The following is a 907,368-nucleotide window of genomic DNA, read 5'->3' as shown; positions in this document are numbered from 1 at the left end:
GGGGGTGGCAAGCGGGTCTGTGCCCGCTGCTTTCTGACGATCCATCATAACCATACTCGATGACTGCTCGCAACTGGTCTACACCACTAGAGTAATAGAAACGGTTCGATGGTGCTTGAAACTATGCCTCAGGGTCCTGTCTGGATGAAATCTGACAGGAAATCAGAGAAAGCGGCAACAATGCAGCGCAGGCCGCCGCTTAATCTCCGTCAGAAGCCGCTCCAGAAAGCGTAACAAACTCAACCGGAAACCTGTTACGTAATCCCCCTTGGATTTCAACACGTAACACCGGGGCGGGAAAGGCGAATTACGCCTTAGCCCGGCGGCCCGGAGTCAACGGCGCCGGACCGGGGCGGATGGGAGGACGTGCGCACACGGGCACGGCACGGCGAGCGCGCGGTCGACACCGCACAGCACGAGCTCGGCGGGCGGACACGAGCGCGGCCAGGCCGCCGGCTGCACGACACGGCGACGAAGCGATCAACCACGACCGGAAGCACGGCACGGCACGGCACGGCACGGCACCAGGCCCGGACGACCACGCGGACCCAGCCCGCAAGCCGGCGCCCGCCGGGCCGGCACCACACAGGCCGCAGGCCGAAAGCAGGCCCGTGCCGGGGCCACCGCCCGCGACGGAAAGCAGCCCCACCAAGGCGGCCCACGCCGGAAAGCAACCCCACAGGGGCAGCCCACGGCCAGCCGGCGGAACGGCCCCGGGGACGCGGCCGCGGACGCCCGGAGAGCACGACCCTCCGCCCCGCGGCCGGAACAGGCCGCCGGCGGACAGCCAGACCACGGACGCAGCCCTCGAACAACCAGCCCACGGACGGCCGCCCAGCGAGCCCTCAACGCCGGTACCGGGACGCGGCACGCGGCCGGAGCGCCGGGGCGCAGCAGGCACGACGAGCGGGCGCGGGGCCCGGGCGGCGGGCGGCGGTACGCACGGCGAGGACGGCGCCCGGGGGCCGGGCGGCGGAGCGCGGGTGCCGGAGCCGGGACAGCTCGGCCGGGCGGACTGGGGCCGGACGGACACGGAGCGCGGCGCTCATGCCGCCGGCACGGCGCCAGAGGCGCGGCGCCACCGGCCGCGGACAGCAAGCGGGCGGCGCGGCGGATGGGCGGCGGACACAGCAGGCCAGCTCCTCACCGACGTTCACCAATGTTCGCCGAACAACGGCGAACAACGGCGAACAACCCCGAACAACCCACCGCCCCCGGCCACAGCAGACGGCGAGACGCAGGCCGGCCGAGGCCGGAAAGCAGGCGCCACCGGACCGGCCACCTAAGCCAGGTCCGCCTGGGCCGGGTCCGCCTGGGCCGGGGTGTACACAGCTCGGCGCCGGACGCAGCAGGGGCGCGACTCGGCGACCGGGGGGCGGGAACGGCCCGGCTCGGGCGACGCGCGCGGCCGGGCCCGGGGGAAGCGGGACGACAGGGTACGGCGCGGGCCCCAGGAGGAACCCGAGCTCCCAACCAGACACCACGCAGGCGCGGCGCGCGGAGGCGGCGCGGCTCGGCACGGCGCCGGGGTGGGGCCGGAGGGCGCCGCCGGGGCGGGCGCGGGCGGCGCCGGAGGGCGGGTACGGACAGCCGGGTACACCGCGGAGGCGGGCCCAGCCGCGGACCGGGGCGGGGCGGTGGACGGCAGCCAGGCCCGGGACCAGAGCGGCGGGCGGCGGCGCGAGCCCGGGACGGGGCGGGGAGCGGCAGGCAGCGGGGCAAGGGACGGGCGGGCGGGGCCGGCCGGAACACGCGGCGGGGCGGGGCGGACGTCCCGGTCGGCCTGGCGGACCACGGCGCGCACCGTGGCGGTGTCGAGGGCCTGGAGGCCGCTGTGGGCGAGCGTGGCGAGTCGGCGGGTGATCAGCTCCGCGACGTCCTCCGCGCGGCTGGAGACGGCAATCAGGGCGCGCTGGGACAGGCCGTAGTCGAGCGCGGCCGCGGCGGCCGGGTCGCTGTCTCGCGTGCGAGACAGCTCGGTGCCGGCGGCGACCGCGCCGTGGATCGCGGCGAGGGAACGGGCGACGTCCAGGAGCCGGTACGCCTGGGCGCGGCTGATGCCGAACTCCGCGGCGCAGTACGACTCCCAGCTGCTGTGCCCGAGGGGCACCCAGACGCGGGCGGCGTGCGCGTCGCGGACCCGGGCGGCGAGGGCCGCCACGGAGCGCCGGACGTCGTCCATCGCCTCGCGCAGCCCCGCCGTCATCTCCCGGGCCTGGGCGGTCGTCAGCGGCGGCCGCGCCGGTTCGGCGCCGTGCTCCTGGTCCTCGTCGTGCTCGCCCACGACTCCATCGTCCTCCGGGCTGGCGGGCACCACCAGGGCGCGCGGAAGCACCAGCGCGCGCTCCGCCTGGCAGCCTCATAACCCACCCGTTCACCTGGGAAAACGCCCTGTGAGCCTCATAGACCTCACAGCGTGACAGCTCGCGGGGAGCGGTTCTGTCACGCTGATCCGCGACGGCGGGCGCGGGCCTGCCGCACGATGCGAGAGGGGCCCGGTGGCGGGGGTCGAGCGGGAGCCGGCGGAGGTGCGGATACCCAAGACGGCGCTGGACGCCTTCGCCGCGGCGCTGAGCGTGCGCACGGTAGCGACGCGGACCTGGCCCGACGGCATCGATTGGATGTATCCGCTGGGCACGTGGGACGAGCCGCACCTCGAGGTCGCGCTCATGCCCGGCGGCGAGGAAGTGTGGCTGCGGATGTCCACCGACCGCTCCAGCGCCGTCGTGTGGACCATCGAGCAGTGGTGGGACTTCGCCGGGCGGCTGCCCGGCGCCATGCCACCGCAGGACTGAGTCGCGGGGTACTCAGCTGTTCTTGATGACTCTGCTGATGTCGAACGGGACGTCCTCGGCCAGCTGGAACAGCGGCTCCAGGGCGCCGTGGTAGACGGGGTCGGTGTGGGGCGGGCAGTGCTCGGTCAGCAGACAGCCGGCCGCTTCGTCCTTGGTGCGGGGGTGGGCCGCATCCTCGTCCTCGGCGATCTCCAGGACGAGGTCGATCGCGTGGTCCACCCGGTCACGCGCCTGGGCCCACTGCTCCGCTGTGCGGGTGCGGTGATCGACGAGGTCGTGCTCCAGCACCGGCACCAGGTCGGCCACCGGCACCGACAGCGCCTCGTGCAGCCGGCCTAGCGTCGGCTCCTGGCACAGCTTCTCCACCGTCGCGGCCGACAACGGCGGCTTCGTCTCGGCGACGCGCTGCAGAACGGCGACGCCCAGGACGACCGCCGCGGCCGTATACCTCCAGGCGGTCAGCGCCACGCGCCGCTCGTGCGCGGCCGCGCTGCGCGCGATCTCGTGGATGGCCTCCCCGTAGAACGGGAACGTCGTGGCCGCCTCGTGCACGTCTGCCACGTCCCCGCGGCTCTCCAGCCGGTCCCAGACGGCGCCGGCCGACTCGAACTCGTACCGAGAGGTCAGGACTGCCGCGTTCAGCGACCGCAGCGCCCCCAGCTCGGTCGACGTCAGCGGGCCGTTCTCTTCCAGCCGTGCGAACCGCATCGCCACTCCCCACCCCGGGTCCGGATCAGTCCCTGGCACGCTACCCGGCTCGGCGGCAACGAAAGGCTGCTGCGCATGGATACGCGTTGCCGTCCGGGTGGCAACGGGTGGATACGGCCACCCGGCCCGCGCGTTCCCGGCACACTCGGGCCCACCAGCGTGCGTGGACAAGGAGCAGTGCGATGCCCGTGAAGATCACCCCCAACGACGAGTACGACGACGCGACCGACACCCTGCGGGTCGGGCGGCACGACCTGGAGCGGCTGCTGCTGGAGTTCCGTGAGCTGATGCGGAAGCAGGAGCCGGGCACCTGGCGTCACATGGAGGACTACGACCTGTCCTTCGAGCGCCTGGCCGACGCCGTCGACGCCGCGACCGAGGCCCGGCTGGGTGCCCGCCGGCGGGGTCCCCGCTGGGAGGGGCCCGACCTCCGGATGCGCTGCACAACCACCGAGGCCGTGTACGAGTGGCCGGAGGGCGCTCCCTACGAGGGCGGCACGACGGTCACGTGGAACGTGCCGGGCCACGACTCGCACGCCACCGACCCCGAAGAGGACGGGGCCCTGTCGTTGTGCGGCTTCAGGTGGGCGGAGGGAGAGGGCCGGCGCGTGAGCGGCTTGCCGGACTGCCGCGAGTGCCGGCGCGAGGTCCAGCTCGGTGCCGAGCGGTCCCGGGGCCGCTGGTGACTACCGGGCGGCTACGGGTTGCCGCCCGGGTGGATACGGCGGTGACTACGCCGTGGAAACGGCCCGGTGCGGCCTGGACGGGGCCGAGGACGACAGAGCCTCAGGGGGTCCAGGCGGCCAGAGCGGTGGCGATGTCGCGGACGTCCAGCCCGTTCGCGGCCTGCTCGATCAAGTCCCCGGCCTGCTGGGTGCTCACCTTCACCGCGCGGCCGCTGGCGCTCAGGAAGGCCGCGGCAACGACGGCCGAGTACAGCTCATTGGAGTGCTCCAGGGCGGGCAGCCGGACGAGGGACTGCAGGAGGGCGGCGGCGCGGTGGTGCGGCTCGGGGTAGACGGTCGTGCCCATGACGACCGCGCAGTGGCGGGCCCGGGCGGCCTCCAGAGCTCCGAAGTCGACGACGTCGGGATCGCCCGGAATCTTCTCCTGGGCGACCTGCAGGAGCCAGATGAGGTCGACGGTCAGGTTCACGCAGCCTGGTCTCCAGCGGCGGGGCGGGGGCCGAAGCGCTCGGCGAAGCCGAGGGCGTGCTCGGCGACGAACTCCTCAGCGCCGGCAAGGAACCGGGAGCGGGTGATGTCGTCGGTGAGCATCCGCGCAGCGTACTCCTCCGCCGGGACAGCCTTGTCGGCCGCGAGCGCCTGGAGCTGCTCGTAGACCTCGTCGGTGACGGTGACGCGCAGCTCGCGGCGGCCGGGGTGCGAAGCGGATGTGCTCATGACGGTCTCCTGGCGGGTGGAGAACAAGAGGCCCGGGGGCCTGTGGCGGTCACCCGAGGTGGCGGCCCCCGGGCGTGTAAATCCTGTGTCTCCTACCGTACGGGCACCCACCCCCGGGGCTCACGTCCTTCCCCGGAACCGGTGCGGGCCGACCGCAGTCCGACCGGGTCTTCGCGAGGCGGGGAGGTCGGCACGACCGGCGCTTTGCGGTCCACCCGATCGTGGGACATCGGCGGCGGAACACCGCCAGGTCCAGGTTCGGCCGTGGTTCGTCCCGCTGCACCTCACAGCCTTCCAACCGTGCGGTGTGCCGTCTCACCTGGGGAAACAGGGTGTGAGTCTTACATCTGGAGGGCGGTCAGTACGGCTCTACGATCCGCGCCATGACTATCGAGATCGATACCGTTCAGGTGGACCCGGAGCAGTTGCCGGCCGACAGCTTCACCGAGTCCGACATCGCCAGGATCCAGCTGGTGAACCTGATCGAATCTGCCGCGTCACGCCTGGGTGTGTACGCACAGATGGTGGGTGAGGACCTGGCTCGGGCGGGTGACTACGTGCGAGCGCTGCCTCGCGGTGTGGATGCTTCGGTGATTACGCAGGCGGTGATCACCGAGAGGGTTCGCGGGACGAGCTGGGAGACCATCGGCGAGGCTCTTCGCATGAGCGCGACGGACGCCGAGGAGAAATGGGGCGCTGCCGAAGCGACGTGGTCTCGGGCGAGCCGTGCGACCACCGTCTACCGCAAGAACCCGGGGGGATACGCCGCATCGGCTGACCGGTACATCACCACGGACAAGCCGTATGTCGGCACTTCCACGCGTCGTCCGCTGTCCGCCTCCCTGGACGCGGCCGCGCACCTCACTGGCCGTGATGTCGCCGCAGCCGACCGCGCCTTCGCCGGCACCCCTGCCTGCACGCACTGCGCTCCCTGACACCTGGGAGACTGAAGAGCGCCTCGCCCCGGCAGCTGCAATGCCGGGGCGAGGCGCTCTTCGCGTACGGGGCGTGTGCCGTCAGGAACGGGGCGGGAGGCCGCCGGCGATCCGGCAGGGGTTGCGGGTCAGGTGGTAGACGGGCACGTCCAGGCGGTCCTGGCCCGGCTCGGGTACGGGCCCGAACCAGGTGTCCCCGGGCCCGTCGGCAGAGGTGATGCGCTCGCCGCAGTGGCCGCAGCGGGGCGCGGCCGGCAGTGCCCAGGACGCCTCGAGGGAGTCCTGCTCCGACCCGGGCCGGGTCACTGCCCGGCCTCGTCGGTGGTGCGGGCGTAGGGGTCGGGGAGCGGGGTGGCCCTCGCCCAGGTGCCGTCGGGGCGCTGGTAGGCCATGGACGCGGTGGCGTGGCAGACGGTGGTGTCGGTGTCGCCGTCGAGCAGGACGCGCAGGTACTGGCCGGCGGTGTCGGTGATCGTGCCCTCGCGGTCCTCGTGGCGGACCCGGACGCCGAGCGCGGCCGTGACGCCCAGGCGTTCGGGCAGGCGGTAGTAGGTGTTGATGTGGTCGAGCTGACCGGCCTGGCGGCGCCGGGCGAACGCGGCCTCGTCCAGGTCCTCGTCGTGGTCGAGGTAGTCGGTCACGGGGTTCTCCCAGGGGTGCGGGGCTCCGCCGGGACGGAGCCGGACGGCGGGGTGGGGCTACGGAGCGGTGCGGGGCGGCTGGACAGTGAAGCCGGTGCCGAACAGCGGCCGGCTGGTGCGGTAGCCGAAGGCGTGCAGCACGGTGGCGAGGGCGGTGTTCATCGTGGTGCTGACGGTCTCGTAGCGGGTGACGACGTCCTCTTCGAGGCGGTCGGCTTCCACCATGTCGAGGGCGGCGGCGTCCAGGCGGTGGTGGGTGAGCCAGTCGACCGTGACCTGGTGGTCGTCGTCGAGGTGGACCACGACGCCGCCCTGGTGCTCGTCGGTCAGCGGCCCAGGCGGCGCTACGTGGAACCCGGCGCTGATCAGGTCGAACCGCACCTGGTCGAGCAGGAGCTCGGCTTGCTGCCCGTCGTCATCGCGGGGCATGGGGCCTTCCGGAAGAGTGGCGGAGAGGGGGAGGGATCCGTCCCCGGCAGTTGCAGTGCCGGGGACCGGAGCGGGGTCTAGCCGATGAGAGTGCGGGCGACGGCATGGGCGTGCTCGCGCAGCGGGGCGTCGAGGCTGTCCCAGGTGGCGGCGACGTGGTTGAGCAGGCCGGCCATCGCGCGGTCGGAATCGGTCGCCTGGGGGTGCAGGAGTCGCTCGGCGGCAGTGGTGAGGTCGGCGGCCGGGGAGACCGGCCTGCGCTCGGGGCGCGGATCGCCGGGCAGCTTGAGCGTCAGCTTCAGCGTGTACTCGGTGCCGGTGCGGGTGTAGACGGTGACGGTGTCGAGGTTGAGCGGACCGAAGGACCGCTCCTCCAGTACCGAGCGGGTGAAGTGGGGGTGGCTGCCGATCGCGGCGGCGACGGCGTCCCAGGTGTAGGCCACGGACGGAGCGTCCGAGATCGGCTCGGAGGAGACCAGGGCCAGTTCGTGCTCAAGACCGTCGGCGTCCTTGAACCAGACCGCGGTGTCGCCGGGTTCGACCGGGGTGACGGAGCGGATGTGCGGGCTGCTGCGCAGCGCGGCAGCGATGTGGACGACGTCGTGGCGGGCGGTTTCGGACGGTGCGGCGGCTGGGGCCGGCTGCTTCAGCAGGGCGGTGTCCTCGTCGGTGGCGATGCCGATGACACCGAGGTAGCGCTGGCCGTCGCGGGTGTGGATGGTGATGTCGCCGTCGCTGGGGTAGTCCGGGGTGGCGGCGACGAAGTCGGGGTGATTGAGGACCGCGGCCGCCAGGGCCTCGTGCAGGACGGGCATGCCGAGCATGTCGTCGTCGGAGGGGGCCGGGTCCTTCAGCGTGAGGAGCCAGGCCCGGCCGTCACCGGTGTCGGAGGTGGCGAAGACGACGTCGTAGTCGCCGGGGTTGGCGTACGCGGCGGTGAAGTGGGGGCTGCGGCGCAGCGCGTCGGCGATGCGGACGCTGTCGTAGTCCGCGTGGATCAGGTGGCTCTTGTCGCAGTCGATACCGAAGACGTCGACGGCGTCAGAGCTGGTGTCGGTCACGGTGTTCCTCGCTTCTTTAATGGCACCGCTCGGGCTTTCCCTGCTCAACGGATTTCGGGCTGGAAGGTTCCGGTTTTCTAGTACTCGACGTCGAGGTAGTCGATATTCGTGAGGTACACGTCGGACAGTCCCACAGCGCGGGCGCCGTTGTCCTGGAAATAGGTTTCCTTGAATCCCTCGGCGACAATTTCGCGCAGGAGCTGGTCGGTGGTGCCCATTTCCTGGGCCTCGAACAGGCGGCGGGTTTGGTAAGTGGAGGGCTTGACGGTGAGCCGGCGGAAGCGGCCGTCGTCGGTGGTGCCGGCAGCGGCCTTGTAGCCGAAGCGGGCCCGGGTCTCTGGGGTTGACCTGGCCTCTCGTCACTACTACCAGCGCCAGTTCGTCACCACCCGACAGTAAGAACTAGCAGGTCACCCGGCTACACCACTGACATCCAGGTGCCGATTCTCTGCTGACAGCCGCATGCAGAAAATCAGGACAGCAGGTGCCGCAACGATCCACACAAGGAGAACTGTTTAATTGGATTTATTCAGGTAGAGTTTACGCCATTGGCGTGGAAGCGCAGTCCAACCAACCATTCGAGGGCGGCGCCGAAGACGCCTAGGCCGTGTGTCGAAAGTGGATCTTGGGCTGTGAATGATCACGGTTCATGGGTCGGAGAGATCTCACGGACGAGCAGTGGGCGGTGCTGGAGCCGTTGTTGCCGAAGGGCACGAAGGCGGGCCGGCCGCCCGTCTGGCCTCGGCGGCGGTTGATCGACGGCATACGGTTTCGGGTCCGGACCGGTGTTCCGTGGCGGGACGTGCCCGTCGAGTACGGGCCGTGGGGCCGGGTCTACGACTTGTTCCGCCGGTGGCAGCGGAACGGCATCTGGCACCGGATCCTGACCCGGCTGCAGTCCCTGGCCGATGCGAAGGGGGCGATCACGTGGGACCTGAGCGTCGACTCCACGGTCTGTCGTGCTCATCAGCATGCGGCCGGGGCCCGCAAGCAGGGTGACCTGCAGAAGGAACCGCCGGGCGGTGTGTTCACCGAGCCCGATGACCACGGACTTGGTCGCTCACGCGGCGGGTTCACCACCAAGGTGCACCTGGCCGTTGAGCAGGACCAGAAACCCATGGCGATCGTGATCACGGCCGGGCAGCGCGGCGACTCGCCGCAGTTCGAACCGGTGCTGAAGAAGGTCCGCGTGCCCCGTATCGGGCCGGGCCGGCCACGCGTCCGCCCCGATCGGGTGCGTGCGGACAAGGCGTATGCCTCCCGCAGAAACCGCGCCTACCTACGCCGCCGCGGGATCCGCTGCACCATCCCGGACAAGGCCGACCAGGCACGCAACCGCCGAAAGCTCGGCGCCCGCGGCGGCCGGCCGCCGCGCTTCGACCCGGTCGACTACCGCGAACGCCATGCGGTCGAGTGCGGGATCAACCGTCTTAAAAGGAACCGGGCGGTCGCCACCCGATTCGACAAGCTCGCCGTCCGCTTCGAAGCCACCGTCCTTGTCGCCGCGATCGGAGAATGGCTGTGACGGACGGAGTTGGCGATGCCGCCTGCTCGCGTTGGCCATACCCCTCGCCGACGATCACAGCCAGCCGGCCCAGCCGAAAGCCAAGAGGTAAGCGCGCTTGGCTGCGGCCCACCCGCGGCGACCGCCACCGACAACCGCGATAAGGGCGACGGCGAACCAGAACGCAACCGCTCCGCCAACGATCAGAGCCCATACGGTGCCGCCAATGGCAGCGAACAAGACCACGATGAAGACCGTTATGACGAGCCCTGCATGGGCACCGCCGATGCTCACACGGAACATCTCGCGCATGACGCGGCGGTCCTCTGCGAGAACCTTCTCGTAAGCGTTCAGCTCTCGCCCTGGACCGTCCTGCTTCCCCATACCCCGCTCCACGAGCCCCCCTCAACACCCTGCCCAAGCCGAATCCGGCAACCCCATGGACGCTCCAGCCCGCCACAACGTTGCCTCTCAGCGACTTTCGACACACGGCCTAGCCCCACAGGAGGAAGCCACCATGCCCATTAACGCTGCAGTCCGACGCGCCCAGGACGCTATCGCCCGCTACCGCGAGGCGCGCGATCGCTGCTGTCCTTCGTCGCCCGCCGGTAGTGGGCGACGAAGGACAGCGCGGCGGGCGCGGCCGAGGGGAGGGAACATCGAGATTGCATAATTGGATTTATTGTAGTAGTGTGGCGTTGTTGGCATGGAGAGGTTGAGTACCTCTGACATCGAGGGTGGGAGAAAGCATGGACCTCAGTCCCGCACAGGAGGCCGTCCTCAAGAAGGTCAGGGCCCGAGTCTCGCACCGGTTGACTTTTAGCAAGACCACCGAGCCTCGCGGGTTCCTCGCCAGCGAGCTCCTGGGCCCGGCCATCCCCGACGCCTTCCAGGACGGCGCAGTGCAGGCCGGCGAATGGCAACAGACCCCCGAGTTCTGCATGAACGGCCAAGTGCTTGAGGAGCCGACCGAGCAGCACTGGCTTGCCCACTTCCTCTCCATGGCGATCAACGAGGCCGTCCACGAGGCTCTGGAACACTTCCAGGTCGACGGGAAGCCCTACCTGAACCCCCACGGCAAGAACGAGGCGCTGATCTACATCCACGTCAACGAGCTGGCGGCCCAGCTAGCCGAACTCGCCGAGGAGGAGGAATCCGCATGACCAAGACCCGATTCGCCCGGCCCGGCGAAGCCGCCGCAGCGACCGCCCTCCCCCTCTGACACAGCCCGACTTCAACGCGAAAGGCGGCACCCCATGCCAGTTCTGGACTACAGGCCCTTCAGCCACCGCCGCGACGAGATGGACCACCTCGTCGGGCCCCGGCCCCGTGGGGAGCGCCGCCGCAACAGCCGCCGCGCCCACCGACGGAAGATCAAGCGCCTCGAAACCCGCACCTGGCGCCTCGAGGCGCTCCACCAGACCACAGAAACCAACTAGGCCCACAGCCGACAAGCAACAGAACGCGCCCGGGCCCCGGACGGCGCCGCGCCGCGCGGCCGGACAGCCACACGACCGGGCGAAGGGCTGCGGCGGGGCGCTACCGGTCCGAACGCGCGGCCGGACCGCAGAACCACGGACAGAGGGCCCGATGACATGCCGCCCGGAGGGCCCGGTGTCAGGGTCGGCAGCGGGCGCTGCCGTAGAGCAGCGGCCAGGAACCGGGCCGGTAGGCGCTCCTGGGCCGGGGGCTCTGAGTATGACCCTCGGACGGTTCTGTTCAGCGAACAACCCCGAACATCCCAGGGCGGCACTGGCATGCGGCAGCCTGGCCGCCGGGCGGGGCGGCGCAGGCGGCGGCAGGCATGAGCGGCCCGCGCGCCAGGGGGCGCCGGGGACGGAGGCATGCACGGGCGCACCCCAGACGGATGAAACTTTCATAATTGGATTTATTGCGTTAGGGTTTGCGGCATCGCGGTGTCCGACAGCCCCAGCAGAGACCCGACAGGAGTACCCCCGGTGGCACGCATGCTCGCCAAGTCCGTACGCCGCCACGCCGGTCACCCTTGCCGCTACGCCGGCCGTCGCGGCTGCACCTGCTACTACTTCTCCGTCCCTCCACGCGGCTGGCACCAGGCCATCGAACGGCGTCAGGCGCGAGCGGCCGAGAAGCAAGCCTGGCGCCACGCCCTTGAGAAGGAAGACTGAACGTGCCCCAGCTCGTCGCCAGCCCGACGCACATCCTCGCCCTGGTCAAGGGAGCCGCTGAAGGCGACCCGATCAAGCACATCACCCCGATGGGCTTGGGGGTCCACCTCGACGACGCCGTCGCCTGTGGCCTGCTCGCGACGAGGAGCAGCCCCTACGACCTGCATGTGACCGACACAGGACTTGCCTTGTACGAGGCGCACTTGAAGGATCTCCCAGACGGCCGAGCCAACCACTGGGGCAGCGCCGTCCCGACTGTCGCCGTCGACCAGGTGATGCGACTGCACCTGGAAGCCACCGGCCGTCTCGCTGTAGTCGAGGTCACCCTGACCGCGCCGGGCAGCGGTGTCGTGACCGTCTCCCAGGGCACCCGCTCTCCCAAGCAGCCTCAGGGCACTCTGGGGCGCACCCGCAACGCTGCAGGCCGCGCCACCGGCTGGTACGTGGACGACGCGTGCGGCCACGACGGCCGCAAGCCGATCCGCGTCACCGGGCGCACCAAGGACGATGCCCTCCGAAAGTATCTGCGCGCGCTCGGCCTCTGGCGCGACGCGATCACCTATGCCCACTTCCACTACACGTCGCAGCGAGGCAACTGATCAATCGGCGGAGACGGGGCGGGGTGGTCAGGGGCATGGCGTGGAGCTCGCCAAGCCCCGCTACGCCAGCCGTCGTAGCTGCACCTGGGCCACTGCTTCATGCCCGGAGCCCAGGCTGACCCTGAGCACCAGACCATCGAACGGCGACGGGTACGAGTTCGCCGTCATCCTGAGAGAGGACCACTTGATGTGTAGTACGACGTCCCCAGTGGCGGAGGGACCGAGCGGCGGAGCGGAGCCGGACTCGGTGGGCGCGCTGCCCGAGTATGCCCAGGATCCTGCGGTGGCCGCAGCGCTGAAGGTGCTACGGGCGGGCGGTGTAACGCTGGCGACGGTGCCGGGCCGGAAGATGCTCTACCGGGAGTGGCACAGCGCGCAGGGACCACAGGGCGCGTTCGTGTGGCCGGGAGCGGCGGCCCGGATGCTGGAAGTGGTTTGGTTCATCGACGGAGCGCAGGACGAGGGCGGCATGAGGACGCGGGACACCCGGATCGTGCGGACCGCCCGGAACCAGGCCCTCGACGGCGTCGCCGCCGTGTTCCAGGCTGCCGGCTGGCACGTGTGGCGGGTGGAATGCCGCCGGACGGCCACGCGGCGCGCCCTTCGGATGGACGTGACGCCACCGGCCGAGGACGAGCCTCAGTACGTCATCTCCGATGAGGAAGCCGAAGCCCTGGTGGCCGAGTTCGGCATCAGGGAAGGCGACCTGGACGAAGCCGTGTACGACGCGGCCAACGAGGACGGGGCCACGGAGTACAACGACGGCGCGCACCCGGAAATGAGCGATAAGGACGCGTACGAGGAAGTCCATATGGCGGCCGACGCGCGAGCGAGCACCGTGAACAACCAGGGGTCCACGGCGCAGGTGCGGTTCCTCGCCGAATCCTGCGGCACCGTAGAGGGCCTCCGGTCGCTCCTCGGGGACCTGACGTCGTCGCCGGCAGCCGCAGGGTCCACGCCCGCCTCCTGAGCCCCGGCGCACGGGCGGCCGTGGCGATGGGCCTGGCCAGCGGACCATCGGACGGAGGCTGCGGCGGCGGGAGCGCAGCCAGGCCCGGTGGACGCGCCTCTCATAGACCGCTGCGCAGCAGCGAGTACAAGGAGTTGGGCGCCTCCAGGACGCCCCAGTAACGCGGCCCTTGCGGCCTCAGGGCCGAGGGCAGGGCTATGCCCAGGTACGCACTGCCTCCGAGCTCCGACCATGTCGGGTCGATCACCTGGCCGTCCCCGTCCGCGCACCAGGCATGGAGCGTCGGTAGGGGGCTGTCGCCCCCGAGCGCGAGGCCCTCGATGTAGGCCAGGCCCGGGTGCTCCAGCTCGGTCTCCGCCGCGTTGACGAAACACTGCCGCTCTGGGAGCACCCGCACCCCGGTCGGGAGGGCGGCAGGGGTGAACCAGCGGCCGTACGCAGCGATGAGCTCGTATACCGACTGGTACTTCCACTCTGCGGTGCCGTCGTGAGCCAGCCGGGTCTCCGCAGCGAGGGTCGTCTCCAGCCAGTCCGAGAGCGCTTGTTCCGCAGGGGAGATCGGGCGGGCGGGGTCAACGAGACCGCCGAACTCGGCGGCCGTCGTCATGTCAGCCGGGGCGCTCTTGTTGTCTACCCCATTCGACATGGTTCCCCTTTCCTGCCGGGAATTTCCCAGCTTCTCTGGTCCAGTTCCTATCAGCACGCGAAACCTACGTCCAAGGTGACGTGGGCCTCGGGCGTGAGCGCGAGGTGAGGCGACGGCAGCGGGCACAGTCAGCGACGCCGCCCACCCTCTTTGACCACCAACCGCACGAGGCCCGCCAGACACGTCAGGACAGCGGCGCCCACTGCAAGGGGTTCGGCCAGCCTTGGATAGGCGAATGTCAAGCAGACGACCCCTGCTGTGGTGAGCAGGCCCACCGCCGTGGCCAGCAGGAGCACAAGGGTTCGCAGCTCACGGTGTTCCGCGTTCCTGGTCATGGGTGAATCCGTCTCCTTCGTCTCGGGTCGCGGCCCAGCCTGATTCGGGTGGGCCGGCTCTTCGCCAATTGCAGCGGACCGGTAGCACGGTGGCCGGGCGAAGGTGGGGGGTCTCCAAGAACCGCCGACTACTGTGGATCGGCGCCGGTAGGGTCGCAGGGTGAACACCACGAAGGTGCCCAGCCGGGCGGACCAGCAGCTCATCGATCATGCCCGCAAGCACGGCTTCACGGTGACGGGCAAGCAGTTGTCCGGATGGAGGCGCCACGGGCTGCTCCCGGCGAACGCGCATGGTGGAGGGCTCGGTCGCGGTCGGGGGAGCACTTCGCAGCCGGTGGCCGCCAGCTTCGCTCTGGTGCTCGGTCTCGCCCGGCTGGCCGGGAGGGGGAGGCGGCCGGCGGACGTGGCGCTGGCCCTGTTCGGAGAGGGCCTGCCGGTGCCGGAGCCGACCGTCCGGGCCGCCTTCCGGACCGCCGTGGGATCCATCCGCCTTCCGGGCACCGTTCCGGGGCAGGACGTCGATGAGAAGCTGGACGCCGTCGACTCCTATATCGGCCGCGGCGGCCAGGCTGCGATCATGGTGCCCGCGCGCGCACGCCGGGTTGACGAGCAGATCGCCGCGTTCTTCGAGTCAGCCGGTGTCCCCTGGCCGCCTGAGGAACTTGTCCCGCTCGACGAGCACTTGAACGAAGAGCGCTTGACGCCGCAGGGCGCCACGTTGTTCGCCGCCGACGCCTTGCTCACGGGCAGTGCGCCCCTGCCGCTGGTGGGCGCGCTGCTGCGTGGGATGGCACCCGGCCTGGGCACGAATCCGATCGCGTCCCTGGTGGAGACCACGGTGCGCGACGTTCCGCACTCTCCCGTCCTGGGCCCCGACGGCAGCCTGACGATGCCAGCCGGCGACGTTCGCAGCGTCCTCCGCACGCTGGCGGAGACGACCTCGCCGGAGGACCTCGCCGCCGCCTGGCACGTCGCCCAGGGTGTGCGCTCCTGGGCGCTGGACCTGTGTGCGCGGACGGAGGCAGAGCTTGCCGCCCGGGCGCCCGGCGACGCCACCACGGAGTGGTGGATCAGCAGGCAGCTGCCGGCCGGGCTCTACCTCCTGGAGGAGCTGCGCACCCGGCATGAGAAGGCCACCACGACCGCTCTGTCGGCTCTGCTCCTGCTGTTGCAGCGCGAAACGTTCGCCGAGCTCGACCGGGTGCAGGAGGGCTTGCAATGGGACCTCGCACAGACTCCGGGCTTCCTTCCCCCGCCTGTCCGGGCCTTCCTCTCCCTGCCCTCGGCCGCTCCGGCTTCCTCGTAGGTTTCCTCACTCCCGGGCTCGGCTTTCGGTCAACTCCGCACGGTGTGGACCTGCTCGGGAGAAGATGGGGTCATGAGCCTGATCAACCGTCACGCATTCGCCCGCGCCCGTCTCATCGAGGATCTGGCGGGCGCCGCAGCGAAGTGGGGCTACGAGGTGCCCGAGGACCCGGGCGTCACCGAGCTCGCCGACGGATTGGCCCAGGCTCTCGACCGGCTCCAGGCCGATCCAGACGGGCACGTTGAGGCAGCATCCCACCTGGGGACGGCTGTCGAACATTTGAAAGCGGTGGCCCGCCTGGGCGGGCTGCTGCCCCTCGTCGTCGGCCATCATCTCCGTCGTGCTCTGCAGCACGAGCAGAGCGCGTGTTTGAAGGTAGGGCAGTCCGCTCGCCCCACGACCTGACAGACACGATCTCCGGCAGAGGGCCGGTCCTCGGGCGGATGGTCTGATCGGCATACGCGACAGGTGGTTGCGACGGTCAGCTGGTTACCGGCACGTGCAGAGGGTGCTGGGGCACGGCGGTGGGTTGGCTGGGCATCGGAGCATGTTCGGCGAAGAAGACTCGAAGGCGCGTCGGTGGATGGGTGCGCAGGCCGCGGGCCGTCGCCCAGATGCGGGGCCAAAGGGAGCGGGCGCGGTCGCGCTCGAGGTCCTCGCGCCACATCTCGGCCACTGCGGACCGGCCGCAGACGCGGACAGCCGCGAGGTCGCAGGCGAGTTCGCCCCACCAGTGGAACAGGACGGTCAGCATCCAAGCGGCCGCAGCGGTCAGGGAGAAGGCGGGGAAGGGCAGGAGGCCGGCCGCCAGGCTGACCGACATAACCGCGGTGGACTCGGCGACGATGCCCTTGCCGGTGTCGCGGCGCTGGAGGTGGGCGAACTCGTGCTCCAGGACCGCGGGGAGGTGGGCGGTGTGGCGGGGGTGGAGCCAGCGCATGCCGAGCCAGATGTGTCCGCGGCGGCCGTGGCCGGTGGAGCGGGCGTCGGCCCAGCTATCGGGCTCGCTGGAGACGGCCAGCGTGACTTTCTCCAGTCCGCGCTGTGCGGTCGTTCGGCGTACGTGCTCGGTGGTCTGCCGCATCCTGGCGGCCAGGTGGCGGTACGTTTCGCTGTCAGACTGGCGAGGCTCTTGCCCTGCGTGAACCTGCCAGGTGAGGGCCTGGGCCACCGGTCCCATGTGGATCGCCGATCTCTGTCGGGCGCGCCCCTGCGCGGCCCACAGAACGCCGGTGGCCACCGCGAGGGCGACGGCGGCCCCGGCCGACGGTCCGCGTAGCTGCGTCATGATGGTCTGGCTGATGATCGCTGTCGCGGCGACGGCCTGCCCAGCGTGGCGTTGCAGGATGTCCCCCAGATTCATGGTGATCACCGTAGTCGGCGTGTGCCGGTCGTGGTTACCGCGTTGGCCTCGGCAGCGGCAGCAGGGGCCGTCGCGCCTGGTCCGAGGTGGACGTGGCAACCGGACGACGCGTACGTAACCGCCGGCGCAGCTCCAGCGGGGTCATCCGCCCCAGGGAACGCGCGCGAGAACGAGTCCGCGGACGTCAGCGGCGCCGGTTGCCCGAAGCCTGCGTGCGACGTGCTGAAGCTGCGACCCGCTGGTGAATACGTCGTCGACCAGAAGGATGGTGGCTCCTTTGATGTCGCGAGTGTCTCCGGTCCAGGTCAGGGCGGCGGCATGTGCGGTCGCGGCCGCGCGTTTCTCGTCCAGGGTCCGGGTCGCGGAGCGGGCGGTCTCGGAATGCTTCACCAGCCGGTGGCTGCCCGGCGGGCTGAGCGGGTGGGTCCGTGTGACGTCCTCCGTAAAGGCCGCGTCCATGATCGCCTCGATGTGCTGGATGGGCTGACGCCCACTGTGGGTGGGATTGCCGACGACATAGTCGACGCCCCGCATGGCCTCGGGGTGGCTCTCCATCCAGCCGACGAGGAGGCGGCCGAAGATCATCGCCCAGCCCGTCTTGCCCTCGTACTTCAGTTTGTGGATCTTGTCGCGCAGGGCTCCGGAGTACATGGCCACCGCGTCGACGCGGGAGAACCCCCGCTCGGCCTCCGGCAGCGAGCACACCGCGTTGCTGCACGGCCTGCCGGGTGCGAGGCCCTGGGAGCAGACCGGGCAGTGGGGTTCGGCGACGGGCTGGAGGGTGCGGCCGGCGCAGTCGGAGCACAGGCGGGCGGTGCCGGTGATGCGGTAGGCGCACACCGGGCAGTCGGGGAAGCCTGCCGGATCCGGGAGACCGGCCGTCACAGGCCGGCCAGGGCGAGCTGCTGGCGCTGCTGTCCGGCGGCCTGGATGTCCGCGGCCTGGCCGAGGCGGTCGGTGATGTCGCTGGAGTCGGTGACCAGGATGGCTCGGCCCTCGTCCAGCATCTTCTTGGCCCAGGGCTGGGTGTCGGCGAGGGACCGGATCAGGAAGACGAGCTTGCCGTGCTCGGCGGCCAGGCGGGCCTGCATCTTGGCGCCCGACGTACTCGAGGCCTCGATGACGACGCTGCCCAGCGTGGTGCCGGAGGTGACGACGTTGCGGCGCGGGAAGGTGTGCCGAGCTGGTGGCTGGGTGGGCCAGAACTGGCTCAGCAGCGCTCCGCCGGAGGCGAGGATCGCCTTCGCGAGCGGACGGTTCTCGGCTGGGTAGATCGGGGCGGCGATGCCGGTGCCCATGACGGCGAACGTGCGGGCTCCGGCGGTGAGCGTGGCCTGGTGGGCGGCGGCGTCGACGCCCTTGGCGAGACCGCTGGCGATCACGACGTCGTGGTCGACGAGCTCGCGGGCCATCCGGGCCGCCCGGCGCAGCCCGGCCTCGGAGGCCTGGCGGGTGCCGACGATCGCGATGGAGCGGGCGTCGCGCTGATCGAGTTCGCCGCGGTAGAAGAGGAACGGCGGCAGGTTGCCGATCACGCGCAGGTTCGCCGGGTAGTCCTTGTCGAGGACCGTGACCAGGCGTGCACCGATCTTGTCGGCGGCGGCGAGCTCGTCGTCGACTCGGGCGCGGGCGTCGTCGAGGCCGGCGGTCAGGGCCTGCTGCAGCAGGGGGCGGTTCTTGGTCGCGGCACGGGAGTCCTCGTGCAGCTGTCCGTCCATGAGCGCGGCCAAGCCCTCGGGGCTGTGGGCGCCGCGGGCCAGCAGGCTCCAGTCGAGGGTGGCGTCGCCGGTGCGCAACGCGCACAGCGTCAGCAGATCGTGCTGCTCAGCGGTGATGTTGAGGTCCATCAGGGGTGTCCTTCTACTCGTGGCCCCGGGATGTTCGAAGGATGAAGCGAGGTACTCGGGCCACTTCCATCATGGCGCACGCGGTCCGCGTACGGGAGGCAAGGGCACGGTCGACTCGATCCGCGGTGCCGGTCGCCCGGGCCGCGCCGACTCCGAAGGCCGGACAACGGGCAAAGATCATTCGGCGCTTTGCACGGCGGCGATGAAGTGGGACATCGTGGCCTTCAGCGCGTCATCGGGGCCCTGGCCTGCGGCGCCAGTGACGGACGTCGTCACGAAGTTCGTGGCGGCCAGGTGGGAGCTGGCTTGGAAGGGGTCGATCGTCGTACCGGGGCGCAGCTGGTAGGCGGTGTGGCGGGAGGCGCGGTACTTGCCGATGGTCAGGGCGATGACCTGCTCTGCCTTGGCGCTGGTCAGAAGGGTGCGGGCCCATTCGATGGACTTGCCTTCGGTGGTGAAGTCGTCGAAGACGATCACGGTCTTGCCTTTGAGCTTGCCTTTGTACTGGGGGTTGATCCGGACGGTGCGGGCCTGGGCGCCGATCGAGATGTCCGCCGTGCTTGCCGGGCCCCAGTTCTTCTTCGCCCGCTCCCAGCTGGTGTCCGGGGCCTGGGCGACGCGCTCGAGGAGGTCCTCGCGGTAGTAGGAGCCGACCATCACCTTCGCATTGGTGAGGAAGCCGGCGAGCTGCTGGCTGACCTTGCCCGGGGAGCTGCTGGGGTAGACGCAGAAGAGGCTGCGGTGGGGCAGGGTGCCGTCGAGGTAGGCGGAGGAAAGCAGGCGCAGCATCAGGATGTCGCGGGCGTCCTGGGTGCCGACGGTGATGGTACGGCCGCGGGTGAAGACGTCCTGGAGCTCGAAGGTCCGGCCGGGGGCCTGAGGGAAGCGCACGTTGGGAGGCAGCAGCGAGCGGATCTTGAATGAGCGGGCGTCATCGTCGTGGCTGAAGGCCCAGCGAGGCTCGTCCAGGAAGAAGTGCTCCAGGAGCTCACCGACATCGGCCGGCTGGTCCACCGACATGGTGATCATGCCCTTCGCGTTCCGCACATGGTTGGCCCAGCGGGCGAAGATGTGGACGACTCCGGCGTTGATGCCGGTACGCCAGTCCCATTCCGAGGTCCCCACGATGACGAGCTGATTCGGGCGCAGCTTGAGGCGGTCGGCGACCGTCGTCAACCAGGCCCCGCTGCCACGGGCCGGCTGGCCGGGGATGTCGTCGCGGCACAGGTGGAGGGCGGGCGTGGGCAGACCGGCGGCCCTCATGGCGGCTTCGGCGTCGAGGGAGTCGGTCGTGAGCAGCACGAAGGAGATGCCGCGTTCGCCGAGCCACCGCAGGAAGTCGGCGATCCCGTCGTGTGCACGCCCAGGCGAGCGCAGCACCGCCTTGTAGTCGATCGCGACCGCGCGCACCGTGTTCGTCTCGTCCATCGCCGCCCCCACTGCTGTGCCATGGTCATCAGCTGACCCTCTTGCCATGATCTCAGCCGGCATGACCGCGCGCCCTCAGTCTCCGAATCCCTGCTCCCATCCCAGCCGCCCGTGCGGCTCCGTCATCGGCGGATTCACTGCCACATGCGTCACACCCGCCTCGACTTCGTCAAGAAGTCCACTCCTCTGCCCCGGGCGGCTTGTAGGGCGAGAGGGCCACACCGGCCCCCGGAACGGAGGCATGGACGATGGAAGAGCGCAATGCCCGGGCGGTACCCGTCGAGAAGATCGTGGTGGGGCTGGCCCAGCGGCCTGGGACGGAGCCGCCCTGCGCGGACGGAGCCGACGTGCAGCGCCTCGGGGAGATGGTGTGCGCCGCGGTGGTCGACGGGGCCGGCCATCGTCCGGAGGTGGTCCGGTACGCGGCGATCACTCCGGCGGTTATCACCCACATCGGGGCCGCGGTGGGCGGCCTGGCCGGCCTGATGGCGGCCGGGCAGATGGCCGCAGCCTACGACCGGCCCCCGCACGCGTCCGCGGTCTTCGCCGGCGCGCAGCCGGGACAGCCGACGAGCGTCCACTGGATCGGGGACTGCAGGGCCTACGGGTGGGATGGGCGCGTGCTCAGGCAGTGGTCGACCGATCAGACGATGGGGAACTGGCTCCGGTGGAACGGGGGCGCCGCCGTGGAACTCGACGCCGTCAAGCACGACAACTGGTCGAGGCTCGGGCTGGCCCAGGCCGGGGCGGCGACGTGCCGACAGGTGCAGATTCCCTCGGAGGTCGCGCTGGTGCTGCTGATGTCCGACGGGGTCTCCGACCAGGTGCCCCCGGAAGTGCAGGCCCGGCTGTGCCTCGAGCACGCGACCGCCCCCCAGTTGCTCGCCGACTCCTTGGTCGCAGCGGCGGCGGAAGACGAGAGCGGGTACCGCGACGACGCCACCGTGATCGCCCTGCTCCGGGCAGAGGGGTGAGCACCCGCCCTGACCTGGACGGGGACGGCTTGTAACGTTGACGGCATGTCTGTAGATATTCGTACCGTCCTGCGTAAACAGGAGGAGGAGCTGCGGCGCTTTCGCCGTGGCCTTTTCTCCACGGACCCGGCCGACAGCGGCCTGGCCTCCGTAGTGCCCACAACCGTGCTGAAGCAGATGCAGGCGGAGGGAAAGATGGTGCCGCACAGTTTCGGACCGGTGCGTTCAGTGACCGACCGGCATGCCGTCCTGACCATCGTCGGGGACATCACGGACCAGGCCGTACTCCTGGAGCGGCCGGGCCGGGAAGGGAGCGTGCTGACGCTGTCGGTCGCAGCGAAGCACAAGCAGCTCGGCACACGCCAGGCCGTTGACCCGGCGGAGGCGCGGGCCTGGGTGGAAGCGATCGTGGGCCCGAGCTGGCTGCCGCACGTGTACTCTGCCGGCAACCTGAGCACCGTGGGCGGGACCTCAGCTCCGCGGCAGCTGACAACGGCGTACTACTACCTGTTCCTCGGCGCGGACGGTGTCCCGCACGCCGAGCCGGAGCACGAGCTAGGTGTGGCGCTGTCCCTGCTCACCGACCTTGGCTGATGCGCCACTAAACGGCCGCATGTCTAGGGGATCACCACAGACCTCGATTGTTGCTTAATTGGATTTACTGCTGTAATATTGAGGGCGAGTTGCGGCGAGACGAGCCACCGAGGGCCCATCGTCGGCCCGCTCCGCAGCTCTCACCACTTGCCCCCGGCGGCCGCTCTCCCGAGCCGCAGGCCGCCCCTCAGGAGCCCTCGTGACCAATACGACGCCCATCCCCCCGATCCCCGCCCCACATCCCACCGTCACCGGGCTCGCCCGCCACGCCGAGCGCATGCGTGCACGGCTCGCCGATTTCTGGGGCAAGCCCGTCCGCGGCGTGCCGCGCGGCATGGACCTTTTCCAGGCCATGCACATCACCATGACCGGCGAGGAACCGACCAGCGACGCCCTCAGTGCCTATCGGGCCCAGTGCGCAAACTTCGCTGCCGCCTACCGCACCAGCGACGTATGGGTCGCCCCTCACAGCATGGGCAAACGCATCGCCGCGCACCCCTTCGTGAACAACGACAGCGTCGTCGCCGGGAACTTCGAAGACGTGGCCCCCGTCCGCGACGGGCTCGTCCACTTCCCCACCCCGATCAGCCTCGACGACCTCCACCCGCCCTACGGCATGGCCTGGCACATGGAAGGCACTGGCGACGAACTCGTCCTCGACGTCGAGACCATCACCGCCACCCGCCTGATTCCCACCCGCCTCCCGCCCCGGCTCGCCGCCTCCATCGAGCTGCCGCGTGGCCCGTACTGTCCCAACGGCGTGATCGCCCTCCACCAGGGGAGGCTCGGCGGCTACAGCAACTACCGCCTTTTCGGAGCGCCGGACCCGGCCAGCAGTCTCGCGATCCTCCTCGCCTTCTGGGATCTCCGCCGTCCCACCGAAGCGCCGGACATCACCACCCCGGACGAGGACGTGGTCAGCGTCCCCCAGAACGACAGCACCGGCGCCAAGCCAACCGGCCGCAGCCGGAAGAACAAGCGCGGCAAACGTACTGTCCGCAAGCGCCACATCCGCATCATCTGCGAACCCGTCCATGCGCAGGCCTCCAGCGACCCCAGCGCCCCAGCCCGAGCGACCACCGACGACTCCGGCCCCAAGTGGAAGGACAACACGCTCCGCTGGGAGGTCAGCGCGAGGTACCAGAACCGCTGCCCCAACCCCCACCAGCACCGCGCCATCATCGAGGCCGGCGGCGAGTGCAAGCCCATCCGGGTCCCCGTCCAGGCGCACGTCAACGGCCCCAGGGGCCGCGACGTCGACCCCCGCCGAGCGGTGCGAATCGTCCCCCACCGCTCCGGCACCCGCTCGTAACAGCCTGCCCCGGTCCGGCACCGACGCGCGGGCCGGGGCCGTCATCGGACAACACCCTCACACTCCGACGCAATCTCACGACCCTCCCCGAGCACACCCACCTCGTGTGGCCGGGGTACGTGAAGTCCCTCACCAGCACTCGCTTCCGCGACTACGCCGCCCACATCTGCGAACTGCTCCTGGCAATCGCCTTGTTCGAGCACCGCTGGTCGCGGATGTGCTCGCCGATGTCCGCGACCTTCCCGCTACCGAAATCCCGTGACTCCAGGAAGAGCTTCCCCATGGCCCCCGACGAACTGACCGTGACCGGCCCGTGCTGGTCCTGTGCCGCCCTCACGACCATGTGCGCCCGGTGCGCCACCGTGGTGGAGATCGATCCCGCAACCGGGCAGCCGACTCTTGGCCGCACACCGACCTCGGTGCCGCGGCTCGTCTGCTCAGCCTGCGTGACCGCCGCCAACAACCGCGCCCGCGAGCACGGGGGGCCGACCGTCGCGACCGAGCCCGAGCGCCACGCCGGCCACCGACAACACCTCTACATCTGACGGACCGGCGCCGCGGAACCCGGAAGACGGGGCCTGAAGGGCGCCGTCTGCCGCCGAGCACGCTCACCCGGTCGAGGCCTGGCGCCGGCACAGCCGATCGTGGAGCCGCCCGAGGGAGCGGCGCGGCGTCGAGCCGCGACGCGGGAGGCGTCGCGCCGCCTCCCGGTCAGCGGGGTCAGAGCGACCGGGGCGTATTCATCAGGAGCGCCGGGGGCTGGAGCGTCATGCCGGCTCGGGGACCCGGTGCCGCAGGAAGACGCAGGACTGCAGGCTTGCCAGGGCCGGGTGCGCCAGGACGTTCTCCAGCTCTCCGCTCCGGCCGGTCAGTACCCACGCGAACTTCCCAGGCACCAGGTGTGCCCACATGCCGTACAGCATCTCCAATGCAACGGTGCGCAGTTCGTGGGCGCCGAGCACCACGACCAGGCGTGGCGTGCGCGTGAGTTCGGCAACGATCAGGTTCTCGGCATCCGCCAGGCGACGTGGCCGCGGGCCATGAGCACTGTCCAGGTGCAGCGCGGTGTACAGGGCCTCCACCGCCGCGGCGCGATCCCGCGGAGCCTTGGCATCGATCCACGCGACTTCCGGCGCCTCTTCGGACAGCTGTACCACCGCCCGGGTGACGGCCCCGGTGTACTGGAGTGCTTCCGGCCCTTCCACACACATGATCGCCCTCATGGTGACGATCTCCTTCAGGTCTTCGTGCAGCTCCGTGTCGAGCACCGCGGGCCTCCCCTGCCGGACGTCGTTTCACGGACGAGCCTGCACGTCGGAACAGGCCGGCGAGGGGTGAACGGTCAATGACCACCCGCACGAGGTGGCCAGCCCTTAGACTGTCCCGCGGGCAGCGCCGAACCGGGATGCTCGCACGCCCGACGCTCTCCGACCATGTCGAGGAGCGCCAAAGCGCTGATCACTGGATCAGGTGTCTTCGAGTCCATCGCTCGTCAGCCAGGCGATCCACGCGCCGTCGGGGGCTCGGCCCAGGTGAAGGTCCGGCAGGTGGCCGGCGGTGCGGGCACAGATACGGCCGTAGGCACCATGCCGATCAGGGCAGAGTTGGGCCAGGTCGCCGTCAGACAGTGCTGTCAGGTTGTCCGGAAGCTCTTGGCCCATGGCGGTCGCGCGAGCCTGTGCGCCGCGGCGCCTCTCGGCGGTGTCCACGCGCTCGGCGATCAGGCGGGCCCAGCGCAGATCGGTGTCCTCTTGGTCTCCGGCGGGGGTGTAGAGGCACTGAGGCTGCCCGTACTCCTCGAACTCGTCGACGAGCGTCATCCCGATCGACTCCAGCAAGCGGCGCGACCCTGCGTTCGCTGCCTGGGTGACCGCGACCATGGGGCCGCCCTTGGGTGCGGCCTCCGTCCACCAGCTGACGGCCGCGGCCACCGCTTCCCGCCCCAGCCCTTTACCCCAGGCAGAGGGGAGCAGCTGGTAGGAGATCTCGGCGGCGCCTTCACACCGGTGGTCGGGGCCAATGGTCACCAAGCCGACCGGCTGGTCGTCGGCTGCCCGGACGACGGTCCAGGCGCCTGCTGTCGTCGGGTACGTGGTCTGCCGCGCGGCGACGCGCTCCTCCGAGGCCGGGCCGCCGAGGTGGGCGCGGACTGTGGCATCGGTCAGCAACTGGCGTACGAGGGGAGAGTCATCTGTGGTGACCGGCCGCAAGTGGAGACGGTCGGTGCGCAGCTCGGCTGGCCACACGAGCCTCAGGGCGTCGTCGACGGAAGTCATGTCGTCAGCCTGCCAGGTGGCGGCCCGTCACTGGGCCTGCGGCGGAACACGTCCCACTGGCCGAGGGACCATGAGCAGGAGCATCGATATTGCCTAATTGGATTTACTTCGGTAGTCTCTAGGCATTCGGGCAGCGGGCTCCTCTCGCGCCCACTCGCGACGCTTGATCGAGGAGCGCGCCTTCGGCGCCACCGCCGACACCGAGAAGTGCAAAACGGAGTAATTCAGTGAACGGTTCCTGGCGCAGTGCGCCCATGCCGCAGCACGTCGCCCAGCTGCCCCGCAACACTGCGGGACGTCCAGTCCCCGGCAACGTCTCCTGGTACGAGGCGGATGACGACGGTTCGATCCTCGTAACGTCGAACGACGAGCTGGGGGGTCACATCACCTGCTCATGCACGCCGGGGCGCGGAACTCCCGCTTTCGGTGAGCAATGCCCGGTTCGGCAGCGCGAGTTCATGGTCCAGCGACTGTGCGGTCTGTGCACGAAGGGTATCGCCACCATGGAACAGCTGGCGTTCGTCGGCGAGACGGACGCCGGGTACTACCTGGAGCCGCCGCTCCATCAGGACTGTGCGGCGTATGCGCTGCAGGTGTGCCCGCGGCTTCACGCCGCCGGCGACCGCATCGAAGTCGCCCTTGCCCAGACGTACACGCTGATGGAGGACCGGATCGTAGGCATGACGGCCGGGGGCGAGCTGCGGCGCGCGAGGTTCGCCTTCGGCGATCCGGTGGCTCGACACCTGGCGGTCCTCGAATTCTACCTCGCCGTCCCGGTTGCACCCACCCGGCAGACCGGGCCGGAATGGGTGGCGAACCGAACCCAGGATGCTGCATAATTGGATTTATTCAAGTAGCGTGTGAGCATCTTCGAGAGCTGATCGCTCTCCTTCACACACCGGCCTCCTCACAGGCCGTTTCCCGGACGCCCACGTGGGCCCGGCACCGATGATTCACCCGGCGGTCTCCCGCCTTCTGGACGGAACCCATGCAGCACGACGCTTCTCCTGAACCCACACCCCCTGTACGTATCGGACGCGCCCGCTTCCGCGATCTGGACACGGTCTGTGATCTGCTGTCGCTGGTCAGCCCTGGCGAGCCGGTCCCGCGCACGGTCCCGGTGGCCCTCTCCTTGCCGCCGGGGCGGCTCACGCACGGAGACTGCCTGTGCCTGACGGCCCGACGCGGCGACCGCATCGTCGGCGTGCTGATGGCCAGCCCGCCTCACTGGACCGAGACCCACCCCCTACGCATCGAACTGGTGCGCAGCGTCCTGTACATCGGGGGTGTTGCGGTCGCGCCCGACGTCCGGGGACAGGGCATCGCCAGCGAACTGCTGCGCGCGGCCGAGCATCACAGCCGCCTCGCGGGGCTTCGCCTGCTCGTGCTGGAGCATCCGCCCGGGCTCGCCGGCTTCTACACCCGGCACGGCTACACGGCGGGGCAGGAGCGGCTGCTCGTCGCACTGCCCAACGGCATGCAGGTACGCAAGATGCCCGGGCACCAGAGTGCTGTGAAGCCCCTCGTCCCCGGGGTCGGGCTCACTGAAGTGCCGGGGGCTCCGGCAAGGGTCGTCACCGGTCTGCTTCCCGGGTGTGCGGTGCCGCCGTCCGCCCGCTACCGCCACGGCCGCCTTGTCCTTTGATCCGCCCGGCCCCGGCCGCTCACCACGCCGCCTCCCGCCTCCCGCCTCCCGCAGTCAGGCCCGTCGACTCCCGGAAGGACGCTTCCTTGATCACAACGCCCTCCCAGCACGCCGCGCTGATCGCCAGTGCACTCGCGGACGTCATCCGCAGCGGTGCCGGGCAGCACCCCGACCGCGGGGCTCTGGAGCGCATCGCAGATCTGCTCGACACGGTGGTCATCGCCTTCGTCGACGCTGAGCCGGACGCGGACGCCGTCGCGGCTCCAGCGGACGCAGTCCTCGCGCTCCAGGACGCGGAGGTCCTTGCCTCCCGGTCTCCGGCGGCCGGCCTGCCCCTGGGATTTACCGCGGCCGTCCTTGCGCCCGTCACGGGCCAAGCTCCCGAGTTGCCTGTCCCTGTCGGCGTGGCCTCCCCACAGCTCGCTGAACAGGATGCCCGGCTGCGGGCGCGGCTGGCGCTCGTTGAGGAGTGGCTGCTCGACACGCAGCACCCCGACATGGTGTCCGCGTACGCCTCCATGTCCCTCACCCTGCGCACCAAGCTGGCGCACATCGCCGCGGCCGTCGCCGTCGGCAGCCGGGCCTGACACCTCGGCTCTGCACCCTCCCTCTACGGCCCGCCGCCCGGCGGGCCGTCCCGCGGCGGCACGTTGATGCGCCGCCACATCACCACATCTCATATGAATCGGGATTCTTCATGACCACCCTTGCCTCAGAACCGGTGCTGTCCAGCCGCGACGACTACCTGGCAGCGGTCCGCCAGGCGGTCGAGGCCGCCAAGGCGTACTTCGGCGACGGGGACAGCCCGCTCGACGACGTGACCTACGACCGGCTCATCCGAGCCATCGCGGCCTGGGAAAAGGGCCACCCGCAGGACGTTGCCGCGGACTCTCCGACCGGCAAGGTCGGGGCGGGCGCGGCACCGACGGGCGATGTCCCCCACACGAAGATGATGCTGTCGCTGGACAACGTCTTCAGCCGCGAGCAGCTGCTCGACTGGGGAGCCTCGGCGGACCGGAGGCTGGGCCGCCCTCTCGCCGGTGGCTGGGCAGTGGAGGCCAAGCTCGACGGCAACGCCATCGCCGCCCGCTACGTCCGCGGCCGCCTGACCCAGGTTCTCACCCGGGGAAGCGGCAGCCACGGTGAGGACATCAGCCACGTGGGCGGCACGATCGTCGGACTGCCCGTCCGGCTGACGGAGCCGCTGACGTTCGAAGTGCGCGGCGAGGCCCTGTTTACCCGTGACCAGTTCCAGCGCGCGAACGAGGTGCGTGCCGCACACGGTGCGAAGCCGTTCGCCAACCCGCGCGCTGGGGCCTCCGGCACGCTGCGGGCCAGGGACCGCGACTACACGCTGCCGATGACGTTCTTCGCGTTCGGCGCGGTCGACCTTCCGGGAGAGACGTTCGTACCCGGGGGAGCCACGCACCTGGAGGTCCTGAAGGCGGTCGGCGATGCGGGGGTCCAGACGATCAGCGACACGCCGACCGGCAGCGTCGTGGTGGACACGCTGGCCGAGGCTGCACGGCGCGTCGAGGAGATCAGGGAACAGCGCGGCTCGCTGCCGTTCGACATCGACGGTGTCGTCGTCAAGGCCGTCAGTGCGGCTGAGCAGGCCGCACTGGGGGCCGGGAGCCGGTTCCCGTACTGGGCGGTCGCCCACAAGCTGCCGGCCGTGGAGCGCATGACCGTGCTCACCGCTGTCAGCTGGGAGACGGGCCGGACCGGCATGATCGCGCCGACCGCCGAGCTGGAGCCCGTCGAGGTGGAAGGAAGCATGGTGTCGCGTGCCACGCTGCACAACCCCGGCGACATCCGACGCAGGGATCTCCACCTGGGCGACACGGTGACCGTGCACAAGGCCGGCGATGTGATTCCCAGGGTCGAGGCCGCGGTGGTGGCCCGCAGGCCCAAGGACGCCGTGCCGGTGCCGCTGCCGGAGCGGTGCCCGAACTGCGGCGGAGAGATCGACAAGAGCCAGGAGCGGTGGCGCTGCGTCAAGGGCACCGCGTGCCGTCTGCCCGCCCTGATCGAGTACGCCGCCGGGCGCGACCAGCTCGACATCGACGGCCTGGGCGCCCGGTACGTCAAGGCCCTCGTTGACGCCGGAGCCGTCCGGGATGTCGCCGACCTCTTCACCCTCAGCACCGAACAGCTCACCGAGGCCTCCGGCAGCGCCAGGCGCGGAGCCAAGCTGGCCGAACAGATCCAGCAGGCCAAGTCACTGCCGCTCAACCGCATCCTCTGCGCTCTCGGCATCGTCGGCACCGGGCGCAGCATGTCCCGCCGGATCGCTGCCCACTTCGGAACCATGGAGGCCATCCGCCGCGCGGACGCGGCGGCCCTGCGCGAGGTGGACGGCATCGGCGCGGAGAAGGCGCCCGTCATCGTCCAGCAGCTCGCCGACCAGGGGCCGGTCATCGACAAGCTCGTGGCCGCGGGCGTCACCCTGACGGAGCCCGAGGCCGCCAGCACGGGTCAGGGGCCGCTGACCGGCAAGGTCGTGGTCGTCACCGGAAGGATGACCGGCTTCCTCGAAGGCCTCGGGCGCAGCGACATGACCGCGCTGATCCAGAAGGCCGGCGGCCAGGCGGGCAGCAGCGTCACCGCCAACACGGACTACCTCGTCGCTGCTCCGGCGGCCGGTGGCAAGCTGAGCACGAAGGCTGTCAGGGCCCAGCAGCTGGGTGTGGAGGTTCTCTCGCCGGACGCCTTCGCCGCACTGGTCATGGACTACCTCGGCTGATCCGGTGGACGCGGTGGCGGGGCGGGAGGCCGGGCTTCTCTCCCCGCCACCGCGCTCTTCCGGGGCTCACTCCACCCCTATAGATTGCTTAATTGGGTTTATTGCAGTAATCTTAGGGGAGTTGGGCGAGCGGTGGCGCCACGAGCGCCTCTTCGAGCACGCCGACTTCATGAGCAGAAACGAGAAGTACCTTGAACAAGCAGCAGCTGATCAAGGAGATCGCGGCCAACGGCAGCATCTCCACCGCCCGGGCCGCTGAGGCCCTGGAACTGGTGCTGGACACGCTGGTCCGGCGCGTCCTGGACGGCGACGCCGTCTCCGTGACCGGGTTCGGCAAGCTCCAGGCGGTCCACACCCCCGCGCGCCGCGCACGCAATCCGCAGACCGGTGAGCGAGTCCTGGTCCCCGCAGGCAGGCGGATCGTGTTCCGCCCGGGCGCCGCGTTCACCGCGATGGCGCGCGGCGAGCGCCCCGTCCCCGAGGCCGGACGCAGCGCCGCGCGCAAGAGTCCCAAGAGCGCGTAACGCCCAGTCCGTGTCGTGATCCCGCCGGGCCGGGTCTTCCGGCCCGGCGGGACCACGAACGGCGCTCCTCCTCCTCTGAGGACAACGTCAGCCGCACGCCTGTGCAGAAAGCACCGCTTCCATGACCGCCTCCGTCCACGACGCCACCACGCACGCACTCGTCTCGATCCCGGCCGCGCACCGCGGGCGCGCCACCGTCACGGCCGTCCCGGAGGAAGGCGTGCTGATCACATTCGCGCCGCGCTACCTGACCTCCGAGGAGCGCGCCGCCGTCGACCAGCATGAGCTGGGCAGCAAGGCCCGGCGCCGTGCCGAGCACAAGCTCATCACCACACTCGCCAGAGAGGCCCGCGCGGTGCGCGGCGCGTGCGAGGGGGCCTTGCGGGCCGCCGGGTACGACGTCGCCCATGAGGGGCCCGCGGACGACGTGCTGGGGCTGCTGGAGGGTTTCGTGCTGCGCTCCATGCGTGCCGTGCCGGTCGCGTACGGGCAGGCGTTCTCGTCCGCCGGACGGGCGTGGCAGTCGGGGGTCGAACACGGCTGGGACCACGCCGCCTTCGTCAGGGCGTACGGCACGGAGCACGACCGCCGCCACCCTGCCGTGCCGAGCTACCACCGTGACCAGCACGAGGCGTACGAACACGGCTGGCGTGAGGGCCGGAAGCGGTTCAACCGCGGCTGCTACACCGACAACACCCCGCGGTCCTAGGCGATGGGCCAGGCACTACGCGCCGGCCGCAGGGCCACGCACGCACCATCAGCCCGGCCAGGGGATCGGCCCCGGCCAGGCGGGCCGTCTCGCTCCGGCGCGCGTCCGAGCCGCAAGCCGGCACAGCCTGTCCGGCACGAGGTTCACGGATTCGTCCCGGCTGCGGCCGGTGAGATGCCAGATGGCGCCCGCTCCTTCGTCCGCGCCGAGGAGGACCCGGCGCTCGCCGCGTGCCGGGCCACGGCAGAGGCTTTGTCCGCGTACGCCGCTGAGCGCCCCGGGCGCGAGGCGGCGCAGTGGGCCTTCGTGGCGCAGGAGCGGGTCGCCGAGTGCACGTACCTGATTGACGAGGGGGCCAGACAGGACGAGCTCCAGGGCCTGGCCGACGCTGCCCGCGGCGAGCTCGCCGCGCTGACGCTCGGCTTGCTCGACGAGGCCGGTCCCATGACGGCCGAGCGGCTGGCGGCGCTGGACGCGGATACCCTCGCGCTCCTCACCTGGTACGCGGCGCCGTGGCCGGTTCGCTGGCTGTGGCCTCCTGACACCGATGCGCACGGGGTGGCGCTCCGGCCGCGGATCGTGAACCTGTTCCACGGCCCGGGCGGCTGGAGCGAGGGGATCCGCCGTGTGCTGGGGGCGGACGTCGACATGATCGGCGTCGACCTGGACCCCGGCGCAGCCGCTACCGCGAATGCCGCCGGACACCTGTGCATCGTCGCCGACATCGCTGCCCTGGACCCTGAACACCCAGCGCTTCAGTGGGTCGTCGGTGTCATCCTCTCCCCGCCGTGCCAGGCATTCAGTCCCGCAGGGCGCCGCCGGGGGCACGAGGTCGCGGCGATCGAGCTGGTCTGCTCGGTGATCCGGTCCGTGGGAGGCGCGGCCGGCTACTTGCAGACCGTGCACGCCGACGGGTCCGATGCCGGGTGCGCCCCGCGCTCGGGTGAGACGTGGCCCGAGGTACGAGCCCGGCTCGCCGGCCTCGAGGACGAGCGGGCCGGGCTGATGGCCGAGGCGGCCATCTGGCCGCTGGCCATGCTGTGCAGCAACGGATCGGTCGAGTGGGTCGCCGTCGAGCAGTCCAGCGCCCTACCGGCCGAGATCGAGGAAGCGATCTTCTTCGAGTTCGAGCAGGCCGGATGGCGTACCACGGAGGCCATGACCTTGGACTCCGTGGAGCACGGGTCGCCCTCGCACCGCAAGCGGCGCTTCCTGACCGCCTACCGCAACCAGACGCCTGTCATCAGCGTTCATCCCGAAACGCCCTTCCCTGTAACGACATTCGCCCAGTGCGTCGGCTGGGGGCCGGGACGCCGGGTCAACACCCGGGGGCAGCGCGGGATCGACCCGCGCACCGGCCGCCCCAAGGGCGGCGGCGGCTTCTCCGCGGACCGGCCCTCGAACTGCGTGACGGCTACGGCCTACGGCTGGAAGGACGAGGACAGCGGACAGCGTATCCACCAGAACGACATCGGCCGTCTGGTCGGCTTCCGCAGCGACTACCCGTGGACCCATATCGGGCGCGGCGAAGGCATCAGGACCCGAGCCCAGCAGGCCGCCGATGTGGTGTGCCCGATGACCGCAGCGGCCGTGATCGGCCGCGTTCTGAACCTACACTGGGAGGAGCAGACCCGCACATACGTCACCAAGCTGTACGACACCGCCGGACCCGCGTAAACCCCCGGTTCCACGGGCTCGCGCGGCCCTATAGACAGCACCAACTTGCCCAAAACCTCTATGTTCAGCCGCAGTTGCTTTTCCTCTTCAGGATCGTCGGCTGGTGCGCTTCTGCCGATGCCCGGCCAACTGCGCCCGCTGTTCGGCATCATGCGAAGTACCTCGTTGGTGCGCCTGCCTTGCACCGGCGCCCGACGACACTGTGTGGCCCAGGAAGGAACTCCTCTTTTGTCCCGCGTTCAGTTCACCGCCGGCTCGCCCGTCGGTGCCCTTACCGACCCGGTCATGATCGACAGCAAGGAGACCATCGACCGCGACGACGCCATCGCGGTCCACCCGACGAGCGACGGATGGCGGCTGACGGTCTATGTCGCCGACGTCGCCTCCGGGGTCGCCCTGGGCAGCGACGCCGACCGCGAGGCCCTCCAGCGGCGCGAGTCGGCCTACGGCGGCTGGCGCGGCCGGGCCAAGATGCTTCCACGGCCCGTGGAAGACCGCCTGACACTGGCACCCGGGCGCGCGTGCCCGGCGTTGGCGGTGCACATGAAGATCGGCCAGGACGGATCCGTGAATCACGTCGAGGTCGAGCGGGCCACGGTGCGCGGCGCCCTGGCCATGGACCACTCCGAGGTCGCCGCCGCGGTCCGCGACTCCGGCCACCCGCTGCACGACGGTCTGCGCCAGGCCGCCGCGGTGAGCGAAGTTCTCCTCGCGCGCCGGCGGGAGCACGGGGCACTCGCCCTGTACGACCTGCTGTCCGGCTGGGCCACCGACGAGGACGGCACCGTGGTGCGGCTGGCATCCTTCGAACGGAACATCGCCTATGTGATCGTTCAGGAGTGCATGATCGCCGCAAACACGGCGCTGGCCGGGTGGGCTGCCGAACGCGACCTTCCGGTGCTCTTCCGCAACCACTCCGCCTCCAAGGTCGCCCCGCCCCGGGACACCCTGCTCCACGACCTTGACCTCGCCTTCACCGCCCGCTCCGACGCCCGGCTGGCGGCGCTGCAGCAACGCACCCTCATGACCCTCAGAGCCGCCGAGTACGCGCCGTTCATGAGCGGACACTGGGGTCTGAACCTTCCCGGCTACCTCCACGGCACCTCGCCGCTGCGACGCTATGCCGACCTGGTGGTGCAACGGATCATCCTCAGCCACCTCGACAAGACCGCCAGCCCCTACTCCGCCGACGAGCTCCACGCCGTCGCACAGGCCCTGAACGACGGCGCGCGCCAGGACCGAGAGGCCGAGAGCGAGTCGAGGAAGTCCGTCACGCACTCCCGCACACGGCGCGCCGCGGCCGCTGGCTCAGCCGACTACTCCAGGCTCGACACCGCGGCCTTCCACGCCATCCTCAAGCGAGGCTGCAAGGAGCAGATCGCCGGGCCCTCGCTCGTCGACGAGGCTGCCCGACGCGCCGCCGACCAGAAGCTCACCTCCCTGGAGCAGCAGCTCGTCTTGCTCGTCGCGAGCGGGGCCGGATGGGAGCCGGCCCGCGTCGCGTGCCTGCAAGCCATCGCTGCGTCACCGGAGACGGCCGTGTCCGTCCTCTCGGTACACGCCCAGGTCAACGGGTGCGAGCTGCCCGAGTTCACCGTCGAGGCCCGGGGCCAGGGGCACGACGCCGTCTTCCGTGCCCAGGCCTCCTGGTCCTCCGGCGACGACCAGGCCACCGGTGCCGAGCGCTCGGGCTCCACGAAGAAGGGAGCCCGCCACCAGGCCGCTCTGAGCCTGCTCGCCCGCCTGGCCGACCTGCCCGACCCCTCGCGTGATCTTGCATCCTGGGGCCGCACCGGGGCCGCACCCGCCTCGAAGGCGCTCCCGCCCGCTGAGGACCGTTCCCCGGTGTCGGTACTCAACGAGCTCGGACAAACCCAGGTCATCACCGGCCTGACGTACGGAATGTCCAGCGACGGCCCCGGCCACCAGATGGTCTTCTCGTGCACGGCACGCGCCGATATGGGCGGCCAGAGCCTGTCCGCCACCGCTTCTGCAACGAAGAAGGCAACTGCCAAGGCGCACGCGGCAGAAGGCCTGCTCACACAGATCCGTGCCGCACGGACGGATTCGCACATGTAACACCGCCGAGGGCGCCGCGGAGGCCACGAGCCACCGCGGCGCAGTGCCCGCTGCACCGGCTCAGGCCGCCGGTGCCGCTCCCTGGGCCGGCACGACCTCCCTGATCGCGCCATGGCCGGGGTGTCCGGGCGATCCCTCAACTGGCTTCGGGCAACCGCGCTCCAGGGCCCGCAACGCGCACGATGTGGGCTCGGTGTTCCTGACGTGCGGTGTCCAGTAGCCGCCGCCATGAGGTGACTGTCGGGCGACGGCGCAGCAGGGCGCGCCGCTCGCGCTCGGTCATGCCGCCCCACACGCCGTGCTCGACGCGGGTGTCGAGGGCGTGGGCGAGGCATTCCGTGCGCACCGGGCATCCGAAGCAGATCGCCTTCGACCTGTTCTGTCCCGCCCCATCGGCGAACAGTTCCTCGGGGTCGGCGGCCCGGCAGGCCGCATGATCACTCCAGTGTCCGTCCGTTCTCACCCCGGTGCCGTCCTCTCCCCGTTCTGGCATGTGCCAGCAACCTTACGCAGCGCCAGGTCAGAAGCGGTACGGCCAATCCGTGAGAGCCGACACGAACGGCGCGGGATCCGCAGCACCGTGCCGCCTGGTCCTGATACTGGTCGTCCGCTCATTCCATGTCGAGGACGTGCCGTAGCACCCGGTCGCCGTCCGCGCCGACCGTCCGGCCCTCGGCGCCGTCGAGCACATCCGCGCCTGCGCCCGGGTGCCGTCCATCGGGACGGACTCCTCGCGGGCGACGCCCGGCGGGCGTCCGGGACGCCACCAGCAGCGCCCCGGCCCAGGCCCCATCTGCACCGCGCCGGACGGGTCGACCGACTCAGGGACCGCACCGACGGCGGTCCAGCGTTGCTGCGCCGATCAGGTCGAGGACCTCTGCGGTGGGGCGCTTCGAATCGCGTCCGCCACCGTGCCGGGGTCGCCTTCCTTGGCGCCCCCGGCACGGTGCGGGTCAGGCGTCCTCTCCGAAGATGTCGTCGACCCAGGACTCGACCTCGTGCACCTCCAGTGGGAGGGTCGCCACGATGCTCAGGAACTCGTCGCCGCAGCCGGGTCGCCACCGCGGGTCGAGGTCCCTCAGCGCGGCGAGATCTGCTGTCCGAAGGGCCTGGGCCCCGGCGCGGTGGCGTTCGGCCACGTCGTGTCGCCCCGGCATCTCGTCGGCTGCGGCCAGGTAGCACTCGACGAAGGGGTCGAAGGCCGCGCGGTGTGCCGCCAGATGCCGGCGGTAGGCGGCACTGCCCACGGCGGCCTGGTTGGCTTCTTCGCCGACGAGGGTGCAGGGCTGGCCGTACCAAGTACTGATGTACCCGGTGAAGCTGTTGGGGAAGTCCCCGTCGTCTTCGAGGCTGCGGTGTCCGTCGGGAAGGCCGGCGGTGGAGTGGACGCGGTAGCTGAAGTAGGTCAGTGCCTGGACGAGCGCGCGGAAGTCGAGCACGTCGTGCGCGTGGGCGGCGAGGATCAGGTCCGCAATCGTCGGAGCGCTCTCGGTGGCGACGGCATCCGGCTTCGAGAGGCGCCACGTGTCGTGTTCGCGCCGGAGTTCAGCCGCACCGACGTCTTCGATGGCTTCGTGCACAGCGATCATGTGCGATGCGGCTTCCTGCGCCGCCCTCTGGAGTGTGCGGCGGGGGGCTGGGTGTTCTTGAGCATCGGCAAGGGGCGGGCTGGTCGCGGCGGCCAGCGCCCAGTTCAGCAGTTCGATCAGCGTGTCCACGCCCCACCACAGGGGGACCTGGTACTTCTCCAGGCCCCGGAGGTCGTCCAGTTCCTTCTGAGACAACTGGGCGCGCAGCGCGAGAGCCCCGAGTTCGAGGAGGTCGATTCCGGGAGCGTCGAGCAGCCGCTCCGTTCCGGGTGGCACCAGGCGGTCCTCGTGGGTGGAGTATTCACCGCGGGCCGTTGAGCGACGGCAGGTGCCGACCCAGCCCCCGGCGTCCCAGATCGAGGTATGGGCCGGATCGTCGAGGACCGCCTGTGCGATCTTCAGCGCGTGCGTGGCCGCGCGCCGGGTGACCGCGGTGGCCTCCAAGTCCATGAGATGGCACAGGGACTGTGCCGGGTCGGTGGCGGTCGGCTGGGGCTTGAAGGCGTTCACGGCGTCGAGTACGGCTGCTCCCGCGTCCGCCCTGCGCGGTGCGGGGCGGGCCGGCCACAGCTGCAAGGGCATGGAGAGGGCCTGCCACAGGGGGATGACGCTCAGGCTGTGCCGTCCTGCCGAGGCGTCGAGAAGGTGGGTCTTGCCGGCGTGCTCGGTGAGCATCAGGTGCACGCTGGAGTGCCGGTGGGCCACGTCCCAGAGAAGGCCGATGCGCCGCAGCGTGGCAGAGAGCAGCGTCGCCAACTCGTTCTCGGGGGTGGCGTGATCGTTGCTGGCGGGCGGGGCCGGGCGCTGCGCTGCGCTGTCGGCCGCGTCGTGCCAGGCCGAGGGCGTGGCGGGGGCGAGGTTGATGCGTGCGCCGTCGATGGCGAGCGTGACCCCGGCGGTCGCCGTGCCGGTGTTCTGGGCGGCTGCTTCCGCGCGGATGTCGATTCCTGCAGCTGTGAGGGCACGGGCCCAGCGTTCGAGTTCTCGGTCGGCGATGTGGATGGTGAGCTCGTCCGAGCGGGGCGTGATGCTGGTGATCCCGTACGGGCCGTCGGTCAGTTCGGGCCGGTGCATGCCGTACTCGCGGATGAGCGCGGTCAGGATGCGGGCCTCGGCGCGAGTCTGGGGCGTGGTGGGTTCGGGGATGAGCGGGCCGGTGTCGGAGATTTCCTGTCGGGCCGTGTCGTAGGGCTCGCGGGTGGCCCACTGCCGCCATGCCGCAAGGGTGGAGGGTCCCGGCGGCCAGTCCGGGAAGTCGAACGGGTCGTCGCGTCGGGGCGGAGCCGTGAAGTCGTCGGGCACCGAGTCTCCTTCGTCCGGGGAGGGAGCGGATGTCGCCCATAGAGGTGTGAAGGGCGGTGCCCGTGTGACATGTGGCGGGCCGATTTCTTGCGCGGCGCCCGGCCACACTCGAACTGTATTGCTTAATTGGATTGCATCATGTAATGTGTAGTTAGCAATCGGGGCGCGGCACCACGTCAGCGCTCCTCGCCGATCCCGCCCTTGCCGATGCGGGACGCGGCACACCGGCCCGCACCCCCGCGGGATCGATGACCGCCACCCCAGAGACCTCAAGGTGCGGGGTGGCGGGCCCCTTTTGACTCTGGACTGGAGCAGCCTTGGCCGTACTCAACTACCGGACCGGACCCTGGTTTCACGACGAGACCCGGCCCTTCCCGCGACGTCGCGGTGCGAACCGGCGCAACCAGCGCCGCAACGCCCGCCGTATGGCCAAGCGTGCCGACGAGCGCCTCGCCGCTGCCGAGATCCGCGAGGACCGCACGGAGATCGAGGAGTGAGTTCCGCCTACCTCATCGACGGACGGGGGCCGGTCGTCGGCGAGGCGGCGCCGGGCGGCAAACTGCACCGCGCCGTCGTCTACCGCAGTGGCCCCGCTCCCTGGGCCGGATGCGGGCGCGCCCAACGGCTGGAGACCACGTCGCTGACTCTGGCCGATGACGCAGACCCCAGCCGGTTCTGCCGGCACGCCGGGTGCATGGGTCCGCGCGCCGGCTCGTCGAGGCCGCGCCCTCCGCAGCACCGCCATACCTCCATGAACTGAACGGATCAGACAGTGCGCACTCACGACGGCCCACGAAGTCCGCAGCGGCCCTTCCTTGCCTCCGAGTTCGACGACACCTGTGAAGGATGCGGTGCCCCGCCCAGTGCGTACTGCCGCCCGAACTGCGACAGCGGCTACACCGCTGAGGACGCACGTGCCCACGCCGCACTCCTGAGCCGACGCCCGCCCGACCTCGCCTGATCTTGCAACGCCCCGCCCCGCCCCGCCCGTCACCGACGGGTCACCGCACGAACGGAACAGCATCCCCATGCCCGCGAACCCGCCGAAGCGCCTTCTCAACGATGTCCGAGCCGCCCTCGGTCTCCTCGATGAGAACGGCCCCCTCGACGCGTACCGCGACGCCTCACCCGTCGCGCTGAGCGCGCTGCAGGGCCGCGCCGTACGCGCGGTGCGCCGTCTGCGCGATGCCCTCTCCGAAGACACCGGGGGCTACGTCGACCCCATCGACTGGCGCCAGGCCCAGAAGGATCAGCAGGACGACGCACAAGGGCTTTCCCTCCTGATCGCCGACACGCTGCGCGCCCAGATCCCCGGCGCCGCCTATCTGGTGTTTCACGTCGACGACAGCTACGACGCCGAGACCGGCCGTGACCTGGAACTGCACAGCGTCCGCGCCGCCGACGGCACGGTCCTTCACACCTTCCACGATCTGCTTCCCGTCCCCGACGCAGGCCGTCACCGCGAGATCGCCCGCGCCTGGCGGGATGCACGACTCCCGCGGACCGGGCAGGACCTGGCCGGCCTCATGCAGCCGATGCGCGCCGCAGGCCTCGTGCTCGACGACTACCCCGAGCAGCTCCATCTGTACGGGCACCCCGTCCTCGGAAACGATCCCGAGCACGTGCTGTGCATGCTCTTGTCGGACTCCGCGCATCCGGAGCAGTGGGACCTCAAGGACGTTTTCGGCCCCCGGCTGCTGCGTCCGTACGGCACCCCCCTGCCCACCTGAACCAGGCCGCCGCATGCGGCGGCAACCGCTCACCGACCAACGGCCTTGCGCCCTCCATGCAGCCACGCCCCTGTGTCGCGGCATGAAGCCCCTGCCCGAACCGCCTTCCGGTGCCGCGATCCCGGCGCCCCGTACTCACACCAGAGCCACATGACCCACCAGAGCATCACTGTCCGGGCGAAAGCTGTCGTTGTCGCCGTACACGACGTCTCGCTCGCCGTACGAGTGCCCGGCGACCGTGCGCCGAGCCGCGCCGAGGCCCAGCGCCTCCTTGAGGAGCTTGGGCCGGGCGTTCTCGACGCCGCGTGCACGCCCGACACCATCGATCATCACCGACGGGCGGAAGTGCTCGACGTCCTGGACGTCCAGGTCCTCGCCGCCGGAGCGGAGGCCACCCGTGTCCTCTAAGGCCCATGGCCCCTTCGGGCGGGTAGTCCGCGTCGGTGATGAGACCGACGAGGCGTACCGCGCCCTTCTGCCGAACCCTCGTCTGCGGAGCGGACTGGCCGACTTCCTGTGCTTCCTTGTCCCTCTCGCCATCCAGGAACAGAGCCGTATGTCGGCGGAACGGATCGATGCGCTACGCGAAGAGCTCATCGACATGATCGCGGAGCACGGGGACGATCTGCAGTTCGGTGGAACCCATCAGAAGTCAGCCCGAGTCGCGCTGGCCAAGGCCCTTGCCGTCCTGGCCACCGCGGAGGGTGGCGTCATGATTCTGGGCGTCCACGCCTGTACGGCGGAGCACGAAGGCTGCCCAGGTTCCACCCGTCCGGCCGCCGACATGGGCGCGACCCAGGCCCGGTGATGCGGCACGGGGCCGCAGGGCGGGCCCGCGCCACGGCACGAGGCGGGCGCCTTTCGCGCCCACCTCTCTCGCGAATATCTGGAGAACCCACATGGCACGAGACCCTGGCAGTTCGCCGACCGCGGGGCGATCCCCCGGCAGGCCCGGAGCGACGCCGCAGGGCGTAGCTGTGCGCCCCACCCGCAGTCACACGGTTGCGCGGGCACTGGCAGCTCTGGACGTCGACCGGCTGTCCGCGTACGAGGTGAAGGGGCTGCCTACCTCCGCCCAGCCGGCCGGCTTCACACTCCGGGACACCGCGCACCCGTCCGGCGCCGTCGTTTCGGTGCTCGGCGCGTACGGTCCGGACTGGAGCGCGCTGCTGGCCAGGCTCGGGGCCCACCTGGAACAGCCCTCGGTCGGCTACACGGTGGAGGACCTCGAAGGGCTCGACGAGCACGAGGTGATGGTCCGACGGGCGAACGCGGACGAGCTGCAGGCCCGCCGAGCCCTCGAACCGCCACCGCCCGCAAAGGCACCGACCCCCTCCCGCGCAGAAGTCCTTGAGGCAGCGGGCCAGGAGAGCCTCTTCTGAGCCGGCCGCCCGCCCCGTCCCTACCACCGCATTCCGCACCCGTGATGAATCCGGACCCATGACCGTCTACTTCACCTTCATCCCCTCACGCGAAAAGCGCCCGGTGCGCCTCGATCCCTTGGAATTCGCCCCGAACCAGGCCGTCCCCGAATGGGCCCTCAAGCAGCGTGTGCGCAGGCAGCACGGCCCGACGTACTACGACGGCGTGAACCGCGCTGTCGCTCTGGCGGACCGGCCTACCGCGGACTTCCCCGACACCGATCACAGTGCCTGCCTGCTCGTGTGGAAACGCACGGCAGCGCAGCCCGTTCCCCAGCAGGACGAGGCACCGGATGAGGTGTGGGCGCTCACCCCCCGCGGCCGCGTGGTCAGAAGCCCCTGGGCCGGCACGCCCGGCCACACCCCACCGCCCGCCAGGAAGAAATCGGAAGGTCGCCATCATCATGGGAAACTCCTCGCGCCCCGGAAGCATCGTGATCCGTGAAATCGGCCACGCACCGTTCACCGTGCTCGGGGAGCAGTACGCCGTCCTGGAACTGGTCTGGAACGGCGATGTCGGCGGGTCGTTCGACCTGGTGCGCGTCAGTGACAGCACTGTGCTCACCGAGGACGAGTCCTTCGACAGCTACCCCACGGACGAACAGATCGCCGACACCCTCGCGGAGCACGACATCGACGCCGAGGTGGCGAGCTGCAGGTTCTGCCGGCAGAACGTCTTGCTGGCCACCGCGCACCGGCACGGCGGCGGCTGGGTCGGCGATGCCTGCTGCTGGGACGAACGGCTGTGTTCCACGCAGTAGGGCCAGCGCCCCGAGAACCCCGCCCGTGTCGTCGCTTCGGCCCTGGGCGCTCCCGCTCGCGGCGGTCAGGCCCGGTCTGACCGCCGCTCCGACACCACCATCACCCTCAAGGAGACCCCTCGTGACTGCCACTCGGTCCGGAGTCCGCATCGACGCCGACTCCACGACGATGAACACTGCCGTACCCGGCCCCTGGGCCCTGAAGAGGGCGGTGCTGCACGGCGAACTGGGCGGTGAACCGCACTTCGTGCGGTATGCGGCAGCCGACGGCACGGCCCTGCGAGTGATCTGCCGGGCGGCCACGGATTCCGGCACGGCGTTGCCGGCCAACGAGCTGGCCACCGCCTTCGTTCGCCGCGCGACCGGGCAGGTCCTGGCCCGGCCGCTGCGCGGGCCCGTCGTCGTGCTCGGCGCGGGCCGCGTCGGCGGGCTGTGGCGCTCCGGCGACCTCACCGACTTTCACCGCGCGCTGCTGTACTCCCTCGCCCGTGAGCGAGGCTGCCCGGGTGACTGGGAGGTCACGCTGTGACCGCCGGTCTGCCGAGGTATCCGCGTACGCCTCATCTGCCGGGGTCTCCGGGGGCGACGGACGACGACGTCTGGTGCGACTGGTCGCGTTTCGTTCCCGAGCCGGGGCGCGAGCTCGTCGCCACGCTCAAGATGGACGGGGCGAACACGACGTTGCACGCGGGCGGGATGTACGGGCGTTCCTCCACCGGGCGCAGCCGGCCGTGGCAGAGCCGGATGCGGGCCTTCGCCGCAGCGGTGTGTCCGCTGATCCCTCAGGGAGTGCGGGTGTGCGGTGAGGACCTGACGGTTGCGCATTCGATCGTCTACGAGCGGGAGCTCCCGCCGTTCATGGTGTTCTCGGTGTGGGACGGCGACGTCTGCCTGCCGTGGGACGAGACGGTGGCCTGGGCGGACATGCTCGGTCTGCCCACCGTCCCGCTGCTCGCCCGCGGACCGCGGCCGGACGAGCCGCACCGCCTACGCGAAGCCTTCGACCAGCGCACGGACGTCGAGCGGGACGAGGGGTTCGTGGTGCGCGACGCGCAGGGCTTCGCGCGAGGGGAGTTCGCCGGGCGGGTGGCCAAGTGGGTCCGCAGCGGTCATGTGCGGACCGGTGCGCGATGGCCGACCAATCACTGATTGCATAATTGGATTTACCGCAGTAGAATTGAGGTGTCGGTTGCGGCATCGGTCGCACCGTCTCTCCCGGTGCCACACCGCGCCCGCTTCGCTGCCACTTCTCAGGACACCGCATTGTCTTCTCGACGCTCCCGTTCCCCGTTCCGCCTCCGCGACGCGGGCCAGCGCGATGTGGAGGTCTTCATGGACCTGATCCGTCACGCCGATCCCGACGACCCCTCGCCGTTCCACGCGGTCCGGCGCACCCTGAGCCTCCCGCCGGAACCGCCCCTGTCCCACCAGCTCGACCTCTGTCTCATCGCCGAGGACCGGCGCGGCAAGGCCGTCGGCGCACTGGTGGCCGGCCCGCCGCAGTGGCTCATGGCGCATCCCGGGCTGCAGAACTCCTCGCTGATGCTGGACCTGGTGCACCGGATCATCATGATCCACGGGGTGGCTGTCGCACCGCGCTATCGCGGACGCGGACTCGGCCGGGCGCTGATCCGCCAGGCCGAGCAGCGCTACCGAGCACTCGGCTGGGGCCTGTCCATGCTCATCCACGCCCCGTCGCTGGCCACCTACTACGAGCGGCTGGGCTACGTGTCGCACCCGGCGCTCATGATGAATCTCCCCAGCCCGCACCCCCTCATCGGGCAGGACTTCCTCGACATGCTCACCGCGCTCAAGCCTCTGTCCCCCGACGTCCGCCTGGCCGACGTCGCGTTCGCGCCCGCGCCCGTCGTCTCCGGTGTCCTGCCCGGCAGCCAGGTGCCCGAGCACGCCTGGTTCGACGGCGCCGGGCTGTGCTACTGACCTCGCCGTTCCTACCGCCTCCGAGAGCCACCCCATGCCCAACTACGAAGCGGCCGTGCGCGTCCTGACCCAGGACGCGCTCGGCAACCAGCGCTGGAACGGCCTGACTCGCGAATGCGAATCCATGCCCACCAGCGCGTACCACGAGATGCGCAACGGCGCGGCAGCGATCGTGCAGCGCCTGGCCGGAGCCGTGAACTGGCCCCGGCTGCTGTTCGAGGCGGCCTCCCGTCACCTACGGCTTCACCCCGACCTCGAAGCCGAGGACGACCCGCACTACCCCGCCCCAGTGGACGGCGTGTGCGGCGAATGCCTTCGCGAGGCATTCCTCGCCGACGACACCGGGGCCCAGAACTGGGACGCCCGCCCCATCGCGCCCCGCGAACACCTCGACACGGACTGGCCCGCGATCGTGGCGGCCGTCTTCCGTCACCGCGCGGCAGCGCACTGGCACCCGTTCAAGGACCAGTAGCCGCCCTCACGCCCCCTCCCTCCCACCGCCTCACCTCTTCAGGAGCTTCTCGTGCCCGTCGCCCGCTACGCCCTTCAGTACGCCGCCCAACTCGCTTCCCTCCTGGGGCCGCAGTGGCGCGCGGCGAGCGCTGACTCGTCGACGTTCGCCGTACTCGAAGGCCCCGGCGTCGAATTCGACATCCGGACCACCGCACCCGTACGGGCGCACACTCCGGTCACGGTGTCGACCCGCCCGCGGGGAGATCTGGTCTGGAGCAGGCGCTCGGACTACCGCGGAGAGGCATCAGGGGTCATCGGGGCCCCGGGGCCGGTCGCCGATGAGATCCGCTCTCACATCCTGCCCGCCTGGCAGGAGCTGGTCACCGAGCTGGAGGCCCGCACGGCCCGGACGCGGGCGGCGATCCGGCACTTCGCTCCCCTCGCCGCCGAGATCACCGGGGCCACCGTCTCCTACGGCTCGCGCCCCGGTGTGGCCGACATCCGCTGGGAGGGAGGCCGCGCCGTGCTGTGGGCGAGCGACGAAGGACTCATCTCCTCCCCGTCCATCGAGATCACCAGCGCGCGTGATGCGGCCACCGTGGTCGCCGTGCTGCACAGCGCGACAGGGCACCGCACGGCGACGGCCGGACCCGGGTTCGCTGTACCCGACCACATGATGGTGCGACTGTACGAGTCACTGGACTTTTACGCCGATGCGGGCAAGGTGACCGAAGAGGAGTACCGCGACATGCGTACCGCCCTGGACGCGGTGGCGCAGATGGGGAGTGAGTGATCACGATCGCGGTCGCCTGACTGCTCGGCGGCGGTCGGAGCGCAACGTCGTCACCGTGGGGCCGCACATCGAGCACCGGAATCTCTGGATGCGCTCGGCGCCCGCGTCTGCGCCGCCTCCATAACGACGGCTGATCTCCCCCGGCCGGGGCGCTGTATTCGCGCCCCGGCCCCACGTCGACTCTCCTCCGGCATGACGGACAACGGCAGTCTGTTCGGGCCGGCTTCTACACGAAGGCTTCTTTATGCGTCCTCCTGTGCTCCTGGGCCTCTCCCCCACCCGTACCGCGCCGTTCGCCGGCCAGACCATGGGGCAGTGGCTCACCGGCATCCTCGAAGAGATCCGCGATCTGTACCGGGCGGATCAGGTGCCCTGGGTGGTGGGCTACAGCGGCGGCAAGGACTCGACGCTGTGCCTGATGCTCGTGTGGATGGCGCTGGCCGGCCTGCCTCCGGCCGAGCGCACCAAGGTGGTGCACGTCATCAGCACCGACACCGGCGTCGAGAACCCAGTGGTCGCGGCCTGGGTGAACGCCTCGCTCGACTCGATGCGGCGGGCAGCCGCAGAGCAGGGCCTGCCGATCGAGGCGCACCGGCTGACGCCGGCGGTCGAGGACTCGTTCTGGGTGTGCCTCATCGGCCGCGGCTACGCCGCGCCGAGGCCCAAGTTCCGGTGGTGCACAGAACGATTGAAGATTAAACCTTCGAATGCGTTCATCCGCGCTGTGGTGGCCGCGTTCGGCGAGGTCATCTTGGTGCTGGGCACCCGCAAGGCCGAGTCGCGGGCGCGGGCTCGGACCATGGCGCGCCACGAGAAGCGCAGGGTGCGCGACCGTCTCAGCCCCAACGGTTCGCTGCCCAACTCCCTGGTGTACTCGCCGATCGAGGACCTCAGCAACGACGAGGTGTGGGAGCTGCTCATGCAGCATCCCAATCCGTGGGGGCACAGCAACAAGGACTTGCTCACCATGTACCAGGGGGCGTCTCCGGACGCCGAGTGCCCGCTGGTCGTCGATTCCACGACCCCCTCGTGCGGCGACAGCCGGTTCGGCTGCTGGACCTGCACGCTGGTCTCCGAGGACAGGTCCATGCAGGCCATGATCAGCAATGACGCGGAGAAGGAGTGGATGCTGCCGCTGCTGGAGCTGCGCAACGCCCTGGACGTCGACGATGACCGGGATCTGAGGGACTTCCGGCGGATGAGTGGGCGGCTTCATCCGTTCAAGGGCCGTCTGGTGCACGGCGCCTATCTGCAGCAGGCCCGCGAAGAGTGGCTGCGCCGGCTTCTGGAGGCGCAGACGTGGATCCGGGCGAACGGGCCGCGGTACGTCCGGGACCTGACCTTGATCACCTTGGAGGAGTTGCGGGTCATCCGGCACGAGTGGGTGTACGTCAAGCACGAGATCGAGGACTCGCTTCCCGGCATCTACCGGTCCGCGACCGGTGAGCCGTACCCCGACCCGCCGGTGGACAGCGCCCTGGCTGTGAACGGCGCCGAGATGGTCGGCATCCTGCGCGAGGTGTGCGGGGACGACGAGCAGCAGTTCCTGATGATCCGCGAACTTCTGGGCGTAGAGCGGCGCTACCGGACGATGACGCGCCGTGCGGGTTTGTTCGACGCTCTGGAGAAGGTCGTCGGCAAGTACGCGTTCGAGGACGAGGAGGACGCTCTCGACTTCGCGCTCAGGCGTGAGCGGCATACGGCCGAGGTGCGGGACCGGCCCCGGTCCGACATCCTCGCGGCCGGCAAGTCGCAGGCGTCTCCGCCACCGGAGGAGCGTTCCCCTTCGGAGGCGGAGACGTTGGCCGCGGACCTGCGTGCCGCCGGACTGGTGCCGGCCGACACATCGTCGGATGAGCCGTAGGCCGGAACCTCATGGCGTTCGCCGTACGGCTCCGGCGCCGGGAAGGCGGCCCGGAGCCGCTCAGGCCCCCTTGGCGGCTTCCTTGAGCTTGGATCCGGCGGAGACCTTCGCGCTGTAGCCGGCCGGGATCTGGATCGGCTCGCCCGTCTGCGGGTTCCGGGCGGTGCGCGCCGAGCGGTGGGTGCGCTCGAAGGTCAGGAAGCCGGGGATGGTGACCTTCTCGTCGCCCTTGGCGACGACCTCGCCGACCGTCTCGGCGAAAGCGGTCAGGACGGCATCGACGTCCTTGCGGGCCACCGAGGCTCGGTCGGACAGTGCGGCGATCAGCTCGCTGCGGTTCATGCTGCAACTCCATGTCTCGTGACATCGCACCGCGGCGTAGCGGTACGAAGGGTCGGTCAATCCTTGCATCCACCAGCGAGCGCCCCTGTCGCCTACGGGGCGGGGCGCCGCGGCGGCGTCTGCGCCGTCCGCTGGCTCAGCCGAGCAGCGTCTGCTCGTGCGCCGGCGGACCGGCCGTCGGGGTGTACATCATCTGGTTGGCCATCTGGCGCAACCCGTCGGCTTCGGAGTGTGGGCTGGTGTTTTCGTCAGTGGCGCTCTTGAACTGCTGGAGACCGCCGGGAAGTGCCCGGTAGCCGCGCTTGACTGCCCACCTCGAGCCCGGCAGGTCGCCGGCTTCGAGGTAGCGGTGGGCCAGTTCCCGCGCCGCGCTCACGATGGCCTCGGTCATCTCCCGGACGTAGGGGGCGGCCCACCCGTACCAGCCTGGGCGTATGGCATCGGCGAAGGGCGGGCCCTCGACGACTTGCAGGGCGGCGCGCAGGCAACGTGTGCCGGTCGGTGAGTCGTCGCTCTCGCCCAGGGCAGCCAGTGCGCGGAACTGGCTCCAGTCGCTGGTGACTGATGGGCCCAGGACGTACCCGCTCTCTTGGGTCCACTTGGGGAAGTGGGCGACTCCGAGCCAGGCCCGCAGCCGGCTCATGGCGGTGTTGCGGCTGTCCGCCCTCGTCACCTGCTCTGGCCACAGGGCTGCGTCCATGGCGTGTCGGTCGGTGCCGGGGTTCAGGTGGAGCCAGGTCGCGTACTCGGTCAGCCGCGAGAGGCGCTGGGTCTCGACGCGCCCGTGCGCACCGTGCACCTGTGGGCTCCCCAGCAACACCAGGTAGATGCCGGCCGACGGCTGGGGGAAGGTCGCCGTGGCCCAGTCGATCGCCTGTTCCCGCTCGGCAGGGACGGGGGGTTCTGCTGGCTCCGGGCGGTCCTGTTCTGGCAGCGGCAGTGTGTGGAGCAGGCCTTCCAACACTCCGGACGTGATCGCCCACCCCTCGGCGAACACGTCCTCCCGTGCGTCGCTGTCGGCGGCGCTCGGCATGATCCACGGCGCCCCGGGGCGAAGGATCTGCCATGCGGGGTCCTCGGGCCGGCAGAGGGACTGGATGACAACCAGGGCGGCCGCTCGCCAGCGGGCGAGGGCGGAGATCGGACTGTTGGCGTCGAGTGTCTGGGCCTCCTCAAGAAGGCGATGTGCGATCTGCCTCAGGCGGTACGCGGAACCCGGGCGAAGGAGCTCGGGGTTCCGGTGGACCGGCAAGGGGGTGGCGGTGGGAGAGGGGAGCGTGGAGAGAGTGGTCATGGTGTTCCAGATCAGATCCCTTGCTGGAATGTGGTGTTCACTGCTGCCGGACGCCATGGCTGATGACTGCTTGGTTCAGCGGGCCGGTGGTGTGCACGTGGTGCTCCGCGTAGCTGCGGCGGGCACACCGGGACGAGAGTCTCGGCCGCCTGGCGGCGAGGGACGTCTCGGGGAGGCCGGCCGGTGAAGCCGAGCAGGTTGTGGGTGATGAAGCAGCGGGCATGTCGCCTCCGTGGCCTCGGGGAGCCCGGGTCGGGTATCTACGTGCTTATAGAGGCGTGAAATGGGGTGCCCGTGTGACATGGACGTCCGGGTTTTTCTGTGCCACCGCATGACTCAGGCCCCGGCGGACGCGCCGGGGCCTGAGCGAGAAGTAGCGGGGACAGGATTTGAACCTGCGACCTCTGGGTTATGAGCCCAGCGAGCTACCGAGCTGCTCCACCCCGCGTCGGTGCCCTCGACTATACGGGATGGGCGAGAACCTCACTCCGATATTGCTTAATTGGTTTTATTGCTGTAAACTTGAGATCGCTCCGGGCGGATGACGCACCACGCCGGCCACGGCCCTACACCGCCCGAGGAAACCGCTGATCCAGGAGAACCTCTTGTCCTTCCACTCACCTACCGAGCTGCGGCTCGTTCTCCGTCAGGACGTCACCGTGCCCGCCGTCGGGACGTTCGACCGGTTCACTGGGCACGCCCGCTACCAGGTCACTGGCGACGACATCCGTGGCACATTCATCGTCGTGCCCGAGACGGCCCCCGGAGGCGACACCTGTCTCGTCCGGGTCATCTACGGCGACCACCCCGAGACGCCGCAGCGCGAGCGGGTGGACGAACCTCGCATCCGCCGGACCCGCGTGCGCGGCGAGTGCGGGCCGCTCGCGGTCGACGCGCTGCCGGATGCGTCCCGCCTGGACGCGCGTGGCGAGTGGGTCAGGTCGGACGGGACACTGCGATCCGTGCCGCGCAGCACGGGGCGGTCGCTGGCCGAAGTTGTCCGCGCCGTGGTCGCGCACTGGGCCACCCGACCCAACAGGATCGGGCTCGTCCGGGCCGCCGCGCGCCATGCCCAACAGCAGCCCGACACCCCCAGCCAGGCGGCGCGGGAGGCCGTGGAGCGGGAACTGGACAGCATTCGCGCCCAGATCAGGCGCCATTGGTCCTTCCTCCAGGAGTTGGAGGCGGTCGCTCAGGCCGACACTCCGGCACTCCCGGTTCTGCCGCCGCTCCTCCACGTCGACTACCTGGACCCCAGCAGCGGCACCACCGGCATCCTCACTGCCCGCCCCCGGCTCAACCCTGACGACGGGACGATCACGTACAGCGTGACGGGGGGCGCCCGGGTGCGCGGGGACTTCACGGTCGGCCCGGTGCGCCTCAGCCGCGATGCCCTCCCTGGCGGCGTGAGCGTCCAGCTCGGTGCCGGTCTGCTCCCCGACGGAGCGGGCCGGGAGGGCGAGCCGGTGGTCAACGGAATCCGGCTGCGCGGCTCGTGGAACTGCACCGATGCCGGGTCATTCACGCTGGCACTGCCCGAGTCGATTCCGGGTGTCCGGCGGGCCGACCACCCCGACCGTCCGGTGCCCGCCCACACGGCCGCGTGGATCGGCAGTGTGGTCCGGGCTCTCGCAGTCGCGTACCGCGACCGCAGCGACGTGGACGTGCTGCGCCTGGTCGCCGGAAAGAACCGGGTGGACCAGCTGCGCCAGGCTCCCGCTCAGGCCGTCGTCGAACTGCGCCAGCATGAGGCGGCCGCAGAGGCGCGTCTCGCCGCCGCCCGGGAGGCCGAAGCCGCCTTCGCCTCCCTGCCCGCCTGACGCCGGGCGGGGCTGCCGCGCCCCCGGGCACGGGACAACACAGCCCCGCCATCTTGCTTAATTGGATTTACTGCGGTACTATCGTCTTGCTGCTTGCGTGAGACACCTCATGCCCCTCACATGCCGAAGGTCAGCGCCAGCGCCCGGCCGGCAGGCGGCCCGCACCGAGCATCAGGAACATCTCGCGAGCGCACCCATGACCATCTCGTGGTCACCGCCGATGACCTCTGGGCAGCAGCCTCAGAGATCGAGCAGCACGGCCGGTCGACGGGGCAGACCAGGGCGGCAGTACCGTCCGCCTGGAGCTCCCCCGCACGACGGCCTCCGACTCGTAACAAGGAAGAACCATGGACACACCCGATGCGGCGGAAGTCATGTCACTCGCCGCCGAGGTCGCCGCACTGCTCCCCCGACGCCACAACGCCGACTGGACCGTCAGCCCGGTCTCGGCCGCTGCCCGTCCGGCCGCCCGCCTGAGCGACGGCCCCCGCCACTTCCTCCTGGCGACCGACAACGGCCACACCACACTGACCACGGGGACACCTCACACGGCCGACGTGTCGCTCACCGTCGCGGGCACCGCCCCCGCCGTGGTGGCGAGCGCGGCACTGCGTTCCCTTCTCCCCCGCATCGACGGTGGCGTCGATTCACCCACGGCGAAGCAGCCGCACCGTCTCGCGTACCTCGCCGAAGTCGATACTCGACTCCGTGAACTCGGCACGCCGACAGAGCAGTTCGACCGCGCCGACAACACCACAGGGCTGGCCTGGCGGTTCGATGACGCGTCCGTGAGTTTCACCCTCCACGGCGCGTGCGTCACGGGGGCGGTGAGCTTCGCAGGAGGACTCGAATCCCTGGAACGGTTCCTTGCCCCGTTCCTCCCGCCACATCCCGGGCCGGGCCGTGTCCGCGCCACTGTGCAGCGCGGCTGCGGCGGCGTCGCCCGGCGCATCGTCGCCGCCTACCCGCATGCCGTCGAAGCCGATGCAGACGGTCTCGCCCGGTTCGCGGACGCGGACGGCGGGCCGCTCCAGGGCTGGGTGATGCCCCGTGACGTGAACGGGCCGGTCGGACCGAGGACACCGGTCACGGCCGGAGTCATCGGCGCCGGCGTCGACCTCGTACTTTCCGCTCTGCCCACGATCACCTGAGCCACGCCCTCGCGCGCCAGCGGGGCCGGTCCGTCACCGCCCGGCCCCTCGTCCACCAAGCAGCACCGCAACACCCTCGAGGAACCCCGAAGTGACCACCGCAGTCGTCACGAGCACGCTCGCCCATCCCGACGTCGTGGCAGCAATCGACGCCGGGACGAAAATGGCCGCCGAGGAGTCCGGCCGTTCCCTCTCCTCCGAACGCTTCACCTGGGCCACAGCAGCCGCCCTGACCTACCTCGACAACACCGAGGCGCCGTGGGCAGACGTATGCGCCCGACACCTGGAGATCACGGCCGCGCAGGCCGCCGCCTGCCGGGGCGACGAGGTCGAGGACACGTCGGACCTGTACGAAGGCATGCGCTACAGCCGGGAGCAGGTCTCGGCCGCCGTGAACGCCGGAGTCGACGCCGCCGCCGAAACGATCCGCGAGTGCGCGGACGACATCGACAACCTGACGGTGAACGCGATCCTGACGCTTCTGGACCACCCCGACGCCTCGTTCGCCGAGGTCGTGGCCGAGTGCTACGACGGCGAAGGCGTCGATGACGTCAGTGGCTGGCTCGCCGATGTCCCGGCCGACAGCGAAGCCGACTTCGATGCCGTCCGAGCGGCACGGATCGACGCCTATCTCCGATCCGTCGACCTCTGACCGCTCCGCACATCCCTGGCGCCGGGCGGCAGCGCAGTCGCCCGGCCCACCGAAGGAAGGAATCTGTCGTGTCCGTAGTCCTGATCGGCCGGTGGGACGCCGAAACCCTGGAGATCGAGGAATCCCACACGGTCGGCGACGGAGACCAGGAAGCGATCGACGCCCTGCTCAGCGGGCGCACCGGCGACTGGTGGTCATGCGAGTACCTGGTCGACCGTCACCGTGACGCCGTTCAGCTCGCCTACGAGGGCCTTGCCCCCGGGCAGGCTCTCGTCGACGAGGCCGAGGGCTTCGATCCCTCGCCTTGAGTCCGGCCTGCCGGCGCTATGGGCGCCGCGCGGCGGCCCCGCCTTCTCCCGGTTCACGCTGTCCACGGTGACCGTGCAGCGCTGCCCGTCAGGACGCCTCGATGGCGCGCGGCAGGGCACCCGCAGCGCCGCGTTGTAGGTGACCGTCTCCATCACCCTGAAGGCGATGAGGACCGCGAGCCCGGTGACCGCGAGCGGCCAGAGCAGTTCGATGCCGCTGTGCAGCGCCTCGAGCATGTTCCCCGCCGTCTCGTGCAGGGCGTCGGAGAGGCTGGCCGCCGGCAGGTCGTCCGGAGGCTTCTGCGTCTGGTCCGCGCCGGTGGCCCGCCACAGCAGGGTGACACCCGCCGCGACGACACTCCCACGTACGGCCTCGGGCGCCGCAGCCCGCCACGGGCTTCTCCGGCAGCCGCTGTAGCGGTGCGGATGCTTCTCCGCCTCGCGCAGCAGCTTGCGGGCTGACTCGGGCAGTTGCGGGTCGGCGACCGGTTCAGCCGCTTTGCCCGGTGACACTGCCTTCGTCACGGCCCTGATCCTTCTCTCGTACGCCTCCGCCGGCGCATGCGTCCGTGCTCCCCGCCGGATGAGGCGCGCTCGTCTGAACGTCCGCCCGCTGTCCCCTGTGCCTGCTTTCGCGGCGGCAGGCCGGGGCGCACCCGGCCTGCGCACGATGCCCTTCGGCAGAGACCGGGTGCGCCTGGACGTCCGGCGGGCCCCGCCCTTCATGCGTGGGTGATCATTCCGGTGACGAACCACACCGCCCAGATCAGGGGCAGGACCGCGACGTACGCCATCGGCCGCTGGTGGACGGGCTTTCCCTCCTGGATGCGGGAGGCGTCGTGGGCCGGCGGACCGGGCGTCGGCAGGGCGGCGAGCTTGCGGCTGGCCAGGAGGTTCCAGACCAGGGTGAACGAGCTGAAGAACACCAGCGAGAACGGAGACCACCAGCCCTACCACAGGGTCTTGGTCGTCAGCTCGCGGACCAGCGCCGTGCCGCACGACCGACAGAAGGGCCCCTCGATCTTGTGGAAGCGCATCATCAGCAGCAGTCCCTGGTGCGCGCGCACCGTGACGGCGGCGGCCGGCTGGGCGCCGCAGATGCGGCAGGCCAGCACACCGCTGTGCCAGCCGGGGTGGGGGGATGACGCGGAAGCCTGCGCTGCGTCGGGGGCGGGCATCGTCCACGGCGGGGGCGTGTACGCGGAGGCGTGGGGGTTCGGCTGTGCGGCCGGGGTGCTCATAGGACGGTCTCCTGGAATGGGGCCGGTTCTGAAGGGACAGAGCCGGTCCACCTGTGTCGGGTGGCCGATGGGCGGAAGGGGTTGCTGAGCCAGTCGCTGCCCGTCGGTCTCGCCGTGGCGGTGACAGCGGTCCCGGGAGCTGTGACGGGCTCGGTGAACGGAGCGGAGCTGGGACGGGGGGCTTGCAGCACGAGCCGGGGCGGTGCCGCGGCGGCGTGTGAGAAGCGCGGCTTCAAGACCTCGGGCGGTGTACGCGGGGCCTGGCGAGCAGGCCGTGCCTCGTGGGCGCGGCTGCGGCCGGTGAGGTTGCGGTACCGCGGCTGGACTGCGGGGCGCGTCGGGGAGAGCGTCGTCATGTGCGGTCCCTGGTCAGTCGTTGCAGCAGGCCCGCGAGGGTGGCGTGGTCGTAGGGGGTGATGCGGATCAACGCGTGGGCGGCCGCGAAGCCGGCCCCGCCGGGGCTGGTGTCGCGGTCAGAGTGGAGCCAGGCGGCGACGGCGTGGATCAGGCAGCGGCGGCTCTGCTCTTGAGGCCCGCCAAGCCGGTGGGTCGCGACCGCGGCCTCGGTGTAGAGAGAGGCCGCGACGGCGCGGTCGTTGGCCATCGCCGCAAAGTACGCCTGTAGTTCGGTGCCCATCGCCACGTACGGGTGATCGCGGCCGTGCTGGGTGATGAGGTGCTGGGTGGCGCGGCGGGCGGCCTGCTGCGCGGCGCGCCACTGTCCGGCGCGCTGGGCTGCCCGGGCGGTGGCCAGCAGACCGGTTTCCTCGGGGATGCCCTGGTTCCAGAGCGGGTCGACGGCCTTGGCGCCGGTGGGCGGGTTCTGGTCGGCATGGATCGTGCCGTCCTCGGTGATCTGCTGGCGCTCGACGTGCCCGTTGGGGTGCCCGATGGACAGCCGGATCGGTCGGTTGTGCTGTGCGGCGGCGGCGCACAACGGACCGCGCACGCGTTCGATGAGGGCCTCGAGCTGGTCGGGCGGACCGTCGTGGAGGAGCCCTTGGGCATGGATGCCGCCGCGGGGCAGGACGATGAGCGTCTCGTGGATGTCGGTGGTGGGTGGCGGGCCCAGGTGCATGGTGGCTTCCTCGGTTTCCTCGGTCGCGGTAGCGGGCTGACGGGGGCTTGGGCCGTCAGCGGGAGTCGACCAGGGCGTAGCGGTAGTCGAGGATCTCCGGCTTGCCCTGACGGGGCAGGTGGACGACGGCTTCTCCTTGGAAGCTGTCCACCACCAGGGAACGCGGCGTCTTGTTGTAGACCGCCTCCTTCTCGCTGGGGGAGATCTGCAGGCCGGCGTTCGTGACGAGGGACTCCTCCTTGTGAGCGAGAGCGGTGATCACCAGGACCCCGGAGGAGGTGGTCAGGGTGTACGTCTTGTTGTGGGTCGGCGCGATCGGGAAGAAGTTCACCGTGGCCTTGGCCCCGAGGTGGTCGCGGCGTTCTTTGTATGTCTTGAGGATGGCCTTGGCGCTGGCGTTGGCGTTGGCGTGGGAGAGTTTGCTGCCGTCCTTGGTGCCGCCGGTGGTGAAGAGGTCTTCGATGGCGTCGGTGACGCCGCTGGGTGCGAGGTTGCCGACCGGGGTGCCCTCGTCGGCGGGGACGGCCAGGTCATCCTTGATCTGCGGATCCGGAAGCGGTTGCTGCGGGAACAGGGAGACGACCTTCTTCCAGGTGCCGCCGGTGTCGGCGGACTTCTCGAAGATCATGAAGGTGTGATTCGTGCCGTTGGTGGAGGCCGCGGCCGCGAACCAGTTGTCGGCGGGCGGGATGTAGAAGGTGCGCCTGGTGAAGAAGAAGGGGGTGGCGGCGTCCTTCTTCTCCTGCGCGCTCAGGGTGTCGAACTGCTCGTAGTCGGCCTTGCTGCGGGCGTAGAGCTGGCCGGCCTCCACCGTGGCGAGGAGGCCCGCGTCGCGGGCCTTGTTCGCCTTGTTGTTGATCTCCTGGTAGCGGTCGAGGATCCGGTCGGCCTCAGCGCGGGTCACTGCGCCCCGGGGCGCCGCCGTGGTGGCTGATGTGCCGGTCGGACCGTCGTGGGCGCTGGTGTCGCTGGGGCTGCAGGCGCTCAGTGCCGCCGCTGTTGCGGCGAGCAGCAGGGTGATGCGCTGGGATCGTCGGTGCGTCGGCAGGATGTGGGCCATGGCCGGGGTTCCTTCCACGGGTGGTGCGGGTCTCAGCACCTCGGCATTGGGTATCGTCATGACGTCTCCCTTGGGTCAGCAGGCCGAGCCGTCACCGGGTCCGCACGGCTCCGAGCTCCGTGCCAGCTGCAGCTGAAGGCAAAGCCCGGAAACCGGCTTGTCTCCGGCACGGCGGGCGCTGCTGAGTAGAGCTGGCCGCGGGTGAGGGAGCCTGCCCGCCTGCCCTTCTTCCGTGCCAGAGACGTTCAAGTTGGTCAGCCGCAGTGCTTTCCGGAGTAGCTGCTCCACGCCTCCGAGGGGTCCCAGGTGGCGTTGTAGGAGAAGCCGCCCTCGAAGTCGATGCACGCGTTGGGGGCGGAGACGTAGACAGGTCCCGCGTACTTGGTGAAGTTGGCCTGGTATCCGTCGAGTGCGGCCCAGCCGGACCCGCTCTTGCCGATCTTGACCTTGATCCCGCGAGGCAGGTAGACCCCATCGACCGGCCTGGCGATGGCGCAGTTCTTGCCGGTGGAGCGGGAGTAGTAGATGTCGATGTAGCCCTTGGTCTTGCCGGCGTCGTACGTCCAGTACATGGCTTTGATCGGCCACGACTTCAGGAACGTGTAGCTGGATCCACAGGCGTTGATCCGCGGGGTAGCGGCGGCCTGCGTGGTGGTTCCGACGACGAGCGCGCCGGCCAGCATGGCCAGTGAGGTTGCCGTGAGGGCCGCCTTGCGGAGAGTTACTGACATTTGACTGATCTCCTTGATCGAGCCATGAAAGCGGGCGGTGCGCCGCTGTAGGGGGCCGGCGGCACGCCCACTGGCGTTCCGGGGCGGGCTGTTCAGACGGACGTCGGTCTAGGCAGCACGGGGCAGGCGGCGCACGCCGAGGGCCAGGTCTCGGGCGAGGGTGAGGGCGGCGTGGACGCCGTCGGGTCCCGGGGTGGCCTGGATGTGGCGGAGCAGGGCCGACCCGACGACGACGCCATCGGCGTACTCAGCGGCCTGGTGTGCCTAGTCGGCATTGGAGATGCCGATGCCGACGCTGATCGGGAGCCGCGTGTATGCGCACAGCCGGTCGACGAAGGCGGGAAGGTCTGGGGCGAGGGGGCCGGTGTGGCCGGTGACTCCGGAGGTGGCCGGGGCGTAGATCATGCCGCTTGCTGCGGCGCAGATCCGGGCGAGGTGTTCGTCGCTGGCGGTGGGCGGGGCAAGGGGAACTGCGTGCAGACCGTGGCGGCGGGCGGCGGCGAGCCAGGTGCCGGCTTCTTCGAGAGGGAGGTCCGGGATGAGCGCGCCGGCTGCGCCGGCTTCGGCTAGGTCGGCGGCGAACCGGTCGACCTGGTCGGCGACGGGCTGCCAGTACGTCATCACGAGCACGGCTGCCCTGGAGGCTGTCCGGATGGCGCGTACGGCGGTGAAGAGGTCCTTCATACGGAATCCGGCGTCCAGGGCCTGGCGGGTTGCCTGCTGGATGGTCGGCCCGTCGAGGACCGGATCGCTGAACGGCAGGCCCACTTCGACGACGTCGGCGTGCTGTGCCAAGGCTTGGAGGTTGACGAGGCTCTGCTCGACGGTGGGGAAGCCGACGGGGTAGTACGCCGCCAATGCGGCTCGCCGCGCGGCGCGAGCGGTGCGGAAGGCCCGGTCGAACGCGGCGGGGCCTGGCGTGAGGGTCATGGTGGTGTCCGTTGCTGTGGCGACGTACGGCGGGTGGTGCGTGGCGTGAAGCGGCTGGGGCCGCGTGGCCGGGCGGGGGGTCTGCCCGGCCACGCGATCAGCGCCTTGCGGCGGGTGCGTCGCTTGAGACGCGGTGGTTGTTCGCGCGGAGAGCGCTGGCGGTTACGCGAAGCCCCAGAAGTAGGCGCCGTACATCCAGCCGGTCCGGCCGGCGTTGGGGCCGCTGGTGACCTTGACCTGGTACCACTGGTACCGGGACTTGCCGTCCCACCAGAGGCACTTGGAGGTGACGCGGGTGCCCTTGCCGAGGACCCCGAGGGCCGTCGAGCTGGTGGAGTGGTTCGACCGGAGCTTCACGGCGGCAGTCGTCTTGCCGTTCTGCGTCCAGGAGTTGCACGAGGCCGCCGCCGCTTCCGGGGCGGTGGCCGCAGCTCCGCCCAGTGCGGCGATGGTTATCGCCGCTGCCGCGACGGCGCTGCGGATCTTGTTCTTCATCATCTGATGAGCTGCCTTCGTCTTGGGTTACGGATGGGTGGTGGGTGGTACGGGCGTTGGCCGGAGGACCTCGGGGTGGCGGGGGATGGGTCATGGCGCCGGTGTCCTCGGTGCGGCGGCCGGGGTGAGGTGTGGACGCAAGGTGGCGGCGAGCAGCAGGGCGGTGGCCGCGGCGGCGGCTGGGACGAGCCAGGAACCGTCGGCCGCTCCGGCGAGGGCGGCTCCGGCTGCGGTTCCGATGCCGAAGGCACTGATCAGCCAGCCGAAGGACGACCAGGACACGGTCGTGGCTGCCGCTGCGGTGGCGGCTGCAGTCAGGGTGTTCGCCACCGGCTACCCGCCGAGCGGTGGACGGCCGGTTGGGCCCAGGGGCCGTGGATGGCGCTGGCCGGCAGGGCCGCCATGCGCAGGTCGTCGCCGAGCGTGGCGTGGAACTGGGCGAGGTCGTCGGCGGACACCGGGGGGTGCGGGGCTCGGGCGGCGGCGGCGTAGAGGGCGGCCTGTGCCTGCTCGTCGAGGCCCAGTCCAGCGCCGCACCAGCGCACGGCGAGTATGCCGTCGCCGGTGCGCTCGGGGGGCATCTGTTCCTCGGCCGCGTCGGACCACAGCGGCATGGGGTCGAGGACCACCAGGGGGAAGGGTAGGCCCAGGCCCTGGGAGGCGGACTGTACCGGCGTGCCGGGGGCGGTCGGTGCGGGGAGAAAGGATGGCGGTGTCATGCGGGGCTCCCGTACAGGCCGAGGTTTTCGGCGGCGCGGATCACTTGGTGGTCTTGGTTGATGGCGCGGCTGTCGTCAGCCACGAGGAGGAGCCATCCGGCGATCCGGCCCGCGTGTACGGGTGTGGTGGCGGTGAGCTCGGTGGTGGCGGCCACGGTCGGCAGGGTGGCGATGGTGCGCAGCAGTGCTTCGTCCAGAAGGCCGTCGTGCCGGGGCAGCAGGGCGACCTTGGTGACATGGGTGCGCGGGGGCTGAAGGGTTTTGTGGCGTCGGCCGGTGGCCAGCAGCAGGACAGTGTCGCGGATGGGGTCGTAGTCGATGGCTCGGCGCAGTACGTCGGAGGCGAAGTCGTCATAGGGGTCGGTGCGCAGGGACAGCAGGGCCGGTCCGCGGTCGGGGATGAAGGTGACCGTGGCGTGGGCGGAGCCGTAGCGCACGCCGAGGGCGGTGAGGGCCTTCATCGTGTACAGGGCGAGGGCGCGTGCCAGCAGCCCGTGGCGGCTCAGCAGATCGGATCGGCAGACCAGTTGGTCGGCGGTGCGGATCTCGGACCAGATAGCGGTGATGGTGTGGTCGGGAGTGCCGTCGGGCCCGGGGCCGGTCAGGGTGTGGATGCGGTACTGCGTGCCAGCGAGGCCTTCACGGAGCACGAGGGGCTGGTCGGCGGTGGTCTGGAGGCGGGCCCAGGCGCGGCGGATGTCGTCGGCGGTACGGCAGAGGTAGGCGGGGTGCGGGTGTGAGGGGTCGGGGTGCTGGACGACGAGGTCGCTGATCTGGGTGAAGGCGGCCCAGGTGAGGGCGTCGGACAGGCGTGAGGTGCGGATGCTGCGTGGGGCGGTGATGCCGGCGTCGAGCAGTGCGGCGCTAGTGAAGGCGATGTCGCGTCGGATGTCTGCGGTATCGGGAGTGTTGCCGGGCAGGTGGAGGCGGTCGGCGAGGCGGTCGGCGAGTTCGGTGCCGGCGGCTGATCCGGCGGTGACGGCCTGGACGCCGAGCTGCTGCAGTTGTGCCGCGGTGCGGCGCAGGCTGCCGCGGTGCGTGATGTGTCGGAGGTAGCCGTCGCCCGGCGAAGTGGCAGCGGGCATGGTGACGGCGACGGAGGCCCAGCCGTGCCGGGCCAGCACGGGCAGGTACCGGTCACCGGGGCCGGCCGGGGCGATGATGGCGGCCGTGCCGCTTCTGAGTGCGGGCGGGGCCGCCGCGGGAAGAGGGGCGGCGAGAGCCATGATGCGGGGCTCCTGAGATGGGTCGGGGCGGACGGGTCAGGCGACGCAGGCGGTGTCGGCCTGGATGTGGGCGCCACTTCGGTCTTCGGCCCTCTGAAGTCGGCGAAGGCAGGTGTCGGGATCGGGGCCGGTGACAACGGCGAGGGCGATCCGGTCGCGCACCGTGGCGCGGGGCGGGGCAGTGACGTAGCTGCCGGGTGCGGCGGTCCACTCGAAGCGGTCGAGCCAGGAGGCGAAGATTCCGGTGCGCACGGCCGTGACGTGGCCGGTGACGGTCGGGTAGAGGAAGCGGACGGCGGCGCTTTGGCTCTGGCTGGGGAGCAGTTCGAGGTCGGCGCCGACGGCGAGGTCGGCGGCGATCTGCGGCAGGTTGAGGCCGGTGGCCAGATGGACCAGGTGCGGGATGAGATCGCCGCCGAGGCGGGCGTTGATCTCGACGATGCGCGGCCCCTGCCGGGTCAGACGCATTTCGACGTGCAGCACGCCGTTGGAGATACCGACGGTGGTGAGGGCGTCCAGGGCGACTTCCCGGATCCGGGGGTCGGCCAGAAGCGGATCAGTGGCGTCGACGAGGTGGCCGGTCTCGAGGAAGGCGGGCTCGTCGCCGAGGTACTTCCGGGTGATCGCCGCGATGTGCACGTTGCCGTGGTCCAGGGCGATGCACTCGACGCTGATCTCGGGACCGTCCAGGTACTCCTCAATGAGCACGCCGGAGGTTTCGGCGTGCTCCACGCCGAACAGACTGGCTGACCTGGCGAGGTGGAAGGCATCGCGGACCTGATCGGGGGTATCGGCGCGGTGGACGCCAGCGCTGCCTCCCATGGAGCGCGGCTTGAGCACGACCGGCCCGCCGAGTAGCACCGCGTACTCGACGGCGGTCTCAGCATCGGCCACGACGTAGGAGCGGGCGGAAGGAACGTGGGCGGCCGCAAGCAGGGAGCGGGTGAGGTACTTGTCCCGGCATGCCTCCGCAGCGGCCGACGTGTTGCCGGGAAGTGCGAAGTACTGGGCGAGGCGCGCCGCGAGCACGACGTGCTTCTCCATATAGGTGAGCACTCCGGCAATGCCGCGGTCGACATCGAGGTCTGCTACGGCTTCGGTGACGGCTTCTCTGTTGGACAGGTCGGCGGTGATGGAGAGGTCGACGTGCTCCTCGGCCCAGGCAGGCGGATCGTCGTCGATCAGCGCGACGGGGTGGTGGGAGGCGATGTGCTTGAGGTCGTAGCCGTGGAAAGTGCGGGTGCCGGCGCCCAGTACGACGAGCAGTGGTGATCGTGAGGAGTGTGGTGTGACGGGCACGGGGTTGTCCTGACGTGTTGGGTGGAGACGGGGGCAGGTGGCCGGACGCGGTGGCCGGCAGGCGACGGGGTGGTCAGGCCTTGTTCCAGGCGCGGAGCACACGCTGGTTGAGGCCGGTGTGCAGCGCGCCGAGGCGGCTGATGAGGTGGGGGTTGGGCCGTGTGAGGTAGACCGCGGAGGTCAGGGCGACCGGGAGCATCCCGAGGCGGGCCTTGTAGGCGTAGTTGCCGCGGCCGGCGTCGAGGACGCTCGCTCCGGTGGCGATGGCGTACTGGACGCTCTCGTACATCAGCCAGCCGTAGGTGTGCAGGTCGCTCTCGCGGGTCTGGTCGATGGCGGGGGTCCACAGGTAGAGCGCCGAGCCATAGCGGAAGCAGAAGAGACCGCCCGCGAGGGTGCCGTCGGCGTGCTCGGCGAGCAGCCCCACGGCGCCGGGGACCCAGGTGAGGGGGGTAAGCATGTCGGTGCCGTACAGGGCCAGCCCGTGGCGTTCGCTCGTGGCGCGGGCCTGGCTTGTGAACTGCGCCAGATGCGGCAGGAGTTCGGTGCCACGGGCGACCTTGAGGGTGAGGCCCGCGTCGGTGCCCTGGCGGTGCTGTCGGCGGAATTCTCGGCCGGCATCGCTCGAGGGGAAGTTCGCGATGAACTCCTCGACCGAGGAACCGACGCGGGCGCGGTGGGCCCAGGACAGGACGACCTCGGCGTCGGGGGTTCGGGCCTCGCGCCACAGGCTGCGCTCGGCGGGCGGGAGGTTCGCGATGACCAGGGCCTCGGTCCCCAGTTCCTGGGCGAGGCGGCGGCTTCGGTCGACGGTTTCGGCGAGCACAGGCACGGATGCGCCGGGCAGTCCCCCGTATTGGCCGTAGATCGAGGGTCCGTACAGGACGTCGGCCTCGAAGGTGGGGCGGGTGACGCCAGCGTCACCCTCCATGGCGCGCCACAGCGGGCTGTCGTTGACCTGGTAGAAGGACATGCGGTGCTGGCGCGTGCCGTCCTGGAGGAAGAGGTGGTGGCGGCCGCGGACGAGTTCGGTGCGCACCGTCTGCCAGGCGGCGGCCCATTCTCGGCTGTGGAAGGGGGTGGCGGCGCGGTACACGGCGGGAAGGGCAGCTACCGAGGAGTGCCAGGAGCTCTTCACGGTGCGGGCGTTGGGGCGCAGGGCGGTCAGGCTCATGAGGGTTCTCCGGGCAGATCAGGACGCGGCGGGCGCGGGGATGCGGGGTGTGCCGAGGGCCGGCCGGCGGGTGAGGCCGATGAGCGGCAGGCCGATCGCGGCTCCGAGCGCTCCGGCGGCGAGGGTGGTCAGGGCAGCGAGGCTGTCGCCGCCCGAGGTGAGGGAGGCCGCTGAGAGGACGGGGGCGGTGATCACGGCGACGGCGAGCGTCGAGCCCCAGATCCCGGCGTACAGGCCACGGGCCTCGGGCGGTGAAATCTTGGTGACGATGTCGTTGGCGGCGATGAAGAAGACGATCTCGCCAGGGATAGCGGCCGCCACGGCGATGCTGTAGCCCACGGTGGTGTCAGCAAGCCCTGCGCCGCCCATGCCGACGCCCAGTAGGAGGGAGCTGACGGCGAGCAGGCCGCTACTCGGCTGGGGTCCGTTGCAGCGGCGGCGCAGCCACGGGTTGAGCAGTGGGGTGAACACGACGACAGCAGCGGCATTGGCGACCTGTGTCCATCCGTAGGCGTCGGCGGCGAGCCCGTCGTCCTCCATCAGCATCGGCAGCGCGGTGAACATGCTGGCGGCGCAGGTCAGAGCAGCCACGCTGGCCAGCCACAACAACCACAGGCGTGCGTCACGGACGGCCAGCTGCAGCCGGGGCCGATCGACGGAGGTCCTCGGGAAAGAAGCGGCTGGGCTGTCGTCGTCGAGGTAGTGGCGGGCGAGCAGTGCGCAGGCCGCGCATGCGGCTGCGTTGAACCAGAACAGTGCCGGGAAACCGAGCTGCTCGGCCAGGAGGCCACCGGCTGCGCCTGTGATCGCCGCGCCGATGTTCACCGCCCCGTGGCGCCAACCGTTGACCGCGGTGCGCTGCCCGTCGTCGGTGATGAGGTCCGCGATGGCGACGGAGACAACCGGCCTCGGCGAGTCATACACGATGCCCGCGATCAGGGCTCCGGTGCACACTGCGGCGAACGCGTGCGCCTGGGCCATCACAGGCAGGCAGACGGCGGCGGTGAGCATGGCCGCCACCAGGGTGCGGCGCCGGCCGAGCCGGTCGGCGGCCCAGCCGGTAAGCAGCTGTCCGACGAGCCAGCCGATGCCGAAGACCGCAAGGGCCTGGCCGACGGCCTGGGTGCTGTAACCGAGGTCCTTGAGGTGGTAGCTGAGGAAGGGGTAGGCGAAGCCGAAGCCGCGCGCGACCAAGGTGATGACGAGCAGCGCCCAGATCGCCCGTGGCCAGTGCCGCGGTCCAGATGGTTCGGGTTGCTTGGTGGTCGTGATGGGCAAGGTGGTGGCTGACACAGACGCTCCGGGGAAGGCAGGGGCGAGACGTTCCTGATGGGGCGGCCGGCGTCAGCTGGTTCGGGCGCCGGACGGGAGGGTGGAGTGGGTGGGGGCGTCGCCGTGGGCGGACGACGCCCCCACCAGCAGCCGGGCCCCTGCCGGTGCCGAAAGGGCACGGGGTGTCGCCCCAGGGGGATAGAGCGAGGGCCGAGCTGCGCCTGATGCCGGACCGGCGGGAGCAGTCGCGCTCGGCCGGGCCGTTCTGTGCGGCTACATGGGCGGGGAGCCGATGAAGGGGTCGGGAACTTGCAGTTCCTGCCGTCGTCCGGTCAGCCCCGGCCGGATGACCTCGGGGTGACTGAGGCGACGGTCCAGCTTGGGGAGGCCTCGAAGCGGGTCATTCACCCGGTCCGTTGGGGTACAGGACGAGCAGACGGCAGCCGGTCTTGGACTGCGGCCAGTGCACGCTGCCCTCCTGCGCGGTGATCAGGGTTCCCGCCCGGTGGACGCGCTCGCCGTCGCCGAACTCGCCTTCGAGAACGAAAAGGATCTCCTGCTTCTTGTGGGTCTCCTCGCCGAAGGTGGCGCCGGGGGCGAACTCGATGATCATCGCCGACAGTTCGTCGGCGGCGCCCTCCTGCAGCATCGCGACCGTGATGCCTTCGGTCACCTGCTGCAGTGGCGCCTGGTCGGCACGAGCGACTTCGAATCCTGCGAGCATGGGCGCAGGCTCCTTCCGTTTCTGAGCGGAACTTCACGTGTGGAGAGTTCTGGGGCCGGAGTCCTGGGGCACGGGATTCCCTTCGTGCAGCCGCGTTGAGCTGGCGATCGGCATCTTTGGCCAGTGGTTTCGTAGGCGGCCGGAATGCTCTTCCGATTGCATGCGTCCCTCTAGCCACGCGGTGGATTTCGTCTACAGGACAGGAAGCGGAATCACGGACCGCGTAAAGCGCCGGAAACTGGTTGGCAAGTCGGCCAGCTGGTAGAGGCCAGTGCTACGTACGCATCCGCGGGTCTTCTTGGTCGGTCCGGCCTGTAGGTTGGCCGGCTACACCGTCGGGGAGGCGCTGAAGTACGTGTTGCGTTAGCCCTGGCCGTCGTTGTTCCAGTCCAGCTGAATCAAGCCGTCAGCCAGGTACAGGCCCGAGCCGGCCCTGTACGAGATCGTCCCGGTCGTGTAGCTGCCGTTGCCGGCGAGGTTGCCGTGCTCGAGCTTGTACTCGAGGCCGGAGTAGTTCGCCCACCTGACGACCGGGTCGGGACCGGAGACAGACTTCTTGATCTGCAGGTGGAAGCGGGCCGCATCGAAGATGCCGGTCTCGTTGACGTTCATGACCGGGCCTTCGAAGGCGACCTTGGCGTAGGCGTAGATGTAGCCGCCGGAGCGCTTGGCACACAGCGTCACATCAAAGTTGATGTCGTCGGACCACGGTCCGGAATAGGCCGGGTTGTCGACGGAGGCGCTGCTGGTCCTGCAGCGGTAGTCCGCGGCGGTTGCCGTGGTGGCGGTAGCCAGCGTGGTGCCAACGACGGCGCTGGCGGCGAGCAAGGTGACGGCGATGCGCTTGAGAGTAGGCATGCGATGTTTCCTTAGGATCGGTATAGGGCGGCGGCCCGTCTCAGCTGGTAGCGCTTGGAGTGCTCGTCGCGGCGTGGGCGGCGGGAGCAGGGGTGACGGCGAGCCTTCCGCTCACGACGAGGGCGAGGGCGGCGGAGGCGGTCAGACGTGCCGGCGCGGCGGGACTCCAGGAGCCGACGGCCACATCGGGCATGCGCGGGGCCACGGCGACTGGGTTGAAGCTGCCGGGGCGGATAGTGAGCGCACGGCAAAAGAGGCGGCGTACGGGCGCCAAGCGGCGGGGTACGTGCGGCGCGGCAGGAGCAGCTGCTGGGAGGCCGCCTGGCTCCTGCCGCGCGCGCCACTTCGCTCGGGGGAAGTGGATCCTTCTTCCCCGGGCGGGGACCGGCCGGGGATCTGGTAATCCGTGGCCGGCTCGGACGCGCCGTCGGGCGTGATCGGGTGCTAGCCGCTCAGCCCGGCTGCGCCGAGGTCCTGCGTACGAGTCAGCTCCGCCCGGGAGCATCGGCGGTGAGCCGACGCGGTGGTGCGTGGTGTCGGCTGGTCCGTCGTGTACTCGGAGGTCATAGGGTTCGCCCCGTCTGGCTCAGGGGGGCCGTGTCTCAGCAAGATCCAGTGGTCAAGCTGTTTTCGCGTGGCGCACTGGTCTATCCTGAGCACCGTCGGCGTGCTCCAACACGCAGACGGAAGGCCCCAGTGGGTTCCTTAGATCTGCTGGTGGTGACTCTGCTGAGAGTCGTTCTTGCACAGGCCCTGGCAGGGGCCTGCTTTGCGCTGGCGAGAGCGGGTGCCAGGACGGTGGCTCCAACCACCTCCCGGTGCCCGCCTCCTGGTGCATGCGGTGGTTTTCGCCACCGTGCACCGGGCCAGCTCGCCGCTGACCTGACCGACTTCCCCTCGCGGGCGGGTTCGGCTTGAGCCTCACTCGTCCTGTGGTTGGCCGGGCTTGCATCGGCAACGCTAGACATATGCGTGAAGCGGTGCCATTTCGCCGGTGCACAAACTGACCAGTGACACCTGTCGACATTGCACCAGTCGGCCTCACATCGACACGGAAGTGCACCTTCATCGTGATGCTCGTTTCGGGGGTGCACACTTCCCGAGGGGCGCGGCTGGCTCAGCTACCACTCAGCAAACGTCGGGCATCGACCTCAACACCGCAGTTCACCAAGGGCAGTTGGTTGAATGGGAGACAGCTTTTGCTGAGCCTGCACGGCGGGGCGAGCTTACCCCCAGTTGACGAGCTCTTTTCCTCGTGTCCTCTTTGGTCCGGCGAGGTCTAAGCGATAGCCCAGATGTGATCTGCCTCACGGGCGTGCCGATGCTGACCACTGTTTAAGGCGTTTGCACTTCCATTGATTTGGTTTGCCGCTGGGATGAGTAAGCGAGCTGAACGGCGTCACGGTGACGATCAACCAACCACCTTGCCCGGAGCTCCGGCTCAGATCATGGGCAGACTCTTACTGATCGTTTCAGAATGAGTTCGGCGCGAGGCCTTGGCGATCAGGTCTGGTGGCGGCAGAGTGGTGCGAGTGTCGGATGATCTTGTTTCTGATGACCTGTGGGACCGCATCGCTCCCCTGCTGCCACCCCAACCTCCGCGGCACCACCGGTATCCCAGACGCCTGCCCGCAGACGACCGGGCCGCCCTGCGAGGCATCGTGTATGTGCTGCGCAAGAACGTGAGCTGAAGGGACGTGCCGGCCGAGCGGACCGGCTGCAGCGGGGTGACGGCCTGGCGGCGGCTGCGGGACTGGACCGAGGCCGGCGTCTGGCCCCGCTTGCACGAAGTCCTCCTGGCCGAACTGCGCAAGGCCGGCCTGCTGGATATGGACGACTACGCGATCGACGGCCCGCACATCAGGGCGTTGAAAGGGGGGCTCACACCGGACCTTCGCCGGTCGACCGCGCCCGGCCGGGCAGCAAGCACCACCTGATCGTCGACCGACACGGCACACCTCTCGCCATCACCCTGACCGGAGGAAACCGGCACGACGTCACCCAACTGACACCGCTGCTGGACGCGATACCCCGCATCCGCGGCCTGATCGGTAGGCCGCGGCACCGGCCGGGCCGACTGTTCGCCGACCACGGCAAGTACCGCCGCATCCTCCGGGCCCGCGGCATCACACCGAAGATCGCCCGTCGAGGTGTCCCGCACGGCTCCGGTCTGGGCAAGGCGCGCTGGATCGTGGAGCGGACCTTCACCTGGCTCCACCAGTTCAAACGCCTCCGCAACCGCTACGAGATACGCGCCGACCTCCACCTCGGCCTGCTCCAACTCGCCTGCAGCATCATCTGCTTGCAACGACTCCGAACCTCATTCTGAAACGATCAGTTACGCCCGGTACAGGCGGATCACCCATGGGCCGGGCGGTCGATCTCCGCCGGGTGGAGATCGCTGGAGGCGCTGGAGGCGTCCCCGGAGACCATCGAAGCCAGCGCAGGTATCTTCCGGGACGCCCACGGCCGACTGCGCACCCTGTGCGGGTGCGTCCAGACAGGACCGTCTAGGACGCGTCACCCGATTCGAGACAGGGAGGCAGTCGGCGGTCGGCTGAGGGAAGAAGAGCGGGTCCCGCGCTGAACGCCGAAGGTCGCGGCGATCAGCAGGCGACCACGGACAACCCCCGTTGACCTGAGCACAGGTCAGGCTGACCCGTGACGACATGCAGTGAGAACTGCAGATCGCGTACACCCGCGAGGGTGGACAGATCACGCTGCATATGGTTCTCGACCGCCCGAAGGTGGGAACGCACCGTAACCTCGGAGAGACCGAGCGCGCGAGCTGCCGGCTCGACGTGCGTGTCGAAGTTGAGCCAGGCGAGCGCCGTGGACAGGAGGTCACGTCGGTCTGCCTGTATCGGTCTGACCAGGGTCTGCGCCCAAGCATGCACATGGGGGGTGGTCAGCAGCCGCGCTAAAGAGGGCGGTTCCAAGCCGGTCAGCCGTGGCGCAGTGGAGTCCTCTCGCTGCGTGACCAGTTCCATGGCCAGCGCAACGGCTATCCGGTCACTGATGGACGTGAAGTCCATGCGCAGGAGTTCAGCAGCTCGTGAGACGCGGCGCATTACCGTGTTGCGGTGCAGGCACAGCCGACGGGCCGCCACCGTGTATGGGTAGGCGAGGGCAACCGGGAGCGTCTCGCGCATGGGCTCCCACTGCGACTCGTCACGCATCAGCGGGTGTAGCAGCCGGCGGGCCCAGTGCTGCGCCTCCGCCTGGGGCAGGAGACTGACAAGGTCGGCGCCGTGCACGGAGAGGGCGACGGGGTCCGGTTGCAAGGCGGCGAACGTCTGGGCGGTGGTGGCCTCGCGAAGTGCGTCTGCGAGAAGGCGCATGGAATAGACCCCACTGCCACCCAGCGAGGAGGACGGTCCAAGTGCGCCTACCAGGCGGGTCAGTTCGGCAGACACTTCTGCCCTGGAGTCTTCATCAAGGCGAATCGGATGCACGATCAGTATCCGCCGGTCGTTTCTCGGGTCGGGAACGACGAGAGCCTGCTGACCGACGGATGCGCTGAAGCGGCGCGCAGCCAGGTCTCGGGATGTCGGCCGCGTCTCCACAACGAAGATGCGAGCGGTTTCGGTTTCCAAGAGTCCTGGCGCCAGATTCGCCATGACGCGCCGGGCCTTGTCGACCTCGCCGTCCATAAGAAGCTCGAACGCCGCGCTGCGCGCCGCGTGAGAGGCGTCCGAGGCTGCACGGTACTCGCGGTGCGCCTGGTCTACGAGACCCAGCAGTTTCGCCGCATGCCGCAGCAGGCGCAGGTCCGCCTCATCGAAAGGGGTCCTGCGGGCCACCGCAAGGACGGTGTCCGCAGCCGAGGCGGGAGCCAGGGAAATCAGCTGGGTGTGGGGGCCGGAGAGCGTCTCGGGGAGAACTCCGTCGACGGACTGGCGGATGATGGCCTGTGCCAGCTGCTCAGCAGCTGTGGCCGGTGAGGCAGCGAGGACGCGCTCCGGCTCACTGACCAGAACCTGACAGTCGAGGACCCTGGCGAGCCAGTCCGCGATGCGTTGCATGGCCCTGGGATCGGCCAACTGAGCTGGCAACTCCTGTACGAGTGAGCTCAGTTGGGCAGCACGGCGCTCAGCAAACATCAGGCGGGACTGCTGAATTTCCTCATGAACACCCTCCCAGCACTCGGTGGGCGCGGACGTGACCAGGAGGGCGATGCCCAGGCTGGCGGCCTGATCCACGATTGCCGGAGGGAACATCTGGCGTGTACCGGGAGCGGCGCTGACAGCCAGACCTGCGCTGCCGTGCTGGCTCATCCGCTGGAGGAGCTGCTCAAGCACTGCTGTTATGCGTCCGCGGAGGCGGAAGGGCGACGCGCCAGTGATCAGGACGAGCGAGCCATCAACCAGAGTTGGTGGGACTCCGTTCTCCAGCAGCCCCTCCGGCGTCAGCGTTACCACTCCGGATATCTCCGCAGAGTGGGACCGCGGAGAACCGTTTACCACGAATGTCAGTTCGAGTTTAGGCTTATCTGTGGGCAGTGAGCCCAGGGTCGGCATGTGTGCTCCTCGAGAGATGGGACGAGGTCGTGAAGTGCCCTCGGCGCCAACGAGTCGGCTCGGACACGTGGTGATCACGGCCTCATGGGTCCACTCCCGTCGATCCGCCCCGCCAGCTCCGGAGGCGCACTGCGGCGCGCTCGTCTTCCAGCACGGGAAAGCCGGGGGCGCAGCCCAGGCCCGTACTCACGTCGGCGCCTCGCCTGAGGTATCGCGGTTCGCGCGAGGAGCTCTCGCCGACGGGTCCCTTCGCACCGAGTTGCAGGCACCTGGCGGTGGGCCGGGCGACGTCGAAGACGATCCAGCCACCCCGCCATGAGAGCCACCGCGTCGGATCGGTGGCGCTCTTGCAGAGCGCGTGGCATCGCCAATGCCCCGTTTCCGATTATCCCGCCAGCATGGTCACTGCCGCTGGACGCCAGCTCCATCCCCAACACTTCCCCCCCCGCCAGCGAAGGGCCCATCACCACAGATGTAACTCTCAGTAGTCAATCCGCTGCTTAGGGTTCCCTTTTCCCTATCGCGATCCTGCCTTGCGCTCTCGATCATGTCAACTAAAGTACACAGCAACGAATTCCCAACTGAGTGAGAGATCGATACGTGGTGGTGTGCAGTTTTGAGCAGGTTGGCTACCAGCTCGCGTCCGGTCACCCCTGCCAGTGCTGAGGCGCAGCCACCGCCCCTTGGCGGAGAGACTCAGTGCCCTCATGGCCAGCCGGCGGGACGCCAACGGCCGTACTTTGTCGTCTCGTACGCTGTCTGCTGCCGTGGACGCACTGCCAGGCGATCACCCGTCCGTGTCTCACGCTGCTATCGCCAAACTGGCCAAGGGTTCCCAGGACAACCCGACCGTGGGCACCATCTTGGCGCTGTGCGAAGCTCTGGGCGGCGTACCACCCGCACACCTCCTGCCGCATGAGAGCTACGGCGATCTCAGGGCGCTGGAGGCGTTCGAGGACCCTAAGGCACGCCGCGTTCTGGCACTCCTGAACGACCTTCCTCCCGATGAGATACAAAACGTCATCGCGGACCTGGAGCAGCGTCGGGAGGACCTCGGTCTGGAGCCGGTTCCGGACAACGAGGCCTCGGCGCGGGGCAAGCCTCAGCGCCGCCGGAGTATGGACGATGCCGCACAGTATGCGGCAGATTCACTGGAGGGGCTGTAAGTGGTTGACGGCATAGTCTTCGGGACGTGCACCGCGGCCGGGTTGGTAGTGACGGGCCTCTGCACACGTAGAGCTGTGGGCAATCCGCGTGTCTCCACGTGGGCGATCGCCCTCGCTTTCGGGGTGTGCACGCTGGGTGTCCTGTGCGCTGTCCCCTCTGTGGCCAATGCGCTGCAGAACATTACGGGCCTCGACAACGCCGGCAAGTTGGTGGCCCACATCTGTGCGGTCCTATGGTGCGCTTTCCTTCAGATCGCGATGGTGGATCTGGCCTACCGGCCCGAGTACCTGAAGGCCGCGATGTTCCAGCGCGGCTTCGCAGCCTCAGCAGAGCTGGCGGTTCTGGTGCCACTCTTCCTGGCGACGAACCGGCCCGACGTGGAGTTCACGACCGAGTACGTCGACGACCCAAAGGTCGCCGCCTACTTGCTGATCTACCTCTTCTACGTCCTGGTCACCTGTGGTGAGCTCGCGTTCATGTGCGGCAGGACGGCTCGGCGCAACTGGGGCATCAGACCGTGGAGCAGCGTTGGCTTCGCCCTGTCCTGCGTGTCGGCGGCCCTTGGACTGGCATACGCGTTCTCCAAGGGCTCATACATCATCTTCTACACTCTCGACAATCCATGGCCGCTGAAGGCCGAGGAGGTCGTGAGCCCCACGCTGAGCGGATTGGCCGTGTTGTTCCTCTTCTCCGGACTGACGATCCCCATGATCGGCGCCTTGCGTGAGCGCCTTCGCCAGAAGAAGGCCCTGGCCGGTGAGTAGCTGCCCGGCCCAAGCGGGTCCGGGCAGCGGGACCCTCGGGAAGCGTCTCGTTAGAACGAGGGTCTGGTGGCCCGGTAGCGCACCGGCAAATCGAGGAGTCCACGGGCGCGCAGCGACGGACGCCACCGCGTCTTCTCCTCGGTGAGCTCGAGTTCCTCGAACCGCTCCAAGAGCGCTGCAAGGGCGATCTCGGTCTCGGCTCGTGCCAGGGGCGCGCCCAGGCAGTAGTGGATGCCGTGTCCGAGCGCCAGGTGCCCGGCAGCATCGCGGCCGAGGTCCAGACGGTTAGGGTCCGGGAAACGGTCCGGGTCGCGGTTGGCAGCGGACAGGGACAGCAGGACCGTTTCGCCCGCAGGAATCTGGACGCCGCCGATCGTCACGTCCTGGGTGGGAAAGCGTCGGATAGCGAGTAGGGCCGGGCCCTCGTAGCGGGCGAACTCCTCCACGGAAGCGTGTATCCGGGACGCGTCCTGCCGCAGTAGGGCCGCCTGATCGGGATGCTGCAGCAGGGCCAGGATCGAGTTGCCGATCAGCTGGACAGTGTTCTCGTAACCGGCGAAGAGGATTAGGAAGGCCAGGGACATCAACTCGTCCTCGGTGAGCCGGTCGCCCCCGATGTCCCGCACGGCGATCAAGTCGGACAGGAGGTCGTCGGCCGGCTCGCGTCGCTTGTGAGCCGTGAGCTCCTGAAAGAAGCCCAGCATGGCCACCATGGCCTCCTTGGCGGCCTGAGGACGGCCCGGATCCGGGGAGATCAACGCGGTTGTCCAAGCGCGAAAGTCCCGTCTGTAGCTGTCCGGGACACCGACAAGATCGCAGATCACGATAATTGGCAGGGGGGCCGCGTAGGACGTGATCAGGTTGGTGGTGCCCTCCTCTCCCAGAGCGTCCAAAAGCCGGTCGGCGGTGGCGCGAATCGGTGCGCGCAGCTGCTCGACCCGCCGCTGAGTGAAGGCCCGTCCGACAAGGCGACGCAGACGAGTGTGGTCGGGCGGATCCATGTTCAGGAGGTTGGCGTCCAGGGCTGGCGGCAGGGACAGCCCTCGGTAGTTGCCCTCACGCGCATGCGCCTTGTCCAGCGACAGGCGCGGATCGGCAAGGGCGGCGCGAACATCGTCGAACCGGGTAACGAGCCAAGCAGGTTGCCCATCCGTTCCCGTGATGCGACACACCGGGGAAGTGGTCCGCAACCGGTCGTATATATCGTATGGGCGGGTCATCAAATCGTCCGCGAAATCCATGTGCCCACCCTAGGACGCAATCGACCAGGAGCCAGGCCTGGAGGACAAGGCCAAGGTGACCCGCCACACCTGGTCCACGATGCGCGAAGACGGGAACCTGGGCGGCGTAGGCGTCCTGTCCGTGCTCTCCCGCACCCACGATGCCCCTCCTGCCGACGGCGCCCGCGGCCTGCTCCTCGGTGTCGGCCCGGGCTTCGCCGCCACCGCCACCTGGCGGACCTGAGCCAGCACCGGCCCGCTCCGAGCCCCACCGCTCGCGACGGGCTCCCCTCCCCCGACCTGCTGCCCCCTCGCAGGGTCCAACCTCTTCAGTCCCCGCACCACTGCGGGCCGCCGAGCCTGCGCGCGGTATGGGCGCAGAGTGGTCGGCGCTTTCGGGAGCGGCCGGGCTGTGGGGGCAGCTGTCGCTGTTCACCGGAAAGCCCGGGTGGGCGGCGGCGGTCCTGGCCGCGGTGGTGGGCATGTCTCTATGGGTGCTGTGCGGGCTGCATGACGAGGAAGGGGCCGCCTCGGGCGGAACTGTACTGATGGCTCTGACGGCAGACGGCGTGCTGAGCCCGTACCTGGCGTTCTGGTCGCGGGAACCATGGTAGGTCGCGCTGACCATCCTAGTAGTCGCGGGCTCGGTGCTACTCAGGGGCTCGCTGGTCGGAAGGCTGATCTCAGGTTGATCACCGGACAGCGGGCCCACGTGGAAGCCGGCGCCAGGCGGGTATAACCAACGCGGACGGCACGGGCGGCGGACGACAGAACCAGGGTCCGAAGCGGGCGCGGCCCGCACGGGGGACAGCGGACCGGAGAGAACACCCCACCCAGAGGCAAAGGGGGCGCGCGGGGCGGCAGACCGAACGACCATCCTGGCCAGCCCGAACACCCCAGCGCACGGTCGCCCCGCACGCCAATAGGCCGCTGTCCTCCCCCGAGGGGCCGGGCACGCACCCAGACCACCCGCCGCTCCCACGCAACGCCGGCTTCGTCCCACTGCCATACGCCCCTCCGGTACCTCCGGCCGCCGGAGTCGTTGACCCGGTATGAGCGTCCAGCGTCTCCTCGACACCGCCTTCGCCCGTCCGGCCTTGCCCGGTGCCCGTGCCGGCCGGTTCGACGTGGCCGACATGGGCACGGGCCCGTGGAAGCAGTTCCTGCTCGGCTCCCACAGGGGATCAGGCAGGACGGGCTCCTGGGACGAGCAGCTGGGCATCCTGTGGCGGCGGGTCGTCGCGGAGTGCGGCGTCGCGCAGCAGCTCGCGGCCGAGTACGACATCGGCTGGGAACAGCTCCCGCACGAGACGCAGGCGGTCCTGGCGGTGGCCGGGCCGGGCGACGTCGTCATCGACGTCGCCGCGGAGGTGCTGGCGACCCGGCACGCGGACTGGAAGCGTGAACGGCGCTACGCCCGCATCCACCGCCGCCTGCCCGCCGACCTGACCGGGCTGGTGCCCGCGGACGTCGGTGCGGTGCGATCCGGCCTGCTGGACGAGAACGACTTCCGCGCCAGCGACTACCAGGACCCGCGCGAGAGGTTCCCTCGGTGGGTTCGCACCCTGACCGGCACGGCGGCCTATCTCGCCGCCGCACACCTGGTGCCCGCCGACCTCGCCCTGGACGTGGCCACCACCGCCCCGCTCGACGAGCAGACCCGCGCCGCCCTGCGGCTGCCGGCCCCCTGGTCGCTCGTCGTCCACGAACCCGTCACCCTCCACGCCCTCGAGGCCGATGACGACGAGCTCGCCGCGCTCATCGACGCCGGCCTGTGCGCAGGGCCGCAACCGGCCGTCCTCGGCGCTCTGCTCGCGGCCCGGCCTGACGGACGGATCGACACCACGTCCGGGTTCCTGCTCCTGTCCTCTCTCAACGACGACGGCGCACGGAGCTGGGCGCTGCAGTCGGCCGCGTACGGCGACCACGCCGCCGGCCGCGCCCTGTACGGGTACGCCGCGCAGCTCGCCTTCGGCCGGTGGACGCCCCCGCCCGTACTGCCCGACCCCGGACTGCGGCCGATGTCGCGCAGCGCCCTGGGGAGGATCGCCGCGAGCGAAGCAGGCCGCGCGGGTGCCTTCCACGCCGTGCGGGTCCTGGACTTCACCCCGCCGCCCGAGGAGCCGTCCGAGCCGCGCTCGGCGCCGGCCACAAGCCGTGGCCCGCTCATGTACGGCACGTTCCGCCGGGCGTTCTGGAGCCCGGGGAAGCGGATCGGGATCCGCGACAGCACCGGCAAGCTCGTCGGTCCAGTCTACAAGGACGGTGCGGTCGAGGGCGTCACGTTCACCCGGGAGCGCCGGTTCTTCCGCCGAACCCGGATCCGCCCCGACCTTCCCCTGGCTCCCTCCACCGCGGTCTACCGCATCCCGGACCCGAAAGCCGAACGCCGGTGACCCGCGCGGGGCCCGCCCCGGCTGAGGAAGACAGGCCAGAAGCCACGTACCGCAGCACCGGAAATTGCGTATATTGTTCGCTATTTTCCAGGCCGCCACAGGCCACCGCCGCGCTCTTGACCGGCCACCAGCGGATCCTCGCCGGGCCGCCGCGGCCCCGTGCCGCACCTGTGCGCGGCGGCCGAGTGGGCCGAGGACCGGCGCATGGCGGACGCCGCGGCCCGGCGCTGGCAGATCGAGCCGGACCTGGGATGGGACGACCATCAGCGGGTCGCCGAGGAGAAGCCGACTTCCGGCGCCGGGCCGCCGACGCCGAGACCCTCCTACGCGAGGCCCTTGGCGAGCTCATACGCCGAGCGGTACTTCCATCCCTTGGTGCCGTCGCGTCGCCGTTGGCTCTCCTGAGCGATGAAGCGTTCCAGCTGGGCCAAGAGCGTCCGCTCGGCGGGGGACTCGCGGTGATCGCGGCGGCCAGGAGCGCGAAGCGCGGATGCGTCGGCCGGAATGCTCGCACCGTCTGGGGTATTCAGCATGCCCTCCCCTTTCGCTGTCGCGGCCCTTACTGCGTACGCCGAGGGCCAGGTACATAGTTCCTCACCGGCGGTGTTCGGTGGTCTTCGCGGGTGTCCGCCGGAGGGCGGAGATGGTGGGGCGGCCGCAGTCAGGCCCCAGCGATCCAGATCGGGCTCCCGATGCAGACCACATCGGCGGCTGTGGTGCCGAAGAGGACAGGGCCGGCGTGGTGGGCATAGAGCTCTGTCCCGACCTGTGTGGCGGCGCCGTCAGCGGGCTGGCTGGGTGCCCGTGCGGGCCTGGATCGCGGACTGGCAGTCCGGGCACCAGCGCTCGCCCGGAACGTCGAGGTCGAGCGGAACGACGATGGTGGTGCTCTCGGCGCTGTGGATGAGCTTGGACGTGGCCAGCGTGGTCAGATCTCCTCGGTCGTGGTGTGCAGGGCGCCTGGCGGAAGACCGTGGCGCAGGATCTCGGTGTTGTGGCTGGTGTAGGGGAGGCGGCTGAAGGGCCCGGCGGTGATCAGCGCTGTGCCTGCCCGCTCCGGCATCGCGTTGCGGAAGGCGTTTGTGTAGGGGACTCCGAGGTATCCGCCTGCCCAGCCGTCAGGCACAGCGGGATCGGCGATGGTGCCGTCCGCGGTCAGGCACCAGGCGTGGTCGAAGACGTGCGGCATGCCGGGTGGAACCTCAGGCAGAAGGACGAGGCCCTCGACGTAGGTCCAGCCCTCGCGGTCGGCCCACTCGTGCGCGGCCGCGAAGCACTCGCCGAGCCGCTTAGGATGTTGGGCGTGTGGCCAGGGGGACGGTGTCCAGAACACGCCATGGGTGAGTACGAGGTCGGCAGGGCTCTGGTGGACCCACGTGTCGTCGCCCAAGGACAGGGTGGCCAGCAGCTCCGCATCCCTCGCCAGCCACGCTTTCGCGTGCTCGGCGGTCATCGCGTGTGCTGTCCTGTCCGGGGTGTTACTTGGGTGGGCGTTCATCATGACGCGCCCCTCCCGGTCTGGCCGTGGTCGCGCGGTGTCGTGTGCATCGGAGCGTTTCCTCCGTGGTCGGGTCGAGCGTAGTAGTGGTGGCTGCCGGCGGTGGTGGTGTGGGGATCTCCGGGCCGTCAGGTCTGTGGTGCCGTCTGGTGGCCAGTGGTGTTCTGGGGTGTGAGGCGCAGCAGGTCTCGAACGGCGTTGGTGAGCTCGTCGATTCGGCGTCCCAGGGTCGCGCACTCGCAGGGGTCTGCGGTGGCTGTGTCTTCGGCGGTCGGCGGCGCTGCGACGAAGGAGCCTCGGCCCTGCCGGGTGTACACCAGGCCTTCGTCTTGAAGGACTTTCAGGGCGGACCGGGCGGTCGCGATGCAGATGCCGTAGTGCCCGGCCATCTCGCGGAGAGGGGGAAGCCGGTGGCCGGGCGGGAGGTGACCGGAGTCGATCTGCCGGCGGAGGTCGGCGGCTGCCTCCAGGAAGGGCGGCAGGGAGGGGTGCCTGCCGTGGTGCGCTCTCGTGGGCGGCGGCGTGCTGGTCTGGAGCTGCGTCACGTGGTCTCCCCCTCGCGCTCGTCAGCGATGCGCCGGGGGGTGCGGCCGATCTCGCCCTGGACCTGCGCGATCTCCTGGTCCCCGTAGGCGGTGCGCACGCCGGAGAAGGTGTAGCCGGAGGCTTCACCGAGCTCGTTGAGGGAGTAGCGGCGCGGGGGGTGGAACTCCCGGGCGTAGGCCAGGAGGTTGCGGATGCGCCGGTCTGCCTCCTCCTTCTCGGTCTTGGCCTTCTGGAGGGCCACGATGAGCGGGTCGGTGTCGGTGCCGAAGGCGGTGGCTTCGAGGTCGTCCGCGTACTCCTTGCGCTTGCGGTCCACGTCCTCGCGCATGTCGGCGAGGATGTCGTCCGGGTCGGGGGTGCCCGGAGCGGGCATCGGGTGGATCAGGGCGGCGAGTTCAGCAATCGGATGCATATTGCGATAGTCGCAACAAATTGCGACTATCGCAATAGCTGGAGATGGGTTCTCTGCGTCGCGGCATCCGGCGGTCGACACCCCTGAGGGCGCCGACCAGCCCGGCGTGCGGCGTAGGGCGGGCTACTGCCGCCTGCGCAGGTACTCCTTGCCCTGCCGCTTGAGCTTGCGGCGCACGGTCTCGCCCATCGCCTCCTCCTGTCCGGTCTTCAGCGCGGCCTGCTTCCAGGTCAAGCCGGTCTGCGCGTAGCAGCGGGCGACCGCCAGCTCGTCGGGGGTGAGCTTGGCCAGCACGGTGTCAACCTCCTCCTTGAGCCCCGGGTCCGTGTCGGCGGCGCCTGCGATGAGGTCGGCGTCGTCCAGCCGGACCACCCGCCGCCGGCGGACGGTGCGCTCCCACAGCTCGGTGTCCGCCGTGGTCGCGGAGTGGACGGCGGCGCGCAACCGGGTCTCGAGCTCCTCGTTGGTGCGCACCTGCTCGTCCCAGCCCTCTTCCAGCAGTCCCTGGGCGACGCGCCGGCGCGGGCGGTCGAGGTCGAGGTAGCGGGTCAGGTTCTCGACGAGGACGTCGTCCGGGCCGTGGTGGAGCGAGGCGTGGCGGGCCTGGAGGGCGGCGGCGAACAGCGAGCGCGGCGCGTAGCCGCGCCACCCCCACACATGGGGGCCGCGGGGCGGCATCTTCAGGTGGTCGTGGAGCCGGAAGAGAGCGGCCCGGCCGTCCATGTCGGCGGGCTTGAGCTCCAGGACCAGAGTGGTCAGCGCGCTGCTGGAGGCGCGGGCGCGCTGGGCGGGTCCGTCGCGGCCGATCACCAGGATGATGGGGCCGATCATGCCCGCCTCGATGCGGCCGAGGGACCTCACGTCCACGGGCTGGGGGCGCCGGTGCTGCAGGAGATGGTCAGGCAGGTGGTCCACGGCACGGGCGGTGCGCCAGCTCCACGCGGCCCAGGACTTCGCGCGCCAGGCGGGCACCGGCCCGGTGGGGGTGCGGCAGTGGTCGTGCAGCCGGCGCCCGAAGGGGTCGCGGCCGCATCCGGTGCCGTCCGTGCTCCCGCGCGGGCACAGGGGGTACGTGCGGGGCGGGCGGCGGCGGGTGAAGATGCTCTCGATGACGTCGGTGAGGGCGCGCAGCATGTCTCCTCCCCCGTCGGCGGGAAGCGTGAGGTCGCCGAGGACCGGGCCGATGCCGTAGGGGAAGAGCTGCTGGGCGCGCAGTCGGGCCCGGCGGACGAGAGCGGCCGCCAGCTCGACCGTGGCGGTGTGCTCCTCGTACCCGACCAGGGTGCAGGCGAGGGCCAGGCGCCGGGTGTCGGGGGCCGCGGTGGCCTCCAGCCAGCGCCGGGCGCTCGGGCCGCGCTGCCGGTCGCGGGGGCGGCAGGAGGAGCAGGAGCGGCCAAGGGCAGCCGTGAGCAGGGGCGCCCAGTCGCACTCCTGAGACGACGCGGGCGCGGCGACGGGGTGAGCGGGGCTCTTCACGGGCGCTCCAGCAGGTGGTCGGCGAGCAGGGTCGCCGCCACGGCGCCGCCGAAGGCCTCCGCGGGCGACGCGCCCGCGGCCCACAGGCCGCAGCCCGCGATCCCTCCCACCACCATCGCCACCACCGAGTAGATGTTCATCAGCCGAGTCCGTTCGCCGGGCGGGATCGGGCCCGATGCCCTCTCCTCACCCTTGCGGGACGGCCGGACCCCACACCGACACAGATTCTTCCGCGAGTTCATCCGGCCGGGCAGCGCGTTGCGCGGAGCAGTTCCGCGATTCCTCCCTGCCCGCCCTGCGGGGCTGCCTACGCTCGGGACGTGGTCGTCTACGAACCTGGACCCCGAGGCGAGTGTGGAGGAGCGCGGGGAGAGGGCGGAGCCGGGCATCAGCGCGGCGACGATGCTCGTGGCCCTGGTCAACCTGTGCGGGCACCGGATCGAGGTACACGGTGGAGACCCCGGTCCGGGGCCGGCCGCCCGGTGTTCCTGCCGATAGTCTCGGGGCGGCAGAAGTTGAACAGCGGCTTCTCGTGCGGCAGCGGGCCGAGAGAAGGAGTTCCGTGGAGGGTCTGGAGGATCTAAGGGGTCTCCTCGCGGAGGTGGCGGGCCGGTACGCCCGGGAGGACGGGGACAGCGGACCCGCCCTGATGGCGCTCGGCGGCATCGGGGGTCAGGAGGGCGAGCGGGTTGTGGACCTGGATGCTCCGCTGCTGGGCCATGCCACGCGCGAGATCCGCGACCTGCTCAAGCGTGGCGACTCCTTCGGAGTGCGCGTCCAGGACGCCCAGCGTGCCGTGCACCTGGACCGGGAGCGTTGCCTGGCGCTGCTGGCCGCCCTCGTCGGCGCCGGGTACCTGACCCGCGCCCGAGGACCTCGACCAGCCCCAGCACTGCTACGACTGCCGCACCGAGGACTGCGAGTACCACGACTACCGGACCTGGACGCTGACCCCTGCGGGGCGGAGCCTGGCCCACGCCTCTGGCCGCAGGCCGTCCACCCGCAAGAACGCCGATGCGCTGGCCGCCAAGGTCGTCAAGGCTGCCCGGGCGGTCAACGCTGATCCCGATGCGACGCTGTGGTGGGTCAAGGAGATCCGCGCGGTGGGCGCCTACGCCGATCCCGCCCGGGAGTCGCTGCTGCACGTCGATCTCGCCGTGGAACTCCGTCCGCGCCTGGACGATCCGCTCGAGCAGCGCAAGGCCGAACAGCGCCTTCACGATGCCGCCCGCGACCGCGGGGAGCGGCAGCGGGTGCTGGACATGGGCGGGTACGGCCACTGGCGTACCCGGCTCGCGCTCGCGGGGCGCAGTAAGGTCGTCCGCCTGTTCAGGTCCGCCCAGGGAGTTGAGGGGAGGGTGCTGTTCGAGGAGGAACGGGAGCTGACCGTCTCCACGACGGCGACCGTGCCTTATCAGCGGCCGGTGGAAGTGCCGCTGACGAGCTGCTCGTGGTGCGGGCGGCAGGGTGAGGCGGCGCGCGTTGCCCAGCGCGGCGCCCCGCTGGCCTCCTCCCCCGTCGGGCTGTGTGAGCAGTGCCTGTCGCTGGGCTGGGCCGATGATCTCCAGTCCCAGGGTTCGGCCGATGTGTGGCCGTGGGGTGCGGTGCGCAGGCTGCGCACGTCGCTGGCCGAGGAGCCGATGCACTCGTCCGGGTGCGCGCTGTGCGGCCGCGAGGACGCGGTGGAGCAGCCGTGGTGGCCGGGCGATCACCGCGACGGGTCCGGCCGGGGCGAGCCGGTCGTGCTCCGGTTGTGCGACGTGTGCCCGGGACTGCTGGAACTGGCCGACGCCCCCGGCCGGGACGGCATGTGGTGTACCCGGCACGAGCACGCGTGCATGGTCGGAATGCGCGCCCTGCTGTGGCGCCGGGCCGGCGTCGAGGAGGTGCCCCCGAGCGCGCGGAAGGCTCGTAAGCGGCCGCGGCTGACCGCGCTGCATCGGGACGTGCTGGCCCGGGTGGAGGATCACGGGGCGCTGTCGGCCGTGGACCTGGCCTGCGCGCCGATCAGCCAGAACCACCAGGACTCCCGCTGGTGGATGGTGCGGCTGGCGCACCTGTTCGACCACTGCCTCATCGCCGAAGTGCGCGATGGCGGCAAGGAGGCCCGGGGGCTCGTGCGGGCCACCAGCAACCTCGAGCGCGACCTGGCTGCCCAGTTGGATGCGCTGCACCAGTCGGGACCGGTCTGGGACGGGGAGCGGGTGCTTGAGCCCGCGCCGCCCCCGGGCTGGACCGAACTGCGCGACAAGGCCGGCCAGGAGGCCATCCGGCTAGACCGGAAGGCGCTGCGGCGGCGCGCGGATCACCCCGTGCCGCAGGTCGACCGAGGCCGTTGGGGGTAGTCACCGGCGCCGTCCTGCTGCGGGTGACGATCGGGCGAAGTGGCCGGCTGCCGCTTCGTCGCCTCCCATGCCGGTTGCTTCCTTGTCCGGCCGCAAGAGCCCGCAAGCGTTCAGGACCCGCGAACGAGTTTTTCCGCAACCTTCCGCGACTTCCTCGTGTCCCTAGGCTCTGGGCATGGTCTTCGATGCCCCCCGTGACTGGGCCAGGAGTCGGGCCCGGCCGGCGGCCGCGACCGTCCGCGCGGTGCTCTGTGTGAGAGGGAAGCGGACGACCAGCGGTGTCCGCACGTCCTGCGGAACGTCCACGAGGTAGCGGCCGATATACGGGCCGACGTAGTGGAGGTCGACCTCCAGTAGCGACAGCAGCAGGCCGTCGGCGTGCTCGTCGATCTGGTGGGCCACACCGATGTCGGCGAGTACGCCGGCCAGGCCCTCGCGGGCCGCAGACGATCTGTCTTGCGGACTCACGGCGCCGTGGTGGTGTCGGAGCAGGACGGCTCGACGAACTTCTTGGCGAGCTCCGCCTTCCAGTGGGTGGCGAGCGCGTCCACTGTCTTCCCGGACGGGACCGGGCGAGTGAAGCGGGCGATCCACGTGCCGGCCTCCGGCCCGAGGACGGACACCTCGTAGCGGCTGCCGGGCTGCAGCTTCGCCGCCGACGCCTTCGGCAGGCCGATTTCCGCCTCGGCGGGCAGCGTGCCCTTGTAGACGGCGAGGGTGCGGACCTGGAAGGTCTGCACACCGTCGTCGCCCTTGGTGATGTACCGGCCTTTGGAGACGACGTCGACCAAGGCGAGGTTCTGGGCGCGGGCGGCTTCGGCGGCGTCCGTCTGCGTCGGCGTGCACAGCGCCTCGAGGTGCACCGGGTCGTCCTGCTGCATCCAGGCGTAGCCGCCGGCGCCCAGCGCGGCCGCGACGGCGAGGCCGGCGGCGCCGAGGGTGAGCTTGTTCATGGTCATCAGCCCCACAGTTTCTTGTAGTTGGCCTTGTCGACCTCAGGGATCCAGGTGATCTCGTAGCCCGGCGACGGTGCGTTCTTCCACATCAGGGAGACGATCGAGTCGGACTTGTGGCACAGGCCCAGCGCGTGGCCGAGCTCGTGCAGGGCGACGTACCGCAGAAGCTCCTTCGTGGCGCCTCGCAGCTTCTGCCGGTTGAAGATGATGTAGTCGGTGGCGCCGATCGATCCGTGGCGTTCGTACCGGCCGAGCGGGTCGGAGGCCCGGGTGCCGAGGTCGGCGTCCTTGAACTCCAGGTCGTTGGAGGTGATCGCCGAGTCTGCGACGATCCTGATCTTCGAGCCGTTGTACTGCCAGGCCGAGATCGCGTGCTTGCGGGCGTCGTCGTAGCCCGTCTTGTCCGTCCAGCGGATCTCACCGTCGTCGACGGCCGAGAAGCTTCTCGTCTCGGTCACGCCGCCGACGCAGGGGGCGGGCCGGACGGCGGCGAACGCTGGCGGAGGAGCGGCGACGGTGAGAAAGGCCGCTACGGCGAACGCCAGTGGTAACGATCGGTGAGACACGCAACGGAGCGTAGCGGTCACGGCTCCGGGTCGGTGGGCGTGTTGACGGCGATCACCCTTGCGGGGGTGTCCCCCGGCCGGAGCTCGGGGTGACGCGCCTTCGCCACGAACAGATCTGCAGCGCTTTGGGCAACGCTCACCCCGAGGAACTGGCACGGGTGTGCTGCTCGCGACCGTCCCGGCGTGCGGCGACGTCAGGGCCCTTCACACCTGGCGCCAGAGGTCTACGAACACTCCCGTCTCCGTTGCCGTTTCCCTCACAGCAGGTCGGAGACGGCTTTCAGTGCGGCGGGCCAGGGGTAGGCGGACCGGTCGCCCTGGCCGGGCTCGTTCGGCACGAACCCGCCCTCGCCGTAGACCACGGTCACGCCGGCGCCGCGGAGGGTCTCGATCGACCGCTCCCACTGGGGGTGGGCGGTGTAGGCGCTGTTCACGCACGGCATCACCGCGATCGGGATGCCCTTGCCGATGCCTTCGGCGACCACGCCGACGAGCCATTTATGCGTGATGCCGAGCGCCCAGGCGTTGACGGTGTTGAAGGTGGCGGGGGCGACGAGGATGGCGTCCGGCTTCGGCCACACGTCCGGGTCGCCGGGGAGACGGTAGTCCCAGCGCACAGGCCTGCCGGTGAGCGCGGCCAGGCCGTCCAGGGACTCGTGGAGCCAGCCGGCCGCCGTCGGGGTGAGCCCCAGGCAGACGTCCCAGCCGTCCGCCTGCGCCTCCTCGATGACCCGGGCGATGTCGAAGACCGGAGGCGCCGCGCTGCTGAACAGATACAAGGTCCGCGTCATGGGGCCCATCCGATCACACGGACTTGCCCTCGGGTCACGGCAGTCTGGGGCGAATCCATCTCGCACCAAGCCGGGCGCGAGTAGCGTTTTCTGATGAGGAACCAGAACGGAGCACCAGCATGCCGACACGGGACGACGGTCACACCGGCAAGCGGATCGCGGAGCAGCGCAAGCTCGCGCGGCTGACGCAGCGCGAGCTCGCTGGCCGGATCCCGTATTCGTACAGCTGGCTGACCCAGGTCGAGTGCGGGGCGAGACCGGCGTCCGTCGACTTCACCGCCGCCGTCGCCCGGGCGCTGCGGATCGACGTCACCGTGCTGACCGGGCAGCCCTACGTGACCCAGCTCCAGGAGGACCGGCTCGCGGAGCTGATCCGGCCGGTCCGAGAGGCCCTGGACCTGTACGACCTCGGCGACGACCCGGAGGTCACCACCCGTCCCGCCGCCGAGCTGACCGCCGCCGCGGAAGACCTGTGCGTGCAGGTCCGGGCCACACACCTGCACGCCGCCGCGGCCGCACTGCCGGACGTCATCACCGAGCTGACCGCGCTGTGCTGGCGGGCGCCGGCGACGGAGCTGTGGCGGGCGCTCGCCTCGGCCTACCGGACCGCGCACGACATCACGGTCAAGCTCGGCTTCTTCGACCTCGCGAGCGTCGCCCTGGACCGGCTCGGGTGGGCGGCAGAGCGGGCATCGGACAGCTGTCTCGCCGGCATGCGGCAGTACTTCCGCGCCCTGGTGTACTTCCGCGAGGGCGAGTACACGATCGGTCTGCGCCTGATCCGCTCGGGCCACTCCTTCCTCGACGCGGCAGACGCCTCCCGGGAAGCCCTCGCCGTGGCGGGCCAGCTCCACCTCGGCGGCTCCGTCCTCGCCGCGCGGGCCGAGGACGCGAGCGCGGCCGCCGCCCACATCGCGAGCGCGCGCGAGTACGCGGGGCGGGTCGGGGACGCCAGCCGGGTGCACTGGCTGAACTTCGGGCCCGTCAACGTCGACCTGCACGAGATGAGCGTCGCCATGGAGATGCGGCACTACGACGAGGCACTGCGCCAGGCGAAGGCGATCACCCTCCCGGCCGGTATCGCCACCTCCCGCCGGGCGCACTACTTCATCGACCGCGCGCGCGTGGAGATGGAGCTCGGGCATACCGAGGCGTCTTTGAAGTCCGTGTGGGCGGCCCGCCGGGCGGCTCCGGAGCAGACCCGCTACCACCCCGGCGCCAGGGAGACGGTGCGCGGCCTTGTTCATCTGTCCCGGCGGACGCCGCAGACCCTGGGCAGCATGGCGGCGTGGGTGGGCATGTAGGAAGGGTCGGGGACTCTTTCTCAGGTGAAAGAGTTCGCCGCCTGTGTGTTTGCCACGATGGACCCGGCATTGTTCAACAACGAGGTCGGGGACTGTATGGCGAGTCACGACGGTGTGCATCTCCACCCCGTCTTCCGTCCCGGTCAGGCTGCCTTGGATGACAGCTCGACTGGAAAGGGTCTGGGCGACCCGGTGACCGCGGCTCTCATGACGCAGCCTCTGGCACTGGCTCCGGGAGTGCTCGTGCACTCGGGGCGGAGCCGGGAGGCGGCTGCCGAGACCTGGCTCCTGCTGGCTGCTCCCGACCGGCGTACGGCCCTGGTCGAGTGGGAGCGGGAAGGGCTCACGCTCCTGCGCTGCGGCGGCCTTTTCTCCGCCGTCCGCATCCCGGCCGCCATCGTCCACGCCGCGGCCGGCACCGAGGAGCCCCGCGAACTGACGGCCGCCCTCCGTCAGGCCCTGGACGGCCCCGTTTTCTACGACAGCAGCGGTCGGCACTTCTACGCCCTCACCCCGCACAGCACCGCCCGGCTCTGGAAGGTGCCGGAGAGCGAGTGCTTGGGGTCGGACTTCTTCCTCGGGGTTCCGGCGACGAGCGTGACGGCGCCCGACCCGCGCTGTCGGGCGTGGTGGGTCGTGCCGATGGACGGCCCGGCCGCACTCTGCTTCCCGGCCGCCGTCGCGGGCTTCGTGCAACACGGCCGGCGCCTGATCGCCACAGCACAGGCGGAGCAGGCCGCAGATGCTTGAGACTCCCCTGCGCCGCCGGCCGGAGTTCTACCTCTGCGCCGGCCCCACCCAGTCCCGCGTGCTGCCGTGCGAGCTGGAGTCGGCCGCCGTCGCACGCCGCCTGGTCGCAGCCGTCCTGGACCGCTGGGAGCTGCCGGAGCTCACCGAGCGCGCCGAGCTGATCGTCTCCGAGCTGGTCACCAACGCCGTGCTGCACGCCCGTACAGGCGGAGCCTCGGTCCGGGTCGTCGTCACCCGCGTCCACGGCGACCGCGTCCAGGTCGCCGTGACCGATCTTGACCAGCGCCCGCCAACCCTGGTGGAGGCTGGGCCGGACGAGGAGAGGGGGCGTGGTCTGGCTCTCGTCGCTGCGGTGTCCGAGAGCTGGGGCTGCGAGCGGCGGGCTTGGGGGAAGCGGGTGTGGGCCGAGCTGGCCCGCTCGTAAAGCCGCCCGCTCGTAGAGTCGCCCGGCCTGTTACTGCCCCGGCCCTGACTCGACCGTGACAAGGCGGCGGAGGGCGGGGCCTGGTGCTGCTCGGGGGGGGCGACCGGCTTGGTCTGCGGGAGGCTGTCCGGGTCCCGGGGCCGTCGTGGTTCCTCCCTGGCAGAAGGAGACCGTCCGGGCAGCCCGGGCAGTGCCGGGTGACTGTGCGCTGTGCACTTCCGACGGCGGACTGTACGCCGAGACGCATGGGGTACGAGCGGGCGGCGGAACCCCCTTGGCGTCGGATGGCGGTTATCGGTCTCCTCGGCTGGTTGGAGTGCCGTGCGCCCGGCCTCCTGTTCTCGGCAAGGTCGTGGCGGTCAGGCGCAGCCTGTGAATGCCCCGGTCCCAGGTTTCTGGCTGCTGTGATTGACTCCCCTTCACTGGGATTGGGGGAACGTGTGAGCGACGAGGCGGCGCCGGACGAGACGTGGGAAGAGGTCGCGTGCAGTTGGCGGCTGGACGAACTGCTCGCGGGCCGGATGTCGCCCACCACGAAAGACGACGTGCAGACGCTCATGGTGATCGGGGCGTTGCGCAGTCGGCGGCCGCTGAATGCCGATGCGCGGCACAGTGCCTTCGAGGCCATGATGGCGGCGGCTGAAGGCCGCGCGGTAGCCGGGGCGGACCAGGCAGGACGCGATCCTGCACGGATCGAGCAGACGCGCCAGGCCATGCTGCGCGCTTACGAAGCAGCCCAGGAGCCGCGTGAGGAGCGGCCAGGCGGAAACGGGTAGATCCTCGCGGGGGTCTTGGTATCCGCACGCGCTGGGCGGTCAGCGAGGACCGTCTGGCGCCGGGCAGGTGCTATGGAGCGATGGCGAAGGGTACCTGGGCGGCGATGAGTCGGCCGGTGGGCAAGGTTTTGCGCGTATCGGGCTGTTCGCCTCGTATGGCTGTGTCATCCTGATCGGCTGGCCTGCGCAGGACGGGCCGAGGGAAGGGTGCGTGATGACCACGGCGAAGAAGACGTTCGATCCCTGGCCCGCCGCCACGGTTACCGCTGTCGCGGACGTCCTCGCTGACACGGTGGAAGGCCTGTCCGGTCGCGAGATCGGCCTTCTGCTCGAACGGATAGGCATCGCGGACGCCGATGGGTCGAACAAGCGCGAGCGTCTGGCACGGGCGCTGCTCGTACGACAGGATCGCGACCGGGCCTCAAACTGCGTGGTCAGGTTCATCACCGAGGCGATGGCCCCCGTGCGCTATGCGCGGCAGCCCGGGGTGTTCTCCCGGCGCCGCGACGATCTCAACGAAGTTCTCGTCCATGTCGGACTACGCGTCAACGACGCGGGCAGACTGGCCCGCGGCACGGCCGCCAGCACCCTCGACGAAGCGGCGCAGCACGCCAACTCCCTGCGCGCGGAACTCCGCCGGCGCGGAACGCACCCGCGGGTCCTGGCGTACTGCACCCAGGAGATCCTGGCCAAGAACGCCTTCCACGCCAGCCTGGAAGCGGCCAAGTCCGTCTTCGACCGCCTGCGGCAGCTCACCGGCGAGCAGCTCGACGGGTCCCGGCTCGTCGACGCCGTCCTGATGCCCGGCGCCTCCGGAGTGCCGCAGGTCGCCATCAACACCGGCGTCACCACGACGGAGAGGGACGAGCAGAAGGGTTTCGCCTCGCTGATCAAGGGGCTGGGCAGCATGTACCGCAACCCAGCAGCGCATGATCCCCGGCTCAGCCGCCCGGTCGCCGACGAGGAGCTGCTGGAGTTGCTGACCACCTTGTCGATGGTCCACCGCCGCCTCGACACTGCTCGTACCCAGCCCTGACCGTCCAGGCCGCTTCACGGCGCGGGCCCTCGTGGTCGGCACGGCGTACGGGCTGCGGCCGAGGCGCTGAACAGGTCCGGGCCACTGAAGGCGGATCAGAACCTGCGCACTGTGGCGGGTGCGTCGTACGGTCGCCATGGCTCCCACAGGACGGGCGTCCACAGCCGGTCCCGCGTCCCTTCGCACGTACGCGGGACCGGCCCTCGACCGGCGGCACGCCGCTGCTTCCCCGCTTCAGGGAGACCCGCCCGCACAACACGACTGGTGCGGGCCGGTCCTCCACCCGGTCGGGTCCCGGCAGGAAGGGGAAATCCGCGGGCCCGGCCCGCTCGACACCCGCCTACCTGCACTCGGCCGCGATTGCCTGGAGGGTGGCGGCCTCCGCGGGGTCCACTCTCAAGCTTCAGCGCAGCTTCGTCGCGGTCCACTCGGTGGCGTACCGGCAGCGGGCACTGGGCGCCGGCAGGATCCACTGCGCCGGATCCTTGCCTGCTTTGGCCCGGTTCGAGCGGGCGGTGACCGCGTTCCTTGGGCAGGGCGTGCCCGCGGCCGCGAGAGCGGTGATGACCGGGCAAGCGGTCCGGAGGTCGTGGCCGGTCATGCCGGCGGTGGTGAGGAGCCGTGCGCGGTGATGGTGGGTCCATCGGCCCGGACTCGCTGCCGATGATGGCGGTGAGCACGGGCTGGGGTCCGGCGGGGAAGCGGGGCGAGCGCGCCGCCGTCGGTCGAGACGAGCCGCCAAGGATTCACCCCCCACCGGGGCATTGCTCCGTGCCGCCGTCGCCCGTGCCCTCGCCGGGGGGATGGCGAGGGTACGGGCGAAGGCGGCACGGGGAGCGACGGTCAATCGGCTCACAACACCTCTCCGCGAGAGTAGCCAGGACCCGCCACGCGTGCCGGACGGTCGGGACCTCTGCGCGGATCAGAACTCGAAGGCGAGCCCGTCCGGTAGCCACCCGGAGCGTGCTGCGCCCCCGTACCGAGGTGTGGGGGCGCAGGGGAGAGCGCACCAGTCAGGTCAGGCGGCCTGGCCTCCTGCTGTGTTCACCGCTGGTTGTGAAGCTGGGTGCGGTCGTGGGCGAGTTGCTCGAGGAGGTCGGTGTCGCTGGAGGGCAGGGGGCGGCCCAGGAGCCGTGAGATGTCGCGGTGGAGGTTGATGGAGGCGCTGTCGTCGTCGGTGACGAGGAGGGTGGACAGGAGGGGGGTTTCAGGGGTGGTGTCGGCCTCCACCAGGGCGAGGAGCTCGACCTTGTCGCCGTGGTTGAGCTGGCCGAGCTGGCGGATACCGGTCTTGTCGCGGAGTTCGGGCCAGGTGGTGACGCGGTGCTCGCGGGCGGCCTTCTTCAAGGCTCCGCGGACGGCCGGGGCGAGCGGTGCGACCTTGCCGGCATGCGCTTGCCGGTCCTGCTGGTGTCGCTGTTCTGCGGCCTGGGCCACGCGCTGGGCAACGAGGGCCTTCCTGGCGGCCAGCTGTCGTTCCCAGGCTTCCTGTCTGTCAATCATCTCCTGGAGCCACGCGTCACGTCGCTCTTGCTCTGCCCGGCGTTTTTCCTCCCGGGCACGTTCCTGTGCGGCACGCCGGGCGGCTTCCTTCACGGCACGTGCTTGTTCGATGCGGGCGGTGTGGGCGGCGACGACGTCCTTCTCCTCCTGCGGAGCCTCGGGGTCGTCCTCCAGCAGCCTGACGGCCTCGTAGTACAGGGCCTCCGTCGGGTTCTCACGTAGCTGCTGCACCGCCTTCTGCCGGCGCTGCGCGTTCGCCTCCAGCCGCCGCAGGCATTTGGGAAGGGCGACCCGCAGCCGGTTGGCGTCGTCCGGATGGAGGTCCGTCTCCAGAAGACGCGGGATCGCCTCGATGGCGTCCTTGATCTTCCTGGGGCTGTCGTGGTCGATGTCGAGGTGGCGCAGCAGTTCGTGGGCGGGGTCGGTGCGCCGGGGGTCGCGAGAGGTGCCCCGGGTGATGGTGACGATCTCCCGGTCTGTCGGCGCGTCCGCCGGCCGCGGTGCGGGAGCCGGTGCGCGGACGGGGGCGGGCCTGGTCCTGGAGACGAGGCTGGCGGGGGTCAGGACGATGTCGTCCAGGGCGTCCCAGTGTTCCGTTCCCCGGCCGTGGAGTTCGGTGCCGAACTGCATGACGCGGCCGCCGCCGGGGCGGTCGACGAAGCGCACCCGGTGGAGGTAGCCGCGCTGGATGAGGGCGTGAGTGTCTCGGACGCCGGGGCCCAGGATGGTCTCCCACGTGGCCGGGTCCCAGGTGACGGGCTGGTTCCGGTCGAGGTGGACGAGGATCGTCCGCCCATCGGGAAGATGCACCATGACGGCGGATCCCAGGGGCTCCGGGAAGGTGAACTCGGCCTCGATGCCCTGGGTCCGCAGCCACGACTTGACATGGGCCTTGGCGAAGAGGTGGTTGGCGTCGTCCTTGCCGCGGTCCTTTCGGCCGCAGGGACCGCCCGTGCCGCCGCTGCCGTAATGGGCGAAGTGGCAGATTTTGTCGGTACACAGGCGGGTCGTCAGCTGCCGGCCGCAGCCGCCTTCGAACTGGGTCCCGCACCAGATGGTGACGCCGGCGTGCTCACGGCGGAAGGCTTCCAGCTCCTCGGGGGTTTCGGGGCACAAGGCCGGCTCGTCAGAGTCGGGGTTGCCGAAGACCGCGGTCTGGATGAGGCGTCGGTCCATCCTGCTCCAGTTGCTCCAGAAGGGTGACTTCTCCTCATTGTGCTCCCAGGCACCGACAACGCAGGGTTTTCCGTAAGCTGCGCGGCGCCGTACAGGCCTAGAGGCGGGAGCTTCGCGCTTCCGGACGCCCCCTGGTGCCGGTCTTCGCTCCGGCGCGCTGGCTTCGGCGTGCGCCGCCCGCTCACATGTCTGCGCCGTCCGTACCTAGCCCTGGCCGTCCGCAGTGGTCTTTGCCGCCGTCGGAGTCGCTCGGCTGCCCGGGGGTTGTCGTCTGCGCTCGCGTACTGCCGAACTCCGTGCAGGTACCGGCCTCAGCAGGTGCGGGGGGAGGGGCGCTCCTCCGGCGGCGGCCTACGATCTGTCTATGACCGTGATCACCGAGGCCGAGGCTTTCCCTCTCACTGTGCGTGTGGGGCCGGAGCTGATGCTGATGCAGCCAGTGGGCCGGAACGCTGTCGAAGGGCTGGACGAGGCATACACAGAGGCCTGCCTGGACTTCGCCTCAGGCGTCCAGTCCACCGGCACCACCATCGATGCCCGGTGGAAGGTCGCGCCTGATCACAGCCATGTTCTGCTCCTGCTTCACGGCAGGGCTCCCAAGCCCTTCGAGTTGGCGGTCCGGTTCACGCTCAAGACCGACCGGGAGCGGCGCTTCTTCGTGGACGTGGCGGGGCACGCGGATACCGGGCGGGTCAGCCTGTGGATCTACCCAGGCAAGGAGGATGCCGCGCGTGCGGCGGTCGCGCTGCAAAAGCAAGACCTGTCGCTCTTCGCCGGCCTGGGTATCGGCGTCGAGAGCGACCTGCACTGCCGCACCCTGCATCGGCTCGGCCGGGAGCCCCGCCCGGCCGCCTGACCTTCCCTGCAGTTCCACGTACCGCGATGTCGGCGCCGCGCCGTTGCCTGGTGAGCAGATGTTCCCGCGCACGATCTGACCGCGAAGTCGCGACTGCGTTCCGCCCGTTTAAGGGGGCGGCCGGTGGGCGGTGGCCGGTGCCCGAAAACCTTACCTGCTGGCAGACTGCTCTTTCAGACCGCCTGTCGGCGATTCCGATTCCCACATCCAGGGGTTGAGACCATGAGCAGCAGCCCGGCAGACCTTCACGCGTGGTGCTTCGATCACGGGCGTGCCCATGTCTTCGCGGCGAGCACGACGCCCTGGTGTAGTGCGGCGTGGGTGGGGTTCGTTGCAGCCTCTGCCGATCAGGCCCTGGAGGCCAAGCAGGCCGCCTACGGCGACGCCCAGTTCTTCGACCAGCTTTCCGGAGATCACCAGCTAGAGGTCATCGAGATCTGCGCGGCCCGCGCCGAGAAGCCGTCGGAGCCGGAGGTGTGACGTTGACGGCCTCGGCCTGGCGGTCACGGACTGCTGGAGCGCGCCCGGACGATCGCCATGCCAACACGGCCGGCTGATGGATATCAGCGGTCTGTGGTGCGGCCTGTCGGCGGTCGCCCGGGCGGCCGGTCAGGGGTGATGGGTGATCGGAAGCGGAGCCCGTCCGTGCCCCTTTCGCACGTGCCACGGACGGGCCGCCTGCTCCACCTCCCCTGTCACCGTGGGAGGCACGGTTCCCGGGGCCGCCCGGGAAGTCACCGCCGTGGTGAAGCCCGCCCCGTCCAGCCGTGGGCGTGTCGGCAAGGCATGCGTCGCCGACGGGCCGGGAGAGGTCCAGTAACCGGCTCTGCCGTCAGCGGCGGGGTCACCAGTCGACGTGGTCGGTAATCCAGCGGTTCAAGGCGTCGGTGTCGTGTGCCGGCGGCAGGTCCGGTGCGCAGGCCAGCGGTGTGAGGGACAACTGGAGGTGGGTGAGGTAGCCGTAGGGGCCGTTGTCGGCGTGGGGTCCGAGGACAAGGGCATGGGAGGGGGTGCGCCAGATCCGGTGGGTCATGGCGGGACCGGTCACGACGGCAGCGTCCGACACGATCGTGCGTTCCGGGGTGGACCCCAGGCATACGGTCACGGCCTGAGCGGCGCGCGTCAGGACGCCCTCGCAGTCCTCCACCGTGGCCGGTCGTTTCCCGGTCCAGCCCGGCTGCTTCTGCCAGTCGTCCAAGATGGGGAACAGCCACGGACCATTGGCCATCTCGTCGTCGTCCTTGTCGACGGGGTAGACCTCGCCGAAGACCAGAAAGTGGCGTGTGCCAGGGAACCCGAAGGGCACGTGATGCTCGCTGAACAGTACGTGGCCGTGATCAGTGAGCAGGGATTCACAGACGAGGTCGTCCGCCCAGCTCCATCCCCGCCGCTCCACCACTTCCTCGACGGCTTCCTCAGGGACCTGTGGTTCGGATGGGTAGCCGATGAAGTCAGCGACCGCTAAGACTGTCAGCGGTTTGTGGGCCAAGGCATGGACGTGAGCAGACACCCCCACAGCCTAGACACCTGCTCGGCAGGCTTCCTGCGGCCTGGGGAGTTCGTTGCCGTGGTCGGCCACCCCACGCTTCCGACATCTGTGACCGGCAGCCCGTAACCGTGCGGCGAGAACGCCGTCAGAGGACAACACAGGCTCGGCCCTGCCCGGAGGAACACTCGAACGGAGTGGAGAAGCCGGGAGAACACCGGCTCGGATGCGCCGCAGGACGAGTAGCAGCCCGCGAGGCGCCACCCTCAGGGGCGGGGCACAGCGGCCCGCAGTATCAACGCCAGCGGACCCCGGCGCTCCTGCCGGGAACAGCCAACACCCGTAACAAGCCGTGGGGGTTGCCAGCACCGCAACACCTCGCGGGCGGGCGGCGTGGGACCGGCAGCCGGGGCATCGGCGGCTCCCCTCGCAGGTCACGGTCACCCAGGGGACACCACGGTGCGGGCCACGAAGTCGCCCAGGCCCGGCAGTCCGGGGCGCAGCCTGGCGACGTGTGCGGTCAGCGCGCGGACCGCGGGCCGGCGGGCCTCCAGCGGGGCGGCGGCCTTGACCAGGCGGAGCTGGGTGAAGGCGCCGGCCGCGTCGCCGGCGTCGAGCAGGGTGCGGGCGGTGTCGGTGGCGGCGCGGGCGCGGCGTTCGGCGGTGGGCAGACGGTCGGGGCGTAGCTGGCGGGCGTGGGCGAGGGCGGTGTCGATGTCGCCGAGGTGGCGGTGGATCCCGATCCCGTAGAGGGCGCACTGGCCGGCGGTCAGCTCCCGGGGGCGGCCGGGGGTGTGCGGGTGGCGGGCGAGGCGGAGGGTGTCCTCCTCGGCCTGGGCGGCGAAGTCGCGGGCGGGGGCGGGCCGGTGGGCCTGGGCGGCGGTGTAGGCGGCGGTGAGCGCCGCCAGGCCCGCCTCCTCCAGGTCGGCGGCCGTGGCCCGGGCGCCGGACAGCAGGTGGGCGCGCGCCTCGGCGAGCAGGAGCAGGGCCTCGTCCGTGCGGCCGGTGCGGCGCAGCGGGGTCGCGGCCGCCCGGGCCGCGGCGGCGAGCACCACCGGATCGCCGGAGCGGCGGGCCGCGGCGCCGGCCTGCTCCGCGAAGGCGCCGGCGGGGCCGGTGCGGCCCTGCTTGACGGCGAGCTGGGAGGCGAGCACCCACACCCCGGCCGCGCGGGCGGCGCCCGCCGGGCCCTGCTCGGTGCTGCGCGCGGCGGCCTGGAGCAGCGGCAGCACCTCGCCGAGCCGCGTGTAGGCGCCGGCGGCGAACAGCCGGCGGGCCGCGGCGACGTCACCGGCGGACAGTCCCGGCTCCGCGGCCGCCCACGCCGGAACCGGCCCGGTGGCCACACCGGCTCCGAGGGCAACTCCCGCCACCAGTACGCTCCGTCGCTTCACGCCCGCCCCTTTCCTCACGCCCCGAGCCCACGCGGCCGACCGCGCGGGCTCGTCACGACGCTACGGCCGGCCGGGCCGGCCCGACAGGGCGCGCGCGCCGGGCCGCGCGCCCCCGCCATGGTCCACTCCGAGACGCCGGACCTGCCGGGGCTGGGCGGCGTGTCCGTACCGGGGCCGTAACCGGGCGGCCGGCCCCTCGTTGAAGGGGCGGAGTCCTGCCCGCCCGCCGCTGGAGTTGCCCGTGCCGGTCCTCACGGCCCCGCCCCCGACCGCGCGGCCCGCTCTCGCGCCCACCGGGGGCCGCGGCCCGGTCGAACAGGCCGTCGTGGCCGGCGCGCTCGCCGCGGCCGGGCCCGAGACGCTGGTGCGCACCGACGTGCCCCAGCCCGACGGCTCGGTGCGCCTGTACGCGGCCTGGACCGACCGGGGCGGGCCCCTGGCCGACCGCATCGACCGCTTGGCGCTCGCGCGCGGGCTGGACGCCTGGTCCTGGGTCGAGATCCTCACCCACCACCAGCACACCACCCACCGCGGCCGGATCGAGGTACGCACCCACCCGCTGCGGCAGATCCTCGCCGACGTCGAACGCGGGCACCGCGGCAACGAGGAGTACCGGGCCGGCTTCGTCCGGCTGCTGGCCCACGACGCCGAGCGGTCCGGCCGGCCGCCGCTGCCCGCGCCCGGCCTGCCCGCCTGGCCCGGCGTCGGCCCCCAGCTGTGGCACCGCTACACGGGAGGCGACATGGTCCTCGAGCGGCACTGGCTCGGCCGCTGAGACCAGGCGCGCCGCAGGGGCATCGTCAGCCCGGATCCCGACCGCGCCGCCCCGACCGAGCCCGGTTGGAGGCGGCGCCTGCGTGTGGAAGAAGGGGCTTCACGAGCGGTGCGGACCTGGCATCCTGGTGCCGAGCCGGGCAGCCCCGGCCCTTTCTGCCCCGCGTACGCGGGAATGGCTCCCGCTAGGAGCACTGCTCTTCTGCTTCCCGCTTGAGCGGGGACGGCGTCACCAGGCGAACGCACCGGCCACCGTGTGCGGCCTGGACGCGTACCCACCCCGTCGTAGCCAGGAAGGCCGCCATGCCCGAAGAGACCGTCCCGCCCAGCTCGCCCAGTCCTCTCGACCAGACCCTGGCCGCGCTCGCCGCGGCATACCCCGGCCTGCGGCAGTCCGAGCCGTACAAGATCGCCGCCCAGCTCGCCGATGTGAGGCTCACCTCGCAGCGCACCGCCCGCTTCACGTGGGCCGGCTACGAGGTCCACGTGCGCGTCGGCGAGGAGGATCACCTCGACCGCGACAACCCCGACAGCACCGCCCTGTACCGGGAGGTCCGCGCCTTCGCGACCCTTCTCGTCCCCGGGACGGTCGCGGTGGACGGGATCGGGCATGTCGAGTGGGAGATGGCCAACTCCCGGGCGGAGATGGCGTTCCCGGCCGCGTTCGCTGTGGCGGCCGCGGACCGGAGTGACCCGCGGTTCGCCGCCGCCGTCCTGTCGACCGTGGGCAAGGCCCTCGGCTATGCCCGCCTGGCGACCGAGCACGCGGTCGTCCAGGCGGAGCAGGCCGCGGACGAGGTCCGGTGGGAGAGCGAGCGCCCGGAGGGGATCAACCCGCGCAAGTGGCTCCGGGACAAGCGGGCGGAGCGGGACGCAGCGGCGTCGTAGGCCCCGGGGCGCCGCCGCCCCCTGTCCGCTCCTCGCCCTCCGGGAAACGGCCGGCGTGCCCAGCCAGCTGGGCGCGGGGCCGAGTCCGGCCCGGCGTCCTGCGGGTGGGGCAGGTGGGCATCCGGTGGTGCCGCGCCCAGCTGCTCGGCATGCACCGATCCGTTCCTTCCCCCGTCTTGAGAGCCGGCCGTGCTCACCGCGGCAGCCGGCGACGTGGGGCACAGCCTCTGCCGATGGTTCAGCCGACGCCCGTTTCCTCCGGCGCTGCAGGCGAGTTCTGCTGGTGTTCAGGGCCTTCATGCGTGGTGCGTGACACTGGGTGTGACGCCCGCCGTCCGGGACAGCAGGGGGACACCACACGAGCACCGGCGCGGGCGCGGAGACGCTGCTGCCCGGTTGTTCCGTCTCACCGAAGTTTGAGCAGTCTCCACGAAGTTTGGCGACCACTATGAGGTCTCTCGATCGCGACTTGCAGTGGGGTGGACGCCAGTACGGTGACAGCCGTCCACTGGCTCAGGTGTCGGTGGGTTCGTCCTCTGCCGTTGCTGGCTGCATCTCCGCGGCGAGCGCTGGGAATCTAGGCCAGGTGATGTGCTCGATCAGCCATGCCGGGAGAGACCAGATGCCATGGCGTTCGTGCAGTTCATCGCCGTACACGGCTATGGGGTAGGCGTCGGGTCCCTGGAAGCCGTCCCTGCTGCCGCCCCACCAGGTGTCCGCGTTGTACTCGCACTCCACGCCGATCGTGCCGACAAGATCCTCCTCGTCGTTGCCGTGCCAGAGGTTGATCTCCGCGGTCCAGTCCTCGCCGTCACGAGTCACGTCGATGACGACGTGAGCGCTCGTTCCCGGTATGCCGAACCGCTGCCGGTCCCCGAGAACTCCGTCTTCCAGCACGATGCCGGGGACGGTGTTCAGGGCGTCGATGAGATCAGTCTCCGCTTCGTCGCTCTCGTCGAAAGCACGCTCAAGGAGTATGGCGGTGGCGTCGGTGTCGGCCGACATTGAGACGATGACCCCGTCAGCGAACTGGAACGTAAGGTTGGCGCGCACCAGTACGTTGCTGATCGGAACGACCGCAACTTCAGGGTCGCCGCCGTGCAGCAGCCTCTGGATGGTTGCCTCGCCGGTCGCCAGGAAGAACACCATCGCGTCGGCGGTCTCCCGATTCACGGTGCCGGGGTCGGTGGGTTCGCGCCTCCGGTCGGGTAGCGCCTGCTTTGCGCTCTCGCCCGCTTCTACGTGGACGACCCCGATGCCGGCCAGGGCGACGAGGCCGGTCACGGAGGCACCGTAGCTGCTGGGGCTGAGGCCGGTGTCTTCCTCCTCCAACTTGCGGGTGAAGGCCGCTTCCAGTCCCACGATGCGGCCGATGTCGAGCGCATCTTCGTCCTGCTGATCGGCGGGAAGACGAGCGGTCAGGTAGCGGATGATCGCAGAGCGCGCGTGCCCGTCGTCCACGCTGAGATCGAAGAGCGTCGGGCGCAGTTCCTCCAACTTCCGCAGATTGGGTACGGGCTTCTTCCATGCCTCAAACGCTGCGCGGACGTCACCGTCGCTGGTGACGATGAGGACCTCGTCTGGGTCAGCGAGTTCGAGGATGTCGCGAAGCCAGGCGCTGTCGCTCGCGCCCGTCTTGATGGCCTCGGCGGGGTCTTTCGCTCCTTTTCGCTTCGCTGGGGGGCGGAGGAGAACCTGGTCCTTCAACCCCTCGATCGCGCTGCGGCCGGTGAGCTTGATGATCTTCACGTTAGGGATCTTGGCGAGGTTTTCCAGCACCGCTGTGATCACGTCGTCGCGAGTGGCGTATCCGGCCGGCGCCGGTATATCGAGGCCCGCACTCTGCAGACGCTTTCGTTCGTTGCGGGCCGCGCCCTTCAGAACCTGCCAGTCGCTCGCCAGGTGTTCCGCCCATTCCCAGGCGACGGGTTCAGGCACCCAAGTCTCGACTCCCATACCAGCGAGGCGCTGAGCCCAGCGGCCGAGTTGGTCGAGGTCGGGCCGCGCGTGGCCGTAGGCGTTCGCGTCGAGCACTACGGCCTTGAGCTTCTCAAGGTCTTGTGGGGTGAGGCGGACCTGCGCTTGGTCCGCCGGTCGCGGTCGGGGGGTGCGTGCCATGCCGGGATTCTTCCAGGACGACGTGGCTGTGCTGTCCAATTAGTCAAGATCACCTGACATTATCTCTCCTGCAGCCTCCGCGACCCCGACGCCGATCTCGCCCCAAACGGAAACCCCAGCGCCATCGAAGACGACACTGTCTGAACCAGTGGTCGAACTTCGATGAGACGAATCACCGGTGTAATCATCCGGTCGCTGGCGTCTGGGCGAGGTCCACCTCACCGGCTTCGACCAGGGCCCGGCGCAGTTGTTCCGCCTCGGCGGGGCGCTCGGCTTCGGGCAGCGCTGCGGCGGCCTGGAGCAGGGCCCGAGCGTGCTGGCGGACGTCGGCGTCGTACTCCGGGGCGCCGGGGCGGGCAAGCAGGTGCGTGGCCAGGAGCAGGGCATCGGGCTCACGGGGGTGGGCAGCGGCGCGTTCGGCGATCCGGTCGGCGTCCTTCTGGGCCGGGGTGTGGGCGGCGCTGCGCCGGGCCAGGGGCAGCCATACCTCGTCCGGCAGCGCCGCGGCGAAGTCGCCGGCGCCCGCGAGCGCGCCGGGCGGCAGGCCGGCCTCCAGGGCGGCGGTCCACCACACCTGTTCGGTGTCCGCCGCGGTCCGGTCGGCCGGGCTCATCGAGGTGAAGAGGGCGAGGTACCCGAGGAAGCCGGAGGCGGCCTCGGCGCCGCCCGGGCCGGCGGCCAGCTCACGCCAGGCGGCCGTGGGGTCGCCGAGCAGGTCGGCCTGGCCGGTCAGCAGCGCGTGCACCACGCGGAACGCCGCGCCGCCGGACGGTTCCTCGCGCAGGACGGCCAGGAGCTGGCCGCAGTCCAGGGCGGTGAGCAGCAGCGGATCGTGGCGGCCTTCGTGCAGCCACGCGGCGGCCGGCGAAGGGCGGCCGGGGGCGAGCGCGTACACCTCGGGGTGGGCGGCGGTGAAGGCGGTGGCGCGCCGGTGCAGGAGGGGAAGGTGTGCGCCGAGCACGCCGGCGACCGCCTGGTCGCCGCCGCGGGCGGTCAGGACGGCGGCGACCAGGTCCAGGACGTCGCCGGGCATCTGGCCGTCCCGGGAGGCATGGGAGGCGGCGTAGTCGAGGAGGCAGTCCAGCGCGCGCACCGCCGGGTGGGACTCCAGCAGTCCCGCGGGCAGCTCCTGTTCCTCCCCGGCCGTGCGGCCGGCCGGTCGGTCGGCGGGGGTTTCCGGATCGCCGGCCACCACCGGGGCGGCAGGGCGGGTGAGGGGTTCGGCGAGGGTGAGGAGCCGGTCCAGGACCGTCGGGAGGTGACCGCCGAGGTCGCCGCCGGTGCGCCACACGAAGGTCAGCAGGCCGGACCACGCCCGGCCGGCGTACTCGCCCGCGTCGGGGATGTGCGGGTCGGCGGGGGCGGGCAGGGTGCGGCTGAGCGTGAGCGCGGCGAGCACGGCTTGGGCCGGGCCGGCGGGGAAGGCCCCGGGACGGCGCGCAGCGGCCGCGGCGGCGGCGAGGTAGAACGCGCCGAGCTCCGCCCCGTCGTTCAGGGCGGTGAGTACGGCGGGGACGTCGGCGGTCCAGGCGGCCGGGTCGGCCGCCACCAGGCGCTGCAGCACGATCGCGTAGCCGGCGGCGCCCGCGTCCGGGGCGCCGGCCAGGGCGGCCGCGGCCGCGAGCGGGCCGGCCGCGGCGGCCAGGTCCCGCAGGTCCTCCAGTTCGAGGGCGGTGTGATGACGCGACCGGGGGCGGGCGGCACACCGGGGGTCGGGCGGCCCGCCCGGCCGGGCCCGTGGCAGCGCGGCCGGCAGCGGACCGAAGTCGGCCAGCAGGGGCGCGGGCAGGACCGGGGACCAGGCCCCGGCCCGCTCGGCGCCGGCGGGCAGGACCTGCTCCCCCTCGGCGGCCGCGGGCGCGGAGAGCGCCTGACGGGCCCGCCGGTGAAGGTCGGCGGCGCGCTCGGGCGGGCAGGTGGTGAGCACGAGGTCGACCAGGCGGGCGCCTTCCGGCGTCGGGGAGCCGGCCAGCAGCCGCACCGTGGCCTCGACCGCCAGGTCCCACCACTGCCCCGCCCCCTCGTCCCCGGCGTCGGGGGGCGGCGGGTGCGCGGCCAGGTGGGCGGCGAGCACCCGGTCGTGCACTGCTGCGTCCGCAGCCGCGATCCTCGTCCACGCCCGCAGGCGGTCGGCGAGCGGCAGGCCGGCCGCGGCGTCCGCCGCGGCGAGGTCGAGGACCGCGCGGGCCAGCAGCGGGCCCATGTCCAGGACCGGGCCCAGGAAGAGCGTGGCGTCAAGGACGCGGACCTCGTCCAGGTCGACGAACTCCGACCAGGGGAGCCGGCCCGGCGTCTCGAGGTCGCGGCGCAGCAGGCCCGCCAGCGCGCCGCGGACCGGGCGGGCCCACCGGAACGACTCACCGCCGGCGTCGGCGTGGACGGTCACCACCAGCTCCCGCAGCAGGCCCGTGATGTCGTGTTCGGGCAGGCGGGTCGCCCACTCCCGCGTCAGGACCTCGGTCAGCTCGGGTAGCGGCCGGCGCTCGGCGTGCGCGCGCCGGCGCTCGTCCCGGTAGGCCCGGTGGCCGGCGTGGGTGAGGTCGACGGCGTCCTTCAGCAGCTCCTCGGCGACCAGGACCCAGTCCCTGTCCCGGACGGGCAGCGGGAGGGTGCCCGCCCAGCAGGCCATGAGCCGGCGCGGCACGTCCGCGTCCTCGGCCGGCTGTCCGGGCCGGGCCGGGGCCAGGACGTGCGGGAGCAGCCGGCGCACCCCGGCCGGGGGGAGGGCGCCGGCGTCGGCCAGGCGCAGCAGCGCGCCCAGCACGTGCGGGCCGGCCGGGGCGAGCTCGGCGGCGTGCCCCGCCAGCCACCGGCCCGCGGTCTCGGGGGCGGCGGCGGCCAGGTGCTCCAGGAACGGGGCCGCCGGCCAGACGCCGGCGCTCTCGTCGGCGAGCAGCAGGTGCGGCGCGTGCTCCTCAAGGGCCCCCAGCCACGCCGCGGCCGGGGCGGAGCCGAAGAAGTACGCCTCGGCGCGCGGGTCCGCCCAGCGGGCGAGCTCGGCCGCCTCGTCCGCGCCCGGCTGCGTCAGGGCGGCCAGCTCCAGGACCCGGGCGGCGCGGCCGTGCAGCGGCACCAGCAACTCCCGCGCCAGCAGCAGGACCTCCCGGTAGACACCGGCCGCGGCGGCCAGGTCGGCCTCGCCGCCGTGCAGCGTGCCCGACGTCCTGGCGTACACCTCGCCCCACCCGGCAAGGGCCTGCTCGTGGTAGCTGCCCAGCGCCACGCCCATCAGCCGCTCGGCGATCCCCGCCGCCCGCGCCCGGTGGAAGCCGCCCGGGCGCGTCAGCTGCCCGCGCAGCACCTCGGCGGCCACCCGCAGGCGGCCCATGCCGGCGGATGTGTCCGCGGCCCGCTCGGCCGCCGGTGAACCCTCGGGCGGGCCGCCGGCGGCGGGCTCACCGACCGGGGGCACGGCGGCGGCCGGCGGGTCGGGGAGGGTGTCGACCGCGGCCAGCAGGTCCTTCGCCGCGGACTTCAGGCCCACCGCGTCCGGAGCGCCCGGCAGGCTCAGCAGGGCGTCCGCCGCACCGCGCAGGCACGACTCCGCGACCTCCGCCGGCCGCTCCAGGTAGGTGCCGGCCAGGACCCGGCGCGCGTCCCGGAGCAGACCCAGCGCCCGCACGCCGCCGGCGCCCTGCGCGGTCAGGGCCGCGGCCAGGACCTCGTCGACCACCGGCAGCTGTACGGAGGGCAGTTCGCCGCCGGCCGGCGGCATCATGGTGCTCACCGGTGCACCGTAGAGCCCGCCGGGCAGAGCGCGGGCGCGAACCGGCCGGCCCGCGGCCGTTCCCTGCCGCCCTGCCGTCAGCGTGCGGCGTGGCGGCGGGTGTCCCCGCCGCGGGTGCGCAGGGTGGTGCCGGCCTCGGTGAGCAGGCGGTGGACGAACCCGTAACTGCGCCCGCAGCCGTGCGCGAGGGTGCGGATGGAGGCCCCCGCGGTGTACGCCTTCTTCAGCTCGGCCCCGAGCTTGAGCCGGGCCGGCCCGGTGACGTGGACGCGGCGCCCCAGCATGGCGACTCCCTTCTCTCCCTCTCCTCGGCGCCTGGGAGGGACGGCTACTGATGGCGGGCGGCGTCGACGTCGCCGGCGTTGACCAGCGCCCTCCTCAACCCCTGCCACGCGGCCGGGCGTTCGGCCGCGGGCAGGGCGGCCGCCGCGTCCAGCAGGGCGCGGGCGTGCCCGCGTACAGCCGGGTCCGTCCATGTCCCGGGCGCGTGGGTGACCAGCAACTCGGCGAGCAGCAAGGCGTCGTGGCTGCCGGGGTGGGCGGCGGCGCGTTCGGCGACGAGGTCGGCGTGTTGCAGGGCCGGGGAGTGCTCGGCACTGGAACGCGTCAGCTCCAGCCACACCGGCTCGTCGACGGCCGTCTCGGCGAACGCGCCCACCCCGGCCAGCGCGCCGGGGGGCAGTCCGGCGGCCAGCGCGGCACGCCACAGGTCCACAGCAGCCCCCACCCGCGCCTGCTCGGCCGACGGGAGCGGGCGCGCGGCGCCGGTCCGCGGCGTGGAGAGGGCGATCGCCTCCAGCAGGCACGAGACCGCAGCCGCCGCGGCCGCCGCGCCCTGGTCACCGTCGGCGCCGGCCAACTGCGCCCACCAGGCAGTGGGTTCGCCCAGGAGGGCCGGATCGGTCAGCAGCGCGGCCGCGGTGTGGCCGGCGGCTTCGCGCGCCAGTCCGGCATCGCCGCGCAGCGCGCCGATCAGGTCGGCCCGGTCCAGGGCGGCGAGCAGCGGCGCACTGGGCGGTCCCCAGCGCAGCCACGACGCGGCCGGCGAGGGCCCGGGCGACGGGATCCGGTACAGGGCGGTGCGGTGGACGGCGGTGAAGTCGGGGGCGTAGCGGTGCAGGGCGGGCAGCCGTACGCCGATCGCGGTGGCCACCGCGTCCTGGGCGGCGGCCGCGGGCAGCGCGCCGGCCACCGCCTGGAGGACCTCGGCCGGCATCTGTCCGCGGGCGCGGGCCTGGTGGACGGCGTACTCGAGCAGGCAGCCCAGCGCCCGCACCCGCGGATCCGACCCCAGCAGCGCCGGCCCCCCGGGGCTCCCGGCCGCCGGGTCCGGGTCCGGGCCGGCGGTGTCGCCGGCGGGGGCCGGGTCGTCCCCGGCCTGTCCGGTGCGGGCGGTGCGGGCGGTGCGGGCGGTGCTGTCGGGTGCGGGCCGGGCCAGGGCGGCCGCCAGAGCGTGCAGCCGGGCCAGGGCCTCCTGTTCCTGGCCGGCGTCCAGGGCGGTGTCCGTGCGCCAGGCGGTGGTGAGCAGGTCGAACAGGGCCTGGTCGGCGAAGAGCCGCCCGGCGGCCCGGCCCGCGGCCGCCGGGCGGTCGGCGGCCGCCGGGCGGTCGGCGGCCGCCGGGCGGTCGGCGGTGGCCGGGCGGTCGAGGGTGCGGACGAGGCCGAGGGCCGCAGTGACGGCGCCGGCGAGTGCTCCGCCGGGGAAGGCGCCGGGGCGGTCGGCGTGGCCGGCGGCCGCGGCGAGGTAGAACGCGCCGAGCTCCGGCAGCTTGAGGGCTTTCAGGATGGCGGGCACGTCGGCGGTCCAGGCGGCCGGGGCGGCGGCGACGAGGTGGTGCAGGACCATCGCGTAGCCGCCGTCGCCGGCGTCCGGTGCCGCGGCCAGCTCTGCGGCGGCCGCCGCCGGCCCGCGGGCTTGGGCCGGCTCGGCCAGGTCCTCGGCGGTCAGGGCGGTGGTCGCCGTGACCGGCACCGGCGCGGGGACGGTGCGCGGGTCCGCGGGGCCGACGGGCTTCAGGCGGCGCACCCGCTCCAGCAGCGGCTCCCAGCCGGCCAGCACGCGCGCGGGCAGGAGCGGCGACCAGTCCCACACCCGCAGCCACGAGGCGAGCGGCTCCTTGGTGCCGTCCACCCGGTCGGCGCCGGCGGGAAGGACCTGCTCCAGCTCGGCGGCCGCAGGGGGCGCGCCGAGCGCGGTGCGCACCCGTGTCTCCAGCTCCCCGGCGCGCTCGGGCGGGCAGGCGCCGAAGACCAGAGCGGCCAGGCGGGCCGGCTCCGGTGCGGCCCCGGCGGCCACCAGGCGCGGTGTGAGCGCGATCGCCTGCTCCCACCACTCGTTCACGTCCCCGGCACCGCCTTCAGCGCCGGCGGGCGCCGGGGAGGAGCCGGCCGCGGGTGCGGGCGGCCGGGCGGCGAGGTGCGCGGCCATCAGGCGGTCGTACAGCCGGGCGTCGACGGCGGCCAGCCGGCGCACGGCGCGCGTGCGCACGCCCAGGGCGACGCCGGCGTCCGCGTCGGCCGCGGCCAGGTCGAGCAGGGTGCGCGCCAGCCGAGGTCCGCCGTACGCGGCCGGATCGCCGGCGTGCACCAGGGCGAGGTCGCCGCCGAAGACCAGCGGCCGGGACGCGGCCGGCAGCAGGGCGACGTCGCGGGCGAGCAGGCCGGCCAGTACCGCCCGGATCATCGCGACGTCCCCGTGCGCGGGGTTGCCGCGGCCGGCCGGGTAGGCGGTCACCGCGAGCTCGCGCAGCAGCGCCGCCACCTCGGAGCCGGGCAGCCGGGCCGCGGTCTCCTCGGTGATCTGCTCCCGCAGCACCTCCTCGTGGGCCAGCGCGGCCGCCATCGCCGCTTCGGCGGCGGCCGGATCCCCGGCTGCCGCCTGCTCCTTGGCGGCGGTCTCGGCGGCGGCCACCCGCTCGGCGACGGCCCGCAGCGACAGATGCCCGGCGTGCTCGTCCTCGACCGCGCCGGCCAGCAGCCCCTCCACCGCGATGACCCAGTCCCGGGTCCGCCCCGTCCGTGGCACCGTGCGGGCCCAGCGGGCCGCCAGGCGCAGCGTCTCCCCCGCCGCCGCTCCCCCGCCGGCGCGCAACCCCGCGGTGTCGGCCAGGACGGCGCGCACCGAGGCGGCGCCGACGACGTCGCCGTGGCGCAGCGCGAGGCCCAGCAGCGCGTCCAGGGCCGGGCGGCCGGCCGTAGCCACCTGCTGTGCCCGGGTGAGCGCCGGGTCCTGGTCGTCCGGCGCGGCCAGCCACGCCCGGACGGTGTCCGGGTCGGCGGCGGCGACGTGCTCGAGGAACGGCGCGGCCGGCCACCGCCCGCCGGCCGACCGGTCCGGCAGAAGCAGGTGCGGGGCGTGCTCGGCCAGGACGCCCCACCACACCGGCGCCGGGCCGGAGCGGAAGAAGTACGCCTCGGCGCGCGGGTCCGCCCAGCGGGCGAGCTCGGCCGCCTCGCCGGCGCCCGGCTGCGTCAGGGCGCAGAGCTCAAGGACCCGGGCGGCGCGCTCGGGCAGCGGGACCAGCAGTTCCCGGGCCGCGTGCAGGAGTTCGGTGTAGAGCAGGACGGCGTCGTCGGGACCGGCCGCGCGGCCGTGCAGGATGCCCGACGCCAGCCCGTAGACGACTCCCCACACGTCCAGTGCCGTCTCCTGGGCCGCGCCCAGCGTCACGCCCGTCCGCCGCTCGATGACGCCGCGGGCCCGGCCCCGGTGGTAGCCGCCCGGGCGCTTCAGCTCGTCGCGCAGCACCGTTGCCGCTCCCGCGACCCGGTCCCACGCCGCGCCCGCCGCCGCCGAGTCCGGCGGAGCACCCACGTCACCGGTGGCGCTGGTGGCCGGCGGCCGGAGGGCGTCCACCGCGTCCAGCAGGTCCTGCGCCGCGGCCTGCAGGCCCACGCTCTGCGGGGCGCCGGGCAGTTTCAGCAGCGTGTCCGCCGCGGACCGCACACATGCCGCGGCGACCTCCGCCGGCCGCACCAGCCCCGTCCCGGTCAGGGCCCGGTGCGCGTCCTGCAGCAGCCCCAACGCCCTCGCGCCCGGCTCTCCCTGGGCCTTCAGGGCCGCGGCCAGCACGTCGTCGGCCTGCGGCAGCTCGGTCAGGGCTGGTCGGCCGCCGGTCGGCGGCATCTCGGTGTCCACCGGTGCACCGTAGAGCGAACGAGCCGGCACCCGGGGGCGAACCGGGTGACTACTCCCAGGACGCGCGCGGTGAGCACCTGCGAGGCCGGCCGCTACCGTGACCGGGTGAACACCTCCGACGGCCGGTACGATCCCGCGCGGGACGCCGCCGCGCTGACACACGAAGCGGCCGTCGCCCGCGTCCAGGACGCCAACCTCGCCCGGCTGCGCCGGGAGGACGAGGACGCCGACCGGCTCTTCCCGCCCGGGCCGGCCTTCACCGACGCCCTCGTCGACGACGACGCCATGCGCCGGATCGGTGTCGCGACGGAGGCCTACGGGACGGCCAAGCACGCCGCGGGCCGCATGGACCTGTTCCACCGCCTGTTCGACGGCACCGGCGACGACCTCCCCTGGGCTGGGTAGACCCGACCGCGCCGCGCGGGGCGGCCACGACGTCGACCGGCCGGCAGAGCGCCCCGACGGGCCCGGGGCCCGGCGACGGGGAGACGGGGCGACGCACGGAGCCTCTCCGGAACGGTGGTGCCCGGGAGTCCCGCTGGGCACCGCCCGTGCACTGAATTACGGGTGCACTGAATTCAGTACACCCGCTAGGCTGGTCCCATGGAAATCAGGAGTGAACTGCGCACCGAGCTCGACAACTTCACCTCCAGCAGGAACGCGCTCATCGACATCCTCACCAGGGAGTTCCGCAGCGGCACGTCCGCAAGGATGCTCTCCAACTCCTTCGCGCCGGCCTTCAGCCGGGACCAGGTCGTCCAGTACCTGAGCGCGGTCGCCCTGCATGATTCCGCCCGCAGCGCCCTGAAGGGGGCGGGCCTCAACGCGGCCGCCGACACCCGCGTCACCGGAATCGACGCCCCCCGCGAGGCGACCCTGAACATCGCCGTGGACCCCGCCGAAACCCCCGACTACGCCGACCTGCCGGGGCGGATCCGCGCCGCGCTCCGCGACTCCCACCTCACCCTGGCGCTCACCCGCGGCTTCCCCACGGACGAGGACACCCAGATCACCGACGACTTCATCGACGATGTGCTGCTCGACGGCGAACCCGTACGCATCGTCAAGGCCACGCCCGCCACCTGACCGGTCGCACCGCGCGCGGACTTCAGGGGCGGCGGCCGAGGGTGGGCAGCCCGGCCGAGGCGGCCCGTACGCTCCGCCCGCGACGAACGGCACGGCCGTCCTTGAGGATCCGGCGGGCCCGGGTGCGCCACAGCCGGGCCTCCTCTTCCCGGCCAGCTTCGCGGTGCGGATGGGGACTGACGCTGCCATACCCCGGCCGACTCAGCCTGTGACCCGGACGGCGAACGCCCTGCGCTGCCTTCTCTCTGACATGGGCGCGCCGCAAGCGGTCTTGTCTAGCGGACATGCTAGGCACACGGGGCCTATAGACGATATGCAGGGCGTCACACCGACGAGAGTCACTGTCGTCTTGCGCGGCAAAAGGAGCTCAAAATGTGGATTATCAGTGAACGTGTACGGGCTACAGACCCCCGCGAGGATGAGCGCGTCGTGCACCAGGCCGTCGGCCCGATCGAGAACGACTACCAGCGCCTGTCGTGCAGCAACGGCCCCGAGGACGGCATCCACGTCCCAGGACAGAAGCGCCAGGTGCGCGGAGAGCACACCCTGGAAGAAGGACAGCGGTGGTGCACCGGGTGCTTCCCCGAGAAAGCGCGCGGGATCTGATCTCCACCAGTCCAGGAAGCGGTCTCTGCTAGATCGTTCATCGCGCGTGGCCGCAACCTGTCCCGCGTACGCGGTCGGTTTGCCCGTGCACCACCCTTCGTAGGTTCGCTCGAGGCAGGCTGCACAGTCTCCTCGATGCGCGGTGGCCGCATGTTGAAGCGGTGGGGTGGCTGGCGCCGGGGGGCTATTCGTTCAGGTGACGCTTGTGGCACCACGGCGCGGGCCGGTGGCGCCTGACCGTAGGGTGCGTGCATGCCCGACCTGACCGAACAGCAGATGAGCGAGTTGAAGGCGGCTGCCGCAGCCGCGGCCGTGGTCCCGGCCCATCAGGCGGTGGCTGCGGTGATGTGCCGGATGGCCTCCGTGGACCCCGTGACCGGGCGGAAGGAGAGCACCGCGTCGCTGCTGAATCTCGTGCGGGGCGATGAGACGGAGATGCGGGCCGCGTTTGAGGTGGCCGGCCGGATGCTGGCTGGTGATACCCGGCCTGATGGTCAAGTCGTGCCAGTAGGAAGTGCCGCTGGCGATCCGATGATGACGCTGGCGTGCGACGTCATCCGGATGGGCATGCGCGGGGAGCCTGAGCGCGCATGGGCTCAACTCGGGCAGCAGCATCCCGCCCGGCGGGCGGCTATCTTCTCCATTCTGATCTCTTTCATCAACTACCACTTCGCCGGGCTCGACCCGCTCGCCCTGGCGACTGCGGAGTAGGTCTTGCCGTGCGCGGCCGACTCAGCCTGGAGATCCGCCAGGCGGGCGCGGGGCGTCGGCGGACAGACTGCCACCCGAAGCAACCAGCACACGCGCTCACATGTTCACATACTTTCACGCACGCACCCCTTCATGCGGGCGCACACATCCTTTTGCCTGCACCTTTGCGCTTTCGCGCCGAGCCGCACGGGCGTCATCGCTTCGCTTCCATCGGGTCATGCCGCACACTCGATCCATCTCCTGATTCACAAGTTCACATACTTTCACGCACGCACCCCTGCACGCCAATGTGCAGACTTTTACTCTTCCATGCCTTCTAACCTCTTCCGTATCACGCTTTGTCACTTGCAGTGCCCACTATTTACTTTCACGTACACTCTCTCCCTCCTGACCTTCCTTACTTCTAAACTTGCGACAGTCTCCACCTTCACTCTTGCTTCTTCATGTACTTCACTTCACTATTACACTTCTACTCATTTGCACGCTCACTCCCCTCGCCTCTCGTGCACATTCGGACTTCAACGCAACGTCTCTTACCCAATTCACCACCTCCTTCAGTCCTTGCTACTTCTCTCTCCTGCGCTATTACTTACGTCACTCTTCACTTGCAGGCCCACTTGCTTGCCTTACGTCTCGCTCGCTTGCTTGCGCTTACATAATCAGTCAGACTTCTCTTCAAACTCGCTTGCGCCCACCATGTCCAACCTGCAACACCCCGCGCGCGCTCTACCCCTTAGCCACTTGCTTCTATCGGCGCGCACAGTCGACCACCCACCTCTTGATGCAACCGACCTCTCGCATTGAACTACTCTCACCAAGACCTCGATGCTTATAGACGAGCGCTCTCGCCTCGAACCATGCTCTCTTGCGTTAGCACTCCGGCCCATACCTAGAGCCGTACTCTCGCAAGGTCTCACTGCTTTGCGACCTTCCGCGCAAATGCGCCACAACATGCACGCGTCACCAGGCATGCGACCTGGCAGCGGCAACCGCCCGCTTACGTAGGCCTCGTAGCACAAAGGCACACCCTCACCACAGGCGTGTCACCGTTCAGCGCGAGCTCCCACCCGCCGCCACCACCGAACAACCCGCCACTCCCCAGCCCGAGCCCACAAGCAGCCGGCCTCACCACAGGCGTGTCACCGTTCAGCGCGAGCTCCCACCCGCCGCCACCACCGAACAACCCGCCACTCCCCAGCCCGAGCCCACAAGCAGCCGGCCTCACCACAGGCGTGTCACCGTTCAGCGCGAGCTCCCACCCGCCGCCACCACCGAACAACCCGCCACTCCCCAGCCCGAGCCCACAAGCAGCCGGCCTCACCCGTCCGTGCGAGCTCTCAGCAACCATCGCTTTCCGCCGCAACGACTCGGAATCGCGAAAAGCGACCAAAATCGCAAATCCGACATTAAGGCACGCAGTTCACGCGGGTGCGAGTCTGACAGGCTCGGCCAATCCCAAGGAACCGGCAACCGACACGCTGAAAGTCCCAGCTTCCATGCGGAGCGCACCCCTACTGCTGTTAACCTTTTGGCCGTCACCGTGAATCTGTCAGTCCCAACCCCCATCGACGTCGGCAGGAAGCGAACAGCTAGGGCGAGGCATCTAGGGGGATGGGAGAAAGGCACCCATGAAGGTCATCGTCCTCGCCAGCCAAAAGGGTGGAGTGGGTAAAACCACGACGTCCGCCAACATCGGTTCAAGTCTTGCCAGCGGGGGAGCCCGCGTTGGCATGGTCGACCTTGAGCTCCAGGGTCAGCTAGGTGTTTCCTTGGGCGCGTTCGCGCGTAAGCCTCAGGACATCGGGAGCGCCCTGCTCGACTACATCGATGCGGTCGATGCAGACGATCTTGCAAGCATGACGCCCCTGGGAAGCCGCATGGCGGACAGGAGCGTCCTACTCAAGGACTTCGAGAACCCCGGCACGCTCAGCGTCATCGGCTCGGTGATGAACGTAACTGACCGCGCTCGCACCGAAATTGCCAAGCGAGGTTGGGAGGCGGTGTCAAGCCTTCGCCATCTCCTTCTCACGCTGCAGGACGACTTCGACTTCATCATCGTCGACACCCCGCCCTCCGCCGACGCCCTAGCCTCCGTGGCCCTTGCTGCCGGCGACTACGTGATCGCCGTCTGCAACCCGCGGCTCGCAACGGCGGACGGGGCGCGCGTGGTTCGAAACAACGTGGCCAAGGTCCCAGAGCGCACGGGAGGCGCCTGCCGCCCCGTCTTCCTCGGAACTGTGATCAACGAGGCCCAGCCTCCGTCGAAGCGCACTGACGAAGCAGACGCCGTTGACACCTTCCTCAACAAGCACGACCTCGCACCCTTCACGAAGGAAATCAGGACGAGCCCGCAGATCTCCGCTTCATACGGCATCAGTCGGCCCATCGTCATTGATGAGCCCAGCTACGCCGCAAGCGGCTGGTTTGAAGACCTCACCGTCGAGATCATCGACCGGATTCGAGGCCTGTCATGACATCTTCGTCGGAGGAGTCAACGGCAAAGCCCTCCCGGAGGAAGGGGCGCGGTAAGGCGCGCGCCTTCGACTTCAGCGCCATCGAGCACGTCGGCAACGACGCCACTGAGGGGGGATTCCTGGGAGACGACGCTGCCGAGTCCGAGCGACGAGAGGGTGCGGCTACAGCCATCGTGCCGCCCAGCCTCTCGCTCGACAACTACTCTCCTGAGTCGAACGATGGGGACGACGCCGGCACTCCCGGGCTGCCGGTGTTGGCATCGGGCGCCCCTGAGGCCCGGCATCTCGTTCCCTCACCGTTCCTGTCTCGTGAGAACGAAGCCATCCTCCAGACCGAGACCCAGGTCGAGACTGAGGCCGAGACCCAGGTCGAGGCCGAGACCGAGGCCGAGACCCAGGACCAGGTCGAGGTCGAGGCCGAGACCGAGGCCGAGACCCAGGCCGAGACCCAGGCCGAGACCCAGGCCGAGACCCAGGCCGAGACCCAGGCCGAGACCCAGGCCGAGACCCAGGCCGAGACCCAGGCCGAGACCCAGGCCGAGACCCAGGCCGAGACCCAGGCCGAGACCCAGGCCGAGACCCAGGCCGAGACCCAGGCCGAGACCCAGGCCGAGACCCAGGCCGAGACCCAGGCCGAGACCCAGGCCGAGACCCAGGCCGAGACCCAGGCCGAGACCCAGGCCGAGGCCGAGACCCAGGCCGAGACCCAGGCCGAGACCCAGGCCGAGGCCGAGACCCAGGCCGAGGCCGAGACCCAGGACCAGGTCGAGGTCGAGGCCGAGACCCAGGTCGAGACCCAGGTCGAGGCCGAGACCCAGGCCGAGGCCGAGACCCAGGCCCTCAAGGCAAGCCCTGCCAGCGAATCTGCGGAGGTGGCCTCAGCACCTGACCGACTGCAGGCTGCAGTGATGCCGCCATCTGGGAGCCGCCGCCGAAACGATGGTTCCAGATCTTCGGCAGAGTCGGCGCTGAGGGCACGCACTCGCAAGAAGGCTGCCGACACGAAGCCTCCGATGCAGGCCGCCGTATTGGCTTCGTTCATAAAGCACAGGACAGCCCGTGACTGGCCCACCTGGTCTGGCCGCATCGAGGGAGAGACCAAGACGCGGCTCCTCAACAAGGCTGATGATGATGCGCTGTCTTCCGAGCGCAATCTCATGCCTGGGCACTACCTCGACGCCGCACTGAAGTTGGTGAAGGACAAGAGTCCCGAGGAGCTTGCGGCCATGGCCAACGAGTGGCTCATCGACAGGTGGTCCGGCGAGCACCCGCCTGGTGTAAGCATCCAGGCCGGTGTATCGCCCGAGATGTATAAGTTCCTCAAGGGGCTCAAGCGTCATCTGCGCGGTCAGCGCGGCGCCGGAAGCGGAGGTCTCATCCTCGACGTCGTCTCGGCAGCGGTGGATCGCTTCCTTGATGATGCCGACAGGGAGGGGCCCTTCCTCCCCACTCGGTAAACGTTACTCAGCAGGGGTGGCCCGACCCAGAAGGTCGGGCCACCCCTGCTGCCATCTGCTCACTTATTCACATACTTCCACGCACGCACTAAGTCATCCGACCTTGCATGCGTCGATACACATCGCCTGGCGCTCTTCCGGACTTCTTCGCCGCCTATCGACCGTCTCCCCAGCATCACTCGCTATGGCACTGTCACTCTCACCCCAGGTCCAACGCGCCTCTGACACTCCCAAGCATTCACATCGCGACCGCACCATCTATGCAGGTTTGAGCTGATTTTGCGCGCGAGTGCCGGGGTAACTGATCTGAAGATCCGACACACGGTGGTTCTGTCATTACCACTCCATGCCTGATCGGCGAGTAGGATGCTCTTGATTGAAAGCGAGGACTGTTCATGAGCACGGCGCCCAGCGGTTGGTCACTCCGCGCCCTGGCCCAGGAAGCACATGTCCTGCCCAAGGTGGCCCGAGATGCCGCAGAGGAAGGAGTGATCGATGCTCAGCACACCGTGGAAACGGACATTGTTCTTGTGCGCCTCTACGGGGCCTTGAAACGCCTCGTCTGGCCTGAGGAGCGCCGGCCGGCGAACAAGGACCAGGGCCTGCGGGTATGGGAAGCCATAACGATCGAGACCGCTCGAGCAGCGCTTCCAGACGATATGCACGACGACACTGGCCTCTTCGTTCACCAGACGGGGTGCGAACTCGTCTCCGGCCCAGGACCCAAGGCCTTGGCGTTCTTCAAGCTGGCCGAACAACCGTTCTACTACGCGCCATTGGGTCGGTGGTTCAACGAGCTACCGAGTCAGCGTCTTCTCGCAAGCGAGACCTCAGAGAAGGCTGACGCGTGACATCGCCGTCACATCTCAGGTAACTCGGTCGAGATCGACCCGAATCATGCACAGAACTGGCCCGGGACTCCTCAATCCCGGGCCAGTCACGTCGAGGAGGTGAGCTTCGCTCCCCATCCCTAGCTGAATACCCGTCGCGCATCCGGCCTCCCAACCTCCGCAGGCGGTGCCGGTCGGCGATGAGGGTTTCCCTCGTACCTCCTCGACTGGAGCAGATCATAGCTACCCGCACGAGGGGCGGCTCAGTCATGCCTAAAGCAGGCCGAAGCCCCTCCGAAACGTCTCAGTACCCAGCATCGCAGCCTTCGCATTCCGGCGCTTGGTCTGGGAAGCTCCAGCTGGCCGCTCGACCGGAATCCGCCCTACGGCTTGGGCGCGGGATGCAGGTCCGGCTGTTGACGGCCGTCCGCGCTCTGCTTACCGATCCCAAGCTCATCGGTCGTAAGGATGTTGTGCGTCTCGGCATCCTGGTGCTGATGGCGAAGGCCAGCCACGGCAGATGCCGTGTTGAGATCACGGCACGTGAGTTGGGCCGGTGGCTCGGTGTGTCGAAGTCGACGGTCGATCATGAAGTGCTCAGCGTTCTCCGCGAGGTTGATGCTGTCGCCTCGCGTGTACTGCGGGGCAGCGACGGTCTGCCAACCGGTGTCGAGTACCGGGTGGAGCCTCTGTGGGAGGTCCGGGGGGACGTTGGTGCGCCGTTGGCGTTGTCGAAGGTGGAGTTGGCGACGCTTCTGCGGTTTGTGGAGGGCCTATTCGCACCGGGTTGGGGTGAGAGGTGTGCCACGCCTCCAGGTCTACTGGTTGAGCATCGGGGGAGGGGGGCGGCTTCAGATCGCCTGGCTCTGGTCCTGTTGGCTCTGCATGCGCGGCCAGATGGTCGGGTGCCGTTGGTGGGCGGTCCGCTGGCGAAGTCGGTGGCTCGTTACGGTCGCGCGGCCGTGACACTGGCGCGGATGCTCGGATGCAGCGTGCCCGTGGCCGCGGCGGTGTTGGAGCGGCTTCGAGCTTCTGGAGTCGTGACAGGTGCTGCAAGCGAGCTCCGGCTGCCGGCCGTGGCGGCCGCGCACAGCTCCGCGGCCGCAGTTCAGGATGCTGCTGACCTCGCGAGTTCCGCCTCACCGGGTCTGGTGACTGCTGATGATGCGGCGGGTTATGCGCAGTGTGCCTGCCACGAGGGTGTCGGTGACGAGCTTGTGGTGGAGGGAGATGGCTGGCGGCAGATGTCCTGGGATGATCTGGAGACGGCCGAGGAATCTTCCGGAACTGCACCCAGAGATCTCGACGACGTTGAGATCGATCTTTTCGCAGGTCAGAGCGTCTTTGAGACGTTCGAGGCAAGTCGTGTTGCTGCAGACTCTCACACCGATCACGCGGTTGTGGCTGATGTATGTGGTGAAGGTGCTGGTGGTCTTGGGTTTTCCGGCGAAGCCGCGTCGGGGTACTGCCGTCAGCCGGTACGCACGTGCGAGGACGGGAACTCCCCGGCATCGGAGCCCGATCTTCAGGGTGACGTGTCGGTCGTCGGCGGTGAGGATGGCCCGCTGCGCGGGGAGAACCCGGATCTGCTGCTGGCGGAGAGGGAGTCGGAGGCGTCGGCTGCGGTGTGGACTCTCCAGGCATGGAGGGCTGTGTCGGGTGGGCCGCCGCCTGTGTGGGCTCAGGTGCCCAAGGGGCTGGAGCGCGTGCTGGAGCCGGTGGCCATGGTGTGGGGGCGGCTGGACCGGCTGACGACTCGGCGGTACGTAACGAAGGTGGTGCGGGCCCAGCTCTACGAGATCTCGGGAGCGTGCGGGCCGGAGGTGGATGCCGAGCGGATCCTGCGGGAGAGGTTCAAGCGCCGGCTGGCCGAGCAGGGCACGGTGCCCATCAACGACCCGGTGGGCTGGCTGGTCGGCCGTGCTCTGCCACGCCGGTCGGTGTGCCCCGATCGCCGGTGCGACGACGGGCGGCGGATGGATACCCGGGCCGACTGCACCGCGTGCCAGATGCTGGTCCTGGACGGACGAGCGCTGCGGGCCCGCGCCTTCACCAAGGCCACCACGGCCTTGACCGGTGGGCGGGTCGACCGGTCTGCGTTCGAGGCGGAGCTGAACGCGTGCTGGCACCAGGAGGCCGCTTTTGCGGCAGTCCGCCATGAGCAGGCTCTCCAGGAGAGGAAGGCTCGTGAGCGGGTTTGGGTCGAGCAGCGTGATCGGTACGTGGTTCAGGAGGCTGCGCGGCAGGCGCTCGCGTGCGAGGTGTGCGGGAAGCCGGAGTCGGCCGGGATGTGCGGCCGGTGCCGTGATGAGCGGCGCGTCGAGGAGCTGGTGACCGAGGCCGTCGACGTGGCCGTAGCCACTTGGGGGATGAGCGGTGAGGCTCGCCAGCTCGAGGTCGTTCGCAGGACCGAGGGTGAGATGCGTGGCGCGGTCGACCAGGCGGTAGGGGATCTGCTGGCTGCGGGCGGCAGCGTCTTCCCCGAATCGGTGGCGCTCGCGGCCCGGCTGGCCGCGGAACTCCAGCTGGCCGCCCTGCGGCGGCGGGCGGTGAACAAGTTCGCCTACCAGGCGCCGGTCCAGGCCGAGTACGAGAAGGTCTTCGCCACCGAGATGCGGCGCAGCCATCTCCACGGCAGCCTCGACGAGGCCCGCGAGGTTGCGGAGGAGACGGCCCAGAGGGTGCGGTTCAACACGGCGCAGACGCTCCTGGACGCCCGGTTGCGCATGCTGCGGTCCGCCCGGTTGGCGGAGGTGGATGCGGAGCCAGACTGGCATGCGCAGGCGGCCGCTCAGGTTCGTGCCCTGATCCGCCCGGCGCCACGGGAGCGCGCTGTGTCCGTACGGCGGCCGTCCTCCGCGGCCACGCCGGTGATCGGCGGAGAGCTGGCGGGGGTGGGGGCATGAACCGTCCCGGACGCGTCCTCGCGCAGCGGCCCGTACGGCGGCCGTCGTTGACCGAATGGGTGGAAGCGTTGCCCGGCCTCTCGGGGAGGGCGCGCCGACTGCTGCTGGAAGGCGACACCGAGGGCCGCTACGCGGGCAGGACGGCCGCCGATTCCGGGTACCGGTTGACGATGGCCCTGGCGGTCGCGGTGTCCCAGCCCGGCCGGGAGTGGACCTTCGCGCAGTGGTGGGAGGCGCTGGTGCTGCGCCCGACCGCAGGCGGCACCTGGGCGCGGTCACTGCGTTCACGCAAGGGCGAGCGGTACGCCGAGGGCAAACTCGCCGGAATGCTCGACAAGGCGCGCGTGTTCGTCGGCACCTCGGGGGCGATCGTGTGCCGGGCCGATGCCATGGTGGCGATCGCCCGCCTTCGAGCCGCCGTTGAGGCCGTTGTGTGGCCGGGGCTCCGCGGTGGCACGGATCAGAAGAACCTCACCGCGCGGCTGCAGCTCGCTGAAGAGGCCGGCGGACTCGAGCACGAGGTGTCGGTGCGGCAGCTGGCCGAGCTGATGGGCTGCGCCCGCTCGACCGTGGAAGCCAGCAACGCCCGCCTCCGCGCCGCCGGGTGGCTGTCCCTGGTCACGGCCGGCGCCGGTGAGCGCAGCTCGACCTGGTCCCTGCAGATCCCAGGAGAAGCCGAAGAGTCCTGTGCGCGCCCGGGACACCGTTCAGCTCCGGGGGAGAGGGGGGCAGAGGGTGTCCCGGAGGCGCACACGGATCGGGAGGTCAGCACCCGCGCGCTGGGCACGGTGATGGGCTCGGACGCCTGTCACCACTACGCCCACGGCACGTCCGGCGCCCGGATCCTCGCCGCCCTCGACCCGCTTGACGGCCTCGACATCGTGCACCTGGCCGCGGTGACCGGCCTGCACCGCACCACAGTCCGCCGCCGCGTGGACAAGCTTGTCGAGGACGGTCTGGCCGAGGAAGCCGACGGCCTGGTCTACCTGCCCCGCCACCTTGCCGGCGACGGAGGCCTTCGCCCTGACCCCGACCAGCTTCGGCAAGTCGCTCGCGACCGCGGCACCGCGGGCCTGGGGGAGCGGCGCCGCAAACGCCACGGCGATCAGCGGCGCTACTACCGGGAATGGCTCACCGCGCGCGCACAGCGCGCCGTCGAGCGTCACCGGACCGGACGGGCGCGGCTGCGGCTGGTGCCCGAGGGCGTGGTCGACGAGAACACCGGAGAGCTCCGCGACCCGGCCTGGCATGGGTGGATCGTCGACGACCCGTACCGCCCGACCTGGCCCACCCCATCATGGTCCGGCAACGGATCGCCCGAGGCGGTGTACGGATGACCACTGCTTCCAGGACCTGCACATGGCCGGCCGGCTCCCGCTCAGCCTTCGCCCATGGGTACCGGCTCTCCGGCGAGCGACAGCCGGCGATGTGGCGCGGTGCAGCAGTCCGAACGGCCGGCGGTATGGCGGGTTGGGGCGAGGCCGCGAGACGTCTGCGCCCAGCCGGTGAAACGGCAGCGCCAAACGTCGACGCCGTACCGATGGTCGGGAGATCCAGATGCCAGGTCAGCCGCCGAGGCCCCAGTCGCGGACGGCTTGAGCGAGTTCCGCCTTGGTCATTCCGGTGGCCTTCTGGAGCTCTTGGAAGCGCTGCTGCAGCGGGATGTGGGGGATGTGGCGTGAGACTGGTGAAGTGCCGTTCAGTTCGGCCTCAGCGGGGATGCCCGCCGCCGACGTCGTCGTGGTGTCGGTCTGGGTGAGGGCGTGAAGAAGAGAGTGGGCGCGCTGGGCAGACTCGGCAGCGAGTCCGGCAAGGGTCTGACCGTCGAGCCCACCGACATCAGGGAGCACCGGTGTGGCCGGCTGCTCGGGAGGAGGCCACACCGGAGGAAGGGGTGGACGGGCAGTGCGCTCCCACTCGTCGAAGACGGTCTGAGCAGAGGTGACCGGCGGGAGCGGCAGGCTCTTCAGCCCGTGACTGCGCAGGCTGGGATGATCGGCGTTCTGGAGGCCGGCGAAGAAGTCGACCGGGGCACGGCCGCGGAGAAGCAGCAGGACGAGAGGCATCGCGTCGAGGCAGCGGGCGGCCTGGAGAAGGGCCGTGGCGGCGTGCTTGCACAGGGCCCTGCGGCTGGAGCAACTGCACGAGGCACGGCACTCGTCGAGGGTCGGCAGGAGGCGGATGCCGTTGCGGACGCCCGTGCGGGTGAGCTCCTGGAGGACGTGCTCGGCGGGCAGGCGCGCGAGCTGGTCGGCGAGGTGGCGGGTGATCACGGTGAGGTCGCGCCACTGCCCGTGGTCCAGGACCGGGATGTGGATCGTCGGGCAGGGCTGAGGGGTATACGAGCGCGCGGACGGCGCGGGGTGGGTGTTCTCGTTGATCCAGCACCGGATGGCGCCGGGTTCGATCACGAGGTGGGTCACCGCGGCGGTGCGGGCGTACGCGCGGGCCCAGCCGAACGGGCTCTTCGTGGAGCCCTTGGCGCGGGGCGAGAGCGCCTCCAGCCAGAGACGGCCGCCGACGCCCTCGCACAGCTGCTCGTCCGGGAGCGGGGCGAACGGGGTGAACCGCATGCGGTAGGGGTTGTGGTCGGTGAGGGTCACCTGCTGCTCCTGAGGGCGATCAGGTCGAAGAGCTGCTCGTCGTTCAGCTCGGTCAGGCCGCTGCTCACGTCGGACAGGACGGAGTCGGCGAGGTCCTTCTTCGCGGCCAGGAGCTCGGCGATCCGTTCCTCGACGGTTCCTTCGTTGATCAGGCTGTGAACCTGGACGGGATGGCGAGTACCGATGCGGTAGGCGCGGTCGGCGGCCTGGTCCATGACAGCGGGATTCCACCACTGGTCCAGGAAGATCACGTGCTGGGCCCGGGTGAGGGTCAGGCCGGTGCCGGCGGCTCGCAGTGACAGCAGGAACACCTTGAAGTCGCCGTTCTGGAAGGAGTCGACGAGGGCGGGTCGGCTGGCGACCGGCGTGCCGCCGTGGAGAGTGCGGTGGTCCACGTGCTGCTGGGTGAGGCGGGCGGAAACCAAGCGGACCATCTCGACATACTGGGTGAAGACCAGCACCGACTGTTGCTCGGCGAGCATGACGCCGAGCAGGTCGTCGAAGAGGTCGAGTTTTCCCGAGCGGCCGGCGAGCCGCCTGGTGTCGGCCTCCTTGAGGTACTGGGCCGGGTGGTTGCAGACCTGCCGTAGCGAGGTGAGGAGCTTGAGGACCAGGCCGCGGCGGGCCATGCCCTCGGCGGCCTCGATCTTCGTCATGGTCTCGCGTACGACGGCCTCGTACAGCATGGTCTGCTCGCGGGTCAGGCGCGCGTACTGGGCGGTCTCGGTCTTGGGGGGAAGCTCCGGCGCGATCCCGGGATCGCTCTTGCGGCGCCGGAGCACGAACGGTCGGATCAGTGTCGCCAGCTGAGCGGTGGCAGCCGGGTCGCGGTGTGTCTCGATCGGCTTGGCGAAACGAGCCCGGAACGCCTTCAGCGGGCCAAGCAGCCCGGGGGTCGCCCAGTCGAGCACCGACCACAGTTCGGAGAGGTCGTTCTCGACCGGCGTGCCGGTGAGCGCGACGCGGCCGCGGGAAGGGATGTTCCGCAGGGCGCGAGCGGTGGAGGAGGTGGCGTTCTTGACGTGCTGGGCTTCGTCCAGGACCACCAGCGACCAGTCCACGCCGGCGAGCTGTTCGGTACTGAGCCGAGCGGTGCCGTAGGTAGTCAGGACGAAGCCGTCCTCATCGAGGCCGGCCAGGGTGCGGCCCGGGCCGTGGAAGCGGCGTACGCCCGTCGAGGGAGCGAAACGACCGATCTCGCGTTCCCAGTTCCCCAGGAGGCTAGCCGGGCAGACCACCAGCGTCGGCCCGCGAGTCGCTCCGGACTCCTGCCGGGTCAGGTGCAGCGCGATCAGGGTGATCGTCTTGCCCAGGCCCATGTCGTCAGCGAGGCAGCAGCCCAGTCCGTTCGAGGTGAGCTGCTGCATCCAGGACAGGGCGTGCCGTTGGTAGGGGCGCAGCGTGCCGGCCAAAGCCATGGGGGGTGCCGTCTCGATGACCGGGCTGGTGAGCACGGTGCGCAGGGTGGCGAGCCACCCGGCCGGCTCCACCTCGATCACCTCGCCCTCCACTTCGGCCTGGCCGATCAGCGCCGCCGCGACGGCATCGAAGCCGGCGAGGTCGGCCATCTTCCGGCGGCGGACCCTGCGCAGGACGGCCGCGTCGACCCGTACCCACTGATCGCGCAGCCGCACAAAGGGGCGTTTCGCCTCCGCCAGCCGGTCCATCTCGCCATCGGTGAGGTCCCCGTCCTCCCCGAGCGCCGCCTGCCAGCGGAAATCCAGCAGCGCCTCCGGGCTCAGCCGGCCGGACGGCGCGGCGCCCGGTTTCTTCGGCCCCAGGACCGCCCGCACCGTCAGGGAGCGCACCAGATCCCGGGGCCAGTGCACCGCGCAGCCCGCTGCGACCAGGTCGTCCACCGCATCACCGAAGAGGTCGTCGACTTCCTCGGCGCGCACCTCTAGCACATCCGGCACGGGCGAGTCCAACAGGCGCTCCAGCGGCGGCCACGCGCGCGCGGCACCGCGGAGGGCCACCATCGTGCCCTCCTGCCGGGCCGCGTCCGACGATCCCGGCGGCGCCGGACGGCGCCACAAAGCGCCGGCGTCCACCAGGTCCCGCGGCGGGTCGACGTCCTGCACCTGGACGACGGCCCGTACGCCGGAGTCCCCCGCGTCCTCGATCTCCAGCCGCAGGGAGATCTGCACACTGACCGGCGCAGTGGTCGGCCCTCCTCCCGCTCTCAGCACCAGGTGCGGAACGTGCTGCGGAGCGCGGGCCGCATACGGACCTGAGCCGTCCGGGGGACGCGCGAAGGAGTCGGCGACCGCGTCGAGGAAGGCGCCGAGCAGGGACGAGCGCTTCGGAACGGACGGCGGATAGCTGTTCGCACCGAACGGCAGAGCACGGGCCTGCGGAGGCATCGCCTCGGCGAGGACTCCGAAGTGCTCCTCCTCATCGGGCAGATGAGCGGCGCTGTGCCAGGCATCGAAGCCCGATGCCGTCACCTTCGGGCTCAGCCGGCCGCGCGCCAGTAGTTGGAGGGCGAACAGCGAGGCTGCCCCCCAGAACTGGCAGCTCTCCTCGCCTTCCGCGTCGAGACGGCTGCGCGCGAGGACCGGCAATGCGATGTCCAGAGGCATCCACCAGTACGGCGCCCGGGCAGAGCGGACCCCATCACGGCGCGCCCGCACCACCGTCGTCTCTCGCTCTCCGAGCACGGCGCCCTCAGGAACGGCCACCTTCTCAGGCGACCCCATCGATGCCACGGGCCTGAAGAACACCATCCGGCCCGAACGCGGAGGATCAGCGGGTTCGAACACCGCCGCGTAATCGATCAGGCGGTAGGAACCCACAGCAGACGAACTCCCCTCAACCACCACACCCTTGCGCACAAGGGCATACGACAGGTCGGAGTTTGCCGTGCCGGCTGGCCTCACCGCGTGAAATGCCGCGAAGCGGACCCGATCGAGTGACAAGAACGCCGCGTGACCCACTCTCCGCGCTTCGCCGCGGTGATGCGGAGCCGCGCCCAGGTGCTCAGCGGAGCTCACACCGGCAGTGGATCAGCGCAGGTGCACGGTCACTGTTGCGCGACGCCAGGCCCGGCCGGGCGCAGGAGCTGGAACTCCGCACCGGTCCAGCAATCCCGAGTTCGGATAAGAAGCGCGCACGGCCCCTCCGGCGCTGGCAGGCTGTACCCCGCACCTGTGCACGGAGAGGCGAACGATGCCCGAGAATGACCGCCGTCAAGAACACCTCAGCGTCTTGGACGCGGCCTTGGAGCCCTACTCCAGCGTCTCGGCGCTCGCCCTGCTGAGGGCGGCGCTCGACTCCCCGGGATGCGCTCGCTTCCACGACCACCTCTTGCTCGCCTGGACCCGCGCTCTGGCCGGTCCCGACCGAGACGGGCGGTCCGCGGCCGCTGACGATCTACGGGCCGTCCTGCACGCTGCCCTACAAGCCGCCCCGGACCGCGGCATCACGACCGACCGCACGCCCAACAACCCAACCCAGAGCGTGCACTTCACGATCGGCGAACGCGGACGGTTCCTTGTCCACCCGGGCGAACTCGACCACCCGCTTCTCGTCCTGCGCAGCCTCCACGATGTCGCCGATGCCGTCGACGACCACCTCGTCCACACGTGTGGGTTCGGCATCGGTGACATCCTCGAACTCGCGCTGCGCCACACCGACCACACCGTCGAGAGCCTCGCCCCGGCCTGGCCACAGGCCTTTGAGGCCGAACCAGTACCGGTGCAGATCACGTGCGAGGTGACCGATGCGGAGATCACGGCCGCGGCTGGCCTCGGCACCGCCCACCTCGCCGCGACCGCGACCGGGTCCGGTGGGCCGGACCGGACAACAGCCGCGCTCGCCTACCTCACCCGCGATCTGAACGACCTGCCCCTCACCTACAACCCCGGCCAACCTCTGCTCGGCCCCACCCTCCTGATCAGCAGCAGCCATCGCACCGTGCCGGTGCCGGCCTCCACCGCCCTGGAAGCAGCCACCGCCGCGGCCGGCGACCTGCTCCAGCGCCACCCGGCACCACCCGAGGCCCAGCACCGGCTTCGCCACCGCACGATCGCCCGCGTCGCGCGCCTTCTCGGCCTGGACCACATGCCCTACGACCCGGGGGAGGTGTGCCGGATCACCTCACCGTCGCACCGTCTGGAGATCGCGATCACCGCGACCCTCGCCGACGACCTCGCCGCCCTGATCGAGAAGGCACGCGCCGAGCTGTCCACCAGCCCCGCCGGCGCAGGCCGGCTCGTCATCTACGCAGGCCCCCGGTTCCTGGGCCGGGAAGTGATCACAGACACCCTCTACCTCCACGTAGAGGAACTCACCGAGATCTTCACCGCCGCCGGCGGCGACCTGACGATGCTTGCGCTGTGGGTACTGGAACTCACCCAGCACCCGGGCACCGACGCCGTCGCCTACTACGACGTCCTCGACGCCTGGACAACCTGGTACACCCAGGCCACCCTCCTGCCGCCCGGGCCGTATGAAGAAGGCGTCGCCGTCGTCGAACCGTACGGACGGGACGTCTCCTGGGACCGGGCCGCCATGTGGGCTCCCGTTGACGGCATTCTGGCTGCGGCCGGCCTGCTGCCCGCCATCGACTGGACCGAGTGCCGCCTCACCGAGGCATCGGCGGGCACCGGCCTGTGGGCCGACCTTGCCCAGAGCGTCGACGGACAGCTGACCCTGGCCTGCGTCAGCAGCCATCCGCCGTTCATCGTCCTGACCACCGTCAACCCCGACGGGCGGGCGGTGCTGGACGCTGCCGCCTTCGCCGGTCTCGCCGACGGCATCCGGGGCACCCTCGCCGCGCACCCTAGCCTCGCCCAGCACTTCACCCTGCCCGGCCGCCGACCGGTCCTGCTGCATCTGACCGAGACCGTCGAGCCTCACCAGGCACCCAACCAGACGAAGACCGAACCGCCAGGCGACGTCCTTCCGCTGCTCATCGCCACGGACAAGGACACCGCGCGCATCGGCATCGTCCTCGATCCGCCGCTCCTGGACCGCTTCACCGACGACGGCCACCACATCCTCGGCCTCGCCCTGCACCACGCCATGGGCCGTCTCCACTCCACCGACGACGCCGAGCATCCGCCTGGCGCTGCCGAGTTCAGCGCCGCATGGGACGCCGCCGTCCCGGTTCTCACCTGGTACGGCACCGACCCCTACGCGCCGCCGCCCGCACCACCCCACTCCCTCCCGAACCTCACCCCCTACGTCAGAGCCCGCGCCATCCGTGTAGCCGCCGACGCCGTGCGCGCAGCCGGTGTCCCGGCCGGCACGTTCACCGGACCCGAGGCCCTGCGCCGCGAAGGCCCCGCCGAACAACTCCTCCACGCCCTGGAGAAAGAGCTCGCCGAGCAGCTCCGCTCCCACCACCCCGACCTCGTACACGCCCTGGTCCGCCACCTCAACGCCGCTCTCGCCACGCGGGCACACGGCCGCCGCGAAGCCGTCACCGGTATCGCCCGCACCCGAGACGAGCCCTGGCAGGAGGAGGCCCGACGCCGAGAGGCCGACGGCGCCGTCAGCACCACCGCCCTGCAACTGATGCTCCAGCAGGCACTGATCACCCCGCCCGCCGGCGACAAGACCGCCGACCTCATCACCATCGCCGACCTCGTCGCCCTGGCCGAACTTCTCCTGCGCACCGCCCTGGTCGCCCTCCCCGCCAGTAAGCGGCTTCACCCAGTAACCCTCACCATCCACCCCACCGGCGTGTTCACCCTCGATGACACCCTCGAGACCGCCGATGCCGGCCCCGAGGGCCACCTCGGCTTCGACACCGCGGCCTACCGCCACGCCCAGGAACAGCACTGGCTCACCCGAGCCGGCACGGCCGAGCCGCAACGCCTCACCCCCGAGGACCTGTTCACCGCCCGCAGCGGCTCCCGCACGCCCATCGCCTTCACCCAGCTGCACCCGCCGGCCAGCAGCACCCTCGCCCGCGCCGACGCCGCACTCACCGCCCAGTGGGGCTGCGGCCTCGACGCACTCGCCGCCGTCCTCGCCACCGCCTCCGACTGGCCCACCCGCCCCGACGGCACCGCCCTCACCAGCCGAGACGAGCTCGCCCGCGAGACGGCCGCATGGTCCCAGCTACCCGAAGCCCAGACCCGAGCCGCCGTCGAGCAGCTCGTCCTCCACCCGGGCAACGCCGCAGGAGGCCACACCCACGCCTACACCGAGGTCGAGCGCCGCATCCGGCCCCTCACACACCCGCTCATCGCCCACAACGACGACGGCATCCTCATCGCGCCCTGGCTCGTCCACACCTCCCAGCAGCTCTACGCCACCTATCTCGCCGACGGACGCCTGCCCCGCCCCGACACCCCGCCCGAGGCGAAGGACCTCCTCGACCGCCACCGCCAGCAGTACAACAACCAGCTCGAGACCGACCTCGCCCAGGCCGCCGTCCACGCCGGCCTGCCGTACCGCTCCCGCCTCGAGCGCGGCCCGGCGGCCGCCGCCGGCATCCCGGGCCTGTCCGGCGAGATCGACCTCCTCGTTGCCGACCCTGGCCGGAAGCGGCTGTGGGTGATCGAGGCAAAAAACCCCCACGGCGCCATCGGCATCCACAACGTCGCCCAGAACCTGGGACGGTTCACCAGCTATCGCACCAAGCTCCTGGCCAAGGCCGCCATCATCGACGAGCACGCCACGGCAGCCGCGCTCGCCTGCGGGGCCGAGGCAGCACAGGGCTGGAGAGTCATCCCCCTGTTCGTCACCCGGAGTATTGACCCGGCCGCCTTCACCACGACCCCGGGCGTCGCTTTCACCACGATCGACCACCTCGCCACCCTCCTGACCGGCCACACCGAGCCGGAGCACGGATGGAACCACTAGGGCGCCCGGGTCTCGAAGAAGCATCTTGCGGTGGGAGCAGCCCGCCGATCCCTCGCCGCCCTCACCCCGGAGTAGCCCCCGTGCCGCCGACACCGTCACCCGACAACTGGGCCGCCACCCTCTTCGACGACGGGTTCGAGACGCGCTTCACCGAGCTCGGCAAGTACGACACCACCGGGCAGGACCTCGCCGCCCTCAGGGCGCAGTCCTCGTCACGCCGCAGTTGTGGCCGGCGTCGTGGATCAGGTCGCGGCCGAGTACGGTCGGGGCCCCGACGTGGTCGGTGTATACGGTTCCCGGAAGCCGGGTGATGGCCCAGCTGACGAGGGTGTCGCCGAGCGCCTTGCGTCGGAGCAGGCAGGTGACGACCGTGTGGTCCGCCAGCAGATCGCCGAACTCGTGCCGAGCTGCCGTGGCGACGGCGGCCGTGGTGAGGGCGAGTTCGTCGGCCGAGGCGACGGTGGTGTCGGGGCCCAGGACGTAGTACGCGGTGTCGGAGATCGGGGACCGCGGCATGCGGCCCGGGTCGGGCGAGACGACGATGCGGGGGCCGACGACGGTCGGCGTGGTCAGGGCGGTCCCGTTGGAGTCGGGGCGGGTCTGATACCAGCCCAAGGTGAGGGTGTCGCCGGCCCGGGCGGCGCCTTCGAGGGCGTGATGGGCCAAGCAGTAGGCGTCGGCCGGCCGTTCCGTCTCGCCGACGGTGGTGCGGAAGAGATCGTGGATGCGCCGGGTGCGGTCCTGGTGCAGGTCACGGATGGGAGAGAACGCGAAGTCGAGGGGTGTGGACACGAGGGTTCCTTCCCGGGGCTTGGGCCTGGGGCCGACGCCGTCGGGGTCGGCCCCAGGATGACTACCGGCGGGGCGCCGCCGGCGTCAGATGGGTGTTTCAGGCGTCGGTGCCCTCGGGGGCGGAGGCTGGCTCGGCGGCCGTCCAGCCGTCGGCGGAGACGCTGGAGGTGTGGGCGGTGGCGCGGACGGTGCCCTCGCCGGCGCGGAGGGTGTCCACGGTGGCGAGGAAGGACTCGGGGGACGTCAGGTTCTCGGTCATGGTGAGCCGGAGAGCAACGGCCGGGACGCGATGTCCTCCGCGTCAACGGAGGTGACGGACGCCGCGTCCGAACGGGGTTGGAGCCTCACCAGGAGGCGGGACAACCGTAGCGCGGCAGTGCGCGCCGTCGGAGAGGATGCGTCGATTCGGGACGCGGGTGCATCATCGCCGCCAGGGGGTGGTCAGGCGCCGCGCTGCCTGGGCGCCTGCGTCTCCGTGGTGATCTCGGGCGCCGCGAGGCGGGGGCGGCGGCGCGGCACTTTGTGCCGTGACCTTCGCCGCGCATGCTCCGCTCGGCCAGCACCGCCGCGCCGACCGTGCGGAATCCAGCCCCTTCTGGTCCGAACTTTGGTTTCACGCAGATTCACACAAGCGATCCTGCGTTCACGGCGTTCACGCTCTTGACCTCTGTGCTCGTCCGCACGCCCGCGGTGTGCTTGGCGAGGAACACAGTCGGCAGCAGCGGAGGGAGCGCGGTGACGACATCGGTCAGGACGGCGGCGACCATGGGGCAGGGGTGGGCGGACATGCCCGCTCCTGCCCCGAACCGCCTGACCCGAGAGCCGGAGAAGGCACAGCACTATGCCTTCGACCCGCTGGTGCGGGAGGGCTGGGCGACGCTGGTGGGCGTACTCGGCGCGGGCGAAGCGGAGCGGTTCGCCTCCGAGACTGCACTGCTGTGGGTGCGGCCGGATGCCATGGCGGCCGGCACCGCGGCGGACGTGCTCGCGAGGGTGGAAGCCGACGGCTTCACACCGGTGGGCGCGAGCGCCGTACGGCTGGAGCGGGCCGGAGTCAGGCTGTTGTGGTGGTGGCAGCTCCGTCGCGCGACCGCGGAGCGGCTGCTGCTGCTGGACACCGTGGTGGGGCTGGGGCCGGGGTTGCTGGTGCTGTACCGCCACCCGGGCGGTGACGCCGCGCGACGGCTGACGCGCTTGAAGGGCGGGAACGACCCGGCCGGCCGGGAGGCGGACTCGCTGCGATCGGTGGCGGGGAGTCCCAACCGGTTGCTGACCATGGTGCACACCAGCGACGACCCGCTGGATGTGGTCCGGGAGCTTGCGGCGTTCCTGCCCTGGCGGGAGCGGGCCGCGTTGGTGGCATCCGCGCACGCGTCCAGCCCGAGCGCACCGCAGTCGGTCGTGCAGGCCCCGCTCGCGGCAGTCATGGCGGCCTACCCGGATCCCGCGAAGGGACGGGCCGCCGCGGACAGCCTTCCGGGTCGAGTGCCGGCGCAGCGGGGGGCGGCGTTCGCGGAGCTCGTACGGGATATCACCGCGGCGGGCGTCGGCCGGCGGTGGGAGGCGGTGGAGCGGTGGTCGCGGCAGGTCCCGCTGCTGACGGGCGGGGCCGTGCGGTGAGCGGAGTGATGAGGTCAGCGAGGGGCGGCCAGCGCGGTGGCGAGCTTGGTCCACCGGGCGAGCAGGTCTGCGGCGGCTCCGCTGTCGATCGCGACGCGGGCCCGGTCCAGGCCATCGGCGAAGGCGTCCTCGAGGCCGGCCGTGGCGTTGTGGGCGGCGAGGGCTCCGGCAGTGTTGGCGAGGACGGCGTCGCGGGCGGCCCCTGGGGCGCCGGAGAGCACGGTGTGGACGGCGTTGGCGTTGTAGCCGGCGTCCCCGCCGCGCAGCGCGTCCGCACCGGGGCGGGCGAGGCCGAAGCGGGCGGTGTCGAACGTGGTCCGGTGCACACCGCTGTCGTCGGCGTGCCATACGTCGGTGACGGCGGCCGTGGTGATCTCGTCCAGGCCGTCCTGGCCGCGGACGACCAGTGCCCGGGTTCCGCGGGCGGCGAGCACGGTGGCCAGGTGGGGGGCGAGCTGGAGGTTGGAGCAGCCGACCAGAGCGGTGCCGGGGCGGGCCGGGTTGGTCAGCGGGGCAATGTAGTTGATCGCGGTGGGCACGCCGAGGGTGCGGCGCACGGGGGAGGCGTGGCGCAGGCCCCGGTGGAAGGCGGGGGCGAAGGTGAAGCCGATGCCGAGGTCGTGGACGCACTGGGCGACCTGCTCGGGGCTGAGGTTGAGGGGCACGCCGAGCTGTTCCAGGACGTCGGCGGAGCCGCTCTTGCTGGAGACGGAGCGGCCGCCGTTCTTCACCACCGGGGCTCCGGCGGCGGCGGTGACGATCGCTGCCATGGTGGAGATGTTGACGGTGTGCGCGCCGTCGCCGCCGGTGCCGACGATGTCAAGGACCCCGGAGCCGTCGACGGGCAGCGGGACGACGCGCTCCATGAGGGCGTCGAGCAGGCCGCCGAGCTCGGCGGGGCTCTCGCCCTTGGCGCGCAGCGCGACGAGGAAGCCGGCCAGGGCGACCGGCTCGTGGTCGTCGTCCATGACCGCGCGCATTGCCCACCTGGTGTCGTCCGCCGTGAGGTCCTCGCCGCGCAGCAGGGTGGCGAGAAGGTGCGGCCAGGTACGGGTGGGTGCGGTCACGGGGTTCCCCTCGAAGCGGCCCGGCGCCGGGTGCCGGCGCGGGTGTTTGCTCCGAGCCTACAGACTGACGAAGCGTCATACGGCCAGGTTCGCGGGGCCGGTGGCGCCGGGGCTGTGCACGTGGAGCGTTCGTGCGCCCGGGAGTTGGCGCTGCGGGCCGTCGCCGTGGCCGGCGGGGGAGTGAAGGGCGACGGCGGGCTGGTGATGGTGATCGGCGGCTCGCGCGAGTACCCCGGCCCGCCGTACGTGGCGGCGCTGGCGGCCCGGCGGGCCGGGGCCCACGGGGTGCGCGTCGCGGCCCCGCCCGCCCCGGCGGCGCAGCAGGTGGCCTTGGAGGCACATCTGATCGCGGGACTGGGGTCCGAGCTGGATGCCGCCGCGGTGGCGGCGGCGGCCCGGGTCTCGCGGCGGATGGCGCGGCGCCTGATCGAGACGGGGGCCCGGGGCCGGGTGGTGTGGCTGGTCGGTCCGGGGCTGGGCGGCAGTCCGGTGGCCGGGAGGGTGCTGGATGCCCTGCAGGAGGTCCGGGACCACGACCGGGGTGCTGCGCTGGTGGTCGACGGCTCGCTGGGCGGCGGCCCCCGCGCCCGGGAGCGGCTTCGGCACTTGGGCGCGGACCTGGTCCTGCTCAACCGGGCCGAGGCACACGCCCTGCTCGCCGGATCCGGCCCGGTCGGCCGAGCAGGGCGCGGTGGGGCGGTCGACCCGGCGGCACTGGCGCAGTCGGCCCGGGAGACCGGCGCGGTGATGGTGGCCAAGGGCGATCCGGATCTGATCACCGACGGCACCCAGACCCTGCTGGTGCCCGCCGGGTACCCGGGGCTCGCCCGGCACGGCTCGGGTGACGTGCTTGCCGGCGCCGCCGCCGCACTGCTCGCCCAGACGCTGGCACCCGCCGAAGCGGCGGCGCTGGCCTGCCACCTGGTCGGCACCGCCGGACAGGTGCTGGACCGCGAGGTGGGGCCGGGCTGGCTGACACGCGAACTCCTGGACGCGGTCGCCACCGCCCTGCGCGACCTGCTCGCCGCCCCCGCCCGTCACTGACCCGGGCCACCCCTCCCTGCTTCTTCGCCGCCGTCGGCGGCACCTTCACCTTGTTCTCGACCTGATCCGAGTGGAGATTCGTGATGACCCTTGTCCAAGAGCGCCCTGCCCTCGCGGCCGTGGAGCAGCTGTGCCGGGCTGCCGCGGATCACCGGGAGTTCGGGGAGCGGACCGGGACCTTGCACCCGCAGGTGTGGGAGGCGCTGACCAGTTCGGTGTTGCCCCGGGCCGCGCTGCCGTCCCACTGCGGGGGCCAGCAGTGGGATGTGCCGCAGATCCTTCTGGCGGTGCGCGAGGTCGCCCTCGCGGACCCGGCCGCCGGGTGGGTGACGGCGATCCACGCTCCGGCCGGGGCGTTCCTGTCACGCCTGGACGTGCAGACGGCCCGCGACCTGGCCGGCCCCGCCCTGGTGGTTGCCGGCTCCTCGGTGCCGATCGGCCGGGCCGCGCGGGAGGGCGACGGGGTGCGGCTGCGGGGGCGCTGGCCGCTGGTCACCGGGGCACCGGCGATGACCTTGGCCGCCCTCGCGGCCCCGGCCGACAGCTCCGGCATGACGGGTACCCGCTGGTGGCTCGTCCCGCGTGACCAGCTGACGGTCGAGGAGGACTGGGACGCGCTCGGGCTGCGCGGCAGCGCCTCCTACACGGTCGCCTGCGACACCCTGCTGCCGCCCGCGCACAGCATCAGCCTGACCGACCCGCCGCTCGCGGACGGGGCGCTGTACCGCTACCCCCTGTACGGGCTGCTCGCCGGATGTATCGCCGAGGTCGCCCGCGCGACCGGCGAGCGGGCCCGGGCCGCGTTCACCCGGCTCGTCTCGACCACCACCAGCCGCTACGGCACCGGTCCGATGGCCGGACAGCCCGCGGTCCAGGCCGCTTTCGACCAGGCCGACGGCCGCCTGCGCGCCGCGGCCGCCCTGCTGGACGCCGCGACCGACGCCGCGTGGAGCAGCGCGCTGACCGGCCACGTCAGCCCGGGACAGCGGGCGCTGCTGCGCACCGCGTGCTGTCAGATGGCCGAGGCCGCCGAGGCCGCGTGCCGGACGCTGTTCGACGCCGCCGGGGCGGCCGCGATCCACCGCGCCGCGGGCCTGGAGGGCTGCTGGCGCGACGCCCTGACCATCTCCCGCCACGCGCTCGTCGCCGCCCGCGGCCGCCAGCTCGCCGCAGCCCACCACCTGACCGCGACCACCGCCCTGGACCTGTGATGGCCGACCGTCTCCTTACGCGCTTCCTCACCCACCCCGGCAACCGGCCGGCCGTCGTCGACCTGAACGGCACCGTCTGGACGTTCGACGAGGTCCTCGGCCGGGCACTGACCCTCACTCAGCAGTTGCGCGCCACCACCGACGTGACCGGGCGCGTCGTGCTGCTGCGCACCGGGCCGGGCCCGCTGTTCTCCGTCGCGGACCTGGCCGTCCTTCTGGCCGGCGGGGTCCCCGCCGTTCTGCCGGACCTGCCGCACGACCAACTCGCCGCGCTGTGGCCGGTGGTGCAGCCCGCCGTCGTCCTGGACACCGTCGGCGACGGCGCGCCCGCCGCCGTCGCCGGCCACGCCCGGACGCCGGTGCTCACCGTGGACGAGCGGAGCACCCGGCCGGGCGGCACCCCCGCGCAGTGGCGCACGGCAGCCCACCGCCTGGCCGGACGCCGACTGGAACAGACCGCCACCATCGTCTTCACCTCCGGCACCACCGGCGTGCCGCGCGCCGTCGCCCTCACCGAGGCGGCCCTGGTGCACGGCACCGACACCTGGACCGCCCAGTGGACCGGCCGGCCCGTGCGCACCCTGTCCTACCTGCCCGTCTCCCACATCGCCCAGCGGATCATGGGCCACACCCTGATGTGCCTGTACGGGACCACCGTCATCGCCTCCACTCCGGCCCGTCTCGAACAGGACCTGTGCCAGCACCAGGCGGACACCCTGCTCGGCGTCCCCCAGGTCTGGGCCCGCCTGGCCGCCGCCTGCCAGCAGCCGGGCGACAGCGGACAGCGGCTGCGGCAGGCCCTGGCCCAGGTGCGCACCGCCGTCAACGGTGCCGCCGCCCTCGACCGCACGGTCGCCGACACCCTTCACCAGCACACGGGACTGCGGATCTGCGGCGCCTATGGCGCCACTGAGACCACCGTCCCCGCCTTCCACCAGGACGACGCCACCACCCCCGGGCTGGGCCGGCCGGTCGGCGTGGACCACCGGATCGACGACGACGGCCAACTCCTGCTGCGCGGCCCCCATGTGGCCGCCGGATACGTCGAGCAGTGGCCGCGGCTGAGCGCGGTCACCGACGCGGACGGCTGGCTGCACACCGGCGACCTTGTGAGAACCGTCGAGGACGCGTCCGGCGGGCTGTGCCTGACCGGCCGGATCGGATCGGCGTTCAAGACCGGCGCGGGCGAGATGCTCCACCCCGAACCGATCGAGGCGCACCTGCTCACCCACCCCGCCGTCGACGCCGCGTGCCTGCTCGGCCCCGGTCTGCCCCGCGCCGTCGCCCTCGTCTCCGCGCCCACCACCGCCGACTGGCTGCCCGACCGGGTCGCTGCGCTGGAGGGCGAGCTGTTCCACGGCATCGAGACGGCCCGGCGCGAAGGCGAACTGCCCTACTGCGACCTGGAGGCCGTCCACGTCCTGCCCGACCGGTGGCCCGACCTCCTCTTGGTCACCTCCACCGGTAAACCCCGCCGCGACCTGATCACCGTCCACTACAGCCACCTTCTGCCGACCCTGGAGACCACCCGTGCCACCCATGCCCTCATCTGACCGACCCCGCCGCGTCCTGCTCGTCGACATGGGCGGCGTCTTCTTCAGCTACTCCTTCCTGAAGGCCCTCGACGCATGGGCCGACGCCGCCGGGCAGGACCCCGAGCAGCTGCGGGAGCGCTGGCTGATCGACGCCCCCTTCGACGCCTTCGAACGCGGCGAGATCGAACCCGCCGACTACCTGGAGCACCTGCGCCGCCTCCTGGCCGTGGACCTGAACGACGAGCAGCTTGAGGCGGGCTGGAACTCGATCTACGGCACCACCGACCCCGCCCTGCTCACCCTGCTGGCCGCCCCGGCGGTCCGCCGCCGCTTCGACGCGGTCGTCGGGGTCTCCAACACCAACGTGCTGCACGCCGCGTTCTGGCGAGACCTGTTTCGCGAGGAACTGCCGGTGCTGGACACGGTGCACTGCTCGCACGAGATCGGGGCCACCAAGCCCGGCGCGGCGTTCTTCGACCACGTCGCCGCCGCCCACCACACCACCCGCGAGCACCTCGTCCTCATCGACGACATCGCCCTCGTCACCGACGCCGCGACCGAGCTCGGCATCCGCGCCCACACCTACCAGGACCCCGCCGCCCTGGCCTCCTACCTCGACACCCTCGACCCCGCCAAGGACCCCTCGTGAACCTGCTGATCACCGGCGCGGCCGGCTTCATCGGCTCCGCCCTCACCACCACCCTGCGCGCCGCCGGGCACGCCGTCACCGCCCTGGACGACCTGTCCGTGAACTCGCCCCGGCCCCGCCCCGAGAACCTGGTGGAGCGCGACGTCCGCACCCTCACCCCCGCCGACCTGGACGACTTCCACACCGTCGTACACCTGGCCGCCCACAAGTCCGTCCCCGCCTCGTTCGATCCGGGCGGCTTCGAGCACAACACTGCCGTCGACCGGCACATCATCCACACCTTCACGGCCTCCGGCGCCGGCCGCCTGCTCCTCGCCTCCTCCTGCGAGGTCTACGGCGAGCAGAACGGGCCGCTGGCCGAGACCAGCCCGCACCGGCCCCGCTCCCCGTACGCGGCCGGGAAGGCCACCACCGAGTACCTGGCCGACATCTACCGGCCCCGCCTCGGCCCCGGCCGGCAGATCGGCACGGTCCGGTTCTTCAACACCTACGGCCCGTGGGAGGACCCGGACGCGGTCGTCCCCGCCTTCATCGACGCCGCCCTCGCCGACCGACCCCTGATGATCGAGGGCACCGGCACCCAGGCCCGCGACCTGACCCACATCGACGACACCACCGCCATGCTCGGCCGCATCTTGCAGACCGACCGGCTGCTGCCCGTCGTCAACGTCGGCTCCGGCTACGCCATCACCGTCCTCGAGCTGGCCCAGGCGGTTATCCGCGCCACCGGCCGCGGCACCCTCGCCCACACCCGCCCCCGGCCCAACGAGATCCGCTCCTTCACCGCCGACACGTCCCTGTTCACCGCTACCTACGGGCCGCCGCCCACCCGGCCGCTCGAAGGGGCCCTCGCCCACACCGCCCGCACCCGCGCTGCCGTCTGGACCCCGGCCGGGGCACCCCAGTGACCCCCGCCCCCACGGGCGCCGCCACCCCGCTGACGGGGGTGGCGGCGCTGGGCACCTTCGAGTTCGGCACCCGCGCGCTGCCCGCCGACCTCGCCCACCATCTCCTCGACACCTACCAGGAGCTCGGCGGCCGGCTCCTCGACACCGCTCCCACCTACGGCCCCCACGACGGCGCGTTCCTGGCCGAGCCGCTGATCGGCGCCTGGCTGCAAGCCGCCGGCGCCCCCGGGATGCGGGTGATCACCAAGGCCGGACTCGACCCCGCCCGCCCCGACCAGGGAGACCTGCGCCCCGAGGCGATCCTCGCCTCCGCCCGCCGCAGCGCCGACCGTCTCGGCCGGCCCATCATCCTGGTGCTGCATCGCGACGACACCGCCGTGCCGGTCGACGAAGTCGCGGACGCCGCCGACCGGGCCGTCCGCGAAGGCCTCGCCGAACGGGTCGGCGCCTCCAACTGGACGACCGCCCGCCTGGAGGCCTGGGCGACGTACGCCGCGGCGATCCGGCTCACCCCTCCGACGCTCACCGCGCCGCTGTGGAGCCTGGCCGCGCGCGCCGATCCGCCCGCCGAACCCTGGCTCGTCGAAGCCGACCCCGCACACTTGGACATGGCCGCCCGGCACGGCATGACCATCACTCCGTACCGCACGCTCGCCGCCGGCTACCTGGCCGCCCGCCACAGCGGCCGGCACAGCGCCCACCACAGCGCCGCCTACGACACGGCGGCCGGCCGCGAGCGCCGCGCCCGGCTCCACCAGACGGCGGCCGCCCTGCGGATGACTCCGCACGGGCTGGCCCTGGCCTGGCTGCGCGCCCACCGCCCGGCGCCGGTGATCCCCGTCATCGGCCCGCGCACCCATCAGCAACTGTCCGAGAGCATGGCCGACGCCGCGCAGGCCGACCGCGTCACCCCCGCACTGGCCGCCTACCTTCAGGCCGGCCCGTGACCGGCGCCGTCCAGCAGCCGCGCGAACCGCTGCGGCATCAGGCCCTGGCTGTTCGATTCGTACGGGAACAGCCACGTCGCCCTGCGGCAGTGATCGCGCAGATCATGCCCGAGCTCATCCAACACCCCGCGCACCGTCAGCGGCTCACCGAACCCGAACACCACCATCTCGCCGCCGTCCGGCCGAAGTTCGACGCTCACCTCCCCGGCGCCGACCGTAAGGAGGACCGACCAGCGTCCGCCCCGGCCCGTCACCTCCCATCCGGCCCGGCCCTCACCGCCCGGCACCGAGCGCACCGCCAGGCCCTTGAACGCCAGGCGCTCGATCCAGCCCTCCACCAGGGCGGACACCATCTCGCGCCGTTGCGTCGCGTCCAGGGCCCGCGGCTGAAGGTGGCGCTTGACCGTCGCGGGCACGCCGGCCGCGAGCACCCTGGCGGGCAGCGGCCGGGTCACCGTGGCGCTCGCGGCGACCACGGTGCCCGCCCCCACCCGTACTCCGGGCAGCAGCACCGACCGGAAGCCCAGCCACACCCCGTCCTCGACCCCGACGCCGGCGAACGCCGCCGCGTGCCCGTCGCGGACCGGGTGCCCGGCGTGGTAGCCGTGGGTGAAGACCGCCACCTGGGCGCTGATGCCCACCTCGTCACCGATCACGACCGGCTCCGTGCAGTTCAAGGTCACGTCCGGGGCGATCTGGCACCGGGCCCCGATCCGAACCAGCGAGCGCTCCTCCATCGTCGCCCCCGCGCCGATCCGCAACCGGTGCCCCACGTAGGTGCCCTCGGCGATCGTCAGCTCCCGGCACACCACCTCGGCGCCCGCGTCGACGACCGTCCCGGCTCCCAGCCGGGCCAGGTCCGCGACCAGCCACCGGCCACCCTCGCCGACCCGGACCCCGGGGCCGAACTCCAGACGCGCCGAACGCAGGTCGCAGCCCGGCCCGATCACCGCCCCGGCACCCAGGACCAGGTCGTCGGCCACGATCACCGTGCCCTCACCGATCCGCACCCCCTCGCCGATCTCCATCCGGCCCACCCGCAGCTCGACACCGGGAAAGCACGCCTCCCGCATAACAGTTCCCACCCCTTCTCCAGCGGGCCGCGACGCGACCCGAACCGATCCGCCGACAGGAGCCCCATGAACACCGCCACCGCCCGCACCGTGCTGGCCGTCGCCGCCCACGCCGACGACGAGACCCTGGGCGCCGGCGGCACGCTCGCCGAGCACGCCGCCGCCGGGGACCGGGTACGGATCCTGGTGCTCAGCGCCAGCTCCACCAGCCGCCCCGGACACGACCCCGACCAGGCCTTCGCCCACCGCAGCGCCTGCGTCCACCGGGCCGCCACCCTCTACAACGCCCAGGCCGAGATCGCCGTCTTCGACGACAACGCCTTCGACACCGTGCCCAGGCTGAAGATCACCCAGGCCGTCGAAAACGCCGTCCGGACCTGGCAGCCCGACATCGTCTACACCCACAGCAGCGCCGACCTGTCCCTGGACCACCGCATCACCGCCGAGGCCGTCGCCGCGGCCACCCGGCCCCAGCCCGGCTGCCCGGTCACCACGGTCCTTGCCTGGGAAGTCCGCTCCGCCACCGAATGGGCGCCCCAACGCCCCTTCCACCCGACCTGGTTCCAGCCCATCACCCCCCACGCGCTGGCCGTCAAGGAGAAGGCCCTGGAGGTGTACGCCACGGAGATGCGGCCCTGGCCGCACACCCGCTCCCCGGAAGCGGTACTGGCCGCAGCCCGGCTGCGCGGTGCCCAGATCGGCCACGACGCCGCGGAAGCGTTCGAAGTGCTGAGGCACACCGTCCTCACGCCGGCCGGAACCACGCCCGCTCCCGCTCCTCCAGGCCGAGCCTGAGCAACTCGCCGGTCCGCGCCCGCATCGGCGGCAACGCGTCCACCTCGAACCAGCCGACCTCCAGCGACTCGTCATCCGCGACCCGGGCCACCTGGCCCGGCCTGTCCGGACGGCACGCGAAGACCAGCTCCAAGTACTGCGCCCGGTGCCCGTTGGCGTGCACCACCGGCGGGGAGACCGTCACCCCGGCGAGGCGTTCGACCACCACCCGGATCCCGGTCTCCTCCGCCACCTCGCGCACCACCCCGGCCGCCGGCTCCTCGCCCGGGTCGAGGATGCCGCTCAGGATCGACCAGTCCCCGGTGTCGGAGCGACGGTGCAACAGCACCCGCCCCTCGTCGAGAACGACCGCGTTCACCCCCGGCAGCCAGAGCCGGTGGTCAGGGCCGACCAAGGAGCGGAGTTCGGCAACGTACTCAGGAATCATGAAGGCCACCGCGCGATGTGAAGGAGCAGGAGGAACGGCATCGTCCCAGCCCACCATCCCCACCCTGTAGACGCTCGGGCCGTGAAGGACGTGAAGCGTTCACCGGAAGTGTGAAATCCCGTGAAACCTCCCACGCTCACAGCTTGTGACCTACCGTCATGGCGTGGTGACTGATCTCGTCCCCTCGTCCGTGCTCGCCGACGCCCTGGACCGCGCCAAGTGGTCGGCCCGCGGGCTGGTGAAAGCCATCAACCCGCGGCTGAACGCCATGGGCCAGCCTCCGGTAGACCTGACCGCGGGCTACAAGTGGCTGCGCGGGCACCGGCCCCGTTCCGCCGCCGTGCGCGACGTCGTGGCGGTCGTCCTGACAGAGGCGACAGGCCTGCGCTACACCTCCGCGCAGCTGTGGGGCCTTGACCAACCCGCCACCGAGGCCGCCGAGACCGAAGACTTGCTCGGCCCCCTTCCACTCGAACACGTGCTGCGCACCGCGTCCGAGTGGACCAGCGGCGCCGTCGAGCCCGCACTCGTCCACTCAGCCGCCGCCGAGCACCTCACCGCGGCCGTGTGGGACGCCACCCGCCAAGCCCCCGCCCCTCCCGCTCCCGGCCGGGGAGACGGCAACCACGTCGCCCCCGAGTTCGTCGACATGCTCTTCGAGCAGCTCGCCGCACTGCGACGCCTCGACGACCGCACCGGCGGGGGGCCCCTGAGTCAGCGCCAAGCCCGCATCGCCCTGCACGAGGCCCTGACCCTCATCCACACCGGCCGCTACAACGCAGCCACCGGCAACCGGCTCCTCCGGTACGCCGCCAGCGCCGCACAGCTCGCTGGCTGGATGAGCTTCGACGCGGGCCTGGACCCTGCTGGCCACCGTTACCAGCTCCTGGCCATCCGGATCGCGCGCGCCGCCGGCGACACCACCACGGTCTCCAACGCCCTCGGCATGCTCGCCTACCAGCACGCCGCTGGCAGCAACCCGAGCCTGGCCCTGCGCTTCGCTCACGCCGCGGTAGAACACTCCGCCAAGGCCGTCCCACTGGTCCAGGCCCGGGCGTGGGGGCGTCTCGCTACCGCCCAGGCTGCCGCCGGGGACCTGGACGCCTTCCGCCGGGCCACTGACCGATGCCGGCAATTGATCGGCCAACGCCACAGCGACGACCCGCCCTCCCTCTACTACTTCACCCCCCAGCAGATTGACGCCGAGTCGGGCCAGGCACTCGTCGATCTCGCCAGCCACGCTCGGGGGCGACGCTCTCTCCTGCTCAAGGAGGCCGCCCAGCTCTTGAACCCGATCGCCGCCCAGGGAACGGCCACCGGCTATCGTCGATCCGGTCTCCTCCACGGAATCCACCTCGTCCGCGCCAGCATCGGGGCCCGGGACACCGAAGCCACCGCCCACTGGATCACCGCCCTGACCACCACCCTCCCGCAGGTCCAGTCCATCCGATGTCGCACCCTCCTCACCGGAGTCCGTGCAGCCGCCGGTCGGCAACTGCGCGCCGCCGGGCACGGGGATGCGCTGGACGCTCTCCACACGGCACTATCGACACCATGACGCTGCTCCAGGCCGGCTTTCAGTGGACGCTCGCCGCCGTCCCGTACGGCACCGCCGACGCCCGCGCCCTCACCCGAGCCCTCCACCAGGAGCAGCTGGCCACCTACGGCACCGCCGACGACCCCGAGGCCACAGACAGCGCGGAATTCGACGCCCCCAACGGCCAGTTCCTCCTCGCCCGCCTCGAAGACGGACCAGCCCTCGCCTGCGGAGGCTGGCGCACCCTCGGCCCCTCGACAGCCGAGATCAAGCGGATGTACGTGGCCCCGGCCGCCCGCGGGAAAGGGGTCGGCCGCCGGATCCTCGCCGCGCTCGAGCAAGATCTACTCGGTCGCGGCCACACCGAGGTTCTGCTGGAGACCGGTGTCCACAACATCGCAGCCCTCGCCCTGTACACCGCATGCGGCTACACGCCGGTGCGTTCGTACGTCCCCGGTCGCAACCCCGACATCAACCGGGCTCTGAAGAAGATCGTCCTGCAACCCGCGGTGCGCCACTCGCACACCGACCTGCTCACATAGCTCGGACTGCCAGAATGGCTGCGTGAAGTGGAACGTCGAGGTGGACATCCCCGGCATCGGCCCGCGCATGCTGACCGTTGATCAACCCCGTGCGTCCGACGCCCTGGAACACACCAGGTCGCGCATCAACGACATGTTCCTGCAGCTGCCCTCCGGCATCGCCAGCTACACCGTCGCGGTGTTCGAGCCGGGGCACCGGTCGGGAGACGCGTCCGTCTGCGCTGAGCGCATCACCTTGGTGACGGCGACAGATCCCGTGCCTCCTGGCTGACGAACACCACGGTGCTACCAGCGCCGCCACACCGGCCAGAAGCCAAAGAGGTCCCGCCGACGGGGGATGCGGCGGAACCTCACCCCTGACCCTACGCCTCCCGCCCCCTGAGGACTTCCGATTACGCGCGTTGGCTGGCCCATAGGCGCCCCTGTGGGGTGAGAGCGGTCACCATGAGAGCGTCAGCTTGCTCCCTTCTCGGGAACCGTTCGCAGCACGAATCTCTGGATCTCCGCCATGCCGGGCGCGTAGCCGTCTGAGGTGTCCACCAGTAGCTTCGGGGCGTCCAGGCTGATGGGGACGAACTGATCGGGGTCGTACACGCCGGCCGCCATGTCGGCGAGCAGGGCCTTGTCGCCGTGAGCGACTCGGTGGCTCTCGGTACGGGCTCGGTCGGTGATGCGTTGGGCGATGGTCGGCGCTGGGGTGGTGCACCGGATGATCCGGGGATCGGCGAGCCCCGTGAGCGGCTCCAGTCCTGGGCGCCAGAGGCGGTCCTGGAAGGCAGCTTCGGCGACGACTGTGGTGCCGGCCCGCAGGAGGACGGTGATCGCCGCGAAGAACGCCTCCAGGGCCGGAATGTTGAGCGGGTCGTTCTCGTCGGCGTCGTGACCGGGATGGTTCATGACCATCCCTTGCTTGATCTCGTCACGCAGGATGGCGGGGCAGCCCAGGGACCGTGCAAGTTCCCGGGCGAGAGTGGTCTTCCCGGTCGCTGGCGGGCCGCTGACCACGGCCAGGGTCGGGGGTCGGATGGGCACGGGTGGACTCCGAGGAGGGTGGCGGCGGGGCGCAGAGCATCGGTCCAAGGTTGCCGTGTGCGGAGCCGGAGGGCCATGAGGCCAGGCTGACGGATTGCTAGCGCTGGATGACTTCGCCGGTTCGCAGCCGGACGGTGGTGCGCCACGGCCGGGTGCGCAGGTGCTCGTCAAGGAAGCGGTCGACGAGCTGGGTTTGGTGAGGGTGCCGGGGCCGTGGCGGACATAGGCGCGTAGCGCGCGGGCGAGTACGGGGGACACGGGCGGCTCCTTCGGGTGGCGGTGGCTGGTTCCACGAGATCCGGGTGGGTCGGCGGTGGCAGACTGCCGCGGAACGCGGGAGACAGTGGAGGGAGTGGGCGGTGGCCGAGGGCGGGACTCCGGTGGTGTTCCTGCTGGTGGGTCTCACCGGCTCGGGCAAGACGACGTACGCCCAGCGGGTGCTGGAGCCCCGGGGCGCGGTGCGGCTGTCGGTGGACGAGGTGGTCTTCGAACGGCACGGCCGATACGGCGTGGACTACCGGGAGGACACCTACTTCGAGAAGGAGGCCCCGGTCGTCGACGAGATGCACCGACGGTTGGCGGAGCTGGTCGCGGAGGGCCGGGATGTGGTGTGGGACCACGGACTGTGGCCGCGCAAGGACCGCGAGGCGTTGAAGGAGCTGGTGGAGTCGGCCGGCGGGCGGTGGAGGCTGCTGTACTTCCCGGTCGGGAGTGAAGAGTTGCTGCGGCGACTCGCGGAGCGCAACGAGCGCGGGGACGCGAACTCGTTGCTGGTGACGCCGGAAGCCCTGGGCGACTTCTTCGCCCGGTTCGAGGTCCCTCAAGGGGAGGGCGAGGAGATCGTGGAGCCGGGCTGGTTCTGAAGCGCGGGCGGGCGCCAGGCGGTGGGGATCGTGGCCGCCTCGGTGGCCCAGCCGCCAGGGAGGTGGTCGTGGGTTACGCGGCGGAAGGCCAGCCGAGGGTTGGACACGTCGATCCGGCCGGAGTGTTCCAGCAGGCGATGCCTCGCTGCGGACGGCCGGGGACGGCGCCCACCTCACCCTCGGCGACCGGATCTCCATCCACCTCGGCTCCCAACCACGTTCACCGTGGCGCCGCAGTTATCGTTTTCCTCGCCAGCCCTAGCGCATCGTTCATCACCGCATAGTCGTTGAGCATCGACGGTGGCTGGATGCCCCACTGAACCATCACGACCATCAGGGAGAAGCCCATGACGGAGCGCGTCCGCGCCATCCTGCTCACCGCCACGGGCACCATGCTCGTCATCAACCGCATCCATCCCGGCAAGCAGTGCGATCACGTCGTGGTAGCAGCCACTGACAGTCCTGTCTGACCTGGGGCGAAGCGTCAGGGGCCTGCGTCCGCGGCACCAACCGAGGCATTCGAGGGAGCAGGTGACGTGGCCGTCCCGTGCACGGGCGGTCAACCGGCCGTGTTGTGCTCGGTTGCCGGTACCGGGGGCAGCCAGTGCACGGCGTTGTCACGGAAGGACGCGTGGATCGGCACGAGGTCTGGGCCGCTGGTGTCGTCGAGGGCGGTGACGTTGATGCCGATCTCCGGGATGTCGCTGTCGATCGCCGCCAAGCGGGCGCCGCAGGTCGGGCAGAAGCCGCGCTTCGCCTCGCCTTCGAAGGTCTCATACCAGGTCGGCTCGCCGCCCTCCCCGGTCCAGGTGACCGTCTCGAAGCCCACCCACCACATCACGGGTGTGCCACCGAGCTTTTGACAGTGGGGACAGGCACAGGTGTGGGCAAAGACTGCCGGACCCCGAGCGGTGAAGCGGATGCGACTGCACAGGCAGCCGCCGGTGCGCTCCCCAGCTGTTTCGACTCGCTGGGCGTTGGCGGTGGGGGTGGCGTTCATAAGGTGATCTCCCGGGCGTTATAGGCGAGTTGGTTCCATCAGTGTGTCATCGCCTCCATGATGGTCAGGACGTTGTTGGCGCCTCTGGTGTGGCCCGGTGACGTGACCGGCGGCTGCACCAAGAGCGACCGGGCGGCCGAGCTGCTGGGGTGGACGCCGAAGCTGTCCCTGGAGGACGGGATCCGCTCCGCCCTGGACTGGATCCCGGTGCGCGACGAACTGCTGAAGGACTGATCCGCCCTTCCCGCCCTCGCTCCTCCCGGGCCCGAGCACCTGGGAGGAAGCCGGCTTCGAACGCGAGCAGGTGTCGGAGGGCGCGAGCGAGCTCGGCAGGGGTCAGGACCCGGAGGCAGGGCGGCGGGGGGAGGGGACCGCGCTCAGGAGTTCCCACAGAGGAGTGGAGCCAGCGGCCCACCGGGCGAGGAGGTGACGGTCGACGAGGTGGAGTCGCTGGGAGCGGGCGAAGGCGACAGCTTTGTCCGTGAAGCGGCCGTTGGTGACCAGTACGACGACGTCCCCGTGGTGGACGGGCCGGCCGGTGCCGTTGAGGACGTGCAGGTCCGGGGTTCCGACCGCGGAGCCGGCCAGTCCGGCCTTGCGGTGCTTACATTGGATCACCCACAGGCGGCCGAAGGGGTCCGTGGCCTTCACATCAGCGCCGTTGTCGCCGGCACCGCCGACTCGGACCGCCTCGGGGCAGCCGTCACGGCGCATCAGGTCCCGTACGGCTTCTTCGAACTGCCGGTGGTGCAACGCGTCGATCTGTGGCATCGCGTAGCGCAGGCCCTGCTCACGCACCCGGTTCCAGCGGGCGGCCTCCCGGCGCCGGTGCACCCACATCCCGCCGGCCGCCGCCGCGACGAGCAGCAGCACGATCGGCACCCCGGGGTGTGCAGCCAGCCACCGCAACGCGCCGATCAGCAGGCTCCACACCACGGCGAGCACCAGGAGCAGCAGACCGACCTGCTCCCTTCCGGAAGCTCGCCTTCGGCGGGATGAAGCCGGGCGTCGCCTCGGTGTGGGCCGTCGTCGGGAGGCGGGAGACGTACGGCGTGGGCGTCGGGCGGGGGAGCGGCGAGTGCCCTGCCGGGGTCGTGGGCTCATGTGCCGGCCTGCGAGATGCCGCTCACCAGCTGCTTGATCACGTTGAAGATGCCTTGGCCCAGCGGGGTCGGCGCGATCACGATGCCCAGGGCCAGGACGAAGAGGGCGGTGTTGCGTTCCTCGACGCGACTTCGGGCCTGGGTCCTGCGGCGTAGCCGCATCACCACGATGATCGCGAGCAGCACCCCCACGTTGATCGTCATCATGCGAAAACCGCTCCCGCCCCGCCCTCGTCTCCTGCACTGTTCCTGGCCGCCCTGAAGGGGACGGGGAACAGTGCAGCCGATCAGGCGACCGGATCGCAGCGGGTCAGTGAACGTTGGCGGAACGTCGCCGGATGCTGTCCGGTTACCGCCCGGACACCCGTTCCCACAGGTGAACGAAGTAGAGCGCCCCGACCGGCCGTTCCGGCTCGGCGACCGCACTCGCGCCGTGCCCACTTTGCCTGAACACGCCGCTGCCCCGGCCGGGAACCTTCCTCCGGCCGGGGCAGCGGCATGCTCGCCCGGTTACGGCCGTCCGATGGACATGTAGGTGAAGCCCCATTCCCGCATCCGGGCCGGCTCCAGCAGGTTCCGTCCGTCGAAGACCACCGGCCGCCGCATCAGCTCCGCCACCGCGGCCCAGTCGACTCCCGCCAGCTGCGGCCACTCGGTGACCACCACCGCCGCGTCCGCGCCCTCCAGCGCCTCCTCCACGCTCGCGTACCGGACTGCGGACGCCCACGGCTCCACGTCCCCGGGGCGGGCCAGCGGATCCCAGCACCGCACCCGCGCGCCCTCAGCGAGAAGCCGGGAGGCCAGGACTGTCGACGGCGCCTCGCGCATGTCGTCCGTGCCCGGCTTGAACGCCATCCCCAGCAGCACGACCTCCCGCCCGGCCAGGTCGCCCAGGGCGTCCTTCAGTCCCTGCAGGGGCCGGCGCCGCTGGATGTTGTTCACATCGATCACCGCTGACAGCAGCATCGGGTGGAAGCCCGAGTTCGACGCGATCTGCCGCAGCGCCTCGACGTCCTTCGGGAAGCACGACCCGCCCCACCCGATCCCCGCGTTCAAGAAGTACGGGCCGAGCCGGTGGTCCATCCCCACCGCCGCCAGCACCTTCGTCACGTCCGCGCCCGTCCGGTCGCACAGGTTCGCCATCTCGTTGGCGTAGCTGATCCTCGTGGCGAGCAGTGCGTTCGACGCGAGCTTCACCGTCTCCGCGGACCGCACGTCCATCGTCACCACCGGCGCGTCGATCCCCGCGTGCAGCCCCGCGACCAGAGCGGCCGCGGTCTCGTCGCCGTCCGTACCGATCACGATCCGGTCCGGGCCCATGAAGTCGCGCACCGCCCGGCCCTCCGCGGTGAACTCCGGGTTCGACACGTACCCGGCCCCCGCAAGGCCCACCTCGTCCAGCAGCGCACGCGCCCGTGCTCCGGTGCCGATCGGGACGGTCGACTTCATCACCACCGCCCGCAGGCCCTCCGCCCCGGCCAGGGACCGGACGACCGACCACACCCGTGACAGATCCGCGTCACCCGACGCCGACGGCGGGGTGTCGACACACACGTACGCCACTTCCGCCTGTGCCAGGGCCTCACCGAGGTCGAGCGTGAACCGCAGCCGCTCCTTGTTCCGGGCGATCATGTCGCCCAGGCCCGGCTCGTAGATCGGCACCTCACCGGCCTGAAGGGCCTCGACTTTCGCAGGGTCGATGTCGCGTACGACAACGTCGTGCCCCAGCTCCGCCAGACACGCACCTGTCACCAGCCCGATGTAGCCGGCGCCGAAGACAGTGACTCGATTCGGCCGGAACGTCATGGTCATTCGTCCAATCTCGACAGCCGAACCGGCATGTCGGCAGGGGAAGTTCCTTCGGAATCCCGCGCAAGGAAGCATTCGCCCTATCCCTTGCCGGGTACTGCCCGGACGGCGTGCGAGGCCGGCCGGCTGCTGACGGGATGCGGTCGTAGGCTGCTGGTGGAACCGACCGGCCACCGCCTGGAGAAGACCCGTGACCGACACAGCCCCGCTCGTCCGGCACACAGCACCGGCTCCCGCCCGGTCCCGGAGCATCGTGCGCGTGGCGCTGTTCGATGAGACGGATCGCGTCCTTCTCCTGCGACACGCTGCAGGACGCACCCCGGGGCTGGGGGACCTGCTGTCCGGCACGAGCTCCGGCCGGGAACAGCCTGAGGAAGCGGCCCGGTGAGTCGTGACGGAAAGGACCGGTCTCGCCTGCGCCGACGTCACATGGGCCGGCCACACCTTCGTCCGCCTCGCCACGAAACGACCGCAGTACACCAGCGACGGAATCAAAGCCCTGGAAGAAGCCCGAGCCGCCTGGCCACGAGGGGCACGCCGCGGCTCCGTCGAAGTCCTCACTGCTAGCGCCCGGATCCACCTCGCCAGCGGCGACTTCGACCAGGTAGCCCGTCACGCTGCCGACGCTGTCCGCATCGCGACCGACACCGACTCCTCCCGCAACCTCACCGCCGCATTCGCAGTCCAGAGCGCCATCACCACCCGCCCGCAAGGCCTCTGAGCCGACGACCGTCAGGATCCTCAGGCCAGGCGCCGCCGCAACTCGGCCGCGATCCTCGCGGTCTCGGCCGGTGCCACATCGGCGACCCCATGCTCCGCCATGAGCGCGTGGAACTGCTGCTGCTCGTAGGGGACCCCGGGCGGCAGGGCAGCGACGTGCCAGTGCACATGCGGATTCCCCTGCCGGGACCCCAGCGACAGCAGATACACCCGCTCCGGCGCCAGCACCTCCTCGACCGCGAGCGCCACTCGGCGCACAGCCTGCATCATCTGGACGTAGCCGTCCTCGGAGAACCCGCTGACGACATCCTCCACGTGCGCCTTGGGCGCGACCAGGACCTTGCCCGGGAGAGTGGGCCACCGGTCCAGGAACGCCACATGGTCGGCGTCCTCGTAGACCAGCTCGTGCTCGTAACCAGGCTCCCCCTTCAAGAACGCGCAGACGAAGCAGGGCCCGAGACGAGCCCTGGCCTCGTACGCCTCCAGATCGAACAGCTTGCGCTCCACGGACGACATGACACTCCTCCACCAGAACGGGAATCCCCGCGGCGCAACGGCCGACCGCAAGAACTGCTTCCTGTAGTGGACACAGTGTGCCCGCCCCTGCCGGAAGACACGCGCGTCAAGAACCCCCGCTTCGGGCTCCACAAGCACGGAGCGACCGAAAGCCCCACACCTGGGACTTCGACAACCAGACCGGCCCGGAGTTCGCTCAGACCGACTGCGGCGAGTACATCCTCGAAGGAGTCGCTCTCACCACTAAGGTCATCGCCGACCTGAACCGCCTGCCCGAGGAGATCTCCACCGTCTTGTGCCGGGCCCTCGAAGGAGAAAGCCTGGTCGCCATGTAGACGGGGACCGGTGCTCGGCTAGGCAGAGGCCCCACGAGCGGAGGAGGACGCGATGCAGGATGCTGAGACGGCCCCCCGGGTCTGCAAGTTGGTACGGGACAGGATTCCGGAGATCATTCGGGAGAGCGGTGCAGAGCCCGTCACCTACATCGCGGGGCCGGAAGAGTATCGGGAGCGGCTGCGGGAGAAGCTTGGCGAGGAGTACCGGGAGGTACTGGAGGCTAATGACGCGGATGTGCCCGACGAGGTCGCCGACCTCGTGGAGGCCGCATTCGCGTACGCCGCCGTCCTGGGGGTCAGCGCCGAGCGGGTGGAGGAGATCCGCGCCGCCAAGGCGGCTGAGCGCGGCGGTTTCGCCGGACGGATCATTTGGACGGGAAACCGTTGACCTCCTGCCTTCTCCCCAGGGCAGGTCCATGAACCCGCGTCTATATCCGGAAGCGTGGTTCGGGGCGCCCGCTTTGGCCTGACGAGGGGGTGCGGGCGCGCCCCCGACGGCCAACTGCGGCTGTACGGGGGCGCGATCCGGAGTACCGTCCTGGGTGTCTAGGTCAGAACGGAGCACGTCATTATGCACCTTTCCAGTGATGAGCACATCGGCACACGAGTGCAGATCGCCCGAAACGCGGCCGGGTTGACTCAGGTCGAGCTCGCCGGGTTCATCGGCCGTACGGAGTCGTGGGTCGCCAACGTGGAGAGGGGCCGGCAGCCCCTCGACCGGTACAGCGTCATCACCGCCATCGCGGACCGCTGCGACGTGGACGTGGTGTGGCTGCTCGGACAGCCCTACCGGTTCAAGCGCAACGGCGGCCACCTTGCCCACGCCCACATTCCCGCCCTGCGCACCGGCCTGCGCCGCTCCAGCCTCATCCTCTCCGGGCATCCCGGTCTCGCCCCACAAGGCATCCCGGCCGAACTGGAGGACCTGGCCGGCCGCGCCCGGAAGGCCAACCACGAGCGTCAGGCGGCGAACCTTCCTGCGGTCGCCACCCTCCTGCCGTCCCTGATCGAGGACCTCAACACAGCTGTCCTCGTCCTGGAAGAGCGGTCCCGCGAGGAGGCGCTGCGGCTTCTCGCGGACGCCGCGCGTACGGCCCGGATGTGCCTCAATCAGCTGGGCTACCCGGACCTGGCGTGGTCGGCGGCCGAGGTCGCCGCCGGCGCCGCGACGCAGCTCGGCGACCCCGTGGTCCAGGCCGCGGTCGCCTGGGACCGGTGCGGTGCTCTGCTGCACCAGGCGTCCCTCGGCGAGACGATCGCCGTCGCGGAGGCCGCCCTGCGGGACCTCGACCCCCTCGCCTCCGGTCGGAACGCCGACGAGGCCGCACTCTCGCTACGCGGGGCTCTGCACCTTCGCTGCTCCGTCGCCCACGCACGGGCAGGCCAGGGCGACGACGCGTGGGCGCGGATCACCGCGGCCCTGGAGGACGCCGACCGGCTCGGCCCGGCCTGGTACGACCTCGACCGGCACACGGTCTTCGGCCGGGGCACGGTCGCTGTGCATGCCGCCGAAGTCGGCGTCGAGGTCGACCAGCCCGACACGGGCCTCAGTCTGGTGCCCCAGGTGGACGTCAGGGAGGTGCCGAGCAAGGAGCGCCGTACCCACTACGCGATCGACGAGGCCCGCTCGATGCACCGCATGGGCAAGAGTTCGTCCGCCGTGACGAAGCTCAAGGAAGCCGCCAAGGCCGCGCCGTACTACGTCAACGCCGATCCCATGGCCCGGGCCCTCGTCTCCGACCTCGCACGCATCGGAGTTCCCTCCCAGGCGTCGGCCCTCTCCAGCCTCATCCGTGACATGGAACTGGCCAGCTAACCTGCCGCCGAATACGAACAGTTGACGCCCCCTAGATTTTCTAGGGGGCGCGCTCGCGCTCGGGGTTCATCCTCGTAGGGTCACTGCGAGTAGGTAGGTGATCACTATGGGAGCGGCAGCGGTAGAGCTGATCGACCCTCGACGGCCGGACGACGCGGTCCGCATCTACAGCGGCACCTTCGGATGGCCGCTGTCCGTAGGCCACCGGCACAGGCCCCGGCAGGGCTGCACCTGCCAGCAGGCCCGCGAATGCCCGGTCCCCGGCGCTCACCCCGTTCCCAACGCCCCGGTCTTCCACGCCGGCGAGGACGTCGCCCGGGTGCTCGGGCAGTCGCCCGGGGCCGGCCTCATCGCCTGGACGGTCACCTTCGACGCCCTCGTGGTCCCGCGCACCATCGGCATGGCCGCGATGATCACCCTCGACCGGATCGCTCCTGTCCCCTGCCTCCTCTCCGAGGAGAAGGCAGTGCTCCTGGTGCTTCCGGCCACCGGCCGGTACGCCGTCGCCACGGGGCCGTGCGAGGTCCGCTCCGGACAGGACCAGTGGATCGCCTTGCCGCCCTCGCACGGCGTCCGCTGGGACACGACCCCGTGGATCGAGCAGACCTCCGAGCCCGTCGGGCTCCTGCACGGCATGGACGTCGGACGGCACCTGCGTGCCGCGATGAGGCTCGATGCGGGGAGAGCCCGGTGACCCACGCCCCGGAACCACGCGAAGCAACCCCTGGTGTGCTGGTGCATACACGCCAGGAGCGGGAGGCGGCCGCCCGGACGTGGCTGCTCATCTCCGCACGAGATGCCGCGACAGCCCGATCCGACTGGAAGAACTACGGAGTCGCCCTCCTGCGCTGCGGGGCCCTGTTCTCCGCCGTCCGTATCCCGGCCATCCTCGTCCACGCGGCAGCCGGCACGGCAGACAGGCCTGCCGTCGCGGACTTCCTTGCCACCGCCCTCGACGGCGGCCCGGTCTTCTACGACGGCGGCGGCCAGCAGTACTACGCCCTCACCCCAGGCAGCGCGGCCCGGACCTGGAACGTGCCGGACACCGAGTGCCTTGGCTCTGACCACTTCCTCGGCATCCCGGCGACCGACATCACCGCCCCCGACCCACGGTGCGCCGCCTACTGGTGCGTCCCGATGGACGGCCCGGGAACACTGTGCATGCCGGCCGCGGTCGCACACCTGGCCCGCCACGGCCGACACCTCGTCGCCCAGCAGCAGAGCGAGGAGGCCACAGCGCGTGCTTGACACCCTGGAGACCAGAAAACGGCCCCGGTTCCTCATCCCTGCTGACGAATCCCGCTGCTCCCGGACCCTGCCCAGTGCCCCGCAGTCCGCAGCGGTCGCCCGGAGCCTGGTGCGAACCGCACTCGAGACCTGGCAAATGTCGGACACGGATGCTATCGACACGGCCCTTCTCATCGTCTCCGAACTGGTCGCCAACGCGGTCGAGCACGCCAACACTGATGGCTCGTCCCTCCGGATCATCGTCACCCGGGCCGAACCCGGCCGGATCAAGGTCGGTGTGACCGACTTCGACCGCACACCGCCGATCCCCGCCACGGCCGACGCGAACCAGGAACACGGCCGGGGTCTCGCCCTCGTAAACGAAGTCGCGGAGGAATGGGGTGTCACGCTCTACCGGTGGGGCAAACAGGTCTGGGCAAGCATCGCGGCATAAGACGCGAACGCAGAGACACCCACCCCGTCACGGCTGTCCCTCCGTCGGCACACCCGCGTGTCCGAATCCCCGCCGAGGTCACCGAGCTCGTGGACCGGACGCGTCGCTCGCTGAAACCGCTCCTCGACCTGCGCCCGGCCTGGATCGCACACCTCACCTCCCGCGTGGAGGGCCGCCGGCTCTCCGCGGAGGAGCAGCAGAGCGCGCTGGGCATGGATCTCGACTTCGGAGGCCTTTCTCTCGAGGACTGGCAGCACGAGGAGAGCGCGATCAGCGCGGCCCTCGCCGCCCTCGCCGCCGCGCCACTCCTCGAACGGGTGCACGAAACTCTCGTCCCGTACTCGGGCGTCACCTGGACCGTTTCGGCGAATCACTGACTGCCTGCCCGTCCTGGGCTCGATGACGGAGAGGCCGATCCCTCCCTCGGATCCCGTTGCCGCCCACGGCACTCGGGTCCGCGCCCACGGCAGGCGGACGGAAAGCTGCTCACGCCCGGCCTCTCGAAGTGGCCGGTCCAGGGACGAGGATGATTCGCCGACACATCGCCCGGAAACCGCTGTACAGCGGGATCGCTTCCCGAGAGGGACGGTCGGCGGCCCGCAGTTGCTCGCTGGACCGGGAATCCTTCTCCCGCCCCGAGTTATCGTCGGCGCTCATGACAACCGCCCCCCACCCGGGCCGCCCCGTCGGGCCCGACTCATCGGCGCAGCCCGTCGCCCTGCTGGCCCTGGATGACACCCTCACCGACCGTGCCGCCGCCTTCGCCGCCTGGGCCAAAGAGTTCGCAGCCGCCCACTCCCTACCCGAGCAGTGGCTCCACGACGCTGACGCCGAGCACTCCGGGCGGCGACGTGACTTCTTCGCTCTCGCCAAGACCACCTACGCCCTGCCCGGCACCGTCGAGGAGCACTACACGGCCTTCCGCCGCCGCACCCCCCAACTCGTCCCGCACCGGCCCGCCGTCAACGCCGCCATCCAGGCCCTGGCCGCCCACGGCTGGCAGCTCGCGGTTGTCACCAACGGCGACCACGACGCCCAGCACGCCAAGCTCGCCGCCGCTGGTCTCGCCGACCTGCTGCCCACGGTCGTCGTCTCCTCCGACCACGGTGTCCGCAAGCCCGACCCCGCCCTCTTCCACGCCGCCCTCGCCCGGCTGGGCGCCACCACGAAGGAAGCGTGGGTCATCGGCGACTCTCTCGAAGCGGACATCGCCGGAGGCAACCGCGCCGGATTGCGCACCCTGTGGCTCTCCCACGGCCGCCCCCACCCCGGAGGCCCACTGCCTCAGCACACGGCCGACGACATCGTGGAGGCATGCGCCTGGCTCCTCGCCCAGGAGAGATAGAGCACCACCACAGGCCCGGGCCCACACCGTCCCAGGGTTCAGCGCTTCGGCTCATCCCGACCACCGTCGAGGGGGACCGATGAAACGCAGGGCATCGCACCGACGAACCTCACTATCGTCTGACGTGGCAGGAGCAGCCCGGTCAGCGCGGCGCCGTCGGCCGCCTCGTCCAAGATCTCTTGGACGGCGAACCCACCTACAACCAGGCCGGACGTTTCGGGCCGAGCGGATCTACGACTCGGATACGGCACAGGGAGCCGGCCGGAGCCCAGACTTGGGCAGCCTGGCATATTCGCTATGGCTCGATCCTTGTGGCTACTGTGTTGCCGCGAAGCCCGTATGGTCTCGTTTAAGGACCTGACCCGCGAGCGGCGCAGATTGTCGCCCACGGATGAGCACGGAGCCGATGACCATGCGAGCACCTCGGTGACATCGAGGACCGACCGCGAGGGCGACGTCCTGGTTGGGAACCGCCTTGCCCAGTGGCGGGAACGCCGCGGAACCACCGTGGGCGACCTCGCGTTGTGCACCGGGCTCACCGAGCAACTGATCGTCGACATCGAGACCGGACACGACTGGGTGGACCGGCATCGTGTCTTGTGCTCGCTGGCCGGCGGTCTGCACCTCGATCCTGTCGATCTGACCGGCCAGCCGTACGTGCCGCATGGCGAGCAGCATGCGGCAGTCCGGGCCGCCGCCTGGCATCTGCGTCGCCATGTCCTTCAACCCGGCCTCTACACTCCGGCCGACCAGCAGAAGGAGCAGAGCCGTCTGTTGGCCGGGGCTGAGAAGGCCCGGGGCGCCCAACGTACCGGCGACGAACACGCCCTCGCCCTTCTCCTGCCCCAAGTGCTCGATGCCGCCGACCGCTCGGTCAGGTCAGGGGGCGGTGACCGGCAGGCGGTTGTGACGGCGCGGAACTTCACCTACGCCGCGGCAGCCGGACTGCTGCGCCGCCTGGGCTACCGTGATCTGGCCTGGAGCCTGCTCCAACGAGCCCGTCCCACGACCGCTGACCGGCAGGTCGTCGAGGCTGAGGAGGTACGGCTGCTGACGAGCATGGGCATGCCCTCCGCCGCCGTCAACCGTGCCGAGCAGTACTTTGCCGGAGCCCGGTCCGTCGCTCTGCTGTGCGCGGCCGCGCTCGCCCACGCGAGTGCCGGTCAGCGTCTGCACGCGGAACGGCTGCTGGACGAGGCGGACAGCCGTGTCTCTGGGGACGAGGAGGCAGCGGAGGTGACGGTGGCCAGGGCGAGCAGCGCGATGCAGTTCGGCACCTGGGATCAGGTTCTGGAGCAGAAGGAAGCGGCTGCCGTCATGCCGCAGGCCCGGCGAGCCGATCTGCTGCTGCTCGCCGCAGGGGCGTGGGCCAGGCGCGGCCGGATCGGCCGGGCCGTTGACAGTCTCACGGCGGCCGAGAGGGCGGCCCCGCTCTACATCAGGCTGGATCCACTGGCCCGTGAACTCCTGCACGCTCTGCGGGCTCGTGTCCGAGATGCGGCCAGCGCGAGGGAGCTTGAGCGCATGGCGGGCAGGTTCGGGGTGAAGTGACCCGCGTGCTTTCGGGGGAATACCCGCCGAGGTCGGGCAGCACCGGTCTAGCCTGTTGACCTTCTGTATGCGGGGGCGGGGTGTTGATGGACGAGCAGCAGTCACACCGGGCGGAGACGATCGGAGCGGGCCTGCGGGCCCTGCGGCGCCAGCGCGGGGTGAGCCTGCAGAATCTGGCGGAGCAGACCGGGATCTCGAAGAGCTACCTGAGCATGGTCGAGAACGGCAAGCGGCTGCTGACGAGCACGGTGTTCATCGACTCCATCGCCGAGGCTTTACGGATCTCTCCCGCCGAGCTGACCGGCCAGCCGGTCGCGCCGACGGACCCGAGCACCGGCGGGGCGCACGCCATGATTCCCGCTCTCAGGCTCTCCCTCATGGGACTGTCCGTCCCCGCCCCATCCCAGGGCGGCCGGCTTCCGGAGGATCCCCTCCAGCTCCTGACAGCCCGGGTCGCACGGGCCAACGCCCTGTACCACGCCTCCGACTACGGCACGCTCGCCGCCGAACTCCCCGGTCTCCTGTCGGACTTGCGCGCGGCGGCCGACGCCCGGCAGGGCTATGTGCGCCGCCGACTGTTGCAACTGCTTGCCGGCGCCTACCATCCCGCGTGCGTGCTGCTGCTGAAGTACCTCGGCTACCCCGACCTGGCCTACGTCGCGGTCACACGCGCGGCCGAGGTGATCGCCGAACTCGAGGACCCGCACTACACGGCCCTGTCCGACTTCTTCACCGCCCACGTACTGCTGGCGGTCGGCAGCCCCGAGCAGGCCATCGCCCACGCGGGAACCGCGATCTCCGCGCTGGAACGGCGCCTTGGAGGCGGCCGCGCCCCCCAGGCCCTGCTGGGCGAACTGCACCTGATCTCGGCCACCGCCGCCACCCGCGACAAGGCTCGCGCGGGCGAGACACGCCGCCTGGACGCCGAGACCCACCTCGCCGAGGCCCGGCGCCTGGCCCAGTACACCGGCGAGAGCCGGGACTGGCACCTCAACTTCGGTCTCACCAACGTCAGCATCCACCACGTGAGCCTCAACACCGCCCTGGGCCGGCACGGCGCTGCCGTGGACGCGGGCAGCGCTCTGGACCCTGAGGCGATCACCGCCCCCGGCCGCCGCATGGCCTACCACGCCGACCTCGGCAGATCCCTCGCACATCTGCGCGGCAGGGAGAGTGACGCGACCCGCGAGCTGCTGCTGGCCGAGTCGATCGCGCCGCAGCGGCTGCGGGTGGACCCGCTCGTGCGGGACTGCATCATCTACCTCCTCGGCCGGCCGACACCCCCGCACACCCGCCGTGACCTGCGCGGCCTTGCTCACCGGGTCGGCCTCCTGTCGTGAACCACGCCGCCGCAGCGCGCCGCGGACAGACGAGGGTTCACCACGGTGAACCCCATGAGTAAATGCGCCGCTACTTTCGGTGTCCGCCCTGAAAGGCGGCCGGACAAGCGCGAGGCGGTCTTCCCGCCGTCGGCATCTCCCGGTCTCCTTGAGGGGTTTCGTGACGGCCGCGCCGCGCCTCCGGTCCGCGCGCACGCCCGACTTGCCGACCGGGGAACGAGGGGACTCTTCATGCCCGAGCACGCGTCCGATACGCCGATACAGGTGCGCGATCTGCGCCGGCGGATCGGTGACCTGTCCCTGCGACTGCGTACCGCCGGCACCCAGATCAAGCCGGCCGAGCCGCGGTTCACCGACTACGACAAGATCCGGCTGCCCGGGGGCGAGCTGGTGGGCCGCAAGAAGGTCATCGTCATGTCGGGCGGGTGCAGCGTGCCGACGTGCACGATGTGCCCGTTCACCAACTTCAACAACTACGGCCTCGACGACGGCTCCTCGAGCGAGAGCCTGCTGGACCAGGTGCGGCGCACCCTGACGCGGACGCAGGACGAGCCCGCGTACGAGGTCCTCTCCCTCTACAACGACGGGTCGTTCTTCGCCCCGAAGGAGATCCCCCGCGACGTCCAGGTGGAGATCGCCCGTCTGGTAGCGGCGGCCGGGGTCAAGCACCTCGTGGTCGAGTCGCTGCCGCAGTTCGTCACCGAGCCGGTGCTGGCCCCCTTCGTCAAGGCGCTCGGCGGGGTGCGGCTGGAGATCGGGATCGGCCTGCAGTCCGCCGACGAGCTGGTGCGCGAGACGCTGGTGAACACCCGCATCTCCCAGAAGTCCTTCGAGCGGGCCCTGTCGGTGATGGCCGGCCTCGGGGTCGACCCGAAGATTTACCTGCTGATCAAACCGCCGTTCCTGAGCGAGGGCGAGGCGGTCACCGACGTCGTCAAGTCGGTGGACTACCTGACCGGGCTCGGCGTGCGCGGGATGACGCTGTGCCCCACGCGGGTCTCACGCCACACGGTGGCCTGGGAGCTGTGGCAGGCCGGCCAGTACACGCCGCCGAACCTGTGGACGGTGGTGGAGGCGGTACGCCGGGTCCACGAGCGGCTCGCGGTGCGGGTGGCGTGCGTGAACCTGCGCGGCACCGACTTCGAGTCGGTCTTCCCCGACGCCTGCCCGGCCTGCGCCGACAAGGTCGTCGACGCGCTGATGCGGTTCGGGGAGAGCGGCGACGCCGGCGACCTGCCCGCGGACTGCTCCTGCCGGCCGCCGCTGAAGGTGACCGCCCTCGACCACGCCGCCATCACGGCCCGCGCAGCGCAGCAGCTCAACGCCCTGGAGCGCGCCGGTGTCTGACCAGCACACCGCGCCGACCCCCGCGGCCGTACTCCCGCGGCATCCGGCGGACGGCTTCACCGCCGACCCGCTCGGCGTGCTGGACGAGGGGCATCGCCGCCACGGGCCCGTCTTCCGCATGCCCGTTGACGGCGAGGAGACCGTGCTGGTCGGCACCTGGGCCGGGCTGGGCGAGCTGTTCGCGGCCGAGCGCAGCCGCCTGGAGGTGCTCAACACCCCACTGGTGCACGACCTGTTCGGCCACGCCCTGTTCAACCTCGCCGCGGACGGCCACGGCGAGGCCCGCCGCCGGCTGCGCCCCGCGCTGTCCGGCCGGGCGCTGCCCGGCTACGTGCCGTCCCTGCTGGACGTGATCGGCCCGGCCACCGACCGGTGGGCGCTGCACGGCACCGCGGATCTGCACGGGCAGGTGCGCGAGCTCACCGGGGCGATGAGCGCCCGCGTCCTGCTCGGCATCATCCCCGGGGAGGCGGACGCGGCGCGGTTCGCCGCCGCCTTCGAGGAGTTCGTTGCGGCGACCGGCGCACCGCCGGGCCCGGCCCGGTACGCGGACCGCCGGTACTGGGCCGGCCGGTCGGCCCGCCGGGACCTGCATGACCTGTTCGCCCGCCGGGCCGCCGGGGGTGCGCCGGGCGGGACGGCGCTTGCCGGGCTGGTGGCGGTGTTCGCGGACGCCCCGGCCGAGGCGGGGCCGTTGGAGGACCATCTGCTGGCGCTGCTGATCGCCGCGCGGGAGACGACGGCGAGCCTGCTCACCTGGTGCCTGGTGGAGCTGGCCGGCCATCGCGAGCACGCCGAGCTCGCGGCGGCCGAGGCCCGCACGGTGGCCGCCGATCCGGACCGGCTGGTGGCGCGCGACGGGCTGCCGGTGCTCCGGTCGGTGCTCGCCGAATGCCTGCGTCTGCACGCGCCGAACCTGCTGTCGATGCGGGAGGCGGTCTGCCCTCTCACGTTGGCCGGTCACCGGATCGAGGCGGGCACACGGGTGGCCTACTCCCCGTCGGCCGGGCACTTCGATCCCGAGGCATTCCCGCGGCCCCGGCGGTTCTGGCCGGGCCGGTTCCTGGCCGGGCAGGCCAGCGCCTCGCGGCTGTGGGCGTTCGGCGGGGGCGCGCACGCGTGCCTGGGCCGGCCGCTCGCCGAGCTGATGGCTCTGGGCGTCATGGCCTGCGCTCTGCAGCGGGGGCTCCCGAGCCTGCCCGCCGGCCCCCCGGACCGGATCAGCTTCCGGCCCGCCAAGGCCCCCATCGATCCGCTGCCGTTCGCCCTGGAGTCCGTTTCATGACCCGCACCCCTCCCGTCGACGCCCTCGCCGCGCTCAGCCAGGCGGCCGCCCACCATGCGGCCGGCCGGCACCGGCTGCACCTGGTGCCCAGTGAGAACCGGCTGTCGCTGGCCGCCCGCCTCCCGCACCTGATGGACGCCGCCGTCCGCTACGCCTTCCCCGGCCCCGAGGACGGCAGCGAGAACTGGGCGTGGCCGGGCCGCCAGGACCTCGTCGACATCGAGCACGCCGCGGCCGCACGGCTCGGCGCGCAGCTGGGCGCCGACTTCGTGAACCTCAAGCCCGTGTCCGGGGTGTCCGCGCTGACCGCGGCGCTCTCGGCGCTGGCGAAACCGTGGACGGTCGCCTACAACCTGGCCGAGCGCGACGGCGGCCACGGCTCGACCCGCTTCATCGGCACCCGCCTGGGCCTGCAGATGAAGGACCTCCCCGTCGACCCGGCCACCTGCACCCTCGACTTCGACGCCCTCGCCCGCCGCCTCGGTACCGGGCCGCGCCCGGAGCTGGTGTACCTGGACGCCTTCATGTGCCTGTTCCCCGTGGACCTTCAGGGTCTGCGGGAGGTCGTCGGCCCCGAGACGGTGATCCACTACGACGCCTCGCACACCCTGGGCCTGATCGCCGGCGGCGCCTGGCAGAACCCGCTCGCCGAGGGCGCCGACACCCTGGGCGGCTCCACCCACAAGACCTACCCTGGCCCGCACAAGGGCCTGCTGGCCACCAACGACGCCGGCCTCGCGGCCCGGCTGGACGAGCACGCCTCACACTTCGTCTCCCACCACCACCCGGCCGACGTGGTCGCCCTGGCCGTGGCCGCCGCCGAGATGGACGCCCGCGGCCGGGCGTACGCGCACGCCACCGTCGCGAACGCCCGCCGGCTGGGCGCGGCGCTGGCCGGGCGCGGGTTCACGGTGTGCGGGGAGAAGTCCGGGTTCACCGACTGCCACCAGCTGTGGATCGACATCGCCCCGCTCATGGACGCCGAGGAAGCCTCCCGCCGCCTCTTCGAGGCCGGGATCGTCGTCAACGCGATCCCGCTGCCGCACATCACCGCACCGGCCGGGCTGCGCCTGGGCGTGCAGGAGCTCACCTGGGCCGGGATGCGCGAGGACGGCATCGACGAGCTGGCCGAGGTGTTCACCGCGGTGCTGCGCGACGGCCAGGACCCGGCCGCCACCGAGGCTCGCACCCGCGCCCTGGCCGAAGCGCTGGCGCCGGAGACGGGGCCGGGGGAGCGGGTGCTGCGCGTCGCGCTCGCCGCGGCCGGGATCGGCGGCGCCGCGTGATCCCCGCCCAGATCCCCGGCAAGGGCACCTTCCTCGGCCCCCTCCACACCACCGACTCGTTCGAGATCCGGCCGGACTGCCGGCACTTCGCCGGCGGGATGCCGTGCCGGTACTGGCGGCCGTGCCACGGCTGCCCGCACCACGACCCGGTCGATCACCGGGTGCTGATCGTGATGCTCGGCCTGCTCGGCGACATGCTCATCGCCTCCCCGCTGCCCAAGCGGATCCGCGACGAGCACCCGCACGCGCACGTCACCTGGCTCGTCGACGAGGCGAACGCTCCGATCCTGCGGATGAACCCGTACGTGGACGAGGTCCTCGTCCACGACTGGGAGGCCGCCGCCCAGCTGCCCTCGCGCCGCTTCAACGCCGTGTACTCCTTCGAGCGGACCCCGTCGGCGGCGGCCCTGGTCGACCGGATCGACGCCGGGCACAAGGCCGGGCTCGCCTACGGCGGACCCCACCACGGCCTGTACGCGATGGGCCAGGCCGCGCAGCAGTTCTTCCGGCAGAACACCTGGAACGACTACCGAACTCTCACCAACGAACAGACCTGGACGGAGCTGTACTTCGCCGTCGCCGGATACACCTACGCCGGCGAGCCGTACGTCCTGAAGGTGCCGGAGGAGGCGCGGCGGAGGGCGGCCGGGCTGCTCGGGCAGCGCACCGGGCCGCGAGTGTGCCTGAACCTGGGAGGGTCGCTGCCCACGAAGCTGTGGCCCCAGCGTCACTGGGCCGACCTCGCCGACGCGCTCCTGGACCACGGGGCGCAGCTGGCGATCCTGGGCGGCCCGACCGACCGGGCGGCCTGCGAGGCGCTGGTGCGGCACCTGCGGATGCGCGGCGCCGACGAGACGCGGGTGGCGTACGCGCCGCTCACCCTGGAGGAAGCCTCCGCGCTGCCGGGCCTCGTCGACGTCGTCGTGACCGGTGACTCCTTCGGCTTCCACCTCGCGCTCGCCCACGACCGGCCGACCGTGCTGCTGCTCGGACCGTCCAACGGCGCCGAGGTCATCCCCAAGCACGTCACGAACATCACCGCGCTGCGCTCGACGCTGCCGTGCTCGCCGTGCGCCCACCAGGTCGCCTGCGGCGGCGTCGGCGGCTGCATGGACACCATCGACCCTTCGGCCGTCCTCAAGGCGACCCTCGACCACCTGAACTGACCACCCCCGCACCGTCCGGCCGCGACGCCCCGGCGACGGACCGGAACGTGAAGAGAAGGATGTGATCCTGTTGGCCATCGTGCTGGGGCTGGGCGGCCCGTACTACCACGATGCCTCCGCCTGCCTGGTCATCGACGGGAAGGTGGTCGCCTTCGCCGAGGAGGAGCGCTTCTCCCGCCGCAAGCACCACAAGGACTCCCGCTCCTGCGCGGTGGCCGCGGCCTACTGCCTGTCCGAGGCCGGCATCACCCTGGACCAGGTTGACGAGATCGCCATCGCCTTCAACCCGACCTGGCCCACCCCGAGCGAGATCTGCACGGACGCCGAGCTGATCGCCGAACTCCTCGACCCCGCCCTGTTCGGCCACCACCGGCCCCGGCAGGTCACCGTAGTCGAGCACCACCTCGCGCACGCCGCCTCCGCCTTCCACCCCAGCGGCTTCGACGAGGCCGCCGTCCTGGTGGTCGACGGCTCCGGCGACGGCGTCTCGGCCACCCTCGCCCACGGCACCACCAACGGGCTCAAGGTCCTGCGCCAGTTCCCCTTCTCCCAGTCGCTGGGCTGGTTCTACGAGACCGTCGCCGAACACCTCGGCCTCGGCGACTGGACCAGCTCCGGCAAGCTCATGGGCCTGGCCGGCTACGGCAACCCCGACCGCTACACCCTCGACTTCCTCACCCCCCGCGCCGGCGGCTACCACCTGGACCTGTCCCGCTACGGCATCCGCCCCGACGAAAGCGTCGACGACCAGTACACCGACCTGCGCTACTACCGCCGCCTCAAGACCGCCTACGCGACCGCGTACACCGACCTCGGCATCCCGCCCCACCGCCGCGCCCGCACCTACACCGGCGGCCGGATCATCCCGGAGACCGGCTACCGGACCGAGCACGCCGACCTCGCCGCCTCGGCGCAGCGCCTGCTGGAGCAGTGCCTGACCGAGCTGGCCCGCGAAGCACTCGCCGCCACCGGCACCACCCGGCTGTGCATCGCGGGCGGCGTCGGACTGAACTGCTCCGCCAACGGCCGCCTCGCCCAACTGCGCGGCGTCAAGGAGCTGTTCGTGCAGCCGGCCGCCGGAGACGCCGGATGCGCCATCGGCGCGGCGCTCGAGGTCGCGCTGCGCCGCGGCGACCTCACCCTCCCCGGTCCGGCGATGACCAGCGCCGCCCTCGGGCCCGCCTTCACCCCGGGCACCATCCGCGCCCTCCTGGACGACTACGGCCTGCCCTACCGAGACCACGGCGACGACCTGCCGACCGTCGCCGCCGGGCAAATCGCGCTCGGGCGTACCATCGGCTGGTTCCAGGGCCGCATGGAAGCCGGTCCCCGCGCGCTCGGCCGCCGCAGTATCCTCGCCGACCCCCGCCACACGAACACCCGCGACCACATCAACGACCACGTCAAGCACCGTGAACCGTGGCGCCCGCTCGCCCCGGTACTCCTGGACGAGGCCGCACCCGACCTGATCGGCACGAGCACCCCGCACCTGTTCATGATCGTCGCCCGGCAGGCCACCGCCACCGCCCGCACAGCCATCCCGGCCGCCGTGCACACCGACGGCACGCTGCGCCCGCAGACCGTCGCCCGCGACGACACCGACCCCTACGCCGCGCTGCTCGCCTCGTTCGCCGTCCAGACCGGCCGCCCGCCCGCGCTGCTGAACACCTCCTTCAACCACGAGGCCGAGCCGATCGTGTGCACCCCGCGCGATGCCATCGCGACGTTCGCCGCCGGCCCGCTCGACGCCCTCGCCATCGGCCCGTTCCTCGTCCGCAAGGAAGGCCGCAACTGACTGTCCGACATCACCCGCTCACTGCCGGTACGTTGAGTCCGGCCCCGGCCACCCCCGCCAAACGAAGGACCGAGATCCTGCGATGACCAGTACGACTGAGCCCCGCCCGTCCGCGGCCGAGCGGCTGCGTGCCGAGCACGGCCCGGCACTCACCCTCGGCGACGACTGCGACCTGCCCGACGACCTCCAGGTCGAGATCGACCCCGGCGCCCACCTGACCCTTGGCAACCGGGTCTCGATCCGCCGCGGCTCCACCATCCAGGTCCACCGCGGCGCCACCGTCGCCATCGGCGACGACGTCGCCATAGGAGAGCACACCTTCATCTCCGCCATGGCCGGCATCCGCATCGGCACCGGCGCGGCGCTGTCGAACATGGTCGACCTGCACGACCACAACCACCGTGCCCGCACCGCCGAACACGTGCCCACCGGACAGCTGGTGCCCTGGGCCTCCGGGTTCGAGGCCGCCCCGATCATCATCGAACCCGGCGCGATCCTCTCCAACAAGGTCACCGTCACCGCCGGCGTCCGCATCGGGGCGAACGCGCTGGTCGGCGCGAACGCGATGGTGTCCCACAGCATCGCCCCCGACACCGTCGCCACCGGCGTCCCGGCCACCTCCCGCCGCACCTTCGACGGTGCACCCGCGCCGCGCGAAGAGCCCCGCACCCTGACCGTCGGCTTCTTCGGCACCTCGATCATGGAGCACCTGGAGGCCGTCAACGCGCAGATGACCACCCAGGCGAACCTGCCCGAGATCGGCTCCAAGGTCACCGTCGAAGGCTGGGTCCAGCGCGGCTGGGTCCACCGCCTGGCTCGTCTCTCCCTGCGCGCCGCCTGGCCGCACATCGCCTTCGACATCCACAACCACGGAGAGGGCGGCGCCACCAGCCGCGACATCGCCAAGATCGTCGAAGCCGACCGGGCCACCACCGGCACCGACTACGATCTCGTGTTCCTCGGCTGCGGCATCAACGACGTCTGGCGCCACTTCCAGGGCAGGACCGCCGAGGCGGTCGACCTCGACGAGTACACCCGGCACCTGAACGCCATGCTCGGCCAGCTCAGCGGCTACACCCGCCGGATCGTCGTCGTCTCCGAGACGCCGTTCGGCCCCGTAGAGGACCCTGACACCGTCACCGCGATGAACCAGGAGCTCGCCCGCTACAACGCGGCCGCCCGGGCTGCGGCCGCCGAGCACGGCGCGCAGTTCCTGGACGTGTGGGGCCCGTTCACCGCCGCCGCGCGGTACCTGACCGGCGAGCCGGCCGCCCTGTGGAGTGACGGGGTCCACCTGACCGAGCTCGGCGACACCGTCCTGCTCCAGCAGGCCGAGCGACTCCTCGCCGAGCACCGCATCGTCGAGAAGCTCCTGGACTACCCGCTCCTGGAGCGCGACGCCGCGCTGACCGCGTACGGGCCCATGTTCGACCGGTACCGGCCGACCGGATCCTGAAAGCCCCGGGGCGTCCGGCGCTGGTCGGCCACCGCCGGACGCCCCGGTCCAGCACCGTTGCCCACTTCGTTCGTGATCTTCGAGGGAGCTGACCCGTGACCCTGCCGGGCCGCGCGCACATACAGGCGCTCACCGCCGCGTTACCCCTGCTCGACACCGACCGTCTGACGGCCTTGGGCCGTCTGCTGGCCGAGAAGCTCCCCGCGGGTGGGAGGCTGCTGGTCGCGGGCAACGGCGGCTCGGCGGCCGAAGCCCAGCACCTGACCTCCGAACTCGTCGGCCGCTACCAGGCGGAGCGGGCACCGCTGTCCGCGATCGCGCTGCACGCCGACACCTCCTCTCTCACCGCCATCACCAACGACTACGGCCCCGAGCAGGTCTTCGCCCGGCAGGTCCGCGCACACGGCCGCCCCGGCGACGTCCTGCTCCTGCTGTCCACGTCCGGCACCAGCCCCAACGTGCTCGCCGCCGCACAGACCGGCCGGGAACTCGGCCTCACCGTCTGGGCACTGACCGGCCCGGCCCCCAACCCGCTCGCCGACGCGAGCGACCAGGCCGTGTGCGTGGACGCGCCCGCGGTCGCCACCGTCCAGGAATGCCACCTGGTCGCCGTGCACCTGCTGTGCGCAGCCGTCGACACCTGCATCACCGCGGCGGCCCCCGCCACCGGCACAAAGGAGGCCGGCGTACAGCGGCTCGTGATCGTCGGCGACGTCCTCCTGGACCGCGACATCACCGGCACCGCCGACCGGCTCTCCCCGGAAGCCCCCGCCCCCGTTCTGGCCGGCGCCCGGAGCACCGACCGGCCCGGCGGTGCCGGGCTCGCCGCCGTCCTCGCCGCCCGCACCCCCGGCTGGCAGGTCACCCTCGTCTGCGGCATCGGACAGGACCGGCCCGGGGCGCACCTGCGCGCCCTCCTGGACGAAGCCGGCGTCGAGGTCATCGACCTGGCCACCAGCGGCACCACCCCGGTCAAGACCCGGATCCGTGCCGCCGACCGCACCCTGCTCCGCTTCGACACGGACGCCGACCCGCTCCCGCTCGGGCCGCTGCCCGATCCGGCCCGCGCCCGGCTCACCGAGGCCGCGGCCGTCCTGGTCTGCGACTACGGGCGCGGCATCACCTCCCACGACGACCTGCGCCAGGCCCTCACCGCGGCGGCCGGCGGCCGGCCGCTGGTCTGGGACCCGCACCCCAAGGGCACCGCCCCCACCCCGGGCACGGCCCTGGCCGTCCCGAACACCGACGAAGCACTCCACTTCACCGGACACGGCGGGCCGCGCGACCTCGCGGGCGACACCGCCCGCGCCGTCCAGCTGCTAGCCGCGTGGCCCGTCAAGCAGGTGGCCGTCACCCGCGGCCGCGACGGCGCGGTCCTGGTCGCCGACGCCGACGGCCACCCCCTGGCCGTCCCGGCCCGGCCCGCCGCCGGAGACACGTGCGGCGCCGGCGACCAGCTCGCGGTCACCGCGGCCATGACGCTCGCCGCCGGACGCCTGCCCTCCCACGCCATCGCCGCAGCCGTCGACGCCGCCACCGACTACGTCCAAGCCGGCGGTCCCGCCTCCCTGACCACCCCACCCACCCACTACCCGTCCGACACCACGGGGCCGCTGGAGCTCGCCGCCCGTGTCCGGGCACGGGGTGGAAGGGTCGTCGGCGCGGGCGGCTGCTTCGACCTCCTGCACGCTGGACACCTCTCCCTGCTGGACCAAGCCCGCCGCCTGGGCGACGTGCTGATCGTGTGCATCAACTCCGACACCTCCGTACACCGTCTCAAGGGCGCGGACCGGCCGGTCGTCGGCGAGCGCGAGCGCGCCGCGCTGCTGACCGCTCTGGACTGCGTCGACGGCGTCCTCGTCTTCGCCGAGGACACTCCCGAGAAGGTGCTGGCCGAACTGCGCCCCGACATCTGGGTCAAGGGCGGCGACTACGCGGGCCGGCGGATCGCCGAGGCCGACCTCGTGGAGAGCTGGGGCGGCGAAGTCGTCACCGTGCCCTTCCTGGAAGGCCACTCCACGACCACCCGGATCCAGCACCTCGCCCAGAAAGCAGGCACCCGATGAGCCCCGCAAACGTCCTGGTCACTGGGGCTGCCGGGTTCATCGGCCGCCACACCGTGACCGCCTTCCACCACGCCGGCCACCACGTCACCGCCGTCGACCTGCGCCCCACCCCCGCCCACCTCGCCGCCGCAGCCCACTGGCGCCGCGGCGACTTCGCCGACCCAGCCCTCCTCGCCGAGATCGCATCCGGCCGCTTCACCACGGTCGTCCACCAGGCCGGCAACAGCTCCACCCGCGCCCCGGCTGGCCCCGAGCTGGAAGAGACCAACACCCTCGGCCCGCTCCGCCTCGCCGACGCCTGCCGCACCGGCCGGGCCCGCCTGATCTACGCCTCCTCCCACTCCGTCTACGGCACCCTGCACCACCGCACGCCCATCGCCGAGGACGCCGACACCGACCCCTCCCGCTGCTCCGGCCCCCTCAATCCCTACGCGGCCTCCAAGCTCACGCTCGACCAGCACATGCGTGCCCGCCACACGGTCGGCCTCGACTGGATCGGACTGCGCTACACCAACGTCTTCGGCCCCGACGAAACCGACAAGGGCCCCATGGCCTCGATCCTGTCCCAGCTCCTGCAGCAGGCCGCGAGCACCGGACACATCCGCCTCTTCGACGACTCCCTCACCGCCGCCCGCGACTACATCCACATCGAGACCCTCACCACCACCCTTGTCCACCTCGCCACCGCCCAGCCCCCGGCGCCCGCCGCGGTCTACAACCTCGGCGCGGGCTGCGCCGTCACCTTCGCCGACCTCACCCAGTGGTGCGCCCGGCTGCACCGGCAGGCCACCAGCAGGCCGCTGCACGTCGAACTCGTCCCGAACCCTGTGCCCGGCGCCTACCAGTACTTCACCTGCGCGGACATGACCGCGCTCGACAAGGCCCTGCCCGACAGGCCGACCGAGTCAGCTGATTCCATCGAAGCGCACGTCGCCGACCTGTTCACGGCGTTCCACGGCCGTGCGATCCGGTGAGACATGCCCGGTCCGCCGCCGCTGGAGCCCGGCGACGCAAGGCCGTGTTCCTCGATCGCGACGGCACTCTGACCGAACCCCGCCACTACCCTTCCCGCCCAGGCGACCTCGTCCTCCAACCGGGCATCGGTGCGCCGCTGCGTGCCCTCCAGCACGCGGGATGGGCCCTCGTCGTTGTCACCAACCAGAGCGGGGTGGCCCGTGGGTTCTTCACCGAAAGTTCCCTGGACGCGATGCACGAGCGGCTTGCCGAACTCCTCGCCGCCCAGAAAGTTCGCCTTGACGGCATCTACGCCTGTCCCCACCACCCCGAAGGCACGGTGCCCGAGTACCGCAGGACCTGCGAGTGCCGGAAACCTGCTCCCGGCATGCTCTACCAGGCGGCCCACAACCTCGGGCTGGACTGCAGCCGGTCGTGGACGGTTGGTGACTCGCCTTGCGACATCGCCGCCGGCCAAGCGGCCGGAACGCGCACCGCGCTCGTCGGAACCTGCCCGTCTGAACCCCCCGACGCTCACTGCCCGACGACGGCCGAAGCGCTCTACACCGTTCTACGCTCATCCGGCTGAGGCGTACGCGCGTCCATCGACGATCCTCGGCTGCGCCTCGGCCCCTGCGAGACCAGCGGACACGAGGGGCAAGGTCTCACGGAGGGGGACGGGCACGAAAGGACGGCCGGACGTCGATCAACTACCGGTGACCCGCTGGACGCGGTCATCAAGACGCACGGTGACGAGCACTAATCGCGGGTCACCGACCCGGAGGCCGTGCCACTGATCCTCGGCGCGCTCGACTGCACGCCGATCACGGTCGTCGACAAGACCCGCGAGGAGTGGGTCACGGCAGACGGCCGATCGCCGCCGCCATCGACGAAGCGGCGGCCGGGGCAGGTCCGTGTCACATGACGGCGCGGCCGGTCAGGAGGAGGTGCGCGGAGGAATCGGCGAACTCGCAGAGCTCGTCCGCCAGCCTGGCCGTCTCGATGGCGCCGGTCAGCAACGGTGAACCGTGCAGTGCTTCCCCAGCGACGCGTTCGGCCGCGCGGAGGTACGCCCACCCGGGCCCTTCGATCCCAGCAACGGTGATCCCGCTCAAGCTGGCGTCCGCGGCCTCGGCGGCAAGCTCGGCGGCCGTGTGGAAGTGCGCGGTGGTGAAGCCCCGGCTGCCGTCGTAGGAGCCGGTGCGCAGCACGGTGGCGACCTCGCCGTGAAGGAGTTCGGGGGTGAGCTCGGCATGGACGGTGTAGTCCTGGAGCAGGCTGTAGCGGCTGATTCCGGCGGCGGCGACCAGACCGCCGGGCTTCACGACCCTGGCTGCCTCGGCGAGGGCACGTACACGGTCGGCGCGGGTCGCAAGGTGGTACAGCGGGCCGAGCAACAGGACAGCATCGAACGAGCCGCCGGGGGCGTTCAGATGCCGGGCGTCGCCGAGTTCGGTGCTGCAGCTGGGGGCGTGAGCGGCGGCCTGTTCGAGGTGGCGGGGGACCGGGTCGAGGATGTGGACGCTGTAGCCGTCCTCGATGAGCCACTGGGCATGGATGCCAGGCCCTCCACCGACATCAAGCACCCGGCCGGGGGCCGCCGGGAGGTGACGGCGCAGAAGCTCCCGGGTGCGGAGCAGTTCAAGACGTCCGCTCGCAGTGGCATGGAGCCGGTCGGCTTCGTCGTACTCAGCGGCGTAGTAGGCGACGATCTCGGGCGACGTCTGCAGACGATTCGATGTCGACATGACCGGAGACTAGGGGTGCTGGGGCGGGTGGGCATCCGGGTTTCCGCGCTCGTCGCCTCCCGCAGTACCGGCGTGTCCCCGGCGCGCGAGCGGTAGCGTTCCCCCGTCATGCCCTACGACACGTACAGGAAGGCACCGGGACGATGCCACAGGAGCGGTCCGGACAGAGCTGGGAACCCGCGCACTTAGCCGAGGTCGTCGACCTGTTCTCGCAGACCTCGTGCCCCTGGTGGATCGCCGGCGGATACGCCGTGGAGCTCGCCGTAGGACGCCCGTTCCGGGAACACGAGGACATCGACGTCCTGCTGCTGCGCCGGGACCAGTACGCCGTGCACGATCTCCTCGCCGGGTGGGAGCTGTGGGCTGCGGACCCACCAGGCACTCTGCGGCCGTGGCTCCGCGGGGAACTGCTGCCGTTCGGTGTCCACGACGTGTGGTGCCGCCCTGGGCCCGACGCACCATGGCAGATCCAGGTGATGCTCGACGAAGCCGACGGCGAGACCTGGGTGTCCCGCCGCGACGCCCGGGTCCGCCGACCGCTGGACCGCCTCGGAACGACGGCCGCGGACGGCACGCCGTACCTGACGCCGGAGGTTCAGCTGTTCTACAAGGCGAAGGCGCCCCGGCCGAAGGACGAACAGGACTTCACCGAGGTACGGCCCCACCTCGACCGCGAGGCGTCGGCGTGGCTGGCCGAAGCGCTCTCTGTCGCATACGGCCCGCACCCATGGGCCGAGACCCTGCAGAACGGGAAGGGAGACTGATGCCGCAGAAGACCGCCTCGTCCGGCCGCTCGTACGCTGCGCACTACGCGGACGTGCACCTGATCGTCCGCCAGGGCGACGAGATACTCATGGGCCGCCGCGTGGAGTCGCAGCGCGTATTCCCTGGCCTGTTCCAGGTGCCGGCCGGGCTCATGGAGGAGGACGAGCCCGCCGCCCTGGCGGCTGCCCGCGAGTTCGCTGAGGAAACCGGCGCCACCGTCGACCCGGCCGACGTCCGGTTCGTGCACTTGATGCACCACGTATCAACGCACGCCGGCGACCCGCGCATCGCGTTCTTCTTCGAGGCAGACCGGTGGCACGGCACGATCGGCAACCCGGAGCCGGACAAATGCGAGGGATGGGCCTGGCACAAGACGGCGGCGCTGCCCGAGCCGATGCCGCCGTACCTCGCGGTCGCGATGCAGCACATCGCCGACGGCATCCCCTACAGCCAGTACGCGTGGCCCTCGGCGTAGTGCTGAGGGGCTCCTTTTCGCGTGTCGCCTGCCGCGGAGGGGGCAGTGGAGTCTGCCACTGGATGTTAGTGGTTCTGCCATGAGGCGTATCAGTAGGTTCTGGCGTCGTCGGCGTCGGTGAGGCGGAGGCTGTACCGGACGTCGTCGGCGCGGACCAGGAGGCCGGCGCCGATCAGCCCGGCGACGGTGGCCGCAGTCGTCTCCTGGGGGTCGGTCGATACGCTTTCCCCCTCATCCAGACCTCCGGGGGGAGTCGACATGGCCAACACCTGCGTGTTCTGCGGGGAGAAGGCGGGCAGCCGTGAGCACGTGCTGCCGCAGTGGCTGCGGCGCCAGGCTCCAGAGAAGTTCGCGAAGGCGGGCGGCACCCGCACCATCCGCACCAAACAAGGCGAGTATCGGCAGATCGCCGAGCTGTTCGCCACCGCCACCGTCAAATGCGTCTGCTCCACCTGCAACAACGTCTGGATGTCTGACATTGAGCAGAGGGTTCAGCCGTTCCTGTACCACGTGATGCTCGGACGACCCGTGACTCTTGGCGCCGATGAGCAGACCGCCCTCGCCACGTGGGCCATGAAGACGTCGATGATGATGGTGCAGTCGAGCGTGCTCGATGACCTGACGATGATCCCGCGCGCCGACTACCTCCAGCTGCACCGTCACGGCCAGCCGTCCATGCGCCGCACCACAGCCCGAGCCCTGTACGTCGAACCACCCGGCGACGAGCATCAGCACGAGTGGGGGACCTTCCACGGCCGCAGGATCGGCGGGAAGACCAACGGCTACTCGGTCATCCTGCGCACCGGCGCTCTTGCCGTGCAGTTCACCTCACTGCGTCTGGAGCCGGGCTACGAGATCGCCCGATACGGAGAGAACGGGCAGCAGCTGAGGCTGTGGCCGACCACCGAGGCGTTCTCCTGGCCGCCGCCCACACCCACGCCCAACGACGAGTTGGCCTCTATGCACCCGGCCCGGGTGTGGGCGAAGAAGCGGAAGGCCTGACGACGCCAACGTGAGGGCGGTGAGCGCGACAGCCCCGCCCTCACCGCACCTCACCTCGGTGCCGCTGCCTCCTTCGCCACCAGGACCCGTTCACGATGGGGGATCTTCGCCTCCGCGCTCGCCCCGTTGCTGTACTGGACCACGCACCGCTGCCCCGGCTGCCCCGGCTGCGCCGGGCACTGCGTGCACGAGAGATCGATCCACGCCGTCGCCAGGTCCGCGCCCGGAGCCACACGGCCACACACCGGTGGAGGTGTCAGGGGCCGCGCCCTCGGGCGTCGGCGGCCACGACCAGGGTCTCCAGGGCGCCGACACGGTCGTCGAGCTTCCACGAGCCGGCCGCCGCGATGACTCGTACGAAGGCGTAGCCCAGGAGCCGGTCGTGGTCGCGGATGGTGAGGATCTTCGCGTGGGACTCGTCCAGCCAGGCGCGGCACTCCGCCCGCCGGATCTGCCAGGACTCGTCCGCCGAACGCACCCCGCCGAGGTGGCCGAGGTGCGGCGCGGACGCCACGTGGTGGGCCAGAACGGCGACATGTCGTACGTGGCGATCCCCAGCTTCCGCACGATCGAGAAGCTGCTCAGCCCCGTCTCCTCCCCGGCCTCCCGCAAGGCGGCAGCCTCCGGCGACTCACCTGATCGGATGCTGCCCGCCGGAACCTGGACCCCGACCTTCTCGAAGCTGTAGTCGACGTGCCGGAAGACCAGAAGCCGGCCTTCACGTACCACGTAAACGATCACCTTCTCCTTGGTGGCCTTCTCTGTCATCACATCAACCTTCAAGCAGCCGTGGTTGGTTGGCAGTTCGCTCTGGCAGGATCGGCTGGGTCGAGCGTCCCGAGCAGCAGGAGACAGGAGGCCCCGGTGAGCCTTGACGAGCTGGGCCAGAGGGCCATGAGCATCCACGCACTCTACGACCGGATGAACCTGCACGAGCGCGGTCGGGTCTGGACCAGGGAGGAGTTCATGCTCGGCTTCGTCGGCGACGTAGGCGACCTCGCGAAGCTCGTGATGGCCCAGGAAGGAGCCCGGAAGGCGCGCGGAGGCCCGGACGCCCTGGACCACGAGCTCGCCGACTGCCTCTGGTCCGTACTCGTCATCGCCAAGCTCTACGGAGTCGACCTGGAAGCCGCCTTCCATCGCACCATGACGGAACTGGAACACGTGATCGCCTCCAAGATCCCGTGCGAGCGCGACTAGTTGGGCCGCCGGACCGGATTCCTCGGGGCGACCCCACGAGCCATGAAGTGCTGCGAAGATGGGTAGGGGTGATCGGCCAAGCGGAGGAGGTCCCGGTGAGCGAACCGATGGAGGCGAAGGGCCCGAAGGTCCCGCCGAGCTACCCGCCCCGCTCGACCCCTCCGCCGAAGAAGCCGGTGGAGGCGCCCCGGCCGGAACCCAAGACGAAGCCCGTCACGACGTCGCTTCCGCTGCCCGGCCCTGCCCAGGCCCGCCTGGAAACCCGGCGGCCGAGCATGACCGTCCGAAACCGCCGCGTCTCCAGCTGGCCTTATGAGGCGAATCGCTGGGCCGCGAAGAAGGCCACCGCGGCCGTCACGGAGACCGTACGGAAGTGGGAGTACGCCCACCCGGCCGACGCCGTGCTGGAGGAGACCGTCAGCCTCCTCGTCGGCGCCGCCGTCCTGGACGGCGGCAAGCGCATCAGCGTCCACCTCGCCGACGAGGACGACCTGCTCCTCATCGCGGTCCTCAGCCACACCGACGCCCAGCCCGACGCCGAAGTCCTCGCCCAGCTCCACGCCGTCACCGGCACCGTGAGCTGTGGCACCGACGCATCCGAGGACGGCCGACGGGTCTGGGCCCTCCTGTCCACCGAACCCCCGCACCGCCGGACCGCCGTCGCCTGAGGCGCCCGCGCCCACGCGCGCCGGCGAGGTGCGGCGCAGCACCTCGCTGATCGAAGCATGACCACCCTAGAATCGCAGGTCAGGAAGTGCCCGCCCCACATCAGTGGGGGGCCGGAAAGGCTGGCCCGAGCCCGTGCGTGATCCCGTCCCACGCTGACAAGCTGGTGTCGGTGCCAGGTGACACGATCTGTTCATGCCGCCGAAGATCGACGCGTTGTATGCCGCCGCCGTAATGCTCGATCGGTTCCTCGTCCCGCAGGTCGAGTACCCCGGCTCTTCAAAGCCATGGAAGTGCCTGCACCTGCTGTGCGGAAGGATCGTGGAACCCACATACAACTCGGTCGCGAACGAAGGGAGCGGCGGCTGCAAGCCGTGCTCGTACCGGTGGCGGCGCCTTCCGAAGAAGCGGGCCCCGCGCCCGTATCAGCGCGGTTTCAAGGGTGATCAGCAGAAGGTCCGGGCGTGGGTGATCCGCGAAAAGCGATTCCTGCCCATGGAGGAATGTCCGGGCGTCAGCCACAAGTGGCGCGGCTGGTGCATGGACTGCTGGCAGGAGACGACGACCCGCGTCGACTCGATGAGGAGGCCCGGAGCCGGGGTCTGCTTCGGCTGCGGGAAGAAGCGCGGCGGGCAGAAGCGGCGCACCCCGAAGGCAGTCGTCATGGCGAAGCTGCGCGAGCACGGCGTCACCCCCGACCCCGACCACCAGTTCACCCGGACGACCGACCCGTGGCCGAGCATCTGCGCGGCGGCCGGCCACCCATGGAATGCCCGTCCGGCGGACGTCTTCTCTGGGCACGGTTGCCCGGGGTGCGCGGGGATGGCGGCGATCACCGCCGAGGACGCCGTGGCGGCTGTGATACTGCTGGGTGTCGAGCCGGTCGATCCGTACCCGGGGAGAATCCACGCGCGGTGGAGGGTCCGCTGCACCACGTGCGATCACGTGTGGTCTCCTACCTACTCGAATCTCGTGCACGTCGGCAGTGGATGCCCGGCCTGCGCCTCGCATGGGTTCGCGCCCGACCGGCCCGCGTACGTCTACGTCGTTGTCCATCCGCGCCACCAGTCCGTGAAGGTGGGTCTGCGCGGCGCGCACACGAATCGGCTCGCCGACCATTTCCGGCAGGACTGGGAGTTTCACGCTGAGCTGTACTTCGAAGTGGGCGCCGACGCACGTACGGTGGAGCGCCTGACCCACGAACACATCCGCGCCGTGCTCCGGCTGCCTATCCACCTGACCAAGGAACAGATGCCGCAGCGCGGGTACGAGGAGACCGTCAGCCGAGCCGAGTTGGACGAGGTGGCAGCGTGGACGCTGGTGCAGCGGTTCGCCGCCCCGTACGCCACAGCCACGCCGCCCACCCTCGTGCTGCCGCAGCCGGCCTCGTCAAATCGTGGGCAGGTTCTAGTGAAGCCGGGCGATCAGCTGGCGCTCGACTTCTAGTTTGCGGGCGGTGTCGTCCATGCGATCTACACGACGCCGTACAGGCCGTTGAAACAGGCGGGACGGCGAGTGTACCCAGGACGACCCCGTCTCCCACTTCGCTCTACGTGTCCTCGACGTCACCCTAGCTTGATCTTTAACCTGTGCGGCGAGGTCGTGGGGTCGTCGACTTCGTCTTCCTGGACGCGGTGGTGCCCGTTTTGCGTGGTGTGTGGACGTCGTGGCGTGGGGTGGGCCGGGTGTTCTTTCGACCCGGTGGTCGTCCGGGGCCGGGGCGGGTGGGTTTCGGTGCTCTGGCGGGGCAGGCGGCTGTCGGGCGGATGTGCCGAAAGTCGCGGCGGACACGTGCCGGGGTCAGCCTGTCCGCAGGAACGGGCCTCTCCCACGGACGGCGCCGGTCTGCTGCCAGTGGCCGGGCCAGTCGCAGTTGGGTATAGGCCGCGAGGACCAGCCAGGTCCAGCGGTCCGCCCCCTCGGAGGTGCGGATCTTCGGGCAGGTCCAGCCCAGGGTCTGTTTGAACAGGCGGAAGGTGTGCTCGATGTCGAAGCGCCGCAGGTATGCCTGCCAGAGCCGGTCGGTGTCCGCTGCGTCTGCGTCGGTGCCGGACCACCACAGCCAGACCGGCTTCGGGGTCGCGCCGCTGGGCAGGTGGTCGATGTCCAGGCGGATCACGGTCCCCTCGACGATCGGGAGGGTGCCGTCGGCCGCGGCCCAGGACGAGCGGTGGGTGAGCTTGGGGTGGAGCCGGTCCCACGAGCGTGCTCGGGCGGTGCCGTAGAGGCGTGTGTCGGTGACCGTGTGAGTGTCCGGGGTGCCCCAGGTGTTGGGCTGTCCGAAGACGAACTCGCCGCCGTGCCGGGGCGGCCGGCCCCTGGTGTGCGGCTCCCGCGGCGGGACGGCCCGACGTAGGACTCGGTCTGAACGCATCCGGGCCAGGACCTGCACCGGCAGGTCCCGCAGGAGGTGGGCCAGGCGGGGTGCGTCGTATCCGGCGTCCGCGATGACCAGGATGTCCAGGTCACCGGTCCGCCACTGGCCTGCGGTGATCAGCCGTTCGACCAGGTCGCGCAGTTGCCGGGCGGTGACGGTGGCGGTGTCGTCCCCGGGCGCCAGGCGCAGAGCATCCAGCGGGGCGGTCCACGAGCTGCGGCCCGGCTCCAGCGCGCAGACGATCGAGTAGGGCCAGCCCGGCACGGGGATGTGCTGGTCCTTGCCCCGGCCGTAGGTATGACACAGGATCCGATCCGGTGAGGTGTGGGCGTTCGGCCGCAGCCAGCAGGTGACATCGACGGCCAGGACCAGCCGCCCGTTGACTGCTCGTGGCAGCGGCACGGAGGCCAGGGCCTGGCGCATCCGGTCCGCGTCGACCCGGCCCTGGGCGAGAGCTGCGTAGAGCCCTCCGTGCCCACGGCGGTGTTCGCCCACCAGTGACAGCTCGGCCAGCGACCTCACCGGTCCGTCACCGCACAGAACCGCGTCGGCAAGCTCGAACAGTGCGTCCGAACGGGCGGTCAGGCAGGAGTAGAACTCGCCCCGGAAGCGTGACAGTTCGGCCAGCGACTCTCGCCGGGCATCGTGATGCTGCAGACTCATCCTCACGGCCTTCGTGCTGGACGTGTGTGTTCCTTGGTCGGAGCACATGTTCAGACGAAGGCCGCTTCCGTGTACGGCGGATACCGAACCGGGTGATCAAGTACGACGCACCGTTCGAGGAACGGCTTCTACCGGCGCTGCAGGGATCCGGGCCCGCAACGAGTAGACCAGTCGCCGGCCGGTGACAGCCGCTCTTCACTGGCCCGCACGACGACAAGCCTGTCGTCTTCGAAAGCGATTCGATCACCGGCAGCCAGGAAGAGCGGGCTCTCCAGCTCGAAGGCATACCCGTCGTCGGTTTCGAGGTCCTTGACCAGCGTCAACCGCGAGGTCGGCGTGGCTCCGTCAGCTACCAGGCGCATGCTGAGATGGTCCCACGCGGCTTGAGGTCACCTCGACCCTATTCAGCGGCTGACCAACGGCCCAGATGTTAAAGATCAAGCTAGGCCGTGTATCGGAAGTGCAGTGAAACGGCTGTGCCGTCCTTGGTGCTCCCCGTAGCCTTGTGGGAGAACAGGAGGTACGGGATGTATCGCATGTATGGGACAGCGAAGGGGTCTCCTGGCGACGAAGACTGGGAGCTGATCCTGGAGACACCTGATGTCGTTGAGGCGACGAGGTCGGTCCACGAGTCCGAAGGGACTTTCTGGCGACGACTCACCGAGGACGACCAGATCGTCCTCGACCGGGTGTGAGCAATCGCGTCTGGGCAAGTTCCCAGCATGCCAGCCATGATCACAGCCATTCGTTGATCGCTGCGATTAGCACGGTCGCCTCGTACCGGACTGCGAGCTTGTCGTATCGCGTGGCGACAGCGCGATGTCTCTTGAGTCGATTGATCCCGCACTCAACCGCGTGGCGCTTGCGGTAGTCGGCCGGGTCGAAATGTGGTGGCCGGCCGCCGCGAGAGCCTAGTTTTCGGCGGTTGCGCGCCTGATCGGTCTTGTCCGGGATGGTGCAGCGGATGCCGCGGCGGCGCAGGTAGGCGCGGTTCCTGCGGGAGGCGTATGCCCTGTCAGCGAGCACGCGGTGGGGACGGACACGTGGTCGCCCTGGTCCGATGCGGGGCACTCGGACCTTCTCCAGCACGGGTTCGAACTGCGGCGAGTCCCCGCGCTGTCCGGCCGTGACCACGATGGACATGGGCTTCTAACCTTGTTCGACGGCCAGGTGCAACTTGGTGGTGAACCCGCCACGTGAACGTCCCAGCCCATGATCATGCGGCTCCGTGAACATGCCGCCAGGTGGCTCTTGTTGCAGCTCGCCCTGCTTGCGGGCCCCGGCCGCGTGCTGATGGGCGCGGCACACCGTGGAGTCGACGCTCAGGTCCCAGACGATCGCACCTTTCGCATCGGCCAGGGACTGGAGCCGGGTGAGGATCCGGTGCCAGGTCCCGTTCCGCTGCCATCGGCGGAACAGATCGTAGACCCGGTTCCATGGTCCGTACTCGATGGGGATGTCCCGCCACGGGACACCGGTACGGACCCGAAACCGAATGCCGTCGATCAACTGTCGCCGAGGCCAGACGGGCGGTCGTCCCGCCTTCATGCCCTTCGGCAACAACGATTCGAGCGCTGTCCACTGCTCGTCCGTGAGATCTCCCCGCGCCATGAGCCGTGATCATTCCCAGCCCAAGATCCACTTTCGATACACGGCCTAACCACCCGCCTGGACGACACCGTCCGCTATACGAGCCGGTGACCGCACCGGACGATGACCGCCCCTCTAGTCGACTCGGCTTCAGTTAGTGCGGGAATTGCGGAGGTGCTCGCCTATATGCCCGACATAGATTCGCCCGTTTCCTGACGTGTTGTCGTAGAGGTGGAGGCGTGGGGCCGGGGGTTTGCCGGATCCGATGCGGATGTGCTCCGCCATGAGGACGCGGCCGGAGGGATGAACCTCACGGGGAACGGGCAGCATGCGCTCCTCGCGCAGCTTCGGGGTGTTGAGCACCAGCTGCGACTCGGTCGCGGAGTACCGGCTGCGCGGCAGCGGGACGGGCGCGTCCTTCCACGACAGGTACGCGGTCAGGTGCGGCAGCAGTTCGGGGCCGTGCTCGGTTTTCGCGCGGGCGTACGCGTCCAGGGCGCGAAGGGCCTCCCAGGTGCGCTGGCGCCAGGTCGCCTCCGCTGTGTGGCCGCGCAGCGGCCGGACGGTCGCCAGCACGTCGCCGAGCACGATGCGGTCGAGCTCGGACGCGGCTCGCTCGACAAGCTCCTCCCAGGTGGCCGGGTGGGAGCCCTGCGGCGGCGGACCTTCGGACGGCTGGCCGGCGGCCGCGAGCTGCGAGCGCAGCCAGGCGATCTCGCGGGCCTGCTCGTCGAGCAGATCCTCGGCCGTCTCCGCCTCGCTCTCGGCGGCGTCCCGGCGGGCTTCCGCATCGCGGAGCGCCTGCCCGAGATCGCTGGTGGCGACGGTGGTGAGCAGCTGCTCGTGGGCGGCGTGGGCTTCCGCGAGGGCCGCGCGTGCCTCTTCCACCGCTTCCAGTGCCTCGGTCTCCCGGGTTCGGTGGATCTGCACCTCCTGCTGGGCCGCGTGCAGCAGCGCGGACGTCTCGGCGAGTTCCCCGCGCAGTCTCTCCTGGGCCTGAAGGGCGGCGGCGAGCTGCGCCTCGGCGGCGTCCAGGCCCTCCTCAAGGTCTTCGACGGCTTCCTGGTCGGTGGTCAGGGTGAACTGCTCGCGCAGCAGCGAGACGTGCCGATGCAGATCTGGCCCGGCATGCCGCGGGAGGGGGGCGTGGCGGATGACGGCGTCGATCAGCGCTTGCGGGCGCCCCAGACTGAAGCGCGCCTCGGCGATCACCAGGTCTGCCGGGCGGATCTGCGCCGGGCGGGGCCGCTGGGGGACGATGAGAGCGCCGGCGGGCGGGAGCCGGAGCCCGAGGGGCTTCAGCTCACGGTTGACCGCAGTCAGCGCCCACGGCGCGACGCGGTGCTCGACGAGCCGTCCCACGAAGCTGGCGGGCAGGTAGCGCACCAGAGGCATGAGCGGACGATCGCGGTCCTGCAGTTCATCGTCGATGGTGAGCACGTGGATGTCTGCCTGCGCGTCCAGGGCGGCCCGGACCGCCTCGCGCGTCGACGCCGCGGAGTCCACCGGGTTCGCGGTGCGGTAGCGGAACAGCGCGCGGGCTCCGGCGAGGTCCCAGGACAAGTCGCTCGGCTTCGGCCAGAACATCGTCGCCGGTGAGGGCCACGACCAGTCCCAGGGCTTGGACGCCTCGGCGATGATCTCCCACGTGCTGAGCGGACCGTCGTCGAACCCGGTGAGCATCATGCGGGCGCGGACGATCACGTCCTTCTCTGGGCGCCACCGGGCCTCGAACATGCGGCTCGGCCGCTTCACGTCGTGGTAGTCGTGGCGGACGAAGCTCTCGACCGTCCCGGCGGACACCAGCTCGTCCAACCGTTGCTCGATCAGCTGCGGCGACTGCTTCACCACACTCCTGCCCCCTGAGTACCAGACGGTGTCGGGCAGCGGGGACGGGACTTTCTTCTGGGAGGCCATGTTCGCTCGGGGGACGGGGGCGGGGGACCGGCCCAGTATCGCCCAGCCCACCGACATCGGGCCCGGGGCGTTCGCTGTGCAGCATCGCGGCCATTACCCCGCTGCTGCGATTCCAGGCTCGTTCGTCTCCCGGCCCAGAACCAACCCCGAGACAACCAGGGCGTCCGCTATCTGATCGGGCAGCTGCAGACGGGCCGGCCCTGCTACCAGCGCACCAAGGCATAGAGCTCCGCGGCTCCCGGTGAACAGCCTCCTCGCGGCCCGATGTGGTACGTGCAGCCGGTGTCGGAGTCACCCCCCTTCTGTACCAGGACCTTGCCCTGCTCGTTCGTGATCAAGATAGAGGTGCCGGCCCGCAAGGCTGCCGACGCGCGCAGTGCCCCGTATGCCCCGTCGGTCAGCTTCTCCGCGGGCTGCTGGCCGTCGGTGCTTGTCGTCATCATGTCTCCGGTCGGTGAGAGGCGTGTCGAGGTGAGGGAGGACCGGGTTCAGGCCGTGAGCTGGTCTGTGGCGGTCGGTGCGGGACCGAACCCGATCCGGGTGAACTGCTCGAGGCAGATGATCTGCCGTCGCTCTGCTTCGGACAGGCGGGCGAGGATGCCGGGCAGGGGCCGCTCGCGGGCGACCTCACCGCGGTGAGCGAGAACCGCGGCCCATTTGATGTCGGCCCATGGCGTGACGTCGACGCGCGCGGTCGCCAGCGTGTCGTCGACCGCGAGAACGCTCTTGCCCACCCGCTCCAGCAGCGGACCTAGCAGCCCCACGCCCGACTTGGAGTGGGTGGCTGCGTACAGGGCGGACACCTCCCATGGTGGCCCCGCCTCGGGGTACAGGCAGCCGTGAGCAGCGGCTTCGACGGCGAGCAGGGTCACCTGGTGCGTTCGGACGTGGTCAGGGTGGCCCGTCAGCTGGCCGACAGCGTCATGCGTCACCACGACGGCCGGTTTGAAGGAACGCAGGTGCGTGACGAGACGGCCGACGACCTCGTCGAGGGGCGCGTCGACGAGCCGGGGCTGACCGGGCGCCGCCTCGGGATTTCGGGCGTCACCGTAGCCGAGCAGCCGCGGGGCACCGGCGCCCAGGACGGCAAGGGCTGCCGCAAGCTCCGGGGCGCGGCGGCTGCCTGGTGCCCAGGTGGCGGTGACGACGGCGGTGCGAGCGCCGGCGGCGTGGTGCTGCGCGAGCACCCCGCCGGCGAGGAGACTTTCGTCGTCCGGGTGCGCGAACACCCCTAACAGGGAAGGCAGCGACGACTGATTCATGGTGAGACGGGCTCCTTGAAGTAGCTGGGTGGGGGGCAGGTCAGACGATGGGGGGCCGGCCTGCGGCGGTGAGCCGGTAGACGGTGCGCCAGCTCATCGGGCGGCGCGGCTGCGTACGCCGGGTCGTCCAGCCTTCACGCATGCCGCGCAGCGTCTCGCCCAGCCCGCCGCCGCGTACGGCCCGGAGCAGCGTGATCGTGGTCCATACGCTCAGGTAGAGGGGGATGAGCGCGGCGGGGAGGTTGCGGTAGGCGATCCAGATCCGGTTCCGGGCGGCGAGCCGGTGGTACAGCGCGTGGCGGGCCGGCGTGGAGAGCGGGTGGTGCATGCGGATGCCGGCTGCGTACCAGCCGCTCCAGCCCGCCGCGTACAGCCGCCAGGCCAGGTCGGCCCCCTCGTGGTACAGAAACAGGGAGCTCTCCCAGCCGCCCACCGCGTCGAAGGCGTCGCGCCGGACCATGACGATACCCTCAGTCATCGAGGTGACCCGCCCCGGCCGCCCCGGGTCCGAGGCGCGCAGCCGGGGCACCCAGCGGCGCGGCGTGGTGGAGTCGTCCGGTCCTGTCAGCCGAGGCTGCACCCAGGCGGCCTCCGGATGCTGCTCGGCCTCGGCGACCAGCCGGGCCAGGACGTCGGGGCAGGGAAAGGACGCGTCGTTGTCGAGGAAGAACAGCCAGTCGGCAGGGTCGCCCGCCTGGCGGAGTGCGTCGGCGCCGGCGTTGCGGCCGCCGGGAATGCCGACGTTCTCGGGCAGGCACACCGTGAGAGCGCCGGACGGCACGACTTCGGGTCGGCAGCCGTTGCCGACCACGACCACCCGGATGTCGACGTCGCTCTGCGCGAGGAGCGTCGCCTGCGCGGCGGCCTCTTGAACTGGGCGGTCGTTCATCGTCAGAACGACGACATCGATACGCGGGTGGGGCACGGGTTCCTCCAAACCAGGCGAGAGGCCACTGGTCAGTGCGGGGGGGGGTGCCCCTATCTCTTTGGTCAAGGTCGTGGGTCAGGATGGCGGCATGACGGATCGGGATCGGTTGGGGCGGACGGCAGTGCACTATGCGGCTGTCGACGGGGACGTTGAAGGCCTGAGGGTGCTGTTGGCCGGGGGCGCCGCCCATGAGGCAGCCGATGCCGCCGGCTGGACGCCGCTGCATTTTGCGGCTCAGGCCCAGGCGCCATCGGTCATCGAGGTTCTCCTGGCCGCGGGTGCGTCGGTCGATGCCGTGGATGGCCACGGCAATACGCCGTTGTGGCGGGCGGTGTTCTGTTCGCAGGGCGAGGGGGCGGCGATCCGGCTGTTGCTGGAAGCTGGTGCCGACCCCGACCGGGTTAACGCTCATGGTGTGAGTCCGCGGGCACTGGCGGGACGGATCGCCAACTATGACGTGGCTGCCCACCTTCCGGGCGGAGACGGGACCTCCTCCTAGGCTCCGCCGACTGCCGTGACCGGACGGGGCTCGTAGAAGGTGCCGTCGCGGAGCATCGCGAAGAGGACGTCTGCCCGCCGTCGGGCGAGGCAGAGCAGGGCCTGCGTGTGGTGCTTCCCTTGGGCGATCTTCTTGTCGTAGTAGGCCCGCGATGCCGGGTCGGCCAGGGCCGCGAATGCGGAGAGGAAGAAGGCCCTCTTGAGCTGCTTGTTCCCTCTTCGGGAGGGCTGTTCGCCGCGGATCGAGGACCCGGAACTGCGGGTCGCGGGTGCGAGACCGGCGTAGGCGGCAAGGTGGCCGGCGGTCGCGAAGGTGCTGCCGTCGCCGACCTCGATCAAGATCCGGGCTCCGGTCCTGACGCCGATGCCGGGCATGGACGTCAGGACCTTCGAAAGAGGGTGGGCCTCCAGCAGTTCTTCGATCCGTGCGGCCAGCAGTTTCCGCTGGTCAAGGACGGCGGCCAGGGACCCGGCCAGGCTCGGGACGATCAGCGCTGCCGCCTCGGTCCCCGGAACGGTAACGGTCTGCTCGTCCAGAGCGGCGAAGATGTCCTCGACCAGCCGCTCGGCCATCCTGGGCGCCTTCGGCCGCAGCAGCGTCACCAGCCGGCGCCGTCCGGCCTTGCGTATCTGGGCCGGTGAACCGAACCGCTCCAGCAGGGTGAGGACAGCCGGGTGCTGCAATCGCGGTCCCAGGACCCGTTCCAGCGATGGATGGATCTGCGTGAGCAGGCCGTGGAGACGGTTCGCGACCCTCGTGGCCTCGCCGGCCAGGTCGTCGTCGAACCCGACGATCATCTCCAGCTCGGCGATCGTCTCGTCCTCGCTGTCGATCGCCCGCAGCGTGTGCGGCATCGCGCGGGCCGCGTCCGCGATGATGAACGCGTCCTTCGCATCGGTCTTGGCCTCGCCCGGGTAGAGGTCGGCGATCCGCCGCATCGTCAGCCCGGGCAGGTAGGCGACGGGGCAGCCCATGTCCCGCGCGACCGCCAGCGGCAGAGCCCCGATCGAGGCCGGCTGGTCGACCACGACCAGCACCGTTCCGTGCTTGGCCTTCAGCTTGGCGAACAGCTCGCGGAGCTTGGGCTCGGTGTTGGGCAGGCGCTTGTCGAAGGCCTTCTTGCCGGCCGGGGTGACGGCGGTGGCGTGGTGTTCGCCCTTGCCGACGTCCAGGCCGAGGAAGACGTCGATGTCGCCGGTGTCGATCACGTGCAGGCCCCTCCATCACGCTTTCGTCCGGCCTTGCCACGGCACCGAGCTGCCACATCCACGTTACGGAGAGCTCTTCCAGCTCGGGTGAAGCCGGTGCTCAAGCCCCTCATCAGCGGTCCGTCGATGCCTCCGGGCCCGGTGACACCACCCCCCGGATCATCAACCGCAACAAGGGGGGGAAGTCATGCCGGACCCGAAGGCCGGTAGCCCCATTGCGGAGCCACGAAGAAGGTAACGGGGGGGGGGGCAGGGAGCGCAACTTCGTGAGCACTGGCTCCTGCGAAAACGCCGAAATCCGCGCGTGATAAGCACCATTTGTGTAGATAGATCGCGAGCAAAAGCCCCCGCCGGGCTGTCATGGCGCTCACCATGTGTAGCGGTTGTCGGCCTCGGCAGCAGAGTGGTGTCCTCGACGGTGGCGGTCGGACCCGCGGCGGAGCCCAGTTCAGGGTTGTCGGTCTTGCGGGCGTCGTCGAGAGGTCACTGCGGCGGTCGGGCGAACCAGTCCATGAAGTCGGTGAGGCCAGGAGGCGTCCAATTCCGCCACTCCTCGATGAGAGTGACCAGGTCAGGGCTGCTGCTCGTAATTTCGGCGGTGCGATCGGTAGCGGCTTTGGCATCGTCTTGGTCGAGGACACCGGCCTGCCTCGCTACTCGGAGCGTGGCGCGCAAGTCTTCTGCGCAGGTTTCGACGCGTTCGGCCAAGAGATTGATCAGGTAGACGTGTTCGGTGAAGGCGAGCTCCCGCAGTTCTTCATCTGCCTTGCTCTGAGGGCTGAATCCGAGGGCGAGGACAAGGTCCGCTTCGGCCTGGATCCTGGTTCCCATGTTGAGGAGCCGCTGGAGCTCGTCTCCGAGGCTGTGGATGCGCTTGGTGGCGAGGTTGGTACTGCGGGCGGCTTTCTGGTTGGCCTTCTCACGGTCCGGGGCGCTGATCCATTCGAGGTGGCGGCTTCGAATGACGTGGACGGCGTGGTTGATCAGCGGCAGGGGATCGATGTCTTTGAAATTGAACCATTCGCCTCGATAGCGGCCAGTGTCGAGTTGCAGACCGATGCGGCGGGACTGAAACCAGGAATGGAGCGCGTATTCCAGGTCTTCGGCGCCGGGGTAGGTGGCAATGATGGCGATGGGGTGAGGGCTCGCGGTTTGGAAGGTCTTGGTCCGCTTGTCAATGTCCTCGGCTTTTCCGATCTTCACTCGTTCCTTTTCGATGGGGCCTTCGCGGTCGAGGTCCATGATGCCGATAACGTAGACAAAGGACTCGTCGGTGCTGTTCACAGCGCTCCTATGCGGGAAAGGTGGGTCTTCTGAACGGCTATACCAGCGAGCGTATTTACTCACCGCAGCCAGTGCCCACGGAATGGCGAAAGTGCCCAATCGCTGTCCATCTCGCATGGTCAGTGTCCATTAGAATGCGGAACCTACAGGGGAACGGGGACTCCGGTGAGCTCCTCGGCCCGGCGGGCGACGAACGGGGCGAGGAGGGGATGAACCCCTCGGGAGCATGCCTGGAGGAGCTGACCGAGGGCGACGAGCTCTCCAGCCCGGCCGACGGGAGTGTCGAGAACGTGCGCGAACTCCCGGCGCACGCGCGCGGCGACGGCAGGAACGGGAAGGGAGTAGGCGTGCAGGAGGCCCGGATCGTAGCCGACCGGCATCCGGCCCCACCCCTCCCAGTCAAGGATGGTCAAGGTGGGGGAAGTGACGTTCGCCCAGTGCAGGTCCGCGTGCCCAGTGGTGAAGTCACTGACGCGGATGGGGTCGATGCCCAGGAAGGTGCGGAAGTTCCGGTCGACCCATGACTGCCGTACCGCTTCACGGCCGGTCGGGACCGCGGCGAGCGCGCGGGTTGCCGCGCGCAGCTCCTGCCACCAGGCATCCGGCAGGGCGGGGTCGTGCTCGAGGACCGGACTGCCCGCGGTCACAGCGGGGGTGGTGATGAGTTCGGTGAGCTCGGCCCGGTACGAGTGCGGCCCGTCCGTCCAGTCCAGGAGGTTGCGGAGCCGGGGACGCGGGATCGCACGGGGCAGGACGGTGTCCGCGAGGGCGGTGCCTTCCCACAGCCGCCCTCCGGCCTTCTCGGCCGGGACGGAGACGACTCGCAGCCAGCTCGCTCCGGCACGGCGCCCGAGAGTGCGGCCCTGCCAGCCCCACACCTCCGGGCCGGCCGGTACGACGTGCAGGCCGCGAGCCGCGGCCGCCAAGGCGTGCCGCATCCGCGTGACGTCCTTCGTCGCCGCCGGCGCCGTGAACACCGCTGCGCTCATGCTCGGTTCCTCAATTTCGTGTCGTGTCGCTCAACGGACGAAGGCCAGGGCGTGTTACGGCCGACGACGGTCAGCCGAGGCCGCGCCCGCAGATCGGCGCGGGCTTCTCGCAGGACCTGGTTCAGAACAGGCACGCCTGCTCTTCCCCAGGGGCGGAGGGCGGCCGCCGGGGCTGCAGGCCGGCCGCCATGTCCAGCTCCAGCAGGGTGCGCCATCGCCTCTCCCGCTCTCCGTCCCGCAGCAGCCGCACCAGAACCTGGGCGGTGGCCTCGACGTCCGGCATCGCCCGGTGCCGGCCGGCGGGCTGGGGGATCCCGTAGAAGGCGAGCAGGTGGTCCAACCCGTAGGAGCCGAGAGAGGGCATCACGGTCTTGGCCAGCCGCAGCGTGTCCAGCAGGGGTGTGGCGGCGAGCACGGGACAGTGCGCTGCCTGCCGGGAGATGATCCCGGCCTCCGTGGACGCGTGGTGGGCGACCAGGCGGTACGGCGGCGCGGTCAGGTACGCGTCGAGCCGGGCCATCACCTCGGCGGCCGGGGCCGCCCCGGAGAGCATCGTCCGCGTGATGCCCTTGAGACGGACGTCCCGGGCGGTCACCGGCACGTCGGCGGGCGGCCGCATCAGCTCCTCGAACCGTCCGACCTCCTGCAGCCGTCCCCCTGCGGGGCGCAGCGCCAGCGCGGCCACCTCGATCGGTTCGGCGGGCCGCCCCGCCGGGGTGAGCCCTTCGAAGTCGATCACTACGAATGTGGCCACGGCGAAGCGGGGGTCCCTCAGCAGCTCGTCCACGGGGTTACCTCACGCCCGGGTGCTGCCGGTCCGCGGCCGTCGTCCCGGTGCCAGCAGGACGCGCACCGCGCCAGAGGAGGAACGCGAGCTGGTCGGCATCGAACCGCTCTGCCTGTTCCCACAGCGCGGACAGGGCACTGATCTCGTCCTCGTCCAGCGCGATACCCCGCCGCTCGGGCGGGGTGTGCTCGGCCACCGGCGTGATGACGACGACCGCGCCGCCCGGGCGCAGCCGCTCACCAAGACGGCGCAGGACCGATGTGCGCTCCGTGAGGAAGGGGACCACAAGGCGGAGTACGACCAGGTCGTAACCGCCCGGATGAAGGCCCGCCGGGTCGTCCCGCTCGATGTCCATGCAGATCCAGCGCACCTCGCCGGTGTCCGGGTGCTCTTTCCGGGCGCGGGTGATGGCGCTGTCGGCGTAGTCGACGGCGTCCACGCGGTAGCCGAGCGTCGTCAGGAACACCGATAGAACGCCGGTCCCGCAGCCCACCTCCAGTGCCCGCCCGCCTTCTGCGGGAGCCGGGACATGTTCGCTCAGGAGCCGGCGCTCCTTGTCCCCCAGCGGCCGGAAGCCCTTGCCGTCGCTGTAGTGCTCCACCCACTCGGCACGCTCAACGTACTCCAACAGATCTCTCCTCGTAGGACGGTGGGGACAGGAGCGGCGGCAGCCCGACAGCGGCCGCTCGGGCCGCACAGGCAGGGGCGGGTGCGGCGGGGCGCTCATGAAGCGGTCTGCGGACGGGCCGGGGGAATCCTCGTCATCCGCATCAGCGCGCGGTCGCGCCGGAAGCCGAGCTGTTCGTACAGGGGTGCAGCCATCTCGCTCGTGTGCAGCTCGTAAAGCGTGACGCCCTCGCCCTCCAGGCACTTCAACAGAGCGGTGAGAGCGGCCCGGGCGAAGCCCTGGTGCCGGTGGGCGGGCTCGGTGGCGACGGCGTGGATACGGGCGGCCAGGCCGCGGGGGTAATTCGGGGCGGGCAGGACGGGGTGGATGAAGGCGAGCGCGCACGCGGCGAGTCCGCCGGCCGGGGCGTCGATCACGCAGGCGCGGGCGTCGCCGCCCGGCTGGAGGCGGGCGGCGATCTGATCGCGGCAGGTGGCCAGCCAGGCGGTGTCGAGAGGCTCGGAGAGGATGAGGTCGGAGCGCAGGCGGGCGATCTCGGCCGCGTCGTGCGGCGTCGCCGCCCTCGCGGTCGCTGCTGCGGCGGTCGGCGGACCGGGCACGGGATGCGTCATGAGGCTCCTCCGGGACGGGCGTACGGCCAGGTGGTGCCCGCTCGCAGGCGGGCGAGGATGCGGCGGCCGCGTTCGACGAGCTCTGGATCCCCGGATCGCGTTCCGAAGGAGATGCCGGAGACCGAGTCCAGGGCCGCGGCCGCGGCCAGGTGTGCTTCCTCCGCGCCGGTCAGCGGGCGGCCGTAGCCGGCGAAGAACGCGGCGGCGAGGTCGTCCCGGCCGTCGAAGTGGTCGACGATGCGGGCGAAGTCCCTGACCCGGGGCTGGGGTTCGCTGCGTTCGAAGTCGATGACGCGCACCGTGCCGTCGGCGCCGAGGAGGAGGTTGCGCAGCTGCAGATCGCCGTGGGTCACCACCGGGTCGAGCGGCCCGAAGCCCCGGGCCACGGCGACGGCCTCGCGGACATGTTCCTCGTCGCCCGGCTCCAGCAGGGGCCGTGCCGCCTCCAGATGGCGTTCCATCCGGTCGTACGGACCCACAGGCACGATCCCGTCCGCCGCGCCGTCCAGGGGGAGGGGGCAGGCGTGGATGCGGGCCGTGAGCGCGCCGATCGACTCGAACACCGTGCGTTCCTCGGCACCGGTCAGCACCGCCCCGTGCAGGGAGCGGCCCTCGACCGCTGTCACGACGACCGCCCGCAGCTCCGGGTCGGCGGCCACGAGACGCGGCCCGGCGCCGCCCAGACGAGGTACCCAGCCGCGCAGGGCGGCCACTTCACGGCGGTGGAACTTCTCGCTCGGGTGGGCCTTCACGAACCACGTGCCGCCCGCCGACCCGCGCACCTGCCACGCGTTGCTGTTATCTCTCGCCCAGGCCGCGTCAGTCCAGGTGGCGATCCGGCCGACCGCCCGCTCGACGAAGTCCCGCACCGTCCGCGGCGGCTCGCAAGCGGCGGGCCCCGGCCCTCGTACGTGGCGCAGCCGGTCGCGCGCCGGGTCGTATGCGATCGGATCGTCCGGCTCCTGGAAGTGCAGGGCCAGCGCAATGCCGGCCCGGTAAGCGTCCAGCCCGGCGCGACAGTAGGCCACCATCGGCTCCGGCAGCGCGTCGAACGCGAACCAGCCCATCCCGTCGCACACGGCCTTCTCCCTGATCTCCGGCGTGCCGGTCCAGCGCCGCACCTCGAACAGGACCCCCACCCGAGCGCTGCCGCCCGGCGCGCGGTGGTGGACGGTGACCGCGGCACGCACCTCGGCGGGATCCACGACGAGGCCGGTCTCCTCCGACGTCTCCCGGGCAACGGCGGTGACGACGTCCTCGAAGGGCCCGTCGACGTGCCCGGACGGCAGGTGCCACATGCCCGACGCGTAGACACCGCCCGCGCGGCGCGACAGCAGCACCTCCGGGCCGCTCTCCCCGTCCCGGACCGCGAGCAGGTGCACGTCGATCGGCACCATGTGCCGCCCGCCGCTCACCGGGACCCGCCCGGACGCCGCGCGAGCAGGACCGTGAACACCGCGTCCTCGACGAGCCCGGCCCCGGCGGCACGCTGCTCCAGCAGCCGGCGGGCCTCGGTCTCGAACTCGGCGTGCCGTTCGGCGAACTGCTCCGCGCCGGCGAAGCTGGTGCTCCGCAGGTAGCCGAGGACACGGTCGGGCGTCCAGGTGCGCCGGTCCGGGAAGCGGTATGTGGTGACCTCGCTGAATGCTGACTCGGCGAGGACATCCTCGTGGGAGCGGGCCGGCTCCTTGTAAAGGGAGGTGCCCGCGCGGCGTTCGGTACCCAGGTAGGACCGGATCAGGGCGCGCAGGTCCACGGTCCACGGCGCTTCGTGGGTCCACAGGCTGCCGTCGCCCATGATCGCGACTGCGGCCGCGGGAGTGGTGACCTTGTCGGCCATCGCCAGCACCGCGGGCAGGTCCATCCAGTGGGCGGCCCGCGCGCAGGTGACCAGGTCGGCCCGGTAGCCGTCGTAGGGCGGGATGAAGTCCTGAGCGGCCACCTGGTGGAAGCCGGCGATGCGGCCCTTGAGGAGCGGAACAAGGACCCGGGTGGCTTCGTCGAGCATGCCGCGGCTGGTGTCGACCAGGTCCACACGGCCGAGGCGGGGGACGGCCGGCAGCAGGGCGGCCGGTACCTGCCCGGTGCCCGTGCCGAGATCGAGCAGCACCGGTCGCTTGATGTCCCTCACCGTCTCGGCGAGGAGGCGCACGGCTTCGGCGGGAAGCCCGGGCCGGTGCACGGCGTAGTGCGGCGCGGCGACACGGAACGGGTCCTCGGGCCGCTCGGCCGTTCCCGCCACCGGTTCTTGCAGCAGCGTGCGCAGCGAGGCCGCGTCGGCCTGGAGCCGCTGCTCATCCTGACCACCCTCGTCGAGGAACTCCCACGGCAGGGGTCCCCCGGGCGCCGGGTCGCCTTCCTCGTAGCGGGGGAAGACGTGCGTGTGCAGGTGGGGCACGACGTTGCCGAGGGTGGAGTAGTTGAGCTTCAGCGGCTCGTAGAACGCCGTCAGGGCCCTGCCGAGCGCCAGGGTGTCGCGCCAGTAGGCGGCGGCGTCGGCTTCGGACAGGTCGGTGGGCTCGGTCACGTGCGGGGGGCCGCGGTGGATCAGCACGCAATAGCCCCGCACCCGGCCCTGGCGCCACAGGTAGGCGTTGGCGACCTCACCGCGACGCAGCAGGATGCCCCAGCCGATGTCGTCGCAGGTGTAGTCGTTGTGGCACATGGGACATCCGTCTCCGGCGATGTGCGCCAGGAAGCCTTCCGGCCAGCCGCCCGCCGGGGTCGCATCGGGGGCAGCAGAGGAAGACTCTTCGTGGTCATGAGGCATGAACAACTCCATCCAGAGCGAGGAACCTTGGGCTCAAGCCGGCGACGGATCCCGGGCGCGGCAGGAAGTCCCGGCTGGTGCGACGGACCTGGACGGCGAAGCCGCCGAGGCACGATGGAGAGGGGCCAGCGCCCCGCACCGTCCGCTCTCCTCCTGGCGACGAGCTCGACCGGCTCAGCCGGTACGTCCGTGCGGGCGGCCGACGCCCGCGTCATATGAGTCCCCTTTCAAGCGCGTAGGCGACGGCATGGATGCGGTTTCGCAGATGCAGACGGGTGATGACTGCAGTGATCGCATGCTTGATCGTGCGTTCGGAGTAGCCCAGTTTGTCGGCGATCTCCGGTGTTTCGAGCCCCTGAGCGGATAGTCGCAGGACTTCTACCTCGCGTTCAGACAGACCGCCGGCGTGCAGCCCGCGAGGGCCGAGAACCTCGCTCTGGAGGCGGGCGACCGTGCACATGAGTTGGCTGACGAGGTCCTCAGGCAGATCCCCGCCTCCTCGGGCGACTCTGCGGACAGCGTCGGTGAGCTTGTGCACGGTCGCATCCGAGCGGCGAACGATGCCGGTGACGCCGCATTCTGCCGCCTCGACGAGCGCTCGCTCGTCGATGTCGTTCGGCACGAGAAGGCATCGGGCATGCTGGGAGCGTTTGATGAACCGCATCTGGCGGCGGGCGGGCTCATCGACCTTGTCCACGACGAGGACCACGACATCGGGCTTCTCGCTCTCCACGTCGCTGTCGGAGACCGGGGGGTGGAGCAGCCTGAGCCCCGGCTGAGTGCGCAGCTGACTGGTCACGCCAGCAAGGGAGATCGGGTCGTTGGCCTGTATGGCGACGGTGACGAGGTCGGTGGTCATCGGGATTCCTGCCGGGGGACGCTGGGCAGAGGCGGCAACGCCCAGCCGAGGGCCTTCGTGTGTGCCGCGGAGACGACGCGCTGTTCTGCGCTGCCGTCACCGAGGTCCACGTGGTACGCGTCCGGGCGTCCGGCCTGTTCCCAGCGAGCGTGGAGGGCTTCGAGCTCGGCCCAGATGTCGCGCGGTCCGTGAACACGGACGGTGTCGTCACCGGGACCGGCGACGGCCCAGGAGTCGCTCTCGGGAGCCACGAGGGTCATGGTGTCGGCCTGGAAGTCCCGCACCACCCCGCCGACCAGGTAGGCGGCGGCCAGCCAGAAGCCGTACGCGTCGTCCGCGGGTGGGGCGAGCCATGTGGCCCGCGGGGTGCCGGGGTCCGCCTTGATACGGGCTCTATGGTCGATCGCGTTGAGCCACCGGTAGCCGAGCAGGGGCCGATACCCGCGCGGCCCGCCCCGCAGGGTCGCCTCAAGGCGGCCCGTGGGGGTGCGGATGACCTCGAGGCGTCCGGGCCAGCTCGGTGTTCGGGTCGTGAGGGTGGTGAGCAGTCGCCCTCCGGGCGCGAGCTGTTCCAGCCAGGCGCGCGGGACGCGGGGGACACCGATGCCGGAGTGGATCCGGTCGTACTGTCCGCCCTGCGGGTGCCCGTCGAGGGCGTCGCCCTCCAGGACGGTCGCGGCCAGGCCGAGCCGGTCGAGGTTGCGCTGGGTGAAAGCCGTCATGTGCGCGTCGCGCTCGACGCCGACGGCGCGGTGGCGGCCGGTGACGGCGGCGGCGAGGGTGAGCGAGACCCCCGGCCCGGGCCCGAGCTCCAGGTACCGCAGCCCGGGTTCCAGCCGGAGATTCTGGAGGATCTCGACGGTGACGAGGAGGTTCGTGGACATGGAGGTCATGTGCCCGCCGGTCACCGGCCCGCGCGGGAGGGTGTCCAGCGGCTCGCCGTCGCGCTGCAGGAGGACCGAGTCGTCGCCGTGGATCAGGCCGAGCCACTCCTCGCGGTCGTCCGGGTGGGCGCCGTCGAGCAGGCGCCACTCGATCGGGTCGGCGCCCGGACCGCTGACCCGTACGTACGCGTGAGGCATCAGCACCTCGCGAGGCATGTGCAGCAGGGCGTCACGCAACCGGGGATCGGTCAGGACCCCGGCCTCGGTGAGGCGGTCGACCATGGCGGTGCGCAGGGTGTTCATCGTCTCGGCCTGGAGGTCAAGGGACACGGGGACCGTCCTTCGAGGGGGAGGGGGCGGGCATGGCGGTCATGCGGCGGATGGGGGAAGCCCACAGCAGTCCGGCGGGGACGAGGTGGAGCAGCGTTCCGACGAGCAGCGCGGTGTGCACGGAGAAGGCGGCGGCGAGGCCGCCGGCGGTCAGGGCGGCGGCCGTCCGCAGGCCGGTGACCAGCCAGACGGACGTCTGCTGCGCGCGGGACTGCAGCTCGGGCGGGCACAGCTGCTGGCGGATCGACCGCTGGGTCGTGCCGGCCGCGACCGCGGCCGCGGTCCGTACCGCGCCGGCCAGCGCGATCACCCCCAGCCACACGGGCCCGGGGCGGGCGATGAGAAGGGGCGCTGCGCATATGGCGTAGGCGAGAAGCCCGGCGAGGATCACGCGCGCTGGACCGTACCGGTCCACGAGGCGGGTGGCCAGGGCCGCACCCACCAGGCCGCCGACGGCGGTGACGCCCATGACCAGGCCGAGCCCCGTGCTGTCGGCGCCGAGCCTTTTCAGCAGCGTGTACGCGAAGTAGGTGACCACGATGCCGTCGGCGTACGCATGGCAGACGAGCGAGAGCACCATGGGGCGCTGGATCGGATCGCGCATCACGTAGCTGAGGCCCTCCCGGATCCCGGCGAGCATCCGCACCGGCCGGCCGGCCCTCTCCCGCCGCACCGCGCTGGGTCTGATCCGCCAGGCGCACCAGGCGCTCACCAGGTACGACAGGGAGTCCAGCCACAGGGCGCGGACCGCACCGACGAGGCCCACGACGAAGGTGCCGCCGTAGGCGCCGGCCGTGTCCGCCAGGGAGAACGCGCTGGCGATCCGGGCGTTCGCCTGGTGCATCTGGGCGCGGTCGACGAGCTCGGGCAGGATGGCGATCGAGGCGGCCTGATGGAGCACGGTCAGCGTCCCCAGCAGCAGCGCGACCGTGTAGAGCACGGGCACGGACAGGACACCGGCGGCCCAGCAGACCGGCACCGCGGCCACCACCGCGGCCGCGGCGAGATCGGTACCGACCATGACCGGCCTCTTCGGGTAGCGGTCGCCCACCACTCCGGCAGGCAGCGCGAAGAAGAAAGCCGGTGCCGTCGCCGCGGCGGCCAGCAGCGACACCTGACCAGGAGACGCGCCCAGCACCTGGACCGCGACCACCGGGAGCGCAACGCCGTGCACCGATGTGCCCGCGAGGGCCACCGCTTCGCCAGTCCAGTAGGAGCGGAATGACCGGTTATATCGTAAAGGGGTAGCGGTCTCGGAAGGCGCGGCTGCGCTGCGGGTGGTGCTGGTGGCCGTCACGGGCGTCCCCGCTCCGGCCGGCTGGCCAGGGCATGCACGAGGTGACCCATCTCCCGGTACGGGCTGCGCCAGGACGCCTCCCACTCCACCTCCAGCGCCGCCTCGTACGCGGCCGGTTCCGGGGCCCAGGTGTCGTCGAGGTGGTCGTGGAAGATCCGCACTCCCTGCCACGGCAGCGGGACCAGGCCGTGCCCGGCCGCGAGACGGTCCAGGGCCTCGGGGGCGTCGCCACGGGTCTCCCGGCCGAGGTTGCCGGTGCTCCGGTCCGTCTCGGAGACGATGAGCCGGTGCGCGCTCGGGTAGTCGCCGGCCAGGGCCTCGCGCACGCCGATGGCCCGCCGGTTCTTGGCCAGGACGCTGAGCAGGCCGCCCGGCGCGACGAGCCCCGCCAGACGCGCGACCGCCAGGCCGGGATCGTCCAGGTACATCAGCACCCCGTGGCAGCACACCGCGTCGAACCGCTCCCTGTCGAACGGAAGACGCTCGAGACCGGCGTCGACCAGCTCGATGTGGCCGGCCAGGTCGGGGCGGGCCGAGAGACGATCGGCCGCGGCGGCCAGCATGGCGGCGGACGGATCGACACCGGTCACCTGATGCCCGGCCGCGGCGAGACGGAGCGTCATCTCGCCGTTCCCGCAGCCGACATCGAGAACCCGCGCAGGACGCCCGGGAAGCTCCGCGAGCAGCCGGCGCTCGACCAGGTCGTGACGCAGCCGGCCCCGCGCGCTGCCGGAGTGGGCGCTGTACGCCGCGCCGACCGCGTCGAACCCGCTCATCGCGTCCAGCCGAGCTCGGTGAACGGACGCCCCGCCCGGATGCCCTCGATCGCGGCACGGGTGTACGGGACCAGCTGCTCGGGCAAGTCCTTGGCGCTCCACCACTCCCAGCGCAGACACTTGTCCCGCTCCCGCCGCTTCGGTGCGCCCTCCCAGTGCCGGGCCCGGAAGAAGAGCTGGATCCGGGGCGGATCCGAGGGGTGCTCGCGCATGTGCACGGTGTGGACCAGGTCGACGTCGGCCGGGTCGAACACCAGTCCTGCCTCTTCGCGCGCCTCTCGTACGAGGCACGCGGTCGCGGCCTCCGCCTCGCAGTGACCGGCGAGCACATGCCAGAACCCTCCCGCGTACGCCGAGTCCGGGTGCCGCAGCCCCAGCAGAACCTTTCCGTCGCGTTCCAGGTAGAGGTGGACGCCGACCACGTGCGGCACGGTCCCGGTCGGCGCCTTCGCCGACGTCGTCTCCACCGGCGGCGCCGGACCGGCGGCCGGCGCGGGCTGCTCGGCGGCGTGCCGCTCCAACAGCTCCCGGGTGGCGGGCAGCATCGTCATGTGCGGGAACTGATCGGGGCGCACCCAGGCGAGCATCACCCCCTCGGTCAGCTGCAGCTGGGCCGGGTCGCCGTCCCAGCAGCCGGAGAAGATCTCGATGGGTACACGAGTCTGGTCGGTGCCGATGACGGACTCGACCGCGTACGGCTCCAGACCGCCGACGGTGAGGCCGGCCTCCTCGGACAGCTCGCGGACGATCGTCTCGCGCAGGCTCTGGTCCTGCGGCTCCCGGCCGCCGCCGAGCAGCTCCCAGCACCCCGGGGCCCAGATGCCGGGCTTGTCGGCATCCCGGAGATGCAGCAGGTACCTCCCACGGCCGTCGTGGAGGATCGCGGAGGCGTTCAGCGGCACGATCGCACCATCCAGAGCCGAGGCGGTGAGCTTGCCGCGCAAGGTCGGGGAGGAGACTTCCTCGACCGGCAGCCAGACCGCTCCCGCGACTTCCTCGGCCTGCAGCGCGAGCTCGGGCGCGTCGTCCGCGAGGTAGAAGACGAAGCGGAAGTCGTAGTGCTGGTGGGCCTCTTCACCCTTCGCCGGGCTGGGGCCGATCTCGTGGACGTCGACGTCGATGGGCCTGCCCTGGAACTCGGGGGTCAGGACCAGGCAGGAGGGGGGGAGCCCCGCCTCTTCCACGGCCTCCCGCAGGGCCGCGGCCAGCAAGGTGTCATCGTCGGCCTCGACGTGCCCGCCCGGGCAGAGCAGCTGGTCCCCAGAAGCCTTGTGGCGGATGTGAAGGACGCGCCGGTCCCGGTCGATCACCACCGCGCTGCACGTGACGTGCCCGGGAAGAACAGCGCGGCCCGTCGGATCGCCCCCGGCCTCCAACGCGTCCAACAGGGGCCTCAAAGCCGTGCGTTCGCCGGGATTCCGGTCCAGGTAGCCGGTGAGCAGAGCGCGGATGTGAGGAAGGGAAGGCGGCATGTCAGGACCTCGCGAAACGAAGAAGCGGACGGCAGACAGACGGACCGAGGGCGACGGGCGTCGCCGGGCGACAGCGCGGCGCGCGGGGTTCAGGTGAGGTGGTCACACAGGACCTCCTCGGCCTCGTCGAGGCGGTCGCACAGGACGGCTGCGGCCTCGTAACGGTCGCGGGCGTACCGCTCCAGCGAGGCGTCGGCCGGCCCCGGGCCGTCGAGGACCTCATCGAGCGGGTACACCGACATCAGCAGGGCGGCGGCGGTCACCCGCACCACGCCCACCAGCTCCTGCACCGGCACGACCGGGTGGAGAGCGTGGTAGGCGGCGGCCAGCCGGCCCAGTCCTTCGGGCCAGTCGGGCTGGGCCAGGACGGTACGCGGATCGAGCGCGAGGCGGCCCAGCTCCCAGACCGCGCCCCTGCGGACCGGCGGGTGGAAGTCGATCACCGCCGCCACGCCCTCCCCGCGCAGCAGGACGTTCGGGCCGGACAGATCGCCGTGGACCAGCTGCGACACCATCGCGCGCGGAACGGCGGCCAGCAGGCGTTCGGCCTCCGGCACGCGTGCCAGTTTCTCGCGGACTGTCTCGGCCGCCCACCGTCCGAACGCGGTGGCCGGTGGTGTGGCCGCGTACCGGGAGACGAGGTTCTCCAGCCGGGCGGTGGCCCGGGCGAGGTCGACCGCCTTGTCTGCCGGGCCCGGCCGGGGCGGCCCGAAATCGTGCCGGGCGAAGGCGCGGTGCAGCCGCCCGACGGCCTCCCCGACCGCCTCCCAGCGCCTCCCGGTCAGCCGCCCGTTCGCCGTCACCGCATCCGGGACGTACCGGGTGACCGTCATGACCAGTTCCCGGTACGAGGCGGTGAGCCGGCCTTCGTGTGTAGGGCGGGCGGGGGCCACCGGCACTCGGCACAGGCGGGCGTACTCGCTGAGCCGGGCGGCGGCGTCGACTGACTCCAGCACGGAACCGGCCGGGTAGGTCTTCACGAACCACTGCGTGCCGTCGGCCTCGGCAGCGAGGTAGTTACGGGTCGCGGTCCCCGACGGTCCCTGCTCGACCGAGACGGGAACGATGCCGAAGTCACTGGCGAGCAGCAGCGTGACCCGCGCGATTTCCGTCTCGAAAGCCGACAAGGGAGTCATGACACCACCTGCCCCTCACCGGCCGCGCCCGCCGGTTCGTCCGGCATCCCGTCCGTCGCGCCGGCCTGGGCCGGCAGCTGCGAAGCGGGCAGGAACTGCCGGGCCTGCAGGAGGTACGCGTCACGGAACGCGCCCGTCCCGACAGTGGGGTCCATGAGCTCCTCGAACGTTCCGTGCTCCGCGACACGGCCTTCGTCGAGGACGTAGATGAGGTCGGCGTGACGCGCGCTGGCGAGCCGGTGCGTGATCAAGACGACCGTCTGCCCTTCATCGGCGAGCCGGTGGATCTGGTCGAAGACCCGCTGCTCGGCCGCGGCGTCGAGGGCGCTGGTGGGTTCGTCGACGATCAGGACCTCTCCCCGGCGCAGCCGGGCGCGGGCGAGCCCCAGCTTCTGCCACTGCCCACCGGAGATCTCTTGCCCGCGCTGGTAGCCACGGGCGAGCAGCGCGTCGAGGCCCTGCGCGAGCCGGGCGACGACCTTGTCGGCGCCGGAGTACGCGGCGGCATCCCAGATCTCCGCGTCGTCCCACGGGGCGGCCGAGCTACGGCCGATGCCGATGTTGAGGCGGAAGGTAAAGGGCCACCGGTAGAAGTCCTGGGCCACCATCGCGACTCGGTCGAAGATCTGTTCCCGGTCGGCCTCGGTGGTGCTGACCCCGCCCCACAGGACCCGCCCCCCGGTGGGCTGCCGCACACCGCTGAGGAGGCTGACCAGGGTGGACTTGCCGGCCCCGTTCGTCCCCACCAGGGCGACGGTCTTGCCCCGGGGGATGACGAGATCGACATTCTCCAGGGACGGCGTGTCCTTGCCGGGATAGGTGTAGGTGACGTTCTCGAAGCGGATCTCGTCGACCACCTCTGGGAGGTTCCGGCCGCCGTCCGGGACGGCGCGCCGGGCGGCCTCGTCGCACAGGCGCTCCAGGTCCGCGATGTACAGGGCCTCGGCCTGGAGTTCGGTGACGCGCAGGACGAGGCTGGTGATGCTGGCCGAACTGGACCGGATCGCCAGGACCGCCGTGCCGGCGATGGCGAGGTCCATCCGCCCGGCCCACAGCAGCGCCCCGAGCACGCCGTAGGTGGTGACGGTCGCCAGCCCCCTGGCGGAGTCGGCGAGCAGGCTCACCTTCACTCCGGTCCGGGCCAGCCTCGTCTGCTCCTCCTCGCTGGTCTCGGCCATCAGCCGGAAGTGCGTGAGCAGCAGGGGAGCCACCCCGTGGACGCGGACCTCGGCCGCGGCCTTCTGGTCGATCAGCAGCTGGCTGAGCAGCTTGGCCGCCCGCGCGTGCTGCGCGAAACGGTGGAAGCTCACGTAACGGTGCCGGGCCATGCTGATCGAGCCCCACGCACTTGGCAGCGCCATCAGGACCAGGAGCGGAAGCAGAATCGGGTGGAGCACGGTCAGAACGCCGGCGGCCGCGATCAATGAGATCAGGGAGGTGACTACGGCGGTGCAGTAGCCGACCATCCTCCGCGCGGCGTCCGCGCCCCACTGCGCGGTGTCCATCAGCTTGTGGAAGCCGTCGTCTTCGATCGCCTCCAGCTCCACCCGCGCCACCAGCCCGAGGTAGCGCTCGGTCGCCGCCCGCTGCACCTTCGGCTCCAGGACGCGGGTGGCGGCAAGCGAGGCCGACCGGCAGGCCGCGCCGACCGACGACAGGACGGCCACGGCGATGATTGCCGGCAGCGCGGCATTCAGTCGTCCGGGGATGTCTCCCGGAGCGAGGAGCCGCACCAGCAGGGCGTTGACCATGATCAGGGAGACGGCCTGGGTGATGCCCTGCACGATTTCGCTGAACGCGACCGTGGCGAACGCCCGGCGGTCGACCTCGCGGGCGAGCCGGATGGCGAGGCGGACCTGCCGGGGGAGCGACCGGGCCATCTCCCACATCCCGAGCACCGCCCAGGCGTCGGCGTGGACGGCGAAGCCCTGGTCGTAGGTGAGCTTCCCCCCGAACAGCAGCCGCTCCGACTCCGACGCCTCCTTCTCGGCGGCCGGCTGTGCACCTGTCGTGTCGGTCATGCCCCCCACCTCGTATCCGGACCAGACGCGTGACGGCAAGGGCCAGCCACAGCGGGGCGAGCTCCGCACCGAAGCTGATGGACCCGCCGGAGGGAAGTAGGAAGGGGGTACATCACGGCCTCCAGAAGGGCGAGTTGGGATGTCGGATGGCTCAACGACTCAAGGCAGTGGAGCGAGGACACAGGATTCGGACGGCGTTCGAACCCCGGAACTGGGCGAAAATCAGTTCGTGCTGTGTGCACCGATCCACACAGGACATGGGAGCGGTGGATGGCGAAGGTGGCCGAAACGCCGTGGTTGACGGGCATTGCGGACCGGTCCTTCCAGCCGCCGGTGACCCCGACTACGGCCGACGCGCGGCCAGCCGTCACTGTCGACGGTGTCAACCGCGCGGTGTTCGGGACGGTGGGGCTCTTGGCCGCGTTGAACTGGGCGGTCTGCTGGGCGCGGGTGCAAGCCTGGTGCAGGCCGCGGAGGCCGCCAGCCAGGGCGGATGAGGGCCATGAAGTCAGACAAGAGCGTCGCGCAGGGCCTCCTCCAAGGCAGGTAGCTGGTCCAGCAGCATCAGATCGGCCTCGTGCCGCGCCCTGCCGTAGGACTCCAGCGCGGCGTCGACGATATGTGGACGCTTCACTGGTGCCGAGAACGGAAACGTTGAGCAGAGCACGGCTGCACAGCCCACACGGAGCGAGGACACGAGGTCGTTCGCGGACGCCTTGGGGTTGGCGTCCCGGTAGGCCAGGGTGAGATCGGTGTATCCGGCAAGCCAGCCCTCCACACCGTTGGCCAGCACGCTGCTGGGGTCACAGCCCAGACGTGCGATTTCCCAGGCGAGGTACCCGGCTGTGGGCGGTCGGAAGTCCACGAACGCGGCGGCATCGTCGTCCTTGAACAAGACGTTGGGTCCTGACAGGTCGCCGTGCAGGATCTGGACAGTCAGCGGTGGAAGCGAAGCAAGGATGCGCTCGACGCGCCCCAGGAGAGCTTGCCGCTCACACGTCGCCTGCAGCGACCATGACTCGAACTCCCCGAGCCCGGGCTTGCTCTGGAAAGCGCGGATCAGACCCTTGTAGCTGTCTCGTGCGGTGGCCACGTCACATACCGCAGCACCAGGTTCCAGGGCAGGTACGGCGCTGGGGTGAGCGGCGAGCCGACGGTGGAGATGGCCCATCGCTGTGCCGACGGCTGCCCACCGTGCGCCCATCAGGCCGCCTTCGCCAGTTGTGGTATGCGGCACGTACGACCACAGGGACATCGGCAGGCGGCCGTGGGTCGCGATGAGCTCGTGCTCGCGCGTGCGGGTTGCCCGCGCGGTCGCGACACCTCCGTCGGCGCAGTACTCGGACAGTTCGACCGACGCCCGCTCCAGATCCAGGTGCTCTCGCGTGCGGTAGACCTTGGCGAAGTGCCACCGGCCCGCCTGGTCCACGACGACGTAGTTGTCCGTCGCGGTGCCCTCCGGGATGCGCGTTACCTCTGCCGGGTGCAGTCCGTACGCGAGCACCAGCGTGTCGGCGATCGCCCTGATCTGGTTCCCCGCCGCGGTATGGCCGGGCGGGGTAGGTGCGGTGGCGGGATGGGCGACGGGCTGCTGAGATGGGGTGGACATGGTCTCCTCGTCGAGGCGCACAGCGATAGCGGTCAGATGATGGGCGGGCGGCGGGCGGTCGGGGCGATCAGCATGCGGGCGTGGACCGTCGTCGCCAGACGCTCACCGAGCTGCGGCGGGCCGCGCCGGGTGCACAGGGGCCGCACGCCGTATAGCGCTCTGTCAACGCGGTCATCTGCCCGTGCCTCCCTCGTTCGGGGTGTGGCAGTGCCCGAGCCCGATCGGGCACTGCCACAGTTGCCGGCGGGGGCCAGCCCACCAAGTCGACATCGCGGCCCCCGCCTCGTGACTCGGCCGATCGAGGAGGCGAACGCGGTATCCGGCGCCGGTCTTCCATGGCGAGAAGGACCGGCTCGGCATCGGGCAGGCGGGGCGTAGGGGCGGCGCCGGCGGGCGCCGCGGCAACAGGCAGGGGGCTTTCGCCGCATAGAGTGAGCGCGCGTGGGTGTCCACGCCGTCCACCCGAAGATGATCTTGGGCGTCTTCGTTCTCGTCCCCGCAGGCCCCCTCGGGCCGCACCACCAGGAGGAACCAGTGTCGTCGCCGCAAGTGATCAGCCCCGCAGAGAAGCTCGCCGAGGCGAAAAAGCTGCTGAGCTTCCCTCGAATTGTGGCGATTTGCGGCTCCACTCGTTTCATGGCCGAGATGGTTGAGGCCGATGTGCGGGAGACCAAGGCCGGACGGATCGTCGTCAAGCCTGGTTGCGACCTGAAGTCGCCGCACGAGCTCTGGTCCGATCCTGTCGAGGCTGAGGCGCTGAAGATTCGGCTCGACGAGCTGCACCGGTCGAAGATCCTGCTGGCTGATGAGGTACTCGTGGTCGGCGACTACATCGGTGACAGCACCAGGGCCGAGATCGCCTACGCCCGTTCGCTCGGCCGGCCTGTGCGGTTCACCCACCCCGAAGTCGACCCCGACGCCTGAGAGCCCACCCGGACACTCTCCGCGGGGACGCTGTTGGACTAGGCCGTCCAGCGGGTGGCGTGGTGGGGAGAACGCGCTCATGCGGCGGAGGAGCGCATCGCGGCCGTGATGGCGGCAGCGAGATGTCGCCGGTGGCTCGTCAGGTAGAAGTGGTCGCCCTCGTACAGCTCGAGTCTGCGGAAGTGCGTGGTGAACGCTTCCCAGGAGAGCAGACTGTCCTCGCCGGTCAGCTTGTCGCGGCGGCCCCCGAATACCGAGAGCGGAACGGGCAGCGGCTCGGGGGCACGGGGAGGAGCCCAGGTGTCCAGGAGCTTGAAGTCACCACGGAACACCGGGGCGAACTTGTGCCAGATGGCGTCGTCGTCGAGGAGCTGCGGCTGGCAGCCGCCCACGTTTCGCAGCCAGCCGCGCAGGTCGTCGTCGGACATCAGGTGAGGGCGGTCGTCGGCGCCGGCCTCGCCTCGCGGGGCGCCGTAGGCGGACACCCCCAGCCAGTCCGGGAGCGGGTCCCCTCCGTGGTGAAGGCGGCGGGTGAGCTGGTAGGCGATGAGTGCGCCCATGCTGTGGCCGAAGAACCCGAAGGGCCGGTCGAGCAGGGGTGCGATCGCGGTGTGGAAGTAGTCGACCAGCCGGTCGCAGTTGTCGATCAGCGGCAAGGACTGCAGCCGGCCGCGGCCCGGGGCCTCCACGAGGCAGAGCTCCCAGTCCTGGGGGAAGAGTTCCGCCCAGCCTCGGTAGAGCAGGTGAGAGCCGCCGGCGTGGTGGAACAGGAACAGGCGCGCCGCTGGGTCGCGCAGCGGTCTCGGGCGGATGACCGGCTGGGTCGACGTCTCGCTGACGAGCTTCGAGACGACGACGGCGTGCAGTTCGGCGAGGGTCCTGGCACCGCTGACGACCACGGTGTTCTCCGGGACGCCGAACGTGTTCTCGACGCGGGTGGAGATTTCGAGCATCAGCAGCGAGTCGATGTCGAGCTCGTCGGTGAAGTGCGCCTCGTCGGTGACCTCCTCGGGCTCGATCTCCAGTGCTCTGGCTATCAGAGCGCGGAGCTCCTCGATGTTCACGGGCGCAGTGGTCATGGTGTTCCCCTGGCTCCTACGTGGATGGACGAGTGGTTGGTCAAGGGGTTAGCAGCAGAGCGGCTGCCGCGTCGTGGCGAGGGCCTCCGGCCGTGGCGAGCACGTTTCCGGGGGCGTCGCTCTCCAGGAAGGCAGCTCCGGCAGCGCACTGCAGGACGCCCAGTGCCCCGGACAGCGGTCCTAGCTGGGCCTCCAGGCCGATCCGGCGAGTGCCTGCGAGCAGATGGCCCGCCCCGGCACCCGCCTCGTCCCCGAGCCACAGTCCGATGGATTTCTCCTCCGTCACACCGGCGCCGGTCAGCGCTGCGGCGAGGTCTCTGGCCCGTGCGTACCCGGCGATCGTGGCGCGAGGCCGCGCGCCACGGGAAGCGACTGCGTCCGCCGGTTCGAGGACGACGGCGACCGCCGCGTCGGTGGACGGCTCCCCGAGCAGCTTCGCCGTCACGTCGTTGGCCGGTTCGACGCCGACGACGACGGCTGCTTCGGCGCGCCCGGCCACGATGAGGTTGCGGGCCCAGGCGAGGGCGTCCAGACCGCTGGTGGTGCCGTTGCAGAGGGTGAGGTTGGGGCCGCGCAGCCCGTAGCCGATGGCCACCCAGCCGGCGATGACGTTGCTTGAGGTCTGGGGCAGGCCCAGCGGGCTGAGGCCCCTGACGCCTTCCCTGGCGATGGTGTCGGCGGCTTCGCAGACGCTGTCCACGTTGCCCAGGTTGGTGCTGACCACGACGGCGGTCGTATCAGCCGCGCCCGTGAACGTCGCGTCGGCGTCGGTCAGGCCCGCGTCGTGGAGGGCGAACTCGGCGGCCCGCAGGGCGAGCCGGGACGCGCGGTCCTTGTGGCGCATCTCGCGTCCGCGTAGTCCGGTGGCCGGGTCGAAGCCGCCCTCGACGGGCAGCGGTCCGAGGAGATGGCCGTACGTCGCGACACCAGGGAGCGCCAGGCCGATGCCCGTGACGACGACCTTCCGGGTGCTCGGGTTGCTCATCCGTTCGGTACTCGTCCCGCTCATCGGGCTGCCTCCACGATCGCGACGGCGTTGATCCCTCCGAAGCCGAAGGCGTCGATCTGTGCGATGGTCAGGTCGCCGACCGCGGGGGCGCCCTGCACCAGGCCCAGTCCCGTGGCCTCGGGGATCGGATCGATCAGTCCCAGGACCGGGGGGACCTTCCTCTCCTTCATGGCGAGCACCGCCATCACGAGGCTGAGGAGTCCCGAACCGCCCAGGGTGTGGCCGGTCATCGCCTTGATGGCGGTCATCAGCGGCCCGGGTCCGGCGCCGTCGAAGACGCGGCGCAGGACGCTCGACTCCGTCGCGTCGTTGCGGGGGGTGCCGCTGCCGTGCAGCATCACCAGGTCGATGTCCTGCGCCTGTACCCCTGCTCTGCGGTAGGCGTCCTGGATCGCACGGGTGATGCCGTCGGGGTCGGGCGCGGTGGGGTGGTGGGCGTCGCAGTTCATGCCCACACCGCGCACCCGGGCGTGCACGGGGCCGTTCCCCGTGCCGGTGCGCTGGACGACGACGGCTGCCGCGCCCTCGCCCATCAGCATGCCCTTGTGCGTGGTGTCGAAGGGGCGGAGCGCGTCAGGGATGTCGTTCTGCACTCGGTCGAGCGTGCCGAAGCCGCTCTCGGTGGCGGCGTCGGTGCCGGCGACGACGACCGTGTTGGCCATGCCGAGTTCGATCATGTCGGTGGCCATGCCGAGCGCGTACAGGGTGGCCGAGCAGGCGTTGGCGAAGGTGTAGGTGGTGGACGCACCGAAGGCCGCCTTCAGGGCGGTGCCGAAGTGCAGGTCTTCGAGGGCGACGTCCGCGTTCTCGCGCCACCACAGTTCGAGGCTGCGCTGCTCGCGCATGGTGGTCCCGACCAGCACGGGTATCTGGGACAGGTCCTCGTCCAGGCCCGCGTCGGCGACTGCCTCACGGACGACGGTGGTGAGCCAGCGGGTGGCGCGGCGCGGGATGTCGCCGCCGCCCTCGGGCCGGTCGTCGATCTCGTAGGCGTAGACCGCCCTGTACTTGTCGGGGTCGAACACTCGCAGAGGCGTGCGGCTCTCCTGGCCCGCGCACAAGGCGGTGAAGATCTCTTCGGGGCTGGCGCCGATGTTGGCGACGGCGGCCATGCCGGTAATGTCCCAGGTCACGGTTGTCCAGCCGCCCTTCGCAGCTGGAAGGCGGCCAGCTTGCCGGTCGACGTGGTCGGGAGCTCGTGGCGAAACTCCAGACGGGCTGGCCGCTTGTAGGCGGCAAGACCGCCGCGGATCGCGGCCATCACCGCGCGCCGCACCACGGCCTCGTCGCATCCCGGCCGGGCCACCAGGTACGCCACGGCCTGCTCCAGGCCGTCCGCATCGCGACCGCCGACCACCGCGCAGTCCTGGACCCCGTCAGCGTCGCGGATGACGTTCTCGATCTCTCCCGGCGCGACCTTGTAGCCGCCCAGGTTGAGCAGGTCATCGACGCGGCAGAGATGGACGAATGCCCCGTCCGGGTCGCGGCGCACCATGTCGCCGGTGTAGGCGCCGCCGTCGGCGAAGGTGACTGCGGCGGCCTCCGGGCGGCCGATGTAGCCGAGGGCGACGGTCGGGCCGGCGATGTGGAGTCGGCCTTCCTCCCCGTCGGCGACGGGCGTGCCGTCCGCGGCGCGGACGGTCGCGGATATCCCGGGCACCGGCACCCCGAAGGTTCCCGGACGGTTGATTCCCGGCGGGGTGCCGACGACCGTGTAGAGCACCTCGGTGGCGCCGAGACCGTTGAACAGCCCGGCCTGGAAGGCGGTGCGGATCCGTTCGCTGAGGGAAGCCGGCAGATTCTCGCCCGCCGACACGCACAGCCGCACGGAGTCGACCGCCGCCGTCTCGGATGTGTTCAGCAGCGCGGCGTACAGCCGAGGGACGGAGAACAGGACGGTGGGGCGGTGGTGTTGCAGAGCGGCGGTGAGCGAGTGGACGTCGACCGGGCCGCGGAGGAGTGCAACGCGGGCGCCGGCCGCCAGAGGGCACAGGACGGAGTTGCCGAATCCGTAGCCGAAGGACATCCGGGCGCTGGAGAGCACGGTGTCCTCGGGAGTCAGCGCCAGTACGGTGCCGATGCCGTCGGCCATGGCCGTGATCGCTCCTGCCGAGTGCCGGACTCCCTTGGGCATGCCGGTGCTTCCGGAGGTGTACTGCACGAGCGCCTCACGCCCTGCACTCCACGCGGCCGGGGGCCCGGCGTCCTGCGGGCGGCGTGCGGGGCCGGGCTCGGCCGTGGCCAGAGCGGCGAGGACGTCCGCGCCGGTGAACCGGATGGTCGTCTCGAACAGCCCCTCCAGAGCGCGCTGTCGCGCGGGGGCCGCGTCGAGGTGCACCATCCCGGCGGCACAGTCCGCGGCGATGTAGCGGACTTCGTCGTCCTTGAGCATCGGACTGATCACCACGGGGACGCAGCCGTGCCACCACAGGCCGAGGACGGCGACGACGGTCGCCACGGAGTCGTCGGCGACCAGCAGGCCGCGGGCGCCCTCAGGCATACCTGCTGCCCTGAGGGCGCCCGCGTACCCGCGTGCCGCCTCCAGGAGGGCGGCGTAGGTGATCGCCCCCGCCTGGGGGTCGAGGTAGCTGACCCTTTCGCCCCGGCCGGCGGAGACATGCCCCGCCACCAGGTGACCGAGCAGGTCGACCCCGCGAAGGCGTGTCGCCCGCTCGCCGAGCACGGACACCGCGGCGTCCAGGCTGGTGAGGGCCGCCGCTTCCTCCGCGGACAGGGGACCGAACTCGCGCTCGATCGCGACCGTGATCGCGACCTTCTCCAGGGAGCTCATACCGAGCTGCTCGTACCACAGGGCACCGGACTCGATGCCCTCCTTCTCGACTTCGAGAACAGACGCCACGATCTCTCGCAGCCTGTCGAGGACTTCTGCATCACGCACCGGCTGGGGTCCTTTCCGTATCTTCGTTGTCGAGAAGTGAGACCTGGCTAGGCCGTGAGCGAGCCGGAGACCTGCTTTCGCCTCTGATCCAAGCGCCGGAACGCCGCTTGTTTCCGGTCAGAGATCTGGATAGGGCGCCGCAGCGCTCGGCGGAACGCTCAGAATTGCAGGCCGACCTCACAGGGGAACAGGACGGAAACGTCCTGGGGCTTCTCCGTGAAGATGACCCTTTTGGAAAGCGCGGACATGAAGCCGAGCTCGAACATGGTTCCCTGCCCGACATGGCCGCCGGGGTTGCATACGACCACGGCGTCGGCCTGCCTGAACGCGTCCAGGTGCATGTACTTGTGCCGCCATGTGTCGCGTTCGTTCTTCAGGAAATCCTGGTAGTCGAAGAGGATGAAGTCGGTGCCCACGGTCTCCGGCTTGACCCTCGTGGAAGGGGGACTCAGCACTGCGGCACCGTTTCCGCGCAGCCGGACGATGACGTCCTCGATATACTCCAGAGAATTCTGGAAGCTGCCGCAGACAACAGCATTCCGGAATTCCCGGCGGGTCAGGCCCTCCATCATGTGGTTCGACCCGCACGTGGATCTGCTCGTTTCCAGGTAGAACTGTTCCAGCTCAGGCCCGACTATGTTGAAGTAGAGGCCGGTGTCGACGTAGAGGCTGTTGACCAGCGCGGCCGCTTCCGCCTGCGGGAGCTGCTGGAAGACCCCGGTGGCGTGCAGGCGCGTGGTCCTGTTGTCAACGACCTCGTTGAACTCCGTGAGCCCGGTGCAGAACCCGCCGAGCTTTTCTGCCAGCTTCTCATGCGTGCGACTGCCTTCGAACGCGAGCCGCTCCCTTTCGAGCAGTTTCAGCTCGCCGCCCTGGAAACGGTAGACGCTCGCGTCTTCCGAGCTGAAGTGAACCAGGATCCTACCTGCTGCCGTCAATTTACTGCGCTCCTTCTTCTCGTTCCAGAACGATCGGATCTAGGGTCTTCGCCTCTTCAGACCGAGAGGTCGGCGAGTCTTCCGGAGGACGCGGCGACTAATCGCCTTTCCTGCGGAAGGCGCTGAGGTACTTTTCGGCGAATTCTTCCTTCCTGCCCCCGTTGTATTGGGTGATGAAACGAGGGTGCTCCAGAGGCACGATCTCCCGGAAGAAGCACTGCCCCTCATTCACCTTCGACAGGTACGCGAAGTTCTCGCCACTGCCGATGCAGTAGCAAACCGAGGTGTCGATTCCGAATGCCAGCTGGCGCTCCAGGGTGTCAACAAGGAAAGAGCTGAGGAGTTCCAGCAGCTTCTTGGTCTCGTAATAGTTGCAGTTGACCTCTTTCCCCTTGGAGTTCGCTCTCACCAGGCCAAGGGGACACACGAAACTCATGACGAAGTCGGCATAGAACTTGCTACGACCCCCGTAGCGGCTGATGACGTCGTGCAGAAAGTCGGCGGAAGGTCGGCTCACCGCGTAGCCGTGGACATCGACTCCCGTTTCGTCTTCGAGGAGCCTGGCGTCTTCGAACGGGACCCCGGTCACGGCCGTGCCGCGGCGCGCCGGCGAGCTCCCCAGTACGAGACGGCGCGGCTTATCGTCGTCGTAGTACTTGTGGTAGAACCTCGTCGTCACTTCCCGGACACGGTCCTTCTGGGGGCCGTTGAACGGGTTGACGACCGTGTACCCGGGAGGAAGTTCGAGGGTCGTTTTCGCGAGTTCCTCGTTGAACTGCAGGATCCGATGGGCAACAGTCGTTCGCCCGCTCATTTCAAAATTCCTTCCTTCGTGCTGGTCGCTCCGAACACTTCGGTCGCCCCGACCGTCCGCCGACGAAACGCCGCAGACCCGCGTCCTGCTGGAGAGGCGGTGGAAACGTCAGGCGACAACAGCCGACAGGTAGATCTCGGTGCTTGTCGGGAACATCCGAACATCTTTGAACCCGGCACAGTCGAGCTCCGCACCAATCTGATTGGCTGTGTCCATTCCACGGTAGAGGTCGACGAAGTCGGTGCCGGGGATGATCAGCCCTGGAACGACGCAGCGTCGCTGAGCATACAGAAATCCGTTGGCCACGGAGACGATAATGACCGAACCGGGCTTCAGCACTCTATGCGCCTCTGCCGCTGCTGCGGACGTACTGAAGAACGACGAGTTGTACGTTCTCAAGGAGACGTACAGATCGAAACCGTTCTCAGGCAGAGCGGACAGGTCTTCGGCACTGGAGACGACCGTTCTCGACGAGGGAATGCGGCGGCGTATGTTGGCGAGTCCCCGTGCCGCGATGTCGACAAAGGTGGTCCGCGGGCAATCCGAGAACAAGGCTGCCGCCTCGTAGCCGGCCCCGACGCCGACGTTGAGGATGCTGACGGAAGACAGCGGCCTTGTGGACGACCTCTCGTAAACCGACTTGAAATCGTCGGTCCACCCCGCGTTAGCCGCGCGAGCGTCGTACGCGTAGTCATAGGTGCCGTACTTCGCGTCAAACGCTTCGGAGAGGGCGTCGCCTACGACGCGATCAGCCTTCTCGTACTCGACCTCATACCTCTGGCAGATCAGCGAAGCGAGCGCGACCCTCCCCCTGTTTGCGTTGACATCCTCCCTGGAAAGCGCGAACCCCCTTGCCTTCAACCCTGAGGAGACACTTTCACTGATGCGATGTGTGGAGTAGTGGGGGTTGCACTCGATATTTTGCTCGCTCACTGCGTAGAAGTCCTGGTTCTGCTCCAGGATCTCGCGCTGCAGATCTTCGGGGAAGCGGTGTACGTGACCTCGAGCGGTGACGGGATCCTCATCGAGGTATCTCGTCAGCGCGGGGTCTGGCAGGCCGATGTAGACCCTGTCGATGCGCACTTCCTTCAAAAGCTCGGCGAGCTCAAACGATCCAGCCGCGGACAGGGTGTTGATCGTCAGGTAAATGCTGTGGGCGCTAAACGCTCCGAGTTCTTGCACCTTGCCTCGCAGAGTGCGATACCAGGATGCGCCGGGCACTTCCCCCTCGAAGGCGGAGGAGATCAGCTCGTCGCTTTCTGATACAAGCGCAACACCGACCCGGAGACCCGATTCTGGCGCCCTTTGTGCGACGCGAATGGCGTGGCTCATCCAGTAGGTGCTGTCCGGGCTCATGCGGGCCTCTTTCCCTTGGTGGCACTACGTCTTCTGTTGGTCTGCAGAACCAAACGGGTGATCACCTTTACGGGCGTTCTTTGTGGTGATACGGAACGTGAACTTTGGATGGGGTCGCCGAGGCAACGGTCGGAGGACGACGAGCACGCAGTTTCGGAGGTTCGCAGCCGCTGCCTAGCGCCAACGACCGAAAGACTGCGGAGCAGGTCACGGGCCAGGCCGGTCATGAGATGGGAAGCTGGCGGTACGCGGTCGGCGTCGCGCGGGTTGAGGTTCGTGTAGATGTGGAGCGACTGCTCGAATGCAGCGCGGGGAGCGGACCGCCATGCACTCGGTGACGGCCTGCCGGCCTTCACGTTCGGCGACTTCGAAGTCGCCGAACAGGGCGTGTTCGGTGCCCAAGGTTCGGATCTGTTCGAGCATCGCCTCGTACTCCCTGTCCATGTCGTCGTTCTGGGAGCCGGCAGGATGCCGTGGATCTCCCAGCAACGGACTGCGGCAACCAGCCGGGCGAGTCGGGTTTGTGTGGCCGGAGGAGTCGGCCCCATGAGGTCGAAGGCGCGGACTAGCCAGAGAGGGCGCCGCGATCGTAAGAGATCCGGTTGGCGCTAGTAGCCCTGGTCGCTGCCTCCGAGGCTGCCGTGGAAGAGGTCACGGCTGGGCAGAGAGTTGTTCCGCCGCTACAGCCCTATGGCACTTTCCCTGAGGAGGCATGCCAGGCGAGCTCGGCGTGCAGAGTCGAATACGCGCGCTCAGCGAGGGCGTAGTCGTCGTCACTCACCACGGCACTGAGGTCCTCGAAGTTTCTGTTCACTTGTTCTGGGCTGGAGACCCCGGCCAGCACGATGGAGTCAGGGCAGCGCCTGAGGCTGTAGTGCAGGGCCATCCGCGCGAGGGCTTGCGGATCCTGCCCGAAGCGGCTGCGGAGAGCCTCCAAGCCGCGGTCGACGATCTGAAGGATCGTCGGGGTGTACCGGGTGCGGACGTCGCCGGAGGAGAAGGCTGCGTCGGGACCGTACTTCCCGGTGAGCAATCCATGCAGGAGCGGTTCGTGGATCATGGTTGCGGCACCATGCCGGCGTGCGAAGCGGAAGATGCTTTCTCCCCTTCCGGCGCCGACCGTGGCAGCGTCAACGGTCTGCGGATCAAGGGGGTGGGCTGCGGTGCTGAGAACCTGCAGGTTGAGCTGCTCCAAGAGGAAGTCGTAGCGCGGCTGGCTTCCCTGGCATTCGGCGCTCGGGTCAGAAGCGGCCGGACTCGCCGGCAGGGTGCCCGGCATGCGCATCCCGATCGCCGTGACGTCGCCGGAATCGCGCAAGGCCTGCAAGGTGTCCCGCGCCTCTTCGAGGTAGCGGTCGCGCGGCCCGAAGTCGGCGTGGGCGAGGACCAGCACATCGAGCTGCTTCACGCCCAGGTTCTCCTGGGTCTGCTCCACCTGGCGGAAGAGGTTGAGGGAACTGTAGGCATGCTGACCGGTCCCCTTGTACGTGCCGATAGTGCACGTGATGCGCACGCTTGAGCGCGGCACTTGGGCGAGCATCCTGCCGAGCAGCCTCTGGGAGTGGCCCAGTCCGTAGACGTCCGAGGTGTCGTACACGGTCGCACCCAGGGCGTGCGCGCGAAGGAGGGCATCGACCGCGCTGCTGTCGGCCACATGGGCCCATCCGATCGGACGGCCCTCGTTGGTCGTCGGTCCACCGATGGGCCGGCAGCCAACCCCCAGGGGATGTTCGTCCCGCCCGGCCATCAGGCGCCGGGGGGAGAGGTATGAAGCGGTCACGAAGGCTCGCTCTCTTCGCGGGGATCAGGGCGCCGCTTCGGCCCGCTGCGGCGGGCGCGGGCGCGGCGGCGCGAAAGAAGTTGGTGGGCGGCGGTGCTGCCAGCCTGCCGCCACTCACCGTGGCATTCGCCCGGTACCCGCGTCCAGGAGACCCGTGTGTCACTCCGGTGGTCACTTTTCCAGCAGACAGCCCTCAACGACCTCAAGATTTGTAAGGGTTATGCCGTTTTCGCCGCCCCGGGTTGACGGGGCGGGACAGGAAAGTGACCACCGAGGTGACACACCCGCACCCTGGCGGAACCCTCCAGGAGCGCGGCAGGGTGTTGATCAGTTCCAAACCGGCCTGCTGAAGCCGGACTTGGAGCTGACGACGACTGCACCACCCCTCACGTCCCCTCAGGCGAGGGCCCCGGAGCACTCGACCACTCGCCTGTCACCATCCGCCGCTTCCCCGGATGCCGAACATCCCCCAGGGTGACCCTGACATCACCCCACGGTGTCCGGGGAGGCGGCCTCGATACCCGAGGACCTGACCGTGACTGCGATACACGAAGTGGCCATCGCGGCCTTGAGCGCCACAACCGTTGGCAGCCTCGCCACCGTGGCGCTCGTGGCACGATCGCGCCGGACTCTCTCGCGCAGTCTCGCCCAGGCCCGGGCAGGCGCTGCGGTCGAGCAGCAGCGGAGGGACGAGGCGCTGCAGCACCTCGTGAGCGGGCGGCTGCCCAGCCTGGCTCTGCATCTGCGCAGTGACCACTACCCCGTTCCCGGCTTGGGGGACACCAGCTTGTCCGGCACCGAGTTCGCGGCCCTCCTCGACTCGGTCCAGGAGCTGTTCGCGAAGGTAGTCCTCGAAGAGCGGCACCGTGTGGATGCGGCGGCCCGTGCTGCTCTGCGCGGCGCCTTCATGGAGGTCCAGGCGAAGTCGTACCAGCTGCAGACCGATCTCGACGCTCTGCAGCAGACGTGCGAGGACGAGGAGACCCTCAAGAACTACTTCCGCCTCGACCACCTCAACGAGCAGCTGGTGCGCCTGGTCCAGAAGGGAGCGATCGTCGCCGGCTCCTGGCCTGGTCTCGTTCGTGCGGACACCCATCTTCCCGACCTCGTCACCGGGGCGAAATCCCGCCTGCACGGCTTCGAGCGCATCAGCGTCCACTCCAAGCTGCGCACCGAAACCGTCGGTGTTGTCGGACGCGCTGCGGAGCCGATCGCGGTGGCCTGCACGGAGCTGCTGGCGAACGCTCTGGAGTCCTCACGCGCGGACCTCATGGTGGAGGTCACCCTCCTGCAGCCCGACAACGGCGCGGTCTGCATCCAGATCGACGATGCCGGCAAGGGCATGACCGCCGAGGAGGCCAGCCGCGCGGCACAACTGCTCGCCGGCAGGCAGCAGGCTCTGCTGACCGAACTGGGTGATCCTCCCGCCCTCGGCTTCGCGGCCATCGGCAAGTTGGTCGCCGACCACGGCTTCCAGGTCACCGTCGATCAGGCATCCCCCTACTCGGGCGTCCGCGCGATCATCACCATCCCTCCGGCCCTGGTCACTTCGATCGACCCTCACACGGACCCCCTCTCCGCCATGTCCCCTGTGCCGGCCCCCGCCCCTCGCACACCGCGCAGAGCGATCACCTCCGCCGGTCCCGGGGCCGTCGGCCCGGACAGCGATGCCTTGCCCCAGCGCCACCGCCGCGGCCGCAGGGCGGCCGGCTTGGAGGAGCGAACCGCCGCGGGAGGTCATCCGCCTGAGCCGACGCAAGCCCGCTCGACCTGGGACGACTTCGAACAGGGGATAGCCGCCGGACGAGCCGGAACCCCTTCTGACATCCGAAACGAGGACCGAACATGAGCAGCTCCACCCTCGCCGCGCAGATCACCGACCCCTCCTGGGTCCTGGACCCGATCACCACGATCAGCGGGGTGCGCATCGCACTGATCATCTCCTCCGACGGGATCGTCGTGGGGGTGTCCGAAGGCACCACCAGCGGCTCGGCCCACCGGGCCACGAGGGACCTGGACGAGCGCGCCACGAGGGACATGGCCGAGCGGGTCTCCGCGGCGATCTCGTCCCTCCACGGCGCGGGCCGCGCCGCGGCGGTGGAGGCCCTCGGCGCTCACGAGAAGACGCCCATCTCGACCATCACCGTGCAGCTGGACGTCGACCCCACGGCGCAGGACGGTATGAGCGCCGGCACCCTCATGGTCATGCCCGTCGGCGGAGGGAGCAACGCCTACCTCGCCGCCGCTTTCGGCCCGGCGACGCCGATGGGCATCATCGCGCAGACCATGGCCACGCAGGCGAAGAAGCTCGGTGAGAAGGTCATGACCGTGTCGTCGCGGAACGACGGCCCCGCCTCATGAGCCGAGGCCAGGGGCGCAGGCTCGTCCCGAGCTACCTGGCGCCCGGAGGCAGCAGCGCACCCACCCGCAACTCCCTTCAGGCGCTCACCGTGCTCATCGCCACGGGCCTGTCGGCCTCGCCCCACCACACCCCGGCGCAGCAGCGGCTGCTGGACCTGACCGCCAAGGGGCCGCTGACAGTCGCGGAGTCCGCCGGCTACCTGCGACTGCCGATGGGGGTCGGCAAGATGATCGCCTCCCAGCTCGTCGACGACGGCTACCTGATGGCACGAGCGCCCCTCACAGGGCTTCCCGACGGCATTCGGACACCCGGGGCCGAGCAGCCCACTAAGTCTCTCCTGGAAAGGGTCCGCGATGGTCTCCTCGCCCTCTAGCAGCCCGCCGTCACCGGTGTATCTGCCCGACGGGGACTTCGACCTGGTGAAGATCCTCATCGTCGGGCCGTTCGGGATCGGAAAGACCACGGCCATCGAGACGGTGTCCGAGATCCGCAGCCTGCACACGGAAGAGCCCATGACGCAGGCCGCAGCGTCGGTCGACGACCTGGTCGTCGACGGCAAGACCACCACCACGGTCGCCCTCGACTTCGGACGCATCACGCTTTCCGGCGCCCGCATCGTCCTGTACCTGTTCGGGACGCCCGGGCAGGAGCGATTCCGGGTCATCTGGGACGAGATCACACAGGGAGCCCTCGGTGCCCTGGTCCTCGTCGACACCCGCAGACTCGACGCCTCCTTCGAGGTGATGGGCCTCATCGAGGAGGCCGGCCTGGACTACGTCGTCGCGCTGAACCGGTTCCCCGACACCCCCGAGCACGAGCTCGCCCTCGTACGCAGCAAGCTCGACCTGGAAGACCACACCCCCCTGGTCACCTGCGACGCGCGAGACCGCACATCGGTACTGGACGCGCTCAGAACACTGGCCGACCACCTCGTATCCCGCGCCGGAGCCGAACTGCCATGACAACCGCCCCCCAGCAGTCCGCCGTGCCGCTCTACACCGCCGAGCACGCCGCCGACCCCCAGCGCAGCTTCGCCCGCCTGCGAGAGCAGGGCCCTGTGGGACTCGCCGAGATCGACGCCGGCGTCCTCGTCTGGGTGATCACCGACTACCGGGCCGCCCTGGACCTCTTCCACGACCGGACCGGCCTGTGGACCAAGGACACCCGCGGGTGGATGGAGCACGTCCCCGCCGACAGTCCAGTCATGCCGATGCTCCAGTGGCGCCCCAGCCTCTTCTTCGCGGACGGACAGGAACACGCCCACCTGCGCCGGGTCATCACCGACAGCTTCGCACTCCTCGACCCCCGTCACGTGCGGGACACGACGCTGCGGCACGCCGACACGCTCCTGGCCGAGTTCTCCCACGCCGGCCGCGCCGACCTCGTCAACCAGTACGCCCGGCGACTCCCCCTGATGGTGCTCAACTCCCTCTTCGGGATGCCCGACGCCGATGCCGCCCAACTCATCGGCGCGGTCGAGGCGATGACGAGCACGGGCCTCGTCCGCAAGGCCCAGGGCGAACAGTCCCTCGGCGCCTACCTCGGCACGCTGTACCAGACGAAGGCCGCCCAGCGAGGTCACGACCTCACCTCGTGGTTCATCGACCACCCCAACGGTCTGTCCCCCGATGAGGTCATCAACCAGATCCTGATCACCCAGGGCGCCGCCTGGGAGACACTGGCCGGTCTCATCGCCAACACCGCCGCCCGCATACTCTCCGACGAGCGCTACCGCGGCACCCTGACGACCGGCAGCCTGCCCATCCGGCACGCCATCGACGACGTCCTGTGGAACGACCCGCCCCTGGCCATGTACAGCCTCCACCGGCCGCGCCAGCCCGTGCGCTTCCACGGGCGTGACATCGACCAGGGCCAGCCGGTCTTCGTCGCCTACGCCGCGATCAACACCTGCCCGTACACCGGGCAGAGCCGTGAGGGGTTCCGCTCTGACCGCAAGGCGCACCTGGCGTTCGCCGCCGGCCCGCACGAGTGCCCCGCGCAGTCCATCGCCCTCGTCGTCGCGATCGCGGCGATCGAGCGGCTCACCGCCACCCTGCCGGACATCGAACTCGCCGTACCGGCCGAGCATCTGACGCACCGACCCGACCCCATCTACCGCGTCCTCACGGCTCTTCCCTGCCGTTTCACCCCGCTCGTGCCGGCACCGAGCGCCCCGTCTCGTCCGGCGAGCACCGAACCGCGACGGCCCGCGGCCGGGCGGCTGCAGGCCTCCGCCCGTGCGCGCTGAACTCGCCCTCCCTCCGGCACCACGCAGCAAGCAGTGAAGCCGCGCCACGGGTAAGTCCGGCCCGGCCACGTCGCCCCGCACCTCACAGCCGCCCACCTCGGTCCGCTCTGAAGAAGAAGGAGGCTCCCATGACGGTCCTCGACCAGACGGGGAAACGCCGGCCGGCACCATCCACCACCGCCCTGCCGGATCCGTCCGCCCTGCGGGACGAAGTCGACGCGATCCTCGCCGACTTCCTCGCCCAGAGGGCCCAGGCCGCGCCTGGGCCGGAGATGACTCCGCTGTTCACGACGCTGAGCAGTCTCCTGGACGGCGGCAAGCGCCTGCGGGCGCTCCTGTGCGTCGAAGGCTGGTACGCCGGCGGCGGGGGATCCGGCGACCGGGACCGGGTTCTGCGTGTGGCCGCGTCCCTGGAGCTCTTCCATGCCTTCGCCCTGATCCACGACGATGTGATGGACGGCAGCGACCTGCGCCGCGGCCGCCCCACGGCGCACCGCGCGCTCGCCACGGCGTACATCGCCGACGGGCGCCCGCCGCACCGGGCCACGGCTCACGGCCTGGCCGCCGGCCTTCTGCTTGGCGATCTCGTCCTGACGCTGTCGGACGACCTCATCCGCACCGGCCCCGGCGCGGAGGCGATGTGGCGGATCCAGCCCCTGCTGGAGACCATGCGCAGCCAGCTCGTGTACGGCCAGTATCTCGACCTGGTGGCGACCGGCCGCCCCTGCGACGACGTCGAGGCCGCGCTGCGGATCGTGCGCTACAAGACCGCCTCCTACACCGTGGAATGGCCGCTGCGCATCGGCGCGGCGCTCGCCGGCGCCGGACCCGATGTGCACAGCGCCTGCAGCGAGTTCGCCATCCCGCTGGGGGAGGCCTTCCAACTGCGCGACGACCTCCTCGGCGTCTTCGGCGATCCGTCCAAGACCGGCAAGCCGGTCGGTGACGACATACGGGAGGGCAAGGCCACCGTGCTGATGGCGCTCGCCCTGCAATCGGCCTCCGCCGCCGACAAACGGCTGCTGCGCACGGCGGTCGGCAACCCGGACCTGTCGGACGAGGACTTCGGGCGCGTCCGTGACGTCATCGAGCACTCCGGCGCTCGCCGGCAGGTCGAGACGATGATCACGGCCCGGCGCCATGCGGCCCTGACCGTACTCGACCGGGCCCCGTTTCCCTTCCCCGCTGCCGAGGCCCTGAGGGAGATCGCCGGCATAGCCACGGTGCGGCAGTCGTGACCGGCACCCGGGCCAGCACCGCTGTCATACCGCAGGCGCTTCGGCGGTTCGACTCCCAGGCCGTCCGCCTGATGGCGGACATCGACGCCGACCCGTGGGGCAGCGTCCGCGCGTCGGTGTACGAGACGGCGCGCGTCATCTCCCTGGCACCGAAGCTCGACGGGCACGGTACCCGGCTCGGATGGTTGCTGGACCAGCAGCTGCGGGATGGCACCTGGGGCGAAGGGCCAGCGCGGTACCGGCTGCTTCCGACGCTCAGCGCTGTCGAAGCCCTGCTCGCCACCATCGTCCGGGACGAGACCCCCGCCGTCTCGACCCGAGGCCGGCTCGCGTCGGCTGCGGCCGACGGCGTCGCCGCGCTGCGCGCCCTGCCGGCCGATGGGCCGTGGCCGGACACCGCAGCCATCGAAGTCCTCGTCCCCAGCCTCGTCGCCCGCATCAACGACCTCCTGGACCGGCCCGTGTTCGGCACGCTGCCCCGCCTCGGGCCGGTGTCGCGCGGGGCGCGCCTGAGCGTGCCGCCCGGATTCCGGCCCGATCGGCACGAGGAGATCGCGCAGCGGTGCCGCGCCGGTGTCCCAGGCAAGCTCCACCACACCTTCGAGGGCGTCGCTCGGCATCTGCCCGGCGGCGTGGTGCCCGTGCCGGACGGCCTGCTCGGTAGCTCGCCCGCGGCCACGGCCGCATGGCTCGCCTCTCAGCCGGACCGTGCGCAGGGAGAGCAGGCGAGGGCGGCCCTGTCGGCTGCGGCCCGCCGTTATGGCGGGCTCCTGCCGGAGGCGGCACCGGTCCGTGTCTTCGAGCGGCTGTGGGTTGCCGCCGCCCTCGCCCGCCCCGGCCTGCCGCCCGCGTGCCGCGCCGCGGCCGAGGGCTGGGCACACGACATCTACGACCCGGCCGGGGTCCGCGGTGCCCCGGGTCTCCTGCCCGACGCCGACGACACCTCGATGGCCGTGCTGGTGGCCGCCGTCACCGGCACAGCCTGTGACCCGGCCCCGCTCGCCGCGTTCTGGGCCGACACCCACTACCGGTGCTACATCGGCGAGGACACCGGATCCGTCACGGCGAACGCCCACGCCCTCCAGGCCCTGACAGCCCACCTCCGTCTGCGGCCGGCCGCGCGCCCGGTCCACTACCCGCGCATGGACCTCGTGCGCGACTGGCTGGTGAAGCAGCAGACCGACGGCGCCTGGACGGACAAGTGGCACGCCTCCCCGTACTACGCCACCGAGCGGTGTGTTCGAGCCCTCCTCGGCCACCCCGGACCCGGCACCCGCCGAGCCATCCAGACGGCCGTCGACCGGGTCCTGGCCAGCCAGCACGACGACGGAACCTGGGGCGTCTGGGGCGGCACGGCGGAGGAGACCGCGTACGCGGTGCAGATCCTCCTCGCCGATCCCGCCGCCGCCACCCGGCCCGGGTGGCGCACAGCGCTCCAGCGCGCCGAGAACGCCCTCGACGACCGTGGCAGCCGACACCGGCCCCCGGCGCTGTGGCACGACAAGACGCTCTACGCCCCCACCGCGATGATCCAGGCCGAGATCCTTGCCGCCCGCGAACTGCTGACCCGGCACGGCCCCGGACGGCACACGGAAGGAGTGGCCTCGTGACGGCCGACCACCGGCTCGCGCCGATCGCTCCGGGCAGGCGCCCGCTCATCGGACACGCGCTGCCGCTCCTGCGCGACCGGCTGGGCTTCCTCCAGCAACTGCGCGCCCACGGCCCCACCGTGCGGATCATGCTCGGTCCGAAGTCCGTGAACGTGGTGAACTCGCCCGAGTTGATCCACCAGATGCTCACCGCCCAGTCCGGTCACTTCACCAAGGGGCTGCTCTTCGAGAAGCTGAGGCTCTTCGGCAAGGACGCCCTTCCCGTCGCCGAAGGCCCCGGGCATCTCGCGCGCCGCCGGCTGATGCAGCCCGCCTTCCACCGCGAGCGGGTCACCGGCTACGTCCGGACCATGCGCGACACCACCGCCTTCGCCATCGGAGCCTGGAGCGACGGCGGCGAACTCGACCTGAAGACCGAGATGCAGATGATGGCCCAGAACATCGTCATGCGCGCCGCGTTCTCCGCCGCCCCCGAACCTCAGGCCGCCCGCGCGATTCTCACGAGCGTGGACACCCTCTTCAAGGCGGCCCTCCGGCGTGCCCTCGTGCCGCTGCCACTGCTCGACCGGCTGCCCACCCGCCACAACCGCAGGCTCGCCCGCGCCAGCAGCATCCTGCACCAGGCGGTGGCCGGCATCATCACCGACCACCGCACACGCCCCGACGACTACGACGACGTCGTCTCGATGCTCCTGGACGCCCGGGACGAGACCGGCGCCCCGCTCCCGGACGACGAGATCCTGTCCGAAGTCACCGGCCTGCTCGCCGCCGGATCTGAGACGACGGCCGTCGTCATGGCCTGGCTCTTCCACGAGATCGGCCGCCACCCCGACCTCGAGGCACGACTCCACACCGAAGTCGACACCGTCCTGGCCGGACAGGAACTCACCGCCGACCACCTGCCCCGGCTGACGTTCACCCGCGCCCTCGTCCAGGAAACCCTCCGCCTGTACAGCCCCGGCTGGCTGGTGACCCGGCAGGCCACCGCCGCGGTCCGGCTCGGCGACTTCACCCTGCCCGCCGGCACTGACGTCGTCTGGAGCCCCTACACCCTGCACCGCGACCCCGGCCTCTACCTGGACCCGTTGCGGTTCGACCCCGACCGCTGGCTGCCGGACCGGCCCCAGCCGCCGAAGAACGCCTTCATCCCGTTCGGCGCCGGCAAGCGCCGGTGCCTAGGCGACGCGTTCGCCTGGACCGAGATGACGGTCATCACGGCCCTCATCGCCTCGCGCTGGCGGCTGCGACTGGCCCCCGGGATCCGGCCCGTGCCGGTAGGCGCGATCACGGTCCACCCGTCCGTCCTGCGGATGAGAGCTGAAGCCCGGGAGGCGGCGTGAACAGCGGCCCCGGCATCGCGCCCGTCCCCCTCACCCTGCCCGATCTCGGTGCCGCCTTCCCCGGCCCGTTCCCGACCAGCCCTCACGCTGTCACCGCGGACAGGCACCTCCGGCGCTGGGCCGCCGAACGAAACCTCCCCGTGCCGGCCGACGAGCTCCGCACCCTGTGCGGCATCACCAGCCAGGGCATCGTCCGCGCGCTGCCCACCGCCGATCTCGACAGTCTGCTGCTCGCCGCCGAGCTCTTCCTGTGGCTCGTGGCCTTCGACGACACCCATGGCGAGACGACCGCCGCGGCCGACCCCGCCGCCCTGGTCGGCCACATCGACGAGCTGACCGGCGTCCTGGCCGACAACACCCCAACGTCACCGCCAGGACCGTTTACGACAGCGCTGCGCGACCTCCTCGACCGCATCCGGGACAGGGCCACGCCCAGCCAGTACCTCACCCTCACCGGACACCTGCGTGGAAATCTCCGCGGGCTCATCTGGGAGGCCCACCACCTGAACGACCCCAGCCGCGTCCCGCTGCACACCTACCGCACGATGCGGCCCCTCACCGTCTTCGCCCGCACCCTCACCGCCATCACACCGATCGCCCTCTCCTACGAACTGCCCGACCGGCATGGCGCTGCGCACCTGGTGGACCGGTCGGAGTCCGCGGTCGCATGTCTGGCCGGGTGGGTCAACGACCTCGCCTCCTACTCGCGGGAGGCGAGCCGGAGCCCCGTGCCGCCGCTGAGCCTGCCGACACTGCTGATGCGCGAGCACCGCCTGCAGCTTCCCGAGGCGCTCAGGGCCGCCGCCCGGTTGTGTGACGAGCAGGCCGTGGCCGCCCGCACTCTCATTGACGAGCTGTCCGCCAATGGTCCCTCGCCGCTCACGTGCCACGCCCAGGCCCTGGAACACATCGTCCATGCGTTCATCTGGCATATCGACCACGACCGGTACACCACCCCGTGACCTGAGCCGACGTACTCACCTCACCACCGAAAGCACCTCCCATGCCTGTGAAGATCCGCACCGCACAAGCGCTCACCCAGCTCACCCCCGCCGAGAAACGGGCCGCCGAACAACTGGTCGCCGGCGCGTCGAACGCCGAGGGCGCCCAGGCCCTGGGCATCAGCACCACGACGTTCACCGGCAACATCGTCGCCATCGGCAAGAAGTTCGGTATCACCAGTCGGCGCGGGCGGGCGGCCCGCGCCCACGCCGTACTGGCCAGCGGACAGGTACCTCCGCCACCGGCCCCCGAGCGCATCCCCGACGTCACCGAGCGGGACCTACGGCTGCTGCGCGCGCTCGCCGAACACCCGGAGACCCACGACATCGCCCGGGCGGCCGGGCTCGCCCCGGCTGACGTCCGCCCGATGATCGCCGACCTCGTCGACAAGGCCGGGGCCGCCAACGAAACGCACCTGATCGGCCTCGGTCACGCCTGGGGGCTCCTCAAAACTGGCCCCAGCCAGTTGGCAGGCTCCGCGCGGTTCCACGCCGCGGACCTGCCCCTGCAGGCGGGCCGGTCGCCTTGGGGCGCAACGCCTACGACGGCGGGATCGTCTCCGGCGATGGTGCGAAGGTGAGCGTCGGGACGCTGTGCGGCCCGCACGCGGGCCGCAGCATCGACGGCGCGATGACCTCCTGCAACGCCATCTCCTGGATGAACTGGACCTCCGCCCACAGCAGATGGGACACGCTGCCGGCGGCCTTGAGGTCCTTACGTCCGACCGCGACGTGAAGATGAGGGGCCAGGGAGTCCGTGTCCGGGCTCCAGGCGAGGGTCCCGGCGCCCACGGCCTCCACCGTCTCCAGGACCGTCTCGTCCCACACGGGAGCCTCCGGGTCCTGCAGCGGACCGACCGCCCCCACCAGGTGCACCCGCCGGAATCCGCCGAGGAACATCGGGATGATCGCCTGCCGGATCCCCTGCTCCGCGCAGAAGCCGGTGAGCTCCTTGACGAAGTCGTCGCCGTCGTCGAAGGCCAGCGCGAAGGAGCGCCCCAGGGTCAGTTCGGTGGCTCGCATCAGCCTCGCCCCTCCGCGGTCGTTCCGGCGGGAGCGAACGTCGCGCGGATTGTGTCGTTGTCGGCGCCGCCGCGCAGTAGCACCGTCAGGAGGTGGCGGGCCTTGTACGGGTCGAGGTGTCCTGCGCCGATGAGACCGCGGGAGAGCAGGTCCTTCTCCGATCCGTCGAACCCGTACGCGCGCGTGAGGGTGGTACCGGCTCCGGTGCGGGAGGCGAGGACGACTGGGATCCGCCGGGCCGCCTTCGCGAGGACGGGGACCCAGGTCTCGGGGACGTGGCCGACTCCGAAGCCGGCGATGACCATGCCGTCGACCTGGTTCAGCATCGTCTTCAGGAGAGCGCCGTCGTCGCCGAGGGCGGCGGGGTACAGGGCGACGCGAGCTGGCCTGTCGAGGGTCGCGGCGAGGGGGCGGGGCGTGTGCGCGGGGACGGCGAGCAGGCGGAGGGCGCCTTCCGCGACGATGCCGAGGGCCCCGGTGTCGGGGGCGGTGAACGCGCTGGTGCTGGTGCTGTGCGTTTTGCGGACACGCGAGGGGTCGAAGACCTGGTCGTTGAAGACCACGAGGACGCCCAGGCCGCGGGCGTGGGCGCTGGCCGCGACGGTGACGGCCGCGAGCAGGTTGGCCGGCCCGTCGGCGCCGGCCAGGTGCGGGGCGCGCATGGCTCCGGTGACGACGAGCGGGGCCTGCTCCGCGTACAGCAGGCTCAGCAGGTAGGCGGTCTCCTCCAGGGTGTCGGTTCCCTGGGTCACGACGATGCCGTCGACGGCGCCTTCGCCGGCCATCGCCCGGAGCTGGTTCGCGAGGCGGTCGATGTCGTCCAGCGTCAGCGAGGCGCCGGGCTTACTCGCGAAGGACAGCGTCTGGATGTCGACGTCCGTGGCGTCAAGCTGGGGTACTGCGGCGAGCAGGTCCTCCGCGCTCAGGGTGGGGCGAGCCGCTCCATCACGGTCGGAGGGCATCATGGCGATGGTGCCACCGAGGCCGACCACGACAACGGTGGGACGGGTGCGGTCGTTCGTCAACGCTGATTCCTCAGATCACCTTGAGAGCAGAGCGGGTTGAGCCTATCGACCTCCACTGCGGCTGCCTACATGGCGCCGAGGAAGCGCAGAGTCTGGTCGAGCGCCGTGAGCGTGAGATGGCGGCTGCGGGGCCGCAGCATGCCGGTGATCCCGCTCTCGCCGAGCGCGCGGCACCGGGCGACCAGCCATGTCCAGTCCAGCTCGAGGTACTCGGCCAGCGCCTGCAGCCGGGCGGCAGGAGTGGGCGCGTCGACGATGCTGTGGGCCTGGGCGTGCGCGATCGCCTCCCGGTAGGGGGCGACATCCTGTGCGGCGCTCGTGGTGGCAACTCGCCACACGGAGGAGTCCTCGCGTACCCAGTTGGCCAGGATGGCCCGGTTCTGGGCCAGGACGAACCCTTCGGTCTGGGTGTAGGCCGGGTCGTTGGTGATCCACACCGTGATCCGGTGCATCTCCATCATGGCGACGGTGAGGAGCAGCAGGATCCGCTCGTGGGGCTCGGTGCTGTGCACGGCCTGTTCTGGGACGCAGAAGGCGCGTCCCAGAGGGCTGGCCGCGCCGGCGAAGCGGCTGGCCACGGCCTGGAGGTACTCGTGCTTGTGACGGAACAGGAGCCAGGGAGCGCACTCTTCGCCGGTGGCTTCCCGGGTCCAGAACACGGGGATGGCAGGCAGTTCGTCGAGACGCCGGGTGATGTACTGCGCGCACAGGGTGGAGCCGAGCCACGCGGCGCCAACGGGGGAGAGTTCCGGCATGTCCGACCTCGGCGGTGCCGAGTCGCCGGTCTTGACGTAGTAGCCGAGCTCCTCTGCCCGGTCGGACAGCGGCAGATCGTCGGCGAGCATGCCGTCGTCCAGGACGTACAGCGCCCGCGTGAGCGAGAAGGTCAGGTCGTCCAGCTGGTAGGCGGCAGGGATGCGAGGAACCTGACCGGTGGTGAGCTGACGGCGGGCGTGCGCGGCGTCCAGTAGATACAGGCCTGTCTCGCCCGCGGTGCAGAGGGAGGCGAGGACCACGCCACGGCGCGACGATCGGACGTAGGACTGCAGGTGCGGCAGGTCGGCTTCCTTGAGCTCGACCTGATCGCCGTCGGGCGCGGCCTCGTACAGCTGCAAGCCGATGGCCGTCCCGTCGAAGTGCCGGCCGCCGGAGAGCTCCCAGGTCCCGATGACGCCGGTGTTCGGCTCGCCCGGCACGTACCGGGAGGTGTTCCAGGTGTAGTCCAGGGCCCGCGTGGCGGCGGTAAGGGTGCTCGGGCCCAGCGGGCTGGGCCGCACGATCTCCCGGCGGGGTACGGGCCGGGCCAGCTCGGCAGCGCTCTTGCCGAAGTACCACTCCAGGATCACCGCCGTGTCGCCCTTGGTGACGTGGGCGCCGGAGAGCCACCGCTGGTAGCTGGAACGCGATACCCGGACATGGGCGAGCTTCGGGAGTCCTAAGCCCTGTGCTGCCTCGCTCGCCATGCGTCCCCACAGAACCTGAAACCGGGCCCATGTCGTGCAGTTCAGCCCGGGGGTGGTCTCCAGGAGATGCTGCAGCAGGGTACGGGGCTGCGGCTGCGTCATTCCGGACTCCTTGACGGCCACGGAGTTGTTGAGGTGGGTCATGATGCCTCCGTGCCTGACATCGCGATCGGGCGGTTCTGGGCAGCGGTGAGCTGTGTCCAGGCCAGGGCGACGAGGTGCGCGTTGTTCCTGGCTCCGGCCGCCTGTCGAAGCCGCGCGAGGTGGTCCTCCTCGGCGTCGCGCAGGTGCATCGGCACGCTGGCCGGGTGGGAGAGCTCTGCGACGGCTCGGATGAGGGCCAGGTCGTCGGAGGTGAAGTCGGACGTGGCCATGGCGGTCTGAGGCGGTGGGAGATGCCCGCTGGCCAGGAGGGCGGCAGCTCGGCCGGCCGGGGTGGTTCCGCCGGCCCGGTAGCCGATGCCCTTCAGGTGATCGCGCACGGTCGTCACGGACACCTGCAGTTCGGCGGCGATCTCCTGATTGGTGTTCCCGGCGAGCAGGAGTCGGCCGGTGCGCAGCTGCGTCGGTGTGAGCGGCCGGGGATTCAAAGGCAGCGCTGCTGTGTCCGGCACCGGGGCCAGAGGACTCGCCGGTGAGACGGGGCGGTTCACCGGGCGGAGCGCGGGGAGGGAGGGGGCGGTCTCGGCAGCGATCAGGGCCTCGCGTAGCCGGGTCGCGGAGGTGGTGTGGATTCCGGGTGTGACGACCCAGTGGACGTCCTTGCCTCCCGTGACCTCACGCGGCGGTATGCCGATGACGGTGCCCCGGCGCAGGACCCGGACCCCGGCCGCCCACAGGCCGGGCTCGGCTTCCCCGAGCGGCAGGAGGTACCACCAAACGCGGGTGACGTCGTTGGCCAGGACCGGCCCCGTACCGTTGCTGAGGCGCCGGAGTACGGGCGCGGCGATGTCGGCCGGCATGCGGACGGCGTCGAAGTACGTCCCACAGGGGACCGGAACGGTACGGGACTGAGGAAGCCACGACCACTCCGGGTCGCCCTCGTCCGCCCACGGCCAGACGTCGTCGGCCGAGTCCGTCGGAACACGAACGGTACCGGGAGCGAACTGTGTCGGTGACGCCATGCTCATGGGAACTTGCCCTTCTCAATGGGTTGTCGATCAAATACTGGGGCCGCGTGGGAAGGTGCCGCTTCCGCTCCGCAGAACGATCACCAGGCTGCTGGTACGAAACGGCTGCCATTCCGGTGGCCGGGGGCCCTCACAGGCTCTCGGTGCCCAGGACGGGGTGCCCGAACGGGCGTGTTGTCGCGCCGTACCTGAGCTGGGCTCTGGCGTGTGCCCCGTGGCGGGGAGGGTCTTCACGGACCAGGCGATCCGGACGGTTGGAGGACTATCCCCACCCGACGGTTGAACCGGAACACGTCCCGCACATGCCAGCCGTCACTGCCGAGGGAACCGATCTCCTCCTCGCTCATTCCGCACTCGAATGGAGAGAGATTCCCGGCGTGCGGATCGGTGACGTTGGTGAGGATGTAGAGCTGGCCTCGTGGAGTCAGCCACCGCCGCGCGTTCGGCAACAGCCGGGACCGGTCGAAGAACGAGAAGGAGAGCCGACAGGAGACGATGTCGATGCTGCCCGGGAGCAGCAGGCCCGGGGTCGCGTTGCTGTCGATGTCCCACAGTTCGTAGCGGGCGTGGCTCACTGCCGCGCGGGCCTGCTCCAGGGCGACCTGGGAGAAGTCCAAGCCGATCGTGTCCAGGCCCCAGGCGGCGAGCTGTCGCGTCCACTTCCCGGTGCCGCAGCCGAGATCGACCGCTCTCATATCGCGGACCAGGGACAACCTGCTGTGGGCGGACCGGCTCTCACCGTCGCCGATGAGCCGGGGTGTCGCCTTCCCGGAGGCATAGAGGCCGTTCCAGTCCTTGGCCGTCAAGGACGGTGCGGCCGTCCTGGTCATGCTGATCTCCTGAGTCTGCTGGGGGAGTGCGGTGTACCTCGTGGCACGCACGGAGGAGTCTCCGCGCGTTCTGAGCGAAGCAGAGGACGTCAAGTCGGACCGGCCGGATACAGCGGCTGCGCGGACGGCACCAAGAAGGATGTCCGCGCAGGGAACTGCCCGAGGGCTTCCGCCCTTCCACCATCGGTTGCGTGGCCGGTGCCGCCAGGTGCCGCCGTGGCGTTGGTCGCCGCGAGGGGCGACTGCACTTCGGCAGCGAGGTGGTCCGAGGCCGCGGGGGTCGATCCAGCGGGTGTGGCGGCGGCGTCAGCGGTGATCACGACGACCAGTACCAGGCCGCCGATGACGGTGCCGACCCATAAGAGGGACAGGACCGGCTCGAGGTCCGGGGCGAGGCGGCGCCTGCGGGACCGGGGCTGGCGCTCGTACACCCACGCCACGATGCCGACGGGCAGATGGAGCGTGGCGAGGTAGACGCCGGTGTGGAGTATCTGTCGCAGCCGCCGCACCAGGACCTTCACCGGCGGCCGGACGAGGACGGCCGGTCCGGCCCCTGCCTGGCACGGCACGACGAGCGTTGCCGACGATCGGCGGGTGGGGACAACGTCGTACGGCGCGTATGCCGGGGGGCTCAGGGTCTTCACCGGACTGCCACCCCCGCCGAATCCGGCTCCGCCGCGGTGGGTGTGACCGCCAGCGCCAAAAGGGCGGCGATGTGCGAAAAGGCCTGTGGGAAGTTCCCGAGCTGCTGCTCGGCGTGCGGGTCCCACTCCTCCGAGAGCAGTCCGACGTCGTTGCTGGCATGGAGGAGGGCGTCGGTGAGGATCTCCGCCTCGACGAGGCGGCCGATGCTGCGGAGCGCGACGATCTGCCAGCCCATCCCGATCAGGAAGGTGCCCTCGTGGCCGGTCAGGCCGTCGACGCCCGGTCCGTCGTCGCTGGTGCGGTAGCGCAGCAGGTAGCCGCCCTTGATGGACAGATCCCGCTGAACCGCTTCGATGGTGCCGATGACCCGCTTGTCGTCGGCGGGCAGGAACCCGGAGTTCAGGGCGTGCAGGAGGGCGGCGTCCAGCTCGGTGGAGCCGTAGTACTGGGTGAAGGTGTTGCGCTGCGGGTGGTAGCCCTTCTCGCAGACGTCCCGGTGGATCTCGTCGCGCAGCGCGCGCCAGTGCTCCAACGGCCCGTCCATGTGGCCGGCCTCGGTGAACCGGACGGCCCGGTCGAGGGCCGCCCAGGCCATGATCTTGGAGTGGACGAAGTGACGGCGCGGTCCGCGGATCTCCCAGATCCCCTCGTCCGGCTCCCGCCACAGCGTCTCCACGCACTGGACGAGCCCGGTGATGAGCGGTGCCACCGCCGGCGCCAGGTCCGGATAGCGCTGCTGCGCCTTGTACAGGGCGCAGACGACTTCGCCGAACACGTCGAGTTGGAGCTGCCCCGCCGCGCCGTTGCCGATCCGTACAGGACGGGAACCGGCGTGGCCGGGCAGCCAGTCGAGTTCCTCCTCGGCCAGGTCCCGCTCGCCACCGACTCCGTACATGATCTGCAGGTTGTCGAAGTCGTCGCCGATGACGGTGGTGAGCCAGCCGATCCAGTCCTGCACCTCCTGCCGGTAGCCGAACTCGGCAAGGACTTCGGCGGCGAACGCGGAGTCGCGCAGCCAGCAGTACACGTAGGACCAGTTGCGGGTGCCGCCGATCTCCTCGGGCAGCGAGACGCTGGGGGCGGCCACCATGGCGCCGGTCGGCTCGTAGGTGAGCGCCTTGAGCACGATCAGCGAACGGATGACCTCGTCGCGGCGGGCGCCGGTGTGGGTGCAGCGCGAGGCCCAGGTGGTCCAGAAGTCCGCGGACTGCCGCAGCAGGGCGGCGGGCGCGGGCAGCGCCGGCGGGGTCTGGTCCGGCTGCCACGACAGAGTGAAGGCCACCTGCTCGCCCTCGGACACGGCGAACTCGGAGTGCAGGTCATCGCCGCGCGCGCCGAGGTGGACGTCCGCGTCGAGCCACAGCCTGCCCTCGTCCAGGCTGGCGCTCACCCGGCGCCCGCCGAAGACGAGTTGCGGCGTCGTGCGTCCGTAGCCCGTCCGCGCCCGCAGAACGGAGCGCATGGCGACGCGGCCGCTGACGCCCTGGACGATGCGGACCAGCTGCGCCGCGTCGCCGGTGGTGGGCATGAAGTCGATCACCTTGACGGTGCCGGCCTCGGTGGTCCAGACGGACTCGAGGATGAGGGTGTCTTCGAGGTAGCGCCGCCGGTCCGCCGCGGGCGCCGCGCCGTCCGGGCCGACGGGGCCGATGCGCCACAGTCCGTGGTCCTCGGTCCCCAGGATGCTGGTGAAGTGCGTCTTGGAGTCGAAGCGCGGCAGGCCCATCCACGCGACGCTGCCGTCCCGGTCGACCAGCGCGCCGGTGCGCATGTTGCCGAGGTAGGCGTGGTCCTCGATCCGGCCCGCACGCCGTTTCGGCAGGGGCATCTCGGCGGGCTTGCGGGGGGCGGGGATGAGGCTCACGCGGCCACCGCCCCGTTCGGCATGGCGCGGTGCGGGGCGACGACCTGCCCGTCGGGGAGGAGCTCACCGGTGTCCTCGAAGAGCAGGACGCCGTTGCACAGCAGGCTCCAGCCCTGCTCGGGGTGGTGCGCCCGCAGGAGCGCGGCCTCGCGGTCGGCGGCTTCGGCGCCGGGGCAGCGCGGCTCGTGGATACACATGACAGTTCCTTGGGTTACGGGGCGGTGATGATGGCGGCGTAGGCGTGGGAGTAGTCACCTGGGGGCAAGCGGTGGCTCTTCTCCGCCGAGGGGCCCATGCCGGGCGGAAGTTTCTGGTCCCGGCGCCACAACCCGGTCGGCAGGGCACCGGGCGAGAGGACGGTCCACGAACCGAGCAGCGACTGGATCTGCTGCAGCGTCCTCGGCCGGTAGAGGATGCCGGCGTCCGCGTAGTGCCCGACGAGCGCCGCCATCATCCCGGGCGCCACGTCCGTGGTCGCGTGGGTCACCGAGATGGCGCTGCCGACCGGGAGCTGCCCGCGCAGCGCGTGCATCATCTCGGCCGCGTCAGCATCGTCCATCCACGGCAACAGGTCGTGCGCGAGGACGGCGACGGGCTGGTCGAAGTCGAGGACCCGGCAGGCGTCCGAGGCGAGCAGCGCGGTCACGTCACGGGCGTCGGCGTGCAGGTGCCGGGTGCCGGGCTCTTCGGCCAGGCTGACGTTGGCGTGACCCGCTACGCGGGGGTCGTTGTCCACATAGACGACCCGGGGCTTGTCATGGAACGCCCGCGCGACGTCGTAGGTGTGGGCCGGCCAAGGGAGTCTGCTCTCCCGGGGCTGCCGCGTGGATGGCAGGCCGTACGAGGACAGGCCGCACCCCAGCTCGATGAACTGCCCGATCCGCAGCTCCTGTGCGAGCACGGCCACGGCCCGGGGCCGGAACTCGCCGCTGATCTGCACCGTTGCCCGCAGTGGCGGGGCGACGGCCAGGAGCCGCTGGGTGAACTCCCGGTCGACCTCGTAGTTGTCGGTCCCGCCCATGAGGTAGTCGGTGACCCGGGCGACGGCGGGGCGTTGGGTCCAGTCGTCGCTGCCGTACGGGCCAGCGGGCCCTCCGTGCAGCGGACGGCACAACCTCAGGTGCGGGGAACCGGCCTCGTGGTCCGGGTCATGCGGGGGCATCGGGCATCTCCTGTACGTACGGGGAGCGAGAGAGGAAGTCGTTGATCGCCGTCTCGCTGTAGCCGTAGAACCGGCCGCGCGCCCTGTCGCCCTCTTGCGGGGGTTCGGCGCCCCAGATGACGTTGTGGCACATCGCGAGATGGCGGGACCAGCGGATCCGTGTCCGGGGAAAGCCATGCCGGTGCCGGATGCGGAGCCAGACCTGCAGGGTGGTACTCCAGGTCGCCGCCGGGTAGTAGCCGCCTCGACGCCGGCCGCCAACCGGAACGAGAAGCAAAGGGGAGCCCCAGGTCTGGACCGCGACTCCCTCATCCGCCAGGGCGGGATCATCCAGGATCGAACGGAACTGCTGGTAGTCGCTGGCCCGGGCTGCGGGAAGAAGGCGTACAAGCACGCTGCTCACCCCTCTTCCTGATTGCAGGGGACAGCGTTGAGGCAGAGGTCCGGGTCGGAAAGATCGACCGGGGTCATGCCACGAAGGTGCCGCACCAGATGACGGGCGAGCATGAAACGCGGATCAACGGTGTTCTCGGGCTGCTCCTCCTGGTCGGACGGGTCCAGCTCGCACACCGCTCCTTTGAAGACGTGGATGCCACCGGCAGGCGACGGACGGTAGACGGTGCCCTCGACGGCGACGAGCTCCGCCTCGCGGACGAAGAAGGCGCCATACCCGAAACGGCGCATCCGCTTGCAGTCGCGAGCGGCGTGCGGCGCGTGAAAGGCGCACACCGGGGGCTCGGTCGTTCTTATCTCCGGCCACCGCGGGTGGACCGGATCCTGGGCCGTGCCGATGGCCTTGGGCACGAGCCACAGCACGCCGGCCGCGGTTCTGGTCGCCGGGCCCATCCCGACCTGGCACAGCAGCTGGCGTGGACTCTGCATCGCGAGGCGCTGCTTGACCGGGTTGACGTCCGCGTAGAGGTAACGGCCGGTCTCCGGGCCGATGACCTGCGGCCACAGGAACCCTTCAGGGTCGCGGTCTGCCGGCCCGGCACCGTCGTAGGTGAGGCCGTCCCGGCTCACACGGAGCCTTGGGGCGTGGATCCGCTGGTTGGACCGCATCACGATCGCGGGCTCCGGCCGCGGTGGGGACACCGGGCAGTGGGAGGCTTGGGCGCTCAGCATCGCGGTCATGGCGTGCGGCCTCCAGCCGAGGTAAGGAAGGCCCAGGCGCGGGGGGCCGTGCCTGCGCCCCTGTGCCCGGAGCGCCGGATCTCAGGACCGTCGCTGTCAGCGTGAGGCGGGGTACGGACACGCCGTGTGAAGGCCTCTTCATCGAGGAGGAGAAGCCGGGCCATGGGCACGTCAGGCGGCGTGACGGCGAGCAGGTGGGTGAGCAGCCGGGCGAGGATCACGAGGTGGCCCTCCGCTGCATGGTGTCGGCCGCGCGTACGAGCCGGTCGTAGGTCTCCTCGCGACTGCACGCGGCCGCCACGGCCTCCCGCAGCCCGGCGCTCATGGTCTGGGCGGCGCCGGAGCCGGTCTCGTAGAAGGGGAAGAGACCGACGCTCGTCACCAGACGGTGCCCGTGGAGCGTCACCTCCGCGTACGGGCCGACCGTGTGGACGAAAAGGAGCGGGCTCATCGGCAGGATGCGGACGACCGGGCCCCGGACGCCGGATTCCTCCCGGCTCACGAGGTCGGCCAGATGCCGAAGCTGGCCGGCCACTACTTCGGGCTGGCTGCCGCCACTGGTCAGCTCGGTCTCGTCTAGCAGCACGGTGCGCTGCTGGCCTGCGGCCCACGGAACCCGGTGCACCCATGGCGGCAGTCCGAGTACGGGCTCATCGGGGGTGGCACAGACATCGGGGGCCAGCACGATCTGCTGGTACGTCGGGGTGCGCAGGCCGGCCGGGACCGCCATGCAGAACTGGGTCACCTCGCTCGCTGTCCGCATTACCGCGATGTAGCGGGCCGTCGCCTCGTGGTCGGCCACATCCGCCCAGCAGTCGTGCGGGGCTCGCCGGGCGAGGCCCTCCTCGTCGCGCTGGTCGCGGCTGTAGCTCTGCGGAGGCATGTGCAGCATCAGGAAGTCGGCGTGCTTCCCCACCACCCTGTAGCGCGTCAGCAGCGTCTTCAGCGCTTCCTTCCGAATGGGGGACTCGGCACGCTCCCACCGACTGACGGCGGAGGACGACACCCCTACCGCGTGGGCCGCGTCCTCGAGCGTGGTGCCTCTCGCTTCACGCAGGCACCGCAGGTAGAGGCCCGTCACGATCCGGGCGGGCGCTTGCGGCGCCTCAGTGGGTGACGCGGGAACGGCGTGAAGCATGGAACTGGGTCCTTGTGGCGTCGTTCGGATGAGTCAGGACAGGTCGCGTGACGGGGAGGGACTGTGGTGATCGGGGCGCTCGTGCGGTTGCGGCGAGGGCTTCTGGTCCGGCCGAGGCGGCCAAGGCCGGCCGGTTCGCGCTCCGAAGTGGATGAGGAGGCCCATGACCGTCACGATGAGAAGGGTGATGATCAGACCGGGGGTGGTCACCACGGTGTCGGCCCGGATCCGGCATAGCTGATGGTGATCATGGCCAGGACGAAGACCGCGATGCGGACCTGAAGACGGCTCGGTCGCCACGTCCTTGATCGCTTTGCCGACGGCGGTCTAGGCATGGCGCACCTGCCATTGGTAGGCGGTCAACGGCCGGTTCTGGGGCTGTGCATGAAGGCCGAAGAACTGGCGTCGGGCATCGGGGGGCAGGTCCTGGGGGACCGGCTCGCCCCATACGACGTCTGTCCCTACCGCTGCGACGCCGTGGAAGCCCGGGCGTCCGTGAAGCTCGCGCGCGGCGAGTTCCGCGTAGCCGGCGAAGCCCATGTCCATGCGACCGCCGCGGCGTCCCATGCCGGCCGGGACCGCGAGGAGGGGGAGCCGGTACAGGGCCACCGCTACCGCGTTGCGCAGAAGCTCAACGTGGACGAGCCGCGCGGCCCAGTACTCGAAGTCGCACGCCTCCTCGGGGGCGAGGAGCCGGACTCCCAGATCCTGCCCAGCGGGAGAAGCCAGGCGCGTAAGGATCACGACGTCACCGCCTTTGGGCCGGTTTTGACCAGAGGCAGAGGCCGCCGCGGGGCGACGACCTTCCCGGACGGGAGGAGACATCCGGTGTCGTCGAAGACGAGGACATCGTTGCACAGCTCACTGCATCCGATCTCGGAGTGGCGAACACGTACCTGCGCGGCCTGGAAGTCATGGTTCTCAGCGGAGGGGCATTCGGGTCGGTGACCGCACATCGCGCCGGCGTTGGTCAGCTCGGTGATGACCAGGTTCACCGCTTCGGCCAACTGTCGTAGATGAACGCGAGCCTGGACGTGCCCCGTCGCCACGTCGATGTCCGCAAGCTGCCGGGCTGCCTTGAACGCCTTCTCGATGGCCGGGCTTGGCGGCTCGGGCATGGCATGACCGAGTTCCATGAGGTGGCCGCGCAGCCGGAGGACGACGTCGTCGATGTCGCGGTCGCCGTCGAGAACGGGCGCGTTCTCGTCAAGCACCAGGGCCAAGGTTTCCCTGACAGGAGCTGCAACAGAGCGGGAGCTGCCAGCCACCTCAGCGGACATCCGGCGAATGGTGACTCGTGACAGACGGAGATTCACGACGCGGCCTCCTCGTCTGCAGCGTCCAGTTCCATCCACACCGTCTTGCCTTGGCCCTTGGCCGGGCCCGGGCTGGACCCCCCAGCGCGTGGCCACCTCGTTGACGAGAACCAGTCCTCGGCCTCCCTCACAGTCGTCGCTCGCAGAAGGACGGAGCGGTAGGTCGGGGGAAGGGTCCTGCACTTCGACCCGGACACGTCCACGTTGGCAGGACGCCTTCAGCGTGAACTCCCTTACCGCCCGTCCGCGGCAACCATGGGTCATTGCGTTCGCCATCAGCTCCTGGGCGCCGAGTGAGAGGTCGTCCGCGACCGACGACAGTCCGGAACTGCACATCAACCGGTGCAGCTGTCGGCGGGCCTGGGGCACAGCGGCCGGGTCCGCCGAGACCACGGCCACCGTCTCGAAGGGGCGCCACTCGCGCAACGTCAGCGAGACGCAGCCCGACACCTCGGCCATAACCCCTTCGGCGATGTCAGGCCCCTGCACACCACGGGCGACCAGGGTGGCAGTGGCCGGCAAGTGGAGGTCGACCACGGAGTCGTGCACGTTCATCAGCTCCCCTTCTCAGCCCCAGAGGGGCCAATTCCGGTCACCGTCCGAGCTCGTAGGCATGACGTGGCCGATTCCGTTGCAAGGCAAGAGCGGTGGAGGAATATCGTCTTTACGAGACAACCGCGTGCGAGGGTCGACGGGAATCCCGGCCGGCGCGCCGATGTGGTGCACGTGGTGCAAGATCGTTTCGGGGACAGGGGCGCACACATATGGGGCGCACACGCAACACTCGACTGGAAGCCATCGTCCAGGAATGGGGCCTGTCGCAGAGGCAACTGGCCGCTCGTTTCCGGGCTGTCGCCGCAGAAAACGGCGCGACCGAGCTCCTGCGCTACGACCATTCCCGCATCGCCCGCTGGATCGGTGGCGCCAGACCGGAAGGCCGTGCAGCGCATATCTTGGCCGAGACGCTCTCCCGTGGCCTCGGCCGCACCATCACGCTGACCGACATCGGGCTGGCAACGGATGATGCCGCCGACCCGCAGACGCCGGTGTGGAGCGTCGACACCCTCGCGACGCTGGCGACCCTCGGGAGTACGGACATGGACATTGCACGGCGCCAGGTGCTGGCACAGTCGGCCTACTCGGTCGCCGGCCTCGCCCTGCCCACCGAAAGCTGGTGGCAGGAAGCCGCCGAACGCGCCCGCACTCGCAAGCCCTTGTCGCAGCACACGGTAACGGCCGAGGACGTCGCCAGCGTGAGAGAGATGACGGCCTTCCTGTCCCGACGGGACCAGCAGCGCGGCGGCCGGGGTGTGGGGCGCGCCGCCCTGGTCGCCTACCTGCGCACCGACGTCGCCGAACTCCTGGGAGGACGCTTCCCGTCCGATGGCCTGCGCCGGGACATGACGTCGGCCGCTGCCGAGCTCGCCTACCTCGCGGGCTGGACGAGCTTCGATGCCGGGGAACATCCGATCGCGCTGCGGTGGCTGACTCTCGCGATCCAGCTGGCCGAGGAGGCCGGCGATGCGCCGCTCGCCGGTCACGTGCTGCGGGCCATGGCCCACCAGGCCGTGGACCTGCATCAGCCTCAGGAAGCCGTACGCCTGGCCGAGGGATCTCTTTCCAGCCGCCGTTACACCGAAGCCTGTTGGAGGGAGAAGGCCCTCCTCGGCGTCGTCCACGCCCGCGGCCTGGCTGCCGCCGGCTCCAAGAAGCAGGCCGCACAAGCGCTCAACCGTGCGGAGTCCGATCTCTCGCGCGCCTCCCAGGATGGCGACGAGCCCGCCCGGGTGTGGTTCTTCGGCGAGGCGAGCCTCGCACATGAGACCGCCGCCGCGCTGCGGGACATGGGCGACCTGAAGGGAGCCGAGCAGCAGTTCAAGCGAAGCGTCCGTACCCGCCAAACGCCGTTCAAGCGGACCCACTCCGTCACCCTCGGATACCTCGGGGAGGTACAGGTCCAGCAGGGGCAACTCGAAGCGGCCTGCAGCACGTGGCATCAGGCACTCGACACGATGACCGGGGTCCAGTCCGGGCGAGCCCGAGAGACCGTTGTGCAGATGCGCCGCGCGCTTGGCCCCGTCCTCCGTCGAGGCGGAGGTCCGGCCGCCGACCTCGACGCACGAGCGCGTGCCGTCCTCGCAGACAGGTGACCCGTACGGTAATGAATCCCGGAGCGGAACGCGCCTGCGTCGGCGCCGGAGGAGAAGGCCCAGGAGAGGGGCAGCGTGTTCAACCAGTACATCCAGGTGCCGGTGATCGCTACGGTCGTAGGGGGCCAGACCGGTCGCCTTGACGACTACAAGGGCGGAGTCGAGTCGATCATCCGCCTCGTGCCGAGCATCCCCGAAAGTGCCCTTCAGGGCATCGAGGAGTTCAGCCACCTGGAGGTGGTCTGGCACTTCAGCCTCGGATCGGACAGCGACATCGAGCTCGAACCACGGAGTCCCCGCGGAAACCCGGACTGGCCGGCCACCGGTGGCCTCGTCCACCGCAACCATAGGCGGCCGGCTCGGATCGGAATCTCCTACCCGCGGCTGCTGGGAGTGGAGGGACGGGACCTGCGCGTCACGGATCTGGACGCGGACGCCGGCACCCCCGTCGTCGACCTGGCGCCGGTCTTCCAGGAGATGCTTCCCCGCGGAACGGTGCACCAGCCGCCATGGCCCGCCGACATGCTTCAGAACTACTGGAAGAACGCTAGCGAGCGCCCCTGAGCCATTCTGTTCCCCAGGAAGTCGCCCCGATACAGCCGTACGCGGCGTCTGTGCTGGTGTCGTCGCCATCACGACCTCCTGGAGGACGGCAGAGCGGACCTGACCACTGCCACGGCACGGCGCAGTGGCGTTGGCTCTGCGGGGGCGTGGAGGGTGAGAGCCTCGGCGAGGCATCGGGCGAGCGGCGCAGGGCTTGTCAGCAGCGGCGCTCCGCCGATCGCCTGCCCTTCGTCGGGCGGGACGAGCCACTGTGCGACTCCGGTCGCCAATCGGGGGGCGGGGGCGGGCACGAGGATGGCGTGGCCTTGGCCGAGGCAAGCCGGCCTGGGGTGCCCACTCGGCCACTGGGAGGCGGCCACCAGACTGCTCCAGCTCTCAACTGTGCCGCTCGGCACCAACACGGCGGCGGAGCGGAGGCTGGTGAACCTCACAGCGGGCCCAAGGGGCTGCTCGTACTGATCAAGGAGCCGGTAGGCAGCTTCGATCAGCTGCCGATCTGCCATGACGACGTCGAAGGTCACACCGCACTTAAGACGGCGTGGAAGGTGAGGGTTCTCCTGCCACCAGCTGGCCGCCGTATCCGGGCACGGGGTAGCCGTGGAGAACCACACGGACAGAGCCGTGCTCTCGGCGACCTCGCCGACCTCCATGAGCTCTCCCACGTATCGCGATGAAACACACGGTGTCTATAACGTCACCTAGTGCAGCGAACGACTGGAGCGGTGAACAGGTCTTTTCCCCGGAACTCTGGCCGCCTCCTACACGCCCTTTGGCCGCCCTTTCGCCTGCCTTTTCCCTCTGACCTGGGGATAGAGGTGACGAACCCTCACGCGAGGTTGCCGAAGTCGCTACCGTGTGGCCATCCAGACGGTGAGGAGGTGGCCATGCGTGAACTCAAGCGGTTACGCACCCGTGCAAACCGCACGCAAGAGGACGTCGTACGGGAACTCTCAGCCCTTGCCCGACGCCTTCGGGCAGAAGGGCGCTTGAGCAAGACGCCTACGTTCACGATCCGCCAGTACTCCAAGTGGGAGAACTCCGACCCTCCTCCCTGGCCGCATCCTGACAGCCGGGCGGTATTGACCGCCTACTGGAACTGCCCCGTCGAGGAACTGGGATTCCGCCCGCCAACGGATGAGGAGGCGGGTCCTGCGGTTCTCACGCCGGTGCCTTTGGTGAGCCAGGCATCACCCGGTCCTCTCCTGCTCGCCGCCGGCTCCAGTCCTCTCACGGATGAGGCGCCACCCCCATGGCTGGCCGAGACGACTACCGGTACCAACCGCAGCGGCGAGTGGCGAATCTCGCCGGAGGAGGTCGAGCTGCTGTCCGGCGCAGCCGACGACAACTACGCGATTGACCAGCAGTTCGGCGCGAATCGACTGTGGCGACCGACCAGGGCTCATCTGCTCTGGACACACCACATGATCGACCGGGGTATCTACGACGAGGCTCTGGGCCAGCGGCTGCACGCGCTCGCGGGGAAGCTGACGACCTCGCTCGGATGGTTCTGCTACGACGCAGGACTGCAGACCCAGGCCCGCCAGTACTTCTCCGAGGCACTCAATGCGGCCAACTACACCAGCGACGACGTGCTGGCCAGTCGCACCCTGAGCAACATGGCCCGCCAGGCCGTCGACCTGAACAAGGGACGGGAAGCCGTGCGGTTCGCCAAGCTCGGACAGCGGCATGCTGAACTCTGGAACGCGCCGAGCCGCGTTATCGCACTGCTGGCCATCCGAGAGGCTCAGGGCCACGCGCGCATCAGGGACGTCTTCAACGCCGAGGCTGCCATCAGGCGCGCCTGGCAGGAGTGGGAGCGCGGAGACCACGAGCTGGACCCGGACTGGGCGCACTTCCTCAACCTGGCCGAGCTGACGTGTCTGGAGGGCATGTGCCGGCTCGACCTCGGACAGGTGGCTCGAGCTCAAGAGCTTCTCGCACGGTCTGAGACGCTTCAGGACGTCGCCCACTCCAGGAACCGCGGGATGTGCCTTGGCCGGCTCGCGGTCGCGGCTGTGCAGAACGGCGACATCGACCACGGCCTGGCCGCCGCGACGCAGGCACTCCAGCTCGTCGAAAGCGGGATGTCGTCCACCCGGACGACTGCGCAGTTGACGATCGTTCATGACGGCTTGATTCCCCATCGACGCGCCCGCGGCGTGGGGGACCTACTCGAACAGATCCGAACTCACGTCGCGTGAGCAAGCAGAGGAGAGTGCAGACGGTGGACCCGGAGTTCCAGCGGCACGACGCGCAGTCAGCGAAGGCGATGCTCACCGAGCTGGTCGACGTCTACGCCACGGTGTACGACACACCGCCCTACATCGGCGACCCCTTCTTCTCCGTCGACTCCTTCCGGAGCCGACTCGAGGCCGCATTCGACACCGAAGGCTTCGAGACGGTGACAGCCCGCCTGGACGGGCGGATCGCCGGATACGTCCACGGCGCCACCCTGCCCCACGACAAGCCCTGGTGGACGTCCCTCGGCAACCGGCGTCCGGCACCGCTGCAAGAACTCGCCCACTCCGGCGACATCTTCTGGCTGCGGGAACTGATGGTGCTACCCGCTCAGCAGAATCGCGGTCTCGGCCGCCAAATCCACGACACGGTCATCTCCGGCCGACAGGAGAGCGTCACAGCCCTGACCTGCATCGCGGACAACCAGCCTGCCCACGATGCCTATCTCCGGTGGGGGTACACGGTCCTGGGCCAGATTAAGCACGCCCAAGAGTCACCCGTCTACGACGCGATGTACCTGACCTCCCACTGAGACCGGAAAACACATGACACAAGCCATAACCACCTCCGCTGCGGAAGCCACTCAGCACCGGAACCGACTCTCGCAGAGCCCCGACGTGCTGTTCTGCTACGGAACGCTCCAGTTCGATGCCGTGCTTCGGGGTCTGCTGGGCCGAGTTCCGCAGAAGTCCTCGGCGTCCGCGCCCGGCTACCGTGCTGCCGCGCTCGAAGGCCGCGTCTACCCAGGCCTCGTCGCTGGAACGTCCGCCGACCTTGCCTCCGGGTTGGTACTGACCGACCTGAGTAGCGAGGAGTGGCGCATCCTTGACGCGTTCGAGGACGCTCGGTACGAGCTGCGGCAGTTGCCGCTGGCCAACGGTGGGCGGGGTTGGGCGTACGTCTGGCCCGGAGGCGATGTGCGGGTGGACGACTGGGACGCCGCCGAGTTCGAAGCGCAACACCTGGCTGCCTACGCGGCCCGCTGTGCGCGTCTTGCCCCTGGGCTGGCCGCGGGGCGGCCGAAGGGCGAGTAGGGCGTCGTCTCACCTCGGCGCTCTGCCCCTTCACGCCACTGAAGCGGTCCTGCCGCTGAGCGTTCACAGATGGCCCGTCTCTGGAGCGGAGACGGGCCTTTCTGGTTCTCATCTCCCGATCGCGGCCTCCATCGAAACAGATACCGCAGCCGTGCCGCTCAATGACCGTGATAGAAATCGAGCTGCTCCCACCGAATTCGATAGCGCATTTCTGGCGGGGGGTGTCATCGGATTCTCCGGGGGTCCTGGCACCGGAATGCCTGAGACAACACGAGCACCAAGCTCGGGAATGCGTTCTGCCTTACGTTCTAAGGCGTACGAGGGGAGGCCTCTTGGTGGCGACACCTTTCGAATGAGCTGGAAATTCTGCTGCTGGTAATAGGCAGCGAGTGCTGGGGAGCTGCAGTCCCGGCGTACGCGGCTGACGCCCTCGTGTGCAGCGCGGTCGACGGCCCATTCGGCGATGAGCGTGCCGAGCTTGCGGTGGCGTTCGGCAGGGTCGGTGACGGTACCGTTGAGGTAGTAGGCAGTGTCGGCGGCTTCGGCCGCGGTCCAGGTCCAGGGCGCGGACGTCCCCAGGATCGTGGTGCAGCCCAGGATCCGGTTGTCATGTTCGGTGAGGACCCACATCTCGCTTTGGCGCCGTGTGCAGTTGCTGGTCGCGACGCGGCGGGTGAGGGTTCGTCGGCCAGAATTCGCTCGCCGGCGGCTTGCGCGAGGCCTTTTCCATCGCGGTGCCGATGAGGCTGGCGAAGGCGGCGAAGAATCGATTCGTCTCGTTTCGGGATTCGATTTTCGTGTCGCGCAGAAGCTTTGGCCAGGCTTGGTTCATTCCGGGAAAACGTATTCCGGAACATCGGGGCCAGGCGGAAGCCGCTCAGGAAATTGATATACAGGAAGACAAATTACAGGAAGCGGTGTTTCCGGAAATTCCGGGTGAGGTCAGGACGTGACGGAGACCGCCAAGGCCCCGATGGCCATGTAGGGGCCGAAGGAGACGTGCGAGCGGCGGGCGCGGCCAGCCGCCATCCGCGCCACCTCCGAGACGGCACCGACGATGAAGCCCGCAGCCGCTCCCCGAAACAGGACCGTCCAGCTGTTCCAGCCCAGGAGCGCCCCGATGGCCGGGGCGAGCTTGACGTCTCCGAGTCCCATGGCACCGGCGCACGCCATGAGGAGGAACACGGCGGTGAGTACGGCGGCGGCGGCCGCTGCGCGGCCCAGGCTCCCCGGCTCGCCCGCCAGCGCGGCCGCGGTGAGCAGGGCGAGTGCCCCGCCGCAGGCAGGAAGGGTGAGGACGTCGGGGAGCCGTTGTACGGCGAGGTCGATCAGCGCCAGCGCGACCCCGCACGCGGCCACACAGTACTGAGCGGCGGCGTCGGGACGATGGTCACCTTGGCTCCGCGGATGGGGAGGTCTCCGTCGACGGTGAGCCAGGTACGGATGCGATTGAGTCCGTCCCACAGCCGCCGGCGTCCGCCCTGGTGCACGGTCGGTGAGTCCCGGCACCCGGGGCAGGGTCGTGAGTTGGGTGGCGCCGGCCGTCGCCAGGGGGCTACGACACGCAGACCGACACGCCGAGCGCACCAATGATCATGTAAGGGCCGAAGGCGATGCGACCGCGGGTGCGCCCCTGAAGCAGGTTCACTACGGCGCCGAGGGCGAACATCGTGAAGGTGCCCAGGAACACGGTGGTCCAGTTGTGCCAGCCGAGCAGGGCCCCGAGTGTGGGGGCGAGTTTCACGTCGCCGAGTCCGATGCCGCCGAAGGTCATGAGGGCGAACGCTGAGCTGAGCGCGGCTGCAGCGGCAAGGGAGCGGGCGAAGCTGCCGTGTTCTCCGGCCGCTGCTGCGGCTGCCAGCAGGGTGATTGTCCCGGCGAAGGCGGGAACGGTGAGGACGTTGGGGAGCCGGTGCACCTTTGCGTCGATCAGGATGAGCGCGGTGCCGCAGGCGGCGATCCAGTAGTGCGCAGCGGCCAGCCAGCCCGTCAGGCCGGTGGTGGCGACGAGGGCGAAGGCGAGCGCGGTCATGGCCTCGGGGAGACCGCGGGCCGGATACCAAGGCGTGCGGCATGACGCACAGCGGTCTCGGGGCGGTGCGAGGAGCCGGATGGCCGTTGGGGCTGGTGCGCCACACGAGGGGCAGGCGTGCCGGAGCGGTGCGCCGGCGGGAACGGTCCTGGTGAACAGCAGCGGACGGGCGACGGTGCCGGCCAGGGCGCCGGCGATAAGAGCGACGGTCGTGGTCAGCGCGGTCATCACGGCGGCTCCCGGTGTCGTTCTGCCCCGGCATATGCCGGGATCTCGGAGCCTATGCGAGCCGCCCCTACGGTTCGACGGGGTATCGGGGACCAGGTCGAAGGCAACGACCAGGTCACGGCGCGAGCAAGGGCCCTGATCGCGGTGGATGAGCTGGGGCGGCGCTCCTACCGTTCAGATTCAGAAGCGCGATCACCGAGAACCGCGGAGGGGCGGAGTGTCACACGGCGGCGGCTGATCGCACCTCTATAGGCGACAGCGCCGAGCGCACGGGCACGACGAAGGGGGCATGGGTCCATGACGATCACCGCCGATCTCGGGAATGCGGGGGCGGTCGGGGGCGGCCGTCGCCGAGTCGTGTGGACACGTGGCCGCCGCATCACCTTCGGGATCATCGGGTTCGGGTCCCTGCTGATCGCCCTGACCGGCTTCGTCGGCTCCTACACGGCCGTACGCGACCTTGCCGAGGAGAAGGGTTTCGGCTGGTTTGCCACTATTTTTCCGCTTGGGGTCGATATTGGCATCATCACGATGCTCGCCCTCGATCTCGCCCTGACCTGGGTCGACTTGCGGTATCCGCTCCTGCGGCACATCGCCTGGCTGCTGACCGTGGCAACGGTTGCATTCAACGCGTTCTCGTCTTACCCGGACATACTCGCTTCCTTTATGCATGCGGTGATCCCGCTGCTGTTCATCGCGATCACGGAGGCGGTCCGGCATGCGGTCGCCGTCGCGACGGCGCGCGAGGAAGGGCGAGAGGACTATGCGCTCTCGCTGGGCCGGTGGCTTCTCGCCCCCTGGTCGACCTGGCTGATCTGGCGCAGCAGGAAGCTGTGGCCGAGCACGATCTCCTCGTACGAGGTGGCCCTGGCGCTGTACCAGGAGAAGCTCGACTACCGCCGGGAGTTGCAGGACGCCTACGGCTGGCGCTGGCGGAGGAAGGCCACACGCGACGAGCTGCGGCCGTTGCGCCGCAGCCGTCTGGGATACGCCGTCCGTCCGGCAGCAGAACTGCGCCGTCCGGAGCCGGAGGACCTGGCCGCGCAGTCCGCGCCTACTGTGCCCACCACGCCGGGGGTCGTGCTGAAGAAGGTGCCGGCCGGCCATCCGCCTGCCCTGGCGGCATCCTCCTCGGCGTCGCCACAGCCGGAGGATGCCGCCGAGCACGAGCGCGCGCAGTGCCCGCCGACGGACCGCGCACGAGCCGGCACCGAGCCTGCGGAGGAGCCGCTGCTCGAGCACCCGCGCGAGGACCTCTTCGCCGACGGCACACCGGCAGAGCAGGAAGCCGAAGCAGCCGAAGCCGAAGACCCTCTTGAGCGGCGAGAGCCCGACACGGGGCAGGCCGGCCACACGGCCGGGGGCCAGGCCAACGTGGACGAGACCGAAGACGAGGAAGACCCCGCAGAAGACGAGGAAGACTCCGACGAGGGGGATGATCCCGCCGCCCCGCCGCCGACGATCGAACTGGGACCTGCTCCGGCGAACGAGAGCAAGAAGCAGCGGGCCGAGCGGATATACCTGGCGCACCAGAAGGCGGGCGTCGAGCTCACCCGCAAGGACCTGACCCGGTGGGCCGGATACCAGAAGGAGGGGTCGGGACGGAGCGCCTACAACGACCTGGAGCGCAAGCACGGGCCGATCGTGGCCGACGAGGCGGCGTGGGAGACCGGTGGCGCCGAGCTGGCCACGGTGCCGTCGTAGAGAGCGGCCGCGCGCAGCAGGCGGCACCTACTGGCGATCATGCCAGCCGCAGCAGGTCATCCCCCGGGACGGCGCCGAGAACCGGCCCACGGCGCTGACTGCCCCGCCCGTGGAGGGGCACGCTCTTCGCCGGTGCGGGAAGCCTTAGTCCGTCGGCCGGTTCACGTCTCGGGTGCCGCGCTCATGGGGCCGCACGACGGCTGGGTCTCGACCCATCCGCCGGCTGTGTGCTCGACCAGGTACCGGCGGGAGAACGGCGCCTCGCGCAGCGCGTTGAGCACCTCCTCCTGCGCGATGATCGCACTAGGCTGACGTGCACCCAGTACAGTCAGCATCACGTTCTCCGCGCGAGCGGAGGTGGGCCGCAGGAGTACGACTACGCGTGCCAGCCCAAGAAGTTCTCTCCGCGCAGGCGGAGGTGGGTCGCCTGCCGCTACCGGCAACGCCCAGCACCAGCAACGTTCTCCGCGCGGTCGTAGGATGAGGCGATGACGCGCTCGTCAGCGAACTCGTCCTCCTGTACAGCGACGCCGTACAGCACCAGGTCCGTCATCCCGTCCCTCCTGGGCAAATCCCACCACGGTACTCCGGCACGCTTGTGCGCGGTCCGGTCCACTGCTGCGCCGGGCAGCACCAACTACCTCTGGGCCGTCCTTGGTTCAGCCATCGGCGCGCATCGGCACGATGAAGCGGCGCATCGCGACCATGAGCAGGCTGGCAGATGCGAGGCCGACCAGCAGCCCGGCCGCACGCACCGCCAGGTCCGCCCCACCGGCAAGGTCCAGGGTGTTCGGGACCGAGACGGCGCCGGTCCATCCGGCACCCACAGCACCATGCAGCCCAGGAACAGCAGGGTGACCCGCATGCCGAGCGATACCCGGGACGCGGGCCCGAGGCAGCGCCGCGCGTGAGCGACATACGCCGCCCACGCCTGCTGCGGTGTACCTGGACGGTGGGGAGGCAGACGGCCGCACGAGCACAGCGCCCGGTGCTGGGCCTCGCCGGCAGCCGCGGAGGCGTCCTCGTCGATGACGAACTGCGGCTCATGCCGCCCGTCGTCGACGACGAACCGGGCATAGTCCAGCACGATGTGACGTCCCTTCGGTGAGGAGGACCCCCGGGCCCCGCCCACCCGCCTTCAGCGGGGGCAGGCTCGGCGGAGTCAGGGCAGTTGGCAGCCGTACCGTTCCAAGACCTCGCGGGTGCGGTGGTCACGCGGCCGGAGCGGGTGTGTCCCGCCCTCCTCGGCCGGGCCGAGGCGCAGCGTCGTACCCCCGCTGATCGGGCGGATCACCAGGGTCCTGCCCGCGACCTCGGACTGGATCGCGTCGTGGCGGTAGGGACTGGCGGCCAGGCAACCGTCGCTGAACTCACGCTCGTAACGCTCGAACGGGCCCGCGAAGAAGTAGCCCGCGACCGGCCCTTGCAGCTGCATCACCAGGTAGGCCGCCACCCCCGCGGCAGCACCCGTCAACGCGATCGTCCGGCCGGGCAGCCGCACCAGGCGCGGCCCGGCCCGGTGGACCCTGTAGGCGCCGATCCCTGCCAGAACGAAAGCGCTGAGCAGTATCGGCTTGAGGTGATCGGTGAGCACCCGGGCCTTCAAGGCGACCGACAACGGGATCGCGGCGAGCACGAGCACCAGCCAGCCGAGTACCACGAGGGTGACCCCCTGGACGGCGGTCAGCTTCTGCGGCCACGGCGTCAGCCGGGGCACCGCCTGCTGCTCCCGGCCGATCCAGCGGGCCGCGCCCTTGAGACGGGCAGACCGTTCCAGGGCCGCGGGCCCGTGATGGTGCTGCAGCAGCTGCAGCACTGTGGCACCGAACGCCTCCACCCGCTCGTGCACGGCACGCTCGTTGTCCTCCAGGGTGCGCAGGGTGCCCTCGCGGCCCGGCTGGATGCGCCAGCCGTCACCGCGGGCGAAGTTCTGGTTGACCCAGTGGCCCGGATCGGGAAACCCCGGCAGCGTTCGTGCCGTGCGGCCGTCGGAGAACCCGAGGGACGAGCGGGACGAGCGGTCGGGGATGTAACGCTCGTACAACCGGCGGCTGGTGCGGTGGGCGTGGTGACTTGCCTGCAGATCCCTGATCGCTTCGATGACGTCCACGAGGATCTCGTCGTGGCCGGCGGCCTCGGCCTGGGAGAGCAGCGATGCTCGGGGGATTGCCCGCCACACACCGCCGCTGCGATCGTGCGCGTGTTGCCTCCACATGTGTCGCCACGGACGCGGCCACACGACCGCAACCGGTCTGCGCAGCGGCGGCCGGTCCCGGGACAGATGGGCGCGCAGCAGGGCGGTGGCACAGCGGAGGTAATCCGCCTCGCACACCTGCCACACGGCCTTCGCCGTGGCCAGCCGATCCCGGTGCTCGCCGGGGTCCGTGAGGTCGTCGGCGAGGGCGTCCATGAACTCCTCGGCACGGCGGCGTGCCTCGCGTACGGCTTCACCCTGGGCGCGCAGTGATGCGATCGCCGTCCCCCACCGGGCGTGTGTCATCTCCGCCTGCCCTCCCTGGCTGCCTGGGCCGACAGTACCCAACGGCATCCGCCCGGGTCAGGTCTGGTCGCACTGCGGACCGGACCCGAACGGCCGGGCGCTCCCGGGTGGCCGTCAGCCCGCCAGAACGGGCCGCCGTCCCCGTGCTCACCGGCGCCGGGCGAGCCGGACCAGCCGTTGCCACAGTCGGGGCGCGGGCACGGGTGCCGACGGAGCCGACACGGGCGGCGGAGGACCGATTGGCCGCGGAGGCGGCACGATGCCCGCTGACGTCCCGGTCCCCGCGGGCGGCATCGCGCCGGCCGGGTGCTCCGCCGCCCCCGTCGCCGGCAGGGAGGCGGGCTCCGGCTCCGGCTCGGGCTCTGGGGGCGTGCGCAGTTCGGCGGCCTCCCCATCCGCGACCGCGACGGGCGAGGGCGCGGGCGACTGCTGTGGCTCGACTTCTGCTTCCGGTTCTGCGGGCGGCGTGGCGCGCGCGGCGTAGACCGCACGCGCGTGCTCGTTGCGCCAGCTGATCCGGCGCTCCTGGGCGGCGTAGAGGTCGTCCATCACCTGGTAGGCGTCGACGGGCCGGAACGCGCCCCGGGTACGGGTGAGCGAGACGAACGCGACCGGCACCAGGCCCCAGGTGTCGGCGTCGAAGGCCGGGCGCGGTTTGCTGATCCGCCAGTCGTCGCGGGGGTCCGACCGCCACTCCCAGTTCGTCCAGTCCTGGCCTGGCTGTACCGGGTGCTGGAATCGGCGGATGCCGTAGGGGACGAGGACTGCCTTCCCGTCGAGCCAGTACACGTGGCCGCCGGCCTCGTTGATGGCCTTCTGCCGCTCGTTGGGCGCCACCTGCTCGTGCAGTGCCTTCTGCCCCCGCAGCCACACGGGGTGCGGGGCAAGCTGCTGGAACTGGGCGAGGTCGCGTTTGAGGAACCACACATGCGCGGCCCCCGCGTGCTCATCCCGCACCGCGTGGATCCTGCGCCGGATCGCCTCCGGGCCTGGCAGTGCCGACGGCGCCTCGATCACCACCGTCGTGGTCCCGCACTGGGCCAGGACGGCAGGCGGCAGACCGGATGGGTGCTCAGGGTCCTCTCCTGGGGAGGCGGTGACGCAGTGCGTGACACCGGGAAGCGCGTGGATCTGCTCCCGCAGCTGGATGACAACTTCGTCGGCGGCATCCAGGAGCGCCTCCTGCTCCGGTCTGCTGCAGCCGTCGTTGCTGCGGTGTGCGAAGTGCGGCTGGACCTTCGCGCTCGGGCGCGCCCCCTTGAGGATCAGCCGCTCGCCGCAGGCGCGGCACCGATAGCGTCCGCCGGCCATGCCGGGCGGCAGGCCCTCGACGCCGTCGTCGACCCATACGGTGGTTCTTCTCTCGGTATCCCAGGCGCTCCTACCCATGCGGCTGATCATGTACGGCGTGGGCCGGCGCGCGCCAGAGTGCTCTCCGCCCGGCGGGCGCCACCACATCCCCGGCGCCGCAGGGCGGGAGATGAACTGCCGTGGCGTCCCGCCCGGCGGGCTCGTGCCAGTCGCAGCGCCGCCGATGGCCTCCAGGCTCGGCGCCGCCCGCGTCGTCCGTAGCAGGGCGGTCGGACCGGCCGGACTAGGCCGGGTCGCTGGCGCGTTGCGCTGAAAAGGGGATGTGGATCAGGCGAGCGCCGAGGTCGCGGCGCGGGCGCATGAGCATGTCTGCTGTCCTCGGCCCGGGGCAGGCCGGCTCGGAGACTGCGGTGGCGTGCTCGAGGTTCTTGACCAGCTCCCACATCTCGTCTTGCACGACGAGCGTGTTGGCAACGGCAGGCGACTGTTCCACGAGGACTCCTTCCGGAGGGACGGCAGGGGCCCGGGCGGGGCGGCTGGCGACGCGAAAGCCGGCGCCCTGGGAAAAGCTCTGTCAGGGTAGTTCGTCAGTGGCACCAGGTCCGGTGCTGCCGGGAGCGTGCTCGACCCGGCCTCGGCCCCGGCACGGAAGCGCGGGCTTTGCTGTTCACCGTTCCGTTCTGTCGGCCACCCCGCGAGAAGGCGGCGGCAAGGCTGGCGCGGTCGGCACGCAACGGCCCCGGCCGTCATGCACGGGGGAACGTGACGGCCGGGGCTCGTTCGCTCCAGCTTAATGATCACAGGGCGTACGGGAGGGCATTTCAGTCGGATTGGCGTATTTTCTCTGGCGGTTGATCGGTTCGGCCGGTTCAGGCCCGTGCTGCCCTCCTGCCGTCCGGAGCCTGCCCGCTCCGCGCTGTTCAGCAGCGTCGCGGGCCGGATCCCCCGGCACCCAGGGTGAACGCCGGCCGTGTGTGTGCGCCATGGATCCCGAACGCCTTGGGCTCGGCGGTCGGCGTCCTGCTCTCGATGGCCGGAACGCGCCGGGTCAGGGCTGACCGTACGGCTACGCGTTCTGGATGCCGGCGGCTGCGGGGTGCTGGAGGTAGGCGGACAGCGACCGTTCCAGGTCCAGGACCACATCCGTTGCGTCTCCGGTCACCGGCGGGTCCTGCACATAGCCGTGGGGCGGGCGCCAGTTCCGGCCGGGCTCTTCCAGACCCGGCAGCGGCTCACCCACGGGTGCTCCTCCCCACAGGTGGGCGACCTCGGCGGCGACGTCCTCCGGCAGTGCCATGACAGGGCAGGCCAGATCGCTCAGGCAACTGCCGAGAGATTCGTCCGGTGCTGCTTCGCGAAAGGTGAACCAGCCGCTCGTGTCCATCCACCCCACCACCCAGCGCAGCGGCTGGTCTTCGCCCGGCTCGCGGTCCTCGTTGTCCTCGCCGAGGGTGATGTAGATGCGGCGGTCCTCATCGACGTGCACGTCCCAGTCGGCGATCCGGCCGCCGCGGCCCCGGATGGCGGCGACGACGGCCAGGGCGTAGGCGTCGGCGGTCTGGTGGAAGGGCACCGTGCCCCACAGCTCCGTGGCCTGGTCCTCGAGCATGCCCCGCTCGCTGCGGATGAGCTGCAGCTGACCGCCGTCGGGAAACAGGTCCTGCAAGTCCTGGCCGGCCGCGACGTCCCAGCCCGTCCAGGACAGGCTGTTGCGCAGGCTGTCCATGTTGTACACGCTGCGGGTGTGGCCGTCGAGTGACATCTCCAGGGCGCCCCGCTCGCCCGGGGTCAGCCGGACGGTCGCGGGGCGCGGTGTGCGGTGCTGGCGCAGAGCCGATGTGTACTTCGCGCCCTGGTGGGCGGCACGGCGGGCCTTCTTGGCGGCGGTGGACTGTTTCTTCGGCATGACGTACTCCTCGGCGCGACGACCCCACGCTGCCGTCGGCGGTCAGTACTCACACCAGGCAGGGACCAGCGCGGGCCCCGGGAGACCTTGACCGGCAAAGTCACCGTGCGGCGTGGGGCGCCAGTGACGACGGCGGACGGCAGTACGCGGCTAGCCGTTGGATCATCAACGGTAGCGGGGAGCACTGACACCGACCCCGAGTGGGCGATCAGCCTGCGGGAACATCGGTCAGCCGCCGGTGCGTCGGCATGTACGGATGAGGCCCGCAGTGGCTTCGCGCGTGTCGCCGTCGCCTTCTTCAACCACCGGGTCGTCCGGGCAGGGATCGGCCCGCCCATACCCGGGGGCAGGCCTGCCAGGTATACGCGCACAAGGCGTCAAGCCGCCCCGCCAGCGTTCCCGCAGGCCCATCCCGCCACCGAGCGGCTCGTGCGCAGCCGGCGGCCCGGGGGAGCCTGTCGGCCGGGCGGCCCCGGTCAGAGGCTGCGCAGCACGGCGACGACTTTGCCGAGGATGGCGGCGTCGTCGGCCGGCAGCGGCGCGTAGGCCGGGTTGTGCGGCATCAGCCAGACGTGGCCGCCCTCGCGGCGTAGGCGTTTGACTGTGGCCTCACCGTCCAGGAGCGCGGCGACGATGTCGCCGTGGTCGGCGGAGTCCTGGCGGCGGACCGTGACGATGTCGCCGTCGCAGATCGCGGCGTCGATCATGCTGTCTCCCCGCACTTTCAGTGCAAACAGCTGGCCCTCGCCGACGAGGCGGCGGGGCAGGGGCAGTATGTCCTCGACGGACTCTTCGGCGAGGATCGGTGCGCCAGCGGCGATCTGGCCGACCAAGGGGACGTCGGCCGTCTCGGGGGTGGTGCCGGTGGGCGCCTGGTCGAAGCCCGTGTCACGGTGGGACCGGACGCGGTAGGCGCGGGGGCGGTGGGGGTCGCGGTAGAGGATGCCCTTGCGCTCCAGAGCCATGAGCTGGTGCGCGACGGATGAGGTGCTCTTGAGGTGGACCGCCGCGCCGATCTCGCGCATCGACGGAGGGTACCCCTGGCGGGCGACGGTGCGCTCGATGAAGGTGACGATGTCCGCCTGTCGGGTCGTGAGTCCGTTGGGGCCGGTGACGATTCCGGGCGGGCGTCCGGCCCGGCCTGCTGGTTCGGTGACGTGCATGGTGCTTCCCCCCTGGCGGGATCTTGCTTGACGTGGACCGTAACCCCGAAGCCGCATCAAAGGGAACACCAATTCGATGAATCGCCCCCGGTACTGGTCAGAGGGCGGCTCGGTAGGCGGCAGCGCGCAGATCGTCCTCGTGCGCGGAGGGCTCGGGCAGGCGGTGGCTCGTGCTCCAGCGGCCGGTCCCGGCGAAGGACAGCGTCAGCGTCAGCGCCTGGGGTGATGGCCCGCGGTGACGCAGCATCCGTCCGAGCTGCACGACCAGGAGCAGGGCGGAGCACACGTTGGGGCCGTCCAGCGCGTGCCGGGCCAAGGAGCAGCCGACGCTCGCGGAGTCGGGCGGGGGCGCGGGACGAACGGACGGCGGTCGGCGCCGCGCGCCCGGTCGCGGGCCAGGCGGCCGGCGTGTCCGCCGAGCAGCCGCTGGACCCGGCCAGCAGGAGAATGTGCTGCGCTCCTACGCCCGCCTCGCCGACCGCGCCGTGCCCGCCGTGTCCAACGCATGGGGCCGGGGCTGGGCCCGTGAGATCGTGATCCTGGTCCCCGGGTCGCTCGACGGCATGGACCAGCTCCTCGGCGCCCCCGCCTCCGGCTACCGGGCATCGCCGCCGGTCACCACGGGCGAGGCGGGCGGCTCGGGCGCGGCCCCCGCCGACCGCGTGATCATCAACCCCCGAGGCGTACAGGGTGCTCGGCTCGGTCGGCAAGCAGGTCGTCCTGGGCGGGGACGGCAGCGAGCAGACCTGCGGTGTGGCTGCCGTAGTCGTGGAGCACGCCCGCCTGCCGGGGGCCGCCGTGCAGGGCTTCCATCGGCGGCCCGCCGAGCCACTCCGCCGCGCGGTCGGGGGGCCGCGACCAGCGCCCCTCCGGGCTCGGGGACCTGAGCGGATGCGGTCGCGGCCACGCTGATCGTAGAGCCGATGCCGATGCGGAGGCCGGCGCCACAGCGGGTCAGCGTTCGCACGGCGCAGTATCTGGCCCAGGCGGTCCACGTTCGTGCCGACGCCGTGGTAGCGCGGGGCGCCCTTCAGCTCGGCGAGGGCTGTGGTGGGCGGCGGTACCTGCACGACCGGGGGCAGCTCGGCCAGCTGCTCGAGGGCGAGGCGGTACAGCTCCTCCGGGAGACGGTCCGGGCAGCGCACATGCATCACGGTGGGGGCCCGCCCCGTGAGCGCCTGGTCGATCGTCGCGTCGTCGTCTCCTCTTTCCCCAAGGGAATCGAGCGAATGGCCGAATGGCCTGCCCCGCCCGCCCCGCTCCGGCTGACGGACCCATGGCCCTGCGGGCCGGCGGGCGGCTACGCGATCGCGGTCCCCACCACCGAGTTCGCTGCCAGGAGCGCGTTGAGCAGGGCCACGGTCTCGGGCGAGCTGTCGAGCCCGGTTTCGGTCGAGATCCTGTTGAGCTGATGAGCGGTGCGTTCGAGGCCGGCCCGGTCGCCGGTCTCGCTGTAGATCTGGAACAGGTCGCGGTAGAGCAGTTCGGCCTGGATGTCGCAGGTGAGTCCGATGGAGGCGGCGCTGGCCGCGGCGCGGTAGTCGCGGGCGGACATCCGGCGCACCGCCAGCTCGTGGGCGACGTCGACGCTGGCGGAGATCATCTCCTGGATGTTGTGCTCGGCCCAGGCGTAGCGGCTCTGGTCGATGCCGGAGAACGGCCGGCCCCGTACGAGGGCCAGGGCGTGCGCGAGCGCGGTGTCGGCGTCCTCACCGCGGTGGTGCATGCCCTTGGCGTACAGGTCCTGGAACTGGTGCCAGTCGGCGGTGACGTCGGCGTTGAAGCTGTAGACCCCGTCGGTCACCGGCAGCAGGTAGGTGCTGTCGGGGGCGTCGGCGGGCAGGCGCGGGTCGCGTCCGAGCCAGGTCCGCAGCTTGCTGATGGAGGTGTTGCGGGTCTTGGCGTTCACCCGCTGGCCGGGCCAGATGGCCTCGTCGAGTTCGTGCCGGTTGCGTCCGGGGTGCAGCACGAGCCACGCCGCGATCTCGGTGAGGCCGTTGCGGCGATAGGACTCGACACGACCCAGCGCACCGACCACGTCGACGGTTCCCAGGACCCGGATCTGTGGTGCGGCCGGCGGGTCGGGCGGGGTGTTCAGCGCCGCGAGGATGTGAGAGGTGACGGCGGTGACCCGGGCCAGGGTCGGCTTGGAAGCCTGCACGGCTGCAGCTTCGGGCAACGGGTTCTGCCGCGGCGCCTCGTCGGCCGGCGGGTCTTCGGGGTGGGCGGGGCCGGCCGCGCCATCGCTGGTCTCGTCGAGCTGGTCCGGCATGTCGGTGTCAAAGGCGGTGGTCTGCTCGTCGAGGACTTCTGCGATCACCTCGTCGAAGTCGAGGGGGGCTTCGCCGTCCGGGGCAGAGGGCCTCACCTGCTCGTCCAGGTCTTCCGACGTAGGAGCGGCCGCGCTGCTGACGGCGGGGTTCAGGGCGCTGTCCTCGTCCGCCTGCCAGAGGTCCTCGGAGCCCTCTTCTTCCCCGAGGTCTTCGAGGGAGGGGGGTTCCCACTCGGGCTCGAAGCCGTCGTACCCCGACTCCTCTTCCGGGTGCGTGGTCGCGTCCGGTGCGAGGGCGCTGTCGCCGGGGGCCTCGGGCGATAGGCCGCTGTCGGTGGCCGTGTCCGCCTCGCCGGGTTCGGCCGGAGCGAGGGCGCTGAAGTCGGGCAGCGCCGTGGCGAAGTCGCCTGCGGTGGTGGAAGAGACGTGGACCGGCACCGCGCGGGACGGATGGCCGGAGGCCTGCACCACGCCATCGGCTGTCTCGGCCGCGGGGGTGTCGTCGGCCTCGGTCCATGCCGGGGCAGGGACGTCGTCGGTGCGGTTGGCCGTCCCCAGCAGATCCAGGAGAGGGCCGTAGGCGTGGGGTTCCAGGCGCTGCAGGGTGACGGTCAGGTCGAGGCCTGGCAGCTGGACCTCGGCGCCGGGGGCGGCGGGGACCAGCCAGGCGCCGGGCAGCTGGAGGGCTTCCTCGGCGGAGGTGATCACGGCCAGGGCGGTGCGAGGGCGTGAGGAGAGCAGGTCGGACAGCGTCTCGGCGTGCTGCCCGCTGGGGGCGGTCGGGCACATGAGGACCCGGGGGATCCAGGTGTCGCCGCCGTCGGCGGACAGACGGGCGGCCAGCAGGCTGTCCGCGCCGGCCGCGTCCAGGGCGCCTCGCTGGAGGGCGTCGTGCGCGCGCAGTTCGTCCAGCGCGGCGGCGAGCTGAGCGTGGTGCTGGATGCGGGCGGGGAAGACGGCCTCAAGTTCGGCCCCGAGCCCGGACAGCAGCAGGGCCGTGTCGTCGGTGAGTGCGGAGGAGGCGAGTTCGACCGCCATCCCGAGCATGACCGAGGTCACGTCTTCGGTGCTGCCGTGGAGTTGGAGCAGGCCGATGGTTTCGAGGTTGACCAGGACGGGGTCGCCGGCGGGGGTTTCGCCGATGCTGACCAGGGCCGGGTAGGGGGCGGTGATGTCGCGGCCCTCGTCGGGGCCGAGCAGGGAGGTGCCGCGGGCAGGGCACCACCACACGGCGGGGTCGGACTCGCTCTCGGTGAAGGGAGCGATCGCCGGGGCGGGCGCGGACAGGTGCAGTTCGAGGCCGCGCGCATCGAGGCGGGCGGCCTCGATCTCGGGCAGGGGCCGCCCGCTGCGGGCGCAGTTGGCGGCCAGGGTGCGCAGGGCCTGGTGGAGGAGGTCGAGGCCGTCGGCGGAGGAGTTGGCGCGCATCTCCTGCTCGAGTTCGGCGCTGGGGGTGTTCGCCTCGGGCATGGGGATACGCCGCTTGTGGCGCCGGCGGCGCTGCTGGTGGGCGCGGCGTGCGCCGAGCACGGCCAGGACGGTGGCGGCGAACAGGCTGGTGACGGCGGCTGCCGTGACGCCGACGCTCGGCCCGGCGTCCTCGCCCGCGGGCTCGGCGTCCGGGGTGTCGTCGTCGGCGGGAGCCGGCGAGGCCTGCTCGGGCGCGGTCTGCTCGGGGGCGGGGGTGGAGGGCATGGTGTCCCGGTTGGTGTCGGAGCCGGCCGCGTCGCGGTCGGGGGCGGCGGGCTGCTCGGGCGGGGCCGTGTCGGACGGGTCCTTCGCGCTGTTGTCCTGCTCGGCGGGGGAGTCGTGGTCGCCGGCTTCGTGTTCCTCGGCGGGCTTGTCCGGGGCGGGGGAGCCGGTGTGGGGCAGGGCCAGCTGCCATCCGGGGTGGATGTTGTCCGGGTCGGTGAAGGTGCGGCCGTCGGCCTGCTTCTTGCCCTGGTTGAGGCGGGCGATGTCCATGTAGTCCGCGGCGTTGCCGAGTTCGTCCTCGGCGATCTGGGAGAGGGTCTCGCCGGAACGTACGGTGTGCTCGCGGTGCCCGGCGTCCTCGGTGTGCTGCGCGTCCTGGGGCTGCGTGTGCTTCCAGTCCTTGGGCATGAGCAGCTTCCAGCCCGGCTGCAGGACACCGCGGGCGGAGAAGGTCGTGCCGTCAACCATGGTGCGCCCGTCGTTGGCCTGTGCGATCTCCGTCCAGCGGTTGGCGTCGCCGAGTTCCTGCAGCGCGATCTTCGTGAGGCTGTCGCGGGGCTGGACGGTGTAGCTGGACGCGGACGCGGACGCGGCGGACTGCGGGGCGCCGGCGGGCGCGCTCTGCGGCGCCGCGGCGGTCACCGAGGGAGCGTGTGCGGGGGCTGTGTGGGACGGGGCGGCCATGGCGGCCTGGGCCGGCAGCAGGAGCAGGACGCCGCCGACCAGGGTGGCGGCCAGCCGCTGAACGCCCAGCGACGGCATGGACAGGCTCGGCCGGCCGCGCAGCTGCGCGGGGATCTCCAGCAGGGTGCACACGGCGAAGACGGCCCAGCCGGCCCACCCGCCGGCCATCACCACGGCGAAGAACGGCGCACCGAGGTTGCGGGACGTCATCAGGGCGGTGATCTCGTCCAGGGAGACCCCGTGCGGGAGCAGCACGCCGGTGAGGAACCACAGCAGGGCGGGCAGCCCGGCCAGCAGGGCGAGCAGGGCCAGGAGGCTGGCCAGGCCGCGCGCGAGGTTCGCGGCGAGGCTGCCGGAGCGGCGGGGTGTCATGGCAGGCCTCACTCCTCAGGGGCGCCGACGCCGTGGAGCAGCTCGGCCGAGGCGTGGCCTTCGACGTCCAGCGAGGGCTGGCCGAGGATCTGCAGGAAGACGGTGGGGCGTTGGGTGGTGACGTCGACGGTGATGGTGGTGCCGTTGCCGGCGACGGTGACGGTGCCGTCCACGCCGGCGGCGGACAGGTAGCGGCGGGCCTCGGCTGCGGCCTTGCCCGGGTCGAGGACGACGGCGTCGCCGGGAACGGCCTGGCTCTCGTCGATGGCCTGCGCGCCGGCCCGGGCGGCTTCGGCGGCGAGCGCGTCGGCGTGCTCGATGTCGCGGAGTTTGCCGCCCAGGTCATAGGTGATCCCGAGCATGATCAGCAGGGGGATCACCATGAGGATCCACCACAGCGACAGGGAGCCGTCATCGGCGCGCAGCTGGGCGCGGAGCGGGTGAAGGCGCATCGGGAGTCTCATCGCTGGCGGTACCTGTCGATCACGGAGGTGAAGGACGACTCGACGGTCTTGGAGCCGAACCCGCTGCCGAGGTCGGCGAGTTGGACGGTGCACCGTACGCGTGCGGTGACCGCTCCGTACGCGCCGAGCGGGGCGGAGAAGCCGGAGGTGTCCACGGTCACGGACGTGCTCGAGCAGTGGAGCTTGCGTTCGGCGAACGCCGCCCGGGCCGCTGCCACGGCGCGTGGGTGGGCCTGGCCGGCGGTGCGGGCGAGGGAGGCCTCGCGGGCGGCGTCGGCGGCCGCGGCGTCGACCGCGTTGTCCGCGGTGATGATGCGCCCGGCGGTCATGGCCAGGGCGAAGAACACAAGCACGGCCGGGACCCAGAGAACGAACTCGAGCGCGATACGGCCCGAGTCGTCGGCCAGGTCCCGGCGCCACGGCGCCATCACGGGTTGGACCACCTCTCCACCGGGCCCGCCGCGTGCTCGGTCACGGTGATGTTCAGACCGAGCACGGACTGGGCCTTGCCGGTCACGGTGAATTCGATGCGGTCGGCGCTGCTGTGCGCGCTCACGCTGGGGGCGAGGAGGGTGTCTCCGACGCGGTCGAAGACCGCATCGGCCCGCCTGACGCCCTCGCCGGTGGTGCTGCCGTAGCCGCGGGCGCCAGCCACCGCCTCGCGGGCGGCGGTGGTCGCTGCGGTCTTGGCGTAGTAGATGTTGCAGGCGTCCACCACCAGGAACAGCAGCATCAGGACCGCGGGAAAGCAGATGAGCATCTCCAGCGATGCGTCACCGTCGTCCTGACGCAGCCGTCTCGCCTGGCGGCGGAGCCAGCTGGGGCACCGGATCACAGGTCACAGACCCGTCATGCCGTCGAGCTTGCCCTGGCCGAGGATCTTGAACGCGGCGATGGCGGCGCCGGCGAAGACGACCACGGCGACGATCCACATGATCATCGAGACGTCGTTGTTGCCGCGGTCGTTTTCCTCGCGCAGCTCGTCCAGGTGCCGGCCGAGTCGCTCGGTGAGGTGGAGCACGGCGGCGTGGGCGTGGACTGCTATCCGCAGGTTCAGGTTTCCGGTCATGATGCTGCCTTCCTTGCGTGGATCAGATGGCGAAGATGCGGGCGAAGGCCGGGAATCCGAAGAACACCAGCAGCACCATGGACAGCAAGCTGACGGGCACTACGAGACTTTCGGATGCGGCGTTGGCGCGGGCCTGGTCGTCGGCGGCCTGCTCGGCAGCCAGGCTCTCGGCGCGGCTGCGCAGGGTGGCGTAGATGGCGGCGCCGTCGGTGCCGGCGCTGGAGACGATGTCGGCGATGTCGTCGGCGGCCGGCAGGTCGAGCTCGTCGGCGATCTGACGCATCGCCTCCCAGGCGGGCGCACGGTCGAGGCGTGCGCGCAGCAAGGCGGCCTGGATGCGCTGGAAGACCCAGCCGCTGCCGACCTCCGCGGGCCGCTCCAGGGTGTCCTGCGCGCCGGCGCTGGAGATCCGTTCCATCGCGGCGAGTTCGGCGTACGCCATGATCGCCTGGGTGGCCTCGGCGCGGGCGCGCGCGGCGCGCCGGGCGAGCTGCCGGTCGGGCAGGAACCACATCGCCGCGCCGGTCAGCAGCCCGACCAGGCCGGACAGGGCGATGGGGAACTGGATGCCGGCCATCGCGACGATCAGGGTGAACAGGGACGGCAGCAGCAGGCCCACGGTGAGGTGGAGCAGCTTCGCGCCGAACAGTTCACCGACTGATTCGCCCACCAGGTTCAGGTTCTTGACCGGGATGGTGATGCCGGGCCAGTGGCGTACGCGCTCGGCCACCGCCTCGCCCGTGCGGGTGAGGAAGGGCGCCTCGTCCTGGTCGCTCTTGCGGGAGCGGGGGGCCGGGGTGCCGTGCAGGCGTTCCAGGGCGGGGCCGAGAGCGGGCCCGGACGGGAAGAGCTCGCGCACGAGCAGGAACAGGCCGGCGCCCATACCAGCACCGATGAGCAATGACAGGGCGAGCGGGGTCACTTGGCTCCCTCCGGCTGCACGGCCGGCGCGGCCGCGGGTGTGGCGGGGACGGCGCTGCCCATGAAGCCCGGCAGGGTGACCGTGGCTCCGAGCCGGTTCATCCACCAGAACAGGGCGATGACGGCGGCGACCAGCAGCAGCATGACGATCATCCCCAGGGGGGTTCCGTAGGGGGCGACCTGCTCCTTGTTGAAGGAGGAGGCGATGACGACCACGACGGTGATGGCGCAGATCCAGCGGACCGTGGTGCGGTGCTTGGCCCGGTGGGCCTCGGTGTCACGGCGGCGGCGGACGATGTCCTTGGTCCGGGCCGCCATGTCGGACAGGACATCGGCCAGGCCCGGGCCGCGGTCGCGGATGCGCAGCAGCAGGGCCGCGGCGACCAGGTCGGCCCGCGGGTCGCCCAGGGCCCGGGCGAACGCGGTCAGGGCCTCGCGCGGCTCCATGCGCGAGTGCAGCCGCACGGCAAGGTCGGCGACCTCCCGCTCGATCGCCTTGGGCGCGGTGCGTACCGAGGTGGCGATCGCGTCCTCGATGCCGGTACCGGTCATGACCAGGTCGGACAGGCGCTGGGTCCACTGGGCGAGCGCTTCGAGGCGCTCGATCTGCTCGGTCGCGGTCCGGTTGGGGTTCAGCAGCCACGGCAGGAAGAACACCGCCAGAGCCGTGAGCAGCGCCGAGGGCAGCCAGCCGGTGACCGTCCAGGTGAGCATGGCTCCGCCGGCGGCGCCGGCGAGCTGCAGGCGCAGGACGCGGCGGGCCCGGGGCGGACGGGCGGTGCGGACCTTCACCGGGCGGGCGGCAGCCGGGGCGCGAGTGCCGCGCACCCCGGCGACGACCAGCAGCAGGCCGGCCACCGCACCGGCGGCGGCGAATCCGGCAATCAGCATCCCCATCTCAGGCCACCTTGCCGTTCGGGCGGGCCGTCCAGGCCCCGATGTTCTGGTACGTGGACAGCCACTCCGGGTGGAATCCCGCCTGGAGCAGGTCGTCGAGGCAGGCGGGCTGGATGCCGGTGGGCACCGCGCGCCCGTCGGGGCCGGGGCTGTAGATCCGGTTGAAGGACGGCGCGCCGGTCAGTTCGCTGAACTCGCCGGTGACTTCCAGCACCTGGTGGACGAACCGTTCCTTCGTGCCGCCGTGCTCGGTGCGGTCGTCCATGTGGATGTGCACGACGAAGTCCAGTGCCATGGCGGCGGTGAGGTAGGCGAGTTCCTGCGTCATGCCGCCGCCGTGCTGGATGCACAGCTGGGCGATCCGGGCGAAGACCGCGTCGGCCCGCTTGACGTGGATGGTGCACATCGAGCCGCCCTCGCCGGCACTCATGGCCTGCAGCATCGGCACGATCTCCCTCGAGCGGACCTCGCCGACGATCATGCGGCGCAGCATCATGCGCAGCGACGGCGCGATCAGGTCGGCCAGCTCGATCTCGCCGGCGTCCCGCCCGTCGACCCGTTCCCCGTTGCCCTCGCGGGCCTCCATCGGCACGACCTGCTGAAGGTGGCCGATCTCGTGCAGGAACAGCTCGTACTCGGTCTCCAGGGTGCCGACCCGCTCCTGGGGGTCGATCTCGCGGGCGAGCGCGATGAGCATGGTCGTCTTGCCGACGCCCTGCGTCCCGCTGATCATGATGTTCTTGCGGGCGGCCATCGCGGCCTTGAGGAAGTGCATCAGGCTCGCGTCGATGGTGCCGAGTTCCACCAGCTTCTCCAGGCTGGCGTCGCGCACCCGCTGCTTGCGGATGACGACGTAGGGCCGCGGCGTGACCTCAGTCAGCGCCTGCAGACGCGAAGTGTCCGACAGGCGCAGGGCCAGCGTGGGCGAGGCCTTGGACAGGCTGCGCTCACCGGCTCCGTGGCGCCGTGCAAGCATCTGCAGCAGCTCGACGAGCTCCTCGTCGGACTCGGCGATCGGAGCGACCTTGCGGTTGGGCTGGTCCGCGTAGTCCACCCACACGTCATCGCAGCCGTTGATCAGGATGTTCTCCACCGCGTCGTCGTCCAGATAGGGCTGGAGCCGACCGTGGGCGAACTGCAGGTCGAAGACGGCCTGGGCCAGGCTCGTCTCGTCCGCGGACGTCGGCGAGATCTGCCGAGCCGCGGAGAAGTCGGCGGCCCAGCGCGCCACGAGGTCCTGGATGATCTCCCAGCCGCGCTGCTCGGCCTCCTCGGCCGACATCTCCGTGCCGGCCGACTCCTTGTACGTCTGGTACTCCGGCGCGATCCGCGCGCTGAGCTCGTCCCGCAGGGACCGCACCGTGGCCCAGTCCCACAGCGCCGCGCGGCCGGCGGCCCTGGGCGCGCCGGGCAGCACCGCCGGGGTGTGCTCGGCCGGCGCGGCCGTTCCGCCGTCCGCTGCGACGGGAACGTCGGCCGGCGTGCCGGAAGGCGAGAGGGACGCAAACTGGCCCGGCCCGGGGGAGGTGGCCCCCGGGAACAGCGGCCTACCGCGCTGAGTCATGAGCGGCTCCCTTCGTCAGACGGCGCAGGACGGTGGACGGGCGCAGCTCGGCCGGGGCGTGCAGCCGCAGGTGCTCCTGCACGGCCAGGGCCTGGAGCATGCGGGCCATCTCCGCGCCCTTACGCATCAGCGGCGCGCCGGCGAAACCGCGGCCGCCGTCGCCGCCGTGGGTCAGGACACGGGCGGCCTTCTCGTCGAACGGCAGCTCCGCGAAGATCGGCAACTGGAGCTGCTCGGCGACATCGCGTGCCCGGTAGGGGCCTTCGCCGATCACGACGAGGCCGATGCGGCTGCTGTCGCGTCCGTGCAACTGCAGCGCCGCGCGCAGGGCCTCGACCCTGGGCTTGGCCGCGTGGACGGCGCGCAGCGTGGTGCGGACCACGATGGCGGTCAGGTCGGCGCTGCGGGCCAGGGCGCTGGCGGCGCCCGCGGCGCCGGAGCGGCCGAGGTCGACGAGGATGTCGTATCCGCTCTCGCGCTGCTCTAGGTCGCGGAACAGCTGGGCAAGGCGGGGCCAGGTCTGGTGCAGGCCCGCGGCCTGGGCCGGGCTGGCCAGTCCGGGCAGCAGCAGCCGGTTGGCGTCCGTCTCCGGCTCGGACAGGTTCAGCAGCTGCTGCCAGAACACCTCCTCCAGGTGGCCGCGGCGGTCGGCGATCTGCAGGTGGTGCAGGCCGTGGTCGCCGAAGACGCGCGACTCGAGGTAGCCGGCCGCCACCGACCCGCCGTCCGGGTCGCATTCGGCCAGCACAACCCGCCGGCCGCCCTGCAGCGGCCAGGTCAGCAGGGCGGTGAGGGCGGTTGTGGTGGCGCCGGGCCCGCCGCTGGCGCCGCAGAACGCGATGACGGCCATCTCAGCCCTCCGCCGGGACGATCGACAAGGTGACCTCTCCGGCCGCGGCCCAGATGGCCAGCCGGGTGCCGTCGAGCTGGGTGACGGCGAGGTCGACCACGCGGGCGCCGGAGTTGTCCGGGCGGCCCACCTCGATCACCGTGGCCTGCATCGACTGCCCGGTCGCCTTGTCGTCATCGTCTGCTCCGGCCGCCGAGTCCTTCGGCGTGTGGATCACCTTGACCTTCTGGCCCGGGCTCAGCCGGGTCGCCAGAAGCCGCGAGGGGGTGAGCGAGACACCCACCAGCTGCTCCCCGGCCTTGACGAGGGGCTCGTCCGTCACCGACGCGCGGGTCAGCAGGCTGCCGCGGGCCAGGCCCACCGTGGTGCGCTTGCCGATCAGCTTGGTCAGGTCGCGGGCCGGAACAGGGGTGAGCGCCGGATCGGTGGCGATCTGTGCTTCGACGAGGTCTTCGGCCTTCAGCTCGGCGCCCATGGGCACGTCCCGGGCGACGGCGACGACCGGCTCGCGGTGGCTGGTCTCCGTGTACAGCCAGCCGCCTGCGGCACCGGATATGCAGATCACGGCCACGCCGAGCGCTATCCAGCTGGAGCGGCGCCGGCGCACGACGTGCTGGCGCACCAGGGACTGGGGAGCCGGCGCCGGGGGCGCAGTGTCGGGTGCTGACGGCTTGGCGGTGGTGCTCATGGGCGGCTTCCTTCGCGGTGCGGGAGCATCAGGGCTTGGCGACGGCCTGGGCCTCGCCGATGGTGATCTGAGCGGGCTCGGCCTCCCGCGTGGTGGTGATGTCGCCTTCCTGGCCGCCGCCGGCCCAGTGGACGACCCAGGTCGTGGTCGCCTTGACGGTGAAGGCGTTGTCCGGCTGGGAGGCGGATGTCTTGGTGTAGCGGTAGCCGCAGTCAGGGCTGGTCCGTCCGCCGAACCGCTTCTCGTACGGTGTGCCTGCGGTGGTGCACACCTCGGAGCCGCCGTCCCCCATCACGTATTCGATCTTCTTCACGGTGGCGGTCGCGGTGACGGTGATGCCGGGCGCGGAGGCGCTGTCGGTGACGGGCCCCCAGGTGCGCGGGGTCTTGTTGTTCCAGATCCACACGGGCATGCCGACCAGGCCGGTCTTGCCGGCCCCCGGTGCGGTGCGGATGTCGGCGCCCAGCAGGCGCATCTTCTTGATCGCTTCCTGGGCGAGTTCCTCGGGGGTGGGACCGCCGCCGAACCCGGGCGGCGGGTTCAGGGACCAGGTGCTGCCGCCCATGAGTTCCCGCCCCGCGCCGGGGCAGGTCACGTTGTAGACCTTGCCCTTGGCCCGCTCGGCGCCGCTGTCGGGCGCCGCGGTGCCCCATTCCCAGTCGGCAGCGTCCTTGGCCGGCTGCGGTTCGAGGAGCTCCCAGTAGCACTGGCCGACCGGGTTGAACCAGCCCATGTCCTCGTCGTGGCAGGGCACCTCACCGATGTTGTCCCACTCGATGTAGCACTTGGCGGACCCGCCGCCGCCCCCGCTCGGCTTGCCGCCCGGTCTGGGCTTGTCCGGCTTGCCCTGGCCGCCGCCCCCGCCCGCGTTGATGTCGCAGTCGGGGACGAGCTCGGGGCACGTGACGCCGCCGCTGGGCTTGCCGCCGCCCTCGGCGGAGGCCGGAGCGGCGAGAAGGCCCAGGTGGAGGGGAACGGCCGCGGCGGCGGCCGCGAGGAGCACCCCGCGGCCGCGCAGGCTCAGCATGTCGACCCCTTGTCGATCGTGGAGTCGGTGATCATCCACCTGCCGCTGCTGTACTGGGCCTTGGACGTCTGCACCTTGCGCCGGCTGGTGCTGTCGAGCTCGGACTTCTCGCCCGTCTTGCGGTTCTCGGGCACGAAGTTCGTGCTGTCGACGCAGTCGACGATCACCGCGCTCTTCGACGCGCCACCGAGGCTGAGCGTGACCTTCGGGTCGTCCTCCAGCTTCGGCTTGCCCTTCACCACCAGGTCGTTGTTCTGGTAGTAGAAGGCCGCGGCGCGCACCTTCGCCAAGGCCTTGTCGGCGGCGTACTTCTCCAGCTGCGAGCCCTTGAACGACCCGCTGCCGTAGATCTTCACCTGCTCCGCCCACATACCGCGGTAGGCCGCAAGAACCTGCTCCCTGGCCTGCTGTTCCGGATCGGCGGAAGGAGACGCGCTGGTGGCGGGTGCGGCAGACGTCTTCTTGGCGACCGGGGTGTCGGAATCGGTGCCACAGCCGGCCAGGAGCACGGCGGCACCCAGACCCAACGCGGCCGCCGTACGGATCTTCTCGGCCTTCGAGACGCCTACCTTGGACAGTGCCATTGACATATCCCCCTCATTCGTGGTCGTGGAAGTGCACCGTTCGGCTCTCCGGACAGGCCCGGGTCAGCCGGCGGGGCGCGTGCGAGCTAAGGAGCGTACGCGGCCAACCTGCGCCCCGGCATGGTCATTTCTCTCGCCGCACGTGTCCCGCGGAGCTTGGGCCGCGACGGCGCCGCCAGGGCGCGGCGCCGGGTCTGGAGAGACGAGCGGGCCACCACGTCGAGGGGTCTGCCGAGAATCTCGGCCAGCTCGCGCAGGAGCGCCGGCCCTGGTGGGAGGAGGCCCCGTTCGATCCTTGACCAGCGGGCCTGCGGCAGGCCGAGCGACCGCGCAAGATCGCGCTGCCGGATGCCGGCCTCCACCCTCAACCGGGCCAGGTCCTCGGTCTCGACCGGCACCAGCAGCGACCGAACCTCCACGCCGAGCGCCCGGGCCAGCGCAACGAGCGTGCTCAACTGCGGCACTCGTGCCCCGACTTCGTACAGGCTGACATGGGCAGCACTCAGACACGGCTCGTACCGCGACGCGGACCGGGCCAACTCCTCCCGTGACAGATTCACGCCTGTGCGTTCGCTCAGCAGCGCGGCCGGAGCGAAGTCGGTCACCCCGCGACCGGCCACCGTCACGTCCTTCCTGGGCCCGGGCGGCCGCAGGGGCCTGGGCGCCCTGCCCCGACGCGGACAGCTCAGACGCTTTTATGCCCATGTGACACCCCCTCGGCACGCAACAGCACAGCCTTCAACCACCACCGCCCCTCGTGAATCTGAGCGGTGATCACCCCGAATCTGACACCGGACCCCTAACCCGTCAAGATCGTTATGACCCGGTATTTCCGACTTGCTCCACCGAGTATTTGCGGAACGGCAACATGCCGGGAGCAGCCCTGCCGTCACTTCGGTGCCGCCGCCGCGCGGGAACCCCGCCGGCGCGCGGCAGACCGCCGCAGCGCAGCGCCTGCTGCGGCAGACCGCCGGTGCGCCGCCTCGACGACCGCGAACGAGGCGACGAAGGCGTGAACGCATGCGACCAGTCCCGCGCAGAGCGCCCCCACCGCGGCCGGCAGCACCAGCAGGCGCCCCCACGGGGCGGGCAAGTAGATCGTCGTCATCAAGGTGCCGACGAGGCTGACGGCAAGGAGGGTGAAGAGCATGGCCCGGCCAACCGCCCGCCCCGTGGTCATCTCGGCGCGTTCTACACCGCCCCCGGCCGCGCGCCACAGCAGGCGGCGCAGCCGGGCGAACCGGCGCCGCCGCCGAGGAGCTGCCGGGGTGTGCTCGGACGTGCGCATGGAGAACTCCTTCGGGAAGCCGCGGCCAGGAACGAACATCCATAGAGGTGTGCCGCAGGACGTCCGTGTGACATACGGGCGAGGAGATTCTGCGGGCCGGCTCGACGCTCGGCACCTGTTGGGCTGTGGCAGTAACCCTGGACCGAAGGCGGACCGAACGCAGTTTCTGACAGCGAAGATGGACCGCCGCGGGTCAGGAACACAGTGCACGTCGGCAGCCACGGGGAAATACGGTGGAATGCCCCGAGAGGGCCGATGCAGGGGCGAGGTATGACGATGCGTGAGCAGTGCGCCATGCTCTAAGGTTCTGCCCGATGCGTGGGCCCTCAGCTGACGCGTCACCGGGCACCGCTGGAAGACCGCCAAGTTATTCCTGCGGTGCCCTTTTGAGCGCGTCAAGAGGCTGATGTGTCTCGTCGGCAGTACGGCCGGCTCCGGATTCGACACCCTCGGTGAGATGGCTGGCCCGGATGCGTCCGTTGTTCGTATACGAGCCACCACCTCAGTCGCTTCCATCGCGCTGACCTGCGGCGGCCCATCTTCGGGGACGCGGTCAGCCGTCAGTCGGTGGCGTGGGAAGTCGTGTTGCCCCGGGCTGCGGCCTGGCACGCAGCGGTGCCGACCCGTCTTCGAGTCAGGCCCTACCGCCGGGCCGGGCTACTGCGGGTCGTCGGAGGCGAGTCGGCGCAGCAGTTCGTCCTTCTCCTGCGGCGTCAGCTTGGGGGCGCGGGAGGGAAGGGTGTCCACGTCCACGAACACCGGCTCGTACCCGGGCTCCGGCAACAGCGCGGCCGCCTGCCTCAGCCAGTCCAGAGAGGAGGCGGGCGGGTCCACGTCGACTACCGGGTCCCGCCCCACCCCCTGCTGCTCGGCGAGTAGGCCAGTCAGCTCGGAGAACTCGGTGACAGTCTTGCCCACGCCACCTCGCTCCAGCAGCCCCTCCAGGACCTGCGGCATGAGGTACGGGTTCAGTCGTTGGTCCCGCTGCGCCCGCATGGCCGCGACGGTGCGCTCCTTGTCCCGCAGGCCCCGGAGCCTCTCCATCGCCCGGTGCGCCTCCATCAGGTCGGCGGGCGGCACGTTGAGCAGATCGCCCACCTGGTGCTCCGGCCGGGCGCCGGCGGCCTTCTCGCCCGGCACGGCCGCCCGGGCGGGCTGGGCGTGGTCCTCGGCGAGCATCCGCACGGCCTGGTCGCGGCCCGCCTGGTCGAGCTTGGCGGGCAGCCGGCCGGCGGCGGCCGCGGCCCTGACCCGTTGCAGGGCCTTCTGGTACCCGCAGCCGGTCGAGCGGTTCAGCGCGCGGGCGATCCGCTCCTGGTTGGTGGTGTTGCCGGAGGACATCCTTCTCCTTCGTCGCGCCCTGACACCTGCTGTTCGTCCCACCACGAGCATGGCCAGGGTGCACGGTTCAGAAGAGGGCACCGGTCGTCGCTCGCCCCCGCGCGGCAGCACAGTTCACCGGTGTCCCGGGGGTGGGCCCGGGTCGGCGCGCACAAGCGAGGTGCGCTTTGCGAAGCCTACCAGTGGGCGCATACCACACGCACCTGTTGATGCGGCACAGCACATCGAGGTCACGGCGCCTACGCGGCCCCGAGGGGCGGAGGGTTCACGGACGGAGTCTCGGCCTCTGCCGACGTGGCGGCGCTCGCCGACGGCTGACTTCGAACGGCGGGTCGGCCCCTCGGGCATCGGTACTGTGGCCGGACCGTTGGTAAAGCGTGAGGACAGAAGGGGGCGAACGTGCTGGACGCGGCGTCTCACGCGCTGACCGGGCGGCTCTACCGGTCATGCCGGGCAGGCAGTGCAGCGGTCGTACGGATCACCGGCGAGGACGCGGACGAGGTGACGGCAGTCGACGCGTTCACCGGCGGACGGGTGCGCACACTGTCCCGGTCCAGCCTTCACGCCGAGGACTACCGGCTGTCCCGCCGCTCGGGATACGTCTCGCTGCGCGAGCGGGACTTCGTCGCCGAGCTCCTCGAGGCCACGCTCGACAAGCACGCCGACAGCGAGGAGCACGGGGCTCTGCACAGCGTCTGGGCCCACGAGGACTGGCGCAGCGGAGGGTTCGCCCGGCTCACCTGGGACTACGAGCACATCGGCCGTCCCTGCGAGGAGGCGCTGCGCCGCGCGGGCTACGGGGCGGAGCCCTTCCCCCGAGCGGTCAGCGGGGCCGGGTTCGCCCTGCGCTTCCGCCGTGCCACGGAGCAGCCGCTGTGCCCGGAGCTTGAGATCCCCCGGGGCAAGGACGGTACATGGGAGCCGTGGTCGTGCGATGTGGAGCGCGATCACGACTCACCGCACCACAACGTCGCGATGCGGTACTCCTGGGTGGATGACGACGCACCCGAGCTCTGCGGAGCCTGGGTCAGCGCAACGCCCGGCCTCCGGCTCGGCTCCTGCTCGCTGCCTGCCGGTCACCCGCGCAAGGAAGACCATCGCGACCTTCTGCTGGAGTATCTGCTGGGCGGCCCGGGGCGCGGCAGATCTGGGCGATGCTGAGGTCGACCAGGAGCGCGGGACCCCGTCTCGGCTGCCGGCTCCGGCGTCCTATCCGTCCCTGCGGCTGCAAGTGACCACAAGCGGTCGACTCCCGTTCAAACCCAAGGCGAAGGCGAAGCCGTGTGCGCGCATTCCGGTGGGTTGCGGTCGGTGTCGTTCCGGAGCGCACGGGGGTGGGGACACTCGAATCGGCACACGTGTGTCCTGTCCGACGGGAGCAAGCCAGCGGTGAACGTTGTCGACCATCGTCACGAACGAGATATCGCCGCCGAGCTGGTGGGGCCGGCGCCCTACGACGCGGCCTGGCTGAACGGTCAGGGCCGCGCCCTGAACGTGGACAGCGTCGCGATTGCCCGGATGTACGGGGCGGCCCGGGACGACTGCGGCGTCTGCCGCGAGGACCTGCTGGAGGAACAGGGCCGAGCCCCGGCCCAGGTGGCCGCGCTGGCCCTGTGGGCGTGCACGCGCGTGATGGACACCTTCAACGATCTGCCCATGGAGATGCTCGAGCGCGGTGAACTGGGCTTTCGGCGGCTGGCGCGGGCCTACTCGGACAGCACCTTCCGGCATGGCTTCGACGTGCGCGAGCTGACTGACCTGCACGATGTCTGCCTGAACCTCGCCCCGGACGTCCTCCAGGCCGCCGCGGAGCAGGCGTTGAACGTGCTGCTCGCAGACGCGGCAGACCCGGACCTGTTCGGCTCCTTGACCGGTGCCTACACACCCGGCGACGACGATCCCCAGGACTACACCGTCACGAGGCAGATCATCGGCTCGGAAGCCGTCATCACCATCGCTCCGCTTGCTGGCTGAGACCACGCGCGCCGTGACCGCCGGGCAGCGCGAATTCCGGCGTCGAGTCAGAAGCGACCGGGCTCGATGATCTTCTCGTCTTCGTCCTGAGGGGGTTCGAACCGGAGCGGGTATTCGTCCTGCGTCCGACGCCCACCGCGGGGCAGGCGCCTGAGATCCCGTCCGTCGGTCTCAGGCCACCAGTCGGCGCAGCCCGCTCATCACGTCGGCGTCGGCGCCGTCGAGGAGGACGGCGAGCTGTGGGAACAGCAGCAGAGCGACAACTTCGGTGGGGGCGTGGAACCACGCGTCGTCCGGGGGCAGGTGGGTGAGCCGGGGGGCCTGCAGTGTCAGCCGCCCGTGCCGGTCGGCGTACATGGCGGGAGCGGGGGGAAAGTCGACGGAGCCACCGCGGCCGAGGGCCTGCACGAGGCGTCCGCCGCGGCCGCAGCGCACCGCGGTGGTCTTGCCGGCGGCCAGCTGCTGCTGCAAGGCCTCGTCGGCGCGACCGTGGGCGGGAGCGGGGGACAGCTGGATCTGCTCGAAGATGGCGGCGTTCACCGATTTGGTGATCTCTGGTGCGCTGTCGAGCACGGTGACGGGCTTGACAGCGATGCGGGCCTCCGCCTTCGTCAGGACGACGTCCTGCTGCAGGGCTTGCCGGAGCACGTCGACGATGTCCGTGCGGACCGCGGCCTCGGAGGGCTTTGTGCCCGACGCCTGCGCCCACGTGGCGGAGCCGACGGTGACGGTGACCTGTGCGGATGCCTGGATGCGTTTGTTCGGTCCAGCCGTCTTCCCGTCGTGGCCGGTTCTCTGGACGGCTTGGTGTTGGCCGGGAGCCGTGGCCGGGACGGATCCGATCACTTGAGAGCCCCCTCGAACGTGAGGCGGTCCCCGCCGCGCTGTTCCGCGTCGACGGTCACGGGGCCCGGGACCGAGCGGGAGGGAACGGAGACGTCGACGGTGCTCGTGGCGGTGCGATGAGGTGCGATGGGCGCGTCGTGGTAACCGAGGCCGGCCGACGCAGTGTCCGCGGTGGTGAGCTCGGCGCCGACCAGGACCCGCACGGTGATGCCCATGCCGGGGCGGGGGTCGTCACTGTCGTTGCGCACCGACAGCTCGAGGGAGGCCGCGCGGCGTCCGTTGTCGTCCGCGGCGAGTTGCAGCGGGGAGATACGGACGCCGTCTGGGGACCACTGACCGAGCGAGAGCCGCCCGCCTGCAGCCGCGGTGGCCGCGGGCGGAGGCGAAGCGGCAGTGGTGGCGCCCGGAACCTTGCCTTCGAAGAACACCGCGTCGGCCTGGGCCAGGCCGGCCTGCGTCACCTCGAGGGTGACGGTGGCCCGCTGCCCTGCACTGCGCGGTGGAACGGCTATACCGAAGTCGGCGGTGAACGTGGCTCCGGGCTTGACCTTGGCGCCGGCGTCCGGCTCGGGGAACCCGGCAACGCCCTGGCCGGTGATCGGCTTGGTCTCAAGGCCGAGCTCACCGACGCGGACGGTCACCGAGGTCTCGGGCAGGAGAGCGATATCCGTTCCGGTGTTGGTGAGCGCCACCTTTACACGGGCCGCGGACCAGCCGGAGGGCACCGAGTCCTTCGCGGGCGGTGTCATCTCCTGCAGCGAGCGGACCGTTGCTGTCCACGAGCCGCTCTCCAGCGGCTGGGCGGCACCGAAGGAAGCTATCCCAGCCGGCAGTTCGGCCGAGCCGGCCGTGGCCGGCTGCCGGGACCCGGAAGGAGCAGAGGGCTCCGGGGCGTCGTTCTGGCCGCATCCGGTCAGGACGAGGGCCAAGAGCACCGAGGCGGCGCCGAGCAGCGGGGCGGTCTTCATGGGTAAAACTCCGTTGATGTGGGCGAGGCTGAGGCTGCGATAGGGATCATGCCAAAGCACCTGATCCGCTCGACAGGCTGTCCGCCCTGCATCAGGTCCCACGCGCCGATCTTGGCCGGATAAGGCCTACACGGCACAGGGCGGTACGGGAGGACGTCCAGGCGGGGTGCCGGGGGGCTTTCCGGAGATGGTGCTGCTCCTGGGGTGCAGATGGTCCGGTTGGGTGGAACGGCCATGGGGAGGCTGCGCCGGTGCGCAGCCTCCCCATGGCGGAGGGGGCAGGGAGTCGTAGCCGTCAGGGAGTGGCGGGGATCGCGATGAGGTAGAACTCGTTTCCGTCCTCATCCGAGACGAGGACCGGGTGCCCCTGGTCGACCGCGGTGAAGACGCGGTCCTTGATGTCGTCGGCGCGGTCCGCCACGGTCAGCGGGGCCTTGAGGCCGGACCGCACCGCCTCGTAGGTGGCGGGCTGCGGCCTGTAGCGGTACCGCTCGCCCTTCACCACACGGAAGCACGCCTCGATCTCCTCGGTGCTGATGGTGTCGTCGTAGCCCTGGAGCCGGGCGACCTGGCACGTGTTGACCGCGAGGAGCTGACGGTTGTGCTTGTTGCACAGGGTTCCCGGAGTGCCCTGGGGGTGAAAGTGGACGGCGGTGTCGATCGACGTGGGCAAGAGTAATCCTCCGCGATGGACGGGTAGTTGAGGCTCTGTCGAGCTCATGACACACAGACTACTCTAGTAAATCCAATTAAGCAATCTCTGGGAGGGTCTTCCCGCGGGAACAGCCCGAGGTGGGGTCCTCGGCGCAGTTGACGACGCAGGTGCACTCGCCGTCGGTCGGCCCCGGTTCCGGCTCGGGGGAACCGGCGTCCGTGGAGTCTGCCGGCGCCATGTCCTTGAGTGAGGCGAGGATCGTCTTGACCTGGCGTCGTGGCGTGTCGGTGGCGATGGCGATGTCGCCCATCGTCGCCCGCCGCAGGGACAGCGCCTTCACCGCCTCCACGAGTGCAGCGGTGCGGGCCGCGTCCGCCGCGCGCAGCTCCTCCAGCTCCGGCGAGACCGCGACGAGCCTCACCGGGGTGGTGATCCCGATGAGGGCGAGCCCCTGCTCGACGCTCGCGCAGGCCCGCTTCAACGTGCTGCCATGCCCGTACACGCCGTACTCGGCAGCGTGGACCGCCCAGCCCCGCCCACGCCTGACGGCCCGGCACTCGATGATCTCCTCGCTCATACTGAGCTCCTCAGGTCCTCGATGATCTGCTGCACCAGGGCTTCCGGAATCGGGGTCGGCAGCACGATCCGCTGCGACCCGACCCGGTAGGTCGAGTGACTCCCGTGCTCCTCGACCAAGGTGACCGTGAGCCCGAGACGGCCGGCCTCGGCACGGATCCGCGTCAGCGGGCCGCCCTCCGCACCGCCGCGGAGGCCGGCGGTGACTTCCTGGGCCTGCTTCCACTCATCCAGACTGACGACGGCGTCGTGCACGGGCCGCGGCGACCACACCCACTCGCTGATCGGGTTCCACCGGGAGTAGCCCGCTCGCCCCGTACGGGATGCCTTGCGGTTGTACACCTGGTACCCGGCCAGTTTCGGGTTCGCGATCAGCCCCTCGACGAGGTTGTGCGTCCACTTGCCCGGGTACCGGTCCGGCTCGGCGGACAGGACCGCGATGATGTCCGCTGCCTTGAGGTGCTCCTCGCGCCGCAGCCGGTGCAGCTCCGCAGCGGCGGTGAAGCGTCGACTGTCCGGGTGCGGGATCAGCTTCCTCTTCGGCCGCGCCTCGCCGAACCGGTTCCGGGCTGAGGCCGGGGCGTTCTCGTCGATGGCCGTCGTGTAGGGGTACGGCGGGTAGCCGTGGTTCCAGCCGTTGATGGCGTGCTGGATCTGGCCGCCCATGGACATCTCCAGCAGGACGGTGCGGTACACCTCCGCTTCGACCTGGCTGTAGCGGCGGGAGCGCAGCTGGCCGGACTTGGTGCCGCCCGTCGGCTCGTTGGCGTAGATCACCTCCACGCCGGTCTTCTGGAGCTCGTGTTCCACGGTGAGGCTGGTCAGCATGGCGCGTGCGATCCGGTCGGCGCGTTCGGCCAGGACGTGGGTGATCCCCATCATCTCGGCCCGGTCGAGGAGGTCCTGGAGGCCGCCGTCCCGGGGGGTTGGAACCTGCAGCGCGTCGTACATCTCCTTGGGGCCGAGGCCGCGGGCCTCCGGCGGGAGCATCCCGGACTCGACGTCCCAGAAGTACGCGCCGAACTCCTCGCCCTCCTCCAGGCGCTGGGCGGCCAGGGCGACCTGCCGGGGGATGGACGAAGAGGGGTTCTGGTTGTCCTTGGTGGAGACGCGGCCACAGAAGACGGTGCGGCGGGGGCGGGCGTCCACCTGGGCAAAGTTCGCCAGGCTGCTGAGGTCGATGGGTGGACCGAAGGGCGTGTACATCGGTGGCTTCCTTCCTGCCCGGCCGTCGCCCTGGCCGGGCGACGGGGCGAGGGGTGGGGGTCAGTCGGCGTTGCCGCGGGTGTTGGTGCGGCCCATCTCGTATGCGGTCTGCCGCACGAACTGGACGGGCCAGGGCAGGCACAGCGGTCGGTGGCGGCGGTCGTCCTCGGGCCGGTGGACGAGGTAGCGGGTCGCCGGCCGCCAGACGTGCGATTCCGGGAGGTCCTCCAGACCGTGGCCGTCCCGGGTCCGGGTGGTCTCGATGGCGAACACGTCGCCCTGGCGCCGGACCCTCAGCCCTTTGGCGAGGGCCCTGTGAACGGGGGCGGGCGTCAGCCAGTCCAGTGCGTCGGTGACCGTGGTGATGCTGCCGGGCACCCGGACGGCCCACGGGCCGGATCCGGCGTCGTCCCGGCCCCACAGGTAGCTCAGCCGGGCCATCCGGGCGGGGGCCTTGCCGTACGAACGCCACCCCTCGGCGTGCACGAGCACCAGGCCGTCGCGCTTGTCGGTGGGCTCCAGGTACGCGGTCTTGTACTTGCCCTCGATCCAGGTCTCGCCCCCACGGCGGTGGATCTCGTCGCAGATCCGCTGCATCAGCCGGTGGTGCGCTCGCACTTCGACGGGGAGCAGGGCGGGCAGCGGCGCGTTCCGCTTGGCCCGCTCACGACGGAGCAGCATGATCGAGGTCTTCGACCGGTAGCCGGGCAGCCCGTGCTCGGCCAGGTGCATGGACAGGTTCACCGGGGAGGGAACGACGTGCGCCGGTGGGCGTGCCTTGGACATGGGGCTCCTTCCGGGAGCCCGGCTCAGGGGCGAGCCGGGCGGCGAGCGGGTCAGAGGGCGGTGCGGCGCCGGTCGGACGGCCGACAGGTGCGGCGGATGAGGCCGCAGCCGGTGACTTACCGGGCCGGCATCACGGCGTCGGCCTCGTAGATGGACGGCTGGGTGAAGAGCTCGTGGGCCATGTGCTCGGCGAGATCGCGGCGCAGCGGGCCCCGGGGATCAGGTCCCCGGACGGCGGCCCACTTCGCGCGGCCGGCGCTCAGGCGCCACGGCATCGCGTCAGCCGCTTTCGGAGCTAGCGCGCGAGTCGGCCGAGTGCGTGGCGGAGTGCGCCCCAGCGGGGGCGTGCCGCGTACTCGGTTGAGGCGTTGCGCGCGTCGAGGTAGGGATCGCCGGTGGACTGGGCGGGGTAGGGGTTGAGCCGGCGCCGGGAACAGAAGGAGTCCCAGGCGTCGATGAACGCCTGCTCATAGGCGTCGTAGTCCTCATCGGGGCGACGAGGGCGGAAGCGGAACGAGGACATGGCGCTCTCCGGGAGGGGCATGCGGGGCGTGGGTGGGGCCGCTTCGGGGGCTAGCGGGCCTTCGGGGTCTCGGCGGCCTCTGGCCCGTGGACGATGCGGATGGCGTCGCTAATAGGTCCTAACAAAGGCGTTGGACGTGGCGGTGGGTGATGAGGCAGGTCGCGAGGCCGAGGAAGGCTTCGTGGATGTCGTCGCGTCGTTCCCAGCGGACGCGGAGACGCCGGAAGCCGTGCAGCCAGGCGATCGTCCGCTCGACGACCCAGCGGTGGACGCCGAGGCCGGATCCGTGCGGGACGCCACGGCGGGCGATCACCGGTTTGATGCCCTGCGCCCAGACGAGACGGCGGTACTTGTCGTGGTCGTAGCCCCGGTCGGCCAGCAGCGTGTCCGGACGTCGCCTGGGTCGGCCGACCAGGCCGGCGACGGACGGGATCTTCGCGAGCAGAGGCATCAGCTGGGTGACGTCGTTGCGGTTTCCGCCGGTCAGCGACACGGCGAGTGGGATTCCCCGTCCGTCGACGAGGACGTGGTGCTTGCTGCCCGGCCGTGCACGGTCGACCGGGCTGGGTCCGCTTTTGGGCCGCGTCGAGCGGCCCGGACGTGGCTGGAGTCGATCACCGCCCTCGACCAGTCGAGCTGCTTGGCCGAGCGCAGCTTCTTGAGCAGGACCAGGTGCAGCTGGTCCCACACGCCGGCCTCGTTCCAGGTCGCTAGACGCCGCCAGCACGTCATGCCGGACCCGAAGCCGAGCTCCTGGGGCAGGTACTCCCACTGGATCCCGGTGTGCAGCACGAACAGGATCCCGCACAGGGCCTGCCGGTCGGGCACCCGCGGCCGTCCCGCCACCAGCTTCGGCGCCGGGACCGGTAGCAACGGCTCGACCAGCGACCACAGTTCGTCTGACACGATCCACGGCCGGGAGTTCCTCTTCGCCACGAACGGACCAACGAGCAACCAAGCCGACAGTCACATGATCAACAGCTTCTGTTAGGACCTCTAAGCGCCTGGTGCTGTTCCTCGCTCAGCATGCCGAAGAAGGCGATGAGAGCGGCAGTGGGGTTGCCGCTCTGCGACCACGCGTCGTTCATCAGCGAGGCGGCGTAGGCGGCGCGCGTGGAGACTGCCTCGTAGCGGTAGGCCCGGCCTTCCGGCTGGCGGCGCACCAAGCCCTTCTGGTGGAGGTTGCCGAGAACGGTCATCACCGTGGTGTAGGCGATCAGTCGTTCCTGCTGAAGGTCTTCCAGGACTTCTCGAACGGTCACCGGGCGGTTCCACTTCCACACCCGCGTCATGACCGCGTCTTCGAGTTCTCCCAACGGGCGACGCGGCTTCACCACTCAAGTTCCTTGGTGTGGTCGGACGAAGGGAGTTCGTTCAGCCACGGGCCGGAGGCCGAGTCCGTGACTGCATGAGGGATGTGCATGGCACCTCCAGGGGAGGCCGGGCCACGGGCGTGAGGGCCGCGGCAGGAGGAGATGTGCGTTGCGTCTTGCGTAGCGCTGACGGGACTCGAACCCGTGACCCAGGACTTATAAGATCCGCGCTCTTCCAACTGAGCTACAGCGCCGGGGGGGGCGGCCCGTACCCGGCGGGGGGGGGGTACCGGATACGGGCCGTGAGGGCGGTGGCCTCTCGCCGACCGCCTAGATAAACTTTACAGCATGAATTCCAATTAAGCAATCTCCGGTTGGGTTGGATGCATGGACCCCGGTGCGAGCCCGGACGCTGCCTCGCGGGACGCGGTGTGCGGGCTCGCCGGGCCGCACGGGTGCTTGGGGTAGGGGCGCGGGGTGAAGCCGATGACCGTCCGCGTCCGTTCTGCACGCGTACGGCCAATCCGCAGCAGGTAGCGATGGTTTCCTGGGTGCGCCTGGCGTCGGGCCCCGATCTGGGCGAGGGCCTGTTCCAGCCACTGCTTGAGCGCCTCACCGGATCCCGGGGGAGGTGGTGGCGCCCCCATCTCCTCAAGGCGCCGAGCGACGCCGGCGGCCCCCGATTCCTGGCGCAACAGCTTGGACCGCGCCCGCGCGAAAGCGCGCGGATTCGCGGATTCCCGGACTGGTGGAGCGAAGAACCCGCTCGTCAGATCACCGTGGAGAGGGATCTGGGAGCGGGTTCGCAGCGGCAGTGGTCCTCCGTCAGCTCGGCGATGAACGTGGCTCCCTGTGCGCCCCGGCGGGGTCTGAGCAGGTGGCGATGAGCGCGGCGAGGAGTGATGTGGTGGCCAGCAACCCGAAGAGGTGGGGATAGCCGCCGAGGAGGGGCGCGAGTGAGGCGCCGGCGAAGGGTGCGAGTGCGGCGGCGGTGGTAGCCGGGGCCGCGAGGAGGCCGGAGAGACGGCCGTAGTGGGTGTGGCCCCAGCGGTCGGTTACGGCGGTGGCCTGGAGCAGGGTGAGGTTGCCGCGGACCATGCCGGCTGCGACCGATACGGCGATCAGCAGGACGTATGGGCCTGGCGTCACGGCGAAGGCGATGGTGGTGATGCCGCCCAGGGTGATGAGGACCGTGGTTCGCCTGGTCGCGGTCGTTCGTCGGGCGAGGGCGGCGTACAGGGTGCGGCCCAGGGTTTGTCCGGCGCCGCCGATGCCGAGGACCCAGGCGGCCTGGGCGGTTGAGTAGCCGCGTTCGAGCAGCAGCGGGACGAGGGAGACGACGACGGCGTACATCGCGAACGCCGACAGAGTGAATGCTGCGGCGAGGAGCCAGAAGGAGCGGCTTCTGGCGACGGGCGTGGTGCCGTCGGCATGTTTGGGTGCGGCAGGTGGGGCGGGTGGCCAGGGTGCGCGCAGGGCCAGGGCGTGCGTGGGGATGGTCAGGACGGCGAGCAGTCCGGCGAGGGCCAGGTAGGTGTGCCGCCAGGAGAGGTGCTCGGCGAGCAGGGCGGTCAGGGGTGCGAAGACGGTAGATGCGAGTCCGCCGGCGAGGGTGACGATGGTGAGCGCGCGGACATGGTCGGGGGCCCACCAGCGGGTGAGGGCGGCGAAGGCCGGCTGGTAGAAGGTGGTCGCCATCGCGAGTCCTGCCAGGGCCCAACTGGCAAAGAAGAAGGGCAGGTTGGGGGCGGCGGCCACGAGTAGCAGGCTGGCGGTGCCGAGGGCGGCACCGGTGGTCATGACGGCGCGCGGGCCGTGCCGGTCCAGGATCCTGCCGACGCGGATTCCGGCGAGGGCGGAGACGACGAGGGCGAGGGAGAAGGCCGCGGTGGTTGCGCCCGCCGGCCAGTCGGTCGCATGCGTGATCTCGGGATTCAGGACGGGGAACGCGTAGTAGACGATGCCCCAGCTAACGATCTGCGTCAGGCAGAGTGCGGGCAGGGCGGCGCGGGGCCGCGACCGGTCCCCCGATCCGGTCGCGGCCCCGCGGGCTGAGGTGTTGAGGTCAGTCACGAGCCGCAGCAGCCGCTCGCCGGAGCCTCCTCGGCCGCCGTGGCGCCGTCGGTCAAGGCGGCGGGGGCGCCGAGCTGGACGAGCTGGGGCGTCGGGGCGCAGCAGCCGCCGCTCTGGTCGGATTCGGGGGCGTCGAAGAGGCCGGCGCCGCCGCAGACTCCGGTCTCGGGGAGGGTGAGTTCGACGCGATCGGCTGCTTCGATGTCGCCGGCGATGGCGGCGGCGACGGAGCGGACCTGCTCGTAGCCGGTCATGGCGAGGAAGGTCGGGGCGCGGCCGTAGGACTTCATCCCGACCAGGTAGACGCCCGTCTCCGGGTGGGAGAGCTCACGGTGGCCGTGCGGGTAGACGGTGCCGCAGGAGTGCTGGTTGGGGTCGATCAGCGGGGCGAGGGCGACGGGGGCCTGGAGGCGCTCGTCGAGGCCGAGGCGGATTTCGTCGAGGAAGGACAGGTCGGGGCGGAAGCCGGTCAGCACGATCACTTCGTCGACCGGGTCAAGGCGGCGGCCGTCCTCGCCGATGAGGACCAGGCGGCCGTCGTCTGCCCGCTCGATCGCCTCGGTGCGGAAGCCGGTGACTGCGTTCGCGTGGCCCTCGTCGACGGCGGCCTTGGCTGCCAGACCCAGGGCGCCGCGGGCGGGGAGCTGGTCGGCTTCTCCGCCGCCGAAGGTGGAGCCGGAGATGCCGCGGCGCAGGATCCACACGCCCTTCGTGCCGGTCCCGCCGTTGGCCTTGGCGAGGTCGGCGAGGTAGGCGAGGGCGGTGAACGCGGAGGCGCCGGAGCCGATTACGGCGGTGCGCTTGCCCGCGTACCGGGCGCGGACGGCCGGGTCCTTCAGGTCCGGGACGCGGTAGGTGATCCGGTCCGCGGCGGCCTTCTCGCCGAGCGCGGGCAGTCCGCTGCCGCCTGCCGGGGACGGTGTGATCCAGGTGCCGGAGGCGTCGATGACGGCGCGGGCGAAGAGGCGCTCCTCACGGCCGTCGGCGTGGGCGACGTGTACGACGAACGGCTGGGCCTCGCGGTCGGCGTCCACGATCCGGTCCCGGCCGGTGCGTGAGACACCGGTGACGGTGGCGCCGGTGCGGACACGGTCGCCGAGGACGTCGGCGAGCGGCTGCAGGTAGAGCTCGGCCCAGTCGCCGCCGGAGGGGTAGGTGGCCGGGTCGGGGCGGGTCCAGCCGGTGGGGGCCAGGAGCTTTTCGGCGGCGGGGTCGACGACCTCGCCCCAGGTGGAAAACAGGCGCACGTGCGACCACTCGCGTACCGCGGCGCCGGCGGTGGGCCCGGCTTCGAGGACCATGGGTTCGATGCCTTGGTCGATGAGGTGGGCGGCGGCGGCCAGGCCGGCGGGTCCGGCCCCGATCACGACGACGGGCAGCTCGGTGGTGGCGGGCGCGTTCACGGCGACTCCTTGCGTGTTTCGACATCCGTCGATGGCTTGCGCGGCCCAGCGTGACACCTGTATTGATAAACGTCAACATAGACGTTCATTGAATCAAGGGGGGTGCGCTGGTGGAGCACATCGACGTTGCCGTGATCGACGTCGCGGTGATCGGCGGCGGCCAGTCCGGCCTCGCCACCGTCCACGCGCTGCTGCGGCGCGGGCTGCGGCCGGTGGTGCTGGAGGCGTCCGATCGTGCGGCCGGGTCGTGGCCGCGCTACTACGACAGCCTCACGCTGTTCTCGCCCGCCCGGTACAGCTCCCTGCCTGGGATGCCGTTTCCCGGAGCCGACCGTGACCGCTACCCGCATCGCGACGAGGTCGTCGCCTACCTCACCGCCTACGCCGACCGCCTGGACGCCGAGATCCGCACCAACTGCCGCGTCACCGCGGTCCGCCGCGCCGGCGAGGCTTTCGAGGTGGAGCTGGAGGGCGGCGGCCGGCTGTCCGGGCGGGCCGTCGTGGCGGCCTCCGGGACGTTCGGCCGACCGCACCGGCCCGCGCTGCCGGGCCTGGAAGGGTACGCCGGGCAGGTGCTGCACGCCGCCGACTACCGCAGCCCGGCCCCGTTCACCGGCCGCCGGGTGGTCGTGGTCGGGGCCGGGAACTCCGCGGTGCAGATCGCCGCCGAGCTCGCCGCCGCGGCACGGGTCACGCTCGCCACCCGCGCCCTGGTGAAGTTCGCGGCCCAGCGCATCCTCGGCCGCGACCTGCACTTCTGGACGGCCCGCACCGGCCTGGATGCCGCACCTCTCGGCCGGCTCCTTGCGCGCCCGCCGGCGTAGCCGGTCCTCGACGACGGCCGCTACCGGGCCGCCCTGGCCGCCGGCCGACCCGACCGGCGGCCGCTGTTCACCGGCGCGGCCGGGTCCAAGCTCGTCTGGCCGGACGGGGAGCGGGAGAAGGCCGACGCGATCGTGCTCGCCACCGGCTACCGCCCCGACCTGCCCTACCTCGCCACTCTCCACGGCGCTCTCGACGCCGACGGGAACCCCCGGCACCGTGACGGCCTCGCCACCGGTGTACCGGGGCTGGCGTACGTCGGGCTGGAATGGCAGCGCAGCCTGTCGTCGAACTCGCTGCGCGGCGTCGGCCGGGACGCGGACCGCGTCGCCCGGAACCTGGCCGCCCACCTCGCGCGCCGGTGGCGGACCTCCCCGTACTGATTCGACATGTGTCAACATAGACGCATGTCGAATGCGAAGGTGCTGCCGCTGCTCGAGGCCGACGGTCAGGGTGTGGTGCCGTGCTGCCCGCCGCTGACCGAGCGCCCGATGACCGCCGCCGAGGCCGAGACGGCCGCGCGGATGTTCAAGGCGCTCGGTGACCCGGTGCGGCTGCGGCTGTTCTCCGCCGTGGCCTCGCACGACGGCGGGGAGGCGTGCGTGTGCGACATCTCCGACGTCGGCGTCTCCCAGCCGACCGTCTCCCACCACCTGAAGAAGCTGAAGGAGGCCGGGCTGCTCACCTCCGAGCGGCGCGGCACCTGGGTCTATTACCGGGTCGAGCCGTCGGTGCTCGCAGCGATGGGCAAGCTGCTGACGCTACCCGCCGCAGCCTGACGGCCCGCAGACGCGCACGGGCGGGACACCGTCGCGGCGTCCCGCGCGACGGCAGCTTCGTCGAGCGCCGCAGCCCAGCGGTCGATGCTGATGCTGGGAGGTCTGGACGAAGCCTCGGCGGACCTGCGGTGCCTTCGCCCGAAGAGATGGCCGCACCGTAGCGGGCGAGGCGGCTGCCAGCGAAGATGCCCGTCATGCCACTGATCAGAGCCCTGTCCCGCTGCGCGCGACGCTTTCGGCACCCTTGGTGTTCGGCGCGGGAGGAGCCATCGGAGTGCTGGGCGGAATGATCGGGCTGGGCGGGGCGGAGTTCCGCCTGCCCCTGCTCATCAGCCTGTTCGGATTCGCGGCGCTCTCGGCCGTCATCCTGAACAAGGCGATGAGCCTGGTTGTGGTCCTGGTCGCGCTGCCGGCCCGCCTGGCCGCGGTCCCGGCAGCCGAGGTAGCCGCACGGTGGCCGATCACGGTCAACCTGCTGGCTGGCAGCCTGCTCGGTGCATGGGCCGGAGCGAGCTGGGCGGTGCGCATGCGCAGCTCCACCCTCTACAAGGTGCTGGCGGTGCTGATGGTGCTGATGACGGCCGCCTTGGTGGTCACCCACACCACCGCCTTGGACGCGCTCGCCCTGCCGCTGTGGGCCCAGGTGCCCGCCGGCGTCGTCGCCGGGTTCGGCATCGGCGTGGTCGCCGCGATCATGGGTGTGGCCGGAGGCGAGCTGCTGATCCCGACGATCGTGCTGCTGTTCGGCCAGGACATCAAGACCGCCGGAAGCCTCTCCCTGCTGGTCTCCCTGCCGACCATGCTGGTCGCGTTCGCCCGCTACAGCCGCGACGGCAGTTTCGCCGTCCTCGGCACCAACCTCCGCTTCACCGCCACCATGGCCGCGGGCTCCATCGCCGGCGCCGTGCTGGGCGGCCTGCTCCTCGGAGTCTTCCCCGACCTGGTCCTCATCCCCCTCCTGGCCGTGATCTTGCTCGCCTCCGCGTTCAAGCTCGCCCGCCACGACTGAACGGCGGCGGGCGAAGGGCAGCGCACCCTCCTCCTGCGGGGCGGGGCGAGGTCCAGCGCTTGACCTTCGAGTCGGGTCGAAGGTTTACCGTCGGTGGCGTGACGACCTACCGCATCTCGCAGCTGGCCGAGCGCTCCGGCGTCCCGGCCACGACGCTGCGCTTCTACGAGGACGCCGGGCTGCTGCCCGCCGACCGGACACCGTCCGGGTACCGGATGTACGGCGAGGACGCGGTGGAGCGCCTGGCCTTCATCTCCTCGGCCAAGCTCCTGGGCCTGGCCCTGGAGGAGATCCGCGAACTCCTTGACGTCCGCGAGGAGGGGGTGTGCGCGTCGGTGCGGGCGCGGATGCTGCCGCTGGTCGCCGACCGGATCGCCGAGACCGACGGCCGCATCGCCGAACTGCGCGCGTTCTGCGCCCACCTGGCCGGTGTCCACGCCGAGCTCTCGGGCCCGGCCCCGGCCGGGGCGTGCGGTCCCGAGTGCGGCTGCACCACGACCGGCACGCCGGCCGCGGCCGGACCGGTGCCGATCGAGCTGTCCCCGACCCGCCGCACCCCGGCCGCTGAGGCGTGGCGGGAGGTCCCGGTCGCCTGCACGCTGGGCGGAGCCGAGCTGGACGAGCGCACCGAGCAGTGGCGGGTCCTGGCCGGCAAGGCCGAGCGCCGCGAAGAGATCCCCGACGGCCTGAAGTTGTCCTTCCCGGCCGGCGCCGAGCTCGCCGGCGAGCTCGCGGCGCTCGCCGCGGCGGAACAGGGCTGCTGCGCGTTCTTCGACTTCACCCTGCACCTGACCCCGACCGCGCTCCAGCTGGAAGTGCGGGCCCCCGAGGCCGCCGCCGGGATGCTGGCCGACCTCTTCGGAGCCGCCGCATGACCACCACGTCCTCTCCCCGTCGGTCCCGCCCTTGGGGCACGCTCGGCGCCGGCGCGGCCGCGGTCGCCGCCTGCGCGGTGTGCTGCGCGGGCCCGGTCCTGGCCGTCCTCGGCTCCGTCGGCGTCGCCTCCGCGATCGGCGCGCTGTGGATGCCCGCCCTGACAGTGCTCGCCGTGGCCGCCGGGCTCGGCTTCCTCCTCGTACGGCATCGGCGCCGCACGACGTCCTGCCGAACGGTCCCGGCCCGGGCCGACCTCGGCATGCCCACCCTCGGCCCGCCGCCGGAGGACGGCAAGGCCGCCCGCTGAGCAGGACTGCCGGCCAGGCCCCGCACGGGGTCTGTGAGGATGAACCGTCCGGCCCGCCATGGGGCGGCCGGCACCGTATGCCGCCTCGACGCCCCCGCGGGGAGGGCGATCGTCTTCACCGGCGCGACCCGCAACTCCCTCGTCGTCCTCCCCCTGGCCCTGGCCCTGCCCGACTCCCTCGCCGTCGTCTCCCTCGTCGTGGTCACCCAGACCCTCGTCGAGGTCCTCGGCATGGTCGCCTACGTACGTCTCGTCCCTCGCCTGGTGCCCGAGGAAGAGCAGACCGAAGCCGCCTCCCGCTGACCGCCCGCTCCTCACCGGGCAGCTTCACAGTCCGGTCGGAGTGCGCGGTGGTGACGTAGCACATGGCGGCGCCGTTGCTCAGGCCGAACAGGCGCATGAGGTGGAGAGGGCGTGCTGTCGGGCCTCGAAGAGGATCCGGTGCGGGCAGACCAGCTGCATCGTCAACCCGGCGCGAGTGAAGGTGCGATGGATGGCTCTGTTCACGAGTTGTGGTTCTGGCTCGACGGAAGCTGAGCCAGAACCCGAGAATCGACAGCACCTTGGTCAGGTCCGCGGTGAGGACCAACGGCCAGTGCCGGCGCCAGCCACGGCCCCAAGCCCTCCGAGCTCGCGACCAGACTGCTCGGGTGGCGGCACTGGCCTGGGCCCATGGCGGCGCTCCTACCGGGCCGGTGCGCTCATGAGCGGGCCGAAGATGTCCGCGCCGAGGCGTTCGGCCTCGGCCTGGTCCAGGACGGCGCCGCTGAGGTCGGCCTGCTGGCAGCTCCACTGCTCAGCGGTGGCGCGGGTGGTGAAGAAGCGCAGGTAGCCGCAGCACACGGCGGCGGCCGGGCCGGTGCCGGGGCGGGCGCCGTAGTAGACCACCGCGGTCGCCGGCTGCCAGGTGGTCTTCCCGTTGGTGAACTCCACACGGACGGGCTCGCCAGTGACCGGGTCGGTGGAGGTGATGAGGGCGTCGGTGTCGAGCATGACGGGGATTCCGAGCGCGTCGATCGCGCACATCGACCACACCGTCGGCCCGTCTGCGATCTGCACGGCGTGCTCGGTGGGGACGGCGGAGAACGGGTAGGCGGCCTGGATATGCCCGGCGTCGTCCAGCGTCAGGAAGTCCTCGGAGGCAAGCTCGGCGAGGACCTCGGCAGCCGGCACGCCGAAGGGCACGGCCGCCGACTCCATCTCGGCCGCCGCGGGTGGGGCGCCGGTGGTGGCGAAGGACCGCAGGACCGCCTGCTGCACCGCTCGCAGACCACCCTCGGGCGGGGCGAGACGGCCCTGCCCGGCCCGTCCGGCCGCCCGGTCCGCACCGCCAGTGGCGGGAGTGCCGAGCACCCGCCGCAGCTCCTCGACGGAGGGTGCTCCGCCGATCCGGCCGTCGGCACCGGCGTAGAGCCGGCAGGAGATGGTGGCCGCAGTGCCCGGCTCGGCGAACGGGTCACGGCCGTCGACCAGCAGCGTCGGCGAGCCGTGCATGCCCCGGCGTTCGGCCTCCGCCTGGTCGGCGACCACGCGCTCGGCGAGCTCCACATCGGTGCGGCCCGCCAGGGCGAGCTCCAGCCGCTCCTTGAGCACCGGGCCGTTCGGGCAGTCCGGAACGATCAGCATCTCCACGCGCATCAGCGCCACCTCCAGGTCACACGCCGCACGCTAGACCTTCCACTGCACTGGAAGGTCAAGGGCTAGCGTGGAGGTATGCGCATCGGAGCCCTCGCCACCGCCACCGGCACCACCACCAAGACCCTGCGCTTCTACGAGCAGGCCGGGCTGCTGACGGACCCGCCCCGCACCCCGGGCGGCTACCGCGACTACCCGGCCCACACCACGGCCCGGGTCGACTTCATCCGCTCCGCCCAGGCCGCCGGTCTCAGCCTCGCCGAAATCCGCGACGTCCTCGCGATCCGCGACGGCGGCCAGCCGCCCTGCACACACGTCACCACCCTGCTCGGCCGACACCTCGCCGATGTCGAGCGTCGCATCGCCGAACTGGAGACAACCCGCGCCATGCTCCGCGAGCTGACCCGCACCGCCTCCACGATCGCCCCCGAGACCTGCACCGAAGGCGACATCTGCCGCATCCTCGCTGCCGACTGAGCTGAACGCTGCCCGCCGACGCTGTCCGATTCTCGTCCTGCGGGAGGCCGGGCCTGCCGGTGGGGGCACAGGCGGGCCGCCCACTGCGGTCAGTGACTGCGCGGTTCGTGCTCGGGCAGCCGAGCGCGCAGCGTGGCGGCGAAGTCCTCCGCGCGGGAGAGCTGAGTGCGGAGCTTGTCCACCTGCTCGGCCGCGGCCTGCTCGTACGCGCGTACGCGCTCCAGGAGTGCTTCGCGCTCGGTGGCGTCGAGGCCGGGGCCGTCGTCGAGGCGGTCGGTGGCGTCGAGCAGGTCACGCATCTGGTCCAGAGTGAAGCCGAGGGGCTTCATGCGGCGGATGACCATGAGCCGGGCAACGTCCATCTCGGTGTAGAGGCGGAAGCCGCCCTGGGAGCGGGCAGAGGGGGTGACCAGGCCGGTCTCCTCGTAGTGCCGGATGGTGCGCAGGGACAGCTCGGTGCGCGCGGCTACCTCGCCGATCTGCATGTGCTTGCCGTCCACGTCCGCGCTCCTGGCCCTTCGCCTTCGGTCATGGCAGCCACCCCTGCCGGAACCCGCCGAACCCTACTCTAACGTTAGGGTAGAGTTGTTGGGTGTGAGGGCAGCGTTCCGCGGCCCCGCCGTTGCCTTGTCGGGGCCGACGACGCCCCCGGTGAAGATCCTAATCTTGCGGGAGAGAAGCGTGCGCGAGCCCATGACGCCCGGCGCCGCCGTCTGCCCGCCGTGATGCTTCGCCTCCGGATGTGAACTCCGGCGCCCTCGCGTCTGCCGGTTTGCGTCCGGACCTGCTCTCCTCCGGTTCCGCGCTGACGGGGCCGTCCGCGGGGTGCCGACCCGGCCCCTCCGCCTCCTCCCGCACGCCCCGGCCTGCCCCGTGAGGCGTGCCCGAGCACGACAGGTACCTGTTTCCTTGCCCTCTTCCGCTGTCACCGCATCCCCGGCCGCGCGCCTGCGCGGCCTGAAGCCCGACTGGCTGAACAACCCCAAGGTCTGGCGCACCGAGGTCCTCGCGGGCCTGGTCGTCGCCCTGGCCCTGATCCCCGAGGCGATCTCCTTCTCGATCATCGCCGGGGTCGACCCGGCGGTCGGTCTGTTCGCCTCCTTCACCATGGCCGTGGTCATCTCGATCGTCGGCGGACGCCGCGCGATGATCTCCGCCGCGACCGGCGCGATCGCTCTGGTCATCGCCCCGCTCAACCGGGAGCACGGCCTGGGCTACCTGATCGCCGCCGTCATCCTCGCCGGCGTCTTCCAGGTCATCCTGGGCGCGCTCGGGGTGGCGAAGCTGATGCGGTTCATCCCCCGCAGCGTGATGGTCGGCTTCGTCAACGCCCTCGCCATCCTGATCTTCATGGCCCAGGTCCCCGAGATGACCGACGTGCCGTGGGCGGTGTATCCGCTGATCATCGGCGGGCTGGCGCTGATGGTGTTCTTCCCGAAGGTCACCACCGTGATCCCGGCGCCTCTGGTCTCCATCGTCATCCTGACCGTGATCACCGTCGGCGCCGCCATCGCGGTGCCGACCGTAGGCGACAAGGGCGCGCTGCCGTCCTCCCTGCCCGTGCCGGGTCTGCCCGACGTGCCGTTCACGCTCGACACGCTGACGACGATCGCTCCGTACGCGTTCGCGATGGCGCTGGTCGGCCTGATGGAATCGCTGATGACCGCCAAGCTCGTCGACGACATCACCGACACCCACTCCAACAAGACCCGCGAGTCCATCGGCCAGGGCGTCGCCAACATCGTCACCGGCTTCTTCGGCGGCATGGGCGGCTGCGCCATGATCGGCCAGACCATGATCAACGTGAAGGTCTCCGGCGCCCGCACCCGCGTCTCGACGTTCCTGGCCGGCGCGTTCCTGATGGTGCTGTGCATCGCCTTCGGGCCGGTCGTCTCCGACATCCCCATGGCCGCCCTCGTCGCCGTCATGATCATGGTGTCGTTCGCAACCTTCGACTTCCACTCCATCGCCCCCAAGACGCTTCGGCGCATGCCCGCCGGTGAGATCGCCGTCATGGTGATCACCGTCGCCTGCGTCGTGGCCACCCACAACCTCGCCGTCGGCGTCGTCGTCGGCTCCATCACCGCGATGGTGATCTTCGCCAAGCGTGTCGCGCACCTCGCCGAGGTCACAGCCGTGGTCGACCCGGACGGCAGCACGGTGGTCTACCGGGTCACTGGCGAGCTGTTCTTCGCCTCCTCCAACGACCTCGTCGGCCAGTTCGACTACACCGGCGACCCGAAGAAGGTCGTGATCGACCTCTCCGCGGCGCACGTCTGGGACGCCTCCTCCGTCGCGGCTCTGGACGCGATCGAGACAAAGTACGCCCAGCGCGGCAAGAGCGTCGAGATCACCGGACTGAACGACCCCAGCGCCCAGCTGCACGGCAAGCTCAGCGGCGAGCTGGCGGCCAGCCACTGACGCGACCGAGACAACCGTGCCGGGTCGGTGTCCACCCTGGGGTGTGGGCACCGACCCGGCGGTCGTTTCGCGCAGCGGCTAGCTGTGCAGAAGGTGTGCGATCTCCCCGGCAGCGTCCCGGGCGGTGCGGCCGACGCCGATCAGGGTGGCCGACGCCGGGCCGGTCCAGTCGCCGTATCCGAGCAGGTGCAGCCGCGGCTCGCCGAGGGCGCGTGTGCCGTCGGTGGGGACGTGGCCGCGCGGACCGCGCAGGTTCAGCGGTGCCAGGTGGGACAGGGCTGGGCGGAAGCCGGTGCACCAGATGACCGCGTCGGCGCCGGTGTGGCTGTTGTCGGCCCACCAGGCGCCGTCGGCGGTGAGCCGGGCGAACATCGGCTTCGCGGTCAGGAGGCCGGCGTCACGGGCGGCCCGAACCGGGGGTACGGCGACGATGTCGCCGAGCGAGGCGACCCCGCCGGTGTCGCTGCGGCCTGCGTCGAGGGCGCGGCGGCGGGCGGTGGCGACATCGAACAGGGCGCGGCCGTCGATGTCGTCGGGGAGGAACCGCGGCGGGCGCTGGGTCACCCAGGTCACCTCGACGTGTTCGTCCAGGGCGAGGTCGGCGGCGATCTGGGCGCCGGAGTTGCCGCCGCTGACCACGACGACACGCTGGTCGGCGAAGTCGGCCGGACTGCGGTAGTCCACGGTGTGCAGCTGGCGGCCGGTGAACACCTCGCGGCCGGGGACGGCGGGGATGAAGGGCCGCGTCCAGGTGCCGGTGGCGCTGATGACCGCGCGGGCCCGCCAGGTGCCGGTGTCCGCCTCGACCAGGAGCCTCTCGCCGCCTGGGCGTACGGCGTTCACGCGGGTGCCGTGCGCCACGGGCAGGTCGTAGCGCTTCTCGTAGTCGGTGAGGTAGTCCACCACATGCCCGGCGTCCGGGTAGGTCTCGCCCGTCTGGACGGGCATGAGCCGGCCGGGCAGCGAGGAGTGCTCGGCCGGGGAGAACAGGTGCAGGGATTCCCACATGTGCTGCCAGGACCCGCCCGGCGCCGTCTCCGCGTCCAGGATCACGTGGTCGAGGCCGCGCCGGCGCAGGTGGTAGCCGGCGGCGAGCCCTGCCTGGCCGCCGCCGACCACCACCACATCCGTGTGCTGCGTCACGGAGCCGTCGTCACCGCGCCCGGGGCGAACTTCCTGCGCCAGGCGAGCGCGACGTAGACCAGGCCGATCAGGACCGGGACTTCGATGAGCGGTCCGACGACGCCGGACAGGGCCTGGCCGGAGGTGACGCCGAAGGTGGCGATGGCGACCGCGATGGCCAGCTCGAAGTTGTTGCCCGCCGCGGTGAAGGCCAGGGTCGCGGTGCGGTCGTAGGCCAGGCCCAGGCCCTTGCCCAGGAGGAAGGTGCCGAAGAACATCACGGCGAAGTACACCAGCAGCGGCATCGCGATCCGGGCCACGTCCAGCGGCTGCGAGGTGATCGTCTTGCCTTGCAGGGCGAAGAGGATGACGATCGTGAACAGCAGCCCGTACAGGGCCCACGGGCCGATCTTCGGCAGGAACTTCGCCTCGTAGCCAGCGCGGCCGAGCTTCTTCTCGCCCAGGCGGCGGGTGAGGAACCCGGCGGCGAGCGGGATGCCGAGGAAGATGACGACGTTGAGGGCGATCTTCCACATGGAGATGTCGAGGTGCTCGCCGTCGCCGAGGCCCAGCCAGCCGGGCAGCAGGTCGAGATAGAACCAGCCCAGCAGGCCGAACGCCAAGACCTGGAAGACGGAGTTCAGCGCGACGAGGACGGCGGCGGCCTCACGGTCGCCGCAGGCGAGGTCGTTCCAGATGATGACCATGGCGATGCAGCGGGCGAGGCCGACGATGATCAGGCCGGTGCGGTACTCGGGCAGGTCCGGCAGGAAGATCCACGCCAGGGCGAACATCACCGCCGGTCCCAGAACCCAGTTGATGACAAGGGAGGAGATCATCAGCTTGCGGTCGCTGGTGACGGCGTCGAGCTTGTCGTAGCGGACCTTGGCCAGGACCGGGTACATCATGATCAGCAGGCCGAGCGCGATCGGCAGGGAGATGCCGCCGATCTCCACCTTGGCCAGCGCGTCGTTCAGTCCGGGGATGAGACGGCCGAGGCCGAGGCCGACGGCCATGGCGATGAGGATCCACACGGCGAGGTAGCGGTCGAGCGTGGAGAGCTTGGCGACGACGGATGCTTCCCGGGTCGTCGCGGGCGCTTCGGTGCGGGTCACGGGCAGGCCCTCTTGTTGTCGGCGGCGGTACGGGCCTGTTCGGCCAGGTCGGCGAACTGCCCGGCGAGCTGGGCGATGACATCCGGGCGGAGCTTGTAGTAGGTGAAGCGTCCGCACGGCTCGGTCTCGACGACCCCGGCCTCACGCAGGACTCTCAGGTGGTTGGAGAGGTTGGTCTGCCGGGCGCCGGTCTCCTCCACCAGGTGCGTGGTGCACAGCGTCTCGCGGGCGAGCAGGGTCACGATCTGGAGCCTGAGCGGGTCGGCCAGCACCCGGATCAGATCAGTGTCGACTGACGTCATCATGGACTGATACTGTCACATCACCCGGCGCTGATACCAGCCGGGGCTGACCCGTAGGCCCGTCGAAGGGGTCTTTCCATGTCCGCCGCTTTCACCCCCGCCCTGCCCGATGAGCGCCTGGCCGCCGGCGCCGCACGGCTCGCCACCCGGCACGCCGGCCGCTTCTCGGCCGAGACCGTCCAGGGCCTGCTCACCGACTCCTACCGGCGCCTGGCCGAGACCGCCTCGGTGACCACGCACCTGGTCGTGCTGGCCGAGCGCTTCACCGCCGAACGCCTCGACGCGCTCGCCCATGTCCAGGGCGCGCCGGGATCGGGGCTGGCGCGGGTGCTGTTCGTGTGCAGCCACAACGCCGGCCGCTCCCAGCTCGCCGCAGCCCTCCTTCAGCACCGGGCGGGAGGCCGGGTCACCGTCTCCTCCGCGGGCACCCACGCCGGGCCCGGGATCGAGCCGCACATCGTGCAGGTCCTCACCGAGGCCGGCGCCGATGCGGCAGGCGCGTTCCCCAAGCCGCTGACCGACGAGGTCGTGCGCGCGGCGGACATCGTGATCACCATGGGTTGCGGCGACGCCTGCCCCGTCGTGCCCGGCCGCCGCTACCTGGACTGGCCCGTGGCCGATCCCGACGGCGCCCCGATCGCGGTCGTCCGCGCCATCCGCGACGACATCGACCGCCGCATCACCGACCTGCTCGCCGGCCTGCCGAGCACCTGACCCCCCTCTGCATCACCTGCCACTCACCTTGTGAAGGAAGAACGCATGTCCTCCGCCCCGCTCGCCTCCGTGCTGTTCGTCTGCGTCCACAACGCCGGCCGCTCGCAGATGGCCGCCGGATTCCTCCAGCACCTCGCGGGCGACCGCATCGAGGTCCGCTCCGCCGGCTCCATCCCCGGCGACCAGGTCAACCCCGCAGCCGTCGAGGCGATGGCCGAGGTCGGCATCGACATCTCCGCCGCCACGCCGAAGATCCTCACCACCGAGGCCGTCCAGGCGTCCGACTACGTCATCACCATGGGCTGCGGCGACGCCTGCCCGATCTTCCCCGGCAAGAAGTACCTCGACTGGGCCCTCGAAGACCCCGCCGGCAAGGGCGTGGAGTCCGTCCGCCCCATCCGCGACGAGATCAAGACCCGCATCGAGGACCTCATCGCCGAGATCGACGCGAAGCAGGAGGCGTGAGCCCCGTGACCCAGCCCGACCAGGTGCGCGAGGTCGTCATCATCGGCTCCGGCCCCGCCGGATACACAGCCGCCCTCTACACCGCCCGCGCCCAGCTCAAGCCCCTGCTCTTCGGCAGCTCCATCTTCGTCGGCGGCTCTCTGACCACCACGACCGAGGTCGAGAACTTCCCCGGCTTCCCCGAGGGCGTCGACGGGCCGGTCCTGATGGAGAACATGCGGGCCCAGGCCCAGAAGTTCGGCGCCGAGATGATCGACGACGACATCGTCGAGGTGGACCTCACCGGCGACATCAAGCTCCTCACCGACTCCGCGGGCACCGTCCACCGCGCGAAGACGGTGATCATCGCCACGGGCTCCGGCTACCGCAAGCTCGGCCTGCCGAAGGAGGACGAGCTGTCCGGCCGCGGGGTGTCCTGGTGCGCGACCTGCGACGGGTTCTTCTTCCGCGATCGCGACATCGTCGTGGTCGGCGGCGGCGACACCGCGATGGAGGAGGCCACCTTCCTCACCCGCTTCGCCCGCTCGGTCACCGTCGTCCACCGCCGCTCCACCCTGCGCGCCTCCAGGGTCATGCAGGACCGGGCGTTCGCCGACGACAAGATCTCCTTCGCGTTCGACAGCGAGATCGCCGAGATCAAGGAGACGAACGGCATGCTCGGCGGCGTCGTCCTGCGCGATGCCTTCACCGGCGCCACCCGCGCACTGGACGTGACGGGCCTGTTCATCGCCATCGGCCACGACCCGCGCACAGAGCTGTTCACCGGCCAGCTCGAGCTGGACGGCGAGGGCTACATCCAGGTGGCCTCCCCGACGACGCGTACGAGCCTGCCCGGGGTGTTCGCCGCCGGCGACGTCGTCGACCACACCTACCGCCAGGCCATCACCGCCGCCGGCACCGGCGCGGCCGCGGCCCTGGACGCCGAGCGCTACCTCGCCGCTCGCGGCACAGCCGAAACTGAGCCGGCAACCGCTGCCGTCCCGGCCTGAGCGGTACTCGCAGGCGGGGCCGTCCGGAAGCTCTGGGCGGCCCCTCGAGCTCGGCAACCGGTGACGGCATGCTCTCCTTAATCGCTAGAGGGGCGGAGCGGGATGACGTTGTCGGGGACAGGCTGGTCGTGGTGGCCGGGTCGCCGAAGGATGAGGACGGCTGCTGCGAGGGCCATCTGCTCCGCTCGATGCCGGGAGGCAGCCTCGGCAGCCTGGGAGTCCTTGAGGGCTTCCTTCAGGCGGACGACCTCTTTGCGAAGCCGCGTTTCGATTTCCGGCGTCTGGTTCGTCTCTGTACGCACCCGCGCGTAGAACTCCTCCTTGAGGTCGGCGTGGCGCTTTTGCAGCGCCATGCGGTGGACACCGGCCTCTGCGGCGAGCGCGACCGCCGTGAGGCTGCCGTTGGAGCAGGTGGGCTGGCCGGCCAGGAGACGGTCCATGGCCGCGCGGATGCGGGAGCGTTCGTCCTCGTGCTGCTGGTTCATGCGATGGCCTCCTCGGCGGGCTGGCCGGCGGCGTCGTGCGCGTCGGCGAGTGCACGGAAGCGGCCGGCTGTTCGGCGAAACCGGTCACCCAAGGGCTGTGGCACGAGGGCTGCCTTCGCATCGAGCCGATCAGCGCGCTCTCGAGCGGCCTGCGCGTGGCTGTCGGTGCGGATCGCGTTGCCGCACCCGAGCTGGCAGGCGAACTGGTTGGGTGCCGTCGCCCCGGGGTCCGGGTCGCACAGGGCGGTGTCGCGCTTGAAGGCGCAGATGAGGAACGCGTCCGGATTGTCGAAGAGGACGAGGCCGTCGCGCGCGAGGAACTTGGCGGCGGCCTTCGGGGTGGTCAGGGCGCCTTCGAAGCCGGGGATTGAAGCGGCTCCGATGAGAGCCCGCCGAGCAGCGGGACCGGAGATCTTCTCGCCGGCCGCTGCGGCGTCGCGCAGCCGTGCTGCGGTCTGCGCTGCGGCGAGTGCGGTCTCGACGTCGAGCTCCCCGTGGAACCCCCGGCGCTCGCGGCTGCCATAGCCGGTGGAGGTGCGGGCGTCCAGGGCGGTGCGCATGTGTCCGTACTGGATGGCGAGGGCGACCAGGCCGCCGGGGCGGCGGGCAATGTGCCAGGCCAAGGTTCTACGCAGACGGCTCAGTCCCAGGTTGCCGTGCGGGTCCTCCGGCACCGTCTGGGCGGGCACGCCCTGGGCGGTGGCCTCCTGGTTGATCCATGACACGAGATTCTCGACGCGACGGCCGAGGCTGGCGCGCTTCAGCGCGCCGTGGTGCTTGCGCTGGCCGACGATGTCGTGGTGGGTGGAGCTGAACAACAGCTCGCCCTTGGGGACGAGGCGTTCCAGGACACGGATGGCGTTCACGACAGGGGTGATCGCGACCCAGGGGACGGCACGCTCCTCACCAGCGGAGATGTGGTGGCCGTCGGAGTCGCGGACGTTCTTGTAGTGGTGGGCTCGGATCAGATGCCGCGGAATGGAGCCGTCCTCGTTGGGTTCCGGATCGGGGCAGCAGCCGGACCGCAGCGATTGGGCCTCCTGGGGGCGCATCCCGGTCAAGTACAGGATCACGATGGCGGCGGCCGTGGCCAGGTGCCGTACCAGGATCGGCGTCTCCTCGTAGTCCATGAACTCGCGCCAGGGCCGCCCCTCGATCCGGCCCGTCACCGGCACCTGCATCGGGCTGGGGCCGGGCCGCCGGGCGACGAGAGCACGCAGCCCTTGTCGAAAGGCGAAGTCGTGGACCTGGTTCCAGCTGGCTCCCGTGACCGCGGCGACGTAGTGGTGGGCCAGGGTGATGCCGTGCTTTCGGCTCACGGTGGCGGGTAGGAGGGCCCCGGAATCGAGGAGTGGCTGCAGATAGTTCTTGACGGCTGCCAGGCCCCCTCGGGTGCTCGGGGTGGCCTTCACGCGGGCGTTCATGCGGCGGCGCTCGTTCCAGGCGGCCAGGATGTCGTCGGAGAAGTCCTCGACCAGGCGGATCGACCAGGTCAGCAAGGGGCCGATCACGGTCGGGTCCAGCGGCTCGGTCTTGTTCTCCCCGCCTGCCTTCCCGGTGGCGGCCGGCAGGTAGTCGTCGATGCCCTCACTCTCCCAGGGCGGCTGCGTAATGCCGCAGGGGCTGAGGGACAGCTGGTCGAAGGCCCACAGGTCCGAGAGCCAGCGCAGAATCGTCTGGGCATGATCGCGCGAGCAGCCGCTGGTGCACTTGGCGGCGTACGCCTTCCAGTGCTCCACGGTGCAGTCGCTGAGCCGGGACACCTCTTGCCGGTCGAGCCAGCGCGCGAACTTCAACCACTGCAGGATGTTGTCGCGCATGTTGGTCACGCCGTCGCGTCCCCGGTTCTGAAAGCCCCGTTCCTGTACGTAGGTGGGGCGCAGCTCGCCGTTGATCAGGATCCAGATGAGGAGCCTGAGCTCGCTGCGCAGGGAGGCGGGGCACCTCCTCAAATTGATCTTGTGGATGCTGTCCCCGGGATTGTCGATCAGCGGTCCCATCGACCAGACGTCATCGCTGTAGCGGGAGTTGGGGTGGGCGTTGCCGGCGCTGATCCACCAGTCCAGGACCACCGGGCTCTCCGGCCCCGGCAGAGGAAGGATGTAGGGATCGGCCTCGAGGGTCAGAGCTGTTGTCACGGGGCGAGGTCTCCCTTGAGCAGGTGGTCGACGATCATTTGGTCGCGGTCGGTGATCCGGGCCAGAGCGACGTCCCAGGTGCTCTCGTTGACCTTCGTCCGCAGGTCATCGAGCCGTTGGAGGTGCTCGTCCCACCGCTTTCGCCAGAGCTTCTCCGGCCAGCTGGAGCGGAGCGATATCAGCTGCCGGCGCAGGAGCGCGAGGCGCGGGTGGTGGCCGGTGTGGACCCGGGAGTTCTCGCAGGACAGGCAGAGCAGGAAGTCGGCGCCGCAGCCCCCGCTCGGGTCCGGCCAGGGGCTGGTCTCCTCGTCCGCGCAGTCCGCGGTCGCGGTCTCCTGGTGGGTCGCATCGGCCGCGTCCGTGAGCCGCCCCCTGAAGGTGTAATCGCGGGCCTGTTCGAGGGCTTCCTCGGCGCCGGCAGCGATCACGTCGACCGCGGCCTCCTGGACGTTCTCGTCGGGCAGGACGTAGACGCTCTCGTGGGTTCCGCGTTTGTGCTGCAGTGGCTGGCCCGTGGTGGTGATGGTGGTCCTGCGGGCGCGCTGGAAGGGCGAGCCGATCTTGTGACTTCTCGCCCATACTCGCGCGTCGGCCTTGGACACCCCGAAGCACAGCGGGCCGACGTTCCGGGGCCGGTCCAGGTTGGAGTCCACGTCGGTGCGGCGCCGGTTGCGCGCGACCATCAGAAGGTCGTGGCCGGGTGACAGGGCAGCGGCCAGGGCTCGCCCGTGCTGCGTGGCTTCCATGGCCTGGGTGATGAGCCGGCCGGGCGAGTCCGCGCCGGAGTCGGTGTAGTTCTCCGTGTCGAACCAGCGGCCCTCGCCCGAGCGGCGCTTCTCCACCAGGACCTCGTAGGTGACCGTGGCCCTCTCTCCTGCGGACGGGGTGGTGACGGGCACGTGTAGACGGTCATAGACCGACAGATTCCAGCCGTAGCGGTCCGTCATCATCACGGCCAAGGCCGTCAGCTCCGCCCGGCTCAGGAACAGCCGGCCGGTCGTCTTCCCGCCGTTCTTCCCGCGCAGCAGTCCTTCGGCTCGGGTGTAGACCTTCCCCTCTTTGTCCGGGTACCCGGGCAGTTCGCCCGTGGCGGCGACGCACTCGAGGACCGCCCCGACCCTCCAGTCACGGCTGTCCGGGTCCAGTACGCCCGACCGGTAGCGGGCAAGCAGCGCGGTGTTCTCCCGGATCCGCAGCAGCGCGGCCCGGAACTGCCGTTCGGCGGCCAGCAGCACCTGGTCGCGCTCCGATGGCCGGTAGGACTGCTTGGAGGGCTTGCCCTTCTTCGGAACCGGGCGGGCCAGCTCCTCGGCGGCCAGACCCTGCGCCAGCTGCGGCTCGCGTTTCAGCAGCGTACGGATCTTGGCCAGGGCCTCGCGCCCGCCAGGAGTGTCCATGTGGTTGTTGCGCCAGAGCCGGAGCGTTGCCGAGGTGAGGTCGCCGAGATCGTCGGCCGGGTGGCCCTGCGCCTTGAGGAACCGGGCGAAGACCTCGATGGACCGCCAGTACGACTCACCGCTCGCGTGGCTGTTCCACCCCATGGACTGCGCGGCGAACGCTCGCGCAAGGGAGGAGCGCATCGGCTGGGGCACGGCGATCTCGGCGAAGTCGAAGACGCGCTTGAAGCCTTCCTTGTTCAGCACGGTGACCCGCAGCCCGTCGGCGGCTATCCGCTCGGCTGCCTGGAAGTCCGGCGGCGGCAGGACCGCCCGGCGGCCCCGCCCGCTCAAGATGCCGCCGCGACGGGCCGGGCCTCGACCAGCCGCTCGATGTCCTGGATCCCGGAGGTCTCCCGGGCCAGCCGGGCGAACAGACCGTTCAGGTTCTTCGTCTCGTCCATCTCACCGTGCTCGTCCTCGTGTCGAAGGCGAGGATCGACTCCAGCTGCAGATGCATGACCGGGCGAAGGTAGTGCTCCTTCGTCGTCTCAACGTCCTTGTGCCCCAGCAAGGTCTTGACCAGCCACCACGGGTCGCCGTAGAGCTGGGCGAAGTCGCGCCGGTCCGCGGCGGTCAGCCCGTACTTCTTATCCATCAACTCGTTGAGCAGGATCAACATGTAGAGCGCCATCGAGTGCCGCAAGGAGTGGGGTGTCGCGTACGGGACCTTCCCGCGGATCTCCGCGACCCGGAGCAGCCGGGGCGCCTCTCGTTCTTCCGGGGTCAGCAGAGCCTGTTCGCAGCGTTGGTTGGCCTGCCGGAACACGGTGTTCCAGCGGTCCGGCAGCATGGGCATGCCCTGCTCGGTCAGCCACAGCCACGCCGGCTCCGGGCCCTGCGGTCCCTCGACGAACAGCCACTGCCGCTCGCGCCAGTCGAGCAGGCTCAGGTCATGTCGCCCTGGAACGCCGTCGCGGTCGACCCAGTGGACCATCGGGGTACGGCCCGTCGTGACCTTCGTGATCAGCCGCATCAGCGGCAACCTCTCGTACCGCCCCTGGGCTTGCGCCCGTGCGACCGCCCAGGCCCTCTCCGACTCCGCGTAGGCGCTGACCTGGCGCAGTGAGTCGACCGAAGCGTAGAAGGTCCGGTCTCGCTTCGACCGTGACAGCGCTCGGGCCATCTGCCCGTGGCAGTAGCGGCCCGAGCGCAGTGGGCGGGACGGCACCTCGAACGTCAAGATGGCGCCGGACTCCTGCCGCCGCAGCCCCGAGCTGAGTGTGAACCCGACGAACGAGGTGTTCCGCAGCTCGGTCCGCCCGTCCCAGCCCGGCACCGGTGTCCCGTCGGGACCGAGGCCGCGAAGACCTACGTCCTGCCAGAGGCCCCACGTTCGCGGTGTCAGCCACGACACCCGCGAGCTGCGGGCGTCCGCGGCGCGGTCCGCCCGGCGCTGGCTGTCCACCGGCAGCGGCGTGACCTTCGCCCACCGGTAGAGCCGTGTGAAAGCCGACGCTTCCCGATCCCACTTCGTCCCGCTGATTCGGCTCGGGTTGAGTGACGAGTCGCACCGAAACTCCCTGTACGCGCGCAAGTCGCTCTCGGTCGCCTGTCGCCACGGGATCCCGCGTCGCCACAACCAAGTCAGCAACAGTCGGATATCCAGCGCGTAATTCCGCCGAGTTTCCCGCTCCAGCGAATGGAATTCTGCGGAGAGCGCGAATTCCAGCAGCTCGGGATCGACGACGAAATCAGGCCGTACAAAAACCGGATCGCCCGGCTGAAGCCCCACCGCGGCCACTGCTGCCGGCAAGTCGTGGACCCCCAGCACTCCCTCCTCCGGCAGCGGCCCCCACCGCTCCGGATCCGGCACGAACACCAGCCACCACTCGTCCATCTGCCACCCCTGTGAGTCCCTTGAACTCACTCAATCATCAGGGAAGCACAGGTGCGGGTCGATCGGGTCACCGACAACCCGGTAGGCATGCGAAGGCATAGACAATGTCTGGTCCGGACGGTCTCGGATCGGGTGGAGTCCGAGACGAGACCTGGGACGGCCGGCAAGGAGGGCTGGCCGGTCGAGGAGGCGGCTGTCATCAGTTGCTCGATTCGTTGCAGGGGAGCGTTGCTACCAGGAGGTGCTGTCAGCGAGTTCGGTGACGGGCTGGCGACCCGCCTGGGGAATGCCGAGGAGGACGCGGGCCTGATGGACCGCCTGGAGCTGCTCGGCCGCGGGTGGCCCCCAGTCGAAGAACTGCAGGGCCTGCTCCGGGGTGGCCAGGATCCGGACGTAGGTGCGACCGGTGGCCGGATCGACAGAGGCCGGGCCGAGGCTCGTGAGGGCGGCGGCGTAGCGGACGCGCGCACAGGGTTCGTCGGCGTCGGACAGGTACCCGAGATACCGGGTGTCGGCGAGCTCGGCGGCGGCCTCCTCACGGGCTTCACGGATCAACGTGGTCTCGGGGTCTGCGTGGTCCGCGGGTTCCGGTGTGCCGCCGGGCAGGCAGGCCGCGCCGCTGTCGGGGTCGAGCAAGACGAGGACTCGCCCGTCCGGGGCGAAGGTCCACGCCCAGGACTGGCGAACCGCGAGGTCCTTGGGAACGGGGACGGAGTGGAAAGGGAAGTGGTGACGGGCTCGGGCGGTGCGCAGGACGCCGACCCGGTCAAGCACGGTGGGGGCGATCGGGAGCCCGTCCTCAAGGAACGCCGGACCGGCACCGCTGATGCGAGCGCGGAGCGCGGACAGGGCGCGGCGGGCGTCGCCCGGAGACATCAGAGCGGGCAGGTCGGCGGGTTCGACGAACTCGACGGCCTCAATCTCGCCTGGTGCGGGCCGGATCGCCGCGATCTGCTCCTCGTCCCAGACGCCGCCGTCGAAGACGTGCAAGAGCTCGCCGGGGAACTTCATGGCGGGGGGCGTTGTGCGGCCGGCGGGGGAGACCCAGTCGAGAGCCAGCCCGCGGGTGACGGTCGCCGTGACGCCGAGTTCCTCCTCCAGCTCTCGGGCGGCGCCCTGGGCGGGGGATTCGCCCTTGTCGACGGCGCCGCCGGGCAGCAGGTGGGTGGGGCGGTAGGTCACGCGCTGGAGCAGGACCTGCCCTCGCTGGTTGGTGATCAGGACGGAGGATCCGGCCCACAGGGCGGCCGAGGCGCGCAACGCTCCGTACGCAGCCTCGTTCATCGCCACACTGGGACGTTCGTCGGGCGCAGAAGTCGTCGTCATCTCTCTCCGATCAGTGAGTACTTGCTCGTGGGCGGCTGACACGCGGGCGGGGTGTCAGACACTCAACTGGGCTGGGTTGCCCTTCGTGGGGCCGGGGGTGAGGCGGGTGAAGTGCTCGGTCTGGATGATCTGGTTGCGGTCGGCTTCGGGAAGGCGGGCGAGGATGCCGGGCAGGGGCCGCTCGCCTGCGACCTCGCCGCGGTGCGCGAGGATCGCTCGCCACTTCACGTCGGCCCAGGAGGTGACGTCGACGCTGGTGGTCACGTATGAGTCCGGTACCGCGAGGACGGCCTTGCCCGCCCCTTCAAGCAGCGGGCCGAGAAGGCCGACACCGGACTCGGGGTGCGTGGCGGCGTACAGCGCGGCCGGCTGCCAGGGCAGGCCCGCTTCGGGATGCAGGTGGGCGAGGCCGGCCGCTTCGACGGCGAGCAGGGTGATCTGGTGCGTGCGTACGTGGTCGGGGTGGCCGGTCAACTGGCCGACCGCGTCGTGGCCGATGACCACGTCGGGCTTGAAGTCGCGGAGGTGGGCGACGAGGTGGCCGACTGCCTCGTCGAGGGAGGCGTCGACGAGCCGAGGCCGGCCGGGGGCCGCCTCGGGGTTGCGGGCGTCGTTGTAGCCGAGCAGGCGTGGGGTGCCGGCGCCCAGGACGGCCAGTGCGTCGGCGAGTTCGGGAGCCCGGCGGCTGTCCGGCGCCCAGGTGGCGGTGACGACCGCCGTGCGGGCCCCGGCCGCGGCATGCTGGGCGAGGACGCCCCCGGCGAGGAGGGATTCATCGTCCGGGTGTGCGAAGACGGCAAGCAAGCTGGGCAGCACGGGGACCTCCGGGGGCGGTCACGGTACGGGGACTGGGGAGCCGGTGAGGTGCTCGGCGTGGCGGGCGAGGTGGGGAGCGAGCTCCGGGTGGCCGCCGCGACCGGCGACCTGGAGGAGCTGGGCGAGCGCGACGAGTTCGCCGGTCCGCCCGGCGGGAGTGCCCAGGACGTGGGCGAACTCGGCGCGGATCCGGGCGGCCGTGGCCGGCCGGGTGAGGCTGTACGCGTGGAGGAGCCCGACGTCGAACCCGACGGGCACCTGGCCCCATCCCTCCCAGTCGAGGATGACCAGCGGTGGGCCGGTGAGGTTGGCCCAGTGCAGGTCGCCGTGGCCGGTGGTCCAGGAGATGGCTGCGGGTGTGGGGATGCCGAGGAAGCGGGTGAAGTTGCGGTCGATCCACTGCCGGCGTACGGCTTGGCGGTCGGTTGGCACCGTCGCGGTGGTGGCGAGGGCGGTGCGTAGATCACCCCACCATGAGTTCGGCAGGTTGGCCTCGGAGGTGAAGACGGGGCCGCCGGTCTGGAGGGCCGGTTGAGCGATGTACTCGGAGAGCTCGGCGCGGTAGGCGTGGCCCCTACGGGTCCATTCGCTGACCTGATGGAGGCGGGGCCGTGGCACTGTGCGGGGAAGGGACGCGTCGGCGGAGGCGTTTCCCTCCCATAGCCGGCTCCCGCGTTTGTCCTCGGGCGCGCAGACCACGCGGAGCCACCAGCGGCCAGCCCGGCGGCTGAGAGTGCGGCCCTGCCAGCCCCATGCCTCCGGCCCGCCCGCCCTCACCGCGAACGCCCGGGCCGCGGCTCGGTGTGCCGTACGCATCCGTACTCGGTCGGCCTTCTCGCTGGGCGGCGTGAACACCGCCCGGTCGGTGGGTGGTGCGCTGCGGTTCATGGACGGGCTCCCAGGAGGTGCGCGGCTCCCGCGTCGAGCAGCTGCTGAGCGGCCAGTTGGCCGACGGCGTCGGGGTAGTCGGCGTGACCGGTGGTGGTCGTGCGGATCGGGGTGCCTCCTTCCGGGTCGAGGACTACCGCGTGGACAGTGACGAAGTCGGCTGCCGGGTTGAGGGTGGCGTAGGCGGAGGCGGCGGTCAGGCAGTTGCCGTGGAGGGCGGCGAGGGTGGCGCGTTCAGCGTTGAGGAGGATCCGGGTAGCGGAGTGGGTGAGTGGGGCGAGGACGTTGCCGGTGGCGTGGTCGTCGGTGCGGTGCTCGATGACGACGATCCCGGCGCCGGAGGCGGGTAGCCACACGGTGGGGTCAAAGATCTCGGCGGCGCGGTCGGCGAGGTTGAGGCGGCGCAGACCGGCGAGGGCGGCGATCATCACGTCGGCGCCCAGTACGCCGGAATCCAGGTCGCGGAGGCGGCTGTCGGCGTTCCCCCGGATCGGCACCGCGATCAGCTTGGGGTGGAGGGCTTTGAGGAGGGCGGCGCGGCGGGGAGCGCTGGTACCGACCCGGGTGCGGGGCGGTAGTGAGGCGAGCGTGGCGGGTGGGTGCCCGGCGGGCAGTACCAGGGCGTCGCGGACGTCTTCCCGGGGCAGGACCGCGCCGGTTGAGATTCCCGGCTTGCGGTCGTGGGGGCCTGGCAGGTCCTTCGCGCAGGCGATGGTGGCCGCGACGCTGCCGTTGAGGAGGTGTTCGTCGGCGCGACGGGTGAAGGCGCCCTTGCCGCCGATCTGGGCGAGTGGGCCGCGGTGCTGGTCCCCTTCGGAGGTGATGGTGACGATGTCGAGGGGGACGTGCGGGTACCGGGTGCGGAAGGCATGGGCGAACCGGTCGGTCTGCTCCATGGCCATCGGGCTCGGACGGGTGCCGAGCCGGAGGGAGCGGGTGGAGGGGCTGGCGGTCATGACGGGTGCTGGTCTCCGTGAGCTTGTAGTGCGTGCGCGTTGCCGTGTGGCGGTGAGCTGCGGTCGGGAAGCGCTGTCGATCAGGTGGTGTTGCGCGGCCTGGTCACCTGTCTTCCAGCACCGGTGCAGGTGCGGGGGCCCGGTGGTGCCGAGCCGGACCTGGCAGGTGCCCGTCTCGGCCCGGCCACTGGAACACCAGGCGGCAGTGCTCCTTGTCCAAGACGTGCCCGGCGGGCAGCAGAGCGTCGGGGGTGCCAGCCGGGTGGACGGTCAGGACGGGATCGGCGTGCTTGTCGTTTTCGTCGGCGCGTACGTGGCGGTCCCACGCCCGCACCGTGGCCGCCAACTGCTCAGCGAGCTGCGGGCCCTGCTCACCGAAGGCGTGGACGAACCACTCCCACTCCTTGTCCTCGGGGAGCTCGCCGTGCCGGGTCTGGACGTGGATCAGGTAGGCGAGTGAGGCGTCGCCGACGACGGCCGGTGCGTCCTGGTCCTTCGCGATATCGGTGACGCCCGTGTCCTGGTGGGCGGCCAGCCGGCAGAAGCCAGGCAGGGTGGTGGCTGCGTACAGCTGCAGGGAGCCGAAGTAGGCGCCCGCCCCCATGGTCACGCCGGTGGCGATCTCGTGCCGCGGTCCGCGTAGCGCCTCCCCCAGGCCCGCCGGCTCGGCGGCGTCGCCGTGCTCGAAGCGGAGCGTCAGCTCACCGTCGAGGAGGCCGGTGACGGGAATGGTGCGGGCTTGCTGTCCTTGGTCCCGCACGAAGCCGCAGTACGTGAAGCGCCGGGCCTCCAGCACCTGCCCGCGCCGCTCGAAGGCGATCGCCCGGGTGTAGCCGCCGATCTCCAGCGGCAGGACCAGGCGTCCGCCCTCGGCCAGCTGCTCCCGCCAGGCCGGGGAGATGTCCCAGCAGTTATAGGTGATCACGCTCGCGTCGAAGCCGCCGCGCGGCACGAGGTGTGCGGGGGCGCCGAGGGCCGCGTCGGCCTCGACGGCGGTGACGCGTCCGCTGCCGGCCTCCGTGGTGAACCGGCGGGTGCGGCGTACGACCCACGGGTCGATGTCGACGGTCACCACGCGGCCCTCGGGGCCGGCGATGTGGGCGATGAGTTCGGCGTTGTAGCCGCCGGATCCCGCCTCGAACACGATCGCGCCCGGTGTCAGGCACAGATTTTCGATCATGTCGGCCTGGAGCCAGGCCGCGGACACCGCGCTGATCGCTGTCCCGGTCTCGTCGTGCCGGGTGATGACGGCCCGGTCGCCACCGTCGTACGCGGCCGCCAGGTTCGCTTCCGGGGCGAAGCGGTGGCGGGGCACGGTCCGCAGCGCGCTGCGGACCGGCTCGGAGGGGGCCCAGCCGCCGTCGATGACCGTCTTGGCCATCGCGTGGCGCAGCCGGCCGGCTTCGGCCGGCTCACCTGGTACGGCCGGCTGGTCGACGGCGATGGGATAGGAGGCTACCGGCGGTAGGTCGGGAATGACCGCGGGCCAGACGGCGTCCAGCGCCTGCGCGGCAGGGGTGAAGATGTCGCCGACGCAGGCGAGGGCGTGCAGATCATGCCACTCCCACCGGTCGAACAGCCTCGGCTCACCGTTGGCCAGGACTCCCGTCCAGGCGGCGATGCGGACGACCGCCGTGAGTCGGGGGATTCCGTGGCTGTCGTCGACGAGCATCATCACCACGTACGCGTCACCCGGCTCGGCGACCAGACCTGTCTCCTCGGCGAGTTCGCGCACCGCCGCGGCGGCGAAGTCCTCCGGGCCGGTGGTCTTGCCGCCGGGCAGCTCGAGCATTCCGCGCCGGGACTGGCCGAGCAGCACCCGGCCGGCATCGTCGGTGACGACGGCGAGAGCGCCGGTCAGGGCATGGCCCGTGGTCGGCCTCTTCTCGACGGCCCGGGCGTCGGCGTGGCAGGGACCGCGCAGGACCAGGAAGGCCAGGCCGTCCGCGTCCAGCCGCTCCACCGCCTTCCAGCCAGCGGAGAGCAGGGCGATCTCGTCATCGTCCAGGGCGATTCCGCGCCGCTCCTCAGGCGTGGTCTCCACCACCGGTGTGATGACGACGAGAGCGCCGCCGTCCCGCAGCCGCTCGCCCAGCCCATGCAGGACGCGACCGCGGTCCTTCAGGAACGGGTACATCAACCGCATGACGACCAGGTCGTACCCCTCCTCGTCCAGCGGGGCCGGGTCGTCGCGCTCGACGTCCAGATGCAGCCAGTGCACGCCCTCGACGTCGGCGTGCTCCTCGCGGGCCCGGGCGATCGCGCTGCCGGCGAAGTCGACGGCGTCCACGGTGTAACCGAGGGAGGTGAGGAAGACGCTCATTTCCCCAGTCCCGCACCCCACGTCGAGCGCCCGGCCATCGCCGCCGGGGGCGGGGGCGTACTCGGCGAGCAGCTCCCGCTCGCGCTCACCGACCTGCCGGAAGTTCTTGCCGTCGCTGTAGTGCTTGTCCCACTGATCGCGGGCCGTGTACGTCAACGTGCTGCTCCTCAAATGCGTAGGTGCGGTGGTGGTCAAGGGCGTTGCGCGGCACGGAGCCGGGCCAATGCGCGGCGGCCGCGCTCCACCAGCTCGGGATCGCCGTGAGCGGCGCCGTAGGAGATGCCGGAGACGGCGTCCAGCACGGACAGGATCGTGAACTGGGCTTCTTCCGCCGGGGTGAAGGAACGGCCGTAGCCGTCCATCACGGCCTGAAGGAGGTCGGGACGGCCGTGCCACGCATCGGACAGCCGTACGAAGTCGCGTACCGCCAGACCTTCCTCCGAACGCTCGAAATCGATTACATACAAGGCGCCGGCGTCCTCGTCCCAGCGCAGATTGCGTAGCTGGAAGTCGCCGTGCGTGGGCACCACATCCGAATCGGGCAGGTCGGCGGCCTTCTCGGCCATGGCGCGGACGAACACCTCATCCCTGGGCGCGAGATGGAGCCGAGCTCCGTCCAGGTGCCGCTCCAGATTCCCCAGGGGCAGCGTGCCGGAGGCCGGCCGGGACGGGGCGCTTGTGTGGATGGCCGCCGCGAGCTGCCCAATGCGGTGGAAGATCCGACGCTGCTGCTCAGGCGGGTACGTGGCGCCGTGCAGGGAACGGCCCCCCACGGCAGTGAGGACCACCGCCCGAAGGCCCGCGTCGGCGGCCACCAGGCGGGGTGCGGCCGCGCCGAGGGCGGGGACCCAGCCACGGAGGGCCGTCACTTCGCGCTGGTAGAAGCGCTGGTTCTGGTGGATCTTGACGTACCACTCGCCACCCTCGGCAGCGCGCGCCCGCCAGACGCGGCTTTCCTCACGCGCCCAGGAGACGTCTGTCCAGTCAGCGATGCGGCCCACCGCCTGCTCAGCGAAGTCGCGCACGGCATCCTCCGGGACGGCGTCGTGGCTGCCGTGGTCTGGGACCAAGACGAGCCGGTCGACTGCCGGGTCGTAGGCGATCGGATCGCCGGGCTCCTGGAAGTGCACGCCCATGCGTGCGTCGGCCCGATAGGCGTCCAGCCCCGCCCGGCAGTACGCGACCATTGGCTCCGGCAGCTCGTCGAACGAGAACCAGCCCATGGCATCGCACACCTTGTGTTCCGTGACCTGCGGGGTGCCATGCCAGCGTCGCACCTCGAAGAACATTCCGACGCGTGCTCTGCCGCCGGGTGAGCGGTGGTGAACGGTGACGGCCGCGCGGACATCGGTCGGGTCGACCACGACGCCGGTCTCCTCGCGGGTCTCGCGCACCAGTGCCGTGACCATGTCCTCCCACGGGCCGTCCAGATGTCCGGACGGAAGGTGCCAGCAACCGGCGGCGTAGACGTCGCCCGCCCGTCGAGAGAGCAGCACCTCGTGCCCCGCTGTGCCGTCGCGCACCGCAATCAGGTGGACGTCGAGCGGCTCGGTGTGCCGCTGGCTGCCGGTCATGCGTCACCGCCAGGCCGGCGGGCGAGCAGCACGGTGAAGACCGCATACTCCTTCAGGACACCGCCGCGGGCATGCGCGTGGAGCAGCTGGAGTGCCTCGGCCTCGAAGTCCTGCTGGCGGTCGGCGAACAGGGCGGCGCGGGCGAAGCTCGTGGTGCGCAGGTAGCCGAGGACGTCCTCGGGCGCCCAGGAGCGGGCGATGGGGAAGCTGTGTTCGGCCACGTTGCTGAACGCGGAGTCGGCGAGGTCGTCCTCGTAGGAACGGGGTGGCCCGGTGTACGTACCGTGGGTGCCGGCGCGCCGGTCCGGGCCCAGGAAGGTCTGGATCAGCTCCCGCAGGGCGGCCGTCCAGTCCGCTTGGTGGGTCCAGAGGCTGCCGTCTCCCATGATCGCCACAACGGCATGCGGCGCGGCCACCCGGTCCGCCATCCGCAATACGGATGGGCGGTCCATCCAATGGAAGGACCTGCAGCAGGTGATCAGACTGGGTGCCTGGTTGGGCCGGGCGGGAACGAAGGTGTGGGCCTCACCAGTGAAAGCGGCCACTGTGCACGCGCCGCGGACCGGCTCGAGCGCGGCGAGGGCCTGGTGGAGCATCTGCAGGTTCACGTCGACCAGGTCGATGTGCACCAGCCGGTGCAGAACGGGCCGCAGCGCGAGGGGCACCTGGCCGGTGCCGGTCCCCAGGTCGAGCAGGACAGGGTCGGGCACACCATGCTGAGTGGCGGCCAGGAGGCGGACCGCCGCGTCCGGCAGGCCGGGACGGTAGCGGGCGTAGCCAGCGGCCGCCGTGCCGAACAAGCTGTTCTCCGAGGAGGAAGCACTGGGGACTTGAGGGTGGGTCATCGTGTCTCTCCGTTGTCACAGCGTGGGGTGGGCAGGAGCCAGGACAGGGCGCCGCTGTCGGTGGTCACCCGCTGCGTGCCGTCGGCGCCGATCTGAAGCCGGTACGTCTGTGGTGATCCGGCAGCTCGCCAGCGGCTGGCGATGTCCTGGATCTCCGCCCAGATGTCGCGAGGCCCCGCCACGGTGACGTCCCAGCGGCGGTAGCCGGCCGGACGCACCCGCATCCACGAACCGCACTCAGGCGCCCCGATCGTCAGATCCTCGGCGCCGAAGTGCCGGACCAGCCCGGGGAAGTGGTGATCCAGGGCCAGCCACAGGCCCCGCGCGGTGTCCGGCGGGGGCTCCAGTCGGGTTCGTTGGGTCCAGTCGCCGCGCGAGGTGGCGATACGGTCGCGGAACTTGCGTGAGAGGAACAGCCGGTCGAAGCCCCACCCTCCGCGGTGCCCGAACTCCACCGCGACCAGCGTGCCCTCCACCGCCCCGGCTAACGTCCTGGTGACCACAGCCAGGTCCGGCCAGGACGGCGACGAAGTTCCCAGAGTCATCAGCGCCCGCCCGCCCGGCGCGAGCTGGCTCACCAGGGCAGGCGGGACCCGGGGCACGGCGAAGGACACGAAGATCCGGTCGTATGGCGCGGTCTCGGACCATCCTGCGGTGCCGTCCCCGGTCCCCACGGCGGGCCGGTAGCCGAGCTCCAGCAGCCGGGCCCTTGCGGCCTCGCTGACGTGGAGGTCGACGTCGACGGTGACAATCCTGTCGTGGCCGCACACGAAGCACGCCACCGCGGCAGTGACCGCCGCTCCTGTGCCGACGTCCAGTACCCGTTGCCCCGGCCGCAGGTCCAGCCTTTGGAGCAGGTCGGCGGTCATGCCCATGGTGCTGGACATCGCGGTCATGGCGCCCCCGGAGCGCGGCCCGGGGATCCGGCCGAGGACCGGCTCGCCGTCGTGCTGGATTGCCACGCTGTCCCCGCTGTAGAGCAGACGCAGCAGCTCGTCCCTGTCGTCCGGCCGCGCCCAGTCCAACGCATCCCAGCGCGGCGGCGTCTCGTCGGGCGCCGAGCGCCGCACGTACGCCTGCGGCATCAACATCTCGCGCGGCAGCGCCAGCAGGGCCTCACGTACGGGACCGGGCCCCACGTCACCACATTCCTCCAGCCGGGCCACCATCGCTGCCCGGGCGGTCGTTGCCTGGGAGTCGTCGACGGCGGACTCCGGATCCGTGCGGGGTGCTACAGACGCGGTGTGGTGCGACGGCACGGTGATCTCCAGGGGATCTGGCGGTTCGGGAGGAGCGGAGGACACGACCGCTGCCGCCGCGTTCGCTTCCTCGCTCACGCCACATCACCGCCCCGTGAGCTGTTTTGCCAGGCGTCGTCAGTACATGCGGGCTCCGGCACGGCTGGGCTGGATGGCGGGGGCGCGAGCGGGGACTGCGCACGGGCGTCGGCTGGGCCGGCCGGTGGGTCCGGCATCTGTCGCAGCGCGCGTAGCGGGGACCAGGCGAGGACGATGAGGGGGACGAGCAGCAGGGATGTCCCGACGGTGAGTGCGGGCCGCACACCGATCCAGGTTCCGAGTCCTCCGGCCAGCAGCGCGGCCACGGGGCGGGCGCCGGACGTCAGCCAGGTGCTCACGGCCTGCATCCGCGCCTGCATCTCGGTCATGGTGATGATCTGACGAATCGATCGCTGGGTGGTGCCCGCGGCACCGGCGCAGGCCAGCTGCAGGAACAGCGCGGCACCGATTGCGATCTGCCAGCCGAGGCCGGGGGAGGCGAGCAGCAACGGCAGCTGGGTCAGAGGGGTGATGGCGAGCGCGGCCAGCATCATCGGTCCCGGGCCGTGCCGCCGGGCCAGCGCGGGGGCGGCGAGCGCCCCGGCTGCCGCGCCCAGCGCACCGAGCCCCAGGACTAGGCCGAAGGCGGTCGCGCTCATCGCGAGGGACCTCAACAGGTACAGCGCCCACAGGGTGTTCAGGAGCCCGAGGGCGAAGGAGGTTGTGGCGTTGACCAAAGTCAGGGTCCGCAGCCGTTCGTCACCGTGCACGTACCGCAGACCTTCGCCGATCTCGTCGCGCAGTCGGCCACTCTGCGGGCGGTCGCGTTCGGGTTCGCGGGCCTGGATGCGGGCGGTGCATCCGGCGCTGACCAGGTAGGAGGCGACGTCGCCGAGCAGAGCCCGGGCGGGGCCGAGCACTGCGGTCAGCAGGGCGCCGAGGTGGCTTCCGCCGGTCGCGGCGACCGCGAACAGCGCGCCCACCCGGCTGTTGCTCCGCTGGATCAGGGACCGATCGACGAGGCTGGGCAGGAGGCTGATGGCCGCAGCGTCGTGCAGCACTCCCGCCGCTGCCTGGACCACGGCGACGATCATGAGTTGTGACAGCGTCAGCCTGCCGAGCGCGGCCGACACCGGGATGGTGGCGAGCACCGCGGCGCTGACCAGGTCATTGCTGATCATCTGCCGGCGCTTGGAGTATCGGTCAGCGAGCGCGCCGGCGTGCAGGGCGAGCAGAGCGGGCGGGAGCTGCCCGAGGAACGCCAGCCACGCGACCTGAGCGGTCGTGGCGTCCAGGTGGAGCACGGCCAGCACCGGCAGCGCCATCTGGGTGATCGAGCTGCCGGCCACGCTCGCGGTCTGGCCGGTCAGGTACCGGCGGAAGTCGCGGTGCCGCCACAGCGAAGCTCCGGAGGGAGCGGGTGGGGCGGGGGGCTCAGCGCAGGACGTCACGAAGCACCTCCTCGGCTTCTTCCAGGCGCTCCCACAGCACGCCCGCGGCCTCGTGCCGGGCGCGCCCGTACGCCTCAAGCGCCGGCGTGACCGCGTCCGGGTCGTTCAGCGGCTCGGACAGGGGATAGACCGAGCAGGCCAGGTACCCGGCGGCGACGCGAGGCACGGCGAGGAGATCTTGGGCCAGAAGGTGCGGGTTCGCCGCCCGGTAGGCGCCGACCGCACGGGCCAGGCCCGGGACCCATCCGTCCGGGTGGGCCAGCACGGTGCGCGGGTCAAGCACAATTCGGCCGAGCTCCCAGGCGGCACTGCGATGCCCCGGGGGCCGGAAGTCGATCACCGCTGCGACCCTCTCACCGCGCAGCAGCAGATTCGGTGAGGCCAGGTCCCCGTGCACGACCTGCGCCGTCAGCGTGACCGGCAGCTTCTCCAGTCGGGCCGCCACATCGGGAAGAGCGGCAAGCCGCTGTTTCGCGGTCTGAGCGCACCAGGCGTCGAACCCTCCCGGAGCCGGCGGTGCGGCGGACCAGCGGGCGAGCAGCTCCTCCAGCCGCCGTCCGGCCCGCGCGACGTCGCAGACCTTGCGGGCCGCAACAGGGCGCGGTGGCCCGGCAGGGTGGCGGGCCAGGGCCCGGTGCAGACGGCCCACGGCCTCGCCCACCGCATCCCACCGGCCACCGGACAACCCGCCCTCGGCCGTCTCCGCGTCCGCGACGTACTCCGCCACGGACACCGACAGCGCGCCGGCCGACGCGATCACCTCGTCGGACACCGACCGCCGCACGGCCGGCACCGGAACCCCGGCCGCCCTGGCCGCCTCACCCAGGGCCAGCGCCTGCTGCTCCTCGGCCAGGTCGGTCCCACGGGGGTACGCCTTCACGAACCACCGCACGCCTTCGCGGTCCTCGGCCAGGTAGTTACGGGTCGCCGTTCCCGCCGGGCCCTCGACGACCGCGGCCGGCGTGATCCGATACAGCAGCGCCAGGACCCCGGCCACGGCCGTGACATCGGACTCGGCACTCATCCCGGCACCCCCAGCGGCCCCGGCCCGCGGACAGACAGGGCGCGCCCCGCTCCCGGTAGGCGTGCTCACGCCGTTCACCAGCCCAACTGGGAGTAGACGCGGCCTTCGGCGATGCCTGCCAGGGCCGTCCGGGTGTAGGAGACGAGCCGGTCCGGGAGCTCGTGGGGTGGCCACCACTTCCAGGCCAGGCACTTGTCGGTCTCCAGGACCTTCGGCTCTCCTTTCCAGCGGCGGGCGCGGAACACGAGCTGCATCAACGGCGGTCCGCCCGGGGCGTCGACGACGTGCACGATGTGTGCGAGATCCACGTCCGCGGGGTCGATGACCAGACCGGCTTCCTCCCGCGCCTCTCGCACCAGGCACGCGACCGCGGACTCCTGTTCGCACTTGCCTGCCAGGTAGTGCCAGGTGTTCCCGGCGAAAGCCGAGTTGGGGTGGCGCAGGCCCAGGAGCACCCGTCCGTCGTCGTCCTCCAGGTGGAGGTGGACGCCGATGCCGTTGAGCACGGGCCGGCTGCCTCCCTCGTGCAACGGAGTGGTGGCGCCGGGCGCACCGCCCGGAGGGTTCTCGGCCGCGTGCCGGCGGATGAGGTCGCGCGTCGCGGGGCTCAGGCGGAGCCGGTCCAGTACGTCGGGGGTGACCCAGCGCAGCAGCACGCCCTCGTGCAGCCGGAGCCGGTCTGGGTCGCCGCGCCAGATGCCGGTGAACACCTGGATCGGGACGCTGAGGCCGTCGACGCTGGTGGCCGTCTCCACGGCGTACGGCTTTACGTCCTCCAGGAGGAGGTCGGGGACCTCCTCGGACAGCTCCCGCAGCAGCGTGCTCTCAAGGTCCTGGTCGACGTGCGTGCGGCCGCCGCCGAGCAGGGCGAACGCTCCCGGCTGCCAGATGACGCCGGGCTTGTGGTCGCGCAGATGGAGCAGGTACCGGCCCCGCCCGTCATGGATCAGGGCGGACGCGTTCACCGGCTCCGGCTGCCCGTCCAACTCCGTCTGGATGAGCTTTGCGCGCAGCGTTGGCGAGGCGACGTCCGGCACGGCGATCCACTGGACGCCGGACACCTCCTCGTCCTGCAGGGTGATCGCCGGCGGCTCGTCGCCGGCGAGGTGGAACACGTAGCGGAAGTCGTAGTGCCGGTGAGCTGGTTCGTCCTTCGAGGGATTGGCGTCGATGTCGTGGACGTCGATGTCGACCGGGGAGCCGAGCGTCTGCCGGGTCAGGCACAGGGCCCCGGGCGCGATCCCGGCCTCCTCCGCCACCTCACGCAGCGCCGTGGCGAGCAGCGTGCGGTCCTCGGGCTCGATGTGGCCGCCGGGGGCAAGCATCAGGCCGGTGACCCGGTGCCGGATGTGCAACACCCGGCAGTGGCGGTCGATGATGACGGCGCTGCACGTGATGTGGCCGGGCAGCGTCGTGCGGGCGGTCACGTCGACGGGCAGGTCCAGGGCGGCGAGCAGCCCGGCCAAGGCATCACGCTCATCAGGGTGGCGGCCGAGGTACGCCTCGATGGTCTTGCAGATCGAGGAGGAGCTGGGGGGCATGAGCGTCGTCTCGCCTTCGACGTAGGGGCGGGGTGCTGCGGGGCCGGGCTGGTGGAGGTCGCGTAGGTGGTCAGCTCGCCGTCTCGTGGTCGGGCGCCTGGGCGCTGCGGGGGCCTGGAAGCATGTCGGCGGCGGGCGCGAGTCCGTACTGAGCGGCCTGGGCGGAGAACATCCCCTGGTACAGGCCGCCCTCGCGGGCCATCAGGTCCTCGTGGGTGCCGTCCTCGACGACGCGCCCCTGATCGAGGACGTAGATGTGGTCGGCGTTCATGGTCGCGGCGAGCCGGTGGGTGACGAGGACGACCGCGTGCCCTTCCGCGGCCAGGGACCACAGCCCCTGGAACGCGGCGATTTCCGCATGGGGATCGAGCGCCGACGTCGGTTCGTCGACCAGCAGGAACGGCGCCTGCCGGTACCTTGTTCGAGCGGTCCCCAGTTTCTGCCACTGTCCGCCCGAGAGCTGGACACCCCGCTCGTAGCCCTTGAACACGATCGAGTCCCAGCCGTGCGGCAGGCCCTCGATCAGGTCGAGCACGCCCGCCTCGTTGGCGGCCTGGCGAACGCGGTCCATGTCCCGTGGACGGTCGCCGATCCCGATGGCCACGTTCGCGGCTGCCGTCATCTCCCAGCGCGGGAAGTCCTGCGCCAGCAGACCCACGGCGCCGAAGACCTGGGAGCGGTCCGCCTCACGAAGCTCGACCCGCTCGCCCGACTCACCCACCCACCACACGTCCCCTTCGGAGGGCAGCAGCACTCCGGCCAGCACCTTCGTGAGCGTGGTCTTCCCCGAGCCGTTCGCACCCACCAAGGCCGTCACCTTCCCCCGGGGAACCCGCACGCTCACACCCTTCAGCGAAGGACCATCGGCCCCCGGGTAGGTGAACGACACGTCCTCCGCCAGCACCTCCCGAGTAGGTGTGGGCAGCGGCGCACCGGCGGACGGGATGGCGTTCTCGCCTGCCACCTTGATGGCGTCCTCGGTGTCGGTGAGGAACAGCAGCTCCTCGTACAAGCGGTTGACCTGCTGTACCAGTGACGTGAGCCGTGCCGTCGAGGTGCGGATGGCGATCACCGCCGTGCCGCCGACGGCGAGCGGCAGACCACCGGTCGCCAGGAGCCACCACAGCACCCCGTAGCAGGCCAACGACGCGAGCCCCGCGAAGCCGCCAGCGATCAGGTCTGTGGAAGCCTGTGCCCGGGCCAGGCGCCGCTGCTCCGCCTCCGTCTGCCTCGACATCTCCTCGTAGCTGGACAGCAGCTTGGTGCCAGCGGCGTGTACACGGATCTCCCCGGCGGCGTGCGGGCGGGTCAGGTAGGCGAGCAGGGAGGCGATCGCCCTGCGGTGGTCGACCCAGTTCAGGCGGGAGAGGTACTCGCGGCGCGCGGAGCGGACCGCTCCCCATCCCTTGGGGAGGGCGATGGCCAGCAGCATTGGCAGCAGCGCCCAGTGCAGCGCCGCGAGTACGACCGCGGCCGCCGCCATGCCGATCACGACGCTGCCCACGCCGACCGAAAGCCGCAGCATGCTGCGGGCCGAATCCGTGCCGAACTTCCCTGCCTCCAGGACCCGCTGGACCTCCGGTCGCTCGGTCGCCTCGACCTCGACGTGGGTGACGGCCGTGTAGTACCGGGCGGAGACCGCCCGCTCTACCTGCGGCTCCAGCCGGCCTGACATGGCTGTCGACCACGCCGACAGCACCGCGGTCGCCACCGCTGTGACTGCGAGCACGGCCAGCGACGGCAGGGCGTCGCGGAGCTTGTCCGCGGTCGGACCGTCGGCGAACAGCTGGGTGAGGACGCTGTTGACCGCCACCAGCCCCCAGCCCGTCGTCAAGCCCTGCCCGAGCTGGGCTGCCACGACCCCAGCGAGCGCCCGCCGGTCCGTCTGCCAGCCGGTGCGCAGCACCATGCCCACCATGCGGGGCAGCGCCGCTGCCATGTGCCCGAAGCCCAGTCGGGTCAGCGGCCCTTCGTGCCGGACGTAGGACTGGTCGTAGCGCAGCCGGCCGCCGTACAGCTCGCGCTCGGCGTCCGAAATGTTGGTCGCGGCCGTCGCGGCTGCCTTCGACGGGTCCTTGGTCTCGTCGGCGCCTGGTTCGACTTGCGTCAATGTGTTCCCTCTCGGAGGCGTGGTGGTGGCGTCGGCGTGTCCAACGACGCCGCCGCGATTTCGAACACGTGTCTTTCGGTCGGGTTGCGCACCCCGGGGTTCAGCGGTTCTTCGAAGGTGCGCAGTGCACCGACCCTTGCCGCGCAAGAGCGCGTCGGCGGGGGCGGGTTGGCCGAAACGCCGATGCTCGGTCGTTGCGGCTGTAGGCGGTCAGCAGGAGCGCTGCGAACGCCTCACTTTGGTTGCCCGAAGCGGCTGGCAGGCGACCCGGACGTCTCCTGTGTCCTGGTGTTCAGAGCGGAAGCCGCCGCCAACACGTCGGCACCAGGAGTTGGTGATCTTGTCTGGTGCAGGTGACAGGTGCCAGCAGCGGGGAGGGTTCATATGAGCGACGGCAGCTTCCCGCTCTGCCAGTGGTCGAGCCAGAAGGCGATGGCGGATGCCTCCTGGTCTTCGATGGAGCGGTCGTGCAGCAGGGCTCCGTGGGGGGGTGGTGATGTGTCCCCGGCCGAGAGTGGGACGCTCCCGGCCGGGGCCTGGTCATGGGGCGGCAGCCGTCAGTCGCTTCGCGTCCCGCTTGGTGTTGCCGAGCAGTTCCCCTTCTTGACGTCGATCACGGGGGGCGAAGGCGGCTGACCGTCGGCGTCAGGCAGAAGTCCTCTCCGACCTGCCGATGGGCTGGGCCATGTCGTTCTTCGGATGCTGCGGGTTGAGGAACCACTTGCGGGCGGAGACGAGCCACCAGGTGCCGGCGAAGGCGAGCACCACGCCGACCGCGACAGGGGAGTAGTTGAAGGTGTCGACGGTCACCGGGGCGGACTGCGGCAGCATGAACAGGACAGTGATCACGGCGACCCACGCGACGGCGAGCACGCCGACGGGCTTGGACCAGCGGCCCAGGTGCCAGGGGCCGCGCTGGAAGAGCTCTCCCTGGCGGAGGCGGAGGAAGGTGGGGATGACGTAGGCGATGTACAGGCCGATCGTCGCGATCGACGTCACGGCCGCGTAGGCGGTGCTGTTGAAGAGGTAGGGCAGGCCGAGGACGAATGCGCCGCCGGCGGCCAGCCAGACCGCGTTGGTCGGCGTACGTGTCCCGGGGTTGAGCTTGTGCCACACCGTGGAGAAGGGCAGCGCGCCGTCGCGGGAGAAGGCGTAGATCATGCGGGAGTTGGCGGTGACGGAGGCCATGCCGCAGAACAGCTGGGCGCCGATGACGACGAGCAGCATCAGCTTGCCCGTGCTCGCGCCGAGCGCGTCGAGGAAGATCTGCGCGGGAGGCACTCCTGTTCCGGACCCGAGGGCGCCGGTGTACGACTGGATGGCGAAGGTCAGGCCGAAGAGCAGGACGAAGCCGGCGGCCCACGAGACGAGGATGGACCGGACGATGCCCTTCGGCCCTTCGACGGAGGCGTTCTTCGTCTCCTCCGTCATGTGGGCGGACGCGTCGTAGCCGGTGAACGTGTACTGGGCCATCAGCAGGCCGATGAGAGCGACGTAGACGGCGGAGCCCCAGCCCGTGTTGTTGACGAACTCGGTGAACACGAACCCGGGGGACTGGTGCCTGCCGGGCACGGCGAGCAGCGCGCCGACGATCACCACCACGCCGATCAGGTGCCACCAGACGGACACGGTGTTGAAGAAGCCCACGATCCGCACGCGGAAGGTGTTCACGAGGGCGTGGAGCAGCAGGATGAGGCCGAAGAGGACGATCGTGTGGCCGGGCGTGGCGGCGTAGCCGAATTCGAGGTTCAGGTACGCGTTGAGGAACGAGGCGGCGCCGAAGTCGATGCCCGCGGTGACGGCGACCTGCCCGAGGGTGTTGAACCAGCCGGTGAACCAGGCCCACGCGGGAGCGGACCTGCGCGGGGCGAGTTTGTGGGCCCAGAAGTAGAGGCCGGCGGACGTCGGGTAGGAGGAGCAGACCTCCGCCATGGACAGCCCGACGAAGAGGGTCATCAGGCCGACGAACGCCCATCCCCACATGATCAGGGCCGGCCCGCCGGCGTTCATGCCGAACCCGTACATGGTCAGGCAGCCGGACAGGATGCTGATGATCGTGAACGAGACGGCGAAGTTCTGCTTCCCGGACATGGAGCGGTCCAGGGTCTGGGTGATGCCGAGCTCGGCGAGGCGCTCCTCCTCGGAGGGAGTCACGCTGGGTATGTCCAAAGGCATAGGGGTGCCCTCTCAGGGTCAGTGATTTAGGGGATTCGGCGCCGCCCGCGGACACGAGCGGCGCGCTGATCAGCGCCGATGCGGGTACGGTGCGGACGCTTTCACCGCCCAGCCGCGATGCCGCGAGAACAGCGTCCGGGCGTCGCCGCAGTAGCTCCACGGCACATCTGTGGCGTACGGGCCGATGGCGTCGAAGACCTCGGCGGCTTCCCGATGCCGGTTCGCGAACGACAGGGCGTGGGCAAGGTAGTTGGCGTCCTCGTGGAAGCCGGCGTGCAGGCGGGTCGGGGCCCGGTAGGCCCACCAGTTGTCCCACGCCTGCCAGGTGGAAGGGTTGTCGGTCCACGGATGCACGGTCAGCCCGTATCGATGCCCGTCCTTCTTCATCCGTTGCCGGTGGGACTCGGCTAGGGCGACCAACGGGAGGACGTGCAGCGGCAGGCCCTGGGGCGCTTGCGCGCACCGCTCCTGGGCCCAGTGGAACATCTCGCCGCCCGTGCCGTGCCAGGCGGGGAACATGTAGGTAAGCAGCTCGTGGTGCGCCTCGCGGCTCCACCGGTCTCGTTGCTCCACCTGCTCCCACACCTGCCGTACGGTGGCCCGCCAGGCCGGATCACGGTCAGGAGAGTGGAAGCGGAGCAGCGCGAGCATGACGATGTACGGCGACGGGTCCGGCGGCAGGGCGTCGGCCGCGGCGTCGCACGCCTCCCACGCCCGTTCCATCGCCTCGCTGCGGCCACGGGCCCGGCCGTCCGCCATCGATCGCAGGGCCTGAACATGGGCGAGCAGGGCAAGAGCGTGCGGCGAGCGGGGTTCGGCCTGCGCCCAGGTGTCCGCGAAGGTCAGTCGCACTCCGGCGCGGGCGAGGACCTGGAGCCGGAAGACCCGCCGGTCCCAGTCCGCGCCCGTCGCGGCCAGAAGCTCCCGGGCGCCTTCCCAGCGACCCATCGCCGCGTCCTCGACCACCTTGCGCAGCGGGCCGTCGTCGAACGCCGGATTCCGGTCAAAGGCGGGGCGGGGGCTCACCGCTGCCTCACTCGGCCAGCCTCGGACGAGTAGGACAGCGCAACCGCATACGAGGCAGGGATGCCGACTGTCACCTTCGTACCTCCGGAAAGGGAGTCCACCCGCTGGGGCGGTAATGGGGTTGGGGACGAACGACTCGCGGGACGGCGTGAGCAGCCTTCTCGACATGAGCGCGGCTCTGGCCGGGCGGGGGTCTAACGGCCGCGCAGGAACCGGCCTTGGCCGAGATGCTTGCCTGTTCGCCGTGCGTGGGGTGGTTCGGCGGCTGAGGGCTCGTCCTGCCACAGGAGCCAGCCGCCGCGTTGCCGAGGAGGATGGACTGCCGGACCAGCTATTGGAGCGTGTTGATGCACGGCTTGCAGGCGCACATCGGTGCTTGGGGGTGGCGATGGTTGCCGGGCCGCTCCAGAGAACGCGCGTCCCCCTCCGCCCGCAGTAGAGCCAGCCGAAGCCGCCCGACGTGTTGGCATCGTCCGTGGCTGCCGGGGCCGGACGACCGCCGCGGGCGAGGTCGGCGATGTCGGGGGATCACCGATGTCGTAAGGCGAGTTCCGTAAGCACGTCAGGCTGCCTACTTGGTCGCGACGACGTAGACACTCGCCCACTGCCGCTTCGGGTTGGCCACGCTCGGGTCGAAGCTCCAGGGCTCGACAGCGGCGAAGCCGACCTCGGTGAAGAGTTGGCTGAGCTTTTCAAAGTCGTAGGCCCAGTAGTGCGGGTTGTACGTGGGGTCGTCGTCCTGGTCGCGGAAGACGTAGTTGATCAGGTCGAGGTAGGTGTTGATGTCCTTGCGGCAGTCCCGCTTGGCGTACCAGCGGGCGATCATCTCCTCGGCCTGCTCCGGGCCGGCCGGGTACTGGCTGAGCACGAAGGCCGCGTCCGGGACCCCGGTGATGAGACGGCCGCCGGGCGTGAGCACGCGGAACGCCTCGCGGGCGTAGGTCTTGGCGGAGCGGGGGTAGTCGATGTGCTCCAGGAAGTGCTCCGAGAAGATCTCCTGGGTGCTCTCGTCGGCGAGAGGCAGGCCCTCGCGGACGTCCCACAGAAGGTCGGCCGGCGGGACGATGTCGATGTTGAAGAAGCCGTCGATGCGGTGACCGCCGCCGCCGATCTGAACCTTGGCGGGGCTGGCCTGGAGGACGCCGTCGGGCAGGCCAGCGAGGCTGGCTCGGTGGTGGCGGTGCAGCTCGGCCTCCTTGGCGGCCGCCCTGAGCGTGCGCGCGAGGCCGTGCGTGGTCGCCGGGGAGGCGAGGGCGAGGGCGAGCTGGTCGAGGAGAGATGCTATCTGGGCGTCGTGCGTGGCCATCGTGTCTCACTTCCTGGGTCGCCAGTGATGGGTGGTTCAGGTCGTGCGGGTGGCGAGCTGCTCGATCCTCCACAGCCCCAGACCGTTGCCCGGGTGGTGTCGCCCGTTGTCGGTGAAGTCGGTGTCGAAGTGCTCGATGGGCGACGGGAGGTGGAAAGGGGCCGCCTGGAGGTTGAGCGGGCGCCAGTGGCCGTCCGTGGTGTCGCGGTTCTCCGTCAGATCCGTGTACGTGGTGGCAAGGAGGTAGGTGGAGCCGCTGGCGGCGATGCGGGCGAGGAACGCCAGGACCTCGTGATGGGTGAGGTGGACCATGCAGTCGCGGGTGAGGACGAGATCCGCGGCCGGGATCTCGTCGCGGCTGAGGTCGGCCTGCTGGAAGGACATCCGCTCGCTGCCGTACCGCTTCTGGTTCAGCTCGACGAGGTCAGGGACGACGTCCAGGCCGACGTACGCGTCCAGCCGGTCGAAGCCGTCGACGTGGCGGATCCAGTTGACGTCTCCGCAGCCGGCGTCCGTGATCGTACGGATCGGGTACCGCGCCAGGACGGATGCGAGGGCGCCGCGGACCGCTTCGGTCTGTCGCAGCTCGGATCCGGGCCCGGAGACCGACTCCGGCGATCCCCAGTGGTTGGTGCGGAAGACTTCGGTAAAGATCTCCTCGGCGGTCTGGGTGGGGGCAGGCCAGGCGCGGGTGGGGCTTGCGTGTTCGTGGGTCGACATGCCTCTCCACTTCGGCGGGTTGAGGGGGGCAGGGGATGGTGCTCTGCGGTGCAGGTCGGCACGGATCAGCGGCTGTTGTTGCGCATGAGCGTGTACTTGATGTCCACCAGGCGCGGGGTGATGGTCAGGGCGAGTTCCTCGACGGGGTGGAGTCGTCCGTGGTCGTCTTGCTCCGCCCGCCAGACGCGGTAGTCGAGATCCGGGTACGCGGGGTTGATGCCGATCTCGCCCTTGGGGATCGTGCCGTTGAAGGGCGCGATGATGTCCATGTGGTTCCAGTAGTTCCACGCCTGGAGCGCCTTGTGCTGGTCGTAGTAGAAGTAGAAGTCCGGGTACCGGCCGAAGGTCCGGAGCTCGCGGTGGATGAGGTGGCCGAGGAGCGGTCCGAGCTGGGTGGAGAGGCCGTCGAACTCCCAGCGGGTGCGGTGCCAGGCTTCGGGGATCTGGCCGGGGGTGAAGAGGCGGGCCGCGACGAGGTGGCTGATCCGCTCGGTCAGGTAGGCGCGGGCGTGGCGCGCGTCGAGGCTCGGGTCGATGCGGGCCAGGAGCGTGTCCAGGCCGGTGGGAGAGGGCCGGAACTTCGCGAGGTCGAACCTGCCGGCCATATCCGGGAAGGACGCGAACAACATGTCCTTGTAGAGCCAGTTGTTGAACTCGCCGTGCTCGGCCCGATCGCGCGTGTCGTTCGTGGTGGAGTGCAGCATCAGGTACTCAGCGAGTGCCTCGAAGTACACGTAGCCGAGTATCGGTAAGCGGGGGATCGTCTCGTCCAGCAGCCGGAGGAAGTTTTCCGGCAGGACCGTGGCGCCCTGGTGAGCGATGGCAGCCGCCAGGGCGAGCAAGGGCGCGGAGTTCTTGATCCGGCTGACGATCGTCTCGCGCAGTTGATGGCGCTCGGCCTTGGAGAGCAGGTACTCCAGGCGGCTGTAGATCTGCAGATGGATCGAGCCGAGACGGAGGTAGTCCACGCCGGCCAGACCCCTGTACACCTGCGGCGGGAGGGAGACCTCGAAGATCAGCGGGGTCGGCTCCCGCTTCGGAGCGCCGGCCTTCGCCACGAAGGCCGGGGCCTCCTTGGTCAGGATGTACTCGCCGAGGTTATGCATGCGGAATCCGTGCTCGGAGGAGGTGAGGGGCGCGCAGTAGACGCTGCCGACCAGGCAGCCGCCGGAGGGGTACAGCGTGCCGTGCTCGCTGATCTGCTCCAGAGCGTGCGTGACGTGGAGCAGGTGGAGCTTGTTGCCCGTCGCCAGAGCCCGGAACATCGCGTTGTCCCGCAGGAGTCGGCCGTTGGGCGTGTCGGCCAAGCGCTGGTCCCAGGACGCGGTCTGCGAGGCGAGCGGGTCCTGACTGTCGGTGGGGCTGGGGATGAGGGTGGTGTCGAAGAAGGAGTGGGCGTCGGCCCACTGCTCATAGGCGTCGAGAAAGTCCATCAGCCGATCAGCTCCATGCTCGCCAAGCTGGTGAGAACGGCTTCCGCGCTGTCGGTCCCGGCCAGCCACGCGGACTCGGATCGGACGACGAGCTCGAAGGCGGTGGGCTGGAGGATGGTGAACGCCCTGGAGCGGACGCGGGCGGGGTCGGGCCACCAGGTGAGCTTGGGCAGGCGGTATCGGTCCAGGGCGTCGGCGGCCTTGAGGAGGTCGGTGATCGTCCTAGTACGGGCGTGGTCGGCGTGGTCGTCCGGCGAGAAGTGCTCGTACGGCAGGTCGTGGAGCCGGACGGCCGTGCCGGCGGCGGTGAGGCGGCTCGGCGTCGCGGTGAGGCCGAAGTGGTCCCAGACCGTGCCGGCGTTGTCCGTGAGCCAGATGGCGGCGCGGGCGCCGTGGCCGGCGTCGTCCTTGTCGTGGAGCCGGCGGCAGTCATGGACCGCGGCGGCCAGGACGAGGGTGGCGGTGTCGTCCTCGCCCAGGTCGGTGGCCTCGGCGAGGAGGGCGGCCATGGCGGCTGTGCGGACGGCGTGCCGGATGCCGTGGAGGGAGTCGTGGCACCTGGCCTCGGCCAGCCAGTCGGCGGGCAGGGCCGCGCAGGTCACGAGCTGTCGCGAGCTCGGTCTCAGGGTGGGAGGAGGCGGGCCGTCGGGGAGGTCCGGCCGGTTGGCGGCGATCCAGCGGACGGTGGCGGGATCGGTGTACTGGTGGTGCGGGAGCTGCTTGCGCGCGGCCAGCTCGACCAGACTGTCGGCCGGCAGGGTCGTGCTCATCGGGCCCACCTCCTCATGGTGGTCTGCGACAGCGGATGCCTAGCTGGCGGTGGCGGCGGTCGCCGCCTCCTTCTCCCTGCGCTCCTGCTCGGCGGCCTCGAAGGCGGCCGTGAAGTCGGCGAGCTCCTGTTCGGTCATCAGATGGATGCCGAGCTCGTCGGCGACACTGCGGATGCGGGCGGTGGCCTCCTCCTGGGCGGTGGCGCCGGCACCCTCGTCGAGGAGGACCTCGAACTCGGCGTGGTGCCCCCACGCCTCGCTCCACTTCACGGCGATCTCGACCCCGCGGAAGCGGAAGTTGTGCCGCTGGTTGAACGCCTGGTGCATGGTGTCCTCGAAGCCGAGGGCGTTGAAGATCCGCACGGCGGCGGGTACGTCGTCCCGGGCGATGGTGAACTCCGTCTCGGGGAAGGCGGCGCCCTGGCCGATCTTGCTGGCCTTGAGCGTGATCTTCGCGGAACCGGCGGCCGTGTTGTCGGTGACCTTCAGCAGCTGGTCGGGCAGCACGTAGAAGTAGATGTTCTTGTCGTCGCAGCCGAGGTCCTCGGCCTCCGCCGTGAGGCGGGCGAGGAGCTTCTTGTACGTCTCCTTGTCGAACCGGGCGCGCATCTCGATCTCGATGGCCACAGGGGCTCCCTTCTGGAATCAGGCATGGGGGATCCGCCCGAGCCGCCCCGCGCATGGGGCTGGCTCGGTTGGATGTGATGTGTGGTTGGTCAGCGGCCGACGGGGTGCGGCCCGTCACCGGGTGCCGCACCGCCGCCGGGACGTACGTCAGTCGAAGTCGCCGAAGCGGTCGCGCAGGACGCCCTCGTGCAGGTAGTTCGGCAGGAGGACGCCGCCGACGGCCACCCTCTTGGTGGCGACGTCGCCCTCGGTGTCGCTGGGGAAGCCGGCGAGCAGGGTCAGGCACTGCCTCGCCCACTCGCGGGACTTGTCCCAGTCGCCGGTGTCGCGGTTCCGGATGGCGAGGGCGAAGGCAGTCTCCGCCGCGGCCCAGCGGTCGGTGGCCAACTCCTGCTGGAAGATGCTCTCCAGCTCGGCTGCGGAGGCGACGCGGGTCGGGATGGTCATGGGTCTTCTCTCCTACGTTGGTGCTGGGTGGTGTTCAACGCGTCGACTGCCGAGAGGTGACCTCGGTTCGTCCGGGGTCAGTACGTGAAGATCTCCGCGAGGGTGCGGTAGTCGTGCAGCTCGTCCTTGTCGAACCAGAGCGCCACCTCCTGGTCGGCCTCCTCCTTGTTGCCCGAGGCGTGCACGAGGTTCGCCACAGCCTTCCCGGAGGCGGCGCTGGCACCACGGCTGTAGTGCGAGAAGTCGCCCCGGATGGTGCCGGCGGGAGCCTCGTTCGGGTACGTGCTGCCGACGATCTTCCGTACGGTCGCGACCGCGTCGAAGCCCTCCAGGACGAGCGCGATGACGGGGCCCTGCTGCATGAAGGTCGCGGTGAGGTTGTAGACCTCCGGGCCGAGCCGCTCCTCCAGGTCGAAGTAGTGGCGCCGCGTGAACTCGGCGTCCATCTGCTTCATCTTGACGCCGACGATCTTCAACGCCGCGTCCTCGAACCGGGCGATGATCTTCCCGCCGAAGCCGCGGACCAGAGTGTCGGGCTTGAGAAGGACGAGCGTGCGCTCCACGGTGTTCTCCTGATCCTGGGCCATCGATTCCCTTTCAGCTTTCAGGCAGGCCGGATGGCGGGCGCTCCGCGCCTCGCCCGCCCGAGATTACCGGTGCTGTAACCCCGTTTCGCGCAAGGCAGTTGAGCGATAGAAGGCTTATCGGCCAAGTGGCCGAGACCATCGCCCAATGGGGGCGTCCCGTCAATGGCGGGCCCGGCTGCTGTCTCTCGTCCCAGGTCACGTCGCAGGGGCATGGGCGGTATCGGCGAAGAGGAGGGTGGGCTCGACCAGTACATTGCGCTTGGTCGCGGTCAGGTAGATCTGCTCGATGCTTTCGGGCTGGGCGTCGCCGAAGTCGAACCCGATCAAGGCTGAAGCCTGCCGGACGGACGGCTCGTCGGGGCCGGCGACCGCGACGAGCACGGGGAGGTCGGGCCATGCCTCGATCGAGAACGCGGCTTCGCCCCGCTGCCACTCCTCGCGGAAGTGCTCCTGATAGCGGGTCTCGCGCAGACCCAGCTTGCGAAGGATCTCCACCGCGGCCACGCGGTCGGACACCGAAGTCTCGAGGGCAGCGCTGCCTTGGAGCCCCGAGGAGGTACAGGACGGGCCCAGCGCGAGGCTGACGTGAGTGCCCTGACCGCATAGGCGCAGGCAGAGGCTGGGGTCCAGCACCTCCCCGTCGAAGATCCAGCACGTACGCAGCGCCCAGGGGAACCTCTGGACGGCCTCCACCCGGCTGAGCCTGGTGCGGATCTCGGCGGCGTCGATATCCAGAAACCGGACTTCGTACTCGCGCTTCATGGCCCCCTTCTCCCATCGTGAGGCGAGCGACCACCCGTTCGAGCGATCACAGGATTGCGATCCGTGCTGAGACAGATGATGGGAGAGGAGAAGGGGACACCGTCACCGCGTCTGCGGACGCCAGGCAGGACGTCCTGGGACGTTTCACCGTCGCGTGGCGCGCTCCAGCAAATCCAGCACCCGAGAGGTCTCGGACAGGTCCCTCAGGACCACCGAGGCCCCCGCCGCTCGCAGCTCGGCTTCGCTGTGGATGCCGGACGCGACCGCGATGACCTGCGAGCCGGTCGTGAGCGCGGCTTCGACGTCCCGAGGCGTGTCACCTACGAGCACCACCGGAACGTCCTCGCTAACCCCTCGGAGCCGGCGCGCCCGCTCGTGAGCTACTTCCACGAGGTCCGGTCGCAGATCCGCGTCGGCGCCGTACGCGCCCACGGACAAGTCGAGGAGCGTGTCGAGCCCGAAGGCGGAAAGCTTCACGACGGCGTTGGCCGCGATGTTCCCCGTCAGAACGGACGAGATCCAGCCAGGTCGGTCAGCCGCTGCAGCGAGTGCCTCCTGCACCCCAGGCAGGGCGCTCCCGCGACGGCGCAGATCCTCCTCGCGCCCTTCCCCGGCCTTGGTGAGAGCCGCTTCCACGACGGCCCAGTTCGGCACGGGGACACCGTGCCGGACAAGCAGCTCCCGCATGATCAGGCGATCTGTACGGCCCTCCGTCCGTGCTGGCCCGTCCGGATCCTTCCCCGCGAGGAGGGAGAACGCGGTCGCGTAGATCTCCTTGCTCACCCCGGCGTTCTCGATGAGTGTGTGGTCGATGTCCCACAGAACAATGAGCTGCATGGCGCCAGCGTAGGGAGACGGTGGAGAGCGGCCCGGTAAGGACGTCCCAATACGTCCTTGCCCTGCCTCCCCAGCTCAGGCTTGCATGACCAGCGTGAACGAGCGACTGCATTCCGTACTCGCCCAGCGGGGCGTCTCGATCGAGTCGCTCGCCGAGATCTGCGAAGTGGACCCCAAGACGGTAGGTCGCTGGCTCGGCGGGCGCGTCCCTCACCGGCGCCACCGATTCACCGCGGCCCAATACCTGCGCGTCGAGGAGTCCTTCCTCTGGCCCCCGCAGCAGTCCCGGGCGACGCGGGCCGCGCCGGCTTCCGACGGTGAACTCGTCGGCACCTACCTGAACCGGGCGAGCGTGCCTCGGGAGATGTGGATCTCACTGCTTCGGGGAGCACAGAAGGAGATCAGCGTCCTCGTGTTCTCGGGCACCTTCTTCGCCCAGTCCAACCCCGACGTGGCCCGGATGCTCGCCGAGCGCGCGCAAGCCGGCGTCCGTGTACGACTGTGCTTCGGCGACCCCAACGGCGGGGCGGTCGCAGTACGGGGCCGGGAGGAAGGGATCGGCGACACGCTCGCGGCGAAGATCCGCGCCTCCCTGACCTACTACCGTCCCCTTCTGGGCAAGCCGGGGTGCGAGGTCCGACTGCACGACACCACCCTGTACACCTCGCTCTTCCTCTACGACGAGAACCTGCTGGTCAACCCACACGTATGGGGACGCCCGGCCAGCGCCAACCCGCTGCTCCACCTCAGACAGGGCACCGAAGGCGGCTGGTTCGACAACTACGCTCAGAGTTTCGATGCCGTCTGGGCCGGCGCACGGCCGTGGACACCCGACCAGGAGGGGACCGCCGCACATGGGCAGGACTGAGTACTACAACGACCCGAACGCTCCCAAGGCCAACACCCTCATCCCCGCCAGCAACCTGCTGGTCGTCGATGACAGTGGCGCCATCCTGCTCCAGCGCCGCCGTGACACCGGGCAGTGGGCACTGCCCGGCGGCGCCCAGGACATTGGCGAGACCGCCGCCGAGTGTGCGGTACGCGAGTGCCTGGAGGAGACGGGGATCGTCGCCGAGATCATCGGCTTCCTCGGCGTCTATACCAACCCGAACCACATCGTGGCGTACACCGACGGTGAGATCCGCCAGCAGTACGAGAACACCTACATCGGCCGCCCCGTCGGCGGCGAGCCGACAGTCAACGACGAGGCCGACGGTGTCCGCTTCGTCCAGCCGGCCGACCTCGACCGGTACGACATCCACGCCAGCATGCGCCAGCAGATCGGCGACTACCTCGCCGGTACCTACCCCTACCTCGGCTGAGCCGCCAGCGCGGCCTCCACTCGCCCCGCGGCGCCGAAGATCTTCGGCGCCGCGCGGCGGATGAACCGCCCGACCACGCTGTCATCCCCGTAGCGGCCAAGGATCTCCGCGACCCGCTCCTCGGCGGTGGTCCGTCCGCCGTCGGGGGTCGTCGTCATGTCGCAGTACACGAGCGCGTCCACCAGCAGCGGCTCCTCCAGCAAGGGGAACTCGGTCGCGAGCTCCTGCCGGAGCCCTCGCTCCTCAGCCTCCATGAGCGCGAACGAGTGGTTGGCAACCAGCCGCGTCAGCCTCGCGTCGGCCCCGTGCTCGCCCCGAAGGAACCGCGCTCCGTCTAGTGGGTGGAACCCCGTTATGGCCAGCCGCGGCGCGTACCCGACGTCGTGCAGCGTGGCGGCAGCAACGAGGAGGCCGGCGTCCTGGCCGAGAACCTGACTTACTTCGACTGCGCGCTTGGCCACTCCCTGTGTGTGCGCCCACCTCCGCGGAAGCGTGCTGCTGAGCTCGGCCTCCGCGACCTGCGTCGCCCATTCCTCGGTCAGATCACCCATGCGAGCTCTCTGCCCGGCGCTTGGCCCGCACAAGCCTGGCCAAGGCTGTACTTCGTCTCGGCTCCGGCTGGCAACGGCGCAGCGGGAGATCAGTGATGCATGGAAACGGCGCTCCTGCCGTAGCCCCCCACCGGCGGCTTCCTGCGCCCTCACGCAAGCGGCAGCGCGGGGCCATCACTGACATGCGATGGCCGAATCTGTATCTGACCAGCGGGAACCCGGTGATCACGCTCGAAGGTAAAGATCTTCAGGAACCCCACTCCCCCTCTTGTTGTCAGTCCTGCCCTCTAAGATTCATCCAGCGGGGGCAGCCCGACGTTTCTGCGGACGGCGGCAGGGTCGCGGTACGCGCAAATATGTGCAAACGGACACAGGCGGGGAGTCGCATGCTGGAAGATCGGTGGACGACGGTCACCGAGTCCGAGCACGAGCACGAGCGCCGCGGCCTGGAAGCGATCCGCAGGCGTATGCCGGACGAGGAGCCGTGGCGCGCCTGGTCGAACTTCACGTTCACCGCGAACAGTGGCCATGTCCGCGAAGTCGATCTTCTGGTGACCGCACCGGCCGGGGTCTTCCTCCTCGAGCTGAAGGACTGGCACGGTTCGGTACACGGCGGCGGCAACGACTGGGTGCAGACCACGCCTGGAGGGACCCAGCGGCGGCACGGCAACCCCCTGCACCTGGCGAATCGGAAGGCCAAGGAACTGGCCGGCCTGATCAACGACGTCTCTGGTCGGCCCGGGGACCGGCCGAAGATCTGGGTGGGCGAGGCGGTCTGCTTCACCGATGACAAGCTCCGCTTGAACCTGCCGGCTGCCGATCTGAACGGCGTGTTCACGGTCAAGCAGCTCGTGGAAATGCTGGCCGAACCGCCGGGTGACGCCCGGCGCCGGATAACGGCAGAGACGTCCCGCCGCGTCGGCGCGGCCCTGAAGAAGCTCGGCATCGCACCGATCCGCCGCCAGCATGAGGTGGGCTCCTATCTCCTGGACGCGAAGGCGTTCGACTCCGGGCCCACCTGGGCCGACTACCTGGGGCGTCACTCCCAGCTGCATGATCTGGCGCGAGTGCGCGTCTTCCTCAGCGAGCGCGGTGCTTCGGACGCCGAGCGGCGTTCGGTGGAGCAGGCCGCTGCCCGCGAGGCGCTGGTGCTCAGCCGGTTCCGGCACCCGGGTGCGGTACAGCTGAAGAGTTACCTGCCGTCAGGGCATCCGGCTGGGCCGACGATCCTGTTCGACTACCACCCGGAGACTCTGCGGCTGGACGACTTTCTGGTGCAGCACGGGAAGCAGCTGGACCTGCGGGGTCGCCTTGCGCTCGTACGGCAGCTCGCGGAGACGGTGCGCTCCGCGCACTCACGCCGTTTCCATCACCGCACGCTGTCGGCGCACGCGGTGCACATCATTCCGCGGGATCGCGGCCCGCGCGGGCGGGAGCTCAGCGAGGAGCAGCGCTGGCTGAGCCCTTGGCCGCAGATCGCGGACTGGCAGATCGCTACAGGCCAGAGCGCCAGCCGTGGCCGGCCACTGACCCTGGCTCCTACAAATGTGTCCGGGTTCCACGTCTCGGAGCAGGCTGATCCCTATCTGGCGCCGGAGCTGAGGATTCCCAAGGCCGATCCGGTGCGCCTCGATGTGTACGGGCTCGGCGTCCTCACGTATCTGCTGGTCGCCGGGCAGGCACCAGGCGCAAGCCAGAGCGACGTCATGGCCCGCCTGGAAGCCGGTGAGAGCCTGCGCCCGAGTGCCTTGGTCGACGGACTCAACCCGGACATCGACGACCTGGTGGAGGCATCCACCGCGTACGAACCGGGTCGGCGCCTGTCAACGGTCGACGACTTCCTGGAGATGCTGGAGTACGTCGAGCAGGCATTCACCGAAAAGGACTCCGTCGGCTCGGCCACAGCCGCAGGCACGGGCGGGGACGGCGGGTCGGGATCGGAAGCGGACGAGGATCGGGGCGAGCCGGAGAAGGACCCGCTGGAGGCTGTGGCCGGGGATGTACTGGCCGGGCGCTGGGAGGTTGTTCGCCGGCTCGGCACCGGCTCGACCTCTCGGGCGTTCCTGGCGAGGGATCTCGCTGGTGAGCCGCGGCGTAGCGGCACCCTGCCGGTGGCTGTGCTGAAGGTCGCGCTGAGCGAAGCCAAGCACGCGGTCCTCGACCGGGAGGCCCAGATCTTGGGTCGCATCCACCGTGATTCCAGCATCATCGCGCTCTACGAGCGGGAGCCGATCACTCTCGCCGGACGTCGCGTGCTCGCTCTCGAATACGTCGGCGACAGCCGAGAGCTGAAGGACCAGGACCGTGGTGACGGGAAGGGACCGAGGCGGCGTGAGGACACCGTCGCCCGACAGCTGCGGGACAACGGCCGCCTGGGCATGGACCAGCTGGAGGCGTACGGGAAGTACCTCTTCGGCGCGGTGGAGCACTTGGAGGCGGAAGGAATCTGGCATCGGGACCTGAAGCCGGACAACATCGCAATCCGGATCCGTCCCAACGGCACTCGACAGCTGGTGCTGATCGACTTCTCGCTCGCTGGCTACCCGGCGAAGGAGATCGATGCGGGCACCGAGGGCTACCTCGACCCGTTCTTGGGCATCATCACGCGCGGCTCGTACGACGGTCATGCCGAGCGGTACGCGCTCGCGGCGACATTGCACGAGATGGCGTCGAACGAACTGCCCCGATGGGGCGACGGTGCCGTCACAGCCCGGCAGACCGATCCGAAGGAGTGGCCGTACCCGCAGCTCGCCGCCGACGCCTTCGAGCCGGCTGTTCGCGACGGCCTGGTCGCCTTCTTCCGCAAGGCTCTGGCGCGGGACGTGAAGGACCGGTTTTCGGACCTGAAGCCTATGGAGCGTGCTTGGCAGGCAATCTTCCTGGATGCGCAGCGGACAACGGCTCCGAGCTCCGGGCACGGTACGGCGGAAAGCGTAGGTACCACGCAAGAAGCCCGGCCACAGATCGGACGCGAGGACGACGATGCCTCCGCCGAGCAGGTCCGTGACCAGCAGGCGGCGAGGGCTGACCGCACGACGCCTCTGTCCGTGGCAGGTCTGACGCTCTCCGCGCAGTCCCAGCTGTTCGCCATGGGACTGAACACCGTCGGGGACGTACTGGAGTACTCGGTGAGGAAGTTCCTCACCGCGCCCGGCATGGGCTCGCGCACCCGGGAGGAGATCCAGCGCCGGCAGAAGGAGTGGAACCTCCGACTCGGCAAAGCGGCCCCCGCACCACTCAGCGCGGAAGCCCGCAAGGCAGCCGGCCAGGAAATCACCGAGCTGGAACAGGCGGTCGCCGAATCAGTCGCCGCCGGCGGTGGAAATGTCACTGACCCGCAGCTGCTGGGCGCGCTGAGCCTGGACGCGCTGGCCGCTCGCCTGGTCCCGAAGCCATCCAGCGGCAGTGCCCGCTCCAACGCCAAGGAGCGCGAAGCGGTCCGGCTGCTGCTGCGGCTGCCCAACGAGGCCGGCAAGCTGCCCGAGGGCCTGGCATGGGTTCGGCAGCGGGACGTCGCTGGCGCGGTGGGCCTGACCGCGGGCCGTATCCCGCAGATCGTGAAGAAGGCGCGCGAGCGCTGGTACGAGGACATCGCCCTTGGGCTGCTGCGCGAGGAGGTGGTGGAGCTCCTGGCTGAGCGCGGACGGGTGGCCCCGGTGATCGAGCTCGCCGACGCGCTGATCGCCCGGCGCGGCACCCAGCACGTGGAGCGGCGCGACCGGCGCGCGCTCGCCCTGTCGCTGCTGCGTGCGGTGGTCGAGCGAGAGAGCTACAACAACGAGGCCCCGCCGCTCTTCCGCTACTTTCATGCCCGGATGCCTAAGGGTGCCGATCCGGTGCTGGGCCTGCTCGCCCTCGATGTCCGAGAGGGCGTGGACGGCCCGGACACGCCGACGCTGCCCGCTCTGCAGGAATACGCGCTCAACCTGGGCGCGCGGGCCGACCGGCTCGCGGACCTGGAATCTCTGCCGACGGCCAGCACCGTTCTTACCGAGCTGGACGCGGTGCGACGGCCGCCGGGAAACCTGGGCTGGGACGAGCGGCGCACCGCCGAGATCGCGGTGGCAGCATCCACCCGAGCCGCTCTCACCCCCCGACTGGAGATCTACCCGCGCGACCTGGACCTGGTGCGAGCGCTGAGGATCACCCAGGCCGGTGTGGTCGCCGTGCAGCCGAGCGTCGAGGAGGAGCGACTGCCTGGCCTCACGGTTGACGCCCTGCACAAGCGAGTCACGACCCGCTTCCCTGACCTGGGCACAGACTCGTTGGTGCCACGCGAGTTGCCCACCGGCAGCGCACTGGTCCGCTACCTGAAGCAGGCGGGCTTCGAGCTGAAGCTGGCGACGCGCTACGACAAGGTGCTCCGTCTCATCCCGGACCGTCCGGCCGGGGACGCCACAGCCGGCCTGACCTCGGCGAGCTGGAGAGCCTCGGCGGCCCGTAGATCCGCCCCCACCCAGTACGACGCGGACGCGGCCGTCGCAGCCGCGGTCAAGGCCGAACAGCGACTCAGGCACTCGGCGCGACAGGACGGCTTCCGGGTCCTGACGGTGCCCCACCGGGGTGCTGAGAACGCGGTGCGCCACCTGGCAGACGAGCCGTACGGTGTGCGGCCGGTGTCATTGACCGGGCTTTTCGTGAACGAACTGCGCAGTGTGATCGGCGAGGCGGCCAGACCGACCTGGGAGACCGTCCTCAAGGCCGACGCTGCCGAACCCGGAAGCCGGGCTCACCAGCAGCTGCGCATCCGTACAGACAAGGCGTGGGGGCGCATCGAGCCGCAGCTGCGAGAGCGACTGCGGCAGGGGCGGGGACCGCTGCTCCTTACCGACACTGCGGTGCTCGCCCGGTACGACGCGCTGGACCTGCTCGTAAGGCTCGCGGAGGAAGCGCGGCAAGGTGGCAGCCCGCTGTGGCTGCTCGTCGCCCAGTCCGACCCGGCGAAGGCACCGCGGCTGGCCGGGCAGAGCGTGCCGTACCAGGCAGGGTTCGACGAGTGGATCGTCGTGCCCGATGCCTGGGTCGCGCGCAAACACCTCGCACCGGACGCCTGACCCTCTTCTCTACCTGAACCGGCCTTCTTCCGCCCTCTCCGATTCTCCACAGGAGCCGTTCCGTGATCGACCGCAAGAGCCTCCTCGCCGACCTGCAGAAGCAGGTCAAGGCGGCAGAGACCGACCTTGAGCAGCAGGTCAAAGCTGTCCCTGAGGTTGGGGCGCGGCTGCGCGGTGAGTATGAGCAGGCCCGGAAGCTGGGCCGTACGGCGGCGACGTGGAACGCCTGGCTCGGGGAGCGGATCACTCAGGTTGCGGTGGCCTGGGTCCTCGGCACCGTCTTCGTCCGCTTCAGCGAGGACAACCGGCTGATCGCTGAGCCGTACATCGCCGCCCCGGATGTGGCGGGGCGCGAGACCGCTCAGGCGCGGTACGAGGAGTACCTGGAGAAGGACGCCGACCCGACGTACCGAGGCTGGCTGGAGACGGCGTTCGCAGAGCTGGGCGCCGGGCAGGCCGGCCGACTGCTCTTCGACCGCGACCACAACCCGCTCTATCAGATCCCGCTTTCGCACGACGGGGCGGGTGCACTCATCGCGTTCTGGCGGGAGCAGCAGGCCGGGGCAGATGGCGGGAACGAGGGGGAGAGCGGCCCGGTCCTCGTGCACGACTTCAGCGACCCGCTGAGCGAGGACGGCACCGAGGGCTGGGACACCCGGTTCCTAGGTGACTTGTACCAGTTCCTGAGTGAGGCGGCCCGCAAGACGTACGCGCTGCTGCAGACACCGGAGTTCGTGGAGGAGTTCATCCTCGACCGCACGATGACCCCGGCAGTACGGGAATTCGGCTTCGAAGAACTGAAGATGATTGACCCGACCTGCGGATCCGGCCACTTCGTCCTCGGCGTATTTCGACGGCTGGTGCGGATGTGGGCCGATCAGCGGCCTGAGATCGGATCGTACGAGCGTGTTCGTGCCGCTCTCGATTCGGTGCACGGCGTTGACCTAAATCCGTTTGCGGTCGCCGTGGCCCGTTTCCGACTCCTGGTGGCAGCGATGGCCGCGAGCGGCATGCGGACCTTCGAAGATGCAAGGCGCTATGAGTGGCCCATCCAGCTCGCGGTGGGCGACTCCCTCATCAAGGACCGCCAGCTCGAATTGCAGTTGGGGCTTGGAGGTGTGGGAGAGGAAACTGCAATCGGTGACCCGCTCGCCGACTTCTCGTACGCGACTGAGGACGTCCACGAATACCCTAGGATCCTGGAAGAGGGACGGTACCACCTGGTAGTGGGAAATCCGCCGTACATCACGGTCAAGGACAAGAAGCTCAACGAGCTGTACCGGCGGCTCTACGATGCCTGCGCGGGAACATACGCACTGTCTGTGCCGTTCGCTCAAAGATTTTTCGAGCTGGCTAAGCGGGGCGGTGCCGACGGCAACGGCTACGGCATGGTCGGCCAGATCACGGCAAACTCCTTTATGAAGCGCGAATTCGGAACCAGGCTCATCGAGGAGTACTTTGCGCACAGGGTGGAACTCACTGAGGTCGTTGACACCTCGGGAGCTTACATTCCAGGGCACGGGACGCCGACCGTAATCCTCGTGGGGCGGCCGAGGGACGGTTCGAAGAGACAGACCACAATTCGAACGGTGCGGAGCGTACAAGGGGAACCTGCGGCCCCAGATGATGCGGCAGAAGGACTGGTCTGGCGGGCGATCGTAGAACAGATCGACCGGCCCGGGAGCGTAAGCCAGTGGATCTCCGTGGACAACCTGGAACGTAGACGCTACTTCGGCAAGCAGCCGTGGATTCTGGCCGATGGTGGACTGGAGTTGGTCGAAGCCCTGTCAGCGGCAACCGGAAAGTCGCTGGCGAATGTCATTGACCCTGGTATTGGTCGCGCCGTCCGCGTAGGCGCAGATAGTGCCTATGTTAGACCGAGTCGTCGGACATACCAGACCAGGGCCGACAGGTCGGGTCTCTTTCCCTTTCTGACTGGTGATGTCGTTCGGGATTGGCATGCTGCGGCAGAGGAATCCATTTGGTTTCCGTACGCGGAGGGATTGGAAGCGGAACAGCTCCAAGAGGAACTCTGGCCTTACCGGACCCTCCTCAGGGAGCGGCGCACCTTCCAGGGAGATATGGCTGCCGCCGGCCTCAACTGGTGGGATTACATGCAATTTACGGCATCGGCATACGCCACGCCTCTGTCGGTCATGTTTGCATTCGTCTCCACTCATAACCACTTTGTTCTTAATCGAGGTGGGAGTGTCTTCAATCGCCACGCGCCCGTAATTAAGCTGCGAGATGGGGCGACGGAGCAGGACCACGTGCGACTGCTTGGGCTGCTCAACAGTTCTACGGCCGGGTTCTGGCTCAAGATGGTCAGCCATGACAAGGGTAGTCAGGGCGTCAATGAGGGATACAAGTCGCAGGCGTGGGAGCGCTTTTACGAATTCACTGGAAGTAAGGTCGGAGAATTCCCGCTTCCTGCTGAGTATCCCGTAGTACTCGCTGCGGAGCTCGATTCGCTTGCCCAGAAACTCGCCGCTACGACTCCCGCCTCTCTCGCCGCAGAGGCCACCCCGTTTGCTCCCGTCCTCCGTGCTGCTCAAGCCCGCTACGACTCGATTCGCGCTCGGATGATCGCCCTCCAGGAGGAGCTGGACTGGCAGGTCTACTTCCACTACGGCCTGCACTCCGAGGATCTCAGCCTGCCTGACATCACGGCTGTGCCCGGGCTTGCCCTTGGCGAGCGGGCTTTCGAGATCGTTCTGGCGCGTCGGGTTTCCGCTGGTGAGGCCAGCGGCGAGTGGTTCAAGCGGCACGGGTCCACGCCGATCCGGGAGATCCCCTCGCACTGGCCAGCTGAGTACCGGGCACTCGTGCAGAGGCGAATCCAGGCCATTGAGTCGAACCGTGCCATCGGCATGTTGGAGCGTCCGGAGTACAAGCGGCGCTGGTCTACCGATGGTTGGGACGCGATGCGGCAGAAAGCGTTGAAGTCCTGGCTGCTCAATCGGGTCGAGGACCGCGCGCACTGGTTCGACGCCAACGGCAACCCCACGGTCTCCACACTCGCCCGCCTTGCCGAGAGTCTGTCCGCCGACGAGGATTTCACGTCCGTGGCCGAGCTGTACGCGCCTCGACAGGACCTTGCGAGGACCGTACGGGAGCTGTTGTCGGAGGAGCACGTGCCGTTCGTGTCCGCGCTGCGGTACAAGCCGGCCGGGCTCAAGAAGCGTGCCGACTGGGTACAGGTATGGGAGCTGCAGCGGGAGGAGGACGCCGCGCCTGATGAGCCCGCCAAGCGGAAGGTCCGTGAGCGGACGCCTGTGCCGCAGAAGTACTCCTCGGCGGACTTCCTCAAGCCGAGCTACTGGCGTGCGCGAGGCAAGCTCGACGTGCCCAAGGAGCGGTTCGTGTCGTACGGCACGGTTAACGCGCAGTCGCCGGAGCTTTATGGGTGGGCCGGCTGGGACCACTTGGAGCAGGCCCTCGCGCTCGCCTCCCATATCCAGCAGGCCGGGCTCGGCGAGGACGACCTCGTGCCGTACCTGGCCGGGCTGCTTGAGCTGCAGCCGTGGCTGGAGCAGTGGCATGGCGAGTACGACCCGGAGTTCGGGGCGTCGCCGGCCGGCGAGATCCTGGCATTCCGGCAGCAGAAGCAGGGCGAGCTCGGGCTGACCGACGACGCTCTGCGGGCCTGGCGCCCGGCCGCGACCACCCGCGGAGGCGCGAAGAAGGCAGCCGCGCCCAAGAGGCGAGCGGGCGCGAAGGCCGCCGTCCAGATGTCCGTCACGGACAACGTCACCGATGCCGTCGCCGGCGCAGAGTCCGACTGATCAGGGCGAGGAGCTTAAACACCATGGCGTTCATGAGTAGGAACAACTCTCGCCCCGAGGACCGGCCGTTTCTGCGGGAGCTGATCGACATCCCGGAGTCGGTGTCCACCTCCGACTTCGTGCTGAAGCTGAACGAGGCGGTCACCGCCGAGGGGGCTGAGGCGGCCCTGAAGGATTACGTCGTCACCGACCGGCTGCTGGGTAACTTCGACGAGGCCCTGGACCTGATCAAGTCGGCGCTCGACAGCCACTCGTCGAAGGCGGCATATCTGCACGGTTCGTTCGGTTCCGGTAAGTCGCACTTCATGGCGGTGCTTTACGCGCTGCTCTCGCGCAACCAGGCCGCTCGGAACCGTAGCGAGCTCGATCCGGTGCGGGCCCGGCACTCTTGGCTCGATGCGGATGACCGTAAGTTCCTGCTGGTGCCGTACCACATGCTGGGCGCCAAGTCTTTGGAGCAGCGGGTGCTCGGCAAGTACGTGGAGCACGTACGCAAGCTGCATGAGGATTGCCCGCTGCCGCAGGTCTACCGGACCGACGGGATCTTCGAGGACTTCGCCGAGCAGCGCCGCCGTAACGGCGACGACTGGGTGATCGCGCAGCTCGCCGATGCCGGTGGTCAGGAGGACGAGTGGGGTGATTCTTTCACCTGGACCAGCAGCCTTCTCGACGAGGCCATGGACGCGGTGGAGGAACACGAGAACACCAAGAGCCTCGATCTGGACAATCCCTCCACGCCGAGGGAACTGCGTGCCCGCCTCGTCCAGGACCTCACAAGAACGCTGTTCCCCGCCTTCGCGCGCAATGCTTCCGAGGACGCCAGCGGCTTCATCTCCCTCGACAGGGGGCTCAGCGTCATCGCGGCGCACGCCAAGGCGCTGGGCTACGACGGGCTCATCCTGTTCATGGACGAGCTGATCCTGTGGCTGGCCACTCTCATCCACGACCAGAAGGTGCTGGGCAGGGAATCCAGCAAGGTGACGAACTTCGTGGAGGGCGGTGACGAGCGGCGTGCCATTCCCGTGGTGTCGTTCATCGCCCGTCAGCGTGATCTGCGTGAGCTGGTCGGTGAGGAGATGTCGGGTGCCGCCGAGGCGGCAGTGCAGGACACCTTGAAGCTCAACGGCGGGCGTTACGACGAGATCGTCCTCGAGGACCGCAACCTTCCTCAGATCGCGCAGGCTCGTCTGCTCAAGCCCGTGCCGGGGGCCGAGGCGAAGGTGGACGCGGCGTTCGCAGAGGCCAAGAAGCTCGGCCCGGATGTGTGGGACACCCTGCTGGGGCACGACAAGTCCACCACCGGCGCGGACGAGGATGCTTTTAGGCGGACGTACCCGTTCCCGCCGGCGTTCATGGACACCCTGGTGCACATCTCTGCCGCGCTGCAGCGCTCCCGCACCGGCCTGAAGCTGATGAGTCAGCTGCTCGTCGACCACCGTGACGACTGGCGGCTCGGACAGCTCGTGCCGCTCGGCGATCTGTATCCGGCGATCGCGGGCGGCGGCGACAAGGCGTTCAGCGGGGAGACCAACGTCCACTTCGAGGCTGCCGACAAGCTGTACCGGGACAAGCTGCGCCCGTACCTGCTGAAGACCAACCAGGTCACCGAGGACCAGGTCGAGGCGTACCGACGCTCTCCCGAGAGCCTGGGCGACCCCCAGCTCGCGGCCCGTTGCCGCGACTTCACCGGTGACAGCCGGCTCCTGCAGACCCTCTTGCTGTCGGCGCTCGCGCCCAGCGTGCCGGCGCTCGCCGACCTCACGTTGGCGCGGCTGCACGCCCTCAACCACGGTTCCATCACCACGCGCATCGCGGGCACCGAGGTCGGCCGGCTCGAGCAGAAGGTGAAGGAGTGGGCGGCGACCTTCCCCGAGATCAAGGTCGCCGGTACCGGGCCGGGCGCGGTGGTCCGACTGGAGCTCACCGGCGTCGACCTGGACGCCGTCCTTGCCAATGCACAGGTCCACAACAACCTGGGCAACCGGCGCGCCAAGATGCGCAGCCTGCTCAAGGACGCGCTCGGGGTTGGCGACGGGCCCGGAGGCTTCGACGCATACGACGTGCTTGACCTTGTGTGGAAGGGCACCGAACGACAGATCGAGGTGGTCTTCGGCCACGTCGCCGACGTCGACTCGCTGTCCGAGGCGACCTTGCGGCCCAGCCAGGACGACGCCTGGCGGCTCGTCGTCGATTTCCCGTACGACGAGGGCGAGTTCGGTCCGATGGACGACCTGCAACGGCTGCGTGCCCTGCGGGAGAAGCCGGGCGGCGACTCACGCACCCTGGCCTGGCTGCCCACACACCTGACTGACGCCTCCCGCAGTGACTTCGAGCGTCTCGTCGTCATCGACAAGGCCCTCGCCGACGAGGCCCGCTTCGACTCCGAATTCGCACGCAGCCTCAACGCTGACGACAAGGCGCGCGCCAAGAGCATGCTGCAGTCGCAGCGCAACATCCTCACCGAGCGCGTCACCCAGGCGCTGCGGCAGGCGTACGGGCTCGCACAAAAGCAGGAAGGGGTCGTCGACCTCGGCTTCGACACCCACCTGGTCGCCCAGCAGGATGTGCCCGAGCTTCGGCTTCCGCTCGGTGCACCGCTGGACGCCGCCGCTCGCGACCTGGCCGGCAAGCTGCTTGCCCACCAGTACCCCGCCCATCCCGACCTGGACCCTGAAGGCGCCAGCAAGCCTGTGAAGCCTGCCGAGATCAGGACCGTCTTTGAGTACGTGCGCAAGGCAGCCGAGGACCGCGACGGACAGGTCGAGGTCGATGGCAAGGACCGCAAGACCATGGCGCGGATCGCGGGCGGCCTCGGCCTCGGCACCATGCGGGAGGCGTACTACCGGCAGTCCACCACCTGGCCTGACCACTTCACCAGCCAGGCCCGCCGGGACGGAACCGCCGAGCCGACTCTGGTCAAGCTCTCCGACTGGAGCGACCTTCCCGAGCCGCGCGGACTGCCCGAGCCGCTTCGCCGGCTGCTCGCCGCCGCCTACGCGGAGATGACCGACCGGGTGTGGGTACGCGGCGGTGTCCCCGTCGAACCGGCACCCGCACCGCATGAGCTGAAGCGGGACTACGCCCTGCGCGAGCAGGCGCTGCCCAGTGAGGAAGATTGGACCGAGGCGCGCAAGCGGTACGAGACCGTGCTCGGGGACCGGGCGCCGCAACTGCGTCGCGGGCGGATCGTCAACCAGTTCGCCGGACAGATCAAGCAGGCCGCCGCCGCGCTCGCCCAGGACGCAGGACGGCTCGTCGGGGAACTGGAGAAGCACCGTTCCTTCCTGCGCCTCGACGACGACTCGCCCCGTCTCGTCCTCGCCCGGCGGGCGCAGGAGCTGGTGAAGTCGGTGACAGAGGCCGGCATAGACGCCAAGACCGTCGTTGACCGGATCGCACGCTTCGACCTCGGTGACTTCACCGCACACCGCTACGCCATGTCCCTCAAGGGCGCGGGGAAGGTCGCTGCCGCGCTGCAGAACACCAGCTGGGACCAGCTGGGCCTGGCCGACACCCTCGGGGTGGACGGCGCGGCCGTCCTGGAGCGGGTGCGAGATGCTGCCGCCGGCGATCCGGGAGACTACCCCGACCTGCCGGGCGTGTTGCAGGCCAGTGGACGGGAGGTGCTGTCCCTGCTGAGGTCCCGACAGACCACGGCCGAGCAGCCCCAGAGCCCTGTCACCTCGTCGCCGAGCTCGGACGACGTGGACCTGATCGGCGGCTCCGCCCACCCGCAGGTGCTGCCGGAGCCGGTGGCGCAGCCGGGGCCCCGCACGCCGTCTCGGCCCGTTGTCCGCTCCGGCGGCGGGCGGACCACCGCCTCGCGGGCTGCCGCCGAGCTGCAGGCGGAGATCGCGGCGCTCGCGGCCGAGAACCCCAACGCCACCGTCGAGGTCGTCTGGAAGGTTGTCGACTGATGTCCGACACCGTCACCACAGCGCCCGAGTCTGCCGGTCTCGCCCGGCTGCCAGCGGGGACCGTCCGCCAGTATCTCGCCGCCCGCAGCCGGCTTGGCGACGGCACGGTCCGCGTCCTGCTGCTGCGGGCCGATCCGGCCTGGGACGGGCCCGCAGTGCAACAGACAGCGGGCGGACTGCGGGCGCGCGTGGCCGTCGGGCCCTCGGTATTGGCCGTACACGAGCAGATCCTGGGCCATCTCGACGCGGCAACTGCCCCCGACCCCAAGGTCCTGGTCGTCCTCACCGACTGCGAGGACACCGACCTCGACCCCGGGCTGCTCGCCCGCGTCTACGGTGGCGGGATCCGGTCCGTCGACAACTGGGAAGTCGTGCAAGAGGCGTTCGACGCGCGCGGTCTCGACGGGCGACTGCGCAGCGAGACGTGGGCGGCCGAAGCGCTCCTGGACGCGGCGGCTACCCGCGGCTGGCCATCGTTGGGTAAGGGAGTGCTCTCCCGAGACGAGGCGCTCACCCGGCTGGCCAGGCGCCGTCTCAGGATCGGCCGTCACGACACGGATGCGCTGGGCGGGCCGGCCGCACACGACGACGGAGACCGCATCGACCCCGTCGCACTGTTCCGATGGACCCTCACCCCTGGCGGCCCCGCCCTCCTGCGCGACCTGCGCGGACCGGAACGGGCCGGCTTGGCCCGCTTCCTCGCCGAACCCGAACAGGGCGGCTCGACCGGAAAGATCATCACTGCCCTGGTGAACGCCGAACACGGGGCAGACGCAGCCGCCTACGCGGTCGTCTGCGCCGCCTTGTGGGGGCATGCGGAGGCCGACCACGACTTGTACCGGGCACGAGGGCGCGCCGAGCGGTGGCTCGGTGAACAGCCTCCTGCCCAGGGCGACGACCTCGACAGACTCCTGGCCTCCTTCGGATCGAGTGGCGAGGCGTTCGTCCGCGGGCTTGTCGACCGAGGCGAGCACCGGCTTGCCGACCCGGTCCTGACTCGGGCCGCACAGCTCGTGGCACAGTTCGGGGCACAGGCTGCCGCGACTTCCAGCCCGCTTCTCTCGGCCGGACTCGATGCCCGCTTCACTGCGGCTGGTCGTGCCCTTGCCGACGGCGGCACCGACACGATCACCGCTGCCGTCATCGCGCTGGCCGACCATGCTCTTGCCGCCGACGGCGCCACCCGCGCGCGAATCGAGCGGGTGAGGATGGCGACGCGCTTGCGGCAGTGGCTCGCCGGCTCGCCTGAGGCCGATATCGCCTCGGTCGCTGACGGCACCGCCCGTCAGATCTGCGAACTCGGCTGGGTAGACCGGGCCTTGGAACACCTCGAAGCGGGCGGCGACCCGGACGACGTACTCGCCGACGCGTACAGCCGGATCGGCGCGCAGGTGCGGGACAAGCGCCGCGAGCTGGACCGTGCATTCTCCGAGCGGCTCGCGGTGTGGACCGCGGGTGGCACCGCCCCCGGCGCCATGCTCACCGTGGAGAGCTTGCTGGACCGTGTTGTCGCACCCGTCGTGGCCAGCCCCGGCCGGCGGGTCCTGCTCCTGCTCGTGGATGGGATGAGCGCGGCGATAGCTGCGGAGCTTGGCGAAGAACTCCGGGGACAGTGGGCGGAGTTCGACCCGTTGCCCACCGTGGCCGGACCGCCCGTCCGGCGCGCCGTGGCTGCCGCGCTGCCCACCCTCACGACCGTATCCCGGACCTCGTTGTTCGCGGGCACCCTGATGAAGGGCGACCAGAGCGACGAGAAGCGGCTCTTCCCCCAGCACTCCTGCTGGAACGGGGCACCGGCGGTCGTCTTCCACAAGGACGACCTGCGCGGCCCCGACACCGGCTCGCCGTTCTCCACCGCCCTCACCGAAGCCCTCGCCGATGAGCGCACCCATGTCGCGGTCGTACTCAACACGGTCGATGACCGCCTCGGCAAGGAGCAGAAACTCGGCGACGGTGCGTGGCGGGCCAGGGAGATCGGCGGTCTGGAACCGTTGCTGCGGGCTGCCCGTGCGCATGGCATGACCGTGTTGCTCACCTCCGACCACGGCCATGTAGTCGAGCGGCGCGGCACCAAGCTCGACGCGGCCAGCGGCACGATTGGCTCGGCCCGCCACCGCACTCCTGGTGGACCCGTCGCCCCGGCCGAGATCGAGCTGTCCGGACCTCGGGTGGTCTGGCCGGATCCCGGATCGCGGATCGTCGCGTTGCGGGACCACGACACCCGGTACACCGCGCTCAAGGCGGGCTACCACGGCGGGGCAACTCTCGCAGAGTTCACCATCCCGCTCCTCGCCCTGCTTCCCTTCGGCGCCGAGCCGCCGATCGGATGGCGGGAGCTGGGCGACCCGACCCCCTCCTGGTGGACCGAGGACGGCGAGGGTCGTGGCGTCGTCGAGGCCGGCGCCAAGAACGAAGCGGACGCAGGTGCCGTGCCCGACGCCGCCGTGGCGAGCCCGCGCCGGAAGCAGACCAAGAAGGCCGCCCCGCCCCCGCCCGAGGGCGCCATCAGCCTGTTCAGCGAGGACGAGGTGGTACCCCCCGTACCGCAGGAACCCGGGGAATCGGCAGCCGAGTCCGAGCCCTCGCCCACCTCCAACCAGTCCGAAGACCCTGCTGTTGCCCTGGTCGAGCGGCTCATGGCGACTGAGCTGTACCAGGCACAGCTGGACCTGCTCGCCCGTAAGCCACGCGACAAGACCGTCCTCCCGAAGGCACTGGTCGCGCTTGTCGAGGCCGGCACCCTGCCGATGACCGCTCTTGCCGAGCGAGCGGGCCAGCCCGCCACCCGTGCACCCGGCTTCGCAGCGACCCTCGCCCAGCTCCTCAATTACGACGGGGCCCAGATCCTGGAGATCCTCCCTGACAACCGCACCCTTCGCCTGCACCGCGCCCAGCTGATCGAGCAGTTCGGGCTGTGAACCGGCGCAGTGTGCCTGCATCGGGCGGGCCGGTCTCCCGGCCCGCTCAGTCCGCGTGCTGGATGTCAGGCTTTGGCGTCGGAATCCGGCCAGGTGGGCGGCCGGATGGGAGACTGTTCGGGTGAACGCGTTTGGATCCTCAGCTTCAGCGGCCGCCCCGGTCGGCGTCGTGCGACGGCGCGCCGTCGTGGATGCGCTGCGGCGCGGCGCCGTCCCCGAAAGCGGCCTCGACCTGCTCGCGACCGGCCTGGGCCGCTTCGAAGGGGCAATCGACGAGGAGCTGGACGCCGTCGCCGGCGGAGGTTCGGTGTTCAAGGCCGTGCGTGGCGAGTACGGATCCGGCAAGACCTTCTTCACCCGCTGGCTCGGCGAGCGCGCCAAACGACGCACCTTCGCCGTAGCCGAAGTACAGGTGTCGGAGACCGAGACCCCCCTACACAAGCTGGAGACCGTCTACCGGCGGCTCACCGAACGCCTGACCACCGTGAGCTTCCCGCCGAGCGCACTACGGCCGGTCGTCGACGCGTGGTTCTACGCGCTGGAGGAGGACGCACTCGCCGACGGCGCGAGCGAGACCGAGCTGCCGCAGGCCGTGGACCGGCTTCTCACTGCCCGGCTTGCCGAGGTCTCCCGGCATGCCCCCGCTTTCGCCACCGCCCTCCGTGGATACAAGCAGTCCCTGGACGCCGGAGACGAGGCCACCGCGGCCGCGGTCATGGCATGGCTCGGTGGCCAGCCACACGTCGCCGCAGCCGCCCGGCGCAGCGCAGGCGTCCGCGGCGACCTGGACCACTTCGGTGCCTTCGGCTTCTTGCAGGGCCTGCTCACCGTGCTCCGGGACGCCGGGCACGCCGGACTCGTTCTCGTGCTGGACGAGGTGGAGACCCTGCAGCGGGTTCGTTCCGACGCACGCGACAAGGCACTCAACGCGCTGCGGCAGCTCATCGACGAGGTTCACTCCGGCCGCTTCCCTGGCCTCTACCTCGTCATCACCGGAACGCCCGCCTTCTACGACGGACAACAGGGCGTACAGCGACTCGCACCACTCGCCCAGCGCCTTGCCACCGACTTCACCACCGACCCCCGCTTCGACAACCCACGGGCCGTCCAGATCCGGCTGCCCGGATTCACCGAGCAGTCACTGACCGGCCTGGGCGCCACCATCCGCGACCTGTACGCGGACGGCTCCCAGTCCCCGGACCGGATCAAGCAGCTCGCCGACGACGCGTACCTCACCGACCTGGCACGGGCCGTGGGAGGTGCTCTCGGCGGAAGGGTCGGAGTAGCACCCCGGCTGTACCTGAAGAAACTGGTCGGGGACGTGTTGGACCGGATCGACCAGTTCCCCGACTTCGACCCGCGCACGCACTACAAGCTCACGGTCTCCAGCGGCGACCTCACCGCCACCGAACGGAACTTCGCCGCGCCCACGCCAGCCGCCTCCGCGGACGATCTCGACCTCGAGCTCTGAAGAGCCATTCCTCGAAGCCCCGACCTCTGACGACCAGCGCAGGAGCCATAGACGTGCAGGATCAGCCGCGCGGCACCGACCCGGTGGAACGCCTTGACCCGGTAGTCCTGCACCACATCGTCAACACACTCGGGTGGCCGGATCTGCGCCCCCTGCAGAAGGAGGCTGTACACCCGCTGATGGACGGCGAGGACGCGATCCTGCTCGCGCCGACCGCCGGAGGGAAGACGGAGGCAGCCACCTTCCCGATGCTGTCCGCAATGCGGGAGAAGCACTGGACCGGCACTTCCGTCCTCTACCTTGCACCGCTCAAGGCACTCCTGAACAACCTGGTGCACCGGGTCGACAGCTACGCACAGTGGCTGGGCCGCCGAGCCGCGCTCTGGCATGGCGACACCCCGGAGTCCGTGCGCCGCCGCATCCGCACAGAGTCCCCCGACTTCCTGCTGACGACGCCCGAGTCCCTCGAAGCGATGCTCATCAGCGTCAAGACCGACCACACGCATATGCTGGGCCGCGTACGCGCCGTCGTCGTCGACGAGGTGCACGCCTTCGCGGGGGACGACCGCGGCTGGCACCTGCTCGCCGTACTCGAACGCCTGGAGCGACTGACCGGCCAACGGATCCAACGCATCGGCCTCTCCGCCACCGTCGGCAACCCCGACACCCTGCTCACCTGGCTCCAGGGCGCCAGCCCCGCCGACCGCCCAGGCCGAGTCGTCGCCCCCGGAGTGACCCTGCCCGCCAGCGGGACCGCATCGGCCGGCGCCGAAAATCTCCCGCGCCCCGCTGGAGAGGTGGAACTCGACTACGTCGGATCTCTCGCCAACGCTGCCAAAGTGATCTCCGCCCTACACAAGGGCGAAAAACGGCTTGTCTTCTGTGACTCGCGCAAGCAGGTGGAAGAGCTCGGCGCGGCACTACGGGCGCGCGACGTCACCGTGTTCCTCTCCCATGCCTCCCTCTCCGCTGACGAACGTGCTCGCTCCGAGCAGGCATTCGCCGAAGCGCGCGACTGTGTCATCGTCTCCACCTCAACCCTCGAACTTGGCATCGACGTCGGCGACCTTGACCGCGTCATCCAGATTGACTCACCCAGCACGGTGGCCTCTTTCCTGCAACGCATCGGCCGTACCGGACGCCGTGCCGGCACCTCCCGTAACTGCCTGTTCCTCGCCACCCGGCCCGACGCCCTCCTCCAAGCCGCTGGCCTGCTCACTCTGTGGTCCCGAGGCTGGGTAGAACCTGTCACCCCGCCCCCCTCGCCGCGCCATCTCGTCGCACAACAACTCCTCGCTGTCACCCTGCAGGAACACCGCCTCGGCGACCGCCTATGGCCCGAACAGTGGAACGGTTTGGCTCCCTTCGACCGCTCCGCCGGCCCTCTCTTGTCCCACCTCGTCGAAGGCGGGTTCCTCGACAGCGACGGCGGCATGCTGTTCATCGGCACCGAAGCCGAGAGACACTTCGGCCGACGCCACTTCATGGAGCTGACCGCTTCGTTCACGGCACCGCCTGAGTTCACCGTGCTTGCCGGACGCAAGGAGATCGGGACCACTGACCCCACTGTCCTCACCGAGGAACGCCCAGGCCCGCGACGCCTGCTTTTGGCCGGCCGCAGCTGGCAGGTCACCTTTATTGACTGGGCCCGACGCCGCGCCTTCGTCGAACCGGTCGAAGATGGCGGCATCGCCAAATGGCAGGGAAGCGAAGCCCGCGGCCTCTCCTACGCCCTCACCCGCGCCATGCGCGACGTCCTCCTTGGCACCGACCCTGACGTCCGCCTCACGCGCCGCGCCACCGCCACCCTCGCCGAACTCCGCATGGACCGCGCACCCCACGAAGTGCACCCTGCAGGCACCCTCCTCGTCCGAGACGCAGATGCCACCCGCTGGTGGACCTGGGCCGGCTACCGCGCCAACGCCACTCTCACAGCTTCCCTCGGAAACCTTGCTGACCCCGTTCAGCGCCCCACAGACACCCACGTCCGCCTGCGCCAGGACCTCAGTTCGAAGGACTGGAAGGTCGCCCGCTCCGAATTGGCCGAGTCCCTCACCCTGCCCACTGTTGATCCGCGTGCCGTCCGCGGCCTCAAGTTCTCCGCTGCACTCCCACCCCGACTCGCCTCCGCCACGCTCGCTGAACGTCTAGCCGACTTCGATGGCGCGCTCGGCACCGCCCGTGAGCCTGTGCGAATGGAATGGGGCAGCTGAACACCGCGGCGTTTGCACCGCTGCGGTTAGCTCCTGACCGAAGGAGTAGTCCGCACGCCACCCCCTCTGCAATCGAACAGTCTGCGACAGCTCTGCGAGGTCTTGCGCTTGCTGCCAGGGCCGTTGAGGCTGGCGAAGGTCAAGGTCTCCGCTATCCCTCACGCCTCACGGATCAGGGAGTCGACGACGGAGACGATGGCCTCCGTGTTCGCGGCGATGAACTCGGCCAGCTCGGGCGGCATCAGGTTCAGCTCGCGCATGGCCTCGGCGGTGAACGGTACCCGGACCACCTCGTACGTGCCCCGCTCTGGCTTGGCGAACTCCGTCCCCGTACGTGCGGCCAGGTCCATCGACGCCAGGCGCGCGGCGAAGATGTGCTGGACGGCAATGCCGTCCTCCAGCTGGTCGGTGATCAGGTGGACGAGCTCGGCGCGCTCCAGCTTGCCGCCCAGCTCCTCGAACACCTCCCGATGCAGGGCCGCCTCGATGGTTGCGTCGTCCTGTTCCACCCCGCCGCCGACCGACACCCAGTACGGCTCTCTGTCCGGCTTGATGCGCTTGATCAGGACCAGCTCGTCGCCGTCAAGGAGGATGGCGCGGGCGTTGCGCTTGACGATGTTGGGCATGCCTTTGGCTCCTTCTGAACGTGGCATAGGAGAGAGCGGGCGGAGGCTCGTCTGGTGGCGGTGAGCATCTCCCAGAGCGGGGGACCCAGCACGGTGCAGGCCGAAGGTGGGGTGCGTGCACCGAGTACTGCACCCAGTGTCACACCACTGCCGAACGCTGCCGACTAGGCTGGACCTTTCGGCATGCCGTTCACGGAGGACCCTCCATGGCGAGCGAGACCAAGCGGGAGTGGACCATGACGGAGAGGAGCTCTCGCAACTTGGGCGAGAAGGCCGTTCCCGGCCCAGCCCCGGCCGCCGCGGCCAGCGCGCCGGTCATCCTGAGCAACGAGCCCGGCTCATTCGCTTGGGGTGTGCTGGCCAAGCGTCACCCTGCCCCATCCAGCAGGTACGAGATGCATTCCCGTACGGTCGCCGACAGCATGAAGCGCTCGACGCACTGCTGGACGAGATCACCAACGGTGTCGTCCAACCACTCGCCCCCGCGGATCACGACCACGAGCGCTGGACTGCCTGGGGACAGGAGCACTTCGGGCGCTCGTGGTACGACGTCCCGTTCCTGTGGGCGGAGAGCTACTTCTACCGCAGGCTCCTCGGCGCGGTCGGGTACTTCGGTACCGGTCCGTGGCAGAGAGCCGATCCGTTCGCGCCATTCAAGCAGGCCGAACTACGAGGCGACGCGGTAGAGGAGGAGCTGCAGGCCCTCGACGCGCTCGCCAGTGTTCCGGCCGAGGAGCGGGCTACGGCGCTCCTCCACGCCTCCCTCTGGGGCAACCGTGCGGACCTCGGCTTCCGGGTCTCGGCGGGGGAGCCGGCAGTGGCTGACGCCGCGGTCCCGGTCCTGGTCAGCGACGACAGCGCCACGCTGTGGCAGCTCCTGCCCGCCGGCACCTCGGCCACCGTGGCCGTCGTAGCCGACAACGCGGGACGTGAGCTGATTCCCGACCTCGTCCTCATCGACCACCTCCTCGCACACGGGCACGCCGAGCGGGTCGTGCTTCACGTCAAGCCATACCCGTACTACGTCTCCGACGCGATGACCGCGGACGTGGTCGACAGCCTCCGCCGTCTCATCGAGGCATCCGGCGAAGCGGGCCGGATCGGCGGCCGACTCTGGAAGGCCATGGCGGCGGGAAGCCTGGAGGTCCGCACCCACCCGTTCTTCTGCGCTCCGCTGCCGTACGAGGAGATGCCCGAGGACCTGCGGAAGGAGTGCGCGGGTGCCACGCTCACGATTCTGAAGGGTGATCTCAACTACCGTCGCCTGGTGGGAGACAGGCTGTGGCACCCGACTGTGCCGTTCGCCGAGCGCACGGCCTACTTCCCCAGGGCCGTCGCAGCGTTCCGGACCCTGAAGTCCGACGTCATTGTCGGCTTGGAGCAGGGAACGCTGGACAGCCTCCAACGGTCTGTGGCTGCCTGGCGTACGAGCGGCACTCACGCGCTGATCCAAGTGCGACCGTAGACCTGTGCGGGAGAGGTCTTCGCGTCCGTACCCGGTCCCGCATCCCCGTGAAGGTTGCCCGCTTCATGCTTATGCGGAACGATCTCCGTCCGTGCATATGCAAAAAAGGGGGGCGCAATGCCGTGGGAAGATGGGAAGACCCGGTACGTAGGTGAGGGCACGGTCACGCTCGCCGATGGACGCGAGGTACCGGTCGTCGCGGCCCTGATACTCAGCCTCGATCCCGAGAAGGTGCCGGACTTCACGTACGACCGTCACACCACCTGGGTCGGAAGCCTCCACACAGACACCCTCGACGACCTACGGGGCGCCGCGCCAGGCCGGCTGGCTCTCCCCGACGGCCGGACGGGAACGTTCATGTCTACCAGTGGATCACCCGACCTTGTCGGCGTCTCCGGCCTGGGCCCGGCCCCATTCGGTCCGGTCCACGGCACCGAGACAGAATGGGAGGAACCCGAGCTCGCCTTCGACGATGCATCTCCCCCCGATGGACTCGGGCTGGATGCCGAGCAGCAGGCCGCCGAGCAGCAGGAACGCGCGCAGCGGCGGGGCATGACGGCCGGCGACCTCCAGGCCCGCTATCGCGTCCGATGGATCCCGGACTGACCGACGAGTCGAACGGGTCGGCTGCTCGTTGTCGGTGCTCCCGCTTCAGCGAGGCAACTCAGGTAGTTAGCGCCCAGCGGCACTCCGTCGAGACCACAGGCCGATGGGACGGGGGCTGTGGCACCAGGTGGCGAGCTCCGCGGGGGTGTGGAGTACGAGGTCGGGGCCGGCGGTGGTCAGGTCGGCGATGTCGGCGTATCCGTAGCTGACGGCGATGGCCCGTAGGCCGGCGGCACGGGCGTGGCGTACGTCGCTGCCGGTGTCTCCGACGTATGCGGTTGCGCCCTGCTGCCGCTGCAAGAGCTGGAGTTTGAGCGTCTTGTTGCCGTCCTCGTCCCGCGTGAGCAGTATCCGTGGCATTGCTTCCGTGTCGAGATCTCGTCGCAGCAGGCGATCGACCGTGGTGCGGTGACTGCCGGTGACGATGCCGTACCCGGGACCGCTCGCGAGTTCGCCGAGGATGCCGACAAGGTCGGGGATGACGCCGCGCTCTTCCTTGCCGGCCGTGAGGTCGGTCAGCCGTGCGTGCCGCTGCCAGAACCGCTCGGCCGTCTCGTACGGGATCCAGCGGGTCAGCGACTGGCTGAGCACGCCCCGGTAGATCAGCGGCAACTCCCCCGGGCCTGCCAGGTCTGGCAGCTCCCACAACTCCATCTCCCCTCGGACGGTCTGGTAGGCGCTCCAGGCCCGTTCGCGGGAGTCGTGCAGGACGCCGTCGAAGTCGAAGATCAGCACGTTTCCTCCAGCTGAACGAGGGGCACGCCGCACCAGGCGAGGAGGTGGGGGTGGGGGAGCCGGGCAGCGAGGTCACCGAGCTCGGCGGTCGCGTGCTGCCAGGTCGAGGCGGGGCCGAGCGGCGCCAGCAGCAGGGCGCTGCCGGCCTGTACCGGCTCGAACCGGCCCTCGGCCCAACGGGTGACCGCTTCCTCGACGTTCCGGGTATCGATCCGCGGAGCCTTGGGTGCCGGACGGCCTCGGAAGGGCAGCATGGGCTGGAGTAGAGCCGCGGGCTGGCGACGCCACCGGCGAAGCACCGGCGTCCGTGAGCTCACCGGAATGTGCAGCGCTTCCTGCAGGACGAGCGCGGCGTCGATCATGGCCCGCTGGAGACGGTGCGCCTCTCGCGCCGTGGCTGCAGCTCGCTCCGGGTTGTAGGTGCGGGGCAGTTGTTCGCCCCGGGCGACGCCGTAGCAGAGCATGGCCGTGGCGAGTGCCGGCAGGCAGGATTCATCGTCGGAAAGGCGCTGGTCGACGGCGGCGGCCACCGTCTTCAGGTCGGTGCCGAACGCGACGATGATGGCGGCCAGGTCGACGAGTGGGGTGAGCAGTTCGTTGTCGCGGCGGTAGGCGTGGGTGAGGTGGCCGGTCTTGCGCAGGCCGCCTTCGGCGTCGATCAGCCACTTCTCTGCCTCGCACCGGCCGTCCGGCACCGAGGACCCCATCGACATCACCCAGCGGTGCAGCCGGGGCAGAACCATCCCTGGGTTGCCGTTGGTGAGCGCGGTGGCGACCGTCTTCAAGGCCGCTGGGATGGGAGCGGGAGCGCGCAGGCTCATCGCAACGGGGAGCTGGACGGAGCGGTCGAGGGCATAGCCGACTGCGTCGTCGAGCCAGCAGTCCCCACGCGGGGTCAGTTGGGCGGACATGCTCAGGTCTTCGCTGATCACCATGGCCGGTGCGACGCCCACGGTGGCCGGCGTCAGAGCGCTCGACAACGCGGTGGCCGTCGCGCGGGCAGTGTCACCGAAGATGCCGGGCGGAATCCAGGACGCCACCACCGGTTGCCGGCCGTGCCGGGTCGAGAGGGTGAAGGCGGCCCGGGCGGGCGAGCGGCGCCGCAAGCCCGGCCATGCGGCCAGCGCTGAGTTCTCCCTCCCCGGCCGGAAGCCCACCACGCTCACCGGCGCTTCGGCGCGGCCGATCCACGTGGCCTCCTTGGACAGGTACGTGTCGAGGGCGCCCGAGGCGAGGCGGCGGGTGGAGGCCCAGCGGGATCGCGGCAGGACGGTGACCGAGATGCCGGCGTCCCGCAGCGGTTGGACGTCGTCGTCACGGAAGGCCGGCACCAGGACGTCGGTGTTGCCGGGTTCGGCCAGGCGTTGGGCGAGGGACACCAGGGTGCGGCCGGTCAGCGGCGGGTCGTCCACCAGCAGGATCCTGCGCCGGCCCGGCGTGATTCGCTCGCCCGGTCGTACGGAGGCGAGGTGGACGTCGAGCCCTTCGCGGGCGAGGCGGGCGGCGACGAGAGGAGCGAGATAGGCCCCGCCCGTTCGCACGCCCACCACCGCGACCGGCCATCCGTCCGACCTGGCTGACAGCCACCGCTCGGAGAGCTGGACGATGTCGGGCCACTCCACGCCCTGGACTGCCAGGGACGCCGGGAGGCGCACGATCGACTCGTCGCTGGTCAGCTCACGTGGCACGAGATCTGCGTCTGGGGCCGCCACCTGCATCTCGCCGCGGATGAGCCGCCCGGCGGCGCGCAGGGTGGAGGCCCGCAGCCACTCGGCCGTCGGCAGGCGACGGTCTTCGGACCGGACCCAGAGTGCGGCGAGCGTCTCGTAGCAGCGCAGGGCGCTGACCGCCTGGCCCGCACTCGCGACGAGGTCGCGAGCGAGGGCGCCGACGGTCAGCGGCCTGACAGGGACCGTGGTCATGCGGTGGCCTCGCGGCGGGCGACGGCGTGCACGAGACGGCCGAGCTCCCGGTAGGGGCTGCGGATGGAGGCGGCCCACTCCGTGGCCAGCGCCTTCCGGAAAACGTCCTCCTCCGGTCGCCAGTCATTGCCGAGGTGGTCGTGGAAGATCCGCACGCCCTGCCAAGGCAGCGGGACCAGGCCGTTGTCGCTGGCGAGCTGGTTCAGGCGGTAGGGGGCATCGCCACGCGTGACGATGCCAAGGTTGCCCATGCTCGCTGCCTGGGTGGTCTCGATCTGGGCCAGGGCCGTGTCGTACTGGCCGCGCAGGGCTTCGCGCACTCCGACAGCGAGGGTGTTCTTGGTCAGAACGCTGAGGATGCCGCCGGGGGCGACGAGCCGGGCGAGATTGGCGATGGGCTCGGCGGAGTCGGGCAGGTACATCACGACGCCGTGGCAGCACACCGCGTCGAAGACCTCGCCGTCGAAGGGCAGGTCGTAGATGTTGGCCTCGACGAGCCTCACGCGCTCGGCCAGGCCGGCCGCGGCCAGCTTCTCCTCGGCGCGCTTGAGCATGTCGGAGGAAACCTCGGCCCCGGTGACGTGATGCCCTGCCGCGGCCAGGCGCAGCACCATCTCGCCGTCGCCGCAGCCGACGTCCAGGACGCGGGCGGGCTTGTCGCCGAGCTCCTCAAGGACGCGGCGCGCCACGATCTCGTGCCGCAGCCGGCCGCGCCCGCCCTTGGAGTAGGCGGCGTAGTCGGTGCCGACGGTACCGAAGTCGCTGGATTCGGTGTTCATGCGGAGAACTCCTTCTTGATCTGGGGCCAGTGCTCGACGAAAAAACGGAATGAGGGGTAACGGTCGCCCGCTAGCGCGGCGCCGACCTCACCCGAGGGGGCGAACGCGCCGGCGCGTAGGGCCTGCCGGATGCGGACGAGGCTCGGTATCCGCTGGGCCAGCTGCGGCACGCGCGCGCGGGTTTCGGCGTACGGGAGCCACGCGGCGAGCTGGGCGGGGCTCATCTCCTCCCACACCACAACGTCGAGCAGCCCCTCGCCCAGGCGCAGGGCGACCAGATGCGGTACCGCAGTCTTTCCCGGCCCGGCACCCCGGTGTCCCAGAGGCGTGGCCCGCCCGGGATACCCGGTGCGCAGGTCGGTCAAGTGCTGGGCGAACACGGTGCCCAGGTGACACGACAGGCAGGGGCAGACCGAGTCGGTGCCGGTCAGATCGTTGAGGGTAAAGATCCGCTCACCCATGCCCGCTCCCCGTCGCCGTGGTGATGGCGGGGCCGTAGAGCTGGTAATAGGCGTCGACGATCCCGGACTCGGCCAGGATCTCGTTGGTGGCGGCGAGGTTGTGTCCGGGCTGCAGCCGCTCGCCTCCCTGGGCCACCGCGACCGCGCCGACGGCGAGCCCGGCCATCACCAGGTCCACGTACCTGTTGGACAGGCTCTCGGCGAAGTGGAAGTTGATGGGCATGCCGTGGCCCACGACGACGATCTCCGACCCGTCGGGGAACAGGTAGCTGGTGCCGAGCACGCCCCGGTCCGTCACCGCCGTGCTGCCCTCGCGCAGCTCGTCCAGCGCGAACTCGTAGTTCCGGCTCGTGGTGCTGACCAGGAACGAACGAGGGGGCAGGAGCCTGGCCTGCTCCAGACCGAAGCTGCGGCTGCCGACGCAGCCAATGACCAGCCGCGGTTGGTGGGAGTCCACCAGCTCGGTCAGCGACCGGCCGGTGAGGAAGCCTTCCTCGTGTGCGGCGACCAGGCGGGTGATGTCGGCGTCGAACACCGCCACCCGCATCCGCCGGCTGTCCAGGACACGGGCCACCTCGCGGCCGATCCGGCCGAAGCCGAGCACGAGTGCGGCCTGGCCCTCGAACTTCTCGTCCGGCAGCAGCCGCAGGGTGTTTCGGACCGCGGCGTCGGCGATGCCGTAGGACTCGATCATGCCCTTCATGTCGCTCTCGGCCACGCTGAACAGCGGGAGCGGGAGGCCGAACCCGGCCAGCTTCCGGATACCGGAGGTGGTCTGCTCCACAAGACCGATGAAGTGCCCGGCACTCTCGGGAAGTTCCCTCAGCACCATCGGCAGGACGTATCCGCCGTCGTCCATGACGATGCTGCGCTTGCCCGCCGCGGTCACTCGCGACACATGGTCCTCCAGCCCCGCACGCAGGTCCCGGTAGCGCCACACCGTGATCCCGAGACGCTGCACGAGATGGGCGTCGACACGGCGGGAGTTGGCGTACTGGTACTCCTTGTCGATCACCGTCATGTGCGCCGGATCGACGCCGAGCTCGACCAGGCTGTTGACCAGGACGAGGAAGTCACGCATGTGGTGGATGGTCAGTACCAGCCCGACGTCGGCGAGCGGCTTGTCCGGCCAGCGCTCTGGCAGCGTGCTCGTCAAGGGCAGCTCCGAGGTGACGGCGGTCATCTCCGAGTCGGTGAAAGGTAGATGTGTGACGGCTTGGAAGAAGGACGTCCGATCGCGGAGGTTGCCCTTTTCGAAGGTCGCCACGATCCGGTGGGTCCGGTCCGCGACCGCGGCGGGATCGGCTGGCGCGGCCAGCGCCAGACGCCCCCGCCCGCCGTTGGCGAGCGTGCACACCCACGATCCCTGCTCGTCGTCGAAACACACCTCGCGTACGAAGGGAGCGGCACGCAGGCGCTCGACGAGCATTTCGGTCAGCTGCTGGGCCTCGGTCTTGCGGCCGACGAAGTCGACCGAGTGGACCACGGGCGACTCCAGACAAAGGGACATGGATTTCCTCTCAATTCAGATGCGGCCGATGGTGATGGCGTCGGTCTAGCGGTCGCCGGGCGGTGTGAAGATCAGGCAGCGGCCCGCGACGGTCATGCCGCAGGCGACGAACGGCGTCGGATCGTCACGGGTCACCGCGCGCACGGCCTCCAGGCCCTGGCGGGCAGCCAGCGTGTGCGCGGCCCGGATCAGTGGCCGGCGTGCGGCGGGTGTCGCCCACAGCTCCGCCAGGAGCAGTTCGCTGCTGGCCCCGTTGTGCTGGGCGAGGGCCAGCAGCAGCGATCCGGTCGGCGGGTCGAGCAACAGGTGGTCGGGCTGGAACCGCGCGTCGTCCCGCCATCGCGGGAGCGTCGCCTCAGCGAACCCGGCCGGATACCCACCGAACTGGCGCGCCGCCGCCGCAACGTACCCATCCAGGTCGGCGAACCCGACGCTGTTGTCGGCGGTCGCCATACCCCGCGGGACTGGGACGCCGCGCAGGACGGTCACTTCGTGCAGCACACGCCACTCCGCTCCGGCGAAGAACTCGGCGGCGCCCGGCCGGTCCACCGGCACATCCGTGGTCATCAGCGGCCACACGACGAGGCCGGTGACCTCTCGCAGCAGCTGCGAACCCAGCCCGGACCGGCGTACGCGCGGATCGACGACCGGCCCCCACAGACGGGCGCGAGCCTCGTGGGGTTCGGGGTGCCGGACCGCACACCACCCGACCAGCTCTTCGCCGGCCCTGGCGAGCACGAGTACTGGTGGTGCGCCGGTCAGCGCGTTCGTCAGTCTCGACCGCACCAGCGAGGCACTGACCGGGCGGTCGTCGCTGAACCCCCCGATGCCCCGCTGGCTGACGACGGCGATCTGCTCACACAGCACGTCCGACAGGGCGCCACGATGTACGGTGACGTCGATGGAATCGGTGCTCATGCCGCCTCCCCGGGGCCTGCGAGGCCAACCGAGCGGGAGGTGAGGTCGGATGCTGCCGTGGCGTTGGCCGTCTTCGACGGCTGCTCTTCGGCAGAAGCCATGTCCGGGATCGTCACCGCTGCTCCAAAGTCGCGGGAGTCGTTGGACTCGTCAGTGACCATGCAGCCGACCAGCGCCAGACCGATTAGGTTCGCCCCGATCAGGACGAGGCCGGAGGTTCGGCCCTGCGAAGCCCGGTGTCGCCCCCGGGTCTGGCTCAGCCCACCCGCCGGTAACGAAGAAGAAGCACTCACCGCCCGATCACCCCCGCAGCGATCCGGCGCCCCTGAGAGGCGCGGGCGGTTGCGACGGCCCGGATCGCCTGAATGACAGCGATGTGGGAGAACCCCTGCGGGAAGTTGCCCAGCTGGCGCTGGTGCTGGACGTCCCACTCCTCGGCGAGCAGGCCGAGGTCGCTGCGGATCCGGAGCAGGCTCTCCAGGAGGATCTCGGCTTCGTCGACGCGGCCGATGGTGCAGAGCGCCACGATCAACCACCCGGAGCCGATGAGGAAGGTGCCCTCGTCGCCGGCGAGGCCGTCGACGCCCGGCACCTGGCCCCCGGTGCGGTAGCGCAGCAGGAACCCGCCCGTCGTGGACAGCTCCTGCTGGATCGCCTCGACCGTGCCGATGACCCGCTTGTCGTCCGGAGGCAGGAACCCGGTCGTCACGATCTGCAACAGGGAGACGTCCAGCTCCGTCGAGCCGTACGACTGCGTAAAGGTGTTGCGTTCCTCGTCGTATCCGCGCTCGCACACCTGCTGGTGGATCGCGTCGCGCAGCTCACGCCACCTCTGCAGTGGCCCGTCGGTACGGCCATCTTCGATGAGCCTGACCGCACGGTCGACCGCGCACCAGGCCATCACCTTGGAGTGCACGAAGTGCCGGCGCGGACCACGGACCTCCCAGATTCCCTCGTCCGGCTGCTCCCAGAGGATCTCCAGGCACGCGACGAGGTTCGTGATGATCGGGGCTACGACAGGAGCCAGCTCCGGACCGTGCTCCTGGGCCGCGTACAGGGCGCCGACGATCTCGCCGTACACATCGAGCTGCAGCTGCTTCGCGGCTCCGTTCCCGATGCGGACCGGGGCGGAGTTCTCGAAGCCAGGCAGCCAGCCGAGCTCGGCCTCGGTCAGCTCTCGGCTGCCATCGACCCGGTAAATGGCCTGCAGGTTCTCGGGCCGGCCGCCGATGGCTGTTCGCAGCCAGCCGATCCAGGCCCGGGCCTCCTCCCCGTAGCCGCAGCTGAGAAGGGCTTCGACCGTCATGGCGGAGTCACGAGGCCAGCAATAGCGGTAGTCCCAGTTGCGCTCGCCGCCGATTTCCTCCGGCAGCGAGGTGGTCGGAGCAGCCACGAATCCGCCAGTCGGTCCGTGCTGGAGCGCCTTCAACGTGATGAGAGAGCGCTCGACCGCCTCCCAGCGAGGGCCGGAGTATGTGGACTTGGCCGTCCAGCCCGCCCAGTAGTCCTCGGTCTGCTTCAGCAGTCCTTCCGGTGCAGGAAGCGGTGGCGGCTCGTCGCCTCCCGGCTGCCACGCGAGCGCGAAGGCCAGTTGCTCATCCTTTGCGACGCTGAACTCGGAGATCAGGTCGCCGCCGGACGCGCGGCTGGGGGCGTCGGTGTCGAGCCAAAGGCGGCCGTCGCCCAGGCCGACGTTCGCCCGGCGGCCGGCGATTTCGAGCCGCGGAACAGCCTGGCCGTAACCGGGACGGGCCCGAAGGACGGACCGCATCGGGACCCGGCCGCTGACGCCCTTGACGATCCGGACCAGCTGCGTCACGTCGTCCATTTCGGTGAACGGCATGAAGTCGAGAAGCTGGATGGTGCCGGAGGAAGTGATCCAGGTGGATTCCAGGATCAGCGTGCCGTCGAGATAGCGCCGCCCGTCGGCGGGGGGCGCGGTGCCGTGCGGCCCGGCGGGCCCGATGCGCCACATGCCGTGGTTCTCGCTGCCCAGCAGCGCGGTGAACGCGGCTGCGGAGTCGAAGCGCGGCAGACACATCCAGTCGATGCTGCCGTCGCGGTCGACCAGCGCGCCGGTGCGCCCGTTGCCGACGAGGCCGTGGTCCTCGATCCGGCCCGCCCGCCGCGGAGGGTGGGGGATCTCCGCGGGGGGACGCGGGGAAGGGAGCTTCACGCTGCCACCGCCGTCGGCAGGGCGCGGTGAGGGGCGACGATCTGACCGTCGGGGAGCAGTTCGCCAGTGTCGTCGAAGAGTAGGACGCCGTTGCACAGAAGGCTCCACCCCTGCTCGGGGTGATGAGCCGAGAGACGGGCCGCCTCACGGTCTACGGAGTCTGCGCTCGGGCACGGGGGTTGGTGCTGACACATGGTGGGAGTCCTTGTGGGTACGGCAGGAGACGGGGGCGGTGGACGAGCAAGCCAGCGGCTTCCGGTGGTCAGTCCCCAGGGGCGGGTGCCCGAGCGAGGTTGCGGAGCGCTCGGAGGCGGGGAGGGGCCAGGGGGCCAGACGGACGTTCGCTCTACTCCGTGCGTCGTGCGGCTAGCAGTGGCAGGAATGAGCCGTCGGAGGCTCGCTGGCGTAGGGATGCGGGGCGTGCGGAAATCGCTCAGTTCCAGGGGAGCCGGCGAGTGCGTGCAGAATCTCCGTGATGCACTCGGCCATGGGCTGTTGGGTGTCCACGACGATCTTCGGAGCCAGAACCGAACCCGCGCTCCCGGCATCTCCCGGGGGCCCTTCAGCGTCCTGGTGGGCCTTTTGAGCGGGATCCTCCGACACAGGGGCTGTGCGGACGCATTCGATGACGTGAAGGCGGTGGCCTATACCGCCGGCGAGATGTCGGAGCGCTCGCACATCGCGGGCCCGTGTGAGGGGATGAGCATCGAGGACTACTGGGGAAGTGGGGCGCTGGTGGAGATTCCACACCGCGGCCTGCAACAGCCACTCGTAGAGGCGGGCCGCTTGCTCGTGCGAGGTGGTGCGGGACGTAGGGAACATCACGGTTCGCAGTTGGGCGAGGTCGAGCAGGACCCCGCCGATGACGATCGCGAGATGTCTGGCCAACTCCGACTTGCCCGTACGCGGCCGACCGCCGACGGCGACGATCACCGCGCCTCCACAGCCGTGCATCCGCTCGAGGCGACCTCGCGCTTACGAGCGGGTACTTCCGCCTCGCCCGGCCAGCGGAAGAAGGCCCACACTCTCTTGCCGACAACCTCTCCGTCACGTGTCGCGGGAGCCGCCGTCCAGTGGTCGGCAATCGCGGAGACGAGCCGGAGACCGCGTCCACCGTCCGCGGTGTCGGGCCGGAACACCGGCGCGGGAACATTCGGCGAGTTGTCAGTCACCAGGATGCCGAGTGCCGCGCCGGGTTTGACGGAGAGCGACAGCCCGAGCGTCTCGGTCTCGCCCGCTGGCCGAGTTCGACCATGAAGCACGGAGTTCGTCACCAGCTCGCTGGCCACGAGAAGGACGCGGTCCGTCAGCTCGTCTTTGCGGCTGAATCCCCAGCCCAAGAGCTCTTCCTGGAGGAACTGCCGCGACTGGGGCACGGCCTGTCCCGAGTTCGCGAGATGGATCGTAGCCAGTTCCGTCTCGACATCGTGCGCCAGGACAGCGAGGAACTGTCCGGTCTTCCGAGTCGACGTCATTGAGCGCACCCCCAATCCTGGATGGCGGGTGCCGCCGGCCGATGTCCGGAGCGCGGCGGCACCCGCAGGCTCACGAGCCAAGACCGTCAGGTGTCGTGGCCGGCGAGCCGCTTGTGGTCTCGGGAAGCCCGAGGAGGGCAAGAGTTGCCCCCGTGCACCAGGAGCGGCAACGGTGACGGTTCACGTAAACGTGACCGGCTTGCGTGACGCTTCACGTATTTCCAGGGCCGTACATGACGGAGCCGCGTTTTCTTGAAACAGAGCGGACAGCATGTCAGTACGCTGGTCGGCGAGTTCGAAGGGAATCAACTCCATGCGACGTGGCCCTGGACCCCATCGTCCGTCCTGCGCAAAGCGGTTACGCGAGAGCGGTGCCGAACGCGGACAGTCAACCGACGAGATCGCCCGCACGATTCAGACGCACTGCTCCGTCTCCCCCTTGCGCGCACAGCGTCTGGCCATGGGCCTCACCCTGACCGAGGCAGCGGACCAGATCCGCGAGCTCGTCTCTGACCTGGACAGGGCCCCCCGGGTCACCGTGGAACAGCTGCGGCTCTGGGAAACGGGAGGGCATCAACCGCTTCGTTCCACCGTGCTCGTGCTCGCCGCCTTCTATGGCTGCTCGCCCGGGGGGCTGGGCCTGGAAGACACCGAGGCCGTCGCTGGCATCGTCCTCCGGGCAGAGTCCCGGCATGGGCACCGCGCCGAGATCACCCCCATGTCCGCCATCGGCGAGCGGATCCCGACGGCTGCCGAGCACCTCTCGCACAGGGTCGACGCCGCGCGGCGTGCGGTGGACCGTACCCTGGCCTCCGCGACGGTCAACTCCAACCAGCTGGACCACATCGACGAGATGGTCCTTTGGGCCAGCCAGGAGTACATCTCCACCCCGCCGGCCCTGATGCTCACCCGCCTTCTGGACCTCCTTGCCGAGGTCGAGGAGCTGGCCGCATGCCGACAGCCAGCCGCCGTCCAAGTTCGGCTCTCGGAGCTGACTGCGATGCTCTCCACGCTGACTGCCGACGCACTCATGAAACTTGGAGACCTCACGCGGTCGCGATCTTGGTACGCCACAGCGCGTACCGCTGCGGACGACAGCGGAAACTCGGAGCTTCGAGCTCGCGTCAGGGCTCAGGCCGCGATGCTGCCCTTCTACTACGGTCCGATCACCCAGGCGGTGAATCTGTGCCGGGAGGCCAGGGTGATCAGCAGCAGAGCACGAACCAGCGCCACGCACGCCTTCTCGGCAGCAGCAGAGGCGCGGGCCCTGGCCAAGCTTGGCGCCGAGGCCGAGGCCGAGGCCGCACTACGCTACGCGACGAAGGTGTTTGAACAGTTCGGCGGAGACTCGGCGGACGATGCCTTCGCCTTTCCGGAGCGCCGCTACCTGCTCTACAAGAGCGGGACGCTGACCGCTCTCGGGCACACGCGCGAGGCCCGCCAAGTCCAGGATCAGGCGCTCGTCCTCTACCAGGACAAGACAGGGATCGATCCTGCCCTCCTCCGGCTTGAAGCAGCCATCTGCTACGCGCGGGACCGAAGCCCTGACGAGGCGTGCCAGCTGGCCGGCGCCACCTTCCTGCGGATGGACCCCGCCCACCGCACACCGATCGTGGAGGAAAGAGCCCGCGAGGTTGTACAGGTCCTTCCGTCGGTTATACGGACAGGCCGGGCGGCGCGCGAGCTTCTTGAGATCATCGAGCTTCCGCCAGGCCGGATGTGACAGGACGGGCCCGTGTCGGTAAGCCTGTGCGACATGACAATCACGCCGGCCCCGGGTGGGTTCGACGAGTTCGAGATGTACCAGGTACTAGAGCGGGCCTGCGCGAAGGCCGGCCTCGACAGCCGTGATGCGCGTCTGCTGCGCGGTCACACCAACGCGGTTCTCCTCCTGGAGAAGGAGCAGGTGGTGGCCAAGATCGCTCGGAAGGGAACGGACGTCGAGAGCGTTGCGCGCACAGTTACCTTCGTACGCTGGCTCATCGAAGCAGGCTTTCCTACCGCCCCGCTGCACCCCTGCGATCAGCCGCTGATCGTCGATGGGCACTCTGTCACCTTCTGGACCTACCTGCCACAACCCGAGCACCCGGTGGCGGCCGGGCAGCTGGCCGGTCCCCTCAAGGCGCTCCACTCGCTGCCTCCGCCCCCGATCGCCCTTGCTGAGCACGACAACATCCGTGCGATCCGCCGCTCACTGACCGCGATCACATGTCTCCCTGCCGCAGCCATCCGATACATGGAGGAGGAGGCAGACCGACTCGAGGGGGCATTGTGGGGAGTCGACTTCGCGCTTCCCCCCGGACTGATACAGGGCGACCCACAGCACCGAAACGCATTGCACACCACCGACGGATCTGCGGTGCTGTGCGACTGGGACACGGTCGCCCATGGTCAGCCGGAATGGGACCTCGTCACGGTCGAAGTCCACTGTCGGCGGTTCGGCTACGGCCAAGCTCACTACCAAGCCTTCGCGAGCACCTACGGGTGGGACGTAACGAAATACGCCGGCTACTCGGTTTTGCGTGATATTCGGGAGCTGCGCATGATCACCACTAACGCACGAAAAGTTCGACATGCTCCTGAGTCTTTGAGTGAGATCCGGCGGCGATTCGACGGGCTCAGGAGGAGGGACACGCAGCTCCCCTGGAACATCCTCTAGCGTTCGGCCTAGAGCCCTGCTGCCCCGGCAACGACCTCTGGCTGATCGACGGCCGTCTCATGCTGTTCCACTGGTTCACCGGTGTTGGCGAGTGGGCGGGACACGAGTTCAACGAGGACTCGGCCACGGTCAAGATGGTGATCGCCGCGTTCGAGGCCGTCTGGGAACGGGCCATCCCGCACGAGGAGTTTACGACCTAGCCTTACCGTCCCACCCTCACCGGACTCAAGCACGGCGCCTCCAAGCCGCCTTACCGCCTCGGCAAGCTCACGGTGTCCACAGAGGAGAGACCCGCTGCGGCGTCGAAGGGTCGGCCAGCAGCGATGCGACACCGTGGGGAACACCGAGCTTCCCCAGAGCCCAGTCGAGCGCATTAGCTTCGGCGTCGCACATTCGGGCGATCAGACTGGTCTGTTCAGGCAGAAGGATTCGTCGGGGGATCATGATCGTTTCCCGGACCCGGTCGAGGGGCAGTCCTCGCCGGAAGCCCTGTGCGGCGGGGCGGAGCGCGTCCTCGTTCGGCGGAAGCGGCAGGCGTCGGCGGGCCGCGTTCGAGACGACGATCCCGGCGACGTGAACGTACTCCGCCAGGAGCGGCCCCAACAGGTCCGCGAGCGCATCGGTCTTGGCGGCGAGCGACATCTCGGCGAAGGGAGTCGGGAAGTGGAAGAGACCGCTGTGGTCCTCCACCCAGATCCAGGCGGTGCCTGCCCCCGCCGTTTTGGCGCACTTGCCGTGCACCTTGCTTAGGAGCCGCCTGCCCTGGTCGCTCTCCACGGTGTCCCCGGTCAGGGTGGTGCCCTGGGGAGCCGTGCCAGGGTGGACGGTCAGCCGCCTCCCGGCGCTGCTGAGGACATCGACCGCGGCCTCCAAGGCCGCGCACTGTTGGGCGGCCTCCTCGGTCCGCTTCTTCCAGGTCTCGAAGTCGCCGCCGCTGAGGAGTTCGGGGAGGTCACCTTCCCAGTAGATGTCACGGCCCCTGTCCAGGGCGAAGAGATGAGCCCGGACGTTCTCGCGGAACCTCTCGTAGTCCTGGAACTTCTGATCTTCGGCGAAGGTGACGACCTCGATGAAGACGGGGCCGATACGAACATCGCCGGGGCCGCCACTGGCTTTTGCCGGCTCCAGCTCGACCCTGAGTCCGTGGGCCGCCCCCATGAGCGCGAGCCGGGCCTGTGTCTGGGAATGCAGGAACCGGGACAGGGTGACGTCGCAGCGTGCATCCCGCTTGACCGAGGCAATGCCCGGCACCGCGGCTTCCTCCAGATAGGCGTATGCGGCCCACCACCGCACTGCTTCCACCCATGCTCCCGGGGCGGCTCCGTCCATGAACTGGAGCACCGGGGCGTGTCGGCCCAGACCGACGAAGGTGTCGCTGGCCCGACCCGGGGCGGGGGAGGGGACCACGGCCTTGGGCAGCCAGCGGCTGTTGAAGAACGCGGTGAGTCCGGCCACGGCGCGTGCGGTCACCTGATGACCTGCGGGGGAGAGGTAGCCGGCACCCTCCGGGCAACCGAACCACGCCTCCCAGTCGATCGCCCGGCGGCCCTGGTCGATCGCCCGCCATATCTCTTCGTCACGAGGGTGCATGCCCGTGATCATGACGCATCCGCAGACGAGGATGCGGGGATTTTCCCGAACATTCGGCGCTTCCTCCCGGCTGGCCCCGGACCAGTGCCTCATCCGGTCCGCATCACAGCAATAGCGGACAGCGACTGCGGATCGCGACCGGCGCCCCCCCGCATGCTCATTTGGAGGGACTTCCTATCGCGCCCAAAGTGGCCGACTTCCCGGCGGGGTGGTAGCGGGCATTCGCTTACGGCAGACGAGGATTGACGGCAAGAGACTGGAACCTAGGCCGGGAGCATGTCAACGTACAACATCCCGAAAATGCCAAGGCGGACGAGGAGGTGATCGACAGGAATGGAGGGAGAGATTGCAATCTCAGACTTGTGGGATTGGCGGCCTGGAGTGGTTTCTGCGTAGGAGGTCCGTGCGTCTGGTATCGCGACCGCGCAGTTCTCGTGCATATTGCAGCGCACCCGGGCCGCGAGGAGGTACGTGGCCCGGGCCGTGAATGTTCCCGAGCGCCGCGTAGCGTGAAATCTGGATCGCCTAGTAGCTGACGGTTCGCTGGTGCTCGTTGCAGACGGTGCCTCACCGGCCCTGAGCTCGTACCGGTTGGCTTACTGACGGAAACCCATCCGAGGTACTGCGACCTCATCGGCGGGGCGCGCGCAACATAGCCGACGATCGCCGGTTAGCCAAACCGGCGATCGTCAGGACCATTCAGGTGTTCGCATCCGGCTGTGCTTGGCGGTGGAGCCGTAGTGGACGTGGGCTGCCCGTGCCCGTTCTCTTTCGTCTCTCACAGGAAGCGCTCCATGCCTACTCGATCGCTGCTCGCTCCCTCAGCTGTGCCTGACCCCGCCAGCGCGGGCCGCGCCTGCTTTCTCAACGTAAAGGATGCCGCCGCGTACCTCGGCATATCACCGCACACCCTCTATGTCTGGCGGCATCGACGGCAGGGCCCGCCGAGCTTTCGCATGGGTCCTCGTGGTCGCGTCATGTATCGGCGGACGGCCCTCGACGCCTGGATTCATGACCAGGAACGAGCGGACTCTCGCTCCAACCCTGCTTTGAACCCACTCAGCGCGGCTCCGCAGCGACGTGGGAACCCCGGTGCTTGACGCATCGAATGTTGTCGGACGCGTTCGTACCCTCTTGAAAGGAGACTTGTTTGGCCGGCTATATCGAGGATCGGTGGCTCAAGAAGAAGAAGGATCCGGTCACCGGGAGAAGGGAGAAGACCGCTCGCTACGGTAAAGGCAAGCGGTACAAGGTCGCTGGCATACCTGGGGTGCGAGACCGATCCTTTGAGGTGCTGGAGGATGCCAAGGCGTGGCTTCGCCGCGCGGCCACGGACGAGGAGCGAGGCGAGTTCGTAGACCCGCGCGACGGGTCCATCACGCTGGCCGAGTACATCGCGACGCACTGGGCACCAGGGCGAGGCGGTGCTCCGAAAACCCAGGACAGTCAGGAGCGTAGGTGGCGTCTCCATATCGTCCCGCACCTGGGCCAGCTTCCGCTCAGGAGCATCGCCGCAACGGATCTGCGCGCGTTCATAACCAAGCTGGAGTCGACAGTCTCGTCAGTCGACTACCAGCGCGGCATCCTGTCCGAGCTTTCCTCCATCCTGGAAGCGGCCGTCGACGACAAGCGCCTCGCGCGCAACCCCATGCACGCGAAATCCGTGCGGTGGCCCAAGTCGTCACGGGAGCCGCGCGACGCGTGGCCGATGGACACGGCACTGCGAGTCCGCGATGCCATCAGCGAGCGCAACAGGATCGCCGTCGTAGTCGGCCTGGGGTGCGGACTCCGCCAGGGGGAGGTCTTCGGGCTCAGTCCCGAGGACATCGACTATGGACGCGGGCTGCTGCACGTTCGGCGCCAAGTACAGGCGATTCACGGAAGGCTGTACTTCGCCCTGCCGAAGGGGAAGAAGATCCGCACGGTAGATCTGCCCCCATCGGTAGCCGAGGAACTCAAGCGTCACATCGAAGCGTTCCCGCCGGCAGAAGTGGAGCTGCCGTGGGGGAAGCCGGAAGGAGAGCGGAAGAAGTTCTCCCTGCTGCTCACCACGCGCTTCGGCAACGCTGTCGCGGTGAACACATGGAACACCTACACCTGGAAGCCCGCCTTGGCCAAGGCGGGCGTCATCCCGCCGCGCGCCGAGGGGTCGAAAGCCTGGCAGTGGGCGGCGGCCCCGAAGCACGGCTTCCATGTGCTTCGGCACACCTACGCCTCGATCATGTTGGAAGCCGGAGAGTCCGTTGTGACCCTGGCTCGGTGGCTTGGACACTCCTCGCCTGCGATCACTCTCGGTTACTATGCTCACTTCATGCCGGAGGCCGGCAGCAAGGGGCGCGGCACCATCGACGGTCTGCTTGGGGAGCGCGGGAGATCAGCTTGCTAGCCGAAACTCCCCAGATTCTCCCCAGCGCTGTCGACCCGTGTTCCCGGCCTCTACGCTCCGGAGAAGTCTTCCGTGGATTGCAAGGTTGAAGAGATGGGTGGCCTGGGAAAGTGTTGCAAGAGGTCGTAGCGACCCGCTATGTCACGCCCCTGCGGGAGGGTGGATCGCTCCCGGGGATCGTCGAGGCCGACGATCTCGGCACGTACGTCATGAAGTTCACCGGCGCTGGACAGGGGCGCAAGACCCTCGTCGCCGAGGTGATCTGCGGGCAGCTGGCCCGGCGGCTGGGGCTGCGGGTGCCCGAGCTGGTCACCATCCAGCTCGATCCGGTCATCGGGCTCTCCGAGCCCGACCAGGAGGTGCAGGAGCTGCTCAAGGCGAGCGGCGGCCTCAACCTGGGCATGGACTTCCTGCCCGGCTCCCTCGGCTTCGACCCGCTCGCGTACGAGGTCGACCCCGCCGAGGCCGGCAAGGTCGTCTGGTTCGACGCGGTGATCAACAACGTCGACCGGTCCTGGCGCAACCCGAACATGCTCGTCTGGCACGGCGACCTCTGGCTCATCGACCACGGCGCCACCATGATCTGGCACCACAACTGGCCGGGCGCCGCCGCCTCCGCCGCCAAGCCGTACGACGCCTCCGACCACGCCCTCGCCCGCTTCGCGCCGGACGTCGCCGCGGCCGCCGCCGAGCTCGCGCCGCTCGTGACCCGCGAGCTGCTCGACGAGGTCGCCGCCGACGTGCCCGACGAGTGGCTGGTGGACGAGCCGGGCTTCGACTCCGCCGACGCCGTGCGCGCCGCGTACGTCGGGGCGCTGCTGCCGCGCGCCGCCACCATCCACGAGCGGATCACCCTCGGCCCGCGCACGGACCGCGCCCCGCAGCAGCCGCCCGGCTGGCTCGCCGAGCGCCTCGCCCCCCGGCCCACCCAGAAGGACAGCACGACGTGACCGACCGCGATGTCTTCGAGTACGCGCTGCTGCGCGTGGTGCCGCGCGTCGAGCGCGGCGAGTGCTTCAACGCGGGCGTGGTCGTCTACTGCCGCGCCCGGTCCTTCGTCGCCGCCCGCACCCACCTCGACGAGGTCAAGCTGGCGGCGCTCGACCCGGCCGCCGACGTCACCGGCGTCCGTGCGGCCCTGCGGGCCGTCGAGGGCGTCTGCCTGGGCGGGGACGCGGCGGGACAGGCCGCCCACGACGACGCGGGCCGGCGCTTCCGCTGGCTGATCGCACCGCGCTCCACGGTGGTCCAGCCCGGCCCGGTCCACACCGGCCTCACCGGTGACCCCGAGGCCGAGGTGGAACGCCTGCTCGACCTCCTCGTGCGCTGACCCGCGGCCCCCGCGCGCCGCGCGACGGCGCGGTGACGGCGGAGTGACGGGGTGCACCCGGTGGGCCGTTGACACCGGGTGCCAGGGCTTCTAGCGTCTCGTTCTGCGGTCGATACTAAGCGGTCGCTCATGTCCCGGGGGAGAGCCCGGGACCCCCTGAGGGCGAGGAGAAGCAAGCATGTCCACCACCGAGCAGCGCGTAGCCGTCGTCACCGGTGCCGCACGGGGCATCGGCGCCGCCACCGCGATCCGTCTGGCGGCCGAGGGCCGCGCCGTCGCCGTCCTCGACCTCGACGAGGCGGCCTGCAAGGACACCGTCGAGAAGATCACCGCCGCCGGCGGCCGCGCCCTCGCGGTCGGCTGCGACGTCTCCGACGGCGCCCAGGTGGAGGCCGCGATCGCCCGGGTCGCCGCCGAGCTCGGCGCCCCGACGATCCTCGTCAACAACGCCGGCGTCCTCCGCGACAACCTGCTCTTCAAGATGTCGGAGGCCGACTGGGACCTCGTCATGAACGTGCACCTCAAGGGCGCGTTCCTGATGGCGAAGGCCTGTCAGAAGCACATGGTGGACGCAGGCTTCGGCCGGATCGTCTCGCTCTCCTCCTCCTCGGCGCTCGGCAACCGCGGCCAGGCCAACTACGCGGCCGTCAAGGCGGGCCTCCAGGGCTTCACCAAGACCCTGGCCAAGGAGCTCGGCAAGTTCGGCGTCACCGCCAACGCCGTCGCCCCCGGCTTCATCGTCACCGAGATGACCGCGCAGACGGCCGAGCGCGTCGGCATGGGCTTCGAGGACTTCCAGGCCGCCGCCGCCTCCATGATCCCGGTCCAGCGCGTCGGCCGCCCCGAGGACGTCGCCAACGCCATCGCCTTCTTCACGGGCGACGACGCCGGCTTCGTCTCCGGCCAGGTCATGTACGTGGCCGGCGGCCCGCTCAACTGACCCGGCAGAACAGGAGGAGGAGCGCGATGACCGCACAGCAGCCGCCGGAACTCTCCGGCAAGGTCGCCCTCGTCACCGGCGCCAGCCGGGGCATCGGCTACGGCATCGCCGAGGCGCTCGTCGCCCGCGGCGACCGGGTCGTCATCACCGGGCGGGGCGAGGACGCCCTCAAGGAGGCCGTGGAGCGCCTCGGCGCCGACCGGGCGGTCGGCGTCGCGGGCAAGGCCCACGACACGGCCCACCAGGCTGCCGCCGTCGAGGCCGCGATGGACGCCTTCGGGCGCGTCGACCACCTCGTGAACAACGCCGGCACGAACCCGGTCTTCGGTCCCCTCGCGGACCTGGACCTGGAGGTGGCCCGCAAGGTCTTCGAGACCAATGTCGTCTCGGCGCTCGGTTTCGCGCAGCGGACCTGGCACGCCTGGCAGAAGGGGAACGGCGGCACGATCGTGAACATCGCCTCCGTCGCCGGAATCTCCGCCTCCCCCTTCATCGGGGCGTACGGCGTGAGCAAGGCCGCCATGATCAATCTCACCCAGCAATTGGCGCACGAATTCGCGCCGGTCGTCCGGGTCAACGCCATTGCGCCCGCCGTCGTGAAGACGAAATTCGCCCAGGCGCTCTACGAGGGCCGGGAGGCCGAGGCGGCCGCCGCCTACCCGATGGGCCGGCTCGGCGTGCCGGAGGACATCGGGGGCGCCGCGGCCTTCCTGACCTCGGAGCAGTCCGGCTGGATCACAGGTCAGACGCTCGTCGTCGACGGCGGCATTTTCCTGAACGCCGGAGTCGGGTGACCGATTACCGGACACTTTCCGGATGGTCGTGTCCGGATTGGACCCGGTTGCATCTCGATTGACTCAAGTGCCCCGCCGGGCTCGCCCATTGACCTGGCGGGGTACTGCGGTATCGTCGGCCGACCCCAGGCTGAACGAGGAGCGTGCACGTGTTCAACCGGACGAGTCTGCAGGCCGCTGCAGCCCTTGCGTCCATATCCCTGGTATCCGGATGCGGTGTTTTCTCGGATACCGAATCCGCCGGGGAGCAGAGGATAACCATCGGGACGACGAGTTCTCCTTCCACGCTCGATCCAGCGGCTTCCTGGGACAATTCCTGGGAACTTTTCAGAAACGTCTACCAGACGCTCCTGAGCTTCCCCACCGGCACCACCACGCCGAAGACCGACGCGGCCGACTGCAAATTCACGGACACGTCCAGCCGGGTCTTCGAGTGCACGCTCCTGGAGGGACTCAAGTTCTCCAACGGCCACGCGCTCGACGCCAAGGCCGTGCAGCACTCGATCCAGCGCATCCGCACGATCGACGCCGAGGGCGGCCCCAACGGCATGCTCGGCTCGCTCGACTCCATCGAGACGGTCGGCGACCGCACGGTGGTCTTCAAGCTCAACAAGCCGGACGCCACCTTCCCCTTCGTCCTCGCCACCCCCGCGATGTCGCTGGTCGACCCGGCCGAGTACCCGGCCGACCAGCTCCGCAAGCAGGACGGCAAGGTCATCGGCTCCGGCCCGTACGTCCTCGACGGCTACGAGGTCCGCAAGCAGGCCGAGCTGTCCCCGAACCCGAACTACAAGGGCTTCGCCGCCCGCAAGAACGGCGGCGTGACCATCAAGTACTTCGACGGCTCGGAGGCGATGGTCAAGGCGCTGCGCGCCGAGGAGATCGACGCCACCTACCGCGGCCTCACCGCCGAGGAGGTGACCTCGCTCCAGGAGGGCAAGGAGGAGAACAAGGGCCTCCAGATCGTCGAGTCCACCGGCGCCGACATCCGCTACCTGGTCTTCAACACCCAGGACGAGTCCGTCGCGGACCCGGCCGTCCGCAAGGCCATCGCCCAGCTCATCGACCGCGACGAACTGGTCAGCAAGGTCTACCGGGGCACCGCCGAGCCCCTGTACTCGATGGTGCCCAAGGGCATCGCCGCCCACACCACCAAGTTCTTCGACACCTACGGCCACCCCGACAAGGAGAAGGCCGGGAAGATCCTGCGCAAGGCCGGGATCACCGAGAAGGTCGAACTGAACTTCTGGTACACCACCGACCGGTACGGCTCCTCGACCGCCGCCGAGTTCACCGAGCTGAAGCGCCAGCTGGAGGCGTCCGGCCTCTTCAAGGTGACCATCCAGGGCAAGCCGTGGACCGAGTACCAGGCCGCCTACCAGAAGGGCGAGTACGCGGTCTTCGGCCGGGGCTGGTTCCCCGACTTCCCGGACCCGGACAACTTCGTCGCGCCCTTCCTGGGCCAGAAGAACGTGCTCGGCACCCCCTACCTGAGCCCGCGCATCACCAAGGAGCTGCTGCCCAAGTCCCGCCGCGAGAGCGACCGCGGGGCCGTCACGGACGAGTTCGTCGAGGCCCAGTCGATCATGGTCGACGACGTCCGGCTGCTGCCCCTGTGGCAGGGCAAGCTGTACATCGCGGCCCGCGAGGACATCGGCGGCGGCGAGCGCGCGCTCGACCCGCAGACCGTCATGCAGCTGTGGGAGCTGCACCGCCGGGCCAGCTGGTAGCAGGCCGGTACGGGAGGGCCGCCGGGGCCCGTTGTCAGTGGGCCCCGGTAGGTTCCGTACCCGGAACTGACGAACCACCGGAGGTTGTGGACCGTGACCGACATCAACATGCTGCCCGAGTCCTGGCGGGGCGTCCTCGGCGAGGAGCTCGACAAGCCGTACTTCGCCGAGCTCACCGAGTTCGTCGAGCAGGAGCGGGCCGCCGGGCCGGTCTACCCGCCGAAGGACGAGGTCTTCGCGGCCCTGTCCGCCACCCCGTACGACAAGGTGAAGGTCCTGATCCTCGGTCAGGACCCCTACCACGGCGAGGGCCAGGGCCACGGCCTCTGCTTCTCCGTCCGCCCCGGCGTGAAGACCCCGCCCTCGCTGCGGAACATCTACAAGGAGATGCAGGCCGAGCTGGGCCACCCGATCCCGGACAACGGCTACCTGATGCCGTGGGCCGAGCAGGGCGTCCTGCTGCTCAACGCGGTCCTCACCGTCCGCGCCGGCGAGGCGAACTCGCACAAGAACAAGGGCTGGGAGAAGTTCACCGACGCCGTCATCAAGGCCGTCGCCTCCCGCCCCGACCCCGCCGTCTTCGTCCTGTGGGGCAACTACGCGCAGAAGAAGCTGCCCCTCATCGACGAGGAGCGGCACGTCGTGGTGAAGGGCGCCCACCCCTCGCCGCTGTCGGCGAAGAAGTTCTTCGGCTCCCGGCCCTTCACCCAGATCGACGAGGCCGTCGCCGCCCAGGGGCACGAGCCGATCGACTGGCGCATCCCCGACCTCGGCTGAGCCTCGGCGGGATCGGGCCCGCGGCCGGTTAGCGTCGGACCTCCACGCAGTGCGAGCGCCGGGAGGCCGCGGTGACCGAGCAGCAGCGGACGTCGGACGAGGGGGTCCTGACCAGGATCGGGCAGGCGAGGATGCTGCTCCACGGCGGTGACCGGGAAGAGGCGCGCAACCGCCTCGGCACCCTGTGGCAGCAGCTCGGCCCCGACGGGGACCCCCTGCACCGCTGCACCCTCGCCCACTACCTGGCGGACGCCCAGGACGACCCGGATACCGAACTGGCCTGGGACCTGCGCGCCCTGAGCGCCGCCGAGGGGCTGGAGGACGGGCGGCTGGCCGCCCACGACTCGGCCGCCGCCCTGCGGGCCCTCTACCCCTCGCTCCACCTCAACCTCGCCGCCGACTACGCCAAACTCCGGCGGCCGGACGCCGCGCGGGCCCACCTGGACCGGGCCCGCGCCGCCTCCGACACCCTCGACGACGACCGCTACGGGCAGGGCGTCCGCGCCGCGATCGACCGCCTCGACCGGCGGCTGCGCGAGGGCTGACCGCCGGGCGGGGGCGAGCGCCGCGGCGCCTGAATCTCGCGTGGGCCTGAATCTCGCGTGGGGACCGGGCCTCGCATGGGGCCTGAGCCTCGCGTGGGACGACGGAGGGATCAGCGTCCCGGATACGCGTCCCGGCACAACCCCGCCTGCACGCTCGCAGGGTCCCAGCCGCCGTACCGCTCGCCCAGGGCGCACACGTCCGCCCCGGCGACCGGGGGGACCTCCCACGACGGCTCCTCCTCGCGGACCTCGGGCACGGGCGCCGAGGACGGCGGTACCGGAGTCGCCGCGGGCCGCGGGCGGGCCGTGGGCCGTTCGGCGGCGGGGGAGGGTTCCGGGGCGGGGGTGCGCGGCGGGGCGGCGTGGCCGGTGGCGCGGCGGGTCCCGCCGCGGGGCGCCGGTGGCGCGGCGGACGCGGGGGAGGGGAGCGCCGCCTCCAGGGCTTCCCTGGCCGGGCCCCTCAGGACGGTCTGCGGTTGCACGTCCTGGGTGGGGCGTACGGGTTCGGCGGCGGGCGCGGGGGACGGCGCGGGCGTCGGGGGCGGCCCGTCGACGGCCACGCACCCGGTCAGGGCGGCGGTCGCGGCCGCTGTGAGCAGGAGCTGCGCGGGGGTTCGGATTCCTTGCACCGCGCCACTCTGCTGGTGCGGTGGCGATCTTCGAACCCCTACCGGCGGGGAATGCCCCGCACGGGTGAGCACCCGGCCGCCTCCCTTGACCGGCACCCCGGCCGGAGGAGGGCGTCAGTCGCCGGTGGCGCCGTCGACGCGCTCGCGGATGAGGTCCGCGTGGCCGTTGTGCCGTGCGTACTCCTCGATCATGTGGAGGTAGATCCAGCGCAGGTTGAACAGCTCGCCGCTGCGGTGGGCGCCCGCCCCGAGATCGTCGAGGGAGTACTTCGCGGCCAGCTCGCGGGCGTGCGCGATCTCCTCCTGCCAGGCGGCGTACGCCTCCTCGTAGGTGTCGCCCTCGGTGGTGTGGATGTCCCGGTCGTAGTCCTCGTCGGTGGCGTACAGCCAGGCGGTCTCCTCGCCGCCGAGGACCTTCCGGAACCAGCCGCGCTCCACCTCGGCCATGTGCCGCACCAGACCGAGGAGGTTGAGGTCCGAGGGCGGCACGGAGGCGGTGCGGAGCTGCTCGTCGGTGAGGCCGGCGCACTTCACCGCGAGGGTCGCGCGATGGTATTCGAGCCACTGCTCCAAGGCCTGGCGCTCCCCGGTGTCGGAAGCGGGCCAGACGCGCTCGGGTGCTGCCGTGTGATCGTTCGTCATGTGAGGCATCGTCGCGGACGCCCGTGGCGGCACGCCAGCCGTTTAGGGCCTGTCCGGCGATTCCCGCCGGGTCCGGCGCCCGTCGCCGGACAAGTCCTGACGCGGGGGCCCCGTGAGCATCCCGCGCAGCAGCTCGTCGAAGCCGGTCCGCAGCTCGGCGCGGCTCGGCACGGCCGCGTGGAAGGAACCGGCGGCGCAGGAGAACATCAGCCCCTCGCACCAGGCGATGACCGAGAGGGCGTGCCGCCCCGGGGCGGGCGAACCGGCGCCGCGCATCATCGCGGTCACCGGGTCGTGGAAGGCGGAGCCCGCCCGGTCGAAGAAGCCGCGCAGCTCGGGGCGGCGGGTCGCTTCCAGGGCCAGCTCGTAGCGGGAGACGAGCAGGGACCGGTGGTCGGTCAGATACCGGTGCAGCGCGAGCGCGAGGGCGTCGGCGAGGTCACCGGGGGACGCGCCGGGCGGCGGCAGCTCGTGCGGGGCGAGGACCCGCGCCTCGCGCTCGGCCTGGCGCCGGACGGCCGTCTCCAGGAGCGCCTGGCGGGTGCGCGCGTGGTTGGAGGTCGAGCCCTGCGGCAGCCCGGCCCGCTCGTCCACCGCGCGATGGGTCAGCCCGCGCATCCCGCGCTCCACCAGCAGGTCGAGCGCCGCGTCGCCGATCCGCTCGGCACGGGTCGGGGCGGGTTCCGGGGACTGGGCGGGGGTGCGCGCGGTCATGGGGACAACCTACCTACCGCACTGAACTACACCTGTAGTACGGTCGGGGCGTGCGGTCGACTACAGCTGTAGTGACGGTGGTCGCCGCCGCCCACGACCCGACCGACCCGGGGAGCAGTCATGCCGCAGCCGACCGCAGCCGCGCCACAGCACCGTGCCGTCGTCCTGGGGGCGGGCATCGGCGGCCTCACCGCCGCCGTCGCCCTCCACCGCCGGGGCTGGACCGTCACCGTCCTCGAACGCGCCGCCGACCTCGCCCCCGTCGGCGCCGGCATCGGCCTCGCCCCCAACGCCCTGCGCGCCCTCGACGTCCTCGGCCTCGGCGACCGCGTCCGCGCCCTCGCCGCCTGGCAGGGCGACGGCGGGATGCGGACCCCGGACGGACGCTGGCTCGCCCGCACCGACGCCCGCGCCGCCGCCGCCCGCTTCGGCGACCCCCTCGTCCTCCTCCACCGCGCCACCCTCGTCGAGATCCTCGCCTCCGCCCTCCCCGCCGGCACGGTCCGCACCGCCGCGCCCGCCGCCCTCGCCCACCCCGGCGACCCGCGGACCCCCGCCCGGATCACCACCCCGGACGGCACCCTGGAGGCCGAACTCGCCGTCGCCGCCGACGGCATCCGCTCCGCCGCCCGCACCGTCCTCTTCCCCGGCCACCCCGGCCCCCGCTACTCCGGCTGCACCACCTGGCGGCTCGTCGTCCCCGCCCCCGCCCGCCCCTTCGCCCCGCACGAGACCTGGGGCGCCGGACGCCTCTGGGGCACCCAGCCCCTCAAGGACGGCCGGATCTACGCCTACGCCATGGCCGCCGCGCCCGCCGGCGCCCACGCCCCCGACGACGAACGGGCCGAACTCCTCCGCCTCTTCGGCGACTGGCACCACCCCGTCCCCGAGATCCTCGCCGCCGCCGACCCCGCCCGGGTGCTCCGGCACGACGTCCACCACCTCGTCGACCCGCTGCCCGCCCACCACCGGGGCCGCACCGCCCTCCTCGGCGACGCGGCGCACGCGATGATGCCCTCCCTCGGACAGGGCGGGAACCAGGCCGTCGAGGACGCCGTCGTCCTCGCCCACCACGCCCGCGTCCCCGCCGCCTTCGACCCGGACCGTGACCTCGCCGCGTACACCGCCGACCGGCTGCCCCGCACCACCGCCCTCGTCCGCAAGGCCGCCCGCACCGGCGCCCTCACCCTCGTGACGGCCCGCCCCGCCGTCGCCCTGCGCGACGCGCTCGTGCGGACCGTCTCGCGCCTCGGCCCCGGCTTCGTCCTCCGCGGCTTCGACGGCATCGCCGACTGGCGCCCCCCGGCCGCCCCGGACCCGGACCCCGCCCGCGTAAGCTGACCAGCGGAAACGGCCCCCGTGCCCGGGACCGTCGGACCACCGCAGAGGGAGAGACCCCGTGAAGATCGGCTGCATCGGACTCGGCGACATCGCCCAGAAGGCGTACCTGCCCGTCCTCGCCACCCTCCCCGGGGTCGAACTCCACCTCCAGACCCGCACCCCCGCCACCCTCGACCGGGTCGCCGACACCCTCCACCTGCCGGCGACGCGCCGCCACCGCGACCTCGACTCGCTGCTCTCCGCCGGACTCGACGCCGCCTTCGTGCACGCCTCCACCGCCGCCCACGCCGAGATCGCCACCCGCCTCCTCGACGCCGGCGTGCCCACCTACGTCGACAAGCCGCTCGCCTACGCGTACGCCGACTCCGAGCGGATCGTCGAACTCGCCGAGAAGAACGACGTCTCGCTCGCCGTCGGCTTCAACCGGCGCCTCGCCCCCGGCTACGCCCAGTGCCTCGACCACCCGCGCGAGCTGATCCTGCTCCAGAAGAACCGCGTCGGACTCCCCGAGGACCCCCGCACCTTCGTCCTCGACGACTTCATCCACGTCGTCGACACCCTCCGCTTCCTCCTCCCCGGCGAGGCCGACCACATCGACGTCCGGGCCCGCGTCCGCGACGGCCTCATGCACCACGTGGTGCTCCAGCTCTCCGGCGACGGCTTCACCGCCATCGGCATGATGAACCGGATGAACGGCTCCACCGAGGAGGTCCTGGAAGTCTCGGGGCAGGACACCAAGCGCCAGGTCCTCAACCTCGCCGAGATCGTCGACCACAAGGGCCAGCCCACCGTCCGCCGCCGCGGCGACTGGGTCCCGGTCGCCCGCCAGCGCGGCATCGAACAGGCCGTGCTCTCCTTCCTCGACGCCGTCCGCGAGGGCCGGACCCTCAGCGCCCGCGACGCCCTGCTCACCCACGAACTGTGCGAGCGCGTCGTCCGCGACGCCCTGGAGCAGACCGCCTGAGCAGCCCGGCGCCCCCGGCCGCGCACACCGCCCCGATCACGGCGAACGCCCCGTACACCGGCCAGTCGCCCCACCTGGCGTAGACCGTCACCGCCCCCGACAGGGGCAGTTCCCGTACGACGGCGACGCTCGCGTCCGTGCCGACGGGCGGCCCCACCCGCCTCCCGTCCGGGCCGTACGCGACGCTGATCCCGGTCAGCGTCGCGTGCACCACCGGGCGTCCCGTCTCCGCCGCCCGCAGCGCACCCAGCGAGGCGTGTTGTGCGGGTGCCCAACTGTGCTGGAAGGTGCTGGTCGCCGACTGGACGACGAGCAGACCGGCCCCGTCCCGGACCAGACGCCGGCTCATGTCGGGGAACGCGGACTCGAAACAGACGAGCGGGCCGACCGCCAACCCCCGCGGGTCCTCGGGCAGCCGCATCACCACCGGTTCCGTACCCCGGCGCCGGTCCTCCTCCGCCGCCTCGCCCACGGACGTCGCCCAGCCGAGCAGCCCCCGCGCCGGCACGTACTCGCCGAAGGGCACCAGCCGCATCTTGTCGTACCGGTCGCCGGTCGGCCCGTCCGGCGCGAAGAGCAGCGCGCTCTTGTAGATGCCGGGCCGGTCCACCCGGCGCGCGTCCACGTTCACGAGCAGCGGCGCGTCCACCGCCCGCGCCAGCGCGGTCAGCCGGGCGGCGAGCGCCGGATCACCGGCCGGGTCCCGGCCCACCCCGCTCTCGCCCCACACCACCAGGTCGAGCCGCTGCCCGGCGAGCCCGCGCGTCAGCTCCGCGGCCCGGTCGAGCCGCCGCTCCGCCCCCTCCGCCCCTCCGAAGACCCCCGGCTGCACCATCGCCACCCGCACCGTGCCCGCCGGACGCGGCGCACCGACCCCCCACGCGGCCGTCCCCGCCACCAGCGCGCAGCCCGCGAGACCCGCCACCCCCACCGACCGCGGCGCGGCGACCAGCAGTACCACGGCCGTGTTCACCGCCACCACCAGCAGACCCACCAGCCACACCCCGCCCAGCGACGCGAGGCGCAGCGCCACCGGCACCTCCCCCTGGCTCGCGCCCAGCAGTCCCCACGGACCCCCCAGCCCCTCCCACGACCGCACCAGCTCGACCAGCAGCCACCCGGACGGCACGGCGAACAGCGCCGCGACGGCCCGCAGCGGCCCCGGCGTCCCGCCCAGCAGCGCCCGTACCAGCACCCCCCACGGCAGCCAGAGCACCCCCAGCAGCACCGCCATCACCAGCAGGAACACATGCACGCTCGGCAGCAGCCAGTGGTGCACGGCCAGCAGGAAGCCGGCGCCCCCGCACCACCCGTCCAGCGCGGCCCGCCCCGCCCCCGGCGCCGCACGGACCAGCAGCAGCCACGGCACGAGGCACACGTACGCCCACCACCACAGCCCGGGGGAGGGGAAGGCGAACGCGGGCAGCGCGCCGAGACAGACGGCGAGCAGCGACCGCGGCACCCCGGACCACCGGCGCCGGCCCGCGCGCGCACCCGGGACGGAGTCCGGCCCCGCGCCTCCGAAGGGGTTCCGCATGGCCTGCCTCCCGCCGGTCGCCTCCAGTCTGCGCCCCGCCCGCGGCTACGGGTCCGCACCTGGTCACGCGTGTCGGTCCGTGCCCGCCCCCGGGTGTCGGTCCGCGTCCGGTCGCGTGGACCGGTCCGTGTCCGTGTTCGTGTACGTGGGCCGGTTTGTGTCCGTTCACATGGGCCGGCGCCAGCGCTCCTCGACGACGACCGAGCGCAGGCGCCAGCCGTCGGCGGTGCGGCACGCGGCGAAGGCGTACCGGCCGCCGCAGACGAAGTCGTCGCCGGAGGTCATCCGCATCGGATTGACGTAGTCCGCGCGGACGTCGGCCGCGCCGTCCGGCTCGGCGTAGCCGCCGGGAAGGTGAAAGGTCACCCGCCGGTTGACGATCAGGTGCTGGCGCACCGGGAAGAGGGTCATCGTCGCCGCCAGCCAGTCGGCCACCTCGGCCGCCGGCCCCTCGACACCGCCGGAACCGGAGTAGTCGGCGCGCCCGTCGGCGGTGAAGAGGGCGCGGTAGGCGGTCCAGTCGGCGTCGTCCACGGCCGCCGCGTAGCCGGTGATCAGGTCGTCGATGGCGAGCCGGTCCATCACGTTCGCGAGGTCCACGCGCTGCGTCATCGCCTCAGTGTCGGGCAGCGGACGCGCGCCGCCAAGAGGCGTGCGTTCCTCCATCCCGTACGGGGACCGCACCGGCCTCCGTGCGGGATCGCCCTCGCCGTCGCGCGGATTCCGCACCCGCCTCCGCACGGAGATCGCACCGGCTTCTGTGCGAGGGCCCAAGGGGACTCAAGGAGGGTGCGACGAGAGGACAAGAGGAGGGCGCAGCAGGAGGGCGCAAGAGGGGCGGCGGCGAAGGTCATACTGGCCGGATGCGTATTGATGTCGACCCGTCCCTGACCGATCCGACCTCCGTCTACCGGCTGCTGACGGCGACCGTCGTCCCCCGGCCAATCGCCTGGGTCTCCACGGTCTCCGCCGACGGCACGGACAACCTCGCCCCGCACTCCTTCTTCACCATCGCCTCGGTCGACCCGCCGGTGGTGCAGTTCACCTCCGTCGGCCGCAAGGACTCGCTGCGCAACGTGGAGGAGACCGGGCAGTTCGTGGTGAACCTCGCGCCCGAGGGCCTCTTCGAGCAGATCAACGCGACGGCGACGGACTTCCCGCGCGGGACGAGCGAGTTCGACGCGTGCGGCGTGGTGCGCGAGCCGGGCCTCCGCGTGAAGGTGCCGCGGGTGGCGGCGTCCCCGGTGGCGCTGGAGTGCGAGCTGCACAGCACCGTCAGGATCGGGGACTCGACGGTGGTCTTCGGGCGGGTCGTGCACCTGGCCGTCGACGAGGCGTACATGACGGACGGCCACCCCGAGATCACGCTGATGCGGCCGCTGACCCGGCTCGGCAAGGACGAGTGGGGGACCCTGGGCGGCATCCGGGAGATCTCCCGCGTCCCGTACCAGGGCCAGGGCTGAGGACGGCCCGGCCCGACCCCCGGTCGAGTCCGGACTGGAACGGACCGGACAGGACCGAACTGAACCGAACGAGATCGGGCTGGATCGGATCGGATCGGTTCCGGGAACGCGTCGGGGGCGGGTCCGTCGTACGGACCCGCCCCCGGTCGGTCGCGGCGTGGCGCGGCGGTCAGCCGGCGGACTCGCCCGCGTGCGGGCTGAGGACGTCCGTGCCGACCAGGACGAACAGCAGGATGCCGAGCGCGACGCGGTAGTACACGAACGGCATGAAGGACTTCGTCGAGATGAACTTCATGAACCAGGCGATCACCGCGTAGCCCACGCCGAAGGCGACGATCGTCGCGAAGATCGTCGGCCCCCAGGAGACGTGCCCCTCGCCCGCGTCCTTCAGCTCGAACACGCCGGAGGCGAGGACCGCGGGGATGGCGAGCAGGAACGAGTAGCGGGCGGCGGACTCGCGGGTGTAGCCCATGAGCAGGCCGCCGGAGATCGTGGCGCCGGAGCGGGACACGCCCGGGATGAGGGCCATCGCCTGGCAGAAGCCGTAGATCAGGCCGTCGCGCACGCTGAGGTCCTTGAGCGTCTTGCGCTCGCGGACCACCCGGTGGCGGCCGCCGATCTCGTCGCGGGCGGCGAGCCGGTCGGCGACGCCGAGCACCACGCCCATCACGATGAGGGTGGTGGCGATGAGCCGCAGATCGCGGAACGGACCCTCGATCTGGTCCTTGAGCGTGATGCCGAGGACGCCGATCGGGATGGAGCCGACGATCACCAGCCAGCCCATCTGGGCGTCGTGGTCGGAGCGCATCGCCTTGTCCGTCAGCGAACGGAACCACGCCAGGACGATCCTGCCGATGTCCTTGCGGAAGTAGATCAGGACGGCGGTCTCCGTACCGATCTGCGTGATCGCCGTGAAGGCGGCTCCAGGGTCCTCCCAGCCCGCGAAGGCCGCGGTCAGCCGGAGGTGCGCGCTGGAGGAGATGGGAAGGAACTCCGTCAGCCCCTGGACGAGTCCGAGGATGAACGATTCGAACCAACTCATGGGGCTTGGGCCGTCCCGTTTTATGTAGGTGTGCGGTCAGAAGGTCGTGCGCAGCGTACCGTTCCGAAGTGACGGCCCCATGATCAGGTCGCGTCGGCGTCCGGAAGGTGTCGGGACGGTGTCGTGGGGGTGGCGGACGAGCGTCGGGTGGGGGCCGGTGCCCGTGTCGCGGACGGGCCGATGGGCGGGGACACGGGCGGGGATACGGGCGGAGACACGCGTACGGGTTCGGACCGGAGGGCGCCGTGCCCAGGAGGTACGGCTCACGCCGCGGCCACCGGCCGCCTCTCCAGCGCCGTGCCGGTGACGGCCGTCTCCGTGCCCGCGTCCGCCGCGGGGGACGGGCGGCGCAGGGCGTGCCGCTTCCGCCAGGCCACCACGGCCGCCCCGAGCCCCGACAGCACGATGAACCCCGCGGAGATCAGGAAGGCCGGAGAGCCCGGCCGGTCCGCCTGGGCCCCGGCCACCACGTACGCCGCCGTGTTCGGGACCGTCCCGATCGCCGTCGCCAGGAGGAACGGCACGTACCGCATCCGGGAGACCGCGGCGCAGTAGTTGGCGGCGGCGAACGGCACGCCCGGAAAGAGCCGGATCGCCAGCATCGAACGGAAGCCGTGCCGGCTCAGCTGGCCGTCCGCCGCCCGCAGCCAGCGCCCCTTGAGCAGCGGCCGCAGCGCGTCCTGCCCGAGGAAGCGGCCCAGTGTGAAGGAGATCCCCGCGCCCAGTACGGTCCCCGCGACCGCCGCCGTGAGTCCGGCGGCGGAGCCGAAGAGCGCGCCCGCCGCCAGGTTGAGCACCGGACGCGGCACGAACGCCGCCGTGCACACGCCGTACGCCAGCCCGAAGAGCAGCACCGCGCCCGCGCCGCCCGTCTGCGGCCAGCCCGAGGCCAGCAGCCGCTGCGGCTCGTAGAGCACCACCAGGGTGGCGGCGGTCAGCAGGACGAGCGCGAGCAGCGAGAGCCGCGACCAGGGCGAGAGCAGGGCCCGGGAGCAGCGGACGGCGAACGGGTCCGTCGGCCGGGGCACGGGAGCGAGCATCCCGGGAGAGTAACGGACACCTCCGTATGATCGCCGTAATGTGCGCCATGTCCGCTCCCGAATCCGGCCCCGGTCCTGCGGCCGAGCCCGCGCCCGTCGCTGAGCCCGCGCCCGTCGTTGAGTCCGAGATCGCTGCTGAGTCCGGGCTCGCCTCCGCTTCGGTGTCTGTGTCCGGTGTGGATCCTGCGTCCGCTTCAGAATTCGTGTCCGTTTCAGGTTCCGTGTCCGTTTCGGGGTCCGCGGCCGCTTCGGGGTCCGTGTCCGGCGAGGTCCCGGACAGCGTGCTCGCCGACGCCGTCATGGAGCGGCTGACCGCGCTCTACCCCGCCGCCGGGAACCCCTTCCGGGCGCAGGAGATGGTCGCGTACATGAAGGGCGTGGCGCCCTTCCTCGGCATCCGGACGCCGGAGCGCCGCGCCCTCTCCCGTACCGTCCTCGCCGGCACGCCCCGCCCCGGCGAGGACGACTGCGCGGCCGTCGCCCTGCGCTGCTTCGCCCTTCCCGAGCGCGAGTACCACTACTTCGCCGTCGACTACCTGCGCCGTCACGTGAAGCGCTGCTCGTCCGGGTTCCTGCCGGTCGCCCGCCGGCTCGTGACCACCGTCTCCTGGTGGGACACCGTCGATCATCTCGCCGCCCACGTCGTCGGCGGGCTCGTCGCCGCAGATCCGGCGCTCGCGTCCGAGATGGACGTCTGGATCGACGACGCGGATCCCTGGATCGCCCGCACCGCCCTCCTCCACCAGCTGCGCTTCAAGGGGGACACGGACGCGGACCGGCTCTTCTCGTACTGCCTGCGGCGCGCCGCCGACACCGACTTCTTCCTCCGCAAGGCGATCGGCTGGAGCCTGCGCGAGTACGCGAAGACCGCCCCCGGGGAAGTGCGGGCCTTCGTCGCCGGCAACCGGTCCCTCTTCTCCCCGCTCTCCGTCCGCGAGGCCCTCAGACACCTGTGAAACACCCCCGCCGGAACCGCCGTTCACCGGCTGCGCGAGACTCGGTCCATGAGCGACAAGGAGACGCCCATGGGTGACACGGCGGGCACGGCGAACACGGCGGGAGGCGGCAGGACCGCCCTGGTCCTCGGGGCGGGCGGGCTGGTCGGCGCCGCCTGGGAGACCGGGATCCTCCACGGCCTCGCCGAGGCGGGGACGGACCTCTCCGACGCCGACCTGGTCGTCGGCAGTTCCGCGGGCGCCGTCGTCGGCGCCCTCCTCACCTCCGGCACCCTCACCCCCGCCGAACTGTACGAGCGGCAGCTCGACGGCACCGACGCCGAACCGGCCGTCCGCTTCGGCGCCGGCACCCTCCTCCGCTACACCCTCGCCGTGCTCACCTCCCGCACCCCGGAGGCGTACGGCCGCAAGCTCGGCCGGCTCGCCCTGCGCGCTCGCACCGTCGACGAGGCCGCCCGCCGGGCCACCGTGGCGAAGCGGCTCGGCGACCTCACCGACTGGCCCGCCGCGGGCCGGCTCCGGATCACCGCCGTCGACGCGGAGAGCGGCGCGCTCGGAGTCTTCGACGGCGGCGGGGGCGCCGGCGGAGGCACCAGTGGTGCCGGGGACGCGGGGAGCTCCGGGGGCGCCGCGGGCCTGGACGGTGTCGGGCTCGTCGACGCGGTCACGGCCAGCTGCGCCATCCCGGGGGCCTGGCCGCCCGCGAGCCTCGTGGGACGGCGCTGGATCGACGGCGGCATCCACTCCACGGCCAACGCCCACCTCGCCGCCGGCTGGGAGCGGGTGGTCGTCGTCGCGCCCACCGCGATGGGCAACAAGGCCGTGCACGCCCCGGCCCGCCAGGCCGCCGACCTCGTCGCCGCGGGAAGCCGCGTCGTGGTGATCACCCCCGACGCGGACGCCAAGGCCGTGATCGGCGCCAGGGTGCTCGACCCCGCCCAGCGGGGCGCCGCGGCCCGCGCGGGCCGCGCCCAGGCCGCCGCGCACGCGAAGGCGGTCGCCGCCGTCTGGACGGGGTGACGAGAGCGGACGGGGCGACGGGAACAGACGGGGTCGGTGGGCGGGGGAGAGAGGAAGAGGCCCGGACACGGGCGGCGCGAACGACTTCTGTGCGGTTGCACAATGAAGGGGTGAACGAGCAGATCCCCGTCCTGCGCGAGGTCGACCACGGCACCGCGCGCCTCATGCCCGACGTGGACCGGGAGCGTGCCTGGCTCCTCACGGTCGACGGCGCCCCGCAGTCGTACGTCGACCTCGACGCCCCCGACCACCTGGAGTTCGAGTACGCCCGCCGGCTCGGGCACGTCGTCGACGGCGCCGCCCTCGAGGGCGTGCCGCTGGACGTGCTGCACCTCGGCGGCGGGGCGCTCTCGCTGCCCCGGTACGTCGCCGTCACCCGGCCCGGCTCGCGCCAGGACGTCGTCGAGGCCGACGGCGGACTCGTCGCGCTGGTCGCCGAGCACCTGCCGCTGCCGGAGGGCTCGGGTGTCACCGTGCACACGGCGGACGCGCGCGCGTGGCTCGAAGCGGCGCCGACGGCCTCGGCCGACCTGATCGTCGGCGACGTCTTCGGCGGCTCGCGGGTCCCGGCGCACCTGACCTCCCTCGCGTACGCCCGCGAGGTGCGGCGCGTCCTGCGCCCCGGCGGGACCTACGCCGCCAACCTGGCGGACGGGGCGCCCTTCGCCTTCCTCCGCGGCCAGCTCGCCACCTTCGCCGCCGTCTTCCCCGAGCTGGCGCTGGTCGCCGAACCGGCGGTGCTGCGCGGCCGCCGGTTCGGGAACACGGTCCTGGTCGCCTCCGCCGAGCCCCTCGACCTCCCCGCCCTCACCCGGCGCGCCGCCGGGGACGCCTTCCCCGCGCGCGTCGAGCACGGCGGGGCGCTGACCGCCCTCACCGGCGACGCGGCTCCGGTCGACGACGCGGATGCGGTGGGCTCGCCCGTCCCGCCCGAGGGCGCCTTCGGCATCGGGTGACGCCCGCCGGACGACTCCGGGCCCGCGGCGCCCGTACCCGCACTCCGTACGGGCACCGGCCCTGCGGCGCCCGTACCGGCACTGCGGTACGGACTCCGGCCTCGCGGTACCCGTACCGGTGCCGGCACCGCGGGCGGAGGCCGGCCTACGCGTCGACGACGGCCCCCGCGCCGGTTCCAGCCGTGGTTCCGGTCCCGGCCCCGGCACCGCCCCCGTCAACTCCGGTCCCCGCGTCACCCTTCGCCGTCGTCACGCCGTGGGGGCGGCGCGTCATGTTCCGTACGTCCGGGACGAGCAGGACGAGGGCGGTGACCAGGGTCATCAGGGCCGCCGCGCCCCACAGCGAGGCCGTCCGGCCGAAGGCCGTCTCGGCCGGGCCCGCGAGGGCGGTCGACAGCGGCAGCAGCGCGGTCGAGCCGAACCAGTCGTAGGCGGAGACCCGGGACAGCTTCTCCTCGGGGATCTCCTGGTGCATCGTCGTCATCCAGGAGACGCCGAAGATCTCCATCGCCACACCGCTGACGAACATCACCACGGTGAGCCCGACGGCGTGCAGCGGCACGGCGAGCGCCACCGAGGGCAGCGCGATCGGGAACACGCCGAGCGTGCCGACGAGGAGCATCCGGCGCGGCTTCCACCGGGTCATCAGGACGGCGCCGGCCACCGTGCCCACGCCGTACCCGGCGAGCGCGATGCCCCAGGGGCGCGCGCCGCCCAGCTCGTCCCGGGCGACCAGCGGCCCGTACACCGCCTCCACCGCGCCGATGAGCGCGACCACGACCGAGAACTGGGCGACGATCGACCACAGCCACGGGCGGCCGACGAACTCCTGCCAGCCCTCGCGCAGATCGGCGAAGAGGCCGCCGCCGGGCTTGCGGTCCGGGATGCCGCTGACGTCGAGGAAGGCCCGCAGGCCGCCCGCGACGGCGAACGCGACTGCGTCGACGGCGAGGACCCAGCCGGGCCCGACGAAGGCGACGAGCGCGCCGCCGAGGGCGGCGCCGCCGATGCCCGCGCCGTGCATCGCCATCCGGTAGAAGGCGAAGGCGCGGCTCGCCTGCTCACCCGTGACGCTGGACATGAGCATGCCCTCGGCCGCCGGGTTGAAGAACGCCTGGCCGGTGCCGCAGAGCGCGGTGAGCACCATCATCTGCCAGATCTCGGCCGTGCCGGAGAGCACCAGGGCGGCGAAGACCGCCTGTGAGACGAAGTTGAGGGCGTTGGCCGCGACCATCACCCGGTGCCGGGGTATCCGGTCCGCGACCGCGCCGCCGATGAGCAGGAAGAGGACCAGGGGCAGGAAGCGGGCCATCGCGACGAGGCCCACGTCGCCCGCGTCGCCACCGGCCTCGAAGACGGCCCAGGTGGTGGCGATGAGGGCACCGTGGGCACCGAGGCTGGTCACGATGGTGGCTGAGGTGAGCAGCATGTAGTTGCGCCCGGCCCATTCGGGGCGGCGGCCGCTGCGGGAGGAGGCGGAGCGATTCGTCACCCCGGGACTATCCCCGCCCCCTCCCCTTCCTGCCAAACCGATTAGAGGAGGGGAGGAGGAAGGAGAGAAGCGGGGGAGAGGAGAAGCGGGGGAAGGCGGGAAGCGGGGAAGAGGTCAGGACTCGGAAGTCAGGACTCAGAAGTCATGACTTGGGCGTCAGGACTTGGGCGTGAGCCGGACCGTGGAGAGGATCTTCTTGATCGTGGCGTCCGGCAGCTCGTCCTTCACCCCGTCGACCGCGTAGAGCACGAAGGACGCGTAGTCGTTCTCGCCGTTGAGGAAGGTGAAGGCGACCGACTTGCCGTCGGTGTCGCACTTGTTGCGCTTCTTCACGTTCGGGGCGGTGGCCGTGGCCATGCTGCCCTTGAGCCCGGACGCCGTGGTGTACGGGACGGCCTTGGTGACCTTGATGGTGCTGCGCGGCATGTGCTGGGCGAACGCGCCCCACACCCACACGCCCGCCAGGCCCTCCGCCTCCGGCCCGGCCTCCTTCGCGCCCCGGTTGCCCTTGGAGCCCGCGCCGGCGAGGCCCGTGGTCTCCTGGCGGCCGTCCTTGTTGGAGTCGACGGAGCACCACTTGCTCTTGAGGTCGGCGGGGCCCGACATCACGACGAGCGGCATGCCGTCGTCCCGCTTGGCGTCCTCGAACCCCACCTGCATGGTGGGCTTCTGGACCTCCCACTCCGGCGGCACGTCGAAGAGGGTGCCGTGCGCGGGGTTGTGGACGACCTTCCAGCCCGGGATCGTCGGCTGGAAGGCCGTCGTGCCGTCGCGCGGGTTGTCGATCTCGGTGGTGGGCGGCGCGGAGGGCTCGGCGGACCCCGTCGTGGACGCGTCGGTGCCCGGGGCCGTGGAGCTCGCACCCGTGGTCGGCTTGTCGGCGACCTGCTTCTCGTCGTCCTTGTCCAGGAGGAGGATGCCGGTCACGCTCGCGGCGATGACCACGGCGGTGGCGGCCACGATCGCGATGAGCTGCGTCCGCTTCTTGTCTCCGCCCCCGCCGGGACCCTGCGGCGGCGCGGGCACCTGGTACTGCGGCACGGTCGGCTGCTGGTACGGGTTCGGCTGGGCGTACCCCTGCTGCGGATGGCCCTGCGGGTACCCCTGCTGCGGATATCCCGGCTGGGCCTGTCCCGGCTGCTGGGGCCATCCGCCCTGCTGGGGCGGGCCCGGCGGCACGGCCGGATGCTGCCCCGGCACGGTCGGCTGCTGGTACGGGTTCGGCTGCTGGTACCCCGGCTGCTGGTACGGGTTCTGGTTCTGGTCCTGCGGGTTCTGCTCGCCCCCGGGCGGCTGCTGTCCTGGCCACATGGCCCGTAACGATAGAGGGGCGGGCACGGGCGGGCCATGGCCGGGGCCGGGCGCCGGGGCCGTGCGGGGCTCGGGGGAGGGTATGGCCAAGCTATCTACTCGCGGGTAACATCACGGCGCATGAGCGCAGACCAGAAGTCCGTCGGCGAGATGCTCGCCGCCACGGTCCCCATGGCCGGAACCCTCAACCTGGAGTTCCTGGAGACCACCGCCGAGCGCGCCGTCGTGCGCCTGCCCGACCAGCCCGCCTACCACAACCACGTGGGCGGCCCGCACGCCGGCGCCATGTTCACCCTCGCCGAGTCCGCCAGCGGCGCCATCGTGCTCGCGGCCTTCGGCGACCAGCTCGGCCGCGCCGTGCCGCTCGCCGTCAACGCCGAGATCGCGTACAAGAAGCTCGCCATGGGCGTCGTCACCGCCACCGCGACCCTCGGCCGCCCCGTCGCCGACGTCGTCGCCGAGCTCGACGCCGGAGAGCGCCCCGAGTTCCCGGTCCGCATCGACATCACCCGCGAGGACGGCGCCGTCACCGGCGAGATGACCGTCCTGTGGACCCTGCGGCCCAACAACTCCGGCAAGTGACCCCCGGGCCGCCAGGAGCCGGCCCGTCCGACGGCCGCGGACCCCGCACGGGTCCGCGGCCGTCCCGCTGCCCGGGAGCGGCCGGTGACGGGCGGCGGGCGAGGGGCCGCGAGGCGTTCGGTGCGGGGACCGGCGGGGTTCGGCGGGCGTTCGGGCCGCCGGGGTAGGCTTCCCCGGCGCGCCCGACGCGGGGCGCGCCACCGCAGCGGCCCGGGACCTGGGCCGCGCCGGTCCGACGGGAGGAACCCGCGTTGCACGTCCAGGAATGGCTGGAGACGATCCCGGCCGTCGCCATCTACGCGCTGGTGGGGGTGGTGATCGGACTGGAGAGCCTCGGCATCCCGCTCCCCGGCGAGATCGTCCTCGTCAGCTCGGCCCTGCTCGCCTCGCAGCACGGCGACATCAACCCGTACGTGCTCGGCACCTGCGCCACCGTCGGCGCGATCGTCGGCGACTCGATCGGGTACGCCATCGGCCGCAGGGGCGGCCGCCCGCTGCTCGCCTGGCTCGGCGGCAAGTTCCCCGGGCACTTCAGCGAGGCGAACATCGCGCTCGCCGAACGCTCCTTCCAGAAGTGGGGCATGTGGGCGGTCTTCTTCGGCCGCTTCATCGCCCTCCTGCGGATCTTCGCGGGGCCGCTCGCGGGCGTCCTGAAGATGCCGTACTGGAAGTTCCTCATCGCCAACGTCCTCGGTGGCATCCTCTGGGCGGGCGGGACCACCGCCGTCATCTACTCGGTCGGCATCGTCGCCGAGGCGTGGCTGAAGCGGTTCTCCTGGCTGGGCCTGGTGCTCGCCGTCCTCGTCGGCGTCGCCTCGATGCTCATCATCAAGAACCGCGCCAAGAAGGCTGCCGCCGCCTCCGCGGAGCAGCGCCCCGAGGCGCCCCTGGAAGCGGCCACCGCGGACTGAGCGCTTCCGTTCCCCGTCACGCGCGCGTGCCCGTACGGAACGAAACGAGAGGGCGGCCCCCGGAAGAGATCCCGGGAGCCGCCCTCGTCGCGTACGGGGGTCTTGCGCGGCCGGCGTGCGGCTGTGGTGTACGGGGCCCTGCGGTGGCAGGCGTACGGCTTTCGCGTACGGGGTCCTGCCGTCAGTCGGCGTACGCCTCCGCGTGCCCCTTGGCCAGGTGGAGGTACATCTCGGCGTTCAGCCGGATGCCCGCGCGCTCCTCCTCCGTCAGTGGCCGGCGCACCTTCGCGGGGACGCCCGCGACCAGCGAGCCGGGCGGGACCTCCATGCCCTGCGGCACCAGCGCCTGCGCCGCGACGAGCGAGCCCGCCCCGATCCGGGCGCCGTTCAGCACGGTCGCGCCCATGCCGACGAGCACGTCGTCCTCGATGACGCAGCCGTGCACCGTCGCGTTGTGGCCGACCGTCACCCGGTCGCCGATCGAGACGGGGAAGCCCGGGTCGACGTGGACGGTGCAGTTGTCCTGGATGTTGGAGTCCTCGCCGACGGTGATGGGACCGCAGTCGGCGCGCAGCACCGCGTGGTACCAGACGCTGGTGCGCGCCCCGAGCGTCACCTCGCCGAGCACGACCGAGGTCGGGGCCGTGAACGCGGTCGGGTCGACGCTCGGCTCCTTGCCGCCGACGGCCTTGATCAACGCCTCTGCCATGGGGTCACTCCTGAGGGTCCGTACGGCCCGTGCGGCCGTGGGGGTGTCGCGCCTTCCGGTTGTCTGCCCGCACCCTATGCCGAGCCCATGACGGACATCACAAGGGACCGCACTGATCAGGTCCGACACCGCCGACTACGGTGTCGGTGTGCCCAAAAACGGAAACACGTTCTCATCCTTCGCCGCCTGGCGGCGCCGGGCCGTCGCCCACGCCCTCCAGGGCGGCTGGCGCTGGGCGCAGCAGGCGGGCGCGGTGACCGCGGAGCACCCCGGACGCCTCCGGTTCCGTCGCCTCGGCGCGGGCACCCGGCTTGCTTTCCCGCAGGGCACGGTCTTCGGCGAGCGGTGGATCGAGATCGGCGAGTGCTGCATCATCGCCGAGCAGGTCACCCTGACCGCCGGCATGCTCCCCGGCCTCGACCTCGGCACCGAGACGGTGCTCACCCTGGGCAACGGCGTCGTGCTCGGCCGCGGCAGCCACGTCATCGCAGACACGACGATCACCATCGGCTCGGACACGTACTGCGGGCCGTACGTCTACATCACCTCGACCAACCACAGTTACGACGACCCGCACGAGCCCATCGGCCGCCAGTGGCCCCGCTCCGAGCCGGTCTCGATCGGCCCCGGCTGCTGGCTGGGCACGGGGGCGGTGATCCTGCCGGGCGCGCGGATCGGCCGCAACGTCGTGGTGGCGGCCGGCGCGGTGGTACGCGGCGAGGTGCCCGACCACTCGGTGGTGGCGGGCGCTCCCGCCAGGGTCGTACGCCGCTGGGACCCGGAACAGGGGTGGCAGCCGCCCCTGCGCACCCCGGCCCCCAAACCGATCCCCGAGAACGTCACGCCCGAGCAACTGGCGGCCCTGGCGGTCTGGGAACTCGAACAGGCGGCGGCGGAGTCGGAGGAGGTCGCGGAGAAGACGGCGCAGGCGGCGCAAGCCGTGGAGGCGGGGAAGGCGGCGGAAGCGGTAGAGGCGGTGAAGGTGGCGGAAGCAGTGGAGTCCGCCGAGGCGGCCGTCGGGACGTCAACCTCCTGAGCGCCGTCACCCTTCACCGGATCGCGGCCGCTTCGGCCGCTGCCGCGTGTGGTCGTGCGCGGCGGCGCGCCGGTCGTCGCCCGTAACCGCCGACCTCAAGTCCCTGCCCCCGGCCGTTTGTCTTCCGTCAGCCGCCCGCGATCAGCGCCGTGCCGACGAGCGCGAGCCCCGCCCCGGCCGCCTGGATCGTGCGCAGCCGTTCCCTGAGGACCCCGAAGGCGGCGAGCGCGGTCACGACCGGGTAGAGGCTGGCGAGCACCGCGGCCAAGAGCATCGGGCCACGCTGCGCGGCCAGCGCGTACGTGCCGTTCGCCGCGACGTCGGCGAGGCCCACGAAGGCGAGGGCGGGCAGCGCGTCGCGGATCACCCGGAACCCCTCCTCCGGCAGCGCGCGCCCGCCGCGCCGGACGGAGAGGAGCAGCGCGCCGCCGCCGACGGCGACGTTGGTGACGCGCTGCACGAACAGTGCGAGGAACAGCCCGGTGACGGTCGTCGACGCCTCCGCGATGAGGGCCATGACCGCGCCGAACCCGAAGGCGGCGAACAGGGTGAGGAAGATCGCCTGTCGCTGGACGGGCGCGCCGCGCAGCTCCGGCCCGCCCGCGAGGACGATGCCGACGACCGCCGCGACGATGCCGCCGGCCTGGAGCAGGTTGGGACGGTCGCCGAGCACCAGGCCGACGGTGACGGGGACGACCACGCCGAGCGATCCGAGCGGAGAGACCACGCCCATCGGGCCGAGCGCGAGCGCCTTGTAGAAGGCGAGCATGGCGGCCGGACCGACGACGCCGGCCGCGACGGCGTACCAGAGCTGCGGCCCGGCCTCGGTCCAGGCGGCGGTGGTGAGGACGACCGCGCCGAGGACGAGCACCGCGAGGACCTGCGAGACGACCACGACGGTCAGGGCCGGGATGCGCCGGGTGAGCAGGCCGCCCCCGAAATCGGCGAAACCCCACAAGAGGGCGGTGGCCAGGGCGAACACGGCGGTCATGGATCCTCGCAGGCAGGTGCGGGTGGAGCGGGGCAGTACAGTGCAGTGCACGATCGGGTGCATCTCACCGTAGTGCAGTCTGTTGAACTATGTCATCCAGGATATTGGACGGAATGTGTCGGACCTCGACCAGTTGACCCAGTCGCTCGCCCGCAACCTCAAACGCTGGCGCAACGAGCGGGGCTTCACCCTGGACGCGCTCGCCGCCCGTTCCGGGGTCAGCCGCGGCATGATCATCCAGATCGAGCAGGCCCGGACCAACCCGAGCGTCGGGACCACCGTCAAGCTGGCCGACGCCCTCGGCGTCTCCATCACCACGCTCCTCGACTACGAACAGGGCCCCCACGTCCGGCTCGTCCCGCCGGAGCAGGCCGTCCGCATGTGGTCCACCCCCGCCGGCAGCCACACCACCCTCCTCGTCGGCACCGAGGCCCGCGGCCCCCTCGAACTCTGGTCCTGGTCCCTCGTGCCGGGCGAGGGCAGCGCCTCCGACCCGCACCCGCAGGGCACCACGGAACTCCTCCACGTCGTCGCCGGCGTCCTCACCCTGACCGTCGACGGCGTCGAGCACACCGTCCCCGCCGGGACCTCCGCCGTCTTCGAGGCGTCCGCCCCGCACGAGTACCGCAACGACGGGGAGGAGACGGTGGAGATGACGATGGCCGTCTCGATCCCGCCCGCCCGCTGAAACCCCCGCACGACCGGTAAGCGGCCCTCGCCGCTCCTGCCGCTCCTGCCGCTCCTGCCGCTCCTGCCGCTCCTGCCGCTCCTGCCGCTCCTGCCGCTCCTGCCGGTCCCGCCCGGTCCTGCCGTCCGCCCGGGCGGCGGGCCCGTACGGTGAGACGGCCGACCGCGCGGGGGACGGGAGTCGTTAGCGTGGCGCGCATGCGCGCACCCATCGGAGACTTCGACGACGTCCGCCCCGCCCCCGACTGCCTCGACCTCCTGACCCCGCCCGTAGCCGAGGCCGTCCGCGCCTGGACCGGTCCGGTGCCGGCGGACCAGATCCTGTACGTGGACACCGACCCGGCCATCGCCGACACCGCCGTCTTCGTCGAGCACCACGGCCCCGGCCTCCTCGACGCGTCCGCCAACTGCGTCGTCGTCGCCGGCCGGCGCGGTGAGGCGACGACCCTCGCGGCGTGCCTGGTCAAGTCCGCGAACCGCGTCGACGTCAACGGCGTCGTACGCAAGCACCTCGGGGCCCGCAAGGCGAGCTTCGCCCCGATGGACACCGCGACCGGCGACACCGGCATGGAGTACGGCGGCATCACCCCCGTCGGTCTCCCCGCCGACTGGGCCCTCCTCGTCGACGCCGCCGTCGTCGACACCCCTTGGGTCCTGATCGGCAGCGGCCGTCGCCGAGGCAAGATCATCATGCCGGGCAAGGCATTCGCCCAGCTTCCGAACGCCGTCGTCCTGGAGGGCCTGGGCCTGCCGACGACGTGACAGCCGGCCGGGAACACTTCCCGGCCTGCGCACATCCCACTCCGACCGGCGGCCCGGCCCCGTTCGCGCTGCTCCGGCCGCCGCCCGCCCGGCTCGCACGCCGGGCCCGCCCGTTGGGCGTCAGCCCAGTCGCGGGATCTCGATCGCGGGGCAGCGGTCCATCACCATGTCCAGGCCCGCGTCCGTCGTCCGGGCGTACGCGGCCTCGTCGACGACGCCGAGCTGGAACCAGACCGCCTTGGCTCCGACCTCCCGTGCCTGGTCGGCCACCTCACCGGCCAGGTCACTGTTGACGAAGACGTCCACGACGTCGACGGGGAAGGGGACGTCGGCGAGCGAGGCGTACCCCGGCTCGCCGTGGACGGTCTCCGCCTTCGGGTGGACCGGCACGATCCGCTTGCCGAAGCGCTGGAGAACGGCGGCCACCCCGTACGCGGCGCGTTCCTGGTTGGAGGAGAGGCCCACGATCGCCCAGGTGTCGCCCGTGCTCGTCAGGATCCGCCGGACGGTCTCCTCCTCGGAACGCTCCGTCGCCTCGCTGGTCGTGATGTCGACGCTCATCCCTGATGCCTTCCTTCGTGCCTTCGTCCCGTACGGGGTCTTCCTCCGGTACGAACCCCGCGCACCCCGCGATCCTTCCCGTACAGCACCCCGGCACCAGCCCCCCCAGGACTCGGCGGCCTGATCAGACGTCCCAGGAGCGCCGTTCGTCCTCCCGCGGGGCCAGGACCAGGGACGGCCGCCCCGGGCCGAAGGTCATCACCGGCCGCTCCGCGTCCCACGCCCGCCACCCGGGATCACCCTCCGCCGCGAACGCCACCCACGCCGCGTGCATCGCCGCCGCCAACTCGCGCGGCGCGTCCGGCCCCGTCATCGCCTTCGCCTCCGGCGTGTCCAGGGTGTCGAAGACGAAACCGAGCTCCAGCGCGTGGCAGGCGCCCAACCCCCGCACCGGCGAGGGCCAGCCGAACTCGTACAGGTACGTGCGGCCCGCCGCCCCCGACCGCAGCCGCGCGTCGGCGAGCCGGTTGAGCGGAACCCGCAACAACTTGTCGGTCGCGAGCGCCCCCAGCACCTCGCCGGGCCGGGCCTGCGGCCGGTTCGCCCGATAGACGCGCGCCGTACGGGACGGCACCCCTGTCTTCCACAGCGCCAGCTGCAGCATCAGCGGCGACAGCCGCTCCACGAGCCCGCTCGGCACGAACCAGAGCCGGTACTCCTCCGCCGTCGTCCCCAGCAGCAGGTCGACCTCCGCCCCGTCGGGACCACGCCCCGAGCCCTGCCCCGAACCCCGTCCCTTGGGCAACCGCCCAGAAACGCGTCGACTGGAACCTCTCTCGGCACTCTCAGCGACACCCTCGCCGGCACTCCTGCCGACGCCATCACCGAAGCCCCTCCCGGGGCCACCGCCCAGCAACGCCTCCGCCGGATCGCACGGCAGCACGTCGCCGTCCACCACGATCTGGAACGAGTGCCCGCCCAGCAGCGGCGACCCCTTCGTCGTCACCTCCGTCTGAGCCGTGAGCAGGCGGTCCCGGTCCACCGCCGCGAACGCCTCCGCCGTGGCGGGGACCCCCAACCGCTTCGCCACGGCCTCCGTCGTCCGCCGGGCCCGCTCCAGCGGCAGCGCCATCGGCGCCCCGCTCTGCACCACCGCCCGCCGGAACAGCCCGCGCGCGAGCGGCGAGGCGAGCAGCGCGGCGATCGAGATCGCGCCGGCCGACTCGCCGAACACCGTCACCCGATCCGGATCGCCACCGAACGCCGCGATGTTCTCCCGCACCCACGTGAGCGCGGCGATCTGGTCCCGCAGCCCGAGATTGGCGGGCGCGTCGGGAAAGACCCCGAACCCCTCGATCCCGAGGCGGTAGTTGACGGAGACGAGGACGACGCCGTCGCGCGCGAACGCGGTCCCGTCATACACGGGCACGGCGTTCGAACCGTGGATCAGCGACCCGCCATGGATCCACACCATCACCGGCCGCCCTCCACCGGCCCTGAGGACTGGGCCGCTGCCCAAGCAGGCACCTGGTCCGGCACCCGGTCCGGTGCCCAGTCCGGCATCCGGTCCGACATCCGGTCCGGATGCCGGACCGCTGGGACCCCATGGAGCCCAGACGTTGACATGGAGACAGTCGTCACCCTCGACCGTGGGGTCCGGCAACAGGGCGTCCAACGGCGGCGCGTACGGTCGCTTCGGCGCGGTCGGTCCGAACTCCGCAGCCTCCCGCACCCCTTCCCAGGGCTCCACCGGCTCCGGCCCCCGGAACCTCAGCGGCCCGAACGGCGCCCGCGCGTACGGCACACCGAGGAAGCCGGCCACGCCGCGGGCCACCAACACCCCGCTCACCCTCCCGCAGGCGAGAGCGACCTGAGGAACCCCTACCCCGTACACGGCACCCCGATCTCGATCCCGGCCCCGATGCCGCTCCTGTCCCTGTGCCGTCATGGCGCTGCGTCCTTCCACGTCGAGAGAGAGGAGGGGGTGCCCTCCGACCGGGTCCATGAACCGGGATCCAGGGGCCGGGGTCCAGGGGCCGAGACCCGTGGACCCGAGGCCCATGAATCCGGGGCAGGCCTGGGGTCAGACCCCGGGCGTCAGCAGGGCGCGCTTGAGGACCTTGCCGGTCGGGCCGAGGGGCAGCGCGTCGACGAAGCGGACGACGCGCGGGTACTTGTGGCGGCCGAGCCGTTCCCGCGCCCAGTCGACGAGTTCGTCCTCCGTGACGGGGGAGGCTCCCTCGCGGCGTACCACCACCGCGCACACCTCCTCGCCCTTCGCCTCGTCGGGAACGCCGATCACGGCGACCTCCGACACGGACGGGTGACGGACCAGGACCTCCTCGACCTCGCGCGGGTAGATGTTGAAACCGCCGCGGATCACCAGGTCCTTCTTCCGGTCCACGATCCGCAGGAAACCGTCCTCGTCCCGCGCGCCGAGGTCGCCCGTGCGGAACCAGCCGTCGACGACCGCCGCGGCCGTCGCCTCCGGATCGTCGAGGTAGCCGGCGAAGACGTTGTGCCCCCGCACCACCACCTCGCCGACCTCCCCGTCCGGCAGCAGCCGGACCTCGCCGTCGAGCGCCGCGTCGGCGATCCCGACCTCCACACCCCACACCGGATGCCCCACCGTGCCGGGACGCCTCCCGAGGTGCGGCTGGTTGAACGTCGCCACCGGCGAGGTCTCCGTCAGGCCGTACCCCTCCAGGACCGGAGTCCGGAAGGTCTCCTCGAAGCGCTCCAGGACGGCGACCGGCAGCGCCGCCCCGCCGGAGACCGCCGCCCGCAACGCCTCCGGCCGCCGGTCCGATCCCGCCGCGGCCTCCACCAGTGCGTGGTACATGGTCGGCACGCCCATGAACACCGTCACGCCCTCGTCGGCGAGCACCTCCAACGCCGCCGGGCCGCTGAACCTGGGCATCAGCACAAGCGTGGCGCCCTGACGCAGCGTCCCGTTCATCGCGCACGTCTGACCGTAGCTGTGGAACAGCGGCAGACAGCCCAGGACGACGTCGCCCGCGCCGAGACCGAGCAGGTCCTGCGAAGTCACGGCTGCGTTCATGACGATGTTGAGATGCGTCAGCCGCGCCCCCTTGGGACGGCCCGTGGTGCCGCTGGTGTAGAGGATCACTGCCGTGTCCGACGGCTCGGCCGGCTCCGCCGCGGGCAACCCTTCCGGCGCCGACGGTGCACCCTGGAACGCCCGCACCCCGGCCGCGCGCGCCGCCTCGTCGGCGACCGCCCACAGGGGGCCGCCGCTCACGATCGCGACCGCGCCGCTGTGCTCCAGCACAAAACGGACCTCGTCGGCGACGAGCAGCGCGTGCACCGGCACGACGGTGGCACCGGCGGCGAGCGCCCCGTAGTAGACGCGCAGGAACTCGACGGTGTTCGGCAGCAGCACCGCCACCCGGTCACCCGGCTTCACCCCTGCCTCGCGCAGCCCGGCGGCGCAGCGCAGCGCCGCGTCCCACAGCTCGCGATAGGTGAACCGGCTCGCGCCCTCGACGACGGCGATCCGGTCGGGGAAGTGGCGGGCGGACTCGCCCAGCACGCCGGCGACGCTCAGTGACATGACACGCTCCAGAAACGCGGGGTTGACGGCGGTGTCAACATTCCGTGACACGGCACAGAATCGATCGTGGGAGCACCGCGAGGCCATGTGCAGACGCCCACCATGTACGGTTCCGAGCTGGGCATCGGCCCCTCCGCCGCCACCGGAGCGTGGCATCCGCCAAAGCGCGGCGCTACGGTGCGACCCATGACGCCCAGCCCGCCCGGCGCCCCCGACCCCTCGCCCGTTCCTCCGCCCGGCCTTCCGCGCGATCCGGCACCCGACCTGTCACGGCCCCCGTCGCCCGGCCCGTCGTCCTCGGCGCCGAGACGCCGGGAACCGAGGAGCGTCGCCGGCCCGTCCCGCGAGACCACCTCGCGCGGGGCGCACACCCGGCTGGGATCGGCGGGCGGCTCCGGCGCCCTGCGCCGCTCGCTCGCGACCGCACTGCTCGTCGATCTCGACGGGCTCACCGACCGGGCCGTGGACGACATCCACGCCCACTCCGGCACGTACGCCTCCGGGAATCCCGTCACCCGCGACGACCTGTGGACGATCTGCCGCGACAACCTGCTGCGGGCCCTGGAGGACTTCGGCGGGCTCGCCCCGACCGGCGGCGACTTCGAGGGCGCGGCCCGCGAGACCGGCCGCCGCCGCGCCGAGCAGGGCGTTCCCCTGGACACCGTCCTCCAGGCGTACCGGCGCGGCGGCCGGGTCCTGTGGCAGGGCATGGCCGAGCACCTGCGCACCACCCGGACCGGCCGCGAGGCGGACAGCCGCGACCTGGAACTCGACGTCGCCGGCGCCGTCTGGGAGACCATCGACCGCTACTCGGTCGCGATGGCTGACGCGTACCGCCTCGCCCAGCTGGAACTCCAGAACCGGCAGGACACCCGCCGGACCGCGCTCTTCGAGGCGCTCCTCGACGGCCGGGCCGAAGACCCCGCGGTCGCGGCCGCAGCCGCGACCGCCCTGGGAGTACCGGCCCAGGACCGGTACGTCGTCGTGGTGACCACCCAGGACCCGGCCGCGCCGCCGCACTCCGCGCCCGCTCTGGAGGCCCAGGGGTTGTGGTCGTTCTGGCGCCCGCGCTCGGGACGGTACGCCGGCCTCGTCCGCCTCCCGCACTGCGACCTGCCCGCCGGCCGGATGCCTCCGCCCGGCGAAGGCCCCGACCCGGCGCTGCTCCGCCTCCTCGACGCCCTGCGCGAACGCACCGGCGCCACCGCCGGAATCTCGCCCGAGTTCGAACGCCTCTCCCAGGCCGGTCGCGCCCTCCGCCTGGCCGAGCAGACCCTCCGCACCCTCCCGGCGGGCAGCGGCGAGGCCGCCCTCTTCGACGAACGGCTCAACGAGATCCTGCTCAGCGGACGCCCCGACATCGCCGAGCGGATCGTCACTGTCCACCTCGGCCCGGTCCTCGTCACCGGCGGCGAGCGCGCCGCGCTCCTCACCACCCTCCGCGTCTGGCTCGACCACGGCTGCTCCGCCTCCCGCGCGGCGGAACTCCTCTACTGCCACCGCAACACCGTGCTCAATCGCATCGGTCGCGTCGCCGAGCTGACCGGCCGCTCCAGTGAATCGGGCGAGGCCCGCCTGGGTTGGGCACTTGCCCTGCGAGCCCTCCCGTACGCCGGTCTTCCCGACCCGCCGGGAACCTCTCCGGTCGCGGGCGGTCTGCCCGGCCCCGGTGACGCGGAACGCGACCCGTACGGCACGTAGGCTGGCGGGATGCAGGAGCAGTACCGCACGATGGCCCACGAGGGCGTCCACGAGACCGAGATCAACCGTTCGCGCTTCCTCTGTGCACTCGCACCGGTAGCCGACGAACGCGAGGCCCAGGAGTTCGTGGCCCGGATCCGCCGGGAGCACCCGACGGCCACCCACAACTGCTACGCCTACGTGATCGGCGCCGACGCGTCCGTGCAGAAGGCGAGCGACGACGGCGAACCCGGCGGCACCGCCGGCGTCCCCATGCTCCAGATGCTGCTGCGCCGCGAGATGCGGTACGTCGCCGCCGTCGTCACCCGCTACTACGGCGGCGTGAAGCTCGGTGCGGGCGGCCTCATCCGCGCCTACGGCGGCGTCGTCGGCGAAGCCCTCGACGCGCTCGGCACCATCACGCGGCAGCGCTACCGGCTCGCCACCGTGGTCGTCGACCACCAGCGGGCCGGAAAGCTGGAGAACGACCTCCGGTCCACCGGCCGCGCCGTCCGGGAGGTGCGGTACGCCGACGCCGTCACCATCGAGATCGGCCTCCCCGACACCGACGTGCCCGCCTTCCGGGCCTGGCTCGCCGACGCGACGGCCGGCACGGCCACCCTGGAACTCGGCGGCGAGGCGTACGGCGACGCCTGACCTGCACTCGTCCCTCCGCCCGTCCCGCCCCTCCCGTACCCGCCCGTGCCGGCCCCTCCGCCCACCCGCCTCTTCGCAGGTGTGGCCCCGGCCGCCCCTTCCGCCGGGTTAGCGTGGGGGCGGACGGGAGTGGATCCGGCACAGGGCCAGATCCAAGATCCAAGATCCAATACCCAGGATCCCGAATCCGAGATTTTGGATCCAGGATCCAGAACAACCAGGGGCGAGGAGCAGCACGCGCATGCGGGGTGGGACGACGACGTGAGGTTTCTGCACACCTCGGACTGGCACCTCGGCCGGTCCTTCCATCGCGTCGGCCTCCTCGACGCCCAGGCCGCCTTCCTCGACCACCTCGTCGCCACCGCCCGCGACCGCGAGGTGGACGCCGTCCTCGTCGCCGGCGACGTGTACGACCGCGCGGTGCCCTCGCTGCCCGCCGTCGAACTCTTCGACCGCGCGCTGCACCGCCTCGCCGAAGCGGGCGTGCCCACCGTCATGATCTCCGGCAACCACGACTCCGCCCGCCGCCTCGGCGTCGGCGCCGGACTCCTCGGCCGCGCCGGCATCCACCTCCGTACCGATCCCGCGGGCATCGGAACCCCCGTCGTCCTCACCGACGCGCACGGCGAGGTCGCCCTCTACGGCCTGCCGTACCTGGAGCCGGCGCTCGTCCGCGAGCAGCTCGGGGCCGAGAGGTCCGGCCACGAGGCGGTGCTCGGCGCCGCCATGGACCGTGTCCGCGCGGACCTCGCCACCCGCCCCGCCGGAACCCGTTCCGTCGTCCTCGCGCACGCCTTCGTCGCGGGCGGGGCACCCAGCGACAGCGAGCGCGACATCACCGTCGGCGGCGTCTCCGCCGTCCCCGCCGGCGTGTTCGACGGCGTCGACTACGTGGCCCTCGGCCACCTCCACGGCTCCCAGACCCTCACTCCGCGCGTGCGCTACTCCGGCTCGCCGCTCGCCTACTCCTTCTCCGAGGCCGACCACCGCAAGACCACGTGGCTGATCGACCTCGGCGCCGGCGGCGAGGTCACCGCCGCCGAGCGCGTCGACTGCCCCGTGCCCCGCCCGCTCGCCCGCCTCCGGGGCCACCTCGACGACCTGCTCGCCGACCCGGCGCACGACCGGCACCGGGACGCGTGGATCGAGGCCACCCTCACCGACCCCGTACGGCCCCACGACCCGATGACCCGGCTCCTCGAACGCTTCCCGCACACCCTCAACCTCGTCTTCGAGCCCGAGCGCGCCGACACCGGATCCCTCGCCTCCTACGCCCAGCGGCTCAAGGGCCGCAGCGACCGGCAGATCGCGGAGGACTTCGTGACCCACGTCCGCGCCGGCGGCGGACTCGACCCGGCCGAACGGACCGTGCTGTACGGCGCCTTCGACGACGTCCGCGTCGACGCCGCCACCACCGAGCGCGAGGGGAACCGATGAGGCTGCACCGGCTGGAGATCACCGCCTTCGGACCCTTTGCCACCACCCAGACCATCGACTTCGACGCCCTGTCCGCCGCGGGCCTCTTCCTCCTCCACGGTCCCACCGGTGCCGGCAAGACCTCCGTCCTCGACGCCGTCTGCTTCGCCCTGTACGGGAGCGTGCCCGGCGCCCGCCAGGCCCCCGGGACCACCCTCCGCAGCGACCACGCGCCCGCCGGCACCCCCACCGAGGTCCTGCTCGACCTGACCGCGGGCGGCCGCCGCCTGGAGATCGTCCGCAAGCCCGCCCAACTGCGGCCCAAGAAGCGCGGCGGGGGTTTCACCACCGAGAAGGCGCAGAGCACGCTGCGCGAGTACGACCCCGCCACGCGCGCGTGGACCGGCCTCAGCAAGTCGCACCAGGAGATCGGCGAGGAGATCACCCAGCTCCTCGGCATGAGCCGCGACCAGTTCTGCCAGGTCGTCCTCCTCCCGCAGGGCGACTTCGCCCGCTTCCTGCGCGCCGACGCCGAGGCCCGCGGCAAGCTCCTCGGCCGGCTCTTCGACACGCGCCGCTTCGCCGCCGTCGAGGAACGCCTCGCCGAACTCCGCCGCACCGCCGCCCACCAGGTCGAGGAGGGCGACGCCCGGCTCCTCGCCCTCGCCCACCGCATGGCCCAGGCCGCCGGCGGACTGCCCGCCGCCCGCACCCCCGTCGACGGCCGGCCCGGCGAACCCGGCCTCGCCGACGCGGTCCTCGGCTGGGGCGCCGTCGCCCGCACCGAGGCCCGCGAAGCCGCCGACATCGCCGCCGTACGCCTCGCCGCCGCCGAACAAGCGGAGGCGGAGGCCCGCGCCGCCGCCGCGACCATCCGGGACCTCGCCGCCCGCCAGGCCCGGCACGCCGACGCACTGCGCCGCCGCGAAGCGCTCACCGCCCGGATCCCCGACCGGGACCGTGACCAGGAGGCCCTCGACCGCGCCCTCAAGGCCGACCGGGTCGCCCCCGCCCTCTCCCTGCGCCGCCAGGCCGAACGCGAACACGCTGCGGCGCTCGCCGCCCGCGCCTCCGCCCGCGCGCTCCTTCCCCCCGACCTCGCCGAAGCCCCGGCCGAACAGCTCTTCGCCCTGGAGAACCGGCTCCGCGAGGAGCTCGGTGCCCTCGGCTCCGCACGCCGCGCCGAGAGCCGCGCCGTGGCGATCGCCCAAGAACGGGCCCGCCTCGACCAGGAGGTCCATGCGGACGAGGAGGCCCTCCAGGAGGCCGCCGCCTGGCTCGCCGACTGGGAACCCCGGCGCGCCGCGCTCCAGGAGCGCGTCGACACCGCACAGGACGCCGCCGCCCGCGCCGAACAGCTCGCCGGCCGGCTCGAACCCCTCCGCCTCCGCCTCGACGCCGCCCGCCGCCGCGACGCCCTCGCCCACGGTCTGGCCCGGGCCGAGGAGACGTACGCGACCGCCCGCGAGCGCCGCAACACCGCCCACGAGACCTGGCTCGAGCTCAAGGCCCGCCGCCTGCGCGGCATCGCCGCCGAACTCGCCACCACCCTCACCGACGGCGACCCCTGCCAGGTCTGCGGTTCCACCACCCACCCCGCCCCCACCCCCACCACCGCCGACCACGTCGACAAGGCGGCCGAGGACGCCGCCTACGCCCGCTACACGCAGGCCGACGAGACCAGCCGCGCCGCCGAACGCGACCTCGCCGGCACCCGCGAGGCCCTCGCGGCGGCCCGCGAGGAGGTCCAATCCCTGGCCGCTCCTCTTGGGCAGACGCACAGTCAGCCGACCGTCGCCGAACTCACCGCCGAGACCGGGGAACTGACCCGTCTGCACGCCGAGGCGCACGAAACCGCCGCCCGCACCCACGCGGCCCGCGAGGCGCTGGCCCGCGCCGAGCGCGAGCACGAGGAACGGGTCGCCGCCCAGCGAGAGGCGGAGCGACGCGTCGCCGCCCGTACCTCGCACCGCGAGGCCCTGGAGCGGCAGCAGGCCGAACTCGCCGAGGAAGTGGCCCGGGGCCGCGGCGCGTTCGCCACCGTGGCCGAACACGCCGACCTCCTGGAACGGCGCATCACCCTCCTGGCCGACGCCGCCGGAGCCGTACGCGAGGAGGGGGCCGCCGTCGACCGCCTCAAGAAGGCAGATGCCCAACTCGCCGACGCTGCCTACCAGGCCGGGTTCGCCACCCCCGACGAGGCCGCCGGGGCCCTTCTCGACGCGCACGGACAACAGGCCCGGCGGCACCGCCTCGACCTCTGGCAGGCCGAGGCCGCGGCCGTCGCCGACCGGCTCGCCGAACCCGGCATCGAGGAGGCCGCCGCGCTCCCGCCCGCCGACCCGACCGCCGCCGAGACCGCCCACACGGCCGCGGAGCGGGCGCTGCGGGCCGCCGGCGCCGGGCTCGCCGCCGCCCGCGAGCGCGTCACCGGCCTCGCCGCCCTCGCCCGGCAGGCCGAGAACGAGGTACGGCGCCTGGGCCCGCTGCGTACCGCGCACGACCGGGTGGCACGGCTCGCCGGCCTCGCCGCCGGCACCTCCGCGGAGAACGAGCGCCGGATGCGCCTGGAGTCGTACGTCCTCGCCGCCCGGCTCGAACAGGTCGCCGCGGCCGCCTCCGCCCGCCTCCAGCGGATGTCCTCGGGCCGCTACACCCTCGTCCACTCCGACGCGCGCGCGGGCGCCCGGCGCAGCGGTCTCGGACTGCACGTCGTCGACGCCTGGACCGGCAACGAACGCGACACCGCCACCCTTTCGGGCGGCGAGACCTTCTTCGCCTCGCTCGCCCTCGCCCTCGGACTCGCCGACGTCGTCACCGACGAGGCCGGCGGCGTGCGCCTCGACACCCTCTTCATCGACGAGGGCTTCGGCAGTCTCGACGACCAGACCCTCGACGAGGTCCTCGACGTCCTGGACTCGCTGCGCGAACGGGACCGGAGCGTGGGCATCGTCAGTCACGTCGCCGACCTGCGCCGCCGCATCCCGGCCCAGCTGGAGGTCACCAAGTCCCGCCACGGCTCGGCCGTCCGCCTCCGCGCGGGCGGCGACGGGCTCAGCGGCTGACGGAACGCCGGGGGAGCGGCGAGGAGTAGACGACGCTCGTCGTCACCGAACCGAGCGTGCCGATCTTCCCGGAGACCTCCTCCAGGTGCCGCATGGAACGGGCGGCGACCTTGATCACGAAACAGTCGTCGCCGGTGACGTGGTGTGCTTCCAGCACCTCGGGCGTGACGGCGACCAGGTCGTGGAACGGCTTGTAGTTGCCGGTGGGGTAGCGGAGCCGTACGAAGGCCAGGATGGGCAGCCCCAGCCGCTCGTGGTCCACCACGGCGGCGTACCCCGTGATCACCCCGGCCTCCTCCAGGCGGCGCACCCGCTCGGTCACGGCCGACGGTGACATGGAGACGGTACGGGCGAGCTCGGCGTAGCTGGCCCGGCCCTGGGCCTGGAGGGCGTCGAGGATCCGCCAGTCGGTGGCGTCCGGGGCGTAGTCGTTCATGAGCAGAGCCAACAGGGGTTTCCCCGGCGGATCAAGCCGTCCGCCGGGGAAACCCCTCGTCGTGCGAGGTCAGAGCCGGGAGATCTCGTCCACGAGATCGTCCAGGCCGAGCGGTCCCTGGCTCAGGGCGGCCATGTGCCAGCGCTTCGCGTCGAAGGCGTCACCGTATGCCTCGCGGGCCCGCTCGCGGCCGAGCAGCCACGCGCGCTCGCCCAGCTTGTAGCCGATGGCCTGCCCCGGCATCGACAGATAACGCGTCAGCTCGCTCTCCACGAACGCCGGCGGCCGACTGCTGTGCCGCTGGAAGAACTCCTGGGCCAGGTCCGGCGTCCACCGCTCGCCCGGGTGGAACGGCGAGTCCGCCGGGATCTCCAGTCCCAGATGCATGCCGATGTCCACGATCACCCGGCAGGCCCGCATCATCTGCGCGTCCAGGTAACCGAGCCGGCGCTCCGCGTCGGGCAGGAAGCCGAGCTCGTCCATCAGCCGCTCCGCGTACAGCGCCCAGCCCTCGGCATTGGCGCTGACCATGCCGATGGTGGCCTGGTAGCGGGAGAGGCTGTCGGCGACGTGCACCCACTGCGCGATCTGGAGGTGGTGCCCGGGCACGCCCTCGTGGTACCAGGTCGACACCAGGTCGTAGACGGGGAACCGGGTCTGCCCGTCGACCGGCAGCCAGGTGCGGCCGGGACGCGAGAAGTCCTCGGAGGGACCCGTGTAGTACGGGGCGGCGGCCCCGCCCGCGGGCGCGATGTGCGACTCCACCTTCCGCACTCGCTCGGCGAGTTCGAAGTGGGTGCCGTCCAGCGCGTCGATCGCCTCGTCCATCAGCTGCTGCAGCCAGGCACGGACCTCGTCGACGCCCTCGATGTGGGTGCCGTGCTCGTCGAGGTGGGCGAGCGCCGCCCACGGGTCGGAGCCGGGGAGGATCCGGTCGGCCTCGGTGCGCATCTCGCCGAGGAGCCGGTGGTACTCGGACCAGCCGTAGGCGTACGCCTGGTCGAGGTCGAGGTCGGTGCCGTTGAAGTAGCGGCTCCAGCGCTGGTAGCGCGCCCGGCCCACGGTGTCGGGGGCGTCGGCGACGGCGGGGACGTACACGTCGCGCATCCAGTCCCGCAGCACGGCGAGCGCATCGCTCGCCCCGGCGGCGGCCTCGGCGAGTTCGTCGCGCAGCTCCTCGGGCAGCGTGTCGGGACGGGAGCCGGCGTACTGCTCGAACCAGCCCTTCCCGTCCCCGCCCCCCGCCCAGTCGGTGAGCTGTCCGACGAAGGTGGCGGTGGCGCGCGGCCCACCGAAGAGCTTGCGCTCCAGGCCGAGCGCGAGCGAGGCCCGGTACCCCTCCAGCGCGGCCGGAACGGCCCGCAGCCGCTGCGCGATCGCCGCCCAGTCGTCCTCGGTGTCGGTGGGCATCACGGTGAAGACGATCCGGATGCTGTGCACCGGCGAACGCATGTTGCTCACCGCACACAGTCCCTCGTCGGCGTCGTGCACGGCCAGCTCGGCCGTGAGCCGCTCCCGGAGCAGGCGGGCGCAGCGCCGCTCGGCGTCGCTGTCCGCGCCCGGGGTCCGCTCGGCCTCGTCGAGCAGGGCGAGGGTCCGGCGGGCGAGCCCGGCCACGGCCTCCTGGCCCTCGGGGGAGAAGTCGGGAAGGCGGCCGGCGCTCTCCCGAACTCCCAGGTGGGTGCCGGTGATCGGGTCGAGGGCGATGAGGTCGTCGACGTAGGCGTCGGCGACCTGACGGGGCAGGTTGCTGCGGGAACTCTCTGGCATGTGTCTCATCCTGATGCCTCCGTCGGCCTCCCGTCACCTTCGACCGGACTCACACGGCTGACAAGGACGGTCCCGCGCCGGGCGGCATCAGAGGACCGCACTCCCACTGCTGGAAGATCAGCCTGGTTTCCACCCGCGCCACCTCGCGCTGCGAGGTGAACTCGTCGAGTACGAGTCGTTGCAGGTCTGCCGGGTCGGCGACGGTTACGTGCACGAGGTAGTCGTCGGGGCCGGTGAGATGGAACAGCGCCCGGGACTCGGGCAGGGCCCGGATCCGCTCCACAAACGGACCGATCAGTTCACGTCGATGGGGCCGGACCTGTACGAGCAGCAACGCCTCCAGGCCACGACCGAGTTTGGCTGGATCCAGCCGTAGCTGGTGCCCGAGGATCACGCCTGTGCGGCGGAGTCGGGTCACCCGGTCCAGACAGGTGGAGGGGGCTACGCCGACTTCGGCGGCGAGCTCGCGATAGGTGGTCCGGGCGTCGTTCTGCAGGAGGCGGAGAATCTGCAGATCGACCGTGTCCAGTACGACAGATTCGGCCATTGGGCGAACGTAGCACGGAGTTTCGGCGTTACTTTCCGGTATCCGTTCACAGTGCGGCCATGGACGCCATGGATCACGCCCCTTCGGCCACCCCGAAGGCGCTCGCCACCGAAGCCGTGCACGCCGGCCGGGAAGACCTCGCCGCGCTCGGACTGCACGCCCCGCCGCTCGACCTGTCCACCACCTACCCCTCGTACGACGCCCGGGCGGAGGCCGCCCGCATCGACGAGTTCGCCGCCACCGGCGCCCGGCTCGACGGCCCGCCCGTCTACGCCCGGCTCGACAACCCGACCGTGGCCCGCTTCGAGGAAGCGCTGGCCCGGCTGGAGGGTGCCGAGGCCGCCGTGGCCTTCGCGAGCGGCATGGCCGCCCTGACCGCGGTCCTGCTGGCCCGCGCGAGCCAGGGTCTGCGGCACGTCGTCGCGGTCCGGCCGCTCTACGGGTGCAGCGACCACCTCATGGACGCCGGCCTGCTCGGCACCGAGGTGACCTGGACCGACCCGGCGGGCGTCGCCGACGCGATCCGCCCGGACACGGGCCTCGTCGTGGTCGAGTCCCCGGCCAACCCCACCCTGGCCGAGGTCGACATTTGTGCCGTCGCCCACTCCTGCGGCTCGGTCCCGCTCCTCGTTGACAACACCTTCGCCACCCCGGTCCTCCAGCGCCCGGTCGGCCTCGGCGCCCGGATCGTCCTGCACAGCGCCACCAAGTACCTGGGCGGACACGGCGACGTCATGGGCGGCGTCGTCGCGTGCGACGAGGAGTTCGCCCGCGAACTCCGCCGCGTCCGCTTCGCCACCGGCGGCGTGCTCCACCCGCTCGCCGGCTACATGCTGCTCCGGGGCCTGTCCACCCTCCCGGTCCGTGTCCGGGCGGCCTCGGCGACGGCCGCGGAGCTGGTACGCCGCCTGACCACCGACCCGCGGATCGCCCGTGTGCACTACCCCGCGATCGGCGGGGCGATGGTCTCCTTCGAGGTGTACGGAGACCCGCACGAGGTGATCGCCGGGGTCCGGCTGATCACCCCGGCGGTGAGCCTCGGCAGCGTGGACACCCTGATCCAGCACCCGGCCTCGATCAGCCATCGCATCGTGCACGAGGGCGACCGCAAGGCCGCGGGCGTCAGCGACCGGCTGCTGCGGATGTCGGTGGGCCTGGAGGACGTCGAGGACCTGTGGCGGGATCTCACCCAGGCACTCAGCGCTCGCTCTGTCGAGCCTGCTGCGGCTGCTCGCTCCGTCGCGGGGCCGAGGCCAGTCGGGCGGTGATCACCAGCGTCCCCTCCTCGATCTGGTAGTCGAGGGGGAGGTTGAGCGCCCGCATCGCCGCGACCATGCCCGTGTTGGACGCCTGGGTCACGGCGTAGACGCTCTCGCATCCGGCCTCCTCGGCCATGGCAACGAGCCGGCCGAGGAGCTCGGAGCCGATGCCGCGCCGCTGCCAGTCGTCCTCGACCAGGAGCGCCACCTCGGTCTCGTCCCCGTCCCACAGCAGGTGGCCGAGGGCCACGAGCCGTCCGGACGCGGTCTGCACGGCGAGAGTGCGACCGAAGCGGGGGCTCAGCAGGTGGTCCAGGTAGCGGTCCGCGTCACCGACCGGCCCGTGATAGCGCAGGCCCAGGGTGCGCGTCGAGCAGCGGCCGTGCATTGAGAGGGCGGCCGCGCGGTCGCGCTGGTCGGCGCGGCGTACGGTGATCTCGTTCCCCTCAGGGAGAGTGAGCACGTCCTGGCTGCGCGGGACGCGCGGGCCGAGCCGGGCGTCGAGTTCGACGAGCGCGCGGGCACGGGCGAACTCGGTCGGGGTGAAGGGGGGGTACGGCCGCTCGATCAGCAGAGTGCCCCCGCTGGGGTCGCGCAGCTTCATCACGGTCTCTTCAAGCACACCTTCGACGGGTGCCTGCTCTCCGGTGGGACGGCCGGTCAGGGAGACCGCCGGCACCGAGTGCAGGGTGCACCGGCCGAGGAGCTGGCGCAGCGCGAGCGGCAGCTCGGCGGCGTCGAGCGCGGTGCGGGCGGCGAGTCCCAGGACTCGCGTGGGGGTGTCCACGAGATCGTGGGCGTCGGCCCGCTCGGTCCAAGTGTCACGTCCGCCAGCGGCCTCGATCTCCCGGGCCAGGTTGTCAGCGGAGAGGGAATCCGGGGCGCGGAGCAGGAACTCGTCGACCGTTCCGTCCGTCAGCGGATGCGTCTGGAGCGTCAGGATGTCGACGCCGAGCCGGGCCAGCACCGTGCACAGTGCGGCCAGGCTGCCGGGAGCGTCGTCGACGGTGGTCCTCATGCGCCACAGCAGGGTCTCGGCGGTCCGGCCGTCCGATCCGGAAGCCGCCGCGAGCCCGGCTGCTGCTGTGGTTGTGCTGGGCGGAGCATGACTGTGCCTTCGGGCCCACCAGGTGTGGAAGCCCGCGGTGGCGATCAGCGCGATGGCCGAGAACACCAGGAGGTAGGGGCCGTCAGGGCCCTTGACGATGGTCTTGGCGATCGTGTCCGCCACCACCACTGCGGTGAACAGAGCCGCGAGCTCGATCAGGTCGTGCCGCCAGTGGTGAGGACGGCGGGTGCTCTTCGAGGACGTCACATCGGTCATGGCTTCACTGTGACCCAGAGGTGTTGCGTGATCACGAACGCTTTGTGACTGGCGGGTTAAGTGGCGATCTGGAAGATTTATGACGGATTCAGGACGTTTCTGTCGTGCTCTGATCGGCCCCCTGACGGAGTGCGCTCCACAGTCGCTTCGCCTGCGTGACCAGCTGCGACGTTCCCCGCGCCGTGGCATGCCGTTCGAGTCCCGCCAGCTCTCCGGTGGCCCCGCACCGTTCCGCACAGTCCGCCGCGATGGCCAGCAACTCACCCAGACCACGCATGGGAGTCTCGGCTTCGAGCAGGGGCGGAAGCGCCGCTGACAGGATCGTCCACACGGTTCCGTAGGCACCCGTTGCGGCCGCGGTCCGAGCCGCGTCCGCGAGACGGTTCGGCTTCATCGACCGCTCGGCGAGCAGCCAGGCCACGTCCCTTCCCACCTGCGCGGCATCGAGATCACCCCGTGCGGCCAGGACGAGCAGCGCGTCCACGGCGCGCAGCCGGTCGTCCGCGTCCCGGCAGCCGAGCCCGAAGGCGAGCACCAGGGCCACCGCCCTGCCCACCTGCCCTTCGCCCTCGGCGAGAAGGGTCAGAGGACCGGTCACGTCCCGCGTGGAGTCGCCGTCCACCGCACTCGCCATGGAGGACAGGAGGCAGGCGGCCAGCAACTCGCGGTCCGCAGGAAGCAGCGTGGCCCCATGCTCGGGGACCTGCTCCCAGTGGTAGCAGCGGCGGGCGTTCGGCAGCAGGCTGCCGCCGAGCCAGTGCAACGCCTTCGGGAACTCCTTCCGCAGCGTCGCCCGCTTCGTCATCTCGACCAGGATCCGGTCGACCAGCCACCAGCGTCCCGACTCCTTCTCCCCGCGCGGATGGAACCGTACGGTCGCCTCCAGGGGGCTTTCCGACCGTAGCCACGCGGCCAGCCGGGCTCCGCCGGCGCTCCCCAGCGACTCCGCCTCCTCAGCCGCCCGCGCGGCGGACGGATCCTGCCGGCGGACGCGCAACAGGGCATGGCCCAGGTCCACCGGCGCGGGTTCGAGCCCCGCGTCCGCGTACTCCCGGAGCCGCCGCACCAGCTCCAGCGGGTCGATGCCACCGGTGTGCCGGCTGGGCGTGGACAGGAGCAGCGGCAGCGTCCCCCCGCCGATCAGATGCGCGATCTCCCAGATCCGGATGTCCTGCGTGGCCCCCATCGCCCCGTGCACACACGACGTCATCGGAACGGGCTGGTTCATTCCTTTCTTGATCCGCTTCTGTTCCACCTTTCCCACAAGAGAGGCGAGGACCGCCTCCGTGCCCCGCGGACCGTGCCGGAAGTGGTCGTGGTCGAGGTGGAAGGAGGAGGCGTTGTCCTGCCAGTACGCGTCGGCGAACGTCTCCCGCACCCGCGACGCCACGCCTTCCCGGTCCTGGTGCGCATGCCGCACCAGGCCGTCGAGGGCCAGCTCGAACTCCATCGTCCCGCCCGAACGCCGCTGCACCAGCAGGTCCTCCATGAGCTCCTCGACCGTTCCCACCGGGCCCGGAAGGAACTGCGGCTCCGGCACAGGCGGCAGGATCTCCTCGTACGGCAGGTGCTCGCCCTCCCCGAGATCACCGCCGAAGACCACCTCGGCGGTGGCGCGGTGGGCGGGACCGAGGAGTGAAGCCGCCTCGGCCAGCTCGCGACGTACCCGCCCGTCGACGGCTTTCAGATGACGGGCCACTACCTGCAGCGCCCGTTCCTGCACCTCGGTGTCGTCGTGACCGAACGCCTCGGCCACCACCGGCAACACTTCGGCTGCCAGGGCCGGATTCTTGGCCAGCACCTTGTTCACCAGTGTCAACTGGGCGCGCAGCAGCTTCTTCTCGGTGCGGAACAGTACACCGGCCGTCATCTCCGAGAACGCACCACCCGGCAACGCCCCCTCGAGAGCCAGCCCCGTCAGGACCTTCTGCGCGTATCCCGCGACCGTGGACGTCCCGTCGGCGGTCATGCCGATCCAGTCGGCGATCCGGTCCCGCCGTTCCTCCGCGTTCGGCGGCACCAACTGCAACATCCCCAGCGGGAAACGCAGATCACGCGGACGCCCGCCCCGCAGCAGCCGCGACACGCACAGGTCGACGACCTCGGCGCGGTCGATCACTCCTTCCTCGGCGAGCGCCGCGAGCGCGGCCGACCAGCGCTTCGCCGAACCGTCCTTCCCCGGCTCGGCCAGCAGATCAGGAACCTCCCGCATGGAAAGGGCGTGGGCGACCAGCACCGGAGTCTGCGGGTCCGCCCTCAGCCGCTCCAGCAACTCGCCCTCCGCGATCCTCCGCGTCCAGCCGACGACGTATCCGTCCGTCGCCGGCACCGGCGCCCCCGACCCCTCCAACAGCCCCCGGATCAGGTCGTAACTGCCCTCCGCCACGGTCGGCTTGGCCGCGAGCCGGTGTGCCACGTCCGCACGCCAGTCCGCCTCGCGGTCCACGAGCACCCGCAGAGCCAGGAAACCGTCCTCGGTGCGCCAGCTGAGCAGATCCCGCCCACCCAGCCAGGCTGCCGCCGCTGCGGAACCGGTGTGACAACCGGCTCCCGCCACGTAGAGCGCCCGCCGCACCCGGGTGGCCTCGACCCATCGGCTCCAGTCCCAGGAACGCACTTCGGAGCGCAACTCCTTGAGTCGGTTCACTGCCTCCTTGCGTGCGTCCGCGTCCAGTGGCTCCAGAAGCGCCGGGACCTCGGCCGCACGACCCGCGCGCACCGCCTCCATCAGTGCCGTGACGCCCATGCCGTCGCCGGCCCTTGCCTCCGCTGCCATTTCCGCCCCCATCGATTCCGTCCTTCCGTCCACGACCGCTCCCCCGAGCGGCTCGATCCCCGTCGTCATGACGCTGCTCTCACCACCACGCCCCGGCGGGCCATCCGTACCGCCAGCGCGTGCTTGCACGGCCCACGCCGCCCGCGGTAGTCCGTCCACCATGTACAGGTGCAGCTCAGCACCCCGTCCGCCTCCCGCACCCGATAGTGCTGCTCGCCGGAGACCACCGTCGCCAGCTCCCCGTCGAGCGTCACCGCCTCCTCCGAGACCAACCGCCGTGCGGACACCAGTCGTGGGTTGTGCCGCTCCGCCCGGTCCGCGTCGTAAGGGAGTTCCCGGTGGAAGTACGTGGCGTCCGCGACGTCGTACCCCACCCGGCCCGCCGTGCCGAGCCGGGTGAGAGCGGCACGCACCCGGTCGGCGGCGAGCCCGGACTGTTCGGCGAGATCGGCCGGATCTATTCGCGGTTCCCACGCGAGGAGCACGGCGATCAGTTCCGCGTCCGCCGCGGCTTCGTCCGTGGCCAGGGCTTCCAGCACACCGCCTTCCCCGGAGAAACCACGGGCCGGATCGGGCGAGAGCGTGAGCGTCAGCCGCATGCCCGGGAGGGTCACCTCCCAGGCACTGGGCGTGGCCAGGCCATCGGGAACCGGACCGTACACCCGTAGCCCGGTGGCGAACCGGAGCACGCGTTCCAGCGCGATCAGCCGGTCCGGTCCGGGCAGACATACGGCCCCCGCTCCCGGACGGGTCGTCGGGCGCAGCGTCCGGCCGGCCTGGACCACCCACAGCGGAGCGCGGCCACGCCCCTGCGAGCGGGGAAGCCCACGCAGGAACCGCACCGCCTCCGCACCGGTCAGCTCGGCCCGCAGATCGAACCGCGCCGAGGCGACCTGCGCCTCCGCGAAGCCCCGCAGCCAGCGGTCCGGCAGCGGAACCCTCTTCTCCACCACCGACCCGCCGAGCGTCGTCACCGCCATCTCGTCGGGCCCCACCCGCAGATGCATCGGATCATCGCCGGTCATCCGCGAAAGCGCTTCACGCAGCGGATCGTTCACATCCACGTTCGTGGTGCCGTGACCGGTCTCCGTACCACCCAGGCCTTCGTCGAGCACGTCGAGCCGCGCGTACACCCCTCCACAGCCGGAGAAGGACTCGAACCGCAGCCGGTCGCCGTTCCCCGTCACGACAGGATCCAGCGAGCCCGGTCTCGCCCGCTGGTGATAGCGGGCCACGGCCACGTCGGCCACCGCCAGCAGACCGCGCGCGGCAATCTGGGGAGAGGCCAGGAAGCCCGCGAAGAAGCGAGGGTGGGCCTCGGCCCCACGAGGGGTCAGACCTCCGGCCGTCTCCAGACCGAGGAGCCGGCCGGAAGCCGTGGACTCAAGGGAAGAAGGGCGTGCGTAGGCGAGCGCCTGTACGGATCGCGTCATGGAAACGACCGTAGGGCCCGACACTGACATCCGCTCGTATCCACAGGTCGGCCTGTGGATAACCTCCTTCCGTCAGAAGATCGGTTACTGTCCCACCAAGCCCGGCCGCAACACCTTCGTGAACAGCACCGAACCGTCGTCCGCCCGCAGACGGACCGCCAGGTCGCCGCTCTCCCCGTCGATGTCCACCTCGCCGAAGTACTGCGGACTCTCCATGGGCGACACGTTCGCCCGCTCCGGCGCCCGCACGAAGACACGCTCCGGGCCGAACGTCGCATCCAGCCTGTTGGCCGGGAACCCGCCTGCGGCCAGTGGCCCCGAGACGAACTCCCAGAAGGGGGCGAAATCCTGGAAGGCGGCCCGCTCCGGCGCGTAGTGCTGCGCCGAGGTGTAGTGGACGTCGGCGGTCAGCCACACCGTGCCGGTGATACGACGGTGCTTGATGAACCTCAGCAGTTCGGCGATCTGCAGCTCGCGCCCGAGCGGCGCCCCGGGATCGCCCTGCGCGACGGCCTCGAAGTCGGCCGCGCCGTCCGGGACGACCAGCCCGAGCGGCATATCGGCGGCGAGCACCTTCCACACCGCTCGCGACCGGGACAACTCCCGCTTCAGCCAGGCGAGCTGCTCCGCGCCGAGGATCCCGGTGGTGTCGTCCGCCTGTCGGCCCGGAGAGTTGGCGTTGCGATACGAGCGCATGTCCAGGACGAAGACGTCGAGCAGCGGCCCGTACCGCACCACCCGGTGCATCCGACCGTCGGCACCTTCCCCGGCCCGCAGCGTGGAAACCGGGAAGTACTCGGCGAACGCCTGTGACGCGCGGGCCGCCAGCACGTCCACGTTCTTCTCCGTGTAGCGCGCGTCGTCGAGGATCTGCCCCGGATACCAGTTGTTGCGCACCTCATGGTCGTCCCACTGGGCCACCGTCGGCACCTGCGCGTTGAACGCGCGGACGTTCCGGTCGAGCAGGTTGTAACGGAAGGTACCCCGGTACTCGTCGAGCGTCTCGGCGACCTTCGCCTTCTCCGGCGTCACCACGTTGCGCCACACCCGGCCGTCGGGGAGCGTCACCGTCGGCTGCAGCGGCCCGTCCGCGTAGACGGTGTCACCGCTGCACAGGAAGAAGTCGGGGTCGAGCCGGCGCATGGCCTCGAAGGCGCGGAAGCCGCCGATGTCCGGATTGATGCCCCAGCCCTGCCCGGCGATGTCGCCCGACCAGAGGAACCGCACGCCGTCGCGGCGCCGCTCCGGAGCCGTACGAAAGGTCCCGAGGACCGGCTCGCCCGCGCGGCGCGGGTCGTCGGGGTCGGCGAGGAGAACCCGGTAGTGGATCTGCTCACCGGCCGGCAGACCGCGGAGGGCCGTCGTGCCCGTGAAGTCGGTGCCCGCGCCCAGCAGCGGGCCGAAATGGCGGTGGACCCGCCGGAAGGACTCCGTCGCCGAAGTCTCGACGATCATGCGCGCGGGCCGGTCCGACCGGACCCACACCAAACCCGAGCGTGCGGTGACGTCACCGGTCTGTACCCCCCACCGTGCCTCGGGCCGCCCGGACAGGGCGAAGGCCGGGACCGAGAGACCGCCGGCGCCCAGGGCGACCCCTGCGGAGACGGCGAGCGAGCCGCGCAGCACGTTGCGGCGCGCGGGCGCGGAAGCGGCACCCGAGGACGGCCCGACAGGCAAGGGGCCGTGCGGATACGTGGACATGCGGAGCCTCCGGGAAAGGAAAGGGGCCGTGACCGACGCGACATGACGCGATGCCATCGACAAGGCGTCAAGGGCGTCGTCTGGTACGAGAGTTCGCACCAGCCACCTGCCTAACGGCCAGGAGCGGCGCCCACACGAACCCCACGTGAACAGATCGCTCCGGTCGGTCCGCCTTGCGCCGAGGTCTTCCGCCACCCGTCTTTCCGGACTGGCGCGAGCGGTTCGCGCCTGACACCCCGGCGTACCGAAGTGGTCCCCGTCGACGCCATGGAAGTGGACCTTCACCCGGGTCGCGCGCCTTTCTAGCGTCGAGGACATGAACCCGAACGCCTTCCGCGGGGTCCTGCTCGTGACCCTCGCCTATGCCCTCGTCGGCGCCTCCTTCACGGCCAACGGCCTGCTCGGCGACTACCCGTACGCGGGCGGGCAGGCCCTCCGTTACGGTGCGGCCTTCCTCCTGCTGCTCCCTCTTCTCGGCCGCGGTGGCCTGGCTCCGCTCCGTCTCCTCGGCATCGGTCAGTGGGTACGGATCGCGGTCCTGGCCGCCGTCGGCATGGTCGGTTTCAATCTCGCCATTCTCGCCGCCGAACGCACTGCGGAACCCGCCGTACCAGGAGTGGTCGTCGGCTGCGCCCCGGTCGTGGTCGCCGTCCTCGTGCCGATGCTCGAAGGCCGGAGGCCCGCGCCGACCGTGCTGTACGGGGCCCTGCTCGTCGCGGCCGGCGCCTTCACCGTGCAGGGCTGGGGGCGCACCGACACGGCGGGGCTCGGCTGGTCGGCGGCGGCGCTCGCCGGGGAGGTCGGGTTCACCGTGCTCGCCGTGCCCGTACTGCGTCCGCTCGGTCCCCGGCTGCTCACGGCGGCGGTCTGCGGGGTCGGCGCGGTGGAGTCCACGCTGCTCGGCCTCGTCGTGGACGGTTCCGGGTTCGTGCGGATGCCGACCGCTGTGGAGACGAGTGCATTGCTGTGGCAGGCGGTGCTCGCGACCGTCGTCGGGTTCGTCCTTTTTTACATGGCGGTCCAGCGCATCGGGATGGAACGCGCCACGCTCTATACCGGCGCCATCCCGATCGCGGCCGCGTTGAGTGCGGCCGCGATCGGGGAGGCCACCCTCGGGCTGCCGCAGGCGGTCGGCGGCCTTCTCGTGGGAGCCGGTGCCGCGCTCGGTACCGGCCTGCTGACCTCGCGGAAGGCGCCGGCCGGGTCAGCCGGAGAGGGCGCTGCCGTCGAGGAGGACACGCGCGACGAGCGCGGGATCGTCGTTCATCGGGACGTGACCGCAGTCGGGCAGCCGTACGAGCCGCGCGCCGGGAACGGTCCGCTTGGCGCGGAGGCCTTGGCGGCGCAGCAGCAGCCGGTCCCGGGTGCCCCAGGCGATGGTGACCGGCAGCGACGGGAGGTCGTCGCGGAAGAGCACGTCGCGGCCCGAGGCGAGGGTCTGGTGGAAGCCGGTGGCCTCGCGCAGCGCGAGCGTCTCGGCGACGACCGCCTCGGGTGAACGGCGAGCGGGCCGGGCGTAGATCGTGCTGGTGAGCGCGGTGCGTCCGGCCGCCGTCCGGGACAGCCGGTCGATGAGGGGGGCGGGTAGGGCCAGGGCGGCGCCGCGCATGGCCCGCAGGGTTCCGAAGGCGTATCGGCGCTCGCTCTCGGACCAGAAGCCGGCGGGGGAGAGGGCGGTGACCGAGCGGACGGCCTTCTCCCGGCCGAGCTGGAGGGCGAGCAGTCCGCCGAGGGAGTTGCCCGCCACGTGCGGCCGCTCGACGCCGACGGCGGAGCAGAAGGCGGCGAGGACGGAGGTGACGGTCGACAGGTCGTAGGCGCAGTCCTGCGGGAGCGCGTCGGAGGCGCCGAAACCCGGCAGGTCGACGGCGATGACGTCGCGTTCGCAGGCCAGGACGTCGAGGACCGGTTCCCAGGCCTGGCAGTGGTGCCCGATGCCGTGGAGCAGGAGCAGAGGCTCGCCCGTTCCACGGCGTTCGTACGTCAGGGACGTGGTGCGGTGGCCGTGCGGGGTCTCGAACTCGAACATGATCCGTGTCGACATGGAGGCTCCCTCGTACATCTTCTTAGACGTGCTGTCAGCAAGAATTACTGCTCGGTAGTCACGAGTTCAAGAGTCAGGAGGAAACTGGCGTCCGGGAGGAAGGAGCCGCCCCCCGGGGGATGTGTCCTCCTCGTCCCGGGTTCCCCGAAGCAGCCCTGAGCCCCGCCCGCCGGTCCGGCAGGCGGGGCTCAGGGCTTCGTGCGTCTCACGAGGGTGCGAACGTCCTGTGAACGATCAAGGTCAGAGGGTCACATTTCCGGACGTTCGGCGGAGGATTGGTCTTGACCAAGGGGGTGGCTCGCCTTATGGTCGCAGAGTTAGTGCAGGAACCTTTAATAAACAAGGGCGCGGAAACGCCGCGGGACACGGCGAAATGCGGAGGACAGGGTGGGGACCACGCAGCTGGAATCGGTACAGGAACCGAAGTACCAGCACCTCAAGACGGTGATCGGCGAAGCTCTCGACTCCGACTTCGCGGTCGGTGAGATCCTGCCCAACGAGCGCGAGCTCGCGGCACGCTTCGGCGTCGCCCGCGCCACGCTCCGCCAGGCGCTGGAACAGCTGGAGCTGGAAGGACGCCTCCAGCGCCGACGCGGTGTCGGCACCACGGTCGCGCCCCCGCGCGTCGGCGTCGACGTCTCCACCACGCAGCAGGCGTGGCCCGGTGTCGGCGACGACGCCTGGCAGGCCCAGGACTCCGTGCTCGGTACGGCGCCCGCCGCCGTAGCCCGTCTGCTGGAGGTTCCGGCCGACGAGGACGTGCACCTGGTGCGCCGACTGCGCATCGGTCAGGACCAGGCCGTCGCCGCGGAGCTGCTGTACGTGCCCGCAGCCTCGGTCGCGGGACTCGTCGGCGTCGAGGCCCCTGCCGGGCCCGCCCGCGCCCGCGAGGTGCTGCGCGAGCTCCAGCACCTCGCCCTCGACGGCCAGGATCGTTCGGTGGAGCTGGGTTCCGCCCGTGCCGACGACGCCAAGGAGTTGGACCGTCTGCCCGGTTCGCCGGTACTGGTCGTGACGACCCGTTACCTCTCCGGCGGCCGTACCGCTGCCGTCTCCGTCGCCACGTACCGTGCCGACACCTGCCGCCTCACCTTCGGCGACTCCGTCGACCTGGCGATGGCCTCCTGACGCACCGACGCACTGACGCACACCAAGGCTCACCGTGTACGACGCACGGTGAGCGAACCGCAGGGTGGTGATCGGATCCAGTCGACGCGGCCGAATCGAACGACTCGACTCGGCCTGATCGGATCCGGTTCGATCCGAGACCCGGCCCTCCACGGCCGGGTCTTCGGCTTTTTCGGCGAGGGGCCGGAACGGTGCTCCTGTCCGGTCTACCGTCGGGCCGTCACGCTGCCCTCGACCACGAAGAGTTGTTCCTCCACGTGGTCGAGCGCGAGCCGCAGCGCACCCGTCCCCACGGCGGCCTCGCCGAGCAGGGAGAGCACGACCCGCGGCGGGCGGAGGCAGAAGCGTGCCAGTTCCTCGCGGAGCGGCTGCAGCACTCCGTCCAGGCCGGCCGCCCAGCCGCCGATCACGACCAGTTCCGGATCGAGGGCGAGGACGAGCGCGCCGACGTCGTGCACCAGTCGCTGGGTGAACCGCTCCACAGCGGCCTCGGCCCGCGCGTCACCCTTCCTCGCCAGCGCGAAGACCTCCGCCACCGCCTGCTCGTCCAGCGGGTGCAGCGGCTCGTCGGTCGTCGACAGCAGGTGCTCCGGAGTCACGCCGCGGCCCAGCAGGTGCAGCGCGCCGATCTCGCCCGCCGCGCCGCCGTAACCGCGGTGCAGCCGGCCGCCGATCATCGAACCGGCCCCGGGACTCAGCCCGGCGAGGACGAAGACGATGTCGTCGGAGTCGGTCGCCGCGCCCTTCCAGTGCTCGGCGACGGCCGCCGCGTTGGCGTCGTTCTCCACGATCACCGGGCAGCGGAAGGAGCGGCGCAGCCGCTCGCCGAGCGCGAGGCCCGTCCAGCCGGGGAGCGCGGTGCCGAGCCGCACCGTCCCGTCGGCCTCCACGATGCCGGGGGTGCCGACGCCGACGGCCCGCAGGTTCGACCGGGGCACGCCCGCCCGGCGCAGGACGTCCGCGACGACCGTGCGCACCTTCTCCAGGCGCTCGTCCTCGGGCGCGGTCTCCGACACCTCGCGGGCGCCGGCGCCGATGATCCGGCCGTCCAGACCGGAGAGGAGGGCCGCGACGCGGTGCGGGCCGATCTCGATGCCGAGCAGATGACCGGCCTCGGCGCGGAACCGGAACCTCCGGGCGGGGCGGCCCTGGCGCCGGGCCCCGCCCTCCTCGGGCGCGGCCTCGACGACGAGCCCGCCTTCGATGAGCCCTTCGACGACGCCCTCGACGGTCGGCCGGGAGAGACCCGTGATCCGGGTCAGGTCCGTGAGCGTGCGCGCGTCGGAACCGCGCAGAGCATGGAGTACCACCGCGGAATTGATCCGCCGCAGCAGAGACGGATCCCCGCCGGTCAGCCGCCCCACCGTGTGTCCTCCCAGCTCGTGCCCGTCTCAGGCGGATCGTACTCAATGGTTCCGGAAGCGGCGAGGGCCGCCCCCGGGCCGTGTCCGGGCCGTGTCCGCGCCGAGACCCGAGCCCCGCCGCCGTACCCGCACGGAAGGCGGGGCGGACTGACGTGCCGTCGGCTGCCGGAGTCGCGCGGTTCCCCGGCCTCACGAGCCGTGCGCGTCCTCCGGCGGGTCGGTGGCGGGCGGCAGTCCGGCGGCCACCCGGAGGCGCGCGTACTCCTCGGCCATGGTCTCCGCCGTCCAGTGGGCGTTGAGCCCGCTCGGATTGGGCAGCGCCCAGATCCGGGTCTCGCCGATCGTCCGTTCCTGCGGACCGATCGCCGCCTTCGGTTCGCCGAAGGCGGTGCGGTACGCGGTGACGCCGACGACCGCGAGCCAGCGGGGCTTCAGCCGCAGGACCTTCGCGGTGAGGAGACGGCCGCCCTCGACGTACTCCTCGCGGCTCAGTTCGTCGGCGCGCGCGGTCGGCCGGGCGACGACGTTGGTGATGCCGAGCCCGTACGAGAGCAGTTCGTCCTGCTCGTCGGGGCGCAGCAGGCGAGGGGTGAAACCGGACCGGTGGAGCACCGGCCAGAAGCGGTTGCCGGGACGGGCGAAGTGGTGGCCGGTCGCGGCGGTCATCAGCCCCGGGTTGATGCCGCAGAAGAGAACGGCGAGGCCGCCCTCGGCCACGTCGGTGACGACGCGGTCGCGGGCGGCCTCCAGCTCCTCGCGGGTGAACCGGGGGGTCCGGGTCAGAGGATGGCTCCGGGGGTGTACGCGGCGGCCTCCGGGTGCTGCTTGACGAGCTCCTCGATGCGGGACACCACGGTGGCGACCTGGTCGGCGGCGGCGCCGGTGAAGGAGAGCTTGTCCGCCATCAGGCCGTCGAGCTCCGCGCGGTCCAGCGGGATGCGGTCGTCGGCGGCGAGCTTGTCGAGCAGCTCGTTGCGCTCGGCGCCCTGCTCACGCATGGCGAGGGCGGAGGCCACCGCGTTCTCCTTGATCGCCTCGTGGGCGAGCTCGCGGCCCACGCCGGCGCGGACCGAGGCCATGAGGACCTTGGTGGTGGCGAGGAAGGGGAGGTAGCGGTCGAGCTCGCGGGCGACGACGGCCGGGAAGGCGCCGAACTCGTCCAGCACGGTCAGGAAGGTCTCCAGCAGGCCGTCCAGCGCGAAGAAGGCGTCCGGCAGGGCCACGCGGCGGACCACGGAGCAGGACACGTCGCCCTCGTTCCACTGGTCGCCGGCCAGCTCGCCGGTCATCGAGGCGTAACCGCGCAGGATGACCATGAGGCCGTTGACGCGCTCGCAGGAGCGGGTGTTCATCTTGTGCGGCATCGCGGAGGAGCCGACCTGACCGGGCTTGAAGCCCTCGGTGACCAGCTCGTGGCCGGCCATCAGGCGGATCGTCTTGGCGATGGACGACGGCGCGGCGGCCAGCTGCACCAGGGTGGTGACCACGTCGTAGTCGAGCGAGCGCGGGTAGACCTGGCCGACCGAGGTGAAGGCGTGCGCGAAGCCGAGGTGACCGGCGATGCGCTGCTCCAGGTCGGCGAGCTTGCCGGCGTCGCCGCCGAGCAGGTCGAGCATGTCCTGGGCGGTGCCGACCGGGCCCTTGATGCCGCGCAGCGGGTAGCGGCCGAGCAGCTCCTCCAGGCGGGCGTACGCCACGAGCAGCTCGTCCGCGGTGGTCGCGAAGCGCTTGCCGAGGGTGGTGGCCTGCGCGGCGACGTTGTGCGAACGCCCAGCCATGACCAGCTCGCCGTACTCCGCGGACAGCTTGCCCAGACGGGCGAGGACGGCGACCGTACGGTCCCGCACCAGCTCCAGGGAGAGGCGGATCTGGAGCTGCTCGACGTTCTCCGTGAGGTCACGGGAGGTCATGCCCTTGTGCACGTGCTCATGGCCGGCGAGGGCGTTGAACTCCTCGATGCGGGCCTTCACGTCGTGCCGGGTGACCTTCTCGCGCTCGGCGATGGAGCCGAGGTCGACCTGGTCGAGGACGCGCTCGTAGTCGGCGATCGCCGCGTCCGGAACCTCGATCCCGAGGTCCTTCTGGGCACGCAGCACGGCGAGCCACAGCTGGCGCTCCAGCTTCACCTTCTGCTCGGGGGACCAGAGGACGGCGAGCTCCGCGGAGGCGTAGCGGCCGGCCAGGACGTTGGGGATACGGGGCTTCACAGTCGCAGCAGTCACGTGTCCAGAGTTTACTGGTGATTTCTGCAGGCCAGCGCCGTGGTCCCGGCTGGAGCTTGCTACGAGACGCAGCTCACGCGGTCCGGGCGCGCGCTCGCCGCCGTACCCCCGTCCGTGTCCGGTGCAGGAGCCCCGTGTCCCGGGGCCCTGGCCGGGTCAGGCCTCGGAGCGCGCCTCGTACGGCAGCAGCTCGGGGCGCTTCGGCGGGCGGCCGTCGCCGGACGAGCGGCCGGTGAGCCGGCGGCCGATCCACGGCCCGAGGTGCTCCTTCGCGAACCGGGCGTCCGCCGCGCGCCGCGTCACCCACCCCACCCGCGCGGCGTCCGGCAGCGGCGCCTGCCAGTCCTGCTCGGGCGCGAGGCCCAGGGTCTGCCACACCGCCTCGGCGACCCGCCGGTGCCCGTCGGCGGTGAGGTGCAGCCGGTCCACGTCCCACAGCCGGGGGTCGGCCAGGACGGGCGCGCCGTACAGGTCGACGACGAGGGCGCCGTGCCGGCCGGCCAGCTCGTCGATGTGGGCGAAGAGCTCCTCCATCCGGGGACGGAAACGATCCAGCACCGGACCGTTCCGGCCGGGGCTGCGCATCAGGACGAGCTGTCCGCAGGAAGGTGTGAGGCGTTCCACGGCCTCCGTCAGGAGACCCTTCACGCGGCCCATGTCCACCTTGGGGCGGAGGGTGTCGTTGAGGCCCCCGACGAGGGTCACCACATCGGCCTTCATCTCTGCGGCCAGGGCGACTTGCTCCTCGACGATCTGGCCGATGAGCTTCCCGCGGACGGCGAGGTTCGCGTAGCGGAAGCCCGGCGCGCGGGCCGCGAGCCGGCTCGCGAGGACGTCCGCCCACCCCCCGTAGGAACCGTCGGGCCTCAGGTCCGACATACCCTCGGTGAAGCTGTCCCCGACGGCGACGAGACTGTTGTACGTGGCATTGATCTCCATGGCGAAGCCGATCATACCGCGCGGTATGCGCGGGTGCCGTGGAGAACCCGGGAGGGGAAACCCCGATGAGCGACGCGCTCCTGAACGCCCTGGCCGAGGCGCTGGCCAGGCTGGTGACGGCGGTCGAGACCAGCGACGAGGAGGTGCTCGACCCCGACACGGCGGTGAAGTGGCTGGAGCACACCGGACACGTCCTTGCCGGACTCGACGCCGCCGACCGCCGTGCCCTCGACGCACTCTTCCGCGAGGCCGCCCTGCGGGAGCCGCCCGGCCCCTGGCGCGAGGAGCTGCTGAAGGTCTCCGCGGGCTTCGGGCTCGACGAGGACACCCACCTCACCACCGTCGACGCCGTCGCCGACCACGCGCGGCGGTACGCCGCCACCGTCCGCGGCAACGATCCGGCGACGCCCGTCCCGACCTGCCCCGGCTGGAACCTCGGCGACCTGACCCGACACCTCGGCACCGTCCACGGCTGGGCCGAGCACCTCGTGACCGCCCGCCCCGCCACCCGCGTCCGCGCCGGCGACCTCCCCCTCGACCCGCCGGCCGACCCCGCCGCGTACCCCGACTGGTTCGCCGCCCGCGCCGAGGGCTTCGCCGGGGCGGCCCGCGCCGCCGACCCCGAGGCGCCGGTCTGGTCGCCCGGCGCCGACCCGCACGTACGCCACTACCCGCGCCACGTCCTCGCCGAGACGCTGGTCCACCTCGCCGACGCCGAGATCGCGCTCACCGGAACGGCCCGGCCGCTCGACCCGGACACGGCCGCCGACGCACTGGACCACTTCCTCACCACGGCCCCCTACGTCCCCTGGATCGCCGAACCGCTCGCCCACCTCGACCGCGACGGCGCGGTCCTGCGGCTCTCCGCGCGCGACAGCGGCGCGGTCTGGACGCTCGTGCTCGGCGGGGGCGGCTTCGCCTGGAGCCGGGGGAGCGGCGACACTGAGCCGACGGCGGACGTGACGGCCGACGCGGGAGAGCTGCTGCTCCTGCTGCACCGCCGCTACGGAGCCGACGACCCGCGCTTCACCCTCACCGGCGACCGCGACCTCCTCGACGACTGGCTCGCGGCCGGCAGGCTCTGACGACACCGCCCGCGGCCGGGCGAGTGCCTGCCGCGTCAACCGCGCGTGCGGCATCACCCTTCACCGAAACGCGGACGTGCGGAGAGGTGGACGTGCGAAGGCGCGAACGCGCGGGGCGGGGGTGGGGATCCTGGGGGAGAGGCGCGGGAAGGGCCCCGGGACGCGAGGTCCCGGGGCCCTTCCGTGGGGTGTGCGGCGTTACGGTGCCGCCGGGCGCCCCACCAGTTCGCGGAGCACGTCCTCCATCGTCACCAGACCGGCGAGCTTGCCGTCCTCGTCGAGGACGGCGGCCAGGTGGGTCCGGCTGCGGCGCATCGCCGTCAGCACGTCGTCCAGCGGGGTCGCCGCCCGTACGCGGGCGATCGGCCGCAGCGCCGAGACCGGGAACGGCAGGTCGCGCGGCGTGATGTCCAGGGCGTCCTTCACGTGGAGGTAGCCCAGGATCCGGCGGTCCGAGTCGACGACCGGGAAGCGGGAGAAGCCCGACTGGGCGGACAGTGCCTCCAGCTCCTCCGGGGTGGTGCCGACCTGCGCGTACATCACCTTCTCCACCGGCATGACCACGTCCCGCACGGGGCGGCGGCCCAGCTCCAGGGCGTCGTGCAGCCGCTCGGTCGCCCGGTCGTCGAGCAGGCCGGCGTCGCTCGCGTCGGTGACCATCCGGGCCAGTTCGTCGTCCGAGAACGTCGCCGACACCTCGTCCTTCGCCTCCACCCGCAACAGCTTGAGCAGGGCGTTCGCGAAGGCGTTGATGGTGAAGATCACCGGGCGCAGGGCGCGGGCCAGGGTGACCAGCGGCGGGCCGAGGACCAGCGCGGTCTTCGCCGGTTCGGCGAGCGCGATGTTCTTCGGCACCATCTCGCCCAGCAGCATGTGCAGGTAGGTGGCCACGGTCAGCGCGATCACGAAGGAGATCGGGTGGACCAGGCCGTGCGGCACGCCGACCGCGTCGAAGACGGGCTCCAGCAGGTGCGCGATGGCCGGCTCGGCCACGATGCCGAGCACCAGGGTGCACAGCGTGATGCCGAGCTGGGCCGCCGCGAGCAGGGCGGAGACGTGCTCCAGACCCCAGATGACGCTGCGGGCCCGTCGGTCGCCGGCCTCGGCGAGCGGTTCGATCTGGCTGCGCCGGACCGAGATCAGGGCGAACTCGGCGCCGACGAAGAAGGCGTTCACGACCAGCGTGAGCAGACCGATCAGCAGCTGGATCGCGATCATCGGCGGGCCTCCCCGGTCTCGTCCTCTTCCTGGGGGAGCGGCGCGTGCAGCAGGGCGCGCGCGGCGCGGCGCCCGGAGGCGTCGACGACGTCGAGGCGCCAGCCGCCCAGTTCCACGCTGTCGCCGACGGCCGGGATGCGGCCCAGCTCGGTCGCGAGGACACCGGCGAGCGTCTCGTACGGTCCGTCCGGCACCTTCAGACCGATGCGTTCCAACTGGTCGGTACGAGCGGCTCCGTCGGCCGACCACAGCACGCGGCCGTCCTCGTCCTCGCCGGCCCGCGCCAGGTCGGGGGTCTCGTGCGGGTCGTGCTCGTCGCGCACCTCGCCGACGACCTCCTCGACGATGTCCTCCAGGGTCGCGACCCCGGCCGTGCCGCCGTACTCGTCGATGACGACGGCCATCGTCTGCTTGCCGGACAGCCGGTCGAGCAGCTTGTCCACGGTCAGCGTCTCCGGGACGAGCAGCGGCTCGCGCACGAGGTCGCCGACGCGGCGCAGACGGCGCTCGTCCGCCGGTATCGCCAGGACGTCCTTGATGTGGGCGATGCCCACGACCGTGTCGAGGTTGCCCCGGTAGACGGGGAAGCGGGACAGGCCGGTGGCGCGCGTCGCGTTCGCGACGTCCTCGGCGGTGGCCTGCACCTCCAGGGCGGTCACCTGGACGCGCGGGGTCATCACGTTCTCGGCGGTCAGTTCCGCGAGGTTCAGTGTGCGGACGAACAATTCGGCCGTGTCCGCCTCCAGCGCGCCCTCCTTCGCCGAGTGGCGTGCGAGCGCCACCAGCTCCTGGGGCGAGCGCGCGGACGCCAGCTCCTCGGTCGGCTCCATACCGAGCCGGTGCAGGATCCGGTTGGCGGTGTTGTTGAGGTGGCTGATCAGCGGCTTGAACGCGGCCGTGAACATCCGCTGCGGCGTCGCCACGACCTTGGCGACGGCGAGCGGTGAGGAGATCGCCCAGTTCTTGGGGACCAGCTCGCCGACCACCATGAGGACCACGGTGGACAGGGCGGTGCCGATGACCAGGGCGACCGAGGAGGCGACCGTGGGGGAGAGGCCGAGCGCCTCGACCGGCCCCTGGATCAGCTTGGAGATGGAGGGCTCGGAGAGCATGCCGACGACCAGGTTGGTCACGGTGATGCCCAGCTGGGCGCCGGAGAGCTGGAACGTGAGCGACTTGACGGCCTTGAGGGCGCCGGGCGCGCCGCGCTCGCCGCGCTCCGCCGCGGCTTCGAGCTCACCCCGTTCCACGGTGGTCAGGGAGAACTCCGCCGCCACGAACGCGCCGCACGCGAGCGAGAGCAGCAGCGCCACCAGGAGCAGAAGCACTTCGGTCATCGGTTCACCTCCGTCCCATGATCAGTCAGCTGGGGACGGAACGCGCGATGTCGGTCGCCGGAATCGGAACCGGGGCAATGCCGGATGGCGGCATCAGTGCTACTGGGGGGCTCGCCCATGGGCGGACGTTCACACCTTTCGGTCGGTCGGGCCGTCACGGTCGTCGGACGGAGATCCCATGGTAAAGGATCGGCAAAACGGCTGTTGGGTCACCCTGCGAAGGGTTTCACCCAGCGGCGCCAGCGCTCCTCCCGCTCGTACCCCGCCGCGGCCCAGGCATGGTGCGCCCGCTCGTTCGCTTCCAGGACCATCGCGTCCGCGCGGCGCCCGCCGAGTGCGGCGAATCGTTCCTCCGCCGCGTTCAGCAGGACCTTCGAGATGCCGCGCCTGCGGTGCGACGGGAGCACCGCGAGCCGGTAGAGCGAGGCGCGCCAGCCGTCCCAGCCGGCGATCACCGAGCCGACGATCACGTCGTCCTCCACTGCGAGGATCAGCGCACCGGGGTCGCGGGCGAGAAGGCGCCGCACCCCGTCGACGTCGTCGGAGATGGAGGTGCCTTCGGCGGCCTGCTCCCAGAAGGCGAGGACGGACTCGGCCTCGGACGGTTCGGCGGTACGCAGCTGTATGTCGATCACGGCCCGATCCCACCACGCGGGTACGGACGTCGCCAGCACATTCCGCACCCTGGACGCGCGTCAACCGGAGACCCCGCCGTCACCCGTCGCCGAGTACGGGACGGTCCGCCGGCACACGGCCGCCATGGGGCGGCCGTCAGCCCGTGACGAAGCAGAACTCGTTGCCCTCCGGGTCCCGCATCACCTGGAAGGAGCCCTGAGCGTCGGTGACGAGGCCCCCGACGCGGACCGCCCCGAGCGGCGCCGCGGCGTCGGCCGCCACCGCCGGGTCGGGCACCTCCAGGTCCAGGTGCAGCCGGTTCTTCACGGTCTTGCCCTCGGGCACCCGCTGGAAGGCGAGCCGTACGAAGCCCGGCGGGTCCACGTACGACCAGTCGGCACTCCGGTCGACGGGGTCCCCGCCGAGGAGCTCCGCCCAGAAGCGGACCAGCACGGCCGGGTCGCCGCAGTCGAGGACCAGTTCCTGTACACGTGCGCGCATCCCCTCACTCTAGGGAGTGATGAGACTCCAGGAGCGAAAGGGATGCGCCGGGGTGACGTACGGGGGAGGGCGGGGCGGCGGCTCAGGCCCCGTTCGCCCGGGCGAAGGCGTCCGCGTCCCACGTGCCGCCGAGCGCCGGGGCGAGCCAGTCGCCCGCCGCCGCGCGGAAGGCCGCGGGATCCAGCGCGCCGGAGCCCTCCGGCACCGCCCCGAGGAGCGGGGCGCCCGCGGCCTCCGGCAGGTCCGCCAGGTTGCACCGGGTCGCGAGGTCCGGGGCCGCCGGCCAGCTGCCGACGACCACGCCGAGTTGCTCGATCCCACGGGCGCGCAGCGCCTCCGCCGTCAGCGCAGTCGAATTGAGCGTCCCGAGACCGGCCGGCGCCACCACGAGGACGGGAGCGCCGAGCAGTCGGGCCGTGTCGGCGAGCGTGCCGCCCTCCTCGTCGAAGCGGACGAGGAGCCCGCCCGCGCCCTCGACGAGCACCAGGTCGTGCTCCCCGGCGAGCGCGCGGGCCTCCCGCGCGACCCGCTCCGGCCCGACCGGTGCCATCGAGGCGCGCCGGGCCGCCGTGCCCGGGGCGAGCGGCTCCGGGTAGCGGGCCAGCTCGGCGGAGGTCTTGGCGCCCGAGAGGCGTACCGCCTCGTCCGCGTCGCCCGTCTCCTCGGGCGCGAGGCCGGTCTGCGCGGGCTTGAGGACCGCGACCGAACGGCCGGCGGCGACCGCGGCGGCGGCGACGGCCGCCGTGACGACCGTCTTGCCGATCTCCGTCCCCGTCCCGCTGACGACGATGATGCTCATGCTTCTTCTTCCTTCCGGGGTCCGCCGGGGGAGGGCGGAGTGGCGTCAGCCCGCGGTCGCCGCGGCGCGCACCGCCGCGCAGATCCGGGCGAGGTCGGCGTCCTCGGTCACGTACGGCGGCATCGTGTAGACGAGGTCGCGGAACGGGCGCAGCCAGACGCCCTCCCGGACCGCAGCCCGCGTCGCCGCCGCCATGTCGACCTCGTGGTCGAGCTGGACGACGCCGATCGCGCCGAGCACCCGCACGTCGCGGACGCCCGGGATGTCCTCGGCGCCCGCGAGGCCGTCGCACAATCCGGCCTCGATCCGCTTGACCTCCTGGGCCCAGTCCTGCGAGAGGAGCAGGTCGATGGAGGCGCAGGCGATCGCGGCGGCGAGGGGGTTGCCCATGAACGTCGGACCGTGCGCGAGCACCGGAACCTCTCCCTGGGAGATGCCGTCGGCCACTGTGCGGGTGCACAAGGTCGCCGCCATCGAGAGGTACCCGCCCGTCAGCGCCTTGCCCAGGCACATCACGTCGGGGGAGACCCCGGCCTGGTCCGCCGCGAACAGCGTGCCCGTCCGGCCGAAGCCGGTCGCGATCTCGTCGAAGACGAGCAGCACGTCGTGCGCGTCGCACGCCTCGCGCAGCACCCGCAGATAGGCGGGGTCGTGGAAACGCATCCCGCCCGCGCCCTGCACCACCGGTTCGACGATCACCGCGGCCAGTTCGTCCGCGTGCCGCGCGATCGCGGCCCGGAGCTCCTCCGCGTACGACTCCTCGTACGCGGCCGGCGGCTCCTCCACGAACACCTGCCGCTGGAGCACGCCCGACCACAGCTGGTGCATCCCGCCCTCGGGGTCGCACACCGACATCGGCTGCCAGGTGTCGCCGTGGTAGCCGCCGCGCCAGGTCAGCAGTCGCTGCTTGCCGGGGCGGCCGAGCGAACGCCAGTACTGCAGGCACATCTTGGCCGCGACCTCGACCGCGACGGAGCCGGAGTCGCTGAGGAAGACGTGCCGGAGCGGCTCCGGTGTGATCTCGACGAGCCGGGCCGCGAGACGTACCGCCGGCTCGTGGGTGAGCCCGCCGAACATGACATGGCTCATCCGGTCGAGCTGGCCGCGCGCGGCCTCGTTGAGCACGGGGTGGTTGTAGCCGTGCACAGCCGACCACCACGAGGACATGCCGTCGATCAGCTCGGACCGTCCCTCGGCCGGCTCGGCGAGGTGCAGTCGCACACCGGACGCGGACGCCACCACCAGCGGCTCCGCACGGCCCGGCATCGGGCCGTACGGATGCCACACGTGCGCCCGGTCCAGGGCGAGGAGTTCGTCGTTGCGCATCGTCGGCCGTTACGCGTTCGGGGCGAGGTCCGTGCCGGCGCCGCGGCGGCGCACCGCCACCAGGTCGGTCCGGGCCTCCGACGCGGCGGACGCCGTGGCCGGGGACTCGGCGGGGGTCTCCGCATGGCCGCCGCACGGGCCGCAGCCGCCGCCCGCCGCGTCCGCGTGCGAGCCGCAGCCGGCCGCCGCCCCGGAACCGCAGCCGCCCGCCGCGGCGTGCGAACCGCAGCCGCCGGCCGCCGCCGCGAGCGCGTCGGCGCGGTGGGCGGGGAGCGTGGTCGTGCCCGCGCCCTCCACCTCGAAGCCGGCGTCCGCGATCATGTCGAGGTCGGCCTGGCCGGCCTGGCCCTCGCTGGTGAGGTAGTCGCCGAGGAAGATCGAGTTGGCGATGTTCAGCGCCAGCGGCTGCATCGACCGCAGGTGGACCTCACGGCCGCCGGCGATCCGCACCTCCACGTCGGGGCAGACGAACCGGACCATGGCGAGGATCCGCAGGCAGCGCTGCGGGGTGAGGTTCCACTCCTTCGCCAGCGGCGTGCCCTCGAAGGGGATCAGGAAGTTGACCGGAACCGAGTCCGAGTCCAGCTCGCGCAGCGCGAACACCACGTCGACCAGGTCCTCGTCGGTCTCGCCCATGCCCGCGATCAGGCCCGAGCAGGCCGAGAGGCCCGCCGCGTGCGCCTTCTGCACGGTGTCCACCCGGTCGGCGTACGTGTGGGTCTTGGTGATCTCCCCGTACGTCGCCTCGGAGGTGTTGAGGTTGTGGTTGTACGCGTCGGCGCCGGCCGTCTTCAGGCGCTCGGCCTGGCCGTCGGAGAGCAGACCGAGGCAGGCGCACACCTCGACGCCCTCGTTCTGCTCCTTGATGGCCTCGATGGTCCTGCCGACGCGCTCCACGTCACGGTCCGTCGGACCGCGGCCGCTCGCCACCAGGCAGACCCGCTTGGCGCCGCCCGCGATGCCCGCCGCCGCGGCCTGGGACGCCTCGTCCGGCTTCAGCCACGTGTACTTGAGGATGTCGGCCTTGGAACCGAGCCGCTGCGAACAGTACGAGCAGTCCTCCGGGCACAGCCCGGACTTCAGGTTGACGAGGTAGTTCAGCTTCACCCGCCGCCCGAACCACTGTCGGCGCACCTTGCCGGCGGCCGCCACCACATCGAGCAGGTCGTCGTCGGAGGTCGCCAGTACGGCGAGCGCTTCTTCACGGGTCGGCGACTCGCGCCGCAGCCCCTTCTCCACCAGCGTGTTCAGCAGGTCCATAAGGGCTGATCCTTGCCTACGGCACGCCCCTCGGCCAAGGAGGATCTGAACAAACGGTCATGATCGAGGTGTGTGTATGGCCACATCCCGACCTCGACCTCCTGCCGTTAGGGTCTGTGCGCTGCCTACAAAAGGTGCCGACAAAAGGAGCGCCGCATGCCCCAGGCCCGGCCGACCCCGCCCCCGCGCCGTTCCGCCTTCGACTGGACCGGGGCCGAGGCCCGCCGCAGGGCCGGGGCCGGGCTAGTCCGGACGCTGCGGCCACGGCCGGCCGAGTCGGACCTGCTGGACCTGGCGAGCAACGACTACCTCGGTCTGACGCGGCACCCCGACGTCATCGGGGCGGCGGCCGACGCCGCCCGCCGCTGGGGGGCCGGGGCGACCGGTTCGCGTCTCGTCACCGGTACGACCCTGCTGCACGCCCGGCTGGAGGAGGAACTCGCCGCGTTCTGCGGCTTCGAGGCAGCCCTCGTCTTCTCCTCCGGCTACACCGCCAACCTGGCCGCGCTCACCGCGCTCGGTGGCCCCGGCGTCCTGATCGTCTCCGACGCCGCCAACCACGCCTCGATCGTGGACGGCTGCCGGCTCGCCCGTGCGGAGGCAGCCGTGGTCCCGCACGCCGACCCCGAGGCCGTACGCAAGACGCTGGAGGCGCATCCGGGGCGGCGGGCGCTCGCGGTCAGCGACTCCGTCTTCTCCGTCGACGGCGACCGGGCCCCGCTGGAGGAACTCGCCGCGGCCTGCCGCGACCACGACGCCGGGCTGGTCGTCGACGACGCCCACGGTTTCGGTGTGCTCGGCGCGGGCGGCCGGGGAGCCCTCCACGGCGCGCGGCTGGCCGGCGACGAGGACGTGGTGGCCACCCTCACCCTCTCCAAGTCCCTGGGCAGCCAGGGCGGGGCGGTCCTCGGCCCGGTCCGGGTGATCGAGCACCTGGTCAACGCGGCGCGCACCTTCATCTTCGACACCGGTCTGGCCCCGGCCGCCACGGGCGCGGCGCTCGCGAGCCTGCGGCTGATCGCGGCGGACCCGGGCCTCGCCGAGCGGGCGCGCACGGTCGCTGTCACTTTGCACAAGATGCTCACCGAGGCCGGGTTCACCTCCGCCCGGCCGGACGCAGCCGTGGTGTCGGTCCGTGCGCCGGGACCGGAAGAGGCCCTGGCATGGGCCGCCGACTGTCGCGAACAGGGCCTGTCCGTGGGCTGCTTCCGACCCCCGTCCGTGCCGGACGGCATCTCGCGACTGCGGCTGACTGCCCGCGCGGACCTCACGGACGCCGAGATCGAACGGGCGGTCGCGACGATCGTCCGGACCGCGCCCGCCGGGGCGCGCTGAGCACGGGCGGGCTGAGTACGGATGCGCTGAGCACGGATGCGCTGAGGACGGGGGTCGTGCGCGCGGGGCGGTGTGCACGGGGTGCGGGACTGTGAGCGCGGTGCGATGTCGCGCGGTGCTGCGCCCTCCACGTACGGCTCCGTGCGCGGCCCAAGGCTGTTCCGGAGGGCGAGAGTTCACCGCTTCGGGCGACAGAACGGGGCATATCTCGGGAGAACGGCCCACTCGGGTCCGCGATCGGTGGCAGTGTGACGCGCAGCGCGATCCGGGGCGACGGCCCCGGCGGAAAGGGACGGCGTCGCCATGGCAGATCTCCAGGAAGCATCCGTCACGCTGCCGAGCGATCCCGCCGAGGTCGCCACGGCACGGAGGTTCGTGGCGGAGACGCTCGGCCGCTGGGGCCTGGACGACGACGGCGACGCGGCGGACTCCATCCGGCTGATGGTCTCGGAGCTGACGACCAACGCGGTGCAGCACACTTTTGGGCAGTCGCCCACCTTCACCGTCGAGCTTCGGCTCGACCGGGAGGAGATCCTGCGGATCGGCGTCACCGACAGCCACCCGCGCTTTCCGCGCCGGCTCCCGGCCGCCGTCCAGCAGGACAACGGCCGCGGCATGGTGATCATCCGGGTTCTCGCGGCGGAGGCCGGTGGCAGGCTCTCGGTGTCGCCCACCGCGGAGGGCGGCAAGACGGTGTGGATCACCCTGCCGTGGACCGCGGCCGCCGTTCCCGCCTGCTGAGGCGGCTGCGCATGCAGGGCCCCGTACCAGTCCCGTCTCCGGTGCCGGGTTCCGGACGTGACGTCAGGTCGCGTCGCGCGTGATGACTTCGAAGCCGAGGTCGCCCAGCAGCTTGGCGGCGTGGTTCCTGCCGCCGGAGAACTCGCCGCTCTCCAGGGGGTCGAGACCGGGGAGGTGGCCGTGGGCGGCCCCCACGATGGCCTTGGAGTCGTACTCCTTGCCGTCGATCACGAGGACGTAGGTGCGCGCGGGGCCGAAGCCGTACTTCTCCAGGAACGCGTCCCGGCCTCGGTGGTCGTACTCCTCGACCGCCAGCAGGACTGCGGACCGGGTGATGTCGTTCAGAGCCATGCCGCGAAATCTAGACGAGTCCGCTGACAACGGCCAGGCATCATCGCCCCGCACTCGGCCCCCCACCGCCCACCGTCGCCCGCCGTAGGCGTTCGGTGTTCGGCGGCCAATGGTCAGGCGGGAACCTCCTTGTTTTCGGACGGTCTTGGCCGGTTGCCGAGTCCCCGGGCGGGCATTCCGCCGTGCTTCCGCGGGCCCGCCGAGGGGGCACTACGATGCGGGTGGTCGTGAGCCCTGTGAACTGATCCGGAGAAGCTCGATGGTCCTTCCGCTGGTTCCGTTGGTGTTGATCGGCGTCGGGGCCGTCAGTGGTGCGAGTGGTGCGGCCCTCGGGATCAAGGGGGGGTACGAGATCAAGCGGGCCAACACCCGCATCCAGAAGGTCGGAGCGCGCTACGACGAGGAGCGTGGCGAGCTGGAGGCGCACGAGGCGCTCACCAACGAGAGGCTGAAGGCGCTCGGCGGTTGCCAGGAGCACGCCGTTCGCGTGGTCGTCGAGCGGATGGCCGACTTTCTGCGACGGCACGAGAAGCAGGTGGCGGAGAGCGAGAAGCTCCTGGTGGACGGGCTCGACTCGACGACCGGGCGGGTCGAGCTCGACCGGAGCCTCGGCCAGGACGCCATCGCCTGGATGCGCGGGATCGTCGGAGCGGCGGTGACGGGAGCGGGGATCAACGCCGGGGTCACCACCGCGGTCACCTCGTTCGCCGTCGCGAGTACCGGCACCGCCATCTCGGCCCTCTCCGGAGCGGCCATGACGAACGCGACCCTGGCCGCGCTCGGGGGTGGCAGCGTCGCGGCGGGCGGTGGTGGAATGGCGGTCGGTGCCGCTGCCCTCAACTTCGTCACGGTAGGGCCCGCGATCCTGGTGAGCGGCCTCATGGTGGCCGGGCAGGGCGAGAAGGCCAAGACCAGAGCACGGGAGAACGAGGCCGAGGTCAACGTCGCCATCGCCGAGATGCGGGCGACGAAGGCGAAGTTCGACGGGATCATCGCGCGGGCCGGGGAGCTGGAGACGCTGCTCGACAGGCTTGTCGCGCGGGCGGTCCTGGCCCTCGACCTGCTCGAGTCCGAGCCGTTCGACCCGGCGGCCCACGCGGCTCCCTTCCGGCGGGCCCTGACGCTGGCCGTCGCCGTGCGCGACGTGGCGTCGACGCAGATCGTCGACGCGGCCGGGGAACCGAACCAGCAGACGGCCGGTTTCACGATGAGGTATCGCACCCTGCTCAAGGAGGACGGAGATGGCTGACACGGTGCACGTGGGGAAGGTGCTGCGGTCGGGATCCGCGTCGATTCCCGCCGTCGACGCGTTCGCCGCGCTCAACGAGATCGTGGCGGCTGCTCGGGAGTACGGCAGGATCCGGCAGGAGGAGCAGACGAAGCGCGCGGTCGTCGCGGCGGCGGAGCGCGTCCAGGTCGATCGTGTCCACGCGGCCGAGGAGACTCTGAGGCTCTACTTCGAGCGGGTCTTCACGGAGCGCGCGCGAACCGGTGAGGAGATGTTCGTCCGCCTCGACCGGGCCATGGACTCGGGGGATCCCCAGATGGTCCACGCCGTCGTCCGGGGCATCGTCGACCTCGCTCAGGCCTCGCCGCTCGCCGGTCTCGACGACTTCGGCGCGTTCTGGGCAGAACTGGGGACGGACGACAGTCCGGTCGAGCTCTGACACCTGGGGGCGGGCATCTCGCCGCCACCGGGGCCGTGAGGTTTCGGACGACCGCGATCTTTCGCGCGGCCGTGGGGTTCGGGGAGGAGCACCGTCCGGATGGATCCCGGGGTTCCGTACCGGAAGGCCGTGAGGCGATGCCGGTTCTCCGGTGGTCGTGCCCGGCGCCTGCGGGAGGGGTGCGGCGGCGCCACCGCACCCGGGGACACGCCCGCAGGCGCCGTGGGTCAGCGCACGCGGCCGTAGTAGACCTTCGAGGACCAGATCTTGTCGAGCTTCACCCAAGAGCCGGTCTTGGGCGAATGCCAGATCTTGCCGCTACCGGCGTAGATCCCCACGTGGTAGACCCTGCCGCCGGAGTGGAAGAAGACCAGGTCACCCTTCTGCCGGCTGGAGGCGGAGATGTGCCGGGTCTTGTTGTACTGCTGCTGCGCGGTGCGGGGCAGCGACTTGCCCGCCTTCTTGTACGCGTAGAGCGTGAGCCCGGAGCAGTCGAAGCGGGTGGGTCCCGCGGCGCCGTACCGGTAGGGCGCGCCCTTCTTGGACGCGGCGACGCCCAGTGCCTTCGTCGCGTGGGAGGTGGCTGCCTGAGCCTCGGGTGCCGCTCCGGGGGCGAGGAGCGTGCCGCCGACGGCGGCGAGGGTGAGAGCCGAGACGGCCCCCGCCCGGGACAGCAGGGACGGGACATGCATCTGCGCAGTCATGCGCAACCCTTCGTCAGCCGCCTGTGAAGGATGACCTGTCGGGTTCGGGCAGGCGAAGATGCCCGGCCGCGGCTGCGGCTTCACCCCGAGGGACGGCCGCGCTGGGGATTCAGCGCGGTCGACCCGTACTGCTCGGGTCCTCCACTCCTGCCGATCCAATCCTGTCGACCAGACGTCCGGGACGGCGGCAGGACTCGGCGTCCGCCCGGACCGCCCCGCCTGGGTGGCGGGGGCTTGTCGTCGTCAGGGATCTTGACCCACGGTGCGGGTGAAAACCGAGCGGAAACGGCGTTATGTGAGGCTCCTCACGACTGATCCATACGGGTGGACAAGAGGGTTTCGTGATCGTCGTAGGTTTGGCCGACGAGCCCCTTACCAGCGTCGGAATGTCCTATTCCGCCAAATGCGTACACCTGTTGCGCAAGTCGCCCACTCCATCTGTCGACTACGGAACTACGCCGAACGGGGGACCATTTCTGCGTTCCGTGTCGGCCGTCCGGAGCTCGACACGACACGTCGGAATGTCAACTGGCCCGTGTTCCGGGCACGGTGACCCGGGTCGTCCGTCGCTCGCCGTCCAACACCCGCAGCGCGCAGGCCAATGTGTCGGCGTGGACCTCGCTCTCGCCCCGCATATGCATGAGCGTCAGGGCTTCGCGAAGCGCCTCCACGCGTCCGACCAGCGCTTGTGCGGCGCGCAGGGCGCCATAGGTATGCGAGGACCTGGATGGATTGATTTTCCCCAGGAGGTCGACGACTTCGAGGTACGCGTCGATGAACTGCCCCTCGGCCCGGGTCAGGGCGGGCAGCGGCGGAAGCTCGGGGACCATCGCGGCCTCACCGGACCGACGCGTCAGAGCCGGAGCCGGAGCCGGAGCCGGAGCCGAAGTCGGAGTCGGAGTCGAGGTCGCGGCCGGAGCCGAAGTCGGAATCCGAGCGGGAATCTGAGCCGGAACCGGAATCCGGGCCGGCGCCGAGGGCGGGGTCCGGATCGGAGTCGTATACGGGGACGGAAGCGGTGCGGCGGTCGTCGATCACGTGGTCGATCAGGCCGTACGCGAGCGCGGCCGGCGCGTCGAGCACGGTCAGGTGCTCGGTGTCGGCGGCGATCCGCTCCTCCTCCAGGCCGGTGTAGGCGGAAAGCAGCGCGTTCATCACCCCGCGCAGTCGCAGCAGTTCGCGCGCGTGGATCTCCAGGTCGGAGGGCTGTCCGGAGAGAGTTTCGTCCAGGGTCGGCTGACGCAGGGTCACGCGGGCGCCCGGCAGCATCATGCGCTTGCCGGGGGTGCCGGCGGCGAGCAGGAGTGCGGCCGTCGAACCCGCCTGGCCGAGGCAGGTCGTCTCCACGTCGCTCGCCAGGGAGCGCATCGTGTCGTGGATCGCGGTCGTCGCGGTGATCGAGCCGCCGGGGGAGTTGAGGTAGAGCGAGATGTCCCGCCCCGGGGCCGCGTGGTCGAGGTGGAGGAGCTGGGCGATCACGTCGGTCGCGGCGATCTCGTCGACCGGCGTGCCCAGGAAGACGATTCGGTTCTCCAGGAGCTTCGCGTACGGGTCGAGGGTCCGGGTTCCGTACGAGATCCGCTCCGAGAACTCCGGCAGTACGTGGCGTGCGTCCATGAAGAGCGCCTCCTTCTGTAAAAAATGTACAGGACGTACAGACCGTAAGATGAGGAGCATGACCTACGAGATCCCGGTGACGCAAGCGCGGGCGGAGCTCGCCGACCTCATCAACCGCGTGGTGTACGGCAGCGAGCGGGTGGTCGTGACCCGCCACGGGAAGCCGCTCGTCGCCCTGGTCTCGGCCGCCGACCTGGAGCGACTGGAGAAGCTGGAGGCGGCGGAGCCGGACGGGACCGGAGAGCCGGTCATCACCTCCCTGTCCGGCCTGTCCGGTCCGGGCGTGCTCAATTCCCCCAAGGGCGAACAGGGCCGCTTCGGCATCGCCGCCCGTCACCGCGAGCCCGGCGCGGGCTGACCCCCGGGCCCGCCCCCCGCATCCCACCCCGCCCCGACTTCCAGCCCTACGACGACCGGCCCGCCGCATCCCGGCGCGCGATCGTCTTCGCGCGCCGGAGCGTGGAGCAGGACGTGGAGTGAGGCGTAGAGCGGGGGCGTGACCCGAGACCGGGGCGACCCACCCCCGCCCAGCCCCACCCCGGTCCGATGATCATCGAATCGCAAAGCTCGAGTTAACGAGCCGGAAAAACTTCCGCCCTAACGTGCAATGTCCGGCCCTCCAGCGCATCTCTCCAGTTCAACAAGGTGTTGACGGTCGGTAGGGTCCGCAGCTGTCCGGGTCAGGCCCGGCCGACGACTGTGAGGTGGAAGAGTGCAATTGAGCCCGCACGAGCAGGAACGCCTGCTCATCCACGTGGCCGCCGACGTGGCGGAGAAGCGTCGCGCTCGCGGGGTGAGGCTCAACCATCCCGAGGCCGTCGCCCTCATCACGGCGCACATCCTGGAGGGCGCGCGGGACGGGCGGACCGTCGCCGAGCTGATGGCCTCCGGGCGCAAGGTCCTCTCCCGCGACGACGTCATGGACGGCATCCCCGAGATGATCCACGACGTCCAGGTCGAGGCGACCTTCCCGGACGGCACCAAGCTGGTCACCGTCCACGACCCGATCGTCTGACGGGGGACCGCGCCGATGATCCCCGGAGAGATCCTGTACGGGGACGGGCCCGTGCCCCTCAACGAGGGCCGCCCCGTCACCCGCCTCACCGTCCTCAACGCCGCCGACCGGCCCGTCCAGGTCGGCTCCCACTACCACTTCGCCGAGGTCAACCCCGGTCTCGACTTCGACCGGTCGGCCGCGCGCGGCAAGCGCCTGCACATCGCCGCCGGCACCGCCGTGCGCTTCGAGCCCGGCATCCCCGTCGAGGTCGAGCTCGTCCCGATCGCCGGCCGCCGGGTCGTCCCCGGCCTGCGCGGCGAGACCGCGGGCCCCCTCGACACCCCCACGACCCCGGCCGCTCCCCCCGGTCCCGCCCCCACCCCCGCGCCCACACCCGTCCCTTCCTCCACCCCCACCCCCACGCCCTCCCCCTCCTCCACCCCCGCCCCCGGCGCGCCGAACGGAGACCCTCGTGCCTGACCTCCACCGCGCCGTGTACGCCGACCTGTTCGGCCCCACCACCGGCGACCGGATCCGGCTCGCCGACACCGACCTGCTCGTGGAGATCGAGGAGGACCGCTCCGGCGGTCCCGGCCGGGCCGGCGAGGAGGCCGTCTTCGGCGGCGGCAAGGTCATCCGCGAGTCCATGGGCCAGGCCCGCACCACCCGTGCCGAGGGCGCCCCCGACACCGTGATCACCGGTGCGGTGGTCATCGACCACTGGGGGGTCGTCAAGGCCGACATCGGCATCCGCGACGGCCGGATCACCGCCCTCGGCAAGGCGGGCAACCCCGACACCATGGACGGGGTCCACCCCGACCTCGTCATCGGCCCCGAGACGGAGGTCGTCGTCGGCAACGGGCGGATCGTCACCGCCGGCGGCGTCGACACCCACGTCCACTTCATCTCGCCGACCGTCGTCGAACAGGCCCTCGCCACCGGCATCACCACCCTCGTCGGCGGCGGCACCGGCCCTGCCGAGGGCACCAAGGCCACCACCGTCACCCCGGGCCCCTGGCACATGGCGCGGATGTTCGAGGCCCTCGACACCTTCCCGGTCAACATCGGTCTCCTCGGCAAGGGCAACACCATGTCCCGCGAGGCCATGCACTCCCAGCTGCGCGGCGGCGCCCTCGGCTTCAAGATCCACGAGGACTGGGGTGCCACCCCCGCCGTCATCGACGCCTGCCTCGGCGTCTGCGAGGAGACCGGCGCCCAGCTCGCCATCCACACGGACACCCTCAACGAGGCCGGTTTCGTCGGCGACACCCTCGCCGCCGTCGCGGGCCGCACCATCCACGCGTACCACACCGAGGGCGCGGGCGGCGGGCACGCGCCCGACATCATCACCGTGGTCTCCGAGCCGTACGTGCTGCCCAGCTCGACCAACCCGACCCGGCCGCACACCGTCAACACCATCGAGGAACACCTCGACATGCTGATGGTCTGCCACCACCTCAACCCGGCCGTCCCCGAGGACCTCGCCTTCGCCGAGTCCCGGATCCGGCCCTCCACCATCGCCGCCGAGGACGTCCTCCACGACCTCGGCGCCATCTCGATCATCTCCTCCGACTCCCAGGCCATGGGGCGGATCGGCGAGGTGATCCTGCGGACCTGGCAGACCGCCCACGTCATGAAGAAGCGGCGCGGTGCGCTGCCCGGGGACGGCCGTGCCGACAACCACCGGGTGCGGCGCTACGTCGCCAAGTACACGATCAACCCGGCCGTCGCCCAGGGCATGGGCCACCTCGTCGGCTCCGTCGAGCCCGGCAAGCTCGCCGACCTCGTCCTGTGGGAGCCGGCCTTCTTCGGCGTGAAGCCGCTCGTCGTCCTCAAGGGCGGGCAGATCGCGTACGCCCAGATGGGCGACGCCAACGCCTCCATCCCCACCCCGCAACCCGTGCTGCCCCGGCCGATGTTCGGTTCCCTCGGCAGGGCGGCCGCCGCGGGGTCGGTCAACTTCACCGCCGAGGCGGCCGTCGAGGACGACCTGCCGCAGAGGCTCGGTTTGGCCAAGGAGTTCGTCCCGATCCGTTCCACTCGCCGCGTCACCAAGGCGGACATGCGGGAGAACGACGCCCTGCCCCGCGTCGAGGTCGACGCCGACACCTTCACCGTCACCATCGATGGCGAAGCGGTCGAACCCGCCCCCGCCACGGAACTTCCCATGGCCCAGCGTTACTTCCTCTTCTGATGGCGCGCTTGACGACGCGCTCGGCCCTCCTGGTGCTCGCCGACGGGCGTTTCCCCGCCGGTGGGCACGCGCACTCCGGCGGCGCGGAGGCCGCCGTCAAGGCCGGTCGGATCCGCGACGCCGCCGACCTCGAAGCGTTCTGCCTTGGGCGTCTGCACACCGTCGGCCTCACCGCGGCGGGCCTCGCCGCCGCGGCGGCCCTCGGCCTCGACCCGTACGAGCTCGACGCCGCCGCCGACGCCCGCACCCCCTCGCCCGCCCTGCGCACCGCCGCGCGCCGGCTCGGCCGCCAGCTGATGCGGGCCGCCCGCGCCGCCTGGCCGGACCCGGAACTCGACGCGCTCGCCGCCGCCTTCCCGGGCGGCGCGCACCAGCCCGTCGTCCTCGGCGCCGCGGCGCGGGCGGCGGGACTGGGGCCCGAGGACGCCGCGCACTGCGCCGCGTACGAGACGGTCGGCGGTCCCGCCACCGCCGTCGTGCGTCTCCTCGGCCTCGACCCGTACCGGGCCACCGCCGTCCTGGCCCGGCTCGCGCCCGTGATGGACGAGGTCGCCGCGCGGGCCGCGACCGCCGCGCACGGCGGGGTCGACGCGCTGCCCGCCGCCTCCGCGCCGCTGCTCGACATCACCGCCGAGCAGCACGCGGCCTGGCCCGTCCGCCTCTTCGCCTCGTAACGCACCAAGGAGAGCCCCATGCACCTCGACCACGGTCACTCCCACCACGGCGCCGTCTCCGCCGACGCCCACCGGCCCGACGGCACCCGACGCGCCCTGCGCATCGGGCTCGGCGGCCCGGTGGGCTCGGGCAAGACCGCCACCGTCGCCGCGCTCTGCCGTCAACTCCGCGACACGCTCTCACTCGCCGTCGTCACCAACGACATCTACACGCGCGAGGACGCCGAGTTCCTGCTCCGCGAGGCCGTGCTGCCGCCGGAGCGGATCCGGGCGGTCGAGACCGGCGCCTGCCCGCACACCGCCATCCGCGACGACATCTCCGCCAACCTCGAAGCGGTCGAGGAGCTGGAGGACGCCGTCGGCCCGCTCGACCTGATCCTCGTCGAGTCCGGCGGCGACAACCTCACCGCCACCTTCTCCAAGGGCCTCGTCGACGCCCAGGTCTTCGTCATCGACGTGGCCGGCGGCGACGACATCCCGCGCAAGGGCGGCCCCGGCGTCACCACCGCCGACCTCCTCGTCGTCAACAAGACCGACCTCGCCCCGCACGTCGGCTCCGACCTCGGCCGGATGGCCCGCGACGCGGCCGAGCAGCGCGGCGAGCTGCCCGTGGCGTTCACCTCGCTGCGCTCCGCGGAGGGCGTCGGCCCGGTCGCCGAGTGGGTGCGGGAGCGGCTCGCCGCCTGGACCGCCGCCCCGGCGCCCACCGCATGAGCCTGCGCGCCACCGCCCGGATCGCGGCCGGGGCCGACGGCTCCCTGCCGGTCCTGGAGAGCGACGGGCCGCTCGCCCTGCGCCGTACCCGCGCCGCCGTCCCCGGCTGGGCGCGGGTGACGGTCGTCGGGGCGATGAGCGCGCCGCTCGGCGGGGACCGGCTCGCGATCGAGACCGAGGTACGGGAGCGGGCCCGGCTGCGGGTCGACTCCGCGGCCGCCACCCTCGCCCTGCCCGGCCGCACCGCGGACCCGGCGGACTACGAGCTCCGCCTCCGGGTCGGTCCGGACGGCGTGCTGCGCTGGCTGCCCGAGCAGCTCGTCAGCGCCCACGGCTCCGACCTGCGGGTGCGCACCACCGTCGAACTCGCCGCCACCGCGCGGCTCGTCCTGCGCGAGGAGCAGGTCCTCGGCCGGCACGGCGAACCGCCCGGCACCCTCGTCTCGCGCCTCACCGTCCGCCGCGCGGGCCGTCCGCTGCTCGACCAGGAACTCGCGTACGGCCCCGGGGCCCCCGGCGGCTGGGACGGCGGCGCGGTCCTCGCCGGTCACCGGGCCACCGGCCAGCTCCTCGTCGTCGATCCGGCGTACGGGGCCGGACCGCCGGCGGCGCGCCCGCTCGGCGAGCACGCGGTGCTCACCCCGCTCGCGGGACCCGCCGTCCTCGTCACCGCCGTCGCCCCCGACGCGCTCGCCCTGCGCCGGGTCCTCGACGCGGCGCTGGACGAACTCGCCCCGGAGCCAGCCGGATCCGGGTGTACCGCTCAGCGGATTCCGCACTCCGGTTATGGGTTCGGCAAAGAAACACGCGTTCGGAATGACGAGATGGCCCCTCTGGCGAAAGGATCGCCCGAACATGTGAACACCTAGCAGGGGGAGGACCTGTGAGACGACGCACGGCAGTGCTCGGCTCGGCCGGCACGCTCGTCGCCGGAACCCTCGTCGCGGGCGCGCTCGCGGCTCCGGCGGCCACGGCCGACAGCGGCGCGCGCCACGGCCGCGACACCGCGGCGGCCGGGGTCGCCATCGCCGCGGCCCAGGCCGCCGCGGCCGGCATCGACTGGCAGGACTGTCCGGCCGACTGGGGCCTGGAGAAGCCGATCCAGTGCGGCTGGGTCACCGTGCCGGTCGACTACACCAAGCCGTACGGCAAGAAGATCAAGATCGCGGTCGACCGGATCGCCGCCACCGGCACCCCGGCCGAGCGCCAGGGCGCCCTGCTCTACAACCCGGGCGGCCCCGGCGGCTCCGGCCTGCGCTTCCCGCGCCGCGTCACCACGAAGAACAAGATCTGGGCGAACGCCGCCAAGGCGTACGACTTCGTCGGCTTCGACCCGCGCGGCGTCGGCCACTCGGCGCCCATCTCCTGCGTCGACCCGACCGAGTTCGTCAAGGGCCCCAAGCTCGACCCGGTCCCCGACAGCGAGGCCGACAAGCGGGCGCAGCGCAAGCTCGCCGCCGAGTACGCCGCGGGCTGCGCCGAGAAGAGCGGCGACATGCTCCCGCACATGACGACGCCCAACACCGCGCGCGACCTCGACGTCGTCCGCGCCGCGCTCGGCGAGAAGAAGCTCAACTTCGTCGGCGTCTCCTACGGCACCTACCTCGGCGCCGTCTACGGCACCCTCTTCCCGACGCACGTCCGCCGCATGGTCCTGGACAGCGTCGTCAACCCGTCGACCCGCTCCATCTGGTACGAGGCCAACCTCGGCCAGGACATCGCCTTCGAGGGCCGGCTCACCGACTGGATGACCTGGGTCGCCCAGAACGACGCCACCTACCACCTCGGCGACACCCTCGCCGAGGTCCGGCAGCAGTGGGAGACCCTGCGCGCCGCCGCGAAGAAGGCGCCGCTCGGCGGCAAGGTCGGCCCGGCCGAGCTCATCGGCTTCTTCCAGAACGCCCCCTACTACGACTCCATGTGGGCCCCGGTGGCCGAGGCGTGGAGCGCGTACGCCGCCGGCGACCCGCAGCCGCTGATCGACAACGCCGCCGCGGACCTCACCGACACCGCCGGCAACATCTCCTCGGAGAACGGCAACGCCGTCTACACGGCCGTCGAGTGCGCGGACGCCCCGTGGCCGACCAGCTGGAAGAAGTGGGACCGGGACAACTCCCGCCTCCACGAGCAGTACCCGTTCATGACCTGGGCGAACGCCTGGATGAACCTGCCCTGCGCCACCTGGAAGGCCCCGAGCCAGAAGCCGGTGCAGGTGAAGACCGGCAAGGGCCTCCCGCCGGTGCTCATCACCCAGGCCGAGCGCGACGCCGCCACCCCGTACGAGGGCGCTGTGGAACTGCACAAGCGCTTCAAGGGCTCGCGCCTGATCACGGAGAAGGACGCCGGCTCGCACGGCATCACCAACCTGGTCAACCCGTGCCTCAACACCAAGGTCGAGGACTACCTCCTGACCGGCCGGGTCGACGCCGCGGACCAGACGTGCGCCCCGCACGCCACCCCGCAGCCGTAGCCACGCGGTGACGGAGGAGGGGCGGACGCACAACGACCGCCCCTCCTCCTCGTGCGGCGCCCCCGCGCGTCACTCCGCGGGCCCCGCCGCCTTCGCGACGGCCGCGTACTCGTCCACGTACTCCTGCCCCGACAGCCGCATGATCGCGTACATGATCTCGTCCGTGACCGCCCGGACCACCGCCCGCTCGTCCGCCGAGCCGGCGAAGCGCGAGAAGTCCAGCGGCTCCCCGAAGCGGATCGTCACCCGGCGGATCCGCGGCACCACCCGCCCCGGCGGCTGGATCTCGAAGGTGCCGACCATCGCGCACGGCACCACCTTCACCCCGGCCGTCAGCGCCATCACCGCCACCCCGACCTTCCCCTTGTACAGGCGGCCGTCGTGCGAGCGGGTGCCCTCCGGGTAGATCCCGAGCAACTCGCCCCGGCCGAGGACGCCGAGCCCCTCCCGGATCGCGGCCCGTCCCGCCTCCTTGCCCGAGCGGTCCACCGGGATCTGCCCGGCCGCCCGGAAGAACGCCGCCGTCAGCCTCCCCTTCAGGCCCGGCCCGGTGAAGTACTCCTGCTTCGCCAGGAAGGTGATGCGCCGGTCGAGCACCACCGGCATGAGGAAGTGGTCGGAGAAGGAGAGGTGATTGCCCGCGATGATCGCCGCACCCTCCTCCGGGACGTGCCCGATCCCCTCCACCCTCGGCCGGAACAGCAGTTTCAGCAGCGGTCCGAGCAGTACGTGCTTCAGCAGCCGGTAGAACACCGAGGCCCCCGTTCGTCGTCCGTCACGCCCGTTGTAACCCCCCGGGCGCGCGTGGTCCACTGGTAGGAGTGGTCCGACTCACCGGGAGGCCGACATGCCAGGTGCGCGCGGACCCCGGCGCCCCGGGCGCGCGCTCACCGCCCTGCTGTGCGCGGTGGCCGCGGCGGGACTGTACGGATGCACAGATCCCTCCGCGCACGACCCCGCGCCGACGCGCCCGCCCGCCACCGCCCCGGCCGGGACCTCGCCCCTCACGGGACTGCCCGCCCGCACCGGCCCCGTCCTCGCCGTCAAGATAGACAACGTGGCCCCGGCCCGCCCCCAGACCGGTCTCGGCGCCGCCGACCTCGTCTACGTCGAACAGGTCGAGGGGGGCGTCACCCGCCTGCTCGCCGTCTACTCCTCCCGCCTCCCCGAGACCGTCGGCCCCGTCCGCAGCGCCCGCGAGTCCGACCTCTCCCTGCTGCGCCCCTTCGGCCACCCGGCTCTCGCCTACTCCGGCGCCCAGACGAGGCTGAACCCGCTCCTCGAAGCCGCGCCCCTCGACCTGGTCAGCGAGTCCACCGCGCCCCGGGCCTTCCGCCGCTCACCGGACCGGCCCGCCCCGCACAACCTCTACCTGGACCCCGGGCGGGCCCTCGCCGCCGCCCCGGACGCCTCCGACGTCCGCCCGATCGGCCTGCGCTTCGGCGCCGCGCCCGCCGGCGGCACCGCGACCGCCACCGAGACCGTCCGCTTCCCGGCCACCCGCTACGCCTTCACCTGGTCCGCCGCCGACCGCGGCTGGCACGTCGCCATCGACGGCCGCGCCGTCACCGGTACGGACTCCGGCCCGCTCGCCCCCGCCACCGTCGTCGTCCAGCGGGTGACCGTCCGCCCCTCCGCCTTCCACGACGTCAACGGCGCCGTCTCCCCGTACACCGAGACCACCGGCTCCGGCACGGCGACGGTGCTGCGCGACGGCCGGGCGTACGAGGCCCGCTGGTCGCGTCCCGACCCGGCCGGCGGCACCACCTTCACCGCCCCCGACGGCAGCCCGCTCGCCTTCGCCCCCGGCCAGGTCTGGTTCGTGCTCGCACCGCGCTGACCGGGCCGTCGGCCGGCCCGGTCGAGACCCCGGGGCTCAGCGCGCCGCCGGACCCGCCCCGCCCGCGCGCGGTCCGCGCGGGACCGTGACCGCGTCGGCGCTGTCCGCCGCCGCCATCCCGAGCGTCGCCACCCCGAGCACGATCCAGCCGAACCACAGCCAGCCACTGCTGCCGAGCGCCACCGTGTATGCGGTGATCAGCACCAGCGCGACGCAGGTGACGATCGTCATCGCCTTCGTGGAACCGGACATCCGCCCGCCCTCCTCCGTGGCCCGTGCCGAGACCCCGGCCGGAGCCCGGGGGGCCGCCCTCCCATCGTGACCCCCCACCGGGGGCGCGCGCTACTCCCCGGACGCTCCCGGCGCGCGCCGGACAGCACGAAGCCCCCGGGACCCGAGGGTCCCGGGGGCCGGAGCCGCCGGTTCAGCGCCCGCGCGCCTGGAGCGAGGCCAGGTAGGCGTTGTACTCCGCCAGTTCCTTGTCGCCGTCCCGGTCGGCCTGCCGGTCCTTGCGGACCGCCTGCCGCTGCTCGGAGTGGTACCACTGGTAGACCAGCGCGATCAGCACCAGCACCGAGGGGATCTCGCTGAACGCCCAGGCGATGCCGCCCGCCGCGTTCTGGTCGGCGAGCGCGTCGATGCCGAGCGAGGCCGGCGGGTTCTCGTACGCCTTCACCATCGGCTGGGTCGCCATCATCATGGCGATGCCGAAGAAGGCGTGGAACGGCATGCCGGCGAAGAGCTCCAGCATCCGCATCACGTAACCGGGCCGGTGCGGGCCCGGGTCCACGCCCATGATCGGCCAGAAGAAGACCAAGCCCACGGCGAGGAAGTGCACCATCATCGCGATGTGACCCGTCTTCGACCCCATCAGGGTGTCGAAGAGCGGGGTGAAGTAGAGGCCGTAGAGGCTGGCGATGAACATGCCGATGGTGAAGACCGGGTGCGTGATGATCCGCATGTACCGGCTGTGCAGCAGCTTCAGGAGCAGTTCGCGCGGCCCGAGCGAGCCCCGTCCGGCCACCGGCAGGGCGCGCAGCGCGAGCGTCACCGGGGCGCCGAGCAGCAGCAGGATCGGCGAGACCATGGAGATGACCATGTGCTGCACCATGTGCACGCTGAACATGACCATGCCGTAGTCGTTCAGCCTGGTGCACATCACCAGGGCGATCGTCAGCACGCCGGCGGTGAAGAGGACGGTCCGGGACACCGGCCAGGCGTCGCCGCGCCTCCGCAGCCGGGCGACCCCCCACGCGTACAGGCCGAGCGCCGCGAGGCACCCGAAGAGGAAGAAGAGGTCGGGAGAGAACTCCAGGCCCCGTCCCAGCGTGAACGGCGGCAGGTCCGTGGTCATGCCGTGCCCGCTGTGATCCATCGCTTACTCCTGGAGCCCATTGCGCGCCGAGCCCGTTTCGCGCTTGTTGTCCGCACCAGACTAGAACCGCCCCCGGCCGCGCTCGCGACCGGGGGCGGGTGTCGTGCGACGGGCCGTCCGGGGCGCGTCCGACGGGATGCTCAGAGCACGGACTGGGCCTCGGCGTAGCGCTCCTCGGGGACCGTCTTCAGCGTCTCCACGGCCTCGGCCAGCGGCACCATCACGATGTCGGTGCCGCGCAGCGAGGTCAGCATGCCGAACTCGCCCCGGTGCGCGGCCTCGACCGCGTGCCAGCCGAAGCGGGTGGCGAGGACGCGGTCGTACGCGGTGGGGGTGCCGCCGCGCTGGACGTGGCCGAGGATGACCGGGCGGGCCTCCTTGCCGAGCCGCCGCTCCAGCTCCACGGAGAGCTGGTTGGCGACGCCGGTGAAGCGCTCGTGGCCGTAGATGTCGGTGCCGGCGGTCTTGAAGTCCATGGAGGAGCCCTCGCGCGGCTTGGCGCCCTCGGCGACGACGACGATCGCGAAGCGCTTGCCGTCCTCGAAGCGGGCGCCGACGCGCGCGGTCAGCTCGTCGATGTCGAAGGGGCGCTCCGGGACGACGACGGCGTGGGCGCCGGCGGCCATGCCCGAGTGCAGGGCTATCCAGCCGGTGTGGCGGCCCATGACCTCGACGACGAGGACCCGCTGGTGCGACTCGGCGGTGGTCTTGAGCCGGTCGAGGGCCTCGGTGGCCACGGTGACGGCGGTGTCGAAGCCGAAGGTGACGTCGGTCGACGCGATGTCGTTGTCGATGGTCTTCGGGACGCCGACGATGGGGAGACCGGCCTCGGAGAGGAGGTGGGCGGCCTTGAGGGTGCCCTCGCCGCCGATCGGGATGATCGCGTCGAGGCCGAGGTCGGCGACGTGGCCCTTGGCCCGCTCGACGCCGCCGACGAGGTGCGCCGGCTGGACGCGGGAGGAGCCGAGGATGGTGCCGCCACGGGCGAGGATGCCGCCCACCGCGTCGAGGTCGAGCTTCCGGTAGTCGCACTCCAGGAGGCCCTTCCACCCGTCGTGGAAGCCGATGACCTCGTCCCCGTGGTCGACGACGGCCCGGTGCACGACGGAACGGATGACGGCGTTCAGACCGGGGCAGTCTCCGCCGGAGGTGAGCACACCAATGCGCATAGCCCAAAAACCTTTGCAACGTGGGCCGACTCCCGGACCACGTCGTCCGGCTGGATCCCCGCCACCCTATCGTTGCCGGGTGGCGGGGCCGAACCGGATGTCCGCAGATTGGACACCGTATTTACTTACGAATCCAATGTGCGCTAGGCCGCTCAGAAGTGCGGCCCCGCGGGCGTCCTGACGTCGGGTCAGGCGGGCTGCGACGCGGCCGCGATGCGCTCGGCGCGCAGCGCCTCGTACCACCGGTCGTCGGTCGGCGGCAGCGCGTTCACGTCGAGGGCCAGCTTCAGGAGCAGGTCCGCGATCTGCGGGTTGCGGGCCATCACGGGACCGTGCATGTAGGTGCCGAAGACGGTGTCGTTGTACGCGCCCTCGGTGCCGTCGCCGGTGCCGTTGCCGTTGCCGAAGACGGTCCGCGCGAAGGGGCGGGCCGTCGGGCCGAGGTGGGTGACGCCCTGGTGGTTCTCGAAGCCGGTCAGCTGGGGGAGGCCCAGGTGCGGGTCGATGTCGGCGAGCACGTCGCCGACGCACCGGGCGCCCTCGCCGCGGACCGTGGTCACGTCGAGCAGGCCGAGGCCCGGCTCGCGCGCCCCGAGGTCGTTGACGAACTCGTGGCCCAGGATCTGGTAGCCGGCGCAGACCGAGAAGATGATCGCGCCGTTCGAGGCGGCCCGGGAGAGGCCGCCGTCGCGGCGCAGCCGCTCGGCCGCGAGCCGCTGGGGCCGGTCCTCGCCGCCGCCGATCAGGTAGATGTCGCCGGAGGTGGGGACGGGCTGGTCGCTGCGGACGTCGACGCGCTCGACGTTGAGCCGGCGCTGGCGGGCGCGGCGCTCGACGACGAGCACGTTGCCCTGGTCGCCGTAGGTGCTGAGCAGGTCCGGGTAGACCCAGACCACGCGCAGGCTGCTCTCACTCATGCTGCAAGTCCTTCTGCGAGTCGGGACGGGGTCAGTTGCCCACGCGGCGGCGGACGTCCTGGAAGGCGGTGTAGTTGGCGATCAGCTCGATCTGCCCGGGCGGGGCCATCGCGACGGCCTCGTCGAGGGTGTCGCAGACGCGGAAGTCCACGCCCGCGACCTCCAGGCGGACCGCCAGGTCGAGCCTGCGGTCGCCGATCACCATGATCGGGTGGCCGGCGAGCCGGCCGTAGTCGACGTCCCACAGCCAGGAGGTGTCGGTGCCGTCGGCGCCGCGCGCGTTGACCGACAGGATGACCGGGGTCGGCGGCGGGTCGATGAGGGAGAACGTTTCGAGCCAGCCCGCCGGGTTCTTCGCGAGCAGCAGCCGCAGCTGCCGGTTCTGGAAGGAGACCACGTCGTAGCGGCCGGCCACGGCCTGCACCTGGTACATGCGCTCCAGGGCGACCTGCGGCGGGACGCCGAAGACGGCGGCGACGGCGGCCGAGGTGGCGGCGTTCGCCTTGTTGGCGCGGCCGGGCAGCTGGAGCCGGATCGGCCAGGCCGAGCCGTGCGGGTCGAGCACGTGGTCGCCGCTGAGCGCCCAGCTCGGGGCGGGCCGGCGGAAGCCGCACTCGCCGCAGAACCAGTCGTCGCCCGGACGCTGGAGGACGCCGCCGCAGGAGGGGCACGACCAGGCGTCGTCCTTCCACTCCTGGCCGACCGCGACCCACACCACGTTCGGCGAGGAGGAGGCGGCCCACACGATCAGCGGGTCGTCGGCGTTGGCGATGACGACGGCCTTCGAGCCGTTCAGCCCCTCGCGCCACTTCTCGGCGAGCATGCGGGTCTCCGCGGCGCGGTCCAGCTGGTCGCGGGAGAGGTTCAGCAGCGCGATGGCCTTGGGGGTGGTGTCGCGGGCGACGCCGGCGAGGTACTTCTCGTCGACCTCGATCACGCCGTACCGGGCGTCACCGCCGCCGGCGAGGGCGGAGGTGATGCCGGCGGGCATGTTGGCGCCCAGGGCGTTGGAGACCACCGGGCCGGCGGCCCGCAGTGCCTCGGCGATCAGCCGGGTCGTGGTGGTCTTGCCGTTGGTGGCGGACACGAGGACGACGTCCAGGTGCTGCGCGAGCCGGCCCAGCAGGTCCGGGTCGAGCTTGAGCGCCACCCGGCCGCCGATCACCGATCCACTGCCGCGGCCGGCTGCCCGCGACACCGCGGCGGCCGCCTTGCCAGCGGTCACGGCCAGCTTGGCGCGCGGCGACAGCGGCTCTGGATTACCGGGGTGTCCTGACATCGTCCTTGATCCTCCTTGCGTCGGTCCGGGCTCAGCCTATCGAGAACCGGCCAGGAGCCCGAACCACGGCACCGTGCCGACCGTATGAAATGAGGAGGTCACGGCGGACCGTACCCTTACGGCCATGCGAAACCGTCCCCTTCCCGGCACCTCCGGCACCGTCCGGGCGATGACCCTGCTCGGCGACCCCGTGCTGCACGCGCCCTGCGCCCCCGTCACCGAGTTCGGCCCCGAACTCGACCGGCTGGTCGAGGACATGTTCGCCACGATGTACGCCGCGCACGGCGTGGGCCTCGCCGCCAACCAGGTGGGCGTGGGGCTGCGGGTCTTCGTCTACGACTGCCCGGACGACGAGGACGTGCGCCACCTGGGACACGTGGTGAACCCGCGCCTGGTCGAGGCGGACGGCGACGCGTACGGCGGCCCCGAGGGCTGCCTGTCCCTGCCGGGCCTGGAGGCGCCGGTGGCCCGTTTCGACCGGGCGGTGGTGGAGGGGGTCCGCACCGACGGCACCCCGGTCCGCGTCGAGGGCACCGGCTTCTTCGCCCGCTGCCTCCAGCACGAGACCGACCACCTGGAGGGCCGGGTCTACGCCGAGCACGTCACGGGGTGGCGCAGATCACGTCTCCTGCGCGCCATCCGCAAGCAGCCCTGGGGCGAAGGCGTGACCGCCCTCACATAAAAAGACGAAGCGGAAGCCGTACGACTCCGATCCGCCCCCTTCCGTCATCGCCCCGCCCCGCCCCACCGGCCCCGCCCCGCTCCGGGGTCGCTCCCACCCGGGACCCCGGCCGGTCCGCCGGGGGTTCGTCCGGAAGGCGCGGAATCCGTCAGAAGCCCGGTCCGCCGGGGCGGTCCTCGGCCTCGGCGAGGCGGCCCCAGAGGAGGTCCGCGAGGGAGCGGACGAGTTCGGCGCGGGAGCAGGGGCGCTCGCCCAGCCACCAGTCGCCGGCGGCGTGCATCATGCCGACGATGCCGTGGCCCCAGATCCGGGCCTGTGCCTCGGCGGCCGGGCCGAGGTCGACGCGCTCGGCGATGACCTGGCCCAGCTCCTCGCCCATGCGGCGGAGCAGCGGGGCGGAGTGGCGGCCGACGTCGAAGCCCTGCTCGGACTGGTGGGACTCCTCGGCGGGGTGCATGAGGAAGCGGTAGACCTGCGGCATCGCCTCGATGGACGCGAGGTAGGTGTCGAGGGTGGACTCGACCCGGCGGCGCCGGTCGGCGGGGGCGTCGAGCGCGGCCCGCAGCGAGGCGAGGAGGGCGTCGGTGTGGCGGGTGGCGAGGGCGCGGTAGAGGCCGCCCTTGTCGCCGAAGTGGCGGTAGAGGATCGGCTTGGTGATGCCGGCCTCGGCCGCGATCGCGTTCATGGATGCCTTGGGACCGTCGCGCAGCACCACCCGGTCCGCCGCCTCCAGCAGTTCGCGCCGCCGCTGCTCGGCGGGCTTCTGCTGGTCGGTGGTCCGGTGTGCGATGTCCATAAGCGTGTCTCCCCGCCCGTGCGATGACCTGAGGCTCTCGCAACGTAACACCCGAGTGGTGCCCCGCGCCGAACCGTCCGATCCGCTTCGTCCGCGCAGACCCGCAGGTTGACAGCCGTACCCACCGGTAACAGACTGGTGTTACCGCAAGTAACGTACTGCTGGGAGGGAACATGGCCGAGTTCACGTTCGAGCTCAACGACGACCAGAGGGAGGTCCGTGACTGGCTCCACGGCTTCGCCGCGGACGTCATGCGGCCTGCCGCCGCCGAGTGGGACGAGCGTGAGGAGACCCCCTGGCCCATCATCCAGGAGGCGGCCAAGCTCGGAATCTACTCCCTCGACTTCTACGCCCAGCAGTTCTTCGACCCGACCGGCCTCGGCGTCCCGATGACCATGGAGGAGCTCTTCTGGGGCGACGCCGGCATCGCGCTCTCCATCGTCGGCACCGGCCTCGCCGCCGTGGGCGTCCTCGCCAACGGCACCGAGGAGCAGATCGGCACCTGGGTGCCCCAGATGTACGGCGACGCGAACGACGTCAAGGTCGCCGCCTTCTGCTCCTCCGAGCCCGATGCCGGCTCCGACGTCGCCTCCATGCGCACCCGGGCCGTCTACGACGAGGCCAAGGACGAGTGGGTGCTCAACGGCACCAAGACCTGGGCGACCAACGGCGGCATCGCCAACGTCCACGTGGTGGTCGCGGTCGTCGACCCCGAGCTCGGTTCCAAGGGGCACGCCTCCTTCATCGTGCCGCCGCACACCCCCGGCCTCTCCCAGGGCCAGAAGTTCCAGAAGCACGGCATCCGCGCCTCGCACACCGCCGAGGTCGTCCTGGAGGACGTGCGGATCCCCGGCTCCTGCCTGCTCGGCGGCAAGGAAAAGCTGGACGAGCGCCTGGCCCGCGCCCGCGAGAAGGCGAAGGCGGGCGGCGGCGAGCGCGTGAAGAACGCCGCCATGGCCACCTTCGAGGCGTCCCGCCCGGCGGTCGGCGCCATGGCCGTGGGCACCGCCCGCGCCGCGTACGAGGTCGCCCTCGACTACGCGAAGACCCGCGTGCAGTTCGGCCGCCCCATCATCGAGAACCAGGGCGTCGCCTTCCAGCTCGCCGACATGGCCACCCGGATCGACGCGGCCCGCCTGATGGTCTGGCGCGCCTCCTGGATGGCCACCGCGGGCAAGCCCTTCACGAAGGCCGAGGGCTCCATGTCGAAGCTGTACGCGAGCGAGGTCGCCAAGACCGTCACGGCCCAGGCGATCCAGATCCTCGGCGGCAACGGCTACACCCGCGAGTACCCGGTGGAGCGGATGCACCGCGACGCCGCCATCTACACCATCTTCGAGGGCACCAGCGAGATCCAGCGCATGGTCATCAGCCGCGCCCTCGCCAAGTAGCCGGGCCGCCCGGCCGGGCCCTCAGCCGAACCAGACGACCAGGCGGACGTTCTCGTCACCGTGGACGGCCGCCAGATCCCGCATGGCCGCCCGGACCGGGCCCCACGCCGGGCCGTCCGGCGGGGCGAACATCCGGGGCGTGTACACCACCGGGCGGTAGACCGCCCCCGCCCGGCGGACCTCGCCCCCGGGCGGCCACTCGAAGGGCCACAGGTCCTCGCCGAACAGTTCCTCCGCCGCGTCCAGGACGGCGGGCGGCGTCCCGGTCACGTGGTCCAGGACGAGCCCGCCGTCCGGTCCCGGCAGCCACACCCCGACGTGGTTGCCGTCGGCGCGGTCGTTCAGCGGCGCGTCCCGGTCGACGGCCGCCACCTCGGCCCGGGTGGCGTACGAATGGCTGTGGTCGACCTCGTCGTCGAGCACGTCCTCGCGGGCACCCTCCGGCACGCCCCGCCCGTCGAACAGCGGCCGATCCACCTGGAGCCCCCCGGGACACCCGAACAGGCACTCCCGCGCGCGCCGGTCGCGCGCCGTCCGGCGCCCGTCGGGCCCGCGCACCTCGATCACACCGCCGACGTCGGTTCCCGTGTGCGGGATCGTAGACACCGGAACCGGCCGGCGGACCGGAACCAGAAGGGCGCCGGCGGAAGCTACCCTCCGGTCACCTCCTGCGGGAGAATCGCCCCGGCGCCACGACCAAGGGGGAAGACGCATGACCACCGAAACCCGTACCGGCACCGAGGCACCCGTCCTCGCCGGACTGCCCGTCCTCGGCTCGCTGCTCGACCTCAAGGGCGACTCGCTCGGCACCTTCCTGCGCGCCCGGCGCGAGGCCGGCGACGTCGTCCGCCTCACCGCGGGCCCGCCCGGGCTCCGTTCCCACATCTACGCCGTCTTCTCCGCCGAGGGCGCCCAGCAGGTCCTCGCCGGCGAGTCCGCCAACTTCCGCAAGGACAACACCTTCTACCAGGAGGTCCGCGAGTCCTTCGGCAACGGCCTGCTGACCAGCCAGGACGAGGACTACCTGCGCCAGCGCCGGCTCGTCCAGCCCCTCTTCACCAAGCGCCGCGTCGACGGCTACGCCGGGGCCGTCGCCACCGAGGTCGCCACCCTCCTCGACGAGTGGGAGAAGGCCGGCGCCACCACCGTGGACGTCCTCCACGAGACCACCCGGCTCGCCCTGCGGGCCGTCGCCCGCATCCTCTTCGGCACCGACGTCGACTCCGCCGTCGAGGTCGTCGAGCGCTGTTTCCCCGGCGTCGGCGCGTACGTGCTCAGCCGCGGCTACGCCCCGCTCAAGCTGCCCCGCGCCTGGCCCACCCCCGGCAACCGCCGTGCCGCCGCCCTCCACCGGGAGCTGTACGAGGAGTGCGACCGGATCATCGCCGAGCGGAAGGCCGCGGGCCGGGCCGGCGAGGAGGGCGACGACCTGCTGACCCTCCTCATCCGGGCCGAGAGCGCCGAGGACGGCGCCTTCGACGCCACCGAACTGCGCGAGCAGGTCCTCGTCTTCCTGCTCGCGGGCCACGAGACGACGGCCACCTCGCTGGGCTTCGCCCTCCACCTCCTCGCCCTCCACCCCGAGGTCCAGCGGCGCGCCCACGAGGAGGTGGACCGGGTCCTCGCCGGCCGCACGCCGGGCGCCGCCGACCTCGACGCCCTGCCCTACGTCACCCGGGTCCTCAAGGAGACGATGCGGCTCTTCCCCGCCGCGCCCCTCACCGGCCGCCGGGCCGTCGCCGCCACCGAGATCGACGGCTTCACGATCCCGGCCGGCTCCGACGTCGTCGTCGCCCCCTGGGTCACCCACCGGCACCCCGCCTACTGGGAGGACCCCGAGCGCTTCGACCCCGACCGCTTCACCCCCGAGGCGGAGGCCGCCCGGCCCCGCTACGCCTGGTTCCCCTTCGGCGGCGGACCCCGGGCCTGCATCGGACAGCACTTCTCCATGCTGGAGTCGGTGATCGCGCTGGCGATGATCCTCCAGCGCCACGGCTTCGAGGCCGTGGACACCGAGGTGCCGCTCACCTCGGCGATCACCCTCCAGGCGGGCGGCCCGGTCCGCTGCCGGCTGATCGCCCGGGAGGGTTAAGGAGCGGGCTTGCGGCCGTGGAGGTGGAGCGAGCGGAGCGCCGCCTCCAGGGCGAAGCGGCGGTCGGGGTCGAGGAGCCGGTCGCCGAAGTGGTTGTCGAGGTTCCGCAGCCGGTAGCGGACCGTCTGTGCGTGCACGCCCAGGAGTTCGCCGACCTGCTCGGCGGGGGCCCGGGTGGAGACGTGCACGCGCAGGGTCTCGATCAGCCGCTCGCGCCGGGTGCCGGACAGGCCGTCGAGCGGGGCCAGTTCGCGCCGGGCGAGCTGGTCCACGAGGGCCGGGTCGGACAGCAGCCACAGGGTGGTGAGGTGGTCCTCGCAGCGCACGACGGGGGCGTCCGCGACGACGCCCTCGTCGATCAGCTGGAGGACCCGCCGGGACCAGCGCAGCGAGTGCGTGGCCTGCGCGGTCGGCACGGTCAGCCCGAGGACGGCGGGCGTGCCGGACAGTGCGGCGTCGAGCATCGCGCGCCGCGCGCCGGTCAGCGGGCCGGGGACGAGCAGGTGCGGGTGCGGGAGGCCGGGGTCGGCGAGGACGTCGCGGTCGAGCCGGGCCTGGAGGACGCCGGTGGCGGGCGGCCGGAGCACGACGACGGTGCACTCGGCGGGGAGCTCCCAGGACGCCTCCTGGCAGAGCTCGGCGATGGTCGCGCGGGGCAGCGGCGGGCCGGCGACGATCAGGTGGAGCAGTTTCCTGCGCAGCGCGGTGAGGTCGGAGACCGCGCGGGCCTGGACGCTGGAGTACCCCTCGCGGGAGAGCGACTCCAGCTCGTCCACGTACGCGAAGAGGGCGTCGGCGAAGGCGAGGATGAGGGTGGGGGAGAGGTTGTAGGTGCGTCCGATGCTCTTGGCCCGGCGCAGGGCGATCCGCGCTCCGAGGCGGTAGGCGCCCAGTAACGTGTCGAGGTCCCGGCCCTCGTACGCCTCCACCCGGCCGAACTGGCGCAGCAGTTCGTCGCGGAGGGCGGACTTGGTGCCGGGGTGGTCGACCCGGTCCACGAAGGCGGCCAGGGCCTGTTCGACGCCCTGGCGGATGGCGTCGGAGTGGGGTCCGTTGAAGAGGTGGGCGTAGACCGGGTAGGCCCGCTCGATCTCGACGCCGATCTCCTTGATGAGGCCCGGGATCTCCGGCCTCATCAGTGCGGCGAACTCTCTGGGCAGCGGGTCGAGCGGTTCACCGATCTCCGGTGACTGTGCGATGGAGGGCATGGACCGATCCCTTGCTCTGCTACGCGACCGGTGGGGGAGCGGCACGGCGGCGCCCGGCCTGGTGTGGTGGGCGCCGCCGTGACCGTCAGGTACGTACCGATGTGGACTGCTGAAAGCTAGGGCAACTGTTGTGTGCTGTACACAACTTGAGCAAGAGTCATGTCTTCAGGGAGGGGCTGCGTGGCCGAGTCGGCCGGTAATCGTCCCTGGGTGGCCGTTAGTTGACGGCGGAGTGCCAGTTCTGCGAGAAGACCTTGCCGGCGTCGGGGGCCAGGACGCCGGGGGCGAACAGGCCGGTCAGGTGGGTCCGGGTGTCGTTGAGGACGAGCTTGTTCTTCCCGGCGGCGGCGGGCAGGCCCGTCTTGAGATTGACCGCCGCGTCGATGATGCCGAACCAGCCCAGGCCGCAGCCGCTCGCGCCGGGGACGGCGAAGGTGTCGTCGTACTGCGTGGAGCCGAGGAGGTCGAGGCGGCTCATGTCGCCCTCCTCGTTCGCGGTGCCGTTCCCGTCGAAGCGCGTGACGCCGAACTCGGGCCCGTTGAGGTTCCGCGGGCGCAGCAGGATCGGGTCGGCCTTGGTCCCGATGTAGCAGTTGTCGCCGAGGAAGGGGTTCTGGAGGCGGATGCGGACCGGGATGGTGACGATCGGCTGGTCGGTGAGGACGCCCGCGATCTGGTCGAAGGACGAGGGGGTGCCGACCGACTCCATGGTGGCGGTGATCTTGTTGAGCCTGGCGTCCGACAGCTGTCGGCAGATGTCGGTGATGAAGGGGATGTCGCTCGGGCACATCAGGCCCATCAGGCCGCCGGGGACGGTGGCGGAGTCGGCGATGAGCGCGCCGCCCGCCGGCGCGACGACGCTGTTGGTGCCGTCGGCGTTCTGCACGACGCCGATCTGGAGGTTGGTCTTCCCGGTCGGCACGGTCGTGTTGCCGAGCTTGATGGAGCCGCTGAAGGAGTACGAGACGACGCACTGCGGCGAGGTGTCGAGGCCGTCCGAGGAGACCATCGGGGCGGCGTCGACGGGACAGCGGGTCGACGGCTCCCAGCCGCCGTTCAGCACCGGGGTGGCCGCGGTCGCGGTGCCCATGGAGGCGAAGGCGCCGAGCGCGGTGAGGGCGGAGACGGTGGCCAGTTTCGTGCGGGCGGAGACGAGGGGCATGGCGATGCCTTCCTGGGAGACGGGGAAGCGGGGGTGCGGTGGGCGTGGTGCGGCAGGGTGCGGTGCGCGGCGTGGTGCGGCGGTGCCGGGGCGCGGTGCGGTGGTGGTGCGGGAGCGGGTCAGCGCTCGGCCTCGGGGACCACGTACGGCTGTCCGTCGTCGGTGCACTTCGGGTTCAGGGGGTCCGGCGGGGTGAGCACGCCGCAGGTCTGGCCCTGGATCTGCTTGACGTGGTTGCCGGGGCCGGAGATGGCCGCGGTGAAGAGCCGGTCGAGGCTCTCGCCGTTCGCGCCGCAGCCCTTGAAGGCGGGGATGGTCACCTCGCCGGTGAGCGGACCGCCGCCGGTGAGGATGTAGCCCTCGGCCTCCTGGCCGAACTTCATCATCCCCAGCCCCAGCAGCACCATGTGGTCGCCCGGGTACGTGGCGGGGTCGGGCTCGCGCGAGGTGAGCGGCGTCGTCGTGCGGCAGGAGCGGCCCACGTCCAGCTTGACGCCGTTGACGTCGGCTTCGAGGACGTGCAGGACGAGCGGGGCCCGGACCGTGTTCGTCAGATAGCTGTCGAACGCGGGGAAGACGGTGCGGACGAACGTGTGGACGGAGATGGGCCCGGCCTGCTCCAGGACCATGGTCGCCCGGACCGGCTGGAAGCCGAAGGCCAGGAAGGTGGAGGTGAAGGGCGGGGTCCGCGTGCGGCCCTTGTCGTAGAGCTTGGCCGGGGACAGGTTGGAGAACTGGAACTCGTCCGGCGGCGGGCTCGGGTTCATGATCATGTCGCCCTGCTCGATCAGCATGCAGAACGGCGGGAGGAACGCGGCGCCGTTCAGCTTCCGCACGTTCGAGTAGCCGGTGACGTACGCCGACAGCGACGCGGGGGTCGGCTTCCTGGTGATGCAGTCCGGGGCGTCCGGCCGGGGCGGCGGGGTGGCGGGCGTCTCGCCGTCCGCCGGGTCCCCCTCCTCCAGCGGTCCGACCCGGGGGCCCTCCGGCGTCCCGCCGGCCGTGCCGTCCGGGGTGCCCGGCCGCGCCGGGACCGTCCGGTCCGGCCGGCCCGTGGAGAACGACGGCAGGGGGAGGCCGGTGACCGGGGCGGACGGCGAGGGGGCGGCGGAGGACGAGGGCGAGGACGGGGACGCGGGGGGCGTGGCGGGCGCCGTGGGGGTGGCCTCGGCGCCGACCGGGACCCTGGCGAGCACCGTACGGCCCTCCGCGTCCTGGCCGGGGACGCAGGCGACGGAGAGGGACGCCGGGTCGGTGGCCGCGCCGTCGGCCGTGCTCAGGGCGAGGTCCACGGTGAACCCGCCGGCGGTGAGGGTCAGTTCCCCGGCGGTGTCCGTCGTCAGGGACGGCACGTCGCCGGTGGTGGTGAGCACGAGGGGGCCCTCGGCGGGGACGGCGACGGGCTGGCCCGTGCCGCTCCAGGTGGCCTCCGCCCGCTGCTCGCCCTGTGCCACGCCGACCGCCAGGCGGGTCTCGGGCCGTACGGTGGCGGCCTTGAGCGCGGTGAGGTCGGCCAGGGCCGCCGCGGGGAGCTCCACCGTCGTCGTGACGTCGGTGGGCACGATCTCCTCGCCCACGTCCGCCCGTTCGGGGAAGGCCGCGGAGATCCGCACCGTCACGGGCTGCCCGCCCGAGGGCAGGGTGCAGACGTAGGGCAGCGCGGCGTCGACCTTCAGCGTCCCGAGGGCGACGGCCGCGGCGGGGAGCAGGGGGGCGAGCGCCACGAACGCGGCGATCGTCGCCCCGCGCACGCGCGTGCGCGGGGTTCGAGGGGTGGGCCGTTGGCCTCTCATCTGGTGCTCCGCTCGGGTCGTTCGCGAACGCGGGGGCGGGTGGGGGCGAGGGGGTCTCGCCGGTCGTGCCGCCACCGGGGTGCGGGTGCGGGGTGCCGGGTACGAACAGGCCCGCGTCCGTCCGGCCGGGGTCACCGGCCGGACGGACGCGGGTTCCCGGTCCCTTACGGGTTGGAGCCGACGATCTTCGGGATGGTGGTGGTGCCGGTCACCTTGACCAGGTAGTTGCCCTTGAAGGTCGGCTTGGCGCCGACCGGGACGGCCGTGCCGCAGCCGGAGGCCGAGACGACGGTGAGCTCGCCCGCGGTGCTGTTGACGGCGAGCGTGCCCGACGAGTTGGTGTAGGTGCCGGACGCCTTGCCCGTCACGCGGAAGGTGCAGGCGCCGACGGACACGGTGGCGTCGACGTTGTCGATGTAGCCCTTCGAGACGCCGGTCGCGGCGGTGTAGTCGAACACCTTCACGGCCCACGGCAGGGTCGGGACGGCGCTCACGGGGCCCAGCACGCTGGTGCAGGGGGCGCCGGAGGCGCCGAAGGCCATGCTGGTGATGGAGCCGACGGTCGCCGGGTTGCCGGTGGCGCTCTGCATCGTGCCGCCGGCGGTGGACTTCGTACACGTCATGGCGAGGCCGTTGACGGTCAGCACGATGTTTCCGCTGTTGACGGCGGAGAAGTTGGCCGGGGACGGGGTGACCGTCCAGACCGTCGAGGCCACCGCGGAGGCGGGGCTCACGGCGAGGGCGAAGGCGGCGGAGGCGCCTCCCGCGACGACGGCCAGGTTTCTGAGGGTCTTCTGCATGGCTCTGGGGTTCTCCTTGGGGATCGTCCGGCAGAGGGTGCTTCGTGGGGGTGCCGCGGCGGAGTGGGGAAAGGGCCGGCGTACCGGCCGTCCTCCCGCCGCGAACCAGACGTTACTTGCGGGAAACTTAGCCGAACAATGGCGCGAACCATGATTCTTTGAAGAGGTCCGATTGCCTGTCAAGAGGGTGAGCGGCAGCGGGAACAGGCTTGGTTCCGAAGTGCGCAATGTCGACAATTATGATCGATCATGCGAGGTCGGGAAGGGGGTGAACCGGCCAACCGGCCGCATTTCTAGGGTCAGTGACAAAAGCTGGTCGCGCATTGTCTCCCGGCTGATAAAAGGCCCCGGTGGACGCCCTGTTCCCGGAAAACTCGGGATCCGGTATTGCCCCGCGAGGTTACTCAGCCGTAGCGTTCCCGGAGCCGGCGCTCAGTCGCAGGTCGGCGCACCACTCTGTCGCGGCGGAGACAAAAACATCCCCCGACTTTGTCTTCGTGGTGACAAACGCGGGAGCGGATCGATGAATGTGAGCCACACCTATTGTCCGGGTGATCCAGAACGGCCTACCGTGCGCCCGCGGTGCACGCGTCACGCACGTCTGCTGGAGGTGGGATGGGAATCGAAGTAGCCGTCGAGGGACTGACCATGTCCTTCGGCAAGCAGAACATCTGGCAGGACGTGTCGCTGACCTTGCCGGCCGGAGAGGTGAGCGTCATGCTCGGCCCTTCCGGCACCGGAAAGACCGTCTTCCTGAAATCGCTCATCGGACTGCTCAAACCGCAGCGCGGCCGGGTCCTCATCAACGGCGTCGACATGGTCGGCGGACGCGAGAAGGACATCTACGAGACCCGGAAGCTCTTCGGCCTCATGTTCCAGGACGGCGCCCTCTTCGGCTCCATGTCGCTCTTCGACAACATCGCCTTCCCGCTGCGCGAGCACACCCGCAAGCGGGAGTCCGAGATCCGCCGCATCGTCATGGAGCGCATCGAACTCGTCGGCCTGCTCGGCGCGGAGGGGAAGCTGCCGGGCGAGATCAGCGGCGGCATGCGCAAGCGCGCCGGCCTGGCCCGCGCCCTCGTCCTCGACCCGCAGATCGTCCTGTGCGACGAGCCCGACTCCGGCCTGGACCCGGTCCGCACCGCGTACCTCTCCCAGCTGCTGATCGACCTCAACGCGCGCATCGACGCGACGATGCTCATCGTCACCCACAACCTCGACATCGCCGCCACCGTCCCCGACAACATGGGGATGTTCTTCCGGCGCGAACTCGTCACCTTCGGCCCCCGCGAGGTGCTCCTCACCAGCGAGGAACCGGTCGTCACCCAGTTCCTCGCCGGCCGCCGCGAAGGCCCCATCGGCATGTCCGAGGAGAAGGACGCCGCCACCCTCGCCGCCGAGGCCGACGGCGCCGCCGCGAGCCCGCCGCCCGGGCCCCGCGCCATCGCCCCGCAGCTGGAGCCCTCGCCGGGACTGCCGCCCCGCGCGGCCGTCGGCCGCCGCCGCGAGCGCGTCCTCGGCATGCTGGACACCCTGCCGCCCGCCGCCCGCGCCGCGATCGAGGACACCTACGCGCGCCACGCCGCCGCACCGACCGTCTCCCTGCCGGCCGCCGGGAGCGGCTCGTGATCGGCGGCGCGCTGCGGCAGACCGGCCGCCTCTTCGCGCTCGCCGCCGAGGTGAGCCGGGCCGTCTTCCGCAGGCCCTTCCAGCTCCGGGAGTTCGTCGAGCAGTTCTGGTTCGTCGCGAGCGTCACCATCCTGCCTGCCGCGCTCGTCTCCATCCCGTTCGGCGCGGTGATCGCCCTCCAGGTCGGCTCGCTCACCCAGCAGCTGGGCGCCCAGTCCTTCACCGGCGGCGCCTCCGTCCTCGCCGTCATCCAGCAGGCCAGCCCGCTCATCGTCGCCCTGCTGATCTCCGGCGCCGCGGGCTCCGCGATCTGCGCCGACCTCGGCTCCCGCAAGATCCGCGAGGAGCTCGACGCGATGGAGGTCATGGGCGTCTCGCCGGTCCAGCGCCTGGTCGTCCCGCGGGTCCTCGCCACCATGGCCGTCGCCGTCCTCCTCAACGGCATGGTCTCCGTCGTCGGCACCCTCGGCGGCTACTTCTTCAACATCGTCCTCCAGGGCGGCACCCCCGGCGCCTACCTCGCCAGCTTCTCCGCCCTCGCCCAGCTGCCCGACCTCTACATCAGCGAACTGAAGGCCCTGATCTTCGGCTTCATCGCGGGCATCGTCGCCGCCTACCGCGGACTCAACCCGCGCGGCGGCCCCAAGGGCGTCGGCGACGCCGTCAACCAGGCCGTCGTCATCACCTTCATGCTGCTGTTCTTCGTGAACATGGTGCTGACGGGCATCTACCTCCAGATCGTCCCGCCGAAGGGAGGCTGAGGCCGATGGCCTCCCCGTTCGTCTGGCTCGACCGGTCCGGCGACCAGCTGCTGTTCTACGTCAGGGCCCTGCTCTGGGTCCCCCGCACCCTGCGCCGCTACCTCAAGGAGGTGCAGCGGCTGCTCGCCGAGGTCGCCTTCGGCTCCGGCGGCCTCGGCGTCATCGGCGGCACCATCGGCGTCATGATCGGGATGACGCTCTTCACCGGGACCGTCGTCGGCCTCCAGGGCTACGCGGCCCTCGAACAGATCGGCACCGCCGCCTTCACCGGCTTCGTCTCCGCCTACTTCAACACCCGCGAGATCGCCCCGCTCGTCGCCGGCCTCGCCCTCTCCGCGACCGTCGGCGCCGGCTTCACCGCCCAGCTCGGCGCCATGCGGATCAACGAGGAGGTCGACGCCCTCGAAGGCATGGGCATCCGCTCCATGCCCTACCTGGTCACCACCCGCATCATCGCGGGCGTCGTCGCCATCGTCCCGCTCTACGCGGTCGGCCTGCTCTCCTCCTACCTGGCCTCCCGCTACGTGACGGTCCTCTTCAACGGCCAGTCCCAGGGCACGTACGACCACTACTTCAACCTGTTCCTGTCCCCGACCGACGTCCTCCTGTCGATGCTCAAGGTGCTGATCTTCAGCGTGATGGTGATCGTCGCCCACTGCTACTACGGCTTCCGCGCCTCCGGCGGCCCCGCCGGCGTCGGCGTCGCCGTCGGCCGCTCCGTGCGCAACGCCATCGTGCTGATCAGCGTCACCGACTTCTTCCTGTCGCTGGCCCTCTGGGGCGCGACCACGACCGTGAAGGTGGCGGGGTGACATGAACGCTCCACGAGGCCAGACCCTGCGCCGCCGCGGCGCCGGCGTCGTCTTCCTGCTGGTCCCCGCCCTGCTCGCGTGGCTGGCGGTCGCCGTATACGACAAGCGGTTCACCGACTCCGACCCGGTCACCGTCGAGACTGGCAGCGTCGGCAACGAGATGCACCTCGGCGCCGAGGTGAAGCTCCGCGGCGTCGTCGTCGGCGAGGTCCGCGCCATCGACGCCACCGCCACCGGCGCCCGGCTCACCCTCGCCATGCGGCCCGGCGCCCTCGACCACGTCCCCGCCGACGTCCGCGCGCAGATGCTGCCCACCACCCTCTTCGGCGAGCGGTTCGTCGCCCTCGTCCCGCCGGCCGCCCCCTCGGCGCAGCGCCTCGGCCCCGGCGCCGTCATCCCCGAGGACCGCTCCGGCAACGCCGTCGAACTCCAGCAGGTCCTCGACAACGTCCTGCCCCTGCTCACCGCCGTCCAGCCGCAGAAGCTGTCCGCGACCCTGTCCGCCGTCTCCCAGGCCCTCGAAGGCCGCGGCGACAAGCTCGGCGACACCCTCGCCCGGCTCGACGGCCACCTGAAGCGGTTCAACCCCCAACTGCCCGTCCTCAACCGGGACCTCAAGGAACTCGTGAAGGTCAGCCACCTCTACGCCGACGCCGCCCCGGACATCCTCACGGCGCTCACCGACTTCACCACCACCAGCGGCACCCTCGCCGAACAGGAGGCGGCGCTCTCCGGCACCTTCGGCGCCACCACCCGCACCGCCCGGGACCTCACCTCCTTCCTGCGGAAGAACAAGGACACCCTCATCCGGCTCAGCGCCTCCGGCCGGCCCACCCTGGAACTCCTCGCCGAGTACTCCCCGTCCTTCCCCTGCACCCTGCGCACCCTGGCCCAGTTCGTCCCCGCCATGGACAAGGCGCTCGGCAAGGGCACCGACCGGCCCGGACTCCACGTGAACGTCACCAGCGTGCCCTCGCGCGGCGCCTACCTGCCCGGCCGCGACACCCCCCGGTACGGCTCCGGCGGCGGCCCCCGCTGCTACGCGGTGCCGTACCCCGGCGTCCCCGTCCGGCCCGCCGTCCGCGCGGTCGCCGCCGCCGACCAGGACCTCGGCCCCGCCAACTCCCCGCAGGAGAACGACCTCGTCACCGAACTCCTCGCCCCCGCCGCCGGGCAGCGGGCCGGCGACCTGCCGGACTGGAGCAGCATGCTCGCCGGCCCCGCCTTCCGCGGAGCGGAGGTGACCCTCCGATGACGAAGCGCCCCGGCCTCACCGGCACCGTCCTCAAGTCCCTCGTCTTCGTCCTGGTCACGGCGGTGGCCACCGCCGTCCTCGGCATCAGCATCGCCAACACCGGCGTCGGCGCCGACACCCGCTCCTACAAGGCCCTGTTCACCGACGTCACCGGCCTCGTCGCCGGCGACTCCGTGCGCATCGCGGGCGTGAAGGTCGGCGAGGTCACCGACGTGCGCGTCGTCGACCGGCGCACCGCCCAGGTCACCTTCGCCGTCCGCGAGGACCGCACCCTGCCCCGCTCCGCCACCGCCGCCGTGAAGTACCTCAACATGGTCGGCCAGCGGTACGTGTCCCTGGGGCGCGGCACCGGCGACCTGGCGGGCGACCTGACGGAGGGGGAGACCATCCCGCTCGACCGCACCACCCCCGCCCTCGACCTGACCCTGCTCTTCAACGGCTTCAAGCCGCTCTTCGAGGGCCTGTCGCCCGCCGACGTCAACGACCTCGCCGGCTCGCTCGTCCAGGTCCTCCAGGGCGAGAGCGGCACCGTCGACAGCCTCCTGCGGCACATCGGCTCCCTCACGAAGACCGTCGCCGCCAAGGACAAGGTCATCGGGGACGTCGTCACCAACCTCAACACCGTCCTCACCACCCTCAACGACCGCGAGACCGGCTTCGAGGACCTCGTCGTCACCCTCCAGAAACTCGTCACCGGCTTCAACACCGACCGCAAACCCCTCGGCGAGGCCGTCGCGGCCATGGGCGACCTCACCACCACGACCGCCGGCCTCCTCCACGACGGCCGCGCCCCCCTCAAGAAGGACATCGGCGAGCTCGGCCGGCTCTCGGGCACCCTCGGCGACCACACCCCCGAGATCGAGCGCTTCCTCGCCCGCACCCCCGACAAGCTGACGGCCCTCGCCCGCCTCTCCTCCTACGGGTCGTGGCTCAACCTCTACCTCTGCGAGGCGCGCGTGACCGACGTGGGGACCTCCGACGGTTCGAAGCCCCCGACCGGCATCGCCGTGACCGAACCGAGGTGCCGCGGATGAGCCCCTTCCCCCGGATCAGGCCGGTCAAGGAACGCAACCCGATCGCCGTCGCCGTCGTCGGCCTCGTCCTCCTCGGACTGCTGGCCGCCCTCGCGTACAACGTGGACCGGCTCCCCGTCGTCGGCGGCGACACCACCTACAGCGCCGACTTCACGGAGGCCGCCGGGCTCGACGCCGGCGACGAGGTCCGCATCGCGGGCGTCAAGGTCGGCGAGGTCACCGAGGTCTCCCTCGACGGCCCCCGGGTGAAGGTCGCCTTCCGGGCCGGCGACGCCTGGATCGGCGACCGGTCCACCGCCTCCATCGCCATCAAGACCCTCCTCGGCGAGAAGTACCTGGCCGTCGACCCGCTGGGCTCCGCACGACAGGACCCCGGCACCCGCATCCCGCAGTCCAGGACCACCTCCCCGTACGACGTGACGCAGGCGTTCCAGGACCTCGGCGGCACCATCGACGACATCGACACCGCGAAGCTCGCCGAGAGCTTCCGGACGATCTCCGACACCTTCAAGAACTCGCCGCCGCACGTCCGCAGCGCCGCCGACGGCCTGTCCCGCCTGTCCCTGTCGGTCTCCAAGCGCGACGGCGAACTCGCCCGGCTCCTCACGAACAGCGCGAAGTTCACCAAGACCCTCAAGGACCGCAAGTCCAGCTTCGAGATCCTCCTGGAGGACGGCGGCTCCCTCCTCGGGGAGCTTCGGAAGCGCCGCGACGCCGTCCGCGCCCTCCTCAAGGGCAGCAGGGCGCTGAGCACCGAACTCGCCGGCCTCGTCGCCGACAACGAACGGCAGCTCGGGCCCACCCTGAAGGCCCTCGGCCGGGTCACCGAGGTCCTGGAGAAGAACAACGGCCAGCTCGACAAGACGCTCGCGCTCGTCGGCCCCTACTACCGGCTCGTCGGCAACACCCTCGGCAGCGGCCGCTGGTTCGACAGCTACCTGTGCGGCGTCGTGCCCCGGAACTACCTGCCCGAGAACTCCCAGCCCAAGACCGGATGCCGGCCTCCGCAGCAGCAGACCACCGCGAAGGGGAACGGTGCCCCATGACCAGGACCAGAAGACCCCTCGTCGCCGGCCTCGCCCTCGCGGTGCTCGCCGCCTGCGGACTCGTCGCCGTACGGGTCCTCGACGAGGACGGCATCCGCGTCACCGCCTACTTCGACCGGGCGATCGGCATCTACGCCGGATCCGACCTGCGCGTCCTCGGCGTCCGCGTCGGGGAGGTCGAGTCCGTCGAACCGCAGGGCACCCGGGTCCGCGTCGCCCTCCGCCTCGACGAGGGCGTCCGGGTCCCCGCCGACGCGCGGGCCCTCGTCGTCGCCCCCAGCATCGTCGCCGACCGCTACGTCCAGCTCACCCCGGCGTACGACACCGGCCCCGCCCTCGCCGACGGCGCCGAACTGCCCGCCTCCCGCAACCGCACCCCCGTCGAGATCGACCAGCTCTACGCCTCGATCACCGACCTGAGCGAGGCCCTCGGCCCCGACGGCGCCAACTCCGCCGGAGCCCTCTCCGACCTCCTCGACACCGGGGCGCGGAACCTCAAGGGCAACGGCGCCGCCATCGGCACCTCCATCGACCGCTTCGGCAAGGCCGCCAAGACCCTCGACGGCAGCAGCGACGCCCTCTTCACCACCCTCGGACAGCTCCAGACCTTCACCACCATGCTCAAGGAGAAGGACGGCGACGTCCGCACCGCGCAGGAACGCCTCGACGAGGTCGTCGGCTACTTCGCCGAGAACAAGGACGACCTCGCCGGCGCCCTCGAGGAACTCGGCAGGGCCCTCGCCCAGGTGAAGACCTTCATCAAGGACAACCGCGGCGAACTGAAGAAGAACGTCGACCGGCTCGTGCCCCTCACCCAGACCCTCGTCGACCAGAGGGCCTCCCTCACCGAGGCCCTCGACGTCGCCCCGCTCGCCGCCGACAACCTCACCCGCGCCTACGACGAGGACACCCGCACCCTCCACGGCCGCGCCAACCTCAACGAGATCAGCATGGGCGGTCCGCTGCTCCCGCTGCCCGTCACCGGGGACGCCGCGAGCGGCGGAGCCACACCGAGCACCGGACCCTCGACGGCCGGCGGAGAGGAGGAGCGGTGAGACGCCCCCGCCTGCCCTCGGGCAGGAGCATCGGCGCCGGAGCCGCCGGCGCGGCCGTGATCGGCCTCGGCGTGGCCGTCGTCCTCGGCGCGCTCCCCCCGGTCCCGGTCCGCTTCGACGGCATCGAGGACCTCCCGCTGCCCGGCGGCGCCGACCTCGGCTCCCACCCCTACACGGTCACCGCCGAGATCGCCGACGTGCTCAGCCTCGTGCCGCAGTCCGCGGTCAAGGTGGACGACGTCGCCGTCGGCCGGGTCACCGCCATCGACCTGGAACCCGGCACCTGGACCGCCCGCGTCACCCTGGAGATCAACGGCGACGTCCGGCTGCCCGCCGACACCGGCGCCCGCGTCGAACAGTCCAGCCTGCTCGGCGAGAAGTACGTCCAGCTGGTCGCCCCGGCGCCCGCCGGCCCGGCCGTCCGGCAGGCCGCCGCCCGCCGGGACGCCGGCGACCCGCTCGCCGACGGCGACGTCATCCCGCAGGCCCGCACCAGCCGCGACACCGAGGTCGAGGAGGTGTTCGGCGCCCTGTCCCTGCTCCTCAACGGCGGCGGCGTCAACCAGCTCAAGACCATCACCCGGGAACTCAACGCGGCGCTCGGCGGACGCGAACCCGAGGTCCGCTCGATGCTGAAGCGGGTCGACACCCTCGTCACCGACCTGGACGCCCACCGCGGCGACATCACCCGCGCCCTCGACGGCCTCAACCGCCTCTCCGCCACCCTCGCGGGCCGCAAGAAGGACGTGGACACCATCCTCACCGACCTCTCGCCCGGCCTGAAGACGCTGGAGGACCAGCGGGGTTCGCTGATCACCATGCTGCGCGCCCTCGACACCCTGTCCGGCGTCGCCGTCTCCACCGTCGACGCGAGCAAGAAGGACATGGTCGCCGACCTCAAGGCCCTCGCGCCGACCCTGACCGCCCTCGCCGACGCGGGCGCCGACCTGCCCGCCTCGCTCCAGGTCCTGCTGACGTACCCCTTCACCGACGAGGTGATGAAGGGCATCAAGGGCGACTACCTCAACACCTACCTGTCCATGGCGGCCCTCCCCGGCACCGACGTGACCCCGCCGATCGTCCCCCGGCCCGCCTCCACCCCCACCCCCGCCCCCGCGCCGACCCCGGCACCGACGGACCCGGAGGCCCCCGCGAGGCAGCGGGCCGGCGCCGCCCGGGGCACGGAGACGACCCTCCCCCTGCCCCCGGTCCGGACGGCGACCCCGCCCGGACCGGCCACCACCCCGCCGAAGGACGGAGGCGAGCACCGGTGATCACCCGCACCGTACGGCTGAAGAACCTCGCGTTCCTCGTCATCGCCGTCACCGTCCTCGGCTTCGTCGGCGTCCGCTACGCCGACCTCGGCCGCCACGTCGGCATCGCCGACCACTACACCGTCCGCGTCCACCTCGCCCGCACGGGCGGCCTGTTCCCCCACTCCGACGTCACCTACCGGGGCGTCTCCGTGGGCCGCGTCGGCGCCATCGACCTCACCGCCGACGGCGTCGTCGCCGAACTGCGCATCAAGAAGTCGGCCCCGCGGATCCCCGCCGACGCGCGGGCCGTGGTGGCCGGGCTCTCCGCCGTCGGCGAGCAGTACATCGACCTGCGGCCCCAGAGCGACGGAGCGCCGTTCCTCGCGGACGGCGCCCGCGTCGAGCAGTCCGACACCGAGGTCCCCGCCCCGGTCACGGACGTCCTCAGCAGCATGGACGAGCTGACCCGCTCGGTGCCCCTGGACTCCCTGCGCACGGTCGTCGACGAACTCGGCAAGGCCTTCGAGGGACACGGCGACGACCTCCAGGTCCTCCTCGACAGCGGCAGCGCCTTCGTCGAGGCCGCCGACACCTCCCTGCCGGCCACCACCCGCCTCATCCGGGACGGCGAGGTCGTCCTGCGCACCCAGGCCGAGGAGAGCCGCGCCATCCGGGGCTTCGCCACCGGCGCCCGCGAGCTCGCCGCCGCCCTCAAGGGCTCCGACGCCGACCTCCGCCGCCTCCTCGCCGTCACGCCCGACGCGGCGGGCCAGGTCAGCGGCCTCCTCGACGACCTCGACCCGAGCCTCGGCGTCGTCCTCGCCAACCTCCTCACCACCTCCGACATCGCCCTCACCCGGCAGCGGGGCATCGAGGAACTGCTCGTGAAGTACCCGGCGGCCGTCTCGGCCGGCGCCAGCGCCGTCGACGACGGACACCTCAACGCCGGCCTGGCCGTCACCTTCTTCAAACCGCTGCCCTGCACCTCCGGCTACGGCGGTACGCGCTACCGCAACGGCCTCGACCTCGGCACCGCGCCCGCCCTCAACACCGGGGCCGCCTGCACCGCCCCCGCCGGATCCGGCACCAACGTCCGCGGCTCCGCCCACGCCCCCCGGGGCGACGCGGCGCGCACCCCGGCCCGCCCCGGCACCCTGCTCCCGCGCGGCGAGCGCGAGGCGTTCGACCCGGCGGGGCTCCCCGGCCCCCTCGCGCTGCCCGGCGAGGACGACGGCCCGACGGACATGGCGGGGCTCCTCGGCCTGAAGAGCGGGGGCACCCGATGAGGCGGGGCCGGCTCCTCGCCGCCGGGGCCCTCGCCGTCGCCCTGGGGTTCTGCGGCACCGGCGCCTGGACCTACGCGCAGGCCCGCACCGACCAGGAACTCGCCTTCGGCCGCGCACGGGACACCGCGCTCGCCGAGGGCCGGCGCCACCTCGCCGTCCTGAACACCCTCGACGCCTCCACCCGCGAGCGCGCCGAGGCGGGCGTCCGGTCCTGGCGCGACGCCGCCACCGGCCCGCTCCGCACCGAACTGGCCCGCACCGAACCGGCGGTGGGCGCCTCGGCCCGCGGCACGGTCACCGAGGCCGCGCTCACCTCGCTCGACGAGCGGGCCGGTACGGCGAAGCTCATCGCGACCGTACGCGTCGACGTCACCCCCCGGGGAGGCGTCGCCGCGACCAGCGACCGCAAGCGCCTGGAGGCCGTCCTGGCCCGCACCGGCGAGAACACCTGGAAGGTGGCGGCGCTCAGCGCGGTGCCCGTCGCGGGAGCCGAGGAGAACGAATGACCCGACTGCTGAAGACCGGAACCGAAGCCGAAGCCGAAGCCGACATCGACGCCGACGCCGAACTCGAACCCGACGGGAGGACCGGGGCGGAGCCGGAGACCGGGACCGGGACCGAGACCGGGGCCGAGGAGGCCGACGGCGCCCGCCGTCCCTCCGCCGCCCGCCGCAAGGCCGTCGTCGCCGTCCTCGTCACCGCGTTGCTCCTCGCCGGCGGCGGGTTCTTCTACGGCGCCCACCAGCTCCGCTCGACCCCCTCGGCGCGCAACCACGCCCTCACCGACACCGCCGCCACCACCCGCGTCGGCGGTGACGTCGGCGAGGGCCTGGCCCGGATCTTCTCGTACACGCCCACCGGCCCCGACGCCGCCGAACGCGCCGCCGGGACGGTCCTGGGCGGCCGCGCCGCCCGCCAGTACGCGGACCTGTTCGCCCAGGTCCGGGCGAGTCTGGTCGAGCAGCACATCACCCTCTCCACCCAGGCCGTCCGCACCGGCGTGATCGAGCTCGACAAGGACCGTGCGGTCCTGCTCGTCTTCCTCGACCAGGTCTCGCGGCGCGGCAAGGGCGCCGCCGCCTCCGCGGCGGCCCAGCTCACCGTCACCGCGCAGTTCCAGGGCGACCGGTGGCTGATCGTCGACATCAAGGCCCGCTGAGCATGCGCGGGAGACGGGAGCACCCCATGGCACGCGCGGTCCGCACTCCGGCCGGTCTCCGGCCGGTCCTGGCGGTGGCCCTCGTGTTCACCCTCGTCGCGGCCGGCTTCGCGGTCTGGACGGGCCGGGACTGGTACGCGGCGGCCCACGACGACTCCGCCGGGTACGCCGAGCAGCGCGACCGGGCGCTCGCGGCGGGGGAGCAGGCCGTGCAGAACCTCAACACGCTCGACCACCGGCGGGTGGAGCAGGGGCTCGACCTGTGGGAGTCCTCCACCACCGGCGAGCTGCACGACCAGCTGGTGGAGGGCCGCGAGGAGTTCGCGACCCAGGTGAAGGGCGCGAAGACGGTGACCACGGCCCGGGTGCTGTCCGGCGCGGTCACGGAGCTGGACGACCGGGCGGGGCGGGCCCGGCTGCTCGTCGCGCTGCGGATCACCGTCACGACGCCCGACAGCAGGAGCACCGACAAGGACAGCCGCATGCTGGGCGAGCTCACCCGCACCGACGGGCAGTGGAAGCTCAGCGGTCTGGGGCAGGCCCCCGTGGGCGGCACGGCGGCCGGCTGACCGGAGCCGTACCGCGAGAGCCGCCCGCACCCGAAAGGACACCGCACCATGTCGACGACCACCCGCCACCACCTCAACCGCCAGCGCCGCCGCCAGGCCCGGGGCCGGACCCCCGCTACGCCCGGGGAGGCCGGGCCCGCGCCCCGGCAGGAACGGCGACCGGCGGCGAAGCCCGTACGAGAAGACCGGGAGGACCGGGAAGAGCGGGAGGAACGGGAGGAACGGGCGGCGGGGGAGGCCCCGGCGGCGCGCGGGGCGCGGCGGCCCCGGGTCCCCCTCCTCGCCGTCCTGTGCGCGCTGACGCTGCTGCTCGGAGGGTTCGCCGGGTGGGCGGCCCACCGGGCGGGGGAGCTGCGCGACGATCCCGCGCGGGCCAACACGGCCCTCACCGACCTGGCCCGCACCAGCGAGGTCAAGGCGCGGACGGCGACGGCGGTCGCCGCGCTCTTCTCCTACGACCACACCGACCCGGGCGCCTTCGAGCGGGCCGGGAAGACCCTCCTCACGGGCAAGGCCGTCGAGCAGCACCGCGCGCTGTTCGCGGGGGTGCTCGCGGGGGCGGCCGCGCAGAAGCCGGTGATCACGACGACGGTCACCGACAGCGCGGTCGAGCGGATCGACGGCGACCGCGCCCGGGTCCTGGTCTACGCCGACCAGACCAGCGTGAGCACCGCGGGCCCGGCCGCCGCCGGCAAGAAGCCCGCGAAGGGCAAGGCCCCGGCGCGGGACCAGGGCGTCTACGCGGGCGCGATGTTCGCCGTGGACGTGGTGCGCCGGGGCGACGTCTGGCTCGTCGAGGGCATCGACACCTTCGGCCGCTGACCGTCAGCCGGTCCGGGTGGCGACGAGGACGGTCGCGTACCGCTCCTCGCAGGTGAGGACCTCCGGCGCGAGGCCGTGGGCGGCGACGGCCCCGGCCGCCGCCGGGATCTGCCGCTCGCTCGTCTCGAAGAGCAGCCGGCCGCCCGGGGCGAGCCACTCCGGCGCCTCGGCGGCCACCCGGCGCAGCACGCCCAGGCCGTCCGGGCCGCCGTCGAGCGCGACCAGCGGTTCGTGTTCGCGGGCCTCGGGCGGCAGCAGGCCGACCTCGTCGGTGGGGACGTACGGCACGTTGGCGATCAGCACCTCGACCCGGCCGCGCAGCTCGCCGGGGAGGGGCGCGAACAGGTCGCCGCCGTGGACGAGGCCGCCGCGCGGCTCGATGTTGCGGCGCGCGCACGCCACGGCCGCCGGCTCGATGTCGGCGGCGTGCACCCGGGCGCCGGGCACGGCGGCGAGGAGCACCGCCCCCGCCGCGCCGGAGCCGCAGCACAGGTCGACGCAGAGCGCCCCGGCCGGGGCCAGGGCCACGGCCCGCTCGACGAGGAACTCGGTGCGCCGCCGGGGCACGAACACGCCGGGGTCCACGGCGATCCGCAGCCCGCCGAACTCGGCCCAGCCGACGACGTGTTCCAGGGGGAGACCGGAGGCGCGCCGGTCGACCAGGACGTCGAGCCCGGCTGGGTCGTCGGCGGCGGAGAAGAGGAGTTCCGCCTCGTCCTCGGCGAACACGCAGCCGGCGGCGCGGAGCCGGGAGACGGTGGTGTCACGGAGGGGGGCGGAGGGGTTCAGCGGCATGGGAGAGACCTTTCGGGAAGCCGTGGGGAGCTCCCCGGTCCACTACGACCGGGCCGCCGGAGCGGCCGCCGAGCGGGAGCGTCCTGCCTGTACGGTGCGGATCGGACCCACCTCCTTCGGTCGCCGTGTGCGAAACGCGATGATCATACCCCGGGCCGGTCCGGGGGCTCCCGCACCGGCCCGGGGCGCTCCGGCTCAGACGAGGAGCGCCTCGATCGCGGCGACGACCTCGGCGGCCTCCGGCTCGGTGCGCGGACGGAAGCGGGTGACGGTGCCGTCGGCGGAGATCAGGAACTTCTCGAAGTTCCACTGCACGTCACCGGCCTCGCCCTCGGCGTCCGCGACCCGCGTCAGCTCCGCGTACAGCGGGTGGCGGCCGTCGCCGTTGACCTCGGTCTTCTCCAGGAGCGGGAAGGTGACCCCGTACGTGGTCGAGCAGAAGCTCCGGATCTCCTCCGCCGACCCCGGCTCCTGCCCGAGGAACTGGTTGCAGGGCACGCCGACGACGGTGAGGCCGCGCTCGCCGTACGTCTTCTGGAGCCGCTCCAGGCCCTCGTACTGCGGGGTGAGGCCGCACTTGGAGGCGACGTTCACGACCAGCACGGCCTTGTCCCGGTAGTCGGCCAGGGAGACCGGGTCGCCGGCCAGGTTCTTCAGCGGGATGTCGTACAGACTCATGGGGGAGCTCCTCGTCGAGACTAGGGTGAGATGACAACATGAGTGACGAACCACTGGCAATCGCCATCGATTCCGCCCCCGGCGCGTCGCGGCGGCTCGTCCGCTGCCGACTGTGCGGACGCCCCCTGACCGGCGCGGACTCCCGCCGCACCGGCCTCGGCCCCACCTGTGACGCCAAGCTCCACCCGCCGGCCCCCGACATCCGCACCCGCCGCCACGAGGTCGAGCAGGACGCCCTGCCGGGCCTGGAGCCGTCAGCCGGCTGAGGCGGTCAGCTCCTCGTACGCCGCCCACCGCTCCTCCTCGCCGAGCGCCAGCAGCGCCACCTTCCGGGCGAGCAGCGGATCGGGGTGACCGGCGAGCCGGGCCGGGGCGTGCGCGAGGAGCCACTGCTGGAGTTCGGCCAGGTGCGACCGCTCCGCCGGCCAGCCGATGACGTGATCCCCGAGCAGGTCGTCGATCCAGCCGGCCGTGAAGTCCGCCAGGTGCCGGTCCTCGGCGCCGCCCCGGGGTGCGGCGGCCCACGCGTCGAGCAGCGGGGCGACCTCCTGGCGGAAGTCCACGGACAGCCGCCACACCGCGTCCACGCCGGGCGACGGCGCCGGATCGGCGAGCGTCTCCCGCCACCACACGTCGAGGAAGCCCCCGATCGCGTCCGCCTGCCCGGCCGGCCACTCCCGCCAGGCGACCCGGCCGAGCGCGGAGGGCAGGACGCCCATCCCGTCGATCCGTCCGGCCGCGACGCGGGCGAACACCTCCGGCAGCAGACGCCGGACCACCGCCGGATGGTCGGGGAAGTGGCCGGGCACCTCGTGGAGGAACGAGCCCAGCAGGTCGTCCCCCAGCGGCGCGTCCGGCACCGCGAGCAGCGCCAGGTGCTCCTCCCCGTAGCAGTGCCCGCACCCGTCGGCGGGGGCGGTCGTGCCGCCGAAGGCGGCGTCGACGCGGTGCAGGGCGGCGGTCAGCGCGGGAGAGGCCACGGCGTGGTCCTGACGGGACTCCGTCCGGGGCGGCGCCCGGCGAAGATCGCGACGATACCAGCCGGCAAAAGCGTTGGTCAGGGATTTCACGGCCCGTCAGGGTGGGCCGTGATGAGAGCGAAACCCGAGCCAGCCGAGCGACCGGAGTCCTGACCATGTCCACCCTGCGCGTCACCGCCGAAGTCCTCACCGTCCATCCCCACCCGAACGCCGACGCCCTCGAACTGGCGCAGGTCGGCCTCTACCGGGCCGTCGTCGCCAAGGGCGCCTACCGGACCGGTGACACCGCCGTCTACATCCCGGAGCAGGCCGTGCTGCCCGCCGCGCTCGTCGCCGAGCTGGGGCTGACCGGGCGGCTCGCGGGGAAGGCGTCGGACCGGGTGAAGGCGGTGCGGCTGCGCGGGGAGCTGTCGCAGGGGATCGTCTGCCGGCCGGGCGCGCTCGCCGGGACCGACCTCGACCGGGCCGCCGCCGAGGGCACCGACTTCGCGGAGGCGCTCGGCATCACCAAGTGGGTGCCGCCGGTCCCGCCCACCATGAGCGGGGACGTGGAGGCGGCGCCCGAGCTGCTGCCCTGGGTCGACATCGAGAACCTGCACCGCTACCCGGACGTCTTCGAGCCCGGCGAGCCGGTCGTCCTCACCGAGAAGGTCCACGGCACGGCCTGCCTGCTCACCCACGTCGCCGACGGCGGCCGGACGCACGTGTCCTCCAAGGGCTTCGGCGCCAAGGGCCTCGCCCTCAAGGAGGACCCGCGCAACCTGTACTGGCGGGCCGTCCACGCCCACGGGCTGCCCGCCGTCGCCGCGCGGCTCGCCGCTCGCCTCGGCGCGACCCGGGTCGGCCTCTTCGGCGAGGTGTACGGCTCCGGCGTCCAGGACCTGGCGTACGGCGCGGACGCCCGCCGCGAGGCGATCGGCTACGCGCTGTTCGACGTCTCCGCCGAGATCGGCGGAGAGGTCCGCTGGCTCGATCCGGCGGCCGTCCTCGACCCGGACGAGGTCCCCCTCGTACCGCGCCTGTACGAGGGTCCCTACGACCTCGGCACCGTCCTCGCCCACGCGAGCGGCGCCGAGACCGTCTCCGGGCGCTCCGCCCACCTCCGGGAGGGCGTCGTCGTCCGCCCGGCCGTGGAGCGGTACAGCCCGGTCACCGGCGGCCGGGCCGTCGCCAAGGCGGTCAGCCCGGCCTACCTCACCCGCAAGGGCGGCACCGAGTACGAGTGACCCGGGCGGCCGTCACAACTTCCTGAACAGGCCCTCCTGGACCACCGAGACGAGCATCCGGCCCTCCCGGTCGTAGATCCGGCCCCGGGCCAGTCCCCGGCCGCCGGCCGCGACCGGGGACTCCTGCTCGTACAGGAACCACTCGTCGGCCCGGAACGGTCGGTGGAACCACATCGCGTGGTCCAGCGAGGCCATGTCGAAGGAGCGCGGGCCCCACAGCGGTTCGACGGGGATCCGCACCGCGTCCAGGAGGGTCATGTCGGAGGCGTAGGTCACCGCGCAGGTGTGCACCAGCGGGTCGTCGCCCAGCGGCCCGACCGCCCGCATCCACACCGCGCTGCGCGGGTCGGCGTCCTTCACCTCCTCCTTCGTCCACCGCAGCCGGTCGACGTAGCGGATGTCGAAGGGCATCCGCCGCGCCATCCGCTCCATCGGCTCCGGAAGCCCGCCGAGGTGGTCGCGGACCTCGTCCGCCAGCTTCGGCAGGCTCTCCGGGTCCACCAGGTGCCTCGGCGGCAGCTGGTGCGCGAAGGCGCCCTCCTCCGGCAGGTGGAAGGAGGCCGTCAGATTGAAGATCGTCCGCCCCTCCTGGACCGCCGTGACCCGGCGGGTCGTGAACGTCCGGCCGTCCCGGACCCGCTCCACCTGGTAGACGATCGGCACGCCCGGCCGGCCGGGCCGCAGGAAGTAGGCGTGCAGCGAGTGCACCGGCCGGTCCGCGTCCACGGTCCGCCCGGCCGCCACCAGGGCCTGCCCGGCGACCTGCCCGCCGAAGACCCGCTGGAGCGACTCCTGCGGGCTGCGGCCCCGGAAGATGTTCACCTCGATCCGCTCCAGGTCGAGCAGGTCGACGAGCCTCTCGGCGGGATTCGTCACGACTGAACTCTCCTCTACAGCTGTCCGACCGACGTCACGCGGACGACCGCCCGCCCCTCCTCGTCGGAGGCGGCGAGATCCACCTCCGCGCCGATGCCCCAGTCATGGTCGCCGTTGGGGTCGGCGAAGGTCTGCCGGACGCGCCACAGGCCGTGCGCCGCGTCCTCCTCGATCGCGAGGAGCTTCGGGCCGCGCGCGTCCGGCCCGGTGCCCAGGTCGTCGTACTCGTCCCAGTACGCGTCCATCGCCTCGCCCCACGCGTCCGCGTCCCAGCCGGACTCGGCGTCCATCTCGCCCAGCTCCCCGACCTTGTCGAGCGCCGCGAGCTCCACCCGGCGGAACATCGCGTTGCGCACCAGGACCCGGAAGGCGCGGGCGTTCGCCGTGACCGGCTTGACCTGGTCGGCCTTCTCCTGCGCCTCCTCCGCCGTCTGGACCTCCGGATTGGCCAGCTGCTCCCACTCGTCCAGCAGCGAGGAGTCCACCTGGCGCACCATCTCGCCCAGCCAGGCGATCAGGTCCTCCAGGTCGTCCGTCTTCAGGTCGTCCGGGATGGTGTGGTCGAGCGCCTTGTACGCGCTCGCCAGGTACCGCAGCACGATGCCCTCGGTGCGCGCCAGCTCGTAGTGGGAGGTGAACTCCGTGAAGGTCATGGCCCGTTCGTACATGTCACGGATGACCGACTTCGGGGACACCGGGTGGTCGCCGACCCACGGGTGCGACTTCCGGTACACGTTGTACGCGTGCCAGAGCAGCTCCTCCAGCGGCTTCGGGTACGAGACGTCCTGGAGCCGCTCCATCCGCTCCTCGTACTCCACGCCGTCCGCCTTCATCTGCCCGACGGCCTCCCCGCGCGCCTTGTTCTGCATGGCGGCGAGGATCTGGCGCGGGTCGTCCAGCGTCGACTCGACGACGGAGACCATGTCCAGGGCGTACGAGGGGGATTCCGGGTCGAGCAGGTCGAAGGCGGCCAGCGCGAACGTCGACAGCGGCTGGTTCAGCGCGAAGTCCTGCTGGAGGTCGACGGTCAGCCGGATCGTGCGGCCCTCCGCGTCCGGGGTGTCCAGCTGCTCCACCACGCCGCCGTCGAGCAGCGAGCGGTAGATCGCGATGGCCCGCCGGATGTGCCGCAGCTGCGCCTTGCGCGGCTCGTGGTTGTCCTCCAGGAGCTTGCGCATCGCCTCGAAGGCGTTCCCGGGACGGGCGATCACCGACAGCAGCATGATGTTGGTGACCTTGAAGCGGGAGGTCAGCGGCTCCGGCTCGGCGGTCTGGAGCCGCTCGAAGGTGGTGTCGCTCCAGGCGACGAAGCCCTCGGGGGCCTTCTTGCGGACCACCTTGCGGCGCTTCTTCGGGTCGTCGCCCGCCTTCGCGAGCGCCTTCTCGTTCTCGATGACGTGCTCGGGCGCCTGCGCCACCACGAAGCCGGCGGTGTCGAAGCCGGCCCGGCCCGCCCGGCCCGCGATCTGGTGGAACTCGCGGGCCCGCAGCGTCCGCACCCGGTTGCCGTCGTACTTCGTCAGCGCCGTGAACAGCACCGTGCGGATGGGCACGTTCACACCCACGCCGAGGGTGTCGGTGCCGCAGATCACCTTCAGCAGGCCCGCCTGGGCCAGCTTCTCCACGAGGCGCCGGTACTTCGGCAGCATGCCCGCGTGGTGCACGCCGATGCCGTGCCGCACGTAACGGGAGAGGTTCTGGCCGAACTTGGTGGTGAAGCGGAAGTTGCCGATCAGCTCGGCGATCCGGTCCTTCTCCTCGCGCGTGCACATGTTGATGCTCATCAGCGACTGCGCCCGCTCGACGGCCTGCGCCTGCGTGAAGTGCACGATGTAGACCGGCGCCTGCTTGGTCTCCAGGAGCTCGGTCAGGGTGTCGGTGATGGGCGTCAGCCGGTACTCGTAGGAGAGCGGCACCGGCCGGGTCGCCGAACGGACCACCGAGGTGGGCCGACCGGTGCGCCGGGTGAGGTCCTTCTCGAACATCGACACGTCGCCGAGCGTCGCCGACATCAGGACGAACTGCGCCTGGGGGAGTTCGAGCAGCGGGATCTGCCAGGCCCACCCCCGGTCCGCCTCGGCGTAGAAGTGGAACTCGTCCATGACGACCTGGCCGATGTCGGCGTCCTTGCCGTCGCGCAGCGCGATCGAGGCCAGCACCTCGGCCGTACAGCAGATGACGGGCGCGTCCGCGTTCACGGAGGCGTCGCCGGTCAGCATGCCGACGTTCTCGGTGCCGAAGAGCTTGCACAGGTCGAAGAACTTCTCCGACACCAGCGCCTTGATCGGCGCCGTGTAGAAGGTGACCTGGTCGTTGGCGAGCGCGGTGAAGTGCGCCCCGGCCGCCACCAGCGACTTCCCGGACCCCGTGGGGGTCGACAGGATGACGTTCGCCCCCGAGACCACCTCGATCAGCGCCTCCTCCTGCGCCGGGTAGAGCGTGATGCCGCGCTCCTCGGCCCAGGCGGAGAAGGCCTCGAAGAGGGCGTCGGGGTCGGCGGTCGGCGGCAGCTGATCGATAAGGGTCACGCTCCCATCTTGCCTGCATTCCGCCCGGATGAGGGAACCGGCCGTCGAACGGGATGATCACGCCCGATAGGCTGCTCCGTCGACCGGCCGTCAACACGGCGCCGGCAGGGGAGAAACGGGGCGACACCGACCATGATGGGACCGGCGCACTCGCTGTCCGGCGCGGCGGCCTGGCTCGGCGTGGGAGCGGCCGCCGCCGCCTCCGACCACCCGATGCCCTGGCCGGTGCTCCTCGTGGGGGCCCTGCTGTGCGCGGGCGCCGCCCTCGCCCCCGACCTGGACCACAGGTCGGCGACCATCTCGCGCGCCTTCGGCCCCGTCTCCCGGGGCCTGTGCGAGATCGTCGACAAGCTCTCGTACGCCGTCTACAAGGCGACCCGCAGCCCCCAGGACCCGCGCCGCTCCGGCGGCCACCGCACCCTCACCCACACCTGGCTGTGGGCCGTCCTCATCGGCGGCGGCTGCTCGGTCGCCGCCGTCACCGGCGGCCGCTGGGCCGTCCTCGCGATCCTCTTCGTCCACCTCGTCCTCGCCGTCGAGGGCCTGCTGTGGCGGGCCGCCCGGATGTCCAGCGACGTCCTGGTGTGGCTGCTGGGCGCGACCAGCGCCTGGATCCTCGCGGGCGTCCTCGACCAGCCGGGCAACGGCTCCGACTGGCTCTTCACCGGCCCCGGCCAGGAGTACCTGTGGCTGGGCCTGCCGATCGTCCTCGGCGCCCTCGTCCACGACGTCGGCGACGCGCTCACCGTCTCCGGCTGCCCGATCCTGTGGCCGATCCCCATCGGCCGCAAGCGCTGGTACCCGATCGGCCCGCCCAGGGGGATGCGCTTCCGGGCCGGCAGCTGGGTCGAGCTGAAGGTCCTCATGCCGGCCTTCATGGTCCTCGGCGGGGTGGGCGGCGCCTCGGCGCTCGGCTTCCTCTGACACGGGCCGGCGCGCGGGTATAACGCGGCGTTATGGCCGAACGGGATTACCCCCGGCCCCCGCGCGTGACGACCCTGGTTCCACCCACTCCCCCCACGGGCGGCGCTTCCGCGCGCCGTCGGAGACGAGGAACCTTGCGCACGCACCGCGTATGGGCGTCGGCCGCCACCGCCGCGCTCTCCCTGCTCGCCCTCTTCGCACCCACCGCCACCGCTTCGGAGCAGGCGCCCGCCCGCACCGCCGCCGTCCAGCCCATCATCGGCGGAGGCTACGCCCAGAGCGGCCCCTGGGCTGCCCGGCTCTTCTCCAACGGCAGGGAGACCTGTACGGCCACGATCATCGCCCCCACCTGGATCCTGACGGCCAAGCACTGCGTCACCGGGGGCGGCCTCTCCTTCCGGATCGGCAGCCTGGACCAGCACAGCGGCGGCACCGTCGCCAACGGCGTCCAGACCTACACCCACAGCTCCGACCTCGCGCTGGTCCGCCTGGACCGCTCCGTTAGCGCGACCTACGCCCGCCTCGGCCAGCCCGGCCCCGTGACCGTCGGACAGAACGTCCAGGTCTACGGCTGGGGCGCCACCTCCCAGTGCGGCTCCGAGGCCACCTGCCAGTCCCGCTACCTGAAGGTCGCCAACGTGACGGTCACCAGCGGCTGCCGCGACGCGTACGGCGGCTCGGCGATCTGCGCCCGCCGCGGCGACGGCATCACCGCGGGCGGGGACTCCGGCGGCCCGATGATGGCGAACGGCGTCCAGGTCGGCGTCGCCTCCACCAGCGACCGCCAGACGACCACCGCGTACACCAACGTGACGGCCTACCGGTCCTGGATCCAGTCGATCGCGGGCGTCTGACCTCCGCCCGGGGGGCGTGACCCGCGCGCCGACGCGCGGGTCACGCCGCTCGGCTCCCGGCCCGGCTCAGCCGTGCCAGGACCGCCACAGCGCCGCGTACGCGCCGCCCGCCGCGACCAGGTCGTCGTGACGGCCCAGCTCGCTGATCCGGCCGTCCTCGACGACCGCGATCAGGTCGGCGTCGTGGGCGGTGTGCAGCCGGTGGGCGATCGCCACGACCGTCCGCCCGTCCAGGACCCGCCCGAGCGAGCGCTCCAGATGACGGGCCGCGCGCGGGTCGAGCAGCGAGGTCGCCTCGTCGAGGACCAGCGTGTGCGGATCGGCCAGGACCAGCCGGGCCAGCGCGACCTGCTGCGCCTGCGCCGGGGTCAGCGTCCGGCCGCCCGAGCCGACCTCGGTGTCCAGGCCCGCGTCGAGGCCCCGCGCCCAGCCCTCCGCGTCCACCGCCGCCAGCGCCGTCCACAGCTCCGGGTCCCCGGCCCCGGGCCGGGCCAGCAGCAGGTTGTCCCGGAGCGTGCCGACGAAGACGTGGTGCTCCTGGTTGACGAGCGCCACGTGCTCGCGGACCCGCTCGGCCGGCATCCGGGCCAGCTCGGCCCCGCCCAGCGTGACCGCCCCGGAGCGCGGACCGTAGATGCCCGCGAGGAGCCGGCCCAGCGTCGACTTGCCGGCCCCGGACGGGCCGACCAGCGCGAGCCGGGTGCCCGGCGCCACCGCCAGGGACACCCCGTGCAGCACGTCCACGCCCTCCCGGTAGCCGAAGCGCACGTCGTCCGCCGCGACCGACCGGCCCGCGGGCCGCACCGACGCGTCGCCCGGCTCCGGCTCGATGTCCCGCACCCCCACCAGCCGGGCCAGCGACACCTGCGCCACCTGGAGCTCGTCGTACCAGCGCAGCACGATCCCGATCGGGTCCACCAGCATCTGCGCGAGCAGCGCGCCGGTGGTCAGCTGCCCGACGTCCATCCAGCCGCGGAGGACGCAGAAGCCGCCGATGGCGAGGACCCCGCACAGCACCGCCGTGTGGGTCAGGTTGACGATCGGGAAGAGCACGGCCCGCAGGAAGAGGGTGTACCGCTCCCACCGCGTCCACTCCTGGATCCGCCGGTCCGAGAGCGCCACCCGGCGCGCGCCGAGGCGGTGCGCCTCGACGGTGCGGCCCGCGTCGACGGTCTCGGCGAGCGCGGCCGCGACCGCCGCGTACCCGGCGGCCTCGGAGCGGTACGCGGCGGGCGCCCGCCTGAAGTACCAGCGGCAGCCCGCGATCAGCAGCGGCGCGGCGATCACCACGGCGAGCGCGAGCGGCGGGGCCGTGAGGGCGAGTCCGCCGACCAGCAGCCCCGCCCACACCACGCCGATGACGAGCTGCGGCACGGCCTCCCGCATGGCGTTGGCCAGCCGGTCGACGTCGGTGGTGATGCGGGACAGCAGGTCGCCGGTGCCGGCCCGCTCCAGGACGCCCGGCGGCAGGCCGACGGCGCGGACCAGGAAGTCCTCCCGGAGGTCGGCGAGCATCTCCTCGCCGAGCATCGCCCCGCGCAGCCGGACGAGGCGCACGAAGAAGGTCTGCACCGCGAGCGCGACCGCGAACAGCGCGACCGCCTCGCCGAGCCGGAGCTCCCGGGCCCCGGCGGCCAGCCGGTCCACCACCTGCCCGAGGACGTACGGCCCCACCATGGACGCGGTGACCGCGACCGCGTTCACGCCGACGAGCAGCGCGAAGGCCCCGCGGTGCCGGCGCAGCAGCTCGCGGACGTAGGCCCGGACGGTCGCGCCGGCGGCGACGGGCAGGGTGGTGGCGGTCGTGGGGGCCGCCGGGTCGTACGCGGGCGGCGCCAGGCCGATCATGCGGTCTCCCCTTCCAGGGCTTCGGTTCCGGCCGTCACGGCGGCCGGTTCGTCGTCGGTCTCCCGGGTGACGACCGCCCGGTAGCGGGGTTCGCCGGCCAGCAGCTCCCGGTGGGTGCCGTGGGCGACGGCCCGGCCCTCGTGGACCAGGACCACCCGGTCCGCCAGGTCCAGGAGCAGCGGCGACGAGGCCAGCACCACGGTGGTGGCGCCCGCGCGGAGCTTGCGGACGCCGGCCGCCACCCGGGACTCGGTGTGCGAGTCGACCGCAGAGGTCGGCTCGTCGAGGACGAGCACCTCCGGGTCGGTCACCAGGGACCGGGCGAGGGCGAGGCGCTGGCGCTGGCCGCCGGAGAGCGAGCGGCCCCGCTCGGTGATCCGGGTCCGCATCGGGTCGCCGTCGCCGTCCACGGACGCCTGGGCGAGCGCGTCGAGGACGTCGCCGCACTGGGCGGCGGAGAGCGCGTCCTCCGGGCGGACCGCACCGGACGCGGGCACGTCGAGCAGTTCGCGGAGGGTGCCGGACAGCAGCACCGGCTCCTTGTCCTGGACGAGGACGGCGGTCCTGGCCGCGTCCAGCGACAGCTCGTCGAGGGGCACCCCGCCGAGGCGCACGGACACGTGGTCGTCGCCGGGCTCGGCCGGGTGCCCGCCGAGCCGGTCCGCGAGCCGGCCGGCCGCGTCCGGGTCGCCGCACACCACGGCGGTGAGCAGCCCGGCGGGGGCGATGAGGCCGGTCAGCGGGTCGTACAGGTCGCCGGACGCCTTCCGGTCGCCGGCGTCCGCGGCCGGTCCGGTGACCCGGGCCAGGGCCAGGACCCGGGCCGCGCGCCTCGCGGACGGCCGGGAGAAGGCGTACGCCATGGCGATCTCTTCCACGTTCCGCAGGGGGTGATGGGTGAGGGCGACCGCGCCGTAGACGGTGACCAGCGCGCCGACCGTGATCCGCCCGTCGAGCACCAGACCCGCCCCGTACGCCACCACGGCGATGAGCAGCAGGCCGGGCAGCAGCACCTGGACGGCGGCGATCAGCGCCCACATGCGGGCGCTGCGCACGGCGGCCCTGCGGACCTCCTGGGAGGCGGCCCGGTAGCGGCCGAGGAACAGCTCCTCGCCGCCGATGCCGCGCAGCACGCGCAGTCCGGCGACCGTGTCGGAGGCGAGTTCGGTGGCCTTGCCGGCCTTCTCGCGCTGCGTGTCGGCCCGGCGGGTCGCCCGGGGCAGCAGCGGCAGCGCGGCGAGGGCGAGGGCGGGGACGCCGACGGCGACGACGACGCCGAGGGCCGGTTCGTACACGACGAGGCCGACGCAGACGGCCAGGAGGGTGAGGACGGCGGCGGCGAAGCGGGAGAACGCCTCCACGAACCAGCCGATCTTCTCGACGTCGCCGGTGGACACGGCGACGACCTCGCCGGCCGCGACCCGCCGGGTCAGCAGCGAGCCGAGCTCGGCGGTCCGCCGGGCCAGGAGCTGCTGGACCCGCGCGGCGGCGGTGATCCAGTTGGTGACGGCGGTGCGGTGCAGCATCGTGTCGCCGACGGCGATGCCGCAGCCGAGCGCCGCGACCACCCCGCAGCCGAGCGCGAGTCCGCCGCCGTCGCGGTCCACGACGGCCTGCACGGCGAGGCCGACGCCGACGGGGAGTCCCGCGATGGACAACTGGAGCAGCAGTCCCCACAGCAGTGACCGCACCTGCCCGCCGAGCTGCATCCGTCCGAGCCAGACCAGGAACCGGGTGCCCGAGCGGACGTCGGGCACCCCCGGGTCTGCGTAGGGGAGTTGACTGATCTGCATGACGTCCCCAGGGGTGCTCGGGGGCGGACGGGGGTGGGGCCGGGCACGCGGGCGTGCGTCGGCGGAGGTCCCTCGTGGGACCCCGGGGCGGGGGCCCCGGTGCCCGGGACCCCCGCCAGGTTCGCCCTCCGTCCGGGCCGGAGGCAACGGATTTTCCGGCCGTCGCCCCGGCCGCCCCGCCGTCAGGGGCGGGTCGCCCGCTCCAGCGCGAGCAGCGCCGACCGGTAACCACGGCCGGTGGCGCGGTCCATGCCGATCTCGCACATCCGGTTGGCGGAGAGGTGCGCGTCGAAGGGACGGGCGGTGACCTCGGCGGCCTCGCGGGCCGTCGCCGAGGCCGTCAGCTCCGGGTGGAGCATGCCCCGGTCGCCGGCGAAGGCGCAGCAGCCGGCGTCGGCCGGCACGACGACCTCCTCGGCGCAGAACTCCGCGACGGCGGTGAGGTGGCCGGTGTCGCCGAGGTGCCGCATGGAGCAGGTGGGGTGCACCACCGCCGAGCCCTCCTTCCGGCGGGCCTCCAGGCGGGGGAGGAGCGTGTCGGCCGCCCACACCAGGGAGTCCAGCACGGTCAGTTCGGCGTGGAGGGCGCGGTTGTCCTCGGTGAGGTACGGCACGACCTCCTGCGCGATGCCGAGGGTGCACGAGGAGGCGTCCACGACCAGCGGGAGCCGGCCGCCGGCGGTCCAGCCCCAGGCGGCCTCGACGATCCGGTTGGCCATCAGCTCGTTGCCCTCCGCGTACCCCTTGGAGTGCCAGATGGTGGCGCAGCAGGTGCCGGCCACGTCGTCGGGGATCCACACGGGCCGCCCGGCCCGCGCGGAGACGGCGACGACGGCCTGCGGGAGGGAGGGGCCCGGCGTCCCGTCGGGATTGCCGAAGATGCGGTTGACGCACGCCGGGTAGTAGACGGCGACGGCCGCCGGGCGGTGGGTGCGGGGCAGCCGCCGGGGTGCCGCGCCGGGGATCTCGGGCAGCCACTCCGGGACGAGGTCGGGCCGGACGGCCTTGCGGGCGAGGCCGGTGGCCCGCTCCAGGAAGCCGTCGCCCAGCTTGTCGGCGACGCCCACGGCGAGCCGCGCCGACGCCTCCACGGTCCGGAAGTGCCGTGCGGCGAGGGCGGCGGTCCGCTCCTCGCGCGGGGAGTGCCGCCGGTGCCGGAAGTCCTTCATCAGCGCGCCGGTGTCGATGCCGACGGGGCAGGCCAGCTTGCAGGTGGAGTCGCCCGCGCAGGTGTCGACGGCGTCGTAGCCGTACGCCTCCAGGAGCCGCAGCTCGACGGGGGAGCCGTCGGCCTGCCGCAGCATCTCCCGGCGCAGCACGATCCGCTGGCGCGGGGTGGTCGTCAGGTCGTGGCTGGGGCAGGTCGGTTCGCAGAAGCCGCACTCGATGCACGGGTCGGCGATCCGCTCCACGGACGGGATGGTCTTCAGTCCCCGCAGGTGGGCCTGGGGATCGCGGTCGAGGACGATCCGGGGGGCGAGGATCCCGTCGGGGTCGACGAGCTCCTTGGTCCGCCACATCAGCTCGGTCGCCTTCGGCCCCCACTCCAGCTCCAGGAAGGGGGCGATGTTGCGGCCGGTGGCGTGCTCGGCCTTCAGGGAGCCGTCGAAGCGTTCGACGGTGAGCTTGCAGAAGTCGTCCATGAAGGCGGCGTAGCGCCCCACGTCGGAGGGGTCGGCGGCGTCGAAGGCGAGCAGGAAGTGCAGGTTGCCGTGGGCGGCGTGGCCGGCGACGGCCGCGTCGAAGCCGTGCCGGGCCTGGAGGTCGAGGAGTTCGGCGCAGGCCTCGGCGAGCCGGGACGGGGGGACCGCGAAGTCCTCCGTGATCAGGGTCGTGCCGGAGGGGCGGGAGCCGCCGACGGCCGTCACGAACGCCTTGCGGGCCTTCCAGTAGCCGGCGACGGTGCCCGCGTCGCGGGTGAAGGCGTTGGCGACGGAGGGCACCGGGGCGACCAGGTCGAGCCCGGCGAGGACCGCGCCCGCCGCCGCCTCGTACCCGGCCAGGGCCGCCTCGTCGGGGGCCCGGAACTCGACGAGCAGCGCCGTGGTGTCCCGGGGCAGCTCCGCCCAGTCGGCGGGGACGCCGGGGACGCTCACCGAGGCCCGCAGCGTGTTGCCGTCCATGAGCTCGACGGCGAGCGCCCCGGCCTCGTTGAAGCGGGGCACGGCCGCGGCGGCGGCGGGCAGGCCGGGGAAGAAGAGCAGGGCGGTGGAGACCAGCCGGTCGAGGGGGAGGGTGTCGAGGACGACCTCGGAGATGAAGCCGAGGGTGCCCTGGGAGCCGACCATCAGGCCGCGCAGGATCTCCACCGGGGTGGCGCCGTCGAGGAAGGCGTCGAGGCGGTAGCCGTTGGTGTTCTTGATCTCGTACTTGGCCCGGATGCGGGCCGTGAGTCCGGCGTCGGCCTCGATCTCGGCCTTGAGCGCGAGGAGCCCCGCGCACAGCCGGGGCTCGGCCCGCGCGAGCTCGGCGTCGGCCTCCGGGTCGGCGGTGTCGACGACGGTCCCGCTCGGCAGGACGAAGGTGAGCGAGGAGAGGGTCCGGTAGGAGTTCCGGGTGGTGCCGGCGGTCATGCCGGAGGCGTTGTTGGCGACGACCCCGCCGAGGGTGCAGGCGACCGCGCTGGCCGGGTCGGGGCCGAGGACGCGGCCGTACGGGGCGAGGGCGGCGTTGGCGCGGACGACGGTGGTGCCGGGGCGGACGCGGGCCCGCGCGCCGTCGTCCAGGACCTCCACGCCCACCCAGTGGCGGCGGACGTCCACGAGGATGTCCTCGCCCTGCGCCTGGCCGTTGAGGCTGGTCCCGGCGGCCCGGAAGACCACCTCGCGGCCCTTGCCGTGGGCGTAGGACAGCACGGCGGAGACGTCGTCGACGTCCTCGGCGACCACGACCACCTGCGGCAGGAAGCGGTAGGGGCTGGCGTCGGAGGCGTACCGCACCAGGTCGGAGATGCCGGAGAGCACCTTCTCCGGTCCGATCAGCGCCGCAAGCTCCTCCCGCAGTCGCCGGGGGGTGCCCCGCGCCTGGAGGTCCGGGACCCGGTCCGGGGCCGGGGTCCGCTTCCGGCCCGGACGGAGGGACCGCGGGTTCGGTTCCAGCAGCGGCATGGCACGGCTCCCCTCGGCGCGGGCGCCGGCGGCGTCAGCAGCCGCTCTCCGGGGCGGGCCCGGCCAGGGCGGTCAGCAGGCCCCCGAGCACCTCGCGCTGTTCGACGGTCAATGGAGCCAGGATGTCCTCTGCGGCCGCCCGGCGCGCGCTGCGCAGCTCCCGCAGCGTGGCGCGGCCCTCGTCGGTGAGCTCGATCCGGATGACCCGGCGGTTGGCCGGATCGGGCACCCGGCGCACCCGCCCGGCGGCCTCCAGGCCGTCGACGAGGCTGGTCACCGCGCGCGGGACGACCTCCAGGCGGGCGGCGAGGTCGGCCATCCGGGGCGGGGCGTCGCCGTAGTGCGCGACCACGCGCAGCAGCCGGGACTGGGCCGGGGTGATGCCGACCGGCTCCAGGTGGCGCTTCTGGATGCGGTGGAGCCGGCGGGTGAGCCGGAGCAGCTGTTCGGCGAGGAGCCCGTCGGGGTCGGGGGTGCTCACGGCGGGGGAGTTCATGCGGGAACATTATCAGGACCATGCTCATTGTGAACATAGGTAAGAATGAGTTACAGTCCGATTCCGTACGCTCCGGGCCGGCTCTGTGGATCGGGCCGGGCGTCGCGAGCCCGGCCCGATCCACAGAGCCGGCCCGTCCCACCCCGCCCCGCACCTCGCGAAGGAGCCCATGCGTCCCCACGACGAGTCCACCTGGACGCCCCCGCCGCGCGATCCCGCGCAGCCGAAGGAGCCCGCCCAGCTGCGGCGCATCCTCGGCCTCTTCCGTCCCTACCGCGGCCGCCTCGCGCTGGTCGGCCTCCTGGTCGCCGCCGCCTCGCTGGTCTCGGTCGCCTCCCCGTTCCTCCTCCGGGAGATCCTCGACACCGCGATCCCCGAGGGGCGCACCGGGCTGCTCGCCCTGCTCGCCCTCGGCATGATCGCCACCGCCGTGCTGACCGGCGTCTTCGGCGTGCTCCAGACCCTGATCTCCACCACGGTCGGCCAGCGCGTCATGCACGACCTGCGCACCGCCGTCTACGGCCGGCTCCAGCAGATGTCGCTGGCCTTCTTCACCCGGACGAGGACCGGCGAGGTCCAGTCCCGCATCGCCAACGACATCGGCGGCATGCAGGCGACCGTCACCTCCACGGCCACCTCCCTGGTCTCCAACCTCACCGCCGCCGTCGCGACGGTGGTCGCCATGCTCGCCCTCGACTGGCGGCTCACCCTCTTCTCGCTCCTCCTGCTCCCCGTCTTCGTCTGGATCAGCCGGCGGGTCGGCGGCGAGCGGAAGCGGATCACCACCCAGCGCCAGAAGCAGATGGCCGCCATGGCGGCGACCGTCACCGAGTCCCTCTCCGTCAGCGGCATCCTGCTCGGCCGCACCATGGGCCGCGCCGACTCGCTGACCGCCTCCTTCTCCCGGGAGTCCGAGCGCCTCGTCGACCTGGAGGTGCGCTCCTCCATGGCCGGACGCTGGCGGATGTCCGTCATCGGCATCGTCATGGCCGCCATGCCCGCCCTGCTGTACTGGGCGGCCGGCGTCGCGATGCAGGCCGGCGGCGGCGCGATCTCGCTCGGCACCCTGGTCGCCTTCGTCTCGCTCCAGCAGGGCCTCTTCCGGCCGACCGTGAGCCTGCTCTCCACCGGCGTCCAGATGCAGACCTCGCTCGCGCTCTTCCAGCGGATCTTCGAGTACCTCGACCTCCCGGTGGACGTCACCGAGCCCGCGGAGCCCGTCCGCCTCGGCCCGGTCCGCGGCGAGATCGGCTTCGAGCGGGTCACCTTCCGCTACGACCCCGAGGGCGGGGGCCGGCCCACCCTCGACGGGATCGACCTCACCGTGCCCGCGGGCGGCAGCCTCGCCGTCGTCGGCCCCACCGGCTCCGGCAAGTCCACGCTCAGCCACCTGGTGCCCCGGCTGTACGACGTGACCGGCGGCCGGGTCACCCTGGACGGCGTCGACGTCCGCGACCTGGGCTTCGACACCCTCGCCGCCGCGATCGGCGTCGTCTCCCAGGAGACGTACCTCTTCCACGCCTCCGTCGCGGACAACCTGCGCTTCGCCAAGCCCGACGCCACCCCGGCGGAGATCGAGGCCGCGGCCAGGGCCGCCCAGATCCACGACCACATCGCGTCCCTGCCCGACGGGTACGACACCCTGGTCGGCGAGCGCGGCCACCGCTTCTCCGGCGGCGAGAAGCAGCGCCTCGCCATCGCCCGCACCATCCTGCGCGACCCGCCGGTGCTCATCCTCGACGAGGCCACCAGCGCCCTCGACACCCGCACCGAGCACGCCGTGCAGCGGGCGATCGACGCCCTGTCCGCCGGCCGCACCACGATCACCATCGCCCACCGCCTCTCCACCGTCCGCGACGCCGACCGGATCGTCGTCCTGGACGCGGGCCGGATCGCGGAGAGCGGCACGCACGAGGAGCTGATGGCGCAGGACGGCCGGTACGCCGCCCTGGTCCGCCGCGACGAACAGGCGAACGTGGGAGCGGTTGTTCCCACGAACGTGTGATCGTTCCGGGATTCGTTGCCCAACTCCCGTACGGCGTCGGATGATTACGGTGCGCAAGCGACGGGCTGCAGACCGCGATCGCGCTGTCCCACGAAACACCTGTACGAGGAGAAGCACCACCATGAACGTCATCACCGATCTGCTCGCCGGCGTCTTCCACTTCCTGGGCTGGCTCATCTGACGCGAGCGGTTCCACGGCGCCGCCGGTTCCCCGTCCCAGGGGACCGGCGGCGCCGCCGTGTGCGGGGAGGGAGGGGGAAGGGGCATGGTGGCCATATCGACCGATTTGTGCGGTATCGAGAAGGGTGCTGGATCGTTGGGCAGCGCATGAAGCACCTCAGACGACGTCGCTGGATCTGGTCCCCCATCACCTCCTGGCAGGCCAGGAGACTCACCCGGGTGACCGGGGTGGACTTCGACGATGCCTGGGTCGAGATCCGGCTGACCACCCATCCGGACGAGCGACATTTCGCCCTCGCCCACGACGTCCTCACCCAGGTCCTCCTCAGCCGGAGCGGGGTCTACCTGGAGGAGGGGCTGCGGTACGGCGCGGAGGGCGGAGCGCGGTACGCGCCCGAGCCGGCGCCCCGGACGCCGGAAGGGGGATGGCGGCCCCGGGACGGATCGCTCAGACCGTGACCGGCGACGGCGCCCCGCGCGCCGGGTCCGCGACCGCGGCGGATCCGGCGCCGAGGAGGCGGCGGATCCCGGCCGCCGCGGCGCGGCCGGCCCGGTTGGCGCCGATCGTGGAGGCCGAGGGGCCGTAACCCACCAGGTGGACGCGCTCGTCGAGGGCGGCGCGGGTCCCCTCCATCAGGATGCCGCCGCCCGGGGCCCGCAGCCGCAGCGGCGCCAGGTGGTCGATCGCCGCCCGGAAGCCGGTCGCCCACAGGATCACGTCCGCGTCGACCGTGCGGCCGTCCGCCCAGACGACGCCGGTCGGCGTGATCCGTTCGAACATCGGCTGCCGGTCCAGGACGCCGTTCGCGAGCCCCGCGCGGATCGCGTCGTTGAGCGGGAGCCCCGTCACCGAGACCACGCTGCGCGGCGGCAGCCCCCGGCGCACCCGCTCCTCGACCAGCGCGACGGCGGCACGGCCCTCCGCCTCGCCGAAGGTGCCCTCCCGGAAGACCGGTTCGCTGCGGGTCACCCAGGTGGTCGCGGCGGCGTGCCCGGCGATCTCCAGCAGGTGCTGGGTGGCCGACGCGCCGCCGCCCACCACGATCACCCGCAGCCCCGCGAAGACCTCGGGCCCCGGGTACTGCGCCGTGTGCAGCTGACGCCCCCGGAAGGTCTCCTGGCCGGGGTAGCGGGGCCAGAACGGCCGGTCCCAGGTGCCGGTGGCGTTGACCAGCGCCCGGGGCGCGTACACCCCCTCCGAGGTCTCCACCCGCAGCCGGCCGCCCTCGCCCTCGCGGACGGCGGACACGTCGACGGGCCGGTGCACCCGGAGGCCGAAGCGCCGCTCGTACGCGGCGAAGTAGTCGCCGATCACCTCGGAGGAGGGGCGCGCGGGATCGGCGCCGGTCAGCTCCATGCCCGGCAGGGAGTGCATCCCGTGCACCTTGCCGTAGGTCAGCGAGGGCCACCGGAACTGCCAGGCCCCGCCCGGCCGGGGCGCGTGGTCGAGGACGACGAGGTCCCGGTCCGGCTCCAGACCGGCGCGCCGCAGGTGGAAGGCGGCGGAGAGCCCCGCCTGCCCGGCGCCGACGACCAGGGCGTCCACCGGCCGGACCGCCGGTCCCGCCGCCGGGTCCTCTTCGCGTCCTTCGGTCTCTCCGCCTTCTTCGGCCCCGTCGACCTCTTCGACCACAGAATCGTTCACGTTTCTACCAACCGGGGCGGCCTCCGGGATCTTCCCGGGAGCCGGGGGGCGGGGCCGCCCCCGGGGAAGGGCTTCCGGAGGCCGCCCCCCCGGGGGGCTAGCGTCCGCCCCCGACGACCGCCGCGCCCGCACCCGCGCCCGCGAGCGGCGGGGACGCCTGCGGGGCCGGCAGCAGGCCGCGTTCCGCGAGCAGCGGCGTCACGCCCTCGCCGAACCAGTACGCCTCCTCCAGGTGCGGGTAGCCGGAGAGCACGAAGTGCTCCACCCCCAGGTCGTGGTACTCCTCGATGCGGTCGGCGACGTCCGCGTGGCTGCCGACCAGCGCCGTGCCCGCCCCGCCCCGCACCAGCCCCACGCCCGCCCACAGGTTGGGCGCGATCTCCAGCCGGTCGCGGTCCAGGGTGCCGCCCCCGTGCAGGGCGAGCATCCGCTGCTGGCCCACGGACTCGCTGCGGCCCAGCGCCGCCTGCGCCGCCGCGACCGTCTCGGGGTCGAGGTCGTCGAGCAGCCGCTGCGCCGTCGCCCACGCCTCGCGGGCGGTGTCGCGGGAGAGGGTGTGCAGCCGGATGCCGAAGCGGACCGTCCGGCCGCGCTCCTCCGCGAGCCGCCGGATCCAGTCGATCTTCTCCTTCACCTGCCACGGCGGTTCGCCCCAGGTGAGGTAGACGTCCGCGTGCTCGGCGGCGACCGGCCCGGCCGCCGCCGACGAGCCGCCGAAGAAGATCTCCGGCAGCGGGTCCGGCGGCAGGGCGGTGAGTCCGCCCTCCACCTGGTAGTGCTCGCCCCGGAAGTCGTACGGCCGCCCGCTCCACACGCCCCGCACCACCGACAGGAACTCCGCGGTGCGCGCGTACCGCCGGTCGTGGTCCAGGTGGTCGCCGAACCGCCGCTGCTCGGCGGAGTCGCCGCCGGTCACCACGTTGAGCAGCAGCCGGCCGCGGGTGATCCGCTGGTAGGTGGCGGCCATCTGGGCGGCGAGCACGGGGGAGAGCACCCCCGGCCGGAAGGCGACCAGGAACTTGAGCCGTTCGGTGTGCTGCGCGAGCGCGACCGTCGTCAGCCAGGCGTCCTCGCACCACGTGCCGGTCGGCGTCAGCACGGCCTCGAAGCCGAGCCGCTCGGCCGCCTTGGCGATCTGCGCCAGGTACGCGACGTCGGGGGCGCGGACCCCGGCGGCCGCCCCGGAGCGGTTCCGGGTGATGCCGCCGTCGGTGTAGGCGTGCCGGTCGACGAGGGTGCGTCCGTCGCCGCCGGTGGGCAGGAACCAGTGCAGGTGGACCGTCATGGTCAGTCGTCCTTTCCGTAGGAGCGCGCCGGAGTGGTCGACGGCGGCAGGTCCTGGTCGAAGCGGTCGTCGACGAAGTCGGCGAACCGGAAGGGGTGCGGGATCAGGCCGAGGCCGGCGAAGGTGTCGGCGATCTTCTGCTCGGAGGCGATCGCGGCCGCGTCGAGGGCGACCGGGATGCGGGTGCCGCTGCTGCGCCTCACCGCGGCGAGCGCCACCTCGTACGGCAGCCCCGTCTCCTTCGCCCAGACCTTCGCCCACTCCTCCGGGTGGTCGAACACCCAGTCCTGGGCGCGCCGCAGCCGCCCGACGAAGTCGCCGACCGCCTTCTCCTTCGCCGGGTCCGCGAGCGCGGCCGGCGCGGCGACCTGGAAGCCGAGCCCGTTGACGACCCCGCGCCCGTCGGTGAGGATCCGCCCGGAGCCGGCGTGCAGCACCTGGGAGGTGTACGGGTCCCACACCGCCCACGCGTCGACCTTGCCGCTCGTGAAGGCGGCGAGCGCGTCGGCCGGCTGCAACAGCGTGACCTGGACGTCCTTCAGCGTCAGCCCGGCCTTCTCCAGGGAGCCGATCAGCTGGAAGTGCGCCGAACTGCCCTGCGCCACCGCGATCTTCCTCCCCTTGAGGTCGCGGGGGGAGCGGAGCGGCGAGTCCTTCGGGACGAGGATCGCCTCACCGGCCGAGTCGCCGTGGGTGGCGGCGATCACGGTGATCCGCGAACCCGCCCCGGCGGCGAAGACCGGCGGGGTGTTGCCGACGCCGCCGACGTCGACGGCCCCGGCGTTGACGGCTTCGAGGAGGGGTGGTCCGGAGGTGAAGGTGGACCACTTGATCCGGTAGGGCAGGTCGTCGAGTTCCCCGGCGGCGCGCAGCACCGCCTCGGAACCTCCCTTCTGGTCACCGACGTTCAGGACGAGTTCGCCCTTGCCGTCGGTGTTCCCGCCGGACCCGGCCCCGGCGGCGGGGGTGCAGGCGGTGGCGGCGAGCAGGGCGAGGGGCACGAGGAGTGCGGCGAGGGGCAGGCGGACGGACTTCACGGCGGTGCTCCTAGGGGTGGGAGGTGAGGACGGGAGGGATGGGGGAGGACTTCGGGGCGCCCGCGACCGCGATCGCTTCCGGGCCCCCGGCGCCGGACCCGCCCTCCCCCGTGCCGGACCCCCCTTCCCCCACGCCGAGTTCGGCGAGGAGACGGGTGCGGAGGGCGGCGAGCCCCGGGTCGGCGGGGGAGCGGGGCCGGTCGAGCGCGACCGGGGTGTCGTACGCGATGACGCCGTCGCGCATGACCAGGGCCCGGTCCGCCAGGAGCAGCGCCTCGTCCACGTCGTGGGTGACCAGGAGGACGGTGCAGCCGCGCCGCCGCCAGAGCTCGGCGACCAGCCGCTGGGCCTTGATCCGGGTCAGGGCGTCGAGCGCGCCGAACGGCTCGTCGAGCAGCAGCAGGTCCGGGTCGCGTACCAACGCCCTCGCGAGGGAAGCCCGTTGGGCCTCGCCGCCGGAGAGGGTCTTGGGCCAGACGTGCGCGCGGTGACCGAGCCCGACCTCCTCCAGGGCCCGGTCGGCGACGGCCCGGTCGGGGCGGCCCGGCAGCCCGAGGAGCACGTTGCGCCACACCCGCTTCCACGGCATCAGCCGGGGCGCCTGGAAGGCGACCGCCCGGCGGCGCGGGACGAGCACGGTGCCGGAGATCTCGCGGTCGAGCCCGGCGAGCACCCGCAGCAGGGTCGACTTGCCGCAGCCGCTGTGTCCGAGGAGTGCGGTGAACTGCCCCGGCTCCAGGGTGAGATCGAGTCCGTCGACCACCGGCCGGCCGTCGAAGGAGCGGGTCAGACCCCGGACGGTCACTGTCCGGTGAAGGTCGGTCGCCATTGCAGCAGCAGCCTTTCGAGAGTGCGGACGACGGCGTCGGCGAGCAGGCCGAGGAAGGCGTAGACGACGAGGCAGACCACGATCACGTCGGTGCGGAAGAACTCGCGGGCCTGGTTCATCAGGAAGCCGATCCCGGCGTCGGCGTTGATGGACTCGCCGAAGACCAGGGCGAGCCAGGCGGTGGCGAGCGCGTACCGCAGTCCGGTCATGGCGCCCGGGAGCGCGCCGGGCAGCACCACGTGCCGGACGAGCCCCCACCGCCCGAGCCCCAGCGACTGTCCGGCCTCGACGAGTTGGGCGTCGACGCCGCGGATCCCGGCGTACACGTTCAGATAGAGGTGGAAGGCGGTGCCGAGCGCGATCAGCGCCACCTTCGGCGCCTCGCCGATCCCCAGCCAGATGATCAGCAGCGGGATCAGCCCGACCCAGGGGACGGTCCGCAGCATCTGGACGGTGGCGTCGACCAGGTCCTCCCCGAGCCGGGAGAGCCCGGACACCAGCGCCAGCGCCGTGCCGACGCTCCCGCCGATCAGCAGCCCCGCGGCGACCCGGCGGAGCGAGACCCCCATGGCGGTCGGCAGGGTCCCGTCCGCGACCAGCCCGGCGGCGGACCGCGCGATCGTCCCGGGCGAGGCCAGCACCTCCGGCGCGAGCACCCCCGTCGCGCTCGTCACCTGCCACACCAGCAGGAGCAGCAGGGGCCCGGCGGTCCGCCGCAGCCAGCGGGGGACGGCGGTGCGGCGGCCGGGGCGCCGCAGCGGAACGAGCGATTCGACGTCCGGCACGGGGGAAATGTCCGGTGGGGCGGACGGGGGTGGCGCGTGGCCGACGGCCATGGCGGGACTCCGGGGGAGGAAGGAGACGGAAAAGGGGTACGCGTCGGCGCCGGCCGGACGGCGCGGACGTGCGCGCGTACGGTCGATGCGGAGGCGTCAGGACGCCGGGACGGCGGAGCGCCGGGGCGTCAGGGCGTGGAGAGGGGCACCGGGCCGGAGAGGGGCCGGGGCGGGAAAGGCGTCAGCAGCCGCGGGAACAGGTGGCGGAGGCCACCCGCAGCAGGTCGATGTGACCGCGCGTGGTGAGCAGGGCTGTACGCAACATGGCGCGAACGTAGCGACCCGCCGCCGACACGGTCAACGGCGTCTCGGAGCGTGGACGCGCGATCCCGAGCCCCGGACGGCAGGATGACTCCATGTCATCCTCCTTCACCACCCGCGTCATCGACCTCACCACCGGCACCCGCGAGACGGTCACCGACCTGACCCGCGCCTGCGAGGACTTCCTCACCGAGATCGCCCCCGGCCGCGACGGCCTCCTCAACCTCTTCGTCCCCCACGCCACCGCCGGCCTGGCCGTCCTGGAGACCGGCGCGGGCAGCGACGACGACCTCCTGACCACCCTCCACCACCTGCTCCCCGCCGACGACCGCTGGCAGCACCGCCACGGCACCCCCGGCCACGGCCGCGACCACGTCCTCCCCGCCTTCCTCCCGCCCCACGCCACCCTCCCCGTCGTCGCGGGCCGCCTCGCCCTGGGCACCTGGCAGTCGGTCTGCCTGGTCGACACCAACAAGGACAACCCGGACCGCCAGGTGCGGCTGTCGTTCCTGGGGTGACGGGGGCCGCCGCCCCGGCTCCGGCGGGGGCCGGTCCGGTGGTGTTCTCCGTTCCGCGTGAGCCGTGCGGGGATCCGGCGCGCGTTCCGCTTGAATGCGGTCGTGGGACCGAGTGGGCGTGCGAGGCGGTGCGAGGCACGGGTGACGGGTCCCCGTCGATGTTGTGTGCGCCTCATCGGCGGACGCTGTTCAAGGGGAGCTTCCGGCCGCCAAGCTGAGCGGCGTGCTCCGCATGGTGGCGGGCGCACTCCCGATCGAGCCGGGCACACGTCGTCGACGGCCAACGCAGCGAACGGAGAACACGCGTGATTGTCGGAGTCCTCAAGGAAGCGCGGGCGGGTGAGAGTCGCGTATCGGCCACACCCGCCACGATCGAACAGATCCGCAAGCTGGGGTACGAGGTCGTGGTCGACTCCGGCGCGGGCGCCGCGGCCGGTTTCCCCGACCCCGCCTACGAGGAGGTCGGTGCGACCGTCGGGGACGCGGCGGCGGCGGACGTGGTGCTCGGGGTGAACGCTCCCGCGCCGGAGCAGCTGGACCGGGTGCGGCCGGAGGCGACGGTGATCGCGCTGTTCGCGCCCGCCTTCGACCCGGCGATGGTGGAGGAGCTGGGACGGCGCCCCTTCACGGCGCTGTCGATGGACGCGGTGCCGCGGATCAGCCGGGCGCAGTCGATGGACGTGCTGTCGTCGATGGCGAACATCGCGGGGTACCGGGCGGTGGTGGAGGCGGCGCACGAGTTCGGCCGGTTCTTCACGGGCCAGGTGACGGCGGCGGGCAAGGTCCCGCCGGCGAAGGTGCTGATCGCGGGCGCCGGCGTGGCGGGCCTGGCGGCGATCGGCACGGCCGGTTCGCTGGGCGCGGTGGTCCGCGCCACCGACCCGCGCCCCGAGGTCGCCGACCAGGTGCGGTCGCTGGGCGGCGAGTACCTGTCGATCGAGTCCCCCGAGGTGGAGGTCTCGAAGACGGGTTACGCCAAGGAGATGGGCGACGACTACAAGGCCCGCGAGGCGGAGCTGTACGCGGCGCAGTGCCGCGACGTCGACATCGTGGTCACGACCGCGCTGATCCCGGGGCGTCCCGCGCCCCGGCTGATCACGGCGGAGATGGTCGCCTCCATGAAGCCGGGCTCGGTCATCGTGGACATGGCGGCCGCCAACGGCGGCAACGTCGAGGGCACGGTGAAGGGCGAGCGGACCGTCACCGCCAACGGCGTGACGATCATCGGGTACACCGACCTGGCGGGTCGGCTGCCCGCGCAGGCGTCGCAGCTGTACGGCACGAACCTGGTGAACCTGCTGAAGCTGATGACGCCGGGGAAGGACGGCCTGCTGGTCCTGGACTGGGACGACCCGGTCCAGCGCTCCATCACCGTCGTCCGCGCGGGCGAGTCGGCCTGGCCGCCCCCGCCGGTCCAGGTCTCCGCCGCCCCGGCCCCCGCGGCCGCGGCGCCCGCGGCGGAGCCCGCGCCGAAGAAGGCGCCGATGACGGCACGGGCGAGGTTCACCTCCGTCGCCCTGGGCGCGCTGGCGCTGTTCCTCGCCGCCGCGTTCGCCCCGGCCGCGCTGCTGCCCCACGTGACCGTCTTCGTCCTCGCGATCGTGATCGGCTACTACGTCATCGGGCACGTCCACCACGCCCTGCACACGCCGCTGATGTCGGTGACCAACGCGATCTCCGGGATCATCGTCGTCGGCGCGCTCCTCCAGATCGGCCACGCGAGCACGGCGGTCACGGTGCTGTCGTCCGTGGCGATCCTGCTGGCCTCCATCAACGTCTTCGGCGGCTTCGCGGTGACGCGTCGCATGCTCGCCATGTTCAACCGGAGCTGACATGACTGCGACCATCGCCGCACAGGCGGCCTACCTCGTCGCCGCGCTGCTGTTCATCCTCGCGCTGGCCGGACTCTCCAAGCACGAGACCGCCCGCCTCGGCAACGCCTTCGGCATGCTCGGCATGGGCGTCGCCCTCGTCGCCACCGTCGTCCTCGCGGTCGACGGCGACGTCAGCTCCGCCGGCCTCGGCCTGATGGCCGTCGCGATGCTGGTCGGCGCGCTGATCGGCCTCCAGCGGGCCCGGGGCGTCGAGATGACGGGCATGCCCGAACTCATCGCGCTGCTGCACTCGTTCGTCGGTCTGGCCGCCGTCCTGGTCAGCTGGAACGGCTTCCTGAACGTCGAGCACGACCCGGCCGGCCACGAGGCCCGCGCCCTGGACGCGCTCGGCACCCTCGGGATCCACCACGCCGAGGTGTTCATCGGCCTGTTCATCGGCGCCGTCACCTTCACCGGCTCCGTCGTGGCGTACCTCAAGCTCTCCGCGAGGATCGACTCCAAGCCGCTGATGCTCCCGGGCAAGAACGCCCTGAACCTCGGCGCCCTGGGCCTCTTCGTCGCCCTGACGGTGTGGTTCGTGATCACGCCGGAGCTGTGGCTGCTGATCACCGTGACGGTCCTCGCCCTCGCGCTCGGCTGGCACCTGGTGGCCTCGATCGGCGGCGGCGACATGCCGGTCGTCGTCTCCATGCTGAACAGCTACTCCGGCTGGGCGGCCGCCGCCTCCGGCTTCCTCCTCGGCAACGACCTGCTGATCATCACCGGAGCCCTCGTCGGCTCCTCCGGCGCCTACCTGTCGTACATCATGTGCAAGGCGATGAACCGCTCCTTCTTCTCGGTCATCGCCGGCGGCTTCGGCATCGAGGCCCCGGCCGGCGCGGACGTCGACTACGGCGAGCACACGGAGATCACCGCCGAGAGCGCGGCCGAACTCCTCGGTTCCGCCCGGTCCGTGGTCATCACCCCCGGCTACGGCATGGCCGTCGCCCAGGCGCAGTACCCGGTCGCCGAGCTCACCTCCAAGCTGCGGGCGAAGGGCGTCGACGTCCGCTTCGGCATCCACCCGGTGGCGGGCCGGCTGCCCGGCCACATGAACGTCCTGCTGGCCGAGGCCAAGGTCCCGTACGACATCGTCCTCGAAATGGACGAGATCAACGACGACTTCGCCGACACCGACGTCGTCCTCGTCATCGGCGCCAACGACACCGTCAACCCGGCGGGCGCCGAGGACCCCAGCAGCCCCCTCGCCGGCATGCCCGTCCTCACGGTCTGGGAGGCGGGCAAGGTGATCGTCTTCAAGCGCTCGATGGCCTCCGGATACGCGGGTGTCCAGAACCCGCTGTTCTTCCGCGAGAACACCTCGATGCTCTTCGGCGACGCCAAGGCGCGGGTCGAGGACATCGTCGGCGCCCTCTGAAGCCTCGCCGAGAGGTCGGGGGCCGGGCCCGGGACGGGGGACGGGGCCGGGGCCCGGGCCCGGGGAGGTCAGGGCGGCAGGAGGGGGCCCAGCGGCCCGAGGTCGATGTTGAGGTCCTCCAGGGCCAGGCCGTAGTGCTCGCAGAGCTCGGTCATCCGGTCGTGGAGGAGCATCAGGGTCAGCCCGAGCCGCTCCTCCTGCTCCTCGGTGAGGTCGCCCCGGTCCGCGCGGTGCAGGGCCTGGCGCTCCATCAACTGCCGCAGCAGTTCGACGACGGTGAGCACCAGGGCCACGAGGTCCCGCTCCACGGTGTCCGGGTCCGCCCGGAGCCGCCGCGCGGGCACCCGCGCCCGGCCGCCGTCGCCCGCCGGCGGGTCCGCTTCTTCCGGCCGCTCGGTGAGTTCCGGTCGCGGAGGCAGCAGGGCGCGGGCGCGCCGCGCCGCGTCGGCGACCTCGCCCAGCCGGTCGGCGGGGCTGCCGGCGGGGACGTCAGCCGGGCGGCCGGTCATCGTACGGCTCCTCCCCGCGGCGCACGGCCTCCGCCAGCGGCGGGCCGAAGGACCAGCGGGCGTCCTCCCGGACGGCGACGACGACGGCGCGCAGGGAGATCCGCACCAGGTCGACGTCGGCGATCGACAGGACCAGGTCGCCGGTCAGGACGGCGCCGCCGCTCAGCAGCCGGTCCAGGAGGTCGATGAGGGCGACCTGCCGCCGGGGGAGCGCCTCCTCGCCGCGGCCCGTCACGGGCGGGCCGTCCCTCCGGGCGCCTCCGGTCCCGTGAGGACCGCGAAGGAGTAGGGCGCCCACGGCCCGGTGATCTCGACCCGCACCCCCGGCAGGCCGCGGGTCGCCCGCCGGACGCGGTCGCGGAACTCCTCGGACCGGCCGCCGGGCACGAGGTAGGAGTCGTTGGCGACGTTCTCCCCGCTCCCGGTGGCCAGTTCGCCCTGCTGCGGCCGGTGCCGCGCCAGCTCCACGGCGATTCCGTCCGCCGCCTCCTCGATCCTGCGCGCCGCCTCGGCCGCCGCGGACCGGACGGCCTCCCGGTCCTCGCGCTCCCGGCGCCGCATGCGCAGGTACGAGCGGCCGGGACCGGCATCGGCGTCGGGGCCGGTCCCGGAGGGGCCGGAGGCGTCCGGGTCGGCGAGGTCGCGGGGGAGTCCGGCGTAGACCTTCACCCCCCACTCCACGTGCCCGGCGAACCGGTCAAGGAGACGGGCGAACGTCCCCGCGCCCCCGCGCAGCACCTCGCGGACCCGTTCGTCGTCCACGTACACCGTGGCCAGCCGGAGGGGGAGGACGGTCGTCCGCGCGGCGAGGAACTCCACCACCCCGTGGTGCGCCCGCGCCACCTCCTCCAGCCACTCCAGGTCCTCCAGGTGGTGCCGGAGGGCCGCCTCGGAGAACTCCCTCCCCGGTACGGAACCGACCGCGGCCGCCACCCCTCCCGCGCCGACCAGCCGGACCGGCCCCGACGCCACGCCCTCGACCTCCCGCAGGGCGTCCCCGTCCAGTCCGGCGGCCGGGCGCACGACGGCGTAGGCGTAGCTGAACTCCGTGTCCCGCGCGCGTCCCGTGCGCTCCGCGCGTTCCGGGTCCTCCGGGAGTTCCGTGTGCTCTGCGTGCTCCGTGGTCATGTGGCCTCACCTCCGCCTGCCCTCGTCCTTGTCCTCGTCCTCGCCCTTGTCCTCGTCCCGGGTCCGGCGCCGGGGGGCGGTGGCCTCCCGGCGCCGGCGGCGCGGGGCCGGGTCCTCGGTCAGCGCGGCGCGGGAGCCGGGCTTCGCCCGGAGCTCCTGGATCTCGGCCCGCAGGCGCCGGTTCTCCCGCTCCAGGTCCCGCGGGGGCTCGGCCCGCGAGGACAGGGCCGGATCGTGCTCCCACCAGTCGATCCCTATCTCCCGGGCCTTGTCGACCGAGGCGACGAGGAGCCGGAGCCTGATGGTCAGCAGCTCGATGTCGAGCAGGTTGATCCTGATGTCCCCGACGATGACGATGCCCTTGTCGAGCACCCTTTCCAGGATGTCGGCGAGGTTCGCGCCCTGCGTCTGCCCGTAGGGGGAGAGGGGGTGCGCGCCCGAGGGGCCGATGGGGTCCGATGCGGTCACGGCGTGTTCGACCTCGCTCCCTGTGTGTCGGCGTCGGTCTCGGTGTCGGTATCGGTGCCGACGTCAGCGTCCACGGCTCCGGCGGGTGCGGGGCTCGTCGTCCGCCTCCGTGTCGTCGGCTTCCTCGTCGTCGGCTTCCTCGTCCTCCTCGTACGCGTCCTCCGGTTCCTCCCGGTCCCGGTCCTCCTCCTGTTCCTGGTCCTCCTCCTCGTCCTCGTACGCGCCCTCGTCCTCGTCCTCGTACTCCTCACCCTCGTACTCCTCGTCCTCCCCGTCCTCCTCGGGCCCGGCGACGACCTCGCCGTCACGGATCTCGCCGCGCCAGCCACCGGAAGCCTCGCCCCGCATCATGACGAAGGTGCGGAACGCCTTGAGGTCGAGCCGGGCGCGGCGGCCCTGGGCCCGGACGAGGGCGCCCGTCTTCTCGACGAGCCCCTTCGGGTGGTACTCCATGACCAGCAGGACCTTGGTCAGGTTCTCGCCCAGGGGGTGGAAGGTGACCACTCCGCGGGTGGTGCCCTTGGCGCCCTCGGAGGACCAGGCGATGCGCTCGTCGGGGATCTGCTCGGTGATGGTCCCCGTCCACGCCCGGCTCGACCGGGCGACCTTCACCCGCCAGTGGGTGGTCGTGTCGTCCTCCTGGTCGACGGAGACCACCCCCTTGGCGAAGCGGCCGAACTCCTGGAACTGGGTCCACTGGTCGTACGCCTCCTCGACCGGGACCCCGACGTCGACGTCCTCGACGATCGTCAGGCTCTTGCCGCCCGCGTTCGACGCCGACGAGCGGGGTTCGCCCGACGAGCCGTCCGACCCGTCCGGCTCGTTCGACCCATCCGAACCGTCCGACCCGCCGCCGGGCACGACCTTGTCCAGGACCGCCCGCTTGGCGCCGTGCAGCACGGTGCCGGGGCCGACGCGGCCCTCGGCCACCCGCTCCGCCACGTCGCCGACGCGGTGTCCCACGCCGGTGAGCACCTTCTCCAGGCGTGCCTGGAGGTACGACTCGAACTCCTCCGCCAGGCGGTGGGCGCCCGGGTTCCGGTCCAGCACCTTCTGCGCCTTGGAGCCGCCGGAGGAACCGCCCGAGCGGCCCTTCGTCCTCCGTGGCGCGCCCTTCGTCTCAGCCATCGTCCTGCCTCCCGGTCTTCTTCGCCGCGCCCGCCGGAGCGCCGCGGCCGGAGGAGGACCGGCTCCGCCGGGACGGGGAACCGCCGTTCCCGCCCCCGGCCCCGTTCCGCTCGTCCTTCCCGTCCTTCTCCTCGTGCTCGTCCTTCTCCTCGGCCTCGTCCTGCTTCTCCCCGCGCAGTTCCTCGGTCCGGTCGTGCAGGGTGTCCGCCAGGCGGCCGGCCCGGGCGTTGAGCACCGTCGTGGCCGCGGCTTTCCCCGCCGTCATGAGCTCTCCGCGGACCTGCTCGTTCACGCTGTTCAGGAACGGCGAGTGCGCGAGGGTCTTCCCCAGCTGCCCGGGCTTCACCCGGGACCCGGCCAGGGCCATCGCCAGGCCGAGCGCCAGCTTGGCCTTCTTCGTGCGCCCCAGGACGTATCCACCGACCAGGGCGGTGCCGATCTTGGCGCTGTCCATGATGTTCCTCCGCTTCTCCTCTCCCGTTCCGCTACGCGCCGGGCGGCGGTCCGGCGCCGCCGAGCCGGTACGCCCGGATCTCCTCCAGGCGCCGCAGCAGCGGTGCTTCGCGCCGCTCGAACTCGGCGTCGTCGACGCGGCCCGCCTCCCGGTCCCGTTCGAGGGCGACGAGCGCCTCCTGGACGGGCCCGGGGTCGTAGTACTCCTGCTCGGCGGCCCGGACGACCTTGTCGAGCACCCACAGGGTGCCCCGGAGCGGGGCCGCGGGCAGGGCCAGGATCTCCGTCACCAGTCCCACCGTCTCCCACCCGCCTTTCTTCTCGTCGTGTCGTCGACGGTCGTGGCGTGGACGCCGGACGGACCGGCCGCGCCGGACGCATCCGACGCGCCGGACGCGTCAGACGAAGCTGTACGGGGGCAGGGGCCCCCGGACGCGGATCTCGACCCCGTCGGACAGGTCCCCGGCCGCCTCCTCGGCGGCCCGGACGAAGTCCTCGGCCCGCTCCCGGTCCACCAGGAACGAGGCGCTCAGGAAGTACTCCTGCGACGGTTCCGAGAGGCGTTCCGCACGCGCGTGGGGCCGCAGGGCGGCGAGGACGGCCTCGGCGAGCCCGACCTGGCGCGCCTGCACCTCACCGAGGAGCAGCCTGCCGAGTTCCAGCCGGTCGTCGTAGGTCCCGCCGCCGTCGCGGGTGACCTCGTTGAGCCGGCGCACCTCCTCCACCTCGTCCACGACCTCCCGCAGGGCGGTCTCCTCCTCCTGGATCCCCTTCACGCTGAACTCCGCCCGGCCGGCGAGCTCGTCGAGGCGCGCGGCGAACTGCTCGGCGCTCTCGGCGAGGACGGCGCGGACGGCGTCCTCGTCCTGGGCGACGAAGCCGAAGCCCAGCGGCAGCGTGGTGCCGTCGTCCCACAGCCGTTCCTGCACGGTCCGGTGGGCCTCCAGGTCGGGGCGCGTGAGGCCGATCTCCTCCGGCGCCTCGCTGACGACGGCGCGGAGCTCGCCCTCACGGACCGGCCGCAGGGGCGTCCGGCCGTCGCCCACGCCGGTCAGGCCGTCGAGGCGGAGCGGGTGCGACGCTCCCGTGATCGCGTACACATAGAGAGCCATCACTCCTCATCCTCCTCCTCGGAGGACCGCCGTGCGGAGGACCGCCGCGTGCCGCGGCCGCGCCGGGACCGTCCTTCCCGCTCCTCGGACTCTTCTTCTTCCTTCTTCCTCGCCGCCCGCTCTTCCTCCCGTTCGTCGTCCCGGCCGGTGAGGGAGTCCGTGAAGGCTTCCACCGCCCCGGTCAGGGCGCCCTTGGTCTTGCCCTTCGCCCCGCCCTCGGTCGTCTTCTCCATGACGTCGGTGAGCTGGGCCGGGGCCTTCTTGCCGCTCTCCAGGTCGAGGCGGTTGCACGCCTCCGCGAAGCGGAGGTAGGTGTCGACGCTCGCCACGACCACGCGGACGTCGACCTTCGCGATCTCGATGCCCACGAGGGACACCCGGATGAACGCGTCGATGACGAGACCGCGGTCCAGGATCAGGCCCAGGACGTCGTAGAGGGTGCCGGTGGTGCCGCTCTGTCCGGGCGTCGCGCCGCCCTGCTGTACTACGGATACGTTTCCCTCCTTGGGTTCCGAGGGAGCGGCATGCTCAGCCGCCGTCCTTGTCGTCGATCTGAGCCCGCGTGTAGCGCTTGCCGCGCTCGTAGCCCAGCAAGTGCCCGTCATGGCCGAGCGCAACCTCGTAACTCGCCAGGACACTGGTGGTCTCCGGAACCCGCTCGACCTCGACGAACTCGATCCGGGCCGTCCAGCCGGTCTCCGTGGGCGTCAGCGCCGACACGGTCTCGGGCGCCCGGCCCAGGAGCTCGGTGAGCTGCTCCACCGCGCCGCGGAGCGCCTCGGCGGCGGACACCCGGCCCGGTTCCCCGCGACCGTCCCTCTCGCCCCGTCCCCCCTCCTCGTCCTTTCCCTCCCGCTCGTCCCGTTCCTCCGGGTCATCGAGTTCGTCCTGCTCGTCGAGCTCGTCCCGGTCGTCGAGTTCGTCTCGCTCGTTCCGCTCGTTCCGGGCGTGCTTCCGGTGTCCGTCGGTGGTGTTCATGACGGCCTTCAGGGCTTGAGGAGTGTCTTGATCATGCCGTCCTCCTTGGCCTGGAACATCGCATAGGCCCGGGGGGCCTCCTCCAGCGGCATCGTGTGGGTGGCGAAGCCCTCCACGCCGAGGGGGTCGGAGTCGTCCAGGAGCGGCAGGAGGTCGTCCACCCAGGACCGGACGTTGGCCTGTCCCATGTGGATCCGGAGCTGCTTGTCGAAGATCGTGAGCAGGGGCAGGGGGTTGACCGCCCCGCCGTAGACGCCCGACACGGAGACGGTGCCGCCCCGGCGGACGATGTCGACCGCCGCGTGGAGGGCGGCGAGCCGGTCGACGCCCGCGTGCTCCATCAGCGGCCGCGCCACGGCGTCGGGGAGGGCGGCCGTCACGCGCTGCGCGATCGCCGCGAGCCGCGGCCCGTGGGCCTCCATGCCCACGGCGTCGATCACCGAGTCCGTGCCGCGGCCGTCGGTCAGCCGCCGGACCGCCCCGGCCAGGTCCTTCCCGTGCTCCGCCGGGTCGAGGACGTGGACACCGCGCTCCCGGGCGCGGGCGCGCCGGGCCGCGACCGGGTCGACCCCCACCACCAGGCCCGCGCCGCGGTGCAGCGCGACGCGCGCGGCCATCTGGCCGACCGGGCCGAGACCGAGGACGGTCACGGAGCCGCCCGGCGGCACCTCGGCGTACTCCACGGCCTGCCAGGCGGTCGGCAGGACGTCCGAGAGGTAGACGTAACGCTCGTCGGGCGGCCCCTCGGGGACCTTCACCGGCAGAGTGTTCCCGAACGGGACCCGCAGGTACTCGGCCTGGCCGCCGGGCACCTGCCCGTACAGCTTGGTGTAGCCGAAGAGCGCCGCGCCCATGCCGTACGCGCGGACCTGGGTGGTCTCGCACTGGGACTGGAGCCCCCGGTCGCACATGAAGCAGTGCCCGCAGGAGATGTTGAAGGGGACGACGACCCGGTCGCCGGGGCGGACCGCGGTCACCTCGGGGCCGGACTCCTCCACGATGCCCATGGCCTCGTGCCCCAGGACGTCCCCGGGATCGAGGAAGGGGCCGAGCACCGTGTAGAGGTGGAGGTCGGAACCGCAGACACCGGTGGAGGTCACCCTCACCACGATGTCCGTAGGTTCCTCCACCCGGGGGTCGGGTACGGACAGCACGCGGACGTTCCGCGTGTCCTGCCAGGTCAGGGCGCGCATGGCTCTGCCTCCCGTGCAAGGTGCGGGAATGGGATCAAGGGGCGGCTGCCCCGCCCTCCTCCGCGTACTCGCGTCCGCCCGCCCCCGGATTGGGAGCCCGGCGGCGGGGCAGTCGCCGTCGAGACGAGGAGGCGCGCCATGACACCCGACGAGGAGCGGACCGCACGCACCGGTACCGGCGGACCCGCCCGGCGCACGTTCGTCGTGCGGGTGGCCGGTGACATGGACCTGGAGCACGCGGCCGGGCTGAGGTCCCTGCTCCTCGACGGCGTCGCCCGGGCCCCGCGCGGTGCCGACGTCGTCGTGGACCTCCAGAACTCGTCGTTCTGCGACTCCACGGGCCTCACCCTGCTGCTGGCCGCCAGGCAGGCGCTGCGGGAGACGGGCAGCCGCCTCACCCTCGCCGCCCCCAGCCACCAGATGGTGCGGCTCCTGGAGCTCACCGACTGCGTCGGCCTCTTCCGGCTCGGCCCCGCCACGCGCCCGTCCCCGCAAGCCGCCGGAGAACCCCGCACCGCTCCGGCCCGGTGAGGATCCGGCCCGCCGGGAATCCGGGCCGCCGGAAATCCGACCCGATGAGAATCCGGCCCGCTGGGAATGCGGGTCGATGAGACAGAGCACCGACCCGATGAGAAAGAGCAACGATCCGATCCGACGGAGGCGTCATGACCGAGTTCGGCTACTTCCTGTCCTGTGAGGAGTTCGGGCCCGCGGACCTCGTGGAACAGGCCCGCATGGCCGAGGACGCGGGCTTCGGCTCGCTGTGGATCTCCGACCACTACCACCCGTGGAACGGCGAGCAGGGGCAGAGCCCCTTCGTGTGGTCCGTGATCGGCGCCCTCTCCCAGAGCTGCGGACTGCCCGTCGAGACCGCCGTGACCTGCCCGACCGTGCGCATCCACCCGGCCGTGATCGCCCAGGCCGCGGCCACCTCCCAGGTCATGCTGGACGGTCGCTTCCGGCTCGGCCTCGGCAGCGGGGAGGCGCTCAACGAGCACATCCTGGGCGACGCCTGGCCGCCCGCCGACGTCCGCCTGGACATGCTGGAGGAGGCGGTGGAGGTCATCCGGCGGCTGTTCACCGGCGAGGAGGTCACCCACCGCGGACCCCACTACACCGTGGAGAACGCCCGCCTCTACACCCTGCCGGACTCCCCGCCGCCCATCGACATCTCGGCCTTCGGGCCGAAGGCCGCCGACCTCGCCTCCCGGATCGGGGACGGCTTCGTCTCCACGGCCCCGGACGCCGGCCTCGTCGACCGCTTCCGTTCCCGCGACGCCGGCCGGCCCGCGTACGCCGCGACCAAGGTGTGCTGGGCGGAGTCCCGCGAGGAGGCCGTGCGCACCGCCCACCGGCTGTGGCCGACCGAGCACCTGCCCGGCGAACTCGACCAGATCCTGCCGACCCCGGCCCACTTCGAGCAGGCGTCCACCCTGGTCACGGAGGAGACCGTCGCCGACGCCGTGGCCTGCGGCCCCGACCCGGAGGAGCACGCCCGGCAGCTGCGCGCGTACGTGGACGCCGGTTTCGACGCCGTCCACGTCGGCCAGATCGGGCCCGACCAGCGCGGCTTCTTCGACTTCTACCGCAAGGAGGTCCTGCCCCTCCTGCGCGGAAACGGCTCCGCGTGAACGGCTGCGCGTGAACGGTTCCGCCCGAGCGGCTCCACGCGCGTGGGCCGCCTCCCCGCCGCACCGGGACGCGCGCCCGCGTGATCCCCGCCCCCGGCTCCGGGCGCCGGCGCGGGACGTGCCATCGTTCGACGGCGGGCGGTCCGCGGGGGAGCCGCGGACCCGGAGCCGTGCGCGCCCGCGGCGAAGGAGCTGAGGACATGACCGCAGGACGCCTGTTCAGGGCGCAGGACCGGACGGCGACCAGCTGGCGGAACGGCGGCGGGGTGACCCGGGAGGTCGCCGCGGGCCCGGCCGGCGCGGGCCTGGACGACTTCGCCTGGCGGGTGAGCCTCGCCGACGTCGCGGCCGGCGGCCCCTTCTCGTCCTTCCCCGGCGTGGACCGGGTCATCACGGTCGTGGAGGGCCCGGGGATGGAGCTGACCGTCGACGGGACCCCGCACACCGTCGCCGAGCCCTATGCGCCCTTCCCCTTCTCCGGCGACGCCGTCACCGAGTGCCGGCTGCTGGGCGGTCCCCTCGTCGACTTCAACGTGATGACGCGCCGCGCCACCACGACGGCGCGGGTCCGGACGGAGCGGGAGGCGTTCTCCGTCGCCCCCGAGGAGGGGACCGAGGCCCTCGTGATCGTCCTGGCGGGCACGGCGACCGCCACGACGACCGACGCGTCGCCCGCCACGACGACCGACGCGAAGGGTGACGCCACCGCCACCGCCACCGCCCCCACCGACGCGTCGCCCGCCGGGACGGCCGACACCCTCGCGCCCACCGACGCGAACGGTGACGCCTTCGTGCCCACCACCGCGAACGGCACGGCCGGGACCGCCCTCGGCCGTTACGACGCCCTCCTGCTCTCCGGCGGGGAGACGGGCGCCTTCCGCGTCGACGGCGTGGCCGCCGTCGTCACCCTCACGCCCGCCGGGACCTGACCGCGCCCGCCCGTCACCGGGACCCGACCGCCCGCCATCGGCACCCGGACGCCCCGGCCCCGCGGGTGAGGCGCGTCTCATCGGCCCGTGCGCGCCTTGCTATGCAACCCGTTGCATAGCAAGATCGGAGGCATGGCGCTCGAACACGCGATCCTCGTGTCCCTGCTGGAGAAGCCGGGCTCCGGCTACGAGCTGGCCCGGCGCTTCGAGCGGTCCATCGGCTACTTCTGGACCGCCACCCACCAGCAGATCTACCGCGTGCTCAAGCGGATGGAGAACGACGGCTGGGTCCGTGCCCGGGAGGTGCCCCAGCAGGGCCGCCCGGACAAGCGGGAGTACTCCGTCGCCGACCTCGGGCACGCGGCGCTCAGCTCCTGGCTGCACGAGCCGATCGAACCCGAGAGCGTCCGGCACGACCTCGCCGTGAAGATCCGGGGCGCCGCCTTCGACGACCCCGCCGGCCTCGTCCGCGAGGTCGAGCGGCACCGGCGGGCCCACACCGACCGCCTCGCCCACTACCTGGCGGGCGAGGAGCGGGACTTCCCGCCCGTGCCGGACGACGGCACGCCGCCGGACGCCGAGCGCGAGCTCCAGCACGTCGTGCTGCGCGGCGGCATCGCGTACGAACGCATGATGATCGCCTGGCTCGACGACGTCCTCGCCACCCTCCGCGGGTTCTGAGGCCCCGGCCCCGCGAGCGCCCCCCACCCACCCGACCTCCGACGCCCCAAGGTGGTTCCCCATGGCCGACGCCCTGCTGTTCAACCCCCGCACCTATGACCCCGCGCACTTCGACCCCGAGACCCGCAGGCTGCTGCGCGCCACCGTCGACTGGTTCGAGGAGCGCGGCAAGCGCCGGATCATCGAGGACTACCGCACCCGCGCCTGGCTCGGCGACTTCCTCGAATTCGCCGCGAAGGAAGGGCTCTTCGCCACCTTCCTCACCCCCGCGACCGAGGCCGGCGAAGGGTCGGGCGACAAGCGCTGGGACACCGCCCGCATCGCCGCCCTCAACGAGATCCTCGGCTTCTACGGCCTCGACTACTGGTACGCCTGGCAGGTCACCATCCTCGGCCTCGGCCCGGTCTGGCAGAGCGACAACGCCGCCGCCCGCGCCCGCGCCGCCGAACTCCTCGGCCAGGGCGAGGTGTTCGCCTTCGGCCTCTCCGAGAAGGCGCACGGCGCCGACATCTACTCCACCGACATGCTGCTCACCCCGGACGGCGAGGGCGGCTTCCGCGCCACCGGCTCCAAGTACTACATCGGCAACGGCAACAAGGCCGGCCTCGTCTCCGTCTTCGGCCGCCGCACCGACGTCGAGGGCCCCGACGGCTACGTCTTCTTCGCCGCCGACAGCCGCCACCCGGCCTACCACCTGGTCAAGAACGTCGTCGACTCCTCCAAGTACGTCAGCGAGTTCCGCCTGGAGGACTACCCGGTCACCGCCGACGACGTCCTGCACACCGGCCGCGCCGCCTTCGACGCCGCCCTCAACACCGTCAACGTCGGCAAGTTCAACCTCTGCACCGCCTCCATCGGCATCTGCGAGCACGCGATGTACGAGGCCGTCACCCACGCGCAGAACCGCATCCTCTACGGCCGCCCCGTCACCGCCTTCCCGCACGTGCGCCGCGAACTCACCGACGCCTACGTCCGGCTGGCCGGCATGAAGCTCTTCAGCGACCGCGCCGTCGACTACTTCCGCACCGCCGGGCCCGACGACCGCCGCTACCTCCTCTTCAACCCCATGACGAAGATGAAGGTGACCACCGAGGGCGAGAAGGTCATCGACCTCATGTGGGACGTCATCGCCGCCAAGGGCTTCGAGAAGGACAACTACTTCGCCCAGGCCGCCGTCGAGATCCGCGGCCTGCCCAAGCTGGAGGGCACGGTCCACGTCAACCTGGCCCTGATCCTCAAGTTCATGGGCAACCACTTGCTCGCCCCCGCCGCCTACGAGCCCGTCCCCACCCGCCTCGACGCCGCCGACGACGCCTTCCTCTTCCGCCAGGGCCCCGCCCGCGGCCTCGGCTCCGTCCGCTTCCACGACTGGCGGCCCGCCTTCGACGCGTACGACCGGCTCCCCAACGTCGCCCGTTTCCGCGAACAGGCCGACGCCCTCTGCGACTTCGTCCGCACCGCCGCCCCCGACGAGGCCCAGAGCCGCGACCTCGACCTGCTCCTCGCCGTCGGCCAGCTCTTCGCGCTCGTCGTCCACGCCCAGCTCGTCCTGGAGCAGGCCGCCCTCACCGGCCTCGACGACGACGTCCTCGACGAGCTCTTCGCCGTCCTCGTCCGGGACTTCTCCGGCCACGCCGTCGAACTCCACGGCAAGGACTCGGCCACCGAGGCGCAGCAGGCCTGGGCGCTCGGCGCGGTCCGCCGCCCCGTCGTCGACGAGGCCCGCACCGCCCGCGTCTGGGCCCGCGTCGAGGCCCTCTCCGGCGCGTACGAGATGAAGCCCTGACCCCGCCGGTCCGGGCGGTCCGCCCGCCCGGACCCCGGCTGTCACCGGGGACCCCTACGATGATCGCTCATGAGCACGAATGACGACGACGGCAGACCCCTCGTCGACGGACGGTTCCGGCTGGTCTCCCGGCTCGGCAGCGGCGGCATGGGCACCGTGTGGCGGGCCCGCGACATCGCCCTCGACCGGGACGTCGCCCTCAAGGAGGTCCGCCCGCCGGACCCCGCCGTCGAGGAGGCGAACCCCGGCCTCACCGCCCAGCTGCGGGAGCGGGCCGTCCGCGAGGCCCGTGCCCTCGCCCGGCTGACCCACCCGCACGTCGTGACGGTCCACCACATCGTGGAGCCGGCCGACGGATCGGCGCCGTGGATCGTCATGGAGCTGGTCGAGGGAAGCTCCGTCGCCGACCGGCTCGCCGCGGGCCCCCTCTCCGTCCCCGAGGCGATCGTCCTCGGCCGGCAGGTCCTCGGCGCGCTGCGCGCCGCCCACGCCTCCGGCATCCAGCACCGCGACGTCAAGCCCGCCAACGTCCTGCTGCGCGCCGAAGGCGGCGCCGTCCTCACCGACTTCGGCATCGCCGTCTTCGACGAGGCCACCTCCCGGCTCACCGCCTCCGGCGACCTCATCGGCTCGGCCGAGTTCATCGCCCCCGAGCGGGTGCGCGGCGAGGAGGGCAACCCGGCCTCCGACCTGTGGTCCCTCGGCATGCTCCTGTACGTGGCGACCGAGGGCCACCACCCGCTGCGCCGCGCCACCAGCCTCGCCACCGTCGTCGCCGTCCTGGACGACCCGATCCCGCCACCGGTCCGCTCCGGCGCCCTCGGACCCGTCCTCCTCCGGCTCCTCGTCCGCGACCCGGCCCTGCGCCCGGACGGCGCGGAGCTCGACCGGCTCCTCGCCGCGGCCGAGGCGGCGGCCGCCGTCCCCGCCGACGCCGTCCCCGCAGGTTTCGGCCCGCCGACCCCGCCCCCGTACGGCTCCGTCCCGCCGCCGTACCCCCACCCCCACCCCGCCCACCAGGTGCCCGGGCCGCCGACCGTCGCGGCGGGCCGGACCCCCGACCGTCGCCGCCGGATCGCCACGGTGGCCGGCGCCCTCGTCGTCTCCGCCGGACTCCTCGCGCTCGCCCTCCAGCAGCTCCTGCCCCTCGGCGGCGACGGCGGGACCCCGGACGCGAAGGGCACCACCACCGCCCCCCGGACCCCCGGAGGCGGCACCGGCGGCACCACGGGGGACACCACCGGAGCCCCGTCCTCCGCCGCGCCGTCCAAAGCGGCCGCGCCCGACTCCCTCCTCACCCCCGCCGGGATCCGCACCGCCGTCGCCGCCTTCGCGGAGGCCACCGGCACCCCCACCGTGAAGGCGATCTACGTCTACGACGACTACGCCATCGCCGAGATCCCCACGAAGGAGGGCGCCAGGACCTACGACCGCTACCAGTACCGGGACGGCGAGGTCAGCCGCCAGGGCATCGGCGGCACCATCAGCTCCTCCCAGCCCGACCAGCAGCCGTTCGACCCCACCCGCATGCCCTGGGACGACCTGCCCGCCCTGGCGAAGCGCGCCGACCGCGAGCTCAAGGTCGAGGAACCCTTCAACCGGTACATGATCGTCAACCGCTGGTCCTTCAACGAGAACCGCCCCACCCTCCTCGTCTACCGCACCAACGACTACTCGGCCACCGGCTACCTCGCCGTCGACCAGAGCGGGAAGGTGGTCCACAAACTGGTCGCCGACTGACCCCCGCCACCGGCCCGGACCGGGGGACAATGGCCCGCGTGAACCATGACGACCCGTACCTGTGGCTGGAAGACGTCGACAGCGAGGCCGCCCTCGCCTGGGTGGCCGAGCGGAACGCGGAGACGGAGGCCGCGCTCGCCTCGGACCCCGGCTTCGACGCGTTCGCCGAGCGCCTGCGCGAGGTGCTCGACGCCGTCGACCGCATCCCCTACACCACCCGCCGCGGCCCGTACCTCTACAACTTCTGGCAGGACGCCGAGCACGTACGGGGCGTGTGGCGCCGCACCACCCTGGAGCAGTACCGCAAGGACGCGCCCGAGTGGGAGACCCTGCTCGACGTGGACGCGCTCGCCGCGGCCGAGGACGAGAAGTGGGCGTGGGCCGGGGCCCGGGTGCTGCGGCCCGGCCACGACCGCGCCCTGGTCAGCCTCTCCCGCGACGGCGGCGACGCCGTCGTCGTCCGCGAGTTCGACCTCGCCGCCCGCGCCTTCGTCGCGGACGGCTTCACCGTGCCCGAGGCCAAGACCAGCATCGGCTGGATCGACGCCGACACCGTCTTCGTCGGCACCGACCACGGCCCCGGCTCGCTCACCGACTCCGGCTACCCGCGCACGGTCCGCCGCTGGCGGCGCGGCACCCCGCTCGCCGAGGCCGTCACCGTCTTCGAGGGCGAGGCCGGCGATGTCTCCGCCTGGGCCTGGCACGACTCCACCCCCGGCCACGAGCGCGACTTCGTCGGCCGCTCCCTCGACTTCTTCCGCAGCGAGACCCACCTCCTCACCGCCGACGACACCCTCGTCCGCATCGACGTCCCGGAGGACGCCGAGGTCTACGCCCACCGCCGGCACCTGGTCGTCACCCTCAAGTCGGAGTGGCTCGGCCACCGGGCCGGCTCCCTCCTCGCCTTCGACCTCGACGCCTTCCTCGCCGGGGACCGCACCGCCGAGCCGCTCTTCACCCCCGACGAGCGGACCGCGCTCGCCGGCCACTCCTGGACCCGGCACCACCTGATCCTGGAGGTCATGCGGGACGTCAGCACCCGCATCGAGGTGCTCACCCCCGGCGAGGACGGCGGCTGGTCGCGCGCCCCGCTCGCCGACGTCCCCCCGCTGTCGGCGGTCGGCGTCACCGACACCGACCCGGACGTCTCCGACGAGTACTTCCTCGACGTCTCCGGCTTCCTCCAGCCGTCCACGCTCACCCGCGGCACCATCGGCGGCGACAGCGAGATCCTCCGCCAGGCCCCGGCCCGCTTCGACACCACCGGCCTCACCGTCGAGCAGGCGTTCGCGGTCTCCGACGACGGCACCCGCGTCCCGTACTTCGTCATCGGCCCCGACCGCTCCGCCGGCCCCGGCCCCACCCTCCTCTACGGCTACGGCGGCTTCGAGGTCTCCCTCACCCCGGCGTACGCGGCCCTCACCGGCCGGGGCTGGCTGGAGACCGGCGGCACGTACGTCCTCGCCAACATCCGCGGCGGCGGCGAATACGGCCCCGGCTGGCACCAGGCCGCGCTCGGCGCCCACCGGCACCGGGCCTTCGAGGACTTCGCGGCCGTCGCCCGGGACCTCGTCGCCCGCGGCATCACCACCCCGCCGCAGCTGGGCGCCGCGGGCGGCAGCAACGGCGGCCTCCTCATGGGCGCCATGCTCACCCGCTACCCCGAGCTGTTCGGCGCGATCGTCTGCCAGGTGCCGCTGCTCGACATGGTCCGCTTCCACAAGCTGCTCGCCGGCGCCTCCTGGATCGCCGAGTACGGCGACCCCGACGACGAGGCCGACCTGCCGCACCTGCTCGACCTCTCCCCGTACCACCGGCTCGACCCCGCGGCGGCCTACCCGCCGGTGCTGCTCACCACCTCCACCCGCGACGACCGGGTGCACCCCGGGCACGCCCGCAAGGCGGCGGCGCGGCTGCGGGAGCAGGGCCACCGGGTGCTCTTCCACGAGAACACCGGCGGCGGGCACGCGGGCGCCACCGACAACGCGCAGGCCGCCCGCAACAAGGCGCTCATGTACAGCTTCCTGCGCGAGCACCTGGGCTCCTGACCCGACGGGGCCGGAGCCGGCCGCTCGGAGCCGATCGTTCGGGGGTGATGGCCCAGGGGCGATCGGTCAGGGGCGGCCGCTCAGGGGCGGCCGCTCAGGTCCTGCCGTTCAGAGCCAGCCGTGCCGCTGGGCCTGGAGCGCCAGCTGGAAGCGGTTGGACGCGCCCGTCCGGGCCATCAGCACCTGGACGCGGCGGAAGAGGGTGCGGCGGCTGACGCCGATCTCCCGGGCGATCACCTCGTCGGCCGCACCCCCGGCGAGCAGCCACAGCAGCCGCCGGTCGGCCGGCGCCAGCCCGCCCGGGAGGGCGGTGCGGCCGTGGAGGGGCAGCGCGTCCCGCCAGGACTGCTCGAAGAGCGCCACCAGCGCCGACAGCAGTCCGCACGGCTGCACCACCAGCATCGTGGTGAACACGTCGGCCTCCCGGATCGACAGGGAGACCAGCGCGTACGCGTCGTCGATGATCACCAGCTTCACCGGCACCGACGGCAGCACCCGGGCCTGCTCGCCCGCCGCGACCACCGGCTCGATCGACCGCTCCAGGTGGCCCGGCTGCTCCAGCGAGGCCCGCGAGTAGACGACCCGCTGGGTGACGCCCCGGGCGAGGGTCGCGAGCGCGTCGTCGGTGGCGCCGGGGACCTTGAAGTACGGCGGCGAGTCCAGCTGCCGGATCTGCTGCCGGGCGCTCGCCCACGCCTGCCGCATCCGCGGCCCGATCGCCTCCCCGGTCACCACCTCCACCAGGTCGTCGCCGTACGCGGCCAGCCGCTGCCGCCGGAACGCCTCGAAGGCGCCGCCCACCGTGATCCGCGACTCGTCCAGCTCCGCCGCCCGGTGCCGGCCCAGGATCTCCAGGCCCGCCGCGGGCGGCACCGGCGCCACCGTCGCGCCCCCGTCGGCCGCCGGGCTCGCGAGCCCGGCGTCGACCAGCTCGCCGTACGCCGCCACCAGCGCAGGCCCGTCGAGCCCGACCGCCGCGCCGATCTCGGCCAGCGGCGCCGGGGCCCGCTCCAGGAGGGCGCGGTAGACCCGCGCCGCCGTCGCGCCGAGGCCCAGGAGCCGCAGGGCCTCACCCAGTTTCGCGTTCGCCATGCTCCCATTCTGGGCGCCGCCGGACGCCCCGGTGTCCGATCCGTGCCACTGGCACTCCCGTGCCCCCACGCGCCCCGGGAGCGGGCTACGGTCCGTGGGCCGCCGACGACCGGCGGTTCTCCCGCAGGGACTCTCGACGAAGGAGCACGACGTGGCGAAGGGTCGCAAGAACGGTCTGTACGGCGGCGTTTCCGAGGAACTCTCCGCGCTGATGCGGACCGGCTGGGCCGACACCGAACGGCACGACCTGGAGCAGGCCGAGCAGGCGCCGTACGCCGCCGCCCGGCGCGCCGCGCTCTCCGCGCGCTTCCCCGGCGAGCGCCTGGTGGTCCCGTCCGGCAACCTCAAGGTGCGGTCGAACGACGACACGTACCCCTTCCGTCCGCACTCCGCCTACGTCCACATGACCGGCGACCAGGCCCGCGACTGCGCCCTCGTCCTGGAACCGCGCGAGGACGGCGGCCACGACGCGTACGGCTACGTCCTGCCCCGCGACGGCCGCGACGACGACACCTTCTGGATCGGCTACACCGCCGAGCTGTGGATGGGCCGCCGGCTCTCCCTCGCCGAGGCCGAGCGGGTCCTCGGACTGGCCTGTCGCGACGTCCGCGAACTCCCCGGCCGGCTGGCCGCCGGCGCGGACGTGCCCACCCGGATCGTCCGCGGCGTCGACCCCGCCCTGGAGGCGGCCGTCACCACCGACGAGGAGCGGGACACCGAGCTGGAGGACGCCCTCAGCGAGCTGCGCCTCGTCAAGGACGCGTGGGAGATCGGCGAGCTCCGCAAGGCCGTCGACTCCACCGTCCGCGGCTTCACCGACGCCATCGGCGACCTCTCCACCGCCGTCGCCACCTCCGAGCGGTGGATCGAGGGCACCTTCTTCCGCCGCGCCCGCCTGGAGGGCAACTCGGTCGGCTACGGCTCCATCTGCGCCGCCGGCGAGCACGCCACGATCATGCACTGGACCTCCAACGACGGCCCGGTCCGCCCCGGCGAGCTGCTGCTCTTCGACGCCGGCGTGGAGACCCACTCCCTCTACACCGCCGACGTCACCCGCACCCTCCCCATCAGCGGCACCTTCACCCCCGTCCAGCGGCAGGTGTACGACGCCGTGTACGAGGCGCAGCAGGCCGGCTTCGACGCGGTGAAGCCCGGCGCCCCCTACCGCGCCTTCCACGAGGCGGCCCAGCGGCACCTGGCGGCGAAGCTGGTCGAGTGGGGCTTCATCGAGGGACCGGTGGACCGCGCGTACGAGCTGGGCCTCCAGCGGCGCTTCACCATGGCGGGAACCGGCCACATGCTGGGTCTCGACGTGCACGACTGCGCCTCCGCGCGGAACGAGGAGTACGTCGACGGGGTCCTGGTGCCGGGCATGGTCCTCACCGTCGAGCCCGGCCTCTACTTCCAGCCCGACGACCTGACGGTGCCCGCGGAGTGGCGCGGCATCGGCGTCCGGATCGAGGACGACCTGCTGGTCACGGAGACGGGCCACGAGAACCTGTCGGCCGGCCTGCCCCGCACCTCCGCCGAGGTGGAGGAATGGATGGCCCGCGTCGCGGGCTGACCTCCCCGGGACGCACGGGCCCGGATGTGCGGCCGGGCCCGCGCGCTCCGCCCCGGGGCGCTCCGCCCCCGGGCGCGGGGCGGCGGAGCCGCGCGTTCCGTCGTCCGGTTCCCGCCGCCGAGGACACCGGGTCGGACCGGCTGCATCATGTGATCATGATGCAGTCCTTCCTGCCCGTGCTCGAACGTGTCTTCGAGGAGATCGGGGGCCTCGCCGACCGCGGCCGCCCCGCCGACTACATCCCGGCGCTCGCCGCCGGGGACCCCGGCCTCTTCGGCATGGCCGTGGCGGAGCTGGACGGCAGCGTGTACGGGGTGGGGGAGTGGCAGCGGCCCTTCTCCACCCAGTCCGTCACCAAGGTCTTCACCCTGGCGCTCGCCCTCGCCAAGGAGGGCGACGCGCTCTGGGACCACGTGGGCCGCGAGCCCTCCGGCAACCCCTTCAACTCGCTCGTGCAGCTGGAGTACGAGCAGGGCATCCCCCGCAACCCGTTCATCAACGCGGGCGCGCTCGTCGTCACCGACCGGCTGCACCGGATGACCGGCGACGCCTCCGGCAGCCTGCGGGACCTCCTGCGCGCCGAGAGCGGCAACGACGACCTCGACTTCGACCGGGACGTCGCCGCCTCCGAGGGCGAGCACGGCGACCGCAACGCGGCCCTCGCCCACTTCATGGCCTCGTACGGCAACATCGCCACCCCCGTCCCCACCCTGCTGCGCGAGTACTTCCGGCAGTGCTCGATCGAGGCGTCCTGCGCGGACCTCGCCGTCGCCACCGGCTTCCTCGCCCGGCACGGCATCCGCGCCGACGGCAGCCGGCTCCTCACCCGCAGCCAGGCCAAGCAGATCAACGCCGTCATGCTCACCTGCGGCACCTACGACGCCGCCGGGGACTTCGCCTACCGGGTGGGACTCCCCGGGAAGAGCGGCGTCGGCGGCGCGATCATCGCCGTCGTGCCCGGCCGCTGCACCCTGTGCGTGTGGAGCCCCGGTCTCGACGCGCGGGGCAACTCGGTCGCCGGGGTCGCCGCCCTCGACCGCTTCACCACCATCACCGGCCTCTCCGTCTTCTGACCCGGTACGGCGGTCCGTTCCGGCACCGCGATCCGGCCCGGTACGGAAGGGGCGCGGCCCGGTGCGGCAGGGGTCGCGGCCCGGATGCGGAGCCGGGCCGTACGGGGTACACCTCCGGTGGGGCGCCGTGAGCGCCCGGAGCGAAGGAGGTCGCCGTGGACAACCGCACCACCGGATTCGTGAAGTCCTTCAACCGCCGCGCCGGCTACGGGTTCGTGCTGCCCGTCGGATCGGAGGAACCCGTCTTCTTCCGGGCCGAGGACGTCGAGGGCGGCGTCCGCGCCCTCTCCGAGGGGCAACAGCTCTCCTTCGTCCTGGTCCTCGGCGAGGGCCGGTTCGAGGCGCGGGAGCTGCGCACCTGACACCGGGCGGCCTCCCCCGGACGGAGCAGCGCGACGAGGCGCGGGGGCGGGAAGCGGGGGAAACGGCGAGGGCGGGGAACCACCGGTTCCTCGCCCTCTTCAACGTATAGCGCACGGGGGGCCTTGCGGCAAGGCCCCCCGAAGGGCGCAGAATCGGCGGCCTCACCGCACGACCGATGGGGGAAACACCATGTCCGACACCGCTTTCGACGCCGATGCCGCTCCGGAGCCCGGCGCCCCGTCCCCCGCACCTCGTCCCGACGCCGACCTCGATGCCGGTCCCGATGCCGGTCTCGACGCCGACGTCCTCGTGATCGGCGGCGGACCGACCGGGCTGATGCTCGCCTCCGAACTGCGCCTGGGCGGCGCGCGCCCGCTCCTCCTGGAGAAGGAGGCCGGGCCGAGCGGCTACAGCCGCGCCCTCGGACTGCACGTCCGCAGCATCGAGGTGATGGACCAGCGCGGCCTCCTCGACCGCTTCCTCGCCCGCGGGCAGCAGTACCGGGTCGGCGGCTTCTTCGCCGGCCTCGGCCCCGCCTGGCCCGAGGGGCTGGACACCGCCCACTCCTACGTCCTCGGCATCCCGCAGACCGTCACCGAGGAACTCCTCGCCGAGCACGCCCGGGAGACCGGCGTCGAGATCCGGCACGGCCACGAGCTGACCGGCCTGGCCCAGGACGCGGAGGGCGTGACGGCGGAGTTCGCCGACGGCACCCGGCTGCGCGCCCGCTGGCTGGTCGGCTGCGACGGCGGCCGCAGCACCGTCCGCGCCCTGGCCGGGATCGGCTTCCCCGGCCTGCCCGCCCGGCACGAGACGCTGATCGCGGAGGTGCGGATCGGGATCCCGTGGGAGGAGGTGGTCGCGGTGATGACCGAGGTCCGCAGGACACAGCTGCGGTTCGGCGCGATGCCGCTCGGGGACGGCTTCTTCCGGGTGGTCGTGCCCGCCGCCGGACTCTCCGGCGACCGGTCCGCGCCGACCCTCGCCGAGCTGAGGGAGCGTCTGCTCGCGGTCGGCGGCAACGACTTCGGAGTCCACGAGGCCCGCCGGCTGGCCCGCTTCGGCGACGGCACCCGGCAGGCCGAGCGGTACCGCGCGGGCCGGGTGCTGCTCGCCGGCGACGCCGCCCACGTCCACCCGCCGACCGGCGGCCAGGGGCTCAACCTCGGGGTGCAGGACGCCTTCAACCTCGGCTGGAAGCTGGCCGCCGAGGTGCGCGGGCAGGCCCCGGAGGGGCTGCTCGACACGTACCACTCCGAGCGCCACCCGGTCGCCGCCGCCGTGCTCGACAACACCCGCGCGCAGATGGAGCTGATGTCCGAGGAGCCCGGGGCACGGGCCGTGCGCCGGCTGGTCGCCGAACTGATGGACTTCGAGGAGGTCAACCGGCACCTCATCGGGAAGATCACCGCGGTCGACGTCCGCTACGCCTGCGGCGGGGAGGGGGAACACCCCCTGGTCGGCCGGCGGCTGAGGGACGTCCCGCTGAAGGAGGGACGACTGTACGAGGCGGCGCGCACCGGCCGCGGCCTCCTGCTCGACCGCACCGGCACGCTCGCGGCGGAGGGCTGGGAGGACCGGGTGGACCGCGTCGTCGGGGCGGACGGAGCGGCGGACGCCGGGACGGAGGACGGGGCGGACGCCGGCGCGGGGGACCCGCTGGCCGGGGTGCCGGCGGCGCTGCTGCGCCCGGACGGGCACGTCGTCTGGGTCGGCGACGACCCGGCGGAGCTGCGCGCCCGCCTGGAGCGGTGGTTCGGGGCCCCGGCCGCGTCCTGAGCCCGTACGCCGGTCCGCCCCCGTTCTCAGGGGAGGGGCGGACCTCCCGGGAGGGTATGAACCTCTCGGGAAAGGACGAACATCTCAGGAGATGACGAACATCTCGGGAGGGGGCGAACATCTCGGGAGAGGGCGGACCTCCCCGGAAGGGGGGGGCGGACCGGCGTACGCCTGTCCGACAAACCCACGGGCGCCCCTTCACTGGATCAGGTGACTGAGGGGGAGGCGAAACGTCCCTTCCGCATCTCCTCCGGCCACGCTCGACCTGACACTTGGACCCATCCCTGTGGAGCGTCCGATGCAGCTGATCCCCCGCCACGACCCGCACCTCACCGTCCGCACGGCCGGCGGACTGACCGTCGCCGTCCTCCGCGGCGAACTGGACCTCGTCCTGGTCCGCCACCTGCGGCCCGAACTCGACGCCCTCGTCCGCGAGGCCGCCGCCCTCGCCGTCGACATCCGCCCGCTCGGCTTCTGCGACGCCACCGGCCTCGGCCTGCTCGCCCACTGCGCCCGCAGCGCCCGCGGGCGCGGGGCGCACTGGCAGCTCGTCTGCGACCAGCCGTGGATCCTCCGCCTGGTCCGGCTCACCGGCCTCGACGAGCTGCTCCGCCCCCGGCCCCTCCTGGCGCCGCCGCCCGCACCGCCCCTGCCGGCCGGTCCCCGCGCCCGCGCGGAGCACCCCGTCTGAGGCCCCCGATACGGCCGCCGCCCCTCGCGGAGGAGGGAACGGCGGCTCCGCGCGGCCGGCCCACCGCCCCCTCCTCCGCCCCGGTCGAGGCCGGACCCTCGACCGCCGCATCGCACCGCACCGCCGTGCGGGGCCGGGCCCGCCAGTGCCTGGACGCCTGCCCCCCGCTCCCCGCCCTCGCTCCCCGCCCTCGCCTTCGTGGTGCCGCACGCCGCCACGTGCGCCGTCGGTTCCACCGTTCCGCCGGTGCTGCTGGGGGGAAACTCCGTGGAGCGGCCGGGGCGGGCACGTGATGATGACCGGATGACCGCGCAGACGCTCCCGCCCGTGGACACCCTCATCGTCGTCGACGTCCAGTCCGCCTTCGTCACCGGCGACGGCGCCGTGCCCGACGCCGCCCGGCTCGTCGACCGCACGGCCGGACTGCTCGCCCGCGCCCGCGCCGCCGGCGCGCTCGTCGTCCACCTCCAGAACGACGGGCCGCCCGGCGCCGAGGACGAACCCCACACCCCCGGCTGGGAGTTGCACCACCCCGTCGTCCCCGGGCCCGCCGAGGCCGTCGTCCGCAAGCCGTACGACGACGGCTTCCGGGAGACCGGCCTCGGCGACCTGCTCGCCGGACACGGCACCCGGGCCGTCGCCGTCTGCGGGGTGATGTCGGAGATGTGCGTCCAGGCCACCGCCCGGACGGCCCTGGAGCGCGGCTACCGGGTCGTCGTGCCCTTCGACGCCCACGCCACCCAGGACTGCCCGGCCGTCCCCGGCGTCGCGGACGCCGTCCCGGCGGCCGTGGTCTCCCGGGTGGCCGCCTACGCCCTCGGCTCCGACGCCGAGGTCACCGCCCCGGCCGCCGCCGTCTCCTTCACCGCCCCGGGGGCCTCCGGGGACGGTGTGCGAGGATCGGCCGCGTGACCGCCCCCCTCCAGCACCGCCCGGCCGGCGAAGCCGACCTCGCCACCCTCGTACGCCTCCGCGACGACGCGGCCCGCTGGATGCTGGCCCGGGGCGTCACCGGCCAGTGGCGGCCCGGGGAACTGGGCGAGGACCACTTCCGGCGGATCATGGAGCACGGCGAGGTCTGGCTCGCGGAGGGCGGCGGACGGGTCGTCGGCGCCTGGGAACTGTGGTGGGACGACGAGGCGGCCTGGGGGCCGCAACCGCCCGTCGCCGGCTACGTCCACCGGCTCATGGTGGACCGCGCCGCCGCCCCCGGCACGGGCCGACTGCTGCTGGCCGCCGCCGAGGCCCGGGTGGCCGGGACCGGCCGGACCCGGGTACGCCTGGACTGCCTCGCCTCCAACCCGAAGCTCACCGACTACTACCTGCGGGCCGGCTACCGGCTCGTCGGCCGCAAGGACGGCAAGCCCCAGCCGGGCGGTCCCGCGAAGTCCTTCGCCCTCCTGGAGAAGGAACTGCCCGCCCCCGCAGCCTCCTGGGACCTGTCCGGTCGAACGAGTCCGTAGCCGGACGGCCGGGGCCGCCGCTGTAGCGGTGCCGAGGCGGACGCGGCCGCGCTTGTCGTGGCGAGTGGCGACGGCCCGGTGCCGCTTCAGACGCTTGACCGACGGCCGCAGCCGTTCCCGCTCGGCATCACCCCGCTCACCCCGACGGAATCGGGAGCCTCACCTGGGCCACGGTCTCATCCCGTGGGAGGCGTGAAGGCAGACCAGTGGGCGATTCGCACTCACCATGAGGTCCAGCGCCTCGCCGGGCGTACTGCGGAGGTCCCAGATCAGGCCGTCCGCGTACGCGACCACAGCTCCGTCCTGGCGCATGAACACGTGCGAGTAGCTGAGCCACCAGCCGAGGGGGAACCACGAGCCGCCCAGGACGGAGCCGATCTCCAGGGACTCGTCCCGGTGCCTGCTTCCGGCGCCGACCGGGTCGACGAAGAACGGCTCCCCGTTGATGAAGTTGGGGCCGTCCTCACGGGCCGGACCGACCTTCAGACCCCGGAACTCCTCGAGGAAGGAGGTCGCCACCGCACTCGGGACGTACCCCTGTGTCTCCAGGGACCGGATCTCGGGGGTCACATCGAGCCGCCGCTCGGGCGTCCAGCCGGCCAGCCGCAGGGCGGTGACCGTCTCCGGACACAACCCGGAGGTGAAGCCCGCCGACTCCCCGCGCATCAGCAGATCACCTCCAAGGCGTCCAGTACGCGACGGCACCCCTTGCGCGGACCGGCCGGGGAACCGCGGTCGCCCTTCTCGGTGTCGCTGACGTGCGCCGTGGTCATGTTCCCCCCCCGGGCGCCCGCCCGTGCCCTCGCGCGCGAACGCCTTGCTCAGGCACTGCATCTCCGCGCGACCACCGTTCTTCGGGCGGCCCTGCTCGGCGAAGGGCTTCGCCATCTCGCCCGGAGGCGTGACGGGTTCCTTGTCGTCCGGCCGACAGACGTGACCGGTCTGCGAAGTGTATTCGGCCGCGTAGTCGCTCCCCCCTCTCACCACGGTCGGCCCGCTCCTCGAGCGACGCCTCTCCGCAGTCGTGGACGAGGACCGGCCGGCACCGGCACATCACCCCGGCCATGCCGGCCCCGGCCTTCCCGACCGCTCTCGCGCCGGACGTACACCGCCCCGCACCGGAGTACTAGCTCCCCTCCTCGCTCTCCTCCCCGGCGTCCGGCTGGATGCCGGCGAGGAGGTTGAAGGCGCCGGTCAGCAGGTTGAGGCTGACCACCCCGACCACCTCGGCGACGACCCGGTCGCTCCAGCCGTGCGCCCGCACCTCGGCGACGTCCGCGTCACCGAGCGCGGAGGGCTCGGCGAGCACCTTGAGCGCGAGGGCGATGAGGGCGGCCTCGCGAGGATCGGTGGAAGTGCCCTGGCGGGCCAGGGCGATGTCGGACCCGCTCAGCCCGGCCGCCCGGCCGGCCGCCTCGTGCGCCTCGCGGCAGGTGCCGCAGCCGATCCACTCCTGCACCGCGAGCGACAGCTTCTCGCTCAGCGCGCGCGGGATCTTCACCCGCTTCATCGCGCGCGACAGGCTCAGGTAACCCTCGATCATCGCCGGCGAGTTGGCCATCGTGGACACCATCTCGCCCGCCGAGCCGTGCCGTTCGACGATGTCCCCGAGCAGTTCGCGGGCCCGCCCCTGGGCCTGGTCGGGGGTGAGTGCCGGCAGGCGGCGGGTGCTGGTCGTGGTCATGCGCTCCTCCTCTTTATACCCGTGGGGGGTATAACGGGGGAGGGGTGGAGATCGTTCCCGGCTCCGGGATCCGCCTCCGGAATCCGGAGCCGGCACTCGGATCCGGGATCCGGGATTCGCTCTCCCCTGCGGCGGCCGTCACGCGGCGTGCGCGTCACGGGGTCTCAGGACCAGGCGGGACGGGCCGTGGAAGGCCCGGTCCGGGCCCTTCGGGGAATCCCCGGGAACCTGCGCGCAGCGCCCACCGGACCGTCCGCCACCCCGCCGGAATCGGCCCCCGGGTCACTGGTCCCGGCCCCGCCCGGAGCCCCCGGTGCGGCGGCTTCACGCCGCCGGCGCGGGGGTGGAGGCTGGCGAGTCCTTGCCACCGCCCCGAACCCTGGGCCAACGCCTTTCCCAGTGACCGCCGGGGCGCACGGCTCGTTGACCGGACATGATCACGCACCTCCCCGCCGCCCTCCTGTCCGCCCTCCTCCTCGCCGCTCCCACCGCGGGCCCCGCCCCCACCACGGGCGGCGCCCCCGCCACCACCCTCCGCCTGACCGTCACCGGCCCCGCTCCCGCCACCACCGCCCCGACCCCCGAAGGCGCCGCCCCGGCCGCGCCCGCCTCGCGGACCGTCATCCTCCGCTGCGACCCGGCGGGCGGCGGCCACCCCCGCGCCGAGGCGGCCTGCGCCGACCTGCACGCCTCCCAGGGGCGCGTCGACCGCGACTCCGACATCGCCTGCGTCCTCCTCTACGACCCCGTCGAGGTCCGCGCCGAAGGCGTCTGGCGCGGCCGTCCGGTCTCCTTCGCCCGCGAGTACGGCAACAGCTGCGAACTGGGAGCCCGCACGGGCGCCGTCTTCTCCTTCTGAGCCTTCCGCGTCGGGAAAACGGCCCCCGGCCCCTATGTCCACTCCCCCCGCCCCACCGCCTCCCCGCCCCACCGGTGCGCAGCCGATCGGCCGCGCACCGCAAGCCCCCCGACGGCACCTCGGCTAGGGTGATTCGACAGGGATTGCCCTCCGGGGCCAGGCCGATGCGTAGGTCGATGCGTGGACGCTCATCAGTCGTCACCGAGCAGGGTTCCGCAGCCGCCGCGGGCGGCCGTCGGGGACGCGGGCGTGCTCCGGGAACTGCTCCCGATCGCCCTGTGGCGCGAGGATGCCGAGGGCCGCATCGTCGAGTGGTCGCTCGCCGCGCAGGACCTCCTGGGCCACCGCCCCGAGCACGTCCTCGGCGTCCCCGCCTCCCCGCTCCTCGTGCCCGACGCCAACCGCGAGCTCGCCGAACGGCTCACCCGCCGGGTCCAGGCGGGCGAGACGATGGTGGGCACCCTCCCGGTCCGCCACCGCGACGGACACACGGTCCCCATGGAGATGTGGATCGTGCCCGCCGCCGACCCCACGGGGCGGCCCGGCGCCATGCTCATCGCCGTCGAGACCTCCGAGGTCCTGCGGATGCGGGAGAACCTCGCGGCGATGGAGAGCCTCTTCACCCAGTCGCCCATAGGGCTCGCCCTCCTCGGCCCCGACCTGCGCTTCCTGCGGGTCAACGACGCCCTGGCGCGGATGAACGGCGTCACCGCCGCCGAGCACGTCGGCCGGCGCCTCACCGAGGTCGTGCCCGGGGTCAACGCCGTCGCCCTGGAGCACCTGATGCGGCAGGTCCTCGCCACCCGCGAGCCCGTCGTCGACGCCCGCCGGGTCGGCCGCACCCCCGCCGACCCCGACCGCGACCACATCTGGTCCTGCTCCTACGCCCCCCTGATCGACCGGGGGGCCCGCCCCGGCACCGGCGCCTTCCCCGGGACCGCCCCCTCCGACGGCCCCCTCGACGGCTCCGCCGACCCCGCCGCCGGGCGGTCCGGGGGCCGTCCCCTCGGGATCATCGCCTCCCTCGTCGACATCACCGAGAGCCAGGAGGCGCACATCGAGGTCGAGCGGGCCCGGCACCGCTTCGCGCTCCTCGCCGAGGCGGGCGCGCGCATCGGCACCACCCTCGACCTGCGGCAGACCGCGGAGGAGGTGGTCCGCTTCCTCGTGCCGCAGCTCTGCGACTCCGCCGACGTGCAGATGCTGGAGGCCGTCCTCGAACCCGACGACCCGGCCGCCTCCTCCCGGGGCGTGCTGCGCCGCATCGCCGCCGTCTTCCCCGAGCCGGTGCCGCCCAGCCCGCTGCTGGGCCCCGGCCAGACCTTCCAGCTGCCCGCCGGCTCCGCGTACGAGCGGCTGGTCCTCGACGGCCGGCCCACCTTCCTCGGCGACGCCGACATCCCGGTCCTCTTCCCGGGCAAGGCCGCCGAGTCGCTGCGCGACTACCTGTCGACCCGCTTCGGCTCCGCCCGCACCGTGCCGCTCGTCGCCCGCGGCCAGGTCCTCGGCGCCGTCACCGTCACCCGGCTCAGGACCCGCGAGCCCTTCGACGACCAGGACGCGGTGCTCATCGACGAGGTCGTCGCCCGGGCCGCGCTCAACATCGACAACGCCCGGCTCTACACCACCCAGCGCGCCGCCGCCCTTGCCCTCCAGCGCAGCCTCACCAACAGCGAGCTGCCCGCCGTCACCGGCCTCGAACTCACCGGCCGCTACCTCCCGGCCAGCGCGCACGACGTCGGCGGCGACTGGTTCGACGTGATCGCCCTGCCCGGCGGCCGGACCGGGCTCGTCATCGGCGACGTGATGGGCCACGGCATCCACGCGGCGGCCGTCATGGGCCAGCTCCGCACCGCCGTGCGGACCCTGGCCCGCCACGACATCCCGCCCGCCGAGATGCTGCGCTCCCTCGACGCGGTCGTCGCCGACCTCGGCGAGGACACGATGGCGACCTGTCTGTACGCCGTGCACTCCCCGGCCACCGAGAGCTGGACGATCGCCCGCGCCGGCCATCTGCCGCCCGCCGTCGTCACGCCCGGCGGGGAGGTCTCCTTCCTCCGGAGCCCGCCCGGCACCCCGCTCGGCACGGGTGCGCACGCCTTCGGCACGGAGGAGCTCCTCCTGCCGCCCGGCGGTCTGCTCGTGCTCTACACGGACGGGCTGATCGAGGCCCGGGACCGCGACCTCGACGAGGGGATGCGCCAGCTGGGCCTCGCCCTCGGCCGGGCCGACGGCCCCCTGGAGGAGGTGTGCGACGGCGTCCTGGCCCGGCTCCTCGTGGGCCCCGCCCAGGACGACGTGGCCCTCGTCCTCGCCCGCACCACCGCCTGAGGGCCGGCGGCCTCGCCCGACCGCCGTCCCCCCCGGGGCGGTCCGGCCGTCAGACGGCGAGGATCCGGTACAGGTCCCGCAGGAGCGCGATCTCGGCGCCGTGGTGCAGGAGTTCCTGGTTGACCCACCACACGACCTCCAGGAACGGTTCCTCGGCGTCGCCCCCGTGCGGATAGGTGCAGTGCCCCACCCGGTCCAGGGCCTCGTCGTCGGCGGAGAGCAGCGCCGCGCGCCACGCCCCGGCGGCCCGGTCGAAGGCGGCGATCGCGCCGGCCGCGTCACCGGCCGCGCGGTAGTCGTCGCGGGTCAGGGAACGGGTGCCGTTCGTGTGGTCGGCGCGGAGCTCCAGCAGCTCGCTCAGATGGGTCAGCCGCCAGGCGAGGGTGGTGAACGGCGGCGGCACGGGGTGCGGGTACGAGGCGGTCTCCCGGCCCCACTCGCCGGCACCGGTCAGGAACTCGCCCGCCGGGCCCGGCCCGTCCGCCCACCGCCGCACCGACCAGCAGCCGGGCGCGGGCTCCCACAGGTACTCGGCGTCGGTCATCGGCCCCACCGGCACGTCCGTGCCGTTGCCGCTGTTCACCACCGGCCCGGACAGACGGTCCGTCAGCCGCTGCCGGGCGAAGTCGAATTCGGCGAGGAGGGGGAGGAGACGGGAGGGTATCGCCACGGTACGGCTCCGATGCGCGGGGGACAGGCCGCCCGTACCCTGCCACGCCGCCCCCGGCCCCCGCACCCGGATTTACGGTCCCGGGCGGCGCCCGCCCGGCGACCGCCGCCGTCCCGGCCCCGCTACTGCCGCCGCCCCGGGCCCCCGCTCCGCCCCATCGACTCCACCAACGGCAGCATCCGGTGCGCGACCCGCTCGCGCAGCGCGATCTCGGTGCGGGTCCTGACCACCCCCGGCAGCCGGATCAGCCGCTGGATGACGTCCTCCAGGTGGCCCGCGTCCCGGGCCACCACCCGGGTCAGCAGGTCGCCCCCGCCGGTGATGGAGAAGGCCTCGACGATCTCCGGGACGGAGGCGAGCGCGTCGCCCACCTCGTCGAGGTGGCCCTGGGTGACCTCCACGTGCACGAAGGCCAGCACCGGATGCCCGAGCGCGGCGGGAGAGAGGACCGGTCCGGTGGCCGTGATGACCCCGTCGCGTTCGAGCCGGTCGATGCGTGCCTGTACGGTGCCCCGGGCGACGCCCAGGATCCGCGCGTACTCCCGCACGCTGGTGCGCGGCTGTTCGATCAGGAGCCGCAGGATGCGGGTGTCGAGTTCGTCCACCGCCATGGCGTGCCGGCCTCCCCGTGCCCGCCGGGGCGGAGCCGTCCCGGCGCGTCGTGTCGCCCGGCGGGACGATCCGCCGGAACGGTCCCGACTGTCCGGAACGGAGCCGACTGTACCGAGCGGGGGACCGGCCGCCGCCGAGGGGCACGCCCCTCCGCGCACCCCGGGACGCTCCCCCTCCGCGCACCCCGGGGTGTTCCCCTCCGCGTACTCCCGGGGCCCCTCCTCCTCGTCCCCCCCCGCGTACCGCCTCCGGACCGCTCCGGGGTCGTCCGATCGGTCGACCCCCCGGTCCGCCGGGCGGAGCCGCACGGGCAGCCGCCGGGCCGACCGTACGGGCCCCTCCCCGCACCCAGGATGGATGTCGGAGCGGGACGGCGAGAACGGCCTCCCGGCCTCCCGGATCCCGGTGACCGCCGGCCGATCCCGCCCCCCCGTCCCGTCCCGTCCCGTTCTTCGCGAGGAGTGTCCGACCATGAAGCAGATCTCGAAGCGTGCCCGTGTCCTGACCGGCGGCGCGGCCCTGGTCGCCCTGGGCGCCGGCGCCTTCGGCGCGGTCTCGGCGAACGCCGCGACCCCGGCCGCCGCCCCGGCCGCGGTGGTCAAGGCCGACGCGAAGAACAAGAACACCACCACCAGCACCCACCTGACGATCGACGCCGCCACCAAGGCCGCCCGGGCCGCCCTGGACGCCGCCGAGAAGGAGAACCAGCGCGTCTCCGTCGCCGTCGTCGACCGCAACGGCAACACCCTCGTCACCCTGCGCGGCGACGGCGCCGGCCCGCAGTCCTACGAGTCCGCCGAGAAGAAGGCGTACACGGCCGTCTCCTGGAACGCGCCGACCACCGAGCTGGTCAAGCGCCTGGAGCAGGCCCCGAACCTGAAGGACATCCCCGGCACCCTCTTCCTCGGCGGCGGCGCCCCCGTCACCGCGAAGAACGCCCCCATCGCCGGCATCGGCGTCGCGGGCGCCCCCTCCGGCGACCTCGACCAGAAGTTCGCCCAGGCCGGCGTGGACGCCCTCGCCGAGTAGGCGCCCAGGGCCCGCCCGCCCGACGGCGTCCGGTCACGCCCGACCGGACGCCGTCGGCCCGCGCCCCGGGGCCGTGCGCTCCGTCCGCCGCACGGCCCCGGTCCGGCGCGCCCGCGCGCCCCCCCGTACAGCCTCCCCGCCCCCGTACGACCTCCCGCGCCCGCCGACGATCCGGAGGAGACCGCCGTGACCGCTGTGACCGCCGCACCCCACCACCGGCTCCTCGCCGCCGCCCGCCGGGGCGACGCCGCGGGCGTCCGCGCCGCACTCGCCGACGGCGCCCGGACCGAGACCCGCGACGAGGAGCTGCGCTCCCCGCTGCTGCTCGCCGTGCTCGGCGACCACGTCGAGGCCGCCCGCGCGCTCGTCGCCGCCGGCGCCGGCGCCAACGCGCGGGACGCCCGGCACGACAGCCCCTGGCTGGCCACCGGCGCCACCGGCAGCGTCGCCATGCTGCGGGTGCTGCTGGCCGCCGACCCCGCCCCCGACTTCCGGCTGACCGACCGCTTCGGCGGCACCAGCCTCATCCCCGCCGCCGAACGCGGCCACGCGCCGTACGTCCGGGCCGTCCTGCGGGACACCCCGGTCGACGTCGACCACGTCAACGACCTCGGCTGGACCGCGCTCCTGGAGGCGGTCATCCTCGGCGACGGCGGCCCCGCCCACCAGAAGGTCGTCGCGCTGCTGCTCGCCGCGGGCGCCGACCCCGGTCTCGCCGACGCGTACGGCACCACCGCCCTGGAGCACGCCGAGCGGCGCGGCCACACCGTGCTCGCCGCCCTCCTGCGCAAGGCCCCGGTGGCCCCGGCCGGTCCCGTCCGACCTGGTCCGTCGGCCCACCACCGGGCCAGTTCGACGCGCGAGGACCAGGCCAATGGCACAGTCCCCCGAGGGCGATTTGAGCCATGAGCCCGGTCGGTGTTTCTCTTGGTCCATCAGACAACTTCGGCGCCGCAGCGCCGGGACGGCGACGAGGCCGCCCGGACCGCGGCGCCTTCGTCATGTCGTGCGCGCCCCACCACCCCCGGGGCAGGGCGCACGGCGGGCGACCGGCAAGACGAGGGGGCGGCCGACCGCCGTGAAGAGGATTTTCGTGGCTCCGGACCCGGGGCTCCTCCGGCTCAGGACCGGTCTGCGCGCCGTGCTCGGCATCGCGCTCGCGGTGACCGTCGCGGAGCTGGCCGGTTTCTCGCTCACCGCGTCGATCACGGGAGGACTGGCGGCGCTGCTCGCCCTCTTCACCGTCACCGACGCCACCGTCCGCCGCCAGGCCGTCACCACCCTGCTGCTGCCGCTGGCCGGCTTCCCGGTCCTCGCCCTGGCCACCCTGCTGCACGACCACGCCCCGCTGCGGGACGCGGCCTTCCTGCTCGTGGTCCTCGGCGGCGTCTACGCCCGGCGCTGGGGCCCGCGCGGCCACGCCCTCGGCATCTTCGCCTTCATGAACTTCTTCAGCACCCAGTTCCTGCACGCCGTGCCGGGCCAGCTCCCCGAGCTGTACGCGGCCGTGGGCATCGCCCTCGCGGCGGCCGGGACGGTGCGCTTCGCGCTCTGGCCGATCGAGCGGCGCACCCCGCCGCCCGCCGCTCCCGCCCCGCTGCCGGGCACCGGTCTCGCCCGGATCACCACCCGGCAGGCGATCCAGGCCACCGCCGCCTGCGCCGTCGCCCTCGGCATCGGCCAGGTGCTCTCCGAGGACCGCTGGTACTGGGCCGTCGGCACCACCTGGTGGATCTTCGTGAACACCGTCTCCCGGGGCGAGACGCTGGTCCGCGGCTTCCGCCGCTTCCTCGGCACGCTCCTCGGCATCGCCGTCGGCATGGTCGTCGCGCTACCGCTGCACGGCGCCCCGCTGCCCACCGCCCTCCTGGTGGCCGTCTGCGTCTTCGGGATCTTCTACACCGCGCCGCTCTCCTACAGCTGGATGATGCTCTCGGTCACCGTGATGGCCGGCCTGCTGTACGGGCTCCTCGGCGTCCTCGACCCGGCGCTCCTCGTGCTGCGCCTGGAGGAGACCGTCGTCGGCGCGGTCTGCGCGGCCCTCGCCGTCCTGCTGATCCTCCCGGTCACCACCCACGCCATCAACGACGCCTGGATCCAGCGCGCCCTGCGGGCCGTGCACGCCGCCACCGCCGCCTCCGAGCGGCGCCTCGCCGGCGAGGAGGCCGCCGACCCTAGCCCGCACGTCGCCGAGCTCGACCTGCTGCTCGGCCGGGTGCGGCTCTCCGTCGCCCCGCTGGTCCATCCGCTGAGCCCCTTCCGGGAGCGCAAGGAGCGGGCCCGCCGGGTCCTCGCCCTGCTCGACGAGTGCGCGGCGGAGGTGCGCGGCCTCGCGGCGGTCGCGGCCGACCCGGACGCCAGCCACGACGCCCGGCTCGCCGCCGCCTGCTGGCGGGTCGAGGCGGCCGTCGAGGGCCTCACCTCGCCCCGCACGCCGAAGCCCGCGCCCGCGGTCGCCGTCGAGCCCGAGACCACGGCCCACCCGGCGCCCGCCCCGGCCGCGCTCGGGCACGTCAGCGGTCTGGAGCGGCTGCTCGCCGCCCTCGACGAGCCCCTCAAGGCCCCGCCCGGCTCGCTCCTCGTCCGGTCCTGACGGAGGCCCGCCCCCGGCGGACCGGGCGTGGGCCGACGGGTGATCGAACTTGGTCTAGACCGCCTGCTAACGTCGCCCCGAGACGGCCGGTCACCGCGACCGGCCCGGGGCAGGGAGGCGCCGTGGGCGGGACCGACGAGACACGTGGGCAGGGAGCGACGGAGCGGGTGCGGGCCTACCTCGGCTCCTTCACCTCGGCCGGCGGCCGAGGGGTGCTCGCCGCCGACGTCGACCCGGAGACCGGCGCGCTCACCGTCACCGGAGCCACCGACGCCGTCGCCGACCCGTCCTACCTGACCCTCGCCGACGGAGTCCTGTACGCGGTCTCCGAGACCGCGCCGGGCGCCGTCGCCGCCTTCGCCCCCGGCGGGCCCGCGCCGCGCCCGCTCGGCGCCCCCGCGCCCGTCGACGGCTCGGGCCCCACCCACCTGTCCCTCGCCGGGGGCCACCTCCTCACCGCCAACTACACCTCCGGCAGCGTCAGCGTCCTGCCGCTGGCCGGGGACGGCACCCCCCGCCCCGCCGCCGCCGTCCTCCACCACGAGGGCGGCGGTCCGGTCGCCGACCGGCAGGAGGCGCCCCACGCCCACCAGGTCCTGCCGGACCCGAGCGGACGCTGGGCGGTCAGCGTGGACCTCGGCACCGACTCCGTGCGGGTCTGCGCCCTCGACCCCGCCACCGGCGCCCTCCGGGTCCACCGGGAGACCGCCCTGAGGCCCGGCTACGGCCCGCGCCACCTCGCCTTCCACCCGGCCGGCGGCCACGCCTACGTGGTCGGCGAGCTGGAGCCCGCCGTCACCGTCTGCCGCTGGGACGCCGAGGAGGGCGAGCTGACGCCGCTGGCCGAGATCCCGCTCGTCGCCACGGGCTCCGCCGGACCGGCGTACCCCTCCGCGATCGTCGTGGCGCCCGACGGACGGTTCCTGTGGGTGGCCGTGCGCGGCACCGACACGATCGCCGTCCTCGTCCTCTCCCCGGCGGGCGACGAGGCGATCCGCTCCGCCGCCGTCCCCTGCGGCGGCGCCTGGCCCCGTGACCTGGCCCTCGACCCGTCCGGGCGGCGGCTGTACGCGGCGAACGAGCGGTCCGGCGACGTCACCTGGTTCGACGTCGACCCGCAGAACGGCACCCCGGTCCGCTCCGGCTCCGTGGAAGCCCCGGCGGTCACCTGCGTCGTCTTCGGCTGACAGCAGCACAAGCCGCACAGCCCCACCGTCGGCCGTCAGCCACCGGTGGGTCCCGGCCGCCGGGAGGCGCGCGCGGGCCGCGCGGAGACGCGGGAAGGGCCCGTGCCGGACGGATCGTCCGGCACGGGCCCTTCCTCGTGGTGCGGGGGCGTCAGAGCGCGGGGGCCGCGCCCTGCTGCGCGAGGCCCAGTGAGGCCGCGTACTGCGACGCCACCAGCTTGCCGAGCGCCGGGTAGGCGCCCAGGGCCTCGGCCGCCGGGCAGCCGGCCTCCTTCGACGCCTCGTCGAGCAGGCCCTCGGCCAGCTCCGGGCCGATCAGGTACGGGGCGAGCGCCAGCTGCACCGAGCCCGCCTCGCGCAGCTGCTCGGCCACGGAGGCGATGGAGCCCTCCTGGTCGAGCGCGGCGGCCATCACCGGCACGGCGAGCCGGGCCGCGAGCAGCATGCCCGTGATGCCGGCGGCCTGCACGGCCTCCTCGCCGCCGACCGTGGCCAGGACGATGCCGTCCGCGGCGGTGGCGACGGTGAACAGCCGGGCGCGGTCGGCGCGGGCCAGGCCCGCCTCCGACAGGCGCACGTGCAGCGCCTCGGCGAGCAGCGGGTGCGGGCCGAGCACGTCGGCCAGCTCGGCGGTGTTGCCGCCGTCCATGACGGCCTGGCGGATCTGGCGCATGACGGCGCTGTCCGGGCCCGCGAGCAGCGGGACGACGACCGCGGCCGGGCCCTCCGGGGCCCCGACCTCGCGGCCGGCCGCGACGGCGATCCGGTACCGCTCCTCGCGCAGCTCCGCGGCGGCGGTCAGCACGCCGGCGAGCGTCGGGTACTCCGCGCCGTCACCGTCCACGAAGCCGATCGCGGCCTCCAGGCCGGGCAGCTCGGACCGGGCGATGCTCACCAGCTCCTCGGCCAGCGCGCGTATGGCGGCCGAAGGCGTGCCGGGGACGGCGAGCACCAGGGCGGGAGCGCCCTCGGGCGCCGCCGCCGGGTCGGGGCGACGGTGCCGCCCGGACGGGCGGGGGCGCGGCATTCGTACAGGCAGGCCGTTGGCGGGCCCAGTGGGGGAGCTCATGGCGCCGCATGCTACTGGCTTTGCGGACGGCGGCGTTCGGTGAGGTACGACCCCGTGCCTTCTGTCCACGTATGTCCGGTCCGACATGTACCGAATATCGGACTGGCCCCTTGCCGGACCCCTCCGCACCCCCCGGGACCAGCGACGATGCCCCTGGGGCCGGTCCGCGGGGTCAGGCGATCCGCAGCAGGTCGGGGTCCTCGGGAAAGCGGGTGCCGCCGCCCGCGAGCGAGAAGGCGAGGGACACCGCGCCGTCCAGCGGGTCGCCCGCCGGAGTGACCCCGCGGACCCCGGGCAGCCGGTCCGCGAGCGCGGCCCGCAGCGGTGCGAGCAGCGGCTCGCCCAGCCGGAACAGGCCCCCGGTCAGCGCCACCACGGCCTCCGGGACCGGCGGGCAGGCCGCCTCCGCGGCGTCGGCGATGTGCTCGGCGGCCCGCTCCAGGACCGCGGCGGCGACCGGGTCGTCCGCCGCGCAGGCCGCGACCTCCGGGGCGAAGGCGGCGAGCACGGCGGGCCGGTCGGTGCGCGGGTAGAGCGCGGCCGGCAGCCCCGCCGCCGGGCCGTGGAGCTTCTCCGCCCGTGCCAGCAGCGCCGCCGAACCGCCGCGCCGTCCGTCGTACGCCCGCATCGCCGCCTCCAGGCCCGCCCGGCCGATCCAGGCGCCGCTGCCGCAGTCGCCCAGGAGGTGGCCCCAGCCGTCGGCCCGGCGCCAGGAGGACAGGTCGGTGCCGAGCGCGACCAGCCCGGTGCCGCCCGCCACGACCGCGCCGGGCCGGGGGCCGAGCGCCCCGGCGTAGGCGGTGACGGCGTCGGCGGCGAGCACGGTCCCGCGCACCCCCCAGGCCGCGGCGAAGGCGCCCGGGAGGACGGCCCGCAGCTCCCCGCCGAGGGTGGCCATGCCCGCGGCGCCCACCGCGGCGGCGAGCACCGGGCGCTCCTCCCCGGCCCGCGCCCGCAGCGCCGCCACGGCCGGCAGCACCGACTCCAGGAAGTGCTCGGCGCAGATCCCGTCCGGTCCGGTCCGTACGGGGCCGGGCGCGGCCGTCCGGCCGAGCACCGCCCGGTCGGCCGCCCTCGCGAGGGCGACCCGCAGTCCCGAACCGCCCGAGTCGATGCCGACGACCACCGCGTCCGCCGGGCCGCCGGTGCGCTCGCTCACGGACTCCACGCTGCAACCGTCCTCTGGAGTGGGGGTCTGGGGGCCGCAGTCTAGGACCGGAGGGCGTTGTCGGTGTAGGCCGCTAGAGTGACGGACCGTGACTGCGAGACCGTTGAGCGAACTGGTGGGGCCCGGCTGGGCCGAGGCGCTGGAGCCCGTCGCGGGCCGGGTGGCCGCGATGGGCGACTTCCTGCGGCAGGAGATCGCCGCGGGCCGGACCTATCTGCCGGCGGGGCCGAACGTGCTGCGCGCCTTCCAGCAGCCGTTCGACGACGTGCGGGTGCTGATCGTGGGTCAGGACCCCTATCCCACGCCGGGGATGGCGATCGGTCTGAGCTTCGCGGTGGCCCCGGAGGTGCGGGAGCTGCCGGGCAGCCTCCTCAACATCTTCTGGGAGATGCACCAGGACCTGGGCCACCCCCGTCCGTCCAGCGGCGACCTCACCCCGTGGACCCGGCAGGGCGTCCTGCTCCTCAACAGGACGCTGACGACCGCGCCGAGGAACGCGGGCGCCCACCGCAACAAGGGCTGGGAGGAGGTCACCGAGCAGGCCATCCGGGCGCTCGCCGCCCGTGGCAAGCCGCTGGTGTCGATCCTCTGGGGCCGTGACGCCCGCAACGCCCGGCCGCTCCTCGGCGGTCTGCCGGCCGTCGAGTCCGCGCACCCGTCCCCGCGCTCCGCCGACCGCGGCTTCTTCGGCTCGCGCCCCTTCAGCCGGGCCAACGAGATGCTGGTCGCCCAGGGCGCCGAGCCGGTGGACTGGCTGCTGCCCTGAACGGGAAGGGGGCGCCGGCCCGGCCGGCGCCCCCGCGTGGACACCCCGCTTCCGGCGGGGTGTTCAGATCGCCCAGGCGTACTGCGGCGGGGCGGACGCGGTGGCGTCCAGCTCGCGCGCGGCCCGGCGCGGCCAGGAGGCGTCGCGGAGCAGTTCGCGGCCGAGGAGCACCGCGTCGGCCTCGCCGTTGGCGAGGATCTTCTCCGCCTGCGCGGGCTCGGTGATGAGGCCGACGGCGGCGACCGGCAGTCCGGTCTCCGCCCTGACCCGCGCGGCGAACGGCACCTGGTAGCCGGGGGCGGTGGGGATCCGGGCGGGGCCGCCGTTGCCGCCGCTGGAGACGTCGAGCAGGTCGACGCCGTGCTCGCGCAGCAGGGCGGCGAGGCGGACGGTCTCGTCCGGGGTCCAGCCCGCCTCCTCCAGCCAGTCGGTGGCGGAGACGCGGAAGAAGACCGGCAGGTCCTCGGGCCAGACGGCGCGGACCGCGTCCACGACCTCCAGGGCGAGCCGGGTCCGGTTCTCGAAGGACCCGCCGTAGCCGTCGGTGCGGCGGTTGCTGTGCGGCGAGAGGAACTCGCCGATGAGGTAGCCGTGGGCGCCGTGCACCTCGACCACCTGGAAGCCGGCGGCCAGGGCGCGGCAGGCCGCGTCGGCGAAGAGGCCGACGACCTCCCGGATGTCGTCCTCGGTCAGCTCGGTCGGGACCGGGTAGCCCTCGTCGAAGGGGACGGGGCTGGGGGCGACGGGCTGCCAGCTCTCCTCCGCCGGGGCGGGCCCGCGGCCGAGCCAGGGGCGCTGGGTGGACGCCTTGCGGCCGGCATGGGCGAGCTGGATGCCGGCGACGGTGCCCTGGGCCCGGAGGAAGGAGGCGATCCGGCGCAGGCCCTCGGTCTGGGTGTCGTTCCACAGGCCCAGGTCGGCGGGGCTGATGCGGCCCTCGGGGGCGACGGCGGTGGCCTCGACCAGGATCAGTCCGGCGCCGCCGGTGGCGCGCGACCCGTAGTGGGCGAGGTGCCAGTCCGTGGCGACTCCGGCGTTCGGCCCGAAGACCTCCGCCGAGTACTGGCACATCGGCGCCATCCAGACGCGGTTCGGGACGGTCAGCGAGCGGAGGGTGTAGGGCTCGAAGAGGGCGGCGCTCATCGCGGACTCCGTTTCGGGACGGCGGGATGCCGGGCGCGGGACGCCGGGCACGGAGGACGCCGGGTCCTGGGCGGGCCCGGCGGGACACTCGTACGGTACCCATCGTAGTACGGTGAATGTCAAACTACGAGGGTCCTCGTACAATGAACGCGTCCGCCCCGGACCGCCGCCGCCCCGGACCGAAGTGGAGAGCCGCCATGACACCCCCCGCCAGCCCCCGCCTCCTGGAGCACCCCGCCCGCGAGGAGATCCTCCTGGAGTCGGTGCTGCACGCGCTCTCGGACGCCGTCCGCCTGCGGATCGTGCGCGAACTGGCCGCCGCGGAGACCGCGTTGAGCTGCTCCCACTTCGTCCTCCCGGTCACCAAGTCGACCACCACCCACCACTTCCGGGTGCTGCGCGAGGCCGGGGTCATCCGGCAGGACTACCAGGGCACCGCCAAGCTGAACGGGCTCCGCAGGGAGGACCTCGACGCCCTCTTCCCCGGCCTCCTCGACACCGTCCTCGCGGCGGCCGAGGCGCAGTCCGCCCGCGCGGAGGACGCCCCGGCCGGCCCGCTCACAGCGACCGCATCCGATTGATCTCGGCGGTCTGCTGGGCGATCACGTCGTTGGCCATCTCCTCCACCAGGACGTTGTTGCCCGCGCCCAGCACCTCCGCCGCCATCGTCACGGCGCCCTCGTGGTGCGTGACCATCAGCTCCAGGAACAGCTCGTCGAAGGCCCGCCCCTTCGCCGCGCGCAGCCGGGCGAGCTGCTCCTCGGTCGCCATGCCCGGCATCGCGTGATGGTCGTGGGCGCCCTGGTCGCGCGGCCCGCCGTTCGTCCTCAGCCAGCCCTCCATGGCGCCGATCTCCGGCTGCTGGGCCGCCGCGATCCGCTCCGCCACCTTCCTGACCTGCGGTGACCCCGCCCGCTCGGGCGCCAGCGCGGTCATCGTCAGGGCCTGGCGGTGATGGACGACCATCATCTGCACGTACCGGAAGTCCGCGCCGTTCGGCCGCTCGTCGGGGAGCAGTCGCGCCGCCTCCTCCGGCGACACCCGCCGGGCCGGCTCGCCCGGTCTGCCCGGCACCACCACCGAGTCCGCCCCGGTCGCGGCGGGCCGGGGCGCCGCCTCCCCGGAGCCCGATTCACAGGCGCCCAGGGCGAGCGCGGCCAGCACGGAGAGGGACGCGGCGGCGACGGCGCGCCGATGGCGTATCAGCAACGGGACCTCCAGGGGGATTTGCGGGTACAGGGGCCGTTCCTAGCAGTTCTTGCCGGGGATCCGCGCGAGATCCTTCATTACATCTGTGTTGCCATCTGTTGGGATGTGCACGCCAAGGAACATACTGCCGGGGTCCAGCACCGTTCAGCGTTGAACGGAAAACACGGAGGACGGAGTGACTTCGTTGCATACCCCGCACAGTCCGCGCTCCCGGAAGAGACGCCTCGGCGCGGCCACCGCCGCGGCCGGCCTGCTGGCCGCGCTGCTCGCCACCGGCACGGCCGCCGCCACCCCCGACCCCGGGGACGCCCCGGCCGGGGCCCCCGTCTCCGCGGCGCAGGCCGCCGAGGCGCGCGCCGCGATCGAGAGCGGCGAGATACCCGGCGTCGACGAGATCGTGAAGACCGACAACATCCAGCACCTGGCGAACGTCCCCAAGGACGCGCTCAAGGGCCTCAACACGGACCTCGCCTTCCAGGGCAGGTACGCCTTCGCCGGCAACTACGACGGCTTCCGGATCTTCGACATCAGCGACCCGAAGACCCCGAAGACGGTCGCCCAGGTGCTCTGCCCGGGCTCCCAGAACGACATCTCCGTCTCCGGGGACCTGCTCTTCCTCTCCACCGACTCCTCCCGCAGCGACGACTCGTGCGCCAGCACGACGCAGCCCGCCTCGGTCAAGGAGTCCTGGGAGGGCATGAAGATCTTCGACATCAGCGACATCGCGAACCCGAAGTACGTCGCCTCCGTCGAGACCGCCTGCGGCTCCCACACCCACACGCTCCTGCCGCAGCGCAAGGACGTGTACGTGTACGTCTCCTCCTACTCGCCCAACGACGCCTTCCCGGACTGCCAGCGCCCGCACGACGGCATCTCGGTCATCAAGGTCCCCCGCAAGGCGCCCGAGCAGGCCCGCGTCGTCAACTTCCCCGTCCTCTTCCCCGGTGAGGGCCCGGACGGCGGCGGCAACCCCGGCGCCCCCACCAACCCGGGCGTCTCCAAGACCACCGGCTGCCACGACATCACCGTGCTGCCCGGCAAGGACCTCGCCGCCGGCGCCTGCATGGGCGACGGCATCCTCTTCGACGTCTCCGACCCCGAGCACCCCCGGGTGATCGACCAGGTCCAGGACAACGTCAACTTCGCCTTCTGGCACTCCGCGACCTTCAACCAGAAGGCGAACAAGGTCGTCTTCACCGACGAGCTCGGCGGCGGTGGCGGCGCCACCTGCAACGCGGCCGTCGGCCCGAACCGCGGCGCCAACGGCATCTACGACATCACCGGCAAGGGCAAGAACCGCAAGCTCGTCTTCCGCAGCTACTACAAGATCCCGCGCCACCAGGCCGACACCGAGAACTGCGTCGCCCACAACGGCTCGCTGATCCCCGTCAAGGGCAAGGACCTCATGGTCCAGTCCTGGTACCAGGGCGGCGTCTCGATCTGGGACTTCACCGACTCCGCGCACCCGAAGGAGATCGGCTACTTCGACCGCGGCCCGCTGTCCGCCACCACCCTCTCCACCGCGGGCACCTGGTCCGCGTACTACTACAACGGCCACATCTACTCGAACGAGATCGCCCGGGGCCTCGACGTCCTGAAGATCTCCGACCGCCGCACCGACCCCGCGAAGCGGATCCGCATGGACGAGCTCAACGTCCAGACCCAGCCGGACTACTTCGAGGACTTCGGCGACCGCGACTGATCCCGGGCGCGTCAGAGCGCGCCGTCGGGCGGACCCCCGTCCGGCGGCGCGCCGCTCTCCCACGCCAGCCCGTACCGGTGGAACAGCTCCGCCCGCAGCCGCGCCGCCGGCATCGGCGCGCCCGGCAGCAGCACCGCCACCACCGCGCCCATCAGCAGTGCCCGCAGCAGCGGATAGTCCCGCTCCACGTCCTCGGAGCCGTACCGCTCCACCGTGTCCCGCAGCAGGAAGGCGAGCTGCTGCTGCTCCTCGCAGCGCACGAAGCCCTCGTCCTGGAGGATCACCGCCATGTGGGTCCGCATCACCATCGGCCGGTCCACCGCGAGCCCCAGGACCGCGTCGATCGCGCGGGCCAGCCGCTCCGCGCCGTCCTCCGTGCGCGGCTCCCGCTCCAGCGCCGCGGCGAGCGTGCGGTGCATCAGCCGGTGCACCGCCGACTGGAGCAGCGGCCGCTTGCCGGGGAAGTAGTACGAGACGAGGCCCCGGGCCACCCCGGCCCGCCGGGCGATGTCGGCGAGGGTCGCCGCCTCGAACCCGCCCTGCCCCACGACCTCGACGGCCGCCTCCAGGATCCGCTCCCGGGAGCGTCGCCGAAGCTCTTCGTTGACCGATGGGCTACGTGGCGTCATGCTGGGGCTCCCGCGTTGACTGGCTCTCGGCCAATATACTCAGCGCGGTCCGCCGTCCGCCCCCGTGGTGCGACGGCGCGGAGACCGCCGATCCTGGGCGACACGGGGGATCGTCCAGGATCGGCGGCCTTCCGTCAGGGGCCCTCGCGCCGGGACTCCCCACGGGCCCGCGCCCGCCGGGGGAGGGGGCGGCGGTCGAGGCTCCCGCGGTACGTCACCACCGCGACGGCCACGCAGCACCAGCCCAGCAGCCAGCCGGCCAGCACGTCGGACGGCCAGTGCACCCCCAGGTACATCCGGGTCCAGCCGACCCCGAGCACCGAGACCGCCGCCACCCCGGCCGCCGTGCCCCAGCCCCGCCACGGCTCCCGCCCGACGAGCGCGAGCACCCACAGCAGCAGCCCGCACACCACCGCCGCCGTCATCGCGTGGCCCGAGGGGAAGGCGGAGTAGGAGGCCGAGTCCACCGGATCCGGCCAGACCGGCCGCTCCCGGCCGACCAGGGCCTTGACGCCCTGCTGCACCCCGGCCGCCACCGCACAGGTCCCCGCCACCCACAGCGCCAGCCGCCGCCGCCCGTACCGCAGCAGCGCGAGGGCGACGGCGAGGGCCAGCGCCCGCAGCGTCCACGGGTCCCACACCCAGTCGCTCAGCACCCGGTTGAGCCGGGTGAACCCCGGATGGGCGACGGCGCTGCGGTGCAGCGCCTCGTCGACCGCGCGGTCGAAGGAGAGCAGCGGGGACCAGCCGGTCACCACGAGCACGAGCAGCAGCAGGGCGAGGCCCCCGGAGACCACGGCGGAATTGCGCATTCCACGATCCTGCCGGACCACCCGCCGCGCACCCTCGTGCGCAACACCGGGACGGACCCGCGTCGTCGTCCCGCCCGGACGCCCGGGCCGCGTCCTCCGGATCGGGCCGGATCCGGAAGACACGGCCTAACCGAGGGCGGCCAGACCGGGGGAGAAGGCGACCAGCACCGGCAGGACCGGGACCAGGGCCGCCGTCGCCGTCAGCCGCAGGCGGCGGCCCGCGGTCAGCCGGGGCGCGGCGGTGAGCAGCCGGTCGACCCGGTGGGGCAGCCCGGCCCGCAGACCGCCCGGCACGCGGCCGAACACCCCCCGCTCCTCGTTGAGTTCCACCAGGGCGAGCGCCACCGTGAGCCGTCCGAAGCGGCGCGAGGCCACGTCGTCGGCGGCCAGCTCCACCAGCCGGTGCATCTCCTCGCGGAAGGCGGTGAAGACCGGGACGCCGGGGAAACCGGCGGCCAGCGCGCCCGAGCAGTGCAGCAGCCAGTCGTGGCGGGCCCGGGCGTGGCCCTGCTCGTGGGCGAGGACCGCGTCCAGCCGGCGGCCCTCCAGGCGGCGGAGGGCGGCGGTGGTGAGGACGAGCCGGGGCACGGCACCGGGCAGCCGCCAGGCCTCCGGACGCTCGCCCTCCAGGACGACGAGCCGTCCGCCGTCCGGCTCCTCGCCGGGCAGCCGCGGGGCGCGGATCCGCAGTTCGTCGCGGCGCTGCCGGCGGCGGGCCCTGGCCAGGCCGATCTCCCGGCCCAGCATCGCGCCGGACCACAGCCCGCCCGCAGCGAGGACCACGGCGAGCACCGCCGACCAGGGGCCGCCGCCGGTGGAGAGCTCGTACGCGTCGACCACCGCGCGCGGCGCGGGCGCGAAGACCTGGCCGCGCACCGCCTGCCAGGCACCGGCCGCGCTGAAGGTCATCGAGAGCGCGAAGCTGACCAGGACCGCGGCCACCACGCACTGCCACACCCACAGTGCCACGACCGGTTCTCGCTCCGCCCAGTCGCCCCGGGCGAGCAGCCGGGGCGCGGTGAGAGCGGTCACGAGGCCGAGCAGGAGCAGCACGAGGGAGACCCACATGCCGCCAGACTATGAGCGGGGTGCTCCCCGGGGGTATGGCCTCACACGCCAAGTGACGTACGCCACGGTTTCGGCGCCGTGAACCCGAACGTCCTTGCGGGAGGCGGGACTCGGGCCCCGCCGGGGTCCGGGGCGCTTGCTCAGAGCGCGAGGAGCATCGCCAGCATGGCGAGCCCCGTCGACAGCCGGCAGACCAGGGCCAGTTCCGGCCGGGCCGCCCAGGCGGGCGCGCCGGCGGCCGGCCCGGCCGCCGTGACCACGCGCGCGCGGGGGGCGGCCGGGACGAGCCGGGCGCCGGAGCGGAGCACGTACACCGTGTAGTAGAGGAGCAGTCCGCCGGTGAGCAGCGGCACGCCGCCCGCCGCCGAGGGGCCCGCGCCCGCGCCGTGCGCCGCGTGCACCCCCTGCGCGCCCAGCGCCGGGGCCATCGCGAGCGCCATGTAGACCATGGCGAGGGAGTCGACCGCGTGGCGCAGCCGGTGCCCGTGGCGCCGCGCCGCGCACAGGTCCCGCGCGGCCACCGCACCGAACAGCACCGCGTACCCCGCCCAGCTCCAGGGCGGTGGGGTGAGGACCGCCGCGGGCAGGGCCATCGCGGCCATCCCGAAGCCCATCACGGCCTCCGCGCGCGCGGCCCGCCGCTCCTCGCCCGCGCAGACCCGCGTCCGCAGCAGGCAGTACGCCCCGCCGGCCGCGCAGAGCGCGACGAGCAGCCACCCGGACAGGGCCGGTCCGTGCACGGCACACCTCCCCCTCGACTCGTTCCCCGGGCAGGACCTGCCCGCCCCCGGCCGCGCGCACGCGGGCGCACGGTTGCGCACGGGCGTACGAAGGGGGGTGCGGCGGCGCGCGTTAGGCTCGGGGTGATCGCGCACGCCGGTCACCGCGCCCGAGGGGAGCCCCCGCACGATGGACACCGCCACGCCCGTTCCCGACACCGCCGCGCCGCAGGAGCCCGGCACCGTCACGTACCGGCGGGCGGTGCTGGACGACGTGCCCGTCGTGGTGCCGCTCGTCGAGTCCGCCTACCGGGGCGACGCCTCCCGGGCCGGGTGGACCACCGAGGCGCACCTCCTGGAGGGGCAGCGGACCGACCCGGAGGGCGTGGCCGCCGTGATCACCGCCCCGGGCAGCGTGCTGCTGCTGGTGGAGCGGGACGGCGCGACGGTCGCCTGCTGCCAGCTGGAGCACCGCGGCGAGGCCGCCTACTTCGGCATGTTCGCGGTCCGGCCCGAGCTCCAGGGCGCCGGCCTGGGCAAGCGGATCATCGCGGAGGCCGAGCGGCGGGTCCGCGAGCTCTGGGACGTCCGCGAGATGCACATGACGGTGATCAGCGCCCGCGAGGACCTGATCGCCTGGTACGAGCGGCGCGGCTATCGCCGGACGGGCGAGACCCAGCCCTTCCCGTACGGCGACGAGCGCTTCGGCGTGCCCCTGAGGGACGACCTCCGCTTCGAGGTCCTGGTGAAGCCCCTGGTCTGATCCTTACGGCGGAAGCACGTCTTCACCCCCCGGCCCGCAGGAAAAAATGCGGTCGGGAGGGTGTCGCACGGGAGAATTTCTCTTGCTCCTCTTGCGGGGATCACCCCTGCGTGGATACGGTTTCTTGACGCAAGGTTCTCCTGTGGAGGAAGAGGCATGACGGAAATTCTTGTGCAGGACGTGACCGGTGGGGGGATAGCCACCGACGCCCGCGTGATCGACCACCCCGCCTGGCCCGAGCTCAAGAAGGCCGTGGAGGAGATCCGCGTCTGGCAGCGCGCCGACGGATCCGTCGACTTCGACGCCGAGGACGCCCCCGCCCGCTCCCTCGTCGAGCTGACCGTGGACCGCATGGTGGCCGCCGTCGAGCAGCTCTCCCCGCTCGTGCCGCACGACGCCGAGTACCACCGCGCCCTCGTCGCCGACCTGCGCGCCTGGTCCGAGGGCGGCTTCGCCGTCCCCGACTTCCTCGACTCGCTGATGGTCTTCCACCCGGCCGCCGGCCGCGCGGACGGGCTCCAGCACCTCGTGCTCTTCCCCATGTACACGCAGAACGGCAACCCGGACCGCAACTTCGAGGCCGTCGTCCTCCGCATGGTCTGGCCCGAGTGGCTCTCCGAGCTGGAGGGCACCCGCTACGACAACCCGGGCTTCTGCGGCATCACCTTCGAGGACTTCACCGCCGGGTACGACACCAACTCGGCCGTCCTCTTCCCGGAGACCGTCGCCGTCCGCGAGGTCCCCGAGCGCTTCACCTGGGGCGGCATCTTCTGCGACCGCGAGGCCGCCCGCTTTCGCAAGGTCACCGAGGCCGCCGTCGACACCCTCGGCCTGGAGCTGCCCGCGGACATCGCCGCCATGCTCGGCGACCAGACCCGCTGCGAGCAGGCGTTCGTCCTCTGGGACCTGGTCCACGACCGCGCCCACAGCCGCGGCGACCTGCCCTTCGACCCCTTCATGATCAAGCAGCGCCAGCCGTTCTGGATGTACGGCCTGGAGGAGCTCCGCTGCGACCTCACCGCCTTCAAGGAGGCCGTGAAGCTGGAGGCCGAGGGCAACGAGCACGGCCGCGACGTGCAGTACGCGGTCCTCTTCGACCGGATGTTCCGCTTCCCGCTCACCGGCGACCGCAACCGCAACTACGACGGCCTGGGCGGCCAGCTCCTCTTCGCGTACCTCCACAAGAACGACGTGGTGCGCTGGACGGACAACGTCCTCACCATCGACTGGGAGCGCGCCCCCGAGGTCACCAACCGCCTCTGCGCCGACATCGAGAAGCTCTACCGCGACGGCATCGACCGCCCGAAGCTGGTCCACTGGTTCAAGGCGTACGAGTTCGTCTCCGGCTACCTCGCCCCGCACCCGGGCTCCAAGTGGGCCAAGGGCCCCGACGCCCTGGACCTCACCCTCCCGCCGCGCAAGCTCGTCGACGACGTGCTTCCCGACGAGTTTCCGCTCAGCATGTTCTTCGAGGCGCTTTCCAAGAAGATGAAGGGCGTGATCGCCGACACCAAGGGGATCACCGCCGCGGACATGCCCGAGCGGGCCGCCGCGTGACCGACGCTACGGAACACACGGAGGAGGCGTCCATGAACGCCAGCGGAAACGGTGGACCCCTCGACGGGGCGGTCGTCGCGGTGGCCGGCGCGGCGGGCCCCGCCGGCCGGGCGGCCCTGCTCCGCCTCGCCGGCGCCGGCGCGACGGTGGTCGCCGCCGACGCCGACCCGGCCCGTCTCGCCGAGGCGGTCGAGGCCGCCCGCGAGGTCCACGGCGCCAAGGTCGTCGGCGACACCGTCGACCTCCTCGACCTCGACGCCACGCGCTCGTGGGCCGACAAGACGGAGAAGGAGTTCGGGCGCGTCGACGGCCTCGTCCACCTCGTGGGCGGCTGGCGCGGCAGCTCCTCCTTCACCGAGACGGACCTCAAGGACTGGGACTTCCTGGAGAAGCTCCTGATCCGCACCGTCCAGCACACCTCGCTCGCCTTCCACGACGCCCTGCTCCGCAGCGGCGGCCGCGGCCGCTACGCGCTGATCAGCCAGGTCGGCGCCCACAAGCCGCAGGCCAACAACGCCGCGTACAACGCGGGCAAGGCAGCCGCCGAGGCGTGGACCCTGGCGATGGCGGACTCCTTCCGCAAGCTGGGGGGCGAGGACGGCCCGCAGGCCGCGGCCGCCGTCCTGGTGATCAAGGCGCTGGTGCACGACGCGATGCGCGCCGAACGCCCCAACGCGAAGTTCGCGGGCTTCACCGACGTCGAGGACCTGGCCGCCGAGATCGCCGGCCTGTGGGACAGGCCCGCCCAGGAAGTGAACGGACAGCGCCTGTGGCTGACCCCCGCACCGTGACCGCGGCCCTCGGGCACCGGACCGACGCCCGTCGTCACCACGACCCGTCGGTCCGGGGCTTCGCCAGCGACAACTACGCCGGCGTCCACCCCGAGGTCCTCGCCGCCATCGCCCTCGCCAACGAGGGCCACCAGGTGGCCTACGGCGAGGACGAGTACACCGACCACCTCCAGCGGATCATGCACGGCCACTTCGGCCCGCTGGCCGAGGCCTTCCCGGTCTTCAACGGCACCGGGTCGAACGTGACCGCCCTCCAGGCGCTCACCGACCGCTGGGGCGCCGTGATCTGCGCCGAGACCGCCCACATCAACGTGGACGAGGGCGGCGCGCCGGAGCGCATGGGCGGCCTCAAGCTGCTCACCGTGCCCACCCCGGACGGCAAGCTCACCCCCGAGCTGATCGACCGGCAGGCGTGGGGCTGGGAGGACGAGCACCGGGCGATGCCCCAGGTCGTCTCGATCACCCAGAACACCGAGCTGGGCACGGTCTACACCGTGGACGAGGTCCGCGCGATCGTCGAGCACGCCCACTCCAAGGGCATGAAGGTGCACCTCGACGGCGCCCGGATAGCCAACGCGGCCGCCTCCCTCGACGTGCCGATGCGCGCCTTCACCAACGCGGTGGGCGTCGACGTCGTCTCGTACGGCGGCACGAAGAACGGCATGCTCTTCGGCGAGGCCGTGGTCGTCCTCAACCCGGACGCGGTCAGCCACATGAAGCACCTGCGCAAGCTGTCCATGCAGCTCGCGTCGAAGATGCGCTTCCTGTCGGTGCAGCTGGAGGCACTGCTCGCCAAGGACCTGTGGCTGCGCAACGCCCGGCACGCCAACACGATGGCCCGCCGCCTCGCGGACGGCGTGCGCTCCCTGGACGGGGTGGAGATCCTCTACCCGGTGCAGGCCAACGCGGTCTTCGCGCGCCTCCCGCACGAGGTCAGCCGCCGGCTCCAGAAGCGCTTCCGCTTCTACTTCTGGGACGAGGCCGCCGGCGACGTGCGCTGGATGTGCTCCTTCGACACCACGGAGGACGACGTCGACGCCTTCCTCCAGGCCCTGAAGGAAGAACTGGCCCGCAGGGCATAGCTGAATAGATATGCGGCCGAGTGGAAAAAGATTGACTCCACTCGGCCGCATTCCTATGCTCGCGACCCATGGAGCTGATCCAGCAGAACCCCGACATCGCCGCGTACCTCGCGGCCGGCGAGGCCGTCGACCACGACCATCCGCTGGTCCGGGCCACGGCCGACCGCATCGCCGCCGCACACCCCGATGCATACGCATACGCCGAAGCGGCCTATGTCTTCGTCCGGGACGCCATCCCGCACTCCCAGGACTCCGGCGACCTCCGCGTCACCTGGCGCGCCTCCGACGTGCTGGAGCAGGGCACGGGCATCTGCTACGCCAAGTCCGTCGCGTACGCCGCCCTCCTGCGGGCCCGGGGCGTCCCGGCCGCCCTCTGCTACCAGCGGCTCGCGGACGACGACGGGTCGAACCCGGTGGTCCACGGCCTCGTCGCGGTGCGGCTCCCGGGCGGGGATCGCTGGGCCCGGCAGGACGTGCGGGGAAACGTGCCGCCGGGCGTGGACGCCCAGTTCTCGCTGGAGGAGGAACGGCTGGCCTGGACCGTGCGTCCCGAGTTCAATGAAGTGGACTACCCGGTCCTTTATGATGAACCTCATCCGGTGGTGCTCCGGACCCTCCAAGCCGCGCCCGACCGACCGCACCTGTGGCGGACGCTCCCCACGGAACTGTGAGTTCCGAAGAACCGAACGGCGGAACATGACCCTCACGCTCACCGTCTCCGACGAGGTCCGCGCCCTCGTCCCCGGCTTCACCCACCTCGCGATCGAGGCCCGCGGGCTCGTCAACGGACCCAGCGACGCGACCAGCGCGGCCCTCCTCGACGAGGCCGCCGCCCGGCTCGCCGCCCGCCTCGACGGCCGCACCCCGGACCAGGACCCGCACGTCGCCGCCTGGCGCGCCGCGTACACCGCCTTCGGCGCCAAGCCCTCCCGCACCCGCAACTCCGCCGAGGCGCTCGCCCGCCGCGCCCTCGCGGACGGCGGACTGCCCCGCATCAACCGGCTCGTCGACGCCTACAACGCGATCAGCGTCGCCCACCTCGTCCCCGTCGGCGGCGAGGACCTGAACCGGATCGAGGGCGGCATGCGCCTCGTCCGGGCCACCGGCGAGGAGGACTTCGTCACCGTCGCCGGCGGCGAGGAGACCGTGGAGCACCCCGAGCCGGGCGAGATCGTCTGGTGCGACGAGCGGGGCGCCACCTGCCGCCGCTGGAACTGGCGCCAGGGGCCGCGCACCCGCATCGACGACGACACCACCGACGCCCTCTTCCTCCTGGAGTCCCTCGCCCCCATGACCCGCGGAGAACTCCTCGCGGCCGGGGAGGAGCTCGCCGAAGCGCTCCTCAAGGTCAGCCCCGGGGCGCGGATCACCGTCCGCGACCCCGGGTGACCGGCGGCGGGGGCTAGCTCCCGGAGGCCTTCAGCTGCTCCGGGGTCGGCGCCGTGCCGCCCAGGTGCGCCGGGATCCACCAGGTGTCCGCGGCGTCCTTCGGGCGCACCGGGTAGGCGCGCTGCGCGGCCTCCAGGAGCTCCTGGACGCGCTCGCGCAGCCGCCGGGTGATCGCCCCCGCGTACTGGTCGGCGGGGGCCTCCACCGGCTCGCCGACCCGGATCGTCACCGGGATGTGGGCCCGCTTGAAGTTCCGCGGCCGGCCCTTCGTCCAGATCCGCTGCGTGCCCCACAGGGCCATGGGGATCAGCGGCACCCCGGCCTCCTGGGCGAGCCGGGCCGCGCCCGACTTGAAGCTCTTCAGCGTGAAGGACTCCGAGATGGTCGCCTCGGGGAAGACGCCGACGATCTCGCCCGCGCGCAGCGCCTCCAGGGCGTGCCGGTACGCGTGCTCGCCCTGGGAGCGGTCCACGGGGATGTGCTTCATCGCCCGCATCAGCGGCCCGGAGACCTTGTGCCGGAAGACCGACTCCTTCGCCATGAAGCGCACCAGCCGCTTCTGCGGCAGCGCGGCCAGGCCGTCGAAGATGAAGTCCAGGTAGCTGATGTGGTTGCTGACGAGGACGGCTCCGCCGGTCCGCGGGATGTGCTCCGAACCCTGTGTGTCGATCTTGAGGTCGAGCGCCTTGAACATGGTGAGCGCGGCGCCGATCACCGGTCGGTACACGAGTTCTGCCATGGGAGGAAGTTACCCCTTCGTCTGTGCCTTCTGGGAGGGCTCTCCCGGCGAAGTTACGCGGCCGTAGGTTTTCGGCTTTGGGCAGATCGTGCCGCATGTGCGCCCCGGTGACCAGTCCAGACGGCTTCGCACGGGGAGATTCTCGTCACTCGCGGTGGTCGTGGCGGGAATTCGACGACTCCGTGCGACGCTTCCGTGGGGGACGGGCGAGAGGGAAGACGCGGGAGCGGGGAAAGCGGGATGACGGTGACGGGCGCGACGGACGCGGCAGGCGTGACGGACGCGGCGGAAGGGGCGGGCGCGGCGGCACCGGCGCCCGTACGACAGGACGCCGTGCGACCGGAGTCCGGGCCGCAGGACGCCGTACGACCGCAGTCCGGGCGGCAGGAGCCGGGGCGGCCGGGGCCCGGGCGCCTGGGGCCCGAGTCGCTCGGTGCCGCGCTGGGGGAGCGGGCCACCTTCGTGCAGTTCTCCACGGCCTTCTGCCAGCCCTGCCGGGCCACCCGCCGGATCCTCGCCGAGGTCGCCGCCATGGTGCCGGGCGTGGCGCACGTCGAGATCGACGCCGAGGAGCGCCTCGGCCTCGTCCGCGCCCTCGGCGTCACCCGTACCCCCACCGTCCTCGTCCTCGGCGCGGACGGCGGCATCGTCCGCCGGGCCGCCGGGCAGCCCCGCCGGGCCGACGTCATCGCGGCCCTCGGCCGCGCCCTGTGAGGACGGTCCCCGGGTCCCGGCGGGGCCGTCCCTGACGCGGTGACGCATCTCCCACATGCCGGTACGCACTTGACCCGGACCGTCACCCGTCGTCACCCTGACGGAGTGACCGGTGAACTCCTTCTCTACGGCCGCGCCCATGTGGACCTGGGCCGCCATGCGAGCGCGCGCTGTCCGGGCCTCTGACGCCCCCGGACCCCGCACCATGCCGCCCCGCACGAAGGACAACTCCATGACGGTTTCGCCCGAGCTCCGTACCGTTCCCACGATCGGCGCCCCCCGGTCGGCCTCGCCCGACCTGCTCCGCTCCGTCTTCCGCCGCCACGCCTCCGGCGTCGCCGTGATCACCGCCCACGGCGAGCGCCCCGTCGGCTTCACCGCCACCTCGCTCAACTCCGTCGCCGCCGAGCCGCCGCTGATCTCCTTCGGCGTCGGCACCGGCTCCTCCAGCTGGCCCGTCGTCGCCGAGGCCGAGCACATCGGCGTGCACATACTCGGCGAGCACCAGGAGGAGCTGGCGGCCACCTTCGCGCGCAGCGGCGCCGACCGCTTCGCCGAGCCGACCCGCTGGAGCCGGGGCCCCGAGGGCGTGCCCGTGCTCGACGGCGTCCTGGCCTGGCTGGTCTGCCGGGTGGTGGCCCGGGTGCCCGCCGGCGACCACCGCATCGTGATAGCCCAGGCCGTCGCGGGGGATTTTGATGGCGCGGGCCGTCCGCTCCTCTACCACCACGGGCGCTTCAACGCGCTGCGCGACTGAGAGAGTTCCCGTGAGGGCCACGTCCGCCGCGTTGGCCAGATCACAGGGATGAGCGCTTGCTCATTGGTCACGAACTGGGTGTACTGGCGAGTAATATTTCGGTCGGGGCGTCCGGACCCCGACCGGAAACCCGCCCTTCAGGCGCCTATGCTGCGAGCAACAAGGCAGCCCAGTTATGACGATGCAGTAGGAGAGCCGGCGTGAGCTTGAGGATCGTTGTCTGTGTGAAGTACGTGCCGGACGCCACTGGCGACCGGAAGTTCGCCGACGACCTGACGGTCGACCGCGAGGACGTCGACGGTCTCCTGTCGGAGCTCGACGAGTACGCGGTCGAGCAGGCGCTCCAGATCGCGGAGGAGGCGGACGACGCCGAGGTCACCGTCCTCACCGTCGGCCCCGAGGACGCGCGCGACGCCCTGCGCAAGGCGCTGTCGATGGGCGCCGACAAGGCCGTCCACGTCGACGACGAGGACATCCACGGCTCCGACGTCATGGCCACCTCGCTGGTGCTCGCCAAGGCTATCGAGAAGACCGGCTACGACCTGGTCATCGCCGGCATGGCCTCCACCGACGGCACCATGGGCGTCCTCCCGGCGATCCTGGCCGAGCGCCTGGGCGTCCCGCAGGTCACCCTGCTCTCCGAGGTCAAGGTCGAGGACGGCAAGGTCACCGGCCGCCGTGACGGCGACACCGCCTCCGAGACCCTGGAGGCCTCCCTCCCGGCCGTCGTCTCCGTGACCGACCAGTCGGGCGAGGCCCGCTACCCGTCCTTCAAGGGCATCATGGCCGCCAAGAAGAAGCCGGTCGAGGAGCTGGAGCTCGACGACCTGGACATCGACGCGGACGAGGTCGGCCTGGAGGGCTCCTGGACCGCCGTCGACACCGCCGACGAGCGTCCGGCGCGCACCGCGGGCACGATCGTCAAGGACGAGGGCGAGGGCGGCAAGCAGCTCGCCGAGTACCTCGCGAGCCAGAAGTTCATCTGAGGCTCCCGCGAGCCCCTCAGACCGCCCCTTTTTCGTTCGCAGGAGATTGAAGTCCCATGGCTGAGATTCTCGTCTACGTCGACCACGTCGACGGAGCCGTCCGCAAGCCCACCCTGGAGCTGCTGACCCTCGCCCGCCGCATCGGCGAGCCGGTCGCCGTCGCCCTCGGCAACGGCGCCGCCGACACCGCCGCCGTCCTCGGCGAGCACGGTGCCACCCGCGTCCTGACGGCCGAGGCCGCCGAGTTCGCCGACTACCTGGTCGTCCCGAAGGTCGACGCCCTCCAGGCCGCGTACGAGGCCGTGTCCCCGGCCGCCGTGCTCGTCCCGTCCTCCGCCGAGGGCAAGGAGATCGCCGCCCGCCTCGCGGTCCGCATCGGCTCCGGCATCATCACCGACGCCGTGGACCTGGAGGCCGGTGCCGAGGGCCCGGTCGCCACGCAGTCGGCGTTCGCCGCCTCGTACACCACCAAGTCCCGCGTCTCCAAGGGCACCCCGGTCATCACGGTCAAGCCGAACTCGGCCCCCGTGGAGGCCGCCCCGGCCGCCGGCGCCGTCGAGGCCCTCGCGGTCTCCTTCGGCGAGCTGGCCACCGGCACCAAGGTGACCGCCCGCACCCCGCGCGAGTCCACCGGCCGCCCGGAGCTGACCGAGGCCGCGATCGTGGTCTCCGGCGGCCGCGGCGTCAACGGCGCCGAGAACTTCGCGGTCATCGAGGCCCTCGCCGACTCGCTCGGCGCGGCCGTCGGCGCCTCCCGCGCCGCCGTCGACGCCGGCTGGTACCCGCACTCCAACCAGGTCGGCCAGACCGGCAAGTCGGTCTCCCCGCAGCTGTACATCGCCGCGGGCATCTCCGGCGCGATCCAGCACCGCGCCGGCATGCAGACCTCGAAGACCATCGTCGCCGTCAACAAGGACGCCGAGGCGCCGATCTTCGACCTCGTCGACTACGGCGTGGTGGGCGACCTCTTCGACGTCGTCCCGGTCCTGACCCAGGAGGTCCAGGCCCGCAAGGGCTGACGACCCGCCCTTCCGCAGGTCCAGGGGGCCGCACGGCGCATCTCGCCGTGCGGCCCCCGGTCGTTCCGGTCAACCATTGACGCGGGCCCGGCGGACTATTAACTTCGCTATGCGGATTGTTGATTCCGTGAAGCGGAAAATAGGAGGGATCTGGGATGGGTCAGCAGGAGAAGGTGTCGACGAGCCTCGCGGGTGCGGTCAGCGAGGGCATCAGCGCCTCCCTCGCCGCGGTGGACGCCGAGCTCGACCGCCGCTATCCGGGCGACCCCGGCACCCGCCAGCCCGTCCACACCGTCTACGTGCCCGGCAACGTCTTCGACGCCGGCACCATCCGCTCCTGGGGCGACCAGGCCCTCGCCGCGCTCGACGAGCACGCCCCCGACGCCGCCTCCTTCGCCGCCGTCCTCGGCCTCTCCGACGCGCTCGCGGAGGACGTGTACGGCCGCGTCCGCGCCAAGCTGGAGCGCGAGCCCGTCGAGGACCTGCGGGTCGACTTCGAGGACGGCTACGCGGGCGCCGACGAGGACCAGGACGCCGCCAAGGCCGCCCGTCTGATCGGCGAGGCGTACGCGAACGGCACCGCCGCCCCGTACATGGGCATCCGGATGAAGTGCATGGAGTCCGCCGTCCGCGACCGCGGCATCCGCACCACCGACGTCTTCCTCACCGGCCTCCTGGAGAACGGCGGCCTCCCCGACGGCCTCGTCCTCACCCTCCCGAAGGTCACCTACCCCGAGCAGGTCACCGCCTTCGTCCGGCTCCTCGAAGCCTTCGAGAAGGCCCACGGCCTCGACGCCGGCCGGCTCGGCTTCGAGATCCAGATCGAGACCAGCCAGTCCATCCTGGCCGCCGACGGCACCGCCGCCGTCGCCCGCATGATCGACGCCGCCGAGGGCCGCGCCACCGGCCTCCACTACGGCACCTTCGACTACAGCGCCTGCCTCGGCGTCTCCGCCGCCTACCAGGCCAGTGACCACCCGGCCGCCGACCACGCCAAGGCGGTCATGCAGGTCGCCGCCGCCGGCACCGGCGTCCGCGTCTCCGACGGCTCCACCAACGTCCTCCCGGTCGGCTCCACCGCCCACGTCCACGAGGCGTGGAAGCTGCACTACGGCCTCACCCGCCGCGCCCTGGCCCGCGCCTACTACCAGGGCTGGGACATGCACCCGGGCCACATGCCCACCCGCTACGCCGCCGTCTTCGCCTTCTACCGCGAGGGCTTCGAGGCCGCCGCCAAGCGCCTCTCCGCCTACGCCAACCACGTCGGCGGCGACGTCATGGACGAGCCCGCCACCGCCAAGGCGCTCTCCTCCTACCTGCTGCGCGGCCTCCAGTGCGGCGCCCTCGACACCGCCGAGGTCGACGCCCTCACCGGCATGACCCGCGCCGACGTGGAGCGCTTCGCGGCCCCGCGCCGCGGCGACCTCACCGCCGCCGAACGCTGACCCCGCCGCGCGGACCGGTCACTTTTCCGCCAACTGCCCCGTACTCTTGTCGAGTTCACATGATCGACAGGGGAACGGGGCAGCGGTGTCTTCGGGGGAGAACGGGCGGCTCGCGGGCCGCTACAGAGTCGTGCGCCGACTCGGGCGCGGAGGAATGGGCGTCGTCTGGCACGCCGTCGACGAGGTCCTGGGCCGCGAGGTGGCCGTCAAGGAGCTCCGCACGTACACGGACACGGCCGCGGGCGAACTCGCCGACCTGCGGCTGAGGATGACCCGGGAGGCCCGCGCGGCGGCCCGCGTCCGCCACCCCGGGGTCGTCGCCGTCCACGACGTCACCGAACACGAGGGCCGCCCGGTCATCGTCATGGAACTGGTCGACGGCCCCTCGCTCGACGACGTCCTCAAGGAGAGCGGCGTCCTGGAGCCGTACGAGGCCGCCCGGATCGGCGCCGGCGTCCTGGAGGCGCTCGCCGCCGCCCACGACGCCGGGGTCCTCCACCGGGACGTCAAACCCGGCAACATCCTGCTCGACCGCTCGGGCCGGACCGTCCTCACCGACTTCGGCATCGCCGCCATGGAGGACCCGGACGACGGCTCCGCCACCCGCCTCACCCGCAGCGGCGAGATCATCGGCTCCCTCGACTTCCTGGCCCCCGAGCGGGCCAGGGGCCAGGACCCCGCCCCGGCGGCGGACGTCTGGGCCCTCGGCGCGACCCTGTACGCGGCGGTCGAGGGCTCCTCGCCCTTCCGCCGCACGTCGACCTGGTCCACGCTCGCCGCGATCGTCGCCGACCCGCTGCCGGAGCCCCGCCGCTCCGGGCCGCTCGCGCCGGTGCTCCTCCGCCTCCTCGACAAGGACCCGGCGGCCCGCCCGGACGCCCGCGAGGCGGCCCGGCTCCTCGCCGGCCTCGCGGCCCCGCCCCCGCCGGACCCGCGCCTCCCGTCCCCGGCACCCGAACCGGCGGCCGGGGCCGGGGCCGGCGAGTCCCTCGCATCGGTCCCCGACGCGGTGCCCGGCGTGGCCCCCGACGCGGCTCCCGAGCCGGTGGCCGGCTTCGGGCCGCCCGTGGTGCCGCCTGTGGCGCCCCCCGCGGTGTCGCCCTCCGGCGGCGACCCGGCGGCGGTCACGCGTCCGGCGTCCGGGCGGCGGGCGGCCCGCCGGGGCGACCGGGGCCGGAAGGGCAGCCGGGCGAACGCGGTCGTCGCCGCCTCCGTCGCCGCCGTCCTGCTGGCCGGCGGCGGCATCACGTACGCCCTCATGGACCGCGACGACTCCGCGCGGGCCTCCGGGGCGAGGTCCGGCGGCACCGGCGAGGGCGCGGACGGCGCCTCCGGCGCGGCGGGGGAGCCCGGGCACGTCCTGGAACCCGGCGGGACCGGCACCGCCCCGGCCTCCGTGTCGCCCGGCACGGCCCCCTCCGCCACCGGCCCGGACGGCTCGGCGGCCCCGTCCGGCGGCGACGCGGGCGGCACGGCGGCCTCCGGAGGCGCGTCCCGCGACGGCACGGGCGGCGGTGCGGGCGACGGCGGTACGGACACGGGCTCCGGCGGCTCGTCGGGCCCCGCCGCCGCGACCTCGGGCGGCGGAGGCACGGACACGGGCTCCGGCACGGCCGGGGCCTCCGGCGGCCAGGGCGGGACGGCGACGGGCGGCGACGACTCCACGGCCTCGTCCGGCGCCACAGGCGGTTCCGGCACCTCCGGCGGTTCCACCAGTTCCGGCGGCTCCGGGGGAGGCGCCACCGCCCCGGCCGGCGCCACCACCGCCGCGCCCGATCCGACCACGCAGGCCCCGGCCCCGGCGGGCTGCGAGGCGGGCGGGGCCGGCACCGTCTGCCAGGTGGTGAGCGCGGGCGTCACGCGCCGCCACGACGGCGGGGAGATGGGCACGATCGGCACCGGCCCGCACACGTTCTACTGCCAGGTCGACCTCGACCACAGCGAGACCTCCGGCGGCGTCAGCAGCCGCTGGTTCGCCCGCACCGACGACGACAGCGGCAACACCAACGTCTACTTCAGCGTGCTCCACCTCGGAGGCGGCGGCTCCGGCGGCCCGGTGGACGGCCTGCGGATCTGCTGAACGGACACCCCCGGACCCGTCCGCCCCTCCCCGTCCGCCCCTCGCCGGGCGTTCCGGGGAGGGGCGGACGAGCGGGTCAGGCGGACGGTCCCGGCGGGATCTCGCCCGAGCCGCGGGCGAGGAGCCGCGTCCCGATGACCACCCGGCGGGGCGCCTCCGCCGCCCCGTCGAGGCGCCGGAACAACTGCTCGGCGGCGGTCCTGCCGAGCGCGGCCGGATCCTGCGCGATCACCGTGACCCCCAGCACGTCGCCGAGCTCCACGTCGTCGAAGCCGACCAGCGCCACCGGCGCCCCGTCGCCGCGGGCGGTCCGCGCGGCGAGGAGCCGGACGGCGGTGACGGTGACCCGGTTGTTGCCCGCGAAGAGCGCCGTCACCGGCTCGGGACCGGCCAGCATCCCCTCGACCGCCTCCGTCACCCGCCGCGGATCCGTCGGGCCCGGCGCCACCCACCGCTCGTCGACCGGCAGCCCCGCGTCCTCCATGGCCGCCCGGTAGCCGCGCAGCCGCTCCGCCGCCGTGTGGATCCGCGGCCGGTCGCCGACGAAGCCGATCCGCCGGTGCCCGTGGGCGATCAGGTGCGCCACGCCCTCCCGGGCCCCGCCGAAACCGTCCGACAGGACGGCGTCCGCGTCGAGCAGCCCCGCCGGGCGGTCGGCGAAGACCGTGGCCACGCCCGCCCGGATCTCCGGTTCCAGATAGCGGTGGTCGTCCCCGGCCGGGATCACGATCAGCCCGTCCACCCGGCGCGCGCACAGGGCCAGCGCCAGCTCCTGCTCCCGCTCCGGGTCCTCCGCGCTGGAGCCGTTGATCAGGAGCGTGCCGTGGGCCCGCGCCACCTCCTCCACGGCCCGGCCGAGCTGCCCGTAGAAGGGGTCGGCCAGGTCCTCCAGGACGAGCCCGACCGTCGCGGTGCGCCCCTTCCGCAGCACCCGCGCGCCGTCGTTGCGGCGGAAGCCGAGGGCGTCGACGGCCTCGCGCACCCGCCGTTCGGTCTCGGGGGTGACCCCCGGCTCGCCGTTGACGACCCGCGAGACGGTCTTGAGGCCCACGCCCGCGCGGGCGGCGACGTCCTTCATCGTGGGCCGGTTGCCGTAGCGGGGCGCGGAGCGGGTGGTCTCGGCCACGGTGCGGGATTCCTCCAGGGTGGGTGTGCCGGCGGGCGCCGTCCGGCGGATCATGCGCCCCGGGACCGAGCATAGAGCCTGGAAAACGTTGTCAGGCCGGGGTCGTCCGGTACGGCCCCGAGGGCGTCCGGTACGGCTCCGAGGGCGGCGCGCGGCGCGGCGGGAACGGCGCGAGAACCTCCGCGCACGCCCTCGGCCCGCGAGGGCACGCGCAACCCGCGCGCACGTCCTCATCCCGTGCGCGCGTCCGTCGCCCCGCGTCTGCGTCTGCCGCCGCCGTCGCGGCCCGCGCGCTCCCGCGGCGCCCCGGCCTCACTCCCGCACCGGGGCCGCCTCGGGCTCCCGGGTGCGCTCCGGTGCGCGCTGCTCCACCACGACCAGGAAGGCGTCGGACGCCAGGTCCATCACCACCCGGGCCGGCACCCCCTCCTCGCGGCGGGCGCCCGCGTACTCCTCGGCGGGCCAGTGGCCCCGCGGTCCGCCCGCCGGAAACCTCTCCAGAACCGTCCGGTCCATCTCCGCACCCCCTCGTGCTCGCCGTTCCCAACGACGGCGGGGCCCGAAGCGTCACGCAAGGGGGCCGGACGTGTGTTCGTGGTTTTCGTGGCAGGGTGTTGCGGGCAAGCCTCAGGGGGCCGTCGATGAGGGGGGAATCGTGATCGTCTGGATCAACGGTGCTTTCGGCGCGGGCAAGTCCAGCACCGCGCGCGAACTGATCGGTCTGATCCCGCACAGCACGCTGTACGACCCCGAGACGACCGGCGGGGAGCTGCGCAGGCTCCTGCCCGCCGGACGGCTCGCCGAAGTGGACGACTACCAGGACCTGCCCATCTGGCGCAGGCTCGTCGTGGACACCGCGGCGGCCCTGCACGCCGAGGTCGGCGGGGTGCTCGTGGTGCCGATGACCCTGCTCCGGCAGGAGTACCGCGACGAGATCTTCGGCGGCCTCGCCGCCCGCCGGATCGATGTCCGGCATGTGCTCCTGGCGCCGGAGGAAACGATCCTGCGCAAACGGATCGACGACCGGGCCGACTACGGCGACCCGGCCGTCGACGCCGACGTGCGCCGCTGGTGCCACGCCCACCTCCCGCTCTACCGGGAGGCCGTGGCCGGCTGGCTCGGCGCCGACGCCCACGTGGTCGACACCTCCGCCCTCACCGTCGCCGAGACCGCCCGGACCGTCGCCGACGCGGTCCAGGGCGGCCGCGCCGAACCCTGCGGGATCGTCCAGACGCCCGAGCCGACCCGCGAGACCCTGGCCGCCGGCGTCCTCCTCTTCGACGAGGAGGACCGCTTCCTGCTCGTCGACCCCACCTACAAGCCCGGCTGGGAGTTCCCCGGCGGCGTCGTCGAGTCCGGCGAACCGCCCGCCCGCGCCGGGATGCGGGAGGTCGCGGAGGAGATCGGCCTCGAACTCGACGCCGTGCCCCGGCTGCTCCTCGTCGACTGGGAACGGCCCCAGCCGCCCGGCTTCGGCGGCCTCCGGCTGCTCTTCGACGGCGGCCGGCTCGCCGCCCGCGACCGGGACCGGCTCCGGCTGCCCGGCGCCGAACTGCGCGCCTGGCGGTTCGTCACCGAGGCGGAGGCCGCCGACCTCCTCCCGCCCGTCCGCTACGACCGCCTCCGCTGGGCCCTGCGCGCGCGGGAGCGCGGCACCGTGCTCAACCTGGAGGCGGGCGTCCCGGTCGGCTGACCGCCCCGTCAGAGGGCGACGGCACCGGCCGCCGCGGCCGCCGCCAGCTGCTCCGCCGTGTCCGAGGTCACGGCGGGGCCGTGCCCGCAGCACAGCACCGACGGGCGCAGCTCCGCGAGGCGCCGCAGCGACTCCAGGGCGAGCGCGCGGTCCACGTGGAACACCCCGAAGGTCACCCCCTGCACCGACGCCACGGTGTCGCCCGTGAAGAGGACGCCGTGGCGGGGGAGGTGGACCGCCATCGAGCCGGGGGTGTGCCCGGGGGTGTGGACCGCGACCGCGCCGTCCCCGAAGCCCAGCTCCTCGCCGTCCCCGACCTCCCGGTCCACTCGCGTCGGCGGCGCCTCGGGGACGGTCAGGCCGTGCTCCCAGAGGGGGAGTTCCCACTCCAGGAGGTCGGGTTCGGGCACCGGCAGCTCGCCGCGCACGTACGGCGCGTCGAGCCGGTGGGAGACGATCGCTGCGCCGTGCCGGTCGGCCAGCTCCTGGGCCGCGCCCACGTGGTCGCGGTGGCCGTGGGTGAGGACGATGCGGGCCAGCCGGTCCGGGTCGAGGCCGGCCGCCCGTATCGCCGCGGTCGTGACGTCCGCCGAGCCGGCCCAGCCGGCGTCCACCAGGGTCAGTTCGTCGTCGTCCCGCCACAGGTACGACTGCCCGATCGAGTGGTCGAGCAGGTGCAGCCTGGGCGTGATCCTCAGGGGTTCCATGCGCCGAACGTAAGCGCCCGCGCGGCCCCGCGGGGCGTTCTACGCTCTCGGCGAGCTTCGCCCAGCGCTGAACCCGCCGGACCGGCCGCCCGTGCGGCCGGTCCGGCGGGTCCGATGGCCCCGGCGACCTGTTCCGTGTGTTCCGTGCCGTCAGGCGCCCTTGCCACCCGCGTAGTTCACCAGGAACAGCGCCTCGGCGACGGCGAGCCGCTCCAGCTCCTCGGGCGAGACGGACTCGTTGACCGCGTGGATCTGCGCCTCCGGCTCGCTCAGGCCGATGAGCAGGATCTCCGTCTGCGGGTAGAGCGTGGCGAGCGTGTTGCAGAGCGGGATCGAGCCGCCCATGCCGGCCGCCTGCATCTCCTGGCCGGGGTACGCCACCCGCATCGCCTCGGCCATCGAGGCGTACGCCGGGCTGGAGGTGTCCGCCTGGAACGGCTGGCCCTGGCCGACCTGCTCCAGGGTCACCCGGGCGTTCCACGGCGTGTGCTTCTCGATGTGCGCGAAGAGCAGCTTCGTCGCCTCGGCCGCGTCCTGGCCGGGCGGCACCCGCAGGCTGATCTGCGCACGGGCGGTCCGCGGGATCGACGGGGTGGCGCCGGCCACCGGGTGGCAGTCGATGCCGATGACGGTGACGGCCGGACGGGCCCAGATGCGGTCGGCGACCGTGCCGGCGCCCGGCAGGTCCACGCCCGGCAGCACCTTGGCGTCGGCGCGGAACTGCTCCTCCGGGTACTGGAGCCCGTCCCACACGGCGTCGGCCGGCAGCCCGTCGATCACCGTCGAACCGTCCTCGGCGCGCAGCGAGTCGAGGACCCGGATGAGCGCGGCGAGCGCGTCGGGCGCGGCACCGCCGAACTGGCCCGAGTGGAGGTTGCCCTCCAGGGTGTCGACCTGGACCCGGATCATCGTCATGCCGCGCAGGGTCGCGGTCACGGTGGGCAGGCCGACGCGGAAGTTGCCCGCGTCGCCGATCACGATGGTGTCGGCGGTCAGCAGCTCGGGGTGCTGCTCGGCGTACCGCTCCAGACCGCCGGTGCCCTGCTCCTCCGAGCCCTCGACGATCATCTTGACGGTCACCGGTACGCCGCCGTTGGCCTTGAGGGCCCGCAGCGCCAGCAGGTGCAGGACGAAGCCGCCCTTGCAGTCGGCGGCGCCGCGGCCGTACCAGCGGCCGTCCTCGCGCTCGGTCAGCTCGAACGGCGGGGTCAGCCACGCCGACTCGTCCAGCTTCGGCTGCACGTCGTAGTGGGCGTAGAGGAGGACGGTCGGGGCGCCGGCCGGGCCGGGCAGCACGCCGTACACCGACTGCGAGCCGTCGGGCGTGTCGAGCAGCGCCACGTCCTGGAAGTCCTCGGCGCGCAGCGCGTCGGCGACCCAGTTCGCGGCCCCCTCGCACTCGCTGCGGGGGGCCACGGCCTCGTCCGCGACCGACTCGAAGGCGACCAGTTCCGCCAGCTCGGTCTTCGCCCGAGGCATCAGGGACCGGACGGTCTCGGCGATCGGATTCGGCGTCATGGGCACGCTCCTCGTGGGTGCGACGTTGAGTCTGGGGGAGCGATCGGCGTATCTGGTGGTACGGCGTTCGCACCCTCGATCCTACGACCGGGCCGCGGCCTACCGAGCCGTAGGATGCGTGGAGCAGACGCCGGTCGGATCAGGAGCAGAAGCACATCGTGAGCAGCGAGCACGCAGAGAACGCCGGTCCGGAGTCCACCGAGCCGCTCGTGCCCGGCGGACCGGCCGCGGCGGCCGGATCCTCCGGCGCGGAGCAGGGCCCCGTGGTGGACGCGGATCCCGGCGCGGACCTCGGTACGGATTCCGGTGCGGAAGCCGGTGCGGACGTCGATGCCGACGCCGGCGGGGAGCGGGCGGACGTGTGGGACGTCGTGGTCGTCGGTGCCGGCCCGGCCGGCGCGTCGGCGGCGTACGCGGCGGCGGTCGCGGGCCGGCGGGTGCTGCTCCTGGAGAAGTCCGAGCTGCCCCGGTACAAGACCTGCGGCGGCGGCATCATCGGCCCCTCCCGCGACTCCCTGCCGCCCGGCTTCGAACTGCCCCTCCAGGACCGGGTGCACGCGGTCACCTTCTCCCTCGAAGGCCGCTTCGCCCGCACCCGCCGCTCCCGCCGGATGCTCTTCGGGCTCATCAACCGGCCCGAGTTCGACGCCCAGCTCGTCGAGCACGCGCAGAAGGCGGGCGCCCAGCTCCGCACCGGCGCGACCGTGAGCCGGGTGGAGCAGCACGGCCCGTCCGTGCCGGACCGGCGGACGGTCGCGGTGGTCCTCGCCGACGGCGAGACGGTGCTGGCGCGGGCCGTGGTCGGCGCGGACGGCAGTGCCAGCCGGATAGGGGCGCACGTCGGGGTGAAGCTCGGCCAGGTCGACCTGGGCCTGGAGGCGGAGATCCCGGTGCCGCCGTCGGTGGCGGAGGACTGGAAGGGCCGCGTCCTCATCGACTGGGGCCCGATGCCCGGCAGTTACGGCTGGGTCTTCCCGAAGGGCGACACCCTCACCGTCGGTGTCATCTCGGCGCGCGGCGAGGGCGCGGCGACCAAGCGCTACCTGGAGGACTTCGTCGCCCGGCTCGGCCTGTCCGGCTTCGAGCCCACGATCTCCTCCGGCCACCTGACCCGCTGCCGCACCGACGACTCGCCGCTCTCCCGCGGCCGGGTCCTGGTCTGCGGCGACGCGGCGGGCCTCCTGGAGCCGTGGACCCGCGAGGGCATCTCGTACGCGCTCCGCTCCGGCCGGCTCGCCGGCGAGTGGGCGGTCCGGGTCGCGGAGGCCGGCGACGCGGTGGACGCCCGCCGCCAGGCGCTCAACTACGCCTTCGCGATCAAGGCCGGGCTCGGCGTGGAGATGGCGGTCGGGCGGCGGATGCTCGCCGTCTTCGAGCGCCGCCCGGGACTGCTGCACGCGGTGATCACCGGGGTCCGCCCGGCCTGGAAGGCGTTCGCGGACATCACCCGCGGCTCGGCCACGCTCGGCGGCATGGTCCGCTCGAACGGTCTGGCCCGGCGGGCCCTGGAGGTGCTGGACCGACGGATGGACACCGAGTCCGGCGTCGGCACGGCGGGCCGGGGCGTGGGCCGCAAGGACGACGGGGCCGACGCCGGGACCGGGACGGGCACTGACGCCGACGCCGCTCCGGAGGCGGCGGCCGGAGCCTCCTGACGGCGGGCCGCACCGGAGCGGCGCCGGAGGCAGTGGCGCCGGCCGCAGGGGCGTCGGACGGAGCGAGGACTGGGGGAGCGAGGGCGGGTGCGGACCGGTGGGTCCGTGTCCGCCCTCACGCGTCGTCGTCGGCGGCGGACGCGATGCGGAAGACGGGGTGCTTGGGGGCGATGGCGCGCAGCTCCGCGTCGGTGGAGTCCGGGCCCACGCCGGCGAAGAAGACGCCGACCTCGGCCTTCCACCGCTTGAGGTAGGCGCGCAGCACCTCCACCTTGGCGTCGTCCCCGACCTCGGTGGCGGTGAACGCCTCGACCTGCTTGCCGAGGTGCAGCTCGCCGCCGCCGACCGCCCGCATGTTGCGGGTCCACTGGACGTGACCGCGCGGGGCGACCAGGTAGCGGGCGCCGTCGAGGGTGAGCACGTTCACCGGGGTGGTGCGCCAGGCGCCGCTCTTGCGGCCCCGGACGGCGAGGACCCGCGAGCCCCAGACGCTGACGCCCCGGCGGGTGAGCCAGGCGACGGCGCGGTTCATGACGTTGACGGTGAACCAGCCGGGCTTGACGACGTGGGCGGCGGTGGCGGACATGGGGACCTCCTGGGCGGTGTGGGTGGCGCGGGCGGGACACGTGGGGCGTGCGGTGCGTGCAGTGCGTGCGGGGTGTGCAGGGTGCGTGGGGCAGGTGGGATGTGCGGGGTGCGAGGACCTGTGACTGCGTGAGCTCTGCTCTCGGCTCGTATCGCTTCCTTAAATCGTGAGCACTGCTCTCGCTTGAGAACAGTCTGCACGGATCGGCGCTCGCATGCAAGAGCAGTGCTCTCTTTTTAGTGCGCCGATCCGATACGTGGCAGACTGTTCTCCATGACCACCGTTCAAGGAGCCCGTGCCCGTGCCCGGGCCGAGATCACCGCCGCCATCAAGGACGAAGCCCGGCGGCAGCTGGCCGCCGAGGGTGCCGCCAAGCTCTCGCTGCGCGCCGTCGCCCGCGAGCTCGGCATGGTCTCCTCCGCGCTCTACCGCTACTTCCCCAGCCGGGACGACCTGCTCACCGCCCTCATCGTCGACGCGTACGACGCCGTCGGCGCCGCCGCGGAGACCGCCCACGCCGCCGCCGTGCGGGCCGCCCCCGGGGGCCACCTCGCCCACTGGACCGCCGTCTGCCGCGCCGTCCGCGCCTGGGCCGTCGCCCACCCACACGAGTACGCCCTGATCTACGGCTCCCCGGTGCCGGGCTACACCGCCCCGCAGGACACGGTCGGCCCGGCCGCCCGGGTCGGGCTGCTCCTCGTGGCGACCGCCCGCGCCGCCTACGAGGCCGAGGGGGTCGCGCTGCCGCCGCTGCCGGACAGCCTCACCCCGGAGGCGGAGCGGCTCGCCGCCGACCTGGCGCCCGACCTGCCGCCCGCGCTCGCCGTCTCCCTCGTCTTCGCGTGGGCGCAGCTCTTCGGCCTGGTCTCCTTCGAGGTCTTCGGGCAGTTCAACCGGATCGTCGAGGACCGGGACGCCTTCTTCGCCACCGCCGCCGAACGACTCGGCCGCGAGGTCGGCCTGCTCCCGGGACGCTGACCCCGGGAAGCCGAAAGCCGAAAGCCGAAAGCCGGAAGCGGGAAGAGAGAAGACGGGAAGCGGACCCGGCGGGCCGGGTCAGCCGATCGCCGAGGTCTCCCGCCACAGCCGCAGCAGCTCCGGGTCGCCGGAGGCGGTGACCGCCGAGGCAGGCAGCCGGTTCCACAGCGTCAGGTAGAGCCGGGCGGCGGTCCCCGTGAGCTCGGCGTCCACGGGACCGCCGGCCGCCGGGTCCCCGGTCGCCGGGCCGCCGTCCGCGGTGCCGCCGTCCGCCGTGCCGCGCTCGGTCACGGGCGGCGCGGCCGAGAGCCGTACGGTCCACACGTCCCCGGTGTCCGTCGCCCGGATCCGCAGGGTGCGCGGGACGGCGGTCCTGACCCGGCTGCGGTCGAGGCCGTGGAAGCCGGCGAGGAGTTCGTCGACGCCGTCGGCGGCGAAGGCGGCCCCGACCGGCCCGGGTCCCGTGCCCGCCGCGAGGGCGGACTCGGCGTCGGCCCGGTGCACGGCCGTCTCGTGGGCCTGCCGCCGGGCCCAGAAGGCGAGCGGCGACGGGGCGGGGAAGAAGGTCCAGGCGGCCAGGTCACCGGGCGCGGCGCGCAGGGCGGCGACCAGGGCGGCGTGGCCCTCGCGGTAGTGGGCGAGGAGCGGGGCGCCGTCCAGCGGCGGTTCCGCGCCCTCGGGGCGGTACTCCGCGTGCCCCTCGGTGACGAAGCCCGTCGCCCAGCGGTGCACCGTGGTGGTGTGCCGCAGCAGGTCGCGGACCCGCCACCCGGGGCAGGTCGGGACCCCGGCGTCCGGTCCCGCCGCCTCCGCCGCGTCGGCGAGTCCCCGCCCGGCCGCCTCCAGCGCGTCGATGTGCTCCGCGGTCCTCATCCCGTACCCCCTCCTCCGGCGGGGCGCCTCCCGGTGGCCGCGCCTCCGCCGGGATTCTGGCATCCCGGCCGCCGTCGCACCCGCGTCCGGCCCGATCCGCCCGGGTCCGGCCGGCGGCCCCGATCATGGGAGACTCGGGCGCATGAACGGCAAGGCGACGACGACGCGTACTCGGCTGGACAGGGGGCGCAGCGCGCTCGGCCCCGCGCTGGAGCTGGTGCACACCGGCCGGGCGCCGACGCGGGCCGTCCTCACCGCCGAACTGGGCGTCACCCGTGCCACCGCCGGAGCCGTCGCCGCCGAGCTGGAGGCCCTGGGCCTCATCCGGGTCGACTCCAACCCCGGGGCCGCCGCCGGCTCGCAGGGCCGCCCCTCGCACCGGCTCGCCGTGGACGAGAAGGGGCCCGTGGTGCTCGCCGGGCAGGTCCACCCCGACGGGTTCCGGGCCGCGCTGATCGGCCTCGGCGGCACCCTCGTCGCCACCCTCCCCGGCGCGGTGACGGTCTCGGCCGACCCGGCGCAGGTCGTCGGCGCCGTCGTCGACGCGGGCGCCGCCCTGCTGCGGGAGACCGGGCGGCGCTGCGTCGGCGCGGGCCTCGCCGTGCCGTCCGCGGTCGCCGAGCCCGAGGGCACCGCGCTCAACCCGCTCCACCTGGCCTGGCCCGCCGGGGCCCCGGTCCGGGAGATCTTCGCCGAGCGGATCCGCGGCGCCGGGATCGAGGGTCCGGCCTTCACCGGCAACGACGTGAACCTCGCCGCGCTCGCCGAGCACCGGCACGGCGCCGGGCGCGGCGCCCGCGACCTGCTGTGCGTGGCCACCGGCCACCGGGGCGTCGGCGGGGCGCTCGTCCTCGACGGGCGGCTCCACACGGGCAGTTCGGGCCTCGCCCTGGAGGTCGGGCACCTGACGGTCAATCCGGAGGGGCGGCCCTGCCACTGCGGCGGGCGCGGCTGCCTGGACGTCGAGACCGACCCGCTGGCCTTCCTCACCGTCGCCGGCCGGGAGCCGGGCCCCGAGGTGTCGCTGCTCCAGCAGGCCCGCGACCTGCTGCGGACCGCGCCGGACGACCCGGGGGTACGGGGCGCGGTGGAGGAGCTGATCGACCGCCTCGGCCTCGGCCTCGCCGGACTGGTGAACATCCTCAACCCGGACCGGATCATCCTCGGCGGCCTCCACCGCGAGCTGCTGGACGCCGACCCGGAACGGCTGCGCGCGGTGGTCGCGGACCGCAGCCTGTGGGGCCGCAGCGGCGGAGTCCCGATCCTGCCCTGCACCCTGGACCACAACAGCCTGGTGGGCGCGGCCGAACTGGCCTGGCAGCCGGTCCTGGACGACCCCCTGACCGCGCTGGGCGGCGCGCCCGTCTGACCGGACGGGAAGGCACGGCGCGGGCACGCGCACGCGAAAACCCATGGGGAGGGGCGCGTACGCGGAAACGCAGGGGAGGGACGCGTACGCGGAAACGCGCGGAGGACGGGAGCGTACGCGGAAACGCGCGGAGGACGGGCGCGTACGCGGAAACGCGCGGAGGACGGGCGCGCGTGCACGGAAAAGAGGTGGGCGCCACGGGCCGCGGCCGGTAACGTCCCCGTCCATGATCGATTCCGATGCCGAGCTCCCGCCCCGCCTGGGCAGCCTCACCTTCCACGGCCCGCTCTCCGAGGACCGGGCCGAACGCCTCGTCCGCCGGATCGCCGCCTCCGGCCCCGCCGACGTCCTCGACATCGGCTGCGGCTGGGGCGAACTGCTGCTCCGCGTCCTCGACGCGGTGCCCGGCGCGAAGGGCACCGGCATCGACATCAACGCCGAGGACCTCGCCCGGGGCCGGGCGCTCGCGGCGGAGCGCGGTCTCGCGGACCGCGCCGTCTTCGTCGAGGAGTCCGCGCGCGGCACCGCCCGCGGCCCCGTCGACGCGGTCCTCTGCCTCGGCTCCAGCCAGGCCCTGTGCGACCCGGAGCTGCCGTACGACCCGGCGGAGGTGCTGCGCGAGCTGCGCCGGCTGGTCCGGCCCGGCGGCGTGGTGGTGCTCGGCGAGGGCTTCTGGGAGCGGACCCCGACGGAGGCGGAGCTCGCCGGGATGTGGCCCGGCGCCCGCGTCGACGACCACCTCCCGCTGGGCGACCTGGTGGACCTGGCGCTCGGGGCCGGGTTCCGGCCGGCCTGGATCGAGTCGGCCGGCCGCGAGGAGTGGGAGGTCTTCGAGTCGGGCTACCGGTACGACACGGAGCTCTGGCTCGCGGCCCACCCGGACCATCCGCTGGCCGCCGAGACCCGCGAGCGGGTGGACCGGCAGCGCTCCGGCTGGCTGAACGGCTACCGGAACGTCCTCGGCATCGCGTACCTGACCCTGGTCGCCACGGCCTGACGCGCGACCGGGGGCCTCGCCCCGCGGACCCGGCCCCGCCCGGCGTCAGGCCGGGCGGGCGCCGCTCGCGGCGAGGGCCGGGGCCTCGGCGGGCGGGCGGAGGGGGACGCCGGCGAGGCGGCTGTACGAGACGATCGGGGCCAGGGGCACCGGGGCGAAACCGAAGCCGAACCCGGCCTCCGCGCCGACCGCGGCCGGTCCTTCGGCGCGCGGCGGCGCCGTCAGGACGAACCAGACGACCTTGCCGCTCGCGCCTCGCGGACGCACGCCCCAGCTGTCGCTGAGCGCGTCCACGATGGCCAGGCCGCGGCCCGAGGTCGCGAGGGCCTCCGGCCGTTCGTCCCAGAGGTCCTCGAGCGCGGCCCCGGACGCCACCGGCATCCGGGGGTCGTTGTCCCGGACCGAGACGGTCAGCCGGTCGAGCAGCAGTTCCAGCTCGACCGTGCACTCCTTGTCGGGCTGCGCGTGGCGGTGCACGTTGCTCAACAGTTCGGTCACTCCCAGTTGGACGGGATCGACCAGGTCGTCGAGATGCCAATGGCGCAGATGGGCGGAGACGATCCTGCGGATCCCACCGATCCGCGACGGCAGGGCCTGAAGCTCCACCGCGTAATACCTGCTCGGCTCGCTGATCACGGCTGCGACTCCCCGAAGTGGTCTGAAGTAGACGGAGATTCGGATCTGTCCTGCGGTACATCAGGGCGGCGCACTGAGCACAGTGTCACCACCGTTGAACCCTCAGTGAGGTCCCTCCAGCCTGAACCAGCCGTCACCGCCCCGCAACCCGCCGCGAGCTTCCCCAGGTCAGCGGCGTGCGGGGACGGTCAGCCGCCGGCGGCCGCCCGCTTCAGGGCGGCGAGGAAACGGCCCGCCTCCTCGGCGTCCCGGGCGTCGTCGTCCCCTGCGCCGTCCATGGTCAGCCGGTAGCGCGTGCCGTTCACCTTCGCCACCGTCTCCTCCGCCTTCGCGAACCACGGCCGGCCCGCCCGCACCGCCCGGACCGGCGCGCTGTCGATCTCGGAGCCGTAACTCGTCAGGAGCGCGAGCCGGCCGTCCTCGATGCGCACCTCCCCGGCCCGGGTGAGCGAGCGCGGCCAGCGCGCGATGCGTACGCCCCTGGCGCTGAACTCCGGTTCCGGCATGCCGGTCCACCCCTTCCGTCCGCCTCGTCCCTCCCAGTGTGCCGGGCCGTCGGCGCGGGCACCAGTGACCCTCGGACGGCTGTTCCCCAAGGGGATCCTATGGAGCGTCAAAGGGAACGTTTGCCCAGGTGGGAGGGGTATCGTCGGGTGCGGGAAGCCAGGGTCCGCCCCGGCGGGACAGCGAGGAGAGAACCGTTGAGCACCACCCCCCACCACACCGTCGAGCCCCTGGTCACCGTGGACGTCGACCGCAGCGACCCGGCCTACCGCGCCTGGCTCAAGGAGGCCGTCCGCAAGGTCCAGGCCGACGCCAACCGCTCCGCCGACACCCACCTCCTGCGCTTCCCGCTCCCCGAGAAGTGGGGCATCGACCTGTACCTGAAGGACGAGTCCACCCACCCCACCGGCAGCCTCAAGCACCGCCTCGCCCGCTCGCTCTTCCTCTACGCGCTCTGCAACGGCAGGCTCCGCCCCGGCAAGCCCGTCATCGAGGCGTCCAGCGGCTCGACCGCCGTCTCCGAGGCGTACTTCGCGAAGCTCATCGGCCTTCCCTTCGTCGCCGTGATGCCCCGCACCACCAGCCCCGAGAAGTGCCGGCTCATCGAGTTCCACGGCGGGCAGTGCCACTTCGTCGACGACTCGCGCACCCTGTACGAGGAGTCCGCCGCGCTCGCCGCGCGCACCGGCGGCCACTACATGGACCAGTTCACCTACGCCGAGCGGGCCACCGACTGGCGCGGCAACAACAACATCGCCGAGTCGATCTACCAGCAGCTGCGCCTGGAGCGGTACCCCGAACCGGCCTGGATCGTCGCCACCGCCGGCACCGGCGGCACCTCCGCCACCATCGCCCGCTACGTCCACTACACCCAGCAGGACACCCGGATCTGCGTCGCCGACCCGGAGAACTCCTGCTTCTTCGACGGCTGGGTGCAGGGCGACCCCGACGCCACCGCCGACTGCGGCTCCCGCATCGAGGGCATCGGCCGGCCCCGGATGGAACCCAGCTTCGTGCCCGGCGCCATCGACCGCATGATGAAGGTCCCGGACGCGGCGAGCGTCGCCGCCGTCCGCGCCCTGGAGACCGCGATCGGGCGCAAGGCGGGCGGCTCCACCGGAACCGGCCTGTGGAGCGCCCTCAAGATCGTGGCCGAGATGGTCGCCGAGGAGCGCACCGGCAGCGTCGTCACCCTGATCTGCGACCCCGGCGACCGCTACCTCGACAAGTACTACTCGGACGCCTGGCTCGCCGAACAGGGCCTGGACATCGCCCCGTACGCCGCCGCCGTCACGCGCTTCCTGGAGACGGGCGTCTGGCCGGAGTGAGCCGCAGGTCCAGCGCGGCCGCCGCCCGCCGGAAGGCCAGGCCCAGGCCCGGCGAGCCCAGCCGCAGCCCGGCGCGCAGCGGCGCCGGGCCGTCGGCCGCCATCGTCCAGCGCAGCCGGGTCCCGGCGCCCCGGGGCGCCAGGGCCCACTCCTCGGCCAGCGCCGCTATGCCGGGCGCGTTGGTGGCGTCGACCCGGTAGGCGTAGCGGAGGTCCGGCTCGGCGGCCAGGATCGTCTCCTCGAAGCGGATGCCGCCGCGCAGCCGGATCGTGCGGCGCGCCCCGTCGTCGGCGGGGACGGCCGAGGCGACCGCACGGAACCAGGAGGGCAGGCTGCCCACCTCCACCGCGAGCGAGCGGTAGACCGCCGGGGGCGGCGCCTGGAGCACCGCCTCGAAGGCGAGGCGGACGGGCGCGGTGGCGGTGAAGCCGAGCTCCACCGGCCGCAGTCGGCGTGGCATGGACCGGACCTCCCCGGGACGGGACGCGTGGGAGCAGCACCCTAGCTGACGCACCGTCAGTGCGAAAGTCCGTTCGAGCCACGGGAGTCCGGGGCGGGACCGGAGCCCAGCAGGCCGTCGAGGGCGCGACCGAAGACCACCCGGCCCGCCCGCGCCAGCACCCCGTCGAAGAACGCGGGGACGCCCCGTACCGCCAGCTCCTCCGTCCACACCACCCGCGTGCCGCCGCCCTCCGCCGCCACCTCGATCCCGGCCCGGCCGCGCACCAGCCGGCCGCGCTTCTCCAGCAGGCACACCCCTGGGCGGCCGTCGCCGGGCGGCTCCCAGCGGACCACCTCCATCGGGTCGTCGAAGGCCAGCGGGCCGAGACCGGTACGGGCCGTGAAGCGGGTGCCGACCCGGTTCGGGCCGGGCGTCAGGACCGTCGTCCGCGTCAGCGGCACCCGCCGGCCGTGCGCCGGCCAGTCGGTGAGGCGCCGCCACGCCTCCTCCGGCGCCAGCGGCACGCGACGGACCACCCGGAAGCGCCTCATCCCGCCGCCTCGCCCGCCACCAGCAGCCCCGGCACGTGCTCCGCGACCTCCGCCCGGACCTCCGGGGCCATCCCCCGGTCCGTCACCCAGGTGTCCACCTCGCCCAGCACCCCGAACGAACTCAGGCCCACCGTCCCCCACTTGGTGTGGTCCGCGACCACCACCACCCGGCGCGCCGACCGGATCAGACAGCCGTTGGTCTCCGCCTCGGCCAGGTTCGGCGTCGACAGGCCCGCCTCCACCGAAAGCCCGTGCACCCCCAGGAACAGCAGGTCGAAGTGGAGGGAGCGGACCGCCCGGTCCGCCACCGGCCCCACCAGCGCGTCCGACGGGGTGCGCACCCCGCCCGTCAGGACCACCGTCGCCGCCCGCGCCCCCTCACCGACCGCCGGCCGAGCCTCGTGGAAGACGTCCGCCACCCGCACCGAGTTCGTCACCACCGTCAGGTCCGGCACGTCGAGCAGCCGCCGGGCCAGCGCGTACGTCGTCGTCCCGCCGGAGAGCGCGATCGCCGAACCCGGCAGCACCAGCGCCGCCGCCGCCCGCGCGATCTCGTCCTTCGCGCTCGGCTCCAGCACCGACTTCGCCTCGAACCCCGGCTCGTGGGTGCTCGCCTCCGCCACCGGCACGGCCCCGCCGTGCACCTTGGCCACCACGCCCTGCCGCGCCAGCGCGTCCAGATCGCGACGGATCGTCATGTCCGACACGCCGAGACGCCGCGTCAGCTCGTTGACCCGGACACCGCCGCGCCGCCGCACCTCGTCGAGGATGAGGGCGCGCCGCTGCTCCGCGAGGAGGTTCTGATTGTCGCTCACCGCCGGGGCCGGTCCTTCCGCAGGGAACAAGGGGATGAGTGTCGGATTCCGTGAGGGACCGTATGCGGACGGTCATCCGTCCGCGATCCTGGAACCGACGTCGCATCCTCCCACTGACGAGAGGAAGACCCCTAAGTGTCCCCTGCCACACCCGCCCCGGAGCACGGGGGCACGGCGCTCGAACTGCTCGTCCACGGAGTCGGCGGAGCCACTCCCCAGTCCATGCTCGACGACCCCAGGACCGTCCGGGTGACCGGCGACGACACCGCCGCCGTCCACCGCCGCGCCGAGGACCTCGACGCCGAGGAGGACCCCGGCCGGTACGGGGACCGCCCGGTGCCGGAGGCGTACGTCTGGTCCAACCTGACCTCCGGCGACGGCGCCCGCGCCCTGTGGCTGCTGCTCCTGCCCTTCATGGTGGTCAACCTCGCCCACTGGATGCGGCCCCCGGCCCCCGGCCGCCCCGGCCTCGTCCGGCTCTACGGCGTCCTGGTCCGGCTCCTCGCCCTCAGCCTCACCGTCCTGCTCACCGCCGCCGCCTGCGAGGTCGCCCTCGACCTGACGGCCTGGCAGTGCGCCGGAACCCCCGCCTGCGCCGACGGCCGCGCCTGGCTCGGCTTCCTCGCCGCCGACCGGGGCGGCTGGTGGTCGGGCCCGGGCCGCCGCCTCGCCCTCGCCGCCGTCCTCCCGGCCGCCCTCGTCGGCCTCCTCTGGTACCTCTCCCACCGCACCTGGAGCGCGTACGAGGCCCAGCGCCCGCCCACCGACACCGCCGCCGTACCGGCCGGGGACCCGCGCCCCGCGCTCGGCAGGCCCGGATTCTGGTACGGGCGCCGGCTCGTCGCCCGGCTGCGCGCCGCGCACACCGCCGCCGGCTTCCTCACCGTCGCCGCGGCCCTCGCCGCCGCCCCCGCCCGGCAGGACACCGGCACCCTCGCCGCCGGCGGACTCGCCCTGCGGGCCGCCCTCGCGGCCTGCGCCGCCCTCGTCCTGTGGGCGGTCTGCGGACGCGGCCGCAGCGAACGCCGGCTCGACCGGCGCGCCGAGCGCTCCCTCTTCACCCGCCTGCCGGCCGCGGCCCTCGTCCTGCTGGCCCTGACCGCCGTGCACACCGCCTGGGACCGGCCCGGCTGGACCTCCGCGGGCACCCTCCCCGGCGACGCCGTCTTCGGCGCGCTCACCCTCGCCCAGGGCGGCCTCGTCACCGCCCTCGGCGCCGTCGCCCTGCTGCTCCAGCGGCCCCGGCGCGACCCCCGCACCGCCCTCGCCGGGCTCGGCGGGCCCGCCACCGCGATGCTGGCCTGCGCGCTGGGCTGCGTCATGTCCGGCGGCGTCTCCCAGCGGGTCGCCGACTGGCTCGACGGGGCCGCCACCCCCGGCACCGCCGCCAGCGCCCTCGCCGGCCCGCCGGTCCTCCTCAGCTGGCAGGCGTCCGTCATCCCCGTCCTGATCCTGCTGCTGCTCGCGCCCGCCGCCCTCCTCGGCGTCCGTACCGCGCTCGCCGCCCGCCGGCTGCGGCCCGCCGTCGAGGCCGACTACGCGGGGGAGGACCCGGACCCGGTCCGCACCGGCCAGATCGCGGCGAGCCGGGCCCGCGCCTCGCTCACCGACTCCGCCCCCGTCCTCGTCGCCGTCGTCTCCGGCACCGCCCTGCTGCTCGGCGCCGCCTCCGTCGCCGGCGCCTGGGCCAGCGGCGAGGTCCCCGGCCGCGCCTTCTCCGGCGCCCACCCCGCGATCGCCGCCCTCGCCACCACCACCCAGGCCCTCGGCTCCTGGCTCGTCGGCTTCGGCTTCCTGCTCTTCGTCACCTGGGGCCGCCGCGCCTACCGCGACGCCTCCGCCCGCCGCACCATCGGCATCCTCTGGGACGTCGGCACCTTCTGGCCGCGCGCCGCCCACCCCTTCGCCCCGCCCTGCTACGCCGAACGGGCCGTCCCCGACCTCACCTGGCGGATGAGCTCCTGGACCCGGGACACCGGCGGCCGGCTCGTCATCTCCGGCCACTCCCAGGGCAGCGTCCTCGCCGCCGCGGCCGTCTGGCAGCTGCCGTCCGCCACCCGCGCCCGGGTCGCCCTGCTCACCTACGGCTCCCCGCTGGAACGGCTCTACGGACGCTGGTTCCCCGCCTACTTCGGCCCCGAAGCCCTGAGCGGACTGCACCGCGCCGTGCACTGCTGGACCAATCTGCACCGCGCCACCGACCCCATCGGCGGCCCCGTCCGCGTCCCGGCCGAGGAGGGCCGCCCGGCCGTCGACGCCCCGGTGCTGCGCGACCCCGTCGCGTACGGACGCACCCGCGCCCACCCGCTGCCCGAACCGGTCCTCGGCCACTCCGACTACCAGGCCGACCCGGCCTTCGCGATCTGCCGGGCCGCGCTCCTGGACCGGCTGCTGCCCGCCCTGCCCCGCCAGCGGACCGCCGGGGAGGCGGACGACCGGGACGGCAGCGGTCAGGGGAGCTCGGGCAGGTCCTCCGGATAGAGCAGGGTCAGGTCGTCGGTGCTCGCCTCCGCGAGCCCGGCGACCCGGCCCGCGTGCCGCTCCACCATCGACTCGAAGGTCTGGCGCGCGGTCCGCCCGTTGCCGAACGCCGGCCCCTTCGGCAGCTTCTCGAAGTACGCGAGGAGGGCGTCGTCCGCGCCCTCCGCGAGCCGGTACTCGTGCTCGTCCGTCTGCTGCCGCACGATCCGCAGCAGCTCCGCCGGCGTGTAGTCGCCGAAGCTGATGGTCCGTGAGAAACGGGACGCCACACCGGGGTTGACGGTGAGGAACCGCTCCATCTCGGCCGTGTACCCGGCGACGATCACCACCACCGCGTCCCGGTGGTCCTCCATCAGCTTCACCAGCGTGTCGATCGCCTCGCGCCCGAAGTCCCGCCCCGAGTCCTCCGGCGACAGCGCGTACGCCTCGTCCACGAAGAGGACCCCGCCGCGCGCCTGCTCGAACGCCTCCTGGGTGCGGATCGCCGTCGAGCCGATGTGCTCGCCGACCAGGTCGACCCGGGAGACCTCCACCAGGTGACCGCGCTCCAGCACCCCCAGGGAGGCGAGGATCTCGCCGTAGAGACGGGCGACGGTGGTCTTGCCGGTGCCGGGGTTGCCGGTGAAGACCAGGTGGCGGCGGACCGAGGCGGCCTTCAGACCGGCCTCCTGCCGCCTGCGGCCCACCTCGATCATGTTGGTGAGCGTCCGCACCTCGTGCTTGACGCTGTCCAGGCCGACCAGTGCGTCGAGCGCGCCGAGCACGTCCTCCGGGTTCCGGGCGGCCGGGACGGGCGCCATGGGCGCGGCCGCCGGTGCGGCGGCGGTACGCGGCGGGGGGAAGGCGCCGAGCAGGCCGGGGGAGTGCTGGGTGGCCGTCAGGACCGGCGCGGGCGGGACGGTCACCGGCGGGGTCCGGACGGCGCTCTCGTCACCGGTGCACTCCTCGGCCACGGGCCCGTCCTCGGGGAGTTCGTACCCGCCCCGCGCGCACCGCTCGGTCCGGCAGCGGCGCAGCACGGTCCGGCAGCCGTCCATCACGTGGAAGCCGTACCCGCCGCTGCCCGTGACCCGGCAGCCGTGGAAGGTGCCGCGGCCCTCCGCCGACACGTAGAAACCGGCCTCGGCCGGCGAGGTGACCACACAGCGCTCGACCGTGGGATCGGCGCCCTTGGTGACGATGACGCCCGTCTGCACGCTGTCCACGGTGCAGTTGGCGAGGGTGCCGCCGCTGCCGTGGTCGCGGAACCAGGCCCCGGTGGACGCCTCCTTGATGCGGCAGTCGTCGAGCTGGGCGGTCGCGCCGTCGCTCACCGACACGGCGGTGTTCCGCACCTGCGTGAGGTCGCTGTCCACCACGTCCACCCGCGAACCCCGGTCCAGCACGAACAGCGCGTCCGGCACGTCGTGCACCCGGCAGGCGTCGAGGACCACGCTCGCCCCGTCGCTCACCCACACCGCCGGGTAGTCGCCCGTGCTGTCGTGGATCTCGCACTGGTGGGCGTCCACGCGCGTGCCCGGATCCCACACCGACAGGCCGTTGCGCCCGAACCGGCGCACCGTCGACCGGGTGAGCGTCAGCACCGAACGGGACCGCAGGTCCACGGCGTTCTCCGGCACGTCGTGGATGTCGCAGTCGGAGAGCGTCAGCACGGCGTCGGTGTCCAGGGTGACGCCGTCGGCGGAGGTGCGGTGCACGACGGAGTCCACCAGGTGCGCGGCCGCGCGGGCCGCGATCTGGAGGCCCGCGCCCTTGATCTCGTACACCTCGCAGCCGACGCCCTCCAGGCCGCTGCCCTCGCCGGTGACGGCGATCCCCGCCCCGGAGGCGTGGTGCACCCGGCAGCGCTCCAGACGCGGATGCGCCCCGCCGCGCACCGACACCCCGGCCTGACCGGCCGAGACGACCTCGCACTCCTCGAAGACCCCGCCGGCGCCGTCCACGGCGGCGATGCCGACCCCCGCCGGATTGTCGACGGTGCAGCGGCGGACCGTGGGACGGGCCAGGCCCCGGACCTCGATGCCGGCGGCCGAGCGGGTCATCACCCGCAGGTCGAGAAGTTCGGGCGTGCCGTCCTCGATCAGCAGGGCGGGCGCCGCCACGTCCTGGCCCTCGATGTGCAGGTCCCGCACGACCGCCGAGGCGCGCAGGGTCAGCGGCACCCCGTCCGGCGGCGCGATCCGCACCGGCCCCGCCCCGTCCTCCGGCCCGCGCAGGGTCACCGCCCGGGTCACGACGAGGTTCTCGCGGTAGGTGCCGGGCGCGACGGTGAGGACGTCGCCGTCGCCGGCCGCCTCCAACGCGGCGGCGAGGGAGGCGTACTCGCCCGTGCGGCGCCGCCACCGCGACGTGCCGGTGTGCGTCACCTGGACCGTGCCCTGTGCCATGGGTGTGCTCTGCCCCCGCCTCGTGCGTTCGCCGCTGACCCGGATCCAGGATCTTGGATCCGAGATCCTGGACCTTGGATTTTGGATCCGGGATCCGGGATCCGAAATTTTGGATCCAGAATCCAAGGTCCAGGATCCAAAATTTTGGATCGTGGATCGTGGATCCGCGGTCTTGGATCCCCTCTTCTGGACAGTGGATCCGATGCCCCACCGTAGCGCGCGCGGCGACGCGGGGTTGACGGGTCGTCGAGCCGCACCCGTACGGGGCACGGAAGCGCCGGTTCCGGGAGCGGTGGCCCCGGGCACGGTGGTTCTGGACGCGATGGTTCCGGCCGCGGATCAACTGCCGGTGCCGGTGCGTCCCCAGTCGGGGCCGACCGAGGCCCACGCGCGGTCCAGGCGGGCGTAGCGGTGGAGGAGCAGGCGGCGCATGACGAGCCGGCGGACGGTCTCCACGCCGAGTCCGGCGAGGAGGGCCGCCGTCAGGCCGGCGATGAAGGCGTGGGCTCGGGCGGTGTCGCGGGCCAGGGGGGCGGGGACGGGACGTCCGGCGCGGTCGGTCCAGAGGGAGAAGGTGTCGCCGGGCGAGGCGCTTCCCCGGGAGGTGGTGACGGTGCCCGTACGGGGGGTGCCGTCGGGGGCGGTCCAGTCGGCCACGACCGCGCGCCGGAAGCGTTGTTCGGCGGCCTGCTCGCTCGACGCGGCGGCGCCCGGCGGTGTCGGGGCGGGCCGGAGCACCCGGGCGGTGGTCTCCGCCCGCCCCTGCTGCTGGGCGTGGATGGCGCGCTGGAGGGAGTGCTGGGCGGAGGATCCGGCGGCCCAGCCCGCCAGGGGCACCGCCAGGCACAGCGCGACGGCGGCCACGAGCGCCACCCACGCCTCGACCAGGTCCGTCGTGCGGCGCAGGGGATTGTGCCGCCAGCGCCAGAGGCCGGTGACTGCACGCATGGGGGAACCCCCTCGTTCGTCGTTCCTCGGACGAGTCTGCCCGCGCCGGGGCCGGTCCGCCTGTCGAACGGGGAGGCCGGGGGATCAGTCGAGGACCTTCACCGGGTCGCCGACGCGGACGGTGCCGGTGTGTTCGGGGACGAGGTTCTGGCCGAAGACGAGCTTGCCGTTCAGCCTGCGGTGGCGGCCCAGGGTCCGCAGGGGCTCCTTGCCGCGCTCGGCGGTGGCCTGGTCGGTGGTGGTCACCACGCACCGGCCGCACGGCTTGGCCACCCGGAAGGTCACCTCGCCCACGGAGAGCCGGGTCCAGCCGTCCTCCGCCCACGGCGCGGTCCCGTCGACGACCAGGTTGGGCCGGAAGCGGCTCATGGGCAGGGGGCCCTCGTGGGCGTGGTCGCCCTCGGCGATCAGCGCGTTGAGGGCGTCGAGGGAGGCGCTCGCGGCGATCAGCAGCGGGTAGCCGTCGGCGAGGCTGACGGTCTCGCCGGGGAGCGCGTACGCGGGGTCGATCGGGCGCCGGTGCTCGGGCGCGTCGAGGTGGACGAGGCGCGCGTCGTCCTCCAGCCAGGCGGAGAACCAGGCGGCGGCGGCCGCGCCGGCCGGTACCGTCTCCACCGCCTGGTCGAAGATGTCCATGGTCAGCGTGGCGGAGGGCACCGGCACCGGGACCGTGAGGGGTTCCCGGCCGGGCGCGGTCAGCCGCAGGCCGCCGTCCGGGAGGGGTTCGGCCGACACCAGCGCCATCCGGGGGTGACGGCGCTGGGTCATGACCGTGCCCTTGGCGTCGACGACCGCCCAGCGGCGGTCGTGCGCGAGGCCCCAGGGCTGCACCTCGGCCTCCGTGAGGGAGAGGGCGCGCAGTGACTTCACCGGGTGGACGTGGACGGAGCGGATGACGGGATCGATCATCCCCTCATCCTGCCAGCCGCTCCGCCGGGGCTGCGCCGGGTCTTCGGGGAGGGATCAGTAACCGCCGCCCTGGTAGGGGCGGTTGTACGGGTCCTGGTACTGGGCGGGGGCCGGGACCGGCGCCGGTGCGGGGCGCGGGGCGGCCGGGCGCATCGCCTCGTAGCCGCCGGCCGGACGGGCCGGCTGCGGGACCGGCTGCGGGTAGCCGCGCTGCGCGGGCTGCTGCGGGATGTACGGCGTGGGCGCGGCCTGGAGCGGCGCGGCCTGGAACTGTGCGGGCTGGAACGCCGGGGGCGCCGCCTGCATCTGCGGGGCCGGCTGGGGGTAGCCGTATCCGCCGCCGTGGTAGGCCGGTGCCGGCTGGGGGGACGGCGCGGACGGCAGGGCGGGCAGCGCCGCCGGGAGCGCCGGCAGGTAGGAGCCGGTCGGCGCCGCGGGCGCCGGGTAGCCGACGGGGGCCTCGTACGCGGCGGGCACTCGGATCGGGGCGATCTGAGGCATGCCCCGCTCCGCGACCAGGGAGTCGTAGATAGGGGTGTCCGGGAAGGACGGCGCGGTGTGGTAACCGCCTCCATAGCTGGAGCGGGGGGAGGTCATGGCACATAAGTTAAGCCCACGATCTGCCGATTGGGGAGTCCGCTCAACACCTTCTTTGACGGGCTTCTGACGACGGCGGATCCTCAACCCGAGCGAACGGGTCAAAAACGGGCATGCCCTCATCCCAAGATCACGCAAAACGCGAGCTGAGAGGGGGTTACCGATGGGTCGGTCGGGTGGCCCCGAACGGCCCGCCCGGTATGAAGAACGGATAAAGAAAAGGCGACCGGAAGGAGTGGGAGAAGTGATCTTGGGTATGTCGAATCGTCAATCCCGCACCGAACACCGGGATGCGCACACGCCGAATTCGCCGCGTTACTCCCCGTGGCGGGGAGTGAATTCCCCGTTCTCCGCAGCGCGCCCTCCCGTGTGGATCCGCCCCTTCCACGCCCCGCCCCGCCCCCGGTGGTGCCGCACCGCGGAGTCCACCGTCATCAGCAGGTAGAGGAGGGCGGTGAAGGGCAGCAACGGCGCCGTCCACCAGGACTGACGGTAGTAGCGGAGCATCGGCACGTACGTCCCCGCCATCACCGCCCACGCCAGGCCGCCCGCCCACGCCGCCGCCGCGTCCCCCGAGGCGAGCCCCGCGACGCACGCGACGGGCGGCACCAAATAGACGAGCACCAGCCCGGCGACCGTCCCCAGGAGCAGCAGCGGGTCGTACCGCAGCTGGGCGTACGCGCTCCGCGCCACCATCCGCCACAGCTCGCCGAGGTCCGGGTACGGCCGCACCGAGTCGACCCGCTCGGCGAGCCCCAGCCAGATCCGGCCCCCGGCCGCCCGCACCGCGCGCGCCAGGGACACGTCGTCGATCAGCGCCGCGCGGATCGCGTCCGGCACCCCGGCCGCCACCGCCGTCTCCGTCCGCAGCAGCACGCAGCCGCCGGCCGCCGCCGTCGCCCGGGGGCGGCGCGCGTTGACCCGGCGGAAGGGGTAGAGCTGGGCGAAGAAGTAGACGAAGGCCGGGACCACCAGGCGCTCCCAGGAACTCGCCACCCGCAGCCGGGCCATCTGCGAGACCAGGTCACGGTCGTCGTCCCGAGCGGCGGCCACCAGCAGGCGCAGGCTGTCGGGCCGGTGGGCGATGTCCGCGTCCGTCAGGAGCAGGAACTCCGGCCCCCGCGCGCGTGCCAGCGCCATCCCGTGCCGCAGCGCCCACAGCTTCCCCGTCCACCCCGGCGCCGGTTCGCCCGGCGACGTCACCGTGAGCGGCAGCCCGCCGTGGGCCGCGGCCAGGCCGGCCGCGAGCCGGCCGGTGCCGTCCGTGCTCCCGTCGTCGACGAAGATCACCTCGGCCCGGCCCGGGTACTCCTGCGCCAGCAGCGACGGCAGGCTCAGCGGCAGGACCCCGGCCTCGTCCCGCGCGGGCACCACCACCACGACGGCGGGCCACGTCTCCCCGCGCGCGGGACCGCCGTCGTCCCCGCCGCCACGCGCGCGCGTGCGGGGCGAGGCGTCCGGCAGGCGCTGGTCCGTGCGCCAGAAGAAGCCCTGGCCGAGCAGGAGCCAGACCCAGACGGCCAGCGAGGCGGCGGCGAACCAGGCAAGGGTGCTCATTTGCCGCAGTCTGCCCCAGAAAGCCGGGGATGAGGGGCCCATCGGCTAGGGTGACCGGGTGAAGATCGCGCTCATGGACTCCGGAATCGGCCTCCTCCCGGCAGCCGCCGCGGTGCGCCGGCTGCGTCCGGACGCCGAGCTGCTGCTCTCCAACGACCCCGACGGCATGCCGTGGGGACCCCGTACCCCCGAGGACCTCACCGGGCGCGCCCTCGACGTCGCCCGCGCCGCGGCCGCCCACCGGCCCGACGCGCTGATCGTGGCCTGCAACACCGCCACCGTCCACGCCCTCCCCGCGCTGCGGGCCGCCCTCGAACCGGGGATCCCGGTCATCGGCACCGTCCCCGCGATCAAGCCGGCCGCCGCCGCGGGCGGCAAGGTCGCCATCTGGGCCACCCCCGCCACCACCGGCAGCCCCTACCAGCGGGGCCTCATCCGCGAGTTCGCCGCGGGCGCCGAGATCACCGAGGTGCCCTGCCCCGGCCTCGCCGACGCCGTCGAGCACGCCGACCCCGACGCCGTCGACCGGGCCGTCGCCGCAGCCGCCGCGCTCACCCCGCCGGACGTCCGCGCCCTCGTCCTCGGCTGCACCCACTACGAGCTGGTCGAGGACCGCATCCTCGCGGCCCTGGGGCCGCGCCGCCGCCCCGGACTGCCGCCGATCGCCTTCCATGGCTCCGCCGACGCCGTCGCCGCCCAGGCACTCCGCCGCCTCGGGGCCGCCCCCGCCCCCGGCGCCGCGCCGACCGGCACCCTCTCCGTGCTCCTCAGCGGGCGCCCCGGCCCCCTCCCGGCCGCCGCCCTCGACTACGCCGCGGGCCGGCTCCTCGCGGGCGCCCCGGCCCCTTCCCGCTGATCCCGGGGGCGACCTCACGCGGAGTGACCGGATGACTGCGGCCGGACGGGCCGAACCGGACATATCTGAGTAATATTCCCGATATGAGGAAGGAATCCGGACGGCCGAGCGCCGACGGCCACCAGCCCGGCGACGGGCGGCCCGAGGTGTGGACCGGCCGCGCGACCAACCGCTTCCAGTGGATCGCCGCCGGCGCGGGCGCCGCCTGCGTGGCGCTCGGCGTCACCCTCGCCGTCGGATCCCCCTGGACCTCCGGCATCGCCGCCCTCGCCATGGCCGTCTTCGGCTGCGTCGCCGTGGGACTCCTCGTCCTCTTCGGCACCCTCGCCTTCGTCCACGTGGAGGTCCGCGTCGACGACCGGGCCATGCGGGTCCGCTGCGGCCACATCGGCGTCCCCCGCCGGACCATCCCGCTCGCCGAGGTCGTCGACGCCGACTACGACCCCCGGGTCACCCCCCGCCACTGGGGCGGCTGGGGCTACCGCTGGCGCCCCGACCGGGGCACCGCCGTCGTCGTCCGCCGGGGCGAGGGCCTCGTCCTGCGCCTCGCCGACGGACGGACCTTCACCGTCACCGTCGACGGCGCCGCCGGGGCGGTCGCCTCGATCCGCCGCCACCTCCACCGCCCGGCCCCGCCCCAGACCCCCGCCGGAGCCTGACCCCCGCACCCGCCCCCGTACCGTGCCGGACCGGGCGTCAACAGGCACGCCCCGTACACTCCGCAAGGTGAGCACCACCATCACCCCCGACGCGGCCGGAGCCGCCGACACGCCCGCGACCGACGCCCCGGCGCGCCGCTTCGGCCGGGCCGCGCGGTTCGTCCGCCCCGCAGCGGCACTGCTCTCCGGCGCCCTGCTCTACCTGAGCTTCCCGCCGCGCCCCCTGTGGTGGCTCGCGCTGCCCGCCTTCGCGCTCCTCGGATGGACCCTGTACGGCCGCCGCCTCCGCGCCGGCTTCGGCCTCGGGTACCTCGCCGGCCTCGGCTTCCTCCTGCCGCTCCTCGTCTGGACCGGTGAAGAGGTGGGGCCGGTGCCGTGGCTGGCGCTCGCCGCGATCGAGGCCCTTTTCGTCGCCGCCGTCGGCCTCGGCGTCGCGGCCGTCTCCCGGCTGCCCTGGTGGCCGGTCTTCGCCGCGGGCGTGTGGATCCTCGGCGAGGCGGCACGCGCGCGCGTGCCCTTCGGCGGCTTCCCCTGGGGCAAGATCGCCTTCGGCCAGGCCGACGGCGTCTTCCTCCCCCTCGCCGCCGTCGGCGGCACCCCGGTCCTCGGCTTCGCCGTCGCCCTCTGTGGCCTCGGCCTCTACGCCGCGGTCCGTCCGGTCCTCCACCACCGCGCCACCGGCACCCTCCCGCGCGGCCCGCTCGCCGCCGCCGCGCTCTGCGTCCTCGCCCCGGTCACCGGCGCCCTCGCCGCCCTGCCGCTCGTCAGCGACGCACCCGAGGACGGCACCGCCACCGTCGCCGCCATCCAGGGCAACGTGCCCCGCCTCGGCCTCGACTTCAACGCCCAGCGCCGCCAGGTCCTCGACAACCACGCTGCCCGCACCCGCGAACTCGCCGCCGAGGTGAAGGCCGGCACGAAGCCCCAGCCGGACTTCGTCCTGTGGCCCGAGAACTCCTCCGACATCGACCCCTACGCCAACGCCGACGCCGCCGCCGTCATCACGGACGCCGTCGACGCCGTCGAGGCCCCCACGGTCGTCGGCGCCGTGATCGCCCCGCCCACCGGCAAGCTCCGCAACACCCTCATCCAGTGGGAGCCCGGCGAGGGGCCCGTCGCCACCTACGACAAGCGGCACGTCCAGCCCTTCGGCGAGTACATCCCGATGCGGTCCGTCGTCCGCCTCTTCAACAGCGACGTGGACCGCGTCGCCCGCGACTTCGGCCCCGGCAGCGCGGTCGGCGTCTTCGACCTCGCCGGCACCAGGGTCGGCCTCGCCACCTGCTACGAGGCCGCCTTCGACTGGGCCGTCCGCGACACCGTCACCCACGGGGCCCAGCTGATCACCGTCCCCAGCAACAACGCCACCTTCGGCCGCAGCGAGATGACCTACCAGCAGCTCGCGATGTCCCGGGTGCGGGCCGTGGAACACAGCCGCGCGGTCGTCGTCCCCGTCACCAGCGGCGTCAGCGCCGTCATCCGCCCCGACGGCGAGATCGTGGCGCAGACGAAGATGTTCACCCCCGACTACCTGGTCGAGGAGGTGCCGCTGCGCTCCACGAAGACCCCCGCCACCCGGCTCGGCACCCTCCCCGAGGCCCTGCTCGCCGCCGTCGCGGCCGCCGGACTCGGCTGGGCCGCGGCCCGCTCCGTACGCGCCCGCCGGGCCCGGCCCTGAAGCCACGGGCCCGCCCCCTGAAGGCCCGGGCCCGCCCCGGGAGATGATCTAGGGTCGACCGCATGGCTACCCCTGACTTCATCCTCGAACTGCGCAAGACCGCCGGGCACCAGCTCCTCTTCCTGCCCGGGGTCAGCGCCGTCGTCCTCGACGACCGGGGCCGGGTCCTGCTCGGCCGCCGCGCGGACACCGGCGCGTGGGCCGTGATCGGCGGCATCGTCGAACCCGGCGAGCAGCCCGCCGACTGCGCGGTCCGCGAGGTTGAGGAGGAGACCGGGGTCCTGTGCGTGCCCGAACGGGTCCTCCTGGTGGAGACCCTGCGCAAGCCGGTCGTCTACGCCAACGGCGACGTCTGCCAGTACATGGACGTGGCCTTCGTCTGCCGGGCCGTCGGCGGCGAGGCCCGCGTCAACGACGACGAGTCGACCGAGGTCGGCTGGTTCGAGATCGGCGCCCTCCCTGAGATGAAGCGTTTCTCCCACTGGCGGATCGAGAAGGCGCTCGCCGACGGACCCACATGGTTCCGCACCACACCGTCCGCCTGAAGTATGGGCCGGACGCACATCGGTGGGGGAGGGGCCCCTTCGTAGGGTGCGGAGCATGAGCGCCCCCACCACCGCCCCCGCCGCCCCGGCCGCACTGCCGCACCCGGCCGCCCTCGCCCTCGACCTCGCCGGCCGCACCGCGGTCGTCACCGGCGCGGCCGGCGGCATCGGGCGCGCCTGCGCGCTGCGGCTGGCCGCCGCCGGGGCCCGGGTCAGAGCCGTCGACCGGGCCGCCGAGGGACTGGAGGAACTGGCCGCCGGGGCCGCCGGCCTCCCCGGGACCGTCGAGCCGCGACTGCTCGACCTCACCGACCTCGACGCCGCGGAGGAGACCGCCGCGGGCGCCGACATCCTCGTCAACAACGCGGGCCTCCAGCTCGTCCGCCCCCTGGAGGACTTCCCGCCCGAGGTCTTCCACACCGTCCTCACCGTGATGCTGGAGGCCCCCTTCCGGCTCATCAGGGGAGCCCTCCCGCACATGTACGCCCAGGGCTGGGGCCGCGTCGTCAACCTCTCCTCCGTGCACGGCCTGCGGGCCTCCCCGTTCAAGTCCGCCTACGTCGCCGCCAAGCACGGCCTGGAGGGCCTGTCCAAGACCGCCGCCCTGGAGGGCGCCCCGCACGGCGTCACCTCCAACTGCGTCAGCCCCGGCTACGTCCGCACCCCCCTCGTCGAGCGGCAGGTCGCCGACCAGGCCGCCGCCCACGGCATCCCCGAGGAACGCGTCCTCACCGAGATCCTGCTGCGGGACTCGGCGCTCAAGCGGCTCGTCGAACCCGAGGAGGTCGCCGAGGCCGTCCTCTACCTCTGCTCCCCGCAGGCCGCCTTCATCACCGGCACCTCCCTCGTCCTCGACGGCGGCTGGACCGCCCACTAGAACCGCTCCGCCCCCGTCGTCCACAGGAATCGTCCACAGGGGTGGTGCGGCCACACCTCCGGCAGGTATCCCTGTGTCCATGTCCCACGAACACGTCTCCTACCTGGAACTCCTCGCCCGGGGAGCCGCCACGGAGGCCTACGACCGGCCCGTGCTCCTCGCCCGCGCGAGCGGCGCGGGCCCCGAGGCGCTGGCCGGCCTGGAGGAGGCCAAACAGCTCGCGCTGCGGGTCCGCGCGGAGCTGGAGGGGCGGCGGCGGCGCGAGGCCGAGCTGTCCGCGCTCTTCGCGACCGCCCACGACCTCGCGGGACTCCGCGACCTCGACGCGGTGCTGCGCGCCATCGTCCAGCGCGCCCGCTCCCTCCTCGGCACCGAGGTCGCCTACCTGAGCCTCAACGACCCGGCGGCCGGCGACACCTACATGCGGGTCACCGAGGGCTCCGTCTCCGCGCGCTTCCAGCAGCTCAGGCTGGGCATGGGCGAGGGCCTCGGCGGCCTGGTCGCGCAGACCGCCCGGCCGTACGTCACCGCCGACTACTTCGACGACGAGCGGTTCCAGCACACCCGCACCATCGACACCGCCGTCCACGACGAGGGCCTCGTCGCCATCCTCGGCGTGCCGCTCAGCCTCGGCAGCCAGGTCATCGGCGTGCTCTTCGCCGCCGACCGCCGGGCCCGCGTCTTCGAACGCGAGCAGGTCGCCCTCCTCGGCTCCTTCGCCGCCCACGCGGCCGTCGCCATCGACACCGCCAACCTGCTCGCCGAGACCCGCTCCGCCCTCGCCGAACTGGAGCGGGCCAACGACATCATCCGCGAGCACAGCGCCGTCATCGAGCGCGCCTCCGAGGTCCACGACCGGCTCTCGGAACTGGTGCTGCGCGGCGGCGGCGTCCACGACGTCGCCGAAGCCGTCTCCGAGGTCCTCGGCGGCACCGTCGAGTTCACCGAGACCCCCGCCGGCGCCGTCCGCCGCGCCGGCGGGCACGCGGTCCGCGCCGGCGACGACTGGGTCGCCGCCGTCTCCGCCGGCGGCGAGCACCTGGGCGCGCTCGTCCTGCGCGGCCGGCCCGACCTCGACCCCGTCGACCTGCGCACCCTGGAGCGGGCCGCGCTCGTCACCTCCCTGCTGCTGCTCGCCCGCCGTTCGGCGGGCGAGGCCGAACAGCGCGTCCGCGGCGAACTGCTCGACGACCTCCTCGACGCCCCCGACCGGGACCGCAGCCTGCTGCGCGAGCGCGCCGCCCGGCTCCGCACCGACAGCGACGCGCCCCACGTGGTGCTCGCCGCCCGCATCGACCGGGCCGGACCCACCGGAGGCGCCGAGCCCTCCGGCCGCGAGAGCGCCGACCGGCAGCGCCTGTGGTCCGCCGCCTCCCACCTCGCCGCCACCCGCCGCGGCCTCGCCTCCGCCCGCGACGGCGGTACGGTCCTCCTGCTGCCGCTGGGCCCCGGCGAGAGCGCCGCCGAACTGGCCCGGCAGACCGCCCGCCACCTGGGCGGGGCCCTCCGCGAGCCCGTCACCGTCGGCGCCTCCGCGGCCGTACGGGCCCCGCTCGACCACCCGGACCAGGTGGCGGGGGCGTACCAGGAGGCCCGCCGCTGCCTCGACGCGCTCCGGCTGCTGCACCGCGCCGGGGAGGGCGCGGCCGCCGAGGACCTCGGCTTCCTCGGCCTGCTGCTCGCCGACAGCCGCGACATCGGCGGCTTCGTGGAGCGCACGATAGGCCAGGTCGTCGCCTACGACGGCCGCCGCGGCACCGACCTGGTGCGCACCCTGGACGCCTACTTCGCCAGCGGGATGAGCCCGGCCCGCACCAAGGACGACCTGCACGTCCACGTCAACACGGTGGCCCAGCGCCTCGAACGGGTCGGCCGGCTCCTCGGCCCGGACTGGCAGACGCCCTCCCGCGCCCTGGAGATACAGCTGGCGCTCCGCCTGCACGCCCTGTCGTCGCCGGTCGCCCCCGGCTGATCGCCGGGAACCGGCGCCGGGGAGAAAGGGGAAGGCCCCGCACCCCGGGAGGGGGTACGGGGCCGGGTTCCGGCCGCGGGTCAGGCGTCGGCGCCGACCCGGGAGGCCGCCGGGCTCGGCTCGCCGGCCTCGGTGAGGTCGGCGTTGCGGGTCTCCTTGGCACAGGCGATGGCCACGACCGTGAGCAGCGCGGCGGCGATCACGTACAGGGCGATCGGGGTCGAGCTGTCGTAGTCGGCGAGGAGCGCGGTCGCGATCAGCGGGGCGGGCGCACCGGCCGCGACGGAGGAGAACTGGGCGCCGATGGAGGCACCCGAGTAGCGCATCCGGGTCGCGAACATCTCGGAGAAGAACGCGGCCTGCGGGGCGTACATGGCGCCGTGCAGGACCAGGCCGACCGTCACCGCGAGCAGCAGGCTGCCGAACGACCCCCGGTCGATGAGGGCGAAGAAGGGGAACATCCACAGGCCCACGCCCACCGCGCCGACGAGGTACACCGGGCGGCGGCCGATCCGGTCGGAGAGCGCGCCCCACAGCGGGATGACGGCGAAGTGCACGGCCGAGCCGATGAGCACGGCGTTGAGGGCGGTCTGCTTGGAGAGGCCGACGGAGGTCGTCGCGTAGACGAGGATGAAGGCGGTGATGACGTAGTAGGAGATGTTCTCCGCCATGCGGGCGCCCATCGCGACGAGGACGTCCTTCCAGTGGTGGCGCAGGACGGCGACGAGCGGCAGCTTCTCGACGGTGCCGGCGGCGGCCTTGCGCTCCTCGGCGGCGGCGAGCGCGGCCTTGAAGACGGGCGACTCGTCGACGGACAGCCGGATCCACAGGCCGACGATCACCAGCACGCCGGAGAGCAGGAACGGGATCCGCCACCCCCACGAGGTGAACGCCGACTCGGACAGCAGCGCGGTCAGCGCCGACAGCACACCGGTCGCCAGCAGCTGCCCGGCCGGGGCGCCGGTCTGCGGCCAGGAAGCCCAGAAGCCGCGCCGCTTCGCGTCCCCGTGCTCCGACACGAGCAGCACGGCCCCGCCCCACTCGCCGCCCAGCGCGAAGCCCTGCACCAGCCGCAGCGCGGTGAGCAGCAGCGGCGCGGCGGACCCGACCGTCGCGTGCGTCGGCAGCAGACCGATCGCGAAGGTCGCGCCGCCCATCAGCAGCAGGCTCAGGACCAGCAGCTTCTTCCGGCCGAGCCGGTCACCGTAGTGCCCGAACACCAGCGCGCCGAGCGGCCGGGCGGCGAACCCGACCGCGTAGGTGAGGAAGGAGAGCAGCGTGCCGACGAGCGGATCCGAGTCGGGGAAGAACAGCTTGTTGAACACGAGCGCCGCGGCGGACCCGTAGAGGAAGAAGTCGTACCACTCGATGGTCGTGCCGATGAGGCTGGCGGCGACGATGCGCTTGAGGGATCCGGGCGGCGTCGGAGCGGTTCTTGCGGCGGCCATGTGCACCACTTCCAGGCAGGGCGGGGACGTTTCGGTGTCGCCACACCGTAGGAAGCCGCAGGTCAGCGGCGTATGTGGTGGGACACCATAGTTCAGCACTCCCGCATGCGCCCGGCCGCCATGACCTGCCTGCGCGGCCTCGCGGAGGTCTGCGGAACAGCCGGATCAGCGCCTGCCCGTGTTGTGTCGACCGGGGACGGCACGAGGTGGCCGTGCCGGCTTCCGTGCTGCCTGAAACCCCATGTCGGCACCCGTGTCCACCCCTCCCGGGCCGACTCGGTGCTGACTGCGGAGAGCGGCACCTGCGCAGGTGGGACGGATCGGGGTGAGACGCCCCGGGGCGTTCGCGCGGGACGGACGGAACGCGCCAGGGGGAGACGCTCCGGAATCTGTGATCGTGGCGTGGGGGCGCCACGATCACAGGACTCACGAGAGCCGTGGGCGGTGGTGCGGGGCGCGCGGTCTGCCGCGAGGCCGTGGTCTCAGGCGTGCTCGAGGGCGGTCACGTGCACGGAGAAGACCTCGTTGCCGGTCTGGTGCCCGGTGACCTTCGTGCGTATGACTCCGTTCCTGCTGCGACGCAGCGGGGTCGCCTCGACCCAGCAGGGCGAGTCCAGCTCGACGTAGCGGACGAACCGGGCGTCGAACTCCGTGGGAACGGTCTGGGCGGCGTCGGACAGGGCGTGTGCGGCCTGGGCGGCGGCTTCGAGGAACACCAGCCCCGGTATGTGGTCGTGTGCGTGGTCGAAGAAGGAGCGGTTGGCGGTGTTCACGCGCAGTTGCCAGCGATGCGACTCTCCGAGCGGGCTCAGGACGGCGTCGTCCAGAGAGGTCTGCCGGCCCCGGGTGGCGTCGTCGAGGGCCGGCCCGAGGGGGAGGGCGCGCGCCGTGCTGGCCCGCGCGTCCGCGTAGGACCCGCGAAGCCTGTCGTATATCGCCGGGGGGTGGGCGGTGTAGCGGACGCGGGCGATGCCGAGGGGTTCTCCGTCGCGTGTCGCCGTGATCTGGGCGGCGAGGCGGACGGATCCGAGGCGGTGACGGGTCACCTCGGTGTGGGAGGCCGTCAGGTGCACGACGGCCGGAGTCGACCGGGTCCGCATGGCCGCCGGGACGACGGAACTGTCGTAGGACTCCCAGCCCAGGCGGAAGTCGAGGGGTACGTCGTGGGCGACGTGTGACAACAGGGCGAGGGACTGGCGGATCGTCTCGGAGAGGAGGAGGGGGTGATAGTGCCCCTTGTGGGAGGTGTAGAAGGGGTGGTGCGCGGGCCAGTTGGCGATGACGGTGTGGGAGACGCCGTCATCGTGGCGCCGCCACCCCGACAGGAACGCCTGACCGGGTGCGGTCTTGCGGGTCAGGGCCTTGGGGGCGGGCTGGATGCCTTCGAGAGGCACGATTAAGCCAGTTGTGATGTTCACCGGTAGTTTCCCTTGGAAGGACGGGAGTTGGGGTGCAGTGGCTACGGCACCCCCACGAGGCGAATGAACCCTGCGCAGTAACATAGAGATGACTATGTTTATTGTCGAGGGAGTGGGGGGTAGGTGCATGGCTCAACAAGAGCGGAGTGCCCGGACACGAGCGGCCATCCTGAAGGCGGGCGCAGAGGTCTTCGCCGAACTCGGTTTCGCCGGGGCGAGCGTCAGCAAGATCACGAGGCGGGCGAACCTGACGCTGGGGGCGCTTTACTTCCACTTCGAATCGAAGGAGGAGCTGGCCCGCGAGATCGTGCGGAGCCAGCCGGATCTGGTGACCAGGTCCATGGCCGCCGGCGTGCAGGGTGCCGTGGACGTCACCGTGGCGTGGGCGACGCAGTTGAGGGAGGACCCTTTACTGCTGGCGGGTGCCCGACTGGTGATGGACCAGGAGTACTTCGTCTGCGACGAGGCGGGCAACTCCTACCGGCAGTGGGCGGAGGTGCTCCAGCCGTTCCTGCACGAGGCCAGCGAGAACGGTGAGCTGCGGCCGGACGTGGAGGTGCGGTCGCTGGCGCAGCTCCTGGTCAACGCCTGCACCGGGGCGCAGATGAACGCCCAGCTCGACAGCGGTCGAAAGGACCTTCCGGACCGCATCCGGCAGATGTGGGTCCTCCTGCTGCCGCTCATCGCCAGCGAGGAATGCGCGGGCCGGGTCATCGAGACGCTGCGCTTCGACGAGGGCGCTTCCCTTCCGGATGGCGTGAATCGAACCTGATCGCTCCGGAGGGGCTGCCGTGCCCGCCGGATATGGCGTTGAATCTGGCTATGTCACACATGGTGGGAGCGTTACAGGGTCGCACAGTCATGATCACTGGAGCGTCGAGCGGCATCGGGGCCGCCGCTGCGAAGCTCTTCGCCAGGGAGGGCGCGGCCGTCGTGCTGGTGGCCCGGCGCAAGGACGCGTTGCGTGAACTGGCCGAGGCGATCCGCGGAGACGGGGGGAGGGCGCTGGCCGTGCCGGGAGACGTGCGGATCCCCGAAGAGATGGAGGAGGCCGTCGCCCGGGCGGTCGGGGAGTTCGGCGCACTGGACGCCGCCTTCAACAACGCCGGGGTGGGGGCCTTCGGCCCCGTCCTGCACGAACTGGACGAGGACGCCTACGACACGGTCATGGACGTCAACGTGCGGGGCGTCTGGAACTGCATGCGCCAGCAGATCCCCGTCATGCTGCGCCAGGAGCACGGTGGCGCGATCGTCAACACATCCAGCGTCGCCGGGCATTCGGCGACGGGCGCCACGACGCCGTACATCGCCGCCAAGCACGCGGTCCTCGGTCTCACCCGAGCCGCCGCGGCGGAGTACGGCGCCGCTGGAATTCGGGTGAACGCGCTGACGGTGGGAGCCACCCGCACGCATCAGCTGGAGCCGTACCTGGACGGCACCCCCGAGGCGGTCGAGAGGCTGACCAGACGTGCGGTGCAGAAGCGGCTGGCGGACCCGGAGGAGATCGCGCAGGCCGCGCTGTGGCTGTGCAGTGGCCGGGCGTCGTTCGTCACCGGCGGAGCGGTGGCGGTGGACGGCGGGTGGAGCGCGGTGTGAACCACGTCGAGCAGTGATCCGCACCGCGCCGGAGAACCCCGGTGACCCGAGCGGGGCCGGAGCGCCCGTCGGCCGTGTGCCAGGGGCAGTGCGCGCGACCCCCGTCCCGTGGCACGGGTCCTCCCGTGCCACGGGACCTGTCGCGCGGTATTGCGCGGGGTCAGGCCGGAAGCTGCGCCGGACGTCGGGGCGCCCTGATCAGACGGGCGGGGGGAACCGTGCCGGGAAGGCCGGCCGGATCGACTTCCGACAGTTCCTGGAAGCCGCAGGCCGCCGACACCAGCGTCACATGGCGATGCCAGCCGGGATAGGACCTGCCTTCGAAGTCCTGGAGTCCGAAGCTGCCCTCCAGGCGGCGCAGCGCCCGGGGGATGGTGGCCGGCAAGGACGCCAGCTCCAGCAGTTCCTCGAGCGACAGGTGAACGAGGGTGGTGAGCCACAGTGCGGTGGGCTGGTCGCCCTCGCGGGGGACCTCGGCGAACAGCCGGTAGAAGCGTTGCGGCTGCGGACCGCGGGGCAGGCGCACCAGTCCGGTGACCACACGGGTCAGGCCCGAGGGGCGAAGGTGGCTCGTGCCCAGGACCGAGCGCAGCAGTTCACCTTCTGTCTCCAGGAAACGACGCGCGCTGATCGGCGAAGCAGAACGGTCGGCGGCCGGACCGGAGGGCCGGACCGCCCCGGGAAGCTGGACCGCCAGGCTGTCGGGGACGGCGACGACGAAGTCGCGGGCGCGCTGCCGCAGCCCCAGGAGGAGCCGATCGGGCTCCGTGTACTCGCGGAGATCCACCACGAGCGGCAGGGGAGGGGACGCGTCGGCAGCCATCGTGTCGGCGAGGTCGAGCACTTGTGCCCAGGCCGGAACGGGGTGGACGGCCTCGGGAATGCGAGTGCGGCGGCGCAGCTTCTCCTCGCTCCATTCGCCGGGCAGGTGCAGACGCCAGTCCACGGGAATCGGACCGCGGCTCGTGGCCAGGAACTGCCCGATGCCGACTTGGCAGTTGATGGTCCGGCCCAGGGCCGGCACGAACCTGCGGTGCACCCCGCACGACTGGTCGCCACGCTTGGGCACCACGGCGACACCGATGGTCCACGCCTTCGGCCGCGTCCGCTCTTCGACCCAGCGCCTCAGCTGGCCCCGGACCGGCTCCCACTCCCACGGGCTGGCGTTGACGAAGCGGTGCAGCGACTGCGAGGCGGTGGGGGAGTCGGTGATGGCGGCAGCCAGGCTGCGCATGGACTTCCTGCCCGAGACCGCCAGGAGTCCCAGCAGATACGCGGCGGCCCAGCGGCGCTGGTCCGCCCGTGGTAAGTGGGTGAAGAGCTGATCGGCGAAACCGGCGACTCGATGCTGTTCTCCCAAGATGGACAACCGATCGTCATCGCATGCGAAGTTGATCATGATGGGCTCCGGGGGGGGTGGCTCAGAGATCGACGACCAAAGAATAATAGAAGCTGCTATTTTTCTGGCGGAGCGAACCGGCCAACCCGCCCTCGAAGTCCGCGCCTTCGGGGCCGGAGGCCTGACTCTGTGTGAACCGGCCAACCGTGATCGACGGGCTTGTCGACGTTGACCTGCGGCGCCACACTTGCCGCCACGACTGCCGGGCAACGAGGTCGGCCCCTCGGTAGCGCCCGCAGGAAGGGGGCCGCAGGTACGTTCCGCTCCCGTGGAGGGCCGTCCGAGGCTCCGCCGTCGGACCGATCCGGGGGCGGGCCGGGCGGCGCACTCCGCCTTCGCGGCGCCTGTAGTACGCGTGGTGCGCTTATCTGCCGTCCTCGCTGGCGGCGCCGGAAGGGGCCGTTGTTGACCACCAACCAGCGCACCGGAGACATGCATGGCGAGGCAGTTACGGGCGGTACGCACCCGGCAGGCCCTGGTGGACGCCGCAGCGACCGAGTTCGATCGGAGCGGCTACGCCGGCGCCGCACTGAACCGGATCTGCCGGGCCGCCGGGATAACCATGGGCGCCCTGACGTTCCACTTCTCGACCAAGGGCGAACTCGCCGCCGCCGTACAGGCGAAAGGGCAGACCGTCACCCGGGCGGCCCTCGCCGCCCTGCCGTCGGGCCCGGCCCCCGCGCTGCACCGGGCCATCGACGCGACGCTCGAACTGGCGCGGTTGCTCGAGGAGGAGCCGACCGTCCGCTCCGCGGCACGGCTCAGCCGCGAGCGGCCGGACGGAGAACTCGCCTGGACGACGTCCTGGATCACCGCCGTACAGGATCTCTTCAGCCAGGCGTACCGGGACGGGCAGTTGCACGCCGCGGTCCGTCCGGAGGACCTGGCGATGCTGTCGCGGTTCTTGATTCTCGGCGCCGAGCACCGGGCGCGCGCTGCCGGTGAGCAGAGCGTCGAGGAGCCGCGAGAAGCGAGCGCGGTGGAAGAGGTCAGGCAGATGTGGGACATCATCCAGCGCGGCATCTGCGGTCCGTCCAGCCTCGCGCCTTCGTGACGCGGGCTGCTCGGCGAAGGGGGCGGCAGGCCGTGAGGGCCGCCGGCCGACAGGGACAGGAGCCGTCCGGGTGCGCCGGTCCCCGCCCCGGCCGATGACGGCGCGGGGTGGACGGGGGCGGCTGCGCCGGGTCGGCCCCGTCCAGGCGTACGGGCCCGGCGCGTTGTCGACGCGGCTGATCGGCGGGTGCCCGTCGAGCGGGATGTGGTGGTGATTGTGGTCACCGGCCGCCTTGCCGACGGTCCGACGGCCGCCGCCGTCCGGATGTCGCCGAGCTTCTCGAGGTCGGCGTGGACCGGCTCGCCGGGTCCGGCGCGTTCGTAGCGGCGGATCGGCTCGCGGGTGGGCCGGGCGTCTCAGGCCGTTGCGCATCAGGGCGCGGGGCACGGTCGAGGCCGGGAGGCCGAGGGCCGACCCGACCCGACCCGACCCGGGCCGGGCTTGCGCTCGCTCCGAAGCCGGCGGCACCGGCCGCCGCCGGACCCGGAAGCGTCCGTGAACGAGTGGTTCACGGCCCGAACTCGGCCGGCACCTCCCGAAACCGGCCGCCGGGCCGGAAGCGTCCGAGCGCGCGCCCGAACCGCCCCCCAGACGCTCGATGAACTTCCGCCGAACACCGGAGATTTACCGGTCTTCTTGATCGTCGTCCTGTCGCGTTTCCCTCTTGAGGGAGCCGGCAGCCGGGGAACGGAACATCAAAAACACTCTCCCGTCGGCCCTCGATCTTTGCGGAAGAAGCGACATTCGCATCTTTGCCCGAATCGGGGCGCGATTTTCGCAAGTCGGCATTGCCGCTCCCCGCTCCGGCGCGGATCGTGGATGCCGCAACCGACACTCGTACCAAGGGCGGACCGGTGAGGGAGGCGGAGCCGGCGTGTGTGATCAGTACGCGGGCGGCGTCGGCCTCCACGGGTCCTCAGGGTCGTTCAATCTGCGACCGAAAGTGTCCGCTCGGCGATCCAGGGCGGCGGCGCTTCCCCCTTAGCGACCTGAAGAGCCCCGAGGCGCAAGGGCGTCAGCGGGTCTGATCCGTTCCAACGGGCGCGGGCCCGGGGGTTCTCCCGTCAGTGACCCCTCTTGCATTGCCGCACTCCCCGTCCCGCGGCAACTCTATCGATTCGACCAGCTCGGACTTCCGGCTGCCCATTTCAGGGGTGGTCAATACGGCAATGCCCTGAAAGGGCTTCTGCGGAGGATTCCATGGCGACAGTTGAGCGTGCGGACGCAGTGGTGATCGGCGGAGGAATAGCCGGATCCGCCCTGGCGGCGGCGCTGGCGGGCGACGGGTACGACGTCCTGCTCCTGGAACGGCAGACCGTCTACCGGGACAAGGTGCGCGGTGAGGTGATCAACTGCTGGGGCGTGGTCGAACTCCTCGCGCTCGGCCTGGAGAAGCAGTTGCTCGACGCGGGGGGCACCTACATCGACCGCTTCGTCGGATTCGACGAGATCACCGATCCGGCGACCGCCTGGGCCAACGCCCTCCACCTGGACGAGATGCTTCCCGGCGTCCGCGGCGTGCTCGACGTCGGTCACCCCGAGGCGTGCGAGGCACTCGCCACCGCCGCCGCCGAGGCCGGGGCCACGGTCGTGCGGGGGATCGGCGACGTCACGGTGACGGGTGGCCCCCGTCCCAGCGTGCGCTACGAGTACAACGACGTCGAGTACGAGGTGCCCTGCCGCCTCGTCGTCGGAGCGGACGGCCGCACCTCGACCGTACGGCGCCAGCTCGGCGTCTCCCTGACCCAGACTCCGCCGAACTCGTTGGGCGGCGGCATGCTCGTGGAGGACCTCCACGACTGGCCCGCCAACGTCACCTCGATCGGTACCGAGAAGGACCTGCTCTACTTCGTCTTCCCCCGCGCGGGCGCCAAGGCCCGGCTGTACCTGCTGCACGACGTCGCCCAGAAGGGCCGCTTCTCCGGCCCGACCCGGCAGGCCGACTTCCTCAAGGCGTTCCAGCTCGACTGCATCCCCAACAGCGAGATGTTCGCTGCGGTCACCCCCTCGGAGTCCTGCGCCTTCTACCCGATGAACGACGCCTGGACGGACGGCCCCGCCGTCCCCGGCGCGGTGCTGATCGGCGACGCGGCCGGCTGGACCGATCCGGTCGTCGGCCAGGGCCTGTCCATCGCCCTTCGGGACGCCCGCCTGGTCTGGGAGGCGCTGCGGTCCAGCACCACGTGGTCGCCGGGGATCTTCAAGCCGTACGTCGACGAACGCGAGGAGAGGATGCGCCGCCTGCGCATCTCGGGCTCCGTCCGGACCGCGATGAACATGACCTTCACCCCCGAAGGCGCCGCCCGTCGCAAGGCGTACGCCAAGGCGTGGCCCACCGACCCGGCGCTGGCCGGCTCCCGCCTCGCCACCTTCAAGGGAGCCTACGGCGTCTCTGCCGAATCGTTTCACCCCGACACCATCCAGCGACTGCTCTCCCTCGGCTAGCCCCCGGCTGGCACCGACGCACCCATCGAAGGGACCTCCACCATGCACGTGAAGACCGACGCCGACGACGCCCGGATCCGGAAGAACGGCTGCGACATCCGCGAGCTCTACCCCTGGGACGGCGTCGTCGTCCCGCCCTGGAACAGCACCCTGTGCTCCATCCGGCCGACCGAGTCCAGCACGCCCCACGGCCACGCCACCGACGAGACCTTCATCTTCATCAGCGGTGAGGGCCACCTGCGCGTCGCCACCGAGGAGCGCCGGATCACCCCGGGCGACGTCGTCTACATCCCGCACGGCACCGACCACGAGGTCACGAACACCAGCGAGTCCGACCCGCTGACCTTCGTCAGCATCTACTGGCTCCAGCCCGCCGAGCACGACAAGGACGCGTGATGACCGACTCTCCCGCCCCGCGCCGCGTCAACGTCACCTTCTCGCCTCCCACCCCCAACGGCGACCTGCACCTCGGCCACCTCGCCGGCCCCGTCCTCAACAGCGACGTGTGCGCCCGGTCCCAGAAGGTCCTCGGGCACGACGTGGCCTTCGCCACCAGCACCGACGACAACCAGACCTACGTCGTCACCACCGCCGAACGGCTCGGGACCACGCCGGAGGCGCTCATCCAGCACGCCCTGGAGAGCGTGACGAAGTCGCTTGAACTGGCCGGCGTCGACGTCGACCTGTTCGAACGGCCGGACGAGGACTACACCGCGTTCGTCCGCTCCTTCTTCACCCGCCTCTGGGAGCACGGCGCCTTCGACCTCCGCGAGGTCGAGCTGCCGTACGACGCCGACACCGGGGAGTACAAGGCCGAGGCCTTCGTCACGGGACGCTGCCCCACCTGCCTGGCCCACGCCAGGGCCGGCGTGTGCGAGGCATGCGGCCTCTACAACCTCCCCGGCGCCTTGCTGCCCGTGACCGACACGGCCTCCGCGCTGCCCCGGCGCACCGTCTCGATCTGGGTCCTGGACCTCGAACGCCACCGGTCCCTGATCACCAACTGGTACCGGACCACCGACGTCCGGCTGCGCCCGGACCTGGCCAAGGTCGTCGCCGACACGCTCGCCGGACGGCTGCCCTACATCCCCCTCACCTACCCCACGGCCTGGGGCATCACGGTCGAGTGGGACGGCCCCGACATCCAGCCGCAGGCCATCAACGCCTGGCCGGAGATCTACGTCGGCCACCTGTACTGGCTGCAGCAGGCACGGCTGGACACCCAGGCCGAATGCGACGAACTCGTCCAGTTCATCGGCATCGACAACGGCTTCTACAACGCCTTCGTCTACGTGACCCTGGCGCTGCTCGCGGCCCGCCACGGCATGCCGGTGCCCCTCCCGAGGACGCGCACGCTCACCAACCAGTACTACATGCTGGAGGGCCGCAAGTTCTCCACCAGCAAGGGCGACGTGCGCTGGGCGCGCGACTACCTGGAGGCCGTCGGCCGCGACCGGGCGCGGTTCGTGCTCGCCCTGACCAGTCCCGAGCTGCAGCAGGCAGAGTTCAGCGAGCCCATCGCGGCCGACACCATCGCCGCACGCTACGACGCCCCCCTCACGGCGATCGTCGAACAGCTCGGAGCCCTGACCGGCCGCCACATCGACGCGACGCCCTCGCCGTGGTGGGACGCGGCCCTGCAAGCGTCCCGGCGGCGTTTCGAGGACGCCTACCGGCTGGAGAACTTCAGCGTCCGCAAGGCCGCCGAGGCGGTCGCCCTCCACCTGGAGGTGCTGGCCCTGCGCTCCGCCCGGATCCAGGCCGACGACGCGAGCGAGGTCTCCGGCGCGCTGCGGTTCCTGTGGGCCCTGCGCACCCTGGCCTGGCCGATCACCCCCGACCTCGCCGAGAACATCTCCACCGCCTTCGCGGGCCCCACCACCGTCGGCAAGGCCCCCCTGCTCGCCGACCTCTCCAGCACGCCGGAGAACCCCTTCCGCGGCCTGGAGATCCCGCCCGCCCCGACCGCATGACCGTGCGGGGCGACCCGCCCCGTACTCCACTCCCGCACGGACGACACCTTCACCCCCCGAGGAGAACCGCCATGCTGCGCACCTTCATGAACGCCAAGATCCACCGCGCCACGGTCACCGACAGCAACCTGAACTACGTCGGGTCCATCACCATCTCGCCGGAACTGCTGGACGCCGCCGACATCGGCGTCCACGAGCTGGTGCACGTCGTCAACGTCAACAACGGCGCGCGCTTCGAGACGTACACGATCCTCGGCGAGCCGGCAGCCAACCAGGTCATCGTCAACGGCGCCGCCGCCCGCCTCGTGGAGACCGGCGACAAGGTCATCATCATCAGCTACGCGCAGCTCACCCCGGACGAGGTCGCCGACCACAAGTCCCGCGTGGTCCACGTCGACGACACCAACGCGATCACCGAGACGGCGCTCCTCGGCGCGTGACCTCCGGACCCGTCCCTCCCGCAACGACGTTCCTGCATGCACGACGAGTCGAGGATGCGTGAACCGTGACAACCCATGAGATCCACCCGGTGCTGGGAGTGGGGTTCGGACCCGCGAACCTCTCCCTGGCGGTCGCGCTCGAAGAGCGCGGCCGCGCCGGCCTCGCCCACTTCATCGAGCGGGCCCCCGAGTTCCAGTGGCAGCAAGAACAGCTCCTCCCGGGCGCGGACATCCAGAACAACCCCTTCCGCGACCTGGCCATGCAGCGCAACCCGGACAGCCCGCACACCTTCGTCAAGTACCTCGCCGCGCGCGGTGATCTGACGGACTACCTCCACCTGAACGCCAAGTTCCCGCTGCGCAGGGAGTACTCGGGCTACCTCGCCTGGGTCGCCGAGGCGTTCCGCGACCAGGTGGACTACGGCCGGTCGGCCGTGAACCTCTCGCTCGTCGAGGGCGACGACGGCAGCGAGCTGTTCTGCGTCGACACCGACGACGGCGGCCGCTACCTCGGCCGCAGCGTCTCCGTGGGCACCGGGCGCTCGCCCCGGATCCCCTACGCGTTCCAGAAGGGCCTGGGGGAGAGCGTCTTCCACTCCACCCAGTACCTCTCCTCCATGGAGCGCTTCAAGGACAAGGCGATCCGGGTCGCCGTCGTCGGGGCGAGCCAGAGCGCGATCGAGATCATCCTCGACCTGCTGGGCCGCCCCAACGTGCGGCAGGTGACCGCGGTCCACCGCAGCATCGGGTTCCGGCTCAAGGACACCAGCCCCTACAGCAGGCAGGTGTTCCTGCCCGAGTTCGTGGACTACTTCCACCCGCTGCCCAGCGCCAAGAAGCGCCGCCTGCGCGACGAACTGAGGTCCATCAACTACGCGGCCTGCGACCAGGACGTGATCGACCGCCTCGTCGGCGTGCAGCGCGAGTACGACCTGACCGGCTCCGACCGGCTCGTGATGCGGCCCTTCCGGGAGGCCGTCATCAGCAGGCCGCACGGCCAGGGGCACCGGATGGTCCTGCGCGACATCAACCACCTCACCGAGGAGACCCTCGACACCGACGTCGTCATCCTGGCGACCGGCTTCAGGGACTTCGGCGCCGAACCGGGCGACGAGCCGTACCACCCGCTCCTGGAGGGCATCGCCCATCGTCTGCCGCTCGACGAGGAAGGAACTCCCGTCGTCGCGCGGGACTACTCGATCGAGCTGAAGACGGAGGCCGGCACCCCGAGGCCCCTCAAGGTCTACCTCAACGGGCTCTGCGAGGCGAGTCACGGCATGGGCGACGCAGGCGCGCTGGCCATGCTCTCGGTGCGGGCGACCGACATCGTCGACTCGATCCTGAGCCACGACCACGAGAAGCTGCTGGCCGCCGGGATCGCACCGTGACCCGGTCCGCCCCCACCGCCGATGTCGCCGTCGTCGGTGGCGGGATCATCGGGCTCGCCACGGCCGAGAGGCTGGGCGCCCGCGGTCTCGCCGTCGCCGTCATCGACCCGGCAGGCATCGCCGGAGGCGCCACGGGCGCCTCCGGCGGGCTGGTCCGCGCCTTCGACCTGTCCGCGTCCCGGCGGCGGTCGGCCGCCGCCGGCTTGGACCTCTACCTGCGCCGGGGCCACCGTGGGACCTGGCCCGCGATCCGGCGGCAGGGCAGCCTGAGCCTCGTGGCGCGCGGCGACCTCCCGCAGGCCGCCGCCGCGGTCGCGGACCTCCGCAGCGCCGGACACGAGGCGGAGATCCTCACCGCGCACGACCTCGCCACCCGCTTCCCCGCCCTCGACGTGCCCGACGACCTGGTCGCGGTCCACGAACCGAACGCCGGCTGGCTGCCCGTCGGACCGGTGGCCCACGCCATGGCACGCGACGCGGGCCCCGGGCTCCAGCTGGTCCCGGCCCGCGCCACCCACCTGCTCACGTCCGGCTCGCGCGCCACCGGAGTCCACACCACCGCCGGGCCGGTGCACGCCCGGGCCGTCCTGCTGGCGGCAGGCACGGGCAGCACCTCCCTGGCCGCGAGCGCCGGCGTCCACCTGCCCCTGCGCACCAGGGCCGTCCGCTACTGCCTGTTCCGGGTCGGCGAACCGGCGGGTCTCACCACGCTCCCCACCCTGGTGGACGCCACCACGGGCGCCTGGCTGCGCCCGTGGGGCTCGGATTCCCTGGTCCTCGCGGGGGTCTCCTCACAGGAGACCGACGTCCCCGAGACCGTCCGGCCGGGCGTGACGGCGCAGGAGGAGGAGCGCGTCCGCGCGGTCGTCCGCCACCGCTACCCGCACCTGGCCTCGGCCCCGGTCGCCGGCGGCGTCACCGCGTACGACGCGACGTCGCCGACCGGGCTCGGCGAGGTCACCGTCCGAACCGAACTCGGCGGTCTCGTCACCGCGACCGGCTGGAACGGCGGCGGATTCAAACTGGCGCCGAGCATCGGTGAACTCGCGGCCGCCCGCCTCCAGGAGGTGGCCGCCCGATGACGGCCACCGTCCGCCTCAACCCCACCGACGAGATGCTCCACCGCGCCGCCGACACACTCGGCTCCAGCAGGATCGTGCAGGTGCTGTGGACCTTCCGGGACCCGGTGCCCGTCACCGCGCTGAACGCCGCGTGGGACGGGCTCGACCAGGGGTGGCTGAGCCGCCGCGCCCGGAGCTCGACCGTTCCCGGGGGCCGCCGCAGCTGGGTGCCCGCCAGGAACCAGGAAGCCCTCGCCACCACGTCGACGCCGCTGACCGACGCCACCCTGACCGACTGGATCGACATCCAGGTCAAGGCGCCGCTCCCGCCCGGGAGTTCCGCCCTGTGGCGGCTCGCCGCCGCCCCGTACGGCGAGGGCACACTCGTCTCGCTGACGGTGCCCCACTTCCGCTGCGACGGGCTCGGCATCTTCCGCGCCATCGGCTCGGGCGGGGACGGCACCCACCGCCCGTCCGCCGGGCCGGGACCGCTCGACGACCTGGTCGACCTGGCACGGCAGACGCTCCACGGCGGCCTGGCCGCCGCGCGCTGGCTCCCGGCGACCCTGGCCGACCCTGACCGGCTCGCCCGCATCAGGACCGCACTGCGGCCCCCGGCCCCGGCCCGCCCCGAACTCCCGGCCGCGCCGCGGTTCTTCACCTCGGCGATCTTCGAGACGGACGCCGCCCGGTGGGAGCAGCAGGCGGACGCGTTCGGCGGGACGACCAACAGCCTCTTCGTCGAGATCGCCGCCAACCTCGTCCGGGCGGCGGGGGAGGGCGACCCGTCCGAACCGTTCGACGTGGGCATCCCCGTGAGCCTGCGGCGGTCCGGCCAGGACGCCCGAGCCAACGCCCTGGTCGTGATGCCGTTGACCGTGCCCGGCGGCCCCGCCCGGCACCGGAGCCTCCGGCGGACCCGGCAGGCGACGAAGGAACTGCTCCGCGCCACGGGCGAGCACAGCGGCACCCTCGTCCCGGAACCCCTGTGGCACCTCCTCCCGGAGCGCCACGCCCACCGGCTCAAGAACCCCGGGGCACAGCAGACCACCGTCGTCGCCTCCAACTTCGGCCGGACCCCCGAGGCGATCGCCCGGTTCACCGGGCAGGAGGCCGCCGGCATCGCCGTCCGCACCATGAACGTGCCGGGCGTGCTGCCGGACCGGGCCCGCCTGCGCGCCTCGCTCTGCCTCCTCCGGACCGGCGACCGGCTGACCGTGACTGTGACCGGCATCCCCGACCGCTTCGGCGACGCCACGTCCTTGCGCCGCCTCGTCGGCGGGGAGCTGGAGTCCTGGGGACTCACCGTCCAGCGATGGTGGGGCGATCCCACGTCGCCCCCCGTGAAGGAGTCCTGACGCGATGCCCACTGTCCCCGCGGCGGCGCTGCCGGACCGCTGGTTCCGCACGACGCCCGATTCCGCCCTGCTGCCGGGCCCGCGCCTGCTGGCCCGCTCCCTGATCCACGTCTCGGTCCTCGACGAGCGGATCCGCTCCTACGAACGGCTCACCGGGACCCCCGCGGACCTGAGGATGCCGATCCCCGACTTCGGCGGGCTCGAACTCGCCGCGGTCGGGAACATGCTCCTGATCGCCAGCGCCCGGCCCTTCACCGACATCCAGCGCCGGACGGCCTACTCCGTGATCGTGCCCTCGCTCGACGGCGCGCTGGGCCGGCTGGACCAGGTCGGTGCCACCGTGCTGGAGCCCCCCGAGCGGATTCTGCCGGGCGCCCGCGCCCGCGTCCGCTTCCCCGACGGGGCGATCGCCGAACTCGTGGAGCACCGTCCGAACCCGGGTGAGCAGCCCCGTCCCCCGGAGCTCCGGCGATCGGGACGGCCGGGGGCGCGGCTGCTCCTGCGCAAGGCGGTGAGCCGGAGCATGTTCGCCTCCCTCGTCCGCCTCTACGAGACGGCCCTCGGTCTGGACCGCGACACCCGCCTCCAGGCGGACGCCCCCGACGGCATCGAGCTGGCCACCGTCGGGAACCTGCTGGTCGTCGGCACGGACGGCCCGGAGTTCACCCGCGCGTCGGACGTCCGGCTGGCTCTGGTGGCCTCCACGCCGCGGGACATCCCGGGTGCTCGGCCGCTCGGAGCCCCTGCCGGCCACCGGCTCGTCCGGCTGGAGGACGGCTCCGTCGCCGAGGTCTGGGACAGTGCCGCCGGATTCCACGAGACGCCCGCGGCTTCTCCGCGGGGCACGACCGGGACCGGTGCCGCATGAGCGTCGACCACGAAGTCCGTCGTCTGGACCGGGTGATCATCCGGTTCGCGGGGGATTCCGGTGACGGCATGCAGCTCACGGGTGACCGGTTCACCTCGGAGACGGCGTCGTTCGGGAACGATCTGTCGACGCTGCCGAACTTCCCGGCCGAGATCCGGGCCCCCGCGGGCACCCTGCCGGGTGTGTCGTCGTTCCAGCTGCACTTCGCCGACCACGACATCCTGACCCCCGGCGACGCGCCGGACGTGCTGGTCGCGATGAACCCGGCCGCGCTGAAGGCGAACATCGCCGACGTGCCGCGCGGCGGCGAGATCATCGTGAACACCGACGAGTTCGCCAAGCGCGCCATGGCCAAGGTCGGCTACGCCACCTCGCCGCTGGAGGACGGGTCGCTGGACGGCTACCGGGTGCACCCGGTGCCGCTGACGACCCTGACGATCGAGGCGCTGAAGGAGTTCGGGCTGTCGAGGAAGGAGGCCGAGCGGAGCAAGAACATGTTCGCGCTCGGGCTGCTGTCCTGGATGTACCACCGGCCGACGGAGGGCACCGAGGCGTTCCTGCGGTCGAAGTTCGCGAAGAAGCCGCAGATCGCCGAGGCGAACGTGGCCGCTTTCCGGGCCGGCTGGAACTTCGGGGAGACCACCGAGGACTTCGCCGTCTCCTACGAGGTCGCCCCCGCGACCCGCGCCTTCCCCGCCGGCACGTACCGCAACATCTCGGGGAACCTGGCCCTGTCCTACGGCCTGATCGCCGCGGCGACCCAGGCGGGGCTGCCGCTCTACCTGGGCTCGTACCCGATCACCCCGGCCTCGGACATCCTGCACGAGCTCAGCCGGCACAAGAACTTCGGTGTGCGGACCTTCCAGGCCGAGGACGAGATCGCCGGCATCGGCGCGGCGCTCGGCGCGGCCTTCGGCGGCTCGCTGGCCGTGACGACGACCTCCGGCCCGGGTGTGGCGCTGAAGTCCGAGACGATCGGTCTGGCGGTCTCCCTGGAGCTGCCGCTGCTGGTCGTGGACATCCAGCGCGGCGGCCCGTCCACGGGCCTGCCGACCAAGACCGAGCAGGCCGACCTGCTCCAGGCGATGTACGGGCGCAACGGCGAGGCCCCGTTGCCGGTCGTCGCCCCGAAGACGCCGGCGGACTGCTTCGACGCCGCCCTGGAGGCGGCCCGGATCGCGCTGACATACCGCACGCCGGTCTTCCTGCTGTCCGACGGCTACCTCGCCAACGGCTCCGAGCCCTGGCGGATCCCCGAGACCGGCTCCCTGCCCGACCTGACCACCGCCTTCGCCACCGGCCCGAACCACACCCTGGCCGACGGCACCGAGGTCTTCTGGCCCTACAAGCGCGACCCCGAGACCCTCGCCCGCCCCTGGGCCGTCCCGGGCACGCCCGGCCTGGAGCACCGCATCGGCGGCATCGAGAAACAGGACGGCACCGGCAACATCTCCTACGACCCCGCCAACCACGACCTCATGGTCCGCACCCGCCAGGCCAAGATCGACGGCATCACCGTGCCCGACCTGGAGGTCGACGACCCGGACGGCGCGGACACCCTGGTCCTCGGCTGGGGCTCCACCTACGGGCCGATCACCGCCGCCGTGCGCCGCGTCCGCCGCGAGGGCGGCCACATCGCCCAGGCCCACCTGCGCCACCTCAACCCCTTCCCGAAGAACCTCGGCGAGGTCCTGGCGCGGTACGGGAAGGTCGTGGTCCCGGAGATGAACCTCGGCCAGCTCGCCACCCTCGTCCGGGCGCAGTACCTCGTCGACGCCCGCTCCCACACCCAGGTCAACGGCATGCCGTTCAAGGCCGAGCAGCTCGCCGCCGCCCTCAAGGAGGCCATCGATGAGTGAATCGCTCCTGAACCTCGTGCCGAAGGCCGAGGCCGTCCAGACGATGAAAGACTTCAAGTCCGACCAGGAAGTCCGCTGGTGCCCCGGCTGCGGCGACTACGCCGTCCTCGCCGCCGTCCAGGGCTTCATGCCCGAACTCGGCCTGGCGAAGGAGAACATCGTCTTCGTCTCCGGCATCGGCTGCTCCTCCCGCTTCCCGTACTACATGAACACCTACGGGATGCACTCCATCCACGGCCGCGCCCCCGCCATCGCCACCGGCCTCGCCACCTCCCGCCGCGACCTGTCGGTATGGGTGGTCACCGGCGACGGCGACGCCCTGTCCATCGGCGGCAACCACCTCATCCACGCCCTGCGCCGCAACGTCAACCTCAAGATCCTGCTCTTCAACAACCGGATCTACGGCCTCACCAAGGGCCAGTACTCCCCCACCTCCGAGGTCGGCAAGATCACCAAGTCGACCCCGATGGGCTCCCTCGACGCCCCCTTCAACCCCGTCTCCCTCGCGATCGGCGCCGAGGCCACCTTCGTCGCCCGCACGGTCGACTCCGACCGCAAACACCTCACCGAGGTACTGCGCCGGGCCGCCGAACACGACGGCACCGCGCTGGTGGAGATCTACCAGAACTGCAACATCTTCAACGACGGCGCCTTCGAAGCCCTCAAGGACAAGGACCAGGCCAAGGAAGCCGTGATCCGCCTGGAACACGGACAGCCCATCCGCTTCGGCGCCAAGAACGACAAGGGCGTGGTCCGCGACCCGGCCACCGGCGACCTGCAAGTCGTCACCGTCACCCCCGACAACGAGGACCGGATCCTCGTCCACGACGCCCACACCCCCTCACCCACGACCGCCTTCGCACTGTCACGCCTCGCCGACCCCGACACCCTCCACCACACCCCCATCGGCGTCTTCCGCTCGGTGGAACGCCCCGTCTACGACACGCTGATGGCCGACCAGCTCGACCACGCCGTCGAACAGCACGGGAAGAGCGACCTCACCGCGCTGCTCACGGGCAACGACACCTGGTCCGTCGCCGGCTGACACCCGACGGACCAATGACACCCGACGGACCACTGACACCGGAGAAAACCCTCATGGCATATGTCATCGCTCAGCCCTGCGTGGACATCAAGGACAAGGCATGCCTGGACGAGTGCCCGGTGGACTGCATCTACGAGGGCCCGCGCAAGATGTACATCCAGCCGGACGAGTGCGTCGACTGCGGGGCGTGCGAGCCGGTCTGCCCGGTCGAAGCGGTCTTCTACGAGGACGACCTCCCGGAGGCGTTCAGCGAGTACCGCGTCGCGGACCGCGAGGTCTTCGACGGTCTGGGTCTGCCCGGCGGTTCGCGTGACCACGCCCCGCTCGCGGCGGACCACGCGGTGGTCGACGCCGTGCCCGTGCCGTCCCGGACCTGAGCCGTCCCGCGCGGTCCCTCCTTCCCCTTCCGTCCCACGAGCCTTCCACGGATCGAGTCCTCCCCATGGCCAAGCCCATCGTCCTCATCGCCGAAGAGCTCTCGCCCACCACGGTCACCGCGCTCGGTCCGGACTTCGACGTCCGGCACTGCGACGGGACCGACCGGCCGGCCCTGCTGTCCGCCGTCGCCCACGCGGACGCCCTTCTGGTGCGCAGCGCGACCCGTGTGGACGCCCAGGTGATCGATGCCGGCCGCCGCCTCAAGGTCGTCGCGCGGGCCGGCGTCGGCCTGGACAACGTCGACGTCCCCGCGGCAACGAAGGCCGGCGTCCTGGTCGTCAACGCCCCCCTGTCCAACGTCGTCAGCGCCGCCGAACTCACCTGCGGACTCCTGTTGTCCACGGCACGCGCCATCCCGCAGGCCGACTTCTCGCTCAAGAGCGGGGAGTGGGACCGGCAGAGGTACATCGGCGTCGAACTGGCCGACAAGACCCTGGGAGTCATCGGTCTCGGCCGCATCGGCACCCTGGTGGCCCGGAGGATGTCCGCGTTCGGCATGCGGGTCCTCGCCCACGATCCGTACGCCACGGAGGAGCGGGCCCTGCACGCGGGCGCACGCCTCGTTCCGCTCGACACGCTCCTGCGGGAGTCCGACTTCGTCACCGTGCACCTGCCGAGGACGCCGGAGACGGTGGGCTTCGTCGGCGAGCGGGAGCTGGGTCTCGTCAAGCGGTCCGTACGGATCGTGAACGCGGCGCGCGGCGGCATCGTCGACGAGGAGGCGCTGGCCGCCGCGTTGAAGGACGGACGGGTCGCGGGGGCCGGGATCGATGTCTTCGCGGTGGAGCCGTGCACCGCCTCCCCGCTGTTCGGCCTCGGCAACGTGGTGGTCACCCCGCACCTCGGCGCCTCCACCCACGAGGCCCAGGAGAAGGCCGGGACCTCCGTCGCCCACTCGGTGCGCCGGGCCCTCGCGGGGGAGCTCGTGCCCGACGCGGTGAACGCCCCGGGAGGCCCCGTCGCGGAGGAGGTCCATCCCTACCTGGCACTCGCCGACGACCTCGGCCACGTCTTCACCGAGCTCGCGGGGCGCCGTGCCGCCACGCACCTGGAGATCGAGGTCCGCGGCGAGGTGACCCGACGTGACGTCACGGTACTGGAGGCCGCCGCGCTCAGAGGGGTCCTCGCCGCACTCGTCCCCACGAAACCCTCGCTGGTGAACGCGTCGGAACTCGCCCGTGAGCTCGGCGTCTCCGTACGCTTCTCGACCAGCTCCGAGAGCTTCGACCACCGCGACGCCGTCGCCCTCCGCGGTGTGCTGCCGGACGGCAGCCCCCTGGTCGTCGCCGGCGCGCTGTCCGCCCGGAAGGGCACCCACAAGCTGGTCGAGATCGGCGAGTGCGTCATCGACCTGGACCTCACCGAACGCATGCTCTTCCTCTGGTACTCCGACGAACCCGGGGCGATCGGAAAGGCCGGGCAGATCCTGGGCGGTGCCGGCGTCAACATCGCCGACATGGAGGTCGTCCGGTCCGGCGGCCGGGCGATGGCGGCCATGTCCGTCGACGTCGACGTCCCCGAGACCGTGGTGAGCAGCATCGTGTCGGCGCTCGACGAGGCGTCCGCAGGCTTCGTCCGCCTCATGCCGTAGCGGACGGCGCCCGCCGTCCCCCGCCCGCGGCCGGCCCGCGGCCCCTCCCCCCCCCCGCCCCGGCGCCTGCCGCACCCGTGCTCCCCCGCTCCGCACGCGGAGCGGGGGAGTCGCGCGTGCGGGCCCGGGTCCGCACGGGCGGCCGCCGTGTCCCGGCGACCGCCCGCCTCCTAGCGGAGGGGTGCGAACGTGCGGCAGAACGCGCTGAACGCGTCCGCCCGACGTGTCAGCCGGACGCCTGCCGGACGCGCCAGGACGACGTCCAGCGGCAGTATGTCGTCCTTGATCCGGCGGATCACCACACCGCGTCCCTCGTAGCTGACGTCCGCGATGGGGCGCTGGATGAGCAGCGAGTAGCCGACGCCCCGGGCGACGAGACTGCGCACCATCTCGAAGCTCTCCGTGCGGTGCCGGATGCGGGGGGACACCCCGGCGGAGCTCAGCACCTCGTTGAAGTAACGCAGGCTGGGCGGGACGTCCAGCGCGATCATGTCGTGATCGGCGAGGTCGGCGAGCCGGATCTCCCCCTTCTCGGCCAGCGGATGGGAGGGCGGCAGCAGGACGTACGGCTGGGTCGGGTACAGCGTGTCGTACTCGATGCCGGCCTGGATGTCGACGCCGTAGAGGACGGCCAGCTCGCACGTCCCGTCGAGCAGGAGCTGTTGCAGGTCGGTGAGCGAGCCCTCCACGAAGTCCAGGGTCACCTGGGGGTGGGCGGCCTGGAACTCCTCCAGGACGCGGGGGAGGAGGAACGGGGCGATGGTGGTGAAGCAGCCGATCACCAAGCTGCCCGAAGGGGCGTTCCCCAGGTCGCGCATGCCCGTCTGGAGCGCGTCGGCCCGGGCCAGCAGGGACCGGGCCTCGGGCAGGAGGACCCGGCCGGCCTCGGTCAGCGTCAGCCCCTTCGCCTTGGAGCGCAGGAGCAGTTGCACACCGATCTGCCGTTCCAGCTGGGAGATCGCGATCGACACCGCGCCCTGGGTCACGAACAGCCGCCGTGCCGCGCCCGTCATGGTTCCGGCCTCGGCGCACGCCACGAAGGCGTGCAGCCGGCGAAGGCTGATCCGTTCAGTCATTAGGGAATCCCATAACGCACCTCACAATTCCTTCGTTTTCAATTCGGCACTCATGGCGGAGACTTGGAGCACCAAGTCAAGGAGGTTTCGCAATGATGCCGACGAACGAAACGGCCGGGTGCCCGGTGCACCACGGTTTCGACCCGCTTGGTGACGCCTACATCGCCGACCCGTATCCGATCCACACCGCGGTGCGGGAGGAGACCCCGGCGTTCTACGCATCGGCCATCGACATGTGGGTGATAACCCGGTACGACGACATCGAGGCCGTTCTCAAGGACCCGGGTACCTTCTCCGCGCAGGTCGGTCAGAAGCCGGTGTTCCCTCTTTCGGAAGAGGCGCAGGAAATTCTGAAGAAAGGATTCCGCGCCTACCCGGTGATGTCGGACTGCGACCCGCCGCGGCACACCCGCATTCGCAAGCACAACATGACGGGCTTCTCGCCGCGGCGGATCGCGTCGCTGGAGCCGAAGGTCTGGGCCAAGGCCACGGAGCTGGTGGACGCCATCAGGCCCGGACGGGTGGACCTGGTCAACGCGCTGACCTACCCGCTTCCGGCGTACATGATCTTCACGTTCATCGGATTCCCCGACGAGGACATGGACATGCTGAAGAGCTGGTGCGGAAACCGCATCGCCTTCAGCTGGGGACGCCCGAGCGCGGACGAGCAGCGCGAGATCGCCACGAACATGACGAACTACTGGGAGTACTGCGAGAACTTCGTCGCCAAGCGGGCTGCGGAACCGGTGGACGACTTCACCAGTGACCTGATCCGGATCCGCCAGGAGAATCCCGACAGCCTGTCGCTCGAAGACATCACCAACGTCGCCTACGGGCTGAGCTTCGCCGGCCACGAGACCACGACGAGTTTCACCGGGAACGCGATCCGCCAGCTGCTGTCCAATCCCGAGCAGTGGGCCGCGATCTGTGCCGACCGCGGTCTCATATCCAAGGCGGTCGAGGAGATCCTGCGGTACGACAGCAGCATTCCCGCCTGGCGGCGCATCACCACCAGGGCGGTGGACGTCGGTGGTGTCGAGATTCCCGCCCGCGCCAAGGTGCTGATCCTGCTCGGCGCGGCCAACCGGGACCCGAAGCACTTCGAGGAACCCGAGACGTTCGACATCCACCGGGGCGACGCCCGCCGCCACCTCGCCTTCGGCAAGGGCATCCACTACTGCATCGGGGCCCCGCTGGCGCGGATGGAAGCCCGGATCGCCCTCGACCTGCTGGCGCAGCGAGCGCCGGACATGCGGCTGGTGGAGGACCAGGACTTCGACTTCCCCGCGAACGTCTCCTTCCGCGGCCCCCGGAGCCTGCTCGTCGAATGGCCCGGATGACCCTCCGGGGCCGGAGCCGGAAGGCATCCGGCGTGGCGCGACGCGCGCCCCGCCGGATGCCGCGTTTCCGGCGCGGCCGGTCACGGCCGGCCGCGCCGCTCGGTGACCAGCAGGGTCTGCAGGACCTGCCCGCAGCTCCCCGCCGAGTCGTCGAGCTGCCCGAGGGCGAGCCCCGACCCGTTCGGGCTGGCCGCGGTGTGGGAGCGCAGGCACAGCCACTCCCCGACGGGGTCCCGGTGCAGGGCGAGGGTCACGTCGGTGTTGATGACGAGGTTCCCGTGGTGGTCGAGCTCGAAGCCGACCGCCCAGCTGCTGTCGGCCACCGTGAGCGCCCGGGTCAGCGGAGAGTCCGGGGAGCCGGCCACCAGGGGGATGCGCTGACGGGCCCAGGCGGTCCCCGGACCGAGCGTGTCGAAGCCCGCACCGTCCTCGAAGCGCCACTCCATGGCCGCGATGTAGCCGTCCAGATGGGCGCCCGCCATGGTGTGCGGCGGCTGCGCCCCGGGCAGGGCGGGGGCGGGCGGGAGGGGCCGCAGCACCGGAGTGTCCCCGGGGCTGGCCACGAGCCTCCAGGCCCGGGCCAGCAGCACCGGAACGCCGTCGGCGGTGATCTCCCCTTCCAGGATCTCGACGCTGCCGCCGGACCGGACGGTCCGCACCTCGACCCGCAGGTCCGTGACCGGGACCGGGCGCAGCAGCTCCACGGTGACGCGGGCGATCCGCAGGCCCGGCCGGGGGTCGTGCCGTTCCAGCGCGCGCCCGATCAGGGCGGACGGCGGGCCGGCGTGCTGCGACTTCGGGCTCCACGGCCCCGCCGTGGCCGGGGTGCTCTCGTACCGGCCTTCCCCCAGCTCGTGGTAGAAGGCCGGGGGCAGCGCGCCGGGGAACGGAACGGGCTCTGGATTCACGGGTGTGCCTCCGAGTCGGGCCTCAGCGGTCTGAGGCGCTGTGGATGATGTCCGCCTGATGCACCTCGGCGAGTCCGCCCGTGTCCGGCAGCGTGTCCTCGAGGGCGGTTCCCACCCGGAAGAGGACGGGCTCCGCGAACGGGGCGGCGATCAGCTGCGCGCCGATGGGGAGGCCGGCGGAGTCCCGGCCCACCGGGAGCGAGAGGGCGGGGAACCCGGTGATGTTGGCGGGGGAGGAGAGCCGGACGTAGGCGTCGGTGACCGTCTCGGTGACACCGTCCGGCCAACGCACGGTCTCCTGTCCGCGTCGCGCCGCCGTGATGGGGGAGGTGGGGGCGACGAGCACGTCGATGCCGGCGAAGAGCCGGCCCCACGCCCGGCCGATGAGGGACCGGGTGCGCTGGGCGCGCAGGTAGTCCAGGGCGGACACGTGGCGTCCCGCTTCCAGGAGCAGCCGGACGTCAGGGCCGTAGAGGTGCGGTGTCGCACGCAGGGTCTCCTCGTGGACCGCCGACGCTTCGGGGGCCATCAGGCCCCACTGCGTCGCCTCGACGTACTCGGTGAGCGGCGGGTCCACGTGCGTCACCGTCGCGCCGAGCTCCCGCAGTCGGCCGATCGTCTCGCGGACGGCCGCCTCCACCTCCGGGTCGACGCGATCGAAGTAGTAGGTGCCGGGCACGCCGACGCGCAGCCCGCGCACGTCCGCCGGGAACGACGCGGGCGGGCCCGCCGGAGCGGAGACGCTGGCGGGGTCCGACGGGTCGTGGCCGGCCAGGGCGCTCAGCACGAGGGCGGCGTCCCGCACGGTCCGGGTGAGGGGACCGACGTGGTCCAGGGACCACGACAGGGGCGCCACCCCGTGGCGGGAGACCAGGCCGTAGGTGGGCTTCAGGCCGACCGTCCCGTTGAGCGCGGCCGGAATGCGGATCGACCCTCCGGTGTCCGTCCCCAGCGAGAACAGCGCGGTCCCGGCCGCCACGGCCACCGCCGAGCCGCCGCTGGAGCCTCCGGCGACGACGTCCGCGTGCCACGGATTGGCCGTCTGCGGGGTGAGCAGTCCGTAGGCGAACTCGTGGGTGTGGGTCTTGCCGATCAGGATCGCCCCGGCGTCCGTGAGCCGCGCGGCCACCGTGCTGTCCTCGCCGGGCATCCGGTCCGCCCACGCGCGTGAACTGGCCGTGGTGGGGACCCCGGCGACGTCGACCAGGTCCTTGAGGCCGTACGGGATGCCGTGCAGCGGCCCGCGGTGGACGCCCTCGCGGATCTCCCTCTCCGCCTGCCGCGCGGCCCGGCGCGCGCGATCCGCCACGACGGTGACGTAGGCGTGGAGCCGGTCCTCGACGGCGTCGCACCGGTCCAGGACGGAGTCGACGAGTTCCACGGGGGACAGGGTGCGGGCCGCCACGGCCGCCGCCGCGTCCGCGACGGTGAGCTCAAAGGGCTGCAACGAAGGCTCCCGGGGCCGCGGGGGAGGGGGCGGCCGCCGGCCGGAAGACCGGGGCCGGTGCGACGCCCGCCAGGTCCAGGGTCCGCAGCCGGCCGAACAACCGCCCCAGCCGGGCGGCCAGTTCGGCCGTCTCGCCGGGACGGAGGTCCGGTGGCGGAGCGGGTCGCACGGACGGACGGGACGGTCCCGCAGCGGCCATCATGGTTCCCTTCCGGGTGATCGGAGCCGGATACCTTGGATCACGTGCGGAGCGGGGGACGGCGGGGCCGTCCGCGGCCCACCTGTGCCGGTGTGCCGCTTCCCCGCCGACGCGAAGGAGCCCGGTGGCCCCGACGGGGGATTCGAGGGGCCACCGGGAGAGCGGGTGCCGTGCGCGCCGGCCGTTCGCAGCCGGAGCGCACGGCTGTGCGGAGCCGTTCCTACAGGTCGATCGTGACGCCGTAGGACTCCAGCCAGGCGTTGAGCCAGAGCGGGACCTCGAGGTCGATCCGGGTGATCTGGGTGCTGGCCGTGCTGACGCTGCCGTCGAGCCGGCCGCGGACCCGCTCCTTGTCGAGGAGGGGCAGGATCGGCGCGTCGCCACCGCCCAGCACCTCCGCGAGCCGATCGCGGAGCTTCTTCTCGTAGCCGGAGTCCTGCGTGCTCGGGTACGGCGCCTTCACGCGCTTCACGATCGACTCGGGCAGCACGTCACGGGTGGCCGCGCGCAGCAGGCTCTTCTCCCGGCCGTCGAACGTCTTCATGGCCCAGGGCGCGTTGAACACGTACTCCACGAGGCGGTGGTCGCAGAACGGCACGCGGACCTCCAGCCCGACGGCCATGCTCATGCGGTCCTTGCGGTCGAGGAGGGTGTTGAGGAAGCGGGTCAGGTTGAGGTAGCTGATCTCCCTCATCCGCTTCTCCAGGCCCGTCTCGCCCGGGAGCACCGGCACTTCGGCGATGGCGTCGCCGTAGCTCGACCGCCGGTAGCCGGGGATGTCGAGCTTGCCCAGCAGTCCGCCGTCGAACAGCGGCGTCCCGTCGTAGAAGGGGCCGGGAGTCGAGGTGAGCCAGGGGAACGTCTCGGCCGTGAGGACCTCGGGGTCGTGGAACCAGCTGTATCCACCGAAGAGTTCGTCCGCCGACTCGCCGGACAGGGCCACGGTGGACCGCTCCCGCACCGCCTTGAAGAGCAGGTACAGGGAGGGCCACAGGTCGCCGTACCACATGGGCGGCAGGTCGGTGGCGGCGAGGACCGCGGCCCGGACGCCGGGGTCGCTCAGGTCGTCGCTGTTGAGCAGGATCTCCTTGTGCTCGGCCGCCACGTGCTGGGCCAGATCGCGGACGAACGGGGCGTCGGGGGTGCTCCGCAGGGGGTCCGGGACGAAGTTCTCGGCGGCGCCGACGAAGTCGACGGAGAACGACCGCACCGGCCCGCCGCCCTGGGCGGCCAGCGCCTTGGCCGCCAGCGCGGTCACCGCGGAGGAGTCGAGTCCGCCGGACAGGAGGCTGCACAGCGGGACGTCGGAGATCAGCTGCCGGCTGACGGTGTCGTCGAGGAGCCCGCGGACCGTCTCGATGGTCGTCTCCAGGGAGTCCGTGTGCTCCTTGGCCTCGAGCGCCCAGTAGCGGCGCTTCAGGAGCCCCTGGCGCCGGACGCGGACCGTGTGGCCCGGACGGATCTCGTACATCCCGGTGAAGATGGCGTGCTCGGGGGTCTTCACCATGTCGAGGAGCTCGCGCAGGCCGTTCGCGTTCACCCGGCGCGGGATCTCCGGGTGGGCGAGGATGGCCTTGGGCTCCGAGCCGAACAGGACGCCGTCCGCCGTGGGGTAGTAGTACAGCGGCTTGACGCCCATCCGGTCACGGACCAGGAGCAGCTCCTCCTTCCGGACGTCCCAGATGCCGAAGGCGAACATGCCGTTCAGCTTGTCGACGACGCCCTCGCCCCACTCCAGGTACCCCCGGAGGACCACTTCGGTGTCGCTCTCGGTGCGGAAGCGGTGTCCGCGGGAGATCAGGTCCGCGCGCAGCTCGCGGTAGTTGTAGATCTCACCGCTGAAGGTCAGCACGGCCAGCGTGCGCCCGTCCTGCTCGGCGGTCATCGGCTGACGCCCGCCCTCCAGGTCGATGACGGAGAGGCGCCGGTGACCGATGGCGGCGTGCTGATCGATCCACACGCCGTCGGCGTCGGGACCGCGGCACGCCATCGTCCGGGTCATGGCGTCGACGACGGCGCGCTCCTGGGTGAGATCGCGCCCGAAATCTATCCAGCCCGCAATGCCGCACATAAGCGACGTTCTCCTTAGGTAGGCGATCGTGAGCACCTGGCTCATCGAAGGTGGTCCGGGAAAGGGGGACGGAGGCACCCGCCGCCGGGTCGGCCCGCTGGCGCGGGCACGACCGGGCGAGGGGGAAAGCGGTGGGGCGGGTGGCCGGGGCGGACCGCCGCCCCGGTCACCGTGCGGCTAGGAGGACTTGGGCCACGTGAACCGCCCCGCCCAGTGGGCCCAGGCCGCGAGGACCATCAGGACGGCCGCCAGCCCGCCCAGCACCATCACCGTGGAGGGCGAGGAACGGTCGAGGACGGCCCCTCCGGCCAGGGCCCCGAAGGAGATGGTGGCCTGGAAGGAGGCGGTGAAGAGGACGGAGGACGCCTCGGGGGAGTCGGGGGCGGCCTTCGAGAACCAGGTTTGTGAACAGACCGGGACGGCGCCGTAGGCGACGCCCCAGACGACGAGCAGCGCCACCGCGCCGGCGTCCGACCGTCCCAGGACGGGCAGGAGCAGGGTCGCGGCCGCGATCAGGGCAGCCGCCGCGGCGAAAGTGGACCGCGGATAGCGTCCCACCGTGGATCCGCCGAGGAAGTTGCCGGCGATGCCGGCCGCTCCGTAGATGAGCAGGTAGAGGGTGATGAGGCCCGAACTGGCATGGGTCACCTGCTCCAGGAAGGGGGTGACGTACGTGTACGTGCCGAAGTGGGCGAGCACGACGAGGAAGGTCATGACCAGGGCGAAGCGGGTGTTGACGCTTCGGAGCATGGTGCCGAGGACGTCGAGGCGCGTCGCCTGGTCGGAAGGGAGGGGCGGGACGACCGCGAGGAGCAGCACGAGGACGGCCAGCGTGAAGCCGCCCATGACGAGGAACGCCGTCCGCCAGCCCGCGATGTCGCCGATGAACGTGCCCAGCGGTACGCCGAGGACGGAGCCGAGCGGTACGGCGGAGAAGATCACCGAGGTCGCCCGGCCCACGGACTTCGCGGGAACCAGCTGGCCGGCGAGCCCGGCCCCGATGGACCAGAAGCCGCCGATGGTGATGCCCACCATGACGCGGGAGACCAGGACCAGCCAGTAGCTCGACGCGGCGGCGGCGAGGAAGTTGGCCAGCGCCAGCAGAAGGATGAACACGCCCAGCATGACCCGCCGGTCGATACGTCCTGTGGCCACCGTGACCACAGGGGCCGAGACCGCGGCGAGGAATCCTGGCATGGTCATCATGAGACCAGCCATTCCGTCCGAAATGGTGAAACTCGATCCGATCGACGTGAGAAGGCCGATCGGAAGAATTTCGGTCGTGACGATGGAGAAGATCCCCAGCATTACCGAAGTGACGGCCAGCCAGGAGATGAAAGGCGAGCGGTCGGGCGGTGCGGGGGACTGGACAGAAGGGGTGGTTGCTGTGGACATGAATCCCGTCCTGAGTTGGGCATCACATGGAGAGCGTGACCTCTAGTCCAGCAGGAACGGGCACCATCTTCTGGCAGGTTCCCGACGCCGACAACCGGCCCCGTGGGACGCCGAGAGCGGCCGTGGTGCGCACGCGGAGTCTTCTGTTCCGATGTTTCCGCAGGTCATGGGGGTGTCTCGGAGGCCGGACGGGGCCGGCCGCGTCGACGCGGCGCACGGAAGGCCCGGTGTGATCCGCGACGACTTAGCCAAGTCGAGAAAACGGCCGCCCAGGAAAGCCGTCACGGGACGGTTCACGTCGCGAACCTGCTAGACGGCGGCCCGGTCCGGTGTTGTTCTGGTTCTTCCTCGTCGCATACCGTCCGATGCGCCGCCGCGGTGGACGCGTCGGTCCGACGGGGCCGTTCATCGAATTGAGGGGAAGAATGTTCGAATCCGATGAGGTAATCCGGAAGAATGTGCAGAACGAGGCGGTGGGACTCGACCGCGACGGTGTCGCTGCACGGAGGAAGGAGGCACAGCGCAGGTACGACGCCAGTACGCCGGGGTACTGCATGGACCTGATCATGCGACGGGAAGTGCTGGAGCGGTACGTCGGGGAATGGCAGCGCGTACTCGACGAGATGACCGCTCGCGGCATCGAGCGCTGCCTTCCCGCCGACGAGAAGGAGCGCTTTCCGTCCTCGCGTTGATGCGTGGTGAAGGGCGAGGGCGGTCCTCGCGGCGTCGGTGATCCGGTTCGTGCCGCGGCGGAGCTTCCGTAGGAGCCGTCGGCCCCGAAGGGTGACCGGGCCGGGCGGCCGGCGCCCTGATACGCCCTGTCCGCCCCAGCACTTCATCCCTGCGGCGGCGAGCGCGTCGACGATCCCGTGCGTCCGGGCAGTTGTCAGGTCGTGGGGGAGCCGGGCAGTGCGGACGACGCCCGCAGCGGGGGGCCGAACGGGCCGGTCGGGACCCGGACGTTCATGGCGTGCCGCCTGTGTCCGACGGAGCGGTACGGGGTGTCCGCGGCGATCCGGTCGATGGGCCGCAGGGTGCCGTCGAGGATCACGAAGGCCGGCCGGCGGGGCGCCGACACGTTTACCTCTCCGTGTACGGGTACGAGATCGACTCCGTCGTCTGTGGTGGGGTGGTGCCCGTGGATCAGGGTCTGGTGTTGCTCGCGGCGTGGGCGCAGCTCGGGCTGCTGCTCGCCACGGGTGCCTATTTCATCTTTCGGGGCCGGTGAACACCGGATGCGCGGAGAGCGGCGCGACTGGTGCAGGACCGTCCTGGTGACGCTCGTGGTCGGAGCGGTGGCGTCCGGGTGCGCGGGGTCCTCCCGTTCGGACGAGGACTACCGGCACAAGGCTGCCAACACCGCGGAGGCCGCGGCTTCCGCGGTGTCCACGGCCCGGCTCGCGGTGGAGGCGGCCGGAAGGGGCCGACTGACCGGCCCGTACGCGTCGGTGCTGCTCGGCGAGGCGGAGACCGACCTCCTCGCCGCCCAGGCGACGTTCGAGTCCCGGCAGCCGCCGGGCGAGGCGGCCGACACCGTGCGCGAACGCCTCGGCACCCTCCTCGACGACGCGGCGGACGCACTGGCGGAGGTACGGATCGGGGCCCGCCGCGGCGAGGTGCGCGAACTGGCTGAGCACACCGGGCAACTGCGCCAGGCGGCTGAGCGGCTGGAGGGGTTCGAGGAGGAGATGTCGTCGTGAAGCGCCTCCTGGCCTTCACCCTCGGCATCCTTACCGCCATCGGCGGCTTCGTGGACATCGGCGACCTCGTCGCCTCCTCCCTCGTGGGCGCCCGGTTCGGCTTCTCGCTCGTCTGGGTGCTCCTCGTCGGCGTGGTCGGCATCTGCGTGTACGCGGAGATGGCGGGCCGGGTCGCCGCCGTCGCCGGGCGCCCCACCTTCGACCTGGTCCGGGAGCGCCTGGGGCCGCGGACGGCGCTGGCCAACCTGGTGGGCTCGCTCTTGGTCACGGGACTGACCCTGGCGGCGGAACTCGCGGGTGTGGCGCTCGCGATCGAGCTGATCAGCTCCGTGGCCCACCTGCTGTGGGTCCCGCTGGTGGGTCTCGCGGTCTGGCTGGTGATCTGGCGGACCCGGTTCGAGACCATGGAACGGGTCTTCGGCCTGGCCGGCCTCGCTCTCGTGGTCTTCGTGGTCGCCGTCTTCCGGCTCGACCCGTCCTGGGGCTCCGTCCTCGAACGGATCACGCACCCCGAGGTCCCCCACGGGGAGGGCCTGCCGACGTACTTCTACTACGCCATCGCGCTGTTCGCGAGCGCCATGACCCCGTACGAGGTGTTCTTCTTCTCCTCCGGCGGCATCGAGGAGAAGTGGAAGCGGAAGGACCTGGTCACGGCCCGGGCAACGTCTTCCTCGGTTTCCCCCTCGGCGGCCTCCTCGCCCTGTCGATCATGGCGACGGCGGCGCTGCTGCTGCACCCGGCGGGGATCGCGGTGGACCACCTGTCCCAGGTGGTCCTCCCGGTGGGCTACGCCCTGGGGAAGCTCGGGCTGGGCCTCGTCCTGATCGGTGTGTTCGCGGCCACGTTCGGCGCGGCTCTGGAGACGGCGCTGTCCTCGGGTTACACGGTGGCGCAGTACTTCGGCTGGACCTGGGGGAAGACGACCGCCCCCCGGACGGCGTCGCGGTTCCACGCCGTGGTGATCGTGGCCCTGGTGGCGGGCATGATGCTGGTCCTCACCGGGGTCGACCCCGTCATGGTGACCGAGTACTCGCTGGTCTTCGCGGCGGTCGCGCTGCCGCTGACCTATCTGCCCATCCTCGTGGTGGCCAACGACCCCGAGTACATGGGAGAGGCGAGGAACGGCAGGTTCGCCAACCTCATGGGCGGCCTGTACCTCGTCGTCGTCCTGACGGCGGCGGTGGCCGCCATTCCCTTGATGATCGCGACAAAGGCGGGCCTGTGATGCCGGACGAAGAAGCGGACGGACGCGGGAAGACCCGGCCCGGCCCGGAAGAGCGGTGGGCGGGGCGCGCGTACAGTGCCCGCTTCCACCTCCTGGACCGGCAGGTCGTCGACGGACACGACCGGCCGGTGTGCAAGGTCGACGACCTGGAACTGGAACCGGACCCCGGCGGCCCCCCTCGGGTCACCGCCGTGCTCGTCGGGCCGGCCGCGCTCGCGCCGCGACTGGGCGGAAAGGCGGCCCGGTGGCTCGCTGCGGTGCAGCGGCGCCTGAGCGTCGGCGAGGGCGAGGGTCCGGCCCGGCTGGACTTCGGCCGCGTCAGCGGCATCGGGGCGGTGGTCCGCGTCGACCTGCCGGAGGAGAACATCGAGGTGCACGCGCTGGAGGACTGGATGCGCGAGAACGTCGTCGGACGGCTTCCGGGAGCCGGTCATGCGTCTGGCTGACCTGATGGGAGCCCTCGTCGACGACCGCGACGGCCAGGAGGTCGGACACGTCAGCGACGTACGGCTGCGCGAGCACCCGGCTCCGGACGGCGATCCGACGGGCACCCTCCTGAAGGTCGAGGGCCTCGTCGTGGCCACCCGTGCCCGCGGCCGGCTGATCGCCTACGACCACCGGCCCGTCGACGGACCGTGGCCCCTGGCGCGTCTGGCCCGCCGAGCCGCTCGCGACGCCCGCTGGGTGCCCTGGTCCGCCGTGGCCGGCCACGAGCCGCCCGACCGGCTCGGCGAACCGGGAACGGTGCGGCTCACCGTCCCCGGCGCGGAACTGGACCTGTTGACCGACGCCCACGACGCCTGGAACTTCACGAAGTAGTCGTCTCCCCGGGGCGGTCGCGTACCGCACGGACGCCACGAGCCCTGGTGCGCCCGGGTGGACACCCACCTTGCCGAGGACCTGGTGACCGGCGCGGCGGACAGCGCGGTGGAGTACCGCTCCCTCGACCCCGACGGCAAGGCCATGCCCAAGGCCGCCGCCTATCTGCCCCCGCACGAAGAGCCGAGCGAGGAGTACCCCTTCCAGCTGACCACGAGCCGGAGCGTCCACCACTTCCACACCCGCACCAAGACCGGCCGCGCGCCCCAGCTGAACGCGGCGGCCCCCGACGTGTGGGTGGAGGTCTCGGTGCAGGACGCGGAACGGACCGACCTGCGGGAAGGGGACCCGGTCGAGGTCCACACCCCTCGCGGCGCCCTGCGGGGGCGGCTGCGCGTCACCGGTCTGCGGCCGGGGGCGCTCTTCGTGCCCTTCCGCTACGGGTACGGGGACACCCCCGCCGGCTCCGGCCCGGAACCCGGCGTTCCGGGACGTGCGGCCAACGAGACCACGATCACCGAATGGGCCCCCCGCGTCCAAGCAGCCGGTGTTCAAGACCGCCGCGGCCTCGCCCACCCTCGTCGAGCGCGGCGACGGGACCCCGTCGCCGGCACCCACCACCGCCGCCTCGGCCCCGGCGGACCCGCACGGCGTACCCACCACTGCCGGAGGGCCGACTGCGCGCGTCACCCAGGAACCCCACCACGCAGGGGACCACGTGCGATCCCCGTCCGGTACGCGGCGAAGACGAGCCGCCGGTGGGCGGACCGGCTGCGGAGGTCTGCGGCACGGGCAGGGAGAGCGCGGCCGGTGAGTACGGGTGGGCGCCGCTCGGGGAGGGCCGCCGCGTCCTGGGGCACCGGCCGTCGGGCCGGGTCCGCGAAGCTGTGCCGGGCAGCGGGTTCGGGGCCGGGGACCTGGTGGTGGGCGTGGTGTGCCGGCCGGATCCCGAACCGTGCGGCGCGTGCGCGCGGGACGAGTCGGACATGTGCGGCGACGGCCGCTGTGCCGAGCGCGGCACCGAGGAGCGCCACGGCCGCGCCGGCCGTCCGAAGCAGACCGATGCCCGAAGATCGCCCATCAGGCCTACGCGCACGTGATGCCCGACGCCCCTGAGCGGTTGAGGTCGCTGATGGATGGCGTCTTCACGACGAAGACGGAGCTCGACCTGCCCCTTGAGTCCGAGGCGGTGGTGGAGGCGGCCTGGCCCGGCCCGTGAACGGGTGATGCCCTCAGCCGGGGTTTCCTGCCGGGGGCATCACGCGTTCCGTTCGGCTGTCCGGCGGGCTCGGCGACAGGCGATCCGGGACGGTCGTGTGCGCCCGGCCTCCATGGCTTGCCGTGGTGACCCCACGAAGGCCTTCGAGAGGTCTGACGATGGGCCGTCCGGGTTGAGTCGACCGTGCGGCAGACCGAACCCCTGCTCGGCCCTCGACCTCGACCGGACACACAGGGGTCCCCGCCGCGACCGCTGTTGCTCTCTGCCCTGCCGCAGCCCTCGTCCCCCGGGGGGGCGACGCCGCCGACGCCGCCGGGTGCCGCGGGGTCGTCGCCGAGGTCGGAGGGACTCCGTGAGCACCCTCGCGCGGGGTCACCTCGCAGGCGAAATCCGGACGAGGCCGAAGGGAGGGACGGCTGCGGTGTCGGGCCCGTGGATGTCGTGGGAGGAGCCGAGGTCCGGCGGGAGGACCGCGTCGTGGGCCGGTGGTGCCCCCGTCGGCCAGTTGAGTAATAGGTGATTCTAAATACGCCTTGCAAGCCGTTGTTGTAATGGACGATACTTCCATGGGTTCGGAAAGAACCGATCTTCAAGGGCGAAGGGGCCGCTATGCAGCGCGAGGAGCACGACCTGATAGGCGGGAGGGAGGTGGGGGCCGAGGTGTACTGGGGCATCCACACGCTGCGGGCGGTGGAGAACTTCCCGCTCACCGGGATCCCGCTCTCGTCGCACCCCGAACTCGTCGTCGCCCTCGCGGCGGTGAAGGAGGCGGCCGCGCTCGCCCATCGGGAACTGGGGACGCTTCCCGAGGAGAAAGCCGGGGCGATCGTCGGCGCATGCCGGGAGATCCGCGGCGGTCGCCTCCACGACCAGTTCGTCGTGGACGTCTTCCAGGGCGGGGCGGGCACGTCGGCGAACATGAACGCCAACGAGGTCATCGCCAACCGTGCGCTCGAACTCCTCGGACACGCGCGGGGAAGCTACGCACATCTCCATCCCCACGACGACGTGAACCGGTCCCAGAGCACGAACGACGTGTACCCCACGGCGGCCAAGCTCGCCCTGTACGCCGCCGCCGGGCGGCTGTCGGACGCGATGTCCGCGCTGCGCAACGCCTTCGCCGAACGGGGCGGGGTCTTCGCGAAGACCGTCAAGCTCGGCCGCACCCAGTTGCAGGACGCGGTGCCCATGACGCTGGGCCAGGAGTTCGACGCGTTCGCCCTCACCGTGCGCGACGACGCAGAGCTCGTCCGCCTGGCCTCCGAGGACCTGCTGGAGGTCAACCTGGGGGGAACGGCCATCGGCACGGGCCTCAACGCCGATGCCGGGTTCGCGGCGCTGGCCGTGACCCACCTCGCCGCCGTCTCGTCCGCACCGGTCAGGCACGCCCGCGACCGGGTGGAGAGCACGCAGGGAGTGGGCGGGTTCATCCGGCTCTCCGGTGCCATGCGGCAGTTCGCGCTGCGCCTCTCGAAGATCTGCAACGACCTCAGGCTCCTGGCCTCGGGCCCGCGCGCGGGACTGGGCGAGATCAGGCTGCCGGAGCTCCAGGCCGGGTCGAGCATCATGCCGGGCAAGGTCAATCCCGTGATGCCCGAGGCGGTCAACCAGGTCTGCTTCGACGTCGTCGGGGCGGACGCCGCCGTCTGCGCGGCGGCGCAGGCGGGACAGCTGCAGCTGAACGCCTTCGAGCCCTTGATCGTCCACCACCTGCTCAACTCGGCCAACCGGCTGGAGGCCGCCTGCGTGCTCCTCGCCGAGCGCTGTGTCGCGGGCATCGAGGCCGACGAGGAGCACCTGCTGGTTCTGGTGGAGAACAGTTCGGGCCTCGCCACCGCCCTCAACCCCGTCATCGGCTACCAGCGGGCCACGGCGCTGGCTCGCCAGTGCCAGGCGACCGGCGTTCCCGTCCGGGAGCTCGCGGCTCGCGAGGGGCTGGTCCCCGAGGAGGAGCTCGCCTTCCTGCTGGACCCGCGGAGGCTCGCTCGGCCGAGTTGAGCCGCCGGGGCCGCGCGCGGGTCGTGGGGAGGTGCCGGGCCGCGCGCGGGGCGTTCGCGGGTCGTCCGGAGGTGCCGGGTCCCTGGAAAGGGGGTGACCGGACCGCGGGGTCCGGTCACCCGTCATGCGGGCCGGATCAGCTCTTCGTCACGGTGCAGCTGTAGGACGCGGTTCCGGATCCGCTGTAGGCCTCCATGTCGAGGTAGTAGGTGCCGGTTCCGGAGGCGGTCCTGGTGAAGGACAGGGACTCGTCGGTGCCGGCGCCGTTGTTGACGGAGCGGGTCAGGGTGCTGCCGTTCGTGTCGAGCCAGTACAGGTCGGCGTCGTAGGCGGACGGGACGGCACAGTTCACGGAGGCCTTCTGGCCCGAGGACAGGGTCAGCTTGAAGTAGTCGCGGTCGGCGGTCGACTGCATGCTGCCGGTGAGGGTGCCGGGGGAGGGGAGGGCGGTGGCGTCGTCGGCCGTGTCGCGGGTGTCGTTCGGCTCGCTCTCGGCGAGCGCGCCCCCGCCCCCCTGGGCGCCGCAGTCGGTCACCGGAGTGCCGCTGTAGAGGTTGGGGTCGGCGACGCCGTTGGTGACGCTGCGGAGGTAGTAGCCGCAGGTGGGGCGGTTCTTGAAGTCGAAGGTCGAACCGGGCGTCAGGCGCCAGATCTTGAAGCCCGAGTAGGTCAGCGGCTTGCGGTCGACGGCCTGCTCCGGCTGGTGGTCGGCGAGGACGACGTAGGCGTCCTTGCCGTACTGGGTCGCCGTGCCGTTGCGGTCGAGGTACAGCGAGCCGCCGCCCTCCTCCACGCCGACGCCCCAGGCGGCGCCTCCCGGTGCGAGGCCGTCCTTCACCGCGCGGGCGAGGAAGGACATCGTGCGGCCCATGCGGTCGCGGGTCACGAAGTGCGAGTCGTTGATGACGGAACCGTAGTTCGCCCACTCGAACATGCCCGTGGTGAAGCTGATGTAGCGGTCGTAGGGGTTGGCGAGCGCCTCGGCGCTGGTGACGCTGCCGTTGCAGGCGTCGTAGACGATCGGACTGTTGACGTGGTGCCCCGCGCTGCCGCCGCCGGAGCCGCCGCCCTTGGCCACGACCGACTCGACGGAGGCCTCCAGCGCGGTCCCCTTCCAGGCGGTGTAGCGGCACTGGTCGCCGCCGGCGAAGTAGACGAACTCGGCGTTGCGGACGTCGGTGTTGACCTGGCTGTTGTTGCCGTCGCCGGCCGTCGTGAGCGTCCACGTCGTACAGGAGTTGACCCCGGCGAGTCCGGTGATCGTGTCGCACTCGGGGGTCTTGCTCCCCGAGGTCGGCGCCGAGCCCGCCAGGACGACGACGTCGAGTGCTCCGGTCCCGCCGCGGATGTCGTCGATGGCCCGTGTCATCGAGGCCGCGACGATGCCGCCGGCGCCGTTCATGGTGAAGGCCGGGCCGTTCCACGCGCTCCTGCTGGCGTCGGCCGTGTTGCCCAGTCTGATCCTGTCGGCCGCCGCGTGAGCGGGCTGATGCGCGATCAGGGCCGAGGCCATCGCGGTGAGTACGACTGCCGCCGAAGCGAACCTGGGTGAACGGAGTGGCATCTGCGCTCCAAGAAGAAGGGATTGATCGATTCCGCAGCGACCCACCGAGGGGGTGGCGGTTGGTAGCGGAACATACAAGTAACGAGAAGCCGTAGGAAGATGTAAGGCTGTTTCAGCTCGCATCGATCTTCCAGTCTCTTGAAATGTCCTGCTAAAACGCCCAAAACAACCACGTTCGAGATGGACGAGGGTGTGTTACGTGAACGTAATGAGACTTACATCTAGTCAATGGGCGTGCCTATATGTAACTTCTTTGCTGTGCCGGGCGGCCAGAATCCGTCGGCAGAAAATCACCGAGAGGTTCCACGCGATGAACGCTCGTATCGCACGCCCCGCAGCGGCCGCCGCTGCCGCGGCGATCATGCTCGCCTCCCTGTCCGCCTGCGGAGGCGACGACGCCGCCGCCCCGTCCGGCAAGGCCGTCGTCGCCGGCGTGGAGGTCGTCAAGGACCAGAAGCTGCACGACCTGCTCCCCGAGAAGATCAAGAAGGCCGGCGAGGTGCGCGTCGCGACGGACGTCCCGTACCCGCCCTTCGAGATGTACGTGAAGGAGGGCGGGACCGAGCTGACCGGGCTGGACTACGACCTCGGCCAGGCGCTCGGCGCCAAGCTGGGCGTGACCTTCGCCTTCGCCCCGCAGAAGTTCGACGGGATCGTCCCGGCCCTCCAGGCCGGCAAGTTCGACGTGGCGATGTCCGCCATCACCGACAACAAGGAGCGGCAGAAGGTCGTCGACTTCGTCGACTACTCCCAGTCCGGCTCCGGCATCCTCGTCGGCGACGGCAACCCGGCGAAGATCACCACCCTCGACGACCTGTGCGGGCGGAAGGTCGCCGTCCAGGCCGCGACCAACCAGCTCGACCTGCTGAAGTCCCACCAGGACGCCTGCGCCAAGACGGGCAAGGGGAAGGTGGACATCCAGACCTTCCCCAAGGACTCCGACGCCCAGCTCGCGCTGCGCTCCGGCAAGGTCGTCGCCCAGGTGCTGACCAAGCCCGCCGCCGGCTGGGTCGCCAAGACGGCCGACGGCGGCAAGGCCTTCGACCTCGTCGAGGACCCCGCCGCCCCGGGCGGCTACAACGCCTCGCCCAACGGCATCGCGGTCAGCAAGCAGCTGCCCGAGCTGACGGACGCCATCCAGAAGGCGCTGCAGTCCCTGATCGACGACGGCACCGTGGTCAAGATCTACGAGGAGTACGGCGTCACGTCGATCGCGGTGAAGGAAGCCACCAAGAACGCGGCGGTGGACTGAAGATGGCCGGCACGACCAAGGTCCCGCAGAGCAGCACCGCCACGGACCAGCTTCCCGCCGGGGAACTCGACATCGTCCCCGTCCGCAACTACGCGCGCTGGATCGCGGCCGTCGCCTCGGTCCTCGCCCTCGTCGGACTGGTCGGCTCCCTCGCCAAGAACGACAACCTCCACTGGGACGTGGTCGGCGAGTACCTCTTCGCCGACCTCATCTTCGACGGGCTGGCCACCACGCTCTGGCTGACGGCCGCCGCCATGCTCCTCGGCCTGGCGCTCGGCACGCTGATCGCCGTCATGCGGCTCTCGTCCAGCCCCGTGCTGTACGGCCTGGCCAACGCGTTCGTCTGGGTCTTCCGCGGCACCCCGCTGCTCGTCCAGATCATCTTCTGGGGCTACGCCGCGGCGCTCTACAAGTACGTGAAGATCGGGATCCCCTTCACCGACGTCACGTTCTTCCAGGCCGAGACCAACAGCCTGCTGACCCCGGCGATCGCGGCCCTGCTCGCCCTGGGCCTCAACGAGGCCGCCTACGCCTCCGAGATCGTCCGCGCCGGCATCCAGTCCGTCGACCCCGGCCAGGCCGAGGCCGCGCACTCGCTCGGCATGCGGCCCGCGCTCACCATGCGCCGGATCGTGCTGCCCCAGGCCATGCGCGTGATCATCCCGCCGATGGGCAACGAGACCATCAACATGCTCAAGATGACGGCACTGGTCTCCGTCATCTCCGCCCACGACCTGATGTCCAACATCCAGGACGTCTACGCCCAGAACTACCAGGTCATCCCCATGCTGGTCGTCGCCAGCATCTGGTACCTGGCCCTCGTCACCCTCCTCAGCGTGCCCCAGGCATGGCTGGAACGACGTTACGGACGCGGCACCACCCGCGCCGCACACGTCTCCCCGCTCCGGCGCCTCCTCGGCGGAACCATGGAACGGCTCGGCAAGAACAGCAAGGAGCAGAACCGATGAGCACCCCCATGGTGCGCGCCGAAGGCGTCCGCAAGCACTTCGGGAAACTGGAGGTCCTCAAGGGCATCGACCTCACCGTGGAGCGCGGCCAGGTCTGCTGCCTGCTGGGCCCCTCCGGCTCGGGCAAGTCCACGTTCCTGCGCTGCATCAACCACCTGGAGAGGATCGACGGCGGCCGGCTCGCCGTAGACGGACAGCTCGTCGGCTACCGCCGGCAGGGCGACAAGCTCCACGAGCTGCGCGAACGCGAGGTCGCCGAACGCCGCCGCGACATCGGCATGGTCTTCCAGCGGTTCAACCTGTTCCCGCACATGACCGCCGTCGAGAACGTCATGGAAGCCCCCGTGAAGGTCGGGTCGGTCCCCAAGGCCGAAGCCCGTGAGCAGGCGCAGGAACTGTTGACACGCGTCGGACTGGGCGACCGCGCCCACCACTACCCCGCCCAGCTGTCCGGCGGCCAGCAGCAGCGCGTGGCGATCGCCCGCGCGCTCGCCATGAGGCCCAAGCTGATGCTCTTCGACGAGCCGACCTCCGCCCTCGACCCCGAACTCGTCGGGGACGTCCTGGACGTGATGCGGCAGCTCGCGGCCGACGGCATGACCATGGTCGTCGTCACCCACGAGATCGGCTTCGCCCGCGAGGTCGGCGACACCGCCGTCTTCATGGACGAGGGCGTCGTCGTGGAAGCGGGGGACCCCCGCAGGGTGCTCGTCGACCCGGAGCAGGAGCGCACCCGCGCCTTCCTGTCCAAGGTCCTGTGAGCGCCCCCGCCCGCCGGCAGGACCGGCTCGGACACTTCCTCGACCTGGCCCGTGCCCGCCGCCCCGACTACCTGCGCGACCTGGAGGAGCTCGTCTCCATCGACTCCGGCTCCTACAGCGCCGAAGGCGTCGACGAGGTGGCCGACTGGGTCGAACGGCGTCTGGAACGGATCGGGTTCGACGTCGAACGCGTCCGCTTCCCGGCCTCCGCGGACGGGCACCGGACCGGCGACGCCCTCGTCGGCCGCAGGCGCGGCGGCCTTCCCGAGGCGGAAGGAGGCCGCAGGATCCTCCTCGCCGCCCACATGGACACCGTCTTCGAGGACGGCACCGCCGCCGCCCGCCCCTTCCGCGTCGACGGCTCCACCGCGTACGGCCCCGGGGTCAGCGACGACAAGGGCGGTCTGCTCGCGGGCCTCACCGCCCTGGAGATCCTCGGGGAGTGCGGCGCGGACGCCTACGCCGAGCTGGTCTTCCTCGCCACCCCCGACGAGGAGATCGGCTCCCCGGCCAGCCGCCCCCTGATCGAGAGCACCGCCAGGACCGCGCACTACGGCCTCGGCCTCGAATGCGCCCGGGAGAACGGAGACCTCGTCATCGCCCGCAAGGGCGTCGCGGACTTCCGCCTCACGGTCACCGGCCGGGCCGCGCACGCCGGCATCGAACCGGAGCGCGGCGCCAACGCCGCCCTCGCCGCCGCCCACCTGACCGTCGCCCTCCAGGCCCTCAACGGCCACTGGGACGACGTGACGGTCAACGTCGGAGTGGTCCGGGCCGGCACCCGCGCCAACATCGTCTGCCCCGACGCCGAGCTCCGCATCGAGGTCCGCGCCGCCACGACGGCGGACATCCGGCGCGTGACCCGGGCCATCCAGGAAGCCGCCGACCACCCGAGCGTCCCGGGCGTCACCGTGCAGGTCGAACAGCTCGACCTGTGCCCGCCGATGGAGGACACCCCCGCCTCCCGGCGCATGCTCGACCACGCGCGCCGCGCCGCGCACGCGGCCGGGATCGAGCTCGGCGCCGCGGCGACCGGCGGAGTCGGAGACGCCAACCTCATCGCCGGAACCGGAATTCCGGTCCTGGACGGCCTGGGCCCCGTCGGAGGCGCGGACCACACGCCCCAGGAGTGGCTCGACACCACCAGCGTCCCCCAGCGCGTCGCCCTGCTCGCCGACCTGATCGTCTCCCTCGGCGACAGCAGCACCTGAACGGCATCGACGCGCCGGCGGAGGGAAGGACCACTTCCCTCCGCCGGCGGACTCGGCGACCCCGCCTGCTCGACCCGCGTCCGCGCCGCACGCCGGACACGCGGGCTCATCGACCCCCTCTCCCGCCTTCGGAGGCATCATGCGCGTACCTTCCGCTCCAGCCCGCCGCACCGTCCTCGCCGGCGCCCTCGTCGTGGCCCTCCTCACCGCGGCCGCTCCCGCGAGCGCCGACGCCCGGCCGGACCGGCACCCGACCGGATCCCTCGTGCTGATCGGCGGAGCACTCAAGGAGAGCAACACCCAGGTCTACGGCGAGATCATCGAACGGGCAGGCGGCCCGCGGGCCCGCATCGGCGTCATCACCGCAGCCTCCGTGCCGGAAAGCCAGGACCCCCACGCCGGCGATCCCGCCCTGTGCAGCAACTCCGCCTGCAACGGCGCCTATTACGCCGATCTCTTCAAGCGCCATGGCGCCGCCGACGCCCAGTGGATCCCCCTCGACACCGACCACGTGGCCAACGCCGACTCGGACGCCGTCGTCGCACAGGTCGAGTCCATGACCGGCTTCTTCTTCGGAGGAGGCGACCAGTACCGCTACGTCACCACCCTCCTGCGCGGAGACCGGCACAAGGACTCCAAGGTCCTCGCCGCCATCCGCGCCAAGCTCGCCCGCGGGGCCGTGGTGTCCGGATCCTCCGCGGGCGCCCAGATCGCCTCCGGCCCCGACATGGTCACCGGCGGCGAATCGTACGAGGGGCTCCGGGACGGCAGCGCCCCCGGCTACTTCGACGACCCGACCCGCCTCGGATACCTCCCCCGGGGCGGATTCGGCTTCCTCCGCTCCGGACTCGTCGACACCCACACCGGCGCCTACGGACGCGAAGGCCGGGCGCTGCGCCTCGCCTCCGACACCGGCCACGACCGCGTCTACGCCCTCGAGGAGAACACCGCCCTGATCGTCGACCGGCCCGGCAGCGCCAGCGAGCACATGACGGTCCTCGGCCCCAACGGCGTCGCCGTCCTCGACCTGCGGGACGCCCGCGCACACGACTCCGCGAACGGCTGGTCGCTGCGCCGGGCCCGGTACAGCTACCTCACCGACGGGGACCGGTACGACGCCCGCACGTGGACAGCGCGCGTCCACCCGGGCAAGCAACCCCTGGTCCCCGCCGCCACCACCCCGGTGCCGGCCAACACCGACGTCTTCCACTCGGCCGCCGACCCGGACGGCACCCCCTACTCCTTCCGCACCACCGCCCGCGCCCTCGCGTCGACCCGGGCACAGAACAGCGCCACCGCGACGACCTTCGAGACCGGACCGCGGTTCACCGTGACCTTCACCAAGGCGCGGGGGTTCGCCGCCTTCACCGGAGACGGCACCGGCGCCCGCACCCTCATCGCGCTGCGGATCGACATCGCGCCGCAGTGATCGGCCGGGTGGCGGAGCCGGCCCGCCCGGTGGTGCCGGCTCCGCCGCTCTCCCCCGACCAGCAGTCGGATGCGAGACCGCCGCCCCTCGCCGAGCGCGCGGCCTTCGGCGATCCCGACCCCCGAGAACAGCCGCCCGGTCCTCATCTCAGAGAAAGGCCGCCTCGTGCCGGTCCACCCCCGCTCCACGGTCGTCTCCGTCGCCCTCCTGACGCTCCTCGTCTCCGGATGCGGCACCGGTGACGACGCCTCGTCCCCCGCCCGGTCCCGGATGGCCGGCCCCGTGGCCGTCCTGCCCGACCTCACGATCAAGCCGAACCCCGCGTTCTACGACATGCTCCCTGCGGACATCCGTGCCGAAGGGGTCGTCCGCGTCGCCACCGACGTCCCCTACCCGCCCTTCGAGATGTACACCGAGGAGGGGAGCGACCGGATCACCGGCATCGACCACGACCTCGGTCAGGCCCTGGGGGCCCGCCTCGGGGTCAGGTTCGAGTTCGCGGCGCAGAAGTTCGACGGGATCCTGCCCGCCGTGCAAGCGGGGAAGTTCGACGCCGTCATGTCGGCCATGACGGACAAGAAGGCCAGGCAGAAGTCCGTGGACTTCGTCGACTATCTCAACGCCGGCCCCGGCTGGCTCGTCAAGAAGGGCAATCCCGAGAACATCGCGGTCGTGACGGACGTGTGCGGAAAGCCCGTCGGAGTGCAGACCGGAACCAACCACCAGAAGCTCCTTCAGCAGCGCCAGGAGCTCTGCAAGGCGAAGAACCTCGAGCCCATCCGGATCCTCGCCTTCTCGAAGGACTCCGAGGCCCAGCTGGCCCTCCGGAGCGGCAAGGTCGTCGCCGACTACCTGGACGAGGTCACCGCCGCGTACGTCGCCGCGAACGCGGACGGCGGCAGGTCGTTCTCCACGGTGACGGGGCGTGCGGCGGTCGGAGAGTACAGCGCCTCCCCGATGGGGATCGGGCTGTCGAAGGACCGTCCGGGCCTCAAGGAGGCCGTTCAGGCGGCCCTGCAGTCCCTCATGGACGACGGCTCGTACCGCAAGATCCTCACGAAGTACCAGGTCCCCGGGATCGGGATCCCGAGGGCCACCGTCAACGGAGCCCTCGACTGACCCGTCCCGTGGAAACCCCTCCGCACCCTTCCTCCCGGCCGCGGGGTGCGGAGACCGGACCTCCGTCGACCAGGACCGACGCCGGCCCCGCCCTCCGAGCCGCTTCTCCGCAGGGGCGGGCCCGCACGCGGAGGCCCTTCCGCGGCGACGCTTCGGCGCGCACCGCGGAGGGACGGGATCCGACCTCGCAGGGACCGCTCACAGGAGGCCGGTGCGCCGGGCGATCCCTTCCGCCTCCTTCATCCGCTCGTGGCCGTCGCCGCCGATGCGGTCGAGGACCTCGGCGACGAGCGACTCGACGACCGCCAGGGCCGGAGTCAGGCTGTCGTAGGGGGACGGGGAGGACACCTGGGTGATGAGGACGACGTCCGCGTGGGCGGCGGCCGGCGAGAGCCACGGGTCGGTGAACACGATGACCTTGCCGCCGCGCTCCCTGGCCAGTTCGGCGATGAGCGTCTTGTCGGCCTCGTAACGCCGGTGGTCGAAGAGCACGGTGACGTCGCGTCGGGCGAGCTGCGTGAGGAACGACGTCCGCTCCACGTCCTTGTGCGGCAGGAGGCTCACCTGGTCGCGGAACTGCATCAGGTGCAGGCCCAGGTACTCGGCCAGGAGGTGCGTGAACCTCCCGCCCCCCAGGTGCACCCGGCGCCTGGGGTCGGCGAGGAGGCTCGCCGCCTCCTCGAACTCGTGCTGGGCCACCTCGTCGAAGGTCCGGGAGACCGCCTGCTGCACGAGGGCCGAGCGCTCGCCGAGGGGGGTGGCCGCGGAGTCCGGCCGGGCGGTCGTCTCCCGCTCCGACGTCTCCGGGGCCGTGTAGAGGGTGATCGGCGAGGCGTTGCGCGCGTCGAGTTCCGAGCGGAGCGCGGCCTGCAGATCGGGGAAGCCCCTGTAGCCCAGCCGCGACGCGCACCGCAGCACCGTGGGCGCCGAGACGCCCGCCCGCTCCGCGATCGTCGCGACCGTCTCGAACACCGCGGCGGGGTAGCCGGCCAGCAGGACCCGCGCCACCTTGCGTTCGGCGGGGCTCAGCTCTCCGAGCCGGCTGCGGATCTCGTCGGCCAGCGTGGGGCTCATGGACTTCCCTTCTGCGGTGGGAGGCCACCGAAGCCCGCACACGGTCTTCACGACCGTGCTATCTGGCCTCCCACGTTTCATTTCATGGACTTTCAGGCTGTAAATGTACCGCCTATTACGAGATCTGGACAGGCCTCCCGGTGCGACGACGAGCGCCTCCGGAGAGTTCGCGCAGGCCGTCTCCCGCGCCGCCGAGCCGAGGGAAGGGCCGGCCTGCTGTGCTCGGGGTGCGCGCCGGCCACCATCAGGACCACGTCCCCGCACCGGATCCCGGCCCGGGCGAGCGAACCGTCCTCGGCGTCCTGGCGCCGCACGAGCCCGAATCCGGCCTCCGAGAGCCACGCCGGCGCGGCCTCGGCGTCCCGGTGGCCGAGGTGGGCGCGGAGGTCCGCCGTCATGGCAGCGGGGCGGTCCGGATCCTTCACGGCCCCGGCGCCCCTGGTCGCCCGCGCCGCGTTCGCCAGACGTCCTCCTCCGTTGCGGGCGGTCACCAACCCCAGGTGCCGGGACCGCCCTTGAAAGGACCTTCGATCTCGTGCGTGATCCACCCGCCGTAGAAGTCGCCCTCCTGGGCGGTCACCGGCTCGCCGTCGACCGCGCAGCGCAGCGCGGACGGGTAGAAGGCCAGGTGGCCGCGGAGTGCTGCGTAGGCGCCGAGGGGCCGTTCGTAGCTCCAGGCGGCCCGGACCACCACGAGGTCGCCGACGACGACGTCCCAGTACGACGCCGCGCCCTTCCACTCGCAGTGGGTCCGCCCCGGCCGGGGGCGCAGGAACGAGGCGCGCACGTCGCGCCGGGGCAGGTAGAAGACCGGCGGGTGGCTCGTCTCCAGGACCCGCAGGCTCGCGCGCGTGTCCGCCACGACCTGTTCACCGAACGCCACCGTCACGTGGCGGTCGTCGGCCCTCAGCTCCGGGGGCCGCGGATAGTCCCACACGGACTCCGTCGGCCTCTGCCCGGACCGTACGGGCCCCCCGGGGCCGTCCGGTGCGCAGTCGGCGTCGTTCATGAGCCTGCCCTCGCCGTTCGTCGGTCCGTTCGTACCCCTGCTTCTCCCGCGGGCCGCCCCGCGGATGCGACGCGGTTTCCGTTCGTGGTTCGAGCGGGGCCTCGTGGTGGGCCGCGCGACGTCCCACCGGTTCAGGCACCCTCCAGCTCGCCGCACCCACAAGGCATGCATATACAGTTCCGGTTCATGCCATAGAAATCGGGAGGCTGCACTACATGCCATGGCAGGACACCCCCCACTCCACTCCCCATGACACTCCCCACACACCTCGTCACGACTCCGCCCACCGCTTCGCCCACGAGGTTCCGCCCCTCGCCGGCGGGCCCGGCGGCGCGCCCGCGGACTCCCCGCCCGGACCGGGGCGGGCCGAGCGCCGCCGGGCCGCGGCCAAGAGGGGACGCCGCGGCAGGACCACCCCCGGACGTGCTTCCCCCCGGAGACGACAGGGCGCCCAGGCCGCCGCCGTCCCCGCGCGTCCGTCGTCCCGGGTGGAGGCCCGCCGTGCCGCCCGGCGGGAGGCCAAGGCGGCCAAGGACACCACGGGGGCCGTCGTCGGCGAACTGTTCATCACCCTCGGCGTCGTCATGCTCCTCTTCGTCGCCTACCAGCTGTGGTGGACCAACGTCCTCGCCGGCCAGGAGACCGACCAGGCCAAGGCCAAGATCGAGGACACCTGGGCCAAGGGCGAGAGCAAGCCGGACGTCTTCGCCCCCGGCGAGGGCTTCGCCATCATGTACATCCCCAAGCTGGACGTCGTCGTCCCCGTCGCCGAGGGCATCAGCAAGCCCAAGGTCCTCGACAAGGGCATGGTCGGCCACTACGGCGAGGGCAAGCTCAAGACCGCCATGCCCTCCGACAAGCAGGGCAACTTCGCCGTCGCCGGCCACCGCAACACCCACGGCGAGCCGTTCCGCTACATCAACCGGCTCAAGCCCGGCGACCCCATCGTGGTCGAGACCCAGGACGCCTACTACACCTACGAGATGGCGAGCATCCTCCCCCAGACCGCACCCTCCAACATCTCCGTCATCGACCCCGTCCCCAAGGGATCCGGCTTCACCGGACCCGGCCGGTACATCACCCTGACCACCTGCACGCCCGAGTTCACCAGCACCTACCGCATGATCGTGTGGGGAAAGCTGGTCGAAGAACGGCCGCGCAGCAAGGGAAAGCCGACCGCGCTCGTAGGCTGACGCGCCGTCAGCCCGCCGTCGCCGCGTCGGGCTCCGGGGCCTCCAGCTTGATGCCGACGTGGCGGACCGTGTGCAGGTAGCGGGGCAGGGCCGCCGACTCGCCTAGCTTCCGGCGGAGCCACGAGAGGTGCACGTCCACGGTGCGCTCGCCGCGGTACGTCCGCAGCCACACGCGCTTGAAGAGTTCGCCGCGCGGCACGACGACCCCCGGCCGCCACGCGAGGAATTCCAGGAGGTCGAACTCCTTGCGGCTCAGGTCGAGGGGAGTGCCGTCGAGGAACGCCTCTCTCCGCTTCGTGTCCACGACCAGTCCGCCCACCCGGGCGACGTCCGTGGACACGACCCCGGCCGCCGCCCGCCGCAGCACCGCGGTCATCCTGGCCACGAGGTGGGCACCGGAGAACGGCCCGGCCAGGAAGTCGTCGGCACCGATGTCCAGTGCCCGGACGAGGTCACGCTCGTCGTGCCGGTCCGTGACGGCGACGACGGGGATGTCCGAGACGGTACGGAGCATCTTGAGCATTTCCAGGCCGTCGACGTCGGGGAGGGCGAGGCCGAGCACCATCACGTCGAAGGGCTCGTCCAGGACGGCGCGCAGGCCGCCCAGCGCGGTGCCGCACCCCCGCACGGTGTGCGAGGCCTCCGCGAGACACATACCCAGAACGGAGCGAACGGAGGGATCGCTTTGGACGAGAAGCACCTTTGCCATGCGGGCACGGTACGCGAGACATATGTCTACAAGAAGATGGGGGTGCTGACGCCCTAGGACCGTGCATGGCATATTCTGCGGGGCGCGGTCGGACGGCCGGCCGGTTAAAGATCTTTAAGGCATCAGCAAGGTCTCGTTAACCCCGCCACCCGGCCAGGAAACCTAAGATGGCATGAACAGCCGGTGGTGACAGGCCGCCGGACAGGGCTTCCGTCGGGCCGAGGGCTGTCCCGCTACTCAGGGCGAAGGCGGGTGGGTCACCAGGGGCGGATCGGCTTGTCCGGTCGTGTTCCGGACCGCGCCTCCGTCGGAGCCGGGGGGCAGGTCGAAACGGACGTCGCCAGGCGGTGACGGGAGGTGCGGGACAGCCCTCAGGGTGCGGGAGTGGCCGCGGTGTAGAAGACGGAGGAACCGCGCTTGGTACGGCTGGCGCGCCCCTTCGCGACGAGATTCTCCAGGGACGTGCGCACGACGGTCGTCTGGATGTGGCGATCCGGGTGTTGTGCGCTCAGCGCGGTGGTCACCTCGGAGGCGGAACAGGGGGCATCGCTCGCCGCGAGGTGATCGCGGATCAGTTCGACGAGGGTGATCTTTCCTCCCCTGGAATTGCGTGCGCCCTTTTCGGCATTTCCGTTCTTCTGCCGGGGAACCTTGCGGTCCGATTCCGGAGTGCCGGCCTGGAGTGCCTTCTTGAGATTGAGCAGCACGCCGTGATCGTGCATCAGCTCGTCGAGTTCCGCCGTGAGGCGCGCCACCTCGGACCGGATGCGCTCCTGCTCCGCCACATTGCGTTCGAGATCTCCGGCGACCTTGCTGCTGTAGGCGGTCGTGAGTTCCGTTTCTCCCGGCATGACTTCCTCTTCGTCGCATGTGGTCGGTCGCGCCGGCGACGTCATGCGAGGGCGCGGTTTCCGAGTGCGCCGGGCGGGACACGGGACATGACTGACGGCTTCGGCCGACGACCACTCTAGGGCATGGGCCTCGTGTCCTGGGATTTGGTGATCGGCATGCCGGAGGAGGGGGGCCGCCGGCATCTTATTGGTCAATTGACCAATTAATGGCCGGGGAATTGCGGGACAAACAGCGACGCCCGCCCCGCCCGGATGGCCACCGGGGAGCGGGCGCCGTCGCGCGGCGGGGAGGGTCGCCGCGCGACGGGGGCAGCGGAGGACGGCACTCCGCGGGCGCCGGTCGAGGTCCGCTTCGTCGTCCCCCGGAATCAGCAGGGAATCGAGCGCGACCATCGCGCCGGCCGCGATGAGGAAGACCAGGGGGGCCACCGGCATCGGCAGGACCGCGGTGGCCGGCGCCCCGGCCGCCGGGGGTTCGGCCACGTGGGTGTGGAGCCGTACCGAGAGGACGGCCATGCCCGTGCAGTGCGTTCCCGCCACGCCCAGGCCGGTGAAAAGACCTGCGGTCAGCAGGACGGAAGGGCGGGTGCCCGGGTAGGCGACGGCTCCTGCGCCGAGGCCGACGGAGACCACCGCGTACAGCGGGCTCGTCGGAGTCGGCAGTCCGTCGTCATCGATTCCGGTCTCCCGCACCGTGAATCCGGGCATCCCGATGAAGTGCACGGTCCGGATCCCGCATCCGACGGAGACCGCCCCGAGGAGGAGCCGGCCCGGCATTTTCCGTCCGCTGCGCACCGACCGGACCGTGCACCGGAGCCCCCGGTGCGGAACCGAGGCGGGCCATGATGTACCCCGCCACGGGAGTGATCAGCCCCTGACCGAAACCGTCGATCGTGCCGTTCATGGATTTCCCTCGGTCCGTTCATGAGGTGCGAGTGGGCCTGGTCGGAACTCGCGAAATCCCGGCGGACTCTATCTGACATATGTCCCTCCTGAATCACGCACGGCGCTGCTGTCCGGTGTCGAGGTGTCGATTTCTTAAGAAAGTCCTAAGCGCGTGTTCTTCAGCGCCTCGAGCGGGTTTCCCTGTGTTTGCATGTGACGGCGGCGCGGGGCGCACGACCGGCGACGAGCGGGTGCCCGGGCGTTCCCCGACATCGCCGCGAGAAGCCGCAAGACGCGAGAGGAAGCGGGTGGAGGGTGTTCGGCGTGCCCGGCCTCTCCGCACGAACGGGATTCCACGGTCCGCGCGACAGGCAGGAAGAGAACAGCGGTGAACTTCGACAGCGGCCCAGCGGTGCGTCTCCCCGGCGCCGTGACGGGCATCGCACCCCTCCACCACACGGGCGTGGTGGACTTCGTCCCCGACGCCGTACTGGTCATCGACGACAACGGCACCGTGATCAGGGCCAATCCGGCCGCGGCGGACCTCCTGGGGTACGACCGGCAGACGATCGAGGGACGCGGTGTTCTCGACGTCCTCCCGACCTTCGACTGGAACCTCATGCGCGGGCCGGCGGACCCCGGACGCCCCGGAGCGGCTCCCGCGCGCCGACTCCGAACCACGGCCCGGACGGCCGACGGCGGAACCTTTCCCGTCGAGATCAGCACCGTACGGCTCCACGGGGGCACCCCGCACGAGGCACTTCCACCCGGCTCCTCCCTGGTCGTCTCGCTCCACGACGTCACGGAGGCCGAGGAGGCGCGGGCGGTCCTCCGCCGCTCCCTCCTCCAGGCGGAAACGGTCCTGCGCACCACCGGCGAGGCGCTCATCGGGATGGACGCCGACGGCCGGATCGACCTGGTCAACCCGGCCGCCGCCCGTCTGCTCGGAGGCCGGGCCGCGGATCTCGCCGGCTGCGACCTGCTCTCCCGCCTGGTGCCCGTCGGGCCCGCGGGCGACCCCGTCGACGCCAAGCACGCGCCTCTCGCCGAGGCCCTCGGAAACGGGCGACCGAGCCGGCTCACCGGCCTGGAACTGGAGCCGGTCGACAGCCCCCGCCTCACCGCCGACATCGCCGTCCGGCCCGTCATGGACGACGGCAGGACGGTCGGCGCGGTCGTCGCGCTCAGCGACCGCCGCCCGTACGAGCGGCTGGCCGACGAGTACATCGCCGCACAGAGACGCACCCTCCGGCAGCACCGGACCGAACTCGAACGGCAGCGGCAGCTGACCGACCGGGCCACCGAACGCACCCGCGAACTCACCGACTTCCTCGCCGGCCCGCTGGCGGGAGCACTGCACCACCTGCACGTCCAGCTGGTGGGACTCGCCGACGACGGCTCGCGCCCCCTGTGGCCCGAGGCGACGCTCAGCCTGGAAGCCCTGGCGGCCGACCTGCGCATGATCATGGCCCTCGTGAACGACAGGGCCGCGCCTCACGTCCACGACAGCGCGCCGGCGGGAGCGCGGCGGCGCACCGTGCTCGCCGACGACGTGGTGCAGGCCGGGGCACGGGCGGCGTCGTCCTCCACCGGCCCGAGCCGTGTGCAGTTCTCCGTCCACGTGGACCCCGACGACGTCTCGACCGCCGTCGCGCGGCTCATCACGGACGTCGTCCACGCCGACGACGAGCAGGCCGGCTCCGCCCCGCATCACGTCTTCGCCGCCGCCCTCCACCGGCGCGGCCTGCTGCGCATCGAAGTCCGTGGTCCCAGGGACGGCGGCACGCGGGAGCACTTCGACGTCGTACGGGGCATCGCCGAGGCCCACGGCGAGACGCTCCGCGCGCACCGGGCCGCCGAGGACGGCGGCAGCACCTACGTCCTGGAGGTGCCCCCGGCCCTCCGGCCGACGGGACGTCACCGCTCGCCCAGGCCCGTGGCCGCCCTCCCCGCGGAACAGTTCTCCCCATGACCGGGATGTGTCTCAGCCCGCCCCGATCATGGCATGAAGGCACCCTCGAGAAACATCAAGGCAGCGACCTTGCCCCCACCTGTGCCATCGCCAGGTGGTGAGGTCCCCGTCAGCCGGACCGACGCCCCACGAACCCACCGCTCACCGCACCGATTCCGGTCCCGGTGCGCCGGCTCGGCCCCGCACTCCGCACCACGCCGAACCGCGCGGCCCCTTCGCCCGGCACCGCCGCACACCCCCGCCTGTGACCCCAGCCCGGAAAGGAAACGTCGCCATGGTCCTTCCGCTCTCCCGAGGCGTTGCTCGCCTCGCGGCCGTACTCGACGCCCTGCCGGACGGCCTCGTGCTCGTCAACTGCAACGGCACGGTCGTCAACGCCAACACCATCGCCCTGGGCATGTTCGAGACCCCCGGCACCGCGCTCGTCGGGCGCGGTCTGCTGGACCTGCTGCCCACCTTCGACTCGCGCCTGATCCCCGGCTCGATGCGCCGGCCCGACCCGGCCGACGAGCGGGGCCGGACCAAGCCGATGCGGATGGTCGCCCGGCGCACCGACGGCGGCGAGTTCCCCGTCGAGGTGACCAGCGCCAGCCTGGAGGACGGGCGCGAGGCGTACGACTCGTACAGCGGCTACACCGGCGACGAGCTGCTGATGCTCGTCGTCCGCGACCTCACCGGCACCCTCGACACCGAGGCGGAACTGGCCCGCTCGCAGCGGCAGACCGAGATGATCCTGCGGGCCGCGTCCGAGGGCGTCGTCGGCACGGACACCGACGGCCGGGTCGTCCTCGTGAACCCCGCCTTCGCGCAGATCCTCGGCTACCGGGCCGGCGAGCTCGGCGGCGCCGAGCTGCACCCCCTGATCCTCGCCAGGCGCGCCGACGGCACCCCCTTCCCGTACGAGGAGTCCCCGCTCGCGGACACCCTCAAGTCCGGGCGCAAGCACCGCGTGCGCGGCCAGGTGCTGTGGTCGAAGGGCGGCGAGCGGGTGCCCGTCGACCTGACGACCGCCCCGGTGCGGGACGGCGACCAGCTCGTCGGCGCCGTGATGACCTTCACCGACCGCAGACCGTACGAGGAACTCGTCGTCCGGCACGAGGCCGAACTCGCGGAACACGCGGAGCGGTACGCGGCGCTCGCCGCCCGCCACGCCGAACTGACCGCCCCGCGTCCCGCATCCCGGACCGCAGGCCCTGACCCGCTCCGGACGGGCACCGCGGAACCCCCGCGGCCGGCGGGCGCGGCGCCCAGCGTCGCCCGCCACCCCACGACCTTGGGCACGATCCTGACCGCCGCCATCGACAAGGCCGTGGTGCTCACCGGCCCGCACCGCACGCGATTCGCCGTACACGCACCGCCCGTCGTGGTCTCGCTCGACCCCGATCGCGCGTCGACCGCCCTGGCACACCTGATCGCCGACGCCTCCGGCACCGCGTCCACGGGGACGGCCCGTCCGCAGGCGCAGCCCTCGCCGCGCACCGACACCACCGTCGTCATCACCGCTTCGCCGTTCGCCGACCGCCTGCGCATCGAGATCAGCGGCCCCCAGGCCGTCAACGACCCCACGCACGTCCTCGTCGCCCGCGGGATCGTCGACGCGCACGACGGGGAACTCGCCGTACGGCACCATCCCCGCGGCTCCGGACTCACCTACGTCATCCAGATCCCCCACACGCCCCTGCCGCCGCTCCTGCCGGCCGCCGCGCGCGCCTCGGTCCCGCGCACGGGCCGGCCCGTCCTGTCGTCCGCGGCGTCCTCCGCGGTGTCCCTGCCCCCGTCCCCGGTCCGTGCGCCGGTCGCGGGCTCCTGGATCATCGGCGCGGCGGTCGACGCGCGCCGGGACCGTACGGCCGCACGCACCCGCCCCTATGCCGTTCCGCCGCTCCCGCGGAAGGCGTCCGACGGCGAACAGCAGCGCCTCGTCGACCTCCTCGCCAGGATCAGACAGCACCCCGCCTGAGCACGGGGCGAGGAGGCGACGGCGCGGCGGACGGGACCACGGTGCCGCGCGACCGCCGTCGGGGGCGGAGCGGAAGCGGCCGCGGCGCTCCACGGCGGCCCGCCGCCGCGCCACCCCACGCGGACCGGCCACCCCGAGGTCGCCGCCGGGCCCCTCGCGGAGTCAGCCGGGAGCGTCCTTTGAAGGACCCTCCCCGGGCGGCAGCAGGGCGATGCACTCGGCGTCGATCAGGTCGGCCACCTCCATGAGCGACGTGGCCAGGGCCAGGACGGTGGCCGGATCGTGGTCCGCCTCGCCCCGGTCCGTGGCCTGGAGCCAGACGGCCGCGACGTGCCGCAGCAGACCGGTCATCTCGTCCGCGGGGACGAGGAGACGACCGTTCGCGAGGAGCAGGAACCCGGGTGACACGGTCATGGCGCGCCGCCTCCCTTTCCGCCGGTCGGGATGCGGCTACCCCTTCGCCGGGACGGTACGCGCGGGTCCGCGCGTGAGGACGGAGGCGTCGGGTAGGCGCCCCGGGACAGGAAGGCCCCGTCCACCGGAAGAACCATGGACCACTCGCGTGCACCCGTCCTCGAAGCGCTGGAGGACTTCCGGCGGCGGGGAGACGTCGTCTACGGCCCGCCGGGACACAAGCAGGGACGCGGAGCGGACCCACGGGTGGCCCGCGTCGTGGGACAGGACGTCTTCCGGTCCGACGTGCTGCTGCTCAACGGCCTCGACGACCGGCGTGAGTCCCAGGACGTCCTGGAACGGGCCCAGGAGCTGATGGCGGACGCCGTCGGCGCGGAACGGGCCTTCTTCTCGACCTGCGGCAGCTCGCTCTCGGTCAAGACCGCGATGCTGTCGGTCGCGGGCCCCGGTGAGAAGCTCCTGCTGTCGCGGAACGCGCACAAGTCGGTGATCGCGGCCGTGGTGGTGAACGGTGTCCGGCCCGTCTGGGTCCACCCCAAGTTCGACGCCGACCGGCACCTCGCCCACCCGCCGGAGCCCGACGACGTGCGCCGCGCCCTGGCGGAGCACCCCGACGCGAAGGGCATGCTGCTCATCACCCCCACCGACTGGGGGACGTGCGCGGACGTGCGCGGCGTGGCCGAGGCGTGCCACGACGCCGGGGTGCCGCTCGTCCTCGACGAGGCGTGGGGCGCCCACCTGCCCTTCCACCCCGGACTGCCGGTCTGGGGCATCGACGCGGGCGCCGACCTGGTGGTCACCAGCGTCCACAAGATGGGCGGGGCGATCGAGCAGAGCTCGGTCTTCCACCTCCAGCACGACCGGGTGTCGCCCGAGGTCCTCCGGCAGCGCGAGGACCTCCTCGGCACGACGAGCGCCTCCTCCCTCGTGTACGCCACGCTCGACGGCTGGCGGCGCCAGATGGTCGAGCAGGGCCGCGACCTGCTCGGCGGCGCGCTGCGCCGGGCCGGCCGGATCCGCGAGGCGGCGGCCGCGCTGCCCGGCCTCGCGCCGATGGGGGCCGAGGTGGTCGAGGCGGGCCTCGCCGCCGACTTCGACCCGCTCAAGATCGTCCTGGACGTGCGGGAGCTCGGCATCAGCGGGATGCAGGCGGCCGAATGGCTGCGCGAGGAGCACCGCGTCGACGTCGGCGGCTCGGACAGCTGCCGGATCAGCCTGTCCGTCACCCACGCGGACGACGACGAGACCGAACGGATCCTGCTGGACGCGCTGACGGCCCTCACCGAACGGGCGGACGAGCTCGAACGACGGCCTCCGGTCCGGCTGCCGGAGCCCTCGGCCCTGGAACTGGAACAGGCCATGTCGCCGCGCGAGGCGTTCTTCGCCCGCGCCGAGCACGTGCCGGCCCGGGAGGCCGTCGGCCGCGTCTCCGCCGAGACGATCAGCCCCTACCCGCCGGGGGTGCCCGTGGTCACGCCGGGCGAGGTGATCGGCGAGCAGGCCGTCGCGTACCTGCGCAGCGGCGTGGCGCACGGCGTCCTGATCCCCGACGCCGCCGATCCCTCGCTGGAGACCTTCCGGGTGGTGGCGCGCGACGCCGCCTGATCGTCCCCGCCGGAGCGCCCCGCACCTCGGACGCGGGGCGCCCCGGACGAGCTTCCGGTGCTCCGCCGCCGACCCGCCGGGCGGCCCGGTCGCCGCGCACACGGACGCCGCGCGCGGACGGGGCGGCGGGCCCGGGGGCCGGGCGGGCCGCGAGTGGACCCGCCCCGGCCCTCACTCCGGGAGCGGGGACGGCTCGTGACCGCCGTCGACCGCCGTGTCGCGGTGCATCGCCGCCTCCTCGGCGGCCCTCGTGTCCTCGGGGCCGGCGTCGCGCGCGGCGACGCCGCCCGGCACCGCCGTGTCGGCCCGGACCAGGCGCCCGGCGGGGGCGGCGCCGGACTCCTCGTCGAGCGGTTCGCCCTCCCCGCCGGGGAGGTCGCCGATGCCGTCGCCCGGTTCGGGCGCCACGTCGGGCCGTTCCTCCGCCAGCCGTTCGTCCAGGGACGCGCCCTCCCGCTGCTCACCGGCGGTGGTGCCGGTCCGGGTGACGGCGGTCGGCCGGTCGGGCGGGGAGTAGCCCGGCTCCTCGGGATTCCCCGTCGTCCCGGTCTCCAGGGCGTTCTCCGGGTCGAGAGGGTCGCCGGGCCGGTTCGAGGCGTCCGAGCCGGTCGGCTGGTACACGTCGTCGCCGCGCGCGTCCGTCTCCGCGGCGGCTTCCTCGGGTGACGTCATGTCTGCTCCTCGTCCTCGCAGGGGGGGCGGGCGGGCCGGCGGCCCGGGGCCGGGCGGCTTCTCGGCCCGCTCCGGTGCCCGGCCCGGGACCGGTCCTCGGCCTCCTGCGTGCGCCTCCTCCGGCCGGGGCCGGAACGCGCCGCTGCGGCGCCGGGGTGTCGCCCCCCGGTCTTCCGCGGCCGGCCCTTTCCGCTTTCCGCTGGCGCGCCTACCCGGCCGGGGCGGAGGAAATCACGGGCGACCGTCCCGGGTGCCCGTCGGGCGCCGGGGCGGTGGTCGGCGCCCGGTGGGGACGCGCCCAGGGCCCGTCGGGGGCGGCTGCCCAGGGGCCGGGGAGGGAGTGCCAGGGGAAGGGGGCAGGGGCGGACGGCCGGCATGAAGGCCGGGGCATCGCCCTGGAGGTCGTCACCGAGGGTGCGGGTCCGGCCGGCCGCACGGCCGGGGACCCCGTCGGCGGCGGCACGGTCACCGTGGGCGCCGGGGACTCCGCCGGCGACGTCCTGGGGTGACGGGTGAGCAGCGCGTCCGCCGCGTCCCCGTCATCGAGGGGCACGTCCTCGTCGGCATCATCGCCCGCGCCGTCATCGCCCGCGCGGTGCCGGACCGGAAGGCGGACGACCTGGTCGGGCCGGTCTCCGAGGTGTGCCGGCGTTCCAGGGCCTCAGGGGGCGGTCTGATCCTCCCCGGTCGGCGGGAGCACGGGGCGGAGACGGGCGAGGGTGGGTTCGCCGCGGTCCCGGGCGCCCCGGTCCTGGGCGGTGCGGAACGCCTCCGGGGTGAGGGAGGCGCGCAGGGCGGCCGTGACGCGGTCGACGTCGCCGCGCTCGGCGGCGGGCAGGGGGGCGTCCACGCTGCGGCGCTCGGCGTCCGCGGCGCCGAGGAGCGCGGCGGCGGCCTCGGGGGAGCGCGGGGCGAGGGCGCCCGCGATGCCCTCCAGGCAGAGGGCGAGGGCGCGGGGCTCGGCGAGGACGCGGGCCACCGCGAGGCCCCGCAGATGGTGCCGGGCCGCCTCGTCGTGATCGCCCCGGAGCTCCGCGAGGAAGCCGAGCTCGGCGAGGCGCAGGTGCTCCCCGGCCGGTGAGGACGCCTGGGCGAAGCCGTCGCGCAGCCGTATCAGGTGGTGCTCGGCCCCAGTCAGGTCGCCGGACCGCCGCGCGCCGAGGGCCAGCCCCATCCGGGCGTGGATCTCCGCGTAGGCGTAGCCCTGTTCGGCGGCGATCGCGAGGGCCCGTTCGTGCAGGGTCCGGGCCCGGTCCCAGTCGCGGGCGAGGAGCGCGAGGCGTCCCAGGCCGGAGAGCCGGGCCGACTCCTCGGCGGTGAGGCCGAGTTCGCGGGCGATGCGCAGTCCGTCCCGCTGCCGGCGGGCGGCCTCCTCGTACGCGCCCTTGATCTCGGCGAGCGTCGCGAGCGGCGGAACCGTCTGCAACTCGCCCCACCGGTCGCCCTGTTCGCGGAAGAGGCGGGCGCTGTGCAGCCCGTCGCGGCCCAGGCCCGCGAGGTCGCCCCGGTCGAGCGCGAGGCGGGCCCGCAGGCTCAGCGCGGCGGCCGTCCCCCAGGAGTCGCCGAGCTCCTCGAAGAGCCCGAGCGCACGGGAGTTGAGCGCCTCGCCCTCCTCCGGCGCGCCCGCGCTGAACAAGCCGTACGCGCACAGCCACAGGGCGCGCGCCCGGCGGGCCGGGTCGGGAGCGCCGGGCGTGCAGCCGTCGGCCGGCACGGGGGCGGGGCGCGGGCCACGGCCCTCGGTCAGGAGGGTGAACGCCCTGTGCAGCAGAAGGAGTTCGGTACGCTCCGGGGTGGCTTCGGGGCGGGCGTCGAGGACCGTGCGCAGGGTGCGGCGGGCCTCGGTGAGGCGACCGCGCAGCAGCCACCACCAGGCGAGCGCCCGGGCCAGGCGCGCGGCGGACGGATCGCCGGCGGGCAGGCCCAGCGCCGTGTCGAGCGCGGTCCGCAGATTGCCCGCCTCGGCGTCGAGCCGGTCGAGGTGGTCGCGCTGGCCGGGGCCGCGCAGCCCCGGCTCGGCGCGCTCGGCCAGGGCCAGGTAGTGCGCCAGGTGCCGGGCGCGCACCGCGTCGAGGTCCTCCATCTCGTGCAGCCGCTCCAGCGCGTAGGCGGCCACGGACTCCAGGAGCCGGTAGCGCGGCCCCGCTGGACCCTCCGCCACGGCGACCAGGGAACGGTCGACGAGCCGGGTGACCAGGTCCCAGACCTCCTCCCCGGCCACGCCGTCGCCCGCCGCGACGACCGTGACCGCCGCCAGGTCGCAGCCGTCGGCGAAGGCCGCGAGGCGGCGCAGCACGATCCGCTCGGGCGCGGTGAGCAGCTCCCAGCTCCAGTCGATCACCGCGCGCAGGGTCTGCTGCCGGGCCGGGGCGCCGCGCCGCCGGGCGGTCAGCACCTGGAAGCGGTCGCCGAGCCGGGCGGCGAGCTCCCGCACCCCCAGGGCCCGCACCCGCGTCGCGGCCAGTTCCAGGGCGAGCGGGATGCCGTCCAGGCGGCGGCAGATCTCCTCGACGGCCGCGCGGTCCTCCGGGGCTGCGTCGGCCGGGTCGGCGGGGAAGCCCGGCGCGGAGGCGGCGGCCCGCTCGGTGAAGAGCCGCACCGCGTCCCCGGCGGCGAGCGGTTCGACCAGCACGACGGCCTCACCGCTCACCCCCAGGGGCTCCTGACTGGTGGTCAGCACCCGCAGGCCGGGCGCGGCGGCCAGCAGCAGCGCGGCCAGTTCGGCCGCCGCGTCGACCACGTGCTCGCAGTTGTCGAGCACCAGCAGGCCGCGGCGGTCGCGCAGCGCGGCGGCGAGGTGGCCGACGGGGGAGGGGGCGGCGTCGCCGGGGCGCGCGGTCCGGTCGTCGTCCCGCAGGCCGAGCACCCCCGCGACGACCTGGGCCAGGTCCGCCGCGGCGCCGGACCGCACGCCGGCGAACTCCACCAGCCAGGCGTCCGGCGCGGTCTCCCGGGCGGCGGCGACGGCGAGCCGGGTCTTGCCGACCCCGCCCGGCCCGGTGAGCGTCACGAGCCGCGCCCCGTCGAGCGCCCGCCGCACACGGGCGAGCAGCGGGTCGCGGCCGATCAGCGGGGTCAGCGGCGCGGGCAGGTTCCCGGCGGGCGGGGCGGCCGGCGCGGCCGGCGCGGCGGGGGAGGAGGGGAAGGAGGGAGCGGGGAGGGCGGCGGGGGCGGTCAGGGACGGGTCGTGGCGGAGGAGGGCCGTGTGCAGGGCGGCCAGTTCGGGGCCGGGGTCGACGCCCAGGTCCTCGGCGAGCCGGACGCGGACCTCCTCGTACGCGGCGAGGGCCTCGCTCTGGCGCCCGGCGGCGTACAGGGCGCGCAGGCGCAGGGCGTGCAGCCGTTCGCGCAGCGGGTGCGCCCCGGCGAGCTCGGCCAGTTCGGCGGCGAGCGCCGGGTCGCCGCCGAGGGCGAGCCGCGCCGCGGCCCGTTCCTCCAGGGCGGTCAGCCGCTCCTCGTCCAGCCGGGCGGCGGCCGGGCGGACGAGGTCCGCGTCCGCGAAGTCCGCGTACGCGGGGCCGCGCCACGTCTCCAGCGCCTCGGTGAGCAGGGCGACCCGGTCGCCGGGGGCGGCCGCCGCGCCGGCCCGTGCGACGAGGGCGCGGAACCGCGCGGCGTCGACCTCTTCAGGGCGCAGGTCCAGGAGGTAGCCCGGAGGGCGGCGCACCACCCGCTCCCTGCCCAGGACCGCGCGCAGCTGGGAGACCCGCGCCTGGAGCGCGCCGGACGGCCGGGCGGGCGGCCGGGAGGGCCACAGGACGTCGATGAGCCGGTCCGCCGGGACGGTCCCGCCGTCGTGCGCGAGCAGCACGGCGAGCAGGGCGCGGACCTTGGCCTCGGGGACCGTGACCTCCTCGCCGTCGTCGTTCCGGACCACGAGTGGCCCCAGCACCCCAAACCGCATGCCGGTCACCCTATCCGCCCGGCGGCGCCCCCACGGGGCGGGACGCCGCGCCGGACCCGCCCCCGGACCCGCCCGGAACGGATCCGGACCCACCCGAAGCGCCCCCGGACCCGCCCGGACCCGCCCGAACCGCCCCCCGACCCATCCGAAGCGCCCCCGGACCCGGCCGGAGCGGACCCGAAGCGGACCCGAAGGTTTCCCGAAGGGCCCTCCCGCACAGTCGGGGCATCGGACGGAGGACCCGGAGAGGCCGAAGGCCCCGGAGCCCCCGGAAGACCTGACGCGAGACCCGGAGGCCCGAAAGCTCCGGCGCAAGACCCGGAGGAAGAGAAAGGGGCAGGGACGCATGACCAGGTACGCGGGCCGTCGCGCCGTCGTCGTGGGCGGGCCGCCCGCGGTGGACCTGGCCATCGCGAAGCGGCTCGTGGAAGGCGGCGCCCGCGTCGTGTTCGCCGCCCCGGCGGGCGAGCGGGCCCGGCTGCGCGCCGAACTGGGCTCCACCGCCGAGGTGGTGGTCCCCGGCGGGCTGGATGCCTCCCTCGGCCCCGGCGCCGAACCCACGGTCGACCTGCTCTTCGCCGGCACCGCCCCGACGGCCCGGCCGCTGCTGCGCCGGCTGCGGGCGGGCGGCGCGGTGGTGCTGACCGCGGGCCCGTCCGGTACGGAGCTGCGCGCCCTCGCGGCGGACCCGGGCGCCCGGGGGATACGGGTCAACGCCGTGGTCCCCGGCTGTATCGCGGCCTCCGGCGGGGCTCCCGTACCGCTGCCGCCGCTCGGGCGGCTGGGCGCCGCGGAGGAGGTGGCGCGGGCCGCGCTGTTCCTGGCCACGGACGCCACCTTCACGACCGGGGCGCGGCTGCCCGTGGACGGCGGCCGCTCCGCCGCCCCGCCGCCGGACTGACCCCGCGCCCCCGGGCCCCGCGTCCCCGGGTACCCGCGCCTCCTCCGTACCCCTCTCGCGTCTCCTCCGCACCCCCTCGCATCCCCGACACCGTCCCCACCCCATGGACTTGGAGCACAACATGAGCACCGCACCGGACACCGCGGCCGAAGCGACCGCGCCGCCGGACGCCCCGGCGGCCGAGGGACGCGAGAAGCTGCCCCTCCTCGCGCTGCTGGCGCTGGCCACCGCCGTCTTCATCACCAGCCTCACCGAGACCCTGCCGGCCGGTCTGCTGCCCGCGATGAGCGGTGACCTCGGCGTCAGCGAGTCGGCCACCGGGCAGACGGTGACCATCTACGCCCTCGGCACCGCGCTGACGGCGATCCCGCTCACCGCCGCGACGGCCGGCTGGCGCCGCAAGCGGCTGCTGCTGACCTCCATGGCCGGGTTCGCCGTGGCCAACACCGTCACCGCCGTCTCCTCGGTGTACGGCCTGACGATGGCGGCCCGTTTCGTCGCGGGCGTCGCGGCCGGTCTCGCCTGGGCGCTGCTCGCGGGCTACGCGCGCCGGCTGGCCCCGGAGCGGTTGCAGGGCCGGGCCATCGCCATCGCCATGGCCGGCATCCCGGTCGCCCTCTCCCTGGGCGTCCCCGCCGGCACGTACCTGGGCAAGGTCACCGACTGGCGGGTCGCGTTCCTGGTGATGACCGGTCTGACGGTGGCGCTGCTGGTGTGGATCGCTGCGGCCGTGCCCGACCACCCGGGCCAGCGGGCGGGCGAACGCCCGGGGATGCTGCGGGCGCTGAAGGTGCCGGGCGTGCCGGCCGTGCTCTTCGTGACGCTGGTCTTCGTGCTGGCCCACACCGTCCTGTACGCGTACGTCGCCACCTTCCTCGGTGACCTGGGCATGGGCGACAGCACCGACCTGGTGCTCCTGGTGTTCGGCGCGGCCTCGCTCGCGAGCATCTGGATCGTGGGGGCCCGGATCCACCGCCAGCTCCGTCAGCTGACCGTCGCCAGCACCCTGCTGGTGGCCGTGGCGGCCGCGCTGCTGGGCGTGTTCGCCGAGCAGACGGCCTTCGTCTACCTGGCGGCGGTGCTCTGGGGCCTCGGCTGGGGCGGGGTGCCGACCCTGCTCCAGACCGCCGCGGGCGAGGCGGGCGGCGAGCAGGCCGACGGGGCGCAGGCCATGCTGGTGACGCTGTGGAACGTGGCGATGGCGGCGGGCGGCGTGATCGGCGGGGTGCTCCTGGACACCGCGGGCAGCGAATCCTTCCCGTGGACGCTGGTGGTGCTGCTCGTGCCGGTGCTGCTGGTCGTGCTCCGGGCGCGCGCGCACGGCTTCCCGGCCCGCCGGGCCGACGCCTGAGCACCCGTCCCGCCGGCGTCCGTCCGGCCGCGCGGCCCTGGCGGCCCTCCCCCTCCGGGAGGGCCGCCAGGGCCTTTCCGTGCCCGCCGCACCGGTCCCCGTTCCCTTTCGGACCGTCCGGCCGAAAGGAGGCGGAAAGACGGCGGCAAAGATCCGCCACGAAACGTTCATACGGTTTTGACACGTCGTGAAATCCCCTGGCCGAAGGGCCCGGACACCAGGCCGGATAACGGTTGCAGCCGTTCCGCCCGACTCCGCCGTTCCCCCGCCGCGCGCCCGTTTCCGCAGCTCACGGGGCGAAGTCGGAAACTCTCCGGAGAGGCGTCGGGAATGCCGGGGGCAGGCGGTACTTTTGCGTTCGAACAGGCGTTTCTGACCAAGGGATTCACCGCCGCGGACACGAGGGGGATGGCGTCACATGGCGTCGAGCAGGACGCAGGGGACGACAGGGCACCACCAGACCGACGACTTTCGGCCGATCTCGGGGGCGGGGGACTTCACGGCGGACGTCTTCGGCTCGCTGCACCGGGCCGAACAGCTCCGCTGGGCGCGGGCCTGTCTGTGGGCCCTGGCCAGGACCGAGGGGCGCAGGACCCCGCACGGCCTGGCCCGCACCCTGGACCTGCCGCCCGCCGCCGCCCGGGGCCTGCACCAGTTCGTCAACGTCAGCCCGTGGGACTGGCGGCCGGTGCGGGCCCGGCTCGCCGAACGGGTGGCCGGACACGTCCGGCCGTACGCCTGGACCGTCGAGGAGCTCGCGGTGCCCAAGGCGGGACCCCACTCGGTGGGGGTGCACACCTGGCCGGATCCGGACACCGGACGGCCCGTCAGCGGGCAGCGGGCGCTGGGTCTGTTCCTGGTCGCGCCGGACGAGGCCTTCGCCGTCGACTGGCAGCTGGTGCTCGGCGGCGCCTGGGCGTGGGACCGCGGACTGCGGCACCGCGCCCGGGTGCCGCACGCCGAGGGCGTGCGGCCCGACGGACCGCCCCTGCTCGACCTCGCCGCCCGGGCGCCGGCCCGCACGGGGCCGGCCGGACTGCCCTGGGTGCTCGACCTGACCCGCTGCGCACAGGCGGCCGGGGTGCTCGACGGCCTCGCCCGGCAGGGCGCCGCGGTGCTCGCCGAGGTCCCCGCGGAGCTGGAGGTGGCGCTGGAGGGGATGCCGGGCCGGGCGGCGACGGTCGGCGCGGGCGCGCTGACGGAGCGGCTGCTCGCCCGGCGGCCGTACCCGGCGGCCCGCTTCCACCCCGGGACGGTCCGGCCGCCGGGCGCCGCACGCGCGTACCGGCTGCTCGGCCGCGCCGCGCCGGACGGGCGCGGTCCGGCCCGGCAGTGGCTGACCGACCTCCCCGACCGGAGCCTCGACCGGGTGGTCCCCCTGCTGCGGGCCCGCACCCGCTCGGCCGCCGCGCTCACCGTGCTCCGCGAGCGGTACGGGCTGCTCGACTTCGCGGGCCGCTCCTTCCCCGGCTGGCACCACCACATGACGCTGGTCTCCGCCGCCCACGCCCGCCACCGGCTCGCCGGGGACGCGGAGGTGGGACGGTGAACGCCCGAGGAGGGGACGGCGCGGGAGGGCGGAGCGTCCTGGTGGTGGAGCGGGATCCGGACACCGCCGAGGAGACGGTGCGCAACCTCGGGCGCCACGGCTACGCGGCCCGCGGCGTCGGCACCGGGGCGCTGGCGCTGCGCGCCCACCGGGGCGTCGACCTGGTGCTGCTCTCGCTCGACCTGCCCGACCTGGACGGCCTCCAGGTGTGCCGCGCCCTGCGCGACGGCGGCGACGTGCCGCTGATCGCCGTCGCGGACCGGGACGACGAACTCGGCCGGGTCCTCGCCCTCCAGGCGGGCGCCGACGACTGCGTGGTCCGCACCTGGGGATTCCGGGAGGTCGCCGCCCGCATGGAGGCGGTGCTGCGGCGGGCCAGGCCCGCGCCGCGCGGCCCCGCGCCCATTTCGCTGAGCCCGCTCCACCTCGATCCGCGCACCCACGAGGTGCGGGTCCACGACCGGCTCGTCCCCGTCACCACCAAGGAATTCGAACTCCTCTACCTGCTCGCCGGAAGACCGGAGACCGTGGTCTCCCGGAGGGAACTCATGGCCCGCGTATGGGGCAGCGAATGGGGCCATCCCAGCCGCACCATCGACACCCACGTGAGCAGCCTGCGCACGAAACTCGGCGCTGGCAGCTGGATCATCACCGTCCGGGGCGTGGGCTATCGGATGGGGCACGTGCGCCCGGCGCCCCCGCACGCCGGACGCACGGCCGGTCAGGCCGCGGCGGGCGGGGCGGCGGAGCGGCCCTGAGCGGCGCCGGCGGCCCGCAGCGCCCAGCGGGCCGACGCCTGGTTGGAGGTGAGCGCGATCCGGCCCGGCCGGCGCCGCTCCAGCTCCTCCAGGACCGCGAGCGTGCCCATGCCGGTGCCGGTGAACAGCAGCGGTCGGTCGTCGTCGGGCAGCGCCGCGTCCAGCCGGTCCAGGAGCCCCTGGGCGGTCACGCGGTACGGGTCGTGGCCGCCGTCCGGCAGCGGCACCGGCACCACCGCGTCCACCCGCAGCCCGGCCCGCTCCCAGAAGGCGCGGGAGGTCTCCGTCAGCCACGGCACGTACGGCGACACCAGGGTCACCGCGTCGAGCCCCAGCTCGGCGCCGACCTCCAGGACCGCCCGGGTGGAGGAGGCCACCGGGAAGCCGGCCCGCGCCGAGAGCCGCGCGCACAGCTCCCGGTCGCCGTCCGGCCCCAGCAGGTAGTGCGAGGCGCTGCACGCCACCACGGCGGCGTCGAGGCGCATCGCCCCGAACAGCCCCAGGGTGTCGGGCAGGACGTCGTTGTACGTCTCCAGCATGCGGCGCAGCCCGACCCCGGGGGTGAGCGGGAAGCGCGCGGCGAACACATTGACACGGCCGCCGAGCAACCGCTGGAACTCCGGTTCCGCGGTGGGATTCTCCGGCGGCACGACAAGGCCCAGTCGAGGCAACGGGAAAAGGTCCATGACGGCACATTAGGAAGCCCTTCCGGCGAACGGGCGGGTGGCCGCGGAGATTTGTCGGAGGCGGGAAGCTTCCGCATGCTCCTTTTCCTTCCCTGACGTTTCCTGACACTTCTCCGCAAGCCCTGACGGGAATGCCCTTGCTTTCCCTAGTCGTTTGGTCGGAAAGTGATTCCGGAACCGCGTCGCACCCTTCGATCGACAGCACGGAAACGAAAAGGAGTGAGAGAAATGGCAGAAGTGGAAGACGCCGGAAAGCCCTATGTGTCGCCCCGGGTCTCCGATGCGACCCTGCGCGACTCCGCACACATGGCGGGCGTCGAGTTCGGCCCCCGCGACGCCGCGGACATCGCCCGCCTGCTGGTCGCCACCGGCGTCGACCTGGTCGAGGTCGGCATGGTCTCGGGACCGGACTCCAAGGACGCCGACCTGATCCTCGCCACCCACGAGGCGATCGGACCCGAGCGCAGCATGACGCTCGTCGTGGTCCGCGACCGCCGGCAGGTCGCCACCGCGCTCGACGAGGCCGAACGCCTCGGCGTGCACCACGTCATGTACTCCATCCCGACCTCCGAGGAGCACGCCGCGCTCAAGCTCGGCACGCCCAGCGCCAAGCTCCTCGGCGCCCTCGCCCGCTCGGCCGTCTCCCAGGCCAAGGAGCGCGGCTTCCACGTCACCTTCAGCGGTGAGGACGGGGCCCGCACCCCCCGCGAACGGCTCGTGCCCTACGTCACCGCCGGGTTCGGCGCCGGCGCCGACCGCTTCCGGCTCGCCGAGACCGTCGCCGCCCTGTCCCCCTGGCGGATGGAGCGGGTGATCGGCGACCTCACGGAGATCGACGGCGCCGAGATCGAGATCCACTCGCACAACATGCTGGGACTGGCCGTCGCCAACTCCCTGGCCGCGGTCCGCGCCGGAGCCCGCTGGGTCTCCGCCACCGTGGGCGGCATCGGCGAACGCGGCGGCAACGCCCCGCTGGCCGAGTTCCTCACCGCCCTGCGGGTCGTCCACGGCGACGACCGCTTCGACCTGACCCACCTCACCGAACTGTCCCGCCTCGCGCTGCACGGCGCCGGACTCGGCGAGGCCTTCCAGTCCGGCCCCACCACCCCGCACGCCTTCGCCTACGAACTGCCGGGCCAGCTCGTCAACCCGGAGGCGTACGAGACGCTTCCCGCCGAGCTCGTCGGCAACCGGCGCGAGCTCAGGGTCCGGACCCGGATCACCCCGGCCCTGGTCGACTGGGCGCTGGCCGACTCGGGCGTCGACATCGACGCCGACGCCTTCACCCCCTGGCTGATCGCCCGCCAGGAGGAGACCGGCCGGCCGCTGCTCGACCGCGACGACGTCCGCAAGGCCGCCGTCGACTTCGCCGCGGCCTGACCCGGGGGCGCACCCGCGTCCCTCCCGTACCAGGGACCAGTCCCGTACCAGGGACCAGTCCCGCATCCCGGGCCCGTCCCGTACCAGGGACCCGTCCCGCTACCCCGGGCCCTTCCGTACCCCTCGTCCCTTCTCCACCGAACCCCTCACCCCAGAACGGAGCCCTCCCATGACCACCGCCACCCTCTCCGGCGCCTGCCCCGAGTGCGAGACCGACCTCACCGTGCCGCCGGTCGGCCCGGGCGAGACCCTCTCCTGCCCCGAGTGCCTGCTGACGCTGCGCGTCGAGGCGGTCGCCGACGGGGTGCTCACCCTGGAGGCCGTCGAGGTCCAGCTGCGCGACTGGGGCCAGTGAGATGCCCCTGAGAATCGCCGTCGTCGCCGACCGGATCGCCTGGGAGGAGCGCCGTCTCATCGACGCCGCCCCCGGCCTCGGCCTCAGCGTCGAGTGGGTCAACGACGAGTCCCTCTGCCTCGGCGCCCCCGACGCGCCCGCCCTGCGCGACTTCGACCTGCTCCTCGTGCGCAGCCGCAGCTACACGCGCGGCGGACTCATCGCCACGCTCGCCGAGGCGGCCGGGACCGCCGTCCTCAACACCGCCTCCGCCATCCACGCCTGCGAGAACAAGGCGGCCCTGCGCGCCGCCCTGTCCGCCGCCGGCGTGCCCGTCCCCGACCACCGGCTGGTCCTCTCCCGCAAGGACTTCACCCGGGCCCTGGCCGAACTGCCGCCGCCCGCGGTCCTCAAGCCGGTCTTCGGCGGCATGGGCAAGCGCGTCACCCTGCTGCGCGACGCCGACACCGCCCAGTCCGTCTACGACTACATCGAGGACCTCGGCCACGCCTTCGAGCAGGCCGCGCTCGTCGAGCCGTACCTGCCCGGCGGCTCGGTCCGCTGCTTCGTCGTCGGCCGCGAGCTCGTCGCCGCCGCCGAGTTCGAGTCCGGCGGCACCGACTGGCGCAACAACGCCGCCCTCGGCAACCGCAACCGCGCCCTCGGCCACGACCCCGAGGTCGCCAAGACCGTCGACGCCGTCATCGACGTCCTCGGCCCCGGCATCTACGGCGTCGACCTCTTCCGCACCCAGGACGGCCTCCTCGTCAACGAGGTCAACCACGCCCCGGCCTTCCGGGCCGTCGCCACCGCGACCGGGATCGACGTCCCCTCGGCCATCGCCCGCTACGCACAGGAGCTGCTCGCATGATCCGCGCAGGAGTCGTCGGCGCGTCCGGACTGGCCGGCGGAGACCTCATCCGGCTGATCACCCAGCACCCCGACCTGGAGCTGACCTTCCTCGGCGGCTCCTCCCACGTCGGCCGGCGCCCCGCCGAGCTGCACCCGGGCCTCCGCCAGGACCTCGGTCTCACCGTGGAACCCGTCACCGAGGAGGTCGCCGACCGCGTCGACGTCCTCTTCCTCGCCACCCCCGCCCCCGTCTCGGCCGACCTGGCCGCCCTGCTCGCCGACCGCGTCCCCGCGATCGTCGACCTCAGCGGCGCCTTCCGCATCCGCACCCCCGAACTCCACGACCGCTGGTACCCCAAGGTCCAGCGCCGCCCCGACCTCGCCGAACGCTTCGTGTACGGCGTGCCCGAACTCCTCGGCGACCGGCTGAAGGACGCCGCGCTCATCTCCCTGCCCGGCTGCTACGCCACCGCCCTCACCCTGGGCCTCGCCCCGCTCACCCTGGGCCTCGGCCTCGACCTGGGCACCGTCCTCGTCGACGGCAAGAGCGGCTCCAGCGGCGGCGGACTCCAGCTGCGCACCTCCGAGCTGCACGCGCTGCGCAACGGCGCCATCGCCCCGTACTCCCCGACCGGCCACCGGCACGCCGCCGAGGCGAGCGACTTCCTCGCCCGCGAGGGCCGCGGCTCGATCGCCTCGCTCAGCATGTCCGCGTACGGCGTCTCGCACGTGCGCGGCCTGCTGACCAGCACGTACGTCTTCCCCGCCGGGCCCGTCGACCAGCGCGAACTGCACCGCGCCTACCTGCGCTTCTACAAGGGACACCGCTTCGTGCGGGTCCGGCGGCACAACGAGACCCTCATCCCGGTGCCCGACCCGCAGGCCGTGCTCGGCTCCAACTACTGCGACGTGACCGTGCTGCACGACCCGGAGGCCGACCGGATCGTCGTGCTCGCCGCCCTCGACAACCTCGTCAAGGGCGCGGCCGGCCAGGCGGTGCAGGCCGCCAACCTCCGCTTCGGCCTCCCCGAGGAGAGCGGGCTGACCATGCAGCCGGTGATGCCCGCATGAGCACCGCGCCCCTGGTGGTGAAGCTGGGCGGCAGCGCCCTCGACGACCTGCCGGACCCCTGGTGGGACGACCTCGCGGAGCACGCCCGCCACCGCCCCCTGCTCCTCGTGCACGGCTGGTCCCGGCCGCTCAAGCGGCTCGGCGGACGACACGCCGACCCCGCCGCGCTGCTGCGCGACCGCTACGGCAACCAGAGCCGCTGGACCACCCCCGAGGTGATCGCCGACATCAAGACCGTCAGCGAACGGCTCGCCGCCGACGTCCTCGGCCGGCTGGAACGGCGCGGCGTCACCGCCCGCCGGCTCCTCGGCAGCGACGGCCTGGTCGCCGCCGCCCCCGGCGAACGCTGGTGGTGGCGGGAGAAGCAGCTCGTCGAGCTGGAGAACCTCGTCGGCCCCATCACCGGCGTCGACCCCGCCCCGCTCGGCGAACTCCGCCCCGGCCAGGCCCACCTCGTCACCCCCCTCGCCCGCAACTCCGCGGGCCAGGAGGTCAACACCGACGGCGACCGGGCCGCCGCCGCCCTCGCCGCGGCGGTCGGCGCCGCCACCCTGGTGCTCGTCACCGACGTCCCCCACCTCCTGGTCGACGGCGCGCCCGTCACCCGGATCACCGCCGCCGAGGCCGCCCGCTTCCGGGACAAGGGCGCGACCGGCGGCATGCGGAAGAAGCTCCGGGCCGCGGGGGAGGCCCTGGACGGCGGGGTGCCCTCCGTGGTGCTCGGCAGCGGGACCGTCACGGACCTGCTCGCCGCCCGCACCGGCACCCTCCTCGTCCCGGGGGAACCGTCCGAGCCCCCCGTCCCCGCCCCCACCGCGACCGCGACCGCCTGAGAACCCCCAGGCCGCACGCCCGAATCAGGAGCACCCGTGCCCCAGCCCCGTGTCCTCCTCGTCAACAACGGCACCCTGTCCCTGCCCCAGCTGAGGGCCCGCTTCGAACAGCTCGGCTCCACGACCGAGACCACCGACACCGCCACCCTCCCGGACCGGCTCGACGGCCGCTACCAGGCGGTCGTCCTCAGCGGCACCAAGGTCCGCGCCTACGAACTCGACCACTACAAGCCCCTCGTGGACCTGCTGCTCGACTCGCGCGTCCCGGTCTTCGGCATCTGCGGCGGCATGCAGCTGCTCGCCACCCAGGCCGGCGGGCGGCTCGTCGAGGGCCCGCAGCGGGTCGGCGGCCACGAGGCCGAGGTCGACAAGAGCGAGGCACTCTTCGCCCACGTCAAGCCCACGGTGACCGTCTTCCACCGGCACACCCTCTACCTGGAGGCCGCCCCGCCCGGCTTCCGCTCCATCGGCCGCTCCGCGCAGGCGCCCGTCGAGTTCCTGCGCTCCGACGACGGCCGCATCCACGGCTCCCAGGCCCACCTGGAGTTCCGCAGCGACGGCCTGGAGATCCTGCGCGGCTTCGCCGACCTGTACCGCTGAGCCGCCGGCGCGCCACCCGTACGCCCGCGCCCCACCCGTACGACCCCACCCCGACCCCACGAAGGACCCGAACCATGACCCTCGCGGAAGAGAACGAACGGCCCGCCTTCACCACCCACCTGAACGGCAGCGGCGGCACGCTGCGCGGCTGGGTGGTGGTGGACACCCTCGTCGACGGCCTCGCGATGGGCGGCACCCGGATGACCGGCGCCGTCACCGAGGAGGAGGTCGCCGGCCTGGCCCGGGACATGACCCACAAGTTCACCCTCGCCCGACTGCCCATCGGCGGCGCGAAGGCCGGCATCGTCGCCGCGGACGGGAACGACCGCGGGGACGCCCGCGAGGAGACCTTCCGCACCTTCGGCCGCACCGTCAAGCCGCTGCTGCACGGCGGCATCCACCTCGGCATCGACATGGGCGTCACCCCCGCCGACCGGGCCGTCTTCTTCGCCGAGGCCGGCTACGACCCCCGCTTCCGGCTCGGCGCCCCCGACATGCCCATCGACTGGCGCACCTACTACGAGCCGCTGATCGACGCCACCGGCCACGGCGTCGGCACCGCCGCCCTCACCGCCCTGGAGGCCCGGGGCAGCTCCCGGCCCGCCCGCGTCGTCGTCCAGGGCTTCGGCGCCGTCGGCCGCGCCGTCGCCGCCTTCCTGGAGGAGCGCGGCCACACCGTCGTCGCCGTCGCCGACGTCGAGGGCACCATCAGCGCCGACCGGCTGCCGGTCGCCGACCTGATCGCCGTCACCGACGTCCACGGCCGGATCGACCGCACCCGGCTGCCGCAGCACGTCACCCTCTCCACCGGCCCCGACGCCTGGCTCGACGTCGACGCCGACCTGCTGGTCCTCGCCGCCCAGAAGCACGCGCTCACCGAGGAGAACGCCCACCGGCTGCGGGCCCGCTTCGTGGTCGAGGGAGCCAACCTCGCCTCCACCGACGCCGCCCGCCAGAAGGTCGCCGCCTCCGGCGCCCACCTGGTCCCCGGCGTGATCGCGAACATCGGCGGCGCCGCCTCCGCCGCCCTCGCCGTCACCCGCGTCGTCCCCTTCGACCTGGAGGCGGAGGCCCGCAAGACCTGGGTCTTCGACTGGGTCGCCGACCGGGTCCGCACCAACACCCGCGACCTCCTGGAGATCGCCGAGGGAAGCCCCGGCGACCCGCTCGCCGAACTCCTCGCCGTGCGCCGCGCCGAGCGCGCCGCGGAGCGCCGGTGAGCGCCCCGGCGGCGGCCCCGGCCCGCTCCGGAGCGCCCGGCGGCCCCGCCCTCCCCGACCACCACGACGAGGCCCGCGCCGCCACGTACCGGGACCGCGGCTGGTGGCGCGCCGAGACCTTCCTCGACGACCTGCGCCGCCAGGCCCGCGAGCGGCCGCGCAAGCTCGCCGTCGCCGCCCGGCGCCTGCGGGAGTCCCGTACCGACACCCTCGACTACGCCGAACTCGCCCGGCTCACCGACCGGTTCGCCGGAGCCCTGCTCGACCTCGGGGTGCGGCGCGGCGACGCCGTCGCGGTCCAGCTGCCCAACCGCTGGGAGCTGGTGGCGCTGATGTTCGCCACCATCCGGGCCGGCGCCGTCGTCGTCCCGATCTCCCCGGTCTGCCCCGAGGACGAGCTGCGCCACCGGCTCGGCCTCACCCGGGCCCGGGTCGCCGTCACCCTGCCCGACTGGGACGGCGTCCCGCTCGCCGCCACCACCGCCGCCCTGAAGGACGAACTGCCCGACCTGGAGCACGTCCTCGTCGTCGACGGACCGGCCCCCGAGGGCACCCGCCCCTTCCACGGGCACTTCGGCACCACCCCCTGGGAGGAGACGTACGCCGAGGAGCTGAAGGGCCGCGAACTCGCCGCCGACGAACCCTTCGTGGTGCTGTTCACCTCCGGCACCACCGGCGAGTCCAAGGGCGTCCTCCACAGTCAGAACACCGTCCACGCGGCGGTCCGCGGCTACGTCGACGCCTTCGGCCTCGGCTCCGACTGGGTCGTCGCCGTCTCCACCCCGCTCGTGCACTACTCCGGCTTCGCCCAGGGCGTCCTCGCCGGCGTCCTGCTCGGCGGCACCGTCGCCTTCCAGGACCTGCGGGACAACCCGGCCCTGCTCGACCTGGTGGAACGCTACGGCGCGACCCTCCTGTACGGGCCGCCCGCCACCCTCGCCGACGTCGCCGCCGCCCAGCGGGCCGAGCCCCGCGACACCGGCACCCTGCGCCACGTGGTGATCGGCTCCGCGCCCGTCCTGCCCGCCCTCGCCGAGGAGGTCCACGACGCCCTCGGCGCCCGCGCCCACTCGCTGTGGGGCATGTCCGAGAACGGACCCGTCACCACCACCCGGCCCGAGGACCCCGACGGCTGGGCCGCGCACAGCAACGGCCGCCCCATAGACGCCATGGAGACCCGCGTCGACCCGCTGCCGGACGGCGGCGCCCCGGTGGGCCGGCTGCGGGTGCGCGGCGCCTCCCTGGCGCTCGGCTACCACCGCCGCCCGGAGGCGTTCGCCGCCGAACTCGACGCGGACGGCTGGTTCGACACCGGAGACCTGGCCCGCGACGACGGCCGCGGCGGCATCCGCGTCCTGGGCCGGGCCCGCGACGCCCTCGTCCGCGACGGCGAGATCGCCCCCGCCGCCGAACTGGAGGAGCTCGTCGGCAGCCACCCGGCCGCCGTCGAGGCGGCGCTGGTCGGACTGCCCGACGCGGCGGGGAACCCCGGCGCCGTCATCCTCGCGGTCGTCGTGCCCCGGGGCGGCGCCGGCCCCACGCTCGCGGAGGTCCGCGAGCACCTGCGGGCCGCCGGACAGCCCGAAAGGTTCCTGCCCGACCGGGTCGAGACGCTGCCCGCGCTGCCCAAGACCCTCACCGGCAAGGTCCGCAAGGCCGTGCTCCGCGCCCGCTTCGCCCCCACGCCCTGACCGGAGAACCCATGCCCACCCCGACCACCGCCCCGGTCCCCATGTCGGCGACCCTCGCCGCCGACGAGATCCTCGCCCGGCGGCAGCGGGCAGGACAGCGCGTCCTGCCCATGGCCAGCGGCGAGATCGGCCTGCCCGTGCTGCCCGAGCTCGCCGACCGCCTCGCCCGCGCCGTCCACCGCACCGCCTACGGCCCCGTCACCGGCAGCCCCGGGCTGCGGGCCGCCGCCGCCGGCTACTGGACCCGGCGCGGCCTGCCCACCGACCCGGACCGGGTGGTCGCCGGACCGGGCAGCAAGGCGCTGCTCTTCGCCCTCTTCCTGGCGATCGGCGGCGACGTGGTCGTCCCCGTGCCGGGCTGGGTCAGCTACGGCGCCCAGACCCGGCTCGCCGGCGGCGAACCGCTGCCCGTGCCGGTGGCGCCCGGCCGGGGCGGGGTGCCCGACCCGGACCTGCTGCGCGAGGCGGTCCGCCGGGCCCGCGCCCTCGGCCGCGACCCCCGCGCGGTGGTGGTGACCGTCCCCGACAACCCCACGGGGACCGTCGCCCCGGCCGGCACCGTCCGCCGGCTCGCCGAGGCGGCCCGGGAGCTCGACCTGACCGTGGTCTCCGACGAGATCTACCACGACCTCGTCCACGACCCGGCCGCACCGCCCGACTCCCCGGCCCGGTACGCGCCCGAGCGCACCGTCGTCACCACGGGCCTCACCAAGAACCTCGCCGTCGGGGGCTGGCGCACCGGGGTGGCCCGGCTCTCCGACGGCGAGCCGGGCCGGGCCCTGCACGCCGCGCTCGCCGCCGTGGCCAGCCAGATCTGGTCCAGCCCGCCCGCCCCCGTCCAGGAGGCCGCCGCCTACGCCCTCGCCGAACCGCCCGAGGTCCTCGCCCGGGTCGGGGCGAGCCGCCGGCTGCACGGCACGGTCGCCCGCGCCGTCGCCGCCCGGCTGACCGCCGCCGGGGCGCTCCTCGCCCCCGTCACCGCCACCTGCTACCTCTACCCCGACCTCACGCCCCTGCGCGACCGGCTCGCCGCCCACGGCACGACCGGCGGCACCGCCCTCGCCCACCGCCTGCTCGACGAGCACGGCATCGGCGTCCTGCCCGCCGAGGCGTTCGGCGAGCCGGGCGACCCGCTCCGGCTCCGCCTCGCCACCAGCCGTCTGTACGGCGCCACCGCCGAGGAGCAGCAGGCCGCGCTGGACGCCCCCGACCCGCTGCGGCTGCCGTGGATCCGTACCGCCGTCGACCACGTCGGGTCCGCCTTCGACGGCCTCGCCGCCCTCCCCTGAACCCCCCGCCCCGCCTCCGCCCCATCCCACGAACCGAGGAGAGTCCCCGTGACCCAGCCCCCCGCCCCGGCCCCGCTGCCCCCCGTGCTCTTCGAAGCCACGTACCGGGGCGCGCGGCACGTCGGCTTCGGACTGCCCGGCACCGGCACCCGGCTCACCCTCCACCCGGTCGCCGAGACCGCCGTCGCCGACGCCTTCCGCACCACCGACGGCTCCGCCGACGCCGTCCGCGCCGCCCTCGCCACCGGCCCCGGCACCGACGTCGCCGTCGACGACCCCGCACTGCGCCTCCTCCCGCCGCTGCTGCCCACCGGCACCGACAACGCCCTGCTCAGCGGCTTCATGGGCACCCACACCAAGAAGTGGGGCGGCGAGAAGGCCCCGGCGGACGGCCCCTTCACCCCGCCCAAGTGGTTCTTCAAGGGCTTCGGCGACTGGGTGCGGCTGCCCGGCGAACCCCTCGTCGTGCCGGCCGGGCCCGTCGCCCTCATCGAGGAGCCCGAGGTCGCCCTGGTGTACGTCAACGACGCCGACGGCACCCCGCACTACGCGGGCTACACCTTCGGCAACGACCTGTGCGACATCGGCCTGCACCGCCAGGACCCCGGCTACAACCCGTACTGCAAGCTGTGCGACACGGCCCTGGCCCCCTGGCTCTTCCTCGGCCCGCCGCCCGCCACCGTCACCGGCCGCGTCACCATCGTCCGCGACGGCGCCACCGCCTGGGAGGGCCCCTTCGACTGCGGCGGCGACGCCCTGTACTTCGACATCGCCGACATGGCCGCGCACTTCTTCTCCTTCCCCGCCGCGCGCCGCCCCGGCCTCGTCAACTACCTGCTCCTCGGCGCCGACGAGGCCAGCTTCCACGACGGCTTCCGGATCGCCGACGGCGACCGGATCTCCATCGACGTCAAGAGCCACGGCGTCGCCTTCGCCAACACCGTCCGCTTCACCGCGCCGACCCCCGTCGCCCCCTTCCCCGGGGCCGCCCCCCGGCCGTGAACAGCTCGTGAAACGAGGGCCCCGGGCCTGGCCCGCCGCGCCGGCACCCGGGCAGGCTCGGGGCATCCCCCTCGTACACCCGTACGTCCGCCACCCGCACGCCCGCGCATCCGCACGTCCGTCGCCCGTGCGTCCGCGCATCCGCACGTCCCCGTTCCGCAGGAGGAAGAGACCGTGTCCACCCCGGCCAGGAAGCACCGGAAACAGGTGCACCTCGCGGTGCAGCTGCCCGCCATCCACAACGTGACCGTCTGGTCGGACCCCCGGTCGCGCAGCCAGATCGCCTTCGAGTCCTTCGCCGCCCTCGCCCGCACCGCGGAGCGCGGCCTCTTCGACTTCTTCTTCCTCGCCGAGGGACTGCGACTGCGCGAGCACAAGGGCGAGCTCTACGAGTACGACGTCGCCGGCCGGCCCGAGAACCTCACCGTGCTCGCCGCGCTGGCCGCCGTCACCGACCGCCTGGGGCTCGCCGCTACCGTCAACGCCACCTTCAACGAGCCGTACGACGTGGCCCGCCGGATCGCCTCCCTCGACCACCTCAGCGGCGGCCGGGCCGCCTGGAACGTGGTCACCAGCTTCGACGCCTTCACCGGGGAGAACTTCCGCCGCGGCGGCTTCCTCGCCGAGGCCGACCGCTACACCCGCGCCGCCGAGTTCCTCGACGTCACCCGCCGCCTGTGGGACAGCTGGGCCGACGACGACGTCCGCCCCGACCCCGCGCGGGGGCACTTCGTCCGGGCCGACGCCGGCCGCTTCGCCCACACCGGCCCGCACTTCGACGTCTCCGGCCGCTTCACCACCCCCCGCCCCCCGCAGGGCCACCCCGTCGTCATCCAGGCGGGGGAGTCCGACGCCGGCCGGGAGTTCGCCGCCGCCGACGCCGACGTCATCTTCAGCAAGCACAACCGGCTCGACGTGGCCCGAGCCTTCTACGCCGACGTCAAGCGCCGCCTCGCCGCCTATGGCCGCACCCACGACGAGCTGAAGATCCTCCCGACCGCCACCGCCGTGGTCGCCGACACCGACGCCGAGGCCGCCGCCTACGCCGACGAGATCACCCGCGCCCAGGTGGGCCCCGAGACCGCCATCGCCCACCTGGAGGCCGTCTGGGGCCGCGACCTGTCGGCCTACGACCCCGACGGACCGCTCCCCGACGTGGACCCCGACCCCGACGCCCTCGTGCTGCGCGGCCACTCGATCTTCCGCACCGGCCGCGCCGAGACCGCCCGCCGCTGGCGGGCCCTCGCCGAGGAGCGCGACCTGAGCATCCGCGAACTCGTCATCGAGGTCCACGGCGGCCAGAACTTCGTCGGCAGTCCCCGCACCGTCGCCGACGCCCTCGACCACTTCGTCCAGACCGACGGCGCCGACGGCTTCATCCTCGTGCCCCACCTCACCCCCCACGGCCTCGACGACTTCGTCGACCGGGTCGTGCCCCTCCTCCAGGAGAAGGGCGTCTTCCGGACCGCGTACACCGGAACCACCCTCCGCGACCACCTGGGCCTCGGCCCGGCCCCCACCCGCCGACAGGAAGGCGCGGCCTCGTGACCACCACCCCCCTGCACCTGGCCGTCGCCCTCGACGGCGCGGGCTGGCACCCCGCCGCCTGGCGCGCCACCGGCGCCCGGCCCGCCGACCTCTTCACCCCCGGCTACTGGGCCGACCTGGTCGCCGAGGCCGAGCGCGGCCTGCTCGACCTGGTCACCCTGGAGGACTTCCTCGGACCCCAGTCCGCGGCCTTCCACCGCCCCGACGACCGCACCGACCAGGTCCGCGGCAGCCTCGACGCGGTCCTGCTCGCCGCCCGGCTCGCCCCCCTCACCCGGCACATCGGCCTCGTCCCCACCGCCAACGTCACCCACACCGAGCCCTTCCACCTCTCCCTCGCCGTCGCCACCCTCGACTTCGCCGCCACCGGCCGCGCCGGCTGGCGCCCCCAGATCGCCTCCCGGGCCGCCGACGCCGCGCACTTCGGCCGCCGCACCACCCCGCAGCTCACCGACGAGGAGGCCCGCGACCCGGAGCGGATCGCCGCCCGCCTGCGGCCCCTCTTCGACGAGGCCGCCGACGTCGTCGAGGTGGTCCGCCGGCTCTGGGACAGCTGGGAGGACGACGCGGAGATACGCGACGCGGCCACCGGCCGCTTCATCGACCGCGACCGCATCCACCACATCGACTTCGAGGGTCCCCACTTCAGCGTCCGGGGCCCCTCCATCACGCCCCGGCCGCCCCAGGGCCAGCCCGTCGTCGCCAGCCTCGCGCACGCCTCCGTGCCCTACGAGTTCGCCGCCCGCGCGAGCGACGTCGTCTTCGTCACCCCCCGTGACCTCGCGGGCACCGCCGCCGTCCTCGCCGAGGTCGACGCCGCCGCGAAGACCGTGGGCCGCGACCGCGAGGACCGGCCCCTGCTGGTCCTCGCCGACCTGCTCGTCCTCCTCGACGACGTCCCCGGCGAGGCGGCCCGCCGCCTCGCCCGCCTGGACGAGCTGGCCGGCGCGCCCCTCGCCTCCGACGCCGAGATCTTCGCCGGCACCCCCGACGAGCTCGCCGACCTCCTCCTGGACCGCCACGCCGCCGGGCTCGACGGCTTCCGGCTGCGCCCCGCGGTCCTCCCGCACGACCTGACCGCCGTCACCCGCGGCCTGGTCCCCGCCCTCCGGCGGCGGTCCGCCTTCCGCGGCGCCTACACGGCCTCCACGCTCCGGGGCCACCTGGGCCTCGCCCGCCCGGAGAGCCGGTACGCGCGGAAGCGATGACGGACGGGCCGGAGGGGGACACGCCGACACGCGCGTCCCCCTCCGGCCCCGCGGGCCGGATCGTGCTACGGTTGACGTGTTGCAGTTGTGGTACCCATGAACCTATGTGCGCCTGACCGGAATGCTTTTCCGCAGGCGCATTATTCGTTTTACCGGCATCTCCGGATGGGGCCTCTGCCTTACAGAAGGAGAACGTCATGGCACAGGGAACCGTGAAGTGGTTCAACTCGGAGAAGGGCTTCGGCTTCATCGAGCAGGACGGTGGCGGTCCGGACGTGTTCGCGCACTACTCGAACATCGCCACCCAGGGCTTCCGTGAGCTCCAGGAAGGCCAGCGCGTCAGCTTCGACGTCACGCAGGGCCAGAAGGGCCCCCAGGCGGAGAACATCGTCCCCGCCTGATTTGCCGGACACCAGTCCGTCGCTCGCCGGGGTCCGCACCGTCACGGTGCGGACCCCGGTTTGTGCTGTTCGAAGAAAGGCAGAGATTTCCATGTCCCGCAGGCCCCGGAAGCCGGCCAGGCGTGCCGCCGCTGCTCCGGCTCCGTCCTCGGCGCCGTCCCAGGAGTTCCGCATGCCGGAGAGCGCGACGCCCGCCCTCCCCGCCGTGGAGGAGTTCGCCGGGCTCGACATGCCCGCGGGACTCCTGGCGACCCTCACCGCGCAGGGCGTGACCACGCCCTTCCCGATCCAGGGCGCCACCCTGCCCGACTCGCTCGCCGGCCGCGACGTCCTCGCCCGGGGCCGCACCGGCTCCGGCAAGACCCTCGCCTTCGGCCTCGCGCTGCTGGCCCGTACGGCCGGACTGCGCGCGCAGTCCAAGGCGCCCCTCGCGCTGGTCCTGGTACCCACCCGCGAGCTCGCGCAACAGGTCACGGACGCCCTGACCCCGTACGCGACGGCGGTGAACCTCCGGATGACCACCGTGGTCGGCGGTCTGTCGATCACCAAGCAGGCGGCCACGCTGCGGCGCGGCGTCGAGGTGGTCGTCGCCAGCCCCGGCCGCCTCAACGACCTCGTGGAGCGCGGCGACTGCGTCCTCGACGACGTCCGGATCACGGTCCTCGACGAGGCCGACCAGATGACCGACATGGGCTTCCTGCCGCAGATCACCAAGCTGATCCGGCAGGTGCGGCCCGACGGGCAGCGGATGCTCTTCTCCGCCACCCTGGACCGCAACATCGACCAGCTGGTGAAGCGCTTCCTGACCGACCCCGTGGTGCACTCCGTCGACCCCTCGGCCGGCGCGGTGGTCACCATGGAGCACCACGTGCTGCACGTCCAGGACGCGACCGACAAGAAGGCCGTCACCACCCGCATCGCGGCCCGCGACGGCCGGGTCATCCTCTTCCTCGACACCAAGCGGTCCGCCGACCGGCTCGCCAAGCGGCTGCTGTCCGTCGGCGTCCGCGCGGCGGCCCTGCACGGCGGCCGCACCCAGCCGCAGCGGAACCGGACCCTGGAGCAGTTCAAGACCGGCCAGGTCACCGCGCTGGTGGCGACGAACGTCGCGGCCCGCGGCATCCACATCGACGACCTCGACCTCGTCGTGAACGTCGACCCGCCGGCCGACCACAAGGACTACCTGCACCGCGGCGGCCGCACCGCCCGCGCCGGCGGCTCCGGCAGCGTCGTCACCCTGGTGCTGCCCGAGCAGAAGCAGGACGTCACCCGGCTGATGCGGGACGCGAACATCCAGCCCCGCACGACCCGCCTCCGGTCCGGCGACGAGGAGCTCGCCGCCCTGACCGGCGCCCGCGAGCCCTCCGGCGTCGCCGTCACCATCGAGGTGCCCCAGCAGCAGGCCCCGGCCTCCCGCCCGGCCCGGAAGACCGCGGCCGAGGGTTCCGGCCGCCCGCCGCGCCGCCGCCGGAGCGGCTCCGGAGCGGCCCCGGCGGGCGACGCCCCGGCGAAGACCGGCACCCGGGGCTCCGGCCGCCGCTCCGCCGCGGCCCCGAAGGCCGCCGGCGACACCAGGACGGCCGGTGGCGCGAAGGCCGCCGGCACCCCGGCGGGCGGTCGCGGCGCGGCCCCGGCGGCCGGGCGCTCCACCGCCCGCCGCTCGGGCGCGCCCTCCGGCGCCACCGGTGACGGCGCGGCCAGGACGGGACGCGGCGGCGAGCGCCGCCCCCGCCGGCGCACCTCCGCGCCCGGCGGCTCCGACCGCTGACGACACGCCCGAAGGACGGGGCCCCGGCACGACCGGGGCCCCGTCCGGCGTTTCCGGGGCCGGCATGCGCCGAAGGGGGGAGCTCAGACGGTGAAGGCGGCTCCGTCCAGGGTCCAGTGGGGGTCGGGGACGACGCCGAGCGCGGTGTAGACGTGGGCGGCGACGTCCGCGTGGTGGAGGACGGGGCGGACCGTGCCGGGGGAGAGGCCGGGGCCGCAGGCCGCGATCCAGGCTGTGCGCTCCTCGGGGCTGCGGCCGCCGTGGCCGCCCTCGTCCCGGTGGCCGTGGTCGGTGACGACGACGACCGTCCAGCGGCCGGGGCGGGCGCGCGCGGCGGCGAGGAGCCGGCCGAGGCGGCGGTCGGCGGCCTCGACGGCCCGGCGGTACTCCGGCCCGCAGCCGAGGAAGTGGGCGGTCTCGTCGACGGCGCCGAGGTAGACGAAGCCCGCGTGCAGCTCCTCGTCGAGGCCGAGCAGGTGCTCCGCCTCCGCCGTCACCAGGTCGTCCACCTCCTCCCAGCCCTCCGGGGTGTCGGCGCCCGGGGCCACGTACCCGAGGCGGGTCGGGGCGGTGAAGAGCGGGCCGCCCTGCCGGGCCAGGAAGAGCGGCTCCCAGCCGCCGACGGCGAAGGTGCGGCGGCCGCAGTCGGCGGCGAGCCGGGTGGTGAAGTCCGGGAAGACGTCGAGGCGGTTGCCGTCGAGGCGGTTCCCCCAGACGCCGTGCTTGGCGACGCCGACGCCGGTGGCGATCGTCGTCCAGCACGGCCCCGACATGGTGGGGGTCGCGGCGTCCACCTCGACGGGGGCGAGGAAGCCGGCCCGCGCGACCCCGTCCAGGTGCGGGGTGCCCAGCGAGGGCAGCAGGTCGAGGCGTACGCCGTCGATGCCGACCACCAGGACGCGGTCGGTGTCCGCGGCGCGGGGGGACGGGGCGGTGGCGAGGGTGGTCATGGGACGTCCGTGGGTGTCGTGGGCCGGGCGGCCCGGGGCGGGGGTGCGGCTCCGGGGGCGTCAGGGGCCGATGCGGCGGAGGCGGATCAGGGTGCTGGCGTGGTCGCCGGGGGGAAGGCGGGGGTCGAGGCCGCGGTGGACCAGTTCGGCGCCGTCGTACTCCCGGCCCAGGTCCTCGTCGCGGTAGCGGGCCGCGGGATCGAGGGCGGGCAGCCGGACCGGGTCCGGCGGGTGGCCGAAGCGCGTGGCGGGCCGCCAGACGAAGAGGGCGTGGTCGCGGCCGTCGGGGGAGGCGTGGTGGACGGCCGTCACGGGCCCCGGCGGGGTGAGGCGGTACTGGTGGCCGTGCTGCACGAGGGGCCGGACGCGTTTGTACGCGGCGACGAGGGCGGCGGCCTCGTCGAGCTCTGCTTCGGTCCAGGCGGTGAGGTCCCCGCCGATGCCCAGGGCCCCCGCCATGGCGACGTGGAAGCGGAAGCGCAGCGGGGTGGTCCGGCCGGTGGCCGGGTTGGGGCTGTCGGTGACCCAGGAGGCCATGGTCTGGGCGGGGAAGAGCTGGCTGTAGCCGTGCTGGACGGAGAGCCGGTCGACGGGGTCGGTGTTGTCCGAGACCCATGCCTGGTCGGTGCGGGCGAGCATCCCGAGGTCGACGCGGCCGCCGCCGCCCGCACACGCCTCGATGCGCAGGCCCGGGTGGGCGGCGCGGAGCCGGTCCATGACGCGGTGGACGGCGCGGACGTGGTCGGTCCAGACCCGGTCGGGGTCGGGCCGGCCGGGGCGGCCCGCCTCGGTGAAGGGGCGGTTGGCGTCCCACTTGAGCCAGTCGACGGCGTGCTCGGCCACCAGCCGGTCCAGCGTCGCCAGGACCCACTCCTCGACCTCGGGGCGGGACAGGTCGAGGACGAGCTGGTTGCGGAGCTCGGTGGCGTCCCGGGTGGGCGCGTGCAGCACCCAGTCGGGGTGGGCGCGGTACAGGTCGCTGTCGCGGTTGACCATCTCCGGCTCCACCCACAGCCCGAACGCCATGCCCAGCCGGTGGACCTCGTCGGCGAGCGGCCGCAGTCCGGCGGGGAAGGCGTCCGGCCGGGGCGTCCAGTCGCCGAGTCCCGCGGTGTCGTCGGCGCGGGCGCCGAACCAGCCGTCGTCCAGGACGAACAGCTCGGCGCCGAGCCGCGCGGCCCGCTCCGCGAGGCGGAGCTGGCCGGCCGCGTCGACCGCGAAACCGGTGGCCTCCCAGGAGTTGTAGAGGACGGGCCGGTCCCGCCCGGGGTCCGGCAGGACGCAGGAGCGGACGTACGCGTGCCAGGCGCGGCTCGCCCCGCCGAAGCCGCCCCGGGTGTGGAGTCCGGCGAGGACCGGCGTGCGCAGGGTCTCGCCGGGGGCGAGCCGCCGGCTCAGGCCCTCGTGTCCCCAGCCGCCGGTCCAGGTGACGCGGCCGACCGGGTCGCGGTGGACGGTGACGCGCCAACTGCCGCTCCAGGCAAGGGCGGTGCTCCACACCTGCCCGTGCTCCTCGTCCGCGGTGCCGTCGTCGAGGGCGAGCCAGGGGGAGGCGTGGTGGCCGGTGAGGCCCCGGCGGCTGGTCAGCACGGTCTCGGCGACCGGGAGGGGGTCGCGCCGCAGCTGGAACTCGCTGTTCCAGCCGCCCACCAGATGGCTGAGCCGGGCGTCGGCGAGGTGCGGGACGGTCCAGGCGGCCGAGTCCAGGCGGTCGACGGCGACCGGTCCGTCGTCCGGGGTGCCGGTGTGGGCGAGTTCGGTCCAGCGCTCGACGACGTCGTGGCCGGGCCGGAGGCGGTAGCAGAGGTCCGCGGCGAGCGGATAGCGCCGGTCGGCCAGGTGGAGGCGCAGTTCGTGGCGGTCCTCGTGGAGGGAGTGGCCGAGGAAGCGCCACTGCGCCCCGATGGTGCCGTCGGCGAAGCGGACCTGGAGGCCGGCCGGGCCGAAGCGGGCGCCGGTCTGGATGCCGAGCTCGTCGGCGGCGGCCTCGTCCTCGAAGCTGCTGTCGGCGGGGGAGCGGGGCACGGGGAGCGCGGCGAGGTCGAGCTCGGGGCCCCAGTGCAGGTGGCGGGGGCTGCCGTCGGCCCCGACGCGTACGGCGTAGACGCTGTTCGGGGTGCGCAGGACGGCGACGCCCCGCTCGGCGTCGAAGGAGAGGGCGGGAGTGGCGGCAGGCACGGTGGTCCCCCGGGACGGTGAGACGGAGGCGGTAAGTGCCCCTGCTCGGAAGGGAGTTGCCGACCGGAGGGGCGTCCCGAACCGTAGGGGTGACCCGGACCGAAATCAATACTGGACTAAGTTATTTATTTGTCGGTACGTTACCGCCGTGTTTCCGAGCCATGCGTCACCCCTCGTCACCGCACCGGCAGAGACGTCGGTGCTGGCCCTGCTGCTCGCCGAGGGCCCGCTCAGCCGGGTCGAACTGGCGCGCCGCACGGGCCTGTCGTCGACCGCCGTCACCAAGGCGGCCCGGCCGCTGCTCGACGACGGCTATCTGCACGAACTCCCGCCCGAGCGCACCGCTCCCGGCGCCGGCCGGCCGGTGAACCCGCTGGCGGTCACCGCCGACCGGGAGTTCTTCGCCGGCGTCAAGATCAGTGCCGACGCGCTCTACGGAGCGGTCTGCGACCTGCGGGCCGGCATGCGGGCCACCGCGGGCCGCCCCCTGGGCGACGACCGGGGTCCCGCCGCCGTGGGCGCCCTGCTCCACGAGCTCGTGGACGAACTCCTTGACAAGCGGCCGGAGTTCCGCGACCGTACCCGGCACCTCGGCATCGCCGTCTCCGGCGACGTGGACCGTACCGCAGGACGGGTGCGCTACTCGGTGCTCCCCGGCTGGCGGGACGTGCCGCTCGCCGAGACGACGGCGCGGGCCACCGGCCTGTCCGTCGTCGTGGAGAACGACGTCAAGGCCCTCACCGCCGCCGAGCACTGGTTCGGCGAGGGCATCGGCGCCGAGTACTTCGCGCTGGTCACCATCGGCGCGGGCATCGGCTCCGGACTGGTCGTCAACGGGCGTCTGATCGCCGGCGCGTACGGCGTCGCCGGCGAGATGGGGCACATCGCCATCGACCCGGCGGGCCCCCGGTGCCACTGCGGCCAGGTGGGCTGCGTGGAGGCGATCGCCTCCACCGGCGCCGTCCTCGCCGCGGTCCGCACCGGGACCGGCCGCCAGGACCTGGACTTCGACGCCGCCGTACGGCTCGCCCGCGAGGGCGACCCCGTCGCCCGGCCGGTCTTCGCCCGGGCCGGGCGCGCCATCGGCACCGGCATCGCGATCCTGGTCAACCTGCTCGGACCCGAGCGCGTCGTCGTCACCGGCGAGGGGCTCGAAACCTACGACCTCTTCGGGGAGCACATCAAGGACGCCTACGCGGCCCACTGCTTCAAGGCCGCCGCCCGGTGCCCGCTGACCCTGCGCCCCCTGCCCTGGGAGGAATGGGCACGCGGCGCCGCCGTCCTCGGCATCGAGGCGCTCTTCCCGTAGACCCGGCACCGGGGGAGCCGGAGCCGTACCCCCGCGGTCCCGCACACCCCGCGTACACCCGCACGCACACGCACACCGTCACCGCGCCCGGTCGGCGTCCGTCCCCATGCCTGGCAGCGAACGAGGCGGACCCCGACCGGGACGGAGGCACCCGTCCCGTCACACCCACACCTACGAGGATGCGACATGAGCGCACGCAGAACCGAGCTTAGCCGACGCGGATTCCTGGCCGGCTCCCTCCTCTTCGTCGCCGGAGCGGCGACCGCCTGCATCAGCGACCCCATCGGCGGCGGCGCCAAGGGCGCCGGGACCACGCTGAACGTCTGGTACCACGCGTACGGCGAGGCGGGCACCCAGCAGGCCGTCGTCCGCTACGCCGAGAGCTTCACGAAGGCCCACCCCGACATCGCCGTCAAGGTCACCTGGGTCCCCGGCGACTACGCGGGCAAGCTCAACGCCAGCCTGCTCACGGACGGCGCCCCGGACGTCTTCGAGGTCGGCGACTTCAGCGAGGGCCTGGCCCGGCGCGGCCAGATCGCGCCCCTCGACGACGTGTACGGACCGGCGAAGGCGTCCTTCAACAAGACCGCTCTCGGCTACGTGACCGTCGACGGCAAGCCGTACGGCGTCAAGATGATCGACGACGTGATCATGCTCCACTACCGCAAGAGCGTCCTCGACAAGGCCGGCATCGCCCCGCCCGCCGACTTCGCCGCGCTCCGCGCCGCCGCCAAGGCGCTCACCACGAAGAAGGCCAAGGGCCTCTTCGTCAGCAACGACGGCGTCGGCGAGGCCGCCCCCGCCATGGTGCTCTCCCACGGCGGCGAGCTCGTCTCCGGAGGCGAGGTCGGCTACGGCTCGCCGAAGGCGGTGGAGGCGATCACGGCCCTGAAGGGGCTGCACGACGACCGGTCGCTGCTGCTCGGCTTCACCACCGACTGGTGGGACCCCTCCGCCTTCGCCCAGGGCGTCGTCCCGATGCAGTGGTGCGGCCTGTGGGCGATGCCCGCGATCAAGACCGCGCTCGGCGACGACTTCGGCGTCCTGCCCTGGCCCGCGTCCGCGGCCGGCGGCACCCCCTACGTCCGCGTCGGCGGCTGGGTGAGCTGCGTCAACGCCAAGGGCCGCAAGGTCGAGGCCGCGAAGAGCTTCGTCCGCTGGCTGTGGGTCGAACAGACCGACCTCCAGAAGGACTTCGCCTCCGCCTACGGCCTCCACGTCCCGCCCCGCACCGACGTCGCCGCCGCCACCGGCAAGCTCGCCGAGGGCACGGCGAAGGAGGCCGTAGCCCTCGCCGCCCGCTACGGCCGCAGCAACCCGAGCACCTGGGACGCCTCCGTCTCCGGACCGCTCGTCACGGCCGCGGCCAAGGCCGTCCGCGGCCAGGGCGACCCCGCCCGGCTCCTCGCCGACGCCGCCCGGCAGGCCCAGACGGCCGTGGACGAGCAGCTGTCCTGATGACCACCGCCTCGGACACCACCGCGCGCGCCGCGCGTGCCGGGAGCCCCGCGGCCGTGCCGCGGGGCCCCGCCCCGGCCCGGAAGCGGCGCACCGACCGCCGCGCCTGGGGGGCCTTCCTCCTCCTCACCGCCCCCGTCCTGATCGGCCTCGGCGTCTTCAAGTACGTGGCCATCGGGTGGAGCCTCCTGCTGAGCTTCAGCGAGGCCGAGGGCACCATCGCCCTGGGCGACTGGGTCGGCCTGGACAACTACCGGCGGCTCTTCGCGGACCCCGCGTTCGGCGGCTCCCTGGTGCAGATCCTGCTCTTCACCCTGGCCGTCGTCCCGGTCACCTTCGCCTCCTCCCTCGGCCTCGCCCTGCTCGTCCACCGCGTCCGGCGGGGCCGGGCGGTGGTGCGCACCGCCTTCCTGATCCCCACTGCCGTCTCGTACGTGGTGGCCTCGCTGCTGTGGAAGATGAGCCTCTTCAACGGCCTCCCGGCGGGCATCGCCAACACCGTCGGCGGCTGGTTCGGCATGGAGGCCGTCCCCTGGCTCCAGACCACCGAACCGCCGCTGTTCTGGATCGCCCTGATCACCCTCCGGCTCTGGCTCCAGGTCGGCTTCTACATGGTCCTCTTCCTCGCCGGCCTCCAGGCCGTCCCGAAGGAGCTGTACGAGGCCGCCGCCCTCGACGGCGCCACCGGGTGGCGCCTGCTGCGCCGGATCACCCTCCCGATGCTGCGGAACACCTCGGTGGCCGTCCTGATGCTCCAGTTCATCGCCGCCTTCCAGGCCTTCGACGAGTTCTACAACCTCTTCTACGGCGGCATCTCGGGGACCAGCTCCGCCCCCGTGCAGACCCCGCTGCTCCACCTCTACAACACCGCGATGGGCGCCCAGAACTACGGCCTCGGGTCGGCCGGAGCCTTCGTGCTCACCGCCCTGATCGTGCTCGTCACCCTGGCCCAGGGGCGGATCACCGGCTTCGGCAGGGGCGAGGAGTGAACGGGCCCATGAAGACGAACCGTCCCCCGCGCCCCGCGACCGGCGCCCCGCGCCCCGCCGTCCGCGCCCCGCGCCCTCCCGCCCGGGGGCTGCGCCCCGCCGTCCGCGGCCTGTCGATCGGCCTGCTGACCCTGCTCTTCCTGGCGCCGTTCTACCTGATGCTGCGCAACGCGCTGATGGAGTCGGCCGCGCTCACCTCGCCCGAGTGGACCTGGTGGCCGGACGTCATGCGGTGGGAGAACTTCACCGCGCTGTTCGACGACCCCGCCCTGCACATGGGGCAGGCGCTGGGGAACTCCCTGCTCATCGCCGGGATCACCGCCCCCGTCTCCACCCTCCTCGCCTCCGCCGCCGGCTACGCCCTCGCCCGGATCGAGGTGCCCGGCCGGGGGGTCGTCCTCGCCCTGGTGGTCGCCACCCTGATGATCCCCGGCTCGGCGACCTTCCTCCCCACCTTCGTGGTCGTCGGCTCGATGGGCGGCGTCAACACCCTCTGGGGGCTGATCGTGCCGGGGCTCTTCAACCCCTTCGCGGTCCTCCTCTTCCGCAACTTCTACCTGCGCCTCCCCCGGGAGATCGAGGAGGCGGGCCGCCTCGACGGGCTCGGACGGCTCGGCCTCTACGGGCGGATCGCGCTGCCCACCTCGGGCGCCATGCTGGCCTCGCTCGGCGCGCTGTCCTTCATCGAGAGCTGGAACGCCTTCCTGTGGCCGCTGGTCATCGGCCAGGACCCGTCCGCCTGGACCGCGCAGATCGCCCTGTCGACCTTCCTCACCTCGCAGACCATCAACCTGCCCGGCCTGTTCGCCGGCGCCGTGGTGACCATCGCCCCGCTCGTGGCGATGTTCCTCATCGCCCAGCGGTACATCGTCGAAGGCATCGCCACCAGCGGCCTCAAGGGCTGAACCCGGCCCCGCCGCGGCCCCTCGTCTCCCCGGACGTCCCGTCCGGGGCACGCGGTCCGCACCACCGCGTTCCCTCGCCCCACACTCCTTCCGGAGGGATACCCCGTGCGACTCCAAGGACCACCCCGCCCCGCGACCCCGCCGAAGCCGGCCCGGCGCACCCTGCCCGTGCTCCTCGCCGCCGCGGCGCTCCTCGCGCTCGCCGTCCCCGGTGCCACCGCGACACCCGAACCCGCCCCAGCACCAAGCACGGTGACGGGAGACCGGCTCGCCGCGTCGTGGACGCCGCCGCTCTCCACCCGCGGCCGGTACGTCGTCGACGCCGACGGCGACCGCTTCAAGCTGAAGTCCGGCAACTGGGCCGGGGCGCAGGGCACGTACGAGGGCAGCGGCGACGTCACCGACCCGGCCAACCACCAGGCCGACCAGATGTCGAACAACATCCCGCTCGGCCTGGACCGCACCCCGGTCGACCGGATCCTCGCCGACTTCCACGCCCTCGGCCTCAACAGCATCCGGCTGCCCTTCGCCAACGCCCTCGTCCACGACACCGCCCCGGTGCCCGACGCGGCGGTCGCGGCGAACCCGCAGCTCAAGGGCAAGACCCCGCTCCAGATCATGGACGCCGTCGTCGCCGCGCTCACCGCCGACGGCTTCGCCGTCATCCTCAACAACCACACCACCAGCTACCGCTTCTGCTGCGCCCTCGACGGCAACGAGCGCTGGAACAGCGGCCAGACCACCCGCCAGTGGATCGACGACTGGGTCTTCCTGGCGAAGCGGTACCGGGACAACCAGCGGGTCGTCGGCGCCGACCTGCGCAACGAGGTCCGCCGCGACACCTGGGACGACCCCAACTGGGGCTGGGGCGACGACCACGACCTCCACCGGGCGTACGAACAGGCCGGAAACGAGATCCTGAAGGCCGACCCCGACCTCCTCATCGTCATGGAGGGCATCAACTGGCAGGGCATCCCCACCGACCTCACCCCGCACGGCCGCCCCACCCTCACCCCCGTCGCGACCCTCTCCCACACCCTCGTCCGCTCCGGCAAACTCGTCTACGCCGCCCACTTCTACGGCTACACCGGCCCCCACCACTCCGGCGCCACCGGCATGGGCGAGACCACCGACCCGCGCTACGAGGACCTCACCCCCGAGCAGCTCGTGAAGGTCGTCGACGACCAGGCGCTCTTCGTCACCCGCTCCGGGCAGCACTTCACCGCCCCCGTGTGGATCAGCGAGTTCGGCGCCGGCGGCCGGGGCGACCTCGACGCGAAGGAACGCGACTGGTTCACCCGCTTCACCGACATCCTGGTCCGCAACGACAGCGACTTCGCCATCTGGCCCCTGGTCGGCTGGACGGGACCCGACGGAAAGCCCCAGGACACCTGGGCCCTGATCAACTACAGCAGGACCGGCGAACGCCTCAGCCTCCTGGAGCCCGGCGACTGGCGCACCCCCGACTGGAACAAGCTGACCGGCGCACCCGGCCGCTCCGGACCCGTCCCCGTGGAGCCCCGCTGGAACATGCTCGACCTCGACCACACCGACCACGACGCCTCCGCCACCATGCTCGCCAAGGCCGACTGGTCCCCCGGCAACCGCAAGGGCAACTGCCCCGACACCCAGCGCCTCGCCGGCCTCGGCCGGGGCTCGGGACGCGGCCTGTGCACCGACGCCGGCCAGCCCGCCAAGGCCCCGGGCGACTGGACCGTCGTCACCGACGAGCGGTACGTCACCGTCGACTGGGCGAGCGGCTACGACAAGCTCCAGTGCCCCGCCGGGGCCTTCGCCGTCGGCTACAGCGTGCGGAACGACGCCATGGCCGCGCTCCTCTGCGCCCCCGCCGCCCGCGCCCTGCCCGCCGCCGGCCGCGTCGTCTGGTTCGACCGCGGCGACAACCGCCCCGCCACCGGCGGCGCGACCGCAGGCGACTGGGCCCCAGGCTCCTACAAGGGCCAGTGCGCCGACCACGAGTACGTCGCCGGCGTCGCCCACACCTGGAAGTGGCTCCACTACGGCGTCCCGGACGCCCTCCTGTGCCGCCCGCTGAACTGACCCCCTCCTCCCGCACCCACACCTAGGAGCACCCGGCATGCCCCGACTGGAGATCGCCGACGACGGGTTCCGTCTCGACGACCGGCCGTTCCGCATCCTCTCGGGCGGACTGCACTACTTCCGCGTCCACCCCGGACAGTGGGCCGACCGGCTCCGCAAGGCACGCCTGCTGGGGCTCAACACGGTCGAGACCTACGTCCCCTGGAACCTCCACGCCCCCCGGCCCGGAGCGTTCCGGCTGGACGGAGGTCTCGACCTGCCCCGCTTCCTCGACCTCGCCGACGCCGAGGGCCTGCACGTCCTCCTCCGCCCCGGCCCCTACATCTGCGCCGAGTGGGAGGGCGGCGGCCTGCCCGCCTGGCTGCTCGCCGACGACGACATCGTGCTGCGCAGCCGCGACCCGCGCTTCCTCGACGCCGTCGACGAGCACTTCGCCGCGCTCCTCCCGCCGCTGAAGCCGTACCTGGCCACCGAGGGCGGCCCCGTCATCGCCGTCCAGCTGGAGAACGAGTACGGCGCCCACGGCGACGATCCCCGCTACCTCGCCGACCTCGCCCGGCTGCTGCGCGCCCACGGCGTGGACGTCCCCCTCTTCACCTGCGACCAGCCCGGCGACCTCGCCCGCGGCGGCCTCGACGGGGTGCTGCGCACCGTCAACCTCGGCAGCCGCGTCGCCGCCGGCCTCGACGCCCTGCGCCGCGCCCAGCCCGCCGGGCCGCTGATGTGCTCGGAGTTCTGGATCGGCTGGTTCGACCGCTGGGGCGGCGTCCACACCACCCGCGACGTCGCCGACGCCGCCGCCGACCTGGACCGGCTGCTCGCCGCCGGAGCCTCCGTCAACCTCTACATGTTCCACGGCGGCACCAACTTCGGCTTCACCAACGGCGCCAACGACAAGGGCACCTACCGTCCCACCGTCACCTCCTACGACTACGACGCCCTGCTCGACGAGGCCGGCGACCCCACCCCCAAGTACGAGGCGTTCCGCGGGGTCATCGCCCGCCACGCGCCCGTCCCCGACGAACCCGTCCCGGCGCCCGCCCCCAAGCTCACCCCCGTCGTCGTCGCCCTCGACTCCTGCGGCGCCCTCCTCGACCAGAGCGCGCTCCACGGGCCGGCCGTGCGCGCCGAGCGCCCGCTGAGCATGGAACGCCTCGGCCAGACCTTCGGGTTCGTCCGCTACGAGACCGCGCTCCCCGAGCCGGGCCCCGCCCTGCTGCGGTTCGGCGAGGTCCGCGACCGCGCGCAGGTCTTCGTCGACGGACGGCCCGCCGGCGTCCTCGAACGGGAGAACCACGAGCACGCCCTCACCCTCCACGTCCCCCGGAGCGGCGCCCGGCTGACCGTCCTCGTGGAGAACCAGGGACGGGTCAACTACGGCCCCGGCATCCACGACCGCAAGGGCCTCCTCGGCCGGACCACCGCCAACGGCACGGAACTCACGGACTGGACCAGCAGCCCGCTGCCGCTGGACACCCTCGACGGCCTCGTCCTCGCCCCGGCCGCCCCCCTCGTGGGCCCCGCCTTCCACCGGGGCACCGTCGACCTCCCCCGGCCCGCCGACGCCCACCTCGCCCTCGACGGCTGGACCAAGGGCCACGCCTGGATCAACGGCTTCCCCCTCGGCCGCTACTGGTCCCGGGGCCCGCAGACCACCCTGTACGTCCCCGCGCCGGTCCTGCTCCCCGGCCGCAACGAGATCACCGTCCTCGAACTCCACGCCTCCACCACCCGCACCGTCGAACTCCGCGGCCGCCCCGACCTGGGCCCCACCGAGGACTGACCCCTCGGCGAGGCCCGCCCAGGCCCCCGACCGACCCCACCGAGGACCGACCCCGTCCGGAGACCCCGATGCCCGCCGAACGCCCCGACCCCGCCGGCCCCGTGCCCCGCGCGCTCCGGGCCGTCCTCCTCGACATGGACGGCACCCTCGTCGACACCGAACGCCTGTGGCTGCGCGCCGTGGAGGAGGAGGCCCGAGAGCGGGGCCTCGGCCTCACCGCGGAGGACCGCCGCTTCGTCCTCGGCCGGTCCGTCGAGGACTGCGCCGCCCGCCTGGCCGCCCGGACCGCTGCCCGGCCCGACCCGGCGGGACTCGCCGGGGCCCTGCACCGCCGCTTCGCGGAGCTGGTACGCCACGGGGCCGTGCCCCTCCCCGGCGCCGTCGAACTCCTGGCGGAACTCGCCGCGGCGGGCGTCCCGACGGCGCTGGTCTCGGCCTCCCCCCGTCCGGTCGTGGACACCGTCCTCGACGTCCTGGGCCGCGACCGCTTCACCACCTCCGTCGCGGCGGGCGAGACCCCCCGCACGAAACCCTTCCCCGACCCCTACCGGGAGGCCGCGCGCCGGCTGTCCGCCGCTCCGCCCGCCTGCGTCGCCGTGGAGGACTCCCTCACCGGCGTGACCTCCGCCCAGGTCGCCGGCTGCCCCGTCCTCGTCGTTCCCTCGCCCGTCCCCGTGCCGCCCGCCCCCGGCCGCACCGCGGTGCGCGGACTGGCGGAGGTGGACCTCGCGCTCCTGCGCGGCCTCGTGAGCGGCGGGTGAGACGCCGGACGGGGTCCCTGGCGGGGCGTCAGACGAGGAAGTCGGCGACGAGGGCGGCGAACTCCTCCGGGGTGAGGACCGGCACCCCCAGCTTCTCGGCGGCGACCGCCTTCGAGCTGGGCTTGCCGGTGGGGGAGGGGGCGCAGACGAGGTAGGAGGTCTTGGCGTTGACGCCGCTGCCCGCCCGTCCGCCGGCCCGCTCGATGAGCTCGTTCATCTGCGAGCGGCCGAAACCGTCGAGCCGTCCGGCCATCTTCCCGGTGACCACGACGGTCTTCCCGGCGAGCGGGCCCGCCGCGGACTCCGCGGACTCCCCGCCGTCCGCGTCCCCGGCGCCTCCCGCCGCGGCGGACCGGCCCGGCCGCTCCGGTTCGGTCATGTTCACCCCGGCCGCGACCAGCTTGTCGACGACGGGGGCGAGCGCGGCCAGTTCGGCGACGATCACGGGGGCCTTCTCCGGGCCGATGCCCTCCACGGCCAGCAGGTCCTCGGCGCTCGCGGCGCGGATCGCCTCCATGGTGCCGAAGTGCTCGGCGAGCCGCCGCGACATGCGGCGGCCGGTGCCCCGGATGCCGAGCGCGCAGAACACCCGGCTCAGCGGGCGGGTCCGCGCCAGGGCGAACTGCTCGACCAGCTTCGCGCCCCGCCGCGCGCTGCCGGAGGCGGCCGTCAGCTGCTCCTCGGTGAGGACGAACAGGTCCGCCACGTCCGCGACCAGGCCCGCGTCGATCAGCGCCCTGACGTACGTCCTGCCGAGGCCGTCGACGTCGAGGACGTCGCGCCCGGCCGCGTACTCGATCAGCGGGGCGAGCGCGCAGCCCGCGCCCTTCGCGCACCGCCACCGCTCCTGGCTCTTGTCGATGTCGCCCCCGCAGTTCGGGCAGGCGGCCGGCAGCGGGACCGGCACGGCGCCGTCGGGGCGGAGTCCGACGACGGGCGCCTGGACGCGCGGGATGATGTCGCCGGCCTTGTGGACGGTCACGGTGTCGCCGAGGTGGAGGTCGCGGCGGGCGATGTCGGCCGGGTTGTGCAGGGTGGCGCGGGAGACCGTGGAGCCGTCGATCTCGACCGGGTCCAGGACGGCGGTCGGCGCGAGGACGCCCGTGCGGCCCACCTCCCAGACCACCTCCCGCAGCACCGTCTGCCGCTCCACGGCCGACAGCTTGTAGGCGATGGCCCAGTACGGGAAGCGGCTCCCCAGCCCCGCCTCGGCCTGCTCCGCCGCGCTGTTCGCCTTGACGACCACGCCGTCGATGCCGAAGGGGAGGCCGGCGCGCAGTGCGCCGATCGCCTCCACCCGCGCCTGCGCCTCGGCGATCGTGTCCACCACGTGCAGTCCGGCCGGGGTGTCGGCCGTGGTCCGGACGCCCGCCGCGGCGACGGCCGCCAGGGTCTCGGCATGCGTCGCCCCGACGGGCAGGAACGATTCACCGTCCAGGTCGACCGCTCCGTACGCCCAGAACGACATCTCCAGCCGGTACGGCCGGTCCTTCGCCCGCAGCGTGCCGGCCACCGCGTTCCGCGGGTTCGCGAACGGCGCGCCGCCGTGCGCCGCGCGCACCTCCTGCGCCGTCACGAACTGCTCCTGGGTGAACAGCACTTCGCCCCGGACCTCGAACGTCACCGGATCCGCCAGTACTTCGGGGAGTCCCGCGACCGACCCGACGACGTGGCTGACGTCCTCCCCGTGCGCGCCGTCGCCCCGGGTGACGACCTGCACGAGCCGCCCGTCCCGGTACCGGGCGGCGACGGCCGCGCCGTCCAGCTTCGGCTCGACGGTGAACCCGCCCGCCGGCTCCCGGCCGAGCCGCCGCCGCAGCGAGCCCTCCCAGGCGAGCAGCTGCTCGGGCCCGAAGACGTTGTCCAGGCTGAGGAGTCGGGTGGTGTGCGCGACGTCGCCCCCCGGTGCCGCGCCGTCGGCGACCAGCCCCGTGGGGGAGTCCGCCGCGTCGTCCGGGTGCGCCGCCTCCCACGCCAGCACCGCCAGCCGCAGCGCGTCGTACGACGCGTCGTCCAACGGGCTGCTCCCGCCCGCGTAGTAGGCGGCGGACGCGGCGCGCAAGCGGTCGAGCGCGTCCCGGTAGGAGGCGGGGGTGGACAGGGCGAAGTGCGCCTCAGCGGCGGGAAGTGCGGTCATGGACCCATCTTGGCGGGAGGGTCTGACAACGCCCTCCGGCCGCCGCCCCGCGCCCGCCGCCCACCCGCGTGCCACCCGGACGCGCCGATGCGGCAGGATGCGGGGCGGGAGGGATTTGAATGCGTTCAGAAAAGCGGTCGGGGAGTGGGGAGCGGTACGGCGACGCCGTCGCGGTCGCCACGGCGGTGCTGCTCGTCGAGGCGGTGATCGGTGCGATCGCGGCCCATGCCTGGGGGGAGACGCGGGAGGACCCCGGGGCCCCGACGGGCGCGTTCGGCCTGGCCGTCCTGGTCGTGACCGCGCCGTTCGCCCTGATGGCGGCGGCGATCGTCCTGGGGGCGGTGTCCGCCGGGCTCGTGCTGCCGCTCCTGGAGGGGGGCCGGTGGCTCGGGCGGCGGTTCTCCGGCCGCGAGGCGTGGGGGTGGGTCCCGCTCGCGGTGGGCGCGGCGAGCGCCGTGGCCGCCCTGGCCGGGTGGGCGCGGTGGGAGGCGGGGGCCGGCGACGTCCTGGCCGGGTGGGCGGTGGCGACGGCGGTCCTCGCCGTTCCCGCGCTGATCGTCCGGCGGGCGGTCCCGGCCGGACGGCCCCGCCTCCCGCTGCGCGCGCTGCTCGGCCGGGTGGCGCTGTGCGGCACGCTCGCCGCCGCCACCGTCTGGGCGGGGGCCGGGGCCGTCCTGCACGCGGGAGCCGCGTACGAACCCCCTCGGCTGGACGCCGCGCGGATCGCGGGGACCTGGTCCGACGGCGCGGGCGGCGTGCTCGACCTGGCGGCGGACGGCGGGGCCACCGCCCACCGCCTCGGCTCCTTCGTCCCGGTGGACGACGGGTGCAGCGGCACCGGCACCTGGACCTACGCCCCGGGCGGGGGCCCCTGGGCACAGGAGGTCACGGTCGCGGTCGACGGCTGCGAACCGGTCCCGTGGAGCGTCGGCGGCACCCCCGGGAGACCGAAGCTCTTCGTGTACGTGGGCGACGCCGACCTGGGGGACCGCTACGTCCTGCGCAGGGCCCCGGACGCCTCCGGCGGGGACCGTACGATGCGGGGATGAGCCCGACGACCGCCTCCCGTCCGCGCCCGAACCCCCTTCCGCCGGTTCCCGCGAGCCCCGAGGAGGCGCTCGCGGCGGCCGGGGGCGACGGGGCCCCGGCGGGGTGGCGCGCGTGGCCCGCCGACGTGCTGGTGCCGGCCGTGCGGGTGGCGCTGCTGCGGGCCGAACTCGTGCGGGACCCGGGGACGGTGGGCCGCGAGGAGCACGGCGAGGAGCTGTACCAGGCGGTCCGGGGCGTCGACGGGGGCGCCGTGGAGCGGGCCGGGGCCCTCGTCGAGGCGCTGGCGGGCGCCGGGGACGCCGTACTGGCGCGGGAGGCGCTGCGGCTGGCCCGCGAGGGGCTGCGCGCCGGAGCGCTCGCGCCGGCCTTCGTGCGCGGGGTCCTGACCGGACTGCTGGCCCCGGGCTCCGGACGGCCGGTGGACGCCGCGCTCGCCGAACTCGCCGAGCCCTGGGCCGCCGTGGAACCGCTGCCGCCCGCGCTCCTGGCCGGACTCCTCGGCACCCCCGCCGCCGGACCCGCCCTCGCCGTCGCCGCGGCCCACGGGCACGGCGGGCTCCTGTGGCGGGCCGCCGCGGACCCGGCCGCCGAACCCCTGGTGCGCCGCCGGGCCCTGGCCCTGTACGGGGGGACGGCGCACCGCGACGACGTGCCCGCCGTCCTCGCGCTCGCGGCGGAGGACCCGCTGCTGCTCGGCGGCCCCGCCGTGGACTGCCTGCGCGCCCTGCACCGGCGCGGCCACTTCGCCACCGGCCCGGACGTCCCCGCCGTGCTGGCCCTCGCGCTCGCCGACCACACGATCCCGGCCCGCGCCGTGGCCACCGTCCTCTTCACCGTACGGGGCGAACTGCTGCGCCTGCTGGTCGACACCGCGCCGGACGACCCGGCGTGGCCGCGCCGGCTCGACCTCCTCGTCGCGCTGGACGGCCAGGGCGCCCAGGACCTGCCGGTGGCCGAGGAGATCGCCCGCGTCCTGCCGCGCGCCGCCGCCCCGGCCCCCTTCCTGCGGGCCCTGCGCACCCTGCGCGCCCCCGGCACCGAGGACGCCGTCCTCGGCGCCCTCCCGGGCGCCCCCGCCGAGGCCCTCCGCGCCCTGGAGGCCGTGGGCGGCGCCCGCACGGCCCGGGTCCTGGCGGCGGCCCTCGGACTCGACGCCCCGCAGCCCGACGAAACCCTCCCGGAGGCCGGTGAAACCCTCCCGGAGACCACGAAGACCACGAAGACCAAGGAGGTCCTTCCGGAAGTCGAGCGCGCGCTGCGTCCCTTCCGGCACCACGCCCTGGAGCTGGTCTGGCTGCTCGGCACCGACCCCGGCGTCCGGCGGCGGCTGCTCGCCCGGATCGACGCGGCCGCGCTGCCCGCCCGGATCGCCGCCGGGCTCGGCGGCCCCGACGCGGACGAACTCGCCCTCCTCACCGCTCACATGGACCCGGCCGAACCCGTCGAGGCGCTGTGCCGGATCGCCGCGCACGCCGGGCCCGGCACCCTGCCCGTCCTCGCCGACCTGCTGCTGCGGATCGCGGGGGAGCGGGCCTCGGCGTGGGAGCCCGGCGGCGCGGGGGCCGTGCCCGACGCGGAGCCCGCCGTGCCGGAGGAGGCCGTCGAGGCCCTGTGCGGCCTCGGACGGCGGCTGCACGCCCGGGGCGGGATCCGGCCGGTGTGCCTGCTGGACGCCGTCGACGCCCGGGCCGCCGGGGAGGCGTTCGCCGCGGACCTGGCCCTCGGCCTCCTCGACAGGCCCGGCCTCACCTCGGGCGAACGCACTGTCCTGCTCCGGATGCTGACCGGCCTCCCGAAGGCGCCGGGCCGGCCGATCAGGGCCCGGACCCACCGGCTGCTGCGCGACCCCGACCGGCACGTGCGCAAGCACGCCGTCGCCCTCCTCGCACGCGCCGACCCCACGGACGGCGGCGAGGACGACGGCGTCGAGGCCCTGTCCGCGACGCTGCTCACCCTGACCGGCCCCGACCGGGACCCGCAGACCGTCCGCCAGACCCTGGACGCCCTCGGCGGCGCCGGCGCGCGCTGGGCGTCGGACGCCGTCACCGCCTGCCTCGGACACCCCGTCATGAACGTCCGCAAGACGGCCGCCCGCGCCCTCGCCACCACCGGGACGGCCCGCTCCGTGCCCGCGCTCCTCGACGGTCTCGGCCAGGGCGACAACCCCGGCCTGCGCGCCCTTCTCCTCGACGCCCTGCGTGCCCTCCTCGGCGACACCCTCGCCGCCGCCCTCACCGCCGCCGCGGCCCGCGCCACGGACCCCCGGACCCGCGACCGGCTCCTCGCCGCGCTCGACGAGGGCCCCGGCGAGGACCCGGCCGCGGCGGACCTGCGCCGCCTGGCGGAGGAGGGCTGGGACCCGGACACCGCCCTCCGCCTCGCCGAGCGCCGCGCACCCGGCGGCCGGGCCCCCGACCTGAGGGAGCTGCGCCCGTACCTCGCCGACTGGCTGGACCTCGCCGCCTCCTCGGCGCGGGCCCGGCGGGCCGTCCTCGCCGCGCTGCCGACCCGGATCTGCCCCCGCCCCTGGCAGGAGCACGAGCGCGGGGCGCTCGCCCGCCGCGCCACGGTCCTCCTCGACGGCCTCGCGGAGGCGGAGGGCGCGGAACGGGACGCGCTGATCGAGCTCCTGGAGGCGGTCGTGTCCCACCCGAGGCCGGGCCTTGCCGCCGAGGTCACCGCCGCCGTGCGGGCCCTGTCGCCCCGCCGCCCCGGCCGCCGCTCCACCCTCCCGCTGCTCCGGCTCGCCGGCGCGGTCGTCGTCCGCGCCGACCTCGACCGCGAACTCGCCGCCACCGCCTCGGCCCCCGACCCGGAGGCCGCCCGCGGCCGCCTGCTGCACGAGACCTTCGGCGTCGCGCCGCAGGCGGAACGCCCCTCCTGGTACGACGGACTCGCCGCCGCCGCACGGAGCACGACGGCGCTCGCCGCCCACCGGGAGCGCCCCGCCCCCGCCGGGTCGCGCGCCCTGCTGGCCGCGCTCGTCGACGTACAGGCCGACGCCCCGCCAGACGTCCGGGCCGCGCTCGTCACGTGGATGACGGAGCTCCAGCCGCTGGGGACCCCGCCGTGGACCCTCGCGGAGGACGCCCGCACCGGGGCCGCCGCGCCCCCGCCGCGCACCGCCCGCCCCGCCGACCTGGACCAGCCCCGCTCCGCCGCCCAGCGGGAACGCCTCCTCGCCCGGCTCGCCTCCGACGCGCCCGACCGGCGCGCCGCGGCGGCGCGGACGCTCCTCGCCTGGCCCGAACCCGACGCCCGCGCCGCCGTCCTCGACGCCCACCTGCGCGGCCGTGTCGACGCCCCCGCCGACCCCGCGCTCCGGGCCGCCCTGGGCCGGGCCCTCGCGGAAGCCGGCCCGGCGGCCCTGTCCGGCGACGGCGTACGGCCCGAGCGCGTCGCCCGGACCGCCGCGGACGTCGACGCGCGGGCGCTCCCGGCCCTGCTGCCGGTCCTCCTGCGCCTGTGGGAGCACGGCCCGCGGGAGGCCCGCGGGGACGCCTTCGCCGCCCTGTGGCGGATGCCCGCCGACGTCCTGGCGGCCCGTCTCGAGGACCGGATCGCGGCGGGCGCCACGGGCCTGCTCGTCCTCCTCGCCGGCCGCCCGCTGCACCGCACCCCGCTCCTCGACCGGCTGGCCGCACACCACCCGCGGGCCGGGCTCGTCCTCGTCGACGGCCCGCTGCACGGACCGGAGGCCGCCGCCCGGCGGGCCGACGCGCTCCGCGCCCTGCGCGAACGGGCCCCCGCCCCGCCGCCGGCCGCCTCCCCGCCCCCGTACGAGGAGCTGGTCGCCCTGCTGCGGTCGCCCGAGCCCCGGCGGGTCCGGCGCGCCCTGGCCCGGCTGGCCGAGCACCCCGGGGGCCCCGACCCCGCCCGCCTCGAAGAACCGCTGCGGGAGCTGCTGACCCACCCCGAGACGGGCGTACGGCTCCACGCGCACCGCACCGCGCGGGCACTGCTCGACCGGGACGCCCACCTGCGGCTGACGGAGGTCCTGCTCGACGACGCGCGGCCCGAGGTGGTGCGCGGCGCGGTCCGGGTCCTGTCACGGGCCCGCTGGAGCCCGGCGGTCCCCGCCTTCGTCGCGCTCCTCGGCCACGGCCGCCCCGTCGTGCGGAGAGCGGCGGAGGAGGCGCTCCTGCACGCGGGGACGGAGGCCGTCCCCGCGCTGCGCCGGGCCGCCTCGCACGCCCGCCCGGACCGCAGGGCCGCCTACGAGAGGCTGCTCACGCGGATCCGGGAGGCGGAGGAGAGGGGCGAGGGGACTTACTTGGGGTCCTTGGTGAAGGTCCTGCCCGACCAGACGTAGCCGAGGACCGTGAGGCCGGTGCACCAGGCGACGGCGAGCCAGCCGTTGTGGCCGATCTCCGTGCCGAGGAGGAGGCCGCGGAGGGTCTCGATGGCGGGGGTGAAGGGCTGGTACTCGGCGATCGGCCGGAACCAGCCCGGCATGGAGTCGATCGGGACGAACGCGCTGGAGATCAGCGGCAGGACGACCAGCGGCAGGGCGTTGTTGCTCGCGGCCTCCGCGTTCGGGGAGACGAGGCCCATGCCGACCGCGATCCAGGTGAGCGCGAGGGCGATCAGGGCCGTCAGGCCGAAGGCGGCGAGCCATTCGAGGGGGGTGGCGCCGGTGGAGCGGAAGCCGATCGCGACGGCGACCGCGCCGACGAGGAGCACGCTCATCAGGCACTGGAGGACGCTGCCGGCGACGTGGCCGACGAGGATCGAGGGGCGGTGGATCGCCATGGTGCGGAAGCGGGCGATGATCCCCTCGGTCATGTCGTTGGCGACGGACACCGCCGTCCCCACCGCCGTGCCGCCCACGGTCATCATCAGGATGCCGGGCACCACGTAGGCGATGTACGCGGAGCGGTCCGCGCCGCCGCCCATGCCGGCGCTCATCACGTCGCCGAAGACGTAGACGAAGAGCAGCAGCATCACCACGGGCGTGAGCAGCAGGTTGAGGGTGAGCGAGGGGTAGCGGCGGGCGTGCAGGAGGTTGCGGCGGAGCATCGTGGACGAGTCGCGGACGGCGAGGGACAGGGTGCTGCTCATCGGGCGGTCTCCTTCGGCTGGGCGGGGGCGGTGGGGTCGGTCGTGCCGGTGAGGGCGAAGAAGACGTCGTCCAGGTCGGGGGTGTGCACGGTGAGTTCGTCGGCCTCGACGCCGGTGGAGTCCAGCCGGTCGAGGACGGCCCGCAGTTCGCGCTGGCTGCCGCCGCTGGGGATCTGGAGGGTGAGGGTCTCGTCGTCGCGGGTGACCTCCCGGAGGGCGTCGGCCGCGGCGCGGTAGGTGTCGGGGTGGGTGAAGCGGAGGCGGACGTGGCCGCCGGGGATCTGTCGTTTGAGCTGTTCGGGGGTGCCTTCGGCGACGATGCGGCCGTTGTTGAGGACGGCGACGCGGTCGGCGAGTTCGTCGGCTTCTTCGAGGTACTGGGTGGTGAGGAAGACGGTGACGCCGTCGGCGACGAGTCCGCGGATGATCTGCCACATGTTGTGGCGGGAGCGGGGGTCGAGGCCGGTGGTGGGTTCGTCGAGGAAGATGATCCTGGGGCCTGCGACGAGGGTCATGGCGATGTCGAGGCGGCGTTTCATGCCGCCGGAGTAGGTGGAGGCGGGCTTGTGGGCCGCGTCCGTGAGGTCGAAGCGGGCGAGGAGTTCGGCGGCGGTCCTGCGGCCCTCCTGCCGGGGCAGGTGGTGGAGGTCGGCCATGAGGAGCATGTTCTCCTCGCCGGTGATCAGGCCGTCGACGGCGGAGAACTGTCCGGTGACGCCGATCGCGGCGCGGATCCGGTGGGCTTCGCCGGCGAGGTCGTGCCCGGCGACGCGGACCCGCCCGGCGTCGGGGGTGATGAGGGTGGAGAGGATCTTCACCGCGGTCGTCTTGCCGGCGCCGTTCGGGCCCAGCAGGGCGAAGACGGTGCCCTGCGGGACGTGGAGGTCGACCCCGCCGAGGACGGCCTTGTCGCCGTACGACTTGCGCAGACCGGTGGCGGCGATGGCGGCGGGGGCGGATCCGCCACCTGCCTGACTGGGCATGGGCATGACAGAAGAAGGCATGGGGCCCTCCGATCGAAGGGTGGAAGGGGAAGGGGAAGGGTAAGGGGGAGCGAGGGGCGGGCCCGTGGGGAGAGAGGGGTCAGGCCCGGGCGCGGCGGATGTCGATGTTGCCGTGGCGGGTGCGGGCGCGGACCTTGACGGTCTCCTCGCTCTCCTCCGGGGCGCCGGACGCGGTGAGGCCGTTGCGCACCTGGCCGGAGCCGGAGACGGCGTCGAGCCACGCGGCCGTGCCCTCCCGGACGCCGACCTCGATGGCGCCGTAGCTCGTCTCCAGCTGGACGGTGCCGCGGACGACCTCGCCGATGCGCACGGTGCCGTGCGCGGTGGTGGCGGTGACCGAGTCCTCGGCGCGGTCGACCGTGATGTCGCCGTGGGCGCCGCTGACCCGCAGCTCGCCGGTGACGGCGCCGACGGTGGTGGTGCCGTGCGAGTTCTTCAGGACGGCGGGGCCGTCGACCAGGCCGACGCGCACGCTGCCGGAGCTGGTGGTGATCTCGGCCGGTCCGTCGACGCGGTCGACGCTGATCGAGCCGTGCGAGGCGGTCAGGTGCAGCGGGCCGGTGGCGTCGAGGCGGACGTCGCCGGACGAGGTCTTCACGCGGACCTCGCCGAACCGGCCCTCGCCGAGGACCTGGGTCCAGGCGCCGGTCAGCTCGATCCGGGAGTCCGCCGGCAGCTCGACCGTCACGTCGACGACGCCGGTGCGGCCGAAGAGGTTCGACTTCGGGGTCCGGACGGTCAGGACGCCGTTCACGCAGGAGACCTCGGTCTGGTCGGCCGCCCGCACGTCCAGGTCCTTCTTCGGGTTGCGCGGCACCACCTGGACGACCGTGTCCGTGCGGTCGCCGGCGATGAACTGGATGGAACCGGCTTCCACGCGCGCCGTGGCCGAGATCGGTGCGGGAGTGTCGTAAGAAGGCATGGCTGTCCCGTCCTCTTGGGTCTCTGGGGCGTCCCTGCTGGTGGGACGTGGTGTGGGTGGAGTGGTGCGGGTGGGGCGACGGACCGGCGGGGCGGGCTAGCGCACCCAGCCGGTGATGCTCTGGCCGATGGTCCGGGGCTTCTCGGCCGGGCGCGGCCGGGCGCCACCGCCGTCGACCGCCGCCGACACGGCCCGTACCAGCCAGGCGTTGACCGACAGGCCCTCGCGGCTCGCGGCCTCCTCGGCCCGTGCCTTGAGGTGGGCCGGCAGGCGCAGGTTCACGCGGGCGACGGCGCCCTCGTCCCCCTCGGGGACGGCCGGCGCGGCGAACGGCCCGGCGGGCTCCGCGGGTTCGGCGGGGGCGCCGCTGTCGGCGGGCGGCCGCGTCACCACGAAGTCCGGGTCGAGACCGCGGAGCCGTACGTCGACCGAACCGGGGGCGATCTCCCGGGTGATCTCGTCGGTGGCGGCGGAGAGCACGTGGAGCATGGTGAGGCGGGCCGCCGACTCCAGGGGGGCGGTCAGTCGCTCGGCCAGCTCGCGGGCTTCGTCGCCACCGGCTTCGGCGGCCACCGCGAGTTCGCGGCGGAGGCTGTCGACATACGGGGTGAGGTCCATGACGTCATCATGGCACCTTTATAGCGCCATGTGCAACCCCAAGTGACGCCACACGGCGCCGAATGGCGTCAAATGGCGCCAATGGTGGCGTCGAGTGGTGTCGGATGGCGCCAGGGGGGTGTCATGGGGCGCCAGGGGATGTCATGTGCGGCGGCGCACCGGAAGGGCTCGGCGGGCCGGAAGGGTTCGGCCGGCCGGGAGGGGCTGGGGCTCCGCGGCAACGCCGGGCGGCTCCCGGGGCGTTGGGCCCGCGCGGCGGCCGCCCCGCCCTCGCGTGTTACCCGTGGGTACGTCATGATGGCGGCATCCATCCACGACCCCGGGGGCTGAGGCAGCGGTGAGCGACGAGAAGCGGAACACGGTGCACGCCTTCCGGGACGACTCCCTCGGGGAGCACGACGCCGTCGGGCTCGCGGAGGCGATCCGGCGGCGCGAGGTGAGCCCCGGCGAGGCCGCCAGGGACGCGGTCGCCCGGCTGCGGGCGGTCGCGGAGCTCAACGCGGTGCAGGTCCCGCTGGACCCGCCGGAACTGCGCGGCGGCACCGGCGGGGTCTTCGCGGGCGTCCCCACCCTGATCAAGGACAACACCGACTACGCGGGCCTGCCCACCGGCCACGGCAGCGCCGCCTTCACCCCGCGCCCGGCCCGCCGGCACGCGCCCTTCGTCCGGCAGTTCCTCAGCACCGGCGTCACCGTCCTCGGCAAGACCCGGTTGCCCGAGTTCGGCTTCAGCCCGGCCACCGAGTACGAGGACGCCGAGCCGGTCCGCAACCCGTGGCACACCGGCCACTCGGCGGGCGGCTCCTCCGGCGGCGCCGCCGCGCTCGTCGCCGCCGGGGCCGTCCCCCTCGCCCACGCCAACGACGGCGGCGGCTCCATCCGCATCCCCGCCGCCTGCTGCGGACTCGTCGGCCTCAAGCCCACCCGGGGCCGGGTCGTCGGCAACGACCAGAGCCGGCGCCTGCCCGTCGACCTCGTCGCCGACGGCGTCGTCACCCGCACCGTCCGGGACTCCGCCGCCTTCCTCGCCGCCGCCGAACGCTACCGGCGCAACCCGAAGCTCCCCCCGGTCGGCCTGGTGGAGGGCCCCTCGGACCGCAGGCTGCGCATCGGCTTCCTGCTGGACTCGCCGAACGGCGTCCGCTGCGACGACGACACCCGCGCCGCCGTCACCGACACCGCCGCCGTCCTCCGGGGCCTCGGCCACGACGTCACTCCCGTCGGGATGGACCTCGACCCCCGCTTCACGGAGGACTTCCTCACGTACTGGGGCATGCTCTCCTTCCTCCTCGGCGCCACCGGCCGCACCCTCGGCGAGGGCTTCGACCGGCACCGCATGGACGGCCTCAGCCGGGGACTGCGCGAGGAGTACGTGAAGCGCTGGCGGGACACGCCGGGCGTGCTGCGGCGGCTGCGGCGGACCCGGGAGGCGTACGCGGCGGCCTTCCGGGGCCTCGACCTCGTCCTCACCCCGGTCCTCGCCCACACCACGCCCCCCATCGGCCGCCTCAGCCCGGCCGTCCCCTATCCGGTGCTGGTCGAGCGGATCCTCGCGTACGTCGCCTACACCCCGGTCGACAACGTGGTGGGCACCCCGTCGATCTCGCTCCCCAGCGCCCGCACCACCCCCGACGGCCTGCCGGTCGGCGTCCTCCTCTCCGGCCGCCCCGGCGCCGAACGCACCCTCCTGGAGGCCGCGTTCGCCCTGGAGGCGGAGCGCCCCTTCCGCCGCGTCCAGGACATCTGACCCCGGGGGCTCAGGGGGCGGTCCCGAGCAGCGCGGCCAGCGTCCGCGGGCCGCACACGCCCGGCCGCTCGAAGATGCCCCGGGACCACTGGAACTGGATCACTGCCTCCTGCACCTCCGTGCCGAAGACGCCGTCGAGCGGACCCCCGTACAGCCCGGCCCGCCGGAGCGCGGCCTGGACCTCCACGACGACGGGCCCGCTGCTGCCGAGGCCGGGTCCGTCCTCCGGGCCGGCGGACGGCAGGGGAGGCCCCGGGTCCGTGACCGGAGGGGAGACGGGCGGGGCGGCGGGGGTGTGCGGCACGGAGCGCGTCGGCGGGGGAGCCTGCGGGGGCGCGCTGCTCGCCGGCGCGGCCGGGGCCGTCGTGCGGACCGGCGGCGCGGTCGCCGTCCGGGTCGCCGGAGGGGGAGTCGTACGGGGCGGGGCCGGGCGGGTCGGGGGCGTACGGGTCGGCGCGGGGGTCGGCCCGGCCGTGTCCGCCGGGTCGGGTGCGGGGCCCGGCGGGGGCGGCAGGGGCAGGTCCGGCATCGAGACGGTGGGATCGGCGGGACCGGGCGCGTCCGGCCGGGCCGCGAGGTAGACCGGGAGGGCCGCGCCGATCCCGGCGACCAGCACTCCCACGAGCAGCGACGGGAGGGGGAAGGCGCGCCGCCGCGCGGGCGCGTGCCGGCCGCCCCGCCGGGGGGCCGCGGGCACGGCGGACGGCGGCTGGGTGCGGTCGAAGAGCGCGAGGTCCTGCTCCCGTGCCTCCGGGCCCCCGTGCCCGCTGGTGGCGACCTGGCCGAAGACGGGGTGAGGGGGAGGGGTGACCGCTGGGGGCGGGACGGTCCGGTGGCGCATCGAGGGCTCCAGGGGAGGGGAAACCGTGCGGGATGCGGAGAAGCCGTGGCGGAGTGGCGAATCCACGGAGATTTTGATCGCCGGTCAAAGAGAGCGTCAACTGTGGACGAGGGGGCGGAAAAAGGGGCGTTCGCGACCTGACTCCTTAAACGATTCTTAACGCGTGACGCAGCTCACAGGGGAAGGGGGCTCGTGCATGCGCACGAGCCCCCGTGCCGGTCCGGGCGTCGCCCCCGCTCCCCGGGGGCCGGCGCCGGAGGGGCCGTCAGTCCTGTTCCGGGAAGTGGCAGGCCACCTCCCGGGGTTCGCCCGCCGCGAGCGGACGCAGGACCGGCGCCTCGGCGCGGCAGACCGCCTGCGCCTTCGGGCAGCGCGGATGGAAGGTGCAGCCCGGCGGGGGAGCGGCCGGGCTCGGCGGGTCGCCGAGGAGTGTGATGCGCTCGCGGGCCCGTTCCGCCGCCGGGTCGGGCAGCGGCACGGCGGAGAGCAGCGCTCGGGTGTAGGGGTGGGCGGGGGTCCCGTACACCCGGTCCTTGGCGCCGATCTCGACGATCCGCCCGAGGTACATCACCGCGACCCGGTCGCAGACCCGCTTCACCACCGACAGGTCGTGGGCGATGAACAGGTAGGCCAGGCCGAGTTCCGCCTGGAGCCGCTCCATCAGGTTGACGATCTGCGCCTGCACGGAGACGTCGAGCGCGGAGACCGGCTCGTCGGCGACGACCAGCCGCGGCCCGGTCGCGAGCGCCCTGGCGATGCCGATGCGCTGCGCCTGCCCGCCGGAGAACTCGTGCGGCCTGCGGTCGGCGTGCTCGGGGATCAGCCCGACCAGCTCCATCAGCTCCACCGCCCGCTTGCGCGCCTCGGCCGCCGAACTCCCCTGCACCAGCAGCGGATCGGCGATGATCCGGGCCACCGTCTGCCGGGGGTTGAGGGAGGAGTGCGGGTCCTGGAAGACCATCTGGATCTCGCGGCGGAGCGGTTTGAGGGCACGCTGCGAGAGGTGGGCGATGGGCCGGCCGTCGTACTCGACGGAGCCCGCGGTCGGCTCCAGGAGCCGGACGATCATCCGGCCGGTGGTCGACTTGCCGCAGCCGGACTCGCCGACCAGGCCGAGGGTCTCGCCCGCCGCCAGGTCGAAGCCGACCCCGTCGACGGCCCGCACCGGCGCCGAACGGCGCCGCCCCGGGAAGGTCATGGCGAGGTCCCGCACCCGCAGCAGCGGCGCAGCCGGCTCCGGGTCGGGGAGGGTCGTCGTGGTCACGGGGCGGTCGTCCCTTCGTGCGCGGCGACGGCCGGGAAGGCCGCGAAGTGGCAGGCGGCGGTGTGGCCCCCGAGGACCCCGGGTGCGCCGGAGACGCCAGGGGCCCCGGGGACTCCCCCGCCCCCGGCGGCTTCCGGGCCCCCGGCCCCGCCGAGCGCCGGCCGTTCGGTCGCGCACCGGGCGCGTTCCTCCTCCGTGCCGGCCGCCGCGCGGGCGCAGCGGGGGGCGAAGGCGCAGCCGGGCGCGGGGTCGAGGAGGGACGGCGGGCTGCCGGGGATGGCCCGCAGCGGCACGTCGTCGGGGTCGTCGAGCCGGGGCAGCGAGTCGAGCAGCCCGCGGGTGTACGGATGCGCGGGGGAGGCGAACAGGGCTTCCACCGGGGCCTGTTCGGCCGCCCGCCCGCCGTACATCACCAGCACCTCGTGGGCGACCCGGGCCACCACCCCCAGGTCGTGGGTGATCATGACGACGGAGAGCCGGCGCTCCTGCTGGAGCCGGGCGAGCAGGTCGAGGATCTGGGCCTGCACGGTGACGTCGAGCGCGGTCGTCGGCTCGTCGGCGATGAGCAGGTCCGGTTCGCAGACCAGCGCCATCGCGATCATGACCCGCTGGCGCATGCCGCCGGAGAACTGGTGCGGGTACTCCCCGGCCCGGCGCCCCGGCTCCGGGATGCCGACCTCGGCGAGCGCCTCGACCGCGCGGGCGCGGGCGACGGCCCGCCGGGTGCCGAAGTGGACCCGGTGGTGCTCGGCGATCTGCTCGCCGACGGTGTAGTAGGGATGGAGGCTGGACAGCGGGTCCTGGAAGATCATCGCCATCCGCCGGCCGCGCAGCCGGTTCAGCTCCCGGTCGGGCAGGCCGACGAGTTCGCGTCCGTCGAGGGCGACGGAGCCGGTGACCTCGGCGCCGGTGTGCAGGCCCATGACGGCGAGCGAGGTCACGGACTTGCCGGAGCCGGACTCGCCGACGATGCCGAGGGTGCGGCCGTGCGGCACGTCGAAGGAGAGGGAGTCCACGGCCCGGACGGGGCCGCGCGGGGTGGCGAAGGTGACGCCGAGGTCCCGGACGGACAGGAGCGGGGCGGGGCCGGCCATCAGTACCTCACTCGCGGGTCGACGACGGCGTACAGCAGGTCCACGGCCAGGTTGGCGACGACGATGAAGGTGGCGGCGAGCAGCGTCACCCCGAGGATGACGGGCTGGTCGCCGGTGGTGAGCGCGCCGTAGAAGAGCCGTCCGACGCCCGGCAGTCCGAAGAGGGACTCGGTGATGACGGCGCCGGCGAGGAGCCCGCCGAGGTCCATGCCGAAGACGGTCAGGATCGGGGTCATGCCGGCCCGCAGACCGTGCTTGACGACGACCGTGCGGCGCGGCAGGCCCTTGGCGCGGGCGGTGCGGATGTACGGCTCCGCCATGGACTCGATCATCGAGCCGCGGCTCTGCCGGGCGTACATGGCCGCGTAGAGCACGGCCAGCGCCAGCCAGGGCAGCAGCAGGTTGGCGGCCCAGGACGCCGGATCGGAGGTGAAGGGCACGTAACTCGGGTAGGGCAGCAGGCCGGTGAGCCGGATGAACCCGTAGATGAGCAGCACCGAGGTGAAGTACACCGGCAGGGAGGCGGCGGCGACCGCGCCGACCATGAGGGCCCGGTCGGTCAGGGTGTCCTTGCGGAGCGCGGCCGTCACCCCGGCGGTCAGGCCGAGGGCCAGCCACAGCACGGCCGCGCCGACGGCGAGCGAGGCGGAGACCGGCAGCCGGTCCACCAGCAGGTCCCAGACGCCCTCGCTGTTCTCGTACGAGTAGCCCAGGCACGGGAAGTCGCAGCGCAGGGCGTACTGGCCGGTGCCCGTGGTGCGGCCGGTGAAGATGCCGGTGACGAAGTCGGTGAACTGGCGCCACAGCGGGGCGTCCAGGCCCATGTGGGCGCGGATCGCCTCCAGGCGCTCGTCGCTGCACGCCTTGCCGCAGGCCGCGGCGGCCGGGTCGGAGGGCAGCACGTAGAAGATGGTGAAGGTGACGGCGGCGATGGCGAGGAGGACGCCGGCCACGCCGAGGAGCCGGCGGCCGAGGTAGAGGATCACGTACGGCCCCCTCGCGGGTCGAGGACGTCGCGCAGGGCGTCGCCGATGAGGGTGAACGCGAGCACGGTGAGGAAGAGGCAGAGGCTGGGGACGAGGAAGTACATGGGGTCCGTGTCGTAGTAGGCGACGCTCTCCGCGATCATCTGGCCCCAGGACGGGGTGGGCGGCCGGACGCCGACGCCGAGGTAGCTGAGGGCGGCCTCGGTGGCGATCATGCCGGGGACCATCAGCGTGGTGTACGCGATGACGGGCCCGGCGACGCCCGGGAGGACGTCGCGGGCGAGGATCCGCCAGGGGCCGGAGCCGCCGACGCGGGCCGCGTCGACGTACTCGCGGTGCTTGAGCGAGAGGGTCTGGCCGCGGACGACCCGGGCGACGCCGGGCCAGCCGAAGAGGCCGATGACGAGGATCATCAGGAGGGTCCGGTTCGCGTCCCGGGCCACCGACATCATCGCGATCATGAAGATGAGGGAGGGGAAGGACATCGTCAGGTCCATCAGCCGGGACAGGACGGCGTCGGCCCGGCCGCCGAAGTAGCCGGCGGCGATGCCCGCGGCGACCCCGGCCACCACGACGATCGCGGTGGCGGCGAAGGCGATCAGCAGCGAGACCTGGGCGCCGTGCACGACCCGGGCGAACAGGTCGCGGCCGGTGATGGGTTCGACGCCGAGCCAGTGCTCGGCGGAGACCCCGCCGAGCGGCCCGATCGGCAGGCCGCCGAGGTAGGGGTCGACGGCGGACTTGTCGAACTCCTCGGGGCCCCAGCCGCCCAGCGCGCCGATCAGCGGGGCGGCGACGGTCATCAGGGCGAAGAGGACGACGACGGCGAGGGAGACCTTGAGGGAGGTGCGGCGGCGGAGTTCCGCCCGGACCGCCCGCCAGGCCCCGTCGCCCCCGTGCACCGGGGGTGGGGTGGTGGTCGTGGTCATGGGAGGGGCGTCCTTCAGTTCGCGCTCTTCGACGGGTCCTTGAGACCGACGGTCGCGTAGTCGATCTGACCGCCCCAGGAGGTGTGGCCGTAGGCGCCGGCGACGTTGGTGCCGACGAGGAGGGTGCGGCGCTTCGAGGCGGCGGGGGCGACGGGGGCCTTGGCGAGGATCCGTCCGTCGAGCTCCTGCCACGCCTTGTTGGCCGCGTCGCCGTCGGACATCGCGGCGATCTCGTCCATCCGCTTCATGGTGGCGTCGTCCTTGAAGAGGGACTGGTTGCCGGTGTTGCCCTTCTCCTTGATGAAGCGCGCGTCGAAGACGAAGGGGAGGAAGGTGGAGCCGGAGGGGTAGTCGGGACACCAGCCGGTGTAGACGAGGTCGGTGCGGTTCCTGGTGTCGCCGATGGTGTCGTAGAAGGCGGACGGGTCGACGGTCTCGATGGTCACCTCGATGCCGGCCTTGCCGAGCGACTGCTGGATGGCCTCGCCGATGGCCTTGTCGCCGGTGGAGACGGTGAGGCCGGTGGAGAAGCCGTCGGGCTTCCCGGCCTCCTCGAGCAGCTTCCTGGCCTTCTCGGGGTCGCCGGCGAGCGGGATCCCCAGGGTGTCGGGCTGCTTGCCGCCGGTGAAGAGGGAGCCGGGCATGGCGGCGCTGGAGGCGTCGGTGACGGCCGGGCCGCCGGCGGCGGTGACGATCGCCTCCCGGTCGAGGGCCCACTGCACGGCCTGGCGGACCTTCAGGTCGGTGAAGGGGGCGCGGCCGGTGTGCATCTGGAGCATCTCGGTGCAGCTGCTGGACTCGGCGAGCAGCCGGGCCTTGACGTCGGCCTTGGTGAGGACCTTCGAAATGGACTCCGGGCGCAGCTGGGCCCAGGAGACGGCGGAGGCGTCGCCGCCGGAGGAGGCGATGAGCCGGTCGTCGATCTGGGTGCCCTTGAGGCCCATGGTGACGACGATCCGGTCCGGGTACGCCTTGCGGACGGTGTCGCTCTTCGGGTCCCAGTGGGTGTTGCGGACCAGGACCATCTGCTTGTCGCGGGCGTACGACTCGATCTTGTACGGCCCCGAGGAGAAGGGGCGGCTGTCGTACTGGGGGCCCTTGTCCTGCTTCGGCGGCACCGGCGCGAAGGTGGGCAGGGTGGCGGCGAAGGGGAACTCGGCGAAGGGCGTGTGCAGTTCGAAGACGATCGTGCGGGCGTCCGGGGTCCTGATCGAGTCGAGGTGCTTGCCCTGGCCGGGGCCCTGGTAGCCCTTGCCGCCGACGAGGTAGCGGGCCGCGTAGTCGGGGCCGCCGGGCAGGTCGGGTGAGAAGGACCGCTCGACGTTGTGCTTGATGTCCTGGGCGGTGATCGGGGTGCCGTCCTCGTACTTCAGGCCCGCCTTGAGGCGGAAGGTCCAGGTCTTGGCGCCGTTCGAGGGGGTGCCCAGGTCCTCGGCGAGGTCGGGGACCAGCTCGCTGCCCTCGGCGCCGGGGCCCGCCTTGTAGGTGACGAGGGTGCGGTAGAGCAGCCGGGTGCCGAAGTCCATGTCGGGCATGACCCAGTTGCGGGCCGGGTCGAGATGGGTGAAGTCCTGGTTGGACAGGACGGTGAGGGTGCCGCCCTTCTGCGGGGTGCCGCCGAGGACCGCGCCGGCGTTGGCCGCGGCGGGGTTCTTCCGCTCCGGTCCGCGGGACCCCTCGCCGGACGGGCCGGTGGAGCAGGCCGTGAGGGCGAGGGACAGGGTCGACACCAGGGCGGTGGCCAGGGTGCGGGTGCGCTTGTTCATGGGGTCACTCCGAGGAGGGCGGAAGAGCGGTCGGACAGCCAGAGCGGCCGGAATGTGACCCGTAACATAGTAATGTGAAATTGCACTGACAAGGTGTCGGGTCCCGTCAGGCCCGTCCGTTACCCATCCGTGTCCCTTCCGGCCCTCCGGGTGCTCACTCTCCTTCCTCCTTCGCGCCCCAGCGATCGCCCCTTCCTCCTCCGCACCCCGGCGGTCGCTCTGTTTGCGTAGGGACCGCAAGGAAACGTCAATCTCTTGCGATCCTTGCGCTAGTCTTGCGCGCATGACGCGACGACTTGCTCAGGTGGCGAAGAAGGTGGGGGTCAGCGAGGCCACGGTCAGCCGGGTCCTCAACGGCAAGCCGGGGGTCTCCGAGGCGACCCGGCAGTCCGTGCTCACCGCCCTGGACGTCCTCGGCTACGAGCGCCCCACCCAGCTCAGGGGCGAGCGCGCCCGGCTCGTCGGCCTCGTCCTGCCCGAGCTCCAGAACCCCATCTTCCCCGCCTTCGCCGAGGTCATCGGCGGGGCGCTCGCCCAGCAGGGCCTCACCCCCGTGCTCTGCACCCAGACCAAGGGCGGCGTCTCCGAGGCCGACTACGTGGACCTCCTCCTCCAGCAGCAGGTCTCCGGCGTGGTCTTCGCGGGCGGGCTCTTCGCGCAGGCCGACGCCCCCCACGACCATTACCACCAGCTCGCCGAGCGCAACATCCCGGTCGTCCTCATCAACGCCTCCATCGAGGGTCTGGACTTCCCCTGCGTCTCCTGCGACGACGCCGTCGCCGTCGAGCAGGCGTGGCGGCACCTCGCCTCCCTCGGCCACGAGCGGATCGGACTGCTCCTCGGCCCCGCCGACCACGTGCCCTCCCGCCGCAAGCTCCAGGCCGCGCGGGCCGCCGCCGAGGCGGCCGGCGTCCCGCTCGCCGACGAGCACGTCGTCCGCTCGATCTTCTCCCTCGAAGGCGGCCAGGCCGCCGCGAACCGGCTGCTCGAACAGGGCGTCACCGGCATCGTCTGCGCCAGCGACCCCCTCGCCCTCGGCGCCATCCGGGCCGCCCGCCGCCGCGGACTCTCCGTCCCCGGCGACGTCTCGGTCGTCGGCTTCGACGACTCGGCGTTCATGAACTGCACCGAGCCGCCGCTCTCCACGGTCCGCCAGCCCATCGAGGCCATGGGCCGGGCCGCCGTCGAGCTGCTCTGCGCCCAGATCCAGGGCGTCCACTCCCACCCCGGCGAACTGCTCTTCGAACCCGAGCTCGTGGTGCGCGGCTCGACCGCACCGCCGGCGGCCCGCGCGTAGCGGAGTCCGTACCGCTTCCTCCCCTCAGGCACCGGTTCCTCCCCCGCCCCACGGCGGGGAGGACCGGTGCCTTCGTCGTTTCTCTGCGCTTTCCGTTGACAAGGACGTCATCCGGGGGAAACCTGTGGCCGCAACGACCGCAAAACTTTGACTGAATCACTCAAAACACTGCGAGTCACGCGTCAGGCTCACGGAGAGGCCCCCCATGAAACCCCTGCGCCACGGCCTACGGCTCACGATCGGCCTGCTGATCGCCGCCCTGGTCGCCCTCGGGCTGCTGCCCGCCTCCGCCCACGCCGCCCCGGAGGCGGCCCCCGACCTCGCCCTCGGCAGACCCGCCACCGCGTCCGGCGCCCACGGCGCCTACCCGGCGGGCAACCTCACCGACGGCAGCCAGGCCAGCTACTGGGAGGGCCCGGCCGGCGCCTTCCCACAGTGGGCCCAGGTCGACCTCGGCGCCGCCGTCCGCGTCGACCGGGTCGTCCTGAAGCTCCCCACCGGCTGGCAGGCCCGCGACGAGACCCTCGCCGTCCTCGGCTCCACGGACGGCAGCGCCTTCACCACCCTCGCCGGCTCCCAGGCCCGCCGCTTCGACCCGGCCGCCGCCAACGCGCTCACCCTCGACCTGAACGGCGCCCAGGTCCGCCACGTCCGCGTCCAGATCACCGCCAACACCGGCTGGAACGCCGCCCAGCTCTCCGCCGTCGAGGTCTACGGCGAACCCGGCACCACCGAACCCCCCGTCGGCGGCACCGACCTCGCCCGGGGCAAGGCGATCGAGGCCACCTCGGTCACCCAGAACTACCAGGCGGCGAACGCCAACGACGGCTCCACCGCCACCTACTGGGAGTCGGCCGGCTTCCCCGCGAGCCTCACCGTGAAGCTCGGCGCGGACGCCGAGCTCGCCGGTGTCGTGGTCAAGCTCAACCCCGACCAGGCGTGGGGCCCGCGCACCCAGTCCTTCGAGATCCAGGGCCGCCCCGCCGGCGCCACCGCCTTCACCGCGCTCAAGCCGCGCGCCGACCACGCCTTCAGCCCGTCCGCCGGGCAGAACACCGTGACCGTCCCGGTCACCGGCCGCTTCGCCGACGTCCGGCTCGTCTTCCACGCCAACACCGGAGCCCCCGGCGCCCAGGTCGCCGAACTCCAGGTCCTCGGCACCGCCGCCCCCGCCCCCGACCTCGTCGTCACCGACCTCACCTGGACCCCCGCCGCCCCCAGCGAGACCGACGAGGTCACCGTCCGGGCCACCGTCCGCAACTCCGGCACGGCCGCCGCGCCCGCCTCCGCCGTCCGGGTCGGCGTCGAGGGCGCCGTCGCGGGCACCGCCCAGGCCGCCTCCCTCCCGGCCGGGGCCTCCGTCACGGTCGACGTCCCCGTGGGCCGCCGGCCCGTCGGCGCGTACACCGTCTCGGCCGTCGTGGACCCGGCGAACACGGTGCCGGAGCTCGACGACACCAACAACAGCCGCACCGCCGCCGCGAAGCTGACCGTCGGTCAGAGCCCCGGCCCCGACTTGATGGTCACCGGCATCACCGCCAGCCCCTCGGCCCCGGCCGTCGGTACGCCCGTCTCCTTCACCGTCGCCGTCCACAACCGCGGCACCACCGCCGTGCCGGCCGGCACCGTCACGCGGCTCACCGCCGGCACCACCACCCTGAACGGCACCACCGGCGCCGTCGCCGCCGGCCAGACCGTGACCGTCGCCGTCGCCGGCACCTGGACCGCCACCAGCGGCGGCGTCACCCTGACCGCCACCGCCGACGCCACCGGCACCCTCGCCGAGACCGACGAGTCCAACAACGTCCACACCCGCTCGCTGGTCGTGGGGCGCGGTGCCGCCGTCCCCTACACCGAGTACGAGGCGGAGGACGCCCGCTACCAGGGCACCCTGCTCACCGCCGACCGGCTGCGCACCTTCGGCCACACCAACTTCGCCACCGAGTCCTCCGGCCGGAAGTCGGTCCGGCTCGACGCGAGCGGGCAGTACGTCGAGTTCACCTCGGTCAACCAGGCCAACGCCCTCACCGTCCGCAACTCCGTCCCCGACGCGGCGGCCGGCGGGGGAGCGGAGCACACCCTCAGCCTCTACGCCGACGACGTCTTCGTGCGGAAGCTGACCCTCTCCTCCAAGCACTCCTGGCTGTACGGCACCACCGACGACCCGGAGGGGCTGACCAACCGGCCCGGCGGCGACGCCCGCAGGCTCTTCGACGAGTCGCACGCGCTGCTCTCCCGGTCCTACCCGCCGGGCACCCGCTTCCGGCTCCAGCGGGACGCGGGCGACACCGCCGCCTTCTACGTCCTCGACCTGATCGACCTGGAGCAGGTCGCCCCGCCCGCCCAGCAGCCGGCCGGCTGCGTCTCCATCACCGAGTACGGCGCGGTGCCGAACGACGGACTCGACGACACCGACGCGATCCAGCGGGCCGTCACCGCCGACCAGAAGGGCGAGATCGGCTGCGTCTGGATCCCGGCAGGACAGTGGCGCCAGGAGCGGAAGATCCTCACCGACGACCCGCTGGACCGGGGGCAGTACAACCAGGTCGGCATCCGCGACGTCACGATCCGGGGCGCCGGCATGTGGCACTCCCAGCTCTACACGCTGACCCCGCCGCACCTCGCGAACGGCATCAACCACCCCCACGAGGGCAACTTCGGCTTCGACATCGACGCCAACACGCAGATCTCGGACATCGCCGTCTTCGGCTCCGGCACCATCCGCGGCGGCGACGGCAACGCCGAGGGCGGCGTCGGCCTCAACGGCCGCTTCGGCAAGGGCACGAAGATCCGCAACGTCTGGATCGAGCACGCCAACGTCGGCGTCTGGGTGGGCCGCGACTACTCCAACATCCCCGAGCTGTGGGGGCCGGGCGACGGCCTGGAGTTCAGCGGCATGCGGATCCGCAACACCTACGCCGACGGCATCAACTTCGCCAACGGCACCCGCAACTCCACCGTGTACGACTCCTCCTTCCGCAACACCGGCGACGACGCCCTCGCCGTCTGGGCCAGCAAGTACGTGAAGGACACCTCGGTGGACGTCGGCCACGACAACCACTTCCGCAACAACACGGTCCAGCTCCCGTGGCGGGCCAACGGCATCGCGGTCTACGGCGGGTACGGCAACACCATCGAGAACAACGTGGTCTCCGACACCATGAACTACCCGGGGATCATGCTGGCCACCGACCACGACCCGCTGCCCTTCTCCGGGCAGACGCTGATCGCGAACAACGCCCTGCACCGCACCGGCGGCGCCTTCTGGAACGAGGACCAGGAGTTCGGCGCCATCACCCTCTTCGCCCAGGGCCCCGACATCCCGGGCGTCACCATCCGGGACACCGAGATCCTCGACTCGACCTATGACGCCATCCAGTTCAAGACGGGCGGCGGCGCCATGCCCGACGTGCGGATCAGCAACGTCCGCATCGACGGCACGGTCAACGGCTCCGGGGTGCTCGCCATGGGCGGTGCCCGTGGCAGCGCGACCCTGACCGGGGTCACCTTCGCCCACACGGCCGAGGGAGACGTCCTGATCGAACCCGGCTCCCAGTTCACGGTGAACCGGGGCTGACCCACCCCGCCGGAACGGCGGTCCGCACCCCGCGGACCGCCGCTTCGGCATGCCCGCGCACGGCCCTGACGCCTCCTCAACTCGCCCTGTCCGAGCGGTAGACGACCCCACGATCCTCTGGAACTCTCTGAGCGTCCCGCGCAAAGAATCAACATTCGAGCGCGAAATCTGGACATGCCCCCATGCAGAGAACGAGGAGCGATGACCATCCGCAACTGGAGATCACGGTGCCTGAGCGCCGCGGTCGCGACGAGCCTCCTGGCGCTGGGCGGTCCCCTGATGACCGCCGAGGCCGCCGGAGGCCCGAACGTCGCCCTGGACGACGCCGCCGCCGCGAGCAGCGCGCACACCGAGTACGGCGCCGGGAACGTCACCGACGGCCGACAGGACTCGTACTGGCAGAGCGCGGGCCCGGCCTTCCCCCAATGGGTCCAGGCCGACCTGGGCAGCGCCACCCGCGTCGACGAGGTGGTGCTGAAGCTCCCGGCCGGCTGGGAGGGCCGGAACCAGACCCTCTCCGTCCAGGGCAGCGCCGACGGCACGAGCTTCACCACCCTCAAGTCCTCGGCGACCTACGCCTTCACCCCCGGCGCCGGCAACACCGTCACCATCGCCTTCCCGGCCGCCCAGACCCGCTTCGTGCGCGTCGACATCACCGCCAACACCGGCTGGCAGGCCGCCCAGCTGTCGGAACTGGAGGTGCACGCCGCCGACGGCACCTCCCCGAACCTCGCGGCGGGCAAGACCCTCACCGCCGGCAGCCAGACCCAGACCTACGTCCCCGCCCGGGCGAACGACGGCAACCGCGCCACCTACTGGGAGAGCGCCGGCGGCGCCTTCCCGCAGTGGATCCAGGCCGACCTCGGCGCCGCCCTGCGCGTCGACCGGGTCGTGCTCCGGCTGCCCGACGGCTGGGAGGACCGCAGCCAGACCCTGAAGATCCAGGGCAGCACGGACGGCACGGCCTTCACCGACCTGACCACCGCCCAGGCGTACGCCTTCGACGCGGCCGGCGGCCGCAGCGCCACCGTCACCTTCGGCTCCACCACCACCCGGTACGTCCGCGTCGTCTTCACCGCCAACAGCGTGCAGAACGCCGCCCAGCTCTCCGAACTGGAGGTCTACGGACCGGCGACCGGCGACACCCGGGCGCCGACCGCCCCCGCGAACCTGGCGTACACCGAGCCGGGCGCCGGGCAGATCCGCCTCACCTGGACCGCCTCCACCGACGACACGGCCGTCACCGCGTACGACGTCTACGCCGACGGCACCCTCCTCACCAGCGTCGCGGGCGATGTCACCACCTACACCGACACCCGCCCGGCCGACCGGACGGTGACCTACAAGGTCAGGGCCCGTGACGCGGCCGGCAACCAGTCCGCCGACTCCGCCCCGGTCACCCGGCCCGGGGCCACCGGCGACACCCAGGCCCCGACGATCCCCGCGAACCTGGCGTACACCGAACCGGGCCCCGGCCAGATCCGCCTCACCTGGACGGCTTCCACCGACGACACGGGCGTCACCGGCTACGAGGTCTACGCGAACGGGACGCTGCGCGCCACCGTCGCCGGGACCGCCACCACCTACACCGACACCCAGCCGACCACCAGCACCGTCACCTACCGCGTCCGCGCCAGGGACGCCGCCGGCAACCGGTCCGCCGACAGCGGCGCCGTCACCCGCAACGGCTCCGGCGGCACCGGTTCCAACCTCGCCGTCGGCAAGGCCATCAGCGCCTCCTCCACCGTCCACACCTTCGTCGCCGCCCACGCCAACGACAACAGCACGGCCACCTACTGGGAGGGCGCGGGCGGCGCCTACCCGAACACCCTCACCGTGAGGCTGGGGGCGAACGCCGACGTCGACCGGCTCGTCCTGAAGCTCAGCCCCGACGCCTCCTGGGGCGCCCGCTCCCAGACGATCGAGGTCCTCGGCCGCGCCCAGGACGCCACCGGCTTCACCGGCCTGGTCGCCGCGAAGAGCTACTCCTTCGACCCCGGCACCGGCAACCAGGTCACCCTCCCGGTCGCGGCCCGGACCGCCGACGTGCAGCTCCGGATCACCGCCAACACCGGCGCCCCGGCCGGCCAGATCGCCGAGTTCCAGGTGATCGGCGTCCCGGCGCCCAACCCGGACCTCAGGGTCACCGGCCTGACCGCCGCACCTGCCGCGCCCGTCGAGTCCGACCCGGTCACGGTCTCCGCCACCGTCCGCAACGACGGCACCGCCGCCGCCCCGGCCAGCAGCCTCGCCGTCCGCCTCGGCGGCACGAAGGTCGCCACCGCGGCGGTCGGCCCGCTCGCCGCGGGGGCCCAGACCACCGTCACGGCCTCGATCGGGGCCCGCGAGGCCGGCTCGTACGAGCTGAGCGCCGTCGCCGACGAGGCGGAGGCGGTCGTCGAGCAGAACGAGACGGACAACACCTACACCAGCCCCACGCCGCTCGTGGTGAAGCCGGTGGAGAGCTCCGACCCGGTGGTCGACTCCCTCGCCACCTCGCCGTCCAGCCCCTCCGCGGGCGACGCCGTCACCTTCAGGGCCGTGGTGCGCAACCAGGGCACGGTGGCCACCACCGCCGGCACCCACGGGGTCACGCTCACCGTCCTGAACGAGCAGGGCGGCACCGTGAAGACCCTCACCGGCTCCTACGGCGGCGCGCTGGCCGCCGGGGCGCGGGCGGAGGTGAGCCTGGGCCCCTGGACGGCCGCCGACGGCTCGTACACCGTCCGCACGGTCCTCGCCGACGACGGCAACGAACTGCCGGTCAAGCGCGGCAACAACACCGCCACCCAGCCGCTGTTCGTCGGGCGCGGGGCGAACATGCCGTACGACACCTACGAGGCGGAGGACGCCGTCACCGGCGGCGGCGCGACCGTCGTCGGTCCCAACCGCACGGTCGGCGACCCCGCGGGCGAGGCGTCCGGCCGCAGGGCCGTCACCCTCGACGCCACCGGCGAGTACGTCGAGTTCACCACCCGCGCCGCGACGAACACCCTGGTCACCCGCTTCTCGATCCCCGACGCCCCGGGCGGCGGCGGGATCGACTCGACGATCGACGTCTACGTCGACGGGGTCTTCAAGAAGGCGCTGCCGCTGACCTCCAAGTACGCCTGGCTGTACGGCTCCGAGACCGCCCCCGGCAACTCCCCGGGCGCGGGCGGCCCCCGGCACATCTACGACGAGGCCCAGCTGATGCTGGGCGAGACCGTGCCGGCCGGCAGCCGGATCCGGCTCCAGAAGGACGCGGCGAACACCTCCACGTACGCGATCGACTTCGTCGACCTGGAGCAGGTCGCGCCGGTGGCGAACCCGGACCCGGCCGCGTACGCGGTCCCGGCGGGCTTCGGGCACCAGGACGTCCAGAACGCCCTGGACCGCGTCCGGACGGACACCACGGGCACCCTGGTGGGCGTCTACCTGCCGCCCGGCGACTACCGGACGGAGAGCAAGTTCCAGGTGTACGGCAAGGCCGTGAAGGTGGTCGGCGCCGGGCCCTGGTACACGAGGTTCCACGCCCCCGCGACGCAGGACAACACCGACGTCGGCTTCCGGGCCGAGGCCGCCGCGAAGGGCTCGCTCTTCAAGGGCTTCGCCTACTTCGGCAACTACACCTCGCGGATCGACGGCCCCGGCAAGGTCTTCGACTTCGCGAACGTGTCGGGCATCGTCATCGACGACGTCTGGAACGAGCACATGGTGTGCCTCTACTGGGGCGCCAACACCGACCGGATCACGATCAGGAACTCCCGGATCCGGAACCTGTTCGCCGACGGGATCAACATGACCAACGGGTCGACGGACAACCTGGTCAGCAACAACGACGCCCGGGCCACCGGCGACGACAGCTTCGCGCTCTTCTCCGCGATCGACGCGGGCGGCGCGGACATGAAGAACAACGTCTACGAGAACCTGACCAGCACGCTCACCTGGCGGGCGGCCGGCGTGGCCGTCTACGGCGGTTACGACAACACCTTCCGCAACATCCGCATCGCCGACACCCTGGTCTACTCGGGGATCACCATCTCCTCGCTGGACTTCGGCTATCCGATGAACGGATTCGGAACCGGACCGACGACCTTCGAGAACATCTCGATCGTCCGGGCCGGCGGCCATTTCTGGGGCTCCCAGACCTTCCCCGGCATCTGGGTCTTCTCCGCCTCGAAGGTCTTCCAGGGGATCCGGGTGAACCACGTCGACATCGTCGACCCCACCTACAGCGGGGTGATGTTCCAGACGAACTACGTGGGCGGGCAACCGCAGTTCCCCATCAAGGACACGGTCTTCACGGACGTGTCGATCACCGGGGCGCGCAAGTCCGGTGACGCCTACGACGCGAAGTCCGGCTTCGGCCTGTGGGCCAACGAGATGCCGGAGGCGGGCCAGGGGCCGGCCGTGGGCGAGGTGACCTTCAACGGCCTGCGGACGAGCGGCAACGCCGTCGACGTCCGCAACACCACCAGCACCTTCAGGATCCACGTCGAACCGTAGCCGTACGGGCTCCGGAGAGGCCGGTGCGAACCGTTTCACGCGGTTTGCACCGGCCTCGCACGCATGCAGGGTTGCGCTTCACTGTCGAGCATTTACGAAATCAGCGCGATATCTTGCGTTCACTTGTCGGGGGTGGTTGAGTGTGCCGCGCCCCGCCCACACATCACCGCCGGGGCCACCTCCCGCCCATGCCCGAAGGGGACCACCCATGAGAAGTGCCCGGCTCCGCCGTACCCGCAGACCGGCCGCGGTCGCCCTCGTCTCCGCCCTCGCGCTGACCGCGCTCGCCGCCTGCGGCACCAGCAGCAGCAGCGACGACGGCGCCGGCGACGGGGCCGAGCGGAGCGGCTCCGCCGACCCCACCACCCCGCTCGACCCCCAGACGAAGGTGACGCTCACCATCGACTGCATGCCGCCCGCGGCGAAGGCGGCCGAGCTCAAGGAGTGGAAGGAGGACGTCGCCGCCTTCAACAAGACCTACCCGAACGTCACCATCGAGGGCCGCTCCACCCCCGGCCAGTGCCTGGAGCCCCCGCGCTTCACCGCCATGCTCAAGGCCAAGTCCCAGCCGGACGTCTTCTACACCTACTTCACCGACCTGCCGCAGGTCCTCGCCGAGGACGGCGCCGCCGACATCAGCGCCTACGTCAACCCCACGTCCGTCCCGCTCCTCAAGGACATCGACCCCACCGTCCTCGACTCCCTCCGGCACGACGGCAAGCTCTACGGCCTGCCCACCAGCAACTACACGATGGGCCTGCTCATCAACCGCAAGCTCTTCAAGGACGCCGGACTCGACCCCGACGCCCCGCCGCGCACCTGGGACGAGGTCCGCGCCGCCGCCAAGAAGATCGCGGGCCTCGGCAACGGCGTCGCCGGCTTCGGCGAGTACAGCGCCGGCAACACCGGCGGCTGGCACTTCACCGCCCAGATGTACAGCCTCGGCGGCGACGTCGTCGACGCGAGCGGCACCAAGGCCGCCTTCAACGACGAGATCGGCAAGCAGGTCGCGAGGAACCTCCACGCCATGCGCTGGGAGGACGACAGCATGGGCAAGACCCAGCTGCTCAAGTGGGGCGACCTCCAGAAGCAGATCGCCACCGACAAGCTCGGCATGTTCCTCGCCGCCCCCGACGACATCGCGTACATGGTCCAGCAGCTCGGCGCGAAGTACGAGAACTTCGGCATGGGCCCGATCCCCGGCGCGAAGAACACCCTCGCCGGCGGCAACAACTACATGATCAAGAAGGGCATCCCGGCCGACAAGATCAAGGCCGCCGTCGCCTGGCTCAACTTCAAGAACCTCACCGTCGGCAAGGGCCAGTTCGACTGGGCCCGCACCAAGGCCGACGGCCTCCCGGTCGGCGTCCCCCAGCCCAACTTCTGGCTGAACGGCTCCAAGACCACCGACGACGCCGCCCGCGCCCGGCACGCCACCATGCCGGTCGCCAACTTCAAGGCGTTCATGGACAACCCGGTCCCCGGCAAGGCCGAGCCGCCGAAGGCCCAGGAGGTCTACAAGGTGCTCGACAACGTGATGTCCGGCCTCCTCACCAACAAGGACGCCGACGTCGACAAGCTCCTGGCCACCGCCGAGTCCCAGGTCAACCAGGTCCTGGCCAACCAGTGACCCGGCCGGGCGGGGCGGACCCCACCCGGTCCGCCCCGCCCGCCGGCCCCCTCACCGACGGCAGCACAGCACCAAGGAGCGACGATGCCGGCCCTCACCACCGCCCCGCCCCCGGTGAAGACCCCCCACGGCGGTCCACCGGACAGGACGGCGCGCTTCCCCACCGCCCTGCGGCGCAACCTGACCGCCCACGGCTTCCTCCTCGGAGCCGTCCTCTGCTTCGCGGTCTTCTCCTGGTACCCCATGGTCAGGGAGTTCCTGCTCGCCTTCCAGAAGACCGAGCGCGGCACCAGCACCTGGGTCGGCCTCGACAACTTCCGCACCGTCGCGAACGACCCCGCCTTCTGGCAGGCGTGGAGCAACACCCTCCTCTACACCGCCCTCGCCCTGGTCCTCGGCTTCGCCGTCCCCTTCGTCGCCGCCCTCGTCATCAACGAGTTCCGGCACGGACAGGGCTACCTCCGGCTCCTCGTCTACCTTCCCGTGATGCTCCCGCCGGTCGCCGCGGTCCTCCTCTTCAAGTACCTGTACGACCCCGGCTACGGCCTCCTCAACGAACTCCTCGGCGCCCTCGGCCTCCCCGCCCAGCAGTGGCTCCAGGACCCCGACCTCTCCCTGCTCGCCGTCGTCGTCGCCTCCACCTGGATGAACATGGGCGGCGCCACCCTCATCTACCTCGCCGCCCTCCAGTCCATCCCCGGAGAGCTGTACGAAGCCGCCGAGCTCGACGGCGCCGGGCTCCTCCGCAAGATCTGGCACGTCACCATCCCGCAGACCCGGCTCGTCCTGTCGCTGATGCTCCTCATGCAGGTCATCGCCACCATGCAGGTCTTCGTCGAACCGTTCCTGCTCACCGGCGGCGCAGGCCCCGAAGGATCGACGACCACCGTCGTCTACCTCATCTACCAGTACGCCTTCAACTTCAACAACTACGGCGCCGCGGCCGCACTCGGCCTCATGCTGCTCGTGCTCCTCGCCGGCTTCTCGGCGGCGTACGTCAAGCTCAGCCGCGCCCAGGACGACTAGGACCGGGGGAAGCCACACATGTCCACACGCACGCTCGTCCCACCGGCCCGGCTCGCCCGGCCCCGCGGCAGGGCCGCCTACCGCGCCTCCCTCGCCCTGGTCCTCGTCCTCTTCACCCTGGTCTTCCTCGGCCCCCTCTACTGGCTGGCGTCCAGTGGCCTCAAGGACGCCCAGGAGGTCATCCAGACCCCGCCCACCCTGGTCCCCGGCACCTTCGAACCGGAGAACTACACCCGGGCCTGGGAGGTCATGGACCTCGCCACCCTCCTCCTCAACACCCTCTACTACGCCTTCGGCGCCCTCGCCTTCCAGCTCGTCCTCGACGTCGCCGCCGCCTACTCGCTCTCCAAGCTGCGGCCCATTCTCGGCAAGGCGATCCTCGGCATGATGCTCGCCACCCTGATGATCCCGGCGACCGTCCTCGTCGTCCCCCAGTACCTCACCGTGCTCGACGTGCCGATCGTCGAGCGCAACCTCCTCGACAGCCCCTGGGCGATCTGGCTGCCGTCCGTCACCAACGCCTTCAACATCTTCCTGCTGAAGCGCTTCTTCGACTCCATCCCCAAGGAACTCCTCGACGCCGCCTCCATGGACGGCGCCGGCCCCCTGCGGATCCTGTGGGCGATCGTCCTGCCGATCTCCCGGCCGATCCTCGGCGTCGTGTCGATCTTCGCGGTCGTCGGCGTCTGGAAGGACTTCCTCTGGCCGATGCTCACCCTCCCCGACCCGGCCAAGCAGACCCTCAACGTCGGCATCTACTCGCTCTCCAACGGCGTCCCGGTGAACGTCCTCATCGCCGCCCTCACCATCGCCTCGCTGCCGACGCTCCTCGTCTTCCTGCTCTTCCAGCGGAACATCATGAGCGGCCTCACCGCCGGCGGCCTCAAGGGTTGACCCGCCCCTCCCCGGCCCCACCACCGCACCCCTCCCTGCCCGAAAGGACCGTCACGTGGCAGCCCCCATCCCGACCCGCACCGCCGACTGGTGGCGCGACGCCGTCATCTACCAGGTGTACCCGCGCAGCTTCGCCGACGGCGACGGCGACGGCACCGGCGACCTCGCGGGCGTCCGGGCGAGACTGCCCCACCTCGCCGGCCTCGGCGTCGACGCCGTCTGGTTCACCCCCTGGTACGCCTCCCCGATGGTCGACGGCGGCTACGACGTCGCCGACTACCGCGCCATCGACCCCGCCTTCGGCACCCTCGACGAGGCCGAGAAGCTCATCGCCGAGGCCGCCGCCCTCGGCCTGCGGGTCATCGTCGACATCGTCCCCAACCACGTCTCCGACCGGCACCGCTGGTTCCGTGAGGCCCTCGCCGCCGGTCCCGGCAGCCCCGAACGCGCCCGCTTCCACTTCCGCCCCGGGCGCGGCGAGCACGGCGAACTCCCGCCCAACGACTGGCCGTCCCAGTTCTCCGGCACCACCTGGACCCGCGTCCCCGACGGCGAGTGGTACCTCCACCTCTTCACCCCCGAACAGCCCGACCTCAACTGGTCCCACCCCGACGTCCGCCGCGAGCACGAGGACGTCCTCCGCTTCTGGTTCGAACGCGGCGTCGCCGGCGTCCGGATCGACTCCGCCGCCCTCCTCACCAAGGACCCGGACCTGCGGGACTTCACCGAGGGCGTCGACCCCCACCCGTACATCGACCTCGACGAGATCCACGAGGTCTACCGCTCCTGGCGGGCGATAGCCGACGCGTACGGCGGCGTCTTCGTCGGCGAGGTCTGGCTCCCCGACGCCGAACGCTTCGCCCGCTACCTCCGCCCCGACGAACTGCACACCGCCTTCAACTTCAACTTCCTCGCCTGCCCCTGGGAACCGGACCGGCTGCGCCGCACCATCGACGACACCCTCGCCGAACACGCCCCCGTCCACGCCCCCGCCACCTGGGTGCTGTGCAACCACGACGTCACCCGCACCGTCACCCGCTACGGCCGCGCCGACACCGCCTTCGACTTCGCCGCCAAGCGCTTCGGCACCCCCGCCGACCTGGACCTCGGCACCCGCCGCGCCCGCGCCGCCGCCCTCCTCACCCTCGCCCTGCCCGGTTCCGTCTACCTCTACCAGGGCGAGGAGCTGGGCCTGCCCGAGGCCGACGTCCCGCTGGACCGCATCCAGGACCCCATGCACTTCCGCTCCGGCGGCACCGACCCGGGCCGCGACGGCTGCCGCGTCCCCCTTCCGTGGGAGGCCGACGCCCCCGCGTACGGCTTCGGCACCCGGCCCGGCACGGACCCCTGGCTGCCGCAGCCCGCAGACTGGGCCCGCTACGCCGTCGACCGGCAGGACGCCGACCCCGCCTCCATGCTCGGCCTCTACCGCGCCGCCCTCGCCCTGCGCCGCACCGAACCCGGCTTCGGCGACGGCGCGCTCGACTGGCTCCCGGCCCCGGACGGCGTCCTCGCCTTCACCCGCGACCACGGCCTGACCTGCGTCGTCAACCTCTCCGCGGCCCCCGTCGAGCTCCCCGCCCACCGCACCCGGCTCCTCGCCAGCGGCCCCCTCGACCCCGCCGGCGCCCTCCCCCCGGACACCGCGGTCTGGCTGCGCGCCTGAGCCCCGGCGCCCCGACCCCCCGCGCCCCGGTCCTGACCCCGGGGCGCGGGAATCACCACCCGAAACGGCGGTCCACGACGGCGGCGAACTCCTCGGGGCTGAGGACGCGGTCGCCGTTCTGGTCGGCGGCGTCGAAGAGCGCGGCGGACGCGTCGTCGCCGCCCACGCCCCAGAAGGGGATCACCCCGCGCGCCGCCAGCGTGGGCCCCTTCTCCCGCAGGGCGACGATGACCTCGGTGCGCGTCAGCGTGCCGTCGTGGTCGAGGTCGAGCGCGTCGAAGAGGGCGCGGGCCTTGTCGCTCATGACATGTCCTCGGGTCGGAAGGGGGGCCTCGTACGGCTCCGTACGGGAGAGGACGCCCCGGACGCCGTCCGGGTTGCCTAGGCTCTGGTCCATGGCGAACCCCTCCACCCCCGAGCTGCTGGTCCTGCACGCCGTGCGGCTGCGGGGCATGACCGACGAGACGGAGGCCGCGGCACGCTTCGGCCTCGATCCGGAGACCGTGGCCGAGCTGCTGCTCGACCTCCAGGCGTACGGCCGGGTCACGCGTTCCTCCTTCGCCGGCACGTCCGGCTGGAGCCTCACCGACGCGGGCCGGGCGGAGGGCGAGCGGCTGCTCGCCGAGGAGCTGGCCGCGAGCGGCCTCGGACCGTACGTCCGCGAGCGGTACGAGACCTTCCTCGCGTACAACGGCCGCTGCCTGACCGCCTGCACCGACTGGCAGCTGCGCCCCGACGGCACCGGCAGGCTCGCCGTCAACACCCACGGCGACGCGGCCTGGGACGCCCGGGTCCTCGACGAGCTGACCGTCCTCGGCGGGGTCATCGACACCCTCTCCGACGAGCTGGGCACCCGGCTGTCCCGCTTCGCCGGTTACGGCGACCGCTTCACCTCCGCCCTCGCCCGGGTCCGCCGCGGCGAGTTCTCCTGGGTCGACCGGCCCCGCGCCGACTCCTGCCACACCGTCTGGATGGAGCTTCACGAGGACCTGCTCGCCACCCTCGGCATCCGCCGCGGCGAGGAGCCCGTCCCGTAGGCCAGGACGAAGGTGACGGTGATGAGGAGCGCCCAGGCGCCGAACTTCGCGACGGAGACCGGCTGCCAGCCGTCGAGCTGGTCGGGATAGCTCCAGGCGCCGACGTAGGTGGCGGCGTTCTCGGCGACCCAGAGGAAGAAGCCGATGAGGGCGAAGGAGAGCGCGAGCGGCATCCGGTGCTCCTCCTCGCCGACCCGGAAGCGGACCCAGGTGCCGGCGGTGGCCAGGAGCAGCAGCGCGGCGAGCACCCAGCGGGCGTCGGGCAGCCAGTGGTGGCTGAAGAAGTTGAGGTAGACCGCGGTGGCGAGGACGGCCATGGCGCGCGGCCGGTAGCCGGTCAGCCGCAGGTCGAACAGGTGCCAGGCGCGGCACACGTAGCTGCCGACGGCCGCGTACAGGAAGCCGCCGTAGAGCGGGACGCCGCCGAACTTGGTGACCGCGTCCTCCGGATAGCTCCAGGAGCCCATGCGGACCTTGACCAGCTCGAAGACGAGCCCGATCAGATGGCAGACGGCGATCACCGCGACGTCCCGCGCGCTGTCCCAGCCGAGCACCCGGGCCAGGACGGTGAGCGCGATCCCGTAGCAGAGCAGCAGGTCGTAGCGGGCGACGGGCAGGTCGGGCAGGAGGTTCGACACCCCGATGCCGCCGACGAGGGCGACGGCGAAGGCGCAGCAGCGCGCCTCCAGGAGGGCGAAGCGGAGGAGCTGGCGGAGGCCGTGCGTGATCCGTTCCATGCGGGAGGGGACGCCTCGTCCACATGTGCGGTTTCCGGCCGCCCGGAACGGTCAGGAATGGTCGTGGTGGTGGCCGCAGCGGGGCGCGGTGAGCAGGCGGCGGACCATGTCGCCCGCCTCGGCGGCGTCGCGGGCCGGGCCGGGGAAGAGCAGGCGGAGGTCGCAGTGGCCCTCGCCGTACTCGCAGCGCAGCGAGACGGCGTGCTGGTCCATCGCGAGCGGGAGGGTGCGGACGACCCCGTGGGGGAGGCGGGCGCCGGCGAGGACGACGAGGTCGCCGACGAGGTCGGCGTGGGCGTCCGCCAGGTGGCTGAGGAGCGCGGCCTCTTCGAGGGCCAGCGGGTCCGGGGAGGCGAGGGCGTACGCGCCGGGGGCGACCTCCGCGGCCCCGGCGTGGGTGCGCAGGACGACGCGGGCGAGGTCGAGGCGGAGCGGGCCCGGGGCGCCGGGGACGGCGGGAGCACCGGGGGTCGCGGGGACGAGGCGGCCGGTGAGCGCGACCCGGGCGCGGACCCGGTCGCGCAGCGCGGTCGGGGCGATGTCGGTGAGGTCGAGGCGGACGTCGGGCGCGCCGAGGGGGAGGCGGGCGAGGTGGTCGGCCAGGTGGTCGGCGAGGGGGGTGTCGGCGGGCGGGTGGAGGGTGATGCGGCCGCGGGCGCCGACGGTGTGCGCGCCGAGCAGGTCGTAGGTCTCCCCGTCGAGGGTGAGGGAGAGGGAGACGGCCCGGGCCAGGACGGAGCGGACCTGTTCCGCGGCGGTCTGCTGGGGCAGGGCGGGGGAGGGGGCGACGCGCACGGGACTCTCCTCATTCGGATTTAGGTAAGGCTAACCTAACCATTGCTGAGCAGGTGCTGTCCAGGACCCCCGTAAGCGGAGGGATTTCGGGCGTTGTCGGTCGGCCCGGCTACTGTGCACTCCACAGAACGGACGAATGACAACGGGAGGGACCGTGCGCCGCTGGGAGCACGCCGGGGACGGCGCGGGGAAGTTCTGGGAAGCCGGGGCCGAAGGCGCCTCGGTGACCGTCCGGTTCGGGCGGATCGGCACCGGGGGCCAGGTCCGCGTCAAGGAGTTCCCCACTCCCGAGGCCGCCGGCGCCCACCTGCTCAGGGCCGTCGGAGAGAAGGAGCGCAAGGGGTACGTCCCCGTCGCCGGCGCCGCCGTGGTCCCCCCGCCCGCCTCCGCCCCCGGAGCCGAGTCCGCCGCGCCCGCCGCCTCCCGCGCGCCCGAAGGCCCCCCGGCCGTCGGGGCGGCGCCCGAACTCCCCGTCGTCCGGCCCGAGGAGACCGTCTTCACCCTCCCCGAGGAGTGGAAGCGGAATCTCCGGCCGCGCCGCGGCGGCACTCCCGTCCGGGTCGAGGCACCCGACCCGGAGGCCCCCGCCCGCCTCGCCGAGTGGCGCCGCCGCTTCGCCGCCGAGGCCGACCGCGCCCTCGACGCGGAGCGGAGCGACGCCGCCCTCGTCGACGCCGCCCGCGCCCACGACGCCGGCAGCACCGGTCCCCTCGGCGCCGCCGTCCTCGCCGCCCTCCTGCCCCAGGCGGCCGACCGGCGCACCGTCGCCGACGCCTGGACCCTCGCGCACGGACTGCCCTTCGCCGCCGCCGCCGCCGTCGAACTCCTCGAATGCCGCCGGATCTGGCTCCAGGTGGGCCGCGACAGCGTCCTCGGCGGCGTCGACACCGCCGCCGAGGACGAGCGCGGCTGGGAGCGCGGCGAGGCGTACGCCGCCCTCGACCGGGTCCGCGCCCTCCTCGCCGTCACCGACGACGCCACCTACGCCGCCGCCGTCACCGCCCTCGCCCGCCGCCGCACCACCCCCCGCCGCCGCGTCGCCGTCTCCTACCTGGTGCCCACCGAGCGCGCCTGGACCGACGAGTGCCTCGCCGACCCCGCCACCCGCGACCACCCCCAGGTCGCGGTCCGCGACATGCTGGCCTGCTCCCTCACCGCCGACCAGACCGCCGTCCTCGGCGGCCGCCTCGACCTCGGCTGGCGCGGCTGGGGCGCGGCCACCGTCGCCACCGTCGCGGACGGCACCGGCACCGCGACGGTCCCCTTCCTCGTCACCGAGACCGACCGCCAGTACCTCGGCGCCGACGACCTCAAGGCGTTCGCCGCCGCCCTCGCCGCCTTCCCCTCCGACGAGGCGTTCCAGGCCCTCGTCGACCGCGTCGGCGACAAGCACGTCCGCGTCGAACTGGCCGAGGCCGCCCGCCGCTTCCCCGTCCGCGCCCTGCGGCTCCTCGCCCCCGCCTCCCGCGCGGCCGGCGCCGACGCCGCCCTGGTCCGGCGGATGCTCACCCGCCACGTCGCCACCCACCGCCCGCTCGCCCTCGCCGTCCTGCCGGAACTGCCCGCGGACGCCGCCGAGGTGGTGGAACCGCTCACCCGCGCCCAGGACACCTCCGAGGACGCCCCCCTCGCCGCCCTCCCCGACGTCCTCGTGACCCCGCCGTGGACCGCGCCGCGCACGACGGCCAGGCCCCGGGTCGTCACCGGCGCCGCCGCCCCGGACGGCACCCGCGTCTCCTGGCGCGACGGCGAGCGGAGCGCCTGGGCCACCACCGAGTCCTGGGTGACCGGCTGGCAGGCGTACGAGCCGCTGGACGTCCTCGTCGACAAGCTCCTCCGGGGCGACCTGCACCCCTGGCACACCGTCGGCGTCCTGGTCAACGGCCCCGCCGACCGCGTCCGGCCCTTCCTCGCCGACTGGGACGGCATGGACCACTGCTACGACGGCGCCGAGGTCTTCAAGCCGCTCGTCGCCGCCCACGAGGAGGCCGCCCTGCCGCCCCTGCTGCGGATGGCGCCCCATCACCCCGCCGCGATGGCCGAGGTGATGCTGCCCTTCCTCGACGTCCGGGTCGCCCGGCTGATGGCGCACTGGCTGCACCGCCTCAAGACGGCCGGCCGCACCGCCCGCACCTGGCTGCTGCGCCACGGCACCGACGCGGCCCGGCTCCTCGTGCCCGACGCCGTCGGGGCCGCGGGGGCCGGGCGGACCGCCGCCGAGGGCGCCCTCCGGGCGCTCGTCGCCGCCCAGGGACCCGAGGGCGTCCGCACCGCCGCCGGGGAGTACGGGCCCGGCGCCGTCGAGGCCGTCGAACAGCTCCTCGCCACCGACCCGCTGGTGTCCGCCCTGCCCGCCCGGATGCCGCAGGCCGCCGCCTGGATCGACCCCCGCGTGCTGCCCCGGATCCGGCTGCGGACCGGCGCCACCCTGCCCGTCCCCGCCGTCTCCCACCTGCTCACCATGCTGGCCGTCTCCAAGCCGGGCGCCCCCTATCCGGGCCTCGACCGGGTCCGCGAGGTGTGCGAGCCCGGCTCGCTCGCCGCCTTCGCCCGGGGCCTCTTCGAGGAGTGGCGGGTCGTCGGCATGCCCCCGAAGGAGGCGTGGACCCTCCAGGCCCTCGGCTGGTTCGGCGACGACGAGACGGTCCGCGCCCTCACCCCCGTCATCCGCGCCTGGCCCGGCGAGGGCGCCCACCACCGGGCCGTCGAGGGGCTCGACGTGCTCGCCGCCATCGGCACCGACAGCGCCCTCCTCCACCTCCACGGCATCTCCCAGCGGGTCAGGTTCAAGGCCCTCAGGCAGCGGGCCCAGGAGAAGATCGCCGAGGTCGCCGACGAACTCGGCCTCACCGCCGAGCAGCTCGCCGACCGGCTCGTCCCCGACCTCGGCCTCGACGCCGAGGGCGCCACCACCGTCGACTACGGCACCCGCCGCTTCACCGTCGGCTTCGACGAGGCCCTCCGGCCCTTCGTCCGCGACGCCGAGGGCCGCCGCCTCAAGGACCTCCCCAAGCCCGGCGTCCGCGACGAGAAGGAACTGGCGACCGCCGAGCGCAAGCGGTTCCTCGCACTCAAGAAGGACGTCCGGGCCATCGCCGCCGACCAGGTCCGCCGCCTGGAGGCCGCGATGGTCGACGGCCGCTCCTGGACCGGCGCCGAGTTCCGGCAGCTGTTCGTCGAGCACCCCCTCGTCCGGCACCTCGCCCGCCGCCTCGTCTGGAGCGCCGGGCAGGACGGCGCCGCCGTCACCTTCCGGGTCACCCCGGCCGGCGTCTGCGCCGACGCCCGCGACGAGCCGCTGACCGTCGCCGACGACGCCACCGTCACCCTCCCGCACCCCCTCCGGTTCGCCGGCGAGCTCGGAGTCTGGGCCGAAATCCTCGCCGACCACGAGCTCGTCCAGCCCTTCCCGCAGGTCGCCCGCCCGCTCCACGCGCCCTCCGCCGAGGAGGCCGCGGGCGCCCGCCTCACCCGCTTCGAGGGCGTCACCGTCCCGGTCGGCCGGCTCCTCGGCCTCCAGAAGCGCGGCTGGGAGCGGGGCGTCCCGCAGGACGCCGGCGTCGAGCGCTGGTTCTCCCGCCGCGTCGGCCCGGAACGCCACCTCGTCGTCCAGCTGGAGCCCGGCATCGCGGTGGGGGTGCCCGACGAGGCCCCCGAGCAGACCCTGAGGACCGTCTGGCTGGACGCCCACCCCGGCGACCACTGGGAGAGCCGCACCTATCCGCTCCGCTTCGCCGACCTCGACCCCGTCCTCGTCTCCGAACTCCTCACCGACCTCACGGAACTGACCTCGCAGAACTGACCGCACGGAACCGACCGCACGGAACCGACCGCACGGAACCGACGGGGCGGAAGCGGTCCCGCGAAACCGCCTCCGCCCGGGGCCTGTTGGTCCGACGACTTCGCCCCCGTTCGTGATACTGCCTTACCAGGACATGAGAGGTTCGTCCCATTTGGCAGGGAAAGGGGATGCGCGGTGCACGACGAAAGAGAACCGGCGGGGGACCGGGGCGGCGGCAAGGACGGCACCGGGCGCGGCCTCCTGCCGGTGACGGCGGACCTGCCCGACCACGCGGGCCGCCACCCGGCCCGTACCGATCCGGTCGTCTTCGGCGTCACCGCCGTCCTCACGCTCGCCTTCGTCGTCTGGGGCGCCACGGCCACGGACAGCCTGGAATCCGTCTCCAGCAGCCTCCTCGACGGCCTGATCCGGGACGGCGGCTGGGCGTTCATGCTCGCCGCCTCCGGCTTCGTCGTCTTCGCGCTGTGGCTGGCGATCAGCCGCTACGGCCGGATCACCCTCGGGCAGGAGGGCGAGGAGCCGGAGTTCCGCACGGTCTCGTGGATCGCCATGATGTTCAGCGCCGGCATGGGCATCGGCCTGATGTTCTACGGCGTGAGCGAACCGCTCGCCCACTACGGCACCCCGCCGCCCGGCACCTCCCCGGCCGACTCGGCCGAGCGGATGGAGACGGCGATGGCCACCACGCTCTTCCACTGGACGCTCCACCCGTGGGCGATCTACGCCGTCGTCGGCCTGGCCATCGCCTACTCGACCTTCCGCCGCCGGCGCCGGCAGACCATCAGCGCCGTCTTCGTGCCGCTGATGGGGAAGCGCCGGGCGCTCGGCGGGCCCGGACGGGTCATCGACATCCTCGCCATCTTCGCCACGCTGTTCGGCTCGGCGGCCTCGCTGGGGCTCGGCGCGCTCCAGATCGGCAGCGGCGTGGAGGAGCTGGGCTGGATGGAGAAGACCGGCACCGGCCTGCTCGTCGCCGTCATCGCCGTGCTCACGGTCGCCTTCGTGATGTCCGCGGTCTCCGGCGTGGAGAAGGGCATCCAGTGGCTCTCCAACATCAACATGGTGCTGGCGCTGCTCCTCGCGGTCTTCGTCTTCGTCGCGGGACCCACGATCATCGTCCTCGACCTGCTGCCGACCTCGATCGCCGCCTACCTCGGCGACCTGCCCCAGCTGGCCGGCCGCACCGAGGCCACCAGCGGCGACGACATCCACGACTGGCTCGGCAGCTGGACCGTCTTCTACTGGGCGTGGTGGATCTCGTGGACGCCCTTCGTCGGCATGTTCATCGCCCGGATCAGCCGGGGCCGGACGATCCGTCAGTTCATCGGCGGCGTCATCCTGGTGCCGAGCACGGTCAGCCTGGTCTGGTTCGCGATCTTCGGCGGCACGGCGATGCGGCTGAGCGAGCGGGGCGAGCTGGCCGGCGAGACCACCCCGGAGGGGCAGCTCTTCGGACTGCTCCAGGAGTTCCCGATGGCGGGCGTGATGAGCCTGCTCGTCATGGTCCTCGTCGGGATCTTCTTCGTGTCGGGCGCGGACGCCGCCTCGATCGTGATGGGCACCCTGTCCCAGCGCGGGGCGATGGAGCCGACCCGCCCGGTGGTCGTCTTCTGGGGCGTGGTCACCGGGGCCGTCGCGGCGATCATGCTGCTCATCGGCGACGGGCAGGGCGACGCCCTGGCGGGCCTCCAGAACCTCACGATCCTGGTGGCCGCCCCGTTCGTCCTCGTCATGATCGGCATGTGCGTGGCCCTCATGCGCGATCTGCGCGAGGACCCGCTGATCGTGCGCGGGCGGGTCGGCGAGGAGGTCGTCGGCGTCGCGGTGATCGCCGGACACGAGAGGTACGACGGCGACTTCGAGCTCCGCATCGGTCCCGGCACCCCCGGCGGAGACCCGGACGGCGCCTCGGGAAGCACGGACGGCGCCCCCGGCGGGGACGCGGACGGCCCGGCGGTCCCCCCGGCGGACCCGGTGGCCCGCTGAGGCGGTGGTCCGCTGAGGCGGTGGTCCGCCGGTGCCCGGTGGCCGTCGGTGACCGGCGACCGGCGGCCCGCCGGACTAGTCGCCGCCGGAGTCCCCCTGGTTCTGCGACGACCCGCCTCCCTGGGACCGCCGCGGCAGGCGGCGCACGCCCTCGCCGGCGGCGAGGGTCGCGCGGGCGACGCCGCGCACCCAGCGCGGACCGCCCCGCGCCGCCCACACCACGCACCCGCACCCGACGACGGCGAGGCCGACCATCCCCGCCAGCAGAACCGTGACCATGACGTTCCCCCTTCGATCACCCGAGGTCGGGGGTCATTTTCGCAGGCGCCGGCGGCTCCGGGCGACCGGCCCCGCAGGGGAGCGTCAGGGGCCGACCGAGCGCCAGATGCGGTCGGGGAGGACCCGGGCGGCCTCTTCGAGGTCGACGTCCCCGAGGGTCAGCCAGCGGCGGGCCATGCCGATGACCGGGCCCAGCACCAGGGCCTCGATGACCGGGGTGGGGAGGTCGGCGAGCTCGCCGGCCTTGCGGTGCCCGTCGAGCCACTGCTCGATCGGGGTGAGCCGGGCCTCCTGGTTGTCGCGGATCTCGGCGGCGCGGGCCGTGCCCTCCTGGTCGGCGAAGGGGGAGTGCAGCAGCCGGGCGGCGGCCGGCCGGGTGCGGACGAACTCCAGATAGGCGCGGACGACGGCCTCGATGCCGGAGCGGGCGTCCTGGTGGGAGGTCAGGGCGGTGGCCAGTTCGCCGAGGAGGCGGCCCAGCCAGCGCAGGGCGAGGGCGCTGATCACCCCGTGGAGGTTGCCGAAGTGGTGGTAGAGGCTGCCGGTGCTGACGCCGCTCGCCCGGGTCAGGGCGGAGACGGTGACGCCCGCCTCGCCCTCGCTCGCGTAGAGGTCGAGCGCGGCGTCGAGGACGCGCTCGGCGGTGACTGCTCCGCGCTGCTGCTTCGGGCTCATCGAGCGGGGTGCCCCTTCGGTCGCGGGCCATCCCTGGCCTGGTTGTTCCGTACCTGGTCAGCATAGGAGGCGCGGACGCCGCCGGACCCCGTCGCGCGGCGTCCGGGCGGCGGGGTCCGAGGGGGTGGGGCGGGGGAACGGGCCGTAATCGGAGGGGGATCCGGGTGGGGATCCAGGGGGGGATCCGAGGCTGGGGATCCGGGCGGGGCCGGTCGGCGTCACGGGCTCAGGCGAGCGCCAGGAAGAGCTTCTCCAGTTCGGCCTCCGACATGGGAGGGGCGTCCGGGGAGTCGTCGGCCAGGCACTGGCGCATCCCGCTCGCCACGATCTTGAACCCGGCCCGGTCCAGGGCCCGGGAGACGGCGGCCAGCTGGGTCACCACGTCCTTGCAGTCACGGCCCGATTCCACCATGGAGATGACTCCGGCCAGCTGTCCCTGGGCGCGCCGCAGGCGGTTGAGCACCGGCGCCATCGCTTCCTCGTCGACCTGCACGGCCGTCCTCCTCTCGTCTCCCCCCCGGCTTCCAGTATACCCCCTAGGGTATTAAATCGGCTGGTACCGGTCACTCGCGGGCCGTGACGGCCCGGTGCCGCGTCCGCCGCACCGCCCGGCCCGCAGCCGTCGCCGCTCCGGCCGCGCCGAGCACCGCCCAGGTGGCGGGGTGGGTCCAGACGGCGGAGTCGAGCTGCTGGGCGAGCACGAAGACGCCCATCACCACGACGAACCAGCCGAAGGCCTTGCGCAGCGCGTCCTGCGGGATGCGTCCGGCGAGGCGGGCGCCGATCAGGCTGCCCGCGACCGCCGCCACGGTCACCGTCAGGGCGACGCCCCAGTCGATGGACACCCCGGAGAGGTGTCCGGCGAGTCCGGCGAAGGACTTCATCGCGATGACGAGGAGCGAGGTGCCGACCGCGATGCCCATGGGCAGTCCGCCGAGGATGGCGAGGGCGGGGACGACGAGGAACCCGCCGCCGGAGCCGACCAGGCCGGTCACGGCGCCGACGACGAGTCCCTCGACGGCGATGTGCTTGAGCGGCAGGTCGCGGTGGGCGGGCCGGGCCGCCCTCTTCGCGCCGTCGCGCGGCTTCCGGAGCATCGCGAAGGCGGTGGCGAGCATCATCAGCGCGAACGCGACGAGCAGGACCGTGCCGGGTATGTACTCGGCGAGCCGTCCGCCGCCGTACGCGCCCGCCATGCTGAAGGCGCCGAAGAGCAGGCCGGTCCGCCACCGCACCCGGTGGGCGCGGGCGTGCGGGACCAGGGCGGCGAGGCTGGTGACGCCGACGACGAACAGCGAGGTGGCGATGGCCTCCTTGGTGTCCTGCCCGGCGAGGTAGACCAGGATCGGGACGGTGAGGATGGACCCGCCGCCGCCGAGGATGCCGAGGCTGACGCCGATGAGCAGGGAGGCCGCGACGATCAGGGCGGTCACGACGCGCTCCGCAGCTCCGCGATCACGGTGCGGAGGTCGGTCCGGGGGCCGCGGTTGTAGGGGAGCTTGGAGAGCAGGACGCCCATGGCACAGGAGTTGCTGAGCGCGGCGTAGGTCAGGCCGGCGCCGACGGCGGTGCCGATGAGGTGGGCGCCGGGGACCAGGAGGCCGACCAGACCGGTGGTCAGCACGATCGAGCCCGCCACCAGACGGACCTGGCGCTCCATGTCCCAGCGCTCGGCGCCCCGCTCCACGGGTGCGCCCGCCGCCTCCCAGGCGTTCATGCCGCCCTCCAGGACGCGCAGGCCCGGCAGGCCGGCCTGGCCGAGGGCCTGCTCGGCCTCCCGGGCGCGCTGGCCGGAGCGACAGACGAGCACGACGTCCTCGTCCAGGTGCGACAGGAGCTCGGCGCGGTGCTCGCGCAGGGTGTGCAGCGGGACGTTGTACGCGCCGGGGATGTGGACGGTGCGGAACTCGCCCGGGGTGCGCACGTCGAGCAGGCGCGGCGCGCGGCCCTCCTCGGTGAGGGCGCGCAGTGCGGCGGGGGTGAGGGACAGGGCGGTGCGCGGGGCGCTCATGCGTGACTCCGAAGGGAAGGGAAGGGATACCCGAGGGGGTATGCAGGGGGGTGTGTGGGGCCCGGGGCTTCGCCGGGGCGGGGGAGGGGGGTCGCGGGCCGGGGCAGTGCGGCCCCGGCCCGCGACGGCTGATGGCCGGACCGGAATGGTTCCGGGGGAGGGCCTGGATGGGCCGGGGGTCGGACCTGGGTGGTCCGGAGCAGATCCCGGGGGCCGGGGGGTCTGGGGGGCTGGGGGGCAGGTCCGGACGGTCCCGGAGTCGCCCCCCCCGGGCGGTCCCGGGCTCAGGCCCGGGCGGGCTCGGTCGCGAGGGCCCAGGCGGCCCAGCCGCCGAGGATGTCGGAGACGTCGCCGAAGCCGCGGTGGCGCAGCAGGCTGGCGGCGACGGAGGACCGGTGGCCGCCCGCGCAGTGCAGGACGAGGGGCCGGTCGGCGGGCAGTTCGCCGGTACGGGCGGGCAGCTCGCTGAGCGGGATGTGCAGGGCCTCGGGGATGAAGCCGTTCGCCTCGCGCTCGCCGCAGGTGCGCACGTCCACCACGAGGGGCGGGTTCTCCCCGCCCAGGGCGGCCCTGAGGTGCGCGGCGGTGAGGCGACTGGCCGGGACGACCTCGCCGGCCAGTACCCGCAGCGCGTCCTCGGGGTTGCGGACGTAGCCCGCGACCCGGTCGAAGCCGATGCGGGCGAGGCGGGTGACGACCTCCTCCTCGCGGTTCTGCGGGGCCATGACGACCAGTTCGTCGGCCGGGTCCAGGACCGTGCCGGCCTGTTCGGCGAAGCGCCCGTCGGCGGGCACGTTCACCGCGCCGGGCAGGTGCCCGGCCGCGAACTCCTGCGGGTCGCGGGCGTCGACGACGACCGCTCCGCCGTCGCGCAGCGCGGTGAACTCGCCGAGCGCGAGCGGCCGGGCCGCGGCGGTCGCGTCGTACAGGGTGCGGTCCTTGCGGTTGAGGTCGGCGTCGTAGGCGAAGTAGCCGGGCGCCGCCGACTGGCCGGCGGTGACCAGGGCCACGAACTCCTCGCGGCCCATCGGCGCGCAGGCGTAGTTGGTGGCGCGCTGCTCGCCGATCGTGGAGGACTTCTCCGTGGACAGGTTCTTGCCGCAGGCGGAGCCCGCGCCGTGGGCGGGGAAGACCCGGACCTCGTCGGGCAGGCCCATCAGCTTGTTCTGCACGCTGTCGTGCAGCATCGCGCCCAGCTCCTCGGCGGTGACGCCGACCGAGGCGAGCAGGTCGGGGCGGCCGACGTCGCCGATGAAGAGGGCGTCGCCGGTCAGGACGCCGTACGGGACGGTGTCGCCGGCGTGTTCGTACACCAGGACGCTGATCGACTCCGGGGTGTGGCCGGGGGTCTCCATGACCTCCAGGACCACGTCGCCCAGGGCGATCCGCTCGCCCTCGGCGAGGTGCCGGACCGGGTACTCGGTCTCGGCGCGGGCGCCGTAGCCGATCCAGGCGCCCGTCTCGTCGGCCATCTCCAGGTGTCCGGCGACGAAGTCGGCGTGGAAGTGGGTGTTGATCACGCCGACGACGGTGAAGCCGTGCGCCCGGGCGTCGGCGAGGTACTCGGAGACGTCCCGGCGCGGGTCGACGACCACGGCCTGCCCGGTCCGCTCGTCGGCGATCATGTACGACGCCTGGGACAGGCAGTCGAGGTAGTACTGGGCGAAGAACACGGCGAACCTTTCGACGGAGGGGTCGGGCGCGGAGCGGAGCCCCGCGGGAGTGCGGTGGGGGAGCGGCCGGGCGCTCAGGCGGTCCTGGCGTCCGCGCCCCGCACGACCGGGCGGCCGGTGCGGGCCCAGCCGGAGGTGCCGCCCGCGACCGAGACCGCGTGGAAACCGGCGGCCTCCAGGTGCTCGGCGGCCCAGGCGCTGCGGTTGCCGCTCGCGCAGATGACGTAGACGGGCCGGTCCGCGGGGAGCGCGGCGAGGTGGGCGCCCAGCTCGGAGAGCGGTGCGGGGCGGACCCCCGGCACGTGGCCCGCCGCGTACTCGTCCGGCTCCCGCACGTCGATGGCGAAGGCGCCCTCCGCCAGTTCGGAGGCGAAGACGTCCAGATCGGCTTCACGCATGGAGATCACCTTTCGAATACCCCCCGGGGTACTTACGCCGTCGACTGTAGGCAGGGCCCGAAGGGGAAGTCAAATACCCCCCTGGGTATCTTGAGTCACAGGGGGGTGCGGTGAAAAAATACGGGTGGGGGTATGGCGACCTGTGGCGGAGGGGGAAGGGGAAGGGGAAGGGCACCGACGGATCCGTCGGTGCCCTTCCCCTTCCCCCTCCGCCGGGCGGCTGCCCGGCGGCCGGCCGTCAAGGCTCGTGACCGTGCGCGGCCACCGCGAAGGTCTGGGAGAGCAGGATCCGCTCCGCCTGCTCCTGGAGCCGGTCCGCCAGCCCGCGCAGCCGCGCCCCCTCGGCGGCGGGGATCGACAGGGCCACCGCGGCGGTCCCGGTGCCCACGGTGATCGGCACCGCCGCGCACGCCGTCCCGATCGCGTACTCCTGGTGTTCCAGGACCGGCAGCCGCCGCGGCATGCCGGCGAGCTTCCGGTCGAAGTCGCGCCGGACCTCGACCGTGTGAGGGGTGAGCGCGGTCACCGGGTGGCGGCCGAGGTGTTCGGCGCGCTCCTCCGGCTCCAGCTGGAGCAGCAGGCTCTGCCCGGCGGCGTGGGCGTGCGCGGTCGCCCGGAAGTCGGCCCACTCCTCGACCGGCGGGCGCCCGGGATTGTCCGAGACCGCGCCGACCTCGACCTCGCCGTCCCGGTACCGGACGAAGTACACGGCGGCGTCCAGGTCCCGGCTCAGCCGGTCCACCCACGCCTGGAGCCCCAGCGCCGGACGGTGGCCGGGATCGGCGCCGCCGTCGAGGCCCGCGTCCCGGCGCAGCGGCGAGACGAGCGCGTAGACACCGTTGTCGTTGCGTACCAGACCCTCGTGGACCAGGGTCCGCAGCAGGTGGTACGCCGTGGGCAGCGGCAGCAGCGCCTCGCGGGCCAGCTGCTTGGCGCTGCCCGTGCCGCCGCGGCGCTCCAGCTCGTCCAGCAGCCGTACGGCCCGGCGCACCGACTGGATCAGGGTCGGTGCCGCGCCGCCTCCCCCTTCGTGGTGGGGCATGCGTGTCCTTTCGGTGTGGCCTGTGCTCGTGCGGCCGGTGTGCTCGTGCGGCCGACGCCTTCGGTGTGCGTGTGTTCCGTGCTTGTGCGGTCGTGCACCGGATGTGGTCGATCTCCGGAGCACTGTGCTCCGGTCCATGATCGGACAGTGAACCCCGAATCACATAGCGTCAGGTGACGGGGTGTCGGAACCGGCGCCGTCGCTTCCGGCGTGGTCCGAGACGGAAACGCCCGCCCACGAAAGGACGTCCGTGTCTTCCCGGAACCCCGGAACCTCCCGCCGCACCGCCCTCGCCCTCGGCTCCGGCACGGTGCTCACCGCCGCCCTGGGGCTCGGCGCCGCCCCCGCGCACGCTTCGGAAGGCGCCGCCCGGGGACCCGCGACCCGGGCCGAGGCCCGCTTCCGCGCCCTGGAGGAGCGGTACACCGCCCGCCTCGGCGTCCACGCGTACGACGTGCGCACCGGCCGCACCCTCGCCCACCGGGACCGCGAGCGCTTCCCGATGTGCTCGGTCTTCAAGACCCTCGCCGTCGCGGCCGTCCTGCGCGACCTCGACCACGACGGCGGCTTCCTCGCCCGCCGCGTCCACTACACGGCCGCCGACGTCGAGCGCTCCGGCTGGTCCCCGGTGACGGAGGACGCCGGGAACATCGCCCGGGGCATGACCGTCGCCGAACTCTGCGACGCCACCCTCCGCTTCAGCGACAACACCGCCGCCAACCTGCTCCTGCGCGACCTGGGCGGCCCCACCGCCGTCACCCGCTTCGCCCGCTCGGCCGGCGATCCCGTCACCCGCCTCGACCGCTGGGAGCCCGAGCTCAACAGCGCCGAGCCCTGGCGGATCACCGACACCACCACCCCGCGCGCGATCGCCCGCACCTACGGCCGGCTCCTCCTCGGCCGCGTCCTGGACCCGGCCGACCGCGCCCTCCTCACCGACTGGATGCTCCGCAACACCACCAGCGACGCCCGCTTCCGCAAGGGCCTCCCGGCGGACTGGACCGTCGCCGACAAGACCGGCGGCGGCGACTACGGCGGCAACAACGACGTCGGCGTCACCTGGCCGCCGGACGGCGGCCCGATCCTCCTCGCCGTCCTCACCACCCGCCCGGACCGGGACGCCGAGGGCGTGGACGAACTGGTGGCCGCCACCGCGGCGATCGCCGCCGACGAGCTCCGCTAGCGGACCTCGGACCCCGGGGCCATGTCGTACGTGATCCACATCGTGCGCGTGGCCACCTGGTCGTACTTGGAGCGGGCGCGGTGGTTGTCGTCGGCCGTGATCCAGCGGACGACGCTCCAGCCGCGCTCCGCGCCGATCCCGCGCAGCGCGGCCAGCAGCAGGTCGGCCGCGCCCGTCCCGCGGCTCTCCGGGTCCACGAACAGGTCGTCGAGCCAGCCGCCTACGGTCGCGGACAGCGGCCGGGCGAAGGCCCGGAAGTGCGCGAGCCCGACGAGCCGGCCGCCGGCGTCCTCGGCCACCAGCCCCTCCACCTCGTGCGCCGGGTCGTGGAGCCACGACCAGACGAGCCGGGCGGCCTCCTCGGTCTGCTCGACCCGGTAGAAGTCGGCGTACCCCCGGTAGAGGGCGCGCCACTGGTCGAAGTCCTCCTCCCGGACGGGACGGACCAGGACGGCGGCGGTGTCGGACGTCACAGCTCTCACTCTCCTCGGTGCACCGCGCCCTGCGGTGCACCGACAGTGGATCATGGCGCCGCTCCCTCGGCCGCGGCGGTACTCCCCGGCCGCCTTCGGGTGGCGCGGAGGGCGGTGGGCCGGATGGCGGGACGAACGGGTGCGCGCGGGGTGCGCGCGGAGGCGGGGGCGGAGTGCGGGGGGAGCGGGTGGGGCACGCTCCCGGTGCCGACGGGAGGACGCCCGCCGCGCCCGGCACGCCACCGGGCGGCCGTGCGGGTGCCGCCCGTTCGACCCGCCGCGCCCGTCCGGGCGGGCGGCCGTACCCGAGGGACCGAGGTGAGGATCCGCATTGGCGACCGACCGCTACGGCAACACCCTGCACGCCTGCACCGCCGAGGGCGCCGGGCACCTGGACCGGGCCGTGGAGGCCCTGCTCTTCTTCCGGCCCGAGGTGGCCCCGGCCGTCGAGGACGCCCTCGCGGCGAGCCCCGGCTCGCCCGACGCCCAGGCGTTCGCCGCCTACCTGGGCGTGCTCGGCACCGAGCACACCGGCGCCGCCGCGGCCCGGCCGCGCTTCGAGGCGTACCTCGCCGGGCTCGACGCGGACGCCCTGCCCGCGCGCGAGCGGCTCCACCTGGCCGCCGCCGGGGCCTGCCTCGCCGGGGACCTGCACGGCGCGGGCGACCTGCTGGAGGAGCTGTCCCTCGCGTACCCGAGGGACGTGCTCGCGCTCTTCGCCGGACACCAGCTGGACTTCCTCACCGGGGACGCCGTCCGGCTGCGGGACCGGATCGGCGGTGCCCTGTCGGCGTGGGGGAGGGCCGACGAGCACCGGGGGCCGCTGCTCGGCATGTACGCCTTCGGCCTGGAGGAGTCGGGGCACTACCGGCGCGCGGAGGAGACCGGACTCGCGGCGGTCGAGCGGCACCCGAGGGACGTGTGGGCGGTGCACGCCGTCACGCACACCTATGAGATGCAGGGCAGGATCGCGGACGGCGTCGCCTTCCTCGACGCCCGCGCGGACGACTGGGCGCGCGGCAACTACCTGACCGTGCACAACTGGTGGCACTACGCCCTCTACGCGCTGGAGGCGGGCGCCGAGGACACCGCGCTGCGCGTCTACGACGCGGCCGTGCACCGCGCGGAGTCGGCGGGCCTCGCGATGGAACTCCTCGACGCCTCCGCGCTGTTGTGGCGGATGCGGCTCGCCGGCCGGGAGGAGCCGGAGCGCTGGGCGCGGCTCGCGGACGCCTGGGCGGAGCGGGCCGACCCGCCGTTCTACGCCTTCAACGACGCCCACGCGGTGATGGCCCAGGTGGGGGCGGGCCGGATCGCGGAGGCGGAGGCGCTGGTGGTCGACCGCCGCCGGTGGCTGGCCGAGGGCGAGGGCGATCCGGCCCGGCGGACCCTCTCCAACCACGCGATGACGGCGGAGGTCGGACTCCCGGTCTGCGAGGCGCTGGTGGCGCAGGGCCGGGGCGACCACGCGGCCGTGGTGGGGCTGCTGTGGCCGCTGCGACGCCGGCTCCAGGTCTTCGGCGGCAGCCACGCCCAGCGGGACGCCGTCCAGCGGACGCTGCTGGAGTCGGCGCTCGTCTCCGGGGACCACGACCGGGCCCGGCTGCTGCTGAGCGAGCGGGACGGGCTGCGCCCGGACAGTCCGTACAACTGGCTGGGGCGGGCCCGGCTGGCCGACGCGATCGGCGACGCGGCCCTCGCGGCGGTGGCGCGCGGGCGCGCGGAGGGGGCGGCGAAGGGGCTGCGGCCGGCGGCGCCCGGCCTCGGAGCCGTACCGGAGCCGCCGCGTTGACCTCCGGCGCCCCGCGCGCGGCCGGTGCGAGGGCCCGCTGCGCGGGGGCGGCCCCCCGGGCCACCGGAGGGGACGCCCGGTGCCCGGGTTCGCAAGGGTCTGGGCACCGGCTGAAGTATGTGACATATTACTGCCGTGCCCAACAGACACTCCCCGGACGTCGTGATCATCGGTGCCGGCGTCGTCGGCGCCGCCTGCGCCTACTACGCGGCCCGCTCCGGACTCACCGTCGCCGTGGTCGACCGCGGTCCCGTCGCGGGCGGCACCACCGGTGCCGGGGAAGGCAATCTGCTCGTCTCCGACAAGGAGGCGGGCCCCGAGCTCGACCTCGCGCTGCTGTCCACGAGACTCTGGCGCGAACTCTCCGCGGCACTCCCGCCGGAGACCGAGTACGAGCCCAAGGGCGGGGTCGTCGTGGCGTCCGACGAGCCCGCCCTCAAGGCCCTCCGCTCCTTCGCGGAGGACCAGCGGGCGGCCGGCGTCACCGCCGCCGAGATCCCCGCCGACCGGCTCGCCGAGCTGGAACCCCACCTCGCCCCCGGCCTCGCCGGCGGCTTCCACTACCCGCAGGACGCCCAGGTCCAGCCCGCGCAGGCGGCGGCCCGGCTGCTCGCCGCCTCCGGCGCCGCGCTCCACCTCGGCGAGGAGGTCACCGCGGTCCTCCGGGGCCCCTCCGGAGCCGTCCGGGGCGTGCGCACCGCCCGCCGCGAACTCCTCGCCCCCGCCGTCGTCAACGCTGCCGGCACCTGGGGCGGCGAGGTCGCCCGGCTCGCGGGCGCCCACCTCCCGGTGCTGCCCCGCCGGGGCTTCGTCCTCGTCACCGAACCCCTGCCGAGGGTCGTCCGCCACAAGGTCTACGCCGCCGACTACATCGCCGACGTCGCCAGCGGCTCCGCCGCGCTCCAGTCCTCCGCCGTCGTCGAGGGCACCCCCGGCGGGCCCGTCCTCATCGGCGCCACCCGCGAACGCGTCGGCTTCGACCGCTCGCTCTCCACCGAGGCCCTGCGCCGGCTCGCCGCCCAGGCCGCCGCGCTCTTCCCGGTCCTCGCCGGCGTGCAGGTGCTCCGCGCCTATCACGGTTTCCGTCCCTACCTCCCCGACCACCTCCCGGCGATCGGCGCCGACCCGCGCGTCCCCGGCCTCCTCCACGCCTGCGGACACGAAGGGGCCGGCATCGGCCTCGCCCCCGCCACCGGCGTCCTCGTCGCCGCCGCCCTCACCGGTGCCGAACCCCCGCTCGACCCGGCCCCGTTCCGTCCCGAGCGCGACTACGGCCCCGCCGATCCCGTCCCCCCGCAGGAGCAGCAGAGTTGAGCCGCCGCACCCCCCGCGCCCTCGTCGGAGGCGCGCCGCAGGAGACCTTCACCTTCCGTTTCGACGATCGGGAGATCCCGGCCGCCGCCGGGCAGACCGTCGCCGCCGCCCTCTGGGGCGCGGGCGTCCTCGCCTGGCGCACCACCCGGGGCACCGGCGAACCCCGCGGCGTCTTCTGCGGGATCGGCCAGTGCTTCGACTGCCTCGTCACCGTCGACGGCGCCCCGAACCGCCGCGCCTGCCTCGTCCCCGCCCGCCCCGGCGGCCTCGTCACCAGCCAGGAGGGAACCGGCCATGACGACCTCGCCGTCTGACCCCGCCGAGGCCGCCGGCCTCGCGATCGTCGGCGCGGGACCCGCCGGTCTCGCCGCCGCCGTCACCGCCGCCTCCCTCGGCCTCCCCGTCACCCTGCTCGACGCGGGCGCCCGTCCGGGCGGCCAGTACTACCGCCACCCCGACCCGGCCCTCGGCGCCGAACGCCCCCACGTCCTGCACCACGACTGGGCCGCCTTCGCCGGTCGCGAGGCCGAGCTGCGCGCCCACGAACGCGCGGGCCGCATACGTCATCTGCCGGGCCGTCAGGTGTGGAGCGTCACCGGGTCCGGCACCGACTGGACCGTCCACTCCCGCACCGAGGACACGGCGGGCGAACCCGTCCGGGCCCGCGCGGTGCTGCTCGCCACCGGGGCGTACGAGCGCCAACTGCCCTTCCCCGGCTGGACCCTGCCCGGCGTCGTCGGCGCCGGGGGAGCGCAGGCCATGCTGAAGGGCGGGCTCGTGCTGCCCGGCCGCCGGGTCGTCGTCGCGGGCAGCGGACCGCTGCTGCTCGCCGTCGCCGCCTCGCTGGCCGCCGCCGGCGCCCGGGTGCCCGCCGTCGTCGAGGCCGCCGGGTACGGACCGTACGCCCGGCACACCGGGACCCTGCTGCGCAACCCGGCCAAGCTCGCCGAGGGCGCCCTCTACGGCGGGGCGCTGCTGCGCCACCGGGTCAGACCGCTGCTGCGGCACGCCGTCGTGGAGGCGCACGGCACCGGCCGGGTCGAGGCGGTGACCGTGGCCCGGCTCGACCGGGACTGGCGGCCCGTGCCCGGCACCGGCCGCCGTGTTCCCTGCGACGCGCTCGCCGTCGGCCACGGCCTGGTCCCCGAACTCTCCCTCGCCACCGCCCTCGGCTGCGCCACCCGCACCGCCGCGGACGGCACCGTCGCCCTCGTGCTCACGCCCGGCCTGCGCACCTCGGTGCCCGGCATCTGGTCGGCCGGCGAGACCGGCGGCGTCGGCGGAGCCCGACTCGCCCTGGTGGAGGGCGAGATCGCGGCCCTCTCGGTGGCGGGCCGGCCCGTCCCGGCCGGTCTCGCCCGGCGCCGGGAGCGGCTGCGGGCCTTCGCCGACGCCATGGGCGCCGCCCACCGGCCGGGGCCCGGCTGGACCGGCTGGCTCCGCGAGGAGACCGCCGTCTGCCGCTGCGAGGAGGTGCCCGCCGGGCGCGTCCGCGAGGCGGTGGAGGAGCTGGGTGCGACCGACGCCCGCACGGTCAAACTGCTGACCCGCGCCGGGATGGGCTGGTGCCAGGGCCGCATGTGCGGTCCGGCGGTGGCCGCGCTCGCCGGCGACGGACCCGCCCCGGACCGGCGTCCGCTGGCCTGCCCCGTACGGCTCGGGCAGCTCGCGGAACTCCCCGCCGACTAGCCCCTTTCCCCGGCGTCCACACCCTTGTGGCCGCCGTGCACCCCTTAGTAAAATGTCACACACTACAAAGGAGTACGTCACGATGACCGACACCCGCATCCGCCCCTGGCACGGCATCATGGTCGCCACCACCCTGCCGCTGCGCGAGGACCTCTCCGTCGACCTCGACGCCTACGCCGCCCACGTCCGCTGGCTCATCGACAACGGCTGCGACGGCGTCGTCCCCAACGGCTCCCTGGGCGAGTACCAGACCCTCACCGAGGCCGAGCGCGCCGCCGTCGTCCACACCGCCGTCGCCGCCGCCGGGGACGGCAGCCGCGTCATGCCCGGCGTCGCCGCCTACGGCTCCGCCGAGTCCCGCCGCTGGGCCGAGCAGGCCGCCGAGGCCGGCGCGGGCTCCGTCCTCCTCCTGCCGCCCAACGCCTACCGCGCCGACGAGGAAGCCGTCCGCGCCCACTACGCCGAGGTCGCCCGCGCCGGAGTGCCGGTCGTCGCCTACAACAACCCCATCGACACCAAGGTCGACCTCACCCCCGCCCTCCTCGCCCGCCTCCACGCCGACGGCAGCATCGTCGCCGTCAAGGAGTTCAGCGGCGACGTCCGCCGCGCCTACGAGATCGCCGAACTCGCCCCCGGACTCGACCTCCTCATCGGCGCCGACGACGTCCTCCTGGAACTGGCCGTCGCGGGCGCCGTCGGCTGGATCGCCGGCTACCCCAACGCCCTCCCGGAGTCCGCCGCCACCCTCTACCGGGCCGCCGTCGCCGGCGACCTCACCACCGCGCTCCCGCTCTACAAGGCGCTGCACAGCCTCTACCGCTGGGACTCCAAGACCGAGTTCGTCCAGGCCATCAAGCTCTCCATGGACCTCGCCGGCCGCCACGGCGGCCCCACCCGCCCCCCGCGCCTGCCGCTCACCGGCGCCACCCTGGCCGCCGTCCGCGCCGCCACCGAGAAGGTCCTGGCCGAGGGCCTCCGCTAGCCCGGGGAAGAGAGGAGAAGACCAGCCCATGCGCACCCGACACGTCTACCACGCGGTGGACTCCCACACCGAGGGCATGCCCACCCGGGTGATCACCGGCGGAGTGGGGGTGATCCCCGGCGCCACCATGGCCGAGAAGCGCCTCCACTTCATCGAGCACCGCGACTCCCTGCGCACCCTGCTCATGTACGAGCCGCGCGGCCACGCCGCCATGAGCGGCGCGATCCTCCAGCCCCCGACCCGGCCCGACGCCGACTACGGAGTCCTCTTCGTCGAGGTCTCCGGCCTGCTCCCGATGTGCGGCCACGGCACCATCGGCGTCGCCACCGTCCTCGTCGAGACCGGCATGGTCCCGGTCGTCGAACCGGTCACCACCGTCCGCCTCGACACCCCGGCCGGCCTCGTCTCCGCCGACGTCCGCGTCGAGGACGGCGCCGCCCGCTCCGTCACCCTCACCAACGTCCCCGCCTTCGCCGTCGGACTCGACCTCAAGACCGAGGTCCCCGGCCTCGGCACCGTCACCTACGACCTCGCCTACGGCGGCAACTTCTACGCCTTCGTGGAACTCGACGCCCTCGGCCTCCCCTTCGACCGCGCCCGCAAGCAGGACCTGCTCACCGCCGGACTCACGATCATGGACGCGATCAACGCGGGCGACGACCGGCCCGTCCACCCCGAGGACCCGGCCGTCGCGGGCGTCAAGCACGTCTACCTCACCGCCCCCGGCTCGGACGCCACCCGCTCCCGGCACGCCATGGCCATCCACCCCGGCTGGTTCGACCGCTCGCCGTGCGGCACCGGCACCAGCGCCCGGATGGCCCAGCTCCACGCCCGCGGCCTGCTGCCCCCGCACACCGACTTCGTCAACGAGTCCTTCATCGGCACCGAGTTCACCGGGCGGATCGTCGCCGAGACCACCGTCGGCGGCCGGCCCGCCGTCGTCCCCGCCGTCACCGGACGGGCCTGGATCACCGGCACCGCCCAGTACTTCCTCGACCCCACCGACCCCTTCCCCGCCGGATTCCTGCTGTGACCGTCCTCCCCGCGGACGGGATCCGCGTCACCGACTACCACACCGCGGGCGAACCCTTCCGGATCGTCACCGAGGGCCGCCCGCCGGCCCCCGGCGACACCGTCGCCGAGCGGTACGCCACCGCCGTCGGCGCCGGCGGTTCCGGCACCGCCCCCCGCCCCGGCCCCCTGGACGCGCTGCGCCGCTTCCTCGTCCAGGAACCCCGCGGCCACGCCGGGATGTACGGCGGCTTCCTCGTCCCGCCCGACGACGACGGCGCCCACCTCGGCGTCCTCTTCTGGCACAAGGACGGCTTCTCCACCGCCTGCGGGCACGGCTCCATCGCGCTCGCCGCCTGGGCCGTCGACAGCGGGACCGTCCCGGCCGGCCCCGGCGACCGCGACGTGCCCGTCCGCATCGACGTGCCCTCCGGACGGATCACCGCCACCGTCCACCGGACCGCCGGCCGCACCACCGGCGTCACCTTCCGCAACGTGCCCGCCCGGGTCACCGCCCGCAGGGTGCCCGTCGCCACGAGCCTCGGCATCGTCGAGGTCGACCTCGCCCACGCCGGCGCCTGCTACGCCTCCGTCCGCGCCCGCGACCTCGGCCTCGCCGTGGAGAAGGCCGCCCTGCCCGAACTCACCCGGGCGGGGCGGGAGATCCGCGCCGCGCTCGCCGGCCACCCCGCCACCTGGAACCCCGACGGGCCGCTGCTCTCCGGGGTGTACGGGACGATCCTCCACGAGGACCTGCCCGACACCCCCGAAGGGCCGCGCCAGCGGAACGTCACGGTCTTCGCCGACGGCCAGATCGACCGCTCCCCGTGCGGCTCCGGCACCTCCACCCGGATCGCCCTCCTCGCCGACGAGGGCCGCCTGGACGGGGGCCTGACCCTCACCCACGAGTCGGTCACCGGCACCGTCTTCACCGGCCGCGCCCTCCCCGGCGGCGACCCGGCGCACGGCATCGTCACCGAGGTCACCGGCACCGCCCACCGCACCGGCGAGGCCCGCTTCACGCTCGACCCGGACGACGCCCTCGGCGCGGGGTTCCTCCTGTGAGCACCGCCCCCTTCCCCCACCTCGACGCCGGCGCCGTCACCCGGCTCCTCGCCCCGGCGGCGGCCGTCGAGGCCCTCGCCGAGGTCCTGCGGGACGGCCTCGACCCCGAGACCTGCCCGGCGCGCTCCGCCGTCCCCGTCCCGGCCGGCGAGCTGCTGCTCATGCCGGCCGCCGCCGGGGACTGGGCCGGGGTGAAGATCGCCGGGGTGGCGCCCGGCAACCCCGCCCTCGGGCTGCCCCGCATCACCGGCGGCTACCTCCTCCTGGACGGGGCCACGCTGCGGCCCCGCGCCCTGCTCGACGGCGCCGCGCTCACCGCGCTGCGCACCCCCGCCGTCTCCGCCCTGGCGGTCCGTCACCTCACCGCGGGGGACAGGCCGTTGCGGGTCCTCCTGTTCGGCGCGGGGCCCCAGGCGTACGGACACGTGGACGCGCTCCTCGCGGTGCGGGAGCTCGCCTCCCTCACCGTCGTCGCCCGCGACCCCCGGCGGGCCGCCGGGCTCGCCGCGTACGCCCGGGGGATCGGCGTCCCCGAGACCCGCACCGGCACCGCGGCGGAGGTGGCGGACGCGGACCTGGTGGTGTGCTGCACCACCGCCCGCGAACCCCTCTTCGACGGGCGGCGGGTGGCGCCCGGGGCGGTGGTCGTCGCGATCGGCTCGCACGAGCCGGACGCCCGCGAGACCGACACCGCCCTGGTCCGCCGCGCCGAGGTGTGGGTCGAGGCGCGGACGGCCGCCCCGCGGGAGGCCGGTGACCTGCTGATACCGGAGGCGGAGGGGGCGACGGGACCCGGCCACCTCGCCGGCACCCTCGCCGACCTCGTCCGGAGGCCGGCACCGGCCGCCCCCGGACCCGCGCCCCGCCTCTTCAAGAGCGTGGGCATGGCCTGGCAGGATCTGGCCGTGGCCGTGGCGGTCCACCGGGCAGCCTCTCTCGGCGAAACGTGACATTGTACGCTGGGCGCCTGCGGATTCTCGGAGGAACGGCGTGGGTGACCTGAAGCAGCACAGCCTCATCAAGGCCCAGGAACGGCTTCGCGACCAGGTGGGCCACGCGCTGCGCGCGGCCCTCACGGCCGGCGAGCTGAAGCCCGGGACCGTCTACTCGGCCCCGGGCCTCGCGGCCGAACTCGGGGTCTCGGCCACCCCGGTGCGCGAGGCCATGCTCGACCTGGCCCGCGAGGGCCTGGTCGAACCGGTGCGCAACAAGGGCTTCCGGATCACCGAGGTCAGCGAGCGCGAACTCGACCAGTGCACCGAACTGCGCGCGCTGATCGAGGTGCCCACCGTCGGCCGGGTCACCGAGACCGCGACGACCGAGGAACTGGAGGCGCTGCGCCCGCTGGCGGAGGAGATCGTCTCCAACGCCCGCGAGCACAACCTCATCGGCTACCTGGAGGCGGACCGGCAGTTCCACCTCACCCTGCTCGGCCTGTCCGGCAACGACCGCCTCGTGCAGACCGTGGGCGACCTGCGCAAGCGGTCCCGCCTGTACGGCCTGACGGGGCTCGACGAGGCGGGCAAGCTGGTCTCCTCCGCCGAGGAGCACGTCGAACTCCTCGACCTCATGCTCGCCCGGGACCGGGCGGGCGCCGAGGCGTGCATGGCACGCCACCTCGGCCACGTCCGCTCGCTGTGGGCCGAGGCCAGGGACGAGCCGGTCGAGCCGGCGACGGGCGCGCTGCGTCCGGTGCGGGGGAAGTGACCGCGTGACGCGAACGGCGGCCCGCACCCTTCGAAGGGTGCGGGCCGCCGTTCGTCGCGGGCGCGGGCGGGATCAGACCGCCGGGGCCGGGAAGGTCGGGTACTCGACGCCGGAGACGTGCTGGACGACCCGGATGACCTGGCAGGAGTAGCCGAACTCGTTGTCGTACCACAGGTACAGGATCGCGTTGTCGCCGTCGACCTTGGTCGCGCCGGCGTCCACGATGGAGGCGTGGCGCGAGCCCACGAAGTCCATCGAGACGGCGTCGGGAGCCGTGGTGAAGTCGATCTGGCGCTTCAGCGGCGAGTGCAGCGACACGTCGCGGAGGTACTCCAGGACCTCGTCGCGGGTGGTCTCGCGGCCCAGGCGCAGGCTGAGGATGGCGATCGAGACGTCCGGGACGGGGACGCGGATCGAGCTGCCCGTGATCGGGGCCTTCAGCTCCGGCAGCGCCTTCGCGACGGCCGAGGCGGCACCGGTCTCGGTGATCACCATGTTGAGCGGCGCGGAACGGCCGCGGCGGTCGGCCTTGTGGTAGTTGTCCAGCAGGTTCTGGTCGTTCGTGAACGAGTGGACGGTCTCCACGTGACCGCGCAGCACGCCGTACTCGTCGTCCATGGCCTTGAGCGGCGGGACGATGGCGTTGGTGGTGCAGGAGGCGCAGGACAGGATCTGCTCGTCCGGCTTGATCGTGTCGTGGTTGACGCCGTGCACGATGTTCGGGACGTCGCCCTTGCCGGGCGCGGTGAGGACGACCTTGTCGATGCCCGGGCGCAGGTGCTTGGACAGGCCCTCGCGGTCCCGCCACTTGCCCGTGTTGTCGATCAGGATGGCGTTCTCGATGCCGTACGCCGTGTAGTCGACCTCGGAGGGGTCGTTGGCGTAGATCACCTTGATGGTGTTGCCGTTGGCGACGATGGTGCTGTTCGCCTCGTCGACCGTGATCGTGCCCTGGAACTGGCCGTGGATCGAGTCCCGGCGCAGCAGGGAGGCGCGCTTGACGAGGTCGGCCTCGCCGCCGCCGCGCACGACGATGGCGCGCAGGCGCAGGCCGTTGCCCGAACCGGCCTTCTCGATGAGGAGGCGGGCGACGAGGCGGCCGATGCGGCCGAAGCCGTAGAGGACGACGTCGCGGCCGTCACGGCGCTCGATCTTGTTCGCACCCGTGGCGCCGGCGACGGCCTCCGCGGTGAACTCCTCGACCGTCAGGCCGCGCGAGTCGGCCTTGTACTCGGCGGCGAGCATGCCGATGTCGATCTGCGAGGGGCCGAGGTCGAGCGTGGTGAGCGTCTGCAGGAAAGGCAGCGTCTCGGTGACCGAGAGCTCCTCGCCGGCGATCTGGCGGGCGAAGCGGTGCGTCTTGAGGATGCTGACGACCGACTTGTTCACCAGGGAGCGGCTGTGAACGAGGACGGTGACGTCCTGCTCACGGTGCAGCTTCCCGATGATCGGGATCATCGACTCCGCGATCTCCTCACGGTTCTTCCAGCTGGTGAACGAGTCATCATTGACAGTCACAAGATTTATCTTTCGAGCTAGACGGCGCTCATATGGTAACCCGCGGCCCGTTCGACCCCACAAGGGGGCTCGAACGTCTGTCCGCGACCTCACACCCCGAGGGGGCTCTTCTCGGCCAGATGGCCGGACCCGGCTCTGTCGTGGGGGCACCGGCTCCCCCCACGCTGGGGAACCGAAGCCGACGAAGGGACCCCCGTGACGCACCCCGCCGAACCGCTCGTCCTCGACCCCGCCGGGGCCGACCCCCACGCGGAGGGCGCCCGGCTCCGCGCCCGCGGCCCCGCCACCCCCGTGGACGTCCTCGGCGTCCGTGCCTGGTCCGTCTCCGACCCCGCCCTCCTCAAGCGGCTCCTCACCAGCCCCGACGTCTCCAAGGACGCCCGCCGCCACTGGCCCGGCTTCGAGGAGGCCGTCGCCCACTGGCCGCTCGCCCTCTGGGTCGCCGTCCGCAACATGTTCACCGCCCACGGCGCCGACCACGCCCGGCTCCGCCGCATCGTCGCCCCCGCCTTCACCGCCCGCCGGATCGCCGCCCTGCGCCCGGAGGTCGAGACGATCGTCGGCGGCCTCCTCGACGAACTCGCCGCGCTCCCCGCCGACACCGTCGTCGACCTGCGCGCCCGCCTCGCGTACCCGCTGCCCATCGCCGTCATCGGCCGGCTCCTCGGCGTCCCCGAGGAGGACCGCGAGGGCTTCCGCGCCCTCGTCGACGGCGTCTTCGACACCACCCTCGACACCGAGGCCGCCCGCCTCAACACCGAACGCCTCTACGGCCTCTTCCACGCCTTCATCGCCGCCCGCCGCGCCGCCCCCGGCGACGACATGACCTCCCTCCTCCTCGCCGCCCGCGACGAGGAGGGCGACGGCACGGGCCTCGGCGAGCAGGAACTCGCCGACACCCTCCTCCTCATGATCAGCGCCGGCTACGAGACCACCGTCAACGTCATCGACCAGGCCGTCACCGCCCTCCTCACCCACCCCGACCAGCTCGCCCACGTCCGCGCCGGACGCGCCGGCTGGGAGGACGTCGTGGAGGAGACCCTCCGCCACGAGCCCGCCGTCAAACACCTGCCGCTGCGCTACGCGGTCACCGACATCCCGCTCCCCGACGGCCGGGTCATCGCCAAGGGCGAGGCCATCCTCGCCTCGTACGCCGCCGCCAACCGCCACCCCGACTGGCACGGCCCCACCGCCGACGCCTTCGACCTCACCCGCCCCGGCAAGGACCACCTCGCCTTCGGCCACGGCGTCCACTTCTGCCTCGGCGCCCCGCTCGCCCGCCTGGAGGTCGCCACCGCCCTGCGCGCCCTCTTCGCCCGCTTCCCCGGCCTCGCCCTCGCCGTCCCCGCCGAGGAGCTCCGCCGCACCCCCTCCCTCATCACCAACGGCCACCGGACCCTCCCCGTGACCCTCGGCCGCCCGGCGGACTGAACCGCCGTCAGGACCCCTCGAAGACGTGCGCCCGGAACGCCTCCCGGACCCGGGCCAGCGGCCCCGGGTCCCGGGTCACGTACAGGCGGTTGGTCAGCAGGACCGCCCACCGGCCCCGCGCCGGCGAGATCCACATCGCCGTGCCGGTGAAGCCGAAGTGGGCCCACACGCCGCCGGCGGGGGAGGGGCCGGGGGCCGGGTGCCACAGCAGCCCGCGCGGCGGGACGAGGGCGCCCGTGCCGACCCGCAGCGAGGCCGCCGTCCAGGCCGCGGAGAAGGTCCCGGGCGGCGGGTCCAGCACCCCGCGCAGGAAGCGCCCGGTGTCCCCGGCCGTCGTGAAGACCCCCGCGATCCCGCACGCCCCGCCGAGGAGCCGGGCCGAGAAGTCGTGGACGGTGCCCCGCAGGTGACGGCCGGTCTCCTCGTCGTACTCCGTCGGCGCGCAGCGGGCCGCCTCCCCTGGCGGCAGCGGGCCGAACCGGGTCCCGGCCATGCCGAGCGGACCCCAGACCCGCTCCCCGGCCAGCCGGGCCAGCGGCCGGCCCGCCAGGTGCTCGGCCAGCCAGCCGAGGACCAGCGCCGCCCGGTCGGTGTACGCGACGGCCGCCCCCGGCCGGTGCCGCAGCGGCTCCGCGAGCACCCCGTCCCGCACGTCCTGCGGATCGGAGCCGTACAGGAAGCGCAGATTGGCCCGCAGCGGCATCCCGGCGGTGTGGGTGAGCAGCTGGTGCGCGGTGACGTCGCCCACCGGCCGCCCGGCCGCCGCCGGCCAGTACGTGCCGAGCGGCGCCGCGAGGTCCAGTTTCCCCGCGTCCACCAGCGTGCCCACGACCCCCCACACCGCGAGGATCTTCGTCAGGCTCGCCACGTCGTAGAGGGTGTCCGGCCGCACCGGCTCCCCGGGCCGCGCCGGGTCCAGCAGACCGGCCGTGCCCTCGTGGAGGGTGCCCGCCGCGTCCCCGACGGCCCACGCGGCACCCGGACAGATCCCGTCCCGGACCGCCCCGGCGAGCAGCCGGGCGGCGGGCGTTTCCTCGCTGAGCTGCGCCACGGCGGGCCTCCGGCGGGGGTCGGTGCGACCCGGACCGGCCGCGACCAGGCATGCATGCCCCGGCGGGCCGGGGAGGACACCCCTCCGTCCGTCCGGGTCAGTTGCAGACGACCTCGTCGCGCGGGGTGTAGTGGGTCTTGAAGGTCTCCCGCTTGACCTCCTCGCCGCCGTTCTTGAAGACCCGGTCGACCGAGATGTCGAAGCCCTCCAGGGGCGCCTGCGGCACGCAGCTCTCGCCGGTCGCCTCGCGCTTCTCCGGCTTCGTGATGTTCGTGCGCGGACCGGCCACGGCCTCCACGGAGTCGTACTTCTTGGTGCCGTAGAAGGTGATGGTCACCGAGGAGTCCGTCGCGCTCGCCGCGATGTAGATCGGCTTGCCCGAGTCGTTCCGGAACCGCTGGTCCAGGCTGCCCCAGGCGACGGTGGCCTCCCGGCCCGCCGGGTAGCGCTCGATGTAGAAGGAGTGGGCGCCGTACTCGACGGGCTGCACGCCCGCGAAGAAGACCGCGTTGAAGACGGTGGTCGCCACCGCGGACACGCCGCCGCCCGGCGCCTCCTGGTAGCGGCCGTCGAGGATCATCGTGCCGTCGACGAAGCCGTTCTCCTCGGTGCGCTCGCCCACCGTCTCGTTGAAGCTCCACACCTCGCCCGGCTGCACCAGCGAGCCGTTGATCAGCTCGGCGGCCCGGCCGATGTTGACCGTCCGGTACGGGGCCGCGGGGAAGTTCACGGTGAAGGTGGACATCTGCTCCCGGACGCCCAGCGAGGCCAGGTTCGCGGTGCTCACCTGCGGCTGGGTGACCTTGGTGGCCACCGTGGCGGTACGGGCGGCCTCCCCGGTGCGGGTGAGCAGCGGGTCCACGGCGGCGCCGAGCGACTTCGCGGTCACCTCGCGGCCCTCGCGGCCCTCCTTCACCACGACGACCTTGCCGTCGCGCACGCCGAGGACGCCCTCCACGGGGGCGCCGGTCATGGCGGCGAGGGGCCGCGCGACGTCCGGGTCCCGCAGCAGGGCGGTGGAGTCGAGGGAGCCGGTGAGCCGGCCGTTCTCGTTCTTCACGGTCAGGTGGTCGCCCAGGGTCTCGGGGGAGATCCGCAGCCGCTGGTCGCCCACGGCCAGCGTCACCGGGCCCGAGACGGCCGGCTTCGCGTACGCGTCGAGGAAGCGGGTCACCTCGGAGTCGGCCAGCTTCGGCTGGGTCACCGCCACCGGCAGGGCCACGGCGGAGGCGCCGGGGGCGGCCGGGTAGGCGGCCCGCAGGGCCTCGGCGGCCCGCGCGGTGTCCAGCTTCCGCCCGGCGGTGGAGCGGGTCGCGACGGCCTCGCCGTCGCGGAAGGCGACCGCGCCCTCCTTGACGGCCCGGTCGTTCTCCTTCGCCAGCGCGGCGACGGCCGCGTCGGTCTTCGCCGCGTCGTGGGCGAGGACCGGCTCGATCTCGCGGTCGCCGGGGGAGAAGAGCCGGCCGATGACGGTGAAGGGGTCGCGGGACGGGTCGGCGGCCTTCTCGGCCGTCGCCTCCGCGTCGACGGTCAGCCCGGCGTCGGCCGGTGCCACGTTCTCGGTGCGCTCGCCGACCTTCACCGGGATCGGCGCGGTCCACGCCGCCGGGGCCTGCGCCCGCAGCCGCTCGGCCGCCTCCGCCTTGCTCAGGCCGCCGATGTCGACGCCGCCCGCCCGGGTGCCGGCGGATATGTCGTCGCCGGTGGCCACGAGCCCGGCCACGTACAGCCCGCCCGCCGCGACGGCGACGACACCCGTCGCGATCGCGGCCGTCCGCCACCGTGGGCGGCGGCCGGCGGCGGGCGTCGGGGCATGGTCGGTCCTGGGGCGGGGCACACGCTCTCCCGGGTGCGTCGGTGACGGGGGATCCTCACGACGGTACGCCGAAAGAGTGTTAAATGCACATAAACCCATGATGACCTGGGATGATACGGCCCGAAACGGACCCGCCACGGGGCGTGGCCGTCCTCCGGGAGCCGGACCCCCGGCCCCCGCCGGGCCCCGCGCCCGCCGTTACGCTGGGCCGATGCCCGCCCCCTTCCCCGGCCCCGCCCGCGATCCGTTCGCCGCCGCCGGCCACCCGCACCCCGCCCCCGCCGCCGGGCCGCGGTCCGTGGAGCGGGCGCTGGAACTGCTCGACCTGGTCGCCGACGCCGGGCGGCCCCTGGGGGCCAAGGCGCTCGCCAGGGAACTCGGGTGCGCGCTGTCGACCGTCTACCACCTGGCCGGACCGCTGCTCGCGCGCGGCCACCTCGTGCGGACCGCCGGGGGGTACGCCCCCGGCCCCCGGGTCCCGGCGCTGCACCGGGCCCACCTCCGCCACCACGGCCTCGGCGCCCCCACCGGCGACCTGCTCGGGCGGCTGCGCCGGGCGACCGGCGCGGAGGCGTACCACACGGCCTACCGCGACGGCCTGATCACCGTCGTCGACACCACCGCGCCCGTCACCGACACGGCCCACCCCTTCACCCCGGGCCCGGAGGCCCGCGCGCACGCCACCGCGCACGGCAAGGCGCTGCTCGCCGCGCTGCCGAGGGCCCGGCGACGGCGCTACCTCGCCGCGCACGGCATGGCCCGCCTCACCGAGCGGACCATCACCGGCGCCGAACGCTTCGAGGCCGAGATGGCCACCGTCCGGGGCCAGGGATACGCCGTCTCCGTCGGCGAGGCGGACCTCGCCCACGCCTGCCTCGCGGTCGCCCTGCCCGACCGCGGCGACGGCATCGTGCACGCCCTCTCCGTCTCCCTGCCCACCGCCGACCTCGCCCGCCGCCAGGGCGCCGTGCGGGCCGCGCTCGCCCGCGCCGTGCCGGACTTTCCGGCCCTGCCGGAATCCTGACCGGGCCGTCTGGCCCGGACCCGCCCGCCCGGCGCAGCCTGACGGCATGATCTTCATCGCCGTCCGCTTCCCCGTCCGCCCCGACCTCGCCGACCAGTGGCTCGACCTGGTCGCCGACTTCACCCGCGCCACCCGCGCGGAGCCCGGCAACCTCTTCTTCGACTGGTCCCGCGGCATCGAGGACCCGAACGTCTTCACCCTCCTGGAGGGCTTCGCCGACGAGGAGGCCGGCGCCGCCCACGTCGCCTCCGCGCACTTCGCCGCCGGGCTCGCCGCCATGGCCGGGGCCGTCGCCGCCACCCCCGAGATCATCAACGTCCGCACGGACCAGAGCGGCTGGGGCCCGATGGCGGAGCTCGCGCCCGCCGGGGCCTGAAGCTCCGGAACCCGCCCGCCCGCCTGATAGGTTCGCCGCACACCCCGGGCGGGCGGCGCTCCGGGGCCGGCACGGGGAGCGGCGGCACATGGCGGTGAGCGGGCGGCAGACCGGCAGACCCACCCTGGAGGAGGTCGCGGCCCGGGCCGGCGTCGGCCGCGGCACGGTCTCCCGGGTCATCAACGGCTCCCCGAAGGTGAGCGAACAGGCCAAGGCCGCCGTCGAGAAGGCCGTCGCCGAACTCGGCTACGTCCCCAACCGGGCCGCCCGCGCGCTCGCCGGCAGCCGCACCGACGCCGTCGCCCTCGTCGTCCCCGAGACCGAGGCCCGGCTCTTCGCCGAACCGTACTTCCTCGACATCATCCGCGGCGTCAGCGGCGAACTGGCCGCCGCGGACAAGCAGTTGCTGCTCACCCTGATCCGCAGCGACCAGGAGCGGCAGCGCTTCGAGCAGTACCTCGCCGCCCAGCGCGTCGACGGCGTCCTGCTGGTCTCCGTGCACGCCGACGACCCGCTGCCCGACCAGGTCCGCGCCCTCGGCCTGCCCGCCGTGCTCAACGGCCGCCGCCGCGAGGACGAGCCCGTCGCCTTCGTCGACTCCGACAACACCGGCGCGGGCCGCACCGCCGTCGCCCACCTCGCCGCCGGGGGCCGCCGCCGGATCGCCACCGTCACCGGCCCGCTCGACATGTACGGCGCCCGCTGCCGCCTCGACGGCTACCGCGAGGGCCTGGCCGAGGCCGGTCTCGCCGCCGACGACGCGCTCGTCGCCACCGGCGACTTCACCGAGGAGGGCGGCCGCCGCGCCATGCGCGCGCTCCTCGACCGCGCCCCCGACCTGGACGCCGTCTTCGCCGCCTCCGACGTCATGGCGGCGGGCGCCCGGGCCGTCCTGCGCGAGACCGGCCGCCGGGTCCCCGAGGACGTCGCGCTCGTCGGCGTCGACGACTCCGCCGTCGCCCGGCTCATGGACCCCCCGCTCACCAGCGTCCGCCAGCCCATCGAGGAGATGGGCCGCACCATGGCCCGGATGCTCCTCGCCGAGATCGCCGAACCGAGCGGGCCCGGGGACCAGCCCCGCCGGATGCTCCCCACCGAACTCGTCGTCCGCGCCTCCTCCTGAACGCCCGACTCCTCCCGAGCGCCTGCCTCCTCCCGAGCAGCCGCCCCTCCGCCGGCCCGCCCCCCTCATGCCGGCCCGTTCCTCCCGGGCCCGTCCGTTCACCCGCCCGTGGCATGATCACGCCCACGCCGGCACCGGGCCGGCGACGACCGGGGGATCCTCATGGACTGGTATGCCGTCCCGGGGGCGTTCGCGCTCCTCTTCGCCGTCAGCGGCACCGTCACCCTGCGCACCGGCTTCGTGCCGCCCTGGCTCCGCCACCGGGTCCGCAAGGTCGCCCTCTACGGCTGGGCCCAGGTGATCATGGCCGGATCCTTCGCCCTCCAGAGCGCCGGCGGCTTCGCCGGCGAGCCCGCCGCCGGCTCGCTCCTCGGCATCGCCGCGCTGCTCTCGCTGCTCGCCGGACTCGTCCTCCTCCTCGTCTCCCAGCTCGCCCGCGACTGAATCCCCGCCCCGGCGTGTCGTTCGGGTGAGCCCAGCGGGCGGCCCCGGCGCGCGTGGGTTCGAATCGGAGCATGGCTCCCTACGACAGGCGGACAGGCGGCTCCCCGAGGCCGCTCAAGGCCGGTGACACCTGGTGGTACGCCGCCGTGGCCGGCGAGGCCGCGGACTCCTTCAGCACCCGCGTCCGCGCCCGGACCCGCCGTGCCTGCCTCGGGGCCGTCCTGCTGCTCACCCTCGTCTACGCCGGCCTCGTGCTCACCGCGACCGGCCGCCGCTGGAGCGACGCCGCCGTCACCGGGCGGCGCGCCGACACCCGGGTCGCCGAACTCGTCCGCGACCACCCCTCCCTGGCCGGGGCAGCCACCCTCTCCCTCGTCCTCGCCTGCCTGGTCCTCGTCGGCACCGGCCTGGTCCGCAGGCGGTACGCGCTCACCGGCGCCGCCGCCGGGACCGTCGCCGTCTCCCTGGCGCTCGCCGGGCTCCTCCAGCGGTACGCGCCCCGCCCGCCGGCCGACGGCACCGCCGGGGCCCTGGCGCCCAGCGGCTTCCCCAGCGTCCCCGCCACCCTCGCCTTCGGGACCGCCTTCGCCCTCACCGTCCTGGTGCCCCGCCGCTCCCGCGGGCTCGCCGTCGGCGCCGCCACCCTGTGGGCGGTCGCCCTCGGCGCGTACTCCGTCGCGGCCGGCGACCACCGCCCCGGCGACGTCATCTCCGCCGCCCTGCTGGCCCTCGCCGTCCAGTGCGGCCTGATCGCCCTCCTCGCCCGCCGGGGCAGGGTCCGGCCCGGCACCCGGCGCGGCACCACCCTGCGCGGCCTCCCCGCGACCCTGCCGCTCGCGCTGCTCGCCGCCGGCGGCCTGGTGGCCGGATTCCTGCTGCTCGGCGACACCCTCGGACTGCCCGCGACCGCCCCGTACGACCCCGGCGAGCTCCGCCTCGCCCACCGCTGCGGCCAGGCCCTCGCCGCCGGGGCCGGCGCCGCCGCGGGACTGGTCCTGCTCGCCCTCGTGCGCCACGTGGACCTGGACGGCGGTCCGGCCTCGTACCGGCTCGGCGGGCCCTTCGTGGAGGACTCCGGAGCCCCCGAGCAAGGTGAGCTCGTGGGGCCCTTTACGGAGAACCGCGATCACGAGATATCTTGATGTCGAGCAATCTCGCATACGCAGACGTGGAGCGGAGCACCCGGTGACTGACTCGACCATCATCTACACCCACACCGACGAGGCGCCTGCCCTGGCGACGTACTCGTTCCTGCCCGTGATCCAGGCGTACGCCTCCACGGCCGGCGTCACGGTCGAGACGCGTGACATCTCGCTCGCGGGCCGCATCATCGCGAACTTCCCCGAGTTCCTGGAGGAGGGGCAGCGCATCGGCGACGCCCTCGCCGAGCTGGGCGAGCTGGCCAAGACCCCCGAGGCCAACATCATCAAGCTGCCGAACGTCTCGGCCTCGATCCCGCAGCTGAAGGCCGCGATCGCCGAGCTCCAGGCGCAGGGCTACGCCCTCCCGGACTACCCGGACGACCCGAAGACGGAGCAGGACGAGGACGTCCGCGCCCGCTACGACAAGATCAAGGGCTCGGCCGTCAACCCGGTCCTGCGCGAGGGCAACTCGGACCGCCGCGCGCCGGGCTCGGTCAAGAACTACGCCAAGAACCACCCGCACCGCATGGGCGCCTGGACCGCCGAGTCCAAGACGAACGTCGCCACCATGACGGAGAACGACTTCGCCTCCACGGAGAAGTCCGTCGTCCTGGCCAAGGACGACACCCTCCGCTTCGAGTTCACCGCCGCCGACGGCACCGTCAGCGAGCTCCGCGCCCCGCTGAAGGTCATCGCCGGCGAGGTCGTCGACGCCTCCGTGATGCGCGCCGCCGCCCTGCGCACCTTCCTCGGCGAGCAGGTCGCCCGCGCCAAGGCCGAGGGCGTGCTCTTCTCCGTGCACCTCAAGGCCACGATGATGAAGGTCTCCGACCCGATCGTCTTCGGCCACGTCGTGCGCGCCTTCTTCCCGAAGACCTTCGCGCAGTACGGCGAGGCCCTCGCCGCCGCCGGCCTGTCCCCGAACGACGGCCTCGGCACCGTCCTGAACGGCCTGGGCGCCCTCCCGAACGGCGCCGAGATCAAGGCGTCCTTCGACGCCGAGCTCGCCGAGGGCCCGGCCCTCGCGATGGTCGACTCCGACAAGGGCATCACCAACCTGCACGTGCCGTCCGACGTCATCGTCGACGCCTCGATGCCGGCCATGATCCGCACCTCCGGCCACATGTGGGGCCCGGACGGCCAGGAGGCCGACACCCTCGCGGTCCTCCCGGACCACAGCTACTCCGGCGTCTACCAGGCCGTCATCGAGGACTGCAAGGCCCACGGCGCCTTCGACCCGTCCACCATGGGCTCCGTCCCGAACGTCGGCCTCATGGCGCAGAAGGCCGAGGAGTACGGCTCGCACGACAAGACCTTCGAGATCGCCCAGGCCGGCACCGTCCGCCTCGTCGACTCCGAGGGCACCGTCCTCCTGGAGCAGGAGGTCGCCGAGGGCGACATCTTCCGCGCCTGCCAGACCAAGGACCTCCCGATCCAGGACTGGGTGAAGCTCGCCGTCACCCGCGCCCGCGCCACCGGCGCCCCGGCCGTCTTCTGGCTCGACGAGAACCGCGCCCACGACGCGCAGCTCATCGCCAAGGTGAAGCAGTACCTGCCGGAGCACGACACCGAGGGCCTGGAGATCAAGATCCTGTCCCCGGTCGAGGCGACGAAGTTCTCCCTGGAGCGCATCCGCCGCGGCGAGGACACCATCTCCGTCACCGGCAACGTGCTGCGCGACTACCTGACCGACCTCTTCCCCATCCTGGAGCTGGGCACCAGCGCCAAGATGCTGTCGGTCGTCCCGCTGATGGCGGGCGGCGGCCTCTTCGAGACCGGCGCCGGCGGCTCCGCCCCGAAGCACGTCCAGCAGCTCGTCAAGGAGAACTACCTCCGCTGGGACTCCCTCGGCGAGTTCTTCGCCCTGGCCGCGTCCTTCGAGCACCTGGCCACCACCACGGACAACGCCCGCGCCCAGGTCCTCGCGGACACCCTGGACCGCGCCACCGGCACCTTCCTCAACGAGGACAAGTCGCCGACCCGTCGCCTCGGCGGCATCGACAACCGCGGCAGCCACTTCTACCTGGCCCTGTACTGGGCCCAGGAGCTGGCCGCCCAGACCGAGGACGCCGAGCTCGCCAAGGCCTTCGCCCCGCTCGCCGAGACCCTCTCGACGAACGAGCAGAAGATCGTCGACGAGCTGAACGCCGTCCAGGGCTCCCCGGCCGAGATCGGCGGCTACTACCAGCCCGACCCGGCCAAGGCCGCGGCCGTGATGCGCCCGTCCGCCACCTTCAACGAGGCCGTCGCGTCCCTCGCCTGATCCGGCGCGGTCCGCACCCCGCCCCGGCCGGAATCCCTCCGGCCGGGGCGGTCCCGTCGGTGGCGGATACGCCGTCCGGGTGTGACCCTGGAGGGCATGAGCTGGGCATCTTGGACGACCGCCGGTGTCTACACCGGGCGTGGTGGGGTGCTGACCGTCGAGGGCGGAATCGTCACGGGCGACCTGACCGTGCACACGACCTTCGCCGACGGTGAGGCACGCGTGGCCGTGCAGTACAGCGGCGCCTCCGACTGGTTCACCATGTCGGGAAGTCCCGTCCCCTGTCCCTCGGAGGAGGAGAGCCGCGAACTCCACGACGCCGTCGTGGAGGCCGTCCGGGAGGGCGGCGGGGCCACCGTGCCCCGGCTGCCCCATCCCACGGTCTAGGAAGGACCGCCCGTCCGGGCGGCGATGACCGGCCGGCCGGAGAGGACCACGAGAAAAGCGTTATCCCCGCCCGGTCCGCGGATCTCCATCAGCACGGGGACTCGGACCGGGGACAGAGGGAGCACCATCCATGCACAGCGACGAGCAGCGCACCACCGCCCTGGTGGAAGCGGCGCGCGCCGGCGACCCGCACGCCAGGGACGAACTGGTCCGTGCCTGCCTGCCGCTCGTCCACAACGTGGTGGGGCGCGCCCTCGACGGGCACGCCGACACCGACGACGTCGTCCAGGAGACCCTGGTCCGCGCCCTCGACGGGCTGCCCGGACTGCGGGACCCGGCCCGCTTCCGGTCCTGGCTCGTCGCCATCGCCATGAACGGCGTCCGCCGCCGCTGGCGGGAGCGCCGGCAGGCCCCCGTGCCCGGCCTCGACCGGGCCGCCGAGCTCGCCGACCCGGCGGGCGACTTCACCGACCTCACGATCCTCCGCCTCGGTCTGACCGGGCAGCGCCGCGACGTCGCCCGCGCCACCCGCTGGCTCGACGAGGACGACCACGAGCTGCTCTCCCTGTGGTGGCTGGAGGCCGCGGGCGAGCTCACCCGCGCCGAACTCGCCGAGGCCCTCGGCCTCGCCCCCGCGCACGCCGCCGTCCGCGTCCAGCGGATGAGGGAACGCCTGGAGACCGGCCGGGCCGTCGTCGGCGCCCTCGACACCGATCCGCGCTGCCCCGGCCTCGCCGGGGTCCTCGCCTCCTGGGACGGCCGCCCCTCCCCGCTGTGGCGCAAGCGGATAGCCCGCCACCTGCGCGACTGCCGCACGTGCGCGGCCGGCCGCGCACGCCGCGGCGGCCTCGCCCCCGTCGAGGGCCTCCTCGTCGGCCTCGGCCTGGTCCCCCCGGCCGCCGGCCTCCTCTCCACCGGCCCCGACCCCCTGGCGGCCGACCCCGTGGGCTGGACCCAGCAGACCGCCGCCCCGTCGCAGCACGGCGGGGCGGCCCCGGACCCCGGCCCGGTCCCGGGATCCGGCGCGGACCAGGGCCCGGTCTCCGGTACGGACCAGGGCTCCGTCTCCGGTGCGGACCTTGGTTTTGCCGGCGCGGGCGGCGCCGACCCCGGCCTCACGACCGTGCCCGTCCCCCTCCCCGGAACCGGAACCGGGACCGTGGCCGCGGCGGGCGCGCGCGGGCACGCCGCCCCGTTCTGGTCGCCGGCCCGGAGGGCCGGGGCCGCCGGGGTCGCGGCCGTCGCCGTCCTCGGGGCGCTCGTGCTCACGCTCCCCGAGCGGCCGGAGCCCCGGCGGCCCGCCGCCGCCCCGCCGGTCACCACCCCCGCGCCCGCCCCCACGCCGACGCCGACCCCCACGCCCGCGCCGAGCACGGCCGCGCCGGCCGCCACCCGCCCACCGGCCCGCCCCGCGCCGACCACGCCCGCGCCGCCCCCGACCCCGGCCCGCACCGTCACCCCGCCCGACCCGGGGGAGCGGGTGACGGAGCTGGTCAACCGGGAGCGGGCGCGGGCCGGCTGCGCCCCGCTGCGCACCGATCCCCGGCTGGTGGCCGCCGCCCGCGCCTACGCCCGGGACATGACGACCCGCGGCTACTACGGCCACGCCAGCCCCGAGGGCGAGTACGCGGACGCCCGGATCACCGCCGCCGGCTACGACTGGTCGGCCTGGGCGGAGAACCTGGCCCAGGGCCAGACGGGTCCGGCGGCCGTGGTCGACGGCTGGATGGGAGACGCCGGCCACCGGCGCAACCTGCTCGACTGCTCCTACCGCGACACGGGCGTGGCCGCCGTCCCCGGCCCGCGCGGCACGGTCTGGGTGGAGAAGCTGGCCGCGCCCGCCGGCTGAGGCCGGGCGCACGCCCCCGGTTCAGCCCTTGGTGCCGAAGTCCTGCACCCACCACCGCCCGTCGGCGGTGAGGGTCACCCCCACCCCGATGTCCCGGAACGAACAGTTGAGGACGTTCGCCCGGTGGGCGGGGCTGTCCATCCAGTCCTCCATCGCCCGCTCCGGCGTCTTCGGCCCCTTGTGGATGTTCTCGCCCCACGCCGACCAGCTGTAGCCCGCGGCGCTGATCCGGTCGCCGCCGTCGCGCCCCTCCGGGTTGTCGTGGGCGTAGTAGTCGCGGGCGGCCATGTCGTCGGCGTGCCCCTGCGCGGCCCTGCTCAGCCGGGCCTCGGCGCGCAGCGGGCCGCAACCCGCCCGTTCCCGCTCGGCGTTGACGAGGGCGACGACGGCCTGGACGTAGCGGGCCGCGCGGGCCGGGGCCGTCACCGGCGCCGTGAGGACGGCCCCCGTCTGCGGGGCCAGCCCGTCCGCGCGCTCCCCGGCGCCGTCGCCCCGCGGGGCCCGCGGGGAGGTCCGGGCCTCGGCGCGGGCCGGGGGCGGGGTGGGGGCGGGGGTGGGACGGGCCTGGGTCGGGGGCGGGGAGGCGGGGCCGGCCGCGCGGGGGGCGGGGGAGGGGGCGGGGCGGGCCGCGTACAGACCGAGGAGGACGGTGAGGACGGCCGCGGTCGTGCCGACGGCGAGGACCACGCCGGGGAAGGACGGCCGGAGGGGCGCGCGGCGGCGGACGGGGCCGCCGCGGCGGTGGCGTCCGGTGCGGGGGGCGCCGGGGGCCGGGGGCCGGGGGTCGGATGGTTCGGGGCCGGTGGGACCGTCGTACCGCATGGGGCTCCGCTCTCTCGCCTGCGCCGCCGTCCGGTCCGGCGCTCGGGCGAGCCACCGGGGCGACGGGGTCAAGGCTTTCCGCACTCCGCCGCCCCGACACCCTCCGTCAACCCCACGGGTCAACTCCGCGCGTCAACCCGCCGCGCCCGCTTGACGCGGAGCCGGACGGGTGCGTCGCCCCGGCCCGGGGCCCCGTTCCGAGCCGGGCCTCGTCCCGCCCCGGGATCCGGACCGAACCGGCCCCGGCCCGGTCCTCACCCCTGGGGGACCACCGCCACCGGGCACGGTGCCAGGTGGAGCGCCGCGTGCGCCACCGAGCCGATCCGCTGCCCCAGCGCCCCGCGCTTCGCCCGGCGGCCCACCACGAGGAGCTGCGCGGCGCCGGAGGTGGTGAGCAGGACCTGTCCGGCGCTGCCCAGTTCGACGTGCTCGGTCACCGGCACGTGCGGGTAGCGCTCGCGCCAGGGTGCCAGGGCCTCGCGCAGCGCCTTCTCCTCGAAGGGCACCAGACCGCCGGCGTCGTCGGCGAGCCGCATCGAGGCCGGGCTGTACGCGTAGAGCGACGGCAGGCTCCAGGCGCGCACCGCGCGGATGGCGGCGCCCCGGGCGTCCGCCGTCTCGAAGGCGAAGCGCAGCACCGCCTCGCTGTCCTCCGGGCCGCCCTGCTGGCCCACCAGGATCTCGCCGCTGGGCGGTTCGGCGGCCCGGTCGTCGTGGGCGCGGACCGCGACCACCGGTCGGGTCGAGGCGGCGATGACCTGCTGCCCGTACGAGCCGAGCAGGAAGCCGGCCACCGCCCCGTGTCCGCGCGAGCCGATGACCAGCATCTCGGCCTCGTCGAGGGTGCCCAGCAGCGCGGGGACCGGGGTGTCGGGGAGCACCTCGGAGGTGATCGCCACCTTCGGGTGACGGGCCGTGAGTTCCGCCTCGGCCGTGCGCACGACCTCCTCGGCGACCCGTTCCTGCGCCTCCCGGTCCTGGACGAGCGGCAGGTCGAGCGGCTCCCACCGCCAGGCGTGCGCGAGCCGCAGCGGGAGGCCCCGGTGCTCCGCCTCGCGCGCGGCCCAGTCGGCGGCGGCCAGGCTCTCCGGCGAACCGTCCACCCCGGCCACGATCTCCCGGCCCGGGCGGGCCTCCCGGTCCCCGGTGCCGTCTTCTCCGGTCCGATCGGCCTCGCGAGTCATCCGACTGCCTCCCTGTGTCGTGACGGTGTGTCGTGCGATGGGTCTCTTCCCGTCTCCCAGCTTGGGCCCATCGGCCGTCCGGGAGGAGGGCCGGAGGTCCCGACATGCCGGTCCGTCCGCCCCACGGCCCCGAGTTGAACACGTTCAAGCATGCGTGACAGGATGCCGCCGGGGGTGATCGTCATGGAGACGAGGACACGGGCCGGAGCGGCACGGACGGGGGCGGCGCGGGTGGAGACTGCGGAGACGGCGGGGGTGGTGGCGGTGGCACCTGTCGGTCCGCCGTCGTTCGGCCGGGTCGTGGCGGTGGCCACGGGCATGCTCATGCTGGAGCTGACGCTGGTCCTGGTGGGGTACGCGCTGTACGGGACGACGCAGGACTCGTCCCGGGGCGGCGGTTACGGCGCCGCGCTGACCCTCCTGCCGCTGTCGGTCCCGTTCCTGGCGCTCTTCGGCGGCACGGGCGCGGCCGTCCTGGTGGCGCCGACGCTGATGCTGGCCGGTTCCCTGGAGCGGCGGTTCGGCCGGCCGGGCGGGGCCGGTGGCGACGGCGGGCACGGCGGGGTCGCGGCGCCGGGGTGGGTGGTGCCGGCGGCGGTCGTGGTCGCGGCGGCCTGCGCCCTGATGGCGGGGGTGTACCGGGGCTTCTCCCCGCTCGCGGCCCTCGTGGCCTGGCCGGCGGCCGTCGCCCTGATCGTCCCGGCCGCGCTGGTCGCCCGGCTGTCCCGGCGGTGGCTGCTGCGCGGGATCGCCCTCTGGGGCACGCTCGCGATCGCCGTCGCCGCCGCCCTGGGCGGACTCGCGCTCGGCAGCGGAGTCCTGGAGGAGTACCGGCCGCCCGCCGCGACCCGGGCGGACGTGGTCGGCACCTGGACGGACGGGCGCGGCGGCACGCTGGAACTGGCCGCCGACGGCACGGCGACGGCCGACGGCGTCCTGGACCCGCAGGGCTTCGCCCCGCTCCCGGGCGAGGCCGTGGAGACCTGCACGGCGCGCGGCACCTGGACGTTCGGGGCCGCCGCCGACAGCCGGGACCAGAAGGTCGTCACCGACCTCCCGGACTGCCGGGCCGACGTCTGGGAGATCGGCGGCGAGGACGGCCGGATCGCGCTCCACCGGTGGGACGTGGACGGCGAGGAGATGGCCACGCTGACGCGGGAGCGGTGAGCGCGGCAGCGGCGGGCGTGGGAGTGGTGGGCGTCGGGCCACCGGTGCCCGCCCGGTGGCCCGCAGTGTCACCGGCGCCGGTCCGGTGACGTGCGGTCAGGCGCTGCGCGCCAGCCGGGCGTGGCTGCCGTTGAGGTAGTGGTCGCCGATGTCCCGGAGCCGGTGGGAGGGCCGGGCGCGGGCGGTGAGCGCGCGGGCGTTGCGCCAGAAGCGGTCGAAGCCGGGGCCGCCGCCCGTGCCCGGAGCGAGCGGCGGCGCGTCCTCGACGAGTTCCAGGATCCTGGTGGTCAGCCGCACCGCCTCGCGGCCCGTGACGGTCTCGGCGGCGGCCACCAGGACCGCCAGGTCGGCGCGTTCCTCGACGCCGAGGGTCCATCCGGTGCGCAGGCCGCGGGTCAGCGCGTCGGTGGCGCGCTCGGCGACGGCGGCCGCGGTGTGCGCGGCCGTCGCCAGCTCCCCGTAGGAGAGCAGCAGGTACGGATCGTCCCCCGGGTCCGCCGGGGCGTCCGCCCGGTTCACGTCGCGGGCCTCGGCGAGCGCCCCCTCCGCGATGCCGAGCGCCACGTGCACGAGGAGCAGCCGCAGCACGAGCGGCGCGAGCGCGGTGAACGGGGCCACGGCGTGCTCGTCGGCCGGCAGGGTGCCGAGGACCCGCGCCCGGGGGACGGGCACGTGCTCGAAGACGACGGTGCCGGCGCCGGTCAGCCGCTGGCCGACCCGGTCGGCCGCGGCCCGCACGGACACCCCGGGGTGGGCCGGGTCCACGAGGACGACCAGCAGGTCGCCGGTGCCGGCCGGGCGGGCGGTGACCACGAGCCGGTCGGCCACGGTCACGGCCGAGTCGAAGGCGCGCCGTCCGTCGAGCAGCCAGCCGCCCCGGTCGGCCCGGGTGAGGGTGAGGCCCGGCCCGGCGTCGGACGGCGGGGGAGGCTCGGTCGCCCCGGCGAGCAGCCAGCCCTCGGCCGCGGTCCGGGCGTCGAGGCGCGGGAACGCTTCCGCGGCGCGCCGCCCCGGCGGCCCGTCGAGGAAGCGGCTCGTCCACGACAGGGCGTAGTGGTGGGCGAGGAGTTCGCCCACCGAGCCGTCGGCGGCGGACAGTTCCCGTACGGCGGAACACGCGGTGCGCAGGTCGGCGCCGTGCCCGCCGCCGCCGGACGCGGGGTCGGAGGCGGTGAGGAAGGCGGGGAGCCCCGCCTCCTGGAGCCGCTCCACCTCGTCGGAGGGGGCCGCGCCCGCCCGGTCCCGGTCCTGCGCGTCGACGGCCAGGTCGTCGGCGAGTTCCCGGACGACCCGCCGCCAGAGCGTGTCGTCCCTAGGCGCCGTCCGCTGCGTGCTCATCCCGCCCCCACCTGCCCTCCCGGAATCCCACTGAATCAGTAGGGATAGTGGCAGAGGCGGCCCGGAGCCCCCAAGGGGTGTCCGACATGTGGATGGGAGGATTTCGGTGGGTGGGACCCGATCGAGCCGTCGCAGGTGGGGAGGGGCTGACGGCAGGGGCGGCCTCGGGAGGCCGAGGTCCGACGGGGGCCGCCGAGGGCCCGTCAGGGGTTCGTCCACGCCTCCGGGTCGGCCGCCCGCGTGGTGATGCCGGCCGGCAGGTCGGCGGAGGCGACCTCCGCGAGCGAGACGCCCAGGACCTCCCGAACGCCGGCCCGCAGGGCGATCCAGAGCGGCAGCAGGGAGGCGGCCGGGCCCGTGTACGCCAGGTCCGGCGGCCGCTCGCCGCGCACCGACACCAGCGGGCCGTCCACGCAGCGGATGACGTCGGCGACCGAGATCGTCTCGGCGGGCCGCGCGAGCCAGTAGCCGCCCCGCCCGCCGCGCTGGCTCTCCACCAGCCCGCCCTTGCGCATGTCGCCCAGGATCCCCTCCAGGAACTTGTGCGAGATGCCCTGCCCCTCGGCGATCGCCTCGGCCTTCAGGGGTCCCGAGTCCCGGGCGGCGGCGAGCTGGAGGGCGGCCCGCACGGCGTAGTCGGCCCTGGCTGAAATGCGCATGCGGCGCATTATTCCGTACGGCTCCGAGGATTCCGTACGGCTCCGAGGGGCGCCGCCCGTCCGCCCGGGCCCCGCGCCTCCGCCGGCACGGGGCGCGGCCCGCCCGCCGCCCGCCCGTCCCCGGCTCCGCTCCCCGCCCCGGCGCGGGAACGCCCGAGACCGTCGCGTCCGCGCCCTTGACGGCGTCCGCCGCCGGTCCGACACTCGGACCAGGGAATCCGAGTGGACGGGTAGGGAACCATGCGACACGGCGACGGGCTCCGCGGCCACCAGGCCCGCTCCCTGCCGCGCCCCCTGCCCCTCACCTCGCGCCGCCACATCGACCTGCTGCGGGTGTGCAGCGCGGCCTGACCGTGCCCGGCCGCCCCGCCCCGCGGGCCGGCGGCCCTCCCCGCCCCGACTTCCCGTCACTCTGCTGCCGCCGCACGGGCGTTCCCGCACGCCTCGGATCCCGCACGCCCGGGATCCCGCGCACCTCGGGGCCCCGCCTGCCCGGACCCAGCACCGAGCAACCCTGGGAGCACCATGCCCGTCGTCGTCCCGTCCTCGCTGCTGCCCGCCTCCGCCGCGCCCGCCTTCCGCGGCCGGATCGGCCGCGACGCCGCCAGCGGCCACTACGCGGTGCCGCACCGCTACCGCCTCCACGTCGCCCCGGCCGACCCCGACTGTCTGAGCATCGCCGTCACCCACGCCCTGCTCGGCCTCGACGACACGCTGCCGCTGCGCCTCCTCCCCGAGGTGCCCGACGCCCCGGACGGCTCGTACGACGTGCTCCGCCCGCTCTACGAGGCCAGCGCCCACCTCTACCGGGGCCCCGCCGCCGCGCCCGTCCTCGGCGACGGCTGGACCGGACGGATCGTCAGCACCCACGTCCCCGACATCCTCCGCGACCTCGCGCTGCGCTTCCGCGGCGACGGCCCCGACCTGCTGCCCGAGGAGCACCGCGAGGAGACCGACGCCCTCGCCGCCCTGTGCGCCCACGGCATCCACCGCGCCGCCCAGCGCGCCGGGGAGCTCGGCCTCGACCCGGAACCCGCCGCCCGCCGGCAGGCGGAGGAGGCGCGGGCCGCGCTCTTCGCGGCGCTCGCCGACCTCGACGCGCGGCTCGCCGGCCGCCCCTACGTCCTCGGCACCGACCCCACCCTCGCCGACGTGCACGTGTGGGGTGCCCTGGTGCAGCTCGACACCGTCCACCGCTGGCACCTCGACGCCACCGTCCTGCACCGCGTCGCGGAGCACCGCGCCCTCTGGGCGTACGCCGGACGGCTCGCCGTCCACCCGGCGTTCGCCCGCCACCTCGACGTCGCCGCCGTCCTGCGCCGCCACCGCGCGCACTGCAAGGGCAGGGAGGCGGCCGGCGCGGCGATCGGCGTCGTCGACTGGGCGGGCGCGGCGGGGCCGCGCCCCTGACGGGACGGGTGCGGGCGCCGGTCGGCGGCGTCAGGCGACGCGGCGCCCGGCCAGGGGCGCCGTGTCGTCGCCCGCGCCCGAGCGGACCCCCCGCAGGAACGCCTCCAGGGCCTCCACCGAACTCGCCTCCGGCCGCCAGTCCAGCTCCTCGCGGGCCCGCTCCGTGGACATCACCGGGATGTGCCGCAGCAGGTCGAAGAGGCCGGGGGAGGCGGGCGCGAGGCGCAGGTGCCAGGCCGCGGCCAGGGCGCCCCGCACCGCGCCCGCCGGGACCCGCACCGGCCGGGCGTCGAACAGCTCCCCGAGCAGCGCCGCGTCCACCACCGGATCCGCCGCCAGGTTGAACGCGCCCCGCACGTCCCGCAGCACCGCCCGCACGTAGGCGTCGGCGGCGTCGTCGGTGTGCAGCACCTGGAAGCGGAGGCCCGCAGGCTCCGGCAGCAGCGGCAGCAGATCGGGCCGGACCAGCTGCCCCGGCAGGAACCGGCCGGCGAAGATCCGTCGCTGCTCGCTCGCCGCCTCCTCCTTGAACAGGAACGCCGGCCGCATCCGTACCACCCGGGTCTGCGGGTGATCCCGCTCGAAGGTGTCCAGGACCCGCTCCAGGTACGCCTTCTCCCGGCTGTAGGCGGCGCCCGGCCAGCCGTGCGTCGGCCACGCCTCGGAGACCGGCGCGCCGCCCTCGGGGCCGGGGGAGTAGGCCCCCACCGAGGAGGCGCACACCAGCGCGGGCACCCGCGCCGCCGCGACCGCCTCGCACACCCGCAGCGTCCCCAGGACGTTGGTCCGCCAGGTCTTCACCGGATCGTGCGTCGGCTGGAAGCGCCACGCCAGGTGCACCACCGCGTCCGCGTCCGCCACGTACCGGTCGAGCCGGGGCCCGTCGCCGTCCAGGGAGAGGTCGACGGCGGCCCACTCGACGCCCGGCAGCCGCAGGCCCGGCTCCCGGCGGGCCAGCCCCAGCACGGAACCCACCTCCTCCCGCCGGGCCAGCGCCCGCACCACGCTCGTCCCCACGTTCCCGGTGGCGCCGGTCACGACCACCCTGATCCGAGTCCTCGCGTTCATGTCTCCGACCCTCCGCCCATCCGGCGGTCCCCGCACCTCGACCTCCCCGATGGTCACCCAGGGTGACGCTTTGGGTCGCGAAGGTGACCGGTCGCGAGCACCATGGAGCGACGCACGAGACGGGGCCGTCCACGGAGGAAAGAACATGCTGCTGCCCGACCGGAACACCGTCGAACGGCTCCTCCGGCACTACCGCACCCAGGAGCGCACCGTCCTGTCCTCCCCCTGCGACCTCTCCGTCCGCCGCCGCTTCGAGGACACCGCCTACACCCTGTGCGTCCTCATGGGCGTCCGCTCCACCCCCGAAGCGCTCCGCGCCGCCGAACGCTACGTCGCCCCCGGCTCCCCCCTGTGACCGGACCCCGGCGCGGGGCCCGCCCGGGGCCCCCGCGCGAGGGCCCCGCGTAGGGGAGCGCCGAGACGGCGCACGTCCCCGCCGCGAGCAGCAGCGCCGCCGACAGGGAGCGGGCCGCCACCGCCCCGCCCGCCGCCGCGCCCACCGCGAAGCCGGTGACCTTCAGCCCGGCGCCGAGCGCGAACACCCGGGCCCGCAGCCGGGCCGGGGTCTGCTCGTGCCGGACGGCGAACAGCGCCGCCAGCTGCGGCCCCTCGGCGGCCCCCGCCACGGCGAACGCCGCCACCAGCGCCACCGGCCCGCCCGCCGCCGCCGGCCACGCCCCCGCCTGCACCAGCGCCCCGCCCCACAGCACCGTCCCCGGCGCCGCCGCGCGGGGCAGCCGGGCGTACAGCGCGGTCGCCGCCAGCGCGGCCGCCGCGGCGACGGAGAGCAGCAGCGCGCCCCGGCCGGGGCCGCCCAGGGTCCGCGCCCCGAGCACAGGGACGCAGGCCGTGACCACGCCCTGCGCGGCGGCGCAGCCGACCGAGGCGGCCGTCGCCCGCAGCAGGGGCGCCCGCAGGAACACGGCCCGCACGCCCCCGCCCCTGTGCTTCCCGGAGGACGGGGGCGCCGGGTCCGCCGGCGGCAGCGCCCAGGCGACCGGCGCCGCCACCGCGACCAGGACCGCCGCCAGGACGACCGCCGCCGGGGCGCCGAGGAGCAGCGCGGCGCCGCCCGCCAGCGCCGGGCCGGCCAGCGCGGCGCAGGAGAAGGTGAGGGCGTCGAGGGCGTGCAGCCGGGGCATCCGGCCGGCGGGCGCGATCCGGGGCAGCTGCGCGGTCCAGCCGCCCGAGAGCGCCGGGGCCGCCAGCCCCGCCACCACGGCGAGCAGCGCCGTCACCCCGAACGGCAGCCGGCCGTGGCCGAGGAGCACCCCGCAGAGGCCCGCCGCGTGCAGGACGAGCGCCCCCGCCAGCAGCCGCCCCGGCCGCCGGGACCGGTCGAGGAGGGAGCCGAGGGCGGGGCCGCCCACCACCGCCGAGACCGTGGCGCAGGCGAGGAGCGTCCCGGCCCGGGACGCCGAACCGGCCGCGGCGAAGCCGACGAGGGCGAGCGCGGGTCCGGACGCCTCGTCCCCGGTCCTGGCCGCGAGCGCCCCCGCGAGATGGGCGGCGACGGACGGGCGGCGGGGGGCTCCGGGGCGCAGGCGCATGACGCCCGAGGCTAGAGAAGTAACTCAAACCTTCGCAATATGCGTTACATTCGGCCGATGCCCGTCCTCCCCGACCGCTCCGCCCGGCACTCCACCGTCGCCATGGCCCTGCGCACCGCCGCCCTCGTCAACGCGCTGGCCGACCCGGCGGCGGGACCCCGCGAGATCGCCGGGGTGCTCCTCGCCCACGGCGAGGACCCGCCCCTCACCGTCACGGCCGAGGACGTCCCCCCGATGCGGGCCGCCGCCGTGCGCCTGCGGGAGGTGTTCGCCGCCGCCTCCGTCGACGAGGCCGCCGCCCTCCTCGATCCGCTGCTCGCCGCCCGCACCGGCCCCCTCCGCCTCACCTCGCACGGCGGCGCCTCCCCCTGGCACCCCCACCTGGACGCCTCCGACGACGCGCCGTGGCCGGAGTGGTTCCTGGCCTCCGGCTGCCTCGCGCTGGCCGTCCTCCTGTGGGACCGGCAGGCCCCGCCCGGCCGGACCTGCGCGTCCGCCCGGTGCGGCGACGTGTTCGTCCCGCACGGCAGTGGCCCCGAACGGCGCTACTGCTCCCGGCGCTGTGCCACCCGGGAACGGGTGGCCGCCCACCGGGCCCGCACGGCGGCGGCCCCCGGCGCGGACTGAGACACCCGCCGGGGGCCGGCGCCGAGGGCGCCTCAGGGGCGGGGGACCCGGCGGCGCCACGCCCACAGGACGAGGGCCGCCGCGCAGGCCGAGCCCACGAGGGAGAGCGGCAGGGCCACCGAGGGGCCGCCGGTCTCCGCGACCGCCCCGGCCCGGGCCGGGGCGGCGGCCGGGGCGCCGGCGCCGCCGCGCACCGACACCGCCCGCGCGTCCGCGGCCCCCGCCTCCTTCGTCTCCGCCCGCCCCTCCGGTGACGTCGGGGGCAGCAGCGAACCGACCGGCCGCACCCGGCCCGCCGCCTCGAAGCCCCAGTCGAGCAGCTCGCGCGCCTCCTCGTACACGGCGAGCCCGCCGCCCGACTGCGGGTTCATCACCGACACGACGAGGGTGCGGTCGCCCCGGCGGGCGGCGGCGACGAGGGTGTTGCCCGCGTTGCTGGTGTAGCCGTTCTTCACGCCGATCAGCCCCGGGTAGCGGCCGACCCCGTCCGCGCCCGTCAGCAGCCGGTTGGTGTTGGCGATGCCGTACGACCACGAGCCCGCCGGGAAGTCGGCGTAGGCGGTCGAGCAGTAACGGGTGAACTCGGGGTCCCGGACGCCCGCCCGGCCGAAGACCGCCAGGTCGTACGCGGACGAGACCTGCCCCGGCGCGTCGTAGCCGTCCGGCGACACCACGTGCGTGTCCAGGGCGCCCAGCGACCGCGCCTTCTCCTGCATCTGGCGGGCCATCGACTCCCAGCCGCCGCTCATCGACGCGAGGACGTGCACGGCGTCGTTGCCCGAGCTGAGGAAGACGCCGTTCCACAGGTCGGACACCCGGTACGTGTACCCCTCCTTCACCCCGACGAGACTGCTGCCCTCGCCGATCCCCGTCAGTTCCTCGTCGGCCACCGTGTGCCGCTCGGACGCCTCGTGCTGCGGGAGCGCCGTGAGGGCGAACAGGGTCTTGAGGGTGCTGGCCGGCGGCAGCTTGCGGTGCGCCGCGCGGGCGGCCAGCACCTCGCCCGTGTCCGCGTCCGCCACCACCCAGGACAGCGCGGAGGGCGAGGGCACGGCCGGCGCGCCGGCCAGCGGCTGGACCTGCGTCCCGGGCCGGTCGAGCCGCGCCGGGTCCACGAACCGCCGCGCGGGAGGGGTCGGTTCGGTGGCGGAGCCCGGCGCGAGGAGGGGAGCGGCCGCCGGGGGCCGGGGCGGGGTCGCGGCGCCCGTCACGGGCGCGGAGAGCACGAGCAGCATCGCGGCGGAGCCCGCGGCGGCAAGGCGAAGAGCTGACGTGACGATCATTCGGTCACCGTAGGAAGCCGGGCGGGAGCCCGCAGGACGGAGTGCGCCACCCGGCCTACAGAACGCGGCGCGGGGCGGCGCGTCGTGCCGCCGGCCGGGTGGTCGTGCCCGGTCGGGCCGTTCCCGACGGAGCCTCAGGGGCGTTCGCTCCCGGGCCCTTTCCGGCGCGCGGGCGGAGGGGAGGCGTCCGGTGCGCACGGGCACCGCGTCCAGCGCGGAGAGCCGGCCGGGTCGCCGCAACCGGGCCCGCAGACCCGTGCATCGAGCCTAGGATGCGGGCGGCCGTCCGTCGCCCGTCGGCGGACTCACACGTCGTCAGGAGTGGACATGGACGCAACCCCCGGACCGGACGGGGACCGCACGCGGGAGCCGTACCGGCTCGACCCGGCCGGCGGCTGCCCGCACGCCGCCAACGCGCGGCTGCTCGCCGGGGGCGCCGTGGCCCCCGTGGTGCTGCCCGGCGACATCGACGGCATGGTCGTCCTCGGCCACGACGCCCTGAGGGACTTCCTCTCCCACCCCGACGTCGCCAAGGGGCCCCGGCACTTCACCGCGCTCGCCGAGGGCCGCATACCCGAGGGGTGGCCGCTGCGCACCTTCGCCACCGTCCCCGGCATGATCACCGCAGACGGCGCCGACCACCGCCGGCTGCGGAACCTCGTCAGCAGCGCCTTCACCGCCCGCCGCGTCGAGGAGCTGCGGCCGCGCGTCGAGGCGGTGACGGAGGGTCTGCTCGACGGGCTCGCCGAGGCCGCCGCCGCGGGCGACGGCGTCGCCGACCTGCGCCGCCACTACGCCCTGCCGCTGCCGCTCGGCGTCATCTGCGAGCTCTTCGGCGTCGACCCGGCGCACCAGGAGCGGCTGCACCACCTGTCCAGCCTGGTCGTGGCCACCGACACCGAGCCCGCGCGGGCCGTAGCCGCCAACCGCGAGCTGGTCGAGCTGCTCGCCGCCATCGCCGCGGCCAAGGCGGCGGCCCCCGGCGACGACCTGACCAGTGCCCTCATCGCCGCCCGCGACGAGGGCGGCGACCGGCTCACCCAGCCCGAGCTGATCGGCACCCTGCTGCTGATGATCGTCGCGGGCCACGAGACCACCCTCAACCTCGTCACCAACGCCGTCCGCGCCCTGTGCGCCCACCGCGACCAGCTCGCCCTCGTCACCGAGGGGAAGGCGTCCTGGGCCGACGCCGTCGAGGAGACCCTGCGCTGGGACAGCCCCGTCAGCTACTTCCCCTTCCGCTACCCCACCCGGGACCTCACGGTCGACGGCACCCTGATCCCCCGCGGCACCCCCGTCCTCGCCGGCTACTCGGCGGCGGGCCGCGACACCGCCGCGCACGGCCCGGACGCCGACCGCTTCGACCTCACCCGCGGCGCCGCGGCCAAGCACCTGTCCCTGGGCCACGGCCCCCACTACTGCCTGGGCGCCCCGCTCGCCCGTATGGAGGCGGCCGTCGCCCTCGAAGCGCTCTTCACCCGCTTCCCCGGCCTCGACCTGGCCGTCCCGGAGGGCGAACTGGCCCGCCACGCGGGCTTCGTCGGCAACAGCGTGCGCGCCCTGCCCGTCCGCCCGGGGGCGTGAGGGCTCAGGAAAGGCGGTCCAGGTCCGGCGCGGCGGGGGAGCGCAGCGCGGAGACGAGGCGGAGCAGCCGGTCCTCGTTCCCCGCGAGGCCCGCCGCGCGCAGCGCCTCGTCGGCCTCCGCCATGGGGTTCGTCAGCATCATCCCCGCGTAGGGGGCGAGGCCCGGGTCAGTCAGCACGGCCTGGGTGGATTCGAGGAGGCGGAGGTACGCCTGGGCCGCGGCGCGCTCGGTGGCGGTGATGGTCATGTCGGGGCTCCCTCTCTCGACGGCTGGACGCGCTCCACCCTCTCGCACGGGTCTGACAACGGCCCTCAGGCCCGCCCGCGCACCCGCGCGAGACCCCCCGTCGGGCCACCCGCCCGGCCCCTCACTCCCGGACGTCCACCACCACGGGGCCGCCCCCGGGGTCCGCCCCGCGCGTCCACCGGGCGTCCAGGCGCAGCGACCGCCACGCCGGGAGGACACCGGCCGGCCGGCCGCGGTGCAGGACCCGCCCGTCCTGCCGCACGGTCAGCAGGGGGCGCACGAGGGTGTGTTCGGCCTGCAGCAGGAGCGGGGCGGGCGCCGGTCCGAGGAGGCCCGGATGCACCCAGCGCAGCGGGCCCGAGGTCTCCACCGGCAGGCCCTCCGCCGCGCGCGGCGCGCCCCCGCCGAGGTGGGCCAGGACGGCGGTGGCGACCGCCCGGCCCTCGGCGGCGGCCCGCGCGGCCGGTTCGCCGCCGTGCAGCAGCCCGCCCGCCGCGAACACCCCGGGGACGGCGGTCCGCAGCGCGCCGTCGACCAGTGGGCCCCGGCCGCCGGGGGCGAGCGGCAGCCCGCCCGCGCGGGCCAGCGCGTGCTCCGGGACCCAGTCGCCGGTGAGGACCAGCGTGTCGCACCCGACCGTCCGGGGCCGTCCGTCCCGGCCCCGGACCGCGACCCCGGCGAGCCGGCCCCGGCCCGTCACCTCCGTGACCGCCGTCTCCGCGAGCACCGGCACGCCCCCGGCCCGGACGGCCGCCCGGGGCCCCTCGCCGACCACGGCCACGACCGCGACCCCCGCCCGGCGCAGCAGCCGCACGGCGTGTCCGGCCTCCGGCCCGTCGCCGGCGACCACGGCGCGCTGCCCGATCCGCTCCGGACGCGGCCCGAACAGGGCCACCGTCCGCTGGAGCTCACCGGCCGTCAGCACGCCCCGCACCCGGGTCCCCGGCAGCAGCCGGGCCGGCCGGGCCCGCTCGCGGGCGCCGGTCGCCAGGACCACCGCCCGCGCCCGGACCGCTTCGAGTCCGGTCGGCGCGGTCGTCTCCAGGACCAGCGGGCCCGCCCAGCCGGTGACCGACACGCCGGTGCGGACGGCGGCCCCGGCGCGTACCGCCGCACGCACCGCGCGTCCGGCGTACCCCGGCCCGTCCAGGGGACGCCCGCGCCGGTCCGCGCCGAACCCGGGATGGGCGCACAGGCGCGCCGCGCCGCCCGCCTCCGGCTCCCGCTCCAGGACCTCGACCCGCCCGGCGCCGGCCGCCGCGAGCCGGGCCGCCGCGGCGAGCCCCGCCGGTCCCGCGCCGACGACCAGCACGTCGACCGCGCGCGCCGCCCGCTCCTCCCGCGTCCCCTCGTGCCTCACCGCGCCCCGCCGTCCTTCCCGTACCGCCGGCGTCCGGCCGACCGCCGGTGCTCCTCGAACAGGGCCTGGAGGGCGGGCCGGCAGTGGCCGCCCTGGCAGCGGCCCGCCCCGGCCCGGGTGCGGCGGCGCAGCCCGTCCAGCCCGGCGGGCGGGACGTCCGACGCGAGCGCGGCCCGCACCTCGCCCCGGGTGACGTGCTCGCAGTGGCAGACCACCGTCCCGAAGCCGGGGTCCCGGGCGACGGCGGCGGCGTCCCGGTAGGGGCGGGGGAAGGCCTCGCCCAGGTTCGGCATCCGCACCGGGGCCAGGGGCCGTTCGGGTCCGGTCCGCAGCCCGCACTCGGCGAGCAGCCCGAGGACGTGCTCGGCGAGGGCCAGGGAGGCGGAGAGGCCGGTGGAGCGGATCCCGCCGACGGTCACGTACCGCAGGGCGGGGCGCGCCGCGCACCGGTAGTCCTCCCTGCCGGTGGCGGCGCGCAGCCCCGCGTACGCGGCCGTCACCTCCTCCCCGACGAGCGCGGGCACGATCCGGGCGCCCTGCTCCCGCAGCCCGGCGAGGCCCTCGGCGGTGGTGCCGGTGGCGGTGCGGTCGGTCAGGTCCTCGGCGGTCGGGCCGAGGAGCACGTTGCCGTACACGGTGGGCGCGACGAGGACGCCCTTGCCGAGGGGGCCGGGGACGGGCAGCAGGATGTGCCGCACCAGGGCGCGGGCGGGCTTGTCGTAGACGAGGAGCTGGCCCCGGCGCGGGGTGACGGCGAAGTCCTGTACGCCGAGCAGCGCGTCGAAGCGGTCGGCGTACAGGCCGCAGGCGTTGACGAGGAAGCGGGCGGTGAGCGGACCCCGGGTGGTGGACAGGCGGTGCGGCCCGCCGGGGGCGCCGGAGACCGCCGTCACCCGCCGGCCGAGCAGCAGGCGGACGCCGGAGCGGACGGCCTGGGTGGCGTAGGCGAGGGTGGTGGTCCAGGGGCAGATCACCGACTCGCCCGGCACGGCCAGCGCGCCGAGCGCCCCCGGGCCGAGGTGCGGCTCGCGGCGCCGGAGTTCGGCCGCGCCGAGGAGGCGGGTGGTGTGGTGGCCGTTGCGGGCGGCCTTCGCGGCCAGGCCGGGCAGCGCGGCCCGCTGCTCCTCGTCCCAGGCGACGAGCAGCGCGCCGACCGGCTCGACGGGGATCCCGGCCTCGGCGGCGTACGCGCCGAGGAGCCGGTGGCCCGCCCGGACGAGCCCGGCCTCCAGGGTGCCGGGGACGGCGTCGAAACCGGTGTGCAGGATGGCGGTGTTGGCCTTGGAGCTGCCCTCGCCGACGTCGTCCGCCGCCTCGACCAGCGCGACCCGCAGCGGGTACCGGGCCAGCGCGCGGGCGACGGCGCACCCCACGACCCCGGCGCCCACCACCACGACGTCGTACGGGTCGTCCGCCGCGCCGCCGCTCACGAGGGGGCTCCGGGCCCGGGGCCGGTCCGTTCGAGCAGGGCCGCCACCTCCGCCCGGAACCGCCCCATCCGCTCCGCCGCCTCGTCCGCCGGGATCGCGGGCTCGTACACGGCGGACGGCTTCCACTCCGGTACGGCCTCCGGCACGGACAGGCGCGGGTCGTGGCCGAGGCGGGCCGCCGCGCCGACCCCGAGCGCCGTCGCGTCGGGGAGGGCGGCGACCTCCACCGGGAGCTGGAGCAGGTCAGCCTGGGTCTGCATGAGCAGCGCCGAGCCGGTCAGCCCGCCGTCGGCGCGCAGCGCCTCCAGCGGGGCGCCCCGGTCGGTGGCCGCCGCCCCGGCCAGCTCGACCACCTGGGCGGCGATGCCCTCGACGAGGGCCCGCACCAGGTGCCCGCGGCCGGTGCCGAGGCCCAGGCCGGTGAGCGAGCCGCGGGCCTCGCCGCGCCACCAGGGGGCGGCGAGTCCGGCGAGCGCGGGCACGAAGGACACCCCGCCGCTGTCGGGCACCGAGCCGCCCACGGCGTCCAGGTCCCGGGCGCCGGAGACGACCCCGAGGTCGGTGAGCCAGCGGACGGCGGACGCCACGGTGTACACCTGCCCGTCGAGGCAGTGCTCGGTCCGTCCCCGCAGCCGCCAGGCGACGCAGCCGACGAGCCCGGTCGTGGTGCGGCGCGGCCGGGGGCCGGTGCGGGCCAGCAGGAACGCCCCGGTGCCGTAGGTGCACTTGGCGGCCCAGGGCGCGGTCGCGCTCTGCGCGAGGAGGGCCGCCTGCTGGTCCACGAGCAGCCCGGTGAGGGGGAGCGGAGGGCCGAACGCGGTCGTGGTGCCGACCGGTTCGTCGCAGTCGACGATCCGCGGCAGCCGCTCGCCGCCGAGTCCGTAGAGGTCGAGGGCGGGCCCGGACCAGGCGACGGCGGCCGGGTCGAGGAGCCCGGTGCGGCCGGCGGTGGCCGCGTCGGTGACGAAGGCGCCGGTGAGCCGGTGGACCAGCCAGGCGTCGCTCGTCGTGACCACGCCGGCGCCGGTCGCGTGCCGACGGATCCAGGCCATCTTCGGCGCGGCGAAATAGGGGTCCAGGGGAAGCCCCGTCAGCTCCTCCAACTCGGCCGCGTGCGGGGCCAGTCCGGCGCAGACATCGGCCGCCCGGCGGTCCTGCCAGACCAGCGCGTCGGTGAGCGGGGCGCCGGTGGCCGGGTCCCAGGCGAGGACCGTCTCGCCCTGGTTGGCGAGGCCCACCGCGACCACCGGGACGCCCGCCTCGGCGAGCGCCGCGCGGCCCGCCGCGACCACGGAGCCGTACAGCTCGGCGGGGTCGGCCTCGACCAGGCCGCCCGGCAGGTGGCGGGGGCGGACCGGCGCCGTGCCGCTGCCCAGGACCCCGCGCCGGGGGCACAGGACGAGGGCCTTGGTGCCGGAGGTGCCTTGGTCGACGGCGAGTACCGGGCCGTCCGTCATGAGCCGGCTCCCGTTCTGGGTCACGGAGAAGGATCAAGGAAAGGGGTCAGGTTCGCGGTTCGGGAGGGGCCCGTCAAGACCTTCCCCGCGAGCCTGTCAGGTCTCCGGGGCATACCTGACGGTAGCTCAAAAGCGAGCACTGGCCGGATAGTTACGGTCACGCGGGCGATCCGGACGGTCACCTTCGGTCGTGCCTATAGTGAGGGCGCCGCTCGCCGGGCCCGGCGGGAGCCGCCGACCGACCGCCGCGGGCACCGCCCGCCGACCGCGCCCGACCGAGGACCGATGACGACGCCCACCGCCCGGCTCACGCCCCGCCCCGCCCGCTGATGCCCGGCCACGGCTTCCGGCCCGTCTTCCACCCCGCCGGCCACGACCACGCCCTGCGCCACGCGCTCCAGGACCTGCGCGCCGGCCGCTGGGGCGAGATGGCGCGGCTGCTGGAGGAGACGGCCGCCACCGGCCACTGGGACGGTTGGACCCGCCGCACCCAGGTCCTCGCCACCGTCGCCGCCGGCACCGACGTCGTGCACGCCTGGCGCGCCGAGCAGCCCGACAGCGCCGCCGCCGCCGTGATGCACGGCCGGGTCGCCGTCGAGCGGGCCGTCCGCGCCCACCGCGCCGGCCACGCCGGCGGCCGCGCCCTGGAGCAGGAGGCGTGGACGGCCTGCCGGGAGGCCATCGAACGGGTCCCCGCCGACCCGGTGCCCTGGATCGGCCTCCTCGCCCTCACCGCGCTCGGCGCCCGCCGCCCCGGCGCCCCGCACCGGGTCAGGCCGCCCGCGCCGATGCTGCCGCCCGGCCCGTGGGGGCTGCTCGCCGAGGCGCAGCGGCGCGACCCGTACAACCGCGAGGCGTACCACCGGATGCTCCAGTTCGTCTACGCACGCAGCGACGGCCCGCTCTCCGAGGCGGTCAACTACGCCCAGTGGGCGGCCTCCGGGGCGCCCCGCGGCTCCGCCCTGCACGTCCTGCCGCTCTACGTACGGGTCGAGCGCTACCGCCGCGACCGCGGCCACGAGCACGCCCTCGACCTGCACTGGGTCGCGGAGGACGCGGTGCGCGAGGCCGGCCGGGCGATGGAGGACTGGTTCCTCTTCTGCGCGGTGCCGGAGGCATCCCAGCTCGACCTCAACCACCTGGCGCACGCCCTCTTCGGCGCCCTGCGCTTCCCCGACGCGGCCCGGGTCTTCGAGGCCCTCGGCCCGTACTACACCACCGCGCCCTGGGCCCACCGCACCCCGCGCCCGGCCGACCGCACCCTCGCGGAGGAGGTTTTCCTGCGGGCCCGCGCCCGCTGCCTCGCCGACTGAAGCCGCACCGTCCTCCCCTCCTTTCTCCTGCCCCGTCCCCACTTCTCCTGTCCCGTCCCCTGTGACCCGTCCCCGTCCGGAGGCTCCCCGATGTCCCGCACCGTCCCATCGGACGCGAAGCCGCGCCCGTCCGCCACCGCGTCCGCCGCCTTACCGGACGAGGAGGCCAGGCTGCGCGACCTCGGCTACCAGCCGGTGCTCGCCCGCCGGATGGGCGGCTTCGGCAACTTCGCCATCAGCTTCTCCGTCATCTCCGTCCTCTCCGGCTGCATGACCCTGTACGGCTTCGGCCTCGGCACCGGCGGCCCCGCCGTCATGCTGTGGGGCTGGGCGGGCGTCGGGCTCTTCGTCCTCTGCGTCGGCCTCGCCCTCGCCGAGGTCACCAGCGCCTACCCGACCTCCGGGGCGCTCTACTACATGGCCGACCGGCTCGGCGGCCGCCGCTGGGGCTGGTACACCGGCTGGCTCAACCTGCTCGGCCTGCTGGGCGCCATCGCCGGCATCGACTACGGCGCGGCCCTCTTCACCGGCGCCTTCCTGAACCTCCAGTGGGGCTTCACCCCCACCCCGGGCTCCACCTTCCTTATCTTCCTGGCGATCCTGCTGTTCCACGCGGGCCTCAACCTCTTCGGCGTCCGCCTGGTCAGCGTGCTCAACTCGATCAGCGTCTGGTGGCACCTCTCCGGCGTCGCCGTCATCGTCGGGGTGCTCGCGATCGTCCCCGACCGGCACCAGTCGGCCGGCTTCGTCCTCACCGAGTTCGTCAACGACACCGGTTGGGCCAACCCCTTCTACGTCGCCGCGATCGGCCTGCTCCTCGCCCAGTACACCTTCTCCGGCTACGACGCCTCCGCCCACCTCTCGGAGGAGACCGCGCACGCCTCCGTCGCGGCGGCCAAGGGCATCGTCCGCGCCATCTGGGTCTCCTGGATCGCCGGCTTCGCCCTCCTCGCCGGCCTCACCTTCGCCATCCAGGACTACGCCGGCACCATGAAGACGGAGACCGGCGTCCCGCCCGCCCAGATCTTCCTCGACGCGCTCGGCACCGACGGCGCCGTCGCCCTGCTCCTCGTCGTCATCGTCGCCCAGCTCTTCTGCGGCAACGCCGAGGTGGCCGCCGCCAGCCGGATGGTCTTCGCCTTCAGCCGCGACAACGCCCTTCCGGGCTCGGCGACCTGGCGGAAGGTCAGTCCCCGGACCCAGACGCCGGTGCCCGCCGTCTGGCTCTCGGTCGGCGCCGCCGCCGTGATCGCGCTGCCCTCGCTGTACTCGCAGACCGCGTACGGGGCGGTCACCGCGATCAACGTCATCGGCATCACGCCCGCCTACGCCATCCCGATCCTGCTGCGCCTGCGGCGCGGGAAGGACTTCGAGCCCGGCCCGTGGCACCTCGGCCGCTGGTCCCGCCCGATCGGCTGGATCGCCGTCTGCTGGGTCGCGGTGGTCACCGTCCTCTTCTGCCTGCCCCAGAAGAGCCCGGTGACCGTCGACACGATGAACTACGCGGTGATCGCCCTCGCCGTCGTCCTGGTCCTGGCGACCGCCTGGTGGTACGCGGCCCGCCGGTCGTACGGCACGCCGACCCCGTACGGCACCGCCCGCGAGGAGGCGGAGATCGCGGAGGGCATCGTCTGACGCCCCGGCGGCCGGGAGGTCAGAGGCTGTACTCGTACGTCCAGGCCGCCTCCTGGGCCGAGAAGTCGATGTCCGTGACCTCCAGGACGTGCCCGTGCTGGTCGCTCACCACCCGGTGGACGCTCAGCCGGGCCGCGCCGCCGGCCGCCGTCCCGGGGGCACCGGGCGGGACCCGCACGGACTCCCGGTGGGTGGCCCGCAGCCCCGCCTGGTGCATCCAGTGGTAGAGCAGCCGCAGGTCCGGCTGGTGCACCGGCTGCCGCACCCGGCGGTAGCGGGCCAGCTGCGGGATCTCGTCCAGCGCCTGCCGGGAGAACCAGGAGACCGCCCGCTGGAGCGCCGGTCCGTGCGGGGCCAGCACCGTGTGCCGGTGGACCAGGGTCGGTTCGCCCGGCGTGAGCTGGAGCCGGGGGGCCAGCGCCGAGGGCGGCGGCTCCCAGCCGAGCGAGGCCCGCACCAGGGCCTCCGCCGCGCGCGACCCGCCGGGGAAGGCCGGTCGGGAGACGGCCGGCGCCACCGGCCGGGCGACCGGCGGCCCGGCGTCCGGCGGGCCCGCCGCGGCGAAGGTGCCGCGCCGGTCGGTCACCACCAGCCTCTCCTCGCGCAGGAGTTGGAGCGCGCTGCGGACGGTCTGCCGGTTGACGTGGTACCGCTGCGCCAGGGAACGCTCCGAGGGGAGCCGGCTGCCGGGGGCCAGGGCGTGCCGGGCCAGGTCGTCCCGGAGGGCGGAGGCGATCCGCAGATAGCGCGGGACCTCCCCTCGCCAGGGTGCGGGAGCGGCCTCGGATTCGGCCTCTGATTCGGGTACGGGATCGGGTACGGCCATGATCAACCCCTTCTTCGCTCAGCGTGATCGCATGGGCCGGTTGAGTGATCAATTCCTACCATTGGTCTAAACCATTTCGCTAGGGCGACCGTGCAGAGTGGCCGAAACCCGCGCCGCACCCTGTAATGGGGACCAGGCGACAGGACCCGGCCCATGCCGGCGGTGGAACAGGGGTGAGGCCGGATGACGACGCCCTCGGAGCGCGCCGGGCGGGGCCGCGCGGCCCGCAAGCGGGTCCCCCGCTCCTCGCACGGCCGCTGGATAGCGAGCTCCCAGCGGCCCGACCCCGTGACCGTCCTGGAGCGGCAGGCGGCCGACCGGCTGCCCGACCTCGTCCCCGTGCGGTACGGACGGATGGCGGCCTCCCCCTTCGCGTTCCTGCGCGGCGCCGCCGCCGTCATGGCCGCCGACCTCGCCGCCACCCGCAACACCGGACTCACCGTCCAGCTCTGCGGCGACGCCCACCTGCTCAACTTCGGCGTCTACGCCTCACCCGAACGGACGCTCCTCTTCGACGTCAACGACTTCGACGAGACCCTCCCCGGCCCCTTCGAGTGGGACGTCAAGCGCCTCGCCGCCAGCGTCGCCGTCGCGGCCCTCCAGAACGGCTCCCCCCGGCCCAAGGCCCACCGCGCCGCGCTCGCCGCCGCCGAGTCGTACCGCACCACCATGCGCCGCCTCGCCGGCCTCGGGGAACTCGCCGTCTGGTACGAGCGGATCGACGCCGGCGAACTCACCGCCCTCGTCCGCCCCCGCGAACGCGACAGGCTGAACCGCACCCTGGCCAAGGCCCGCCGCCGCACCAGCCTCCAGGCCCTCGACAAGCTGACCGTCCCCGACGGCGACGGCGGCCGCCGCATCGCCGAGGACCCGCCGCTCCTCGAACGCGTCCCCGACCTCGACCGGGTCACCCTCGGCAAGATCTTCAGCGATTACCGCAGCTCGCTCTCCGAGGAGCGCCGCGCCCTCCTCGACCGCTACCGCTTCCGCGACGCCGCCCGCAAGGTCGTCGGCGTCGGCAGCGTCGGCACCCGCTGCTTCGTCGTCCTCCTCGAAGGCCGCGACGAGACCGACCCGCTCATCCTCCAGATCAAGGAGGCCGTCCCCTCGGTCCTGGAGGCGTACCTGCCGCCCACCGCCTACCCGCACCAGGGCCGGCGCGTCGTCTGCGGCCAGCGCCTCACCCAGGCGGCCAGCGACATCTTCCTCGGCTGGATGACCGGTCCCGAGCAACGCCACTTCTACTGGCGTCAGCTGCGCGACATGAAGGGCTCGGCCGAGGTCGAGACGATGACCCCGTCCCTGCTCCGGGACTACGCCCGGCTGTGCGGCCGCGCCCTGGCCCGCGCCCACGCCCGCTCCGGCGACCGCGTCGCCATCGCCGCCTACCTCGGCTCCTCCGACGTCTTCGACCGCGCCCTCGCCGACTTCTCCCTCGCCTACGCGAGCCAGAACGCCGACGACTACGCCGGCCTCGGCGCCGCCATAGCGGCCGGCATGATCACGGCGGCCCCGGGCGTCTGACGGCGGACGCGCGCGTTCCGGCGAGGCCGCCGACGGCATCGCGCCGTGGAGGCGCAGGGCGGGCGGCGGCCGCCCGCCCTGCGCCCGGCCGGTCGGCGGGAGGCACCGGCCGGACCTCCGCCGGACCCGCCCGGCCGGTCAGGCGTCGAGGTGCAGCGGCGGCTGCTCCGGGGTCTCGGGGACCGGGGTGAAGAGGGCGGCCCGCACCACCGAGGGCGCGAACAGCCCGCTGAGCGGGGCCGTCAGGGTCAGGGCGGCCCGGAACGGGACCCCCACCGCCGCCCCGCCCGCCGCGTGCGCCTGGATCCGCGCCATGTACCGGTCGGTCAGCCGGTCGAGCGGCTTCGACCGGGCCGCGTCGCCCCGGGCGCCCGGCATCTTCTTGTCCGCGCCGGCCGAGATGTCCCAGGCCTGCCGGGACGCGTCGAGGAGCTGCCGCTGGACCCGGCGCGTGGTCGGGACCCGCCGGGTTCCGGCCAGCGCGCGGCGCAGCGCGACCGCGCTGAGCGCGGCGACCGCCATGCCCTGCCCGTAGATGGGGTTGAAGGCGCACAGCGCGTCGCCGATGGCGAGGAAACCGGCCGGGCGGCGGCCCGGACGGTCGTACCGGCGGCGGATGTTGGCGGTGTTCCGGAAGCCGTGGACGGGCCCGTCCGGCTCGGCGCCGGCCAGCCACTCGCTCAGCACCGGGTGCGGCAGCCGCTTCGCGTACTCCTCGAACCCGCCCTCGTCGGTGGGCGGTTCGTCCCCGCGCAGCCCCGAGAGGGTGACGATGTGCCGCCCGTCGCCCAGCGGGACGATGACCCCGCCGTACGGCTGCCGGGGGCCCGGCACGATGTAGTAGCCGAGCGCGTCCGTCGCGGGCACCGCGTCCGTCGCCCGGTAGACCCGCGAGGCGTAGGCGAGGCCCGTGTCGAGGGTCTCCTCGTGCGGCGCCTCCGCGCCGATCGCGGCCAGCCAGTCCGGGGCCTTCGTGGACCGGCCGGAGGCGTCCACCACCAGGTCGGCGTCGAGGACGCGGGTCTCGCGCCCGCCGTTCCCGCCGCGCCCGCGCAGCCGGACGCCCCGCACCCGGGACGCGTCGCCGACCAGACCCACCGTCTCGGTGCCCTCGACGAGTTCGACCCGCGGGTCGGCCAGCACCCGCTGCCGCACCAGCCACTCCACCTGCGGGCGCGGGCCGCTGTAGAAGTGCGCGGAGGCGGGCAGCCGGGCGAACCACTGGCCGCTCTGCCACTGGACCATGTCGGTCGGCATGCCCACCTTCGGCGCGCCGAGCTCCCGCAGCTCGTCCATGAAACCGGGGAGCAGTTCGTCGAGCGCCGTCTGGCCGCCCGCGATGAGCACGTGCAGGTGCCGGCCCTGCGGCACCCCGGGGCGCTGCTCCGGCCCCTCGGGCAGCCGGTCGCGCTCGACGACCGTCACCTTCTCCGCGTGGTCCGCGAGGACCCGTGCGGCCAGCAGTCCGGCGAGACTTCCCCCGATGACCACCGCGTGACGTGTCCCGCGGCGGCCCAAGTCGTCGGCCATACCCGCCCCTTCCGTGTCTGGGATGCGCCTGATGCCGACCAGTATCCACGGGGTGCGGCGGCCGGACCCCTTCCGCTCCCCGGCACCCGGCCCGCCCTCACTCCCCGGGGCCCAGCTCCTCCAGCGCGGCGCCGAGCCATTCCAGCCAGAACCGCTCCAGCTCGATCCCGCCGCGCAGGACGAGGTGGCGCAGCCGGTCGGGCTCGGCGGTGCGCCGCCCGGCGGGGAAGTCCCGCTCCTCGATGGCGGCGTACTCCTCGAACTGCGCCCGGTGGAGCGCGAGATGGCGCTCCAGCTCGGCGCGCAGCCCGGCGGTGCCGACCACGGCCGCGGCCCGCATCCGCAGCAGCAGCGCGGACCGCAGCGGCTTCGGGTCCTCGGCCGCGCCCACCCACTCCCGCAGCGACTCCCGCCCGGCGGGCAGCACTTCGTACTCCTTGCGCTGCCCGCGGGCCGGCACGGGGGAGGGCAGGGCGCGGATGTGCCCCGCCTCCTCCAGGCGGCCCAGCTCGCGGTAGATCTGCTGGTGCGTGGCCGACCAGAAGTAGCCGATCGACCGGTCGAAGCGGCGCGTCAGTTCGAGCCCGGAGGAGGGCTTCTCGAGCAGCGCGGTCAGGATCGCGTGCGGGAGGGACATGCGCGCATCCTAGGTCGTGTCCTTCGGGTCAGGCCGGGTCCGTCCTCCCCCTCACAGGGCGGCGGCGAGCCGGGTGCCCTGGTCGATGGCCCGCTTGGCGTCCAGTTCGGCGGCGACGTCGGCCCCGCCGATGAGGTGCGCGGTCCGGCCGGCGGCGACCAGCTCCTCGTACAGGCTCCGCTGCGGTTCCTGGCCGGAGCAGAGGACGACGGTGTCGACGGGCAGCACCTGCGGCTCGCCGTCGACGGTGAGGTGCAGGCCCTCGTCGTCGATGCGGTCGTAGGTCACGCCCGCGACCATGGTGACGCCGCGGTGCTTGAGCTCGGTGCGGTGGATCCAGCCGGTGGTCTTGCCGAGTCCGGCGCCGACCTTGGTGGTCTTGCGCTGGAGGAGGTGGACCCGGCGCGGCGGCGCGTTCCGCTCGGGCTCGCGCAGTCCGCCGCGGTTCTCGTAGGAGGTGTCGACGCCCCACTGGCGGAAGTACGTCTCGGGGTCCTGGCTCGCGCCCTCGCCGCCGTCGGTGAGGAACTCGGCGACGTCGAAGCCGATGCCGCCGGCGCCGATGACGGCGACCCGCTCGCCGACCGGGGCGCCGTCGCGGAGCACGTCGAGGTAGGTGAGGACGCTCGGGTGGTCCTGGCCCTCGATGCCGGGGTCGCGGGGGGTGACGCCGGTGGCGACGACGACCTCGTCGAAGCCGTCGAGGTCGGCGGCGGTGACGCGGGTGTCGAGGCGGACGTCGATGCCGTGCTCGGCGAGCTGCACCCGGAAGTAGCGCAGGGTCTCGTGGAACTCCTCCTTGCCGGGCACCCGCTTGGCGACGTTCAGCTGGCCGCCGATCTCGGAGGCGGCGTCGAAGAGGGTGACGGCGTGGCCGCGTTCGGCCGCGGAGACGGCGCAGGAGAGGCCGGCCGGTCCGGCGCCGACGACGGCGATCCGCTTGGCGAGGCGGGTGGGGGAGAGGACCAGCTCGGTCTCGTGGCAGGCGCGCGGGTTGACCAGGCAGGAGGTGATCTTGAGGTTGAAGGTGTGGTCCAGGCAGGCCTGGTTGCAGCCGATGCAGGTGTTGATGGTCTCGGCGCGGTCCGCGGCGGCCTTGTTCACGAAGGCGGGGTCGGCGAGGAAGGGGCGGGCGAGCGAGACGAGGTCGGCGCGGCCGTCGGCGAGGATCTCCTCGGCGACCTCGGGGGTGTTGATGCGGTTGGAGGTGACGAGCGGGACGCCCACCGCGCCCATCAGCTTCTTCGTCACCCAGGTGTAGGCGCCGCGCGGCACGGAGGTGGCGATGGTGGGGATGCGGGCCTCGTGCCAGCCGATGCCGGTGTTGATGATCGTGGCGCCGGCCGCCTCGATCTCCTCGGCGAGCCGGACTACCTCCTCCAGGGTGGAGCCGCCCGGCACCAGGTCGAGCATGGAGAGCCGGTAGACGAGGATGAAGTCGGTGCCGACCCGCTCGCGGATCCGGCGGACGATCTCCAGCGGGAAGCGGACCCGGTTCTCGTAGGAGCCGCCCCAGCGGTCGGTGCGGTGGTTGGTGGCGGCGGCGATGAACTCGTTGATCAGGTAGCCCTCGGAGCCCATCACCTCGACGCCGTCGTACCCGGCCTCCCGGGCGAGCTCGGCGCAGCGGGCGTAGTCCTCGACGGTCTGCTCGACCTCGTCGTCGGTCAGCTCGTTCGGCACGAAGGGGCTGATGGGCGCCTGGATCGCGCTCGGCGCGACGAGGCCGGGGTGGTAGGCGTACCGGCCGAAGTGCAGGATCTGCATCGCGATCCGGCCGCCCTCGGCGTGCACGGCGTCGGTGATCAGCCGGTGCTCGGCGACCTCCTCGGCGGTGGTGAGTTTGGCGCCGCCGTCCCACGGCCGCCCGGCCTCGTTGGGCGCGATGCCGCCGGTGACGATGAGCCCGGCCCCGCCGCGCGCCCGCTCGGCGTAGAAGGCGGCCATCCGCTCGAAGCCGTGCTCGGCCTCCTCCAGGCCGACGTGCATCGAGCCCATGATCACCCGGTTGGGCAGGGTGGTGAACCCGAGGTCGAGCGGGCTGAGCAGATGCGGGTACGGGGTCGTCGCGGTCACGGGGCGCCTCCTCGCGCAGGGATCGTCGGATCCTGTTGTAGGCGACGTGCGACCGGTTATGCAACTAGTTGCAGAAGGATCGGGATGTGATGGTTACTACTCGGTAGAAAGGCTTCCCTCACCGGCGGGGACCTTGCCGGCCCGCCCGTCCGCCCCGGCACGGACTCCGGCGCGTCGCCGCCGGAGCCCGTACCGGGGGCGCGCTCAGCCCACCCGGTCCAGCAGTGCGTCCAGCTCCTCCGCCGTCCGCGGGCCCGGCGCGCCCTCCGGCAGCAGGCCCCGGGAGCGCAGCAGCCGGCCCACGGACACCGCCCACGGGCGGCGCAGGCGCGCCGCGTCGAGGAGGGCGTCGTCCGCGAGGAGGCCGGCGGCCGGGCCGGTGCGCAGTCCGGCGGGGGAGAGGACGGCCGCCTCGTCGGCCCAGCGCAGGGCCAGGTCCACGTCGTGCGTGGCCATGACCACCGTGGTGCCCGCCGCCCGCAGCCGCTCCAGGGTCTCCAGGAGCCGCTCCTGCCCGTGCGGATCGAGCCCGGCCGTCGGCTCGTCCATGATCAGGACCCGGGGGCGCATCGCCACCGCCCCCGCGATGGCCGCCCGCTTGCGCTGCCCGTAGGACAGCAGGTGGGTCGGCCGGTCCGCGAGCGCCGTGATGTCCAGCGCCTCCAGCGCCTCCGTCACCCGGAGCCGCACCTCGTCCTCCGGCAGGCCCAGGTTCATCGGCCCGAAGGACACGTCCTGCGCCACCGACGCCGCGAAGAGCTGGTCGTCCGGGTCCTGCACCACCAGTTGCACCGAGGTCCGCAGCCGGGTCAGGCCCTTCCGGTCGTACGTCACCTCCGCGCCGTCCAGGAGCAGCGCCCCGCTCCCGCAGCGCAGCCCGCCGCTCAGCAGCCGCAGCAGCGTCGTCTTCCCGCCGCCGTTGCGCCCGAGCAGCGCGACCGCCCGGCCCTCCGGCACGGCGAGGCCGACGTCCGTGAGGACGGCCGGCCCGTCCTCGTACGCGAAGCTCGCGCGCACCAGTTCCACGACCGGGGTCGGGGGCGTCATGGCAGGAACCTTTCCAGTACGAGGGTGAGGGCGACGAGCCCGCAGAGCAGGGCGCCCGTCGCCGCGAGGAACGGCCGGGAGACCGGCGCCCCGGGCAGCAGGACCCGCAGGGTCCCGTCGTAACCGCGCCCGGCCAGACCGTTCTGGAGCCGCTGCGCCCGGTCGAAGGCCCGCACGAACGACGTCGCGCCGAGCCCGGCGAGCGACCGCCACACGGCCGCCCGGGTGGTCGCCCCGAGCCGGGCCGCCTGCGCCCTGCGGACCTTCGCCTGCGCGTCGAGCAGCAGAAAGACGATCCGGTACATCACCAGGGCCACGTCCACCACCGGCGCCGGCACCCCGGCCCGCACCAGGCGGGGCAGCACGTCCGACACCGGCGTGGTGAAGGCGAACAGCAGCACCCCGAGCGAGGCCGACGCCGTCCGCAGCAGCAGCTCCCCGGCGTGCACCGGCCCGTCCGGGGCCCAGGACACGGGTCCGCCGGGCCCGCCCACCGCGAACAGCAGCGGGACCGCGCCCGTGACGCAGAAGCCCAGGGGGATCCGGAAGGCGCGCCAGAGCTGCCGGCCCGGCACGGCGGCCGGACCGAGCAGCACGGCGAGCGTGGCCGCCGCGACCAGGGGAGCCCCCGGCCACGGCGGCAGACACACCGCGCAGAGCGTCAGACCGAGCCCGAGCGCGGCCTTCTCCACGGGATGGCGGCGGCGCCAGCGGCTGCTGTGCGCCGCCGCGTCGATGGGCAGCATCGGCGGTTACGCGTCCTCGTCCGGGGCGGCCGCGCCGGCCTCCGCGCGGGCCGCGGCCCGCTCCTCGCCCTGCCGCCGGCCGCGCCGCAGCCCGAAGTAGTAGGCGAGGAATCCGGCGCCCAGGGCCGCCTGGAGGGAGAACAGTGCCGACTCGATCTCGCCGGACGGCGGCTCGTAGAGCGGGCTGAACCACGGCTCGTAGTCCGGCTCGATCTCCGTGATCGCCGTCTCCGCCTCCCCGTCGGCGCCGGTGAACGGCTCCTCCTTGTGGTCGCCGAGACCGAGCGCCAGCGGCAGCACCGCGAGCGCCGCCACCAGCAGGAGCAGCAGGCCGTTGATCTTCGCATTCCGGCTCATCACGCCGCCGCCCCCTCGTGCCGCTTCGGCTCCGGCCGGCCGAGCACGCCGAGCCGCAGCAGGTCGCCCTTGCTGGACTGCGCGAGCAGCCGCATCACCAGGACGGTCAGCAGTCCCTCGCTCACGGCGAGCGGGATCTGCGTGAGCGCGAAGATCCCGCCGAACTTGGCGAGCGATCCCGCCACACCGCTGCCCGGGTCGGGGAAGGCGAGCGCCAGCTGCACGCTGGTCACGCAGTACGTGGACAGGTCGGCGACGAACGCGCCGAGGAACACGCCCACCATCAGCGGGGCGCCGGACCGCCGGCACAGCAGGTACGTCCCGTACCCCGCCCACGGGCCGACGACCGCCATGGAGAAGACGTTCGCCCCCAGGGTGGTCAGCCCGCCGTGGGCGAGCAGCAGTGCCTGGAACAGCAGCGTGATCGTGCCGAGCACCGCCATGATCGGCGGCCGGAAGAGGATGGCGCCCAGCCCCGTCCCCGTCGGATGGGAGCAACTCCCCGTCACCGAAGGCAGTTTGAGCGCGGAAAGGACGAAGGTGAAGGCGCCGGAGGCGCCGAGCAGCAGGGTGGACTCGGGGTTGGCGCGCACCTCGCGGGTGAGCGCGCGGACGCCGTGGACGACGAACGGGGCCGATGCGACGCCCCAGGCGGCCGCATGGACGGGGGGCAGATACCCCTCGGCTATATGCATGATCGGGAGACCCTCTCCAGCACCTCGTGGATGGACAACGCGCCCTGGCCGGTCTCCTGGCTGACGGTAGTGACGTCCGACTCCGCCTTCCCACCCCGCGACGGTCTCCCGCGGCGGAGCAGTGGCTTCCCCTGAGGGACGGAGCCCGACCTCCCGATCACAGTGGCGAGGGCCGCACCGGTACTGCACCGGTTTCCCGAACACCAAGGCGGTGTGACAGTAGTGGGTTGAGCAGCATCATCACAATGCGGGGTCGTCCCGTCGCGTTCCGGGAGACCCCGTCGTCAGGCCCGTTGTCAGACCCCGCGGCTAGCGTGGAACCCGTCCTTTGCAGGCTGCTGCTCGGACCCGGACCGCCCCGTCGGCGTGGAACCCAGACGGGGCGGTCCGCCCCTGTGCCGTTCGTCACTCCTCCGCGGTCCGGTGTCCTCCGGGTGCCCTCCGCAGGGCCACCCCGGCCGTCCGTCACTCCTTGCGGTAGGCGTACGCCTCCGAGGCCGCGGCCGCCACCGCGTCGAGGTCGCCGCCGGCGCTCGCCGTCACCAGCGCCGCCACCGCGCCCTCCACGAACGGGGCGTCCACCAGCCGCGCCCCCTCCGGCAGTTCGTCGCCCTCGGCGAGCAGGGCCTTCACGGTGAGGACCGCGCTGCCCAGGTCGACCAGGATCGCCACCCCGGCGCCCCCGTCGACGTCCTTCGCCGCCGAGGCGATCAGATCGGCGCTCGTGCCGAGCCCCCCGCCGGGCGCGCCGCCCGCCGCCGCCACCGGCGCCAGGTCACCGCCCCCGGCGAGACCCCGGGCCAGCGCGGCCACCGCGTCCGCGACGGCCGCGCTGTGCGAGACCAGCACGATCCCGACCCGCCCCCCGCCCGCCCGCTCCCCGCTCGTCCCTCCCCTGCCGATCCCTTCCCCGCTCATCCGGCGGCCACCTCCTCCAGCGCGTCGAACAGCAGCGCCGAGGACGCCGCTCCCGGATCCTCGTGCCCCACCGAACGCTCGCCGAGATAGGCGGCCCGCCCCTTGCGGGCCCGCAGCGGTACGGTCGCCAGCGCGCCGTCCCGCGCCGCGGCCCGCGCGGCGGCGAAGGACTCGCGCAGCCCCGCCACCGCCGGCTCCAGGGCGTCCAGCATCGTCTTGTCGCCCGCCACGGCCCCGCCGAGCTGCCCGACGGCGGCGACCCCGGCGGCCAGCGCGTCCGCGAGCTCCGTCCGCGTCACCTCCCCGGCCTCGCCGAGCGCCTTCCCGGCCCGCCGCAGCAGCGTCCCGTACAACGGCCCGGACGCGCCGCCGACCGTGGAGATCAGCAGCCGTCCGGCGGTCACGAGGACCGCGCCCGGTGTCGCGGGCGGCTCCTTCGCCAGGGCGTCGGCCACGGCGGCGAACCCGCGCCTCAGATTGGCGCCGTGGTCGGCGTCGCCGATCGCCGCGTCCAGTTCGGTCAGCCGCCCGGCCTCGCGCTCCACCGCTTCCGCCGTCGCCGCCATCCAGCGCGCCGCGAACCCGGCGCCGTACGTCCCGCTCATCGCCCGCTCACCGGCCCCAGCGCAGCGCGGCCGTCGCCACCGGCGCGTCCCACAGCCGCAGCAGTTCCTCGTCGGCCGTGCACAGCGTCACCGAACAGCCCGCCATGTCGAGCGAGGTCACGTAGTTCCCCACCAGCGTCCGCGCCACCGGCACCCGGCGCGCGTCCAGCACCCGCCGCACCTCGGCGTTGAACCCGTACAGCTCCAGGAGCGGCGTCCCGCCCATCCCGTTCACCAGCAGCAGCACCGGGTCCGAGGGCCGCAGGTCGTCCAGGACGGCGTCGACGGCGACCTCGGCGATCTCCCGCGCGGTCATCATCCCGCGCCGCTCCCGGCCCGGCTCGCCGTGGATCCCCACCCCCAGCTCCAGCTCGCCCGGCGGGAGGTCGAAGGTCGGACTCCCCTTCGCGGGCGTGGTGCAGGAGCTCAGCGCGACCCCGAAGGACCGCGACCGCCGGACCACCCGCCGGGCCAGCGACTCCACCCGCTCCAGCGGCATGCCCTCCTCGGCCGCCGCCCCCGCCAGCTTCTCCACGAACAGGGTGGCCCCCGTCCCGCGCCGCCCCGCCGTGTACAGGCTGTCCGCCACGGCCACGTCGTCGTCGACGAGGACCTTGGCCACCTGGATGCCCTCGTCCTCGGCCAGCTCCGCCGCCATCTCGAAGTTCAGCACGTCACCGGTGTAGTTCTTCACCACGAACAGCACCCCCGCCCCGCTGTCCACCGCGGCGGCGGCCCGCACCATCTGGTCGGGCACCGGACTCGTGAACACCTCCCCGGGACAGGCCCCGTCGAGCATCCCCGGCCCCACGAACCCCGCGTGCAGCGGCTCGTGCCCCGACCCGCCCCCCGACACCAGCGCCACTTTCCCCGCGACCGGCGCGTCCCGCCGCACCACCACCCGCCGCTCGACGTCCACGGTCAGCTCCGGATGGGCGGCGGCGATCCCCCGCAGGGCATCGGCGACGACGGTCTCCGGCACGTTGATGAGCATCTTCAATGCGGTCTCCTCGCGAGGCTGTACCGATGGGCGTCCGACCCGTGTCCGTGCGGGTCACCAGCTGTGCGCGTGAAACTCGGCCGTGGCGGTCCACGGCGCTCCGGGGCGGCTCCTCCCGGTACGGAGACCGGGGGCGCCGACGGCGACGACGGTGGGTCGGATGTGGATCCTCCTTGCCGCGGGCAGGCTCGACCGGCCCTCGTGGCCAGTATCGACCCCGCGGCGGCGAAGGTCACGCGGATCCGGCGGACGCGCCGGATCGCCTCGACAGGACCGTCCCGGCGCGGGCGTCCCGGGGCCGCCCCGGTCGTTCACCCGCCACGGGTGCGCCGTCTTCGCTTCCCGCCCCCATCCGCCTTCGCGGTCCTTCCTGAGGGTTCTCGCCGGACGACCTCCCGGCGCGGACGACCTGCGTCCCCGGCTGGTGCGGCCCGTACGAGGAGCGCCGGGCGGCGTCGCTCGCGGCGGCCGGAGGCCGGCGTCCGGCTCGGGGGCGGACGACCGGTGTCCGGGTCGGGTGCCGCCGCTCAGTGGCCGGGATGCTCCGGCAGGGCGAGCCAGTCCTGCCAGGAGGTCTCGCGGCCGATGAAGCGCGGCCGCTCGAACGGCCAGTCGGCGGCGATCCACCGCGGCACCAGCGCGTCGAGGGCCTGCTCGACCTCGCTGCCCACCAGTTCGTCCACCACCCACCAGGAGATCTCGCCGTCCGCGCCGGCCTTCTCCGGCGGGTCGATGTAGACGCAGCCGAGCAGGGCCGTCTCCGCCGCGTCGAACAGCGCGTAGTTGAAGGACTCGTGCGCGGCGATCTCCTTCTCGTGCCGCAACAGGTCGGCCCGGTCGGCCTCGTAGGTCATGGTGGCCGCGGGCCAGCCCCAGGCCGGGCCGAACATGGTCCACAGCCGCTCGCGCGAACCCATCACGGCGGGGTAGTCGAGCGGGGTGTCCGCCTCCCGGATCGGCCGCAGGTGATGGCCGCCGCCCGGCAGCGGTACCAGGACGGGGTGGACGAAGTCGTCGGGAAGCCAGCTCATGGAGCCCGACCGTAGCAGCGCGCCGCCGTACGCTCCTCCGGGTTTTCCCCGCGTACCGCTCACCCCGCCCCACCCCGCCCCCCCCGCCCCTCACCGGAACGGAGGGCTCTCGTCCATCGCCCGCAGCAACTTCCGGGCGGGCGCCGCCTCCTCGGGGCGTACGGAGGAGGCGAGGCCCTCGACGACCGACCGCCCCGCGTGGACGGCCGCCCTTGCGGCCGCCTCCCAGCCGGTCTGCCGCCGGTGGTCCGCCGCGTGCGCGCGGTTCCGTGCCGACGCGGCGGCGGAGTGCCACTGCTCGGTCCGGCAGATGCTTTCCAGCAGCTCCAACAGGTCTGCTGTGCAGGCGACTTGAGGGGAGCCGGCCAGTTCCAGGAGGAACGGGACCGCGGGCGCCGTCGCCTCGCCGACGACGAAGCCCAGCGCGCAGAGGGCGTCGCCGAGTTCCTCGACGGCGGTGCGGGCCGTGTCCTCGTCCCCGTGGGCGATCCGGGACAGGAGGGAGGGGACGCCGCCCGCCCCGGCCCCCGTCGCGTCGCGGAGTTCTCCCCAGCGGACCCCGGAGACCTTCGTCAACGGACTTCCCACGTTTTGCTCCTCGTCGGAAACTCGTGCCGTCCGACGGCTGTCGGTCGGCTGCCGGCCGGGCCGGGACCCCTACGGATCCCCGGCGGCCGGGTCGTGGAGGGCGAGGGCGGCGGAGGGACAGAGACCGACGGCGAGGCGGGCGGCGGTCCGGTGGTCGGCGGGGGGTTCGGGGTGGAGGAGGAGGACGAGGCCGTCGTCGTCCTGGTCGAAGACCTCGGGGGCGGTCATCGCGCACATGCCCGCGCCGATGCAGCGGTCCCGGTCGGCGGTCAGGCGGGGCGCGGTCACTTCGCGTCCCAGGTGACCGGGAGGCTCTTCACGCCGAAGATGTCCGCGCTCTCCGGGCGCAGGGCGACCTCCTCGGCCGGGACGGCCAGCCGGAGGGTGGGGAAGCGGTCGACGAGCGCGCGGAACGCGACCCGCATCTCGACGCGGGCCAGCTGCTGGCCCAGGCACTGGTGGATGCCGTGGCTGAAGGCCAGGTGCCCGCCGGCCTGCCGGCCGAGGTCGAGGGCGTGGGGGTCGGCGAAGCGCCCGGCGTCGCGGTTGGCAGTGTGGAACGAGAGGACGACCGTCGTCCCGGCCTCGATGGTCCGGCCGCCCAGCTCCACGTCCTCCAGCGCCGTCCGGTGGAACGTCTTGGCGACGCTCAGGTACCGCAGCAGCTCCTCCACGGCCCCGTCGGTGAGGGCGGGGTCGTCGCGCAGCGCGGCGAACTGGTCGGGGTTCCGCAGGAGGGCGTAGGTGCCGAGGGACAGCATGTTGGCGGTGGTGTCGAAGCCGGCCGCCAGGAGGATCAGGCTGATGCCCTTCAGCTCCTCGTCGGTCAGGTCGCTGTCGGTGAGCTCGCTGAGGACGTCGTCGGTGGGGTTCGCGCGCTTGGCGGCCACCAGCCGGGCCAGGTACTCCTGGGTCGCGGTGTAGGCGGCGATCAGCTCCTCGTCGCTGACCTCCCCGCCCATGAACGCGTCGATCTGCTCCTGGAAGGACGCCCGGTCCTCGTAGGGCACGCCGAGGATCTCGCAGATGACGATGGTGGGGATGGGCTTGGCGAAGGCGGCCACGAGGTCGGCCGACGGACCGGCCGCCTCCATCGCGTCCAGGCACTCGGCGGTGATCTGCTCGATCCGCTCGGTGAGCATCCGCATCCGCCGCACGGTGAACCGGCCGACCAGCGGCTTGCGGTAGCGGCTGTGCTCGGGGTCGTCCATGAGGAGGAACTCGCCGGGCGGCGCGGGCGGGAGCTCGAAGTCCACGACGTTCAGGAGGTCCTTGCGCGAGCTGAAGCGGGGATCGGCCAGGACCGAGCGCACCAGGTCGTATCCGGTGATCATCCAGCCGGGCTTCCCGCCGGGATGGGTGTAGCGGCTGATGGGCCCGTGCTGCTGGGCTTCGAGCAGCTCGGCCGGCGGGTCGAAGGGGCAGCCGGGCCTGCGCTCGGCCGGCAGCGACGGGACGGTGTGGAGCGACGCGCTCATGGGCTCTTCCTCAGCTATCTCGCGGTACGGGACGTTCGAAGACAACTGAAAGCTACGTTGCCTTTACGATCTCGTCAAGCAACGAATCGCGTTAATGCAGGTAGATGAAGGGTAATTGATGCAATGGCAGGAAGTTTGAAGGCAATGAAGCGTTGCAATGAGTGGGAGTCGAAGACCGGTCCCGCGTGCGCCGGATCGCCTGAACGGCCCGCCCGGGCGTGACAGGCGCGGGGGCCGGGATTTCGATGGGGGGCATGTCAGGAATCGACCGTGCGGGCCCCCGTCCGCTGCGCGTGACCGCGGCGGTGGGCCTGGTGGCGGCGCTGGCCGTCGGCTGTACGGGGGCCGACGACCGCGCCGCCGTCATGGGGCGGGCGGTCGTCGCGACGTCTCCGCTGCCCACCGTCCCGCCCGCCCGGCCGCCGGCGCGGATCAGCCGGGACGACGTGCGGGCCGCGGTGGACCGGCTGGACGGCGTCGTACGGGACGCCATGCGCCGCACCGGCGTGCCCGGGGTCGCCGTGGGCGTCGTCCACGACGACGAGGTGCTGTACCTGAAGGGGTTCGGCCTGCGGAAGACGGGCACGGAGGACGAGGTCGGACCGGACACCGTCTTCCAGCTCGCCTCGGTCTCCAAGCCCCTCGCGTCCACCGTGGTCGCCGCGGCCGTGGGCGAGAAGACCGTCGGCTGGGACGACCCGGTCGTCGAGCACGACCCCGGCTTCGCCCTGAAGGACCCGTGGGTCACCCGCCACGTCACCCTGGCCGACCTGTTCTCGCACCGCAGCGGACTGCCCGACCACGCCGGGGACGTCCTGGAGGACCTCGGCTACGACCGGGCGTACATCCTCGGCCACCTCCGCCACGAGCCGCTGGCGCCCTTCCGCGCCCACTACGCGTACACCAACTTCGGGCTGACCGAGGCCGCCGTCGCCACCGCGCGCGCCGCGGGGACCAGCTGGGAGGAGCTGTCCGCCGAGAAGGTGTACGAGCCGCTCGGCATGGACTCCACCAGCTCGTCCTTCGCCGACTACGAGAAGGCGGACGACCGGGCCTTCCTGCACGTGAGGGACGGGGACACCTGGAGCTCCGAGTACGTGCGCGACCCGGACGCCCAGAGCCCCGCGGGCGGCGCCAGCTCCACCGCCCGGGACATGACGAAGTGGCTGCGCCTCCAGCTGGGCGACGGCACCTTCGAGGGACGGCGGGTCGTCGCCGCCGACGCGCTGGAGCGGACCCACCTGCCGCACACGGTCTCCGAGCCGCCCCGCTCGCCCGCGGGCAGGACCGGCTTCTACGGCCTCGGCTGGAACGTGGGCTACGACGACCAGGGCCGGCTGAAGCTCGGCCACTCCGGCGGCTTCGCGCTGGGAGCGGCCACCAACGTGGCCCTGCTGCCCGGCGAGAAGCTCGGCATCGTCGTCCTGACCAACGGCGAGCCGATCGGCGTGCCCGAGGCGATCACCACCACCTTCATGGAGACCGCCTCCACCGGCGGCCCGACCGTCGACTGGCTGGCCTTCCTCGGCCCGGTCTTCCGGCAGACCCTCCAGGCGGAACGCTCCGAGACCGACTACGAGAAGCCCCCGGCCTCACCCGCCCCCGCCGAGGAGGACGCCGCCTATACGGGGACGTACGCCAACGACTTCTACGGCCCGCTGACCATCGGCGCCGAGGACGACGAGCTCACCATGCGGCTCGGCCCCGAGGAGCAGCGGTTCGTGCTGCACCACTACGACGGCGACACCTTCTTCTACCGCACCACCGGCGAGATGGCCGTCGGCCCGTCCGGCGTGACCTTCACCCTCGGATCCGGCGGACGCGCCGACAAGGTCCGCGTCGAGAACCTCGACACGAGCGGCATCGGCACCTTCACCAGGAAGGACGCGGACTGACCCGCACGGCGGGGCGGGCGGGGCGACGCGTACGACACGGGCCGTCCCGCCCCGGACGTGCGGGGACGGGTGCGCGGGGCCGGGGGACGGCTGCGGGGGACGGGGGGCGGAGAGGGGTGGCGACAGGACACGCCCCGGCGTCTGCGGTATGCCTTTTACGTGCACCCCTTCCGGCGAGACCACGCTCCCCGCCCCTCCCGGCGGTGGCTGCTCGCGGTGCCCTTCGCGCTGATCGCGGCCGTCACGGTCGTGGACGTCCTGGTTCCGCCCGAGGTGCACCTGGGCCCGTTCCTGATCGCCGCGCCGGCGGTGACGGCGTCCTTCGCGGGTCCCCGGACGACGGCGCTCGTGGGAGCGGTCGCGGTGGTGGCGCAGACGGTGGTGGCGCTCGCGCGGACCAGCGTCACGGACCTCAACCACACCTACCAGATCGTCGCCCTCGTCCTGATCTCGGTCATCGCCACCTTCTTCGCCCACCTGCGCGAACGCGACGAGAAGCGGATGGCGCGGCTGCGCTCGATCGCCCACGCCGCCCAGAGCGTCGTCCTGCCGCCGCTCCCCGAACGGGCCGGCCCCCTGCGCATCGCCTCGGTGTACCTGGCGGCGGAGGAGGAGGCCCAGGTGGGCGGCGACCTGTTCGCGGCGGCCCGCACGGCCTCCGGGACCCGGCTGCTGATCGGCGACGCCCGGGGCAAGGGGCTCGACGCGATCAGCGAGGCCTCGCTCGTCCTCGGCGCCTTCCGGGTCACGGCCCGCCGCGAACCGGGACTGCGGGAACTGGTCGGACGGCTGGAGGCGGGCGTCGGTCCGGCCGAGCGGGCCCGGGGAGCGGCGGCGGACGGCGTGGACGAGGCGTTCGTGACCGCCCTGGTGCTCGACGTCCCCGACCACGAGCCGGTGGTACGCCTCGTGAACTGCGGCCACCCGCCGCCGCTGCTCATCGGCCGGGGCCGCGTGACCCCCCTGGAGGGGACCGGCACGGGCCCGCCGCTGGGCCTCTCGGACGTCCTCGCGGCGGACGTCACGGTCGAGACCTTTCCCTTCGCCGCCGGGGACGTCCTGCTGCTCCACACGGACGGGGTGACCGAGGCGCGGGACCGCTCGCGCGCCTTCTACCCGCTGACGGAACGGCTCGCCGCCTGGGCCGCCGCGGCCGCCCAGGACGACCCGGCGGCCCTGCTGGAACGGCTGCGGGCCGACCTCCTGACGTACGCGGGAGGCCGGCTCGGTGACGACGCCGCGCTCGTCGCGGTGCGGCGGGCGACGGCCGGTACGGGCCGTCCGGTCCCGCCGCCCGCGCCGAGCGGGTGAAGGGGTGGGCGGACTGCGAGGGGTCCTACGGGTCCTACCAGCGGTACCAGCGGCCGTTGCCGCTGCGCAGCAGGAAGCCGAGCAGCCACACCACCAGCACCGCCAGGGCGATGTACCAGAGCACGTCGACGGCGAAACCCGCGCCGAACAGCACCAGGATCAGGAGGAGTACGAGAAGAAGGGGGACCATGGCGGCACCTCCGCTGCCTGCGGGGCCGGACGGCCGGGTCGGTGTCGGCACGGGAATCCGGTACCGGCGCGGGTGCCCGGCGTTCCCCGGAACATGCGCACCGGACCCGGAGGGATGCGCGGATACGTCCGGGAGCGTCCGGAAACGTACCGAAGATGTTTGGGGGACCCGTGACGGGTGAGGCGCGGAAGCGAAGGGGGAACGCGACAGCGCAGCGGAGAGGAGACGCACCGTGTCCCACCACGGAGAACTCGACGGACGGCACGTCCTCGTCCTCACGACGAACTACGGGACGGAGCAGGACGAGCTGCACCGGCCGATGACCGTCCTCCGGGAGGCCGGAGCCCGGGTCACAGTGGCCGCGCAGAAGGACGAGGAGGTCCGCACCCTCGTCTCCGACCGCCACCCCGGCGCCGCCGTCACCCCCGACACGACGCTCGCCGCGGCGACGGCGGACGGCTACGACGCCGTCGTCGTGCCGGGCGGCACCCTGAACGCCGACGTGCTCCGCACCGACGCCGACGCCCGCCGCCTGGTCGGAGCCTTCGCACGGGCCGGCAAACCGGTGGCCGCCATCTGCCACGGACCGTGGCTCCTCGTCGACAGCGGGCTCGCCCGGGGCCGCGAGCTGACCTCGTACCCCTCACTGCGCCCCGACCTGGAGAACGCCGGAGCCACCTGGCAGGACCGGGAGGTCGTCGTCGACGCCTCCGGGGACCACCCCCTGATCACCTCCCGCAGGCCGGGGGACCTCGACGCCTTCTCGGAGGCGATCGTCCGGGCCTTCGCCGACGGCGGGGACCGTACGCGACACGCCTGACGAGAAAGGAACCGCACCATGGCCAAGAGCGGAATGGAAAAGGGCAAGGGCAAGGTCAAGGAGGCCGCGGGCAAGGTCACCGGCAACCGGCGGATGGAAGCCGAGGGCAAGGCCGACCAGGCGAAGGGCGCGGCACGGGAGGCCGCCGAGAAGACCCGGGAGGACGCCGACCGGGCCCGCGACTCCCTGAAGCGACGCACCTCCTAGACGCACCTCCCGATACGCCCGGCGGACACGCCCAACGGGTACGCCGCCTGGACGCGTCGCCCGGGAAGGCCCCGCGGGTGTCCCCGTACCGCTCGGAGCGGTACGGGGACACCCGCGCGAAGGCTCCCGGGTTCGCGAGGTCGCGGGGGCGCGAGGTCGCGGGGAGGTGGGGGTGACCGCGAGACTGTGATGTCGTCATGTTCCCCGTCGGTCCGGTGGCGTCGAGCAGCAGGAGGGCGCTCGGACCGATCGCCTGCGCCAGGGGCGGCCGTACCGGGAAACGGCGGGGGTCAGGCGGGGTCCGGAAGGGACGGGCCGGCGGCCGGGGCGCCTGGGGTCCGCCGCTCTCGGGAGGCCCGCTCGTCGGCGTCCGCGAGCCACAACAAGAGGGGCGGGAGGACCAGTTCGATCACGGTCAGGGCCACCTGGAAACCGTGCGGCCACCCGTGTACCGCCAGGGACAGCAAGCGCCCCACACCGCCCAGCAGGAACACCGCCGCGAGCCACCGCACCGCCGTGGCCGGGACGGGGTCCTGCCGGGCCGCCCACAGCCAGGCCAGACCGTACCCGGCGAAGATCGCGCCGAAGAACCGGCCCAGGCTGTCCAGAGTGGGGCCGGCGTCGGCCTCGCCCGGGATCGTGGCGTTGCCGCCGACCACGTGGAACAGTCCGATCGCCGTGCAGGCGAGACCCATCGCCCATGCGAGCACCCGGAGTGTCTTGGCCATGGCTTCTGCTCCCCTGGTTGACGCGTGTCTACTTAGCTTCAACCTAGTCCCCCTTGGTAGACACATGTCAAGTAGCCTGGACGTGTGCCCCCTCGCCGACGTCTGACCCCCGCCGACCGCCGTGCCCAACTGCTCGCCGTCGGCGCCCGGCTCTTCTCCGCCGCCCCCTACGACGACGTGCTGATGGAGGACGTCGCCCGGCAGGCCGGAGTCTCCCGCGCCCTGCTCTACCGGCACTTCCCGAGCAAGCACGCCCTCTTCGCGGCGGTCTACCAGGAGGCGGCCGACCGGCTGCTGGAGGCCACCACGTTCGACCCCGGCGCCACGCTCGTCGAGCAGCTCGCCCAGGGACTGGACGCCCACCTCGACTACTTCATCGCCCACCGCCACGCCGTCCTCGCCGCCAACCGGGTGCTGGCGGGCGACCCCGTCGTCCGGACGATCATGACGGACGAACTCGACGCCCTGCGCTCACGCCTGCTCGGCGTGCTCCCGCTCGCCGACCCCCGCACGCGCGCCGCCGTCTCCGGGGCGCTGAAGGCCTGGCTCGTGTTCGTCCAGGTCCTGTGCGTGGACTGGCTCACGCAGGAGACCTGCACCCGCACCGAACTGCGGGACACCTGCATCGGCGCGGCGGTCGGCGCCCTGCGCCCCCTGCTGCCCCAGGACCCCGCCCCGAACTGGCCGCCTGCCCCGCCCGCCTGAAGCGCCTCGGTCGGCGAGACCGGACGCGGGCCCGCGGCACCGGCCCCCAGGAGGCTTCCGGGGCGGGGTAGTGTCCTCGGATCAACAGCGCGCAAGGGATCGGCCGTTGTGCTGAGGTGGGGGTTCATGTGAAGCGGGCCGTCGTCATGGGCGGAAGCTACGGGGGGCTGTTCGCCGCCCGTGTGCTGAGCGACCACTTCGAGGACGTCGTGGTGGTGGAGCCCGACGTCATCGGGGACGACGGGCTCGGGCGACGCGTCCCCCAACGGCATCAGCTGCACGCCCTGTTGTCCATGGGCCACACGCAGCTGGAGCGGTGGTTCCCGGGGATCACCGGCGAACTGGTCGAGGCCGGCGCCCGGCTCGGTGAGGGCGACGACGTGCAGTTCTACCTGGACGGCCGTCTGAAGGCTCCGGTGGCGGGGGCACGCATGCTCGGCGCCACCAGGCCGTTCCTGGAGAGCCGGTTGCGGCGCCGGGTCGCCGCGGTCGAGGGCGTACGGTTCAGCCGGGCGCAGGCCACCGACCTCGTACTCCGGGAGGGCCGGGTGGTCGGCGTGACCACCACGGTGCCCGGGACCGACGGCCGGACCGGGGAGGGCGAGACGCTCGACGCCGAGTTCGTCGTCGACGCGATGGGACGGAACAGCCCGCTCGAGGACTGGCTCGTCCGGCACGGCTGGAGCAAGGCGCCCGTCGACCGCATGCGGGTCGACCTCGGTTACGCCACGGCCGCGTTCCGCCGGGGCGACGAGCTGGGCAGCACCGTCATCGCCCACTCCAGCCCGGGGCCTGCCGGCGACTACCGGCCCACGCTGACCGAACCGGGTGCCCTGGCGGCGGTGGAGGGAGACCGCTGGTCGGTCGTCCTGGCCGGTTACGCCGATCACCGTCCCGGGTCGGATCGCGAGGAGTTCCTCCGCAGGATGCGCCGCTGCGTCGCCCCGATCAGGACGGTCGCCGAGGGCTGCGAGATGCTCGGCGAGGTCAGGACGTACCGGTTCGTCGAGAGCCGCCGCCGGGTGCACTCCCGCCTGAGCCGGTTTCCCGGCGGCCTCGCCGTCGTCGGGGACGCGCTGGCGAGCGTGAACCCCGTCTACGGCCAGGGCCTGACACTGGCGGCGCTCCAGGCCAACGCCCTCGGCGCCTACCTGCGCTCCACCTCTTCGCCGCGGGTTCCCTCCTGGGACTACTTCCGGCTCGCCGAAGCCGTCGTGGACGGCGCCTGGCAGCTTTCCACGGCCGCCGATCTCGCGCAGCCCCACGTGACGGGCCCCTACCCCCGTGGCTACCGTGCGCAGAAGTGGGTCGCGGACCGGCTCACCGAGGCGTCCGTCCGTGATGCCGAGGTGAACGCCCGGTACATGAGGGTCGTGAACATGGAACTGCCGCCGAAGGCCCTGACCGACGTCCGGTTCCTCGCCCGCGCCGCTCGCGTGCTGCTCAGCGGCTGAGACCGTGTCCTCGGCGGCCGGGCCGACGGAGCGCTCGCAGGGCGATCCGAAGGGAACGGCCTAGAGGACCGGGTCCGTGTCCCGGCCGTCGCCGTCTTGAGGGGTGCGGTGGTGGTGGGAGGGTGGGGCGGGGTGCCGTTCCAGGAGGGCGTCCAGGCGGGCGAGGCCCGTCGCGGTGCCCATCAGGAGCAGGGCCGTCGCCGCGAGTCCGATGCCGACGTGTGCGCCCCGCTCGGTGAGGAGCACCCCGGCGCCCAGGCCGACGGGGACCCCGAGTCCCGCGAGGGCGACCTGGAGCCATTCCAGGCGTCTGCGTGTGCCGAACCGGCCGGGCATGCGGTCTCCCTCAGTGCTCCGTCCCCGTCTCCGTTCCGGGGTGGTGCCCGCCGCCCCGGTGTGGAACACCCGCTTCCACGGCCCGGCCGCCGGTCCCCGTGCGCTCCAGGCCGGGCGGGCGGATCCTGGAAGGGAGGGGGAGCAGCGCCCCGGGCGTCGTGCGTACGGCACCGGCGGCGCCGTACGGCGTGCGAGGAGGCAGACCATGACGCGGACCCTGGAGTGGAAGGTCGGCCTGGAACTGGTCGAGGAGGCGGGCCGCACCGAGGCGGAGGCCCGGCTGGAGACGGGGACGGCGACCTGGACCGGACACGGTTCGGCCCGCCGCAACCCGGCCGACACGGACGTGCCGGCGATCGGCGACGAGCTGGCCGCGAGCCGGGCCATGAGGGACCTGGCGGGCAAGCTCATGCGGGAGGCCGACCGGGAGATCGAGGCGGCGGGCGCCGGTACCGTACCCTCCCGCACCGGCCCCGGGTACGGCTGGCCGGAGGCGGTCTCCTGAGGGCCGGATCCGGGAGCGGAGACCCGACCGGAGCCAGGACCGAAGTCAGGCCCAGGAGCTGCATCGGGACCGGGACCGAAGTCAGGCCCGGAACCGGAACCAGGCCCAGGACCAGGCCGGCGTACGAGGAGCCCGCCGCGCGCCCTACCGCGGCGGCTCCCCCGCTTCCTCGGGCTGCCCGGCCCGCCCCGCCTCCCCGGCTTGTCCGGTCACCCCGGCTTCCCCCGCCTCCTCCGGTGTCTCCACGACCAGGTGGTCGACGACCTCGACCACTCCGTCGACGGACTCGCAGAGGCGGACCAGGAGCGGGCCGAGGTCCTTGCGGTGGAGGGTGCCGCTGAGGGTGACGCGGCCCTCGTCGACGTCGATGTGGACGGCCGCGGGGGAGAGGCCGAGGATGCGCATGACGACGTCCTCGCGGATCTCCTCCTGGATCGAGCGGTCCCGGCGCAGGAAGAGCTGGAGCAGGTCGCTGCGGCTGAGCACGCCGATGAGCCGTCCGCCGGCGTCCACGACCGGCAGCCGTTTGACGTGGTGCCGCTCCATGAGCCGGGCCGCCTCCATGGCGGTCCAGGAGGGGCGGGCGGTGTGCACGGGGCTGGACATCATCGCCTCGGCGGTGCTGGGGCCGTCCTTGGTGGTGTGCCGGCGCAGCAGGTCCGCCTCGGAGACCACGCCCACCGGCCGGTCCTCCTCGTCGACCACCGGCACCGCCGTGATGCCGTACTCGTCGAGGAGCCGCGCGATCTCCTTGAACGACGTCCCGCGCTGGACCGCGACCGCCGTGGGGGTCATCAGGTCCGCGACACTGCGGTGCCTCATCGTCCGTTCCGTCCCTTCTGCGGGTGATGGTTCCATGATCCCGCATCCGCCGGGGGCGGGGCCAGGGAGGGGTGGGGGAGAAGGGGCGCGGGAGACGTCTTGTGGGTGCGCCGGGTCCGTGGTTACCTGCGGGTTACCTCCGGTAAGTCGCTCTCCCCACACGGAAGAAGGCGCCCCATGCCCTCGGCTCGTACGACCCGGACCCGCCGTCTCGCGGTCGCCCTCGCCGCCTCCCTCACGGCCTCCCTCTCCCTGCTCGCCCCCGCCGTCGCCGCACCCCCGCCCGCCGCGCCCGCCGCCGGACCCCTGCGCGAGGTCATGTTCGTCGGCAACAACTGGGACGGCACCGCCGATGTCATCGCCGCCCGCGGCGACTTCCACCGCGTCGGCCGGGTGAACGTCATCCCGGACAAGGCGGAACGCCTGCGCGAGATCCACCTCGACCCCGTCAAGCTCGCCTTCTTCCTCGGCGTCCGCACGGGTCCGGGCGAGGGCCACGACCAGTTCGTGGACGACATGTACGCCACCCCGGACGGCGCCGCCATGGTCGTCTCCCGCCCCAGCTTCGCCGACGTCGTCTCCCTCGACCTGCGCACCGGGAAGGTCAACTGGCGCTTCCCGGTGGCCGGTTACCGCTCCGACCACATGGCCGTCTCGCCGGACGGCACCCGCGTCGCCGTCTCCGCCTCCACCGCGAACACCGTGCACGTCCTCGACATCGCCACCGGCCGGCAGCTCGGCTCCTTCAAGACCGGCGACAAGCCCCACGAGAACGTCTTCACCTCCGACGGCCGGCTCTGGAACATGTCCATCGGCGAGGTCACCACCGCCCTCGACGCGCCCTGGCTCGACTGGACCAAGGGCGACCGGAAGATCACCGTCGTGGACGCGGCCACCTTCGAGACCGTCCGCGTGATCGACATGCGCTCCCGGCTCGACGCCTTCGGCCGCGACGACCTCTCCGACGCCGTCCGGCCCCTCGTCCTCACCCCCGACGAGAAGAAGCTCTACTTCCAGGTCTCCTTCCTCAACGGCTTCCTGGAGTACGACGTCGAGAGCGACCGCATCACCCGCCTCAAGACCCTGCCGGGCAGCCCCGACACCGACCCCGACCGCACCACCTGGGTCAACGACTCGCGCCACCACGGCCTTTCGATCAGCCCCGACGGTGCGAAGCTCTGTGTCGCCGGCACGATGGACGACTACGCCACCGTCGTCGACCGCGCCACCCTGGAGCAGGGTCCGCTGGTGCCCGCCGACAAGCCCTACTGGGCCACCGTGAGCGGCGACGGCACCGCCTGCGTCGTCTCCGAGAGCGGCGCCGACCGGGTCACCGCCATCGACTTCGCCACCGGCGAGCGGGTCGCCTCGGTTGCCGTGGGGGACCACCCCCAGCGCGTCAGGCTCGCCCGCGTACCCGCCGACTGGACTTCCCCCGGCGCGAACTGACGTCGCGTCGGACACGAGGAGGGGCCGGCCGGATCGCCTTCGACCCGGCCGGCCCCTCCCGTCACCCGCTCAGGCGCGGGTGACCGTCACCTCGTGGAGCGAGTAGCCCCACTGCGTGGCCCGCCGCTCCCCGTGGATCCGTACGTACCGGGCGGAGGCGGAGGCGAACTCGGCCGTGTCGTAGCCGCCGTCCCCCGCCTCCGTCGACCAGACCGTACGCCAGGCCGCGCCGTCCTCGGAGACCTCGATCCGGTACTGGCGGGCGTAGGCCCGCTCCCAGTCCAGGGTGACCCGGCCGACCCGCCGCACCTCGCCCAGGTCCACCCGGAGCCACTGGTCGTCCGACCAGTCGCTGGCCCAGCGGGTGCCGGTGTCGCCGTCGAAGGCACGCCCGGGGGCATAACTGGTGAAGGGGTTCCACTCGGCGGAACTGGCCGAAGCGGGCCTGCCCGAAGCCAGGTTCACGCCCGGCTCGTGCCGCTCGGTCGCCCGCCAGGTCCGCAGGTAGGACTCGGCGCCGAGCGCCAGGTCGCCGATGACGTCCGGGCCGCCCGGGGTGAGCCGGATCTGCTCGATCCAGTCCGGCACGAGCCCGGCGTGCGCGGCGCCGTCCTTGTTGAGGTCCCAGATCCGCTCGCCGGTCACCTGCCGGTCGAGGACGGTGCCGCCGTCGAAGCTGCGGTACGGGTACGTCACCGCGTTCGGCGCGTCCTCACCGACCGGACCGGGCCAGCCGCCGACGCCGTTCATGTCCGTGCCGTAGCCGAGGCCGACGCCGTACTTCTCGCGCAGCTCGGCCCGGCCGTTCGCCTCGCCGATGAAGCCCGCGGCGGCGTGCATGTACGGAGCGGTGAACCCGCCCAGCTTGTAGAGCCGTTCGGTCCAGTCGAGGTCCATCCAGCTGTGGGTGGACAGCACGCCCGGGTACTCCTCCGCCTCCAGCACGTCCAGCGCCCGTCCGGCCGCCTTCACGCTCATGTGGTCGAGCTCCAGCATCATGCCCCGGTCGATCATGCCCCGCAGGGCGTACTCGCCGAGCCGGGTCAGACCGCGGGTGTTGCAGCGGGCGTCGGAGGCGTAACCCGGCACGCTCACCCCGGCCGGCAGCTTCGCCGCCATCCCGGCCGGCGCGACGAGGCCGATCGGGTTGTCCTCCTGCGGGCCCGTGCACCGCTCGGTCGACCAGAAGGTGCCGGTGGACAGGAACTGGCCGATGTTCACCGCCACGCCGGTCGTCCCGCTGTCGAAGCGGACGCCGCACAGCGCGTTGTCGAACTTGTGGCACAGGAACATGCTGCGCACGCCCAACCGGTACAGCTCGTCCAGGCCGCGGTCGATGTCGGCCTTGTCGCACTGCGCCACGTCGAGGATCTGCTTGCAGCCGAACGGCTCCGAGGTCTCCACGCCGAGGACGACGGCGAGCTTGCCCTGCTCGACCACCGACCGGGCCTGGTCGGCGCTGGTCACGATGCGGAACCAGCCCTTGCCGGGGCCGCCGTACATCGTGTCGACGTAGTCCTGCATCTCGTAGGTCTTGCGGGCCTCCAGACGGATGGCCTCCATCTCGTCGCAGCCCCGGTCCCGCGGCATGATCGAGCACAGCAGGCCGTTGGAGACCAGGTCGTTGACGAGCACGCGCTGACCGCCGCGCCAGGCCCGCTCCAGCCAGGCGTAGTAGTTCTGCTGGTGCGTCAGCGAGTCGTGGGCCGGCCAGTCCGCGAAGGTGGGCCAGCCGTCGGGGTCGTGCTTGCCGTTCGCGCCGCCGGTCAGGTTCTCGAAGAGCGCGCCGGAACCGTCCGGGTAGTGCTCCGGACAGTCCTTCAGGGCGTCGGTCACGCCCGCCGGGGAGAACGGCTTGCCGCAGATCAGCCGGCCGCCGAAGCCCTCGTTCGACATCACGTGGTTGTGCGCGTCGACGAAACCGCGCACCCGGCCCTGGGCATCGGTGCCGGTGAACGGCGCTCCCGTCGCGTTGACCTGCGAATCGGTCGCCGGCCGGGCGGTCGGCTCCCACCAGGGGGAGTCCGCCGCCGGGACGGGGGACGCGCCGAAGAGCACGGCCGCCAGGGCGAGGAGGAGGGACACGAGGCCGAAGCCGCGTGTCCGGGAGAAGGAGGAGTTCTTCCTCGTGGTGCGCGGAGTCATGGTCGTGGGGCCTCCGGACGATGGGGGTGTACCGGGCGCCCCGAGGATCGCGGTGCCGGAGGACTGAGTCAAGAGTCCAGGACAAACGACCTGTTGACGATTTCGAAAGCCTGCTGCGGCTCCGTGCAAGCAATGTGACGGACTGTCAGCCTTCGATGAGGAGAACGAGCTGATCAGCCGTCAATTCCAGCTGCTCCTCAGCCGCCCGCTCGTCCCGGAGCACCAGGTACTGGAGCGTCATCCCGTCCACGGCGGCCGCCAGGTGGCGGGCCAGCGTCCGCACCGGAACCTTCGGCTCCACGCCGAGCGCCGCCGCGACCTGCTCCACCAGCGCCGTCGCCGACCGCACGTACTGCTCGTACTGCGCACGCGCCAGGTGCTCGAACCCGGGCTCGCGCAGCGCGTACTGGGTGAGGTCGTACGTGAGCATGTGCGCGTCCGGGTGGCCCGTCACGTCCTCCCAGTACGTCCGCAGCGCCGCCCGCACCGTCTCGCGCAGCGTCCCCCGCGGCTCGACCGCCTTCATCACCCGTGCCACGTAGTCGCCGATGATCGTCTCGATGGCGGCTTCGAGGAGGGCCTGCTTGGAGTCGAAGCAGTAGTGGAAGACGCTCAGCGAGACCCCCGCCTCGGCGCAGATCGACCGGGTGGTGGTCTTCGCCACCCCGTCCCGGGCCATCGCCCTGATCGACGCCTCGACCAGCTGCCGGCGTCGCTCCGCCGACGGCATCCGCCCCATGCTTCCTCCTCGGGTCCGGGCGTCAGGGTAACCGCAGCCCTCCGCACACCGGGCGGCACACCTCCCCGCCGGGCGTCCCCGCGCCCCGACCGTTGCGCCTCGCTGCCGCGCCGGGCGTGCCGGTGGCCCGGGAGCAGAACTTGTGCGGTGCTGGAAGCCCACGGGAGAGCGCCTTCGGCGTCGGCCGGTACGTCCGCGTCGAGCTCCGCGCGCTTGCGTCCGATGGCCTCGTCGAACTCCGGGGTGTCCATCCACAGGCTCATGTCGTCCACGTACTCGGGTTCCTCGACGAGGAGAGCCGCTGTGAGGACTCGGCACCTCTGCGGGCGATGGGGTGCCAGATCCCCCGCCGGTGGAGTCATCGACGCAGACGCTCGTAGTCGTAACCCTTGTCCGTATGCGGCTTCGCCGGCCTCCGGCGCTGGGGCCCGCGGTGCGACCGGATGGGCGGGATGCCGCGCACGAGCGGCTCCAGCCCCTGGCTGTCCTGCGTGTCCGCGCCGGAGTCGCCCGGGGACAGCGGCAGTCCGTTCCGGTCGGTGGTCAGGCGGGTCTTCGAGCCTGAGCTGTCGCGACCGGTCGGGTGCGGCCCGGTCGGTGGCCTCCTTCTGCGGCCCGCGGGCTGACCGGGTCGATCGCGCACCGCGACCGATCCGGCTCGCTTCGCGCTCCGAGTCCGTCGAGGACCACACGGTGGAGCCGGGCGCGGACCCGGTCCCGGCTCCACCGGGCGAACCGGCAGTAGGAGGTGCGCCGTGGACGGTCTTCAGCGCGCCTCGGGGGCCAGGACCCGCTGGAGGGCCGCCACCGCGTGGGCGCGGTGGTCGTCCAGCCAGTGGAGGACGCAGTGGGCGTCGCGGTCGCGGAGTGCGGAGAGGACGGCGCGGTGTTCGTGGACCGCTTGGGCGCGGTGGTCGGGGTCGGTGTAGTAGAGGGAGCGGTAGGCGTCGGTGGCGTCCCAGAGGGTGGTGATCATGCGGACGAGGCGGGGCATGCCGCAGGCGTCGATGAGCGTGAAGTGGAAGCGGCGGTTGGCCTCGGCCATGGCCGGCACGTCGCCCGCCAGCGCGGCTTCCTCGACCTCGTCCTGGATGGCGGCGAGGGTGTCGCAGAGGTCGTCCGGGTCGGCGTCCATGGCCTGGAGGACGGCCTCGGTCTCCAGGAGGGCGCGGATCCGGTAGATCTCCTCCAGGTCGGCCAGGGACAGTTCGGCGACGAAGTAGCCGCGGTGGACGTGGTGGACGACCAGGCCCTCGGCCTCCAGCGCCTTCAGCGCCTCCCGGAGGGGGACCCGGCTCACTTCGAGCCGGGCGGCGAGCGCGTCCTGCCGGATGGGCGCGCCGGGGCGCAGTTCGCCGCCGGTGATGGCGCGCCGCAGTTCCTCCAGGACGAACTGCTGGGCTGTTTGGGGCCGTCGCCTCTCCACCGCGCCGCCGCTCATCGATCCGACCTTCCGCCGCCGTTGCTCGTACACCGGGGGCCTTCGCCGCCGGTGCCCGTCATCTTCCTACGGATCACAGACCCGCGTTCGAGTTGTCCACAGGGGGTGTTTCGGCCAACACCTCGGCGGTGTGTTCGCCCAGTCGCGGGGGAGCGGAGCGGTACGAGGGAGGGGTGGCGCCGAAGCGGACCGGGTGCGCGACCTGGCCGGGACCCGTCGCCTCCTCGGGGACCCGGGTGCCGAGCCCGAGCCGGTCGGCGAGGGCGAACGCGCCCGCCAGGTCGTTGATCGGGCCGCAGGGCACTCCGGCGGCGGTCAGTTCCCCGAACCAGGCGTCGGCGGTGCGGGCGGCGAGCGGCCCGGCGAGCGCCACCGCCAGTTCCTCGCGGTGGGCGACCCGGGCCGTGTTGGTGGCGAAGCGGACGTCGTCGGCCAGCCCGGGGAGGCCGAGCCGCTCGCACAGGGTCCGGAACTGCCGGTCGGTGCCGACCGCCAGGACCAGCGGCCGGTCCGCCGCCTCGAAGACCTCGTACGGGGTGATGCTCGGGTGCCGGTTGCCCATCGCGCGCGGCACGACCCCGGCGCCGAGGTGCGCGGCGGCCTGGTTGGTGAGGGCGGAGAGCAGCGAGCCGAGCAGCGACACCTCGACGCGCTGGCCCTCACCGGTCCTTTCCCGGTGGCGCAGGGCGGCGAGGACGCCGAGCCCGGCGTGCAGGCCGGTGATGACGTCGACGAGGGCCACCCCCGCCTTCGTCCCCGTCCCGCCCGGCTCGCCCGTGACGCTCATCAGGCCCCCCACGGCCTGGACGAGCAGGTCGTAGCCGGGCAGCGAGGCGCCCCCGTCGGTGCCGAAGCCGGTCACCGAGCAGTAGACGAGGCCGGGGTTGGTGCGGCGGACCTCCTCGAAGCCGAGGCCCAGCCGTTCCATCGTGCCGGGGCGGAAGTTCTCCACCAGGACGTCGGCCCGGTCGACGATCGCCCGTGCCGCCGCCCGGCCCTCCGGGTCGGTCAGGTCGAGGGCGACGGACCGCTTGTTGCGGTTGACCCCCAGGAAGTACGTGGCCTGTCCGTCCGCGAACGGCGGCCCCCAGGCGCGGGTGTCGTCCCCGCCGTCCGGCCGTTCGATCTTGATGACGTCGGCGCCGAGGTCGGCCAAGAGCATCGTCATGTACGGCCCGGCGAGGACCCGCCCGAAGTCGGCGACGACGATGCCGGAGAGGGCGCCGGGGCCGGCCTCGTGGGGGTGGTCCGTGTGCATGCGGCGCTCCCTTGGTGGCGGCCCCGGGGAGGGGATCCGACGGACTGGATCCAGCAGATTGGATCCAAGAGAAAGGATCCGATCGAAGGGATCCCCTGGGCGGGATCCATGAGATTGGAGATTGGATCCAATCGGGACCGTAGGACCCGGAGGTCGGATTTTCAATACTGGATCCAAAATCCAATCTGCCGCTACGCTTCGCCACGCCACGCCGAGCACGACCCTCGCCCCAGCCGCCAGGAGGCCGCCCGTGAAGTCCTCGCCGTCCACCCCCGCCCACCCCACCCACCCCCTCGCCCTCCTCGCCGTCGACGGCCTGCTGAGCGACGAGGAGCGCGCGATCCGCGACACCGTCCGCGCCGCCGCAGACCGGGAGCTGCGCCCGCACGTCGCGGGCTGGTTCGAGGCGGGGGAGATCCCGGCGCGCGAACTCGCCCGTACGCTCGGCGGTCTCGGTGTGCTCGGCATGCACCTGGAGGGTTACGGCTGCGCGGGCACCAGCGCGGTGGCGTACGGCCTGGCCTGCATGGAGCTGGAGGCGGTCGACTCGGGGCTGCGCTCGCTCGTCTCGGTGCAGGGTTCGCTCGCGATGTACGCGATCTGGAAGCACGGCTCCGAGGAGCAGAAGCAGCGGTGGCTGCCGAAGATGGCGGCCGGCGAGTACATCGGCTGTTTCGGCCTCACGGAGCCCGACGCGGGCTCGGACCCCGGCGCCATGCGGACGAACGCCAAGCGGGACGGCTCGGACTGGGTCCTCAACGGCACCAAGATGTGGATCACCAACGGTTCCGTCGCCGACGTCGCCGTGGTGTGGGCCCGCACCGAGGAGGGCGTCCGCGGCTTCCTCGTCCCGGCCGGCACCCCCGGCTTCAGCGCACCCGAGATCAAGATGAAGCTGTCGCTGCGGGCCAGCGTCACCGCCGAACTGGTCCTGGAGGACGTCCGGCTCCCCGCCGACGCGATGCTCCCCGGGGCCCGCGGCCTCTCCGGTCCGCTCGGCTGTCTCAACGAGGCCCGCTTCGGCATCGTCTTCGGCGCCCTCGGTGCCGCCCGCGACTGCCTGGAGACCGCGATCTCCTACGCGCGGGACCGGACCGTCTTCGCCCGTCCCCTCGCCTCGTACCAGCTCACGCAGCAGAAGCTCGCGGACATGTCCGTCGAACTCGGCAAGGGCATGCTGCTGGCGCTCCACCTCGGCCGCCTCAAGGACGCCGGCGAGCTCACCCCCGAGCAGATCAGCGTCGGCAAGCTCAACAACGTCCGCGAGGCCATCGCCGTCGCCCGCGAGTGCCGCACCATCCTCGGCGCCAACGGCATCACCCTGGAGTACCCGGTCCTCCGGCACGCCAACAACCTGGAGTCCGTCCTCACCTACGAGGGCACCAGCGAGGTCCACTCCCTCGTCATCGGAAAGGCGCTCACGGGCGAGCAGGCATTCCGCTGATCCGGGCCGCCGCGGGAAGCGGATGACGGAAAAGAGGAAGGGGACGATCCGACAGGACCGTCCCCTTCCCTCACGCCTCGGCTAACCGGCCGTCACGCGCGCGAGGAACCCGTCCAGGTTCGCCGTGGCGCGGGCCACCCGTTCCTCCACGGACAGGGTCTCGTCGTGCCGGACGCCCCGCAGCTTGGGGACGCGCTTCCCGCGCATGTAGAGGGAGCACGCCAGGTCGGAGCAGATGTAGATGCCGACCGTGTTGCCCTCCCGGCCGCGGGCGCCCGCCAGCGGGGCGGCCAGCAGGGTGACGCCCGACGAGGCGTGTCCGGTGAGGCAGATCTGGCACAGGCTCGTCTTCACCGCGCTGGTCCGGCCCGTCGCCGGCACCCGCAGGCTCACCCCCAGCGGGCCGTCCTCGCGGGGCACCACCAGATGGGCCCGCAGCGGCGCCCCCGGGTCCACCCAGCCCAGGAAGTCCAGGTGCTCCCAGGGCGTCTCGGCGAAGTCCAGGGGCAGCTTCAGCCGTGCGGCGTCGCCCTTCGTGGCGTTCACGAACGACGAACGGATCTCTTTCTCAGTCAACGGTTCCACTTGTCGGACCGTACAGGCATCCCCGCCGGCCGGGCATCCGGATATTTCATCCCGCCGCTCACTCCACCGCTCCTCCCCCCCCCGCTCAGGCCACCCACTCCGGAAGCGCCGGGTCCACGAACCGCCCCGGTGCCCCCTCCAGCGCCGCCGCCAGCCGTTCCGCCGCCGTCTCGTACACCTCCTCCGGCTGTGTGTACGGGATCCGCAGCCGGTGCTCGTGGGTCCCCGGGTCCACCCCGAAGCGGGCCCCGCCCTCCACCCGCACCCCGTGCCGCAGCGCCCGCGCCGCGAGCTGCGTCGCCACCGGGCGGCCCAGGTCGATCCACAGGCACATGCCGCCCGGCGGCACCGTCCACCGCCACTCCGGCAGGTGCCGGGCCAGCGCGGCGCCCAGTGCCTCCCGGTGCCGCCGCAGCTCCGCGAGGCGCGCGGCCACGATCGGATCCAGTCTCCGCATCAGGGAGACCGCCACCAGCTGGTCCAGCACGGAACCCGCGAGGTCGGCCGTGACCCGGGTCCGCGTCAGCTCGGTCACCACCCGCGCCGACGCCCGCACCCAGCCGACCCGCAGCCCGCCCCAGCAGCTCTTGCTCAGCGAGCCCACCGACAGGACCTGCTCCCCGCCGCCCGCCCCGGCCCCCGCCGCGAACGGCGCAGGGGCGGGCACGTCCAGCGCCATGTCCGTCAGCGTCTCGTCGACCACCAGCCAGGTCCCCGTGGCCCGCGCCGACCGCGCCAGCTCCCGGCCCTGCTCGCGCGGCATCAGCCGGCCCGTCGGGTTGTGGAAGTCCGGGATCAGATAGGCCAGCCGGGGCGCGGTCTGCCGCAGCGCCGCGTCCACCAGCCCGGTGTCCCAGCCGTGCTCCGTGACCGGCACCGGCGTCACCCGCATGCCCCGGTTCCGCATCGCGTCGAGGGCGTTGGTGTACGAGGGGTTCTCGGCCAGCACCCGGTCGCCCGGCCGCCCGAACTGCGCGAGCACCAGCGACAGCGCCTGCTGCGCCCCCGTCGTGACCAGGATCTGCTCGGGCCGGGTCGGCAGTCCCCGCGCGGTGTACCGCTCCGCCACCGCGGCCCGCAGCTCCGGCAGGCCGTACGGGTGGTAGCCCGGCGCCGACGCGTACCTCGGCAGCTCCGCCGCGGCCTCCGCCAGCGCCTCCGCGAGCTCGGCGCGCGGCCCGGACGGAGCGGCCAGCGCCAGGTCGATCACCTCGCCCGCCGGGTCCTGGGAGGGCCCGAGCGCGATCGGCACCTGCCCGTCCGGCAGCGCCGTCCACGTGCCCGCGCCCCGCCTGCTGTGCGCGTACCCGCTCTCCCGCAGCAGGTCGTACGCCCCCGTCACCGTCGTCCTGCTCACCTCCAGGACCTGCGCCAGCTCCCGCTCGGCGGGCAGCCGCAGCCGCAGCGCCACCCGCCCGTCGAGCAGCGCCTCCCGCACCGCCCGCGCCAGCTCGCGGTAGCCGAACCGGCCCTCCGGGGGCGGGGTGAGCAGCGAGGCGAGCTGACGGCCCGACAAGGTCCGGTCCGCGGTGTGGACCACACGGCCATCCGCCATGCCAATCACTCCTTATTGGCTCTGCTGCCTGGGCCAATAAGGGTACAGACTCCTTCTCAGTGGCCTGGTGGCGCGTCTTTCTGACGGGGACGGACCGCCGGGCCGCCCCGATCCGCGCACCGGTCCCCGGTCCGCGCCGCCGAGAGGAGCACTCCATGACCGCGCACTTCACCGACCGCGACGAGCGCCTCTGGCAGCGGCACGCGGAGGAGCGGGCCGCCCGGCCGCTGCCCGCGGGCACCTGGCTGCGGGCCCTGCGCGCCGCCCTGCGCCCCCACCGGCCCGCCGCCCGGGACGCGGTGGAGGGGCCGGGGCCTCAGATCGTGGTGGCCCGCACCACGTGCTGACGGCCGGGACCGGGGGCCGGCGCCGAGCCCGGGGAGGAACCGGAGACGGAGGGACCCAGCGGGGACAGGCCGGAGGAGGAAGAGGCCGACGCCGAACGCCCGTCGGCCCCGCCGCCGGTCGTCGTGCTCGTCGTGTCCGTCGTCCCGTCCGTCGTCGCCCCGCCGGTCGTGTCCGAGGTGTCCGTGGCGCCGGTCGTCGTGCCGGTGTCGGACGGCGAGTCCGAGGGGGAGTCGGACGGCGAGTCGGACGGGGTCTGCGACGACGGGGTCTCGGACGTCGGCGAGGAGGAGTCCGTCGTGGGGGCCGACGTCGTCGGGGTGGGCGTCGTCGCCGTCGGCGAGAGCGTCGGCGGGCAGGGCGACGGCGTCACGCCGCCGCTCGGCGTCGGCGTCTGCCCCTCGGACACCGTCACGCAGGGCGCCGGCGAGGTCGTGGGGGCCGACGGGGACGCGGACGACGTCGTCGGGGTGGGCGAGAGGGTCGTCGGGGTGGGCCGGGGCGGTGGCGGGGTGGGCTTGTCGTGCCGTCCGGTGTCGCCGTGCTTCCGCGCGAACCAGGAGTCCTGGTCGGGGTCGTACACCACGAACACGTTCACCACCGTCACCGACGGGGCCACGACCACGACCCGGGAGGAGCTGTACCCCGGCCACGGGGTGCCCGTCGTCCGCGGCTGCTGCTGGGCCACCGGCCCGGTCAGCGGATTGCCGCAGGCGCACCGCACCCGGGGCACGCCCCGCCCGTCGACGAGGACCGCGGTCCCGGCCTGGAGGGTCGCCTGGTACGTGGTGGCCGCGCCGTCCTTGAAGCCGTGGTTGGTCACCCGGGTGTCCGCCCGGAGCTGGAGCGGGGTCAGGGAGCGGAGGTAGCCCGGCACCTGCTTCGCCTCGAGGCCCAGGACCGAGGCGAAGGCGGTGTTCTTGGCGGGCTCGGCGGTGAGGTAGCGCACCTGCTGCTCCACGTTGCAGCTCGCCACCTCCTGGGTGCCGCCGTACAGGCCGGGGGTGGAGCCCGAGACCTGCGGGGTGGCGCTCTCCGCCGTGCCGGTGCGCGGCGGCAGTGAGGCCGCTCCGGAGGCGTCGTCGGTGCGGGCGGTGGAGGCGGTGAAGGGGTCGGGGCCGGAGGCGGAGGCGTTCTGGAGGAAGACCTCCCCGCCGCCGGAGCCCGCGGTGTCGCCCTTGTCGTCCGAGCGGCCCACCAGGACCACGGTGAGGGCGGCGGCCGCGACGACGACGGCGGTGAGCGAGGCGACCTTCGGCACCGACCGCCACCACGGCGTCCCGCCGTCCTTCCCGCTGCCGGGCCCCCTGCTGGAGCCCCCGCCGCCGTCACCCCCTCCTCCACCCCCGCCCCCGCCCCCGCCCCCGGAGCCGTCGTGCGGCGGGGCGGGCGGGGACGGGGGAGAGGAGGACACCCCGGGGCGGGTGGCCGCGCCCGACAGCGGGCCCGAGGGCGGTCCCGTGGGCGGACCGGAGGGAGGGACCGACGGAGGGCCGGACGGCGGCGGCGGTTGGGAAGTCACGTTTCTCCCTTTCTTCCGTTCGGCGCCATTGTCGGCGCCGGACGGAGGGCCCGCACCCGCAGCGTTCCGCGCCCGTCGTCCCGGCGAGCCCCCGTCACCGCAGCGAGCGGAGGAAGGACCGGGTCCGTTCGTGCTCCGGGGCGTCGAGGAGCTCGTCCGGGGTGCCCGCCTCCAGCACCCGGCCCCGGTCGAACATCAGGAGCCGGTCGGAGACGTCCCGGGCGAAGCCCATCTCGTGGGTGACGCAGAGCAGGGTGATGTCCGTGCCGTCCGCCACGTCCCGCAGCACGTCCAGGACCTCCGCCACCAGCTCGGGGTCGAGGGCGGAGGTCACCTCGTCCAGGAGGAGGAGGTCCGGGCGCATCGCCAGCGCCCGCGCGATGGCGACGCGCTGCTGCTGGCCGCCGGAGAGCCGGGTCGGATGGGCGTCGGCCTTCCCGGCGAGGCCGACGAGGGCCAGCAGCTCCCGGGCGCGCGCGGCGGCCTCGTCCGCGTCGAGCCCCAGGACGTGCCGGGGCGCCTCCACGACGTTCGCCAGGACGCTCATGTGGGGGAAGAGGTTGAACTGCTGGAACACCATGCCGATGCGCCGCCGGCGCGGGCCCAGGTGGCGCTCGTCCGCCGGGACGAGCTTCCCGCCGGGGCCCGCGGGCATGTGGGAGAAGGGCTCCCCGTCCAGGTGGACGACGCCGTCCGTGACCCGCTCCAGGGTCATGAGCAGCCGCAGGATGGTCGTCTTCCCCGAGCCGCTGGGGCCGATCAGCGTCACGCGCTCGCCGGGCGCGACCGTCAGGTCGAGACCGTCGAGGACGGTGTGGTCGCCGAACCGCTTCGTCACCCCCTCGAACCGGACCTTCTCCGGCGCGCGTGCGCGTGGGGCCTCGGGAACGGTGTCAGTGGGCAAGGCGGGCCTCCAGCCGGCGGACGAGCAGGGACGTCGGCCAGCTCGCCAGCAGGAAGACGGCGGCGGCCAGGGTGAAGCTCTCCAGATAGGCGAAGCGGGTGCTGCCGAAGGCGCTCGCCTCGTGGACCATCTCGTTCACGGTGATGACGGAGAGGAAGGGCGTCTCCTTGAACATGGAGACCGCGTAGTTGCCGAGGGCGGGCAGCACCTTCCGCACGGCCTGCGGCAGGACCACGGCCCGCCACGTCCTGCGGCGCGGCAGCGACAGCGCCGTGCACGCCTCCCACTGCCCCTTCGGCACGGCGTCGATGCCGGCCCGGTACACCTCGGAGAGGTACGTGGCGTAGTGCAGCCCCAGGACGAGGACGCCGAGCGTGAGCGGGTCCAGGCCGGGGACCAGCACCCAGGCGGCGAACAGCTGCACCATCACCGGCGTCGAGCGGACGAAGGCGGCCAGGCCGCCCACGGGCAGGGCGATCCACCGGCGGCCGGAGCGCAGCAGCAGGGCGACGGCGAGCCCGGCGACCACCGCCACGGCGAAGCCGAGCACCGTCGCCAGCAGGGTGACGCCGAATCCGGACAGCACCACGGGCAGCGCGTCGCGCGCCGCGTCCATGTCCCACATCAGGCACTCCCTCCCGTCACGCCCAGCCGGGCCTTCGCCCGCCGTTCCAGCGCGTTCATCGCTGCCCCCAGGAGCACGGCCACCCCGAAGTACACGAGGAGCAGCAGCAGATAGGCGGCGGCGGTGCCGCCCGTCGCCGAACGCAGCTGGTCGATCCGGAAGGTCAGGTCGGCGACCGTGACCAGGGACAGCAGCGGGGTCGACTTGAGCAGCTGGACCAGCAGGTTCTTGAAGGGCGGCAGCATCAGGACGTACGCCTGCGGCAGCACGATCCGCCGCAGGCGCAGCCCAGGACCCATGCCCAGCGCGACCGCGGCCTCGGTCTGGGCGGCGGGCACCGCCGCGACCGCGCCCCGCACCACCTCCGCCCCGTACGCCCCGTAGTTGAGGCCGAGGGCGAGCACCCCGCAGGCCATCGGCTCCAGCCGGAAGCCGAGCATCGGCAGGGCGAAGAACAGCCAGAACAGCTGCACGTACAGCGAGGTGCCGCGCAGGAACTCGACGGTGACGCGGACGGCGCCCCGGACGGTACGGGAGCGGGACCGGGCGGCCAGGCCCAGGGCGAAGGCGACGAGCAGTGCCAGGGCCGCGCCGAGGGCGGTGGCCTCCAGGGTGACCAGGAGGCCCTCGCCGATCGCCGGCAGGGCCCGGCCGAGCGCGGGCAGGAAGGCGGTGGTGCCGGAGTCCGTCATCCCGCGCACAGCTCCGCGGTGCGCAGGGTGCGCGGCGGCACCTCGCGTTCGGTGAAGCCGTACTTCCCGATCAGCCGTACGTAGCGGGCGGGGTCGCCGGTGATGGCGGCGAGCCGCTCGTCGAAGGCCCTCCGCAGGGAGACGGCGCCCTGCCGGAACACGGCGCCGCCGGGACTGTACCGCTTCACCCCGTCGACGACCGGCACGAACGGTTCGAGGACCTCCACGGCGGCCCCCCGGTTGGTGCGGGCGAGCCAGCGCAGCGAGATGCCGGTGAGGGCGAAGGCGTCGATCCGGCCCGCGAGCAGTGCGTCCAGACCGTCCTGCTGCTTCGCCACCGTCACCACGGACCCGTCGGGGACGCCCGCCGCCTTCGCGTACGCGGCCTCCACGGCGGCCGTCAGGACGCCGACGCGGACCTTCCCCGCCGCACACGACGCCAGGTCGTCCAGCCCCTTCGGGTTGCCCCGGCGGACCATGAGCGCGGTGGGCGAGACGAACTCCGGCTCGGAGAAGGCCACTTTGGCGCAGCGCTCGGGCGTGATGGCCATGCCGGCGCTGACCACGTCGAACCGTCCGGCGAGCAGACCGGGCACCAGGGACCCGAACTCGGTCAGCGTGGGCCGGAGTTCGGGGACGCCCAGGGCGGTGAAGATCTCCCGGTGGAGGGTGGGGGCCTCCCCGGCGAGCGTGCCGCCGTCCTGGAAGCCGTACGGCGCCTCCCCGGCGAAGCCCACCCGGACGTGCCCCTGCTTCCGCAGCCTCTCCAGCAGGTCCGCGTCACCGGCCGGCGCCCCGGTGCCCGCCTCCGTACGGCTGCACGCGGCGAGGAACCCCGGCACGGCGAGGGCCCCGCCGAGGAACGCGCCCCGGGTCAGGAGGCGTCTGCGGGAGGGGTGCGTGGTCATGTCCGTCCTTTCGGCAGGGAATGCGGCGGAGAGGGGGGCGAGGGTTCAGCCGAGGGGGGTGGTGTCCCGGGCCGTGATGAAGGAGGGGCGGCGGACGGGCGCGGCGAAGGGCCGTTCCGGCGCGTTCTCCACGCTGTTGAAGACGAGGAAGACGTTGCTGCGGGGGAAGGGCGTGATGTTGTCGCCGGAACCGTGCAGGGCGTTGCAGTCGAACCAGACGGCGGACCCCGCCGCGCCGGTGAAGTGCTCGATGCCGCACGCCTCGGCGAAGGTCGCCAGCGCCTTCCGCGAGGGGGTGCCGGCGTCCTGCATCCGCAGCGACCGCTTGTAGTTGTCCTCCGGGGTCTCGCCCGCGCAGCCGAGGAAGGTGCGGTGCGAGCCCGGCATGATCATGAGGCTGCCGTTGGTGGTGAAGTTCGGGGTCAGCGCGATCGACACCGACACGGCCCGCATGAGGGGCAGCCCGTCCTCGGCGTGCCAGGTCTCGAAGTCGGAGTGCCAGTAGAAGCCGCTGGCGCCGAAGCCGGGCTTGACGTTGATCCGGGACTGGTGGACGTAGACGTCGGAGCCGAGGATCTGCCGGGCCCGGTCCACGAGCCGGGGGTCGGCGGCGAGCCGGGCGAACACCTCGCTGATCCGGTGCACCTCGAAGACGGACCGGATCTCCCGGGACCGGGGCTCGACGATCGCCCGCTCGTCCTCCCGGACGCGCGGATCGGTGACCAGCCGGTCCAGCTCGGCGCGGAGTTCGGTGACCTCGTCGGGGGTGACGAGGGCGTCGACGGCGAAGAAGCCGTTGCGCTCGTACTCCTCCAGCTCGCGCGGCCAGAAGGGGCCGGGGGTGCCGGGCTCGGACCAGACGACGGGCTCCTTCCGGTAGACGAGCGCCTCCTCGGCGCCGCGGGTGGGGTAGGGGTCGACGGGGCGGGCGGGGGCGGTGGTCATCGTGGGGGGCCTTTCTCGTGTCGTACGGCGGGGATGCGGGGTCCACGGGGCGGTCAGGCGTCGCCGGGTTCGGTGAGCAGCGGGTAGACGCCGTTCGCGTCGTGGTCCTCCCGGCCGGTCACCGGCGGGTTGAAGACGCACAGGCAGCGGAAGTCCTCCTTGACCCGGAGGGTGTGCCGCTCGTGGCCGTCGAGGAGGTACAGGGTCCCGGGGACGATCCTGTACGTCGCCCCGGTCTCGTGGTCGGTGAGCTCGGCCTCGCCGGCGGTGCAGACGACGGCCTCCACGTGGTTCGCGTACCACATGGAGGTCTCGGTCCCGGCGTACAGGACGGTCTCGTGGAGGGAGAAGCCGACGCGCTCGCGGGCGAGGACGATCCGCCGGCTCTCCCAGGTGCCGGAGGCGGACCTGACGTGCCGTTCGGTGTTCTCCAGCTCGGCGAAGGTGCGGACGATCACGGGGCGTTCCTTTCGGTGCGGGGGAGCGGGTTCAGGCGGTGTGGCGGACGGCGCGGGCGAGGATGCCGAGGCCCTCGTCCAGTTCGTCGTCGGTGACGGTCAGCGGCGGCAGCAGCTTCACCACCTCGTCGCGCGGGCCGGACGTCTCCACCAGCAGCCCCAGGTCGAAGGCGCGCCGGCACACCGCCCGGGCGCGCTCCCCGTCCGCGAACTCCAGCCCCCACACCAGCCCCCGCCCCCGCGCGGAGCAGTCGGGGCCGAGCTCGCCCAGCGCGGCGCCGACCGCCGCGGACCGCCGCAGGGTGCGGTCCCGCAGCGTCGTGTCCCGCCAGTAGGCGTCGAGGGCGGCGGTGGCGGTGACGAAGGCCGGGTTGTTGCCGCGGAAGGTGCCGTTGTGCTCACCGGGCTCCCACACGTCGAGCTCGTCGCGGAACAGGCAGAGCGACATGGGCAGTCCGTAGCCGCTGATGGACTTCGACAGGGTCACGACGTCGGGGGTGATGCCGGCCTCCTCGAAGGAGAAGAAGTCGCCGGTGCGGCCGCAGCCCATCTGGATGTCGTCGACGATGAGCAGCATGTCCCGGCGGCGGCACAGGTCGGCGAGGCCGCGCAGCCACTCCGCGCGGGCGACGTTGACCCCGCCCTCGCCCTGGACGGTCTCGACGATTACGGCGGCCGGATGGTCGAGGCCGGACCCCGAGTCCTCCAGGAGCCGCTCGAACCAGAGGAAGTCCGGGGTCCTGCCGCCGAGGTAGTGGTCGAACGGCATCTGCGTGGTGTGCGACAGCGGCACGCCGGCCCCGGCGCGCTTCCCGGCGTTGCCGGTGAGGGCGAGCGAGCCCAGGGACATGCCGTGGAAGGCGTTGGTGAAGGAGACCACCGTCTTCCGGCCGGTGACCTTGCGGGCGAGCTTGAGTGCCGCCTCGACGGCGTTGGTGCCGGTCGGGCCGGGGAACATCACCTTGTAGGGGAGGCCGCGCGGTTCCAGGACGGCCGAGCGGAAGGTCTCCAGGAAGCTCCGTTTGGCCGTCGTCGACATGTCGAGGCCGTGGGTGATGCCGTCGCTCCCGAGGTAGTCGAGGAGCGGGCGCTTGAGGACGGGGTTGTTGTGGCCGTAGTTGAGCGAACCCGCCCCCGCGAAGAAGTCGAGGAAGGGACGGCCGTGCTCGTCGTACAGACGGCTGCCCGTGGCGCGTTCGAAGACGGTGGGCCAGGCGCGGCAGTAGCTGCGCACCTCCGACTCGACGGTCTCGAAGACGGTCGGGACGGTTCCTGCGATGAGCGTCATGCGGGACTCCAGTGCATGGGGTGGTGGAATGGGCGGGCGGATCGCCTCAGAAGGCCAGCGGCGCGATGCGGTGCAGCACCTCGGCCTCGTGGCCGGGCGCCGGGAAGGCACCGGACGGGAAGAGCACCGTCCGGCTGACGCGGGCGCCGTGCCGCCGCGCGTAGGCGCCGAACAGCCGCTCGGACGCCTGGTTGTCCGGGGTGATGGTCGTCTCGACGGCGTCGAGCGGGTGCGCGGCGGCGACGCGCTCGGAGAGGTGGTCGAGGAGCGCCCCTGCGACGCCCCGCCCCCGGTACGCCGCGTCGACGGCGACCTGCCACACCAGGAGCGTTCCCGGCGCGTCCGGGCGCAGGTAGCCGGTCACGAAGCCCATCGGCCGGCCGTCCGCGTCCCGGGCGACGGCCGAGGTCCCGGCGAAGTCCCGGCACCACAGGAGGTAGCTGTAGGAGGAGTTGACGTCCAGCGTCCCGGACTCCCTTGCGAGCCGCCAGAGTTGGGCGCCGTCGCCGGTCCGGGGCCGCCCGACGGTCCAGTCCCGGACGGAGACCGGCGCTTCCTCCCGGAGGTGTTCCGGTGCTGTGTGAGCTGTTGTCATGGGCGCCGAAGTTACCCAGAGCAGCCGTGAACTTCCTCGCCCCGAGGGGTTCCGCGGGAGAGATGGTCCGTGTTATGGCCCGGCGGCGACCTGGTGAAGTCCGGACGATCATCGTCCGGAATCCGGGGGGTGTAATGCGCTTAAACCGGAACAAATCTTTCTTTTATAACGACGGCATAACACCTTCCGGCCGTCTCGCGGCGCTTCCGGAGCGTTATCGCATCGTCGGTCGGAAGCCCGTTTGGCGGCGCGGGATCGGGTTAGGGATGCCTCCTATGCGGCCGTGTTCACCGAACGTCACCGACCCGCGCGGCGGGCCGGCCGGCGCTCCCCTCCGACGGCCCGCCGACCGGTACGGACGAAGGGGGCAGGGGGAGGGACCGGACGAACGGAGGAGCCGGTCGGCACGGGCGGAGGGAGCGGGGAGAGGGGCCGGACGCACCGCACCCGCAGGCGGAGCCGCCCGGGCCGGACTAGCGTGGTCAGGGTGAGCAGTCGGCTCCCCACCACTCCGCCCCCCGCCACCGGCCCGGGCACCCCCGGCGCCGCCGGCGACCCGGTCCGGGCGGGACTCCGCATCGCCCTCCAGGCCCTCGCCGCCGTCGCCGCGGGCTACGCCGTCATGGCCGTCACCGCCGGACTCGGCCTCTGGGCCGCCGGCGCGGCCGACCTGCCCGGCGGCTTCGGCGCCGTCCTCGCGGCGGTCGTCGTCATGGCCGCCGGAGGACAGGTCGAGATCACCGGATCGGCCGGCTCCCTCGCCGGCGCCCAGGGCGAACTGACCGCGATGCCCCTCACCGTCACCCTCCTCGGCGCGCTCGCCGCCGGCGCCGTCTTCCTCCGCCCGCTCCGCCACCACGCCGTGGTCCGGGTCGGCGACCTCGCGGCCCGCGCCGCCGCCGTCACCGTCCTCTGGCTGGCCGCCCTCGCCGGACTGGCCGCCCTCGCCCGCCACGACTTCCGGCTCTCCCTCGGCGACACCGGCACCTCCGAGGAACCCCTCGCCGACCTCTTCGGCGAACTCCTCGACGCCGCGAACCCCACCGTCGGCTTCCGCACCCTCCTCGGCCCCACCCTCGGCCACGGCCTCCTGTGGATCCTCGGCGTGCTCCTCGTCGCCCTCCTCGTCTCCCGCGCCAGCCCCCTCCCCGCGCGCCTGCTGCGCCACCAGCAGGCGATCCGGCCCGCCGCCTCGGCGATGCTCCTGCTCCTCCTCGCGTACGTGGCAGTCGGCCTGGTCGTCGCCGCCACCAGGGGACACGCCGCCGAGACCCTCGCCGTCCTCCTCCTGGGCCTCCCCAACGTCAGCTGGCTCGCCCTCGGCGTCGGCATCGGCGGCTCCTGGGAGGGCCGCGTCGAGGGCCCCTTCGGCCTGCCCATGCCCCAGGTCCTCGACGCCGTCCTCCGCGACGGCGACGGCACCGGCCTGTCCACGGTGGACCTCTCCTCGCTCGCCGCCCAGGACGCCCGCGCCTGGTGGCTGCTGCCCGTCGCCGCCGTCCTCGTCCTCGCCGCCGCCCTCCTCGCCGCCGTACGGTCCCCGGCCGGCGTGCCGGCCTGGCGGCACGCCCTGCACCTCGGCGTCGGCTTCGGCCTCACCATGCTCGCCATCACCCCCCTCACCCTCGTCGAGGCGCGCTTCGGCCTGTCGGTCCTCGGCATCGGCGACCTGGGCGGTCTCGGCGGCGAGGTCGTGCTCCGGCCCGACGTGTGGCGCACCGCGGGCCTCGCCCTCCTCTGGGGCCTCGCCACCGGCTTCCTCGCCGGCCTCCTCGCCCCCCGCCTCCGCCACCCGGGCCGCCTCCCCACCGACGCCCCCGGCCCCCGCAAGGGAGCGCCGGAGAGCCAGGGGCCCACGGCAGGGGCCCACGGACCTGGGGCGCCAGGGATCTAGGGCGCCGGGGATCTAGGGACGGACGTCCAGGCGCCGGAACACCGGACGGGCCCACCCCGGAGGTTCCCGCGGCGGCCCCGGCGACCGGTGCCCCGGTCCGGTCGCCGGCGCGGGGCCGCCCGGGGCCCGGGCCAGGGCCGCCCGCAGCTCCGCGACGAACTCCAGGCACGTCCCGTACCGCTCCTCCGGCGTCTTCGCCAGCGCCCGCGCGAACACCGCGTCCACCGCCTCCGGCAGCCCCGGCCGGTGCTCGGCCAGCGGGGGCGGCGGGTCGTACTGCTGCGCCCACAGCACCGCCCAGTCCGTCTCGCGGCGGAACGGCGGCACCCCGGCCAGCGTCTCGAAGACCACGCACGCCAGCCCGTACACGTCGCAGCGCCCGTCCACCGGCTTCCCCGAGATCTGCTCCGGCGCCACGTAGTCCAGCGTGCCCACGAACTCGCCCACCGTGGTGAACCCCGTCAGCGACAGCGACTTCTTCGTCAACCCGAAGTCCGTGAGGTACACGTGCTCCGGATGGTCCCGGTCGGTGCCCTCCGCCACCAGGACGTTCCCCGGCTTCACGTCCCGGTGCACCAGGTCGTGCGCGTGCGCCGCGTCCAGCGCCGACGCCACCTGCGCCGCGATCCGCACCGCCGTCGGGGGCGGCAGCGGCCCCTCCCGGGCCAGCAGCGCCACCAGGTCCTGCCCCGCCACGTACCGCATCGCGATGTACAGGACGCCCTCCGTCTCGCCCGCCTCGAAGACCGGCACGATGTGCGGGTGGTCGATCGACGCCGCCACCCGGGACTCGTGCGCGAACCGCTTCCGGAAGGTGTCGTTGCGGGCCAGCTCCGGCGCCAGCAGCTTCAGCGCCACCGTCCGGTCCAGCCGCAGGTCCCGCGCCCGGTAGACGACGGCCATCCCGCCGCGCCCGATCTCCGCCTCCACCCGGTACCCGGCGATCTCCTTCCCCACGAGCCCCGACGGCCGCCCCGCCGGAAGCCCCGTGTCCCGCGCCCCGTCCCGCCCCGCCATCACTCCCCGCCCTCCGCCGCCCCGGGCGGCCGCTCCACGACCCGCGTCGGCGGCGGTGGCGGCCCGGCGTCAGCCGCCCCCGGACCGACCCGCGGCACCACCTGCGTCGGCTCGTACGCCACCGGAGCCCCGGGAGCCGTCGGCACCGGCCGCACCCCCGGAGCGGGCTCGGTCCCGGTCCCGGCCTCGGGTCCGGGAGCCGGCTCGGCCTCGGGGTCGGGCTCCGCAGCCGGCTCGGGCCCGGCGGCGGGGCCGGGGGGCCGGGGCGGGGCGGTCGCGCGGGAGGGCTTCGAGGAGGCCGCGTACGTCGCCAGGCCGAGGCCGTCGCAGTACGCCCAGCGTTCGTGCTCCGCGTCGTACAGCCACACGGACTCCCCGTCGACGACCATCCCGACCCGCAGCCCCCGGGTGCGCCGCCGGAAGGTCTCCCCGTCCGCCCGGCCCGCCGCCAGCTCCTCCACGGCCCGCCGGTAGCGGCCCAGGGCGTCCTCCGCGCGCGCGATGAGCGGCCGTGGGTCGGCCGTCCGCGCGAGCCCCGACCCCGCCGCCGGCGGATCCTCCGGGACCGTCACGAGCAGCCGCGCGTCCACCCACGCGGACCAGCCGTTCGAGCACAGCACCCGCCCCCAGTCACCGGCCCGCTCCGTCAGCCGCACCGGCAGGAAGGCGTCCAGCGGGGCCGTCGGGAATCCCGGGTCGGGGGCCTCCCAGGAGGGCAGGCCGCCGCGCGGCACCACATGCGTGGGGCGGAAATCGGATCCATGAGCCGAGATATCGAATCCACCCTCCGGAATATCGGATCCATTACTCGGGATATTGGATCCGTTACCTGGGATATTGGATCCAGCATCTTGGATCCGGAATCCATCGTCCGGGATGTTGGATCCAAAATCCCGCCTGCTGGATCCAAAATCCGACACGGGGTCGGGGACGCTCACGGCCCCACCTCCTGATCGCGGGTCAGCGACGCATGACGACGGGTTCGTGGCGGCGCAGCAGCCGGGACACGGCCAGCCCGAGCACCAGGCAGAGCACGACCATCATGCCCATGTCGAAGAGCCAGGCCGTCGCCGTGTGGTCCATCAGGGGGTCGGTGGTCTTGTCGCCCGGTGCCACCGCCCCGATGTCGATCGTCGCGCCCATCGCGGCGAACGCCCACCGCGAGGGCACCAGCCAGGCCAGCTGTTCCAGGACGGGGGTGCCGCGCACGTCCAGCAGCGCGCCGCAGAACACCACCTGGACGATCGCGAGGAGGACCAGCAGCGGCATCGTCACCTCCTCCTTGCGGACCAGTGCCGACACCAGCAGGCCGAGCATCATCGCGGTGAAGGCGAGCAGGGCGACGGCGAGGGTGATCTCGACCAGCGGGGGCATCAGCACGCCCTTGCCGCCGGGCGCGTTCAGCGGCACGCCGATCAGGGCGACGAGCGTCAGCACCACCGCCTGCACGACGGTCACCGTGCCGAGGACGACGACCTTGGAGGCGAGGTAGGCGGAGCGGGAGAGGCCGACGGCTCTCTCGCGGCGGTAGATCGAGCGTTCCTTCACCAGTTCGCGGACCGCGTTCGCGGCGCCGGTGAGGACGCCGCCGACGCAGAGGATCAGGAACACGTTCAGGGTGGACTCGGGGTTGAGCTCGCCCTCGGAGAGGGCCCGGGCCATCGCGCCCATCACGAACGGCAGGGCGACCATGATGGCCAGGAAGGTGCGGTCGGCGGAGAGCGCGGCGGCGTACCGCCGGACCAGGGTCCGCAGCTGCCCGCCCCAGCTCTGCGCCTTCGGAGGCGGCGGGGGAGGCGCGGCGGGGACCCCGGACGCCCCGGACGCTCCGGTCGCCCCGGCCTGCGGCGCGTAGGGCCGGACCGTGGCGTCCTCGATGTACCGCCGGTGGAAGCGGGATTGCCGGTACCGTCCCGCCCAGTCCCGGTCCCGGTCGGTCTCGAAGGCTTCGAACGCCTCGGGCCACTGCGCGTAGCCGAAGAAGCCCAGGGCGTCTTCGGGCGGCCCGTAGTAGGCGACCCGGCCGCCCGGGGCGAGCACGAGGAGCCGGTCGCAGACGTCCAGGCTGAGCACGCTGTGGGTGACCACGACGACCGTGCGGCCGTCGTCCGCGAGCCCGCGCAGCATGTGCATCACCGAGCGGTCCATGCCCGGGTCGAGGCCGGAGGTCGGCTCGTCGAGGAAGAGCAGGGAGGGTTTCGTCAGCAGTTCCAGGGCGACGCTGACCCGTTTGCGCTGCCCGCCGGAGAGGCTGTGGATCGGCTGGTCGGCCCGTTCCGCGAGGCCCAGTTCGCCGATCACCTCCGCCACGCGCGCGTGGCGCTCGGCGGGCGCGGTGTCGCCGGGGAAGCGCAGTTCGGCGGCGTACGCGAGGGCGCGGCGGACGGTCAGCTGGAGGTGCAGGATGTCGTCCTGCGGGACGAGTCCGATGCGCTGGCGCAGTTCGGCGTAGTCCCGGTACAGGTCGCGGCCGTCGTAGAGGACCGTGCCCCGGTCGGCGGGCCGCTGTCCGGTGAGCGCCCCGAGCAGGGTGGACTTGCCGGCCCCGGACGGGCCGACGACGGCGAGCAGCGTCTTCTCGCCGACCGGGAACGACACCCCGTCGAGGAGGGTCTTGCGGCCGTGGTCGACGGTGACGGCGAGTTCCTGCACGTCGAGGGAGACCTCGCCGGTGTCGGTGAACTCGACGAGCTGCCCGCCGGCCAGGCAGAACGCGCTGCGGCCGATGCCGACGATGTCGTCCGCCGTGACCCGGACGGGTTCGACCACGAGACCGCCGTTGAGGAAGGTGCCGTTGTGGCTGCCGAGGTCGTGGATCCAGTACGTCCCGTCCGGCCGGGCGATCAGCTCCGCGTGGTGGCGCGAGACCACCAGGTCGGCGACGACGACGTCGTTGTCCGGCGCCCGTCCGATCCGCACGGTGTGCTCGGGCAGTGGCCGGATCGCCGTGGGCCGCCGGAAGGTCCCGGTCGCCCCCGGCCGCGACACCCCCGCGAGCCGGGGCCCGTCCCCGGCCGCCCCGCCCCGGGCGTCTTCCCCGGGTACGGGCTCCGCGGGCGGGGGCGCCGTGGAGGAGCCCGGTGGGGGCGGCGGATCCGGTGCGGCCGCGGCGGCCTCGGGGGGAGACGGGGGCGGCGGAGGCGCGGCCTCGGGCGGAGGCGCCTCCGGCGGGGCCGCTTCCCACGGGGGCCCGGCCTCCGGCGGGCCCGTGCCCTCCGGCGCGGCCTCTTCCGGGACCGCTTCCCCGGGCACAGCGTCCCCCGGTACGGCCTCCCCGGGTGCCGCATCCCTCGGCGCCGCCCCTCGCGGGGCCGTCTCCGGGGGCGCGGTGAGGACCGCGCGGGGGCCGTCCTCGGGGTGGCCGAAGCGGACGACCGTGCCCGGGCCGACGACCCGGGGGAGCCGGACCCGCACGCCGTCCGCGTAGGTGCCGTTGGTGCTGTCCTCGTCGGCGAGGGTCCACCGGCCGCCGGCGGCGCGGAGCACCGCGTGGTGCCAGGACGCCCGGGCGTCGGCGAGCACGATGTCGCTGGTGGGGTCACGCCCGACGTGGTAGACACGGCCCGGGTCCATGCGCGTCGTGACCCCGTCGACGAGCAGGACCAGGCCGGGTGCGGCGGGCGCGACCGGCCGCTCTCCCATGCGTGAATCCTATCCGCAGGGGCCCCGGGCCGCCCGGCGCAGGACCCGGCGGGCGGTCGCCGCGCGCCGGTAGGGTGGGCGCCGGGCGCCGCGGGGAGCGGCGCCGGGACGATGGGAGGACGCGGACGTGCCGAAAGGCGTCACGAGACGGCGGCCGCGCACCCGGGCGGCGCTCCTGAGGGCCGCCCTGGAGACCTTCGCCGAGCACGGCTTCCACGCCGCCACCATCGAGCAGGTCTGCGAGCGCGCCGGCTACACCCGGGGCGCGTACTACTCGAACTTCGCCAGCAAGGAAGAGCTCTTCCTCGCCCTCTTCGACGAGCACAGCGAGCGGACGGTGAGCCGGCTCGCCGCCTCGATCGACGCGCTGACCGCCGAGGAGTACACCCTCACCCGGCTCGCGGAACTGGCCGCCGCCATCGAACCGGACGAGCGCGACTGGTACCTGGTCACCACCGAGTTCACCCTGCACGCCATCCGGGACCCGCAGGCGGCCTGGGTGCTGGCCCGGCACGACGAGCGGCTGCGGGCCGAGATCGCCCGCGGCCTCACCCTCGTCCTGCGCCGGGCGGGCCGCGAACTGACCGTGGACGCCGACCGGTTCGCCCGGCTCCTCATCGCCCTGCGCGAGGGCGGCCTCGCGCAGAGCTACGTGGAGCCGGAGGCGCTGCCGCCGGGCGACCTGGAGCGGCAGTTCCTGCCCGCGCTCCTGGAGGCGTCGACCCGGCCCGCGTCCCGGCCTCAGTCGAAGAGGTCGGGGTCGGACGCCGTGATCTGATCCCACAGCGGCCGGGCCTGGAACCAGCCGGCCAGGTGGCCGCCGATCTGCCCCCGGGTGAGCAGCGCCGTCTCCCGGTCGATGAGCTGCGGGGTCCCGGCCGCCATCGCGAGCAGCTGGGCCTGGCAGGACCGCTCCATGGTGACGAACCACCAGACCGCCTCGGCGACGGAGTGGCCCACCGTCAGCAGTCCGTGGTTCTTCAGGATCACCGCCTTGTGCGGGCCGAGCGCCTTGGCGACCCGCTCGCCCTCCTCGGTCTCGTTCACGACTCCCCGGTAGTCGTCGTAGATGCCGTGGTCCTCGAAGAACGCGCAGGCGTCCTGGGTGATCGGGTCCAGCGGGACGCCGAGGCTGGAGAACGCCTTCCCGTGCAGGGAGTGCGAGTGGGCCGCCGCGACCGCGTCGGGCCGGGCCGCGTGCACCCGCGAGTGGATGACGAACGCCGCCCTGTTCACCGGCCGCCGCCCCTCCAGGACCCGTCCCTCGTGGTCCACGAGGATCAGGTCGGAGGCCTTGATCTGGCTGAAGCTCATGCCGAACGGGTTGACCCAGAAGGCGTCCGGGTCGCCCGGGTCGCGCACGGTGATGTGTCCGGCGACCCCCTCCGAGAACCCGAACCGTCCGAAGATCCGGAACCCGGCGGCGAGTTGCTCCTTGCGGTACCGGCGCTCCTCCTCGACGCCGTCGAACGTCGGCGGCAGGGGGAGCTCCACCCCGTCGGGCAGCGGCCCGACGGCGGCGGCGAGGGCGGGCGGCACGGTGCTCATGGCGACTCCAGGGGGATGCGGAGGAAAGGGCACGGCGAGGCGAGAACATACCGACACGCATCCGATGCATCAATGCATCCGATGGATCGGGACGGCCCGAAAAACGATGGCGGCCCCCCCGCCGCCCGGGCAGGGTGGACCCCACGCGCGCGTGCGCCCCGTACGCGAGGAGGAGGACGCCCCGTGCCCGTTCCGCCCGGACCCCGACTGGCCCTGCTCGGCGGAGGGTTCTCCACCGACGACGACGGCCTCCTGGACGACTGGGTCCTCGGCCACGCCCGCGCGACGCGGCCCCGGGTGTGCTTCGTCCCCACCGCGAGCGGCGACGCCCCCGGCTACGCCGAGGAGTTCCTCGCCGCCTTCCGGCCCCGCCCCTGCGCGCCCTCGGTCCTGTCCCTGTTCCGGCGGGAGGGCGACGACCGGGCCCTGCGTTCCTTCCTCCTCGCCCAGGACGTCGTCTACGTCGGCGGCGGCAGCACCGCGAACCTGCTGGCCGTCTGGCGCGCCCACGGCGTCGACCGGATCCTGCGGGAGGCGCTGGACGGCGGCACCCTGCTGTGCGGCATCAGCGCCGGGGCGAACTGCTGGGCGGAGGGCTCGCACACCGACTCCTTCGGCCCGCTGACCCCGCTGCCCGACGGCCTGGGGCTGCTGCCCGGCTCGGTCTGCCCCCACTACGACGGCGAGCCGGGCCGTCGCCCCTCGTACCGGGCCGCCGTGGCGGGCGGTGCGCTGCCGGCGGGATGGGCCGTGGAGGACGGGGTGGGCGTGCTGTTCGCCGGAGGGAGGCCCGCGGAGGTGGTGACCCGCAGGCCGGAGGCCCGGTTGTACCGCGTGGAGCCGGACGGGGCGGGCGGGGTGGTGGAGCGCGCCCTGCCGGGACGGCTGCTCGGCCGGGGCGACGGCCCGCGCTCCCCGTGAGGCGCGGCGGGGGTCCCGGGCGGGCTTGCGGCGCGGGGTTTCCGCTGGCTACGGTCGCGACCACCACGCCAGAAAGCGCTTGCTGACCCTCTGTCCCCAACCCTCCGCCCCCCGCCCTCGCCCCCACCCCCAGGAGCCCCCGTGCCCCCCGCCGACGTCCTCGTCTACACCCGCACCGCCGGCTACCGGCACGACTCCCTCCCCGACGGCGCCGCCGCGCTCGCTGCGCTCGCCGCCGCGCGCGGGCTCACCGCCGAGACCACCGAGGACCCCGCCGCCTTCTCCGGGGCGGGACTCGCCGGCCGGGCCCTCGTCGTCCTGCTCTCCACCACCGGCACCGTCCTCACCCCCGGGGGCCGCACCGCCCTGGAGGCGTACCTGCGGGGCGGCGGGTCCCTCCTCGCCGTGCACGCCGCCGCCAACGCCGAACCCGACTGGCCCTTCTACGGCGAGCTCCTCGGCACCCGCTTCGCCGGCCACCCCCCGCTCCAGCCCGGCGCCGTCCTCGTCGAGGACCCCGCGCACCCCGCCTGCGCCCCGCTGCCGCCCCGCTGGGAGTGGACGGACGAGTGGTACGAGTACACCTCCCACCCGCGCGTCCCGGGCGCCCGCGTCCTGCTGCGGGCCGACGAGACCGCGTACGAGGGGGGCACGCTCGGCGACGACCACCCGCTCGCCTGGTGCCGGAGCGTCGACCGGGGCCGCTTCCTCTTCACGGCCCTCGGCCACGCCCCGGAGGCGTACCGCGACCCGGTCTTCCGCGCCCACCTCGACGGGGCGCTGGCCTGGCTGCTCGGCTGACGCACGCGCGCGTGGCGGAGGGCCGCGTCACTCCACCGCACCCGCCCCCTTGCGCCCGGGGCCGGGAAGCGGGAGGTTTCCGGTGGGGGACGACGCAGGAGGAGAAGGCCATGGCCATCGCCACCGTGAACCCCGCCACCGGCGAGACGCTGCGCACCTACGAGGCACACGGGCCGGACGAGGTGGAACGGCGGATCGCCGCCGCCCACGAGGCGTTCCGCCACTGGCGCACCACGCCGTTCGCGGAGCGGGCCCGGCTGCTGCGGGCCGCCGCCACCCTCCTCGACGAGGACACCGAGGACATCGCCCGCACCATGACCCTGGAGATGGGCAAGCCCCTCACGGCCGCCCGCGCCGAGGCCGGCAAGTGCGCCAAGACCATGCGCTGGTACGCCCGGCACGCCGCGGAACTCCTCGCCGACGAGCACCCGGCCGAGAGCGACGTCCGCGACTCGGGCGCCGACCGGGCCCGCGTCCACTACCGGCCGCTCGGCCCCGTCCTCGCCGTCATGCCGTGGAACTTCCCGCTCTGGCAGGTGATCCGCTTCGCCGCGCCCGCCCTCATGGCCGGGAACACCGGACTCCTCAAGCACGCCTCCAACGTGCCGAGGACCGCGCTCTACCTCGGCGACCTGTTCCGCCGCGCCGGCTACCCCGACGGCTGCTTCCAGACCCTCCTCATCGGCTCCGCCGAGGTCGAGGGGGTGCTGCGGGACCCGCGCGTGGCCGCCGCCACCCTCACCGGCAGCGAACCCGCGGGGCGGGCCGTCGCCTCCGTCGCCGGCGACGTCGTCAAGAAGACCGTCCTGGAGCTCGGCGGCAGCGACCCGTACATCGTGATGCCCTCCGCCGACATCGTCCGGGCCGTGAAGACCGCCGTCACCGCGCGCGTGCAGAACAACGGCCAGTCCTGCATCGCCGCCAAGCGGTTCATCGTCCACGAGGACGTCTACGAGGACTTCACCGAACGCTTCACCGCCGCCATGAACGCCCTCACCGTCGGCGACCCGCTCGACGAGTCCACCGACGTCGGCCCGCTCGCCACCGAGAAGGGCCGCGCCGACCTGGAGGAGCTCGTCGACGACGCCGTGCGGAAGGGCGCCCGCGTCCTGTGCGGCGGCGCCCGGCCCGACGCGCCGGCGCTCGCCGGCGGCTGGTACTACCGGCCGACCGTCCTCGCCGGCATCACCCCCGCCATGCGGATCCACCAGGAGGAGACCTTCGGCCCGGTCGCCACCGTCTACCCGGTCCGGGACGCCGAGGAGGCGGTGACCGTCGCCAACGACTCGCCGTTCGGCCTGAGTTCCAACGTGTGGACGCGCCGCGACGAGGACGTCGACTTCTTCGTCCGCGACCTCCAGGCCGGCGGCGTCTTCGTCAACGGCATGACCGCCTCCCACCCGGCGCTCCCCTTCGGCGGGATCAAGCGCTCGGGGTACGGACGGGAGCTGTCCGGCCACGGCATCAAGGAGTTCTGCAACGCCACCACGGTCTGGCAGCGGGCCTGAGCGGCCGCGGCGCCACTCCGGAAGCCGCCGGAGCCCGCCGGGACGCCCGGGGCCGCCGCCGTCCCGGCGCGGCCCGCCCGGGCCGTCACGACAGCCACTCCCGCAGCACGTCGTCCGCGCCGTACTCCTCGGCGTGCGCCCGGCGCTGCCCGTCGCACGCGTCGGGCAGCCGCTCCGCGTCGCCGACCGCCGGCCGCCAGCGCGCGTCGCCCGCGGCCCGGCGGGGCTCCTCCGCCACCGCCTCCGCGGCGTACGCGGCCCCGGCCCCGTCCGCCGTCGGGAACAGCGACAGGGTGTAGCGGCGGCCCTCGGCCAGCGGGTCCCGGAACTCCTCGTGCGGGCCGGCCGTCCGCTCCACGTCCACGACGGAGCCCGGGGCGAGCCCGTGGGCGTCGGGGACCGCGTACTTGTAGGCGGAGTCGAGCACCACCCGGGCCCGCACCCCCCGCTCCTCGCGGCCCGAGGGATCCGGCCGCCGGTAGGCCCGCGCCTCCCGCACCGTCCCCGCCACCAGCAGGTGGGCGTCCCCGGCGACGTGCGCGGCCGAATCCCGGCCGTACGAGCAGAAGCAGAAGGTGGGCTCGACGTGCGCGGCCTCGTAGAAGGCCAGTCCGGTCGCCCCGCCGGCGGCCGGCAGGACCCCGCCGAGCGAGGAGAGGACGAGCGCGCGCTTCTTCATGCCCGTCCAACGAACCGGCCCCCGTCCGGTCGCGCCCCGTTCCGGCCCACCCGACCCCGGCCCACCCCCACCCCACCCCGTCCCGCCCCGGCCCGGATTTCTCGGCCGGCCCGGCCCGGATCCCTCAGCCGTTCCCGCCCCCCGCGTCCGCGCCCACCCGTGCCGGGCCGATCTCGCACCACACCGCCTTGCCCTCGCCGCGCGGCTCCACGCCCCAGCGGGAGGCCAGCGCGTCCATCAGGAGCAGCCCCCGCCCGGAGGTCGCGGCCTCGCCCGGAGTACGCCGTCGGGGCCAGGCGCTGGAGCGGTCCTGCACCGAGAGCCGGACCCGCCGCACCGGCTCCGGCAGCACCTCCAGGGTGAGCACCGCGCCGCCCTCGGTGTGCAGCAGCACGTTCACCAGCAGCTCGCCCGTCAACAGCTCGGCGTCGTCGGACAGTTCCGGCATGCCCCAGTCCCGCAGCGCCTGCCCCACCGCCGCCCGCGCGTCCGACAGGCCCTGCGGGTCGGCCTGGTGGATGTACTGGTGGATGCGCGGCGCCCGGGGCGTGCCCGGGTCGGGGCTGCGCCGCAGCACGAGCAGGGCCACGTCGTCGCCGGAGCCCCACCGCTCCCACAGCCGCTCCGACAGGTGGTCGGCCATCGCCTCCGCCTGCGGCGGGCCGCTGCTGACCGCCTCCGACAGCGCGGCGAGCCCCGCCTCGATGTCGGTGCCCGGCTGCTCGACCAGCCCGTCCGTGCACAGCACCAGCGTCTCGCCCGGCACCAGGTCCAGCCGGGTCTCCGGGAACTCCTCCTCGCCGAAGACGGTGGCGAGCCCCAGCGGCATCCCGCCGCGCAGCTTCGGCTGTCCCACCCGGCCGTCGGTGTGCCGGATCAGCGGCCCGAGGTGCCCGGCCCGCACCGCCCGCACGGTGCCGCTCGCCAGGTCCACCTGCGCGTAGGTGCAGGTCGCGAAGCGGTTGGTGTCCAGTTCGGCGAGGAAGCGGGAGGCCCGCGCGAGGACCGTCGACGGGGCGTGGCCCTCGCCCGCGTACGCCCGCAGCGCGATCCGCAGCTGCCCCATGATCGCGGCGGCGTGCGTGTCGTGGCCCTGCACGTCCCCGACGACGATCCCGACCCGGCCGCGGGGCAGCGCGATCACGTCGTACCAGTCCCCGCCGACCTGCCGTCCGCTCCACGCCGCGTGGTAGCGGACGGCGATCTCCCCGCCGGTGATCTCCGGGATCCGGCGCGGCAGCATCGTCTCCTGGAGCCCGGTGGCCAGTTCCCGCTCCTCGTCGAAGAGGATCGCCCGCTGGAGCGACTGGGCGACGATCGCCGCGAGGCCGAGGGCCAGGTTCCGCTCGTCGGCGGTGAAGGCGGTGCGGCCCCGGTAGAACAGCGCCATGCCGCCCAGCGACCGCGCCTGCGCCACCAGCGGCAGGTAGCAGGCCGCGCGGAACGGCAGCCGTTCCAGGTAGGGCGCCAGCTCGGGGAAGTCACGGCCCAGCGCGGCGAACGAGGACACGAACCGGGGCCGGCCGCTCAGCACCGCCTCCGCCAGCGGCAGTCCCCGGTCGAGGCGCCGGGTCCGCAGCCCGTCGAGCACCTCCAGGCGGTCGCCGCTCAGTGCGATCACGTTCAGCGAGCCGTTCTCGACGAGCCCCAGCGCGAGCCCGTCCGCGCCCAGCCGGGCGAGGCCGCCCGGGCCGGTCAGCGCCGCCGTCACGTCGTCCACGGTCACCGCCCGCGACAGCGCGTGCGTGGTCCGCTCGACGATGCTCGTCTGCACCTCGCGCCGCTTCTCCAGCTGCTGCACGAAGGCCGCGTGCGACACCTCGGCGGTGGTGTCCCGCACCGCCCCCACGATCCGGTGCGCCCGCCCGTCCCCGTCCCGCAGGATCCGCGCGAGGACGTGCGTCCAATGGGGTGTCCCGTCGTCCTGCGGGATCGGGAAGTGCGTGCTGTACGAGGTGTCGCCGCCGCTCACCGCGGCCCGGACCACCCGGTCGAGCCGCATCCGCTCGGCCGGCTCCAGCCGCTCCACCAGCGTCACCGGCCGCCCGTCGAAGCCGCCGGGGGACACGCCGAAGACCAGCAGCCCGGTGGCGTCGACATCGATGGTGCCCGTGTCGAGATCCCAGTCGAAGCTGCCGGTCCGGTTCATGGCGAGCCACTCGGCGGGCCCGATCTCGCCACTGCGCGCACGCGGGTCGTCATCGGTCATCCTCCTCATTGTCGAACCCGCGCCCCGCCGACGCCATGGCTGCGACACGGTGTGCCGCGTCCGGCCCCGGTCCCCGGCGGACGCCCGGATGCGGGGCGCGGGGGCGGACACGAGAATGGCGAGTGCCGGGACCCCACCCGCAGAAAGCATGGAGGAGACGGCATGAACACTGAGCCCGACGAGACGTCCTCGACGGACGTGCCGACGCCCGACCGGCTGTTGCACTCCGGCGCGGAGGGCGAGTTCACGGCGGAGGACCTGGTCCTCGCCTCCGGCCGGGACGTGACGCCGGAGACCCTGGCCTGGGCCGAACGCAGGATGGCGGAGAAGGGCCGCGCCTCCCTGGACGAACTCCTTCCGTAGCTCCCCGCGAGCAGGGACCCGGGAGCGGCGCGGCACGCGGCGCCGCCCCGGGCCTTCCACATTTGTGGAACACGTTCTACCGTGACCGCCGTCGTGCCGGGGATGCCGACGCCGACAGCCGTCACGGGAGGCCGGGATGCACCTTCAGTACACGCCGGAACAGAGCCGCCTGCGCGCCGAACTGCGCGCCTACTTCGCGGAGCTGGTCCCCGAGGACGTGCACGGCCGGTACGGGGACCCGGCAGCCCAGAAGCGCTTCTACCGCGAGACGATCCGCCGCCTCGGCGCGGACGGCTGGCTCGGCGTCGGCTGGCCCGTCGAGTACGGCGGCCGCGGCCTCACCCCGATGGAGCAGTTCATCTTCTTCGACGAGGCCGCCCAGGCGGGCGTGCCGCTGCCGCTCATGGCGCTGAACACCGTCGGCCCGACGATCATGCGGTTCGGCACGGAGGAGCAGAAGGCGTACTTCCTGCCCCGGATCCTCTCCGGCGAGCTCGACTTCGCCATCGGCTACAGCGAGCCCGACGCCGGCACCGACCTCGCCGCCCTGAAGACCCGCGCGGTCCGCGACGGCGACGCGTACGTCGTCGACGGGCAGAAGATCTGGACGACCAACGGCGACACCGCCGACTGGGTCTGGCTCGCCGTCCGCACCGACCCGGACGCCGCCCCCCACAAGGGCATCACCATGCTCCTGGTGCCGACCACCGACCCCGGCTACTCCTGCACGGTGATCAACACCCTCGCCTCGCACGACACCACGGCCAGCTACTACGACGGCGTCCGCGTGCCCGTCACCCGCCGCGTGGGCGACGAGAACAAGGGCTGGCGGCTCATCACCAACCAGCTCAACCACGAGCGCGTCACCCTCGCCGCCCACGGCACGATGGCCATCCGCGCCCTCCACGACGTCCGCCGCTGGGCCGCCGACACGCTCCTGTCCGACGGCCGCCGCGTCATCGACCTCCCCTGGGTCCGCCGCACCCTGGCCCGCACCCACGCCCGCCTCGACGCCATGAAGCTGCTCAACTGGCAGATGGTGAACGCCGTCCACCACGGCACCCTCACCCCCCAGGACGCCTCCGCCGTCAAGGTCTACGGCTCCGAGGCCCGCCGCGACGCCTACGCCGCCCTCCTGGAGGTCGTCGGCGCGGCCGGCGCCCTCAAGGAGGGATCCCCCGGCGCCGTCCTCCACGGCGAACTGGAACGCGGCTACCGCTCCGCCGTCATCTTCACCTTCGGCGGCGGCAACAACGAGATCCAGCGCGAGATCATCTCCTGGATCGGCCTGGGCATGCCCCGCGTCCGCCGCTGAGCCGCGCCGGGGCGGGCCTCCCGGCGGCTCAGAGGGCGACGATCGTCGTCTCGGTCGCCTTCACGCTGGTCCAGACGGACACGCCGTCGGCGAGGCCGAGTTCGGCGGCGGCCTGCGGGGTGATCTCGGCGACGAGGTCGGGGGCGGCGGGGGAGACGACGAGGACGCGGAGCCGGCTGCCGCTGCTCGTGATCTCGCGCACGGTGCCGGGCCAGACGTTGCGGGGACTGCCGGCGGGCCTCTCGCGGTGCAGCGAGACGGCCTCGGGGGCGACGATCGCGAGGGCCGGGGTGCCGGAGGGCGGCGGTTCGGCGGCGACGAGGGTGCCGCCCGCGTCGAGGGCGAGGCCGTCGGCGGTGGCGGTGCCGGGCCAGGCGTTGCGGCCGAGCATGCGGGCCACCCAGGGGGAGCGGGGGTGGCGGGTGACCTCGGCGGGGGTGTCGTCCTGGAGGGCCCGGCCGCCGTCGAGGACGAGGACGCGGTCGGCGAGCGACACGGCCTCGACCGGATCGTGGGTGACGATGAGACAGACGCCGCCGAAGCCCGCCAGGTGGGTGCGCAGGGTGTGGCGGACGTGGGCGCGGGTGGTCTGGTCGAGGGCGGCGAGCGGCTCGTCGAGGACCAGGAGCCGGGGGCGGGCCGCCAGGGCGCGGGCGAGCGCGACGCGCTGGGCCTGGCCCCCGGAGAGCTGCGCGGGCCTGCGGTGCCCCAGGTGGCCGACGCCGAGCCGGTCGAGCCAGCCCTGCGCCTCGCGGCGGGCCTCGGCCTGGCCGACGCCCTGGGCGCGGAGCCCGTACGCGGTGTTGGCGAGGGCCGACAGGTGCGGGAAGAGGGCGCCGTCCTGCGGCACCCAGGCGACGCGGCGGCGGTGCGGCGGGAGGGCGGTGACGTCCTCGCCGCCGAGCGTGAGGTCCGCGTGGGCGCGGGGGGTGAGGCCGAGGAGGGCGCGCAGCAGGGTGGTCTTCCCGGCGCCGTTCGGCCCGACGACGGCGATGGTGGTGCCCGGTGCGGCGTCGAGGGCGAGGGCGGTGAAGCCGGTGACGTCGGCGTGCAGCGCCCAGCGACCGGTGGACGGGGCGGGCAGGTCGGGGCCGGGCGCCGGCTCGGCGGGGACGGCGTCCCCGTCCGGCGCGTGCCCCTCGTGGCGGGGGCGGTCGGCCGGGGTCCCGGTCCACCGGCCGCGCAGGGCGACGAGCACGCCCATGGCGATGGCGAGGAGGAGCAGCGAGACCGACGTGGCGGCCTCGGGCTCGTCCTGGAGGAGCAGGTACACCTGGAGCGGCAGGGTCTGGGTGGTGCCGGGCAGGTTCCCGGCGAAGGTGATCGTCGCTCCGAACTCGCCCAGCGCCCGCGCCCAGGTGAGCGCCGCGCCCGCGATCACCCCGGGCGCCACCATCGGCAGCGTGACGGTGAAGAAGACCCGGACCGGCGAGGCGCCGAGGGAGGCCGCCGTCTCCTCGTACCGGGGGCGCAGTCCGCCGAGGGCGCCCTCCAGGCTGATGACCAGGAAGGGCATGGCGACGAAGGTCGCGGCGAGGACGGCGCCCGAGGTGTGGAAGGGCAGGGTGATGCCGAGGGCGGATTCCATCCAGGGCCCGAGGAGGCCGCGCCGGCCGAAGGCGAGGAGCAGGGCCACGCCGCCGACGGTCGGCGGCAGCACCATCGGGAGCAGCACGAGCGAGCGGACGAGCGCCTTGCCGGGGAACGGCACCCGGGCCAGCAGCCACGCCAGCGGCACGCCGAGCAGCAGCGACAGGCCGAGCGCCCAGAAGGACACGGTCAGCGACAGCTTCAGCGCCTCGACGGTGCCGGGGGAGGTCAGGTGGCCGGCGAGTCCGCTCCATTCGGTGCGGACGAGGATGCCGAGGAGGGGGAGGGCCAGGAAGGCCACGCCGAGCAGCGCGGGCAGGGCGAGGGCGAGGGGCGGCCGGGCCCCGGAGGCGCGTACGCCTGCTCGTTTCATCGAAGTTCCCGAAGTTCCCGAAGGGTCTCTGGTGTTTCCGGTGCCCGGGGTGACCGAGGCGCCTTTGGTGCCGGGGACGCCTGTGGTCCTGAGGCGTGCCGTCGAGCTCTCCCGCAGACGGGAAGGCCGTCCGTTCCCCCGGGACGGACAGCCTCCCACGTGCGGGGCGGCCTCGGGCGCTACGGCTTCTGGAAGCCCGCGTCCTGGAGGATCTTCTGGCCCTCGGGCGAGGACAGCCAGGCGACGAACGCGGCGGCGGCCTCCGCGTTCTTCGAGTCCTTCAGCGTGGCGGCCGGGTACTGGGCGACGGCGTTCTGGCCGTCGGGGATCTCGACGGCGTCGACCTCGTCCTTCGCGCTCTCGGCGTCCGTCCTGTAGACGAGACCCGCGTCGGCCTCGCCGAGCTCGACCTTGCTGAGCACCGCGCGCACGTTGGGCTCCTGGGAGACCGGCTTCACGGTGATCCGCTGCGCGTCGAGGATCTTCTGGCTGTACTTCCCGGCCGGGACCTCGGGCGCGGCCAGCACGACCTTCAGCCCGGTGTCGGCCAGGTCCTTCAGCTCGTCGATCCCGTGCGGATTGCCCTCGCCGGTGGCGATGACGAGCCGGTTCCTCGCGATGACCGCCGGGGTGCCGGTGTCGGCCTCCACCTTGTCCATGCTCTTGGTGTCGGCGGTGACCAGGACGTCGGCGGGCGAGCCCTGCGAGACCTGGGCGACGAGCTCCTGCGAGCCGGCGAAGGAGAACGTCAGCTTCGTGCCGGGGTGGGACTCCTCGTAGGCGGCGCCCGCGGTCTTGAAGACGTCGGTCAGGGACGCGGCGGCGAGCACCGTGAGGTTCGCCGCGGGGGCGCCGCCGGTGGAACCGGGGGCCGGGGACCCGGCGGCGTCCTTCTCCGCGCCGTCGTCGCCGCAGGCGGCGAGCGGCACGAGCAGGGCGGCGGTCAGCACGGCGGTGGCGGTACGGCGTCCGGTGAGGGTACGGGGCATGGGCCGGGGCTCCTTGGAGGGAACGGAAGGTGCGGGGCGGGCCGGTCGCGCCGACGGCCGGGGTGGTGCGGTCCTGCGTGAGGGGCGGTCAGGTGCGGTCGATGTGCACGCTGGTCGACTTCACGCGGGCGGTGGCCTGCACGCCGACTTCCAGTCCCAGCTCCTCCACGGCCTCACGGGTGAGGAGGGAGACGAGGCGGTGCGGACCGGCCTGGATGGTGACCTGGGCCGCGACGTCGCCGAGCTTGATCGCCGTGACGATCCCCGGGAAGGCGTTGCGGGCCGAGGTGTACGGCACCTCGTCGTCCTCGCCGCTCTGCGCGAGCTCCGTGGAGAACGCCGCGAGCGACTTCCCGTCGATGACGCGCCGGCCGCTCTCGTCGCGGTGGGTGGCGACCCTGCCCGCGTCCGCCCAGCGCCGCGCCGTGTCGGGGCTGACGCCCAGCAGACGCGCGGCCTGCCCGATGGTGTAGGACTGCATATGCGACACGTTAGGGCGGTGTCGCTCTCATCTGCAACAAGCTTGTGGGACCCTCCATCGCGTATGAGAGGGCGGTTGGAGGAAGCGACGAAGTGGACCGCCCGCCGGTCTCACGCCTCGGACGGAAGCCCTTCGGGGGGGCGGGGACGGGCCGGTGGGAGGCGGGCCGGATTCCGGCGGAGGCGTGCCGCCACGGCCCGCCGTCCGCCCGCCGGCGGACGGTCTCCGGGCCCACTCCGAGCAGCCGCGCGGCCCAGCCCCGGGCGCCGTCCCCAGTGCCGGCCTCCGTCCCCGCCACCGGCCGCCGTCCTCAGTGGACGTCGCGGACGTACCGCCGCTCCGCCGCCATCCGCTCCACGTACGCGGCCGCCTCCTCCTCGTCCGTCCGGCCGTGCCGGGCGACGACCTCCCGCAGCGTCCGGTCGACGTCCTTCGCCGTCCGGGCCGCGTCGCCGCAGACGGCGAAGTGGGCGCCGTCCCGCAGCCAGGACCAGAGGACGGCCCCGTGCTCGCGCATCCGGTCCTGGACGCAGACCTTGGCGCGCTGGTCGCGGGAGAAGGCGGTGGCGAGCCGGTCGAGGTGGCCGCTCGCCAGGTGGGCTTCGAGCTCCTCGCGGTAGTGGAAGTCGGTGGCCTCGCGCTGCTCGCCGAAGAAGAGCCGGTTGCGGCCGTCAGGTCGGCGCCGGTGGCGCCCTTCGTGCACAGCCGCCCCGCGTTCCGGGGATGCACCGCACGCACGGCGCCGTGCCGCGCGGAGTGATGTCAGCGGTACTCGCAGAGGTACGCGGTGTCCGCCGCGACCTCCAGCCGGAAGGAGCTGTCGCCGGGCACCTCGAAGCGCTCCCCGGCGGCGAAGGTCCGCCAGTCGTCCGCGCCCGGCAGCAGCACCCTCAGGGCCCCGCTGACCACGTGGATGGTCTCCGGGGCGCCGGTGCCGAACTCGTAGGAGCCGGGGGCCATGACGCCGATGGTCGCCCGGCCCTCCTCCTGGGTGAACGCGATCGACTTGACCGTGCCGTCGAAGTACTCATTGACCGTGAACATGGACATCCTCGCGGGAATCGAGCAGCTGGAACGCCCGGACCCTCGCGTGCCGGCCACGGGCAGGGGCACCCTAATGGGCGGGCGGCCGGCGGCCCCGCCCGGTCTCAGCTGCCGGACGGGCCGGACCGGGGCGAAGGCGCGGTCAGGCGGGCGGACGGCCGCCGAAGGACCAGTCGTGGACCTCGATGACGTCGTAGCGGGCGGGGGTCCGCAGCACCGCCCGGGCCGCCGCCGCGTCCGGGGCCCGCACCAGGGCGGCGGTGCCCAGCCAGGCCGTGCCGTCGTCGGAGAGCAGGGGGCCGTAGGCGATCAGGTCGTCGCGGGCGGCCGGCGGGTCGGTGTCGGCGGGCTCGCCCGCGCCGAGGCCCAGCACCAGGAAGCGGTCGCCGCCCTCGCGGCCGCCGGGGAACTCCCACATGGTCCGCCCCAGGGTGTTGCGCCACCGCCGCAGCAGGACGTCCCGGTACACCCCGGCCTGGTGGTTCGGCTCGTCGAAGGCGAACGCCCGGGCGGCGGCCGCGTCCGGCAGGTCCAGGGCGTGCACGCTCCCCGTGCACGTCTCGCCCGTCGCGTCGAAGGTCGGGCCGCGCGCGATGAGCTGCTTCTCGAAGCCGTCCATGTACGCCCAGTGGGCCTCCAGCAGTTCCTGGCGCAGCGGCATGGAGCCGGACCGGTCACGGTGGTAGCAGAGGAATTCCATGGACCCAGGATGGGCGGCGGCGGCCGGTCGCGTCGACGGAATTGCGGACGGCGGGGCGAGGGGAGGGGGGCCCTGCCGTACGGGGCCCGGCGCGCGCCCTCCTTCCGTACGGACCCGGCGCGCCCTCCCGTACGGACCCGGCGCCTCCTGCCGTACGGACCCGGGCGCGTCCGGTCGTGCGGGCGCCGCGTCGGCCGCCGCCCGCCCGTACCCGTTCCGTTTGCGGAGCCGGGGCGGGCGGGTTTGAGTGGCGGGGACCCCCCACGCCCTTCAGGAGTGCTCAGATGTCGATGGCGTTTGGTTCCCCCTTCGGCCCGTCCGACCCGTTCGGCGACCTGCTGAACCGCTTCTTCGGGATGTCACCGGCGTCCTCGCCGCCCGCCGTCCAGCGGGTCCCCATCGGCCGTCTCCTCACCGAGTCGTCCCACGAGCTCCTGAACGCCGCCACCCGCAAGGCGGTCGAGGACGGCACCAGCGACCTCGACACCGAGCACCTGCTGTGGGCCGCCACCCAGGTCGAGCCCACCCGCCGGCTGCTCGCCCGCGCGGGCGTCGACCCGGACGAGCTCGCCGGGAAGATCGCCAAGGTGCTGCCCGAGGAGTCCGAGGAGCCCTCCGCCGAGCCGGGCCTCACCCCCGCAGCCAAGCGGACCCTCGCGCTCGCCCACGCCACCTCGCAGGCGTCCGGCGTCTCGTACATCGGCCCCGAGCACATCCTCGACGCCCTCCTCGGTGACGCCGACTCCGGTGCCTCCCGCTTCCTGCGCGCCCAGGACCTCGACGTCTCCGGGCTGCGCGGCGCGGCGGACCAGGCCGCCCGGGGCGGCGGCGAGGCCGCCCCGGGCGCGGCCAAGCAGCCCGCCACCACGCTCGACGAGTACGGCCGGGACCTCACCGAGGAGGCGAAGGCGGGAAAGCTCGACCCGGTGGTCGGCCGGGCGGAGGAGATCGAGCAGACCATCGAGATCCTCTCCCGCCGCTCCAAGAACAACCCGGTCCTCATCGGCGAGCCCGGCGTCGGCAAGACCGCCATCGTCGAGGGCCTGGCCCAGCGGATCGTGGCCGGCGAGGTTCCCGAGACGCTGAAGGACAAGCGGGTCGTCTCCCTCGACCTGTCCGGCATGGTCGCCGGTGCCCAGTACCGCGGGCAGTTCGAGGAACGCCTCAAGAAGGTCATCGAGGACGTCCAGAAGGCCGAGGGCGAGATCGTCCTGTTCATCGACGAGCTGCACACCGTCGTCGGCGCGGGGGCCGGCGGCGACAGCTCCATGGACGCCGGCAACATGCTGAAGCCCGCCCTCGCCCGCGGCGAGCTGCACGTCGTCGGCGCGACCACCATCGACGAGTACCGCAAGCACGTCGAGAAGGACGCCGCGCTCGAACGCCGCTTCCAGCCCGTCCTCATCCCCGAGCCGAGCGTCGAGGAGACGATCCAGATCCTCGAAGGGCTGCGCGACGCGTACGAGGCCCACCACCGGGTCCGGTTCGCCGACGGCGCCCTCGCCGCGGCCGCCGAACTCTCCGACCGCTACATCAGCGACCGCTTCCTCCCCGACAAGGCCATCGACCTCATGGACCAGGCCGGCGCCCGGGTCCGGCTGCGCAGCGCAGGCCGCTCCACCGAGGTGGTCGGCCGCGAGGACCGGCTCGCCAAGCTCCGCCGCGAGAAGGACCAGGCCGTCGCCGCCGAGGAGTTCGAGAAGGCCAAGCAGCTCAAGGAGGAGATCGCCGAGGTCGAGGGCGAACTCGCCGGCATCGAGGAGCGCCGCGAGGGCGTCGTCTCCGTCACCGCCGCCGACATCGCCGACATCGTCTCCCGCCGCACCGGCATCCCCGTCTCCCAGCTCACCGCCAGCGAGAAGGAGCGCCTGCTCAGGCTGGAGGACGAGATGCACGCCCGGATCGTCGGCCAGGACGAGGCCGTCGCCGCCGTCTCCGAGGCCGTCCGCCGCAACCGCGCCGGCATGGGCGACCCGAACCGGCCCGTCGGCTCCTTCCTCTTCCTCGGCCCCACCGGCGTCGGCAAGACGGAACTCGCCAAGACCCTCGCGGAGCTGCTCTTCGGCGACGAGGACCGGATGATCCGCTTTGACATGAGCGAGTTCCAGGAGAAGCACACCGTCGCCCGGCTCGTCGGCGCCCCGCCCGGATACGTCGGCTACGAGGAGGCCGGCCAGCTCACCGAGAAGGTCCGCCGCCAGCCGTACAGCGTCGTCCTCTTCGACGAGGTCGAGAAGGCCCACCAGGACGTCTTCAGCACCCTGCTCCAGGTCCTCGACGACGGCCGCCTGACCGACGGCCAGGGCCGCACGGTCGACTTCCGCCACTGCGTCGTCATCATGACGTCCAACATCGGCGCCCACCGCATCCTCGCCCACGAGGGCGACGCGGCCGAGCTGAAGGACGAGCTGATGGAGGACCTGCGGGGCCGGTTCCTGCCCGAGTTCCTCAACCGCATCGACGACATCATCGTCTTCCACAGCCTCACGGAGGACGACCTGTCGGAGATCGTCGACCACCTCCTCGACCGCAGCAAGCAGCGGGTCCGCTCTCAGGGCATGACCCTGGAGGTCACCGAGGCCGCCAAGAAGCTCCTCGTCGCCCACGGCCACCAGCCGGAGTTCGGCGCCCGCCCGCTGCGCCGCACCATCCAGACCGAGCTGGACAACCGCGTCGCCACCCTCCTCCTCGGCGGCGAGGCCGACCCCGGCGACACCATCGTCGCCGACGTCGTCGACGACTCCCTCCACTGCACCGTCCGCAAGGGGGAGCAGGCCGCCGGACAGGAGGCCCCCGCCGCGGCCTGATCCCCGCCCGCACGCACGCCACCGCCCCGGGAACATCCTCCCGGGGCGGTGCCGCGCGCGTGGGCGGGCGGTTCAGCCCGAGGGCTCGATCACGACCTTGAGGTGCTTCATGATCGGCTGGTCGCTCTGGGTGCTGTAGTCGCCCAGTGCGCACAGCACGTTCATCTCCGGCATGTACCCCGCCGCGCAGCCGCGCGGGATGTCGTACGGCACCGCCAGATAGCCGTGCAGCGCGCGCGTGCCGCCGTCGCGGGCGGTGGCCGTGATGTCGACGGGGGCGAGGTCCGCGATCCCGCGCTCGCGCATGTCCGCCCGGTTCATGAACACCAGCGTGCGCAGGTTCTTCACGCCCCGGTAGCGGTCGTCGTCGGAGTAGACCGTGGTGTTCCACTGGTCGTGCGAGCGCATGGTGCCCAGCGCCAGCGTGCCCGGCTCCGGGACGACGTCCGGCAGGGGTGCCGAGGAGAACTCGGCCTTCCCCGACGGGGTGAGGAAGACCAGCTCGCGGGCCGGCTGCTTGATGCGGAAGCCCAGCGGCAGCCGCACCCGCCGGTTGAAGTCCTCGAAGCCGTCCAGGACGCGGGCCATGGTGTCGCGGATCCGGTCGTAGTCCTCCACGTACCAGGCCCACCGCGTCGGGCTGCCGGGCAGCGCGGCCCGCGCGATGCCCGCCACGATCGCCGGCTCGGAGAGCAGGTGCGGAGAGGCGGGCTTCTTCATCCCGCGCGAGAGGTGGACCATGCTCATCGAGTCCTCGACCGACGTGGCCTGCTCGCCGCCGCGCTGGTGGTCCTTCTCGGTCCGGCCCAGACAGGGCAGGATCAGCGCCCGCCGCCCGTGCACCACGTGGCTGCGGTTGAGCTTGGTGCTCACCTGCACGGTCAGCTCGCAGTTCCGCAGCGCCCCGTACGTGACCGGGGTGTCGGGCGCGGCCAGCGCGAAGTTGCCGCCCATGCCGACGAACACCGTCACCTCCCCGTCGCGCATCGCCTCGATGGTGCGCACGGTGTCGAGGCCGTGGGCGCGCGGCGGGTCGATGCCGCAGACCTCGCCCAGCCGGTCGAGGAAGGCGCCGGAGGGACGGTGGTCGATGCCGCAGGTGCGGTTCCCCTGGACGTTGCTGTGACCGCGCACGGGGGAGGGGCCGGCGCCCTCGCGGCCCAGGTTCCCGCGGAGCAGCAGCAGGTTGACGATCTCCCGGACGGTGTCGACGCCGTGCTCGTGCTGGGTGACGCCGAGGCACCAGCTGATGATCGACCGGTCCGCCTCCCCGTACACCCGGGCCGCCTCCAGGACCTCCGCGCGGCCGAGCCCGGACTGGCGCTCGATCTCCTCCCAGGAGGTGGCCTCGCACACCGCCCGGTACTCCTCGAAGCCGGTCGTGTGCCGTTCGATGAACTCCCGGTCCAGCGCCCGCGGGTCGGACGCGGAACGCTCCAGGACCGCCTTGGCCATCCCGCGCAGGAGCGCCATGTCGCCGCCGATGCGCGGCTGGAGGTTGAGCGTGGACGTGTCCGTGGCGCGGAAGGTCGCCATGTCCTTGAAGTCGTGCGGGATGATCGCGCGGGTCGCGGCGGCCTCGACGAGCGGGTTGACGTGCACGATCTGCGCGCCCCGGTCGTACGCCTCGGCGAGGGCGGTGAGCATGCGGGGCGCGTTGGACGCGGCGTTGACGCCGAGGATGAAGAGCGCGTCGGCGGCCTCCCAGTCTGCGAGGTCCACCGTCCCCTTGCCGGTCCCCAGCGAGGCCGTCAGGGCCCGGCCGCTGGCCTCGTGGCACATGTTGGAGCAGTCGGGGAGGTTGTTGGTGCCCAGCTCGCGGGCGAGCAGCTGGTAGAGGAACGTGGCCTCGTTCCCGAGCCGCCCCGAGGTGTAGAAGGCCGCCCGGTTCGGGTCGTCCAGCTCGCGCAGCGCGCGGCCGACCGTCTCGAAGGCGTCCTTCCAGCTGATCGGCACGTAGTGGTCGGTGTCGGGGTCGTACGCCATCGGCTCGGTCAGCCGGCCGGCGTCCTCCAGCGCGTGGTCCGTCCACCCGGCCAGCTCGGTCACCGAGTGCGCGGCGAAGAAGTCCCGCCCGACCCGCTTGCGGGTCATCTCCCAGGTGACGTGCTTGATGCCGTTCTCGCAGATGTCGAGGTGGAGGCCCTTGGTGTCGTCGGGCCACGCGCAGCCGGGGCAGTCGAAACCGCCGCGCTCGTGGTTCATCTTCATGATGGCCCGGGGCCCCTCCACCGGGAGGGCGCCCTCGCGCGCCATGAACCGGGTCACGCTCTTCGCGGCGCCCCAGCCGGCGGCGGGGTGGTGGTACGGGCGGACCTCCGGCTTCCCGTCGGGCACGGGGCCCACCCGGGCCCCGGAGGAGTCCTGCTGCTTGGCACGGTCGAGGCTCATGGGCCTGCCACCCTTCCGGCGCCGGGGCGCGAGGGAACGCGGACGCCCCCCTCCGGCAGGCTAAACCGGGCCCCGGACCGCCGCCATCCGGTCGCGCGGGCCGCCCGCGACGGGCTGCGGACCTGGCCTCCCCTGGCTACGCTGGCGCCGTTCAGACCCTTTTGTCCGCATGTACTTTCCGCCGTCCGTGCTTTCCGTGGTCCGCCCCTGTGGTCCGCATTCCCCTCCCGCTGTCCGCCCCTTTCCGCTGTCCTCGTCCGACGGGAGTCGCATGGCCGCCCCCCAGCCCGTCCCCCAGCTCGTCCTCGGCCCGCCCACCCGGGCCGCCCTCTTCCTCACCCTCACCGTCGCCCCCGGCCGGGAGACCGACGTGCGCGAAGGGCTCGGGGAGCTGTCCGGGCTGACCCGCTCCGTCGCCTTCCGCGCCCGCGACGACGCCCTCGCCTGCGTCGCCGGGCTCTCCTCCGACGCCTGGGACCGGCTCGTCGGCGGCCCCCGCCCCCGCGACCTGCACCCCTTCGCCCCCCTCCAGGGCCCCCGGCACCGGGCCCCCGCCACCCCCGGCGACCTGCTGCTCCACCTGCGGGCCCGCCGCGCCGACCTCTGCTTCGAACTGGCCCGGATCGTCCTGGACCGCTTCGGGGACGCCGTCACCGTCGTCGACGAGGTCCACGGCTTCACCTACTTCGACGAGCGCGACCTCCTCGGCTTCGTCGACGGCAGCGAGAACCCCACCGGCCCCGACGCCGCCCGCGCCGTCCTCGTCGGCGACGAGGACCCGGCCTTCGGCGGCGGCAGCTACGTCGTCGTGCAGAAGTACCTCCACGACCTGACCGCCTGGAACGCCCTGAGCACCGAGGAACAGGAACGGGTCATCGGCCGCAGGAAGGCCGACAACGTCGAACTCCCCGACGACGTCAAACCGGCCGACTCGCACGTCGCCCTCAACACCGTCGAGGACGAGGACGGCGAGGAGCGGCAGATCGTCCGCCAGAACATGCCCTTCGGCCGTCTCGGCACCGGCGAGTTCGGCACGTACTTCATCGGCTACGCCCGCACCCCCGACGTCACCGAGCGGATGCTCCGCAACATGTTCCTCGGCGACCCGCCCGGCACCACCGACCGCATCCTCGACTTCTCCACCGCCGTCACCGGCGGCCTCTTCTTCGTGCCGGCCGCCGCCCTCCTCGACGACCTCCCCGCACCCGACACCGCCCCCGCCGCGGCCGCCGCGGAGCCCTCCGCACCGGAGGCCGCCCCCGCCGACGCCGTACTCCCGGGGGCCTCCCTCGGGATCGGCAGCCTGAAAGGAGCCCCGGCGTCATGACCAGCCCCGGCACGCCCCCCACCAGCAACCTGCACCGCGAGCTCGCCCCGGTCACCGCCGTCGCCTGGGCCGAGATCGAGGAGGAGGCCCGCCGCACCTTCCGCCGCAGCATCGCGGGCCGCCGCGTCGTCGACGTCCCCGACCCCGCGGGCGCCGGACTCGCCGCCGTCGGCACCGGCCACCTCACCGACCTCGCCGCCCCCGCCGACGGCGTCCGCGCCCGGCTGCGCGAGGCCCGCCCGCTGGTCGAGCTCCGCGTCCCCTTCACCGTCGACCGGGCCGCCGTCGACGACGTCGAGCGCGGCGCCAAGGACTCCGACTGGCAGCCCGTCAAGGACGCCGCCCTCGCCCTCGCCCTCGCCGAGGACCGCACCGTCTTCGACGGCTACGAGGCCGCCGGCGTCCGGGGCCTGCGCACCGCCTCCTCCAACCCGGCCGTCGCCCTCCCCGCCGAACCCCACGACTACCCCGACGCCGTCAGCCGCGCCCTCACCGCCCTGCGGCTCGCCGGCGTGGACGGCCCGTACGCGCTCCTCCTCGGCGCCGAGGAGTACCGCTCCGTCAGCGAGACCTCCGACCACGGCTACCCCGTCGCCGCCCACCTCGGCCGGATGCTCGACGAACCGCCGATCTGGGCCCCCGCCCTCACCGGCGGCCTCGTCCTCTCCACCCGCGGCGGCGACTTCGAACTCCGCCTCGGCCAGGACGTCTCCATCGGCTACGCCCGGCACGACGCCGACACCGTCGAGCTGTACCTCCAGGAGACCCTGACGTACTTCACCTACACGGACGAGGCCGTGGTCGTCCTCGGCGGGTGAGCGGCGTGTCCGCCTGGTCGTGGCGGTACGCGGTCCCCCGGCTCGCCGGAGCCGGCGTCCTCGGCGCCGCCGCCGGGGCCGTCACGGCCGCCCTCGCCGACACCGGGCTCGGCGTCCTCGCCGGCATCGCCGTCGCCGAGACCGCCTTCGTCGTCACCGGCTGGGCCGTGCTGTGGCCGATGGACGCCGCCACCACCCGGCGCGACCTGCGGCGCGAGGAGTTCCGGCCGGTCGTCGAGGAACTGGCGGTGGTCACGGCGGCCCTCTGCGGCCTCGTCGCCATCGTCGCCCTCCTCCTCACCGGCTCCGGCCACGACCGCGCCGCCGCCGCGACCGCCCTGTGGGGCGTCTTCATGGCGTGGGCGGCCCTCCACCTCATGTACGCGACCCGCTACGCGTACCTCTACCACCGCCCGCCCGAGGGCGGCATCGACTTCAACTCCCGCGACCGCCCCCGATACACCGACTTCCTCTACTTCAGCTACAACCTCGGCATGACCTACCAGGTCTCCGACACGAACGTCTCCGACGCCGGGATCCGGGCGGTCGTCCTGCGCCACTGCCTGCTGTCGTACGTCTTCGGCACCGGCGTCCTCGCCACCGCGATCAACCTGGTGACGGGCATCGTCACCGGCTGACCCGGTGTGCGCGCGCCGCGACGGCCCCGGCAGACTCGCCCCATGAGCCGCACGCGCCCCGCCCGCCCCGCCGGATCCACCCCGACCGCCGTCGTCGTCGGCGCGGGCCCCAACGGGCTCGCCGCCGCCGCCCTCCTCGCCGAGGCGGGGCTCGACGTCACCGTCCTGGAGGCCGCCGGGCGGATCGGCGGCGGCACCCGCACCGACGAGGCGATCCTGCCCGGGCTGCTTCACGACCACTGCTCGGCCGTCCACCCCCTCGCCGTCGCCTCGCCCGCCCTCCGCCACCTCCGCCTCGACCGGCACGGGCTGCGCTGGCTGCTCCCCGAGGTCGACTGCGCCCACCCCCTCGACGACGGCACCGCCGCCGTCCTGCACCGCTCGGTCACCGAGACCGCCGCGGGGCTCGGCGCCGACGCGGCCCGCTACCGGGCCCTCCTCGGTCCCTCCGTACGCCGCTGGGAGACGCTCTCCACGGACGTCATGGGCCCCCTGCTCCGGCTCCCCGACCACCCGCTCCTGCTGGCCCGGTTCGGCCTGCCCACGGTCCTGCCCGCCGCCGCCCTGGCCCGTCTCTTCCGCACCCCGGGCGCCCGCGCGCTGTGGGCGGGCGTCGCCGCCCACGCGTACCGCCCGCTGACCGACCCGCTCAGCTCCGCCATCGGACTCGGCATCCTGACCGCCGGGCACGCGGCCGGCTGGGCGGTCGCCGAGGGCGGATCGCAGGCGATCGCCGACGCCCTCGCCGCCGTGCTCCGCTCCCACGGCGGCCGGATCGAGACCGGCGTCCGGATCACCGGCCACCGGCAGCTGCCGCCCGCCGACGTCACCCTCCTCGACCTCGACCCCGCCCAGGCCGCGGGGGTGTACGGCGACCTGCTGCCGACCCGCGCGGCCGCCGCGTACCGCCGCTTCCGGCGCGGCCCCGGCGCCTTCAAGGTCGACCTCGCCGTCGAGGGCGGCGTGCCGTGGCGCGCGGAGGCGGCCCGCCGCGCCGGGACCGTGCACCTCGGCGGCCCGTTCGCCGAGGTCGCCCGCGCCGAACGGCAGGTGACGGACGGCCGGATGCCGGAGCGCCCCTTCGTCCTGGTCGGCCAGCAGTACCTCGCCGACCCCTCGCGCTCCGCCGGCGACGTCCACCCCGTCTGGACGTACGCGCACGTGCCGCACGGCTACGACGGCGACGCCACCGGGGCGGTCCTCGCCCAGCTCGAACGCTTCGCCCCCGGCGTCCGCGACCGGATCGTCGGCCTGCGCGTCACCCGCCCCGCCGACTTCGCCGCCGCCAACCCCAACTTCGTCGGCGGCGACATCCTCACCGGCGCCAAGACCGTCCCCCAGCTGGTCCTGGGCGCCCGCCCCGCCCTCGACCCCTACGCCACCGGCCTCCCCGGCGTCTACCTCTGCTCCGCCGCCACCCCGCCCGGCCCCGGCGCCCACGGCATGTCCGGCGCGGGCGCGGCTGCCTCGGCCCTCCGCCACCTGGGCATCCGGGCGCCCTGGCGGTGACGGACCACCCGGGGGATCCGCCGCGGGACCCCGGGGCGTCACGGCCCTCCGGGGGCCCCGAACGCCCGGCGGGCGTGCGCGAGGAAGGCACCGACGGCCGGGGTGTGGACGGGCCTCCAGACCAGGGCGAGGAGGGCCGGCACGTCGACGTCGGCCAGCGGGAGCGCGGTGAGCCGGCCGGCGTGGACGGCGGCCATGGACTCGCTGAGGACGGCGACGCCGAGCCCGCGGACGGCGAGGTCGGCGATCGCGTCCGGGGCGCCCGCCTCCATGACGATCGAGGGGCGCAGGCCCTGAGCGGCGCACGCCTGGTCGAGGACCGCGTGCAGGCCCGTGCCCGGGGGCATGCAGACGAGGGGGCGGGCCACCAGTTCGGCGAGGGCCAGGCTCTCCCGGGCGGCCAGGGGATGGCCGGGCGGGACGGCCGCGACGAGCCGCTCGTCGACGATCGTCAGGGCGTGCAGGTCCTCGGGGGTCGCGACGGCCGCCCCCACGAGCGCCAGGTCCAGGGCGCCGCCGCGCACGCCCTCGACGAGCCGGTCGGAGCCGTCCTCCCGCAGCAGGACCTCCACCCCGGGGTGGGCCCCGTGGAACGCGGCGAGGGCGTCGAACAGCGGGGTCACCGTGCAGCCCACGACCATCCCGACCGTCAGCCGGCCCCGGACCAGCCCCGTCACCTCGTCCACCGCCCGGCCCACCGCCCCCGCCGCCGCGAGCGCCGCCCGGGCGTGCGCCAGCGCGGCCTCCCCGGCGACGGTGAGCGCGACCGCCCGCGCCGAACGGTCGAACAGCTCGGCGCCCAGCTCCTGTTCGAGCCGCCGGATCTGTGCGCTGACACCGGACTGGCTGATGTGCACCCGCTCGGCGGCCCGGGTGAAGTTCCGCTCCTCGGCGACCGCGACGAAGTACTCCAGCTGCCTCAGTTCCATGACTGGAGATTCTAGTAGGGAGCAGAACCATCTGTTGGACTTCTGATGGACGGACGGCGAGGCTGGAAGCACGGAAAAGACGAGGCCACCACCCCGGGAGGAACCCGATGCGGGAGCAGGAGAAGACGCAGGTACGGGAGGACGAGGAGTCTCAGGTGGAGAGGGGGGAGTACGAGAAGGCCATGCGCCCCGAGGACATCACCCGCTTCTTCGTCGAGCGGTCCAACGCGGGCGACGCCGCCGGAGTCGCCGCCCTCTACGCCGAGGACGCCGTCCTGGCCTACCCGCCCGGCGAGGTGACGGTGGGCCGGGAGGCGATCCGGGTCCTGTGGGAGAAGGTGCTGGCCCACCGGCCCCGCTTCGAGCCGGAGGAGCCGCTGCCCACGCTGGTCAACGGCGACGTCGCCCTCACCTCCACCCCGCCCCGGGACGGCTCCGGCGCCCGCGCCCAGGTCGTCAGGCGCCAGGCCGACGGGAGCTGGCTGCGGGTGCTCGACCAGCCGGAGTTCGTCTCGCCGGGCGCCTGAGGAGCGGACCCCGGGACCCGGGGCGTACGGGCAGGGGCGCTCGCGCGGATCGGGGTGAGGCGCGGGGGCGCGTGGCTATGAACCCCACCAGGGCTCCCGCACGTGGCGGCTCTCCGTCGCGGTGCACCCCAGGCCGTTGGAGATCTCCTCGGCGTCCAGGTTCCAGCCCAGCACTCCGTTGCCCTTCCGGCTCAGCTCGATCAGCCGGGCGTCGGCGGTGCGGGTCCCGTAGGCGACCCGGCACTCCACGATCGAGGTCCACGCCTGCCCGTCCACCGCCGACGCGAGGAACAGGAGCGGCAGGACGACGACGGTGAGCACCAGCGCCACCAGCTGCTCCGCGCTCGCGAACCGGCGCAGCCAGGGCGGCGGCCGGTACTCCGGATCGTGCGGGGCGCGGTGCGAGCGGTGCGGACGGCGCCGCCCGGTGCGGTACTCCACCACCACGCCCAGGCGGAGCGCGTACGCGGCGAGCGCGGTGGCCAGCCCCCACCACGGCCCGAAGAGGCAGAGGTCGATGAGGCCGACCGCGAGCGGGTTCGCCAGGGTCAGCGCCGTCCGGCGGAGGACCGCCAGGGGGCCCCGGCCCGAGGGGACGGCGCCGCGCGCCGCGAAGACGGCGAAGACGATCCGGGAGACCACGACGCCGAGCACCGAGCCGAGCAGCGGGTCGGTGATCACCATGCCGAGCAGCACGTCCGGCCAGTTCGCCGGCTCCATGCCGACGAACACGTCCCGCACCGCGTCCCCGCCGCCCACCGTGTACGAGACCTTGGCCACCGGCACGGCGAGCGCCAGCGCGAGCAGCACGGTGTGCCCGGCGCCGCCCTTCCGGTCGGCCCGCCGCTCCTCCTCCAGGTCCAGGTCCCGGCCGGAGGGGCCCGGAGCGGCGGGGGCCGGAGCGGAGGGGGCCGGGTGGGGCCCGTCGTCGGCCGGCCCGGTCAGGAGCCGCCGCCCGGCGCGCCCACCGAGAGGACGGTGACGCTGCTCCGGCCCAGGGGCGTCGCGTACGAGACGTCCTCCCCGGCCGTGCGGCCGAGCAGGGCCCGGCCGAGCGGGCTGTCGGCGGTCACCAGGCCGGGATCGTCCGCGTCCGCCAGCTCGCCGATGTGCACGGTCGACTCCGTGCCGTCGTCGAACCGCACGGTCACCGCGCTGCCCACGCCGACCGCCCCGGTCGACGACGGCCGGGCGTCCGGCGAGTCGCGCAGCGTCTCCTCGATCTCGTCGATCCGCGCGTCCAGCCGCTCCGCGTCCGTGGCCCGCTGCAACTCGTCGGCCTGATCGGCGCGGTCGCCGGGCTCGTCGGCGTCGCCGAGCGTGGCGGCGACCTTCGCCCGTTCGGCGCGCAGCTCGGACAGTTCGCGGTTCAGCGCCGTGCGGTCGGCTGCGCTGAGGGGCTCGGGTCCTGCGGTCATGACTGCTCCCGTCGTGCGGTGGCGGGGAGGAAGAAGGACGCTTCCATTCCGACATCCCTGTGAAATCCCGTCAAATCGCACGAAACGGCGGCGGGGGGCCGGGGACCCGGAAAACCGGTGGCGCCCTTCGCGAGCGGGGCGTTAGCGTGACCGCGATGATCGCTCACTCCTCACACCGATGGGGGGCCCTCACCACGCACGGTGCCTGCTGATGAGCATGCCCGAGCGGGAGGACACCCGCCTTTCCCTCTGGCGGCGCGTGCGTGCCCACGCCGTACCGCCCTCCATGATCGAGACCGCCACCGCCCGCCGCCTCGCCGGCGACTGGGCCGGTGCCTGCGCCGCCGCCGGCGTGGACCTCGACCTCGCCCCCCGGACCCTGGCCAGGACCCACGGCGCCGACCTCGCCGCGCGCGTGCGCGCCGACCTCCGCCGCCTCGCCCCCGACCTGCTCCGCTGGCACCTGCCGAGAACCGCCCCGGACGGCCTGCTCCGCCCCGGCCTGACCGTCACCCTGGCCGTCTACGACGACCTCGGGGACGGTGCGGGGGAGAGTGGTGCGGGGGCGGACGGCGCCCGGCCGGGACCGCGTCCGGTCCACCTCGTGGCCCGCACCGCGCCCGCCTGGGCCGACGCCGGACAGCGGATCTCCCTCGCCCTCTGGCACGGGCCGCCCGGCGGCGCCGCCAGAAGCGGCGACTGGGGTGGTGGTGCTGTCGGCGGCTCTGGTGGTCGCGGTGGTGGCGGTGGTGGCGTGTCCCGGTGGAACGCGTACGACCCCGCCGCCTCCGCACACCCCCACCCGCACCCCAGCCGCCGCTTCCGGTTCGACCTCCACCGGCACCTGTGGGACGCCACCCGCGCGGGGGAGCTCCGCACCCGCTCCGGCGCCGACCGGCTGCCCGTCGTCCTTCCCGTCCTTCCCGAGCTCCCCGGCCTTCCGCCCGGCCCCGGCTGGGCCGTGGACCGCTGGGCCGCCGAGGCCCGCCTCCTCCTCGCGGCGGACGGCGGGGCCGGCGGAGCCGGTGGGACGGACGGGAGTCATGGGGCAGGCAGGGCAGGCAGGGCAGGCGAGACGGACGGGAGCGGTGGGGCGGGCGAGGCCGCGGGGTCGGTCACCGTACGCCTCGGCGCCCGCCACCGGCTCCTCCTCACCCTGGACCCGGACGGCGGAGCCCGGACGCGGCTCGTACCGCCGGGGCGGGGACGGACACGGGGAGGGGGAGGACCCCCGGCGTACGCACCGGCCGATCGCCGTGACGCCGGTCCGCCGCTGCTCCCCGACGCGGCCACCTGGACGCCGCCGGACCTCGCGCTGCTCCGCGCCGGCCTGATCGCCCCCGGCGACCTGCACCCGCTCGTCGCGGCGGCGCTCGTGCCCGGCCACCGGCCCGGACCGGACGCGCGCCCGGCGAGGGAGAGGGCGGGGGCGGACCGGGCGTGGTTCGTGGAGTGCCGGGGGAACCGGCACCGCATCGGGCTCGTCGACGGCGTCCTCGCGGCGCTCGACCACGACCCGGCCGAACTCCGCCGGGAGGAACTCCTCGTCGCCCTCTCGGGGACGCCCCTGCCCTGCCTCCGGGTGATCGACGAGGCCCACCGCAGGCCCGACTGCCTCGACGGGGTGCGCGAACGCCTCGCCCACGGCGACGCGGCCGGCGCGCTCGCCGTCGTCGAGGCCCTGCTCGGCCCCGCCGCCGCCCTGCGGGACGGCCCGCTCCGCGAGGCCCTGGAACGCGCCGCCGAACGCAAGGTCCTCCACGGGCTCTACCGGGCGGGCCTGCGCGCCACGGGCCCCGGCGACGTCCCCGAACCCCCGTCCCCGTCCCCGTCCACGCCCACACCCGCGTCCGTGTCCGGGGCCGGGACCAGGTCCGTCCCGGCCCCCGGTCGCCCCAGACCGTCCCGCAGCCGCAGGTTCGCCGCCCGCGCGGCCCGCCGCCGCCTCGCCCACCGCGCCCACCCGCGCCACGCCCTGCCCAGCTGACCTGCCCTGTCCGGCCCGGTTGCCCCGTCCGGACCTCCTGACCCCTCGGACCTCCTGATCCGCCGGACCTCCTGGTCCGCGGGATCCGCTGGTCCGTCGTTCCGGCACGCCTTCCCGCCGGTCCTTCCCCACCCGTCTCCGTGCCCCGGCACGCCCGCACCCACCCCAGGTGATCACCCATGCGCACCCACGCCCCCGCCCGCCCCGCACCCACCACTCCCCTCGCGGTCCCCACCCCTCCCGCATCCCCCGCAGCCCCGGCGCCCGCCCCGCTCGCCGTCGCCGCCGACCTCCTCGCCCTGCTCGGCGACACCCGCACCGAACCCCGCGCCGACGACCAGCTGGAGGCGCTGACCCTGGCGGTCGCCGCCGACCTGCCCGTCCTCCTCTGGGGCGAGCCCGGCATCGGCAAGACCGCGGCCCTCACCCGGCTCGCCGAGGAACTGGACCTGCCGCTCACCACCGTCATCGCCAGCGTCCACGAACCCACGGACTTCTCCGGACTGCCCGTCCTCGGCGACGACCCGGCCGCGCGCGGGGTGACGATGGCGCCGCCCGACTGGGCCGTCCGCCTGGTCCGGGACGGCAGGGGCCTGCTGTTCCTCGACGAGCTGTCCACCGCGCCGCCCGCCGTCCAGGCGGCCCTCCTGCGGCTCGTCCTGGAACGCAGGGTCGGCACCCTCACCCTGCCGCCCGGGGTGCGGATCGTGGCCGCCGCCAACCCCCGCGCCTCGGCCGCGGACGGCTGGGAGCTGAGCGCCCCGCTCGCCAACCGGTTCGTCCACCTCCGGTGGACCCACGCGCACGAGGTCGTCGTCCGGGGCCTCGGCGGCACCTGGCCCCGCGCCGTCCTGCCCGGCCTCGACCCGCTGCGGCTGCCCGGGGCGGTGGAGCACGCGCGGCGTGCGGTCTGCGGACTCCTCGACGCCCGGCCGCCGCTCGTCCACCGGCTGCCGGCCGACGAGACCCGCAGGGGCGGGCCCTGGCCCTCGCCCCGCAGCTGGGACATGGCCCTGCGTCTGGTCGCCTTCGCGACCGCCGCCGGTTCCTCCCGCGAGGTCCTCTCCCTGCTGGTCCGGGGGACCGTGGGGGACGGGCCGGGATTCGAACTCCTCGCCTGGCTCGACCGGATGGACCTCCCCGACCCGGAGGACCTGCTCGCCGACCCGGCCGGCGCGCCGCTCCCCGAGCGCGGCGACCGCCGCCAGGCCGCCCTCGAAGGCGTCGTGGCCGCCGTCCGCGAACGCCCCGCCCGCGACCGCTGGGACGCCGCCTGGACCCTCCTCGCCCGCGCCGCCGAGACCGGCCCGCCGGACCTCGTCGTCGTCCCCGCCACCACGCTCGCCGCCCTCCGCCGCGACGACTGGAACGTCCCCGCCGCCATCGAACGCCTCGCCGGAGCCGTGGACCTCTCCCGCCGCGCGGTCCGCCCCGCCCCGACCCGGGGACGCCGATGAACACCCCCGCTGGCCCTGCCGCTCCCGGTACTCCCGCCGCTCCCGTCGGCCCCACCGCCCCCGAGGCCCCGGCCGAACAGGCCCTTGACCACGACAAGCTGTACGCGGCCCGGCTCTACGCCGTCCGCGTCCGCCCCTACCTGGCCACCGCCCTCTTCGCCCTCCGGGTCGTGCCCTCGCGCCGCGTCCCCACCATGGGCGTCGACCGGCACTGGCGCATGTACGTCTCCCCGGCCTTCGTCGACCGGACGCCGATGCGGGAACTGGCCGGAGTCTGGGTCCACGAGGTCGCCCACCTGCTCCGCGACCACCACGGCAGGGGCGACCGCGTCGCCCGCGACCTCGGCCCCGCGGACGGCGAGGCCGAACGCCTCCGCATCAACATCGCCGGCGACTTCGAGATCAACGACGACATCTACGGCGACGGCCTCCCGCGCCCGGCCGGCGTCCTCCACCCCCGGATGATCCGGATGGACACGGGACTGCTGATGGAGGACTACCTCCGCGCGGTACGCATCGTCCCCCGCACCCGCGAGATGGCCTGGCTCGACTGCGGCAGCGGCGCCGACGGCCGCGCCCGCGCGTGGGAGCTCGGCCCCGAGGGCGCGGACGGCCTCAGCCCCCAGGAACGCGAAGCCGTCGTCCACCGCGTCGCCCAGGGCATCACCGGCCTGCCCGGCACCACCCCCGCGGGCTGGCAGCGCTGGGCCGAACAGGTCTGCCACCCACCCCAGCCCTGGCGCGAACTCCTCGGCGCGGCCCTCCGCGCCGCCGTCTCCTCGGCGGGCACCGGCGAGGACTACACCTACCGCCGCCCCGCCCGCCGGGCCGCCTCCCTCCCCAGCGTCGTCCTCCCCAGCCTCCGCCGCACCCCTCCCCGCGTCGCCGTCGTCGTCGACACCTCCGGCTCCGTCTCCGACACCGAACTCGGCAGCGCCCTCCTGGAGACCGCCGCCCTCACCCGCGCCCTCGGCGGCCGCCGCGACCTCGTCACCGTCATCGCCTGCGACGCCGCCGCCCACACCGCCCGCCGCCTCTGCGCCGACGCCGACATCCCCCTCGTCGGAGGCGGCGGCACCGACCTCCGCGCCGGCTTCGCCCGCGCCCTCCGCCTCACCCCCCGCCCCGACGCCCTCGTCGTCTTCACCGACGGCCAGACCCCCTGGCCCGAGACCGCCCCCTCCTGCCGCACCGTCGTCGGCCTCTTCCCCCGCCCACCCGCCTCGGACGAGGACGGGGAGGACGAGGATCCGGTGCCGGACGGGCCACCGTCGTGGGCGCGAGTGGTGGAGATCGGATGACCGGATCCCACATCCGGAATCCGGCATCCGAAATCCAATGTCCTGAACCCGGCACCCGAGATCCCATGTCCTGGATCCGATATCCGGCATCCAATGTCCTGGATCTGATATCCGGGATCCAATGCTCTGGATCCAATGTCCTGGCTCCGGATCCCGCACCTGGTACCCCAGGTCCTGGATGTTGGATCCGATACAGGGGATCCCTTATCCGCCCTCCATGCGTAGCCTGAACCCCATGAGGCAGGACGCCGACCTCGGTCTCTTCGGCCCCCGTTCCGTGACCTGGCAGCTGCACGGCGACCCGGTGATGTGGATCGCCGGGGTGCGGGCCCTGTACCTCCAGGCCCTGCACCCCGTCGCCGTGCGCGGAGTCATGATCAACAGCACTTTCAGGGAGGACCCCTGGGGGCGGCTGATGCGGACGGCGAGCTTCGTCGGGACGCTCAGCTACGGGACGCGGGAGGCCGCCGAGGAGGCGGGGGCCCGGGTGCGGCGGGTCCACCGGTTGCTCGGGGTGGACGACCCGGAGCTGCTGCGCTGGGTGCACTGCGCCGAGATCGACTCGTACGTCTCCGTCGCCCGCAGGTCCGGGCTGCCGCTGACCGGGCGGACGGCCGACCGGTACGTGGACGAGCAGCGGGCCTCCGCGCGGCTCGTGGGGCTGGACCCGGAGACCGTGCCGGCCACCGAGGCCGGGCTCGCGGCGTACTTCGCCTCCGTCCGGGGCGAGCTGGCCGCGGGGGACGACGCGCTCGCCGTACTGGACTTCCTGCGCAGACCGCCCGTGCCGCCCGCGCTGGTCCTCGGGAGGGCCCTCGTGTGGCGGCGGATCAGCTCGCTGGCGTACGACACCCTGCCGGAATGGGCCCACGAGCTCTACGGCCGGCCCGTGCCGCCCGCCGAGGCCGTCACCCGGCGGCTCACCGCCACCGCGGGCCTGCTGCGCCGCGTCCCCGCGGGGCTCCGCTGGCGGCTGCCGCCCCGCCACATCCTGCGCGCCATGGACCGGCTTGGTCCCGACACCCGACCCGACCCGTACACACTGTCCGACCCTGCGGCCATACTGGACGGGCCGAAGAGCGTGCACGGAATCGACGGGGGCGACGGCACACGATGGGGGACATCAGACTGATCCAGGGGCGCTACCGCCTGCACGAGGTCATCGGCCGCGGCGGCATGGGCGAGGTGTGGCGCGCCACCGACGAGGCGCTGGGCCGCGGGGTGGCGGTCAAGTGCCTCAAACCGCTCGGCCCGCACCAGGACGCGGGCGTGCAGACCGTGGTGCGCGAGCGCTTCCGCCGCGAGGCCAGGGTCGCCGCCGCGCTCCAGCACCGGGGCATCACCGTCGTCCACGACTTCGGCGAGTACGAGGGCGTGCTCTTCCTCGTCATGGAACTGCTTGAGGGGCAGAACCTCAGCCAGCTCCTCACCGCCAACGCCCGGGACCCGCTGCCCGTCCACGAGGTCGTCGACATCGCCGACCAGGTCGCCGACGCCCTCGAATACACCCATCGCATGGGGATCGTGCACCGTGACCTCAAGCCCGCCAACATCATGCGGCTGAGCGACGGCACGGTGAAGATCTGCGACTTCGGGATAGCGCGCCTCGGCGCCGACATGGGGTTCACCTCGCGGCTCACCGGCACCGGCATCGCCATGGGCACCCCCCACTACATGTCCCCGGAACAGATCGGCGGCGGCGACATCGACCACCGCAGCGACCTGTACTCGCTCGGCTGCGTCCTGTACGAACTCGCCACCGGGGCCCCGCCGTTCGACCTCGACGACTCCTGGGCGGTGCTCGTCGGCCACCGGGACACGATCCCGAGCCCGCCGCGCACCCACCGCTCCGAGCTGCCCGACTACTTCGACCGGCTCGTCGTCGACCTGCTCGCCAAGGTGCCCGACCAGCGTCCGCGCGACGCCTCCGACCTGCGCCGCCGCATCGTGGACGGCCGCACGCTCGGCGCGGGGACCCGCCCCCTGCCGCACTTCCCGCCCGGCGGGACGCAGGCCACCGACGACGGCGCCGGGCCGGTGCGGGACCCCGGCGCCGCACCCGCCTGGGCCCGCGGCGTCACCGGCGGGCCGCGCCCCGCCGCGCCCGGCGAGCTGCCCGTCACCGGCCACGACCCGGCCGCGGCCGTCCTCACCACCGAGTGGACCACCGCGGGCCCGGACGCCGCGGGCCGCCCCGCCCGCCCCGCGGCGGACGCCACGCCCGAACTCCTCGCCGTCCTCGCGGCCCGTCACCGCGCGGGCCTCGGACTCGGCCGGCTCAGCCGCTGGGACGAGGCCGAGCAGCTGCACCGTTCCGTCGCCGCCGACCGGAGCCGGGTCCTCGGGCCCGACCACCCCGACACCCTGACCAGCGCGTACGAGACCGCCTTCGCCCTGGGCCGGCTCGGGCGCACGGCCGAGGCCCTGGAGGCGTTCGAGCGCGTCGCCGAGGTCCGGGGCCGGGTCCTCGGGCCGGAGCACCCCGACACCCTGGCCGCCCGCCAGGAGCGCGCCTACACCCTGGGGCGGCTCGGCCGGCACGCGGAGGCCCACGCGCTGTACGCCGACGTCCTCGCCGTCCGCGAGCGCACCGCGGGCCCCGAGCACCCCGACACCCTGCGCTGCCGCCACAACCTCGCGTACACCCTCGCCCGCCTCGGCCGGCTGGAGGAGTCGTACCGTACGGCCCTGGCGGTCGCCGACACCCGGACCCGGCTGCTCGGCGCCGACCACCCCGACACCCTCGTCACCCGTCACGAACTCGCCCACACCCTGGGCCGGCTGGGCCGCGCCGAGGAGGCCCTCGACCAGTACCGCGCGGTGGCCGAGGGCCGGGCCGCCTCCCTCGGCCCGGACCACCCGGACACCCTCACCGCCCGCTACGAGACCAGTGCCTGCCTCGGCCGGCTCGGGCGGGCCGCCGACGCGCTCGCCGTCTGCCGGGATCTCGTCGCCGTCCGCACCCGCACCCAGGGCGCCGACGCCCCGGAGACCCTGCGCGTCCGGCACGCGCTCGTCGTCCACCTCGCCCGGCTCGGCCGCTGGCAGGAGGCCCTCGACACCGCCCAGGCCGTGCACGCCGCCCGCCGCAGGGTCCTCGGCCAGGACCACCCCGACACCCTCCGCAGCCGCCGCGAGGCCGCCGCCCTCCTCGGCCGCCTCGGCCGCTGGGAGGAGGCCCTCGCGCCCTTCCGTTCGCTCGCCGAGGCCCGCGGCCGGACCCTCGGCCCGCTGCACCCGGACACGCTCGCCGCCCTCGCCGACCTCACCCACTGCCTCGACCGCCTCGGCCGCCACACCGAGGCCGACGCCGTCCGCCGCGGCGGACCCGGGGAGGCCGCCGTCCCCGGCTCGGCCTGAACCGTCCCACAGGCGCGCTGATTTAATGGCGAGATGATCATCGACCGCCCCGGTGGCCCGGACCCCGAGCCCCGCACGCCCGCTCCCGGCCGGATCGACGTCGACCTGTGGCAGCTCAGGGTGGACGACCTCGCCGAGGAGGACCTCGACGCCTCCGAACTCGACGCCGGGGAACGCGAGCAGCTCGCCCACCCGCTGCGCGCGGTGGACCGGCTGCGGTACGGCGTCGGCCACGTCGCCCTGCGCCGCCTCCTGGCCGACCGCCTGGGCCTCGCGCCCGCCGCGGTCGCGTACCGCAGGGAACCCTGCCCCGGCTGCGGCGCCCTCCACGGCCGCCCCGCCCTCGACGGCCCTCCCGGCGCCCCGCACTTCTCCCTCTCCCACAGTGGCGACGTCGTCCTCATCGGCATCGCCGACCGGCCGGTCGGCGTGGACGTCGAGACCTTCCCCCAGGCCACCACCGTCCGCGAGGTGACCGGCGCCCTCCACTCCCGGGAACGCGCCGAGATCGCCGAGGCGGGACACGCCCCCGAGGTGTTCGCCCGCATCTGGTGCCGCAAGGAGGCCTACCTCAAGGGCATCGGCATCGGCATGGCCCGCTCCCTCGACAAGGACTACCTCGGTGAGCGCGACCCCTCCGCCCTCCCCGAGGGCTGGGACGTCCAGGAGGTCCCCACCGCCGCCGGACACGCCGCGGCCGTCGCCGTCGCGGGGCCCATCGGACTGGTCCGTACGAGTTGGCTTCCGGCCTCGTTCGTGACCGCCGCCGCCCCTGGCACACCCTCCTGAACAGCGACGACGTCCCCGGCGTGAAGCTGAACTGCGAGCGCGCTTAAGAAAACCTCGATGGACCGCGAGCCCCCGGTACGGAAGATTCGTCCCCGAGGATCTTGGGCACGCGCGCGTGCCCTGACCCGTACATCACAGGACACGCACGTCGGGAGCCGTGGCATTGAAGGCATTGGTCAAGCTGAAGGCGGAGCCGGGACTCTGGCTCACGGACGTGCCCGAGCCGGAGACCGGCCCCGGGGACGTACTGATCAAGGTCAAGCGGACCGGCATCTGCGGCACCGACCTGCACATCCGCTCCTGGGACGGCTGGGCGCAGAAGACCATCACCACGCCGATGACCATCGGTCACGAGTTCGTCGGCGAGGTCGTCTCCGTCGGCCGTGACGTCTCCGACATCGCCGTCGGCGACCTCGTCAGCGGCGAGGGCCACCTCGTCTGCGGCAAGTGCCGCAACTGTCTCGCCGGCCGCCGCCACCTCTGCCGCGCCACCGTCGGCCTCGGCGTCGGCCGCGACGGCGCCTTCGCCGAGTACGTGGCGCTGCCCGCCTCCAACGTGTGGGTGCACCGCGTCCCGGTCGACCTCGACGTCGCCGCGATCTTCGACCCGTTCGGCAACGCCGTCCACACCGCCCTCTCCTTCCCCCTGGTCGGCGAGGACGTCCTCGTCACCGGCGCGGGCCCGATCGGCATCATGGCCGCCGCCGTCGCCAAGCACGCCGGAGCCCGCAACGTCGTCATCACCGACGTCAGCGAGGAGCGCCTCGACCTGGCCCGCAAGACCGGCGTCTCGCTCGCCCTCAACGTGGCGGAGAAGACCATCGCCGACGGTCAGCGCACCCTCGGGCTGAAGGAGGGCTTCGACGTCGGCCTGGAGATGTCCGGCAACCCGCACGCCATGCGCGACATGATCGCCAACATGACCCACGGCGGAAAGATCGCGATGCTCGGCCTGCCGAGCGAGGACTTCGCCGTCGACTGGGCGAAGATCGTCACCTCAATGATCACCGTCAAGGGCATCTACGGCCGCGAGATGTTCGAGACCTGGTACGCCATGTCCGTCCTCCTGGAGGGCGGGCTCGACCTGTCCCCGGTCATCACGGGCCGGTACGACCACACCGACTTCGAGGCCGCCTTCGACGACGCGGCCTCCGGCAAGAGCGGCAAGATCATCCTCGACTGGACTGCGGGAGCCTGACCCATGTTCGATTCCGTACGCGACGACATCCGCGCCACCCTCGACGAGATCCGGGCGGCCGGCCTGCACAAGCCCGAGCGGGTCATCGGCACCCCCCAGTCCGCGACCGTCGAGGTCACGGCCGGCGGCCGTCCCGGCGAGGTCCTCAACTTCTGCGCCAACAACTACCTCGGCCTCGCCGACCACCCCGACGTCGTCGCCGCCGCCCATGCGGCCCTCGACCGCTGGGGCTACGGCATGGCCTCCGTCCGCTTCATCTGCGGCACGCAGGAGGTGCACAAGGAGCTGGAGGCCCGCCTCTCGGCCTTCCTCGGCCAGGAGGACACGATCCTCTACTCCTCCTGCTTCGACGCCAACGGCGGCGTCTTCGAGACCGTCCTCGGCGCCGAGGACGCGGTCATCTCCGACGCCCTCAACCACGCCTCCATCATCGACGGCATCCGCCTCTCCAAGGCCCGCCGCTTCCGCTACGCCAACCGCGACATGGCCGACCTGGAGCAGCAGCTCAAGGAAGCCACCGAGGGCGGCGCCCGGCGCAAGCTGATCGTCACCGACGGCGTCTTCTCCATGGACGGTTACGTCGCCCCCCTCGCCGACATCTGCGACCTGGCCGAGCGCTACGACGCCATGGTCATGGTCGACGACTCGCACGCCGTCGGCTTCGTCGGCGCCGGCGGCCGCGGCACCCCCGAGCTCCACGGCGTCATGGACCGCGTCGACATCATCACCGGCACCCTCGGCAAGGCCCTCGGCGGTGCCTCCGGCGGCTACGTCGCCGCCCGCGCCGAGATCGTCGCCCTGCTGCGCCAGCGCTCCCGCCCGTACCTCTTCTCCAACACCCTCGCCCCGGTCATCGCCGCCGCCTCCCTCAAGGTCCTCGACCTCCTGGAGTCCGCCGGCGACCTGCGCGACAAGCTCAACGCCAACACCGCGCTCTTCCGCCGCCGCATGACCGAGGAGGGCTTCGACATCCTCCCCGGCGACCACGCCATCGCCCCCGTCATGATCGGCGACGCCGCCGAGGCCGGAAAGATGGCCGAGCTGCTCCTGGAGCGCGGCGTGTACGTGATCGGCTTCTCGTACCCGGTCGTCCCGCAGGGCCAGGCCCGCATCCGCGTCCAGCTCTCGGCCGCCCACTCCACGGAGGACGTGAACCGCGCGGTGGACGCGTTCGTGGCGGCCCGCGCCGAGCTGCGCGGCTGAATCCGGGATCCGGGATCCGGTCTCCTGGATCCGACCTCCAGGATCCGGCCCCCGGCCTTCAGGATTCCGGATCCAAGTTTTTGGATTCGAGATCCGAGATCCGAGATCCGAGATCCGAGATCCGAGATCCAGCATTCAGGAAACGAGATCTTGGATCCAGAATCCTGGATATCGGATCCAGAGCCTCCCGGCCGTGGGCGTGAGCGCTGCCCGCGGCCTGGGAGACTGGGCACATGATCGAAGCACGGCGGTTGCACATCCTCCGTGCGGTGGCCGACCACCGCACGGTCACGGCGGCGGCCGCCGCGCTGTACCTCACCCCTTCCGCCGTCTCGCAGCAGCTCGCCGCCCTGGAGCAGGAGACGGGGCACCGGCTGGTGGACCGCAGTGCGCGGGGCGCCAGGCTGACGCCGGCGGGCGAGATCCTGCTGGGGCACGCCAACGCGGTGCTGGCGCAGTTGGAGCGGGCGGAGGCGGAGCTCGCCGCTTACGGTTCGGGGGAGGCGGGGACCGTGACGGTGGCGGCGTTCGCCACCGGCATCGGTCTGGTCGTGGCGCCCGCGATCGCGGCGCTCGCGGGCACCTCGCCCGGCATCCGGGTCCGGGTGCGGGACGCCGAGGGCGACGAGAGCCTGCTGATGGTGCTGGACCGGCAGGTGGACGTGGCCGTGGCCGTCGAGTACCGGGGGGCGCCCGCCGAGGACGACGACCGGCTCACCCGGGTCCCGCTGTACGCGGAGCCCTTCGACGTGGTGCTCCCGCCGGGCCATGCGCTGGGCGGCGGCGAGCGGGTCGTACTGGCGGACCTCGCCAAGGACGCCTGGATCGGCCAGTCCGCGGGCAACCCCTGTCATGACGTGACCGTCCTGGCCTGCGAGTACGCCGGTTTCGCGCCTCTCTTCGAGCACGTCTCCGACGATTTCCGGGCGGTCGTCGCGCTCGCCGCCGCCGGCGCCGGCGTGGCCCTGGTCCCGCGCTCGGCCCTGCGCGGCATGGACCTCAGGGACGTCGGGATCCGCCCCGTCGAGGGCGTCGTGCCCACCCGCCGCGTCTTCGCCGCCGTCCGCCGCGGCGCCGAGGACCACCCCCTCATCCGCCCCGTCCTCGCGGCCCTCCGCACGGAGGCGGCCCCGAGCGCGGGAACGGGAACCCTCTAGGACCTCGGACCTCGGACCCCGGCCCGGCACCCGTACCCGTACCGAGAACACCGGGGACTCCGAAGGCTCCGTGGACGGCGTGGACGGCGTGGACGGCGTGGAGACGGAGCCGCCGGAAAGGGCTGACCCGGAGTCGTCCCCTTCGTCACGGCTGCTGTCCGGCCCGCTGCCGGACGGGGTTTCCGCCAGGGACCGGGGCCATGGGGTCCCGGCAGGGGCGCACGCGGCGATGCCTCGCCCCGCCCCTAGGGTGGCCTCCATGATCGAGACAGGACAGACCGAGAACATCAGGCCGCTGCGGTTCCACGAGACGTCAGGGCTGGAGGACTGGAGGGTCGTGGGGGAGGGCGCCTGCGCCTTCTTCCGTACGGAGACCTTCGCGGCCGGGGCCGCGTTCGTGGGAGCGCTCGCCGACGTTCCGGCCGACGGCGCCGGTGACGGCTCCGGCGACGGCCCGGACGTCGACCTGCGGCCCGGTGGCGTTCTCGTCCGGCTCGTCAGCGTCACCGAGGACTACTACGGCCTGACCACGCGGCACTTGGAGCTCGCCCGCCGGATCTCGGAGCTGGCCCGCGCGCACGGTCTGGCCGCCGACCCGTCCGGCGTCCGGACGGTGCAGGTGACGCTGGACGCGCTGGAGCTGCCGGCGGTGCTGCCGTTCTGGCGGGCGCTGCTCGGGTACGAGAACCGCGCGGGCAGCGACGAGGACCTGATCGACCCGCTGCGCCGGGGCGCGCCCTTCTACTTCCAGCGGATGGACGAGCCGAGGGGCGGGCGCAACCGGGTTCACGTCGACGTCTGGGTGCCGTACGACGAGGCGGGGGCGCGGATCGCGGCGGCGCTCGCCGCCGGCGGCCGGATCGTGAACGACGCCGACGCGCCCTCGAACTGGGTCCTCGCCGACCCCGAGGGCAACGAGGCGTGCGTGGGCGTCGCGGGCCCGCCCGGGGCGTAGCCGGTCCGGTGGCCCCCGGCTCGCTCCGGCGGGCCCCGGGCTCAGTCCGCCGAGCGGTGCCAGCCGGCCGGGGCGACGCGGGCGGCGTCCCGGGGCCGGGTCTCGTCGAAGAGCGCCCGGCCCGCGCCGTCCAGGACCCGGAGCCCGGTCACGTACACCCCGCGTCCGACGAGGCGGGCGGCGGTGGCGTAGCGGAAGCGGAGGCGGAGCCGGCCGGAGGGGGCGGGCGCGGGCGGGAGGGCGGCGGTGAGCCGGTGCCAGCGCCGGCCGGACCAACCGGTGGCCGTGCCGTCCGGGTGGTCGCGTTCCTCGCCGGGCCCGTCGAACGGGGCGGTGCGGAAGGGCACGGGGCGCCAGTCCGTGCCGTCGGCCGCGGCCTCCAGGACGAGGGGGTCGGTGGCAGGGACGGTGTCCCACCACAGGAGGCAGTCGAGGCGGGCGGCGTCGGGGCCCGTCGCCGGGAGGGTGAGGGTGGCGCCGTCGGGGGCCTTCATGCCCGAGAACCAGGCCGTGGGCCCCGTGCCCGCCGGGGGACGCACCGGGATCGCCCGCGCGAGGCGGTCGGCGGCGGCCGCGCGGGGGGCCGATCCGGAGCGCCAGGTGCGGACGGGGTGCACGGAGTTCGCGAGGAGGACGAGGAACGCGTCGGCTTCCGGGTCGAGGACCAGGCTGGTGCCGGTGAAGCCGGTGTGTCCGGCGGTGCGCGGCCCGGAAAGGGCGCCCATGTACCAGCGCTGGTCCAGCTCGAAGCCGAGGCCGTGGGCGTGGCCGGGGAAGGCCGCGTTGACGTCGGTGAGGAGGAGGTCCACGGAGGCGGGTGAGAGGACGCGGGTGGAGCCGTACGCGCCGCCGTTCAGGAGCGTGCGGGCCAGGACCGCGAGGTCGCGGGCGCGGGAGAAGATCCCGGCGTGGCCCGCGACGCCGCCCATCGCGTACGCGTTCTCGTCGTGGACCTCGCCCCGGACCATGCCCCGGTCGAGCCGTGCCCAGGGCCGGCGGGCGTCCTCGGTCGCCGCCGTCTCCGCCCGCCACGAGAGCGGGGGGACGAACCGCGTGCGGTGCATCCCGAGCGGAGCGGTGATCTCGTCGTGGAGCAGAATATCCAGACCGTGACCGGTGATCCGTTCCAGGAGCAGGTGCAGCGCGATCATGTTGAGGTCCGAGTAGCGGTAGACCGAGCCCGGCGGGTCCTCCGGCGCCTCCTCCCACAGCATCCGCAGCCGCCCCTCCCGGTCCGGCGCCCCGTACAGCGGCAGCTCCGCCCGCAGTCCCGAGGTGTGGGCGAGCAGCTGCCGGACCGTGATGCCCGCCTTCCCCGCCCGGCCGAAATCCGGCAGGTACGCGGCGACCCGCCGGTCCAGCTCCAGCGTGCCCCGCTCGACCTGCCGCACGGCCAGCAGGGCGGTGAAGAGCTTGGTGAGCGAGGCCACGTCGAAGACCGTGTCCGGGGTCATCGGGACCCGCAGCTCCGGCGGGAGTCCGACCGCCGTGTCGGTCGCCCCGTCGTACGCCGCCCAGCGGACCGCCCAGCCCATCGCCCGGTGCAGCGCCACCGTCCCGCCCCGCCCGGCCAGCAGGACGGCCCCCGCGCACCACGGGTGCACGGGGGAGGGCCCGAGGAAGCCGCGCACGTCGGCGGCCATCCCCTCCAGCTCCCGCCCCGACAGCCCCGCCTCCTCGGCCGTACCCCACCGCAACTCCCCGGCCCCGCCCGCGGCGCCCGCCCCCGGAGCGCCGTCCCCCGCCCCCTGGGCGCCGCCCCCCGCCCCCGGAGCGCCGTCCCCCGTCCCGCCGGCCCTTTCCGCCCTCGCCACGCCCATCCACCCGTCTCCCGGCCTCGGACCCCGTCGCCGTAGGCGCCCCCCACTCTCCTCCACTTTCTCCCGCCCTCCCCGCCGCCCCTCCCTCCACCGAGCCCAAACAATCTGACGATCCATCAGAAAACCTCTTCCCTCCGTCGCGCGGCTGCGGCATCCTGCGGCCCATGGAGACGGAGCTGAGTCGCACACTGGGGATCGAGCACGCCATCTTCGGCTTCACGCCCTTCCCCGCGGTCGCCGCCGCCCTCAGCAGGGCCGGCTGTTTCGGGGTGCTGGGCGCGGTCCGCTACACCGCCCCGGACGACCTCGCCCGCGATCTCGACTGGATGCAGGAGCACACCGACGGGCGGCCCTACGGCCTCGACGTCGTCATGCCCGCCAAGAAGGTCGAGGGCGTCACCGAGGCGGACGTCGAGGCGATGATCCCGGCGGGACACCGGGAGTACGTCCGGTCGGTCCTCGCCAAGCACGATGTGCCGGAACTCGCCGAGGGCGAGGCGTCGGGGTGGCGGATCACCGGCTGGATGGAGGAGGTCGCCCGCAGCCAGCTCGACGTGGCCTTCGACTACCCCATCAAGCTGCTGGCCAACGCCCTCGGGTCCCCGCCGCCGGACGTCGTCGCCCGCGCGCACGAGCACGGCGTGCTCGTCGCCGCGCTCGCGGGCAGCGCCCGGCACGCCCGCCGGCACGCCGAGGCGGGCATCGACGTGGTCGTGGCCCAGGGGTACGAGGCGGGCGGCCACACCGGCGAGATCGCCTCCATGGTCCTCACCCCGGACGTCGTGGACGCCGTCTCCCCCCTCCCGGTGCTCGCCGCCGGCGGCATCGGCAGCGGCGAACAGATCGCCGCCGGGCTGGCGCTCGGCGCCCAGGGCGTGTGGCTCGGCTCGATCTGGCTCACCACCACGGAGGCCGAGCTCCACTCGCGCGCCCTCACCGAGAAGCTGCTCGCGGCCGGTTCCGGCGACACCGTCCGGTCCCGCGCGCTGACCGGCAAGCCGGCCCGCCAGCTCCGCACCGAGTGGACCGACGCCTGGGACGACCCGGCGGGGCCGGGGCCGCTGCCCATGCCGCTCCAGGGCCTGCTGGTCGCGGAGGCAGTCTCCCGGATCCAGAAGCACGAGGTGGACCCGCTGCTCGGCACCCCGGTCGGGCAGATCGTCGGCCGGATGAACTCCGAGCGCAGCGTCCGGCAGGTCGTCGACGAGCTGACCCGGGGCTTCGAGAGGGCCGTGGACCGGATCAACCGGATCGCGGGGAGGGAGCAGGCGTGAACACCGTCGCCCCCCGGGGTTTCTGGGCCCAGGCCGCCGCCGACCCGGACCGCACGGCGCTGGTGGCGCCGGACGGCGAGGAGTGGTCGGCCGGCCGGCTGCTCGCCGCCGCGAACCGCATGGTCCACGGCCTGCGCGCGGCCGGTCTGGAGCGCGGCGACGCCTTCGCCGTCGTCCTGCCCAACGGCGTCGAGTTCTTCACCGCCCATCTCGCCGCCACCCAGGCCGGGTTCTACCTCGTCCCGGTCAACCACCACTTCGTGGGCGCGGAGATCGCCTGGATCGTCGCCGACTCCGGCGCCAAGGTGCTCGTCGCGCACGAACGCTTCGCGGAGGCGGCCGTCGCCGCCGCCGACGAGGCCGGGCTTGCGCCGAGCCGCCGCTACGCCGTCGGCACGGTCCCCGGCTTCCGCCCGTACGCCGAACTCCTCGACGGGCAGCCGGAGTCGGCACCCGGGGAGCGGACGCTCGGCTGGGTCATGAACTACACCTCGGGCACCACCGGCCGCCCCCGGGGCATCCGCCGCCCGCTGCCCGGCCGCCTCCCCGAGGAGTCCCACCTCGGCGGCTTCCTCGGCATCTTCGGCATCCGGCCCTTCGACGGCAACGTGCACCTGGTCTGCTCGCCGCTCTACCACACGGCCGTCCTCCAGTTCGCCGCCGCGTCCCTGCACATCGGGCACCCGCTGGTCCTCATGGACAAGTGGGCGCCGGAGGAGATGCTGCGGCTGATCGACGCGTACGCCTGCACTCACACCCACATGGTCCCCACCCAGTTCCACCGGCTCCTCGCCCTCCCCGAGGAGATCCGGGAGCGGTACGACGTGAGCTCGATGCGGCACGCCGTGCACGGCGCCGCGCCCTGCCCCGAGCACGTCAAGCGGGCGATGATCGGCTGGTGGGGCGGGTGCGTGGAGGAGTACTACGCGGCCAGCGAGGGCGGCGGGGCCTTCGCGACGGCGGAGGAGTGGCTGAAGCGCCCCGGCACGGTCGGCCGCGCCTGGCCGATCAGCGAACTCGCCGTCCTCGACGACGACGGCCGCCCGCTGCCGCCCGGTGAACTCGGCACCGTCTACATGAAGATGAACACCGGCGGCTTCCAATACCACAAGGACGAGGCGAAGACGGCGAAGAGCCGCGTCGGCGACTTCTTCACCGTCGGCGACCTCGGCCACCTCGACGAGGACGGCTACCTCTACCTCCGCGACCGCAAGATCGACATGATCATCTCCGGCGGGGTCAACATCTACCCCGCCGAGATCGAGGCCGCGCTCCTCTCCCATCCCGCCGTCGCCGACGCCGCCGTCTTCGGCGTCCCGCACGCCGACTGGGGCGAGGAGGTGAAGGCGGTCGTCGAGGCCGCCGAGGGGCACGCGGAGGGGCCGGCGCTCGCCGAGGCGATCCTGGCCCACTGCGCCGACCGCCTGGCGGGCTTCAAGCGCCCGAAGTCCCTCGACTTCGTCGCCGTGATGCCCCGCGACCCCAACGGCAAGCTCTACAAGCGCCGGCTGCGCGACCCGTACTGGGAGGGCCACGAGCGCCCCCTGTGACCCGTCCTTCACCCGGACGGGGTACGGCCCCGATTGGAGGTTCCCGGACGGGGCAGATGCGGGACGGACCGTCCGGCCGACCGGCGGCGGACGGCCGACCGCGACCGGAGGGAGCCGTGATGGACGGGATCGTGCTGCTGCGCGAGGACCACAAGACCGTGGAGAAGCTCTTCAAGGAGTTCGAGCGGGCCGGTGACGACGCGCGGGACCGCAAGCGGGAGATCGTCGACGAGGTGATCAGGGAACTCACCGCGCACGCCTGGATCGAGGAGCAGATCTTCTACCCGGCGGCCCGCGAGGCCGCTCCCGACACCACGGACCACGTCCTCGAAAGCGTCGAGGAGCACCACGCCGTGGTGTGGATGCTGTCCGAGCTGCAGAAGACCGACCCCTCGGACGAGCGGTTCGACGCGAAGATGACCGTCCTCATGGAGAACGTGCGCCACCACGTCGAGGAGGAGGAACAGGACTGGTTCCCCGAGGTCCGCAAGGCCATGGGCCGCAACCGGCTGCGCGAACTCGGCGCGCGGATGGAGGAGGCCCGCAAGAAGGCACCGGAGGACCCGCTGGCCGTCCCGAGCGCCGACGAGTGACCGGGGCGCGCTCCGTCGGGGCGCGCCGGCTCCTCAGGACTCCAGCAGGCGCAGCACGGCGCGTTCCACCGGGCCGCGGGTGGCGGGGTGGCCCAGGCCGCCGTCCTCGCCGAGCCCTTCCAGGGCGGAGGCGATCGTCACGCCCTCCTCGAAGCGCTCGACCACGAGCGGGTCGATGTAGGAGGCGCGGCACACCGCAGGCGTGTTCCCGAGGTAGTCGCTGACCTCGCGGACCGCCCGCCGCACCGCCTTCGACCGTGCCGTCCGCGACCGGTCGGCCACCGGCCGGGAGACCGCGAGGGCGACGGCGGCGAGGACCGTGGCGTGCCAGGTGCGGAAGTCCTTGGCGGTGAGGTCGCCCCCCGCGCGGTCCCGCAGATAGGCGTTCAGGTCGTCGGCGCGGACGTCGTGCCAGGCGTTCCCCTCCCAGTACGCGAACAGCCGGGGTCCGCCGCCGCCCCGCCGCAGCAGCGCGCGCACCACCCGGTACGCCTCCTCGTCGACGAGGGCGCGGGCCTGCCGGCGGCCGGTCTTCCCCGGGTAGCTCAGGCACACCTCGCCGCCTTCGCAGCGGGCGTGCTCGCGCAGCAGGGTGGTGAGGCCGTACGAGCCGTTCTCGCGCGCGTAGCGTTCGCCGCCGACGCGGAAGAAGCCCAGGTCGACCAGGCGCGCCGCGCAGGCGAGCACCCGGTCCCTGCACAGTCCGCGCAGGGCCAGGTCGCGGGCGACGGCGCGCCGCAGCCGGGGGAGGCGCCGGGCGGCCCGCCGCACGTGGGCGTGTTTCGCGGCCTCCCGCCGACGCCGGAACTCCTCGTGGTACAGGTACTGCCGCCGGCCCGCCGCGTCCGTGCCGACCGCCTGGAGGTGGCCGCCCGGCCAGGGGCAGATCCAGACGTCCCGCCACGCCGGCGGGATCGCCAGGGCGACGGCCCGGGCCCGGTCCCCGGCCCCGAGCGGGTCGCCGTGGGCGTCGAGGTAGCGGAAGCCGCGCCCGTGGCGGACCCGCCGCCAGCCGGGCCGTTCCGGATCGCTCGTCCTCAGCCGCATGCCTCCACTGTGCGGCCGGTCGGTGCCGTCCGCCCGCCGTCCGGCCCGGAGGGGTCACCCGGGCGGGGCGGGGTAGTCGCGGAGGGGACCGACCGCGGAGGGAACCGCGGAAAGGAAGCGTCATGCCCGGACACGACAGCTCGTACTGGATGGAGTCGGCACCGCCCGGCACCCCCCGTCCGCCCCTCACCCGCGACCTCGACGCCGACGTGGTCGTCGTGGGCGCGGGGATCGCCGGTCTGTGCACCGCCCGCGGACTGGCCCTGGCCGGGTGCCGGGTGGTGGTGCTGGAGGCCGGCCGGATCGCGGCGGGGGTCACCGGCCACACCACCGGCAAACTGACCGCCCTGCACGGCCTGTGCTACGACCGCCTGCGCCGGGAGCACGGCGCGGAGGCGGCGGCCCGGTACGCCGGGGCCCAGCGGGACGCCCTCGACGAGGTGGTGCGGATCTGCGCGGAGCTCGGCGCCGACGCCTGGATCGAGCACCGGCCGGCGTACACGTACGCGCTCGACCGGCGGACCGCGGGGCGGGTCCGCGCGGAGGCGGCGGCCGCCGCGGCGGCCGGGCTGCGTGCCTCCGCGGTGACCGAGACCGGGCTTCCCTACCCGGTGGCGGCGGCCGTGCGGGTGGACGACCAGCTCCAGTTCCATCCGCGCCGCTTCCTGCTCGCCCTGGCCGAGGACCTGGCCGCGCGCGGCGTGCGGATCCACGAGGACACCCGGGTCACCGAGGTCCGGGAGGGGCCCGACCCCGGCGTGACGACCGAGGGCGGGGCCACCGTCCGCGCCCACGACGTCGTCCTCGCCACGAACTTCCCGCTGCGCTGCCCCCCTGCCCTGCTGCTGCGGCTCTCGGTGCGCCGGGAGCTCGTGGTCGCCGCGGTCGTCGAGGAACGGCACGCCCCGTACGGGATGTACCTGACGCCCGAGGGCGGCACCCGCTCCGTGCGGACCGCTCCGGCGGACGGGGGCCGGAGGCTGCTGATCGTGGCGGGCGAGTCGTTCGAACCGGGCGCCGGCGGCGTGCGGCACCGGTTCGGGAGGCTGGAGGCGTGGGCGTCGTCCCGTCTGCCGGGGTTCGCGGAGGCGACGGACGTCCGGCGGTGGGCGGCGCAGGACGTCCACACGGCCGACGGGCTGCCCTGCGTGGGCCCGACGGGCTCCGGCGCCGGGGGAGTCCACGTCGCCACCGGGTTCGGCGGCTGGGGCCTCAGCAACGGGGTGGCCGCCGGCCGGCTCCTCACCGCCCGTCTGACGGACGCTCCGCTCCCCGGGTGGGCCGGACTCGTCGACCCGCGCCGGCACCTGCCCCTGCGCGAGTACCCCGGCGTGGCGCGGCACCAGGCCGGGGTGGCCCGCCATTACGCGGCGGGCTTCGGCCCCCGTCGCCGCCGCTGCACCCACATGGGCTGCGAACTGGGCTTCAACCAGGCCGAGAACACCTGGGAGTGCCCCTGCCACGGGTCCCGTTTCGCGGCGGACGGCACGGTCCTCCAGGGCCCGGCGACCCGCCCCCTGGAGGACTGACCCGCCCGGCCCCCGTGCGCCCGTGACTCCTCCGGCCCGCTCTTGCGACGCGGCCGCGACCGGGCCCTCCGGTAGCATCGATCACGACAGATCTATTTGCTTTGAAAGCAAATCCAAACCGGAGGAGTGAGGGTGTCGACCGAGCGCGAGGGGAGCGGGACCGCCGGACCGGACGTCGACGACGCCGTGCGCACGCTGCTGCTGCTCATGCCCCGCATGGTGGGGCGGGCCAAGCGCGTCAAGGTGCCGGAGGAGCTGGCGTCGCTGACGCTGGCGCCCCGTCACCTGTCCCTGCTCGCCTATCTCCTCTTCGACGGCCCCCAGAGCGTCAACGAACTGGCCGCGCGGCTGGAGGTCGCCCCCACCACGGTCAGCCTGATGGTCGGGGACCTGGCGAAGAAGGGGGTCCTGGAGAGGCACGAGGACCCCGCCGACCGCAGGAGGAAGATCGTTTCGATCACCCAGGAGCGCAGGGCGGCCATCGACGGCTGGATCGGCCGCGGCGCCGGCGCCTGGCGAGCCGCCCTCGCCCCCCTGGGACCGGCCGAACGGCGGATGTTCATCGACACCCTCGCGGCGTACGAGCACGGTCTGGCCGACGCAGAAGAATGACGGAAACGGGCGCGGCCCCCGCGGTACGGGGACCGCGCCCCCTAGGGCAGGAAGAAGATGATGAGTTCGAGCACCAAGGCGTTGACCCGGGAGTGGACCACGTGGGGGCCGGTGGTGGCGCTGCTTGCGCTGGTCCTCGCGTGGGGACGTGATCTACCGGCCCTCGCCGTGGTCCTCGTGGCGCTCTGCCTCGTCGCCGCCGTCCTCGCCGCCGTGCACCACGCGGAGGTGATCGCCCACCGGGTCGGCGAGCCCTTCGGCTCGCTCGTCCTGGCCGTCGCCGTCACCGTCATCGAGGTCGGCCTCATCGTGAGCCTCATGGCGGGAGGCGGCGAGAAGACCGCCACCTACGCCCGCGACACCGTCTTCGCCGCCGTCATGATCACCTGCAACGGCATCGTCGGCCTCGCCCTCCTGGTCGCCGCGCTCCGCAACAGGGTCGCGGTCTTCAACGCCGAGGGCTCCGGCGGCGCGCTCGCCACCGTCTGCACCCTCGCCACCATGACGCTGGTGCTGCCCACCTTCACCACCAGCCAGCCCGGCCCCGAGTTCTCCGGCGCCCAGCTCGCCTTCGCCGCCGTCGCCTCCATCGGCCTGTACGCCGTCTTCGTCGCCGTCCAGACCGTCCGCCACCGCGACTACTTCCTCCCCGTCACCCCCGAGGGCAAGGAATGCTCGGAGGACGACCACGCCGACCCGCCGACCAAGGCCGCCACCCTCACCAGCCTCGGCCTGCTCCTCGTCGCGCTCGTCGCCGTCGTCGGCAACGCCAAGGTGATCTCCCCGACCATCGAGGACGGCGTCGAGTCCGCCGGCCTGCCCAAGGCGGTCGTCGGCGTCGTCATCGCCCTGATGGTCCTGCTGCCCGAGACGCTCGCCGCCGTGCGCGCCGCCCGCCGCAACCGCGTGCAGACCAGCCTCAACCTCGCCTACGGCTCCGCGATCGCCAGCATCGGCCTCACCATCCCGGCGATCGCGCTCGCCTCCATCTGGCTGTCCGGGCCCCTGGTGCTCGGCCTGGGCCCCCTCCACATGGTCCTGCTCGCCCTCACCGGCGTGGTGAGCGCCCTGACCGTGGTGCCCGGACGGGCCACGCTCCTCCAGGGCGGCGTCCACCTCGCGATCTTCGCCGCCTTCGTGTTCCTCTCGTTCAGTCCCTGACCCGCACCACCTTCAGCGCGGGCGAGCGCAGGATGTCCTTCTCGCAGAACCGGGAGGTCACCCAGCGCTCGCCCGCGTACAGCCTCGTCTGGTCGGCGAAGTGCGGCGAGGCCGGGTTCGAGGACTGGGAGTACGAGAGCAGGGTGCGGGCCACTGGGCAGCGCCCGCCGTCCCAGCCGACCGCCTGCACGTGGCTCGTGCCGTGCGCGACCTCCACGTAGCCGCCGCCCGCCGCGTTCCACACGGCCTCCGTCTTGTTCCAGACGCCGAGGGACTCCGTCCCGCCGCCCACCGGGATCCGCTCCCCGCCGCGCACCACGAACTGGTGGTCCCGCAGCGGCGCGTCGAGCGCGATCCCCGCCGTACGCAGCTCCGCCACCGCGTCCGCCAGCGCCTTCGCGAACCCGGGGGTCTCCGTGACGAGCCCGCGCGGGGTCCGCACCGGATCCGCCGCGGAGAACGGCACCTTCCACTGCTGCGCCACCGGCACCGAGGCCGTGAACCGCCGCCAGAAGCGGTCGAAGAGCAGCGCGCCCCGGCTGTCCGGGTCCATCGTGCGGTCCCAGGCGGCGAGCACCCGGCACGCCTCCGGATCCGCCGGCAGCGCCGCCGGACAGGCCGCGGCCGCGTCCGCCGCGGCCAGGTCACCGGCCGGCACCCGGTCGGCGAACTGCTGCTCCTGGAGGTCCCGCACCGTCAGCCGGCCCCGCGCGGCCATCGCCGCCACGTCCTCGATCCCGCCCCGGGTCCGCAGCGAGCGGGGGGTCGCGATCGTCCCGAAGACCCGCTCGTAACCGGTCAGCGGCCGGTCCGCGTTGGTCAGCCAGGCGCTGTCGTTGGAGTTCACCGCGTACGGCGCGTCCTCGACCACCGGCATCCGGGACGGCCCGAAGGTCCCCGGCTGCACCGCGTCCGGGTCCGAGCCGAGCGCGCAATCCGCGCGCGAGCCGTCGAGGACGGCGACGCCCGACGCCGGGTAGACGACCCGGCCCAGCGGGGTGGAGCAGCGCTCCGCGAGCTCGTCGGTGATCCGGGGCAGCACCTGCGACTGGCTGAAGAAGCTGTGCCCGGCCGCGTCGGCGGCGACCGTGTTCACCCACGGCAGGCCCTGGGTGCGGCGCAGCGTCTCGGCGACGTCCCGGGTGGAGCGGGCCCTGGCGAAGCCGAGCGCCGTGTCGGAGCCGCGCAGGTTGGCGGCGTTGGGGTCGTTCAGGGCGTAGGCGGTGGCCGCCGTCCACGGCAGCGGCAGGCTCGCGCCGAGCCCGCTCGTCACCGGGCCGTACCGCGTCCACCACTGGGTACGGGTCACCGGGGCGCCGTCCCGGTCCGCCACCGTCACCGTCCGCGCGGTCATCCGCTCGGGCTTCCCGTCCACCAGGTAGGCCGTCGGGTCGCCCGGCACCAGCGTCAGCTGGTGCAGGTTCATCGGCACGCCGGTGGCCACGGTGTGGCTCCAGGCGACCTTGTCGTTGAAGCCGATGCTGACGACGGTGGTGCCGAGCAGCGAGGCGCCGGAGACGTTCAGCTTCCCGGGGATCGTCTGCTGCGACTGCCAGAACCGCCGGCCGCCCTGCCACGGGTAGTGCGGGTTGCCGAGCAGCAGTCCGCGGCCGTTCGCCGTCGTCGCGCCCGAGAACGCGACCGCGTTGGAGCCCATGGTGGCGTTCTCGGGCGCGAACAGCGCCCGCGCGGCCTCCGCCGTGCGCTCCGGATCGACGTCCGCCGGTTCCGGGGCGGCCGGGGCGGCCGGCGGGCGGGCCGTCGTGATGCCGTCCACCGCCCGGCCCTGCCCGCCGAGCACCGAGACGGCGAAGCCGCGCCGGGCCACGTCCAGGGCCGTCACCGGCCGGACCCAGGCGGCGCCCGCGCAGGCCGGGTCGGTGATCCGGTTCTTCCGCAGCCAGGCGTTGTACCCGGCGGCCCAGCCCCGCATCAGCTCCTTCAGGTCGTGGCTCGGCCCGGCGGGGGCCGGGGTGCGCAGCAGCTCCTCGACCGTGCCCGCCTCCCTGACGCCCCGGAAGTACAGGTCGCTGGTGAGGTTGGTGGCGGCGGAGGAGAGCGAGCCGTCCGGGGCGCCGGACGCGCCGAAGTGGCGCGAGCGTTCCCCGTTCACGGTCACGAAGCCGTCCGCGAGCACGCACACCTGGTCGGCGGCCTGGGCCCAGCCGGTGCCGAAGCCCAGGTCCGCGTAGTCCCCGGCGAGGATGTGCGGGATGCCGTACTCGGTGTAGCGGATGACGGCGCTCAGGCCCCCGCCGGACGGCCGGTGCTCCCGGCCCCGGTCGCCGGGATCGGCCGCCGCCGCGCCGGGCAGCAGCCCCGCGGTGACGGCGGCGAGCGACGCTGCCACCAGTGCGAGCCGCCCCCGCGAGCGGCGGGCGGAGAGGGTGCGGACGGGCAAGGTGCCTCCCAACGAGCGGACGGGCGGAGCCGGTCGGGTCATCCAGCCAGCAAGCGGACGCCCTGTCAACATGCCGTTCGGTATCCGAGGCAGGCCGCGTGCGGTCGGTGCCGGGGGCTTGACCCGCCGCACCGCCGCGCCGAGGATCCAGCCATGGAACGAGGACTCCTCACCCGTACCGTCGACGGCGTGCTGAGCGCGACCGCCGAGCGCGTCCCCGGCCGGACCGCCCTGCACTACGCGGACCGCGCCTGGACCTACGCCGAGCTGGACGCCGCGGTCTCCACCGCCGCCGCCGTGCTGCGCCGCGAGCCCGGACTCGTGCCGGGCGCCCGGGTCGCCACGTACGGCCACAACTCCGACGCGTACCTGATCGCCTTCCTGGCCTGCGCCCGCGCGGGCCTCGTGCACGTCCCCGTGAACCACCACCTCACCGGCGACGACCTCACCTATCTCCTGGACCAGTCCGGGAGTTCCCTCGTCCTCGCCGATCCCGGGCTCGCCGGCGCGATCCCCGCGGGCGTGCGGGTCCGGGCCCTGCGGGACGCGCCCGGCTCGCTCCTCGACGCGCTCGCGGACCCGGAGCCGTACGACTCCGACAGCGATCCCCGCGACCTCGTGCAGCTGCTCTACACCTCCGGCACCACCGCCCTGCCCAAGGGCGCGATGATGACCCACCGGGCCCTCGTCCACGAGTACGCCAGCGCGATCGAGGCGCTCGGCCTCGACGAGGGCGACCGGCCGGTGCACGCCCTGCCGCTCTACCACTCCGCCCAGACGCACGTCTTCCTGCTGCCCTACCTGGCGGTCGGCGCGGAGAACACGCTCCTCGAAGGCCCCGACCCGGACGCCCTGTTCGGGCTCGTCGAGACGGGCCGCGCGGACAGCCTCTTCGCCCCGCCGACCGTGTGGATCGGCCTCGCCGGCCACCCGGGCTTCGCGGAGCGGGACCTCTCCGCGCTGCGCAAGGCGTACTACGGGGCCTCGATCATGCCGGTGCCCGTCCTGGAGCGGCTGCGCGCCCGGCTGCCCGGCCTCGCCTTCTACAACTGCTTCGGCCAGTCCGAGATCGGTCCGCTCGCCACCGTCCTCGGCCCCGACGAGCACGAGGGCCGCATGGACTCCTGCGGCCGGCCCGTCCGGCACGTCGAGGCCCGGGTCGTCGACGAGGGCGGCAAGGACGTCCCCGACGGCACCCCCGGCGAGGTCGTCTACCGCTCCCCGCAGCTCTGCGAGGGCTACTGGGCCAAGCCGGAGGAGACCGCCGCCGCCTTCCGCGACGGCTGGTTCCGCTCCGGCGACCTCGCCGTCCGCGACGCCGACGGCTATCTGACGATCGTCGACCGGGTGAAGGACGTCATCAACTCCGGCGGCGTGCTCGTCGCCTCCCGCCAGGTCGAGGACGCCCTCTACACCCATCCGGCGGTCGTCGAGACGGCCGTCATCGGCCTGCCCGACGAGCGCTGGATCGAGGCGGTCACCGCCGTGGTCGTCCCGCGCGGCGAGGTCACCGAGGCGGAACTCCTCGCCCACGCCCGCGACCGCCTCTCCTCCTTCAAGGCCCCCAAGCGGATCGTCTTCGCCGACGCCCTGCCCCGCAACGCCAGCGGAAAGATCCTCAAGCGGGAGCTGCGCGACCGGTACGCGGGGACCTGACCGGCCCGACCTGCGCCGGCGCGGCACCGCACTGCCGCGCCGGCGCCGGGTCTCACCGGCGGCGCAGCACCTCCGCGACCCGGGAGAACCCGTCCGCGCCGTGGCCGAGCGCCACGGTGCGGCGGGCCAGCCCCTCGACCGCGCGCATCACGCCCGAGTCGATGGCGTGGTCCTCGGCGGCGTGCACCACGTGCGCCATCGAGGACACCCCGGACGTCAGCGGGTTGATCGCACCGGAGTAGGTGCCGTCCTCCACGTCCCCGGCGAACTCCTCGAAGAGCGGCGGCAGGATCTGCGCGATGCCCGCCGCGAACGGCGCCAGCTCGCGCGGCGAGACGCCCTCCGCGCCCGCGAGCGCCAGCGCGTGCACGTACCCCGCCATCGACGTCCAGAAGACGTCGAGCAGCGCGATGTCGAAGGCCGCGGCCCGGGAGATCTCCTCGCCGAGGTGGGTGTGGGTGCCGCCGAGCGCGTCGAGCACCGGCCGGTGCTCCTCGTACGTGCCGGCCGGGCCGCTGAACAGGAACACCCCGGCCGGCGAGCCGATCGTGCCGGCCGGCGTCATGATGGCGCCGTCGAGGTAGCGGACGCCGTGCTCCCCGGCCCAGGCCCCCGTGTCCCGGGCGCGGCCGGGGGTGTCGGCGGAGAGGTTGACCAGGACGCGGCCCTTGAGCGCGGCCGTGACCGCGTCCTGGCGCAGGACCGCGTCCGTGGCGTCGTAGTTGACCATGCAGATCACGGTCAGCGGGCTCGCGGCGACCGCCTCGGCGGCGCTCGCCGCCGTGACGGCGCCCCGTTCGGTGAGGTCGCCCTCCCGGCCGGGCGTACGGTTCCACACGGTGGTGCGGACCCCGGCCGCGAGGAACGCGCCGGTCAGGGCGCGGCCCATCGGGCCGAGGCCGAGCACGGTGACGGCGGGCTGCTGCGGGGTGACGGACATGTCGAGTGAACTCCTGTGCAGAGAAAGAGGATTAGGGTGGTGGGGGTACGGCGACGCGGCGGACCGCCGCGCGCGGAGGAAGACGGAGGAGGGAGGGCGATGGCACGCGTCCGCCTCGACGAGGGCGAGGGGATCTGCGGCGTCGCCGCCGCGATCTCGGTGATCGACGGCAAGTGGAAGACGCTGCTGCTGTGGCTGCTCGAATCGGGTCCGCACCGGCCCGGCGAACTGCGCCGGAAGGCGCGCGGGATCAGCGAGAAGGTGCTGACCCAGAGCCTGCGCGAGATGGAGGAGGACGGACTCGTGCACCGTGAGACGCACGACGTCGTGCCGCTCAAGACCGTCTACTCGCTGACCGAGCAGGGTCTCGCGCTCTCGCTGCTGCTGGCCCCGCTCTCCGACTGGGGCCACGACCACCTCGACCGGCTGGCCGAGGCGAGGGCCGCCTCCTGATCCTCCTCCTTCCCGGTCGGTGAGGCGCCGTCCCTGTGGACGTCCTCACCTTCTCCCGGGACTCCGGACGGCGACAAGTACCCACAAAAAAGTGGGTACCCGGCCGTCCCTCCGCTCTCCGGCGGCCCTCACTTCTCCCGCAGGTCCACGATCCGCCTGAGCTTGCCCACCGACCGCTCCAGCGTCTCCGGGTCCACCACCTCGACCCCGACCGAGACGCCGATGCCGTCCTTGACCTCCCGCGCGATCGTCCGCGCCGCCTCCGCCCGCTCCTCGGACGTGGCGTCGGCGCGGGCCTCCGCCCGGACCGTCAGGGAGTCGAGCCGGCCCTCGCGGGTGAGCCGCAGCTGGAAGTGCGGGGCCACCGCGGGCGTGCGGAGGACGATCTCCTCGACCTGGGTGGGGAAGAGGTTCACCCCGCGCAGGATGATCAGGTCGTCGCTGCGGCCGGTGACCTTCTCCATCCGCCGGAAGGCGGGCCGCGCGGTGCCCGGCAGCAGCCGGGTCAGGTCCCGGGTGCGGTAGCGGACCACCGGCATGGCCTCCTTGGTGAGCGAGGTGAAGACCAGCTCGCCCTCCTCGCCGTCCGGCAGCACCTCGCCCGTGATCGGGTCCACGACCTCCGGAAAGAAGTGGTCTTCCCAGATGTGGAGGCCGTCCTTGGTCTCCACGCACTCCTGCGCCACCCCCGGCCCCATCACCTCCGACAGGCCGTAGATGTCGACCGCGTCGATCGCGAACCGCTCCTCGATCTCCTCGCGCATCGCCTCCGTCCACGGCTCGGCGCCGAAGACGCCCACCTTCAGGGAGGTGGAGCGCGGGTCCACGCCCTGCCGCTCGAACTCGTCCAGCAGCGTCAGCATGTAACTGGGCGTCACCATGATGACCTCGGGCTGGAAGTCCAGGATCAGCCGCACCTGACGGGCGGTCATGCCGCCGGAGGCCGGGATCACCGTGCAGCCGAGCCGCTCGGCCCCGTAGTGCGCGCCGAGGCCGCCGGTGAACAGGCCGTAGCCGTACGCCACGTGCACCCGGTGGCCGGGACGGGCGCCGGCCGCGCGCAGCGAGCGCGCCACCACGTCCGCCCACACCTCCAGGTCGCCCTCCGTGTAGCCCACGACGGTCGGCAGGCCGGTGGTGCCGCTGGAGGCGTGCAGCCGGCGGACGCGCGAGCGGTCGACGGCGAACATCCCGAAGGGGTACTCGTCGCGCAGGTCGGACTTGACGGTGAAGGGGAAGCGGGCCAGGTCGGCGAGGGAGCGGCAGTCGTCCGGGTGCACCCCGGCCGCGTCGAAGGAGCGGCGGTAGAAGTCCACGTGCGCGTACGCGTGGCGCAGCGTGCTCCGCAGCCGCTCCAGCTGGAGTGCCGCCAGTTCCCCGCGCCCGAGCCGCTCGCCGCCGTCCAGCAGTTCCGTCATGCGCCGCCACTCCTCCGCGCTCGTCCGGCGGTCCGTCGCGTAAAACGGACGACCGATCATTCGGTAGATACGTGTGGGGGCCAGTAAAACGTTCCCGGGGAGGGGTTTGGCAAGGGGCGGGCACCCACTTTTCCTTCGGGGCGAGTGCCACCTTCCCCCGGGGCGGTCGCCCTCCCGACGGCGCCGCTTTCCCCCGGGGCGGCCACCGCGCCTCCCCGCGCGGGGCCGCCCGGCGAGTGGACGCGCCGGTGTCACCCCATGGGGTGGGTTCGCGGAGCCGTACGCATAGCGGCGGCGGGGCCCGGGGAACCCGTCGGACCATCCGGGGCCCGGCCCCGGAACCCCGCCCTCCCGCACCGGGACGGGCGGGACCGCCCGCGTGCCCGGACGAAAGCGAACGTCATGCCCCTGCCGACCCCTCCCGCCCCCGTGGGGGCGACGCCGTGACCACCACCGCCCCCGGAACCGCCGACACCCCCCAGATCCACTTCTGGGCCGTGCCCGACCTCACCGGCCTCGACTTCGACCCGATGCTCGCCCGGCTCCTCCACGAGGACCCGGTCACCCGCATCCGGCTCCCGCACGGCGAGGGCCACGCCTGGCTGGTCACCCGCTACGAGGACGTCAAGTTCGTCACCGTCGACCCCCGCTTCAGCCGCGAGGCCGTCTGGGGCCGCCCCGTCACCCGGCTCGCCCCCCACTTCATCCCGATGGCCGACGCCGTCGGCTTCGCCGACCCGCCGGACCACACCCGGATGCGCCGCGTCGTCGCCAAGGCGTTCAGCGCCCGCGCGCTGCGCTCGCTGCGCGCCCACGCCCAGGCCGTCATGGACGGGCTGCTGGACCGGATGGCCGAGCGGGGCCCCGACGCGGACCTCATGGAGGCGGTCAACCGGCCCTTCCCGCTCGCCATGGTCAGCGAGCTCATGGGGGTTCCCGAGACCGACCACGCCCTGATGGCCCACTGGTCCGACACCATCATCTCGGCCGGCGCCGGACGGGAGGCCAGCGAGCGCGCCAAGGACGAGATGGGCGCGTACTTCACCGACCTCATCGCCGGCGACCACGCCCCCGACAGCGACCAGCTCGCCGCCGTCCTCGCCGAGGCCGTCGCCGACGGCACCCTCACCGAGGAGGAGGCCGTCGGGCTCGCCGTCCTCATCCAGATCGGCGGCGCCCACGCCGTCCGCAACAACAGCGCCAACATGGTCTTCGCGCTCCTCACCCACCCCGAGCACCTGGCCCGGCTGCGCGCCGAGCCGGAGCTGGTCCCGCAGGCCGTCGACGAACTGCTGCGGTACATCCCGCACCGCAACGCCGTCGGCCTCTCCCGGATCGCGACGGAGGACGTCGAGGTCGGCGGCGTCCGCATCCCCGCCGGGGACGCGGTCTACGTCTCGTACCTGGCGGCCAACCGCGACCCGGAGGTCTTCCCCGAGCCCGACCGGCTCGACTTCGACCGCGTCCACAACCCGCACGTCGCCTTCGGCCACGGACCGCACTACTGCCCCGGCGCCACGCTGGCCCGCCTGGAGTCCGAGATCCTGCTGGCCTCCCTGTGGGACCGCTTCCCCGGCCTGCGGCTCGCCGTCCCCGAGGAGGCCCTCCGCTGGCAGCGCGGCGCCCTCATCCGGGGCCCCGAGACCCTGCCCGTGACCTGGTGACGGGAGCGGGCGCCCCGTGACAGCCATCGCCATCGGAGCCGCCGGCGGCCTCGTCGTGCCGCCGGGGTACGGCCGCACCCTGAACACCACCGCCCAGCACGTCACCTTCAAGGTGACCGGCGAGCACTCCCGTACGGCCTCCACCTTCGAGGTCGTCGTCCCGCCCGGCTTCGACGTCGGCGCGCACGCCCACGGGCACAGCGAGGAGCTGTTCTACCTCCTCGAAGGCGAACTCGACGTCCTCGCCTTCGAACCGCTCGTCCGCACCCGCGACAGCTGGCGGGAGTGGGAGTCCCCCTCCGGGGAGCGGGTCGTCCGGGCCACCCCCGGCACCCTCATCCTCGTGCCCCCCGGCTGCCCGCACGCCTTCGCCAACCCCACCGGGGAACCCGCCCGGATGCTCTTCCAGGCGTCCCCGCCGCCCGACCACGAGCGGTACTTCGAGGAGCTGATGGAGATCCTCGCGGACGCGGGGGAGGGCGGCGAGGTCGACCACGCCGCCGTCGAACGCCTCCGGATCCGCTACGACATCGACCAGATCACCCCGCTCCGGCACGACGCTGGCTCCTGAGGGACGGCTCCCGGGAGCGGAAAACGCCTTGCCCGCCCCCGGGAGCCGATCTTCAATGGCCGGGATGAACGACGCACAGCACCTCCTCGACCTCCACGACCGACAACTGCGCCGGGGCGCGCGCCCGGACGGCCCCGGCTGCCGGGTGGAACGCGACGGCGGGGTCGTCCGCCACACCGGCCCCGCCCACGCCTGGAACGGCGTCCTCTGGTCCGGGCTCGACGAGCACACCGCGGACGCCGCCGTCGCCGCCCAACTGGCCCACTACCGCGCGGAGGGCGTCCCCTTCGAGTGGAAGCTGTACGGGCACGACGGCCCGGCCGACCTCGGCGAGCGGCTCGTCGCCGCCGGGTTCGTCCCCGAGGAGACCGAGACCCTGCTCGTCGCCGACGCGGCCGCCCAGGCGGGCGTCCTGACGCTGCCGGCCGGGGTCGAACTCCGCGAGGTCACCGACGCGGAGGGCGTGCGCCAGGTCGTCGAGGTCCACGAACGGGCCTTCGGCACCGACAGCACCGACCTCGGCCGCCGCCTCCTCGACCGGCTGGCCGCCGACCCCGGCACCGTCACCGCCGTCCTCGCCCTCGCCGACGGCGTCCCCGTCTGCGCGGCGCGCATGGAGCTGTACCCCGGCACCGACTTCGCCGGACTGTGGGGCGGCGGCACCGTCGAGGAGTGGCGCGGCCGCGGCCTCTACCGGGCCCTCGTCGCGTATCGCGCCCGCGTCGCCGCCGACCGCGGCCACCGCCTCCTCCAGGTCGACGCGGCCCCCACCAGCCGCCCGATCCTCCAGCGGCTCGGCTTCGTCCCGCTCACCACGACCACCCCGTACGTGCACGCCTGAGGACCGTTGTCGGTGCCGGGGTGCATGATCGGAAGCAGGGAGAGGAACACACGCACGGGAGGGGAAGCACCATGCCGATCACGAACCGGAAGGTGGGGGAGCACGCGTTCCTGCAAGGGCTGTACGAGGACGGGTACTTCCCCGACCACGTCGTCGACAAGGGCCGCGAGATCCTGCTCCGGCTCTGCGAGCGCGTCGAGGCCGTGCGCCCGGCCGACCTCACCGCCCTGTACGCCCTGACGCACGCTGCGACGGAGGAGTTCAACCTCCTGGAGGCCGAGTTCGAGGCGGCCGGGAGCGAGATCGAGACCGTGGCGCGCGAGGAGATAGGCGAGGACTTCCGGTTCGTCGCCACCGCCTACGGCTTCACGGACGCCGATCCGGAGGAACTGATCGCCACCCGCGAGTGGTGACCGCACCCGGCCGCCGCCGGGCCGGGGTCAGGACGCCCAGTGGGAGGGGCGCTCGAAACCCTCCGGGAGGACGGTCGCGGCGTCGCCGCGCGCCGAGTTCAGCTGCGGCTGGGTGAGGAAGAGGGCGTCCGTCAGGACGGCCCCGGACAGGTCGGCGTCGCGCAGGTCGGCGCCGATCAGGTCGGCGAGGGTGAGGTCCGCGCCCGTCAGGTCGGCGGCGATCAGCAGTGCGCCGCGCAGATCGGTGCCGCGCAGCTTCGCCCCGCGCAGCCGCTTCCCGATCAGGTCGGCGCCCCGCCGCCCGCGCGGCCGGCCGCCGGCCGTGGCGCGGACGAGCTCGCTGGTCCGCAGCAGCAGCGGGTTGACCTCCGCCCGCACGGGGGCGACGTCCAGTTTCTCCAGGTCGGCGGCCGGCAGCGCGGTCAGCTCCCTCACCCGGGCCAGGGCCGTGCGCAGCTCCCCGTGGACGGGGCGGGCGGCGGGCCGCTCCAGGGCCTCCGTCAGGTACCGCAGCAGCTCGTGGAGCTGGCGCACCACGGGAAAGACCTCGTACATCTGCCGGGCCGTCCCGGGCGCCTCCCGCCAGGACACCCCGCCGAAGGTCACCTGGGAGACGTGCTGGCCGGCGCCGAAGCAGTCGTACACCGTGCAGCCCTGGAAGCCGCTCGGCCGCAGCCGGGTGTGGATCCCGCACCGGAAGTCGTCCTGGAGGTTGCGGCAGGGATCGCCGGCGGACTTGTCCACGGCGAAGTCGGCCGACCTGGCGAACGGCAGCGCCACGCAGCACAGGCCGAAGCACTGCGCGCAGTCGCCGCGCAGGGCGGATTCCCGGGTGTCGGGCACGGTGGAACGGTTCCTTCGCGGCTCGGGGACGGTGCTCCCACCGTATCGCGCCCCGGCCCTGACCGTGGGCCCGCGGTCAGGGGGCTTTCCGGGAGCCCCCCTCCGCGTCGGCCTCCGTCGCCACCTTCTTCGCCCAGCGGTAGTCCGCCTTGCCGCTCGGGGAGCGCTGGATGCGGTCCGTGAGGACGAGCTGGCGGGGCACCTTGTAGCCGGCGAGGTGGCGGCGGCAGTGCTCCTGGACGGCCGTCAGGCCGAGCGGGGCGGAGCCCGCGCGCTGCTGGACGACGGCGGCGACGTGACTGCCCCACGTGGGGTCGGGGACGCCCGCCACCAGGGCGTCGTAGATGTCCGGGTGCGACTTGAGGGCCTGCTCGACCTCCTCCGGGTACACCTTCTCGCCACCGGTGTTGATGCACTGGGAGCCGCGGCCCAGGACCGTCACCACCCCGTCCGCGTCGACGGTGGCCATGTCGCCGAGGAGCACCCACCGCACCCCGTCCCGCTCGAAGAAGGTCTCCGCCGTCTTCGCCGGGTCGTTGTAGTAGCCGAGCGGCACGTGCCCGCGCTGGGCGAGCCGGCCGATCGCCCCGGTGGCGACCGGTTCGAGGGTGGCCGGGTCGACGACCTGGGTGCGTTCGTTGACGTGCAGCCGGAAGCCCTTCTCCGGGCCGGAGTCGTCGGTGGCCCGCCCGTTCGAACCGGACTCGGTGGAGCCGAAGTTGTTCAGCAGGACCACGTGCGGCATCAGCTCGCGCAGCTGCGCCCGCACCGTCTCCGACATGATGGCGCCGGAGGAGGAGAGGCTGAACAGCGCGGACAGGTCGGTGCCCCGGAGCGGACCGGCGAGCGCGTCGATCAGCGGCCGCAGCATCGCGTCCCCGACCAGGGAGATGCTCGACACCTTCTCCTTCTCGATGGTCCGCAGCACCTCCTCGGGCACGTACTTGCGGTGCAGCACCACCCGCTGGCCGTAGTGGAAGGCGATGAAGGTGGTGAGGGTGGAGGTGCCGTGCATGAGCGGCGGCGCCGGGAAGAAGGTGATGCCGGCGCCGCCGGCCGCCACCCGCTCGGCCAGCTCCTCGGGGCGCTTGACCGGCTCGCCCGAGGGGTCGCCGCCGAACAGGCCGGCGAAGAAGAGGTCCTCCTGCCGCCACAGCACGCCCTTGGGCATGCCGGTGGTGCCGCCGGTGTAGATGATGAACAGGTCGTCGCCGGAGCGGGGGCCGAAGCCGCGCCCGGGATCGGCGGCGGCCGTCGCCTCTTCGAGGGGCACGGCGTCGAGGGCGGCGGCCCCCTCGGGCGGGGCCCCCACCCGTACGAGGTGCCGCAGCCGCTCGCTCCGGGGCAGGGCCGCCGCCACGCGGTCGGTGAACTCGGCGTCGTACACCAGGGCCGTGAGGTCGGCGTCCCGGTAGAGGTAGACCAACTCTTCTTCCACATAGCGGTAGTTGACGTTCACCGGCACGATCCTGGCCTTCAGGCAGGCCAGCACGGTCTGGAGGTACTCGACGCCGTTGTACAGGTGGAGCCCGAGGTGCTCGCCGGGGCGGACGCCCGCGTCGAGCAGGTGGTGGGCCAGCCGGTTGGCCGCCTCGTCGAGTTCGGCGTAGGTGAGCCGGCGTTCGGCCCCCGTGCCCGGGTGGTCGACGTAGACCAGCGCCTCGCGCTCCGGCACCACGTCCACGACCGATTCGAACAGGTCGGCAAGGTTGTACTCCACCGTTCCTCCTGGCCTCGGCGCGTTCGGACTCGGGCGGTCATCAGAGCACCGACGGGCACAGGTGGGAAGGGGGCGCGCCAAAGAATCTGACTGGGTGTCAGAAAACTATTGAACTGCCCCGGCCGCTCCTGCAACCTGTTCCAGAACTGGAGACGGGAGATGCCCATGGCAGGCACCGAACACCTCACCGTGCGGCGCGAAGGCGCCACGCTCGTCCTCACCCTCGACCGCCCCGAGGCGAAGAACGCCCTGTCGCTGCCGATGCTCGTCGGCCTCCACGACGGCTGGACCGAGGCCGACGCGGACGACTCCGTCCGCTCGATCGTCCTCACCGGCGCGGGCGGAGCCTTCTGCGCCGGCATGGACCTCAAGGCCCTCGCCGGAAAGGGCATGGCGGGGGACGGCTACCGCGACCGGCTCAAGGCCGACCCCGACCTGCACTGGAAGGCGATGCTCCGCCACCACCGCCCCCGCAAACCCGTCATCGCCGCCGTCGAGGGCGCCTGCGTGGCCGGCGGCACGGAGATCCTCCAGGGCACCGACATCCGCGTCGCCGGCGCCTCCGCGACCTTCGGCCTCTTCGAAGTCCGGCGCGGCCTCTTCCCCATCGGCGGCTCCACCGTCCGGCTGCCCCGCCAGATCCCCCGCACCCACGCCCTCGAAATGCTCCTCACCGGCCGCCCCTACACCGCCGAGGAAGCCGCCCGCATCGGCCTCGTCGGCCGGGTCGTCCCCGACGGCAAGGCCCTCGACACCGCCCTCGACCTCGCCGAACGGATCAACGCGTGCGGGCCGCTCGCCGTCGAGGCGGTGAAGGCCTCCGTCTACGAGACGGCCGGGATGACGGAGGCGGAGGGGCTCGCGGCGGAGCTGGAACGGGGCTGGCCGATCTTCGACACGGCCGACGCGAAGGAGGGGGCGAGGGCCTTCGCGGAGAAACGGGCGGCTGTGTACCGGCGGGAGTGAGGGCGGGGCAGGGCCGCTGCGCGGGGCCTTTTCCCCACCCCGCCCCTTTCCCTTCCTGTTCCCGTGACCGGGGGGGTCCGCCCCGGGCCCCCGGCGCCTCACATGCCGGCGGGGCTGACTTTCAGCCCGTCCGGCGTTCGAGGACACGGCCGAAGGCCGTACGGGGGCCTGGGGGCCTGCCCCCGGTTCGGGAAGGGGCGGGGCGGGGGAGACGGCCCGCGCAGCGGCCCGCCCCGCACCCCCGTGCCCCCTCCCGCACGCGCACCCACCCCACCCACGCCCACCAAGGAGCGCCCCCACCCATGACCCCCACCCCACCCCCCGAGATCCTCCGCGCCCCCCTCGTCGTCGAGTTCCCCTTCACCCGCTCCCTCGGCCCCGTGCAGTCCGCCTTCCTCACCGGTCTGCGGGAGCGCACCGTCCTGGGGGTCAGGACGGAGGGCGGCCGGGTGCTCGTGCCGCCGGTGGAGTACGACCCGGAGACCGCCGCCGAGCTGCGCGAGCTCGTCGAGGTCGCGGCCACCGGCACCGTCACCACCTGGGCGTGGAACCCCGAGCCCCGGTCCGGCCAGCCCCTGGACACCCCTTTCGCCTGGGCCCTCGTCCGCCTCGACGGCGCCGACACCGCCCTCCTGCACGCCCTCGACGCACCGGGCCCGGACGCCGTCCGGACGGGGATGCGGGTGCGGGTCCGCTGGGCGGCCGAACGGGCCGGCGCGATCACGGACATCGCCTGCTTCGAGCCGTACGGGGGAGACGCGGAAGGCGGCGAACCGGCCCCGCACAGCGGGGAGTTCGACGACCCGGTGACCGGCATCGTCGCCCCGGCCCGCCTCGACTACACCTACAGTCCGGGCCGCGCCCAGACCCGCTACCTCCAGGCGCTCTCCGAACGGCGCACGGTGGGGGAGCGCTGTCCTTCCTGCGCCAAGGTGTACGTCCCGCCCCGCGGGGCCTGCCCGACCTGCGGCATCGCCACCACCGACCGGGTCGAGGTCGGCCCCCGCGGCACCGTCACCACCTTCTGCATCGTCAACATCAAGGCGAAGAACCTCGACATCGAGGTCCCGTACGTCTACGCCCACATCGCCCTCGACGGCGCCGGGCTCGCCCTCCACGGCCGGATCGGCGGCATCCCCTACGACCAGGTCCGCATGGGGCTGCGGGTGGAGCCCGTCTGGAGCGGGGACGGCCGCTATCCGGACCACTACCGCCCCACCGGCGAGCCCGACGCCGACTACGACACGTACAAGGAGCTGCTGTGAAGCCGGACCGAGAGGTGGCGATCGTCGCCTTCGCCCAGAGCGACCACCGGCGCCGCACCGACGACCTCTCCGAGGTCGAGATGCTGATGCCGGTCCTCCACGAGGTCCTGCGGCGCACGGGCCTGAAGACCTCCGACATCGGGTTCACCTGTTCCGGTTCCTCGGACTACCTCGCCGGCCGGGCGTTCTCCTTCACGATGGCCCTCGACGGCGTCGGCGCCTGGCCGCCGATCTCCGAGTCGCACGTGGAGACCGACGGCGCCTGGGCCCTCTACGAGGCGTGGGTGAAGCTGCTGACCGGCGAGGCCGACACCGCCCTCGTCTACTCCTACGGCAAGTCCTCGCCGGGTTCGGTCCGCGACGTGCTGACCCGCCAGCTCGACCCGTACTACGTGGCGCCGCTCTGGCCGGACTCCGTCGCCCTGGCCGCCCTCCAGGCCCGGGCGCTGATCGACGCCGGCGCCACCGACGAGGCGGCCCTCGCGGACCTCGCCGCCCGCCGCCGCACCGACGCCGCCGCCAACCCGCACGCCCAGGTCACGGGCGCCCGCCCGCAGGGCGACCACGTGGTGGCGCCGCTGCGGACCGGCGACTGCCCGCCGATCGGCGACGGCGCCGCCGCCGTGATCCTGGCGGCGGGCGACCGCGCCCGCGAGCTGTGCGGGCGGCCCGCCTGGATCCGCGGCATGGACCACCGGATCGAGGCCCACTCCCTCGGCGTCCGCGACCTCACGGACTCCCCGTCCGCCCGGCTCGCCGCCGAACGCGCCGGGGCCTTCGAACGGCCCGTGGACACCGCCGAGCTGCACGCGCCCTTCACCTCCCAGGAGGTCGTCCTCACCCGGGCCCTCGGCCTCGGCGACGGCGTCCGGATCAATCCCTCCGGCGGCGCGCTCGCCGCCAATCCCATGATGGCCGCCGGCCTGATCCGGCTCGGCGAGGCCGCCGCGGCCGTCCACCGCGGCGACTCCGACCGCGCCCTCGCCCACGCCACCTCCGGGCCCTGCCTCCAGCAGAACCTGGTCGCCGTACTCGAAGGGGACCCCCGATGAGCAAAGAGCCCGTCGCGATCGTCGGCGTCGGCCAGACCAAGCACGTCGCCGCCCGCCGGGACGTCTCCCTCGCGGGGCTGGTCCGCGAGGCCGCCGCGCGCGCCCTCGCCGACGCCGAGCTGACCTGGGCGGACGTCGACGCCGTCGTCATCGGCAAGGCGCCCGACTTCTTCGAGGGCGTCATGATGCCGGAGCTGTACCTCGCGGACGCCCTCGGAGCCGTCGGGAAACCGATGCTCCGCGTGCACACCGCGGGCTCCGTCGGCGGCTCCACCGCCCTGGTCGCCGCCAACCTGGTCGCCGCCCGCGTCCACCGGACGGTCCTCACCCTCGCCTTCGAGAAACAGTCCGAATCGAACGCCATGTGGGGCCTGTCCCTGCCGGTCCCCTTCCAGCAGCCCCTGCTGGCCGGCGCCGGCGGTTTCTTCGCCCCGCACGTCCGGGCCTACATGCGCCGCACCGGCGCCCCGGACACGATCGGCTCCCTCGTCGCGTACAAGGACCGCCGCAACGCCCTGAAGAACCCCTGGGCCCACCTCCACGAGCACGACATCACCCTGGAGAAGGTGCAGGCGTCCCCCATGCTGTGGGACCCGATCCGCTACTCGGAGACCTGCCCGTCCTCCGACGGGGCCTGCGCCATGGTCCTCACCGACCGGGCCGGCGCGGACCGGGCGCCGCGCCCCGCCGCCTGGGTGCACGGCGGCGCCATGCGCAGCGAGCCGACCCTCTTCGCCGGCAAGGACTTCGTCTCGCCCCGGGCGGGCCGCGACTGCGCCGCCGACGTCTACCGGCAGGCCGGGATCACCGACCCGCGCCGGCAGATCGACGCCGTCGAGATGTACGTGCCGTTCTCCTGGTACGAGCCGATGTGGCTGGAGAACCTCGGGTTCGCCGCCGAGGGCGAGGGGTGGAAGCTCACCGAGGCGGGCGTCACCGAACTCGACGGAGACCTCCCGGTGAACCCCTCCGGCGGCGTCCTCTCCACCAACCCGATCGGCGCCTCCGGCATGATCCGCTTCGCCGAGGCCGCCCTCCAGGTCCGCGGGGAGGCCGGCGCGCACCAGGTGGACGGCGCCCGCCGGGCCCTCGGGCACGCCTACGGCGGCGGCGCCCAGTTCTTCTCCATGTGGCTGGTGGGCGCCGAACCCCCGGCCGGCTGAGCGGGAGCCGATCCGAGCCGATCCGATCGGCTCGGATCGGCTCCTGTCGGCTCCGATCAGGCGCGCAGGGCGTCCCGCACCCGCGTCGCCAGCGTCACCGGGTCGCCCTTCGGGGTCACCGGGTAGGAGTCCCGCCGCAGGTTCCAGGCGTTCTCCCAGGAGAACCAGTCGATCGCGGCGGGCGCCCGCCCGGTGACCAGAGAGGTCTCCAGCGCGTCCAGGTACGCCGACCAGCGGGGCGCGTAGAAGCCCGACACGAGCCCCGACCACTCCCGGTTGGCGTAGTCGTGCAGCCCGGCCTCGCTGCCCGCCCGGTGCCCCCACGTCGTGACGAGCGAGCGGGCGTCGAACTCCAGCGCCGCCCGCTCCGCGTCCGAACGGGCCCAGGAGCGGGCGCCCTCCAGCCACGGCCCGAGCAGGAACCGCCGGTCGGTGGCGAGGACCGCGTCGAGCAGCTCCATCGACCGCCGCCACTCCGCCGCCCGCGCCCGGAACGCCACCAGGTCCTTCGCCTCGTACGCCGCCTTGATCCTCGGCAGCAGCACCCGGCTGCGGTTGGTGAGCGCCTGCCGGGCGGTGTCCACCAGGTCGAAGCGGTACGCGTCGGTGGACCGCAGCGCCGGGGCCACCCGCAGCAGCTCGTCGAGGGCCCGCTCGACGGTCGCCGCGTCGTACCGCATGGCCTTCGGCCCCCAGGAGGCCGAGGTCCGCACGGTCAGGCTCGGCCGGGCCGTGAAGAGGCTGTCCTGCGACTCGCTCCAGCCGTTCGACGCGGTGCCGTACGGGCCCTTCCGCAGCCACTCCCACGCCTGGGCCGCGTGCGGGTCGGGGGCGCCGTAGCGGCGGGCCGCGTACTGCGCGAACCACGCGGCGTGGTCCACCGGGGCGTCCCGCCAGGCCAGTTCGGTGAAGAGGGAGAAGGTCACCGGATTGGCGGAGGTCGCCTCCGGCAGGAAGGCGATGCCGCGCAGCGCGCTGCCCGGCTTCGTCCGCCACGCCTCGAAGCGGCTCGTCCACACCGAGGTGTTGGCGCCGATCGTGGTGTGCCCGCCGAAGTTGGGGATGGTGCCGAAGGCGTACGGCGTCCCCGCCCAGGCCGCCTCCCGGTCCAGGTTGTCGTACCGGTCGGACAGCCCGTCCACCACGAGGAGCCGCGAGGTGTCCACGCCCGCGAGCAGCTCGGCCTTCGGGTTGCGCTGCCAGCCCAGCAGCACCCAGGTGGCGCCCCGCCGGGAGGCGTCCAGCGACTCCATCACCCGGGCCGCCGCCTCGCCGACCGGCACGTCGCCCGGGTTCCCGCCCTCGTGCAGCAGGTCCATCTTGTACATCGTGGTGGTGCCGAGCAGCCGCGCCTGGTGGCGGTAGAAGGCCGAGGCGACGCGCGGGAAGAGCGGTCCGCGCGGGTCGAGCCAGTCCGGCCGGGTGAAGCCGATCCACCGGCCCTGCGGCACCACCCGGCCCTCGGGGTTGCGGGTCGCGAAGCCGGGCGGCACCGTGCCGAAGTAGCCCGGCAGCACCGGCGTCATGCCCAGCTCCCGCAGCCGCTCCACGATCCGCTTGCCCAGCGCGGCCCGGCGGGCGATCAGCTGCTCGGTGACCGGCCCGCCGAACGAGGCCATGTTCTGCATCAGCCACCACGGCTGGTGCGCGGGCCCCGGGATCCACTCGCGCAGCTCGGCGCTCGTGTAGCCGAACTCCTGGAACGCCGCGTGGTAGGCGGCCTCGGCGCCCATCTGCACGAACACCTCGTTGACCCCGTGGAGGGCGAGGAGGTCGATCTGCCGTTCGTACGAGGCCCAGTCGCGGTACGCCCCCGAGTAGCCGTCGTCCGTGTCGTTGAGCGCGAACCGGTGCGGCACCGACGCCGACCTGCTCACCGGGGCGGCGGGGGCGGGCAGCCGGTCGGGCAGCGCCGCCAGGCTGTCCCCGGGCGACCCGAGGTCCACCCCCGCCGTGTAGCCCAGGTACCACTGGACCCCGCGCAGCAGCACCGCCGGCGTGGTGCCCGTGACGACGATCCGGCCCGTCGACCCCGACACCGTGAACCGGTCGTCCGAGGAGGTCCGCGGCAGCAGGACGAGTTCGAACTGGCTCGCGTGCCGCGGCAGCAGCCGGACCAGCGCCGCCCGCGCCGCGCCCGCCGAGTACGGCGCCGCGGCCGGCGCGCCCGCCGCCCCGGCCGCGGCGGGCGAGCCCGGATCGGCCGAGGCGGGCGCCGTGGAGGGCAGGGCGGTCAGGGCGGTGGCGCACAGCGCCAGGGAGCACACCGAACGGACGGCCCAGGAACGGGCACGGGAGATCGGAGGTCGCATGATCGGTGTCTTCCCCTCTTCGGAACCGCTGGGACGATCATGAGCTGACCGTCCGTCATATGGGAGTATTCGGGGGGACACCGGTCAAGGACGACACGCTTCCCGCCGCCCCGCCCCGCCCTCCGCACATCTGTCCGTCGAACACCCCCCGACCTGCGGGTCGACGAGCCCTCCCGGGCCGCCCGTCCCCCCGAACTGCTTGCGCGAATGCGGTTACAGAGGGCCCGTTCCGGCGTACGCTGGGACTTTCGTGGGGTGATCGCCCCGGCGCCCTGACTCTGCGCCGGGCGTGCGCCCCCTGTGTGGGGGTGGAGCGTGGCACGACAGGACGGCAGGCAGACCCGCCTGGGTTTCGGCCTCTTCGAACGAGAGGCGGCGCTGGACGCCGCGGAGGAGGCACTCGACCTCCTCACCGGCCTCACCGGCGAGCCCCCGTCCCCGCCCGAGCGCGTGCCCGCCCCGCGCGACGCCGACAGCGCCCAGGTCATCCCCCTCCACCCGGACCGCGAGGACTCCCTCCACCCCGCGGAGACCCCGCTCCCGCGAGGCGGCGTCCTCGCCTACGCGGCGCCCGCCGGACTCGGCAAGACCACCCTCCTCGCCGAGATCCGCCGCCGCGCCGCGGCCCGCGGCTGCACCGTCCTCTCCGCCCGCGGCGGCGACCAGGAGTAGCGGGTCGCCTTCCACGTCGCCCGCCAGCTCCTCCAGCCCCAGCTCGCCCACGCCTCCGACGCCGAGCTCCGCGAACGGCTCGGCTCCTGGTACGACATCGCGGGCCCCGCCCTCGGCCTGCGCGCCGCCACCGCCGGATCGCCGCCCGACCCCCAGGGCCTGCGCGACGCCCTCGACTGGGTCCTCACCCACCTCGCCGTCCGCCGTGCCCCGCTCGTCGTCGTCCTGGACGACGCCCACTGGGCCGACCCCGAGTCCCTCGGCTGGCTCGCCTCCTTCGCCCCGCGCGCCGAGGACCTCCCCATGCTCCTCGTCGTCGCCTACAGGCCCGACGAACTCCCCGAGGAGGGCAAGGAATTCACCGGCCACCGGTCCGGGCAGCGCCCGCACGGCCTCGCTCCCCTCACCGCCGGGGCCGTCGCCCGGCTGGTCCGCGACCGGATCGGCGCCCACGCCGACGACGCCTTCTGCCGCGACTTCTGGACCGTCACCTCCGGCAACCCCTTCGAGACCGTCGAACTCGCCGCCAAGGTCCGCGACCGCGGCCTCGACCCCACCGCCGACGGCGCCCACGAACTCCGCGACCTCGCCGCCGCCCTCAAGGGCAGCGGCCTCGTCAGCCGCCTCGAACGGCTCGGCCCCGCCACCGTCCGGCTCGCCTGGGCCTGCGCCGTCCTCGGCACCGAGATCTCCCCGGCGCTCGCCGGCGCCCTCGCCGGCCTGGGCGACGAGGCCGTCGTCGACTGCGCCGCACGCCTGCGCGAGGCCCGCGTCCTCGCCGAGCCCGCCACCCCGGACGGTCCGCTCGAATTCGTCCACCCGCTCATCGCCACCACCGTCTACCGCTCCATCCCCGACGGCGTCCGCGTCGCCCTCCACGGCCAGGCCGCCACGTGCGTCATCGACGCCGGGCTCGGTCCCGCAGCGGCCGCCCGCCACCTCCTGGAGACCCACCCGGACGGCGACCCGTGGGTCGTCACCCAGCTCCGCGCCGCCGCCCGCGAGAACCTCCGCTCCGGCGCCCCCGAGGCGGCCCGCCGCCACCTGGCCCGCGCCCTGCGCGAACCTCCCGCCGCCGACGAGCGCGCCGCCGTCCTCTTCGAGCTCGGCTCCGCCTCGCTCCTCACCGAACCCGGCACCACCGTCAACCACCTGCGCGCCGCCCTGGAGGAGCCCGTCTCCGACCCGGCCCTGCGCCTGGGCATCGTCTATCGCCTCGCCCAGGTCCTCGCCCACAGCGACCGCCTCGTCGAAGCCTCCGAACTGCTGGAGAGCGAGACCCGGCGGACCACCGACGCCCGCAGCCGGCTGCGCGTCCAGGCCGAGAAGTTCATGTGGGACGCCCTGCGCGCCGACGAGCCCGAGTCGCCCGCCCGCTCCCGGCGCCTCGCGGCCCTCGCCGACCGGCTCACCGGCCGCGACGTCACCGAGCGCTACATCATCGGACTGCGCGCCTGGGACGCTACCCTGCGCGCCGAACCCTCCTCCGTCGCCCTCCGCTACGCCGAGCGCGCCCTCGACGGCGGCTTCAACTGGGCCGACGAGAGCCGCGGCTTCGAGGTCCCCGTCCTCGTCGCCCTCCTCCACCTCTACGCCGACCGGCCCGGCCGCGCCGAGGAGCTCTTCGCCGCGGGCACCGCCGAGTTCGAGCAGCAGGGCTGGCGCGGGGCGCACCTCTCCTTCGCCTACACCCTCATCGGCTACATCCGCTACCGCCGCGGCCGGCTCGTGGAGGCCGAGGACTTCGCCCGCGCCGGACTGCGCCTCGCCGAGCGGGTCGGCCCCGGCACCCCCGCCCTCTGGTACGCCACCGGCGTCATGATCGAGGTCCTGCTCGCCCGGGGCCGGACGGCCGAGGCCGAGCAGGTCGCCCGCGACCACGCCTTCGGCGAGCCCTTCTCCGTCACGGTCACCATCCCCGACTGCGAGACCGTCCACGCCGAGCTCCTCCTCGCCACCGGCCGCACCGAGGAGGCCGCCGCCGCGCTGACCGACATCGGCAGCCGCCTCGACCCGCGCGGCAAGCGCAACCCCTCCTGCTGTCCCTGGCAGCTGCACCTCGCCCTGGCCCAGGCCGTCACCGCCCCGGCGCAGGCGCTCGCCACCGCGCAGGAGGCCGTCGCCCGCGCCCGCCAGTACGGCGCCCCCTCCGGGATCGGCCAGGCGCTCCGGGTGGCCGCCGAGGTCTCCGAGGGCGCCGACCGGATCAAGCTCCTGGAGGAGTCCGTCCAGTGGCTGGACCAGTCCCCGGCCGCGTACGAGCTGGCCCGCTCGCTCGTCGCCCTCGGCGTGGCGCTCCGCCGCACCGAGCGCCACGCCGAGGCGGCCGAGCACCTGTACCGGGGCCTGGAGACCGCCCAGGACTGCGGCGCCGACGGCCTCGTCGAGGAGGTCCGCGCGGAGCTCGCCGCCGCCGGGCTGCGGCCCCGCGCCCTGCACACCGCCGACGGGGACTCGCTCACCGTCCGTGAGCGGGCCGCCGCCGAGGCCGTCCTCCGCGACGAGGACCCGGCCGCCGCCCTCGGCGTCGACCCCGCCGCCGCCGCCCGGCTGCTCTCCGCCGTCTACCGCAAGCTCGGCACCGACCGCTCCGGCCTCGCCGACGCCCTGCAGCACCCCGGCACCCCGGGCGCCCACGGGGAGGCGGACGAGCAGCGCTGAGCCGGGCCGGAAGCGGGCCCGGGGCGGGGTCGGGGCGGAGCCGGGCGCGGCGTCGCGCGCCCGGGCACGTACCATGGCCGTATGTCCTTCCTCCGCCGCCGCAGCGCCACTCCCGCTGGCCCGGACTTCGACGTCCTGGCCATGGACCCGGGCGACTGGCCCGGCAATCTCGGTGCCGGTCTGCTGCCCGCTCCCGACGGTTCCTGCCAGGGCGTCTTCCTGCGCTACGACCTCTTCGGCGGCCGCGGACCCGCGATGATCATCGGCAACCTCCCGGAGGGCTCCCCGGCCCGGGAGCTCGCCGAGGGCCAGATCCCCTTCGAGGTGGCCCAGCTCCTCGCCGCCCTCGAGAACGACGAGCCGGTCGAGGTCCTCGACACCGAGGACGTCCCCGTCATGCAGGGCGACAACCTCCTCATCGTGCGCCGCCTCAAGCTCTCCGAGAGCCGCATCTCCTGCGTCCAGTTCGACCGCAGCGACAACGTCCTGGTGACGATCGCCAGTTGGGACCGGCCGATCACCGACGACCTCTACGCGCTGCTGAAGCCGCTTCCCGCCGAGCTGTTCCAGCAGGGCTGAGCGGGGCGGGGGCCATGAGCGCACGCGTCGACGCCTGGATCTGGGCGGTCCGGCTGACCAAGACCCGCTCCCAGGCCGCCGCGGCCTGCCGGGCCGGACACGTCAGGGTCAACGGCGAGCGGGCCAAGCCCGCCCAGCCGGTGAAGCCCGGCGACGAGGTCCGCGTCTACGTCGCGGGCCGGGAGCGGATCGTCGAGGTCAGGCAACCGCTGACCAAGCGGGTCGGCCCGCCGGTCGCCGCCGAGGCGTACGTGGACAACAGTCCGCCCCCGCCGCCGCGCGAGCACGTCGCCCTCGCCGCCGTCCGCGACCGCGGTGCGGGCCGCCCCACGAAGCGGGAGCGCCGCGAGCTCGACGAGCTGCGCGGCCGCGACTCCCGCTAGGACCCGGACGGGGCCGCTTCCGCCACGGGGCGGGGGCGGCCCCGTCCCGCGTCAGGACGGGACGCCGGCGAAGGCGCTCGCGACCCGCGCCGCCGTGGTGCCGAGCCCGCGCGGCGTGGTCCAGTCGGGCGCCGGGAGCGCACCGCCGGAGCGGGCGCGGAGCAGCGGGGTCCCGGCCCCCGCGTGCACGTCCCCGGCGCCGTACCGCCGGACGCTCCGGTGCCAGTGGAGGACGCCGGCGAGCCACTCCTCCAGCTCCCGCAGCCGCTTCTCGAAGGCCGCCCTGCCCTCGGCGTCCAGCCCGAAGTGCTCGTACATCAGCGGCACCTCACGCCGCTTCAGGTGCTCGTACTGCCGCAGCCGGCCGCACATCAGGTCGTACACCATCCGGGCGGCGGTGTCCCGGTCGACGTCGAAGAACCGCTCCAGGACGAGCACGGCGTTGTGCAGCTCGCCCTCGACCTCGACCTCCTTCTGGTACGAGAAGAGGTCGTTGACCAGCGCCCCGTAGTCCGACACCGCGGCCTCCAGGCTGCGGACCGTGCCCGAGCGGTGCAGGGCCTCCGGCAGGACGTGCGCCGTGCGGAGCCTGCTCATCAGGAGGGTGAGCTCGGAGCCGAAGGTGCTGCGGCGCATCTCCACGTAGTCGACCGGGTCGGGGACGCGGTGCTGCGCCTGGTTGTGCAGCTCCCACATCCAGCTCTCCAGCATGGCGTCGAGGGCGCTCCACAGCTCGGCCCTGGCCCCGGGGGACATGGGCCCGGCGGTCCGCGCCCACACGTCGGCGAGTGCCCGCTCCAGCGCGTTCCCGGCGAACTCCGGCGCGCCGGCCGGGTCGTCCACCGGCAGGCACGCCTTGAGGCGGGAGGTCTGCTCGCGGGCCCCGGCCAGGTCGCGGGTCCGGCCGAAGACCATCGGGTAGTAGTCGTCGGCGTAGGTGCCCCAGGTCAGCCAGAGGGCGCTGAGCTCCAGCTCCTCCAGGGTGGCGTCGGGGTCGATGCCGGCGGAGCAGAGGGCGAGGTCGAAGCCCTCCATCAGCGGCCGGTCCCAGAGGTCGTCGAGCAGCCCCATGGCCTCGGCCCAGTCCTCGGAGCGCCGCTTGGCCTCCTGGTGGTGCGGGCTGACGGCGAGCGGGTAGGGGAGGTCGAAGTCGGGCAGCGGCAGGGGGCCGACGGGCCGGTGGGGGGCGTGGGTGTGGCTGCGCAGCCGCGCCTCGCCGGCCCGGCGGCCGAGCAGGGAGCGGATGTCGAGGACCCCGGTGCCCAGGGCCGGGACGCCGGCGGGCCCGGCGGCAGGGGTGGCGGTGCCGTCGGCCATGCCCTCGTTCATGTACCGGCTGGAGCGCATGTGCCATTCGTGGCCGCCGGACTGCCAGTCCTGGAGCCCCTTGGTGTAGGCGCCGATCGCCGCGCACTCCAGCGGGGTGAGGCCGTCCTGCACGGCCAGGGCGGGCACCTCGGTGAGGGCGGTGTTCTCGAACTGGTGGAGCCGCGAGGTCAGCAGGTCGTTGACGGCGTCCGCGGCCTCCTGGGTGGAGCAGCCGAGGAAGCGTTCCAGCACGAGCACGCCGTTGCTGTTCTCGCCCTCGTCCTCGACCTCGCGCTGGTACGAGAAGAGGTCGTTGCGCAGGTGGACGGCGTCGGAGAAGGCGTCGCGGAGGACCCGCAGCGGGCGGGAGCGGGAGACCCGGTCGGGGACCTCGGCCCCGGCGGCGTACTCGACGAGCCCGGCCGACCAGGGGGCGCCGCCCACCTTGCGGCGCATCTCGATGTATTCGAGGGGGTTGGCGATCCGGCCCTCGTTGATGTTGTCGAGCTCCCACAGGGACTCGTACAGGAGGGCCTCGGTGGCCTCGGCGAAGCGGACGCGCCAGCCGTCCGACATGGCGGGGACGGTGCGCCGCCACAGATCGGCGAGGCCCGCCTCGACGGGGTTGGCCGGCTCGGGCATGCCGGCCGCCGGGTCGGCCGGCATGAAGTGCGGCAGCCGGTCGAGGTACTCCTTGCCGCCCGCCCGGTCCTGGGTGCGCTTGAAGACCTCCAGGAAGTGGTCGTCGAAGAAGAAGACCCAGGTGTACCAGTCGGTGACGAGGTTCAGCGCCTCCTCGTCGCAGTCCGGGTGGGTGTAGGCGCAGAGCAGCGCGTAGTCGTGCGCGTCGAGGTCGGCCGTCTCCCAGACCCCGGAGCCCTCCAGCATCCCCATGGCGCGGGCCCAGTCCCGGGTGTGCGTCCGGGCGGCCTCCACATGGGTGTTGAGGCGTGCCGGATACGGGACGTAGAACTCCGGCATGACGAAGGGCTGAGGCATGTGCGGGCGGGCCTTTCCGGCGAAGGGGTGCTGTTCCGGCCCAGCCTTACCCCTGCCGGAGCCACCGAACCCGAGCTCCGGAACAGTCATATGAACACAAGAAAGGGTGGCGCCGGAAGGGAACCCCGGCGCCACCCCGCGACTTTCGGCCAGGGCCGCTCAGCCCTGGGAAACCCGCACGTCAGCGGCCTTCACGAAGGCGATGCGATGGCCGAACTGGATCTGGTAGTACTCCTCCTGTCCGCGCACGACCCGGTGGCCGCTGACATCGAACACCGGTGCGTAGTAGTACTCGCCGGGGGTCTTGAGCCCGACCACGTACCGCTGCCCCGCGAGCAGCCGGTACGGCAGCGGCGAGACCGCCTGCACCGGCACCCCCGCCGGGTACGCCGACGCCTCCGGGTAGGCCCGCCCGTACACCGGCACCTCCGCCAGCCCCTCGCGCGGGGTCAGCACCGTCCCGCGCGTGCCCACCGAGGCGGGCGCCGCCGCCGGGTCGTGGAACCAGGCCTTCTGGCCCAGGTACCAGATCGCCGTCCAGTCGCCACGGCGCTCTGCCACCGCGTAGCTCTGCCCGGTCGTGGCCCGCGCCCCGGTGTCGTTGACGCCGGTCGTCGAATCCTGCCCGCCGGGCCGCAGCCCGATGTCCTTCACCAGGGGCGCGTCGGCGCTCGGCGCGGTGTGCAGCCGCACGGCACCGCTGCCGTGCGGCGCGCACGCCTCCGCCGCGCTCACGCACCCCGTGTACACCGGCCGGTTCTCCGCGTAGTCCGGCCGGATCGTCACCACGCCCGCCCGGGGCCCGGCGGACGGCGTGAGCGGCCGGCCCAGCAGCCGGAAGTAGTGCGCCCAGTCCCAGTACGGCCCCGGGTCGGTGTGCATGCCCCGGATCGAGGAGGTCACCGTCCCTGGCACGTTGTCGTGCCCGAGCACGTGCTGCCGGTCCAGCGGGATGTCGTAACGTTTCGCCAGGTAGCGCACCAGCCGCGCCGAGGAGCGGTACATGGCCTCCGTGTACCAGGAGTCCGGGGCGGTCAGGAAACCCTCGTGCTCCAGGCCCACCGACTTGGCGTTCACGTACCAGTTCCCGGCGTGCCAGCCCACGTCCTTCAGCGGCAGGTGCTGGGCGACGTGCCCGTCCGAGGAGCGCAGCGAGTACTGCCAGGACACGTACGTCGGGTCCTGCACCAGGCCCAGCGTGACGTCCCAGGTCGCCTCGGTGTCGTGGACGACGATGTAGTCGATCGACTGAGAGGCCGGCCGGTCCGCCTTGTCGTGGTTGCCGTAGTCGCCGTCGCCGAACTCCTCGTACGGCGCCGGGACCCACTCGCACGCCACGGTCGGCGGGCACTCCACCGGGCCGCGCTCCGGCGCGCGCAGCCCGAGCGCCGCCACCTGGCCCGTCTCCGGGACCACGGCCGGCGCGGCCGGCAGCACGACCCGCTGCCCGCTGTCCGTGACCCGCTCCTCGCCGGTCCGGATCACGTCGAAGACGTCGTCCGCGTACGCCGTCGCCGTGGCGGTGTCGTCCGCGCCGGAGTACCGGGCCACCGCCCCGTACCAGTCGGCCGGATCCGGGCCCGGCGCGAGCCCCGCCTCCCGCTGGGCCGCCGCGAGCAGCGCCGCGCCGCCCTCGATGTTCGCCGCCGCCGAGGTCCGCAGCTCCTCGGCCGGGATCCCGGACAGCGCCGAAGCCCGCTCCAGGGTCCGCAGCCGCGCGGGCAGCTCGGCGGCCGTGGGGAGCGCCGCCGCGGCTCCCGCCCCGGTGCGGGCGGGCCGGGCGTCGTCGCCGCGCGCGTCCTCGCCGTCCTCCGAGTGGTGCGGCGCGGACCGGGCCAGCGCCGTCGCCGCGTCGGTGAGGTGCATCGGGCCGTAGCCGCCGGTCACGCTGGGCGCGCCGGCGTGCCCGTCCCAGCGCGACTGGAGGTACGAGACGGCGAGCAGCACGCTCTGCGGCACGCCGTGGCGCTCGGCCGCCGAGGCGAACAGGCGCTGGAGCGAGTCCGCCGCCGTCACGTCGGCACCGGCCGGCGGCGCGCCCGAGAGCAGCGGCAGGAGCAGGGCGGCGGACGCGGCGACGGAGAGCACACGTCCGCGGGACGCGGGTCGGGGCAAGACGGCCTCCAGGGGCGGGCGGTGACGCGGGGGGCTTGCGGGACCGAACCCGTACAGGGGTAGCGGCTCGCGGACCATCCGTCAATCACCCGCCCTCACGGGCGAGTTCCCACGTCAGCGGGGGCGTGCGCCCCTCCCGGACCGACTTTCGCGCTGACGGCCCGCCCACCGGCCACGCGTCGGTGGTCTCGACCAATGCACACCCCGGGGACGGCGCGCGCACGCCACCGGGAACGCCGCACACGCACCTCCGGGAGCGGTGCACGCTCGCCGCCGGAAGCCGGTGCGGGCACCCCTCCCGGGAGCGGCGTACGCCCCGGGGAACGGCGAAGCGCCGCACTCCCGGTGTGTCGGCACCGGGTGCGCGGCGCACACCCCCGTCTCGCGGCCGGGACGCTCAGCGCGTCCCGACCGCCGCGCGCACGGCCCGCCGTGCCATGGCGCAGTCGTCGTGCAGCCGCCTCAGCAGCAGCCGCTGTTCCTCCCCGGGCGTCAGCGCCCCCGAGGGCACCGGCACCGAGCCCGCCGGCGGTGCCTCCTTGATGGTCCGCTGCACGGCCGTCTCGTACGTGCGGATCTCCCGCGTCAGCACGATCATCAGGTTCACCAGGAAGGCGTCCCGGGACGCCGGGCCCGCCTGCTGGGCGAGCTGACTGATCTGGCGCCGGGCCAGCGGCGCGTCACCGAGCACCGCCCACAGCGTCGCCAGGTCGTAGCCGGGCAGGTACCAGCCGGCGTGCTCCCAGTCGACCAGGACCGGGCCGGCGGGGGAGAGGAGGATGTTGGAGAGCAGCGCGTCGCCGTGGCAGAACTGCCCCGCCCCCTGCCGCCCGCCCGCGTGGGCCACGCCGTGCAGCAGCTTCTGGAGGTCGTCGCGGTCCCGGTCGGTGAAGAGCCCCAGCTCGTGGTAGCGGGCGATCCGCGTCCCGTAGTCCAGCGGGGCGTCGAAGGTCCCGGCCGGCGGCCGCCAGGCGTTGAGCCGGGTGATCGCCCCGAGCGCCGCCCGCACGTCGGCCCGCGGCGGGGCCTCCACGGGGTGGCGCGAGAGGGCCGCGGCCCGTCCGGGCATCCGCTCGATCACCAGCGTGCAGTTCTCCGGGTCCGCGGCGATCAGCCGCGGCGCGCGCACCGGCGGACGGTGCCGGACGAAGGAGCGGTAGGAAGCTATCTCGTGCCGGAACCGCTCGGCCCACGCGGGGGAGTGGTCCAGTAAACACTTCGCCACCGCCGTCGTGCGTCCGGTCGTCCCGACGATCAGGACGGACCGGCCGCTGCGCCGCAGCACCTGCACCGGGTTGAACTCCGGGCAGATCCGCTGCACCGAGGCGATGGCGACCTTCAGCTGCGCCCCCTGCGGGCCGGACAGGTCGATCCTGCCGCTGACCCGGGCCCCGGGACCCGCGCCGGGACCGGCCGCCCAGGACCGCGGCCGCACCGCCCGCTGGGCGGGGGCGAGGTACGGTCCGGCACCGGCCGGCACCAGACGGGTCTGCGGCCGGGGCGGGGCGGACACGGAGGACGATGCTGTGTACATGGAGGTGACAGATCCCTTCGTGTGCCGACGTGTCGCGTGCGTCGCCCCGCCCGCTTCCGGTCCGCACCCTGGGGAAAATGAGGGCCGGTCGACGGGGCGGGGTGGCGCATACCTACCTGACACCCGCGCGCGGGTGGCGGAACATCGAGCGCACCCTGGCGAACCCTGGCGAATAGTCGCCAGCCCTATGACAGCGGGCTACTGTCAACTCAGCCGAGAACCTGGGGGCTTAGACGTGACAGGACAGACCAACACCCGCCTTGCGGACCTCTTCGGCCTGGCCGGCTGGTCCAAGGGCGAACTCGCGAGGCTGGTCAACCGGCAGGCGGCGGCCATGGGCCATCCCCAGTTGTCGACGGACACCTCG

General features: G+C 72.7%; 827 protein-coding genes, 2 tRNA genes, 20 pseudogenes and 1 riboswitch (1 of these 850 only partly in view). Of the genes and pseudogenes, 418 read left to right on the top strand and 431 right to left on the bottom strand.

All coding sequences use genetic code 11. From position 1 onward, the window contains the following. Positions 1-1,282 precede the first annotated feature (1,282 nt). Positions 1,283-2,284, bottom strand: coding sequence for a serine/threonine-protein kinase (locus IE326_RS41075; RefSeq protein ID WP_229915661.1), 1,002 nt, complete (start codon positions 2,282-2,284; stop codon positions 1,283-1,285). Between the two features lie 244 nt (positions 2,285-2,528). On the opposite strand from IE326_RS41075, the gene IE326_RS27220 reads away from it, so the two are divergent. Beyond that, the gene (locus IE326_RS27220) at positions 2,529-2,795 is read left to right on the top strand and encodes a hypothetical protein (RefSeq protein ID WP_229915660.1); all 267 of its coding nucleotides are present in this window, start codon (positions 2,529-2,531) and stop codon (positions 2,793-2,795) included. Positions 2,796-2,807: 12 nt separating this feature from the next. On the opposite strand, the gene IE326_RS27215 is transcribed toward IE326_RS27220, so the two are convergent. Next, the gene (locus IE326_RS27215; protein ID WP_190043404.1) at positions 2,808-3,503 is read right to left on the bottom strand and encodes a hypothetical protein; all 696 of its coding nucleotides are present in this window, start codon (positions 3,501-3,503) and stop codon (positions 2,808-2,810) included. A gap of 182 nt (positions 3,504-3,685) precedes the next feature. On the opposite strand from IE326_RS27215, the gene IE326_RS27210 reads away from it, so the two are divergent. After that, positions 3,686-4,189 carry a hypothetical protein gene (locus IE326_RS27210; RefSeq protein ID WP_229915659.1) on the top strand — a complete coding sequence of 168 codons (504 nt, stop codon included), beginning with the start codon at positions 3,686-3,688 and terminating at the stop codon, positions 4,187-4,189. A 100-nt stretch (positions 4,190-4,289) separates the two neighbouring features. On the opposite strand, the gene IE326_RS27205 is transcribed toward IE326_RS27210, so the two are convergent. Continuing rightward, positions 4,290-4,658 carry a fic family toxin-antitoxin system, toxin component gene (locus IE326_RS27205; RefSeq protein ID WP_190043403.1) on the bottom strand — a complete coding sequence of 123 codons (369 nt, stop codon included), beginning with the start codon at positions 4,656-4,658 and terminating at the stop codon, positions 4,290-4,292. Continuing rightward, on the bottom strand, positions 4,655-4,906 hold the full coding sequence (locus IE326_RS27200) for a hypothetical protein (protein WP_190043402.1): 252 nt from the start codon (positions 4,904-4,906) through the stop codon (positions 4,655-4,657). The genes IE326_RS27205 and IE326_RS27200 overlap by 4 nt, the downstream gene beginning before the upstream one ends. Before the next feature lie 383 nt (positions 4,907-5,289). Here IE326_RS27200 and IE326_RS27195 point away from each other — a divergent pair, with 383 nt between their 5' ends. Next, positions 5,290-5,841 carry a hypothetical protein gene (locus IE326_RS27195; RefSeq protein WP_190043401.1) on the top strand — a complete coding sequence of 184 codons (552 nt, stop codon included), beginning with the start codon at positions 5,290-5,292 and terminating at the stop codon, positions 5,839-5,841. Between the two features lie 81 nt (positions 5,842-5,922). Here IE326_RS27195 and IE326_RS27190 read toward each other — a convergent pair whose 3' ends face one another. The 5 genes and pseudogenes from IE326_RS27190 to tpg form a co-directional block, all read right to left on the bottom strand. Further along, a complete protein-coding gene (locus IE326_RS27190) occupies positions 5,923-6,147 on the bottom strand; it encodes a hypothetical protein (protein ID WP_190043400.1) in 225 nt (74 codons plus the stop codon). Next, complete coding sequence (locus IE326_RS27185; RefSeq protein WP_190043399.1) at positions 6,144-6,482, bottom strand: hypothetical protein; 339 nt, start codon at positions 6,480-6,482, stop codon at positions 6,144-6,146. The genes IE326_RS27190 and IE326_RS27185 overlap by 4 nt, the downstream gene beginning before the upstream one ends. Before the next feature lie 57 nt (positions 6,483-6,539). Further along, complete coding sequence (locus tag IE326_RS27180; RefSeq protein ID WP_190043398.1) at positions 6,540-6,911, bottom strand: hypothetical protein; 372 nt, start codon at positions 6,909-6,911, stop codon at positions 6,540-6,542. A gap of 77 nt (positions 6,912-6,988) precedes the next feature. Continuing rightward, positions 6,989-7,972 carry a hypothetical protein gene (locus IE326_RS27175; protein ID WP_190043397.1) on the bottom strand — a complete coding sequence of 328 codons (984 nt, stop codon included), beginning with the start codon at positions 7,970-7,972 and terminating at the stop codon, positions 6,989-6,991. Between the two features lie 77 nt (positions 7,973-8,049). Further along, a pseudogene (tpg, locus tag IE326_RS41070) lies at positions 8,050-8,316 on the bottom strand (telomere-protecting terminal protein Tpg); the annotation flags it as partial. A gap of 305 nt (positions 8,317-8,621) precedes the next feature. Here tpg and IE326_RS27165 point away from each other — a divergent pair. After that, entirely contained in the window at positions 8,622-9,497 is an 876-nt protein-coding gene (locus IE326_RS27165) for an IS5 family transposase (RefSeq protein WP_190043395.1), read from the top strand. Positions 9,498-9,551: 54 nt separating this feature from the next. On the opposite strand, the gene IE326_RS27160 is transcribed toward IE326_RS27165, so the two are convergent. Next, positions 9,552-9,860: a hypothetical protein gene (locus IE326_RS27160; RefSeq protein WP_190043394.1), complete on the bottom strand. Its 309-nt coding sequence runs from the start codon at positions 9,858-9,860 to the stop codon at positions 9,552-9,554. Positions 9,861-10,225: 365 nt separating this feature from the next. Between IE326_RS27160 and IE326_RS27155 the strand changes: the two genes are divergently transcribed. From IE326_RS27155 to IE326_RS27140, 4 genes are all read left to right on the top strand, one after another. Further along, positions 10,226-10,639, top strand: a complete 414-nt coding sequence (locus IE326_RS27155; protein WP_190043393.1) for a hypothetical protein — start codon at positions 10,226-10,228, stop codon at positions 10,637-10,639. Between the two features lie 93 nt (positions 10,640-10,732). Further along, a complete protein-coding gene (locus IE326_RS27150) occupies positions 10,733-10,915 on the top strand; it encodes a hypothetical protein (protein ID WP_190043392.1) in 183 nt (60 codons plus the stop codon). A gap of 710 nt (positions 10,916-11,625) precedes the next feature. Beyond that, positions 11,626-12,222, top strand: coding sequence for a hypothetical protein (locus IE326_RS27145; protein ID WP_190043391.1), 597 nt, complete (start codon positions 11,626-11,628; stop codon positions 12,220-12,222). A gap of 247 nt (positions 12,223-12,469) precedes the next feature. Beyond that, positions 12,470-13,192, top strand: coding sequence for a hypothetical protein (locus IE326_RS27140; RefSeq protein WP_190043390.1), 723 nt, complete (start codon positions 12,470-12,472; stop codon positions 13,190-13,192). 100 nt (positions 13,193-13,292) lie between these two features. On the opposite strand, the gene IE326_RS27135 is transcribed toward IE326_RS27140, so the two are convergent. Continuing rightward, on the bottom strand, positions 13,293-13,838 hold the full coding sequence (locus IE326_RS27135) for a hypothetical protein (RefSeq protein ID WP_190043389.1): 546 nt from the start codon (positions 13,836-13,838) through the stop codon (positions 13,293-13,295). 495 nt (positions 13,839-14,333) lie between these two features. Here IE326_RS27135 and IE326_RS27130 point away from each other — a divergent pair, with 495 nt between their 5' ends. Then, positions 14,334-15,479, top strand: coding sequence for a hypothetical protein (locus IE326_RS27130; RefSeq protein WP_190043388.1), 1,146 nt, complete (start codon positions 14,334-14,336; stop codon positions 15,477-15,479). Between the two features lie 72 nt (positions 15,480-15,551). Next, positions 15,552-15,884 (top strand): hypothetical protein, encoded by a 333-nt coding sequence (locus IE326_RS27125; protein WP_190043387.1) that lies wholly within the window; start codon positions 15,552-15,554, stop codon positions 15,882-15,884. Between the two features lie 76 nt (positions 15,885-15,960). Here IE326_RS27125 and IE326_RS27120 read toward each other — a convergent pair whose 3' ends face one another. The 4 genes from IE326_RS27120 to IE326_RS27105 form a co-directional block, all read right to left on the bottom strand. Next, the gene (locus tag IE326_RS27120; RefSeq protein ID WP_190043386.1) at positions 15,961-16,842 is read right to left on the bottom strand and encodes a M48 family metalloprotease; all 882 of its coding nucleotides are present in this window, start codon (positions 16,840-16,842) and stop codon (positions 15,961-15,963) included. Positions 16,843-16,983: 141 nt separating this feature from the next. After that, complete coding sequence (locus IE326_RS27115) at positions 16,984-17,727, bottom strand: ComFC family protein (RefSeq protein ID WP_229915658.1); 744 nt, start codon at positions 17,725-17,727, stop codon at positions 16,984-16,986. Beyond that, positions 17,724-18,689: a DNA-processing protein DprA gene (locus tag IE326_RS27110; protein WP_190043385.1), complete on the bottom strand. Its 966-nt coding sequence runs from the start codon at positions 18,687-18,689 to the stop codon at positions 17,724-17,726. Before IE326_RS27110 ends, IE326_RS27115 begins: the two co-directional genes overlap by 4 nt. 177 nt (positions 18,690-18,866) lie before the next feature. Further along, positions 18,867-20,117 carry a hypothetical protein gene (locus IE326_RS27105; protein WP_190043384.1) on the bottom strand — a complete coding sequence of 417 codons (1,251 nt, stop codon included), beginning with the start codon at positions 20,115-20,117 and terminating at the stop codon, positions 18,867-18,869. 248 nt (positions 20,118-20,365) lie between these two features. On the opposite strand from IE326_RS27105, the gene IE326_RS27100 reads away from it, so the two are divergent. The 4 genes from IE326_RS27100 (at position 20,366) to IE326_RS27085 (ending at position 23,542) form a co-directional block, all read left to right on the top strand. Further along, positions 20,366-21,091 carry a PP2C family serine/threonine-protein phosphatase gene (locus IE326_RS27100; RefSeq protein ID WP_190043383.1) on the top strand — a complete coding sequence of 242 codons (726 nt, stop codon included), beginning with the start codon at positions 20,366-20,368 and terminating at the stop codon, positions 21,089-21,091. Between the two features lie 45 nt (positions 21,092-21,136). Next, entirely contained in the window at positions 21,137-21,685 is a 549-nt protein-coding gene (locus IE326_RS27095; protein WP_190043382.1) for a hypothetical protein, read from the top strand. Positions 21,686-21,884: 199 nt separating this feature from the next. Further along, the gene (locus IE326_RS27090) at positions 21,885-22,997 is read left to right on the top strand and encodes a hypothetical protein (RefSeq protein WP_190043381.1); all 1,113 of its coding nucleotides are present in this window, start codon (positions 21,885-21,887) and stop codon (positions 22,995-22,997) included. Positions 22,998-23,116: 119 nt separating this feature from the next. Then, entirely contained in the window at positions 23,117-23,542 is a 426-nt protein-coding gene (locus IE326_RS27085) for a hypothetical protein (RefSeq protein ID WP_190043380.1), read from the top strand. A 222-nt stretch (positions 23,543-23,764) separates the two neighbouring features. On the opposite strand, the gene IE326_RS27080 is transcribed toward IE326_RS27085, so the two are convergent. Beyond that, the gene (locus IE326_RS27080; protein WP_190043379.1) at positions 23,765-24,265 is read right to left on the bottom strand and encodes a hypothetical protein; all 501 of its coding nucleotides are present in this window, start codon (positions 24,263-24,265) and stop codon (positions 23,765-23,767) included. A 198-nt stretch (positions 24,266-24,463) separates the two neighbouring features. Beyond that, positions 24,464-25,273 (bottom strand): GNAT family N-acetyltransferase, encoded by an 810-nt coding sequence (locus IE326_RS27075; protein WP_190043378.1) that lies wholly within the window; start codon positions 25,271-25,273, stop codon positions 24,464-24,466. 254 nt (positions 25,274-25,527) lie between these two features. On the opposite strand from IE326_RS27075, the gene IE326_RS27070 reads away from it, so the two are divergent. From IE326_RS27070 to IE326_RS27035, 8 genes are all read left to right on the top strand, one after another. Further along, on the top strand, positions 25,528-26,112 hold the full coding sequence (locus IE326_RS27070) for a hypothetical protein (RefSeq protein WP_190043377.1): 585 nt from the start codon (positions 25,528-25,530) through the stop codon (positions 26,110-26,112). Between the two features lie 149 nt (positions 26,113-26,261). Next, on the top strand, positions 26,262-26,918 hold the full coding sequence (locus IE326_RS27065; RefSeq protein WP_190043376.1) for a GNAT family N-acetyltransferase: 657 nt from the start codon (positions 26,262-26,264) through the stop codon (positions 26,916-26,918). Between the two features lie 86 nt (positions 26,919-27,004). Then, entirely contained in the window at positions 27,005-27,505 is a 501-nt protein-coding gene (locus tag IE326_RS27060) for a hypothetical protein (protein WP_190043375.1), read from the top strand. 110 nt (positions 27,506-27,615) lie between these two features. Continuing rightward, positions 27,616-29,664 carry an NAD-dependent DNA ligase LigA gene (gene ligA / locus IE326_RS27055; RefSeq protein ID WP_190043374.1) on the top strand — a complete coding sequence of 683 codons (2,049 nt, stop codon included), beginning with the start codon at positions 27,616-27,618 and terminating at the stop codon, positions 29,662-29,664. Between the two features lie 191 nt (positions 29,665-29,855). Next, positions 29,856-30,188, top strand: a complete 333-nt coding sequence (locus tag IE326_RS41590) for an HU family DNA-binding protein (protein ID WP_007490353.1) — start codon at positions 29,856-29,858, stop codon at positions 30,186-30,188. Between the two features lie 121 nt (positions 30,189-30,309). Continuing rightward, positions 30,310-30,897 (top strand): hypothetical protein, encoded by a 588-nt coding sequence (locus IE326_RS27045; protein WP_190043373.1) that lies wholly within the window; start codon positions 30,310-30,312, stop codon positions 30,895-30,897. Between the two features lie 174 nt (positions 30,898-31,071). Beyond that, positions 31,072-32,574, top strand: a complete 1,503-nt coding sequence (locus tag IE326_RS27040; RefSeq protein ID WP_190043372.1) for a DNA cytosine methyltransferase — start codon at positions 31,072-31,074, stop codon at positions 32,572-32,574. A gap of 285 nt (positions 32,575-32,859) precedes the next feature. Then, entirely contained in the window at positions 32,860-34,653 is a 1,794-nt protein-coding gene (locus IE326_RS27035; RefSeq protein WP_190043371.1) for an RNB domain-containing ribonuclease, read from the top strand. Between the two features lie 136 nt (positions 34,654-34,789). Here the strand turns inward: IE326_RS27035 and IE326_RS27030 are convergent, their stop codons facing one another. Together IE326_RS27030 and IE326_RS27025 are read right to left on the bottom strand one after the other, a co-directional pair. Further along, complete coding sequence (locus IE326_RS27030) at positions 34,790-35,146, bottom strand: WhiB family transcriptional regulator (RefSeq protein WP_190043370.1); 357 nt, start codon at positions 35,144-35,146, stop codon at positions 34,790-34,792. Between the two features lie 460 nt (positions 35,147-35,606). Continuing rightward, positions 35,607-37,544, bottom strand: coding sequence for a hypothetical protein (locus IE326_RS27025; protein WP_190043369.1), 1,938 nt, complete (start codon positions 37,542-37,544; stop codon positions 35,607-35,609). A gap of 317 nt (positions 37,545-37,861) precedes the next feature. On the opposite strand from IE326_RS27025, the gene IE326_RS27020 reads away from it, so the two are divergent. The 13 genes from IE326_RS27020 (at position 37,862) to dndC (ending at position 46,507) form a co-directional block, all read left to right on the top strand. Further along, entirely contained in the window at positions 37,862-38,041 is a 180-nt protein-coding gene (locus IE326_RS27020) for a hypothetical protein (protein ID WP_190043368.1), read from the top strand. A gap of 531 nt (positions 38,042-38,572) precedes the next feature. Continuing rightward, positions 38,573-39,274: a hypothetical protein gene (locus IE326_RS27015; protein ID WP_190043367.1), complete on the top strand. Its 702-nt coding sequence runs from the start codon at positions 38,573-38,575 to the stop codon at positions 39,272-39,274. A 150-nt stretch (positions 39,275-39,424) separates the two neighbouring features. Further along, positions 39,425-39,682, top strand: coding sequence for a hypothetical protein (locus IE326_RS27010; protein ID WP_190043366.1), 258 nt, complete (start codon positions 39,425-39,427; stop codon positions 39,680-39,682). Beyond that, positions 39,672-40,082: a hypothetical protein gene (locus tag IE326_RS27005; RefSeq protein ID WP_190043365.1), complete on the top strand. Its 411-nt coding sequence runs from the start codon at positions 39,672-39,674 to the stop codon at positions 40,080-40,082. The genes IE326_RS27010 and IE326_RS27005 overlap by 11 nt, the downstream gene beginning before the upstream one ends. Positions 40,083-40,251: 169 nt before the next feature. Continuing rightward, the gene (locus IE326_RS27000) at positions 40,252-40,656 is read left to right on the top strand and encodes a hypothetical protein (RefSeq protein WP_190043364.1); all 405 of its coding nucleotides are present in this window, start codon (positions 40,252-40,254) and stop codon (positions 40,654-40,656) included. A gap of 58 nt (positions 40,657-40,714) precedes the next feature. After that, complete coding sequence (locus IE326_RS26995; RefSeq protein ID WP_190043363.1) at positions 40,715-41,140, top strand: hypothetical protein; 426 nt, start codon at positions 40,715-40,717, stop codon at positions 41,138-41,140. Continuing rightward, positions 41,130-41,456, top strand: coding sequence for a hypothetical protein (locus tag IE326_RS26990; RefSeq protein WP_190043362.1), 327 nt, complete (start codon positions 41,130-41,132; stop codon positions 41,454-41,456). Before IE326_RS26995 ends, IE326_RS26990 begins: the two co-directional genes overlap by 11 nt. Positions 41,457-41,577: 121 nt before the next feature. After that, positions 41,578-41,985 (top strand): hypothetical protein, encoded by a 408-nt coding sequence (locus tag IE326_RS26985; protein WP_190043361.1) that lies wholly within the window; start codon positions 41,578-41,580, stop codon positions 41,983-41,985. Continuing rightward, complete coding sequence (locus IE326_RS26980) at positions 41,982-42,605, top strand: RNA ligase family protein (RefSeq protein WP_229915657.1); 624 nt, start codon at positions 41,982-41,984, stop codon at positions 42,603-42,605. Before IE326_RS26985 ends, IE326_RS26980 begins: the two co-directional genes overlap by 4 nt. Before the next feature lie 183 nt (positions 42,606-42,788). After that, entirely contained in the window at positions 42,789-43,397 is a 609-nt protein-coding gene (locus tag IE326_RS26975) for a GNAT family N-acetyltransferase (protein ID WP_190043360.1), read from the top strand. 34 nt (positions 43,398-43,431) lie between these two features. Beyond that, on the top strand, positions 43,432-43,869 hold the full coding sequence (locus IE326_RS26970; RefSeq protein ID WP_190043359.1) for a hypothetical protein: 438 nt from the start codon (positions 43,432-43,434) through the stop codon (positions 43,867-43,869). A 51-nt stretch (positions 43,870-43,920) separates the two neighbouring features. Then, the gene (locus IE326_RS26965; RefSeq protein WP_190043358.1) at positions 43,921-44,643 is read left to right on the top strand and encodes a hypothetical protein; all 723 of its coding nucleotides are present in this window, start codon (positions 43,921-43,923) and stop codon (positions 44,641-44,643) included. A 244-nt stretch (positions 44,644-44,887) separates the two neighbouring features. Further along, the gene (gene dndC / locus IE326_RS26960; RefSeq protein ID WP_373310275.1) at positions 44,888-46,507 is read left to right on the top strand and encodes a DNA phosphorothioation system sulfurtransferase DndC; all 1,620 of its coding nucleotides are present in this window, start codon (positions 44,888-44,890) and stop codon (positions 46,505-46,507) included. A gap of 60 nt (positions 46,508-46,567) precedes the next feature. On the opposite strand, the gene IE326_RS26955 is transcribed toward dndC, so the two are convergent. The 3 genes from IE326_RS26955 to IE326_RS26945 form a co-directional block, all read right to left on the bottom strand. After that, the gene (locus IE326_RS26955; protein WP_007490405.1) at positions 46,568-46,849 is read right to left on the bottom strand and encodes an HU family DNA-binding protein; all 282 of its coding nucleotides are present in this window, start codon (positions 46,847-46,849) and stop codon (positions 46,568-46,570) included. A gap of 136 nt (positions 46,850-46,985) precedes the next feature. Beyond that, positions 46,986-48,200, bottom strand: a complete 1,215-nt coding sequence (locus tag IE326_RS26950; protein ID WP_190043356.1) for an AfsR/SARP family transcriptional regulator — start codon at positions 48,198-48,200, stop codon at positions 46,986-46,988. Positions 48,201-48,517: 317 nt separating this feature from the next. Further along, a tRNA-Met gene (locus tag IE326_RS26945) sits at positions 48,518-48,591 on the bottom strand. A 157-nt stretch (positions 48,592-48,748) separates the two neighbouring features. On the opposite strand from IE326_RS26945, the gene IE326_RS26940 reads away from it, so the two are divergent. The 3 genes from IE326_RS26940 to IE326_RS26930 all read left to right on the top strand — a co-directional run bounded on the left by IE326_RS26940 (position 48,749) and on the right by IE326_RS26930 (position 51,766). Beyond that, positions 48,749-49,963 (top strand): hypothetical protein, encoded by a 1,215-nt coding sequence (locus tag IE326_RS26940; RefSeq protein WP_190043355.1) that lies wholly within the window; start codon positions 48,749-48,751, stop codon positions 49,961-49,963. Between the two features lie 347 nt (positions 49,964-50,310). Continuing rightward, positions 50,311-51,114 carry a hypothetical protein gene (locus tag IE326_RS26935; RefSeq protein ID WP_190043354.1) on the top strand — a complete coding sequence of 268 codons (804 nt, stop codon included), beginning with the start codon at positions 50,311-50,313 and terminating at the stop codon, positions 51,112-51,114. 91 nt (positions 51,115-51,205) lie between these two features. Beyond that, complete coding sequence (locus tag IE326_RS26930; protein WP_190043353.1) at positions 51,206-51,766, top strand: hypothetical protein; 561 nt, start codon at positions 51,206-51,208, stop codon at positions 51,764-51,766. A 194-nt stretch (positions 51,767-51,960) separates the two neighbouring features. Here IE326_RS26930 and IE326_RS26925 read toward each other — a convergent pair whose 3' ends face one another. From IE326_RS26925 to IE326_RS26850, 17 genes are all read right to left on the bottom strand, one after another. After that, complete coding sequence (locus IE326_RS26925) at positions 51,961-52,599, bottom strand: hypothetical protein (RefSeq protein ID WP_190043352.1); 639 nt, start codon at positions 52,597-52,599, stop codon at positions 51,961-51,963. Positions 52,600-52,796: 197 nt separating this feature from the next. Then, positions 52,797-53,000, bottom strand: a complete 204-nt coding sequence (locus IE326_RS41060) for a hypothetical protein (protein WP_229915656.1) — start codon at positions 52,998-53,000, stop codon at positions 52,797-52,799. A 24-nt stretch (positions 53,001-53,024) separates the two neighbouring features. Next, positions 53,025-53,315, bottom strand: a complete 291-nt coding sequence (locus tag IE326_RS41055) for a hypothetical protein (protein WP_229915655.1) — start codon at positions 53,313-53,315, stop codon at positions 53,025-53,027. Between the two features lie 352 nt (positions 53,316-53,667). After that, positions 53,668-54,393: a hypothetical protein gene (locus IE326_RS26915; protein ID WP_190043351.1), complete on the bottom strand. Its 726-nt coding sequence runs from the start codon at positions 54,391-54,393 to the stop codon at positions 53,668-53,670. Between the two features lie 55 nt (positions 54,394-54,448). Continuing rightward, positions 54,449-55,513 carry a DUF8094 domain-containing protein gene (locus IE326_RS26910; RefSeq protein WP_229915654.1) on the bottom strand — a complete coding sequence of 355 codons (1,065 nt, stop codon included), beginning with the start codon at positions 55,511-55,513 and terminating at the stop codon, positions 54,449-54,451. A gap of 194 nt (positions 55,514-55,707) precedes the next feature. Next, the gene (locus IE326_RS26905) at positions 55,708-56,184 is read right to left on the bottom strand and encodes a hypothetical protein (RefSeq protein ID WP_190043350.1); all 477 of its coding nucleotides are present in this window, start codon (positions 56,182-56,184) and stop codon (positions 55,708-55,710) included. A gap of 264 nt (positions 56,185-56,448) precedes the next feature. Then, positions 56,449-57,114, bottom strand: coding sequence for a tryptophan synthase subunit alpha (gene trpA, locus IE326_RS26900; RefSeq protein WP_229915653.1), 666 nt, complete (start codon positions 57,112-57,114; stop codon positions 56,449-56,451). A gap of 162 nt (positions 57,115-57,276) precedes the next feature. Further along, positions 57,277-57,612, bottom strand: a complete 336-nt coding sequence (locus tag IE326_RS26895) for an SH3 domain-containing protein (RefSeq protein WP_229915652.1) — start codon at positions 57,610-57,612, stop codon at positions 57,277-57,279. Positions 57,613-57,699: 87 nt separating this feature from the next. After that, entirely contained in the window at positions 57,700-57,939 is a 240-nt protein-coding gene (locus tag IE326_RS26890) for a hypothetical protein (RefSeq protein WP_190043349.1), read from the bottom strand. Next, positions 57,924-58,238, bottom strand: coding sequence for a hypothetical protein (locus tag IE326_RS26885; protein WP_190043348.1), 315 nt, complete (start codon positions 58,236-58,238; stop codon positions 57,924-57,926). The genes IE326_RS26890 and IE326_RS26885 overlap by 16 nt, the downstream gene beginning before the upstream one ends. 86 nt (positions 58,239-58,324) lie before the next feature. Next, positions 58,325-59,554 (bottom strand): glutathione synthetase, encoded by a 1,230-nt coding sequence (locus IE326_RS26880; RefSeq protein ID WP_190043347.1) that lies wholly within the window; start codon positions 59,552-59,554, stop codon positions 58,325-58,327. Between the two features lie 36 nt (positions 59,555-59,590). Continuing rightward, entirely contained in the window at positions 59,591-60,853 is a 1,263-nt protein-coding gene (locus IE326_RS26875) for an ATP-grasp domain-containing protein (protein ID WP_190043346.1), read from the bottom strand. 73 nt (positions 60,854-60,926) lie between these two features. Continuing rightward, positions 60,927-62,027, bottom strand: coding sequence for a GNAT family N-acetyltransferase (locus tag IE326_RS26870; RefSeq protein ID WP_190043345.1), 1,101 nt, complete (start codon positions 62,025-62,027; stop codon positions 60,927-60,929). 18 nt (positions 62,028-62,045) lie between these two features. Continuing rightward, the gene (locus IE326_RS26865; protein ID WP_190043344.1) at positions 62,046-63,320 is read right to left on the bottom strand and encodes an MFS transporter; all 1,275 of its coding nucleotides are present in this window, start codon (positions 63,318-63,320) and stop codon (positions 62,046-62,048) included. A gap of 379 nt (positions 63,321-63,699) precedes the next feature. After that, the gene (locus tag IE326_RS26860; protein ID WP_190043343.1) at positions 63,700-64,023 is read right to left on the bottom strand and encodes a cupin domain-containing protein; all 324 of its coding nucleotides are present in this window, start codon (positions 64,021-64,023) and stop codon (positions 63,700-63,702) included. Positions 64,024-64,386: 363 nt separating this feature from the next. Further along, the gene (locus tag IE326_RS26855; protein WP_190043342.1) at positions 64,387-64,881 is read right to left on the bottom strand and encodes a hypothetical protein; all 495 of its coding nucleotides are present in this window, start codon (positions 64,879-64,881) and stop codon (positions 64,387-64,389) included. A gap of 40 nt (positions 64,882-64,921) precedes the next feature. Continuing rightward, a complete protein-coding gene (locus IE326_RS26850; protein ID WP_190043341.1) occupies positions 64,922-65,074 on the bottom strand; it encodes a hypothetical protein in 153 nt (50 codons plus the stop codon). A gap of 1,339 nt (positions 65,075-66,413) precedes the next feature. Between IE326_RS26850 and IE326_RS26845 the strand changes: the two are divergent. After that, positions 66,414-67,210, top strand: a pseudogene (locus IE326_RS26845) (IS5 family transposase). Positions 67,211-67,487: 277 nt separating this feature from the next. Here the strand turns inward: IE326_RS26845 and IE326_RS26840 are convergent. Further along, entirely contained in the window at positions 67,488-69,401 is a 1,914-nt protein-coding gene (locus IE326_RS26840) for a helix-turn-helix domain-containing protein (protein ID WP_190043340.1), read from the bottom strand. A gap of 767 nt (positions 69,402-70,168) precedes the next feature. Here IE326_RS26840 and IE326_RS26835 point away from each other — a divergent pair. Continuing rightward, positions 70,169-70,567 (top strand): hypothetical protein, encoded by a 399-nt coding sequence (locus IE326_RS26835; protein ID WP_229915651.1) that lies wholly within the window; start codon positions 70,169-70,171, stop codon positions 70,565-70,567. 159 nt (positions 70,568-70,726) lie between these two features. Then, entirely contained in the window at positions 70,727-71,332 is a 606-nt protein-coding gene (locus IE326_RS26830) for a hypothetical protein (protein ID WP_229915650.1), read from the top strand. A 50-nt stretch (positions 71,333-71,382) separates the two neighbouring features. On the opposite strand, the gene IE326_RS26825 is transcribed toward IE326_RS26830, so the two are convergent. Then, the gene (locus IE326_RS26825; protein ID WP_190043338.1) at positions 71,383-72,573 is read right to left on the bottom strand and encodes a cytochrome P450 family protein; all 1,191 of its coding nucleotides are present in this window, start codon (positions 72,571-72,573) and stop codon (positions 71,383-71,385) included. 55 nt (positions 72,574-72,628) lie between these two features. Here IE326_RS26825 and IE326_RS26820 point away from each other — a divergent pair, with 55 nt between their 5' ends. Together IE326_RS26820 and IE326_RS26815 are read left to right on the top strand one after the other, a co-directional pair. Next, positions 72,629-72,796 (top strand): hypothetical protein, encoded by a 168-nt coding sequence (locus IE326_RS26820; RefSeq protein WP_190043337.1) that lies wholly within the window; start codon positions 72,629-72,631, stop codon positions 72,794-72,796. Between the two features lie 808 nt (positions 72,797-73,604). Further along, positions 73,605-74,948: a hypothetical protein gene (locus IE326_RS26815; protein ID WP_190043336.1), complete on the top strand. Its 1,344-nt coding sequence runs from the start codon at positions 73,605-73,607 to the stop codon at positions 74,946-74,948. A gap of 323 nt (positions 74,949-75,271) precedes the next feature. Here the strand turns inward: IE326_RS26815 and IE326_RS26810 are convergent, their stop codons facing one another. The 7 genes from IE326_RS26810 to IE326_RS26780 form a co-directional block, all read right to left on the bottom strand. Next, on the bottom strand, positions 75,272-75,481 hold the full coding sequence (locus IE326_RS26810; protein WP_190043335.1) for a hypothetical protein: 210 nt from the start codon (positions 75,479-75,481) through the stop codon (positions 75,272-75,274). A gap of 395 nt (positions 75,482-75,876) precedes the next feature. Continuing rightward, positions 75,877-76,401, bottom strand: coding sequence for a hypothetical protein (locus IE326_RS26805; protein ID WP_190043334.1), 525 nt, complete (start codon positions 76,399-76,401; stop codon positions 75,877-75,879). 173 nt (positions 76,402-76,574) lie between these two features. Further along, a complete protein-coding gene (locus tag IE326_RS26800) occupies positions 76,575-76,991 on the bottom strand; it encodes a GntR family transcriptional regulator (protein WP_229915649.1) in 417 nt (138 codons plus the stop codon). Then, the gene (locus tag IE326_RS26795; RefSeq protein WP_190043333.1) at positions 76,988-77,404 is read right to left on the bottom strand and encodes a hypothetical protein; all 417 of its coding nucleotides are present in this window, start codon (positions 77,402-77,404) and stop codon (positions 76,988-76,990) included. Before IE326_RS26795 ends, IE326_RS26800 begins: the two co-directional genes overlap by 4 nt. A gap of 123 nt (positions 77,405-77,527) precedes the next feature. Then, the gene (locus IE326_RS26790; RefSeq protein ID WP_190043332.1) at positions 77,528-78,880 is read right to left on the bottom strand and encodes a hypothetical protein; all 1,353 of its coding nucleotides are present in this window, start codon (positions 78,878-78,880) and stop codon (positions 77,528-77,530) included. Then, complete coding sequence (locus IE326_RS26785; protein ID WP_190043331.1) at positions 78,877-79,020, bottom strand: hypothetical protein; 144 nt, start codon at positions 79,018-79,020, stop codon at positions 78,877-78,879. The genes IE326_RS26790 and IE326_RS26785 overlap by 4 nt, the downstream gene beginning before the upstream one ends. A 440-nt stretch (positions 79,021-79,460) precedes the next feature. Further along, positions 79,461-79,682, bottom strand: a complete 222-nt coding sequence (locus tag IE326_RS26780; protein ID WP_190043330.1) for a hypothetical protein — start codon at positions 79,680-79,682, stop codon at positions 79,461-79,463. A 301-nt stretch (positions 79,683-79,983) separates the two neighbouring features. Between IE326_RS26780 and IE326_RS26775 the strand changes: the two genes are divergently transcribed. Further along, positions 79,984-81,225 (top strand): hypothetical protein, encoded by a 1,242-nt coding sequence (locus IE326_RS26775; protein WP_190043329.1) that lies wholly within the window; start codon positions 79,984-79,986, stop codon positions 81,223-81,225. A gap of 162 nt (positions 81,226-81,387) precedes the next feature. Here the strand turns inward: IE326_RS26775 and IE326_RS26770 are convergent, their stop codons facing one another. The 4 genes from IE326_RS26770 to IE326_RS26755 form a co-directional block, all read right to left on the bottom strand. After that, positions 81,388-81,693 (bottom strand): hypothetical protein, encoded by a 306-nt coding sequence (locus tag IE326_RS26770; RefSeq protein ID WP_190043328.1) that lies wholly within the window; start codon positions 81,691-81,693, stop codon positions 81,388-81,390. Beyond that, on the bottom strand, positions 81,690-82,184 hold the full coding sequence (locus tag IE326_RS26765) for a hypothetical protein (protein ID WP_190043327.1): 495 nt from the start codon (positions 82,182-82,184) through the stop codon (positions 81,690-81,692). Before IE326_RS26765 ends, IE326_RS26770 begins: the two co-directional genes overlap by 4 nt. Beyond that, the gene (locus IE326_RS26760; protein ID WP_190043326.1) at positions 82,184-82,639 is read right to left on the bottom strand and encodes a matrixin family metalloprotease; all 456 of its coding nucleotides are present in this window, start codon (positions 82,637-82,639) and stop codon (positions 82,184-82,186) included. The genes IE326_RS26765 and IE326_RS26760 overlap by 1 nt, the downstream gene beginning before the upstream one ends. Positions 82,640-83,004: 365 nt before the next feature. Continuing rightward, positions 83,005-83,538 (bottom strand): flavoprotein, encoded by a 534-nt coding sequence (locus IE326_RS26755; RefSeq protein WP_190043325.1) that lies wholly within the window; start codon positions 83,536-83,538, stop codon positions 83,005-83,007. 119 nt (positions 83,539-83,657) lie between these two features. On the opposite strand from IE326_RS26755, the gene IE326_RS26750 reads away from it, so the two are divergent. From IE326_RS26750 to IE326_RS26730, 5 genes are all read left to right on the top strand, one after another. After that, positions 83,658-84,842, top strand: coding sequence for a helix-turn-helix domain-containing protein (locus IE326_RS26750; protein WP_190043324.1), 1,185 nt, complete (start codon positions 83,658-83,660; stop codon positions 84,840-84,842). 207 nt (positions 84,843-85,049) lie between these two features. Then, the gene (locus IE326_RS26745) at positions 85,050-85,592 is read left to right on the top strand and encodes a hypothetical protein (protein ID WP_190043323.1); all 543 of its coding nucleotides are present in this window, start codon (positions 85,050-85,052) and stop codon (positions 85,590-85,592) included. Next, positions 85,585-86,016 (top strand): ATP-binding protein, encoded by a 432-nt coding sequence (locus IE326_RS26740; RefSeq protein WP_190043322.1) that lies wholly within the window; start codon positions 85,585-85,587, stop codon positions 86,014-86,016. The genes IE326_RS26745 and IE326_RS26740 overlap by 8 nt, the downstream gene beginning before the upstream one ends. A 440-nt stretch (positions 86,017-86,456) precedes the next feature. Further along, on the top strand, positions 86,457-86,792 hold the full coding sequence (locus IE326_RS26735) for a hypothetical protein (protein ID WP_190043321.1): 336 nt from the start codon (positions 86,457-86,459) through the stop codon (positions 86,790-86,792). A 214-nt stretch (positions 86,793-87,006) separates the two neighbouring features. After that, the gene (locus IE326_RS26730; RefSeq protein ID WP_190043320.1) at positions 87,007-87,828 is read left to right on the top strand and encodes a TIGR02391 family protein; all 822 of its coding nucleotides are present in this window, start codon (positions 87,007-87,009) and stop codon (positions 87,826-87,828) included. Between the two features lie 403 nt (positions 87,829-88,231). Here IE326_RS26730 and IE326_RS41925 read toward each other — a convergent pair whose 3' ends face one another. Continuing rightward, positions 88,232-88,429 (bottom strand): hypothetical protein, encoded by a 198-nt coding sequence (locus tag IE326_RS41925; protein ID WP_373310272.1) that lies wholly within the window; start codon positions 88,427-88,429, stop codon positions 88,232-88,234. 443 nt (positions 88,430-88,872) lie between these two features. Further along, a complete protein-coding gene (locus IE326_RS26720) occupies positions 88,873-90,507 on the bottom strand; it encodes a hypothetical protein (protein WP_190043319.1) in 1,635 nt (544 codons plus the stop codon). A gap of 364 nt (positions 90,508-90,871) precedes the next feature. On the opposite strand from IE326_RS26720, the gene IE326_RS26715 reads away from it, so the two are divergent. Beyond that, positions 90,872-91,363 carry a hypothetical protein gene (locus tag IE326_RS26715; RefSeq protein ID WP_190043318.1) on the top strand — a complete coding sequence of 164 codons (492 nt, stop codon included), beginning with the start codon at positions 90,872-90,874 and terminating at the stop codon, positions 91,361-91,363. Positions 91,364-91,585: 222 nt separating this feature from the next. Next, the gene (locus tag IE326_RS26710) at positions 91,586-91,843 is read left to right on the top strand and encodes a hypothetical protein (protein WP_190043317.1); all 258 of its coding nucleotides are present in this window, start codon (positions 91,586-91,588) and stop codon (positions 91,841-91,843) included. 364 nt (positions 91,844-92,207) lie between these two features. Here IE326_RS26710 and IE326_RS41050 read toward each other — a convergent pair whose 3' ends face one another. Together IE326_RS41050 and IE326_RS26700 are read right to left on the bottom strand one after the other, a co-directional pair. Continuing rightward, positions 92,208-92,873 (bottom strand): hypothetical protein, encoded by a 666-nt coding sequence (locus tag IE326_RS41050; RefSeq protein ID WP_229915648.1) that lies wholly within the window; start codon positions 92,871-92,873, stop codon positions 92,208-92,210. Between the two features lie 416 nt (positions 92,874-93,289). Then, positions 93,290-94,243 carry a transcriptional regulator gene (locus IE326_RS26700; RefSeq protein ID WP_190043316.1) on the bottom strand — a complete coding sequence of 318 codons (954 nt, stop codon included), beginning with the start codon at positions 94,241-94,243 and terminating at the stop codon, positions 93,290-93,292. 241 nt (positions 94,244-94,484) lie between these two features. Between IE326_RS26700 and IE326_RS26695 the strand changes: the two genes are divergently transcribed. Then, the gene (locus IE326_RS26695; protein ID WP_190043315.1) at positions 94,485-95,018 is read left to right on the top strand and encodes a hypothetical protein; all 534 of its coding nucleotides are present in this window, start codon (positions 94,485-94,487) and stop codon (positions 95,016-95,018) included. Positions 95,019-95,320: 302 nt separating this feature from the next. Next, positions 95,321-95,905, top strand: a complete 585-nt coding sequence (locus IE326_RS26690) for a hypothetical protein (protein ID WP_190043314.1) — start codon at positions 95,321-95,323, stop codon at positions 95,903-95,905. A 513-nt stretch (positions 95,906-96,418) separates the two neighbouring features. Here the strand turns inward: IE326_RS26690 and IE326_RS26685 are convergent. The 4 genes from IE326_RS26685 to IE326_RS26670 form a co-directional block, all read right to left on the bottom strand. After that, complete coding sequence (locus tag IE326_RS26685) at positions 96,419-98,023, bottom strand: hypothetical protein (protein ID WP_190043313.1); 1,605 nt, start codon at positions 98,021-98,023, stop codon at positions 96,419-96,421. Positions 98,024-98,207: 184 nt separating this feature from the next. Next, the gene (locus tag IE326_RS41045) at positions 98,208-101,741 is read right to left on the bottom strand and encodes a hypothetical protein (RefSeq protein WP_229915702.1); all 3,534 of its coding nucleotides are present in this window, start codon (positions 101,739-101,741) and stop codon (positions 98,208-98,210) included. A gap of 86 nt (positions 101,742-101,827) precedes the next feature. Beyond that, positions 101,828-102,034, bottom strand: coding sequence for a helix-turn-helix domain-containing protein (locus IE326_RS26675; protein ID WP_043386804.1), 207 nt, complete (start codon positions 102,032-102,034; stop codon positions 101,828-101,830). A 44-nt stretch (positions 102,035-102,078) separates the two neighbouring features. Next, on the bottom strand, positions 102,079-105,888 hold the full coding sequence (locus tag IE326_RS26670; RefSeq protein WP_229915647.1) for a hypothetical protein: 3,810 nt from the start codon (positions 105,886-105,888) through the stop codon (positions 102,079-102,081). A gap of 69 nt (positions 105,889-105,957) precedes the next feature. On the opposite strand from IE326_RS26670, the gene IE326_RS26665 reads away from it, so the two are divergent. From IE326_RS26665 to IE326_RS26625, 9 genes are all read left to right on the top strand, one after another. Then, the gene (locus tag IE326_RS26665; protein WP_190043312.1) at positions 105,958-106,293 is read left to right on the top strand and encodes a hypothetical protein; all 336 of its coding nucleotides are present in this window, start codon (positions 105,958-105,960) and stop codon (positions 106,291-106,293) included. Between the two features lie 198 nt (positions 106,294-106,491). Beyond that, complete coding sequence (locus tag IE326_RS26660; RefSeq protein WP_190043311.1) at positions 106,492-106,974, top strand: hypothetical protein; 483 nt, start codon at positions 106,492-106,494, stop codon at positions 106,972-106,974. Positions 106,975-107,403: 429 nt separating this feature from the next. After that, positions 107,404-107,580 carry a hypothetical protein gene (locus tag IE326_RS26655; RefSeq protein WP_190043310.1) on the top strand — a complete coding sequence of 59 codons (177 nt, stop codon included), beginning with the start codon at positions 107,404-107,406 and terminating at the stop codon, positions 107,578-107,580. Positions 107,581-107,832: 252 nt separating this feature from the next. After that, positions 107,833-108,291 (top strand): hypothetical protein, encoded by a 459-nt coding sequence (locus IE326_RS26650; RefSeq protein WP_190043309.1) that lies wholly within the window; start codon positions 107,833-107,835, stop codon positions 108,289-108,291. Between the two features lie 1,628 nt (positions 108,292-109,919). Then, positions 109,920-110,765, top strand: a complete 846-nt coding sequence (locus IE326_RS26645; protein WP_190043308.1) for a ParA family protein — start codon at positions 109,920-109,922, stop codon at positions 110,763-110,765. Further along, a complete protein-coding gene (locus IE326_RS26640; protein ID WP_190043307.1) occupies positions 110,762-112,222 on the top strand; it encodes a hypothetical protein in 1,461 nt (486 codons plus the stop codon). Before IE326_RS26645 ends, IE326_RS26640 begins: the two co-directional genes overlap by 4 nt. Before the next feature lie 395 nt (positions 112,223-112,617). Continuing rightward, positions 112,618-113,073 (top strand): hypothetical protein, encoded by a 456-nt coding sequence (locus IE326_RS26635; protein WP_190043306.1) that lies wholly within the window; start codon positions 112,618-112,620, stop codon positions 113,071-113,073. A 380-nt stretch (positions 113,074-113,453) separates the two neighbouring features. Next, entirely contained in the window at positions 113,454-115,958 is a 2,505-nt protein-coding gene (locus IE326_RS26630; RefSeq protein WP_190043305.1) for a hypothetical protein, read from the top strand. Next, positions 115,955-117,295 carry a MarR family transcriptional regulator gene (locus IE326_RS26625; RefSeq protein WP_190043304.1) on the top strand — a complete coding sequence of 447 codons (1,341 nt, stop codon included), beginning with the start codon at positions 115,955-115,957 and terminating at the stop codon, positions 117,293-117,295. The genes IE326_RS26630 and IE326_RS26625 overlap by 4 nt, the downstream gene beginning before the upstream one ends. Positions 117,296-117,523: 228 nt before the next feature. Here IE326_RS26625 and IE326_RS26620 read toward each other — a convergent pair whose 3' ends face one another. After that, positions 117,524-118,561 carry an SWIM zinc finger family protein gene (locus IE326_RS26620; protein WP_190043303.1) on the bottom strand — a complete coding sequence of 346 codons (1,038 nt, stop codon included), beginning with the start codon at positions 118,559-118,561 and terminating at the stop codon, positions 117,524-117,526. Next, the gene (locus IE326_RS26615; protein ID WP_373310271.1) at positions 118,558-121,554 is read right to left on the bottom strand and encodes an SCO1167/SCO6262 family helicase; all 2,997 of its coding nucleotides are present in this window, start codon (positions 121,552-121,554) and stop codon (positions 118,558-118,560) included. The genes IE326_RS26620 and IE326_RS26615 overlap by 4 nt, the downstream gene beginning before the upstream one ends. A gap of 175 nt (positions 121,555-121,729) precedes the next feature. Here IE326_RS26615 and IE326_RS26610 point away from each other — a divergent pair, with 175 nt between their 5' ends. Continuing rightward, entirely contained in the window at positions 121,730-125,377 is a 3,648-nt protein-coding gene (locus tag IE326_RS26610; RefSeq protein ID WP_190043302.1) for a hypothetical protein, read from the top strand. 195 nt (positions 125,378-125,572) lie between these two features. On the opposite strand, the gene IE326_RS26605 is transcribed toward IE326_RS26610, so the two are convergent. The 3 genes from IE326_RS26605 to IE326_RS26595 all read right to left on the bottom strand — a co-directional run bounded on the left by IE326_RS26605 (position 125,573) and on the right by IE326_RS26595 (position 126,957). Then, complete coding sequence (locus IE326_RS26605; RefSeq protein WP_190043301.1) at positions 125,573-126,169, bottom strand: hypothetical protein; 597 nt, start codon at positions 126,167-126,169, stop codon at positions 125,573-125,575. Positions 126,170-126,266: 97 nt separating this feature from the next. Next, complete coding sequence (locus IE326_RS26600) at positions 126,267-126,428, bottom strand: hypothetical protein (protein ID WP_190043300.1); 162 nt, start codon at positions 126,426-126,428, stop codon at positions 126,267-126,269. A 364-nt stretch (positions 126,429-126,792) separates the two neighbouring features. After that, the gene (locus IE326_RS26595; protein WP_190043299.1) at positions 126,793-126,957 is read right to left on the bottom strand and encodes a hypothetical protein; all 165 of its coding nucleotides are present in this window, start codon (positions 126,955-126,957) and stop codon (positions 126,793-126,795) included. Between IE326_RS26595 and IE326_RS26590 the strand changes: the two genes are divergently transcribed. Further along, the gene (locus IE326_RS26590; RefSeq protein WP_190043298.1) at positions 126,956-127,789 is read left to right on the top strand and encodes a nucleoside-diphosphate kinase; all 834 of its coding nucleotides are present in this window, start codon (positions 126,956-126,958) and stop codon (positions 127,787-127,789) included. The two genes, IE326_RS26595 and IE326_RS26590, sit on opposite strands and share 2 nt — an antisense overlap. A gap of 14 nt (positions 127,790-127,803) precedes the next feature. Here IE326_RS26590 and trpD read toward each other — a convergent pair whose 3' ends face one another. Then, positions 127,804-128,856: an anthranilate phosphoribosyltransferase gene (trpD, locus tag IE326_RS26585; RefSeq protein WP_190043297.1), complete on the bottom strand. Its 1,053-nt coding sequence runs from the start codon at positions 128,854-128,856 to the stop codon at positions 127,804-127,806. A gap of 120 nt (positions 128,857-128,976) precedes the next feature. On the opposite strand from trpD, the gene IE326_RS26580 reads away from it, so the two are divergent. From IE326_RS26580 to IE326_RS26555, 6 genes are all read left to right on the top strand, one after another. Further along, positions 128,977-129,900 (top strand): NAD(P)H-hydrate dehydratase, encoded by a 924-nt coding sequence (locus tag IE326_RS26580; RefSeq protein WP_190043296.1) that lies wholly within the window; start codon positions 128,977-128,979, stop codon positions 129,898-129,900. A gap of 83 nt (positions 129,901-129,983) precedes the next feature. Continuing rightward, positions 129,984-131,111, top strand: coding sequence for an acyl-CoA dehydrogenase family protein (locus tag IE326_RS26575; RefSeq protein ID WP_190043295.1), 1,128 nt, complete (start codon positions 129,984-129,986; stop codon positions 131,109-131,111). After that, positions 131,111-132,664, top strand: coding sequence for an AMP-binding protein (locus tag IE326_RS26570; RefSeq protein WP_190043294.1), 1,554 nt, complete (start codon positions 131,111-131,113; stop codon positions 132,662-132,664). Before IE326_RS26575 ends, IE326_RS26570 begins: the two co-directional genes overlap by 1 nt. Then, a complete protein-coding gene (locus IE326_RS26565) occupies positions 132,651-133,295 on the top strand; it encodes an HAD family hydrolase (protein ID WP_190043293.1) in 645 nt (214 codons plus the stop codon). Before IE326_RS26570 ends, IE326_RS26565 begins: the two co-directional genes overlap by 14 nt. Beyond that, positions 133,292-134,203 carry an NAD-dependent epimerase/dehydratase family protein gene (locus IE326_RS26560; RefSeq protein ID WP_190043292.1) on the top strand — a complete coding sequence of 304 codons (912 nt, stop codon included), beginning with the start codon at positions 133,292-133,294 and terminating at the stop codon, positions 134,201-134,203. Before IE326_RS26565 ends, IE326_RS26560 begins: the two co-directional genes overlap by 4 nt. Beyond that, a complete protein-coding gene (locus IE326_RS26555) occupies positions 134,200-135,150 on the top strand; it encodes an aldo/keto reductase (RefSeq protein WP_190043291.1) in 951 nt (316 codons plus the stop codon). The genes IE326_RS26560 and IE326_RS26555 overlap by 4 nt, the downstream gene beginning before the upstream one ends. On the opposite strand, the gene IE326_RS26550 is transcribed toward IE326_RS26555, so the two are convergent. Continuing rightward, positions 135,135-136,235, bottom strand: a complete 1,101-nt coding sequence (locus IE326_RS26550) for a hypothetical protein (RefSeq protein ID WP_190043290.1) — start codon at positions 136,233-136,235, stop codon at positions 135,135-135,137. The genes IE326_RS26555 and IE326_RS26550 overlap by 16 nt on opposite strands. A gap of 54 nt (positions 136,236-136,289) precedes the next feature. Between IE326_RS26550 and IE326_RS41585 the strand changes: the two genes are divergently transcribed. After that, the gene (locus tag IE326_RS41585; protein WP_190043289.1) at positions 136,290-137,018 is read left to right on the top strand and encodes a PIG-L deacetylase family protein; all 729 of its coding nucleotides are present in this window, start codon (positions 136,290-136,292) and stop codon (positions 137,016-137,018) included. On the opposite strand, the gene IE326_RS26540 is transcribed toward IE326_RS41585, so the two are convergent. Further along, positions 136,969-137,445, bottom strand: a complete 477-nt coding sequence (locus IE326_RS26540) for an NUDIX hydrolase (protein WP_190043288.1) — start codon at positions 137,443-137,445, stop codon at positions 136,969-136,971. The two genes, IE326_RS41585 and IE326_RS26540, sit on opposite strands and share 50 nt — an antisense overlap. 163 nt (positions 137,446-137,608) lie before the next feature. Here IE326_RS26540 and IE326_RS26535 point away from each other — a divergent pair, with 163 nt between their 5' ends. The 3 genes from IE326_RS26535 to IE326_RS26525 are packed head-to-tail and all read left to right on the top strand — an operon-like array spanning position 137,609 to position 139,795. Continuing rightward, positions 137,609-139,003 carry an NsdA family TPR-like regulatory protein gene (locus tag IE326_RS26535; protein WP_229915646.1) on the top strand — a complete coding sequence of 465 codons (1,395 nt, stop codon included), beginning with the start codon at positions 137,609-137,611 and terminating at the stop codon, positions 139,001-139,003. After that, a complete protein-coding gene (locus IE326_RS26530) occupies positions 139,000-139,524 on the top strand; it encodes a GNAT family N-acetyltransferase (RefSeq protein ID WP_190043286.1) in 525 nt (174 codons plus the stop codon). Before IE326_RS26535 ends, IE326_RS26530 begins: the two co-directional genes overlap by 4 nt. Positions 139,525-139,546: 22 nt before the next feature. After that, a complete protein-coding gene (locus tag IE326_RS26525; protein ID WP_190043285.1) occupies positions 139,547-139,795 on the top strand; it encodes a hypothetical protein in 249 nt (82 codons plus the stop codon). Between the two features lie 182 nt (positions 139,796-139,977). On the opposite strand, the gene IE326_RS26520 is transcribed toward IE326_RS26525, so the two are convergent. Beyond that, positions 139,978-140,529 carry a P-loop nucleotide/nucleoside kinase family protein gene (locus tag IE326_RS26520; protein WP_229915699.1) on the bottom strand — a complete coding sequence of 184 codons (552 nt, stop codon included), beginning with the start codon at positions 140,527-140,529 and terminating at the stop codon, positions 139,978-139,980. A gap of 386 nt (positions 140,530-140,915) precedes the next feature. On the opposite strand from IE326_RS26520, the gene IE326_RS26515 reads away from it, so the two are divergent. Together IE326_RS26515 and IE326_RS41580 are read left to right on the top strand one after the other, a co-directional pair. After that, complete coding sequence (locus tag IE326_RS26515) at positions 140,916-141,419, top strand: P-loop nucleotide/nucleoside kinase family protein (protein WP_229915645.1); 504 nt, start codon at positions 140,916-140,918, stop codon at positions 141,417-141,419. Positions 141,420-141,766: 347 nt separating this feature from the next. Beyond that, on the top strand, positions 141,767-141,889 hold the full coding sequence (locus tag IE326_RS41580) for a hypothetical protein (RefSeq protein WP_268983039.1): 123 nt from the start codon (positions 141,767-141,769) through the stop codon (positions 141,887-141,889). 89 nt (positions 141,890-141,978) lie between these two features. Here the strand turns inward: IE326_RS41580 and IE326_RS26510 are convergent, their stop codons facing one another. After that, positions 141,979-142,419, bottom strand: a complete 441-nt coding sequence (locus IE326_RS26510; RefSeq protein ID WP_190043283.1) for a GFA family protein — start codon at positions 142,417-142,419, stop codon at positions 141,979-141,981. A 57-nt stretch (positions 142,420-142,476) separates the two neighbouring features. On the opposite strand from IE326_RS26510, the gene IE326_RS26505 reads away from it, so the two are divergent. Next, entirely contained in the window at positions 142,477-142,653 is a 177-nt protein-coding gene (locus IE326_RS26505; RefSeq protein ID WP_229915644.1) for a hypothetical protein, read from the top strand. A 102-nt stretch (positions 142,654-142,755) separates the two neighbouring features. On the opposite strand, the gene IE326_RS26500 is transcribed toward IE326_RS26505, so the two are convergent. The 3 genes from IE326_RS26500 to IE326_RS26490 all read right to left on the bottom strand — a co-directional run bounded on the left by IE326_RS26500 (position 142,756) and on the right by IE326_RS26490 (position 145,334). Continuing rightward, a complete protein-coding gene (locus tag IE326_RS26500) occupies positions 142,756-143,373 on the bottom strand; it encodes a restriction endonuclease (protein WP_308440345.1) in 618 nt (205 codons plus the stop codon). Between the two features lie 146 nt (positions 143,374-143,519). Continuing rightward, a complete protein-coding gene (locus tag IE326_RS26495; protein WP_190043281.1) occupies positions 143,520-143,729 on the bottom strand; it encodes a hypothetical protein in 210 nt (69 codons plus the stop codon). A gap of 303 nt (positions 143,730-144,032) precedes the next feature. Continuing rightward, positions 144,033-145,334: a UDP-glucose dehydrogenase family protein gene (locus tag IE326_RS26490; RefSeq protein ID WP_229915643.1), complete on the bottom strand. Its 1,302-nt coding sequence runs from the start codon at positions 145,332-145,334 to the stop codon at positions 144,033-144,035. 388 nt (positions 145,335-145,722) lie between these two features. On the opposite strand from IE326_RS26490, the gene IE326_RS26485 reads away from it, so the two are divergent. Then, positions 145,723-146,052 carry a hypothetical protein gene (locus tag IE326_RS26485; protein ID WP_190043280.1) on the top strand — a complete coding sequence of 110 codons (330 nt, stop codon included), beginning with the start codon at positions 145,723-145,725 and terminating at the stop codon, positions 146,050-146,052. A 20-nt stretch (positions 146,053-146,072) separates the two neighbouring features. Here IE326_RS26485 and IE326_RS26480 read toward each other — a convergent pair whose 3' ends face one another. After that, positions 146,073-146,567, bottom strand: a complete 495-nt coding sequence (locus IE326_RS26480) for an HIT family protein (RefSeq protein WP_190043279.1) — start codon at positions 146,565-146,567, stop codon at positions 146,073-146,075. Positions 146,568-146,954: 387 nt separating this feature from the next. Between IE326_RS26480 and IE326_RS26475 the strand changes: the two genes are divergently transcribed. From IE326_RS26475 to IE326_RS26395, 18 genes are all read left to right on the top strand, one after another. Next, positions 146,955-147,290, top strand: coding sequence for a nucleoside triphosphate pyrophosphohydrolase (locus tag IE326_RS26475; protein ID WP_190043278.1), 336 nt, complete (start codon positions 146,955-146,957; stop codon positions 147,288-147,290). Positions 147,291-147,509: 219 nt separating this feature from the next. After that, on the top strand, positions 147,510-148,718 hold the full coding sequence (locus IE326_RS26470) for a helix-turn-helix domain-containing protein (protein WP_229915642.1): 1,209 nt from the start codon (positions 147,510-147,512) through the stop codon (positions 148,716-148,718). Between the two features lie 106 nt (positions 148,719-148,824). Continuing rightward, positions 148,825-149,412, top strand: a complete 588-nt coding sequence (locus IE326_RS26465) for a hypothetical protein (RefSeq protein ID WP_190043276.1) — start codon at positions 148,825-148,827, stop codon at positions 149,410-149,412. A 41-nt stretch (positions 149,413-149,453) separates the two neighbouring features. Beyond that, a complete protein-coding gene (locus IE326_RS41030; RefSeq protein ID WP_229915641.1) occupies positions 149,454-149,966 on the top strand; it encodes a hypothetical protein in 513 nt (170 codons plus the stop codon). Beyond that, on the top strand, positions 149,959-150,399 hold the full coding sequence (locus IE326_RS41025; protein ID WP_229915640.1) for an ATP-binding protein: 441 nt from the start codon (positions 149,959-149,961) through the stop codon (positions 150,397-150,399). Before IE326_RS41030 ends, IE326_RS41025 begins: the two co-directional genes overlap by 8 nt. A gap of 89 nt (positions 150,400-150,488) precedes the next feature. Then, positions 150,489-150,776: a hypothetical protein gene (locus tag IE326_RS26455; RefSeq protein ID WP_190043274.1), complete on the top strand. Its 288-nt coding sequence runs from the start codon at positions 150,489-150,491 to the stop codon at positions 150,774-150,776. Positions 150,777-151,054: 278 nt separating this feature from the next. After that, the gene (locus IE326_RS26450; RefSeq protein ID WP_190043273.1) at positions 151,055-151,744 is read left to right on the top strand and encodes an HAD family hydrolase; all 690 of its coding nucleotides are present in this window, start codon (positions 151,055-151,057) and stop codon (positions 151,742-151,744) included. A 507-nt stretch (positions 151,745-152,251) separates the two neighbouring features. Next, the gene (locus IE326_RS26445) at positions 152,252-153,295 is read left to right on the top strand and encodes a DNA-binding protein (protein WP_190043272.1); all 1,044 of its coding nucleotides are present in this window, start codon (positions 152,252-152,254) and stop codon (positions 153,293-153,295) included. Positions 153,296-153,381: 86 nt separating this feature from the next. Beyond that, the gene (locus IE326_RS26440) at positions 153,382-154,635 is read left to right on the top strand and encodes a helix-turn-helix domain-containing protein (RefSeq protein WP_190043271.1); all 1,254 of its coding nucleotides are present in this window, start codon (positions 153,382-153,384) and stop codon (positions 154,633-154,635) included. Positions 154,636-154,866: 231 nt separating this feature from the next. Next, entirely contained in the window at positions 154,867-155,982 is a 1,116-nt protein-coding gene (locus IE326_RS26435) for an archaeosine biosynthesis radical SAM protein RaSEA (RefSeq protein WP_190043270.1), read from the top strand. Then, positions 155,975-157,267 carry a cytochrome P450 gene (locus tag IE326_RS26430; protein ID WP_190043269.1) on the top strand — a complete coding sequence of 431 codons (1,293 nt, stop codon included), beginning with the start codon at positions 155,975-155,977 and terminating at the stop codon, positions 157,265-157,267. Before IE326_RS26435 ends, IE326_RS26430 begins: the two co-directional genes overlap by 8 nt. After that, positions 157,264-158,553 (top strand): PLP-dependent aminotransferase family protein, encoded by a 1,290-nt coding sequence (locus IE326_RS26425; RefSeq protein ID WP_190043268.1) that lies wholly within the window; start codon positions 157,264-157,266, stop codon positions 158,551-158,553. Before IE326_RS26430 ends, IE326_RS26425 begins: the two co-directional genes overlap by 4 nt. Beyond that, complete coding sequence (locus IE326_RS26420) at positions 158,550-159,719, top strand: glycosyltransferase family 9 protein (RefSeq protein ID WP_190043267.1); 1,170 nt, start codon at positions 158,550-158,552, stop codon at positions 159,717-159,719. Before IE326_RS26425 ends, IE326_RS26420 begins: the two co-directional genes overlap by 4 nt. Positions 159,720-159,798: 79 nt before the next feature. After that, complete coding sequence (locus tag IE326_RS26415) at positions 159,799-161,514, top strand: carbamoyltransferase family protein (RefSeq protein WP_229915698.1); 1,716 nt, start codon at positions 159,799-159,801, stop codon at positions 161,512-161,514. 82 nt (positions 161,515-161,596) lie between these two features. Then, positions 161,597-162,970 carry a GDSL-type esterase/lipase family protein gene (locus IE326_RS26410; RefSeq protein WP_190043265.1) on the top strand — a complete coding sequence of 458 codons (1,374 nt, stop codon included), beginning with the start codon at positions 161,597-161,599 and terminating at the stop codon, positions 162,968-162,970. A 95-nt stretch (positions 162,971-163,065) separates the two neighbouring features. After that, a complete protein-coding gene (gene rfaE2 / locus IE326_RS26405) occupies positions 163,066-165,036 on the top strand; it encodes a D-glycero-beta-D-manno-heptose 1-phosphate adenylyltransferase (protein ID WP_373310269.1) in 1,971 nt (656 codons plus the stop codon). Further along, positions 165,033-166,010: an NAD-dependent epimerase/dehydratase family protein gene (locus IE326_RS26400; protein WP_190043264.1), complete on the top strand. Its 978-nt coding sequence runs from the start codon at positions 165,033-165,035 to the stop codon at positions 166,008-166,010. Before rfaE2 ends, IE326_RS26400 begins: the two co-directional genes overlap by 4 nt. A gap of 44 nt (positions 166,011-166,054) precedes the next feature. Continuing rightward, the gene (locus tag IE326_RS26395; RefSeq protein ID WP_190043263.1) at positions 166,055-166,579 is read left to right on the top strand and encodes a D-glycero-alpha-D-manno-heptose-1,7-bisphosphate 7-phosphatase; all 525 of its coding nucleotides are present in this window, start codon (positions 166,055-166,057) and stop codon (positions 166,577-166,579) included. A 328-nt stretch (positions 166,580-166,907) separates the two neighbouring features. Here IE326_RS26395 and IE326_RS26390 read toward each other — a convergent pair whose 3' ends face one another. Continuing rightward, positions 166,908-167,738 (bottom strand): class I SAM-dependent methyltransferase, encoded by an 831-nt coding sequence (locus IE326_RS26390; RefSeq protein WP_190043262.1) that lies wholly within the window; start codon positions 167,736-167,738, stop codon positions 166,908-166,910. Positions 167,739-167,881: 143 nt separating this feature from the next. On the opposite strand from IE326_RS26390, the gene IE326_RS26385 reads away from it, so the two are divergent. Together IE326_RS26385 and IE326_RS26380 are read left to right on the top strand one after the other, a co-directional pair. Continuing rightward, on the top strand, positions 167,882-168,502 hold the full coding sequence (locus tag IE326_RS26385) for a nucleotidyltransferase domain-containing protein (RefSeq protein ID WP_190043261.1): 621 nt from the start codon (positions 167,882-167,884) through the stop codon (positions 168,500-168,502). Beyond that, positions 168,502-168,978: an NUDIX domain-containing protein gene (locus IE326_RS26380; RefSeq protein ID WP_190043260.1), complete on the top strand. Its 477-nt coding sequence runs from the start codon at positions 168,502-168,504 to the stop codon at positions 168,976-168,978. The genes IE326_RS26385 and IE326_RS26380 overlap by 1 nt, the downstream gene beginning before the upstream one ends. Before the next feature lie 89 nt (positions 168,979-169,067). Here IE326_RS26380 and IE326_RS26375 read toward each other — a convergent pair whose 3' ends face one another. Then, positions 169,068-169,238 (bottom strand): hypothetical protein, encoded by a 171-nt coding sequence (locus tag IE326_RS26375; protein WP_190043259.1) that lies wholly within the window; start codon positions 169,236-169,238, stop codon positions 169,068-169,070. Here IE326_RS26375 and IE326_RS26370 point away from each other — a divergent pair. Beyond that, a complete protein-coding gene (locus tag IE326_RS26370; RefSeq protein ID WP_190043258.1) occupies positions 169,237-169,980 on the top strand; it encodes a hypothetical protein in 744 nt (247 codons plus the stop codon). The two genes, IE326_RS26375 and IE326_RS26370, sit on opposite strands and share 2 nt — an antisense overlap. Before the next feature lie 256 nt (positions 169,981-170,236). On the opposite strand, the gene IE326_RS41015 is transcribed toward IE326_RS26370, so the two are convergent. Both IE326_RS41015 and IE326_RS41010 read right to left on the bottom strand, forming a co-directional pair. Then, the gene (locus tag IE326_RS41015; RefSeq protein ID WP_229915707.1) at positions 170,237-170,494 is read right to left on the bottom strand and encodes a hypothetical protein; all 258 of its coding nucleotides are present in this window, start codon (positions 170,492-170,494) and stop codon (positions 170,237-170,239) included. Positions 170,495-170,577: 83 nt separating this feature from the next. Continuing rightward, a pseudogene (locus IE326_RS41010) lies at positions 170,578-170,748 on the bottom strand (NUDIX domain-containing protein); the annotation flags it as partial. A gap of 96 nt (positions 170,749-170,844) precedes the next feature. Here IE326_RS41010 and IE326_RS26360 point away from each other — a divergent pair. The 3 genes from IE326_RS26360 (at position 170,845) to IE326_RS26350 (ending at position 173,292) form a co-directional block, all read left to right on the top strand. After that, positions 170,845-171,180, top strand: coding sequence for a MazG nucleotide pyrophosphohydrolase domain-containing protein (locus IE326_RS26360; RefSeq protein WP_190043256.1), 336 nt, complete (start codon positions 170,845-170,847; stop codon positions 171,178-171,180). A gap of 95 nt (positions 171,181-171,275) precedes the next feature. Continuing rightward, entirely contained in the window at positions 171,276-171,848 is a 573-nt protein-coding gene (locus IE326_RS26355; RefSeq protein WP_229915639.1) for a hypothetical protein, read from the top strand. A 193-nt stretch (positions 171,849-172,041) separates the two neighbouring features. Further along, entirely contained in the window at positions 172,042-173,292 is a 1,251-nt protein-coding gene (locus tag IE326_RS26350) for a hypothetical protein (protein ID WP_190043255.1), read from the top strand. Between the two features lie 136 nt (positions 173,293-173,428). Here IE326_RS26350 and IE326_RS26345 read toward each other — a convergent pair whose 3' ends face one another. The 6 genes and pseudogenes from IE326_RS26345 to IE326_RS26320 all read right to left on the bottom strand — a co-directional run bounded on the left by IE326_RS26345 (position 173,429) and on the right by IE326_RS26320 (position 180,580). Then, positions 173,429-174,886 (bottom strand): NF041680 family putative transposase, encoded by a 1,458-nt coding sequence (locus tag IE326_RS26345; RefSeq protein WP_190043254.1) that lies wholly within the window; start codon positions 174,884-174,886, stop codon positions 173,429-173,431. Between the two features lie 128 nt (positions 174,887-175,014). Next, positions 175,015-175,248, bottom strand: coding sequence for a UreE family protein (locus IE326_RS26340; protein WP_190043253.1), 234 nt, complete (start codon positions 175,246-175,248; stop codon positions 175,015-175,017). A gap of 373 nt (positions 175,249-175,621) precedes the next feature. Next, positions 175,622-176,497 (bottom strand): annotated as a pseudogene (locus tag IE326_RS26335) (IS5 family transposase). A 129-nt stretch (positions 176,498-176,626) separates the two neighbouring features. Next, positions 176,627-178,324 carry a hypothetical protein gene (locus tag IE326_RS26330; protein ID WP_229915638.1) on the bottom strand — a complete coding sequence of 566 codons (1,698 nt, stop codon included), beginning with the start codon at positions 178,322-178,324 and terminating at the stop codon, positions 176,627-176,629. 557 nt (positions 178,325-178,881) lie between these two features. After that, positions 178,882-179,655 carry a PIG-L deacetylase family protein gene (locus IE326_RS26325; RefSeq protein ID WP_190043251.1) on the bottom strand — a complete coding sequence of 258 codons (774 nt, stop codon included), beginning with the start codon at positions 179,653-179,655 and terminating at the stop codon, positions 178,882-178,884. A gap of 40 nt (positions 179,656-179,695) precedes the next feature. Then, positions 179,696-180,580 (bottom strand): glycosyltransferase family 2 protein, encoded by an 885-nt coding sequence (locus IE326_RS26320; protein WP_308440341.1) that lies wholly within the window; start codon positions 180,578-180,580, stop codon positions 179,696-179,698. Between the two features lie 73 nt (positions 180,581-180,653). Between IE326_RS26320 and IE326_RS26315 the strand changes: the two genes are divergently transcribed. Then, positions 180,654-181,082 (top strand): ankyrin repeat domain-containing protein, encoded by a 429-nt coding sequence (locus IE326_RS26315; protein WP_373310229.1) that lies wholly within the window; start codon positions 180,654-180,656, stop codon positions 181,080-181,082. Here the strand turns inward: IE326_RS26315 and IE326_RS26310 are convergent. From IE326_RS26310 to IE326_RS26230, 16 genes are all read right to left on the bottom strand, one after another. Next, entirely contained in the window at positions 181,079-182,290 is a 1,212-nt protein-coding gene (locus IE326_RS26310) for an IS110 family RNA-guided transposase (RefSeq protein WP_373310186.1), read from the bottom strand. The genes IE326_RS26315 and IE326_RS26310 overlap by 4 nt on opposite strands. A 483-nt stretch (positions 182,291-182,773) precedes the next feature. Further along, positions 182,774-183,574 (bottom strand): GIY-YIG nuclease family protein, encoded by an 801-nt coding sequence (locus tag IE326_RS26305; RefSeq protein WP_190043250.1) that lies wholly within the window; start codon positions 183,572-183,574, stop codon positions 182,774-182,776. A 143-nt stretch (positions 183,575-183,717) separates the two neighbouring features. Next, positions 183,718-184,563 (bottom strand): hypothetical protein, encoded by an 846-nt coding sequence (locus IE326_RS26300; protein WP_190043249.1) that lies wholly within the window; start codon positions 184,561-184,563, stop codon positions 183,718-183,720. Between the two features lie 121 nt (positions 184,564-184,684). Beyond that, the gene (locus IE326_RS26295) at positions 184,685-185,350 is read right to left on the bottom strand and encodes a 3'-5' exonuclease (protein ID WP_229915637.1); all 666 of its coding nucleotides are present in this window, start codon (positions 185,348-185,350) and stop codon (positions 184,685-184,687) included. A 4-nt stretch (positions 185,351-185,354) separates the two neighbouring features. Then, the gene (locus IE326_RS26290) at positions 185,355-185,978 is read right to left on the bottom strand and encodes a class I SAM-dependent methyltransferase (RefSeq protein WP_229915636.1); all 624 of its coding nucleotides are present in this window, start codon (positions 185,976-185,978) and stop codon (positions 185,355-185,357) included. Between the two features lie 95 nt (positions 185,979-186,073). Then, the gene (locus tag IE326_RS26285; RefSeq protein ID WP_190043247.1) at positions 186,074-186,589 is read right to left on the bottom strand and encodes a GNAT family N-acetyltransferase; all 516 of its coding nucleotides are present in this window, start codon (positions 186,587-186,589) and stop codon (positions 186,074-186,076) included. Next, positions 186,586-187,986 carry a phosphotransferase gene (locus tag IE326_RS26280; protein WP_190043246.1) on the bottom strand — a complete coding sequence of 467 codons (1,401 nt, stop codon included), beginning with the start codon at positions 187,984-187,986 and terminating at the stop codon, positions 186,586-186,588. Before IE326_RS26280 ends, IE326_RS26285 begins: the two co-directional genes overlap by 4 nt. 14 nt (positions 187,987-188,000) lie before the next feature. Continuing rightward, positions 188,001-189,254: an HIT domain-containing protein gene (locus tag IE326_RS26275; protein WP_229915635.1), complete on the bottom strand. Its 1,254-nt coding sequence runs from the start codon at positions 189,252-189,254 to the stop codon at positions 188,001-188,003. Positions 189,255-189,570: 316 nt separating this feature from the next. After that, positions 189,571-190,218 (bottom strand): helix-turn-helix transcriptional regulator, encoded by a 648-nt coding sequence (locus IE326_RS26265; protein ID WP_190043245.1) that lies wholly within the window; start codon positions 190,216-190,218, stop codon positions 189,571-189,573. Then, positions 190,215-191,432 carry a methyltransferase domain-containing protein gene (locus IE326_RS26260; protein WP_229915634.1) on the bottom strand — a complete coding sequence of 406 codons (1,218 nt, stop codon included), beginning with the start codon at positions 191,430-191,432 and terminating at the stop codon, positions 190,215-190,217. The genes IE326_RS26265 and IE326_RS26260 overlap by 4 nt, the downstream gene beginning before the upstream one ends. Beyond that, positions 191,422-192,627 carry an MFS transporter gene (locus IE326_RS26255; RefSeq protein ID WP_229915633.1) on the bottom strand — a complete coding sequence of 402 codons (1,206 nt, stop codon included), beginning with the start codon at positions 192,625-192,627 and terminating at the stop codon, positions 191,422-191,424. The genes IE326_RS26260 and IE326_RS26255 overlap by 11 nt, the downstream gene beginning before the upstream one ends. A 98-nt stretch (positions 192,628-192,725) precedes the next feature. Next, positions 192,726-193,505: a class I SAM-dependent methyltransferase gene (locus IE326_RS26250; protein ID WP_190043243.1), complete on the bottom strand. Its 780-nt coding sequence runs from the start codon at positions 193,503-193,505 to the stop codon at positions 192,726-192,728. Beyond that, the gene (locus IE326_RS26245) at positions 193,502-194,818 is read right to left on the bottom strand and encodes an NUDIX domain-containing protein (RefSeq protein WP_373310268.1); all 1,317 of its coding nucleotides are present in this window, start codon (positions 194,816-194,818) and stop codon (positions 193,502-193,504) included. Before IE326_RS26245 ends, IE326_RS26250 begins: the two co-directional genes overlap by 4 nt. Before the next feature lie 248 nt (positions 194,819-195,066). Beyond that, a complete protein-coding gene (locus tag IE326_RS26240) occupies positions 195,067-196,113 on the bottom strand; it encodes a phosphotransferase enzyme family protein (RefSeq protein WP_190043241.1) in 1,047 nt (348 codons plus the stop codon). Further along, positions 196,110-198,134 carry an ABC transporter ATP-binding protein gene (locus tag IE326_RS26235; RefSeq protein ID WP_190043240.1) on the bottom strand — a complete coding sequence of 675 codons (2,025 nt, stop codon included), beginning with the start codon at positions 198,132-198,134 and terminating at the stop codon, positions 196,110-196,112. Before IE326_RS26235 ends, IE326_RS26240 begins: the two co-directional genes overlap by 4 nt. A 508-nt stretch (positions 198,135-198,642) precedes the next feature. Continuing rightward, complete coding sequence (locus IE326_RS26230) at positions 198,643-199,764, bottom strand: phosphotransferase enzyme family protein (protein ID WP_229915632.1); 1,122 nt, start codon at positions 199,762-199,764, stop codon at positions 198,643-198,645. Between the two features lie 513 nt (positions 199,765-200,277). On the opposite strand from IE326_RS26230, the gene IE326_RS26225 reads away from it, so the two are divergent. Further along, positions 200,278-200,667, top strand: a complete 390-nt coding sequence (locus IE326_RS26225) for a hypothetical protein (protein ID WP_190043516.1) — start codon at positions 200,278-200,280, stop codon at positions 200,665-200,667. 77 nt (positions 200,668-200,744) lie between these two features. Here the strand turns inward: IE326_RS26225 and IE326_RS26220 are convergent, their stop codons facing one another. The 8 genes from IE326_RS26220 to IE326_RS26185 all read right to left on the bottom strand — a co-directional run bounded on the left by IE326_RS26220 (position 200,745) and on the right by IE326_RS26185 (position 210,416). After that, positions 200,745-201,746, bottom strand: coding sequence for a thioesterase domain-containing protein (locus tag IE326_RS26220; RefSeq protein ID WP_190043239.1), 1,002 nt, complete (start codon positions 201,744-201,746; stop codon positions 200,745-200,747). Positions 201,747-201,786: 40 nt separating this feature from the next. Next, entirely contained in the window at positions 201,787-202,755 is a 969-nt protein-coding gene (locus IE326_RS26215) for a beta-ketoacyl synthase N-terminal-like domain-containing protein (protein WP_190043238.1), read from the bottom strand. Beyond that, positions 202,752-203,888, bottom strand: a complete 1,137-nt coding sequence (locus tag IE326_RS26210; RefSeq protein ID WP_190043237.1) for a beta-ketoacyl synthase N-terminal-like domain-containing protein — start codon at positions 203,886-203,888, stop codon at positions 202,752-202,754. Before IE326_RS26210 ends, IE326_RS26215 begins: the two co-directional genes overlap by 4 nt. Beyond that, positions 203,885-205,654, bottom strand: a complete 1,770-nt coding sequence (locus IE326_RS26205) for an AMP-binding protein (RefSeq protein WP_229915631.1) — start codon at positions 205,652-205,654, stop codon at positions 203,885-203,887. Before IE326_RS26205 ends, IE326_RS26210 begins: the two co-directional genes overlap by 4 nt. Positions 205,655-205,812: 158 nt before the next feature. Next, complete coding sequence (locus IE326_RS26200) at positions 205,813-206,592, bottom strand: TIR domain-containing protein (RefSeq protein WP_190043236.1); 780 nt, start codon at positions 206,590-206,592, stop codon at positions 205,813-205,815. Between the two features lie 97 nt (positions 206,593-206,689). After that, entirely contained in the window at positions 206,690-207,406 is a 717-nt protein-coding gene (locus tag IE326_RS26195) for a uracil-DNA glycosylase family protein (RefSeq protein WP_190043235.1), read from the bottom strand. Positions 207,407-207,514: 108 nt separating this feature from the next. Then, positions 207,515-208,762: a methyltransferase domain-containing protein gene (locus tag IE326_RS26190; protein WP_190043234.1), complete on the bottom strand. Its 1,248-nt coding sequence runs from the start codon at positions 208,760-208,762 to the stop codon at positions 207,515-207,517. 688 nt (positions 208,763-209,450) lie between these two features. After that, entirely contained in the window at positions 209,451-210,416 is a 966-nt protein-coding gene (locus IE326_RS26185) for an aldo/keto reductase (RefSeq protein WP_190043233.1), read from the bottom strand. Positions 210,417-211,095: 679 nt separating this feature from the next. Here IE326_RS26185 and IE326_RS26180 point away from each other — a divergent pair. From IE326_RS26180 to IE326_RS26135, 10 genes are all read left to right on the top strand, one after another. Then, the gene (locus IE326_RS26180) at positions 211,096-212,391 is read left to right on the top strand and encodes an ATP-binding protein (protein WP_190043232.1); all 1,296 of its coding nucleotides are present in this window, start codon (positions 211,096-211,098) and stop codon (positions 212,389-212,391) included. After that, a complete protein-coding gene (locus IE326_RS26175; RefSeq protein WP_190043231.1) occupies positions 212,388-212,903 on the top strand; it encodes a roadblock/LC7 domain-containing protein in 516 nt (171 codons plus the stop codon). Before IE326_RS26180 ends, IE326_RS26175 begins: the two co-directional genes overlap by 4 nt. Then, entirely contained in the window at positions 212,900-213,277 is a 378-nt protein-coding gene (locus tag IE326_RS26170; RefSeq protein ID WP_190043230.1) for a DUF742 domain-containing protein, read from the top strand. The genes IE326_RS26175 and IE326_RS26170 overlap by 4 nt, the downstream gene beginning before the upstream one ends. Next, positions 213,258-213,866 (top strand): GTP-binding protein, encoded by a 609-nt coding sequence (locus tag IE326_RS26165; RefSeq protein ID WP_190043229.1) that lies wholly within the window; start codon positions 213,258-213,260, stop codon positions 213,864-213,866. Before IE326_RS26170 ends, IE326_RS26165 begins: the two co-directional genes overlap by 20 nt. Then, positions 213,863-215,152 carry a cytochrome P450 family protein gene (locus IE326_RS26160; RefSeq protein WP_190043228.1) on the top strand — a complete coding sequence of 430 codons (1,290 nt, stop codon included), beginning with the start codon at positions 213,863-213,865 and terminating at the stop codon, positions 215,150-215,152. Before IE326_RS26165 ends, IE326_RS26160 begins: the two co-directional genes overlap by 4 nt. A 128-nt stretch (positions 215,153-215,280) precedes the next feature. After that, on the top strand, positions 215,281-216,390 hold the full coding sequence (locus tag IE326_RS26155) for a polyprenyl synthetase family protein (RefSeq protein ID WP_190043227.1): 1,110 nt from the start codon (positions 215,281-215,283) through the stop codon (positions 216,388-216,390). Further along, positions 216,387-218,000 (top strand): prenyltransferase, encoded by a 1,614-nt coding sequence (locus IE326_RS26150; protein ID WP_190043226.1) that lies wholly within the window; start codon positions 216,387-216,389, stop codon positions 217,998-218,000. The genes IE326_RS26155 and IE326_RS26150 overlap by 4 nt, the downstream gene beginning before the upstream one ends. Further along, complete coding sequence (locus IE326_RS26145) at positions 217,997-219,340, top strand: cytochrome P450 (RefSeq protein ID WP_190043225.1); 1,344 nt, start codon at positions 217,997-217,999, stop codon at positions 219,338-219,340. Before IE326_RS26150 ends, IE326_RS26145 begins: the two co-directional genes overlap by 4 nt. Then, entirely contained in the window at positions 219,337-220,302 is a 966-nt protein-coding gene (locus tag IE326_RS26140) for a terpene synthase family protein (RefSeq protein WP_190043224.1), read from the top strand. The genes IE326_RS26145 and IE326_RS26140 overlap by 4 nt, the downstream gene beginning before the upstream one ends. A gap of 41 nt (positions 220,303-220,343) precedes the next feature. Further along, the gene (locus IE326_RS26135; RefSeq protein WP_190043223.1) at positions 220,344-220,922 is read left to right on the top strand and encodes a helix-turn-helix domain-containing protein; all 579 of its coding nucleotides are present in this window, start codon (positions 220,344-220,346) and stop codon (positions 220,920-220,922) included. Here the strand turns inward: IE326_RS26135 and IE326_RS26130 are convergent. The 15 genes and pseudogenes from IE326_RS26130 to IE326_RS41000 form a co-directional block, all read right to left on the bottom strand. Next, entirely contained in the window at positions 220,882-221,364 is a 483-nt protein-coding gene (locus IE326_RS26130; RefSeq protein WP_190043222.1) for a PPC domain-containing DNA-binding protein, read from the bottom strand. The genes IE326_RS26135 and IE326_RS26130 overlap by 41 nt on opposite strands. After that, positions 221,364-222,389, bottom strand: a complete 1,026-nt coding sequence (locus IE326_RS26125; RefSeq protein WP_229915630.1) for an asparaginase — start codon at positions 222,387-222,389, stop codon at positions 221,364-221,366. The genes IE326_RS26130 and IE326_RS26125 overlap by 1 nt, the downstream gene beginning before the upstream one ends. Before the next feature lie 65 nt (positions 222,390-222,454). Next, positions 222,455-223,996 carry a transcriptional regulator, XRE family protein gene (locus tag IE326_RS26120; RefSeq protein ID WP_190043221.1) on the bottom strand — a complete coding sequence of 514 codons (1,542 nt, stop codon included), beginning with the start codon at positions 223,994-223,996 and terminating at the stop codon, positions 222,455-222,457. Then, positions 223,993-224,814 (bottom strand): helix-turn-helix transcriptional regulator, encoded by an 822-nt coding sequence (locus tag IE326_RS26115; RefSeq protein WP_190043220.1) that lies wholly within the window; start codon positions 224,812-224,814, stop codon positions 223,993-223,995. The genes IE326_RS26120 and IE326_RS26115 overlap by 4 nt, the downstream gene beginning before the upstream one ends. A 398-nt stretch (positions 224,815-225,212) precedes the next feature. After that, a complete protein-coding gene (locus tag IE326_RS26110; protein ID WP_190043219.1) occupies positions 225,213-225,812 on the bottom strand; it encodes a class I SAM-dependent methyltransferase in 600 nt (199 codons plus the stop codon). Positions 225,813-225,901: 89 nt separating this feature from the next. Next, positions 225,902-226,381, bottom strand: coding sequence for a hypothetical protein (locus tag IE326_RS26105; protein WP_229915629.1), 480 nt, complete (start codon positions 226,379-226,381; stop codon positions 225,902-225,904). Positions 226,382-226,452: 71 nt separating this feature from the next. Next, positions 226,453-228,285 (bottom strand): glycoside hydrolase family 15 protein, encoded by a 1,833-nt coding sequence (locus IE326_RS26100; protein WP_229915696.1) that lies wholly within the window; start codon positions 228,283-228,285, stop codon positions 226,453-226,455. Positions 228,286-228,317: 32 nt separating this feature from the next. Further along, positions 228,318-228,518: a DUF5999 family protein gene (locus IE326_RS26095; RefSeq protein ID WP_190043217.1), complete on the bottom strand. Its 201-nt coding sequence runs from the start codon at positions 228,516-228,518 to the stop codon at positions 228,318-228,320. Positions 228,519-228,532: 14 nt separating this feature from the next. Beyond that, on the bottom strand, positions 228,533-229,483 hold the full coding sequence (locus IE326_RS26090) for an SAM-dependent methyltransferase (RefSeq protein WP_190043216.1): 951 nt from the start codon (positions 229,481-229,483) through the stop codon (positions 228,533-228,535). Continuing rightward, complete coding sequence (locus IE326_RS26085; RefSeq protein ID WP_190043215.1) at positions 229,470-229,886, bottom strand: DUF6302 family protein; 417 nt, start codon at positions 229,884-229,886, stop codon at positions 229,470-229,472. The genes IE326_RS26090 and IE326_RS26085 overlap by 14 nt, the downstream gene beginning before the upstream one ends. Continuing rightward, positions 229,883-230,617, bottom strand: coding sequence for a hypothetical protein (locus IE326_RS26080; protein ID WP_229915628.1), 735 nt, complete (start codon positions 230,615-230,617; stop codon positions 229,883-229,885). The genes IE326_RS26085 and IE326_RS26080 overlap by 4 nt, the downstream gene beginning before the upstream one ends. Positions 230,618-230,834: 217 nt before the next feature. Then, positions 230,835-231,536, bottom strand: a complete 702-nt coding sequence (locus IE326_RS26075) for a Scr1 family TA system antitoxin-like transcriptional regulator (protein ID WP_229915627.1) — start codon at positions 231,534-231,536, stop codon at positions 230,835-230,837. 3 nt (positions 231,537-231,539) lie between these two features. Next, positions 231,540-231,755: pseudogene (locus IE326_RS41920) on the bottom strand (helix-turn-helix domain-containing protein); the annotation flags it as partial. Between the two features lie 327 nt (positions 231,756-232,082). Beyond that, the gene (locus tag IE326_RS26070; protein WP_190043213.1) at positions 232,083-232,499 is read right to left on the bottom strand and encodes a DUF6302 family protein; all 417 of its coding nucleotides are present in this window, start codon (positions 232,497-232,499) and stop codon (positions 232,083-232,085) included. Further along, entirely contained in the window at positions 232,496-233,626 is a 1,131-nt protein-coding gene (locus tag IE326_RS41000; RefSeq protein WP_190043212.1) for a DUF5999 family protein, read from the bottom strand. The genes IE326_RS26070 and IE326_RS41000 overlap by 4 nt, the downstream gene beginning before the upstream one ends. Positions 233,627-233,835: 209 nt before the next feature. Here IE326_RS41000 and IE326_RS26060 point away from each other — a divergent pair, with 209 nt between their 5' ends. From IE326_RS26060 to IE326_RS26040, 5 genes are all read left to right on the top strand, one after another. Then, positions 233,836-235,221 carry an NsdA family TPR-like regulatory protein gene (locus tag IE326_RS26060; RefSeq protein WP_190043211.1) on the top strand — a complete coding sequence of 462 codons (1,386 nt, stop codon included), beginning with the start codon at positions 233,836-233,838 and terminating at the stop codon, positions 235,219-235,221. A gap of 75 nt (positions 235,222-235,296) precedes the next feature. After that, complete coding sequence (locus IE326_RS26055) at positions 235,297-235,785, top strand: TrmO family methyltransferase domain-containing protein (protein WP_190043210.1); 489 nt, start codon at positions 235,297-235,299, stop codon at positions 235,783-235,785. Positions 235,786-236,669: 884 nt separating this feature from the next. After that, the gene (locus tag IE326_RS26050; protein WP_190043209.1) at positions 236,670-237,986 is read left to right on the top strand and encodes an NsdA family TPR-like regulatory protein; all 1,317 of its coding nucleotides are present in this window, start codon (positions 236,670-236,672) and stop codon (positions 237,984-237,986) included. Continuing rightward, positions 237,983-238,555 carry a GNAT family N-acetyltransferase gene (locus IE326_RS26045; protein WP_190043208.1) on the top strand — a complete coding sequence of 191 codons (573 nt, stop codon included), beginning with the start codon at positions 237,983-237,985 and terminating at the stop codon, positions 238,553-238,555. The genes IE326_RS26050 and IE326_RS26045 overlap by 4 nt, the downstream gene beginning before the upstream one ends. Before the next feature lie 13 nt (positions 238,556-238,568). Next, positions 238,569-239,057 carry a gamma-glutamylcyclotransferase family protein gene (locus IE326_RS26040; RefSeq protein ID WP_190043207.1) on the top strand — a complete coding sequence of 163 codons (489 nt, stop codon included), beginning with the start codon at positions 238,569-238,571 and terminating at the stop codon, positions 239,055-239,057. Between the two features lie 108 nt (positions 239,058-239,165). Here IE326_RS26040 and IE326_RS26035 read toward each other — a convergent pair whose 3' ends face one another. Beyond that, a complete protein-coding gene (locus tag IE326_RS26035; protein ID WP_190043206.1) occupies positions 239,166-239,687 on the bottom strand; it encodes a GNAT family N-acetyltransferase in 522 nt (173 codons plus the stop codon). 80 nt (positions 239,688-239,767) lie between these two features. On the opposite strand from IE326_RS26035, the gene IE326_RS26030 reads away from it, so the two are divergent. Next, positions 239,768-240,010, top strand: a complete 243-nt coding sequence (locus IE326_RS26030; RefSeq protein ID WP_190043205.1) for a hypothetical protein — start codon at positions 239,768-239,770, stop codon at positions 240,008-240,010. Here the strand turns inward: IE326_RS26030 and IE326_RS26025 are convergent. Beyond that, positions 240,000-240,416 (bottom strand): prepilin peptidase, encoded by a 417-nt coding sequence (locus IE326_RS26025; protein WP_229915626.1) that lies wholly within the window; start codon positions 240,414-240,416, stop codon positions 240,000-240,002. The two genes, IE326_RS26030 and IE326_RS26025, sit on opposite strands and share 11 nt — an antisense overlap. Positions 240,417-240,612: 196 nt before the next feature. Next, positions 240,613-241,089, bottom strand: a complete 477-nt coding sequence (locus IE326_RS26020) for a prepilin peptidase (RefSeq protein WP_229915625.1) — start codon at positions 241,087-241,089, stop codon at positions 240,613-240,615. 525 nt (positions 241,090-241,614) lie between these two features. Between IE326_RS26020 and IE326_RS26015 the strand changes: the two genes are divergently transcribed. Next, the gene (locus IE326_RS26015) at positions 241,615-243,021 is read left to right on the top strand and encodes a DUF2637 domain-containing protein (RefSeq protein ID WP_190043203.1); all 1,407 of its coding nucleotides are present in this window, start codon (positions 241,615-241,617) and stop codon (positions 243,019-243,021) included. A gap of 161 nt (positions 243,022-243,182) precedes the next feature. Here the strand turns inward: IE326_RS26015 and IE326_RS26010 are convergent, their stop codons facing one another. Beyond that, entirely contained in the window at positions 243,183-243,356 is a 174-nt protein-coding gene (locus IE326_RS26010) for a hypothetical protein (protein ID WP_190043202.1), read from the bottom strand. A 324-nt stretch (positions 243,357-243,680) separates the two neighbouring features. Next, positions 243,681-243,848, bottom strand: a complete 168-nt coding sequence (locus tag IE326_RS26005) for a hypothetical protein (RefSeq protein WP_190043201.1) — start codon at positions 243,846-243,848, stop codon at positions 243,681-243,683. An 80-nt stretch (positions 243,849-243,928) separates the two neighbouring features. On the opposite strand from IE326_RS26005, the gene IE326_RS26000 reads away from it, so the two are divergent. After that, complete coding sequence (locus IE326_RS26000) at positions 243,929-244,129, top strand: hypothetical protein (RefSeq protein WP_190043200.1); 201 nt, start codon at positions 243,929-243,931, stop codon at positions 244,127-244,129. Positions 244,130-244,183: 54 nt separating this feature from the next. On the opposite strand, the gene IE326_RS25995 is transcribed toward IE326_RS26000, so the two are convergent. The 6 genes from IE326_RS25995 to IE326_RS41740 form a co-directional block, all read right to left on the bottom strand. Beyond that, complete coding sequence (locus tag IE326_RS25995) at positions 244,184-245,431, bottom strand: hypothetical protein (protein WP_190043199.1); 1,248 nt, start codon at positions 245,429-245,431, stop codon at positions 244,184-244,186. Positions 245,432-245,668: 237 nt separating this feature from the next. Next, a complete protein-coding gene (locus IE326_RS25990; protein WP_190043198.1) occupies positions 245,669-246,910 on the bottom strand; it encodes a competence protein CoiA family protein in 1,242 nt (413 codons plus the stop codon). Positions 246,911-247,115: 205 nt separating this feature from the next. Then, on the bottom strand, positions 247,116-247,325 hold the full coding sequence (locus tag IE326_RS25985; protein WP_190043197.1) for a hypothetical protein: 210 nt from the start codon (positions 247,323-247,325) through the stop codon (positions 247,116-247,118). 573 nt (positions 247,326-247,898) lie between these two features. Then, positions 247,899-248,738 carry a DUF6292 family protein gene (locus tag IE326_RS25980; RefSeq protein ID WP_190043196.1) on the bottom strand — a complete coding sequence of 280 codons (840 nt, stop codon included), beginning with the start codon at positions 248,736-248,738 and terminating at the stop codon, positions 247,899-247,901. Positions 248,739-249,214: 476 nt separating this feature from the next. Further along, a complete protein-coding gene (lexA, locus tag IE326_RS25975; protein WP_190043195.1) occupies positions 249,215-249,901 on the bottom strand; it encodes a transcriptional repressor LexA in 687 nt (228 codons plus the stop codon). 97 nt (positions 249,902-249,998) lie between these two features. Then, positions 249,999-250,217 (bottom strand): DinB/UmuC family translesion DNA polymerase, encoded by a 219-nt coding sequence (locus IE326_RS41740; RefSeq protein WP_190043194.1) that lies wholly within the window; start codon positions 250,215-250,217, stop codon positions 249,999-250,001. Positions 250,218-250,329: 112 nt separating this feature from the next. On the opposite strand from IE326_RS41740, the pseudogene IE326_RS42040 reads away from it, so the two are divergent. Beyond that, positions 250,330-250,624, top strand: a pseudogene (locus tag IE326_RS42040) (hypothetical protein); the annotation flags it as partial. 577 nt (positions 250,625-251,201) lie between these two features. Here the strand turns inward: IE326_RS42040 and IE326_RS41575 are convergent. The 15 genes from IE326_RS41575 to IE326_RS25890 form a co-directional block, all read right to left on the bottom strand. Then, positions 251,202-254,924 (bottom strand): LysM peptidoglycan-binding domain-containing protein, encoded by a 3,723-nt coding sequence (locus IE326_RS41575; RefSeq protein ID WP_190043193.1) that lies wholly within the window; start codon positions 254,922-254,924, stop codon positions 251,202-251,204. 8 nt (positions 254,925-254,932) lie between these two features. After that, positions 254,933-255,376 (bottom strand): pilus assembly protein TadG-related protein, encoded by a 444-nt coding sequence (locus tag IE326_RS25955; protein WP_190043192.1) that lies wholly within the window; start codon positions 255,374-255,376, stop codon positions 254,933-254,935. An 8-nt stretch (positions 255,377-255,384) separates the two neighbouring features. Next, the gene (locus IE326_RS25950; protein WP_190043510.1) at positions 255,385-255,816 is read right to left on the bottom strand and encodes a TadE/TadG family type IV pilus assembly protein; all 432 of its coding nucleotides are present in this window, start codon (positions 255,814-255,816) and stop codon (positions 255,385-255,387) included. Continuing rightward, positions 255,816-256,223, bottom strand: a complete 408-nt coding sequence (locus IE326_RS25945; RefSeq protein ID WP_264923733.1) for a TadE family protein — start codon at positions 256,221-256,223, stop codon at positions 255,816-255,818. The genes IE326_RS25950 and IE326_RS25945 overlap by 1 nt, the downstream gene beginning before the upstream one ends. Before the next feature lie 3 nt (positions 256,224-256,226). Further along, on the bottom strand, positions 256,227-256,457 hold the full coding sequence (locus tag IE326_RS25940; protein WP_190043190.1) for a hypothetical protein: 231 nt from the start codon (positions 256,455-256,457) through the stop codon (positions 256,227-256,229). A gap of 22 nt (positions 256,458-256,479) precedes the next feature. Then, positions 256,480-257,379 (bottom strand): type II secretion system F family protein, encoded by a 900-nt coding sequence (locus IE326_RS25935; protein ID WP_190043189.1) that lies wholly within the window; start codon positions 257,377-257,379, stop codon positions 256,480-256,482. Beyond that, positions 257,376-258,275: a type II secretion system F family protein gene (locus IE326_RS25930; RefSeq protein ID WP_190043188.1), complete on the bottom strand. Its 900-nt coding sequence runs from the start codon at positions 258,273-258,275 to the stop codon at positions 257,376-257,378. The genes IE326_RS25935 and IE326_RS25930 overlap by 4 nt, the downstream gene beginning before the upstream one ends. A 1-nt stretch (position 258,276) precedes the next feature. Continuing rightward, the gene (locus IE326_RS25925) at positions 258,277-259,839 is read right to left on the bottom strand and encodes a TadA family conjugal transfer-associated ATPase (RefSeq protein WP_190043187.1); all 1,563 of its coding nucleotides are present in this window, start codon (positions 259,837-259,839) and stop codon (positions 258,277-258,279) included. Beyond that, positions 259,823-260,689, bottom strand: a complete 867-nt coding sequence (locus IE326_RS25920) for a CpaE/TadZ family protein (RefSeq protein WP_190043186.1) — start codon at positions 260,687-260,689, stop codon at positions 259,823-259,825. Before IE326_RS25920 ends, IE326_RS25925 begins: the two co-directional genes overlap by 17 nt. Position 260,690: 1 nt before the next feature. Beyond that, positions 260,691-261,377, bottom strand: a complete 687-nt coding sequence (locus tag IE326_RS25915) for an SAF domain-containing protein (protein WP_190043185.1) — start codon at positions 261,375-261,377, stop codon at positions 260,691-260,693. A 28-nt stretch (positions 261,378-261,405) separates the two neighbouring features. Further along, positions 261,406-262,404, bottom strand: a complete 999-nt coding sequence (locus IE326_RS25910) for a hypothetical protein (RefSeq protein WP_190043184.1) — start codon at positions 262,402-262,404, stop codon at positions 261,406-261,408. Then, entirely contained in the window at positions 262,398-262,988 is a 591-nt protein-coding gene (locus IE326_RS25905; protein ID WP_190043183.1) for a hypothetical protein, read from the bottom strand. The genes IE326_RS25910 and IE326_RS25905 overlap by 7 nt, the downstream gene beginning before the upstream one ends. An 86-nt stretch (positions 262,989-263,074) precedes the next feature. Continuing rightward, positions 263,075-263,593 (bottom strand): helix-turn-helix transcriptional regulator, encoded by a 519-nt coding sequence (locus IE326_RS25900; RefSeq protein WP_190043182.1) that lies wholly within the window; start codon positions 263,591-263,593, stop codon positions 263,075-263,077. A gap of 284 nt (positions 263,594-263,877) precedes the next feature. Then, on the bottom strand, positions 263,878-264,276 hold the full coding sequence (locus IE326_RS25895; RefSeq protein WP_190043181.1) for a hypothetical protein: 399 nt from the start codon (positions 264,274-264,276) through the stop codon (positions 263,878-263,880). Between the two features lie 657 nt (positions 264,277-264,933). Continuing rightward, positions 264,934-265,617: a hypothetical protein gene (locus IE326_RS25890; protein ID WP_190043180.1), complete on the bottom strand. Its 684-nt coding sequence runs from the start codon at positions 265,615-265,617 to the stop codon at positions 264,934-264,936. Between the two features lie 399 nt (positions 265,618-266,016). Here IE326_RS25890 and IE326_RS25885 point away from each other — a divergent pair, with 399 nt between their 5' ends. Then, positions 266,017-266,778: a hypothetical protein gene (locus IE326_RS25885; protein ID WP_190043179.1), complete on the top strand. Its 762-nt coding sequence runs from the start codon at positions 266,017-266,019 to the stop codon at positions 266,776-266,778. 228 nt (positions 266,779-267,006) lie between these two features. Beyond that, entirely contained in the window at positions 267,007-267,591 is a 585-nt protein-coding gene (locus tag IE326_RS25880; RefSeq protein WP_190043178.1) for a hypothetical protein, read from the top strand. 171 nt (positions 267,592-267,762) lie between these two features. Here the strand turns inward: IE326_RS25880 and IE326_RS25875 are convergent, their stop codons facing one another. From IE326_RS25875 to IE326_RS25815, 13 genes and pseudogenes are all read right to left on the bottom strand, one after another. Continuing rightward, positions 267,763-268,437, bottom strand: coding sequence for a hypothetical protein (locus tag IE326_RS25875; RefSeq protein WP_190043177.1), 675 nt, complete (start codon positions 268,435-268,437; stop codon positions 267,763-267,765). After that, positions 268,434-269,405, bottom strand: coding sequence for a hypothetical protein (locus IE326_RS25870; RefSeq protein ID WP_190043176.1), 972 nt, complete (start codon positions 269,403-269,405; stop codon positions 268,434-268,436). The genes IE326_RS25875 and IE326_RS25870 overlap by 4 nt, the downstream gene beginning before the upstream one ends. A 295-nt stretch (positions 269,406-269,700) precedes the next feature. Then, positions 269,701-270,078, bottom strand: coding sequence for a hypothetical protein (locus tag IE326_RS25865; protein WP_190043175.1), 378 nt, complete (start codon positions 270,076-270,078; stop codon positions 269,701-269,703). A gap of 76 nt (positions 270,079-270,154) precedes the next feature. Next, a complete protein-coding gene (locus IE326_RS25860; RefSeq protein WP_190043174.1) occupies positions 270,155-270,637 on the bottom strand; it encodes a hypothetical protein in 483 nt (160 codons plus the stop codon). Then, positions 270,634-271,842, bottom strand: coding sequence for a recombinase family protein (locus IE326_RS25855; protein WP_190043173.1), 1,209 nt, complete (start codon positions 271,840-271,842; stop codon positions 270,634-270,636). The genes IE326_RS25860 and IE326_RS25855 overlap by 4 nt, the downstream gene beginning before the upstream one ends. A gap of 60 nt (positions 271,843-271,902) precedes the next feature. Further along, on the bottom strand, positions 271,903-272,628 hold the full coding sequence (locus IE326_RS25850; RefSeq protein ID WP_190043172.1) for a hypothetical protein: 726 nt from the start codon (positions 272,626-272,628) through the stop codon (positions 271,903-271,905). 116 nt (positions 272,629-272,744) lie between these two features. Beyond that, on the bottom strand, positions 272,745-272,903 hold the full coding sequence (locus IE326_RS25845) for a hypothetical protein (protein WP_190043171.1): 159 nt from the start codon (positions 272,901-272,903) through the stop codon (positions 272,745-272,747). Between the two features lie 20 nt (positions 272,904-272,923). Next, a complete protein-coding gene (locus IE326_RS25840; RefSeq protein WP_190043170.1) occupies positions 272,924-273,151 on the bottom strand; it encodes a hypothetical protein in 228 nt (75 codons plus the stop codon). 118 nt (positions 273,152-273,269) lie between these two features. Further along, positions 273,270-274,087, bottom strand: a protein-coding gene (locus IE326_RS25835) for an IS5 family transposase (RefSeq protein ID WP_229915624.1) whose coding sequence is annotated in 2 segments (ribosomal slippage) — positions 273,270-273,727 and positions 273,727-274,087 — 819 coding nt in all. Because the reading frame shifts where the segments join, the coding sequence is not laid out codon by codon here. 59 nt (positions 274,088-274,146) lie between these two features. After that, positions 274,147-274,467 (bottom strand): annotated as a pseudogene (locus IE326_RS25830) (BlaI/MecI/CopY family transcriptional regulator); the annotation flags it as partial. Between the two features lie 178 nt (positions 274,468-274,645). Then, positions 274,646-274,718 (bottom strand) — tRNA-Ile (locus tag IE326_RS25825). Positions 274,719-275,289: 571 nt separating this feature from the next. Beyond that, positions 275,290-276,537, bottom strand: coding sequence for an MFS transporter (locus IE326_RS25820; RefSeq protein WP_190043169.1), 1,248 nt, complete (start codon positions 276,535-276,537; stop codon positions 275,290-275,292). Next, entirely contained in the window at positions 276,534-277,940 is a 1,407-nt protein-coding gene (locus IE326_RS25815) for an NAD(P)-binding domain-containing protein (protein WP_190043168.1), read from the bottom strand. Before IE326_RS25815 ends, IE326_RS25820 begins: the two co-directional genes overlap by 4 nt. 131 nt (positions 277,941-278,071) lie before the next feature. Between IE326_RS25815 and IE326_RS25810 the strand changes: the two are divergent. From IE326_RS25810 to IE326_RS25785, 6 genes and pseudogenes are all read left to right on the top strand, one after another. Then, positions 278,072-279,145: pseudogene (locus IE326_RS25810) on the top strand (flavin-containing monooxygenase). Positions 279,146-279,169: 24 nt separating this feature from the next. Continuing rightward, positions 279,170-279,541 (top strand): ArsR/SmtB family transcription factor, encoded by a 372-nt coding sequence (locus tag IE326_RS25805; RefSeq protein WP_190043167.1) that lies wholly within the window; start codon positions 279,170-279,172, stop codon positions 279,539-279,541. Between the two features lie 220 nt (positions 279,542-279,761). Then, positions 279,762-280,550: a sulfite exporter TauE/SafE family protein gene (locus tag IE326_RS25800; RefSeq protein WP_190043508.1), complete on the top strand. Its 789-nt coding sequence runs from the start codon at positions 279,762-279,764 to the stop codon at positions 280,548-280,550. A 98-nt stretch (positions 280,551-280,648) separates the two neighbouring features. After that, positions 280,649-281,425 (top strand): heavy metal-responsive transcriptional regulator, encoded by a 777-nt coding sequence (locus IE326_RS25795; RefSeq protein ID WP_190043166.1) that lies wholly within the window; start codon positions 280,649-280,651, stop codon positions 281,423-281,425. Next, positions 281,422-281,733, top strand: a complete 312-nt coding sequence (gene merT / locus IE326_RS25790) for a mercuric ion transporter MerT (RefSeq protein ID WP_229915622.1) — start codon at positions 281,422-281,424, stop codon at positions 281,731-281,733. The genes IE326_RS25795 and merT overlap by 4 nt, the downstream gene beginning before the upstream one ends. 78 nt (positions 281,734-281,811) lie before the next feature. After that, a pseudogene (locus IE326_RS25785) lies at positions 281,812-282,036 on the top strand (arsenic resistance protein); the annotation flags it as partial. 381 nt (positions 282,037-282,417) lie between these two features. Here the strand turns inward: IE326_RS25785 and IE326_RS25780 are convergent. Beyond that, on the bottom strand, positions 282,418-283,371 hold the full coding sequence (locus IE326_RS25780) for an alkylmercury lyase family protein (RefSeq protein WP_190043165.1): 954 nt from the start codon (positions 283,369-283,371) through the stop codon (positions 282,418-282,420). Between the two features lie 75 nt (positions 283,372-283,446). On the opposite strand from IE326_RS25780, the gene IE326_RS25775 reads away from it, so the two are divergent. Next, on the top strand, positions 283,447-283,845 hold the full coding sequence (locus IE326_RS25775; protein WP_190043164.1) for a MerR family DNA-binding protein: 399 nt from the start codon (positions 283,447-283,449) through the stop codon (positions 283,843-283,845). 89 nt (positions 283,846-283,934) lie between these two features. On the opposite strand, the gene IE326_RS25770 is transcribed toward IE326_RS25775, so the two are convergent. Then, entirely contained in the window at positions 283,935-284,345 is a 411-nt protein-coding gene (locus tag IE326_RS25770; RefSeq protein ID WP_190043163.1) for a MerR family transcriptional regulator, read from the bottom strand. Positions 284,346-284,754: 409 nt separating this feature from the next. Between IE326_RS25770 and IE326_RS25765 the strand changes: the two genes are divergently transcribed. Continuing rightward, complete coding sequence (locus IE326_RS25765; RefSeq protein WP_190043162.1) at positions 284,755-286,266, top strand: SulP family inorganic anion transporter; 1,512 nt, start codon at positions 284,755-284,757, stop codon at positions 286,264-286,266. A gap of 78 nt (positions 286,267-286,344) precedes the next feature. On the opposite strand, the gene IE326_RS25760 is transcribed toward IE326_RS25765, so the two are convergent. From IE326_RS25760 to IE326_RS25750, 3 genes are read right to left on the bottom strand one after another with little or no spacing between them, the layout of a single operon-like run. Beyond that, a complete protein-coding gene (locus IE326_RS25760; RefSeq protein WP_190043161.1) occupies positions 286,345-287,409 on the bottom strand; it encodes an ArsO family NAD(P)H-dependent flavin-containing monooxygenase in 1,065 nt (354 codons plus the stop codon). Next, the gene (gene arsB, locus IE326_RS25755; protein WP_190043160.1) at positions 287,406-288,503 is read right to left on the bottom strand and encodes an ACR3 family arsenite efflux transporter; all 1,098 of its coding nucleotides are present in this window, start codon (positions 288,501-288,503) and stop codon (positions 287,406-287,408) included. The genes IE326_RS25760 and arsB overlap by 4 nt, the downstream gene beginning before the upstream one ends. Next, positions 288,500-288,808: an ArsR/SmtB family transcription factor gene (locus IE326_RS25750; protein ID WP_190043159.1), complete on the bottom strand. Its 309-nt coding sequence runs from the start codon at positions 288,806-288,808 to the stop codon at positions 288,500-288,502. Before IE326_RS25750 ends, arsB begins: the two co-directional genes overlap by 4 nt. A gap of 75 nt (positions 288,809-288,883) precedes the next feature. Between IE326_RS25750 and IE326_RS25745 the strand changes: the two genes are divergently transcribed. Genes IE326_RS25745 through trxB form a run of 3 tightly spaced genes read left to right on the top strand, consistent with a single transcriptional unit; the run spans position 288,884 to position 290,973 of the window. After that, entirely contained in the window at positions 288,884-289,519 is a 636-nt protein-coding gene (locus tag IE326_RS25745; protein ID WP_190043158.1) for an arsenate reductase ArsC, read from the top strand. A gap of 45 nt (positions 289,520-289,564) precedes the next feature. Continuing rightward, entirely contained in the window at positions 289,565-289,984 is a 420-nt protein-coding gene (locus tag IE326_RS25740) for an arsenate reductase ArsC (protein ID WP_190043157.1), read from the top strand. 5 nt (positions 289,985-289,989) lie between these two features. Beyond that, positions 289,990-290,973, top strand: coding sequence for a thioredoxin-disulfide reductase (gene trxB, locus IE326_RS25735; RefSeq protein WP_190043156.1), 984 nt, complete (start codon positions 289,990-289,992; stop codon positions 290,971-290,973). Between the two features lie 77 nt (positions 290,974-291,050). On the opposite strand, the gene IE326_RS25730 is transcribed toward trxB, so the two are convergent. The 27 genes from IE326_RS25730 to IE326_RS25600 all read right to left on the bottom strand — a co-directional run bounded on the left by IE326_RS25730 (position 291,051) and on the right by IE326_RS25600 (position 323,693). Then, entirely contained in the window at positions 291,051-291,458 is a 408-nt protein-coding gene (locus IE326_RS25730) for a hypothetical protein (protein ID WP_190043155.1), read from the bottom strand. Then, the gene (locus IE326_RS25725) at positions 291,455-293,596 is read right to left on the bottom strand and encodes an integrase (RefSeq protein ID WP_190043154.1); all 2,142 of its coding nucleotides are present in this window, start codon (positions 293,594-293,596) and stop codon (positions 291,455-291,457) included. The genes IE326_RS25730 and IE326_RS25725 overlap by 4 nt, the downstream gene beginning before the upstream one ends. Further along, the gene (locus tag IE326_RS25720; RefSeq protein ID WP_190043153.1) at positions 293,593-295,326 is read right to left on the bottom strand and encodes a hypothetical protein; all 1,734 of its coding nucleotides are present in this window, start codon (positions 295,324-295,326) and stop codon (positions 293,593-293,595) included. The genes IE326_RS25725 and IE326_RS25720 overlap by 4 nt, the downstream gene beginning before the upstream one ends. Before the next feature lie 88 nt (positions 295,327-295,414). Further along, on the bottom strand, positions 295,415-296,872 hold the full coding sequence (locus IE326_RS25715) for a site-specific integrase (protein WP_229915621.1): 1,458 nt from the start codon (positions 296,870-296,872) through the stop codon (positions 295,415-295,417). A gap of 231 nt (positions 296,873-297,103) precedes the next feature. Next, positions 297,104-298,156: an NUDIX domain-containing protein gene (locus IE326_RS25710; protein WP_229915620.1), complete on the bottom strand. Its 1,053-nt coding sequence runs from the start codon at positions 298,154-298,156 to the stop codon at positions 297,104-297,106. A 96-nt stretch (positions 298,157-298,252) separates the two neighbouring features. Further along, positions 298,253-299,014, bottom strand: a complete 762-nt coding sequence (locus tag IE326_RS25705; RefSeq protein ID WP_373310264.1) for a PIG-L deacetylase family protein — start codon at positions 299,012-299,014, stop codon at positions 298,253-298,255. 18 nt (positions 299,015-299,032) lie between these two features. Then, positions 299,033-299,632 (bottom strand): phosphotransferase family protein, encoded by a 600-nt coding sequence (locus IE326_RS25700; protein ID WP_229915619.1) that lies wholly within the window; start codon positions 299,630-299,632, stop codon positions 299,033-299,035. A 266-nt stretch (positions 299,633-299,898) separates the two neighbouring features. Next, the gene (hemC, locus tag IE326_RS25695; protein WP_190043150.1) at positions 299,899-300,858 is read right to left on the bottom strand and encodes a hydroxymethylbilane synthase; all 960 of its coding nucleotides are present in this window, start codon (positions 300,856-300,858) and stop codon (positions 299,899-299,901) included. Positions 300,859-300,961: 103 nt separating this feature from the next. Next, positions 300,962-303,337 (bottom strand): methyltransferase, FxLD system, encoded by a 2,376-nt coding sequence (gene fxlM / locus IE326_RS25690; protein WP_190043149.1) that lies wholly within the window; start codon positions 303,335-303,337, stop codon positions 300,962-300,964. Between the two features lie 35 nt (positions 303,338-303,372). Continuing rightward, positions 303,373-304,755 carry a phosphotransferase gene (locus IE326_RS25685; protein ID WP_190043148.1) on the bottom strand — a complete coding sequence of 461 codons (1,383 nt, stop codon included), beginning with the start codon at positions 304,753-304,755 and terminating at the stop codon, positions 303,373-303,375. Beyond that, positions 304,752-305,600, bottom strand: coding sequence for a class I SAM-dependent methyltransferase (locus IE326_RS25680; protein ID WP_190043147.1), 849 nt, complete (start codon positions 305,598-305,600; stop codon positions 304,752-304,754). The genes IE326_RS25685 and IE326_RS25680 overlap by 4 nt, the downstream gene beginning before the upstream one ends. Continuing rightward, entirely contained in the window at positions 305,597-306,937 is a 1,341-nt protein-coding gene (locus IE326_RS25675) for a methyltransferase domain-containing protein (protein ID WP_229915618.1), read from the bottom strand. Before IE326_RS25675 ends, IE326_RS25680 begins: the two co-directional genes overlap by 4 nt. Continuing rightward, on the bottom strand, positions 306,934-308,328 hold the full coding sequence (locus tag IE326_RS25670) for an MFS transporter (protein ID WP_190043146.1): 1,395 nt from the start codon (positions 308,326-308,328) through the stop codon (positions 306,934-306,936). Before IE326_RS25670 ends, IE326_RS25675 begins: the two co-directional genes overlap by 4 nt. Next, positions 308,312-309,352 (bottom strand): phosphotransferase enzyme family protein, encoded by a 1,041-nt coding sequence (locus IE326_RS25665; protein ID WP_190043145.1) that lies wholly within the window; start codon positions 309,350-309,352, stop codon positions 308,312-308,314. Before IE326_RS25665 ends, IE326_RS25670 begins: the two co-directional genes overlap by 17 nt. 74 nt (positions 309,353-309,426) lie before the next feature. Beyond that, a complete protein-coding gene (locus tag IE326_RS25660; protein WP_190043144.1) occupies positions 309,427-310,893 on the bottom strand; it encodes an NUDIX domain-containing protein in 1,467 nt (488 codons plus the stop codon). Positions 310,894-310,963: 70 nt separating this feature from the next. After that, positions 310,964-312,895, bottom strand: a complete 1,932-nt coding sequence (locus tag IE326_RS25655; protein WP_190043504.1) for an ABC transporter ATP-binding protein — start codon at positions 312,893-312,895, stop codon at positions 310,964-310,966. Between the two features lie 753 nt (positions 312,896-313,648). After that, complete coding sequence (locus IE326_RS25650) at positions 313,649-315,178, bottom strand: amino acid permease (RefSeq protein ID WP_190043143.1); 1,530 nt, start codon at positions 315,176-315,178, stop codon at positions 313,649-313,651. A gap of 69 nt (positions 315,179-315,247) precedes the next feature. After that, on the bottom strand, positions 315,248-316,204 hold the full coding sequence (locus IE326_RS25645) for a hypothetical protein (protein WP_229915617.1): 957 nt from the start codon (positions 316,202-316,204) through the stop codon (positions 315,248-315,250). A 571-nt stretch (positions 316,205-316,775) separates the two neighbouring features. Beyond that, a complete protein-coding gene (locus tag IE326_RS25640; RefSeq protein WP_190043142.1) occupies positions 316,776-317,510 on the bottom strand; it encodes a class I SAM-dependent methyltransferase in 735 nt (244 codons plus the stop codon). 36 nt (positions 317,511-317,546) lie between these two features. Beyond that, complete coding sequence (locus tag IE326_RS25635; protein WP_190043141.1) at positions 317,547-318,230, bottom strand: class I SAM-dependent methyltransferase; 684 nt, start codon at positions 318,228-318,230, stop codon at positions 317,547-317,549. A 65-nt stretch (positions 318,231-318,295) separates the two neighbouring features. Further along, positions 318,296-319,663 carry a hypothetical protein gene (locus IE326_RS25630; protein WP_190043140.1) on the bottom strand — a complete coding sequence of 456 codons (1,368 nt, stop codon included), beginning with the start codon at positions 319,661-319,663 and terminating at the stop codon, positions 318,296-318,298. Further along, positions 319,663-320,433: a hypothetical protein gene (locus IE326_RS25625; protein WP_190043139.1), complete on the bottom strand. Its 771-nt coding sequence runs from the start codon at positions 320,431-320,433 to the stop codon at positions 319,663-319,665. Before IE326_RS25625 ends, IE326_RS25630 begins: the two co-directional genes overlap by 1 nt. Before the next feature lie 39 nt (positions 320,434-320,472). Beyond that, positions 320,473-321,060 (bottom strand): CYTH domain-containing protein, encoded by a 588-nt coding sequence (locus IE326_RS25620; RefSeq protein ID WP_190043138.1) that lies wholly within the window; start codon positions 321,058-321,060, stop codon positions 320,473-320,475. A gap of 147 nt (positions 321,061-321,207) precedes the next feature. Continuing rightward, on the bottom strand, positions 321,208-321,507 hold the full coding sequence (locus IE326_RS25615; protein ID WP_190043137.1) for a hypothetical protein: 300 nt from the start codon (positions 321,505-321,507) through the stop codon (positions 321,208-321,210). Between the two features lie 77 nt (positions 321,508-321,584). Then, positions 321,585-322,094: a nucleoside-diphosphate kinase gene (locus IE326_RS25610; RefSeq protein ID WP_190043136.1), complete on the bottom strand. Its 510-nt coding sequence runs from the start codon at positions 322,092-322,094 to the stop codon at positions 321,585-321,587. A 195-nt stretch (positions 322,095-322,289) separates the two neighbouring features. After that, on the bottom strand, positions 322,290-322,856 hold the full coding sequence (locus IE326_RS25605; RefSeq protein ID WP_190043135.1) for an adenylyl cyclase: 567 nt from the start codon (positions 322,854-322,856) through the stop codon (positions 322,290-322,292). A gap of 144 nt (positions 322,857-323,000) precedes the next feature. Continuing rightward, positions 323,001-323,693: an HAD family hydrolase gene (locus tag IE326_RS25600; protein WP_190043134.1), complete on the bottom strand. Its 693-nt coding sequence runs from the start codon at positions 323,691-323,693 to the stop codon at positions 323,001-323,003. Positions 323,694-323,787: 94 nt separating this feature from the next. Between IE326_RS25600 and IE326_RS25595 the strand changes: the two genes are divergently transcribed. Beyond that, positions 323,788-324,561, top strand: coding sequence for a DUF5919 domain-containing protein (locus IE326_RS25595; protein ID WP_190043133.1), 774 nt, complete (start codon positions 323,788-323,790; stop codon positions 324,559-324,561). Beyond that, positions 324,548-325,015 carry an NUDIX hydrolase gene (locus tag IE326_RS25590; RefSeq protein WP_190043132.1) on the top strand — a complete coding sequence of 156 codons (468 nt, stop codon included), beginning with the start codon at positions 324,548-324,550 and terminating at the stop codon, positions 325,013-325,015. The genes IE326_RS25595 and IE326_RS25590 overlap by 14 nt, the downstream gene beginning before the upstream one ends. Here IE326_RS25590 and IE326_RS25585 read toward each other — a convergent pair. Further along, a complete protein-coding gene (locus tag IE326_RS25585) occupies positions 325,003-325,566 on the bottom strand; it encodes an HD domain-containing protein (protein WP_190043131.1) in 564 nt (187 codons plus the stop codon). The two genes, IE326_RS25590 and IE326_RS25585, sit on opposite strands and share 13 nt — an antisense overlap. A gap of 386 nt (positions 325,567-325,952) precedes the next feature. Between IE326_RS25585 and pglW the strand changes: the two genes are divergently transcribed. The 6 genes from pglW (at position 325,953) to IE326_RS25555 (ending at position 344,924) form a co-directional block, all read left to right on the top strand. Beyond that, positions 325,953-330,620: a BREX system serine/threonine kinase PglW gene (pglW, locus tag IE326_RS25580; RefSeq protein WP_190043130.1), complete on the top strand. Its 4,668-nt coding sequence runs from the start codon at positions 325,953-325,955 to the stop codon at positions 330,618-330,620. Positions 330,621-330,682: 62 nt separating this feature from the next. Continuing rightward, positions 330,683-334,405, top strand: a complete 3,723-nt coding sequence (gene pglX / locus IE326_RS25575) for a BREX-2 system adenine-specific DNA-methyltransferase PglX (RefSeq protein WP_190043129.1) — start codon at positions 330,683-330,685, stop codon at positions 334,403-334,405. 23 nt (positions 334,406-334,428) lie between these two features. Next, complete coding sequence (gene pglY, locus IE326_RS25570) at positions 334,429-338,322, top strand: BREX-2 system ATPase PglY (RefSeq protein ID WP_190043128.1); 3,894 nt, start codon at positions 334,429-334,431, stop codon at positions 338,320-338,322. Continuing rightward, positions 338,322-341,240 (top strand): BREX-2 system phosphatase PglZ, encoded by a 2,919-nt coding sequence (gene pglZ, locus IE326_RS25565; RefSeq protein WP_190043127.1) that lies wholly within the window; start codon positions 338,322-338,324, stop codon positions 341,238-341,240. Before pglY ends, pglZ begins: the two co-directional genes overlap by 1 nt. A 121-nt stretch (positions 341,241-341,361) precedes the next feature. Beyond that, entirely contained in the window at positions 341,362-342,711 is a 1,350-nt protein-coding gene (gene brxD / locus IE326_RS25560; protein WP_190043126.1) for a BREX system ATP-binding protein BrxD, read from the top strand. A gap of 53 nt (positions 342,712-342,764) precedes the next feature. After that, entirely contained in the window at positions 342,765-344,924 is a 2,160-nt protein-coding gene (locus IE326_RS25555) for a DEAD/DEAH box helicase (protein ID WP_190043125.1), read from the top strand. 158 nt (positions 344,925-345,082) lie between these two features. Here IE326_RS25555 and IE326_RS25550 read toward each other — a convergent pair whose 3' ends face one another. Next, entirely contained in the window at positions 345,083-345,550 is a 468-nt protein-coding gene (locus IE326_RS25550) for an NUDIX hydrolase (RefSeq protein WP_190043124.1), read from the bottom strand. Between the two features lie 236 nt (positions 345,551-345,786). Between IE326_RS25550 and IE326_RS25545 the strand changes: the two are divergent. Then, positions 345,787-347,015, top strand: a pseudogene (locus IE326_RS25545) (damage-control phosphatase ARMT1 family protein). Between the two features lie 117 nt (positions 347,016-347,132). Next, the gene (locus tag IE326_RS25540) at positions 347,133-347,621 is read left to right on the top strand and encodes a hypothetical protein (protein ID WP_190043123.1); all 489 of its coding nucleotides are present in this window, start codon (positions 347,133-347,135) and stop codon (positions 347,619-347,621) included. 66 nt (positions 347,622-347,687) lie between these two features. On the opposite strand, the gene IE326_RS25535 is transcribed toward IE326_RS25540, so the two are convergent. The 10 genes from IE326_RS25535 to IE326_RS25490 form a co-directional block, all read right to left on the bottom strand. Then, complete coding sequence (locus IE326_RS25535) at positions 347,688-348,356, bottom strand: HAD family hydrolase (RefSeq protein WP_190043122.1); 669 nt, start codon at positions 348,354-348,356, stop codon at positions 347,688-347,690. Then, a complete protein-coding gene (locus IE326_RS25530; protein WP_190043121.1) occupies positions 348,350-350,278 on the bottom strand; it encodes a phosphoribosyltransferase in 1,929 nt (642 codons plus the stop codon). Before IE326_RS25530 ends, IE326_RS25535 begins: the two co-directional genes overlap by 7 nt. Beyond that, positions 350,275-351,057: a methyltransferase domain-containing protein gene (locus tag IE326_RS25525; protein WP_190043120.1), complete on the bottom strand. Its 783-nt coding sequence runs from the start codon at positions 351,055-351,057 to the stop codon at positions 350,275-350,277. Before IE326_RS25525 ends, IE326_RS25530 begins: the two co-directional genes overlap by 4 nt. Continuing rightward, a complete protein-coding gene (locus IE326_RS25520) occupies positions 351,054-351,518 on the bottom strand; it encodes a hypothetical protein (protein WP_190043119.1) in 465 nt (154 codons plus the stop codon). The genes IE326_RS25525 and IE326_RS25520 overlap by 4 nt, the downstream gene beginning before the upstream one ends. Continuing rightward, positions 351,511-353,028 (bottom strand): Rossmann-fold NAD(P)-binding domain-containing protein, encoded by a 1,518-nt coding sequence (locus IE326_RS25515; RefSeq protein WP_190043118.1) that lies wholly within the window; start codon positions 353,026-353,028, stop codon positions 351,511-351,513. The genes IE326_RS25520 and IE326_RS25515 overlap by 8 nt, the downstream gene beginning before the upstream one ends. Before the next feature lie 45 nt (positions 353,029-353,073). Continuing rightward, a complete protein-coding gene (locus tag IE326_RS25510; protein ID WP_190043117.1) occupies positions 353,074-353,946 on the bottom strand; it encodes a GNAT family N-acetyltransferase in 873 nt (290 codons plus the stop codon). A 289-nt stretch (positions 353,947-354,235) separates the two neighbouring features. After that, the gene (locus tag IE326_RS25505; protein ID WP_229915615.1) at positions 354,236-356,122 is read right to left on the bottom strand and encodes a glycoside hydrolase family 15 protein; all 1,887 of its coding nucleotides are present in this window, start codon (positions 356,120-356,122) and stop codon (positions 354,236-354,238) included. Continuing rightward, positions 356,119-356,316 carry a DUF5999 family protein gene (locus IE326_RS25500; RefSeq protein WP_190043116.1) on the bottom strand — a complete coding sequence of 66 codons (198 nt, stop codon included), beginning with the start codon at positions 356,314-356,316 and terminating at the stop codon, positions 356,119-356,121. Before IE326_RS25500 ends, IE326_RS25505 begins: the two co-directional genes overlap by 4 nt. A 172-nt stretch (positions 356,317-356,488) precedes the next feature. After that, positions 356,489-357,076: a P-loop nucleotide/nucleoside kinase family protein gene (locus IE326_RS41910; protein WP_373310262.1), complete on the bottom strand. Its 588-nt coding sequence runs from the start codon at positions 357,074-357,076 to the stop codon at positions 356,489-356,491. Then, positions 357,052-357,597, bottom strand: coding sequence for an ATP-binding protein (locus tag IE326_RS25490; RefSeq protein WP_190043114.1), 546 nt, complete (start codon positions 357,595-357,597; stop codon positions 357,052-357,054). Before IE326_RS25490 ends, IE326_RS41910 begins: the two co-directional genes overlap by 25 nt. A gap of 271 nt (positions 357,598-357,868) precedes the next feature. On the opposite strand from IE326_RS25490, the gene IE326_RS25485 reads away from it, so the two are divergent. Genes IE326_RS25485 through IE326_RS41905 form a run of 3 tightly spaced genes read left to right on the top strand, consistent with a single transcriptional unit; the run spans position 357,869 to position 360,456 of the window. After that, complete coding sequence (locus IE326_RS25485; protein WP_506417386.1) at positions 357,869-359,320, top strand: helix-turn-helix domain-containing protein; 1,452 nt, start codon at positions 357,869-357,871, stop codon at positions 359,318-359,320. 33 nt (positions 359,321-359,353) lie between these two features. Further along, a complete protein-coding gene (locus IE326_RS25480; RefSeq protein WP_111335808.1) occupies positions 359,354-360,256 on the top strand; it encodes a phosphotransferase in 903 nt (300 codons plus the stop codon). Further along, entirely contained in the window at positions 360,205-360,456 is a 252-nt protein-coding gene (locus tag IE326_RS41905) for a DUF6879 family protein (protein WP_373310289.1), read from the top strand. The genes IE326_RS25480 and IE326_RS41905 overlap by 52 nt, the downstream gene beginning before the upstream one ends. Before the next feature lie 67 nt (positions 360,457-360,523). On the opposite strand, the gene IE326_RS25470 is transcribed toward IE326_RS41905, so the two are convergent. Further along, complete coding sequence (locus IE326_RS25470) at positions 360,524-361,858, bottom strand: hypothetical protein (RefSeq protein ID WP_190043113.1); 1,335 nt, start codon at positions 361,856-361,858, stop codon at positions 360,524-360,526. Positions 361,859-362,640: 782 nt separating this feature from the next. On the opposite strand from IE326_RS25470, the gene IE326_RS25465 reads away from it, so the two are divergent. The 9 genes from IE326_RS25465 (at position 362,641) to IE326_RS25425 (ending at position 370,348) form a co-directional block, all read left to right on the top strand. Next, entirely contained in the window at positions 362,641-362,946 is a 306-nt protein-coding gene (locus tag IE326_RS25465; RefSeq protein WP_078657388.1) for a helix-turn-helix transcriptional regulator, read from the top strand. 50 nt (positions 362,947-362,996) lie between these two features. After that, positions 362,997-364,232 carry a tyrosine-type recombinase/integrase gene (locus IE326_RS25460; protein WP_373310261.1) on the top strand — a complete coding sequence of 412 codons (1,236 nt, stop codon included), beginning with the start codon at positions 362,997-362,999 and terminating at the stop codon, positions 364,230-364,232. A 110-nt stretch (positions 364,233-364,342) separates the two neighbouring features. Continuing rightward, entirely contained in the window at positions 364,343-365,182 is an 840-nt protein-coding gene (locus IE326_RS25455) for a HipA family kinase (protein ID WP_190043112.1), read from the top strand. Then, on the top strand, positions 365,179-365,562 hold the full coding sequence (locus IE326_RS25450; protein WP_190043111.1) for a DUF3037 domain-containing protein: 384 nt from the start codon (positions 365,179-365,181) through the stop codon (positions 365,560-365,562). The genes IE326_RS25455 and IE326_RS25450 overlap by 4 nt, the downstream gene beginning before the upstream one ends. A gap of 178 nt (positions 365,563-365,740) precedes the next feature. Further along, positions 365,741-366,502, top strand: coding sequence for a 3-oxoacyl-ACP reductase FabG (fabG, locus tag IE326_RS25445; RefSeq protein ID WP_030746542.1), 762 nt, complete (start codon positions 365,741-365,743; stop codon positions 366,500-366,502). A gap of 26 nt (positions 366,503-366,528) precedes the next feature. Beyond that, on the top strand, positions 366,529-367,296 hold the full coding sequence (locus IE326_RS25440; RefSeq protein ID WP_150227128.1) for an SDR family oxidoreductase: 768 nt from the start codon (positions 366,529-366,531) through the stop codon (positions 367,294-367,296). Between the two features lie 149 nt (positions 367,297-367,445). Then, positions 367,446-369,026, top strand: coding sequence for an ABC transporter substrate-binding protein (locus IE326_RS25435; RefSeq protein ID WP_150227127.1), 1,581 nt, complete (start codon positions 367,446-367,448; stop codon positions 369,024-369,026). 93 nt (positions 369,027-369,119) lie between these two features. Then, on the top strand, positions 369,120-369,803 hold the full coding sequence (gene ung, locus IE326_RS25430; protein ID WP_150227126.1) for a uracil-DNA glycosylase: 684 nt from the start codon (positions 369,120-369,122) through the stop codon (positions 369,801-369,803). 71 nt (positions 369,804-369,874) lie between these two features. Next, positions 369,875-370,348: a hypothetical protein gene (locus IE326_RS25425; protein ID WP_150227125.1), complete on the top strand. Its 474-nt coding sequence runs from the start codon at positions 369,875-369,877 to the stop codon at positions 370,346-370,348. Positions 370,349-370,458: 110 nt separating this feature from the next. Here IE326_RS25425 and IE326_RS25420 read toward each other — a convergent pair whose 3' ends face one another. The 3 genes from IE326_RS25420 to IE326_RS25410 all read right to left on the bottom strand — a co-directional run bounded on the left by IE326_RS25420 (position 370,459) and on the right by IE326_RS25410 (position 372,333). Further along, positions 370,459-370,977, bottom strand: a complete 519-nt coding sequence (locus tag IE326_RS25420; RefSeq protein ID WP_190043110.1) for a hypothetical protein — start codon at positions 370,975-370,977, stop codon at positions 370,459-370,461. A gap of 114 nt (positions 370,978-371,091) precedes the next feature. Beyond that, positions 371,092-371,628: a DinB family protein gene (locus IE326_RS25415; RefSeq protein WP_150227123.1), complete on the bottom strand. Its 537-nt coding sequence runs from the start codon at positions 371,626-371,628 to the stop codon at positions 371,092-371,094. 33 nt (positions 371,629-371,661) lie between these two features. Then, positions 371,662-372,333, bottom strand: a complete 672-nt coding sequence (locus IE326_RS25410) for a TetR/AcrR family transcriptional regulator (protein ID WP_190043109.1) — start codon at positions 372,331-372,333, stop codon at positions 371,662-371,664. A 120-nt stretch (positions 372,334-372,453) separates the two neighbouring features. On the opposite strand from IE326_RS25410, the gene IE326_RS25405 reads away from it, so the two are divergent. Continuing rightward, a complete protein-coding gene (locus IE326_RS25405) occupies positions 372,454-373,674 on the top strand; it encodes an FAD-dependent monooxygenase (RefSeq protein WP_190043108.1) in 1,221 nt (406 codons plus the stop codon). A gap of 58 nt (positions 373,675-373,732) precedes the next feature. Further along, entirely contained in the window at positions 373,733-374,638 is a 906-nt protein-coding gene (locus IE326_RS25400) for a Gfo/Idh/MocA family protein (protein WP_190043107.1), read from the top strand. Here the strand turns inward: IE326_RS25400 and lnt (IE326_RS25395) are convergent. Both lnt (IE326_RS25395) and IE326_RS25390 read right to left on the bottom strand, forming a co-directional pair. Next, the gene (lnt, locus tag IE326_RS25395) at positions 374,583-376,175 is read right to left on the bottom strand and encodes an apolipoprotein N-acyltransferase (protein ID WP_190043106.1); all 1,593 of its coding nucleotides are present in this window, start codon (positions 376,173-376,175) and stop codon (positions 374,583-374,585) included. The two genes, IE326_RS25400 and lnt (IE326_RS25395), sit on opposite strands and share 56 nt — an antisense overlap. Positions 376,176-376,340: 165 nt before the next feature. Further along, positions 376,341-376,787: a nuclear transport factor 2 family protein gene (locus IE326_RS25390; RefSeq protein WP_150227118.1), complete on the bottom strand. Its 447-nt coding sequence runs from the start codon at positions 376,785-376,787 to the stop codon at positions 376,341-376,343. A gap of 251 nt (positions 376,788-377,038) precedes the next feature. On the opposite strand from IE326_RS25390, the gene IE326_RS25385 reads away from it, so the two are divergent. Continuing rightward, complete coding sequence (locus IE326_RS25385; protein ID WP_150227117.1) at positions 377,039-377,638, top strand: flavin reductase family protein; 600 nt, start codon at positions 377,039-377,041, stop codon at positions 377,636-377,638. A 169-nt stretch (positions 377,639-377,807) separates the two neighbouring features. Here IE326_RS25385 and IE326_RS25380 read toward each other — a convergent pair whose 3' ends face one another. Together IE326_RS25380 and IE326_RS25375 are read right to left on the bottom strand one after the other, a co-directional pair. Continuing rightward, complete coding sequence (locus tag IE326_RS25380; RefSeq protein WP_150227116.1) at positions 377,808-378,680, bottom strand: undecaprenyl-diphosphate phosphatase; 873 nt, start codon at positions 378,678-378,680, stop codon at positions 377,808-377,810. 263 nt (positions 378,681-378,943) lie between these two features. Beyond that, positions 378,944-379,720, bottom strand: coding sequence for a TVP38/TMEM64 family protein (locus IE326_RS25375; protein WP_190043105.1), 777 nt, complete (start codon positions 379,718-379,720; stop codon positions 378,944-378,946). A 299-nt stretch (positions 379,721-380,019) separates the two neighbouring features. Here IE326_RS25375 and IE326_RS25370 point away from each other — a divergent pair, with 299 nt between their 5' ends. From IE326_RS25370 to IE326_RS25360, 3 genes are all read left to right on the top strand, one after another. Then, entirely contained in the window at positions 380,020-380,676 is a 657-nt protein-coding gene (locus IE326_RS25370) for a DNA alkylation repair protein (RefSeq protein ID WP_190043499.1), read from the top strand. Between the two features lie 48 nt (positions 380,677-380,724). Beyond that, a complete protein-coding gene (locus IE326_RS25365) occupies positions 380,725-381,696 on the top strand; it encodes a patatin-like phospholipase family protein (RefSeq protein WP_373310258.1) in 972 nt (323 codons plus the stop codon). A gap of 110 nt (positions 381,697-381,806) precedes the next feature. After that, positions 381,807-382,652 carry a spermidine synthase gene (locus tag IE326_RS25360; RefSeq protein WP_190043104.1) on the top strand — a complete coding sequence of 282 codons (846 nt, stop codon included), beginning with the start codon at positions 381,807-381,809 and terminating at the stop codon, positions 382,650-382,652. A 145-nt stretch (positions 382,653-382,797) separates the two neighbouring features. Here the strand turns inward: IE326_RS25360 and IE326_RS25355 are convergent, their stop codons facing one another. Together IE326_RS25355 and IE326_RS25350 are read right to left on the bottom strand one after the other, a co-directional pair. After that, entirely contained in the window at positions 382,798-384,081 is a 1,284-nt protein-coding gene (locus IE326_RS25355) for an MFS transporter (protein WP_373310288.1), read from the bottom strand. A gap of 219 nt (positions 384,082-384,300) precedes the next feature. Further along, positions 384,301-385,455: a DUF8017 domain-containing protein gene (locus IE326_RS25350; RefSeq protein ID WP_190043103.1), complete on the bottom strand. Its 1,155-nt coding sequence runs from the start codon at positions 385,453-385,455 to the stop codon at positions 384,301-384,303. Between the two features lie 120 nt (positions 385,456-385,575). On the opposite strand from IE326_RS25350, the gene IE326_RS25345 reads away from it, so the two are divergent. Beyond that, positions 385,576-386,037, top strand: a complete 462-nt coding sequence (locus IE326_RS25345) for a DUF4442 domain-containing protein (protein WP_150227110.1) — start codon at positions 385,576-385,578, stop codon at positions 386,035-386,037. Positions 386,038-386,288: 251 nt separating this feature from the next. After that, a complete protein-coding gene (locus IE326_RS25340) occupies positions 386,289-386,948 on the top strand; it encodes a DedA family protein (RefSeq protein ID WP_150227109.1) in 660 nt (219 codons plus the stop codon). Positions 386,949-387,129: 181 nt separating this feature from the next. Here IE326_RS25340 and IE326_RS25335 read toward each other — a convergent pair whose 3' ends face one another. Continuing rightward, positions 387,130-387,657, bottom strand: a complete 528-nt coding sequence (locus IE326_RS25335) for a gamma carbonic anhydrase family protein (protein ID WP_190043102.1) — start codon at positions 387,655-387,657, stop codon at positions 387,130-387,132. A gap of 148 nt (positions 387,658-387,805) precedes the next feature. On the opposite strand from IE326_RS25335, the gene IE326_RS25330 reads away from it, so the two are divergent. Next, positions 387,806-388,693 carry an acyltransferase gene (locus IE326_RS25330; RefSeq protein ID WP_229915612.1) on the top strand — a complete coding sequence of 296 codons (888 nt, stop codon included), beginning with the start codon at positions 387,806-387,808 and terminating at the stop codon, positions 388,691-388,693. A 127-nt stretch (positions 388,694-388,820) separates the two neighbouring features. Here the strand turns inward: IE326_RS25330 and IE326_RS25325 are convergent, their stop codons facing one another. Further along, a complete protein-coding gene (locus IE326_RS25325; protein ID WP_150227106.1) occupies positions 388,821-389,684 on the bottom strand; it encodes a DMT family transporter in 864 nt (287 codons plus the stop codon). Positions 389,685-389,799: 115 nt separating this feature from the next. Between IE326_RS25325 and IE326_RS25320 the strand changes: the two genes are divergently transcribed. Further along, entirely contained in the window at positions 389,800-390,372 is a 573-nt protein-coding gene (locus IE326_RS25320) for a helix-turn-helix domain-containing protein (RefSeq protein WP_150227105.1), read from the top strand. A 197-nt stretch (positions 390,373-390,569) separates the two neighbouring features. Beyond that, a complete protein-coding gene (locus tag IE326_RS25315) occupies positions 390,570-391,133 on the top strand; it encodes a YbaK/EbsC family protein (protein WP_190043101.1) in 564 nt (187 codons plus the stop codon). 120 nt (positions 391,134-391,253) lie between these two features. On the opposite strand, the gene IE326_RS25310 is transcribed toward IE326_RS25315, so the two are convergent. The 3 genes from IE326_RS25310 to IE326_RS25300 form a co-directional block, all read right to left on the bottom strand. Further along, positions 391,254-391,694, bottom strand: coding sequence for a CoA-binding protein (locus IE326_RS25310; RefSeq protein ID WP_150227103.1), 441 nt, complete (start codon positions 391,692-391,694; stop codon positions 391,254-391,256). A 124-nt stretch (positions 391,695-391,818) separates the two neighbouring features. Further along, the gene (locus IE326_RS25305; RefSeq protein WP_373310287.1) at positions 391,819-393,528 is read right to left on the bottom strand and encodes a carboxylesterase/lipase family protein; all 1,710 of its coding nucleotides are present in this window, start codon (positions 393,526-393,528) and stop codon (positions 391,819-391,821) included. Positions 393,529-393,717: 189 nt separating this feature from the next. Next, on the bottom strand, positions 393,718-395,208 hold the full coding sequence (locus IE326_RS25300; protein ID WP_190043099.1) for a long-chain-fatty-acid--CoA ligase: 1,491 nt from the start codon (positions 395,206-395,208) through the stop codon (positions 393,718-393,720). 186 nt (positions 395,209-395,394) lie between these two features. Here IE326_RS25300 and IE326_RS25295 point away from each other — a divergent pair, with 186 nt between their 5' ends. The 4 genes from IE326_RS25295 to IE326_RS25280 all read left to right on the top strand — a co-directional run bounded on the left by IE326_RS25295 (position 395,395) and on the right by IE326_RS25280 (position 402,026). Continuing rightward, on the top strand, positions 395,395-396,909 hold the full coding sequence (locus IE326_RS25295; RefSeq protein WP_229915610.1) for a PucR family transcriptional regulator: 1,515 nt from the start codon (positions 395,395-395,397) through the stop codon (positions 396,907-396,909). Positions 396,910-396,918: 9 nt separating this feature from the next. After that, positions 396,919-397,545: a YigZ family protein gene (locus IE326_RS25290; protein WP_190043098.1), complete on the top strand. Its 627-nt coding sequence runs from the start codon at positions 396,919-396,921 to the stop codon at positions 397,543-397,545. A gap of 261 nt (positions 397,546-397,806) precedes the next feature. Next, positions 397,807-398,982, top strand: a complete 1,176-nt coding sequence (locus tag IE326_RS25285; RefSeq protein WP_190043097.1) for an exonuclease SbcCD subunit D — start codon at positions 397,807-397,809, stop codon at positions 398,980-398,982. Next, positions 398,979-402,026, top strand: coding sequence for an AAA family ATPase (locus IE326_RS25280; RefSeq protein ID WP_190043096.1), 3,048 nt, complete (start codon positions 398,979-398,981; stop codon positions 402,024-402,026). The genes IE326_RS25285 and IE326_RS25280 overlap by 4 nt, the downstream gene beginning before the upstream one ends. Here IE326_RS25280 and IE326_RS25275 read toward each other — a convergent pair. The 3 genes from IE326_RS25275 to IE326_RS25265 form a co-directional block, all read right to left on the bottom strand. Then, complete coding sequence (locus tag IE326_RS25275; protein ID WP_150227097.1) at positions 402,016-402,462, bottom strand: Lrp/AsnC family transcriptional regulator; 447 nt, start codon at positions 402,460-402,462, stop codon at positions 402,016-402,018. The two genes, IE326_RS25280 and IE326_RS25275, sit on opposite strands and share 11 nt — an antisense overlap. 69 nt (positions 402,463-402,531) lie before the next feature. Beyond that, entirely contained in the window at positions 402,532-404,241 is a 1,710-nt protein-coding gene (locus tag IE326_RS25270) for a DUF885 domain-containing protein (protein ID WP_373310257.1), read from the bottom strand. A gap of 40 nt (positions 404,242-404,281) precedes the next feature. Further along, a complete protein-coding gene (locus tag IE326_RS25265; RefSeq protein ID WP_190043094.1) occupies positions 404,282-404,779 on the bottom strand; it encodes an Lrp/AsnC family transcriptional regulator in 498 nt (165 codons plus the stop codon). A gap of 59 nt (positions 404,780-404,838) precedes the next feature. Between IE326_RS25265 and IE326_RS25260 the strand changes: the two genes are divergently transcribed. After that, positions 404,839-406,047 carry a trans-sulfuration enzyme family protein gene (locus tag IE326_RS25260; protein ID WP_190043093.1) on the top strand — a complete coding sequence of 403 codons (1,209 nt, stop codon included), beginning with the start codon at positions 404,839-404,841 and terminating at the stop codon, positions 406,045-406,047. Here IE326_RS25260 and IE326_RS25255 read toward each other — a convergent pair. From IE326_RS25255 to IE326_RS25240, 4 genes are all read right to left on the bottom strand, one after another. After that, the gene (locus IE326_RS25255) at positions 405,977-407,362 is read right to left on the bottom strand and encodes a GNAT family N-acetyltransferase (protein WP_190043092.1); all 1,386 of its coding nucleotides are present in this window, start codon (positions 407,360-407,362) and stop codon (positions 405,977-405,979) included. The two genes, IE326_RS25260 and IE326_RS25255, sit on opposite strands and share 71 nt — an antisense overlap. 88 nt (positions 407,363-407,450) lie before the next feature. Next, positions 407,451-410,207, bottom strand: coding sequence for a DUF7824 domain-containing protein (locus tag IE326_RS25250; protein WP_190043091.1), 2,757 nt, complete (start codon positions 410,205-410,207; stop codon positions 407,451-407,453). Then, a complete protein-coding gene (locus tag IE326_RS25245) occupies positions 410,204-411,571 on the bottom strand; it encodes an SWIM zinc finger family protein (protein WP_190043090.1) in 1,368 nt (455 codons plus the stop codon). Before IE326_RS25245 ends, IE326_RS25250 begins: the two co-directional genes overlap by 4 nt. An 84-nt stretch (positions 411,572-411,655) precedes the next feature. Beyond that, a complete protein-coding gene (locus IE326_RS25240; RefSeq protein ID WP_190043089.1) occupies positions 411,656-413,272 on the bottom strand; it encodes an alkaline phosphatase D family protein in 1,617 nt (538 codons plus the stop codon). Positions 413,273-413,588: 316 nt separating this feature from the next. Between IE326_RS25240 and IE326_RS41735 the strand changes: the two are divergent. After that, positions 413,589-414,425: pseudogene (locus IE326_RS41735) on the top strand (EamA family transporter); the annotation flags it as partial. A gap of 51 nt (positions 414,426-414,476) precedes the next feature. On the opposite strand, the gene IE326_RS25230 reads toward IE326_RS41735, so the two are convergent. Beyond that, the gene (locus IE326_RS25230) at positions 414,477-415,316 is read right to left on the bottom strand and encodes an alpha/beta fold hydrolase (protein ID WP_190043088.1); all 840 of its coding nucleotides are present in this window, start codon (positions 415,314-415,316) and stop codon (positions 414,477-414,479) included. A gap of 387 nt (positions 415,317-415,703) precedes the next feature. On the opposite strand from IE326_RS25230, the gene IE326_RS25225 reads away from it, so the two are divergent. Beyond that, positions 415,704-416,444 (top strand): GntR family transcriptional regulator, encoded by a 741-nt coding sequence (locus IE326_RS25225; protein ID WP_190043087.1) that lies wholly within the window; start codon positions 415,704-415,706, stop codon positions 416,442-416,444. Positions 416,445-416,650: 206 nt separating this feature from the next. On the opposite strand, the gene IE326_RS25220 is transcribed toward IE326_RS25225, so the two are convergent. The 4 genes from IE326_RS25220 to IE326_RS25205 form a co-directional block, all read right to left on the bottom strand. Further along, a complete protein-coding gene (locus IE326_RS25220; protein ID WP_150227088.1) occupies positions 416,651-417,808 on the bottom strand; it encodes an ROK family transcriptional regulator in 1,158 nt (385 codons plus the stop codon). Positions 417,809-417,997: 189 nt separating this feature from the next. After that, positions 417,998-418,525 carry a G/U mismatch-specific DNA glycosylase gene (mug, locus tag IE326_RS25215; RefSeq protein ID WP_190043086.1) on the bottom strand — a complete coding sequence of 176 codons (528 nt, stop codon included), beginning with the start codon at positions 418,523-418,525 and terminating at the stop codon, positions 417,998-418,000. A 62-nt stretch (positions 418,526-418,587) separates the two neighbouring features. Beyond that, positions 418,588-420,030: an adenylosuccinate lyase gene (gene purB / locus IE326_RS25210; protein ID WP_150227087.1), complete on the bottom strand. Its 1,443-nt coding sequence runs from the start codon at positions 420,028-420,030 to the stop codon at positions 418,588-418,590. Between the two features lie 156 nt (positions 420,031-420,186). Next, complete coding sequence (locus tag IE326_RS25205; RefSeq protein WP_190043085.1) at positions 420,187-420,969, bottom strand: SGNH/GDSL hydrolase family protein; 783 nt, start codon at positions 420,967-420,969, stop codon at positions 420,187-420,189. Between the two features lie 65 nt (positions 420,970-421,034). On the opposite strand from IE326_RS25205, the gene IE326_RS25200 reads away from it, so the two are divergent. After that, positions 421,035-422,054, top strand: coding sequence for a maleylpyruvate isomerase N-terminal domain-containing protein (locus IE326_RS25200; RefSeq protein ID WP_190043084.1), 1,020 nt, complete (start codon positions 421,035-421,037; stop codon positions 422,052-422,054). A 198-nt stretch (positions 422,055-422,252) separates the two neighbouring features. Here the strand turns inward: IE326_RS25200 and IE326_RS25195 are convergent, their stop codons facing one another. The 7 genes from IE326_RS25195 to bioB form a co-directional block, all read right to left on the bottom strand. Further along, positions 422,253-423,272, bottom strand: a complete 1,020-nt coding sequence (locus tag IE326_RS25195) for a hemolysin family protein (RefSeq protein WP_150227084.1) — start codon at positions 423,270-423,272, stop codon at positions 422,253-422,255. Then, a complete protein-coding gene (locus tag IE326_RS25190) occupies positions 423,269-424,609 on the bottom strand; it encodes a hemolysin family protein (protein ID WP_190043083.1) in 1,341 nt (446 codons plus the stop codon). The genes IE326_RS25195 and IE326_RS25190 overlap by 4 nt, the downstream gene beginning before the upstream one ends. A gap of 209 nt (positions 424,610-424,818) precedes the next feature. After that, entirely contained in the window at positions 424,819-425,244 is a 426-nt protein-coding gene (locus IE326_RS25185; protein WP_150227082.1) for a GNAT family N-acetyltransferase, read from the bottom strand. Between the two features lie 136 nt (positions 425,245-425,380). Further along, the gene (locus IE326_RS25180; protein ID WP_150227081.1) at positions 425,381-425,725 is read right to left on the bottom strand and encodes a VOC family protein; all 345 of its coding nucleotides are present in this window, start codon (positions 425,723-425,725) and stop codon (positions 425,381-425,383) included. A gap of 82 nt (positions 425,726-425,807) precedes the next feature. Continuing rightward, positions 425,808-426,524: a dethiobiotin synthase gene (bioD, locus tag IE326_RS25175; RefSeq protein ID WP_190043082.1), complete on the bottom strand. Its 717-nt coding sequence runs from the start codon at positions 426,522-426,524 to the stop codon at positions 425,808-425,810. Positions 426,525-426,569: 45 nt separating this feature from the next. Continuing rightward, positions 426,570-427,850 carry an adenosylmethionine--8-amino-7-oxononanoate transaminase gene (locus IE326_RS25170; RefSeq protein ID WP_190043081.1) on the bottom strand — a complete coding sequence of 427 codons (1,281 nt, stop codon included), beginning with the start codon at positions 427,848-427,850 and terminating at the stop codon, positions 426,570-426,572. A 9-nt stretch (positions 427,851-427,859) separates the two neighbouring features. Next, positions 427,860-429,110: a biotin synthase BioB gene (gene bioB, locus IE326_RS25165; RefSeq protein ID WP_150227078.1), complete on the bottom strand. Its 1,251-nt coding sequence runs from the start codon at positions 429,108-429,110 to the stop codon at positions 427,860-427,862. A 156-nt stretch (positions 429,111-429,266) separates the two neighbouring features. On the opposite strand from bioB, the gene IE326_RS25160 reads away from it, so the two are divergent. Both IE326_RS25160 and IE326_RS25155 read left to right on the top strand, forming a co-directional pair. Then, entirely contained in the window at positions 429,267-430,445 is a 1,179-nt protein-coding gene (locus IE326_RS25160) for an 8-amino-7-oxononanoate synthase (protein ID WP_190043080.1), read from the top strand. 303 nt (positions 430,446-430,748) lie between these two features. Further along, positions 430,749-431,186, top strand: coding sequence for an ATP-binding protein (locus IE326_RS25155; RefSeq protein ID WP_190043079.1), 438 nt, complete (start codon positions 430,749-430,751; stop codon positions 431,184-431,186). A gap of 63 nt (positions 431,187-431,249) precedes the next feature. Here the strand turns inward: IE326_RS25155 and IE326_RS25150 are convergent, their stop codons facing one another. Then, a complete protein-coding gene (locus IE326_RS25150) occupies positions 431,250-431,537 on the bottom strand; it encodes a ScoMcrA-related endonuclease (protein WP_190043078.1) in 288 nt (95 codons plus the stop codon). A gap of 283 nt (positions 431,538-431,820) precedes the next feature. On the opposite strand from IE326_RS25150, the gene IE326_RS25145 reads away from it, so the two are divergent. After that, entirely contained in the window at positions 431,821-432,786 is a 966-nt protein-coding gene (locus IE326_RS25145) for a hypothetical protein (RefSeq protein ID WP_229915693.1), read from the top strand. Beyond that, on the top strand, positions 432,779-433,204 hold the full coding sequence (locus tag IE326_RS25140; RefSeq protein ID WP_150227074.1) for a hypothetical protein: 426 nt from the start codon (positions 432,779-432,781) through the stop codon (positions 433,202-433,204). Before IE326_RS25145 ends, IE326_RS25140 begins: the two co-directional genes overlap by 8 nt. 227 nt (positions 433,205-433,431) lie before the next feature. Here the strand turns inward: IE326_RS25140 and IE326_RS25135 are convergent, their stop codons facing one another. The 3 genes and pseudogenes from IE326_RS25135 to IE326_RS25125 form a co-directional block, all read right to left on the bottom strand. Next, entirely contained in the window at positions 433,432-433,908 is a 477-nt protein-coding gene (locus IE326_RS25135; protein ID WP_150227073.1) for a C40 family peptidase, read from the bottom strand. 524 nt (positions 433,909-434,432) lie between these two features. Next, positions 434,433-434,738, bottom strand: a complete 306-nt coding sequence (locus IE326_RS25130; protein WP_190043076.1) for a hypothetical protein — start codon at positions 434,736-434,738, stop codon at positions 434,433-434,435. A 187-nt stretch (positions 434,739-434,925) separates the two neighbouring features. Then, a pseudogene (locus tag IE326_RS25125) lies at positions 434,926-435,525 on the bottom strand (ClpP family protease); the annotation flags it as partial. 58 nt (positions 435,526-435,583) lie between these two features. On the opposite strand from IE326_RS25125, the gene IE326_RS25120 reads away from it, so the two are divergent. The 8 genes and pseudogenes from IE326_RS25120 (at position 435,584) to IE326_RS25085 (ending at position 442,574) form a co-directional block, all read left to right on the top strand. Further along, positions 435,584-435,883, top strand: coding sequence for a type II toxin-antitoxin system Phd/YefM family antitoxin (locus IE326_RS25120; protein WP_190043075.1), 300 nt, complete (start codon positions 435,584-435,586; stop codon positions 435,881-435,883). A 354-nt stretch (positions 435,884-436,237) separates the two neighbouring features. Further along, positions 436,238-436,540, top strand: coding sequence for an urease subunit gamma (locus tag IE326_RS25115; protein ID WP_030746741.1), 303 nt, complete (start codon positions 436,238-436,240; stop codon positions 436,538-436,540). 15 nt (positions 436,541-436,555) lie between these two features. Next, positions 436,556-436,861: pseudogene (locus tag IE326_RS25110) on the top strand (urease subunit beta); the annotation flags it as partial. Positions 436,862-436,994: 133 nt separating this feature from the next. Next, positions 436,995-438,716, top strand: a complete 1,722-nt coding sequence (locus IE326_RS25105) for an urease subunit alpha (protein ID WP_190043073.1) — start codon at positions 436,995-436,997, stop codon at positions 438,714-438,716. Next, positions 438,716-439,390 carry an urease accessory protein UreF gene (locus IE326_RS25100; RefSeq protein ID WP_150227070.1) on the top strand — a complete coding sequence of 225 codons (675 nt, stop codon included), beginning with the start codon at positions 438,716-438,718 and terminating at the stop codon, positions 439,388-439,390. Before IE326_RS25105 ends, IE326_RS25100 begins: the two co-directional genes overlap by 1 nt. A gap of 18 nt (positions 439,391-439,408) precedes the next feature. After that, positions 439,409-440,104, top strand: coding sequence for an urease accessory protein UreG (ureG, locus tag IE326_RS25095; RefSeq protein ID WP_190043072.1), 696 nt, complete (start codon positions 439,409-439,411; stop codon positions 440,102-440,104). After that, a pseudogene (locus tag IE326_RS25090) lies at positions 440,101-440,838 on the top strand (urease accessory protein UreD); the annotation flags it as partial. The gene ureG and the pseudogene IE326_RS25090, both read left to right, overlap by 4 nt. 149 nt (positions 440,839-440,987) lie before the next feature. Continuing rightward, a complete protein-coding gene (locus IE326_RS25085) occupies positions 440,988-442,574 on the top strand; it encodes an alpha/beta hydrolase (RefSeq protein ID WP_229915608.1) in 1,587 nt (528 codons plus the stop codon). A gap of 69 nt (positions 442,575-442,643) precedes the next feature. On the opposite strand, the gene IE326_RS25080 is transcribed toward IE326_RS25085, so the two are convergent. Next, the gene (locus IE326_RS25080; RefSeq protein WP_190043070.1) at positions 442,644-443,327 is read right to left on the bottom strand and encodes a lysophospholipid acyltransferase family protein; all 684 of its coding nucleotides are present in this window, start codon (positions 443,325-443,327) and stop codon (positions 442,644-442,646) included. 94 nt (positions 443,328-443,421) lie between these two features. Here IE326_RS25080 and IE326_RS25075 point away from each other — a divergent pair, with 94 nt between their 5' ends. Beyond that, positions 443,422-444,414, top strand: a complete 993-nt coding sequence (locus IE326_RS25075) for a DUF3048 domain-containing protein (protein ID WP_190043069.1) — start codon at positions 443,422-443,424, stop codon at positions 444,412-444,414. A gap of 36 nt (positions 444,415-444,450) precedes the next feature. Here the strand turns inward: IE326_RS25075 and IE326_RS25070 are convergent, their stop codons facing one another. The 5 genes from IE326_RS25070 to IE326_RS25050 form a co-directional block, all read right to left on the bottom strand. Next, positions 444,451-444,666, bottom strand: a complete 216-nt coding sequence (locus IE326_RS25070) for a hypothetical protein (RefSeq protein WP_150227064.1) — start codon at positions 444,664-444,666, stop codon at positions 444,451-444,453. A 172-nt stretch (positions 444,667-444,838) separates the two neighbouring features. Continuing rightward, positions 444,839-445,789, bottom strand: coding sequence for a cytochrome c oxidase assembly protein (locus tag IE326_RS25065; protein ID WP_190043068.1), 951 nt, complete (start codon positions 445,787-445,789; stop codon positions 444,839-444,841). Between the two features lie 140 nt (positions 445,790-445,929). Continuing rightward, a complete protein-coding gene (locus IE326_RS25060; RefSeq protein WP_150227062.1) occupies positions 445,930-446,958 on the bottom strand; it encodes a 6-phosphofructokinase in 1,029 nt (342 codons plus the stop codon). A 188-nt stretch (positions 446,959-447,146) separates the two neighbouring features. Then, entirely contained in the window at positions 447,147-447,875 is a 729-nt protein-coding gene (locus IE326_RS25055) for a type 1 glutamine amidotransferase (protein ID WP_150227061.1), read from the bottom strand. A gap of 31 nt (positions 447,876-447,906) precedes the next feature. Further along, on the bottom strand, positions 447,907-449,154 hold the full coding sequence (locus IE326_RS25050; protein ID WP_030746767.1) for a Mur ligase family protein: 1,248 nt from the start codon (positions 449,152-449,154) through the stop codon (positions 447,907-447,909). A gap of 124 nt (positions 449,155-449,278) precedes the next feature. Here IE326_RS25050 and def point away from each other — a divergent pair, with 124 nt between their 5' ends. Continuing rightward, positions 449,279-449,836: a peptide deformylase gene (gene def / locus IE326_RS25045; protein WP_190043067.1), complete on the top strand. Its 558-nt coding sequence runs from the start codon at positions 449,279-449,281 to the stop codon at positions 449,834-449,836. A 148-nt stretch (positions 449,837-449,984) separates the two neighbouring features. On the opposite strand, the gene IE326_RS25040 is transcribed toward def, so the two are convergent. Further along, complete coding sequence (locus IE326_RS25040) at positions 449,985-450,632, bottom strand: TetR/AcrR family transcriptional regulator (RefSeq protein WP_190043066.1); 648 nt, start codon at positions 450,630-450,632, stop codon at positions 449,985-449,987. Positions 450,633-450,805: 173 nt separating this feature from the next. Here IE326_RS25040 and IE326_RS25035 point away from each other — a divergent pair, with 173 nt between their 5' ends. Further along, entirely contained in the window at positions 450,806-452,023 is a 1,218-nt protein-coding gene (locus IE326_RS25035; protein WP_190043065.1) for an acyl-CoA dehydrogenase family protein, read from the top strand. A 21-nt stretch (positions 452,024-452,044) separates the two neighbouring features. Here IE326_RS25035 and IE326_RS25030 read toward each other — a convergent pair whose 3' ends face one another. Beyond that, positions 452,045-452,500, bottom strand: a complete 456-nt coding sequence (locus tag IE326_RS25030; RefSeq protein ID WP_229915607.1) for a hypothetical protein — start codon at positions 452,498-452,500, stop codon at positions 452,045-452,047. Between the two features lie 235 nt (positions 452,501-452,735). On the opposite strand from IE326_RS25030, the gene IE326_RS25025 reads away from it, so the two are divergent. Continuing rightward, a complete protein-coding gene (locus tag IE326_RS25025; RefSeq protein ID WP_190043064.1) occupies positions 452,736-454,115 on the top strand; it encodes a cytochrome P450 in 1,380 nt (459 codons plus the stop codon). Here IE326_RS25025 and IE326_RS25020 read toward each other — a convergent pair. From IE326_RS25020 to IE326_RS25005, 4 genes are all read right to left on the bottom strand, one after another. After that, a complete protein-coding gene (locus IE326_RS25020; protein WP_150226972.1) occupies positions 454,112-455,323 on the bottom strand; it encodes a PucR family transcriptional regulator in 1,212 nt (403 codons plus the stop codon). The two genes, IE326_RS25025 and IE326_RS25020, sit on opposite strands and share 4 nt — an antisense overlap. 217 nt (positions 455,324-455,540) lie before the next feature. Beyond that, positions 455,541-456,485 carry a hypothetical protein gene (locus IE326_RS25015; RefSeq protein ID WP_150226971.1) on the bottom strand — a complete coding sequence of 315 codons (945 nt, stop codon included), beginning with the start codon at positions 456,483-456,485 and terminating at the stop codon, positions 455,541-455,543. Between the two features lie 119 nt (positions 456,486-456,604). Then, positions 456,605-458,278 (bottom strand): DUF6801 domain-containing protein, encoded by a 1,674-nt coding sequence (locus IE326_RS25010; RefSeq protein ID WP_190043063.1) that lies wholly within the window; start codon positions 458,276-458,278, stop codon positions 456,605-456,607. 164 nt (positions 458,279-458,442) lie between these two features. Then, on the bottom strand, positions 458,443-459,078 hold the full coding sequence (locus tag IE326_RS25005) for a PraA/PraB family alkane oxidation protein activator (protein WP_150226969.1): 636 nt from the start codon (positions 459,076-459,078) through the stop codon (positions 458,443-458,445). Between the two features lie 615 nt (positions 459,079-459,693). On the opposite strand from IE326_RS25005, the gene IE326_RS25000 reads away from it, so the two are divergent. Genes IE326_RS25000 through IE326_RS24940 form a run of 13 tightly spaced genes read left to right on the top strand, consistent with a single transcriptional unit; the run spans position 459,694 to position 471,762 of the window. Further along, a complete protein-coding gene (locus tag IE326_RS25000; RefSeq protein WP_150226968.1) occupies positions 459,694-460,707 on the top strand; it encodes an ABC transporter ATP-binding protein in 1,014 nt (337 codons plus the stop codon). Beyond that, positions 460,704-461,468 carry an MlaE family ABC transporter permease gene (locus tag IE326_RS24995; RefSeq protein ID WP_150226967.1) on the top strand — a complete coding sequence of 255 codons (765 nt, stop codon included), beginning with the start codon at positions 460,704-460,706 and terminating at the stop codon, positions 461,466-461,468. The genes IE326_RS25000 and IE326_RS24995 overlap by 4 nt, the downstream gene beginning before the upstream one ends. Before the next feature lie 5 nt (positions 461,469-461,473). Then, the gene (locus tag IE326_RS24990) at positions 461,474-462,280 is read left to right on the top strand and encodes an MlaE family ABC transporter permease (RefSeq protein ID WP_030746801.1); all 807 of its coding nucleotides are present in this window, start codon (positions 461,474-461,476) and stop codon (positions 462,278-462,280) included. A 1-nt stretch (position 462,281) separates the two neighbouring features. Beyond that, positions 462,282-463,535, top strand: coding sequence for an MCE family protein (locus tag IE326_RS24985; RefSeq protein ID WP_190043062.1), 1,254 nt, complete (start codon positions 462,282-462,284; stop codon positions 463,533-463,535). After that, complete coding sequence (locus tag IE326_RS24980; protein WP_190043061.1) at positions 463,532-464,569, top strand: MCE family protein; 1,038 nt, start codon at positions 463,532-463,534, stop codon at positions 464,567-464,569. The genes IE326_RS24985 and IE326_RS24980 overlap by 4 nt, the downstream gene beginning before the upstream one ends. Further along, positions 464,566-465,615, top strand: coding sequence for an MCE family protein (locus IE326_RS24975; RefSeq protein WP_190043060.1), 1,050 nt, complete (start codon positions 464,566-464,568; stop codon positions 465,613-465,615). Before IE326_RS24980 ends, IE326_RS24975 begins: the two co-directional genes overlap by 4 nt. Then, the gene (locus IE326_RS24970; RefSeq protein WP_190043059.1) at positions 465,612-466,670 is read left to right on the top strand and encodes an MCE family protein; all 1,059 of its coding nucleotides are present in this window, start codon (positions 465,612-465,614) and stop codon (positions 466,668-466,670) included. Before IE326_RS24975 ends, IE326_RS24970 begins: the two co-directional genes overlap by 4 nt. After that, positions 466,667-467,944: an MCE family protein gene (locus IE326_RS24965; protein WP_190043058.1), complete on the top strand. Its 1,278-nt coding sequence runs from the start codon at positions 466,667-466,669 to the stop codon at positions 467,942-467,944. The genes IE326_RS24970 and IE326_RS24965 overlap by 4 nt, the downstream gene beginning before the upstream one ends. Then, positions 467,941-469,212 carry an MCE family protein gene (locus IE326_RS24960; protein WP_150226961.1) on the top strand — a complete coding sequence of 424 codons (1,272 nt, stop codon included), beginning with the start codon at positions 467,941-467,943 and terminating at the stop codon, positions 469,210-469,212. Before IE326_RS24965 ends, IE326_RS24960 begins: the two co-directional genes overlap by 4 nt. Next, on the top strand, positions 469,209-469,718 hold the full coding sequence (locus IE326_RS24955) for a hypothetical protein (protein WP_190043057.1): 510 nt from the start codon (positions 469,209-469,211) through the stop codon (positions 469,716-469,718). Before IE326_RS24960 ends, IE326_RS24955 begins: the two co-directional genes overlap by 4 nt. Continuing rightward, on the top strand, positions 469,715-470,371 hold the full coding sequence (locus IE326_RS24950; protein ID WP_229915606.1) for a hypothetical protein: 657 nt from the start codon (positions 469,715-469,717) through the stop codon (positions 470,369-470,371). The genes IE326_RS24955 and IE326_RS24950 overlap by 4 nt, the downstream gene beginning before the upstream one ends. Before the next feature lie 26 nt (positions 470,372-470,397). Next, positions 470,398-470,940, top strand: a complete 543-nt coding sequence (locus tag IE326_RS24945) for an Rv1363c family protein (protein WP_150226958.1) — start codon at positions 470,398-470,400, stop codon at positions 470,938-470,940. Between the two features lie 48 nt (positions 470,941-470,988). Beyond that, positions 470,989-471,762, top strand: a complete 774-nt coding sequence (locus IE326_RS24940; RefSeq protein ID WP_190043056.1) for a hypothetical protein — start codon at positions 470,989-470,991, stop codon at positions 471,760-471,762. A gap of 3 nt (positions 471,763-471,765) precedes the next feature. Here the strand turns inward: IE326_RS24940 and IE326_RS24935 are convergent, their stop codons facing one another. Both IE326_RS24935 and IE326_RS24930 read right to left on the bottom strand, forming a co-directional pair. Continuing rightward, the gene (locus tag IE326_RS24935; protein WP_190043055.1) at positions 471,766-472,557 is read right to left on the bottom strand and encodes a putative protein N(5)-glutamine methyltransferase; all 792 of its coding nucleotides are present in this window, start codon (positions 472,555-472,557) and stop codon (positions 471,766-471,768) included. 195 nt (positions 472,558-472,752) lie between these two features. Further along, positions 472,753-473,235, bottom strand: coding sequence for a glutathione peroxidase (locus tag IE326_RS24930; protein ID WP_190043054.1), 483 nt, complete (start codon positions 473,233-473,235; stop codon positions 472,753-472,755). A 38-nt stretch (positions 473,236-473,273) separates the two neighbouring features. On the opposite strand from IE326_RS24930, the gene IE326_RS24925 reads away from it, so the two are divergent. Next, positions 473,274-473,501, top strand: a complete 228-nt coding sequence (locus tag IE326_RS24925; RefSeq protein ID WP_190043053.1) for a DUF6011 domain-containing protein — start codon at positions 473,274-473,276, stop codon at positions 473,499-473,501. Here the strand turns inward: IE326_RS24925 and IE326_RS24920 are convergent. Next, positions 473,490-474,215, bottom strand: a complete 726-nt coding sequence (locus IE326_RS24920; protein ID WP_190043052.1) for a hypothetical protein — start codon at positions 474,213-474,215, stop codon at positions 473,490-473,492. The two genes, IE326_RS24925 and IE326_RS24920, sit on opposite strands and share 12 nt — an antisense overlap. 155 nt (positions 474,216-474,370) lie before the next feature. Between IE326_RS24920 and IE326_RS24915 the strand changes: the two genes are divergently transcribed. Then, positions 474,371-475,441 carry an RNA ligase (ATP) gene (locus IE326_RS24915; RefSeq protein WP_150226952.1) on the top strand — a complete coding sequence of 357 codons (1,071 nt, stop codon included), beginning with the start codon at positions 474,371-474,373 and terminating at the stop codon, positions 475,439-475,441. 12 nt (positions 475,442-475,453) lie between these two features. Here the strand turns inward: IE326_RS24915 and IE326_RS24910 are convergent, their stop codons facing one another. Together IE326_RS24910 and IE326_RS24905 are read right to left on the bottom strand one after the other, a co-directional pair. Next, on the bottom strand, positions 475,454-476,317 hold the full coding sequence (locus IE326_RS24910; RefSeq protein WP_150226951.1) for an acyl-CoA thioesterase: 864 nt from the start codon (positions 476,315-476,317) through the stop codon (positions 475,454-475,456). Between the two features lie 14 nt (positions 476,318-476,331). Continuing rightward, on the bottom strand, positions 476,332-478,845 hold the full coding sequence (locus IE326_RS24905; RefSeq protein WP_190043051.1) for a DEAD/DEAH box helicase: 2,514 nt from the start codon (positions 478,843-478,845) through the stop codon (positions 476,332-476,334). 132 nt (positions 478,846-478,977) lie between these two features. Between IE326_RS24905 and IE326_RS24900 the strand changes: the two genes are divergently transcribed. Both IE326_RS24900 and IE326_RS24895 read left to right on the top strand, forming a co-directional pair. Further along, positions 478,978-479,769: a metal-dependent hydrolase gene (locus IE326_RS24900; RefSeq protein WP_150226949.1), complete on the top strand. Its 792-nt coding sequence runs from the start codon at positions 478,978-478,980 to the stop codon at positions 479,767-479,769. Positions 479,770-479,903: 134 nt separating this feature from the next. Beyond that, positions 479,904-480,623 carry a S1 family peptidase gene (locus tag IE326_RS24895; RefSeq protein WP_190043050.1) on the top strand — a complete coding sequence of 240 codons (720 nt, stop codon included), beginning with the start codon at positions 479,904-479,906 and terminating at the stop codon, positions 480,621-480,623. A 66-nt stretch (positions 480,624-480,689) separates the two neighbouring features. Here the strand turns inward: IE326_RS24895 and IE326_RS24890 are convergent, their stop codons facing one another. The 4 genes from IE326_RS24890 to IE326_RS24875 form a co-directional block, all read right to left on the bottom strand. Beyond that, positions 480,690-482,471, bottom strand: a complete 1,782-nt coding sequence (locus tag IE326_RS24890) for an ABC transporter ATP-binding protein (RefSeq protein WP_190043049.1) — start codon at positions 482,469-482,471, stop codon at positions 480,690-480,692. Further along, complete coding sequence (locus tag IE326_RS24885; protein ID WP_190043048.1) at positions 482,468-484,264, bottom strand: ABC transporter transmembrane domain-containing protein; 1,797 nt, start codon at positions 484,262-484,264, stop codon at positions 482,468-482,470. The genes IE326_RS24890 and IE326_RS24885 overlap by 4 nt, the downstream gene beginning before the upstream one ends. Positions 484,265-484,446: 182 nt before the next feature. Next, entirely contained in the window at positions 484,447-487,371 is a 2,925-nt protein-coding gene (locus IE326_RS24880; protein WP_150226945.1) for an FAD-binding and (Fe-S)-binding domain-containing protein, read from the bottom strand. Positions 487,372-487,405: 34 nt separating this feature from the next. Next, a complete protein-coding gene (locus IE326_RS24875; protein ID WP_150232477.1) occupies positions 487,406-487,852 on the bottom strand; it encodes a MarR family winged helix-turn-helix transcriptional regulator in 447 nt (148 codons plus the stop codon). Between the two features lie 184 nt (positions 487,853-488,036). Between IE326_RS24875 and IE326_RS24870 the strand changes: the two genes are divergently transcribed. Next, positions 488,037-489,872: an ABC transporter ATP-binding protein gene (locus IE326_RS24870; protein WP_150226944.1), complete on the top strand. Its 1,836-nt coding sequence runs from the start codon at positions 488,037-488,039 to the stop codon at positions 489,870-489,872. A 327-nt stretch (positions 489,873-490,199) separates the two neighbouring features. Beyond that, complete coding sequence (locus IE326_RS24865; protein WP_150226943.1) at positions 490,200-490,511, top strand: hypothetical protein; 312 nt, start codon at positions 490,200-490,202, stop codon at positions 490,509-490,511. On the opposite strand, the gene IE326_RS24860 is transcribed toward IE326_RS24865, so the two are convergent. From IE326_RS24860 to IE326_RS24840, 5 genes are all read right to left on the bottom strand, one after another. After that, positions 490,501-491,598: an NAD(P)-binding domain-containing protein gene (locus IE326_RS24860; protein ID WP_190043493.1), complete on the bottom strand. Its 1,098-nt coding sequence runs from the start codon at positions 491,596-491,598 to the stop codon at positions 490,501-490,503. The genes IE326_RS24865 and IE326_RS24860 overlap by 11 nt on opposite strands. Positions 491,599-491,794: 196 nt before the next feature. Then, on the bottom strand, positions 491,795-492,982 hold the full coding sequence (locus tag IE326_RS24855) for an LLM class flavin-dependent oxidoreductase (RefSeq protein WP_190043047.1): 1,188 nt from the start codon (positions 492,980-492,982) through the stop codon (positions 491,795-491,797). A gap of 2 nt (positions 492,983-492,984) precedes the next feature. Further along, positions 492,985-494,019 carry an ABC transporter substrate-binding protein gene (locus tag IE326_RS24850; RefSeq protein WP_190043046.1) on the bottom strand — a complete coding sequence of 345 codons (1,035 nt, stop codon included), beginning with the start codon at positions 494,017-494,019 and terminating at the stop codon, positions 492,985-492,987. A 10-nt stretch (positions 494,020-494,029) separates the two neighbouring features. After that, entirely contained in the window at positions 494,030-494,848 is an 819-nt protein-coding gene (locus IE326_RS24845; protein WP_190043045.1) for an ABC transporter ATP-binding protein, read from the bottom strand. Next, complete coding sequence (locus IE326_RS24840) at positions 494,821-495,684, bottom strand: ABC transporter permease (RefSeq protein ID WP_190043044.1); 864 nt, start codon at positions 495,682-495,684, stop codon at positions 494,821-494,823. Before IE326_RS24840 ends, IE326_RS24845 begins: the two co-directional genes overlap by 28 nt. Before the next feature lie 356 nt (positions 495,685-496,040). Between IE326_RS24840 and IE326_RS24835 the strand changes: the two genes are divergently transcribed. The 3 genes from IE326_RS24835 to pntB all read left to right on the top strand — a co-directional run bounded on the left by IE326_RS24835 (position 496,041) and on the right by pntB (position 499,715). After that, positions 496,041-496,463: a YjbQ family protein gene (locus tag IE326_RS24835; RefSeq protein WP_150226939.1), complete on the top strand. Its 423-nt coding sequence runs from the start codon at positions 496,041-496,043 to the stop codon at positions 496,461-496,463. A 305-nt stretch (positions 496,464-496,768) separates the two neighbouring features. Then, on the top strand, positions 496,769-498,295 hold the full coding sequence (locus tag IE326_RS24830; RefSeq protein WP_150226938.1) for a Re/Si-specific NAD(P)(+) transhydrogenase subunit alpha: 1,527 nt from the start codon (positions 496,769-496,771) through the stop codon (positions 498,293-498,295). A gap of 1 nt (position 498,296) precedes the next feature. Next, on the top strand, positions 498,297-499,715 hold the full coding sequence (gene pntB / locus IE326_RS24825) for a Re/Si-specific NAD(P)(+) transhydrogenase subunit beta (RefSeq protein WP_150226937.1): 1,419 nt from the start codon (positions 498,297-498,299) through the stop codon (positions 499,713-499,715). A 68-nt stretch (positions 499,716-499,783) separates the two neighbouring features. Here the strand turns inward: pntB and IE326_RS24820 are convergent, their stop codons facing one another. The 11 genes and pseudogenes from IE326_RS24820 to IE326_RS24770 all read right to left on the bottom strand — a co-directional run bounded on the left by IE326_RS24820 (position 499,784) and on the right by IE326_RS24770 (position 506,684). After that, the gene (locus IE326_RS24820; protein WP_190043043.1) at positions 499,784-500,224 is read right to left on the bottom strand and encodes a gas vesicle protein K; all 441 of its coding nucleotides are present in this window, start codon (positions 500,222-500,224) and stop codon (positions 499,784-499,786) included. Then, the gene (locus IE326_RS24815) at positions 500,205-500,459 is read right to left on the bottom strand and encodes a gas vesicle protein (RefSeq protein ID WP_170313776.1); all 255 of its coding nucleotides are present in this window, start codon (positions 500,457-500,459) and stop codon (positions 500,205-500,207) included. The genes IE326_RS24820 and IE326_RS24815 overlap by 20 nt, the downstream gene beginning before the upstream one ends. Then, complete coding sequence (locus IE326_RS24810; RefSeq protein ID WP_190043042.1) at positions 500,456-501,352, bottom strand: GvpL/GvpF family gas vesicle protein; 897 nt, start codon at positions 501,350-501,352, stop codon at positions 500,456-500,458. Before IE326_RS24810 ends, IE326_RS24815 begins: the two co-directional genes overlap by 4 nt. A 6-nt stretch (positions 501,353-501,358) precedes the next feature. Next, complete coding sequence (locus tag IE326_RS24805; RefSeq protein ID WP_373310256.1) at positions 501,359-501,820, bottom strand: gas vesicle protein; 462 nt, start codon at positions 501,818-501,820, stop codon at positions 501,359-501,361. Positions 501,821-501,883: 63 nt separating this feature from the next. Continuing rightward, positions 501,884-502,948 carry an SRPBCC family protein gene (locus tag IE326_RS24800; RefSeq protein WP_190043041.1) on the bottom strand — a complete coding sequence of 355 codons (1,065 nt, stop codon included), beginning with the start codon at positions 502,946-502,948 and terminating at the stop codon, positions 501,884-501,886. Further along, on the bottom strand, positions 502,941-503,402 hold the full coding sequence (locus IE326_RS24795) for a hypothetical protein (RefSeq protein ID WP_190043040.1): 462 nt from the start codon (positions 503,400-503,402) through the stop codon (positions 502,941-502,943). The genes IE326_RS24800 and IE326_RS24795 overlap by 8 nt, the downstream gene beginning before the upstream one ends. 31 nt (positions 503,403-503,433) lie before the next feature. Beyond that, on the bottom strand, positions 503,434-503,691 hold the full coding sequence (locus IE326_RS24790) for a gas vesicle protein GvpG (protein WP_308440340.1): 258 nt from the start codon (positions 503,689-503,691) through the stop codon (positions 503,434-503,436). Positions 503,692-503,799: 108 nt separating this feature from the next. After that, positions 503,800-504,513: a GvpL/GvpF family gas vesicle protein gene (locus IE326_RS24785; protein WP_150226928.1), complete on the bottom strand. Its 714-nt coding sequence runs from the start codon at positions 504,511-504,513 to the stop codon at positions 503,800-503,802. Further along, positions 504,513-504,995, bottom strand: a pseudogene (gene gvpJ / locus IE326_RS24780) (gas vesicle protein GvpJ); the annotation flags it as partial. The gene IE326_RS24785 and the pseudogene gvpJ, both read right to left, overlap by 1 nt. A 46-nt stretch (positions 504,996-505,041) precedes the next feature. Continuing rightward, on the bottom strand, positions 505,042-505,491 hold the full coding sequence (locus IE326_RS24775) for a gas vesicle protein GvpO (protein ID WP_190043038.1): 450 nt from the start codon (positions 505,489-505,491) through the stop codon (positions 505,042-505,044). Positions 505,492-505,499: 8 nt separating this feature from the next. Then, on the bottom strand, positions 505,500-506,684 hold the full coding sequence (locus IE326_RS24770; protein ID WP_190043037.1) for an alcohol dehydrogenase catalytic domain-containing protein: 1,185 nt from the start codon (positions 506,682-506,684) through the stop codon (positions 505,500-505,502). A gap of 138 nt (positions 506,685-506,822) precedes the next feature. Here IE326_RS24770 and IE326_RS24765 point away from each other — a divergent pair, with 138 nt between their 5' ends. The 7 genes from IE326_RS24765 to IE326_RS24735 all read left to right on the top strand — a co-directional run bounded on the left by IE326_RS24765 (position 506,823) and on the right by IE326_RS24735 (position 515,499). Continuing rightward, a complete protein-coding gene (locus tag IE326_RS24765) occupies positions 506,823-507,215 on the top strand; it encodes an STAS domain-containing protein (protein ID WP_190043036.1) in 393 nt (130 codons plus the stop codon). A 134-nt stretch (positions 507,216-507,349) separates the two neighbouring features. Next, complete coding sequence (locus IE326_RS24760) at positions 507,350-508,315, top strand: LLM class F420-dependent oxidoreductase (protein WP_150226923.1); 966 nt, start codon at positions 507,350-507,352, stop codon at positions 508,313-508,315. 200 nt (positions 508,316-508,515) lie between these two features. Continuing rightward, on the top strand, positions 508,516-509,244 hold the full coding sequence (locus IE326_RS24755) for a HutD/Ves family protein (RefSeq protein ID WP_190043035.1): 729 nt from the start codon (positions 508,516-508,518) through the stop codon (positions 509,242-509,244). A 132-nt stretch (positions 509,245-509,376) separates the two neighbouring features. Then, positions 509,377-509,925: a PadR family transcriptional regulator gene (locus tag IE326_RS24750; RefSeq protein WP_150226922.1), complete on the top strand. Its 549-nt coding sequence runs from the start codon at positions 509,377-509,379 to the stop codon at positions 509,923-509,925. A 61-nt stretch (positions 509,926-509,986) separates the two neighbouring features. After that, positions 509,987-511,711, top strand: coding sequence for an acyl-CoA dehydrogenase family protein (locus tag IE326_RS24745; RefSeq protein ID WP_150226921.1), 1,725 nt, complete (start codon positions 509,987-509,989; stop codon positions 511,709-511,711). A 69-nt stretch (positions 511,712-511,780) separates the two neighbouring features. After that, entirely contained in the window at positions 511,781-513,451 is a 1,671-nt protein-coding gene (locus IE326_RS24740; protein WP_150226920.1) for a serine/threonine-protein kinase, read from the top strand. 29 nt (positions 513,452-513,480) lie between these two features. Then, entirely contained in the window at positions 513,481-515,499 is a 2,019-nt protein-coding gene (locus tag IE326_RS24735; RefSeq protein WP_150226919.1) for a prolyl oligopeptidase family serine peptidase, read from the top strand. A 108-nt stretch (positions 515,500-515,607) separates the two neighbouring features. Here IE326_RS24735 and IE326_RS24730 read toward each other — a convergent pair whose 3' ends face one another. Further along, the gene (locus tag IE326_RS24730) at positions 515,608-516,591 is read right to left on the bottom strand and encodes a helix-turn-helix domain-containing protein (RefSeq protein WP_150226918.1); all 984 of its coding nucleotides are present in this window, start codon (positions 516,589-516,591) and stop codon (positions 515,608-515,610) included. 151 nt (positions 516,592-516,742) lie between these two features. Here IE326_RS24730 and IE326_RS24725 point away from each other — a divergent pair, with 151 nt between their 5' ends. The 7 genes from IE326_RS24725 (at position 516,743) to IE326_RS24695 (ending at position 523,524) form a co-directional block, all read left to right on the top strand. Beyond that, a complete protein-coding gene (locus IE326_RS24725; RefSeq protein WP_190043034.1) occupies positions 516,743-518,155 on the top strand; it encodes an aminopeptidase P family protein in 1,413 nt (470 codons plus the stop codon). A 155-nt stretch (positions 518,156-518,310) separates the two neighbouring features. Beyond that, the gene (locus IE326_RS24720) at positions 518,311-519,228 is read left to right on the top strand and encodes a glutaminase (RefSeq protein WP_150226916.1); all 918 of its coding nucleotides are present in this window, start codon (positions 518,311-518,313) and stop codon (positions 519,226-519,228) included. 155 nt (positions 519,229-519,383) lie between these two features. After that, entirely contained in the window at positions 519,384-519,590 is a 207-nt protein-coding gene (locus IE326_RS24715; RefSeq protein WP_229915604.1) for a cold-shock protein, read from the top strand. A 337-nt stretch (positions 519,591-519,927) separates the two neighbouring features. After that, entirely contained in the window at positions 519,928-521,370 is a 1,443-nt protein-coding gene (locus IE326_RS24710) for an FAD-dependent monooxygenase (RefSeq protein ID WP_229915692.1), read from the top strand. Positions 521,371-521,668: 298 nt separating this feature from the next. Then, positions 521,669-522,061 (top strand): STAS domain-containing protein, encoded by a 393-nt coding sequence (locus IE326_RS24705; protein WP_190043032.1) that lies wholly within the window; start codon positions 521,669-521,671, stop codon positions 522,059-522,061. Between the two features lie 303 nt (positions 522,062-522,364). Next, on the top strand, positions 522,365-522,973 hold the full coding sequence (locus IE326_RS24700) for an isochorismatase family protein (protein WP_190043031.1): 609 nt from the start codon (positions 522,365-522,367) through the stop codon (positions 522,971-522,973). Next, positions 522,970-523,524 carry a GNAT family N-acetyltransferase gene (locus IE326_RS24695; protein ID WP_229915603.1) on the top strand — a complete coding sequence of 185 codons (555 nt, stop codon included), beginning with the start codon at positions 522,970-522,972 and terminating at the stop codon, positions 523,522-523,524. Before IE326_RS24700 ends, IE326_RS24695 begins: the two co-directional genes overlap by 4 nt. 159 nt (positions 523,525-523,683) lie before the next feature. On the opposite strand, the gene IE326_RS24690 is transcribed toward IE326_RS24695, so the two are convergent. Both IE326_RS24690 and IE326_RS24685 read right to left on the bottom strand, forming a co-directional pair. Then, positions 523,684-524,190 carry an SUKH-3 domain-containing protein gene (locus IE326_RS24690; RefSeq protein ID WP_190043030.1) on the bottom strand — a complete coding sequence of 169 codons (507 nt, stop codon included), beginning with the start codon at positions 524,188-524,190 and terminating at the stop codon, positions 523,684-523,686. A gap of 460 nt (positions 524,191-524,650) precedes the next feature. After that, on the bottom strand, positions 524,651-525,208 hold the full coding sequence (locus IE326_RS24685; protein WP_150226911.1) for a carboxymuconolactone decarboxylase family protein: 558 nt from the start codon (positions 525,206-525,208) through the stop codon (positions 524,651-524,653). 433 nt (positions 525,209-525,641) lie between these two features. Here IE326_RS24685 and IE326_RS24680 point away from each other — a divergent pair, with 433 nt between their 5' ends. Both IE326_RS24680 and IE326_RS24675 read left to right on the top strand, forming a co-directional pair. Beyond that, positions 525,642-526,067 (top strand): SSI family serine proteinase inhibitor, encoded by a 426-nt coding sequence (locus tag IE326_RS24680; protein WP_190043029.1) that lies wholly within the window; start codon positions 525,642-525,644, stop codon positions 526,065-526,067. A 180-nt stretch (positions 526,068-526,247) separates the two neighbouring features. Further along, on the top strand, positions 526,248-528,398 hold the full coding sequence (locus tag IE326_RS24675; RefSeq protein WP_190043028.1) for a SpoIIE family protein phosphatase: 2,151 nt from the start codon (positions 526,248-526,250) through the stop codon (positions 528,396-528,398). Between the two features lie 49 nt (positions 528,399-528,447). Here IE326_RS24675 and IE326_RS24670 read toward each other — a convergent pair whose 3' ends face one another. Beyond that, the gene (locus tag IE326_RS24670) at positions 528,448-529,068 is read right to left on the bottom strand and encodes a DinB family protein (protein WP_150226909.1); all 621 of its coding nucleotides are present in this window, start codon (positions 529,066-529,068) and stop codon (positions 528,448-528,450) included. Positions 529,069-529,190: 122 nt separating this feature from the next. Then, on the bottom strand, positions 529,191-529,679 hold the full coding sequence (locus tag IE326_RS24665; protein ID WP_150226908.1) for an Lrp/AsnC family transcriptional regulator: 489 nt from the start codon (positions 529,677-529,679) through the stop codon (positions 529,191-529,193). Between the two features lie 472 nt (positions 529,680-530,151). Between IE326_RS24665 and IE326_RS24660 the strand changes: the two genes are divergently transcribed. The 4 genes from IE326_RS24660 (at position 530,152) to IE326_RS24645 (ending at position 534,489) form a co-directional block, all read left to right on the top strand. Then, positions 530,152-530,709: a GlcG/HbpS family heme-binding protein gene (locus IE326_RS24660; RefSeq protein WP_150226907.1), complete on the top strand. Its 558-nt coding sequence runs from the start codon at positions 530,152-530,154 to the stop codon at positions 530,707-530,709. Between the two features lie 186 nt (positions 530,710-530,895). Next, positions 530,896-531,618, top strand: a complete 723-nt coding sequence (locus tag IE326_RS24655; RefSeq protein WP_190043027.1) for an ankyrin repeat domain-containing protein — start codon at positions 530,896-530,898, stop codon at positions 531,616-531,618. A 178-nt stretch (positions 531,619-531,796) separates the two neighbouring features. Continuing rightward, positions 531,797-533,302 carry an FUSC family protein gene (locus tag IE326_RS24650; protein ID WP_308440343.1) on the top strand — a complete coding sequence of 502 codons (1,506 nt, stop codon included), beginning with the start codon at positions 531,797-531,799 and terminating at the stop codon, positions 533,300-533,302. Positions 533,303-533,424: 122 nt separating this feature from the next. Continuing rightward, on the top strand, positions 533,425-534,489 hold the full coding sequence (locus IE326_RS24645) for a lactonase family protein (protein WP_229915602.1): 1,065 nt from the start codon (positions 533,425-533,427) through the stop codon (positions 534,487-534,489). A gap of 151 nt (positions 534,490-534,640) precedes the next feature. Here the strand turns inward: IE326_RS24645 and IE326_RS24640 are convergent, their stop codons facing one another. Further along, positions 534,641-535,558, bottom strand: a complete 918-nt coding sequence (locus tag IE326_RS24640; RefSeq protein WP_150226904.1) for a sirohydrochlorin chelatase — start codon at positions 535,556-535,558, stop codon at positions 534,641-534,643. Between the two features lie 172 nt (positions 535,559-535,730). Next, positions 535,731-536,726: an N-acetylglucosamine kinase gene (locus tag IE326_RS24635; protein WP_150226903.1), complete on the bottom strand. Its 996-nt coding sequence runs from the start codon at positions 536,724-536,726 to the stop codon at positions 535,731-535,733. Positions 536,727-536,814: 88 nt separating this feature from the next. On the opposite strand from IE326_RS24635, the gene IE326_RS24630 reads away from it, so the two are divergent. Continuing rightward, positions 536,815-537,492 carry a uracil-DNA glycosylase gene (locus tag IE326_RS24630; protein WP_150226902.1) on the top strand — a complete coding sequence of 226 codons (678 nt, stop codon included), beginning with the start codon at positions 536,815-536,817 and terminating at the stop codon, positions 537,490-537,492. 63 nt (positions 537,493-537,555) lie between these two features. On the opposite strand, the gene IE326_RS24625 is transcribed toward IE326_RS24630, so the two are convergent. Next, positions 537,556-538,635 (bottom strand): NADH:flavin oxidoreductase/NADH oxidase, encoded by a 1,080-nt coding sequence (locus tag IE326_RS24625; protein WP_190043025.1) that lies wholly within the window; start codon positions 538,633-538,635, stop codon positions 537,556-537,558. Positions 538,636-538,832: 197 nt separating this feature from the next. Between IE326_RS24625 and IE326_RS24620 the strand changes: the two genes are divergently transcribed. Beyond that, positions 538,833-539,216 carry an ArsR/SmtB family transcription factor gene (locus tag IE326_RS24620; protein WP_190043024.1) on the top strand — a complete coding sequence of 128 codons (384 nt, stop codon included), beginning with the start codon at positions 538,833-538,835 and terminating at the stop codon, positions 539,214-539,216. On the opposite strand, the gene IE326_RS24615 is transcribed toward IE326_RS24620, so the two are convergent. After that, positions 539,194-539,844 (bottom strand): DUF305 domain-containing protein, encoded by a 651-nt coding sequence (locus IE326_RS24615; protein ID WP_229915601.1) that lies wholly within the window; start codon positions 539,842-539,844, stop codon positions 539,194-539,196. The genes IE326_RS24620 and IE326_RS24615 overlap by 23 nt on opposite strands. A gap of 175 nt (positions 539,845-540,019) precedes the next feature. Between IE326_RS24615 and IE326_RS24610 the strand changes: the two genes are divergently transcribed. Next, a complete protein-coding gene (locus IE326_RS24610; protein WP_373310255.1) occupies positions 540,020-541,546 on the top strand; it encodes an LVIVD repeat-containing protein in 1,527 nt (508 codons plus the stop codon). Between the two features lie 11 nt (positions 541,547-541,557). On the opposite strand, the gene IE326_RS24605 is transcribed toward IE326_RS24610, so the two are convergent. The 4 genes from IE326_RS24605 to IE326_RS24590 all read right to left on the bottom strand — a co-directional run bounded on the left by IE326_RS24605 (position 541,558) and on the right by IE326_RS24590 (position 544,795). Continuing rightward, entirely contained in the window at positions 541,558-542,175 is a 618-nt protein-coding gene (locus IE326_RS24605) for a TetR/AcrR family transcriptional regulator (protein ID WP_150226898.1), read from the bottom strand. 134 nt (positions 542,176-542,309) lie between these two features. After that, positions 542,310-542,987 carry a phosphatase PAP2 family protein gene (locus IE326_RS24600; RefSeq protein ID WP_150226897.1) on the bottom strand — a complete coding sequence of 226 codons (678 nt, stop codon included), beginning with the start codon at positions 542,985-542,987 and terminating at the stop codon, positions 542,310-542,312. A 126-nt stretch (positions 542,988-543,113) separates the two neighbouring features. Continuing rightward, positions 543,114-544,055: a M56 family metallopeptidase gene (locus IE326_RS24595; RefSeq protein WP_190043023.1), complete on the bottom strand. Its 942-nt coding sequence runs from the start codon at positions 544,053-544,055 to the stop codon at positions 543,114-543,116. 140 nt (positions 544,056-544,195) lie between these two features. Further along, a complete protein-coding gene (locus IE326_RS24590) occupies positions 544,196-544,795 on the bottom strand; it encodes a DUF5134 domain-containing protein (RefSeq protein ID WP_190043022.1) in 600 nt (199 codons plus the stop codon). Between the two features lie 169 nt (positions 544,796-544,964). On the opposite strand from IE326_RS24590, the gene IE326_RS24585 reads away from it, so the two are divergent. The 6 genes from IE326_RS24585 to IE326_RS24560 all read left to right on the top strand — a co-directional run bounded on the left by IE326_RS24585 (position 544,965) and on the right by IE326_RS24560 (position 550,356). Continuing rightward, positions 544,965-545,537 (top strand): GNAT family N-acetyltransferase, encoded by a 573-nt coding sequence (locus IE326_RS24585; protein ID WP_190043021.1) that lies wholly within the window; start codon positions 544,965-544,967, stop codon positions 545,535-545,537. A gap of 156 nt (positions 545,538-545,693) precedes the next feature. Further along, complete coding sequence (locus IE326_RS24580; RefSeq protein WP_150226893.1) at positions 545,694-547,094, top strand: DUF6421 family protein; 1,401 nt, start codon at positions 545,694-545,696, stop codon at positions 547,092-547,094. 32 nt (positions 547,095-547,126) lie between these two features. Then, the gene (locus IE326_RS24575) at positions 547,127-547,885 is read left to right on the top strand and encodes an SDR family NAD(P)-dependent oxidoreductase (RefSeq protein ID WP_150226892.1); all 759 of its coding nucleotides are present in this window, start codon (positions 547,127-547,129) and stop codon (positions 547,883-547,885) included. Next, complete coding sequence (locus IE326_RS24570; protein ID WP_373310254.1) at positions 547,864-548,967, top strand: threonine aldolase family protein; 1,104 nt, start codon at positions 547,864-547,866, stop codon at positions 548,965-548,967. Before IE326_RS24575 ends, IE326_RS24570 begins: the two co-directional genes overlap by 22 nt. A 68-nt stretch (positions 548,968-549,035) precedes the next feature. Beyond that, entirely contained in the window at positions 549,036-549,638 is a 603-nt protein-coding gene (locus IE326_RS24565; RefSeq protein WP_190043020.1) for a transglutaminase-like domain-containing protein, read from the top strand. 25 nt (positions 549,639-549,663) lie between these two features. Further along, positions 549,664-550,356, top strand: coding sequence for a B3/B4 domain-containing protein (locus IE326_RS24560; protein ID WP_190043019.1), 693 nt, complete (start codon positions 549,664-549,666; stop codon positions 550,354-550,356). 13 nt (positions 550,357-550,369) lie between these two features. On the opposite strand, the gene IE326_RS24555 is transcribed toward IE326_RS24560, so the two are convergent. Next, a complete protein-coding gene (locus tag IE326_RS24555; RefSeq protein ID WP_150226889.1) occupies positions 550,370-551,095 on the bottom strand; it encodes a lysophospholipid acyltransferase family protein in 726 nt (241 codons plus the stop codon). A gap of 414 nt (positions 551,096-551,509) precedes the next feature. On the opposite strand from IE326_RS24555, the gene IE326_RS40970 reads away from it, so the two are divergent. The 6 genes from IE326_RS40970 to IE326_RS24525 all read left to right on the top strand — a co-directional run bounded on the left by IE326_RS40970 (position 551,510) and on the right by IE326_RS24525 (position 558,096). Then, positions 551,510-551,809, top strand: a complete 300-nt coding sequence (locus tag IE326_RS40970; protein ID WP_229915691.1) for a TlpA family protein disulfide reductase — start codon at positions 551,510-551,512, stop codon at positions 551,807-551,809. A gap of 232 nt (positions 551,810-552,041) precedes the next feature. Continuing rightward, complete coding sequence (locus tag IE326_RS24545; RefSeq protein ID WP_190043017.1) at positions 552,042-552,566, top strand: flavin reductase family protein; 525 nt, start codon at positions 552,042-552,044, stop codon at positions 552,564-552,566. 200 nt (positions 552,567-552,766) lie between these two features. Beyond that, the gene (locus IE326_RS24540) at positions 552,767-553,552 is read left to right on the top strand and encodes an electron transfer flavoprotein subunit beta/FixA family protein (protein ID WP_150226888.1); all 786 of its coding nucleotides are present in this window, start codon (positions 552,767-552,769) and stop codon (positions 553,550-553,552) included. Positions 553,553-553,608: 56 nt separating this feature from the next. After that, the gene (locus IE326_RS24535) at positions 553,609-554,571 is read left to right on the top strand and encodes an electron transfer flavoprotein subunit alpha/FixB family protein (protein WP_190043016.1); all 963 of its coding nucleotides are present in this window, start codon (positions 553,609-553,611) and stop codon (positions 554,569-554,571) included. Positions 554,572-554,726: 155 nt separating this feature from the next. After that, positions 554,727-556,016: a DUF6986 family protein gene (locus IE326_RS24530; protein ID WP_150226886.1), complete on the top strand. Its 1,290-nt coding sequence runs from the start codon at positions 554,727-554,729 to the stop codon at positions 556,014-556,016. An 85-nt stretch (positions 556,017-556,101) separates the two neighbouring features. Further along, positions 556,102-558,096, top strand: a complete 1,995-nt coding sequence (locus IE326_RS24525; protein WP_190043015.1) for a serine/threonine-protein kinase — start codon at positions 556,102-556,104, stop codon at positions 558,094-558,096. A gap of 76 nt (positions 558,097-558,172) precedes the next feature. Here the strand turns inward: IE326_RS24525 and IE326_RS24520 are convergent, their stop codons facing one another. After that, complete coding sequence (locus IE326_RS24520; RefSeq protein ID WP_373310285.1) at positions 558,173-559,174, bottom strand: LacI family DNA-binding transcriptional regulator; 1,002 nt, start codon at positions 559,172-559,174, stop codon at positions 558,173-558,175. A gap of 360 nt (positions 559,175-559,534) precedes the next feature. After that, complete coding sequence (locus IE326_RS24515; RefSeq protein WP_150226883.1) at positions 559,535-559,738, bottom strand: DUF8839 family protein; 204 nt, start codon at positions 559,736-559,738, stop codon at positions 559,535-559,537. Positions 559,739-559,877: 139 nt separating this feature from the next. Between IE326_RS24515 and IE326_RS24510 the strand changes: the two genes are divergently transcribed. Next, positions 559,878-560,915 (top strand): NUDIX hydrolase, encoded by a 1,038-nt coding sequence (locus IE326_RS24510; protein ID WP_190043014.1) that lies wholly within the window; start codon positions 559,878-559,880, stop codon positions 560,913-560,915. Positions 560,916-560,923: 8 nt separating this feature from the next. Here the strand turns inward: IE326_RS24510 and IE326_RS24505 are convergent, their stop codons facing one another. Further along, positions 560,924-561,622: an MBL fold metallo-hydrolase gene (locus IE326_RS24505; RefSeq protein ID WP_150226881.1), complete on the bottom strand. Its 699-nt coding sequence runs from the start codon at positions 561,620-561,622 to the stop codon at positions 560,924-560,926. A 150-nt stretch (positions 561,623-561,772) separates the two neighbouring features. Next, positions 561,773-563,140 carry a dipeptidase gene (locus IE326_RS24500; RefSeq protein ID WP_150226880.1) on the bottom strand — a complete coding sequence of 456 codons (1,368 nt, stop codon included), beginning with the start codon at positions 563,138-563,140 and terminating at the stop codon, positions 561,773-561,775. Positions 563,141-563,499: 359 nt separating this feature from the next. Between IE326_RS24500 and IE326_RS24495 the strand changes: the two genes are divergently transcribed. Continuing rightward, positions 563,500-564,795: a geranylgeranyl reductase family protein gene (locus IE326_RS24495; protein ID WP_229915690.1), complete on the top strand. Its 1,296-nt coding sequence runs from the start codon at positions 563,500-563,502 to the stop codon at positions 564,793-564,795. A gap of 115 nt (positions 564,796-564,910) precedes the next feature. Here IE326_RS24495 and IE326_RS24490 read toward each other — a convergent pair whose 3' ends face one another. Beyond that, on the bottom strand, positions 564,911-565,381 hold the full coding sequence (locus tag IE326_RS24490) for a nitroreductase family deazaflavin-dependent oxidoreductase (protein WP_150226879.1): 471 nt from the start codon (positions 565,379-565,381) through the stop codon (positions 564,911-564,913). A gap of 273 nt (positions 565,382-565,654) precedes the next feature. Here IE326_RS24490 and IE326_RS24485 point away from each other — a divergent pair, with 273 nt between their 5' ends. Next, positions 565,655-566,359: a TetR/AcrR family transcriptional regulator gene (locus IE326_RS24485; protein ID WP_190043013.1), complete on the top strand. Its 705-nt coding sequence runs from the start codon at positions 565,655-565,657 to the stop codon at positions 566,357-566,359. A 78-nt stretch (positions 566,360-566,437) separates the two neighbouring features. Here the strand turns inward: IE326_RS24485 and IE326_RS24480 are convergent, their stop codons facing one another. Next, positions 566,438-567,232, bottom strand: coding sequence for a maleylpyruvate isomerase family mycothiol-dependent enzyme (locus IE326_RS24480; RefSeq protein ID WP_190043012.1), 795 nt, complete (start codon positions 567,230-567,232; stop codon positions 566,438-566,440). Between the two features lie 142 nt (positions 567,233-567,374). Here IE326_RS24480 and IE326_RS24475 point away from each other — a divergent pair, with 142 nt between their 5' ends. Continuing rightward, positions 567,375-568,601, top strand: a complete 1,227-nt coding sequence (locus tag IE326_RS24475) for an ROK family protein (protein ID WP_150226876.1) — start codon at positions 567,375-567,377, stop codon at positions 568,599-568,601. Positions 568,602-568,827: 226 nt separating this feature from the next. Further along, complete coding sequence (locus IE326_RS24470; RefSeq protein WP_190043011.1) at positions 568,828-569,598, top strand: SAM-dependent methyltransferase; 771 nt, start codon at positions 568,828-568,830, stop codon at positions 569,596-569,598. Between the two features lie 45 nt (positions 569,599-569,643). On the opposite strand, the gene IE326_RS24465 is transcribed toward IE326_RS24470, so the two are convergent. Both IE326_RS24465 and IE326_RS24460 read right to left on the bottom strand, forming a co-directional pair. Then, on the bottom strand, positions 569,644-570,234 hold the full coding sequence (locus IE326_RS24465) for an ATP-binding protein (protein WP_150226874.1): 591 nt from the start codon (positions 570,232-570,234) through the stop codon (positions 569,644-569,646). A gap of 188 nt (positions 570,235-570,422) precedes the next feature. Beyond that, a complete protein-coding gene (locus IE326_RS24460) occupies positions 570,423-570,740 on the bottom strand; it encodes a hypothetical protein (RefSeq protein WP_150226873.1) in 318 nt (105 codons plus the stop codon). A 195-nt stretch (positions 570,741-570,935) separates the two neighbouring features. Between IE326_RS24460 and IE326_RS24455 the strand changes: the two genes are divergently transcribed. Further along, positions 570,936-572,066: a PLP-dependent cysteine synthase family protein gene (locus IE326_RS24455; RefSeq protein WP_190043010.1), complete on the top strand. Its 1,131-nt coding sequence runs from the start codon at positions 570,936-570,938 to the stop codon at positions 572,064-572,066. Here IE326_RS24455 and IE326_RS24450 read toward each other — a convergent pair. From IE326_RS24450 to IE326_RS24440, 3 genes are read right to left on the bottom strand one after another with little or no spacing between them, the layout of a single operon-like run. Then, positions 572,029-572,526, bottom strand: a complete 498-nt coding sequence (locus IE326_RS24450) for an SRPBCC family protein (RefSeq protein WP_150226871.1) — start codon at positions 572,524-572,526, stop codon at positions 572,029-572,031. The genes IE326_RS24455 and IE326_RS24450 overlap by 38 nt on opposite strands. Before the next feature lie 56 nt (positions 572,527-572,582). Then, entirely contained in the window at positions 572,583-573,059 is a 477-nt protein-coding gene (locus tag IE326_RS24445) for an SRPBCC family protein (RefSeq protein WP_190043009.1), read from the bottom strand. Further along, the gene (locus IE326_RS24440; protein ID WP_150226869.1) at positions 573,056-573,874 is read right to left on the bottom strand and encodes a DeoR/GlpR family DNA-binding transcription regulator; all 819 of its coding nucleotides are present in this window, start codon (positions 573,872-573,874) and stop codon (positions 573,056-573,058) included. Before IE326_RS24440 ends, IE326_RS24445 begins: the two co-directional genes overlap by 4 nt. Before the next feature lie 135 nt (positions 573,875-574,009). Between IE326_RS24440 and IE326_RS24435 the strand changes: the two genes are divergently transcribed. Beyond that, positions 574,010-576,355 carry a hypothetical protein gene (locus IE326_RS24435; RefSeq protein WP_190043008.1) on the top strand — a complete coding sequence of 782 codons (2,346 nt, stop codon included), beginning with the start codon at positions 574,010-574,012 and terminating at the stop codon, positions 576,353-576,355. Here the strand turns inward: IE326_RS24435 and IE326_RS24430 are convergent. The 5 genes from IE326_RS24430 to IE326_RS24410 all read right to left on the bottom strand — a co-directional run bounded on the left by IE326_RS24430 (position 576,325) and on the right by IE326_RS24410 (position 582,753). Beyond that, positions 576,325-578,742, bottom strand: a complete 2,418-nt coding sequence (locus IE326_RS24430) for a right-handed parallel beta-helix repeat-containing protein (protein WP_190043007.1) — start codon at positions 578,740-578,742, stop codon at positions 576,325-576,327. The two genes, IE326_RS24435 and IE326_RS24430, sit on opposite strands and share 31 nt — an antisense overlap. Positions 578,743-579,081: 339 nt before the next feature. Beyond that, on the bottom strand, positions 579,082-579,690 hold the full coding sequence (locus IE326_RS24425) for an Rv1733c family protein (protein WP_190043006.1): 609 nt from the start codon (positions 579,688-579,690) through the stop codon (positions 579,082-579,084). An 84-nt stretch (positions 579,691-579,774) separates the two neighbouring features. Continuing rightward, positions 579,775-580,599, bottom strand: coding sequence for an MOSC domain-containing protein (locus IE326_RS24420; protein WP_150226865.1), 825 nt, complete (start codon positions 580,597-580,599; stop codon positions 579,775-579,777). Between the two features lie 54 nt (positions 580,600-580,653). After that, complete coding sequence (locus tag IE326_RS24415) at positions 580,654-581,196, bottom strand: DUF6643 family protein (RefSeq protein ID WP_150226864.1); 543 nt, start codon at positions 581,194-581,196, stop codon at positions 580,654-580,656. Positions 581,197-581,511: 315 nt separating this feature from the next. After that, complete coding sequence (locus tag IE326_RS24410) at positions 581,512-582,753, bottom strand: glycosyltransferase (RefSeq protein ID WP_190043005.1); 1,242 nt, start codon at positions 582,751-582,753, stop codon at positions 581,512-581,514. A gap of 58 nt (positions 582,754-582,811) precedes the next feature. Here IE326_RS24410 and IE326_RS24405 point away from each other — a divergent pair, with 58 nt between their 5' ends. The 6 genes from IE326_RS24405 to IE326_RS24380 all read left to right on the top strand — a co-directional run bounded on the left by IE326_RS24405 (position 582,812) and on the right by IE326_RS24380 (position 589,340). Next, a complete protein-coding gene (locus IE326_RS24405) occupies positions 582,812-583,609 on the top strand; it encodes a glutamate racemase (protein ID WP_190043004.1) in 798 nt (265 codons plus the stop codon). Positions 583,610-583,692: 83 nt separating this feature from the next. Beyond that, positions 583,693-584,268 (top strand): PH domain-containing protein, encoded by a 576-nt coding sequence (locus IE326_RS24400; RefSeq protein ID WP_150226862.1) that lies wholly within the window; start codon positions 583,693-583,695, stop codon positions 584,266-584,268. Positions 584,269-584,335: 67 nt separating this feature from the next. Beyond that, positions 584,336-585,946 carry an apolipoprotein N-acyltransferase gene (gene lnt, locus IE326_RS24395; RefSeq protein ID WP_190043003.1) on the top strand — a complete coding sequence of 537 codons (1,611 nt, stop codon included), beginning with the start codon at positions 584,336-584,338 and terminating at the stop codon, positions 585,944-585,946. A gap of 62 nt (positions 585,947-586,008) precedes the next feature. Next, the gene (locus IE326_RS24390) at positions 586,009-586,491 is read left to right on the top strand and encodes an NUDIX hydrolase (protein ID WP_190043002.1); all 483 of its coding nucleotides are present in this window, start codon (positions 586,009-586,011) and stop codon (positions 586,489-586,491) included. A 55-nt stretch (positions 586,492-586,546) separates the two neighbouring features. After that, on the top strand, positions 586,547-587,368 hold the full coding sequence (locus tag IE326_RS24385) for a 3-hydroxybutyrate dehydrogenase (protein WP_150226860.1): 822 nt from the start codon (positions 586,547-586,549) through the stop codon (positions 587,366-587,368). Positions 587,369-587,447: 79 nt separating this feature from the next. Further along, entirely contained in the window at positions 587,448-589,340 is a 1,893-nt protein-coding gene (locus IE326_RS24380) for a helix-turn-helix domain-containing protein (protein WP_190043001.1), read from the top strand. 80 nt (positions 589,341-589,420) lie between these two features. Here the strand turns inward: IE326_RS24380 and IE326_RS24375 are convergent, their stop codons facing one another. Together IE326_RS24375 and IE326_RS24370 are read right to left on the bottom strand one after the other, a co-directional pair. After that, complete coding sequence (locus IE326_RS24375) at positions 589,421-590,788, bottom strand: MFS transporter (protein ID WP_150226858.1); 1,368 nt, start codon at positions 590,786-590,788, stop codon at positions 589,421-589,423. A 482-nt stretch (positions 590,789-591,270) separates the two neighbouring features. Then, positions 591,271-592,182 (bottom strand): ScbA/BarX family gamma-butyrolactone biosynthesis protein, encoded by a 912-nt coding sequence (locus IE326_RS24370; protein ID WP_229915599.1) that lies wholly within the window; start codon positions 592,180-592,182, stop codon positions 591,271-591,273. Positions 592,183-592,333: 151 nt separating this feature from the next. Here IE326_RS24370 and IE326_RS24365 point away from each other — a divergent pair, with 151 nt between their 5' ends. Both IE326_RS24365 and IE326_RS24360 read left to right on the top strand, forming a co-directional pair. After that, positions 592,334-592,978: a ScbR family autoregulator-binding transcription factor gene (locus IE326_RS24365; RefSeq protein ID WP_190043000.1), complete on the top strand. Its 645-nt coding sequence runs from the start codon at positions 592,334-592,336 to the stop codon at positions 592,976-592,978. 89 nt (positions 592,979-593,067) lie between these two features. Continuing rightward, positions 593,068-593,802 (top strand): SDR family NAD(P)-dependent oxidoreductase, encoded by a 735-nt coding sequence (locus IE326_RS24360; protein WP_229915598.1) that lies wholly within the window; start codon positions 593,068-593,070, stop codon positions 593,800-593,802. Positions 593,803-593,962: 160 nt separating this feature from the next. Here the strand turns inward: IE326_RS24360 and IE326_RS24355 are convergent, their stop codons facing one another. Further along, on the bottom strand, positions 593,963-595,201 hold the full coding sequence (locus IE326_RS24355; RefSeq protein ID WP_229915597.1) for an IS701 family transposase: 1,239 nt from the start codon (positions 595,199-595,201) through the stop codon (positions 593,963-593,965). Positions 595,202-595,637: 436 nt separating this feature from the next. On the opposite strand from IE326_RS24355, the gene IE326_RS24350 reads away from it, so the two are divergent. The 13 genes from IE326_RS24350 (at position 595,638) to serA (ending at position 610,721) form a co-directional block, all read left to right on the top strand. Then, positions 595,638-596,255: a TetR family transcriptional regulator gene (locus tag IE326_RS24350; RefSeq protein ID WP_190042998.1), complete on the top strand. Its 618-nt coding sequence runs from the start codon at positions 595,638-595,640 to the stop codon at positions 596,253-596,255. A gap of 1,200 nt (positions 596,256-597,455) precedes the next feature. After that, positions 597,456-598,700 (top strand): FAD-dependent oxidoreductase, encoded by a 1,245-nt coding sequence (locus IE326_RS24345; RefSeq protein ID WP_150226845.1) that lies wholly within the window; start codon positions 597,456-597,458, stop codon positions 598,698-598,700. Positions 598,701-598,742: 42 nt separating this feature from the next. After that, positions 598,743-599,096, top strand: a complete 354-nt coding sequence (locus IE326_RS24340) for a cupin domain-containing protein (protein WP_150226844.1) — start codon at positions 598,743-598,745, stop codon at positions 599,094-599,096. Continuing rightward, positions 599,096-600,673 carry a class I tRNA ligase family protein gene (locus IE326_RS24335; protein ID WP_150226843.1) on the top strand — a complete coding sequence of 526 codons (1,578 nt, stop codon included), beginning with the start codon at positions 599,096-599,098 and terminating at the stop codon, positions 600,671-600,673. Before IE326_RS24340 ends, IE326_RS24335 begins: the two co-directional genes overlap by 1 nt. 71 nt (positions 600,674-600,744) lie before the next feature. After that, entirely contained in the window at positions 600,745-601,113 is a 369-nt protein-coding gene (panD, locus tag IE326_RS24330; protein WP_030496153.1) for an aspartate 1-decarboxylase, read from the top strand. 65 nt (positions 601,114-601,178) lie between these two features. Next, entirely contained in the window at positions 601,179-602,501 is a 1,323-nt protein-coding gene (locus IE326_RS24325; RefSeq protein WP_190042997.1) for a SidA/IucD/PvdA family monooxygenase, read from the top strand. Beyond that, positions 602,498-603,583 (top strand): NAD(P)/FAD-dependent oxidoreductase, encoded by a 1,086-nt coding sequence (locus IE326_RS24320; protein ID WP_190042996.1) that lies wholly within the window; start codon positions 602,498-602,500, stop codon positions 603,581-603,583. Before IE326_RS24325 ends, IE326_RS24320 begins: the two co-directional genes overlap by 4 nt. After that, on the top strand, positions 603,580-604,920 hold the full coding sequence (locus tag IE326_RS24315) for a hypothetical protein (RefSeq protein ID WP_190042995.1): 1,341 nt from the start codon (positions 603,580-603,582) through the stop codon (positions 604,918-604,920). The genes IE326_RS24320 and IE326_RS24315 overlap by 4 nt, the downstream gene beginning before the upstream one ends. 4 nt (positions 604,921-604,924) lie before the next feature. Continuing rightward, on the top strand, positions 604,925-605,788 hold the full coding sequence (locus tag IE326_RS24310) for a VOC family protein (protein ID WP_150226839.1): 864 nt from the start codon (positions 604,925-604,927) through the stop codon (positions 605,786-605,788). After that, positions 605,785-607,647 (top strand): 2-oxoacid:acceptor oxidoreductase subunit alpha, encoded by a 1,863-nt coding sequence (locus IE326_RS24305; RefSeq protein WP_190042994.1) that lies wholly within the window; start codon positions 605,785-605,787, stop codon positions 607,645-607,647. The genes IE326_RS24310 and IE326_RS24305 overlap by 4 nt, the downstream gene beginning before the upstream one ends. Continuing rightward, positions 607,640-608,692, top strand: coding sequence for a 2-oxoacid:ferredoxin oxidoreductase subunit beta (locus IE326_RS24300; RefSeq protein ID WP_190042993.1), 1,053 nt, complete (start codon positions 607,640-607,642; stop codon positions 608,690-608,692). Before IE326_RS24305 ends, IE326_RS24300 begins: the two co-directional genes overlap by 8 nt. A gap of 53 nt (positions 608,693-608,745) precedes the next feature. Next, positions 608,746-609,069, top strand: a complete 324-nt coding sequence (gene fdxA, locus IE326_RS24295; RefSeq protein ID WP_150226836.1) for a ferredoxin — start codon at positions 608,746-608,748, stop codon at positions 609,067-609,069. A 65-nt stretch (positions 609,070-609,134) separates the two neighbouring features. Further along, positions 609,135-610,721, top strand: coding sequence for a phosphoglycerate dehydrogenase (gene serA / locus IE326_RS24290; protein WP_190042992.1), 1,587 nt, complete (start codon positions 609,135-609,137; stop codon positions 610,719-610,721). A 170-nt stretch (positions 610,722-610,891) separates the two neighbouring features. Here serA and IE326_RS24285 read toward each other — a convergent pair whose 3' ends face one another. Further along, positions 610,892-611,797 (bottom strand): LysR family transcriptional regulator, encoded by a 906-nt coding sequence (locus IE326_RS24285; RefSeq protein WP_190042991.1) that lies wholly within the window; start codon positions 611,795-611,797, stop codon positions 610,892-610,894. 92 nt (positions 611,798-611,889) lie between these two features. Here IE326_RS24285 and IE326_RS24280 point away from each other — a divergent pair, with 92 nt between their 5' ends. Further along, complete coding sequence (locus IE326_RS24280; protein WP_190042990.1) at positions 611,890-613,137, top strand: cytochrome P450; 1,248 nt, start codon at positions 611,890-611,892, stop codon at positions 613,135-613,137. Between the two features lie 80 nt (positions 613,138-613,217). Here the strand turns inward: IE326_RS24280 and IE326_RS24275 are convergent, their stop codons facing one another. The 5 genes from IE326_RS24275 to IE326_RS24255 form a co-directional block, all read right to left on the bottom strand. Further along, positions 613,218-614,045: a thioesterase family protein gene (locus IE326_RS24275; protein WP_190042989.1), complete on the bottom strand. Its 828-nt coding sequence runs from the start codon at positions 614,043-614,045 to the stop codon at positions 613,218-613,220. Positions 614,046-614,067: 22 nt separating this feature from the next. Further along, on the bottom strand, positions 614,068-615,492 hold the full coding sequence (locus tag IE326_RS24270) for an amidase (RefSeq protein ID WP_190042988.1): 1,425 nt from the start codon (positions 615,490-615,492) through the stop codon (positions 614,068-614,070). Then, positions 615,479-615,661, bottom strand: a complete 183-nt coding sequence (locus IE326_RS24265; RefSeq protein ID WP_190042987.1) for a hypothetical protein — start codon at positions 615,659-615,661, stop codon at positions 615,479-615,481. The genes IE326_RS24270 and IE326_RS24265 overlap by 14 nt, the downstream gene beginning before the upstream one ends. 250 nt (positions 615,662-615,911) lie before the next feature. Beyond that, positions 615,912-617,762: an asparagine synthase (glutamine-hydrolyzing) gene (asnB, locus tag IE326_RS24260; protein WP_190042986.1), complete on the bottom strand. Its 1,851-nt coding sequence runs from the start codon at positions 617,760-617,762 to the stop codon at positions 615,912-615,914. A 177-nt stretch (positions 617,763-617,939) separates the two neighbouring features. Beyond that, on the bottom strand, positions 617,940-619,070 hold the full coding sequence (locus IE326_RS24255; protein WP_229915689.1) for an MFS transporter: 1,131 nt from the start codon (positions 619,068-619,070) through the stop codon (positions 617,940-617,942). On the opposite strand from IE326_RS24255, the gene IE326_RS40960 reads away from it, so the two are divergent. Both IE326_RS40960 and IE326_RS24250 read left to right on the top strand, forming a co-directional pair. After that, a complete protein-coding gene (locus IE326_RS40960) occupies positions 618,958-619,203 on the top strand; it encodes a hypothetical protein (RefSeq protein ID WP_229915706.1) in 246 nt (81 codons plus the stop codon). The genes IE326_RS24255 and IE326_RS40960 overlap by 113 nt on opposite strands. Positions 619,204-619,582: 379 nt before the next feature. Then, on the top strand, positions 619,583-619,849 hold the full coding sequence (locus IE326_RS24250) for a hypothetical protein (protein ID WP_190042985.1): 267 nt from the start codon (positions 619,583-619,585) through the stop codon (positions 619,847-619,849). A 194-nt stretch (positions 619,850-620,043) separates the two neighbouring features. On the opposite strand, the gene IE326_RS24245 is transcribed toward IE326_RS24250, so the two are convergent. Continuing rightward, on the bottom strand, positions 620,044-620,235 hold the full coding sequence (locus tag IE326_RS24245; protein ID WP_190042984.1) for a hypothetical protein: 192 nt from the start codon (positions 620,233-620,235) through the stop codon (positions 620,044-620,046). Positions 620,236-620,247: 12 nt separating this feature from the next. On the opposite strand from IE326_RS24245, the gene IE326_RS40955 reads away from it, so the two are divergent. The 8 genes and pseudogenes from IE326_RS40955 (at position 620,248) to IE326_RS24215 (ending at position 626,118) form a co-directional block, all read left to right on the top strand. Continuing rightward, entirely contained in the window at positions 620,248-620,385 is a 138-nt protein-coding gene (locus IE326_RS40955) for a hypothetical protein (protein ID WP_229915596.1), read from the top strand. A gap of 7 nt (positions 620,386-620,392) precedes the next feature. Continuing rightward, complete coding sequence (locus IE326_RS24240; RefSeq protein WP_150226828.1) at positions 620,393-620,857, top strand: hypothetical protein; 465 nt, start codon at positions 620,393-620,395, stop codon at positions 620,855-620,857. Then, positions 620,854-621,681, top strand: a complete 828-nt coding sequence (locus tag IE326_RS41570; protein WP_268983037.1) for a divalent metal cation transporter — start codon at positions 620,854-620,856, stop codon at positions 621,679-621,681. The genes IE326_RS24240 and IE326_RS41570 overlap by 4 nt, the downstream gene beginning before the upstream one ends. Next, positions 621,567-622,082: a divalent metal cation transporter gene (locus tag IE326_RS41565; RefSeq protein ID WP_268983036.1), complete on the top strand. Its 516-nt coding sequence runs from the start codon at positions 621,567-621,569 to the stop codon at positions 622,080-622,082. The genes IE326_RS41570 and IE326_RS41565 overlap by 115 nt, the downstream gene beginning before the upstream one ends. Next, positions 622,082-622,528: a hypothetical protein gene (locus IE326_RS24230; protein WP_190042983.1), complete on the top strand. Its 447-nt coding sequence runs from the start codon at positions 622,082-622,084 to the stop codon at positions 622,526-622,528. Before IE326_RS41565 ends, IE326_RS24230 begins: the two co-directional genes overlap by 1 nt. Next, positions 622,515-622,901: a hypothetical protein gene (locus tag IE326_RS24225; protein WP_190042982.1), complete on the top strand. Its 387-nt coding sequence runs from the start codon at positions 622,515-622,517 to the stop codon at positions 622,899-622,901. Before IE326_RS24230 ends, IE326_RS24225 begins: the two co-directional genes overlap by 14 nt. 75 nt (positions 622,902-622,976) lie before the next feature. Beyond that, positions 622,977-623,595, top strand: a pseudogene (locus tag IE326_RS24220) (molybdopterin dinucleotide binding domain-containing protein); the annotation flags it as partial. A 1,134-nt stretch (positions 623,596-624,729) separates the two neighbouring features. After that, positions 624,730-626,118, top strand: coding sequence for an aspartate ammonia-lyase (locus tag IE326_RS24215; protein WP_190042981.1), 1,389 nt, complete (start codon positions 624,730-624,732; stop codon positions 626,116-626,118). A 136-nt stretch (positions 626,119-626,254) separates the two neighbouring features. Here IE326_RS24215 and IE326_RS24210 read toward each other — a convergent pair whose 3' ends face one another. Then, positions 626,255-627,631: a pre-peptidase C-terminal domain-containing protein gene (locus IE326_RS24210; protein WP_229915595.1), complete on the bottom strand. Its 1,377-nt coding sequence runs from the start codon at positions 627,629-627,631 to the stop codon at positions 626,255-626,257. Between the two features lie 361 nt (positions 627,632-627,992). Here IE326_RS24210 and IE326_RS24205 point away from each other — a divergent pair, with 361 nt between their 5' ends. The 6 genes from IE326_RS24205 to IE326_RS24180 all read left to right on the top strand — a co-directional run bounded on the left by IE326_RS24205 (position 627,993) and on the right by IE326_RS24180 (position 634,422). After that, positions 627,993-628,934 carry an ABC transporter substrate-binding protein gene (locus IE326_RS24205; RefSeq protein ID WP_190042980.1) on the top strand — a complete coding sequence of 314 codons (942 nt, stop codon included), beginning with the start codon at positions 627,993-627,995 and terminating at the stop codon, positions 628,932-628,934. A 2-nt stretch (positions 628,935-628,936) separates the two neighbouring features. Beyond that, the gene (locus IE326_RS24200; RefSeq protein ID WP_150226822.1) at positions 628,937-629,902 is read left to right on the top strand and encodes an amino acid ABC transporter permease; all 966 of its coding nucleotides are present in this window, start codon (positions 628,937-628,939) and stop codon (positions 629,900-629,902) included. Beyond that, positions 629,899-630,663: an amino acid ABC transporter ATP-binding protein gene (locus tag IE326_RS24195; RefSeq protein ID WP_150226821.1), complete on the top strand. Its 765-nt coding sequence runs from the start codon at positions 629,899-629,901 to the stop codon at positions 630,661-630,663. Before IE326_RS24200 ends, IE326_RS24195 begins: the two co-directional genes overlap by 4 nt. Beyond that, positions 630,660-631,874 carry a M20 family metallopeptidase gene (locus IE326_RS24190; RefSeq protein ID WP_150226820.1) on the top strand — a complete coding sequence of 405 codons (1,215 nt, stop codon included), beginning with the start codon at positions 630,660-630,662 and terminating at the stop codon, positions 631,872-631,874. The genes IE326_RS24195 and IE326_RS24190 overlap by 4 nt, the downstream gene beginning before the upstream one ends. A gap of 139 nt (positions 631,875-632,013) precedes the next feature. Continuing rightward, the gene (locus IE326_RS24185) at positions 632,014-633,303 is read left to right on the top strand and encodes a cyanophycinase (protein ID WP_190042979.1); all 1,290 of its coding nucleotides are present in this window, start codon (positions 632,014-632,016) and stop codon (positions 633,301-633,303) included. A 165-nt stretch (positions 633,304-633,468) separates the two neighbouring features. Then, the gene (locus IE326_RS24180; protein WP_229915594.1) at positions 633,469-634,422 is read left to right on the top strand and encodes an ABC transporter substrate-binding protein; all 954 of its coding nucleotides are present in this window, start codon (positions 633,469-633,471) and stop codon (positions 634,420-634,422) included. Positions 634,423-634,620: 198 nt separating this feature from the next. On the opposite strand, the gene IE326_RS24175 is transcribed toward IE326_RS24180, so the two are convergent. Both IE326_RS24175 and IE326_RS24170 read right to left on the bottom strand, forming a co-directional pair. Continuing rightward, entirely contained in the window at positions 634,621-635,496 is an 876-nt protein-coding gene (locus tag IE326_RS24175) for a MurR/RpiR family transcriptional regulator (RefSeq protein WP_150226817.1), read from the bottom strand. A 487-nt stretch (positions 635,497-635,983) separates the two neighbouring features. After that, on the bottom strand, positions 635,984-636,433 hold the full coding sequence (locus IE326_RS24170) for a DUF427 domain-containing protein (protein ID WP_229915593.1): 450 nt from the start codon (positions 636,431-636,433) through the stop codon (positions 635,984-635,986). 287 nt (positions 636,434-636,720) lie between these two features. Between IE326_RS24170 and IE326_RS24165 the strand changes: the two genes are divergently transcribed. After that, the gene (locus IE326_RS24165) at positions 636,721-637,698 is read left to right on the top strand and encodes a class E sortase (RefSeq protein WP_190042976.1); all 978 of its coding nucleotides are present in this window, start codon (positions 636,721-636,723) and stop codon (positions 637,696-637,698) included. A 7-nt stretch (positions 637,699-637,705) separates the two neighbouring features. On the opposite strand, the gene IE326_RS24160 is transcribed toward IE326_RS24165, so the two are convergent. Together IE326_RS24160 and IE326_RS24155 are read right to left on the bottom strand one after the other, a co-directional pair. Then, positions 637,706-638,407, bottom strand: a complete 702-nt coding sequence (locus tag IE326_RS24160) for a response regulator transcription factor (protein WP_190042975.1) — start codon at positions 638,405-638,407, stop codon at positions 637,706-637,708. A 371-nt stretch (positions 638,408-638,778) separates the two neighbouring features. Further along, positions 638,779-639,981 (bottom strand): MHYT domain-containing protein, encoded by a 1,203-nt coding sequence (locus IE326_RS24155; protein WP_190042974.1) that lies wholly within the window; start codon positions 639,979-639,981, stop codon positions 638,779-638,781. 550 nt (positions 639,982-640,531) lie between these two features. Between IE326_RS24155 and IE326_RS24150 the strand changes: the two genes are divergently transcribed. Together IE326_RS24150 and IE326_RS40950 are read left to right on the top strand one after the other, a co-directional pair. Beyond that, positions 640,532-642,115, top strand: a complete 1,584-nt coding sequence (locus tag IE326_RS24150) for a PAS domain-containing sensor histidine kinase (RefSeq protein WP_190042973.1) — start codon at positions 640,532-640,534, stop codon at positions 642,113-642,115. A gap of 274 nt (positions 642,116-642,389) precedes the next feature. Next, positions 642,390-643,284, top strand: a pseudogene (locus IE326_RS40950) (PAS domain-containing protein); the annotation flags it as partial. A 953-nt stretch (positions 643,285-644,237) separates the two neighbouring features. Here the strand turns inward: IE326_RS40950 and IE326_RS24140 are convergent. Continuing rightward, the gene (locus tag IE326_RS24140) at positions 644,238-644,489 is read right to left on the bottom strand and encodes a DUF6213 family protein (protein WP_170313768.1); all 252 of its coding nucleotides are present in this window, start codon (positions 644,487-644,489) and stop codon (positions 644,238-644,240) included. 135 nt (positions 644,490-644,624) lie between these two features. Here IE326_RS24140 and IE326_RS24135 point away from each other — a divergent pair, with 135 nt between their 5' ends. Further along, complete coding sequence (locus IE326_RS24135; protein ID WP_150226810.1) at positions 644,625-646,094, top strand: aminotransferase class I/II-fold pyridoxal phosphate-dependent enzyme; 1,470 nt, start codon at positions 644,625-644,627, stop codon at positions 646,092-646,094. A gap of 171 nt (positions 646,095-646,265) precedes the next feature. Here IE326_RS24135 and IE326_RS24130 read toward each other — a convergent pair whose 3' ends face one another. Then, entirely contained in the window at positions 646,266-646,766 is a 501-nt protein-coding gene (locus IE326_RS24130; protein ID WP_190042972.1) for a hypothetical protein, read from the bottom strand. A gap of 661 nt (positions 646,767-647,427) precedes the next feature. Further along, positions 647,428-650,670, bottom strand: a complete 3,243-nt coding sequence (locus IE326_RS24125; protein ID WP_190042971.1) for an ATP-binding protein — start codon at positions 650,668-650,670, stop codon at positions 647,428-647,430. A gap of 346 nt (positions 650,671-651,016) precedes the next feature. On the opposite strand from IE326_RS24125, the gene IE326_RS24120 reads away from it, so the two are divergent. The 4 genes from IE326_RS24120 (at position 651,017) to IE326_RS24105 (ending at position 655,229) form a co-directional block, all read left to right on the top strand. Then, positions 651,017-651,571, top strand: a complete 555-nt coding sequence (locus IE326_RS24120; protein WP_190042970.1) for an SDR family oxidoreductase — start codon at positions 651,017-651,019, stop codon at positions 651,569-651,571. Between the two features lie 121 nt (positions 651,572-651,692). Further along, a complete protein-coding gene (locus tag IE326_RS24115) occupies positions 651,693-652,922 on the top strand; it encodes an MFS transporter (protein WP_150226806.1) in 1,230 nt (409 codons plus the stop codon). Positions 652,923-653,340: 418 nt separating this feature from the next. Continuing rightward, positions 653,341-654,471, top strand: coding sequence for an IS701 family transposase (locus IE326_RS24110; protein ID WP_190042969.1), 1,131 nt, complete (start codon positions 653,341-653,343; stop codon positions 654,469-654,471). Further along, entirely contained in the window at positions 654,468-655,229 is a 762-nt protein-coding gene (locus tag IE326_RS24105; RefSeq protein ID WP_190042968.1) for a response regulator transcription factor, read from the top strand. The genes IE326_RS24110 and IE326_RS24105 overlap by 4 nt, the downstream gene beginning before the upstream one ends. Here IE326_RS24105 and IE326_RS24100 read toward each other — a convergent pair. Continuing rightward, the gene (locus IE326_RS24100; RefSeq protein ID WP_037708251.1) at positions 655,193-655,915 is read right to left on the bottom strand and encodes a maleate cis-trans isomerase family protein; all 723 of its coding nucleotides are present in this window, start codon (positions 655,913-655,915) and stop codon (positions 655,193-655,195) included. The two genes, IE326_RS24105 and IE326_RS24100, sit on opposite strands and share 37 nt — an antisense overlap. 228 nt (positions 655,916-656,143) lie before the next feature. Here IE326_RS24100 and IE326_RS24095 point away from each other — a divergent pair, with 228 nt between their 5' ends. The 14 genes from IE326_RS24095 to IE326_RS24030 all read left to right on the top strand — a co-directional run bounded on the left by IE326_RS24095 (position 656,144) and on the right by IE326_RS24030 (position 671,112). Next, entirely contained in the window at positions 656,144-657,295 is a 1,152-nt protein-coding gene (locus tag IE326_RS24095) for a hydroxymethylglutaryl-CoA lyase-like TIM-barrel protein (protein ID WP_150226805.1), read from the top strand. A 169-nt stretch (positions 657,296-657,464) separates the two neighbouring features. Next, positions 657,465-657,650 (top strand): hypothetical protein, encoded by a 186-nt coding sequence (locus IE326_RS24090; RefSeq protein ID WP_030753108.1) that lies wholly within the window; start codon positions 657,465-657,467, stop codon positions 657,648-657,650. A 1-nt stretch (position 657,651) separates the two neighbouring features. Next, on the top strand, positions 657,652-658,500 hold the full coding sequence (locus IE326_RS24085; RefSeq protein ID WP_190042967.1) for an ATP-grasp domain-containing protein: 849 nt from the start codon (positions 657,652-657,654) through the stop codon (positions 658,498-658,500). Further along, on the top strand, positions 658,497-659,552 hold the full coding sequence (gene argC / locus IE326_RS24080) for an N-acetyl-gamma-glutamyl-phosphate reductase (RefSeq protein WP_150226803.1): 1,056 nt from the start codon (positions 658,497-658,499) through the stop codon (positions 659,550-659,552). The genes IE326_RS24085 and argC overlap by 4 nt, the downstream gene beginning before the upstream one ends. Continuing rightward, positions 659,549-660,385, top strand: a complete 837-nt coding sequence (locus IE326_RS24075) for an amino acid kinase family protein (RefSeq protein ID WP_190042966.1) — start codon at positions 659,549-659,551, stop codon at positions 660,383-660,385. The genes argC and IE326_RS24075 overlap by 4 nt, the downstream gene beginning before the upstream one ends. 36 nt (positions 660,386-660,421) lie before the next feature. Then, the gene (locus IE326_RS24070; RefSeq protein ID WP_150226801.1) at positions 660,422-660,985 is read left to right on the top strand and encodes a type 1 glutamine amidotransferase; all 564 of its coding nucleotides are present in this window, start codon (positions 660,422-660,424) and stop codon (positions 660,983-660,985) included. 74 nt (positions 660,986-661,059) lie between these two features. Then, a complete protein-coding gene (locus IE326_RS24065; protein ID WP_150226800.1) occupies positions 661,060-662,205 on the top strand; it encodes a Glu/Leu/Phe/Val dehydrogenase dimerization domain-containing protein in 1,146 nt (381 codons plus the stop codon). Next, positions 662,202-663,896, top strand: a complete 1,695-nt coding sequence (locus IE326_RS24060; protein WP_190042965.1) for an AMP-binding protein — start codon at positions 662,202-662,204, stop codon at positions 663,894-663,896. Before IE326_RS24065 ends, IE326_RS24060 begins: the two co-directional genes overlap by 4 nt. 11 nt (positions 663,897-663,907) lie before the next feature. Continuing rightward, complete coding sequence (locus tag IE326_RS24055; RefSeq protein WP_190042964.1) at positions 663,908-665,185, top strand: pyridoxal phosphate-dependent aminotransferase; 1,278 nt, start codon at positions 663,908-663,910, stop codon at positions 665,183-665,185. Positions 665,186-665,233: 48 nt separating this feature from the next. Further along, the gene (locus tag IE326_RS24050; RefSeq protein ID WP_268983035.1) at positions 665,234-666,187 is read left to right on the top strand and encodes a fumarylacetoacetate (FAA) hydrolase; all 954 of its coding nucleotides are present in this window, start codon (positions 665,234-665,236) and stop codon (positions 666,185-666,187) included. A gap of 174 nt (positions 666,188-666,361) precedes the next feature. Further along, on the top strand, positions 666,362-667,735 hold the full coding sequence (locus tag IE326_RS24045) for an NtaA/DmoA family FMN-dependent monooxygenase (RefSeq protein ID WP_229915591.1): 1,374 nt from the start codon (positions 666,362-666,364) through the stop codon (positions 667,733-667,735). Then, entirely contained in the window at positions 667,732-668,943 is a 1,212-nt protein-coding gene (locus IE326_RS24040) for an LLM class flavin-dependent oxidoreductase (protein WP_150226797.1), read from the top strand. The genes IE326_RS24045 and IE326_RS24040 overlap by 4 nt, the downstream gene beginning before the upstream one ends. 197 nt (positions 668,944-669,140) lie before the next feature. Then, a complete protein-coding gene (locus IE326_RS24035; protein WP_007502648.1) occupies positions 669,141-669,344 on the top strand; it encodes a cold-shock protein in 204 nt (67 codons plus the stop codon). Between the two features lie 91 nt (positions 669,345-669,435). Further along, complete coding sequence (locus IE326_RS24030; protein ID WP_190042963.1) at positions 669,436-671,112, top strand: DEAD/DEAH box helicase; 1,677 nt, start codon at positions 669,436-669,438, stop codon at positions 671,110-671,112. A gap of 83 nt (positions 671,113-671,195) precedes the next feature. Here the strand turns inward: IE326_RS24030 and IE326_RS24025 are convergent, their stop codons facing one another. Together IE326_RS24025 and IE326_RS24020 are read right to left on the bottom strand one after the other, a co-directional pair. Continuing rightward, complete coding sequence (locus IE326_RS24025; RefSeq protein WP_190042962.1) at positions 671,196-672,062, bottom strand: alkaline phosphatase family protein; 867 nt, start codon at positions 672,060-672,062, stop codon at positions 671,196-671,198. A gap of 60 nt (positions 672,063-672,122) precedes the next feature. Next, complete coding sequence (locus tag IE326_RS24020; protein ID WP_190042961.1) at positions 672,123-674,240, bottom strand: alpha-galactosidase; 2,118 nt, start codon at positions 674,238-674,240, stop codon at positions 672,123-672,125. Between the two features lie 148 nt (positions 674,241-674,388). On the opposite strand from IE326_RS24020, the gene IE326_RS24015 reads away from it, so the two are divergent. The 7 genes from IE326_RS24015 to IE326_RS23985 all read left to right on the top strand — a co-directional run bounded on the left by IE326_RS24015 (position 674,389) and on the right by IE326_RS23985 (position 683,506). Beyond that, positions 674,389-675,549, top strand: coding sequence for an ROK family transcriptional regulator (locus IE326_RS24015; protein WP_229915590.1), 1,161 nt, complete (start codon positions 674,389-674,391; stop codon positions 675,547-675,549). 186 nt (positions 675,550-675,735) lie between these two features. After that, positions 675,736-677,007, top strand: coding sequence for an ABC transporter substrate-binding protein (locus IE326_RS24010; protein ID WP_190042960.1), 1,272 nt, complete (start codon positions 675,736-675,738; stop codon positions 677,005-677,007). Beyond that, positions 677,007-677,996 carry a carbohydrate ABC transporter permease gene (locus tag IE326_RS24005; RefSeq protein ID WP_190042959.1) on the top strand — a complete coding sequence of 330 codons (990 nt, stop codon included), beginning with the start codon at positions 677,007-677,009 and terminating at the stop codon, positions 677,994-677,996. Before IE326_RS24010 ends, IE326_RS24005 begins: the two co-directional genes overlap by 1 nt. 8 nt (positions 677,997-678,004) lie before the next feature. After that, positions 678,005-678,901 (top strand): carbohydrate ABC transporter permease, encoded by an 897-nt coding sequence (locus tag IE326_RS24000; RefSeq protein ID WP_190042958.1) that lies wholly within the window; start codon positions 678,005-678,007, stop codon positions 678,899-678,901. A 105-nt stretch (positions 678,902-679,006) separates the two neighbouring features. Beyond that, positions 679,007-680,962, top strand: a complete 1,956-nt coding sequence (locus IE326_RS23995) for a glycoside hydrolase family 5 protein (RefSeq protein ID WP_308440338.1) — start codon at positions 679,007-679,009, stop codon at positions 680,960-680,962. 37 nt (positions 680,963-680,999) lie between these two features. Further along, positions 681,000-682,745 carry a glycoside hydrolase family 35 protein gene (locus IE326_RS23990; protein WP_190042957.1) on the top strand — a complete coding sequence of 582 codons (1,746 nt, stop codon included), beginning with the start codon at positions 681,000-681,002 and terminating at the stop codon, positions 682,743-682,745. A 68-nt stretch (positions 682,746-682,813) separates the two neighbouring features. Beyond that, positions 682,814-683,506, top strand: coding sequence for an HAD family hydrolase (locus tag IE326_RS23985; protein ID WP_190042956.1), 693 nt, complete (start codon positions 682,814-682,816; stop codon positions 683,504-683,506). Between the two features lie 28 nt (positions 683,507-683,534). On the opposite strand, the gene ligA (IE326_RS23980) is transcribed toward IE326_RS23985, so the two are convergent. After that, positions 683,535-685,643: an NAD-dependent DNA ligase LigA gene (ligA, locus tag IE326_RS23980; RefSeq protein WP_190042955.1), complete on the bottom strand. Its 2,109-nt coding sequence runs from the start codon at positions 685,641-685,643 to the stop codon at positions 683,535-683,537. A gap of 119 nt (positions 685,644-685,762) precedes the next feature. On the opposite strand from ligA (IE326_RS23980), the gene IE326_RS23975 reads away from it, so the two are divergent. Next, positions 685,763-686,692, top strand: coding sequence for a hypothetical protein (locus IE326_RS23975; protein ID WP_190042954.1), 930 nt, complete (start codon positions 685,763-685,765; stop codon positions 686,690-686,692). Further along, complete coding sequence (locus IE326_RS23970) at positions 686,689-691,005, top strand: HEAT repeat domain-containing protein (RefSeq protein WP_190042953.1); 4,317 nt, start codon at positions 686,689-686,691, stop codon at positions 691,003-691,005. The genes IE326_RS23975 and IE326_RS23970 overlap by 4 nt, the downstream gene beginning before the upstream one ends. On the opposite strand, the gene IE326_RS23965 is transcribed toward IE326_RS23970, so the two are convergent. The 4 genes from IE326_RS23965 to IE326_RS23950 all read right to left on the bottom strand — a co-directional run bounded on the left by IE326_RS23965 (position 690,963) and on the right by IE326_RS23950 (position 694,298). Beyond that, the gene (locus tag IE326_RS23965) at positions 690,963-691,754 is read right to left on the bottom strand and encodes an ABC transporter permease (protein ID WP_150226792.1); all 792 of its coding nucleotides are present in this window, start codon (positions 691,752-691,754) and stop codon (positions 690,963-690,965) included. The two genes, IE326_RS23970 and IE326_RS23965, sit on opposite strands and share 43 nt — an antisense overlap. Continuing rightward, positions 691,751-692,758, bottom strand: a complete 1,008-nt coding sequence (locus IE326_RS23960) for an ATP-binding cassette domain-containing protein (RefSeq protein WP_190042952.1) — start codon at positions 692,756-692,758, stop codon at positions 691,751-691,753. The genes IE326_RS23965 and IE326_RS23960 overlap by 4 nt, the downstream gene beginning before the upstream one ends. Before the next feature lie 79 nt (positions 692,759-692,837). Beyond that, positions 692,838-693,680: a DUF4097 family beta strand repeat-containing protein gene (locus IE326_RS23955; protein ID WP_190042951.1), complete on the bottom strand. Its 843-nt coding sequence runs from the start codon at positions 693,678-693,680 to the stop codon at positions 692,838-692,840. A 96-nt stretch (positions 693,681-693,776) separates the two neighbouring features. Then, positions 693,777-694,298 carry a toxin-antitoxin system HicB family antitoxin gene (locus IE326_RS23950; protein ID WP_150226790.1) on the bottom strand — a complete coding sequence of 174 codons (522 nt, stop codon included), beginning with the start codon at positions 694,296-694,298 and terminating at the stop codon, positions 693,777-693,779. A gap of 337 nt (positions 694,299-694,635) precedes the next feature. Here IE326_RS23950 and IE326_RS23945 point away from each other — a divergent pair, with 337 nt between their 5' ends. Then, the gene (locus tag IE326_RS23945; RefSeq protein ID WP_190042950.1) at positions 694,636-696,045 is read left to right on the top strand and encodes an amidase; all 1,410 of its coding nucleotides are present in this window, start codon (positions 694,636-694,638) and stop codon (positions 696,043-696,045) included. Between the two features lie 10 nt (positions 696,046-696,055). Here the strand turns inward: IE326_RS23945 and IE326_RS23940 are convergent, their stop codons facing one another. From IE326_RS23940 to IE326_RS23915, 6 genes are all read right to left on the bottom strand, one after another. Then, complete coding sequence (locus IE326_RS23940) at positions 696,056-696,886, bottom strand: peptidoglycan-binding domain-containing protein (protein ID WP_190042949.1); 831 nt, start codon at positions 696,884-696,886, stop codon at positions 696,056-696,058. A 265-nt stretch (positions 696,887-697,151) separates the two neighbouring features. Beyond that, complete coding sequence (locus IE326_RS23935) at positions 697,152-698,084, bottom strand: ABC transporter ATP-binding protein (RefSeq protein WP_190043484.1); 933 nt, start codon at positions 698,082-698,084, stop codon at positions 697,152-697,154. A gap of 62 nt (positions 698,085-698,146) precedes the next feature. After that, the gene (locus tag IE326_RS23930; RefSeq protein WP_190042948.1) at positions 698,147-699,244 is read right to left on the bottom strand and encodes an ABC transporter ATP-binding protein; all 1,098 of its coding nucleotides are present in this window, start codon (positions 699,242-699,244) and stop codon (positions 698,147-698,149) included. Continuing rightward, complete coding sequence (locus IE326_RS23925) at positions 699,244-700,230, bottom strand: ABC transporter permease (RefSeq protein WP_190042947.1); 987 nt, start codon at positions 700,228-700,230, stop codon at positions 699,244-699,246. The genes IE326_RS23930 and IE326_RS23925 overlap by 1 nt, the downstream gene beginning before the upstream one ends. Further along, positions 700,227-701,159, bottom strand: a complete 933-nt coding sequence (locus IE326_RS23920) for an ABC transporter permease (RefSeq protein WP_190042946.1) — start codon at positions 701,157-701,159, stop codon at positions 700,227-700,229. The genes IE326_RS23925 and IE326_RS23920 overlap by 4 nt, the downstream gene beginning before the upstream one ends. 14 nt (positions 701,160-701,173) lie before the next feature. Continuing rightward, positions 701,174-702,925, bottom strand: a complete 1,752-nt coding sequence (locus IE326_RS23915; RefSeq protein WP_190042945.1) for an ABC transporter substrate-binding protein — start codon at positions 702,923-702,925, stop codon at positions 701,174-701,176. A gap of 283 nt (positions 702,926-703,208) precedes the next feature. Here IE326_RS23915 and IE326_RS23910 point away from each other — a divergent pair, with 283 nt between their 5' ends. From IE326_RS23910 to IE326_RS23880, 7 genes are all read left to right on the top strand, one after another. Next, complete coding sequence (locus tag IE326_RS23910; protein WP_150226782.1) at positions 703,209-704,222, top strand: LacI family DNA-binding transcriptional regulator; 1,014 nt, start codon at positions 703,209-703,211, stop codon at positions 704,220-704,222. Positions 704,223-704,427: 205 nt separating this feature from the next. Continuing rightward, complete coding sequence (locus IE326_RS23905; RefSeq protein WP_190042944.1) at positions 704,428-707,799, top strand: CARDB domain-containing protein; 3,372 nt, start codon at positions 704,428-704,430, stop codon at positions 707,797-707,799. A gap of 201 nt (positions 707,800-708,000) precedes the next feature. Further along, positions 708,001-712,287, top strand: a complete 4,287-nt coding sequence (locus IE326_RS23900) for a discoidin domain-containing protein (protein WP_190042943.1) — start codon at positions 708,001-708,003, stop codon at positions 712,285-712,287. Positions 712,288-712,495: 208 nt separating this feature from the next. Next, positions 712,496-713,917, top strand: coding sequence for an extracellular solute-binding protein (locus IE326_RS23895; protein WP_150226779.1), 1,422 nt, complete (start codon positions 712,496-712,498; stop codon positions 713,915-713,917). A gap of 84 nt (positions 713,918-714,001) precedes the next feature. Then, the gene (locus IE326_RS23890) at positions 714,002-714,943 is read left to right on the top strand and encodes a carbohydrate ABC transporter permease (RefSeq protein ID WP_190042942.1); all 942 of its coding nucleotides are present in this window, start codon (positions 714,002-714,004) and stop codon (positions 714,941-714,943) included. Between the two features lie 18 nt (positions 714,944-714,961). After that, positions 714,962-715,837 (top strand): carbohydrate ABC transporter permease, encoded by an 876-nt coding sequence (locus tag IE326_RS23885; RefSeq protein WP_190042941.1) that lies wholly within the window; start codon positions 714,962-714,964, stop codon positions 715,835-715,837. Between the two features lie 55 nt (positions 715,838-715,892). Next, positions 715,893-717,503: a glycoside hydrolase family 13 protein gene (locus tag IE326_RS23880; RefSeq protein WP_150226776.1), complete on the top strand. Its 1,611-nt coding sequence runs from the start codon at positions 715,893-715,895 to the stop codon at positions 717,501-717,503. A gap of 52 nt (positions 717,504-717,555) precedes the next feature. On the opposite strand, the gene IE326_RS23875 is transcribed toward IE326_RS23880, so the two are convergent. Next, entirely contained in the window at positions 717,556-717,807 is a 252-nt protein-coding gene (locus IE326_RS23875) for an EF-hand domain-containing protein (RefSeq protein WP_150232433.1), read from the bottom strand. A gap of 91 nt (positions 717,808-717,898) precedes the next feature. On the opposite strand from IE326_RS23875, the gene IE326_RS23870 reads away from it, so the two are divergent. Continuing rightward, positions 717,899-718,540 carry a transcriptional regulator gene (locus IE326_RS23870; RefSeq protein WP_150226775.1) on the top strand — a complete coding sequence of 214 codons (642 nt, stop codon included), beginning with the start codon at positions 717,899-717,901 and terminating at the stop codon, positions 718,538-718,540. Here IE326_RS23870 and IE326_RS23865 read toward each other — a convergent pair. Beyond that, positions 718,483-719,277: a DUF817 domain-containing protein gene (locus IE326_RS23865; RefSeq protein WP_190042940.1), complete on the bottom strand. Its 795-nt coding sequence runs from the start codon at positions 719,275-719,277 to the stop codon at positions 718,483-718,485. The genes IE326_RS23870 and IE326_RS23865 overlap by 58 nt on opposite strands. Positions 719,278-719,328: 51 nt before the next feature. Next, positions 719,329-720,072 carry a DUF2470 domain-containing protein gene (locus tag IE326_RS23860; protein ID WP_150226773.1) on the bottom strand — a complete coding sequence of 248 codons (744 nt, stop codon included), beginning with the start codon at positions 720,070-720,072 and terminating at the stop codon, positions 719,329-719,331. Between the two features lie 136 nt (positions 720,073-720,208). Here IE326_RS23860 and IE326_RS23855 point away from each other — a divergent pair, with 136 nt between their 5' ends. Then, on the top strand, positions 720,209-723,874 hold the full coding sequence (locus tag IE326_RS23855) for a WGR and DUF4132 domain-containing protein (protein WP_190042939.1): 3,666 nt from the start codon (positions 720,209-720,211) through the stop codon (positions 723,872-723,874). A 174-nt stretch (positions 723,875-724,048) separates the two neighbouring features. Continuing rightward, complete coding sequence (locus tag IE326_RS23850; RefSeq protein WP_190042938.1) at positions 724,049-725,860, top strand: BCCT family transporter; 1,812 nt, start codon at positions 724,049-724,051, stop codon at positions 725,858-725,860. 75 nt (positions 725,861-725,935) lie between these two features. Here IE326_RS23850 and IE326_RS23845 read toward each other — a convergent pair whose 3' ends face one another. The 8 genes from IE326_RS23845 to IE326_RS23810 all read right to left on the bottom strand — a co-directional run bounded on the left by IE326_RS23845 (position 725,936) and on the right by IE326_RS23810 (position 731,938). Then, positions 725,936-726,139, bottom strand: coding sequence for a hypothetical protein (locus tag IE326_RS23845; RefSeq protein WP_190042937.1), 204 nt, complete (start codon positions 726,137-726,139; stop codon positions 725,936-725,938). Between the two features lie 84 nt (positions 726,140-726,223). Beyond that, positions 726,224-726,814: a TetR/AcrR family transcriptional regulator gene (locus IE326_RS23840; RefSeq protein WP_150226769.1), complete on the bottom strand. Its 591-nt coding sequence runs from the start codon at positions 726,812-726,814 to the stop codon at positions 726,224-726,226. Between the two features lie 226 nt (positions 726,815-727,040). Further along, positions 727,041-727,307: a metal-sensitive transcriptional regulator gene (locus IE326_RS23835; RefSeq protein WP_030753236.1), complete on the bottom strand. Its 267-nt coding sequence runs from the start codon at positions 727,305-727,307 to the stop codon at positions 727,041-727,043. Positions 727,308-727,377: 70 nt separating this feature from the next. Next, on the bottom strand, positions 727,378-728,247 hold the full coding sequence (locus tag IE326_RS23830) for a sulfite exporter TauE/SafE family protein (protein ID WP_150226768.1): 870 nt from the start codon (positions 728,245-728,247) through the stop codon (positions 727,378-727,380). After that, positions 728,244-728,825, bottom strand: a complete 582-nt coding sequence (locus IE326_RS23825) for a rhodanese-like domain-containing protein (protein ID WP_190042936.1) — start codon at positions 728,823-728,825, stop codon at positions 728,244-728,246. Before IE326_RS23825 ends, IE326_RS23830 begins: the two co-directional genes overlap by 4 nt. Positions 728,826-729,109: 284 nt before the next feature. Then, a complete protein-coding gene (locus IE326_RS23820; protein WP_150226766.1) occupies positions 729,110-730,498 on the bottom strand; it encodes an MBL fold metallo-hydrolase in 1,389 nt (462 codons plus the stop codon). A gap of 74 nt (positions 730,499-730,572) precedes the next feature. Continuing rightward, on the bottom strand, positions 730,573-730,896 hold the full coding sequence (locus IE326_RS23815; RefSeq protein WP_190042935.1) for a rhodanese-like domain-containing protein: 324 nt from the start codon (positions 730,894-730,896) through the stop codon (positions 730,573-730,575). Positions 730,897-731,134: 238 nt separating this feature from the next. Continuing rightward, positions 731,135-731,938: an IclR family transcriptional regulator gene (locus IE326_RS23810; RefSeq protein ID WP_190042934.1), complete on the bottom strand. Its 804-nt coding sequence runs from the start codon at positions 731,936-731,938 to the stop codon at positions 731,135-731,137. 250 nt (positions 731,939-732,188) lie between these two features. Here IE326_RS23810 and bla point away from each other — a divergent pair, with 250 nt between their 5' ends. Further along, positions 732,189-733,121: a class A beta-lactamase gene (gene bla, locus IE326_RS23805; RefSeq protein ID WP_190042933.1), complete on the top strand. Its 933-nt coding sequence runs from the start codon at positions 732,189-732,191 to the stop codon at positions 733,119-733,121. On the opposite strand, the gene IE326_RS23800 is transcribed toward bla, so the two are convergent. Then, on the bottom strand, positions 733,118-733,594 hold the full coding sequence (locus IE326_RS23800) for a GNAT family N-acetyltransferase (RefSeq protein ID WP_229915588.1): 477 nt from the start codon (positions 733,592-733,594) through the stop codon (positions 733,118-733,120). The two genes, bla and IE326_RS23800, sit on opposite strands and share 4 nt — an antisense overlap. A gap of 331 nt (positions 733,595-733,925) precedes the next feature. Here IE326_RS23800 and IE326_RS23795 point away from each other — a divergent pair, with 331 nt between their 5' ends. From IE326_RS23795 to IE326_RS23755, 9 genes are all read left to right on the top strand, one after another. Next, entirely contained in the window at positions 733,926-735,386 is a 1,461-nt protein-coding gene (locus tag IE326_RS23795) for a tetratricopeptide repeat protein (RefSeq protein WP_190042931.1), read from the top strand. A gap of 135 nt (positions 735,387-735,521) precedes the next feature. Beyond that, complete coding sequence (locus IE326_RS23790; RefSeq protein WP_190042930.1) at positions 735,522-736,700, top strand: NAD(P)/FAD-dependent oxidoreductase; 1,179 nt, start codon at positions 735,522-735,524, stop codon at positions 736,698-736,700. Next, positions 736,697-737,014: a (2Fe-2S)-binding protein gene (locus tag IE326_RS23785; RefSeq protein ID WP_150226759.1), complete on the top strand. Its 318-nt coding sequence runs from the start codon at positions 736,697-736,699 to the stop codon at positions 737,012-737,014. Before IE326_RS23790 ends, IE326_RS23785 begins: the two co-directional genes overlap by 4 nt. After that, a complete protein-coding gene (locus IE326_RS23780) occupies positions 736,995-738,389 on the top strand; it encodes an FAD-dependent oxidoreductase (protein ID WP_150226758.1) in 1,395 nt (464 codons plus the stop codon). The genes IE326_RS23785 and IE326_RS23780 overlap by 20 nt, the downstream gene beginning before the upstream one ends. A gap of 82 nt (positions 738,390-738,471) precedes the next feature. Continuing rightward, a complete protein-coding gene (locus IE326_RS23775) occupies positions 738,472-739,371 on the top strand; it encodes a dihydrodipicolinate synthase family protein (RefSeq protein WP_150226757.1) in 900 nt (299 codons plus the stop codon). Positions 739,372-739,399: 28 nt separating this feature from the next. Then, positions 739,400-740,404 carry a proline racemase family protein gene (locus IE326_RS23770; protein WP_190042929.1) on the top strand — a complete coding sequence of 335 codons (1,005 nt, stop codon included), beginning with the start codon at positions 739,400-739,402 and terminating at the stop codon, positions 740,402-740,404. Further along, on the top strand, positions 740,392-741,447 hold the full coding sequence (locus IE326_RS23765) for a proline racemase family protein (RefSeq protein ID WP_229915685.1): 1,056 nt from the start codon (positions 740,392-740,394) through the stop codon (positions 741,445-741,447). Before IE326_RS23770 ends, IE326_RS23765 begins: the two co-directional genes overlap by 13 nt. Continuing rightward, on the top strand, positions 741,444-742,397 hold the full coding sequence (locus IE326_RS23760; RefSeq protein WP_150226755.1) for an ornithine cyclodeaminase family protein: 954 nt from the start codon (positions 741,444-741,446) through the stop codon (positions 742,395-742,397). Before IE326_RS23765 ends, IE326_RS23760 begins: the two co-directional genes overlap by 4 nt. A 40-nt stretch (positions 742,398-742,437) precedes the next feature. Beyond that, positions 742,438-743,154 (top strand): GntR family transcriptional regulator, encoded by a 717-nt coding sequence (locus IE326_RS23755; protein ID WP_150226754.1) that lies wholly within the window; start codon positions 742,438-742,440, stop codon positions 743,152-743,154. 72 nt (positions 743,155-743,226) lie between these two features. Here the strand turns inward: IE326_RS23755 and IE326_RS23750 are convergent, their stop codons facing one another. Next, entirely contained in the window at positions 743,227-744,672 is a 1,446-nt protein-coding gene (locus tag IE326_RS23750; protein ID WP_150226753.1) for a glyceraldehyde-3-phosphate dehydrogenase, read from the bottom strand. A gap of 195 nt (positions 744,673-744,867) precedes the next feature. Between IE326_RS23750 and IE326_RS23745 the strand changes: the two genes are divergently transcribed. Further along, positions 744,868-746,103 (top strand): cytochrome P450 family protein, encoded by a 1,236-nt coding sequence (locus IE326_RS23745; RefSeq protein WP_190042928.1) that lies wholly within the window; start codon positions 744,868-744,870, stop codon positions 746,101-746,103. Between the two features lie 7 nt (positions 746,104-746,110). Here IE326_RS23745 and IE326_RS23740 read toward each other — a convergent pair whose 3' ends face one another. Together IE326_RS23740 and IE326_RS23735 are read right to left on the bottom strand one after the other, a co-directional pair. Next, on the bottom strand, positions 746,111-747,154 hold the full coding sequence (locus tag IE326_RS23740; RefSeq protein ID WP_190042927.1) for a serine hydrolase domain-containing protein: 1,044 nt from the start codon (positions 747,152-747,154) through the stop codon (positions 746,111-746,113). A 97-nt stretch (positions 747,155-747,251) separates the two neighbouring features. Continuing rightward, entirely contained in the window at positions 747,252-748,991 is a 1,740-nt protein-coding gene (locus IE326_RS23735; protein WP_229915587.1) for a VanW family protein, read from the bottom strand. Positions 748,992-749,181: 190 nt separating this feature from the next. Here IE326_RS23735 and IE326_RS23730 point away from each other — a divergent pair, with 190 nt between their 5' ends. The 8 genes from IE326_RS23730 (at position 749,182) to IE326_RS23695 (ending at position 757,578) form a co-directional block, all read left to right on the top strand. Beyond that, positions 749,182-749,994 (top strand): IclR family transcriptional regulator, encoded by an 813-nt coding sequence (locus IE326_RS23730; RefSeq protein ID WP_150226750.1) that lies wholly within the window; start codon positions 749,182-749,184, stop codon positions 749,992-749,994. A 46-nt stretch (positions 749,995-750,040) separates the two neighbouring features. Then, a complete protein-coding gene (locus IE326_RS23725; protein ID WP_150226749.1) occupies positions 750,041-750,370 on the top strand; it encodes a putative quinol monooxygenase in 330 nt (109 codons plus the stop codon). Between the two features lie 88 nt (positions 750,371-750,458). Beyond that, positions 750,459-751,493: a LacI family DNA-binding transcriptional regulator gene (locus IE326_RS23720; protein WP_150226748.1), complete on the top strand. Its 1,035-nt coding sequence runs from the start codon at positions 750,459-750,461 to the stop codon at positions 751,491-751,493. Between the two features lie 162 nt (positions 751,494-751,655). After that, a complete protein-coding gene (locus IE326_RS23715) occupies positions 751,656-751,937 on the top strand; it encodes a hypothetical protein (RefSeq protein ID WP_150226747.1) in 282 nt (93 codons plus the stop codon). Between the two features lie 71 nt (positions 751,938-752,008). Next, on the top strand, positions 752,009-753,079 hold the full coding sequence (locus IE326_RS23710) for a phosphatase PAP2 family protein (RefSeq protein ID WP_190042926.1): 1,071 nt from the start codon (positions 752,009-752,011) through the stop codon (positions 753,077-753,079). Between the two features lie 43 nt (positions 753,080-753,122). After that, positions 753,123-755,342 carry an NADP-dependent isocitrate dehydrogenase gene (locus IE326_RS23705; protein ID WP_150226745.1) on the top strand — a complete coding sequence of 740 codons (2,220 nt, stop codon included), beginning with the start codon at positions 753,123-753,125 and terminating at the stop codon, positions 755,340-755,342. A gap of 96 nt (positions 755,343-755,438) precedes the next feature. Next, positions 755,439-755,729 (top strand): hypothetical protein, encoded by a 291-nt coding sequence (locus IE326_RS23700; protein WP_150226744.1) that lies wholly within the window; start codon positions 755,439-755,441, stop codon positions 755,727-755,729. A gap of 130 nt (positions 755,730-755,859) precedes the next feature. Beyond that, entirely contained in the window at positions 755,860-757,578 is a 1,719-nt protein-coding gene (locus IE326_RS23695; RefSeq protein ID WP_190042925.1) for a sigma-70 family RNA polymerase sigma factor, read from the top strand. Between the two features lie 21 nt (positions 757,579-757,599). Here the strand turns inward: IE326_RS23695 and IE326_RS41560 are convergent, their stop codons facing one another. Together IE326_RS41560 and IE326_RS23685 are read right to left on the bottom strand one after the other, a co-directional pair. Continuing rightward, positions 757,600-758,400 (bottom strand): CAP domain-containing protein, encoded by an 801-nt coding sequence (locus tag IE326_RS41560; RefSeq protein ID WP_268983034.1) that lies wholly within the window; start codon positions 758,398-758,400, stop codon positions 757,600-757,602. 254 nt (positions 758,401-758,654) lie between these two features. Next, positions 758,655-759,584, bottom strand: a complete 930-nt coding sequence (locus tag IE326_RS23685) for a universal stress protein (protein WP_190042924.1) — start codon at positions 759,582-759,584, stop codon at positions 758,655-758,657. Positions 759,585-759,734: 150 nt separating this feature from the next. Here IE326_RS23685 and IE326_RS23680 point away from each other — a divergent pair, with 150 nt between their 5' ends. Then, the gene (locus IE326_RS23680; RefSeq protein ID WP_190042923.1) at positions 759,735-760,751 is read left to right on the top strand and encodes a hypothetical protein; all 1,017 of its coding nucleotides are present in this window, start codon (positions 759,735-759,737) and stop codon (positions 760,749-760,751) included. A 96-nt stretch (positions 760,752-760,847) separates the two neighbouring features. On the opposite strand, the gene IE326_RS23675 is transcribed toward IE326_RS23680, so the two are convergent. Further along, positions 760,848-762,089, bottom strand: coding sequence for an acyl-CoA dehydrogenase family protein (locus tag IE326_RS23675; RefSeq protein ID WP_150226739.1), 1,242 nt, complete (start codon positions 762,087-762,089; stop codon positions 760,848-760,850). Between the two features lie 203 nt (positions 762,090-762,292). Next, positions 762,293-762,748, bottom strand: a complete 456-nt coding sequence (locus tag IE326_RS23670; protein ID WP_150226738.1) for an RrF2 family transcriptional regulator — start codon at positions 762,746-762,748, stop codon at positions 762,293-762,295. 525 nt (positions 762,749-763,273) lie between these two features. Between IE326_RS23670 and IE326_RS23665 the strand changes: the two genes are divergently transcribed. Next, on the top strand, positions 763,274-764,158 hold the full coding sequence (locus IE326_RS23665) for a glutathione S-transferase C-terminal domain-containing protein (protein ID WP_150226737.1): 885 nt from the start codon (positions 763,274-763,276) through the stop codon (positions 764,156-764,158). Positions 764,159-764,188: 30 nt separating this feature from the next. On the opposite strand, the gene IE326_RS23660 is transcribed toward IE326_RS23665, so the two are convergent. Next, complete coding sequence (locus IE326_RS23660; RefSeq protein WP_190042922.1) at positions 764,189-765,226, bottom strand: NAD-dependent epimerase/dehydratase family protein; 1,038 nt, start codon at positions 765,224-765,226, stop codon at positions 764,189-764,191. Positions 765,227-765,371: 145 nt separating this feature from the next. Between IE326_RS23660 and IE326_RS23655 the strand changes: the two genes are divergently transcribed. Then, complete coding sequence (locus IE326_RS23655) at positions 765,372-765,581, top strand: DUF5133 domain-containing protein (RefSeq protein WP_190042921.1); 210 nt, start codon at positions 765,372-765,374, stop codon at positions 765,579-765,581. Here the strand turns inward: IE326_RS23655 and IE326_RS23650 are convergent. After that, positions 765,508-766,776 (bottom strand): MFS transporter, encoded by a 1,269-nt coding sequence (locus tag IE326_RS23650; protein WP_190042920.1) that lies wholly within the window; start codon positions 766,774-766,776, stop codon positions 765,508-765,510. The two genes, IE326_RS23655 and IE326_RS23650, sit on opposite strands and share 74 nt — an antisense overlap. 57 nt (positions 766,777-766,833) lie before the next feature. Between IE326_RS23650 and IE326_RS23645 the strand changes: the two genes are divergently transcribed. Then, positions 766,834-767,403 carry a CGNR zinc finger domain-containing protein gene (locus IE326_RS23645; RefSeq protein WP_229915586.1) on the top strand — a complete coding sequence of 190 codons (570 nt, stop codon included), beginning with the start codon at positions 766,834-766,836 and terminating at the stop codon, positions 767,401-767,403. 32 nt (positions 767,404-767,435) lie between these two features. Here IE326_RS23645 and IE326_RS23640 read toward each other — a convergent pair whose 3' ends face one another. After that, entirely contained in the window at positions 767,436-768,686 is a 1,251-nt protein-coding gene (locus IE326_RS23640; protein WP_190042919.1) for a D-alanyl-D-alanine carboxypeptidase family protein, read from the bottom strand. 327 nt (positions 768,687-769,013) lie between these two features. On the opposite strand from IE326_RS23640, the gene IE326_RS23635 reads away from it, so the two are divergent. Next, positions 769,014-770,270: a cytochrome P450 family protein gene (locus tag IE326_RS23635; protein WP_190042918.1), complete on the top strand. Its 1,257-nt coding sequence runs from the start codon at positions 769,014-769,016 to the stop codon at positions 770,268-770,270. Positions 770,271-770,274: 4 nt separating this feature from the next. Here the strand turns inward: IE326_RS23635 and IE326_RS23630 are convergent, their stop codons facing one another. The 4 genes from IE326_RS23630 to IE326_RS23615 all read right to left on the bottom strand — a co-directional run bounded on the left by IE326_RS23630 (position 770,275) and on the right by IE326_RS23615 (position 774,764). Continuing rightward, on the bottom strand, positions 770,275-770,517 hold the full coding sequence (locus tag IE326_RS23630) for a hypothetical protein (protein ID WP_030757594.1): 243 nt from the start codon (positions 770,515-770,517) through the stop codon (positions 770,275-770,277). Between the two features lie 121 nt (positions 770,518-770,638). Beyond that, complete coding sequence (locus tag IE326_RS23625; RefSeq protein ID WP_190042917.1) at positions 770,639-771,877, bottom strand: FAD-dependent oxidoreductase; 1,239 nt, start codon at positions 771,875-771,877, stop codon at positions 770,639-770,641. Then, entirely contained in the window at positions 771,874-773,307 is a 1,434-nt protein-coding gene (locus IE326_RS23620) for an FAD-dependent oxidoreductase (RefSeq protein ID WP_190042916.1), read from the bottom strand. Before IE326_RS23620 ends, IE326_RS23625 begins: the two co-directional genes overlap by 4 nt. Next, a complete protein-coding gene (locus tag IE326_RS23615) occupies positions 773,304-774,764 on the bottom strand; it encodes an FGGY family carbohydrate kinase (RefSeq protein WP_190042915.1) in 1,461 nt (486 codons plus the stop codon). The genes IE326_RS23620 and IE326_RS23615 overlap by 4 nt, the downstream gene beginning before the upstream one ends. 329 nt (positions 774,765-775,093) lie before the next feature. On the opposite strand from IE326_RS23615, the gene IE326_RS23610 reads away from it, so the two are divergent. Together IE326_RS23610 and IE326_RS23605 are read left to right on the top strand one after the other, a co-directional pair. Beyond that, positions 775,094-776,077: a hypothetical protein gene (locus IE326_RS23610; RefSeq protein WP_150226729.1), complete on the top strand. Its 984-nt coding sequence runs from the start codon at positions 775,094-775,096 to the stop codon at positions 776,075-776,077. A 90-nt stretch (positions 776,078-776,167) separates the two neighbouring features. Further along, positions 776,168-777,712: an amino acid permease gene (locus tag IE326_RS23605; RefSeq protein WP_190042914.1), complete on the top strand. Its 1,545-nt coding sequence runs from the start codon at positions 776,168-776,170 to the stop codon at positions 777,710-777,712. 19 nt (positions 777,713-777,731) lie between these two features. Here the strand turns inward: IE326_RS23605 and IE326_RS23600 are convergent, their stop codons facing one another. Then, positions 777,732-778,538, bottom strand: a complete 807-nt coding sequence (locus tag IE326_RS23600; RefSeq protein ID WP_190042913.1) for a GntR family transcriptional regulator — start codon at positions 778,536-778,538, stop codon at positions 777,732-777,734. Between the two features lie 183 nt (positions 778,539-778,721). On the opposite strand from IE326_RS23600, the gene IE326_RS23595 reads away from it, so the two are divergent. Next, the gene (locus tag IE326_RS23595) at positions 778,722-780,062 is read left to right on the top strand and encodes a DUF2252 domain-containing protein (RefSeq protein ID WP_150226727.1); all 1,341 of its coding nucleotides are present in this window, start codon (positions 778,722-778,724) and stop codon (positions 780,060-780,062) included. Positions 780,063-780,200: 138 nt separating this feature from the next. Here IE326_RS23595 and IE326_RS23590 read toward each other — a convergent pair whose 3' ends face one another. The 14 genes from IE326_RS23590 to IE326_RS23525 form a co-directional block, all read right to left on the bottom strand. Further along, positions 780,201-781,592, bottom strand: coding sequence for an FAD-dependent oxidoreductase (locus IE326_RS23590; RefSeq protein WP_190042912.1), 1,392 nt, complete (start codon positions 781,590-781,592; stop codon positions 780,201-780,203). A gap of 97 nt (positions 781,593-781,689) precedes the next feature. After that, positions 781,690-782,229, bottom strand: a complete 540-nt coding sequence (locus IE326_RS23585; RefSeq protein WP_150226725.1) for a PadR family transcriptional regulator — start codon at positions 782,227-782,229, stop codon at positions 781,690-781,692. Between the two features lie 51 nt (positions 782,230-782,280). Then, the gene (locus IE326_RS23580; RefSeq protein ID WP_190042911.1) at positions 782,281-784,305 is read right to left on the bottom strand and encodes an NADPH-dependent 2,4-dienoyl-CoA reductase; all 2,025 of its coding nucleotides are present in this window, start codon (positions 784,303-784,305) and stop codon (positions 782,281-782,283) included. Between the two features lie 204 nt (positions 784,306-784,509). Further along, the gene (locus tag IE326_RS23575) at positions 784,510-785,352 is read right to left on the bottom strand and encodes an ATP-binding cassette domain-containing protein (protein ID WP_150226723.1); all 843 of its coding nucleotides are present in this window, start codon (positions 785,350-785,352) and stop codon (positions 784,510-784,512) included. Further along, on the bottom strand, positions 785,349-786,098 hold the full coding sequence (gene cbiQ / locus IE326_RS23570; RefSeq protein WP_190042910.1) for a cobalt ECF transporter T component CbiQ: 750 nt from the start codon (positions 786,096-786,098) through the stop codon (positions 785,349-785,351). Before cbiQ ends, IE326_RS23575 begins: the two co-directional genes overlap by 4 nt. Before the next feature lie 6 nt (positions 786,099-786,104). Next, positions 786,105-786,455, bottom strand: a complete 351-nt coding sequence (locus tag IE326_RS23565) for an energy-coupling factor ABC transporter substrate-binding protein (protein WP_190042909.1) — start codon at positions 786,453-786,455, stop codon at positions 786,105-786,107. Then, positions 786,455-787,150 carry an energy-coupling factor ABC transporter permease gene (locus IE326_RS23560; RefSeq protein WP_150226720.1) on the bottom strand — a complete coding sequence of 232 codons (696 nt, stop codon included), beginning with the start codon at positions 787,148-787,150 and terminating at the stop codon, positions 786,455-786,457. The genes IE326_RS23565 and IE326_RS23560 overlap by 1 nt, the downstream gene beginning before the upstream one ends. A gap of 29 nt (positions 787,151-787,179) precedes the next feature. After that, positions 787,180-787,373, bottom strand: a riboswitch (cobalamin riboswitch). 242 nt (positions 787,374-787,615) lie between these two features. Then, positions 787,616-788,068 (bottom strand): PTS-dependent dihydroxyacetone kinase phosphotransferase subunit DhaM, encoded by a 453-nt coding sequence (locus IE326_RS23555; RefSeq protein WP_190042908.1) that lies wholly within the window; start codon positions 788,066-788,068, stop codon positions 787,616-787,618. Next, on the bottom strand, positions 788,065-788,673 hold the full coding sequence (gene dhaL, locus IE326_RS23550; RefSeq protein WP_190042907.1) for a dihydroxyacetone kinase subunit DhaL: 609 nt from the start codon (positions 788,671-788,673) through the stop codon (positions 788,065-788,067). Before dhaL ends, IE326_RS23555 begins: the two co-directional genes overlap by 4 nt. A gap of 7 nt (positions 788,674-788,680) precedes the next feature. Next, positions 788,681-789,673 (bottom strand): dihydroxyacetone kinase subunit DhaK, encoded by a 993-nt coding sequence (gene dhaK, locus IE326_RS23545; RefSeq protein WP_150226718.1) that lies wholly within the window; start codon positions 789,671-789,673, stop codon positions 788,681-788,683. Between the two features lie 527 nt (positions 789,674-790,200). Further along, a complete protein-coding gene (locus tag IE326_RS23540) occupies positions 790,201-790,704 on the bottom strand; it encodes a GNAT family N-acetyltransferase (RefSeq protein ID WP_190042906.1) in 504 nt (167 codons plus the stop codon). A gap of 90 nt (positions 790,705-790,794) precedes the next feature. Continuing rightward, positions 790,795-791,292 carry a hypothetical protein gene (locus IE326_RS23535; protein ID WP_190042905.1) on the bottom strand — a complete coding sequence of 166 codons (498 nt, stop codon included), beginning with the start codon at positions 791,290-791,292 and terminating at the stop codon, positions 790,795-790,797. Between the two features lie 69 nt (positions 791,293-791,361). Continuing rightward, entirely contained in the window at positions 791,362-791,580 is a 219-nt protein-coding gene (locus IE326_RS23530; RefSeq protein WP_150226715.1) for a ferredoxin, read from the bottom strand. Then, a complete protein-coding gene (locus IE326_RS23525; RefSeq protein ID WP_150226714.1) occupies positions 791,577-792,770 on the bottom strand; it encodes a cytochrome P450 in 1,194 nt (397 codons plus the stop codon). The genes IE326_RS23530 and IE326_RS23525 overlap by 4 nt, the downstream gene beginning before the upstream one ends. Positions 792,771-793,024: 254 nt before the next feature. Between IE326_RS23525 and IE326_RS23520 the strand changes: the two genes are divergently transcribed. Together IE326_RS23520 and IE326_RS23515 are read left to right on the top strand one after the other, a co-directional pair. After that, on the top strand, positions 793,025-794,665 hold the full coding sequence (locus IE326_RS23520; RefSeq protein ID WP_373310252.1) for a serine hydrolase: 1,641 nt from the start codon (positions 793,025-793,027) through the stop codon (positions 794,663-794,665). Positions 794,666-794,824: 159 nt separating this feature from the next. Beyond that, complete coding sequence (locus tag IE326_RS23515) at positions 794,825-795,976, top strand: PP2C family protein-serine/threonine phosphatase (protein ID WP_190042903.1); 1,152 nt, start codon at positions 794,825-794,827, stop codon at positions 795,974-795,976. A gap of 34 nt (positions 795,977-796,010) precedes the next feature. On the opposite strand, the gene IE326_RS23510 is transcribed toward IE326_RS23515, so the two are convergent. After that, positions 796,011-796,166: a hypothetical protein gene (locus IE326_RS23510; protein WP_030757512.1), complete on the bottom strand. Its 156-nt coding sequence runs from the start codon at positions 796,164-796,166 to the stop codon at positions 796,011-796,013. 232 nt (positions 796,167-796,398) lie between these two features. Between IE326_RS23510 and IE326_RS23505 the strand changes: the two genes are divergently transcribed. Further along, entirely contained in the window at positions 796,399-796,986 is a 588-nt protein-coding gene (locus IE326_RS23505; RefSeq protein ID WP_190042902.1) for a type 1 glutamine amidotransferase domain-containing protein, read from the top strand. 18 nt (positions 796,987-797,004) lie between these two features. Next, entirely contained in the window at positions 797,005-797,193 is a 189-nt protein-coding gene (locus IE326_RS23500) for a CsbD family protein (RefSeq protein ID WP_190042901.1), read from the top strand. Between the two features lie 290 nt (positions 797,194-797,483). Here IE326_RS23500 and IE326_RS23495 read toward each other — a convergent pair whose 3' ends face one another. Beyond that, positions 797,484-797,921: a DUF4345 domain-containing protein gene (locus IE326_RS23495; protein ID WP_190042900.1), complete on the bottom strand. Its 438-nt coding sequence runs from the start codon at positions 797,919-797,921 to the stop codon at positions 797,484-797,486. An 84-nt stretch (positions 797,922-798,005) separates the two neighbouring features. On the opposite strand from IE326_RS23495, the gene IE326_RS23490 reads away from it, so the two are divergent. Then, positions 798,006-798,626 carry a TetR/AcrR family transcriptional regulator gene (locus IE326_RS23490; protein WP_190042899.1) on the top strand — a complete coding sequence of 207 codons (621 nt, stop codon included), beginning with the start codon at positions 798,006-798,008 and terminating at the stop codon, positions 798,624-798,626. Between the two features lie 128 nt (positions 798,627-798,754). After that, positions 798,755-800,080, top strand: coding sequence for an FAD-dependent monooxygenase (locus IE326_RS23485; RefSeq protein WP_229915585.1), 1,326 nt, complete (start codon positions 798,755-798,757; stop codon positions 800,078-800,080). 60 nt (positions 800,081-800,140) lie between these two features. Here IE326_RS23485 and IE326_RS23480 read toward each other — a convergent pair whose 3' ends face one another. Beyond that, a complete protein-coding gene (locus IE326_RS23480; protein ID WP_190042898.1) occupies positions 800,141-800,416 on the bottom strand; it encodes a hypothetical protein in 276 nt (91 codons plus the stop codon). Positions 800,417-800,621: 205 nt separating this feature from the next. On the opposite strand from IE326_RS23480, the gene IE326_RS23475 reads away from it, so the two are divergent. Beyond that, positions 800,622-800,921: a DUF1876 domain-containing protein gene (locus IE326_RS23475; protein ID WP_150226705.1), complete on the top strand. Its 300-nt coding sequence runs from the start codon at positions 800,622-800,624 to the stop codon at positions 800,919-800,921. 144 nt (positions 800,922-801,065) lie between these two features. On the opposite strand, the gene IE326_RS23470 is transcribed toward IE326_RS23475, so the two are convergent. Then, a complete protein-coding gene (locus tag IE326_RS23470) occupies positions 801,066-801,743 on the bottom strand; it encodes a CBS domain-containing protein (RefSeq protein ID WP_150226704.1) in 678 nt (225 codons plus the stop codon). 177 nt (positions 801,744-801,920) lie between these two features. Between IE326_RS23470 and IE326_RS23465 the strand changes: the two genes are divergently transcribed. Beyond that, positions 801,921-803,192: a YncE family protein gene (locus tag IE326_RS23465; RefSeq protein WP_190042897.1), complete on the top strand. Its 1,272-nt coding sequence runs from the start codon at positions 801,921-801,923 to the stop codon at positions 803,190-803,192. A gap of 69 nt (positions 803,193-803,261) precedes the next feature. Here the strand turns inward: IE326_RS23465 and IE326_RS23460 are convergent, their stop codons facing one another. The 5 genes and pseudogenes from IE326_RS23460 to IE326_RS23445 all read right to left on the bottom strand — a co-directional run bounded on the left by IE326_RS23460 (position 803,262) and on the right by IE326_RS23445 (position 808,775). After that, complete coding sequence (locus IE326_RS23460) at positions 803,262-805,337, bottom strand: galactose-binding domain-containing protein (RefSeq protein WP_190042896.1); 2,076 nt, start codon at positions 805,335-805,337, stop codon at positions 803,262-803,264. Positions 805,338-805,482: 145 nt separating this feature from the next. Further along, the gene (locus IE326_RS23455) at positions 805,483-806,076 is read right to left on the bottom strand and encodes a TetR/AcrR family transcriptional regulator (protein WP_190042895.1); all 594 of its coding nucleotides are present in this window, start codon (positions 806,074-806,076) and stop codon (positions 805,483-805,485) included. A 283-nt stretch (positions 806,077-806,359) separates the two neighbouring features. After that, positions 806,360-806,826 (bottom strand): annotated as a pseudogene (locus IE326_RS40935) (transposase family protein); the annotation flags it as partial. A 16-nt stretch (positions 806,827-806,842) separates the two neighbouring features. Further along, positions 806,843-807,517: a GntR family transcriptional regulator gene (locus IE326_RS23450; protein ID WP_190042894.1), complete on the bottom strand. Its 675-nt coding sequence runs from the start codon at positions 807,515-807,517 to the stop codon at positions 806,843-806,845. 73 nt (positions 807,518-807,590) lie between these two features. Continuing rightward, a complete protein-coding gene (locus tag IE326_RS23445; RefSeq protein ID WP_190042893.1) occupies positions 807,591-808,775 on the bottom strand; it encodes a CaiB/BaiF CoA transferase family protein in 1,185 nt (394 codons plus the stop codon). Between the two features lie 250 nt (positions 808,776-809,025). Here IE326_RS23445 and IE326_RS23440 point away from each other — a divergent pair, with 250 nt between their 5' ends. Next, a complete protein-coding gene (locus IE326_RS23440; protein ID WP_190042892.1) occupies positions 809,026-810,219 on the top strand; it encodes an acyl-CoA dehydrogenase family protein in 1,194 nt (397 codons plus the stop codon). A gap of 81 nt (positions 810,220-810,300) precedes the next feature. On the opposite strand, the gene IE326_RS23435 is transcribed toward IE326_RS23440, so the two are convergent. Further along, on the bottom strand, positions 810,301-810,804 hold the full coding sequence (locus tag IE326_RS23435) for an FBP domain-containing protein (protein ID WP_150226698.1): 504 nt from the start codon (positions 810,802-810,804) through the stop codon (positions 810,301-810,303). Between the two features lie 85 nt (positions 810,805-810,889). Continuing rightward, positions 810,890-812,359, bottom strand: coding sequence for a MocR-like transcription factor YczR (gene yczR, locus IE326_RS23430; protein ID WP_150226697.1), 1,470 nt, complete (start codon positions 812,357-812,359; stop codon positions 810,890-810,892). 155 nt (positions 812,360-812,514) lie between these two features. Here yczR and IE326_RS23425 point away from each other — a divergent pair, with 155 nt between their 5' ends. After that, on the top strand, positions 812,515-812,706 hold the full coding sequence (locus IE326_RS23425) for a hypothetical protein (RefSeq protein ID WP_150226696.1): 192 nt from the start codon (positions 812,515-812,517) through the stop codon (positions 812,704-812,706). A gap of 212 nt (positions 812,707-812,918) precedes the next feature. Here the strand turns inward: IE326_RS23425 and IE326_RS23420 are convergent. The 9 genes and pseudogenes from IE326_RS23420 to ectA all read right to left on the bottom strand — a co-directional run. Continuing rightward, positions 812,919-814,226 (bottom strand): annotated as a pseudogene (locus IE326_RS23420) (DUF6777 domain-containing protein); the annotation flags it as partial. A gap of 94 nt (positions 814,227-814,320) precedes the next feature. Beyond that, entirely contained in the window at positions 814,321-815,130 is an 810-nt protein-coding gene (ehuA, locus tag IE326_RS23415; RefSeq protein WP_190042891.1) for an ectoine/hydroxyectoine ABC transporter ATP-binding protein EhuA, read from the bottom strand. Then, positions 815,120-815,755, bottom strand: coding sequence for an ectoine/hydroxyectoine ABC transporter permease subunit EhuD (ehuD, locus tag IE326_RS23410; protein WP_190042890.1), 636 nt, complete (start codon positions 815,753-815,755; stop codon positions 815,120-815,122). Before ehuD ends, ehuA begins: the two co-directional genes overlap by 11 nt. After that, the gene (ehuC, locus tag IE326_RS23405) at positions 815,755-816,447 is read right to left on the bottom strand and encodes an ectoine/hydroxyectoine ABC transporter permease subunit EhuC (RefSeq protein WP_190042889.1); all 693 of its coding nucleotides are present in this window, start codon (positions 816,445-816,447) and stop codon (positions 815,755-815,757) included. Before ehuC ends, ehuD begins: the two co-directional genes overlap by 1 nt. Then, positions 816,444-817,355 carry an ectoine/hydroxyectoine ABC transporter substrate-binding protein EhuB gene (ehuB, locus tag IE326_RS23400; protein WP_190042888.1) on the bottom strand — a complete coding sequence of 304 codons (912 nt, stop codon included), beginning with the start codon at positions 817,353-817,355 and terminating at the stop codon, positions 816,444-816,446. The genes ehuC and ehuB overlap by 4 nt, the downstream gene beginning before the upstream one ends. Positions 817,356-817,400: 45 nt before the next feature. Beyond that, complete coding sequence (thpD, locus tag IE326_RS23395) at positions 817,401-818,300, bottom strand: ectoine hydroxylase (protein WP_190042887.1); 900 nt, start codon at positions 818,298-818,300, stop codon at positions 817,401-817,403. Between the two features lie 53 nt (positions 818,301-818,353). Then, positions 818,354-818,758 (bottom strand): ectoine synthase, encoded by a 405-nt coding sequence (locus IE326_RS23390; protein WP_190042886.1) that lies wholly within the window; start codon positions 818,756-818,758, stop codon positions 818,354-818,356. Positions 818,759-818,789: 31 nt separating this feature from the next. Further along, complete coding sequence (ectB, locus tag IE326_RS23385; RefSeq protein WP_150226688.1) at positions 818,790-820,046, bottom strand: diaminobutyrate--2-oxoglutarate transaminase; 1,257 nt, start codon at positions 820,044-820,046, stop codon at positions 818,790-818,792. Positions 820,047-820,092: 46 nt separating this feature from the next. Then, entirely contained in the window at positions 820,093-820,641 is a 549-nt protein-coding gene (ectA, locus tag IE326_RS23380; protein WP_190042885.1) for a diaminobutyrate acetyltransferase, read from the bottom strand. Between the two features lie 478 nt (positions 820,642-821,119). On the opposite strand from ectA, the gene IE326_RS23375 reads away from it, so the two are divergent. Next, the gene (locus IE326_RS23375) at positions 821,120-822,535 is read left to right on the top strand and encodes a streptophobe family protein (protein WP_229915584.1); all 1,416 of its coding nucleotides are present in this window, start codon (positions 821,120-821,122) and stop codon (positions 822,533-822,535) included. A gap of 12 nt (positions 822,536-822,547) precedes the next feature. Here the strand turns inward: IE326_RS23375 and IE326_RS23370 are convergent, their stop codons facing one another. From IE326_RS23370 to IE326_RS23360, 3 genes are all read right to left on the bottom strand, one after another. Beyond that, a complete protein-coding gene (locus IE326_RS23370) occupies positions 822,548-823,552 on the bottom strand; it encodes a serine/threonine-protein kinase (RefSeq protein WP_150226685.1) in 1,005 nt (334 codons plus the stop codon). Further along, positions 823,552-824,286, bottom strand: a complete 735-nt coding sequence (locus tag IE326_RS23365) for an SH3 domain-containing protein (protein ID WP_373310251.1) — start codon at positions 824,284-824,286, stop codon at positions 823,552-823,554. Before IE326_RS23365 ends, IE326_RS23370 begins: the two co-directional genes overlap by 1 nt. 226 nt (positions 824,287-824,512) lie before the next feature. Then, entirely contained in the window at positions 824,513-827,194 is a 2,682-nt protein-coding gene (locus tag IE326_RS23360) for an FHA domain-containing protein (protein ID WP_190042883.1), read from the bottom strand. Between the two features lie 127 nt (positions 827,195-827,321). On the opposite strand from IE326_RS23360, the gene IE326_RS23355 reads away from it, so the two are divergent. Continuing rightward, positions 827,322-827,972 carry a TetR/AcrR family transcriptional regulator gene (locus IE326_RS23355; protein WP_150226683.1) on the top strand — a complete coding sequence of 217 codons (651 nt, stop codon included), beginning with the start codon at positions 827,322-827,324 and terminating at the stop codon, positions 827,970-827,972. On the opposite strand, the gene IE326_RS23350 is transcribed toward IE326_RS23355, so the two are convergent. After that, entirely contained in the window at positions 827,936-828,742 is an 807-nt protein-coding gene (locus tag IE326_RS23350) for a class II aldolase/adducin family protein (RefSeq protein WP_150226682.1), read from the bottom strand. The genes IE326_RS23355 and IE326_RS23350 overlap by 37 nt on opposite strands. A 183-nt stretch (positions 828,743-828,925) precedes the next feature. Between IE326_RS23350 and IE326_RS23345 the strand changes: the two genes are divergently transcribed. The 3 genes from IE326_RS23345 (at position 828,926) to IE326_RS23335 (ending at position 831,972) form a co-directional block, all read left to right on the top strand. Then, positions 828,926-829,663, top strand: coding sequence for a Type 1 glutamine amidotransferase-like domain-containing protein (locus IE326_RS23345; protein WP_229915583.1), 738 nt, complete (start codon positions 828,926-828,928; stop codon positions 829,661-829,663). A 141-nt stretch (positions 829,664-829,804) separates the two neighbouring features. Next, positions 829,805-830,464 (top strand): ThuA domain-containing protein, encoded by a 660-nt coding sequence (locus tag IE326_RS23340; protein ID WP_150226681.1) that lies wholly within the window; start codon positions 829,805-829,807, stop codon positions 830,462-830,464. 110 nt (positions 830,465-830,574) lie between these two features. Beyond that, entirely contained in the window at positions 830,575-831,972 is a 1,398-nt protein-coding gene (locus tag IE326_RS23335; RefSeq protein ID WP_190042882.1) for an NADP-dependent succinic semialdehyde dehydrogenase, read from the top strand. 85 nt (positions 831,973-832,057) lie between these two features. Here the strand turns inward: IE326_RS23335 and IE326_RS23330 are convergent, their stop codons facing one another. Together IE326_RS23330 and IE326_RS23325 are read right to left on the bottom strand one after the other, a co-directional pair. Beyond that, positions 832,058-832,651, bottom strand: coding sequence for a hypothetical protein (locus IE326_RS23330; RefSeq protein WP_190042881.1), 594 nt, complete (start codon positions 832,649-832,651; stop codon positions 832,058-832,060). 124 nt (positions 832,652-832,775) lie between these two features. Then, a complete protein-coding gene (locus IE326_RS23325) occupies positions 832,776-834,860 on the bottom strand; it encodes a SpoIIE family protein phosphatase (RefSeq protein WP_150226678.1) in 2,085 nt (694 codons plus the stop codon). A gap of 162 nt (positions 834,861-835,022) precedes the next feature. On the opposite strand from IE326_RS23325, the gene IE326_RS23320 reads away from it, so the two are divergent. Continuing rightward, entirely contained in the window at positions 835,023-835,223 is a 201-nt protein-coding gene (locus IE326_RS23320) for a hypothetical protein (RefSeq protein WP_030757749.1), read from the top strand. A 136-nt stretch (positions 835,224-835,359) separates the two neighbouring features. Further along, positions 835,360-836,538 carry an acyl-CoA dehydrogenase family protein gene (locus IE326_RS23315; RefSeq protein WP_190042880.1) on the top strand — a complete coding sequence of 393 codons (1,179 nt, stop codon included), beginning with the start codon at positions 835,360-835,362 and terminating at the stop codon, positions 836,536-836,538. 28 nt (positions 836,539-836,566) lie between these two features. Here the strand turns inward: IE326_RS23315 and IE326_RS23310 are convergent, their stop codons facing one another. The 6 genes and pseudogenes from IE326_RS23310 to IE326_RS23285 all read right to left on the bottom strand — a co-directional run bounded on the left by IE326_RS23310 (position 836,567) and on the right by IE326_RS23285 (position 841,715). Further along, entirely contained in the window at positions 836,567-838,501 is a 1,935-nt protein-coding gene (locus IE326_RS23310) for an ABC transporter permease (protein ID WP_190042879.1), read from the bottom strand. A 179-nt stretch (positions 838,502-838,680) separates the two neighbouring features. Then, positions 838,681-839,490, bottom strand: coding sequence for a molybdate ABC transporter substrate-binding protein (gene modA / locus IE326_RS23305; RefSeq protein WP_190042878.1), 810 nt, complete (start codon positions 839,488-839,490; stop codon positions 838,681-838,683). An 88-nt stretch (positions 839,491-839,578) separates the two neighbouring features. Continuing rightward, a complete protein-coding gene (locus tag IE326_RS23300) occupies positions 839,579-839,971 on the bottom strand; it encodes a TOBE domain-containing protein (RefSeq protein ID WP_190042877.1) in 393 nt (130 codons plus the stop codon). Between the two features lie 310 nt (positions 839,972-840,281). Further along, positions 840,282-840,641, bottom strand: a pseudogene (locus IE326_RS23295) (hypothetical protein); the annotation flags it as partial. A 92-nt stretch (positions 840,642-840,733) separates the two neighbouring features. Next, a complete protein-coding gene (gene ppnP / locus IE326_RS23290; RefSeq protein ID WP_150226673.1) occupies positions 840,734-841,015 on the bottom strand; it encodes a pyrimidine/purine nucleoside phosphorylase in 282 nt (93 codons plus the stop codon). Positions 841,016-841,157: 142 nt separating this feature from the next. Further along, on the bottom strand, positions 841,158-841,715 hold the full coding sequence (locus tag IE326_RS23285) for a YciI family protein (protein ID WP_150226672.1): 558 nt from the start codon (positions 841,713-841,715) through the stop codon (positions 841,158-841,160). Between the two features lie 284 nt (positions 841,716-841,999). Here IE326_RS23285 and IE326_RS23280 point away from each other — a divergent pair, with 284 nt between their 5' ends. After that, positions 842,000-844,522, top strand: a complete 2,523-nt coding sequence (locus tag IE326_RS23280) for an ATP-dependent Clp protease ATP-binding subunit (RefSeq protein WP_190042876.1) — start codon at positions 842,000-842,002, stop codon at positions 844,520-844,522. 72 nt (positions 844,523-844,594) lie between these two features. Here IE326_RS23280 and IE326_RS23275 read toward each other — a convergent pair whose 3' ends face one another. Further along, positions 844,595-846,913 (bottom strand): FdhF/YdeP family oxidoreductase, encoded by a 2,319-nt coding sequence (locus IE326_RS23275; protein ID WP_190042875.1) that lies wholly within the window; start codon positions 846,911-846,913, stop codon positions 844,595-844,597. Positions 846,914-847,184: 271 nt separating this feature from the next. Between IE326_RS23275 and IE326_RS23270 the strand changes: the two genes are divergently transcribed. From IE326_RS23270 to IE326_RS23255, 4 genes are read left to right on the top strand one after another with little or no spacing between them, the layout of a single operon-like run. Then, complete coding sequence (locus IE326_RS23270; protein ID WP_190042874.1) at positions 847,185-848,240, top strand: Dyp-type peroxidase; 1,056 nt, start codon at positions 847,185-847,187, stop codon at positions 848,238-848,240. After that, entirely contained in the window at positions 848,237-849,058 is an 822-nt protein-coding gene (locus IE326_RS23265) for a family 1 encapsulin nanocompartment shell protein (RefSeq protein WP_190042873.1), read from the top strand. The genes IE326_RS23270 and IE326_RS23265 overlap by 4 nt, the downstream gene beginning before the upstream one ends. Further along, entirely contained in the window at positions 849,055-849,696 is a 642-nt protein-coding gene (locus tag IE326_RS23260) for a DUF1345 domain-containing protein (protein ID WP_150226668.1), read from the top strand. Before IE326_RS23265 ends, IE326_RS23260 begins: the two co-directional genes overlap by 4 nt. A gap of 42 nt (positions 849,697-849,738) precedes the next feature. Then, entirely contained in the window at positions 849,739-851,205 is a 1,467-nt protein-coding gene (locus tag IE326_RS23255) for a phytoene desaturase family protein (protein ID WP_190042872.1), read from the top strand. 38 nt (positions 851,206-851,243) lie between these two features. On the opposite strand, the gene IE326_RS23250 is transcribed toward IE326_RS23255, so the two are convergent. Next, a complete protein-coding gene (locus IE326_RS23250) occupies positions 851,244-852,134 on the bottom strand; it encodes a LysR family transcriptional regulator (RefSeq protein ID WP_190042871.1) in 891 nt (296 codons plus the stop codon). A 182-nt stretch (positions 852,135-852,316) separates the two neighbouring features. Between IE326_RS23250 and IE326_RS23245 the strand changes: the two genes are divergently transcribed. Then, positions 852,317-852,661, top strand: coding sequence for a YybH family protein (locus IE326_RS23245; RefSeq protein ID WP_190043479.1), 345 nt, complete (start codon positions 852,317-852,319; stop codon positions 852,659-852,661). Positions 852,662-852,736: 75 nt separating this feature from the next. On the opposite strand, the gene IE326_RS23240 is transcribed toward IE326_RS23245, so the two are convergent. Then, positions 852,737-853,525 carry a hypothetical protein gene (locus IE326_RS23240; protein ID WP_190043478.1) on the bottom strand — a complete coding sequence of 263 codons (789 nt, stop codon included), beginning with the start codon at positions 853,523-853,525 and terminating at the stop codon, positions 852,737-852,739. A 77-nt stretch (positions 853,526-853,602) separates the two neighbouring features. Continuing rightward, the gene (locus IE326_RS23235) at positions 853,603-854,079 is read right to left on the bottom strand and encodes a GreA/GreB family elongation factor (RefSeq protein WP_190042870.1); all 477 of its coding nucleotides are present in this window, start codon (positions 854,077-854,079) and stop codon (positions 853,603-853,605) included. Positions 854,080-854,290: 211 nt separating this feature from the next. On the opposite strand from IE326_RS23235, the gene IE326_RS40930 reads away from it, so the two are divergent. The 10 genes from IE326_RS40930 to IE326_RS23185 all read left to right on the top strand — a co-directional run bounded on the left by IE326_RS40930 (position 854,291) and on the right by IE326_RS23185 (position 867,486). After that, complete coding sequence (locus tag IE326_RS40930; RefSeq protein ID WP_229915582.1) at positions 854,291-856,066, top strand: hypothetical protein; 1,776 nt, start codon at positions 854,291-854,293, stop codon at positions 856,064-856,066. 179 nt (positions 856,067-856,245) lie between these two features. Next, on the top strand, positions 856,246-857,523 hold the full coding sequence (locus tag IE326_RS23225) for an AAA family ATPase (protein ID WP_190042869.1): 1,278 nt from the start codon (positions 856,246-856,248) through the stop codon (positions 857,521-857,523). Further along, positions 857,520-858,824: a vWA domain-containing protein gene (locus IE326_RS23220; protein ID WP_190042868.1), complete on the top strand. Its 1,305-nt coding sequence runs from the start codon at positions 857,520-857,522 to the stop codon at positions 858,822-858,824. Before IE326_RS23225 ends, IE326_RS23220 begins: the two co-directional genes overlap by 4 nt. A 235-nt stretch (positions 858,825-859,059) precedes the next feature. Next, complete coding sequence (locus IE326_RS23215; RefSeq protein ID WP_190042867.1) at positions 859,060-859,956, top strand: oxygenase MpaB family protein; 897 nt, start codon at positions 859,060-859,062, stop codon at positions 859,954-859,956. Then, a complete protein-coding gene (locus IE326_RS23210) occupies positions 859,938-862,184 on the top strand; it encodes a serine/threonine-protein kinase (protein WP_190042866.1) in 2,247 nt (748 codons plus the stop codon). The genes IE326_RS23215 and IE326_RS23210 overlap by 19 nt, the downstream gene beginning before the upstream one ends. 33 nt (positions 862,185-862,217) lie before the next feature. Continuing rightward, positions 862,218-862,973, top strand: coding sequence for a 4'-phosphopantetheinyl transferase family protein (locus tag IE326_RS23205; RefSeq protein WP_190042865.1), 756 nt, complete (start codon positions 862,218-862,220; stop codon positions 862,971-862,973). 163 nt (positions 862,974-863,136) lie between these two features. Next, complete coding sequence (gene tdh, locus IE326_RS23200; RefSeq protein WP_150232412.1) at positions 863,137-864,171, top strand: L-threonine 3-dehydrogenase; 1,035 nt, start codon at positions 863,137-863,139, stop codon at positions 864,169-864,171. A gap of 3 nt (positions 864,172-864,174) precedes the next feature. After that, complete coding sequence (locus IE326_RS23195; RefSeq protein ID WP_190042864.1) at positions 864,175-865,374, top strand: glycine C-acetyltransferase; 1,200 nt, start codon at positions 864,175-864,177, stop codon at positions 865,372-865,374. A gap of 233 nt (positions 865,375-865,607) precedes the next feature. Further along, complete coding sequence (locus IE326_RS23190) at positions 865,608-866,531, top strand: LysR family transcriptional regulator (RefSeq protein WP_190042863.1); 924 nt, start codon at positions 865,608-865,610, stop codon at positions 866,529-866,531. Between the two features lie 259 nt (positions 866,532-866,790). Beyond that, positions 866,791-867,486 carry a VOC family protein gene (locus IE326_RS23185; RefSeq protein WP_190042862.1) on the top strand — a complete coding sequence of 232 codons (696 nt, stop codon included), beginning with the start codon at positions 866,791-866,793 and terminating at the stop codon, positions 867,484-867,486. Between the two features lie 41 nt (positions 867,487-867,527). Here IE326_RS23185 and IE326_RS23180 read toward each other — a convergent pair whose 3' ends face one another. Beyond that, positions 867,528-869,306, bottom strand: coding sequence for a serine hydrolase domain-containing protein (locus IE326_RS23180; protein ID WP_190042861.1), 1,779 nt, complete (start codon positions 869,304-869,306; stop codon positions 867,528-867,530). A 164-nt stretch (positions 869,307-869,470) separates the two neighbouring features. Between IE326_RS23180 and IE326_RS23175 the strand changes: the two genes are divergently transcribed. The 3 genes from IE326_RS23175 to IE326_RS23165 all read left to right on the top strand — a co-directional run bounded on the left by IE326_RS23175 (position 869,471) and on the right by IE326_RS23165 (position 872,723). Further along, positions 869,471-870,580, top strand: coding sequence for an NAD(P)H-dependent flavin oxidoreductase (locus tag IE326_RS23175; protein WP_190042860.1), 1,110 nt, complete (start codon positions 869,471-869,473; stop codon positions 870,578-870,580). Then, entirely contained in the window at positions 870,577-872,130 is a 1,554-nt protein-coding gene (locus tag IE326_RS23170) for an acyl-CoA synthetase (protein ID WP_190042859.1), read from the top strand. The genes IE326_RS23175 and IE326_RS23170 overlap by 4 nt, the downstream gene beginning before the upstream one ends. Before the next feature lie 119 nt (positions 872,131-872,249). After that, on the top strand, positions 872,250-872,723 hold the full coding sequence (locus tag IE326_RS23165; RefSeq protein WP_150226655.1) for a hemerythrin domain-containing protein: 474 nt from the start codon (positions 872,250-872,252) through the stop codon (positions 872,721-872,723). Between the two features lie 33 nt (positions 872,724-872,756). Here the strand turns inward: IE326_RS23165 and IE326_RS23160 are convergent, their stop codons facing one another. Continuing rightward, a complete protein-coding gene (locus IE326_RS23160; protein WP_150226654.1) occupies positions 872,757-873,770 on the bottom strand; it encodes a DNA topoisomerase IB in 1,014 nt (337 codons plus the stop codon). A 122-nt stretch (positions 873,771-873,892) separates the two neighbouring features. Between IE326_RS23160 and IE326_RS23155 the strand changes: the two genes are divergently transcribed. The 3 genes from IE326_RS23155 (at position 873,893) to IE326_RS23145 (ending at position 877,072) form a co-directional block, all read left to right on the top strand. Further along, complete coding sequence (locus IE326_RS23155) at positions 873,893-875,299, top strand: FAD-dependent oxidoreductase (protein WP_190042858.1); 1,407 nt, start codon at positions 873,893-873,895, stop codon at positions 875,297-875,299. Between the two features lie 207 nt (positions 875,300-875,506). After that, positions 875,507-875,911: a MarR family winged helix-turn-helix transcriptional regulator gene (locus tag IE326_RS23150; RefSeq protein ID WP_150232407.1), complete on the top strand. Its 405-nt coding sequence runs from the start codon at positions 875,507-875,509 to the stop codon at positions 875,909-875,911. Positions 875,912-875,971: 60 nt separating this feature from the next. After that, the gene (locus tag IE326_RS23145; protein ID WP_150226652.1) at positions 875,972-877,072 is read left to right on the top strand and encodes a calcium:cation antiporter; all 1,101 of its coding nucleotides are present in this window, start codon (positions 875,972-875,974) and stop codon (positions 877,070-877,072) included. Here IE326_RS23145 and IE326_RS23140 read toward each other — a convergent pair. Continuing rightward, positions 877,062-879,473, bottom strand: coding sequence for a penicillin acylase family protein (locus tag IE326_RS23140; RefSeq protein WP_229915581.1), 2,412 nt, complete (start codon positions 879,471-879,473; stop codon positions 877,062-877,064). The genes IE326_RS23145 and IE326_RS23140 overlap by 11 nt on opposite strands. Before the next feature lie 153 nt (positions 879,474-879,626). On the opposite strand from IE326_RS23140, the gene IE326_RS23135 reads away from it, so the two are divergent. Beyond that, positions 879,627-881,129: a fatty acyl-CoA synthetase gene (locus IE326_RS23135; protein ID WP_150226650.1), complete on the top strand. Its 1,503-nt coding sequence runs from the start codon at positions 879,627-879,629 to the stop codon at positions 881,127-881,129. 52 nt (positions 881,130-881,181) lie between these two features. Here the strand turns inward: IE326_RS23135 and IE326_RS23130 are convergent, their stop codons facing one another. Then, positions 881,182-882,069, bottom strand: a complete 888-nt coding sequence (locus tag IE326_RS23130; protein WP_150226649.1) for an NAD(P)-dependent oxidoreductase — start codon at positions 882,067-882,069, stop codon at positions 881,182-881,184. A 99-nt stretch (positions 882,070-882,168) separates the two neighbouring features. Between IE326_RS23130 and IE326_RS23125 the strand changes: the two genes are divergently transcribed. Then, positions 882,169-882,522 carry a winged helix-turn-helix transcriptional regulator gene (locus IE326_RS23125; RefSeq protein ID WP_150226648.1) on the top strand — a complete coding sequence of 118 codons (354 nt, stop codon included), beginning with the start codon at positions 882,169-882,171 and terminating at the stop codon, positions 882,520-882,522. Between the two features lie 128 nt (positions 882,523-882,650). Here the strand turns inward: IE326_RS23125 and paaK are convergent, their stop codons facing one another. Beyond that, on the bottom strand, positions 882,651-883,940 hold the full coding sequence (paaK, locus tag IE326_RS23120; protein WP_150226647.1) for a phenylacetate--CoA ligase PaaK: 1,290 nt from the start codon (positions 883,938-883,940) through the stop codon (positions 882,651-882,653). 443 nt (positions 883,941-884,383) lie between these two features. On the opposite strand from paaK, the gene IE326_RS23115 reads away from it, so the two are divergent. The 4 genes from IE326_RS23115 to IE326_RS23100 all read left to right on the top strand — a co-directional run bounded on the left by IE326_RS23115 (position 884,384) and on the right by IE326_RS23100 (position 887,429). Then, entirely contained in the window at positions 884,384-885,604 is a 1,221-nt protein-coding gene (locus tag IE326_RS23115) for a cytochrome P450 (RefSeq protein ID WP_229915580.1), read from the top strand. A gap of 31 nt (positions 885,605-885,635) precedes the next feature. Then, positions 885,636-886,175, top strand: a complete 540-nt coding sequence (locus IE326_RS23110; protein WP_190043477.1) for a cupin domain-containing protein — start codon at positions 885,636-885,638, stop codon at positions 886,173-886,175. Between the two features lie 64 nt (positions 886,176-886,239). After that, positions 886,240-887,016, top strand: coding sequence for a GNAT family N-acetyltransferase (locus tag IE326_RS23105; RefSeq protein WP_190042856.1), 777 nt, complete (start codon positions 886,240-886,242; stop codon positions 887,014-887,016). A gap of 71 nt (positions 887,017-887,087) precedes the next feature. After that, entirely contained in the window at positions 887,088-887,429 is a 342-nt protein-coding gene (locus IE326_RS23100; protein ID WP_150226645.1) for a DUF5713 family protein, read from the top strand. Between the two features lie 27 nt (positions 887,430-887,456). Here the strand turns inward: IE326_RS23100 and IE326_RS23095 are convergent, their stop codons facing one another. Together IE326_RS23095 and IE326_RS23090 are read right to left on the bottom strand one after the other, a co-directional pair. Further along, a complete protein-coding gene (locus IE326_RS23095) occupies positions 887,457-888,272 on the bottom strand; it encodes a pentapeptide repeat-containing protein (RefSeq protein WP_150226644.1) in 816 nt (271 codons plus the stop codon). Positions 888,273-888,348: 76 nt separating this feature from the next. After that, on the bottom strand, positions 888,349-889,992 hold the full coding sequence (locus IE326_RS23090) for an acyl-CoA synthetase (RefSeq protein ID WP_190042855.1): 1,644 nt from the start codon (positions 889,990-889,992) through the stop codon (positions 888,349-888,351). Between the two features lie 165 nt (positions 889,993-890,157). Here IE326_RS23090 and IE326_RS23085 point away from each other — a divergent pair, with 165 nt between their 5' ends. The 4 genes from IE326_RS23085 (at position 890,158) to IE326_RS23070 (ending at position 894,438) form a co-directional block, all read left to right on the top strand. Next, the gene (locus IE326_RS23085; protein ID WP_150226642.1) at positions 890,158-890,958 is read left to right on the top strand and encodes a crotonase/enoyl-CoA hydratase family protein; all 801 of its coding nucleotides are present in this window, start codon (positions 890,158-890,160) and stop codon (positions 890,956-890,958) included. Between the two features lie 302 nt (positions 890,959-891,260). Beyond that, a complete protein-coding gene (locus IE326_RS23080; RefSeq protein WP_190042854.1) occupies positions 891,261-892,223 on the top strand; it encodes a Zn-ribbon domain-containing OB-fold protein in 963 nt (320 codons plus the stop codon). Beyond that, entirely contained in the window at positions 892,220-893,275 is a 1,056-nt protein-coding gene (locus IE326_RS23075; RefSeq protein ID WP_150226641.1) for a thiolase family protein, read from the top strand. The genes IE326_RS23080 and IE326_RS23075 overlap by 4 nt, the downstream gene beginning before the upstream one ends. Then, positions 893,272-894,438: a thiolase family protein gene (locus tag IE326_RS23070; RefSeq protein ID WP_190042853.1), complete on the top strand. Its 1,167-nt coding sequence runs from the start codon at positions 893,272-893,274 to the stop codon at positions 894,436-894,438. The genes IE326_RS23075 and IE326_RS23070 overlap by 4 nt, the downstream gene beginning before the upstream one ends. Before the next feature lie 56 nt (positions 894,439-894,494). Here the strand turns inward: IE326_RS23070 and IE326_RS23065 are convergent, their stop codons facing one another. Beyond that, a complete protein-coding gene (locus IE326_RS23065; RefSeq protein WP_150226639.1) occupies positions 894,495-896,750 on the bottom strand; it encodes an alpha-N-acetylglucosaminidase in 2,256 nt (751 codons plus the stop codon). A 315-nt stretch (positions 896,751-897,065) separates the two neighbouring features. Between IE326_RS23065 and IE326_RS41730 the strand changes: the two genes are divergently transcribed. The 4 genes from IE326_RS41730 (at position 897,066) to IE326_RS23050 (ending at position 901,045) form a co-directional block, all read left to right on the top strand. Further along, positions 897,066-897,422, top strand: a complete 357-nt coding sequence (locus IE326_RS41730; protein WP_308440337.1) for a hypothetical protein — start codon at positions 897,066-897,068, stop codon at positions 897,420-897,422. A 303-nt stretch (positions 897,423-897,725) separates the two neighbouring features. Continuing rightward, a complete protein-coding gene (locus IE326_RS23060) occupies positions 897,726-900,083 on the top strand; it encodes an ATP-binding protein (protein WP_308440336.1) in 2,358 nt (785 codons plus the stop codon). A gap of 81 nt (positions 900,084-900,164) precedes the next feature. Further along, the gene (locus IE326_RS23055; RefSeq protein WP_030494979.1) at positions 900,165-900,662 is read left to right on the top strand and encodes a hypothetical protein; all 498 of its coding nucleotides are present in this window, start codon (positions 900,165-900,167) and stop codon (positions 900,660-900,662) included. A gap of 14 nt (positions 900,663-900,676) precedes the next feature. Then, complete coding sequence (locus IE326_RS23050; protein ID WP_150226638.1) at positions 900,677-901,045, top strand: RNA-binding S4 domain-containing protein; 369 nt, start codon at positions 900,677-900,679, stop codon at positions 901,043-901,045. Positions 901,046-901,096: 51 nt separating this feature from the next. Here IE326_RS23050 and IE326_RS23045 read toward each other — a convergent pair whose 3' ends face one another. The 3 genes from IE326_RS23045 to IE326_RS23035 all read right to left on the bottom strand — a co-directional run bounded on the left by IE326_RS23045 (position 901,097) and on the right by IE326_RS23035 (position 907,001). Then, entirely contained in the window at positions 901,097-903,352 is a 2,256-nt protein-coding gene (locus tag IE326_RS23045) for a terpene synthase family protein (protein ID WP_150226637.1), read from the bottom strand. Positions 903,353-903,511: 159 nt separating this feature from the next. Then, positions 903,512-905,545 (bottom strand): peptidoglycan recognition protein family protein, encoded by a 2,034-nt coding sequence (locus IE326_RS23040; RefSeq protein WP_190042852.1) that lies wholly within the window; start codon positions 905,543-905,545, stop codon positions 903,512-903,514. A 319-nt stretch (positions 905,546-905,864) separates the two neighbouring features. Further along, positions 905,865-907,001 carry an aminoglycoside phosphotransferase family protein gene (locus IE326_RS23035; protein ID WP_150226635.1) on the bottom strand — a complete coding sequence of 379 codons (1,137 nt, stop codon included), beginning with the start codon at positions 906,999-907,001 and terminating at the stop codon, positions 905,865-905,867. A 235-nt stretch (positions 907,002-907,236) separates the two neighbouring features. Between IE326_RS23035 and IE326_RS23030 the strand changes: the two genes are divergently transcribed. Continuing rightward, positions 907,237-907,368 carry the beginning of a DNA-binding protein NsdB gene (locus tag IE326_RS23030; RefSeq protein ID WP_190042851.1) on the top strand. 1,359 nt of this gene lie beyond the right edge of the window, so only the first 132 of its 1,491 coding nucleotides appear in the window; it begins with the start codon at positions 907,237-907,239; its stop codon lies off the right edge, out of view.

The sequence above is a fragment of the Streptomyces filamentosus genome (genome assembly GCF_014654895.1).
Classification (GTDB): Bacteria; Actinomycetota; Actinomycetes; order Streptomycetales; family Streptomycetaceae; genus Streptomyces; species Streptomyces filamentosus.
Note: the sequence above shows the minus strand (reverse complement) of the source record. Positions and strands in the feature narration are given on the sequence as shown.

Bases quoted from the DNA above. Each gene is read 5' to 3' on its own strand.
- IE326_RS27215 (WP_190043404.1), bottom strand. From the start codon at position 3,503: ATGCGGTTCGCACGGCTGGAAGAGAACGGCCCGCTGACGTCGACCGAG.
- IE326_RS27210 (WP_229915659.1), top strand. From the start codon at position 3,686: ATGCCCGTGAAGATCACCCCCAACGACGAGTACGACGACGCGACCGAC.
- IE326_RS27200 (WP_190043402.1), bottom strand. From the start codon at position 4,906: ATGAGCACATCCGCTTCGCACCCCGGCCGCCGCGAGCTGCGCGTCACC.
- IE326_RS27195 (WP_190043401.1), top strand. From the start codon at position 5,290: ATGACTATCGAGATCGATACCGTTCAGGTGGACCCGGAGCAGTTGCCG.
- IE326_RS27180 (WP_190043398.1), bottom strand. From the start codon at position 6,911: ATGCCCCGCGATGACGACGGGCAGCAAGCCGAGCTCCTGCTCGACCAG.
- IE326_RS27165 (WP_190043395.1), top strand. From the start codon at position 8,622: ATGGGTCGGAGAGATCTCACGGACGAGCAGTGGGCGGTGCTGGAGCCG.
- IE326_RS27160 (WP_190043394.1), bottom strand. From the start codon at position 9,860: ATGGGGAAGCAGGACGGTCCAGGGCGAGAGCTGAACGCTTACGAGAAG.
- IE326_RS27155 (WP_190043393.1), top strand. From the start codon at position 10,226: ATGGACCTCAGTCCCGCACAGGAGGCCGTCCTCAAGAAGGTCAGGGCC.
- IE326_RS27150 (WP_190043392.1), top strand. From the start codon at position 10,733: ATGCCAGTTCTGGACTACAGGCCCTTCAGCCACCGCCGCGACGAGATG.
- IE326_RS27135 (WP_190043389.1), bottom strand. From the start codon at position 13,838: ATGTCGAATGGGGTAGACAACAAGAGCGCCCCGGCTGACATGACGACG.
- IE326_RS27125 (WP_190043387.1), top strand. From the start codon at position 15,552: ATGAGCCTGATCAACCGTCACGCATTCGCCCGCGCCCGTCTCATCGAG.
- IE326_RS27120 (WP_190043386.1), bottom strand. From the start codon at position 16,842: ATGAATCTGGGGGACATCCTGCAACGCCACGCTGGGCAGGCCGTCGCC.
- IE326_RS27110 (WP_190043385.1), bottom strand. From the start codon at position 18,689: ATGGACCTCAACATCACCGCTGAGCAGCACGATCTGCTGACGCTGTGC.
- IE326_RS27105 (WP_190043384.1), bottom strand. From the start codon at position 20,117: ATGGACGAGACGAACACGGTGCGCGCGGTCGCGATCGACTACAAGGCG.
- IE326_RS27100 (WP_190043383.1), top strand. From the start codon at position 20,366: ATGGAAGAGCGCAATGCCCGGGCGGTACCCGTCGAGAAGATCGTGGTG.
- IE326_RS27095 (WP_190043382.1), top strand. From the start codon at position 21,137: ATGTCTGTAGATATTCGTACCGTCCTGCGTAAACAGGAGGAGGAGCTG.
- IE326_RS27075 (WP_190043378.1), bottom strand. From the start codon at position 25,273: ATGACTTCCGTCGACGACGCCCTGAGGCTCGTGTGGCCAGCCGAGCTG.
- IE326_RS27070 (WP_190043377.1), top strand. From the start codon at position 25,528: ATGCCGCAGCACGTCGCCCAGCTGCCCCGCAACACTGCGGGACGTCCA.
- IE326_RS27065 (WP_190043376.1), top strand. From the start codon at position 26,262: ATGCAGCACGACGCTTCTCCTGAACCCACACCCCCTGTACGTATCGGA.
- ligA (WP_190043374.1), top strand. From the start codon at position 27,616: ATGACCACCCTTGCCTCAGAACCGGTGCTGTCCAGCCGCGACGACTAC.
- IE326_RS27045 (WP_190043373.1), top strand. From the start codon at position 30,310: ATGACCGCCTCCGTCCACGACGCCACCACGCACGCACTCGTCTCGATC.
- IE326_RS27040 (WP_190043372.1), top strand. From the start codon at position 31,072: ATGCCAGATGGCGCCCGCTCCTTCGTCCGCGCCGAGGAGGACCCGGCG.
- IE326_RS27035 (WP_190043371.1), top strand. From the start codon at position 32,860: ATGATCGACAGCAAGGAGACCATCGACCGCGACGACGCCATCGCGGTC.
- IE326_RS27030 (WP_190043370.1), bottom strand. From the start codon at position 35,146: ATGCCAGAACGGGGAGAGGACGGCACCGGGGTGAGAACGGACGGACAC.
- IE326_RS27015 (WP_190043367.1), top strand. From the start codon at position 38,573: ATGCCCGCGAACCCGCCGAAGCGCCTTCTCAACGATGTCCGAGCCGCC.
- IE326_RS27010 (WP_190043366.1), top strand. From the start codon at position 39,425: ATGACCCACCAGAGCATCACTGTCCGGGCGAAAGCTGTCGTTGTCGCC.
- IE326_RS26995 (WP_190043363.1), top strand. From the start codon at position 40,715: ATGACCGTCTACTTCACCTTCATCCCCTCACGCGAAAAGCGCCCGGTG.
- IE326_RS26975 (WP_190043360.1), top strand. From the start codon at position 42,789: ATGGACCTGATCCGTCACGCCGATCCCGACGACCCCTCGCCGTTCCAC.
- IE326_RS26970 (WP_190043359.1), top strand. From the start codon at position 43,432: ATGCCCAACTACGAAGCGGCCGTGCGCGTCCTGACCCAGGACGCGCTC.
- dndC (WP_373310275.1), top strand. From the start codon at position 44,888: ATGCGTCCTCCTGTGCTCCTGGGCCTCTCCCCCACCCGTACCGCGCCG.
- IE326_RS26955 (WP_007490405.1), bottom strand. From the start codon at position 46,849: ATGAACCGCAGCGAGCTGATCGCCGCACTGTCCGACCGAGCCTCGGTG.
- IE326_RS26950 (WP_190043356.1), bottom strand. From the start codon at position 48,200: ATGGCGTCCGGCAGCAGTGAACACCACATTCCAGCAAGGGATCTGATC.
- IE326_RS26935 (WP_190043354.1), top strand. From the start codon at position 50,311: ATGGACACACCCGATGCGGCGGAAGTCATGTCACTCGCCGCCGAGGTC.
- IE326_RS41055 (WP_229915655.1), bottom strand. From the start codon at position 53,315: ATGAGCACCCCGGCCGCACAGCCGAACCCCCACGCCTCCGCGTACACG.
- IE326_RS26915 (WP_190043351.1), bottom strand. From the start codon at position 54,393: ATGCACCTGGGCCCGCCACCCACCACCGACATCCACGAGACGCTCATC.
- IE326_RS26910 (WP_229915654.1), bottom strand. From the start codon at position 55,513: ATGACGATACCCAATGCCGAGGTGCTGAGACCCGCACCACCCGTGGAA.
- IE326_RS26905 (WP_190043350.1), bottom strand. From the start codon at position 56,184: ATGTCAGTAACTCTCCGCAAGGCGGCCCTCACGGCAACCTCACTGGCC.
- trpA (WP_229915653.1), bottom strand. From the start codon at position 57,114: ATGACCCTCACGCCAGGCCCCGCCGCGTTCGACCGGGCCTTCCGCACC.
- IE326_RS26895 (WP_229915652.1), bottom strand. From the start codon at position 57,612: ATGATGAAGAACAAGATCCGCAGCGCCGTCGCGGCAGCGGCGATAACC.
- IE326_RS26880 (WP_190043347.1), bottom strand. From the start codon at position 59,554: ATGGCTCTCGCCGCCCCTCTTCCCGCGGCGGCCCCGCCCGCACTCAGA.
- IE326_RS26870 (WP_190043345.1), bottom strand. From the start codon at position 62,027: ATGAGCCTGACCGCCCTGCGCCCCAACGCCCGCACCGTGAAGAGCTCC.
- IE326_RS26860 (WP_190043343.1), bottom strand. From the start codon at position 64,023: ATGCTCGCAGGATTCGAAGTCGCTCGTGCCGACCAGGCGCCACTGCAG.
- IE326_RS26855 (WP_190043342.1), bottom strand. From the start codon at position 64,881: ATGCCTACTCTCAAGCGCATCGCCGTCACCTTGCTCGCCGCCAGCGCC.
- IE326_RS26850 (WP_190043341.1), bottom strand. From the start codon at position 65,074: ATGCCCGATGTGGCCGTCGGCTCCTGGAGTCCCGCCGCGCCGGCACGT.
- IE326_RS26840 (WP_190043340.1), bottom strand. From the start codon at position 69,401: ATGCCGACCCTGGGCTCACTGCCCACAGATAAGCCTAAACTCGAACTG.
- IE326_RS26825 (WP_190043338.1), bottom strand. From the start codon at position 72,573: ATGGATTTCGCGGACGATTTGATGACCCGCCCATACGATATATACGAC.
- IE326_RS26815 (WP_190043336.1), top strand. From the start codon at position 73,605: ATGAGCGTCCAGCGTCTCCTCGACACCGCCTTCGCCCGTCCGGCCTTG.
- IE326_RS26810 (WP_190043335.1), bottom strand. From the start codon at position 75,481: ATGCTGAATACCCCAGACGGTGCGAGCATTCCGGCCGACGCATCCGCG.
- IE326_RS26805 (WP_190043334.1), bottom strand. From the start codon at position 76,401: ATGACCGCCGAGCACGCGAAAGCGTGGCTGGCGAGGGATGCGGAGCTG.
- IE326_RS26795 (WP_190043333.1), bottom strand. From the start codon at position 77,404: ATGCATCCGATTGCTGAACTCGCCGCCCTGATCCACCCGATGCCCGCT.
- IE326_RS26785 (WP_190043331.1), bottom strand. From the start codon at position 79,020: ATGAACATCTACTCGGTGGTGGCGATGGTGGTGGGAGGGATCGCGGGC.
- IE326_RS26765 (WP_190043327.1), bottom strand. From the start codon at position 82,184: ATGACCATGAACAAGCTCACCCTCGGCGCCGCCGGCCTCGCCGTCGCG.
- IE326_RS26755 (WP_190043325.1), bottom strand. From the start codon at position 83,538: ATGACGCGGACCTTGTATCTGTTCAGCAGCGCGGCGCCTCCGGTCTTC.
- IE326_RS26750 (WP_190043324.1), top strand. From the start codon at position 83,658: ATGCCGACACGGGACGACGGTCACACCGGCAAGCGGATCGCGGAGCAG.
- IE326_RS26745 (WP_190043323.1), top strand. From the start codon at position 85,050: ATGACGCAGCCTCTGGCACTGGCTCCGGGAGTGCTCGTGCACTCGGGG.
- IE326_RS26740 (WP_190043322.1), top strand. From the start codon at position 85,585: ATGCTTGAGACTCCCCTGCGCCGCCGGCCGGAGTTCTACCTCTGCGCC.
- IE326_RS26730 (WP_190043320.1), top strand. From the start codon at position 87,007: ATGACCACGGCGAAGAAGACGTTCGATCCCTGGCCCGCCGCCACGGTT.
- IE326_RS41925 (WP_373310272.1), bottom strand. From the start codon at position 88,429: ATGACCGGCCACGACCTCCGGACCGCTTGCCCGGTCATCACCGCTCTC.
- IE326_RS26720 (WP_190043319.1), bottom strand. From the start codon at position 90,507: ATGGACCGACGCCTCATCCAGACCGCGGTCTTCGGCAACCCCGACTCT.
- IE326_RS26715 (WP_190043318.1), top strand. From the start codon at position 90,872: ATGACCGTGATCACCGAGGCCGAGGCTTTCCCTCTCACTGTGCGTGTG.
- IE326_RS26710 (WP_190043317.1), top strand. From the start codon at position 91,586: ATGAGCAGCAGCCCGGCAGACCTTCACGCGTGGTGCTTCGATCACGGG.
- IE326_RS26690 (WP_190043314.1), top strand. From the start codon at position 95,321: ATGCCCGAAGAGACCGTCCCGCCCAGCTCGCCCAGTCCTCTCGACCAG.
- IE326_RS26685 (WP_190043313.1), bottom strand. From the start codon at position 98,023: ATGGCACGCACCCCCCGACCGCGACCGGCGGACCAAGCGCAGGTCCGC.
- IE326_RS41045 (WP_229915702.1), bottom strand. From the start codon at position 101,741: ATGATGCCGCCGGCCGGCGGCGAACTGCCCTCCGTACAGCTGCCGGTG.
- IE326_RS26675 (WP_043386804.1), bottom strand. From the start codon at position 102,034: ATGCTGGGGCGCCGCGTCCACGTCACCGGGCCGGCCCGGCTCAAGCTC.
- IE326_RS26660 (WP_190043311.1), top strand. From the start codon at position 106,492: ATGGAAATCAGGAGTGAACTGCGCACCGAGCTCGACAACTTCACCTCC.
- IE326_RS26650 (WP_190043309.1), top strand. From the start codon at position 107,833: ATGCCCGACCTGACCGAACAGCAGATGAGCGAGTTGAAGGCGGCTGCC.
- IE326_RS26645 (WP_190043308.1), top strand. From the start codon at position 109,920: ATGAAGGTCATCGTCCTCGCCAGCCAAAAGGGTGGAGTGGGTAAAACC.
- IE326_RS26640 (WP_190043307.1), top strand. From the start codon at position 110,762: ATGACATCTTCGTCGGAGGAGTCAACGGCAAAGCCCTCCCGGAGGAAG.
- IE326_RS26635 (WP_190043306.1), top strand. From the start codon at position 112,618: ATGAGCACGGCGCCCAGCGGTTGGTCACTCCGCGCCCTGGCCCAGGAA.
- IE326_RS26630 (WP_190043305.1), top strand. From the start codon at position 113,454: ATGCAGGTCCGGCTGTTGACGGCCGTCCGCGCTCTGCTTACCGATCCC.
- IE326_RS26625 (WP_190043304.1), top strand. From the start codon at position 115,955: ATGAACCGTCCCGGACGCGTCCTCGCGCAGCGGCCCGTACGGCGGCCG.
- IE326_RS26610 (WP_190043302.1), top strand. From the start codon at position 121,730: ATGCCCGAGAATGACCGCCGTCAAGAACACCTCAGCGTCTTGGACGCG.
- IE326_RS26600 (WP_190043300.1), bottom strand. From the start codon at position 126,428: ATGACCGAGAACCTGACGTCCCCCGAGTCCTTCCTCGCCACCGTGGAC.
- IE326_RS26590 (WP_190043298.1), top strand. From the start codon at position 126,956: ATGCCCGCTCCTGCCCCGAACCGCCTGACCCGAGAGCCGGAGAAGGCA.
- IE326_RS26595 (WP_190043299.1), bottom strand. From the start codon at position 126,957: ATGTCCGCCCACCCCTGCCCCATGGTCGCCGCCGTCCTGACCGATGTC.
- IE326_RS26575 (WP_190043295.1), top strand. From the start codon at position 129,984: ATGACCCTTGTCCAAGAGCGCCCTGCCCTCGCGGCCGTGGAGCAGCTG.
- IE326_RS26570 (WP_190043294.1), top strand. From the start codon at position 131,111: ATGGCCGACCGTCTCCTTACGCGCTTCCTCACCCACCCCGGCAACCGG.
- IE326_RS26565 (WP_190043293.1), top strand. From the start codon at position 132,651: ATGCCCTCATCTGACCGACCCCGCCGCGTCCTGCTCGTCGACATGGGC.
- IE326_RS41585 (WP_190043289.1), top strand. From the start codon at position 136,290: ATGAACACCGCCACCGCCCGCACCGTGCTGGCCGTCGCCGCCCACGCC.
- IE326_RS26540 (WP_190043288.1), bottom strand. From the start codon at position 137,445: ATGATTCCTGAGTACGTTGCCGAACTCCGCTCCTTGGTCGGCCCTGAC.
- IE326_RS26530 (WP_190043286.1), top strand. From the start codon at position 139,000: ATGACGCTGCTCCAGGCCGGCTTTCAGTGGACGCTCGCCGCCGTCCCG.
- IE326_RS41580 (WP_268983039.1), top strand. From the start codon at position 141,767: ATGACGGAGCGCGTCCGCGCCATCCTGCTCACCGCCACGGGCACCATG.
- IE326_RS26510 (WP_190043283.1), bottom strand. From the start codon at position 142,419: ATGAACGCCACCCCCACCGCCAACGCCCAGCGAGTCGAAACAGCTGGG.
- IE326_RS26505 (WP_229915644.1), top strand. From the start codon at position 142,477: ATGATGGTCAGGACGTTGTTGGCGCCTCTGGTGTGGCCCGGTGACGTG.
- IE326_RS26495 (WP_190043281.1), bottom strand. From the start codon at position 143,729: ATGATGACGATCAACGTGGGGGTGCTGCTCGCGATCATCGTGGTGATG.
- IE326_RS26490 (WP_229915643.1), bottom strand. From the start codon at position 145,334: ATGACCATGACGTTCCGGCCGAATCGAGTCACTGTCTTCGGCGCCGGC.
- IE326_RS26480 (WP_190043279.1), bottom strand. From the start codon at position 146,567: ATGTCGTCCGTGGAGCGCAAGCTGTTCGATCTGGAGGCGTACGAGGCC.
- IE326_RS26475 (WP_190043278.1), top strand. From the start codon at position 146,955: ATGCAGGATGCTGAGACGGCCCCCCGGGTCTGCAAGTTGGTACGGGAC.
- IE326_RS26465 (WP_190043276.1), top strand. From the start codon at position 148,825: ATGGGAGCGGCAGCGGTAGAGCTGATCGACCCTCGACGGCCGGACGAC.
- IE326_RS26450 (WP_190043273.1), top strand. From the start codon at position 151,055: ATGACAACCGCCCCCCACCCGGGCCGCCCCGTCGGGCCCGACTCATCG.
- IE326_RS26440 (WP_190043271.1), top strand. From the start codon at position 153,382: ATGGACGAGCAGCAGTCACACCGGGCGGAGACGATCGGAGCGGGCCTG.
- IE326_RS26435 (WP_190043270.1), top strand. From the start codon at position 154,867: ATGCCCGAGCACGCGTCCGATACGCCGATACAGGTGCGCGATCTGCGC.
- IE326_RS26425 (WP_190043268.1), top strand. From the start codon at position 157,264: ATGACCCGCACCCCTCCCGTCGACGCCCTCGCCGCGCTCAGCCAGGCG.
- IE326_RS26410 (WP_190043265.1), top strand. From the start codon at position 161,597: ATGACCAGTACGACTGAGCCCCGCCCGTCCGCGGCCGAGCGGCTGCGT.
- IE326_RS26400 (WP_190043264.1), top strand. From the start codon at position 165,033: ATGAGCCCCGCAAACGTCCTGGTCACTGGGGCTGCCGGGTTCATCGGC.
- IE326_RS26390 (WP_190043262.1), bottom strand. From the start codon at position 167,738: ATGTCGACATCGAATCGTCTGCAGACGTCGCCCGAGATCGTCGCCTAC.
- IE326_RS26385 (WP_190043261.1), top strand. From the start codon at position 167,882: ATGCCACAGGAGCGGTCCGGACAGAGCTGGGAACCCGCGCACTTAGCC.
- IE326_RS26380 (WP_190043260.1), top strand. From the start codon at position 168,502: ATGCCGCAGAAGACCGCCTCGTCCGGCCGCTCGTACGCTGCGCACTAC.
- IE326_RS26370 (WP_190043258.1), top strand. From the start codon at position 169,237: ATGGCCAACACCTGCGTGTTCTGCGGGGAGAAGGCGGGCAGCCGTGAG.
- IE326_RS26375 (WP_190043259.1), bottom strand. From the start codon at position 169,238: ATGTCGACTCCCCCCGGAGGTCTGGATGAGGGGGAAAGCGTATCGACC.
- IE326_RS26350 (WP_190043255.1), top strand. From the start codon at position 172,042: ATGCCGCCGAAGATCGACGCGTTGTATGCCGCCGCCGTAATGCTCGAT.
- IE326_RS26345 (WP_190043254.1), bottom strand. From the start codon at position 174,886: ATGAGTCTGCAGCATCACGATGCCCGGCGAGAGTCGCTGGCCGAACTG.
- IE326_RS26340 (WP_190043253.1), bottom strand. From the start codon at position 175,248: ATGCGCCTGGTAGCTGACGGAGCCACGCCGACCTCGCGGTTGACGCTG.
- IE326_RS26325 (WP_190043251.1), bottom strand. From the start codon at position 179,655: ATGAATCAGTCGTCGCTGCCTTCCCTGTTAGGGGTGTTCGCGCACCCG.
- IE326_RS26300 (WP_190043249.1), bottom strand. From the start codon at position 184,563: ATGAGCGCAGCGGTGTTCACGGCGCCGGCGGCGACGAAGGACGTCACG.
- IE326_RS26285 (WP_190043247.1), bottom strand. From the start codon at position 186,589: ATGACGCATCCCGTGCCCGGTCCGCCGACCGCCGCAGCAGCGACCGCG.
- IE326_RS26280 (WP_190043246.1), bottom strand. From the start codon at position 187,986: ATGGTGCCGATCGACGTGCACCTGCTCGCGGTCCGGGACGGGGAGAGC.
- IE326_RS26275 (WP_229915635.1), bottom strand. From the start codon at position 189,254: ATGTGCCACAACGACTACACCTGCGACGACATCGGCTGGGGCATCCTG.
- IE326_RS26265 (WP_190043245.1), bottom strand. From the start codon at position 190,218: ATGACCACCGACCTCGTCACCGTCGCCATACAGGCCAACGACCCGATC.
- IE326_RS26250 (WP_190043243.1), bottom strand. From the start codon at position 193,505: ATGAGCGGGTTCGACGCGGTCGGCGCGGCGTACAGCGCCCACTCCGGC.
- IE326_RS26240 (WP_190043241.1), bottom strand. From the start codon at position 196,113: ATGACTCCCTTGTCGGCTTTCGAGACGGAAATCGCGCGGGTCACGCTG.
- IE326_RS26235 (WP_190043240.1), bottom strand. From the start codon at position 198,134: ATGACCGACACGACAGGTGCACAGCCGGCCGCCGAGAAGGAGGCGTCG.
- IE326_RS26220 (WP_190043239.1), bottom strand. From the start codon at position 201,746: ATGACCACTGCGCCCGTGAACATCGAGGAGCTCCGCGCTCTGATAGCC.
- IE326_RS26215 (WP_190043238.1), bottom strand. From the start codon at position 202,755: ATGAGCGGGACGAGTACCGAACGGATGAGCAACCCGAGCACCCGGAAG.
- IE326_RS26195 (WP_190043235.1), bottom strand. From the start codon at position 207,406: ATGAGCGGGCGAACGACTGTTGCCCATCGGATCCTGCAGTTCAACGAG.
- IE326_RS26190 (WP_190043234.1), bottom strand. From the start codon at position 208,762: ATGAGCCCGGACAGCACCTACTGGATGAGCCACGCCATTCGCGTCGCA.
- IE326_RS26175 (WP_190043231.1), top strand. From the start codon at position 212,388: ATGAGCAGCTCCACCCTCGCCGCGCAGATCACCGACCCCTCCTGGGTC.
- IE326_RS26170 (WP_190043230.1), top strand. From the start codon at position 212,900: ATGAGCCGAGGCCAGGGGCGCAGGCTCGTCCCGAGCTACCTGGCGCCC.
- IE326_RS26165 (WP_190043229.1), top strand. From the start codon at position 213,258: ATGGTCTCCTCGCCCTCTAGCAGCCCGCCGTCACCGGTGTATCTGCCC.
- IE326_RS26160 (WP_190043228.1), top strand. From the start codon at position 213,863: ATGACAACCGCCCCCCAGCAGTCCGCCGTGCCGCTCTACACCGCCGAG.
- IE326_RS26155 (WP_190043227.1), top strand. From the start codon at position 215,281: ATGACGGTCCTCGACCAGACGGGGAAACGCCGGCCGGCACCATCCACC.
- IE326_RS26135 (WP_190043223.1), top strand. From the start codon at position 220,344: ATGCCTGTGAAGATCCGCACCGCACAAGCGCTCACCCAGCTCACCCCC.
- IE326_RS26130 (WP_190043222.1), bottom strand. From the start codon at position 221,364: ATGCGAGCCACCGAACTGACCCTGGGGCGCTCCTTCGCGCTGGCCTTC.
- IE326_RS26120 (WP_190043221.1), bottom strand. From the start codon at position 223,996: ATGACCCACCTCAACAACTCCGTGGCCGTCAAGGAGTCCGGAATGACG.
- IE326_RS26115 (WP_190043220.1), bottom strand. From the start codon at position 224,814: ATGCCGGCCGACATCGCCGCGCCCGTACTCCGGCGCCTCAGCAACGGT.
- IE326_RS26110 (WP_190043219.1), bottom strand. From the start codon at position 225,812: ATGACCAGGACGGCCGCACCGTCCTTGACGGCCAAGGACTGGAACGGC.
- IE326_RS26100 (WP_229915696.1), bottom strand. From the start codon at position 228,285: ATGCCCCTGCCGAAACGGCGTGCGGGCCGGATCGAGGACCACGCCTAC.
- IE326_RS26095 (WP_190043217.1), bottom strand. From the start codon at position 228,518: ATGTGTATCCACGAGCCGCGCTGCCCCGGCGCCGAAGCCGCCGACCGC.
- IE326_RS26090 (WP_190043216.1), bottom strand. From the start codon at position 229,483: ATGCCCCCGCATGACCCGGACCACGAGGCCGGTTCCCCGCACCTGAGG.
- IE326_RS26080 (WP_229915628.1), bottom strand. From the start codon at position 230,617: ATGACCGCGATGCTGAGCGCCCAAGCCTCCCACTGCCCGGTGTCCCCA.
- IE326_RS41000 (WP_190043212.1), bottom strand. From the start codon at position 233,626: ATGAACGTGCACGACTCCGTGGTCGACCTCCACTTGCCGGCCACTGCC.
- IE326_RS26060 (WP_190043211.1), top strand. From the start codon at position 233,836: ATGGGGCGCACACGCAACACTCGACTGGAAGCCATCGTCCAGGAATGG.
- IE326_RS26050 (WP_190043209.1), top strand. From the start codon at position 236,670: ATGCGTGAACTCAAGCGGTTACGCACCCGTGCAAACCGCACGCAAGAG.
- IE326_RS26040 (WP_190043207.1), top strand. From the start codon at position 238,569: ATGACACAAGCCATAACCACCTCCGCTGCGGAAGCCACTCAGCACCGG.
- IE326_RS26035 (WP_190043206.1), bottom strand. From the start codon at position 239,687: ATGTGGGTCCTCACCGAACATGACAACCGGATCCTGGGCTGCACCACG.
- IE326_RS26020 (WP_229915625.1), bottom strand. From the start codon at position 241,089: ATGACCGCGCTCGCCTTCGCCCTCGTCGCCACCACCGGCCTGACGGGC.
- IE326_RS26015 (WP_190043203.1), top strand. From the start codon at position 241,615: ATGACGATCACCGCCGATCTCGGGAATGCGGGGGCGGTCGGGGGCGGC.
- IE326_RS26010 (WP_190043202.1), bottom strand. From the start codon at position 243,356: ATGCTGACTGTACTGGGTGCACGTCAGCCTAGTGCGATCATCGCGCAG.
- IE326_RS25995 (WP_190043199.1), bottom strand. From the start codon at position 245,431: ATGGACGCCCTCGCCGACGACCTCACGGACCCCGGCGAGCACCGGGAT.
- IE326_RS25990 (WP_190043198.1), bottom strand. From the start codon at position 246,910: ATGGGTAGGAGCGCCTGGGATACCGAGAGAAGAACCACCGTATGGGTC.
- IE326_RS25980 (WP_190043196.1), bottom strand. From the start codon at position 248,738: ATGCCGAAGAAACAGTCCACCGCCGCCAAGAAGGCCCGCCGTGCCGCC.
- lexA (WP_190043195.1), bottom strand. From the start codon at position 249,901: ATGCACGTCACCGAACCAGCAGGCCGGGCCGGACGCCCGCCCGGAATC.
- IE326_RS41575 (WP_190043193.1), bottom strand. From the start codon at position 254,924: ATGACACCCCGCCGCTCCGGCAGCCTCGCCGCGAACCTCGCGCGCGGC.
- IE326_RS25955 (WP_190043192.1), bottom strand. From the start codon at position 255,376: ATGCGCCTTCACCCGCTCCGCGCCCAGCTGCGCGCCGATGACGGCTCC.
- IE326_RS25950 (WP_190043510.1), bottom strand. From the start codon at position 255,816: ATGGCGCCGTGGCGCCGGGACCTGGCCGACGACTCGGGCCGTATCGCG.
- IE326_RS25940 (WP_190043190.1), bottom strand. From the start codon at position 256,457: ATGACCGGAAACCTGAACCTGCGGATAGCAGTCCACGCCCACGCCGCC.
- IE326_RS25930 (WP_190043188.1), bottom strand. From the start codon at position 258,275: ATGGGGATGCTGATTGCCGGATTCGCCGCCGCCGGTGCGGTGGCCGGC.
- IE326_RS25925 (WP_190043187.1), bottom strand. From the start codon at position 259,839: ATGACTCAGCGCGGTAGGCCGCTGTTCCCGGGGGCCACCTCCCCCGGG.
- IE326_RS25920 (WP_190043186.1), bottom strand. From the start codon at position 260,689: ATGGCCGTCATCGCGTTCTGCGGCGCCAGCGGCGGGCCCGGCGCCACC.
- IE326_RS25915 (WP_190043185.1), bottom strand. From the start codon at position 261,377: ATGAGCACCACCGCCAAGCCGTCAGCACCCGACACTGCGCCCCCGGCG.
- IE326_RS25910 (WP_190043184.1), bottom strand. From the start codon at position 262,404: ATGCTGAGCCTGCGCGGCCGCGGGGTGCTCCTCGCGGCCGCCGCCGCG.
- IE326_RS25905 (WP_190043183.1), bottom strand. From the start codon at position 262,988: ATGGCACTGTCCAAGGTAGGCGTCTCGAAGGCCGAGAAGATCCGTACG.
- IE326_RS25895 (WP_190043181.1), bottom strand. From the start codon at position 264,276: ATGCGCACGTCCGAGCACACCCCGGCAGCTCCTCGGCGGCGGCGCCGG.
- IE326_RS25890 (WP_190043180.1), bottom strand. From the start codon at position 265,617: ATGTCCTCCGGCAACACCACCAACCAGGAGCGGATCGCCCGCGCGCTG.
- IE326_RS25870 (WP_190043176.1), bottom strand. From the start codon at position 269,405: ATGAAGACCGCCCCGCTGCTCGGCGCCGCCTCGGTGCTCTTGGCCCTC.
- IE326_RS25860 (WP_190043174.1), bottom strand. From the start codon at position 270,637: ATGAGCGAGGAGATCATCGAGTGCCGGGCCGTCAGGCGTGGGCGGGGC.
- IE326_RS25855 (WP_190043173.1), bottom strand. From the start codon at position 271,842: ATGTACACGCCCTTCGGTCCACCCATCGACCTCAGCAGCCTGGCGAAC.
- IE326_RS25850 (WP_190043172.1), bottom strand. From the start codon at position 272,628: ATGTCCAAGGCACGCCCACCGGCGCACGTCGTTCCCTCCCCGGTGAAC.
- IE326_RS25845 (WP_190043171.1), bottom strand. From the start codon at position 272,903: ATGCCGTGGCGCCTGAGCGCCGGCCGCGCGAAGTGGGCCGCCGTCCGG.
- IE326_RS25840 (WP_190043170.1), bottom strand. From the start codon at position 273,151: ATGTCCTCGTTCCGCTTCCGCCCTCGTCGCCCCGATGAGGACTACGAC.
- IE326_RS25805 (WP_190043167.1), top strand. From the start codon at position 279,170: ATGTCGAATGCGAAGGTGCTGCCGCTGCTCGAGGCCGACGGTCAGGGT.
- merT (WP_229915622.1), top strand. From the start codon at position 281,422: ATGACCACCACGTCCTCTCCCCGTCGGTCCCGCCCTTGGGGCACGCTC.
- IE326_RS25780 (WP_190043165.1), bottom strand. From the start codon at position 283,371: ATGCGCGTGGAGATGCTGATCGTTCCGGACTGCCCGAACGGCCCGGTG.
- IE326_RS25775 (WP_190043164.1), top strand. From the start codon at position 283,447: ATGCGCATCGGAGCCCTCGCCACCGCCACCGGCACCACCACCAAGACC.
- IE326_RS25750 (WP_190043159.1), bottom strand. From the start codon at position 288,808: ATGATGACGTCAGTCGACACTGATCTGATCCGGGTGCTGGCCGACCCG.
- IE326_RS25745 (WP_190043158.1), top strand. From the start codon at position 288,884: ATGTCCGCCGCTTTCACCCCCGCCCTGCCCGATGAGCGCCTGGCCGCC.
- IE326_RS25740 (WP_190043157.1), top strand. From the start codon at position 289,565: ATGTCCTCCGCCCCGCTCGCCTCCGTGCTGTTCGTCTGCGTCCACAAC.
- IE326_RS25730 (WP_190043155.1), bottom strand. From the start codon at position 291,458: ATGAACCAGCAGCACGAGGACGAACGCTCCCGCATCCGCGCGGCCATG.
- IE326_RS25715 (WP_229915621.1), bottom strand. From the start codon at position 296,872: ATGGACGAGTGGTGGCTGGTGTTCGTGCCGGATCCGGAGCGGTGGGGG.
- IE326_RS25710 (WP_229915620.1), bottom strand. From the start codon at position 298,156: ATGAACGAGGCTGCGTACGGAGCGTTGCGCGCCTCGGCCGCCCTGTGG.
- hemC (WP_190043150.1), bottom strand. From the start codon at position 300,858: ATGACCGCCAGCCCCTCCACCCGCTCCCTCCGGCTCGGCACCCGTCCG.
- IE326_RS25685 (WP_190043148.1), bottom strand. From the start codon at position 304,755: ATGACCGGCAGCCAGCGGCACACCGAGCCGCTCGACGTCCACCTGATT.
- IE326_RS25680 (WP_190043147.1), bottom strand. From the start codon at position 305,600: ATGACCCACCCTCAAGTCCCCAGTGCTTCCTCCTCGGAGAACAGCTTG.
- IE326_RS25665 (WP_190043145.1), bottom strand. From the start codon at position 309,352: ATGAGTGCCGAGTCCGATGTCACGGCCGTGGCCGGGGTCCTGGCGCTG.
- IE326_RS25660 (WP_190043144.1), bottom strand. From the start codon at position 310,893: ATGCCCCCCAGCTCCTCCTCGATCTGCAAGACCATCGAGGCGTACCTC.
- IE326_RS25650 (WP_190043143.1), bottom strand. From the start codon at position 315,178: ATGCCTTTGGACATACCCAGCGTGACTCCCTCCGAGGAGGAGCGCCTC.
- IE326_RS25640 (WP_190043142.1), bottom strand. From the start codon at position 317,510: ATGGCCACGCACGACGCCCAGATAGCATCTCTCCTCGACCAGCTCGCC.
- IE326_RS25635 (WP_190043141.1), bottom strand. From the start codon at position 318,230: ATGTCGACCCACGAACACGCAAGCCCCACCCGCGCCTGGCCTGCCCCC.
- IE326_RS25630 (WP_190043140.1), bottom strand. From the start codon at position 319,663: ATGGACTTTCTCGACGCCTATGAGCAGTGGGCCGACGCCCACTCCTTC.
- IE326_RS25625 (WP_190043139.1), bottom strand. From the start codon at position 320,433: ATGAGCACGACCCTGCCGGCCGACAGTCTGGTCGAGCTGGCCGCGCGC.
- IE326_RS25615 (WP_190043137.1), bottom strand. From the start codon at position 321,507: ATGACCATCCCGACCCGCGTCGCCTCCGCAGCCGAGCTGGAGAGCATC.
- IE326_RS25610 (WP_190043136.1), bottom strand. From the start codon at position 322,094: ATGGCCCAGGATCAGGAGAACACCGTGGAGCGCACGCTCGTCCTTCTC.
- IE326_RS25605 (WP_190043135.1), bottom strand. From the start codon at position 322,856: ATGAAGCGCGAGTACGAAGTCCGGTTTCTGGATATCGACGCCGCCGAG.
- IE326_RS25600 (WP_190043134.1), bottom strand. From the start codon at position 323,693: ATGCAGCTCATTGTTCTGTGGGACATCGACCACACACTCATCGAGAAC.
- IE326_RS25590 (WP_190043132.1), top strand. From the start codon at position 324,548: ATGGGCAGGACTGAGTACTACAACGACCCGAACGCTCCCAAGGCCAAC.
- IE326_RS25585 (WP_190043131.1), bottom strand. From the start codon at position 325,566: ATGGGTGATCTGACCGAGGAATGGGCGACGCAGGTCGCGGAGGCCGAG.
- pglW (WP_190043130.1), top strand. From the start codon at position 325,953: ATGCTGGAAGATCGGTGGACGACGGTCACCGAGTCCGAGCACGAGCAC.
- pglY (WP_190043128.1), top strand. From the start codon at position 334,429: ATGGCGTTCATGAGTAGGAACAACTCTCGCCCCGAGGACCGGCCGTTT.
- pglZ (WP_190043127.1), top strand. From the start codon at position 338,322: ATGTCCGACACCGTCACCACAGCGCCCGAGTCTGCCGGTCTCGCCCGG.
- IE326_RS25550 (WP_190043124.1), bottom strand. From the start codon at position 345,550: ATGCCCAACATCGTCAAGCGCAACGCCCGCGCCATCCTCCTTGACGGC.
- IE326_RS25540 (WP_190043123.1), top strand. From the start codon at position 347,133: ATGCCGTGGGAAGATGGGAAGACCCGGTACGTAGGTGAGGGCACGGTC.
- IE326_RS25530 (WP_190043121.1), bottom strand. From the start codon at position 350,278: ATGACCACGGTCCCTGTCAGGCCGCTGACCGTCGGCGCCCTCGCTCGC.
- IE326_RS25525 (WP_190043120.1), bottom strand. From the start codon at position 351,057: ATGAACACCGAATCCAGCGACTTCGGTACCGTCGGCACCGACTACGCC.
- IE326_RS25520 (WP_190043119.1), bottom strand. From the start codon at position 351,518: ATGGGTGAGCGGATCTTTACCCTCAACGATCTGACCGGCACCGACTCG.
- IE326_RS25515 (WP_190043118.1), bottom strand. From the start codon at position 353,028: ATGTCCCTTTGTCTGGAGTCGCCCGTGGTCCACTCGGTCGACTTCGTC.
- IE326_RS25510 (WP_190043117.1), bottom strand. From the start codon at position 353,946: ATGAGCACCGATTCCATCGACGTCACCGTACATCGTGGCGCCCTGTCG.
- IE326_RS25500 (WP_190043116.1), bottom strand. From the start codon at position 356,316: ATGTGTCAGCACCAACCCCCGTGCCCGAGCGCAGACTCCGTAGACCGT.
- IE326_RS41910 (WP_373310262.1), bottom strand. From the start codon at position 357,076: ATGCACGGCTGTGGAGGCGCGGTGATCGTCGCCGTCGGCGGTCGGCCG.
- IE326_RS25490 (WP_190043114.1), bottom strand. From the start codon at position 357,597: ATGACGTCGACTCGGAAGACCGGACAGTTCCTCGCTGTCCTGGCGCAC.
- IE326_RS25485 (WP_506417386.1), top strand. From the start codon at position 357,869: ATGTCAGTACGCTGGTCGGCGAGTTCGAAGGGAATCAACTCCATGCGA.
- IE326_RS25480 (WP_111335808.1), top strand. From the start codon at position 359,354: ATGACAATCACGCCGGCCCCGGGTGGGTTCGACGAGTTCGAGATGTAC.
- IE326_RS25470 (WP_190043113.1), bottom strand. From the start codon at position 361,858: ATGATCACGGGCATGCACCCTCGTGACGAAGAGATATGGCGGGCGATC.
- IE326_RS25465 (WP_078657388.1), top strand. From the start codon at position 362,641: ATGCCTACTCGATCGCTGCTCGCTCCCTCAGCTGTGCCTGACCCCGCC.
- fabG (WP_030746542.1), top strand. From the start codon at position 365,741: ATGTCCACCACCGAGCAGCGCGTAGCCGTCGTCACCGGTGCCGCACGG.
- IE326_RS25440 (WP_150227128.1), top strand. From the start codon at position 366,529: ATGACCGCACAGCAGCCGCCGGAACTCTCCGGCAAGGTCGCCCTCGTC.
- IE326_RS25415 (WP_150227123.1), bottom strand. From the start codon at position 371,628: ATGCCTCACATGACGAACGATCACACGGCAGCACCCGAGCGCGTCTGG.
- IE326_RS25410 (WP_190043109.1), bottom strand. From the start codon at position 372,333: ATGACCGCGCGCACCCCCGCCCAGTCCCCGGAACCCGCCCCGACCCGT.
- IE326_RS25405 (WP_190043108.1), top strand. From the start codon at position 372,454: ATGCCGCAGCCGACCGCAGCCGCGCCACAGCACCGTGCCGTCGTCCTG.
- lnt (WP_190043106.1), bottom strand. From the start codon at position 376,175: ATGCGGAACCCCTTCGGAGGCGCGGGGCCGGACTCCGTCCCGGGTGCG.
- IE326_RS25390 (WP_150227118.1), bottom strand. From the start codon at position 376,787: ATGACGCAGCGCGTGGACCTCGCGAACGTGATGGACCGGCTCGCCATC.
- IE326_RS25385 (WP_150227117.1), top strand. From the start codon at position 377,039: ATGCGTATTGATGTCGACCCGTCCCTGACCGATCCGACCTCCGTCTAC.
- IE326_RS25380 (WP_150227116.1), bottom strand. From the start codon at position 378,680: ATGAGTTGGTTCGAATCGTTCATCCTCGGACTCGTCCAGGGGCTGACG.
- IE326_RS25375 (WP_190043105.1), bottom strand. From the start codon at position 379,720: ATGCTCGCTCCCGTGCCCCGGCCGACGGACCCGTTCGCCGTCCGCTGC.
- IE326_RS25370 (WP_190043499.1), top strand. From the start codon at position 380,020: ATGGAGCGGCTGACCGCGCTCTACCCCGCCGCCGGGAACCCCTTCCGG.
- IE326_RS25365 (WP_373310258.1), top strand. From the start codon at position 380,725: ATGAGCGACAAGGAGACGCCCATGGGTGACACGGCGGGCACGGCGAAC.
- IE326_RS25355 (WP_373310288.1), bottom strand. From the start codon at position 384,081: ATGCTGCTCACCTCAGCCACCATCGTGACCAGCCTCGGTGCCCACGGT.
- IE326_RS25350 (WP_190043103.1), bottom strand. From the start codon at position 385,455: ATGTGGCCAGGACAGCAGCCGCCCGGGGGCGAGCAGAACCCGCAGGAC.
- IE326_RS25345 (WP_150227110.1), top strand. From the start codon at position 385,576: ATGAGCGCAGACCAGAAGTCCGTCGGCGAGATGCTCGCCGCCACGGTC.
- IE326_RS25335 (WP_190043102.1), bottom strand. From the start codon at position 387,657: ATGGCAGAGGCGTTGATCAAGGCCGTCGGCGGCAAGGAGCCGAGCGTC.
- IE326_RS25325 (WP_150227106.1), bottom strand. From the start codon at position 389,684: ATGACCGCCGTGTTCGCCCTGGCCACCGCCCTCTTGTGGGGTTTCGCC.
- IE326_RS25315 (WP_190043101.1), top strand. From the start codon at position 390,570: ATGCGCGCACCCATCGGAGACTTCGACGACGTCCGCCCCGCCCCCGAC.
- IE326_RS25310 (WP_150227103.1), bottom strand. From the start codon at position 391,694: ATGAGCGTCGACATCACGACCAGCGAGGCGACGGAGCGTTCCGAGGAG.
- IE326_RS25300 (WP_190043099.1), bottom strand. From the start codon at position 395,208: ATGTCACTGAGCGTCGCCGGCGTGCTGGGCGAGTCCGCCCGCCACTTC.
- IE326_RS25295 (WP_229915610.1), top strand. From the start codon at position 395,395: ATGACGCCCAGCCCGCCCGGCGCCCCCGACCCCTCGCCCGTTCCTCCG.
- IE326_RS25290 (WP_190043098.1), top strand. From the start codon at position 396,919: ATGCAGGAGCAGTACCGCACGATGGCCCACGAGGGCGTCCACGAGACC.
- IE326_RS25280 (WP_190043096.1), top strand. From the start codon at position 398,979: ATGAGGCTGCACCGGCTGGAGATCACCGCCTTCGGACCCTTTGCCACC.
- IE326_RS25275 (WP_150227097.1), bottom strand. From the start codon at position 402,462: ATGAACGACTACGCCCCGGACGCCACCGACTGGCGGATCCTCGACGCC.
- IE326_RS25270 (WP_373310257.1), bottom strand. From the start codon at position 404,241: ATGAGACACATGCCAGAGAGTTCCCGCAGCAACCTGCCCCGTCAGGTC.
- IE326_RS25265 (WP_190043094.1), bottom strand. From the start codon at position 404,779: ATGGCCGAATCTGTCGTACTGGACACGGTCGATCTGCAGATTCTCCGC.
- IE326_RS25260 (WP_190043093.1), top strand. From the start codon at position 404,839: ATGGACGCCATGGATCACGCCCCTTCGGCCACCCCGAAGGCGCTCGCC.
- IE326_RS25255 (WP_190043092.1), bottom strand. From the start codon at position 407,362: ATGACCGATGTGACGTCCTCGAAGAGCACCCGCCGTCCTCACCACTGG.
- IE326_RS25250 (WP_190043091.1), bottom strand. From the start codon at position 410,207: ATGACGACGGGGATCGAGCCGCTCGGGGGAGCGGTCGTGGACGGAAGG.
- IE326_RS25245 (WP_190043090.1), bottom strand. From the start codon at position 411,571: ATGACGCGATCCGTACAGGCGCTCGCCTACGCACGCCCTTCTTCCCTT.
- IE326_RS25240 (WP_190043089.1), bottom strand. From the start codon at position 413,272: ATGTCCACGTATCCGCACGGCCCCTTGCCTGTCGGGCCGTCCTCGGGT.
- IE326_RS25230 (WP_190043088.1), bottom strand. From the start codon at position 415,316: ATGTCGACACGGATCATGTTCGAGTTCGAGACCCCGCACGGCCACCGC.
- IE326_RS25205 (WP_190043085.1), bottom strand. From the start codon at position 420,969: ATGGAGATCAATGCCACGTACAACAGTCTCGTCGCCGTCGGGGACAGC.
- IE326_RS25200 (WP_190043084.1), top strand. From the start codon at position 421,035: ATGAGCGACGCGCTCCTGAACGCCCTGGCCGAGGCGCTGGCCAGGCTG.
- IE326_RS25195 (WP_150227084.1), bottom strand. From the start codon at position 423,272: ATGATCGCGATCCAGCTGCTGATCGGTCTGCTCACGCTGGTCGTGAAC.
- IE326_RS25190 (WP_190043083.1), bottom strand. From the start codon at position 424,609: ATGACCGAAGTGCTTCTGCTCCTGGTGGCGCTGCTGCTCTCGCTCGCG.
- IE326_RS25180 (WP_150227081.1), bottom strand. From the start codon at position 425,725: ATGCGCGCACGTGTACAGGAACTGGTCCTCGACTGCGGCGACCCGGCC.
- bioD (WP_190043082.1), bottom strand. From the start codon at position 426,524: ATGAGCATCATCGTCGTCAGCGGGACGGGGACGGAGATCGGCAAGACG.
- IE326_RS25170 (WP_190043081.1), bottom strand. From the start codon at position 427,850: ATGCGCAACGACGAACTCCTCGCCCTGGACCGGGCGCACGTGTGGCAT.
- bioB (WP_150227078.1), bottom strand. From the start codon at position 429,110: ATGGACCTGCTGAACACGCTGGTGGAGAAGGGGCTGCGGCGCGAGTCG.
- IE326_RS25160 (WP_190043080.1), top strand. From the start codon at position 429,267: ATGCCCCAGGCCCGGCCGACCCCGCCCCCGCGCCGTTCCGCCTTCGAC.
- IE326_RS25155 (WP_190043079.1), top strand. From the start codon at position 430,749: ATGGCAGATCTCCAGGAAGCATCCGTCACGCTGCCGAGCGATCCCGCC.
- IE326_RS25150 (WP_190043078.1), bottom strand. From the start codon at position 431,537: ATGGCTCTGAACGACATCACCCGGTCCGCAGTCCTGCTGGCGGTCGAG.
- IE326_RS25140 (WP_150227074.1), top strand. From the start codon at position 432,779: ATGGCTGACACGGTGCACGTGGGGAAGGTGCTGCGGTCGGGATCCGCG.
- IE326_RS25135 (WP_150227073.1), bottom strand. From the start codon at position 433,908: ATGACTGCGCAGATGCATGTCCCGTCCCTGCTGTCCCGGGCGGGGGCC.
- IE326_RS25130 (WP_190043076.1), bottom strand. From the start codon at position 434,738: ATGGTCCCCGAGCTTCCGCCGCTGCCCGCCCTGACCCGGGCCGAGGGG.
- IE326_RS25120 (WP_190043075.1), top strand. From the start codon at position 435,584: ATGACCTACGAGATCCCGGTGACGCAAGCGCGGGCGGAGCTCGCCGAC.
- IE326_RS25100 (WP_150227070.1), top strand. From the start codon at position 438,716: ATGGCGCGCTTGACGACGCGCTCGGCCCTCCTGGTGCTCGCCGACGGG.
- ureG (WP_190043072.1), top strand. From the start codon at position 439,409: ATGCACCTCGACCACGGTCACTCCCACCACGGCGCCGTCTCCGCCGAC.
- IE326_RS25075 (WP_190043069.1), top strand. From the start codon at position 443,422: ATGCCAGGTGCGCGCGGACCCCGGCGCCCCGGGCGCGCGCTCACCGCC.
- IE326_RS25070 (WP_150227064.1), bottom strand. From the start codon at position 444,666: ATGTCCGGTTCCACGAAGGCGATGACGATCGTCACCTGCGTCGCGCTG.
- IE326_RS25065 (WP_190043068.1), bottom strand. From the start codon at position 445,789: ATGGATCACAGCGGGCACGGCATGACCACGGACCTGCCGCCGTTCACG.
- IE326_RS25060 (WP_150227062.1), bottom strand. From the start codon at position 446,958: ATGCGCATTGGTGTGCTCACCTCCGGCGGAGACTGCCCCGGTCTGAAC.
- IE326_RS25055 (WP_150227061.1), bottom strand. From the start codon at position 447,875: ATGAGTGAGAGCAGCCTGCGCGTGGTCTGGGTCTACCCGGACCTGCTC.
- IE326_RS25050 (WP_030746767.1), bottom strand. From the start codon at position 449,154: ATGTCAGGACACCCCGGTAATCCAGAGCCGCTGTCGCCGCGCGCCAAG.
- def (WP_190043067.1), top strand. From the start codon at position 449,279: ATGCGAAACCGTCCCCTTCCCGGCACCTCCGGCACCGTCCGGGCGATG.
- IE326_RS25040 (WP_190043066.1), bottom strand. From the start codon at position 450,632: ATGGACATCGCACACCGGACCACCGACCAGCAGAAGCCCGCCGAGCAG.
- IE326_RS25035 (WP_190043065.1), top strand. From the start codon at position 450,806: ATGGCCGAGTTCACGTTCGAGCTCAACGACGACCAGAGGGAGGTCCGT.
- IE326_RS25025 (WP_190043064.1), top strand. From the start codon at position 452,736: ATGACCACCGAAACCCGTACCGGCACCGAGGCACCCGTCCTCGCCGGA.
- IE326_RS25020 (WP_150226972.1), bottom strand. From the start codon at position 455,323: ATGCCCTCCATCGCACAGTCACCGGAGATCGGTGAACCGCTCGACCCG.
- IE326_RS25015 (WP_150226971.1), bottom strand. From the start codon at position 456,485: ATGCCCCTCGTCTCCGCCCGCACGAAACTGGCCACCGTCTCCGCCCTC.
- IE326_RS25010 (WP_190043063.1), bottom strand. From the start codon at position 458,278: ATGAGAGGCCAACGGCCCACCCCTCGAACCCCGCGCACGCGCGTGCGC.
- IE326_RS25005 (WP_150226969.1), bottom strand. From the start codon at position 459,078: ATGCAGAAGACCCTCAGAAACCTGGCCGTCGTCGCGGGAGGCGCCTCC.
- IE326_RS25000 (WP_150226968.1), top strand. From the start codon at position 459,694: ATGGGAATCGAAGTAGCCGTCGAGGGACTGACCATGTCCTTCGGCAAG.
- IE326_RS24990 (WP_030746801.1), top strand. From the start codon at position 461,474: ATGGCCTCCCCGTTCGTCTGGCTCGACCGGTCCGGCGACCAGCTGCTG.
- IE326_RS24985 (WP_190043062.1), top strand. From the start codon at position 462,282: ATGAACGCTCCACGAGGCCAGACCCTGCGCCGCCGCGGCGCCGGCGTC.
- IE326_RS24980 (WP_190043061.1), top strand. From the start codon at position 463,532: ATGACGAAGCGCCCCGGCCTCACCGGCACCGTCCTCAAGTCCCTCGTC.
- IE326_RS24975 (WP_190043060.1), top strand. From the start codon at position 464,566: ATGAGCCCCTTCCCCCGGATCAGGCCGGTCAAGGAACGCAACCCGATC.
- IE326_RS24970 (WP_190043059.1), top strand. From the start codon at position 465,612: ATGACCAGGACCAGAAGACCCCTCGTCGCCGGCCTCGCCCTCGCGGTG.
- IE326_RS24955 (WP_190043057.1), top strand. From the start codon at position 469,209: ATGAGGCGGGGCCGGCTCCTCGCCGCCGGGGCCCTCGCCGTCGCCCTG.
- IE326_RS24950 (WP_229915606.1), top strand. From the start codon at position 469,715: ATGACCCGACTGCTGAAGACCGGAACCGAAGCCGAAGCCGAAGCCGAC.
- IE326_RS24945 (WP_150226958.1), top strand. From the start codon at position 470,398: ATGGCACGCGCGGTCCGCACTCCGGCCGGTCTCCGGCCGGTCCTGGCG.
- IE326_RS24940 (WP_190043056.1), top strand. From the start codon at position 470,989: ATGTCGACGACCACCCGCCACCACCTCAACCGCCAGCGCCGCCGCCAG.
- IE326_RS24935 (WP_190043055.1), bottom strand. From the start codon at position 472,557: ATGCCGCTGAACCCCTCCGCCCCCCTCCGTGACACCACCGTCTCCCGG.
- IE326_RS24930 (WP_190043054.1), bottom strand. From the start codon at position 473,235: ATGAGTCTGTACGACATCCCGCTGAAGAACCTGGCCGGCGACCCGGTC.
- IE326_RS24925 (WP_190043053.1), top strand. From the start codon at position 473,274: ATGAGTGACGAACCACTGGCAATCGCCATCGATTCCGCCCCCGGCGCG.
- IE326_RS24915 (WP_150226952.1), top strand. From the start codon at position 474,371: ATGTCCACCCTGCGCGTCACCGCCGAAGTCCTCACCGTCCATCCCCAC.
- IE326_RS24900 (WP_150226949.1), top strand. From the start codon at position 478,978: ATGATGGGACCGGCGCACTCGCTGTCCGGCGCGGCGGCCTGGCTCGGC.
- IE326_RS24890 (WP_190043049.1), bottom strand. From the start codon at position 482,471: ATGATCGGCCTGGCGCCGCCCGCGTACGACCCGGCGGCCCCCACGACC.
- IE326_RS24885 (WP_190043048.1), bottom strand. From the start codon at position 484,264: ATGCAGATCAGTCAACTCCCCTACGCAGACCCGGGGGTGCCCGACGTC.
- IE326_RS24880 (WP_150226945.1), bottom strand. From the start codon at position 487,371: ATGCCGCTGCTGGAACCGAACCCGCGGTCCCTCCGTCCGGGCCGGAAG.
- IE326_RS24870 (WP_150226944.1), top strand. From the start codon at position 488,037: ATGCGTCCCCACGACGAGTCCACCTGGACGCCCCCGCCGCGCGATCCC.
- IE326_RS24865 (WP_150226943.1), top strand. From the start codon at position 490,200: ATGAAGCACCTCAGACGACGTCGCTGGATCTGGTCCCCCATCACCTCC.
- IE326_RS24855 (WP_190043047.1), bottom strand. From the start codon at position 492,982: ATGACGGTCCACCTGCACTGGTTCCTGCCCACCGGCGGCGACGGACGC.
- IE326_RS24845 (WP_190043045.1), bottom strand. From the start codon at position 494,848: ATGGCGACCGACCTTCACCGGACAGTGACCGTCCGGGGTCTGACCCGC.
- IE326_RS24840 (WP_190043044.1), bottom strand. From the start codon at position 495,684: ATGGCCGTCGGCCACGCGCCACCCCCGTCCGCCCCACCGGACATTTCC.
- IE326_RS24835 (WP_150226939.1), top strand. From the start codon at position 496,041: ATGTCATCCTCCTTCACCACCCGCGTCATCGACCTCACCACCGGCACC.
- pntB (WP_150226937.1), top strand. From the start codon at position 498,297: ATGACTGCGACCATCGCCGCACAGGCGGCCTACCTCGTCGCCGCGCTG.
- IE326_RS24820 (WP_190043043.1), bottom strand. From the start codon at position 500,224: ATGACCGGCCGCCCGGCTGACGTCCCCGCCGGCAGCCCCGCCGACCGG.
- IE326_RS24810 (WP_190043042.1), bottom strand. From the start codon at position 501,352: ATGACCACGGAGCACGCAGAGCACACGGAACTCCCGGAGGACCCGGAA.
- IE326_RS24800 (WP_190043041.1), bottom strand. From the start codon at position 502,948: ATGGCTGAGACGAAGGGCGCGCCACGGAGGACGAAGGGCCGCTCGGGC.
- IE326_RS24795 (WP_190043040.1), bottom strand. From the start codon at position 503,402: ATGGACAGCGCCAAGATCGGCACCGCCCTGGTCGGTGGATACGTCCTG.
- IE326_RS24785 (WP_150226928.1), bottom strand. From the start codon at position 504,513: ATGGCTCTCTATGTGTACGCGATCACGGGAGCGTCGCACCCGCTCCGC.
- IE326_RS24775 (WP_190043038.1), bottom strand. From the start codon at position 505,491: ATGAACACCACCGACGGACACCGGAAGCACGCCCGGAACGAGCGGAAC.
- IE326_RS24770 (WP_190043037.1), bottom strand. From the start codon at position 506,684: ATGCGCGCCCTGACCTGGCAGGACACGCGGAACGTCCGCGTGCTGTCC.
- IE326_RS24765 (WP_190043036.1), top strand. From the start codon at position 506,823: ATGACACCCGACGAGGAGCGGACCGCACGCACCGGTACCGGCGGACCC.
- IE326_RS24760 (WP_150226923.1), top strand. From the start codon at position 507,350: ATGACCGAGTTCGGCTACTTCCTGTCCTGTGAGGAGTTCGGGCCCGCG.
- IE326_RS24755 (WP_190043035.1), top strand. From the start codon at position 508,516: ATGACCGCAGGACGCCTGTTCAGGGCGCAGGACCGGACGGCGACCAGC.
- IE326_RS24750 (WP_150226922.1), top strand. From the start codon at position 509,377: ATGGCGCTCGAACACGCGATCCTCGTGTCCCTGCTGGAGAAGCCGGGC.
- IE326_RS24745 (WP_150226921.1), top strand. From the start codon at position 509,987: ATGGCCGACGCCCTGCTGTTCAACCCCCGCACCTATGACCCCGCGCAC.
- IE326_RS24740 (WP_150226920.1), top strand. From the start codon at position 511,781: ATGAGCACGAATGACGACGACGGCAGACCCCTCGTCGACGGACGGTTC.
- IE326_RS24735 (WP_150226919.1), top strand. From the start codon at position 513,481: ATGGCCCGCGTGAACCATGACGACCCGTACCTGTGGCTGGAAGACGTC.
- IE326_RS24730 (WP_150226918.1), bottom strand. From the start codon at position 516,591: ATGGCGAACGCGAAACTGGGTGAGGCCCTGCGGCTCCTGGGCCTCGGC.
- IE326_RS24720 (WP_150226916.1), top strand. From the start codon at position 518,311: ATGATGCAGTCCTTCCTGCCCGTGCTCGAACGTGTCTTCGAGGAGATC.
- IE326_RS24710 (WP_229915692.1), top strand. From the start codon at position 519,928: ATGCTCGCCTCCGAACTGCGCCTGGGCGGCGCGCGCCCGCTCCTCCTG.
- IE326_RS24705 (WP_190043032.1), top strand. From the start codon at position 521,669: ATGCAGCTGATCCCCCGCCACGACCCGCACCTCACCGTCCGCACGGCC.
- IE326_RS24700 (WP_190043031.1), top strand. From the start codon at position 522,365: ATGACCGCGCAGACGCTCCCGCCCGTGGACACCCTCATCGTCGTCGAC.
- IE326_RS24690 (WP_190043030.1), bottom strand. From the start codon at position 524,190: ATGCGCGGGGAGTCGGCGGGCTTCACCTCCGGGTTGTGTCCGGAGACG.
- IE326_RS24685 (WP_150226911.1), bottom strand. From the start codon at position 525,208: ATGACCACGACCAGCACCCGCCGCCTGCCGGCACTCACCCCCGACCAG.
- IE326_RS24680 (WP_190043029.1), top strand. From the start codon at position 525,642: ATGATCACGCACCTCCCCGCCGCCCTCCTGTCCGCCCTCCTCCTCGCC.
- IE326_RS24665 (WP_150226908.1), bottom strand. From the start codon at position 529,679: ATGGCGGTGGACGAACTCGACACCCGCATCCTGCGGCTCCTGATCGAA.
- IE326_RS24660 (WP_150226907.1), top strand. From the start codon at position 530,152: ATGAAGCAGATCTCGAAGCGTGCCCGTGTCCTGACCGGCGGCGCGGCC.
- IE326_RS24640 (WP_150226904.1), bottom strand. From the start codon at position 535,558: ATGAGCTCCCCCACTGGGCCCGCCAACGGCCTGCCTGTACGAATGCCG.
- IE326_RS24625 (WP_190043025.1), bottom strand. From the start codon at position 538,635: ATGAGCGCCGCCCTCTTCGAGCCCTACACCCTCCGCTCGCTGACCGTC.
- IE326_RS24620 (WP_190043024.1), top strand. From the start codon at position 538,833: ATGACACCCCCCGCCAGCCCCCGCCTCCTGGAGCACCCCGCCCGCGAG.
- IE326_RS24605 (WP_150226898.1), bottom strand. From the start codon at position 542,175: ATGACGCCACGTAGCCCATCGGTCAACGAAGAGCTTCGGCGACGCTCC.
- IE326_RS24600 (WP_150226897.1), bottom strand. From the start codon at position 542,987: ATGCGCAATTCCGCCGTGGTCTCCGGGGGCCTCGCCCTGCTGCTGCTC.
- IE326_RS24595 (WP_190043023.1), bottom strand. From the start codon at position 544,055: ATGTGGGTCTCCCTCGTGCTGCTCCTGCTCGGCCTCGTGACCGCTCTC.
- IE326_RS24585 (WP_190043021.1), top strand. From the start codon at position 544,965: ATGGACACCGCCACGCCCGTTCCCGACACCGCCGCGCCGCAGGAGCCC.
- IE326_RS24580 (WP_150226893.1), top strand. From the start codon at position 545,694: ATGACGGAAATTCTTGTGCAGGACGTGACCGGTGGGGGGATAGCCACC.
- IE326_RS24575 (WP_150226892.1), top strand. From the start codon at position 547,127: ATGAACGCCAGCGGAAACGGTGGACCCCTCGACGGGGCGGTCGTCGCG.
- IE326_RS24565 (WP_190043020.1), top strand. From the start codon at position 549,036: ATGGAGCTGATCCAGCAGAACCCCGACATCGCCGCGTACCTCGCGGCC.
- IE326_RS24560 (WP_190043019.1), top strand. From the start codon at position 549,664: ATGACCCTCACGCTCACCGTCTCCGACGAGGTCCGCGCCCTCGTCCCC.
- IE326_RS24555 (WP_150226889.1), bottom strand. From the start codon at position 551,095: ATGGCAGAACTCGTGTACCGACCGGTGATCGGCGCCGCGCTCACCATG.
- IE326_RS24545 (WP_190043017.1), top strand. From the start codon at position 552,042: ATGACGGTTTCGCCCGAGCTCCGTACCGTTCCCACGATCGGCGCCCCC.
- IE326_RS24535 (WP_190043016.1), top strand. From the start codon at position 553,609: ATGGCTGAGATTCTCGTCTACGTCGACCACGTCGACGGAGCCGTCCGC.
- IE326_RS24530 (WP_150226886.1), top strand. From the start codon at position 554,727: ATGGGTCAGCAGGAGAAGGTGTCGACGAGCCTCGCGGGTGCGGTCAGC.
- IE326_RS24520 (WP_373310285.1), bottom strand. From the start codon at position 559,174: ATGAAGGACGTCGCCGCCCGCGCGGGCGTGGGCCTCAAGACCGTCTCG.
- IE326_RS24515 (WP_150226883.1), bottom strand. From the start codon at position 559,738: ATGGACCGGACGGTTCTGGAGAGGTTTCCGGCGGGCGGACCGCGGGGC.
- IE326_RS24505 (WP_150226881.1), bottom strand. From the start codon at position 561,622: ATGGAACCCCTGAGGATCACGCCCAGGCTGCACCTGCTCGACCACTCG.
- IE326_RS24500 (WP_150226880.1), bottom strand. From the start codon at position 563,140: ATGACGCCGAATCCGATCGCCGAGACCGTCCGGTCCCTGATGCCTCGG.
- IE326_RS24490 (WP_150226879.1), bottom strand. From the start codon at position 565,381: ATGTCCGCCACCGCCGCCCACGTCGTCAAGCCCGGCTGGTTCACCGTC.
- IE326_RS24485 (WP_190043013.1), top strand. From the start codon at position 565,655: ATGACCACCGTTCAAGGAGCCCGTGCCCGTGCCCGGGCCGAGATCACC.
- IE326_RS24480 (WP_190043012.1), bottom strand. From the start codon at position 567,232: ATGAGGACCGCGGAGCACATCGACGCGCTGGAGGCGGCCGGGCGGGGA.
- IE326_RS24475 (WP_150226876.1), top strand. From the start codon at position 567,375: ATGAACGGCAAGGCGACGACGACGCGTACTCGGCTGGACAGGGGGCGC.
- IE326_RS24470 (WP_190043011.1), top strand. From the start codon at position 568,828: ATGATCGATTCCGATGCCGAGCTCCCGCCCCGCCTGGGCAGCCTCACC.
- IE326_RS24460 (WP_150226873.1), bottom strand. From the start codon at position 570,740: ATGCCGGAACCGGAGTTCAGCGCCAGGGGCGTACGCATCGCGCGCTGG.
- IE326_RS24450 (WP_150226871.1), bottom strand. From the start codon at position 572,526: ATGCCACGCCGACTGCGGCCGGTGGAGCTCGGCTTCACCGCCACCGCG.
- IE326_RS24445 (WP_190043009.1), bottom strand. From the start codon at position 573,059: ATGAGGCGCTTCCGGGTGGTCCGTCGCGTGCCGCTGGCGCCGGAGGAG.
- IE326_RS24430 (WP_190043007.1), bottom strand. From the start codon at position 578,742: ATGGCACAGGGCACGGTCCAGGTGACGCACACCGGCACGTCGCGGTGG.
- IE326_RS24425 (WP_190043006.1), bottom strand. From the start codon at position 579,690: ATGCGTGCAGTCACCGGCCTCTGGCGCTGGCGGCACAATCCCCTGCGC.
- IE326_RS24420 (WP_150226865.1), bottom strand. From the start codon at position 580,599: ATGATCGATCCCGTCATCCGCTCCGTCCACGTCCACCCGGTGAAGTCA.
- IE326_RS24415 (WP_150226864.1), bottom strand. From the start codon at position 581,196: ATGACCTCCCCCCGCTCCAGCTATGGAGGCGGTTACCACACCGCGCCG.
- IE326_RS24410 (WP_190043005.1), bottom strand. From the start codon at position 582,753: ATGAGCACCCTTGCCTGGTTCGCCGCCGCCTCGCTGGCCGTCTGGGTC.
- IE326_RS24400 (WP_150226862.1), top strand. From the start codon at position 583,693: ATGAGGAAGGAATCCGGACGGCCGAGCGCCGACGGCCACCAGCCCGGC.
- IE326_RS24390 (WP_190043002.1), top strand. From the start codon at position 586,009: ATGGCTACCCCTGACTTCATCCTCGAACTGCGCAAGACCGCCGGGCAC.
- IE326_RS24385 (WP_150226860.1), top strand. From the start codon at position 586,547: ATGAGCGCCCCCACCACCGCCCCCGCCGCCCCGGCCGCACTGCCGCAC.
- IE326_RS24380 (WP_190043001.1), top strand. From the start codon at position 587,448: ATGTCCCACGAACACGTCTCCTACCTGGAACTCCTCGCCCGGGGAGCC.
- IE326_RS24375 (WP_150226858.1), bottom strand. From the start codon at position 590,788: ATGGCCGCCGCAAGAACCGCTCCGACGCCGCCCGGATCCCTCAAGCGC.
- IE326_RS24365 (WP_190043000.1), top strand. From the start codon at position 592,334: ATGGCTCAACAAGAGCGGAGTGCCCGGACACGAGCGGCCATCCTGAAG.
- IE326_RS24360 (WP_229915598.1), top strand. From the start codon at position 593,068: ATGATCACTGGAGCGTCGAGCGGCATCGGGGCCGCCGCTGCGAAGCTC.
- IE326_RS24355 (WP_229915597.1), bottom strand. From the start codon at position 595,201: ATGATCAACTTCGCATGCGATGACGATCGGTTGTCCATCTTGGGAGAA.
- IE326_RS24350 (WP_190042998.1), top strand. From the start codon at position 595,638: ATGGCGAGGCAGTTACGGGCGGTACGCACCCGGCAGGCCCTGGTGGAC.
- IE326_RS24345 (WP_150226845.1), top strand. From the start codon at position 597,456: ATGGCGACAGTTGAGCGTGCGGACGCAGTGGTGATCGGCGGAGGAATA.
- IE326_RS24340 (WP_150226844.1), top strand. From the start codon at position 598,743: ATGCACGTGAAGACCGACGCCGACGACGCCCGGATCCGGAAGAACGGC.
- IE326_RS24335 (WP_150226843.1), top strand. From the start codon at position 599,096: ATGACCGACTCTCCCGCCCCGCGCCGCGTCAACGTCACCTTCTCGCCT.
- panD (WP_030496153.1), top strand. From the start codon at position 600,745: ATGCTGCGCACCTTCATGAACGCCAAGATCCACCGCGCCACGGTCACC.
- IE326_RS24315 (WP_190042995.1), top strand. From the start codon at position 603,580: ATGACGGCCACCGTCCGCCTCAACCCCACCGACGAGATGCTCCACCGC.
- IE326_RS24310 (WP_150226839.1), top strand. From the start codon at position 604,925: ATGCCCACTGTCCCCGCGGCGGCGCTGCCGGACCGCTGGTTCCGCACG.
- IE326_RS24305 (WP_190042994.1), top strand. From the start codon at position 605,785: ATGAGCGTCGACCACGAAGTCCGTCGTCTGGACCGGGTGATCATCCGG.
- IE326_RS24300 (WP_190042993.1), top strand. From the start codon at position 607,640: ATGAGTGAATCGCTCCTGAACCTCGTGCCGAAGGCCGAGGCCGTCCAG.
- fdxA (WP_150226836.1), top strand. From the start codon at position 608,746: ATGGCATATGTCATCGCTCAGCCCTGCGTGGACATCAAGGACAAGGCA.
- serA (WP_190042992.1), top strand. From the start codon at position 609,135: ATGGCCAAGCCCATCGTCCTCATCGCCGAAGAGCTCTCGCCCACCACG.
- IE326_RS24285 (WP_190042991.1), bottom strand. From the start codon at position 611,797: ATGACTGAACGGATCAGCCTTCGCCGGCTGCACGCCTTCGTGGCGTGC.
- IE326_RS24280 (WP_190042990.1), top strand. From the start codon at position 611,890: ATGATGCCGACGAACGAAACGGCCGGGTGCCCGGTGCACCACGGTTTC.
- asnB (WP_190042986.1), bottom strand. From the start codon at position 617,762: ATGTGCGGCATTGCGGGCTGGATAGATTTCGGGCGCGATCTCACCCAG.
- IE326_RS40960 (WP_229915706.1), top strand. From the start codon at position 618,958: ATGGTCATCATGAGACCAGCCATTCCGTCCGAAATGGTGAAACTCGAT.
- IE326_RS24255 (WP_229915689.1), bottom strand. From the start codon at position 619,070: ATGCTGGGGATCTTCTCCATCGTCACGACCGAAATTCTTCCGATCGGC.
- IE326_RS24250 (WP_190042985.1), top strand. From the start codon at position 619,583: ATGTTCGAATCCGATGAGGTAATCCGGAAGAATGTGCAGAACGAGGCG.
- IE326_RS24240 (WP_150226828.1), top strand. From the start codon at position 620,393: ATGCGCGGAGAGCGGCGCGACTGGTGCAGGACCGTCCTGGTGACGCTC.
- IE326_RS41565 (WP_268983036.1), top strand. From the start codon at position 621,567: ATGGCGACGGCGGCGCTGCTGCTGCACCCGGCGGGGATCGCGGTGGAC.
- IE326_RS24230 (WP_190042983.1), top strand. From the start codon at position 622,082: ATGCCGGACGAAGAAGCGGACGGACGCGGGAAGACCCGGCCCGGCCCG.
- IE326_RS24225 (WP_190042982.1), top strand. From the start codon at position 622,515: ATGCGTCTGGCTGACCTGATGGGAGCCCTCGTCGACGACCGCGACGGC.
- IE326_RS24215 (WP_190042981.1), top strand. From the start codon at position 624,730: ATGCAGCGCGAGGAGCACGACCTGATAGGCGGGAGGGAGGTGGGGGCC.
- IE326_RS24210 (WP_229915595.1), bottom strand. From the start codon at position 627,631: ATGGCCTCGGCCCTGATCGCGCATCAGCCCGCTCACGCGGCGGCCGAC.
- IE326_RS24205 (WP_190042980.1), top strand. From the start codon at position 627,993: ATGAACGCTCGTATCGCACGCCCCGCAGCGGCCGCCGCTGCCGCGGCG.
- IE326_RS24200 (WP_150226822.1), top strand. From the start codon at position 628,937: ATGGCCGGCACGACCAAGGTCCCGCAGAGCAGCACCGCCACGGACCAG.
- IE326_RS24195 (WP_150226821.1), top strand. From the start codon at position 629,899: ATGAGCACCCCCATGGTGCGCGCCGAAGGCGTCCGCAAGCACTTCGGG.
- IE326_RS24185 (WP_190042979.1), top strand. From the start codon at position 632,014: ATGCGCGTACCTTCCGCTCCAGCCCGCCGCACCGTCCTCGCCGGCGCC.
- IE326_RS24175 (WP_150226817.1), bottom strand. From the start codon at position 635,496: ATGAGCCCCACGCTGGCCGACGAGATCCGCAGCCGGCTCGGAGAGCTG.
- IE326_RS24165 (WP_190042976.1), top strand. From the start codon at position 636,721: ATGCCATGGCAGGACACCCCCCACTCCACTCCCCATGACACTCCCCAC.
- IE326_RS24160 (WP_190042975.1), bottom strand. From the start codon at position 638,407: ATGGCAAAGGTGCTTCTCGTCCAAAGCGATCCCTCCGTTCGCTCCGTT.
- IE326_RS24140 (WP_170313768.1), bottom strand. From the start codon at position 644,489: ATGACCGTGTCACCCGGGTTCCTGCTCCTCGCGAACGGTCGTCTCCTC.
- IE326_RS24135 (WP_150226810.1), top strand. From the start codon at position 644,625: ATGGACCACTCGCGTGCACCCGTCCTCGAAGCGCTGGAGGACTTCCGG.
- IE326_RS24130 (WP_190042972.1), bottom strand. From the start codon at position 646,766: ATGACGTCACCCGAGGAAGCCGCCGCGGAGACGGACGCGCGCGGCGAC.
- IE326_RS24125 (WP_190042971.1), bottom strand. From the start codon at position 650,670: ATGCGGTTTGGGGTGCTGGGGCCACTCGTGGTCCGGAACGACGACGGC.
- IE326_RS24120 (WP_190042970.1), top strand. From the start codon at position 651,017: ATGACCAGGTACGCGGGCCGTCGCGCCGTCGTCGTGGGCGGGCCGCCC.
- IE326_RS24115 (WP_150226806.1), top strand. From the start codon at position 651,693: ATGAGCACCGCACCGGACACCGCGGCCGAAGCGACCGCGCCGCCGGAC.
- IE326_RS24110 (WP_190042969.1), top strand. From the start codon at position 653,341: ATGGCGTCGAGCAGGACGCAGGGGACGACAGGGCACCACCAGACCGAC.
- IE326_RS24100 (WP_037708251.1), bottom strand. From the start codon at position 655,915: ATGGACCTTTTCCCGTTGCCTCGACTGGGCCTTGTCGTGCCGCCGGAG.
- IE326_RS24095 (WP_150226805.1), top strand. From the start codon at position 656,144: ATGGCAGAAGTGGAAGACGCCGGAAAGCCCTATGTGTCGCCCCGGGTC.
- IE326_RS24090 (WP_030753108.1), top strand. From the start codon at position 657,465: ATGACCACCGCCACCCTCTCCGGCGCCTGCCCCGAGTGCGAGACCGAC.
- IE326_RS24085 (WP_190042967.1), top strand. From the start codon at position 657,652: ATGCCCCTGAGAATCGCCGTCGTCGCCGACCGGATCGCCTGGGAGGAG.
- argC (WP_150226803.1), top strand. From the start codon at position 658,497: ATGATCCGCGCAGGAGTCGTCGGCGCGTCCGGACTGGCCGGCGGAGAC.
- IE326_RS24075 (WP_190042966.1), top strand. From the start codon at position 659,549: ATGAGCACCGCGCCCCTGGTGGTGAAGCTGGGCGGCAGCGCCCTCGAC.
- IE326_RS24065 (WP_150226800.1), top strand. From the start codon at position 661,060: ATGACCCTCGCGGAAGAGAACGAACGGCCCGCCTTCACCACCCACCTG.
- IE326_RS24055 (WP_190042964.1), top strand. From the start codon at position 663,908: ATGCCCACCCCGACCACCGCCCCGGTCCCCATGTCGGCGACCCTCGCC.
- IE326_RS24035 (WP_007502648.1), top strand. From the start codon at position 669,141: ATGGCACAGGGAACCGTGAAGTGGTTCAACTCGGAGAAGGGCTTCGGC.
- IE326_RS24030 (WP_190042963.1), top strand. From the start codon at position 669,436: ATGTCCCGCAGGCCCCGGAAGCCGGCCAGGCGTGCCGCCGCTGCTCCG.
- IE326_RS24025 (WP_190042962.1), bottom strand. From the start codon at position 672,062: ATGACCACCCTCGCCACCGCCCCGTCCCCCCGCGCCGCGGACACCGAC.
- IE326_RS24010 (WP_190042960.1), top strand. From the start codon at position 675,736: ATGAGCGCACGCAGAACCGAGCTTAGCCGACGCGGATTCCTGGCCGGC.
- IE326_RS24005 (WP_190042959.1), top strand. From the start codon at position 677,007: ATGACCACCGCCTCGGACACCACCGCGCGCGCCGCGCGTGCCGGGAGC.
- IE326_RS24000 (WP_190042958.1), top strand. From the start codon at position 678,005: ATGAAGACGAACCGTCCCCCGCGCCCCGCGACCGGCGCCCCGCGCCCC.
- IE326_RS23990 (WP_190042957.1), top strand. From the start codon at position 681,000: ATGCCCCGACTGGAGATCGCCGACGACGGGTTCCGTCTCGACGACCGG.
- IE326_RS23985 (WP_190042956.1), top strand. From the start codon at position 682,814: ATGCCCGCCGAACGCCCCGACCCCGCCGGCCCCGTGCCCCGCGCGCTC.
- ligA (WP_190042955.1), bottom strand. From the start codon at position 685,643: ATGACCGCACTTCCCGCCGCTGAGGCGCACTTCGCCCTGTCCACCCCC.
- IE326_RS23975 (WP_190042954.1), top strand. From the start codon at position 685,763: ATGCGTTCAGAAAAGCGGTCGGGGAGTGGGGAGCGGTACGGCGACGCC.
- IE326_RS23970 (WP_190042953.1), top strand. From the start codon at position 686,689: ATGAGCCCGACGACCGCCTCCCGTCCGCGCCCGAACCCCCTTCCGCCG.
- IE326_RS23965 (WP_150226792.1), bottom strand. From the start codon at position 691,754: ATGAGCAGCACCCTGTCCCTCGCCGTCCGCGACTCGTCCACGATGCTC.
- IE326_RS23960 (WP_190042952.1), bottom strand. From the start codon at position 692,758: ATGCCTTCTTCTGTCATGCCCATGCCCAGTCAGGCAGGTGGCGGATCC.
- IE326_RS23955 (WP_190042951.1), bottom strand. From the start codon at position 693,680: ATGCCTTCTTACGACACTCCCGCACCGATCTCGGCCACGGCGCGCGTG.
- IE326_RS23950 (WP_150226790.1), bottom strand. From the start codon at position 694,298: ATGGACCTCACCCCGTATGTCGACAGCCTCCGCCGCGAACTCGCGGTG.
- IE326_RS23940 (WP_190042949.1), bottom strand. From the start codon at position 696,886: ATGCGCCACCGGACCGTCCCGCCCCCAGCGGTCACCCCTCCCCCTCAC.
- IE326_RS23935 (WP_190043484.1), bottom strand. From the start codon at position 698,084: ATGACCTTCCCGGGGCGGCGCCGTTCGGCGCCGGTGCGGGCCGTCGAC.
- IE326_RS23930 (WP_190042948.1), bottom strand. From the start codon at position 699,244: ATGGCCGGCCCCGCCCCGCTCCTGTCCGTCCGGGACCTCGGCGTCACC.
- IE326_RS23920 (WP_190042946.1), bottom strand. From the start codon at position 701,159: ATGACCACGACCACCACCCCACCCCCGGTGCACGGGGGCGACGGGGCC.
- IE326_RS23915 (WP_190042945.1), bottom strand. From the start codon at position 702,925: ATGAACAAGCGCACCCGCACCCTGGCCACCGCCCTGGTGTCGACCCTG.
- IE326_RS23910 (WP_150226782.1), top strand. From the start codon at position 703,209: ATGACGCGACGACTTGCTCAGGTGGCGAAGAAGGTGGGGGTCAGCGAG.
- IE326_RS23905 (WP_190042944.1), top strand. From the start codon at position 704,428: ATGAAACCCCTGCGCCACGGCCTACGGCTCACGATCGGCCTGCTGATC.
- IE326_RS23900 (WP_190042943.1), top strand. From the start codon at position 708,001: ATGACCATCCGCAACTGGAGATCACGGTGCCTGAGCGCCGCGGTCGCG.
- IE326_RS23895 (WP_150226779.1), top strand. From the start codon at position 712,496: ATGAGAAGTGCCCGGCTCCGCCGTACCCGCAGACCGGCCGCGGTCGCC.
- IE326_RS23890 (WP_190042942.1), top strand. From the start codon at position 714,002: ATGCCGGCCCTCACCACCGCCCCGCCCCCGGTGAAGACCCCCCACGGC.
- IE326_RS23885 (WP_190042941.1), top strand. From the start codon at position 714,962: ATGTCCACACGCACGCTCGTCCCACCGGCCCGGCTCGCCCGGCCCCGC.
- IE326_RS23875 (WP_150232433.1), bottom strand. From the start codon at position 717,807: ATGAGCGACAAGGCCCGCGCCCTCTTCGACGCGCTCGACCTCGACCAC.
- IE326_RS23870 (WP_150226775.1), top strand. From the start codon at position 717,899: ATGGCGAACCCCTCCACCCCCGAGCTGCTGGTCCTGCACGCCGTGCGG.
- IE326_RS23865 (WP_190042940.1), bottom strand. From the start codon at position 719,277: ATGGAACGGATCACGCACGGCCTCCGCCAGCTCCTCCGCTTCGCCCTC.
- IE326_RS23855 (WP_190042939.1), top strand. From the start codon at position 720,209: ATGACAACGGGAGGGACCGTGCGCCGCTGGGAGCACGCCGGGGACGGC.
- IE326_RS23845 (WP_190042937.1), bottom strand. From the start codon at position 726,139: ATGGTCACGGTTCTGCTGGCGGGGATGGTCGGCCTCGCCGTCGTCGGG.
- IE326_RS23840 (WP_150226769.1), bottom strand. From the start codon at position 726,814: ATGAGCCCGAAGCAGCAGCGCGGAGCAGTCACCGCCGAGCGCGTCCTC.
- IE326_RS23825 (WP_190042936.1), bottom strand. From the start codon at position 728,825: ATGAGCGCCCCGCGCACCGCCCTGTCCCTCACCCCCGCCGCACTGCGC.
- IE326_RS23815 (WP_190042935.1), bottom strand. From the start codon at position 730,896: ATGCGTGAAGCCGATCTGGACGTCTTCGCCTCCGAACTGGCGGAGGGC.
- IE326_RS23810 (WP_190042934.1), bottom strand. From the start codon at position 731,938: ATGCCCCACCACGAAGGGGGAGGCGGCGCGGCACCGACCCTGATCCAG.
- IE326_RS23780 (WP_150226758.1), top strand. From the start codon at position 736,995: ATGACGACCTCGCCGTCTGACCCCGCCGAGGCCGCCGGCCTCGCGATC.
- IE326_RS23775 (WP_150226757.1), top strand. From the start codon at position 738,472: ATGACCGACACCCGCATCCGCCCCTGGCACGGCATCATGGTCGCCACC.
- IE326_RS23770 (WP_190042929.1), top strand. From the start codon at position 739,400: ATGCGCACCCGACACGTCTACCACGCGGTGGACTCCCACACCGAGGGC.
- IE326_RS23730 (WP_150226750.1), top strand. From the start codon at position 749,182: ATGCCCGCCCCCTTCCCCGGCCCCGCCCGCGATCCGTTCGCCGCCGCC.
- IE326_RS23725 (WP_150226749.1), top strand. From the start codon at position 750,041: ATGATCTTCATCGCCGTCCGCTTCCCCGTCCGCCCCGACCTCGCCGAC.
- IE326_RS23720 (WP_150226748.1), top strand. From the start codon at position 750,459: ATGGCGGTGAGCGGGCGGCAGACCGGCAGACCCACCCTGGAGGAGGTC.
- IE326_RS23715 (WP_150226747.1), top strand. From the start codon at position 751,656: ATGGACTGGTATGCCGTCCCGGGGGCGTTCGCGCTCCTCTTCGCCGTC.
- IE326_RS23710 (WP_190042926.1), top strand. From the start codon at position 752,009: ATGGCTCCCTACGACAGGCGGACAGGCGGCTCCCCGAGGCCGCTCAAG.
- IE326_RS23700 (WP_150226744.1), top strand. From the start codon at position 755,439: ATGAGCTGGGCATCTTGGACGACCGCCGGTGTCTACACCGGGCGTGGT.
- IE326_RS23695 (WP_190042925.1), top strand. From the start codon at position 755,860: ATGCACAGCGACGAGCAGCGCACCACCGCCCTGGTGGAAGCGGCGCGC.
- IE326_RS41560 (WP_268983034.1), bottom strand. From the start codon at position 758,400: ATGCGGTACGACGGTCCCACCGGCCCCGAACCATCCGACCCCCGGCCC.
- IE326_RS23685 (WP_190042924.1), bottom strand. From the start codon at position 759,584: ATGACTCGCGAGGCCGATCGGACCGGAGAAGACGGCACCGGGGACCGG.
- IE326_RS23680 (WP_190042923.1), top strand. From the start codon at position 759,735: ATGCGTGACAGGATGCCGCCGGGGGTGATCGTCATGGAGACGAGGACA.
- IE326_RS23675 (WP_150226739.1), bottom strand. From the start codon at position 762,089: ATGAGCACGCAGCGGACGGCGCCTAGGGACGACACGCTCTGGCGGCGG.
- IE326_RS23670 (WP_150226738.1), bottom strand. From the start codon at position 762,748: ATGCGCATTTCAGCCAGGGCCGACTACGCCGTGCGGGCCGCCCTCCAG.
- IE326_RS23665 (WP_150226737.1), top strand. From the start codon at position 763,274: ATGCCCGTCGTCGTCCCGTCCTCGCTGCTGCCCGCCTCCGCCGCGCCC.
- IE326_RS23660 (WP_190042922.1), bottom strand. From the start codon at position 765,226: ATGAACGCGAGGACTCGGATCAGGGTGGTCGTGACCGGCGCCACCGGG.
- IE326_RS23655 (WP_190042921.1), top strand. From the start codon at position 765,372: ATGCTGCTGCCCGACCGGAACACCGTCGAACGGCTCCTCCGGCACTAC.
- IE326_RS23650 (WP_190042920.1), bottom strand. From the start codon at position 766,776: ATGCGCCTGCGCCCCGGAGCCCCCCGCCGCCCGTCCGTCGCCGCCCAT.
- IE326_RS23645 (WP_229915586.1), top strand. From the start codon at position 766,834: ATGCCCGTCCTCCCCGACCGCTCCGCCCGGCACTCCACCGTCGCCATG.
- IE326_RS23640 (WP_190042919.1), bottom strand. From the start codon at position 768,686: ATGATCGTCACGTCAGCTCTTCGCCTTGCCGCCGCGGGCTCCGCCGCG.
- IE326_RS23635 (WP_190042918.1), top strand. From the start codon at position 769,014: ATGGACGCAACCCCCGGACCGGACGGGGACCGCACGCGGGAGCCGTAC.
- IE326_RS23630 (WP_030757594.1), bottom strand. From the start codon at position 770,517: ATGACCATCACCGCCACCGAGCGCGCCGCGGCCCAGGCGTACCTCCGC.
- IE326_RS23615 (WP_190042915.1), bottom strand. From the start codon at position 774,764: ATGACGGACGGCCCGGTACTCGCCGTCGACCAAGGCACCTCCGGCACC.
- IE326_RS23610 (WP_150226729.1), top strand. From the start codon at position 775,094: ATGCCCGGCCACGGCTTCCGGCCCGTCTTCCACCCCGCCGGCCACGAC.
- IE326_RS23605 (WP_190042914.1), top strand. From the start codon at position 776,168: ATGTCCCGCACCGTCCCATCGGACGCGAAGCCGCGCCCGTCCGCCACC.
- IE326_RS23600 (WP_190042913.1), bottom strand. From the start codon at position 778,538: ATGGCCGTACCCGATCCCGTACCCGAATCAGAGGCCGAATCCGAGGCC.
- IE326_RS23595 (WP_150226727.1), top strand. From the start codon at position 778,722: ATGACGACGCCCTCGGAGCGCGCCGGGCGGGGCCGCGCGGCCCGCAAG.
- IE326_RS23590 (WP_190042912.1), bottom strand. From the start codon at position 781,592: ATGGCCGACGACTTGGGCCGCCGCGGGACACGTCACGCGGTGGTCATC.
- IE326_RS23585 (WP_150226725.1), bottom strand. From the start codon at position 782,229: ATGTCCCTCCCGCACGCGATCCTGACCGCGCTGCTCGAGAAGCCCTCC.
- IE326_RS23575 (WP_150226723.1), bottom strand. From the start codon at position 785,352: ATGACGCCCCCGACCCCGGTCGTGGAACTGGTGCGCGCGAGCTTCGCG.
- cbiQ (WP_190042910.1), bottom strand. From the start codon at position 786,098: ATGCTGCCCATCGACGCGGCGGCGCACAGCAGCCGCTGGCGCCGCCGC.
- IE326_RS23565 (WP_190042909.1), bottom strand. From the start codon at position 786,455: ATGAGCCGGAATGCGAAGATCAACGGCCTGCTGCTCCTGCTGGTGGCG.
- IE326_RS23560 (WP_150226720.1), bottom strand. From the start codon at position 787,150: ATGCATATAGCCGAGGGGTATCTGCCCCCCGTCCATGCGGCCGCCTGG.
- IE326_RS23555 (WP_190042908.1), bottom strand. From the start codon at position 788,068: ATGAGCGGGGAAGGGATCGGCAGGGGAGGGACGAGCGGGGAGCGGGCG.
- dhaL (WP_190042907.1), bottom strand. From the start codon at position 788,673: ATGAGCGGGACGTACGGCGCCGGGTTCGCGGCGCGCTGGATGGCGGCG.
- IE326_RS23540 (WP_190042906.1), bottom strand. From the start codon at position 790,704: ATGAGCTGGCTTCCCGACGACTTCGTCCACCCCGTCCTGGTACCGCTG.
- IE326_RS23525 (WP_150226714.1), bottom strand. From the start codon at position 792,770: ATGAGCGCGTCGCTCCACACCGTCCCGTCGCTGCCGGCCGAGCGCAGG.
- IE326_RS23520 (WP_373310252.1), top strand. From the start codon at position 793,025: ATGTCAGGAATCGACCGTGCGGGCCCCCGTCCGCTGCGCGTGACCGCG.
- IE326_RS23510 (WP_030757512.1), bottom strand. From the start codon at position 796,166: ATGGTCCCCCTTCTTCTCGTACTCCTCCTGATCCTGGTGCTGTTCGGC.
- IE326_RS23500 (WP_190042901.1), top strand. From the start codon at position 797,005: ATGGCCAAGAGCGGAATGGAAAAGGGCAAGGGCAAGGTCAAGGAGGCC.
- IE326_RS23495 (WP_190042900.1), bottom strand. From the start codon at position 797,921: ATGGCCAAGACACTCCGGGTGCTCGCATGGGCGATGGGTCTCGCCTGC.
- IE326_RS23480 (WP_190042898.1), bottom strand. From the start codon at position 800,416: ATGCCCGGCCGGTTCGGCACACGCAGACGCCTGGAATGGCTCCAGGTC.
- IE326_RS23475 (WP_150226705.1), top strand. From the start codon at position 800,622: ATGACGCGGACCCTGGAGTGGAAGGTCGGCCTGGAACTGGTCGAGGAG.
- IE326_RS23470 (WP_150226704.1), bottom strand. From the start codon at position 801,743: ATGAGGCACCGCAGTGTCGCGGACCTGATGACCCCCACGGCGGTCGCG.
- IE326_RS23465 (WP_190042897.1), top strand. From the start codon at position 801,921: ATGCCCTCGGCTCGTACGACCCGGACCCGCCGTCTCGCGGTCGCCCTC.
- IE326_RS23460 (WP_190042896.1), bottom strand. From the start codon at position 805,337: ATGACTCCGCGCACCACGAGGAAGAACTCCTCCTTCTCCCGGACACGC.
- IE326_RS23455 (WP_190042895.1), bottom strand. From the start codon at position 806,076: ATGGGGCGGATGCCGTCGGCGGAGCGACGCCGGCAGCTGGTCGAGGCG.
- IE326_RS23450 (WP_190042894.1), bottom strand. From the start codon at position 807,517: ATGAGCGGCGGCGCGGTGGAGAGGCGACGGCCCCAAACAGCCCAGCAG.
- IE326_RS23445 (WP_190042893.1), bottom strand. From the start codon at position 808,775: ATGCACACGGACCACCCCCACGAGGCCGGCCCCGGCGCCCTCTCCGGC.
- yczR (WP_150226697.1), bottom strand. From the start codon at position 812,359: ATGGCGGATGGCCGTGTGGTCCACACCGCGGACCGGACCTTGTCGGGC.
- IE326_RS23425 (WP_150226696.1), top strand. From the start codon at position 812,515: ATGACCGCGCACTTCACCGACCGCGACGAGCGCCTCTGGCAGCGGCAC.
- ehuD (WP_190042890.1), bottom strand. From the start codon at position 815,755: ATGTGGGACATGGACGCGGCGCGCGACGCGCTGCCCGTGGTGCTGTCC.
- ehuC (WP_190042889.1), bottom strand. From the start codon at position 816,447: ATGACGGACTCCGGCACCACCGCCTTCCTGCCCGCGCTCGGCCGGGCC.
- ehuB (WP_190042888.1), bottom strand. From the start codon at position 817,355: ATGACCACGCACCCCTCCCGCAGACGCCTCCTGACCCGGGGCGCGTTC.
- thpD (WP_190042887.1), bottom strand. From the start codon at position 818,300: ATGACCACCGCCCCCGCCCGCCCCGTCGACCCCTACCCCACCCGCGGC.
- ectB (WP_150226688.1), bottom strand. From the start codon at position 820,046: ATGACGCTCATCGCAGGAACCGTCCCGACCGTCTTCGAGACCGTCGAG.
- ectA (WP_190042885.1), bottom strand. From the start codon at position 820,641: ATGACAACAGCTCACACAGCACCGGAACACCTCCGGGAGGAAGCGCCG.
- IE326_RS23370 (WP_150226685.1), bottom strand. From the start codon at position 823,552: ATGGCGGGGCGGGACGGGGCGCGGGACACGGGGCTTCCGGCGGGGCGG.
- IE326_RS23360 (WP_190042883.1), bottom strand. From the start codon at position 827,194: ATGGGAGAGCGGCCGGTCGCGCCCGCCGCACCCGGCCTGGTCCTGCTC.
- IE326_RS23350 (WP_150226682.1), bottom strand. From the start codon at position 828,742: ATGAGCACCGTGCCGCCCGCCCTCGCCGCCGCCGTCGGGCCGCTGCCC.
- IE326_RS23335 (WP_190042882.1), top strand. From the start codon at position 830,575: ATGGCCATCGCCACCGTGAACCCCGCCACCGGCGAGACGCTGCGCACC.
- IE326_RS23330 (WP_190042881.1), bottom strand. From the start codon at position 832,651: ATGAAGAAGCGCGCGCTCGTCCTCTCCTCGCTCGGCGGGGTCCTGCCG.
- IE326_RS23325 (WP_150226678.1), bottom strand. From the start codon at position 834,860: ATGACCGATGACGACCCGCGTGCGCGCAGTGGCGAGATCGGGCCCGCC.
- IE326_RS23320 (WP_030757749.1), top strand. From the start codon at position 835,023: ATGAACACTGAGCCCGACGAGACGTCCTCGACGGACGTGCCGACGCCC.
- IE326_RS23315 (WP_190042880.1), top strand. From the start codon at position 835,360: ATGCACCTTCAGTACACGCCGGAACAGAGCCGCCTGCGCGCCGAACTG.
- IE326_RS23310 (WP_190042879.1), bottom strand. From the start codon at position 838,501: ATGAAACGAGCAGGCGTACGCGCCTCCGGGGCCCGGCCGCCCCTCGCC.
- modA (WP_190042878.1), bottom strand. From the start codon at position 839,490: ATGCCCCGTACCCTCACCGGACGCCGTACCGCCACCGCCGTGCTGACC.
- IE326_RS23300 (WP_190042877.1), bottom strand. From the start codon at position 839,971: ATGCAGTCCTACACCATCGGGCAGGCCGCGCGTCTGCTGGGCGTCAGC.
- ppnP (WP_150226673.1), bottom strand. From the start codon at position 841,015: ATGTTCACGGTCAATGAGTACTTCGACGGCACGGTCAAGTCGATCGCG.
- IE326_RS23285 (WP_150226672.1), bottom strand. From the start codon at position 841,715: ATGGAATTCCTCTGCTACCACCGTGACCGGTCCGGCTCCATGCCGCTG.
- IE326_RS23280 (WP_190042876.1), top strand. From the start codon at position 842,000: ATGTCGATGGCGTTTGGTTCCCCCTTCGGCCCGTCCGACCCGTTCGGC.
- IE326_RS23275 (WP_190042875.1), bottom strand. From the start codon at position 846,913: ATGAGCCTCGACCGTGCCAAGCAGCAGGACTCCTCCGGGGCCCGGGTG.
- IE326_RS23270 (WP_190042874.1), top strand. From the start codon at position 847,185: ATGGCCGCCCCCCAGCCCGTCCCCCAGCTCGTCCTCGGCCCGCCCACC.
- IE326_RS23265 (WP_190042873.1), top strand. From the start codon at position 848,237: ATGACCAGCCCCGGCACGCCCCCCACCAGCAACCTGCACCGCGAGCTC.
- IE326_RS23255 (WP_190042872.1), top strand. From the start codon at position 849,739: ATGAGCCGCACGCGCCCCGCCCGCCCCGCCGGATCCACCCCGACCGCC.
- IE326_RS23250 (WP_190042871.1), bottom strand. From the start codon at position 852,134: ATGGAACTGAGGCAGCTGGAGTACTTCGTCGCGGTCGCCGAGGAGCGG.
- IE326_RS23245 (WP_190043479.1), top strand. From the start codon at position 852,317: ATGCGCCCCGAGGACATCACCCGCTTCTTCGTCGAGCGGTCCAACGCG.
- IE326_RS23235 (WP_190042870.1), bottom strand. From the start codon at position 854,079: ATGACCGCAGGACCCGAGCCCCTCAGCGCAGCCGACCGCACGGCGCTG.
- IE326_RS40930 (WP_229915582.1), top strand. From the start codon at position 854,291: ATGAGCATGCCCGAGCGGGAGGACACCCGCCTTTCCCTCTGGCGGCGC.
- IE326_RS23225 (WP_190042869.1), top strand. From the start codon at position 856,246: ATGCGCACCCACGCCCCCGCCCGCCCCGCACCCACCACTCCCCTCGCG.
- IE326_RS23220 (WP_190042868.1), top strand. From the start codon at position 857,520: ATGAACACCCCCGCTGGCCCTGCCGCTCCCGGTACTCCCGCCGCTCCC.
- IE326_RS23215 (WP_190042867.1), top strand. From the start codon at position 859,060: ATGAGGCAGGACGCCGACCTCGGTCTCTTCGGCCCCCGTTCCGTGACC.
- IE326_RS23210 (WP_190042866.1), top strand. From the start codon at position 859,938: ATGGGGGACATCAGACTGATCCAGGGGCGCTACCGCCTGCACGAGGTC.
- IE326_RS23205 (WP_190042865.1), top strand. From the start codon at position 862,218: ATGATCATCGACCGCCCCGGTGGCCCGGACCCCGAGCCCCGCACGCCC.
- IE326_RS23195 (WP_190042864.1), top strand. From the start codon at position 864,175: ATGTTCGATTCCGTACGCGACGACATCCGCGCCACCCTCGACGAGATC.
- IE326_RS23190 (WP_190042863.1), top strand. From the start codon at position 865,608: ATGATCGAAGCACGGCGGTTGCACATCCTCCGTGCGGTGGCCGACCAC.
- IE326_RS23185 (WP_190042862.1), top strand. From the start codon at position 866,791: ATGATCGAGACAGGACAGACCGAGAACATCAGGCCGCTGCGGTTCCAC.
- IE326_RS23180 (WP_190042861.1), bottom strand. From the start codon at position 869,306: ATGGGCGTGGCGAGGGCGGAAAGGGCCGGCGGGACGGGGGACGGCGCT.
- IE326_RS23175 (WP_190042860.1), top strand. From the start codon at position 869,471: ATGGAGACGGAGCTGAGTCGCACACTGGGGATCGAGCACGCCATCTTC.
- IE326_RS23165 (WP_150226655.1), top strand. From the start codon at position 872,250: ATGGACGGGATCGTGCTGCTGCGCGAGGACCACAAGACCGTGGAGAAG.
- IE326_RS23160 (WP_150226654.1), bottom strand. From the start codon at position 873,770: ATGCGGCTGAGGACGAGCGATCCGGAACGGCCCGGCTGGCGGCGGGTC.
- IE326_RS23155 (WP_190042858.1), top strand. From the start codon at position 873,893: ATGCCCGGACACGACAGCTCGTACTGGATGGAGTCGGCACCGCCCGGC.
- IE326_RS23150 (WP_150232407.1), top strand. From the start codon at position 875,507: ATGCCCCGCATGGTGGGGCGGGCCAAGCGCGTCAAGGTGCCGGAGGAG.
- IE326_RS23145 (WP_150226652.1), top strand. From the start codon at position 875,972: ATGAGTTCGAGCACCAAGGCGTTGACCCGGGAGTGGACCACGTGGGGG.
- IE326_RS23135 (WP_150226650.1), top strand. From the start codon at position 879,627: ATGGAACGAGGACTCCTCACCCGTACCGTCGACGGCGTGCTGAGCGCG.
- IE326_RS23130 (WP_150226649.1), bottom strand. From the start codon at position 882,069: ATGTCCGTCACCCCGCAGCAGCCCGCCGTCACCGTGCTCGGCCTCGGC.
- IE326_RS23125 (WP_150226648.1), top strand. From the start codon at position 882,169: ATGGCACGCGTCCGCCTCGACGAGGGCGAGGGGATCTGCGGCGTCGCC.
- paaK (WP_150226647.1), bottom strand. From the start codon at position 883,940: ATGACGGAACTGCTGGACGGCGGCGAGCGGCTCGGGCGCGGGGAACTG.
- IE326_RS23105 (WP_190042856.1), top strand. From the start codon at position 886,240: ATGAACGACGCACAGCACCTCCTCGACCTCCACGACCGACAACTGCGC.
- IE326_RS23100 (WP_150226645.1), top strand. From the start codon at position 887,088: ATGCCGATCACGAACCGGAAGGTGGGGGAGCACGCGTTCCTGCAAGGG.
- IE326_RS23085 (WP_150226642.1), top strand. From the start codon at position 890,158: ATGGCAGGCACCGAACACCTCACCGTGCGGCGCGAAGGCGCCACGCTC.
- IE326_RS23080 (WP_190042854.1), top strand. From the start codon at position 891,261: ATGACCCCCACCCCACCCCCCGAGATCCTCCGCGCCCCCCTCGTCGTC.
- IE326_RS23070 (WP_190042853.1), top strand. From the start codon at position 893,272: ATGAGCAAAGAGCCCGTCGCGATCGTCGGCGTCGGCCAGACCAAGCAC.
- IE326_RS23065 (WP_150226639.1), bottom strand. From the start codon at position 896,750: ATGCGACCTCCGATCTCCCGTGCCCGTTCCTGGGCCGTCCGTTCGGTG.
- IE326_RS23060 (WP_308440336.1), top strand. From the start codon at position 897,726: ATGCTCCTCGTCGTCGCCTACAGGCCCGACGAACTCCCCGAGGAGGGC.
- IE326_RS23055 (WP_030494979.1), top strand. From the start codon at position 900,165: ATGTCCTTCCTCCGCCGCCGCAGCGCCACTCCCGCTGGCCCGGACTTC.
- IE326_RS23050 (WP_150226638.1), top strand. From the start codon at position 900,677: ATGAGCGCACGCGTCGACGCCTGGATCTGGGCGGTCCGGCTGACCAAG.
- IE326_RS23045 (WP_150226637.1), bottom strand. From the start codon at position 903,352: ATGCCTCAGCCCTTCGTCATGCCGGAGTTCTACGTCCCGTATCCGGCA.
- IE326_RS23040 (WP_190042852.1), bottom strand. From the start codon at position 905,545: ATGGTCCGCGAGCCGCTACCCCTGTACGGGTTCGGTCCCGCAAGCCCC.
- IE326_RS23035 (WP_150226635.1), bottom strand. From the start codon at position 907,001: ATGTACACAGCATCGTCCTCCGTGTCCGCCCCGCCCCGGCCGCAGACC.